Source organism: Marinobacterium sp. NO-S09 (assembly GCF_059179545.1).
The window spans coordinates 114,406-1,037,151 of record NZ_CP168954.1; the positions used below are offsets into that span (position 1 = coordinate 114,406).

Genomic DNA, 922,746 nt, shown 5'->3' on the forward strand with positions numbered 1-922,746 from the left:
TTGTCCACCGCCTTGCACATGTCATACAGGGTCAGTGCCGCCACGCTCACAGCCGTCAGGGCTTCCATCTCCACGCCGGTCTGGGCACTGAGGCGACAACGCGCCTCAATCGACACCCGGTTCAGCTCCGGCTCCGGCGTGAGCTCAACCTTGACCGAGCTGAGCATAAGCGGGTGGCACAACGGAATCAGATCAGAGGTTTTCTTGGCGGCCTGAATACCGGCAATGCGGGCAACGGCCAACACATCCCCCTTGGGGTGTCCGCCATCCTGAATCAGCGCCAGCGTTTCGGGCTTCATTTCAACCCAGCCGCTGGCCGTGGCTTCACGGACGGTGACAGCCTTTTCGCTGACATCCACCATGCGGGCCTCGCCCTGGGCATTCAAATGGGTAAGCTGACTCATGAAGCCTCCTGCTGTGCCTGATGATAGTTGCGCACCGGATTGGCATACATGGCCTGCAGGAAAGGACGGGCTTCATCGCTCACCGCGTTCATGCGCTGATCAAAGGCCGCCTGCTGTTCCGGTGTCACATTTTCGCCCGCTGCAGCCAGATTGCTTGGGTGCAGACGGTAATTGAGGTAGATCTGGCGGTCGATCTCTTCTGCCAGTGCTTCAGGGGACTCGAACTCGCCCTGCAGGGGTTCACCGAAGCCGACATGCACAGCGCCCTTGTCGCCGGTGATACCCCGCACAATGCTGGCGATGTCTTCAAATTCGGATTTTTCGTAGGCCCCATGCAGGGCAATCGCCGCCAGCTCTTCCGCCTTGAGCGCATCGCAGGGGTCCAGCTCGTAGGAGATCGCCACTGGCACGATATTCAAGCGCCCCACCATTTCCGACAGGCTGCGCTGTTTACGGTGCGACATGTAGAACATCTTCATCAGCGCCGGATCGGTCTGGTCATTACCGTCTTTCGCACGTCCTTCGCGCTGCGCGATCCACACCGAGTGACCATTACAGACACTGTGGTCGATATAGGACGACAACTGCGTCAGTGCCGTCATCATTTCACGTCCCTTGGCCGAGCGGTTGACGATAAAGCTCTTGTTGAGGCGCATCAGGTCAGACACGTAGGGCTTACGCAGCAGGTTGTCCCCAATGGCGATACGCACGGTGGACATACCGCCCTGATGACGCACCCAGTTAACGAACGCCGGGTCCATGGCAATATCCCGGTGATTGGACACAAACAGGTAGGACTCATTGGGGTCCAGGCGCTCCAGCCCCGAGCAGCTCACCCTAGTCGTGGTGCGGGCGATCATTTTTTGCATGTAATCGGCCACCATCATCTGGAAGCCGTGTACATCCTCGATATCACCGACACGCGCGGCCACGGCAATACGCACCATGGGCTTAAGCAGCCAGCCCAGGGGGCCAGAGGCTCGCGGAAACTGATAGCGGGTCAATGCCGAGATGCACTCGTCATCCCGTATCAGACGCTGCAGTACCGCCTCGACTTCATTGTCCCGGTAGGGGCGGATGGACTGAAAAGGGTCTTGGGCCTGTTTGTCTGCGTTCATGCGCGCGCTTAACGTCTCTGACTGGTAAAAGCGCACATTTTACCCTGTTATGCGCCGCTTTGCAGTCCGCCCACCCGAACGAAGTTTGTCGCAATATGATTCAAAACACCTCGCCGGGCCGTTATAGTGCTTGCGTATTGAGCTGCCCCGGACACTCGGCGTCAGCCGCAGGTTCAGGCCACAACACGACCACGATTATAGGGATAGACGCACAAGTGAATACTTACCTCATGCTGAAGCATACCCACCTGACACTGGTGGGCCTGAGCATTACGCTGTTCATGATCAGAGCCCTGTGCATGTATGCCTGGCCGGGTGCGCTCAAGGCGCGCTGGCTCAGAGTTGCCCCGCATGTCATCGACACGCTACTGCTACTGAGTGCCATTGGCCTGATGCTAATTATCTCGCAATATCCGCTGACCCATCACTGGCTCACCGCCAAGGTGGTCGGACTGCTGGCCTATATCGGTTTTGGTACCGTTGCCCTCAAGCGTGGCCGCAACCTGCGCACGCGCAGCCTGGCCCTGCTGGCCGCACTCGCCAGTGTTGGCTATGTGCTGGCCGTCGCCATTACGCGCTCACCCACGCTGGGTCTGTAAGTAATTAAGAAGAGGTATGGCGGGTCTCAGGACTCGCCATAGATTTCGCGAATGACCCGCTGCAGCTCCGAGCGCCAGGGGCGCTGCCGGATACCAAAGGTCGACAGGAGTTTGCGGCACTTGAGTACCGATGAAGCGGGCCGTTCTGCCAATGGGTGCAGATCGGCGGTCGATACCGCCTTAAGCGTTTCCACTTCCAGCTCTTCATACTGACGTACCGCCGCCAGAACCGCCTCACTGAAACCATACCGCGTGGTGATTTCGGCACCACAATAATGGTAGGTGCCCCAGACATCGATACCACAGGTCAGCTGACGCAAAATCGCCAGAATGACCCGGGCCACATCATCGGCAGATGTAGGACAGCCGCGGCGGTCATCAGCTGCTTCGATCTCTTTTTCCTGCCTCGCCTGTTCCAGCATGCGCAACAGGAAGTTGTGCCCCCGTGCGCTGAAAATCCAGCTCACGCGCAGAATCAGGTGCTGCGGCTGCAGTTGGCGTACCTTTTCTTCTCCTTCCCACTTGCTGCGGCCGTAGGTGCCCAGCGGTGCCGGATCATCACCTTCGCTGTAACCACTGGCATAGTGGCCATCGAAGACATAATCGGATGAGAGGTGGAGTAAAGGAATACTCAATGCCGCACAGGCAGTCGCCAGATTGGCAGGGCCATCACGGTTGACGGCAAACGCCTCATCAACCTGGCGCTCGGCCGCATCCACACGGTTGAAACCAGCACAGTTGACCACGTAATCCGGCAGATGCTTTTCCAGCTGCTGACGAACAGCATCCACGGATGTGATATCCATCTGACGACGTGTGAAGCCGATCGGCTCTATACCCGGAGACTTTTCAAGCAGTTCGACCAGTGCATGGCCGACCTGACCGGCGGCCCCGAGGACCAGGACCTTAGCTGAGGTTGTATAAGCGCTGGCTACCATTTGGCTTGAACTCAAACTGACACTGCTGGCAATAAAACGGATGTAAGGTTACTTCGAGCATACCCTATTCATCTGCCCTGCACACCTGCTGCACTGCAAAAAGTTGCCTTTCAGAAACGGAAAAGCCCCTGACAAACATGGGGTTGTGTCACATCACCTGATGTCCTGTGTCGGCATTGAGCCACACACCCAGCTACATATCCCACTCTTTCATGACGATATGGGTTTTCACGCGAACCATCTTGTGGAAACCCTCAATGGCCGCCCGAATTTCGATCAACCGCTCCATGCTGGCCGTTTCCAGATAGATCAGCATATCGGTATCACCACTGATGCCACAGCAGCGTTTCACCTCGGGAAAGGCACGGATTTTATCCACATAGGTTTCGCAGCGGCTCTCGTTGTAGAACAGCTCCAGAAAGGCACGGACTGCAGGAGGCTCATCATCGCTGACATCGGCGTGATAACCACGAATAATGCCTCGCTCTTCCATCTGACGAATCCTGTCACTCACCGCCGTACGTGACAGACTCACCTGCCGAGCAATCGCCGTAACCGCCATGCGGGCATCATTGCGCAACAACGCCAGAATTTGCTGATCGAACTTGTCCAACTGATCGTTCCTTATCCCTGAGCACCCTGAATGACTGCCGTTTTGAGCTGCGATAGTCGAGCCTGGCCATCGGCTGCATTATGCCGCGATTTTCCGGCAAAGTGCAGCTCATTGCCGGCGCTCTGACAGCTCCCTCCAGCCGCCGGGGCGCGTAGGCTATGCGCCTCTGACTGAATATCACCCGCTCCCGCAACCTGAACAGGGGAGCCTGTCTGGAATGACTGCCATGAGTCGCTTGAACAGGGAATTAAGCCTGCTGCAGGGCATCGGCCTGCTAACCACCTCTCTCCTGGGCACCGGTATCTTTGTGGTACCGGCGGCGGCCGCAGCAATGGCCGGTGAGGCATCGCTCTGGGCCTGGCCCCTGCTGACACTGCTGGTGCTGCCAGTAGCCTTCACGTTCGCCAAACTGGGACAGCAGTACCCCCATGCCGGCGGTGCGCCCTCACTGATCGGCCGAGCCTTTGGCCTATCCATGGAGCGCAGCGTGGCATTGCTGTTTCTGGCCGTAATCCCCGTGGGGCTGCCGGCAGCGCTGAAAATGACCAGCGGTTTCTGGTACGCCATCGCACCGATCACACCCACCGGTGATATGGCCATCCAGCTGCTGACACTGGGCCTGATGCTGGTGTTGGGACAAAAGCCTGCCCGCGCCTCGGGCCAGGTCCAGACGGCCATTGCCCTGATTATCATCACCACGGTGGCATCCTTCTGGTGGCTTGGCGATCTTACTGACAACACGGCCGATCTCATGCAAATCAGCGGTACCCAGTGGTCCGCCATTCCCGCGGCCCTGGCGCTGATGTTCTGGTGTTTTGTCGGCCTGGAAGCCTTCACCCATATGGGTGAAGAGTTCAAAAACCCCCAACGCGATTTCCCCCTGGCCCTGCTGCTTGGAGTGCTGCTGGCGGGCGCTGTGTACTGGGCCTGCTCCCTCGCTGTGGTCAATTTTGGCACCTATGGTGATCACCAAAGCAACACCACCTCGCTGCCCCAGCTGGTCGCCCTGCTTTGGGGGGAACACTGGCGCTGGCTGGCAGCCGCCATCGGTTACCTGGCCTGCTTCGCATCCATCAATATCTACCTGCAGGGTTTTGCCCGCCTGCTCTGGAGTCTGGCAGATGAAGGCAAACTGCCGGCATCACTGGCACAGCGTAATCGGCATGGCGTCCCGGCTCGCGCCTTCAACCTCGTCGTCTTTGCCTGTGCCATCTGCGCCCTAGCAGGCTGGAGCTGGGGGCTGAGCATCGAAGAGCTGATGCGCTACGCCAACGGTAACTTCATTCTGGTTTACCTGTTAAGCATGGCCGCGGGTTGCGTACTGCTGCGGGGCTGGGCCCGCTGGATGGCCCTGCTGGCAACCCTGCTGTGTGGACTGGTATTGATGCTTCTGGGTGAGCAGATGCTGTATGCACTGGGCGTGCTGGTGTTTTTCCTGCTGAGCGGCCGCATCAATATCTGGCGGCAGGCGCGTATGGTCCGTTGAGCACTAACGAAAAAGCCCCGCAATGCGGGGCTTCTAGCGCGACGTATAGCAACAGCAGGGTTGCTTAGAACGGGATATCGTCGTCGAAGTCGTCAAAGCCCTGTGCCGGCTGCTGCGGGGCCTGAGGCGCCTGCTGCTGCGGCTGCTGAGGAGGCTGCTGGGGCTGGCGACGCGGAGCCTGCTGCTGCGGCTGGCCGTAGCCCATGTCACCGCCCTGGCCATAACCGGCATCACCACCGCCGCCGCCACGGCTATCCAGCATCTGCATTTCGCTGGCAACGATTTCAGTGGTGTAACGATCCTGACCGTCCTGGCCCTGCCATTTACGGGTACGCAATGCACCTTCAACGTAAACCTTGGAACCCTTGCGCAGGTATTCACCGGCAATCTCAGCCAGTCGGTTGAAGAACACAACCCGGTGCCATTCCGTGCGTTCCTGCATCTGACCAGTCTGCTTGTCCTTCCAGCTATCGCTTGTCGCCAGCGTTACGTTGGTGACCGCATTGCCATTAGGCATGTAACGCACCTCGGGGTCGCCCCCCAGGTTGCCGACAAGAATGACCTTGTTAATACCACGCGCCATTTAGTTCTCTCCCGTTTCAGGTGTTCGTCTCTGCAGGCATCCTGCCGCTGGATTCAAACGCCCAGAATAACATACCGTCGGTTGTCATAGTAAGGCTGATTGCCCCCAAACCCGAGAGTCTATAAGTGCGGTTTAGCCCCCGCGACCAAAGCTCTATAATGGTTCTTTTGCCAGCGACAGCGGAGCACTAATGGACAAGATTCTGGTACGGGGTGCACGCACCCACAACCTGAAGAATGTGGACCTCGATATTCCCCGCGACAAACTGATCGTGATCACCGGCCTGTCCGGCTCGGGCAAGTCTTCTCTCGCCTTTGATACGCTCTACGCGGAAGGCCAGAGGCGCTATGTTGAGTCCCTGTCCACCTACGCTCGCCAGTTCCTCTCCATGATGGAAAAGCCCGATGTGGATCACATCGAAGGCCTGTCACCGGCCATTTCCATTGAGCAGAAGTCGACCTCGCATAACCCGCGTTCAACCGTGGGCACCATCACGGAAATCTACGACTACCTGCGTCTGCTGTTTGCCCGTGCCGGTGAGCCTCGCTGCCCGGAGCACGACCTGCCACTCGCAGCGCAAACCATCAGCCAGATGGTTGATCAGGTATTGGCACTGCCTGAAGGCAGCAAGGTAATGCTGCTGGCGCCTGTCATTCAGGGCCGCAAGGGTGAACACCTGCATCTGCTCGACCAGTTACGCAGCCAGGGCTTTGTCCGCGCACGCATCGACGGCCTGGTGGTTGATCTGGATGACGCACCAACACTGGACAAGAACAAGAAACACGACATAGAAGTCGTTGTTGACCGCATCAAGGTACGTGATGACCTGCAGACACGTCTGGCCGAGTCTTTTGAAACAGCACTGGAGCTCACCGACGGCATCGCCCGAGTGATCCCGATGGAAGACGGGCTGGAAGAGATGGTTTTCTCCGCCCGCTTTGCCTGCCCTACCTGTGGTCACAGCATCCAGGAACTGGAGCCGCGCCTGTTCTCGTTCAACAACCCGCACGGCGCCTGTCCTTCCTGCGACGGCCTCGGTGTGAAGCAATACTTTGACCCACGCAAGCTGATCCAGGACCCGACCCTGACCCTGGCACAGGGCGCCATCCGCGGCTGGGACAAGCGCAGTCTGTATTACTTCCAGCAGCTGCAGGCCGTGTCCCAGCACTATGGATTTGATCTGGACACACCATACGAGCAACTGTCGAGCGAACACCAGAGTGTGGTGCTGCATGGTTCCGGCAACGACGATGTCGCTTTCTATTACCGCAATGATCGCGGTGACAAGGTCAAGAAAGAGCACCCCTTTGAAGGCGTGATCAACAACCTTGAACGCCGTTATCGTGAGACGGAATCCGATACCGTTCGTGATGATCTTGCCAAGTATCTCAACATGCATGCATGCCCCAGCTGTGATGGCAGCCGTTTGCGCCGTGATGCACGTCATGTCTTCATTGATCAGCGCACTATCGCCGATGTGGTCCGCATGCCTATTGGCCAGGCACGGGATTATTTTGAACAGCTCACACTGAGCGGCAAACAGGGTGAGATTGCCGAGAAAATCCTGAAGGAGATCCGTGAGCGCCTGACGTTCCTGGTCAATGTGGGACTGGATTACCTGTCCCTGGAACGCAGCGCTGAAACCCTCTCCGGTGGCGAGGCCCAGCGTATCCGCCTGGCCAGCCAGATCGGCGCCGGTCTGGTCGGCGTCATGTATGTGCTCGACGAACCCTCAATCGGCCTCCACCAACGCGATAATGAACGCCTCTTGCACACTCTGGAGCATCTGCGTGACCTGGGTAACACCGTAATTGTGGTTGAGCATGATGAAGATGCCATCCGCATGGCTGACTATCTGATCGACATCGGCCCGGGCGCAGGCGTACACGGCGGGCAGGTGATTGCCGCGGGCACACCGCAGACTATCATGGACACGCCGGACTCGGTTACCGGCCAGTACCTCAGCGGCACACGTGAAATTGCAGTACCACCCGAGCGCAAGCCCAAAGATGCCGAACGCGTACTCAAGCTGACCGGCGCCACCGGCAACAACCTTAAAAACGTGGATCTGGAAATCCCGCTGGGCCTGCTGACCTGCATTACCGGTGTATCAGGATCGGGTAAGTCAACGTTGATCAACAGCACACTCTATCCGGTCACAGCAACGGTGCTGAACCATGCCACTACGCTGGATGCCGCTCCCCATGACGACATTGAAGGGCTGGAACAGCTCGATAAGGTCATTGATATCGACCAGAGCCCGATCGGTCGCACCCCACGTTCAAATCCGGCCACCTACACCGGCATATTCACACCCATTCGTGAACTCTTTGCCGGCACACAGGAGGCCCGCTCGCGTGGCTATAAACCGGGACGTTTCAGCTTTAATGTGAAGGGTGGACGCTGTGAAGCCTGTCAGGGCGATGGCGTGATCAAGGTGGAAATGCACTTCCTGCCAGATGTGTATGTACCCTGTGATGTCTGTAAGGGCAAACGTTACAACCGCGAAACTCTCGATGTCCTCTACAAGGGCAAGAGCATCGATGAGGTGCTGGATATGACTGTCGAGGATGCACGTGAATTCTTTGATGCCATTCCGGCGCTCTCACGTCGACTGCAGACATTGATCGATGTGGGTCTGAGTTATATTCGTCTGGGGCAGGCAGCAACAACGCTGTCAGGCGGTGAAGCCCAGCGTGTCAAACTTGCACGTGAGCTCAGCAAGCGCGATACCGGCAAGACACTCTATATTCTGGACGAGCCGACAACCGGCCTGCACTTTTACGATATCCAGCAACTGCTCAATGTATTGGATCGCTTGCGCGAACACGGCAACACTATCGTGGTCATTGAGCATAACCTGGATGTGATCAAGACAGCCGACTGGATCGTGGATCTTGGGCCTGAGGGCGGCAGTGGTGGCGGTGAAATCATTGCCACCGGCACACCGGAACAGGTCGCCGCCATCGAACAGTCCCATACCGGACGCTTCCTGAAACCCATGCTGTAAACCTGCCGGGAGAGGAGCACGCATCAGCATGCTCCTCTCCATCCCTGCATGGCCTGGCACCTTCCCTGATCTGCAGACACAAAAAAACCCGGGACCTTGCGGCACCGGGTTTTTTGTTAACTGCTGAAAAAATTAATCTTCAGAAGTTTCTTCAACTACAGCCTGACCAGCAGGACGATCAACCAGTTCAACGTAAGCCATCGGGGCTTTGTCGCCAGCACGGTAGCCGCATTTCAGAATGCGAACGTAACCACCAGGACGAGCCGCGTAACGCGGGCCCAGCTCGTTGAACAGTTTACCTACAGCTTCATTGCTGCGGGTACGGGAGAACGCCAGACGACGGTTAGCAACCGAGTCAGTCTTGGCCAGAGTAATCAGCGGCTCAGCAAAACGGCGCAGTTCTTTCGCTTTCGGCAGAGTGGTCTTGATCAGCTCGTGCTCGAACAGAGAGACTGCCATGTTCTTGAACATCGCTTTGCGGTGCGCACTTGTACGATTTAAGTGTCGACCAGATTTACGATGACGCATTTTCTAAATCCTTTGCAACTTAGGGCTGGAAGTCAGACTCAAGACGCGACTTTATCGTCGCCTTTCAGGCTGGCCGGCGGCCAATTTTCCAGGCGCATGCCCAGAGACAGGCCTTTGGATGCCAGCACGTCTTTGATCTCAGTCAGAGACTTCTTGCCCAAGTTAGGAGTCTTCAGCAGTTCTACTTCGGTGCGCTGAATCAGGTCACCAATGTAGTAGATCTGCTCTGCTTTCAGACAGTTCGCGGAACGTACAGTCAGCTCCAGATCGTCAACCGGACGCAGAAGAACAGGATCGATCTCCGGCTCATCCGGCTCAGAACGGGTCTGCTCACCAGCATCTTCCAGGTCTACGAAGACCACCAGCTGCTGCTGCAGAATGGTAGCTGCACGACGGATACACTCTTCGGGATCGATTGTGCCATTAGACTCAATGTCGATCACCAGTTTATCCAGGTCGGTACGCTGTTCCACACGTGCACTTTCAACTGCATAGGACACGCGCAGAACAGGACTGTAGCTGGCATCCAGCTGCAGGCGACCAATGGCACGAGTTTCGTCTTCGTCGCTGGTGCGCGCATCGGCAGGCACGTAGCCACGACCACGCGTTACACGCAGCTGCATGTTAAGCGTAGAACCCGGGTTCAGGTGTGCAATCACGTGGTCGGGGTTAGCAACCTCGACGTCCTGATTCAGCTGGATATCACCAGCGGTCACAGCTCCGGCTTCTGACTTGGAAAGAGTCAGGAGCGCTTCGTCACCGTTATGCAGAGCAACCGCAACACCTTTGAGGTTCAACAGGATCTCAATGACATCCTCCTGAACACCCTCGATGCTGCTGTACTCGTGCAGTACACCTTCAATCTCCACTTCCGAGATAGCACATCCCGGCATGGAGGAGAGCAGGATACGGCGCAGCGCATTGCCCAGAGTGTGGCCGAACCCACGCTCAAGCGGCTCGAGAGTCACTTTAGCGCGAGTCTTGCTGATCTCCTGTACGTCAATGTGACGTGGGTATAGAAACTCGTTTACTGAACGCTGCATAGTTCCACCAGTCAAGAGTTCAAAATTACTTCGAGTAGAGCTCGACGATCAGGTGCTCGTTGATGTCGGCTGACAGATCACTGCGTTCCGGCAGGGCTTTGTAAGTCCCTTCCATCTTCGCAGAGTCAACTTCAACCCACTCAACCGGAGCACGCTGAGCAGCCAGTTCCAGAGCGTGTTTGATACGCAGCTGGTTTTTGGCTTTTTCGCGAACTGCTACTACGTCGCCAGGCTGTACCTGGTAGGAAGGAACATTCACAACCTGACCATTAACAGTGATCTGACGATGGGAAACAACCTGACGTGCTTCGGCACGGGTAGAACCATAACCCATGCGGTATACAACGTTGTCCAGGCGGCCTTCGAGAAGCTGCAGCAGGTTTTCACCTGTTGAGCCCTTACGACGGGCTGCTTCTTTGTAGTAACCACGGAACTGACGTTCCAGGACGCCGTAGATACGACGTACTTTCTGTTTTTCACGCAGCTGCAGACCGTATTCAGACAGGCGACCGCGACGGGCACCGTGAACACCGGGTACTGTTTCTGCTTTGCACTTGCTGTCAAGCGCGCGGACACCACTCTTCAGGAAGAGATCGGTGCCTTCACGACGGGACAGCTTGCACTTAGGTCCAAGATAACGAGCCATATTACCGTCTCCAGATTAAACGCGACGCTTCTTCGGCGGACGACAACCGTTGTGCGGAATCGGTGTCACGTCCGTGATATTTGTGATCTTGTAGCCGCAGCCGTTCAGTGCACGAACTGCAGACTCACGACCCGGTCCCGGGCCCTTCACAAACACGTCGAGGTTTTTCAGACCGTATTCCAGAGCTGCCTGACCGGCACGCTCAGCTGCAACCTGTGCAGCAAACGGTGTGCTCTTACGAGAACCACGGAAGCCTGAACCACCGGAAGTTGCCCAGCTCAGAGCGTTACCCTGGCGATCGGTAATGGTGATGATAGTGTTGTTAAAAGAGGCGTGGATGTGCGCGAGGCCATCCGCTACCTGCTTTTTAACCTTTTTACGAGTGCGATTACCTGGCTTAGCCATATTCGGAAATTCCTATCGCTTACTTACGGATCGGCTTGCGCGGGCCTTTACGGGTGCGCGCATTCGTTTTGCTGCGCTGACCACGTACCGGCAGGTTACGACGGTGACGCAGGCCACGGTAGCAACCGAGGTCCATAAGACGCTTGATGTTCATGTTGACTTCACGGCGCAGATCGCCTTCGACAGTCAACTTGGCAATTTCACCACGAACATTATCGAGCTGCTCTTCAGACAGTTCTGCGATCTTTGTGCTCGGCGCAATGCCGGTAGCTTCACAGATCTGTTTGGCAGTCGTGCGGCCAATCCCGAAAATGTAAGTCAGAGAAATTACCGCATGCTTATTGTCAGGAATATTGACGCCAGCTATACGGGCCATTCAATGTACTCCATATTAAGAGTTCTGGGAGATGCTCACCAGAACCAGTCATTCTTTAGTTCGTGGAAGGCGCGCAATACTACACCCTGATCAAAAATAAATCAAGGCTACGCACCTCCACTCCCGGCCAGCTGTGGATTAACCCTGGCGCTGCTTGTGACGGGGCTCCACTTTGCAGATCACGCGCACGGAACCGTTGCGACGTACGATCTTGCAGTTACGGCAAATCTTTTTAACAGATGCACGTACTTTCATGATCCACCTCATTAGGCTTAGCGCAGCAGTCCTGCGCCGCCTTTAAGATTCGATTTCTTCATCAGTGATTCGTACTGGTGTGACATCAGATGTGACTGCACCTGAGCCATAAAGTCCATCACCACCACCACTACGATCAGCAGCGAGGTGCCACCGAAGTAGAAGGGTACGTTCCACGCTACCACCAGGAACTGGGGCATCAGCGAAACGGCTGTGATATACAGCGCGCCAAACAGAGTCAGACGGCTGAGCACGGTATCAATGTATCGTGCTGACTGATCACCGGGACGGATCCCTGGAATAAAGGCACCTGATTTCTTCAGGTTATCTGCTACGTCACGCGGATTGAAAACAATTGCCGTGTAGAAGTAGCAGAAAAATACAATCGCGGTTGCGAACAGCAGAATGTACAACGGCTGTCCCGGCCCAAGGGCCAGAGCCACATCCTGCAACCATTCCATGCCTTCTGACTGACCAAACCATTGGCCTACAGACGCCGGGAACAGCAGAATACTGGACGCGAAGATCGGCGGAATAACACCCGCCATATTGACCTTCAGCGGCAGATGGCTGGACTGGGCAGCATAGACACGACGGCCCTGCTGACGCTTCGCATAGTTGATGGTAATGCGGCGCTGGCCACGTTCCATAAACACTACAAAGCCCACAGTCGCGATTGCGAGTACCGCAATCGCCAGCAGCGCCAGGATATTCAGGTCACCCTGACGCGCTGCTTCAAAGGACTGACCGATTGCACTGGGCAACCCGGCCACAATACCGGCAAAGATCAGAATAGAGATGCCGTTACCGATGCCATGCTCGGTGATCTGCTCACCCAGCCACATCAGGAATACTGCACCGGCTACCAGAGTCACGACAGCAACAAAATAGAAGCTGAAGTCGGCTGCGAAAGCCACACCCTGGTTGGCCAGGCCAACCGACATACCCAGTGCCTGCAAGGTTGCCAGTATTACCGTGCCATAGCGCGTGTACTGACTGATTTTGCGGCGACCGGCCTCTCCTTCCTTCTTCAACTGCTCCAGTTGCGGGCTCACAACGGTCATCAACTGCATAATGATAGAGGCAGAGATGTAGGGCATGATACCCAGCGCCAGGATCGACATGCGTTCCAGAGCGCCACCCGAAAACATATTGAAGAGACTAAGGATCGTCCCCTGATTCTGATCAAACAGCGCAGCAAGGCGATCCGGGTTGATACCGGGCACGGGGATATGCGCCCCGATCCGGTAAACAATGATCGCCAGCAGAACAAATCTGAGTCGAGCCCAAAGCTCTTTCAGACCGCTCTGCATGCCCGCCGGTACTTGTCCTTGCTTAGCCATTTACGCCTCGACTTTTCCGCCAGCAGCTTCGATCGCAGCCTGTGCACCTTTGGTCACTTTAAGACCTTTAACGGTGACTGCTTTTGTGATCTCACCAGACAGAATCACACGTGCAGATTTGATCTCTTCACGAATGATATCAGCCTGTTTCAGCGCGGCCAGGTCAACAGTGTCGACACCAGCAGCTGCCAGTTCGTTCAGACGAACCTCAGCAACGTAACGCGCTTGACGGGAAGTGAAGCCAAACTTCGGCAGACGACGCTGAATCGGCATCTGACCGCCTTCAAAACCCGGTTTTACACTACCGCCAGAACGGGACTTCTGACCCTTGTGGCCACGGCCACAAGTTTTACCCAGACCGGAGCCGATACCACGACCGACACGCTTGGGAGCGTGTTTGGAACCGGCGCCCGGGCGCAGAGAATTCAGACGCATTGGGTGACTCCTCTTATTCGCCTTCTACATTAACCATGTAGTTGACTTTGTTGATCATGCCGCGCACAGCCGGAGTATCTTCCAGCTCAACGGTGTGGCCGATACGACGCAGACCCAGACCTTTAACAGTCTGGATGTGCTTCGGCAGACGACCGATGGTGCTGCGAGTCTGAGTTACCTTGATAGTCTTGGCCATCGTTTAGCTCTCCAGAATCTCTTCAACGGACTTGCCACGCTTGGCCGCAACATCTTCCGGCGCAGACATCTGCTTCAGACCGTTGATGGTTGCACGTACTACGTTTACCGGGTTGGTAGAGCCGTAGCACTTCGCCAGTACGTTGTGGACACCTGCCAGTTCCAGTACCGCACGCATCGCGCCACCGGCGATAACACCAGTACCTTCAGATGCGGGCTGCATGTATACCTTGGAAGCACCGTGACGGGCTTTCACCGGGTACTGCAGAGTGTGGCCGTTCAGCTGTACGCTGATCATGTTACGGCGAGCCTGCTCCATCGCTTTCTGGATAGCAACAGGTACTTCGCGTGCTTTACCGCGACCGAAGCCGACGCGACCGTTACCGTCACCTACGACAGTCAGTGCTGTGAAACCGAAGATTCGACCGCCTTTTACCACTTTGGCGACGCGGTTAACCTGAACCAGCTTCTCTTGCAGTTCACCGTCTTTCTGTTCGTGATTTGCCATAATAGAAACCTTTAGAATTCCAGGCCGCCTTCGCGAGCAGCATCAGCAAGAGCTGCAACACGACCGTGGTATTTAAAACCGGAGCGGTCAAACGCTACCTTGGATACGCCGGCTTCTTTAGCACGGCTGGCGATCAGAGCACCCACTTTCTTGGCTGCTTCGATGTTACCGGTAGCACCTTCACGCAGATCCTTTTCTACTGTGGACGCAGAGGCCAGAACCTGGCTGCCGTCAGCAGAGATAACCTGCGCGTAAATGTGACGCGGAGAGCGATTGACGCACAAACGAACGGCGCCCTGCTCACGCATCTGCATGCGCACACGACGCGCACGACGAACACGAGCTTGTTTCTTAACGTTCATGACCCTGCCTTACTTCTTCTTAGCCTCTTTACGGCGTACATATTCGTCTTCATAACGAACACCCTTACCCTTGTAGGGCTCCGGCGGACGGAATGCGCGAACTTCTGCAGCCACCTGACCTACGCGTTGCTTATCAGCACCACGGATAACAACAGTAGTGTTGTTAGGGGTCTCGGCAGTAACGCCTTCGGGCAGTTCGTAATCGATCGGGTGAGAGAAGCCAAGCGTCAGGTTCAGAACCTTGCCCTTAGCCTGGGCACGATAACCAACACCCAGCAGATTCAGGGTCTTGGAAAAGCCTTCACTTACACCAACCACCATGTTGTTCACCAGCGCACGGGTGGTACCAGTCAGTGCCATAGACTGCTTGGCGCCATCGCGCGGAGCGAAAACCAGCTGACCTTCAGACTGTTCAGCAGTCACAACCGGGTGCAGATCAAGGCTCAATTCGCCCTGCTTGCCCTTAACGGTCAGAGACTGGCCAGCCAGCTTGATCTCAACGCCAGCCGGGACTGCTACGGGTTTCTTCGCAATACGTGACATTGGAATACCTCTTAGAAGACCGTGCAGACCACTTCACCACCGATGCCTGCCTTGCGAGCAGCGCGATCAGTCATGACGCCTTTGCTGGTAGAGATGATGGCGATACCCAGACCATCAGCGACTTTCGGCAGTTCCGATGCGTTCTTGTAGATACGCAGAGACGGACGGCTTACGCGCTTGATCTCTTCGATTACCGGCTTGCCTTCGAAGTACTTCAGCTCGACAGACAGAACCGGCTTGACGTCACCTTCAACGGCGAAGTCAGCGATGTAGCCTTCTTCTTTCAGAACAGCTGCGATGGCAACTTTCTGTTTGGAAGACGGCATGGCAACATGGGCTTTTTCAGCCATGTGGCCGTTGCGGATACGGGTAAACATATCCGCGAGGGTGTCTTGCATACTCATGCTATTAACGTCCTCTTGAGTGCAGCTCGATGCGGTAGCAGTTTCCTGCCCAGACCACCGTGCTTACCATTTGCGAGCCGGATTACCAGCTCGCCTTCTTCAGGCCCGGGACATCGCCACGCATAGCTGCTTCACGCAGCTTGTTGCGGCAAAGTCCGAACTTGCGATATACAGCGTGCGGGCGACCAGTAACCTGGCAACGACGCTGCTTACGCACCGGGCTAGCATCACGCGGCAGCTTCTGCAGCGCGACCTGTGCTTCCCAAACATCATCTTCAGAGCTGTTCGGGCTTGTGATAATTGCCTTGAGTTCAGCACGCTTGGTGGCAAACTTTGCTGCCAGCTTCTCGCGCTTGAGCTCACGCTGAATCATTGAAACCTTAGCCATTATTCAACCCTTCTTATTTCTTGAACGGGAACTGCAGCGCAGCCAGCAGAGCACGACCTTCGTCGTTGTTCTTCGCGGTGGTGGTAATGGTGATATCCAAACCACGCAGCTTGTCGACTTTGTCGTAGTCGATTTCCGGGAAGATGATCTGCTCTTTAACGCCCATGCTGTAGTTACCACGGCCATCGAAAGATTTCGGGTTCAGGCCACGGAAGTCGCGGATACGCGGGATAGAAACGTCTACCAGACGGTCCAGAAATTCCCACATACGTTCGCCACGCAGGGTGACTTTACAACCGATCGGCCAGCCTTCACGTACTTTAAAGCCCGCGATGGATTTGCGTGCTTTGGTAACGATCGGCTTCTGACCAGCGATAGCGGTCATATCAGCAACAGCATTTTCCAGCTGTTTCTTGTCGCCCAGTGCTTCACCAACACCCATGTTCAGGGTTACTTTGGTAACGCGAGGAACGGCCATGACGTTCGGGCAGTTCAGCTCGTCTTTCAGCTGCTGCTTAACTTCGTTTGCGTAAAGCGCTTTCAATCTAGACATTTGCACCAATCTCCTTACTTATCACCAACGATGGTTTCGCCGGTGGACTTGTAGAAGCGGACTTTGGTGCCGTCTTCCAGCAGCTTGAAGCCCACGCGATCACCCTTGCCAGTCTGAGCGTTGAAGATGGCAACGTTAGAAGTAGCGATGGCCGCTTCCTTCTCAACGATTCCACCCTGCTGACCCAGCATAGGGTTCGGCTTCTGGTGCTTCTTGATCATGTTGATGCCGGAAACGATCAGGCGATCGTTCTGCAATACGCGCACAACCTTGCCGCGCTTGCCCTTGTCTTTACCTGCGATAACGATGACTTCATCGTCGCGACGAATCTTACGCATTATTTTACCTTAATCTTTCCTGCTACCCTCTCATGCTCAAAAACGCCAAACCCATTACGGGAGTGGCGTTTTTACAGAATCTGTTATGAAAACAGAGTCTTTACAGCACTTCAGGCGCCAGGGAAATGATCTTCATGAACTTCTCATTACGAAGCTCACGCGTTACTGGGCCGAAGATACGAGTACCGATCGGGGCATCGTTCGCGTTCAGCAGAACCGCAGAGTTAGTATCAAAGCGGATCAGTGAACCGTCCGGACGACGAACACCCTTACGGGTACGTACTACGACAGCCTTAAGAACCTGACCTTTCTTCACCTTGCCACGCGGAATCGCTTCCTTGACAGTCACCTTGATGACATCGCCAACAGAGGCGTAGCGGCGGTGAGAACCACCCAGGACCTTAATACACTGCACTCGCTTGGCGCCGCTGTTGTCAGCAACATCAAGCATCGTTTCAGTCTGAATCATGGTCTACTCCACAAACTGTATAAACCATCACCGCAACCGCCTCAAACAGCCACGGTGAATTGGCGTAATGGAGCAAAGGTGCGTAAGTTTACACCTTTGCTGCACGCTCTTCAATGCGAATCAAAGACCAAGTTTTGGTCTTGGACAGCGGACGGGATTCGGCGATAGTCACCAGGTCACCCATCTGACACTCATTCTTCTCATCGTGAGCATGCAGTTTGGTGGAGCGCTTAACGAATTTACCGTAAATCGGGTGCTTCTCTTTACGCTCAACCAGAACAGTGATGGTTTTATCCATCTTGTCACTGACGACCTTACCGGTCACAGTCCGAGTACGTTTTTCCGCGCTCATTTAGCCACCTGCTTTTCGTTCAGTACTGTCTTAACGCGAGCGATGTCGCGACGAACCTGACCCAGCAGGTGAGTCTGTGCCAGCTGGCCAGTCGCCTTCTGCATACGCAGGTTGAACTGGTCCTTCAGAAGACCCAGCAGAGCCTGCTGAAGCTCCTCAACGGACTTGTCACGCAGTTCTGTAGCTTTCATTACATCACCGTCCGTTTAACAAAAGTTGTAGAAACCGGCAGCTTTGCAGCAGCCAGCGCAAAGGCTTCAGCGGCGAGCTCTTCAGGTACACCGCTCATTTCGAACAGGACCTTGCCAGGCTGAATCTGGGCAACCCAGTATTCAACGCTACCCTTACCTTTACCCATACGTACTTCCAGCGGCTTACCTGTGATCGGCTTGTCCGGGAAGACACGGATCCAGATTTTACCACCACGCTTTACGTGACGAGTCATGGTACGACGAGCAGCTTCGATCTGGCGCGCAGTGATTCGGCCGCGCCCGGTCGCTTTCAGTGCAAATTCACCAAAGCTGACCTTGCTGCCGCGCTGTGCCAGGCCGCGGTTGCGACCTTTCATTACCTTGCGGTATTTCAGTCGTTTCGGTTGCAGCATTGACGTCTACCTCACTTACCTTTCTTCTTGGGTGCGTTCTTCTCGGCACGTACCTGTTCGATACCACCGAGGATCTCACCCTTGAAGATCCAGACTTTTACGCCAATCACACCGTAAGTGGTGTGGGCTTCGTAGGTAGCGTAATCGATGTCCGCACGCAGAGTGTGCAGCGGTACACGACCTTCACGGTACCATTCAGTACGCGCGATCTCGGCACCACCGAGACGACCGCCCAACTGAATTTTGATGCCCTTGGCGCCCTGACGCATCGCGTTCTGAACCGCGCGCTTCATCGCACGACGGAACATGACACGACGTTCCAGCTGGCTGGCAACGCCCTGTGCAACCAGTTTCGCATCCAGATCCGGCTTACGCACTTCTTCGATGTTGATGTGAACAGGCACACCCATCATCTGAGAAACAGCGTTGCGCAGCTTCTCGACGTCTTCACCTTTCTTGCCGATCACGATACCCGGACGCGCCGTGTAGATGGTGATCTTGGCATTCTGGGCCGGACGCTCGATTTCGATGCGGCTTACAGATGCATTTTTGAGCTGCTCATCCAGGTACTTACGTACCTGAAGGTCATTCAGCAGCTTCGCTGAGTATTCCGCTTTGTCGGCATACCATACAGACGCATGGTCCTTGACGACGCCAAGGCGAATACCGGTCGGATTGACTTTCTGACCCATATTGAAATCTCCTAGCAATCAGCCGTTAGTCGGACACCTTGACGGTGATATGTGACGAACGTTTCAGGATGCGATCAGCGCGGCCTTTGGCGCGCGGCTGGATGCGCTTCATGGTCATACCTTCGTCAACGAAGATAGCAGAAACGTGCAGCTCATCGATGTCAGCACCTTCGTTGTGCTCCGCATTCGCGATAGCAGACTCGAGTACTTTCTTAACCAGGTGTGCACCCTTTTTGGTGCTGAACGCCAGGATATTCAGAGCTTCGCCCACAGACTTACCGCGGATCTGATCAGCGACCAGTCGGGCCTTCTGGGCGGAGATGCGAGCACCTGTGTGCTTGGCGATAACTTCCATCATCTACCCCCTTACTTCTTCTTGGCCTTCTTGTCGGCTGCATGACCGCGGTATGTACGTGTCGCAGCGAACTCGCCGAGTTTATGGCCGACCATGTCTTCGGTAATGAATACCGGAACATGCTGACGACCGTTATGTACTGCAATAGTCAGTCCCACAAACTGCGGGAAAACCGTAGAACGACGTGACCAGGTCTTGATCGGACGACGTTCGTTAGCTTCGATTGCAGCCTCTACCTTCTTCAGCAGGTGAAGGTCGATAAATGGACCTTTCTTCAGTGAACGTGGCACAGCTGATTCCTCTTATTTAGCCTTACGACGGCGTACGATCAGTTTATCGGTACGCTTGTTCTTGCGAGTCTTGTGACCCTTGGTCGGTACGCCCCACGGAGTAACCGGGTGACGACCACCAGAGCTGCGACCCTCACCACCACCATGCGGGTGATCAACCGGGTTCATAGCCGCACCGCGAACGGTCGGACGAACACCACGCCAGCGGCTAGCACCAGCTTTACCCAGTCGACGCAGGCTGTGCTCAGAGTTGCTGACTTCACCCAGAGTGGCACGGCATTCAGCCAGAACCTTACGGGTTTCACCAGAACGCAGACGCAGAGTAGCGTAAGTACCCTCACGGGCTACCAGCTGTGCGGAAGCACCTGCTGAACGTGCCAGCTGAGCGCCTTTACCAGGCTTCAGCTCAACACAGTGAACGGTGCTACCGAGCGGTACGTTGCGCAGCGGCAACGTGTTACCGATCTTGATGTCGGCATCTTCGCCGGAGATGATGCGAGCACCAGCTTCCAGACCTTTCGGCGCGATGATGTAACGACGTTCACCGTCAGCGTACTTCACCAGGGCGATGTGCGCGGAACGGTTAGGATCATATTCCACACGCTCGATAAGAGCCGGGATACCATCCTTGTTGCGACGGAAGTCGATTACACGGTAATGGTGCTTGTGACCGCCACCGATGTGACGAGTCGTGATGCGACCATTGTTGTTACGACCACCGCTCTTGCTGTTTTTTTCCAGCAGCGGCGCATAAGGCTTGCCTTTATGCAGACCTTCGCTGACCACCTTGACGAGATGACGACGTCCAGCAGAGGTCGGCTTCGCTTTAATAACTGCCATGGTTCAACCCCTCTTATTCGCCCGCCAGGAAATCGATTTCAGAACCTTCGGCCAGACGAACATACGCTTTACGAACATCGTTGCGCTTGCCCATGCCACGCATGGTGCGCTTGGTCTTGCCTTTGATGTTCAGAACGTTGACGCCTGCAACCTTAACGTTGAACAGCTGCTCAACGGCTTCTTTGATTTCCGGCTTGGTTGCGTCTGAAGCCACACGGAATACTACCTGTTCGCTGCCTTCAGCAACGATGGTGGCTTTTTCAGAGATGTGCGGTCCGAGCAGCACTTTATAAATGCGTTCCGGGTTCATGCCAGCACCTCCTCAATTTTCTTCAGAGCAGGAACTGTCACCAGGACCTTCTCGAAACCAACCAGGCTAACCGGGTCGATACCAGCAGCATCACGTACGTCCACATGCGGAACGTTGCGTGCAGCCAGATACAGATTCTGCTCGACGTTTTCGGTGATCAGCAGGGCGTTGTCCAGCTTGTACTCGTCAAGCTTGGCTACGAACTGCTTGGTTTTCGGTGCTTCCAGCTGGAAGTCTTCTACGACAACCAGGCGCTCCTGACGTACCAGCTCAGACAGAATGCAACGCATGGCAGCGCGGTACATCTTCTTGTTTACTTTCTGAGCGAAAGAACGCGGCTGAGCAGCGAAGGTAACACCACCCGCACGCCACAGCGGTGAACGGCTAGTACCCGCACGGGCACGACCGGTACCTTTCTGACGGAACGGCTTAGCGCCACCACCAGATACTGCGGAACGGTTTTTCTGCGCTTTGCTACCCTGGCGGCCAGCTGCCATGTAGGCAGTAACAACCTGGTGCACAAGCGTCTCATTAAACTCTTTGCCAAATGCCAGATCGGATACTTCAACCGATCCAGTGGCTCCAGTCAGATTCAGATTCATGGCAAACCTCCTTAGGCGCGTGCTTTAACAGCAGGTTTAACGATGACATCGCCGCCAGTGGCGCCCGGGATTGCTCCCTTGACGATCAGCAGGTTACGCTCAGCATCAACACGTACGACTTCCAGAGTCTGTACTGTGCAACGCTCGGCACCCATGTGACCGGCCATCTTTTTACCTTTAAAGACACGACCCGGGGTCTGGCACTGACCAATGGAACCCGGAGCACGGTGAGAGATAGAGTTACCGTGAGTCATATCCTGGGTAGAGAAGTTCCAGCGCTTAACGCCACCCTGGAAACCTTTACCTTTGGATTGACCCGTAACGTCGATCTTCTGACCTGCTTCGAAGCGCTCAACTGTCAGCGCGTCGCCGACGTTGATTTCCTCGTCACCATTCACACGGAACTCCCACAAACCGCGACCGGCTTCTACGCCAGCCTTGGCAAAGTGACCTGCTTCCGGCTTGCTCAGGCGGTTAGCCTTTTTGCTACCAGTAGTCACCTGTACCGCAGCGTAACCGTCTTTTTCGACAGTCTTGACGTTGGTTACACGGTTCGGTTCCATCTCGATGACGGTGACTGGCACGGACACGCCATCTTCTGTGAAGACACGGGTCATACCCGCTTTACGTCCGATAAGTCCTACAGACATGTTTTTACCTCTTGCCAGTTGTGTACGGGGCTGTCACCCGCTATGGCTGCCCTTTTCAGGCGCATTCCACAAATAGCGCTTCATTAATTGAATAATTCTGCGCAGTGCGTATTAGCCGAGGCTGATCTGCACTTCAACACCCGCAGCGAGATCCAGCTTCATCAGTGCGTCGACAGTTTTTTCTGTCGGCTCAACGATGTCCAGAACACGCTTGTGCGTACGAATTTCGTACTGATCACGCGCGTCTTTGTTAACGTGCGGAGAGATCAGAACGGTGTAACGCTCTTTGCGAGTAGGAAGTGGGATCGGACCACGCACCTGAGCACCTGTACGCTTGGCAGTCTCAACGATCTCCAGAGCGGACGAGTCGATCAGGCGATGATCAAAAGCCTTCAGACGAATTCTGATTTTTTGGTTCTGCATTCTGATCACGCATTTCCTGTAAGTTTTTTTACGGCAATAGCCGACCTCCCCTCGGATGAAGGGGACGCAAATTTTACTCAGAGGTGCCTGCAGCGTCAACTGAAAGTTTACTTTTTAACCAACTTTCTTTGTTAACTGACAGCCAGGCACAAAAAAAGCCCTCCGAAGAGGGCTTTTTTAATCAATCAAACACGCAGATTACGCGATGATTTTGGATACAACGCCAGCGCCGACGGTACGACCACCTTCACGGATGGCGAAGCGCAGACCTTCTTCCATCGCGATCGGGTTGATCAGGGTAACAGACATCTGGATGTTGTCACCCGGCATTACCATTTCAACGCCTTCCGGCAGTTCACACGCACCAGTGATATCAGTGGTACGGAAGTAGAACTGCGGACGGTAGCCTTTGAAGAACGGAGTATGACGGCCGCCTTCTTCCTTGCTCAGTACGTAAACTTCGCCTTCGAACTGAGTGTGCGGAGTGATGGATGCCGGCTTGGCCAGTACCTGACCACGCTCAACTTCGTCACGCTTGGTACCACGCAGCAGCGCACCAACGTTCTCGCCTGCACGACCCTGGTCCAGCAGCTTACGGAACATCTCAACACCAGTACAGGTAGTCTTGGTAGTGTCCTTGATGCCGACGATTTCGATTTCGTCACCAACGTTCAGGATACCACGCTCGATACGACCGGTTACTACGGTACCACGACCGGAGATAGAGAATACGTCCTCGATCGGCATCAGGAACGGCTGATCAACGGCACGCTCCGGCTCAGGGATGTACTCGTCCAGAGTCTCAACCAGCTTCTTAACAGCAGCCTGGCCGAAGTTTTCCGGATCTTCACCGTTCAGCGCCTGCAGAGCAGAACCCACGATGATCGGAGTGTCGTCACCCGGGAAGTCGTACTCTTCCAGAAGTTCGCGAACTTCCATCTCAACCAGTTCCAGCAGCTCTTCGTCGTCGACCATGTCCGCTTTGTTCAGGAACACAACGATGTACGGTACGCCAACCTGACGAGACAGCAGGATGTGCTCACGTGTCTGCGGCATGGGGCCGTCAGCAGCAGAACATACCAGGATCGCGCCGTCCATCTGGGCAGCACCGGTGATCATGTTCTTAACGTAGTCAGCGTGTCCCGGGCAGTCTACGTGCGCGTAGTGACGAGTCGGAGATTCGTACTCTACGTGGGAAGTAGAGATGGTGATACCACGCTCACGCTCTTCCGGAGCGTTATCGATGCCGTCGAAGGCAACGGCAGCGCCGCCCCATACTTCTGCACATACGCGAGTCAGTGCGGCAGTCAGAGTAGTTTTACCGTGGTCAACGTGGCCGATAGTACCAACGTTAACGTGGGGCTTGTTGCGTTCAAATGATTGTTTAGCCACGATTAAATCCTCTTGATTCAGTATTTGGCTTATCAGTTCTGTTTGATAACGGCATCAGCAACATTCTGCGGAGCTTCGGAATAACCCTGGAACTCCATAGAATAGGTCGCACGACCCTGAGACGCGGAGCGCAGGTCGGTAGCGTAACCGAACATTTCACCCAGCGGTACTTCAGCGTTGATGACCTTGCCGGAAGAGCTGTCTTCCATACCCTGTACCAGGCCACGACGACGGTTCAGGTCACCCATTACGTCACCCATGTACTCTTCAGGGGTAACAACTTCGACCTTCATCATCGGCTCGAGCAGGCAAGGATTGGCTTCCATTGCATACTTTTTGAGCGCCTGGGATGCCGCGATTTTAAACGCCATCTCGTTGGAGTCAACTTCGTGGAAGGAACCGTCGTACAGACGTGCCTTCAGACCGATGAGCGGATAGCCGGCGATAACACCGTTCTTCATCTGCTCTTCGATACCTTTCTGAACCGCCGGGATGTATTCCTTCGGAATAGCACCACCTACGATTTCGTTCACGAACTCCAGACCTTCGTCTTCGCTCGGGGTAAATTCGATCACAACGTGACCGTACTGACCACGACCACCGGACTGACGTGCAAACTTGTGGTTTGCAACAACTGCCTGACGGATACGCTCACGGTAGGCAACCTGAGGCTTACCGATGTTGGCTTCAACCTTGAACTCGCGCTTCATGCGGTCAACGATGATATCCAGGTGCAGCTCACCCATACCGGAGATGATGGTCTGACCGGTTTCTTCGTCGGTTTCAACGCGGAAAGACGGGTCTTCCTGAGCCAGCTTGCCCAGTGCAACACCCATTTTTTCCTGGTCAGCCTTGGACTTCGGCTCAACCGCAACGGAGATTACCGGATCCGGGAATTCCATGCGTTCCAGGACGATTTTGTCATCCAGGCTACACAGAGTATCACCGGTAGTAACATCCTTCAGACCGATCAGTGCGGCGATATCGCCTGCCAGCACTTCCTTGATCTCTTCACGGCTGTTGGAGTGCATCTGCACCATACGGCCGACACGCTCTTTCTTCTGCTTAACAGAGTTGTAAACGCTGTCACCAGAGTTCAGAACACCGGAGTAAACACGTACGAAGGTCAGAGTACCTACGAACGGGTCAGTCGCGATCTTGAATGCCAGCGCCGCGAACGGAGCGTTGTCGTCAGCTTCTCGGGTTGCTACGGTTTCAGCCGCATCATCCAGAGTACCTTCGATCGCCTTAACTTCAGTCGGGGACGGCAGGTATTCGATAACCGCGTCCAGCATTGCCTGAACACCCTTGTTCTTGAACGCAGAACCAGCCAGCATCAGGATGATTTCGTTGTTCAGGGTGCGGGCACGCAGACCAGACTTGATTTCGTCTTCGCTGAGTTCACCTTCTTCAAGGTATTTTTCCATCAGCTCTTCAGACGCTTCTGCAGCGGCTTCAACCAGCTGCTCGCGCAGCTCTTCAGCTTTAGCCTGCAGATCAGCCGGAATATCTTCCAGCTCATAGGTCATGCCGTGGTCTTCTTCGTTCCACATGATAGCCTTCATGCGGATCAGGTCGACAACGCCCTTGAATTCGTCTTCAGCACCGATCGGGATGTTGATCGGAACCGGGAAAGCACCCAGACGCTTCTTCAGCTGATCTACAACCATGAAGAAGTCAGCGCCGGCACGGTCCATCTTGTTGACGAATACCATGCGAGGAACTTCGTACTTGTTCGCCTGACGCCAAACAGTCTCGGTCTGCGGCTGTACGCCTGAAGAGGCACACAGAACAACAACAGCGCCGTCCAGTACACGCAGAGAACGTTCTACTTCGATAGTGAAGTCAACGTGCCCCGGGGTGTCGATGATGTTGACACGGTGTTCCTGGAACTGCTGGTTCATGCCCTGCCAGAAACAGGTGGTAGCAGCAGAGGTGATAGTGATACCACGCTCCTGCTCCTGTTCCATCCAGTCCATGGTAGCAGCACCGTCATGTACTTCACCGATCTTGTGAGACAGACCTGTGTAGAACAGAACACGCTCAGTGGTTGTGGTCTTGCCGGCGTCTACGTGAGCACAAATACCGATATTACGGTAGCGCTCGATAGGAGTTTTACGAGCCACGACTCAATTCCTCTGAAATTTAGAAGCGATAGTGAGCAAAAGCCTTGTTGGCTTCAGCCATACGATGCACGTCTTCACGTTTCTTGACAGCAGCACCACGTCCTTCAGAAGCGTCAACCAACTCACCGGCGAGACGCAGAGCCATGGATTTTTCACCACGCTTACGAGCAGCATCTACGAGCCAGCGCATGGCCAGAGCCATACGACGAGAGGGACGTACTTCAACAGGTACCTGGTAGGTAGCACCACCTACACGGCGAGATTTAACCTCAACCATCGGCTGTACTGTTTCCAGTGCTTTTTCGAACAGCTCCAGCGGATCCTGCTTGGTGCGTTCTTCAACTTTATCCATCGCACCGTATACGATACGTTCAGCAACAGACTTCTTGCCGTGCACCATCAGGTGGTTGATGAATTTTGCCAGTGTAATGTTACCGAATTTAGGATCCGGCAGGATTTCGCGCTTCGCAGCGACGCGTCTTCTTGGCATGGATAAGCCCTCTAAAAAATGTTTAAGGTCTTCAGGATAATGCGGTATGTATTCACATCCGCCCTTACTCTTATCGTCTTTCGGTCTTGCTTTAACAGCTGCGTAACCCTAGATGGCCACCGGCTGGAACAGCTTCACCGTCGGAGCGACGGGATTAGGACTTAGGACGCTTGGTACCGTACTTGGAACGACCCTGTTTACGGTCGTTAACACCGGAGCAGTCCAGAGAACCACGAACAGTGTGGTAACGCACACCCGGAAGGTCTTTTACTCGACCGCCACGGATCAGTACTACGGAGTGTTCCTGCAGGTTGTGGCCTTCACCACCGATGTAGGAAGACACTTCGAAGCCGTTGGTCAGACGCACACGACATACTTTACGCAGAGCCGAGTTCGGCTTCTTCGGAGTAGTCGTATAAACACGGGTACATACACCGCGACGCTGCGGACATGCCTGAAGCGCACGAACGTCGCTCTGCTGTACCTTGCGCTTACGCGGCTTGCGTACCAACTGGTTGATTGTTGCCATTTAAGCAAACTCCACGATTGGTTTTTAAGCACCATTTAACGCCGGATTCTATATCCAGCACGAAAGGGCCGGAATTTTAATCAATTCCGGCCCCATACGTCAATTTTTGAGCAATAATTACTCAGCGTCTGGCGACATGGAGGCGTTCAGAGCCTCGGTCAGCGCCTGCTGTACCTCTTCGGCACTCACGCTGACACTTTCAGTCGCCGACTGACGTTTACGCTTGCGTTCGCTGTGGTATGCCAAACCGGTACCAGCCGGAATCAGACGACCCACAACAACGTTTTCTTTCAGACCACGCAGGAAGTCCTGCTTGCCGGTTACCGCACCTTCGGTCAGTACGCGAGTTGTCTCCTGGAAGGAGGCCGCGGAGATGAAGGACTCGGTTGCCAGGGAGGCCTTGGTGATACCCAGCAGCACACGTTCGAACTTGCACGGGATCTTGCCTTCGGCTTCCAGACGCTGGTTTTCTTCAACGATTGCCTGGTATTCAACCTGGTCACCCGGGATGAACTGGGAATCGCCGGCATCCAGAATCTCGGCCTTGCGCAGCATCTGACGCACAATAACTTCGATGTGCTTGTCGTTGATGGCTACACCCTGGAGGCGGTAAACCTCCTGGATCTCGCTGACGATGTACTTGGCCAGCTCTTCCACACCCAAAATGCGCAGGATGTCGTGTGCGTTGGACGGACCGTCGGACAGGACTTCACCCTTCTCCACGGTTTCGCCTTCGAACACGTTCAGGTTACGCCACTTCTGGATCATGATCTCATACGGATCAGCACCATCGGTCGGGCTCAGCACGATACGACGCTTGCCCTTGGTTTCCTTGCCGAAGCTGACGGCACCGGAGATCTCTGCCAGTACGGCAGACTCTTTCGGCTTACGTGCTTCAAACAGGTCCGCTACGCGCGGCAGACCACCGGTGATGTCCTTGTTGACCGAGCCTTCCTGCGGAATACGCGCCAGGATGTCACCGATCTGTACCTCGGCACGGTCGTTCAGGTTAACGATCGCTTTAGCCGGCAGCAGGTACTGCGCAGGCATTTCGGTACCCGGGTGGAAGACATCGTTACCGTTGGCATCCACCAGCTTGATCATCGGACGGATATCCTTGCCAGCGGCAGGACGATCCTTGGCATCCAGAATCTCGATAGTGGACAGACCGGTCAGCTCATCTGTCTGACGCTTGATGGTAATACCATCTTCCATGCCCGCGAATTCAACCTTACCTGCCACCTCGGTGACGATCGGGTGAGTATGCGGGTCCCAGTTGGCAACGACGGCACCGGCATCAACCTTGGAACCATCACGTACCTTGATCAGGGCACCGTACGGCAGCTTGTAGCGCTCACGCTCACGACCGTGTTCGTCGGTCACACCGACTTCACCGGAACGGGAGGTCGCAACCAGGTTGCCATCCGTACGCTCTACATACTTCAGGTTGTGCAGACGGATTTCACCGCCGTTCTTGACCTGAATGCTGTCTACAGCTGCAGCTCGAGATGCCGCACCACCGATGTGGAAGGTACGCATGGTCAGCTGTGTACCCGGCTCACCGATGGACTGGGCAGCGATAACGCCGACCGCTTCACCACGGTTGACCAGGTGTCCACGACCCAGGTCGCGGCCGTAACAGTTGGAGCAGATACCGTGCTGGGATTCACAGGTGATCGCAGAGCGCACCAGAATCTCGTCGATACCGCTGTAGTCTTCGTCATTTTCCAGACGGTGTACCCAGGCTTCATCGATCAGGGTACCGGCCGGAATCAGGGTCTCGGTCTCGGACGGGTTGAGCACGTCTTCGGCTACAACACGACCCAGCACACGCTCACCCAGGGTTACGATTACGTCGCCACCCTCGATCATCGGCTGAACCACTACGCCGCGCTCGGTACCACAGTCTTCTTCGGTGATAACCACGTCCTGAGCCACGTCTACCAGACGACGTGTCAGGTAACCGGAGTTCGCCGTCTTCAATGCGGTATCCGCCAGACCCTTACGAGCACCGTGGGTCGAGATGAAGTACTGGAGTACGTTCAGACCTTCACGGAAGTTGGCCACGATCGGCGTCTCGATGATGGAGCCATCCGGCTTCGCCATCAGACCACGCATACCGGACAACTGACGAATCTGGGCGGCACTACCACGCGCACCGGAGTCGGCCATCATGTAAACGGAGTTGAAGGATTCCTGCTCGACTTCTTCGCCATCGGCATTGACGACGGTTTCAACCTTCAGGTTGTCCATCATCTTCTTCGCCAGCAGTTCGTTGGCGCGGGACCAGATATCGATAACCTTGTTGTACTTCTCGCCCTGAGTTACCAGGCCGTCGGCGAACTGACGTTCAATCTCTTTCACTTCCGCATCAGCTTCAGCGATGATGTTGACCTTCTCGGCCGGGATCTCGAAGTCGTTCACACCGATAGAGGCACCAGACATGGTCGCCTGACGGAAGCCCATGTACATCAGCTGGTCGGCAAAGATAACGGTATCTTTAAGACCGCAGCGACGGTAAGCCTCGTTCAGCAGGCGAGAAATCGCCTTCTTCTTCATCGCCTGGTCAACCAGGGAGAACGGCAGGCCATCAGGTACGATATCGAACAGCATGGCACGGCCGACAGTGGTGTCCTGAAGGCCATAGCGCTCTTCAACATTACCTTCGATGTCACGGATCACTTCAGGGATACGTACCTTGATACGTGCCTGCAGGTGAACCTGACCGGCGCCATGAGCACGCTGAACTTCGCGAATGTCGGAGAAGACCATGCCTTCACCCTTGGCATTCACGCGCTCACGCGTCATGTAGTACAGACCCAGTACCACGTCCTGAGACGGTACGATGATCGGTTCGCCGTTGGCCGGTGACAGGATGTTGTTGGTGGACATCATCAGGGCACGGGCTTCGAGCTGGGCTTCCAGGGTCAGCGGTACGTGTACTGCCATCTGGTCACCGTCAAAGTCGGCGTTGTACGCAGCACACACCAGCGGGTGCAGCTGGATCGCCTTACCTTCGATCAGTACCGGCTCAAATGCCTGGATACCCAGACGGTGCAGTGTCGGTGCACGGTTAAGCAGAACCGGGTGCTCACGAATCACTTCGTCGAGGATATCCCATACCAGCGGCTCTTCACGCTCAACCATCTTCTTGGCAGCCTTGATGGTAGTCGCGTGACCACGCAGCTCCAGCTTGGAGAAGATGAACGGCTTGAACAGCTCCAGCGCCATTTTCTTGGGCAGACCGCACTGGTGCAGACGCAGGTACGGGCCTACCACGATTACGGAACGGCCGGAGTAGTCAACACGCTTACCGAGCAGGTTCTGACGGAAACGACCCTGCTTACCCTTGATCATGTCAGCCAGGGATTTCAGCGGGCGCTTGTTGGAACCGGTGATGGCACGACCGCGACGGCCGTTATCCAGCAGCGCATCGACGGATTCCTGCAGCATGCGCTTCTCGTTGCGCACGATGATATCCGGTGCGTTCAGGTCCAGCAGACGCTTCAGACGGTTGTTACGGTTGATTACGCGGCGGTACAGATCATTCAGATCCGAAGTCGCGAAACGACCACCATCCAGCGGTACCAGCGGACGCAGGTCCGGCGGCAGAACCGGCAGCACTTCCATGATCATCCAGGCAGGATCATTGCCGGACTTGTGAAAGGCTTCCAGCAGCTTCAGGCGCTTGGACAGCTTTTTGATCTTGGTTTCGGAGTTGGTCTGCGGCAGTTCTTCACGCAGCTGCTGGCATTCTTCATCCAGTTCGATGGAAGACAGCAGTTCCTTAACCGCTTCAGCACCCATACGGGCGTCGAAGTCATCACCAAATTCTTCCAGTGCTTCGAAGTACTGTTCGTCGTTCAGCAGCTGACCACGCTCAAGGGTGGTCATGCCCGGATCGATTACGACGAAGGATTCGAAGTACAGCACACGCTCGATATCACGCAGGGTCATATCCAGCATCAGGCCGATACGGGACGGCAGTGACTTCAGGAACCAGATGTGAGCAACCGGAGAGGCCAGCTCGATGTGCCCCATGCGCTCACGGCGCACTTTGGTCTGGGTCACTTCAACGCCACACTTCTCACAGATGACACCACGGTGTTTCATGCGCTTGTACTTGCCGCACAGACACTCGTAGTCCTTCACCGGGCCAAAGATCTTGGCACAGAACAGGCCGTCACGCTCCGGCTTGAAGGTACGGTAGTTGATGGTTTCCGGCTTTTTAACTTCACCGTAGGACCAGGAACGGATCATGTCCGGTGACGCCAGGGATACGCGAATAGAGTCGAACTCTTCGGACTGTCCCTGGTTCTTCAGCAGATTCAGCAAATCTTTCATTGTCTATAGCTCCTCGCGGAGTTCTCTGCGCCGAAGGCCCCTCGAATCGTCAAGAGGCCCCGGCTGGTGATCATTCAGGACTTATTCGCTTTCCAGCTCGATATCGATACCGAGCGAGCGGATTTCCTTGATCAACACGTTGAACGATTCCGGCATGCCCGGTTCCATACGGTGATCGCCATCCACGATGTTCTTGTACATCTTGGTACGACCGTTCACGTCGTCCGACTTGACCGTCAGCATTTCCTGCAAGGTGTAGGCGGCACCGTAGGCTTCCAGTGCCCAGACCTCCATCTCACCGAAGCGCTGACCACCGAACTGCGCCTTACCACCCAGCGGCTGCTGGGTAACCAGGCTGTAGGAGCCAGTGGAACGTGCGTGCATCTTGTCGTCGACCAGGTGGTTCAACTTCAGCATGTACATGTAACCCACGGTTACCTGACGGTCGAAGCGATCACCGGTGCGGCCGTCGAACAGGGTGAACTGACCACTGTCGTCCATATCTGCCAGACGCAGCAGCGCCTTGATTTCGCTCTCTTTGGCACCGTCAAATACCGGCGTTGCCAGCGGTACACCCTTACGCAGGTTAGCCGCCAGTTCCAGAATGTCGTCATCGCTGAAGCTGTCCAGATCTTCCTGACGACCGGCAGTCAGACCACCGTGATCATCATTGTAGATCTGTCCCAGGAATTCGCGCAGTGCCTTGACCTTCTCGGCCTTGGCCTGCTCCTGTTCCAGCAGCGCATTTACCTTGCGACCCAGACCTGTTGCCGCCATACCGAAGTGAGTCTCGAGGATCTGACCCACGTTCATACGGGACGGTACACCCAGCGGGTTGAGGACGATATCCACCGGCTCGCCATGGGCGTCGTACGGCATGTCTTCAACCGGCATGATCACGGAGATAACACCCTTGTTACCGTGACGACCTGCCATCTTGTCACCCGGCTGTACGCGACGCTTGGTGGCAACGTACACCTTGACGATCTTCAGCACGCCCGGTGCCAGATCATCGCCGGTCTGCAGCTTGCTCTTCTTGTCTTCGAAGCGCTTGTCGAGGTTGGCGCGACGTTCTTCCAGTTGCTTCTTGGCCAGTTCCAGCTCTTCGCTGACGCTTTCGTCGGCGACGCGGATCTTGAACCAGTCAGACTTCTTCAGATCGGCCAGGAAGTCTTCAGTGATGGCTTCGCCTTTCTTCAGGCCAGCACCACCTTCAGCATTCAGACCGACCAGCTTGCGCCCCAGACGCTCGAAGGTTGCCTGCTCGACAATGCGGAACTCTTCATTGAGGTCCTTGCGGATGGAATCCAGCTCGGACTTCTCGATGGACAGTGCACGCTCGTCTTTCTGTACGCCGTCACGGGTGAAGACCTGAACGTCGATAACCTTACCAACGGTACCGGTCTTGACGCGCAGAGAGGTGTCCTTAACGTCGGACGCCTTCTCACCGAAGATGGCACGCAGCAGTTTTTCTTCCGGTGTCAGCTGGGTTTCACCCTTGGGTGTTACCTTGCCGACCAGGATGTCGCCCGGACCCACTTCAGCACCGATATGCACGATGCCAGCTTCATCCAGCTTCGCCAGCGCAGACTCGCCCACGTTGGGAATATCGGAAGTGATCTCTTCCGGACCCAACTTGGTATCACGTGCTACACAGGTCAGCTCCTGAATGTGGATCGTGGTGAAACGGTCTTCCTGAACCACACGCTCGGAGATGAGGATGGAGTCCTCGAAGTTGTAGCCGTTCCACGGCATGAACGCGATGCGCATGTTCTGACCCAGAGCCAGTTCGCCTAGGTCGACAGACGGACCGTCGGCCATGACGTCACCACGCTGCACGGTTTCACCCGGGTTCACGATGGAACGCTGGTTGATGCAGGTATTCTGGTTGGAACGCACGTATTTGGTCAGGTTGTAGATATCTACACCCGCTTCACCGGCCTGTACTTCGTCATCATGGACGCGTACGACGATACGCGCCGCATCGACAGACTCGATAACACCGCCACGACGGGCAACCACACACACACCGGAGTCCTGTGCCACGTTGCGCTCGATACCGGTACCCACCAGCGGCTTCTCTGCGCGCAGTGTCGGTACAGCCTGACGCTGCATGTTGGAACCCATCAATGCGCGGTTGGCGTCATCGTGTTCCAGGAACGGGATCAGAGACGCAGCCACAGATACAACCTGACGTGCGGACACGTCCATGTACTGTACGCGCTCCGGTGGCATTACCGTGGTTTCGTTCAAGTGACGCACGGTTACCAGATCGTCGGTCAGACGGCCGTCATCATCCATGGTCGCAGAGGCCTGGGCGATAACGTACTTGTTCTCTTCAATCGCGGACAGGTAGTCGATATCGTCAGTTACCTGGCCATCCACAACACGACGGTACGGCGTTTCCAGGAAGCCGTAATCGTTGGTGCGTGCAAATACTGCCAGCGAGTTGATCAGACCGATGTTCGGACCTTCAGGGGTCTCGATCGGACATACACGACCGTAGTGAGTCGGGTGTACGTCTCGCACCTCAAAGCCGGCACGCTCACGGGTCAAACCACCCGGGCCCAATGCAGATACACGACGCTTGTGTGTTACCTCGGACAGCGGGTTGTTCTGGTCCATGAACTGGGACAGCTGAGAAGAACCGAAGAACTCCTTGATCGCTGCAGCCACCGGCTTGGCATTGATCAGATCCTGCGGCATCAGGTTGTCGGACTCGGCCATGGACAGACGTTCACGGACTGCACGCTCAACACGGACCAGACCGACACGGAACTGGTTCTCGGCCATTTCGCCAACGGAACGGATACGACGGTTACCCAGGTGGTCGATATCGTCGACGGTGCCTTTACCGTTACGGATGTCGATCAGGGTCTTCATCACGTCCAGGATGTCATCCTTGTCGAGGATGCCGGAACCGGTGACTTCGTCGCGACCCAGGCGACGGTTGAACTTCATGCGACCTACAGCTGACAGGTCATAACGCTCGTCAGAGAAGAACAGGTTCTCGAACAGCGCTTCCGCAGATTCCTTGGTGGGCGGCTCGCCCGGGCGCATCATGCGGTAGATTTCGACCAGTGCTTCCAACTGGTTGCGGGTCGGGTCGATACGCAGAGTATCAGATACAAACGCACCACAATCCAGGTCGTTGGTATACAGTGTCTCGATGCGATCAATGCCCAGCACCTGCATCTTGCCGATCATCTCTTCAGTGATTTCGGCGTTACAGTTGGCGATCAGTTCACCTGTGGTCGGGTCCATCAGGTTACGTGCCAGCGCCTTGCCGATCAGGTATTCAGCCGGAACGTCCAGCTGCTGCATACCGGCCTTGGCCATCTGACGGATGTGACGCGGCGTGATACGACGACCCGCTTCCACGATCACATTGCCATCCGGATCCTTGATTTCGAACGACATGGTCTCGCCACGCAGACGTTCCGGAATCAGGTCCATCCAGATGTTTTCCCCTTCCAGCGTCCAGCCAGTGGTGTGGAAGAAGGTTTCCAGAATTTCTTCAGCTTCGTAGCCCAGCGCGCGCAGCAGAATAGTTGCCGGCAGCTTACGACGACGGTCGATACGGACAAACAGGCTGTCTTTCGGATCGAACTCGAAGTCCAACCAGGAACCGCGGTAAGGAATGATACGCGCGGAGTACAGCAGTTTGCCGGAAGAATGTGTCTTGCCCTTGTCGTGGTCGAAGAACACACCCGGAGAGCGGTGCAGCTGAGATACGATTACACGTTCGGTACCGTTAACAACGAAGGTACCGTTTTCAGTCATCAGGGGCATCTCGCCCATGTAGACTTCCTGCTCCTTGATGTCCTTGACCGCTTTGGTAGATGAATCGCGATCATAGATCACCAGACGCACTTTGACGCGCAGAGGTGCGGCGTAGGTGATACCACGCTGTTGACACTCTTTCACGTCGAATACGGGTTCGCCCAGACGGTAGCCGGCGTACTCCAGGGCTGCGTTGCCAGAGTAAGAGACAATTGGAAATACGGAATTAAACGCAGCGTGCAAGCCCTCGTCGCGACGACCCTCGCCAGCGCTGCCGTCCTGCAGGAAGCGGCGATAGGAGTCGAGCTGAGTCGCCAACAGGTATGGCACATCCATTACCTGCCGCAACTTTGCGAAATTCTTGCGAATGCGTTTCTTCTCAGTATATGAATAAGCCATCAGTGTTCCCCAGCATCTGCACCCAGGTTGAGAAGCCAGTCCGTCGCATGCCTGCGATGGGCTGTGTAGCCATTATTTATTTGCTGTCTATAAATAACGGAAAAAGGCCGGTGGCGCTTCGCCACCAGCCATACGCTTTTTAAGCAGTTTTAAGCCGCTTTTTGCGCATCAACGCGATTACTTCAGTTCGACAGTCGCGCCAGCTTCTTCCAGAGCTTTCTTCAGCTCTTCAGCTTCAGCTTTTTCTGCGCCTTCCTTGATGGTAGACGGAGCGCCATCAACCAGTTCTTTGGCTTCTTTCAGGCCCAGACCGGTTGCGCCGCGAACAGCCTTGATGACGTTAACTTTCTTGTCGCCAGCAGCGGTCAGAACAACGTCGAACTCAGACTGTTCTTCAGCAGCACCAGCGTCGCCACCAGCAGCGCCAGCCACAACAGCAGCAGCAGCGGTAACACCGAATTTTTCTTCCATTGCTTCGATCAGAGCAACAACGTCTTTTACAGACATTTCAGCAACAGCGTTGATGATATCTTCGTGAGTCAGAGACATGATTCAAATCCTGATAATTGGGTAGAGCGATAGCTCGTTAAAACTTTCAATAAACCGCCAAGAACACGTCTTAGGCAGCTTGCTCTTTCTGGTCGCGAATAGCCGCAATAGTACGAACCAGCTTGCCAGCAGATGCTTCTTTCAGAACGCTCATCAGCTTGGCGATTGCTTCGTCGTAAGTCGGCAGGCTTGCCAGCATGGCGATGTCGACCACTTCACCTTCAAACGCAGCAGTTTTCAGTTCGAACTGCTCGTTATCTTTCGCGAAATCCTTGAGGATACGCGCACCGGCACCCGGGTGCTCGGTGGAGAATGCGATGATGGTCGGACCGACAAAGCTGTCCTGCAGACATGCGTAGTCAGTGCCTTCAACTGCGCGGCGAGCCAGAGTGTTACGTACGACTTTCAGCCATACGCCGTTTGCACGGGCTTCTTTACGCAGAGCAGTCATGTCTTCTACAGTTACACCGCGAGAATCGGCAACTACTGCAGACAGAGCAGACTTGGCAGCTTCCTGGACTTCAGCGACGATCGCTTTTTTGTCTTCGAGTCCTAATGCCACGATTTACTCCTGGATTTAGTCTTTCGACTGTTTACCAACCACCCCTTGCGGGGCTTCTGAGTACGGTGGTTTTTGATTCGCGTGAATCTCACCGTCTGCGCAGGCTGGTGTTTCCATTAAGATGCCGCCACCGAGGTAACAACATCACCTGCGGTCTTTGACGGCCTTCGCCTCTGTATTACAGGTCACGAAGACCCTCAAAAAACCTTTGCGCTGATTAGAAGCTCAGAGAGCTCTGATCAACGGACAGACCCGGGCCCATGGTAGTGGACAGGGTCACTTTCTTCACGTAAACGCCCTTGGCAGAAGCCGGCTTCAGCTTCTTCAGGTCCGCCAGCAGTGCTTCCAGGTTTTCCTGGATAGCCTTGCCTTCGAAGCCCAGTTTGCCAACGGAGCAGTGAACGATACCGTTCTTGTCAGTACGGAAACGTACCTGACCTGCTTTGGCGTTGTTTACTGCAGTGGTCACGTCCGGAGTAACGGTACCGACTTTCGGGTTCGGCATCAGGCCACGCGGACCCAGGATCTGACCCAGCTGACCGACAACACGCATAGCGTCAGGAGTCGCAATCACTACGTCAAAATCCAGGTTGCCGGCTTTAACCTGTTCAGCAAGGTCTTCAAAGCCAACAACGTCAGCACCTGCCGCTTTTGCTTTCTCAGCGTTGTCACCCTGAGCAAACACAGCAACACGTACATCTTTGCCTGTACCGTTCGGCAGTACGGTGGAACCACGTACAACCTGGTCAGATTTACGCGGATCAACACCCAGGTTCACAGCAACGTCAACAGACTCGGTGAACTTGACTGAAGAGATCTCACCCAGCAGTGCAACAGCATCTGTCAGCGGGTAAAGCTTGCCGCTCTCAACCTTCTCACGGATCGCCTTCTGGCGCTTGGTCAGCTTAGCCATTACTCTACACCCTCCACTTCAAGACCCATGGAGCGAGCGCTACCAGCGATGGTGCGAACAGCCGCATCCATGTCAGCCGCAGTCAGATCCGGCATCTTGGTTGTTGCAATCTCTTCCAGCTGAGCGCGAGTAACAGTACCCACTTTCTCAGTGTTCGGACGAGAAGAACCGCTCTTCAGACCAGCTGCTTTTTTCAGCAGAATGGACGCCGGCGGAGTCTTGGTGATAAAGGTAAAGCTACGGTCGCTGTATACAGTGATAACAACCGGCACCGGCAGACCCGGCTCCATACCTTGAGTCTGTGCGTTGAACGCTTTACAGAACTCCATGATGTTAACACCGTGCTGACCCAGAGCAGGACCTACGGGGGGACTAGGGTTAGCCTGACCCGCTTTTACCTGCAGCTTGATGTAAGCATTGATTTTCTTAGCCATTAAGCTACTCCTTATGGGTTCAAACGCCGCAAGGGCTCCCCATGTTTACAACAGCAAAACCGCCTGACGGCGGCCTTGCTACCAAACTCAGCCCTTTTCGACCTGAGTAAATTCCAACTCGACCGGAGTCGAGCGCCCGAAGATGAGCACAGCCACCTGCAGACGGTTCTTTTCGTAGTTGACCTCTTCGACAACGCCGTTGAAGTCGGCAAAAGGACCATCGATGACGCGCACCATCTCGCCGGGTTCGAAAACAGTTTTGGGACGCGGCTTGTCTGCACCACTTTCGACGCGCTGCAAAATCTCGTCCGCTTCCTTTTTGGTAATCGGGGCCGGCTTGTCTGCGGTACCACCGATAAAGCCCATTACGCGCGGGGTATTCTTCACCAGGTGCCAGGTCTCATCATTCATGACCATGTTCACCAACACGTAACCGGGGTAAAACTTGCGCTCTGACTTGCGCTTTTTACCGTCACGAATCTCAACAACTTCTTCAGTCGGCACCAGCACTTCACCGAACAGATCCTGCATATTGTGCAGTTCGATCCGCTCCTTAAGGCTGTTCATGACGCGCTTTTCATAGCCGGAGTAGGCATGCACGACATACCAACGCTTCTTGTCCATGTCCATGCTTACTTACACCTCTTAACCAATAGCGCCGGACACCAGCCAACCCAACAGGGTATCAAGACCCCAGAGTGCCAGACCGACCAGCAGCACAGTCAAAACTACGATAGCGGTTGTTTGCAGGGTCTCCTGACGCGTCGGCCAGACCACTCTGCGAATCTCATTCTTGGCTTCCTTGAACAACTGGAAGAAAGCCTTACCTTTTGCTGTCTGCAGCGCCACAAAGCCCGCAACCAGTGCCAGCGCAACCAGCGCCAAAACACGGTACAGCAAAGACTCACCTGCAAACACGGAGTTTCCTACCACACCGGCCGCAACCAGTGCTACAACGACAACCCACTTCAGGCCATCGAGCTTAGATCCTTCGGACGTCACTTTAGAGTTCACGCTAGGAGCCTCGGCAATTGAAAAGCTTGCGCTTTGATGTGACACCACCTTCGATTGAAGATGGCAGGCCAGGAGGGACTCGAACCCCCAACCTGCGGTTTTGGAGACCGCTGCTCTGCCAATTGAGCCACTGGCCTGTTGCGTAACAGGGAGGCACATTATAGGCGCCTCCCTACCTGTATGCAACAGGTAATTATCGATTTTTATTCGATAATCTTGGATACCACGCCGGCACCCACGGTACGACCACCTTCACGGATGGCGAAGCGCAGACCTTCTTCCATCGCGATCGGGTTGATCAGGGTAACAGACATCTGGATGTTGTCACCCGGCATTACCATTTCAACGCCTTCCGGCAGTTCACACGCACCAGTGATATCAGTGGTACGGAAGTAGAACTGCGGACGGTAGCCTTTGAAGAACGGAGTATGACGGCCGCCTTCTTCCTTGCTCAGTACGTAAACTTCGCCCTCGAACTGAGTGTGCGGAGTGATGGATGCCGGCTTGGCCAGTACCTGACCACGCTCAACTTCGTCACGCTTGGTACCACGCAGCAGCGCACCAACGTTCTCGCCTGCACGACCCTGGTCCAGCAGCTTGCGGAACATCTCAACACCAGTACAGGTAGTCTTGGTAGTGTCCTTGATGCCGACGATTTCAATTTCGTCACCAACGTTCAGGATACCACGCTCGATACGACCGGTTACTACGGTACCGCGACCGGAGATAGAGAATACGTCCTCGATCGGCATCAGGAACGGCTGATCAACGGCACGCTCCGGCTCAGGGATGTACTCGTCCAGAGTCTCAACCAGCTTCTTGACAGCAGCCTGACCGAAACCTTCCGGATCTTCACCGTTCAGGGCCTGCAGAGCAGAACCTACGATGATCGGAGTGTCATCACCCGGGAAGTCGTACTCTTCCAGAAGTTCGCGAACTTCCATCTCAACCAGTTCCAGCAGCTCTTCATCGTCGACCATGTCTGCTTTGTTCAGGAACACAACGATGTACGGTACGCCAACCTGACGAGACAGCAGGATGTGCTCACGCGTCTGCGGCATGGGGCCGTCAGCAGCAGAACATACCAGGATCGCGCCGTCCATCTGGGCAGCACCGGTGATCATGTTCTTAACGTAGTCGGCGTGTCCCGGGCAGTCTACGTGCGCGTAGTGACGAGTCGGAGATTCGTACTCTACGTGGGAAGTAGAGATGGTGATACCACGCTCACGCTCTTCCGGAGCGTTATCGATGCCGTCGAAGGCAACGGCAGCGCCGCCCCATACTTCTGCACATACGCGAGTCAGTGCGGCAGTCAGAGTAGTTTTACCGTGGTCAACGTGGCCGATAGTACCAACGTTAACGTGGGGCTTGTTACGTTCAAATGATTGTTTAGCCATGGCAAGGTCAACCTGATCAAGTCGTTTTCAAAGACGCCAAATACAACAAAGGGTAGATATATCACTATATCTACCCTTCATCAAAACTGGAGCTCATGGGCGGATTTGAACCGCCGACCTCACCCTTACCAAGGGTGTGCTCTACCCCTGAGCTACATGAGCATAACGCGTTTCCTTTGCCCCGTTTGGAGCGGGTAGCGGGAATCGAACCCGCCTCTTCAGCTTGGAAGGCTGAGGTAATAGCCACTATACCATACCCGCTGAAACGGAGATGGTGGTGGGAGGTGGATTCGAACCACCGAAGCTTGCGCGTCAGATTTACAGTCTGATCCCTTTGGCCACTCGGGAACCCCACCAGCCTTTCAAACCTTCTCCAGATATGGTGCCGGCACGAGGAGTCGAACCCCGGACCTACTGATTACAAGTCAGTTGCTCTACCAACTGAGCTATACCGGCCTTGCCTGTCGAAGTGGTGCGTATCTTACTGATCCCATTAGGGGCGTGCAACCCCCTCGCAGGATTTTTTTTCAATTTTTATACCCGGCCATCCGGATAGCAATAACTGGCGCAAAACATCGTCCAGTTCATCACCCGCCGGAATGCTGACAAGCAGATCATGACCGGGATCCGGATCGGGAATCGGCACCTGTCGCACATCCACATCCAGCACGGCCATCAATGCCTGCCGTTCGGTTCGCGCAGCCTGCTGAGCATCGCCTCCGACAAAGGGCCCCAGCACAAAATCACCGGCATCCGTTTGCGGTACCCAGCCGGCCAATGCCAGCTCATCCAGTAACTGGATACGCGCTTCAGCGTCAGCCGGCACGCTCACCCTAAGGTGATAGCCAATCACCGCTGATTGCGCATCCTGACGCTCGATCACAAACCCCTTGTCTGCCAGGAGGCTACGCGCGCGTTGCAGCTCCGACTCCGACATGAACACACCCAAACGATAGCACTGCAATTCACGGGGTTGCACCTGCGCCGAACGATCGAGCTCATGCAGCAGGTGCAGATTTTTCAGTGTCGCCTCAGGCGCCGGCTCTGCCAGTTGCCGCTGCTGCCCATACCAGAACAGCAGCAATGCATTCCCCAATAACAGCAGCAGAGCCAGCCAGCGCAACATCATTTCACCCCAGCGTCCATTGCAAGCCATCCAGTACCAGGTCTGGATGGTGTTGCGCCTGAGACAGATAAGGCAGGAGCGCTTCGGCATCCCCGCCCGTCACCAATACCGGTAAGCAACCCTTCTGACCCGGCAATCCTTTATCAACCCGCTCGGCCAGCGCCAGCATGAGCAGATGGGCGCCGTGTGAAACAGCTTCCTCGGTACTGCGTCCCGGGCTCAAGGCAACACGCTCAAGCGCATCCTCCACCCTGATTTCGGCGGTACGCCCAAGCAGGGATGTCTGCATCAGCCGCAACCCCGGCAGGATATAGCCACCCTGATGCTCCCCTCGGTCATCCAGTACATCCACGGTAATTGCACTGCCGGCATCGACGACACAACAGGCACCCCGTGTATACTGCCAGGCTGCCAGCATCGCCAGCCAGCGATCTACCCCCATACGGCTCGGATCCGAGTAGCTGTTGCTTACCCCTGCACATTGCGCCTGAGTGAACGCCTGCTGCAGCTCAACACCCCAGCATTCACGCACAGCCTCTGTCAGCCGCTGATTCAATGCAGCCCCGGCAACGGAGCCCAACCAGACAAATTCGGGAGAATGAGAGCATTGACGCAGGCAGTCTGCGTTAAATTCAGCGGTCAGCCAGCGCCCTGATTGCAGGGTTACACCTGCCTGACGCAAACGCCATTTGATGAAGGTATTACCGGCATCCAGCTCAAGCCGGCTCGTGGATACGGACACTCATTTCTCCTCCATGGAAGACTTCTTCCCCCGCCTCGGTCTGCAAACGTAAACCACCCTGATCGGTCACCCCGACACACACGCCTTCGTAGCTGTGACTACCCGATGTCAGCCGTACTTCGCGTCCAGCAAAGGCATTTACCGCCTCCCAGTCCGGCCGCAAAGGAGCAAACCCGCCCCGCTCAAACGACTCAAGCACGGTCACTAGCTCAGCAACCAATGCTGCCAGCAACTCCGTGCGACTGCCGGTAAAACCCAGCCGACTCAAATCCGTTGCCGGCTGATCCAGCTCTTCCAGCAAAGCATCCGGCAGGCGTACATTCAACCCCACACCGATGGCGACCTGGCACTCACCGGCGGCATCGCCACTCAACTCAATCAAAATACCGGACAACTTGGCCTGATCGACCAACAGGTCATTGGGCCACTTGAGACAGACATCCGGCACGTCAAGGCGCCGCAAGGCACGTTGCAAAGCAACCCCCACGGCCAGGCTCAGCCCCTCCAGCGCTGCCGCACCGGAGTTGAAGCGCCAGGCCAGACTGAAGCAGAGGCTGGACGCCAGTGGACTCAACCATTGACGCCCGCGACGACCACGACCGCCATGCTGGAACTCCGCCACATACAAACCGCCCGGCACACCCTGCTGCAAACGCTCCAGCGCCCGCACATTGGTCGAGTCGATTTCCGTGACCACTTCCGTCTCCGCCAAACCCGGAATATCCTGCAGGCTCGCCTGCAGACGGGTGGCATCCAGCAGGTCCAGCCCACCCGGAATACGGTAGCCACGTCCCTTGACGCTGTAGAGTTCAACCCCCAGCTCTTCCAGGCGGCGCATGTGCTTCCAGACGGCACTGCGACTCATCCCCAGCTCACGTCCGATGGCACTGCCGGAATGAAAGGCACCATCGGCGAGTACCTGCAGCAGCTTATCCAGCATCAGCAGCTCCAGCGCGGTCCATCACGATAAAGCTGTAATCATAGGGATTAGGCCCTTCCGCCTTGAAATCATCACGCCCTACTTCCTGCCACTCAGTTGCATCCAGCTGCGGGAAGAAGGCGTCACCCTCTACTTCTGCATGTACCTGTGTCAGATAGAGGCGATCCGCACGCGGCAGACAGAGTGCATAGATTTCCGCACCACCGATCACAACCGTCTCTTCTACGCCATCAATCAACGCCAGACTTTCGGCCAGCTCTACCCCTTCGTCCAGGCCGTGCACCACGCGCACACCGGGATGATTCCACTCGGTATCACGGGTAATGACGATATTGGTGCGACCGGGCAGAGGTTTGCCGATGGACTCGAAGGTCTTGCGTCCCATCACGATAGGTTTGCCCAGGGTGACCTGCTTGAAATACTTGAGATCCCCCGGCAGATACCAGGGCAATTTGTTGTTAATGCCAATCACTCGATTGAGGGACTGGGCCGCAATCATGGCCAGGCGCATGCTGTCTCCTTATCTCAGATGGCAATAGGGGCACGGATGACCGGATCCGGGTCATACCCGACCACTTCAAAGTCATCGTATTCATAGCTGAACAGGTCCGCCGGACGACGACGCAACTTGAGCTGCGGCAGCGCTTTGGGCGCACGCGACAGCTGCTCCTGCACAATGGCGGGATCGTTCAAGTGATTGGCATAGAGGTGCAGATCACCAAAGGTGTGAACGAAATCACCCACCTCCAGATCGCACTGCTGCGCAATCATGTGTGTCAGCAGGGAATAGGAGGCGATATTGAAAGGCACCCCGAGGAAGTAGTCGGCGCTGCGCTGATACAGCTGACAGCTCAACTTGCCGTTCGCCACATAAAACTGGAACAGCGTATGGCAAGGGGGCAGCGCTGCCTTGCCTTGGCGCACATTATCCTGCGGGCTGATGCTCTCATCCGGCAGATCAGCCGGATTCCAGCCGCTCACAATCAGACGACGCGAATTGGGCGTACGCTTGATCTGCTCCACCACCTGACTGATCTGATCAATGGTGGAACCGTCGGGGCACGCCCATGAGCGCCACTGCTTGCCGTAGATCGGCCCCAGATCACCGTCTTCCAGTGCCCATTCGTTCCAGATCCGCACGCCGCGCTCCTGCAACCAGGTGTTATCGGTGCTGCCGGAGAGAAACCAGAGCAGCTCATAGATCACCGACTTGAGGTGCACTTTTTTGGTGGTCAGCAGTGGAAAGCCTTCCGACAGATCGAAGCGCAGCTGACGCCCAAACAGCGAGCGTGTACCTGTGCCCGTGCGATCGCCCTTATCCACTCCGTTATCAATGATGTCCTGCATCAGGTCCAGATACTGCCGCATAGCCGCCCCGTTCTAAAAACAAATAGGGTTTATTCTATGCTTCACTCAGCTCAGAGACCAGAGCTGCGCCCGGGTGCGGCATTACTCCTTACCTGCGACCGTCTGCCGCCAGGGATGGCGGCAGTCGAGCAGCCACGGATGGCGCAGAGCGGGTCGCAGGGAAGGAGGAATGTGGCGACCAGCTCCTGCCACGCCAGCCAAAGCCGTTAAAGCCGGCTCTTATCCGCTCACAGAGTTCTGTCGATGATACGCCAGCCAGATCAACAGTGCGCCCAACGCCACCATTGGCAAGGACAGCAGCTGGCCCATGGTGAGCCAATCGAAGGCGATGAAGCCCAGATGCCCATCCGGTTCACGTACCAGCTCTACCAGAGAGCGGAAACTGCCATAGCCGAGCAAAAAGAGACCCGACACAGCCATGCGCGGGCGCGGCTTGGCGGAGTACCACCAGAGCAGCGCAAACAGCACAACACCCTCAAGCAGCATTTCATACAGTTGTGACGGGTGGCGCGGCAGGTTATCGCCCGCGCGAGGGAAGATCACCGCCCAGGGCACATCGGTAGCACGCCCCCAGACCTCACCGCCGATAAAGTTACCCAGACGCCCCGCCCCCAGGCCAATGGGCACCAACGGCGCCACAAAGTCGCCGATTTCAAAGAAGGACTTGCGGTTGCGATGGGCAAACACCGCCAGCACCACCAGCACACCCAAGAGACCGCCATGGAACGACATGCCACCTTGCCAGACCGCAAACAGCCAGAGCGGGTCCTGCAGGAAGTAATCAAAGTTGTAGAACAGCACATAGCCGGCACGACCACCCAGGATCACACCCACGGCGCCCCAGAACACCAGATCGGACACCTGCTGCTCCGTCCAGCCGGAGCCCGGCTTGCGCGCCCGATAATTACCCAGCCACCAGGCCGCGGCAAAGCCGATCAGGTACATCAGCCCGTACCAGTGAATCTGTACCGGCCCCAGTTCCAGCGCCAGCGGATCGATATCATGTACCCACATGCAAACTTATCCCAGGTTGGAGAAAATAAAACGTCCGGCCACCACCACCAGAAACACCGCAAACACCTTTTTCAACATCGGCTGCGACAAGCGGTGGGCCAGGCGCGCACCCAAGGGCGCAGTGAAGGAGCTGGCCAGGACAATACCGGCAAATGCCGGCAGGTAGACATACCCCAGACTCCATTGCGGCAGCTCAGGTTCCCCCCATCCCACCCAAATATTGGTCAGCCCCCCCATGACAGCGATCGGAAGGCCGCAGGCAGCCGAGGTTGCCACTGCCTGCTGCATCACCACTCGGCGCCAGCTCAGGTAAGGCACGCTGAGGGTACCGCCACCGATCCCGAAGATGGATGACGCCCAGCCGATAAAGCCACCCGAGAGACCCAACTCAACACGCGAAGGCGTCTGGTCACCGGCACCAGGCTTGAGGTTCAGTGCCATCTGCACCGCAACCAGCAGGGCAAACACCCCCAGCGCAATTTGCAGTACACCACCCGGTAACTGAACAGCGGTGTTCACACCCAATACCGCGCCCGCCAGAATGCCGATGGCAAGAGGCTTGAACAATTCCCAACGTACTGCACCATGCTTGTGATGCGCACGCACCGAACTGATTGAAGTGACCACGATGGTTGCCAGCGAGGTCGCAACCGCCATATGCGTCAGCACTTCAGGCGATACGCCCTGTAGCTCAAACGAGAAGATCAGCACCGGCACGATCAGCAGCCCGCCACCGATACCAAACAGGCCGGCTACTACACCCGCAAACGCGCCCAGCACCACATAGAGGAGCAGAGTTGTTAACATGCTAATTCCATCCGCACAGGAAAGCGGACTATCTTAGAGCCTCAAACCGGTAGATGAAACCTCATGTGTCTGGCCACCTTTGCCCTCAATGCCCACCCCGACTGGCCCCTGATTCTGGTCGGCAACCGTGATGAATTCCATGCCCGCCCCACAGCAGCGCTGAGCGTCTGGCCTGACCAGCCGCTACTGGGAGGCCGCGATCTGGAAGCCGGCGGCAGCTGGATGGCACTGGGCGACAACAACCGCTTTGTACTGGTCACCAACCACCGCAACCTGCGTCTACCGAAACCGGAAAACGCCCGCTCGCGGGGCAACCTGGTAGCCGACTTTATCAACTCACCGCTGGCCGCTCCCGACTTCTGCAACCAGCTCGGGGCCAAGGACTATGCCGGCTTTAACCTGCTGCTGAGGGATACAACCGGCTGGTACCACTACAGCAATATCAGCCAGCGCTGCCAGCGTCTTGGCGCCGGCGTATTTGGTTTGAGCAACGCCCTGCTGGATACCCCCTGGCCAAAAACACTGAGGGCACGTGCCCGTCTGCAGCAGCAACTGGCGCAAGGCCTGCCTCAGCCGGAGAAACTGCTGCATCTGTTACACGAAACAAGCCGACCAAAGGATGCATACTTGCCTGATACAGGCCTGTCGCTGGAACGCGAGCGACTGCTCTCGTCCTGCTTCATCCAGTCAGCCGACTACGGCACTCGCGCCAGCAGCCTGCTGCTGCAACACCGCAGTGGTCGCCTGCTGTTTGTTGAGGAAAGTTATACAGTGGATGCCAGTGTAAGCGGGCGCCGCCGCTATCAATTGCAGCGCCCGCTTCTGGTCGAAGCGGACTATTGCTGATTGGGCAGATGCGGACGGGTCAGCTGACCCAGCCCCAGCCCCTTGAGAGTTTCACGCAGGCATTGATGGATCTCTTCGGCATCCGCCATGCGCAGTACACGGCTCAACAGTGACTGGGCCCGAACCAGACTGACACCACGAATGGCCGATTTAACCCGCGGCAGGTTATTGGCATTCATGGACAGCACTTCATAGCCCATCGCCATCAGCAGGAGCGCACCGCCCGGGTCCGCCGCCATTTCACCGCAGATAGACACCGGCTTGCCCTCGCGGCGGGTTTCGCGCGCAATATACTGCAGCGCACGCAGTACGGCCGGGTGATAGGCAGCATAGAGCCCTGCCACACGCGGGTTATTGCGGTCCACCGCCAGAATATACTGGGTCAGATCATTGGAGCCGACCGAGATAAAATCCACCAGCCGGGCAAAACGGCGTACCTGATAGACGGCCGCAGGCACTTCTACCATCACACCCACCGGCGGACGGCTCACCTGGTAACCTTCATCCTGCAGCTCTTCAACGGCACGGTCGATCTGGCGCAGCGCCTCTTCTACCTCGTGCAGGCTGGTGACCATCGGCAGCATGATGCGCAGATTGTTCAGGCCCTCTGAGGCACGCAACATGGCCCGCACCTGCACCAGAAAGATTTCCGGATGATCCAGGGTCACGCGTATGCCGCGCCAGCCCAGGAAAGGATTGTCTTCTTCGATCGGAAAATAAGGCAGCGCCTTGTCGCCGCCGATATCCAGCGTACGCATGGTCACCGGGCGTGGTGCAAAAGCTTCCAGCTGGTTGCGGTAGCTCTGCAGCTGCTCCTGCTCGCTGGGGAAGAAGTCACGGATCATGAAGGGAATTTCGGTACGGTAGAGGCCGATACCCTCGGCACCGCGGTCCAGCGAACGGGTTACATCCGCCACCAGGCCGGTATTCACCCAGAGGGGCATGCGGTAGCCGTCTGTGGTTTCGGCGGGCAGGTCCTTGAGCCCCTCCAGGCCGGCAGCAACGGCCTGTTCATCGCGGATGACACGTTCGAACGCTTCCAGCAACTGATCGGAGGGGTTTACATAGACACGACCACTGTAGCCGTCGACGATCACTTTGCGCCCTTCCAGGCGGGTGAACGGCAGATCGACCACCCCCATCACCGTGGGAATGCCGATGGAGCGCGCCATAATGGCCGCATGGGAGTTGCCCGAGCCGCTGACCGCAATCAGACCCGCCAGTTTTTCCTCAGGCACCATGCCCAGCATGGCCGGTGACAGCTCATCGGCAATCAGGATGGCGTTATCCGGACATTCCATTTGCACCGGACCGGCACTTTCCTGCAAATAACTGAGAATGCGTCGACCCAGGTCGCGCACATCAGTGGCACGCTCACGCAGATAGGCATCTTCCATGCGGCTGAACTGCTGTACCTGCGCCAGAATCACATCACGCAGGGCACCTTGTGCCCACTGTCCCTGATGGATGCGTTTTTCAATTTCACCGCGCAATGCCGTGTCATCCAGCATGCGCAGGTAGACATCGAAGAGTGCCTGCTCCTCCGGGCGTAAACGCTGCGCCAGGCTTTTACCCAGCGTCGACAGATCATCCCGTACCGACTCCAGCGCGGCTTGAAAATCTTCCAGCTCGCGCTCGACACCACGGGCGGGCTTGTCCGGCACGGTTTCCAGCTCGGCCGTCACCGTGGCAATGACCACCTCGCCAATCGCCACCCCCGGCGCAGCAGCCACACCGTTGAAACGCTTGTCATGCACCACCACTGGCGGCACCTTCTCGGTACCCGTTTTATCCGGGGAGGCAGCCGGCTCCATGTTAACGGACCCTGTCGCCTCGGCATGGGCGATGATACCGGCCAGCTGTGCCGACAGCGTGACCATGAACGCCTCTTCACTCTCGTCGAAACGGCGATGCTCCATCTGCTGCACCACCAGCACCCCCAGAACGGAGCGATGATGAATGATCGGCACGCCAAGGAAGGCGTGGAAACGCTCCTCACCGGTGGCCTGGAGGTAGTGAAATGCGGGGTGGCGGGACGCATCTTCCAGGTTGATCGGCTCGGCACGCTTGCCGACCTGACCGACGATACCCTCGGTCATGGACAGGCTCACCTTGCCCACCGCTTCCTGATTCAAGCCCTGAGTGGCCCGTAAGACATAGCGCTGATGTATGGGGTCAAATAGGAAAATGGAGCATACCTGAGTACGCATGGCGCGCTGAATACGCCGTACAATCAAGTCCAGCACCGACTCCAGATCCGGAGCGGCACTGACCTCCTGTACGATTTTGCGCAGCACGCTGAGCATACTCATGGCTTGCTCCTGTTCAGATCACCTTGCTATCGACAAGCGCGACAGCCGAGGTGAGAGTTCCTTCATTGCCTTGCGGTATACCTCACGCTTGAAGGACACCACTTGCCCCAAGGGATACCAATAGCTTACCCACTCCCAGCCGTCGAATTCTGGCGAGTCGGTGCCGTCTATCCTGACAGCGCTGTCATCACTGAGCATGCGCAACAGGAACCATTTCTGTTTCTGGCCCACGCACACAGGGTGCGAGTGGCGCCGGATCATACGTTTAGGCAGACGATAGCGCAGCCATCCGCGCGTTACCGCCAGGATTTCCACATCCGCGGGCGACAGTCCGACCTCTTCACCGAGTTCGCGATACATCGCCTGTTCGGGCGTTTCGTTTGACTGTATACCACCTTGCGGGAACTGCCAGGCGTTTTGCCCTATGCGTCTTGCCCAAAGAACCTGACCCTGCGAATTAACCAGAATGATTCCGACGTTCGGTCTGAATCCATCTGCATCAATCACAATTCTGATCCCGATCTGTAAAGGTTATTGGGTTTTATTGTTCCACAGATCCTGCGTCTGGCAAATAGCATGCAGTATCCGGCGTTGCGTGGCTACCCCCTGAAGTCTATGCTTGCGCATTTATCCGCCCGTCAAAACGGGCTCAGAAAAGTGAGGAATAGCGGTGAGTCTTGCGATTTTCGACCTGGACCATACCCTGATCGGCGGCGACAGCGACCACGCCTGGGGCGAGTTTCTATGTAAAAAGGGTGTTGTCGACGAGCATGAATACCGCGCCGCCAACGACCGCTTTTACGAGGATTACCTGCGCGGCGAGATGGATATTCACGAATTCCTCAATTTCGCCCTTAACCCGTTGGCCCAGCACACCCCCGAACAGCTGGATGCCTGGCACGCCGAATTCATGACCGAGTGCATCGAGCCGATCATCCTGCCCAAGGCTGAAGCGCTATTGAAGCAGCACCGCGAGCAGGGAGACTTCCTGCTGATCATCACGGCCACCAACCGGTTTGTGACGGCCCCCATCGCCAAGCGTCTGGGTGTGGATGACATGCTGGCCACCGACCCCGAGCAGATCGATGGCCTGTTCACCGGCAAGGTTGCAGGCACGCCCTGCTTCCGTGAAGGCAAGGTCACGCGCCTGAATGCCTGGCTGGAACAAACGGGCCACAGCCTGAAAAACAGCTGGTTCTACAGCGACTCCAACAATGACCTGCCGCTTCTGGAAGCTGTGGATAACCCGGTCGCCACCAACCCGGATGACCGCCTGCGTGCAACCGCCCAGGCACGTGGCTGGCAGATTCTCGACCTGATGCCTGCCTCAGACGCGTGAACGACAGCCTTTCATGGTGGCGTTCAACGCCTGCATGATCTGACGCCGGCTGATCACTCCGACCAGCTGGCCGTCTTTTACCACAGGCCAGGTTTTGGGTTTGTTACCGCCCATTTTCTGCACCAGATCGATAATGCTTTCGTGCGGCGAGGTACACAGCGGCTCGGGAAACATCATCTCCCCCACCTTGGCACGACTATCACAGTGGTAACTGCCACTGACCAGATAATCGATGCAATCATGCTCGGACAGAAAACCGCACACCTGACGTCCAATATCGACCACCGGCAAACCGATCTGACCGGATTGCAGAATCAGATCCACCGCCTCGGCCAGCGGCATATCCACCCGCAAGGGGTTGGGCACGGGCTGCATCAGATCCTGTACTTGCTGTTGTTGCATGTCGGCACTCTCCTTCCGTTGCGAAGACTGCCTTGAGTATGGCAAAGGAGGCGCACGCCCGCGTAATCGAATCTTCACGGGCGCACGAGGAAGCTCAGGGGCAGGGGTTGGGGTAGCGCTGATGCACTTCCTCGATGGCGGCCAGCAGTTCCGGTGACAGACTGACATCCACTGAATCGATGTTGGTCTTGAGCTGCTCCAGATTGGTCGCACCGATGATGTTACTGGCCAGGAAGGGGCGGCTATTCACGTAGGCCAGCGCCATTTGCGCCGGGTTCAGACCATGTTCCGCCGCCAGGTGCAGATAGCACTCGGTGGCTGCCAGTCCCTGCTCGGTCAAATAACGACGATACTCGGGGAAAAGCGCCAGGCGCGAACCTTCGGGACGGGCACCCGCAGCATACTTGCCACTGAGCACACCAAAACCCAGCGGCGAATACGCCAGCAGTCCCACCTCTTCACGCAGCATTACTTCCGCCAGCCCCACTTCAGCGCTGCGGTTGAGCAGGCTGTAGGGGTTCTGTACCGACAGGATTCTGGGCAGACCCAGCTGCTCGGCCAGCTGCAGGAATTTCATGGTACCCCAGGGGGTTTCGTTGGACAGGCCGATATGACGTATTTTGCCCTCGGCAACCAGCTCGCCCAGCACTGCCAGAGTCTCCGCCAGCGGCGTGCCCTGACTGTCGGGGTTATGCTGATAGCCCAGCTGACCGAAGTAGTTGGTGCTGCGATCCGGCCAGTGCAGCTGGTAAAGATCGATATAATCCGTCTGCAATCGCTTCAGGCTACCTTCGACCGCCTGGCGCAGGTTCGCGGCATCATGGCGGATGTTCGGGCGCAGATAGCTGACCATGTCACCCGGACCCGTCGCCTTGGTGGCGATAATAACCTTGTCACGATTGCCACGCTGGTGCATCCAGTTGCCGATATAGGCTTCAGTACGCCCCTGGTATTCGGGGGCCGTTGGCACCGGATACATCTCCGCCGCGTCAATCAGGTTGACCCCGCGCTCCAGCGCATAGTCCAGCTGCTCAAAGGCTTCGGCTTCGCTGTTCTGGCGCCCGAAGGTCATGGTGCCCAGGGCGATACGGCTGACCTTGAGGTCGGAGCGGCCCAGTGTCAGGTAATCCATCTGCTCTCTCCTTCTATCGGCTTGGCAAGGTGTACTGGCTCAGATCGAGGGTAGCACACGCAGGAAATAGGCTTTGAGGTATTCAGTCTCGGGAATCGCCGGATGAATCGGATGATCCGAGCCCTGACTGCCCTGCGCAAAGATCTGCGCATTGCGGTCCAGCTCACGGCTGTTGGCGCGCAGAATATCAACCAGACGGTCTTTGCCCAGATGCATGGAACAGGACGCCGAAATCAGCGTGCCGTCCTTGTTCAGCAGACGCATGGCCAGGTTATTGATGCGGGCGTAAGCACGCTCACCGTTGCGGATATCCTTGCGACGGGCAATAAACGCGGGCGGGTCTACAACTACAACATCGAAGCGTTCCTTGTCGGCTACCAGCGCCTTGCACAGGTCGAAAGCATCGCCCTGAAGACCGCGGAAACGGGTTTCGCCGTTATTGATGCGCGCATTCTCTGCCGCCACTTCCAGTGCCGTCACCGATGCATCCACACAAACCACTTCACTGGCACCGGCTGCCAGTGCCTGGGCACCCCAGCCACCCACGTAGCTGAACAGATCCAGTACGCGCTTGCCCTTCACCAGCGTCTGCATGCGGGCGCGGTTTTCGCGGTGGTCGTAGAACCAGCCGGTTTTCTGTCCGGTCAGGATGGGGGCTACCAGGTCGACGCCGTTTTCGTTCAGCGGCGCCAGCTCCGGTACTTCGCCCTGCACCACCTCGACAAAGGTTTCCAGACCTTCGGTTGCACGCATCTTGCCGTCATTACGCAGCACGATTGCCTGCGGCTGGAACACCTTGTTGAGCGCATCGATAATGGCGTCCTGCATCAACTCCATACCGGCTGTGGAGATCTGCACCACAAAGATATCGTAGAAGCGATCCACCACCAGGCCCGGCAGGCCATCGGAGTCACCAAATACGACACGGTAACAGGGCTGATCGAAGCACTGCTCACGCAGCGACTTGGCCACGTTGAAACGATGCACCAGCAGGGAGCGGTCCAGCGGGTGCTTGAGATCACGACTGATGATACGGCCGCAGATAAGCGTATTCGGGTTCAGCGTCGCGATACCCAGCGCCTTGCCGGATGAGGTTTGCACAACCACCTGTTCGCCCGGCTCAAAATCCTTCAGGGGCGTTACACGGGTATCAACTTCGTTGCTGTAGACCCACAGGTGGCCAGCACGCAGGCGCCGGTCCGCACCTGATTTGAGAGTAAGGGGTTTGAGGTTCATTGTGCTCTATCTATGTTCTGAAATGACTGTCCCGGCAAAAGCCGGGACAGTACAGGGGTTTGATACGGCTGAGCCGATCAGCTTTCCGCTTCGCAATGGGCGGCATAACCGTCCGCATCCAGCAGGTCTTCAAGCTCGGCGGTATCGCTCAGCTTGATTTTGAAGAACCAGCCATCGCCATAGGGATCTGAGTTCACCATTTCCGGTGCATCTTCCAGATCTTCGTTGACGGCAACAACTTCACCACTCAGCGGCGCGTAGATGTCGGAGGCAGCCTTAACAGACTCCACTACACCCGCATCGTCGCCAGCGCTCATCTCGGCGCCCACATCCGGCAGCTCAACAAAAACCACATCGCCGAGCAGGTCCTGTGCATGGTCGGTGATACCGACTACGACCACACCTTCACCCTCTTCACGGATCCACTCGTGGCTGGCTACATATTTCAGTTCGTTCGGGACGTTGCTCATCTCGGCTTCCTATCTGACAGGTTCAGGAAAATACTTTTTCGCCATGACGGACGAAAGGCGGGCGGACAACCTTGACCGGAACACGCTTGCCACGCATTTCAACTTCCGCTGTATCCGCTGTACCGGCCGGTACACGCGCCAGTGCAATGGAGTGACCCAGCGTGGGCGAGAAACTGCCACTGGTGATTTCACCTTCGCCTACGCCTTCGACAATCACCTTTTGATGACCGCGCAGAACACCTCGTTCGGTCAGAACCAGACCGACAAGACGTCGCGGCGCACCTTCTGCTTTCATTTTCTCAACGGCTTCACGGCCAACAAACTGACGATCTGCCGGCTCCAGAGCCAGCGTCCAGCCCATGGCGGCTTCCAGCGGTGACACGCTTTCATCCATATCGGTGCCGTAGAGATTCATGCCTGCTTCCAGACGCAGGGTATCACGTGCCCCCAGACCGCAGGGCGCAACACCCGCCTCGTGCAGCTGCTGCCAGAAATCGGCAACTTCATCTTCGGGCAGCATGATTTCCAGGCCATCTTCGCCAGTATAGCCGGTGCGGGCGATAAACCAGCCTTCGGACTCCTGGCCAAAGAAGGGCTTGAGTTCAGAGATCAGACGAGCGCGGGATTCACTGACTGCCTGTTCCACGCGCTGACGCGCCTTGGGGCCCTGAATGGCGACCATGGCCAGTTCCGGCTGTTCGGTCAGGGTGACATCGAAGCGCAGGGCCTGATCGGCCATCCAGCGCAGATCCTTGTCACGGGTACCGCAGTTAACAACCAGACGATACCATTCGCCGGACGCGCCGGGCTCAGTCATCAGGTATACGATAAGGTCATCGATGACACCGCCCTGCTCGTTCAGCATGCCGGTATAAAGGGCCTTGCCCTTTTTCTCCAGACGCGCGACGTCATTGGACAGCAGGTGACGCAGGAAGCTGCGTGCCTGGGCACCGGCCACATCGACAATGGTCATATGGGAAACATCGAACATGCCGGCGCTCTGCCGAACCTTGTGGTGCTCCTCAACCTGGGAGCCATAGTGCAGCGGCATGTCCCAGCCGCTGAAGTCTACCAGTTTGGCGCCCAGCGCCTGATGTTGTGCATGAAGTGCAGTCTTATGTACCATCGGCAAACTCATCTACAGGCGGTGTTCCGAAGCTTAAGCCTAAGCCATGTTGCAACCGGTTAACACAAAAAAAGGGATGACAATGTATCGGCATTTGCGCCCCAGTTCAATCTTTAGCCGCCGCTCACACCCGCGGACGCCGCGCCAGTGGCGGTTGTTCGCCGGATAGCCCCATGGCCTGCAGCACCAGATGCTGCTTTACCGGCTCCAGCCGATCCACCAGGTTCATGCCACAGCTGCGCAGCAATCGCACCGGTGCCGGCTGAGGCGCAAACAGGCGCCGGAAGCCTTCCATGGTCGCGGCCATGCCCAGATTGCTGCTGCGGCGCTGGCGCTGAAAGCGTCGCAACACGGTCAGCTCGGCAATGGATTCACCGCGAGCCTCGGCACGACAGAGCACATCCACTAATGCAGCGGCGTCCATGAAACCCAGGTTCACGCCCTGACCGGCCAGCGGATGGATGGTGTGCGCCGCATCTCCGATCAACGCAAGCCCCGGCTCTACATAACGGTGGGCATGACGTTGACGCAGGGGGATCAGCTGCCGCTCGGTACAGGCAGTCACCTCACCCAGACGATTTTCAAAAGCGCGACCCAGGGCAGTGAGGAACTCGCTATCGGACAGTGCCATCAAGTCACGGCCATGCGCTGGTGAGGTTGACCAGACAATCGACGACACATTCGCCTCGGTGCTGGTCAGTGGCAGGAAGGCCAACGGGCCATCCTCGGTGAAACGCTGCCAGCAGCAGTGAGCGTGGCTATGTTCGGTCCAGACGCTGGTCACCAGCGCGTGGTGGCCATAATCCCATTCGGTGGCAGGGATACCCGCCAGTTTGCGAATCTGCGACAGGGCACCATCCGCCGCGACCACCAGGCGGGCCTGCAGCAGGCGCCCATCCTCCAGTTCCAGCTCTCGCTGGCCTGCGGCGGCGGGGGCTGACAGGGCACGTACACGGGTACCCGTCATCAATTCCAGATGCTCGTGCTGCTGTAACGCCTGCAGCAAACCGGCATGAATAACGGCATTTTCGACGATATAGCCGAGACAATCCTCGTGCAGAGCATCCGCACTGAAATGGATGGAACCACTGCCCTCGCCATCCCAGACATGCATATCGGTATAATCACAGGCCCGACCTGATGCCGTAATAGCGTCCCAGGCACCCAGGTTTTTCAGCAACTGTACCGATGCCAGGTTAAGTGCACTGACCCGGTTTTCGTACTCATTGCTGCCGCGTTCCGCCACAGCCTTAAGCCAATCGGCCGGATCTCCGGGGCGCTGTTCCAGCAAGGCCACGCGCAGCCCTGTACGGGCAACAGCCAGGGCCAGTGCCAGGCCAACCATGCCGGCACCCACCACCACCAGATCATAGTCTGTGTTCTGATTCATCAACTTATCCCGTGATTGGCATATTCAGCGCAGCCGCGCCGCCGGTTGGTCCAGCCCCATGGCCGCCCTGGCAAAGACGGTTTTCAGTGCAGGACAGACATCCAGCAGCTGCAAACCGGCACCACGCCCTAACCGCAACAGGCTGTTATCGCTGGTAAAGGCCCTCAGGGTCAGATCGCTGAAACCGATGGTACGCTGCTGATCCTGCTGCCGCTCCTGCACGAAGCGGCTCAGTCCTTCAATATCGCCCAGTGCCAACCCGGCCCGGCGACGCTCGATAATCAGATCGGCCAGCGCCACCACACCGCGCAGGGCCAGGTTGTACCCCTGACCGGCAATCGGGTGCAGCGCATGTGCCGCATTCCCCAGTACCACCAGACCCGAACGCACCTGCTCCTGCGCCAGCGCCAGTTTCAATGGATAGTGAAAACGCTCACCGACGGCCACAAAGCGCCCGGCACGAAAACCGAAGGTCTGCTGCAGGCGTTGCAGAAAGGCAGTGTCATCCAGTGCCAGCACCTCGTCCAGCGCCTCGTCCGACAACGTCCAGACCAACCCACAGCGCGGGCTTCCGCTCAACGTTTCTCCCGGCAGCAGCGCAATGGGGCCGCCCTCGGTAAAACGTTCATAGGCGACATTGTCATGACTCCGATCCAGCGAGACATTGGCCACCAGCGCATGCTGGCCGTACGCCTTTTCACTGTAGTGGATACCGATACGCTCGCGCAGAGCAGAACGTCCACCATCGGCCATCACGACCAGCTGTGCATCCAAGGTTCGGGTTTCGCCACTGACCTGCAGCTCGACCTGCTGCCCCCCTTCAATGGGCGATAGTCCCGTGACTTCAGCGGGGCTGATCAAATCCAGGTATTCACTGCGGTGCTGCTGCAAATGACTGATCAACACCTGGCCCAGCCAGTGATTTTCCACCACGTAGCCAAGCGCCGGCACGGACTCTTCTTCAGCACGCAGGCGTGTGGTGCCGAAGCGGCCACGCTCGGATACATGAATGGTGTCGATGGGAGTCAGGTGCTCGCTCAGGGCGGACCAGATCCCCATACGCTTGTACAGGGTGCGTACCCCCTGAGCCAGCGCTGTCGAGCGGGCATCATAGCTGGGTACAAAGCGGGGTTCACTCTGGCCGTCATCCGGTAACGGCTGAGCTTCTATAAGCGCCATGCGCAGCTGCAAGGACTCGGCCAGCGGCAGCAGCGCAGCTGCAAGACTGGCGCCGACCATGCCGCCGCCGATAATCACCAGATCGTACCCCTGCATGTTCTTCTCCCGTCAGGCTCCGGCCATCAGTGCTTCGATATCGGCAATCTGCTTGGGCACCGCTTCCGTCAGTACTTCACAGCCTTGCTCGGTGACCACCACATCGTCTTCGATGCGAATACCGATCCCCCGCCAGTGAGGCTCGACGCTTTCGTCATCCGGTGCCACATACAAGCCCGGCTCAACGGTCATGACCATGCCCGGTTCCAGCGGTCGCCAGTCGCCCTTCTGTTTATATTCACCCACGTCATGCACATCCATGCCCAGCCAGTGCCCGACACGGTGCATGTAGAAACGGCGATACGCGCCCTCTTCGATCAGCGTATCAACCTCTCCCTGGAGCAGACCCAGACGCACCAGACCTTCCGTCAAAACACGCACGGACAGCTCATGGATATCGTTCCAGGGCACACCGGGGCGAATGGCATCGATGCACGCCAGCTGGGTATCCAGCACCAGCTGATAGAGTTCAGCCTGATGACGCGAGAAACGTCCGTTAACCGGAAAGGTACGGGTAATATCACTGGCGTAGTTGTCCAGCTCGCAGCCGGCATCAATCAACACCAGGTCGCCGTCCTGCAGCAGGTCCATATTGTCGATGTAGTGCAAAATACAGCCATTGGCGCCGCCCCCCACGATGGGTGAATACGCCTGAAAACGCGCACCTTCACGCATGCAGTGGGCTGTAATCTCGGCTTCCAGCTGGTACTCACCCATACCCGGACGGCACACCTGCATCGCCTGTACATGGGCAGCAGCCGATATTTCACCGGCACGGCGCATCAGCGCCACTTCGGCTTCGCTTTTGAACAGGCGCTGTTCATGCAGCAGCGTTTCCAGCTGAACCAGCTCACGCGGCGCTTCGGCACCCTGACGCGCCTTGGCACGTACCTGGTTAACCCAGCCACGTACCCGTGTATCCAATACCTCATCCTGCCCCAGGGCGTAATAAAGGCGCAGACGACCGTCCAGCAGCTCCGGCAGCTCTGTCTCGATCTGCTTCAGCTCAAACGCCTGATCCATGCCAAAGTCGCGCACACAGCCCTCCGGGCCGGCGCGATAGCCGGTCCAGATCTCCATTTGCGGGTCACGGGGCGGGCAAAAGATCACGGCTTCACCTTCAGCACGGCCCGGCAACAGCAGCAGCAAGGCGTCCGGCTCGTTGAAGCCGGTCAGGTAATAAAAGTCGCTGTCCTGACGAAAAGCGTATTCCGCATCACGATTGCGGGTTTTCAGACTTGCCGCTGCAACCAGAATTGCGGCATTTGCCGGCACAGCCGCCAGCAGCTGAGCCCGGCGGCGGGCAAATTCATCCTGGGCAATTTTCATGCTGTTTCCTGTTTAATGCAGTATGGGGGGCTCGCCGGAAGCGGGGGCTTCGGCCTTGGCGTCAGGCTCATTACATTCACTGAAGATGAGCAGCGCAGCCATACGGACATATTCCTGCACCTCCATCAAATTGGCTTCATCTTCATCGCCCTCGGCGTCTGCCTCGGTGCTGATCTGGACGATTTGAGCCAGATCACGCAGGGTTTCCTGCCCTTCCACGGAGAGCCCGCCCGGACCCGTCTGTTCTTGCATGCCAAAACCGCTGAGAAAACCGCTGCACCAGACCCCAAGGGACTCGGCGCGAATCGACAGAGGCTGATCATCATCCGGCAACATCAGTTCAAAGCTGAAGTCAGGTGCCTGGAACTGCTGCAGGATGGCCATATAGACCTGCATGGCACCACGTCGGGCGGCCTCGTTGCGAAATGGCTCAATGTCGAACAGGGTTTGTATACGCTGCAGCAGACCCGCAGGATCAAAACGCGCACCTGCTGCAACCTGGCCGGCGAGCATGCCGTGCAGTTCGGCCGGTGACAGGGTCAAGGCTCCCTCTTCTACCAGCAGGTCAGCCAGGACATCGAAGTCCGGGAGTTCAACGGAGGTCGATTGTTCTTCTGTCATGTGCAGCATCCGGGTCGTTTCTTGGGGTGGCGGGTTGAGGCCGACATAAGCCGGCATAATATGCTTCCCTATGCTAGCATCTCACCATAGGCAGAGCCATCTGCCGTCAATTGACCCTGCTCAAGCAGCTGTTTATAGTCGACAGGTTAGGATGTAGGAACGGGTATGAGCGAGCACTATTTCAACGCCCTTGAGCACAAGATTGATCAACTGCTGGACCATGTCGAGCAGCTGGAAAGAGACAATGAACAGTTGCGACAGCAAAACCAGCAACTGCGAGAGGAGCGTGCGCAGCTGGTGCAGCTCAACGATCAAACCCGCGGCAAGGTTGAAGGCATGATACAGCGACTCAAGGCACTGGAGCAGAATTCATGAGCGCGGATGCACGTACGGTAACAGTCAAGCTGCTGGACAAGGAATACACCATCAGCTGCCCCGATGGCGCAGAAGCGGAGCTGCTGGCCTCGGCCGACTACCTGAACCAGAAAATGCAGGAGATTCGTCAGTCCGGCAAGATCATCGGACTGGAGCGGATCGCTGTCATGGCCGCCTTGAATATGTCACATGAGCTGATCAAGAACCACGAGCAGCAGCGCCAGAATATTGAAACCAATCTGCGCCGCCTGGGACAGAAGATTGATCATAGCTTGAGCAGCAATGCCAAGCGACATGAAAACTCTTCATCCTCCTGAAAAGCTTTTATATAACAAAAGCATAGAGACACCCCTAGCAAACTTCGACAGAATTTCAAGGGCTGACATTGAAGCACGAACGCGTATAATGGGATTCAGGTTCCTGGAGTGTTCGATAGTTGGTCAAGTCCCTCGAGCCGATAAGCAATACCCAGGCAGTGTTCAACAGATGATGTGCGCATGTCCGCGTGACGGAAAGCCTGATTTGTCTGTGACCACTTCCACTCTGAACCTTAGGGTTCAGGGCCACGACCGACACCGGCACTCTGGGAAGCCTCCTTACCATGATGCAGGACCGTAAAGCACTCCGCCGTGAAATACGCCAGCAGCGCCGAGCGCTCAGCCGCAGCCAACAACGACTGGCCGGCAGGCAACTGGCACAGCAACTGAGCCGCCAAATCTGGTTTAGACGTGCCCGTCACATCGCACTCTACCTGCCCAACGACGGCGAAATCGATACCCGCCCCATCATTGCTTTATGCCGACGTCAGCGTCAGCACCTGTATCTGCCCGTACTGCACCCGGTACGTCACAACCGTCTCTGGTTTACACCCTATACGCGAAAAACACCGATGCGACTGAACCGCTATCGCATCAGCGAACCCGTGCCCACAGGCCAGCCTCGACGCCCGGCGTTTGCCCTGGATCTGGTATTAATGCCACTGGTTGCCTTTTCACCCGGAGGCGGTCGCCTGGGCATGGGAGGGGGATACTATGATCGAACCTTTGCGTTCAAGCTGGCAGAAAAGCGCCTGAGAGGCCCTCGTCTGGTTGGCCTGGCCCACGAGCTGCAGAGAAGAGACGCGTTACCCCTGGAGCCCTGGGATGTGCCCCTGAATGCGGTAGTAACGGATAATGCCTGTTATGGAATCAGCTATTAAACGCCTGCTGAACCATTGATGCCAATTGCAGGTCACTTTGCGAAATTCCGGTCATCACTGCACCGACAACAAATGCGACTACGAGTACCAACACCAGATCAGGGCTTTTATTCATAGCATTAAAAGTTCTTTGTCCGATTATTATGGTTAGCCGTTGAAACAGCTGAAAAAAGCGTAACGTGCCCTAGTGTTTCACAGAGCCGTTTTTTTTCAACCCCAAATAGCGCTTTTTCCTGATCTTATCCGCATTTTTTTAGAACTTTCGCTAAATCCCAGAAAAATAAAGCAAACCTAAGCTTAAGATGTCGGCATTTAACGACTATTAGACCACCAAAACCAGGACCAACGGCAGGCTCAGCATGGCCAATAAGGTTTGCAGGGTAATAATGGCAGCCATCAAGTCGGCATCTCCGCCTAACTGGCGCGCGAGGATGTACGCTGAAGTGGCGGTTGGTACCGCAGCAAACAGCAGTAGTACCTGAGTCGCCAGCGTCTCCAGCTCCATCAACCCTGCCGCCCCCAGTGCCAACAGGGGAAACAGCAGCAGCTTAATGCCACTGGACCAACCCAATGCACGCCAGGAGCCGTGCAGACTGCGCACACTCAACCCCGCCCCTACTGCCAGCAGTCCCAGGGGCAAGGCCATTCGTGCCAGCAGGTCCAGCACACTGCCAATCCAGACCGGCAACCCCAGTCCGGTCAAACTCAGTGAGATCCCCAACAGGCAGGACAAAATCAGCGGATTGGTAGCCAGCGTACGCAGTACGCGACGGACACCTGCCCTCTGCGTTGCCAACGAGGAGAACGCCAACACGCACAACAGGTTCAGCATTGGAATCATCACTGCCGTGATAATCGCCGCATGCACTATGCCGGCATCGCCATAGAGTGCAGCCGTGGCCGCCAGCGCCACATAGGTATTGAAACGCATGGCACCCTGAAAAAAGGAGGTGTAGGCCGGGGCGGCCAACCCCAGAACAGGCTTCAACAACAAACAGACCAGCACACCGGCACCCAGCAACAGCAGTACCGCTGCCACCAGTGACAGTGACGCCCCGCCGGTCAGCTCAGAATGAGCAAGACGGCTGACCAACAACGCTGGAAAGAACACATAGTAGGTCGCTTTTTCCGCCGGCACCCAAAAGCCTTCGCCGGGAAAATCAAAGCGTCGTGCCAGATGCCCCAACAGCAACAGGGCAAAAACAGGCCAGAGAGCGGTGATAATGGCCAGCATCTGAGATACATTCCCTTATAGAAACTCAATAAAGATAGCGGAAGAGGCTGCGCGTTATGATGACATCCCTGGTTCTCACTATTATCGGCCCGGACAAACCCGGTCTGGTTGGCTTACTGTCCCGCACCATTGCCGATCATCAGGGTAACTGGCTCGAGTCCGGCATGTCACGCCTGGGCGGCAAGTTCGCCGGCATCCTGATCACTCAGGTGCCGACCGCAGAAGCCGATGCGCTGATTACATCCTTGGAAGCACTGAGCACCCAGGGCCTGAAAGTAACCGCCGAGCGCAGCGAGGAAGCACCCGCCCTTGATACCCTGCAGCCGATGACACTGGAACTGGTCGGCCATGACAAACCCGGTATCGTGCGCGAAATTTCCCAGGCTCTGGCGGCGCGCCATATCAACGTGGAACGCCTGAGCACCGAGCTGACTTCCGGCTCCATGTCGGCTGAAGAGCTGTTCAAGGCGGAAGCGGAACTGCTGGCTCCTGCCGACCTGGACCCGGATGAGCTGCAGCAGGCACTGGAAGCGATTGCCGGTGATCTGATGGTGGATATCACCCTGCGCTAAAGGCTACAGATACAGAAAAGCCGCCCAAGGGCGGCTTTTTCATACCCAGCGAATACCCGCCGTTCAGTACGCCAATCAGTCGGCGCGAGCCGCCAGCAGATCACGGCCACGGATCACCGCCGCTCGCACCTGGTCCGGTGCAGTCCCCCCAATGTGGTTACGCGCAGCAACCGAACCTTCCAGCGTCAGCACTTCGAACACATCCTGCTCGATGGTGTCGGAGAACTGCTGCAGCTCTTCCAGCGTCATGTCGGACAGGTCCTTGCCGGTCTTGATGCCGTAGGCCACGGACAGGCCCACGATTTCATGCGCATCACGGAAGGCCACACCCTTGCGCACCAGGTAGTCAGCCAGGTCAGTCGCGGTGGAGAAGCCACGACGGGCCGCTTCACGCATCTCGTCCTTGCGCGATTCAATCGCCGGCACCATGTCACCGAACGCACGCAGACAGCCCTTCACCGTATCCACGGCGTCGAACAGCGGTTCCTTGTCTTCCTGGTTGTCCTTGTTATAGGCCAGCGGCTGGGACTTCATCAGGGTCAGCAGTGACATCAGGTGACCGTACACACGACCGCTCTTGCCACGCACCAGCTCCGGCACGTCCGGATTCTTCTTCTGCGGCATGATGGAAGAACCGGTGCAGAAGCGATCCGGCAGGTTGATGAAGTTGAACTGGGCCGAGGTCCAGAGCACCAACTCTTCCGACATGCGCGTCATGTGCATCAACAGCACACTGGCGGCGGCGCAGAACTCGATACCGAAGTCACGATCGGACACCGCATCCAGGGAATTACCGGCCGGGGCGTCAAACTGCAGCAGCTCAGCCGTATAGGCACGGTCAATCGGGTAGGTGGTACCGGCCAGCGCAGCAGCGCCCAGCGGCATCACGTTGACACGCTTGCGGCAGTCGGCGAAGCGTTCGTAGTCACGGCTCAGCATCTCGAACCAGGCCAGCAGATGGTGACCAAAAGTGACTGGCTGAGCCGTCTGCAAGTGAGTAAAGCCGGGCATGATGGTGTCGGCTTCCTGCTCGGCCAGACCCAGCAGGCCATCCTGCAGGCGGCTGATTTCGGCCAGCACCTGATCGATTTCGTCACGCATGTAGAGGCGAATATCAGTGGCGACCTGGTCGTTACGAGAACGGCCGGTGTGCAGCTTCTTGCCGGTGATGCCGATCTTCTTGGTCAGCGCCGCTTCGATGTTCATATGCACATCTTCCAGCTCGACGGACCAGTCGAATTCACCGCGCTCGATCTCAACTCGGATCTCGCCCAAACCACGGATAATGGCATCACGCTCGTCTTCAGTCAGCACACCCACCTTGGCCAGCATGCGCGCATGCGCCACCGAGCCCTGGATATCCTGCTTGTACAGGCGCTGGTCGAAGTCGACGGATGCGGTAAAACGGGCTACGAACGCGTCGGTCGGCTCATTAAAACGGCCGCCCCACTGCTGATTGGTTGTCTGGCTCATGCCGGGAATCTCCTGCTACTGATGCGGCCACCGCTGCGGCCCTGTCTGTTTGACAACGATTATAACAACCCTGCCCTGTATCAGTCTTGTGCCTGGGCACGCTTGGCCGTTATCTGCAGCGATCTGGTACACTTGGCTTTATTTTCCCGCTTGTCGAGTTGACGCTTGCCCAAGGAGAGTTCATGTCCCGCACCATTCGCATCGCTACCCGTCGCAGTCTGCTGGCCCTCTGGCAGGCCGAGTACGTCAAGGCCGAACTGGAACGGCACCACCCGGGTATCCAGGTCGAGCTACTCAAGATCGAATCTCGCGGCGACAAGATCCTCGATACACCTCTGGCCAAAATCGGCGGCAAGGGCCTGTTTGTAAAAGAACTGGAAAACGCCCTGCTCGACGGCAGTGCCGATATCGCCGTGCATTCAATGAAAGACGTGCCCATGGAGTTCCCGGAGGGCCTGGGCCTGCCTGTGATCTGCGAACGCGAACGCCCGACCGATGCCTTTGTCAGCAACCAGTACAACAATCTGGATGAGCTGCCCGAAGGCGCCATTGTCGGCACCTCGTCCCTGCGCCGCGAAGTACAGATTCGCGAGCGTCGCCCCGACCTGCAGGTAAACTTCCTGCGCGGCAACGTACAGACCCGCCTGCGCAAGCTGGACGAAGGCCAATACGATGCCATCATCCTGGCCACGGCCGGACTGATGCGCCTTGAACTGAATGAGCGTATTCGCCAGGAGATTACCCCGGAAGAGAGCCTGCCCGCCGGTGGCCAGGGCGCCGTCGGCATCGAATGCCGCAATGACGACGCTGAACTGATTGAGCTGCTGAAACCGCTGCACCACGCCGATACCGCCAGCCGCGTCTTGGCCGAGCGCGCCCTCAACCGTCGCCTGGAAGGTGGCTGCCAAGTCCCGATCGGCTGCTACGCCGTACTGGATGAGGCCGGCGAAGAGCTCTACCTGCGTGGTCTGGTCGGCCGCCCGGATGGCACCCGTGTGCTGCGTGACGAGATTCGCGGTCCGCGCGCCGAAGCCGAAGCCATGGGTATTACCCTGGCGGATCGCCTGCTCGGCGCCGGTGCCGATGAAATTTTGCGCGAGGTGTACAGCGAGCGTGGCTGAACCCTCCCTGCCACTGGCCGGGCAACGGGTGCTGGTCACCCGCCCCGAGCACCAGGCCGCTAACCAGATCGAACTGCTGCGCCAGCTGGGTGCCGAGCCAGCGCCCCTGCCACTGCTGGAAATTCTGCCCACCACCGCTGAAGATGGCGCCGATTTCCAGCAGTGCAAGTCCTGCATTCTCGACCTGGACCTCTACCGCGATGTCATTTTCGTCAGCCCCAACGCCGCCCGCATTGGCGCCGACTGGATTGACGACTACTGGCCACAGCTGCCTCTGGGCGTACGCTGGGTCGGCATTGGCAAGCAAACCGCCGACACCCTGCAGCAGCTCGGCTTTGATGCCTGGCACGCAGCCGGCGGTTATGACTCTGAAACCCTGCTGGCTGACCCCAGCCTGCAGCAGATGGACGGCGAGCGCGTACTGATTTTACGTGCAGAAGGCGGACGCGACCTGCTGGCACAGACGCTGCAACAGCGTGGCGCCCGCGTGGATTATGCCCATATCTATCGTCGCGGCTGTCCCGAATACCCGCCCGAGCTTATCCAAAGTACTATTTATGCACAGCCCTTATCGGCTATGCTGATTACCAGTGGTCAGGCACTGCGTAATCTGCTGACGCTGTGCGCAGCCTTCAACAACCGCCTGACTGATACAATCGTCATAGTTCCCAGTGCCCGCCTTGCCGAGCTGGCCCGTTCGCTGGGATTCAACCGAATCCGGGTAGCCTCAGGACCGGACGACACGTCCATGGTCAACACCCTGCTACCCGCATGACAACCGGAATACGGCATGAAAGACAAGCGCAACGATCAACAGGATAAGGACACCAACTCTTCGCTGCCTGAAGACCCCACGCCCGATACTGCCTCGGCTCAGGATAGCGAAAACGCCTCTGCAACCGATACGCCGGCCCCGGAAAACAAGCCGGACACCGAGACAGACAAGGCGGCAACCGACGCAGCCGAGCCCGCAAAGGCCGAGACGACTCCGCCACCGGCCGCTGAACCCGCCAAAGCAGAGCCCCAGCCCGAAAAAACTGACCGTCAGGGTGCCACCTGGCCCGGCAAGCTGGCTCTGGCACTGTCACTGGTCGCACTCGGCGGCGGTGGCTATCTGTTCTGGGAAGGCTGGCAGCTGAAACAGTCCAGCAGCCAACAGCAGAGCCAAATCTCTCAGCAGGTCGAAACCGCGCTGGCCAATGGCCGTGCCGATACGGCAGAAACCCTGGCCAGCGTCAGCCAACAGCTGGGGCAGCTTCAAGCTCAGGCCGAAGCAGACAAGGCCAATATCGACCAACTGCAGGATCGCCTGACCCGCAGCATTCAACAGGTCACGGCCACCGCCGAAGTCAGCCGCAAGGACTGGCTCATGGCGGAAGTTGAATACCTGCTGCGCCTGGCCAACCAGCGCGTACTGATGGAGCAGACCGCCAACGGCGCACTGAATCTGCTCAAGTCCGCTGATCAGATCCTGCGCGAAACCGACGATGTCACCCTCTACGACGTACGCAAGGCTCTGGCCGAAGATATCGCCGCACTGGAAGCCGTGCCCAAGCTCGATTCCGAGGGCATGTTCCTGAAGCTGTCAGCCCTGAACCGACAGGTCGACAACCTGCGTGTCACCCCGATTACCGACAAGCGCAAGCTGCCATCACTGCTGGAAGACATTACGCCGGAAAGTGTGGAAGAAACCTGGGGGCAGGATATCAAGGCCAGCTGGAACCAGGCGGTGGACAAGTTTGAGCAGCTGATCGTGATCCAGCATCATGACGAGCCGGTCAAACCACTGATGTCACCGGAACAGACCTTCTTCCTGCAGCAGAACCTGCACTTGATGCTGGAACAGGCCCAGATGTCCCTGCTGCAGCGTAAACAGCAGGCATACGACGCCAGTCTTGAAAAAGCACACACCTGGATAGGCACCCACTTTGATGCCGAAGATGCCAATACCCAGGCACTGCTGCGCGGTCTGGAAGAACTCCAGGGCATCAACGTAGCACCGGAGCTGCCGGACATTTCCGGCTCGCTGACCACCCTCAAGGCTTACCTGCAGCAGATGCAGAAACTGCGCGAGGAGGGTTAAGGCGATGAAGAAACTGTTTATCTTCCTGCTGATCTTCCTCGTGGTCGGCGCCTGGCTCGGCCAGCTGATGGTGCAGGACCCCGGCTATGTCCTGCTGGCCTACAAGCAGACGACAGTGGAAACCAGCCTCTGGGTGCTGCTATTGCTGCTGATCGTCGGCTTTGCGCTGGTTCACTGGCTGCTCAACCTGATCGGCAATGCCCGTCTGCCCGGCGATAAGGTGCGCAGCTGGCGCAGCAATCGTAACCGCCGTGTCGCCCACAACAAGACCCTCAAGGGTCTGGCTGCCCTGTCTGAAGGCAGCTGGTGGAAAGCCCAGCGTTACCTGAGCCAGGCGGCCGAGCGTTCCGACCTGCCGGTGGTGAACTACCTGGCCGCGGCCCGTGCCGCCCACGAACAGGGCGACACCAAGGCCTCGGACGCTCTGCTGGCCAAGGCACGTGAAAGCAGCCCGAAAACGGAAGTTGCGGTCGGCCTGACTCAGGCCGAGCTGCAGCTTGAACGCGGTCAGCTTGAGCCCTGCCTTGCCAACCTGCTGAACCTGCGCCGCCGGGCACCGAAGAACACTCAGGTGCTGCGCATGCTGAAGGATACCTACCTGCGCCTGGAAGACTGGCTGGCTCTGATCCAGCTGCTGCCGGAACTGAAAAAGCAGCATGTAGTGGAAGCCGAAGCGGCCACCGAACTGGAACGCCAGTGCCATCGCAACCGCCTGCAGCAATGCTTGCAGTCGCTTGAGGACAGCAGCGATAGTGAGGAAAAACTGCGTACGCTGAGCCGCAGCTGGCAGGCTGTGCCCCAGGCACTGCAACGCGACCCCGAGCTGGCCGCAGAGTATGTTGAGCTGATGCGTTCGATCGGTGCCGAGCACGAAACAGAAAGTGTTCTGCTGGACCTGATCAAGCGTCGCTGGGATGCACCTCTGGTCCGTCTCTACGGTCTTGTGCAGGGCAAGGACCCGCACAAGCAGCTGGAGCAGGCACAGCGTTGGCTCAAGCGTAACCCGGATTCAGCCGAACTGGAGCTGACCCTGGGCCGCCTCAACATGCGTCTGGAGAATTGGGGCAAGGCGATTGACCATCTGGAGCGCAGCCTGGAGCTACAGCCTGGCGGTGAAGCCGCCGAGGAACTGCAGCGCTTGCTGCTGCATCTGGGCGAACATGAGCGCTTGCAGCAGCTGTTCAAACGCCAGCTGTTGCAAACCTCGACCGCCCTGCCGGCACTGCCACTGCCGCCAGCCGAAGAAGCCGGGGAAGAAAGCGCAGCGAATGCCGATACCGGTGAAGCCAAAGCCACCAGCTGAGGCTGAAACACAAAGCAAAACGGGCAGCCTGAGCTGCCCGTTTTTGTATCCCTTGAATCTAACGTCAGTCAGTTCAGGCTTTCTTGTCCGGACGCGGCGCCCAGGCGAATACGTCCGAATGAATCTGAGCTTCGCTCACACCCTTCTCTTCCAGTCGGTCCACCAGCGCATGCACCATTCCCGGTGAACCACAGGCGTAGACCGCCAGGTGTTCATCAACGCTTTCCAGCTGGTCCGCCAGCACGTTAGGCATCAGACCGGTCAGGCCTTCCCAGCCCGGGCTGTTTTCCGGTTCACTGACCACTGGCACGAAGCGCACATTGGCATGCTCGGATACCCACTGCTGCGGTAGCTTCTCCAGGTACATGTCCGCTTCCACGCGCGCGCCCCAATAGATATCAATAGGGTTCGCCACCTGGTTTGCCAGCAGGTGCTCAACCATGCTCTTGATCTGGGCAAAGCCGGTGCTGGCCGCAGCGAAGACAAAGCGCGTTTCCGGTTTCAACTCGGCTTCAACCAGATGTACCTTGCCCTTGGGCAGCTCCACATCCACCTGCGACTGACTGCGCAGGTGGTTCAGGATCATGGCATTGAATTCACTGCCCGGCACTTCGCGGATGTGCAGCTCCAAGTCACGGCCCTGATCCGGTGCCGAAGCGATGGAAAAAGACGCCTTCTTGCCTTCCGGCAGGCACAGATCCAGATACTGGCCGGCATGAAAATGCACGTTCTGCCTGTCATTGGCCTCCAGGCGCAGGCGCACCCGGTACACGTCGTGGTTAAGGGCTTCAAAGCCGGTAATGTCGCAATGTTTCTGTTCTACGGGAAACACGTTATCACTCCCTGATCGAGCAGTATCGCCACTCGAGTAGTTGGGTTTAACAAATATTCAGTTCGTCCCAGATCTCATCGACCCGCGTTTTTACCTCCGGGTCCATCTGGATGGGCTCGCCCCATTCGCGATCTGTTTCGCCCTGCCACTTGTTGGTGGCATCCATCCCCATCTTGGACCCCAGACCGGAGACCGGGGAGGCAAAATCGAGATAGTCGATCGGCGTATTGTCGATCATCACCGTATCCCGCTTGGGATCCATACGCGTGGTAATCGCCCATATAACATCCTGCCAATCGCGTGCGTTTACATCGTCATCACAGACTATGACAAACTTGGTGTACATGAACTGGCGCAGGAAAGACCAGACACCCAGCATCACGCGCTTGGCATGGCCGGGGTACTGCTTCTTCATGGTCACCACCGCCATGCGGTAGGAGCAGCCCTCTGGGGGCAGGTAGAAATCCACGATCTCGGGGAACTGCTTCTGCAGAATCGGCACGAACACTTCGTTCAGCGCGACGCCCAACACCGCCGGTTCATCGGGCGGACGGCCGGTGTAGGTGCTGTGATAGATGGCATCCTTGCGCCGCGTAATGCGCTCCACGGTAAACACCGGGAAGCGATCCACTTCATTGTAGTAACCGGTGTGATCGCCGAAAGGCCCCTCTTCCGCCATCTCGTCGGGGTCGATATAACCTTCCAGAATAATCTCGGCACTGGCTGGCACCTGGAGGTCGTTACCCAGACATTTGACCACTTCCGTTTTGCCGCCACGCAGGAGGCCGGCAAAGGCATACTCGGACAGGGTATCCGGCACCGGCGTCACCGCTCCCAGAATGGTAGCCGGGTCTGCACCCAAGGCCACTGACACCGGAAATTTCTCGCCCGGGTGCGCCGCTTTCCATTCACGGAAATCCAGTGCTCCGCCACGGTGAGCCAGCCAGCGCATGATCAGCTTGTTGCGGCCAATCAGCTGCTGGCGGTAGATACCCAGATTCTGACGCGACTTTTCCGGACCACGGGTGATCACCAATGGCCAGGTGACCAGCGGACCAGCATCACCGGGCCAGCAGGTCTGGATCGGAATGCGGTTCAGGTCGACGTCGTCACCTTCGATCACCACTTCCTGACAGGGCGCCTTGCGTACCTGCTTGGGCCCCATATTGAGCACCTGCTTGTACAGCGGCAGCTTGTCCCAGGCATCTTTCATACCCTTGGGCGGCTCAGGTTCTTTAAGCTGGGCCAGCAGTTTACCGACATCACGCAGTGCTTTGACCGACTCTTCGCCCATGCCCAGCGCCACACGCTCGGGCGTGCCGAACAGGTTGCCCAGCACCGGCATGTCATATCCCTTGGGGTTCTCGAACAGCAGCGCCGGACCACCGGCCCTGAGGGTACGATCACAGATTTCGGTCATTTCCAGCACCGGGTCTACCGGCATGCTGATCCGCTTCAGTTCGCCACGTGCTTCCAGCATCTGGATAAAGTCACGCAGGTCCTTGTACTTGGGTGTCGACATGTAAAGGTTCGTTCCAGCCAGGCCGCCCTGAGGGCAAGAGGGTTTGAAGTTCGTTGCCGGCAGGCCCGAAGCCGGCCGACAGATACAAAAAAGGGTAAGTGTGAGCTTACCCTTTTTCTACCCGGTTCGGATCACCGCAGGGGTGACACCGGATTACTTGCGCTTCATCGACAGGAAGAACTCGTCGTTGGTCTTGAAGTCCTTCAGCTTGTCGATGACAAACTCGGTCGCTGACGTGTCTTCCATCGGATCCAGCAGCTTGCGCAGGATCCACATGCGCTGCAGTTCCTCTTCCGAGGTCAGCAGGTCCTCGCGACGTGTGCCGGAACGGCGGATGTTGATCGCCGGGAATACACGCTTCTCGGCCACCTTGCGGTCCAGGTGTACTTCGGAGTTACCCGTACCCTTGAACTCCTCGAAGATTACTTCGTCCATCTTGGAGCCGGTGTCGACCAGCGCCGTAGCGATGATGGTCAGGCTGCCGCCCTCTTCGATGTTACGTGCTGCACCGAAGAAACGCTTGGGACGTTCCAGCGCATGCGCGTCCACACCACCGGTCAGTACCTTGCCGGATGACGGGATCACGGTGTTGTAGGCACGAGCCAGACGAGTGATGGAGTCGAGCAGGATAACCACATCCTTCTTGTGCTCGGTCAAACGCTTGGCCTTCTCCAGCACCATTTCCGCAACCTGCACGTGACGTGAGGGCGGCTCATCGAAGGTCGAGGCAACCACTTCGCCGCGCACGGTGCGCTGCATTTCGGTTACTTCCTCGGGACGCTCGTCGATCAGCAGCACGATCAGGTAACACTCGGGGTTGTTACGGGTGATGCTGTTGGCGATGTTCTGCAGCATCAGCGTCTTACCCGCTTTCGGCGGAGACACGATCAGTGCGCGCTGGCCTTTGCCCATCGGGCAGACCAGGTCAATCACACGAGCGGTCAAATCCTCGGTACTGCCGTTACCGATCTCCATGCGCAGACGTTCCTGCGCAAACAGCGGTGTCAGGTTCTCGAACAGGATTTTGCTCTTCGCATTTTCCGGACGGTCATAGTTGATCTCATTGACCTTCAGCAGCGCGAAGTAACGCTCGCCATCCTTCGGCGGACGAATCTTACCGGCAATGGTGTCACCGGTACGCAGATTGAAGCGACGGATCTGACTGGGCGATACATAGATGTCGTCAGGGCCGGCCAGGTAGGAAGAATCGGCAGAGCGCAGAAAGCCGAAGCCATCCTGCAGTATTTCCAGTACGCCGTTGCCGTAGATGTCCTCACCGCTTTTGGCATGTCGCTTCAAGATCGCGAAGATGACATCCTGCTTGCGGGAGCGGGCCATGTTGTCGAGGCCCATTTCGGTCGCGATTTCCAGAAGTTCCGGAACGCTTTTAAGTTTCAGTTCGGTAAGATTCATAGTTTTCAGGAAGCAGCCACAGCTGGCTGGTTACGGATGGTAACCGGACGGTTAGTCGGAAGAATGTAATAAAGGTTCAGGTACTGCAATTGGAGCCCTGGCAATGGCACGCCGGGCCGATAAGTAAAGCTACTATAAAAGGTAACCTGTGGGCTGTCCAGCACCACAACGAAAAACGCAGCCCTGAGGCTGCGTTTTAACGGTATAGACGCTTAGAGGTTCGCGTCGATGAAGGCGGCCAGCTGAGATTTGGACAGCGCGCCTACTTTGGTCGCTTCAACGTTACCACCCTTGAACAGCATCAGCGTGGGGATACCACGGATACCGAATTTGGGCGGAGTTTCGTTGTTCTCGTCAATGTTCAACTTGCAGACCTTGAGCTTGCCATCGTATTCCTTGGCAATCTCTTCCAGCACCGGGGCGATCATCTTGCAGGGTCCGCACCACTCGGCCCAGTAGTCTACCAGTACGGCGCCATCAGCCTTGAGCACGTCATCCTCGAAAGAGGCATCAGTTACGTTGACGATATTTTCACTCATGAATAGATTCTCCAGTGCACCAGGTGCGTTAGAAACAGTGGTCGATGATAACACCTGCTACGAATGACTGACAAATTCGGTCCTTTTTTGTTCATTCAAGAGAGCCTTGTCATGAAAAAAGGTAGCGCCGGACCGGCTATTACCGGTATTTTTTAGGGTCATATCGCGTTTGCCCGAGATTGAGGATACCGCTTGATGCATGCTCAGGATCCATCCGCCGTTCCCGCTGCCGAAGCGCCACTGCTGGCCGCCATCGACCTGGGATCGAACAGTTTTCACATCATTGTCTCACGTCTGTTCGCCGGCGAACTGACGACGCTGGATGTGCTTTCGGACAAGGTACAGCTGGCCGCCGGGCTGGATGAGGAAGACAACCTGACCGAAGAAGCAATCGAGCGCGGCATCGACTGCCTCAGCCGTTTCGCCCAGCGGGTACAGGCCCTGCCGCGCCAATCGATTCGTGTAGTCGGCACCAATGCACTGCGCCAGGCGCAGAATCGGGATCAGTTTATTGAGCGTGCCGAAGCACTTCTGGGTACCCGGGTAGAAGTGATCGCCGGGCGCGAAGAAGCCCGTTTGATCTATCTCGGCGTGGCACACACGCAAGCGGATGATACCGGGCGCCGCCTGGTCATCGATATCGGTGGCGGCAGTACCGAATTCATTATCGGCGAACGCTTCGAGCCCCGTGTCTGCGAAAGCCTGCATATGGGCTGTGTCAGCTACACCGACCAGTTTTTTGCCGATGGCCAGATTACCGCCAGCGCCATGCATAAGGCCCGCACCGCTGCCATGCAGGAACTGCTGTCCATCCGACGTGATTACCGCCGCCTGGGCTGGAACAGCAGCGTAGGTGCTTCGGGCACCGTCAAGGCAGCGCGTCAGGCCTGCCTGTCGCTGGGTTTCAGCACCGAATTCATTACCCGCGACGCGCTGAAGCAACTCTGTGATTACCTGATTCAGCAGGGCCACAGCGACAAACTGGATATAGAAGGCATCAAACCGGAACGCCGTGCCGTCTTGCCAGCAGGTGTGGCCATCCTCAGCGCCATTTTCGAGTCGCTGGACGTGGAGGCCATGAGCTTCTCCGACGGCGCTCTGCGTGAAGGCGTCCTCTATGACATGGCGGGTCGGCTGCGTCACGAAGATGTGCGTGAGCGTACCATTAACGCGCTGGCCAAGCGCTACCATGTGGACCGCAAACAGGCGTCTCGGGTGGAAGCGACCGCCTTGATCGCACTGGCACAGGTCAAGGATGCCTGGCAGCTCAAAAGCAGCGATTATCAGGAGATGCTGAGCTGGGCAGCGCGCAGTCACGAAATAGGCCTGGCCGTTGCCCACAGCCAATTCCACAAGCACAGTGCCTACCTGCTGCAACACTCGGACCTGCCCGGCTTTACCCAGCAGGAACAGCAGCTGTTGGCGTTTCTGGTGCGCGGCCACCGCCGCAAGTTCGCCAAGGAAGAGTACCGCCAGCTGCCCGTCGGCCTGCGCGAACCCTATCGCTACCTGTGCCTGCTGCTGCGCCTGTCCGTGATCATGCACCGCAGCCGCAGCACAGCGCGCCTGCCCGCCTTTGAACTGAAAGTGGATGGCAGCAAAATCGAACTGAGCTTCCCCGACGGCTGGCTCGATCACCACCCGCTGACGCGGGCCGACCTGGAGCAGGAAGCCACCTACCTGCGCAATATCGACTTCAAACTGAAACTCAGCTGATGCCCAGTGCACTGATACGCAGCTGTCGCGAAATTCTCGCGGACAGCTGGAAGGTCATTGTCACCCTGTTTCGCATCATGGTCCCCGCCATTCTGGTGGTCAAAGTCCTGACCGAACTGGGCGCGGCCCAGATACTGGGGCAGGTGTTTGCACCCGTGATGGGCTGGATGGGCCTGCCACCTGAAGCCGGCTTGATCTGGGCCAGCGCCATGCTGACCAACATCTACACCGGTGTGGTGATCTTTTTTTCCACTACCGGCACCGATGGCTGGACGCTGGCCCAGGTCACCATTCTCGGCACCCTGCTGCTGAGTGCCCATAACCTGCCGGTGGAGCTGCGAGTGGCCCAGAAAGCCGGCTGCCGACTGTGGCCCCAGCTGCTGATGCGTGTTGGCGGTGGCCTTTTGTTCGGTGTCATTCTGCACCACAGCTATCAGCTCAGTGGCAGCCTGCAGATGGTGGAGCCGGTCCCCTGGACGCTCAGCGCCGAGCAGGATGACTCGCTCAGCTGGAGCCTGTCCCAGCTGGAAATGCTGGCCTGGACGGCATTGGTGATCGTATTACTGCTCACCTCCCTGCGCATACTGCGCCTGATCGGCGTAGAGCGCCTGCTGGAATGGCTACTGCGCCCATTGCTGAAGCTGATCGGCATCGCGCCCTCAGCGCTGTCGATCACCTTGATCGGCATGACGCTGGGACTGGCCTATGGCGGCGGGTTATTGATTCGGGAAGCGGAACGGGGCGATATAGAACCGGCTGACATCTTCTGTTCCATCAGTCTGCTGGGCCTGTGTCACAGCCTGATTGAGGATACCCTGCTGGTTATGCTGATCGGCGCCGACCTGAGCGGTATTCTCTGGGCCCGCATTGTCTTTGCCCTGGTGATCATCGGGCTGCTCAGCCGTCTGATGCGCCGCATGTCGAGCCAGCGCTGGCTGGTACGTTCGGTCGCTCAACCCTGAACCGCTGAAATGAATCTCTGATCAGCCTTCACCAGAACCACAAACAAAAACGCCCTGCATCAGCAGGGCGTTTTCAGATCAGGAGCTAAGGCCGAAATCAGATTTTCGGGCCAGCCGCCAGGATCTCTTCAGATACACCGTCGAACTTGGTGAAGTTGGTGACGAACTGCTTCGCCAGATCAGCCGCAGCTGCATCATAGGCAGTCTTGTCAGCCCAGGTTTCACGCGGGTTCAGCAGCTTGCCGTCAACGCCCGGTACTTCAGTCGGTACCGCCAGGTTGATGCCATCCAGCTGTTCAGTGTTGCAGTCTTTCAGCGCACCGCTCTGGATGGCGCTGATAATGGCACGCGTAGTCGGAATGCTGAAACGCTCGCCAGTACCGTAAGAACCACCGGTCCAGCCGGTGTTAACCAGGTAGACACGAGAGCCGTATTCTTCGATACGCTTCATCAGCAGCTCGGCATAGACGTGTGCCGGACGCGGGAAGAAAGGTGCGCCGAAGCAGGTGGAGAAAGTGGACTTGATGCCACCACCGGAACCCATTTCGGTAGAACCGACCAGCGCGGTGTAACCGGACAGGAAGTGGTATGCAGCCGCTTCTTTGCTCAATACGGATACCGGCGGCAGTACACCGGTCAAGTCGCATGTCAGGAAGACGATGGAATCCGGCTCGTCACCCATGTTGGTGGCAGAGCGCTTCTCAACGTGATCCAGCGGGTAGGCACAACGGCCGTTCTCGGTCAGAGAAGTGTCGTTGTAGTCCGCCTTGCGCTTGTCATCCAGAGTAACGTTCTCGACGATAGCGCCGAAACGGATCGCATCCCAGATGATCGGCTCGTTCTTCTTGCTCAGGTTGATGGTCTTGGCATAGCAACCACCTTCCAGGTTGAAGACAACGCCCTTGCCCCAGCCGTGCTCGTCGTCACCGATCAAGTAACGCTCAGGGTCAGCAGACAGGGTGGTCTTGCCGGTACCGGACAGACCAAAGAACAGAGTGGTGGAACCGTCTTCGCCAATGTTGGCGGAGCAGTGCATCGGCAGCACGTCTTTTTCCGGCAGCAGGAAGTTCTGCACGGAGAACATGGCCTTCTTCATTTCACCGGCGTAACGCATGCCGGCGATCAGCACCTTACGCTTGGCAAAGTTGAGGATGACGCAGCCATCGGAGTTGGTGCCATCACGCTCAGGCTCACACTGGAAGCCGGCAGCGTTGATGATCTGCCACTCTTCCTTACCCTTGGGGTTGTACTCGTGCGGACGGATAAACAGGTTCTGACCAAAGAGGTTCTGCCACGCTGTCTCGGTGGTCATGTTCACCGCGAGGTAGTGGTTATGATCGGAACCCACGTGTACATTGGATACGTAATGTTCTTTGTCCGCCAGATATTCTTCTACACGCGCCCAGAGGGCATCAAACTTGTCGGCATCGAACGGACGGTTGATGTTGCCCCAATCGATGGCGTCAGCCGTGCTCGGCTCTTCCACGATGAAGCGGTCCATCGGCGAGCGGCCAGTGCGCTGCCCGGTGGTGACAACCAGTGCTCCGGTGTCGGCCAGGACACCTTCGTTACGCGAGATCGCATTCTCAACCAGCTCGGCCGGGGTCAGATTCACGTGTACGCTATTGACGGTTTCTTTGGTCATTACTGGATTCCCTTGGCTGTTCGCCAAACTATTACCTGAAAGCAAAAAGGCACCTGCGTTCGGGTTAACGCAGTTCGGGTCAATTTTGGGGGCATATTATTGCACAAAACGGGCCGAAATGGGACCGTTCGGCCCCACCGCAGTCAAAATAGGAATTATTCGCAAGCTGCAACTATCTAAGCTGCTGATTCCTCAATGCATACGACCTTCCTGGTCCAGATATCCGGGCTCGCTGAACAGGGCACGAATATCGGTTTCATCAAAATGATATTGCTGATTACAGAACTGGCAGCCCACATCAATCAGGCCATTCTGCTCTTCCAGAATAGCCAGCAGTTCGTCTTCGGTCATGAACTTCAGCGCCTCGGCACTGCGCTCACGGGAACAGTCACATTGGAACACCAATGGCTGAGGTTCATACAGACGGCAGGTTTCCTCGTGGAACAGGCGGAACAGCAGGGCTTCGTTATCCAGGTTCAGCAGCTCGTCATCGCTGAGTGTGGATGCCAGCATGCTGACACGAGACCAGTCTTCGTCACCGGTTTCCTCTGCCGGCAGAACCTGCAACATCAGGCCAGCAGCACGGGTGCCATCCGCGGTCAACTGGATAGATGTACCCAGCTGCTCGGACTGTTCAAAATAGGCCTGCAGGCAGCCCGCCAGAGTGTCTTCTTCCAGCGGCACCACGCCCTGATAACGCTGTCCCTGTTCAGGCTCGATAGTCAGTGCAATGCGCCCTTTTTCCAGCAGCTCGTTAAATGCCAGCGACTCGTCCACTTCGCCTTCATAGCGCGCGATGGCACGCAGGTGCTGATGGTGATTACACTCGGCCATCAGCAGCGATACATTACCTTCACCCTGCGCCTGCAATAACAAACGGCCTTCAAACTTGAGTGTGATACTGAGCAGACTGACTGCAGCCAGCATTTCACCCAGCAGTCGCTGCAGGACCGGTGGATAATCATGACGGGCCAGCACTTCCTGGTAGCTGGCGTCCAGGCCGGCGACTACGCCGCGGACGTCGATCTGTTCAAAAAGGATGCGCTGAATCTGGTCGGGGTTGCTCATGCAGGTTTCCACAGGTGTTGTGCCTGGCCGGATTGCCAGGGTTTTACTGAAAAGGGTATTGCTTAAAATCTATACGCCTATTTTATCTGAACAGAGCTTTGTCTGAACAGGGCCCGATAATCCAGCCCTGACAGCAACCGGTTAGTCCCAGCTGCCCTTGATGCGTAACAGTTCACGACGACTTTTCTTGTTGGGTCGATGATCAGGTGCACTACCCTGAGTCTTGCGCGCGAGGGCGCGTTCTTCACGGGCGCGCTGACTGTCTTCGGTTTCACGATACAGCAGCTGGGCCTCACTGGCGCCCTTGCGTTGATCGGACAGCGCCAGCACTTCGACGGTCTTTTCCTCAAACCCCTGACGTACACGGATCAGGGCGCCCAGTTCTACCGCCTTGCTGCACTTGGTACGCTGCCCGTCATAGTGCACCTTGCCACCTTCGATCATCTGTTTCGCCAGTGCGCGGGTCTTGTAGAAGCGCGCCGCCCAGAGCCATTTGTCCAGACGCACACTTTTACCGTCCTGTTCTTTCTGTGCCTGCTTGTGTCCATGGCTCATAGGGCTGCAATGACCTCACTGAAATCGTTGGTGGCCGGATATTCATCAATCTGGCGCTCGGGCTGGGTAGAGTCCGGCTGGGTGATCGACAACAGATGTGCAATACCGTAACGCCGCGCCGAGGCCAATACCGCCAGGCTGTCATCCACCAGCAGCGTGCGGGCCGGATCAAAGGGCTCCACTTCCTGCAGCGCCTGCCAGAACGCCTGCTCTTCCTTGGGGTAGCCGAAGTCATGGGAACAAATCACCAGATCCACATGGGTATCAATGGCTGTTACCTCCACCTTGAGCGCCAGACTGTCACGGTGGGCATTGGTGGCGATAAGGGTACGGCGACCACTGGCTCTCAAGGCATGCAAAAATGCCTTGGCGCCCGGACGAAAACCGATGCGATCCATGATTTCACGCTTCAGGAGGGCGATGGGCAGGTTGAGCTGCTCGGTCCAGAAGTCCAGACAGTACCAACTCAAGGCACCCTGCTCCTGACGCAGACGTTCATGAAGCCAGGCCCGTGCAGGCTCAAGTTCAAGGCCATGGTGCTGGGCATAACGCTCGGGCAACAGCTCCAGCCAGAAGTGGGAATCGAAGTGAAGATCAAGCAGGGTACCGTCCATATCCAGCAGGACGGTATCTATGGCTTGCCAATCAAGCATATTCAGTGAACACTCTGAGGGCTAACAACAGTTTCCGGATATATCAGTATGACCGCCAAGCCCGAAATTTTGAAGCTGTCCAAAGTCGCCAACAGCCGGCTGTTTTACATTGAAGCCATGGAGTTGCGTTTCAGCAACGGCGTTGAACGCCAGTATGAGCGCCTGCGGACAGGCCGCCAGGGTGCCGTCATGATCGTGGCTATCAACGACCGTGACGAGGTTCTGCTGATCCGCGAATATGCGGCCGGACTGGAAGAATATGTACTGACCCTGCCCAAAGGGTTGATCGATCCGGGCGAAGACGCCGCCACCGCAGCCAATCGCGAGCTGCAGGAGGAAGCCGGCTTCGGTGCGCGTGAAGTCTCCCATGTGCGCCAGCTGACCGCCGCGCCCAACTACATGGGACATCGTCTTGAAGTCATGCTGGCCCGCGACCTCTACCCCAGCAAGCTGGAGGGCGACGAGCCCGAACCACTGGAAGTCATACCCTGGCCACTCAGCCAGTTGCCGGAACTGTTCGAGCGCGAAGAGTTTTCCGAGGGCCGGGCCATCGCCGCCCTGTGTCTGGTGCAACAGCGTCTGGCCAAAGCAGACTGACCCTTGTTTTTTGCGTGTTTGCCCATATGAACTGTTTATCAGGTGATCTGATATACCGTTTCGATTGCACCTGATGCCCGCACAAACTGTGTCATGATAATGCCGAACATCGGTGCTATTATCGGGTCACCATGGAGGCACGCCTCCATACACAACAATCAGTTTTATGCTGAACCTGTCAGATATATAGGGGATTACTATGAGCTTCGAACTGCCGGCACTGCCGTACGCTATTGATGCACTGGAACCGCACATCTCCCAGGAAACCCTGGAATACCACCACGGCAAGCACCACAACACCTACGTTGTGAAGCTGAACGGTCTGGTACCGGGCACCGAGTTTGAAGGCAAGTCTCTGGAAGAGATCATCAAAACGGCTCCGGCTGGTGGCGTATTCAACAACGCTGCTCAGGTTTGGAACCACACCTTCTACTGGCATTGTCTGTCTCCGAACGGCGGCGGTGCTCCGACCGGCGAAATCGCTGATGCGATCGCGGTTAAATGGGGTTCTTTCGAGAAATTCCAGGAAGCGTTCAACGACAAGGCCGTGAACAACTTCGGTTCCAGCTGGACCTGGCTGGTGAAGAATGCCGACGGCACCCTGGACATCGTCAACACCAGCAACGCTGGCACGCCGATGACCGAAGGCCAGACTGCTCTGCTGACTGTCGACCTGTGGGAACACGCTTACTACATCGACTACCGCAACGTTCGTCCGGAATACCTGAAGAACTTCTGGGCGCTGGTCAACTGGGACTTCGTCAACGAAAACTACAGCGCCTGATAGCGTTGTCGTGATCTTCAAAAGGCGCCTGCGGGCGCCTTTTGTGTTTATAATCGAGACATTTCCGTCGGCAAGGACAGCCTCAGAATGCTCACTCCCACCACCCGCAAAGCGCTATTGTTCTGGCTTATGCTGGGCGTCATTACCAGCAGCTTGATCCTGCGACTGGATTACGCCAGCATCAGTCAGCACCGCGAGGGACTGGTACGGACGCTGGAGCAGAACCTGCAAAAGGGCCTGGCCCATGAAGCAGCAGTGCTGCAACATGCTGCCCACCTGGCCGACCGTTACCGACCACTGCCCTTTCACCTGCAGGATCACCTGCATGCTCTGTTAAGCCTGTCCACGACCGTACAGCAGCTGTACTTGATGCAGCGGGTAGAAGAACCGGATGTGGACGCCTTTCTGAAACAGATGCGGCGGCGCCAACCCGGCTACCAGCTCCAGGGCCTCAGCCCCATGACGCTCCCCCCGGTCAGCCCTGACAGCGGCAATCCGGTGCATAATCCGGTGACCCTGGCCCTGTCCGAAGGCGAGGCTCCAGCGCCCTGGCAACCCGGCACCGATCCTGGCCTGAGCCCGGCGCACAGAGCCGCAGTCATGAGCGCCCCCTATGCCAATACACCCCGCTACTCCCAAGTGTATCGCCTGCAACAGGGCGGACCCGCCGTCAGCCTGTATGTACCGGTGGGCAATAGCACCGATCTGCTGGGCCTTACCACTTCCCTGTCGGATTTGCTCGATACTCAGGATCTGCCGGCTGGCAGTGCCCTGAGCCTGGTTGCCGGCGATAAAACCTTTCCCATACTGACCTCGACACCGGATGTCACACCACTGTTTTACCTGCCGCAGCCCTTTTCACTGCAACTGGATGGGCAGACATGGCAGCTTGCCTATGATTACCCGGTGTTCTGGCATCAACTGAGTTGGGGACCACAGCTATTGGCACTGGTGCTGAACACGCTGGGCAGCCTGCTGTTTCTGGCCTGGCTGCGTCAACGCGATGCCACCACCAGTTGCCGCCTGGAAAGCCAGCAGGTACATCAGCTGCAGCAACACCTGCAACAACACAGCCAGGCCCTGCAGGAGCAGCTCAACGAGAACCAGCTGCTGACCCATCGTATTCTGGATATTCAGGAACGCGAACGGCGTCACCTGGCGCAGGAACTGCATGATGAGCTGGGCCAATGCCTGACCGCCATCCGCACCGATGCCCGTATGCTGCTGCAGGACCACCCTGACCCCGACAGCAGCGAGCACCAGCATGCCGAGAACATCGACAGCATTGCCGGCCATATCTACGACGTTACCTACGACCTGATGCACGCCCTGCGCCCCACTCTGCTGGACGACCTGGGTCTGGTTGATGCCTTACGCGAACTGGTCGGTGGCGGGCAGCTGGAGCGACAGGGTATCAGTGTGGATTTGGCCCTCAAGGGGGCACTCAATGAGATGGGTGAACGCTACAACATTACCCTCTACCGCCTGATTCAGGAGGCACTGACCAATATTCAGCGTCATGCCCAGTGCCGACAGGTCACCCTGCGCCTGGAACGGCTGGATGTCGATACGCTCGATGATCGTGTAGAACTGGAGGTCAGTGATAACGGTCAGGGGTTCAATCCTGCCGACCAGCGTCATAACCGCCGCTTTGGTCTACTCGGCATGCAGGCGCGGGTGCGCGCCCTGCACGGCGAATTTGATCTGCACAGCCAGCCGGGTGAAGGCACCCGGATCAGTATCAGGATTCCTCTGGTTGCAGCAGAGGTGCGAGGTGAGGCCAGACCGTCTGCAACAGAATCGGTTGTGCCGCCGCGGTTGGATGCAAACCGTCAGCCTGCATGAACTGAGGCTTGAGCGCGACTCTTTCCAGCAGGAAGGGCACGAGCGGCAGCTGATACTCCTGTGCCAGATCGGTGTAAATGGAATAGAACCTTTGCGTATATTGCGGTCCATAGTTGGGTGGGATTCGTATACCGACCAGCATGACCTCTGCACCTGACTGGCGGCTCAATTCCACCAGCTGACGCAGGTTCTGCTCCATAACGCTCAAAGGCGTTCCGCGCAGACCATCGTTGGCACCCAGCTCCAGCACCACCAGATCAGGCTGGTAGTCAGAGAGCAGCCTTGGCAGGCGCTGCAGGCCTCCGCTGCTGGTTTCACCACTGATGCTGGCGTTGATAACACGGTTTGCCCACTGACGCTGTTTGAGCTCCTGCTCCAGCAGATGAACCCAGCCCTGCTCGGCCGGGATACCGTAGGCGGCCGACAGACTGTCCCCCAATACCAGCAGGGTTTTCGCCTGCAGGGGAGACACCCACATCAGCAACATGAACAGAATGGAAATCAGGGATCGCATGTCACACCTCAACCAGGAAAAGCCGCTTATTGAGGCCCAAGATGTCGCAAAAAGTTTCAGGACACAAGCCGGATCAGTGCAGCTGTTCCAGGATTTGGTGCTGGAAATTCAACGGGGCGAGAGTCTGGCTATCATCGGCCGCTCCGGCGCCGGCAAATCCACTCTGCTAAGTCTGCTGGCCGGGCTGGACACACCCACCGAGGGCCGCATTCTGTTCGACGGCCAGCCGCTGGATACGCTGGACGATGCCGCCCGCGCAGAGCTGCGCCTGCAGCAGATCAGTTTTATTTTCCAGTCCTTTCACCTGCTGCCCGAGCTGGATGCGCTGGACAACGTACGCCTGCCACTTGAGATCCAGGGCCGCGCCGATGCCGACGCCCAGGCGCGCCATTGGCTGGAACAGGTTGGCCTCGGCGCACGCCTGGATCACTACCCGGCGCAGCTGTCCGGCGGTGAACAACAGCGTGTCGCTATCGCCCGTGCCTTTGCCACCGAGCCCAAGATACTGTTCGCCGATGAGCCCACCGGCAATCTGGATGACGACACCGGACATCAGATCATCGAACAGCTGTTCCGCCTCAACGCAGATGTGGGCACAACCCTGGTACTGATTACCCATGACACCGACCTGGCGGCCCGCTGCCAGCGCCGCCTGCACCTGCATAACGGGCGTCTGGAGGAGGTCAGCGCATGAGCCTGTTGACCCGCCTGGCAGGACGCCAGCTCCTGTCACAGCTGCGCACCACCGAATGGCGTGCCCTGCTGCTGGCCAGCTGGATCGCCATCGCCCTGACAACGCTATTGGCGGTGCTTGGCGACCGCCTGGAGCGCGGTCTGTTGCGTGAGAGCGCAGCCCTTTTGGGGGCTGATCTGGTCTTGAGCAGCAGTCGTCCCATCGCGACCGACCGTCTGCAGGGTCTGCCGCTGGATGGGCTGGAGCAGACCCAGGTAATTCAGTTCCCCAGTATGGTGGGACAGGGCGACAACCTGATGCTGGTGTCTGTGCGCGCCTTGCAGGCCCCCTACCCGCTGCGCGGTGAGCTGACAACCGCTCCTGCCGGCTCCGGCATTCCGGCACCGGGTGAAGTCTGGGCCGAGGCGCGCGTACTGACCCAGCTGGAGATGAGCCTGGGCGATACGCTGGAATTCGGCTATCAACCTCTCAAACTGAGCCGTGAACTGCTCGGCTCACCCGACCGTGGTACCGGCTTCCGCAGTTTCAGCCCCCATATTCTGGTCAATGCCGAGGACCTTGAAGCCAGTGGCGTACTGGCACCGGGCAGCCGCGCCAACTACCGTATTCTCTTTGCCGGCCCCGCCGAAGCGATAAGCGCCCTGAACACCGCCCTGCAGCCGACACTGGCGGATTACGAGCGCGTGCATGCCCTGAGCAAGGACCAGCCGCTCACCGGCAACGCACTGGGCAACGCTCTCAGCTACCTCAAGCTCAGTGCGTTGATTGCATTGCTGCTGTCAGCACTGACCATTGTGCTGGCCCTGCGCCGTTTCAGTCTGGGCCAACACACGCGCAGCGCCCTGCTGTTAAACCTGGGTCTGCGACCAGGCCAGTTGATTCGAGTGTATCTGTACCAATTGCTGCTGGCCTGGTTGCTCACCGCAACGGCCGGGGTACTCACCGGCTTTGTGCTCGAGCTGGCGGTTTATCAATGGCTGGCCGAACTGCTGCCGCAAGCCCTGCCGGCAGCACACTGGTTGCGCTGGTTCAGCGGTGCCGCACTGGGTCTGGCCCTGCTGGTCCTGCTGGGACTGCCGCCGATTCTGCAGCTGGCCCGTATTCCGGTCGCCCATCTGCTGCGCGGTGATGCCCCACCGCGTGATCGCACCGCTCTGATACTGCAGGCCACTTCGCTTCTGCTGCTGGCGGCCACGCTGCTGGCCTTTCTGGAAGCGCCGCTGGCGGCACTGGGCCTGCTACTGTTCCTGCTGCTGGGGGGAGCCCTGTTCGGCTGGGTGGCCCAGGCGGGATTACAATTCTGCGCGCGTCCGCTGGCCAAGCGCCTGCTGCTGGGACGCCTCCTGCTGATGCGCCTGCGCCAGCAACGCCAATGGCACCGCCTGCAGGCGGCGGTCGTGGTGATGCTGCTGACCCTGCTCAGTGTGGTCTGGATCAGTCGTTCCGACCTGATCGAACAGTGGCAGGCGCAGTTCCCGCAGGACACGCCCAACTACTTCCTGATCAACATTCAGCCTTGGCAAAAAGAGGGTGTGGACGAATTCTTTGCCGGACGTCAGCTGGAAACCGAGCTGTACCCGATGATTCGCGGTCGCCTGACCGAGCTGAATGCTGAGCCGATCAAGCCACAGCTCACTCCTGAACAGCAGGACCACAATACTCTCAGACGCGAGCTCAACCTGAGCTGGATGGCTGAACGCCCTGAGCATAACCCGCTGGTCGCCGGCGAGTGGTGGCAGCCGGGTGACACCGGTGCCATTTCCATCGAACAGGAGATGGCGCAGGAGCTGGGTCTGGAACTGGGCGATACGCTGGGATTCGATGTTGGCGGCGTGCGGGTTGAAGGCGAGATTCGCAACATCCGCGAAGTAGTCTGGACCTCGTTCCGTCCCAACTTCTACATCATCTTCAACCCGGAAGCGCTGCAAAATGCACCGGCCACCTGGATTACCAGTTTCCACCTGGAGCCGGAGCAGCGGGCGGTCAGTCGTGAGTTGCTGCAACAGTTCCCTTCCCTGACCCTGATCGACATCGACCAGGTGCTGAACCAGCTGGCGGGCTGGCTGCAACGCCTGGGCGACAGTTCGGCGCTGATCCTGGCCTTGAGTCTGGGCTGCGGTCTGATGCTGCTGGGGGTTACCCTGCTACAGGCACTGGAACAGCGACGCTTTGAAAGCGCGCTACTGCAGACACTAGGGGTCACTGCCGATCAGGCGCGACGGCTGGATTTGCTGGAGTTCCTGTTGATCGGTCTGGTCTGCGGCGTGCTGGCCAGCGCTGGTGCTGAAGCCGTGCTGGCCATGCTGCACCAGTGGCTGCTGCAGATACCGCCTCGCCTGCATCTGGGGCTCTGGCTCAGCTTGCCGCCACTGGCTGCACTGATCTTCCTGCTGATTGGCTGGATGATCCGTCGACCGCTGAAACTGGAGCATTGCTACCGTCTATTGCGGGCAGGCTGAAAGCACTTGGGAGTTAATCCTTTTTCCCTACAAAAACAATGCCAATACCTGGCTATAAAAGCGCCAGCGTATTGGCTATAATCGCCGACCTTGATTTTGATCAACAATTAAACATTTCAAGTGAGGGTAGACGATGGCTGACCACGACGAAAACTTCCGCGATCCTGCAGGCTACGGCTGGATTTTCATCAATATCCTGGCGCTGCTGTGGATCACCATGCCGGTCAGCATCGCTCTGACCAAAGTGGTGCAGTGGTAAACACACCACTGGCGGGCTGATGTCACGTCGCTCCTCAAGACAGCTGAACTGACACGCCGCACAGGCCTTAGCGTACTTACATGGCTCTGCCTGCAACGCCGAGGCCTGACACCCTCCTCAGCGACACTCTCCCAGGCCCGGACCGGGCTAAGCAAAATACAGACGTTCTGAAGCTATCCATTTCGGCGCCAAACCGAGAGGAGACAGGGGGACATTCGGGCCGAATACGCGCAATACAAAGCCCGAAAGAAGACACCCCCGCCGCAGATACGGCGGAGGCTGAGAGTCAAACGCTTCAGGCGTGACGGATGGTCTCAACGCCGTCGGGCGTGCCCATCAGGATAATGTCGGCGCCACGGCGAGCGAACAGGCCGTTGGTGACCACACCCACCATATTGTTGATCTGGGCTTCCAGCGCCTTGGGATCCAGCACTTCCAGATCGTGCAGGTCGATAATAATGTTGCCGTTATCGGTGACAAAGCCCTCACGGTACTGCGGCTGACCACCCAGCGCCGCCAGCTGACGCCCCACATAGGAACGCGCCATCGGAATCACTTCCACCGGCAGCGGGAACGCGCCCAGCAGATCCACCTGCTTGCTCTGATCGACGATGCAGACAAACTCCTTGGCGACCGCCGCGACGATCTTTTCACGGGTCAGCGCTCCGCCGCCGCCCTTCACCAGATTCAGGTGCGGGTCGAACTCGTCAGCGCCATCGATGTAAAACTCCATCTGGCTGACCGAGTTCAGATCCAGTACCTCGATACCATGACCGCGCAGACGCTCGGCTGTGGCTTCAGAGCTGGCTACGGCACCGGCAAAGCGGTGTTTGATCCTGGCCAGTGCATCGATAAAACAGTTCGCGGTCGAGCCGGTGCCCACTCCGATGATGCTGTCATCTTCGAGGCGGCCCTGAATGTGATCGACGGCAGCCTGTGCGACCGCCTGTTTCATCTCGTCTTGTGTCATGGTTGTGCCCGTTGCTGATTCAAACTGAACAGCAATTATACGCAACCCGCCGTTGCCCTTGTAGACGCTGGCACATGGAGCCGATACCATTTGGCGAAACATTGCTCACACCGGCCCTGTTACAGCGGCCCTACCGAGATACAGATACCTGTCCTATGCCACATCGATATATCAAGAAGATCCTCGAAGCACGGGTCTATGACGCCGCTGTTGAAACACCGCTGGACGAGGCCCGCGGCCTGACCGAACGCCTGGGCAACCGGGTGCTGCTTAAACGTGAAGATGAGCAGCCGGTGTATTCATTCAAAGTGCGTGGCGCCTACAACAAGATTTCGCAGCTGTCCGAAGAAGAAAAGGCCCGTGGCGTCATTACCGCCTCTGCCGGCAACCACGCCCAGGGTGTTGCCCTGTCGGCCCGCCTGCTGGGCATCAAGGCCACCATCGTGATGCCCAAAACCACGCCAGATGTGAAGGTGAACAACGTCAAGCGCCTGGGCGGCAAGGCCGTACTGGTCGGTGATGCCTTTGATGATGCCCGCCGCCACTCCGAAAAGCTGATGGAAGAAAAGGGGATGGTCTACGTACACCCCTATGACGATCCGGAAGTAATCGCTGGCCAGGGCACCATTGCCATGGAAATACTGCGCCAGGAAAGCGGCCATATCGATGCCATCTTCGTGCCTGTAGGCGGTGGCGGCCTGATCGCTGGCGTCGCGGCTTATGTGAAATACCTGCGCCCAGAGACGAAAGTGATCGGCGTGGAGTATGCCGATTCCGCCTGCCTGGCATTGGCCATGCAGGCAGGTCATCGTGCCGTGCTGGATCAGGTTGGGCTGTTCGCGGACGGCGTCGCCGTCGCCCAGATCGGCGAAAACACCTGGGAGGTGTGCAAGGATTTCGTCGACGAAGTTGTCACCGTCTCCACCGATGAAATCTGTGCCGCCATCAAGGATATCTTCGATGATACCCGCTCGGTCACGGAGCCGGCCGGTGCTCTGGGTGTGGCCGGCCTGAAGAAATATGTCGCACGCGAAGGCATAAGCGACCAGACCCTGATCGCCATCAACTCCGGTGCCAACGTCAACTTCGACCGCTTGCGTCATATCGCCGAGCGTTCCGAACTGGGTGAGCAGCGCGAAGCGATCATTGCCGCCAAAATCCCGGAAAAACCAGGTAGCTTCAAACAGTTCTGCAAGGTACTGGGCAAACGCAACATCACCGAATTCAACTACCGCTACAGTGACGATGACCAGGCGATCGTCTTTGCCGGCATTCAGATCCGTCCCAACAATGATGGCCGTGAAGAACTGCTGGGCGAACTGCACGAACATCTGGATGAAGTGGTCGATCTGACCGATGACGAAACCGCCAAGCTGCACGTGCGCTACATGGTGGGTGGGCATGCCCCGACCAGCGTGGATAACGAGGTGGTCTACCGCTTTGAGTTCCCGGAACGTCCGGGCGCGCTGATGAAATTCCTCAGCAAGCTGGGCGGGCGCTGGAACATTTCCATGTTCCATTATCGTAACCACGGCGCCGCCTACGGGCGTGTACTGGTAGGTATGCAGGTGCCTGATGCGGAGCGCGACCAGGTCGTCGCCTTCCTGGAAGAGATCGGTTATACCTACTACGACGAAACCGACAACAGCGCCTACAAGCTGTTCCTCGGCTGACCGCGAGCCCCGTCACTCAGACAGTGGCGGGGCGCAAGCGCCGGCTGCGTTGTTTAGCGCGGCTGGTCCGGGGTTTCCGGTGAATACTCGAATTCCTGCCGGGTCAGTGCCTGCAGGGTAAACAACGCCAGCGAAACAATCCCCCAGCTCAACCCCAGCACCACACCGGCATCGATGATGCCGCGCCAGGGCTGCTCCAGCATCCGCACCAGCAAAATCAGTCCGATAATGCCGCCGGTCAGGCAGTAGGTAACGATCTTGCGCCGCTTCTGGGCATGGAAAAACCCCATGCAGAATACCGGTGCCAGCACCGCGCGCAGCGGCGTAACATTCTGTTTCAGATAGCGAATCCGCGCGGCCACACGGGGCGAGAAATTCTGCTGAAAGCCTCGATATCCTTCGGCAAACCCCATAAAGGCCAGGCACAGCACCAACGCCAGCCAGTGATACCACTCAAAATTGCCCAACGGCATCTCCAGCGCCATGCCGCCCAGGCGATAGATCGCGCTGGAAAACAGCAGGCAGATGCCGGTGAAGCCCCAGAGTGCTGCAATTACTCCGAGCATAAAGACTCTCTGTCGGATGAACGAAAGCGCGCATTATAGCGCCAACCGCCACACATAAAAAAACCGCTGCCCGAAGACAGCGGTTCCACCCTGTCAGCATCCTGCTGACAAAGGTCGGATCTCCTGTGGTGGATCAGTAGCCTTTCAGCTGATCGATATACTCCGGCAGGAACAACGATATCTGCGGTATATAGGTGATCAGTATCAGGAAGAACAACAGCAGGCCCAGCCAGGGCAGACAGGCCTTGATCACCCAGATCATGTTGCGCCCTGTTATACCGGCGGTCACGAACAGGTTAAGCCCCACTGGCGGTGTCAGCATGCCGATCTCCATGTTCACGACCATGATGATACCCAGGTGGATCGGATCGATACCCAGCTGCATGGCGATCGGGAACAGGATCGGTGCCATAATCAGCAGGATCGCCGAGGGTTCCATGAAGTTACCGGCAATCAGCAGCAGAATATTGACCACAATCAGGAAGCCCCAGGCCGGCAGACCCCACTGCATGATCATTTCCGCAATGTTGTGAGGAATACGCTCGGTGGTCAGCACGTGGGCAAACAGCATGGCGTTGGCGATGATGAACAGCAGCATCATGGAAACCTTGGAGGCATCCACAAACACTTTGCGCACTTCCGGATGGGAAATGGAGCGAGGAATCGCCATCACTACCTGGAACAGGTTGCGCGCAATTGCGCTCCCCATGGCCTCGCCTTCATTACGCCAGGCCACACCTTTCAACGGGCCGATATCACGATAGCCCATGACCGCGATCAGGTAGGCGTAGACGGCCGCAACGGCTGCAGCTTCAGTCGGAGACGCGATACCGCCGTAGATGGAACCCAGTACGATCACAATCAGCATCAAACCGCCCATGGCGATGCCGCCCGAACGGAACAGCTGCTTGAAGCCCGGGAACGGCTGCGCCGGCAGCTTCATGATGCGCGCTGCAATGTAGATGGCTACCATCAGCAGCAGACCCATCATCAGGCCCGGAATAAAGCCGGCCATGAACATGCGCGAGGCCGATACTTCGGTTGCAGCAGCATACACCAGCATCACGATGGACGGCGGAATCAGAATCCCCAGGGTACCGGCGTTGGCAATTACGCCTGCGGCAAAGGCTTCCGGATAACCGGAGCGCACCATACCCGCGATTACGATGGTGCCTATGGCCGCAACAGTCGCCGGCGAGGAACCGGACACGGCAGCAAACAGCATACAGGCCATCACTGATGCCATCGCCAGACCGCCACGGACATGGCCAATGGCATCGATGGCGAAGTTGATCAGGCGCTTGGCCACACCACCGGTGGACAGAAACGCGGATGACAGAATAAAGAAGGGGATCGCCAGCAGGGTGTAGTGCTCAGAGGTGGCCTCGAACAGCTTCAGCGCCACCGACGCCAGCGAATCGTTGGAAAACAGCAGGATCGTGGTGACACTGGACAGGCCCAGTGCAATCGCGATCGGCATCCCCATCAGCATGCAGCCGAACAGGATGATAAACAGCATGGCAGTGGTCATTGGCGTGCCTCCCCGTCATCGCCCTTGAGGTCACGGGCAATTTCCATACTCTCTTCGGCTTCATCGGCAAAGTGGAAACCGTCCGCTTCACCCTTGAGGACTTTCCAGCCCAGCTGCAAAAAGCGCAGCGCCAGCAGGCCAAAACCGATCAACAGGATCGTCATCACGGTCCACTTGGGAATGGGCAGGTCTTCCAGTTCAATGCCGATCATTTTCATCTTGGCCAGGTAGATCCAGGAGCCATACAGGAAGAGGCCGCAGTAGAACAGACAAAGCGCAACCGCAATCAGAGTCACGCCTCGGTGTACCCCTGCCGGCAGCATTTTAACGAAGACATCCACACCAATGTGGGCGCCGACCTTGACACCGTAGGAGGCACCGAACAGCACAAACCAGGCTGACAGCAGAAGGGTGACCTCCTGTGCCCAGTGGATGCCGGCGTTGAAACCGAAGCGCGCGACCACTTCTGCAAATACCAGCAGAGTCATGGACAACAGCAGCAGCGACAGGATCGCCTCTTCGATGTGCGTTACCAGATTACGTACAGACATAGCTTTTTCCCGGTCTCGGACAGCCCTCCGGGCGAAGGGCTGCTGCGGGATGGCCTTGTGCGACCACCCCTGATGGATCTTGTGTTCAGTGGATTACTGGTTGGACTGAACAGCCGCTTCGATCAGGTCGGCACCGATTTCGTCTTCGAACTCTTTCCACACCGGCTTCATGGCTTCCACCCACTGCTGGCGCTCGGCATCAGAAATTTCGATCACTTCACTACGGCCGGAGTCGATGATTGCCTGACGGTCCTCGGCGGCCTTGTCAGCAGAGATCTTGTTGCCGTACACAATGGCTTCATCCAGCGCCTGCTTCAGCTCGGCACGCACATCATCATCCAGGCCGCTCCAGAACTCGGCAGAGGTCACGACCAGATAGTCCAGCACACCATGGTTGGAGTCGGTGATGTAGGGCTGCACTTCGTGGAACTTCTTGGAGTAGATGTTTGACCAGGTATTTTCCTGACCATCGATCGCTTTGGTCTGCAGCAGGGTGAACACTTCAGAGAAGGGTTTTTTCAGCGGCACGGCATCAACCGCCTCAAACTGGGCCTGCAACACGTCAGAGGTCATGATGCGGAATTTCTTGCCGGCCGCATCAGCCGGCACGCGCAGAGGCTCGCTGGCAGACAGCTGTTTCATGCCGTTATGCAGGTAACCCAGACCGACCAGGCCACGCTTGCGCAGAGAATTCAGCAGCTCCTGACCTCGGTCGCTTTGCTGAAAACGCTCAACAGCTTCCATGTCCTTGAACAGGAACGGCAGGTCAAAAATCTGCAGGGACTTGGTGTACTTCTGGTACTTGGACAGGGACGGTGCCGCCATCTGCACATCACCCAGCAGCATGGCTTCCAGTACCTTGTTATCACCAAACAGCTGGGAGTTTGGGAACACCTTTACTTCAACCTTGTCGCCCATACGCTCGGCAACAAGATCACGGAATTTCAGGGCCATCTGGCCTTTCGGGGTATTTTCGGCCACCACGTGGGAAAATTTCAGCTCGATAGGAGCAGCAGCAGCGAATTGAGCACCCAGGGTCAGGGCCAGGGTTGTAGCAGCAGCGGTCAGTAAGCGCATGATGAAGTTTCTCCTGTTATTTCTGTTGTTGGTGCCTTCATGCCGATCTTTTTCTTGGGGGTGATCGGTCGCAGGAAACACAGGAGTCACTAAGCAAGGCAGGGGCCAAGTTCACATAAAACCGCAAAATAAATTAAATAAACCTTCAATTTCAAACATTTAAAATATAATAAGCAAAATATTTCACGCATCTGGCCCCGGCCGTTTTCAGCGGCTTTCGACACAAATACCTACTGTGAATGGGTGGATTTCCACCCAAATCCAGCGAAAACAAACTCTTGTGGCAGATCAGCTTTTTTTTGCATAGGATCTGTATACTGGTAACGACATTTTTAATAACGCAAGCCTATTAACAGCGCAGCTCAGAGATCAGGATGGAATAACGTGAACAGCTCCATTTCGATTCAGCATAAGGTCAACCTGTCCCTGGTTGTGGTGTTCCTGGTCATCCTGATCAGCTCGCTAACCACTATCTACCGCAGTGAAACTTCACTGGTCGATAACGTTGTTACCCAATCCACCCTGGATGCCGCCGACTCCTACTTCGACAGTATCAACATCCTCATGCTCAGCGGCGCCATGGCCAACCGCAGCACCCTGCAACAGAAGATGCTGTCCAACGAGGCGATCACCGAAGCCCGCATCATCCGTGGCCAGCAGATCAGTGACGTCTACGGCCCCGGCAGCGATGACTCCCACCCGGTCGACGACTTCGATAAACGCGCCATGCAGGGCGAGCACGTGATCGAAGAACTCGACGACGAGCAGGGCCATCGCCTCACCGTAGTGACGCCGATGAAGGCCCTGTCCGACTACAAGGGCACCAACTGTCTGCTGTGCCACCAGGTACCGGAAGGCGAAGTCATTGGTGCCGTGCGTGTCACCTACTCCTTTGACGCGCTGGACAAGCAGGTTAACCAGAACCTGATCAGCGTTGCGCTGATAGAGCTGGGCCTGTTCGTGGCCGGCATTATCCTGATCAGCCTGCTGCTGCGCCGTATCGTCATCAAACCGGTGAACGCTCTGGCCGATACCATCCACAGCATCGAGCGCGACAACGATCTGAACCTGCGTTCACAGATCAATTCCGGTGACGAAATTGGCCAGATGTCGGTTGCGTTCAACTCAATGCTGGACAACATCCATGACGGCATGAAACACGTGAACGACACCGTCAGCCGTCTGGCTGAGTCGGGCAGCCGTATCAGCCGTGTCGCCACCGACTCCGCTTCCGCCGTTCACCATCAGCAGATGCAGACCACCTCGGTTGCCTCGGCCATGGAGCAGATGGAAGCCGCCACCCGCAGTGTCGCCGCCAGCGCCGAGAACACGGTGTCCGCCTCCGATATGGCATTGCAGGAAAGTAACGAAGGCGCGCAGATCACGCAGCAGGCCATTACCGCCATCGAACGCCTGCAGCAGAACATTGAGCGCGCAACCGACGTGATCCAGAAGCTGGACAGTCAGAGCCAGAACGTAGGCACGGTACTGGAAGTGATTCAGAAAATCGCCGAGCAGACCAACCTGCTGGCACTGAACGCGGCCATCGAAGCAGCCCGTGCCGGTGAACAGGGCCGAGGCTTCGCTGTGGTAGCGGATGAAGTGCGTACCCTGGCGTCTCGCACCCATAACTCCACCGAAGAGATCAACCAGATCATCGTGGCGCTGCAGAACGATGCCAAGGAAGCAGTCTCCGTAATGCAGGAAGCGCTGGAAGCCGCCGGTAACGGTGTTGAGCAGGTGCGCCAGAGCAACACCACGCTCACCAACATTAACGAAGAAGTGCGGGTCATCAATGACCTGAACCACCAGGTGGCGAGCGCGGTGCGCGAACAGAGCGACATGGCCAGCAGCGTGGAGCAGAGCATCACCGAGATCAGCCGCAGCGCCGAGGAAACCGCCGAGCGCTCGGAACACCTCAACCGGGTATCCGACGAGCTGGAACAGCTGTCGCAGCAGCTGGAGCAGATGCTCAGCCGCTTCAAACTCTGATCCAGACTGTAGATACAAGAAGGCCGCCCTCGGGCGGCCTTCTTGTTTGCGTGCTTTCCAGTCGTATCCGTATTACTGCTTGTAGTCGTTCTTATCCAGACCGTACTTTTTCATCTTGTCGTACAACGTCTTGCGCGGCACACCCAGACTCTCCAGAGTATCCTTGATCGAGCCACCGTGACGGCCCAGTTCGGTGTGAATCAACATTTTCTCGAAGCGCTCCACCTGCTCCGGCAGCGTCATGTTATCGGCCTGGGCATCCGAGGTAATCGGGCGGTTGTCGAAATCGAAGGTACATCCCTCACCCAAAAGCACATAACGCTCGGCCAGGTTGCGCAGTTCCCTCACATTGCCGGGCCAGTCATGCATCATCAGGCTGTGCATGCGTTCGGCGGACAGCTGCGGAATTTCCCGGTTGTACAGTGACGAGGCCACCAGGGCAAAATGCTGGAACAATAGTGCAATATCTTCGCGTCGTTCACGCAACGGCGGAATATCCAGACGTACCACGTTCAGGCGGTAGTAGAGGTCTTCACGAAAACGGCCCGCCTCGGCTTCGGCCTTCAGGTCCAGCTTGGTGGCGGCAATTACACGCAGATCTAACGGGATCACATCATTGGAACCCAACCGCTCGATGGCACGCTCTTCCAGTACCCGCAGCAGCTTGATTTGCAGCGCCATGGGCATGCTCTCGATCTCGTCCAGAAACAGGGTACCACCGTTGGCGTGCTCGAATTTGCCGATCCGCTGCGCCTTGGCATCGGTGAATGCACCTGCTTCGTGACCAAACAACTCACTTTCGATCAGGTTTTCCGGAACGGCACCGCAGTTAATGGCGACGAAATTGTGATCGCGGCGCTTGCCGTGCTCGTGCAGGTAACGCGCCAGCAAATCCTTGCCGCACCCGGTTTCAGCCTGGATCAGGATATCCGCCGGCATATCTGCGACCGAGCGGCTGAGCTGGCGCAGCGAGCGAATCGCCTGGGTGTTACCGATAATGCGCGGGCCCGGTACATTCTGCGCTTCCACTTCATCACGCAGGCGACGGTTTTCCAGAGTCAGGCTGCGCTTGTCCAGGGCCCGACGCACCACATCCAGCAGCAGTTCCGAGGCGAACGGCTTCTCGATAAAATCATAGGCGCCGTCGCGAATGGCACCCACCGCCATGGATATATCACCATGGCCGGTAATCAGAATTACCGGCAGGTCAGGATCGATCGCCTGCACCTGACGCATCAGCTCCAGGCCATCCATGCCCGGCAGGTTGATATCGCTGACAACTACTCCGGGCCAGTCTTCATTAACTTTCTGTAGCGCCGGCTCAGCCTTTTCCAGAGTGATCAGGTCATAGCCGGCCAGCTCCAGCGTCTGCCCTGCCGCCATGCGGATATGGTGCTCATCGTCGATCAGGATCACAGGCAGCGGCTGACTGCTCATGGCATCTCCTTGTATTCACGCTCAGCCACGGCCGGCAGTTCCAGGGTGAACAGGGCGCCGCCCTGTGGGTGGTTTGCAACGCTCAGGCGTCCGCCCAGATTCTCCATGATCCGGTGCGAAATCGATAGCCCCAGGCCCAGCCCTTCACCACGCTGTTTGGTGGTAAAGAAAGGCTCGAACACCCTCTGCATATCGTCGGCAGCAATGCCTGGACCAGTGTCATGCAGTTTCAGGCGCACCAGACCTTCGGCCTGTTCCAGTGTCACATCAATGCGTTTGACCGGGCTTTGCGCCATCGCCTGCAGGGCATTGGACAGCAGGTTGACCAGCACCTGCTCCAGACGCAGGGTATCGCCCAGCACATAGATATCGTTCAGCTCCGGCCAGTTGAGTTCAACACCCGACTTGTCCAGACGCCCGTACATCATCGACATGGCCCCGTCACGCACGGCCTTGAGCGAAGTCGGCCCCGGCTGGTCACTGCTCTGGCGCGAGAACTCCTTCAGCGGATGGATGATCTTGGCCATGCGTTCGGTCAGGCCGGCGATCTCCTGCAGGTTCACCTCTACCCGCTCGGGTTTGTTCAATTTTAGGAACGCGGCCGCGTTGTCGGCGTAGTTGCGGATCGCCGTCAGCGGCTGGTTGAGTTCATGGTTGATCCCTGCCGCCAGCTGCCCCAGCACGGCCAGCTTTGCGGTCTGAATCAGTTCATTCTGGGTGCTGCGGTGCTGCTGCATCTCTTCCAGCAGACGGTCGTTGGTACGCCGCAGGTCCGACGTACGCTCCTCCACCCGGGTTTCCAGCGCTTCACGGGCACGCTGCAGCTCATCTTCATACTGCTTGCGCTCGGTCATGTCATGCACGGTGACGATAAAGTGGCGGTCTCCCGCCAATGCCATGCAACCGATGGTCAACTCGATGGGGAAATGGCTGCCGTCGGCGCGTACACCGCTGGACTCCAGCGTCAGCTCCGGCATGTCACGGCAGGACGCCGCGCCGATTACGCGCTTACAGGCTTCATGCTCTTCCGGTCGGATCAGCTCGGTAAAGGCATGATCCCGGATCGACTCGACGGAGATCCCGAACAGCTTTTCTGCAGTCGGGTTAACCGATTCAACCCGGCCCTGGCTATCCAGGGTAATCAGACCGGCATGGGTGTTGGTAATAATGGCGCTGACCTGGCGTTCACGTTCCGCCAGTGCATTCAGCTCCCGACGCTGAAACGCGCGACGCTCACGGCCGATACGCCAGCGCGCCTGCAGAAACAGCACCAGCAACACCAGCGCGATATAGACAAAGACCGCCAGCACCATGGCCTGCAGCACCGCCTCATTGACCGTGGTCAGGCGCGCCATGATGGAGACATTCAACCCGGTGCCGGGTACGGGGCGTTGTACCAGCAGGTACTCGGTGGTTTTCAGGCCATCCAGTGCCGAGCCGCGAATACGGTCGCCTTCCAGAAGGGTTATCAGTTCACCGCCCTGTTCCAGCTGCTCACGACGCACCACCTCCAGTGCTTCCAGTGGATGATCCAGATAACGCAGACTTTCAAGAATGCGTTTCAGATCAGACGGAGAGAGGCGGTGCAGGGTATGAAATTTCCATTCAGGGCGGGTGGCGATCACGATTACGCCATCTTCATCGGTTACGGCAATATCCTGCAGGGGGTCATTCCAGTCACGCTCTATTTCCTGCAGGTCAATTTTAACCACCGCGACCCCGATCACCTTTTCGGCCTGCCAGATCGGCCAGGAAAAGAAGTAACCGCGCCTACGAGAGGTGGTCCCCAGTGCAAAATAACGCCCGGCCTTGCCCTCCATGGCATCCTGGAAGTAGGGCCGGAAACTGAAATTGCGGCCGACAAAGCTCTTTTCCTTGTACCAGTTGCTGGCCGCCAGGGTAAGGCCATTCGGCCCCATCAGATAGCTGTCGGTGGCGCCCACCACTTCGGTAATCTGCTGCAGATAGCGGTTGGCGCGGTCAATCCGCCCTGCATCCTCAGGCTCAGCCAGGGCATCACGCAGGCGCGAATGGCTGGCCATCACCTGAGGCAGGTCCTTGTACCGGTCCAGCTTCTGCTGCACGCTGAGCACGTAGCGCCCCATATTCGCAACAGCTTGTTGCTGCAGCTCCTCCAGCGCCTGCTGACGGCTCAGGTAAGCCACCTGCATCATCACGATCAGGAACAGCACAATGCCCAACAACAGGGACAGGGGACGATAACGGCGCAGCCTACCCAGACGCATTATTCATCCTTGTCCATGCCGAACAGCAACGGCAGATTGGGGTTGGGCGCTTGAAAAATAGTGTCTGGAGCCATACTTTAGTCGAGACGTTCGACCCTCCACTGACAAGAGATCAGAATTGATGCTTAAGCGTACCAAAATTGTAGCGACTCTGGGTCCTTCTACTGATGCACCGGGCCGCCTGGACGACTTGATTCGTGCCGGCGTGAATACCGTGCGCCTGAATTTTTCCCACGGCAGTGCTGACGATCACCGCGGCCGTGTGGAAGCGGTACGCGAAGCCTGTCGTCGCACGGGCGAGTCCGTGGCACTGCTGGGCGACCTCCAGGGTCCGAAAATTCGCATCTCCCGTTTCAAGGAGGGTCCGATCCAGCTGGCGATCGGTGATCACTTTGTGCTGGACGCTGCGATGGATGAAACCGGCGGCAACCAGCAGGCCGTGAGCGTCGACTACAAGGCCCTGCCGGAAGATTGCAGCGCTGGCGATATCCTGCTGCTGGATGACGGCCGGGTGCAACTGAAAGTACTGCAGATTAACGGCAGTCGCATTGAAACCGAAGTCACCGTGGGTGGCCCTCTGTCCAACAACAAGGGCATCAACCGTCAGGGCGGTGGCCTCAGCGCAGCAGCACTGACCGACAAGGACAAACACGACATCAAGGTCGCGGCCGAGCTGGAGATGGATTATGTCGCCGTTTCCTTCCCGCGTACCGCCGATGACCTGAACACCGCGCGCGAGCTGCTGGAAGCGGCCGGCAGCAGCGCCGAAATCATCGCCAAAGTGGAGCGCGCCGAAACCGTGGCCAGCCCCGAAGCGCTGGATGCCATCATTAATGCCTGCGACGGCGTTATGGTTGCCCGAGGTGATTTGGGCGTCGAGATCGGCGATGCCGAGTTGATCGGGGTGCAGAAACACATCATCAAACGTGCCCGCCAGCTTAATCGCGTGGTGATCACGGCTACCCAGATGATGGAAACCATGATCCAGAATCCGATGCCGACCCGCGCCGAGGTATTCGATGTGGCCAACGCCATTCTGGATGGCACCGATGCCGTCATGCTGTCCGCCGAAACCGCCGCTGGCAACTACCCGGTCGAAGTGGTCGAAGCGATGACCCGCATCTGCCAGGGTGCCGAAAAGCACCAGCTGTCACGCCCGGCACCGGTAGCACCGGATCATCTGTGTACCCGCACCGATGAAGCCATCGCCCGCGCCGCCATGTATACAGCGAACGGTCTGGACAGCGTGAAGGCGATCATCTGCCTGACCGAATCCGGCTCCACACCGCTGTGGATGTCCCGAATCCGTTCCGGCCTGCCGATCTTCGCCCTGACCCGCAACCACCGCACCATGCGCCGTATGGCACTGTACCGTGGTGTCATGCCGATGTTCTTCGACGCTACTGCTGTCGATGAAACGCGCCTCAATGAAGAAGTGCTGGCCGGACTGCAGGCACGCGAGCTGCTGCAAAGCGGTGATCGCGTTATCTTGACCCGTGGTGCCAGCATCGGCGAGCATGGCGGCACCAATTCCCTGCAGATTCTGCAGGTGCCCTGAACCTAGACGAGCTGCCATGTCCATTGAACAGCAACTGGCGACCGAGCTGAGCATTAAGCCAGCTCAGGTCACCGCCACCCTCGCCCTGCTGGATCAGGGCGCCACCCTTCCCTTCATAGCCCGCTATCGTAAAGAGCAAACCGGCGCGCTGGACGATACCCAGTTGCGCCAGCTGCACGAACGACTGGGCCAGCTGCGTGACCTGGAAAGCCGACGTGAGTCGATTCTGGGTCGCCTGCGCGAGCAGAACCAGCTGACACCGGAGCTGGAGCAGGCATTGAACGCGGCCGACAGCCGCGCCCGACTGGAAGATCTGTACCTGCCCTATCGCCCCAAGCGCCGCAACAAGGCGCAGGAGGCACGGGAAGCAGGGCTTGAGCCTCTGGCGCAAGAGGCGATGAAGCAGGGCGCCCTGCCAAAAGGGAAGCTGAACCAGTTTCTCAACCCCGAGGCTGGCTTTGCCGACGCGGATGCCGTGGCCGAAGGGGTACGCCAGATTCTGCTGGAAGCCCTGAGCGAAGATGCCGACCTGACCGGCGAGCTGCGCCAGCGCCTCTGGCAACAGGGCGAATTCCAGGTCCGTGCCGCGCGCGGCAAGGCAGATCCGGACAGCAAGTTCCGCGACTACTTTGAATATGCCGAGCCCATCGCCCGCGTGCCTTCACATCGCGCTCTGGCCGTGTTGCGCGGTGTATCTGAAGGGGTACTCAAGGCTAGTCTGCATCTGCCTGAAAGCCTGAACGGCTGGCCGGAAGAACAGATGGCCCGACGCCACAAGCTGCGCTCGGCGCAGCTGGACAGCTGGATGCAGCAAACGCTGGAACAGGCCTGGCAGAAAAAAATGCGCCCCTCGCTGGAAACCGAACTGGTGAAACGCCTGCGTGAACAGGCCGACCAGTCCGCCATTGAGGTGTTCGCCCGTAATCTCAACGATCTGCTGCTGGCGGCACCGGCCGGCGCCAAAACCACCATCGGCCTGGACCCCGGCCTGAGAACCGGCGTTAAGGTGGCGGTGATTGATGCCACCGGCAAGCTGGTGGACTACACCACCATTTACCCACACGCGCCGCAGAAGCAGTGGGACAAGTCCCTGCATACGCTGACAACACTGGCGAAAAAACACGGTGCCGAACTGATCGCCGTGGGCAACGGTACCGCCTCCCGCGAAACCGAACAGCTGGCCCAGGCCGTCTGCAAGTCGGTGCCTCAGGCGGTACAGGCGGTGCTGGTCAACGAGGCCGGTGCGTCTGTCTATTCTGCTTCCGAGCTGGCTGCTGCGGAGTTTCCGGATATCGATGTCACCATCCGTGGTGCCGTATCGATTGCCCGTCGCCTGCAGGATCCGCTGGCGGAACTGGTCAAGATCGACCCCAAATCGATTGGCGTGGGTCAGTACCAGCACGATGTGGATCAGAACCGTCTGGGCGAGTCCCTTGATGGCGTCATCGAGCAGTGTGTAAACCATGTGGGTGTCGACGTGAACACGGCATCTTCTGCCCTGCTGAGCCATGTTGCCGGTCTCAACCGTACCACCGCCGACAATATCGTCGCCTGGCGTGACGAGCACGGTGCTCTGCGTAACCGTCGCCAACTGCTCAAGGTGCCGCGTTTGGGGCCCAAGGCGTTCGAACAATGCGCCGGCTTCCTGCGCATCCGCGATGGCGAGGAGCCGCTGGATAACTCTGCCGTTCACCCGGAAAGTTACCCGCTGGCACAGGCCATTGCCAAGAGCTGTGGCGTCAAACTCGAGGCGCTGCTGCAGCAGGCCGACAAGCTGAAACAGGTGGATCCCGCGCAACTGGAAGCCCAGGGTTACGGCAGCTATACCGTACGCGATGTGCTCAGCGAGCTGGAAAAACCGGGCCGCGACCCGCGCCCCGAGTTCCGCTCGGTGCAATACGCCGAAGGCGTGGAAACACTCAAGGACCTGCAACCCGGCATGGAGCTGGAAGGCGTGGTGACCAACGTGACCCATTTCGGCGCCTTTGTTGATATTGGCGTACACCAGGATGGTCTGGTTCACATTTCTCAGCTGGCCGACCGTTTTGTCAGTGACCCGCACACGATCGTCAGCAGCGGCGAGATCGTTCGCGTCCGTGTTTTGGAAGTGGATGAAACGCGCAAGCGCATCTCACTGACCATGAAGTCCGGCGCAGCCGCAGACAAGCCAACGCCATCCTCAGGGCAAGCGCCCAAGGGACGTGCAGCCGCCAAGCCGGCGCAACAGGCACCGGTAAAAGGCTCACTGGCCGACAAGCTGCAGGCCGCTGGCCTGAGTTCTCGCCGCCGCTGAGCAGATGCAATTTGCCAAGGGGTGGACGTATAATGCGCCCCCTAAGGCTCAACCACAGGAATCACAACGGTGCTGGCAACCCTCGAACAGCAACTTGATCGCCTGACCCGCACGGGCCAGGCTGACCTGCTTATCCGTACCCGTCAGGGCATCGAGAAGGAAGGCCTGCGCGCCACTGCCGATGCCGCAATCTCCCAGACACCGCACCCGCGCGGCCTGGGCTCTACGCTGACGCATGACTTTATTACTACCGATTATTCGGAAGCCCTGCTGGAATTTATTACACCGGTTCAGAACAGCCCGGCCGAGGCACTGGATTTCCTGACCCAGCTGCATGCCTTCAGTTTTGAACAGCTGGGTGATGAGGAACTCTGGTGTGCCAGCATGCCCTGCGAGATTCCGTCCGAAGAGGCGATTCCCATCGCCGAATACGGCAGCTCCAACGTAGGCCGTCTCAAGCATGTCTACCGCCAGGGCCTGAAATACCGCTATGGCAAGATGATGCAGACCATCGCCGGCATCCATTACAACTTTTCCATGCCGGATGAGTTCTGGCCGGCCTGGCAGCAGTTGGAAGGTAACACCGACAGCCTGCAGGCGTTCCGTTCCGCCGGTTACTTCCGCCTGATCCGTAATTTCCGCCGTTATGGCTGGCTGTTGCTGTACCTGTTCGGGGCTTCACCCGCCCTGTCCGCGTCCTTCATGTCCGGACGCCAGCACAGCCTGGAACAGCTGGATGCCGATACCCTGTACCTGCCTTATGCCACCTCACTGCGCATGAGCGACCTGGGCTATTCCAACAAGGCTCAGGCAGACCTGAACATCTGCTTCAACCACCTGGACAGCTATGCCGACTCGCTGCACAAGGCGATCCATACTTCACACCCGGCCTACGAAGAGATCGGCGTTGAAGTAAATGGTCACTATCGCCAGCTCAACACCAATGTGCTGCAGATCGAAAATGAGTATTACAGTGACGTGCGCCCGAAGCGGGTTACCGAGTCCGGGGAAAAACCCGTGCATGCACTGATGCACCGTGGCGTGGAATATGTCGAGGTGCGCAACACGGATATCAACCCGCTGTTGCCGCTGGGGATCGATGAAAGCCAGTCACGCTTTATCAATGCATTTTTGATCAGCTGCCTGCTGGGCCGCGCCGATGATCTGGACGATCAGGAATGCCAGCGTGTCACCGAGAACCACAGCCGCATCGTCAACCGTGGTCGCGAGCCGGGCCTGACCCTGTTCAGCTGTGAAGGTGAAGTCAGCCGCGAAACCCTGGCCGAGAAGATCCTCGACCAGGTTGCCAAGACTGCCGAAATACTGGATGCCGCCGAAGGCAGCAGCGCCCACACCGACGCCGTTGCGGCTCAGCGTGAGAAGTTCGCCAACCCGGCGCTGACACCCTCGGCACAGGTACTGGCCGCTCTGCGTGAAAGTGGCTTGAGCCACAGTGAATGGGTATTGCAGCTGAGCCGACAACACCGGGAAACGCTGCAGCCTCAACTGACCGCCGAGGCCCGTGAGCGCTTCACCCGTGCCGCCGCTGAATCACTGCAGGCACAGGCTGCGCTGGAGCAGGCCGAACAGCCTGCGTTTGCCGATTTCCTGGCGGACTACGTCGCCAGCTGATACCGCGCTACTGGGTCACAAAGCTGGTGAAGAAGAGGTCGGAGACATGGGTGTCTCCGGTCTCGTCCTTCAACAACTGCTGCACCGCATGCAGTGCCTTTTCGGCCAGCACCTGCTGGGCCGCGACCGAACCGATATCCTCTTCCTTCACCGCCGAGAACAGAAATACCAGATCGTTGCGGATATGTGCCTTGTGCGCGTTTACCGCATGGTGAGCCGCCTGGGTTTCAACCTGAATGGTCACTTCTGCCTTGAGAAAGCGAACCGGTCCCGGGCCACCGAAATTGGTCACGAACGGCTTGAGTTCGATGTAATTGATGTAATCCTCGGCCGTTTTTTCCTCCGCCATCAGCGGCTGAAACAGCAGGCCGATCAGCATGGCCAGAGTCAGTACAACGCTACGCCCCATGTCACCACTCCTGTCTATCCTTTAGGCCCCGAGTATACCTGTCATTCCCCCTCAGCTGCCACGCTGCAAGGTGTATTGCACCCCTTTCAGGCTGGCAGTAGTATGAGGCTCAAGCAACCAGGAGGAGAGACCATGCTCGAACAATGTCGTAACGCCAAAGAACGCTGGGGTGGCGTCAGTACGATCATCGACCATTGGTTGGAAGAACGTCAGCAGTTGATCTCCGTGTTCGTAGCCATTCCCGGCCAGGAAGCCGGCCCGGCCCTGAACAGTTCACTGTCCGAGTTCTGTGATCTGCTGATGGATTATCTGTCCTCCGGTCACTTCGAGGTCTATGAACAGCTGCTGCGTGAAGGCAGCGAGTTCGCCGATGGCAGCCTGGAACAGGCACAGCAGCTGCTGCCGATGATTCAGACCTCCACCGACAAGGCACTGGATTTCAACGACAGCTACGGCCAGCTTGGCTCGCCGACGCTGCGCCAGCTGTATCAGCTGTCACTGGACCTGTCCGATCTGGGTGAGGTTCTGGAAGAGCGCTTTGCTCTGGAAGACCAGCTGATCGAGATTCTTCATACCGCACACAAGGACCTGGTCGACGCCTCGTGAACATGCGCACCTGTCTCGGCTGCCTGCTGGCCGCTGGCCTGCTGACCGGATGTGGCAGCAGTGCCGACTCCGCGTCTGACAGCCTGGCGCTCACCGAGATGAGTGGTGCCTACACTGCTGACGTGTCGGCCAATGGCAGTCACGCTCTGGTGGGTGCTGTCACCCACGGTGGCAGCCTCTGGGACCTGAATCAGCAGGCCCGCCAGTTTGACTGGAACCACCGGGCCGGTGAATTTTCGGTGCTGTCTGCGGTGGATTTTTCCCCGTCCGGACGCTACGCCCTGACAGCCAACCCACAGGACCTGGTGCTGTGGAATGTCTCCACCGGCGCAGCAGAAGGGTTCTGGAGTTCACCCGGCGAGATTCTCGATGCGGTCCTCTCGCGCGATGGTAATTATGCCTTGCTCGGTTTGGGCAACCATGAGGCCGTGTACTTCGATGTGCGCCAGGGCGGCATACGCGCCAGCCTGCGCCACCCGGCACGGATTCGCAGCCTGTCCCTGAGCAGTGATGAGCAATACGCCCTGACCGGTGCCGACGACTATGTCGCCCGCTTCTGGGATCTGCAGAACGGGACCGAGCTGCAGCGTATCGAGCTCAGCAATACCGTGGATACCGTTGCCCTGGCACCCAATGGTCGTCTGGCCTTCAGTTCCGGCAGCCTGGATCAGGCGGTGGTCTGGAATACCAGTACAGGTGAGCCGCTGTTCCATCTCAGCGGTGATGAAACCTTCTTCCCCAAACGCGTCAGCTATCTCAGTGCCCGTTTTTCAGCCAACAGTGACCAACTGCTGGTAGGCCGTGCCGATGGCGTCGTGGAACTCTGGGACCTGAACCGTCAAAGCGTGCAGCGACGCTGGAAGCTGGACAAACGGGCCGCCTACGGGCCGACCAGTACAGGTGTGCTTGCGGTGGAGTTTGGTGCTGATGGTGCCAGCTGGCTGGCGGTGGGGTCTAACGGGTTGATGAACTGGCTGCGCTAAAGCAGAGCATCCGCTCGCCTTCTTCTGCAAACCTCATCAATTTACACTTCCTGCTCAGGAAACGCGGAGCTGCCGAATACGGACCCGACAGCTCCACTGCGCAGTATTACTCTGCTGCCGCCTCGTCAGAGGGGTTTACTTCCAGCAGCTCAACTTCAAATACCAGCGTCTCGTTCGGGCCAATGGCATTACCCATGCCGCCCGGACCGTATGCCAGCTCAGCCGGAATCACCAGACGGCTCTTGCCACCTTCCTTCATCAGCTGCAGACCTTCGGTCCAGCCCGGAATGACGCCGTCCAGCGGGAAAGAAACCGGTTCGTTACGCGCATAGGAACTGTCGAACTGGGTGCCGTCGATCAGCTCGCCACGGTAGTGAACCTTGACGGTATCGCTGGCTTCAGGGCTGGCGCCTTCACCGGCTTCCAGTACTTCGTACTGCAGACCGGAATCGGTTACCTGAACGCCATCACGCTTGGCGTTGTCGTCCTGGTAGGCCTTGCCCTTGTCCAGGTTGTCCTGCGCCAGCTTGGCGGTCGCCTGACGCTGCTCTTCCATCTTCTGTGCCTGGAAAGCCTGCATTACTTCAGCCATCTGCTCCTGGTTCAGCAGAGGAGTCTCTTCGTTGTAGATCGCCTCGACACCCTGAGTAAAGGCCTCGATATCCAGGTCATCTACATCTGCCTGGAGACGTTCCCCCAGAATCAGACCCAGGCTGTAGCTCAATTTCTGCTGCTCGGTCTCCAGTGTTTCGGCCTGGACGACCGGTGCAGCGATCAGAGCGCCGCCCAGTGCGATGGCCAGCATGCTTTTCTTCATCATGTTAATCCTTATCTCACGTGTGTATGCGTGCATCTCAAGGCGTTAGTACACCTGTAATCGGGAAAGTTCAGCCGACGTCAGGAGTCTCCAGCGTCGCGCGAACCAATGTTTCCAACAGATCCGTATTCTGCGCAACCCCTGCATGGTCGCAATAGGCGGCCAAATTGTCACGTATCAGTGTTTCCACCTCACTACCTGCATCCGGTTGCCAGTCCAAAGTGACCAAGGCAGCATGCAGTTGCATGAGCTCCACCTGCTCACAGGCCAGCTCAGCCTGCTTCAGTGCCCGGTAACAGGCATCCAGCTTGGGCTGCTGCTGGCGTTGTTCCCGTACTCGGAAACGCAGCTGGCGCAGCGGTTCAACCACATCCGAGCGCCAGCTGACAGGAAGCTGCTGCCAGCGTGCAGCAGTGAGTGGGATACCCTGTTGCCCCGCCCAGCAGGCCAGCAGCAGGGCATTGACCGCGGCCCCCTGCCGCTGCAGTACCAGGCAGCTGCTTTCGACACCGGCTGCGCCATAGAGACGCAACACATAGTGCCAGAGGGGATTTTCCAGTGCCATGCTGGTACTATCTCCCGCCATGATTCAGATACAAGACCTTAGCCTACACCGCGGCGCCCTGGCGTTGCTAGCGGATACCACCCTGACCCTTCATGCCGGCTGGAAAGTCGGCATTGTGGGCGCCAATGGCGTGGGCAAATCCTCCCTGTTCAAGCTGCTGCTCGGCGAGTTGCAGGCGGATGCTGGCGAGCTCAAGCTGCCGGCCAGCCTGCGCATCTCACACATGGCGCAGGAAGTGGGCAGCACCAGTCGCAGCGCACTGGAGTACGTCATCGATGGCGACCACCAGCTGCGCGCCGCCCAGGCCCAGCTGGAGCAAGCCGAAGCCGAACATCAGGCCGAGCGTATTGGTGAACTCCACGCGACCCTGGATGCGCTGGATGGCTACACCGCTGAATCCCGCGCGCACCAGCTGCTGGCAGGCCTGGGGTTTGCCACCGATGATGCTGCCCGTCCGGTCAGCAGTTTTTCCGGTGGCTGGCGTATCCGACTCAATCTGGCCCAGGCACTGATGTGCCCGTCGGACCTGCTGCTGCTCGATGAGCCCACCAACCACCTGGATCTGGATGCGACCATCTGGCTGGAGCAGTGGCTGCGCCAGTATCCCGGTACCCTGCTGTTGATCTCTCATGACCGCGACTTCCTTGATAACGTAGTCGGTCATATCGTGCACCAGGCGCATCAAACGCTGACGCTGTACAAGGGCAACTACACAGCCTTCGAGAAACTGCGTGCAGAGAAACTGTCACAGCAGCAGGCCGCATTCGAGAAACAGCAGGCCCGTATCGAACAGATCGAGCAGTTTGTACGCCGCTTCAAGGCCAAGGCATCCAAGGCCAAACAGGCACAAAGCCGGGTCAAGGAACTGGAGCGCATGGAGCAGATCGCACCGGCGCATGTGGACTCCCCCTTCAGCTTCCGCTTCGATACCAGTGACAAGCTGTCCTCGCCTTTGCTGACACTGGATGAGGCAGATCTGGGCTATCCGGAGCGCACCATTCTCAAGCAGCAGTCACTGACACTGCTGCCCGGCACTCGCATCGGCCTTCTCGGCGCCAACGGTGCCGGCAAGTCCACCCTGATCAAGACACTGGTGGGCGATCTGTCTCTGGTATCCGGTGAGCGTCATGAGGGTGAACACCTGCGCATCGGCTACTTTGCCCAGCACCAGCTGGAAGCGCTGGATATGCAGGCATCTCCGTTTACCCATTTGCAACGTATCAGCCCTGATGCCAGTGATCAGGAGCTGCGCAATTTCCTGGGCAGTTTTGGCTTCAACGGCGACGATGCACTGGACCCGGTGGGACGCTTTTCCGGTGGCGAGAAAGCGCGTGTCGCCCTGGCCCTCATCGCCTGGCAGAAACCCAACCTGTTGCTGCTGGACGAACCGACCAACCACCTGGATCTGGAAGTACGTTTAGCGCTGACCCTGGCCCTACAGGCGTTTGAAGGCGCACTGATTCTGGTTTCCCATGACCGTCACCTGCTGCGCAACACCGTCGACGAGTTTGTACTGGTGGCCGATGGTCGCATTGAGGAGTTCAAGGGTGACCTGGAAGATTACCATCGCTGGCTGGCACAGCAGCGCCGTGATGAACAAAGCCGCGAGCGCGAAGAAGCCCGTGAAGTACCCAAGGCCGACACCTCTCGCTCACTCAGCGCCGCTGAGCGCAAGGAGCTGAAGCGCCAACAGGCAGAACAACGCGCCAAACTGCGTCCGCTGCGACAGGCCGTCAACAAGCTGGAACAGCAGATGGAAAAGCTCGGCAACGAGCAAAGCGAAGTGGAGAATGCCCTGGCGGATACAGGCCTGTATGACGACAGCCGCAAGGATGAGCTGAAAACCTGGCTACAGCGCCAGGCCGAGATCAGCCGTCAGCTCGAAGCCGTTGAAGCCGACTGGCTGGAACAGCAGGACGCCCTGGAGGCGCTGGAGCAGGAACTGGAGGACGCCTGATCAGCGTCCTCGGTGAAACATGCCGGACAGTTCCGCCAGGCTTTCGGCCTGGGCACAGATCTCATCCAGTGACTGCTGTACCTGCTCCGGCGTGAGGCCAAGTGCTTCCGGCCAGCCCTCAGGGCAATCCGTATGCGGACCGTCGCTCAGGCCGCGGCTGCGCAGCAAGCGACTGGATTGATAGATCAGTTGTGCGTAGATACGCTCTTCTTCATTGGCCAGTTCAGGCTCCTGCTGATAGCGCACACCGGTGCACACCTCACTGGGCAGGTTCCAGCTATCCAGCAACCAGCCTCCCACCTGTTCACGCGTCACATGCAGCACTTCCTGCTCGATCAGCCGCTGTTCCAGATGCGGGTTGGCCTCGATATAGCGCGACAATCGCGAGAAATGCGGCGGGAACAGGTGCCCCAGTACCAGATAACCGAAGTTGTGCAGCAGACCACCCAAATAGGCAATCCCGGGGCGCGGACGCGGCTCCAGTGTGGACCGCTGCGCCAGCATTTCAGCCAGTGTCGCCGTATAGATCGCCTGATCCCAGTAGGAAACTGCACCGCGCGGGGTATCGTCCGGCAATTTCAGCACCTGGCCCATGGCGACACCCAGTGCCAGGTTGACCACCAGATCAAAGCCCAGCACACGGATGATGGCATCTTCAATGGAGCGCACCTTGCCGGGTGCGGCATAGTAGGGAGAGGATGCCCAACCCATCACCTGAGCGGAAAGGCTGGGGTCGCGCTTGATCACCGGCACCAGATCATCCACACCCGCAGAGGGGTCAGAGCGCAGCTTAACGATCAGCTGCATGGACTCGGACAGCCCCGGCAGGCTCAGGGTGTCTTCCAGCCGCTGCTGTACCCTCAGGCTGGTAAACTTTTCCACTGCGCGGGTAATGACAACTTCATCAGCCGCGCCGGCAGCCGCCTTGTGCGGCTCCTGTGGTGGCAGTGCAAAGGTGCCCGTCACAACCTGCTCATGTGCCGGCAGCCCCGCCAACTGAAAACTCCAACCGGTATGCGGCTCGTAACCTGACACAGCCCCCTCGGGGCACCCCGTATCGAGCGCCAGCGGAAGCGCCAGCAGTTTTTCCAGCCCTGCCGCTGTCTGCATGCCGGGTTGGGCAAAAAAGCGCTTGGCATCCTCGCCTTTAACCGGCTGCAGATCACGGCCTGTCAGCTGAGCAAGACGCGTCAGGTCGAGCATCTGCTCACCCGGCAACAACGCCAGCAGCTTGCCGTCCCGGTCGTGCAACAGCACCAGGCGGATAGCTGAGGTGTCGATTAAAGGCTGGACTGAAACTCCTAAGGACAAGGTCTTCTCTCCGCTTGCAGGGCTGGGATAGGCTTGTATATCGGTATCAAGCATACTAAAACAATCTAGCCTAGGCATTACAGGAAACGGATACAATCATGCAGATCAAGATTCTGACGGCTGGCGGCACAATCGATAAGATTTACTTCGACGCCCTCAGTGAATACAGCATTGGTGACCCCGCCGCCGCCGACCTGATGGCCCAGGCTGGAGTGGGCTACGAGTACCGCATCGAATCGGTGTTGCGCAAGGACAGCCTGGAAATGGATGACCAGGATCGGCAGAAACTGCGTGCAGCCATTGAGGCAGACGACTGCCGCCACATCGTCATCACCCACGGTACCGATACCCTGGTGCAGACCGCCATGAGCCTGCAGGGCCTGAGCGGACGTACCATCGTGCTTACCGGCGCCATGCAGCCCGCCCGCTTCAGAGACACGGACGCCCATTTCAACCTGGGGGGAGCTGTAGCCCTGTCACAGGCAATGCCGGAAGGCGTCTATATCTACATGAACGGCCGCGTCTTCCACCCCGAGAATACCGTGAAGAATCGTGCTGCGGGCCAGTTCCAGGAGCGTAACTGATGCATTGGCTCAGCGGTGCCACACTGGCCATGATGATCAGCCTGACACCTCTGAGTCAGGCACAGGAAGCGCCGGCCCCCGAACATGCCACGGGCATGCAACAGGCCACATCTGTTTTTGCCCGCAAGCAACTGGTGGTCAGTGCCCATCCGCTGGCGACACAAGCCGGTTATGCCATGTTGCAGCAGGGTGGCAGCGCCGTCGATGCAGCCCTCGCCATTCAAGCCATGCTGACGTTAGTTGAACCCCAGTCCTCGGGCATTGGCGGCGGTGCTTTCATGTTGTATTGGGATGCAGACCAGCAGCGTCTGCAGGCGTTCGATGGTCGTGAAACGGCCCCGGCAAGTGCCACCGCCGAACTGTTCATGAAAACAGACCGCACCCCCATGCGCTGGCACGATGCGCTGGTGGGTGCCCGCTCCGTAGGAACGCCCGGTGTGCTGCGGATGCTGGAACTGGCCCATCAACAACACGGTACCCTGCCCTGGGCCACACCCTTTCAGCCTGCCATCGCCCGGGCCGAAGCCGGCTTTGAGGTCAGCCCTCGCCTACACCAGCTGATCGCCAGTGGTATCAACCCGGGGTTGGGTCGCTATTCGGCGGCACGAGACTATTTCTTCACCGCCGAGGGTGAGCCTTTGCCCGTTGGCTACCTGCGCCGCAACCCGGCACTGGCGCAATCGCTGCAGAGCATTGCCCAACAGGGCGCGGATGTCTTTTATGAAGGCGCTCTCGGCGAACAAATTGTGGCGGCACTCGATGAAGCCAAAGACAACCCCGGCCAGCTCAGCCGCCAGGATCTGGCGGACTATAGCGCCCTCGAGCGCCAGCCGGTCTGCCGACCCTATCACCAATGGCAGGTGTGTGGTTTTCCGCCACCCACCTCCGGTGGCGTCACGCTGCTGCAGATTCTCGGGTTACTGGAACCCTTTGACCTGAGTCCCAGCGGCGACAGCGCGGACCTTGAGTTCAGCCACCTGCTGACCCAGGCCAGTCGGCTGGCCTATGCCGATCGCGCCCGCTATCTGGCAGATGCGGACTTTGTCGAGGTCCCGGTTGAAAGTTTGCTTTCCCCGGCGTATCTGCAGCAGCGCTCCCGACTGATTAACCCGAACCAGGACATGGGGCAGGCGCAGCCCGGTAATCCGGCGCAACTGGCCCGCAGTGACGACCAGGCACCAGAGCGCCCTTCCACCAGCCACTTCGTGGTACGCGACCGCAACGGCAATATGGTGTCCATGACCACCAGCATCGAGATGGCCTTTGGCTCCACCCTGATGGCCGGCGGGTTCCTGCTCAATAACCAGCTCACCGACTTCTCTTTTGTTGCCAAGGACGAAGGCCGCCCTGTCGCCAACCGGGTTCAGCCCGGCAAGCGCCCGCGCAGCTCCATGGCACCAGTTATCGTGTTCGATCAAAAGGGACAGCCGGTACTGGCATTGGGCTCTCCGGGCGGCAGCCGCATCATCAACTATGTGGCTCAGACCTTGCTGCGAGCACTACACTCGGATCAACCGCTGCAAACTCTGTTACAGCGTGGCCATATCAGTAACCGAAACGGGGTTACCGAACTGGAGCTGGATACGGATGCAGAAAGTCTCGAGGAGGGCCTGGAAGCCCGAGGGCATAGCATCAAGGTGAGAGACTTGAACAGCGGCCTGCATCTGATGCGCAGACATTCGGATGGACGCTGGGAGTCCGGTGTGGACCCCCGACGGGAGGGCCTGGCGCTGGGTGATTGAACCGGCGCCACAGCGCACAAAGGCGTGCGGGCCTGGCCTCTATTGACGGTGAATATGGTTAACGGAGGGCAGGCTGCGCAGTTTGCGGATAACCCGTGCCAGGTGCACACGGTTGAACACGGTCAGCTCCATCTGCACACTGCACAGCTGGCCATCCCGCTCACCGCTGTCGATCTTGAGCAGGTTGGCACCCATCTGGGCAGCGGCCGTTGCCAGGTTGGCGATGATGCCACGTTGGGATTCCACTTCCAGCTGCAGACCCACCACAAACTCTTCTTCGTTGTTTTCCGGATCTGACCATTCCAGGTAGATGGTTTTCTCGGGGTTATCACGCAGATAGCCAATGTTGCGGCACTCGGTGCAGTGCACCACCAGGCCACGGCCACTGCTGATATGACCAATAATGGCATCCCCCGGAATCGGGTGGCAGCAGCGAGCATATTGCATCACCATGCCTTCGGTACCGCGGATCGCCATGGGGCGGCCCTTGCTGTTCACTTCGGGATCGCCATCCTGTATCGCCGACTCGGGGCGCAAACGCCGCGCCACCACATAGGCCATGCGATTGCCCATGCCGATATCTTCCAACAGGTCATCCAGGCTGGTGAAGTCAGCTTCCTTCAGCAGCTGCTTCAATGCGGCCCCGTCAACGTCATCCAGAGATGCACCGTAGTTGCCCAGGAACTGCCCCAGCAAACGCCGGCCCAGTTCGATAGACTCATTGCGTTGCTGGCTCTTGAGGAAATGGCGGATGCTGCTGCGCGCCTTGCCGGTCACAACAAAGTTGAGCCAGGCCATGTTCGGCTGTGCACGGGGTGTGGTGATAACTTCAACGGTCTGGCCGCTTTGCAACGGCTCCGACAGAGGTGCCAGGCGGCGGTTGATGCGGCAGGAGACACAGGAGTTGCCGATATCCGTATGCACGGCATAGGCGAAATCGACCGGGGTCGCACCGCGCGGCAGCTCCAGGATGCGCCCCTTGGGCGTGAAGATGTAAACCTCGTCCGGGAACAGGTCCTTCTTCACGTTTTCGATGAACTCCATGGAGTCACCGGCGTTCTGCTGCATCTCCAGCAGACCCTGCACCCATTTGCGCGCACGGTTATAGGAGCCCATCGCGGTCTCGGTACTGCCTTTCACTTTGTAGTGGCTGTGCTCGGCAATACCCTGGCTGGCCACCGCATCCATGTCGCGGGTGCGGATCTGTACTTCAATGGTCATGCCACGTGCGCCAAACAGCACCGTATGCAGCGACTGATAACCGTTGGCCTTGGGAATGGCAATATAGTCCTTGAACCCGCCCGGCACCGGCTTGTACAGGTTATGTACGGCACCCAGAATACGGTAACAGTCGTCGACGCTGTCGGTGACAACACGGAAGGCAAAGACATCCATGATGTCGGCAAAGGCCTTACGCTGCACCTTCATCTTGCGGTAGATACTGTACAGGTGTTTTTCACGTCCACTGACTTCGCCACTCAGCCCTTCCTGATTGAGGCGGGCCTGCATGGAATCCCGGACCTGCTCGATAATATCCTTGCGCTGTCCGCGTGCGTGCACCACAGCACGGCGAATACGCTTGGCGCGCATGGGGTAATAGGACTGGAACGCCAGATCTTCCAGTTCGACCTGCAGGTCGCGCATGCCCAAGCGGGCTGCGATGGGCGAGTAGATATCCAGGGTTTCGCGGGCGATACGGCGCTGTTTGTCCGGACGCATGGCACCCAGAGTACGCATGTTATGCAGGCGGTCGGCGAGTTTGACCAGAATAACGCGAATGTCTTCCGCCATGGCCAGTACCATTTTCTGGAAGTTTTCCGCTTGCGCTTCAGCCTTGGTCTCGAATTCCAGGTGGGTCAGCTTGGAGACGCCATCAACGATATCAGCCACGGTTGTGCCGAACTGGCTCTCAATGCCGCCATAATCAATTTCGGTATCTTCAATGACATCATGCAGCATGGCCGCCATCAGGCTTTGATGGTCCATATGCATGCCGGCCAGCACATTGGCAACGGCCAGGGGATGGGTTACGTAGGGTTCACCACTCTTACGTCGCTGGCCATCATGCGCCTGCTCGGCATAAAAGTAGGCACGCCGAACAGTGGCTATCTGGTCGTTGGCCAGATAATGTTCAAGGCGATGTGAAAGGGCGTCTATCGTCGGCATCCACGTCTCCGCTGGGATCAAAGGTCGGCAATGGCCGACCATTCACCCCTGATGATGCCGCATTACGGTCGTCAGGAAAAGATCAGGCCTGTTCCTGATCATCCATAACGTCTTTTTTATCAAGCAGGTTCTCGGCGATTTCACGCAGAGCAACAACGGTCGGTTTGTCGTTTTCCCACTCAACCTTGGGATCCTGACCGCCAACAGCGATCTGGCGTGCGCGCTTGGAGGCGACCATCACCAGTTCAAAGCGGTTATCGACATTTTCCAGACAATCTTCAACGGTGACTCGTGCCATTACGACCTCGAACGGGTTGGAACCAATAAAATGACAGAATAGTGTACGTAGATTTCAGACCTCAGACAAGAGATCCGTCAGCAGCGCAGCCTGCTTTTGCTGCTGTGCACCCTGACGCAAGCGGCGGGCTTTGAACAGGCTGGCCAGTTCATCCAGTGCCTGCGCAAAATCATCGTTGATCAGCAGGTAGTCATATTCCGGATAGTGGCTCATCTCACTGATCGCTTCAGCCATGCGGCCATCGATAATCTCTTCACTGTCCTGGCCACGGGCGTTGAGGCGCTCACGCAGGGCCGCACGGCTTGGCGGCAGAATAAACACGGTTACCGCTTCCGGCATCAGGTGACGCACCTGCTCGGCACCCTGCCAATCAATCTCGAGGATCACGTCACGCCCGGCTTCAAGCTGGTCCCGTACCCACTGCTGGGAAGTACCATACTTGTTACCGAACACTTCTGCATACTCCAGGAACTGGCCCTGCTCGATCAGCGCATTAAAGGCGTCCATGGTGACGAAGTTGTAATCCACACCATCCTGCTCTCCCGGACGCATGTCACGGGTGGTGTGGGAGACGGAAACAACTACATCTGCGTCCTGTTGCAGCAACGCTTTCACCAGGCTGGTCTTGCCCGCGCCTGAGGGGGCAGAAAGAATATAGAGAGTACCGGCAAGTTGTGTCATCAATCTGTTCCGAAGCTGTCAGCCAAAGCGGGCACTATAGCTTGCGCCCGAACAGCGATCAAACCACCAGTACCGGGCAGTGGGCATGGCCGGCCACGCGCTGGGACACACTGCCCATCAACATGCCGTCCACATCTCCAGAGGTTCCTCGGCTGCCCATGACGATCAGATCAGCGTCCTTCTCACGGGCAAAGCGGATGATAACGCGCGAAGGCCTGCCGCCTTTCACAAAACCGCGCAGTTTCTCTGCCCCCTCATTCACCGCATGCTCGCGGGCAAAGTCCACTACCTCACGGGCATACTCGCGCAGGGCATCATCCGGAATCTGAAGATCCCCGGGACGCACCATAGAGAGTGAAGCCTCAAACAGGCTGTGGTGTTTGAATACACATAACAGCAGAATTTCCGCGTGGGTCAGCTTTTGCAGTTCGACAGCCTTGTCCAGAGCTTCCAGTGCCTTGACGGAGCCATCAACCGGCACCAGTATTCGTTTGAACATAATCCCTCCTCGTTCGGTCCCCAGGTAACCCGGCCTTAAAAGGCCAGGTCACGCAGGAAGAGTGCAATCTGCGGAAACATAATCAACAGCACTGCCGCCAGCACCAGCATGAATACAAACGGCGGTGTTCCGCGAATCACCTCCATGTAGGGCCGCTTGAAGATTGCGATGGCTGTAAAGATGTCACAGCCAAAGGGCGGTGTGGCAGACCCGATTGCAACCTGCAGGGTGATCAGCACACCGACCAGCACTGGATCCAGCCCTGCCGATTCCACGACCGGCGCAAAAATCGGCACCAGCACCAGAATCACCACAATCGGATCCACAAACATGCAGCCAACAAAGAATGCGATCGAAATAGCGATCAGCACACCGGTTGGACTCGCCTCAGCCAGCCCCACCGACGCCAGTATGCTCTGGGGAATCTGGGCAAAGGAAATAATCCAGGAGAAGGCAGCCCCGGCGGCCACCAAAATGAACACAACAGCGGTAATCAGCCCCGTCGACTTGGCAATCTTGTACAGTTCGATCGGCTTCAGCGCCCTGAACACAATGAACTCCAGAATTACCGCATAGAGCACGCAGACAGCGGCTGCTTCGGTGGGACTGAAGATACCGCCATAGATACCGCCAACAATGATGACCGGAAAACCCAAAGGCCAGATGGCATTGCGCACGGACTGCCAGCGCTCCGGCCAGGTCGCTTTCTCTTCCGTGGGTACCTTGTGAATATGGGCGTAGATGTAGCTGTAGAGCGCGAACATACCAAGAATCAGAAGACCCGGTCCTATACCTGCAATAAACAGCTCAGAGATGGAGGTATTGGAAACCACCCCATAAATGATCATGCCGATGCTGGGGGGAATCAGGAAAGCGATATCACTGGAGTTGATAATCAGCGCCAGGACGAAGTTATCCTTGTAACCGGCCTTGAGCATTTTCGGACGTAGCGGCGAGCCGACGGCAACTACAGTCGCCTGCGTCGAACCCGAGACGGCACCAAACAGGGTACAGGCGGTCGCGGTACTGATCGCCAGGCCGCCTTTTACATGTCCGATGAACTTCATCACCATGTCGATAAGCCGATCGGCCGAGTGACCTCGGGTCATGATATCGGCAGCAAGAATAAACATGGGCACCGCGATCAGCGATGCAGGGCGAATCCCGGCCATGAACTGCTGGATCATGAAGTTCATCTGATCAAAGCCGCCGAACATGGAATAGAAACCGATGAACGCCGCCACGATCAGCGGAATCATCATGGGAAAGCCCAGTAGCAACAGCACAATCATTGTGCTGACCATAATGGCAGTCATGTGAGTACTCCTGTACAGCCGAGGCCGGGCTCAGACCTCGGTTTCATCATCGTCATACCCGTCCAGTACTTGAGTGGACAGATAAACATCCTTGGCCACCAGGTTCTTCAGGGCAGTAAACAGATACTGTATTCCGGTCACCGCCAACCCCAGCGGTACCCAGAGGAAAATCCACCAGACCGGAATCTGCAGCGAAGGCAGGATGCGCCCGGAGTCAGCCACACTGCCGATGTAGCGGACGGAAAACACTGTCAGCGCAAACATCACCATGGCGGTGACAAATGAGATAAATACCATCATCCATTTACGTGCACCGACAGGCAGGGCATCAAAGACCGCCGACATGCGAATATGCCGGCCATGACGCGCCGCATAACCGATACCGGCAAAAGTAATCATGACAATCAGGATTCGGTTGACCTCTTCGGTAAAAAAGAGGCTGTTCTGGAAGACAAATCGGCCAAGTACATTGGCCACGGTATTGAGCGCCATGAGCAGGACACCGGCCCCGAGCATCAGCGCTTCGGCACGTCCGAGCCAGGCATCAATCCAACCCAGGGGGCCGGGCAATGACGACTCATGCCGTATGGAAGGGTTATCGGACATGGATGTCACCTTGAGCAACGGATGTCGACCCGAAGGCCGACACCCGGATGAGCAGCATTACTGAGCCTTGGCGGCCTCAAGATCCTTCTTGAACTGCTCCAGCAGCGCCTTGCCGCTGTCGCCAGTCATTTCGATGAACTTGGCTTCTACCTCTTCCGCTGCTGCACGGAAAGGTGCCCGTTCTTCTTCGCTCAGGCGTACCACCTTCATCTCAGGCTTCTGCTCGAGGATTTTCTCCAGCGAACGCTCGCTCAGGCCCTGCTGGTATTCCATGATGTGGTCGAACGCGGCATCCATGGCGTCCTGAACCAGCTTCTGGTCTTCAGCCGGCAGGCCGTCATAGAAATTCTTGTTGGCCATAACCGCAGTAGTGAAGTTGTTGTGACCGGTAAAGGTTAGCACGTCGGTTACTTCATACATCTTGGCCGACTCTACCCAGAACAGCGGGTTTTCCTGACCTTGAATGATGTTGGTCTGCAGGCCGCCGTATACTTCACCCCAGGGTAGCGGGGTCGGTGTAGCGCCAAATGCCTTGTAGGACTCAACCAGCAGCGGGTTGGTCATTACGCGCACTTTCACGCCATCCAGATCTGCCGGCTGTTTGAATTCTTCCTGAGTGGTGATAACAACCTCACCTTCCGGGAACATCTTCAGCAGTTCCAGGCCATGCTCAGCGTAAGTTGCCTTGAAGGTTTCGTTGATCGCTTTGCTGTTACGGAAGAAGTGATCCAGCGCTTCGTGAGTTTCCGGCAGCAGATAAGGAATGAAGAAGATCTGTGCTTCCGGAATCAGAGAACCGGTGAAACCGGGCGACTGGTCAACAAACTGCAGCAGGCCAGCCTGTGTCTGTTCCATGATATCGGCAGACTCACCGAGGGTACCGTAGGGAAACAGCTGGATACTGTGATCGGAGTTGGCTTCGATATACTCCTTGAATTTGGACGCGTACACACCCTGCACGTCCGTGATGGCTTCCTCAAATGCGTAACGCCAGGTGGCCGCTTCCGCAGTGAGGGTTGCACCTAGTGTGGCCATTGCAACCGTGCAGGCGCCCACCAGTTTTTTCAGCTTGGTCATATCAGATCTCCAATCGTCAATTGATTGCACTACTTCCGTTTAAGAAAGCACGGCAAATGCTGTTTCGCTCTATACAGGATAAATATTTAGCATATCTAACAATAGGTTTACAAAAAAAAGACCATAAAGTGTATAAAAAAGCAGCAATTTCACGGAAAAGGAGAGGAATTACGGGAATCAACGCGAAAAATGCCATTTATGCACTGTTATAGGGCGCTGCAATATAATGCATCGCTATGAAAAGAATTAAATCTGTCCAAGGACACTCAGGCTTGCTGCCTTCAAAGTATTGAGTGCAGTGTAGACCAGGATTTTCAGGTTGCCATTACACTCGGCACCCCCGCCATTTACTCCCTTTTGCCCGGCAGCCAACCCCCGTGCGCTCGCTCCATAAAATTGGCTCGGTTACCAAGGCAAAACAGAGCTGGAAAAGCGTAATGTGCAGCAGCTGGACGAAACTTTCCGCTACCGTTCCGGTGTTTTGGCAGGGCGCTATGGTTCTGATAACAACACCGACTGGTTCAAGGTGCATCGTTTTGACCAGTCCACCTATCAGGATGGCCTGCGCATCTATCGCACCGGTTTTTATCAGTGGCTGCCCGAACCCTATGGGCTGGAGCAAGTGGAAGGGCGTCTATTCTGTACGGTGAAGCACCTCCGGGCGGCATCATCAACGCTGTCAGCAAGCGCCCGACACCCCTGCCCCAGGACGAAATCGAGATTCAGACCGGGAACCGTAACCATCGCCAGCTTTCAGAAGGGCGGCGGCGTTTCCGCCAATACGTTCAACAGTATCTGGGCGTTCGAGCAGGACTTCCGTTACAACCGCCTGGATCTCGACCTGCGCAGTACCTATATATTTTATGCACTGGATAAACAGCAGGGACTGTACCTCCAGGATCAGGTGCGTATTGATGACCGTTGGGTATTGCTGGGCTCGGTTCGCTATGATGATGCCCAGACCGACAACATCGATCAGACCAATGGATTAAAGCAGGTCTCCGATGACACCGCCTTGACCTGGTCGGCAGGTGCCATGTACCTCTCTGACAGAGGCCGGAATCCTTACCTGACCTTTGAACCTCAGTTACAAACGGACTCCGAAGCCAGCGGCTACCTGAGCAATTCCTTGCAGGTAACAGCCGCTTATACCTATACGGACGCCCGCGCCAAGGACGACAAGCGTGCCTCGCTGATCCCGCGTCATATGGCATCCCTGTGGCTGGACTATGACTTTCCTGGTAACCAGCTGGCAGGTCTGAAGCTGGGAGCGGGCCTGAGGCATGTGGGCCAGTCTGTTGATGGTGACCTGCGTATACCGGATTACACACTGGCTGACCTGATGGCCAGCTATGATTTCGGCAGCCAGTTGACAGCCCAACTCAACATCAGCAACCTGACCGCTGAAGAGTATGTCGCCTGCTGCGATTACTGGTGCTACTAGGGTGAACCCCGCAGTGTTACCGCGAGCCTTAAATACCGCTTCTAAACCTAAGCAGGTTCATAGACTAAAACGCCCGGCAGTGCCGGGCGTTGCTGCTTCGGGTCGCGTGGCAGTGGCAGGTAAAGCCTCTTTAGCGCGCTTTCGATCATTCGATATTCTGGACCTGCTCGCGCATCTGTTCGATCAGCACCTTAAGCTCCACCGCACTGCGTGTGGTATTGGCGACGATCGATTTGGACGAGAGCGTATTGGCTTCACGGTTCAGTTCCTGCATCAGGAAATCGAGGCGACGTCCTACCGGACCCTTTTGTGTCAGTACGCGGCGGACCTCCTGAACATGTGTCTCAAGCCTGTCCAGCTCTTCGTCCACATCCGCTTTCTGGGCCAGGAGTACCACTTCCTGCTCAAGACGACTCGGGTCGAGCTCAATTTGCATCTCGGCCAGTTTCAAATTCAAATTATCCCGCTGCGCCTGCAGAATACCCGGCAACAGGGAACGAACTTCGGTAACCGTATTGCCAATGGCATCCAGCCGCTGTGTGATCAGCTGTTGCAACTCGGCCCCTTCACGTTCACGGCCCTGCAACAGGTCATCCAGCGCATCTACAAACAGGCCTATCGCCGCCTGCTTGATCTCTGCCATATCCAGCGACGATTCCACCATTACACCCGGCCAGGCCAACAGCTCCAGCGGGTTTACTTTCTGCATGGCAAGACCCGTTTGTTCCAGCTGGCTGGTTGCATTGACCACCTCCTGCAGGCGGCCCTGATCGATCTGCAGGTGCTCTTTGGACTGCTCAGGCACGAATCTGAGCGTCGCTTCGACCTTGCCGCGGCTGACGGCCTTGCGCAGGCGCTCACGCAGTGAGCCCTCTATATCACGCAGGGACTCCGGCAGGCGGAAGTGCGGCTCAAGGTAGCGATGGTTTACCGAACGCAGCTCCCAGGTCAGTGTACCCCAGGCTTCCTGCCGTTCCTGCCGGCTAAAGGCGGTCATGCTTCGTGTCATATTCGGTCGATCTCTATTAGAATTGCGCTTTGCGAATATTTTAACAGTCAGTTTACAACCGTGCGTGAACCGACCGAAGAACACAAGGGTAAGGGTAGACAATCATGAGCTCGAGCTTTTCCGAACAGCTGCAAAACCTGGGACTGAACAAAATGCGCCCGAGCGGCCGGCAGCCCGACCAGCTGCGCGAGATCAAGATCACCCGCAACTTCACCCGTCACGCCGAAGGCTCGGTGCTGGTCGAGTTCGGTGATACCAAGGTCATTTGTACTGCCAGCGTTGATCGTGGCGTGCCCCGCTTCCTGCGCGGCTCCGGTTCCGGCTGGGTGACCGCCGAGTACGGCATGCTTCCCCGCTCCACCAACACCCGCTCTGATCGTGAAGCGGCACGTGGCAAGCAAACGGGTCGCACCATCGAAATTCAGCGTCTGATCGGTCGCTCCCTGCGTGCAGCGCTGGACTTGAACAAACTGGGCGAAAACACCATCACCATTGATTGTGACGTGATTCAGGCCGATGGCGGTACCCGCACCGCGTCCATCACAGGTGCCTGTGTTGCCCTGATGGATGCCATTGCCGTCCTGAAAAAGGACAAGAACGGTGCCATGAAAGGCAACCCGATCAAGCATATGATCGCCGCTGTTTCCGTGGGCATCTACAAGGGTGAAGCTGTTCTGGATCTGGACTACCCGGAAGATTCCGCCGCAGAAACGGACATGAATGTGATCATGAATGATCAGGGCGGCTTCATCGAAGTTCAGGGGACTGCCGAAGGTGCTCCCTATACGCAGGACGAACTCAACGCCATGCTGGCACTGGCACGCAAGGGTATCGATGAACTAGTCGCACTGCAGAAGCAGGCACTGGAAAACTGATTAAAGGACGTACAGGGCCGCTGGCAGTGCCAGCAGCCCTGATACTTTAGATATCGATATCGTAATCGATCGTCAGAGGAGCATGCTCAGAGAAGCGCTCTTCGCGGTAGATACGAGCACTTTTCACATTCTTGCGCAGATTGGCCGTCGTTACCTGATAATCCAGGCGCGCGCCTTCGTTCAATGTCCAGGCACGGTTATAGTCCGGCCACCAGGTATACTGTCGTTCAGCCTTGTTCACCTGGCGGAACGCATCTACGTAATTCATCTCGCCCAGCACTTCCTCAATCCATGCACGCTCTTCTTCCAGAAAGCCTGATACACGCTGATTTACATACCAGTTGCTAAGATCGATCGGGCGGTGCGCGATATTGAAGGTACCGGCAAAAATAAACTCACGGCGCTTGCGCAGCGTCTTTTTCAGATGCCCCATGAACAGATCAAGATATTCCATCTTGCCCGCCTGAGCTTCAGGACTGCGCAGACCGGACGGAATGGTCATTGAGCTGACACTGACTTTGTCGAAGTCAGCCTGGATAAAGCGGCCGTTAAAGTCACACTGCTCAAAGCCCAGACCCGTCATGATGGCCTTAGGCAGATGGCGGGTATAGATGGCAACCCCACTAAAGCCGTCTTCAAAGGCGTCAAAAAAATAGGCATGGTAACCCTCTGGATGATAGCGATCGCCATCCAGCTGATATTCCTTGGCCTTTAGATTCTGCAGACAGACAACATCGGCATCCTGGCGAACCATCCAGTCGAAAAAGCCCTTGTCTGCAGCCTGTTCAATACCCTGAGTATTGAAGGTGATCACACGCATAGCGTCTTAGCCCCGTTGAGCGTGATTGAAACGAACCTGGGAAGAAAAGGTAAACGCGAATTGTACCCAGAGCCGTGCCGAATTTAAAATTTTTCTACTGATCTATCAGGTGCACCTTAAGGCCCACAGCAGGTATCATTACGCGGATTTCATTACTGCTGCGGAGGCCAAGATGCTGGATTATCAACGTGAATTTATCGAATTTGCCCTGGAGAAAAAGGTTCTCCGTTTTGGCGAATTCACTCTGAAGTCCGGACGCAAGAGCCCCTATTTTTTCAATGCCGGCCTGTTCAACTCCGGCCAGGCATTGGCCAAACTGGGCCGCTTTTATGCAGCAGCCCTGAACAACGCCGGTATCGACTACGATGTCATGCTGGGTCCGGCTTACAAGGGCATTCCCCTTGCCGCAGCCACCAGCGTTGCTCTGGCCAATGAATATGACCAGGACGTTCCCTATGTGTTCAACCGCAAGGAAGCCAAAGATCATGGCGAAGGCGGTAACCTTGTAGGTGCTGCACTTGAAGGCCGCGTGCTGATCATTGATGACGTCATTACAGCCGGTACCGCCATTCGCGAAGTCATGGCGATCATCGAACAGGCCGGAGCCAACCCTGCTGCGACCCTGATTGCACTGGACCGCCAGGAAAAAGGTAAAGGCGAACTTTCAGCCATCCAGGAAGTCGAGCGTGATTACAACATGCCGGTTATCAGCATTATCACGCTGAATGACCTGGCAGAGTACCTCGCAGAACAAGGGAACATGACCGCAGAACTGGACGCAATTCGCGCCTACCGCGATCAGTACGGTATCACGGCCTGAGGTAAATTAGGATTTTTTCCTATATACCCTTATTAAATGGATGGCTATTATGCTCTCGAGGTTCACAGAGGATGTGACTTGGCTACACAGGATCAGTAGACCTCACAGACTGCACAGGTATGTGTAGCGGCTGACACGGATGTTGGTGACAGGGCCCCAGACAAGGATCGCATCGGGGCCCTTTTTTTATTCGTTTTTATCCACACCTGTCTTTTCATCACATGACTCTTCGTTGTTCCACATTCTATTCCGCCACATGAGTTACCCATGTGTATAACTTCAAACAGTTAGTTATGCACAACCTCCACAATCAAGACTAGTCAGAGCATCCACAACGCACCTCTGCATTGCGCATCAGTGCACAGCCAATTACCCCATATAGAAGTCCGAAAACCTCACAGGAGAGCTCCTCGTGGCCAGCATGAATATGTTGCCGTTATGTGATCACTTCCTTCGCGACAGCCTGCCAAGTGCTGAATATTGCATCTGGGTAAGCAGGTCCGATATTTGATGAGAGAGATTGAAGCCTTACGAGAGGAAGTTCTACATATATCTTGATGCGGTTCTTACGTGGACCATAACGCAAAAACCCCGATCTCGACGAGACCGGGGTTTTCACTTAATTAAATGCTTGGCGATGACCTACTCTCACATGGGGAAGCCCCACACTACCATCGGCGATGACGCGTTTCACTGCTGAGTTCGGTATGGGATCAGGTGGTTCCACGGCTCTATGGTCGCCAAGCAAAACTGGAACAAACTGGATCTGAAATTCTTTCGACTGTCTGTTTTGTCGCTACAAGCGCTCAACCGGTGCTCTTGCGAGCCGATAATCTTTAACGTCTAACCATTCATCCAAACGCCTTGGGCGTTATATGGTCAAGCCTCACGAGCCATTAGTACAGGTTAGCTCAATGCCTTACAGCACTTACACACCCTGCCTATCAACGTCCTGGTCTCGGACGGCTCTACAGGGACCTCAAGGGTCCAGTGAGATCTCATCTTGAAGGGGGCTTCCCGCTTAGATGCTTTCAGCGGTTATCCCGTCCGAACGTAGCTACCCGGCAATGCCACTGGCGTGACAACCGGAACACCAGAGGTTCGTTCACTCCGGTCCTCTCGTACTAGGAGCAACTCTTCTCAAATCTCAAACGCCCACGGCAGATAGGGACCGAACTGTCTCACGACGTTCTAAACCCAGCTCGCGTACCACTTTAAATGGCGAACAGCCATACCCTTGGGACCGGCTTCAGCCCCAGGATGTGATGAGCCGACATCGAGGTGCCAAACACCGCCGTCGATGTGAACTCTTGGGCGGTATCAGCCTGTTATCCCCGGAGTACCTTTTATCCGTTGAGCGATGGCCCTTCCATACAGAACCACCGGATCACTAGAACCTACTTTCGTACCTGCTCGACGTGTCTGTCTCGCAGTCAAGCACCCTTCTACTCTTGCGCTCATTGGCTGATTTCCGACCAGCCTGAGGGTACCTTCGTGCTCCTCCGTTACACTTTGGGAGGAGACCGCCCCAGTCAAACTACCCACCACACAATGTCCTCGATCCCGATCAGGGACCTGAGTTAGAACCTCAACAGTACCAGGCTGGTATTTCAAGGACGGCTCCACACTGGCTAGCGCCAATGCTTCAAAGCCTCCCAGCTATCCTACACAAATAATGTCAAAGTCCACTGTGAAGCTATAGTAAAGGTTCACGGGGTCTTTCCGTCTAGCCGCGGGGACGCTGCATCTTCACAGCGAGTTCAATTTCACTGAGTCTCGGGTGGAGACAGTGTGGCCATCGTTACGCCATTCGTGCAGGTCGGAACTTACCCGACAAGGAATTTCGCTACCTTAGGACCGTTATAGTTACGGCCGCCGTTTACCGGGGCTTCGATCAAGAGCTTCGCCGAAGCTAACCCCATCAATTAACCTTCCGGCACCGGGCAGGCGTCACACCCTATACGTCCACTTTCGTGTTTGCAGAGTGCTGTGTTTTTAATAAACAGTCGCAGCCACCTGGTATCTTCGACCGACATCAGCTTAGGACGTAAAGTCCATCACCAACATCGGCGTGCCTTCTCCCGAAGTTACGGCACCATTTTGCCTAGTTCCTTCACCCGAGTTCTCTCAAGCGCCTTGGTATTCTCAACCTGACCACCTGTGTCGGTTTGGGGTACGGTCACACATAACCTGAAGCTTAGAGGATTTTCCTGGAAGCATGGCATCAACCACTTCACTCCATAAAGGAGCTCGTCATCAGGTCTCAGTCTTAAGAAGCCGGATTTGCCTAACTTCTCAACCTACACCCTTAAACACGGACAACCAACGCCGTGCTGGCCTAGCCTTCTCCGTCCCCCCGTCGCAGTTATGCGCGGTACAGGAATATTAACCTGTCTCCCATCGACTACGCTTTTCAGCCTCGCCTTAGGGGCCGACTCACCCTACCCTGATTAGCATTGGATAGGAACCCTTGGTCTTCCGGCGAGGGGGTTTTTCACCCCCTTTATCGTTACTCATGTCAGCATTCGCACTTCTGATACCTCCACGGTGCCTCCCGGCTTCCGCTTCAACGGCTTACAGAACGCTCCTCTACCATGCCCTAAGGCATCCGCAGCTTCGGTGTCTAGTTTGAGCCCCGTTATATCTTCCGCGCAGGCCGACTCGACTAGTGAGCTATTACGCTTTCTTTAAAGGATGGCTGCTTCTAAGCCAACCTCCTAGCTGTCTGAGCCTTCCCACATCGTTTCCCACTTAACTAGAACTTTGGGACCTTAGCTGGCGGTCTGGGTTGTTTCCCTTTCCACGACGGACGTTAGCACCCGCCGTGTGTCTCCCATGATTGCACTCTTGGGTATTCGGAGTTTGCATCGGGTTGGTAAGTCGGGATGACCCCCTAGCCGAAACAGTGCTCTACCCCCCAAGGTGAGACATGAGGCGCTACCTAAATAGCTTTCGAGGAGAACCAGCTATCTCCGGGCTTGATTAGCCTTTCACTCCGATCCACAGGTCATCCGCTGGCTTTTCAACGACAGTCGGTTCGGTCCTCCAATTGATGTTACTCAATCTTCAACCTGCCCATGGATAGATCGCCCGGTTTCGGGTCTACTCCCAGCGACTAAACGCCCTATTAAGACTCGGTTTCCCTACGCCTCCCCTAAACGGTTAAGCTTGCCACTGAAAGTAAGTCGCTGACCCATTATACAAAAGGTACGCAGTCACCGTCCGAAAACGGCTCCCACTGCTTGTACGTACACGGTTTCAGGGTCTATTTCACTCCCCTCACAGGGGTTCTTTTCGCCTTTCCCTCACGGTACTGGTTCACTATCGGTCAGTCAGGAGTATTTAGCCTTGGAGGATGGTCCCCCCATATTCAGACAGAATATCACGTGTTCCGTCCTACTCGATTTCACTGCGTATAGGTTTTCGTGTACGGGGCTATCACCCACTATGGCCACACTTTCCAGAGTGTTCCACTAACCACAACACAGCTTAAGGGCTGGTCCCCGTTCGCTCGCCGCTACTAAGGGAATCTCAATTGATTTCTTTTCCTCCGGGTACTTAGATGTTTCAGTTCCCCGGGTTCGCCTCTCAAAGCCTATGTATTCAGCTAAGAGATACCCGCAAGCGGGTGGGTTTCCCCATTCGGAAATGTTCGGATCAAAGCTCGTTTACCAGCTCCCCGAACCTTATCGCAGGTTACAACGTCCTTCATCGCCTCTGACTGCCAAGGCATCCACCGTGCACGCTTATTCACTTGACCATATAACCCGAAGGCGTCTGGCAAATGAATGGTTCGTAACGATTATCGCCGGTTGGCGCTTGTATCAAACAATACAAGACAATCTTTCAGATCCAATTTGTTAAAGAGCGTTTAAAGCGTTGAAGCTTTAAAAGATGGACTCAAAAACTTCACATCAAGTGTGAAGTGAGTGCATGTTTTAAAACTTTCTTGACCATTCCAGGCATTTGAGGAATGGTGGAGCTATGCGGGATCGAACCGCAGACCTCCTGCGTGCAAAGCAGGCGCTCTCCCAGCTGAGCTATAGCCCCATAAGGGTTGTCGCGTTGTCATTTTGTGTCAATCAAGGCCAATCCCGAGGCCGCATAGCCTGCTAAGCAACGAAGGATTTAACGCTGAGTGGCGCAAAATTGGTAGGCCTGAGTGGATTTGAACCACCGACCTCACCCTTATCAGGGGTGCGCTCTAACCAACTGAGCTACAAGCCTACATATTCGGCATCTGCCGATTACGCTCTCTTTAACTTTCGATCAGGTAATATGTGTGAACGCTTGCCAGAACTTCGCAATCGTTTAAGGAGGTGATCCAGCCCCAGGTTCCCCTAGGGCTACCTTGTTACGACTTCACCCCAGTCATGAATCACACCGTGGTAACCGTCCTCCCGAAGGTTAGACTAGCTACTTCTGGTGCAACCCACTCCCATGGTGTGACGGGCGGTGTGTACAAGGCCCGGGAACGTATTCACCGCGACATTCTGATTCGCGATTACTAGCGATTCCGACTTCACGCAGTCGAGTTGCAGACTGCGATCCGGACTACGACCGGTTTTCTGAGATTTGCTTACCCTCGCGAGTTCGCGGCCCTCTGTACCGGCCATTGTAGCACGTGTGTAGCCCTACTCGTAAGGGCCATGATGACTTGACGTCATCCCCACCTTCCTCCGGTTTGTCACCGGCAGTCTCCTTAGAGTTCCCACCCGAAGTGCTGGCAAATAAGGATAGGGGTTGCGCTCGTTACGGGACTTAACCCAACATTTCACAACACGAGCTGACGACAGCCATGCAGCACCTGTCACTGCGTTCCCGAAGGCACCAAGCTATCTCTAGCAAGTTCGCAGGATGTCAAGAGTAGGTAAGGTTCTTCGCGTTGCTTCGAATTAAACCACATGCTCCACCGCTTGTGCGGGCCCCCGTCAATTCATTTGAGTTTTAACCTTGCGGCCGTACTCCCCAGGCGGTCAACTTATCGCGTTAGCTGCGCCACTAAAGGATCAAGTCCCCCAACGGCTAGTTGACATCGTTTACGGCGTGGACTACCAGGGTATCTAATCCTGTTTGCTACCCACGCTTTCGCACCTCAGTGTCAGTATCGGTCCAGGCAGTCGCCTTCGCCACTGGTGTTCCTTCCGATCTCTACGCATTTCACCGCTACACCGGAAATTCCACTACCCTCTACCGTACTCTAGTCTGGCAGTATCAGGTGCAGTTCCCAGGTTGAGCCCGGGGCTTTCACATCTGACTGACCAAACCACCTACGTGCGCTTTACGCCCAGTAATTCCGATTAACGCTTGCACCCTCCGTATTACCGCGGCTGCTGGCACGGAGTTAGCCGGTGCTTCTTCTGATGTTAACGTCACAGTATGCGGGTATTAACCACACACCTTTCCTCACATCTGAAAGTGCTTTACAACCCGAAGGCCTTCTTCACACACGCGGCATGGCTGGATCAGGGTTGCCCCCATTGTCCAATATTCCCCACTGCTGCCTCCCGTAGGAGTCTGGGCCGTGTCTCAGTCCCAGTGTGGCTGATCATCCTTCTCAGACCAGCTACGGATCATCGCCTTGGTGAGCTTTTACCTCACCAACAAGCTAATCCGACGCGGGCTCATCTGATAGCGTAAGGTCCGAAGATCCCCTACTTTCCCCCGAAGGGCGTATGCGGTATTAGCAGTCGTTTCCAACTGTTGTCCCCCACTACCAGGCAGATTCCCACGCGTTACTCACCCGTCCGCCGCTCGTCAGCAACTAGCAAGCTAGTTCTGTTACCGCTCGACTTGCATGTGTTAGGCCTGCCGCCAGCGTTCAATCTGAGCCATGATCAAACTCTTCAGTTCAAATCTTTGTGAGTCATATTAAGAGGGAGGAATGATCCCTCAGACTCGGCTCAAGGTATTACACAACGCTAAATGAATATTCAGTTAGGTTGCTTGCCTTGATTAAGCTTTGTGTGCTCAATCCTGACAAGCGCCCACACATATTACCTGATCAATTTGTTAAAGAGCGGGCTTGATCAACCTGCCGTGTGGCAGAACATGTTGTCTCAAGCGAGGCGCGTATCTTACCGCATCCTCATTCGGTGTCAACCGTTTTTTTCGTTTTTTGTTTCAGTGCCGAAGCACTCAAACAACGAAGCGGTTAAAACCAAGGAGGCAAATTCTACATCAGAAATCTAAGTGATTTCAAGAGCTTATCTCCTTCTCTCCCGAGCCGTTCAGTGTTGCGTGAACCCCGTCGTCTCAAGCGAGGAGGCGAATTCTACAGACATGAGATGGGGCGTCAACTGTTTTGTGTAAAATAATTTCAAAAAGGTGAAACGGCTTTAAAACATCAACCAAGCGTCTCTCTCAAACGGCCTCGGCCTGTGCATATAGATAGAGTAGAACAGAAACGGCAAAGGGCACCCAAGGGTGCCCGTTGTTTTCATATGAAGAGGGTCTTCACTCAGGGATTCGAATTCCTGTTTTCCTGCTCTTCATCGATTGCATCATCCAGTTCCTGATCCAGCTCTTCATCAGGTTTGGGCTTGATCAGGATACGCCCCATCAGAATACCCACTTCAAACAGCAGCCACATGGGAACAGCCAGCAGGCTTTGTGAAATGATATCAGGCGGTGTCAGCAGCATACCCAATACAAAGCAGGCAACGATCACATAATGACGCTTTGACTTGAGACTCTCTACCGTCACGATACCGGACCAGAGCAACAGCAAGGTTGCTACCGGAATCTCAAACACCACGCCAAATGCGAAAAACAGCTTCAGTACGAAGTTGAGGTAGCTGCTGATGTCGGTCATGACCGCAATATTTTCCGGCCCCACACTGGTGAAGAAGCCGAAGATCAGCGGGAACACCACGAAGTACGCAAAAGCGATACCGAGATAGAACAGCAGGATGCTCGACAGCAGCAGGGGAATAGCCAGGCGCTTTTCGTGGGTGTACAAGCCCGGCGCAATAAAGCTCCAGGCTTGATGCAGCAGAAAGGGCATCGCCAGAAAGGCTGAAAACACCAGCGTCAGCTTGAAGGGTGCAAAAAACGGGGAGGTCACGTCCGTGGCAATCATGCTGGTGCCTTCCGGCAAGAGCGCAGTCAGCGGTGCGGACAACCAAGTGTAGAGATCATTAGCGAAATAGAACAGGCACAGGAAAATAACCAGAATCGCCAACACACTGTAGAGCAAGCGTTGCCGTAACTCGACAAGGTGCGCAATCAGAGGTTGCTCCTGATCGGTATGCTGACTCATCGTGTTTCCTTGTTATCACTGCTCTGCTGTGTGCGGGTGTCGGTTTCGCGGGTGGACGACGCTTCTGCGGCACCGGACTCACTGTCGGCGCTGCTGTCAACAAAGGGCTGTTGAAATGGCTGCCGCATTTCATTCAGCTCTTTGTCCAGCTGTTCTTTCTGCATGGCCGTGGTGCGTTTCAGCTCTTCCACACGCAACTCTTCGCGAATTTCCGTTTGGATCGAGGTAAGTGAACGACGCACCCGACCCAGCCAGAGTCCGCAAGTGCGAGCAGCCATAGGCAGACGTTCAGGTCCCAGTACCAGCAGAGCCACCACGCCAACCACCATCAGCTCAAAAAATCCGATATCAAACATCGGCTGCGATCTTACTTGTCTGTCTTACTGTCAGCTTTGCTGCCAGTCGTATCGCTGTCTTTGAACTGGGCGTCCTGCTCGTCAGACAATTTTTTCTGCGTATCCGCATCGTTCTTGGCACTGGTCTCGTCTTCGTTGACCGCCTTTTTGAAGCTTTTCAACGCGCCGCCCAGGTCACCGCCAATGTTGCGCAGTTTTTTGGTTCCGAACAGCAGAATGATGATTACCAGGACAATCAACAGCTGCCAAATACTAATACCACCAAGCATGATGCCTCCCGCAGGTACACATAAGGGCTAATTCGATGGGATAACGTTATACGCTATTTCCATGACATCGGCACCCTTGCCGATGTGCAATCACTTACTTCGTGACGCTTTTTCTTCCAGTCCAGACAGGTCAAAGCGTCGGGCCAGCTCTTCCAGCACCGCTTCATGGCTCTCGCCTAGGTGTGACAACATCACCAGGGAGTGAAACCAGAGATCAGCCGTTTCATAAATCAGTTCGCTGTGGTCGCCACTTACTGCAGCGTCCTTGGCCGCCAGCAGCGTTTCCACGCTCTCTTCGCCAACCTTTTCCAGAATCTTGTTCAAGCCCTTGGCATGCAATGAAGCCACATAGGAGCTGTCCGGGCTGGCGTTCTTGCGCGCCTCCAACACTTCGGCGAGGCGGTCCAGTACTTCACTCATGGTTCAGTCCTTGTTTGCATAGATCTGATTGGGGTCACGCTGGACCTCGTCCACTGTTTCCCACTCATGTTTATCATTCAGTACACGGTAGAAACAGCTTTCACGGCCAGTGTGACAGGCAATGCCGCCCAGCTGCTCAACACTGAGCAGGACCACATCCGCATCACAGTCCAGACGAATCTCGTGCAGCTTTTGCACATGGCCGGATTCTTCACCCTTACGCCAGAGGCGGTTGCGTGAGCGTGACCAGTAGATACCGCGGCCTTCTTCGACGGTCAGGCGCAACGCTTCCTCGTTCATCCAGGCAACCATCAGGATACGGCCGCTGATATGGTCCTGTGCAATAGCCGGTACCAGACCTTTTTCATCCCACTTGACCTGTTCGATCCATTGCTCAGACATATATCACCCACCGTCGTTGGTTAGTTAAGGGGGCGAAAGCATAACCGATCGATTGCACAGCGGCCACCTCAGGCACGCCAGAGCAGGACCCAGCCCGCACCTGCAGCCACACCGGCCAGCAGAGGCAGCTGCTGCAACGACTGCCAGAGTTGTGGCTGGCTGGCTGCCAGAGCCGCTGCGACCAGTGTCGCCCCCGCCAGCAGGCTGCGACGTGTTCGGCGGCGCTCAACCTGTTGCTCCCGCGCCAACTGACGCTGAAACTCGGCATCGGTAGCCGAGTGCAGCTTCATCTGCTCCAGGCTGTCATAAACCATTTGTGGCAGGTGCGGCAGTTTTTCCAGCCACTCTGGCGCCTGCTCCTTCAAATTACGGTAGACCGCCTTAACGCCCATTCGCTCCTGCATCCAGTTTTCCAGGAAGGGTTTGGCCGTTTGCCAGAGATCCAGATCCGGATACAGCTGACGTCCGAGACCTTCTATGTTGAGCAGGGTCTTCTGCAACAGCACCAGCTGAGGCTGGACTTCCATGTTGAATCGACGTGCCGTCTGGAACAGTCCCAGCAGCACCATGCCGAAAGAGATATCCTTCAGAGGCTTTTCGAAAATCGGTTCGCAAACACTGCGAATTGCCGTTTCAAAGGCATGCACATTGGTGTCGCGAGGCACCCAGCCCGAGTCAATATGCAGCTGGGCAACCTGGCGATAGTCTCGTTTGAAGAACGCCAGAATATTACGCGCCAGGTAGTTCTGGTCTTCCGCATTGAGCGACCCGATAATGCCAAAGTCCACTGCGATGTACTGGGGGTCAGAAGGGTTGTCGCGGGAAACAAAGATATTGCCGGGGTGCATATCGGCATGGAAAAAGCTGTCACGGAACACCTGGGTGAAGAAGATCTCCACACCCCGCTCCGCCAGGCATTTCATATCCGTACCCTGAGCACGCAGCTGCGCCACGTCTGCAACGGGCACGCCGTGGATACGCTCCATCACCAATACCTGCTGGCGGGTGTGATCCCAAAAAATTTCAGGCACATAGAGAATGCCGGAACCTTCGAAGTTGCGGCGCAGCTGGGAGCCGTTGGCCGCTTCCTTGCGCAGGTCGAGCTCATCAAAGATGGTTTGCTCATACTCGGCAACCACTTCCACCGGACGCAAGCGACGTCCTTCAACCCAAAGCTTTTGCACCAGTCTTGCCAGCAGGTAGAGGAGGGCAACATCCTGGCGGATCACACGGCCGATACCGGGGCGGATAACTTTCACCACCACCGAGCGACCATTCTTCAGTGTCGCGGCATGTACCTGAGCAACCGACGCAGACGCCATGGGTTCCTGTTCGAACACGGCGAAAATTTCTCTCACCGGTTGCTTCAACTCACGCTCGATAATCTGGCGTGCACGCGCGCCTTCGAAGGGCGGTACCCGGTCCTGCAAACGGGCCAGCTCTTCTGCCAGATCATCCGGCAGCAAGTCACGGCGGGTGGACAGCATCTGGCCAAACTTGATAAAGACCGGCCCCAGCGCTTCCAGCGCCAGACGCAACCGCTCGGCCTGGGAGTGTCGAGCCGGTATCAGGTAACGCCAGAACATGAGCCGGAACATCAGCTGCACGTACCAGGGCATCAGTGGCTGGGTGAAGAAGGTATCGAGTCGGTATTTGGCAAAGATCCAGGCGATCTTCAGCGAGCGGATCAGGGTTCGCACGGCGCGGTCTATCCTGTCATGGCACAAAAGAGGCTATTCTAGCCTTTTCCGCCCACCTGTGTCTGGTTACGCCCCTGTTGTTTTGCCAGATAGAGCGCCTGGTCGGCACGGTTGAAAAGGGCTTCAGGGTCATCCGCCTCGCGTATTTCAGCCACACCAAAGGAGAGTGTCACCTCAACCCGCTCGCCCTTGAAGTTGAACGGGCTGTCGGCGATCGCCTGACGCAGTTTTTCCGTTGCCTGCAGCGCCTCATCACCGCCGGTTGAGGGAAAGAGAATGACGAACTCTTCACCGCCGTAACGTGCGATAAAATCGTTGGAGCGCAGGTTGTGTTTCAAGACCTTCGCCACCAGACGCAATACACGGTCACCCGCCAGGTGCCCGAGGTGGTCATTGATCTTCTTGAAGAAATCGATATCGCCCACCGCCAGCGAGAACTGGGTGCCATAGCGCTGCCAGCGTTCATGCTCAGAGCTGAGGTGATGATCATAGGAAGTACGGTTGGGCAGTCCGGTAAGCGGATCAGTACGTGCCCGCAGCTGTTCCTCCTGCATCCGGGCTTTGACCTTGCTGGTTTCCAGCTCCATCTGCTCTACCTTGGTCAGCAGATCATCGTAGCGACGGTTAAGGCGCGTTTCGCGCTCCTGTTCCTGCTGACGATAACTGTCCATGGCCCGCACAATGGATGCCAGTTGCTGAGACACACTCTGCTTCAGGGTTTTGAGATCTTCAGACTCTTTCACGGAGCGGTGGATATTGCGCACATCCCGGCGCACCTGGGAGTCAAGCTGGCTGTGCGTCTGCACGGCCGAGAGCTCATCGTTGCGACTTTCTTCCAGAAACTGCTGCACAAAGCTTAGCTGGGAGTTCAGCGTGAGCAAATAGTTTTCAAAATCTTCCTGGGTGTTGCCGTTTGCAAGACGAACCAGCCGCACCAGTGACGACAGGATGGCCGGCAGACGCTCCAGGGTGATGCCCTGTTCGATTTCAAGCACCAATCCACGTGCCTGCTCCACCCCCTCAGCCGGAATTTGCAGCAGCTCAATCATCTGCAAAAGCTCCGCCGCCATGGATGCGCTCAACGTCTCGATGTCACTGTCCTGCGAGGAGTTAAGCTCAAAATCCTGATCGGATTCAGGCATGGCACCGTTTCCAAGCATGCCGGCCTGTATTTCGATCAGCTCACTGATCAGCTCAGCCAGCGCATACAGGTGCTCGGTTGCTTCAGGGACTCGGGTGTCGATACTGCCAATCAGGTTTGCGACCGAAGGCGCCGGGTTGGCACGTCGCAACTGTTGCGTCCAGCGGTGGAGAATACGGATCAGCAGTTCACGGCTGCTTTGCCGCTCCATATCCAACTGGCCGACTTCTTTCTTGATCTGGCGAAGAAGTGAGGGAATACGTTTGCGATTCTGCTCTTTGAGCACTTCGCCCAGCTGGGTCAACTCGGTGTCCAGCGTGCCGGATATGCCGTTCACACCCAGGGAAAGGTGATCTACGAGGGAGCGGAGCTGTTCGTGGTAACGCTCTTCACTTTGCTGCTTGCGTTCAACTTCAAGCGTAAGTTCCGTGTATTTACGTTTCCAGTTTTCCTGGTCTGGCACCACGGGCCCCCTCGTTACAATACTCTATGAATATATCCCTAAAGCATATTCCCTTAGCCCCGGAATTGGAAATTTAAAACCGCCGTTTGACGGCGGTTTTATTGAACTCAGATCAAAGCCGCGCTTACTGAGCAGCACGTTCCTTTTCGATCAGATAATCCACCACTTCAAGCATCTGTTTGTGGCCACCCGCCGATTGGGCAGTGACTCGATACTTGCCATTCACAATCATGGACGGCACGCCAGTTACTTCATAACCACGCAGCTTGGCATCACCCTGTTTCAGCTTCATATTGACTGCAAAAGAGTCATACAGCTTGTTGAACTTCTCTTCAGGCAGTCCCAGATCCGCATAGAACTCGGCCAGATCTTCAGCCGTACGGAAACGTTTGCGCTGCAGGTGGATGGCATCAAACATCGGCTGGTGTGTGTCTTCCACCTTGTCGGACAGCTCTGCTACGTAATAGGCACGCGCCAGCGGCTCCCAGCTGCGACCAAAAACAACCGGCAACCCAACAAAGGCCACGTCGTCAGCTTTCTTTTCGCGCCAGCTGGACAGCAGGGGCTCAAAGGTATTGCAGTGCGGACAGAGATAGCCGAAAGCTTCAGTCACTTCAATCTTGTTTTCATCCACGGTTTTGACCGGGAACGGGAGCTCAAAATAGTGCTGATTGGCACGGTACTCGTCGGCCCATGCGGGCAGTGCCGCGAGCATGGATAAACAGAGGGTGGCAAACCATTTTTTGAACATATAGGCGTCCTTTAGTGAGTCTGTTCAGTTCATCGCGGATAGACCACCAGACAGGCCAATTGGTTCAGTCTGGTATTACGCAACCCATAGCAGGCGACAAAAAAGGCAGCCGAAGCTGCCCTTTAGGTCATGATGACTGTTTACCTGATCAGTGCAGACCCTGCACGTACTGGGAAACGGCCTTCATCTCTTCTGCACTCATCTTGGAGGCAATATCACGCATCATGCTGGACGGATCGTTGGCACGATCGCCGCTGGCAAATTTCTGCAGAGAGGTTTCGATGTACTGTGCGTGCTGACCACCCAGCTTCGGGTAGGCAGCCGTATCGATACCAGCGCCGGACGGACCGTGACAAGCGGTACAGGCGGCAACACCTTTCTCGGCAACACCCGCGCGCCAGATTTTCTGACCCAGCTCGATCTGATCTTCAGCCGCCTGGCCCAGCTGCATGTTCTTGCTGGAGAAGTAGGCTGCGATATCGGCCAGATCCTGATCGCTCAGGTTGGTCAGCATGCCGGTCATTTCCGGAACCATGCGTGCACCGCTTTTGATGTCGTTCAGCTGTTTCAGCAGGTATTTTTCACCCTGTCCAGCCAGCTTCGGGAAGTTACCGACAACACTGTTGCCATCTGCACTGTGGCAGGCTGCACAAACGGCAGTCTTGGCCTGGCCTGCAGCTGCATCACCTGCCGCGTGAGCGACGCCGGTGAGGCCGATGCTTACCAGTAAGCTGATCAGTAGTTTGTTCATTGACTAACCCAGACTCTTGCTTGACGAAATGTGTGCATATCCCGGCATCTTGGATTGTAATTGTGCCAGAACAACCAATTTCCACTATTACCCTGACTGGAGACAGACTCTGTTCGCGGGTAAAATTGGCGGCATTATAAACCAATATCCCCACAAACTGGAACGGATATGTTCAGTTTGTGGCCACTGAGTGCTGCGCCATGTCAACCCCAGAGCCTGTCATCCATTACAACCTCGCCCGTTTTGAAACCAGCGCCGCACGTCTGGACCAGTGTCCGGCGGACGAGGGCGCAGAAGTCGCCTTTGCTGGTCGCTCCAACGCGGGCAAGTCCAGCGCCATCAATGCCCTGACCCAGCAAACCGGTCTGGCACGTACCTCTAAAACCCCGGGTCGCACCCAGTTGATCAACTTTTTCAGCCTCAATATCGAAGGCCTGAAGATTGTCGATTTGCCCGGTTACGGCTATGCCAAGGTGCCGATTGCCATGAAACAGCACTGGCAGCGCCATCTGGATGCGTATTTGCAGCACCGGGAGAGCCTGCGCGGCGTCGTGCTGGTGATGGATATTCGCCATCCGATGAAAGAGTTCGATGAAATGATGGTGCATTGGTGTGAAGCCACCGGCGTACCGCTGCACGTACTGCTGACCAAGGAAGACAAGCTCAAGCGCGGTCCGGCCAAAAGCACGCTGCTGCAACTGAAGAAAGCCCTGAAAGAGCGTCTGGGCGACAAGGTCAGTGTGCAGACCTTCTCCGCGCTCAAGCGTAGCGGTGTCGACCAGCTGCGCCAGCGCATCGACAACTGGCTGCTGGCCGATTTGATCGAGCCGGAGTCAGACGACATCTGATATAAATAAAAACCCCGGCTGGTGGAAGGGGAGCACCACAGCCGGGGCAAGGGATGTCATGACAGAGCGAGCCACGGTCCACGCTGGCACAGACAATGGACGTTTCTTACACGCGGCTCGTTAAATCAGACAATGTATGTAGAAAAAGTTCACCACTGAGCAAAAAAAGATCAGTGTGCCTGCTCCCAGTTATCACCGACGCCCGCATCCACTAACAGCGGCACCGCCAGCTCGGCAGCACCCTCCATCAAGGGCTTCAGCTGGGCACAGAAGTTATCCACTTCGCTCTCACGCACTTCAAAGATCAATTCATCGTGGACCTGCATAATCATGCGAGCATCCATGTCCCCCTGTTCCAGCCAGTTATCCACTGCCAGCATCGCCTTCTTGATGATATCGGCTGCAGTGCCCTGCATCGGGGCATTGATCGCTGTACGTTCAGCGGCCTGACGCTTCATCGGATTGCGGTTGTTGATATCCGGCAGGTAGAGACGACGCCCGAACAGGGTTTCGACATAGCCCTGATCCCGGGCCTGGGCGCGAGTTTCATCCATATAGCGCTGTACACCGGGATAGGTCGCGAAATAGTGTTCGATATAGGTACCGGCTTCCTTGTTGCCGATGCCCAGCTGCTTGGCCAGGCCAAACGCCGACATGCCGTAGATCAGACCAAAGTTGATCGCCTTGGCACTGCGGCGCTGATCAGCAGTTACATTATCCACAGTGGTACCAAAAACCTCTGCTGCCGTTGCCTTGTGGATATCTTCACCGTGACGGAAAGCGTTCAACAAGCCCTCATCGCCTGACAGGTGCGCCATGATGCGCAACTCAATCTGTGAATAATCCGCCGCTACGATCTTGTAACCCTCGGGAGCAACAAAGGCGTTACGGATACGACGCCCCTCGGGGGTGCGCACCGGAATGTTCTGCAGGTTGGGCTCGGATGAAGACAGACGTCCGGTTGCCGTCACCGCCTGGTGATAAGAGGTATGCACTCGCCCCGTCGCTGGATTGATCATCTGCGGCAGTTTGTCGGTATAGGTGCTCTTGAGCTTGCTCAGACCACGCTGTTCGATCAGCAGCTTGGGCAGCGGATAATCCAGCGCCAGCTCCTGCAATACTTCTTCAGCTGTGGATGGTGCGCCCTTGGGCGTTTTCTTCTTCACCGGCAGGCCCATTTTTTCAAACAGGATCGCCTGCAGCTGTTTGGTGGAGTTCAGGTTGAACTCCTCACCGGCCAGCTCGAACGCTTCCTTTTCAATTTCGCCCAGACGCTTCTCCAGCTCTTGGCTCTGCTGGCCCAGGATAGAGGCATCCACCAGCGCACCGCGATACTCCATCCGCGACAGAACCGGGATCAGTGGGCGCTCAATCTCGTCAAACACCCTCAGCAACTCACCTTCGGCCGCCAGCTGAGGCTGCAGTTTCTGATGCAGGCGCAGGGTGATATCGGCATCTTCCGCAGCATAGGGTGCTGCCTGTTCCAGCTCGACCTGATTGAATGTCAGCTGCTTCTTGCCCTTGCCGGCAATGCTTTCAAAGCTGGTGGTGGTCACACCCAGATGGCGATCCGCCAGGGTATCCATGTCGTGACGGCTGGCGGTGGAGTTGAGCACGTAGGATTCCAGCATGGTGTCCGCGCCCACACCCTGCAGCTCGATATCGTAGTGGCGCAGCACATTCATATCGTATTTGATGTGCTGACCGATCTTTTTCAGCTCGGGGTCTTCCAGCAGCGGTTTCAGCTGCGCCAGTACCTCGGCACGATCCAGCTGCTCTGGTGCCCCCATATAATCATGCGCCAATGGCACATAGGCCGCCTTGCCTGGCTCAATGGCGAAGGACACACCGACCAGCTGCGCTTCCATGTAATTCAGGCTGGTGGTTTCGGTATCAAAGGCGAACTCACCGGCGGTTTTAAGCTGTTCCAGCCAGGCATCCAGCGCTTCCTGGGTCAGCAGGGTTTCATATTCGGTTTCTATATCGGGTTCCGCTGTCACCGGTTCGTCGGCACCCAGTTCCTCGGCGTCACCGGCCTCCAGCTCACGTACCCAGCTTTTGAACTCGAACTGTTTGAACAGCTGGACCAGCTTTTCCGGCTCAGGGGCGGGCATGCCGATGTCATGCAGATGAATATGCAGGGGAACATCGGTCTTGATGGTGGCCAGCAGGTAGGACAGTTCTGCCGCCTCGCGATTGGCTTCCAGCTTTTTAGGCATGGATTTGGCACCACGGAAGGTCAGCTCCGGAATCTTGTCGAGGTTGTCGTAGAGATCGCTTATCCCGCCGATCCCCTGCAACAGGGCCAGGGCCGTTTTCTCACCCACGCCCGGGACACCGGGGATGTTATCGACTTTATCGCCCATGAGCGCCAGCAGGTCGATTACCAAGCGAGGTGGCACACCGAATTTCTCTTCAACACCCGCTTCATCCATAGTGGTGTCGTTCATGGTGTTGATCAGGGTGACATGCTGATCCACCAGCTGTGCCATATCCTTATCACCGGTGGAGATCACCACCGGGCGACCTGATTCACTGGCCTGACGCGCCAGCGTACCAATCACATCATCGGCTTCGACGCCTTCTTCCACATACAGGGGCAGCCCCATGGCACGGATAATGGCGTGAATCGGCTCCACCTGAGAGCGCAAGTCATCCGGCATGGGTGGCCGCTGTGACTTATACTCAGCATAGATCTCGTCGCGGAAGGTTTTGCCCTTGGCATCAAAAATCACCGCGACCGGACTGTCGGGATAGTCCTTGAGCAGTCGCTTGAGCATGGAGGTCACCACCCGGATCGCGCCCGTCGGGGTACCATCGGCGGTGCGCAAATCCGCCTGTTGAGAGGCAAAAAAAGCGCGATAGAGGTAGGAGGAGCCATCCACCAGAATGACCGGGGCGTGCTGTTCGCTCATGGGAATATCCGTTAAAAGCTGTTTGGGGTTGTTCATGCCTGCGACAAGGCCCACAATCATAGACAATTCAACCCGGACTCACCAACTGAGACGCAATGATGCTGAAACAACTGACCCTGGCGACACTTCTTGCAGTGGCCCCCTTGGCTCAGGCCGAGGTCGTGGATGACCCGGCAAGTACTGAGCCTGAAATCACTATTACTCATGACCAGGGTAATACTTACTACGAGTATTCCATCAATGGTCAGCTTAAGGAGATCAAGGTCGTGCCCAAGACAGGCAAGCCTTACTACCTGGTGCCGGCCTCAGGTTCACAGAAATTCATCCGCATGGACGAATCACAGTTGCTGATTCCGAAGTGGGTCATCTTCCGCTGGTAATTGATCTTGGCCGTATACACCCATATCAGCCGTCCACAACTTGAAGCCCTGCTCGAGGACTATAGCCTCGGCCAGCTGGTTGACTTCAAGGGCATCGAAGGCGGCATCGAAAACTCCAACTATTTCGTCACTCTGGAGCAGGATGGCAGCCAGATCGACTACGTGCTGACACTCTTTGAAGAGCTCGGCTACGACGAAATGCCCTTTTTCGTAGAGCTGGGGCAATGGCTACAGGCACGTCAAGTACCCGTACCCTTCGCGATCAAGGACAGAAATGGTATTGCCCTGAAGCAGCTCGGCGGCAAACCCGCATTCTTCCAACCCCGCTTCCACGGCCAGCATGTAGAGCGTGCGGAGATAACACCTGAGCACTGTGCCGAAATCGGTGCAGCTCTGGCACGCTTCCACTTGGCCGGTGAAGAGTTTTACCTGCGCCGTCAGGCACAGCGCGGTGTTTTCTGGTGGCGCCGAGAAAGTCAGGCGATCCAGCATCTGCTCAAGCCCGAAGATGCGGAGCTGCTGCGTCAGGAAGTGGCCCTGTTCGACGAATTGCGTGACCAGCCCTTCGGCCTGCCGCTGGGCACTATTCATGGTGACCTTTTCCATGACAATGCACTGTTCGCCGGTGATCGTCTGGAAGCCATTCTGGATATTTATAACGCCGCCACCGCATTTCTGCTGTTCGATCTGGCCATCGTCGCCAACGACTGGTGCACCGATGCACAGGGCAATGTAGACCCTCAACGCGAACAGGCACTGACCCGAGCTTACGCCGGTGTCCGTCCCTTCAGCGATGAAGAGTGCGCTGCCTGGCCCAAGCTGACCCGAACCGCCGCCATGCGTTTCTGGCTGTCACGCCTGATTCCCTGGCTCGGCGTGGAACAGGCATCGCGGCAGGGCGCGGAGATGCGGCTCAAGGATCCGGACGAATTGCGCCGCATTCTGCTCAATCGCATCGCCCAGCCAGCCAGTATCAGCCCCGCTGGCTAAGACATTACCCAGCCCCGGCTGTCCGAGAGTTCAGGCAGAGCACCCGGGGCTGGTATACTGACTGCATTTCCCGCACGCGACTCTCGCTTCAACCCAGGTTTCAATTCGGCAGGTCCCATGGACGTTACACATATCATCGATTCGCTCAACGACGCCCAGCGGCAGGCAGTGTCCGCTGATCTGAAAAACCTGCTAGTGCTGGCCGGTGCCGGTTCCGGCAAGACCCGTGTACTGGTGCACCGCATCGCCTGGTTGATCGAGACCGAAGGCCTCTCACCCTACTCGATCATGGCGGTGACCTTTACCAACAAGGCCGCACGAGAGATGCGCGGGCGTATTGAACATCTGCTGGGCATCAACACCCATGGCATGTGGGTCGGCACCTTCCATGGTCTGGCGCACCGACTGTTGCGTGCCCACTGGCGTGATGCCGGCCTGCGCGACAACTTCCAGATCATGGACAGCGACGACCAGCTGCGCCTGCTCAAACGGTTGTGCAAAGAGATGAATCTGGACGACAGCCGCTGGCCGGCACGCCAGTTCCAGTGGTTTATCAATGGCCAGAAGGATGAAGGCCTGCGCAGCGCGCACATCGAGCGTACCGGCGACCCCTACCAGACCATGATGATTCGGGTGTACGAAGCCTACGAGGATGCCTGCGAACGTGGCGGCATGATCGACTTCGGCGAATTGCTGCTGCGCGCACTGGAGCTGCTGCGTGACCGCGCGCCCCAACTGTTGAAACACTATCGCGAGCGCTTCCGCTATGTCCTGGTGGACGAGTTTCAGGATACCAACGCCATCCAGTACGCCTGGCTGCGCCTGCTGTGTGAAGGCGAGAACAAGCTGATGGCGGTGGGCGATGACGACCAGTCGATCTACGGCTGGCGTGGTGCCCGCATCGAGAACATCCAGCACCTGGAAGAACACTTCCCCGGTACCGAAACCATCCGCCTGGAGCAGAACTACCGCTCCACCGGCACCATTCTGCAAGCGGCCAACGCGGTCATTCAGAACAACTTCGGCCGTTTGGGCAAACAGCTATGGACCGAGCTGGGCGAGGGCGAGCCCATCTCCCTCTACAGCGCCTTCAACGAACAGGACGAAGCCCGTTTTATTGTCGACCAGATCCAGAAGTGGGTCGATGACGGCAACCGCCGCGACGAGTCAGCCATTCTCTACCGCTCCAATGCCCAGTCCCGTGTACTGGAGGAGATGCTGATCCGTGCCGGCATGCCCTACCGCATCTATGGTGGCCAGCGCTTCTACGACCGTCTGGAGATCAAGAACGCGCTGGCTTACCTGCGCCTGCTGGCAAACCGTGATGACGACACTGCCATGGAGCGCGTCATCAACGTGCCCACCCGTGGCATCGGCACCCGTACCATCGAAGCCATTCGTGAGCATGCCCGTGGTGAAAACGTCTCCATGTGGCGCGCCGCCAATGAAATCACCGAGCTGCGCACGCTGCCGGCCCGCGCCAACAACGCCCTCCAGGCATTTATCGACCTGATCAACCAGCTTGATTCCGGCACCCGCGAGGTGGAGCTGCACGAGCAGACCGAGCATGTGATCGAGCACTCGGGACTGATCCAGCATCACGAGAAGGAAAAGGGCGAGAAAGCCCAGTCTCGCATCGAAAACCTGGAAGAGCTAGTCACCGCTACCCGGCAGTTTGCCGGTCAGTGGCAGGAAGACAACGAAGAGGGTTTCAACTCACCGCTGGCTGCGTTCCTGGATCAGGCGGCACTGGATGCCGGCGAGACCCAGGCCGATGTGAACACCGACAGCGTGCAGCTGATGACGCTGCACTCGGCCAAGGGTCTGGAGTTCCCGCTGGTGTTCCTGGCGGGTATGGAAGAGGGCCTGTTTCCGCACAGCATGTCGGCGGAAGAGCCGGGCCGTCTCGAAGAAGAACGCCGCCTCTGCTACGTCGGCCTGACCCGTGCCATGCAGAAGCTTCATCTGACCTATGCCGAATCCCGCCGCCTGCACGGCAAGGAAACCTTCAACAGGGCATCCCGCTTCGTCAACGAAATTCCCGCTGAGCTGATCGAAGAGGTACGCCTCAACGCCAGTGTACGCCGCCCCTATGGCGCCCAGGCTGACAGCGGCAGCAGCCTGTTCGGTGGCGGCTCATCCCTGTCCAGCGCCGAAGTACCCAGCACCGATCTTAAGCTGGGGCAGGCGGTGATGCATCAGAAATTCGGCATGGGCATGGTCACCAACTTTGAAGGCAGCGGCCCCAAGGCACGGGTGCAGGTGAACTTTGAAGAGGTGGGCAGCAAATGGCTGGTGGTAGGCTTTGCCAACCTGCAGCCGGTCTGAATCCGGATGTCAGATTTAACCCAGCAGGCGGGGGAGCAGGGTCTCGCCCGCCTGCCACAGCAACCGTAGCGCCAGCAGGGTCACAACCACACGGAACAGGCGATTGAACCAGACCGATGATACCCGGTGCAGCAGGTTCAACCCGATCCAGGTGCCCAACATGCCGCTGAGCACCATCGCGACTATCAGTGGCAGCCAGTCGGCAAAGGAAAACCCCACCACCGAGAACACCACACCTTTGAGCAGGTGCTGACCGGTCATGGTGGTGGCGAAGGTCGCTACTGTCTGCATTTTGTCATGGCTGTGACGGTGTACAAAAGCCGCAACCAGCGGCCCGGTCGCACCGACAAACATGGAAAAGAAGGTCGTCAGGCCACCGGCCATCAGGGTTTTCAGCGGTGACAACGTCTTGGCTGCAGGCTTGGGCCCCCAGATCATCCACAGAATGAAGCCGCCTACGGCCAGCTGAATCAGTTCCAGCGGCAGCTGTACCACCACCAGTGACGCCAGCGCAGCACCGCAGGCAGCTCCTATCAGAAAGCGCCGACTCAATGGCCAGTCGATATGCTGACGCGTCATGACGGCGCGATTGGCATTAGACCCCAACTGGACAAGGCCATGCACTGGGATAAGTGCGGCAATGGGCACCAGCTGCGCCATGATCACCAACAGCAAGACACCCCCGCCAATACCCAGAGTGGCGGTCATGAGCGAGGTCAAACCCGCCATTGCCACCAGCAATAAAGCATCCAGTGGCAGCAGGTCGGCGGGAATCAAACTTAGTAGTTCGGGCATTAACCGTCCTGCATCGCCTGCAGGATCTGCTGTGCCCAGTTCAGGCTGTGGCGATAGGCCACTTCATAGAAGGGTCGGTCGAGACCGGTGTTGAGCTGGTCGAATTGGCCACGCTCATAGAATTCGATCTGTTTAAGCAACTCACCGTAGGAATGCTCCCGACTCAGCAGGGCGTCTTTCATCTCCTGCTGCAGTGGCACCTGGTCCATCAGATCATCCATGCTCATGTCGAGCAGGACATCCAACTGTGACAACAGGCCAACAATAAAGTGATTGATCGGCTCATCACGCCCCATCATCTCCGCCAGCAGCTCACAGAAGCGGCCTCGAATCAGCATGTTGCGGGTCAATTCATCCGGCTTGCTGCTGTCGCTGCTGGTCAGGAACAGCATCACCCAGCGCTTGATCTGGTCCACACCGAGCAGGGAAATGGCATGGGACAAAGAGCTGATTTCACGCTGCAGGTTGAAGGCCGCCGAGTTCACCACACGCAAAATACGGTAGGTGAGGGCAGGGTCATGCAGGGCTACCTGTTCGATCGACTGAGCCGTCGCGGCCGGCCGTTGCAGCTCTGCCAACAGTTGCAGCAGCACCACCTTGTTACCGGTGATCTTCTTGCCTTTCACCGGCTCCGGCTTGTTGAGGAAATACCCCATGTAGAGCGCGAAGCCCATCTCCAGACAGCGGCGAAATTCGTCCTGAGTCTCCACCTTATCCGCCAGCAACTCCAGCTGATAAGGACGCAAACGCTGCAGCAGCGCAGGAATGTTATCCATGCCCAGCAGCTGAATATCCAGCTTGAGCACATGCACAATATTGAGCAGAGGCTCGAACTTGGGATCACGCGGGTCATAGTCGGCCAGTGCCAGACGATAGCCCTGACGTGCCAGCCCTTTCACGCGGCTGATCAGCTCCGGGGTAATGTCGGAATGCCCCAGCAGCTCCAGCACAAAGCTCTCACGTGGCAACTCAGGCACATCATTATTGAGCAGGAAGCTGTCGGTCACTTTAAGGAAGCAGGGTACGGACCGGATGGCGCCTTTCTTGAAGATACTGGAGTAGGTACCCAGCAGGACACCCAGGGTGGCCTCCTCGTCCTTAAGCCCTTCAACAAAGCGGCCTTCAGAGTCACGGAACAGCAGCTCGAAGGCTACCACGTCCTGGCTTTTGGTATAGATGGGCTGACGCGCCATCAATACATCCAGCTGCGGCTCTTCTGCCATTAGTTTTGCACCGGTCGATGCCACTGATGTCTCCTTTTCAATGCGATGCGGACCCAAAACATTCGTTTGAGTATATCGGCTCTATCACAGGTCGAACAGTGCCTTGCTACCCCACCCGGTGAGCGGCATGATAAACGCCTACCCACTTAGCAGGAGCACGACGATGCGCTGTCATGAACTGGACTACGAGCTGATCGGCTCTGAAATGCAATTGGTCGAGGTGGAGCTGGACCCCAACGAGACCGTTATCGCCGAAGCCGGCGCCATGACCTACATGGAAGAAGACATCCAATTCGAGACACGCATGGGCGATGGCTCCAACCCGGATGAAGGTATTATGGGCAAGCTTTTTTCAGCCGGCAAACGGGTTTTCACCGGCGAGTCCATTTTTACCACACACTTTACCAATCAGGGCATTGGCAAGCGCCGCGTTGCTTTTGCAGCGCCTTATCCGGGCAATATCGTGCCGCTTAATATGGCTGAGCTGGGTGAACGCATCGTATGCCAGAAAGATGCCTTCCTCTGCGCCGCACTGGGTACCCGAGTCAGCATCACCTTCAACCGCCGTATCGGCGCCGGCTTTTTCGGCGGCGAAGGCTTTATCCTGCAAACCCTTGAAGGGGATGGCATGGCCTTTATTCAGGCCGGCGGTACCGTGATCAAAAAAGAGCTGAAGGGCGAAACCCTGCGCGTGGATACCGGTTGCCTGGTTGGTTTTACCGAAGGCGTCGAGTACGACATCCAGCGTGCAGGAGGCCTTAAATCAATGGTATTTGGTGGCGAAGGCCTGTTTTTGGCCACCCTGAAAGGTACCGGCACCGTCTGGTTACAGAGCCTGCCATTCTCACGCATGGCCGATCGCATACTGGCCCACGCACCCTCCAACGGCGGCAGTGACCAGGGCGAAGGGTCAGTCCTGGGCGGCATAGGTCGCATGATCGGTGGCGACCGCTAACCTCTCTGTACACTGGCCTCATCATCCCCTAATGTTTAAACGATATAACGGGAGATGATGAGGCTATGCCAAAGCCGTTCAAGAGGTTGCTGCAGGAGCGGCGACTCTCACTAAAAGTACTGGCAGCAATCCTGGTCTGCAGCAGCCTGGTAGCCTTGGCCGTGGCCAGCGTTCAACTCTACGCGCGTTACCTGTCTGATACTCAAGTGCTTGAAGAACGCCTGGCTGATGCCGAGGTGATGTTTCTGGACGACCTGAGAGAGTCACTCTGGCGCCTGGATGAACCACTCATAAAGCAAAACATTCGCTCCTTGACTCGCCTTCCCTTCATCAACAAAGCACAGCTTTTAACCTCGGAATTGAAGGTTTACTCGGCAGGCACAGACATCGAAAGTCCCTGGGTCAGCCAACGACGGTATGCAATCACCTATCACTTCGCCGGTCAGAAAGTGCCTCTGGGCGAGCTGGACATCTGGATTGATCAACGCTTTATTCTCGCCAACCTCAAACACCAGGCGTTGCAGACACTGGCTCTGCAAGCGGGCAAGACACTGATCGTATCCTTCCTCATACTCGCCATTCTGCACTTCTTCCTGTTTCGGCACCTGCGCACACTCTACCGCACCGCCATGACTCTCAGCACCGATGATCTGAACACCCCTTTCCAACTGAAGCGGCGCATTTCTCATCCCGATGAGCTGGGCAGTATGTGTGACGCGCTCGAAAACATGCGCCTGCGTATTCGCAGTGGTTTGGACGAAATCCACAACATGCAAAGCGAAATGCAGCGTGTGTTCATGGCCGCCAACAGCAGTCCCTCTGCCATCGCCATTTTCAACGCTGACAATGGCATACGGGTGTACAGCAATTCAGCCTATGAAAACTACTTTGAGGCTCGTAACCACCTGATGCAGCTGTTACACGTCATTGCACCCGATGAGCAGTTTCCTGAGTGGCTGGACAGACTAAAACACACCAGCCTTTGGAAAAATGAGCGTTTCTGGCCCGACAAAAAGCATCCACGCTGGCTCAGTACCCGCTGCCTGTTCTATCACACCGGCAGCGAAGAGCTGATTCTTGTCACCACCACGGATATCAGTGAGCTGCGCCTGGCGCGCGACCAGGCCCGTCACTTGCTGGAACATGACAGCCTGACGGGACTGCCCAATCTGCAGGTGGGCCTCAAGGAAGCCCGGGGCCTGCTGACAAAAGCCGGGAGCGAAGGCCTGCGCGTTGCGATGGTGACCTTTTCTCTGGAAGCCTATAAAGCGGTCAAGGAATCCTTTGGCAGCGAATTTGCCAACCAGTTGGTACAGGGCGTTTCCGAGCTGCTGGATACGTCATTGCCGGATGATGCCCAACTGGCACGCAGTGCGGATAATCAGTTTTTGTGTGTACAGGTATTGCACCAGGAAGGGAACGCTTATCTGTTACGTATGCTGGAACAGGTACGTGCCCTGCTGGCACAACCGATCCAGCTGCAGCGGCAGAACATCGACTGCGGCTTTTATGCCGGCGTGGCGCTTTATCCCCAGGATGGCGAGGATGTGGATACACTCTACCAGCGCGCTCTTTCTGCCTTACAGCAAGCCGAGAACCAGCGCGCTCGTATTCGACACTGCTTCTTTGACCCATCCATGGAAGGAGTCGCCTCACGCAAACTGAAGATTCAGAGTTTGCTCAACACCGGAACAGTGCTAGAAGAACTTGATCTGTACTATCAACCGCTCATCGATGCCACGAGCGGCCGCATTGTCAGCTTTGAAGCCCTGGCACGCTGGCACAATGCCGAGCTGGGCTATATTCCGCCTCCGGAATTTATCGCTGCAGCAGAGGACGGTGGACAGATTGTCGAACTGGGTGAGCTGATCATGCAGACCGCCTGCCTGCAACTGGCCAAATGGCGTCAATTGGTGCCTGAGCTCAAAATCAGCGTCAACATTTCGCCTCTACAGCTATTGGACCCGGCGTTCGAATCCATGGTCGCCAATGCGCTTCAGCTTGCGGGCTTATCCCCACAAGCTCTGAAGCTGGAAGTCACTGAGCAGTTGATGCTCCAGTCCAGTGATCAGGTATTACACAAACTGAACAGCCTGCAGTCACAGGGTATCCAACTGGCCATCGATGATTTTGGCAGTGGCTACGCTTCATTAAACTATCTCAGCAGCTATCCTTTTGAATTACTGAAAATCGACCAGTCTTTCATCATGGATATTATGCGGGAAGAACGCTTACTGACCCTGACGCGAACCATTACCGAACTGGCACACTCATTAGGTTTAAAAGTTGTTGCTGAAGGCGTGGAGACAGCCGAAATTGCCAGCCTGCTGCAAACGCTGGAGTGCGACCTGATGCAAGGCTACCTGTTCAGCCGCCCATTGCCGGTTGCCGAGGTTAGCAGCCTGTTAGAAAAAGGTGTCCCATGGCCTCCAAACGCCTGACAGTCCTGCTGCTGGCACTGACCCTTTGCTGGGCAAGCAATATCCAGGCTCAAATGCTAAGCATCCACTACCGACAAAGCGAGAGTACCAATGACGCTCGAGACAGCTATTTTCTAACCCTTCTGAACATGGCACTGGAAGAAACGCGTCATGATTACGGCTCCTTTGAGCTGATCAGGTCCGAAACCGGCACCTCCCATCAACGTGCTTTCGAGCTGGTCAGCTCGGGGCAGGGTCTGGACATTTTCTGGGGCATGAGCAGCATTCGTCGCGAGCACCTGGCGCATCCGGTGCCATTTCCACTCATGCGAGGATTATTGGCCGTTCGTGTCCCCCTGGTGCCAAAAAACAAAACGCAGATATTCAATGACATCGACAGCGTCAAAGCGCTCAGTGCATTGACCGCTGTACAAGGAGCCGGTTGGCCGGATACCCGAATCCTGCGACACAATGGTCTGCCCGTGCTGACATCAAGCCGGTATGAAAGTCTGTTCGACATGTTGCGAAGAGGACGCGCCGATTATTTCCCACGCAGCGTGATGGAAGTCTGGGACGAGCTGAACAGCCCATTGGGGCAGGATCTCAGTATCAGCTCAAAACTCCTGCTGGTCTACAAGGGGCCGATCTACTTCTTTGTCCACAAGGAAAATCATGCCTTGGCCGAGCGTTTACAGGTGGGGTTGGAGCGCTTATGGAGAAGTGGCCGTTTTAACAGCCTGTTTTTTTCCCGGCCTGAAATCAGGAAGGCCCTGTCCCTGATCAATAACCGTGGGTATCAGGTAATTCGCCTGTCCGCCCCCTGGCGACTGCCATCACTGGACAAAGTCCAGGATGCATACTGGCTGCCGTTGCCGGCACAGGCACGTGAACAGCGCAGGTAGCCTGTACATCGAGCAGGCTACCTGACCAGACCACATTACATGTTGTGCTGTTTGAACGCCTGCATCAGCTCAACCGGCTTCTGCTTTTTATTGTCGCTGCGCAGCACGTACACCAGCGTCTCGCCTTTGGGACCCGCGCCGATCTGGGTAAAACGCAGCGGTGCTTCACCCGTGGCACGGACAGCTTCCATGTCGGCCAGGCTATCGAAAATGTAGATGCGGCCCTCCATGCGCATTTCGCCATAGAACCCTTCCGCCGGCTTCAGGTTACCGTGGTACAGGTTGTAGCCGGCAATCTTGTCGTAGGTTTTCTTTTTGTCTGCGCCGGTGACACCGAATACCAGGGTCTCGCCCTTGGGGCCAGCACCGATAAAGGTCTGGCGGAAGGAGGTTTCACCCACTTCCAGGTACTGTTTGTAGGTGGCCAGATCATCGAACACATGTACTCGGCCATCGTGGTGAACTTCGTACAGGTCTTCGTTGTTCAGATCCATCTGCGCAGCGGACTGTTCGGTTTTGGTACCGGTGGTGCAGGCAGTGATTGCAGCGACAAGGCCGCCCAGAATGGCTGTTTTGAGTACTCGCATCAAAATCTCCCAGAAAAAGTCAGGCAATAGGCAAACCCTGAGCCTAACGTCGGAGTATTTCGATTATTTTACAGCCGGCAGATCAATCCCGGGCATCAGGCGTTAGAGCACAGTAAAAACGCTTTTCAACGGGAGAGGTAACAAATCGAGCCCATGGATATGGGATAAATGAAGTGGCGGAACGGACGGGACTCGAACCCGCGACCCCCTGCGTGACAGGCAGGTATTCTAACCAACTGAACTACCGCTCCGCATCAGGATGGCTCCTCGAGCTGGACTCGAACCAGCGACCAATAGATTAACAGTCTACTGCTCTACCAACTGAGCTATCGAGGAATACCCTGTAAATGGTGCCGGCACCAAGAGTCGAACTCGGGACCTACTGATTACAAGTCAGTTGCTCTACCAACTGAGCTATACCGGCACTTTAACTGAATGACCCAAGAGCCAATCCAATCGCGCAAAGCATCTTCACATAAAAATGGCGCGCCTGGAGGGATTCGAACCCCCGACCAACAGGATCGGAACCTGCTACTCTATCCAGCTGAGCTACAGGCGCCAATGGAAGTGTTTGCGGGCAGCAATGTTACCTGTTCGGCAGCGCTTTGCAAGTTCTCCGTAATAGTCTTGTCATTGCTTATTCAAGGGCCCTGCCGCACTGGCCAGGCTAACCTGAGGTGCTACTCTGGTTGTGATCTGCCCCTGGAGTTGATCCCGACGAAAAAGGCGCAGGCTCGGTCATGCTGGCAAAATCCAGGCTATACATGCCCCGTTCGGAGCTGCATAACGCCATAAATAGAAGCTTTTGCAGCCGGCAATCGACAGAAAGATCGAATGCTGTTTTAGCGCAATTTCCGTACGGGCATTTTTGCCGGTATAATCCCCGATCAGATTTTGAGAGCGCAGTCATGTCTGCATCAGGTCCCAGCCACAGGCACTCCAAGGCCTTCAGCCAGGCATCACTGCTCCGACAACTTACTCAAGTGATGAGGTCGTGACTGTGAAAAAATTTGCTGCCAAAGCTGCATCCGCACTCTGTGCATTCGGTCTGGGTATGGCGCTGACTGCGTCCGTTCAGGCAGCTACCGATGAAGCCATTATCGAACGCATCAAACCGGCAGGTTCTGTATGTGTTCAGGGCGACGACAGCTGTGGTGGCGCTGCTGCAGCGGCTCCGGCATCTTCCGGCGGTGCTCGCTCCGGTGAAGAGATCTACACTGGCAAGTGTGCTGCCTGCCACGCCAGCGGCGTTCTGGGTGCACCGAAGTTCGGCACCAACGAAATGCAGCTGCGTCTGGACGAGAAAGGCATGGAGACTCTGCTGTCTCACGCCATCAACGGTTTCAACGCAATGCCGCCGCGCGGCACCTGCGCTGACTGTTCTGACGACGAAATCCAGGCCGCTATCGATCATATGCTGCAGTAATATGATGATCGCCTGAACCCAAAAAGGGCTGCTTCGGCAGCCCTTTTTGTTATGTGCCGGTCACGGATCGACCGGCTTTTCATTCAAGGAGAGAACAATGCTCAAATATCCTGCCCTGATACTGGCTGGCCTGGTGGCTGTGCCTGCCCAGGCTGACGCGGAACTGACTCTCATGCACGGCATGGAGATCGGCGACCAGCTCAGCCAACCGGAAGACCTTGCCAACTGGCTGGTCAGTGAAAAATTCGATGGTGTACGCGCCTACTGGAACGGTCAGCAACTCCTGACCCGCAGCGGTTACCCCATTCATACGCCACCCGGCTTTACAGATGGCTGGCCAGGCCAGCATCTTGAAGGCGAATTGTGGATCGGATATGGCCAATTTTTCCGGCTGTCCGGACTGGTTCAGCGTTACGATACCCAACCCGATGACTGGCAAGACGTACGCTTTATGGTGTTTGATCTGCCCCAGTGGCCCGACACCTTCGCCGGCCGTCAGCAGCGTTTGCAACAGTTGCTAAAGAGTCATCCCGTCCCGCTCAACCTGAAGCTTGTCCCGCAATACTCGGGCCTTGATGAAGCTGCCTTGCAGGCTCGGTTACAGCAGGTTCTGGCCAAAGGCGGTGAAGGACTGATGCTGCACCGTGCCAACGCACTCTATCAGTTGCAGCGTACGGCCGACATTCGCAAGCTGAAACCCTTTCAGGATGCCGATGCCAAAGTGCTGGCGCATCTGCCGGGCAAGGGTAAATATACCGGTATGCTGGGTTCAGTTCAGGTCGAGCTGGAGGATGGCACCCGGTTGAAAATCGGTTCCGGCTTCAGCGATGCCGAACGCGCCGACCCACCACCTATCGGAAGTACCATCACCTTCAGATATAACGGCCTGACCCGTCATGGCAAGCCTCGCTTTGCCCGCTTTCTTCGAATAAGGCCAGACTAGGAGAGTTGTGAACAAGTCTATAGCGACTCAGCCTGGCCCTTAAGCCTGAGATGCCATTGACTTATTCATAGCCTCTCTGGATCAAGACAGCAGTCATCGGCATGTTGGAACTATGGTATAAAACAGGCCTCTCGAGTAGGATCAACCTGATAATGACTACTCCAAGCGTACCGGCCATGATGACACGCCTCCTGCTGCACCCGACGGTCACTCTGCTCTGTTGTCTTGGGCTGATGTTGTCCTCACTGCCGGCATCAGCCAAGACACTGGTGCTGGCCCAGATCAGTGACCGCCCCAAGAAAGACTTCCGCCAACTAAGACCCATGGCCGACCACATTCAGCCCTTGCTGGCGCACTTGGGTTACGACCGAGCCGATGTAGAGCTTTTCCCGGATATGGAATCCCTCATGTCTGCCATCCGCCAGGGCCGGGTGCACTGGGTGTCGGAGACTGCTCTGACCTCCGCCAAACTGGTCCAGGCCGGGTTGGCCAGCCCGGTAGCGCTGAAGTGGAAACGTGGTCAGGAAGAATATCGCAGCCTGATTTATGTGCGTAAGAACAGCCCGGTAGAAACCCTGGCGGATTTGCAGGGACAGCGTGTTGCCTTTGAACACCCGAACTCGTTCAGCAGTTATTACCTGCCCGCCTTTGTAATGAAGGAGGCTGGCTTGAACCTGCAACAGCTGGATACCCCCACCAGTAGCGTCGCACCGGACAAGGTTGGCTATATTTTCAGCCGAAATGAACGTAACAATCTGCTCTGGGTACACAAATCGATCGTCACCGCCGGCAGCCTCAACGACGGCGACTGGCAGCACCCACAGCGTTTGCCTGAAGGCCCTAAACAGGCCATGCGCATCATCCATCGCTCTGCGGCTTATCCAAGGGCTTTTGAACTGGCAACTTCAGCACTTTCGCGTGAAGAGCGCCAGGCTCTCAAGGAGGCGCTGCTATCGCTGAACCCTGAGGAGCACGCAAACCTGCTGGCACGCTATGAACAGACCGAACGCCTGACGCCAGTCACTCAGGAACACACAACGCTATTACAACAGCTGGACCTGAGCATCCTGCCATGAAAGTACGCATATTGACGTCGTTGGCTAACCGGCTGACGCTGGGGTTTACCCTGCTGGCCTGCATTCTGGTCGCAATCATGCTGGTGACTCTGCACCACAGCCTGAACCGTTTTACAGAAGACACCATTCAGCAGGGTAAACAGCAGTTGGCAGAAGCCCTGCGGGCGCAATTGGAACAAGACGCCCAGCTCCTGTCCCGAACCCTGAGCTCTCATCTAAGCATCCCTCTCTATCATCTGGATCTCAGTGCTATCGAAAAACAGCTGTCGCTGGTCCGCCAGCACCGCAGCCTTGAGTATGCTTACCTGTTCAGCCGTGAAGGCCGGTTAATCCACGACGGCAGCGAGACCATCCCCGAGTTTGGCCTCGCCATGAAGTCACTCACTCCACTGTCACCTGAGTCCGACCTGCACTACGCCTGGCACGGTCAAACCCTGCATCTGCTGCAGCCGGTGATGACCTCCAGCCAACGCTCTGGCTACCTGGCACTGGGTGTGGACTTCACCCGAGCACTGACCGCGCTGGACCGTCATGGCGAAGTGATCGGTGCCAGCGCGGAAGCCACCTCAGAAAACACCTTCAATGAGCTGTTTCTGATCGCCTTGCTGGTTCTGGCCGTGACAATCTGGTTCATGTACCGCTTCTGTCGTCACCAGTTTGCACCGCTGCAGGAACTGACACAGAAGAGCATCGCCTTTGGTGAGGGTGACCGCAGTGTCCGCTTTGGTGTGGCCCAGTCCGGCGAATTGGGCCTGCTTGGCAATGCACTGGAGCGGATGCGCCTGAGCCTGGAACAAAGCCACCACCAAACCACCCAGCTTGCCTATCTGGATAACCTGACCCAGCTGCCCAACCGGCACTGGTTCCAGCAGTCACTTGAACGCCTGCTGGAGCTTAGCCGCCAGAATCAGCAGCGCATGGGTGTTGTCTTTATTGACCTGGACCACTTCAAGGAGGTCAACGATACAGCGGGCCACGACATGGGCGACCTGCTGCTGTTCGAGGCGGCCGCACGTCTGCGCAACCTGCTGATAGAGATGGATATTTTCGCCCCCGACACAGAGGAGCCACTGCTGGCACGCCTGGGTGGCGACGAATTCGTAACGCTGTACCCGGACCTCCAGCATACCGAGCAGCTATCGGAGCTCGCACGACGTATTGCTCAGACACTGGATGAGCCTTTCCTGATCGATGGCCGTTACTTCAACATTTCCAGCAGCATCGGCATCACTATCTATCCGGACGACGGTAACAGCAGCAGCGAGATTCTCAAGCATGCCGACATTGCCATGTATGCGGCCAAGCAGAGCGGGCGTAATCAGTACGCCTTCTTCTCCATGCAAATGAATCACCAGCTGCAGCAACGTATCGAAACCATTCAGGGGGTGCGCACCGCACTGGACCAGGGCCATTTCCACCTGGAATACCAGCCGGTGGTCGACTTGAGCACCAACCGCATCCGTGCCGCCGAAGCCCTGCTGCGATGGAATCACCCCGAACGGGGCATGATCCCGCCCGGGCTATTTATTCCCGTAATAGAAGACTCCGATCTGATCGAGCCCGTCACCCAATGGGTGGCCCAGCAGGCCGTACGTGACCTGCTGACCCTGCAGGCACTGAAGCCGGGGTTTGCCATTTCGATCAATATCTCCGGCGCAGCACTGCATCAGGAAAGTACGCGCGACTTCCTAACCGACCTGAAACAGCGTGAGCAGGTGCCGGACTACTGCCTGAGCATAGAGCTGACCGAGACCAGCATGATTCGCCATCTGGATGATTGCCGCCAGACACTCAAGCAGTGGAAGGATGCCGGCATGAATATCTGGATTGATGATTTTGGTACCGGGTATTCCTCGCTGAGTTACCTGCACCAGCTACCCATTGACGGCCTCAAGATAGATCGCAGTTTTACCCGTGACCTCAAGCCGGACAGCAGTAATTCACTGGTCGCAACCGTACTGACACTGGCCGAGTCCATGCAGCTGCAGGTGGTTGCCGAAGGCATCGAAACGGACTCCCAGCTGGAATGTTACCGCCGCCTCGGCAGCCGTTATGGCCAGGGGTTCGGCCTTTACCGCCCCATGCCCTATAACGACTTGAAAGCCCTATTGGAAACAACCGATGAAGTACACACTGCCACTTCTTAGCCTGTGTCTGCCCATGCTGGCACAGGCCATGGACCTGGAGCTCAAGACGGACCTGGAGTACAACCGCTCCCCATCCAGCAACACCATCAAGTACAACGATGGCGAGTTCGACGAGCGCGATTATCGGCGCAAGGAAAAATACGAAAGCAAAACCCTGTTCCTGCTGAACCAGCCGGTCAATGAACGTCTGGAGTGGCAAGCCCGACTGGGCATGCAATATGAGCGAACCCGCGATACCAAAAAGGAGTACCGCGAGGATGACTCACTGAAAAAAGACAAAAGCCGGACCGAATGGCAGAACACCCCGATTATCGGTCTGGGCTTTGACTGGGAAATTGGCCGCGCACTGGGGGGCTATCATTGGCGGATACAGGGCTATCATGACCGCCTGTTCGATATTGAATACAAGGCCACCAGTCTGGCAGAAGATGCCAAACCCAGAGCTGGCCGCGGCGCCGGTTACGAAACACGCCTGCGCTTGCAGGGCGAATACATGACGCCTGTCAGCAGCCTGTTTGTAACGCCCCGGCTGGAGGTAAAGCACGAGCGCTACCAGCAATGGTATGACTCGGCCCGTGCACGTGAAGAGGATGCCGAGCAGGAGCTGCAGTACGAAGCCAGTCTCTGGCTCAACTGGATTCCGCCGGTGGATGGCTGGGAAGTGACTTTCGGTCCCACCTGGCAACGGGAAAACAAGGCGGAACGTGACAGCGACACTCACCGCTGGGAATGGGAAGATGAGGAGCGCTGTCAGGCACGCGTGCAGCTGGAATACGAAACACCGATGCCGGGGTTCGAGTTTGAATTCAAGGTGGAGCGCGATCTGAACGGCCCCGATGAGGACAAGATGAAGTATGAAGTGGGGTTAAGCTACGAGTTCTAACACAGGCTAATGAAAAACTATCTGCGTTACCGAGGACATCGTTAAAAACAGGCTCAAAATGCTCATTTAGTTCACTAAACTGCGCTTTCTCGCCTGTTTTTGCCTTGCCTCGGCGGCCTCGATAACGTTTTTCAAATAGCCTGATTACTCAAAGGCGGACTTCAATCCCGCGTTCGCGCATGTACTCTTTCGCCTGCGGAATGCTGTACTCGTTGAAGTGGAAGATCGATGCCGCCAGCACCGCATCCGCCTTGCCTTCGATACAGCCTTCCACCAGATGGTCCAGATTCCCCACACCTCCGGAGGCGATCACCGGCACATGTACGGCTTCGCTGATGGCGCGGGTGACGCCGATATCATAGCCGCTCTTGACGCCATCCTGATCCATGGAGGTCAGCAAAATCTCGCCGGCACCCAGCTCAACCATTTTCTTCGCCCACTCAACCGCATCCAGATCGGTCGGCTTGCGGCCACCATGGGTGAAGATCTCCCACTTGTCCGGCTCGCCCGGCTGGCTGACCTTCTTGGCATCGATCGCCACAACGATACATTGGCTACCAAATCTTTCCGCTGCTTCGCGTACGAAGTCAGGATTTTTCACCGCCGCGCTGTTGATCGATACCTTATCGGCACCGGCATTGAGCATGGTGCGGATGTCTTCACAGGTACGGATACCGCCACCAACGGTCAGCGGGATAAACACCTGTGACGCCATCTTCTCCACGGTATGTACCATGGTGTCGCGGCCTTCGTGGGTCGCGGTAATATCGAGGAAGGTGATCTCGTCGGCACCCTGCTCATCGTAGCGCTTGGCCACTTCCACCGGGTCGCCGGCATCACGGATATCGAGGAATTTCACCCCTTTCACCACTCGGCCGTTTTCCACGTCGAGGCAGGGAATAATGCGTTTTGCCAGTGCCATATCCGGTCCTCTTACTTGGCGGTCAGCTCGTCGCTCAGGGTCTGAGCTTCGGCCACATCCAGCGTACCTTCATAGATGGCACGGCCGGTTATGGCGCCCAGAATGCCCTGATCCGCCACTTCAGCCAGCGCCTTGATATCGTCGATGTTGGTGACGCCCCCAGATGCGATCACCGGGATGCCCGCTTCACGGGCCAGCTCAACCGTGGCATCCACGTTCACACCCTGCATCATGCCGTCACGGCTGATATCGGTATAGACAATGGCGCTGACGCCATCGTTCTTGAAGCGCTTGGCCAGATCCACCGCTTTAACGTCGGTGATTTCAGCCCAGCCATCAATCGCCACGTAACCGTCCTGAGCGTCCAGACCCACAATGATGTGGCCCGGGAACTGCTTGCACATCTCGGTCACGAAGTCCGGCTCTTTCACCGCCTTGGTACCGATGATGACGAACTCAACACCTGCATCCAGGTAAGCCTGGATGATTTCGGCAGAGCGAATGCCGCCACCAATCTGAATCGGGAGATCCGGATAGGCTTCGGCGATCTTTTTAACGATCTCGCCGTTAACCGGCTCGCCGGCAAAGGCACCGTTGAGGTCAACCAGATGCAGACGACGGCAACCGGCCTCGACCCATTTGGCGGCCATCTCAACCGGGTTATCGGAGAATACAGTGGAGTCATCCATGCGGCCCTGACGCAGGCGTACACAGGCACCATCTTTGAGGTCAATCGCGGGAATAATCAGCATAAGGGTTGAATCCGGAATCAGTCTCTAAAAGTTGTCGGGCGAATGTTTAGCTCAAGGCTGGCCATTCCAGTTAAGGAAATTCTGCAGCAGTTGCAGGCCTACCTTTTGGCTTTTCTCCGGGTGGAACTGCACCGCAAAGACGTTATCGCGAGCGATGGCCACGTCGAAGTCCACACCATAGTTGCAAGTCGCGGCGACCAGGTCGTTCTGCTGCGATTTCACGTAATAGCTATGCACGAAGTAGAAACGGCTGCCGTCTTCGATATTGGCCCAGAGCGGATGATCCTGCGTCTGGTATACCTGGTTCCAGCCCATATGGGGCACTTTCAAACGCTCGCCATCGGTATCCTTGAGGTCATCGCCAAAGAAATTGACTCGCCCTTCAAATTCACCCAGACAATCGACGCCGTTGTTCTCCTCGGAGAACTGCATCAGTGCCTGGTAGCCAACACAGATACCCAGAAAAGGCTTGCCGGAGGCGATCGCCTCGCGCACCTCAGCATCCACGCCCAGACGTCGGATTTCAGCCATGCAATCACGAATGGCGCCAACACCAGGCAGCAACACGCGGTCAGCTGTGCGCACCTGTTCAGGGTCAGCCGTCACACGGACTTCTACACCGGGCTGCACATGCTCCAGCGCCTTGGCAACGGAGTGCAGGTTGCCCATACCATAGTCAATTACTGCAATACTGCTCATCGCTTAGAGACACCCTTTGGTAGACGGCATCATGCCCTTGCCACGCGGATCGACTTCCAGCGCCATGCGCAGTGCGCGGCCAAAGGCCTTGAAGATGGTTTCCGCCTGGTGATGGGTATTTTTGCCCTTCAGGTTATCGATGTGCAGGGTCACCATGGCGTGGTTGACGAAGCCATGGAAAAACTCGGAGAACAGATCCACATCGAAGCTGCCGACGCGGCCACGGGTGAACTCCACATCCATTTCCAGGCCCGGACGGCCGGAGAAGTCGATAACAACACGGGACAGGGCTTCATCCAGCGGCACGAAGGCGTGGCCGTAACGGAAGATGCCTTTCTTGTCGCCTACGGCCTGCTTGAACGCCTGACCCAGCGTGATGCCGATGTCTTCAACCGTGTGGTGGTCATCTATATGCAGGTCGCCGATCGCGCTGATCTCCAGATCGATCAGGCCATGTCGGGCAATCTGATCCAGCATGTGATCAAGAAAGGGGACACCAGTATCCACGTCCAGCTGTCCGGTGCCATCAAGGTTAACCGCTACGGTAATCTGCGTTTCCAACGTATTGCGGGTTACCTGGGCTTTGCGCTCGGCCATTTTTCTCTCCGCCTGGGGTTTCCGAAAGCGCTCATTATACATCCAACGGCACCGTAACGGCAGGCTCATCCACCCATGCCAATCGGCAAGTCAGATCCGCTATACTGCCGGTGTCTAATGTGCAGGGAAACAACGGGACCTCGTCATGAAAGCATTCAAGTGGATTTTTGGCCTGCTACTGGGGCTGGTAGTACTGGTAGGCGTCGCATTGACGGTGCTGGCAATGGTGATCGACCCCAATGACTATAAGGATGATATCCGCCAGACGGCGCTGGATAACGCCGGTGTCGAGCTGGAGCTGGATGGTGATATCGGCTGGTCTTTTTTCCCCTGGCTGGCGCTGGAACTGAACGCCGTTGGCGTGGGTTACCCAGAACAGCCTCAGGTCGGACGCCTGCAGCGCGTTGAAGTCTCCGTCAGTATTCCCGCACTGCTGCGACAGGAACTGCAGATGAACCGCCTGCTGGTGGATGGTCTCAGCCTGAACCTGGTACAGAAGGCCGATGGCAGCAATAACTGGCAGCCGGCGGCACCCAGCAGTGCTGAACCAGCCAGTGAGAGCGCATCCGACACCTCGACTGGCAGTTCGACCGAACCCACCCCGCTGGCCCTGAACATCGAAGCCATTGAAGTACGCAATTCGGCCTTGAGTTTCACCGATGAAGGCAGCGGCACCCGTTCTGAACTTGCCGAACTCAACCTGACCACCGGTCGCATCAGCACCGAACAGGCCATTCCACTGGAGTTGTCATTTGCCCTGCGCCAGTTTGCCAGTGATCAGTTGCAGCTGAGCTCTCAGGTCGAGCTGGATACCGATGTTCTGCTGAACCTGACCCGTCAGCATTACCAGCTCTCCGACCTCAGCACCCGCTTTCAGCTGCTGCAGGGCGCAAGCCTGCCTGCCGAGCTGCAAGCAGCTTTGGCGGCCAGTAAGCTGGACATTCGCCTCAATGAACAACATCTGGCCATCCACGACCTGCAAATCAAGTCGGACCCGGTCCAGGTCGATGGCGAACTCAATGTGGAAAACTTCAGCCAGCCGCAGATTACCGGTCAGATCAGCAGCAACAGTATCAATCTTAAGCAGCTACTGGAAAAACTGGGCCAGGCAGCGCCCGAAACCGCCAACGACAAGGCACTGACCAACCTGTCTTTCAGCGCCAGCATTAACGGCACCGCCGACGCTATCAGTCTCAAGCCACTGACGCTCAAGCTCGATGACACTCAACTGGACGGCGAAGCCAGCCTGGCGCTGACGACCCAGGCCATTGGGCTCAAGTTGAAAGGCAACGACCTGAACGTCGATCATTACCTGCCACCCAAGGCAACCGCTGACAATACTCCGAAGCAAAGCGAAGAGGACACCCCGGCCACCAGGACACCCCAGGAGTGGCCCAAGGATGAGATCGTGCCGCTGGAGCCCCTGCGCGCGCTGAACCTGAATGCCGTCCTGGATATGGACAGCCTCACCATCAATGGTATCGAACTGGGCCAGCCGGGACTGAGCCTGAGTGCCGATGCCGGCCTGATCCAGCTGACCCGTTTCAACGCTAAGGTATTTTCGGGGCAGGCCAAGGCCAGTGCCCGTATCGATGCCCGTAAGGCACCACTGAAAGTAAGCGTCAACAAACAGCTGACCAACCTGGAGATGGGCGAAGCTCTGCAAACCCTGGCCAATAACGACACCCTGGCCGGCAAGTTCAGCGCCAGCACCGATCTGAGCATGAGCGGCCAATCCATCCACGCCTGGGTGAACTCCCTCAATGGCAACGCTCGTATTCAAATGGCAGAAGGTGTGATTAACGGTATCGATGCGGCCCAGTCCCTGTGTCAGGGCATCAATAATGTATCCGCCTTCTGGGTGGATGCCGAACAGGTGGACAAATCCACGCCCTTCGCCGATATGAGCGCCAGCTTCGCTATCCGCAACGGCGTGGTCAGCAACCAGGACCTGAGCGCAAAGCTGGATGCCATCAGTGTCGCCGGCAAGGGCAGTATCAACCTGCCGCAGCAGACGCTGAATTATCGCGTCGGGGCGACCGTGGAGAACAATCTGTTCAACGAGAGCTGCTCGGTAAACAACCGTCTGGAAGGGCTGGAAGTTCCCGTTGACTGTAAAGGCAGCTTCTACGATGAGCCCGCCAAACTCTGCCGTCTGGATACCCGTTTCATCACCGATATCCTCAAGGCCGAAGCCAAACGCAAGGTAGAAGAAAAAGTGAACGAAAAACTGGAAGAGAAACTCAAGGATAAGCTGGGCGAAGAGGGCGCAGGCAAGCTGCTGAAGGGGCTTTTCGGACAATGACACCTGATCAGTTTCACACTGCCGTGCTGGAATGGTTTGACCGGCATGGCCGCCATGATTTGCCCTGGCAGGCGGAAAAAACCGCCTATTTCACCTGGATCTCCGAGATCATGCTGCAGCAGACCCAGGTGAAAACCGTTATCCCCTATTTCGAACGTTTCATCGAACGCTTTCCCACGGTGCACGACCTGGCCGATGCCGAGCAGGACGAAGTGCTGCACCTCTGGACCGGGCTGGGCTATTACGCCCGTGCACGTAACCTGCACAAGACCGCCCGCATCGTCAGCCGCGAGCTCGGCGGCGAGTTCCCGACAACAGTAGACGACATGGAAGCCTTGCCCGGTATAGGCCGCTCCACTGCCGGTGCCATCGTTTCCATCTCCACCGGCAACCGCGCCGCCATTCTGGATGGCAACGTCAAGCGAGTGCTGGCGCGTTTCTACGCCATCGAAGGCTGGCCCGGCTCGCCTGCCGTGATGAAAGAGCTGTGGGGCTACGCCGAACGCAACACTCCGCACCAGCGCGTGGGCGACTACACCCAGGCGATGATGGACCTGGGCGCAACCCTCTGCACCCGCAGCAAGCCCAGCTGCCTGCTGTGCCCACTGCAGTCGCATTGTGAAGCCAAAGCACTGAGCCTGACCGACAAGTTGCCGTCACCACGGCCGAAGAAAACCCTGCCGGTCAAGCAGACGCTCATGCTGATGATCCGCAACGACGCCGGTGAAGTACTGCTGCACCAACGACCACCCAGCGGCATCTGGGGCGGGCTCTGGAGCCTGCCGGAAGTAGCTGACTTGCGCGATGCGCCGGCGACACTGGGGGTCGAGCTGGAGCCTGATGCCACTGAAGTGCTGGAGCCGCTGCGCCACACCTTCAGTCACTACCATCTGGACATCACCCCGGCCAGAGTGACGCTGAAAAGCCCTACAAACTCTGTCATGGAAGGCGCGCCGGCACTCTGGTATAACGTGGACCAACCCGCAAATATTGGTCTGGCAGCCCCGGTCAAGCGACTGCTTGAGCGCTACGCCAGCTGACACCGGAGATCGACATGACACGCACCGTTTTCTGCCGCAAATACAAACAGGAACTGGAAGGCCTGGAGCGTCCGCCGTACCCCGGCGAACTGGGCCAGAGCATTTTCGACAATGTATCCAAAAAAGCCTGGCAGGAGTGGACCGACCACCAGACCATGCTGATCAATGAAAAGCACCTGAGCCTGATGGACCCGGAAAGCCGCAAGTACCTGCAGCAGGAGATGGAGAAGTTCCTGTCGGGCGAAGAGTACGACAAGGCTGACGGTTACGTACCGCCGGAAAAATAATTTCAAATTATTGCTTGACCGTTCAGGGGGTTTCCGGTTTAATACGCCCCCGTTGCCCGGATAGCTCAGTCGGTAGAGCAGGGGATTGAAAATCCCCGTGTCGGTGGTTCGATTCCGCCTCCGGGCACCAAAATTTCACAAAAGAGCCTCGCGTAAGCGGGGCTTTTTTGTTTCTGCCTTTTGGAACCACCAACCCAGTGCTTCGATCATGCACATCTTCCAGGAGGGATTGAAAATCCCCGTCTCGGTGACCGAAGGTGGCCCCGTTCGATTCCACCCCCGGGCACCAAAATTTCACAAAAGAGCCTCGCGTAAGCGGGGCTTTTTTGTTTCTGCCTTTTGGAACCGCCAACCCTGTGCCTGTACCATGCACAGCTTCCAGAAGGGATTGAAGATCCCCATATCGGTAACCGAAGGCGGCCCCGTTCGATTTCACCCCCGGACACCAAAATTTCACAAGAGCCTCGCGTAAGCGGGGCTTTTTTGTTTCTGCGCCACCTGCCCAACCCAAACGCCCTTTACACCTGACATCTTCGCAACAGCAATAAAGCGATCATTAGAATAGAAACCGTAACTGGTGCAAAATACATACACTTTATTTTGTATAAATGTCACACACTATATAGAATACACGTACAAATAAGCCCGCGCTTTTCCATAATGCACTAATATAAGGCAAAAGCGCGCAACACCCTTTTCGTTTCAAGCCCTTAACCATGCGCGGGGACCTGTGATGCGACACCTGCTCAGCTGCTTCAGCTTCATCATCTCCCTCTGTGCATTACAGGCCATCGCGCAGCCATCTCAGGAGCGCCCATACCGTTTTGCTCCCATTCCCATGGCCAGTGAGGCGCAGATGACACGCAACTACCTGCCTTTTTTGAGCTATCTGGAACAGGAGACAGGTGAAACCTTTGAATTGAGCTATTTCGCCAGCTATCAGGGTTTGCTGGACACATTCACGGCAGGCGAAATCGATCTGGCCTATCTGGGGCCGCTACCCTATGTGGTTTTACGCCAGCAAAGCGATGCGGTAGAGCCCCTGGTCCAGCTGTTGGACCAACAGGGCAATAGCCAATACACCTGCGCCATCGTCAAGTTTCTTGGCCCACCGGAACACCACAACTCATCCCGCAAGGTTGCCCTGACGCAGCCCCTTTCTACCTGCGGTTATCTGGCCATGGAGACCTATTTCAGCCGCCTTGGCAAAAGCCTGGAAGATACCGATATCCAATACTCTTTTACCGGCAGCCATGAGCAAGTTGCGCTGAAAGTGATTCTGGGACAGTTTGACCTGGGCAGCATGAAAACCCGGATTGCCCAACGCTATCAACATTTGGGATTACGCGTGATCGATCAAACCGCGCCGGTACCCGGTTTCCTGCTGGTCGCCAACCGCCACACGCTTCCGGCCGAGACAGCGGACAGGATTCGCAGCCGTTTGCTGGCACTGCAACCCTTAAGCAGCGAAACAGATCGCCGCACCGTCCAGAGCTGGAGTCACAACCTGCGTTACGGCGCTACGCCTGTTGAACTGTCGCCTTACGAATCCATCGCAGCACAGTGGCAGCAGATCAGGACTGATCTGCTGAGCGAGGTGCACACGCATGATTAAACACCTTGCCGCACTCTCCATAGGTGGCTTTATTCTGGCCAGCGTACTGGGGCTTGCCGTAACTGAAATGCTGCTGGAAGACGAACAGGCTGAACAACTCGAGGTTCGTCTCAGCAATGAACATGTCGCCTACACAGCCACGCTGAGAGCCCAGGAGCGCCTGGCGAATACCCTGTTTGCAGAACACATCAATCAGCCATCAGTAACCTCATTGATACGCAGGGTGACGGAATCAAGTGGTGACGCCCGGGATATCGCCAGGGGTCTGCTGTTTCGCCAGCTTCACCCTCTGTACCTCAGCCTGCAACAACAGGGGTTTCGCCAGTTTCATTTTCATACTGCAGAGGGTAAAACCCTGCTGCGCTTTCACAGCCCTCTGAATTACGATGACGAGCTTTTTGATATCCGCCCCTCAGTCAAACTGGCCAATACCGGGCAAACAGAGGTAGAAAGTTTTGAGATGGGTCGCCTGTTTCATGGTTTTCGTTTCGTCTATCCCCTGTTTGACGCTGACCAACATCTGGGCAGCGTGGAATTAAGCGTGCCCTTCAGCACACTGGAGCAGGAGCTGGATACGCTGGTGGAAAACGATTTTTTCATATTTGCTCTCAAGCGTGACACCGTATTTGCGAAACTGAGCCCTAGCCAGCAGTCGATCTACTTTCCCCTGGCGCTGAATGACGACTTTGTGGTTGAGGATACAGGTGCACGTATGGGCCACCCAGCGCCCACTCCTCCGCTCCAGGCCGACCTGGAGCGAGCACTCAGCCACCATCATGCCGACATTCATGGCGGCATGAGCTCCGGGGAGCCTTTCGGGATAACCCACGATGTTGCCGGGGTTCTATATGCTGTTCTGTTTTTACCTGTAGCCGATCTGTCCGGTACAACACAGGCCTACATCATTACCGCCACCCAGGTGCCCGAACTCGAAGCGTTGTATTTCCGAGGCCGCTGGTTGCAGTTTTTGATGGTAATTATGCTGGCTGGCCTGGCCCTGTTGTTTTACCGCAAGGAGCAAAGCGCACGCAGTACTCTGAACGAGCGCAACAAGTTGCAGGCGATCACTGAACGCATGGCGGAAGGTTTGTTTGTACAGGACACCGATGGTCGTATCACCTTCATCAACCCCGCTGCTCAGCGCACCCTCGGTATCAGTGAAGAGGAAGCCCTGGACCAGATCGCCCACGACCTCTTCCATGTCCATTACGGCGATAATGGCAAACCGGTGCCAATCGAACAGTGCCCCATCCGCACCACCACAGCCAAGGGCCAGGTCTATTCCAGCGAGGATGAATATTTCCGCCGCTTTAGTGACCATGAACTGGTCCCGATCCAGGTGACCAGCGCCCAGCTCAGAGTTGATGAAGAAGACACCGGTTCCATTACCATCTTTCGCGATATCACCCTGCGTAAGAAGTATGAATCACAACTGGTGCAGGCACGCCAGGAAGCGCTGCAAAGCACCCAGGCCAAATCCGAATTTCTGGCCAACATGAGCCACGAGATACGTACCCCCATGAATGGCATTCTGGGCATGCTGGAACTGGTACTGGATGCCGACCTGCCGCCGGAGCAGAAAGACTATATCCGCATTGCCAACAGCTCCGGCCAAACCCTGCTCGCGCTGCTCAACAGCATTCTCGACCTGTCCAAGGTCGAGGCCGGCAAGATGGAACTGGAAAACCTGGATTTCAACCTGCGCGAAACCCTGGAAGAAACCACCAAACTCTTCGCCCCTCAGGCACAGGGTAAGGGACTTGAGATCGCAGCATTGATTGATGACAGCGTGCCCGAGTATGCCAATGGCGACCCGACCCGCCTGCGCCAGGTCATTACCAATCTGCTGGGTAACGCCATCAAATTTACCGAACAGGGTGAGATCACACTGTCGGCCGATGTTACTCAGGAAGCCGATCAGAGCTGGCGCCTGCACATCGGTATTCGGGATACCGGTATCGGCATTGCCGCAGACGCCCAGGAGCGGATTTTTGAGGGCTTTACCCAAGCGGATGGCTCCACCACCCGGCGTTATGGCGGTACCGGCCTGGGCCTGACGCTAAGCCGAAGGATTGCCACACGCATGGGTGGCCAGATCTGGCTTGAGTCGACGCTGGGCCAGGGCAGCACCTTCCACTTTTCGGCACGCCTGAAACCAGCCCTGGAACCCGAGGCGCTTTTCGTCCCCAACGAGGACTTGCGCGGCCTGCGTGCGCTGATTGTGGATGACAAGGTCACCAACAGGGTTATTCTGCAGCGCTTCTGCGACGCCTGGGGCATCTACCATCAAAGTGCCGACAGTGGCGTCAGCGCACTGGCCAAACTGGAGCAGGCTGCCGAGCAGGGCAAGGCTTTCGACTGTGTTCTAAGCGATATGATGATGCCGGATATGGATGGTGTGGAGCTGGCCCGACAGATACATGCCAATGCGCAACTTGGCGATCTAAAGCTGTTGTTAATCACGTCTTACACAGGCCGCGGCCTGAGGGATAAAGCCAGATTGGCCGGTTTCGACCGCCTGCTGCCCAAGCCCATTGGCCGTCGTGAACTGCATGATGCACTGGAGCAGGTGCTCCTGGGTCCTGCTCAAGCGCCTACCAGCGCACCTGCGCCAGATACACTCGAACAGTCAGCCATCCCGGAAGGCCTTCGCATTCTGCTGGCGGAAGACAATCAGGTGAATCGCCAGGTGGCCTCTGCCCATCTGGAGAAGTTCGGCTGTACCGTCGTATCGGCCGAGAATGGTGCCAAAGCCCTCGAACTATTCTGTCAGCAACCATTTGACCTGGTTTTGATGGATTGCCAGATGCCGGTGATGGATGGTCTTGAAGCCACTCAGGCCATACGTCACTGGGAACGGGAACAGGGTTGTGGCACCACACCGATCATTGCCATGACCGCCTTCAGTTCGGAGCAGAACCTAGCCGACTGCCGGGCCACTGGCATGGATGACAAGATCGGCAAGCCCTTCCAGCCCGAAACGCTGTATCAGTTATTGCTACAGCACACGAAAACACGCGCCTCCAGCAGGGTACAGCAGCCCAACCAGTCAACCGGTGATATGCTGGCCAGTCGCGAGGCGGAAAGCGACTTTCCGGTGTTGCATAAAAAGACGCTGGATGAACTGAAACTGCTGTTGGATGGGGAAATCGACACGATTATTGTGCCCTTCATGGAGCAACTTCCCCCCCTGATAACACAGCTGAGACAGGCATTGGAGCATGAAGACAGAGACGCTCTGTTCATGGCCAGCCACACGTTGAAAAGCAGCGCCGCAAACGTGGGAGGTCTGGAGGTTTCCGATCGTGCGCGCAAGATTGAAGCGGCAGCTAAAACAGGCGCTATAGCCGAGCTGGAGCCGGACTTGTCAAAGCTGATTCAGGCCACCGAACGTTTAACCCAGGCACTGGCCATCTATACTGATAATGAGACTCTGGAGAGTTGATGCCTACCGAAATGCGTGTTGAAGCCCCTGTTGAACGTATTCTGGTTGTAGACGACGATGCTGCCACCCGCCTGACTCTGGCCAAGCTCCTGAGCAAGGAAGGATACGAGGTAGTCCAGGCCAGCAATGGCGAGCAGGCAGTGGAGGCCATTGCCGAGCAGATGCCCAGCCTGATTCTGCTGGATGTCATCATGCCCGGTGTCAGCGGTTTCGAGGTCTGTGAAGCCATTCGCGCACGGGATACCAGAGTCCCGATCATCATGCTCACCGGTATTGAAGATGTGTCCTCCATCGATAGCGCGTTCGCCAAAGGCGCCACCGACTTTATTACCAAACCGATCAACTGGCCCCTGCTGATTCGCCGTGTGCGCTACTCCCTGCGCACCCATACACTCAGGGTAGACCTTGAGCGCATCAAGATAATACAGTCCGAGGCGCAAGAAATCGCTCGCCTGGGCTATTTTGAGTGGTGTCCGACGTTTAACAATGTGCATTGGTCATCCGGTCTGAAGAAGGTGTTCGGGCTGCCGAACAGTATCGAGGAAGCAGGCCTCTCAACCTACCTCAATATGCTGCCTTCGCAGGACAGAAATGACATCAGCATACAGCTTGATCAGGTCGCCGCCGGGCAACTGGACAAAGCCGTCTTCGAGCATGCGTTTACAACAGAGGCCGGGTGTTTCCATGTCAGGGCGATGGCACGCTCAACCCGTGACAAACAGATTCTGGTGGTGCTGCAGGATATCACCGACAGTTACCAGGCCAAGGCCACTATCGAGTTTCAGAAGTCACACGATACCCTGACCCATCTGGTTAATCGCACCCAGTTTTTCCGCCTGCTGGATAACAGTCTGGCACAGCAGCAACGCTGCGCCGTCATCACCATCGATATCGACCGCTTCCACATGATCAACGATTCGTTCGGGCAGGATGAAGGCGACAACCTGCTGCAACTGTTTTCGCTGCGGCTGCATGCGCTGACCCATGGTTTCTATGCCTTGTCTCGCCTGGGTGGGGACGAATTCGGTATTCTGGTGGAAGAGCTGGAAGGCGAGGACGAACTGCATGATTGGCTGACGGCCATGCAGAAACGCCTGAGTGAGCCCTATGAACTGGCAGGCCAGCCGGTGTTTATCGAAACCAGCGTGGGGGTATCTCTCAGCCCCAACCATGGTGACAATGCACATTCACTCCTCAGCGCTTCCCTGCAGGCACGCCTGGTCGCCAAACGGCGTGGCGGCAGCTGCTATCAGGTGTTTGATCAGAGCTGCCAGCAGGACTATGCCCGTCAGCTGTACCTGGAAGCCGAGCTCAGGCACGCCATCTCCCGTGACGAATTTGAGCTGTTCTATCAACCCCAACTGGAGCTGGCCACAAACCGCATCATTGGCGCCGAAGCACTGATCCGCTGGCGTCACCCCGTTATGGGGCTGGTATCGCCCGGTGAATTTATCCCGCTGGTTGAAGAAATGGAGCTGATTCACAACCTGGGCAGTTGGGTTGCAGAAGAAGCCGTACAACAGCAGGCGCGCTGGCAAGCCGAAGGCCTGCAGCTGCGCCTGGGCTTCAACATGTCAGCCCGACAGTTCAATGATACCTATTTCGCCAACCGCCTCGAGCGGATGTTGGCTGCGGCCGGGGTAGCGGCCGAGTCAATGGATATCGAGATCACCGAAAGCAGCGCCATGGATAATCCCGGCAATGCCATGGGCATGGTGAAGTCCCTTAAGGCACTGGGCTGCAGCATTGCCATCGATGACTTCGGTACAGGCTATTCGTCGCTTGAGTACATGCAGAAATTTGCTGTGGACTACATCAAGATCGACCGTGTCTTTATCTGCAACCTGCTTAACAGCACTGCGGACCAGGGCATCGTTAAGGCAATTCTGGGCATTGCTGCCAGTATGGATATGAAAGTTATAGCAGAAGGGGTTGAGCAGAAAGAGGAGATGGATTTCCTGCGCGAACTGGGTTGCCATGAAATGCAGGGCTTTTATCTCAGCAAGCCCTTGCCAGCTGAGGAGTTTTTGCGCTTCACCCAGCAACACAACGACCAGAAAAGTACCCAGCCTGTCTGATATGCGCACAAACCTCGAGCGTTTCGTCTGTTGTTTGCGCCGCATCAACCCGACACGGGCATGCCGAGATTATAGTGGCGCCCTGTATACGGCCTGAAGCCATTCATTCCCTAATCAGAGCTGTAACTTTCTTATGACAGTATCGAAATACTCAGCTAGAGTGAAGTGAACGGCAAAACATGAACTAAAGTCTCAAATGTCGTCATTGCGACATGCATAAAGACATGCTTTGATTAACTAGAGTTCGCTTTCAGGGATTTTCCAATGGCTGATTCCACACTTCAATTGCCCGATTCACTTGTTATACAGAATGTTGCCGAATGGAAAGAGCGCTTTGTGGCGCTGCTTGCGAACGGAGGACTGCCACCGCTGGATGCCAGTCCATTAAAGGATATCGATACTGCCGGCCTGCAACTATTGCTGGCGGTCGCCGTCGAGGCTGAAAAGCAGGGAAGCACAATTAACTGGGAGTCGACCTCGTCCGAACTCCAAGACTTTGCCAAGGTTCTCGGTGTCACGGAGCCGCTGAATCTCGAACCTGCATGAGGAAATGACATGGCCCACATTCTCGTTGTCGACGACTCCGCTTCCCTGCGCAGCATGGTTGCTTTTACACTCAAGAAAGAGGGACACCAGGTAACCGAAGCCGCCAATGGTCAGGAAGCACTGACCAAGGCAGATGCCGGCAATTACAATCTGGTGCTGACCGATGTCAACATGCCACAGATGGATGGCGTAACCCTCTGCGGTGAACTGCGCAAGAAGCCTGCCTTCAAATTCACGCCTATCCTGATCCTGACCACCGAAAGTTCAGCCGAGATGAAGCAACGCGGCAAGGCCGCGGGCGCCACCGGATGGCTGGTTAAACCATTCAACCCGGATACTCTGCTCAGCACGATCAAGCGCGTCATCCGTTGACACCGACTGGAGTCTTTCGATGAGTGTCGACCTGTCGCAGTTCATCCCGGGTTTTCTGGAAGAGAGTCACGAGGGCCTCCAAGTCATGGAGACCTCGCTGCTGGCGTTAACCCCGGGTGATAACGAGACCATCAACGAAGTGTTCCGCGCCGCCCACTCCATCAAAGGCGGTGCCGGCACCTTTGGTTTCACTGGCGTGGCCGAGTTCACCCACGAAGCGGAAACCCTGCTGGATGCCATGCGCAACGGCAGCGTTGAGGTTACATCGGCACGCACCCAATTGCTGCTGCAATCCGTCGATATTATCCGCGACCTGCTCGACCGTGCCGCCGCCGGCGATAACGAACTGCCCCCCGAGGCACAAGCGCTGGCAAGTGCGCTGGCACAGGCACAGACCGAATCATCACCTACCGCCTCAGATTCGGGTGAAGAGGATGAGGATAGAGAACCCACAGCTCAGGATGCGACGCAAGCAGACGACCTCAACGCCGGCTCAGCCATCTGGCAGATCAGCTTCAAGGCTGACCCGAGTCTGCTCACTACCGGCAACGATCCGTTATTCCTGTTTCAGGCACTGGCTGATCTGGGCCCGTTACAGGCACAGGTGCTGCAAGATACGCTGCCGGCCCTGACAGATCTGGACCCGGAACAGCTCTACCTTCACTGGCAGCTAAAGCTGGACGCCGACTGCAGTGAAGCGGATATCCGCGAAGTGTTCGAGTGGGTTGAGGACGATGTCGAGCTGGAGGTTTATCGCGCTGGCACAGATGATGTCTATGCCGCGACAGACACAGCGTCAGGCTGGCAGATCCGTCTGCACCCCGGCGAAGACCTGCTGCACACCGGCAACGATCCGCTATTGCTGTTCGCCTCTCTGGCAGAACTGGGCCGACTGGATGTTCGTGCCGATTTCGAGCGTTTGCCCGATTTGGCCCTTCTCGACCCTTCAGCGCTTTATCTGGACTGGTCCCTGACGCTCTACAGTGAGTGTGACGAAACCGCCATTCGCGAATTATTCGAATGGGTAGAGGATGAGGTCAAGCTTAAGATCCAGCCGCTTGCCCCGACCACTCCCGAGTACGAAGAAAAGGCCACCGAAGCAGTTGCTGAAACTGCCGCCGAGCCAATCACAGCAGAACCCTCACCCGCACCTCAGGCAGCGCCAGCTCCACGCCCTACTGCAACAGCAAAAGCCAAGCCTGCGGCGCGGGAATCCTCCATCCGTGTCGATACCGGCAAGGTCGATTCACTGGTCGACCGTGTTGGCGAGCTGGTGATTACCCAGGCCATGCTGCTGGAAGTCAGCCAGGCGCTGGAGGAGCTGGATCATCCGGCGCTGGAGGAACTGCAAAAGGGTCTGCTGCAGCTGGAGCGCAATACCCGCGAGCTGCAGGAAGACGTCATGCGTATTCGCATGCTGCCGATCAGCTTCGTATTCAACCGGTTTCCGCGTCTGGCCCACGACGTCAGCCAGCAGCTGGGCAAGCAGGTTGAACTGCACCTGGAAGGTGAGCACACCGAGCTGGACAAGACCGTACTGGAGAAGATCGGCGACCCGCTGGTGCACCTGGTTCGCAACGGCCTGGATCACGGGCTGGAAGGCCCTAACGAGCGCCAGGCCGCCGGCAAAAGCGCGACCGGCCACCTCTGGCTCACAGCCTTTCAACAAGGCGGCAGCATCCTGATTGAAATTCGCGATGATGGCCGTGGGCTCAACCGCGATCGTATCCGCAGCAAGGCCATTGAGCGTGGTTTGATCGACGCTCAGGCTCAGCTGTCCGACCAGGAAGTCGATGAGCTCATATTCCTGCCCGGCTTTTCGACTGCCGAGCAGGTCAGTGACCTGTCTGGCCGCGGTGTCGGCATGGATGTGGTACGGCGTAATATCGAATCCCTGGGCGGCAGTATCGAACTGCTCTCCAACCCCGGAGTGGGCTCCTGTTTCACCATCCGTCTGCCACTGACTCTGGCCATTATGGATGGCCAGCTGGTGCGGCTGGATCAGGACCCCTACGTGATCCCTTTAATCTCCATCGTGGAAACCCTGCAGGCGACACAAGCAATGCTGGTGTCCCTGGCCGGTAACCGCTGCCTGCTGCACTTCCGCGATGAGTACCTGCCATTGCTCCGCCTGACCAGTGCTTTTGGTCTGGCGCAAGAACAACCCTTGCAGCCGGGCTGTATCGTCGTGGTAGTGGAAAGCGGCGGTCAGAAAGCCGGCCTGGTCGTCGACGAACTGATGGGGCAGCAACAGACCGTCATCAAAAGCCTGGAGCAGAACTATCGCCGGGTGCAGGGGCTCTCCGGTGCTACCATTCTGGGTGACGGCAGCGTGGCCCTGATTCTGGATATCGCCGGCCTGATCAGCCGCAATGTGGACGCCGATACGGCACTGATCGCACGACAGAAAAACGAACAACAAGAGGCACAAGCCTGACATGGCAAGCGAACACACATCCGGAGAACTGCTCAGCGGCGAACAGTACCTGAGCTTCATGCTGGACGAGGAAGAATACGGCGTCGACATCCTGCGCGTGCAGGAAGTACGAGGCTGGACACCGGTGACCCGCTTGCCGGCCAGCCCGTCCTACATCAAGGGTGTGCTCAACCTGCGCGGTGCCATCGTTCCCGTTGTCGACCTACGTGAGCGCTTCGGGTTCCCGACGCTGCCGTACGGGCCCACGACGGTGGTGGTCGTGGTACGTGCCATGCAGGAAGATCAGGAGCGCGTAATCGGTCTGGTAGTGGATGCGGTGGCCGAAACCTATCACATCAGCGCTGACCAGATCCGTCCGGCCCCGCGCCTCGACACTGCGATCCGACCGGATTTCATTGCCGGCCTGGCAACTGTAAATGAACGCATGATCGTTATGCTGGATCTGGACCACCTGCTCAGTGCTGATGAGCTGGCTCTGGACGATGTAACGACTGAAGACGAATAAAACGACAAAGAGACACGACCATGAAGAAGAACCTGCCGGTGACCGATAACGAAGTCAAACTCAGGGATGGTCAGGAACTGGTAACCATTACCGACCTTAAAGGGACCATTACGTTTACCAACCCCGCCTTTGTCGAAGTCAGCGGCTTCAGCCGTCAGGAACTGGTGGGATCCAATCACAACGTTGTGCGCCACCCGGATATGCCGCCGGCAGCGTTCAAGGACCTGTGGGACCACCTCAAGGACGGTCGTCCCTGGTCGCGTCTGGTGAAAAACCGCTGCAAGAATGGCGATTTCTACTGGGTGCGCGCCAATGTCACCCCGATTTATCGCGATGGTGAGGTGGTGGAGTACATGTCCGTGCGCGTGCGCCCCGATCAGGACGAAATTGATGCGGCCGAGTCGCTCTACCGTCGCATGAACAAGGGCGAAGCCGGCCTGCCGCCACTCAGCTCGATCCCGGCCCGCAACCTGGAAGCCGCCATGAGCAAAACCACGACCCTCGCGGTGGTGGTCGCCGTCCTGCTGGCGCTGGCGTTCTGGTTTGCGCCGGTCAACCCGGCGCTGGTCGCCCTCGGCCCGGCCATAGGTATGCTGATGCTCATGATGGGTACCAGCAAGACGCTGAAAACGCTGGCACTGGAGCCCATGCGGGAAGCCATCGATCGCATGAAACGCGTCGCCGAAGGCGATTACTACCAGGATATTCCCTTCGACGTACCGGGCGAGGGCGGTGAACTGCTGCGCATGACCAAGAGCCTGGCAATCAAGCTCGGCTTCGACGTCAATGATGCACGCACCCAGCAACGCAGTGCTCAGCGCATCAAGGTAGCACTGGATAATGTCTCTTCCAACGTGATGGTTGCATCCAATAATGGCGAGATCATCTACCTGAACGAGTCTGTGCTCAACATGATGCGCAACGCCGAGCAGGATCTGCGCAAGGATCTGCCGAACTTTTCCGTCAGTGAGCTGCAGGGTGCCAATATCGACGTGTTCCACAAGAACCCGGAACACCAGCGCCGCCTGCTGGAATCCTTGCAGGATACGTTCAGCAGTCGCATCAGGGTCGGTGGTCGCAGCTTTGATCTGGTTGCCAACCCGGTAATCGATGATGAAGGTAACCGCCTGGGCACTGTTGTGGAATGGCAGGACATCACCGAACAGCTGCGTGCCGAGAACGAGATCGAAGAGCTGATCGCCAATGCCACCCGGGGGCAACTGGATACTCGCCTCGATACCGAAGGCTATGCCGACTTTACCCGTACTGTAGCCAATGGTGTCAACGCGCTGCTGGATGCGGTGGTTGAACCGCTGCGCGATATCAAGCATGTGCTGGCCGCACTGTCCGAAGGCGATCTGACCCAGCAGATGCAGGGTGAATATCAGGGTGAATTCGCCGAACTGAACAACTCGCTGAACACCTCGCTGGGCCGCCTGGAAAACATGGTGAACGAGATTCGCCGCGCCGGCTCCAGTATCGCCGTGGGCGCCTCCGAGATCGCCACCGGCAACACCACACTGAGCGAGCGCACCGAATCCCAGGCAGCGAGTCTGGAAGAAACCGCCGCCAGCATGGAGCAGATGACCAGCACCGTTAAACAGAATGCAGACAACGCCCAGCAGGCCAGCCGCCTGGCGGAAGAGGCCCGTACCCTGGCCGAGCAGGGCGGCGATATCTCCACCCGCGTGGTCGATTCCATGGGTGCCATCAGCGCCAGCTCCAACAAGATTTCCGAAATCATCGGCGTCATCGACGAGATCGCCTTCCAGACCAACCTGCTGGCGCTCAACGCAGCCGTGGAAGCAGCCCGGGCCGGCGAGCAGGGCCGTGGCTTTGCCGTGGTTGCCTCCGAGGTGCGTAACCTGGCCCAGCGCAGTGCCGGCGCTGCCAAGGAGATCAAGGAACTGATCGGTGACAGCGTCAACAAGGTCGATGAGGGTGCCCGCTACGTAGACGAGTCCGGCGAAGCTCTGAAACGGATCATGGACTCCATCAACCAGGTCTCCGATATCATTTCCCAGATTGCCAAGGCCGGTATCGAACAGGCGCAGGGTATTGATCAGGTAAACACTGCCGTTTCCAGTATGGATGCCGGTACCCAGCAAAATGCGGCTCTGGTGGAAGAGGTGGCTGCCGCCTCAGCATCCATGGAGGAGCAGGCCAGTCAGCTGCAGCGTCTGGTCAATGCGTTCCGCGTCAATACGGCACATCAGGCCGAGCAGCAGCAGACGTCTGCTGCTCCCCAGGTCAGCAGGATTCGCGACCTGGCCGCCCAAACACAGGCACCGGAAGCCAATCAGCGCAAGCTCGGTGTCATGACCGCCAACAGCAGTCAGGACGAGTGGGAAGAGTTCTAGAGGGCTACCCCTTTGCATACTGCACCCGATACACAGTCCGTATCCCTGGCCGCGACTATCGCTGGCCAGGGACGTACCAGGGAGTTTCCTTATACCCGCCGGGATTTCGACTGGGTGCGGCGTGTATTACATGATCATGCCGGTATCGAGCTGGCCGAACACAAGATTGACATGGTGTATAACCGTCTGGTCGGTCGGCTGCGAGCCCTGTCGCTCAGCAGTTTCAGTGACTATGCCAAACGTGTGGAAAGCGACCCTCACGAGTTCGGTGAGTTCATTAACGCAATGACCACCAACCTGACCGCTTTCTTTCGCGAACAGCACCATTTCGACTTTCTTGCCGGCCCCTTCCTGGAGCAGTGCCGCAGCCGTGGCACGCGCAAGCTGCGTATCTGGTCAGCCGGCTGTTCCATGGGCGAAGAACCCTATTCCATCGCCATGACCCTGGCAGAAGCCCTGGGTAACGAGCTGGCCGAATGGGATGTGCGAATTCTGGCGTCGGACATCGACTCACGCGTCCTGCAAACTGCGGCCGATGGAATCTACACCCTGGAGCGCATCTCCAAACTCGACCCGAAACGGCTGGCGCGTCATTTTCTGCGCGGCACCGGCAGCAATGCCGGACGGGTACGTATCAAACCGCATATCCAGCAGTTGATCAGCTTCCGCCAGATCAATCTGATGCGACCTCTGCCACTGAAAGGCCCCTTTGATCTGATTTTCTGCCGCAATGTCATGATCTATTTCAACAACGAATCCCAGGCGCAATTACTGGACCGTTTTGCCGATCTGCTGGATGCAGAAGGTGCTCTGGTGGTCGGGCACTCAGAATCACCTTACCGGTTGACGCAACGTTTGCGTCTCAGCGGCAGTACCATTTACCGGAAGGTGCATTGATATGAATGCCTCCCGCGCACCTCGTCCGTTTGTCGGTTTTGAACATTTCATGCCGATTTGGCTGGAACGCTGGCAACGGTTCGTGGTGAAGGTAAAGCCGGGGGAGTTCTATGTCGCACCGCCCAGCATGGGCATTTCTACCGTGCTGGGCTCCTGTATCTCCGCCTGTATTCGTGACCCGGACACCGGCATTGGCGGCATTAACCACTTCATGCTGCCGGATGCCATGGAGGGCAATAACCGACTCAGCAGCGCCAGCTATGGTGCCTTTGCCATGGAACAGCTGATTAACAGCCTGCTCAAGCTGGGCTGTCGCCGTGACACTCTTGAGGTCAAACTGGCCGGCGGTGCCGACATGCTCAGCGGCGGCTACCGGGTGGGGGAACAGAATGTTCACTTTGTGCGCGATTATCTGGTCCGTGAGGGCCTGAATCTGTGCGCTGAGGATGTCGGTGGCCGCCAGGCCCGGCGCCTGATCTATTTTCCTGATCAGGGCCGCATGCTGATCAAGCGGATGGAAGCCGAGGGTGCCGACCAGCTGCTGCGCGATGAGCGTGTCTATCGTGAGCAGTCGCGTGAGCAAACCATTCACCAGGATGTGGAGCTGTTCTGATGCCAACAAACGCCAACCGCCCGGTACGAGTGTTGATTGTGGATGACTCCCTGGTCGTACGTGATGTGATCAGTGAGCTGCTGGGGCAGCAAAGCACCATTGAAGTGGTCGGAACCGCTGCCGACCCCTATGAGGCTCGTCAGCAGATCAAGGCTCTGCAGCCGGATGTCATTACGCTGGATATCGAGATGCCCCGTATGGATGGGGTTACCTTTTTGCGCAACCTGATGCGTTTGCACCCCATGCCGGTGATTATGCTGTCATCGCTGACCCACGAGGGCGCCGATATTACCCTGGAAGCACTGGAGGCTGGCGCGGTGGATTTCATCGCCAAACCGGGTGCCGACAGCTCCGACAGCTCCCTTGAGCACTTTGCCCAGGTGCTGCAACAGAAAGTCATGACGGCAGCCGGCCTTGGCCAGCGCCTGACCGCCCGAGCGCGACAACGTCCGAGCACGGCGCCACAGGCCCAGACTAAAACGACCGGGCGCCCTGCTTTCGATTTCAGCCGCAACCTGATCGCCATCGGTGCCTCTACTGGCGGCACCGAGGCCCTGCGCGACTTGCTCCAAGCCCTGCCACCAGAGCTGCCGCCTATTATTGTCACCCAGCATATCCCGGGCGGTTTCAGCGCCCGCTTTGCCCGCCGCCTTAACAGCAATTGCCGCCTGACGGTCAAGGAAGCGGAGCAGGGCGAAAAGCTGCTGCCGGGACAGGTCTATATCACCCCAGGTGGCTTGCATCTGCAGCCGGTCCGTATCGGCGGTGAACTGCGGGTCCAGCTGGATGACAGCGAGCCGGTCAACCGTCACAAGCCTTCTGTGGAAGTGATGTTCAATGGTCTCTTGCGCCTGGACACCACTAACAGCGTCTTGGTCATGCTCACCGGCATGGGAGAAGATGGTGCCGACGCCATGACAACAGGCCACAAGGCCGGTCTGCTGACGCTGGTACAAGATCAGGCCTCCAGCCTTGTCTGGGGCATGCCCGGGGCGGTGGTCAAACGGGGTGGCGCCAGCCAGACGCTGGCGCTGGACCAGATTCCCTCCGCTCTGCTCAAACACTGTTATGCCGGGAGTTCTCTATGAATTGGATCAACATCAAGGCCATCACCGTTCTGGTGCTGGTACTGATCATGGCACTGGCCGAGTGGCTAGGCTGGAGCGACTGGATTCGCTGGGGCGCCATGGCTGCCATTTTCGTCCTGGTCCTGACCATGATGCACCTGGTCAAGCAACAGGTAGAAGAACTCAACGAGTCCCCCAGCAACGAGCAGGAAGAGGAACTGCGTAAACTGTTAACAGAGCTGGAGCAGAACCTGCAGCAGGAAAGCAGCCAGGTTGAGCAGGAACGGGCACGACTGGAAGCCCTGATTCAGGATGCCGTACAGACGTTAAGCGGCAGCTTCATGAACCTGAACGACCTGTCGACCCGTCAGACCGTACTGGTAGAGCAGGTACTGTCCCGCTCACAGGAGTCCGAAGCCGGCACCGAACACCTTTCCGTCTCCCAGTTCATGGGCAAGGCCGAGCAAACCCTGGACCAATTTGTCTCGGTTATCGTCGATGTCAGCCGCAACAGTCTGGAAATCGTCCATCGTATCGATGACATGATGGAGCAACTGGAAAGTATCTTCACGCTGATCGAAAGCGTTGAGGGCATTGCCGAGCAGACCAACCTGCTGGCCCTCAATGCCAGCATCGAGGCCGCCCGTGCCGGCGAAGCCGGACGCGGCTTTGCCGTGGTGGCAGACGAGGTGCGTAACCTGTCACGCAGTTCCTCTGAGCTTAACCAGCAGATTCGTGAACATATCCAGGGCGCCAAGGGCAGCATCGATAATCTGCGTGAGTCCGTGTCTGTGATGGCTTCCAACGACATGAGCGGCACCATCAGCACCAAGGAACAGATGACCGCCATGATGGAAAACATGGCCGACGTTAACAGCCAGCTCAGTGGCGGGGTTAATGAACTGTCTGACATTGGTCAGACCCTGGCCGTCGCGATCCAGGATGCGGTTCGCTCACTGCAGTTCGAGGATATGTGCACCCAGATTCTGCAGGCCATGAAAAACAACACCAACGCCATGCAGGAACTGGCGCAACTGGCACAACAGCTCAAGAGCGCCGATTCACTGGATGCCGACACCATGAAGCAATTCAGCAAAGCCTGTAATGACCTGCTGCAACGCTCCCGTGAGCTGGACTCTCGCCGTGCCGTATCCCAGCAAAGCATGGACGAAGGCGACATAGAACTCTTCTGAACAGGACTACACGATGGGAATCAGCTGTAAACGTAATGACGAGAAGAAAACCGCCACTATTCAGGTGGAAGGACAATTCGATTTTTCCCTGCACCAGGCATTCCGTGATGCCTACCGGGACCTGACCCTGCCGGGTACCCATGTGCGTCTTGATCTGAGCAAGACCAGCTATATGGACAGCTCGGCCCTGGGCATGATCCTGTTGCTCAAGGAGCATACCGATAAGCTTGGCGGCAAGATCACCCTGGTATCACCCTCTGAAGCAGTTAACAAGATTCTGACCATCGCCAACTTCCATAAACTGCTGCCGGTCGAGAACTGACTATGGCAGATCAGGGGCCCTATCCGAAGACTCAGCCAGTTCCACGTGTATTGATTGTCGATGACTTCGACACCAACCTGATTCTGCTTAACCGACTGGTTAAACAGATGGATATGGAGCCAATTCCGGCCAGTGGCGGATGTGAGGCCCTGGAGCTTTTCAAGCAACACCGTCCGGACCTGGTGATCACGGATGTGTGCATGCAGGACCTGGACGGGATTGAGCTGACCCGGCAGATCAAGGCCCTGTCTGGCGATCAGTTTGTACCCGTGATTCTCGCCACGGCGTCCAATGAAGAAAAGCTGATTGAAGAAAGTCTGGATGTCGGCTGGGACTCCTTCATCCGCCGCCCTTTTTCGATCAACCTGATGAAGGGCAAGATCCACTCCATGTTGCGTTTTGCCCGAATGCACCAAACAACACAGCAGTTGATTGAAGAGCGTGAGCGGGAAGAACAACTGGCCGAGCAGTTGTTCAGCAACGCAGTTGAGCAGGCCAACGTCAACGACCCTCGGCTCACCTTTTACAAAAAACCGGCTGCGACCTTCAGTGGCGACGTCCTGCTCAGTGCCCGTCGCCTGGATGGCGAGCTCTTTTTTTTACTGGGTGACTTCACCGGCCACGGCCTGACAACAACGGTTGGCGCACTGCCCCTGTCGGAAACCTTCCGCGCCATGGTAAACAAGGGGTATGACGCCCACCACATACTCGATCAGATCAATCGCAAACTGAGAAAACTGCTGCCCATCAACATGTTCCTGGCGCTGGCCATGGTGGCAGTTTCCAGTGATGGTCAGTTGGTACGTGTATGGAATGCGGGGCTGCCGGATGTACTCCTGCTGCGCACAAACGGTGCCGTTGAGCATATTCCATCGGAAAACCCGCCGCTGGGAATTCTGGAAAGTGTTAAACACTTTATCGCGTTCAGCACCACACTCGAAGCTGGCGACCGTCTGCTGTTGTGCAGTGACGGTGTCATCGAAGCACGTGATATCGCTGGTGAATTGTTTGGAGAAGGGCGTCTTCTGGCCTGCTTCACTCCCGCTCAGGACAGCCTGACTGAATGCCTGCAGGAGTCCTTGCAAACCTTCACCTCCGGCGAAGCACAAGGCGATGATATCTCGATAATCGAGTTCCAGGCTGCCCCTAGCGACGCACTGATGCCAACCGGCCTCCCTCCCGTCAGCCAAAGCAGTGCCGAGGCCCTGCCGGGCAGCTGGCGATGGAGCCTTGAATTGGAAGGACCTGATCTTGCCAGTGCCAACCCGGTCGCCCAGGCCATGGGGTTCCTGCTGGAAACAGAGGGGCGTAGCGAACGCTGGGATCCCGTGTTCACCATTTTGACCGAGCTGTATGTTAATGCCCTGGACCATGGTGTGCTGGGGCTCGACTCCGGGCTCAAACACTCGGCTGAAGGCTTCATGCAATACTTCCAGCAGCGTGAAGCACGCCTGCAGAATCTGACCACCGGCAGTGTCCAGCTCAACCTCAAACTGACACGGCTCAGCGATGACCACCATCGCCTGGATATCCGCGTCATCGATAGCGGGGAAGGTTTTAATGTTAAAAAAGTGCTGCAGCAACAGGCACAACAGCAGGAGCAAACTCAGTTAATGGGTCGCGGCATCAATTTGGTGTCATCCCTGTGCAGCAGCGTCGAATATTTTGATCAAGGCAACGGTGTTCACGTGGTCTATGAGGCCGTATAGCTTACATTTCCGCTGGCCGTCCTGTTGATATATGCTTATAAACATTATGGATTTGGCAAATGCTGAACAACGCCTGCCCCTGAACCGGATTTCTCCCAAGGCAGGGCATCACTTTTGACCAGGGAGGGGCGTAATGCGCCTGAATCTGACATCGATATTCCTGCTACTGGTTTTACTGCCCCTAAGCCTGGCATGGACATCTATTGCACAGGCAGATCAGGCTCAGACCGGCAAACAGCTTATCTATATTACGTCCGATCGACGTATCCCCTTCTGGGACATCATGTCCCGCGGTATCCAGCAGCGGGCGCAACAGCTTGGTCATCAGGTTCAGGTACTCAGTGCCAACAACAGCACCAAACGAGAACTGGAACACCTGGCCCTGGCCCTGCGTCAGCGGGTTGATGGTCTGATCATCTCGCCCACCTCCTCTTCAGCAGGCGCAACCCTGATCAAACTTGCCAGTGCCGCCGGTATCCCGGTGGTAGTGGCAGACATCGGTGCCGATTCAGACAAATATCTCAGTTTTATCGCCTCCGACAATTATCAGGGTGCCTACGAACTGGGTCAGATTCTGAGCCGCGCCCTGCTCCAGAAAGGCTGGCAGTCTGGTCGCGTGGGCATCGTTGCCATCCCCCAGCGCCGCCAGAATGGCCGTGAGCGCACCGCCGGTTTCATGCAGGCGCTGGATGAAGCCGGCATTCTGGCCGCAGGCATGCGCCAGCAAGTGGATTTTTCCTATACCGAAACCTATACCTTCAGCCGCGAGCTGATCGACAGTGAACCCCAGCTTCGGGCAATCTGGTTGCAGGGCTCAGACCGCTACCAGGCGGCCCTAGATGCCATCAAGGATGCCGGGCGCGAGGGTGAGATTCTGCTGGCCACCTTTGATGCCGAACCGGAGTTCATCGACATGATTCAATCCGGACAGCTCATTGGTGCCGCCATGCAGCAGCCCTTTTTAATCGGGGAAGAAGCCGTTATCAGCCTGGACCGTTACTTCCATGGTGAAAGTGTTACGCCGGAGCACAAACTGTCCGTACTGGCCGTCTCTGCAGACAACCTGCAAACGCACCTGTCCACCATCCGCCGCAATGTGCTGGGGCAACAGGTAACGCCATGATCAAGCGACTGCCCTCTCTGTATCTGCTGCTGGTTGGTCTGGTATTGCCGGCCATCCTGGTGACTCTGGCACTCAGCGCCAGCTTTAACTACCACCAGGCGAAAAGCTCAATTCTGACGGAAGTGGATCGCGAATCGCAGAACAGCCTGAAATCCCTCAACAGTACGATCAGCGGCCTGCTGGAAGCCTATGCCGTCAATGAGTATGAGCAGATTCTGGGCAACGAGATTGCGCTGACACCTCACTGCGCCCTGATCGTTGAAGATTTCAATCTGAGCAAAATACTGGGCAGCCAATATATAACCGGCTATATCCGTTCCTCCAGTGGCAAGATCCAGAGCTATGAACCGGATAACCCGGCACACCAGGAGCACTTGAATAACTGCCTGCAACGCTATCAAACCAGCATTCTCAGCAATCAGGATGAGGCCATAGGGTCACTGCAGCTCTACTCATCCGACCAGCCCCTGCAGGCAGAACTCAAGGATACGCTCAGCCAGTCCCTGCTCAGCGCATTGTTGACCTGCGTCTTGATGGCCATTCTGCTGATGGTTCTGAGCCGGGTCTTCTTCATTACACCGCTGGACCAGATCATGGCGGCCATTGGTGATACCGACAAGACAGGTCTCCCCAACAAGTCGATACCTGAGCAAGGTCCCCGTGAATTGCGTGCCCTGGCACGCAGCATGAATAGCATGATTACCTCTGTGCGCCTGTCACAGCGTGACCTGCAACAGGAAAAAGACACGGTCAATCACATGGCGCATTTCGATGCGCTGACAGGGCTGGCCAACCGCACCCTGTTTAACGATCGACTGGAAAGCGGCATTGCCCGTGCCCAGCGTCATCATTACAAACTGGCGCTACTGGTTATCGACCTGGACCATTTCAAGCGCGTCAACGACTCACTGGGTCATAACGCCGGTGACCAGGTCCTGACCCTCATTACCCAGCGTCTCAGCCAGTTGATTCGCTCCGATGATACCCTGGCCCGCCTGGGGGGCGATGAATTTACCCTCGTGCAGGAAGGCCTGGCTAACACTGACGAGGCCTGTTACCTGGCGCAAAGGGTGCTGCACGCGATCGGGCAGCCGCTGGAGGTCGACAACCAGCTGCTGTACATCAACAGCAGTATCGGCATCAGTATCTACCCGGATAATGGCCAGAGCAGTGCTGAATTGTTGATGCAGGCGGATGCTGCGATGAACCTTGCCAAAAATGAGGGTCGCAACGATTACCGCCTCTTTGACAGCAGCCTGACTCAAGACGCTCAAGAGTGGCTGACAATGGAGGCTCGCCTGCGAAAAGCGCTACAGCAGGACGAACTGGAGCCTTTCTTCCAGCCTCAAATCAACATTCGCACCGGCCAGATTGAAGGCTTTGAAGCACTGGCACGCTGGATCAGTCCGGAAGAAGGGCTGATTTCGCCGGGACGCTTTATCCCGCTGGCCGAGCAATCCGGCCTGATTGAAGCGCTGGATCTGCAGATCATCCAGAAATCGATGCAACACTTCGCCGACTGGCACCAGCAGGGCCTCAATCCCGGCATCCTGTCAGTAAACCTTAACGCCCGCCATTTCCAGAACCCGGCACTGATTAAAACCTTGCAGGACCTGATGAGCCAAAGCGGTTTCAAAACCGAATGGCTTGAGGTTGAAGTCACCGAAACCCAGTTGATGACCAAACCCGAAGACGCCATACAGGTGCTCAACCAACTGCATGACTCCGGTATCCGTATCGCCCTGGATGATTTCGGTACCGGGTATTCATCGCTGTCCTACATCAAGCGTCTGCCCATCACCAAGCTCAAGATCGACCAGTCATTCATCCGTGACCTGCCGGATGATGCCGAAGATGCGTCGATTGTTCGCTCGGTGATCGCCCTGGCCAAACACCTGGGTCTGGAAATCCTGGCGGAAGGTGCCGAAACGGAACAGCAGATCAACTTCCTTCTTAACAACCGCTGTGATCGAGTTCAGGGGTACTTTTATGCCCGCCCCATGCCCGCAGACGCAACTCAGCTTTATCTCACCCCTGAACCTGTTCAGGCCTGAGCCTGATAGTTTACCCACAGGCCTTGCCAACACAGCCTGTGGAATAATTTTTTGGCGATTTCAAAGCGTTTTCAGCCTGTGAATAAAATCCGTTTTACTTTTCCACACCTCTGATGAACAACCCTGTTAACAAGCTTATAACAAACCAGCACGAGCATAATTAAGCTATTAATCTATAAGCACTTTTTATTTCTGATCACGCAACAACCAGCGCAGTTCAAAAAAACAATTACCCACAGGCTACTGACATTACACTCACATGACCGAACATTTTCGGAGTTATTCCTCATTTCAGAACAAGCTGTGAATAAAATTATTATTCACATTTTCCTTTTAATCCCTGAACGACGAGTGTCGCCGCTACAGATCAAAATTCAGCCACTTCTTTATTCCATGCAACAGCAAGAGCTGTTAGATTAGCGCGCGTGCAACGACTGCACCTACATATGTTCCAGGGAATCAAGGAGCTCAGAATGCGCCCCCCTCGCGTCTCAATCAGACTGATTGTGCTCGCAGCCGGCCTAGGCCTGGTTGCCGGCTGCCAAACCCTCTCCAGCAAACAGCAACTCGATAACTTCGATCAAAGCTACAATCAGGGCCAATATCAGGCCGCTGCCGACTTTGCGCTTAAAGCCGGTGCAATTGAGCCCGATGGCAAGAGTGATGATCTGCTCTGGTCACTGCAGGCCGGTATGGCACTGAACGCAGCAGGCCAACTGGATTTCAGCAGTCGTGTGTTTGATCATGCCGAGCCCATGATGAAAATCGAAGACACCGAAAACGTTGCGCGCAAGGGTGTCGAAAAAGTGACCGCGGCGCTGGTCAATAACAACCTCAACCGCTATACCCCCACCGTCTATGATGGCGTCATGGTCAACACCTACAAGGCGCTCAACAGCCTGTTTTTGAATGATATGCAGAATGCCCGCATTGAATTCAACCGTGCTGCCGACCGCCAGCGCCGCGCCGAGGAAGCATTCAAGGCCCGTATCAGCGAGCAACAGGAGAAACTGGCACAAACCCGTGCGGAAACAGAAGGCGAGGGTGCCGGCCAGTCAAAACTGGACTTCAGTACCAGTGAACAGGCCTCGGAACAGGCCGTGTACGACGCCTACCCGGAACTGGCCGAGTGGCAGGCCTATCCTGATTTTGTGAACCCCTACACCGATTACCTGCATGGCCTGTATTTCATGTTGGCCAGCGCCGATAAGGAAGACTATGGCAAGGCACGCCAGTCCCTGCGCCGAGTTGCCGGAATGAGCCCGGATAACGCTGCCATCAAAACCGACCTGATGGTGATCAACAAGCTTCGAACCGGCGCCTGGCGCAAACACAAGCTCCGACCTGCTGTCTGGGTTATTTTCGAAAACGGAGCTGCACCTGCCATCGACGAAACCCTGGTCCCTCTACCGCTGTTTCTGGTGAGCAACAAGGTTGAATACTCTCAAATTGCATTACCCAAGCTGAAAGTCCGCGATCAGGCTTATCCACACCTTGAAGTCCATGCCGGTGGCAAACTGCTGGGTAAAACCGAACTGCTGGCCAGCATTGACCGTGTCATCCAAACCGAATTCAAACGTGAGTTTCCGCTCAAGGTGACCGAGGCGATTGCCAGCACCCTGACCAAGGCCTTCATTCAGTATCAGGCGCGCAAGGAACTTGGCCTGGCAGGCAGCCTGGTGGCCGGGCTCTATCAGGCAACAACGACACGCGCGGATACCCGCAGCTGGAGCAGCCTGCCCAAGGAAGTACAGGTCGTGCGGTTGCGTAAACCCGCCGGCGACAGTCTTGAGTTGCGCGCGCCCGGACTCGAACAGACATTGCAGGTGCCACTGCCGGATACCCGTTTCACCGTCATTCATGTCCGCGCCAGCGCCCCGGGCAGTGTCCCTGTATACCAGGTTGCCGGCTTTGACGCCTGAACATCGTAAGGAGACGACATGAAGACCCGTACCGCAGTGCTGGCAACGACCAGCCTGGTCCTGTTCGGTTGCCAAACTCAACCACAACAGACCGACAGTTATCCACAATTGTTGATCGGCCCCAAGGCCCAATCCTACCTGCATATCGAAGGTGTTCAGGAAGGTTATGCCTCCAGCGACCTGCTGCGTGCCGGCGTTCGACTCTACAACCGCAGCCAGCAGGAGCGGAAATTACGCTACCGTTTCAGCTGGTTTGACGCCGGCGGGTTTGAACTCCAGGGATTATCAGGTCGCTGGGAGCACAGACTTCTGCGCCCCAATGAGCCGGTCATGATCGACCGCGTAGCCCCCACCCCGAAAGCGGTCAGCTACCGAATTCAGCTGTTTGACCCCAGCACCCCCTACACTCAGCCAACACAAGGAACTGATGGATGAACGCTCGCAATACTCTGATCAAAGCACTGGCCCTGACTGCGGCGGTAGGCCTTGCCACCGGTTGTACCCCCAAGACCCAGGTTCTGTCGGCCGGTGCGGTTGATGAACCCGTCACCATGGGTCTGAGCGGCAGCGACTTCTCCCAGGCCGCTTCCGATGCCGTTCAATCCATGCTGACCTCAGGCGCAGTGGACCGTAGCGATGGCAAGAAGAACATCATGGTGGTATCGACTGTTCTCAACGACACCATGCAGCGTATCGATACCGACCAGCTGGTGAAGAAAATCCGCGTTGACCTGCTGCGCAGCGGCAAGGTACTCACCACCACCGCCATTGGCCTCAACGGTGCCGAAGATCAGATGACGCAGGCCTATTCCGAACTGAGCCAGTCGCGCAAGGTCGACCGTTCCACGCTGGTCCGTCAGCGCCTGGCAGCACCCAACATGAGCCTGTCCGGCAAGATCATCCAGCGTAATAACCGCGTCGATGGCAACCAGCAACTGGTTGAATACTACTTCCAGCTGACACTGACTGATCTGGCCAACGGACTGGCCATCTGGGAAGGCGAGACCCCGATTCGCAAACTGGGTAGCGCCAAGGGAACCTCCTGGTAACGGAAAAGGAAGACAACGATGAGACGATTGCTCCCAACCCTGCTGGCAGCAGCCATCGGCACCGCCCTGCACACTTCCGCCTGGGCAGAGACTGAGCCCATGCCTGCCGCTGCACCGGCGGAAATGACACAAGCCGACATGAGTGAAGTCGAGCAGGCGATTACTGCTTCTGCCCAACCGGAAGTGGTAGATCCCGGTATGGTGATTGATGACATGATCGCCGAGTATAAACGCAGCGAAGGCCGGGGTTTTGTTAACAAGGCTCGCAACGGCAAGCTGTACTTCGGTGTCGGGCAAGCCAACATCATGTTGCGCCCGGAAAGCCGTGATTGGGGTAATGCCCGTGTCATGGCCTATAAAGAAGCACTACTCAATGCCAAGGCGGCTTATCTGACACATTTGGGCACAAGTGTAGTCGCAAGCTCTGCCACGCGTCTTTTTGATGATGCCAGCCAGATGCCGCACTTTACACCGGCCGAGCTAAGCAGCCGTAATAAACTCGAAGAGGTTCTCAACAAGGCTGTGGCAGTAGCCGGAGGCATGTTGGACGAGCAGCTTGTCGAGCTGGGAATCGACCCGGAGGAGTTTCGCTCAGCACCCAGCGAGAAGCGCGCTATCCTGTTTGAGCGTTCTGTCTCCGACTCGGTAACCCAACGTGCCCGTCACGAGCTGACCGGGGTCATTCCGGTGAAGTCATTTGAAGCCAATGATGCCGATGGCAACCATGTTGTCGCTGTTGCCATTGTCGCTTCACCCAAGATGCGTTCATTTATCGACGATGTCATCGACAGCAAGGGTGATATTGCCGCCAATCCGGACAAGGCCATCGCAACGCCTCTGGACCAGCTGTTTGCCGACAAGGCTGCACTGATGAATGAGTTTGGTATCCGTCGCATGTATGACGATCAGGGCTATCCGGTGCTGGTATCCTTTGGCCAATCGGGCAACCCGTATCGCGGCAGCGACTATCAACAACTGTATGACAACCGTAAGGTGTCCTTCGCTGCAGCACGAGCTGATGCCTTCGGTAATTTCGCAACCCTGTTCAAGTCCACTGGAACCTTTGACGAGAGCAAAAGCGATGTCATGCGTAACCAGCGTGTCGGTGTTGTCCGAGCTGAGGGGCGTGACATTTCCGAAAGCGAGGAGAGCAGCCGTGAATTCATCCGAGCGCTTGAGCAGGAAATGGAAGCAACGGGACGCGTCCGGGATCTGGCCGGTACCAGCGAACTGATGCGCTGGACCGCCAAGCATCCAACCTATGGTCATGAAATCAACGGTGTCATCTATGTCTGGCATCCCGTCTCTGAACAGAATGCACGTCAATTGCGCGACCCCGGAGCTCAAACCAAATCCTCCAAGGCACGTCAGTCAACCAACGGTCAGGCGGGCGGCAGTCAAAGCATGAAACTGATGTCTGCGGACGATTTCTGAGGAGGCAGGCATGCAATCAGTATTGAAAACGCTCGTCTCCCTCACCGTATTGCTTTGGACCTGCTTCAGCTTCTCAGCTGAGCAGGTCGTGGATGCAGTGGGCTATGGCAGCAGCCGCAACCTCGCCATTAGCGACGCTTTGGTGCAGGGCTTGCGGCAAATCACGGGCGTGAGCGTCGACAGCCGTGAAGTCATGAGCACACTATCCGGGCGGGCCAGTGTCAGCACCAGCGAAGGTGACAGTTTCACCAGCGCCGTCGAAATCGCGCAGAGAGGCGAGTTAAGCCTGAAAACCAGGGGGCTCATCTCACGTTACGACATTCTTTTGGTGGATCAGGAGCCGGATGGCAGTTTTCGTGCTGATGTGAGTGTCCATGTCATCAAGTACGAAAAACCGGGCCTGCCGTCCGACAGTCGTCGCACGCTGGCCGTGATGCCGTTCCATACCGACAAGCGCAGCTATTCACTGCTGGGGGACCGCACGCCGGCCAGTAAAGTCGAGTCAGAACTGCGTAACCGCATTCTGGATCAGTTCACACAGTCACGACGCATGAACGTACTCGACCGAGAGTTTGGTGACGAATTCCAGGCCGAGAAAGCACTTTGGCTCAGCGATGATTCCGCACTGGCAGAAAAGGCCAAGGCCGGAAATGTACTGGGCGCTGACTATATTGTTGTAGGCAATATCCGCAACATGCGCAGCACCCGTCACAGCGAGACTCTGCAGCTGACCGGCGAAACCATCGTCAGTTACAGCGGCAGTGCGCAGCTGGATTACAAGGTGATTCTGGCAGCCACACGCCAGGTGAAGTGGTCCGACTCCATCAACCTGAAATTCAGTGATGCCGATATTCGTGCCATGCTGAAGCAGTATGGCTCCTCCCAGGCGGGCATCACCTCTCAGTTGGCTACACAGCTGACCCAGAAGGCCCTGGCGAATATCTACCCCATGCGAGTGGTGGCCGTAAAAGGTAAAACGGTGGTGCTCAACCAGGGTGGCAAGACGCTGAAAAAGGGTGACCGTCTGGATGTGTATTTCCTGGGTGAAGAGATGTTCGACCCTTATACCAATGAGTCTCTCGGACGTCTGGAAGAGAAAATTGCGGTGGTTAAAGTGGTACGCGTGAATGCCAAGACCACCTACGCCAAGGTGGTAGAAGGGGATGCCGAGCTGATCGAGACGGAGTTTATCGTCCGACGTTAAACAGCTGACTCAATTCAGACTCGATCGCAAAGGTGGCCAAGGCCACCTTTTTTGATTCTGGCTGCCAGAACTGGCGCAGAATCAAAAATGCCTGACACTGCTGTCATGTCTACAATGAGCACCCTGGCGCCTGGCCCAGGCTAAAATATGTAATCACTTGATGTAAAAGTAATTTTCATCATTGGCACCGGCCTTGCTTTATACAGAGTGAATTGAGAATACAGCCCTGTGGCTGTTACTGCAGATGTCAGATGAGGATTACATCATGAGCCATGCACATGACGATCAGGACTATGAAGTAATTGGTGTCGTACCATCCATTGCCATGGTACTGGCGGGGTTGATTGTCGCCATTCTGCCGGCGCTGATGCAGCTTTACCTGTTGATGGGACAGTAAACAACGCAAGAGCCTGCAGATACATCCGAACGATGCCCTGATAGCCTGACTGTCGGGGCATTTTTGTATGAAACGATGCTCTGCCCGAGTACAGCATAAACGACAAAAAACCAGGATATTCCTAGCGAAATGAATAAATTCTGAGTATTAAATTGCCAGATAAGGCACAGGATAAAACCGGAAGGGGATGGTGCAGATGGGGAGACTCGAACTCCCACGCCCGTGAAGGCACTAGCACCTGAAGCTAGCGTGTCTACCAATTCCACCACATCTGCGTTGTCCAACGTTTTAACGTGCGTTACCACCCAAATTGTCGCTTTCGAAGAGCCTGACATCTAACGATGAAAGGTGGTGCAGATGGGGAGACTCGAACTCCCACGCCCGTGAAGGCACTAGCACCTGAAGCTAGCGTGTCTACCAATTCCACCACATCTGCTTCGAAAGTGGGGCGCATTATATCGGCCCCCTTTCACCTTGTGAAGCACTTTTTTGAATTAATTAATCTTTTTTCGTCAGACAGGCTTCAAACGCGTTCCCCAGCGAGGTCAGGTAGCGGATGTAAGCATCCTGGCCCGGCTCAATATCACGCGCCAGCGGGTCCAGTTCACCCAGCTGTACCGGCAGGTCACCGACAATGGCATGCACTACTGCGCTGGTAAACTGCGGCTCACTGAACACACAGACCGCCTGGCTTTGCTCCAGTTGTTCACGAATCTCGGCCAGATGACGTGCACCCGGCTTACGCGCCGGATCAACGGTGAAGTATCCCAGCTGATTCATCCCGTAATGATTCACAAAACCGCTATAGGCATCGTGGAAGACAAAGAAACCACTATCCTTGACGCTGGCCATCTGAGCAGCGAGATCCGCTTCCTTGGCACGCACTGCTTGCTCAAAGGCATTGCGGTTGGCCTCAAGCTGATCGACCTGGTTCGGGAAAGTCTCAAGCAGGGCAGGCATGATTTGATCAGCAATGGCAATGGCATTCAGCGGATCCAGCCAGATATGCGGATCATCACCATCGGCATGTGAATGATGTGCTTCGGCTTCATGCTCATGCTCGTCATGGCCTGCATCAGCATGTTCATCCTCATGATGTTCATGACTGTGCTCTTCGTGGGCCTCTTCTTCATGCCCATGCTCGTCGTGCGCATGGTCGTCATGACCATGTTCATCTGCCTCATGCGCATGTTCGTCATGTCCGTGTTCATCAGCATGATCGTCAGCATCGGTGCCATGGCTATGCGGCTTGCTGTCCGGCAGAAGGGTTACAATCTGTGCCTCGGTGCGGGACAATGGCTTCTGCAGAAACTGTTCCAGTCCGGGCCCTACCCAAACCAGCACCTTGGCTTCTGTCAGCTTACGCATATCAGAAGGTTTGAGTGAGTAATGGTGCGGAGTACCCTCTGCAGGCAACAGCAGCTCCGGTTCAGTAATACCGGCCGTCAGAGCGGATGTAATCAGTTGCAGAGGTTTAATGCTGGTTACAACGTCTGCCGCAGTAGCCGGCAACGCTGTCAGCATTGCCGCCGAGAGTGTCAGGCTGGACAGTGTAGAACGAAGGCAGGGTTTCATTAGTCGGAGCTCTCTTCTTGACCATTAATATTGTTATACTATAACAAAACAAACGATAGACGAACCCGATGAGCATGGATAATCTGGCCTTTGAGTCCGGCCACAATCACCAGCATTGCATTGATCAGGCACTGCAACAGGCAAGAACCCTTTGCAGAGAGCGGCAGCAACGCCTGACCCCGGTGCGTGAGCTGGTGCTCAAACTGATCTGGCAAAGCCATCAGCCCATCGGCGCCTATGAGCTGCTGCCCGCATTGGCAGAAGCCGGTTTTAATTCAGCGCCACCAACAGTGTACAGGGCACTGGAGTTCCTGCAGGAACAGGGTTTTGTACACCGCATCGCATCGCTGAATGCGTTTGTCGGCTGCCCACACCCTGAAGACAAGCATCAGGGCTATTTCCTGATCTGTCGTAACTGCCATTCTACCTCCGAACTGGAGTCGGCTCCGGTGCATGAAACGCTGAAACAGAGTGCGGCGGAGCTGGGCTTCAGTATCGAGCAGGAAACCATTGAGGTCACCGGCCTGTGCCCCAACTGCCGCAACCGGGAGGGCAGCGATGCCTGAGCACAATCCAGACCTGATTCGGCTGGACAATATCAGCGTCAATTTCAATCACCAGTTTGCCCTCAGCCAGGTCAACCTGAGCCTGCATGACGACTGTATTACCACCCTGATTGGCCCCAACGGCGCCGGCAAGACCACTCTTGTCCGCGTGGTGCTGGGCCTGATTAAACCTTCCTCTGGCAATCTTTGGCGTAAGCCGGGTTTACGCATCGGTTATATGCCGCAGAAGCTGCATATCGATCATACACTTCCATTATCAGTGGAACGTTTTCTGCAAACACCGGTAAAAACCGATAAGCATTTGATGATAAAGGCGCTTGAGGATGTGGGAGCCGCCCACTTGCTCAAACATTCCATTCACAATCTTTCGGGTGGCGAGACCCAGCGGGTGCTGCTGGCACGCGCTCTACTGCGCGACCCTCAGTTGCTGGTGTTGGATGAACCCGTACAGGGCGTGGATCTGAGCGGTCAGCTTGAGCTGTACCAACTGATTGCCGATATTCGCAAACAGCGCCACTGCGGCGTGCTGATGATCTCCCATGATCTGCACCTGGTCATGGCGTCTACCGACCATGTCATCTGCCTGAATCGACATATCTGCTGCTCGGGCAACCCCGAACATGTCAGCAACGATCCGTCATTCATTGAGCTGTTTGGCCCCGCACAGGCCAGTACCCTGGCACTGTACAACCATCACCACAGCCACCAGCATGACGCCCATGGCGATATCATCGTCGACCACCCTCAACCCCATAATTGTGACGGACACCACTGTGGCTGAGTTTCTGATTCTGGCCCTGGCCGGTGGCCTTGGTATTGCAGCACTGGCCGGCCCGCTGGGCGCCTTTGTCGTCTGGCGCCGCATGGCCTACTTCGGCGATACCCTGGCACACTCGGCACTAATGGGTATCTCGTTGGGTTTTCTGTTCGATATCAACCTGAACCTGGCCGTCGTTGTTTGCTGTGTTCTGTTATCGGTATTGCTGGTCAGCCTGCAGCGCCAGCATCTGGTCGCGACGGACACCCTGCTGGGGATCATGGCACACAGTTCACTATCGCTGGGTCTGGTCGCCGTTGCCCTGCTGGATAACGTGCGAATCGACCTGATGGAATACCTCTTTGGTGATCTGCTGGCCATCGCGCCTGCTGATCTTTACTGGATTTATGGGGGCGGGGCACTTGTACTGCTGTTGCTCTGGCGCCTGTGGAACCCCTTGCTCGCCATCACCATCAACGAGGAACTGGCCCAGGTCGAGGGTGTCCCGGTTGCCCGCACCCGGCTGGCCCTGATGCTGCTGATTGCCGTGGTGATCGCTGTTGCCATGAAGCTGGTGGGCATTCTGCTGATCACCTCGCTGTTGATCATCCCGGCGGCTGCAGCACGGCGTCTGTCCAACACACCGGAGCAGATGGCCATTTTCGCATCGGTGCTGGGTATGCTGGCAGTGCTGGGCGGTATCAGCGCCTCCTGGTTCTGGGATACACCGGCCGGACCCTCCGTCGTAGTGACCGCCCTGATTGAATTCCTGCTGCTCTACACGCTGCCGATCCGGGGCCTGCAGGCGCGATGATCCGACCCGAACACTGGCCTGACCGTGCCACCCATAGCCGGGTCTGGGCGCTGGCCTGGCCGATGATGCTGTCCAACATCACCGTACCCGTGCTGGGGCTGGTGGATACCGCCGTGATTGGCCACCTGCCCGAGCCTCACCACCTGGGTGCCGTGGCGGTTGGCAGCATGATTTTCTCGATCCTCTACTGGGCCTTCGGGTTTCTGCGCATGGGCACCACCGGCATGGTGGCCCAGGCCTGCGGTCGCAATGATGGTGCCGCCATTCGCACACTCCTGGGTCAATCACTTGTACTGGGTGCAGTCATCGGCCTGGTGATCCTGCTGCTGCGCACTCCGCTGACTGAGCTGGCGTTGCAGCTGATGGACCCGGCGCCGGATGTCCTCGCGTCCGCCACTGAATATACCGCCATCCGCGCACTGGGTGCGCCCGCCGTGCTCTGTAATTTTGCCCTGCTGGGCTGGTTTGTCGGCAACCAGAACACTCGCATTGCGCTGATATTGCTGACCAGTACCAACCTGCTGAACATGCTGCTGGATCTGCTGTTCGTGTTTGGTCTGGGCATGGCTGCCGACGGCGTCGCTCTGGCCACCGTTTGTGCCGAGTATTTCAGCCTGCTGTTGGGCCTCTGGTTCTGTCGCCGCATGCTGGCACGACTGCCCGGCGAATGGATCTGGCGGCGCCTGCGCCGGCTCAGTGATTACCGTGAACTGATCAGCGTGAATCGCTACCTGTTCGTACGTACCCTGTTGCTGTTGATGACGCTGGCCTTCTTTACCGCCCAGGGCGCACAGCAGGGCACTACGATCCTGTCGGCCAATGCCGTACTGCTCAACTTCATGCTGCTGATCTCCAATGCTCTGGATGGCTTTGCCCATGCCACCGAGGCCCTGACCGGTCGGGCACTGGGCCAGCGCCAGCGACGGCCGTTCTACCAGGTACTGGTATGTACTACGCTCTGGTCGGCGGTCAGTGCGGTACTTTTGACGCTGGTGTTCTGGCTCGGTGGCCAGCCCATCATCCATCTGCTGACCGATATTCCTGATGTCCGCGAAGCAGCCGTGCGTTATCTGCCCTGGATTATTGTATTACCGCTGGTCAGTACCTGGGGATTCCTGCTGGATGGCATCTTTATCGGCACCACCCGCGTCAAGGCGATGCAGGACACGATGCTGTTCTCTGTACTGCTGGTATTCGCACCTGTCTGGTGGCTCACACAATCGATGGGCAATCAGGGACTCTGGCTGTCCTTCCTGTGCCTGTTCGCAGCCCGAGGCATCAGCGGCGCCTGGGTATTCTGGCGCCTGGAGCGTCGTGGTGCCTGGTTCGAACCCCGCACCTGAGTGGCAAAAACCGGGCAGGGCAGCCACACTCTCCCTTGAAACAGAGACGGAGTGTGGGAGATAGCCTGATGCACCTGAGACTGACACCCTTACTTGCTCTTGGCCTGGCAAGCACGCTGCAGGCGCTGCCGCTGGATCAGCTGCAGCTGCCTCCCGGCTACCGCATCCAGGTCGCTGCAGAAGTGCCCAACGCCCGCCAGATGGCACTCAGCCCCGAGGGCGTACTCTATGTCGGCACCCGCCGGGACGGACGCGTATTCGCGCTGCAGGATCTGGATGGTGACCATCAGTACGAAACCCGCCATACCCTGATGTCGAATCGCCGCCTGCCCAATGGCGTCAGCTGGTCCGGCGGCGACCTCTACGTCGCTGAGCTGACACAACTGGTGCGCCTGCCTGACATCGATTCACGGCTGAGCAACCCGCCCACTCCGGAGCCTCTACTGACAGGGTTACCGAATATCACTCATCACGGCTGGAAATATCTTAAGCAGGCACCGGATGGCGCCTTCTTTTTCACCCTCGGCGCGCCCTGTAATGTGTGCCTGGAATCGGACCCGCGCTTTGCCAGCATCATGCGCTTTGATCCTGCCACAGGAGAAGCTTCGCCCTGGGCGCACGGCGTGCGCAACTCCGTCGGTTTTGCCTGGCACCCCAATGACGGCAGCCTCTGGTTTACCGATAACGGACGCGATCATTTGGGCGATAACCAACCGGATGATGAGCTGAACCGGGCCGGACAGGAGGGACTGCATTTCGGCTTCCCGTTCCGACATGCCAAGGATGTAGTGGACCCTGACTTTGGCGCGGGTGCCGACGCGGTTAACAGTCAGGCCCCGGCTGCCTTGCTCGGGGCCCATGTCGCCGCTCTGGGCATAAGCTTCTACACCGCCGACCAATTTCCGGACACGCCAGAAACCACCCTGTTCATGGCACAGCATGGCTCCTGGAACCGTTCCAGCAAGGTCGGCTACCGCGTCATGCGTGTGGAGACAGAAGGCGAGCAGGTCAGGTCGGTTGAGCCCTTTATTACCGGTTGGCTGCAGGGCGAACAGGCCTGGGGACGGCCAGTGGATGTACTGGTAGAGCCGGATGGTGATCTGCTGATTTCCGATGACCGGGCCGATGTGATTTATCGGGTCTGGTACCAGCCGAACAGCTGAGCAAGCGACAAAAAAAGGGCACCCGGTACTGACCGAATGCCCTTGTCAGTTCTATAAAACCGGCTCAGTGATCCCGGCGCAAGGTGCCCGGATCCATGATGCGAATAGGCTGGGGATTGTCATCGGCAACGGCCGCCGGTGCCTTGTCAGAACGGTCACCGCTGACCCGGGTCTCAATCTGTTCCGGGTCCGGACGACCATCCAGGCGCAGGGAGTCGGAAAAACCGCACTTCACGCACTCGCGGTGCTCACGCTCCTCATCCCGGTACATGCGTACCGTATCCATCTCCCCGCAGCGCGGGCAGACAGCCCCGGCAATAAAGCGTTTCTGTACACTCATGTCGGCTCCTCTCAGCGAATACCGGAGTGACGCAGCAGAGCGTCCACACTGGGCTCACGGCCACGGAAGGCAACGAACAGATCCATGGGATCACCGGAGCCACCCTGTTCCAGAATTTCCTGACGGAAGGCCAGGCCCGTATCCGTATTAAAGATGCCTTCCTCCTCGAAGCGGGAGAATGCATCTGCAGACAGGACTTCGGCCCACTTGTAGCTGTAATAGCCCGCCGCATAACCACCGGCGAAGATATGGCTGAAACCATGCTGGAAACGGTTTTCAGAAGGCGGACGAATCACCGCCACCTGGTCACGCACACGATCCAGTACCGCCTGAATTTCAGTTTCACCCGGCTGGTATTCATGGTGCAGACAGAAATCAAACAACGAGAATTCCAACTGACGCATCATCATCATGCCGGACTGGAAGTGCTTGGCTGCCAGCATCTTGTCGAGCAACGCCTGCGGCAGCGGCTCGCCTGATTCGTGGTGACCAGAGATCAGCGCCAGCGCTTCCGGCTCCCAGCACCAGTTTTCCATGAACTGGCTGGGCAGCTCCACCGCATCCCAGGCTACGCCGTTAATACCGCTGATATCCGCTTCTTCCATCTGCGTCAGCATATGGTGCAAACCGTGGCCGAACTCATGGAACAGCGTGGTCACTTCGTCATGGGTCAGCAGGGCCGGCTGGCCTGACAGCGGCGGGGTGAAGTTACACACCAAGTAGGCCACCGGCAGCTGCAGATCGGCATCGTTCAGGCGACGACGCACACGGCAGTCATCCATCCAGGCACCGCCACGCTTGCCACTGCGGGCGAAGGGGTCCAGGTAACAGTAGGCCAGAGGTTCGCCGTTACGCTTGAGCGCAAACAAACGGGCATCGCTGTGCCAGCTGTCGAAATCCTGCTGCTCCTCGACCTCGATATCAAACAGACGGCCGGCAGTGGTGAACATGCCGTCCAGCACTTTGGGCAGCGGGAAGTAGGGGCGCAGTTCCTGCTGGGAGATTTCGTAGCGCGCCTGCTTCAGCTTCTCGCCGTAGTAGGTCACATCCCAGGCGTTCAGGGTGTCGATACCATCCTGTTCACGGGCAAAGGCCTGCAGTTCGGCCAGTTCCTGCTCCGCAACCGGCCGGGTTTCGGTGGCCAGGTCTTCCAGGAAACTCACCACCTGCTGCGGTGACTGCGCCATCTTGGTCGCCAGCGAGTAGTCAGCATAGGTATCAAAGCCCAGCAGCTTGGCCATCTCGTGGCGCAGATCCAGAATTTCGCTCATCACCGCTGAGTTGTCCCACTCACCGGCCTTGGGCCCCTGATCAGAGGCGCGAGTGCTGAACGCACGGTAAAGCTCTTCCCGCAGGCTGCGGTTATCGGCAAAGGCCATCACGGCATAGTAGGCGGGGAAGTCCAGAGTGATCACCCAGCCATCCACGTCTTTGGCCTGGGCGGCTTCTTTCGCGGCGGCAATGGCATGCTCGGGCAGACCGGAGAGTTCGGCTTCATCGCTGATCTCTTTCCACCAGCCCTGGGTCGCATCCAGAACATTTTCGGCGAACTTGGTGGTCAGCTCGGACAGGCGCTGCTGCAGCTCGGCATAACGCTTCTGCTGCGCTTCCGGCAGGGCAATGCCGGACAGACGGAAATCGCGCAGGGCGTTATCCACCACCTTGCGGCGTGCCGGGCTCAGCTGCTGGTAGGCATCGCTGCCCGCCAGGGATTCAAAGGCCTTGAACAGGCCCTGATGCTGACCCAGTTCGGTCCAGTATTCAGACAGCTTGGGCAGGCAGGCGTTATAGGCTTCGCGCCATTCATCGGAGTTCATCACCCCGTTCAGGTGCGATACCGGTGACCAGGCCTGCGCCAGCTCGTCATTGAGCTGCTCAAGCTCGGCCACCAATGCCCAACCACTGACCGCTTCATCGGCAGTCAGCTCGGCAATACGGCTGCGGTTCCGCGCCAGCAATTCGTCAACGGCAGGTTCGGCATGTTCCGGCAGAATACGGCTGAACGGCGGCAGCAGATGGCGTTCGAGCAGGGGGTTGGACATCAGACTCTCTCCAATATGGATCGGCTTTCAGGGTGTATACGTCAATTACTATACAATGGGGCTCAGGTAAGTCGATTTCAATCAGCATCAGGAGAGCCTCATGAACGTACGACCCTACCAGGGGATGACCCCGCAACTGGCTGACAATGTGTTTGTGGACCCCAGCGCTGTGGTTCTGGGGGATGTAGAGATCGGCGAGCACAGTTCCGTCTGGCCCATGACCGTGATTCGGGGTGACATGCATCGCATCCGTATCGGTCGCTACTCCAGCATCCAGGACGGTTCGGTGCTGCACATTACCCATGCAGGCCCCTATAACCCGGACGGCTTCCCGCTGATTCTGGGGGATCATGTCACCGTCGGCCATCAAGCCATGTTGCACGGGTGTACCCTGGGCAGTCGTATTCTCGTCGGTATGGGCGCCATGATCATGGATGGTGCCGTGGTTGAAGACGAAGTGATCATCGGCGCAGGTAGCCTGGTTCCGCCCGGCAAAACACTGAAAAGCGGCTATCTCTATGTAGGACGCCCGGCCAAGCCCCAGCGTGAACTGACGCAGAAAGAGAAGGAATTCTTCACCTACACCGCTGAAAATTACGCCCGCCTGGCAGCCAAGCATCAGGCAGAAGACCGGGCCTGATTAAAGAATAAGACACTGACCGGCCCCAGGGCCGGTTTTTTTGACCTCAAGCAAATAATACTATTGATAACGATTTGCATTTAGTTTAGTGTGATTTGATAAATTCAGATCTAAGGAAGCAGTCATGTCACTTAAACGCCTTCTGCTGCCGGCCGCTATCGCAGCTGCCGTCATGTCCCCGCTTACACCGGTTGCCATCAGCCAGGCCAGTGCCGCCACGGCGACCGTCGAAGCACAAGCCAACAGCGTAAACACCCACTACGCCGACATTGCCGAAGCCGTTTTTGCCGACTCCCTGAGCGCTGCCAAACAACTGCAGCAGGCCATCAACACGCTGCTCGATGATCCCACTGACGCCAACCTTGCTGCGGCCCGTGAAGCCTGGGTCGCCGCGCGTGTGCCTTATCAGCAGTCCGAGGTTTACCGTTTCGGCAATGCCATCGTGGATGACTGGGAAGGCAAGGTAAACGCCTGGCCGCTGGACGAAGGCCTGATCGATTACGTCGATACAACTCATTATGGTACCGAATCCGACTTCAACGGCTGGTACAGCGCCAACATTATCGCCAACCCCGAGCTCAACATCGGTGGCAAGTCTGTTGATGCCTCCACCATCGACAAGGCGCTGCTGGCCGAAACCCTGCACGAGATCGACGGCGTCGAGGCTAACGTGGCTACCGGTTACCACGCCATTGAATTCCTGCTCTGGGGCCAGGATCTGAACGGTACCAACAAGGGTGCCGGCAACCGTCCTGCCAGCGATTTTGATACCGACAACTGCAGCAACGGCAACTGCGAACGCCGCCGCGACTACCTGAAAGCCGCCACCGAGCTGCTGATCGATGATCTGATCGAGATGGCCGATGCCTGGAAAGCCGGTGGCGAAGCACGCAAGCAATTGATGGCAAAAGGCGAGCTGGGCGGCCTTGCCACCATCACCACCGGTATGGGCAGCCTGTCCTACGGTGAACTGGCCGGTGAGCGCACCAAGCTGGGCCTGATGCTGCATGACCCGGAAGAAGAGCATGACTGCTTCTCCGACAATACCCACTGGTCGCACTACTATGACGCTCTGGGTATTCGTAACGCTTACCTGGGTGAATACAGCCGTATTGATGGCAGCCAGGTAACAGGGCCGTCCCTGTCCGATCTGGCCAAGGCTGCTGACCCGGCATTGGACCAGAAGATGCGTGACCACCTGAATGCAACTCAGGCCGCCGCTCAGGCGATGGTCGATGCTGCCAAGCAGGGTGAAACCTTTGATGTACTCATTGCCGCCGGTAACACCGAAGGCAATGCCAAGGTACAGGCATTTGTAGATGCCCTGACCGAGCAAACACAGGTCCTCGAAGAGGTGATGGCAACACTGGGTATTTCCGATGTGGAACTGGAAGGTTCCGACAGTCTGGATAATCCCTCAGCTGTTCTTGGCGGCTGAATGACTCGATGACCCGTTATGCACACAGTCTGACAGGCTGGCTCTCCCTCTGGCTGGCGTTGTGCACCAGCCAGGCCGCTATGGCAGTGGCGGCCGAACCGAGCCGGGCTCTACCTGATGAGGGTAAGCCCGGTTCTTCTTTTTCAGCCGCCGAGCGCAAGGCCTTCATGCAACCGATGGCACAGATCGGTTTCGATACCCGCATGGACTTCGTGCTGGGCCGCGCCATATTTGAAAAAATCTGGGTGCCCTCGCCTTCATCCACTACCGCCAGTGATGGCCTGGGGCCTCTCTATAACGCTCGCTCCTGCCTGCAGTGCCATATCAATAATGGCCGTGGCTTGCCGCCCGACGAGCAGGGCAGTGCCAACCGCAACGGACTGCTGATTCGGCTGGGCATCCCCGGAGATGGCCACAATTCGCCTCTGGGCGTCACCCCTGAGCCTACCTACGGCACTCAGCTGCAGACCTTTGCTGCCACCGGCCTGCCGGCCGAAGCGCGGATAAATGTACGCTACCGTACCCGACTCGTCGAACTCAACGGGGGTGAGCAGGTTCAACTGCGCCAGCCCGAGTACCGGCTCAGCCAACCGGGCTATGGCAACTTCCATCCGGACTTGCAGCTGTCGCCACGCCTGGCACCGGCCATGATCGGCCTCGGACTGCTGGAACAGATCCCGGAAGCCGATATCCTGGCGCAGGAAGACTCTGATGACCGTGACGGAGATGGTATCTCCGGGCGCGCCAACCGGGTATTTCATCCTGAATACGAACAGCCACAACTGGGCCGTTTTGGCTGGAAAGCCGGAGCACCCTCTCTGCAGCTGCAAAATGCCAGTGCGTTGAATACAGACCTGGGTATTTCCAACCCCGACTACCCCATGGCGGCAGGGGACTGCACAGCCCGGCAACCGGGCTGCCTTAAGGCGCCTCACGGCAACACTGAGTTGCAGGGCGGTTTTGAGGCCTCAGCCCAAATGATGGATGTGTTACTGTTTTATACACGACATTTGGCGGTACCCGCGCGCCGTAACCGCGACCAGCCGGACGTTAAAGCCGGTGAGCAGCTGTTTACGGCCATCGGCTGTGCCAGCTGCCACACTCCCATACAGCAGACGGGCAACAACCCGGCACTGCCGGCGCTGAGCGAACGCCGCCTTGAGCCCTATACCGATCTGCTGCTGCATGACATGGGCGAGGCCTTGGCTGACCAGCGTCCCGAATTCGGTGCCAATGGCCATGAGTGGCGTACCCCGCCGTTGTGGGGCCTGGGCCTTCACCAGGCCGTTACCGGCGAACGGGCACTGCTGCATGATGGCCGCGCGCGCACCCTGGCGGAAGCCATCCTCTGGCATGGCGGTGAAGCCGAATCGGCACGCGAACGCTTCCGCCAACTGTCTCCACATGCTCGTAAGCAACTGATCCTGTTTCTGGAGTCACTTTGATGCAACCGATTCATACTCGCCGGTGGCCACGAGGCCTGCTGGCGTCCACAGTGATGTTCATGTCCGGCCTGGCCTGCGCGGCGACACCGGACTGGTCCCACTACAACTATCAGGCGGTCCAGCAGCATGTGCTGCCGCGTTATGCGGCTCTGGACGAAGCCAGCGCAGCGCTGTCAGCCTCAGCCCAAACCTTCTGTGCGGCCCCTTCGGAAGCGGGGCTGGTGCAAGTGCAGGGCCAGTGGCGCCAGGCCATGCTGAGCTGGCAGGGCATACAGCACGTTCAGTTTGGCCCGGTGCAGTTTCTGATGCGCAACTTTGGCCTCCAGTTCTGGCCTGACCGCAAGAACATTGGCGCTCGCCAGCTGCGTCAGGCTCTGGCGAGCGACCAGCCCTATGATGCCGAATTCTTCCGCCATGCCAGTGTCTCCATTCAAGGCTTCCCGGCGCTGGAGCGCCTGCTGTTTGCCGATAACGCCCTGCAAACGCTGCAAAACGGTCGTGGCTGTGAACTGACCCAGGCCATTGCCGGCCATGTCGCGCAGATGAGCCACGCCATTTACAGCGAATGGTCAGCACAGGCCAAAGGCGACTTTCAGCCCGAGCAGGACCCGGATGTTGCCGCTGAATTGGCAGTGGAGCTGATGGCTTCTCTGGTGGAACCCATCGAAGCCATTCGCGACAGCAAGCTGCTCAAGCCCATGGCTGAGTCTGCCGAATCCGCCCGTCCAAAATTGCTGGAAAGCCATCGCAGCAGTGCCTCACTGGCCAACATTCGGGCCAACCTGGAGGCGTTGAACGCGCTCTACCAGGGCACCGATCCCAGCGTGCGCAGCCTGCTGGAAGAGGCCGGGTCAGAACAGCTGGCCAAGGATATTGCCGAGCGTTTTGAGCACATCAACGCCCAGCTGGACGCTGTTCAGGGGCCATTGAAGCAGGCCGTCACCCAGGCTGAAACCCACACCCGCCTGCTGGGCGTTGCTACATCGCTGAAGCAGCTGAGTGAACAGCTGGATACCGCCATGGACGTGCTGAATATCCAACTGGGGTTCAACAGCCGTGATGGAGACTAATCGCCGCCGTTTCCTGAGCCTTCTGGCCGCGGGTTGCCTGCTGCCTGCCACCCGCGTCCTGGCCAGTGGCACAACCACAGGGCAGACCGATGCGGGCCTGCTCGTCAGTGCCGCCAGTGACCGGCGCCAGCACTGGCTGCTGGTAACCGATGCCGAAGGACAGACGCAACTGCGCTACCCGCTGCCCGAGCGTGCCCATCATGTGGAGCTGCATCCGCAGCAGCCATGGGCAGCTGCCGTCGCGCGCCGCCCGGGTCGGTTTATTGAGATAGTCGACTATCACAGCGGTCAGCAGGTTAAACGGGTGGATGCAGGGGAGGGGCATCACTTTTTTGGCCACGCCCTGTTCACCCCCGATGGCCACTGGCTGGTCAGCACCGAGAACGATATCGCCAGCGGGCAAGGCCAGATCGTCATTCGTGATGTAAGTAATCACTTAGCCGAGGTAAGCCGAACACCAAGCTATGGTATTGGTCCCCATGAGCTTCTGCTGAATGGCAACCAGGTCCTGGTCGCCAACGGCGGTATCCTGACGCACCCGGATCATGGCCGTGAGAAACTTAACCTGGACAGCATGCAGCCCAGCCTGGCCTATATCGACCTCAAGTCGGGTGACCTGCTGGAACAGGTGGGTATGAGTGCGGATAACCACCAGCTCAGCATCCGCCACATGGATCTAAGTGCTGCAGGTACCATAGTCATTGCCTTGCAGTACCAGGGCGCCATCAGCGACAAAAAGCCACTGGTTGCCATCCACCGCCGGGGCGAGCCTCTCAAACTGCTACGCGCACCTGAGCCGATCAACAACCAGATGGAGCAGTATGCCGGCAGTGCCCGTATCGATCGATCCGGACGGATGGCGGCGATCTCGGCACCACGTGGCAACCTGATCACCTTCTGGGATATCGAACGGGACCGCTTTATCAACGCCATGCGCTGCCGGGACGGCTGCGGCCTGGCGGCAACGGACAAGGCCGGTGAGTTTCTGGTGAGTTCAGGATTGGGCCACCTGTACCGCATGCGGCCACTGGATAACCTGCGCGAGCGCCTGCCACTGGACCCAATCGCCGCCCAATTGGCTTGGGACAACCACATGAACCTTCGTTTGGGCTGAATACACTCAGACTGAGATGAAAAACGGGCTCCCGCGGGAGCCCGTTTTCTTGATGTCTCATCGCTTGCTCAGGCCTTGGCCTTGGCGATCTCCCGCAACCGCTTCACCACCTGTGCATTGATACTGCGCTGGGTGAAATGGCCATCGTCTTTGAGTACACCGGCCGTGCGGCCCATCAAAATCTCAAGACAGTCATCCACCGTGGACACCGCATGGATATGGAACATGCCATCCTCTACCGCCTGAACCACTTCGGCCTTGAGCATCAGATGGCGTACATTGGCCTTGGGAATGACACAGCCCTGCCAACCGGTCAGGCCTCGGGTTTTACACAGGTGGAAGAAGCCTTCGATTTTCTCGTTTACGCCACCAATCGCCTGCACCTCACCATACTGGTTGATCGAGCCGGTGATGGCGTACTGCTGGCGAATGGGGATATGCGTGAGTGCCGAGATCAGGGCGCAGATTTCAGCCAGAGAAGCACTGTCTCCGTCCACATAACCATAGGACTGCTCCATGGCCAGGCTGGCCGAGAGCGCCAGCGGGAAATCACCGGCATAGGTATGACCGAGGAAACCGGACAGGATCAGGACACCCTTGGAGTGAATCGGCTGCCCCAGGGTAACCTCACGCTCGATATCGATAATGCCCTTGTTACCCGGATGTACCGTAGCAGTGATGCGTGCCGGGCTACCGAAGGAAACATCGCCCACCTGCAGCACCGTCAGGCCGTTGGCCTTGCCTACGGCTTCACCATCAGTATCGATCAGCACGGTTTCATTGAGGATGCTTTCCAGTATTTTCTGTGACAGCCGGCCGGTACGACGCTCCTTGGCCTCCAGCGCCAGCTCCACATGTTCAGCATTGATCTGGGCGTCACCCTGTTCACGACGACGAAAATCCGACTCGCACAGCAGGTCCACCAGCTCTCCTACATGCGCCGACAGCAGATCCTGATCGCCCGACAGCCTTGAACTGTGCTCCACCAGACGGGCAACGGCACGGCGCGTCAGAGGCGCCAGGTTTTCTTCCGTAGCCAGCGTTTTCATCAAACGGGCATACTGGCGAATGGAGTGGGGCGTACGGTGCACATCCTCATCGAAGTCCACCACTACACGGAACATCTTCTCGAAGTCGTGATCCAGCTCCTGCAGCAGATAGTAGGTATCCCGTTCACCTACCAGAACCACTTTCACTTTCAGCTTGGCCGGCTGGGGGCTCAGGGTAATGGCGCTGATACCGGTGTATTCGCTGACCGGATTTTCGATGCGGATTTCGTGTGATTTGAGCGCACGTTTGAGCGCGCCGTAAACGAACGGCTGCTCCAGCAGCTTTTCCGCTTCCAGCACCAGGTAGCCACCATTGGCACGATGCAGGGCACCGGAACGAATCAGCGTGTAGTTGGTGACCATCGCCCCCATGTCACTGATGTATTCCACCCGGCCAAACAGGTTTTCATAACTGGGATGCGCCTCGAACACCACCGGCGCACCCTTGGTCTTGTGGTTGTCGACCAGCAGATTGAGCCCGTAGTTGCGCTCAAGATAGTCGCGCCGCATGGCATCGGTCTTGGCTTCCAGCGGGTTGTCATCGTTCACGATCTCGCCGGCGTTGCGGATCAGGTCCGATTCAACATGCTTCAGATAATCGACGATGCATGCAATGTTGGCGTACTTGTCGCGCAGGGGCTGCAGCAGCGGCGACACCGCCTGACGCGCGGTATTGCGATCCAGGGTTTCAATCCGCTCCGAAGCTTCGCGACGCCACACCGGCAGCTCGGTCAGACTGTCGTTGAGCATCTCCTCCAGCTCGGAGATATGCGCCTGAATGGCATCCCGCTCCTCCTCGGGCAGCTGCGAAAACGCGGCCTCATCAATGGCCTGGCCATTAGCGACCGGAGTAAAGCCGACGGTCGCACCATCACGAAAGACAGCAATGTTGTATTCGCGTCCCCTGCGCTCCACCTGATTCAAGGCTTCGTCATAGTGGCCGTTGAATTCACGCTCGATCTGACTCTTCATGCGCTGGTAGGCAGGGTTCTCGAAAGCGGCCGGCAACTCGGCCAGCACCCGATCGAGCAGGTGGCGGATATCACGTTTAAGCTGATTGGCACGCCCGGAGGGCAGTTCCAAAATGACGGGGTAGCGGTTATCGCTGAGGTTGTTGATGTAGCACCAGTCACTGGGCTTGTGCTGTTTTTTCGCCGATGCCTTTAGGCTTTCCATGGCAAAGGAGAAGCGACCGGTATGCGGGTTGCCCATGACGAAGAGGTTATACCCCGGGCGTTGCATGCCGATGCCAAAGGCCATGGCTTCGATGGCCCTTTCCTGGCCAAAGAATCCGGAGAAGGGTTCCAGCGACTCGGTCGTTTTGAACGGCAGGAGTTCAGGGTCGCAGCGGCAGTAGAGCGCCTCGGGCGCCAGCGGCAGATGCTTGTCCATGCGCGTACTCCACAGCAGAGGGTCTGCCCCTGTTATACCGCCTCGCATTTGCCGGATGCAAGGCGGTGAGTGAAAACGCGTTGAAATTCAGCCGACTAGCTGATCATTTTGTATCCAGACTGGCACGCAGCTGGTCAATCACGCTGGCCGTCTCCGGGGTCACACCGCGCCACACTGAAAACGCTTCAGCAGCCTGTTCAACCAGCATGCCCAGGCCATCAATGACACGTCCGGCATCCAGATCCATGGCCCACTGACAGAACGGCGTAGGTTCTGCGCCGTACATCATGTCATAGCAAGCGGTGTGAGCGGCAATAACCGCCGCAGGAACCGGTGGCAGCTCCCCTTGAAGACTGGCAGAGGTGCCATTGATCACCAGATCAAACGCCTCGGCGGGGATGGCATCAAAGCCACAGGCTGATACCTCGCCTTCGTCGGTGAACAGACTGGCCAGCTCTTCAGCACGGGACACCGTTCGGTTGGCAATCAAAATCGAGCCCACACCGGCTTCCAGCAGCGGGTGCATCACACCGCGTACAGCGCCGCCCGCACCCAGTACCAGAACACGCGCGCCTGCCAATTTGACGCCATGGTTATCCCTGAGATCACGGACCAGACCAACCCCGTCGGTATTGTCCGCCGCCAGACGGCCATCTTCCAGGCGGTACAGCGTATTGGCCGCTCCTGCACGTTGGGCACGTTCACTGCGCCACTGCGCCAGCGCCCAGGCACGCTCCTTGAACGGAACCGTGATATTCAGCCCTTTGCCATCGCCCTGCAGGAAACGCCCGACTTCGGTTTCAAAATCGGGTGATTCCACATGCACGGCATCATAGGTCAGGGCCTGGTCGGTCAGCTCGGCAAAGCGGGTATGGATCTGCGGCGATTTACTATGGGCAACCGGATTTCCCATAACCGCGTAACGATCACTCATCTCAGACCTCCAGCCAGTTGCGCGGCTGCAGGTAACGGTCATACAGCTCGGCTTCTTCCGTGCCGGGCTCCGGCTTCCAGTCATAGTCCCAGCGCACCTCAGGCGGCAACGACATCAGGATGGACTCGGTGCGGCCACCGGACTGCAGACCAAACAGGGTGCCTCTGTCCCAGACCAGGTTGAACTCGACATAACGTCCGCGACGGTGCAACTGGAAGTCACGCTGGCGTTCACCATAGGGCGTATCCTTGCGCTTCTCGATGATAGGCACAATAGCCGGTGCATAGGCATCACCGATGGACTGCATCAGGGCAAAGCTCTTATCGAAGCCCAGTTCGTTCAGGTCATCAAAGAAGAGGCCACCAATACCGCGCGGCTCCTGACGGTGTTTCAGGTAGAAGTAGTCATCGCACCACTGTTTGAACCGCGGGTAAATATCCTCACCAAAGGGCGCACAGGCATCATGTGCCATCTGGTGCCAGTGGCGGCAGTCATCGTCGTTGCCGTAGTAGGGCGTCAGATCGAAACCGCCACCAAACCACCATACCGGCTCTTCACCTTCTTTCTCGGCAATGAAGAAGCGTACATTGGCATGCGAGGTCGGCACATAAGGGTTATGCGGGTGGATCACCAGGGATACGCCCATGGCTTCAAAGCTGCGACCGGCCAGCTCGGGGCGGTGCGCCGTCGCCGAACCTGGCAGGGCTGAACCATGCACATGAGAGAAGTTGACGCCGCCTTTTTCGATGACAGCGCCCTGGCCGATCACACGGGTGCGGCCGCCACCGCCTTCGGCGCGGTCCCAGCTGTCTTCCGTGAAGCGTGCTTCGCCATCGGCCTGTTCCAGGGCAGCGCAAATGCGGTCCTGCAGGCCCAGCAAATACGCTTTTACCTTGTGTACGTCAGGTGCCGACATGTGTCTCCTCCAAAATGGTTAGCGAACGCTCACTACGCCCGTATTGTTTGCATATCCTGTATATTTCGAATCACTGTTGGCCTGTCCAGGCCACCCAGCTCGCCCGGCAATATATAATCTAGTCTAGAGCCGAAGTAAGTACTGACTTTCAGTTTTGACCTTGCAGGCTCTGCAGCACTGCGATTGGCCGAGGTCGAAACGATGGGGCCACCATATTCACGGCACAGCGCCTGAACCAGCGGATGCGCACTGACACGCACCGCCACCGGCGAATGGCAACCTTTAACCCAGCTCGGAATCATCTGCTTGGGATCCGGCAGCAACCAGGTGTTCGGGCCAGGCCAGGTGTCGCGCAGACACTGGCGCTGCTCATCGCTCAGAGGGCTCAGCAGAGGTTCGATCTGGGATTCTTCTGCCGCAACAAGGATCAGGCCCTTGTGCTCAGGGCGGCGCTTCAGCGCCAGCAATCGTTGCACGGCAGCCTGGTTGTAGGGGTCACAGCCCAGGCCCCAGACGGCTTCGGTGGGATAGGCGATCACGCCCCCGGAGTTCAGACAGCGTACCGCTTCTTTCAGTTGCCAGTGATTCATGGATGTCACCGAGAATGAAAACAGAAGGGAAGCCGGGCCGTCAGGGGCGACGCCCGGCCAATATCAGGTCAGCTTTAGCCCTGCAGCTGATCAATGCTCCACTCAAAGACAATCTTGTCTTCGTCATCAACCAGCGCCTGCAGCGTCTTGAGGCTCTCGATCAGGGAAGCCTGGTCGGCACGGCAGATATTCACATGCCCTACCTTGCGGCCCGGACGGATCTCCTTGCCATACCAGTGGACATGAACGCCGGGGACCTGCAGCCACTCGGGTTTCCAGTTTCGGCCCAGCAGGTTATACATCACTGAAGCGCCATCAACCGGCGGGGTAATCAGCGGCAGATCTGCCAGCGCACGCAGGTGCAGCTGGAACTGGCTGATAGCCGAGCCTTCCTGAGTCCAGTGGCCGGAGTTGTGTACACGCGGCGCCAGCTCATTCACCAGCAGTTTGCCATCAACAACGAAGCACTCCATCGCCATCACGCCGATATAGTCTTCGTCGTCCATGATGCGACCGAGCCAGTCTTCCGCATCCTTCTGCTGCTGTGCGGGCACCTGCAGATTGGATACGCTGGCACGCAGAATACCGTTTTCATGCCAGTTGCGTGTCAGCGGATAGAATACCTTTTCGCCAGCGGCGTTGCGTGCACCGACCAGGGATACCTCATGGCTGAACGGGATCATCGCTTCGGCGATGCATTCGCCGGCCCACTCGGCCTCCGGCTGGTCACCTTTCTGCCAGCGCCACTGGCCACGACCGTCATAACCGCCACGGCGGCGCTTGACGATCACCTTGTCTGCCACGGACTCCAGCTGCGCATTCAGGTCACCGGCTTCCAGGCTTACCCAGGGCGAGGTTGGTACATCCAGGCGGTCCAGCAGTGCTTTCTGGCGCTGGCGGTCGATCACCGCATGCAGGGCAGCGGCATTACGAAAATTGGGGTGCTGCTTCAGCTGCAGCCCGCTGACACTGTCAGACCAGTGTTCGATTTCAACGGTGATGACATCATCAGGGCGCAGGCCCAGCTCGATATCGGCATTGGGATCAACCGGCATCACCTCCAATTGCAGGGGTGCGCCAGCCTGCTGCAGCATCTGGCCCAGCTGGCCGTTACCGGCAACGACGATTCGTGGCAGCATCTGTATCAACCTCGCGGATCGGGATTATCAAGAACGGTCTGGGTCTGGGCCTGACGCCAGTCGGACAGACGCTGGGCCAGCTCGGAGTCATCGGTTGCCAACATCTGCGCAGCCAGCAGGCCTGCATTGAACGCACCGGCACCACCGATGGCCAGGGTACCGACTGGCACGCCACGCGGCATCTGCAGGATCGACAGCATGCTGTCCTGACCGCTCAGCGCCTTGCTCTGCACCGGCACACCCAGTACAGGTACCAGTGTCTTGGCCGCGATCATGCCCGGCAGGTGGGCCGCACCGCCGGCACCGGCGATAATGACCTTATAGCCGTTTTCAGCGGCCTGCTCGGCGAAGCGGAACATCTTGTCCGGTGTACGGTGCGCTGATACCACCTCGGCATCATATTCAACACCCAGTGTATCGAGAATTCCGGCCGCTTCTTCCATGGTAGGCCAATCCGAACGCGAACCCATCACGATCGCCACTTTTGCACTCATCGGTTACTCCCGTCATCACTCTGACCGCGCAGCAGGGCAGAGGCGCCGCTACCACTTCAGGGTCTGGCTTTCCGGCCTGGCCGGAAAAAAGAAAGTCAGCGATTATAGCAAGCACTGGACGAAAATTCCCCACTCCAGTCCCTGCAGATGAACAGAAGGAGATCAGCCGCGAATGCGCTGTACACGGGCGCCAAGCAATTCTACCCAGCCTGACATTTCCAGGCGGATCAACTGCACCTGCAAGTCGGCTGACGAGAGGCCGCTATCCACGGCCAGCTGGTCGATCCACAGGGGTTCGAAGGGGATCAGTGCCAACAAGGGGTCATCAGGTACCGGTGGAGGTTCCTCGGTCTGAACAGACGGCGCGGAAGTATCCAGAGCTCCCAGCAGGGGGCCCAGATGTTCAATAATATGTTCGACCTGCTCTACCAGCACCGCACCCTCACGAATCAGGGCATGGCAACCACGGCTGAGCGGATTATTGACCGAACCGGGGATGGCAAAAACTTCGCGCCCCTGCTCCAGAGCCTGGCGCGCCGTAATCAGCGAGCCGCTGCGTGGCGCAGCCTCAACCACCAGCGTTCCCACCGACAGGCCGCTGATAATCCGGTTACGCTGGGGAAAACTGGCCGGGCGGGGCGGAGTGCCCGGCGGATACTCAGAGACAATCAGGCCGCCTGCATCCAGTATCTGCTGCGCCAACCGCGCGTTGCGCCTTGGATAGACCTGGTCCAGCCCGGTGCCGACCACCGCCAGCGTTGGTTGTGTATGGTCGACACACCCGCGATGCACCTCGGCATCGATACCCAGAGCCAGCCCGCTGATCGGCATAATGCCAACCTGACTCAGGGCCGCGGCAAAGTCATAGGCCAGGCGCAGGCCGGGGCGGCTGGCATTGCGACTGCCGACGATACCGAGCATGGGACGCGCCAGGGCATCCAGATCACCCTGACACCAGAGCACCAGTGGCGGGTCCGGAATTTCGCGCAGAAGTGGCGAATAGAGGCGATGACTGGGTGTCAGTAAACTCCAGCCGTTATCATGGGCCTGCTGAACAAGGCTGTCGGCCCGTTGTTGAAGTTCGCCGCCGCGTTGAAAGTCATGGAGGGCATCGAGCGTCCGTCGACGCAGGCGCACATGCGCCGGAAGACCACATTCACCTCGCAGCAACTGTGGCAGGGAGACGCCTTCCTGGCTTAATCGGGTTGCTGTTGCCGGACCCAGGCCCGGCAACAGGCCGGCGGCGATCCATTCCCTTGGATCACCGTGCATTACATTATCCTGTCTTAAGGCTGGTGCAGGCTGTCACCCACTGAAATAACGTTGGTGGCATCCATCACCAGACCGTAACTGACGCGTTCAAAGGTCTTGAACACCATCAGCTCACCGGCGTGCTCATCCGGCAATTTAACCATTTCACCGTTAACCGGGTCTTTTACCATCTCGCCTTTCTTGTAGATGGCAAACACGTGACCGGGCTCAACGCCCTCCTGGTCACCGAAGCTCAGTGCTACCGCATCGAACTGACCAATCTTGGCCACGCCACCCAATACATCGATGATCAGCGCATCTTCAATTGCCGGCCCCGGCTTCGGATAAAATACCGATTCAATGCGCGAGGTGTCGTTGGGCAGCAGACGGTCGCGGGTACGAACTTCTTCGCGGGTTTTGGTCAGATCCAGCGTCAGGATATCGCCTTCTTCGGCCCTTACCAGTGCATCCGCTACTTTATAAAGCTCATAACCCAACAGCTCACCGGTCACCGGGTGGGTGTACTGGCGTGCCGGACGGTAAAGGCTCTGCTGATCGATATCCTCGTCGATACGCTGACCACGGGCGTAGACGCGATCACCGGCACCGGCAATGATGCTTTCATTACGACCACCGATAACATACGGCGCAGTAATCAGGGTATCATCCTGCACCACACGGTTTTCATTCAGGAAGCTGGAGATATCACGCAACGGAATCGCCGGAATCGGTTGCTCCAATTGCTGAACGCGTACCTGCGGCGACAGTTTGCGTACGCCACGACGCAGGCTCAAACGGGGCTGGCCGTCGACCCAGGTCAGGTAAATCACGTCACCAGGATAGATCAGATGCGGGTTATCGATCTGCGGGTTGACGTTCCAGACTTCTGGCCAACGCCAGGGGCTGCGCAAAAAGCGTCCCGAAATATCCCACAGGGTATCGCCCTTAACCACTACGTACTCGGTCGGATGACCCTCCTGCAACTGCACACGATCCGCGTTGGCGGCACCGGCCCAGAGCAGACAGCCCCCGATCAAGCCATACAGCACTCCTCTCATCGCTCAACTCCCTTGTCTTGTTCCGGCCTTGGACCACCCGACCCTTAAGGTCCCCAAAGCAATGCATTAGGCACGTTATTCAGTATAATGAGGGTAGCTCATTTATTTTGCCACCAAATGGTCGGAATTTAACCTCCGAAAAAGCATATACCTATGGCCAAGCTCAATATTCTCGAATTCCCTGACCCGCGTCTAAGAACCATCGCTGAACCGGTGGAGCAAGTTGACGACGAAATCCGCAAAATCGTGGATGACATGTTCGAAACTATGTACGACGCTCCCGGAATTGGCCTGGCTGCGACCCAGGTAAACGTACACAAGCGCATCGTGACCATCGACATTTCCGAAGAGGGCAATGAACCCCTGGTCATGATCAACCCCGAATTTACCGTCCTTCAGGATGAACTCGAGGAAATGCAGGAAGGTTGCCTGTCGGTTCCCGGTTTTTATGAAGAGGTAAAGCGTCCCAATCGCATTTTGCTCAAGGCGCTGGACCGAGACGGCAACCCCTATGAGCTGGAAGCCGAGGGCCTGCTGGCCGTTTGCATTCAGCACGAACTGGATCACCTCAACGGCAAGCTCTTTGTCGATTATCTGACCGCTCTCAAGCGCAACCGCATCCGCGGCAAGCTGGAGAAAAAGCACCGCCTGGAATCACAGCAGGCCTGAGCCGCTGGTCACTAGAACAGGTTTGCAGATGCAAACCTGTTTTTGTATGGAGCCTACCTGATGAGTCAGACCCCTCTGCGTATTATTTTTGCCGGTACACCCGATTTCGCAGCGTCCAGCCTGGCGGCTGTTCTGGCCAGCGAACATGACGTGGTGGCCGTCTATACCCAACCGGACCGGCCTGCCGGTCGTGGCCGCAAGTTACGCCCCAGCCCGGTAAAAAGCCTGGCCCTGGAGCACGACATTCCGGTGTATCAACCTTTGTCGTTGAAAGATGAAGCCGAACAGCAGACGCTGGCAAGCCTCAATGCCGATCTGATGATCGTGGTCGCCTATGGCCTGATTTTGCCACAGGCAGTGCTGGATACGCCGCGACTGGGCTGCATTAACGTGCACGCCTCACTGCTGCCACGCTGGCGGGGTGCAGCCCCCATTCACCGGTCACTGTTGGCGGGTGACACGCAAACAGGCATCACCATCATGCAGATGGATGCGGGGCTTGATACCGGCGACATGCTGAGCAAATCCGTTTGCGATATTGAAAGCAGCGATACCAGCGGCAGCCTGCATGACCGTCTGGCAGACCTGGGTGCTCAGACTTTGATCAGCACACTGGCACCACTGGCTGCAGGTGAACTGACCCCTGAAGTACAGGATGACAGCCAGGCAACCTATGCACACAAGCTGGAAAAGCGGGAAGGGCAGATCGACTGGACCCAGCCGGCCGCTGAAATTGCACGTCGCATTCGTGGTTTCAACCCCTGGCCGGTGTGCTTCAGCGCACTTGAGGGCAACAACCTGCGCATCTGGGCCGGTCACGCTGATGAACAGGCCACTGATGCAGCTCCAGGTACCATTATATCCGCCGATGCCGAGGGCATTCGCGTCGCAGCCGGCTCTGGCAGCGTTTACTTGACTGAATTACAGCTGCCCGGCGGCCGCCCGCAAACCGCCCGCAACCTGTTGAATGCACACAGTGCCCGCCTGGCACCGGGAGTAACCCTTGGTTGAGTCAATCAATGTGCGTGCCCTTGCAGCTCAGGTGTTGGCACCTTTGCTGCGTCAGCACGGCTCTCTGAGCACTCACTTGCCGGCACACCTGGCGCACTGCCCTGAACGTGATCGAGCACTGCTGCAACAACTGTGCTACGGCACCATGCGTGAACTGTTTCGCCTTGAGCAGCTTGCCAACCATTTTCTGCGCAAGCCCTTCAAGCAGCAGGACCTGGATATCCATGCGCTGCTGCTGATCGGCCTTTGGCAGCTGCGTTCCAGTCGCATTCCGGCACATGCAACGCTGAATGAAACCGTTGATGCCTGCGCGGCGCTGAACAAGCCCTGGGCAAGTAAACTGCTCAACGCCATTCTGCGCCGCTATCAGCGCGAGCAGAAGCAGGCTGAAGAAGCACTGGCGCAAGATCCCGCCTTTCAGTGGAACCATCCTCAGTGGATGATCAGCAAACTGCAGCACAATTGGCCGGAACATTGGCAAAGCATCCTGCAGGCCAATGATCAGCAGGCGCCGATGACACTCCGCGTTAATAAGCGCTTACTTACTCGCGAGAAGGCTCTACAAAAGCTGCAAGGAGCGGATATTCCCGCAACGCACTGCCAGTTCAGTGATGATGGTATTGGCCTGGACTCACCCTGTGATGTCAGCGCCTTGCCCGGTTTCGCCGAGGGTGAGCTGAGCGTTCAGGATGAAGCGGCACAGTTGGCTGCCGGTCTTCTGGCTGCCGAAAACGGCCAGCGCGTCCTTGATGCCTGTGCAGCCCCGGGCGGCAAGCTTTGCCACCTGCTGGAGCAGAACACTCACTTGCAGGATGTCATTGCCGTCGAGCTGGAGCCGGAACGGGGACAGCGCATTCACGACAACCTGCACCGCCTGGGCCTGCAGCTGGGCTGTGAAGTGCTAACCGCTGATGCCAGCAGTCAGGATTGGTGGGATGGCCAACTGTTCGATCGTATCCTGATCGACGCGCCCTGCAGCGGAACGGGCGTAATTCGCCGTCATCCTGATATCAAGCTCTTGCGTCGCGGTGAAGATATTGCTGCATTGGCCAGCGTACAGCTCAGCATTCTCAATAACCTCTGGTCCATGCTGCAGCCAGGTGGTCGCCTGGTGTACGCCACCTGTTCCATCTTCGGACAAGAGAATGAACGGGTGATTGAGCGCTTCATCAAGCAGCATCCCGACGCCATCCATCAGCTGATCGATGCACCCTGGGGCGAAGCACGCCCCTTCGGCCGCCAGCTGTTCCCGCAGCCCGACGGCCATGATGGTTTCTACTATGCCGTACTGGACAAACAGGTAGACGACAAACTCGCATGAAGATCATTATCCTGGGCGCCGGCCAGGTCGGTGGCTCACTCGCTGAACACCTGGCCAACGAAGCCAACGACATCACTGTGATCGATACCAATGGCGCACGCCTGCGCGAACTGCAGGACCGCCTCGATATCCGCACGGTAGAAGGCAAAGCCTCCTACCCAAGTGCTCTGGACCAGGCCGGTGCCCAGGACGCCGACATGCTGATCGCGGTCACCAACAGTGACGAGGTCAACATGATCGCCTGTGAGGTGGCGCGCAGTCTGTTCAACATTCCGACCAAGATTGCCCGTGTGCGCGAACATGACTACCTGCAGCGTGATCACGCCATCTTCAGCGACAAGGGCATTCCGGTTGATGTATTGATCAGCCCGGAAGAACTGGTTACCCAGCATATCAAGCGCATGATCCAGTACCCCGGTGCCCTGCAGGTGCTCGACTTTGCCTCCGGACAGGCCCAGCTGGTGGCGGTCAAAGCCTACTATGGTGGTCCCCTGGTAGGGCGCGAGATCTCCTTCCTGCGCTCTCACATGCCCAATATCGATACCCGCGTCGCGGCCATATTCCGTCAGGATCACCCAATGATCCCGAAAGGGGATACAGTCATCGAAGCCGATGATGAAGTGTTTTTTATCGCCGCCCGACGCGATATCCGTGCCGTAATGAGCGAGCTGCGCCGACTGGACCGCTCCTACAAACGCATCATCATTGCAGGGGGCGGTAATATCGGTGCACGCCTGGCGGGCTCTCTGGAGCGGGACTATCAGGTCAAACTGATCGAGCGTGATCTGACTCGCTGCAATCTGCTGGCACGGAACCTGAACAACACCATCGTGCTGCATGGCAGCGCCTCCGACCGCGACCTGCTGGTGGAAGAGAACATCGAAGACACCGATGTATTCTGTGCGCTGACCAACGACGATGAAGCCAACATCATGGCCTCCATGCTGGCCAAGCGTTTGGGCGCTCGCACCGTGATGACCCTGATTAACAACCCGGCCTATGTCGACCTGGTGCAGGGCGGGGTGATCGATATCGCCATTTCACCGCAGCAAACCACAATTGGCGCACTGCTGACCCATGTACGCCGAGGCGATGTGGCGGCAGTGCACTCATTGCGTCGCGGTGCTGCCGAAGCGCTGGAAGCCGTGGCCCATGGTGACAAGCGCAGCTCACGCGTGGTTGGCCGTGCCATTGAAGAGATTGACCTGCCGCCCGGCACCACCATTGGCGCAATCATTCGCGGCAGCGAAGTACTCATCGCACACGATGATCTTGTTATTGAAAACGACGACCATGTAATCCTGTTCCTGGTAGACAAGCGCCGTATTGCCGAGGTCGAGCGTCTGTTCCAGGTGGGTCTGACTTTCTTCTGAGGCTCTGTCGATGCACTTTCAAGTGATTCTGCGCATTCTGGGTATCCTGCTGATGATCTTCAGCATTACCCAGCTGCCGCCGCTACTGGTCTCGGCCTACTATCAGGACGACACCCACTGGGCCTTTATTACCGCCTTCATTATCACACTGACCACCGGCTTTATTATCTGGGTACCGGTGTATGCCGTGCGTCAGGAACTGAGTATTCGCGACGGATTCCTGGTCACGGTGCTGTTCTGGACGGTACTGGGGGTGTTCGGTTCGTTGCCGTTGATGCTGTCGGAACAGCCCGGGCTCAGCGGCGTCGATGCCGTATTCGAGTCCATATCCGGCCTGACGACGACCGGGGCAACGGTCATGACAGGGCTGGACCAGCTGCCGCACTCCATTCTCTACTACCGCCAGCAGCTCCAGTGGCTGGGCGGTATGGGTATCATCGTACTGGCCGTGGCGATTCTGCCCATGCTCGGTATCGGGGGGATGCAGCTGTATCGTGCGGAAGCGCCTGGACCGGTGAAGGACAACAAGCTGACGCCACGCATCACGGAAACGGCCAAGGCACTCTGGTATATCTACCTGTCCCTGACCATCGCCTGTGCCGCCGCATACTGGCTGGCGGGCATGACGCCCTTTGACGCCATTGGTCACAGCTTCTCGACCGTCGCTATCGGCGGATTTTCCACCCATGACGCCAGCATCGGCTACTTCAATAACCCCACCATCGAGATGATCGCCATCTTCTTCATGGTGATCGCCGGCATCAACTTTGGCCTGCACTTTTTCGCCTGGCGTCATCACACGCTGCTGCACTACCTGCAGGATCCGGAGGTCCGTTTTTACCTGTCGCTTCTGGGCCTGATCACGCTTTTGACACTGTTCGTACTAGTGATAACCGAAACCTATCCAGCCGTTGAGTCGCTGCGCAAGGCTGCCTTTATGGTGGTCTCGGTTGCTACGACCACCGGCTTTGCCACCGCAGACTTCGCCCACTGGCCCGCCATGCTGCCCTTTATGCTGTTTGTGCTGGCCTTTGTCGGCGGTTGTGCCAGCTCCACGGCGGGTGGTATGAAAGCGATCCGCATCCTGTTGATCCTGAAGCAGGGCTACCGCGAGATTTTGCGCCTGATTCATCCCAACGCGGTGATTCCGGTCAAGCTGGGGCAGCGACCCATTTCAGACCGAATTCTGCAGGCTGTCTGGGGCTTCTTCTCGGTGTATCTGATCGTGTTTGTGGTGATGCTGTTGGCGTTGTTAGCCACGGGCCTGGACCAGGTCACCGCCTGGTCAGCGGTCGGTGCCACACTGAACAATCTGGGCCCGGGCCTGGGTGATGTCTCGGCGCATTTCGGCGGCCTCAATGAGACCGCCAAATGGATTCTGTGCTTCGCCATGTTGCTGGGGCGACTGGAGGTGTTCACCATGCTGGTCCTGTTCACCCCCGCCTTCTGGCGCCGCTGATTACTTATAGAAGCGCGGCTCATCCTTACTGGGGCGGGTATTGAAACGGCGGTACTCCCACTGGTACTGCTCCGGAAAGTCTCGCACACAGGCTTCCATAGAGCGGTTCATGGCAGCAGCGGATAGTGCCAGATCCTTGCTGTTGATGTCCGCTTTCGCTTCACGAAAGTAGAGATCAAACCCCTCTGCATCCGGCAGCCGCTTGCTGTACGCGCAGAGCACTGTAGCGCCGGTTTGCGCCGCCAGTTGCGGTACCAGCTTCATGGTGAGGGCATCGATGCCAAAGAAGGGTGCATGAATACCCCCCTTACGATCAGGCTCCTGGTCCGGCAGTATGCCCACCATTTCACCTTTCTTCAGTGCCTTCATCACCATACGAACCCCGCGACTGTCGGCCGGAGCCATTCGAGTTCCCAGGCGGGCACGCATCTTCTTGATCAGATCATCCATCAGTTTGAGGCGAGGAGGCTTGTACATCGCCGTGAAAGTGTAGTGGTTAGCCAGATAGAGATTGATCAGTTCCCAGTTGCCCAGATGAGGAGCGATCAGAATAACTCCCTTGCCCCGTGCCTGGGCTTCCTGCAGCAACTCTTCATTATGGATATTGCGTACCTTCTTCAAGGTTCGCTTCGATGACCAGAACCAGGCCATGCCCATTTCACACATGACACTGCCGGTATGCTCCAGACTTCTCTTCATCAGCTGCTCCCGCTCTGCCTGAGACAGTTCCGGAAAGCACACATCGATATTGCGGCGTGTCTGGCGCACCATCTGGGAGCGGTCACCCTTGTTCCAGAGGCGACGTCCCACCCAGCGACCCAAAGCCTGAGCTGCGCCCAGGGGCAATAATGACAACAGCCCCAACAGCATAACCGCCAACAGCGATTTAATCAGTTTCACAGCCAAGCTCCCTTCATTTACGCGTATGACACAGGATTATAGTCAGTGCCGACACGGCGGTTAAGAGGGGAGGCTTTCACGCCAGATTTTCCCCTGAGGGTCAAGCTTTACCCCCTCCAATTCATGTATAATTCGGCTCTTATTTCGACCACATTCAACAGCAATGGTGATTTCTGTGACTGACAAGGTGACTCCAGACGTTAGCACATTCCAGGGACTGATCCTGGCCCTGCAACAATACTGGGCCGAACAGGGCTGTGTCATCGTGCAGCCACTGGACCTGGAGGTAGGTGCAGGGACCTTCCACCCGGCAACTTTCCTGCGGGCAATCGGACCCGAGACCTGGCGCTCGGCTTACGTGCAGCCCAGCCGCCGTCCGACCGATGGCCGCTACGGCGACAACCCCAACCGCCTGCAGCATTATTACCAGTTCCAGACTGTACTCAAGCCTTCACCCGACAACATTCAGGAACTGTACCTGGGCTCCCTCGAGCGTCTGGGCATCGACCTGTCCGTGCACGACGTGCGCTTCGTAGAAGATAACTGGGAGTCCCCGACACTGGGTGCCTGGGGTCTGGGCTGGGAAGTCTGGCTCAACGGCATGGAGGTGACTCAGTTCACCTACTTCCAGCAAGCAGGTGGTCTTGAGTGCTACCCGGTGACCGGTGAAATCACCTATGGTCTGGAGCGTATCGCCATGTACCTGCAGGGCGTCGACAGCATCTATGACCTGATCTGGACCCGCTACCCGGATGGCAGCGTTGTTACCTATGGCGACGTGTTCCACCAGAACGAGGTGGAAATGTCGACCTACAACTTCGAGCACGCTGATGTACCGGCCCTGTTCGGCAACTTTGACCACTATGAGTCCGAGTGCCAGAAACTGCTGAAAGCCGGCCTGCCGTTGCCGGCCTACGAGATGGTGCTGAAGGCGTCACACACGTTCAACCTGCTGGACGCCCGTCACGCCATTTCCGTTACTGAACGCCAGCGCTACATCCTGCGTGTCCGCACTCTGGCGCGTGAAGTAGCCCACGCCTATTTCGAAGCCCGCCGTAAGCTCGGCTTCCCCCAGGCACCTGAAGCGATCCGTGCTGAAGTCCTGGCTGCCTGTGAGGAGGAGAAGTAATCATGTCACAACACGATTTTCTGGTTGAGCTGGGCACAGAAGAACTGCCTCCCAAAGCACTGCCAACCCTGTCCGCTGCCTTTATGAATGGCATCACCGCGGGCCTTGATGCTGCCGGCATCAACTATACCGAAGCCAAGCCTTATGCCAGCCCGCGCCGCCTGGCTGTACTGATCACCAATATCGATGCTCAGCAGCCTGATCGCGCCATCGAAAAGCGTGGTCCCGCTACCCAGGCCCCCGAGAAGGCGGTTCAGGGCTTTGCCGGTTCCTGTGGCGTCAGCGCCGACCAGCTGGAAGTCATGGAAACACCCAAGGGCAATTACTATGTCTACCGTGGCGTGGAAGCAGGGCAGAGCACTGCGTCTCTGTTGCCGGGTATCATTTCAGAATCCCTGAACAAACTGCCGATTCCCAAGCGCATGCGCTGGGGCGCGTCTCGCACCGAATTCGTTCGTCCGATCAAATGGCTGTGCATGCTGCTGGGTGACGAAGTGGTTGAAGCCGAAGTACTGGGCCTGAAAGCCGGTCGCAAGACCCGTGGTCACCGCTTCCACTATAACCATGATATTGAGCTGATGGCCCCCGCTGACTATGCCCAGGTACTGAAAAATACCGGCAAGGTTCTGGCGGATTTTGCCGAGCGCCGTGAACTGGTCCGTGAGCAGGTTAAACGTGAAGGCGAACGCCTTGGTGGCATCGCTCAGATTGATGAAGACCTGCTGGACGAAGTGACCGCGCTGAATGAATGGCCCGTTGCTCTGACCGGCCGCTTTGAAGAGCGCTTCCTGGAAGTGCCGGCGGAAGCCCTGATCTCTTCAATGAAAGAGCATCAGAAATATTTCCACGCGCTGGATAAAGACGGCAAGCTGATGCCATTCTTTATCACCCTGGCCAATATTGAATCCAAGGATCCGCAGCAGGTCATCGAAGGTAACGAAAAGGTTATTCGTCCTCGCCTGGCTGATGCGCTGTTCTTCTTTGAGACCGACAAGAAGCACCCGCTGGCTAACCGTATTGAGAAGCTCAAAAGCGTGGTTTTCCAGCAGCAGCTGGGTACCGTTTTTGACAAGACTCAACGTATCGAAAACCTGAGTGCAGCCATTGCTGAACTGATCGAAGGCGATGCCGATATGGCTCGTCGCTCCGCCCAGCTGAGCAAGTGCGACCTCATGACCGACATGGTATTCGAGTTCACCGACCTCCAGGGCCTCATGGGTTACCACTATGCGCTGCATGATGGTGAAGCTGAAGAAGTCGCGCTGGCCCTGAACGAGCAGTACATGCCGCGCTTTGCCGGCGACGAACTGCCCACTACCAAGTCCGGTATCGCACTGGCTATCGCTGATCGCCTGGACACACTGACCGGCCTGTTCGGTATTAACCAGCCACCAACAGGCTCAAAAGACCCGTTCGCACTGCGTCGTGCCGCCCTGGGTGTGCTGCGTATTATTGTTGAACACAAACTGGATCTGGATCTGCACCAGCTGCTTAGCATCGCTGCTGAACAGCACGGTGACTTGCCGGGTAGCGAAGGCCTGGCCGACCGCGTGCTGGACTTCATGCTTGAGCGTTTCCGTGCCTGGTATGAAGATCGTGAGATCAGTGCTGAGACTTTCCTCTCTGTTCACGCACTGCGCCCGACCAGCCCGCTGGACTTTGACCGCCGTGTTCAAGCCGTAAGCCACTTCCGCAACCTGGCAGAAGCAGACTCCCTGGCTGCCGCCAATAAGCGTGTAAGCAACATTCTCAGCAAGCAGCAGGCTGACGTGGCTGCCGATATTGATGAGTCCCTGCTGTCGGAAGATGCCGAGAAGGCACTGGCGACTGCCATTACCAATATCGAGTCTGAAATTCAGCCGCTGTGCGAGCAGGGTGACTACCGCTCGACACTGGAGAAACTTGCATCCTTGCGCGCGCCTATCGACAGCTTCTTCGATAACGTCATGGTTATGGCCGATGATTCAGCTGTACGCGCCAACCGCCTGGCACTACTGAAGCGTCTGCGCCGCCTGTTCCTGGGTGTTGCTGATATTTCTTTGCTTGGCTAAATAACGCACCAGCTCCGGCTAACCTACTAAAGCCCCGTGCTCCTTTATGGACGCGGGGCTTTTTTGTTTCACGTGAAACACCCCCTATCTTTGTCTTCCGCGCACAATCCAGTTGATAGATGTTCCACGTGGAACATTGTTCGATATATTCCAAAAGTATGAACGCTGAGATCGTATTTAACTATTATTCCAACCCGACCGTCTGACCTATACTCGAAGTTAAAAAGTGATATGTTTCACGTGAAACAAACCCAGAAGGACAGAGGCAATGGAACTGATAGGATCCAGTACATCACCGTTCGTGAGACGAATACGGATACTTTTGGCAAACACACAACATACCTATACAGAACTCGACATCTATGCAGGTGGGCGCAACGCCCTGGCACAGCAAACACCGATTATGAAAATTCCGGTATTGGTTGATAAGGGTATGCATCTCTATGACTCCCGAGTCATCGCCCGTTATCTGCAACAGGAACACGGATTGGGAAGGCCACTCAACTGGGAGGAAGAGAACCAGCTCACGCTCATAGACGGCGCCCTGGACTCACTGGTCGTGCTGCTACTAAGTCAACGATCAGGGTTGGATACGGAAGCTGATGCCATGTATTACAGGCTGCAGAGGGAACGAATCAGCAGTACATTGAATGCACTGGAAGAAAGCCTGAACCAGGGGCAATTCACTGAGTGGAACTACCCTGGCATCTGCCTTTACTCGCTCGCCGACTGGGCCAGCTTCCGCGAGCTAATTGAACTTAACGACTACCCGCAACTACAACAGTTTCGAGAACGCTTCTGTGGCAGAGATGAAGTCCTGGCCACAGACCCAAGGAGCGCCTGAACGAAAGACACAAAAAAGCCGCTCAAGTGAGCGGCTTTCGCTATGGCGTCCAACGAGCATCAGATATCCAGATTGGATACGTTCAACGCATTCGACTCGATGAAGTTGCGACGCGGCTCAACTTCATCACCCATCAGGGTAGTGAACAGCTGATCAGCGGCAATCGCATCATCAATGGATACCTGCAGCATACGGCGGGCATCAGGATCCATGGTGGTTTCCCACAGCTGATCCGGGTTCATTTCACCCAGACCCTTATAGCGCTGGACAGCATTGCCGCGACGCGACTGATCCAGCAGCCAGAGAATACCCTGGCCGAGTTCGGTCAGGCTGAAGCGACGTTCACCACGCTGAAGGAAGGCGCCATCATCCAGCAAGGACTGAAGCTCAGAGCCCAGCTCAACAATGGTGGCATAGTCACGTGAGCGGAACAGCTCGACATCCAGCACATAGTCAGTGTCCACGCCATGCTGAACAATCTTCACCTCCGGCAAGAAAAGACTGTGTTCACGGTCTTCACGCAGGGTGCAGGAGTAACGTTCGCCGCCATCAACATAGTTGGCCAAAGCATCACAAAGCTTGGCAGACCAGGCTTCAACCGTTTCCTTCACCGCCAGATCTTCAAGGCTAAGCGTCGGCAGATAGAGCAGGCGCTTGAGCACTTCCAGCGGATAGACGCGACTCAGTCGCTGGCAGATACGCTCAACCTTGCGGTAGCGGGTAATCAGCGACTCAAGAGCCGCACCCGAGATAGCAGGTGAGTCTTCGCCCGGGTACAGGCTGGTACCGTCCAGCGCACCTTGCAGTAGATGGTTATCCAGCGCCTCGTCATCCTTGAGGTACTGTTCCTGCTTGCCTTTCTTGATCTTGTACAGAGGCGGCTGAGCGATGTAGATATGACCACGCTCGATCAGCTCCGGCATCTGACGGAAGAAGAAGGTCAGCAGCAGGGTACGGATGTGAGAGCCGTCAACGTCGGCATCGGTCATGATAATGATGCGGTGATAGCGCAGCTTGTCCGGGTTGAACTCCTCACGACCAATACCACAGCCCAATGCCGTAATCAGCGTACCGACTTCAGCAGAGGTCAGCATCTTGTCAAAGCGGGCTTTCTCGACGTTCAGGATCTTACCCTTCAGCGGCAGGATAGCCTGGGTACGACGATCACGACCCTGCTTGGCGGAACCACCCGCAGAGTCACCCTCCACCAGGTAAAGTTCAGAAAGAGCCGGATCCTTTTCCTGACAATCCGCCAGCTTACCCGGCAGGCCCGCCACATCCAGCGCGCCTTTACGGCGTGTCATTTCGCGAGCCTTGCGCGCCGCTTCACGGGCACGGGCGGCATCAATCATCTTCTGAACAACAGCCTTGGCGTCCTGAGGGTTCTCCAACAGGTACTCATTGAGGAACTGTCCCATCATCTGCTCAACCGCCGTTTTCACCTCAGAGGAGACCAGCTTGTCTTTGGTCTGGGAGGAGAACTTGGGATCCGGCACCTTAACCGAGATGATCGCGGTAAGGCCTTCACGGCTGTCGTCACCACTGGTGCTGACCTTGCCGGTCTTGTTCAGCTGTTCAGATTCAATGTAGTTGTTCAGGCAACGTGTCAGTGCGGTACGGAAACCGGACAGGTGCGTACCACCGTCACGCTGCGGGATGTTATTGGCGAAGCAGTGCAGACTTTCCTGGAAGCTGTCATTCCACTGCATGGACACCTCAACACCCACACCGTTTTCATGCATGGCGTTGAAGTGGAAAATTTTGTTAACCGGTGACTTGTTCTGGTTCAGGAACTCAACAAACGCAGCAAGACCACCTTCATACTCGAACACTTCTTCACGGCCGGAGCGCTCGTCCTTCAGTCGAATACGTACGCCGGAGTTGAGGAAGGAGAGCTCTCGCAGGCGCTTGGCCAGAATATCGTACTGGAACTGGATATTCGTGAAGGTTTCTTCAGACGGCTTGAAGCGCACGATAGTACCGGTCAGATCGGTTTCACCCACAATCTTAAGCGGTTCTTCAGGCACACCGTGATGATAGATCTGCTCATGCACCTGGCCAGCACGACGTATGGTCAGTTTGAGGTCTGAGGAAAGGGCGTTTACAACAGAAACACCCACGCCGTGCAGACCACCGGATACCTTATAGGTATTGTCATCGAACTTACCGCCGGCATGCAGCACCGTCATGATAACTTCAGCCGCTGACACACCTTCTTCTTCGTGAATATCGGTCGGGATACCACGGCCATTATCGGAAACCGTAATGCTTTCATCCGGGTGAATAATCACCCCGATTTCAGAGCAGTGGCCCGCCAGCGCTTCGTCGATACCGTTATCAACAAGCTCAAACACCATATGGTGCAGGCCGCTGCCATCATCCGTATCGCCGATATACATACCCGGGCGTTTACGGACGGCATCCAGCCCCTTCAGTACCTTGATACTGGACGAGTCGTAATCTTGGTTTTCACCACTCATTCTTGATCTCCTGGCGCACCCCTGTGCGTTAACGTACCGGACTCCACCCTGAACAGCGCAACATCCGTCTCCGGCTGCCAGATCCTGCTCAGGTAGGCGGGATCCACGCAGGTAATGAAGCACTGATTGGCGCTCGCCTGCAGGAATTCACAAAACTGCCGACAGTGACGCTCATCGAGCTCTGACGGCAGGTCATCGATCAGATAAATACAGGCGCGGTTACTCAAACGGTGAAACAGCGCGCCCTGGGCCAGTCTGAACGCACTGACCACCAATTTTTTCTGTCCGCGGGAAAGGCGATCAGCGGCGTTAAGTGTACCGACCTTGAATCTGAGGTCGGCCCGCTGAGGGCCCAAACTGGTAAAGCCCTGACGCAAATCGCGCTCGAAACTGTCATGCAGCAGCGCTTCAAGCCCCTTGCTTTGGTCCCAGCCCGGACTGAACAGAAGGCGAACCTCGATACCCTGCAAGAGGGCACTCAACGCCGCTTCAAAATCCGGTTTGAGCTGGTCAATATAGGCATGTCGCAATGCCGTCATCTGCTCGGCATATTGAATAAATTCAGCGTCCCAAACCCGCCTGACGCGAGGGTCAATTTTACCACATTTCAGCAGTGAATTCCGCTGCTTAAGGGAACGTTTAAAACCGCGCCACTGGTGGATAAAAGCGGGATCGGCATGGAAAGCCCCCCAGTCCAGAAACTGCCTTCGCACACCGGGCGAGCCATCCAGCAGATCAAAGGTGTCACTGTTTATCACCTGGATCGGCAGCAACTCGGCCAGGTCAGTAGCCCCCAACGAACTGCCGGCGTAACGAGCACGTACCTGTCCATCCAGATGACGCTCAACGCCGAGTGGTTTGGCCTGACCGGTCGCCAGAGGATCTGCCTGAGCAAATACCAACGCCTGCTCCTGGCCCTCACTGACCAGATGCTTGAACTGGCTGTTACGAAAAGAGCGGGTCAAACCCAGAAAATGGATCGCCTCCAGTACACTGGTTTTGCCACTGCCGTTTTCACCATAGAGGATATTGATCCGACTCAACGGCGACAGGCTGACATCATCCAGGTTACGGACGTGCTGAATCTTGAGTTGCTTGAGGGGCATGAAGAGGGGATTGGAGCCCCTTGATCGGCAAGGGGCCCCAGGATGCACTACATGCGCATCGGCATGACGACGTAGAGTGCATCGGGTTCATCATAGCCCTGGATCAGGGCACTGCTGTTGGAGTCCAGCAGAGTGAAGCGCACCACATCGGAGTTAAGGATCGACAGCACATCCAGCAGGTAGTTGACGTTGAAGCCAATCTCCAGAGGACCACCCTGATAATCCACGGCAACAGTCTCTTCCGCTTCTTCCTGTTCAGGGTTATTGGCCATTACCTGCAGGTAACCGTTGTTCAGTGTCAGGCGCACGCCACGGTATTTCTCATTGGAAAGAATGGCGATACGACTGAATACCTGACGCAGCTCCTGACGGTCGCCCAGCAGCTCCTTGTCACCATTGCGCGGAATCACGCGCTGATAGTCCGGGAACTTGCCGTCCACCAGTTTGGAGGTGAAGGTAAAGTCGCCCACATTGGCCCGGATATGGTTTGCACCGATCACCAGACGCACATGCTCGTCGCCGCCCTGCAGCAAACGCGCCAGCTCCAGGATACCTTTGCGCGGAACGATAATCTGCTGCTGTGACGCCGTATCGGTCTGCACGGTGTTGACTGCAGTGGCAAGACGGTGACCGTCTGTAGCAACGCTGCGCAGCTCACCATCTTTCACTTCCAGCAGCATGCCGTTGAGGTAATAGCGAACGTCCTGCTGGGCCATGGAAAAACCGGTCTGCTCGATCAGGCGACGCAGGGCCGACTGAGGCAATTCCAGCTCAAAGGTTTCCGGGCTGTCTTCCACATTGGGAAATTCATGTGCCGGAAGAGTGGACAGACTGAAGCGGCTGCGACCTGACTTGATCATCATTTTCTGACCAGACAGCTCAAGTTCGATACGCGCATCGTCAGCCAGTGACTTACAGATGTCCATCAGCTTGCGAGCCGGTACAGTGACCGAGCCGGCTTCGGCAACGGGCTCATCCAGCTGCACACGGCCGACCAGTTCCACTTCCAGGTCGGTGCCGGTCAGTGCCAGTTGCTCACCTTCTGCGACCAACAGGATGTTGGACAGCACCGGCAGAGTCTGACGGCGTTCCACAACACCAGCTACCAGCTGCAGTGGTTTGATGAGCGCTTCGCGAGATATAACAAGTCTCATGATTCGGGCTACCCTGTTCAGGTCCTTTCACTACGCCGTCAGATGACGCAGCAGGTTTTTGTAATCTTCAGCAATATCGGTGTCGGTTTCGCGCAATTCCTTGATCTTGCGACAGGCATGCAGCACCGTCGTATGATCGCGCCCCCCGAAAGCGTTGCCGATCTCCGGCAAGCTGTGGTTGGTCAGCTCCTTCGCCAGGCTCATGGCCATCTGGCGAGGGCGCGCTACCGAACGACTGCGTCGCTTGGACAGCAGGTCGGCGACCTTGATCTTGTAGTAATCCGCCACAACCCGTTGAATGTTATCAATACTAACCTGTTTATCCTGTAACGCCAGCAGGTCCTTCAGCGATTCCTTAATAAAGGGCGTATTAATGGCATTCCCGGTAAAGTGGGCGTTGGCGATGACGCGCTTCAGCGCGCCTTCAAGCTCACGCACATTGGAGCGGATTTTCTGCGCCAGGAAGAAGGCAGCATCATCCGGCAGATTAACCTGGGCTTCCTGCGCCTTTTTCATCAGAATGGCAACACGGGTCTCAAGTTCAGGCGGCTCAATCGCAACCGTGAGGCCCCAGCCGAAACGTGACTTCAGACGCTCTTCAACACCGTTGATCTCTTTCGGATAACGGTCACTGGTCAGAATCATCTGCTGACCGCCTTCCAGCAGGGCGTTGAAGGTATGGAAGAACTCTTCCTGTGAACGCTCCTTGCCGGCAAAAAACTGGATATCGTCGATCAGCAACGCATCAACGGAGCGGTAGTAACGTTTGAAGTCGTTGATTGCATTGAGCTGCAACGCCTTCACCATATCGGCCACGAAGCGCTCGGAGTGCAGGTAGACGATACGGGCATTGGGATTACGCTTGAGCATCTCTGTACCCACCGCATGCATCAAGTGCGTTTTACCCAGGCCCACACCACCGTAGATGAACAACGGGTTGTAGGAACCGCCCGGGTTATCCGAGACCTGCTGAGCAGCAGCAAGCGCCAGCTGGTTGGACTTACCCTGAACAAACGACTCGAAGGTGAACATTGGGTTGAGATTGGACTGATGGCGAACACCGCCTTCAACCTCAACCCGACGACCACCCGGTGCACTGACAGGATGTTCCGGCGCCGTTTCAAACTGATCAAAGAAGCCCATTTGTGGCGTTGCATCATCTGCAGAAGCAGGCTCGACCGCCGGCCCCTGACCGGCAAATGAAGGCGCAGTAGGTTCAGCCGGCGCGGGCATCTGCTCGGCTGCCTGCATGACAGGAGCAGGTGCCTGGGTCGCTTGCAGGCTGTCGGTATGGTTCAACACCGTATCCGGAACCGGTGAAGGAGCAGGGCGCTGGGGTGCAGGTGCCGTCGCAGGCTGCATATCAGCCGTGCGCTGCTGACGCATGCGAGACATACCCGTACGAGCCCGTGGCGCAGCGGCAGAGCTCCCACCGGAAACTTCCAATCGCACCTCAGTGTTCATGCTGCCGGTCACTTCGCAGACGGCCTGTTGAATGCGGGCAAGAAACTTGTCGGCCACCCAGTCACGCACAAACCGGTTGGGCGCCATCAGCACCAGCTCGGACGCCGAGCAGGTTCCGGCCTGCAACGGTCTGATCCAGGTGTTGAATTGCTGGGACGGGAACTCCTGTTGCAGCGAGTTCAAGCACTGTTCCCAAAGGTCAACCGACATCCATTAAGCTCCCAAGCGTAAAGCCTGCCAACAAATATGCGCGCAGTAAAAATGCTACTGCCAGCATTCTACCTGCTGAAGCAACGGTTATCCACAATACTCGGATATTTTTTTACCACCCCCTGAATAACTTTCTGCAAGGTATGAAAAAACAGCCAAAAAAGCCCCACAAATGACAAAAAGCAGGTTTGAAACAGCTTCTCCGCATGGTTATCAACATGCTAATAGCTTTGTTTTAAATGGATATTTATTAATTACTAACAGAAAACACGGATCTAAGGTGGCTTTTTATTCTTCTACTCCTCGAATATGTAAGCCGGGCCTGAAAGTCTGAATTTCTTTGTCTCAAGGCCAAAAAGTGTTTGCAAGATAACCAGTAATTCCTTAGAATTTCGCGTCTTGATTTTTTACCCGTGGATATCAGCCACCTCACGTACATCAGTGTAAGTAGGACTGAGGCAATGAAAAGAACATTCCAACCCAGCGTTCTGAAACGCAAACGTACTCACGGTTTCCGTGCTCGCATGGCCACCAAAAATGGTCGTCAGGTTCTGAACCGTCGTCGTGCAAAAGGTCGTAAGCGTCTGTCTGCCTAATATCAGACTTTGCATCTGCATAAGGTCGCATGACTGAATGACCGATTTCCGATATCCCCGCCGGCTACGTCTGTTAACCGGCGGGGATTTCAAGCGCGTGTTTGATCGTGCTGACGTTAAAGTACCAGACCAGCGCCTGCTGATACTGGCCCGCCCCAACAATCTGGGTCATCCCCGGATTGGCTTCGTCATATCCAAGAAAAATGTCCGTCGGGCGGTGCAACGTAACCGTGTTCGGCGTATCATTCGCGAATCCTTTCGCCTGCACCAGCATCAACTTCCGGCACTGGACATGATCATTCTCGCCCGCAAGGGTCTGGATGAACTCGACAATGCGGATGTGCATGCAATGATCAGGCGGTGCTGGACCCGCGCCGGCAAAAAAGCCCGAAAGCTCACACAATAAACTGATGGTTCTACCACCATGGATGTACAGCGAGTCATTTTGATCGCCGCTCTGGCACTGGTCTCCTACCTGATGGTGCTGCAGTGGAATGAAGATTACGGCCCCGCACAGCAACCCCAGCAGCAACAGACGGCCACTGTTTCAGCGTATGGCGACAGCAATAGTCAGCCGGTTTCTGAACTGCCCCAGGCTTCTGATGCCAACCAGGATGCCGACGTACCGGTCAGCGGTCAGGAGGCAGTTGCCACACCTGTCGACAGCAACAAGCTGATTTCCGTTCGTACCGATGTACTGGAACTGCTGATCGACCCCAAGGGTGGCGATGTTATTCACGCCGCACTGCCTGAGCACGAATCAGCACTAAGCTCTGGTCAATCCTTTGTCCTGCTTGAGCAGAACGCCAACCGTACCTATGTTGCCCAGAGCGGTCTGGTCGGTCAGGATGGTCCGGATGCCAACAGCGAAGGCCGCCCGGTCTACACCAGTGCCCAGTCTGAATACACCCTGGAAGGTGAAAGCCTCACTGTTGATCTGACCCTGGCCACTGAGACCGGTGTACAGATCACCAAGCGCTTTACATTCCAGCAGGGCCAGTATGATGTGGCTGTCGAATACCTGGTGAACAACACCAGTGCCGAGCCGTTCGATGCCGTACTCTTTGGCCAGATCAAGCGTGATGGCACTGCAGACCCGTCCCAGCAGACCTCCATGGGCATGCAGTCCTACCTGGGTGCAGTCTTCTCTACTGCCGAGAACAACTATCAGAAGGTTGATTTCGGTGATATGGATGAAGAGCGCTTCAAGGCCACCAGCCCGGACGGCTGGGTTGCCATGGTGCAGCACTACTTCCTGAGTGCCTGGATTCCGGCACCGGGTGCCGAGTACACCTACCAGTCACGCAAGATCAATGGCCAGTACCTGGTCGGCTTCCTGTCGCCGAGCTTTACCGTTGCTCCGGGCCAGGAACAGACGGTTTCCGCAACTTTCTATGCTGGTCCAAAAGATGTGGACCAGCTGGAGCAGATCGCACCCAACCTGGAACTGACCATCGATTACGGCTGGCTCTGGTGGATTGCATCTCCGCTGTACATGCTGCTGAAGTGGATCCACTCCGTGGTTGGCAACTGGGGTCTGTCGATCATTGGCATCACTATCCTGGTGAAAGCAGCCCTGTTCCACCTGAACGCCAAAGCGTTCAAGTCCATGGCCAAGATGCGCAAGTTCGCACCTGAGATGACACGTCTGAAAGAGCTGTACGGCGACGACCGTCAGAAGATGTCTCAGGAAATGATGAAGCTGTACCAGAAGGAAAAGATCAATCCTCTGGGCGGCTGTCTGCCGATCCTGGTGCAGATGCCGGTGTTTATCGCGCTGTACTGGGTACTGATGGAGTCCGTGGAACTGCGCCATGCGCCTTTCTTCGGCTACATTCAGGACTTGTCGCAGATGGACCCGTACTTCATTCTGCCGATTCTGATGGGTGCAACCATGTTCATCCAGCAGATGCTGAACCCGACACCGCCTGACCCCATGCAGGCCAAGATGATGAAGATGCTGCCGATTATCTTCACATTCTTCTTCCTGTGGTTCCCGGCAGGTCTGGTTCTGTACTGGCTGGTCAACAACATGCTGTCCATTGCCCAGCAGTGGGTGATCAACAAGCAGATCGAATCCGGCGAAGCCAAAGACTAACGTCTGCTTCCACAGTAGAATAAAAAGGCTCCTTCGGGAGCCTTTTTGCGTTCAAGCGTCAGGAGACCCGCATGCTCGCCACACAACAGGACACCATTGCAGCCCAGGCGACCCCACCCGGACGGGGCGGTGTCGGTATTATCCGCCTGTCAGGCCCGGACGCTCTGACTCTGGCCGAACAGTTGCTGGGCTTCACTCCCAAGCCACGTCATGCTCATTACACTCCTTTTTTGGGCGAAGATGGGCAGGAGCTGGATCAGGGCATAGCACTCTATTTCCCGAATCCGCACTCCTTTACCGGTGACGATGTAGTCGAGTTGCAGGGGCATGGCGGCCCGGTGATTATTGATCTGTTACTTCAACGCGTAATCAAGCTGGGGGCCCGCCTGGCACGACCGGGCGAGTTTTCCGAGCGCGCCTTTCTCAATGACAAACTCGACCTCGCCCAGGCCGAGGCGATTGCCGATCTGATCGACAGCTCATCGGAGCAGGCTGCGCGCTGTGCATTACGCTCTCTGCAAGGGGCGTTTTCCGAGCGTGTACACGCGCTGGTGGAATCGCTGATCCAACTTCGTATCTATGTGGAAGCGGCCATCGACTTCCCGGAAGAGGAGATCGACTTCCTGGCCGACGGCAAGGTTCAGAATGACCTGGACCAGATTCTGAACCATTTGCAGACCGTACGTCAGGAAGCCCGCCAGGGCAGCCTGCTGCGTGAAGGCATGAATGTGGTGATTGCCGGCCGCCCCAATGCCGGCAAATCAAGCCTGCTCAATGCGCTTGCCGGACGTGAAACCGCCATCGTGACGGATATCGAAGGCACCACCCGCGATGTGCTGCGCGAACATATCCACATTGATGGCATGCCGTTGCATATAATCGATACCGCCGGCCTCAGGGATGCACCTGATGCCGTGGAACGGATCGGCATTGATCGCGCCTGGGAAGAAATCCGCAAAGCAGACCGCATCCTGATGATGGTCGACAGTACCCAATCCGCCACCACCGACCCGGCAGAACTCTGGCCTGAGCTGGCCGATCACCTGGATGATTTCAGCCATGTCACGCTCATCCGCAACAAGGCAGACCTGACCCGGGAAAGCATCGGACTGGAGCAGCAGGGCGAATACACCCTGATCCGACTCAGCGCCAAGGGCGGTGAGGGCGTCGACCAACTGCGCCAGCACTTGAAGGAAGTCATGGGCTTCAGCAGCACCACAGAAGGCGGCTTCATGGCACGTCGTCGTCATATCGATGCACTTGAGCGCACACGCGAGCTGCTGGAAACAGGATCTGAACAATTACAAATGCACGGAGCCGGTGAGCTGTTGGCAGAAGATCTGCGTCAGGCTCAACAGGTACTCAGTGAAATCACTGGCGAATTCACCTCCGATGACCTCCTGGGCAGGATCTTCAGTTCTTTCTGTATTGGTAAATAAGTAATTCGAATAACCATCCCTTATTAAAGGCTAATATCGAATATATTGATCATTTTGGTCAAATTACTCTGATTCATCTCCTCCAAACAGGCTGCCACAATAAGCCTATTCAATTGGAGGAGACCCCATGCAGCTGAACAACCACACATCATCCTATGGCTGGATCGCCATCTTCATACACTGGAGTATGGCGATTACCCTGATCGGTCTCGCCATTGTCGGGCTCTGGATGGTGGATCTGGGCTATTACAGCCCCTGGTACCAGGTCGCACCCTTTTGGCATAAAAGCATCGGTCTCCTGCTGATCCCGCTGCTCCTGTTCCGTTTTTACTGGCGCTGGCGCCAGCCCACACCCACAGCCCCCAAAGGCCACCGCCAGTGGGAGCGCGTGATGGCGGGCATGACACATACCCTTCTTTACGTACTGCTGGCCGTGATTCTGGTCAGTGGTTACCTGATTTCCACCGCCAAGGGCGAAGGCATCAGCCTGTTCGGCTGGTTTGAGGTGCCTGCCATCATCAGCGGCATCGAAGGCCAGGCCGATCTTGCCGGCAAGGTGCATTATTGGGCCGCCATCAGCATGCTGGCTCTTGCGGCACTTCACGCCCTGGGCGCAGTCAAACATCACCTGATTGACCGGGATACCACTTTGGTTCGCATGCTTAAACCTTCATCACCGACATACGAGGATTAATCTATGAAAAAAACTCTGGGCTCCATCGTTCTGGGCGCATCTCTGGCACTGACAGGTGTATCGGCACAGGCTGCTGATTACGCCATCGACACTCAGGGCCAGCATGCTTTCATCAACTTCAAGATCAGCCACCTGGGTTTCAGCTGGCTGTATGGACGTTTCAACGATTTCGAAGGTACCTTCAGCTGGGACGCGGACGCCCCCGAAGCCAGCCGCATCAGCGTCAATATTGATCCTGCCAGTGTTGATTCCGACCACGCCGAGCGTGACAAGCACCTGCGCAGCGGTGACTTCCTGGATGTCGACGCATACCCGGAAGCCAGCTTTGTTTCCACCGGTGTCGAAGCGCTGGATAATGGTCGTCTGGCCGTTACCGGTGACCTCACTCTGCACGGCGTAACCAGGGAAGTGGTTATCGATGCTGCGGTCGTCGGCGAGGGTGATGACCCCTGGGGCAACTACCGCGCCGGTTTTGAAGGCACCACCAAGATCCGTCTGGCCGATTTTGGCATCAATGCACAGCTGGGCCCCAAGTCTGAAGAAGTCCTCCTGATCCTCAGTGTTGAAGGCATTCGCCAGTAACTGTCAGCTTCCCTGCCTGCGGCCGCTCCAGCGGCCGCAACTTACCCACAGCTCGTTTTACGCCCGCCTGAAAATTTTTTTCACTTTCCACAGGCCAATTTTCAACACACTCAAGTGTATAAATACCAATCAATGATTGAGTTCAACGACTTGCACAGCTGTTGAAAAGTACACTACTCACATACATACCCACATACAAAAGACCTGCAAAGCACTGATTTTGCAAGTTTTTTCAGGATGCACCTGCTTTCATGGGAACTTTATTAACAACGAACGCTTGTCTGCCACTGACAGGTTATACACTTCATTCACAGACTTACGCACATAGGGGACCACAGATTTTCTGTATTAAATTTTGCATTCCAGAAGGATATCCATAAGATATGAGGCGCTTATCCCAAGCTGACTCACAGTGTTGTGCAGGCAAAATGTTATGCACAAGAGGCTGGAGATTTGCTGTGATACTGACCAGTGAATAACTGTGATCAGGTTCGGGACAGTTTTATCCTGTGTATAAACAGCCTTTCTGCCCACAAGCTGTCCTCAGCACGCAACCAGCTCCAGGGGATTCGGGCAACAGGGTTTGGATCGCCATAAGCTGATGACTTATAAAGGAAAATCATAGATATCCCGTAAAAACCCTGTCCCCATACATAACAAACAATAACAATCTTCTTTAAATATATATTCTCTCTTCTTTCTATATATAAGGAGAGAAAGGTCAAACAGTGCCAGATAGGGTCTGATTAAATTTTGACCATTTCTTAACGCTTCCCGGAACGCTATACTTGTCATCCTTTTCTTCGGCCATACACGGCCAGCTCTAACCTGTAATCTGTGAGGCCTTCAGTGGACTACCCTGACCGCTTTGATGTGATCGTGATTGGTGGCGGACATGCCGGCACCGAAGCTGCTTTGGCAGCCGCCCGCATCGGTGCCAAAACGCTGCTGTTAACCCATAACATCGAGACGCTGGGACAGATGTCCTGCAATCCGGCAATTGGTGGCATCGGCAAAAGTCATCTGGTGAAAGAGATTGATGCTCTGGATGGCGCCATGGCACGTGCAACGGATCGAGGTGGTATTCAATTCAGGGTACTGAACGCGCGTAAGGGACCAGCGGTACGTGCAACCCGTGCTCAGGCAGACAGGGTCTTGTACAAGGCAGCGGTGCGCTCGATTCTGGAAAATCAGGTCAACCTGCAGATTTTTCAGCAGGCAGCCGATGACCTGATCATGGATGGCGAACAGGTTGCTGGGGTTGTCACCCAGACCGGTATCCGTTTCCATGCCAAATCAGTGGTACTGACCGCAGGAACATTCCTCGGGGGTGTCATCCATATCGGTCTGGATAATCATGATGGTGGCCGTGCCGGGGACCCGCCATCCATTCGTCTGGCACAGCGCCTACGTGAAATGCCATTTCGTGTAGACCGACTTAAAACGGGAACACCGCCACGTATTGATGCGCGCAGTGTTGATTTCTCGGTCATGGAAGCACAGCCCGGTGATACGCCAACACCGGTAATGTCGTTCATGGGCAGCCAGGACGAACACCCGCAGCAGGTGAACTGTTTCATCACCTACACCAACAATCGCACCCATGACATCATCCGCAACGGCCTCGATCGTTCGCCCATGTATACCGGGGTGATTGAGGGCATAGGTCCGCGTTACTGCCCGTCAATTGAAGACAAGATCAACCGTTTTGCCGACAAGGATCGCCACCAGGTGTTTGTCGAGCCGGAAGGCCTGACCACCCATGAGCTTTACCCCAACGGTATCTCCACCAGCCTGCCGTTTGATGTGCAGATGGAACTGGTGCGATCGATCACAGGGTTTGAACAAGCGCATATCACCCGTCCCGGCTACGCCATCGAATATGATTTCTTCAATCCGCAAGATCTGAAGCACACGCTGGAAACCCGTCATGTGCCGGGTCTCTTCTTTGCCGGTCAGATCAACGGCACCACAGGCTATGAAGAGGCTGGTGCCCAGGGTTTGCTGGCCGGTTACAACGCAGCGGCTCGCTCACTGGAGCGCGACAGCTGGTATCCGCGCCGTGATGAAGCCTACATCGGTGTCATGGTGGATGACCTGATCACCCACGGCACCTCCGAGCCCTATCGCATGTTCACCAGCCGTGCGGAATACCGTTTGATCCTGCGTGAAGACAATGCAGATCTGCGCCTCACCGAGAAGGGCCGTCAGCTCGGTCTGGTGGGTGACCAGCGCTGGGCGCGTTTCGAGGCCAAGCGCGAGGCAATGGAGCAGGAGTTACAGCGCCTGCGCAGCACCTGGGTGCACCCGGCTACACCTGAAGCGGAACAGCTGGATAGCAAACTGAAAACCCCGTTGGGACGTGAATACAACCTGGCTGACCTGATCAAGCGGCCCGAGTTGGGCTACGCCGATGTGGCGAGCCTGAAAGGCGAGGCGGTTGATGATGTTCAGGCGGCGGAGCAGGTCGAAATCCAGCTCAAGTATTCCGGCTACATCGATCGCCAGAAAGATGAGATCGATCAGATGCGTCGGCAGGAAAATACGCCGCTGCCGGATGACTTTGACTATGAGCAGGTCAGTGGCCTGTCCAACGAGCTGAAGGCAAAGCTGATGCAGCAGCGTCCGGTCACACTGGCACAGGCTTCAAGGATCCAGGGGATGACCCCGGCAGCAATTTCCCTGTTGCTGGTGTACCTCAAGAAACGCCATATGAAAAAGGCAGTCGCTTCACAGGAGCAGGTGGCGCGTTAATGCAGGAATATCGTGAACTTTTGCTGCAGGGCATCAAGCCGCTGCAGATTGAACTGACCGACACCCAAATCGACCAATTACTGGCTTACCATGGCCTGCTGGTGAAATGGAACAAGGCCTACAACCTGACTGCGGTCAGGGATCCGGCTGCCATGATTGGACGCCATCTGATCGACAGTCTCAGTGTCCTGCCCTGGATCGGCGAAGGGCGTTTGCTGGATGTGGGCAGTGGTCCCGGCTTGCCCGGCATTCCGCTGGCGATCTGCCGGCCGGACCTGCAGGTAACAACACTGGACAGCAACGGCAAAAAGACCCGTTTCCAGGTGCAGGTCAAGGCAGAACTGGGGCTGGACAACCTCCAGGTCATCAATGGTCGTGTTGAAGCAGTTGAAGAGCCGCCGTTTGATATGGTGATTTCCCGTGCCTTCGCATCCCTGCAGGATATGCTTGATCTGAGTGGCCACCTGTGTGCGCCCTCAGGTGTTTTTCTTGCCATGAAAGGGCTGTATCCTGATTCCGAAATCGAACAGATTCCATCAGGGTATACCCTCAAGGAAAGCCACCGGCTTGAGCTGCCGGTCAGCGACGGCGAGCGGCACCTGCTGGTTCTAGGGAGCGTATAAGCGTGGCCAAGATCATTACCATCACCAACCAGAAAGGTGGCGTGGGCAAGACGACGACCTGCGTCAATCTGGCAGCCTCACTGGCGGCAACCCATAAACGGGTACTGATGATTGATCTGGACCCTCAGGGTAATGCCACCATGGGCAGTGGTATCGACAAGCATGCGCTGGAGCACTCGGTGTATGAGCTGCTGACCGGCCAGGCCGATGTGCGCGCCTGCATCCTCACCGATACCGAGTGTGGTTACCATGTGGCTGGTGCCAACGGTGATCTGACCGCGGCCGAAGTGGAACTGCTGCAGCTGCCACGACGCGAGTTCCGCCTCAAAATGGCACTGACCGATGTCATGGATGACTATGACTACATCCTCATCGACAATCCGCCTTCGCTGAGTCTGCTGACGGTCAATGCACTGGCGGCCTCATCCGGTGTCATCATCCCGATGCAGTGCGAATACTACGCACTGGAAGGGATCAGTGCGCTGGTGGGCACCATCAACAAGATCAATCAGCGCCTCAACCCTTCGCTGCGTATCGAAGGCATACTGCGCACCATGTTCGATCCGCGCATGAGTCTCACCAAAGACGTATCCAGTCATCTGGTCGAGTATTTTGGCGACAAGGTTTATCGCACGGTGATTCCACGTAACGTGCGCCTGGCCGAAGCGCCCAGCCATGGTCTGCCGGCACTGCAGTATGACAAGCACTCCCGTGGTGCCCTGGCCTACCTGGCACTGGCGGGCGAGCTGATTCGACGCACGGAACAGGAAGCCGGTGATAGCGCAGGTGAAGCGGCGAAAGCGGAAGAGGTTACAGAGGCAACAACGGAACAGGAAACGGATTGATGGTGGCGAAAAAAAGGGGATTGGGGCGTGGCCTGGATGCGCTCCTGTCGGATGTATCTGCCGACAATGTGCAGGCAAACGCGTCAGCGGACAACACTGCCGGCGTAACAGCAGACCAGCCTCTGCGTGAGCTGGCGCTGGAAGATCTGCAACGCGGCCGTTACCAGCCGCGTCGTGATCTGGAACCCCAGGCGCTGGAAGATCTGGCCAGCTCCATCAAGTCCCAGGGCGTCATGCAGCCCATCGTTGTACGCCCGCTGGATGATGGCCGCTATGAGATCATCGCAGGCGAGCGTCGCTGGCGTGCGGCAGAAATGGCGGGTCTGAGCCGTATTCCGGCCATGGTGCGGGATGTGCCTGATGAAGCGGCCATTGCCATGGCGCTGATTGAAAACATCCAGCGCGAGAACCTCAACCCGATCGAAGAAGCCATCGCGTTGCAACGCTTGCAGACCGAGTTTGAGCTGACGCAGCAGCAAGTGGCCGATGCGGTCGGCAAGTCCCGCTCAACCATTGCCAACCTGCTGCGTCTGATGAGCCTGAGCGATGAAGTGAAGCGGATGCTGGAATACGGCGATCTGGAAATGGGCCATGCCCGTGCCTTGCTGGCGCTGGAAGGCCTGCTGCAGATCAAGGCGGCCGATGAAGTGGTCGCCAAGGGGCTGTCGGTACGTGAAACCGAACAGCTGGTTAAACGTTATCAGCAGCAGGGCGAGGCACCCGAGCCCAAGCCGGCAGTCCAGCCGGATCCCGAGTTGCAGCAGCGTGCCGGTGAACTGTCACAGCGCTTTTCGGCGCCTGTCAGCATCAAGGCAAGCAGCAACGGCAAGGGCCGGATTGCGATCGATTTCAAATCCCGTGAAGAGCTTGATGCCATTCTGCAGCTGCTTGGCTAGGCCGCTGCAGAGGGGGAGGGGTTAAAGGGATGATCCTGCTAAGACCTTAGTGCAAAAGGGTCCGGTTTCAGTTGAGAATATGAGGGCAAATGCCTATAATCGGGCCGCAATTTGGGCACTGTTCAGGCTGAAAGCAGGATCGAAATTGAGAAAAGATGATGCAGGACAGGCGCCGGCAGCGCGCAGTCGCCACGGGCGACGCAGCTTTGGCGGCTTCATGCGCATCTTTGCCTACCAGGCCGCGTTGGTACTGTTGGTATCTGCGGCCTGTTTGCTGCTCGGCACAGTAGAAGCCTATTCAGCCCTGCTGGGCGGGCTGCTTTACCTGCTGCCCAACTTGTATTTTGCCTGGCGTGCCCTGGGTAACCGGCATGACAGTAGCGCACGACACGTACTGGTCAGTATGTACGCGAGCGAAATAGGGAAAATGATGCTGGCGGTCGCGCTTTTCAGCGCAACCTTCCTGCTGGTTCGACCTCTGAGCCCATTTTCCCTATTTGGCACCTTCATATTGCTGCAACTATCCGGCTGGATGCTGCAATTGAAGCTGTTCAAGACCAGTTCCTGAAAAACTTTGAATGAGAGACACTGAGAATGGCAAGTGGAACAGTTACATCCTCAGAATACATATCCCACCACCTGACCAACCTGACATTCGGTCTTCATCCCGAAAATGGCTGGGGGTTTGCACATGGTGCAAATGCTGCTGAGACAGCACAGCAGGCGGCGGAGATGGGTTTCTGGGCAATCAACGTTGATAGCATGCTCTGGTCAGTTGGCCTGGGTCTTCTATTTGTATGGTTCTTCCGCAAGGTAGCCAAGTCCGTGACTTCCGGTGTTCCGGGCGGCGCACAGAACTTCGTTGAAAGCATCATCGAATTCATCGATGACAGCGTGAAAGGTATCTTCCATCACAAGAATCCGGTGATCGCGCCGCTGGCGCTTACCATCTTCGTCTGGATCTTCCTGATGAACCTGATGGACCTGGTGCCGATCGACTGGGTTCCGTACATCGCCGGCCAGATGGGTATCGGCTATTTCAAGATTGTACCGACCACCGACGTTAACATTACAGGTGGCATGGCGTTCAGTGTCTTCGGCCTGATCGTGTACTACAGTATCAAGCAAAAAGGCATCAGCGGTTTCCTGAAAGAGCTGTCTTTCCAGCCGCTGCCGAAAGTCTTTGCACCGTTCAACCTGTTCCTGGAAATCGTAGGTCTGCTGGCCAAGCCGGTATCCCTGGCTCTGCGACTGTTCGGTAACATGTATGCCGGTGAAATGATCTTTATCCTGATCGCGCTGCTGCCGTTCTGGGCACAGTGGGTGCTGTCCGTGCCCTGGGCGATCTTCCACATTCTGGTCATCACGCTGCAGGCGTTCATCTTCATGGTCCTGACGATTGTCTACTTGGCCATGGCTCACGATGATCACTGAGTGCGATCGGATAGCTAACGATTTACTTTTGTAAAACTCTGAAAACTTAAACTTAACCTTGAAAAACTGTTGGAGAAGAAAATGGAACTGCTGTATATCGCTGCTGCTCTGATGCTGGGTCTGGGTGCAATCGGTGCTGCTATCGGCATCGGTATCCTGGGTGGCAAATTCCTGGAAGGTGCTGCTCGTCAGCCTGAGCTGGTACCGCTGCTGCGTACCCAGTTCTTCATCGTCATGGGTCTGGTCGACGCGATCCCGATGATCGGTGTAGGTCTGGGCCTGTACGTCCTGTTCGCTGTTGCTGGCTAATAAGTAGTTTGGATAGCGTTTTACGTAACTACTTAAACCGACAACCGCGAGAGGTAATGGCGTGAATATCAATCTCACCATCATTGGTCAGGCCATTGCATTCTTCCTCTTCGTCGTATTTTGTATGAAATACGTCTGGCCGCCGATCACCGGCGCGCTGGCTGAGCGTAAGAAGAAGATTGCCGAAGGGCTTGATGCGGCCGACCGTGCTGAACGTGATCTGAAGCTGGCTCAGGAAAAAGCCGCTGACGACATGCGTTCAAGCAAGGAAGAGGCAGCCGCCATCATTGAACAGGCCAACAAGCGGGCTAACCAGATTATCGAAGAAGCCAAAGAGCAGGCACGTGAAGAAGCAAATCGCGTGAAAGCATCTGCTCAGGCGGAACTCGATCAGGAAATCAACCAGGCACGCGAAGCTCTGCGTGCACAGGTTGGCGTACTGGCAATTGCCGGTGCCGAGAAGATTCTGGAAGCCTCTGTTGACGAAAAAGCGCACGCGCAGCTGGTTGAGAAACTGGCCGCTGAGCTTTAAGCGAGGTTTACGATGGCTGAACTCAATACAGTCGCTCGGCCCTACACCAAAGCCGCGTTCGAATTTGCGCGCGACAAGGGCAACCTCGATCAGTGGTCCAATCTGCTGTCCCTGGCCGCTCAGGCGGTCCAGGACAGCGATCTGGATCAACTGCTGGGTAATCCGGCACTGACAGCTGAACAGAAAGCGGGGCTGGTCATCGCCGTCTGCGAAAAGCAGATTGACGATGCCGGCAAGAACTTTATCAGCCTGCTGGCTGAAAACCGCCGCCTGGCGCTGTTGCCGGAAATCTCTGCACAGTTCGACATTCTGAAAGCAAACCTGGAAATGAAGGTCGATGTTGACCTGACCACCGCGTTCGCTCTGGATGACGCACAGCAGGAAAAACTGGCGCAAGCCCTCAGCAGCAAGCTGGGTCGTGAAGTGAAGCTAACCTCCCAGGTGGACAAGTCCATCATCGGTGGTGTGGTCGTTCGCTCCAGTGACCTTGTGATCGATGGTTCCGTTCGTGCACGACTGGCGAAACTGGCCGAAGCGATGAATTCCTGAGTGTGAGGAATAACAATGCAGCAACTGAATCCTTCTGAGATCAGCGAGATTCTCAAGAAGCGCATCGAAAAGCTCGACGTGTCTTCTGAAGCCCGTAACGAGGGCACCATCGTTAGTGTTTCCGATGGTATTATCCTGATCCACGGTCTTGCCGACGTTATGTACGGCGAGATGATCGAATTCCCGGGTGGCGTCTACGGTATGGCGCTTAACCTGGAACGTGACTCTGTTGGCGCCGTAGTACTGGGCGACTACCAGGGTCTGGTAGAGGGCATGACTGCCCGTTGTACTGGTCGTATCCTTGAAGTACCGGTAGGTCCGGAACTGCTCGGTCGCGTTGTAGACGCGCTGGGTAACCCGATCGACGGCAAGGGTCCGATCGACGCGAAAATCACCGACGCTGTTGAAAAAGTAGCGCCGGGCGTAATCGCACGTCAGTCTGTTGATGAGCCGGTTCAGACCGGTCTGAAAGCAATCGACGCGATGGTGCCGGTTGGTCGTGGTCAGCGTGAGCTGATCATCGGTGACCGTCAGATCGGTAAGACTGCTATCGCTATCGATGCGATCATCAACCAGAAAGGCACTGGTATTAAATGTATCTACGTTGCGATCGGGCAGAAACAGTCCACTATCGCTAACGTGGTACGCAAGCTGGAAGAGCACGGCGCAATGGATCACACCATCGTCGTGGCTGCAGGCGCTGCCGATCCGGCTGCCATGCAGTACCTGGCACCGTACGCCGGTGCAACCATGGGTGAATACTTCCGTGACCGCGGTGAAGACGCGCTGATCGTATTTGACGACCTGACCAAGCAGGCTTGGGCATACCGTCAGATCTCTCTGCTGCTGCGTCGTCCGCCGGGCCGTGAAGCATATCCGGGTGACGTATTCTACTTGCACTCCCGTCTGCTGGAACGTGCGTCCCGCGTCAATGCCGATTACGTTGAACAGTTCACCAATGGCGAAGTGAAAGGCCAGACCGGTTCCCTGACCGCGCTGCCGATCATCGAGACCCAGGGTGGCGACGTATCTGCGTTCGTACCGACCAACGTTATCTCCATCACCGACGGTCAGATCTTCCTGGAAACCAGCCTGTTCAACTCTGGCGTACGTCCTGCAATCAACGCAGGTCTGTCCGTATCCCGAGTTGGTGGTTCTGCCCAGACCAAGATCATCAAGAAGCTGGGTGGCGGTGTGCGTCTGGCACTGGCTCAGTACCGTGAGCTGGCAGCGTTCGCACAGTTCGCTTCCGACCTGGATGATGCTACTCGTGACCAGCTGGAACACGGCCAGGCCGTTACCGAGCTGATGAAGCAGAAGCAGTACTCGCCGATGTCCGTCGCTGACATGGGTCTGAGCCTGTACGCTGCCAACGAAGGCTTCCTGAAAGGTGTCGAGCTGGACAAGATCGGTGCTTTCGAAACAGCCCTGGTCGCCTACTTCAACAGCGAACACGCTGATCTGATGGCGAAAGTGAACGAGAAAGGCGGTTACGACGACGAAATCGCGGCTCAGTTCAAGGCTGGCATCGAGAAGTTCAAGTCTACCCAAACTTGGTAATCGCTCGTCAGAGCTGGTGACCGGCCAGTAACACCGGCCGGTCCAATACTGAGTCAAGTTTAATAGGCGGAACTATGGCAGTCGGAAAAGAGATTAAGACGCAGATTGCGAGCATTGGCAGCACGCGCAAGATCACCAGCGCCATGGAAATGGTTGCTGCGTCGAAAATGCGCAAGGCCCAGGATCGCATGCAGTCTTCACGTCCGTACGCCCAGCGCATCCGTGGTGTGATTCAGCACCTGGCGAAAGCCAACCCTGAATACCAGCACCTCTATATGCAGGAGCGTGAGGTCAAACGAGTCGGTTTCATTGTTGTGGCATCCGACCGTGGCCTCTGTGGCGGTTTGAACGTTAACGCGTTCAAGGCAGCTGTAAGCAAAATGAAGGAATTCCATGATCAGAACATCGAAGTTGATGTCTGTGCACTGGGTTCCAAGGCAATCACCTTCTTCCGTAACTTCGGCGGTAACGTCGTAGCAGCGAAAGGCGGTCTCGGCGATGCGCCGGAACTGGAACAGCTGATCGGTTCGGTCAAGGTGATGCTGGATAACTTCGACGAAGGCAAACTGGATCAACTGTTCATCGTGTCTAACGACTTCGTGAACACCATGACCCAGAAGCCGACCGTTGAGCAGCTGCTGCCGCTGAAGGCGGAAGACGATGATGAGAATCTCAACCATCACTGGGACTATCTGTATGAACCTGACGCGGAAGAGCTGTTGAACGGCCTGCTGACGCGTTACATCGAGTCCCTGGTCTATCAGGCCGTGGTTGAGAACAATGCCTGTGAGCAGGCAGCACGTATGCTGGCGATGAAGAACGCAACCGATAACGCCGGCAACCTTATTGATGAGCTGCAATTGGTATACAACAAGGCTCGTCAGGCGGCGATTACTCAGGAAATTTCCGAGATCGTCGGTGGTGCTGCTGCTGTTTAACGCAGTGAACAGGTTTAAAAGTTAAGAGGATCCGAACATGAGTAGCGGACGTATTGTTCAGATTATCGGTGCGGTTGTGGACGTGGAATTCCCGCGTGACAACGTACCGAAGGTTTACGACGCATTGACCGTCGAAAAAACCGGCCTGACACTGGAAGTTCAGCAGCAGCTGGGCGACGGTGTCGTACGTGCAATTGCCATGGGTCAGACTGAAGGTCTGAACCGTGGTCTGGAAACAGTCAACACTGGCGCGCCGGTATCTGTACCGGTTGGTACGGCCACTCTGGGTCGTATCATGGACGTTCTGGGTAACCCGATCGACGAATGTGGTCCGATCGGTGAAGAAGAGCGTTACGCCATCCACCGTAAAGCGCCGTCCTACGCGGATCAGGCTGCGACCAACGAACTGCTGGAAACCGGCATCAAGGTTATCGACCTGGTATGCCCGTTTGCCAAGGGTGGTAAGATCGGTCTGTTCGGTGGTGCCGGTGTAGGTAAAACCGTAAACATGATGGAGCTGATCAACAACATCGCGACTCAGCACTCCGGTCTGTCTGTATTCGCAGGTGTAGGTGAGCGTACTCGTGAGGGTAACGACTTCTACCACGAGATGCAGGAAGCTGGCGTTGTTAACGTTGAGCAGTTCGACAAGTCTAAAGTAGCAATGGTCTACGGTCAGATGAACGAGCCGCCCGGCAACCGTCTGCGTGTAGCCCTGACCGGTCTGACCATGGCGGAAAAATTCCGTGATGAAGGCCGTGACGTACTGCTGTTCGTCGACAACATCTACCGTTACACCCTGGCGGGTACAGAGGTATCTGCACTGCTGGGTCGTATGCCTTCTGCGGTAGGTTACCAGCCGACACTGGCGGAAGAGATGGGCGTTCTGCAGGAGCGTATCACCTCTACCAAGACTGGTTCCATCACGTCTATCCAGGCGGTATACGTACCGGCGGATGACTTGACCGACCCGTCTCCGGCGACCACCTTCTCCCACCTTGACGCGACTGTAGTACTGTCTCGTCAGATCGCGGAGCTGGGTATCTACCCGGCGATTGACCCTCTGGATTCCACTTCTCGTCAGCTGGATCCGCTGGTTATCGGTCAGGAACACTACGAAATCGCTCGTGGCGTGCAGTCTACTCTGCAGCGTTACAAGGAGCTGAAGGACATCATCGCGATCCTGGGTATGGACGAGCTGTCTGAAGAAGACAAGCAGACTGTATCCCGTGCGCGTAAGATCCAGCGCTTCCTGTCTCAGCCGTTCTTCGTAGCTGAAGTATTTACCGGTGCACCGGGTAAATACGTGCCGCTGAAAGAAACCATCCGTGCCTTCAAGGGCATCCTGGATGGTGAGTACGATCACCTGCCGGAGCAGGCGTTCTACATGGTCGGCACTATCGACGAAGCAGTCGAGAAAGCGAAAGGCCTGTAATCGTTCCGAGCGGAACCTTTTAAGAGGTAATCAAGATGGCTATGACTGTTCATTGTGACATCGTAAGTGCTGAGGAGGAGATCTTCTCCGGCCTTATCGAATTTGTCTCCGTGACAGGTAGCCTGGGTGATCTGGGTGTATACCCGGGTCACGCTCCGCTTCTGACGGAACTGAAACCAGGCCCTGTCGAGCTGCGTACGCAGGGCGGTAAAGAAGACGTGTTCTACGTCTCCGGTGGCTTCATTGAAGTCCAGCCGCACAAAGTGACAGTGCTGGCTGATACAGCACTGCGCGCGGGTGATCTGAGTGAAGCTGCAGCAATTGAAGCCCAGAAGCATGCCGAGCATGCGATGGCCGACAAGACCGGCGAGTTTGAATACTCCCGTGCTGCGGCCCAGTTGGCTGAAGCAGCTGCCCAGCTGCGAACCCTGCAGCAGATTCGTCGCAAGGCCGGCAAGTAACCGGTTTTCCGACAACGCACAAAAAAGCAGCCTTCGGGCTGCTTTTTTTGTGTCCTGAAAAAGCCCTGGATATGACCCTCCCTTATACCTGTTACAGCAGGCCCCAGAGCGTATTAAAGATAATCTGCTGAGCTGCTGCCACTTCCCGTGAATCGATCACCACGGCCGTTGGGTAATTATCGGACGCAAGCGAAATGATGGCACAGCGGGGCGGATAAATAGCGATATAGGCCGCATCCACCGGCCCTTCAGTGCGAATCCATTTGCGCTCCGACAGCTCGGCGCTTTCACCCCCTTCACCAATGGCAATGGCACGCACACGAATCCCGCGTGCGATACGTTGCGCAGTAAAGTTCGGGAAAGGCCGGTAGAGCAGAGGCCGTATGGGCTTGGAGGAGAATACGGAATAGACCGGATCGTCCTGGCCACCGACACGATTAAGCACGTCACGCAGCACCTGTTCGATGCCGGCGTCACCCTCATAGAACTCTACATTGGCGATGCTGAAGTCCGGCTTGAGGTGGTGCAGATCAGGAATCACCGAGGTTTTCAGCTGGTCGATGGCACGGTCCAGCTGTTCCCGACGCTCATCCGCCAGTTGTAGTAGCACTTCGGGCTCACGGGCTGAAAAGTAACGCCGCTTGCCACGTGGCTGGTAGGTGACGATACCGCGCTGCTGCAGGCTCTTCAGGCATTCGTATGTACTGCCGCGATTGACACCGGCTCGTTCAGCAATGGTTCGAATTGAGCTCGGGCCGGATGCCAGCAATGCCCTGTATACAAGGACATCCCGCTCGCTCAGGCCAAGTTGTTTGAAGAGAGTTTGATTCATTTTGTCATTTTATTTGTGACAATTGGTCTTGATCGTTGAGCAGTATAAGCTAAAGTCGTGCCAAACGTATATGAAGGTGGTGTGACAGATCCCGCGCTGCCGAGGCTTGAGACTTTATGAAAACGGACGTAGTGATTCTGGCTGCCGGACAGGGTAGTCGCATGAAATCGGCGCTGCCCAAGGTGATGCATACCCTGGCGGGAAAACCCATGCTGCAGCACGTAATTGACAGTGCGAGGCAACTCCAGCCGCAGGGCCTTCATGTGGTCATCGGTCATGAAGGCGAGCAGGTCGAGCAGGCGATGGCGGATCAGGGGTTGAGCTTTGTTTGGCAGCGCGAGCAGTTGGGCACCGGTCACGCGGTGGCGCAGGCGATGCCGAATATCGATCAGGAATCTGTCGTGCTGGTGCTCTACGGTGATGTGCCGCTGACGCGCCCGGATACGCTGGAAAAGCTTACGCATATTGCTGCCCAGGGCGATCTGGGCCTGCTGACGGTCACGCTCGAAGATCCCACAGGCTATGGCCGCATTATCCGCAACGCCGTGGGTGATGTGGTGGCGATTGTCGAACACAAGGATGCCACCGAGCAGGAACAGCTGGTGCGTGAAGTGAATACCGGCATTCTGGCACTGCCATCGGCTGCGCTGCATGAGTGGCTACCGCGTCTGTCGTCCGACAACGCCCAGGGCGAATACTACCTCACGGATGTGATTGCCATGGCTGCAGAAGAAGGCATGCGTGTGCGTGCGATTCAGCCGGAAGCCGAGCAGGAAGTTCAGGGCGTTAACAACCGCATGCAACTGGCACAACTGGAGCGCTGGTATCAGCGTCAGCGAGCAGAGACGCTGATGGCATCGGGCGTAACCCTGGCCGATCCGGCACGTATCGATATTCGGGGCGACCTGACGGTTGGCCAGGATGTGCTGATCGATATCAATGCCATTTTTGAAGGCGAAGTGGTGCTGGAGGAAGGTGTCGAGATCGGCGCCAACTGCATTATCCGTAACGCCCGCATTGGCACCGGCACGCGCATCGAAGCCAACTCCATGATCGACGGTGCGGTTGTTGCGGAACATGCCCAGATTGGTCCTTTTGCACGACTGCGCCCCGGCACTGAGCTGTCCGCCGGGAGTAAGGTTGGTAACTTTGTCGAAACCAAGAAGGCACGTATCGGCGCCGGCTCCAAGGTGAATCATCTGAGTTATATCGGTGATGCTGAGGTAGGGGCTGACGTTAACGTGGGTGCTGGTACGATTACGTGCAACTATGACGGGGTCAATAAATCCACCACCCGGATCGGCGACGGTGCTTTTATCGGTTCCAACAGTGCACTGGTAGCCCCTGTCGACATCGAGGCAGGCGCAACCGTGGGGGCCGGCTCGACCATCACCAAAACAGTTGGCGAAGGACAACTGGCAGTGGCCCGTGGCAAGCAGGTGAATCTGAACAACTGGCCCAAGCCAACCAAAAAGGAATCCTGAGCATGTGTGGAATTGTTGGTGCTATCGCAGAGCGCCCGGTTGCCGGCATTTTGCTGGAAGGCTTACGTCGACTGGAGTATCGCGGTTATGACTCGGCGGGGATGGCCCTGCTGGAACAGGACCATATTCACCGCCTGCGTCGTATCGGCAAGGTTAAAGCGTTGGCCGACGCCTGTGAGCAGACGCCGGTGCCCGGACGTCTGGGCATTGCGCACACCCGTTGGGCCACCCATGGCAAACCCTCTGAAGCCAACGCCCATCCGCATATGTCAGGTGAACGCCTGGCGGTGGTGCATAACGGCATTATTGAAAATTTTGAACCGCTTAAGCAGGAGCTGCAGCAGCAGGGTTACAGTTTCTCATCGGAAACCGACACTGAGGTGGTCGCACATCTAATCGACAGTGCCATGCAGTCCGGTGCGACCGTGCAGCAGGCGCTGCAACAGACGCTGACCCGCCTGGAAGGTGCCTTTGCACTGGGTGTTATCCATGCCGATCAGCCGGATCAACTGCTGACAGCACGAAAAGGCAGCCCGCTGGTGATAGGTGTGGGCATTGGTGAAAACTTTATCGCCTCGGACCAACTGGCACTGTTGCCGGTTACGGACCGCTTCATGTTTCTGGAAGATGGCGATATTGCCATCCTGAAGGCAGACAGCATTCAGGTGCTGAATGACGCGGGTGAGCCGGTTGAGCGGGCGATTTCGACCTACGAGCACGGCCAGGGCAGTGCTGAAAAGGGCAATTTCCGTCATTTTATGCTCAAGGAGATCTACGAGCAGCCTGCAGTCATGCAAGCGGTGCTGGAAGGGCGGGTTGCCTCTGGTCATCTGCTGGAGCAAGCGTTTGGCAGTGAAGCCGCAGCCGTCTTTGATCAGGTCAAGCAGGTTCAGATTGTTGCCTGTGGCACCAGTTTCCATGCCGGTATGGTCGCCAAGTACTGGATTGAGGAACTGGTGGGTATCCCCTGCATGGTTGAAGTGGCCAGTGAGTTCCGCTATCGCCCGGTGGTTCTCCCGGAAGGCACCTTGCTGCTGACCCTGTCTCAGTCAGGTGAGACTGCCGATACCCTGGCGGCACTGCGTGAAGTGAAAGAACGTGTGCTGGCGACGCTGGCAATCTGCAATGTGCCCGGCAGTTCACTGGTACGCGAGTCCGACCTCAGTTTGATGACCAATGCCGGCCCGGAAATCGGTGTCGCTTCAACCAAGGCGTTCACCTCACAGCTGGTGGCCTTAATGCTGACGACTATTGCACTGGGGCGTCGCCATGGTCTGGAGAAGCAGAAGGAATCGGAACTGATTGCAGCCCTGCAGCAGCTGCCTGCTCTGCTGGAACAGTTGCTGACGCTGGATGGCCCCATTGAAGCCATGTCGGCTCACTTCGCCGAGAAGCATCACGCCTTGTTCCTGGGGCGCAACAGCCTGTATCCGGTGGCCATGGAAGGGGCGCTCAAGCTCAAGGAGATCTCCTACATTCATGCCGAGGCCTATCCAGCCGGTGAGCTCAAGCACGGCCCTCTGGCGCTGGTGGACAAGGAGATGCCGGTCATCGCCGTGGCGCCGCGTAACGGCATGCTGGACAAGCTCAAGGCGAATCTGCAGGAAGTGAAGGCGCGGGGCGGCGAGCTGTTTGTGTTTGCCGGCTGTGAGGAGAGCATCCAGCCGCAGGAAGGCATGCACGTTATACATCTGCCGGCGATGCCGTCAGTACTGGACCCGATCGCCTTTACCTTGCCACTGCAACTGTTGTCCTACCATGTGGCGGTGCTTAAGGGCACGGATGTGGACCAGCCACGTAACCTGGCCAAAAGCGTGACTGTGGAATAATCACTGAAACTGGTTCAGCGCTTGGAAGGATCCGAGTGCTTGAGCCAGCTTAGCTGTCGGGGCGCGGGCTCAGGTCGGGACCAGACTACCCAGGCGCCGGTGGCGAGCAAAGCCAGTACGGGCATCAGCACCAACGGGTGACGAATAAATACCAGTATCAGTGCCAGCGCGACCAGCATGCCTCCACTGGCAACCCACTTGGTGTGTCGGTCGATGTAACCGCCGTCTTCCCAGTTACGCAGACGGGGGCCAAACAGACTGTGCTGTTCAATCCAGCGGCGCAGGCGGGGTGAGCAGCGTGAAGCGCTCCAGGCGGCAATCAGCACAAACACCGTCGTCGGCATGCCCGGCAATACCACACCAATCAGAGCCAGGGCAATACAGACCCACGTCAGCAGATGCCAGCCCCACCGGATCCAGCGAGTGTTATCTGTGTGTGAATACCTGTCCTGTTCCATGCTTCAGGCCCCTGCCCCTTTGGCTATTAGTATAGATAATGAGCCAAACCCCGACAGATGGACAATTTATCTGCTCATTGCTTGCGATAGTTCAAGTTAATCGGGTGCGGGTGCCGCCAGAACCTCAAGAATATAGCCCAGAACCCTGCGCGAATAGATCAGGCTGGTATGACTGAGCGGAAACACACGGTGTTCGGTCATACCGGTAATACGGGTTTCATCGAGTAGCACCGTGCCATCGGAATCCGAGCCGCGTCTCAGCAGGGGCATCAAGCCAACGGGAAGGTCGCCGGCGATGCTGTAGAGACGGGCGTCAAAGGGCCAGTGCTGATTGTCATTGAGCAGATATTCGATACTGTTTTTCAGCATGGCCTTAAGGCGGGAGCCATGGATTTCACGTGCCAGGTGGCTGCCCTTATGCGGGGTACCCAGAGTGATCACGCGGTCGACCCACTGACTGGCCGGGCGCTGTGACTCCAGGTAGCGGCGCGCAATGAGTCCGCCCATGGAGTGGCACACGAATGCAGTGGGGGAGGCATCGATAAAATCATCGATGCGCTGGCAGATGCTCTCCAGGTCTGGCGACAGGGTGTTGTAACTCAGGTTCAGAATCTCGTATCCCTGCTTTTCCAGGCGACGGCACAACGGCTGCATCACCAGCCCTGACATATACAGTCCATGTAACACAACGACCTTGGTAACGTCCATGGGGCAGACCTCTTCCTTGTTTGCGTGTAGATGGTTTACGTGCAGATGACATTCAGATTACTCCGCATTGAGCGTCTGTAAAGCCTGTTCTTGTCCGGGCTGAGGTCATGGCTGTCGAGCGTGCAGCGGAGTAGGATAGGGGCGTTCAAGCAATGGAGCACGGATGAGATGAACGAGACCCTTTTCATGCTGGCCATCGACTTTATCGCGCTGATCGGTGTGATTGTGCTGCTGCTGATTGTGGCGGCGCTGGTCACCGGCGTGGTGATGTATCAGATCGACAAGCGTCAGACGGCCCACACCATAAGACGCAACTACCCTTTACTGGGACGTTTCCGTTACATCTTTGAAGAGCTGGGAGAGTTTTTCCGGCAGTACTTTTTTGCCATGGACCGCGAAGAGATGCCGTTCAACCGGGCGCAGCGCTCCTGGGTGTATCGGGCGGCAAAAAACATCGATAACACCATCGCTTTCGGCTCTACCCGTGATCTGCGCAAGCCGGGTACCTACTACTTTCTCAACTGCCCCTTTCCGACCCTGAGTGAGGATGCGGCCGGCACCCAGCCCATGCGGATAGGTCCCTATTGCCGTACGCCTTATGAAGCGCCTTCGTTCCTGAATGTGTCGGGCATGAGTTTTGGTGCTCTGTCGGCGCCTGCGGTAACGGCCCTGTCCAAGGGGGCGGCGCGGGCCGGCTGCTGGATGAACACCGGTGAGGGCGCTCTGTCCAAGTATCATCTGGAAGGTGGCTGTGACATCGTGTTCCAGATTGGTACCGCCAAATACGGTGTGCGCAATGCCGAGGGGCGCCTGGATGATGCCAAGCTGGCCAAGGTTGCCGAGATCGAGCAGGTACGCATGTTCGAGATCAAGTTGAGCCAGGGCGCCAAACCGGGCAAGGGCGGTATTCTCCCCGGCGACAAGGTTACGCCGGAAATTGCTGAAACACGCGGTATTCCGGTGGGGCAGGCATCCATCAGTCCCAACCGTCATCCCGAAATCGCCAGTATTGATGACTTGCTCGACTTTATTGCCCATGTGCGTGAAGTGACCGGCAAACCGGTGGGGTTCAAACTGGTACTGGGATCGACCGACTGGCTGGACAGCTTTTGTGAAGCGGTATTGAAGCGGGGCAGTGAAGCAGCGCCGGACTTTATTACGCTGGACAGCTCCGACGGCGGTACCGGGGCTGCACCCATGCCGTTGATGGACAGTGTGGGCCTGCCATTGAGGGAAAGCCTGCCGCTGCTGGTGAACAAGCTTCATCAACATAATCTGCGCAACCGGGTGCGTATCATCGCCTCAGGCAAGCTGATCAACCCCACGGATGTGGCGGCGGCGATCTGCCTGGGTGCGGATTTCGTGGTAACCGCGCGCGGTTTCATGTTTGCACTGGGCTGTATTCAGGCCCTGCAGTGCAACAAAAATACCTGTCCCACCGGCATTACCACCCATGACCCCAAACTGCAGCAGGGGCTGGTGCCCGATGTGAAAGCCGAGCGCGTAGCCAACTTCCACCAGAACCTGGTGCACGAAGTTGAGCTGATTGCGCATTCGTGCGGCGTCACCGAGCCCCGTCAGCTGCGGCGTGAGCATGCAGCCGTCGTAGTGGATGGCGGTGGTGCGGTACCGCTCAATATTCTGTATCCGAACTCATAGTTTCCAGAGTTCGGAAAACAAAAAGCCCGTTCCTTGCGGAGCGGGCTTCACACGCTATTCGTTTTCTTCAAACCAGGATTCTTCATCGAGCCAGGTAGAGAGCTCCTTGTCCTCTCTGCGGCGTTCGATGGCGCGCCGTGCTTCCAACAGCCGGCGGGTCGCGTGCTGCTTGCGACGATTCTTCTCTTCGACATCGTAACCCACCATGATGTCGAAAACCTCGGTCCGGATGGGATCCAGGTCCTGCTCTTTCCTTATCAGCATAGCCTTGCTCCGATCTCAGGGTCGCTGTAATCAGGAGACTTTGTGTCTGTCTGATGACAGCAAACACAGTGGAGATTCTTATTTACCCCAATATTGGTGAAATTTCAAACACCCTGGGGCCAAGTCAAGACTAAAAGAGGAGTATGTCAGCGGTGTGACGGCGAGAATTACTCGCCGCCGAGGTCGTCACTATGGGGGCGGCGCAGGGGCGGGATGCGCTTGTCATTCTGGCGCAGGCTGCGCAGACTGCGTTTGATGGTCTTGAGGTGATCAACCAGCGCAGGGCCCAGTTTCATGGCAACGCCGACCGCCAGAACATCGATAATGACCAGGTGCACCACACGGGAGGACATCAGGGTGCTCAGGTCCTTGTCTTCTTCCACATCCACATGGATGGGGATGGTGGCCAGATCGGCCAGGGGGGTACCGCCCGGGCAGAGCGTAATGACCGTCGCGCCCTTGTCGCGGACCAGTTTCACGGTATGGAGCAGGTCCTTGGTGCGGCCGGTCTGGGAAATGGCGACGACAACATCACCCTCACCCAGTGTCAGGGCCGAGATAGTCTGCATATGCGGGTCGGAATAGGCGGCAGCCGAGACCATCAAACGGTAGAACTTGTGCTGGGCGTCGGCACAGACCGGCGCCGAGGCACCAAAGCCGTAGAATTCAACACGTTTGGCCTTGGCCAGGGCATCAATGGCTTCTTCCAGCGTACCAGGCTCAAGCTGATCACGGATGTTGATCAGGTTGCCGATCATCGAGTCGAAGATTTTCTGCTTGAACTCGATCACCGTATCCTTGGAGTCCAGCGAGAACTGCTCAAAGCTGGCATTGCTGGCCAGCCCCTGTGCCAGGGTCAGTTTGAAATCCTGAAAGCCGTCATAATCCAGGGCACGACAGAAGCGCACGACCGTGGGTTCACTGACCTGGGCTTCAGAGGCCAGATCGACAATCCGCATGTGGATGACATCATTGGGGTTGGCCAACACATAATCGGCCACCTTCTGTTCCGACTTGCGCAACCGCGGTCGAGCTTCGGCAATGGATTTGAGCAGGTTAAAGGAGTTCATCTCCGAGGATTCCGGTTAATCATTGTTTTAACGGCAGTATAACAACGAATGGGATACCCGCCCATGACTCCATGCGTCAGCGGATGAGCACTTTAGGCCAGTTTGCGTGGGCCAATTGCAGGGGGTGGGGGAGCATGCTAATTTCATCTAGTTTTCACACAAAAACTACAACGAATAAGGAATTCTCACGTGAAACGCAGACAATTTATTCGCGGCGCAGGTGCTGCGACTGTAGCTGCTGGTGCGATGATGTCATCCAAGGCGATGGCGGCCCCTGAATTCAAGTGGAAAATGGTCACTACCTGGCCGAAGAACTTCCCGGGCCTGGGTACCGGTGCCAACCAGCTGGCCGAGATGATCAACAAAATGTCCAACGGCCGTATCCAAGTCAAAGTGTACGGTGCCGGTGAACTGGTCGGTGCACTGGAGATCTTCGATGCCGTCTCCCGTGGCACCGCGGAAATGGGACATGGCGCTTCCTACTACTGGAAAGGCAAAAGTACGGCTGCGCAGTTCTTCGCCGCAGTACCTTTCGGCCTGACCGCTCAGGAAATGAACGCCTGGTTGTACCAGGGCGGCGGTATGGAACTCTGGGAAGAGGTATACGACAAGTTCGGTCTGGTACCGGGTGCCGCAGGTAACACCGGTGTGCAGATGGGCGGCTGGTTTAACAAGGAAATCAACGGCGTTGAAGACCTCAAGGGGCTGAAAATGCGTATCCCGGGCCTGGGCGGTGAAGTGCTCAAGCGTGCCGGCGGTACTCCGGTACTGCTGCCGGGTGGCGAGATCTTCCCGTCACTGCAGTCCGGTGCCATTGATGCCACCGAATGGGTAGGTCCGTACAACGATATGGCATTTGGTCTGCACAAGGCTGCCAAATACTACTACTACCCGGGCTGGCATGAGCCGGGCACCACGCTGGAGTGCTTCATCAACAAGGAAGCCTTCATGGCCCTGCCGGAAGACCTGCAGATCATCGTGCGCAACGCCCTGCGTGTCGCCAACCAGGACATGCTGGCCGAGTTCATGACCAAGAACAACCAGGCACTGGACCAGCTGGTCAACAAGCACGGTGTCGAGCTGCGCAACTTCCCGGATGATGTCATGATCAAGCTGCGTGAGATCTCTGATCAGGTTGTGGCTGAGGAAGCCGAGAAGGATGAAATGACCAAGAAGGTGTATGACTCATTTGTCCAGTTCCGCGACCAGGTGCAGAAATGGACAGCCGTTTCTGAGCAGGCTTACATCAACGGCCGTTCACTGGGTTAAACGGACGATGTAAGTAAATGAAAAGGCTGGAGATTCTCCGGCCTTTTTTGTGTCTACAGGAGAGATCCGATGTCTGACTCATTGCAGGAACTGCGTGACTACCTGACCCGTCACCATGGCGGGGATGGTCAACGGGCCGTGACCCGAACACTGGAAGGCCATGCCCGCAACCATGATGACAACTTCCGCCGCTTCTGGGCCGAGCATGCTGCCCCGCAACTGCAGCAGGGCAGCCGAGTCGTGGATCTGGGCTGTGGCCCCGGCCTGTTTTTACGTGATTTGTCCCTGACCGGCCCGGCGCTTGAACTGGTGGGGGTTGAAGCAGCGCCGTATATGTTGGAGCAGGCCTGTGAGGATGACTACGGCTTCAGCATTCGGGTGGCGGACCTGAATGACCCGCCTGCAGACCTGTTTGATCACGCCAGTCTGGATGTGGCGCTGGCCAACCGGTTATTTCACGAGCTGCATCAGCCACTGGTGCTGCTGCAAAAGCTGCACGGCTGGCTCAAGCCCGGTGGTGTCTTGATAGTGATTGATATGGTGCGTCAGCCATTGGGCAGCTTTCTGACGCATAAATTCGGCCAGGATCGACTGGATGAACCCTTGGGGGCGAAGGAGATGGTGGCTCTGTTCGAAGACTACTTTGAACACAACCGCTATCACGACTCGGACCTGCTGGCGCTGCTGGCCATGACTGGCTTTGAAATTCTGGCTGATGAGCCGATTCGCAGTGGCCGCGCCGTGCAGATTGCGGCTAGACGGCCGTACTAGTATCGAGCCTTAAATACCCGGGACAAAGGGCACGCCGCAGCAGCCCGACAGCAGCAGGCTAGCCGTCGCGAGGATCAGAAATCGTTTCATCTGGAGCATCTCCCAAAAAGTCCGCTAGTTTAGCGCTCCAGGGGCATAATGTCCGATGGTTGTGACATTTTTACTGGCACGACGCCAGCTAGCCGTCCAGCTCCTGAATGCTGGAAAAGATATTCAGGTCCGGCAGCGCCTTCACAATTCAGGGCCCCCTGACGTGCAGGGGGCCCTGAAGGTCATACCTTGTGGTACAGCTCGGCGCCGCTGCCTTTGAACTCTTCCGACTTTTCTTTCATGCCCTGTTCGGCCTGGGCATTGATTGCCGCGACCTGGGAGTCATCCAGATCACGTACTTCCTGAGAGATCTTCATGGAGCAGAACTTGGGTCCGCACATGGAGCAGAAGTGTGCCACCTTGGCCGATTCCTTGGGCAGGGTTTCGTCGTGGTAGGCACGGGCAGTGTCCGGGTCCAGACCGATATTGAACTGGTCTTCCCAGCGGAACTCGAAACGCGCCTTGGACATGGCGTTGTCACGGATCTGTGCACCCGGGTGGCCTTTCGCCAGGTCGGCGGCGTGAGCGGCGATCTTGTAGGTGATGATGCCGGTCTTGACGTCGTCCTTGTTGGGCAGGCCCAGGTGTTCCTTCGGGGTTACGTAGCAGAGCATGGCGCAGCCGTACCAGCCGATCATCGCGGCGCCGATCCCGGAGGTGATGTGGTCGTAGCCCGGTGCAATGTCGGTGGTCAATGGGCCCAGGGTGTAGAAGGGCGCTTCCTCGCACTCCTTGAGCTGCTTGTCCATGTTCTCCTTGATCATGTGCATGGGCACATGCCCCGGACCTTCAATCATCACCTGCACATCATGCTGCCAGGCGATTTTAGTGAGCTCGCCCAGAGTTTCCAGCTCGGCGAACTGGGCTTCGTCGTTGGCATCGTATACGGAACCCGGACGCAGACCGTCACCGAGAGAGAAGGCCACATCGTAAGCCTTGCAGATTTCGCAGATCTCTTCGAAATGGGTGTAGAGGAAGTTTTCCTCGTGGTGCGCCAGGCACCATTTCGCCATGATGGAGCCGCCACGGGAGACGATGCCGGTCATGCGTTTGGCAGTCAGCGGTACGTAGCGCAGCAGTACGCCGGCGTGAATGGTGAAGTAATCCACGCCCTGTTCTGCCTGTTCGATCAGGGTGTCGCGGAACACTTCCCAGTTCAGGTCTTCGGCCACGCCGTTAACCTTTTCCAGCGCCTGGTAGATGGGTACGGTGCCGATCGGAACCGGCGAGTTGCGCAGGATCCACTCGCGGGTTTCATGGATGTTCTTGCCGGTGGACAGGTCCATGATGGTGTCGGAGCCCCAGCGAGTACCCCAGGTCATCTTGGCGACCTCTTCCTCAATGGAAGAACCCAGCGCCGAGTTACCGATGTTACCGTTAATCTTCACCAGGAAGTTGCGGCCGATGATCATCGGTTCCAGTTCCGGGTGGTTGATGTTGCAGGGGATGATGGCACGGCCGGAAGCAACTTCATCGCGCACGAATTCCGGTGTGATCTCCTCCGGCAGCTGAGCACCGAATGCCTGTCCCGGATGCTGTTCGGCCACCGGGTTGCCCGCGGCTTTGGCCTTGGCCAGCTTCATGTTTTCGCGGATGGCGATGTATTCCATCTCTGGCGTGATGATGCCCTGACGTGCGTAGTGCAGCTGGGTCACGTTTCCTGCCCGGCCATCTTTTAAGGGGCGTGCACGGCGCGGCTGGCGGGTGAGCTCGAAACGCAGCTCGTCCAGGCGCAGGTCGGCGGCACGGGTGCGGCCGTATTCGGAGGTCAGGCCGTCCAGTTGTTCGGTGTCGTCACGTTCCAGAATCCAGTTTTCACGCAGGGGGGCCAGACCCTTGCGGACATCGATCTCCACCGTCGGGTCGGTGTAAGGGCCAGAGGTATCATAGACATACAGCGGGTCGTTCTTTTCGCCGCCCATATCGGTAGGGGTATCGTCCAGAGTGATCTCGCGCATGGGGACGCGAATGTCGGGGCGACTGCCTTCAACGTATACCTTCCGGGATTTCGGGAAGGGCTGTACGGAATCCTTGTCTACTTGTGCCGTGTTGCTCAAATGCTGTGTGCTCATCATCTCTCCAGAGACTTTATTGTAATAATCAGTCGGCCAGATCCAGGCCCATCTGCCAGAAGCTGACTTCCATGCGGGTGGCAGTGCTAAAGCGTTTTTCCAGTGCTGCAATGCGATCCGCCGGCAGCTGCTGTCCCAGCTTGTCCAGCAGTTCGCGTTCGGTGTTGGCGGCCTGTTGGTATTCCTCGCTCAGGTACATCTCGATCCAGGCGTTGTAGGGATTGCCTTCACGAACGGTATCCGGCTGTGCGGCCAGCCAGTTGGCGATTTCGGCATAACCCAGGATGCAGGGTGCCAGTGCTACGTGCAGGTCGAGCAGGTCACCGGCGAAACCGGCATCCAGCACATAGCGGGTGTAGGCCACGGTGGCCGAGGCTTCGGGCAGGGCACGCAGGTCGGTTTCACTGATGCCCCAGTCACGGCAGTAATCCACGTGCAGACCGATCTCGGTATCCAGCATGGCGTTGAGGCCCGCCTGGGCGTAGCGCATGCTGTCCAGGTCTTCGCTCTTGAACACGGCCAGGCCCCAGGCGCGGCTGAACTGGATCAGAAACAGATAATCCTGCTTGAGATAATGCTGGAAACATTCCTTGGGCAAGGTGCCCTGACCCAGCTGGCGCACGAAGTCATGCCGGATATAGGCGTCCCAGTCGTCGGCACACTGGGCTTTCAGGTGTTCGTACAGAGACTTATTTGCTGACACGCGGGACCTCCTGTTCGGTTACAGATGCAGGATCGAGGCTGGCGCTGAAGAATTGATGCTCCAGCACGCAGATGCGTTTAAACAGCTCGGCCAGTTGTTCCAGGCGGGTGTCATCCTGATTGGCAAAGCTGTCGACCTGGGCACGCAGCCAGGCGACAAACTGCTCAAACTCCGGCAGCACATGAATATCAATCCATTCCTGCAGGTAGAAGCGGCTGCCGCGGGGCTTTTCGGCCTGCGCCTGAGACCAGCTCAGGTAGGACCACTCGGCAACGCAGAGACAGATGATCGCGTCTTCGTAGCGGTGCTCGGAGGCTTGCATCGTATCGATGATGGCCTGGCTGACCGGATGCAGCTTAGGGTTCAGGTAGTCTGCCTCACTCAGCCCCAGTGCTTCGAAAGAGCGCAGGAAGTAGGTGTTCTCGTCACTGGTCAGGGCGGCAAGAAAGCCGGCCAGCACTGTTTTCGGCGGCATCGCAGGGGCGTTGGCAATGGTCCGGGCCACCAGGTTCACCAGCGTTTCGATGAAAGCATAGTCCTGCACCAGATAGCGGGCATAGGTAGCGTCATCCAGGCGGTCATCACCCAGCGCTTGCGTAAACGGGTGGCTCACGGACAGGTCCCAGTCTGCCTGGGCGAACCCTCTAAGCTGCTCGCTGAGTGGCAGCTGAGGGTGTTGTTGGCGGTAGTTGGCAAAGGTCATCTTGCTGCAATCCTTATGGCACGATGGCGTAGTCAGCTACGGGCGGGTTGGTTTTGGTCAGACCCTGTTCCTGCATGAAGGCACCGACACGCTGGTAGCGGGCTTCATCCAGGGCTGCTGGGCGCAGGGCAAAGCGGCTCAGGGTGTCGGCCCAGGCGCGGCGGTTCAGCTCGGTATTCAACTCATCCGGCTTGTAGCTGACAAAGTCGTTCCAGGCGTCATCCGGGTGGTTGACCAGATACTGAGTCGCTTTTTCGACAGCCTTGATCAGGCGGGCATGACGGTCGTCACCGCGGGTCTCGTTATTGACCACCAGTACCAGCTCGTCATAGGCCGGTACGCCTTCTTCTTCGATATAGAAGGCACGGCCCGGGTGGCCTTCAATATCCATCTGGTTCAGTTCGAAATTACGGTAGGCGCCGATCACCGCATCTACCTGACCGCTGATCAGGGAGGGCGACAGCGACCAGTTCACATTGACCATCTCGATATCATCCAGTGTCAGGCCGTGCGGCTTGAGCATGGCGCGCATCAGGGCTTCTTCGTAGCCCCCGACGGAGTAGCCAACCTTGCGGTCTTTCAGGTCCGCCAGCGTTTTCACCGGACCGTCTTCCAGTACTACCAGTGAGTTCAGCGGAGTGGCAACCAATGTGCCGATTCGGGTCAGCGGCAGGCCTTGATCGATCATGACATGCAGCTGCGGCTGGTAGGTGATCGCCATATCGGCCTTGCCGGCGGCAACCAGTTTGGGCGGCATGGATGGATCGGCTGGCTCGACCAGATTGACCTCCAGCCCCTGCTCGGCGAAGTAGCCCTTCTGTTGTGCGACAATCAGCGGGCCGTGGTCCGGATTGATAAACCAGTCGAGCAGCAGTTCGACTTTATCGGCAGCCAGTGCTTGAGCGGACAGCAGGCAGCTGCACAGCAATGTGGTCAGTCGTTTCATAGAGAATCACCTCGGGTTGCCGACGACGTGGATTCGCTCAACCAGGGGGTGAGCCGTCGTGCGATCAGGTTGACGAAGAAGTAGAGGCCCAGCGCGATGACGGCCAGGACCAGCAGAGCAGCAAACATGAGGTCGACCTGCATGCGTGCATTGGCATTGAGCATCAGATAGCCCAGCCCGGTAGAAGAGCCCACCCATTCGCCGACGACCGCACCGATCGGTGCGACCGATGCGGCTACACGCAGCCCGGAGCCAAAGGCGGGCAGGGCGGCGGGCAAACGCACTTGCAGAAGCTGGGCACGGCGGCTGGCACTCAGAGTACGGGCCAGCTGCAGATAGCCGGTCGGGGTCTGGCGCAGACCATCGAAACAGGCCGCCGTGACCGGAAAGTATATAATCAGCGTCGCCATGGCGACCTTGGAAGCCATGCCGTAGCCGAGCCAGAGCATCAGCACCGGTGCCAGGGCAAATACGGGTATCGCCTGACTCACAACCAGTACTGGCAGCAGCCAGCGTCTGAGCCCACCCCAGGTCACCAGTGACAGCGCACTGGCAAGGCCCAACAGGGTGCCCAGCAGCAGGCCGAGCAGAATTTCCATCAGGGTCACGCCCGCGTGTTTCATCAACAGCGGGAACTGGTTGACCAGTGTTTCCAGTACCAGCAGTGGGCCCGGCAGGATAAAGCGAGGCGCGCCAGTCAGCCAGACGATTGCCTGCCAGATCAGCATCAACCCAAGAGCGATAATCAGGGGGCGCAGTAGCGTCATCATGCGCACCCCTCTGCAAGCAGCCTGAGCAGTTGAGCCTGCTGTTGCAACAGCTCGGTGTCATCTAGTGGACGGGGTGAGGTACCTGCAGGTGTGATCGGGTCTGAGAGTTGAGCGGGGCTGCCCTGCAGTACCAGAACACGGTCGGACAGGCGCAACGCTTCCAGCGGATCATGGGTGATCATCAGCACGGTGCGATCACCCAGCAGCTCGGCAGCCAGGTTCTGCAGTTTGAGGCGGTTGATCGCATCCAGCGCCGAAAAGGGCTCGTCCATGCACACCAGTGGCTGGTCCTGAAACAGGGTGCGGGCCAGGGCAACACGCTGGCGTTGGCCGCCGGACAATTGTGCAGGCAGGTCTGAGGCGCGCTCCCCCAACCCGACCTGCTGCAACAGGTACAGGGCCAGCTCCTGCTGTTGGGCGGATACTTTACGATTCTGCTGCAGGCGCGCCCCGAGCAGTACGTTGTCTTTCAGGCTGAGCCAGGGCAGCAGCAGGTCCTGCTGTGCCATCCAGGCCACACGCCCTGCAAGGGGGTGGCCGTCACTGCAGTGAATCTGTCCCTTGATATCGGCTTCATCGGCAATCCCGCACAGTAACTGCACCAGTGAGCTTTTGCCCACGCCGGACTGACCCAGAATACTGGTCCATTGCCCGTCGGGCAGGTCCAGATTCAGGTTGCTGAAGACGCAGTGGTGCTGCCAGTGCAGACTGGCCTGCTCAACACGGATATCCACGTCTTACCACCAGGCGTGGAAATGGTGAGTCGGGCCATGACCGGAACCTACTTGCAGGCGGTCAGCGGCTTCGATGGCAGCGGTAATATAGGCCTTGGCTTCAGTGACCGAAGCGGTGACATCCAGGCCTTTGGCCAGGCCGGCGGCGATGGCTGAGGACAGGGTACAGCCGGTGCCGTGGGTGTTGGCGGTGGCGATACGCTTGGCCGGCAGCCACTGGGCTTGCTCGGTACTCAACAGCAGGTCCGCACTTTCAGCGCTGCTGGATTCGGCCAGATGGCCGCCCTTGACCAGTACCGCCTGCGGCCCCAGATCCAACAATTGCTGAGCCTGAGCCTGCATTTGTTCGGCATCACCGGCTTCATCCGTGGCCAGGAGTACGGCGGCTTCCGGCAGGTTAGGGGTGATCAGAGTGGCCAGCGGCAGCAATTCCTGTCGCAGGGCGTCGACTGACTCGTCAGCCAGCAGCTTGTCGCCGCTTTTGGCGACCATCACCGGGTCCAGCACGATATTGCGCAGCTCGCGTTCGCGCAGAATCGTGGCAATGGTGGTGATGGTTTCGGGGCGGCTGAGCATGCCGATCTTGATGGCATCGATGCGAATATCGTCCAGCACTGTATTGAGCTGGTCGGCAATAAAGTCTGCCGGCACATCGTGAATGGCACGGACTTCGCGGGTGTTCTGTGCCGTCAGGGCGGCGATAACGGAGGTGCCAAACACACCCAGTGCGGAAAAGGTTTTGAGGTCGGCCTGAATCCCGGCACCACCGCCACTGTCAGAGCCAGCGATCGTGAGTGCAATGGGTGTGGATGTCTGTGTTGTCATGCGGTAGCTCCTGTACGGGAGAAAACCGCACCGACCATGCGTACGCATGGAGTGATAGTAACGGTCATCTCGATTTCCTACGCCGGTACCAACCGGATCAGGTTCAGCGGGTTTCATCTCAGCCCGTCTACATGCGGGCACCCCGACCAAGAATGAAGCCTTAGTTTAGGCACTTGGGGGCGGACTGTCTATGCTGTAACCAGAGCCTGCTTACATACCGGCAGGTGGACCAGAAGAGGGAGGGTAACCCATGAACCCTTTGGAAGTGGTGGAGCTGATGTGCCCCTGGTGTAGTGAGCCGATCAGTCTGACAGTGGATGTGACTGAACCGGAACAGGACTATAGCGAAGACTGTGGCGTCTGCTGCAGTCCGATTGCGGTGCACGTTGATGTGGGCGATGAAGGCGCGCCACAAGTGCGAGTGGAGCGAGAAGGAGGTTAGTGAATATGCCGGCTACCCTGGGCAAGAGTTCCCAGCGCCCCCTGCAGGCCGATACCACCGGTGATGAAGTTCAGTGCAGCGTGATGGACTTGCTGTCACAGACACGTCAGCGCATTGAGCAGGGTTTTCAACTGGAGAGTGCTGAGCAAGATGAAGTGGTGCATCAAACACGTGTCGATATGAAGCGCCTGAGAGCACTTTGGTATCTGGTTCGGCCCGGTTTGGACAAAGCATCAGTAAAATTGCTGCATTCATCAGCACGGGATGTTGCGGGAGCACTGTCCGGTCAGCGTGATCATGCGGTTATGCTGGAAACCCTGGACAGCCTTGATATTGAGCTGCCAGAGGCAGGCTATCGGGATATGGTGACGATGCTCGGTGAACAGTTTCAACCTGCGGATAACAGGGCCGTACCTCTGGATGAAGCATTGGTGCTGCTGGATCAGCTCCAGGCTGAAGTAGAGTCGGTCGACTGGCCGTTGCTCAAACGCGATCATCTGCTGCAGGGATTAATACGTACGGGTGTCAAAGGAGAGGAGTTGGGCAGGCTGGCGCTGCAGCAGTCCGATGTAGAAGCGCTGCATCGCTGGCGCAAATGGGTGAAGGCCTGGATGTATCAGCTTAACTGGTTGCAACCGGAGGTGGACAAGCGCTGGATGCTGCGGCTCAAACCGCTGGGAAGTGCGTTGGGGCGCATTCATGACCTGGATGTGCTGGTTGATGCGTTACGTCCGTTGGAGGCTCAGGTGCCGCAAACCCTGTCCCGGGCCATCATTGAGGAGCGTGCAGCTCTGCTGGAACAGGTGAATAAGGATGCGCAGCAAGTCTATTCTAAACGCGCCCGCCGACGAGCACGCAAGGTGTTCCGGCACTGGTACAAGGCGAGTTCAAATATTAGCCAACAATGATATAACCCTCTAATTGAAAAGGTCTTTTACCTGTCATTGACTGTGCTAATCTGTAGCGAATTCCTGACTTTATTAACTAACTTGAGTAGCCCCCCATGATTCTGCGTAATCTAACTGTTCGTACCAAGCTGTGGCTGCTGGTCCTGATTGCAAGCCTGATGCTGGTGGTGTTGTCGACCCTTTCTCTGCTGGATATGCGCGACTCCCTTGTACAGGAGCGTAAAGATCAGCTGCATGCGTTATTGGACAGTACTGAGGGGTTGCTGAAGGCTCAGCAATCACGTGTCCAGGCAGGTGAAGTCACACTGGCACAGGCGCAGGACGCTGCGCGCCAGATGCTCGAAAGCATGCGATACAACGACGATGACTACTTCTTTGTACTTGATGGTGACGCCCGAGTGATGGCGCACGGGACCAACCCGGACCTTGTCGGGCAGTCTCTGAGAAGTCGCACCACCGATGATGGCCAGGCAATCTTTGCCGATATGGCCGGTTTGCTGGGCAGTGGCAGGGATGTGGCGGAAATCGAGTACAAATGGCCGAATCCTGCCAGTGGCAAGGCTGAAACCAAGATTACGCTGGCCAAGCCGTTTGAAGCCTGGGGCTGGGTTGTGGGCACCGGTGTTTATGTAACCGACCTGGATAAGGCTTTCAACGAAGATCTGATCTTCATGGTGGCGGTGCTGGCGGGTGCACTGGTGGTATTGGCTGGTTTGGCTATTCCGCTGAGTCGTTCCATTACCGGTCCGCTGGAGCACATTTCGGATGTAATGAAACAGGTGGCCGCAGGAGACTTGCGCGTTCGTACAGACCTGAACAGCCGTGATGAACTGGGCAAGGTCGGGCGACGCATCGATGAAACTCTCGGGACCTTCCAGGATCTGGTTCATCAGATTGCCAGTTCTGCCAGTCAGGTATCTTCCAGCGCTGAGGGCCTGGCGCGCAGTGCTGAAGAAACCAGCTCGGCACTGGATGCCCAGGCCCAGGAAGCCGAGTTGTTGTCCACGGCGATGAACGAGATGGCGGCCAGTGTGCATGAAGTGGCGCGCAGTGCCAGCGATACCTCGGCCGCTATTGAGATGGCGGATCATGAAGCCGATGAGGGTAACCACGATGTGGACGATACCGTTAATCGCATTCAGGCGCTGGCGCAGGAAGTTGAGCAGGCTGCTGAAGTGATTCAGGCACTGGAAGGCGATACGGTTCAGATCGGCCAGGTGCTGGAGGAGATCCAGGCGATTTCCGAGCAGACCAACCTGTTGGCGCTGAACGCTGCTATTGAAGCCGCCCGTGCCGGTGAGTCCGGTCGAGGCTTTGCCGTGGTGGCGGATGAGGTGCGTCAGCTGGCTCAGCGAACCCAGGGATCGACTGAAGAGATTCGTAGCATGAATGACCGCCTGCGCGGCGCTGCCCAGAAGGCGGTTGAGGTGATGGGACGTTCCCGTCAGCGTGCGGATGACAGCGTGCAGACGGCGGCGCATGCAGGTCAGGAGCTGGTCCGCATTGTTGAGCAGATGGCGCGTATCCGTGACATGGGGGTACAGGTAGCCGCGGCAGCCGAAGAGCAGAGTCAGGTCTCCGAGGAGATGAACTCCAACCTGCTACGTATTACCCAGGCATCGGAAAGCACCGTGATGGCTGCCAATTCGGTCGCGTCCAGTGGCGAAGAGCTGCAGCAACTTTCCCTGGCATTGCAGGAGCAGATCAACCGCTTCAAAACCTGACTTTTGGTCATCGGGGTCGATATACTGATGCGAACGTTTTCAAACCGGTCGGAGCAGCATGAAATATCGCATTATTCCCGTGACCCCGTTTCAGCAGAACTGCACGCTGCTGTGGTGTGAGCAGACCAGGGCGGCCGCAGTGGTCGACCCGGGCGGTGACCTGGATCGGATCAAGGCGGCTGTTGCCGAGGAAGGCGTCAAGCTGGAGAAAATCCTGCTGACCCACGCACATATCGACCATGCGGGAGGCACGGCGGCCTTATCACAGGAGCTGGGTCTTGAAATTGAAGGGCCGGGCAAGGATGACGAATTCTGGATTGAAGGGCTGCCCCAGCAGAGCCAGATGTTCGGCTTTCCGGCCGTAGACGTGTTCAGCCCGGACCGTTGGCTGGATGACGGTGACCAGGTCAGCTTTGGCGAAGTCACGCTTGATGTCGTACATTGTCCAGGCCACACACCTGGTCATGTGATTTTCTATCATCAGCCAACTGCGCTGGCACTGGTGGGCGATGTGCTCTTCCAGGGTTCGATCGGGCGTACCGACTTCCCGCGGGGAGATCACGACACGCTGATTCGGTCTATTAAGGAAAAGCTCTTGCCGTTAGGGGATGAGATCGATTTCATCCCCGGGCACGGCCCCATGTCCACCTTTGGCCATGAGCGCCAAACCAACCCGTTTATTGCCGGCCGCTTCGGTTAAGCACCGCCTTGTTCCTTATGGGTAGAGACGCCACCACTGACGATAAAAGTGGTGACGTCGCCTGCCGGCTGATCAAGCGGCGTCACGCGTGCGCGGGGAACAATGATCAGGTTACCGGCAAAATTGTAGGATTGCGGCAGATAAACAGCAACGTCATCCTCGAGTCCCCAGTTGGACATGTCTTCTGCGGTTATAAACCCGGCCACTCTGATACCCGACTCCTCGTTCAGGCACACCAGGGCCGGCTTATCAAAACGCTTGTCCTCGCCCAGAAATGCCTGGAACAGGTCGCGCATGGCGTTGTAGAGCAGCTTGACCAGAGGAATGCGCTTCATTAACTGTTCAAAACGGTTGAACAGGAAGCGGCCCAGGAAATTGCTGGCCAGAGCACCTGTCAGTGTGATCAGCAGCAGGGTGGAAGCTATGGCCAAAAGCGTAGTGGCCCAGCCCGGTTGCAGCCCGGGCATCAGCTGCTGAAACATTTGGCCCAACGCTGAAAACAGGGTGTTGTTCAGCGCCATGAAAATGGCGTAAACCAGATAAATGGTTACCACGGCCGGCAGTAAAACCAATAGACCTTTGAAAAACAGTCGAATCAGGGCGTTCATGGGGGCTCCTTGGTGGGGGCTGTTTACTTGTGCAACAGCAGCGCAAGCTCAAACAGGTGTGGATCAAGCCCCTTACGGTAGCGAATAACGCTGTCCAGCGGTACTTCCACGATGCCACCTGCGTCTACGCCCACCATAATGTCGCTGTAGCCTGCCAGCAGGTAACTTACCGCCATTGCCCCCAGGCTGGATGCCAGCACCCGATCATGGCCACTGGGCTGCCCGCCACGCTGAATGTGGCCAAGGATACAGACGCGAGGGTCTTCGCCCTGCTGCCGCAGTTGTTCCGCCAGGCGGTAGGTCAGGCCCGGGTCACGGCCCTCGGCCACCACGATAATCCCGCTGGAGCCCTTGCCACTGCGGCGGCTTTCGCTGAGCTGTTGCCCCAATTGTTCAATATGGACCTCATACTCGGGCACCACGACCATTTCAGCACCGGCGGCGATCCCTACATGGGTGGCAAGAAAGCCTGAATTACGTCCCATGACTTCGACCAGGAAGTGGCGCTCATGGGAGGAAGCGGTATCACGGATCTTATCGATGGCATCCAGCGCGGTATTGACGGCAGTATCAAAGCCGATGGTGTCATCAGTACCGAAAATATCGTTATCGATGGTGCCGGGCAGACCGACAACGGCAAGGTCACTTTCCTCTGCCAGGCAATGCGCCCCGGTGAGGGAACCATCACCCCCAATCACAACCAGTCCCTGAATGCCCTTATCTTTCAATATCTGTACAGCGGTACGGCGATTTTCCGGCTGTTTGAACGCTTCGCAGCGATCACTTTTCAGGATGGTACCGCCGCGCTGAACGATATTGCGCACGGAAGAGGAGGTCATCAGTCGCAGGTCGCCCGCCAGCAGGCCGCTGTAACCTTTTTGTATGCCATAGACACAGATGCCCTGGTTCAGGGCAGCGCGGACTACGCCACGAACGGCCGGGTTCATGCCGGGGGAATCGCCACCGCTGGTCAGTACAGCAATGGCATCAAAATCTCGCAAAGGCTCCAGTTCGGGCAATGTATACATGTTGGCTCCTGAGGTGGCGGCACAAATCCACTATAGCGAAGCGGGGAGGGTGCGCACAGAGAGATTTCCTGAATATGTTAAGTAAAACAACTAAAGCAGTAAAAAGTTCTGTGAAATCTTGAAGATGGAGCAAGCCTGACTAATACTCAGATTCTGAAGCCGGTTTCTGGCAATCGTATGACAGGAACCATCCCGATCCGAAACAGGAGAGTTCGATTATGGCACTGAAGAAAACGCTGATCTCGGCAGCAATGACTGCGGCTGTAGCTATGGGTGGTGCTGCTGCACCGACAGTCGCAAGTGCGGAGAGCTTCATCACCATCGGTACCGGCGGGGTAACCGGTGTGTACTACCCGACCGGTGGTGCGATCTGCCGACTGGTTAACAAGGACCGCTCCGAGCACGGTATTCGTTGTTCCGTTGAAAGTACCGGTGGTTCTGTTTACAACCTGAATACCATTCGCGCAGGCGAGCTGGATATTGGTGTTGCCCAGTCTGACTGGCAGTACCATGCCTATAACGGTACGTCCAAGTTTGAAGATCAGGGCGCCAACCCTGAGCTGCGTTCCCTGTTCTCCATGCATGCCGAGCCGTTCACCGTGGTGGCCCGTGCCGATGCAGGTATCAAGAACTACAACGATCTGAAAGGCAAGCGCGTCAACATTGGTAACCCGGGCTCTGGCCAGCGCGGCACCATGGAAGTGCTGATGAACGCCAAGGGCTGGACTGCCGATGATTTTGCACTGGCGTCCGAGCTGAAAGCGTCCGAGCAGGCCAGCGCACTCTGCGATAACAAGATCGACGCCATGGTTTACGTGGTGGGTCACCCCAGTGGTGCCATCAAGGAAGCGACCACGTCTTGTGACAGCAACCTGGTTGAAGTCAACGACGCCACCATCGATATGCTGGTAGGTGAAAACAGCTACTACCGTAAGGCAACCGTGCCGGGCGGCATGTACCGTGGCAACCCGGATGACGTGACCACCTTCGGTGTAGGTGCGACGATTGTCAGCTCCACTGCAGTGCCTGATGAAGTTGCCTATAACGTGGTGAAAGCGGTATTCGAAAACTTCGATACTTTCCGCAAACTGCACCCTGCGTTTGCTAACCTGAAGAAAGAAGAGATGGTCAGCGATGCGCTGACAGCGCCTCTGCACCCGGGTGCAGAGAAGTACTACAAAGAAGCCGGCCTGCTGTAAGCGGCTGACTGACAAGGGGGCGCATTCCGTGCCCCCTTTTTGTTTATCTCACGGATAGAAGGTGTTCGCTGTGTCTCAGCAAGATCAAGTCAAGACATCGAACGATGACATTCAGGAACTGGTTGCCCAGTCTGACAGCGGTGCCCGCAGCCCCCGAGGGTTTGCCGGACAACTGCTGTGGGGTGTCGCTCTGGCATGGGCCCTGTTTCAGCTCTGGTACGCCTCCCCTTTGCCTTTCCTGTTTGATTTTGGCGTGATCAATGATTCCAAAGCGCGTGCCATTCACCTGGCGTTTGCCATTTTTCTGGCCTATACCGCCTATCCCGCATTGAAGCGCTCGCCTCGCTTCTATGTGCCCATTCAGGACTGGGTCTTTGCCTTTGCAGGGGCGTTCTCTGCGGCTTACCTGGTACTTTTTGAAAGTGAATTGGCCGGCCGTTCCGGCGCGCCAATTACCATGGATATAGTGGTGGCTGTGGCAGGCATGATCCTGTTGCTTGAAGCTACCCGCCGTGCACTGGGGCCACCCTTGATGGTGGTAGCGGCTGTCTTCCTGACCTATACCTTCGCCGGCCCCTACATGCCCGACGTGATCGCCCACAAGGGCGCAAGCCTGAACAAGGCCATGTCGCATCAGTGGTTGACCACTGAAGGTGTGTTTGGTGTGGCCCTTGGGGTTTCCACCAGCTTTGTATTCCTGTTCGTACTCTTCGGCGCCTTGCTGGAAAAGGCAGGTGCGGGCAACTATTTCACCAAGGTGTCCTTCTCGTTGTTGGGACATATGCGTGGCGGCCCTGCTAAGGCGGCCGTTGTATCTTCTGGCCTTAGTGGCCTGATCTCCGGTTCATCTATTGCGAACGTGGTAACTACCGGTACGTTTACAATTCCATTGATGAAGCGCGTCGGTTTCCCGGGCTATAAGGCCGGCGCGGTTGAAGTGGCAGCTTCCACCAATGGCCAGCTTACACCGCCCATTATGGGCGCGGCGGCCTTCCTGATGGTGGAATACGTTGGTATCTCCTATATAGAGGTGATTCAGCACGCAATTCTGCCGGCGCTGATCTCTTACATCGCCCTTATCTACATCGTGCACCTGGAAGCAATGAAAGCAGGCATGATGGGCCTGCCCAAGAACCCGGATTCACGCACCTTGGCACAGAAGCTGGCGACCTGGCTCGGCATTGTGGTCGGTATCTGTGTGCTGTCACTGGGCTTGTATCACGGCTTTGGCTGGACCAAGGCCTACATCGGCAGTGCCAGCTACTGGATCATGGCGGTGATCGTCTTTATTGCCTATCTCTGGCTGGTACGTTTTGCCGCGCGCTTCCCTGATCTGCACATGGACGATCCGAATTCCGAGGTGGTCGCGCTCCCGGAAACGGGTCCAACCGTCAAATCCGGCCTTTACTTTCTGCTGCCCGTATTTGTACTGGTCTGGTGTCTGACGGTTGAGCGTTTCTCACCGGGTTTGTCCGCGTTCTGGGCAACCGTATTCATGATTGCGATCGTGTTGACTCACAAACCGCTCAAGGCTGCCTTCCGTGCTGAAGGCGGATTCGCCAAAGGCGTTCGTGAAGGCTGGACTGACCTGCTGGATGGTCTGGTGACCGGTTCACGCAACATGATCGGTATCGGTGTGGCAACAGCCGCCGCAGGTATTGTGGTGGGTACGGTAACTCTGACCGGTATTGGTCTGGTAATGACCGAGTTTGTGGAGTTTATCTCCGCCGGTAATATCATGCTGATGCTGCTGTTTACCGCAGCGATCAGCCTGTTGCTGGGTATGGGCCTGCCCACCACTGCGAACTACATCGTTGTTTCCACACTGATGGCCCCGGTCATCGTGACTCTGGGTGCAGAGCAGGGGCTGATTGTGCCGTTGATTGCGGTGCACTTGTTCGTGTTCTATTTCGGTATTCTGGCGGATGATACGCCACCGGTGGGGCTGGCGGCTTTTGCCGCTGCTGCGATTGCCAAGTCTGACCCCATCCGCACTGGTGTGCAGGGCTTTACCTATGACATACGTACCGCGGTATTGCCCTTCATGTTTATTTTCAATACCGAGCTGCTGCTGATCGGCATCGAAAGTATCCCGCACCTGCTTATTACGGTGGGGGCTGCGGTCATTGCCATGCTGATCTTTGCCGCAGCTACTCAGGGCTTTTGGCTGGTACGCAGCCGCTGGTACGAAACCCTGGGGCTGCTGTTGATCGCCTTTACCCTGTTCCGTCCGGGTTTCTGGTGGGACGAGATCTATCCGCCGGTAAGCATCGAGTCCCCGACACAAATCGAAGCCTTGGCTGCTGAAGTACCGCCTGGCGGCAACCTGATGCTGCAGGCAGAAGGCATGACCATTGATGGTGATCAGGTCAGCAAGCTGGTTAAACTGCCATTGGAAGGTGAGGGCAGTGGCGCCGAGCGCCTGTCGAATGCGGGTCTGATGCTGAACATGTCGGACGACAAGGTTGTCGTTGATATGGTCGGCTTTGGCAGTCCGGCACAGGAAGCCGGTCTGGATTTCGATTGGGAAATCCAGGGTATTCAGGTTGAAAATGATCGCCCGGACAAACAGTGGATGATGCTGCCTGCACTTGCGTTGCTGGCTGGACTGGCAATGTTGCAGCTTCAGCGTCGTCGCAAACAGGCCTCGGCCGAGAACGCTGCAGCCTAGGAGGCATATATGTTCAAGAAAGTGCTATTGCCTGTTGATATGCAGGACAGCAAGACGGCTCGACGCTCGCTGGAAGCGGCTGGCCAGTACCTGGAAAACGACAGTGCCGAGCTGCATGTCATGGCAGTACTGCCGGGTTTGAGTATGCCGGTAGTGGCTGCCTACTTCCCAGATGACGCAGTTGAAAAGGCGATGAAAGCATTGAAGCAGGAAGTAGCCGATCTGATTGAGGCTGTGATGCCGGGGCGCAAGCATTGCTTTGTCCATATAGCAGAAGGCAGTGCGGCGCGTGAGATTGTTGCTCTGGCCGAAAAGCAAAAGGTCGACCTGATTCTGATGCCCAGTCATAACTACTCGCGGGTGGAGAACCTGCTGATTGGTTCAGTGACATCCAAGGTGGTTGAGCGGGCACATTGCTCGGTAATGGTGTTACGAAATCTCACCAGCTAACTCAGCCGTTCATTACAAAGGGCACTTTCGGGTGCCCTTTGTCGTTTCTGTTCTACTCTATCTATATGCACAGGCTGAGACCGTTTCAGCGGGACGTTTGTTTAGTGTTTTAAAGCCCCTTCACCTTTTTGAAATTATTTTACACAAAACAGTTGACGCCCCATCTCATGTCTGTAGAATTCGCCTCCTCGCTTGAGACGACGGGGTTCACGCAACACTGAACGGCTCGAGAGAGAAGGAGATAAGCTCTTGAAATCACTTAGATTTCTGATGTAGAATTTGCCTCCTTGGTTTTAACCGCTTCGTTGTTTGAGTGCTTCGGCACTGAAACAAAAAACGAAAAAAACGGTTGACACCGAATGAGGATGCGGTAAGATACGCGCCTCGCTTGAGACAACATGTTCTGCCACACGGCAGGTTGCTCAAGCCCGCTCTTTAACAAATTGATCAGGTAATATGTGTGGGCGCTTGTCAGGATTGAGCACACAAAGCTTAATCAAGGCAAGCAACCTAACTGAATATTCATTTAGCGTTGTGTAATACCTTGAGCCGAGTCTGAGGGATCATTCCTCCCTCTTAATATGACTCACAAAGATTTGAACTGAAGAGTTTGATCATGGCTCAGATTGAACGCTGGCGGCAGGCCTAACACATGCAAGTCGAGCGGTAACAGAACTAGCTTGCTAGTTGCTGACGAGCGGCGGACGGGTGAGTAACGCGTGGGAATCTGCCTGGTAGTGGGGGACAACAGTTGGAAACGACTGCTAATACCGCATACGCCCTTCGGGGGAAAGTAGGGGATCTTCGGACCTTACGCTATCAGATGAGCCCGCGTCGGATTAGCTTGTTGGTGAGGTAAAAGCTCACCAAGGCGATGATCCGTAGCTGGTCTGAGAGGATGATCAGCCACACTGGGACTGAGACACGGCCCAGACTCCTACGGGAGGCAGCAGTGGGGAATATTGGACAATGGGGGCAACCCTGATCCAGCCATGCCGCGTGTGTGAAGAAGGCCTTCGGGTTGTAAAGCACTTTCAGATGTGAGGAAAGGTGTGTGGTTAATACCCGCATACTGTGACGTTAACATCAGAAGAAGCACCGGCTAACTCCGTGCCAGCAGCCGCGGTAATACGGAGGGTGCAAGCGTTAATCGGAATTACTGGGCGTAAAGCGCACGTAGGTGGTTTGGTCAGTCAGATGTGAAAGCCCCGGGCTCAACCTGGGAACTGCACCTGATACTGCCAGACTAGAGTACGGTAGAGGGTAGTGGAATTTCCGGTGTAGCGGTGAAATGCGTAGAGATCGGAAGGAACACCAGTGGCGAAGGCGACTGCCTGGACCGATACTGACACTGAGGTGCGAAAGCGTGGGTAGCAAACAGGATTAGATACCCTGGTAGTCCACGCCGTAAACGATGTCAACTAGCCGTTGGGGGGCTTGATCCTTTAGTGGCGCAGCTAACGCGATAAGTTGACCGCCTGGGGAGTACGGCCGCAAGGTTAAAACTCAAATGAATTGACGGGGGCCCGCACAAGCGGTGGAGCATGTGGTTTAATTCGAAGCAACGCGAAGAACCTTACCTACTCTTGACATCCTGCGAACTTGCTAGAGATAGCTTGGTGCCTTCGGGAACGCAGTGACAGGTGCTGCATGGCTGTCGTCAGCTCGTGTTGTGAAATGTTGGGTTAAGTCCCGTAACGAGCGCAACCCCTATCCTTATTTGCCAGCACTTCGGGTGGGAACTCTAAGGAGACTGCCGGTGACAAACCGGAGGAAGGTGGGGATGACGTCAAGTCATCATGGCCCTTACGAGTAGGGCTACACACGTGCTACAATGGCCGGTACAGAGGGCCGCGAACTCGCGAGGGTAAGCAAATCTCAGAAAACCGGTCGTAGTCCGGATCGCAGTCTGCAACTCGACTGCGTGAAGTCGGAATCGCTAGTAATCGCGAATCAGAATGTCGCGGTGAATACGTTCCCGGGCCTTGTACACACCGCCCGTCACACCATGGGAGTGGGTTGCACCAGAAGTAGCTAGTCTAACCTTCGGGAGGACGGTTACCACGGTGTGATTCATGACTGGGGTGAAGTCGTAACAAGGTAGCCCTAGGGGAACCTGGGGCTGGATCACCTCCTTAAACGATTGCGAAGTTCTGGCAAGCGTTCACACATATTACCTGATCGAACTGTTGAAGCTGATGTGAGCTTTAAAAACTGTGCTTGTACCCTCGGGTCGCGAGTTCATCTTTTAAAGCTTCAACGCTTTAAACGCTCTTTAACAAATTGGATCTGAAAGATTGTCTTGTATTGTTTGATACAAGCGCCAACCGGCGATAATCGTTACGAACCATTCATTTGCCAGACGCCTTCGGGTTATATGGTCAAGTGAATAAGCGTGCACGGTGGATGCCTTGGCAGTCAGAGGCGATGAAGGACGTTGTAACCTGCGATAAGGTTCGGGGAGCTGGTAAACGAGCTTTGATCCGAACATTTCCGAATGGGGAAACCCACCCGCTTGCGGGTATCTCTTAGCTGAATACATAGGCTTTGAGAGGCGAACCCGGGGAACTGAAACATCTAAGTACCCGGAGGAAAAGAAATCAATTGAGATTCCCTTAGTAGCGGCGAGCGAACGGGGACCAGCCCTTAAGCTGTGTTGTGGTTAGTGGAACACTCTGGAAAGTGTGGCCATAGTGGGTGATAGCCCCGTACACGAAAACCTATACGCAGTGAAATCGAGTAGGACGGAACACGTGATATTCTGTCTGAATATGGGGGGACCATCCTCCAAGGCTAAATACTCCTGACTGACCGATAGTGAACCAGTACCGTGAGGGAAAGGCGAAAAGAACCCCTGTGAGGGGAGTGAAATAGACCCTGAAACCGTGTACGTACAAGCAGTGGGAGCCGTTTTCGGACGGTGACTGCGTACCTTTTGTATAATGGGTCAGCGACTTACTTTCAGTGGCAAGCTTAACCGTTTAGGGGAGGCGTAGGGAAACCGAGTCTTAATAGGGCGTTTAGTCGCTGGGAGTAGACCCGAAACCGGGCGATCTATCCATGGGCAGGTTGAAGATTGAGTAACATCAATTGGAGGACCGAACCGACTGTCGTTGAAAAGCCAGCGGATGACCTGTGGATCGGAGTGAAAGGCTAATCAAGCCCGGAGATAGCTGGTTCTCCTCGAAAGCTATTTAGGTAGCGCCTCATGTCTCACCTTGGGGGGTAGAGCACTGTTTCGGCTAGGGGGTCATCCCGACTTACCAACCCGATGCAAACTCCGAATACCCAAGAGTGCAATCATGGGAGACACACGGCGGGTGCTAACGTCCGTCGTGGAAAGGGAAACAACCCAGACCGCCAGCTAAGGTCCCAAAGTTCTAGTTAAGTGGGAAACGATGTGGGAAGGCTCAGACAGCTAGGAGGTTGGCTTAGAAGCAGCCATCCTTTAAAGAAAGCGTAATAGCTCACTAGTCGAGTCGGCCTGCGCGGAAGATATAACGGGGCTCAAACTAGACACCGAAGCTGCGGATGCCTTAGGGCATGGTAGAGGAGCGTTCTGTAAGCCGTTGAAGCGGAAGCCGGGAGGCACCGTGGAGGTATCAGAAGTGCGAATGCTGACATGAGTAACGATAAAGGGGGTGAAAAACCCCCTCGCCGGAAGACCAAGGGTTCCTATCCAATGCTAATCAGGGTAGGGTGAGTCGGCCCCTAAGGCGAGGCTGAAAAGCGTAGTCGATGGGAGACAGGTTAATATTCCTGTACCGCGCATAACTGCGACGGGGGGACGGAGAAGGCTAGGCCAGCACGGCGTTGGTTGTCCGTGTTTAAGGGTGTAGGTTGAGAAGTTAGGCAAATCCGGCTTCTTAAGACTGAGACCTGATGACGAGCTCCTTTATGGAGTGAAGTGGTTGATGCCATGCTTCCAGGAAAATCCTCTAAGCTTCAGGTTATGTGTGACCGTACCCCAAACCGACACAGGTGGTCAGGTTGAGAATACCAAGGCGCTTGAGAGAACTCGGGTGAAGGAACTAGGCAAAATGGTGCCGTAACTTCGGGAGAAGGCACGCCGATGTTGGTGATGGACTTTACGTCCTAAGCTGATGTCGGTCGAAGATACCAGGTGGCTGCGACTGTTTATTAAAAACACAGCACTCTGCAAACACGAAAGTGGACGTATAGGGTGTGACGCCTGCCCGGTGCCGGAAGGTTAATTGATGGGGTTAGCTTCGGCGAAGCTCTTGATCGAAGCCCCGGTAAACGGCGGCCGTAACTATAACGGTCCTAAGGTAGCGAAATTCCTTGTCGGGTAAGTTCCGACCTGCACGAATGGCGTAACGATGGCCACACTGTCTCCACCCGAGACTCAGTGAAATTGAACTCGCTGTGAAGATGCAGCGTCCCCGCGGCTAGACGGAAAGACCCCGTGAACCTTTACTATAGCTTCACAGTGGACTTTGACATTATTTGTGTAGGATAGCTGGGAGGCTTTGAAGCATTGGCGCTAGCCAGTGTGGAGCCGTCCTTGAAATACCAGCCTGGTACTGTTGAGGTTCTAACTCAGGTCCCTGATCGGGATCGAGGACATTGTGTGGTGGGTAGTTTGACTGGGGCGGTCTCCTCCCAAAGTGTAACGGAGGAGCACGAAGGTACCCTCAGGCTGGTCGGAAATCAGCCAATGAGCGCAAGAGTAGAAGGGTGCTTGACTGCGAGACAGACACGTCGAGCAGGTACGAAAGTAGGTTCTAGTGATCCGGTGGTTCTGTATGGAAGGGCCATCGCTCAACGGATAAAAGGTACTCCGGGGATAACAGGCTGATACCGCCCAAGAGTTCACATCGACGGCGGTGTTTGGCACCTCGATGTCGGCTCATCACATCCTGGGGCTGAAGCCGGTCCCAAGGGTATGGCTGTTCGCCATTTAAAGTGGTACGCGAGCTGGGTTTAGAACGTCGTGAGACAGTTCGGTCCCTATCTGCCGTGGGCGTTTGAGATTTGAGAAGAGTTGCTCCTAGTACGAGAGGACCGGAGTGAACGAACCTCTGGTGTTCCGGTTGTCACGCCAGTGGCATTGCCGGGTAGCTACGTTCGGACGGGATAACCGCTGAAAGCATCTAAGCGGGAAGCCCCCTTCAAGATGAGATCTCACTGGACCCTTGAGGTCCCTGTAGAGCCGTCCGAGACCAGGACGTTGATAGGCAGGGTGTGTAAGTGCTGTAAGGCATTGAGCTAACCTGTACTAATGGCTCGTGAGGCTTGACCATATAACGCCCAAGGCGTTTGGATGAATGGTTAGACGTTAAAGATTATCGGCTCGCAAGAGCACCGGTTGAGCGCTTGTAGCGACAAAACAGACAGTCGAAAGAATTTCAGATCCAGTTTGTTCCAGTTTTGCTTGGCGACCATAGAGCCGTGGAACCACCTGATCCCATACCGAACTCAGCAGTGAAACGCGTCATCGCCGATGGTAGTGTGGGGCTTCCCCATGTGAGAGTAGGTCATCGCCAAGCATTTATTTAAGACGCCCTGATCAGCAATGGTCAGGGCGTTTTGCTATGTGCGATCTAAAGACTCTCACATGAGCAAGCCCGCTACAGGCGTGTGGGGCTCCGAACGTCGGACCGCCCCCTGTGAGAGCAGGTCATCGCCATGTCAGGCATTTAATTAAGTGAAAACCCCGGTCTCGATGAGATCGGGGTTTTTGCGTTATGGGGAATGGGAAGCTCTCTATACGTGAGCTGTGCCTGAACCGGTTACTGGTTGAGTGTAGGCTTGACTGGAGAAAGGCTGACAGGCAATGATGGGGGCTACCATTACCCTCAGAGGTCAGTTTAAAGCGTCGATCAACGACTCTTTGATATTAAGGTACTCATAGTCGGTGAGGGCGAGGCAGGCCAGTGCCAGGTTGACGCGCGGCGCCAGGTCGCTGGGCTGGATGCGCCAGTAGTAGCGAAATTCGGCACTGATGTCCTGGGCCAGGGTGAGCAGGGCCAGCAGGTCACGGGTGCGTTCATCGACCTTGATCCTGTCACTGAGTACTTCTTCCAGCTGTGGCTGATAGTGAATGCTGTCCGCAATATACTGTGGCAGGAACCAGCGCTCGGCCATGCGGCTGCCGACCTGATAGTGGCTAAAGCCGTATACCTGCTGTTGCAGTACTTCCATCTCCCGTGCGTTATAACAGGGTGCTTTCCTGAGCGTGTCACGAAAATCAGGGAAGGCTTGCACCATCAGGGGCAGGCCACAGTCATGCAGCATCCCCAGCGTATGGATATCATCCCGACTTAACTTCAGGTTCATCCGTGTATGCAGGCGCAGCGACAGGTCGGATACATCCTTGGCGGTATCCCAGAAGCGCTCCATACGCCCAGTCTTCTTCAGCGTATTGCGCATGATGGTCAGGCGGACAAGGTTGAACACCTGGCCTGTTCCGAGCAGGTTGATCGCGTGCTCGACGGACGTAACCGGTGCCTTCAGGCCATAAAAGGGGCTGTTGATTGTCTTCAGGATGATGGCGTAAAGCGCCACGTCCTGTTTGATCAGGGCACTGATCTTTTTGAGGTCAGGGTCTTTATGTCGGAACAGCTCAGCCAGCTTCAGCAGGATTTCGGGCTGGGGGGGGATAAGTGAACGGAAATTATCTACGTTTGTCATGCAAGTAGGTCATCCAGAAGTGACTGGCTTGTTTGGCTACAGACGGAACAGTATAGTGCCGCCTTTATCGAGTTGCAGCAGGTCCAGGTCGTGAAAATCGAAAACCCTCCCCGTAAGCCGTTTGTTGCGCGTGGCTCAGGCGTCAAGCGCTGTGATGACTGCCGCTTGCCGGAAGAGGTGTGTATCTGCGAGTGGCGTACTCAGGTGGATGCAGGCTGTCATTTCTGGCTGCTTACGCATCGTTATGAGTTCTACAAACCGACCAATACCGGGCGCCTGATACAGGATACCATTAATTATACCCGTGTATTTGAATGGTCCCGTACAGAGCCCAGCCAGGAGCTTCTGGATGCGCTTGATGACAGCCGCTATGCCCCCTGTATCGTGTTTCCTGCAGGCGAGGACTATCAGGCGCGGATGCTGGATGACGTAAGCCGCAAGGACGGCCGTATCCCGGTGTTTATCATTCTGGATGGTACCTGGCGTCAGGCCCGGCGCATGTTCCGTCACAGCCGCTTTCTGCAGCATCTGCCGGTAATAGAGCCGAAGACGGACCGTTTGAGCCGCTACAAACTGAGACGCTCCAAAATAGACCATCATCTGTGTACAGCGGAGGTGGCGATTGCCTTGCTTGAGCAGGTTGGGGATTTGGATGCGGCGGCGCATCTGGAGGGGTATTTTGATCGCTTCAACGCCAATTACATTGCTACCCGTCGGCGTTGGGCAAAGCGGGAGCCAGACGAACCCTGACCCCCGCTCACGGCAATCAGAGGCGCCTTAGTGGGCTTCTGCGTTGCCTTCCTGAGCTGCACGCTGCTGCATCTGCTGAGCATAGAGCGCGTCAAAGTTGACCGGAGCCAGCATCAGCGGAGGGAAGCTTGCTTTGGTGACAAAGTTGTCAACGGCTTCACGAGCATATGGGAACAGCAGGTTCGGGCAGAATGCACCCAGGGTGTGGTGCAGTTCCGGGCCTTCGATACCGGCGACCAGGAAGATGCCTGCCTGCTGAACTTCAACCAGGAATGCGGTCTCTTCAGCGTTTTTGGCGGTGACGGTCAGGGTCAGCACAACTTCGTGGTGGTTTTCGTCCAGCGCGTTGGTGCGGGTGTTCATTTCCAGGTTCACTTCCGGCTGCCAGGGCTGAGTGAAAGCCTTGGCGCCTGCCGGCGTTTCCAGAGAAGCATCTTTCACGTATACGCGCTGCAGAGCGAACTGGGGCTGATTGGCTTGCTGGTTGGCGGTTTCAGTATCAGACATTGATAAATTCCTTGGGTTTTATTGTTTCTCAGGCGCTGAGCAGGGCATCAAGCTTGCCTTCACGTTCCAGTGCGAACAGCTCGTCGCAGCCGCCGACATGTGTTTCGCCGATAAAAATCTGCGGCACCGTTCGGCGCTCACTGCGCGTCATCATCTCCTGGCGCAGTGCCGGGTTGGCATCCACGTCGATGGCGGTGTACTCCACCTGCTTGCTGTCGAGCAGCGCAATGGCACGGGTGCAGAAAGGGCACCAGCGCGTCAGGTAAATTGTCGTATCAGCCATGGGGTCACTTCACGATTGGCATGTTCTGGTTTTTCCACTCGGTCATGCCGCCGGAAAGGCGCACAACCTGCTCAAAACCGGCTGCCTTGAGTTTCTTGGTTGCGCTACCCGCAGCCTGGCCCAGGTTACAGACCACGACGACAGGCTTGCTTTTGTACTTGTCCAGCTCATTGAGTCGGCGGTCAAGGTCGGCCAGCGGGATATGGTGCGCGCTGGTGATATGCCCGGTATCCCACTCCTTGCGAGTGCGAATATCCAGAACCACCCCGGACTCCTTGTTGATCATGCGGGTGGCTTCTGCCGGCGTTACGGACTTGCCGGATTTGCGTTTTTCGGTCGCCAGCAGGAGCAGAAGGGTCAGTACCCAGGCTCCGACCAGATAGTAATGCTGTATAGCGAATTCGATCAGGCGTTCCATAAGTGTTCCGATCAGGTGCACGGATATAAGAAGATAGCAAGTATACATGCCCACTGTGACAGCGATAAGAGCAGTGGGCCAAAACAGCGGTACAGTGTTAGCTAATCGACGGCCAGAGCGTTAAAATGGCTGCCTGTTTTTTAACCGACCCGGACAGATAAGCACACCATGACTGATGCTCGCGCAACCAAGGCACTGATTATTCTTGATGGCTTCGGCGTGGAGGTTACTCCCTCCTCGGCGGTGGAAGCGGCCAAGACCCCGACCTGGGATCGTCTGCTGGCTGAAAACCCCAACTCCCGTATCGAAACCTCCGGTATGGCCGTAGGCCTGCCTGAAGGGCAGATGGGCAACTCCGAAGTGGGTCACATGAATATCGGTGCCGGCCGCACCGTGTATCAAAACTTTACCCGTATCTCCAAGTCGATTGCGGATGGCGATTTTTTCGAGAACCCGGCCCTGTGCCAGGCGATGGATGCAGCCATTGCCGCTGATCGCGCGGTACATGTCATGGGCTTGCTGTCACCGGGCGGTGTGCACAGTCATGAGGAGCATATCTTCAGCCTGCTGGAAATGGCGGTTAAACGTGGTGCCAAGCAGGTCTACCTGCATGCGATTCTGGATGGTCGCGACATGCCGCCGCGCTCTGCCGAGCCTTCACTGAAGGCGGCTGAGGCGGTATTCGAACGCTTGGGTACCGGTGGCATCGCCACGGTCGTTGGACGTTACTTCGCCATGGACCGTGACAACCGCTGGGATCGCGTTGAGCAGGCTTACAACGCCATGACGTTGGGCCAGGCTGAAGTCACAGCGACCAGCGGACCGGCAGCACTGGAAGCGGCCTATGGTCGTGACGAAAACGACGAGTTTGTAAAAGCCACTGTTATCACGGATGAAGCGGGCCAGCCGCTGGCCAGCGTGCAGGACGGTGATGCCCTGATCTGTGCCAACTTCCGTCCGGACCGTGCCCGTGAAATCACCCGCTGCTTCGTGGAGGATGACTTTGACGGCTTCACCCGTCAGGTGCGCCCGGCACTGAGCGGCTACGTGATGATGACCGAGTATGCGGCCAGTATCCCGGCTCCGGTGGCCTACCCGCCGGAAGCGATTCACAACGACCTGGGTGAATATCTCTCATCACTGGGCCGCACCCAGCTGCGCATTTCGGAAACCGAGAAATACGCCCATGTCACCTTCTTCTTTAACGGTGGCCAGGAAGCGGTTTATCCGGGTGAAGATCGTATTCTGGTGCCGTCTCCTCAGGTCGCAACCTATGATCTGCAGCCGGAGATGAGTGCGCCTGAAGTCACCGAGAAACTCTGTGACGCTATCCGCAGCCGCAAATACGATCTTATCGTTTGTAACTATGCCAATGGTGACATGGTAGGCCACACCGGCAGCTTTGACGCCGCTGTGAAGGCTGTCGAAACCGTCGATCAGAGTCTGACTCAGGTGCTGGCAGCCCTGGCGGATGTTGATGGTGAAGTGCTGATCACAGCGGATCACGGCAATGTGGAAATGATGCAGGACCCGGAGAGTGGTCAGCCGCATACCGCGCACACCATCTGGCCGGTTGCCCTGATCTATGACGGCCCGCGTGCCGATAGCCTGTCACTCAAGAATGGCGCCCTCTGTGATCTGGCACCGACATTGCTGGATCTGATGGGGCTGGAAGCACCCGCCGAAATGACCGGCCACAGCCTGGTTGCGAAGGACTAAGGGTGCGGGCCCTGTGCCTGCTGCTTCTGTGCTGGCTGTTTGCTGGCACTGCCTGGGCAGCGCCGGATCCGGCTGCGACCGAACAGCAGCTGGAGGCAGTCAAACAGCAGATCGGCAAACTGCAGAAGGCGTTGTCCCGGCGTGAGCAGAAGCTGGTAGCGGCCGAGCGTGAACTGAAGCGCCATGACAAGCGTATCGGCGAAGTAAGGGCTCGTCTGCAGGAGCTGGGCTCTGAGCAGCAGAGCCTGGAAAGCCGGCGTGACACTCTGGGGCAGGATGAAGACCGCCTCTTGGCAGCGCTTCAGGCCCGTGAAAACCAGGTACGGGCGTTGCTGCGAGAGCAGTATCGCCTGGGTCGACAGCCCGCCATCAAGTTGTTGCTGTCTCAGGAAGATCCTCAGGAGCTTTCGCGCATGCTGAGGTACTACGATCAGCTTACAGCGACCCTGAATGAGGAACTGGTTCAATACCGTGAGGCACTGAACGCGCTCACCGAGACCCAGTCAGCCATCGCGCAAACGGATACTGCTTTGCTGGGCACCCGAGAGAAGCTTGAACAGCAGCGCCAGAAATTGGCCAAGGCGCGTGAAGCGCAGGCGAAAACGTTGGCCAGCCTGCGCAAGCAACAGAGCAGCGACCGCAGCCGTCTGGGCCAGCTGGAGCAGGATCAGGTGGAGCTGGCAGCGGTATTGAAGGAGATCCGTCGCTCGCTGGAAGAGGTTCGCCTGCAGCAGGACGGTCTAAAGTTCAATCAGCGTAAGGGCAAACTGGACTGGCCGGTTAAGGGGCGGGTCAAGCGTGCTTTTGGCAGTCAGGTCGGCAATGTCGACTACGAGGGTCTGTTGATTGATGCTTCCGTAGGCACTGAAGTCAAAGCGGTTCACCATGGACGAGTGGTGTTCGCGGATTGGCTGCGCGGCTATGGTCTGGTATTGATTATTGACCATGGAGGTGGTTACCTGAGCCTCTACGGACACAATGACAGCCTGCTGCGGGAACCAGGCGAGTGGATCGGTGCCGGAGAAACCCTGGCGCTGGCTGGCAACAGTGGCGGGAGTACCGAAACCGGTCTCTACTTTGCCATTCGTTACAAGGGCCGCTCAATCGACCCCATTGCCTGGTTGCAGCGACGCTAACCTACTTTGCAGGGAATCAGATCATGAAGTTTTTCAGTCGCACACCGCTCACCACTGCCTTGCTGGGTTGCGTCCTGGGGCTGTCGACGCCCATTCAGGCCCAGGAAGAGGCTGTTGCCGAAACCAAACCCTTGCCGCTTGCCGAGTTGCGCATGTTTGCCGATGTGTTTGATCGTATCAAGCAGGCCTATGTGGAGCCGGTGGATGACCGGGAGCTGCTGGAAGATGCCATTCGCGGCATGCTGACCGGTTTGGACCCGCACTCGGCCTACCTGGAACCCGAAGCGTTTGAAAGTCTGCAGATTCACACCAGTGGCGAGTTTGGCGGCCTTGGCATCGAGGTGGGACTGGAAGACGGCTTTATCAAAGTGATTGCGCCCATCGATGACACACCTGCTCAGCGCGCAGGCGTGAAGGCGGGTGATCTCATTATGCGACTGGACGACACACCGGTGCAGGGCATGGATTTGAGTGAAGCCATCGACCTCATGCGCGGTGAAGTGGGTACACCGATCCGCCTGACCATCATGCGCGATGGCCGTGACCAGCCGCTGGAGCTGGAGATTGTGCGCGATGTCATCAAGGTGCGCAGCGTGCGTCATGAACTGCTGGAGCCGGGCTATGGCTACCTGCGGGTGTCCCAGTTCCAGTCCCATACCGGTGAAGACCTGGTCGAAGCGATTGCCGATATGCAGCAGGAAGAGGCGCTGAAAGGGCTGGTTCTGGATTTGCGCAACAACCCGGGTGGTGTATTGCAGGCCGCCGTAGCGGTTAGTGACGCCTTCCTGGATGAGGGCACCATCGTCTACACCGAAGGGCGCTTACCCAACTCCGAGCTGCGCTTTAACGCCAGTGCCGATACCGCAGCACCGGATACACCACTGGTGGTGTTGATCAACGGCGGCAGTGCCTCGGCTTCGGAAATTGTGGCCGGTGCGCTGCAGGATCATCAGCGTGCGCTGGTGATGGGCACCGACAGTTTCGGCAAGGGCTCGGTACAAACCGTGCTGCCGCTGGGGCAGGAGCGAGCCATCAAGCTAACCACCGCGCGCTATTTCACGCCGGGCGGTCGTTCCATACAGGCACAGGGCATCAAACCTGACCTGCATGTTGATGAAGCCAAGCTGACCCTGTTGGCGGAAGACGGGCGTATCAAGGAACGGGACCTGGCCGGTCACCTGGAAAATGCATCAGGTGAGACTGCTCCAGAAGCCTTGCCCAGTGATGGCTTGTCCGCACGCGACTTCCAGCTGTTTGAAGCCTTGAACCTGCTCAAGGCGATGCAGATCCTGCAGCGAACTTCGGCCGTGAGCGAATAAACGAGAGCCGTGAGCAAATAAATGAGAAAGGGGCCGTCAGGCCCCTTTTTAATGTCTTAGCGCTGCGGTGTCACCGAGCTCAGGCAGTACGAAACAGACCGCTGCCCAGACGTGCCCATTGTTCCGGCCAGTGCTCCGTCGGGCGACGTTTGAACTCCGAGCGGACAAACTGGCGAATTCGGCCTTCAGCTGCGGCCAATGCCAGGTTGGCGGCAGAGCCGGCCGGAATTTCGGTACGCAGGCCTTCCTTTAATTCCGCTTCACGCATCACCTGCTTGAGCTGGGTTTCCAGGCGCTCAAACAGCTGGTTGATACGCACCCGCAGGCGGTCGGTTTCACCTGACAGGGCGTCACCGGTGAGGATGCGGGCCATACCCGGATTCTTCTCCACAAATGCCAGCAGCAGGGTCAGAATCTGCTCACACTGACGGGTCGCGGGGGTATCCGAGTTGATAATGCGCTTGATGCGGGAAAACAGGGTCTCCTCGATAAAGCCGATCAACCCTTCAAACATGCGCGCCTTGCTGGGAAAGTGGCGGTAGAGGGCGGCTTCTGACACGCCGACCTCCCGTGCCAGCGCAGCAGTGGTGATGCGCTGACCCGGGTTGTTCTCCAGCATGCGAGCCAACGCCTGCAGGATCTGCTCCCGCCGCGAAATTTTCTGCTCTTTATCGCTCATGCGGACGCATCTACTCCGATGTCATCATTGCTGATCAGGGTGCCCACGCCTTCGTCAGTGAAGATCTCCAGCATGCAGGCGTGCTCGACACGGCCATCGATGATGTGGGCGCTGCGCACACCGCTCTTCACGGCACTGAGGGCGCAATCGATCTTGGGCAGCATACCGCCGTAGATTGTGCCGTCGGCGATCAGTGCGTCCACCTGTTCGGTAGTGAGACCGGTCAGAACCTGGCCGTCCTTGTCCAGCAGGCCGGCAATGTTGGTCAGCAGCATCAATTTTTCCGCCTTCATCACCTCGGCGACCTTACCAGCGACCAGATCGGCGTTGATGTTGTAGGCGTGACCGTCTTCACCCACACCGATCGGTGCGATGACGGGGATGAAGTCGGAGTGGACCAGCATATCCAGTACCTGGACATTGACGCTTTCCACCTCACCCACATGACCGATATCGATGATTTCCGGTGCTTCCATTTCGGGCGTCTTGTGCTTTACCTTCAGCTTACGGGCACGCAGCAGTTCGCCATCCTTGCCGGTCAGACCGATCGCCTTGCCGCCAGCGGTGTTGATCAGCCCCACGATCTCTTTATTGACCATGCCACCCAGCACCATTTCCACCACGTCCATGGTCTTGGAGTCGGTGACACGCATACCGTTGATGAAGTGGGATTCGATCTTCAGCTGCTCCAGCAGGCTGCCGATCTGCGGGCCGCCGCCGTGCACGACAATCGGGTTGATACCGATCAGCTTCATCATCACGATGTCACGGGCGAAACTGGCCTTGAGCTTTTCGTCGATCATGGCGTTGCCGCCGTACTTGATGACGACGGTTTTGCCAACAAAGCGCTGGATATAGGGCATGGCCACGGACAGCACATCGGCGGTCGACATGGCTTGGGTACGGGACAGAGGCATGATATCTCCTTGTATCGTGCTGGCGGTTCAGGCGTCTGGAATCAGCAGCGCGGAATCGATGGCGCTCAGACGCGACTGGAACTCGGACTTGATTCGGTTAAGGGCAGCCTGGCTTTCGGCTTCAAAGCGCAATACCAGCATAGGCGTGGTATTGGAGGCGCGCATCAGGCCCCAGCCGTCGGCGTAATCGACACGGACACCGTCGATATGGCTGACATTGCCACCCGGGAACTCGGCCTGTTGCAGGGCTTCGACCAGGGTGAATTTGTTGTCTTCACGCACTTCGATGTTGATCTCGGGCGTGCTGATGTCTTCCGGATAGGCGGTGAAAATGGCATCGGCATCCTCACTGCGGGCCGACAGGATCTCCAGCAGGCGTGCGGCGCTGTAGAGGCCATCGTCAAAGCCGTACCAGCGCTCCTTGAAGAAGATGTGGCCACTCATTTCACCGGCCAGCAGGGCCCCGGAGGCTTTCATCTGGCGCTTGATCAGTGAATGTCCGGTCTTCCACATGGTGGCCTTGCCGCCGGCCTGTTCAATCACCTGCGGCAGCAGGCGGGAGCACTTCACGTCGAACAGAATCTCGGCGCCCGGGTTACGGCTCAGCACATCCTCGGCAAACAGCATCATCACGCGGTCGGGGTAGATGACATGGCCGCTGGGTGTGATCACGCCGACGCGGTCGCCATCGCCGTCAAAGGCCAGGCCCAGATCGGCCTGGTGCTCGGCTACAGCGGCTATGGCATCCTGCAGGTTTTTCAGCTTGCCCGGGTCCGGGTGGTGGTTGGGGAAGGTACCGTCCACCTCACAGAACAGGGGAATGACTTCGCAGCCCAGCTGCTCGATCAGGGCCGGTGCCAGGTTACCGGGAATGCCGTTACCGCAGTCGACCACGACCTTCATGCCGCGTTTCAGTGTTACGTCACCCAGAATCTGCTGCAGGTAAGCCTGTTCCACAGCGTGGGACTCTGACTGGCCCTGACCGTCAACATAGTCACTGGCCTCAATACGGTTGGCCAGTGCCTGAATCTGATCGCCGGACAGGGTTTCGCCGCCCAGCATCATCTTGAAACCGTTGTAGTCGGAGGGGTTGTGGCTGCCGGTAATCATGATGCCGGTCTGGTCGGCCTGCTGGTGGGCCGCGAAATAGAGTACCGGGGTGGGCACATAGTCGGTGTCCAGTACCTGGCAGCCGCTGTCGGTAAGGCCTTCAATCAGCAGATCTTTCAGGCGTGGGCTGGACAGGCGCCCATCGGCAGCCACCACCACCTGGGTGATGTTGCGTGCAGCGGCCTCGGCGGCAAAGGCACGACCGATATGGTACACGGTGGACTCGGTCAGCGACTGGCCGACAATGCCGCGAATATCGTAGGCACGAAAAATATCGCGGTCGAACTGGTCAAGCGGATAAGGCATGAGCAGGCTTTCCTGTAGTCTGTAAGTACTTACAATCAGTGACGGCCGGAGGAACCGAAGCCACCGGCTCCGCGCTCGGAATCACCAAATTCCTTCACGATTTCGAACTCGGCCTGGACCACGGGTACCAGCACCATCTGGGCAATGCGCTCACCCGGCTCGACAGTAAAGGTGGTCTGACCGCGGTTCCAGCAGGATACGAACAGCTGGCCCTGATAGTCGGAATCGATCAGACCCACCAGGTTGCCCAGTACGATACCGTGCTTATGGCCCAGGCCCGAGCGCGGCAGAATCATGGCGCACAGGCCCGGATCTTCGATATGGATCGCCAGACCCGTCGGGATCAATTCGGTCTGACCCGGCTCCAGTGTCAGTGCCTCATCGAGGCAGGCGCGCAGGTCGAGGCCGGCGGAGCCGTCTGTGGCGTAGGCGGGCAGCGGAATATCGCGGCCGATGCGGTCGTTCAGGATTTTGACTTGCAGTGCTTTCATTGCGTGCTCTGATGGTATTGCTGTGCGATCTGTTCAATCAGCTGGCGGGCCAGCTGACGCTTGGAAGTCTGGGGCAGGCTGATCTCTTGATCGGCGCTGACCAGCGTGACGGCGTTGTCATCGCTGTTAAACCCGATCTCCGGGTTGGAAACGTCGTTGGCGACGATCAGGTCCAGCTGCTTGCGCGCCAGTTTGCTGCGGGCATAGCCCACCACATCACGGGTCTCGGCGGCAAAGCCCACGGTGTAGGGGCGATGTTCCTGCAGGCCGGCGACGGTAGCGACAATGTCCGGGTTTTTAACCAGGCGCAGTTCCATGATCTCTTCGCTGCCCTTCTTGATCTTGTGCTCGGCAACGGAAACGGGGCGGTAGTCCGCGACGGCCGCGGCGGCGATAAACAGGTCGCACTGGTCAATACCGTCCAGACTGGCGGCCAGCATCTCCTCGGCGGTTTCCACCGGGGTGACGTCCACCCGCGCAGGGGCGGGAAGGTTCACCGGACCACTGATCAGGCGCACGCTGGCACCCGCATCGGCGGCGGCTTCCGCCAGGGCGTAGCCCATCTTGCCGGAGCTGTGGTTGGATATGTAGCGCACCGGGTCCAGCGGCTCACGGGTGGGGCCGGCGGTGATAAAGACGCGTTTGCCGGCCAGCGCACCATGCTGGAACTGCTCGGCGGTCAGCTCAGCCAGCTCGCCCGGCTCCAGCATGCGACCGGGGCCGGTATCACCACAGGCCTGGGCACCGACACCGGGGCCAAACAGCTTGATACCCTGGGAGGTGAGCTGGTGCACGTTGTCCTGAGTGCGCGGGTCGCGCCACATGGCCTGATTCATGGCGGGTGCCAGATAGATGGGCGCTTCAGTGGCCAGGCAGAGGGTCGTAAGAAGGTCGTCACCCATGCCGGCACAGAAGCGGGCCATGAAGTCGGCACTGGCAGGGGCGACCAGAATCATGTCGGCCCACTTGGCCAGCTCGATATGGCCCATGCCGGCTTCGGCTTCAGGGTCCAGCAGCTGCAGGTGCACCGGATGGCCGGACAGCGCCTGCAGTGTCAGCGGCGTGATGAACTCGGTGGCCGCCGGGGTCATCACGATACGAATATCGGCGCCGGCACCCTTCAACAGTCGGGTCAGCTCGGCACTCTTGTAGGCCGCGATTCCGCCGGTAATGCCGAGCAAAATGCGCCGGTTAGTAAGTCTATGCATACCCTGAGTATCCGGTTGTTTCTCATCTTGGGACAGGGCGCTAAGATACCACTTCGGCTGGCCAAAGCGTAGAGAGGTTCAGCCAACATACAGTCACTCACAGGGAGGTGAGACATGGCAATCAGGGATTGGCCGGCCGAGGAGCGGCCGCGGGAAAAACTGCTGGCGCGCGGTGCCCAGACACTGTCGGATGCGGAATTACTGGCCATTTTTCTGCGTACCGGGGTGCAGGGTTGCAGTGCCGTGGACCTGGCACGACAGCTGTTGGAGCACTTTGGCGGCTTGCGACCACTGCTGGAATCCAGCGAACAGGCTTTTTGTCTGGCACATGGGCTTGGGCCGGCCAAGTATGTCCAGCTGCAAGCGGTGCTGGAGATGTCGCGCCGGCACCTGGAAGCGCAACTGGTGCGGGAATCGGCGCTGGAAAGTCCTACACAAGTGCGACGCTACCTGACCAGCCGGCTGCGTCATGAGCCGCGCGAGGTGTTTGCCTGTCTGCTGCTGGATAACCGCCACCGGGTGATCCGTTTCGAAGCCCTTTTTTACGGCACCATCAATGCCGCCAGTGTGCATCCGCGCGAGGTGGTCAAACTGGCGCTGGCGCATAATGCTGCGGCCCTGATTCTGGCGCATAACCACCCTTCCGGGGTGACCGAGCCGTCTCAGGCAGACCGGCAGATTACCCAGCGCCTGGTCGATGCCTTGGGACTGGTGGATATACGGGTGCTGGACCACATCGTCATTGGCGATGGGGAGGCCGTGTCCTTTGCCGAGCGAGGCCTTATTTAAAAACTGGTGAAAAAAGCAACAATTTGCTGGCGCAGGTGTACGGGTGGCTGTATAATGCGCGGCCTTCTGTCCCTTAATGGTACGGTATTTTGTCCAGAGTACGTTTTTGGATTGGACGCTCCGCCTGAGGCTACGCCGGTTGCGTAGCCAATAAACATCGGACAGAGGTAACTTAACCCTGTAAAAAAGGTTTTTCACAATGTCTCGAGTTTGCATGGTAACGGGCAAAGGCCCGGTAACCGGTAACAACGTTTCCCACTCAAAGCGTAGAACGCGTCGTCGTTTCCTGCCGAACCTGCACTGGCACCGTTTCTGGGTAGAAAGCGAAAACCGTTTCGTACGTCTGCGTGTTTCCTCCAAGGGCATGCGTATCATCGACAAGAAGGGTATTGATGTGGTTCTGACCGAACTGCGTGCCCGTGGCGAGAAAGTCTGAGGAGATTGAATCATGGCAGCTAAGAGCGCTCGCGAGAAGATCCGTCTGGTATCCTCTGCTGGTACTGGTCACTTCTACACCACTGACAAAAACAAGCGTAACACTCCGGATAAGTTCGAATTCAAGAAATACGACCCGGTTGTTCGCAAGCACGTGATCTACAAGGAAGCCAAGATCAAGTAATTGATTCTGGACTGGAGATCCCGGAACCCCGCAATGCCTCGTGCACTGCGGGGTTTTTTTATGTCTGCGCGCTGTTAGGATAACGGTCATTACACTCCTGTGAGGCCCAAGACCATGTCACTGCCCCCCGGCGTTATTCGTTTTGTCCCGCTGATCTTTGTACTGCTCTGGAGTACCGGTTTTATCGGTGCCCGCTTTGGCCTGCCTTATATAGAACCCTTTTATCTGTTGCTGATTCGTACCCTGATTACCCTGGGCGTGTTTCTGGGGCTGATTCTGATCTTTAGAGCCACGTGGCCCGCACCACGACAGGCCATGCATCAGATGGTGACGGGGGCACTGGTGCATGGCTGCTATCTGGGCGGTGTCTTTGCCGCCATCAAATGGCAGCTGCCGGCCGGTGTGACCTCGATACTGGTGGGGCTGCAGCCGGTGCTGACCGCGGTGCTGGCCTGGGGCGTAATGGGCCAGGCGCTGCAGGGGCGCCAGTGGCTGGGGCTACTGCTGGGGCTGTTGGGCGTTATTCTGGTGCTGGGTACAGGGCTGCAGCCCGGGCAGTTTGAGCTTCGCCCTGAAGCCGTAATATCGGCCTGTATTGCCCTGTTTGGCATCTCCATCGGAACCCTGTATCAAAAGCGCTTTGGCGCGGGCACGGATCTGCTGACCGGGTCTTTCTATCAATACCTGTCCACCGGCCTGATGATGGCAGTGTTGACGCTGGCTTTTGAGCAGCATCAGATCATCTGGCACCCCGAGCTGATCGGTGCGCTGGCCTGGCTGGTGTTTGGTCTGTCGGTTACGGCCATTCTGCTGCTGATGCTGATGATTCGGGAAGGGGAAGTGGCACGGGTTGCCAGCTACTTCTACCTGGTGCCGCCGGTAACCGCGCTGGAGGCCTGGCTGCTGTTTGACGAACAGCTGTCGCCGCTGGCGGTGGGCGGTATGGTACTGGCCGTCGCCGGAGTGTACCTGGTGCTGCGTGTGCGGACGCCGAGCGCGAAGTGAAGCTGATATACTGCGCTGAACGACACCCGAGGAGAATACATGCCCGAGTTGCCTGAAGTGGAAACGACCCGCCGCGGAATTGCCCCTCATGTGGAGCATAAACGCATTACCGAGTTGCAGGTTCGCCAGCCGCGCCTGCGCTGGCCGGTACCCGAGCAGCTGGGGCAGTGGATTCAGGGTGATCAGGTACAGTCGGTGGAGCGCCGGGCCAAATACCTGTTGCTGCGCTTTGCCCGTGGTACTCTGATTCTGCATCTGGGCATGTCCGGCAGTTTACGGATCCAGCCAGCCGGCAGCCCGGCGGGCAAGCATGACCATGTGGATTTCATTCTGGAGAGCGGCCAGTTGCTCAGGCTGACCGATCCACGCCGTTTTGGTGCCGTGCTCTGGCAGGAAAACGGTACCTTGCATCCGTTACTGGCGTCGCTGGGGCCGGAGCCGCTGGATGATGCCTTTGATGCCGAGTACCTGCAGGCCTGTTGCAAGGGGCGCAAGACGGCCATCAAGTCGCTGATCATGAATGCCGAGGTAGTCGTGGGGGTTGGTAATATTTATGCCAACGAAGCCCTGTACCGTGCCGGCATCGATCCGCGCCGTGCGGCCGGGCGTATTGCCGCAGCTCGATTGGCGTCTCTGGTGGATGCGATCAAGGTGGTACTGGCGCAGGCGATCGAGCAGGGTGGCACCACACTAAAGGATTTTGTTGGCGGGGACGGCAAGCCCGGCTACTTCAAGCAGGAGCTGGCGGTTTATGGCCGGGCAGGTGAGCCCTGTCTGAGTTGTGGCGAGCCCCTGAGTGAAGTAAAACTGGGCCAACGCAGTACGGTATTCTGCCGTCAGTGTCAGCGCTAGGCGCATAAACGACCGGGGTGATCATGAACTGCAAGACCGATTTGGATACCGACCAGCACCGCCGTGTGCTGAGAGAGAAGCTGGGCATCAGTCACCTGCTGGCGCAGCGCCAGTGCGCCGAAATTGGCGATGTGTCGCTGCATACCGAATATTATTTCCATGCCGATGATGCCCCGTTACTGGTGTTTGTGCCGGGAATAGGGACGTATTCCGAACTCTACGCGGATCTGCTCAGCCGCTTCTCGAAGCTGGGCTTCAATGTGGTGGGGCTGGATCTGCGTGGTCATGGTTACTCCGGCGGCGCCCGTGGGCTCTACACGGTGGAGCAGTCTGTCAGTGATATCCAGACAGTCATGGATCATTACCAGGTGTCACCGGAGCAGCCGGTCTATCTGTATGGCTACTCCATAGGCGCACTGCTGGCGGTTGCGGCAGCGGAGGCCGATGCGCGTATTCAGGCGGTGGTCTGTGGCACCTTGCTGGTGCCGGCGCTGGCGCCGGATATGGTGCACCAGCTGGGTTGGTCCTGGATCTGGGGCAGTGCTCTGTTGATGCCAGGGGTAGCACTGCCCATGCAGAACTTTATCGACTACGAGCAGCTGCTGGCCGGTCATCCGGCCGGTGAAGAGATCAACGCCGACCCTCGGGTCGTGTTTGATTATCCGTTGGGGACGCTATCCAGCCTGTTTACCTGTCACCTGGGGTCGCTGACTCGGCGCTATCCGTTTCGGGGCTTGATTGTGCATGGTGATCGGGATGAGGTGCTGCCGCTGAGTTATTCCCAGCGCGTGCAGGCGACGCTGACCCAACCGTTCGAGCTGGAAGCGGTGCCCGGTGAAGGGCATATGCTGCCCTGGGACCGACCAGGCCTGCTGGCGCATCTGATCGCCGACTGGCTGCATGCCGGGGCTGTCACCAAAGCTTAAAGGCGCAGTAACCGGCCTGTCACCCGCCAGCGGTCACAATGCCATCCTGTAGAATAATGACAGGGTGACTGCCATGAACCGTCTGCAGAAGCTAAACGCCTTTGATGCCCGCGCCTTTTACTGGTTTAACGGGTATGGTCGTTCAATACCGGTCATGACCAGCAGTCGCTGGATCTCACGGCTGGGTGATGGCAGCCTGTACCTCCTGTTGGGAGTCGCGCTGGCACTCTGGGAGCCCGAAGACGGGCTGGCCTTTCTGCAGGCAGGTCTGACGGCGTATGCGCTGGAGTTGCCGCTGTATCTGTTGCTGAAAAATACCATCCGGCGCGACCGCCCCTGTCACCTCGATGATGGCTTCAAGGCTGCTATCGAACCCTCCGATAAATTCAGTTTTCCCTCGGGTCACGCTGCGGCAGCATTCGTGTTCGCCACCCTGTTGGCCGAGTTCTACCCTTCATTGGCGGCGCTGGGTTTTGTCATGGCGGTGCTGGTCGGTGGCTCACGCGTGATGCTGGGCGTGCACTATCCGACCGATATCCTGGCGGGTGCCTTGCTGGGCATGAGCACGGCCTTGCTGGGCATCGGCTTGTGGGAGGCCTTTTGATGCGAATTCTGTATGGCGTACAAGCTACGGGTAACGGCCATATCACGCGGGCGCGCGTGCTGCTGCCGGCATTGCAGGCGGCGGGTGCCGAGGTGGATATGCTGTTCAGTGGTCGTGATCAGGCACGCCTGTTCAATATGGAACCCTTCGGTGACTATGCTCACCGTGAAGGGCTGACGTTCGTGACAGATGCGGGCCGTGTCCAGCGCTGGCAGACGTTGACCCATAACCGTCCGCTGCAGCTGGTGAAGGATATTCGGGCGCTGGATCTCAATGGCTATGACCTGGTGCTGACCGACTTTGAACCGGTGACGGCCTGGGCGGCACGTCGCAGTGGTGTGCCTTCGGTTGGCATTGCGCATCAGTATGCCTTCCTGCACCGCATACCCGGCACTGGCTTCATGCCCTGGCTCAAGCCCTGCATACGCTTTTTTGCGCCGGCCGACGAGATGATCGGTCTGCACTGGCATGCCTTCAATGCGCCCATACTGCCACCGATGATCGAGCCGGTGCAGGGTACGCTCAGTGAGGACGAAACCAAGGTGCTGGTGTATCTGCCGTTTGAAGCCCAGGAAGAAATCATCTACTGGCTGTCCGGTTTCTCCGATTTCCGCTTCCGCGTCTATGCCGGTGTTGATCAGCCGCGCCGGATCGGCAATATCGAGCTGTGCCCCTTCAGCCGTGAAGGCTTCCAGCAGGATCTGTACAGCTGTCGTGGTGTGATTGCCAATGCCGGCTTTGGTCTTTGCAGTGAGGCCATTCAGGCGGGTAAAAGTCTGCTGGTGAAGCCCTTGCGAGGGCAGATTGAGCAGATCTCCAATGCGGCCGTACTGGAGCAGATGGGGCTGGTCTGGGTGATGCCGCGGTTCGGTCAGGAACCGATTGAGCGTTGGCTGGAGCTGCCTTCAGGCGCCCCCATGCCCTGGCCGGATGTGGCCGGTACTCTGGCCCGCTGGATTACGACGGGGCGCCAGGTGCCGCTGGATAATCTTGCCCGTGAGCTTTGGCATCCTCGCCCTGATCTGAGAGTGTCACCTGCCTGAGTGTCAGGTTAATCTTCAGCAACGAGAATCAGGCATTTGAGCCCATATCGGGTTTCAAAGGCTAGTGTGTGTTTGATAGCAGGTGAAACGGGAGGCAGGTGTTTACGTAACGCCAAACGAAGAAAGAAGGTGGGGGCCAAATACCAGGGACGGATAGGAAATGTGGGGGCCGGAGCGAAAGGAGTGCAAAGATCCATCAAAGCACTCCTTCCTCTGGCTTCCTATCCGTGCGGTTAAACAGCATCCTGCCGGTGGAATCCTTTCGTCCTGTACCGCTACTGGGCCTTCCTTGTATTCGTTCCCTGAACAGGAGATCCACACTGGTTATTATGCGGATCAGGAAAAATCTGGATATAGGAATTTTTCCTAATTTGATCTCAGGCCAGGCTGATTACCTCATCAACCAGCTTGTTGATGCCGGATGCCGCTTCTGAAATAGAGCCAGCCAGCATATACGCCGGCGTTGTAACGACTTTCTGTTCCTTGTCGATAACAATTTCTTCAACGCTGCACAGCTGGTGTTTGCCGCCCATGGCTTCAATCGCACCGGCAACCCCTTCGTCACTGCCGACGGTACACTGGATGCCGGTACCCAGCAGCTTCGGTGTCATGGCGGGGGCGATGCAGATCAGCCCTACCGGTTTGCCGGCCTCGTGAATGGCGCGAGCAAAGCGGACCAGGTCTTCATTCAGTGAACAATCGGGGCCATTGACGGCAAAGTCACTCAGGTTCTTGGCGGCGCCAAAACCGCCCGGGATGATCAACGCATCGAAGTCGCCGGCAACGGCATCGGCCAGATCCTTCACCTCGCCACGGGCCAGGCGTGCGGCCTCCACCAGCACATTACGGGTTTCGCCTTCAGCGACTTCACCCGTCAGGTGGTTGATCACATGCATCTGCTCGACATTGGGGGCAAAGCACTGATATTGGACGCCATGGTGTTCCAGGCGCAAAAAGGTCAGGACGGACTCGTAGATCTCGGAACCATCGAAAACGCCGCTGCCGGACAGGATCACTGCAATCTTTTTCATGCTGGTATGACTCCTTGATAGGTGGGTCTGCAAAGTGAGTCGGAACGTCTTGATACGTGCCATGTCGAAGAGGCTCAAGAGTACGTTAAGATGTAAGGCATTACCAAATGCGTTGCGGCGCGAACAGGCCCTCTGTCATCTCGCTGTCATCTTTTTGTCGTCAAATGCACCCAGCTATAAGGAAAGAACCGTGGCGTTTACCAATAGTCAGCGTTATTACCCGGAAACCCGCATGCGTCGTATGCGTGCGGATGACTTTTCCCGTCGTCTGATGCGTGAGAACACGCTTAGCACCGACGACCTCATCTATCCGGTGTTTGTGCTGGAGGGTGAGGGGCAGGTGGAAGATGTCCCCTCCATGCCGGGCGTCCGCCGTTACAGCATCGATCTGCTGGTTGAAAAGGCGCGCGAGTGGCATGCTCTGGGCATTCCGGCGCTGGCGCTGTTTCCGGTAACACCACCCAGTGCCAAAAGCGAGCTGGCAGAAGAAGCCTATAACCCTCAGGGGCTGGTACAGCGCACGGTACGCGCTCTGAAAGCGGCACTGCCGGATCTGGGCATCATGACTGATGTGGCGCTGGACCCCTTCACCACCCACGGTCAGGACGGCATCATCGATGAAGATGGCTATGTACTGAACGATCGTACCGTCGATACCCTGGTCAAACAGGCCCTGTCCCACGCCGAGGCCGGCGCCGACATTGTGGCGCCCAGTGACATGATGGATGGCCGCATTGGTGTCATTCGTGAAGAGCTGGAAAGCCATGGCCTGGTGAACACCCGCATCATGGCGTATTCCGCCAAATACGCCAGCGCCTACTATGGTCCTTTCCGCGATGCGGTGGGCTCTGCCGGTAACCTGGGAAAGAGCAACAAGAACAGCTATCAGATGGACCCGGCCAACTCCGATGAAGCCCTGCACGAAGTCGCTCTGGATCTGGCTGAAGGGGCCGACATGGTGATGGTCAAGCCGGGCATGCCGTATCTGGATATCGTCCGTCGCGTCAAAACCGAACTCAAGGCACCTACCTTTGCCTACCAGGTCAGCGGTGAATACGCCATGCACATGGCCGCCTTCCAGAACGGCTGGCTGGATGAAGAGTCCGTCATTATGGAGAGCCTGCTGAGCTTCAAGCGCGCCGGTGCCGACGGTATCCTGACCTACTTTGCAGTCAGGGCGGCCGAAATACTCAATCGCTAATACCCCAGAGCAGATGGACGTCAGCCTGGAACTAGGAGGTCAAGATGAACGACAGCGTACAGGTACTTGAGGAAGAGCAGCTGGCGCCGCCAGAGCAGCAGGAAGCCACCGCCGCGCTGGTGGAAAGCCGTGAAATTCTGCCCACGGTCGACCCGATCGAGGAAGTGCCGGTCGACCTCAAGGCCCCCGAGCTGTACATCAACCGGGAGCTGAGCCATCTGCAGTTTAACGTGCGTGTGCTGGAGCAGGCGCTGGATGAAAGCTATCCGCTGCTGGAGCGTCTGATGTTCCTGCTGATCTTCTCCAGCAACCTTGATGAGTTCTTCGAAATCCGGGTGGCAGAGCAGCTGCGTCAGCTCAAGTACGGACGTGAGGCGGTGGGGCCGGATGCCATGCACCCGCAGAAGGTGCTCGATCGCATCAGTGAGATCTGCGCCATCAACGTTGATCGTCAGTACAAGATCCTCAACGACATCATGTTCCCGGCGCTGGAAGCGGAGAATATCCGTTTCCTGCGCCGCGCCAACTGGACCGAGGCGCAGCGAGCCTGGGTACAGGAATACTTTGAAGACCAGGTGCTGCCGGTGATCAGCCCGATTGGTCTGGACCCATCGCATCCGTTCCCGCGCCTGGTGAACAAGAGCCTCAACTTCATCGTTGAGCTGGATGGCAAAGATGCCTTTGGTCGTGAAACCGGTATGGCCATCATCCCGGCACCCCGCTCGCTGCCGCGTCTTATCAGACTGCCGGATGAACTCTGCGAGGGCGGTGATAACCTTATTTTCCTGTCCTCCATCATCCACGAATTTGCCGAGGAGCTGTTCCCGGGCATGAAGGTGGACGGCTGCTTCCAGTTCCGTATCACCCGTAATGCCGACCTCAGCTTCGACTTCGAAGAGATCGAAGACCTGGCCCGCGCGCTGCGCGGTGAGCTGCATTCACGCAAGTTTGGTGACGCCGTTCGTCTGGAAGTGGACAGTCGTACACCCTCGGAACTGATCCAGTTCCTGCAGGATGAATTCAAGCTGGCAGACAGTCACGTCTACCGCGTTAACGGCCCGGTCAACCTGACCCGCTTGATGGCGGTGCGAGACCTGGTGGAGCGCCCCGAGCTGCGCTGGAAGCCGTTCTCACCCGGCATGCCTAACAAGCTCAAGAACAATGAAGATATCTTTGCCGTGCTGCGCAAGAACGATCAGCTGCTGCAGCATCCGTTCCAGTCGTTTACCCCGGTGGTGGATCTGTTGCGTCAGGCGGCCAAGGACCCTCAGGTGGTGGCGATCAAGCAGACGCTGTACCGCACCGGTGTTAAGTCCGATATTGTCAATGCGCTGGTAGAAGCGGCCCGAAACGGCAAGGAAGTGACCGTGGTCATCGAGCTGCGTGCCCGTTTTGATGAAGAGAGTAACCTGCAGCTGGCCTCCCGACTGCAGGAAGCCGGCTGCCTGGTGGTGTACGGCGTGGTGGGCTACAAGACCCACGCCAAGATGATGCTGGTCGTACGTCGCGAAGGGCCGGATCTGGTGCGCTACAGCCACCTGGGTACCGGTAACTATCATTCTGGCACCGCGCGCCTCTACACCGACTACAGCTACATGACCGCCGACGATGAAGTGGGCGAGGATGTACACAAGATCTTCCAGCAGCTGACTGGCATGGGCAAGATCCAGAAGCTGCAGAAACTCTACAACGCGCCGTTTACCCTGCACGCCAAGATGCTGGAGCTGATCCAGAACGAAATCCGCAACGTCAAGGCGGGCAAGAAAGGGCATATCATCATCAAGGTCAACGGTTTGACCGAGCCCAAGCTGATCCGCGCCCTATATGAAGCCTCTCAGGCGGGTGTGCAGATTGATCTGGTGATTCGTGGCATGTGCCGTCTGCGTCCGGGGCTGGAAGGTGTATCGGATAATATCCGGGTGCGTTCCATCATTGGTCGCTTCCTTGAGCACACCCGCATCTACTGGTTTGCCAACGATGGCGGCAAGCCGGTGGTGATCGGTTCCAGTGCCGACTGGATGGAGCGCAACATGCTCAACCGTGTCGAGACCGGCTTCGAGCTGTTCGGCAAGCACGCCGAGCGCATTCGCAACGAGCTGGAATACTACCTGCGCGACAACGTACAGGCCTGGGAACTGCATTCTGACGGCAGTTACAGCCTGGTGCAGCCCCAGGAAGGCGAGGAGCGTTTCAGCGCCCAGCAGATGCTGCTGGACGATCTGGCCGTGTCCTGATCAGCGTTGCAGCAGTGCCCTGTAGCCGCTCTGGTAATCCGGGTACTGAAAGCGATAACCGCTGGCGCGCAGTCGGCGGTTACTGCAACGTTTGCTGCCCCCGCGGCGGACCTGTTCGCGCCGGGCAATGGTCACGCCCAGCTGCTCCGCCATCCACTCCATCACTTCATGAATCGGTGTCGGTGCATCGTCACTGGCCAGATAGACCGGTTTGAGCGCATGCCCATCCTGATGCAGCCGCAACAGGTGGCGTAATACCCCCACACAATCATCCCGATGGATCCGGTTGCTGTAATGCAGCGGTTCGGCGGGCGCGGCAATACCCTCCAGAACCCGACGCTGAAGGTGGTCGCGGCCCGGGCCGTAGATGCCACTAAAGCGCACAATAGTGGCGGGAATACCCGAATGCAGCGCCAACTGTTCGCTCTCCAGCAGACAGCGACCGCTGTCCGTGGTCGGGTCGGTGGCGGACTGCTCATCTACCCAGTCGTGTTCGTGCTGGTGGTAGATACCGGTGCTGCCGGTGACGAACAGGTGCCGTGGCGGTGACGGCAGGGCGGCCAGCAGGTTGCGCAGTCCGTCCACATAGGTCTGTCGATACACGCCGGGTTCACGGCTTTTGGCCGCTGCGGTGAAGAACAGGTAATCGCATTCGGGCAAATTGGCCAGGCTGGCAGGGTCAGCCATATCGGCCGCAATGCCGTGGATGCCGTCCGGAAGCTGGTTTATAGTACGGCGAAGCCCGAACACCTGCGCCCCCTCGGCCGCCAGTTTCAGCCCGAGCCGGGTCCCGATATCGCCACAGCCGGCGATGAGCACGCGTTGTTCCTGCATAATGACCCCTAAGATACGATTTGTTTCATCCTAACAGAGGTACGTCCTGATGACGCTGACGGAGCTGCGATACATTGTCACCCTGGCGCGGGAGCAGCATTTCGGCCACGCCGCCGAGCGCTGTTATGTCAGCCAGCCGACGCTGTCGATCGCCGTCAAGAAGCTGGAGGAAGAGCTGGGCGTTGCCCTGTTTGAGCGCAGCAAGAATGCTGTTCGCGTGACGCCGGTGGGTGAGAAGGTCGTGCGCCAGGCCCAGACGGTACTGGAGCAGGCCGAGGCCGTGAAAGAGCTGGCCCGCGAAGGCAAGGATCAGCTGGCCAGTCCGCTGCGTATCGGTGCCATCTACACCATCGGACCCTATCTGTTTCCCCAGCTGATTCCGCAGATCCAGCGCCTGGCGCCGGACATGCCGCTCTACATTGAAGAAAACTTCACCGATAACCTTCGCACCAAGATCCGCAATGGCGAGCTGGACGCGATCATTATTGCGCTGCCCTTCCATGAAGCTGATGTGCTGACCCGCCCGCTGTATGACGAGCCCTTCATGATGGCGATCCCCAAGGGGCATGAGCTGGCACAGCAGGACGAAATCGATTCGCGGCAGATGAATGAAATTCGCATGCTGTTGCTGGGCGAGGGCCACTGCTTCCGCGATCAGGTTCTGGAGGCCTGTCCCACCCTGAACCAGTCTTTCCATGATCAGCACACGGTCACCGAGGGCAGCTCGCTGGAAACCATTCGCATGATGGTCGCGTCCGGGCTGGGTACCAGCGTGTTGCCTCTGTCGGCGATTCAGAACCACCCGGCAACGGATCTGGTCGAGATTCGCCCGTTCAAGCAGCCACAGCCCATGCGCACCGTGGCGGTGGCCTGGCGTGCCAGCTTCCCGCGCCCCAAGGCGATTGATGTGCTGGTGGAAGCCATTCAACACTGCCAGGTAAAGGCCGAGAGTGATGTCAGCTCCTGAAGCAGGGGTTCCGGTTACCGAACTGAAAGGGGTCGGAACGGCCCTGGCTCTGAAGCTTGAGCGCCTGGGCATTCATACGGTGCAGGATTTGCTGCTGCACCTGCCGTTGCGCTATCAGGACCGCACCCGCGTCGTGCCGATCGGCAGCCTGAGGCCTGGCGACGAGGTGATGATCGAAGCCAGCGTACGCGCCGCCGATATCCTGCAGGGGCGCCGTCGCAGTCTTATGTGCCGGGTACAGGATGGCAGTGGCACCCTGAGCCTGAGATTCTTTCATTTTCGGGCGGCACAGAAAAACAGCTTCCAGCCCGGCGCCCGTTTGCTCTGCTTTGGTGAGGCGCGTCCAGGCCCGGGTGGTCTGGAGATGGTGCATCCCGAATACAAGCTGCTGAAGGGCGAAGAACCGGCCGTCATGTCCGAGGAGCTGACGCCGGTATACCCGCTCACCGAGGGCCTGACCCAGGGGCGTATTCGCAGCCTCATAACCTTGGCGCTGGAATGGATGAAGACAGAAGGCTTCCAGGATCTGCTGCCAAAAACATTGCTTGAACAATGGTCAATGCCAGGCCTGCCGGATTCGCTGCTGTATCTGCATCACCCCCCGGTCGATGTGGATCAGGCATTGCTACTGGAAGGTAAGCACCCGGCCCAGCGACGTCTGGCGATGGAGGAGCTTCTGGCGCATCACCTGTCACTGCAGAAAGCACGTCAGCGTGTACAGCAGCAGGGCGCACCGGCACTGAAAGCCAGTGGCGAGTTCAGTCGGCCGTTTCTACAGCAACTGCCCTTTGAACTGACGGCGGCCCAGCTGCGCGTGGCGCGGGAGGTAGCCAGAGACCTGCAGCAACCGCTGCCCATGCTGCGTCTGGTGCAGGGGGATGTGGGCTCGGGCAAGACGGTGGTGGCCGCGCTGGCGGCCTTGCAGGCGGTCGAGAATGGGCTGCAGGCGGCAGTCATGGCGCCGACCGAAATCCTCGCTGAACAGCACCATATCAACTTCACTCAATGGCTGGAGCCGCTGGGCATCAAGGTGGCCTGGCTGGCCGGCAAGGTGAAAGGCAAGGCCCGAGAGGCACAGCTTGAAGCAATACGTACAGGTGAGGCCCCTGTGGTGGTGGGCACCCACGCCCTGTTCCAGGATGAAGTGGTGTTTGCCGATCTGGGCGTTGTGGTCATCGATGAACAGCATCGTTTCGGCGTGCATCAGCGCTTGAGCCTGAAAGAGAAGGGGCGTAATGGTGAACGCAGCCCGCATCAGCTGATTATGACGGCGACACCCATTCCGCGCACCCTGACCATGAGTGCCTATGCGGATCTGGATTGTTCCATCATCGATGAACTGCCGCCGGGGCGAACCCCGGTGCAGACTGTGGTGATTGCCGACTCGCGACGTGACCAGGTGGTAGAACGTGTGCGTCAGGCCTGCGCCGAAGGGCGACAGGCGTATTGGGTGTGTACCCTGATTGAAGAATCGGAAGCCCTGCAGTGCGAGGCGGCTGAAGTGACCGCCGAGCGACTCAAGGAACTGTTGCCCCAGTTGCGTATCGGGCTGGTCCACGGGCGCATGAAGCCCGCCGAAAAGGCGGACATTATGGCGCGTTTCAAGGCCGCCGAGCTGGATCTGCTGGTGGCGACTACGGTGATTGAGGTGGGCGTTGATGTGCCCAATGCCAGCCTGATGATCATCGAAAACCCCGAGCGGTTGGGGCTGGCGCAATTGCATCAGCTGCGCGGGCGTGTGGGGCGTGGCAGTGTCGAAAGCTACTGTGTCCTCATGTACCATGCGCCGCTGTCAAAGCAGGGGCGAGAACGCCTGGGCGTCATGCGTGAAACCACCGATGGTTTTCGCATCGCCGAAAAGGACCTTGAGCTGCGCGGCCCGGGTGAAGTACTGGGCACGCGTCAGACCGGCATGATGCAGTTTCGCATTGCCGACCTGCAACGGGACGCAGACCTGCTGCCACGCATCCATCAGGTGGCGGCAGATCTGGGAACTCAATCGGCTCTGAACGAAGCCCTGATCCGGCGCTGGCTGGGAACTGGAGATGTATATGCACAGGTTTGATACCCGCCGGCAGGTGCCGACACCGCAACAGCTGGAACTGATCGAGCAGCAGATAGGCCGTGAGCCCCGCGGTATTGAAGCGGTGGCCTGCGCCACCGATACGGGGCTGCCTCTGGTGCTTCAGATGCGTACCCTGGTGGCTGACCAGCCGTTTCCGACTTTGTACTGGCTGAGCGGGCGAGACTTGTGCCGTGCTATCGGCCGGATTGAAGACTCGGGTTGGGTCAAACAGATTGAGCAGGCGCTGCAGGAAGATGATGAACTGCGCGCCACCTACCTGGCACAGCAGCAGCGTTACGTGGACAAGCGCTGGCAGCTGATGCGCGACGAAGACCGCCAGCGTATTGAGCAGCTGGGTTTCAGCGAACTGTTTGATCGTTACGGGATTGGCGGGATTGCGCAATGGGACAAGGTGCGGTGCCTGCACATGCAGTATGCCCACTGGCTGGCCGATGGCGACAATGTCATTGGTGAGCGGTTGGAACAGGAGTTCGGCCTGAGTAAGCAGACATACCGGCTGTAAACGAAAAACGGCGACCCGAGGGTCGCCGTTTTACTACCTGCTGAAGGGCAATCAGCTGCCGGTCAGCTTGTGGTACTTGTCCATCAGCATGTCTTCACTTTCGACATGATCCGGATCTTTCGGGATACAGTCGACCGGGCAAACCTCAACACACTGAGGTGTGTCATAGTGACCGACACACTCGGTGCACTTGCCAGGATCGATCTCATAGATCTCGTCTCCCGGGGAGATCGCCTCGTTAGGGCATTCCGGTTCACATACATCACAGTTGATGCATTCATCAGTAATCATCAATGCCATGACTGGCTACCTCACTCAATCTGACAGGTTCTTTATTGCTGGCTCAGGTGCTGCTCAAGCGCACGGGACACGGCAGGATGAACGAACTGGCTGACATCTCCGCCCAGCGATGCAATCTCCCGAATCAAAGTCGAAGAGATGAACGACAGGTGCTCGGCAGGTGTCAGAAACAGACTTTCTGCCTGAGGTGCCAGTTTGCGGTTCATATTGGCCAGCTGAAACTCGAATTCAAAGTCCGAAACAGCTCTCAGTCCGCGCAGGATAATGTTGGCTTCCTGATCACGCACCAGATTGGCCAGCAGGCAATCAAAGCCGATAACCTCGACGTTTGGCAGATGGTCGAGGGCTGCCTTGGCCAGATCAACCCGCTGCTCCAGTGGCAGCATGGGCTTCTTCTTGGGGCTGGCAGCAACGGCGACCACGACGTGATCGAACAGACGCGCCGCGCGCCCTACCAGATCGGAATGGCCGTTGGTGATCGGATCAAACGTACCGGGGTAGATTGCCGTGTTCATAGCGGTTCAGCTGACCTTGTAATGGCGAATGGGCAACACTGTTGAGCGGGATGTTAGCCCAATTGGCACAGGGGCACAAATAGATTAGAGGAATGATAAGTATCAAAATGGTTATTAATAAATTATTTTTTATCCACAAAGGTTATATTGAATAACTATAAATATGACACTTGTATGAAGCTTGTCTTACAGCCCTTGCCAGCTTGATATGGTGGCTCTAGGGTCTATCTTCTTTTTATACCTTGGACAATGTAAATAAGGACATCACCATGGCGCGACGGACCCGAGAGGAGGCCGAACAAACACGACAAACCCTGCTGGCAACGGCATTAAGGCTGTTCAGTGAGCAGGGCATTACCGCGACCACCCTGAAGCAGATAGCAGCGGAAGCCGGGGTAACCCATGGTGCCCTCTACTGGCACTTCAAAAATCGCGCGGACCTGCTGGAGCAGATCCATCTTGAATATATGCTGCCCTTTGAAGCCCAGTATCTGGAACAACGCCAGGCCGTGCAGCAGGATGCACTGGCCGCACTGGAGCTTTATTTTCTGGGCGTTCTGGAGGCATTTCGGCGGGATGTTCAGGCACAGCAACTGTATCGCGTCTTCTATATGCAGGCGCAGCCGTTGAGTGAACTGGCGCCGTTGCAGGAGCGCCTGATGGCCAATCGGGAATTGTGGCTGGAGCAGCAGAAGTTCTTTATCAAGCAGGCGCGCAAGCAAAAGCAGGTGCGCAAGAAGACAGTGCCCGCAGAATTGGCGCAGTCGCTGCAGATATTGCTGGATGGGCTATTGGTGCACTGGCTGAATACGCCCGAAACTGACCTGGTCAACGAGGGCAAGCGGCTGCTGGCACTAGTCCAGCAGGGGCTGCCGCAGAAATAGCCGATAGGCCACCTGGCCGGCTTTCTTTTCCCGGTGTAACTGCCAGTTCTCCGGGATACCTTCCAACGGCAACTCCGCTTCGGTTTCGATATAGATCATGGCCTGTGACTGCAGCAGCTGGCGTTGCTCCAGCAGTGTGCAAATAGGCGCAACCATCCCCTTGCGGAACGGCGGGTCGATAAAGACCAGATCATAGCGTGCCTCTTCTCCCGTTTTGCGCTGCTCCAGCCAGTCCAGTGCCGCGGCTGTCACACATTCCGCATTCTGTGCCTTGAGCACATTCAGGTTGCTGCGCAGCTGCCGGGCGACTTCTGGTGCGCGGTCCACAAAGGTGACACTGGCTGCGCCACGTGACAATGCTTCCAGCCCCAGTGCGCCACTGCCGGTAAACAGGTCCAGACACTGGGCGCCGGGAACATCCGTCTGCAGCCAGTTAAACAGGGTTTCGCGCACCCGGTCCGGCGTTGGGCGCAGGCCCTCAATGGCGGGGAAGTCCAGTTTGCGGCCGCGCCATTGGCCCCCGATGATGCGAAGACTGGTGCGGGAAAGCTCAGGGCCATTCTGCGGACGGCGGGCGCGTTGGTTGTTATTGCGACGGGGCATGAGGGTCCTCGGTGACCGGGAGAAAATTCAGCCGACGATAAGTATCAGAGCCTGCCAAACGCTGCAAGTGTTGCTGAATATCGCTGCGTTGCAACTGCTCCAGTTGCGAAACCAGCCTGTCGGGTGTTTCGGCCGGCAACCTGTGGCGGGCCAGTAACAGCAACCAGGTACTGGTGTCTGCAGTCAGTCGCGCCTCCCAGTATTCAGCCAGTTGCTGGCGCAGTTGATCATAGCGGTCCTGGTCGGGGCAGCTGAGTAACTGTTCCGGCTTCAGCGCCGTCTGTTGCAACAGCAGGTCGAGGTCGGCGAAACCGTGCCAGGCTCGCCAGCGCAGGCGGAAGTTACCCTGACTTATTAATGACAGTTGTTCCTGTACACAGGCCAGAGCCAGCTGAGTACGTGCCAGACCCTCCAGGTCAGCTGGCGCAGACCAACGCCAGTGATGCAGTACGCCCTGGCCTGCAGGGTCCGCGCTGGGCAGCGGTGTGGCAGTCACTGTAGTTGCCGGTCCGGTTTTGGCATCCGGTACGGCAGGCGCGGTGAGCGGCAGGAACTCGGGTGTTTGCAGGGTCATCAGCAGTCGCTCGGATGTTACCCACTCATCCAGCAGCGAGGCAGGGGTCACCTGCCATGGGCGCGGGAACGTCCCTGGCTGAAGGGCAGCCAAAGCTGCCTCATCGGGGGTATGCAGGTTCAGATAGCGAGTGGCCAGGCTGGTGTTGACCCGCTGTGTCCAGTCCATATCGACAGGGGCGGTCAGGTGCTGAAGCAGGGTGCGCAGTTGTCCATCATCAGGGGGAGCGGATGTCTGTATCAGCAGTTGCCACTCCGTATCGCTGTTACTGCTGATAATCTGCCACTGCTGTTGCTGAAGCCATTGTTGTGCCTCGGGAGTACTCAGGCGCTGCTTCATAACATCGGGTAAAAGCCTGTTTACCAGCCAACGTTCTGCCGTGTCGGGCGCCGGTAATGGCAGCAGCAGCTGCAGTTGATAGTCCTCACGAGACTGGCGCATCTGGTACAGGCGACGGTCTTCACTGATTTGCAGGTCCTGACCGCCAGGCAGGGGGCCCAGCAGTGACAGTAGCAGGATCACCCCGGGCAGCAGGATGATGAGGAGCCAAAGCTGACGTCGATTGAGAAAGGGTCGGGACATTTTCCGGGTCCTGGATTGGGGGCTGCCGGGTTGGTCATGGGGGGCTCTGTGCTAAGATAGCCGCCCATTGGGTTTCAACTCGCAGGCCTGTCAGAACAGGCCCTCTACCGCGGATATTACAGACTATGGACGCGCTCTACACCTGGATGACTGAGCAGGGCCTTGATCCTGCCATCTTGCCCTATCTGGCCGGTGCTCTGGCCATCGTATTTTTGTTGATTGTAGTACGCGTAATGCGTCGCCCCTCGGCAGCGGACGAACTGCCGCAGTCTGAGCAGAAACCGACCGTTGCTGCCGAGCCTGAAGCGAAACAGACTGCGGAAGTAGAAGAGGCTGCACGCCAAGCGGCTGCTGAAGCCGAGCAACAGGCGCGTGAAGAAGCCGAGCGCAAGGCCGCCGAGGAAGAAGCAGCCCGTCAGGCAGCAGAGGCGGCAGAGCAGCAGGCCCGTGAAGAGGCCGAGCGCAAGGCAGCCGATGAAGAAGCAGCCCGTCAGGCGGCGGAAGCGGCTGAGCAGCAGGCCCGTGAAGAGGCCGAGCGTAAGTCGGCTGAAGAAGAAGCGGCGCGTCAGGCGGCGGAAGCGGCTGAGCAGCAGGCCCGTGAAGAAGCCGAGCGTAAGGTGGCCGAGGAAGAGGCAGCCCGTCAGGCAGCAGAAGCGGCAGAGCAGCAGGCCCGTGAAGAGGCCGAGCGCAAGGCGGCTGAACAAGAGGCAGCGCGTCAGGCAGCAGAAGCGGCTGAGCAGCAGGTCCGCGAAGAAGCCGAGCGTAAGGTGGCCGAGGAAGAGGCAGCGCGTCAGGCAGCAGAAGCAGCCGAACAGCAGGCCCGTGAAGAGGCCGAGCGTAAAGCAGCTGAAGAAGAGGCAGCCCGTCAGGCGGCAGAAGCGGCAGAGCAGCAGGCCCGTGAAGAGGCCGAGCGTAAAGCGGCTGAAGAAGCGGCGCGTCAGGCAGCAGAAGCAGCCGAGCAGCAGGCTCGCGAAGAAGCCGAGCGTAAAGCAGCTGAGGAAGAAGCAGCCCGTCAGGCCGAAGAAGCGGCAGCCGAAAACCCTGAAGAGAAAAAAGCCGGTTTCTTTGCTCGCATTAAAAATGGCTTGAGCCGAACCAAGGCCAATCTCACCGAGCAGCTGGGAGACCTCTTCCTCGGTGCCAAGGAGATCGATGATGATCTGCTGGAAGAGATTGAAACCACCCTGCTGATGGCCGATATCGGTGTCGAAGCCACGACCGAAATCATCAACCGCCTCACCGACCGTGTTGAGCGTAATCAGCTGAAAGATGCGGATGCGCTGAAAGAAGCACTGAAGGAAGAGTTGGGCGATCTGCTGGGTGGTGTTGAGCACCCGCTGCGGTTGCCCGAGAAAAAGCCGGCCGTGATTCTGATGGTAGGTGTCAACGGCGTGGGTAAAACCACCACCATCGGCAAGCTGGCCAAACGTTTCCAGGGCGAAGGCAAATCGGTGATGCTGGCGGCTGGTGATACCTTCCGTGCCGCTGCGGTTGAGCAGCTGCAGGTGTGGGGCGAGCGTAACAACGTGCCGGTGGTGGCTCAGCACACAGGGGCTGATTCAGCCTCCGTTATCTTTGATGCCCTGCAATCGGCTCAGTCCCGTGGCGTGGATGTGCTGATTGCCGATACGGCCGGTCGTCTGCAGAACAAGGACAATCTGATGCAGGAGCTGGAAAAGGTTGTCCGCGTGATGAAGAAACTGGACCCGGATGCCCCGCACGAAGTGATGCTGGTGCTGGATGCGGGCACCGGCCAGAATGCGATCAGTCAGGCCAAACAGTTCAAGGATTCCGTCGGCGTGACCGGCATTACCCTGACCAAGCTGGACGGCACTGCCAAGGGTGGCATTATCTTCGCCATCGCCAAACAGTTCGGTCTGCCGATCCGCTTTATCGGTGTGGGTGAGCAGGTGGATGATCTGCGTCCGTTCGAAGCGGATGAGTTTGTCCAGGCACTGTTCGAAGACTGATTTAAGGAGCCGGTATGGCCGCGATTCGCTTCAGCAACGTGTTCAAGCGCTACAGCAGTGGTCAGGATGCCCTGCTGGGTGTCAACTTTGAGCTGGCGTCCGGGGAGATGAGTTTTCTCACCGGGCACTCAGGGGCGGGCAAAAGCACCCTGATGAAGCTGATCATGTTGATGGAGCGGCCCAGCCGCGGCCAGGTCTGGGTGGGGCAGCAGGATCTGTCTCGGCTGCATCGCTCCCAGATTCCGCTGCTGCGGCGCCAGGTGGGGGTGGTGTTCCAGAACCACCAGCTGCTGTTTGATCGCACCGTGTTCGACAACGTGGCGCTGCCACTGCAGATCAGCGGCTATGATCCGGCCGATGCTGCCCGCCGTGTGCGCGCTGCGCTGGATAAGGTAGGCCTGCTGGATCGGGAAAAACACAACCCGATCATGCTTTCCACCGGTGAGCAGCAGCGTGTGGGCATTGCCCGTGCCATCGTGCACAAGCCGCGATTGCTGCTGGCGGATGAGCCCACCGGAAACCTGGACCCGGAACTGTCTGAAGATATCATGCGCCTGTTTGAGCAGTTCAATCAGATTGGCACCACCGTGTTGATTGCCAGCCATGACCATTCGTTGATTAACCGTATGCACCACCGCGTGCTGACGCTCAGAAACGGACGCCTGATAGCTGATGACTAATAAACGTAGCGCTCCTGACAATACGCCAAAACGCGGTGCCCGGCAGCACCGTGTCGAATCTGCCGACCGTCGTCGCAGCTGGCGCCGGCACCATGTCAGCGTAGCCAAAGGCGCCCTGTTGCGGCTGCGGCAAACGCCGGTGGCCTCGTTCATGACGCTGGCGGTACTGGCGATTGCCCTGGCACTGCCCGGCTTCCTGCTGGCTGCGCTGGGTAACCTGCAGGCACTGACTTCGGGCTGGGATACCCAGCCGCGCATCGCACTGTATATGCAGACCGAACTCAGTGATGCCGCCATCGACCGTTTCAGCCGCGAGCTGCTGCTGCGTGACGACCTCAGTGGCGTGGAGCTGATCAGTCGGCAAAAGGGACTGGAGGAGTTTCGCGAGTACTCCGCGTTCGCCGATCTGCTGGAGCAGTTGGATGCCAACCCGCTGCCGGCGGTCATCATGGTGACGCCCCTGTCAGATAATCCGGTGCAGTTGCCGCTGCTGAAAGAGGAGCTGGCGGCCATGTCGCAGGTTTCCGATGCTGTGCTGGATATGGAGTGGGTGCAGCGTCTGGATGCGGTGCTGGCACTGGCGCAGCGTGGCAGCTATGTGCTGGGTGGTCTGCTGGCACTGGCGGTGTTGCTGGTGGTCGGCAACACGGTGCGCATGACGATTGAAAGCCGGCGCGATGAGATCCTGGTCAGCAAGCTGGTGGGAGCTACCGACGCCTGGGTGCGCCGTCCCTTCCTCTATAGTGGTTTCTGGTTTGGCTTGCTGGGCGGTGTTCTGGCCTGGCTGCTGGTGCAGGTGGCGCTGTCACTGCTGAGTGATCCGGCCCAGGCGCTTGCAGAGCTCTACCTGAACCGTTTCCAGCTGCAGGGGCTGGGACTGGAAGGTTCGCTGTTGATGCTGGGGGCATCGGTCCTGCTTGGACTGGCAGGGTCCTGGCTGGCGGTGGCACGTCATCTGCGCGAAATCGAACCGGGCGAAGTGTAAAATAACCGCAACCCTTGCCCTATACACTGAATCGCGTTAAATTTTTCAGTCCTTTGCGCGTACGCCGACGCTAAAAGCGGAACTTTAGCCGCCAGTTAGCGTCACAAGCATGAATTTAGTGAAAATTGCGAGGTCATTCCTGAATGGGCACAAGCTTGCAAGTTGTTGAACAGCTGTCACCGGGCCGCAATGTCGACGCCTATGTTCAAACTGTGAGTGCCATTCCCATCCTCACGGCTGATGAGGAGCGGGAGCTGGCAGAACGCCTGCATTACCAGAGCGATCTTGAAGCGGCACGCCAGTTGGTTATGTCGCACCTGCGTTTTGTGGTTCATATTGCCCGTAGTTACTCCGGATACGGTCTGCCGCTGGGCGACCTGATTCAGGAAGGCAATGTTGGCCTGATGAAGGCCGTTAAGCGCTTTGATCCCACCATGGGTGTACGTCTGGTGTCGTTCGCCGTGCACTGGATCAAGGCCGAAATGCACGAGTTTATTCTGCGCAACTGGCGTATCGTTAAAATCGCTACCACCAAGGCCCAGCGCAAGCTGTTCTTCAATCTGCGTTCGCAGAAGAAGAAACTGAGCTGGATGACCAATGAAGAGGTGGAAGCGGTTGCTGAAGATCTGGGCGTTGATGCCAAGGTCGTGCGTCAGATGGAAGGCCGTCTGGCCTCCAATGATACCGCCTTTGATGCACCGGCAAGCGAGGATGAAGACGCAGCCTATCTGTCACCGTCTGCCTACCTCGAGGATCACTCCGCTGATCCGGCGACTCAGCTGGAAGAGGCCAACTGGGAGGAAGATTCCCAGCGCCGACTGCTGAGTGCGATGGAAGGTCTGGATGATCGCAGCCGTAACATTCTGGCACGTCGCTGGCTGGCCGAAGAAAAGGCAACCCTGCACGAGCTGGCGGCCGAGTACGAAGTGTCGGCCGAGCGCATTCGTCAGCTGGAAAAGAATGCCATGAAAAAGATTCGCGGTGCGATGCTGACGGCCTGAGCCCGGCATCCACTGCTCTAAAAGCCGCCCTGTGCGGCTTTTTTCGTTTCGGGCCTTAGTCCGAGCCATTATAATACCATCACGGAATACCGCATGTCCGCACGTCTTATTCTGATTCTGGCCGCCTTGCTGGGGGCTCTGGCTGTGATGCTGGGCGCCTTTGGGGCCCATGGTTTGCGCGACCAGCTCAGCCCGCGCCTGCTGGAAGTGTTTCGCACCGGGGTCGACTACCAGTTCTGGCATGTACTGGCCTTGCTGGCGGTGGGGCTACTGCAGCAACACCAGCGTCGCCTGGGCTTCAGCATCAGTGCCGGCGCTTTTTTGCTGGGTATCCTGCTGTTCAGCGGCAGTCTCTTTGTACTGGCCTTGAGTGGCGTGCATTGGCTTGGGGCCATCACCCCGCTGGGGGGAACCGCATTCATCATCGGCTGGCTGTGTCTGGCCGTGACATTGGTAAAACAAGGTAAAGAGCATGCAGATTCAGGTAAACGGTGAAGCACTGGAGATCAGTGAAGACGCCACGCTGAATGACCTGATTGAACAGCTTCAACTGGTGGGCAAGCGCATTGCCATCGAGCTGAACCTGGAAATCATTCCGCGCAGCGAACATGCCAGCACCCGGCTCAAGTCGGATGACCAGGTCGAAATTGTACACGCGATCGGCGGCGGCTGAGCGATAGCGCTGCTGGATCAGGTCGCAACTCACATTCATTCTCGGGGTATAGATGATGTCAGAACTGGAAACGAACGACCCACTGGTAATTGCCGGACAGACCTTTAACTCGCGCCTGCTGGTGGGAACCGGCAAATACAAGGACATGGCCGAGACCGGAGCAGCCATCGAAGCCAGTGGTGCTGAAATTGTCACCATGGCGGTACGCCGTACCAACCTGGGTCAGAACCCGGACGAGCCCAACCTGCTGGACGTGGTCAGCCCTGACCGTTACACCCTGTTGCCGAACACGGCCGGCTGCTACACCGCCGATGATGCCGTACGTACCTGTCGTCTGGCCCGTGAGTTGCTGGATGGCCATGATCTGGTCAAGCTGGAAGTGCTGGGTGACCAGAAGACACTGTACCCCAACATCATTGAAACCGTGAAAGCCGCCGAAACTCTGGTCAAGGATGGCTTCAAAGTAATGGTGTACACCAATGACGACCCCATCGTCGCCAAACAGCTGGAAGAGATCGGCTGTGTTGCCGTGATGCCGCTGGGCTCCCTGATCGGTTCCGGTCTGGGTATCCAGAACCCGCACAACATCCGTTTGATCATGGAAGAGGCCAATGTACCTATCCTGGTTGACGCCGGTATCGGTACGCCTTCAGAGGCCGCCATGGCGATGGAAATGGGCTGTGCCGGTGTGCTGGTGAACTCGGCCATTGCCGGTGCGCAGAATCCGGTGTTGATGGCCAAAGCGATGCAGAAAGCCGTGCAGGCCGGTCGTGAAGCGCACCTGGCCGTGCGCATGCCGCGTAAAGCCTATGCCAGCGCGTCCTCGCCGCTGGATGGCCTGATCAGCAAATGAATTGAACCTGCGGGGCCTCTGGCCCCGCCAAGTAATAGACACAAGATGACAGACGAACAGAAACCGATTCGCCGGATCCGCAGCTTTGTTGTGCGTGCCGGCCGTATGACCGAAGGTCAGCAGCGTGCCATGGACGAGAACTGGCCCAAATACGGGCTGGAGCTGAAAGATGGCATGATCAACCCGGCAGATGTCTTCGGCCGTGAAGCACCTCTGGTGCTGGAGATCGGCTTCGGCATGGGCGATTCGCTGATCGAGATGGCACGCCAGGCGCCGGAAAAGAACTTCATCGGCATCGAAGTCCACCCTCCGGGCGTGGGACGTTTGCTGTCTCGTGCGGTTGAGGCCGGGCTGACCAATATCCGTGTCTACTGTGATGACGCGGTGGAAGTATTGGAACAGTGCATCCCGGATGCCAGCCTGGAAACCCTGCAGCTGTTCTTCCCGGACCCCTGGCACAAGAAGCGCCATCACAAGCGCCGCATTGTGCAGCCTGAGTTTGCCCAGAAAATTCGTCAGAAGCTGGCCGTTGGCGGTTGTTTCCACATGGCTACCGACTGGGAAAACTATGCCGAGCATATGATGGAAGTGATGAGCGCCGCCGAGGGCTATCGCAACCGCCAGGGCGAAGGTGAGTATGCACCTCAGCCTGAATGGCGCCCGGTAACCAAGTTCCAGCAGCGCGGTGAGCGTCTGGGGCATGGTGTCTGGGATTTGATGTTCGAACGTACCGCCTGAACCGACTGGAGCCCGATTATGACCACGCCCATCAGCGTACAACAGACCAGCCTCGATTACCGCGCCGCTCTGGCCACCGTCACTGCTGCTGCCGAAGAGGCAGAGCGTCTGGGTGTGCGTGTCAGTATTGCGGTGGTGGCACGTTCCGGCCAGCCGCTGGCCCAGGTAAGCCTCAATGATGCACCGCCGCAGACCTCTCAGCTGGCGCTGCGCAAGGCGCGTACTTCAGCCGGCTTCAAGGTGCCCAGCAGCTTCTTCCGTGACAAGAACGCCGACGATGTGCATCTGCTGGCGGCTCTGGATACGCATCCGGACCTGCTCATGCTGGGCGGTGGCTTGCCACTGCTGCTGGATGGGGAGTGCATCGGTGCCGTAGGGGTGTCGGGCGCGTCTCAGGATCAGGATATCGCCTGTGCGCAGGCGGCAGTGTCTGCATTGGTGCTTAAGGAATAGCTGACGGATGTCTGAAGCGAACACACAAGGGGCTGGTTCAGCCCCTTTTTTATTGATGGCGGTCGCCTCGGCTGTGCTGATGGGCACCATCGGCGTGATCTCGCGCTATGCGGGGCTGAGTGCGGAAACACTGACTTTCTATCGACTGGGCTTTGGTGCCTTGCTGATGCTGGGCTACCTGCTGGTCATCGGGCGCTTCAGCCTGCTGTTGTGCTGGCCGGGCTGGCGGGTGCTGATCAATGGCGGGCTGTTGGCGGCGTTTATCGTTTGTTATGTCCAGGCGATGCTCCATACCAGCATGGCCAATGCCATCATGATGGTGTACCTGTCACCGGTCACGGCCTCGGTGGTGGCGCATTTCTGCCTGGGTGAGCGCCTGCGCCCGGCGGGCGTCGGGTTGATTCTGCTGGCGCTGTTCGGCTTTGCCATGATGATGGAATTCCGCCTCGGCTTCGATAACCCGGATGACGCTACCGGCATGCTGTTTGCGACCCTGGCCATGCTGGCCTATGCCGGCTTTATCCTGATGAACCGTATCCTGCCCCTGCATGTGCACAGTTATACCCGCTGCTGGTATCAGTTACTGGCCGGAGCCCTGTGCATGCTGCCGCTGATGTTGCAGCAGAATGAAAGCATTGTGGCGGTGCAATGGGGCTGGTTGCTGCTGGCGGGACTTTTGCCGGGCTTTCTGGCGATCCTGTTTGCCGTGATCGCGTTGCGGGAGCTGCCGGCGGCCACCTTCGGCACGCTGGCGTATATGGAGCCGATTGCGGTGGTGACCTTCGGCTGGGTGCTGTTCGGCCAGTCACTCAACACGCTACAGCTGTCCGGCTGTGGCCTTATTCTCGCTGCTGGAGTGGCTCAGGCGCTGTTGAACCAGCGCACTGAGCGACGTCAACGCGAGCGACTTCAGGTCGCGTCTTAACAGTCTGTTAAAGCATTTCCTTGTCAGGACCGCCCTTACGGTGGTGCGGGCCGTCACCTCGGTGGTGTTTGCCATCGCGGTGATGCTTGCCCTTGCGCTCGCGCATCTCAGCCAGCTTCTCTTCCTGCTCCGGTGTCAGAATGGCGTAGAGCTCAGCCTTGAAGTTGGCGCGACGCTCGACACGTTCGGCCAGTTGTTGCTGCATGTCGGCGATGCGTGCCTGCACCTGCTCGTTGTAATCCGCGGCATTGGGATCCAGCTGTGCCAGCCCTTTCATGCCTTTGCGCGGCTGGTCCGGGCGTTGCGCGGCCTGGTCGGCAAAGAGTGCCTTGACCGAGGCGGTCTGGGCTTCGTCCAGTTCCAGGTGTTTGGCCATGCGCTCGACACGCTTGTCGGCGCGGTCAGCAGCACTGCAGTTCTCTTTCTGACCGGCATAGGCCAGGGCGCTGGTACCTGCAACCAGAGAGGCGGCGAGAACGGATACAATCATCTTGCGTGTTTTCATGGGAACTCTCCTGTGTTGATCTGGTGTCCAGTATTGCCAATGTCAGCGCAAAGTTGTGTGCACAGGGGGTAAAGTTAGGTAAAGCCTGCCTGACGCCCGTGATCAGCGGGCTAAAATGGCACCAGGAGGATTGCTGATGCAAACAGATGCGCAAACATTGCTGTTGGTGGATGACGACCCTGATCTCTGTGCCATGCTGGCCGAATACCTGAGGCATGAAGGTTACAAGGTTGAAACCGTGCACTCCGGGGGCGCTGCGCTGGAAGCGCTGGAGCGGCTGACGCCGGACCTGATGGTGCTGGATATCATGATGCCGGGGATGAGTGGACTGGAGCTGCTGCAGCAGCTGCGCCCACGCAGTGCCGTGCCGGTCCTGATGTTGACCGGTCGTGGAGAGGCCATTGACCGAATTCTGGGGCTGGAAATGGGCGCGGATGATTATCTGTCCAAACCCTGCCACCCACGCGAACTGCTGGCGCGTGTGAAGGCGATCCTGCGCCGCTGTGATGGTGTTCAGCCGACAGCAGAACCGGAGCAGGACGGTACCTTTCCCGCTTACCGCCTGGCATCAGGAGAGCTGGTGCTGGACCCGGGGCAGCGTGAGGTGCAGTTTGCCGGCCAGCCATTACAGCTGACCAGTGCCGAGTTCAATGTACTGGCGTATCTGATGCAACATGCCGGTCGTGTTCTGAGTAAGGAAGAGCTGACCCGCTGGGTATTGCACCGCGAACTCAGTGCCTATGACCGTGCCATCGATGTTCACGTCAGCCGGGTACGTCAAAAGCTGGCGTCGGTGATGGGGGATAATCAGGAAATGATCAAGACCGTGCGAGGCCAGGGCTATCAGTTCGTGCGGGGTCAGGCATGAAGGTCAGGTGGTATCAGCGTCTGTTCTGGAAGATGTTTCTGGTGATCTGGCTGGTCAGCCTGGTGGGCATGGGCAGTGTTTTTCTGGTGCTGTCCAGCCGCTACGACAAGGACCATAAGCTGGAACTGCTGGAAGCCCGTGCCCGGGGGCAGGCAATGCTGATGCTGGAACGCTACGAAGATGGCGTACCGGACTGGCACAAGCTGCCGGGGCGGCGCCATTCAATACCCGTCTGGCTGTTTGAGGCTGACAGCCGTGAGCCGTTGATGTCCGGCATACATGAGCCGCCGCGACGGGCCCTCAGACTTGCACTCACCACTGACAGTGGTCGTGAATACCTGGCCAAGGTGAGCTTGCCGCGTGAGGCCTTCTTCGTGGAGCGCATGCTCGGGCGCCTGTTCTCGTTGCAGATGGTACTGATACTGCTGGTGTCGGGACTGGCGGGGCTGGTGCTCAGTGGATTGGTGGTGCGGCCGATTCGACGGCTCAGCCGTCATGTGCGGGACCTGCATCAGGAACAGGATCTGACCCTGAGAGCCGATGCCGGCTTGAGTCAGCGGCGGGATGAAATCGGGGAGCTGACCCGTGAGTTTGATGCCATGGTAGCGTCCGTGGAGCAGACCCTGCTGGCGCAGCAGCGGTTGTTGCAGGATGTGTCCCACGAGCTGCGAGCCCCCCTGGCGCGGCTGCAGGCCGCTGCCGGTCTGGTGGAGCAGCGGCTGGCGGAGGATGACCCGTTGATGCAGCGTATCAACCGCGAATGCGAACGTCTGGATGCCCTGATCAGTGAAATCCTCAGTTTTAGCCGTCAGCAGAACAAAGAGCGTCCGGTGGAGTTTTCCCTCAACGAACTCTGTCAGGAATTGCAGGAAGAAGTGCGGTTACGCCAGCCGGCGCGGCCGTTCACACTGGATCTGCCGGAGGTCGTCGTACATTACCTTGGCGCCCGTGAATTGCTGCGGCGTGCGTTACAGAACGGGGTGGAAAACATTCTGCGTCATACGCCTGAAGAAACACCCGCCAGCCTTCAGCTGCAGGTCTTGCCTGGGGGCGGACTTCAGATCAGTCTGAGCGACGCGGGTCCGGGCGTGGATGAGGCACTCCTGCCTCGCCTGTTTGAGCCCTTTGTACGGGACGACAGCACCTCTGCAGAGGGCTTTGGTTTGGGCATGAGCATTGCGCGCCGGGCCGTTGAGCAGTTGGGCGGCCGGATCAGTGCCCATAACCGGCCCGAGGGCGGCTTTGAGCTCAGGATTCAGTTGCCGCCGGCAGACTGACCAGTCGAACCCGGTCGCCTGTCTTGACCTCAAGGCAGGCGGCAACTTCGGAGGTCAGAGCCACCCGACGGCGCCCGGGCTGCAGGCGAGCCTGAGTGCAGCGGAAATCCACACATTGGGTATTGCTGACCAGATAGGAGCGTGCGCCCTCCGGCACCGCCTGGTCATCAATCACCACCTCCAGCGTGCGGCTGCGCGCAATGGCATGCACCTCCTCGGGGCGTGCTGCCAGTGTCGGGCCGGCATCAAAAATATCCACGTAGTCTTCAAACCGGAACCCCTGAGCCTTCAATAGCTTGCAGGCCGGGCGTGTATTGGGATGAACCTCGCCAATGATCGCCTGCGCCGCCGGAGGCAGCAGGTGGATATAGATCGGGTGCTTGGGCATGAGTTCGGCAATCACCACCTTGTTGCCGGAGCCGGTCAGGAAGTCTGCTTCACGGTAGTGCATGGAAAAAAAGTGCTGTCCCAGCCCTTCCCAGAAGGGGTTGCTGTCATCCTGGTCGGTGAAGCCGCGCATTTCGGCAATGATGCGGTCGGCAAAGCGGGCACGGTGCTGGGCGATAAACAGGAAGCGGGACCGAGACAGCAGACCGCCACCGCCCCGGCCACGAAAATCAGGCCGCAAGAACAGTGAACAGAGCTCGCTGCTGCCGGTGTAGTCGTTGCACAGGTAGAGGGTGCGAAACTCGTTGTAGATGCCCAGCTGGTGTGAGGCATGCACAATGGTGCCGATATGGTAGTGATACCAGGGCGCATCCAGACCCACCGCCGCGGTAATGCCGCTGGTGCCCAGCACCTCACCGGTTTCGGTATCTTCCAGTACAAACAGATAGGTCAGCGGGGCTGGCTCGGGGGCGCTGCGAAAGGCACTCACCGCCTGCTCCAGCTTGCTGACCAGCAGGTCATGGTTATCCGGCAAAGAGGTAAAACCCGGGCCTGATTCCCGGGCAATCTGGTGCAACAGGGTGTCGTCTGTCGATGCAATCGGGCGTACTCTCAGCATCCTGGCCTCCAGTGGTCACGATTATGACTGCAGTATAGATGAGCCGGGCCGGGGTAATAGCACTAAAAGCAGGCTAGAGGTATGATCTTGGCATGCCTGAATGAGGAGCAACCATGGGTAAGAAACTGATTACACTGATTGCCAGTGCGGGACTGTTGCTGGCGGCAGGCGTGCAAAGCGGCTGCAGTACCATTGAGGGTGCAGGCAAGGACTTGACCAAGGCCGGTAAAAAGATTCAGGAAGTTGCGCGCGACGCGAAGAACTGAGGAACAAGGCCGACCTGAGGCAGGTCGGCCCAGTGCAAGGCTGGCCGTTAAAGAGCGTCCGGGCCAGTCTCGCCAGTACGAATACGCACCACCTGCTCCAGCGGCATGACAAAGATTTTGCCGTCGCCGATCTTGCCAGTGTTGGCGGTTTTGCTGATTGCTTCGATGACCTGATCGAGCATGTCGTCATCAATGGCGACTTCGATCTTCACCTTGGGCAGGAAATCCACCACATATTCCGCGCCGCGGTACAGCTCGGTATGGCCTTTCTGGCGGCCGAAGCCTTTCACTTCAGTCACGGTTACACCCTGGATACCGATCTCGGACAGGGCTTCGCGAACGTCATCCAGCTTGAACGGTTTGATCACCGCTGTGACGAGTTTCATCATTCAACTCCTCGCAATATTGGGGCAGTCCCAGTGTACCCACCGTCGTTCGGTGGAGACTCCTTGGACGCCAGTATACCCATAATCAAAAGGCTGCGCATATTCTGCGCAGCCTGAAGGATGGAACCTCTGGTGTGTTTACTTCTTGGTGCCAGAGAATTCCGGGTAGGCTTCCATACCGCACTCGGCGAGATCGACGCCTTCGTACTCTTCCTCTTCGCTGACACGGATGCCCATGACAGCCTTAAGGATCAGCCATACCACCAGGCTGGCAATGAAAACCCAGCCGAAGATGGATACGATACCCAGCAGCTGAGCACCGAAGGTTGCATCAGCATTGCTCAGCGGCACTGCCAGCAGACCCCAGATACCGACCACACCGTGCACGGAGATGGCACCGACCGGATCATCCAGACGCAGTTTGTCCAGAGTGACGATGGCGATGACAACCAGAGCACCACCGATGGCACCGATCAGGGTAGAGGCCAGCGCGCTTGGCGACAGCGGGTCAGCAGTGATGGCAACCAGGCCAGCCAGTGCACCGTTCAGTGCCATGGTCAGGTCAGCCTTGCGGAACCACAGGCGAGCTACGATCAGCGCCGCGATGACACCACCGGCAGCGGCTGCGTTGGTGTTAACGAAGACTTCCGCAACTGCGTTGGCTTCACCAACGTCAGACAGTTTCAGCTCGGAACCACCGTTGAAGCCGAACCAGCCCATCCACAGGATGAAGGTACCCAGGGTTGCCAGCGGCATGTTACAGCCCGGAATCGCGTTGATTTCGCCATTCTTGCCGTATTTGCCTTTACGTGCACCCAGAACCAGGACACCGGCCAGAGCAGCAGACGCACCCGCCATGTGTACGATGCCGGAACCGGCGAAGTCAGAGAAGCCGGCTTCGCTCAGGAAACCGCCGCCCCAGGTCCAGTAGCCGGACGTCGGGTAGATGAAACCGGTCATGACAACAGCGAATGCCAGGAAGGCCCACAGCTTCATGCGCTCGGCAACTGCACCGGATACGATGGACATGGCAGTTGCCACGAACACGACCTGGAAGAAGAAGTCTGAGCGAGAAGAGTAGTAAGGCGCGTCATCGCCACCGGCCAGAACCGCGTCGACGGAGTTTTCACCACCGATCAGAGCGCCCAGGCTCGGCATAACGCCGCCGGCATCAGAGCTGTACATGATGTAGTAGCCACACAGCAGGTACATGGTACAGGCGATGGCGTAAAGTGCGATGTTCTTGGTCAGGATCTCGGTGGTGTTCTTGGCACGCACCAGACCTGCTTCGAGCATGGCGAAACCGGCCGCCATCCACATTACCAGTGCACCACACACCAGGAAGTAGAAGGTATCGACCGCATATTTCAGCTGGGTCACATCCCCGGCTGTCGAGTTGAGCAGTTCTTCCATTGTCTTATCCTCCAGAGATAAACGGAAACGCGGAAACAGGCCTGATTACAGGGCGTCGTGACCGGACTCACCGGTACGAATGCGCACAACCTGCTCCAGCGGTGTAACAAAAATCTTGCCGTCACCGATCTTGCCGGTGTGCGACGCCTTGCTGATCGCCTCCAGTACCTGGTCGACGATGTCATCGGCTACGGCCGCATCGATGCGAACCTTGGGCAGAAAGTCGACGATGTACTCGGCACCACGGTAGAGCTCGGTATGGCCCTTCTGGCGGCCGAAGCCTTTTACTTCAGTAACGGTAATACCCTGAACGCCGATGTCCGACAGGGCCTCACGTACATCATCCAGCTTGAATGGTTTGATGATCGCTGAGATCAGTTTCATCGTTGTGTCCTCTAGGCTAGCGTTGGTCCGAGCACCCCGTTTGCCGGATGCTGGCGCGTTGTAATTCCCTATAAGCGAAGCACGTGCCAACTTGTGATTTTTCTTTCTAAACAGTGAGTTAATGACTATTAGAGGGAGATAGGGGCAGTTTTGATGCGCGGCGGGGCATGTTTTGGTGCACCGTTATGGTGCGTGAACCCATTTGGTGCACAGGTCTGGTCTGACCTGAGCACCAAACTGGTTTATAGTGGAGCCTGATACGAGTCAGATGCGGAGACCCCGATGATCCACCAGAAACTGATCGACAGCCTGTCCGGCCAATTCGGCCAGCTGCTCAGCAACCGTCCTGATATTCCCGGTCAGCAGGAGCTGCAGGACCAGATGCGCACCATGCTGCAGGGCACCTTTGCCCGCCTGGACCTGGTGACACGTGAAGAATTTGATGCCCAGCAGGCTGTGCTTCTGCGCACCCGCGAGCGTCTGGAACAGTTGGAAGCACGCCTGCAGGCACTGGAAACGGATTCCGCACCTGCTGCCGAGGATAACGACAGCACGCCCTCTTAACAGGCACTCGATTTACACTTCGACACAAGGAAAGTGTCATGTCACTTGCAGTCATTCAGACCCGAGCCCAGCTCGGGATTGCCGCGCCTCCGGTGACGGTAGAGGTCCACCTGTCAGGTGGCCTGCCCTCCATGTCCATTGTCGGTTTACCCGAAACCGGCGTGAAAGAAAGCCGCGAACGGGTACGCAGTGCCCTGATTACCGCCGGCTTCGAGTTCCCTCAGCGGCGTATCACTATCAATCTGGCACCGGCAGACCTGCCCAAGGAAGGAGGGCGCTATGATCTGGCCATTGCCATCGGCATCCTGTCAGCTTCGGGGCAGTTGAAAGGCTGGAAAGCCACACCTGCGCTGGAAATGCTGGGGGAGTTGTCCCTGTCGGGCGAGATCCGCTCTGTACGCGGCGTACTGCCGGCATCCGTTGCCGCCGGGCAGTTGCAGCGTGCTCTGGTGGTGCCCCGTGACAATGCCGAAGAAGCACTGATGGCCGGGGATACCGAGGTGCTGGCGGTGTCGCACCTGATTGAGCTGGTTGAGCACCTGATACGCCGACAACCCCTGCAGCCGGCGGTGGCCGAGGAGGTCGCTGCCGAAGCGGGTGCCATGCCGGATCTGACCGAGGTGAAAGGGCAGTTTCAGGCACGGCGAGCACTGGAAGTGGCGGCTGCCGGTGGACATAACCTGCTGTTTTCCGGACCGCCGGGCAGCGGTAAAAGCATGCTGGCGGCACGTTTGCCGGGCTTGCTGCCTGAGCTGCAAAGCCGGGAACGGTTGGAGGTGGCCGCGATTGCCTCCGTATCCGGCTATGACGTGACCCCGGCCTGTGCCGGTATCCGCCCCTTCCGTTCGCCGCACCATACTGCTTCGGCGGTGGCACTGGTGGGTGGTGGCAGTCACCCCCGGCCCGGTGAAATTTCGCTGGCGCATCAGGGTGTGCTCTTCCTTGATGAACTGCCGGAATTTCCGCGTCGGGTACTGGAAGTACTGCGCGAACCCATGGAAACCGGCGAGATTCTGATCTCCCGAGCGGCCCGGCAAACCCGCTTTCCCGCTCGATTTCAGCTGGTGGCTGCCATGAACCCCTGCCCCTGTGGCTACCATGGTGATGGTACCGATCGTTGTTACTGTACGCCGGATCAGATTCGGCGCTACCAGCAGAAAATCTCCGGTCCGTTGCTGGACCGTATCGATCTGCAGCTGCATGTGCCGGCACTCCCGCCGGATGCGTTGCTGGCGCCGGCCAAACCGGGTGAAAGCAGTGCCCACGTGAGGGCGCGGGTGAGGCAGGCGCATGAGGTGCAGTTGACGCGCCAGGGCACCATGAATCGGGAGCTGGGTGGCACTGAACTGGAGCAGGTATGCGGTCTGGACGATGCCGGGCGTGTGTTACTGACACAGGTGATGCAGCGCTATCAGCTGTCGGCGCGAACCTGTCATCGTATTCTCAAGGTTGCCCGCACTCTGGCGGATCTGGCGGGTCAGCCTCGGGTAGAAGAACCCCAGCTGCTGGAAGCGCTGGCGTTCAGAGGCTGCTCTGCTTCTGGCGACGGCTGACCAGGGTCAGGAACTGGTCCAGCGGCACCGGGCGACTGAAGAAGAAGCCCTGTACCTGATCACAGTCGTGACGGATCAGGAATTCCAGCTGGGCACGGGTTTCCACGCCTTCGGCGATTACCTGTTTGTTGAGATTGTGGGCCAGGTTGATGATGGCGCGCACGATCTCCTCGTCATCCGGATTGCCGGGAATACCATCAACGAAAGACTTGTCGATTTTGAGTGTGGTGATCGGCAGTTTCTGCAGCAGGCTGAAGGAGGAGTAGCCGGTGCCGAAGTCATCCAGCGAGAATTCCACGCCGCGGCGGCTCAACTGCTCGATGGTGTTGCGTACGTGCTCCTCGTCGTTGCACAGCGCGGTTTCGGTCAGTTCGAACTCCATCGCCTGGCTGGACATGTTGTGCTCGTCGAGCAGGCGCTCAATGGTGCTGGCCAGATAGGTATCCTGAAACTGGCGGAACGACAGGTTGATGCCGATGCGGCCTTCCATGCCGGCTTCCTGAATGGCCGGCAGGGCGCGGCCCGCTTCCTGGATGATCCAGTAGCCCATGGGCACAATCAAACCTGAGGCTTCACATTGTGGAATGAAGGTGTCGGGTGATTGCAGGCCTTTTTCCGGGTGCCGCCAGCGAATAAGAGCCTCGGCACCGCAGATCTCACCCTGGCGCAAGTCGATGCGCGGCTGGTAGAACAGCTCGAATTCCTCTTTCTGCAGGGCACGCCAAAGCTCGGGGTCATAGCCACTGAGTACCTGGTCGGTCAGTGGAGCCGGTTCCGCCTTGACCGTGGTACGGAAGTGCAGGCTGCAGTAGCGGATAATGCGGCGCACCGTGTCCGGGTTGCTGCCACACAATTGCAGATAATCGTTGAGCGGGTTGTCGAGCAATTCTTCCCAGGCGTCCAGATCCGGCGTGTCTTTAAACAGGAGTACGGCGGGCAAGGGCGACTGATGTGTTCTCAGCTGTTCCAGATCGGTTTTGGTTTGTTCTGGATCAGAGACATCAAGAAGGAGGATTGGCTGGTGTAGGTGCTGCAGAATGGAGACGGTTGATTCAATGGAGTCGAAGCAGTGTAGCTGGCCTTGCCACCAGGGATACAACCAGTCCTGCCAGCAGGCCTCAAGCGAGGGCGAGGAGCTGACGAGTACTAGCGTGGGTGTCGAAACACCCGATCGAGACTGTGCGCATTCTGCCTGCATGGTACTTCCTCCCCTCGGGCGAATGGATGCTCAGGGAACTGAATTTCATCAGGGGGCCATGTCATAATAGGCGACAACAATGGATCGCCGAGCGAGATTAGCACGCTTTGAGGGCGTACTGAACCTGGCGGTAGGTGCGTAAACGATCCATGTTTCTTCACACGCAGTATCAGGCTATCGGCAGTCTTAGCGCCGGGTTTAGCAATTTCGAGGTGCCATGAGCAAATTAAATCCACGTCAGCGGGAAGCGGTGCATTACATCGGTGGGCCGTTGCTGGTACTGGCCGGGGCCGGTTCCGGCAAGACCAGTGTGATCACGCGCAAGATCGCCTGGATGGTTCAGGAGGCTGGCTTTGAGGCGCGCCGCATTGCTGCCGTGACCTTCACTAACAAGGCCGCACGCGAGATGAAAGAGCGTGTCGGCCAGCTGCTGCAGGGCAAGGAAGGGCGCGGGCTGACCGTATCCACCTTCCATAACCTGGGGCTGTCGATCATCCGTCGCGAGCGCAAGTATCTGGGCCTGAAGTCCGGTTTCTCCCTGTTTGACGATCAGGACAGCAAGGCCCTGCTGCGCGACCTGCTGCTGCAGAATGACGAAGACACGGATCTGCTAAACGATATCCAGCATCGTATCTCCAACTGGAAGAACGATATGCTGACCCCGGATGACGTGCTGGCGCAGGCTCAGGGGCCGGACGATATTCTCACTGGCCGCGCCTATGAAGCCTACGAACGTCACCTGCGGGCGTATAACGCTGTCGATTTTGACGACCTGATTCTGTTGCCGGTGCAGTTGTTCAACGATCACCCGGATGTACTGGAGCGCTGGCAGCGGCGTATCCAGTACCTGCTGGTGGACGAGTATCAGGACACCAACCTGTCGCAGTACCGCCTGGTGAGACAGTTGGTGGGCCACCGTGGCGGCCTCACCGTGGTGGGGGATGATGACCAGTCGATCTATGCTTGGCGCGGCGCGCGGCCGGAGAACCTGGCCCAGCTGCAGGTAGACTTTCCCAGCCTCAAGGTGGTCAAGCTGGAGCAGAACTACCGCTCGACCAGCCGCATTCTGAAGGCGGCCAATACCCTGATTGCCAACAACCCCCATGTGTTCGAGAAGACGCTCTGGAGCGACATGGGCTACGGTGAACCCATCCGGGTACTGCACACCCGTAACGACGATGCCGAAGCTGAGCGGATCGCCACCGAGATTCTGGACCGTCATCTGCGTCAGCGCATCGGGTTCAAGGATTTTGCCATCCTCTACCGTGGCAACCACCAGTCGCGGCTGATCGAAATGAAGCTGCAGAACTATCAGATCCCCTACAAGCTCAACGGCGGCACTTCGTTTTTTGCCCGAGCCGAGATCAAGGATCTGATGAGCTATCTCAAGGTGCTGATCAACCGTGATGACGACAACGCTTTCCTGCGCATCATCAATCTGCCGCGTCGCGAAATCGGTCCCAATACGCTGCACAAGCTGGGTGAGTATGCCTCGGCGCGTGAGATCAGCCTGTTTGAAGCCTGTGGCGAGCTGGGGCTGGAGCAACAGCTGCAGCCGCAGGCCGTGGAACGCCTGCGTCGCTTCTGTGACATGATCGACCGGCTGTTTAATCGCTGCCGTGAGGACGACCCGATTGCAGCGATTCACGACCTGATCGAGGAGATTGATTACGCCGGCTGGATTCGCCAGAACGCCTCCAGTGATGTGGTGGCCGAGAAGCGCATGCAGAATGTCTATTTCCTCATCGAGTCGCTGGGCAAAACGCTGGAGCGACTGCAGGAAGATGATGAAAACGCCGGTATCGAAGAAGCGATCGCCCGGCTGGTACTGCTCGACATGCTGAATCAGCAGGATGAAGACGATGATACCGACAAGGTACAGTTGATGACGCTGCATGCCTCCAAGGGCCTGGAGTTCCCGCATGTGTTTCTGCTGGGGATGGAGGAGGAATTGCTGCCGCACCGTAACAGTATCGAGATGGATACCATCGAAGAAGAGCGTCGCCTGGCCTATGTAGGCATCACCCGTGCACGGGAAACCCTGACCATGACGCTGGCCAAGCAGCGGCGGCAGTTTGGTGAATGGCAGGAGTGCATGCCCAGCCGTTTTCTCGATGAGCTGCCGGCTGACGATCTGGAGCACGAAGGGCGTGGTGATGATCGACCCGAGCAGAACCGCGCCCGGGGGCGTGCCACCCTGAACAGCCTCAAGGGGATGTTTGACGACCTCTGATATCTAAAGGCACCCGCAGGGTGAAACAGGTGCCCTGACCGGGTGTGCTTTGGATACTGATGCCGCCTTGCAGCACCTGGGTGACCCACTGATGCACCAGGTGCAGACCCAGCCCGGTATGGCCTTCGCTGCGGCCACTGGTGACGAAGGGATCAAACAGGGTGTCCAGCCGCTCCGCCTCGATACCCCGGCCGTTGTCCTCCACCTGAATCTCCAGTTCTGTGCCCTCCAGTAAGCGTCCTCTCAATTCGATCCTGCCTGGAATGTCAGTATCAAAGCCATGTTGCAGGGCGTTTTCGATCAGGTTTTGCAGCACCTGCGACAGTATCCCGGGATGGCTGAACAGCTGGCACTCCGGCAAGGTGATATCGAGCTTAACGGGACATTTTTTCAGTTGCGGGCGCAAACTGTTGGCCAGGTCGTCGGCGCAGGTTTGCAGGCTGAAATTGACCGGCTCGTCCAGACTGCGGTCAACGGCCAGGCGTTTGAAGCTGCGCACCAGATCCGCCGTACGCTGGAGATTGTGATGGGCCAGCTGCAACCCCTCCTCGGCATGTTTCAGGTAATCCTGCATTTCACCCTGGGTGAGTTGCCCCTGCGCGATGGAGTCTTCCAGTTGATGCAGGGATTCTTCCATGGAGGTGACGGTCACCAGGGTGCCGCCTGTCGGGGTATTCAGCTCATGGGCCACGCCGGCGACCATCATCCCCAGGGATGACAGCTTGCGCGTTTCCACCAGTTCGTCCTGAAGTCGCTGCTGGCGCTCCAGTGATTCGCTGAGTTGCCGGTTGGTCTGGCGCAGCTCTTCCTGTTCCCCTTTCAATTCCTGCAGCAGGATCAGTCTGCTCTCTTCCCCGCGGGCTACACGCCATAAAAATGCACCGCCAATCAGCAGAACCAGAGCACTGATTGCCAGGGTCGGCATAAGGATCTGATAGCGTATACCAGCCAGCTGGTTGGCATTACCGGACAGGATCAGGTGCCACTGACGATCCTCGGACTGCAGTGGTTCAATGCGGCTATGGCTCCAGATACGGTTTTCCGACAACACGCCCCTGCGACTGGCCTGCTGTTGCACCTGCTGCCATATACGAGGGGCTTTGTGAGCCAGTGTAAGCCTGTCCTGGCCGAGAACGTGCCCCCACTCCCGGGTGGGGTCAGGGTGAAGTAACCAGTAGCCATCCTGATTCACCAGTTCCAGCCGTTGGTTTTCTGTTTGCAGAGCACGCAACTCGTTGAACAGACCGGACAGGGAAAAGTTGATTACCAGTACCCCTGAGTGCAGGCCGGATGCCCGCGAAGTGCGCATGGCGGTGCGCAGGGTCGGCTCGAGAGGCATGGCCAGCACACCATGCTCGATGTTGAGATCCAGTGGTGAGAAATACAACTCTCCGGGTGCCAGCTTGAGCGCATCTCGGAAATAGTAGCGGCTGGATTTGTTCTGCAACTCTGGTTCAGGTGTACGCTGGGCACCGTTTGGCGTCAGGTTAACCCTGACCTGCTCCTGCCCGTACTGGTCCAGCCAGCGCACTTGTGAAATCAAGCCTGAGGTATCGCTGAAGCGGGTAAAGTGCCGGGCCAGCAGGCGTTTGTTGGGCGGTCGATCTCCGGCCAGGGCCTCTTCCAGCGCGATACTGCTACGCAGCATACGGGTGAGCTGGCCCAGGTACCCCAGTTCGCGGTGAATACGACTACTGAGGCGATCAATCAGGGCCGTTTGCGCACTGATGGCGGGCTGTAATTTGAGGGCATAGAGCTCGGTATAGGCAAGCCAGGCCGAGGTGGTTGTGATCAGCACCAACGGCAGGAACAGCACCAGCCAGATAAGAAAACGCCTGCGCAGCTGTCGTTTCATAGGAGGCTGTCAGTTCTGCTGAAACAGGCTGGTGCGATGGTGTTCTTGTGCCCACTGCAATGCCTCTGCAACCGGCATGGGGCGGGCAAACAGATAACCCTGACCCAGCTGGCAACCCCTGGCCTGCAGCAGCTGTAGTTGTTGCCGGGTCTCGATTCCCTCGGCGACCACGTCAAAGCCGAAACGCTCACTCAGGCGCAGAATCATCTCGACCACGTGCGTGGCTTCTTCCGATTCGCCCAGACGCCTGACGAAGGTCTGGTCAATTTTCAGCGTGCTGGCGGGCAGGTCAGTGATGTGTGCCAGTGACGAATAACCGGTACCGAAGTCATCAATACTGATGCCAATGCCCAGCTGGCGCAAAAGCTCCAGCTGTTCTGCCGTCTGTTCATATTCTTCCATCACCTGGGTTTCGGTGATCTCCATATCCAGAAGGTGGTGTTCAATCCCGGATTGCTCAATTCGAGCCAGCAGGACCTCCATATAGCTGGTATTCAAAAGGTCCAGTGTCGAGGTGTTGAAAGCAACGGGTAAGGGGGTGTTCTGGGCAATCAGCTGTTGAATCACGTCCAGTGTCATGTCGAGTACCTGAAGGTCCAGTTCGGTAATCAGGCCGGCGGTTTCGGCCAAAGGCACAAACACCCCCGGTGATACACTTGCGCCGTCGTCGGTGGTCCAGCGTGCCAGCGCTTCAAAACCTTTCAACTGCCCGCTTTTGAGGCAAATTTTGGGCTGCAGGGCCAGACTGAAGGCATGGTTTTCCAGTGCCGATCTGAGTTTGTCGAGCAGGGTCTGGCGTTCCCGCACGGACTGTTCCTGGCCCGGGTTATAGAAGGCAAAACGTTTGCCATCCCGTGCGGCTGACTCGACTGACAGCTCGCCCAGGCGCAGCAGCTGCTCGGGAGGACACCCCGGGCAGTCGCTCAGTTTCACCAGGGCAGCGATATGTTGAATACGGTGTGTTGCACCCTCAAGAATGAGGGGGGCCTGCAATGCTTCAGGCAGGTCGGAGGTAAAGCTGTCGATGGGGGCGAGCAGGGCAAAATCGTATCGATCCAGTCGGGCGATAAGCGTGGGATGCGTCGACAGGGCGCGAAGTCGTTCGATCAGTGCGTTCAGCACCTTGTCACAGAAAGCTTCACCAAATACCAGAGCGGCTTCATTCAGTTCGTGCAGTTTCACAGTCAGCAGTTGATGTTGCCCTGCTTCGGTCTGACTCAGATCCCGAATCACCCGTTTCAGGTAGTTGCGGTTGGGGATATCCAGCAAGGGATCCTGGTAGGCGAGCCGGTTCAGCCGTTTGTACAGCGACAGGTTACGGAAGCCGCTGTCGATGTTCTCGCAGAACACTTCCAGCAGGTTGATCTCGGACTGTTCCAGTTGGCGCCCTGTTTTGATCAGCACCAGGTAATGGCTGTCGTTCAGGTCAGATTGAGTGAAGTTGAGCAAGGTGTGGGTAGGGGCAAAAATATGCTGATCCGTCTCCAGGGCCTGTGTCAGAGAGCGGCGCATATCCGCATCTTTGAGGCGGTGCAGAGTGTAGTTGCTCAGGTAGCCAAAGCTGCCGGTGGCCGCAACAATACGGGAGCTTTCCGGGTCGCCGCCGGTCGGGTGCAGGGCACAGACAATGCCGCCTTCTTCCACATCCAAAAGCATGCTCAGATGCATCAACACGGCTTGTGTGTATTGATGCAGTTCGCGCTGGCGGCTGAGCGACTGCGAGGCTTCAACCAGAATTTGCAGGCCCTGGCGCGCCTTCTCCAGCTGGCGCGCGCGCTCCCAGGTACGAATATTGCCGTTGATAATGGAAACCAGATGGTCGTGGTCCAGTTCGGATTTGCACCAGTAGTCATCAATATCGAGATGGCTCATGACATCGGTGCGGGGGGACATGCCGGGCTGGCCGGTCAACAGAACGATACGCACTAGGTGATTGCCGATGGTCTCGCGAATGGTGCCCACCAGCTTCAGGCCGGCATCATCGTCTTCCATTACCACATCCAGCAGAATAACGCTGATATCAGGGTGGTCAGGCAGGATGCGGGCGGCCTCCATGGCTGACCGCGCCTTTAATACTTCAACCGGCCGCTGCTCGACTCTCAGTGTCGCCAGAGCGTGGCACAGGGACGACTGGTAGCCGCTATCATCCTCTACGCTGAGGACCTTCCAGGGCCGCGCCGAATGTTCGGGTGGAGGCTGGCTGCTGGCCTTGAACTGAAACAGTTGGTTCCTTGGCATCGGGGGTACCTTGTTTTCCAGTAATGTCTATTGTTGATGGCTACCTGTGCTTCTTTTTTCTCGTCGCTATTTATAGACAGTGTTTGCCCCTTTTGCACGCTGTGCAATAAACGGGTGCAAAAAATGCGCGATTTTGGTGCGCCTCTAGCTTGGTACCTGGGGGTGACCGAGTGCCCAGGCAAGTGCCTTCTCGGGTGGCATGGGGCGGGCAAACAGGTAGCCCTGGCCCAGCTGGCAGCCTCGGCTGGCGAGGTATTGACGCTGGCTTTCGGTTTCGATGCCTTCGGCAACAACCTGGAAGCCGAAAAAGGCGCTCATGCGCAGGATCATATCGACCAGGTGTTGTGCTTTGGGCGAAGTTTCCATGCGGGCAATGAAGGTGCGATCAATTTTGAGCACTGAAGCCGCCAGGTCAGTGATATGGGCAAGCGATGAGTAGCCGGTGCCGAAGTCATCAATACTGACGCCCATGCCGGCATCCAGCAGCTGACGCATCTGCTTTGAAATCACCTCGTATTCGGCCATGGCCTGGGTTTCAGTGACTTCCAGTTCCAGCCGGTTGAAAGGCACACCGGATGCCCTGATTAGCGCCAGCATCTCGTCGAAATAACCGGGTCTTAGCAGATCAATGGAGCAGGTGTTGAAGGCGATGGGGAGATCGATGCCTTGCTGTCGCAGCTGCCGGCTGGCGTCCAGTGTTTTCGCCAACACGCTCAAATCCAGCTCGCTGATTAAACCGGCTGATTCGGCGACCGGAATGAACTGGTCGGGGGGAATATAAGAGCCATCAGCCTGTTGCCAGCGTACCAGTGCTTCAAAGCCGGCCAGGTGCCCGGTCGCCAGGGTGATTTTGGGCTGCAGGGCAATGCTGAGTTGATCGTGTTTGAGGGCCTGGCGCAGATTCAGCAGCAGTTGGTAGCGTTCGCGCATCTGCTGTTCCTGCATGCCATCGTACATCAGCAGGTGTTCTCGTGCGTGCCGGCGGGTATCCAGTGACAGCTCAGCCAAGCGAAGAATCTGCTCCGGGGTATGGTCTTCACAGACGGATAGCGGCAGCTGCAGTGCCCGTGCCGGAATCAGGTGCTCGCTGTCATCAATGAGGACCGGTGCGTCCAACAGTTGGTCCAGTGCTTCAGTGGACGGTGCTGACTGGCTGGGCAGCAACAAGGCAAAGCTGTTGCGATCTATGCGTGCCAGCAGCTGAAGTACCTTGAGCTCGGTCGCCAGTCGGTCGGCCATGCTGCGCAAAACGCTGTCGCTGAACAGTTCGCCAAAATTGAGCGTAGCTTCATTAAGTTCGTTCAGCTTGATAACAATAAGCGTATGTTCGCTGCGTGCCTGTGCGGGCAGTTCCCGCAGTGCCTGCTTGAGTGCGTTTCGGTTGGCCATTCCTAGCTGAGGGTCCTGATAGGCCAAGTGGCTCAGCTGGTCATAGAGCGAGAGATTGGTGAGTCCGGTGCCGATGTTTTCACAGAAAACATCCAACAGGTTCTGCTCGGCTGCCGAGAGCGGCTGCTGCGTTTTCAGCACGGCCAGGTTGCAGCCGGATTGTGTGTCAGCCTGGCTGAACAACAGAACGGTGAGGGCGCCCTGTTGCTGATGACGGCCCTGAAAGCATGCCTGGCGTATCAGGTCTGCCAGCATCTGTTCTGACTGTATATAAGGCTGGAGTGAGACAGGCTCCTGAGCCGAATAGCAGCCCCTGCTGGCCAGGATTTCCATGTCCTCCGGCAGGCTGGTGCCTGAGAGACTGTGGCTGTGGCAGATCAGACCGCCATCCAGGTTGGGCAGCAGCAGCTCCAGTTGATCCAGCAGCGCATTCAGGTAAGGCTTAAGGCTGCGAAACTGGCTCAGTGTCTGTGAGGCCGTCACGATCTGCTGTAATCCTCTGCGCGCATGCTCCAATTGAGAAGTACGCTCCCAGGTGCGCAGATTGCCGGTGATAACAGACGTCAGATGCTCGTGGGTCAGGTCGGATTTGCACCAGTAATCGTCGATATCATACTGCTTGAGTACGTCAGGGCGGGGCGCCATGCCGGGCTGACCGGTAAGCAGTACGATACGTACCTGGCTGTTGCGGATGACATTGCGGATGGTATTCACGAGACGCAGGCCGGCATCGTCCTGCTCCATGACCACATCGAGCAGGACAATGCTGATATCGGTGTACTCAGGCAGCAGGCGTGCCGCTTCAAGTGCTGAGCGCGCTTTTAATACCTGGAGCGAGCGCCCATCAACCTGGATCAGCGACAGGGCATGAACCAGTGAAGCCTGGTAGCCGGCGTCATCCTCGACACTCAATACCTTCCAGGGCGGTACGGCTGCAGTGGGGGCCTGCTCCGGCTGGAATACAAATGGCTCTCGAGCCGACATGCGCATCATCCTGTGTTGGGTTGCATGCTTGTACTTCATATCCGGTTGCTATCAGCTTGGTTCAGCCCCCTGCCTTTGTAAACCCCGATAAATTCTTAAAAAGACGGTCCTAGCCGTACACCAGTTCCGGCAGCCAGGTGGCCAAGCCGGTCTGCCAGGCCAGCAGTCCCAGTACCAGCAGCTGGATCAGGATGAACGGCACTACGCCCTTGTAGATCTGCGTGGTCGACACATGCGCCGGTGCCACACCGCGCAAATAGAAGAGCGCAAAGCCGAATGGCGGCGTGAGGAACGAGGTCTGCAGGTTGATCGCCAGCATGACACCGAGCCAGACCGGGTCCAGCCCCATGCTGAGCAGAATGGGCGCGACAATCGGCACCACCACGAAGGTGATCTCGATGAAGTCGAGGAAGAAGCCCAGCAGGAATACGATCAGCATGACGATGGCCATGGCTCCAACCACGCCTCCTGGCAGGTCGTGCAGGAAGTCGCGCACCAGGTCGTCACCGCCGTAACCGCGGAACACCAGCGAGAAGATGGAGGCACCCACAAGGATGATGAATACCATGGAGCTGACCTGGGTGGTCGAACGCATCACCTCGTTCAGTGTTTTCAGGTTAAAGGCGCGACGCATCACGGCCAGACCAATGGCACCCACTGCGCCGACAGAGGCGGCTTCGGTGGGGGTGGCAAAGCCGCCCAGAATGGAGCCCAGTACCAGACCGATCAGTACCACTGGCGGAACCAGTGCCTTGAGGGCTCGCAGCCACAGGTTGGTGATCTGGTTCAGTTCCTCTTCGGGAATGGCCGGCACTGCCTGAGGACGGGTGATGGCGACAAACACCATGTAGGCGATGTAGGCCGCGACCAGCAGCAGACCCGGAATCAGCGCGCCGAGGAAGAGGTCACCCACGGTGACGGTTTCCGGCGAGAAAATGCCCTGGTCGATCTGTGATTGCTGATAGGCGTTGGAGATAACATCACCCAGCAGCACCAGCACGATGGAGGGCGGAATGATCTGGCCCAGCGTACCCGAAGCACAGATGGTGCCGGTGGCGACCGCCGGGTCATAGCCGCGCTTGAGCATGGTGGGCAGCGACAGCAGGCCCATGGTAACCACGGTCGCACCGACGATACCGGTACTGGCCGCCAGCAGCATGCCGACCAGCGTTACCGAGATGCCCAGACCACCGCGCATGGAGCCGAACAGGGCGGCCATGGTGTCCAGCAGTTCTTCGGCGATGCGAGATTTCTCCAGCATCACGCCCATGAATACGAACAGGGGTACGGCAATCAGCGTCTCGTTGTTCATCACGCTGAAAATACGGTTGGGCACCGCTTCCAGGAACACACTGTCGAAATGCCCGGTCATGGCACCGATAGCGGCAAACAGCAGGCCGGTACCGGCCAGCGAAAAGGCGACGGAGTAACCCATCAACAGGACAACTACCGCACCGACAAAGAGCAGCAGGGGCAAAAACTCAATCACAGGGCGTGCTCCTCTTCGGCAGGCGGCAGGTGGCTTTTACCCGCGAGGACCATCAGGCTGCGCAGCAGCTCGGCAATGGCCTGCAGGATCATCATGGCCGGCATGGCCAGCAGGGCTGTCTTGAGGATATAGCGGTAGGCCAGGCCTCCGGCTTCCTGAGAGCCTTCCTTCAATTCCCAGGAAGTCGCAACATACTCCCAGGAGATCCAGAACAGGAAGATGCACACCGGTAGCAGCAGGAAGAGGGTGCCGAAGAGGTTAATCCAGGCTTTGCCCTTTTCGCTCAGTGGGCGGTAGATAATATCGACGCGGACATGGCCATCGTGTTTGAGGGTGTAGGCGGCACCCAGCAGGAATACGAAGCTGTGCATGTAGACAACTGATTCCTGCAGCGCGATATTGCCCTGCTCAAATACATAGCGCATAACCACGACAACAAAGGTCGCAATGACCATGAGTAAGGTCAGCCAGGCGATCAGGCGGCCGGTCCATTCGCTGAATCCGTCCAGAAACCGAATCAGGCCCGTCACGGGATGGGGTTGACTCATTGTTCTTCTCGTTATCGAAATGAATAATCGCGCCTGAGTATATCAGGTATAACTCAGGGGTCAGCAGCCAGGCCCCTACTGCTTGCGGCGTCAAAGCCGTACAATGCACATACAGACACCAAGTGGAGATTTCCCATGACCGAACTGCTGAACCTGGAGCCCGAACTGGAGACGTTTGAGCCCTGGCAGCTGACCGCTTTCTCGGCGGCACTGACCGAGCGCATGTACCCCAACTTCGCACTCTTTTCGCGTTTGGTGGAGTTCGGTGATGCCGCCAAGCTGCGTCAGGTGCTGGATGGTGTCTGGGACAGCCTGACCGGGCGTGCCGGCAAGATGAACTTCGAGGTGCAGCAGGAAGCCGTGGAAGCCAATATGCCGGACCTGGAAGAGTTCGACATGTACGGTGCTTGGCCGGCACTGGATGCCGTGGTGGCTCTTAACGCCACGCTGAGCTGCATTCTGGAGAAGGATCTGACGGCTGCAACCAGTATCGGTCAGCTCTCCCGCGAGTGTGTAGCCACCTTCCTGGAAGTCACCGAAGGTGATGACCAGCTGTCGGATGAGGAGCTGGTCAAACTGATCAATACCCATGACCTCATGCTGGCCGAAGATGACTTCCGCGAAGAAGTGATCGAGCGCCTGCGGGGCCAGAAAACACCCACGGCCGAGTTTGTCTCGTCACTGCGTGAACTGGCACGTAACGAGGGTGTCAGTAACATCGGTATCAGCGACGAAGACTGAACATGCTCAAACTGGGACTGATTTTACTGGTAGTACCGGCGGTACTGCTGATGGGCGGGTACATGTACGACCTGTCTCTGGCCGATGCCTGTCTGGATCAGGGCGGCTCCTGGAATTATGAGCTGGCCGAATGCGATGCCGCGGGTGCCAGCCATCCCTTTGTACCCTTTATGGTGCGTCACCCCCTGTGGGTGAACGGCGGCATGCTGCTGTCGGTGGTGGGGCTGTTCATGTGTATCGCCGGCCTTTACCGTCGCCGTTAAAACGGAGTTTTCAATGCTGAAAAAAATTATTCTGGCGCTGGTGCTGATTCCAACGCTGGTGGGTGTGTTTTTGTGGCAGGTGCAGCCGGCCTGGTGGGTGGAAGTCAAGGCGGAATGGCTGGCTGACTTTAACGCCGAACGGGAAGAGCTGGCGGCGACCTGGCGCAATGATGGCCTGGACTTTGGGCGTGAGAATGCTCAGGCGGCCTGTCTGGACAAGGCGCTGAATGACTTTGATGGCTGCACCGGCTTCCAGTGCACCGTCAACCATGGGCGTTTCCTCAATGCCTGCCTGGAAACGGCAGCCGTGACCGAGAACTTTTGCGAGGGTGTGCCCGCATTTCGGGAAGAGCCCACCGAAGATGACAAGAGCTGGGCCAAGTATGCCTGCTGGGATCGAAACATTCGGGGTGAAGGCTGCCGTTTGTTGATGCGTCAGCAGCAGCTGTTCTGCTCGGATGGCAAAGCGGCCGACGCCAGCGACGCGGCCGCACCCGCATCAGCGGACGGATAACACCAGTTTGCCGCGGATGTGGCCCTGGGCACTGAGGCGGTGTGCCTCGGCGGCCTGATCCAGTGGCAGGCTGTCCGTGATGTTCAACATGACCTTGCCGCTGGATGCCAGCATAGCCAGCTCATGCAGCTGTGCGGCATCCGGGCGGGCCCGAATACCACTGACTTTCAGTCCCTTGGCTTCGCCGGCTGCAATTACTTCTGCTGCCGTTACCGAGGGCAGTGTCACCATACGGCCATGAGGGTTCAGGCAGTCCAGTGCCTTGATTGCGGCTTCGCCCCCCACACCATCGATGATCAGATCGGCATCATGGATCAGATTTTCTACCTGCTGGCGGGTGTAATCAATGACATCGTCACAGCCCAGACTTTGCAGGAACGCCTTGTTGGTGCCGGATGCGGTGCCGATCAGGTGAGCGCCTTTCCACTTGGCCAGCTGCGCAGCCAGGTGTCCGACTCCGCCGGCCGCGGCCAGTACCAGAACGTTCTGGCCGGATTTCAGTTCGCCCGCTTCAAACAGTGCCTGCCAGGCGGTCAGGCCTGCCAGGCCAAGGCCCGCCGCAGACACCGGGTCCAGCGCCGCCGGGCGCAGGCAGACCTGGTCAGCAGGTGCGATCAGGTATTCGGCATAGCAGCCGGCCGGCTGCGGGAACTTGATAAAGCCCAGCACTTCATCACCTGAGCGAAACTGCTCCACACCCTCTCCGAGGGCTTCCACGGTGCCGGCAAATTCCCAGCCGGGGCAGAAAGGCAGGGCGTCGATAAAACTGCTGGCGCCACCGCCGGAACAGGTTTTCCAGTCGATCGGATTGACCCCGGCGGCACGGTTGTGAATCAACACTTCACCCGGCCCCGGCGCTGGGCAGTCGATCTCCTCTAGGCGCAACTGCTCAGGGCCGCCAAAGTCATGGATGCGAATGGCTTTCATGTTAACCTCTCCGGTCTTGTTGGCCTGCCTGCGGGCAGGGCCGGTCATTCAGTTGTCATGCTGCAAGAGTAAATGGATCTGGCCTGACCTGGCAAACTTTCGTTGAGGAGGAAAAATGAAAGGAAACCCTGTACGTGGCGCCAGTTACTTGCTGCGCGGAGCGGCCATGTTACCCCAGCCCGGCCTGCGCCGTTTTGTGCTGGTGCCGCTGGTGGTGAACGTGTTGCTGTTTATCGGGGCCATCTGGTTGTTGGTGGACCAGTTTAGCGTACTGATCGATTATTGGCTCGGTTTTGTGCCGGATTGGCTGGACTTCCTGTACTGGCTTTTTTGGCCATTGTTCGCCCTGCTGGTGCTGGTCGGGGTCTATTATGGTTTCTCCATTGTGGCCAACCTGATCGCGGCGCCTTTTAACGGATTTCTCTCGGAAAAGGTCGAACGGCGCCTGCGCGGCGATCCCATCAACGATGAAGGCTGGATGGAAGTGCTGGCCATGATTCCCCGTTCACTGCAGCGAGAACTGCAGAAGCTGGCCTACTACCTGCCACGCTTTCTGCTGATTCTGGTCATCACCTTTATTCCGGTGGTCAACCTGATGGCCCCGCTGCTCTGGTTCCTGTTCGGGGCCTGGATGATGTCGATCCAGTACTGTGACTACCCGATGGATAACAACAAGGTGAGCTTCCCGCAGATGCGTCAGCTGATGAAAGCCAAGCGCGTTACCTCGGTAGGCTTTGGTGCGCTGGTGCAAGTGGGCATGCTGATACCGGTGCTCAACCTGTTCGTGATGCCGGCAGCGGTCATCGGCGCCACCCTGTACTGGGTTGAAGAATACGCCGGCGAGAGCCGAGAGCTCAGGGACGTGCGGAATTAATCCGCGTCCCTGACCGGTACGACCATGTCGGGCGGGAAGTGGCAGGTAAAGGTGCTGCCCTCGCCCGGTGTGCTGTCGATAGTCAGGTGGCCATCGTGGCGTACCAGAACATGCTTGACGATGGCCAGCCCCAGGCCGGTGCCCCCGCTGGCCGACGAGCGGCTCTCATCGATACGGTAGAAACGTTCGGTCAAGCGCGGGATATGCATCGGTTCTATGCCGATACCATCGTCGGTGACGGAAAAGTGCCCGCCTTCCGTATCGACCCACCAGCGCAAGGTGATGGTGCCGTTATCCGGTGTATAGCGCACCGCATTGAACACCAGATTGGAAAAAGCGCTCTGCAGCTCGTTTTCCTGCCCCAGCAAGTCGTAATTGGAATCAACTTCCACCACAAACGAGTGACCGCGGTCCATTGACAATGCCTGTGCATCATCGTGCATCTGGCGTATCAGTGATTGCACGAAGATCGGGTGTTCATCGCTGATGTGCTGGCTGGCTTCCAGTCGCGACAACAGCAGCAGATCAGTCACCAGGCTTTCCATGCGGCGTGCCTGCTGCTGCATCTGGTTCATGCCGCGCGCCAAGGGACGGGGCAGGTCCTGATCCAGAAAGGTCTCAAGGTAGCCACGAATCACCGTCAGCGGGGTGCGCAGTTCGTGAGAGGCATTGGCAACGAAGTCCTGACGGGTCTGCTCCAGGCGCACCAGACGGGTGATATCGCGGGCCACCAGCAGGCGGTCGCCTTCACCGAAGTGACTGATCTGGTATTGCAGACGGATATCGCCGTTGACCGGTGACGGCAGCTCCAGAGGTTCCTGATAGTGCCCCTTGCGGTAGTAACGGACAAAACGGGGGTCACGCAGCAGGTTCATCAGCGGTTTGCCACGGTCAGAGGCGGCGCGAAGACCCAGTAAACGGTCTGCGGAGCGGTTCCACCATTCCAGGTTGTTCTGGTTGTCGACGATGACAATGGCATCTGTCAGGGCGGCGGAGGACTGCTGGAAACGGGAGATAATGCCGCGCAGGTACTGTTCGCGGGAGCGGCCACGCTTCTGGGTGCGCGCCAGTTCGTCAAAGAGGTCGCCCCAGGCACCCTTGGCCTCCGGCGGCTCCGAGCCATCTTCGCGTTGTAACCACTCGCTAAGCTGGCTGAAACGTTGAGCGTGGTAAATGCTGCGCACCAACAGGCCCACGGCCAGGCCGGCCATGGGATAACCAAACAGAGCGCCCAGCGTCAGAGAAGCCAGCGCACACAGCAACAGGTTGATCAGCATTGCATGTCGAGATACATGCATAAGCGGGCTCCATCCGGTGGAAAATCAACGGTGCACAGGTATCAGGCGACCTGTGCCGAGAAACGGTAGCCGGTGCCACGGACCGTTTGTACCAGGTAGTCATGGCGGCTGCCCAGTGCCTTGCGCAGACGGCGGATATGCACGTCGACGGTGCGTTCTTCGACGTAGACATTACCGCCCCAGACCATGTCCAGCAACTGGCTGCGGGAATAGGCACGGTCCGGGTGGGTCATGAAGAACTGCAGCAGGCGGAATTCGGTCGGCCCTAGTTCCAACGGTGCTTCGTCAGCCGTGACTCGGTGTGACACCGGGTCCAGGGTCAGGCCATCAACGGTAACTGGTTCTTCAACACCCTTGGGTGTAGTGCGGCGCAGTACCGCCTTGAGGCGTGCAACCAGCTCACGTGGGGAAAAGGGTTTGGTGATGTAGTCATCGACACCCGTCTCCAGGCCCTGGATCTTGTTGTCTTCGTCGGTCTTGGCAGTCAGCATGATGATCGGGATATCCGCGGTCACCTCTTCCTTGCGCAGACGGCGGGCAAACTCGACACCACTGGTGCCGGGCATCATCCAGTCCAGCAGAACCATATCAGGCTTTTGGTCGATGATCTGGGCGTGCGCATCCTGAGCATTGTCGGCTTCGGAACATTCGTAACCGGCCATTTCCAGGGCCACGGCAATCATTTCGCGGATCGGCGCTTCGTCGTCGACGATCAGTACGCGTTTTGATGCAGACATCGTTTCTGCCTCATTTACAGAAGTTATCGGAGGCTAGTATTACAAGACGTTTCGGTTACATTAATATGACAAATCCGGTTTTTGTCCAGTCACGCCTTTATAACAACGCGTAGTCTGCCGCCAGGCCCAACAGCACTGCCAGCTCGGCATAGTGGTTGTTGAGGAAGGCACGGAAGCAGGGCATGCGTTCGCGATGGCGAATCAGCCACTGCTGGAAGATGAAGAAGCCCAGCGCCACGACCAGCCCCAGGTGGAACCAGATCCCCAGTTGCTCGATGGCGCCTACCCACAGCAGTACGCCCAGCGCGGCCAGTTGCAGTAGCCCTACCATCAGCTTATCCAGACGCCCGAAGAGTACGGCAGTAGATTTCACCCCGATCTTGAGGTCGTCATCCCGGTCCACCATGGCGTACTGGGTGTCGTAGGCCACGGTCCAGAGCAGCTTGGCTGCGTACAACAGCCAGGCGGTCAACGGCAGCTGTTCCTGTACGGCGGTAAAGGCCATGGGAATGGCCCAGCCAAAGGCGGCCCCCAGCACCACCTGCGGCAGGTGGGTATAGCGCTTCATGAACGGATAGACGAACGCCAGTGCCAGCCCGCCAAAGGACATCAGGATGGTCATCGTATTGGTAAACAGAACCAGTACAAAGGACGCCAGCATCAGGCCGACAAACAGCCAGATTGCTTCACGCTCTGTCACCCGGCCCGAGGGCAGGGGGCGTTGGTGGGTGCGTTTGACGTGACCATCAATATGGCGGTCGGCAAAGTCGTTGATGACACAGCCGGCAGAACGGGTCAGGAACACGCCCAGACAGAAAATCAGCAGCAGGTGCAGGGGCGGCAGGCCTTCAGCAGCGATCCACAGCGCCCAGAGCGTGGGCCAGAGCAGCAGGTAGGTGCCGATCGGCTTGTCTGCCCGCATCAGGTGAACATAGGCCTGCAGGCGTGCTTTCAATGGACGTTCGGCTGACATCTCCACGGTGGAACTCCGGCTCACAAGATCAGAGCGGGTATTGTACGTGCTCCATGGCCGGTAGAAAAACCTCACACACCAGCAAGGGTTTGTTGTGCAGGCGGAACACCGAGCGCCGTGCCCAGTATTCCTGGCCGTGTTCATCACGCATGGGGGCCGAGACCAGCGGGCTGCGGCTGAGGCTGGGGTCACGGAACATCAGTGAGCCCAGCGAACGGCTGCCGATCAGGCGCAGGCGGCGTTCACGCCCGGTCAGGGTGCTGGCGGGCAACACGGAGCGGGCGTATACCCAGGGCACGCCATTGCTGCCCAGCAGCTCCACTTCACGGATCAGCGCGATCTGGCGCGGTGGCATGCCCAGCGCACGGGCTTCGTCGGCGCTGGGGCAGTCCCAATGCTGTGACAGCACGCGCACGGCAAACTCGCCATGGGCGGCGCGGGTCAGGCGTTGTGTCAGGGAGCCTTCATCCTGCAGCCAGGGGCGCCAGTGGTGCGGCACCTTGCGTGGGCAGGCGGCGGGGAGCCAGCGATGTGCAGTCTGGGGTTGGATCAGGGCGGTGCGGGCAGACACGTACAGACTTCCGTGAGATCGAAAGCGCAAGAGTGTAGCACCTTGGCGGATTTGCTGCCTGGGAGGGCGGCGTCGATTGCACGAAAATCGCCCACAGAGTGGGCTCCCACAAAAGCTTGTGCAGGAAAGATCGTTTTCAGAGTGTTTTCCCACACAGGGCTGAAGCTAGAGGGATGGTACAGGCAAGGGTGCCTAAGTAGGGTTAAACAGGCTGGGTGAATAGGAAAAAGCGCTCCCTCAGGGCTGGCGGCCAGCCCCTTGTGGGAGCGCAATCTGTGCGCGAATGCCTGCCGGCACCGACGGGCTTACTGCTCGTCGGCATCCTCAGAGTCATCGCCATGCGTTTCTTCGCGCACGGTTTCCTTGATCTGCTTCAGGCTCTGGTGGCGCACGTCTGTGCCGCTGACCTGATAGATCAGGTGCTCGGACAGGTTGCGGGCGTGGTCACCGATACGCTCAAGGCTGCGCAGTGCCCAGATGACGTTCAGCACGTTGGAGATTGCACGGGCATCTTCCATCATGTAGGTCACCAGAGAGCGCATGGCGGTGCGGTATTCCTGGTCCACACTGCGATCCTGCTTGGCGACGCGGTACGCCATTTCCAGGTCGTTGCGGGCGAAGGCGGTCAGCACATCCTTGACCATATCACGGACCAGGTTGCCGATATGACGGACTTCCTGGAAACCACGCTGGTTGGCTCCGTTGTCGGCCAGTTCGATCGCCATCTTGCAGATGCGGGTCGCTTCGTCACCGATGCGCTCCAGATCGGACACGGCACGGCTGATCGATACGATCAGGCGCAGGTCGCTGGCGGCCGGCTGACGGCGGGCGATGGTAGTGGTGCACTGCTCATCGATCATCAGTTCCATTTCGTTGGTCTGCTGGTCGATGCGGCGGGACTGTTCCGCCAGCTCCACATCACCGTTCAGCAGCGCCTCAACGGCGTCGGATACCTGACGTTCCACAATGCCACCCATGGTCAGCATCTGAGTGCGGATTTTCTCCAGCTCCTCATTGAACTGCTGCGAAATATGGGTCGAGTAGTTGTCGTTTTCGAGTTCCACGGTTGCTATCTCCGTTGCTGGCCCTGGAATTAACCGTAACGGCCGGTGATGTAGTCTTCAGTCTGTTTCTTCTCGGGGTTGGTGAACAGCGCATCGGTGGCACCAAACTCGATCAGGTCACCCATATACATGAAGGCGGTGTAATCGGATACACGGGCCGCCTGCTGCATGTTGTGGGTTACGATAACGATGGTGAAATCGTTTTTCAGTTCGTGGATCAGTTCCTCGATCTTCAGTGTGGAGATCGGGTCCAGTGCAGAAGCGGGTTCGTCGAGCAGCAGGACTTCCGGTTTTACCGCCACGGTACGGGCAATAACCAGACGCTGCTGCTGACCACCGGACATGCCCAGTGCGCTTTCGTGCAGGCGGTCCTTCACCTCATCCCAGAGTGCCGCAGAGCGCAGCGCCCATTCCACGGTTTCGTCGATCACGCGCTTCTTGTTGATGCCCTGGATACGCAGGCCGTAGGCCACGTTCTCATAGATCGACTTGGGGAAGGGGTTCGGCTTCTGGAACACCATGCCCACACGGCGGCGCAGGTCGGCCACGTTGACGGTACGATCGTAGATGTTTTCGCCGTCCAGCAGCATTTTGCCGGTGATGCTGCAGCTGTCCACCAGGTCGTTCATGCGGTTGAAGCAACGCAGCAGGGTGGATTTACCGCAACCGGACGGGCCGATGAACGCGGTTACACGGTTCTTCGGGATATCCATGTTGATACCGTGCAGGGCTTCCTTGTCGCCGTAGCTCAGGCGCAGATCCTGCACCTGCAGGGTGATCTGCTCGTCGTCCAGGTTCAGCTGACGGTCGTCACGCTGCATGGAAGAGATATCGATAGCGTGGGTTTTGGCTTCGCTAGTCATGTTGTAAACCTTCAATTCAGAATTCGTGAGCCGTCAATTACATTTCAAGCGCTTTGTATTTTTCGCGCAAGTGGTTGCGGATCGCAATGGCCGAGAAGTTCAGCAGGGCAATCACCACAACCAGCAGGAATGCAGTGGCGTATACCAGCGGGCGTGCCGCTTCTACGTTGGGGCTCTGGAAGCCGACGTCGTAGATATGGAAGCCCAGATGCATGAATTTCTGGTCCAGGTGCAGGAACGGATAATTACCGTCCAGCGGCAGGCTCGGTGCCAGCTTGACCACACCTACCAGCATCAGCGGGGCAACTTCACCCGCTGCACGGGCAATCGCCAGAATCACGCCGGTCATCATCGCCGGGCTGGCCATCGGCAGCACCACTTTCATCAGGGTTTCGAACTTGGTCGCACCCAGTGCCAGGGAACCTTCACGCACGGAGCGCGGAATACGGGCCAGGCCTTCCTCGGTGGCCACGATCACCACCGGCACGGTCAGCAGCGCCAGGGTGATGGAGGCCCACATCAGACCACCGGTACCGAAGGTCGGAGCCGGTTTGGCTTCCGGGAAGAACAGGTCATCGATGCTGCCGCCCAGAAAGTAAACGAAGAAGCCCAGACCAAATACACCGTAGACGATGGACGGTACACCGGCCAGGTTGTTCACCGCGATGCGGATCAGGCGGGTGATAAAGCCCTGGGTCGCGTATTCACGCAGGTAGACCGCGGCGATGACACCGAACGGGGTGACCAGCACGGACATCAGGATAACCATCATCACGGTACCGAAGATAGCCGGGAAGATACCGCCCTCGGTGTTGGCTTCACGCGGCTCGTCGGAGAGGAATTCCCATACCTTGGCGCCGTAATGAACCAGTTTGTCGCCGGTACCCATGTTGTTGGGCAGGAAGGCACGTACCACCTTGGCAATGTCGATCTCTACTTCACGGCCGTCCGCGATTTCTGCAATGAAGCTGTCGCGGTTGATGCGACCGTAGAGCTCGATCAGGTCCTGCTGCAGCACTTCATAGTCGGCATTCAGCTCGGCACGACGGGCTTCGATTTCAGCATAGGCATCGGCATCAGTGGACTGTTTCAGCTCCAGAGAACGCTCTTTCAGACGCAGACGCTCGATCTCGTAGTTGATGCTGCCGATCTTGTGTTTTTCGATCTCCAGGATCTGATCACGGATATCGAGTACACGGTCGATACGGCGCTGGAACTCGTCCCAGACCTCCATATAGGCGTCGGACTTGTCATAGCCGTCGTGGCGGGCCACGGTTTCACCGTCTTCGCGCACTTCACGCAGGTAACCGTAGAAGTTGCCCCACTCAAGGCGCTCGGCGGCCATGATCATTTCCGGGTAGGTCTTGTCGACCACCCAGTCATCCATGGCCCAGAAGAAGTCGGCCGGGAGGAAGTCACGGTTGCCAACCTTGAGCAGGTCGCGACGCATGGCTTCCACACCCTCGGGCACCTCAACACCGGCACCGCGCAGCTGCTCGGCCGGCACCATTTCCTGTTGCACCATCTCGCCCATGATGCGGCGATTCTGGTCATGGGTGTAAGTGGCCTGCAGCACGTCGGCGGGCCAGAAGTGGGCCAGACCGCGGATCGCGATCAGACCCAGCAGGCCGACCACCATGATCACACAGATCGCCACGGCACCGGCGTTGAGCCAAACCCAGGGAGAGCCGGATTTGGTCCATTCACTGACTGAATAACGCATTTATCTAATCCTCACTCTCAGCGATCACAGGGAACCGTATTTCTTGCGCAGGTGCTGACGGATCCCTTCCGCCAGGGTGTTCACACAGAAGGTGAACAGGAACAGCACAAAGGCAGCCAGGAACAGGGTGCGGTAGTGGGTACTGCCGACCTCGGATTCCGGCATTTCCACCGCGATGTTGGCGGCCAGGGTACGCATGCCTTCGAAGATGTTCACATCCATGATCGGTGTGTTGCCGGTGGCCATCAGTACGATCATGGTCTCACCCACGGCGCGGCCCATACCGATCATCAGCGCCGAGAAGATACCAGGGCTGGCTGTCGGCAGGACCACGCGGGTCAGCGTCTGCCAGGCAGTGGCACCCAGCGCCAGTGAGCCGTAACTCAGGTGCTTGGGGACGGCGAAGATGGCATCTTCGGTGATCGAGAAGATGGTCGGGATCACGGCAAAGCCCATGGCGATACCGACAACCATGGCGTTACGCTGGTCATAGGGGATGCCCACTTCGTTGCTCAACCAGGTCGGCATATGGCCGCCGAAGAAGGCGTCTTCCACCGGAACGGCCAGACCCAGGCCCAGCCAGGTTGCCAGAATGACGACCGGCACCAGCAGCGCGGCATCCCAGCCTTCCGGAATCAGGAAACGGATCTTGTTGGGCATGTTGTTCCAGGTGAAGCCGAACAGCACGATGGCGATGGGGATCACCAGCAGGCACACGAAGATACCCGCCAGGTTGGCTTCCATGAACGGCGCCAGCCAGAGTCCGGCGAGGAAGCCCAGGATAACCGTCGGCAGTGCTTCCATCAGCTCGATGAACGGCTTCACCTTGCGGCGCATGGCCGGCACCATGAAGTAAGCGGTGTAGATGGCGCCACAGATCGCCAGCGGGGTGGCCAGCAGCATGGCGTAGAAGGCCGCTTTCAGGGTACCGAAGGCCAGCGGCATCAGGCTGTATTTCGGCTCGAAGTCGTTGTTGGAAGCAGAGGACTGCCAAGTGTACTCAGGCTCTTCATAGCCTTCGTACCAGACTTTCTCCCAGTACGCGCTCCAGGAAATTTCCGGGTGCTCGTTATCCACGTGCCAGAAGCTCAGGCGGTCACCGTGCTGCACCAGCAGTGCGTTGGCTCGCGGCGCCAGAGCGATGGCATCAGCCGCACCGTCAAACAGCGGCTCACTCAGAACCTGGCGGTTGGCGGTACTGTTATAGATGTTCAGCATACCGTCAGCGGACAGGGTAATGATGCCCTTGCGGCGCTGTTCGGTGGTCAGGTTGGTGATATCACTGGCGTGATGGTCAAAGTCACGGATATGGGTCAGCTGATATTCGTTGGCATCATCGCGCACGAAGAACCACTGCGACAGACGGCCCTTGCTGTCACCGATGATCAGGGAGTTGCCACCCAGCAGCAGTTCAAAGCTGGTCAGGGCGCCCTTGCTGGCTTCCAGCAGTTGGCTGACTTCCGGCTCGTTGCCCAGTGTCATCACGCCAATCTTGCCCTGCGGCAGACTGGCCAGCAGCCAGCGATGATCAGGTGTCATCACCAGTTTATTGGGTACATTGCTGAACGAGGGCAGGTTACGACGGCTTTCTTCGATCTCCACCTCACCGGTGAGGAAGTTTTCCGTCATTTCCAGGCTCAGCTCACTCAGCGTGCTGCCGCTCAGGGCAATCAGCGCCCACTCGTCCGAGTTGCCGTTGATCGCCAGACGCTGGATCGGGCCGTCTGCCACCTGCAGCGGGGCTTCACCGACCGGGTACACCAGCTCGGGTGTCAGTACACGCTGACCATTGGGGTAGCTGGCCTTGTAGTTGTGCTTGATCACCTTGGCGCTGCCGTCGCTGAGGCCAAAGGCAAAGGTCTGGCTGGCTTCGGACAGCAGGCTGAAGCTTGTAATTTCGACACCTTCCGGCAGCGCCAGCTGCTCGGTCAGGCGCACCTGACCACTGGTGGTGTCAAAGAAAATCATTTCACCCGCATCGCTGACACGAAAACCGATCTCGGCCTGTTCTTCGACGGCGAGATAGAGTGTCGAACCTGTGCCGGGCACGGTATAGCTGACTTCCTGCTCGCCACCCCAGGGCGCTACTTCCGCGGAACGGAACAGCGGGGCAACTTCATACAGCAGGTAGAAGAAGATCATCACAACGGCGAGGATTACGCTGATACCGCCGATAGCGATGCTGCTGGCGGCCAACTTGTCCTTCAGCATGCGCGCCTGGCGGAGGCGGCGCTGAGCCGGGGTGTTGAAGTCCAGCTCCGGCACAGTGTTGGTTTGCTCAATACTCATGTCGAGGGTCCTGAGAAGTGTCGAACTTGGTATGGCGGGTACAATAAGTCAAACATGTGACAGCTCTGTTACATCTGTAACAAAACAAAAAGGGGAGTCCTAAGACTCCCCTCGATGACTCAGGTCGGGTGCGTAATGCTTACAGACCCAGATCCTTCATCTGCTTTTCAACAACCTTGGCCGGCAGCGGGATGTAGCCGTCTTTCACGACCACTTCCTGACCGATCTTGGACAGTACCAGCTTCAGAAACTCACGCTCCAGCGGCTGCAGGTCCTGACCCGGCTTCTTGTTGATGTAAACGTACAGAGAACGTGCCAGCGGGTACTTGCCAGCGATGGCGTTTTCCGGAGTCGGCTCTACGAAGTCAGTACCTTTCTTGGACAGCGGCAGGGCACGAACAGACGCAGTCTTGTAACCGATGCCGGAGTAGCCCAGAGCGTTAACGGAAGTAGAAACAGACTGAACAACAGAAGCAGAACCCGGCTGTTCGTTTACGCTGTTTTTGAAGTCACCTTTACACAGAGCGACTTTCTTGAAGTAGCCGTAAGTGCCGGATACAGAGTTACGACCGAACAGCTGGATGCTCTGGTCAGCCAGAGAACCGCTTACACCCAGATCGCTCCACTTGTTGGCATCAGCAGCAGCGCCACACTTGCGAGTAGAGGAGAATACAGCGTCAACCTGGTCGATGCTCATACCCTTGATCGGGTTGTCCTTGTGTGCGAACACAGCCAGGGCATCGATGGCAACGGCAACCGGAGTCGGCTTGTAACCGTATTTCTTCTCGAAGGATTCGATTTCCTTGTCCTTCATCTTACGGCTCATCGGACCGATGTTGGAGGTGCCTTCGGTCAGAGCGGGCGGCGCAGTAGAAGAACCGGCAGCCTGGATCTGGATGTTGACGTTCGGGTAGTTACGCTTGAACTCTTCAGCCCACAACGTCATCAGGTTGGCCAGAGTGTCGGAGCCAACGCTGGACAGGTTACCGGATACACCAGAAGCTTTCTGGTAAGTCGGCAGGTTCGGGTCCAGCAGGTCACTTGCCTGAGCGGTGAAGCAGGTGGCAGTCATGGCCACTGCAGCAAACAGCTTTTTCATCGGTTTCATCATCGGCTCCTGGTTAGGAATCGGGTTAGTGATTTGACATGCCTGCACTATAGGGGTGGTTTATGACGGAAAAGTGACAATGGGCGAATGAGTTTGACGGATTTGTCCAGATTAGGAGACGGCTGCGATTGGGTTCGACCTAGGTATTATGTGCGATGCACAATCGGGGTATCATTTACCCTGAATAACCCAATGCACACGTGACAAGTGGCAGAGTAACCAGAAGAGATCAGTCACAATGACAATAAATGATGATCAGGTTCGGCAGCCGGAGGGTGAGCTGAGTCTGCAGCTTCCGGCCGGTCAGCAGGCCGTTAACATGTTTGGCGACGTATACGGTGGCTGGGTGGCATCCCAGCTGGTACTGGCCTGTGAAATCCGTGCCGGACAGGAAGCAGAAGGCCGTGTGGCGACCGTATCGGTGGGGCCGATGAGCTTCATGTCACCGGTGATGCAGGGCACGATACTGAGCTTTTACACCCAGGTGGTTGAGCGCGGTCACAGCTCGCTGCGTATTCAGGTGGAAGCCTGGGGGCGCTGCCCGGATGGACAGGCGCCGCGCAAGGTGAGCCGCACCGAATGTGTGCAGGTGGCCATCGATCCTCAGGGCCGGATTCGCGCCTTGCCAAGGCAGAATTGAGCGAGTGCGGGACTTGCCTGCACTCGCCCAGCGGCAACTGCTTTGCCTTACAGCAGTGCCCAGGCGCCGCCGGCAATCACGGCGGTCATCATGATGTTCAGCACGACACCGGCACGCATCATCTCGCGCTGTGGCAGGTAGCCCGAGCCATAAACGATGGCGTTGGGCGGTGTTGCCACCGGCAACATGAAGGCGCAGGACGCGGCAATGGCAATCACCACGGCCATGATATCCTGTGGCAGGCCCATGCTGCCGGCAATACCGACAAAGATGGGCACCAGCAGGGCGCTGCTGGCCGTGTTGCTGGCAATCTCGGTCAGCATCACCACGAAGGCCGCCACGACCAGCAGGAAGAGGGGGGCCGAGGCGCCCGCCATCAGTTCACTGAGGCCTCCGGCCAGGAACGCGCTGGCGCCGGTTGCCTTGAGCATGGCCGACAGGGTCAGGCCGCCGCCGAACAGCAGCAACACACCCCAGTCTGCCGACTTCTCGATCTGTTTCCAGTTTACCAGTTGCAGCATGCACAGCAGCAGGATGGCGTTGAGCGCGATAATCGAATCCAGCCCCTTGCTGATACCGAGCAGGCCTGCCAACGGTTTGCTGAACAGCCACATGGCCACGGTCAGTGCGAACACGCCCAGCGTCAGCCACTGCTGTGTATTCAGCGGGTCATGACGATGCACTTCCCGGAAACGGTGGCTCAGGTCCGGCTTGCACAGGAAATACAGCGCCACAATCATCAGCGGCAGTGACAGGATCACCGTGGGGATGCCGAATTTGAGCCAGTCGGTAAAGCTCAGGCCCACTTCCGCGGCGGCAATGGCGTTGGGCGGTGAGCCGACCAGGGTGCCGATGCCGCCAATGTTGGCGGAGTAGGCCACACCGAGCAGCACAAACCAGTAAGTGCGCTGGTTGTCCTCATAGGGCAGCTGGCGCAGCAGGCCAAGTGCCAGCGGCAGCATCATCGCGGTGGTTGCGGTATTGGAAATCCACATGGATAACCCGGCCGCGGTCAGGAACAGCAGCAGGGCCGCTGCACCCAGGTGGCCTCGGGCCAGACGGACCACATGGCCGGCAATGTATTTATCCAGGCCCTGTGCATTGAGTGCCGCAGCCAGGCCAAAGCCGCCGAGGAACAGGAAAATAATCGGGTTGGCGAAGTTTTTCAGTGCATCGGCGACGCCGAAAACGCCGGTCACCACGGTCAGTACCGGCACCAATAGCGCAGTGACCGTGATGTTAAACGTCTCGGTCATCCACAAAATGGCAATTACAGCCAGTATGGCCAGGCCTGTGCGCAGTTCGGCTTCCAGTGGTGCCAGAAACCAGATACCGGCAGCGCTGAGGACTGCCAGCAGAAAAGTGATCCACTTGCCGGACATCTATCTCTCCCAGGGCGAGTTTGAAAAGCGCGAATTCTACACTCGCAAGTGCGAACGGACTACTTTAGTCGTAGCGATTTATTCAGTGTAGCCAGAGAGAGGGCTGAGCACCTTGAGGTGACGGCAAATGGCGAGGGAAAAATCGGCCGGTGATGGGCTCACCGGCCGGTGGTGTAACGAGGGCAGGATCAGTCCAGCTGATCCAGATCGCGCACGGCGCCCTTGTCAGCCGAGGTGGCCAGCTTGGCGTAGGCTTTGAGCGCAGCGGATACCTTGCGCGGACGTTCCTGAGCCGGCTTCCAGCCCAACTTGTCCTGTTCGGCACGGCGCTTGGCCAGCTCTTCGTCGGATACCAGCACTTCAATGGTGCGGTTGGGGATGTCGATACGGATCCGGTCGCCATGCTGGACCAGACCGATAGCACCACCCGCAGCCGCTTCCGGAGAGACGTGGCCGATGGACAGGCCGGATGTACCGCCGGAGAAGCGACCGTCGGTCAGCAGCGCACACTCTTTGCCCAGCCCCTTGGATTTCAGGTAGGAGGTCGGGTACAGCATTTCCTGCATGCCCGGGCCGCCTTTCGGGCCTTCGTAACGGATGATCACGACTTCACCGGATTTTACCTGATCGTCGAGGATCTGTTTGACGGCATCGTCCTGGGACTCAACCACGTGTGCCGGGCCTTCGAATACCAGAATGGACTCGTCCACGCCGGCGGTTTTGACGACGCAGCCATCCAGAGCGATATTGCCGTGCAGAACGGCCAGACCACCTTCCAGAGAGAAAGCGTGTTCGATGGAGCGGATACAGCCGTGCTCGCGGTCACCGTCCAGCGTCGGCCAGCGGGTCGACTGGCTGAAGGCGGTCTGGGTCGGGATTCCGGCCGGACCGGCCTTGTAGAACTCGATCACCTCGGGCGTCGGGTTGCGCATGATATCCCACTGGTCCAGCGCTTCTTTCATGGTCGCTGTGTGGACGGTCGGGACATCGGTGTGCAGTTTGCCGGCACGGTCCAGCTCGCCCAGAATCGCCATGATGCCACCGGCGCGGTGTACATCTTCGATGTGGTATTTCTGTGTATTCGGCGCCACCTTGCACAGCTGGGGTACAACGCGGGAGAGGCGGTCGATATCCTTCATGGTGAAGTCGATTTCCGCTTCCTGGGCGATGGCCAGCAGGTGCAGGATGGTGTTGGTGGAACCGCCCATGGCGATATCCAGCGTCATGGCGTTCTCGAATGCCTTCAGGCCCACGGCACGGGGCAGGATGCGCTCGTCGTTGCCTTCGTAATACTTCTTGGCCAGCTCAACGATGGTGCGGCCGGCACGCAGGAACAGCTGTTTGCGATCCGAGTGGGTGGCGACCACGGTACCGTTGCCCGGCAGGGCCAGACCCAGGGCTTCGGCCAGGCAGTTCATGGAGTTGGCGGTGAACATGCCGGAGCAGGAACCACAGGTGGGGCAGGCAGAGCGCTCGACGGCGTCGACCTGTTCGTCAGACGCATTGGGGTCTGCGGCCAGTACCATGGCATCGACCAGATCCAGCTTGTGCTCGGCCAACTTGGTTTTGCCCGCTTCCATCGGCCCGCCGGTTACAAAAATAACAGGGATATTCAAGCGCATGGCGGCCATCAGCATCCCCGGAGTGATCTTGTCACAGTTGGAGATACACACCAGTGCATCGGCACAGTGGGCGTTGACCATGTACTCCACGGAGTCGGCGATGATGTCACGGCTTGGCAGCGAGTAGAGCATGCCGTCGTGGCCCATGGCGATACCGTCATCCACGGCGATGGTGTTGAATTCCTTGGCGACGCCGCCTGCCGCTTCAATTTCGCGTGCGACCAGTTGACCCATGTCCTTCAGGTGTACGTGGCCCGGTACGAACTGGGTGAAGGAGTTGGCAACGGCGATGATCGGCTTGTGGAAATCGTCGTCCTTCATGCCGGTGGCGCGCCACAGGGCGCGGGCACCTGCCATGTTACGGCCGGCGGTAGAGGTCTTGGAACGATACTCTGGCATGGGGCTCCCCTCGGAATTCGGGTTTTTCAAATAAGCCCGAGTATATCAGATAAAGTCCTGTCGCCGAGGGGCGCTGAAGGCTGTCGCGATCAACTACACTGGAAGGCATGAACAGGCTGGAAAAGGAGTCTCACAATGCGTGTCGGTATCCCCAAAGAGATCAAGAACCATGAATACCGGGTCGGCATGACCCCCATGGGCGTGCGTGAGCTGGTCGAGCAGGGGCATCAGGTCCAGGTCGAGCAGAATGCGGGGGCTGCTGCCGGTTTTGCCGACAGTGCCTATGAGCAGGCTGGCGCCGTGCTGGTGGATGATCCGCGTGCCGTCTTCTCCTGGGCCGATCTGATTGTAAAGGTCAAGGAGCCACAGCTGAGTGAATGTGCCTGGCTCAGTGCTGACCAGGTGTTGTTCACCTACCTGCATCTGGCAGCCGATCGGCCCCAGACCGATGCTCTGCTGGCCAGCGGCTGTACCGCCATCGCCTATGAAACCGTGCAGGATGCGCATGGCGGCCTGCCGCTGCTGGCACCCATGAGCGAGGTGGCCGGACGCATGGCCGTGCAGGCCGGTGCCCACTGCCTGGAAAAGGCCCGCGGTGGTCGCGGTGTGCTGTTGGGCGGCGTCCCGGGTGTGAGTCCCGGACGGGTGTTGATCATTGGCGGCGGTGTGGTCGGTGAAAACGCGGCGCGCATCGCTCTGGGCATGGGCGCGCAGGTCTGTTTGCTGGACAAGTCGATCCCGCGTCTGAAACAGCTGGATGAACAGTTCGATGGCAGGTTGGTGACGCTCTATTCCACCCAGGAAAATATTGAGCAGCAGCTTTCGCAGTCGGATCTGGTGATAGGTGCCGTGCTGCTCCCGGGTGCAGCAGCGCCGAAACTGGTGACGCGCAAAATGCTGGCGGTGATGGCACCGGGCGCGGTGCTGGTGGATGTAGCGATTGACCAGGGCGGTTGCTTCGAGACGAGCCATGCCACCACGCATGCCGACCCAGTGTTCGAGGTGGACGGAATTGTCCACTATTGTGTTGCCAACATGCCGGGTGCGGTGGCGCGGACATCGACGCTGGCACTGACCAATGCTACTTTGCCCTACATTGAGCGACTGGCGGAGGATGGCTGGCGCCGTGCGCTGCAGGATGTACCCGGCTTTTTGTCCGGTCTGAATGTGCACTCCGGCCGTATTACCTGTGCCGGCGTGGCACGGGCCTTTGATCTGCCGCATGCAGACCCGTTGAAGGAGCTCGGCGGTGCTTGATTGCACCCTTCGACCACTCTAAGCTCGGCAACCATATAAGGAGATTCTGATGCAACAGAAGGCAAATATCCACTCAGACCCCTGGCTCAGGCGCTGCATGAAGCTGGGCATTCCGCTGGCCATTCTCTGCGTGCTCAGCCTGTGGCTGGGGCAGACGATGGGCAGTCCGGCACTGGGATGGATTTTTGTCCTGACACTGCCGCCGGTGCTGTTGCTGGGACTTACCTACAACCTGCGTTACCTCCTGCTGTGGCAGCGTGCCCGGCAGTCTGACTCACGTTAATCACCGAAAGCGAGGGAGCTCTCTTATGGAACAGAATATCGGTATTTTGGATCAGCTGGTACGTGTACTCATCGGTCTGGTGTTCATTATTATGATCTACTTCGGGCCGCAGACCTGGTGGGGGCTGATTGGCGTGCCCATCATTGCGATCGCCATCTCGGGGACCTGCCCGCTGTACAGCCTGCTGGGATTCCGCACCTGTCGCCGTTGTGACTGAATTCAGACAGTATTCATGCCCGGCGCTATAGCATCGCGCTAATTTAAACCCCCTGTGCCTCTGACCGGCAGGGGGACAGGACAAGGACGTCTTTTATAATGGAGATCAATCAGGTGTCTGTGCGTACGCCTCGTATCATTTTCGGTTGCTGCGGCATCTGCAGTCTGCTGGCTGGCCTGGCCTGGGCCGATGTGGATAACCTGGCCCCACCGGCAGCCGGTACGAGTGCTCTCAAGGGGAGCGGCGTTAATCTGGTACAGGCGTCCGAAATCGCCCGCGAGCAGCTGGGTGGCGAAGTCATTCGCGCCGAGTTGACCCGTTTTCAGGGTGGGCGTGTCTATAAGGTGCGCCTGCTGGAACAAGGGCGCGTGCGAGATGTCTTGATTGATGCTGCCAACGGAACCCTGTTGCAGCCTGAACAGCCGGAGCAAGCTGAATGAAAGCGTTGATTGTTGAAGATGATGCCGATCTGCGGCGCCAGCTCAAGCAGATGCTTGAGCAGAAAGGTTACACCGTCGAAGAGACCGAGAGTGGCCGTGAGGCCAGCTATCTGGGTGAAGAATACGAATATGATGTGGCATTGGTGGATATTGGCCTGCCGGAAGTGTCTGGCCTCGACGTAATCCGTCACTGGCGTGAAGCGGGCATCAGCCTGCCGGTGCTGATTCTGACTGCCCGTGGCGACTGGCAGGATAAGGTTGAAGGCCTGGAAGCCGGTGCCGACGATTACCTGGCCAAGCCGTTCCACAGCGAAGAGCTGATGGCACGTCTGAATGCTCTGGTACGCCGTGCTTCCGGGCATGCCAGCCCGGTGCTGAAGTTTGGCCCGCTGGAACTGGACACCAGTGCACGTGTGGTGACCTTGAATGATGAAGAGGTCCGCCTCACCAGCTACGAGTACCGTACGCTGGAATATCTGATGCTGAATGCGGGCAAAACCATTTCCAAGGCCGAATTGACCGAGCATCTGTATCATCAGGACTATGACCGCGACAGCAACGTATTGGAAGTTTTCGTGCGTCGCCTGCGTCAAAAGATCGATCCTGAGCAGACACTGCAGCCGATCAAAACAGTGCGCGGCCTGGGTTACCGCTTTGCGCTGGAGGCGGCTGCCTGAGCGTGTCTGAAACCGCCGTTCCGCTTTCCCTGCGTGGCCGACTCCTGCGGGCGTCGGCCATTATTTTGCCGCTGGTGATTGTGTTGGCGGGCCTGGCCCTGCTCAAGGCGTTCAACTCCAGCCTGGAAAACGCCGAAGCGTCTCAGGCCCGGTTGCAGGTCTATCTGCTGCTGGGTGCGATCGAAGTCGACAGCGAAGGTCGCATGAACCTGCCTGATCATCTGCTGGATCCGGGCTTCAGCCGTGTCAGTTCCGGCGTTTATGGGTTCATCCATGGTCAGGACGGCAGCCTGTTCTGGCGTTCCCGTTCCAGTCAAACCCTTCCTCCCGAATTGGTGCAGCGCCTGCCCAGTCGAGCCCTGCAGCCGGGACAATCCCTGTTCAGCCACCTGCCGGAGCAAAAGCTCTACCTGTTTCAGTACCCGGTGGTCTGGGAAAGCGGCAGCGGAGAAACACGTTTCCTGATCTCGGTCTTGCGCAGCGATGAACAGGTGCGTAACGAAATGAAAACCTTCAGCCTGCAGTTGTTGGGCTGGCTCAGCGGTATCTGTCTGGTGGCGTTGTTGGCGCAGTATTACATCATGCGCTGGGGCCTGAGGCCGCTGGATCTGCTGGCCAATGATCTCAAACGCATCGAGGCTGGTGATGCTGAAAGCCTGGAAGGGCGTTACCCGGTGGAAGTACAGGATGTCACCTCAGGCCTGAACCGGTTGCTGGAGACCGAGCGGCGTCAGCGTGAGCGTTACCGCAATACCCTTGGAGACCTGGCGCACAGCCTGAAAACCCCGTTGGCGGTGATTCGTGGTGCGGGTATTGAGCCTCAGGATGAGCAGGAATACCGCCAGCAGGTTGAAGAACAGGCCTTGCGCATGCAGCAGATCGTGCAGTACCAGCTGGCGCGCGCCGTGAAAAGTCAGGGCCAGAATCTGGCGCGGGCGATACCGGTTCAGCCGGTAGTTGAGCGTCTGCTGGGGGTTATGGCCAAGGTTTATGCCGACACGCCCCGTGAAGTATTCAAACAGCTGGAGCCGGGCATCGGCTTCAGTGGCGATGAGCGCGACCTGATGGAGCTGCTGGGCAACCTGATTGATAACGCCTACAAGTATGGCTTTCGCCGTGTAGGTGTCACGGGGCGCCTGGAAGGGGACGAGCTGATTCTTGAAATCAGTGATGATGGCAGCGGTGTGGCTCCGGAACAGCGCCAGGTGATTCTGGAGCGTGGTGCCCGTCTGGACACCCAGCAGCCCGGCCAGGGCATAGGTCTGGCCGTGGCGGTGGATATTATCAGCAGTTACGATGGTGCGCTGGAAGTGCGGGAATCGCGTTGGCAGGGCGCCTGTTTTCGCCTGACCCTGCCGGGGGCTCCGCTCAACCTAAAGACTTGATGAACACCTTGGAGTTACGCTGCAGATTGTACAGCGCCTGCTTGCCGGCGGGCAGACGGTCCTTGTCGGCGGCATTGAAGCCTCGCTCCACAAACCAGTGGGCGGTACGGGTGGTCAGCACGAACAACTGGTCCAGCCCCAGCGCCTGAGCCTGATCTTCAATGGCATCCAGCAGGCGGTCACCCCGCTGGCCGCCCCGATAGCTGTTATCGATGGCCACACAGGCCAACTCGCCGATCCGCTCTTCACTGAAGGGATAGAGGGCAGCACAACCGATAATGGCACCATCGCGTTCTACCACCGTAAACCGCTCGATCTCCGCTTCCAGCAGTTCGCGGGAGCGACGTACCAGTACCCCTTTCTCTTCCAGTGGCGCAATCAGTTCCAGAATCCCGCCCACATCCTCGATACTGGCCTGGCGGACCTGCTCATAGGAGTGGCTGATCACCATGGTGCCCTGACCGTCGCGGGTGAACAGCTCGTTCAGCAGGGCGCCGTCTTCGCTGTAGCTGATCAAATGGCAGCGGTTAACGCCCTGCTCACAGGCGGTTGCAGCGGACTCCAGCAGGTTGGCGGTTTCGGTGAATGGCAGTTCCGGGTCGTCGATTTGGGCGTGGTACTGCTGCACCAGGCGCCTTGCGGTCTGGGCCAGCAGTTCGCTGCGCAGCTCTCCACGGCTATCAAGAATCCCGCTGTTGGCACCCAGCAGGATCAACTTGTCGGCCTTCAGAGCGATAGCCGCCTGGGTGGCCACCTCTTCTACCGGCAGGTTGAACACCTCGCCGGTAGGCGAAAAGCCCAGGTTGGACAGAAGCACGATCTGGTTCAGATCCAGCATGCGGCGGATGCCGTCATGGTCGATGCGGCGCAGCTCGCCGGTGTGACCCATGTCGACCCCGTCCAGCACTCCTACTGGCCGTGCAGTAACAAAGTTGCCGCTGCACACTCGGATACGAGCACCATGCATGGGGGTGTTGGCCAGTCCCATGGACAGGCGGGCTTCGATATCGGTGCGCAGACAGCCTACGGCTTCAATCACGCAGTCGAGTATCTCCGGTGTGGTAATCCTCAGGTCGTGGTGCAGGCGGGTTTCCAGGCCGCGTGCCTGCAGGCGCTGTTCTGCCTGAGGGCGAGCCCCATGCACCAGTACCAGACGTACGCCCAGACTGTTGAGCAGGGCAATGTCGTGCACGATATTGGCGAAGTTGTCGTCGGCAATGGCTTCACCGCTCAGCATCAGCACAAAGGTCTTGCCCCGATGTGCATTGATGTAGGGTGACGAGTGACGGAACCAGTTGACGTAATTGGTGGAGGCGTTGGTGGCGCTCAAGGTCGACTCCCGATCGGGCTTAGCATCAACCTGCATTGTGCAATCTTTGGCGCGGCGGGTCCATGTCCGTGGACGGCCCGCAATGCGGGCCGTCCATTCGGATCAGGAGAACATGCCCTTGAGCATGAAGAAGAACATGATGGCCAGAATGGCACCGGCCGGCAGGGTCACGATCCAGGACACGAAAATGGTGCCCACAACCTTGAGGTTCAGGGCTGCCAGGCCACGGGCCAGGCCCACACCCAATACAGCACCCACCAGGGTATGTGTAGTGGAGATCGGCAGGCCTGTGCCTGATGCCACGACAACGGTGGTCGCGGCTGCCAGCGTTGCGGCAAAGCCACGGCTGGGCGTCAGCTCGGTGATGTTCTGACCGACCGTCGCGATTACCTTGTGGCCATACATCACCAGACCGGCAACGATACCGCCGCCGCCAAGCAGCAGAATCCAGGCCGGCATGGCGCTCTTCTGAGCCACTTCACCACCGGAGCTGACAACACCGACAATAGCTGCCAGCGGGCCAACAGCGTTGGCGACATCGTTGGAGCCGTGGGCAAAAGCCATGGCACAGGCGGTGAACAGCATCAGAACACCGAACACCTTTTCCACGCTGGTGAAGTGGAAGTCACGGTCAGCACTGGGGTCGATCTGGATCTTGCGCTGCATCATCACGCCCAGGCCCATGGTGAAGAGGCCAAAGATGACGGAGATGCCGGCGCTCTGGAACCAGCTCAGGTGCAGGCCGATATGCTTGAGGCCCTTGGTAAAGGTCACCATGGCGATAATGAAGCCCACCAGGAAGATGTAGTAGGGCACATAACGCTTGGCGTTGGTAAAGGGGTCTTCGGTATCCAGGATCAGTTTCTGAACGCTCCTGAACAGGAAGAAGGCGATAAACCCTGCCGTCACGGGTGAAACCACCCAGCTGGCAACGATGGTGCCCACCTTGGTCCAGTGCACCGCATCCATGGAGATACCCACGGCCGCGAAGCCGACAATAGCACCGACAATAGAGTGCGTAGTGGATACTGGCCAGCCGAAGTGAGTGGCCACTAGCAGCCAGATGCCCGCAGCCAGAAGAGCTGCCATCATGCCGTAGACAAGAAGCTCGGGGTTGGCCGTGAGTAACGAAGGTTCAATTATGCCTTTACGGATGGTTGAGGTAACCGCTCCGCCCGCCAGATAGGCGCCGGCAAATTCAAACAGGATGGCGATGATGATCGCCTGTTTCAGGGTCAGTGCGCGGGAGCCGACCGAGGTTCCCATGGCGTTGGCCACGTCGTTGGCACCTACACCCCAGGCCATAAAGAAGCCGAAGACGCAGGCCATGATGATCATGATGTGGCCGTACTGAGCAATGATATCCATGCAATGTAACCTTGTTCAGTCTGTTTAACGGGCAAGCAGCTGCTGCAGACGGTTGCCGACCTGCTGCGACAGGTTGGCCAGATCGCCAACCCACTGAATGATCTGGTACAGGAACATGACATCGATCGAGTAGAGGTCACGTTCTACTGCAAATAGGGAGGAACGCAGCTGACGCTCATGGGTATCAGCGTCGTGTTCCAGCTCGTCCAGTTCGGTGATCAGACGCTCGACGATATCGACTTCGTGGCCACGGAAACCGGCATTCAGCAGTTCATCCAGCTCGTTGAGCGCGCTGACGGCCTGCTCACTGGCTTTCAGTGCCGTGCGCAGCAGATTCAGCAGTCCTGCCTGAATCGGCTCGGGGATCTGCATCTGGCGACCCAGCATCAGACCGGAAATATCCTTGGCGCGGTTGGCCAGTTTGTCCTGCAGGCGCAGCATCTCGAGCAGATCGGTACGCGGCACCGGCAAGAACAGGCTGGCGGGCAGGCGCTGGCGAATATCACGCTTGAGGTCGTCTGCCTCATGTTCAAATGTAGTGATGCGCTGTTGAGCGGCCTCGGCGGCCTCCCAGTCATCGGCAATCACGGCTTCAAAAAACGGAATCAGTTCAGCGGCGCCTGCCTGCGCCTTGACGATGTGCTCCTGCATCGGCTTGAACGGAGATCGTGCAAACATTTGCAGAATCGGACTGTTGACCATGGAAATCTCGTAGCAGGTTGGCTAAAAAACAGGCGCAAGTATACGTGCTGATGTCATGGATCTGTAGTCGTATCGTCATAAAAAATACCCATGGCTGATGTCCGTCAGCTCACATCCTTGGGTAGACTGGTACAAAGCAAGCTGGGAGGTGCATACGATGGCGACTGAAACCGAATTGAAACTACGACTGGACAGCGAGGATGTCGCGGCACTCCGGCAGCATCCACTGCTGCAGCAGGCAGACCACCGGGCGCCCCAGACCCTGTTCAACACCTATTACGACACCCCCGCACTGGATCTGGCCAGGGCACGTGTTGCCCTGCGCATTCGACGTCAGGGTGAGCGCTTTATCCAGACCCTGAAAACCCGCGGGCAAAGCATCAATGGTTTGCATCAGCGTGGTGAGTGGGAGTGGGATCTTGATGCGGCGCAGCTGGATCCGACCCGACTGAGTGCCGAGATCTGGCCCACAGCGCTGCCAGCGGCGGCCGAGTTGTCGCTGCTACCGGTCTTTACCACCGACTTTGAACGTGAGATCTGGTTGCTGGACTACGCAGATGCTCATATTGAAGTTGCCCTGGATCGAGGCGCAGTGCTGTATTCGGGTGAGGGTGTACAACTGGAAGACCCGATCATGGAACTGGAGCTGGAACTTAAGTCCGGGGACGCGAATGCTCTGCTCAAGCTGGCCGATGCCCTGACATCAGAATTGCCCCTGCACCCCTTCGACCTGAGCAAGGCTCAGCGTGGCTACGCCTTGTTTCGGCAAGCCCAGGCAACCACCGAGGATAGCGAATGACTTTGATGGCAAGCGTTCTGGCAGAGGTGCCGGAGCAACTGAATGACCTTCTGCAGCGTAATCTGGCCAAAATCGAGACCGCTCTGGCTGAAGTAACGCTCTCCGAAGCCCAGCAACAGCAGTTGGTGCGTACGCTTATTGGCAGCGACTTTGTCGCGACCCAGCTGCAGGCCCATCCGGAGTGGCTGCACGACCTGCTGGCCACGGGCGATCTGGCCAATGACTATGAAGAGGCAACCTATGCCGAGCGACTGACTCAGCGCCTGTCCGGTGTGGATGATGAAAAGGTTCTGCACCGGGAGCTGCGCCAGTTTCGTCAGCGCGAAATGGTGCGACTGGTCTGGCGTGACCTCAACCGCCTGACGGACATGCGTGGCACCACCCGTGAACTGTCCTGGTTTGCCGATGCCTGTATCGATGCCGCGCTGGAGTGGCTGTATCAGCAGGCGTGTCAGCGCTGGGGCACGCCGCATTCACGACCGGATGCCGATGGCAAGCGCCACCCGCAACGCATGGTGGTGCTGGGCATGGGCAAGTTGGGTGCCCATGAGCTGAACCTGTCATCCGATATCGATCTGATCTTTTCATTCCCCGCCAATGGCGAGACCGATGGCGAGCGCAAGAACCTGGATAACCAGGACTTCTTTATCCGCCTGGGACAAAAACTGGTGCAGGCGCTGGATAACCAGACCATCGATGGCTTTGTGTTCCGCGTGGACATGCGCCTGCGCCCCTTCGGCTCAGCCGGCCCCCTGGCGTGCAGCTTTGCCGCGATGGAGGGCTACTATCAGGACCAGGGCCGTGAGTGGGAACGCTACGCCATGATCAAGGCACGGGTGGTAGCGGGTGACAAGGCGGCGGGCGCCGAGCTGATCAGTCTGCTGCGACCCTTTGTGTATCGCAAGTACATCGACTTCAGTGCCTTTGAATCCCTGCGCGACATGAAGGCGATGATCAACCGTGAAGTGCGACGCAAGGGTTTGACCCAGAACGTTAAGTTGGGTGCTGGCGGCATTCGTGAAGTGGAGTTCATCGCGCAGGCGTTCCAGCTGATTCGTGGTGGTCGTGATGCCGAGCTGCAGCAACGGGAACTGCTCAACATTCTGCCGCAGCTGCCGGAAAAAGTGGGTATGCCTGAAGATGCGGTTACCGAGCTGGTCGATGCCTATACCCTGCTGCGCAATGTCGAGCACGGCATTCAGGCCATTGCCGACAAACAGACCCAGGAACTGCCGGGCGATGACGAAGGCCGTGCCCGCCTGGCGTTTGCCCAGGGAGAGGCAAGCTGGGATGCGCTGGCAACGGCTCTGGATCAGCACCGCCAGAATGTTTCGCGACATTTTGCCGATGTGATCGCACCCGCGGATGAAGGCGAAGAGCAGGACGATGATCTGCGCTCCGAATGGCTAACGCTCTGGCATGGCCTGATGGACGATGAAGATGCCATCGGCTTCCTGCAAGAACAGGGCTATGATCAGGCGCCTGAGGCACTCAAGGCGCTGCAGGACCTCAAGTCGTTGCGCACGGTGCAGATGCTGCAGCAGGTTGCCATGGAGCGACTGGAAGCGGTACTGCCATTGCTGCTGACGGCAGCAGGGCAGGTCGACAATGCCGCAATCACGTTGGAGCGGGTGCTGGTACTGGTGCAGGCGGTGCTGCGGCGCTCTGCCTACTTTGTGCTGCTCAGTGAAAACCCTGCCGCGCTGCAGCAGCTGGTGCGGCTTTGTTCCGCCAGTGCCTGGTTCGCCGAGCAGCTGTCAAAACAGCCGGTATTGCTGGATGAACTGATCGATCCGCGCACGCTCTATGCACCGCCCAACCAGGAAACCCTGAGGGCTGAATTGCGGCTGCAGCTGCTGCGCATACCGGAAGATGATATCGAGCAGCTGATGGAAACCCTGCGCTACTTCAAGCATGCGCACATGCTCAAGGTGGCAGCTTCCGACATCACTGGCGTGCTGCCGCTGATGAAAGTGAGCGATTACCTCACCTGGCTGGCCGAGGTGGTGCTGGAAGCGGTGCTGGAGATCGCCTGGCGTAACCTCACCGAGAAGCACGGTGTGCCGCAGAAAGCGCCGGGTGTGCCCTGCGACCCGGACTTCGTGATTGTCGGTTATGGCAAGGTGGGGGGCATCGAACTGTCCTACGGTTCGGATCTGGATCTGGTCTTCCTGCACGACGCTTCACCCAACCTGGAAACCGATGGCGACCGCTCTATCGGCAACAGTGTCTTCTTCAACCGCCTGGGCCAGCGCATTATCCATATCCTCAACACCTTTACGCCCTCCGGCATGTTGTACGAGGTGGATATGCGCCTGCGGCCTTCCGGAAACTCCGGCCTGTTGGTCAGCTCGCTGAAAGCCTTTGATGACTATCAGCAGAAGGACGCCTGGACCTGGGAGCATCAGGCGCTGGTCCGTGCCCGAGTGGTGGCCGGCAGTCCGGCACTGGCAGAGCGATTCGAGCAGTTGCGCCAGTCCATACTCTCGGCGCCTCGTGATGAAGCAAAACTGCGTGAAGACGTAGTGGAAATGCGCGAGAAGATGCGTCAACACCTGGGCTCCAAGGCGACAGGGGGCACCGAAGATCGTGTCTTCCACCTGAAGCAGGATCGAGGCGGCATCGTTGATATCGAGTTCATGGTGCAGTACCTGGTGCTGCGTCACGCGCAGGATAAGCCCGAGCTGCTGCGCTGGACCGACAACATCCGCATTTTGGACAGTATCGAAGCCGAAGAGCTGCTGTCGGCGGAGGAGGCAGAGCTGCTGCGCGAAGCCTACAAGGCCTACCGCGCAGCAGGCCACCGCTTGAGCCTGCAGAACCAGTCCGGTGTGCTGGGGGATGAAGAGATGACCGAGTATCGCCGTGGTGTGGCCGAGATCTGGCAACGTGTGATGCTGGACTGAGGTGAGCAAACGCCAGACGCAAAAAAGCCGACCTGAGGGTCGGCTTTTTTAATCGGTAAAAGGCGTGGAGTTAAATGGTTTCCAGCCAGCCGTGCTTATCGTCTGCCTTACCCCACTGGATATTGTTCAGTGCGGTGCGCAGCTTGACGGTGGTTTCACCGATGCCGCCATTGCCGACCTGATATTCCTGGCCGTTGTGGATCAGGGTGCCCACGGAGGTCAGTACCGCCGCGGTACCGGACAGTGCTGCTTCACAGCCCGGACGTGCACTGCGCTCAAGCAGCTCATCGATGGTCAGCTCGCGTTCCTGAACATCCATGCCCATGTCGCGGGCCAGGGTCAGGATGGAGTCACGGGTAACCCCGTGCAGGAAGCTGGAATCCAGCGCCTTGGTGATCACTTCGTTACCATCGATCAGCAGGAAGTTGGCAGCGCCGGTTTCCTGCACATCACCGCCCGGGCAGAACAGAACCTGGTCGGCCTGGTGCTCCGCGCGGGCTTTCATGATCGGCTGCAGTGCGCTGGCGTAGTTGCCACCGGACTTGACCATGCCCATGTGCGGCGGGCAGCGCATGCCCTTGTCGTCCAGCAGGACGCGCAGAGGCTTGTCACCACCGGTGAAGTAATCGCCCACCGGTGACAGCAATACGTACAGGCAAGAGGTCAGTGAAGGTACGGCCGCCTTGCCGATAATCGGCTCGGTACCGATATGGGTCGGGCGGATGTACATGGAACCCGGAGGCGCCGGCACTTCGCTCTTGAAGCGGGTGAGGATGTCACGGGTCATGGCTTCCAGCATGTCTTCGTCAAAAGACGGCAGGGCCAGCAGCTCTGAACTCTGGGCCAGACGGCGGATATTGCGGTCCATGCGGAATACCTTCACCGAACCGTCTTCGTGGCGGAAGGCTTTCAGGCCTTCAAAACAGGTGCTGGAGTAGTGCAGCACATGGGCGCCGGGGTGCAGCTGCAGGCTGTCGCTGGGGACCACTTCCGGCTCGCTCCACTGAGAACCATCAAACCAGGTGATTGCCATCTCGGGCATGAAAACGGAACCAAAAGCAGACATAAAACCTTCCTAACAAACTGGATAGAAACAGGCCGGTGGGCGACGCACAAAGCTCCCAGGCGCGGTGCATCCCTAGATTGTATGCTTTCGCCCGAAAAATGGAATTGCCCAGAAGATAAATACTGTTGCGAACTTCGTAGCAGTTGTTCGGCAATGATACCATAGCGCCTTCAGGGGTCAGAAGTTGCAGGTGGGAAACGCCGGGTGAACAGTGAAGCAGAACCGCTTGATATCTGGATAGTCAGTGATGGCAAACCGGGTCATCTGAACCAGTCACGTGGGCTGGCGGAAGCGATAGCCCGCCATCGCCCGGTCCGTATCACCGAGCAGGCACCCATGGGGCGTTTTGAAGCCTGGCGTCTGTGCTTTGGTATGGGCGTGCCGCAACTGGATGAGCGCCCGGCGCTGATCATCGGTGCCGGCCATGCGACCCACATGACACTGCTGGCTTTGCGCCGTCTGCACCGTGCCCCCGCCGTGGTGCTGATGAAACCCTCGATTCCGATGGGATTCTTCGATCTTTGCCTGATCCCTGAGCATGATCAGCCGCCACAACGCCCCAATATCCTGCCCACTCGCGGTGCACTGAATCGCATGCGACCGGGTGACAAGGTCGCCAACAGCGGTGTCATGCTAATCGGTGGCCCTTCTAAACATTTCAGCTGGAATGAATCCCGCGTGCTTGAACAGGTAGAAGCCTTGCTGCAACAGGTGTCTGCCGATTGGACGGTCGGTTCATCCCGGCGCACCCCCGAGAGTACCGAGCAGGCGCTGGCTACATTGGCAGGCGAACGTTTTGTCCCTGCAGCCAATACCGGCCCCGACTGGCTGCCACAGCAGCTGGCGCGTACAGAAACCTGCTGGGTGACTCAGGACAGCGCTTCCATGGTGTATGAGGCGCTGACAGCCGGATGCAAGGTGGGGGTGTTGACGCTGGATGAACAGGCCGATAACCGTATCAGCCGTGGCGTAGATACCTTGCGGGAACAAGGTATCGTCAGTGCCGCGCCGGATTGGCAGCTGGAGGCTATCACCTCGACCGCAGCCGACTTCAATGAAGCGGAGCGCTGTGCCGAGGTGATCCTGAAGAAAGGCTGGCTGGGCAGCGACTAGCTTCGGCTCAGCAGCTCGCGATAGAGCTCATCATAGGCGCTGACGATGTGCTGCTTGCTGTAACCCTTGGCGTACACCTCTGCTGCACCCTCCACCAATTTAGTGCGCAGCTCGTTACTGTCCAATACCGAGCGAATCGCCTGCGTCAGTGCCTTGGCATCATCAATGGGGGTCAGCAGGCCGCTTTCGCCGTCGGTGATCACTTCTCCCGGCCCCTGAGAGCGGGTTGCCACAATCGGGCAACGGTGTGCCCAGGATTCCATCACTATCGATCCCAGTCCTTCATGACGAGACGGACAGACAAACAAATCCGCCGTGCGCATCAGCGCGGTCACATCGCTACGCCAGCCGAGGAAACGGACGCGCTCGTCCAGTCCCAGCTGATGACACAACTGCTTCAATGATTGCTCTTCCGGACCAGACCCGGCAAGCCAGAGAATGGCGTCGGGAATCTCGGTCAGACTCTGCAGCAGCACATCAAAGCCCTTGTTTACGTGCAGACGGCCTGCTGCCAGGATCAGCGGGCGGTCCGTGGGGGTGTTGAAGCTGTCACGGGGCAGGGGCTCAACGTCGCGCTCATCGGCAAAGTTGGGAATATGGAACACGCGATCCGCCGGGAAGCCGCCGTCGATCATATGCTGGCAGATACCCTTGCTGATGCCGACCCAGTAGTCCGAGTGCTGGTAATACTTGAGCTTGTAGTAGTGGCCCAGGCGGTTGATCAGAATGTAGTCGTCCGAGTTGGGTGTGTAGCCGCTGGCGCGGTTCATCCAGGTCATGACGATATCCGGTGCAAAGGCCTTGAGTTCACTGCGAAAGCGCAGGCGATCGGGCAGGTCCAGCGGCGATCCGAAACGGTAGCCCTGGGTATCAACACCTGCCTGGGTGAGGGCATCGATGCGGTCCTGGTGGTTACGGATAAACGCCCGTACCTGCATATTGTCCAGCTCGTTCAGGCCCGCCACCATACGGACAAAAAAGTTCTCCGCGCCGCCCTGGGCAGCGCCGGCCAGTACTTGTGCTACGCGCATTTTGGAATCGGTCATCTGTCAGCCTTTGTGGTTATCCTGGGGGTGATGGGCGGTGGCCATGCCGTGATAGCCGGGTTGTTCGCCGCGTGCCTTTTTAGCCAGTGTCTGCTCGATGCGTTGCTGCAGGTTGGCCAGCTTGCGCTCTACCTTGGCAGCTCTAAGCGGCGCCGGCAGACGGTTGAACGGAATCAGGTTGGGGCTGCCGAGACCGTCGATGACGACAATGCGGCGCACCTTGCCTTCGCTGTCCTTCTGCACCAACAGGTTGTGCAGCAGCAGGTCGCGTGAGGGGATCTGCAGGCTGCGCCACTGTTGGCAGAAATGCTCAACCGCTGCCTGACAGTCCGGGGTGTAGCCTTCGTCCCAGATCTGGGCTTTCAATGTCTGTGAAATCTGGCCATCGGCATCCCGTACCAACTCGAGAACGAGGCCCGGGCCAAGATCCGAGTCTTCAAACCCGTAGCAACGGCTGATCAGCTCAAACACCGGCTCACCGTGTTGTTGCGCCAGGCCTGTGATCACCTCGTGCTCTTCACGGTTGTCATCGAAATAGTGCAGAGGCAGCAGCGACTTGGGGAAGCCTTTCTTGCGGCGCAGGTCCTCCAGCGTGAAGTCCGGTCGGCGTACCTTGATGCAGCGATCAGCATGCTCGGGATGGACAAAGCAGAGTCGATGCCCACCCTGTGCAAAGGCCTGTTCATTGGCCAGCGTCAAACTCATTTCAGGCTGCCGTCCAGGTTGATGTCCTGTGCCCAGCAGTAGTCATGGCTGAACGGAGTCAGGGTGCTGGCTTCTGCGATGTACTGGGCGTAGAGCGTTGAGTTCATCTCCTGATGGAAGAAGCGACGCGCGGCGCCGGCCCAGGCTTGACGCTTGGCATCATCGGCGTGGAATTCACGGATCTTGGCGATCAGGTCTTCCTCTTCATCGAAGTAGACCACTGTTTCCGGCGGCAGCAGTTCGTCGAAGGCGCCGGAACTGTGGCTGAACTGCAGGATGCCGTTGCCGGCCAGCTGTGCCATACGGGCCGAGGAGTACCAGTGCAGGCCTTCCTGGCGGTTGAAGTTGAGACCCATTTTGCTCTGCATCAGGGCGCGGTCGTAATCGCGACCCCAGACCGGCGCTTCGCCGAAACTGCCGAAGGTCTTGAAAGTCATGATCGGGTCCAGCTGCTCTTTCATGCGGCCGACCATCTCCAGACGCTTGGTGAAATCCTTGCTGTTGCTGCAGAAAATCAGATCGATCGGCAGCTCGGCATCGGTTTTGACCGAGTTGTCGAAGCATTCTACCGAGGGCTCGACCGGGTTGGGCATGTGGTATATGCGGGCGCGGGAGCCTTCAAACTGGCTCAGTTCGCGGCGGCCGGTGGAGACGAATACGGCATCGGCGACTTCGGCGCGGTGATGGATGCGTTCCACGTTGGGCGGTACGAACAGCGGGTCATTATTGCAGTGGGCAATAAAGCAGTTGGGCTGGCGCTTGCGAATCTCGGCCAGCGTCTCGTTGGTAATCATGTCGCAATGGCCGGCGATGACCAGGTCCGGCTCGAATGAGTCCACGGTTTCCAACAGACGCTGGTTGGTCTTTTTCTTACCCAGATCGCGAATGCCGAAGGGCGCTTCGAAAGACGCCACATCGCGGTCACTGAACCCCTGTACCAGGTGGTCGTTCTTGACCAGGCCCGAGGTAAGCTTCTGCGCCCAGCTGACACGGGTATGACCGTAGCGTTTGAGCTGTTGGTAGGCGATGTGGAGAATTCTCATAGTTAAGCCAAATCCTGAGGGTTCAGTGGGGCTGAAGTCATCGCTTCGCCGTGTAATTAGTTGTGCTGCGCCACCGGCTGGTCCAGCAGACGGTAGTATACCCCGAGCGTGGCCTCGGCCTGGGCCTTGAGGTAGAAGGCGTCGGGCAGGCTGATTTCGCCGGGCGGCTGGTTCAGCAGCTGATCAATACGCTCGACAAAGGCGTCTATGTCATCCGCCGGAACAAGCCCGTCGGGGAAGGCTGCATGCAGGGATTCACTGGCACCGCCGCGGTCATAGGCGATTACCGGACAGCCGGTGGCCAGCGCTTCGGGCACGGTGCGGCCAAAGGGCTCGGCCTTGCTGGACAGGTGGCAGGTCAGGTCACAGAGATTGTAGAACGCCTGAATATCGCTGCGATGGCCAGTAAAGGTGATCGCCTGCTCGATTCCCAGGGTGCGACAGCGCTGTTCCAGCTCCTCGCGGTAGCTTTCCTTGTTGGCTTCGGCACCGCCGAGGATGATGCCGTGGCAGTCATCGCGCTTCTGCAGCAAGCGGTGCATCACTTCAATGAAGTCCAGCTGGCCCTTCCAGCGCGATAGCCGGCCCGGCATCAACAGCAGTTTTTTACCTTCGAACTGCGGAAACTCGGCGCGCAGGCCATCGGTATCGGGGTTGTGGTTGAACGTATTCGGATCCAGGCCGCGGTAGATGCGGGTGATCTTGTCTTCAGGCACCTGATAGTTGTCGCGGATGTACTGCTCGACACAGTCTGAGATGGCGATCACCTGTTCGGCCTTGGCCATGATGGCGCTGTAGGCGTTGACCGAATACATGCCATGGAAGGTGCTGGCCAGACGCGGGCGCGTGGCCGGGTCCATCTTGCGCCAGGCCAGCCAGGTGATCCAGGCGGGCGCACGCGAGCGCACGTGAAGAATGTCGGCATTCAGCTCGGTGAGCAGGCGGCGCAGTGGGCGCACCTGTGTCAGTGACCAGAGTGACTTGCGGTGAATCGGCAGCTGGATATGGCGTGAGCCCTCCTGCTCCAGTCGCTCAACCTGACGGCCGCCGTTGGAGATCACAATCGACTCGTGACCAAGGCGCACCAGTTCGCGGGCAAATTCCACGGTGCCACGCTCGACGCCGCCCGACTCGAGAGCCGGTAATAACTGAACAACCTTCAACGGGCGTGCTAGGGGCATGGGTGCGCTCTGTACCTGAGTGAATGAACCCGATTAGAATATCAAACTTCACCTCTGTTGTGTCTCGTCATCACCGGAACCCCTATGTCCCTGTTGAACACCTGGAAGCTCGAAAAAAGTCGCGATCGCCTTAACTACGCCATCCACGGCCTGTTGCATGGTCAGCGTATTCGCACCTATTGGTGGGGTTCAAAAAAGAACTTCGGTGACCTGATTACCCCGGCACTTCTACTGGCGTACGGCTACACGCCGGTGTACGAGAAGAAACACCGTGCCGAGCTGCTCAGTACCGGCAGCATTCTGGACGGGGTCAAGGACAGCTTCAGTGGTCAGGTGCTGGGCTCGGGGCTGATTCGAGACCATCAGGTGCGTCTGCCCAAAGCGCAGTTTCTGGCGGTGCGAGGTGATCTGTCGCGGGATCGGCTGGGGCTGGATGAGTCCCTGCCGCTGGGTGACCCGGGCCTGCTGGCGGAAAAACTGCTGAAAGCACCGGTGACCCAACAATATCGCCTGGGTGTGATTCCCCATTACGCTGACAAGCAGGATGCGCGTGTGCTGGCGCTGCTGAAGCAGCAGGGCGATGCCGCCTGCCTGATTAACCCCGAGGCTTACCCCGAGGCCGTGATTCGTCAAATCGCCGCTTGCGAGCGTGTCATTTCATCCTCGCTGCATGGCGTCATCGTAGCCCATGCACTGGGAATTCCGGCGGTATGGATGCAGTTGTCAGAATCGGTCGCCGGAGGCGGTTTCAAATTCCACGATTACGCCACCTCCGTGGGTATCGAGCTGCAGCCGGTTGAGCTAAAGGCGGGCATGTCGCTGTCCGATATGGATGATCTGGCCAGTCTGCCGGGGGCGGAGTTGCTGGCGCAGCGGAAAGCTGCTTTGGATGATTTGTTCGCCTCCCTGCGAACCGGCAAGTAGCGCGCTTACTCGCTCTCGTAACGTCCCAGTGACAGGTTCAGCATCACCTTGTTGCCCAGGTTGATGTTGGCCTTGATCAGCATGGGCAGAAACTGCAGCAGGAACAGATTGATCACGCGGCGCTTGTAGCCGATGCGGATCAGGTAGTGTGACCAGTGCTTGATCGAGTGCTTGATCCGCTTGTGCTGGGCAAAGCCGGAGCCGCTGACCTCCAGCGGGTGGTGTTTGAACAGCCCGCGCCCCTGGGCGATACGCAATCCGGCCGCCTGCCACCAGGGCTCGATATTGGTTTCCAGATTGTCGAACTCGGTGAATTCGCGCTGCAGGAAATGTTCGCGCAGAAACTCGGTGCGATACAGGCAGGGGTTGTTGGTGAAGTTGGCAATACCCGAGTCAGCGACAAAGAAGGTGCGGTTCAGGTGCTCGACGCGCTCGATCTCGTCGTATTCACGGTCCGGTTCGTTGAACAGGTAGGTAGCGTTGAGGTTGGCCTGCTCGGCACTCTTGCGGCCTTCCCATACCTTTAGCAGCCAGTAATTCGGATCGCCATAGTGGTGTTGGTGACGCAGGCGTACACAGGCGATATCCGTTTCTACTGCCGCCATGGCCGCTTGCAGCTCCTGCTCGCAGGTGGCTTCATCTTCCACCAGCATGAAATCGTTTTCCAGAAACAGGAAGTAACGGCCGCTGGCCGCCTTGATCAGCTCCTGAAACGGTTTGGCGATGCCGATGTTGCGCTTCGCCTGCAGCACGGTGAAGCCGTATTTCTCGGCGATGCGGCGATCTTCGCCGGTGCATTCATTGAAGAAAATCAGCTTCTCTTTGGCCATATCCAGCAGCCCCTGACGCTGGTAGCTCTCCAGCGAATGTTTCAGGGTTCGGGGCTGGCGCCATGACAGCATGGCCAGCGTGAGATCGTGTTGCATGGGCGTTCCTGCAGACAAAGAAAGGTTGGACATATCAGGCCGACGGCTCGGTGGTGCGCAGTGCGGGCAGCGGGTGGTTCTCGTCACCGAACAGCTTGCGCTTGGCGCGGCGGAATGTGCCCGGCATCTGGCCAAAGTCGATGGCCTGGTAACCGCGCTGGGCCAGGTCATAGGCCAGTACAGTAGCGGTGGGGCCGAGTACCGGCATGATCAGGTATTCCGCCGGATCATATTCGCTGATGCGGGCGATAATATCATCGTATTCGGCAAAGGCGTTCTTGGCCGGCGCATAGAGGAAATCCACCGAGGTGGCGTTATTGAACAGCTCCTCCTCAAAGGTGAAGCGGCTGTTTTCGCCCACTACCAGCAGTACCTTGCGGTCCTGCCACACCTGTTTGATCAGCTGTACCCGCTCCACCAGTGCAGCTTCCGATTCATCCGGCAGGACGCGGAAAGCGCCCATGGAAGGATAGCTGCGCTGGCCATCCAGCAGGGCCAACACCTCGCGACCGATCCGGATAATGAATTTCTGCCAGATGCGGCCCAGGCCGTCGTAATCCCGTACCGGGTGAATGCCGATCAGGATGTTGGGCTCATCGCTGCCCAGCACCTGCTCCAGGCGCGCATTCAGCTCAGGGTTAACGTCCTGAAAGGATTTGTGGCGCTCGCCCACCATCAGTTTGAGCTCGCCATCGCCAAAGCGGCAGATACTGCTGCGGTGCTCGATCAAATGGCGCAGGGTCTGCTCCTCGCTCCATACCTCCGGGTAATCACGCACGAAGGCTTCGATATCATCCCGGAACAGTTCGATGATGCGGTCATCGAAAAACTCACGGAAGCGGGTACGGCCTGCCGAGGTGAGCATGAAAGGCGCACCTAGAATGGCGATTTGGCGGTAAATGGCGCGCAGCAGGCGCTTGCGGGATGCGGGCATGTCAATTCCTTGGGCGGTTAGCAGTCGTGATAACGGCGGAACCAGTGAACAAAACGGTCGATGCCAGCCTCAATTCCGGTATCCGGGGTGTAGTCGAGGCTTGCTACCAGGTCATCGATATCGGCATAGGTAGCCGGCACATCGCCCGGTTGCATCGGCATCATCTCCTTCACGGCATCACGCCCGCAGGCGCGCTCAATGGCAGCGATAAAGTCCAGCAGGCTGACCGGGTGATGATTGCCAATATTGTACAGCGAATAGGGCGCTTCTGCGTGGGAGCCGGGGGCTGGAGTGCGAGCAGGCGGGCGTTCAAGCAGGCGGTCGATACAGGCCACGATGTCGTCCACGTAGGTGAAATCCCGCTTCATGTGACCGCCGTTGTAGACGCGAATCGGCTCGCCGGCGAGGATGGCGCGGGTAAAACCGTAATAGGCCATATCCGGACGCCCCCAGGGGCCGTACACGGTGAAGAAGCGTAGCCCGGTGGTGGGTATGTCGTACAGATGGCTATAGCTGTAGGCCAGTAGCTCGTTGGACTTTTTGGTTGCCGCATAGAGGCTGACCGGGAAATCGGTACGGTCGTGCGTGCTGAACGGGCTTTTGCTGTTCATCCCGTATACCGAGCTGGAAGAGGCGAATATCAGGTGTTTGACCTGTTGCTGGCGGCAGCCTTCCAGAATATTCATGAAGCCGGTCAGATTACTGTCGACATAGGCATGCGGGTTATCCAGTGAGTAGCGTACCCCGGCCTGGGCGGCCAGGTTGATCACCACATCAAAGGTTTGCCGTGTAAACAGCCGAGCCATGGCGTCACGGTCGGCAATATCCAGTTGAAACCAGTGCAAGCCCGGATAGGCCTGTTGAAGCTGGGCGATGCGGTCGTGCTTCAGCTGGGGTGTGTAGTAGTCATTGAAGTTATCGACGAGAGTGACATCCAGCCCTCGCTTCAGCAGGGCCTGGCTCAGGTGAAAGCCGATAAAGCCTGCGCCGCCGGTCAGTAGTATCCGCATCCTGTTTCAGCTCCCTGTGAATGTCAGTTGCGGTGTGCTTCGGCCAGCCGCAGGAACAGGTCCTTGTACTGCTGCAGAATCACGGGTTGGGAAAATTCGTCACGGAATTTCTGTGCGCCCTTTTCCGTGAGTCGGGCAGCGAGAGTTTCATCTGCCAACAGCCGGTTCACGGCATCGGCGCACTGGACATGGTCGTCGATATCGAACAACAGGCCGTTCTCTTCATGATCAACCAGCCAGGCTGGGCCTGTACTGGCCGCCGCTACGATGGGAGTGTTGGTGGCCCAGGCTTCGAGTACCACATTGCCCAAGGGCTCAAAGCGGGACGGGAACAGACAGATATCAGCCAGTTCAAACAGGTTGCGCACATCCTTGCGCAGGCCCAGAAAACGTACACGGTCGGCCACGCCCTCAGATTCCGCCAGCGCTTCCAGCTCAGAGCGCAGTTCACCGCTACCTGCGATCAGCAGGGTGGCATTAGGAATCTGCTTCATGGCACGAATGGCGGTGTCCTGTGCCTTCTTTTCGTGAAGGCGCCCCAGCGTGAGCAGGACCTTGTGATCGGCCGGAATCTCCGGCAAGGGGTCGGTAACGTTGAGTGTTTCGGGCAGTTCACCGAAGTTGGAAATCATGCTGACGCGGTCCGCCGGCCAGCCGTTCTCCGTGACATGGCGCACCAGGTCCGGGGTGTTGACGATCAGGTGGTCGCATTTCCGGTAATTGTTGATGTCGTAGTAGCCGCCCAGGCGGCCAATCACCACGGCATTGCTGGGTGGGCACTTGCGAGAGGCCCGGTTTACCCAAGTCAGGATGACATCTGGATCAAAACGGCTGACATGCTGTTTCAGGCGCGCATTGTAAAGCAGCGGCTTGCTGATTTTTCCCATCGGCAGAGTGCGGTAGGTGACTCCGGCACTGTCCAGTCGGCGCTGCCGAGAGGGTTGCTCTTCAATGATCAGTTCCTGCTCGAAGTCCGGGTCGGTGGCAAAGGCTGCGGCCACTTTCTCGAAGTAGGTTTCGGCACCGGCTTCAGACTGGGACAGGAGTATTTGTGTCAGCTTCATGTTGTTGTTTTGCCTGGTTGATGCTGTCAGCGGAGCGAAAAAGCATACCCGATAGTGCCAGGGGGAACCATGTCAGCAGCCAGAGGAAATCAGGATGAGTCAGCAGTGAATGGCCGATGCTGAATCCGGTCGCGGCGCAATAGACAAACACGGGCGGCCAGAAGGCGGCCAGCTGGCCTGCATGACGATAGAGTGCCCAAAGGCAGGTTGCCAGCAGAACCATACCGATCAGCCCGCCATAGAACAGCTGTGACAGCCAGAGACTGTGCGGGTTGGCGTAATGGAACCCCTGAGCCTGAACGTCAAAGTCATATCGGTTGCCACAGCCCAGCAGCAAGGAACACTGCTCCGACATTGTGCTGGCAACGTTGCGCCAGATGTCAACGCGCACGAATTCGGCGGTAAAACGATCGATCATCAGAACCAGAACCAGGCCGCCAGCAGCCAGCATCAGGACCCAGCAGGCCAAAGCAGTGAAGGCTTTGAGCCTGAACAAGTAGTAGCTGTGGGCCAGCAGCAGGGCCAGAATGGGGGTGCGGCTTTGCAAGGGAATGGTCAGCAGAATCAGGCCGCAGACCAGGATGCTGGCGAGCCAGGGGTTGGTGACCTGACTGCTGATCAGAATGAAGCCGAACAGGCCAACCGCCAGCGCAAGATAGACCGCATTGAGGGGGCCGGTCAGCTGGTCCAGTCGTGGGAAGTCCCGGGCCCAGGTGTCCAGCCCTACACTGGCGATCAGGGTATACAGGCTGTGTGCCTCCACCACCAGGCTGATCAGCAGCCCCCAGGCGGCAATCCACTTGAGACGTTCAGGCTGTGCCATCACCTGTTGGGTAATGGCGGCGAACGCCAGAATATAGACAACATATTTGAGGTGTTTGGCGCTGTCGCCGGGGTCGGCATTGTTCCAGAAAGAGCTTAGCGCCACGTAGAGCAGGTAGCCCCCCAGCAACAGGCAGGCGCGGGTCGGACGCAGTTGTCGGCGTGCCACCAGCACCACTGCCGGCAGCATCAGAAACAGATAGAAAAAGTTGTTGGTCAGCTTGGTGTCCTCAGCCCCCAGCAACAGGGCGATAAACAGCAGGTATGCGGCCAGCAGGAATCGGCCCCACCGGTTGTTGGCGTCCGGCAGGCAGTGTGCTGGCTGCTGAGCTGTCACTTGTACAGGCGTCCCTTGCCGTCAGGCTGGGTCTTGAAGCGACGATGCACCCACATGTACTGGCTCGGATCCTTGCGGATTGCTCGTTCCAGTTCGTCGTTGATGCGCTGGGCATCGGCTTCATCATCGCCGGAGGGAAAGCCTTCCACCACCGGGAACAGCTCCAGCTCGTAGCTGCCGTCGGGAAGGCGGTGCTGAGCCAGCATCAGAATGGGCGAACCGTTCAGCTTGGCCAGGCGAGAGGTGGCGGTGATCGTCGCGGCCGGGACATTGAAAAAGCGGGCAAACACGGACTGCTTGCGGCCGAAGTCCTGGTCCGGGGCGTACCAGATGATGTGGTTCTTGCGCAGGGCCTTGATCACCGAACGGATATCGGAGCGTTCAATTGGCTGGTTGAAATAGCGACGACGGCCGCGGGTGATGATCTCTTCCATCAGGTCATTGTTGTGACGGCGGTACATGGCGTCGACCGGATAAAAACGGGAGAACAGCAGACCACCCAGGTCCAGGGTGGAGAAATGTGCGCCCAGCAGCAGCACGCCCTTGCCCTGTTCCAGCGCAGCATCCAGATGCTCGCGGCCCTTGAAATGAATACGATCATCGAACAGGCGCTTGGGGCTCCACCAGGCCATGGCGGTTTCGAACATGCCGATACCGTTGTTTTCAAAGATGCGCCGTACCAGTCGTGCCTGCTCTTCCCTGTTCAATTCGGGGAAACAGAGGCGCACATTCACTTCGGTTACATGGCGGCGCTGGCGGTTAAAACGATGCAGGAAACGGCCCAGTATGCGGCCCAGCAAAATCTGTGCGCTCAGTGGTAACCGGTTCAACAGCCACAGCAGACCGGTACCCAGCCAGATATGCCAGTAGCGGGGTGCCAGAAATTTCGTGTGTGCAGAGGTCGTTTTAGTCGTCACGGTGCAGGGTCTTCAGAATGGCGATGGGGTTATTGTAAGGTCCTGCCTGAGCACGGGCAAACCATGTTGGCCTGATGTGGGTCTTGGCAAGGGGATCATTTCCCGTGCATTGTGGGACCCTGTGGTATGATGGTCGATTCGACCTGACACGATAACCGTGAAAGAGAACCGTGATGAAGATAGCCGTAGCCGGGACCGGATATGTCGGTCTTTCCAACGCAGTCCTGTTGGCACAGCACAACGAAGTGGTTGCGCTGGACATAGTGCCCGAGAAAGTGGCGCAGCTGAACCGGGGCGAAGCGCCCATCGAAGACGTCGAGATCAGTGAATTTCTTGCCTCCGGCAAACTCAACCTGACGGCGACGCTGGACAAGGAAGCGGCCTACAAGGATGCGGACTTTGTCGTGATCGCCACGCCGACCGACTATGACCCCCAGACTAACTACTTCAACACCGGCAGCGTCGAGGCCGTGGTGAAGGATGTGATGGCGCTGAACCCGAACGCGGTCATGGTGATCAAATCCACGGTTCCGGTTGGCTTTACCGCCGAACTTAAAGAGCGCATGGGCAGTGACAATCTGATGTTCTCGCCCGAGTTCTTGCGTGAGGGCAAGGCTCTGTATGACAACCTTTACCCGTCACGCATCATCGTCGGCGAGCGCTCTGAACGTGCGCAGCAGTTTGCTGACCTGCTCAAGCAGGGCGCGGTGAAAGAAGAGGTAGCGGTGCTGTTTACCGACTCTACCGAAGCCGAAGCGATCAAACTGTTCGCCAATACCTACCTGGCCATGCGCGTCGCCTACTTTAACGAGCTGGACACCTACGCTGAAAGCCATGGCCTGAACACGCGTCAGATCATCGAGGGCGTGGGCCTGGATCCACGTATCGGCACCCACTACAACAATCCCTCATTCGGTTACGGCGGTTACTGCCTGCCGAAGGATACCCGTCAGCTGCTGGCCAACTACGATCAGGTGCCCAACAACCTGATTCGCGCCATCGTCGACTCCAACACCACGCGCAAGGACTTTGTCGCCAACGCCGTGTTGAGCCGCAACCCCTCCGTGGTTGGTATCTACCGCCTGGTGATGAAAGCCGGCTCCGATAACTTCCGTGCCTCCGCCATTCAGGGCGTGATGAAGCGCATCAAGGCCAAGGGCGTTGAAGTGGTGGTGTACGAGCCCGTGCTGGAAGAGGACGAGTTCTTCCATTCGGAAGTGATCAAGGATCTGGACGCGTTCAAGCAGCGTTGTGACGTGATTATCGCCAACCGCTTGACCGACGACATCGAAGATTGCCGTGACAAGATCTACACCCGAGACCTGTTCGGCGTGGATTCTTGATGTTCGACAAACCGACATGCCGGGTGGAACACGATGCAGCCTAACGCAGTGAAAGCGCCTGTACCTGAACGTGACAAGGGACGTCTTGAATCCGCCAGCGTATGGAAACTCTATCGGCGTTTGCTGACCTATGCCCGCCCGTTGTGGCTGGCATTTCTGGTCAGTTTTATCGGCTTTGCCATCTATGGCCTGGGTCAGGCGCTGTCGGCCAAATGGCTGGAAATGGTGGTGGATACCGTTCAGGCCAACGAATATGACAAGCGCTGGTTTCTGGCACTGGCGGTGCTGGGGATCTTCCTGTTGCGGGGCGTGGGTGCCTTTATCGGCAACTACTGCATCGCCTTTGTCGGACGTGAAGTGATTCACACCCTGCGTACCGAAGTGTTCGAGCGCCTGCTCAAACTGCCGTCGCACTACTATGCCCGCAATTCCAGCGGTGAGTTGCTGGCCAAGCTGACCTACAACGTGGAACAGGTTACCGGCGCGGTTACCAATGCGCTCAAAACACTGTTCCGCGAAGGTTTGACGGTCGTTGGCCTGCTCGGGTACATGCTGTTCCTGAATTGGAAGCTGACGCTGATTTTCATTGCGGCCGGGCCACTGATTGCACTGGTGGTGTCCGTTGCTGCCAAGCGTATGCGTCGCCTGAGTCGGCGTATCCAGCAGTCGGTAGGCGATATTACCGAGTCTGCCTCGGAGTCGATCAAGGGCTATCAGGTGGTACGGATCTTCGGCGGCGAAGAGGCGGAGAAAGACCGTTTTCAGCAGGCCAGTCTGAAGAACAAGCGCCAGTTCATGAAACTGGTGGTAACCCAGTCACTGAACACGCCGATCATCCAGTTCCTGGTGGCATTGGCGTTGTCAGCACTGCTGTTTCTGGCCATGCACCCGGATGTGATGGGTACACTGACCACCGGTGGTTTTGTCGCCTTTCTTACTGCAGCAGGCATGATCACCAAGCCGCTGCGCCAGTTGACCAATGTGATCTCGATTGTACAGAAAGGGGTCGCGGCGGCCGAAAGCCTGTTTGAAGTGCTGGACGAGCCGGCGGAGCAGGACCAGGGCTCCCGTGACGTGGAAACGATCGGGGATATTGAATTCCGCCACCTGAGCTTCAGCTATCCGGGGACCGAGCGGGCCGCCTTGAACGATCTGTCTTTGCTGTTACCCCAGGGTAAAACCGTGGCGCTGGTAGGGCGTTCCGGCAGTGGCAAGTCCACACTGGCCAGCCTGTTGCCACGCTTTAACGATGGCTGGAGTGGTGAGCTGTTGTTGAACGGTCTGCCGCTGCAGGACTTCAAGCTCGATAGTCTCAGGGATCAGATTGCACTGGTGAACCAGAACGTGGTGTTGTTCAACGGAACTATTGCCGAGAACATCGCCTACGGCAGCATGGCGGATGCCAGTGAAGAAGCCATTCTGGCGGCGGCCGAAGCGGCTCATGTCACCGAGTTCGTCAACAAGATGCCGGAAGGCATTCACACGCTGGTGGGCGAAGACGGTGTCATGCTGTCCGGCGGTCAGCGTCAACGCATCGCCATTGCCCGTGCCATCCTCAAGGATGCACCTATCCTGATTCTGGATGAGGCCACCTCGGCACTGGATACCGAGTCCGAACGCCATATCCAGGCCGCGCTGGAAGAGGTGATCAAGGGGCGCACCACGCTGGTGATCGCACACCGCCTGTCCACCATCGAACGTGCCGATATCATTGTGGTGATGGAAGACGGCCAGATCGTCGAGCAGGGGTCGCACTCCGAACTGCTGGAGCAGCAGGGGGCTTACGCCCGTTTCCATATTCTGCAGACCGACGCGGACTCGGGAGCCTGAAGCCTTGGCTCGGCATCTCTATACCCTTCTGTTTTACCTGCTGACCCCGGTATTGCTGCTGCGCCTCTGGTGGCGTGGCCGCAAGGCGCCGGGGTATCGTCGCAACTGGTTACAGCGTCTGGGGCTGGGTGCCCGTATCGAACAGCCGGTGATCTGGGTGCACGCTGTTTCCGTGGGCGAAACCGTCGCGATCGCACCGCTGGTGCGGCGCTTGCTGGAACGCTACCCCGACCACCGCATTCTGCTGACCAATATGACTCCGACGGGGGCCGAACAGGTGCGCAAGTTGTTTGGCGATGCTGTCGAACAACGTTTCTGTCCCTGGGATCTGCCACTGGCGTTGACCGCTTTCCTGCGCCGGGTCCGTCCTGAACTCTGTATTGTGGTGGAAACCGAGCTTTGGCCCAATCTGGTCAACCAGTGTGCCTGTGCCGGGGTGCCGGTCGTGCTGGCCAACGCCCGCCTGTCGGCCCGTTCGGCGCGGGGGTATGAGAAATTTTCCGCCCTGACCCGTCCCATGTTGCAGCAGCTCAGTCGGATTGCGGCGCAGGGGCAGGCCGATGCCGACCGCTTCATCGCGCTGGGCATGCCGCCCGAGCGGGTGGATGTCACTGGCAGTATCAAGTTTGATCTGCAGCCGGATCCAACGCAGGTGTCTGCAGGGCAGGCGTTACGGGCACAATTGGGCCCTGAGCGGCCGGTGTTGATCGGGGCCAGCACCCATGCTGGCGAAGACGAAATCCTGTTGCAGGCCTGGCAGCAGTTGCAACAGGCCCAGCCGGACCTGGCACTGATACTGGTGCCGCGCCACCCCGAACGTTTTGATCAGGTAGCCGAACTTTGTAGCCGCTTCAGTGAGTCTGTTGTAAGGCGCAGTGCAGACCAGGTGCCTGATGCCAAAACGCAGATCCTGCTGGGCGATACCATGGGCGAGTTGATGCTGTTCTATGCCGCGGCTGATCTGGCCGTAGTGGGGGGCAGTTTCAGTGGCACCGGGGGACACAATCCGCTGGAGCCGGCGGCGCTCGGGTTGCCGGTGGTGATGGGGCCGGACTGCTTCAACTTTCAGGCGATCACCGATGCCCTGATTGAAGCCGGTGGCCTGACGCGCGTGGAGAGTGACGCAGCGCTGGTGCCCTGTCTTGAACGTCTGCTGGCTGATCGGGCACTGCGCCAACAGCAGGGCGCGCAGGCTGAAGCCTTTGTTGCGGCCAATCGTGGCGCGCTGGAGCGGCTTGAAACCGCTGTCGCACGCCTCTTATCCTGATTACTTGTCTGGATCTCCTCAGAGGGTGCTTACTGGGCCAGGGGGCTGAAGTCCAGTGTTTCGCCCGCCTGGTCAGCGAATGCAGCGGTCAGTACCTCACTCAGGCTGGCACCATCTGAGTCACGCAGCCACTGGCTTTGATCAGTGTTGTAGTCAAAGTGGAAGCCGCCGTTACGGGTCGCGACCCACAGCTGCTTCACCGGCGGCTGACGGGTGAAAATGATCTGGCTGCCATTCTCGCAGGTCACTGTCATCATGCCGCCCTGGCCTTCGTAATCGAGATCGCCTTCGGCGTCGTCCAGCACCTCTTCGATCTGCTCCAGGGTTTCGTCTACCTGAGTCATGAACTCGGATTCGGTCATTTCGGCATTTCTCCGCAGGTTGAATTTCAGTCGATGAGTATAACTCAGCCGCGGGCGGTACTCAGCCCTTCTGGCTACGGGTATAATCGGGTCATTCATTGCCCGGCACAGGTCCGGGCCTAACCAGACATGAAGGGATTGATGATGCTGAAACGCTGTTGGCCGCTGCTCCTGATGGGAGCACTGATCATCTCGGGTTGTGGCCAGAAAGGCCCGCTGTATCTGCCCGACGAACCGGCCCAGCAACATCAATCGGAGTGAGATTTTGATGGACAATTTTGAGTACCACAACGGCCGTCTGCACGCCGAAGAAGTGCTGTTGAGCCGTGTTGCCGACGAGTTTGGCACCCCCACGTACGTGTATTCCCGCGATGCCCTGGAACGTGCTTACCTGGATTATGCCCAGGCACTGGAAAGACGAGATGCGCTGGTGTGCTATGCCGTCAAGGCGAACTCCAACCTGGCCGTGCTGAACGTGCTGGCCCGCCTGGGCGCCGGTTTCGATATCGTGTCGGCAGGTGAGCTGGAGCGTGTACTGCGTGCCGGTGGCGACCCGGCCAAGGTGGTGTTCTCGGGCGTGGGCAAACAGCCTGCCGAGATCCGTCGCGCGCTGGATGTGGGTATCTTCTGTTTCAACATCGAATCCGATGCCGAGCTGGACCGCGTCAATGCCGTGGCGGCCGAGATGGGCGTCAAGGCGCCGGTGTCCTTCCGTGTGAATCCGGATGTGGACGCGGGCACCCATCCCTATATTTCGACCGGCCTGAAAGAGAACAAGTTCGGCATCGGCATCGATACCGCTGCTGAGGTCTATCGTCGTGCTGCGGCCATGGACAACGTCGAGGTTGTGGGCATGGACTGCCATATCGGCAGTCAGCTCACCGAGATCAGCCCCTTCCTGGATGCGCTGGATCGCCTGCTGCAGCTGCTGGATACATTGGCTGACGAAGGTATCCAGATCCATCATCTGGATCTGGGTGGTGGTTTGGGCGTGTGCTACACCGACGAGCAGCCGCCGGCCCCGCAGGAATACATTGCTGCAGTACTGGAAAAGCTGGGTGAGCGTGAACTCAAGCTGATCTTTGAACCGGGCCGCTCCATTGCTGCCAACGCCGGTGTGATGCTGACCCGTGTCGAATTCCTCAAGCAGAATGGTGACAAGAACTTTGCCATCATCGACGGTGCCATGAACGACCTGATTCGTCCGTCCCTGTACAGCGCCTACCAGGAGATTATTCCGGTGGAGCTGCGGGAAGAGGGTGAAACCAAGGCATGGGACCTGGTGGGTCCGGTCTGTGAGACCGGTGACTTCCTGGGCAAGGATCGTCAGCTCAACCTGCAGCCGGGCGACCTGCTGGCAGTGTGCTCTGCCGGTGCCTATGGCTTCGTCATGGCGTCCAACTACAACACCCGTCCGCGTCCGGCCGAGGTAATGGTGGATGACAACCAGGCGTATCTGGTACGTGAGCGTGAAACCCTGAATGACCTGATGCGTGGCGAACAGCTGCTGCCGGAACAGGGCTGAGCGGAGACACGGGGTATGCAGGTACGTTTCACTAAAATGCACGGGCTGGGCAACGATTTCATGGTGATCGATGCCCTGTCACAGCGGGTCAAGCTGACGCCGAAAATAGTGCGTAAGCTGTCTGATCGCAATCTGGGCATCGGTTTTGACCAGCTGTTGCTGGTCGAACCACCCAGCCGTCCGGATATGGACTTCCGTTACCGTATCTACAATGCCGATGGCTCCGAAGTGGAGCATTGCGGAAACGGTGCGCGCTGTTTCGGTCGCTTTGTCCGCGATCGTCGCCTCACCATGAAAGACGAAATTCGCGTGGAAACGGCCCGTGGCCAGGCGGTTATCTATCTGCTCAAGGACCGTCAGGTCGATGTGGATATGGGCGCGCCAGAGCTGGTGCCGGCGGAAATTCCGTTTCAGGCCGAGCAGCAGGCCGTCATCTACCCGATCGATGTAGATGGCCAAACGCTGGAGCTGAGTGCAGTCTCCATGGGTAACCCCCACGGTGTGCTGGTGGTGGATGATGTGGACACTGCGCCCGTTGAAACTCTGGGGCCGGCGCTGGAATCTCACCCGCGCTTCCCGCAAAAGGCCAACATCGGTTTCATGCAGGTGGTGAGCCGCAACGAGATTCGTCTGCGGGTCTATGAACGCGGTGCCGGAGAAACCCTGGCCTGTGGCACGGGTGCCTGTGCGGCTGTGGTAGCAGGTCGACTGCGTGGCCTGCTGGATGAAGATGTGCTGGTGCACCTGCCGGGCGGCGAACTGCGCATTCGCTGGGCCGGAGAGGGGAAAGCCGTACGGATGATCGGGCCGGCAACAACGGTATTTGAAGGACAGATCTATCTATGAATGACGCGAGCGAAGTACTGGAACAACCCGCCCTGAGTGCTGACCAGGTAGCCGAATACCTGGCGCAGAACCCGGATTTTTTCACCGAGCACACCTGGCTGTTGGAAAAGCTGTATGTCCCGCATCAGCGTGGCACTACGGTGTCGCTGGTGGAGCGCCAGACTTCGCTGTTGCGCGAGCGCAATCAGCAGTTGCATGGCCATATGGCCGAACTCATTGATGCCGCCAAGTACAACGACGTACAGTTCGACAAGACCAAGCGCATGGTCCTGGCCCTGCTGGAAGCGGCGACGCTGGATGATGTGGCTGTCGCCATTGAAGAGAGCCTCTGCCGCGACTTCTACGGTGATGAAACCGAGCTGCTGCTGTTTAGCGAAAAAGCTCTCAAGAGCAACGGTATTCGCACTCTGGCCCGTGCGGAAGACTCGCTGGTACAGCCGCTGATCGAAACCAACCTGCCCAGCTGTGGCCAGTTGTCCGAAGCGATGAATCGCTTCCTGTTTCAGGACCGCAGCGTCAAGGTGCAATCCGCTGCCGTGGTGCCGCTGGTCAAGGGTGAAACCCTGGGCCTGCTGGCAATTGGCAGCCACGATGCCAACTACTTCCAGAGCAGCCAGGGCACCCTGTTCCTGAGTTATGTCGGTGAAGTACTCAGCCGCGTGCTGTTCCGGATCCTGCGGGAGCAGGAGGCCTGAGATGAAACAGCCGGCCGTGAGTGACTGGCCGACCCATTTCCTGCATTACCTGCGGGTGGAGCGTCAGCTGTCCCCGCATACCCTCAGCAATTACCGCCGCGACCTTGAGCGTCTGCAGCAGCTCCTGAGCGACCATCAGCTGGCCAATTGGCAAACGCTGGATGAAGCCGCCCTGCGTTACGCCATTGGCCAACTGCATGCCGATGGCCTGTCCGGACGCAGTCTGCAGCGCCTGCTGTCCGCCTGCCGCGCCTTTTACCGTTTTCTTTCCCGTGAAGGCTGGTGCACTCGTAATCCTGCATTGTCGGTCCAGGCACCCAAAGCCCCACGACGCCTGCCACAAACCCTGGATACCGAACAGGTGGGTGCGCTGCTGGACGTAAAAGGTGACGAACCCCTGGATATTCGTGATCGTGCCATGATGGAGCTGATCTACTCGTCGGGCCTGCGCGTATCCGAGCTGGTTGGCATTGAGCTGCGCGACCTGGATCTGGCGGAGGGCGAAATCACCGTGCTGGGCAAAGGCCGCAAAACCCGGCGCCTGCCGGTGGGGCGTCTGGCTGTAGAGGCAATCCGTGCCTGGCTGCCGGAGCGCAACAAGCTGGCTTCGCCCGATGAAACAACCCTGTTTGTGGGCCAGCGCGGCCGACGTCTCACCACGCGAGCGGTGGAGCAGCGGTTGCAGCAGCGGGGCGCCGAACAGGGCACTCAGGGACGGGTATATCCACACCGTTTACGCCACAGTTTTGCCAGTCATATGCTGGAATCCAGCGGTGACCTGCGCGCGGTGCAGGAGCTGCTGGGGCACGCCAACATCAGTACCACTCAAATCTATACCCATCTGGATTTTCAGCACCTGATGGACGTATATGAACAGGCTCACCCACGTGCGAGGCAAAAACGCGATGATTAAATGCGTCACTTTCGATCTGGATGACACCCTTTGGGCGGTGGATCCGGTGATCCGCCAGGCCAACCAGAGCCTGTGGCAGTGGCTGGAGATGAATGCCCCCCTGTTTACAGCCATGCATGAAGTCAGTGACATGGCCGAAGGGTCAGAATTGCGCCGCTCACTGTTGGAGAAGCACCCCGAAATTGCGCATAGTCTCAGCCTGATACGCATCAAGCTGCTGGAGCGTGGCTGCGTCGCGGCCGGTTACAGCGAAGCCGAGGCGATCAACCTGGCCGAACGCGCTTTTGAGGTGTTCATGCAGGGGCGCCATCAGGTCGAACTGTTCGAGCATGCGCAGGCAGCGCTGGAGCAGCTGCGCCAGCAGGGTTATCTGATCGGTGCGCTCAGTAATGGCAATGCAGATGTCAGCCAGACACTGGTTGGGCACCTGTTTGATTTCCAGTACAACGCGGATACCGTGGGCTCGGCCAAACCTGAGCCGGAGATGTTTCAGCAGGCACTACACCATACCGGACTGCGACCGGAACAGGTGGTGCATGTGGGTGACCACCCGATCAATGATGTGCAGGCTGCCCGTCAGCTGGGCATCTGGACCGTCTGGGTGAACCTGCCCGGGCAGGAGTGGCCGCAGCCGGCATTGGCCGATCATACAGTGCAATGCCTGTCGCAGTTGCCTGCGGCGGTAGAAGGCTTGAAAGGCAGGGCCGCGCAGCGCGCAACCCTGTGATGAATCGATCAGCTTGATGGTTTAAGCGGCACCCTCCCGGAGACAGGAGGGGCCGTATGTCACACTCAGGTACGGAAGCTGGACACGGCGTCCTGCAGCTCCGATGCCTGCTGCGCCACCATCTGGCTGGCATCCGCGTTCTGGCCAACCTGGCGGTTGGCATCTTCCATAATGCTGCGAATGTGGTCGATGTTGCGGGTGATTTCCGCCGCTACCGAGGCCTGTTCTTCGGTAGCCGAGGCCACCTGCGTGGTCATATCGACGATGCTGGCAGCGCCGTTGGTGATGGTATCCAGCGCGCCAATGGTTTCGCTGGCACGTTCGGCGCTGGCTTCACTGTCCGCTACACTGGCCTGCATCAGCTGGCTCACATTCTGGGTCTGGTCCTGAAGGCTGTGCACCAGTTTCTCGATTTCCGATGCTGAGGTCTGTGAGCGTGCCGCCAGGGTGCGCACCTCATCGGCCACCACCGAGAAGCCACGGCCCTGTTCACCGGCACGCGCGGCTTCAATGGAGGCGTTCAGCGCCAGCAGGTTGGTCTGTTCGGCAATATCCTTGATCACATCCAGCATGGTGCCGATTTCACCGCTGTTCTGATGCAACTGCTCGACCACATCAGCGGTCTGGCGTGCCTTGGTAGCCAGCTCGTTCAGGGCATCAATGCTGCCGGCGACACGTTCGGTGCTGTCGGAGGCATCCTGTTGCGCCTGACGGGCGGTATGTGCGGTGGTTTCGGTGCTGCCGGCGATCTCCTGCATGGAGCTTTCCATTTCCTGTACCGCCGTCGCAACCTGCATCACCTGCTCCTGCTGGGTGTTGAGGCCGGATGAGGTGTCCTGACTGGTCGCCGACAGCTGTTCAGCGGCGGCTGCCAGTTGGGATGAGGTACCCGCCACACGCGCGATCAGGTCGCGGAAGCTGTCCATCATCAGGTTGAAGTCACGTGCCATTGCAGCTACTTCGTCCTTGCCGCTGGCATCGGTACGCAGGGTCAGGTCATGCTCGTCGCTGGCCCGCTTCATGGTGTCGGCCAGCGTCTTGATGGGCTGCAGTATGCTTCGCCCCAGCAGCAGGGCAGGTACGGTGGTGAGCAGAATAAACGCCAGTACAGCGATCAGGGCAATCAGCTGCAGGCGATTTTCCTGGGCTTCAATCAGCTGGTTGAGTTCCTGCTGCAGCAGCTGCTGGATATCGTCCGTACTTTTCACGGCCGCGCGCATCTGTCCCATCAGGCCCTGATCAACGGTCAGACCCAGCTGCTGGAAACTGTCCACCAGGGCTGTGAACCCCTGGCGGTATTGCTGCAGCAGGCCTTTCAGCTGCTCGGCATCATCAGGCAGCAGGGCGATATCGATCTGCAGGTTGATGCTGTCGATTTGCTTGTTAAAGCGGTCCAGATACTTGGTATTCAGACGCAACAGGAAATCCTTTTCATGCCGACGCAGCATCAACAGCTGGCTCAGCAGGTCGTTGTCGCGGGTGGCCTTGACCTGTTCTTCCGCGTTATGCACCGCGCCGCGCAGGGTGCCGCGAAGCCCGCTTTCCTCATCCAGACCAATCCGGGTGCGCAGATCGGCAACCTGCTCAAAACTGCTGCGGTAGGTCTGCATGCTCTGAGCCATGGTGTTCAACTCATCATCGAGACCAAGACCATCGAGCAGCGTTACCAGGTGCGAGAGCTCGTCAGTGAACTCGTTATAGGTGTCTGAAAAACGCTGTTGGTATTTCGGGTCCAGGCGGGCCAGGAAGTCTTTTTCATGGCGACGGAGGTCCAGTTTGCGTGCTTCTACATGGCTTATTGCCTGGCTGGTTTCTACCAGCGTGCCGTAGCGCTCCAGCGTGTAGGTGAAGATGACACCCATGCCGATAAAACCGGCCAGGATGAGGGCGATAAGGGTGCCAAGCTTTTGCTTGATGGTCATTGCGTGGGTCTCCAGACGCATTCACGACATCAGACATCCATGAGTGTGCTGAAGGCCAGGTTCAATCCAGGAACAGGGCCAGCAAGTCATTTAAAAACAGTCGACCCTGACGGGTGGGGGCTAGCCGGCTGTCAGAATTATCCAGTAATTCAAGGGCGTACGCTTTATTCAGTATCGGCTGTATCTCTGAAAAGTTAACCCCTGTGCGCTGGGTAAACAAGTCGACTTCAGTGCCATACGTCAATCGCAGGGCATTCATCATGAATTCAAAACTGCGTTCGTCGTGGGGGATGGGTTGCTGTCCGGCCAGGCGCTTGCAAGGATCCATGTAGCCCTTGGGCTGGCGCAGCTTGTGGCGACGCTCAATCTGTAATTGTCCTTCGGCATCAAAATGGCTCAGCTTGCCGTGGGCGCCGGCCCCAATGCCAAGGTAGTCACCAAACTGCCAGTAATTCAGGTTGTGCCGCGCCTGCTGGAGCGGTTTGGCATAGGCCGAGACTTCATACTGATCATAGCCATGATCTGCCAGCAGTGCCTGGCCCTGTTCCTGAATCGTCCACAGCGTCTCATCCACCGGCAACTGCGGTGGACGGGCGTGGAATTCGGTATTGGGCTCGATGGTGAGCTGGTACCAGGACAGGTGGCCGGGGTCGAAGGCCAGGGCCTGCTTGAGATCGCTCAGGGCCTGCTCGGTGCTTTGCCCGGGCAGACCGTGCATCAGGTCCAGATTCACGCGGGGAAAAATGGCAACAGCTGCTTCGGCGGCTCGGCAGGCTTCGTCCGGGTTGTGAATCCGCCCCAGTTGCTTGAGGTGCTCGGCGTTGAAGCTCTGAATGCCGATGGAAAGCCGGTTGATGCCTGCCGCATGATAGCCTTCAAAGCGTTCCCGCTCGAAGGTGCCGGGGTTGGCTTCCAGTGTAATTTCAGCATCCTCCGCCAGAGCAATGCGCTCACGCACGCCGCACATCAGGCGGTTGATGGCATCGGCGCTGAACAGGCTGGGGGTGCCACCACCAATGAAGATGGACTGCAGCGGGCGATCACCGGCCAGGGGCAGGTCGCTTTCCAGGTCATTGAGCAGTGCGGCCACGTAGTCCGCTTCCGGCAATTGTTCCGGCGCGGCGTGGGAGTTGAAGTCGCAATAGGGGCATTTGCGTACACACCAGGGGATGTGTACGTAGAGCGAGAGGGGCGGCAACAGGCTCATGTATGCGAGAGCCAGGGGCCGATGGCATCCATGAACTGGCGTACCGCCTTGCCGCGATGGCTGTAGCGCTGTTTTTGCTCAGGGCTGAGCTCGGCGCTGGCGCAGTCGGTTTCCGGGACGTAAAACAGCGGGTCATAGCCGAAGCCGTTATGGCCATGCGCCTCGGTGAGGATACGCCCATCCCAGCTGCCCTGACAGATCAGCGGCGTGGGGTCTTCGGCATGACGCATGAATACCAGCACACACTGGAAACGGGCGCTGCGCTTGTCCTCAGGCACGTTGGCCAGGGCTTGCAGCAGTTTGGCGTTGTTCTCGTCATCACCACAGCCTTCGCCGGCATAGCGCGCCGAATAGATACCCGGGGCGCCGTTGAGAGCGTCCACTTCCAGGCCGGAGTCATCGGACAGTGCCGGCAGGCCGGTGATGCGGGCGGCGTGGCGTGCCTTGATGATGGCATTTTCCACAAAGCTCAAGCCGGTTTCGTCGGCATCATGGACGGCAAAGTCCGACTGCGGCATCACCTCAATTTCGAGAGGAGCAAAGATTTCGCTGAACTCTTTCAGTTTGCCGCGATTACCGCTGGCCAGAACAATCTTGTCTATCATGGGGTGTCCTAAGCGTGAATTGGCTGCTCAATCGACGTAAAAGCGCTGGTCGAACTCAATGGTGTAGGCCGGTTTGTCAGGGTCCGGCTGCACATTCAGATTGATTTTGAGCTGCTCATCTTCGGTGAAACGGAAACTGCCGATGTAGTACAGGGCATCGCCTTCGTCGATCTGTTTGAACTCCAGCGTCTGGGCCTGGTTCAGCAGATTGGATGCCTGCCCGGAGACGATGGCGCGGACCGGTTGCTTGCTGCCGTCGTCCTGCATTTCCAGCACGGAAACGTTCACCAGAGCGCGGTATTTACTGCGCACCAGATTGTTGGCCTGTGCCACTTCCGGGGTGACAAAGCTGGAATTGAAGGCGTTGTAATGGATCTCGTAACGACCATCGGAGATCGACTGTTCGGCCAGTGCGCTGGTACTGGCCAGAAGGGCTGCCAGTGCGACAGCCGGGCCCGACAATAGATTAAACAGGCGCATGGTGTTCTCCTCGTATATTCAGGGTCCTTGCGGGGTCTGGGCGTCCTAGCGGGTGATACGGTAGATGGCGATTTCGCCGAGCATGTTCGGCCACAGCTTGATCCACCAGCGGTGCCGATGGGTGTGGTCGACTACCGTGCGTTCAAGAATTTCGATGTTGCGATCCACGCAGAGTTCCTCGAAATCCTTGAAGGTACAGAAATGGATGTTCGGCGTGTTATACCAAGTATAGGGCAGAAATTTGGACACCGGCATCTTGCCGCGGAACGCCAGGTAGCCACGGGCGCGCCAATGAGCAAAGTTGGGGAAGGTGACAATGCATTCGCGGCCGATGCGCAGCATTTCGTCCACAATCTGGTCCGGGCGGTGCATGCTCTGCAGCGCCTGAGTCATGACAACCGTGTCGAAACTGTCATTACCGATGGAGGCCAGGCCGTCATCGATATTCTTTTCGATCACGCTGACGCCTTTTTCGACACAGGCGGTCAGGTTGTCGTGATCGATCTCCAGGCCGTAGCCGCTGACATTCTTGTCCTGCTTCAGCTGCGCCAGGAATTCGCCATCACCGCAGCCCAGGTCCAGCACGCGTGAACCGGGATGAATCCACTCGTTGATAATTTCCAGATCAGCGCGCATTGGGGGCACCTCCTTCAGACTGGGGCAGGGCATCGGCAATACGGTTCATGTAACCGCTGAACACTTCCATATAGCGCGGGATGGGAATCAGGAACGCATCATGCCCCTGAGGCGCATCGATCTCGGCGTAGCTGACCGGCTTGCGGGCGGCGACAAGCGCATCCACCAGTTCCCGTGAGCGCTCCGGCGAGAAGCGCCAGTCGGTGGTGAATGAGACCACGAGGAAGTTGCAGGTGGCTGGCGCCAGGGCGTCGGCCAGGTTATGGCCGTGCTCGCCGGCCGGGTCGAAGTAGTCCAGCGCCTTGGTCATCAGCAGGTAGGTGTTGGCGTCAAAGGACGAGGAAAAACGCTCACCCTGATACTGCAGATAGGACTCCACCTCGAACTGGGGGTTGAAGTCGAAACTGAGCTTGCCGTCCTTGAGTTCGCGGCCGAACTTGTCACGCATGCCGTCATCGGACAGGTAGGTAATGTGGCCCACCATTCGCGCCAGCATGAGGCCGGTGCGGGGCACAATGTTGTGCTCGTAGTAATGGCCGTCGTGGAACTCGGGGTCCTTGCTGATCGCCTGACGAGCGACTTCGTTAAAAGCGATGTTCTGGGCACTGAGCTTGGCGGCCGAAGCGATGACTACGCAGTGGCGCAGACGGTCGGGGTAGGTGATTGACCACTGCAGTGCCTGCATGCCGCCCAGACTGCCACCCACCACGGCAGCCCATTGTTGAATGCCGAGGCGGTCAGCTAGACGTGCCTGGCTGTGCACCCAGTCCTGCACCGTCATGATCGGGAAATCAGGACCGTAAGGCTTGCCGGTGTCGGGGTTGTTGCTGTTGGGACCGGTGGAGCCGTGGCAGCCGCCCAGGTTATTCAGGCTGACCACGAAGAAGCGGTTGGTATCAATCGCCTTGCCGGGGCCGATGGCGGAATCCCACCAGCCGGGCTTGCGCTCGTCCATGCTGTGATAACCGGCTGCATGATGGTGGCCGGACAGGGCATGACAGATCAGGATGGCATTGGACGCATCGGCGTTGAGCTCACCATAGGTTTCGATCATCAATTCCCAGTGATCAAGGCTGCGACCACAGCTGAGCGGCAGTGGTTGATCAAACTGGAGGCACTGGGGGGTGACCAGGCCGACGGAATCTTCGGGTATGGCTGCGGGCATGGTGGTATCTCGCTGTCAAAAAGGCATGGAAATCGCGTTGACGTGACGTGGGGCGTCGGCAGTTAACGCATCACATGTCGTAGTGCAGCACCCGGCAGTGCAATCGAAACCTGGAGGTAAACAAAGCGGATTCCTTATTCGTCCCGTGAAATATCGAGGCTTGCGGGCAACTGCCCCGGCGCTTGAATGCGCACGCGCTTCTCCCGTCCCAGCTCGCCACTGATAATGCTGACGTCGCGCTTGGCCACGCCGAAGCTTTTGGCGAGGAATTTGATCAGGGCCGCGTTGGCACGACCCTCAATGGGTGGTGCCGCTATGCGGATCTTAACACTGTCCCCATGTTGCCCGGAAATTTCATCCCGGGATGCCTTGGGTTGCAGATGGCAGTGCAGGATCAGATCCTCGCCCTGCCACCGGTAGTAAGGTGCGCCCATGTCAGATAATGACGAAGGGTCTGAGATAGCTCTGTGCCAGCTGAATCAGGATGAAAATCAGGATCGGCGACAGATCCAGGCCCCCGATGGGGGGTATGACCTTACGGGCCAGCCCAAACAGCGGTTCGGTGAGCTGCAGCAGCAGCTGTGGGGCCGGATGATAGCTGTCCGGTGCGACCCAGCTGATGATGACCGCGCCCAAGGTAGCCCAGAAATAGATGGTGAGCAGTGTGTTAAGGGTGCCGGTCAGGGCAAAAATCAGCATATGTAACGGGTTAACGCCAGCGGCGGACGCAAACATTGGCGAGAACTGCACCATCAGGAAAATGGCTGCAGCCTTGACCAGAACCGCCACGATCAGGGTGGCAAAGTCCAGTCGCCCGATGGGACGCAAGACCTTTTGCAGGGGGCTGACCACCGGCTGGGTAAAGCGTACCACCGACTGTGAGATCGGGTTGTAATAGTCAGCCTGAGAAAGCTGTAACGCAAAGCGCATCAGCAGCAGGAAGGAAAAAATGCCTCCCACCAGGCTGATGATCAGTGTAATCGGATCCTGTCCCATGGTCAGTCCTGTTTATCCGGTTGAAATCAGTCTTTGCAAAGCTCGGCGGCCATGGCCTCGGCGCGGTCACGGCAGGCGACCATTGCCTTTTCCACGATCGCTTCCAGCCCTTCTGCCTGGAAGGTCAGGATAGCCTGTTCGGTGGTGCCCTTGGGTGAGGTGACACGGCGGCGCAACTCGGCGGCATCGACATCACTGCTACTGGCCATGCGGGCCGCGCCCAGAGCCGTCTGCAGGGTCAGGCCACGTGCGGTTTCCTCACTCAGACCCAGTTTGGCGCCGGCGGCGGTCATCGCTTCCATCATCAGGAAGTAGTAAGCCGGACCCGAACCGGAGATAGCCGTGACGACGTCCAGCTCGGCTTCGTTCTGAACCCAGAGGGCGATACCCACGGCTTCCATCGCCTGAGTCGCCAGATTGCGCTGTTGCTCGTTGACGCGGGCGTTGGCGAACAGGCCGCTGGCACCGGTCTGCACCAGCGAAGGCGTGTTCGGCATGCAGCGTACCACTGCGGCATTACCGCCCAGCCAGCGATCCAGTGCATCCAGGCTGATGCCGGCCGCAATGGATACAAACAGTGGTTGGTGTTTCTGCGCCGCGTCAGCCAGCTCTGAGGCCACCGCCTGCATGATCTGGGGTTTGACCGCCAGAATCACCATGTCGGCAGCGGCCACGGCTTCGTTGTTGTCACTGGTTGTCTTCAGTCCCTGTTCGGCCAGGTCCTGCAGGCGGCTGGCATCGGGTTCTGCGGCCCAGATGTTGGCGGCGGCAAAGCCGTTTTCGAGCAGCCCACCAATGATGGCACGGGCCATGTTACCGGCACCGATGAATGCAATTACGGGTTGTTGGCTCATGAAACGACTCCTGTACTCAAGCCTGGGGCTTGGCTGATGTGTTGGGGTAATGGCGCGGGCCGAACAGGGCAGTACCGATACGGACAATGCTGGCGCCTTCGGCAATGGCGGCTTCCAGATCACCGGACATGCCCATGGACAGGGTATCCAGCTGCGGCAACTCTGCCTGCAGTGAGGTCATTAATTCACGTACCCGGGCAAAGGTGGCACGTTGGCGGACCGGGTCGGTCTCCGGTTCGGGAATGGCCATCAGGCCGCGCAGCTGAATGTTGGGCAGCGCGGCAACCTCTCGGGCCAGTTCAGGTACCTCTTCGGGCAAACAGCCGGATTTGCTGTCTTCGCCACTGATATTGACCTGCAGGCAGATATTCAGAGGCCCCAGCTCACCGGGACGCTGTTCGGAGAGGCGGCGCGCGATTTTGAGGCGGTCGACACTGTGTACCCAGTTGAAGCTCTCGGCAATCGGGCGGGTCTTGTTGGACTGAATGGGGCCGATGAAATGCCACTCCAGCGGCAAGTCCTGCAACGCCTCGATCTTGTCCAGCGCTTCCTGCAGATAGTTTTCGCCAAAGGCGGTCTGGCCACAGGCATGCAGTTGGCGCACTTCGTCGGCGGCGCGAGTCTTGCTTACGGCCAGCAGCTGCACTTCGTCCGCATCACGGCCGGCTGTTTTGCAGGCGCTGCGGATCTGCTGACAAACGCTGTCATACTTCTCTGCTAACATAATCACCTATGATACATGACATGACGGCTGTCATTGGCAGGTTATGCCTATTCTGTTAGAACACTAAAGTTTAATAGAAGCTGCTCCGGAACTCGACTGCTTATGGATATTACAGAACTTTTGTCTTTTGCCGTGCAACAGGGTGCTTCCGACTTGCACCTGACTGCCGGCATGCCACCCATGATCCGTGTCGATGGTGACGTACGCAGGATCAAGTTGCCTGCGCTGGACCACAAGCAGGTCCACACCCTCGTTTACGACATCATGAACGACAAACAGCGCAAGGACTACGAAGAGCATTACGAGGCAGACTTCTCGTTTGAAGTGCCCAACCTGTCCCGTTTCCGTGTCAACGCATTCAACCAGCACCGTGGTGCGGCGGCGGTATTCCGTACCGTTCCCAGCAAGGTGTTGACCATGGAAGACCTGGACATGGGCAAGGTGTTCCGGGATCTGTCCGAACAGGCCCGAGGCCTGGTACTGGTGACCGGTCCGACCGGCTCCGGTAAGAGTACTACACTGGCTGCGATGGTGGATTACGTCAATGAAACTCGCTCTGACCATATCCTCACCATCGAGGACCCGATCGAATTTGTGCACGAGAGCAAGAAGTGCCTGATCAACCAGCGTGAAGTGCACCGTGATACCCACAGCTTCGCCAATGCCCTGCGCTCGGCACTGCGTGAGGACCCGGACGTAATTCTGGTGGGTGAGATGCGAGACCTGGAAACCATTCGTCTGGCACTGACTGCCGCGGAAACCGGTCACCTGGTGTTCGGCACCCTGCACACCACCTCGGCGGCCAAGACCATTGACCGTATTATTGACGTCTTCCCGGCGGCCGAGAAAGACATGGTGCGTTCCATGTTGTCCGAGTCGCTGCAGGGCGTTATCTCCCAGACCCTGCTGAAGCGGGTAAAGGGCGGTCGTGTTGCGGCACATGAAATCATGATTGGTACACCGGCGGTACGTAACCTGATCCGTGAAGACAAGGTGGCGCAGATGTACTCGGCCATCCAGACCGGTGCCGCCTATGGTATGAAGACACTGGACCAGTCACTGACCGAACTGATGCAGAAAGGCATCATTTCCAAGGAACTGGCCCGTGAAAAAGCGAAGAACCCGAGCACGTTCTGAGCCTGAGCTGACAGGAGCAATATTGTGGATTTTACCCAACTGTTGAAAGTGATGGTGGACCGGGGTGCGTCTGACCTCTTCGTTACGGCCGGCGCCGCACCTTCAATCAAGGTGGATGGCACCATTCGTCCGCTGACCAAAGAAACGCTGAAGGCCAGCCAGACCCGTGCATTGGTGTACAGCACCATGAACGACAAGCAGCTGGCTGAGTTTGAAGGCACCAGCGAGTGCAACTTCGCCATCAGCGCGCCCAGCATTGGTCGTTTCCGTGTCAGTGCGTTCATGCAGCGCAACTCGCCGGGCATGGTGCTGCGTTCCATCAACACCCATATTCCCAGCATGGATGAGCTGAAACTGCCGAACGTGATCAAGGATCTGTCCATGACCAAGCGTGGTCTGATCCTGTTTGTCGGTGGTACCTCCACCGGTAAGTCCACCTCGCTGGCATCGATGATCGACTACCGCAACGCCAACCACGCCGGTCATATCATCACCATCGAAGACCCGATCGAGTACATTCATAACCACAAGAAGAGCATCATTACCCAGCGTGAAGTGGGGATTGATACCGAATCCTTCGATGTGGCACTGAAAAACACCCTGCGTCAGGCACCGGACGTGATTCTGATGGGTGAGATCCGTTCTGCCGAGACCATGAAGTATGGTCTGGCCTTCGCGGAAACCGGTCACCTCTGTCTGGCCACCCTGCACGCCAACAACGCCAACCAGGCGCTGGACCGTATCATCTCCTTCTTCGGCCCCGAGCACCACGACCAGGTGTGGATGGACATGTCGTTGAACCTCAAGGCGATTGTCGCCCAGCAGCTGCTGCCGACCGTGGATGGCAAAGGTCGTCGCGCTGCCATTGAGGTAATGATCAATACGCCACTGATTCAGGACCATATCCGCAAGGGTGAGGTGCATGAAATCAAGGAAGTGATCAAGAAGTCTACCAACCTGGGCATGCAGACCTTCGACCAGGCCCTGTTCGCGCTCTACCGCGACGGCGTGATCACCTACGAAGTCGCTCTGGCCCACGCTGACTCGGCCAACGACCTGCGTCTGATGATCAAGCTGGACGCGGAAACCAGCGGCAAATCGGATGCCAAGGAAGAGGGCCTGCCGAGCTTTACGCTGCAGGATGACGACGATGACCTGAACATGGAAGGCAGCATGGACGTGAAGGGCATGTAGTCCTGACCGCCAGCCTGAGTAACAAAAAGGGGAGCCTCCAGTGGAAGCTCCCCTTTTTTGTCGAACAGGCAGGCCGTTATCGACGGAACACGATACGGCCATCCATCAGGGTGGCGTTAACCTGTCCTTTCAACGTCTGCCCCAGGAAGGGGGTGTTCTTGCCGGCCGAGCGCAGGCTTTCTTCGCTGACAATCCATTCAGCTTCAGGATCAAACACGCAGACATCCGCCTGAGAGCCGATAGACAGAGTACCGGCTTCGATACCCAGAATTCGGGCTGGTGCGGCGGTCAGGGTTTCGATCAGCTGGGGCAGGGCAATCAGCTGCTGCTCCACCAGTGACAGGCTCAGCGGCAGCAGGGTTTCCAGACCGGTCATGCCGGGCTCGGTCGCGGCAAAAGGTGCCTGCTTGGCAATGGGGTCATGCGGCTGATGGTCGGAACAGATCGCCGAAATGGTGCCGGTGACCAGGCCCTGACGCAGGCCGGCGCGGTCCAGCTGGCTGCGCAAAGGCGGTTGCAGGTGATAGGCCGCGTTGAAGCCGTTAACGCTCTCGTCGGTCAGCAGCAGGTTCTGGATCGCCACGTCGGCGGTCACGTCCAGACCACGCTCACGGGCGGCTTCGATCATGCGTACCGAACGCTCACAGGACAGCTGACCAAAGTGTGCGCGTACTCCGGTCTGTTCCACCAGCAGCAGGCAGCGCGAAACTTCGATGGTTTCCGCCGCTTCTGGAATGCCGTTCAGGCCCAGGCGGGTGGAGGTGGTGTCATCATGCATGCAACCGTTGGTGGCCAGGGTGCGGTCCTGGGCCTGGAATACGACCAGCAGGTCATGGGTTGCCGCATATTCCAGGCAGCGCAGCAGCGTCTGACTGCTGCTGAACGGGTTGCGCATGTTGGTGAAGGCGACACAGCCGGAGCTGGCCAGGCCATGCAGTGGCGCCAGTTGCTCGCCGTTAAGGCCCTGGGTCAGCGCGCCCATGGGCAGCACGCGGGTGAAACCCACATCGGCTGCACGGTCCTGAATCATCTCGGCCACAGCGGTGGTTTCTACCACCGGCTGGGTGTCCGGTGTTACCACCAGCGTAGTCACACCGCCTGCGGCGGCGGCAGCGCTTTCACTGGCGATGGTGCCCTTGCGGGTCAGGCCCGGTTCACGCAGGGTGGTGCAGAGGTCGATCAGGCCGGGGCAGACGATCTGACCGGTGGCATCGATCACTTCGTCGGCACTGAAGCCTGCCGGGGCTTCGCCCAGTGCAGTGATTTCACCGTTCTGAATGTACAGGTCTGCGTGCTCATCCCAGTGCTGGGTCGGGTCGATGACGCGGCCGCCCTGAATTACGATATTCATGCCTGCTCCTCCGCGTTGTTCTCGCCCTGTTGTGACAGCTGACCGCTCATCGCCTTGGACATGACCGCCATGCGCACGGCGATACCGTTGGTGACCTGATCCAGAATCAGGGAGCGCGGGCCATCGGCCACTTCTGACTCGATCTCCACACCGCGGTTGATCGGCCCCGGGTGCATGACAACGGCATCCGGCTTGGCATAGGCCAGCTTGTCGCGGTTCAGGCCATACAGCTTGTAGAACTCGGATTCGCTCGGCAGCAGTGCACTCTGCATGCGCTCTTTCTGCAGGCGCAGCATCATGATCACGTCCACATCGCGCAGGCCCGGTGCCATTTCGGTGTAGACCTTCACGCCCAGTGCCTCGATATGACGCGGCAACAGGGTTTTGGGTGCGATCACACGGATCTCGGCAGCGCCCAGTGTGCGCAGGGCATGAATCTGGGAGCGGGCCACACGGGAGTGCAGGATATCACCGACGATGGCCACTTTCAGCGGCGCAAAGTCACCCTTGTGACGGCGAATGGTGAGCATGTCCAGCATCGCCTGGGTCGGGTGTGCATGGCGACCGTCACCGGCGTTGATCACCGCCACATTGGGGGTCACGTGCTGGGCAATGAAGTGGGCGGCACCGCTGTCGGAGTGGCGCACCACGAACATGTCGGAGTGCATCGCTTCCAGGGTCATCAGGGTGTCTTTCAGTGTCTCGCCCTTCTTGGTGGAGGAGGTGTTGATGTTCAGGTTCAACACGTCCGCTGACAGGCGCTTGGCGGCCAGCTCGAAGGTGGACAGGGTGCGGGTACTGTTCTCGAAAAACAGGTTGGCAATGGTCTTGCCACGTAACAGCGGGACTTTCTTCACCTGCTGTTGGCTCATGTCGACAAAGGAGTCGGCAGTATCGAGTATCTCGGTCAGCAATTCCTTGGGCAGGCCTTCCGTGGTCAGGAAGTGGCGTAGCTGTCCGTCGGCGGTCAGCTGAATGCTGTTCGGGTCGTTGGCCTCAAACATGATGCAGTCTCTTATTCGGTTCAGTCGCGCTGGCGGATCGTCAGCGACAGGGGATCGGGGCCGTTCAGTTTGACCAGCTGGTCCGGGCCCAGGGCCAGGGTGCCGCCGACGACATCGGCCTGAATCGGCAGTTCGCGGCGTTGCAGGTCCAGCAGGGTAATCAGGGCAACCGAAGCCGGGCGACCGTAGTCGAACAGCTCATTCAGCGCCGCACGGATGGTGCGACCGGTCATGACCACGTCGTCGACCAGCAGAATGTTGCGGCCTTCAGTGGCGCAGGGCAGCTGGGTGGGCTGTACCTTGGGGTTGATGCCAGCCTGGGTGAAATCGTCGCGGTAAAAACTGATATCCATGACCCCTAGTGGGCTTTCCAGTTCCAGCTGCTTGTGCAGGCGTTCGGCCAGCCAGACACCGCCGGTACGGATGCCGATCATCAAGGGGTCGTCCAGATTACGCTGGCTGATCAGGCCACGGGTTTCGCGCGACATTTTGTCGAGCAGCGCGTCAACGCTCAGGGTGCTCGATACCATAAAGGTCCTCCAGTCGGGTGTGGCTCGGAATGCGGTCGGGTGAATTGAACCAGTCCTGCAGAATCAGTTGGGCGGCCAATCCGTCCACCGATTCCTGCTTGAAATTGGTGCCGCCACCGGCGTCCAGATGAATACGCTTGGCTTCGGCGGTGGTGAGGCGTTCATCACACAGGAAGCAAGGCAGTTGGTAGCGGTCCTGAATGCGGTTGGCAAACTTGCGTGCCCGGCGTGCCATCTCGCTGATGGTGCCGTCCATATTGAGCGGAATACCGACTACCAGCACGTTGGGTTGCCAGTGTTGAATCACGGCGTCCAGGCTGTCCCAGTCGGGTTTGCCGTCCCGTGCCCGTATGGGGTCGATGGGGTTTGCGCTGGCGGTCAGGCTCTGGCCGATGGCCAAGCCGATGCGGGTGGTGCCGAAGTCGAACCCCAGCACCAGTTGGGTGTCACTGCTCATCCGGTCGCTTCTGTCAGGCGTGTCCGGCGTGTACCGGCAACAGGTTCAGGTTGATGCCCAGAGTGGCCGCTGCCGCTTGCAGTCGGTCCTCCAGTGGCAGGTGGAAAAGTATATCCGAATTTGCCGGGCAGCTTAACCAGAGGTTGTCGCGCAGTTCCTGTTCCAGTTGCTCGGGGCCCCAGCCGGCGTAGCCCAGCGCCACCAGGAAAGTGTCCGGGCCCTGATCGCGGGCGATGGCTTCAAGGATATCGATGGAGGTGGTAAGGCAGAGCTCGTCATTGATGCTGTGACTGGAGAGCCATTCCTGTCCGGGCTGCGGCTGGTGCAGGACAAAACCGCGGTCATCACGTACAGGGCCGCCATTGAAAACAGGTCTGCCGGAATAGAGGCCGGGCTGGTGCTCCAGCTCGAGATGATCCAGCAGGTCGCACATGCGGATACCGCTGGGCTTGTTGACGACGATGCCCATGGCGCCGTATTCGCTGTGATCGCAGAGGTAAACGACGGTTTCAGCAAAGGTGTCGTCCTGCAGGTGCGGCATGGAGATCAGAAAATGATCGCGCAACGATGTAGGTGGCTGTGTCATGGTCGGGGCTCTGCGTTGCTTGAGTACAGCTTAGGCTTAGTACACCCGTGCATGTTTCTCAAATTTCCAGGTTCGAATAATTTCAAGTCGGTCCACTTTCTTACGCATTTCCACCGGGAAACTCTGGAAGGGAGACGCCAGTTGCACGATGCGGATGGCGGCATCATCCAGCACGGCATGCCCGGATGAGCTCAAGATCTCCACGTTAATCACCTTGCCGCTGGCATCCAGCGCCACCAGCATGCGTAACCGGCCCTGGATGCCTCGGCTACGGGCCTGCTCGGGGTAGTTCAGGTTGCCCACGGTTTCCACGCGGCGGCGCCAGTTATCCAGATAGGACGCATATTCATGCTTGCGCGTGGCGGCAGAGGTCAGGCGCAACACCCGTGGTTTGCGCGCGCGGGTTTCCCGCTGCAGATCCACCTGGGCCTGCAGGCTGGCCATCTCCAGGCTGCGTGACAGCAGCGACGAAGAGCGGGTTTGTGAAGTGGGCGTGCTGGCGCCGGCCTGCTCCTGGCGTGGCTTGGGTTTCGGCTTGGGTTTCGGCGCTTTGGTTACCAGTTGTTCGGGCGCGGGTTCCTTGCCTGTCTTGGCCTTGGGCTGCTCGGCTTTGCCCGGTAGAGGCACCGGCGCCGGTGGCTTATCGACGCTGGTTTCCAGTGAAGGTGCTTCACGAGCCGCCTGCAACTTGGGTGAGTCGCTGGCCAGGGGCGCTTCTTCGGTGGTGGTCGGGGTCGACACCGCTTCTTCAGTGCCGCTGCCAACCTGGTTGTGCTGGGCAATAAAGTCAGCCTGTTCCGGCGCTTCCTTCTGTGGGTGCTGGGCCAGGGTGACATCCAGTGTATGCTGGGGCGGCTTGGGTTCGGGCAGGGTGAAGTTGAGTGCCAATAACAGGACGCCATGCACAGCCGTGGCCAGGAACAGCATAAACCCGAAGTTATCGCTGTTCAGGTGATGCCAAAGCGGCAGGCGGGCGTCCCGGGTGATCATCGTTGTGCCAGTTCCTTCTCAATACAGTTCATCAGCTCCATGCCGATGTCGAGGTTAAACTGGTCGTCCAGTTCACGGATACAGGTGGGGCTGGTGACGTTGATTTCGGTCAGGTAATCCCCGATCACATCCAGGCCGACAAACAGCAAGCCTTTTTCGCGCAGGGTTGGGCCGACCTGTTCGGCGATCCAGCGGTCGCGGTCGCTCAGCGGTCGGCCTTCGCCACGGCCTCCGGCGGCCAGATTGCCGCGGGTCTCACCGGCCATGGGAATACGTGCCAGGGCATAGGGCACCGGCTCGCCGTTGATCATCAGGATGCGCTTGTCGCCCTGTTTGATCTCGGGGATGTATTTCTGCGCCATGATGGTTTCAGTGCCGTGACCGGTGAGGGTCTCGATGATGACGCCCAGGTTGGTGCCATCTTCGCGGATATGGAAGATGGAGGAACCGCCCATGCCGTCCAGCGGCTTGAAAATAACGTCTTTGTGCTCGGCGTGGAACTGGCGCAGCAGATCTTCACGGCGGGTCACCAGCACCGGCGGGCAGCACTGCGGGAAATGGGTGGCAAACAGCTTCTCGTTGAAGTCACGCAGGCTGCCGGTGCGGTTCACGATCAGGGTGCCCTGAGCTTCCGCAATGGCCAGCAGGTGAGTGCTGTAGATGAATTCGTTATCGAACGGCGGGTCCTTGCGCATCAGGATGACATCCAGCTCGGCCAGGTCGCGAACCTCGTAGTCGCCACGCTCGAACCAGTTGTTCGGATCCATGGCCACCTTGAGCGGTGCCATCTGTGCCTTGACGGTGCCGTCGCGCAGGAACAGGTGCTGCTGCTCCATATACTGCAGCTCCCAACCCTTGCGCTGGGCGGCCCAGAGCATCGCCAGTGAGCTGTCTTTCTTGTAGCTGATGGCTTCGATCGGGTCCATCACCACGCCGACTTTGAGTGTCATACCTGAATGTCCTGTACTGAATGTGGTGTCAATCTTACCCCAGGTCGCCCCAGAGGTAGTGCAGAATTGCGCAGGCGGCGACCGGCGCGGTTTCGGTGCGCATCACGCGCGGACCAAAGGCCACCGGCTGAAAACCCGCAGCGAGTGCAGCCTCGACCTCAGCCTCGGTCAGCCCGCCCTCGGGGCCGATCAGCAGGGCAACCGACCCGGGCGGGGCCATGCTCTGCAACGGCTGCTCTGTATGGTGGTGCAGCACCAGTTTAAGGTCAGCATCCACCTGCTCGATCCAGGTCTGCAGTGGGCTGACCTCTTCGATACTGGGCACGCGGGTGCGTAGGCTCTGTTCGCAGGCGCTGGTCGCGACTTGCTGCCAGTGGCGCAGACGCTTGTCTTCGCGGTCGCCCTTGAGTTTGACCTCGCAGCGCTCGCTGGTCAGCGGTGTAATCTTGCTGACTCCCAGTTCGGTGGCTTTCTGCACGGCATAATCCATGCGCTCGCCACGGGACAGGGTCTGGCCGACATGGATCTGCAATGGCGATTCGACCGCCGGTGTGGCCGGTTGTTCCAGTATGGCCCAGGCACTGCGCTTGCTGACATCGGCCAGCTGCGCCAGACACTCCTGGCCCTCACCGTTAAAAATACAGATACGGTCGCCGTCGTTCATGCGCAGGGCACGCACAACATGCTGGATACTGGTGTCACCAAGTTCAATACGGGCGCCGGCACTGAGCGGCTGAGGTTCGAAAACCCTGGGGATACGCATGCACAATCCTGCCGAGTGAATTTCTGTCGGGGAGTATTATGTCGTATGGCGGGGAGGGGATGCCAGTGAGCAGGGCAGGGATTGGGGTTGAGGTTTTCGCTCGCGGAGCGAGTTCCCACAGTCAATACAGCAGGTGGCTCAGGAACAAACTGCGAGTGCAGGAGGCTTGGCGTCAGACTGGGCTGAGTGGACTGAGTTGTGGGGCGCTTTATGGGAATGCTTTGTGGGAAATGAGATGGATCCGCCCACCCCGTGCCATGATTGAGTTTGCAGACCAATCAAGGTTCGGCATCCAGGCAAGAGGATCCATCTCATGAATAAGACTAGCATCATCGGAATTGATCTGGCCAAGCATGTTTTCCAACTTCAAGGCAATGATCAACAGGGGCATACCCGCTTTGCAAAACAACTGAAACGGCATGCGCTCCTGCCCTTTTTGGCGCGCCAACCGAAAAGCCTGGTTGCCATTGAAGCCTGTGGCGGTGCTCATTACTGGGCACGTGCTATCAGTGCGCTCGGGCATCAGGTGAAGATTATTCATCCCCGGTACGTAAAACCCTTCGTTCAGGTGCATAAAAATGATCAGCGTGACGCTGCCGCGATCGCCGAAGCCGCCGCCCGACCGGCGATGCCTTCAGTGGCACCCAAATCGGTCGACCAGCTCGACATCCAGGCACTACACCGAGTACGTGAACGGCTGGTTAAAGAGCGCACGGCCATTGGCAATGAGCTGAGGGGCATCTTGCTGGAAATGGGGGTCGTTATTGCCCAAGGACATCGAGCCATCCTGGAGGCTGTTCCACGCGTTTTAGAAGATGCCGACGCTGAGTTGAGCCACCGAGGCCGCCAACTGATTCATGATCTGCGAGATCAATGGCTTGAGCGTGAACAGCGCATTGCTCACTATGACCGCGAGCTGAAACAGATCGCACGAGACAACCCAGTCTGTACACGCCTGCAAAGCATTCCAGGTATCGGCCCAGTGAATGCCACTCTGCTGTACAGTCACGCGGGCGATGCCGGTCACTTCAAGTCAGCGCGGCACTTCAGTGCCTACTTGGGCCTGGTGCCCCGGCAGCATGCCAGTGGTGGCAAAGAGCGCCTGCTGGGCATTAGCAAGCAGGGAAACGTCCACGTGCGCAAGCAGCTCGTGCATGGTGCTCGTGCGGCCTATCGCGCCTTGATACACACTGACGACTCGCGGTTGGCCCGATGGCTTCACGGGATGAAAGGGAAACATCCCAATACAATCATCGTCGCGCTGGCCAACAAGCTGGCCCGCATTGTCTGGGCGCTCATGACACGGGAAGAGTGTTACCGGGCATGAGCGTCAGCCATATTAATACTCAGTAATGTAACAGGTACTCATCACCAGAGTTGCGCAGAGCCTTAGGACACCACAGATAAGATCGACTTGCTGAAGCCTTTGAGCGCGCATGGCTCATAGAAGCCGAGTGGGAGATCAGGACAGCAAGTGCATATCTCATAATGGCCAGGGGTGGATACGCCCCGATGACAGGCCGGATATAAGCATGCAATCTCTATCTACTGGTCAAAGGCTTGCAACCCGGGCGGATCCATATAAGCGCACTCCGTGCGCGAAGGGGCATACCAACAGAGTTCAGAACTCGCTTACAGAGTGAGCTCCCACAGGGTGCCACCAATGAATGATGACAGAGGTTGTGGGAGCGCACTCTGTGCGCGAAAGAAGCTGCACTAAGTCTTACAGACCCGCGGCGCTCTTCAATGCGTCAGCCTTGTCGGTCTTCTCCCAGGGGAAGGCCAGGAAGCTGTCGCCGGCAACGGTCATCTCGAACGGGTCGCGTCCGAAGTGGCCGTAGGCTGCGGTCTGACGGTACATCGGGTGCAGCAAGTCGAGCATGTTGGTGATCGCGTACGGACGCAGATCGAAGTGCTCGCGCACCAGTTCGATGATCTTTTCATCGCTGATCTTGCCGGTGCCGAAGGTGTTGATGGACACGGAGGTCGGCTCGGCGACGCCGATGGCGTAGGACACCTGAATCTCGCAGCGATCGGCCAGACCGGCGGCGACGATGTTCTTGGCCACGTAACGGCCAGCGTAGGCGGCGGAACGGTCAACCTTGGACGGGTCCTTGCCGGAGAAAGCACCACCACCGTGACGAGCCATGCCGCCGTAGGTGTCGACGATGATCTTGCGGCCGGTCAGACCACAGTCACCCACCGGGCCGCCGATGACGAACTTGCCGGTCGGGTTGATGTGGTACTGGGTGTCCTTGTGCAGCAGCTCAGCCGGCAGCACGTGCTTGATGATCAGTTCCTGTACCGCTTCACGCAGGTCGGCCTGGGATACGTCAGGGTTGTGCTGAGTGGACAGAACCACGGCATCGATGGCCACCGGTTTGCCGTTTTCGTAGCGGCAGGTCACCTGAGATTTGGCATCGGGACGCAGCCAGGGCAGCAGGCCGGATTTGCGTGCTTCGGCCTGACGCTCCACCAGACGGTGGGAGAAGGTGATCGGTGCCGGCATCAGTACGTCGGTTTCGTTGGAAGCATAACCGAACATCAGGCCCTGGTCGCCCGCGCCCTGGTCTTCCGGCTTGCTGCGGTCAACGCCCTGAGCGATTTCGACAGACTGCTTGCCGATGATGTTGATGACGCCACAGGTTTCACCGTCGTAGCCAACATCAGACGAGGTGTAGCCGATATCGCAGATGACATTACGGACCAGGTCTTCCAGGTCGATCCAGGCCGAGGTGCTGATCTCGCCAGAGACGACGGCAACACCGGTCTTGACCATGGTTTCACAGGCAACACGGGCGTACTTGTCTTCGGCGATGATGGCATCCAGCACCGCATCGGAGATCTGGTCGGCAATCTTGTCCGGATGTCCCTCGGACACGGACTCGGAGGTGAACAGGCTGTATTCGCTCATTTCCGGAAACAATCCTCACTGGGTTCAGGCGCAGCCGGGTCGGCCCGGGCTGATCCATTGATGTGATGTTAAACCGGGCATTTTAACGCCAGTGTCGCACCCCTGCATAATGATCGACCGATTTTTGCGTGAAAATTTTGCGCCTTGGGTATGAAAAACGCTCTATTTGCGCATTTGGATTTGAAGCTGGTCGCTATCTGGGCGAAAATTGCGCCTTTAATTTCCCGAATCCGTAAACCTCAAGGTTGGGTCCAGCCCCAGGAGTAGATTGATGTCCTCTCGCCGAGAACTTGCCAATGCGATTCGCGCATTGAGCATGGACGCCGTACAGAAAGCCAAATCCGGTCACCCGGGTGCCCCCATGGGCATGGCGGATATCGCCGAAGTGTTGTGGAACGATTTCATGAAACACAACCCCGGCAACCCGCACTGGTATGACCGTGACCGCTTCGTGCTGTCCAACGGCCATGGTTCCATGCTGATCTACTCGCTGCTGCACCTGACCGGTTACGATGTCAGCATCGATGACCTGAAAAACTTCCGTCAGCTGCACAGCAAGACGGCGGGTCACCCGGAATACAGCTACTGCCCGGGTGTTGAAACCACCACCGGCCCGCTGGGTCAGGGCATCACCAACGCGGTGGGCATGGCGGTTGCCGAGAAGGCGCTGGCGGCCCAGTTCAACCGTGACGGTCACGACATCATCAATCACCACACTTACGCATTCATGGGCGATGGCTGCCTGATGGAAGGCGTATCCCACGAAGCCTGCGCACTGGCCGGCACTCTGGGTCTGGGCAAGCTGATCGCGTTCTGGGATGACAACGGCATCTCCATCGACGGTGAAGTGGAAGGCTGGTTCACCGACGATACGCCGGCACGTTTTGAATCCTATGGCTGGCAGGTCATCCGTGGCATCGACGGTCACGACAGCGACCAGATCCGCGAAGCGATCGAACAGGCGCGTGAGAACACCGAGCAGCCGACCCTGATCTGCTGCAAAACCATCATCGGTTTCGGTTCCCCCAACAAGCAGGGCAAGGAAGATTGCCACGGTGCGCCGCTGGGCCACGACGAGATCCTGCTGGCGCGTGACATGCTGCAGTGGGCTCACCCGGAATTTGAAGTACCGGAAGAACTCTACTCCGACTGGGACGCGCGTGAAGCCGGCACCCATGCCGAGAGCGAGTGGAACGAGCGCCTGAGCGCCTACACCGCGGAATACCCGGAACTGGCTGAAGAACTGTTGCGTCGTCTGTCTGGCGAGCTGCCGGCGGACTTCGGCGAGAAAGCCGATGCCTGGATTGCACAGGTTGCCGAGAAGGGCGACACCATCGCTTCCCGTAAAGCGTCTCAGAACGCCATCGAAGCCTTTGGCCCGATGCTGCCGGAGTTCATGGGCGGCTCTGCCGACCTGGCCGGTTCCAACCTGACCCTGTGGTCCGGCTCCAAGGGCCTGACCCGCGACGATGCCAGCGGCAACTACATCCACTACGGTGTGCGTGAGTTCGGCATGAGCGCGATCATGAACGGTATCGCCCTGCACGGCGGTTTCATCCCGTACGGCGCCACCTTCCTGGTGTTCATGGAATACGCTCGCAACGCGGTGCGCATGGCGGCTCTGATGAAGCAGCGCGCGCTGTTCGTCTACACCCACGACTCCATCGGTCTGGGTGAAGACGGCCCGACGCACCAGCCGATCGAGCAGATCGCCAACCTGCGTCTGACCCCGAACATGGAAACCTGGCGTCCGTGTGACGCGGTTGAATCCGGCGTCGCCTGGAAAGCCTCTGTACAGCGTACAGATGGCCCCAGCTCCCTGATCTTCTCACGTCAGGGCCTGCCGCATCAGAACCGAGATGGTGACCAGATCGCAGCCATCGAACGCGGTGGCTACATTCTGCGTGACTGCGCCGGTACCCCGGATGCGATCCTGATCGCCACCGGCTCCGAAGTGTCTCTGGCCGTGGATGCGGCTGAAGCGCTGGCGGCCAAAGGCAAGCAGGTACGTGTTGTCTCCATGCCCTGTACCGAGCGTTTCGACAAGCAGGACGCTGCCTACAAGGAACAGGTGCTGCCGGCTGCCGTGACTGCACGTGTTGCCGTGGAAGCTGCACACGCTGACTTCTGGTACAAGTACGTCGGTCTGAACGGTGCCATCGTGGGTATGCGCAGCTTCGGTGAATCCGCACCGGCTGCTGAGCTGTTCAAACTGTTCGGCTTCACCGTCGACAACGTTGTCAGCACGGTTGAAGGCCTGCTGTAACAGCGGGTTATCCGCCGGGCACGGCCTGTGTCCGGCGGCTTACTGACATGAGTTATCGAATCGCGATCAACGGCTATGGCCGTATCGGGCAAGGTGTATTACGTGCCATCTACCAGCGCGGGCTTGAGGCCGAGCTGCAGGTGGTGGCGATCAATGAGCTGTCCGATCTGGATACGCTGACCTACCTGACCCGCTACGACACCACCCACGGTCGCTTTCCCAAGCCCGTGGATAATGATGGCGAAGCACTGCTGATCAATGGTGATCGGATTCGTGTGTTGAGCCATGCCGAGCCCGAGCAGATTCCCTGGGGTGAGCTGGACGTGGATCTGGTGCTGGAGTGCTCCGGTGCCTTCAAGACCCGCGCCGATGCCGAACGGCATCTGGCCAGCGGTGCCCGGCGTTTGCTCTATTCGCATCCGGCCCAGCCCGATATCGATGCCACCCTGATCTTCGGTTACAACGAAGGCAACCTGAAGGCAGAGCATCGCATCGCCTCGGCTGCCTCCTGCACTACCAACTGCGTGGTGCCGGTGCTGGACCTGCTGGATCGCCATTTCGGTATCGATAGTGGCGTCACCACGACCATCCACTCGGCGATGAATGACCAGCCGGTGATCGACAGCTATCACCGTACGGATCTGCGTCTGGCACGCAGTGCCATGCAGTCAATCGTGCCGGTGGACACCGGACTGAGCAAGGGCATCGACCGTCTGTTGCCGCACCTGGCCGGGCGTTTCGAGTGTCTGCATGTGCGGGTCCCGACGATCAACGTTTCGCTAATGGATCTGTCGATCAATTTGCAGCAGGATACCGACCCCGCCGAGGTCAATGCCATGCTGCGCGCGGCGGCAGGCCAGGAGCTGGCCGGTTTGCTGGGCTATACCGAAGAGCCTCATGCCTCGGTGGACTTCAATACCGACCCCCGCTCGGCGGTGGTGGACGGTACCCAGACCCGCGTATCACGCGGGCGACTGCTGAAGCTGCTGTGCTGGTTTGATAACGAATGGGCGTTTGCCAACCGGATGCTGGATATCTCCCGGTACTGGCTGCAGCTCAAAGACTGAATTACTGACTTAACAATAAACAGGAACTCCTCTCATGAGCGTATTGAAGATGACGGACCTGGATCTGGCCGGCAAGCGTGTGCTGATCCGTGAAGACCTCAATGTCCCGGTCAAGGATGGTCAGGTGACCTCCGACGCCCGTATCCGTGCCTCTATGCCGACCATCGAGCAGGCGCTGAAAGCGGGTGCCAGGGTGATGGTGATGTCCCATCTGGGTCGTCCCACCGAAGGCGAATATGAAGAGAAATACTCGCTGGCGCCGGTAGCTGAGCATCTCAGCAAACTGATGCAGCGTCCGGTTCCGCTGGTCAAAGACTGGCTGGACGGTGGCTTCGACGTGGAAGAGGGGGAGCTGGTCCTGCTGGAAAACGTGCGCTTCAATGCGGGCGAGAAAAAGGACAACGAGGAACTGTCTAAAAAGATGGCCGCGCTGTGCGACGTCTATGTGATGGACGCCTTCGGTACCGCGCACCGCGCCCAGGCGTCGACTCACGGTGTTGCCAAATTCGCTACCCAGGCCTGTGCTGGCCCCTTGCTTGCTAACGAGCTGGATGCGCTGGCCAAGGCGCTGGACAACCCGGCGCGCCCGATGGCCGCTATCGTGGGTGGCTCCAAGGTTTCCACTAAGCTGGAAGTGCTGAATGCGCTGTCCGAGAAGTGCGATCAGCTGATCGTGGGTGGCGGTATCGCCAACACCTTCCTGGCGGCGGCGGGCAAGCCGGTCGGCAAGTCACTGTGCGAGCATGACCTGATTCCGGCGGCCAAGGCGCTGATGGAAAAGGTTGATATCCCGCTGCCGGTGGATGTGGTTGTGGCCAAGGAGTTCGCCGAGTCCGCTGAAGCAGTCATCAAGTCTGCCGATGACGTGGCCGACGATGAAATGATCCTGGATATCGGTCCGGAATCTGCCAAGAACCTGGCGGCACTGCTGACCAGCGCGGGCACCATCATCTGGAATGGACCTGTTGGCGTATTTGAATTCGACCAGTTCGGTGAAGGTACCAAGGCGCTGTCCCTGGCGATTGCCGACAGTGCCGGTTTCTCCATCGCGGGCGGTGGCGATACCCTGGCAGCGGTGGATAAATACGATATCGCTGATAAGATTTCCTACATCTCTACCGGTGGCGGTGCTTTCCTCGAATTCGTGGAAGGCAAGGTCCTGCCGGCGGTTGCTGTACTGGAAGCGCGCGCAGCGAAGTAAAAGACTGCGGTCTGACACGACACGGATACCGGCGTGGCCTGTATCCGTACACCCAAGGCTCACAAGGCCGGGTGACGACAACATTTGATGAACCAATTCAAAGGGTGAAACCATGGCTTTGATCTCCATGCGTCAGCTGCTGGACCATGCCGCCGAATATGGCTACGGCATTCCGGCGTTCAACGTCAACAACCTGGAGCAGATGCGTGCGATCATGGAAGCGGCGGCCAAGACCGACTCGCCGGTGATCGTTCAGGCTTCTGCCGGTGCGCGCAAATACGCGGGCTCCAACTTCCTGCGTCACATGATCCTGGCGGCGATCGAAGAGTTCCCGGACGTGCCGGTGTGCATGCACCAGGATCACGGTACCAGCCCGGCTGTGTGCCAGCGTTCTATCGCCATGGGCTTCTCCTCAGTGATGATGGACGGCTCTCTGGGCGAAGACGGCAAGACCCCGACTGACTATGCCTACAACGTCGACGTGACCCGTCGTACCGTTGAGATGGCACACGCCTGCGGTGTTTCCGTGGAAGGCGAACTGGGCTGCCTGGGTTCTCTGGAAACCGGTCAGGCCGGTGAAGAGGACGGCATCGGTGCCGAGGGTACGCTGACCCACGACCAGATGCTGACTGACCCGGATGAAGCGGCTGACTTCGTTACCCAGACCAACGTGGATGCGCTGGCGATTGCCTGCGGTACCTCCCACGGTGCCTACAAGTTCACCAAGCCGCCCACAGGCGACATCCTGGCGATCGATCGAATCAAGGCGATCCACGAGCGCATCCCGACCACCCACCTGGTTATGCACGGTTCCTCTTCCGTGCCGCAGGAATGGCTGGCCGTGATCAACGAATTCGGTGGCGAGATTCCTGAAACCTACGGTGTGCCGGTTGAGCAGATCGTTGAAGGCATCAAGTACGGTGTTCGCAAGGTCAACATCGATACTGACCTGCGTCTGGCGTCTACCGGTGCCGTGCGTCGTTTCCTGGCAGAGAACCCGGCTGAATTCGACCCGCGCAAATTCCTCAAGGCGACCATGCAGGCGATGAGCGAGATCTGTATTGCCCGTTATGAAGCCTTCGGTACCGCCGGCCATGCCAGCAAAATTAAGGCGATCTCGCTGGAAGATATGTCCGAGCTTTACATGACCGGTGAGCTGGACGCTAAAGTTAACTAAATCAAAGCGTTAGCAGTTCAAGAACCCGGCCTCGGCCGGGTTTTTTTGTGTTGTCTGGCAGGGGTGTTTCCAAACGGAGACTATGTAAGTTATTGTTTTTAAATGATTTTGTGTTTTGCTGTTTCATGTGTCTGCAAATCACCAACACTTAACTGCAGATGAACAGGCGTGATTACAAAAAAAGCCGGAGTTATTTTCAATAACTAATTGAAAATAAAGAGATAAATAATATTTGGCACAGGTTTTGATATATAAGAGCCAAGTGTAATTAACGGAGTAAACACCATGCTACGCCTGACTCTGGCCCTGACCCTGATGCTGACCTTCGCCGGCCTGCCGCTGGCACTGGAACCTTTCCTGTTTCAGTCTGAGCCGCGCCTGGTCATGCTGAATGTCGAAGAGGAACGTCCTGTCATTAATGCTCAGAGCCGCAGCCTGTCTCAGCCTGAAGTCGAGGCTGATGCGCAGATCAAGCCGCTGTCCGTATTGGAAGGGCCGCAGTTGACTGCCTATCGCCCCTTCGCTGAAGAGCTGATGGCCGCAGATTCCTGAGGAGGCCGCCATGCAACTGATGACATTGAAACGACCGCGTAGCCTGGCGCTTGCCCTTGTCGCCACCCTGTTTCTCAGTGGCTGTGGCACCGTTCTCTATCCTGAACGCAAGGGGCAGGTGAGTGGGCGCATCGATCCGGCTGTCGCCGCGCTGAATGGTGTCGGTCTGCTGTTCTTCTTTGTGCCCGGTGTGATCGCCTTTGCCGTGGACTTCAACAATGGCACCATCTACCTGCCACCGGGTCAGACTGCAGCCCTGGACAGTGCAGATGAAGGCATGACCATCAGCTTTGAAGGGCGTCCGGACCGCGAAGAGCTGGAGCAGTTGCTGCGTCTCGAGGCGGGTGTCGAGGTCGAGCTGGACCAGGCCATGATGCTCAGCTCCGAGCAATATCTTGCCATGACTCAAAACGGCGACACTGAGAGAGTGGTGCTTTAATCTCGTACCCCAGACGTCCAGACGTTATCCTTGTCGGCTCGATTCCGTACCGATCAAGGAGCTTCAATGCCGTACCTGGTTGCCGTCACCCTGCTCTGGGCCATTTCCTTCAGCCTTATCGGCGAATATCTGGCGGGGCAGGTGGACAGCTATTTCGCTGTCCTGACCCGAATTCTGTTGGCCGCCCTTATTTTTGTACCCCTGCTGCGGCCTCGCCGATTGGCACCGGGGCTGATGGCGGGCATCACCCTGGTAGGCGCGTTACAGTTCGGCCTTACCTATATCTGTCTCTACCTCTCTTTTGAATACCTCAGCGTGCCTGAGGTACTGCTGTTCACCATCTTTACCCCGCTCTATGTGGCCTTGATCGATAACCTGCTGCAGCGCCGCTTTAGTCTGGCACCGTTGATCTCGACGGCTGTAGCGGTAGTCGGGGCCGCGATTATCCGTTACGACGGCGTCAGTGATGACTTCATCCGTGGTTTCCTGTTGCTGCAGCTGGCCAACCTGGCGTTTGCGGCCGGTCAGGTCGGTTATGCCCATCTGGTGCGCCATTACCAGGTCGCAGGGCGTGAGCTTTGGCACAGCTTCGGCTTCTTCTTCATCGGTGCTTTCCTGCTGGCATTGCCGGCCTGGTTGTTGCTGGGCAACGCTGAGCGTCTGCCGCACACCAGCCTGCACTGGGGCGTTTTGGCCTGGCTGGGTCTGGCAGCGTCCGGGCTGGGGTTCTTCTTCTGGAACAAGGGGGCGACCCTGGTGGATGCCGGAACCCTGGGCATCATGAACAATGCATTGGTGCCGGCAGGGCTGATAGTCAATCTGCTAATCTGGAACCGGGATGCGGATCTGCCACGTTTGTTGATTGGCGGTGCCGTGATTATGCTGTCACTCTGGGTCAATGCCCGCTGGCAAGGCTGGGTAGGGGCCAAATCCAGGTGGGCCTGAAACGCTAATCCTGCGTAGAAAAGGCAAACACCAGAACGGGAGGCCGTGATGGAACGTTGGCGAATGGACTTGGGCAAGGGGCTGCAGCTGTCGGAGCTGATCAGCGCACTGTCCCACGCATTGGATATGACCGAGGGGCAGCCGCCGGGGCATTGTGTGCGTTGCTGCTGGATCGGCATGCAGCTGGCCGATCAACTGGGGCTGAGTGCTGAAGAACGTTGGGAGCTCTACTACACCCTGCTGTTGAAAGATCTGGGCTGCAGCAGCAATGCGGCGCGTATATGCGAGCTGTATGGCACCGATGACCTGGCCTTTAAGCGTGACTTCAAATGGGTGGATGGCAGCCTCGGTCAGGTAGTGCGCTTCGTGCTGCAGCACACCGGCAAAAACGAAGGGGTGGCCGAACGCTTTCGCAAGCTGATGCGTATCGCGCGTGAGGGCGAAGAGCTGGCAGATGAAATGATCTCAACCCGCTGTGAACGCGGTGCCGCCATTGCCCGGGATCTGGGTTTCAGCGAGCAGGTCTGTGCCGGTATTCATAGCCTTGATGAACACTGGTCCGGTGAGGGCCGACCCGAGGGGCTCAAGGCCGATCAAATCCCGTTGTATGCCCGTGTCGCCTTGCTGACGCAGGTGGTGGATGTGTTTCATACCGCTTCCGGAGGAGAAGCAGCGCTGAAGGAGGCGCATGCGCGCAGTGGCCAGTGGTTTGATCCTGAACTGGTCGAGGCACTGGAGCAGGTGGCGCAGCAGCCGGGCTTCTGGCAAACCCTGGCGGGACCGGATTTGCCGGCGGCCGTTTTGGCGCTGGCGCCGCATGGGCATCAGGTGGAAGTGGATGATGACTATCTGGATCGCGTAGCAAGGGCGTTTGGTCAGGTGGTGGATGCCAAGAGTCCCTATACCGCGGGCCACAGTGAGCGTGTTTCCCTCTACACCGATATGATTGCCGAACAGTTGGGGCTGAGTGAGGAGCGCCGTCGCTGGCTGCGTCGCGGTGCCTTGCTGCACGATGTCGGCAAGCTGGGTGTGAGTAACAGCATTCTCGACAAGCCGGGCAAGCTGGATCAGGACGAATGGATTCAGGTACAGAACCATGCCCGTTTTACCGAGGAAATTCTGGGTCGTATCGGGGCGTTTGCCGAGTTGGCAAAGGTGGCCGGCGCCCATCATGAGCGGCTCGACGGCAAGGGCTATCCCTATGGTCGAAAAGCTGAAGATATTTCACTGGATACCCGCATCATTACGACGGCAGATATTTTCGATGCGATTACGGCCGAGCGGCCTTACCGGGGTGCAACGCCAATTGCCAAAACGCTGGCGATTATGGAAGAAAGCGTGAATACGGCGATTGATGAGCGTTGTTTCGATGCCCTGAAACAGGCTGTGGCGATACTGGAAGGATCCGGGGAAGAGGTGTTGGCGAGTTGAGGAGGAGCAGGCCGAGCCTGCTCCAGCATCTACTCAGTTGACCAGTGCAGACGCACCTGCCAGCGGGCGGCGCGGTTTCAGCAGGCCGGTGATACCGCGATACATGGACTTGATAGCGGTGGCCAGCAGTGCAGCACGTTCACGACGTGCCTGTTCAACATAGTAATCCACGTCTACCAGACCATTCTGTGTCATTACCATGCGGTTGAAGTCGGACATTTTTGAGTAGAGCTCCTTAATTGGCTATTGATTACGGCGCATATACTAAGGTCTAATCGCAAAGACGACAAAAGATTGATTTTCAGGCTATAGTTGAAAAAAACTAAACTATTCGAGGAGCGCCGCCATCCGTCGCCTGCCACCCCTCAATGCCCTGCGCAGTTTCGAGTCTGCGGCCCGCCTGCAAAGCTTTAACGAGGCGGCGGAGGAGCTGTGTGTTACCCCGTCTGCCATCAGCCACCAGATCAAGTCACTTGAAGAATTCTTGAACTTGAAACTGTTTCGGCGTGAGCGCCGCCAGGTCAGCTTGACCGCGGCCGGAGAACGCTATTTGCCCTCGGTGCAGCTGGCACTGGATGAAGTCGAGAGTGCCACTCGGCGTTTGATGACCTCGCCCAACCTGAGTGCCGTAAACATCAGTGTTGCACCTGCCTTTTTGTCTCGTTGGCTGGTGCCACGTATCGGTCGTTTCCAGGAACAGTATCCGGATGTTGAGCTGCGTTTCAGCGCCACCACCGGTTATGTCGACTTTGTGCATTCCGATACGGATATGGCGGTCTACTACGGTGAAGGCAACTGGCAAGGGGTCGATATCCACTTCCTGCGCCACCTGGCGTCTACGCCGGTCTGCAGTCCACGTTTGATGGAGGGTCCTCAGGGACTGAGTAATCCGGAAGACCTGCTGCAGAAAACCCTTATCCATGTCAGTGGTCGTCGTCAGGAATGGCCGCAGATCCTGCGCCAGTTGGGTGTGCGAGTTACCGGGCTGACCCGTACCATGTCCTTCTCCAGTACCGCATTGGCGGTATCTGCGGCGATTGAAGGCATCGGGGTTGCGCTGGCGGACAGGGCGCTGGTGCAGCGTGAACTGGAGTCGGGCCAGTTGGTGGTGCCCTTCGATATCACGCTGGACAAGCCCAAGGGGTTTTATCTGGTGTACCAGGAAAAACGCCCCCTGACCTATGGCATGGAGGCGTTTAGAGACTGGATTCTGGCCGAGATGCAGCAGGATCTGGCCCCGGCCAGCGGGGCCGGTCCGGTTATACCTTGAAGCGACCCAGCTGTTCGCTCTGTTTCTGACTCAGCTGATTCATGGTGTGGCAAAGGTCGGTTTGCTGCTCTGCCCCCTCGGAAACCTGCTGACTCAAGTCGCGAATATTGGTGGTGTTGCGGTTGATCTCTTCCGTGGTGGAACTTTGTTCCTCGGCCGCCGTGGCGATCTGCACCGTCATCTCATTGATCGAGCGAATACTGTCGCGAATGCTTTCCAGTGAATTACTGGCTGTCAGGGCATGACTCTGAGTATCCAAGGCACGTTCAGTATTGTCGCGAATACTGGTTTCGGCGGTGGCGACCCCCTGTTGCAGCTGCTCGATCATGCCACGGATCTCGGTGGTGGACTGCTGGGTACGTGACGCCAGTGCCCGCACCTCATCGGCCACCACGGCAAAACCACGACCCAGGTCCCCGGCGCGGGCGGCCTCGATGGCGGCGTTCAGGGCCAGCAGGTTGGTCTGTTCCGAAATATCCACAATAGTGGTCAGAATCGATTCGATGTTGTTGCTGTAGTGGGTTAGCTGGGTGATGTTCTCCATCGCCTGATTCATGTCGGTGACCAGCGTATCGATCGACTGACGCGTCTGTTCCATCACCTGAGATCCGTCCTGTGCCGAGGCATCTGCCTCACGAGCGGCTTCTGCCGTAGTCTGGGCACTCCGGGCCACCTGATGGGCCGTGGCCGACATCTCGTGCATGGCGGTGGCCAACTGATCCAGTTCATCCAGTTGCTGACGGATATGTGTGGTGGAGGTGGATGCGGACTGCGCGGTGTCGGAAGCCTTGTCCTGCATCACCTCGGCTTCCTGCTTGATCTCGCTGATCAGTCGCTGCAGGAAGGAGATGAACTCGTCGAAGGATTTCGCCAAGGTGCCGAACTCATCTTTGGAGTCCAGGTTCAGGCGCTGGGTCAAGTTGCCCCCGCCCTGACTGATCTCGCCGAGTGCGGCGCTGAGGCGTCCCAGCGGGGCCAGAATGCGCTGCATCAGCAGGTAGAGGACAACACAGCTGAGCAGGGTGCTGATGATGGCACCGGCGATGGCCCAGAGGCCAAATTCATTGGCGTCGGCCATGACCTTGCTTTCATCCAGCAGTACCCCCACCAGCCAGTCACTGCCGGGCAGGTCCTGCACCGGGCGGAAGGCGATCAGGTGTGTACGTCCGTTGACTTCAATCGGTTGCAGCGTCGCACTGAAGGAGGGTGTTTTCTGCCCCAGAAGGGTGCTCAGCGGTTCCCCGTTCAACTCCGCATTGGGGTGGCTGATAATGTTGCCGTCGCGGTCGATCAGGAAGGCGTAGCCGGTCTCGTTGAAGGTGATGGAGTTCACGGTTTCGGCAACGGATACAAGGCTGATATCGCCGCCAAAGGCGCCGACAAACTGGCCCTTGTCGGTCAGTTTTGCCACGGCTGAAATCAGAATTTCGCCGGTGGTGGAATCCTCATAAGGCGCGGTCAGCACGGCTTCACTGTTGTCCCGTGCATAAGGGTACCAGGGGCGTTTGCGGGCATCCCAGGTGGGCGGCGGGTTCCAGCTGTCGTCGTTCTTGATCGCCTTGCCGTCACTCTCCAGGCCGCCAAACACCAGAATAAACTGCTGTTTCAGTACTGGGGAGGCAAACAACCAGTCGATGGTGTCGCGGCTGAAGTCCTGATCGATGGTTTCGGCCATCAGGTTGATCAGGTCCAGGCGTGCATTGAGCCAGTAACTGATCTCATTGCTGAGTGAGGTGGAGGCTTCCTGCACACTGTCTTCGGCCTTGCTGTAGAGCGCTGAGCGCACCGAGTTGTACTGGAACAGGGAAAAGGCGGTAAACGCCAAAATAACAACCAGTGAGGCCGCAAGTGCAACCTTGTGAGCAACCTTCATGGGGAACCCCTTTTGAATCCTTAAACTGGATACAGGCGTTACCATCCGTGACTGGGCCTGGAATCTGATGTGGCACTAAGCAGCTAATATGCCAAGTGTAGTTCTTTAGTACAATAAGTCATTTACACGGCGCTTTGGTTGCATTGGACTGACACAGTAGAATGCAGGCTCAACTGCGCAAAGGTGCCCTATGCAAGACAACAGCCAACCCTTTTATCAGCTCACGCCCGATACCGTCATGGATGCGGTGGAGTCCAGAGGGTATCTCTGTGATGGCCGCATACTGGCGCTGAACAGTTATGAAAACCGGGTCTATCAGGTAGGCATTGAAGATGAAACGCCCCTGATCGCCAAGTTCTATCGCCCCAACCGCTGGAGTGACGAGCAGATTCAGGAAGAGCATCAGCTGTGTTTTGAGCTGGATGATCAGGAGCTTCCGGTCGTCGCACCGCTGCGGAATGAAAAGGGCGAGAGCCTGTTCCGGTTTCAGGATTATCGCTTTTCCGTTTACCCGCGCCGTGGTGGCCGGGCTCCGGAGCTGAGCGACCCTGATCACCTTTATCGTCTGGGCCAAACGTTGGGGCGTTTTCATCTGGTCGGGGGAGCTCGGCCGTTTCAGAGTCGACCGGCGCTGGATATTCAGACCTATGGCCTGAACAGCATTGAGTTGATCGGCGGTGAATTTATTCCCTCATCCCTGCGCGAGGCCTATCTCAGCCTGACCTCCGACCTTATCACCAGTATCGAACGCTGTTATGCCGCGGCGGGTGATGTGTGCCAGATTCGCGTGCATGGCGATTGCCACGGCGGCAATATTCTCTGGCGCGATGATACGCCCAACTTCGTCGACTTTGATGATGCGCGTATGGCACCGGCGGTGCAGGATCTGTGGATGCTGCTGACCGGTGATGATCGTCAGCAGCAACAGCTGCAGCTGGCCGAGGTAGTGGAAGGCTATAACGAATTCGCCGACTTCGACCCGCGTGAGCTGCACCTGGTGGAAGCCCTGCGCACCCTGCGTATGCTGCACTACAGCGCCTGGCTGGCGCGGCGCTGGGAAGACCCGGCCTTTCCGCGCAACTTCACCTGGTTCAACACCGAACGGTATTGGGGTGAGCACATTCTGCAACTGCGCGAACAGCTCTCGGCCATGCAAGAGCCGCCGCTGCAATTGCTTTAAGGCGGGTCAGTGGGGCGGGTCGATCTGGTTGTTAAGACTGGTATTGACCCTGAACCAGCCGGCGATGCTGAAACGATCAGTCGCCGCCGGCAGTACCTCGTGAGGGAACTGCTCACTGAGGAAAATCACCAGTGTACCCATCTGCGGTACCACGTGAGTCATAACCGTCTCACTGTCCGGTTCCGGCCAGATCAGCAGTTCACCGCCATTCTGTTCATCCCAATCGGGGTTCAGATACAGCACGGTGGTCAGCACCCGGTTGGTCTGACCACGGAAGGCATCCAGGTGCCGCTTGTAGAAAGCCCCGGCCGGGTAGTGGGCGAAGTGGGCTTCGTAGTCGAACAGGCCCATGAACAGGCGCCGATTCAAGCCCTCACGCAGACCTTCCATCCAGTCCAGATAGGCGGCTTCGACCGAACTCTGCTCACGGCCGAGCCAGCGGATCTGGTCGCGGCGCACCTGGCCATGCAGTTGATGGTCCTGCTCACGGCCAATGCCCGCTCGCTGGAACTCATCATCACTATGGGCCCTCAAATGCTGATATAGATCGTGTGCCATTGTTTCCGGCAGGGCAGAGGGCAGGATCAGATAACCGGTATCAACCAGGGCATCGGCAATGCGATCATAGAGGCTGGCTGTCAGGTCGAGTTCGAGCTCGGGGGGTGAATACACGCATGCATCCTCCTCATAATGGAAAACGATATATACTGTGTACTGAGTCGATTGTCACCAAAAAATCATCATTGTGGGTGTAAATGTCATCTTTTGTTGTTAAGTGTCTGATTTGTATGTTGCCCTTGGCGCTGTTTGCTGGTGCCGGCTCTGCTGTAGCGGAGCAACGGCTGAAAGTGATGGCCTCGGCCTACAATTCGGTGGCCGACCAAACCAACGATCAGCCCAACCTTACGGCCTGGGGTGACAAGCTGAAGCCGGGCATGAAAGCGGTAGCGGTATCCCGTGACCTGATCAAGAAAGGACTGACCCACAACACCATGATCGAGATTGTGGGCCTGCCCGGGCGTTACCGGGTGCTCGACAAAATGCACCGACGCTGGGACAAGAAGATCGACATTTACATGGGCACGGACGTGGATGCCGCACTGGAATGGGGTGTTCGCCCGGTGGAAATCCGCTGGGTGGCTGACGACCGTTAACCGCCTGCACAGCTTGTCAGGGTGTAATCGGCTGCCCGTCCCAGGCAAATACCTGGCCGGAATCCGCGGGCGTCAGGCCATCCAGTACTTTCAATAACGATTCGGCACAGTACTCGGGTGTGAACAGCTTGCCTTCCGGCACCCGCGCCTGGAAAGGCGCTGATAGCGAGGTATCCACGGTGCCGGGGTGCAAACCGGTCACCACCAGCTGGGGCCAGCGTCGTTTGGCTTCAATCGCCGTGCATTTCAACAACATGTTCAAAGCCGCCTTGCTGGCGCGATAACTGTACCAGCCTCCCAGACGGTTATCGCCAATACTGCCGACGCGCGCTGACAGCGCGGCAAAGAGTGCAGGCCGGTCCTTCGGCATTTTCGGAATCAGGTGTTTCGCCAGCAGTGCCGGTGCCAGGGCATTTATTTGCATCTGTTGGTGAAAGTAATCCTCATCCAGTTGCCGCCAGCTTTTTTCCGGCATGCGGGTTTCGGTATACAGCAGGCCGCTGGTAATCAGCACCAGATTGGGTGATACGCCCTCCAGTTGTGCCATAGCTGCTGCAATGCCGGCTTCATCACTGAGGCTAATGCTGTGCAGGGAAAGGCGCTGGCTGTGCTCCATGGCCAATTGCGACAAATGAGAAGGTCGCTTACGGGTGAACGCATGAATATGTTCGACCGCAGGGTTATTCAGCAATGCGCGTAACATTGCCTGACCAATGCCGCCGCTTGCACCAATGATAATGGCCTCTATGGGCTGCTCCAGGCGGGTCAGTTGCCATGCAGATTGCGTCATAACAGCTCCCGATAGCGGCTGAAAATGGCATGCACGTCGATGCAGGCACTCAGCTGTGCGGCCAGCATGAACAAACCGCCCATCTTGCGGTGCAAAAAAAGCACATCCGCCGGTGGTGTGTGCCAGGCCTCCGGGATACTGCTGATGGCCATGCCGCGCTGATGAATGCGTTGCGCCAGGTCCGAGCGGCCAAAGTCATAGTCACCGGGTGTACGTAGAGGCTCGGTAGCTTCGACGAATATATCCAGCACCACCTGACGGTTGGCGGCATCATGGCGCTGGCTGAAGAAACCCAGGGTTTCCAGCGCTTCGGCCAGTGTTGCGGTATCCCGGTCGGTGGCAGCGCAGATGGCGCGATGGTAATGACGGACAAAGTCGCTGGAGAATTGGCGCACGGCGCCGAAGTCCAGCAATACCAGCTGGTCTGAGCTCAGGTTGTACTGGTAGTTGGCCGGGTTGGGATCGGTTTGCACGCGGTGCAGCTGGAAGAGTTCGCAGAAGAACAGTTCCAGCAGCAGTGCCGGTATCTCATTACGCAGCGCGCGCTTTTGTTCCGCGGCCTGTATCAGGCTGACACCCTCAACGAAGTCCATGCACAGGATCTGCTCTGTGGTGAGCGCCTTGTCCACACCGGGTATGAGTAGCGCACCTGCATGGCGAAAGCTCTGCAGCGCCTGGGAGTAATCCTGCAGTTGTTGCTGCTCATGCAGGTAGTCGGTTTCCAGATACAGCTGATGCTTTGCTTCCTCGACGAGCGAGTCGATCTCCAGATCGCGGGGCAGCAGGCCGCTCAGTCGCAGCAAGGACACGACGTTATCGATGTCGCTGTCGATACTGCGCCTCACACCGGGGTACTGAATCTTGATTGCCAGTTCGCGTCCTTCATGGGTGTGCCCCTTGTGAACCTGACCGATTGAAGCTGCGGCAATAGGGTCAAAGCTGAACTGGGCCAGTGTCTGGTCCCAGTTGCTGCCCCAGTTATGCTCCAGTACATCAACCAGTTGAGCCGCAGGCATGATGACCGCATCATCGCGCAGCCGTGACAGTACGTTCGCCAGCTCCGGTGGCAGCAGGGCGCCGGAGTCCATGGAGATCAGTTGCCCCAGCTTCATGGCGGCACCGCGCATGCGAGCCAGCTTGGCTGCTACCTGCTCCAGGTTCTTGGCACTGAGCAGTAGTTCGGACATGGCGGGGCGCTGGCCTTTGATCCAGTGTCGGCTGCCGTCGGCTACCAGGTTGCCGGCCACCCGTCCGGCCAGACCGGTCAGGCTGGCCATGCGGGACAGTCGACTGCTGGGCACAGCAGCCGAGGCGCGTTGTTTGGGCTTGGCGTCGTCCATCCGATCTCCTGATCATTCTTCCCTGTTAGGGTTAGGGTATCATGTGCGTTTACGCCGACTGGCCGGAATTGGATGTATTGAGGGGTGTACTGAGTGGAGTACGAATTCAGACAGGATCTCTATGATCAGCCCGAGGCGATCGTCGAGTATGAACAGGCATTGTTCGGCCGCTGGCTGGGCGAAGAGCTGGGAAACAACCCTGGGCAGGCGGCCCGTGTTTTAAAGGAAGCCAAATGTCTGGCAGCGCAGAAGCATGGTCAGTTTGAGTGGCATGGCCGTGAGTTGAGCCTGCGCCTGGACAGCGAAAGTGCTCGGGTCTGGGTGCAAGCTGAAGGCGATGAAGACGCCCTGGAAGAGGGTTTTGGCTGGAGCGATGCAGTGGCAGAAGCCGGGCTGGAAGATTTTATCGCCCTGTTAAGCGGCTGGATTGGCTATATTGAAGGTGGCCGCTAGCAGGTTGTTGAAAAGCGTTAACGCTGCATTCGGCAACGCAGATAGATTTTCGACAGCCTGCTAGGCAGGGGCTGCAATTCACTGCTAGAATCCCGAGTAAATCACTCAACTATAGTGTAATGGAGAGCAGATCATGAGCATTCAGATCGGTGATACCCTTCCCAATGTAGAACTGCGTGTAATGGGCGCGGACGGCCCTGAAGCGGTGAACACTGCGGACCTTTTTGCAGGCAAAAAAGTTGTTCTTTTCGCGGTACCGGGTGCTTTCACCCCGACCTGTTCTGCTGCTCACCTGCCGGGTTTTGTGGTTAAGGCTGACGAGATCAAGGCCAAGGGCGTCGACAGCATCATCTGCACGGCTGTAAATGATGTGTTCGTAATGGATGCCTGGGGCAAGGCGCAGAACGCTGACAACATCACCATGCTGGCAGACGGTATCGGTGAATTCGCATCAGCGCTGGGTCTGGAACTGGACCTGACCGGCATTCAGTTCGGCAAGCGCAGCAAGCGTTACGCCATGATCGTCAATGACGGTGTGGTTGAGCTGCTGAACGTGGACGAGAAAGACTTCGAGAAGAGCAGCGCTGAAGCGGTTCTGGCCGCACTCTAATTCCCCTGTCGGGGCTACTTTCTGTGGCCCCGCTTATCCCTTTTGATATACCTTCATAACAACTTGGTCTGAATAAGACCGGCATTAATTCCCCCGCTGCATAATACTGAAATGACTTTCAGGTCTACCTGAGAGCTGAGTCAATTCAAAGCGGGAGGCGCTATGAAACCTTTACGCACACTGCTTTCGGCACTGGTTCTTGGTAGTTCTCTGGGGCTTGCCGTACCAGCCTCGGCTGAAGCTCCTTTTGGTGATGAGGCCGATATGAAACTGGCCACATCGCTATGGGCACTTATGGAGTACAAGGGGTTAGCTGGTGAGGGGGCGGTTATGACTCGCCCTTATAAGGGAATGCAGCCACACGGAATGATTCTGGAATTGATTGAAATGCCTGTCAGTCTGCACGGTTATACAGGCCCTCTGGTTGTTAAACGCAACTATGGCGGTGACGGGATTTCGGTCGATGATGTGATCAACGATCCAGAGCAGTATTTGCAAGCGGTCACCGTTATGCTCAAACGCGAGCAAGGCTACGATGCTGAGAATGGCAACTGGTTCTATGTTAAATACGATGCTCGCGGCAACGTGATGAAGAATCCCAAGGGGATGCCTCTGGCTGGGCGGGTTGCAAAAGGTATGCAAACCGGCTGTATTGCATGTCATCAGGCCGCAGAGGGTGGTGACTTCGTCTTTAATCACGACCGTTACAAGTAGTGATTACAGCACCGGCATGGCAGGGATCCAGCCGGTGCGGCCTCGGCCTTAGCCCGCCTTTAGTGCCTTGGCGTGATGACGCAGGTGGTCTTCAATAAAGCTGGCGATAAAGAAGTAGCTGTGGTCATAGCCCGGCTGCAGGCGCAGCTCGAGCGGGTGGTTCGCAGCTTCGCAGGCCGCCTGAAGGGCTTCCGGCTTGAGCTGTTCCGCCAGGAAATCATCGGCTTCGCCCTGATCCACCAGCAGGTGCAGTTTCTCTTCCGCATTGGCAATCAGCTTACAGCTGTCCCAAGCCTTCCAGCTTTCGCGATCTTCACCCAGATAACCGGTCAGGGCTTTTTCACCCCAGGGGCAGTTGATCGGGTTGGTGATCGGCGCGAAAGCGGATACGGAAGCATAACGACCCGGATTCTTCAGTGCGCAAATCAGGGCTCCATGGCCGCCCATGGAGTGACCACTGATGGCACGCTTTTCGGTTACCGGGAAGTGCTGTTCGATCAGTGCCGGCAATTCCGCCGTCACGTAATCGTACATGTTGTAATGCGCTGACCAGGGTTGCTGGGTCGCATTGACGTAGAAACCGGCCGCAGAACCAAAGTCGTAGCTGTCATGCTCACCCGGCAGGTCGGTACCGCGCGGTGAGGTATCCGGCGCCACAATGGCGATACCCAGCTCGGCGGCAATACGCTGCGCGCCGGCTTTCTGCATGAAGTTTTCATCAGTGCAGGTCAGGCCGGACAGCCAGTAAAGAACGGGCACCGGTTGCGTCTGGGCCTGCGGCGGCAGGTAGATGGCAAAGATCATCTCTGTGCCGGTTGCCGGCGATTGGTGCTTGTAACGCTTGAGCCAGCCGTCGAAGCATTTGTTGCTGGCGATCAGCTCGGGGGCTGCTTGTGACATGTGCGTTCTCCTGAATAGGTATTCGTTCTGATCGAGTATGTCGGTTGGTGCGGGCTTTGGCGGCGACACTGTTGCTCGACACGCTGTAAATCCGTCCCTGGACGCTCGATGACGCCATCCCTGGCGCCAACGGTCGATCAACAGTATCGCCGCCACGCTCGTCAGCTGGGTGCCAGCCTCGAAAAGGGGCTATCCATTTCCCATGTACAGGCAATGCCTGGGCTGGCACCGACTGTCCATGGACGGGGTGACCACGGCCAAAGGCACCCCAGTACTCCAAATTACTGATCGAACAGAATCACCGAGCGGATGCTCTTGCCTTCGTGCATCAGGTCGAATGCCTTGTTGATGTCTTCCAGGCCCATGGTGTGAGTGATGAACGGATCGATCTCGATCTTGCCGTTCATGTAATCCTCAACGTAACCCGGCAGCTGGCTGCGGCCTTTGACGCCACCGAAAGCGGAGCCTTTCCAGACGCGACCGGTGACCAGCTGGAACGGACGGGTGGAGATCTCTTCACCGGCACCGGCAACGCCGATGATGATGGATTCTCCCCAACCCTTGTGGCAGCACTCCAGTGCGGAACGCATTACCTGGACATTACCGATACACTCGAAGGAGTAGTCCACACCGCCGTCGGTCATGTCGACGATGACCTGCTGGGTCGGATCGGAGAAGTCTTTCGGGTTAACGCAGTCGGTAGCACCAAACTGACGCGCCATTTCGAACTTCTCTTCGTTGATGTCGATGGCGATGATGCGCTCGGCACCGGCCATGCGAGCGCCCTGGATGCAGGACAGGCCGATGCCGCCCATACCGAAGATGGCAACGGTGGAGCCCGGCTCAACCTTCGCCGTGTTCAGAACCGCACCGATACCGGTGGTGATACCGCAACCCAGCAGGCAGACTTTTTCCAGCGGCGCATCCACGTGGATTTTCGCCAGCGAGATCTCCGGAACAACGGTGTACTCGGAGAAGGTAGAGGTGCCCATGTAGTGGTACAGGGTTTCACCGTTCAGGGAGAAACGGCTGGTGCCGTCCGGCATCAGGCCCTGGCCCTGGGTGGCGCGTACCGCCTGACACAGGTTGGTTTTGCCGGACAGGCAGAATTTACACTTGCCACACTCGGCGGTGTACAGCGGGATTACGTGATCACCTGGTTTCAGCGTGGTAACGCCGGGGCCGACTTCTTCAACCACACCCGCACCTTCATGGCCCAGGATGGACGGGAAGATGCCTTCCGGGTCTGCACCGGACAGGGTGAACGCGTCGGTGTGACACACGCCAGTGGCAACGATGCGAACCAGAACTTCACCGGCCTTGGGGCCCTGAACATCAACTTCTTCGATAGTGAGAGGATCGCCAGCTTTCCAGGCAACGGCAGCGCGTGATTTCATGAGAGGTCTCCTGTATTCGGTTTGAACACAGTCTAGACCCGGTTGGCGTCATTGATAATGGCACCAATCGAAAAGTATTTTTGCTCAGCAGCAATAATCGAGGGAAAATAGGCCTGCAGTGATCACCGCAGGCCGGCAGGCGATCAGTCTTCGACGGCTGCGGTGACGGTCAGCTCGACCAGAATTTCCGGGCGAGCCATGCGGGCTTCTACACAGGCACGGGCCGGTTTGGGCAGATCAGCCACCCAGGCATCCCAGACTTCATTCATGGCGGCGAAGTCTTTCATGTCGCGGATGTAGATGGTGACTGACAGCATGGAGGCCTTGCTGCTGCCGGCTTCGGCCAGCAGGCCTTCAATCTTGGTCAGGCACTGACGCGTCTGTTCGGCAATATCCCATTCCGCCTGGCCAGCAGTCTGACCGCACAGGTAAACGGTGCCGTTGTGCTTGACGATGCGGCTCATGCGGTCGGTGGAGTGGATGCGTTCGATGGACATGGGGCTCTCCTGTAATACGAATTATTGGACTCATCTGTGGGTATCGATCTTATGTCGGCTCCACATGCGTATAGCTACATTTTCTAAAGTTTCTTGCCGAATATGTGGCTTTTTTAAACGATATATAACGCGATTATTAGAAAATATTTCTGATATATGTTTGTTTTGTAGAGTAACGCCCGCTTTAGCGGCTGTTCGGGGTAGATCTAAATGCGTAATTGGGATGCGATTGAAGCCTTTGTCGAAGTCGTGGAGCAGGGCAGTTTCTCGGCAGCCGCCAAGAAGCTGAAAGTTTCGCCTTCGCACATGAGTCGGCTGGTGGCACGGCTGGAAGCCGATCTGAACACCCCGCTGATGTACCGCACCACGCGCAAGTTTCGTCTCAGCGAAGCGGGTGAGCATTACTACCAGCATTGTCGCGATCTGCTGCAGGGGTTTTCTGCAGCAGAAGAGGAGTTGTCCAGCTTTCAGGCCGAGCCTTCGGGCAAGCTGCGCGTGACCTGCGCCACCACTTTCGGTGAGCGTTTTCTGGCACCTCAGCTCAATGACTTCATGCTGGCCTACCCCAAGATCAGTCTGGACCTGCACCTGACCAACCGCCAGACCGACCTGATCACCGAGGGCTACGATCTGGCCATACGCATGGGGACGCTGAAAGACTCCAGCCTGCTGGCGCGACGGTTGTGTGATCGGCGTGAATATCTCTGTGCCAGCCCTGAATATCTGCAGCGCTTTCCCATGCCGCATACGCTTTCCGAACTGAGTCGGCATAACTGCCTGTTGGGCTCCAATACCTTTTGGCTGTTCAGTGAAAACGGCCAGCGCCGTGAGCTGCGGGTGAACGGTAACTGGCGCTCCAACTCGGGGCCGGCGCTGATGGATGCGGTGAGCAAGGGGTTGGGCATTGCCCAGTTGCCGGATTATTACGTGGAGCCGGCGCTGGAGCGGGGTGAGCTGGTCTCCATGCTGGAGCAGTACCGCTATCCGTTCAGCGGTGTCTGGCTGGTATACCCCCAGGCGCGGCAGCGCTCTCCCAAACTGCAGCTGTTGTGCGATTTTCTGGTGGAGCGCTTTGGCCAGGGACTGCCCTGGTAGGGCTTATTTAACCTTGAGCATATCCTCGGACAGCTCGCGCGGGTGTTCTTCCCAGCGAATGCGGATATTGAGCTGGTTACGGGTTTCATCTTCACTGGCAGACACCTTCAGGTGCAGCAGGCCTTCCGGTGTCAGCACCAGATCGGTATCGCCATCGCTGAATTCCAGTTTGCCCTTGCCCAGACCGCGGGCAATGGACTTGAGCAGGGTCTGAATCGTTTTGCCATCCTGGTAGGACTCGTAAACGAACTCGTTTTTCGCTGCCATAAATGCAGGTTACCTCGCCGGGTTAAGAGGAGCAGGACGGAACACCTTGGCGAACGGGTAATCGTTGCTGATGCCAATGATATGCCGACCGGGATCGATGATCGTGGCACCACAGCCAACGCCGCGCAAGCCTTCCTGACGCCGTGAGTTGCGGTCCAGGGTGATATCCGCTTCCACATGCAGCAATCCCTGACGCAGGGCCAGACGCTGACCGCGGGTGCGGTTGATATGGCCATGGACCAGTGCGCGCACGCCACAGCCATGAATTTGCTTCACGCCGGCATCGCTCAAGGGCAGATCGGCGGCGCGGTATTTGGTTCTGAAAGTGTTGGCCAGAGAGCTGTAATAGAAGCTGAACAGGTCCTTGTGCAGGGCCTTGCGAAAGCGCTTGTTGACCTTTTTCAGGCCGCGCTCGGCAATGTCCTGGCTCATCACATCATCCAGCCCGGCATGCAGGAACAGGAAGGAACCGGTGCGGCGTACCAGCTGCATCTTTTTGAAGAACCAGTAGAACTCGCCCTTGGGGTGTAAAAACAGGCGCTGACAGTACTTTGCCACGGCATATACGGTGCGGATATCCATGCCTGCATTGAGGCAGTGGCGCTCAAAACTGCTGGCCTTGCTGCGCATTTTCTTCAGTTCGCGGGCTACGCCGGCTTCGGTCAGTATGCCTTCGGCGTGGGCAGGGAAACGCTCGAACCAGTCATCCGTCGGCAACAGCAGGCTGCGGCAGGTTTCGGCATCGGGCACACCCTTGAGCCAATTGCGCTCAGGCCAGCTATCGAACACCTCACGGAACAGCGGAATCACTTTCTTGCCCATGCGTGCGAACAGGTGCTCGTTGCCGGTATGACGCTTCTGCTGCATGGCGAGCAGTCCCATCATCAAACGCAGGTCGTGGTTGCCGGCCAGCAGCGTCACCCGTGCGCCCAGGTTATACAGATGCTTGAGGCTGCGCAGCATTTGCAGGTTGCTGGGGCCCTTGTCCAGGCAGTCGCCCCCGATAATGAACTCGGCCTTCTTGCCCTGTTTGGTCAGCTTGAAACGGCCCTGTCCCGGTGTATCGCTCAGTTGCACACCGCCGCTGGCGACCAGTGAGGCTTCAAAGGCTTCCGCATCAGCGTGGGTATCGGAGATGAAAATCACCGGTCGCTTGGGCCAGCGCCAGTCGTCGGCAGGGTAGGGATCAATCAAAGCCTGCTGGCGCATTTCGTCATCGCGGAGACGGCTGTCGGCGGAGCCTTTCTCCAGCGGCCAGACACAACTGGCGGGTGGCAGCGTTGAGCGGATGCCGGCGTGGCTGGGCAGGTCTTTGATGGTGGGCAGAAGGGTGCGCGACATGCTGTCCTCTGGGCGACCCGCTCAGTCGGGGCGCTCGCTTTTTTGTCTGATTTTCCACTCACCGCTGTGATGGCTCCAGCCGGTCAGGGGATCCTGTTGCAGCACCACCGGATGTCCGTGATACATGCTTAACCGCTTAATATCGTCGAATTCGATGACATTTAGATGATGGGCCGCATGACGAAAGGCAGCGCCGTGGCCGAATACCAGCTGCAAACCGCGTTCGGGTGCGGCGGCACACAGGCGCAGATGACCGGCCACACGGGCACCGGCATCCATCAACGACTCGGCGCCTTCCAGTGGCAGGCGGTAATGGCTGTCGGATTTCCAGCCCTTGGGCGCGGGCTCGAAGCGCGGGTCCAGTTCCAGAATGCGTTCGATCTCGCCGGTACTCAGGTTGGCAACGGAGCCAACGCGGCGTTCGCACAGGTCCGGGAAGCTGTGCAGTTCCGGCGTTGAGCTGAACAGGTCGGCCAGCTCTTCCATATACAGCTGCGCGGTCTGCCAGGCCCTGAGCAGGGTGGAGCAGTGGACTTCAGCGCTGGGGCGAATGTCCTGCTGCTCAAGCCAGTCACGGAAGCGGCGTGCCTGCTGACGCACCTCTTCGGCACCCTCATCGGTCAGCGGATAGGGCTGCAACGCACTGGGTGTTTTCGCCAGCTGCTCATAGTCACCGTGGCGGATCAGGGCGATCAGTCTAGTCATGGCCAACCCGGGTACGTAGCTGCCGGATGAAATGCCCCATGCCGTTGATCACGCAGGACGGTGCGGCAGCTTCCGGGCTCAGCCACTGGCAGAAACGCTTGTCGTGCCACCACTGGTCTTCGGCGGGCGTTGCGGTCACGCGCATGGCGAACAGGCGCAGGTCACACTCACCACCCCATTTGGCGTGACGGGTATCGCCCAGCGGCTCGGGGTCCACTTCGCCACGAATGCCCAGCTCTTCCCAGGCTTCCTTGGCGGCGGATTCGGCGGCGCTCAGGTCCGGCTCGATGATGCCCTTGGCCAGTTTCCACAGCGGGTTGTTCAGGGTTTTGAACATCAGCAGCTGCAGCTCGCCTTCATGGATACGGTAGGCCAACACGCCGGACTGTTTGTAATAGTAGGCCGGGCGATCACGCCAGACGGTCAGGCCGTTCTCTTCAAAGGCAAACAGGCGTGGCAGGGTGCGCGGGCGGATCAGCTTTTCCAGTTGCCAGTGGCCCGGCGTCGGAATGCTGGCATCGGTGCTCAGGTGTGCCAGAGCGGCCGTGGGCATCAGCTTGCCGTCATCCGGAATCGCCAGCGGCTCATCCAGCAACTGTTGCAGCAACTGCTCCAGGCCGGGGTTGTGTGCCACCAGCATAATGCGCTGATAATGCTTCAGGCGCGGCTGCAAATGCGCCCACAGGGTCTCGGCGGAGCCCAGGTAGAGCTCGTCATCGGTTTCGATATTGGCGGCCGGAATGCCCATGACCTTGGCGCATTTTTCGGCCGTCAGCAGTGCCCGCTCGGCCGGCGAGCTGATAATGCAATCCGGCTGCAGATCGTGCTGTTGCAGCCAGTGGCCAATGCGCTGGGCATCGCGTTTGCCGCGCGTTTTCAGGGTGCGTTCGGCATCATCCTTATCGGCACCCACTTCAGCCTTGCCGTGTCGCAACAGCAGCAGTTCAGCCATTTTTCATGACCTCCCGAGCGTACCAGTCCGCGACCTGATCAAAGTCGGCGCGGCCGGTTACTTCATAGATATTAAGCCCGCCCAGTGCCTGCAAATAATCGGCTTCCGGCGGCAGGGCGGGGCGGTCCAGGAATGCGCCCTGGGCATCCTGATAAAACGCGCCGGGGGATTTCATGATGCCCGGCAGCAGCTGGAGCTCCTGGGCCAGATCGACCTGGCGGATCTGGCAGGGCTGGTCACTCTGATGCGACCAGTTCAGCAGAATCAGATCGTGCAGCGGGGCGCTCATGCAGAGGCTGTTGGCGCCGTAATAGTCTTCCACCGGCACATCGGATTTGAACTCCAGCTGCCAGAGCTCATTCTTGGGCAGTGCCGCAAAGCGCGCCTGATTCTCCTTGCTCAACACCGGGCGCAGGCGCTCGTTATTCAGCAACGTACCCGGGTTCACACGGGGCAGCTTGGCCACGCCTTCGCCCTGAGTACCGCTGTCGCTGCGGGTGACAAACAGGCGGTCGTTGGTGATAAAACGGGCCTCTGGCAGCTCCATCAGGCGCAGCATCAGGGTGGACTTGCCGCCACCGGAGCTGGCCGCTACTGCTACACCGCGTGGGCCCACTGTCAGCGCCGCTGCGTGGCAGATCAGCCCGCCTTTATGCTGCAGATGGTTGATGTGCTGGTTGTTGATGAAATTGACCGCCTGCGCCAGGTTTTCCTGTGCCGGGCCGATCAGCATCGGATCTTGCAGGCGCTGCAGCATCAACATGCCGGTTTTCACCTTGTATACCAGACGCTGGCCTGCGGGCAGATCGACGATGGCTTCCTTGAGACCGCTTTTACCGGTTTCGCGGGGCCAGTCGTGCCAGTCAAGATCCGGTTTGATGGCGGGCTGATCGACCATCCACAGCTGAAGGTTCGGTGTGGCCTGCTCGGGTTGCGGGTAGCTGCGGTAGTAGTCACGCAGGGCTGCGATCAGCGCGGGCGCGTTGCTGCCGACGCGCACAACAAAATCGTCCAGCTGCAGCAGAAAATGGTGTTGGCAGCCTGCGATGGCCGTTTCCAGTTGTTGCGGGTTGAGCAGGTCGTTCAGCATGTGCGTGTTGTTTCCAGTGTTTGCATAATCCAGTCCAGATAGGCTGCCGCGGCATCAATGCCACAGCCTTCCAGCGCGCCGCGGAAGCCACCAAAGGCGGACACCTCGAACACGACCGGACCGGTGTCCGTAAGGGCAATATCCACGGTGGTGAAATCGAGATCAAAGCAGGCCTGTGCCTTGCGGCCCAGCTCGATCAGTTCAGCATCGGGTTCAAACGGCTCGTAGCGGCCGCCACTGTGAATGGTGGTGTTCCAGGCATCCTGACTGCCGACGCGGGCATAGGTGCAGAGGTATTGGCCACCCACAAACACCATGCCCAGATCGCGCCCTGACAGGTCCAGCTTCTTCTGAATGTAGAGCATGGGATTGCCGGCTGCAAAGTCTGCCAGCTGAGTGGTCAGGTTGGCGTCATTGGCTTCAACCAGTGTCATGCCCCGTGCCTTGGTGGAGTAGAGCGGCTTGAGCACGGCGGCGCCAAACTCATGCACGGCCTGTTCGGCGGCTTCCAGCGACTCGGTAACACGGGTCAGCGGCATGGGGATACCGGCGGCGGACAGGCTCAGGGTGCCACTGAGGCGGTCGATCAGCTGCATCAGGCTGCGGGTCGGGCTGAACACGCGTACACCGGCGCGTTCGGCATGGCGCAGCAGCTCAATGCGGTCCAGCGTATGCGGGGTATAGGTCTCACTGATCTTTTTCACCACCAGGGCGTCCAGTTCAGTCAGATCCTGACCGCGGTACAGCAGACGGTTGCTGTCCAGCTGCAGCTCCACTTCCGCCATGTCGATCACCAGGCGAAAACCGGTGCGTGCTTCAATGGCGTCGGCCAGGGCTTCAGTGGACCATTTGCCGGGAATGCCGACAACGCCAATACGCAGATTACTCAAGGAACAACTCCTTCAGGGGCAGTTTGTAACGGTCTTCCTGGCCGGGTTTGACGGCGCTGATCTGCTCCATCAGGTAGAGGGCACGCATGTACATGCGACCGGCCAGGGCTTTGTCGAAAATAAAACGGGTCGAAGTGATAAACGAGCGTGCCAGACCAATGGCCAGACGCAGGTCAAAGCTGTCGTCCTTTTCCTGCTTGGCGAAACGACGGCAGGCCATATAGATGGTCCGGGCAACGGCCATCAGACGGCGGCGACGGTCGCGCTCCAGAATTTTCAGGCGGTAGATGGAGACCATCAGCACCGAAATATCCTGGCAGTAATCCAGGTAGCGCGAGCGGTGCAGGTCGATAAAGAAAATACGCTTTTCCGACGGGTCGTAGATGATGTTATCCACATTGAAGTCGCCGTGGATGTAGACTGAAAACGGCGGCTTGCAGCGCGCTTCCACTTCAGCCGTGCCGTCGACCAGCGTTTGCAATGCGGGCAGGGTTTCACCGCAGATCTGCAGCTGTGGACGATCAAACTCGGGGTGCACCGACAGAATTGAAGGCAGGCGTTTATCCAGCTGGCGCATGAACTGGGCCGGTTCCGCCTTACGGTTGCGCGTTTCCCGCCAGATGCTGCGCAGGGTTCGCATCAGCTGCCGACTGGCCTGCTCCAGCAGAGCGCCATCATCGGCAAACAGCAGTGATTCGAAGGTCTGGCCCGGCAGATGCTCGATCAGCATGGACGCCGAGCCGTCCTTTTCCGAGTGCGCCAGAATGCGCGGCGCCAGGCCCGGATAGATCTCATGCCAGCTTTCCACGCCCTGTACTTCTTCATCTAACTTGCCGGGATCACCTTCCTTATAGATGGCGAGATAGCAGCTGGAGCTGTTCTTGCGAATGCCGGCGATGGTGCTGCCGGATCGGGTTTCCGCCAGGGTGCTCACATCCAGTTTCTTCAACGGACGCTTCAGCTCGGCGGCCGCCTGGCGGATATGGGCCAGGTTGGACAGGTTAATTGCTTGCCCCAGGTTGGCCGCCAGTATGGCCTCCGCCATCTGTTCCAGTGACAGCGCCATCTGGCGCAGGGAGTAGCAGGCAAAGAGCGTCGGCAGCAGCGCCGTGCGTTTTTCGCTGGGCGGCTTCTCGATCAGCTCGGCCTGGAGGTTGTCACAGGTGAGCTGCAGGCGATCACTGCGCTGTTTCAGGCGCACTGCAGCGTTGGCATCGGCATCGAACAGGCCCGGCTCGACCAGTTCCAGTGCCATCGTGATGCGCTTGAGCATGCGACGAAACTGTTTGCGCTTGGGCGGCTGTGGCAGGTCATCATCGGCATGGCGGGCAAACTCGCTAAGACAACCGCGGGCAGAATCGGTCAGCAGCTCCAGTGCCTGGGCCAGGTTATCCACTGCCCGCATGCGAACTTCCTGCTGCACCGGCTTACGGCTGCGGCTGAGCAGGCGGATGGTCTCGCGCTGGATACGCATGCGCAGGTTACTGACGTAACCGCGACGGGATTCCAGGGTCGCCAAATGCTTGGGGGAAGGGTTACGGAAAAACTCGGCGGCTTGCTGCAGCTGGGTCTCGACCTCGCTCAGCAGAAAGTGAAGGTTTTCCTGTATGATCTGACTCAACGCGCTCATGGATGCCGGCTACCGCATAATTTCGGGTGTCACTATACGTTAATGCTTTTGCAGCTAACATGACAAAAACATGACGTATCAGTGACATAGACGTCACGGCTTGCCGGCCACAGAGAGGATAAGATGCCCCGCATATTGATGACGCGACCGGTCAGTATTCCGGACTCGCTCAAGCTCACCCGTTACTCCAAGTTGCCTGAACTCGGCCCGCGTGTGCTCTTTTTCAGCGGCGGTTCGGCACTGAATGGGCTGTCACGCACGCTCAAGCGATACACCCACAACTCCATCCATCTGGTATCGGCGTTTGATTCCGGTGGCAGCTCGGCGGTATTGCGTGAAGCCTTCGATATGCCTGCGGTGGGTGATCTGCGCTCGCGCCTGATGGCACTGGCCGATGAGACGGTGCTGGGGCACCCGGAGATCGTGCGCCTGTTCAGCTATCGTCTGCCCAAAGACGATGATGACGCCAGTTTGAATAAGCAACTGGAACGGCTGGCGCAGGGCAAGGATCCGCTGGTGCGACGCATCCCCAACCCCATGCGCAGCCTGATCTGCAACCACTTGGGGTATTTCCAGCAGGCGATGCCGCAAGACTTTGATCTGCGTGGAGCCAGTATCGGCAACCTGATCCTCACCGGTGGTTACCTCAACAACAACCGCTCGCTTGACCCGATCATCTTCCTGTTCTCCCAGCTGGTAAACGTGCGCGGCACCGTGCGGGCGATTACCGGCGATGAACGCCAGTTGATGGCGCGCCTGCAGGATGGCACCCGCGTGGTTGGCCAGCACCTGCTGACCGGCAAGGAAGTGGCGCCGATCAGCAGCCCGGTGCAGCGCCTGAAGCTGGTGCACTCCCAGCAGGAGCCCAAGCCGGAAGGCTCCAAACTGCGCAAGGCCAACCGCAAGCTGCTCGCCTCGGCCGAGCTGATCTGTTACCCGCCGGGCAGCTTCTACAGCAGCCTGATGGCCAACCTGCTGGTGGATGGCGTGGGCTCTTCCGTGGCCGACAACCCCTGCCCCAAGGTGTACATCCCCAACCTGGGCTCGGACCCGGAACAGTACGGCATGACACCGCAACAACAGGTGGAAGCACTGCTGCATTACCTGCAGGCGGACCAGGAAGATCCGGTGGCGGTATCACGCCTGCTCAACATCGTGCTGCTGGACAGCCGCTTTCTGAATGACGTGGATGCCGATTTCAAGGCGCGCCTGGCGGAGCTGGATATTCAGCTGATCGACATGGACCTGACCGACCCGGAACAGCCGGAACAGTACGATAACGAGAAACTGGTATCGGCGCTGCTGTCGATGACGTGAAGTGGCGACAGCCCTCGTGCTCTTGAATGATTGGGCCTGTAAAGCTCGCTATACTGCTTCTATCAAGACAGTTTTGGACAGGTTGAGATGAGTGAGCGTTATCGTTTATCCCATCAGGAGGAAACCGCAATTCGGCAAATGCTGATGTCGGCAGATCCGGAGGGAGACATTTATCTGTTTGGTTCCCGGGCGGATATTGCGCGGCGGGGTGGCGACATCGATCTGTTCTTTGAAACTTCTCAGCGTCTTTCGATGAAACAGAGACTCTTGCTGGAGTACAGAATCAGCGGTGCCTGCGACACCCATGTAGACCTGTTGGTGAAGCAGCGAGACATGCCTGATGAACCTATCCATGAGATTGCCCGACAAGGAATTCGGTTATGAACAAGGAGCAGAGAATACTGGCATCTAACGTGCTGGCCTGCGAGCAACGGGTTAGCAAGTTACTTAAACCTGATAATTGAAGAATCGGACTTTGTTATTACGGCTTTTGCCGATATCCAGGCGTACCTGAAGCGCAAGCAGATTCTGCCGGTGGCGTAAGGCAGAACAAAAAAAGCCGCCCCGAAGGGCGGCAAAATCAGCTAGGTCGCTGAAGAGAGATAAGGACGCAATGTCTAACGGTGGATCAGTTACGAATCAGGTGATCGAAGGCACCCAGTGCCGCCGTTGCGCCTGAACCCATGGAGATGATGATCTGCTTGTACGGTGTTGCCGTCACATCACCTGCCGCAAATACGCCCGGCATGGAAGTGGCACCGTGGCCGTCGATCACGATCTCGCCGCGCTCAGTCAGCTCCAGGCTGTCTTTCAACCATTCGCTGTTCGGGACCAGGCCGATCTGAACGAAGATGCCGGCCACATCCAGTACGTGCATTTCATCGGTACGACGGTCCTTGTATTTCAGACCGATCACCTTGTTGTCATCACCCAGCACTTCAGTGGTCATCGCCTGCTTGATGATGGTCACGTTGGGCAGAGATTCAGCTTTTTTCACCAGTACATCATCGGCACGCAGGGTGTCGGAAAACTCCAGTACGGTGACATCTTTAACGATACCGGCCAGGTCGATTGCGGCTTCGATACCGGAGTTGCCACCCCCGATGACGGCGACGCTCTTGCCCTTGAACAGCGGACCATCACAGTGCGGGCAGTAGGCCACGCCCTTGCCACGGTACTCCTGTTCGCCCGGCACGTTCATTTCACGCCAGCGGGCACCTGTGGCCAGAATCACACTGCGGCTTTTCAGGGTCGCACCGCTGGCCAGTTCCACTTCGATCAGCTCGTTTTTGCTGATTTTGGCGGCAGATTGTTCAGTCATTACATCGACTTCGTACTCTTTAACGTGCTGCTCCAGGCTGGCCACCAGTTTCGGGCCTTCGGTGTAGGGCACGGAGATGAAGTTCTCGATGCCGACCGTATCCATTACCTGGCCACCAAAGCGCTCAGCAACAACACCGGTACGGATACCTTTACGTGCAGCGTAGATCGCGGCAGATGCTCCAGCCGGGCCACCGCCCACAACCAGTACTTCATACGGATCTTTCTCGCTCAGTGCGGCCGCTTTCTTCTCGGCAGCGCCGGTATCCAGTTTGTTGACGATCTCTGCCAGCGTCATGCGGCCCTGACCGAAGTGCTCGCCATTCATGTATACAGAAGGCACGGCCATGATCTGACGCTCATCCACTTCCTGCTGGAACAGGGCACCATCAATCATTGTGTGGGTGATGTTCGGGTTCAGCGTCGCCATCAGGTTCAGTGCCTGTACCACGTCCGGGCAGTTCTGGCAGGACAGTGATATGTAGGTTTCAAACTCGTAGGTGCCCGGCAGATTACGGATCTGCTCCTGCAGCTCGGCATCAGCCTTGGACGGGTGACCACCGGCCTGCAGCAATGCCAGTACCAGCGAGGTGAACTCGTGACCCATGGGGATACCGGCAAAGTTCACACGCGGTGCCTGGCCAGCGGCGCCCACAGCCATGCTCGGTGCGCGGCGGTCGTTACCTTCCTTGACGCTGATCTTGTCAGACAGCTCGGCAATCTCCTGAGTCAGAGTCGCCAGCTCATCGGACTTGTCGGTGCCGTTGGTGGTCAGGGTCAGCTCAATCGGAGTCACAATGTTCTGCAAGTAAGTGTTCAACTGCTGCTTCAGGTTTGTATCCAACATGGTGTCTGTTCCTTCAAGGTCAATAAGTCGATCAATCAAGTCAGATGGCGGTCCGCCTGTGGATCTCCTGTGCGGCGGTGAAGCTCATCTCGAATATGGGTTTATAGTACCGAGCGAGTTTGTATGCGTGAAATTAATCGTAGTTAATAGGCTGATAGCTTTTAGCTAACGATGGCATATAGAAGGAAGCAATCGTCTGACGCTGAACCAGGTAAATGAACGCTGTGGCAAGCACAAACCAAAACGCCGCCCCGAAGGGCGGCGCCTGGGCCTGTGGCAGCCGAAGCTGGACAGACCGAGCGATGATCAAGCGCCGGCCAGTGCAAGCCGACGCGGCAGATCTATCTTAGATTTTGCCAACCAGGTCCAGAGACGGAGCCAGAGTAGCTTCACCTTCTTTCCATTTAGCCGGGCAAACTTCACCCGGGTGAGCGGCAACGTACTGAGCCGCTTTAACCTTGCGCAGCAGGTCGTCTGCGTCACGGCCGATACCTTCAGCAGTGATTTCAACTGCCTGGATAACACCTTCCGGATCGATCAGGAAAGTAGCGCGGTCTGCCAGGCCCTGGCCTTCACGCATCACACCGAAGTTGTTGGTGATGTTGCCAGTCTGGTCGCCGACCATGTAGTAGTTGATCTTGCCGATAGTCTCGGAAGAGTCGTGCCACGCTTTGTGGGTGAAGTGCGTGTCAGTAGACACGGAGAAGACTTCAACGCCCAGCTTCTGCAGCTCTTCGTACTTGTCAGCAACGTCGCCCAGCTCGGTCGGGCAAACGAAGGTGAAGTCAGCCGGGTAGAAGAAGAATACTGCCCACTTGCCTTTAACGTCCGCTTCAGTGATTTCTACGAATTCGCCCTGTTTGAACGCAGTCGCCTGGAACGGTTTGATCTCGGTGTTAACGATACCCATGTGATTGAATCTCCTGCACATTTGAGTAGTTGCTTAAGAAGTTGGAGACATAGTACCGACGTGAGCTGAATTCGTAAAATTGATGGTAGTGATTGGGGTGATAGTCAGAGACTATTTAAAAATGATTGGGTTTCGGGGAGTAACTACCCATTTTCAGAGGGAATCAAAAGCTTATTCCGGACTCTATGGCAAATACCGGAGGCTCTTCGGCCATGTGATAAAGCAGGTTACGGGAGAGGTATTCTCCCCCGAATGCGTGATATTGTTAGTGAACGCTGACTTTTCGTTAGCTTCTCGGTCATTTAGCCGGTTTCAGTTGGTGTCGTTAGTGACGAGAAGTCTAGCCCAATTCTACTCAAGGAGGCACCGAGTTTTTGAAGCAAATTCAACGCATATTCATAGCGAAGTTGACAAATAACTTCAGTGTTTAGGGTTTCTACAGATAGCTCGCTATCTTCATTGGCTACCATTCTAGAGATCCTAAGTTTGTGTCCACTCTGAAATACACCATTATTTAGTGCATAGAATTGCTGCCATTTCGGATTAGCGTGACCTGGTTTGCTTGAAAAACAGAACGGCTGAACTTTTTCGTCCATGTTTAGGAATAGCATCTCATTACGGTTAGCTATCTTTAATGCTTCTTCCAAAGCTTGGTCGTCGCTCAGGCTTTGTCCATCTTGAGCTAACGCATTTTTTGCCTCAAACAACTGAACTAGCTTGATTGGGACATTGTTTTTTAACTGTTTCGATTCTTTTTGCCCAGGTACAACATCGCAGGCAGGTGTAAGACAGAGCCAGTACTGAGGGGTTTTTCCTTGCTTTAACTTGAGTATGTGACCGGTGGTTAGGTGGTACCCCACAACTGCAGTAGAGCAATTGAAGCAGTTCGCGTGGGCCAGTACTTGGTTTATATCCGCATGAGCTTCAGAGCTGTTATATCTCTTTTTAATTTCTTCAACTTGGCCGTGCTCTTTTAGGTAATTAATTACTGAAAGCGCGAAATCTGACAAAGTTTCTTTGGTGCTAAGGGCGAGCTCACTCCAATGTTTCTCTAAAATAGACCAAGCGGTTGTTGACAATGCTTCAGGCTGTGCCTCCAATAGTTCTCCTAACCAATGAGCCTGAACATGTGATTTACCTACAATACCTTCGGTAATAGGCCCTGCCTTCTCATCAATTTCATGTCGTAGCTTAGCCAATAAAAGGTTATGAGGGTGGGGGTTCCAGGCTGCTAAAGCATGGAGCAAACGATTAGGTATAGTTGAAGGGTCTACATCTTTCCCAACTACAGTAATGAATACTCTATCGGTTCTTATCCAATTTATTTCATCATTAACACACCAGTCTACGTGATTAACTCCATTTTCATTGAATGATTCGGACATAGTGTCAACTAATTTTGATAATACAAACCAAAAGAGATGATTTTCGTTAATGGTAATATGGCTTGGCTTATTTGATATTATCGTGCAAAAGTCACTTGCATACTTTGAGCCCATGCAGCTTTTGTCGTTTTTAATATATCCAAAGTCGCGATACATGGATAATAAATCAATTGCCGATATGCTCTTTATAAGATCGCCCCTGATCCCAGGGCTCTCGTCCTCCCACTCGTCTATAGCTTCTTCAATATTATCTGAAAGGGTGTCAGGTATTTTTTTAAAATTAGGTGAGCGCAGCAGACTAGTTACGATATCTTCTACGATAGGCTGGGTACTACCTATTGCGCTTTGATATCCCTTCGTATGTACGACTACGAGGTTAAAGTGATCAATCTCTGAAAGTTGTTGAAGGATTCCGAGTGCGAGCTCACTTTTTCCTTCTTGTTCACCATTTAAATGATAATCCAATACTAAGAGATCGCTGTGATGTAGATGTTTAGGAAATCTTAATTCCTCTTGGCTATCTGTATCTGGTTGGCCATCATATACATCTACTAGCCAGTTATGAGCTTTGTCCCTACAAGTTGCTATCAAGGCCTGTAGGTTCTTAATATTTTCAAGTGCTTTGGTGGGATTTTCCTGACCTTTTGCCCATCCTCTTTTGAGAAGCTCACTTTCCTGGCCAAGAAACCAGTCCAGGGTAGGATATTCATCATCAACAATAGAGACCGTGCGGATAGGGTCAATGAAAGCCTGCTTTATAAATGAGGTGTAATTTACAGGCGCTGATTCTTTTGTATGAGCGAGATTATTCATAGTTCGCATCCTTGAACTCGATAACAAAGTTAGCGCCACTTAGTATTCTCTCTTCAGGTACGGTTTCGTACCTTATTTTATGACCTCCTGCTTGGAGGTTCGTCCTACAGAGATAAAGACCAACTCCTCTTCCTCCACGAGATTTTCGGGTAAAGAAAAGTGTAAATAGTTGGTCAAAGTCTTCTTCATCGACCCCAGGACCTGTATCGGAAACGATTATAGTACCTGATTTGACACTCAGCAGTATCTTTTTTTCTTTTCCATCGTTGTTTTTAACCCAGTACCGTGAGTTGTTTACGAGGTTTATAAAGACAGGATAAATCCTGGCAGGTTGCTCGTATATACTGAAGCCTTTAAAATCGTCCGTGGCCGTTAGTTCTATTCCGCTATCCTCCAGCTTTTCTCCGAAGAACTTGCGCACATAAGAAAAGATCATTTCCCCACTAATGACGGCTTTAGTACGCTCCCCTGAAAGTTTAAGGGGAGACAAAAACCTCCATCGCTCGCTTAGGCCTTGGTGTGCTAGTACCACATCTTTATAAGCATTTGTATTTTGTACATCTTGCGGGAGCTGCTTCAGGCCTCGTGCAATTGTTAAGTCTAGCCCTTCAATCTCATGTCCGATGATCTCAACGGTAATGCCTAGCTGAGCCAAAGCATGAAGCCGGTCTGCTTCCTTCCTTAGCTCAAGGTTTTCCTTGACGCTTTGTGAGGCCAATCCTTCGATATCAATTTGCTCTTTAAGTGTTTTCAGAGCAGCAATATATGGCTTTAGCTTTTGATTATTCTCAAAGTCTTGAACTTGGTATGAGTAATCCAGAGTTTCTAGGGCTTGGTGCAGTTCAATCACGCCGGATTCAAAATCCTCGATGGCTGGTGCTGTTCTTTGGTGGTACGCTTTATTCTGTTCGTCGACTAAATCATTAAATGTACCAAGCTCTGAACTTAATAGCTCTCGGCCTTCGTTTGCTAACTTGCGAATGCTCGCATGTAGGTGAGCTGCATTCCTCTGTAGCTCCGCTTGCAGGACATCTAGAGATGATTTTGGGGAAAATTTTTCAAGCGCTTTATTCGCGGTTGTATGAAGGTCACCCAGAAGCGCTTGTGTACGATTTTCGGCCCGCCGATATTCCCGGTAGTCGTCTTGTATAGATCCTAAATTTGGTGGTACCGGGCTAAGGGAAAAGGTCTTTAGGCTTGCTGTTCTGTCCGTAACTTCTCGCTTGAGTTCTTGGGCCTGCTCTTTGGTCGAAATTGAAGTTTCTGCTACAGAGCTTGCCAGATACTCCACTTCAGAAAGTAGACTTTTTAAGTCTTCTCTCCTCGACTTGATGGCGAACTTCACACGTCGGCGCTCACTTGAAAGCCACTTTCTTCTGTCTTGTATGGCTTTTTCTTCTTCTTTTTGAGCTTTCAACGCGCCAATGATGTCGCGTCGGTCTTCGGAATCCGTACCAAAGTAGCGAGCAGCAGTAGTTATCAAAATGCTTTCGACAATATCTCGAAACAGCTTCGAAGCTTTATTGTCTATAAGCCCCTCTCGCCCAGCTTTATCCCTGAGGTTAGGGTTACCTGACCTAGTGATGGCGACCCTGCCAAACAGTCGGCGATTAGACCAAAAGTATCTACCTGCGTGGCTAGAGCGGCGCTTTTCAATCTCAAAGTAATCATTGTCTTCCCGACCGTACGGCATAACTCGAAGGTCATCGCGATACAGCATCAAGCCGCTGTACTTTTCGGCATACTCTTCATAGGTGCTATGCTCTTCTTTGGTATGAGATGACCTCGAATAGGTCCCTTCATAAGCCCCTACTTTGATGTTAAACGGTCCAAACCGGGTGTTTCGAGTTGTTGTATAGGACTTAGGTGGGCGTATCTTTATATCATTGACCCATTTTCCAAACACTTTGACCCGACCGGAGAAGATACCTTCCTCATTAACAACACCATCGACGACATGTTCGAGGTTCTCGAGGTTGGTAATGTCAAATTCCCTCGTTTCATCCATTATCGGCCGGCAAATATGCCCGTTCCAGCCATAGACAGCGGTCTGAAACTGTACTTCTGAAAAATGCTCTTGGGATGAAAATGGATCGGTAAAGTTTGATAGGGTTTGGTGTAACCGCTCTTTCGCACGTTTTGCCGGTGCGTCCTCATCCTCTCTGGAATTGGCAGATATCTGGGCTTGAAGGTCGTCATGGATGCTCGACATGAACAGAGCAGTCCCATTCGGGGACTTACCGTTCCAGGCTTCCCATGTTGAAAATTGTCGTTCGTCAAAGCAAGTATTAATGACGGTGTTTTCTATTTTAGCTTTTGTTGTAAGAGTCTCTTCTCCACTCGAGGCTTCTATAGCTTCAAAGCTTTGCCAGGCTGCAACCAAGCGACTGTCTCTCGCTTCGTCTTTTCCATTTCCCCAAATGTTGCTCATTAACGTGTCGAACATGCCTGGGAGTTGAGTGTCAATGTCACTGCTATTCTCAAATTCGACAACAGGAATTTGAATGTCAGCCAACATTAGAAAAGGATTCTCAAATAGCCTCCAGTCAATAAGTGCTGCCGTGAAGGAGTGTGCCTTTCGTTTTGTTACGATCAGCAAAAGTGAGCCTAGAGCCGCCGATGACAGTCGCCCTATGCCTTTTTGACCCTGTTTATGTCGTATGGGAAGGCCGTTACGGTCATCTCTTGTGGGTGTAGAGTCGACGGCTTTAGACTCTGTGCCTATCGTTAACCACTTGTCTTCGAACTCTTCACGGCTCATCCCGTGTCCATTGTCTACTAGGGAAGCAGTCGCCACTTCTCCATCGAATATGTGAAGTTCGACCCGGCGAGCGTACGCATCGTATGCGTTTTTCCAGAGTTCAGAAATCGCGGTAGGACAGTCTGCAATCTGCTCACGACCAAGGTGATCAATGGTTCGTGCCCTTGTTTTAAAAGCTGTAGCTGTGACCATAGTATTCCTTACTCTTTATCGGCCAGCCCCTTTTGGATTGTGCTTAGTAGAGCCTCGCCGAGCCTGATGGGAACCGCATTGCCAATTTGTGCTCCGGAGGCCATTAGCCCCCCCATGAACACGAAATCATCAGAGAACGTTTGAAATCTGGCTGCCTGCCTTACTGTTATACCATGGTGTTCGGTTGGATGAACAAACCGCCCCTTAGAAGGGTTGATGCAAGCTGTAGTCATAGTTGGCCCCGGCTCGTTAGGGTTAATTCTACCGTAGCAATCATTATGACCATTGTGATTTTGATGGCACTTCAAAACCCGATTCGAGTCCTTTCTGCTGCCACCATTAATAGGAGTTGACTTGAAAACTTCAATAATCTCCTGGGAATGATTCATATGAATATCGTTTGGGTCACTCTCAGGAAAAGGTATTCCAAATACTTCATCTTGAGCCGTTCGCCATGGCTTAAGGGATCTGCCTTCATCTACAGGCTTGATGTTTCCGTGTGTTGGCATGGGAGGCCACACAATTTTATCTTTGAGGCGCTTTCGGACCCCTAAAATGAATACGCGCAACCTGCGTTGGGGTACACCAAAGTTTCTTGCATCTAACGTAACAGGCGGATGCATGTAGTAACCCGCTGCCTCGCCCATTTTATAAAGAGTTTCTACATAAACTTTATGGCGAGGCCAAAGCATCCCCGGTACATTTTCCATTAGGAATACTTTGGGGCGCAGAGCTCTAACAAATGTGAAATAGCGGAGTACAAGGTTGTTTCTGGGATCGTTGATACCCGCACCGTTTATCCTGTGTGAAGAGAAGCCTTGGCAAGGGGGGCCCCCGAGCAGAACGTCACATTTCTTGCCATCAGGAAAGCTTTCTTGGATCAGGCGTTTTGGGGTAAGAAAACGTATATCTGTATCGTACAAGCGAAGTGAAGGGTGCTTAGCTACGATGTTATGGCGGTAGGATTGGCATGCCGCATTGTCGAACTCGACTGCCGCCCGAACATCAAAGCCAGTGTTCAGGGCGGCACAAGAGAAACCTCCAGCACCTGCGAACAGGTCCACAGCGGTTAGTTGACTATTTTTCTTACACATCTGCACGTATTTGGCGCCAAAATCAAGATGGGTTACATATAACCGGATGATTCTAAATGTGTTGATGACTATCATAAAGGAAAAGATAATTCTTCAACTGTAGAGGATGGGGGAGGCTAGTGCTGTCTTCATTTGGCGGCATGTACTCATGGATACAGGTCTAATCCCGTTGAAAAACAGTCTCCCTATGCCTCTCCATCAGCACCGGATCAGGACTAAACCTATCAGGTAGCTCAATCTTTTGCCCCTCAATCGAAACGAAAAAGTGCTCCACAGCCGGTTCTGGCTGTTTTAGTTGGGGAGACAGTACAACTCGCCAGTCTTCATCGAACGTCATTAACCCCTGATCAAAGGCTCGGTCATATAGTGCGGATAAACAAAGGCCGTTACTGGGGTTAAGTCGATGTGCCTTATCTTGGCTCCAGGGCACGATATGGCTGGCAATCAGTAAGCTCGGTACTGACAAACCTGTAATGCAGCAGCGGTTGCTGTAGCTGGATAGCACGGCGCGGCGGAAGAAGGACTGTTTGACTCGTTGTTGCACGCTTTGGGTACGTGTTTCGCCCGTGTAGTCTTCAAGTGCTTCTATAGTTGCCTGTTCATCCTTTGGCTGAGAACTGCTTTCACCTTCTAAGTCGGCTCTAATCTGTTCGCTTTCCAGCACAAGCTTTTCCCAGTCCGCATGAAATTCATCCCAAATCGCACGGTCGAGCTTTGACGCACCGCTCAGTCCCTTGCGGCCTGAAGCGATGATGGCTGGATCGAGGCTGGCGAGGTTCGTCAGCTTCATAGCAACCGCAGACGGGGTTCGTCCAATTAGGTTGGCCAACTTAATGATTTCAGGGTTGTGCTGGTACAAACGTCCAAATGGCAGCTGGCAGTAGAGATGAAAGGCCAGTTTGACTTGTTCAGGCGTCCAATCTTTCCGTGACATACAAAGCTTCCCTGAGATTCGCGGCGAGTACTTGTAAATGGGATATACAGACCAAGCCTGGTCAACAGGCCTCTGTTCCAAAACGCGACTGATGTAGTCTAACCCTCATAGACACATATCACACGGGTACTTCCAATGGACTCTGATCTCATCCCTCTCCTGATTTTCGCCGGCTTTGTCGTAGCCATCATTCTGCGTGTTCGCTCCCAACGGGCGGCTCGGGGGCTTACGCCTGAGAAACGTAAACGCAGAGGGCGGCGTTCCGGTAGATCCCGTGCCAGTGAGGCGGGGGGGAGTGAGATGGGCGGTGGGTCTGAAAGTGGTGGCGACGGCGGTGGTGATGGCGGCGGCGACTGAGCTTCCTGCTTATACTCCCTTTAATCTTACTGACAGTATTGAGGTCGTTGTGATGAAGCGATGGGGAACGGGTTTGGGCGCGCTGCTGTTTGCGGCCGGGCTTCAGGCCGAGGCGGTGCATAACACCGGGCATCACCACCAGGCAGCGCATGCACATGCTGAGCATATGGACTCCAGCTCGGTGAATAAGCTGAAGGAGTCGGGTCAGTCAGCGTTTGCGGCGATTCAGGAGGTGGTGGCGACGCTGATGGTGGACCCGGATACCGATTGGAGCCGTGTGAATATCGAGGCGTTGCGTCAGCATCTGATCGATATGGATAACGTGACGCTGAGGGCCGAGGTTGTTACGGAAGCCTTGCCTGGTGGCGCACAATTCAGGGTGACAGCGAAGGATACGGATGTGGTCCGCTCGATTCAGACAATGGTGTCCGCGCATGCCGGGGCCATGAACGGGGTTGAAGGTTGGGCGCTATCAGCCGACCTGATTGAGAATGGCGCGGTGTTGAAGGCTGTCGGTGAGGATGTTGAGCGTATTCGCGGGCTGGGCTTTATCGGCTTGATGACGGTGGGCATGCACCACCAGTCGCATCACTTGGCGCTGGCGAAAGGGCAGAATCCACACGCGCACTGATCTCCCTGTGGGCTCTGTGAGTAATTACAACAAGGGCCCCTGAATCTCCATTTATGCACAGCCGGGTATTTCTTCTGCTTTGTTGATATCTTCCTTGACTTACCCATCTTCAACTCGATGAAACTGCAATGCTTTCGTAACTTACCCCCATTTTCTCTGTATAGTTCTGTGGAAAACCTCATAGCAACAGGTCCGCACATCTCGCTTAAGCCCTTGAAATACGGGGTCTGTAAAACTGGTCAGTGAGTATCCATCTACCTGTATAAATCTTTTCGATGTCGTTGCGATTGTCTGTGGGTATCGCGACTATCCTGTGGGTATCTATGTGGCTGCCTGTGTAGCATCCTGTTAATGAAGTTTTCCACTGGACAAAATATGAGCATGAAATCTGAGGGCTATGCTGAACGCTGTATTGCCTGATTCGCAGCAGTATTGGCTTGTTTTAAGGGCAAACAGGCTGGTTGAAGTGGGGAAAGGGTGCGGATGGGGTTGGCCTGGCTGAGGTTACGCCCGGGGCCGGTTGTTGGTGCTCGAAAAGAGGCCGCTTTTTAAAATAGCTAATAGCTATCAATAATAAATAAACAATAAATTTCTAAAACATGAGCCGGCGGATTAACCTGATTGCATCACTTTCCCAACGGAGCAGGAACATGGCTAACATCTTTCGTTACATCGACACCACCGCCAGCAAACCGGCAACACGCAGCAAGGCAGACAAGCCTCAGGGTTGTCCGCAATGTAATTACAGCAACAACTACTACGGCGATCAGGTCTGTACCACAGCACCGCGTTGATCAGGGCTTCCGCCCTCGTTCGGGGCAGTGAGTACCCGGTTACGACCGCTCTGTTTGGCACGGTAGAGTGCCTGGTCAGCCTGCTGCAGCAGTGTGTCTGCGTCGATAGTGCCGGCGCGGCCACTGCTGACCCCTGCTGACAGGGTCACCGAGCCGATCCGGTCGCCTTCAATCACAATCGATTTGGCTGCCATCCCCATGCGCAGTTGTTCAGCCCGCAGACGGGCATCTTCCAGGCCGGTATCAGGCAGCACCACCACAAACTCCTCACCGCCATATCGGCAGATAATGTCACTGCTGCGAAAGGCATGCCGCAGTTGCTGGGCGACTATCTGCAGTACACGGTCGCCGGCGGCGTGACCGTAATTGTCGTTCAGCTGCTTGAAATGGTCGATGTCACAGATCACCAGGGCGACTTCGGTCTGGGTGCGTTCGCCTCTGGCCAGCTCATGGCTCAGCATCTGGTCCAGATAGCGCCTGTTGTGCAGCTCTGTCAGGGCGTCTTCATAGGAAAAGCGGTTCAGCAACTGCTGCAGCGCGACTTTGGACAAGGTCAGGTTGATGCGCTCGATGGCGCGCGTGAACAGCAGTTGCAGAGTGTTGCGGCTGAGTTCGCCTACCAGTGCGCTTTCTTCATTGAAATCGAGTAGCAGGATGGCTTCCAGCTTGCGCTGCTCCAGTGGCGTGTCGTACTGAATGCGCAGCATCAGGTGCCGGTTGCCCAGGATTGAATCAGCCTCAATATCGAGGTTGGCGGGAAAGTCGCGGGCGTCGCCCCAGCGTTGGCTCTCTGGCAGCAGAGGCTCATCTGCATTGAATTTGTAGAGTGCCCCGGGAATAGGGGAGCACAGGTCTTCAGTGCGGTGGTACAGACACTCCAGCGCTTGCTCGATATCAGTCCGGCTTTCCATCTCGCTAACCAGCTCATCCAGCATGCTGCGTTTGAGGTTGGCAAACTCCAGCGCCTTGACCCTCTGGGCTTCGCGCCGGGCCAGCTCTTCCAGTGCCTGGGTACGCTCAGCCACCCTGACTTCCAGCGTGGCATTGAGGCGGGCCAGCGCTTTCTGGGTACGGGAAAAGTGGTTCAGCGACAGCACCACCACGGCGAGTGAGAACAGCAGGGAGCCGATGCCCACCGGTACCTGGCCCCATGGCAAGAGGCTGTGTGCCACGGCCATATCGAGCAGCAGCAGAAGCGTCATGATGCTGGTGGCCAGTAACAGCAGGCGTTGATCCCGAGTGGCATGGGGCCAGTGGCGCGCGACTACCAGCAACATGCTGGGTACGCAGATCGCGAACAGCATGTCGAAGGGCGGGTAGGTATTGGCCAGGCTGGTAATGCCGGCTAATGACAACCCAAGCGCGGCAATGAAATAGGCACCGAACAGGGCGACCAGGCGGTTGAACAGTTTCGGATAGCGTTCGTGGTACCAACTGCGCAGCAGCAGGGCCAGGGCAACCGGCATGATGTAGTAGCAGCCGGCGCTGATGTATTCCCACAGCAGGGGGTTATGGAACAGCAGCTGTTTAGCCTGGCTGGCGCTGATGGCAAGGCCTGCGTGGGAAAAGGAAAATAGCGCCAGTGACAGCAGGCTCATGCGTTCACTGTTGAACGGCGCGAACAGCAGGCACAGCAACGCGACAATGAGGCTGAAGGCGCCAATCGCAAGGTTATACATGGAGCCTTCCAGAATGCGTTGATAGAGCGCGGTGCGTTCCATCACTTTCACTTCGCCCCAGAGGCCAATATCCAGGTAGTTGCTGAACACCCGGAAATAGATCGGCTTACCCGCCATATCTGCCGGCAGGGTGATCATGTGCCAGGGCCAGCCTTCAAATTGGCCGCGTCCCTCGGCATCGAATTCGCCGTAATGATAGATGCGCTGACCGTCCATGTAGACCTCGGTAATGAGATCCACGCTGTAGATGTAGAGCACCGGGTCGCGCCAGTTGCCATCAGTGATCAGCGTGCGGTACCAGACCTGTTCTTGCCCATTGCGATCAGGAGGATTGGAAGGGAAGTCGATGGCTCGCCAGGCCCCGGGGTCTGACTCAAGGGTCCAGGTGGGCACACCATTCTGGAACGGGGAGTCACCCCAGCGGTATTCCCAGTTCTGGTTCAAATCCAGGGTTTCGGCATGCAGAAAAGATGTGCACAGCTGCAGCAGCAGGTACAGACAAAAAACCAGGCTCAATCGAGTGGCCTGTTGGAACATGCCATAAAGGCTAAGGGCAAACCTGAACATCAAGCGGCCGCCATCTAAATCGCTGAGTACCCACACAGTATATGCAGAGTTATGTGATCTGTGGGTTAAACAGGCGTTTTTATGGCTTAGTGTTGATGTGGATACAGTTTCTGCGCCAGTTCGTTGAAGCCCTGTCCGCCGTTTGCACTCAGAATGTGTCGAGGATGATGGGCCATGCTCGCCAGCCAGGGGCGTATATTGGCGACGCCAAAGGTGTGCTGCAGGTAGGCAAACATGGGTTCGTCATTGGCGGAATCGCCGACATAGGCAACCTGTTGCTGAATAGTCGCGTCATTAAGACCGAATTTCTGTTTCAGCAGTCGCTCGGACATGGCCTGCTTGCTGTAGTCGCCCAGCCAGGCGTTGATATGGATGGAGCTGGCGCGGGCCTGGGCACCGGCCTGGTGAAAGAGTGCCAGTACCTGATCGCGCTGTTCGGCGCTGATACCGCTCACGTCCTGGTTATAGTCCAGTGCTACATCGGCCAGGCGGTAGGGCTGATCCTTGGCCAGCTGCATCTCAGGGACTTGCTGCAGGGCCTGGGTGGCCAAGGCGAGTAACTGTTGCTGGCGCTCGCTGCGGGTCTGTTCACTGTCCCAGCCGTGATATTCCACTCGGCCCGCTTCATCTCTGTCGAAGTAAAAGGCGCCGTTTTCGCCGATCACCGCGGCCACCGGCCAGAGACGGATCATCTGATCGCACCAGCCGGCACAGCCGCCGGTGACGGGTACGACTTGAATGCCCGCAGCCTCCAGTTGATAGAGCGCGGCCAGGGTTTCCGGCAGTAAACGCCCATCGGTCGTGAGAGTGTCGTCCACATCGGTAAACAGGTAACGAATCTGATCAATATCGGGTGTGGCGGGCATCAGTGGGCCTGTCCTGTCTGGATGAGTTCGATGCCCAGGTCCTGCAGGGACTGGCCAAGTTCAGTCGTGGGCAGGCGGTCGCATACCATCAGGTCCAGGCTGTCGAATCCGGCTACCTTGACCATGGGGCTGCGGCTCCATTTGCTCAGGTCGGCCAGCAGCACCCGCTGTCGCGCGTTGCACAAGATGGCGCGGCTGACGTCTGCTTCCTGCGGATCAAAGTCGAGCAGGCCGGCGTCCGGGTCCAGGCCTCCGGCACCGATGATGCCGAAATCGACCCGGTACTGATCCAGGCTGCGGGTAACGGCTTCGCCCACCATGTCGCGGTCGTTATGGCGCAGTGTACCGCCGATCACCAATACTTCGGTGTCCGGTTGTTCACAGAGAATGCCGGCCACATCCAGGTTGTTGGTGAGTACACGCAGGCGCTGATGGTGCGACAGCGCTCGGGCCAGATGCGCGACCGAGGTGCCAATGCCCAGCATCAGGGTCGAGCCGTCGGGAATGCGGGCGGCCAGTGCCCGTGCCATGCTGTGTTTCACCCCGGCATTGAGCTGTTCGCGGCTGCCAAAGGACAGGTTGAGTGCACTGGCGGGCAGGCTGACACCGCCATGAATGCGGCGGGCCAGACCCAGTTCGCACAACTGGTTCAGATCCTTGCGGATGGTTTGGCTGCTGACCGAGAACTGCTCGGACAGGCTGTCGACCTCAAGCTCACCCTGACGATTGAGCAGGGCGAGGATGCGGTCCTGACGTTCATTCAGATTCATGGATCTCGTTAAACCGTTGCGGATAATCAGTGATAACGCCGTCCAGCCCCCAGTGCCAGAGCGAGGCGATCTCGTCTGGGATGTTGGCGGTCCAGCAGTAGAGTTTCAGGCCCGCATCCTTGATCGCTTTCACCTGCAGGTAGTTAAGCTGGCGCCAGTGGGCGTGCAGGCTGAACAGATTAAGGTGTTCAGCCTGGGTGTGCCAGTCGCAGGGAAGGTCATCCACCAACAGACCGCGTCGAATCTCAGGAGCCTGGGCCTGACATTCAGCCAGCAGGTCACGGCTGAAACTGGAGATCAGTAGTTGCTCGATGGGGAAGTCCGTACTGCGAACCGCCTCAATAACCGCTGCGACCACCTGCTCTGCAGGCAAGCCATGATGCTTGATCTCCAGGTTCAGGCCCATCTCCAGATGGCACAGCAGGTCCAGCGTATCCGTCAGCAGCGGTAGCGGCTCGTTGGGCCAGTCCGGATGCTGGGCGGCCATGTTCAGGTTATCCACCTCATCGGCAGCCAGTGCCTGCAGCAGATCGTTGCGGTCGCCACAGCGGCCCGTGGTGGCATCGTGACTCACCACCGGGGTGCCATCGGCCAGCAGGGTGACATCCAGTTCGATCCAGCGCACGCCCATCTCGGCAGCCTTGCGAAAACCGCCCAGGGTGTTTTCCGGCGCCAGGCTGGGAATGCCGCGATGACCGGTGACGCGGGCCGGGTTCAGGTAGCTGGTCGTCATTTAATTGATCCGTTGTTGGCTGTTGGCACAGAACAGGTGTAGTTCGTCGCAGTGAAACCCGAGTGACAGGCGCGAGCCGGGCTCAAAGGGGGCTGCTCCCTTGAGGCGCACGATCAGCTCCTGATCCAGCCCCGGCACCTGGCCGTGCACCAGCGTATCGGCGCCCAGCTGTTCCAGCAGGCTCACATCCAGATCAATGCGGTGTGGATAATCGGTGCCCCGGTGCAGATGCTCCGGGCGCAGGCCCACAATCACCTCGCCGTTGAAGTCCACTTTCTGCTTCAGCGGAATCATGAGCTCACCCAGTTGTAGTTGATGATGGTCCAGGCGGCCAGTGATGAAGTTCATGCTGGATGAACCGATAAAGCCGGCGACAAAGGGTGTTTGCGGGCGGTGGTAGACATCCAGTGGTGAGCCGATCTGTTCCGCACGGCCGGCGTTCATCACCACCAGACGGTCGGCCAGGGTCATGGCTTCGGTCTGGTCATGGGTGACATAAACGGTAGTGGTGTTGAGACGGCGCTGTAGGCGTTTGATCTCGATGCGCATCTGGCCACGCAGTTTGGCGTCCAGGTTGGAGAGAGGCTCATCAAACAGGAACACCTTGGGCTGGCGCACAATGGCACGGCCCATGGCCACGCGCTGGCGCTGACCACCGGAGAGCTGGCGCGGCTTGCGCTCCAGCAGTTGCTCCAGCTGCAGCATTTCCGCGGTGGACTCCACCTGCTGACGAATCTGCGCCTTGGGCGTGCGCCGGTTGCGCAGGCCGTAGGCCATGTTGTCGAACACGCTCATATGCGGGTAGAGCGCGTAGTTCTGGAACACCATGGCGATATCGCGCTGCGCCGGTTCCAGCCGGTTCACCTGTTGCTCGCCGATATGCAGCTCACCGTCGGTGACGGTTTCCAGCCCTGCGATCATGCGCAGCAGGCTGGACTTGCCGCAGCCGGAAGGGCCAACCAGTACGATCAGCTCGCCCGGCTCCACATCCAGATTGAGGTTGTGAATGGCCTGATGGCCGTTGGGATAGGTTTTGCCAATATTGGCCAGGGATAAATTGGACATCATTATTTCTCGGTTTCGACCAGGCCCTTGATAAACAGGCGCTGCATCAGAATGACCACCAGCACCGGCGGCAACATGGCCATCAGGGTGCTGGGCATGACCAGGTGCCAGGCGACTTCGGCATCGCCCACCGACAGCATGCGCTGAATGCTCATCACCACGGTGTAGTAGTGCTCATCGGTGGTGATCAGCAGCGGCCAGAGATATTGGTTCCAGCCATAAATGAACATGATCACGAACAGCGCCGCCAGATTGGCGCGCGACAGTGGCAGCAGGATATCGATGAAGAAACGGATTGGCCCTGCACCATCCATGCGCGCCGCTTCGATCAGTTCGTGCGGCACCGTGAGGAAGAACTGGCGGAACAGGAAAGTCGCCGTGGCACTGGCAATCAGCGGCAGAATCAACCCGGAATAGGAGTTGAGCATGCCCAGATCTGCTACCACTTCAAACGTCGGCATGATGCGTACTTCCACCGGCAGCATCAGGGTGATGAAGATCAGCCAGAACGACAGCATGCGAAAGCGGAAGCGGAAAAACACGATGGCGTAGGCGGCCAGCATGGAGATCAGCAGTTTGCCGATAGTGATGCCCAGCGCCATGACCAGGCTGTTGCCCAGCATGCTGATCAGGTTCACGTTGAGGGTTTTCTGCCCGGTTTCCAGCCCCAGCGCCATGGCGTAGTTGAGCAGGAAGCGGTCGCCGGGCCAGAGCGGCACGGTGCCGCTGTTGAGGGCTTCCGGCGCATGGGTGGAGGCAACAAAGGCGATCCAGATCGGAAAGGCCACCACCAGCACACCCAGGCAGAGGGTCAAATGGCTGATCAGATTCAGTAGAGGACGGTTCTCGATCATCAGTACTGCACCTTGCGTTCGATATAGCGGAACTGCACCACGGTAAGTGCACCGACAATCGCCATCAGAATCACCGACTGGGCGGCGGATGAACCCAGATCCAGCCCGTTGAAACCGTCATCGAACACCTTGTACACCAGAATGCTGGTGCTGCCACCGGGGCCACCTTGGGTCACGGCGTGAATTATGCCGAAGGTATCGAAGAAGGCGTATACCACGTTGATCACCAGCAGGAAGAAGCTGGTGGGCGAAAGCAGCGGGAACAGAATGGTCCAGAAGCGTTTCATCGGCCCGGCGCCATCCAGTGCCGCAGCCTCAATCAGTGAGCGCGGAATCGCCTGCAAACCGGCGAGGAAAAACAGGAAGTTATAGCTGATCTGCTTCCAGGCGGCGGCGATAATCACCAGCAGCATGGCCTGGTCGCCATTGAGAAAATGGTTCCAGTCGTAACCCAGCTGCTCCAGCAGGTAGCTGAGAATGCCGATGCTGGGGTTGAACATGAACATCCAGAGTACGCCGGCCACGGCAGGGGCTACGGCGTAGGGCCAGACCAGCAGAGTGCGGTAGACACGGGCACCGCGAATTACCTGATCGGCCATCACGGCCAGCAGCAGTGCGCCGCCCATGGACAGGGCAGTGACGCCGATGCTGAAAATAAAGGTGGTGGTGAAGCTGCGGTGATAGATCTCATCCTGCAGCAGCACACTGAAATTCTCGAACCAGACAAACTCGGTGGACAGGCCAAAGGCGTCTTCCATCAGGAAGGACTGCCAGACTGCCTGGGCGGCGGGCCAGAGAAAGAACACCAGTGTGATCGCCAACTGCGGCAGCAACAGCAGCCAGGGCAGCCAGCGATGGTTGAATACGGGTTGGCTTTGCATGGAATCTCCGAAACGTGCAGAAACGGCAGGGCCGGGTGGCCCTGCCTGTCACGGTGTTAGCCGTTCTGACGCTCGAACTTGCGCAGCAGCTTGTTGCCACGCTCAACCGCACGGTTCAGGGCGGCTTCGGCGCTGTCCTTGCCGGACCAGACGTTTTCCAGTTCTTCGTTGATGATGTCGCGAATCTGCACGAAGTTACCCAGACGCAGGCCCTTGGAGTTGGCAGTCGGCTCAACCGAGGTCATTTGAGTGATCGCCACATCGGTGCCCGGGTTCTGGTTGTAGAAGCCCTGTTTGCGGGTCAGGTCAGCGGCCGCGTGGGTGATCGGCAGGTAGCCGGTGAACTGGTGCCAGTCGGCCTGGATTTCAGGAGACGACAGGAAGCTGTAAAAGCGCGCTACGCCCTTGTAGTCAGCCTGGTCGTGACCCTGCAGGGTCCAGAGGGTGGCGCCGCCGATGATGCTGTTCTGCGGCTGCTGGATCGCTTCACCCCAGTTGGGCAGCTGCGCTACGCCGAACTCGAAGCCCTTGGCGTTGTTTTTCACACCGGCGTAAGAGGCGGAGGAGTTCATGTACATGGCGCATTCGCCGCTGTAGAACTTGGGCGCGCTGTCAGAGCGACGACCGCCATAGCTGAAGATACCTTCCTTCTGCCAGTCGGCCATTTGCTGAACGTGTTTTACGTGCAGCGGGCTGTTGAACGCCAGCTCGGTGTCCAGGCCGGCAAAGCCGTTGTTTTCCGTGGCGAAAGGCACGTTGTGACGGGCGCTGAAGTTTTCCAGCTGTACCCAGGACTGCCAGCCGGTGGTGAAACCACAGTCGTAACCGGCATCCAGCAGTTTACGACCGGCTTCGCCCATCTCTTCCCAGGTTTTGGGCGGCTCGACACCGGCCTTGGCCAGGGCATCCTTGTTGTAGTAGAGCACCGGGGTGGAGCTGTTGAACGGCATGGACAGCATCTTGCCGTCGTTGCTGGTGTAGTAGCCGGTCACGGTAGACAGGTAGTCGGACGGGTCGAATGCCTGGCCGGTATCTTCCATCAGCTGATACACCGGATAAACCGCACCTTCAGCGGCCATCATGGTGGCGGTGCCGACTTCGAATACCTGCACAATGTGCGGTTGTTCCTTGGCGCGGAAGGCTGAAATCGCCGCTGTCATGGTCTCGGTGTAGTTACCCTTGAACACGGGGACGACCTGATAGTCATCCTGGCTGGCGTTGAACTTGTCAGCGATCTCGTTGACCTTTTCGCCCAGCTCGCCGCCCATGGCGTGCCACCACTGAATCTCGGTTGCTGCCTGTACCTGTGCTGCCATCACTGACAGTGCCAGTGTTCCCAATGTCTTGCGCAACATGATTTGCTCCATCACTTGTTTGGTAACCGTAGTGAAGGGCGAGCAACTGCCGGCACCGCCCGATTCCGAGGAGCATTTCAGCAAAGGGATATTTCATTTGATTGTCAGTCTGCTTTCAAATGAAAGTCATTCTGGTGACAGCGGGCTTAAAGTGAAACCGGATGCGGGTGTATTCAAGGATTCCAACTGGCTCAGCGTGGCTTGTAACACCGGCGCGATAGGGGCATCCAGTTTGAGGTTAAGCAGTTCATCGGCGCGGGTTTTTCCGAGGGTAAGGGCCGCAATGGGCTTGTTCCACTCATTGGCGCGGCGGCAAAAACGGAAGCCGGAATAGACCATCAGCGAGGAGCCGATCACCAGCAGGGCGTCGGCCCGCTGCAGCGCATCCAGAGCATCCAGAACGCGCTGTTTGGGGACATTATCGCCAAAAAACACCACATCGGGCTTCAAAATACCACCGCATTGGGGGCAGTCGGGAATCTGAAAACCACTGAAATCCACTTCCAGGTCGGCATCGCCATCGGGGGCGGTGTCGGCGGTAAAGCGGGTGAAAGCAGGGTTGAGATCGGCACTGCGGTGATGGACTTCATCCCGGCTGCAGCCGAAGTCGCAGCTCATACAGATCACCCGATCAGAGCGGCCGTGCAGATCGATCACCTTCTGGCTGCCTGCACTCTGGTGCAGGCCATCCACATTTTGGGTCACCAGCAACTCCACATGGCCCCGTGTCTCCAGCTCCGCCAGCGCTTCATGGGCCTGGTTCGGGCGTGCATCGCGCATCACTGGCCAGCCCACCAGACTGCGGCCCCAGTAACGTTTGCGGGTGTGTTCGCAGCGCATGAAATCCGGGTGCTGCACGGGCTGTTTGCGCTTCCAGTCGCCGTTTTTATCGCGGTAGTCGGGAATGCCGGAATCGGTGCTGATACCGGCACCGGTCAGAATCAGGAGGCGTGGGTGGCGCTGGATGAAATCGCTCAATGCCTGGTGGGACATGGTTGGGTCTCAAGCGGAAAAAGGATCTTTCTAGGATACGTCATTGTGCGGGAAATGAATCACGGGGGCCAGAATGGGGGGAAGGCTGGGCTTTCGGCCTCCCACAGGACCTGCTGTTTGAAGTTTTACTCTGGCGGCTGATTGTACTGGCGTGCCAGTTCCACAAAGGCGTGCAGGTAATCCACCTGCACGTCATCCTTGCGCAGGCCCAGAAAGATCTGCTTATCCACACCGGTTTCACCCAGTCGCAGTGGGTGCAGCGGCAGGCGTTGCTGATATTCTTCCACCAGCCAGCGGGGCAGGGCGGCAACACCACGTCCGGCGGCGACCATCTGCAGCATGATATCCGTGGTTTCAATCTGCTTGTGGCGAAGCGGGCTACAGCCTGCAGGGGTCAGAAAGCGGTTGAAGATATCCAGCCGGTCAGGCTCCACGGGGTAGGTGATCAGGGTTTCGGGCACCAGTTGCTCGGGCTCCACTCGTGTCTGACCAAACAGGGCATGCTCGGGGCCGACCACCAGCACCTGTTCGTAATCGAACACCGGCTCGAACACCAGGCCGCTGCGATGCAGCGGGTCCGGTGTCACCAGCAGGTCGATCTCATGGCCGTACAAGGCGCCCATGCCGCCAAACTGGAATTTCTGTCGCACATCCACATCCACGCCCGGCCAGAGTTTCAGGTAGGGGCTGACTACTTTCAGCAGCCACTGATAGCACGGGTGACACTCCATGCCGATGCGCAGGGTGCCACGCTGACCGCTGGCAAACTGCTGCATCAGATCTTCCGCGTGTTCAAATTGTGGCAGCAGGCGTTCCGCCAGTTTTAACAGGTACTCACCGGCTTGGGTCAGTCGAAGTCTACGGCCTTCCTTCTGCCAGATCGGCGTGCCCAGCTGTTGTTCCAGCTTGCGCACCGAGTGGCTTAGTGCCGATTGTGTCAGACAGAGGGTGTCGGCGGCGGCGGTGAGAGAGCCCTGCTGGTCAACGGCGCGCAGGATCATAAGGTGGTGGCGTTCAAGCATATCAATCCATGATTTGAGCTAATTGGTTGATGAGATAATGCCATTATTTTTCATCATTCATAAGGGCTAGCATCTCTCTTGAACTGAATCATGGAGAGAGTCATGCGCCGTCCCACAGAATATAAAACCCTGCTGCATAACCTTGGTTTCCCGCGTATTGGAGCCCGTCGTGAACTGAAACTTGCTCAGGAAGCCTTCTGGAAAGCAGAGGCGACCGAGGCGGAACTGTTTGGTACGGCAGCGACATTGCGTGAGCAGAATTGGCAACGTCAGGCTGGTCTGGATTTCGTGCCGGTGGGTGATTTCTCTCTGTATGACCAGGTGCTGGATATGAGCTTTACGCTGGGTAACCTGCCAGCGCGTATTCAGGGGCTGGAGGGCTCGGAGCTGGACCAGTATTTCCGCGTTGCCCGTGGCCGCTCTGCCAACGACGCCGACGACAACACGGTTCATGCCGGTGAGATGACCAAGTGGTTCGACACCAATTACCACTATATCGTGCCGGAATTCAGTACCGAGACGCGCTTTCATCTGAACCAGACTCGCTTGCTGACACAGCTTGCTGAAGCCCGTGAGCAGGGCCATAACGCCAAGCCGGTGCTGATCGGACCGATCACCTATCTGTTGTTGGGCAAGGCCAAGGACAAAACCCGGCCGCTCAGTCTGCTGGCACAGCTGCTACCGGTTTACGCTGAACTGCTCAACCTGCTGGCAGAGCAGGGCGTTCAATGGGTACAGGTGGATGAGCCGGCACTGGTAACCGATCTGTCAGTGGAATGGCAGGACGCCTTCCGCACGGCCTACGCGGCCTTTTCTGACAGTGGTGTGAAGCTGCTGCTGACGACCTACTTCGGTCAACTTGGTGACAACCTGGAGCTGGCGTGTAGCTTGCCGGTGGCAGGTCTGCACCTGGATGCCGTGAGTGCCCGTGCCGAAGTGGCGCCGGTAATCCGTCAATTGGCTGCCGATAAAGTGCTGTCGCTGGGGGTGGTGAACGGTCGCAACATCTGGAAAACCGACCTGAGCACCTTGCTGGATTGGCTGGAACCGGTCTCGCAGCAGCTCGGGGAGCGCCTGTGGATCGCACCCTCCTGTTCGTTGCTGCATGTGCCGGTAGACCTGACCAGCGAACAAGCGCTGGATGCGGAGATTCAATCCTGGCTGGCTTTTGCCCAGCAGAAGTTGGATGAACTAAGGGTTATCCACAGTGCCTTGAACCATGGCCGTGATTCTGTCGTGGCAGAATTGGCGGAAAACCTGGCGGCACTGAACAGCCGCCGTACCTCTCATCGTGTGCACAACCCGCGCGTGCAGAAGGCTGTTGGTGCCGTTGATGTGTCTTTGGGGGAGCGTAACCGTCCTTATCCACAACGGGCGGTTTTGCAACGCGAGAAGCTGAACCTGCCGCTGTATCCAACCACGACCATCGGTTCCTTCCCGCAGACGAAAGCGATTCGTCAGAACCGTTTGGCCTTCAAAAAGGGTGAGCTGGATGCGGGGGAGTATGAGATCCGCATGAAGCAGGAGATCGAATTCGCGGTGAAGCAGCAGAACGCATTGGGCCTGGACGTGCTGGTGCACGGTGAAGCCGAGCGTAACGACATGGTGGAATACTTCGGTGAACAGCTGGATGGCTTCGCCTTCAGCCAGTTCGGCTGGGTGCAGTCTTACGGTTCCCGCTGTGTGAAGCCGCCGATTCTGTTCGGTGATATCAGCCGTCCCAACGCGATGACGGTAGAGTGGATCAACTACGCCCAGTCACTGACTGACAAGCCCATGAAGGGCATGCTTACCGGCCCGGTGACCATCCTTAACTGGTCCTTCGTGCGGGACGATCAGCCGCGATCGCTCAGCTGTCAGCAGTTGGCGCTGGCAATCCGTGAAGAAGTGCAGGATCTGGAAGCTGCCGGTATCAATATTATCCAGATCGACGAAGCCGCCCTGCGTGAAGGCCTGCCGCTGCGTCGCAGTCAGTGGGCCGAATATCTGAATTGGGCGGTAGAGTCCTTTCGTATCAGCGCCAACGGCGTGGCCGATACGACCCAGATCCACACCCACATGTGCTATTCGGAATTCAACGACATCATCGAGGCGATCGCGGACATGGATGCGGACGTAATCACCATCGAAACCTCGCGATCCGATATGGAACTGCTGGATGTGTTCGACGAATTCCACTACCCCAACGAGATCGGTCCGGGCGTCTATGATATCCACAGCCCTAATATCCCGTCGGTGGAGCAGATGGTGAAGTTGATGCGTCTGGCTGCCCAGCGTATCCCGGCGGAACGGCTCTGGGTGAACCCGGACTGCGGCCTCAAAACCCGCCAATGGAGTGAGGTGATACCAGCACTGCAGAACATGGTGGAAGCTGCCAGGGTGCTGCGCGCCGACAGGGTTGCTGCGGCTTGATCACGAGGGTTCCCAGAGGGCGGAGCCGGGCTCCGTCCTCTGCTTAGGTGAGGTGGTCAGGTGAATGATCCATTTTTTTGATCAATTCGATAATTACGGCCCGATTGATGGTTAGTGGTTGCTGTACGACTATTACCCCATCAGGCCGCGCCATGATTTGAACTGAATTTCCGGTACGAACAGCGGCTATCCGAACTCAGAGGAGTAGCTGATATGACCGCTAAACAACCCACCGTTTATGTGCCCCATGGTGCCGGCCCCTGCTTCTTCATGGACTGGAACCCGGCTGATGCCTGGGACAAGATGGCTGCATACCTGCGCAGCATTCGCGATACCCTGCCGGAGCAGCCCAGGGCGATCCTGATGGTGTCGGCGCACTGGCTTGAAACCGAATTCCGGGTCACCAGTGGCGCCAATCCTGAACTGATTTTTGATTACTACGGATTCCCCCAGCATACCTATGAGCTGACCTATCCGGCACCGGGCCATCCTGAACTGGCACAACAGGTGGTTGAGCTGCTGCGCAATGAAGGTCTGGCTGCGGCCAGAGACGATGAGCGGGGTTACGATCACGGCATGTTTATTCCGCTGAAGCTGATGTTCCCCGAGGCTGAAATTCCGGTCGTGCAGCTGTCTCTGCGTCAGGATATGGGCCCTGAAGCACACCTGCAGGCCGGTCGTGCCCTGGCATCCCTGCGTGAGCAGGGCGTGCTGATCGTCGGCAGCGGCATGAGCTTCCACAACATGCGCGGCTATGGCGATCCCCGTTTTGGACCCATCTCGGACCAGTTCGATGCCTGGCTGAAGCAAACTGTAGAGGCGGAGCCGGAGCAGTGTTTCCAGGGGTTGAGCCAGTGGGAACAGGCCCCCATGGCGCGCCAATGCCACCCGCCCCGTGCCGAAGAGCACCTGATTCCGTTGATGGTTACGGCTGGTGCCGCTGGTGAAGACAGGGGTCAGAATGACTTTACCGACCGCGTGCTGGAAACAACGCTGTCCGGCTATCGCTTCGGCTAAGGCTGTAAAATCCAGCCGGCCAGTACCCCTGCCTGACTCCCCTTCGCAGGCAGGGTGCTCCCTTCCCTTCTCCTTGTAGCCAGGTCGCCTTCTGCTTGCCTCTACGCATGATTCCAACAGCGGGATGATATGTTTCATAGTTTGATATTTTAAGTATGAAATATTAATGTTTGAATCATTACCAATGATCAGCTGAGGGAATGGATCCACTAATGGATAGCGAACTGGCACTCAAAACCTGGTTTCGCATGCTGTCGAACACGGCATTGATTGAGCATGAACTTCGTACACTGTTCGTGAACGAGTTCAATGTGACTCTGCCTCAATTCGATCTCATGGCAGCGCTGCACCACGCCGGTGGCAGCGAAAAGATGTCAGCCCTTTCCAAGTGGATGAAGGTGTCCAACGGCAACATCACCGGCGTGGTGGACCGTCTGGAGCGGGACGGTCTGGTGGCACGCCAGGCTCTGCCGGAAGATCGCCGCGTCAAGATTATCCACCTCACTGAGGCGGGTGCAGACGTGTTTTCACAGATGGCAAAACGCCACAAGGAGTGGATCTCAACATTGTTGGATGAGATCAGTGAAGGCGACCTCGAACAGTTACACCTGCAGCTGATGCAGTTGAGCAAAACAATAAAAAGAAAACTTCAGTAGCCTGATGGAGCCCACTATGCGGTATTCACGCGAAGAATTGATCCGCTTCAGACACTGCGATCCGGCCGGGATCGTGTTCTACCCCCGTTATCTGGAAATCGTCAACGATACCGTTGAGGACTGGTTTGAGCACATGGGGTTTGCGTTCAAAACCATGCAGGAGCGTTTCGGTGCCGGGGTCCCCACCGTCAATCTGAATATCCGCTTCGCGTCCCCCTGTCGTCAGGGTGACCGTCTCCAACTGTCACTGGTGTGTCACCGTCTTGGTGACAGCTCAATCGTTCTCGGTATCCGGTCCGCTCAGGCGGGCAACCCGGTGTTTGAAGCCGAGGTGGTGCTCTGCTTCACCAGCATCGGCGAGCGGGTGGAAAAGCTCAGTATCCCGGCCGAGATTCGTCACCAGATACAGCAATATCTGGACGAGACCGTGGCTGCGACGGCCTAGCAGCCGGTGCCAACCCAACAATCTGCACAACAATAATAAGAGAGACACACTATGGACACTGTCCTGGAACAGCCCCGGCCAGTCCTGGCCAAGGGGTACTACCACCGGTTGCTGACCGGCTGTGGTGTGCTTGCGGCGCTGATGTTTGCCCTGATGGGGGCGCTGGTGTGCACTGATATCTTCCTGCGTAACTTGACTACTGTCTCCATGCCCTGGACCGTCGAGGTCTGTGAATACCTGCTGATGACGGCCACCATGCTGGCCGCACCCTGGCTGCTGTATCAGGAAGGACATATTCGTATTGACCTGCTTCTGAGGGCACTGGCGCCGGGCTGGCGCGTTTGGGCGGATCGCCTGATCAGTGCCATGGGGCTGTTGATCTGTGTGCTACTGACCTGGTTTGCCATCGATGTGGCACAGGACAAGGCACAGCAGGGCAGTCTGGTGTTCAAGGTGCTGGTGTTCCCCGAGTGGTGGCTGAATGTGCCGATGATTCTGGGCTTTGGCCTGATGACGCTGGAGTTTGCGCGTCGTCTGATGCCGCGGTCTTCTGCTACACCCGCCGAGGAGGAGCTCTGATGGAGTGGTATCACGCATTGATGATCATGCTGGGAACGCTGTTTACCCTGATGCTGGTCGGGCTGCCAGTCGCTTTCGCGTTCCTCGGCGTTAACCTGCTCGGTGCCTGGCTGTTTATGGGCGGTGAGGCGGGGCTGGCGCAGCTGGTCCGCAACTCGGTCGGAGCCATCAGCAGTTTTTCCCTGACGCCCATTCCCCTGTTTGTGATGATGGGGGAGCTGCTGTTCCATACCGGTCTGGCGTTTCGTGCCATATCCAGTATTGAACAGTTGATTACCCGTCTGCCGGGCCGTCTGTCGGTGGTGTCTATTCTCGGTGGTACCACCTTTGCGGCGCTGTCCGGCTCGACCATTGCCAATACCGCCATGATGGGCAGCGCCATGCTGCCCGAAATGCTCAAACGCGGTTATCACCCGACGCTTGCCATGGGGCCAATCATGGCCGTTGGCGGCATCGCCATGCTGATTCCCCCGTCTGCGCTGGCGGTAATGCTGGGCAGTCTGGCTGGCGTATCGATCAGTGGCTTGCTGGTGGGCGGCATCATTCCGGGCTTGCTGATGGCCGCAGGTTTTCTGGCCTATGTCATTCTGCGCTCACGCAAGGAAGAAGCCGATCAGGCTGATGAAAACGCACAGCTGGATATCGGTCAGCCCAGCCGCTGGCAGCGCTGGTGGCCTTTCTTCCGCGATGTAGTGCCGCTGCTGGGGATCTTCGTGGCCGTGGTGGGTTGCATGCTGGCCGGCTGGGCCTCGCCCACTGAATCGGCTGCAATCGGCGTGCTCGCTTCGCTGATCGCGACCCTGGCGTACCGCACGCTGACGCTGAAAAACCTGATGGTCTCGCTGATGGAGACCACCAAGGTGTCCGTCATCATCCTGTTCGTACTGGTGGCTTCCACCGGTTTTTCCCAGCAGCTGAGCTTCTCCGGCGCGACCGGGGGCCTGCTGTCGCTGATCACGGATTATGAGCTGTCGGCCTTCTGGCTGACGGTGGGCATGCTGGCGATCATCCTGATCATGGGCTGTGTCATCGACCAGGTCAGCATGATGATGATCACCCTGCCATTTTTCATGCCGTTGGCCGCTGCGGCCGGGATCGACCCGGTATGGCTCGGTGTAATGATGCTGATCGCAATGGAGCTGGGACTGCTGACACCGCCCTTCGGTTTGCTGCTGATGGTGATGCAAGGCGTGGTGCCCAAATCCATTCGCCTGCCACAGATCTATGCGGCAGCGGTACCTTTCCTGTTGATCGAGGCGCTGGTGCTGGTGTGCATCCTGTTGCTGCCCTGGTTGGCGACAGGGCTCCCAGGCCTCATGAAATAGCGCGACTCAGACCTGGTAACAATGAACGGCCCAGAGCCGATAAAAACGACATCCAATACCCAACACAATGGTGAAGTGCATGAATAATAAATCTAAGAAATTGCTCTGTGGTAGCTTCCTGGTGCTCTCCCCGATGATGGCTCAGGCTGCCGAGGTTACGCTGAAGGCGGTATCGGCCTTTGGCCCGGATACCTACTTCAACCAGCGCTTTGCGCAGTTCGTCGAGAAGGTGAACGCCGAGGGCAAGGGGCTGGTGCAGATTAATCTGATCGGTGGCCCCGAGGCGATTCCGCCGTTCGAGATCGGTAACGCCGTGCGGGCCGGTATCGTCGACATCGCCAATACTACCGGGGTCTTCCACGCCAACATGGTGCCGGAAACCCTGGCCATGACGCTAACCAACAAGTCGATGGCGGAGCTGCGTGAAAACGGTGGCCATGCACTCATGGATAAGCTGCACCGCGACAAGGCCAACATGCTTTGGCTTGCGCGTCTGTCTGATGGTATCCAGTACCACGTGTACACCAACAAGGAGGTCGACTCGACCAACTTCTCCGGCCTCAAGCTGCGCAGCGTGCCGGTGTACCGTCCCTTCTTCCAGGCACTGGAGGCCACTCCGCTTCAGGTTGCCCCCGGTGAAGTCTTTACCGCCCTCGAGCGCGGTGTGGTCGATGGTTACGGCTGGCCGGCTACGGGTATCTTCGATCTGGGTTGGCAGGAAAAAACTGCCTATCGCGTGGAGCCCGGCTTCTACAACGTGGAGATCAGTCTGTTCATGAATCAGGACAGCTGGTCCAAATTGGATGATGAGCAGCGTGAATTCCTCAACAAGCAGGTTGCCTGGGTGGAGTCACTGAATGCCAAGGCTGCACAAAATGCCGAGCTGGAGAAACAGAAGCAGGCTGAAGCCGGCATTCAGGCCATCGAGTTGAGCCCGGAACAGGGTAAGCGCTTCCAGCAGCTGTCCCAGCAGGCCGGTTGGCAAGCGCTGGAGCAGATCAGTCCAAAACAGGTCGGCGAGCTGAAAGCGCACTTCGGCAGCTAATCCAACCGCGGCCCGCCTTGGTGGCGGGTCGCGCCCCGGATTCCGAATTTTCACAGACCAGATCTGTGGGGTGATCCCATGTCAGACAATAGATTGATGAGTCGATATCCCTCTTCGACTTATCTGCAACGTCGTGCCCGTCGTCGCCTGCCCGGCTTTGTGTTCGATTACCTTGAGGGGGGCAGTGGCCGTCAGGCGGCATTGGCTCGCAATACTCACGGGTTTGATCAGGCTGACCTGACGCCACGCTACTTCAATGACTGTAGTGTGATTGATTTGGGGACACGCCTGTTCGGTCAGCACTACCAGGTGCCTTTTGGTGTCGCGCCCATCGGTATGGATGGGCTCATCTGTCCACAGGCGGTCAGCCATCTCGCGCAGGCGGCGCAACAGCACGGCTGCCCGCTGGTAGCCAGCACCTTCTCAACTACTTCGCTGGAAGAAGTGGCTGAGCTGGCGGGTCAACAGGCCTGGTTTCAGCTCTACCCGTTCAGCGATGCGGCGATTGAATCCGACATCCTTAAGCGTGCTGAGCAGGCGGGCTATCAGGTGCTGGTGGTGACGGTCGATGTGCCGGTGGGCGGAAGGCGCGAACGTGACATGCGCAATGGTCTGTCCCTGCCGCCACGTCCCAGTCTGAGCGCATGTGCCGATGTGATGCGCCACCCCGGCTGGGCGTTAAGGCAACTCGGCAATGGCATGCCCAGCTTTCGTAATCTGCATCCTTATCGACGTGCCTCCAATGACTTTTTGCCCGCCAAGGTGGAGGGTGCCGTGTCCTGGCAGCGTCTGGAAGGCTTTCGTCGTCGCTGGTCGGGCACTCTGGTGGTCAAGGGCGTGCTGCATCCCGAGGATGCACAGCGCTGCCAGAGCCTCGGTGTCGACGGCATCGTCGTGTCCAACCATGGTGGTCGTCAGCTGGATGCCTGTCCAGCGACGCTGGAAGCACTGCCGGGTATCCGGCAGGCGGTTGGACAGACGTTTCCACTGCTGGTGGATAGCGGGCTCAGGTCCGGCCTGGATGTGGCCCGCGCGCTGGCGGCGGGTGCCGACTTCGCGCTGCTGGGACGGACTTTCATGTACGCCATGGCAGCCCTGGGTGAAGCCGGCGCGAACCACAGTATGAACATGTTACGAGAGGAGCTGGAGAATGCCTTACAGATGATCCGCTGCCCAGACATTAATGCATTGAAACACTGGCACTCGCAGTCTGCAGTGCCCACGGCAAGGGAGACGCACCATGGCTGAGCGTTCATTCAAGAAAGAGGTCAAGAAACTGCACGCCGGAGAGGGTGAAACCTTCCAGGGGGAGGGCATCCTCGCCGTGACCAAGGCGCTGCTGCAGTCCGGGGTGGCCTATGTGGGTGGTTATCAGGGCTCGCCCATCTCTCACCTGATGGATGTCCTGGCCGATGCCAAGGATGAAATTCTGGATGAGATGGGCGTACACTTCGAGACCAGTGCCAGTGAGGCGACAGCGGCAGCCATGTTGTCGGCGTCGGTACACTACCCGCTGCGCGGTGCCGTTACATGGAAATCCACTGTGGGCACCAATGTGGCCTCGGATGCCCTGGCTAACCTGGCCTCCGGCGGTGTGACTGGCGGCACGGTGGTGGTGATCGGTGAAGACTACGGCGAAGGCTCCTCGATCATGCAGGAACGTACCCACGCCTTTGCCATGAAATCGCATATCTGGCTGCTGGACCCTCGGCCCAACCTGCCCAGTATTGTCGATGCGGTAGAGAAAAGCTTCGAGCTGTCCGAGGCCAGTAATACCCCGGTGATGCTGCAGATGCGCATCCGCGCTTGCCACGTGCACGGCCAGTTTACCGCCAAGGATAATGTTAAGCCGCCCTTTACCCTGGGCGATGCGCTGGAAAATCCGAAACGGGACCTGAGCCGCATCGTGCTGCCGCCCTCGACCTTTGTGCATGAGAAAGAAAAACTGGAACAGCGCCTGCCGGCGGCGATTCAGTTCATCAAGGAACACCGTCTCAATGAAGTGTTCGATGGCCCCCGCAAGGATATCGGGTTGGTGGTACAGGGCGGCTGCTACAACACCACAATCCGGGCGCTGGAGCATCTGGGTTTGGCTGATGCTTACGGCAACTCCGATATTCCGCTGTATGTGCTTAACGTGGCTTTCCCGCTTGTGGATGACGAGTTGCTGGCGTTTGCTCAAAACAAGTCCGCCGTGTTGCTGATCGAGGAGGGCGGACCCGAATTCATCGAATATGAGATCAACAGCATCTTTGCCCGTGCCGGCTGTGCCACACCGCTGCAGGGCAAGTCGGTGCTGCCGCGATACGGTGAGTACACCTGCGATGTGATCAAGGACGGCCTGCGCAAGTTCCTGCAGCAACAAACTCCGGATCTGCTTCAGGATGAATTGGGCATAAAGCTGGTGCCTTCAAAACCCCTGTCGGTCGAGGCGCTGGACCAGGCGGTCCCGGCCCGGCCGGCCGGTTTCTGCACCGGTTGCCCGGAGCGACCGGTGTTCTCGGCAATCAAACAGTTGCAGCGTGAACAGGGCGATTTCCACATCAGCTGTGATATCGGCTGCCACCTGTTTTCCATTTTGCCGCCGTTCAATATCGGTGCCACGACCATGGGGTATGGTCTGGGCGGTGCGTCCGCGTCAGCCTTTAACGTGCCCTCCAGCAAACCGGCGATCGCCATCATGGGCGATGGCGGTTTCTGGCATAACGGTCTGACCAGCGGTATCGGCAACTCGGTATTTAACAAGAGTGACGGCGTCAATCTGATCATCGATAACGCCTATACCGCGGCGACGGGCGGACAGGACATCCTCTCCTCCAAAGCCGATAACCCTGAGCGGTCGACCCAGCATTCCATTGCCCGTGCGGTAGAAGGTGTGGGTGTGAAGTGGGTGAAAACGCTCAGCCGCACCTACGACGTCAAGGCGATGAAACAGACGCTAAGGGAAGCCATTACCACCAAGGGCGTTGGCCCCAAGGTCGTGGTGGCCCAGTCGGAGTGCATGCTGAACCGCCAGCGGCGCGAGAAGCGTGAACGGCGCAAGGAGATTCAGGATGGCCAGCGAGTAGTGGAAAGCCGGTTTGCCATCGATGGTGACACCTGTACCGGCGACCGTGCCTGCATCCGCCTGTCGGGCTGTCCTTCACTGACGGTCAAACCCAACCCGGACCCCTGGCGCAGCGACCCGGTCACCCATATTGATAACAGCTGTGTCGGCTGTGGTCTGTGTGGCGAAAACGTCCATGCCGACATTTTGTGCCCGTCGTTCGTCAAAGTGGAAGTCGTGCGTAATGCCGGTTGGCTGGAGCGTCAGCGCCGCCGCCTGTCTCAGGCCGTGATTGGCTGGCTGCAACGTCGTGCTGCCAAACAGCAAGAACTGGAGCTGCTGCAAGGAGTATCCCAATGAGTACCAACAAACAGCGGATCAATATCGCCATCACCGCCATGGGTGGTCAGGGCGGCGGCGTACTGGCCGACTGGATTATCGGCATGGCCGAACATTCAGGCTGGGTTGCCCAGACCACCTCGGTTCCGGGTGTGGCCCAGCGTACCGGGGCAACGATCTATTACCTGGAGCTGTTCAAGCCGGTCGCCGGTCAGTCAGAGACACCGGTACTGTCTCTTTCCCCGGCCACTGGCGATGTGGACCTGGTGATTGCTGCGGAGTTGATGGAGGCCGGGCGTGCCATTCAACGTGGTTTTGTGACACCGGACCGGACAACCCTGATCGCTTCTTCACACCGCGCCTATGCGGTGTCGGAAAAGGAAGCGCTGGGCTATGCTCTGTCCGATCCTGACGTGATTCACCAGGCAGCCGATGAGATGGCTCAGCGCTATCTCTGCTTTGATATGGCGGCGCTGGCAACGCAGACAGGCAGTGTGGTCAGTGCCGTTCTGTTCGGTGCGCTCTGTGGCAGCCGAGTACTGCCGTTTGAGCGTGATGCCTTTGAGCAGGCGATCCGCAACGGCGGGGTTGGTGTCGATGCAAGCTTGCGGGCGTTTGCGGCGGGTCATGATCAGGCGTTGCAAGGAGATGGCTGCACCGACCTGCCGCAACAGGCACCCCAGGTGTATCAATGGATCTACCAGGGTCAGGATGCGGGTATCAAGCAACTATTGGCCGGGCTGGAGCAAGCGTTCCCGGCCGAGCTGCTGGCCCCTTTGACGGAAGGTGTGCGTCGTCTGCTGGATCACTCAGGAGTGGCCTATGCCAAGCTGTATGTGCACCGCATGCAGCAGATTTTGGCTCTGGAGCAGGCCAGTCAGTCTGCTGGCGAGTGTGCACTGAGCCAGCGAGTGGCCGCCCGTTTGGCCGTCTGGATGGCTTATGAAGACACCATCCGAGTCGCCGAGATCAAGACTCGATCACGCCGCTTCGATGGGTTGTATCAGGAAGTGGGGATCGATGCGAAGCAGGTATCCTATTTCCACGAATACCTGCATCCTCGTATCGAGGAAGTGGCCGAGACCCTGCCGGCCGGACTGGGGCGCTGGGTGCTGAAAACGGGCTGGGCGTCGTCGTTGCTGAATCGGTTGTTTGCCGGTCCCAAAACGGTTTCAACGCAAAGCCTGCGCGGCTTTCTGCCGCTGTATCTGGTCGCGCGCATGCGCCGCTGGCGTCATCGCACGCTCCGTTATGCGCTGGAACAGGAACGCATTGAGCAATGGCTGGCGCTGCTGACCGAGCTGTTGCGTACGGACGCGTCCCTGGCACTTGAGTCTGCCCAATTGCCGGAGCTGATCAAGGGCTATGGCAAAACTCATGCGCGAGGGCTGCGCAACTTCTCTATTCTGTGCCAGGCGGCCAAACATCTGCAGGGGCAGACAGACTCCGCTGCGATACTGCTGGGTCTGCATCAGGCGGCGCTGCAAAGTGAAGCCGGTACCGAGCTGGCCGCTGCGCTGCGTGAAGCGGGAATGGACGCGCTGGCGCATGAGCTGGGGCATCCAAATGTGCAAGCGCAGGTGGTGCAGGTGATGGAGCCTCAGGCGGCCGGTTAATCCCGTTTATGGCTGCAGGCATTCAGCCCTGCAGCCACTCCTCCACCCATGCCCATACATCGGAGCCCTGGCTCAGGGCTTCTACTGCGCCCATGCGGAAATGCTCGGTGTAGGGTTTGAATCCGGCACCGAGCATGCGGTCGTAGGGACAGGTGTCGGTGGGGTCTACATAGAGAATGATCGCTTCACCACCACTGCCCTGATAGGCCTGCAGGCAGAACTGCACCACGGATTCGCTGCTGCCCACTACCAGTACCAGATCATGGCGTGTCAGTGAATTCATCAACTCGAACAGGTCACGGTAAACCGGCGCCACTTCACCGAAAAACACCACATTGGGTTTGAAGTGGGGAGGGTGTGCGGCGTGATCGAAGGCTTCGTAACCGATCGGCTGGATCTCACCTTCGGCCAGATTCACCAGTTCCAGCAGGTTGCCGTGGATATGCTCGACGGCAGGGCTGCCGGCACGTTCGTGCAGATCGTCCACGTTGGTGGTCATTAGCCGGACACGCTTGCCATGTTGTTGCTGCAGGTCGGCGATGGCCTGGTGGGCCGGGTTGGGGTTAACACCTTGCAGCGCGGTGCGGCGGGCGTTGTAGAACTCATGAACCAGGTCGTAGTTCTGCTCGAAGGTGTCGATATTGCAGACATCCTCGATACGGTGATTGTGCCAGAGACCGTCGGGGCCGGTACGGAAGGTGGGAACGCCGGACTCGGCGGAGATGCCGGCACCGGTGAATATGATCAGACGTCGATTGTCAGGGTGTGTCATCGTGCGAGCCTCTCGGTCATTGCTGGGGTCAGTTTACCAGCCCAAACCGGGAGAAGGGCACCTGCGACAGTCTGTTGCCGATGCCCACCCGCGCCTGATCAGCTCAGGTTATAGAGGAATACCACCAGTACCGCGACCGGGGTGATGAACTTGAGGGTGTTGTACCAGAGGTTGAAACCGCCTTCGGACAGGGACAGTTCGTTCTGCAGCGCCTGCTTCGACATGAACCAGCCGACCAGTACAGCCACCAGCAGGCCGCCCAGCGGCAGCAGGATGTTGGCGGTCAGGTAATCCAGCAGGTCGAAAATGGTTTTGCCTTCGAACATGGCGAACATGCCCAGCGGTGCGACATCCGACCAGAGGTTCAGCGACAGGATGGACGCGATGCCCAGCACCCAGCACACCAGGCCGGCGATCAGCGTACTGACCGTACGGTTCATGCCTTTCTGTTCTTCCAGCCACTCCACCAGCGGCTCCAGCAGGGAGATACCGGAGGTCCAGGCAGCAAATACCAGCAACACGAAGAACAGGGTACCGAACAGGGTGCCCATCGGCATCTGACCAAAGGCCAGCGGCAGTGTCTGGAAAATCAGGCCCGGACCGGCACCCGGCTCCATGCCGTTGGCAAAGACGATCGGGAAGATGGCGAGGCCTGCCAGCAGGGCAACACCGGTATCCATCACAGACACGGTGACGGACGCTTTGGCGATGGACACGTTTTTCGGCAGGTAGGAGCCATAGGCCATCATCACCGCCATACCCAGGCTCAGGGTGAAGAAGGCGTGGCCCAGGGCAACCAGTACACCGGAGGTGGTGAGTTTGGAGAAGTCCGGCTGGAACAGGAAGCTGACCGCCTCACCGAAGTAGCCGGAGGTCATGGCGTAGCCCACCATGATCAGCAGGAGTACGAACAGGCCCGGCATCAGGATGCTGGTAGCGCGTTCGAGGCCTGAGCTGACGCCGCGGGCCACCACGACCATCACCAGTGCCATGAACAGGGTATGCCAGCTGAGCAGCGTCATCGGATCGCTGAGCAGACCGGAGAAAATGCTGCCCACCGCATCTGCGGTCTGACCGCTGAACTGGCCAGCGGCCGAGGTGCCGACGTAGGACAGGGCCCAGCCGCCGATCACTGAATAGAAAGATAGAATCAAAAAGCCGGCCAGTACACCGATGGCGCCGACCCATTTCCATGCCGGGTTCAGTTTGTCCCGCTGCGTAATCTGACGCAGGCTGTTGACCGGGCTGTGGCCGCCGCGACGGCCGATCAGCACTTCCGCCATCATGATCGGTATGCCCACGACGGCGATACAGATCAGGTAGACCAGTACGAAGGCCCCGCCACCGTTTTCACCTGTGATATAGGGGAATTTCCAGATGTTGCCCAGCCCCACGGCGGAGCCGGTGGCGGCCAGAATAAAGGCCAGTCGTGAGGACCAGAAGCCGCGTTTGCTTTGTGCGCCTTCCTGAGCGCCAGTTGCAGTGGCGGATGAAGAGTAGGACATAACTGTCTCCTGCTTGGGTTTTCTTGTTTTCGGGGGACAGAAGCTGTCCAGGACCTGCTAGACAGGCCTGAATCAGCTCAAGTGTTTTCCAGGGAACTGAAAATCTATCTGCGTTGCCGAATACATCGTTAAAAAACGGCTCAAAATGCTCATTTAGTTTACTAAACTCCGCTTTTTCGCCGTTTTTTGCCTTGTCTCGGCTGCCTCGATTACGATTTTCAGTCCCCTGAATCAGGTTGCTAATTAGCCAGCCTTGGCCAGAGAACCACCCTGCTGCGATGGAACAAAATCGAAGCGTTCTTCGGCCAGTTCGTTGGCGATGATGCCGGTAGGGCGGCCATCGCGGTCGGAACGGGTGAAGATTTCACTCAGGGTGTCGCCGATGGTCTCGACGTGGGCGCGCACCTTGTCGGGCTCGTAGCCAGTGCGGCCATGAAAGACATCGATGATGCCGCCAGCGTTGATGACAAAGTCGGGGGCGTAGAGGATGCCGTGCTGCATCAGCAGAGCGTCATGGTCGGGGCGTTCCAGTTGGTTGTTGGCAGCGCCGGCGACCACTTTGGCCTGCAACTGAGGGATGCTGGTGTCGTTCAGTACGGCACCGAGAGCACAGGGTGCGACTACATCCACCGGCAGGGTGAGGATCTCCTCGGCGCTGACCGGAGTGGCGCCGAACTCTTCGACGGCACGGTCCATCTGGTCCTGATGGATATCGTACACCCAGAGCTGGGCACCGGCCTCGTGCAGATGACGCGCCAGGCGGTAACCCACGTTGCCGATACCCTGCACGGCGACTTTCAGCCCGGTCAGGTCTGTGCGGCCGAGCTTGTGCTGTACCGCGGCTTTGAGGCCGACAAAGGTGCCGTAGGCGGTGGCCGGTGAAGGGTCGCCGTCGCTGGGCTTGCCGTCAAAACCGATGTGGGCATCGACGCCTGCCACCTGGGTTGTGCAGCGGCCCATGACTTTCAGGTCCGGTACGCTGGTGCCGGAATCTTCAGCGGCGATATAGCGTCCGCCCAGCTGCTCCAGACAGCGGCCCATGGCTTCCATCAACTCTTCCGTCTTGTGCTGGCGCGGATCGCCGATGATTACCGATTTGCCACCGCCGAGGTCCAGGTTGGCCAGTGCCGATTTGTAGGTCATGCCTTTGGAGAGGCGCAGCACATCACGCAAGGCTTCTTCATCGCTGGCGTAGGGATACATGCGGCAGCCGCCCAGTGCCGGGCCGCGGGAGCTGTTGTGCACGGCGACAATCGCCTTGAGACCGGTCTTGGGATCGGTGAGGAAGCAGACCTGTTCGTGGTTGTCGAATTCGGGATGTGAAAATACGTTCATCTTTGTTGCCTTCTGAATCGGTGCCGGGGTGTGCCACGCAGGCACACCGCCGGGCTTAAATTGGGTGTCGAATAGTGTTTTATGCAGCGGCGCTGGCAATATCGGCCTCTTCGGCGCGAATGGCGTTGCGCAATTGCTCGCGCTCCTGCCGTGCCGCCTCATAGGCCTTCTCCTTCACCGGCCCATAGCCACGAATCCGGCTGGGCAGTGCTGCCAGCGTCCGTCCGGCTTCCAGCTGGCCGCGCTCCAGATGCTGCAGTAGCCAGTGAATATCCGCTTCGTACTCGCGGATCAGGCTGCGTTCCAGACGACGGTCGGCACCATAGCCGAAGGGGTCCAGCGGTGTGCCGCGCAGGGACTTGAGTCCGGCCAGCAATTTGAAGCCTTTTTCCATCCAGGGGCCGAACTTCAGCTTGCGTGGGCGGGCGCCGTCCTTGCCGCGGCTCAGTAGCGGCGGTGCCAGGTTGAATTCAAGTTCGTAGTCACCCTCGAACTCTTCCTCCAGCTGGCGGCGCAGGCTGCCGTTGCTGAACAGGCGGGCCACTTCGTACTCATCCTTGTAGGCCAGCACCTTGGCGTAGTTTTCGGCGACCGCGCGGACCAGAATGGCATCGCCACCCAGCTTGGTGTCGGCGGTCTGTTTCACCTTGTTCACCAGGGCTTCATAGCGCAGGGCCAGACGGGCGTTCTGGTACTCGGTCAGGTGGCGCTTGTTGCGCTCGATCACCTGCTCCAGCGACTCCAGAATCTGCAACGGATTGCCCTTGGGCTGCTGCGGGAAGGCCAGTGCCTTGACCGCGTCCAGGTCATGAGCGGCGCGACGGCCCCAGAGGAATGCCAGTTTGTTCTTGTCCACGGCCACGTTATTCAGCTCGATGGCGCGCTCAATGGACTCGGCTTGCAGGGGCAAAAGGCCCTGCTGATAGGCAAAGCCGACGGTGAACAGGTTCACCGCCATGCCATCGCCCATCAGTGCCTTGGCCAGCGCACCGGCATCCAGGAACCAACTGCCATCGGACTTGGAGGCTTCACGGATAGTCGCTTCCATCGCTTCACCCGGGAATTGCAGGTCCGGGTTGCGGGTGAACGCCGCAGGCATGGCTGCTTCGGTGTTGACCAGGCTGCGCGAAAAGCGGTTATCCAGCTTGGCCAGCGCCTCGTCACTGGCGGCAACCATAAGGTCGAATGCCAGCATCAGGTCGGCTTCACCGGCGGGGATGCGCACGGCGTGGATATCGTCCTGACGGTTGCCGATACGGATATGGCTGACTACAGCACCGAATTTCTGCGCCAGGCCGGCCTGGTCGAGAATGGCCACGCCCTTGCCTTCCAGGTGGGCGGCCATGCCGAGCAGGGCACTGACGGTCACCACACCGGTACCGCCGACGCCGGTCAGCAGGATGCTGTAGGGATCATGTTCGCCGACGAATTTGGGTTCCGGCAATTCGGCAAAGTGTACGTCTTGGCTCACGCCTGCCGGCTTCTTCAGCTTGCCGCCTTTTACGGTCACGAAGCTGGGGCAGAAACCGCGGACACAGCTGAAGTCCTTGTTACAGGCGGACTGGTCGATGCTGCGTTTGCGACCCTTGTCGGTTTCCTTGGGCAGGATCGACAGGCAGTTGGACTGGATGCCGCAGTCGCCGCAGCCTTCACAGACATCGGCGTGGATCATCACGCGCTGGTCCGGGTCCACCATGCTGCCGCGCTTGCGACGACGGCGTTTCTCGGCGGCACAGGTCTGATCGTATATCAGCACCGAGCAGCCTTCGATTTCGCGCATCTCGCGCTGTACCGCATCCAGATCATCGCGGTGATGGAAGGTGGTGCGGTCGGCAAAGTCGGCCCGTGATGGGTATTTGTCGATATCGTCGCTCACTACGGCGATGCGACGCACGCCTTCACCGTAGAGCTGATGGCTGATCTGCTGCACGCTCAGGCTGCCGTCTACCGGCTGGCCGCCGGTCATGGCTACGGCATCGTTGTACAGAATCTTGTAGGTGATGTTGGCGCCGGAGGCGATGGAAGCACGGATTGCCAGCAGGCCGGAGTGGAAATAGGTACCGTCGCCCAGGTTCTGGAATACGTGCTTCTGTTTGGTAAAGGGTGCCTGACCGAGCCAGGTCACGCCTTCACCACCCATCTGGGTGAAGGTATCGGTGCCGCGTTCCATCCAGGTGGCCATGTAGTGACAGCCGATGCCGCCGAGGGCACGGCTGCCTTCGGGGACCTGAGTGGAGGTGTTGTGCGGACAGCCGGAACAGAAGTGCGGTGTGCGCTCCAGACGCTCTTTCGGCTGTGCCAGGCTGGATTCCTTCTCGGTGAGGAAGTCGAGGCGCTCGCGCAGCTTGTCGGTGCAGTAGTGGTCGCGGATACGGCTGGCGATGGCGCGCGCCACCATGGCCGGGGTCAGCTCGGAGATGGAGGGCAGCAGCTCGGCACCCTGCTCATCGCATTTGCCGATGATGCGCGGGCGCTGCTGATCCTGCCAGCTGTAAAGTTGAGTGCGGATCTGGTCTTCGATCAGACCGCGCTTCTCTTCCACTACCAGAATCTCTTCAAGGCCAGAGGCAAACTCGAAGATACCTTCCGGCTCCAGCGGCCAGGGCATGGCAACCTTGTACACGCACAGACCAATGGCTTCACGCTCTGCTTCACCCAGCCCCAGATCGGACAGGGCCTGGATCACGTCCAGGTAGGACTTGCCGGTGGTGACGATACCGATGCGCGGTTTAGAGGCGCTGAGGACGGTTTTGTCCAGGCGGTTGGCACGGCAGAAGGCCTTGGCAGCGGCCAGTTTGTAGCGGTGCAGACGTTCTTCCTGCTGCAGCGGCTTGTCTGGCCAGCGGGCATTGAGGCCATCGGAGGGCAGCTCGAAATGCTCGGGGATCTTGATGTCGATGCGGCTCAGATCCAGGTTGGCGGTGATGGAGGAGTCCATCACTTCGGCCAGTGCCTTGAAACCGACCCAGCAGCCACTGAAACGCGACATGGCCCAGCCGTACAGGCCCAGATCGAGAATTTCCTGCACGCCGCTGGGGTTGAGGACCGGCATGGACGCATCCATGAAACCGTAGTCGCTCTGGTGTGGCAGGGTGGAGGACTTGCAGGCGTGGTCATCACCGGCCACGGCCAGCACGCCGCCATACTGGGAAGAGCCGGCGGCGTTGGCATGCTTGAACACATCGCCGGTACGGTCGACGCCCGGGCCCTTGCCGTACCAGAGGGCGAACACGCCGTCGTACTCGGCGCCTTCAAACATGTTCACCTGCTGGGAGCCCCAGACAGCGGTGGCGCCCAGGTCCTCGTTTACACCGGGCAGGAAATGGACCTTGCGGTCCTTTAGGTATTGCTTGGCTTGCCAGAGGGTTTTGTCGAAATTACCCAGCGGCGAGCCGCGGTAGCCGGAGATAAAGCCGGCGGTGTTGAGGCCGTTGAGTGTGTCGAGTCGGGCCTGCAACAGGGGTAGTCGTGCCAGGGCCTGGCTGCCGGTCATATATACCGGGCCGGATTCGCGCTCCCAAACATCATTGAGACTGACGTCACGCATAGGATCACCTTTTTCCACAAACGCCGGACACAGGCAGAGTGATGCCCTGGCCGGACAGAAAACCGAATTGGAGTCGGAACGGATTCAGCAGCGAATCAGATGTAAATAATCCGAGGCGCAGGCGTTATGACGCCCATGAATCCAGAGGAAAAAAGCGAGGGTACAGAGTGTGCGGATAGACCACGCCCGAGGCGCAGTCCGGCCGGGAAAGCCGTGTGCATTGTCATAGTGAAATCCTCAACCACTCGCCCGGATCACGGTGCGGTGGCTTTACTCTTTTTGTTGTTTTACGGATTTTGGCCGTTGTGGCGATTTCTTTGTTCGCTGCCCTTATGGGGAGTGAATAGGCCTCAAGCTAGAGCCTTTTGCGGGCAGGGTCAACGGTTGATTTGTAACCATGACAATCTCTTGACATCCTCCCCTCCCTTCATCGCTAACGCGCTTCAGGAAGAGGATTCCCGCTAGTCATCCAGCAGGGTTTCCTCATTCAACGCGCCTTCACTAGGCACGGGCTGTTGTTAGACGGCCCGCGCCCCCGATCCAGTCGCTCCAGAGGCTAACACGGCGAGCCCCGCCGCTTTGATATTGATCGCTGCTGCGATGTCCCGGTCATGGGAGATGCCGCAAGACGGGCAGTTCCATGACCGCACGGACAACGGTAGCTTGTCATTGATGTACCCGCAGCCCCTGGTGGGGCAGCGCTTGGAGCTGGGGAACCAGCGGTCGATCTGAACCACAGATCGACCGGCCCACTCGCCCTTGTACAGCAACTGGCGGACGAACTCACCCCAGTTGGCGTCGGCTATCGCCTTTGCCAACGTGGGGTGCTGAATCATGTTCTTCACAGCCAACGATTCAACGCAGACAACTTGGTTTTCGTTAATGAGTCTGCGGGTCGCCTTGTGGGTGGCGTCCATCCGGCAGTCTGCGATCTTGGCGTGCAGGCGGGCTACCCGTAGCCGCGCTTTGGCGCGGTTCCGGGAGCCTTTCGCCTTTTTCGCCAGCTGGCGCTGAAGGTAGGCCAGCTTCGCAGCGTACTTTTTTGTGTACTTGGGATTGCCGGATTTGACCCCGTCGCTGGTGATGAACAGGTCTTTTAGACCGAGGTCAACGCCCGTGGTCTTGGCGACCACGGGCAGTGTTTTTGTTTCGACCTCGCACAGACAGCTGACGAAGTAGCGGTCGGCGCGGTCTTTGGAAATTGTGATGGTACTGGGAGCGCAGGGCAGTGCCTGTGACCATCGAATGGCCAGAGGGTCCTTGCTTTTAGCAATGAACAGCTGGCCCTCGCGGTACTGAAAAGCCGAACTGGCATAGGTGGCTGACTGGCGGCGATTTTTCTTTTTGAAGGTCGGGTATTTTGCTCGACCTTCAAAGAAGTTCTTGAACGCCGTTTGCTGGTGCCGAAGCGATTGTTGCAGCGGTACGCTGCTGACGTCACCCAGCCAGTCGAACTCTTTTTTCAACGCGGTCAGCTTGGCGCTGGCCGCGTTGTAGTTAATGCTTTTGCCGTCTTCATAGAAAGCATCGGTGCGCCACTTGAGAATCGAATTGTACACGAACCGCACACACCCGAACGTCTGCGCCAGCAGCGCAGCCTGTTCAGGCGTAGGATAGAAGCGGTATTTAAAGGCACGTTTAGATTTCATTCTTACAAATATAGCTTGTTATTTGTAAGATAAGCAAGCGATTCAACAAGCGGCCTTCGGTTACTGCGCTTATATCCCCTCCCTAGCGGCCCTCCAGGCGTCAGGAAGAGGTCTTACGCGCTATTCGATAAAAGGTGTGGTTTTTTGCGGACGCCTGTCATTGTCATGCCAGTGTCATCAGCCTCTGGTTAGAATATTTTATATTGGTATAGACCAGATTTTAGGCATTTAACATGATGGAAAAAGATTCGATCCTCGCGAAAATTGAGCAGTTGTATGCGGATATGGGGCAGAACACCTATGGCGAAGGCATCACCCAGACCGAGCATGGCGTTCAGTGTGCCGAGCTGGCCTGCCGTGCCGGCGAGAGCCCTGCATTGATCACCGCAGCCTTGTTGCATGACATTGGTCACCTGTTGGAAGAGGTCAGCGCCGAGCATGGCAACTACCAACATGACAAGGTGGGGGCGGATTATCTGCAGCCGCTGTTTGGCGCCGAGGTGGCCGAACCTGTGCGTTTACATGCCCAGGCCAAGCGTTACCTGTGCACAGTGGAAGATGGTTACTTTGAAAGCCTGTCAGCGGCATCGGTGCACTCGCTGAAACATCAGGGTGGCCTGATGACCGAAGCCGAGGTGGAGCAGTTCCGACAGCAGCCGCAGTATGAAGCGGCCATCAAGCTGCGCCGCTGGGATGATGCGGGTAAGGACCCCGAATTGGCATCGCTGCCCTTTGAGCGCTATCGGGAGTATATGCAGGCGTCGCTGCTGGCCTGAGTCTCCGCGCAGAAGAGTCCGACCTTTGTATCGATGCTTGCGATCAACGCGCCCGCTGTGACGTATACTCTCGCCTGATTGATAGCGGGAGGTTTGCATGCGGATTTGGGAAACGGCGCCACTGGCGACTGACAACCTGATTGAACAGTTGGAAATGCTCGGTGGACTGGTTGTTATCCAGGGACCAGTGTTGCAATTGTCATTGCTGGATCTGCATTTTGCCTTTTGCTGGGTGGAGGATCTGGAACGCTGGGTGAGGCAACGACATGCAGAATCACCTGAATTATCAATAGTCTTTATTGATGCTTCTGTTTCAGATTCTGAAAAAGCATTTTGGCAGAATAACCCACATGAGCTGAATCTTGAATATACACCTGTGGCTGATGCAGATTCGGCATTTACGCTGCACCGACGTCTGGTAGAGCAGGAAGCGGCGTTGGCCGGTGCCGGAAGAAGCGTGGAACGTATCCTGATCAGCCTCAGAATGAGCGATTCAGAACGGGTACTGGTGGCGGATTATATTCTCTGAGGGGAGGCGTGCTGCCCCGCTGTGAGAACCACAGGGGACAGCCTTGCCGGTGAGCAGTACTCGGGGCGCTTCAGGCGGATGTTTTGGTGTCCTTGTCTTCTTTGGGTTTATCCGCTTCGGACTTATGTTCCGAGCCGAGTACTTCAGCCAGGGTGCCCCGTGTCAGACAACCCGCCAGTTGGCCCTGTTCATCCACCACCGGCAACGGATAGTCCGCATCCAGGGTGTTGGGAATAACCGTTTCCAGTACTGCCTGAGGCTCAACCGGCTCAATTTGCTCATAGAGCGCATCGGTCAGGTCGGCGTCCTTGTTGGCCTTATAGGCCTGTTCCAGTTTCGCGGCTTTCACCGTGCCCTGATAACCCTCATCCGTAACGATGTAGCCGTAGTCGCGATCAAAGCCTTTCATCTGCTGTAGCGCGCCGCTGATGGTATCGGCGGTGATGCGATAGGCCGGATCCTTCATCACGGTTTCCACGGTGAGGGCACGTGCCCGGTTCACGTCGCGGACAAAGGCTTCCACATAATCGGTGGCCGGATGCAGAAGAATCTCTTCAGGTTCACCCTGCTGGACCACTTCACCGTCCTTGAGAATGGCGATGCGGTCACCCAGACGCAGGGCTTCGTCCAGATCATGGGTGATGAAGATGATGGTCTTGTGCAGCTTTTCCTGCAGCTGAACCAGCTGATCCTGCATTTCGGAACGGATAAGCGGGTCCAGCGCCGAGAAGGCTTCATCCATCAGCAGGATTTCCGCATCCGTACACAGGGCGCGGGCCAGGCCCACACGCTGTTGCTGGCCACCGGAGAGTTGTGCCGGGAACTGCTCCTCATAGCCGGCCAGACCCACGGTCTCCAGCCATTGGCGTGCCCGCTGCAGGGCTTCGCTTTTGGCCACCCCTTGAATGCGCAGCCCATAGGCCACGTTTTCCAGCACGGTTTTGTGCGGCAGCAGGCCAAAGCGCTGGAACACCATCGACATCTTGTGACGGCGGAATTCTTCCAGCTCTTTCTTGCCCAGCTGCATCACATCGGTGCCTTCCACCTTAATGACGCCCTCTGTTGGGTCAATCAGCCGGTTGAAGTGACGGATCAAAGTGGATTTTCCCGAGCCGGACAGACCCATGATGACGAAAATTTCGCCTGCATTGATGCTGAGGTTGATGTTCTTCAGCCCCAGGGTATGGCCGGTGGAGGCCAGAATCTCGTCCTTGCTCTTGCCCTCATGCACCAGTGACATGTGCTTTTTGGGATTGTTGCCGAACAGCTTGTACAGGTTTTCAACCTGAATCAGTGCTTCAGCCATGGTCTGCACCTCCCAGATGACGCTGTGTCCGCTTGGCGTAGGCCTGAGACACACGGTCGAAGATGATGGCCAGTGCCACGATAGCCAGGCCATTAAGCAGACCCAGGGTGAAGTACTGGTTGGTGATCGATTTCAGTACCGGCTGGCCAAGGCCGGCGACACCGATCATGGACGCGATCACAACCATGGACAGGGCCATCATGATGGTCTGGTTGATACCCGCCATAATGGTTGGCATGGCAAGGGGCAGCTGCACGCCAAGGAGTCGCTGCATGGGGCTGGCGCCGTAGGCGGTAGCGGCTTCCAGTACATCCTTGTCCACCAGCCGTATGCCCAGGTTGGTGAGGCGGATAACCGGCGGGATGGCGTAGATGATAACGGCGATAACACCGGGGATCTTGCCGATACCCAACAGCATTACCACGGGAATCAGGTAGACAAATGCGGGCATGGTTTGCATCACATCCAGCACCGGCGTTATCAGGGTCTGCATGCGGTCGGAGCGGGCCATCAGAATGCCGATGGGGACGCCCAGTATGATCGCCATCAGGGTACAGACCAGAATGATGCTCATGGTGCTCATGGCATCTTCCCACATGCCGAAGTAGCCGATCAGGAAGAAGGATACAACGACGCCCAGGCTCAGCTTCCAGGAGCGGCTGGCCAGGTAGGCAAGCCCGGCGACAACGGCGATGACCAGCCACCAGGGTGTGGCCAGCAGCAGTTTTTCAAACCAGACGAGAAAGCTGAGCAGGGGATCAAAAAAGGCTTCGATCATTTCGCCGTGCTCGCGGGAAAAGTCGCGATAGGCGGTGTCGAGTGTTTTGCGGATATCACGCAGCTCGCTGCGTTCAAGCTGCGGTATCTCTGTTATCCAGTTGGATTCAGCCATGGAGGGCCTCCAGTCAGGGCGGGGCCTGGTCAAGTGACGAGGCCCCGGTCACGCGGTGTTCCGTATAAACCTGTTACAGGGCGTCCTTGACCTTGTTGACCACATCCTCGGATACCCAGGCGGTCCAGATATCTTCGTATTCCAGCAGGAAGTGCTCCATGGCGTATTCGCCATCGGCCTGATTGTCTTCCATCCAGGCCAGCAGGCCGTTCATCTGGTTGTTGGTGAACGAGCGCTTGGTGAGGTAGTCATAAGCTTCAGGCGCGCGCTGGGCAAAGCCCTCGGTGGTCACGGTCTGCACCAGTGACGGCGGATACATGGTCACCACCGGGTCGGTGCAGTCCGCATTGGTAATGCAGTTCACGTAGGCATCCTTGTCGACACCGCTGCCGAAATCGACTTTGACCATGTCATACTTGCCCAGCACTGACGTGGGTGCCCAGTAGTAGCCGAACCAGGGCTCTTTACGCTCGTAGGCCTTGGCGATGGCGCCAGACAGGCCAGCACCGGAACCCGGGTCGATGATGTCAAAACCGGCTTCATCCAGTTTCATGGCACGGAACAGGTTACCGGCGGAGATCTGGCAGTTCCAGCCGGCCGGGCAGCTGTAGAAAGCACTCATGTCCGGGTCTTCCGGGTGTTCGAACAGTTTTGCGTTCTGTTTGATCCCTTCAATTGTGGCCAGGCTTGGGTCCTTCTCGACCATGTAGGACGGCACCCAGAAACCTTCTTCACCGCCATCAGACAGGGATTTGCCGGCATAGCGCAGACGGCCCTCTTCAACACCCTTGTCCAGAGCTTCCTTGAGCGAGTTGCTCCACATTTCCGGTGCGATATCGGGTTCGGCTTTTTCGATCATCGAAGTGCCGGTGGGCATGGTGTCGCCCGGTACCAGAGATGCATCGCAGCCGAAGCCGTGTTCCAGGATGAAGCGGTCAACATTGGCGATCAAACTGGCTGAGCTCCAGTTCATGTCGGCAATGGTGACTTTTCCACACTCACTGGCCTGTGCCAGCGTGCTGCCCATTGCTAACGGCAAGGCTGCCAATAATGCGGTTGTTGTCAGTGCCTTTTTCATGTTCTCTCCATTGTGATGGTCGGAAACTGAGCGTTTACAAAACAATATTGCAAAACTAATATTTAGAGTACAAATGATTCGAACACGAATCAATTTGGTTTTGTCATATAAGCCCAACGTTTTATTACGTTTGCCGCGGCTTATCTCGATCATCATTTACGAAGCAAGAACTGAACCAGAATGACTGACCCTGTGGATAATGCTCATTACTGGCGCGACATCGTTGTCTGTCTTCGCCAGATCATGCGGGCCACCGATCTGCACTCAAAGCAGGTCAAGAAAACCTGCGGCCTGACCCTCCCCCAGGTCATGCTTCTGCGATCTATCGCGGATCAGGGGGATGTGAGTGTGCGCAAGCTGGCACTGGATATATCCCTGAGCCAAGCCACAGTGACCAGTATTCTGGATCGGCTGGAAGAGCGCGGCCTGGTGGAGCGGGTACGAAGCCTGAGTGACCGGCGGATCGTAAATGCACGTCTGACGGCACCAGGACTGAGCATGCTGGAAGGAGCGCCTGAATTGTTGGGAGAAACGTTTATGCAGCGTTTCCAGGCGCTTCCGGAAACGGAGAGAGTCAAACTGGTGCAATCGTTGCAGCAGCTCACGGCGTTGATGGATCAGGAGTAACACAGCGGGGCTGCGGACGCAGCCCCGGCAGGATCGAGGTGGCTTACATCTGTGACTGAAGGTAGTTCTGCAGGCCAATCTTGTTGATCAGGCCCAGCTGCTTTTCCAGCCAGTAGGCGTGATCTTCCTCGGTATCTTCCAGCTGCTGGCGCAGCATGGCGCGTGTCTGGTAATCCTGCTCCTGTTCACACAGGGCAATGGCATCACGCAGATTCTGCGCCACGCTGTACTCGGTGTTCAGATCGTTCTGCAACATCTCGGGAACGGTCTTGCCGACGTGGATGGGATCACGGGTGACCATGTCAGGCGTGCCTTCCAGGAACAGAATACGCTCGATCATCAGTTTGGCATGGCCCTTTTCATCGTCGAACTCGTGCGCAATGCGCTCGTACAACTTGTTCAAACCCCAGTCAGCGTACATTTCGGAGTGGATGAAGTACTGGTCCATGGCGGCCAGTTCACCGGCCAGCAGTTTGTTCAGTACATCGATGACTTTCTGATTGCCTTTCATGGATTAGTCCTCCTCAATTGCAGACTGCAGGTAATTCTGGATGCCGATTTCGCCGATCAGGTGCTGCTGGGCTTCAATCCAGTCAACGTGTTCTTCTTCCTGCTCCAGAATCTCCACCAGCAGGGAACGGCTGACGTAGTCCTTGGCGGCTTCACACTGGGCGATAACATCGCGCAGGAGATCGAGCTGCTCCATCTGCAGAGTCATGTCACCCTGCAGCATTTCTTCAGTGTCTTCACCGATACGCAGGCGCTCCAGGTGCTGCAGGTTGGGCAGGCCTTCCAGAAACAGAATGCGTTCGATCAGCTTGTCGGCCTGTTTCATGTCGAGAATCGACTTCTTGTAGGCTTTGTGGTTGAGCTTCTCCAGCCCCCAGTTTTTAAAGATGCGTGCATGCAGGAAATACTGGTTGATGGATGTCAGCTCCAGGGTCAGCACCTTGTTCAGCTGCTGCACCAGTGCTTGATCTTGCTTCATTCTGTTCCCCCTTGGTGACCGGTTTCCAGGACCAGCCCCGGCTAATTGAATGCGGAGTGTACAACGATAATGGCCATAGTGTAGCGGTAGATTTGCTGTTCTGCACGTTAAAAACATGTGTAAGTTGTTGAAGTTAAAAGGGGAAGGCGATTGAAAATCAGAGTCGTTTCCATCCGTGGCGCAAGTGTTTGAAAAACCGAGCGAAATAATCGGGTATTAATTTAGTAATAGTGTTGCAAATAATAATGATTCTATTTACAGTGTGTCTTGTTCATTGACAGGTCTGACTCACTTACGGGCACTGAAGCCGTGTGTCCCAGGTGATTGGCGCCACCTCCCACTCCCCGGGAGGTGGCGATTTTTTTATCTGCACCACTCCGATTGCATTCATGTTCAGTTGAACAGTCTCTGTTTGACCTCACTCCCGCGACTGCCTATTATCCGCCCCAGCTTCCGGTGTGCTTTGCTCGCATGTTCAATTGCTTGAGCCCAGCACTTAAACGGGAAGTCGGTGCGCGGTCCTTCGCCTTTTGAAATCCGCAATCCCGACACTGCCCCCGCAACGGTAAAGGTGTGAAGCGATAACAGATGTCACTGTATCCACGGATATGGGAAGGCGTTATCGCTCAGGGTATTCAATCCCGCCGCCTGAGTCCGGAGACCGGCCTGAAGCACACAGTCGGCATCGCGGTGGGCGATCAGCACTGACGCCATACCCCCGGTGCGTCTGTCTGTTCCTTGTTTCCCCCTGCGACCGTTAACCCAGAATGCGTGCGGGTGGGCGCGCAAGGAATCGAATACACAATGAAATACCTTTCTCTTCCGGCAGCCGTGCTGCTGGCCAGCTCTGCCGTGGCCGCACAGGCTCAGACCTCTTCAGATACCCTGCTGGTAACGGCAACGCGGACCGCGCAAACGGCAGATCAGGCTCTGGCCTCTGTCAGCGTGATTGATCGTGCTGACATCGAACGCAAACAGGCGCAAACCGTTACCGAACTGCTGGAAAGCACACCGGGCCTGACTCTGGTTAACAACGGTGGCCGCGGTAAAGCGACGTCTATCTCCCTGCGTGGCACCTCGTCCGGACATGTACTGGTTCTGATCGACGGCATCAAGGCCGGCTCCGCGACGCTGGGTACCACCGCATTTGAACACCTGGCGGTTGACCAGATTGAACGTATTGAAGTGGTGCGTGGTCCGCGTTCTTCCCTGTATGGCTCCGAAGCCATTGGCGGTGTGGTGCACATCTTTACCCGTAAGGGTGAGCAGGGTTTCAATCCCCGCTTCAGTGTCGGCGCCGGCAGTGATGCAACGCGTGAAGTCACGCTGGGTGCTTCCGGTGGCAACGAAAAGGGCTGGTACAACCTGAGCATCAGTGACTACCGTACCGATGGCTTCAGTGCCAAGCAGGAAGGCAGCTACGGTTACAACCCAGACGATGATGGTTATGACAACCGCTCCTACGCACTGAGCGGCGGTTACCAGCTGAGCGATCGTCTGGAAGGACGCCTGAGCTGGTCACAGAACCGTGGCGATAATGAATATGACGGCGGCAGCGACTTCGACAACTACAGCAACGAGTCCCGCCTGCAAACGCTGGGCGGGGAGCTGCGCCTGGCCGTGAGCAACAGCTGGGATCTGAGCCTGATCGCCGGCCAGAGCCGCGACAAGGGCACGGTATACGGTGATGGCGTTTATCAGAGCCATATCGAAACCCAGCGCGATACCGCCAACCTGCAGAGTGTGCACAGCTTCTCCCACAGCCAGCTGACCTGGGGTGTGGATTATCAGCAGGATGAAGTTACCAGCAGCAATGCCTACTCCGTTGGCGAACGCGATAACCTGGGCGTGTTTGCCCTCTACCAGCTGTATCTGGGGCAGCATGACCTGGCCTTCAGCCTGCGTGAAGACGACAACGAACAGTTCGGCAATCAAACCACCGGTTCCATCGCCTGGGGTATGGAACTGCCCCACGCCCTGCGCCTGACCGCCAGCTACGGCACCGCATTCAGCGCACCTACCTTTAACGACCTTTACTGGCCGGGCTCCGGCAACCCGGATCTGGAGCCGGAAGAGTCCGACTCCTGGGAGCTGGGCCTGTCCGGTGACCATGCCGGTATCGAATGGTCGGCCAACCTGTATCAGAACGATGTGGATAACCTGATCGCCTGGGCACCCAACGCTGAAGGTTTCTGGGTGCCGATGAATGTCGATGAGGCACGCATCCGTGGCCTGGAGCTGGCGGCATCTACGCGTATGGCCAACTGGGATCTGAGTACCACCCTGGATCTGATGGATCCCAAGGATCGCAATACCGACGAGCTGCTGAACCGTCGTCCGCGCAAAACTTTCAACATTTCGGCTGACCGTGATTTTGGCCACTACTCGCTGGGCAGCTCCCTGCGTGCGGTGGGTAAGCGTGAAGATGGCGGCGATGAGCTGGAAGCCTACACTCGCATCGATGTTCGCGGCAGCTACCAGCTGGGTCAGGACTGGGCGCTGAAAGCCAAGATCGAAAACCTGCTGGATGAAGAGTACGAAACCGCCAAAGGTTATAACCAGGCTGACCGTACCTACTGGCTGTCACTGCATTACGCGCCCTGATAGCGTCTTTCTGAAGGAGAAGAATGATGATCAAACTGGCGCAACGTGACCAGATGGTGGTGGGCCTTGGCCTGATTTTGATGATGGCGCTGACTCGTGGACAGCACTTTGCGTCGGTTGATCATCTGCCCAGCGCATCCTGGGCAGTGTTCTTCCTGTCCGGTGTTTTTCTGCGCCCGCTGTGGGCATTTCCGCTGCTGTTTTTGGAAAGTGTGCTGCTGGATATCAGCTCTTTGGGGCTGGGCGGTGCGGCATCCCATTGCATCACCCAGGCATACGCCATGCTGGTGCCTGCCTATGCGTCGCTCTGGTACGCCGGGCGCACGTATGCACGTATGCATGTGGATAACCTGAAAACGCTGGGGTCCCTGCTGGGCTGCCTGTTGGTGGGAGCCTTTGTCTGCAACCTGCTCTCCAGTGGCGGTTATTACTACCTGTCCGGCAATTTTGAAACCACCAACCTGGCGGGGCTTTGGGGGCGTATCGAGCAGTATTTCCCGACCAAGCTCTGGACGCTGTTGGGCTATACCGGCATGGCTGCCATGCTGTATACCCTGAGCCGTCAGTTCAAAACCTGGAAGGAGATCAACAGCTATGAGTGATGACCCGAATCACGACGAAAGCCGTGATGAACGCCATAAGGCGCGAATGGAGCGCAAGAAAGCGGTGGTCGATCAGGCCATTGCCCGCGCCGACCGCGACCAGGGCGTGCTGCTGGTGCTGACCGGTAACGGTAAAGGCAAGAGCAGTTCCGCCTTTGGCATGTTGGCACGGGCGCTGGGCCACGGCATGCAGGTGGGTGTGGTGCAGTTCATCAAGGGCAGTTTCAGCACCGGTGAAGAGGCGTTTTTCCGTCGTTTCCCCGAAGTACGCTACCACGTGATGGGCGAGGGTTTTACCTGGGAAACCCAGGATCGCGAACGCGACGTTGAAGCCGCGGCGGCGGCCTGGGACAAGGCCCGTGAACTGCTGGCCGATCCCGAAGTCTCGCTGGTCGTTCTGGATGAACTGAACATCGCACTGAAATATCAGTACGTGGATCTGGACGAGTTGCTGACCGCCCTGAAAAACCGTCCGGCGATGCAGCATGTCGTGGTCACCGGTCGCGGTGCGCCTCAGGCGTTGATCGAGGCGGCGGATACAGTGACCGAGATGCAGGTCGTGAAACATGCCTTCAAGGACGGCATTCGCGCCCAGAAGGGCGTTGAGCTGTGAGTAATGACTCACCCTCACCACGCCTCTGTCCGGCGCTGCTGATTTCGGCGCCTGCGTCAGGGCAGGGCAAGACCACCGTCACCGCCGCGCTGGCCCGATTGCATCGCAATCAGGGGCGCAGGGTGCGGGTGTTCAAGACGGGACCTGATTTTCTCGACCCGATGATCTTGAGTCATGCGGTCGGCTCTGATGTGGAACAGCTGGATCTGTTCATGGGCTCCCCTGAGCTGTGTAAACAGCAGCTGTGGCAAGCCGCGGCTGAGGCTGACCTGATCCTGATTGAAGGCGTGATGGGGCTGTTTGACGGCAGCCCGTCCAGCGCTGATCTGGCTGAACTCTTCGGCATTCCGGTGCTGGCGGTCATCGATGCCGGGGGCATGGCGCAGACGTTCGCCGCGCTGGCACATGGTCTGGCCAGCTTCCGTCCGAAACTGCCTTTCAGCGGTGTACTGGGTAACCGGGTTGGCAGTGCCGGCCATGGCCAGATGCTGGCGGATGCCTTGCCCGAGCACTTGCGTTGGTACGGCGCCTTGCCGCGCGACGAAGCGATCAGTCTGCCCAGCCGTCATCTGGGACTGGTACAGGGCGACGAAATCGCCGATCTGGAACAGCGTATCGAAGCGGCCGCCCAGGCTCTGGAACAGAGCGCCGGCAGCGAACTGCCCGATGCGGTCAGCTTTGAGCCGCAGTCCATTCCGGAGATTGAGCCTCTGTTGCAAGGCGCACGCGTCGGTATTGCTCGAGATGCAGCCTTTTCGTTTATCTATCCGGCCAATCTGCGCACCCTTGAGCGGCTGGGTGCCGAGCTGGTGTTCTTCTCGCCCTTGATGGATACGCAGTTGCCTGACGTGGATGCGCTCTGGCTGCCGGGCGGCTACCCGGAACTTCATCTGGAGGCGTTGGCTGGCAATACACAACTCATGGGTGATGTAAGGGCTCACTATCAGGCCGGCAAGCCGATGCTGGCTGAATGTGGCGGTATGCTCTGGCTGGGTGAGGCGTTGACCTCGCTGGACGAGCAGACGCGTTCACTCTGTGGCCTGCTGCCTACAAAAGCGCGCATGCAGAAGCGTTTTGCTGCACTGGGGCTGCAACGTCTGACCCTGGATGGATATGAATTGCGCGGCCACACCTTTCACCACTCGATCACCGAGACCGAGCTGGAGCCGATTGCCCGAGGCGAGTGCCCCAACGGTCGCCGTGCGGCTGAACCGGTGTATCGACTCAAGCGATTGACCGCGTCCTATATCCATCTCTATTTCCCCTCCAACCCGGCGGCTGTGGCACAGCTGCTCAAGCCCTGAATTCCGATGCTGGCGCTGCAGGTGATCGCCGCCGTTCTGATTGATCGCTGGCTGGGTGAGCCCCGTCGCTGGCATCCATTAATCGGCTTTGGTCGCTGTGCCGGCTGGCTGGAAGCGCGTTTCAATTCGGGGCAAACCCCTCGTGTGACAGGCTTGCTGCTGGTGCTCTTGCTGGTTGTACCGCCGGTCCTTCTGGTCGAGCTTTTGGTGCAGATTCCGGTGTTGGGTGACGTGATTGCCGTGCTGGTGCTCTGGTTCACTCTGGGGCTGGAAAGCCTGAAACAGCATATTCGCCCCATCGCTCAGGCATTGCTGCGCAAGGACATGGACGAGGCGCGGCGTCTGACGTCCTATATCTGCAGTAGGGATGCCGCAGAGCTGGACGTGGAGCGCACGGCGGTGGAATCGGTGCTGGAGAACGGCAGTGATGCTGTCTTCGGCGCCATCTTCTGGTTTTGTGTGGCCGGTGCCCCGGGGGCATTGGCGTTTCGGCTGATCAATACGCTGGATGCCATGTGGGGCTATCGCAGCGATCGTTTCCTGCACTTTGGCTGGGCAGCGGCACGGCTGGATGATCTGGCAGGGTTGGTACCGGCGCGGTTAACTGCCTTGAGTTACGCACTCTGTGGCCATACCCGTCGGGCACTGCGCTGCTGGCGTGATCAGGCTCCTCGGCATGACAGCCCCAATGCGGGCCCCGTGATGGCTGCCGGGGCAGGCGCGTTGTCCATGCAACTGGGTGGTCCGACCTGCTATCGCGGTGTTTGGGCGAACAAGCCGGTATTGGGGGAGGGTACCAGCGCTCAGCCCCGTGATCTGCCCCGCGCCCTGCGCCTGGTTGAGCAGGCTCTGGGGCTGTGGCTGGTTGTCATCACAGCTGCGACCTTGCTGGGGTATTGGCTATGAGGCCAGCTAGCCACATTGAGTGCCCCCCGGCACCCTTGCACGGTGGCCGCCTCAATGGAGCGGTAGAGCGTTATGGCATTGCGCGAGAGGACTGGCTGGATCTATCAACCGGTATTAACCCCAACGGCTGGCCGGTGCCTGCTCTGCCTGCAGAGGTGTTTAACCGCTTGCCGGAAGAGGATGACGGCCTGCAGCAGGCGGCCGCAGACTATTACGGCAGCCCTGACCTGCTTTTGATACCCGGGTCCCAAGCCGCCATTCAGGCGTTGCCTGCCCTGCGTTGGACACAGTCCGGTGCCGCACGTTCAGGCGTGCTGCATCCGGCCTACGCCGAACACGCCTTTCGCTGGCAGCAGGTTGGGCACAGGGTGGAACGGCTGGAAGCCGAGCAAATTGAAGCACGGCTGGATAACCTGGATGTGCTGGTACTGGTCAACCCCTGTAATCCCGGTGCGATCAGCTTTACGCCTGAACAACTGAGAGACTGGCATTCTCGCCTGGTATATCGCGGCGGCTGGCTGGTGGTCGACGAGGCGTTTATCGATGCCACGCCGGAACTGAGTCTGATCCAGGCGGACATGCCGGAGGGCCTGATTGTGCTGCGCTCGCTGGGCAAGTTTTTTGGACTGGCAGGCATCCGTGTCGGTGCCGTCTGTGCCGAAGCAGGTATCCGCGAGGCACTGGCGCGAGAACTTGGTCCCTGGGCGATCAGTCACCCGGCACGATACATCGCGCGTCAAGCATTGGCGGATGTTGAATGGCAGCAGCGCACCCGCGCGCAGCTCAGCCAGCAGCAGGCACGGTTGCACGCGCTTTTACACGAATATCTGAATGAGCCTGTGGTCAGTACGGCGCTGTTTGCCTATGTGGTGACTGAGCAGGCGGCGCAGATCGAGCAGTCTTGTGCGCGAGCCGGTATCCTTATTCGATGTTTTGAGCAGCCGGCCGCGCTCCGGTTTGGCTTGCCGGGTGACGAAGCCCAGTGGCAGCGGCTGCAGCAGACACTTAACGAGATACGTGAATGAGTGATCGACAAAAAACGCTGATGGTGCAGGGCACCACCTCCGATGCTGGCAAAAGTACGCTGGTGGCGGGCCTGTGCCGGGTACTGCAACGACGCGGTGTCGAGGTGGCGCCGTTCAAACCGCAGAACATGGCACTGAACAGCGCCGTCACGGCCGAGGGCGGCGAGATCGGTCGCGCCCAGGCCGTGCAGGCCCAGGCCTGTGGACTGATGCCCCATGTGGATATGAATCCGGTACTGCTCAAGCCAAGCAGTGATACCGGGGCTCAGGTGATCATTCACGGGCGTGCTGTGGATAACATGGAAGCCCAGTCCTACCACGACTATAAAAGCGTCGCCTGGCAGGCCGTGGCCGAGTCCCATCAGCGACTATGCCGTCAGTACGAAGCGGTCATTGTGGAAGGGGCCGGGTCACCGGCCGAGATCAATCTGCGCGACCGGGATATTGCCAACATGGGCTTTGCCGAGCGGGTGGATTGCCCGGTGATTCTGATTGCCGATATCGACAAGGGCGGTGTCTTTGCCCATCTGGTCGGCACTCTGGCGCTGCTCAGCGAAACCGAGCAGGCGCGAATAAAAGGCTTTGTGATTAATCGATTTCGTGGCGATATTGCCCTGTTGCAGTCCGGGCTGGATTGGCTGGAAAACCATACCGGCAAGCCGGTGCTGGGCGTGTTGCCCTATCTGCATGGGCTGCACCTGGAAGCCGAGGACGCCATCAGCGAAGAACCCGATATCGAACGGGCGGACAAGGTGCTGGACGTGGTGGTGCCGGTATTGCCTCATATCAGTAACCACACCGACTTTGATCCCCTGCGTCTGCATCCTCAGGTGCGCCTGCACTTTGTTGGGCCGGATCAGGCCAAGCCTGCGGCGGATCTGGTGATTCTGCCGGGCTCCAAGGCGGTCCGGCCGGATCTGAACTGGCTCATATCCCAGGGCTGGGATGCCTATCTGCAGCGCCACCTGCGTTATGGCGGCAAACTGCTCGGCATCTGCGGCGGCTACCAGATGCTTGGTCAACGGATTGCCGACCCCCAGGGCATTGAGGGTGAGGCAGGGGAAAGCAACGGACTTGGCTGGCTGCCCATTCACACGGTACTGGAGGGTGACAAAGCCCTGCGCAATGTAGAGGGGCAGCTGACGCTGGCGGGCGATACAGTGCCGGTCAGTGGGTATGAGATTCACTGCGGTGTGACGCAGGTGGATGCATCCTGCCCGGCGCTGGTTGAACTGGCACAGGGGCCGGATGGGACCTGTTCAGATGATGAGCAGATAGTGGGTACTTACTTGCATGGTCTGTTTGAAACACCGGAAACGACGCGGCTGATCCTGCGCTGGGCCGGTCTGAAAGAGGCTCAGACGCTCGATTACCACCAGCTGCGCGAGGATGGCATCAATCGGCTCGCGGATACGCTGGAGCAACACCTGGATATGGACGCGATTCAGGATCTGTTGAATCTGCAGGAGGGGCTGGGGCGCTAATGCGGCGTTTGCGATGGCAACTGGCAATGCTGTGCCTGCTGGCAGTATCGGGTCTGGTATCCGCCCGACCCGAGCGGGTTGTCTCGCTCGATCTGTGCATGGATCGCATGCTGGCTCTGCACGCCGATCGCGCGCAAGTCGCGGCCTTGTCACCCATGCACAAACGCTTCCCGCTGCCCTGGCCGTTGGAAGGTTGGCCCAGCCACGATGGCTCACTGGAGCAGGTGTTCAGCCTGAAACCGGATTTGGTCATCGTCGGTCAGCACAATGCCCTGATGTTGCGTAAGCGCTTACAAACATTGCAGCAGCCGGTAGAGCTGGTGACCTTGCCGCGCAGCCTGGATGAAATCGAGGCCTATGAGCGGCGGGTACTGGGGCTGATCGGGCGTTCACCGGATGCTGCCCACTCGGCTCCCAACCCCATGACGCCCGCTCCCGATGCACCCCGCTTGCTGCTGTTGGGCCCTAACGGCATAGGCACCGGGCCCAATACCTTCGAGGATCAGATCATACGCCAGGCCGGTTGGCGCAATTACCTTACCGGTGTGCGCTATGAGCGACTGGATCTGGAGCGAGTGGTTACTGACCCGCCAGATGCCATCTTATGGAGTAATCCCGAGGCCAAGGCGTTGGCCAGCCGCTTTGCCGAGCATCCGGCCTTGCAGCATTCGGTTTCAGTAGCGGGCTGGCTCACAACAGACAACTGGCGTTGGCAATGCCCCGGCCCCTGGACCTGGGATCTGATCGCGCAGCTACGACAGCAGTTGCCACCGCCGTTACAAAACCGTTTACAGAACCCTTTATCAGACCCTTTAACAGACAAGAGGACGCAATGACCCCTGCACTGACCCTGTTGATGCTTCTGACCGCACTGGTCTCGCTGCATGTGGGCTCCACCGATATCGCGGTGCTGGAAGGGCTCTGGCAATGGCTGCAAGGTGCTGACAGTGCCGCCGCCATTGTCATTGGCGACATCCGTTTACCGCGTACCCTGCTGGCGCTCACCGTGGGGGCAGCACTGGGCATGAGCGGGGCGGCGCTGCAGGGCTTGCTGCGTAATCCGCTGGCAGATCCGGGGCTGACCGGGGCCAGCCAGGGTGCGGCACTGGGTGCGGCCAGCGTATTCTATTTCGGCCTGTTACCGGCCGCCGGTGCTGCTGCGCCGGCACTGGCAGGACTGATCGGCGCGGGGGTGGCCATGTCGCTGATGCTCTTGCTGGCAGGGCCGTCGCGCCAGGCGATGGTGATCATGGCCGGTCTGGCGATCTCCACGCTGACCGGCGCTCTCTTGGCGGCAGTGCTGAACTTTGCGCCCAACCCCTTTGCCCTGTCGGAACTGGTGTTCTGGCTGCTGGGGTCGGTCTCCGAGCGTGGACTGGATCATCTCGTTATTCTGCTGCCAGCACTGTTGATTGGTGGTGGTCTGATCTGGAGTCAGCGCCATTTACTTCTGGGTCTGAGCCTGGGTGAACAGGTCGCGCAGAGCATGGGGCTGTCCTATACCCGTGGCAGTCGCCTGATCATTTTGGGCGCAGCGCTGCTGGTAGGGGCTTCGGTGGCGGTTGCCGGTGCCATCGGTTTTGTTGGCTTGCTGGTACCCCATCTGGTGCGGCCGCTGGTACGTAATCGTCCTGATCGTCTGCTGATCCCGGCGGCATTGGCCGGGGCTATTCTGGTGTGCCTGGCCGATATCGTGGTGCGCGGCATGCCGCCCGGGCGTGAGCTCAAACTGGGCGTGCTTACGTCCCTGATCGGCGCGCCCCTGTTTATCTGGCTGGTGTGGCAGGAGCGCAAGAAATGGATCTGATTTCTGTCGACCAGCTGCAGCTGGATACCCGGCTGGCAGGGGTCAGCCTCAGCCTGGCATCCGGTGAATTGTTGGGTGTGATCGGCCCCAACGGTGCCGGCAAATCCTCGTTGCTGGAATGCATTGCCGGGCTTCAATCCTACTCGGGTCGCATTGAGCTGGAGGGGGAAGAGTTGAGCCGGGTTGAGACCAGCAAGCGTGCTCAGCGCATCGCATTCCTGCCGCAGCGCTGTCAGAGTGCCTGGGCACTGAAAGTGGCGGATGTGATTGCATTGGGGCGTTTGCCCTGGGGTGATGAAGACCCCGGACTGATTGAGAAAGCGGCGCGGCATACCGGCGTCATCGAATGGCTCGACTCCCGTGTCGACCACCTGTCCGGTGGTGAGCAGGCGAGGGTCTGGCTGGCCCGTGTGCTGGCAGGGCAGCCCGATATCATTCTGGCCGACGAACCGCTGGCCAGTCTGGATCTTCACTATCAACAGCGGGTGCTGGAACTGTTGCGCAAGCATACCCGTGAGCTGGGCAGTGTTATTCTGTCCATTCATGACCTCAACCTGGCGGCCCACTGGTGTGATCGGCTGGTGCTGCTGGATGCGGGCCGTATACATGCTGTTGGTACGCCCCAGCAGGTGCTGACACCCGAAGCGATTCGCCAGGTCTATCAGGTCGAAGCCGAGGTCGACTTCAGTGGTGAGCAGCCGCTGATCCGTGTGTTGCGCTGAGTCTGAAAGGAGAACGAAATGGAATCCAACCCCTGGCAATTCAGAGCCGCCGAGCGTGATGCGGTGTATCGTGCCATTCGTGAGCGTCGTGATATGCGCCACTTCAGTGGCGAGCAGCTGGACCCTGATATCCTCAAACGCCTGCTGCTGGCCGCCCACCAGGCGCCCAGCGTGGGCTTGATGCAGCCGTGGCGCTTTATCCGCATTACCGACACTCAGCTGCGTCAACGCATTCGCGGGTTGGTGGAACAGGAACGCGAGGCAACGGCCGATGCCCTGAATGAGCGCGAAGCCGAGTTTCTCCGCCTCAAGGTGGAAGGCATGGACAAGTGTGCTGAGGTGCTGGTGGTTGCGCTGATGGACCAGCGCGAAAAGCATATCTTCGGTCGCCGTACCCTGCCCGAAATGGACCTGGCTTCGGTGTCCTGCGCGATTCAAAACCTCTGGCTGGCCGCTCGCGCCGAAGGCGTGGGTGTGGGCTGGGTATCCCTGTTCGACCCTGATGCTTTGGGCGACCTGCTGCAGATGCCGGAAGGCAGCAAGGCAATCGCCGTGCTCTGTGTCGGGCCGGTAGATGCGTTTTATGATCGCCCCATGCTGGAACAGGAAGGCTGGGCCGAGGCTCAGCCGTTGGAAGCATTGATGGCGGAGAATTGTTGGCCGCAGCAGGACTGACCCCTTGGTCTTTCGCCTTGGCATTCAGAATGGTTCAGCATTGCTCCAATGATGGATTGGACGACATCTGACCGTGTTTAAATTCAACACTGCACATATCGCTTTGGGAGAGCTGTTGCTATGAAAATCACCGTATTCTGTGGATCCAGCGCGGGTAACAACCCGGCGTATGTCGAGGCGGCCAAAGAGCTGGGAACCGTGTTTGCCAAGCAGGGTATCGAGCTGGTGTACGGTGGTGGTCATGTGGGGCTGATGGGCACTATTGCCGATGCAGTGCTGGCAGCGGGTGGCCGTGTGCACGGTGTCATCCCGGAATACCTGCAATCCCGCGAGCTGGCGCATGAGGGGCTGACCACGCTTGAGGTGGTGCCGGACATGCACGCTCGCAAGGCGCGTATGGCTGAGCTGGCGGATGCCTTTGTGGCGCTACCGGGCGGCGTAGGCACGCTGGAAGAGCTGTTCGAAGTCTGGACCTGGGGGCAGCTGGGGCACCATGCCAAGCCTTGTGCGTTATACAATGTGAACGGCTTTTACGATGCCCTGCTGCAGTTTGCCCGCCATATGCTGGATGAGGGCTTTATCAAATCTGCGCACCTGGAGATGATTCAGCTGGCGGATACGCCGGAAACCTTGCTGTTGGCGCTGAAAAATTACCAGGCACCGGGAGAAAAGTGGGCCTGATTACTGCGCTTCAGCGCACCGCTTCTGACTGAACCGAGCGCAGGTACCGCTGCGCTTCTATCTGGCCCTGATCGGCAGCCTTTGCGACCCATTCCATCCCCGTATCGCTCTGGCCGGACGCCAGAAGATGTTGCGCCAGTTGCCATTGCGCATCGGCTTCACCGGCTTTTGCCGCCTGTGTGTACCAGTAAAGTCCCTGCTGCTTGTCAGCCGCTACGCCGGTGCCGGCACGGTAGGCGTTGGCCAGCTCCAGCATACTGATGGCATCGCCGGCCTCGGCACCGCGCTGGTACCACACAAAGGCCTGTTCCATGTTCTGATCTGTCCCCAGCCCGTTGGCATACATGTTGGCAAGGTTCAGCATGCCCTGGCGATTGCCGTTCTCGGCCAGCGCCTGGTAACGGGTAAAGGCTTCTTCATACTGGCCCATTTTGTAGACGGCATAGGCTTCCAGCACCTGAATCATTTCACGGGCAATGCGTTGTTGATCGGCAGTCTGCTCAGCCTGAGCGCTGCCGGTGGCGAAGAGCAATGCGCCGAGCAGCAGCGCGCGTGTCAGTCGCAATATATGCATGATCGAGCTCCGTTTTGACTTTCACGCTAGCAGCCGGTCATCAATCACGTCTGTACTACCAGAGTACCGATTCCGCCAGAAATGACGCAGGCAGGGGGATTTTGGTGCAGTGCAGCTTTATTCCCCTGTTTTATACCTGGTTAAAAAATAGACATTTTGTTTGACATGACTACCGCTATCTGTTGATTATTGTGCAGTGCACAAAAGATGCGGGAGGCCGCTATGGAGTCAATGAAATTGAACCTGGCGCTGCAGGGAGGCGGTGCACACGGTGCATTTACCTGGGGCATGCTGGACCGGCTGCTGGACCAGCGCCCATTACAGTTGGAGGGTATCAGCGGCACCAGTGCGGGCGCCATGAATGCGGTGTTGCTGGCCGCTGGCTGGCAGCAGGGTGGTGCCGAGGGTGCACGGGAACTGATGGCCCGCTTCTGGCACGGTTTGATGATGCCGGGGCCGCTGGACCCCGGTGGCATGAGCCATCACTGGTCACTCTGGTGGCGGGATATGACCAAACACCTCTCGCCCTATGATCTGAATCCCTTCGATATCAATCCGCTGCGGGATCTGCTGGAAGAACTGGTCGATTTTGACGCTTTGCGGCGCAATCCGCCGTTCAAACTGTTTATCGCGGCGACCCACGTTGAGTCCGGTCGCCTGCGCCTGTTCCGTGAACATGAGCTTACCTCGGACCACCTGTTGGCTTCGGCCTGTTTGCCGGAGCTGTACCAGGCTGTGGAAATTGAGGGGGAACACTATTGGGATGGCGGTTTTGTCGGTAACCCGGTGGTCTATCCACTGGTGTTTGACTGCCAGGCCCGTGATCTGATGTTGTTGCTGCTGCATCCGCGCAGCAGCAGCGGACTGCCGACCCACGCCCAGGGCATTGCTGACCGGGTTGCGGAGCTGGGGTTTCAGACCACCTTCCTGCGTGAAATGCGTGCCCTGGCAGCCATGAAGCAGCGCATGAAAAACCGTCCCTGGCTGCAAAGCCGGTTGGCCCGGCGGATTCGACAGTTGCGGGTATATCGCCTGGAACCGGGCGAAGGGCTCAATAATTTGCACCGTGGCAGCAAGCTCGATACCCGGCGGGATTTTCTGCTGGCGCTGCACGGACTGGGTCAGGATGGAATGCAGCACTGGCTGCAGCAGGATGGCACTCACCTGGGTCGCAAGGGCAATTGTGACCTGGAAGCCGAGTTCCTGTAGCAGAGTTCCTGTCATCAAGGATCAAGGGTAAACTGAACCTCCACGCAATTAGACTTTATCTGCATGGAGATCTTTCCGTGATCCGACTCATTTTGGGCGGTGCTCGCTCCGGCAAAAGCCGTCAGGCGGAGCAGCTGGCTCAGGCCTCAGGTCGAGATGTGACCTATATCGCCACCGCTCAGGCCTATGACGAAGAGATGCAGGCGCGTATAAGCCGTCATCGATATGAACGGCCTGCTCACTGGCTCACGGTTGAAGAACCCCTGCAGCTGGCTGCCACTATCCTGCAGCACCAGGCACCTGATCGCTGCCTGCTGATTGACTGTCTGACACTCTGGGTTACCAACCAGCTATTGGCCGAAGCCGATATGAAGGCCGAGCGAGAAGCGCTGTGTGCGGCGCTATCCAATGCCCGTGGCGAAATCATTCTGGTCAGTAACGAAACCGGTATGGGCGTCGTCCCCATGGGTGAGCTGAGTCGCCGGTTCAGTGATGAAGCAGGGTGGCTCAACCAGTCGGTTGCGGCACTGGCCGATCAGGTCGTGCTGATGGTGGCCGGTATTCCCATGCCGGTCAAAGGGCCTGCGCCGGAGGTGTCGGCATGAGCTGGGTTGAGCAACCGGCCGCAGCCCTGGATCAGGAAGCACTGGCAGCCGCTCAAGCACGTCAGCAGCAACTGACCAAACCTCGTGGTTCTTTGGGGCAACTGGAACAGCTGGCCATTCGTCTGGCTGGCATGCAGGGGCGTTGTTGCCCCCGGTTGGAGCAGGTCAGCATCGCGGTCTTTGCCGCTGATCATGGTGTTACAGCGGAAGGGATATCAGCCTATCCACAGGCGGTAACGGCGGAGATGATTCGCAACTTTGCCCGTGGCGGCGCCGCCATCAGTGTGGCGGCTCGCGCATTGGGTGCCCAGCTGCGAGTCTGGAATCTGGGTACGGTGGTGGAGCTGGAATCGCTGCCCGGTGTCGAAACTCGTCTTATCGCCCCCCAAACTGCCAACCTTTTGCACGCACCTGCGATGACCGAAACCCAGCTGCGACAGGCATTGGATGTGGGCCGAGAGGCGGTACTGCATCTGAGCTGCGACCTGTTTATCGGCGGTGAAATGGGGATCGGCAATACCACCTCGGCCACGGCCCTCGCGGCGGCGCTGACCGGGCAGCCAGCCGCCAGGCTGGCAGGGCCCGGAACCGGGCTTGATGATCAGGGTATTGCCCACAAAACAGAGGTTATCGAGCAAGCGCTGCTGCGGCAGGGCACCGCGAACCAACCGCTGGAGCTGTTGGCAGGCCTTGGCGGCTTTGAGATCGCGGCGCTTGCGGGAGCCTATCTAGCCTGTGCACAGCAGGGCATTCCGGCGCTGGTCGATGGTTTCATCTGCTCGGTTGCAGCCCTGCTGGCCTGCCGTATTCAGCCCGGTGTGGCGGATTGGCTCATTTTTGCACATCACTCGGCGGAGCCGGGTTACGCGGTGTTGCGCCAGGCCTTGCCCTCCAGTCCTCTGCTGGACCTGGGACTGCGTCTGGGTGAGGGCAGCGGTGCCGCAACGGCCTTGCCACTACTACGCATGGCCTGCGCCCTGCACGCGGAGATGGCGACCTTTGAGGAAGCTTCGGTGTCGGAGAAGAATGAATGACAACACTGCATATCGACCTGCTGCGCCATGGCGAAACCACAGCGGGCAAGTGCTTTCTGGGCCGAACGGATGCCCAGCTGACTCCGGAAGGCTGGCAACAGATGCTGAACAGCATGCAAGGCCGTTCCCCGGATGATTATGACTTGATCTTGAGCTCTCCCATGCGCCGTTGTGCCGATTTTGCCCGGGAATGGGTGGGTGATCATCGCTGGCGCCTGGAGCCCCGTTTACGGGAGTACGATTTCGGCGACTGGGATGGCTGCACTGCGGCCCAGATTCATGCCCAGTCACCCGATCTGTTGGGGCATTTCTGGAGCGACCCCTGGCATTCTGCGCCGCCCAACGCTGAGCCCATGGCCGATTTCTTTGCCCGTCTCACCGATCTGGTGGAACTGCTGCAGCAGGGGCGTCAGGGGCGTACCCTGTTGATCTGCCATGGCGGTGTGATTCGTGCCTTGCGCTGTATTTTGAACGGGCTGCCGGTCAGCGAAATGCTGGCGTTTCCAGTGGAGCACGGCAGCTTGCACCGCTTGCAGGGCGTGTCACGGTGACAGTTCACTGGCAGGCGTTTCTCTGTGCACTCCAGTTCATGACGCTGTTGCCGGTGCGCCTGGCGGGCATGCCCGATGCTGCCACTCAGGCACGGGCAGCGCTCTACTACCCTTTGGTCGGACTCTGTCTGGGCCTGGTGCTGGTTCTGGCGGCAAACCTGCTGGCGGGCTTGCCGACGGCCGTTGCGGCGGCTGTTCTGGTGGCGCTCTGGGCGGGTATCACTGGGGGCCTGCATCTGGATGGTCTGGCCGACAGCGGTGATGGCTGGATGGGTGGCCTTGGGGATCGAGAGCGCACCCTCAGGATCATGAAAGACCCGCATCTTGGGGCCAGTGGCGCCCTGGTATTGATGCTGCAACTTCTGCTCAAGTGGAGCCTGCTGAATGCCTTGCTGGATCAGAGCCTGCTCTGGCCCCTGTTAGCGGCGCCGGTTGTGGGGCGGGCCGGTACTCTTGCGCTGTTGGTCACCACACCCTATGCGCGGGCAGATGGCATTGCTGCGCCTTTTCTTGCTCAGCTGTCACCGCGTAAGGCACTGACGGTTGTTGCTATTGCAGGCTTGGCCCTGCTGTTGCTGCAACCGCTGGTGCTGCTGTTGTCCATGATGCTGTTCTGGTTGCTGCGGCGGCTGATGATGCAACGCCTGGGTGGTACTACCGGTGACACTCTGGGTGCGCAGATTGAGCTGATGGAAACCCTGATCCTGTTGGGCGCGCTGGTGTCGATGGCATGAATAAGGCGACAGATTTGCGCTAGAGCTGAACGGTATATAAGGGTAGACTGATGTGAGGTATCGATGTCCAGGGAAGGGCGTAGTTGCTGTCGGCCAGGAGAAGTTACGCCCGTGAAAGCCCCCGGATATCGGCTGTTGCCCCTGAAAATTCTGCTTGTACTGATATTGTTGGCAGCAGGGATTTTTGCAGCTCTGTGGCCCGGCTACCATCATGAAAAGGAGTTGCAGGACCGCACGCGTCAGCATCGCATGCAGCAGTTGAAATTGGCTTTTGACGGCTTTATCCAGCAACGCCGCCATGACCTTGAAATACTGGTCCATTCGCCCGCCCTTGCCCTCTATTTGAACCAGAATACCCCTCTTCATAACGATCTGGCTGCTCAGACCTTTCTATCTGTTTCCGCGCTGCATGGACACTATGATCAGGTGCGATTTCTCGACAGTACCGGCCAGGAGCTGATCCGGGTTAATCGTAACCTGGGTTACAGCTATCTTGTGGATGACAAAGGCCTGCAGAACAAGCGACATCGATATTATGTTGAAGCCGGCCTTACACTGGCACCGGGTGAGGTTTATCTGTCCGAGCTTGACCTCAATATTGAACACCAGGAGGTGGAACGTCCGCTGAAGCCAGTGTTGCGCATGGTGGCACCGGTGTTTCACTTGAATGAACGTCAGGGGCTGGTGGTACTGAATATTTACGGCACCTATCTGCTCGACAGCCTGCAGCAGGCGCTGCCGGGTACACACGAGCTGGTGGTGCTCAATGACCGAGGCGGCTGGCTGACCGGTGGCGGTGATAAGAACTGGCAATTCATTCTTGGCGGGGCCGACGCCAGTCTGGCAGATAAGAACGCCGAGCTATGGCGTCAGATCGAATCCAGTGATGATGGGCAGGTTAGCCATGGCGGTGCTTGTTATGCCTATAGCTGGTATCGCGCGCAAGGGCGCCAGTTGCAGGCTCCGCGCTGGTTATTGGCCGAGCGAACGCCCGGTCATACCTGTGATGCCCTCTATACCCAATATCAGGAACGTGGCCTGAATCTGTTGTTGTTTTCCTCGTTGGTTGCCCTGCCATTAGTGTTGCTCTGGTCGCATTGGCGTCACCGTTACACCCGCGCCCGCCAGCGTACGGAAATGAGCGAGCAGCAACTGCGCCTGATTACCAATCAGGTGGGGCAGGCACTAATCGTTGTCGATCATCAAGGGAATGTCAGCTGGATGAACCCCGAGGCCGAGCGTGTGCTAGGCTGGAGTGAAGCTGAACTCAAGGGGCGGGACCTGCATCGGCTGGTGCATGTGACACCGGATGGCAAGGTGCTGCATGAGGGCGAATGCCCCACCTTGTTGACCCTGAGTTCTGGCGAGCGGCACCAGTCTGAGCATAGTCTCTTTCGCAGCCGTCAAGGCGAGATTCTGACGGTACGCTTGACCGTTACGCCTTATGGTAATGCGCTAGAGAGAGGCGCCATCCTGTCATTCAGTGATAACAGTCAGAACACCGAGCGCGAACGCAGGCTGAGGCACCAGGCCAGCACCGATGAGCTGACCGGCGTGCTCAACCGTCGTGCGACTCTGGCACGCATGCAGTCTTTGATGGATACGACGGGCCCCGTGGGCGTGATGCTGCTGGATATTGACCTGTTCAAGCAAGTGAATGACAACTACGGCCATGCTGCAGGCGACCAGGTATTGATCCATTTTTGTCGTACTATTGGCATGCTGGTCAGGCGAGAAGACCTGTTCGGTCGTATTGGTGGCGAAGAGTTTCTACTGGTGCTGGCCGAGAGTGATCCTCAGGGCCTGTTACAGCTGGCCGAACGGGTGCGTCAGGCTGTGCAGGACAGCCCCTGTCTGATGGATGACATTGAGGTACCGGTTACCGTCAGTATTGGCGCTGCCGTGCAACAGGGGGAAGAAGAGGTCGATACCCTGATTGCCCGTGCCGACCGTGCCCTTTATCAGGCCAAAAACCAGGGGCGAAACAGGGTCGAATGGAGCCCAATGTGATTGGGCAAGCAAATTAATCAATGGACAATGCGATGACACGGAACTTGATAGGCCCCCTGTTAAGTCAGAGCAGTGATGGCATCTATGTAATTGATCCGGAGAGCGGCCGCATTCTGGATGCGAATCAGGCCGGTTGTGCTGTATTGGGCATGACGCTGTCGGAGCTGTTGGGCGAGAGTGTGCTCAGCCTGAACGAAGATGTAAAAAGTGGCGGGCAGTGGAGTGATATTGCCCGAGTGATTCGCGAGCAGCACAGTTTTACCTTTGTCGGCCGTCATCGCCGCAAGGACGGTAGCGACTTTCCTGTCGAAGTGGTGACCGACCTGGTTGAGCATGACGGCCGGGACTATTTCCTTTCCGTGGTACGTGACCTGAGCGGCCACCAGCGTCACAGTCAGCATCTGCTGGATAATGACCTGATCCGTACGCTGTTGATGAACGAATCCAGTGATGGGCTTTGGGACTGGAACCTCGAAGACAACAGCCTTTTCCTCAGTCCTCAGTGGTTCCGTATGCTGGGCTATGGACCTCAGGAGATTGCTACGCCAACCCTCAAAACCTGGTCCGAGGCTGTTCACCCCGAGGACAAGAGTCGCGTCATGGCAACGTTGAGTAATCACCTGCAAGGCAACACCTCGCGCTATTCAGCCAAATACCGGCTGCAGTCCCGTGATGGCGAATATATCTGGGTGCGTGACCGGGGCATGGTTGCGGCCCGCAATAACGCCGGGGAGCCGGTCCGTATGATCGGGCTGGTGCTGGATATCAGCGAAGCCGAGCAGCGTGCCGCTCAGCTGATGGAGCAGGCTCGCCGCGATTACCTGACACAATTGTATAACCGCCGCGCAGGTTATGAGCAGTTTGAAGCTCAGCTGGCACAGTGTCGGGAAAAACGATTGGAAATGCCGGTGGTGATGCTGGATATTGATCACTTCAAACAGGTGAATGATGCCAATGGTCACTTGGCGGGCGATCAGGTGATCTGCCAGCTGGCCGCTTTGATCAGCTCGCATTTACAAGGTGATGAGCAACTGTTTCGCTGGGGTGGAGAGGAGTTCCTCCTGCTGTTGCCGGGCATGAGTGCCGGGCAGGCCTGTGAGCATGTAGAGTCCATGCGTCTGAAGCTGCAGGAACAGGGCTGCAATATTGAAGGCAGCGGGCGTTTGTCGGTGACTTTCAGTGCCGGTATCAGTGCTTACCCCCAGGACGGTGAAAGTATACGTGAACTCGTACATGTGGCGGATGCAGCCTTATACCGTGCCAAGCATGCAGGCCGCAATTGCGTGATATTGGGGGAGACTCAGCTTTGCAGTGCGTGAAGGACTCCCGGTTCAGCCAGGTGAAACAGGCCGGCTAACATGATCGTGTGGCATCAGTGCTTGCCGATGCCACATTGCAGGATGCCAATGGACCTATGAAAACCTGTCGAAAACGTCTGATGTCAGTGCTGTTCTGTGTGCTGATATCACTGGCAACGGGGAATCTACAAGCCGCAGATGAACGGCTGGTGCGGGTGGGTGTGTATGAAAACCCACCCAAGATCCTGCTGGGCCCGGACGGACAGCCCTCCGGGATTTTCGGTGAACTGTTGCGCCAGATCGCGGATGCGGAAAACTGGCAACTGGAGGCTGTTCCCTGCGCCTGGAAGGCCTGTTTGCAACAGCTGCGTGAAGGTCAGATCGACCTGCTGCCGGATGTGGCGCGCACGCCCGAGCGCGAAAACTGGCTTGGCTTTCATGACACCCCTGCCCTGAACAGCTGGTCCCGAGCATACGCGCATATCGAAATCGCGTCGCCGTTGGATCTGGATGGCAAGCGCGTTGCGTTGCTGGCCGGCTCTGTACAGCTGAACTATCTGCGTAACCTGACTGAAGGCTTCGAGGTGAAGCCGATATTTGTTCAAGTCGACAGCTATCAGCAAGCCTTTGCTGCCGTTCAGCAGGGCGAGGCCGATGTGGCCTTCAGCAACCATTTCTTTGGTGACTACTTCGCGCCTGACTATGGGCTCGAGGGTACGGCGCTGATGTTCCAGCCCAGCCGCCTGTTTTTCGCCACTCCCCTGGCACAAAATACAGACCTGTTGAGTCGCATCGACCATTGGCTCGGCGTCTGGCGGGAAGACAAGCATTCCGTTTATCACGATATTCTCAGCCACTGGGGAGAGGCAGGGCAGGCGGCAGAATTGCCACGCTGGTTGCAAATGATGATGGCTGGCGCCGCTTTGCTGATCTCCATGCTGATCGCCTTTGTGTTTTTGTTACGGATTCAGGTACGCAGCCGAACCCGCACGCTGGCGACCCGCGAAGCACAGCTTGAAGGTGTGCTGGGTGGCGTCGAGGCCTGTATCTATAACAAGGATATTCAGCTGCGTTACACCTATGTAAACCCGTTTATCTGTAAAACCCTGGGCCAGCCTGAAGCGGAAGTACTGGGCAAAACCGATGCGGATTTCTTTTCTGCCGAGACAACTGAAAAAATACATGCGGCTGACCTTGAGGTACTGCAGACCGGCGAACGCAGTGTGCAGGAAGAAGAGCTGCAACTGCCGGGCTCTAATGAAAAACGTATTCTGCTGGCCGTCAGGGTGCCGCTTAAACTGGCCGACGGCCGTATCTGGGGGGTGTGTGGCGTGTCCACCGATATCACCGAGACCTATCGGCAGCAGGAACGTATCCATCAGCTGGCCTGGTATGACTCCGTTACCCATTTGCCCAACCGTCAGCGTCTGTTGCAGGAGTTGGCCGGTGCCAAGCAACAGGCCGAGGAGCGCAAGCAGGACGGCGCAGTCCTGTTTATCGACCTTGATCACTTCCGGGACCTGAATGATGCCCAGGGTTACGCTGCCGGGGATGAGCTCCTGCGCCAGGTAGCGGCGCGATTGACGGACCGTGTCAACGAACGCTTTACGCTGGCGCGGCTGGGGGGCGACGAGTTTGTGCTCCTGGCCGAAGGCCTTGATGCGACCCGCGAACAGGCGATGAATGAGCTGCAGCAGCTGGCCCAGGTGATTATTCAGGCACTGGCAGAGCCTTTTATTCTCAAGGCGCAGCGTCATCGATGTGGCGGGAGTATCGGTATCAGCCTCTTTTCTGACTTGCATGAAGATGCCGAAGGCCTGCTGCGCTGTGCCGAGCTGGCTATGAATGATGCCAAAAGTGCCGGCAGTAATTGCTTCCGCTTTTTTGATCCCTCCATGCAGGCGCAGGCGCAACTCCGTGCTGAGCTTGAGGCCGGCATTCGGGTCGGTATGGAGCAGGACGAGTTTGAACTCTGGTACCAGCCCCAGTACAACCGCCAGCAGCAACTGTTGGGGCTGGAAGCATTGGTGCGCTGGCGCCATCCGGAAAAAGGCCTTATTTCGCCTGCAGACTTTATTCCGGTTGCCGAGGCAACGGGTTTAATTGTGCCCTTGGGAGATCAACTGTTGGAACAGGCTTGCCAGCAGCTAATCCGCTGGCAACAGCATCCGCAATTGGCCGGTGTGCGTGTGGCGGTCAATATCAGTGCCCGGCAGATTCATACGGCAGACTTTGCCGACCGCGTTTGTGCCGTGCTGGACCGAACAGGCGCCAGTGCCAATTTGCTGGAGCTGGAAGTGACCGAAAGCATGCTGGTCAAGGATGTGGAGCAGACAATCGACAAGATGCGTCAGTTGCGCCTGAGGGGAGTACGCTTTTCGCTGGATGATTTCGGCACCGGCTATTCATCGCTGATCTTCCTCAAGCAGCTGCCGCTGGACAAGCTGAAAATTGACCAGGGCTTCGTGCGGGATCTGCTCTCTGACAGTAATGATGCCGCCATCGTCAAAACCGTGGTAGCACTGGGTCAAAGCATGGACCTAACGGTGCTGGCCGAGGGGGTGGAAACTTGCGAGCAATGCGATGCCCTGGCGGCCATGGGCTGTTATGAATATCAGGGCTATTACTTCAGCAAACCGCTGCCGCCCGCCGAGCTTGAAGCCCGGCTGGCGGAACAGGTCGTTGAAAATGGCACCCTCTGATCAGGCGGCTGCAGGAGCCGCCTGAACCAGGAAATTACGCTTCCGGGCCAGAACCTTGAACAGAGTCGGCACGAAGTAGAACGACAGCAGGGTGGTCATCAGAGTGCCACCGGCAATGGCCACCGCGAAAGGAGGCCAGAAGCCGCCACCGGCCAGAATCAGGGGCATGAAACCACCGATGGTCGTGATGGTGGTGGAGCTGATATGACGGGTACAGCTGGCCACAGCGCTCTGAATGGCGTTCTCGTCGCCCCGGCAGGCGGCACTGCTGGCCTTGAGCTCGGCCAGAATTACAATGGCTGCGTTGATCGCCAGCCCCATCAGACCCAGCAAAGCGATGATCACGGTGAAACCGAACGGGTAGCCAAACATCCAGACCGTAAGCAGGCCAAGGCCTGCCGCCTGAATCGCGGTGGCGAAGATCACCAGACTGATGCGAAAGGAGTTGAACGACAACACCACCACCGCGATCAGCAACACCACAATGATGCCCACGTTGGCCAGCAGGTTACCCACGGCACTGTCCCGCTTGGACGCTTCCCCGCCCACTTCCAGGCGATAGCCCGCCGGCAGCTGGAAACCTTCCGTTTCCAGAGCCCGGGTGTAGTCAGCCAGGACCTGCCCCGGCAACACACCAAAGGCCGGGTAGCCCTCAATCACGTTGACCCGTTCGCCATCCCGACGTGGAATGGCGCCATGCGCCGATTCCAGACGCACGTCTGCCAGGGCACCCAGCGGGATATTACCGGCGGTCGGCGTGCTCAGGTGCAGCTGTGCCAGTGCATCCGGCGCGCTGCGCCGCTCTGCATCCACGCGCACCTGCACCGGCAGGGTTTCGGTGCTTTGCAGGACTTCACCTGCTTTAATGCCCTGCAGTGCGCTGCGCAACTGTCCGGCAATGTCCTGCAAGGCCAGCCCGGCCAGGCGAGCACTGTCTTCATCAACACTCAAACGCACCTGGGGCGTACCCGGCTGCAGCGTCGAACGGGTGTGCATCACATCGGGGACGGCCGCGAGAATGCGGCGAGCTTCGTCGCCCAGTTCACGCAGCCGCTCCAGTGACGGGCCATAGATGCGCATTTCAACCGGCGCATTGAAGGGAGGGCCCTGATCGAGGCGGCGCACCAGTACCTGGGCATCCGGCAGACTGCGATCCATTTGCGCCTGAAGCTCAGGAATCAGGCGGTTGGCACTGGTGAAGTGGTCACTGGTCACCATTGCCTGGGCGTAATTGGGTTTGCCCTCATTGAGCGGCATCATGTTGTAGTAAAAGGGCGGGGCGCTGGTGCCCATGAACCAGGCAGTCTGCTGGATTTCGGGATGCTGACGCAGGATGGCATCGGCGTCCTGGCTCACGCGGCGCGTCTCGGCCAGGCTGGCCTGAGGCGGCAGGTGCAGCTCGATATGGAACATGTCACGGTCGGAAGGCGGGAAAAACTGCTCGGTCAGCTGTCCGGCACTCCAGAAGCCCGTAACCGGCAACGCCAGCGTCAGCAGCAGAGTGGCCCAGGGGTGTGTGAGCGCCCAGCGTTGCGTAGCGTTGAAGCCACGGCTCAGACGCGGCAGGTGTAAACCGGTGCGGTACCAATGATCATCACCGCGGGTGCCGGGTTTCAGGTAACGCCCTGCCAGTGCCGCGATCAGACTATGAGACAGCAGCCAGGACCCCAGCAGCGCAAAAATAACGCTGATGGCAATGCCGCCGACGAACTCGCCCGCCGGCCCCGGCATCAGCACGATTGGCATGAACGCCAGAATGGTGGTCAGAGTGGAGCCCAACAGTGGCAGCCAAAAGTGACGCACCGAGTTAAGCACGGCCTGTCGGGCGGATTCGCCCTGCTGGCGCCGGTGCTGAATGCTGTCCACCATGACGATGGCGTTGTCGATCATGATCCCCAGCGCCACCACCAGGCCGGTGACGGACATCTGGTGAATCGGCAAGCCATAGAAATTCATGCAGGCCAGGGTAAAGAGTGTGGTCAGGGGCAGGGCCAGGGCGGTGATCAGTGCGGCTCGCACCCCCAGTGTCACCAGCAGCACCAGCAGGATGAGCACAAACCCCTGGCCGATATTGAGGACCAGTTCGCTCAGGCGTACCTCGGTGTAGCCGCTTTGATCGAACAGAATGCGGGTTTCGATATTGGCGGGGACACTGGCGCTGAAACGCTCGATCTGTGCCCGTGCCTGCTCGGTCCATTGATCGACACGCAGGTGCGGCAGCATACGAATACCGACGACAATCCCCTGACGACCATCGATCCAGGCCTCTTCACGGGCCGGGTCATGCACACCCATCCGCACCTGGGCCAGGTCGCCCACACGGCTGATGTTACCCTGTTCATCGGTTTGCAGCGGGATGCGGCGAATACGTTCCAGACTGTCCAGCGCGCCGCTAAGCTCCACCTGCAGTTGGGTGCGGTTATTGCTCAGCTCACCGGCCGAAATACGGCCGTCCGCTGCACCGATGGTAGCCGCAATGGCGGGCAGGCTGAGGCCACGGGAGCCGGCCTGTTCCAGATCTACATCGACCTGGATCTCTTCTTCCTGCTCGCCATAGCGGTCCACATAGTCTGTACCGGGAAGGGCACGCATGCGGCTTTCAAATTCATCGGCGTAGCGGGTCAGGGTGGCCAGATCAGCCGGCCCCTCGCCGCGCCAGTTGAGCCCGACCAGCAGCGTGAAGGCGTAGCCACGCTTGTCTTCCAGATAGGGAATCGAGCTGCCGTTGGGCAGTTCCGGCGCCACATCATTCAACAGATCGCGGGCGCGGGACCAGACGCTCTGCACATCGGTAACCCTGTCCTGCAGTTCAATGCTGACGATGGAAATACCCAGCCGGGAGGTGGAGGAAATCTCCTTGATCTCGGCCAGTTCGCGCAGGCTGTTTTCGATCGGTTCCGACAGCTGTGCTTCAACACGTTCGGCACTGGCGCCGGGCAGTTGCGTCATGACTGTGGCCATACGGGCCAGTACACGAGGATCTTCCTGGCGGGGCAGACTGTGTAAGGCAGCGGTTCCGGCTACGATCAGCAAGGCGACCATCAGGGCCAGCAGGCGTCCGTTGAATAGAAGCTGTGCCATCATTGCTGTGCGCCTCCGGCGGCCACTTCCTGCAGTGCTTCAACCGCCTGGCCGGGCACAACGCGGTGCAGGCCCCTGTTCAGCAGTTGCTCTCCCTGGCCCAATGCACCGCTGATGTAGGCACTTTCTTCGGTACTGTGCAGAATGCGCACATCCCGTGCCTCGACCTGATTACTGTCACTGACGACGTAGACCTGCCAGAGGCCGCGCACGCTGTCGGTCAGGGCACTGATGGGCACCCAATAGCCGGATTCCGGGCGGTATTCGGGCAGTTGTAACCGCACCAGTGTGCCCTGGGGCAGGTTAAGGGGCTCTGTTGGCCGGAAACGGGCCTGAAGGGTACGGCTCATGGGAGCCAGCTCGGCCCCCACCTGAATCAGGTCAACGCTGAGGGTACGTTTGCCTGCTTCCAGGGTATAGGTCTGCCCGGTTTGCAAACGCGTGGCCTGCTCTGGTGGCAGTCCGATGGTGAATTCGGTGCCGGATTCACTGAGCAACTGCAATACTGGCTGCCCCGCAGATAGCACCATGCCTTCATCGGCCAGGCGCTGGCCGACACGGGCATCAAAGGGGGCGATCAGCACGGCTTTTTCCTGCTGCAGGCGGTTACGCGCCAGGTTACTGCTGATCACGGCCATGGCAGCCTTGAGAGCATCGACTTCCGCTTCCAGTTCATCCCGGTTCTGGGTGGAGGCATAGCCGCGCTGCTCCAGAGCGCCCAGTCGTTCCAGGCTGGTGCGTGCCAGTCGCAAGCGGGCCTGTGTTTCCTGCTGCTGCGCCTTGAGTCGCTGCATTTCGGTATCCAGCAACTGGGTGTCGAGCCAGGCCAGCTGCTGGCCAGCTTTGACGTAGTCACCGCTATCGACCGCGATTGTTTTCAGCTTGCCGCCGGTCTCGAATCCCAGTGCAGAATTCTGTGCCGCTTCGACACGGCCGGCGTAGGTATGAATCAATTCAAATCCGGGGCTGGGTTCCAGTGCCTGGGTGCTGACGGCCAGAGGTCGTGCGGTTGCAGCCGTTTCCTCTGCTTCCTGGCAGCCGCTCAACAGCAGCAAACTGCTGAGTAAAACAAAAAGGTTGATCGATGCGGGCATCTTCATGGTTGTATTCCGGCTATAATTGTAACTAGACCTGTGAGTCCAGTTTAGTTTTATAAAACTGGACTGTCTAGTTTGATATGTTTTTGTCGGGAGAAAGATGTGAGACCCAGCAGTGCAGCCAAACGGGAGCAAATTCTCGAAGCGGCTTCGACGCTTTTTGTACAGAACGGATTCACCGACACCAGCATGGAGATGGTGGCTCAGGAAGCGGGCGTGTCCAAGCAGACCGTATACAGCCACTTTGGCAACAAGGATGAGCTGTTTATGGCAGCTATCCAGTGTAAGTGTCAGCGCTATGAGCTGGCGGACCTTTGTGCCGCAACCGAGGGCAGCCTGCGTGATCGCCTGCTTGTGATCGGACGGGGATTTATCCGTCTGCTGTTGTCTGAAGAGGCACGACAGGTACACAAAACCTGCATCGCCCAGGTGGATACACAGCCGCAGGCGGCGGTGCTGTTTTTTGAGGCCGGACCACGGGTGGTGATGGCCGCATTGACGGAGATGCTGGAGCGAGAGTGTCGGGCCGGCCAGATTCACGCCGACAACCCGCGCCATGCCGCGATTCAATTGCTGATGATGTGGCAGGGCGAAGCCAAGATGCGTTCAGAACTGGGCATTGAACCCCAGTTGAGCGATGACGAAATCGATACTTATATTGTCAGCTGCGTGGATCTGTTCCTGCGCGGCTATGCCCCCTGATATCGTCCACCGAACCACCTCCGCATTCATTACCTATACTGCAGGTAATAGCGGAGGTGTCCAATGTCTATCCTGCGGCACGTGCTGGTGTGTCTGCTGTGCTGGAGTTCCCTGTCGGCTTTGCCCCTGGTGCAGGCGGCTGCAGCCGATGCCCCTGAGCATGCGGTCTGGGTATTGCGTCTTGAGGGAGTAGTAGGCCCGGCCAGTGCCGATTATCTGGTAAGGGGGCTGGAGCAGGCCGCTCAGTCGGGTGCCCGGGCGGTGGTGATCGAAATAGATACGCCGGGTGGGCTGGATCTGTCCATGCGGCAGATGATCAGTGCCATTCTGGCTGCACCCATGCCGGTAATCGGCTACGTTACCCCCGGTGGAGCCCGAGCGGCCAGCGCCGGTACCTACCTGCTGTACAGCTGCCATGTTGCCGCCATGTCGCCTGCCACCAACCTGGGAGCTGCGACACCTGTCAGTCTTGGCGCCACGCCTGGCCCTCAACCAGCCTCTGAACCCGGTTCCGAGTCTGACGAGCCCCCAGCGGGCAATGCCATGCAGCGCAAGATCATCAACGACGCCGTGGCCTATATTCGTGGCCTGGCCGAGTTGCGTGGGCGCAATGCCGACTGGGCCGAGCAGGCGGTGCGTGAGGGCCGCAGCCTGAGTGCTTCGGCAGCACTGGAATTGAATGTGATCGACCTGATTGCACCGGATAGAATGGCGTTGCTCACCCGCTTGCACGGCCGCGAGGTTAGTCTGGCCGGCCAGACGCTCAAACTGAATCTGGCGGATGTTCCTCAATATGAATACCTGCCGGACTGGCGCAATGAGTTCCTGGCCATTATCACCAACCCCAATGTGGCCTACCTGCTGATGCTCATTGGCATCTATGGTCTGATCTTCGAATTCTCCAATCCGGGCTTCGGGGTACCGGGTGTGCTGGGGGTGATCAGTCTGCTGGTGGCGCTCTATGCCTTCCAGGTACTGCCGATCAGCTATGCCGGCCTGGGACTGATGCTGTTGGGGGTAGGGCTGATTCTGGCCGAGGCCTATGCTCCCAGCTTCGGCATTCTCGGCATTGGAGGCTCTATCGCCTTTGTGGTGGGCTCGATCATGCTGATGGATACCGAGCTGCCTGCCTACCGTATTGCCTGGCCGATGATTCTGGCCTTCGGGCTGGGCTCAATGGCCGCGGCCTTTGCCGTGGTGATGATGGCGCTGCGCGCACGTCGTCAGCCGCAATCCATTGGTGTGGATGCGGCGCGAGGGCAGCAGCTGAGCGTTGAGGTCTGTCGTGATGATCAGGCGTTGGTGCGTTTTGAAAGTGAGCTTTGGCCGGTTCGGTCAGAGCAGTCTTTGCAACCGGGCGACCGGGTGCGAGTGGTTGGCAGTGCCGGCCTGCATCTGATCGTGGAAAAGCTGGAGACCTGATATGTTCGGTTTTCCCTATTTCATCACCACATTGGTGGTGCTGGCGATTCTGCTGCTGCTCTCCATGTTCCGCATTCTGCGCGAATACGAGCGCGGCGTTATTTTCCTGCTGGGGCGTTTCTACCGTGTCAAAGGCCCTGGTCTGATCATTGTTGTTCCCATCATCCAGCAGATGGTGCGTGTGGATCTGCGTACACTGGTGATGGATGTACCCACTCAGGATGTTATCTCGCGCGATAACGTGTCGGTGCGCGTCAATGCGGTGATCTATTTCCGGGTGGTCGACCCGGAACGGGCCGTCATTCATGTGGAAAACTATCTTGAGGCGACCAGCCAGCTGTCCCAAACCACGTTGCGTTCGGTATTGGGCCAGCACGAGCTGGATGAAATGCTGTCGGAACGCGACCAGCTGAACTCGGATATCCAGAAGATCCTCGATAAACAGACGGATGCCTGGGGGATTAAAGTTGCGAACGTGGAGATCAAACATGTGGACCTGGATGAGAGCATGGTACGCGCCATCGCCCGTCAGGCGGAAGCCGAGCGCTCACGGCGCGCCAAGGTGATTCATGCTCTGGGCGAGCAGGAAGCTTCGGAAAAACTGCTGCATGCAGCGCAAACCCTGTCGCAGCAACCCCAGGCGATCCAGCTCCGTTACATGCAGACACTGACCGAAATTGCTGGCCAGAACAGTCATACCATTGTGTTCCCGCTGCCGGTGGACATGTTTGGTCATCTCGGTGATATCCTGAAGAAACCCGATATCAAAGAGCCGGAGCAGAAGGCGGGTTCATGAAAAAGGTGGCTGTTTGCCGTATATTGGATTGACCTAATATTCTTGTAATGTCGCCAAAGCAGCTCATAATCATCCAGTAAATGAGCGTACAGGGCTAGAACAGGGGAATTCAGTGTGGACGAATCTCGGCAACAGGAAGTGGACCTCAGTCTGCATGAACTGGACCATATTCTCGGTCTGCAACAGCGTATCTGTGGGCTGGTAGCGTCGGCAACGCCTTATCTTGAGGTGATTGATGAAACCTGCCGTATGGCCGAGCGTCTGTTGCCGGGTTCGGTAGCGTCATGCATGCACCTGGACCCTGATTCCGGGTTGATGAGTGTGATATCAGCCCCCAGTGTGCCCGAAGCCGGTATCGAACGCCTCAGCCAGCTGCGCCCCGGCCCCGAGGGCGGCTCCTGCGGTAATGCCGTGTTTCATAACGAACCCGCCTATGTGCAAAATACCTTTGAAGACCCGCGCTGGAAAGGTTTGCGCAGGCTCGCTGTGGACTTCAATCTCTGTGCCTGCTGGTCAGTGCCGGTGCGTGATGATCTGGGCAACCCGATTGGCTCTTTTGCCCTGTCATCTTTTGAACACCGTATGCCCTCGGTGTTCCACCAGCGTTTGCTGGAGGTGGGGGCTGCACTGGTTGCCATAGTGCTGGTGCGCCATGCTCAGCATCAAAGGCTGGAAAGTGAGAAGGACGCATTGATCGAACAGCTGGGCCGTGATGCTTTGACCGATCTGCCCAATTCGCAAAGCCTGATTCGCACCCTGCGAGATGTGCCGACCTCGTCGGCGCTGATCCTGCTCAACCTGAATAACCTGGGCTTGATCAATACTCGCTACGGGTTGGAAACCGGCGACCGCCTGTTGCAGGCCTTTGCCTCCACCCTGTCCGGTATCACCGGCAGTGGTTGCCTGTTCCGCGGCAGTGCTGATCAGTTTGCCCTCTACTACGATCACCTGGATGACCCCGAAGCCGAGTTGCAACGCCTGCGTCAGCACTTTTTTGGTGAGCCGGTGTGCCTGCAGGAGATGAAGTTCTACCTCACCTTCAATGCCGGTGTGGCCACGGGGGGCGAGGATCTGCTGCGCCGCGCCATGGTTGCGCTGAAGCAGGCACGTGAGCGCGGCAAAAATGCCACCAGTCAGTATCAACCGGATACGGACCAGCCGGCCCTGCAGCAGCAGGTGGATTACATCGGCTGGAGTGTGCGTCTGCATGAAGCCCTGCGCACGGGGGGGATACGCGCCTGGTATCAGGGTATTCGGGACAACAGCAGCGGCGAGATCCGTAAATGGGAAGCGCTGGTACGGCTGGAACATGGCGGTGAGGTGTTTGGTCCAGGCCAGTTCCTGCCGGTGGCTGAACTCATTGGTCTGATGCCGGCGATAACCCGTGTCGTCATTGAGCAGGTGGCGGAGCGTTTGGCGGTACAGGCAGGCTCCATCTCGGTGAACATCACCGAAACCGATCTGGAGCTGGGCTACCTGCCGGACTTTCTGGAGCGTACCCTGGAGACGCATGGTGTGTCGCCCGAGCGTCTGATTCTGGAAATCCATGAAGGTATCAGCAGTGGCAGCAAACAAACCTATATTGAACAGCTGCAGCAGCTTAAACAGCGCGGCTATCAGTTGGCCATTGATGACTTTGGCACCGAGTACTCCAACTTCGAGCGCATCCTCGAGCTGGAGATCGATATGATCAAGGTAGATGCGAAGTACATCCGCAACATCCATCAGGATGCCACCAGCTATGAAATCGTGCGTGCCATGGTGTTCTTTGCCCAAAATGCCGGTATCCGCACGGCTGCAGAATTTGTCCATTGCGCCGAGGTACAGGCGGTGGTGGAAGCACTGGGTATCGATGAATCCCAGGGTTTCCTGTTCAGCGAACCCGCGCCCCAGCCTCAGGCATAACTCTTGAGAACGGCTTACTGGTCGTCGTAGTGGATGATCGAAAGCAGCTGTATGGGCACTTCCAGCAAAACCTCGGGGCCGTGCGGAATCTCGGCGTCGAAGGAGAGGGCATCCCCCGGTCCCATATCGTATAGATGGTTGCCGTGACGGTAGCGAATCTTCCCCTGTAATAGATAGATGAACTCCTGCCCTGGATGCGAAAAGGTGGGGAACACCTCGCTGGCATCATCCATGGTGATCAGGAAAGGCTCGTAGCTTTTCTTCTTGCCGCGGTGGTAACTGAGCAACTGGTAGGTGTGGCCTTTCTCGGTACCGCGCCGGACCACTTCCATCCCTTCACCGGCTTTAGTCAGCTGAGCTGTGCCTTCGGGGCGATCATAATCGGTGAAAAGCTGTGAAATAGGCAGGCCAATGGCATCGCAAAGGCGGCTCAGTGTATCCAGGCTGGTGGACACCTGGGCGTTCTCGATCTTGCTCACCATGCCCTGGCTGAGGCCGGCGATCCGCGCCACATCAATTATCTTCAAACCCTGCTCGGTGCGTTTGCTTTTCACCCGCATGGCGATGTACGACTCCAGGCGCAATCTTGGGCTGTCTTCTTCTTTTTCTTTCATACTCGCATGCTCCTTTTTTGTGCGGTCTGAACAGCTTTGGTGCGTTTTTGCAGGGCAAAAACGGCACCGGACCGGCACAATCCTGTTTGCGGGCAAATATTCCTATCAGGAAATATAGTTTCACAGTCCTTGATTTTACGGCCCTTTCACCCGAATCGAATCTTTTTTTTAACGCAAAGTGCAAAGTTGGCAAAGTGATTGCTTTTACCTTGGTGAAATAAATTTTCCCATCGAGAAATATGGACCAAGGTCATGGCTATCGAAACGCAAAACGCACGTAAATACCGCTTAACCGTCTCTTGCCCCGACAAGGTGGGTATCGTGGCCGCCGTTACCCAGTTCTTCGCCTCTCATAATGGCTGGATCAGCGAAGCGCACCAGTTTGCCGATACCGAAAACTGCCAATTCTTCATGCGCTATGAAGTCTTGGCGGACTCTCTGCCTTTCTCACTTGATGAGTTGAAAGCGAAATTCGCGCCACTTGGCGATGAATTCGACATGAATTGGCAGATTACCGACTCCGCACAGCGCAAGCGCATTGTGCTGATGGTATCAAAAGAAGCCCACGCTTTGTCTGATCTGCTGTACCGCTGGCGCTCCGGCGAGATGAATATCGACATCCCCTGCGTCATCTCCAACCACGATGTGCTGCGTTCCTATGTTGAATGGCACGGTATTCCTTTCGTGCATGTGCCGGTGGACATGAGCAACAAGGAGCCGCACTTCCAGGCTGTGAAAGAGCAGATCGCTGCAGCCGAAGCGGATGCCATCGTGCTGGCCAAGTACATGCAGATCATCCCGGAAGAGCTGTGCGAGCTTTACCCAAGCCGCATCATCAACATCCATCACAGTTTCCTGCCGTCCTTCATCGGTGCCCGTCCCTATCACCAGGCGGCCGAGCGTGGCGTGAAGCAGATCGGTGCCACCTGTCACTACGTGACCTCCGAGCTGGATGCCGGTCCGATCATCGAACAGGATGTCCACCGCGTGACTCACCACAACACCACCGCCGACATGGTGCGTCTGGGTAAGGACGTAGAGAAGGCCGTGCTGTCCCGTGGCTTGCGTTACCACATCGAAGACCGTGTCCTGGTACGCGGCAACAAAACCGTTGTTTTTGCCTAGGAGAATCCCATGCCCTGGCGCCTGCTCAAATACGGCCTCAAGTCGTCACACAACGAGCCCCGGTTCTTTCCTGAAGCCAAACCGCTCAAATCTCACTACGACGTAGTGATCATTGGCGGCGGCGGGCACGGCATGGCCTGTGCCTACTACCTGGCGAAGGAACACGGCATCACCAATGTTGCGGTGCTGGAACAGGGGTATATCGGGGGTGGTAACACTGGTCGTAATACCACCATCGTGCGCTCCAACTATCTGACACCGGAAGGGGTCAAGTTCTACGACACCAGTCTCAACCTGTTTGAAGATCTGGCCGATGACTTCGACCTCAACATCTTCTACTCAACCCGTGGCCACTTCACCCTGGCCCACACCGACAGTGCCATGCGCACCATGCGCTGGCGTGCCGAGGTGAACAAGCACCACGGCATCGAATCGGAAGTGGTGGACCGGGACTTCATTGCCAAGGAAGTCCCCTATATGGACCTGGACTGTGCCGGTACCCATCCGGTGATGGGGGCGCTCTATCACGCACCCGGCGCAGTGGCGCGCCATGATGCCGTCGCCTGGGGCTACGCCCGTGGTGCCTACAATCGTGGTGTCGAGATTCACCAGAAAACCCGTGTTACCAGTATCCGTACCCAGGGTGACAAGGTGACCGGAGTGGAGACTGATCGCGGCTTTATAAGCTGTAGCAAGGTGGTCTCCATGGTGGCCGGTTCTACACCGCGCATCACCTCCATGCTGGGGCTGGAAACACCGATCGAGATCTTCCCGCTGCAGGCCTGCGTGTCCGAGCCGGTGAAGCCGTTCATGGACACCATCGTGGTCTCCGGCAGCCTGCATGTTTATGTCAGCCAGTCGTCCCGTGGCGAGATGGTGATGGGGGCCTCGGTGGATCCGTCGGTACTGCACTCCACCCGCTCCAGCTTCAACTTTGTTGAAGGCCTGACCGACCAGATGATCGACCTCTTCCCGTTCATGAGCCGCATGAAAGTGATGCGTCAGTGGGCCGGTATGAGCGATATCACCCCGGACTTTGCCCCGATCATGGGTAAAACGCCCATCGACGGCTTCTACCTGGATGCGGGCTGGGGCACCTGGGGTTTCAAGGCCACGCCGGTCAGCGGCAAGACCATGGCCTGGACCCTGGCCAACGACCGCAACCATGAACTGATTGAACCCTTCCGCCTGTCCCGCTTCACCGACTTTGATCTGGTCGGTGAGAAGGGCGCAGCGTCGGTCGGGCACTGAGGAGAGGGGACGATGAAAGTATTCGACTGTCCCGTGATTGGCCCCCGGCCGATCAGCGAATTTGATTACATCGGTGAAGTCCGTCGCCCGCCGATGGATGCCGACGAGCCCACCTGGGCCGCGTATGTGTTCAACCGCCAGGGTGCGCCGGGCCTGCTGCGCGAGTGGTGGTATCACCGCCCGACCGGGCGCTGGTACGTCATGGAACGCGACACCCTGAAGGATGAAGTGGTGCGGTTTATCGATCTGGAGGAGGTGCGTTATGACATCCCGGCTTGATCCCCAGCCGCTGGAGTGGCTCGACCGCTCCGAGACGCTGAGCTTCGAATTTGAAGGTCTGGCCTTCACCGGTTTCGCTGGTGACAGCATCAGCTCGGCCTTGTTGGCATCCAACCAGACTCTGTTGGGTCGCAGCTTCAAATACCACCGCCCCCGCGGCGCGGTGACACTGGCCAACCACGACGTGAACGCGCTGTTCCAGAGCAGTGAAGAGCCCAACATCCGCGGCGATGTCACACCGCTGGCGGCGGGCATGTCGCTGACCGCCTGTAACGTCAACGGCAGCCTGGAAAAGGACAAGGACCAGATTATCGGCAAACTGTCCCGCTTCCTGCCGGTGGGCTTCTACTACAAGTCGTTCCACAAGCCGAAAAAGCTGTTTCCGATGTGGGAGCGCGTGATTCGCGAAAAGGCGGGCCTGGGCACTATCGATACCCGCTGGGATGCGCGCCGCAAGGCCAAGACCTATGGTTTCTGCGATCTGTTGGTAGTGGGTGCCGGTGCCTCTGGCATGCAGGCGGCGCTGACAGCAGCGGAGCAGGGGCTGGACGTGGTGATCGCGGATGAGAACCCGCATATCGGCGGCAGCCTGGATTACCAGCTGGTGAACGATGACAGTGCTGCACCGATTCGCACAGCGTTGAAACAGAAAGTACAGAGCCACGCCAATATCCGTGTGCTGCCGGGCCACCTGGCCTGTGGTTGGTACACCGACCACTACGTGCCGCTGTTGGGGCCGGAAGGCATCGTCAAAATGCGTGCCCGTGCCGTGATCAGTGCCACCGGCGTGATGGAGCAGCCTGCTGTGTTCCGCAACAACGACCTGCCCGGCGTAATGATGGCCTCTGGCGCCCAGCGCCTGGTGGCACGCTATGCGGTTAAACCGGGTCAGCGAGCTGTCGTGCTGACAGCCAACAGCGAAGGTTATCGTGCTGCGCTGGATATGCTGGCTGCCGGTGTCGAAGTGGCTGCGGTCGTGGATATGGGCAAGGCTGACAGCCGCGGTCGCTGGGCCGACGAGTTGAAGAGCAAGAATGTCAGCGTGCTGGACGGCCACGCGGTGTACGAAGCCAAGGGCAAGGACAAATTGAAGCAAGTCGTCGTTGCGCCTTTTGATGGCTCGGCCTGCAACCTGAAGCTGGCGCGCGAGATTGATGCTGATCTGCTGCTGATGAGCGTGGGCTGGGCCCCGGCCGCGCAGCTGCTGTATCAGGCGGGCAGTCGTCTGGGTTACGACAGTACCCTGGAGCAGATTCTGCCTCAGGAACTGCCCAGCGGTATCTTCGCCTGCGGTCGTTTGAACGGTGCCTTTACGCTGGATCAGCGCCTGGCCGATGGAGAGCGTGCCGGTACTGAAGCGGCGGCGTTCCTCAAGGATCAACCGCTGCCGGCCGAGCAGACAGACAGCCGCGACACTGAAGCGCACTCCCACCCTTGGCCGATTGTGGATCATCCCAAGGGCAAGAACTTTGTCGATTATGACGAAGACCTGCAGCTGAAGGATCTGGTCAACGCGGCGAAGGAAGGCTTCGATAATATCGAGCTGATGAAGCGTTTCTCCACCGTCGGCATGGGCCCGAGTCAGGGCAAGCACGCCAACATGAACGGTATCCGTGTGTTGGCAGCGGTCACCGGTCGCACCATCGACCAGACCGGCTCGACCACCGCACGTCCGATGTTCCACCCGGTTCCGGTGCAGGCGCTGGCGGGGCGACGTTTCCGTGCGGAACGTCTCACGGCCATGCATCAGTGGCACCTGGATAACGGCGCCCAGATGATGGAAGCCGGTGCCTGGATGCGTCCTGAATACTATCTACCTAACTCAGAAGCTGGCGCTTCTGACGCCGCAGGCGCTGGCAACCCTTCAGTGCGCGAACAGGCGATCCTGCGTGAAGTGCAGGCGGTGCGAACCGGTCTGGGTCTGATCGACGTTTCGACGCTGGGCAAGATCGAGGTGATGGGGCCGGATGCCGGCAAGTTGCTGGATGGCGCCTACACCATGCGCATGTCCAACATTAAGCAGGACATGACCCGTTACGCCCTGATGGTGGACGAAAGCGGCGTCATCGTGGATGACGGCATCGCAGCCCGCGTGGCCGAAGACCGCTTCTACGTGTCGGCTACCACCAGCCATGCGGATGCGACCTTCCGCACTCTGTCCCGCCACATTGTGGAGTGGGGTCTGGATGTGCGTCTGGTCAATCGCACCGGCACCTTGGCCGCCATGAACCTGGCCGGTCCTCATGCCCGCAAGCTGCTGGCACCGCTGACCGACATCGACCTGAGCGAAGAGAACTTCCCTTACCTGGGCTTCAAGGAAGGCAACCTCTGCGGCGTGCCCGTGCGTCTGATTCGCGTCGGTTTTGTCGGCGAGCTGGGCTACGAGATCCACTTGCCGATCGAGTCCGCACAGCTGGTCTGGAACACCCTGATGAACAAGGGTGCCGAGTACGGTATCCGTCCGTTCGGTGTGGAGGCCCAGCGAGTGCTGCGTCTGGAAAAGGGCCACATCATTGTGGGTCAGGACACCGACGGCCTCACTAACCCGTTCGAAGCCAACATGCCCTGGGCGGTGCCGCTCAAGAGCAAGGCCTGGTTCACCGGCAAGCCATCGCTGGCGCTGCTGAAGGAGCGCTGCCTGCGCACCCTGCGCGGTTTCATGCTGCCCAAGGGCTACAGCGGTGAGCTGCCGAAGGAATGCCATCTGCTGATCGACAGCGGCGATATCGCCGGTCGCATCACCAGTATCGCCTATAGCCCCTCACTGGGTCGTTACATCGGTCTGGCCATGGTGGACCAGCCGTTGGCGGGCAGTGATCCCATGTATCAGGTGCGGGTCGATTCCGGTGCGCTGGTTCCGCTCGAACCCTGTGCAATTCCCTTCTATGACGCCGAAGGCGAGCGTCAAACCATCGACCTGACGGAGGTGGCCTGATGATTGCTTTGCAACTGAACGAAACGGAGCGGGCCAGCTATCTGCTGACCGGCCCCGAGAGCAGCGAAGCCCTGGCGAGTGCCGGTCTGCCGGTTCCCGAACAGATACTCAGTGCAGAGGAGCGCAGCGGTGCTCTGGTCGCACGCACAGGACGTGACGAATACATGGCGATGCTCAAGGCCGGTGTCACGGCCCCGCAGAGTGAATGGTGTTTCCGCCGTTACGACAGCGTGTTTGAGCTCAAGGGTGAAGGCTGGGTCGAGATGATGGCCCACCTCTGCCAGTACGACTTCCGCCAGCTTAAACCGGGTGACTGGTTGATGACTTCCGTCGCCGGGGTCAATTGCTGGCTGTATCACGAAATCGAGAGTGGCAGTTTGCTGATCGGTGCTGATCCGGGCTACCGCCACTACCTCAACGAAACGTTCAGCGCGGTCCTTGGTGACCTTAGCGCAACCCGAAATCCGACAGGAGGTGCATCATGATGCCCGCAGAGATCGAACGCATTGTCAGCCAGAACGATATCAAATACGTACTGGCCCAGTTTGTGGATATCCACGGCGTTGCCAAAACCAAATCGGTTCCGGCCAGCTGCCTGATGGATGTGGTGGAAAAGGGTGCGGGTTTTGCCGGCTTCGCTGTCTGGGGCATGGGCATGGAACCGCACGGCCCTGACTTCATGGCCCGTGGCGACCTGGATACCTTCAGTGTTGTGCCCTGGCAGCCGGGTTATGCACGCATTGCCTGCGATGGTTATGTGAATGATGCACCGCACCCCTACTGCAGCCGCGTCGTGCTGAAGCAGCAGCTGGCGCGCCTGGCCGAGAAAGGCTGGACTCTGAACACGGGTGTGGAGCCGGAGTTCTCCCTGTTCACCCGTGATGAAAAAGGCACTCTCAAACCGGTGGATGAGAGCGACGTACTGGACAAGCCCTGCTACGACTACAAGGGTCTGTCCCGCTCCCGCGAGTTCCTGGAGCGTTTGGTGGAATCCCTGCAGGCAGTGGACTTCGACGTCTATCAGATCGACCACGAAGACGCCAATGGCCAGTTCGAGATTAACTACACCTACAGCGATGCGCTGACCTCCGCTGACCGTTTCACCTTTGTGCGCATGGCGGCCGGCGAGATCGCCAACGACCTGGATATGGTCTGCTCCTTCATGCCCAAGCCGTCTTCGGACCGCACCGGTAACGGCATGCACTTCCACCTGTCGATCACCGACAAGGATGGCCAGAACCTGTTCCATGATGCCGATGACAAGAGCGGCATGGGCCTGTCCAAACTGGCCTACCACTTTACCGCCGGTCTGCTGGCACATGCCCCGGCACTCTGCGCCATCGCAGCCCCGACCGTGAACTCCTACAAGCGTCTGGTCGTGGGCGGCAACGCCTCGGGGGCGACCTGGGCACCGGCCTATGTCTGCTACGGCGACAACAACCGTTCCGCCATGGTCCGTATCCCCTACGGCCGTCTGGAATTCCGCCTGCCGGACTCCGGCTGCAACCCCTACCTGGTGACCGCAGCCCTGATCGCCGCCGGTATGGACGGTGTCGAGCGTGAGCTGGATCCGGGTGAGCCGATGAACGTGAACCTGTACAGCCTGAGCCTGGACGAGATCAAGGAGAAGGGTGTCAGCATCCTGCCGCAGAACCTGAATGAAGCCCTGGACGCGCTGGAAGCGGATACCGTTTTCACCGAAGCCCTGGGTAATGAAGTTGTGTCCGAGTTCCTCAAGGTGAAACGGGCCGAATGGGTGGAATACAGCCGCCATGTATCCGACTGGGAAGTCAGTCACTACGCCGAATTTTTCTGATCCGGTTTTGTTACGAGGAATTTGATTATGTGTGGAATTGTCGGGCTTTATCTGAAGAACCCTGAACTGGAAAGCCGGATCGGCGAACTGTTTAAACCGATGCTGATCGCCATGACCGAACGCGGTCCCGACAGCGCCGGTTTCGCCATCTACGGTGATGAAGTGGGCGATGGCTGGGTCAAGCTGACCCTGCGTCACCCGGATGCTGAATATGACTGGGAAACGCTGGCCACCCGTCTGAAAAACGAGCAGCAGATGGAACTGAGCTGGTTCCAGAATGCCAGCGTTGCCGTGTTCAAGGTGCGTGCCGAAGAAGCCGCCCTGCGTGAATGGCTGGCGGAAGAAGCGGCTGATGTACTGATTCTCAGCGTGGGCCAGTCCATCGAGATCCTGAAAGAAGTGGGTCTGCCGGAAAAGATTGCCGAAAACTTCAATCTGGAAGGCATGAAAGGCAGCCACATCATCGGTCATACCCGTATGGCGACCGAGTCTGCCGTCACCATGGAAGGCAGCCACCCGTTCTCCACCGGCATGGACCTCTGCCTGGTACACAACGGCTCCCTGTCCAACCACAACCGTCTGCGTGATGCCCTCAAGCGCGAAGGCATCAGCTTCGAGACTCAGAACGACTCCGAAGTTGCGGCGGGTTACCTGACCTGGCGTCTGCAGAAGGGCGACAGCCTGAAGGAAGCGCTGGAGCATGCGCTGGAAGATCTGGATGGCTTCTTCACCTTCACCATCGGCACCCGCGACGGTTTTGCCGTCATGCGTGACCCCATCGCCTGTAAGCCGGCGGTACTGGCCGAAACGGATGACTATGTCGCCATGGCGTCTGAATACCAGGCCCTGACCACCCTGCCGGGCATCGAGAATGCCAAGGTCTGGGAGCCGGAGCCGGCCACTTTCTATGTCTGGGAACGCAGCAGCAACTGAGCCTGAGTCGAGGAGAAACAACGATGAAAACGATTGATCTGGCTGAATCCAGCATCCGTGAACTGAACCAGGCGCTGCACGACCAGGCCACCGAATGTACCGAGCGTGAGTGGGAAGTGCTGAATCCCAAAGGGCAGCATAACATCGCCTGCGGTCTGGACCAGAACCTGGCGGTGGATATCCAGGGCCACGCCGGTTACTTCTGTGCCGGCATGAACAAGAAAGCCCATGTGGTGGTGCACGGTAACGTGGGCCAGGGTGTGGCTGAAAACATGATGTCCGGCACTGTTCGCGTCAAGGGCGACGCATCCCAGGCCGCTGGCGCCACCGCTCATGGCGGTCTGCTGGTGATCGAGGGTAACGCCGGTGCCCGTTGCGGCATCTCCATGAAAGGTGTGGATATCGTGGTCAAGGGCAGCATCGGTCACATGAGCTGCTTCATGGGCCAGTCCGGCTCGCTGGTTGTATGCGGTGACGCCGGGGAAGCACTGGGCGACTCCATGTACGAGGTGCACATCTACGTGAAGGGCGAGGTGAAATCCCTGGGCGCGGACTGCATCGAGAAAGAGATGCGCGCCGAGCATATCGAAGAGCTGACTGACCTGCTGAACCGCGCCGGTGTGGATGAAGATCCGGCCAGCTTCAAGCGCTACGGTTCAGCCCGTCAGCTGTACAACTTCAAAGTAGATAACGCATCCGCTTACTAACGGACCGACAGGCCGTCATGGCCGCCCAATATGTGTGTATAGGGGCGGCCTCTGAAACCGATTTTTGAGGACTTGATTATGAGCAACGATATCAACGTCAACCCGGGCCTGCGTGAGTCAGCCACCTTTGACCGTACCACCATGGCCGAAATCCGCCGCGCTGCCGATAGTGGTATCTACGACATCCGCGGCTTTGGTGCCAAGCGCAAGCTGCCGCATTTTGATGACCTGCTGTTCCTGGGTGCGTCCATGTCACGCTATCCGCTGGAAGGCTACCGCGAGAAGTGCAACACTCAGGTCACCCTGGGCACCCGCTTCGCCAAGAAGCCGATCGTGATTGAAACCCCGGTCACCATCGCCGGCATGAGCTTCGGTGCCCTGTCAGCCAACGCCAAGGAAGCCCTGGGCCGTGGCGCCTCCATGGTGGGCACCACAACCACTACTGGTGATGGTGGCATGACGCCGGAAGAGCGTGGCCAGTCTAGCAAGCTGGTGTATCAGTACCTGCCGTCTCGCTACGGCATGAACCCGGACGACCTGCGCAAGGCCGACGCCATCGAAGTGGTACTGGGTCAGGGCGCCAAGCCGGGCGGCGGCGGTATGCTGCTGGGCCAGAAAATCACCGACCGTGTTGCGCAGATGCGTACGCTGCCCAAGGGTATCGACCAGCGTTCAGCCTGCCGTCACCCGGACTGGACCGGCCCCGACGACCTGGCGATCAAGATTCAGGAACTGCGTGAAATCACCGATTGGCAGGTGCCGATCTACATCAAGGTGGGCGCGACCCGTACCTACTACGATGTGAAACTGGCGGTTAAAGCCGGCGCTGATGTCATCGTCGTTGACGGCATGCAGGGCGGTACTGCGGCAACCCAGGACGTGTTCATCGAGCACGTAGGTATCCCGACGCTGGCGGCGATTCCACAGGCCGTACAGGCACTGCAGGAAATGGGCATGCACCGCAAGGTTCAGCTCATCGTCTCCGGTGGTATCCGCAACGGCGCTGATGTGGCCAAGTGCATGGCACTGGGTGCCGATGCGGTCGCAATCGGTACTGCAGCGCTGGTGGCACTGGGCTGTAACGACCCGAAATGGAGTGAAGACTACGAGAAGATCGGCTCGGCTGCAGGCTTCTACGATGACTATCAGGAAGGTAAGGACCCGGCTGGTATCTCCACTCAGGACCCTGAACTGTCCAAGCGTCTGGACCCGGAAGATGGCGGACGCCGTCTGGCCAACTACCTGCGCGTACTGACGCTGGAAGCCCAGACGCTGGCCCGTGCCTGCGGCAAGAACGACCTGCGTAATCTGGAGCCGGAAGATCTGGTAGCCCTGACCGTTGAATCCGCTGCCATGGCGCGTGTTCCTCTGGCGGGTACTACCTGGGTGCCGGGTCAGAGCTTCTAACGGAGCATGCCACTGAAACCCTTCTAATCTGAGGCGGGGGCAACCCCGCCAGCAAGCAAACAAGGAGACACGCGTGAATCAGGCGCTGACGGTAAGTGACAAACGGATTGATGGTAAAGCCGTGGCAGCAGAGCTGCGTAAATCCATAGCGGCACAGGTGGCTGAACGGGTTTCAGCCGGTAAATCACGTCCAGGGCTGGCTGTAGTACTGGTGGGCGAGGATGCAGCGTCCCAGGTCTACGTGCGCAGCAAGGTTAAGGCCTGCGAAGAAGCCGGCATTATTTCCCGCAACCACAGCCTGCCGGTCGAAACGACCCAGGAAGAACTGCTGGCACTGATCGATACCCTCAATGCTGACCCGATCATCAACGGCATTCTGGTGCAGCTGCCGCTGCCGCCGCAGATCGATGTTCAGGCGGTGATTGAGCGTATCGATCCGAGCAAGGATGTGGATGGTTTCCACCCCTACAACCTCGGCCGCCTGGCGGGCAAGGCCCCGACCCTGCGTCCCTGCACGCCCTACGGGTGCATGCGTCTGCTCGACGCCTACGGCATCGATCCCATGGGTAAAAAGGCTGTAGTGGTGGGTGCATCCAACATCGTCGGCCGTCCGGTCGCGCTGGAGCTGCTGATGGCCCGTGCCACTGTCACGGTATGCCACTCCAAAACCGCTGATCTGCCGGCGGAACTGGCGCAGGCGGATATTGTGATCGCGGCGGTGGGCATTCCCGAGTTCATCAAGGGCGAATGGCTCAAGCCGGGCGCCGTGGTGATCGATGTGGGCATCAACCGACTGGATGATGGCCGTCTGGTGGGCGATGTGGAGTTTGAGCCGGCGTACGAAAAGGCTTCAGCCATTACGCCCGTGCCGGGCGGTGTTGGGCCGATGACGATTGCCTGCCTGCTGCAGAATACGCTGGAGGCCTGCGAAGCTGCGGAAAAGGCTTAATCACCAAGTTCCCCCCTTTACGTTGTGTTAATTTGCCGCAGGCTCTTGATTGGGTCTGCGGTTTTTTTTGCGTTTGCAGAGGCTAGCTAGTAGTACCTAAGCGAAGGGAGCGAGGAATCACAGTAGATTAGGCGTCAACTATAACAACCCTTCTTGGCCTCCGACGCTTGTCAGAGTGGTACAAGAGACAATACATGATGCACGAAAACCGGGATGCAAACCCCTTCCAACATGAAACGCTTGCCCTGATCGAGCGGCTGGTCCCCCTCAGTGGCTCAGCATTCTTTCTGGTGAACCCGGATATGCAGCATAGCGGGGCATTGCTCTATAACCTGGCCCCGGATGCCGAGCGCGAGTATCGCACCGAGTTTGGTGCGCTGGACCCCCTCAACCCCGAGCGCTTTGCCGACAGCGATGAAACCGTGGTGACGCTGGACTCGAGGATTGCGCCGCACTTCCTGCGCCAGACGCTGTATTACATGAACTTCATGGTGCCCCATAATCATCGTTATGTGGCCGATATGTTCTTTCGCCGTGATGGGCGCATTATTGCCGGCCTGACCATTCTGCGGGAGGAGTCCATGGGGAACTTTCGCGCGGATGAACTGGCGTTGCTGCGCAAGGTGCAGCCCTTTATAGAGTTCTCGTTGAATCAAACCTACCTGCCGCAGCGAGACCGTGAACGTGAGGGGATCGGCAGTAAATATGATCTGACCGAGCGTGAGCTGGATGTGCTGGAGTGTGTGCTGCGCGGTAATACCAACAAGGATATTGCCAGTCAGCTTTCGCTGGGTCTGGCCACGGTCAAAACCCACCTGCACCATATTTTCAGGAAAACCGATGTGAGAGTTCGCAGCGAGCTGGTCGCCAAGGTGATGGCGGACCTCAACCGCTGAACTCAACCCTTTGATGGATGCCGCCTGCGGCCCTCAGCCCGAATACTGATGCCTGATTTAAGTCGTCCGTTTTGAGCTGAGGAGGTATCGAACACCATGGCTGACCATCAGGATCTTCTGGCCCGGCGCTACCGCGTTATGGGTCATCATTCCCCACTGTTTTATGACAAGCCGTTGCAGCTGGTGCGCGGTGAAGGTGTCTGGCTTTGGGACGCCGAAGGCAAACGTTATCTGGATGTGTATAACAATGTGCCGCACGTGGGGCACTGTAACCCCCGTGTGGTCGAAGCGCTGAGCCGCCAAGCCTCTACACTCAACATCCACACCCGCTATCTGCACAACAACATCGTCGATTATCTGGAGCGCCTGACCGGCACCTTCAATCCGGGGCTGGAGATGGCGATGCTGACCTGCACCGGCAGCGAGGCCAACGAGCTGGCGCTGCGCATGGCCCGTTTCTGCACCGGTGGCCAGGGCATTATCGTCACCGACTTTGCCTATCACGGTAACACCGAAGCGGTGGCGGAGATCGGTACCGGTTTTATGCCGGAAGCACGTACCAGCAAACGTGTTAAATCCTTCCCGATCCCCGACTCTTATCGCCCGCTGGATGGGTTGGCTGGTGAGGCTTTGGCTGATGCCTATGCCGATAAGGTGCAGCAGGCAATTGATGAGTTTCATGCCGAAGGGATAAAGGTCGCCGGTATTCTGGTGTGCCCGGATTTTGCCAATGAAGGCCTGCTCAATGTGCCGACCGGTTTTCTGGAAAAGGCAGTGGCAAAAGTGCGTCAGGTGGGTGGCGTGTTCATTGCGGATGAGGTGCAGGCGGGCTTTGGCCGCAGTGGCAAGCACTTCTGGGCGCATCAGTGGTACGACGTCACCCCCGATATCGTGACGATGGGCAAGCCCATGGGCAACGGCCATCCGCTGGCCGGTGTGGTGGCGCGGCCTGACATGATCGAAGCCTTCAGCAAGGAGGCGATGTACTTCAACACCTTCGGTGGTACCCCGGTGTCCTGTGCCGTGGGCATGGCGGTACTGGATGCACTGGAAGAAGACAACCTTATGCAGAACGCGGTGACGACTGGAGCCTATGTCACCGAAGGGCTGCGCAAGTTGCAGCAAAAGCATGAATTGATCGGCGATGTGCGTGACCTGGGCATGTTCTTTGGTGTGGAACTGGTAACGGACCGCAACACCAGAGCACCTGCCAAAGTCATGGCGCGCAGGGTGATCAACCTGATGCGCGATCAGGGCGTGCTGATTAGCACCATCGGTGTGCATGACGCCATCCTCAAGCTGCGCCCGCCCATGCCGTTTCAGGCCGAGCATGCCGATATCCTGCTGCATACGCTGGACACTGTGCTGACTCAGGTTGCTGCTGAGGAGGTGGTTTGATGTCTTTTGATTCTTTGACCCCGGAACAGCAAATTGCACATCTGGAGGAACTGGCGAAAAAGTCCCTGCGACACTGGGATCTGCAGGGCAGTGATCTGGCGCTGGTGAAGTACCGCGAGAACGCGGTATACAAGGTGACGGCTCCAGACGGGGTGCGTTACGCCCTGCGTATCCATCGTCATGACTATCACTCCGATGCCTCCCTGCGCTCCGAGCTGGTGTGGATGTCGGCGCTGAACGAGAGTGGCATTGCTGTACCTCAGGTGCTGCCGGCTACTGATGGTCGTCTGCTGGTCTCTGAAGCCACCACTGCCATGGTTGAGCCGCGCAAGATCGATCTCTTTGCCTGGATCGATGGTGAGCCTCTTGGCACTGACAGCGAAGGGCTTGGGGACAATGCGGACCGCGTCACCGAACTCTATACCGACCTGGGACGCTCAGCAGCTGAGTTGCATAACCAGTCCAGCCAATGGGAAGTGCCTGAAGGTTTTGAACGCCACGCCTGGGACCATGATGGGCTGGTGGGTGAACAGCCCTTCTGGGGTCGCTTCTGGGAGCTGGAGCTGCTGGATGAATCTCAGCGAACGCTGATGGAGCGGATACGTGATCGCATCAGCAATGAACTGTCCCGCTGTGACCGCTCCCCCCAGCGCTACAGCCTGATTCATGCCGACTTTGTGCCGGAAAACCTGATGCTGGAGCAAGGCGGATTGCGCCTGATCGACTTCGACGATGCAGGCTTTGGCTGGCACCTGTTTGAGCTGGCCACAGCGCTCTACTTCATTCAGGAAGAGCCCTACTATCCTGCGGCCCGGCAGGCGTTGATCGACGGCTACCGTCAGCAGCGCGCGTTGTCTGATGACGATCTGGACCGTCTGGAGCTGTTTCTGGCGGCGCGTGGCTGCACCTATCTGGGTTGGATTCGCAGCCGTCAGGAAACCGATACCGCCCGTGAATTGGCGCCGGACTTGATTCGTCGTGCCTGCAGGCAGGCTGAGCGCTACCTGGAGTCCTATTACGAATGACCGGTAAGCGGGCATAAAAAAGGCTCCGCCCCTTGTTAAAGGGGGGAGCCAAGAGCAACATCTCTATAGCAGAGAAGTTAGGGGTGAGGGGTTACTTGGGCGCGTTGATGACCTGCAGCTGGGTATATTCCAGCAGTCCTTCCAGACCGAATTCCACGCCAACGCCAGACAATTTGCAGCCACCAAAAGGAATATGGGGCAGCACTTCTGCATGGTTGTTGACCCAGGCAGTGCCGCATTCCAGCTGGCGAGCAATCTGTCCCGCCTGCTCGGTGTCTGAGCCCCAGACCGAGCCGCCCAGGCCCACGCTGCAGTCGTTGGCCAGTGCGATGGCCTGTTCCACATCCTGATAGGCAATCACCGGCAGTGCCGGGCCGAACTGCTCTTCGTCGACTAGACGGATACCGTTGCACACATCAGCCACAATGGTGGGTGGGTAAAAATAGCCTTTGTCCGCTGACGGGCTGCCGCCACAGAGGATACGTGCACCCTGGCTGCGGGCATCGTCCACTAACTCGATCACCTGACGGTACTGGTTGGCGTTTTGAACGGGGCCAAAGGTGGTGGTGTCATCAAGGCCGTTGCCTACAACCTGCTGCTCGGCAAGCGTGGCCAACTTTTCGCACACTGCCTCGTATTGGCTTTCGTGTACATAGAGTCGCTTCAGTGCCGCACAGGTCTGTCCCATGTTGATGAAGGCGCTGTTGAACAGCCCTTCAGCGATGGCATCAACGTCGGAGCCGGGCAGCACGATGGCCGCGTCGTTGCCACCGAGTTCCAGTGTGAGACGTTTCAGTGTAGTGGCCGAGTTGGCCAGGATACGCTGACCGGTTGGCGTCGAGCCCGTAAAAATGACCTTGTTGATATCGGCATGACCGCTGATCGCACTGCCGATCTCGGCTTCGCCGAGCACGCTGTTCACAACACCTGCAGGCAGCACTTCATTCATGATCTCTACAAGACGCAGGGTGTTCAGCGGCGTCATGCCCGAGGGTTTGCAGATCACGGTATTGCCGGTCCGCAGGGCTGGCATGATATGCCAGATAGCGATCATCAGAGGCCAGTTCCAGGGCGTGATGGAGGCCACGACGCCCAGCGGTTTACGGTGACCAATGACACGCTTGCTGTCGCTGTCTTCAAATACCTGTTCCGGAATCTCCAGATCGGCGTTATAGCGCGTCCAGCCTGCCGCCGCACCTACTTCCATCTGCGCAAGTGCCAGGGGTTTGCCCTGTTCCTGCACGATGATACGGGCCAGTTCGTCGGCGTTGGCTTCGAGGCGGTCAGCAATTTGATGCAGCAACCGGCTGCGCTCGGCGTCAGGGGTGTCACGCCATGCCGGGTAGGCGGCACGGGCGGCCGCGACGGCCTGATTCAGCTGGTCAACGCTGGCCATATTGCATTGGCAGATGGCGTCTTCGGTGGCCGGGTTGATCACCGAAAATGCCTCGCCACCTCCCTTCACCGGGATGCCATTAATAAGCATGGAGTTTGTCATTGTCATGGGATGCATAGCTCTGAAGTAAGACAGGAGCCCGGTGGGCTCCTGTTACAACCTTGGGAAAATGAGGCGCTTAGCAGATAGGTTTTCGACAGCCTGTTAGAAAGGTACGATCGCGATGACCTGGCCATACACGTTGGTGTCGTCGCCACCGATCTGAGTGCCGTTGCTGCTATCTGGAGTATAGAAGCCAACCAGCGGGCTGATGATCAGGTTCGGAGTGACCACCCACTCCGCGTACAGGTCGATTTCCTGACCGTCCATGGCGCCGCCTGCGGTGTCGCTGAAGTCAAAGAACAGCGCGCCCAGGCTCAGCATTTCAGTCGGAGATGCCTTGATGCCAACGTGGTGCACATCAGTACCTGAGTTGAACGGGCCGGCATAGTTGGCCGCCACTTCACCCTGGAACCAGGTGCCGTAGCCACGGTTGAAACCGAAGAACAGCGGGTCGAAGCCTTCGTCGAAGGAGGCGTAACGGTAGTTAACACTCGGTGACCAGGGCACGTCAGCGAAGGTCCAGCCGGCTTCCATGTACCAGGCATCGGCATCCGGTGCAGAGTTGTCGCCCTGGTCCTGAGTGACGAACTCACCCGACAGGAACAGGTTTTCAACACCGGCATTACCCTGGTAGCGCAGGCTCAGGGTCTGCTGGCCGTCACGGTTGGTGTAGCCGTAGTCTTCGTTGACATCCAGGCCTTCAATGAAGGCAGCACCGAAGGTGCCTTCCGGAGTTACGTATTCGGCGTTGATACCGGCCAGCTCGGTTTCAGCCTGGGCACGGTTGTCAGACTCCAGCCAGAACAGGTCAGCACGCAGCCCTTTCGCACCACCAACACGTACCACGGCGGTACGGTCGAATGCCTTGCGGGCAGCCAGCCAGTAGGCGCCACCGCGGTTCATGTTGGTGCCGGCCAGTTTATCGATGGCATCACCGAAGTTGAGGGCGTCGCCGTTGATCAGGAAACCGTCGCCAATGGAAAAGTTCTGACGACCGAAAGAAATGTCCAGACCATCCTGCCCCAGCGCCGGGATCAGGCTGCCGGAGCGCCAGCCCAGGTAGGCGTCTTCCAGGTCGGTTTCAGATTCGTCACCGGAGGTGAAACCGCCGGCATCACCGTCGCCCCAGGTGGCGGAGCTGATCAGGTTCAGGCCACCGTAAACGCTGGCACCGGACTGGTAGGCGTGGCTGCCGGACAGGCCGTACTTGATGTAGCCTTCGCGCCAGTCGGAACCACCGGCTTCGCTTTTGGCACCCAGGTTGTAGTTTTCTTCACTGGTGAAGACACCGAATACCGCTTCGATATCCAGGTTCAGCTCGGACCCCTTATCACTGTACAGGTTGTACGCAGAGGCAGAGCCTGAGGCCGCTGCAATGGCAGAGCCAAGCAAGACCGCAGATAGAGATGGTTTAAAGTTTTTGTTCATCTGATAGATCCTTGGTATGACAGTTTTGGGGTTTTGCATTCACCTATGGATGGAGTGAAGGGGAACCATCGACGGTGCTGAACGACATCTAAAAAGGGGGATCGAGGATCCCCAACAACCAAAGGGTGCTTAGCAGGTTTTCGAAAACCTATCTGCGTTGCCGAATGCTGCGTTAAAAACAGTCTCAAAATGCTCATTTAGTCCACTAAACTGCGCTTTTTCGCCTGTTTTTGCCTTGCCTCGGCTGCCTCGATAACGTTTTTCAACAACCTGTAAGAGCTTAGTGAGGCCTTTGGCTAACCGTTGCAGGGTAAAACTCAGCCCTGTGTGGTGTGCAGGTACTGTTTGATGACCCACACACCCGTGTTCATGCCTTGCGTTGACGCAGCTGACTCCAGGCGAAAACGCCGATGGACAGTATGATCATGATGAACAGTGTCAGGCTGACTGGCCGCTGTAGAAAAATGGTCAGATCGCCGCCGGCAACGCCCAATGCCTGCTGGGTGCGGGTGAGGAACAACGGCCCCAGCACCAGTCCCAGAATGATCGGCACAGCCGGAATCTGGTTGCGTCTGAGCACATAACCAAAGATGGCAAAGCCCAGGGCGATCAGGCAGTCGGAAAACTGGTAGTTCTGGCTGTAACTGCCGATGAAACCCAGCACCAGAATGAAGGCGCCGATAAAACGGCCACGTACACGGGTCAGGTTAACGATCCACTTGGTGGCAAAGGTCAGGTAGGTGAAGACCACCACATTCATCAGCAACAGCGAGATGTACAGGCCGGAGATGAATTCCGGGCGCTCCACAAACAGAGTGGGGCCGGGTACATAGTTATGCACCATGAAGACGGCCAGCAGCATCGCCATCAGCGCATCTGCCGGAATACCGAACGCCAGCAAGGGCACCATCACGGAGGCGGTTACGGCATTGTTGGAGGTCTCGGAGGCGATCAGGCCTTCCGGGTTGCCGTCACCGAATGTTTCCGGTGTTTTGGAGAATTTTTGCGCCAGGGTGTAGGAGAAAAACTGTGAACCGAACTCACCCACACCCGGCAGCAGCCCCATGACCACGCCCAGGGCAGCAGAGCGCACTACCGTCACCTTGTGCTTGAGCAGATCCACCACACCAGAAAAGAAACCGCTGCCGGCCAATTCGGTTTTCTGCGCATCATTGCCGCGCTGGGACAGGAGTACGAACGCCTGCGACATGGCAAACAGGCCAATTACCGCCGGCACCAGCGGAATACCGGAATAGAGCCAGCTTTGGCCAAAGGTGTACACCTGGGTGCTGTAGGACAGGTCCAGCCCGACGGTGCCCAGGAAGATGCCTAGCCCCAGCATCATGGCGGCTTCAACCACATGCTTGCGGTGAGCGAGGACAACAAAAATCATGCCCAGGGCTGCCAACATGGCGAATTCGGCGGAGCCGAACTTGCGCGCAATCTGGGACAGGGTGGGGGCCAGCATCACCAGCGAGAACACGCTGATCAAACCGCCCACGAAAGAAGACGTGTAGGCGATGGACAGGGCGCGGCGGGCTTCACCGCGCTTGGCCATAGGGTAGCCATCGTAGGTAGTTAACACCGCCACGGGTGTCCCGGGCGTGTTCATCAAAATGGCGGGTATGGCCCCGCCATACCAGGCGCCGCCGTAGACACCGAGCAGCAGTGAAACACCAGGAAGAGGTTCCATGGCGAAGGTGATCGGCAGCAGAATCGCCATCACGCCAGCGGGCTCAAGCCCCGGGATGGAACCGATGGTGACACCAATCAGGGCACCAATCACGATGGCCATGATGACGTCCAGCGTGGCCACTTCGTTAAGGCCTAATAGAATTGCATCCATGGTTATCGAATCTCTTAAAGGTAACTGTTGGCGAAGTCAGCCATCGCATCCGGCAGCAACGAGTACAACCACACATCCGGCAGCCACACAGATACCGCCACACGAAAAATCAGCACCAGCACGATCAGCGTACCGATGGTGGCGAGCAGCCAGGTACGATTCATCAGCCGTGACAGCCACAGCAGCACCGTGACAAAGATGAATGTCGCGGGTACAAAGCCGATCAGGGACAGCGAATGGATATAGATATAAAACAGCACCGATGAGATCAGCGCTGTCCGGTAGCTGCCCAGCAGCTCAACCAGCGTTTCCAGCGGGTTCTGTTGGAACACGCGGGAACGCCAGCGATTGCCATGGTCACGTGTCATCTGGAGCACGCGATAGGCAGAAAAAATGGCCATAATGCCAAGGCCCAGCAGAGCGCCCATCATGGGCTGTGTGTACCATCCACGTTTGGTGTCTACCCAGGCCGCCTGATCCGGAATCAGGATCAAGAGCACCACGGATACGATGAGCAGAAGCCAGTAAATGTCGGCTTTGACTTGGGGTTCGTTGGACACGGTGAACGCTCTTTCAGGGTTAATCGGTTGTGCATAAGCCTGGCCCAACGGCCCCGGTAAGCAGGGCCGCCGGACGACAGGACTTACTTGTTCATGAACTCAAGCAACTGCTTGGAGCTTTCAAAGTCGTTGGCAACGACTTCTTTGGCAGCATCGCCTTCGATCCAATAGATACCGGCACCTGTTGTTGCACTCAGGTCCTGTACCTTGTCGGACTTGAGGGCCGCCTGGGCAATCTCTGCCAGCTTGGCTTTAACCTCATCAGACGTACCTTTTTTAACGAACAGGCCGTTCCAGGTGGTCTGGGTGATACCTGTCTGCTCGGCCAGCGTCGGGATTTCCGGCGCGATGGACAGACGGTCACGGGTGATGGAGGTCAGCAGTTTCACTTCGCCGGACTTCAGGCAGGACAGGATCAGCTGAGTAGTGGTGTTGATGATGTCGGCATCGCCGGTTGCCAGCGTGGCACAGTTGTTCACGTCGAAGGCAGAGTCGGATGCGATTTTGATGCCTTCCATTTCTGCCGCTTTGAACGTGATAGCGGTCGGCAGTGCCTGGTAGCCGAAGTGGCCCAGAGATACATCGTTTTTCTGGGAGTAGTCAGCCAGTTCCTGCAGGTTGTTGTAGGGTGCATCGGCTTTGGTGGCCAGCACGAACGGGTAATCCAGGAAGATGCCGACCGGCTCAAAGGTATCCGCGCTGTACGGTGCATTACCGGAGTGGATATGGGTGGTCAGAATATCCGCGACAAATGAACCAACGGTCTGGCCATCAGGACGTGCCTGGGATACATCCAGTGCACCCACGATACCGCCACCGCCGGGCTTGTTGATAACAGATGCCGGCGTACCGGTCACGTCGGTCATCTCTTCGGCAATCATGCGGGTGATGATGTCTTCCAGGTCACCTGGAGGCCAGGGCACGATGAACTTGACCGGGCGTTCAGGGTATTCCGCTACAGCCGTAGCACTGAACATCAGGGGTGAGACGGCCAGTGTAGCGATGGACAGAAGTTTTGTTAGTTTTTTCATGGTTTCCCTCGTATTTGGCAAGGTTCTCTAATCCACCTGCTCAGTCCCGCAACGGAACGATAAGCACAGGAATGTCTGTCTGGTGAATGACTTTTTGGGTTGTTGAGCCCAGGAAAATGCGGGATGCGGCAGAGCCGCCGCGGTCCCCCATCACAATCAGATCGGCCTGCCGTTCCCTGGCCACTTTGACGATCACCTGATCGGGTTGTCCGAATTCAACCTCGATCTCAGGCTCTCCAGCCAACTGGATATCCGTTGGGATTTCACAGTCCATGAAGGCTGAAATGCGTTGCTGAATCTTGTTGCGATACTGGTCCATCAGCTGTTGGGTATGGTTGAACTGCGCCTGCGACAGCAGGTAGTCGTGCACCATTTCATCCGCTTCCGTGCTCAAGGGCTGGATGGCGTGCAGAAAGACAATGCGAGCGTTGTGTTTAACTGCCTGCTCAACAGCCATGCGAAACGCCGGCCGGCTGCCTTCGGTAATGTCCGATGCGTAGATGATGGTTTTCACGGTCGGCAGCATGGCGTTCAGCCCTCTTGGTGCTTGGATTCAGCTTGATTACACATTCATTGCAGTTGCCCGGATATCGACCAGATGGTTGATGCCCGGCATGCGCTTTTTCATAACCGCCCGAACCGGTAGGGCGTCGGGTCGATCAGGGGTGCATCCCCTGCGACCAGATCGGCCGCCAGTTGACCGGCAGCCGGTCCGGTGCCAAAGCCGTGCCCGGAGAAGCCGGTGGCGATGGTCAGACCCGGGATCGCATCGATCTGGTCGATCACCGGGTTGGAATCCGGGGTCACATCCAGCAAACCCGCCCAGGCTTCTTCAATTTGTGCCTCATCGAATGCCGGCCAGGCTGCCTTGAGGTTGTTCAGGGCGTCCTGATTCAGGCGCATATTGGGTGCAGGGTCATTGGTGCGCACCTGTTCAAACGGCGTCACCTGGGTCGATTTCCAGCGGCGCTTCATCGCCAGATCACGGAAGAAGGGTTTGCCAAAGCCGATGTTGAGGAAACTGCGCTGGGTGCGCAGCTGATCGAGATAACGGTGGCCCACCAGCAGATGATCAAGCATGAACGGCGCATCCAGCTTGCCGCGCTGGGTAATGATGTAGCCGCCATCCTGGTGTTTGCGGAAGGAGAAATTCGGTCCGCCAACCGCCGTATCGGTCGGGCCTTGCATGGGTTTGGTGCGCAGCACGGAACAGATCAGCGGCAGCGTTGGCAGAGACACGCCCAGGTTGCCGAGGAAGCGGCGCGACCAGGCGCCACCGGCCAGCAGCACCTGCTCGCACTTGATTTCGCCCTTCTCGGTTACTACGCCTGACACCTTGCCGCCAGAGCGGGACAGGGTACGCACGGCGCACTGCTGAATGAGCGTGGCACCTTTTTTGACGGCGGCCTCTGCCATGGCACTGGTGGCCAGAGCCGGTTCGGCGTAACCATCAGACGGGGTATGAATGCCGCCAACCCAGTCGCCTTTGCCACCGGGAACCAGACGGTCAATCTCCGTCGGGGACAGCAATTTGGAATCCAGTGACAGTGGCGCGACCGATTTGTGCCAGTCTTCATGCATGGCCATCTGTTCCTCGGTTTTGGCAAGGAACATGATGCCGGCGTCACGGTAGCCGACGCTGCGGCCGACGCGCTCAGGCATCTCTTTCCACAGCCGGTCGGCGGCCTGCGCCATGGGCACATCCGCTGCGTGACGGCTGGTTTTGCGAATCCAGCCAAGGTTGCGAGATGACTGTTCACCGGCAATGTGTCCCTTTTCCAGCAATACCACCGGGATATTGCGTTCCGCCAGGGACAGGGCAGCCGCGACGCCAACGATGCCGCCGCCAATCACCACTACCTGGGTGGAGGAGGGGAGCTCATCAGCGGTCACAACGGGTTCCAGTTTCTTGGTCATATCAGTTTTCCTTGGCTGTAGTCACGGAGCCGGGTTGTCGGCCCCGCTCCAAAGCGATTTATTGCGCGATGGTGATCTCTTCAACGTCAGCGTCTGCTGCGCCACGGTAAGCCGTGACTTCCAGCTCGACCTTGTAGACGGTGGAGCCCAGCGGCGGACAGGTCACGGTAGTGGCCGGGTTCACGCCACGGAATTTGGTACCGATGAATTCCATCACCTTGTGAGTGTCTTCAGGGTTCTGGATAAACACGCGAGACATGACAACGTCAGCCAGTGATGAATCAACCGCTGCCAGTGCACGCTCGATGTTCTTGAATACCTGTTCGGTCTGCTCGATCACGTCTTCCGGAATTTCCTGAGTATCCGGGTTACGGCCAGCGGTGTTGGAGACATTGATCCAGTTATCCACGGCCACTACGCGGGAATAGCTGGCGATCTCTTCAAACTTGGAACCGGTTTTTACTTTTACAATCTTGGTCATGGATATAACTCTGATAAATGTGGGGGACAGAGCGGGCCGGCCTTGCCGGAGCGGCCCGCAGAATAAGATTCAAATCAGCGCAGCGCCGGGGTATCCCAGAGGTTCAGCTTGACGCCAATCCCTTTCTCCAGCGCGTTCTGGTAGATGCGGGTGGCCCAGGCCACGTCTTCCACCGGCATGCCGCCTACAGACATGATGATGATCTCGTCATCGTTCTGACGCGCCGGGGTGTCGCCGGCGACGATAGCGCCCAGGTCTTCCAGCTCATCCTTGGACATGAGTCCGTCTGCGATCATGTCCATGAAGCGCATGCCGATCAGCGGGATGACGTTGTGGGCGGGCTTGGGCACTTCTTCATACCAGGCTTCGTACAGGCCGATGCTGTCCATCACCTTGCGCACGCCTGCGCCGCTCATGCCGTCGTCCAGCATGCAACTGGCCGGCATGGCCAGGTAGGCGCCTGGCTTGACCCACTCGCGTTTGACGATCGGGTACGTTGAGGGGTCGCCCACTTCACCGGAATTGCAGTAGGTGACGATGTCGGAATCACGCACGACAGCCTCATCGGTATCAACGACACTCACATTGGTGATCTGCGGATATTCCGCTTTCAACCAGTGCAGGAAGTTATCCAGGCTTTTCTTGCCGCGGCCCTTGATTTTGATGGTGTCTATATCAGGGCGGGCTGCCATAAATGATGCTACAGAGGTCTTGCCCATTACGCCCGGGCCGAGCAGGCCTATCACCTTGGCATCCTTGCGGGCCAAATGGCGTGCACCTACACCCGGAATAGCACCGGTACGGTATGCGGACAGCAGGTTCGCGGACATGTAGGCCAGAGGCGCACCAGTGTCGATGTCATTGAGTATGAACATCAGGATTGAGCGGGGCAGGCCTTTTTCGCGGTTGGCGATGTTGGAGCCGTACCATTTCACGCCGCAGGTCTGGAAATCACCACCGAGGTAGGCCGGCATCGCCATCAGGCGGCGGTCTGCTGTGGGTTTGGGCATGGTCGGGAAGGGGGACTCTTCCGGAAAGGTGATCATGGCGCCATGGGAATCACTGTTGGGGCCTGCCATGCGGTAATCACCTTTGTGGAGCAGAACAAACATCTCCTCCATGGTATCCACGCAAGCAGACATGTCGGTCACACCCGCTTCAATCATGTCCGGCTCGGACAGGTAAATAAAATCGATCTTGGTATTTTCGGACATTGCATCACCTGTATACGTTGGGCGCTGTCCCCGCTTTCGGTGCCGGTGCTCTGGAGCTCAGGCGTGAAAAGTACCGGGGGTATGGCAGCTATCCTTTTCGATGCTAGCGAGCGGTTTTCAGTCCGTATTGAACTTTTGCGACAGGAGTGTGAAAAAATAGTTAATATATTATTGGAACGGATATTGCTTAGTACTTTTTGAATGCGTCCAAAATGGTACTTAGCATGTTAAGTGTTTCCGATGGTAACAATGTTACCGCTTCAGCCGGTAACAAAAGAGTCACAAGCTACTCAGAACAGCCCTGGTTTGTGCTGAGCGCGGCCAGACATTATGACCTGCATATGTCTCAAGACCCGGCGATTTCACACTTTTACAGCTTTGAAGCCAACCAGTCCGAAGGCCTCACATTTGCCATACCGGATGGCTGTGTTGATATCCTGTTTGACTGTGATGACGCCCGGCCTGAGGCTCGTGTATGTGGCTCTACTCTGGAAGCGCGCCATGCGATGCTCAAGCACAAACACAACTACTTCGGCGTGCGTTTTGCCATGGGGGTTTTACCGGACTTTCTCGATGTTTCGGCAGAAGAGCTGGTAAATCATGAATATGGTGTGCTGGAAACAGTGCCCGGTTTTGAACCCTTCTTCGAGCAAATTGTGGGCGAATCGACTTTTTCCAGTCAGGTTGAATTATTCAATCGTTTTTATTCAGGGAAAATGCCCAGAAAAACGTCGGATACCACTTTAAAAGCGGTGCATGCGATTTGTCAGCAGAAAGGGGATATTCGTATCAAGGAGTTGGAAAGCCTGACGGGCTATAGCAGCCGTACATTGCAACGCCAGTTCCAGGCCGATATGGGCATGTCACCCAAGGCATTCAGCCGTATTGTACGCTGCCAGTCAGCCGTGCATGAAATTAATCATCAGAGCAGTATCGTGTTTTCCGAGCTGGCATCGGATCTTGGCTTCAGTGATCAGCCGCACTTTCTGCGTGAATTCAAAAAGCTGGTTTCGACAACGCCGATGAACTATCAGCGACGGGTTCAGCAGAATGACTACCTGCACCGGATTCGCTACGCGTGACCTGAAACAGGGCAAAATCCGATATTTGGCATCATCCTGGTGCGGGTTTTGATAATAAACATTTGTAGAAAAGGCCGGATATCTCGGATACCCGGCCTTTTCGTTTGTCTGAAACGCTTAGGGAAGCTATGAATAAGTCCATGGCATCTCAGGCTTACAGGCCGGCGCACTCTCAAGGCGGACTTTTGCAGGCGTAGTGGTGCTACGTCAAAAAAGTACAACGCAGAGAGAGGGGCGGCCTGTAGGCCCCGAAGGGCGCGGCCTGAAGTGTCCATCTACGGCGTTGAGCTTTTTGCCAAGGGCTACGGCCATTGCCTGCAAAGCTCGTCTTGTATCTGAACACTTCAGGCCACGCTGAGGCGCTATAGACTTGTTCACAGCTTCCTTAGATTAGTAGCCGCTGACCCAGTCCGGCAGGATGATGTTGTTGTCCTGACGGTACTCTTCCCACAGAGCCAGCATCTCGGCCAGTTTCTCCGGCTCGGATGCGCTCAGGTCCTGACTTTCACCCAAGTCTGTGCTCAGGTTGAACAGCTGGACTTCACCTTCACTGTAGGGCTTGGGCACCATGACCAGTTTCCAGTCACCCTGACGGACAAAGTATTTGCCGAACAGCTCGCCGCCCAGCACCCGGTCAGGATCTGCAGTTTCACCTTTGAGGATGGCAACGGCGGACTGACCGGTAATAGGTTTGACGGCCTGCCCCTTGTATTCACCCTCCGGTGCTTGAATGCCGGTCATCTCCAGCAGAGTTGGGGTAATGTCACGCACAGATACCAGACTGTTGGTAATGGCGCCTTCCTTCAGGCCGGTAGCCTTGATAATGCCAGTGGTGCGGGTGCCGCCTTCGGTGGGGAAGCCCTTGTGCAGTTTGAATGTAGGGGCGCCTGCCCAGGCCCAGTTGGGGCCATAGAGGGTATAGGAGCCGGGGCGCCCCATCTGCTCGTAACTGAAGTCGTTGCTCTCATCGATCACCTTCCGGATTTTCGGGAACTGGTCGGCTGGCCAGGTTTCGTCCAGGTCATGGCCTTCGGCACCGTTGTCGGAAATGAACATGACGATGGTGTTGTCGTAGAGCCCCTGCTGCTTGAGGTAATCAAATACACGGCCGGTGTGCGCATCCATTTCATCGACCATGGCGGCATAGATTTCCATGGCACGGGCTTCAACCTTTTGCTGCTCCGGGCTCAGGCTGTCCCAGGGCTGGCCCTTGGGTGGTCGCGGTGCGCCCTCGGCATTGGCTGGAACCAGCCCCATTTCCTTCTGTCGTGCCAGGCGGTCGGCAAAGATCTGATCGTAGCCCTGGTCGTAGCGGCCACGGTATTTCTCAATGGCTTCATCAGGCGCCTGCAGTGGCCAGTGGGGCGCGGTGTAGCTGAGCATGCCGAAGAAGGGCGCGCCGTTCTCGCGGTCCGACTCGATATATTCGATCATCTTGTCAGCGTAGAACTGGGACGAGTATTTGAAGCTGTCCGGCAGTTGAGTCAGCAGTTGGCCATCTTCAACATATGGAGCCTTGGCATCCGGCGTAGGTGCATAGGCCGGGCGCATGTCGGGCCAATGGCTGGCGCCACCGACCAATAGGCTGAAGGAGTGTTCAAAACCGCGGGCGTCTGGCGTGGTGCCTTCGCCGCGACCCAGGTGCCATTTACCTGACAGGTAGGTGTTGTAGCCAGCGTCCTGCAGCAGCTTGGTCACGGGGACCGCGCTGTCATTCAAATAGCCTTCGTAGCCGGGTTTGCCCTGTTGGTTGGGGGCGGTTTCTTCGGCCATGTTGCCAAGTCCCACCTGGTGCGGGTCCAGGCCTGTCAGCAATGCCGCTCGGGTGGGGGAACAGGCGGGTTCGGCATGGAAGTTGGTCATGCGCACGCCTTCGCTGGCGAGTGCATCCAGATGAGGGGTTTCGATTTCACCGCCATAGCTGCCCAAATCGGCAAAGCCCATATCGTCAGCGACGATGAGCAAAATATTGGGACGTTCTGGGTCGGTTGATGCAGCAAATGCGGTGTTGCAACCCATTGCGGTTGCCAGGGCAATGGACGTTGCCAGCATTTGCTTGCCAAAGGAGTTCGGTTTCATGGGTCGAGATCCTGCCAGTCTTTTTTGTCATTATGAATGCCGGGGGTAGCTTCAGATTAGTCAATCTAAAGGGCAGGAGACGGAGGGTGAACTGTGGTTTTCACTCTGTGAAAACTCTTGTCTGAGCGGGCTGCATAAATGGGTGGTAGTGTTCAGTAAAGCTCGTTATCAAGTATCAGTTGGGTAATGGCATCGGCCGCTGCCCTCAGTTGGGGCAAAAAGAGAGCCTCCAGTTGTTCAGGTTCAACCAGTTCTTCAATCCAGGTCAGGTTCAGGCTGGCCTGCACCTCGTCCATCACCCTGATGGGAATGGCAATGACCTGGACTTCATAGCTTTCACTGTCATCCGGGCCACCGAAGTAGTTGCGATCGCGCTCGGCGAAGCCTCGCTGGCGCGTTTCATCCAGCAGATTCTTAACCCATGCCTCGTCCTTTGCCAGACTGGCGTCCGGTCCGTCTGTGCGCTTTAAACGCTGCAGGATCGCTTTCTGGTCATCCGGATGGCTCCAGGCCAAAAAGGCGCGACCGGTGGCGGATTGAAGCATGTAGGGCTGATACCCCATGAACCCCTGTGGCAGAAACAAAGGGGACTGGCGACGCGTGGTTTCAATGATCTCCATACGCTCGCCGTTATAGATCATCAAATCGGAGGGCCAGTGCAATTTCCGTTGCAGGGCTTCCATTATGGGAGCGGCCAGTTGTGCCAGGCTGTTTTCAGGGCGGATATGCGTACCCATTTCATGCAGCTGAAAAGTCAGGCGGTAGCAGCCGTCACCCAGACTGCGGTAGACCCAGCCTGCTTCAATCAGGGTCGCCAGAATCCTCAGCAGGGTGGCGCGGTCCAGTTCTGTTGTCTGATGCAGTTGATGCAGGCTGAGCGCGCGATCAGAGCCATTCAGTGCTTCGATGACACTGAGGGCGCGTGTGAGGGAGCGGATCTGTTTAGGCATCAGGGCTCGTTATGCGGGTTATCCATCTGGGAGGTATGACTTGGCCAAGGTAGCGGATAATGAGATCGCTGGAAAGTTGCCCCGCAATGGACCCGGTGCACCAGTGGCTGCTCTATTTTTGAACATTGATGTCGTTCCATACCAACAAAATATACCTTTTGTTCTTTTAAATCAGCCGGTTGTAAATCTGGCCCGTGCTTTGCTTATTCCCATCAGGAAACTCAATATCCTTTTGATAAAAGTCAGTAATGCCCTCACAGGGCGCAGCTGACAGGGAAATCAAGCGACCTTCGGGAGAACGATATGGACGGCATGGTGCTGGAACTGGGGTACGCCCTGGATACGTTTTACTTCTTGATGTGTACAGCGTTGGTAATGTGGATGGCAGCAGGTTTTGCCATGCTCGAGGCTGGCCTGGTACGTGCCAAGAACACGGTTGAAATCTTGAACAAGAACGCGCTGCTCTACGGCGTGGCCTGTGTGGTTTACCTGCTTGTGGGTTACAACATCATGTACCCCGCCAATCCGATCAGCTCGGTGATTCCGGGCATCGACTTCCTGCTGGGCGCAGATAATACGACCGAATCTGTCGTGGCCGGTGGTGATGATGCACCTTACTACTCAGGTATGGCTGACTTCATCTTCCAGGCCGTATTCGCGGCAGCAACCATGTCTATCGTTTCCGGTGCCGTGGCCGAGCGTATGAAACTCTGGCCGTTCCTGACCTTTGCGGTCATGATGGTTGCGGTTATCTACCCGGTTGAAGGTTACTGGAAATGGGGTGGCGGCTTCCTGGATCAGCTAGGCTTCCAGGACTTTGCAGGCTCTGTAGTTGTGCACATGGCCGGTGCTGCGGCTGCCCTGGCAGCGGTTATTCTGGTCGGTCCGCGTAAAGGCAAATATGGCAAAAACGGCGAAGTCCGCGCCATTCCGGGTGCCAATCTGCCGATGGCAACCCTGGGTATGTTCATCCTGTGGATGGGCTGGTTCGGCTTTAACGGCGGTTCCGAGCTGAAGATCGCCAACGTTGAAGAAGCGAACGCGGTTGCCAAAATCTTTGTGAACACCAACGCAGCAGCGGCTGCGGGCATGATCGTCGCGGCTCTGTTTGCCCGTGCTTTGTTCGGTAAAACCGACCTGACCATGACCATCAACGGTGCTCTGGCCGGTCTGGTGGCCATTACGGCTGAACCGCTGATGCCGTCTGCCGGTTTGGCATCCATCATCGGTGCCATCGGTGGTCTGGTTGTTGTGATGTCGGTTGTCACCCTGGACAAACTGAAACTGGATGACCCTGTCGGTGCCATCTCTGTACACGGCTCCGCCGGTATCTGGGGCATCTTTGCGGTAATGCTCAGTAATGATGATGCGACTTTCACGGGTCAGCTGATCGGTACTGTTGCAACCTTCGCCTGGATGTTCGTGGCCAGCTTTGTGGTTCTGCTGATCATCAAGGCGGTTATGGGTCTGCGTGTCACCGAAGAAGAAGAGATGGAAGGTATGGATGTCAGCGAATGCGGCATGCAGGCCTATCCGGAATTCGGCCCGGGCCACTCCTCCATGGGACTCGGTGGCGGTTCTGACAAGTCGGGCACTGCCAGCAAGGGACAGGCGGCTCCCGGCTATCAGGCGAGTCAGGCTGTGAGTAAATAGAGTTCCAAACTCCTCCAGAGACAAAAGGCCCTTCGGGGCCTTTTTTTTGCTTTGCGCTCAGCGGCCACAATATCGATTGTTGCCCAATAAAGTGCTCAATACCTGTCTGGTTGCATCGTTTAAACACAAACGTGCTAATCCTGAGTACAGTTGTACTCAATGTTTTTAAGGCTTGGGTAAAGGGAGATCGTGCACAACCTGGATGCACACCATTTGAGTGCGCCTGCCAATGACTCAGTGTGTTCGGATAAGCTGTGTTAAGCAGACTCAGAGATGGATCTGGTGCCCGTTCGCGCTGAGTACAGGGTGTGGTTCAGGTGATATCACAGATTATGAGCAGATCGCTGTGTGTGCACGGATAGCTGAAGGGAGAGTGTGGAGATGGGAGTCTGCCAGAAGCTGAGAGGTTGGCTCTGGCTGTTCAGGGAGGCAATTGCTGGGCGTTACTCAGGTCTTGTACATAAAAAAGGGGCTGTTACTGGAACAGCCCCTGTGCGTGCACAATCTGAACGGCGTGCTTAGCCTTTTGCGGTGCGCTTTTTCTTTTCCGGGTCATCAAATGGCAGGGTATGGGCGATGGCCGATACCTCAAGGCTGCCTTTGACCTGAAGGGGTGTGCCCTGTTCTGCGTAAGGAACGGCAAGACGGGCGATCGCCATGGATTTGTCGGTCAGGCGTGAGTACATGGCGCAGGTGATATCGCCCACCTTTTTGCCATCGGCCCAGAGTTCATCACCTTCAGCCGCGGCTTCTTTACCCTCCAGCAATACACCGAAGATCTTGAATCGCTCCTTGCCCTGCAGTCGGAAGTGCTCGTAGGCACCGCAGAACTCGGTCTTGTCCTTGGAAACGGTGAAATCCAGACCCAGTTCCCAAAGGGTATCGCCAGCCGGTTCATTTTCGAACGGGTACATCTCGGAGTTATCGAACGGATAGAACAGCAGATAGCTTTCGGTGCGCAGCCAGTCCAGTGCGGTGAAGGAGCAGGGGATAATACCGAATGCCTTACCCTCTTCCAGAATGCCGTCCCAGATGGTGGCGGCGTCGGCGGCCTTGCAGAAGATCTCGTAACCGCGCTCGCCGGTGTAGCCGGTGCGGGAGATGGTGATCGGGCAGCCAAAGAGGCGCGCGTGGGTGTGGTGGAAATAGGCCAGGTCACGAATGCCGGGGATATGTTCGGCGAGGAAATCCACCGCAGTCGGACCCTGCAGTGACAGATCATGCATATCGTCATCAAATAATACGGCTACCTGCTTGCCGAGTGCGGCCTGGGTCAGGCGTTCGTAACCGGCGCCAGTACCGTGCACCACCATGAACGAGTTGGGACCCATGCGGTAGATAACGCAGTCATCGATGAACTTGCCCCCTTCATTCAGCATGGTCGCGTAGACCGCCTTGCCGGGATAAAGCTTGGAAATATCGCGGGTGGTAGCCCACTCCAGCAGGCTCTCGGCGTGGGGGCCGACATAGTGCACCTTCTTCAGACCTGATACATCCATCAAGCCTGCCTTGGTGCGGATCGCTTCGTGTTCATCCGCCAGGGTGTAACCGCTTTTGCTGTAGGTCCAGGCCGTCGGCAGGCCGTTCCAGTCTTCCAGCTTGGAACCCAGGGCACGATGTTTTTCAGCCAGTGCGGCGATACGCCATGAATTAGCCATTGTTCTCTCCATTCGTCTAGATAAGGCTTGATTCCTGTAAGGGAATTATTATTCCTGATAGGAAAGGCAAGTTTCGGGCCATGCACAAGTAAACTGATGATTCCTATGGAGAAAAAATATTTCTTAGTCCTTCCTGCTGCGGCATTTATCTGTATGTGAGCATTCACGGCGCAGAGTGCGCCCCGTTTTAGGTCAACGCCCCTTTTTCGTGAGCCCGTTTCCCTGGTGTTCCGTCTTTAGAAGGGGAGTCAGCCTGACAGCTCACTCACTATCCAGGCTCTGTATGCGGCGCATTTGATGGGGAGCCGACTGACGTTTGCCCTGAACTGAGTCACGCAGACACGGGGATGCACTGTTGCTGTGCCCCTATCAGTCTGTCTATTGGGTGCGATTTTTTTAACTCCTTGAAATGCATAGAATTTATTTTTTTGGCAGAAGTTTTGCTTTTCCTGATAAGAAATAAATTATACCACTAATAAATTTTGGGTAGCCCAAAAGGAGTAGTGATGCAGATCGATCCATCCATCAAGAGTCGTCCAAAATACGTGGCGCCCGAGCTGGTGGCGTCGGCGGGGTTACAGCTGTTCGTCAGTGAGTCCGATGCCGGTCACCTGCTGGAGCCGTTATACCGTCAGTGCTCGGAATCCGGTGCTCAGTGGCTGGTGGCAGAGCCGGGCAATTCGCCGGGTACGCTGGCTGATTCCCTGTCCGGTTACCTGCAGCGTGTCCTCAGTGATGCTCCTGTCACCACCCGTCTGTACGTTGCGGGGAGCGAAGGTTTCCTGTGGGACATCCGTAATCAGGCATTGTCTGCCGGGCTGGTGGATGAACAGATCCAGCTCGCCCCTCCGATCAGCAAGGCCCGGCGTTTGTTCTGCACCCATTGCTACACCCTGATGGAAGGGGTGACCTCCAGCCCGCACACCTGCAGTGGCTGTGGGCGTTTATTGCTGGTGCGGGATCATTTTGCCCGTCTGCACGGTGCCTATGTGGGCGTGCAGATCAATGCCGAAGATCCTGAGGAACAACTGGAACAGGAGGTATTGCAGTAATGAGTATCGACAGCATACCCGTGCGGGTCATGGCCATTGAGCAGGTGGCGCCGCTGATTCGCGAGTTCAAGCTGGAAGCGATTGAAGGCAAGCTGCCGGCGTTTTCACCCGGCAGTCATGTGCAGGTAATTATGCCCGGTGAGGCGCGTGAAATTCGCAATGCCTACTCGCTGTGCAGCGATCCAGCCATGCCGCGTCGTTACAGCATCGCGGTGCGTCTGCAGGAGGACTCTCGTGGCGGCTCCTCCTTCATGCACGGGGAAGTAAACGTGGGGGATGAGCTCGCGATCACGCCGCCGGCGAACCTCTTCGCCCCCGTGATGGCGGCCCGCAAGCATCTGCTGATTGCCGGTGGTGTGGGTATCACGCCGTTCATGTCCTATATCCCCGAACTCAAACGTCAGGGTGCCGCATTCGAGCTGCACTATCTGTATCGGAGCAGTCAGACCGGCGCCTACCTGGATCAACTGCAGCAACAGTTGGGGGCAGCCCTGCATCGCTATGACTCAGTGCATGGAAACAAGTGTGACCTGAGCACAGTACTGAGCGATCAGGGGCCGGGGACGCATGTGTATATCTGTGGCCCTGAGTCGCTGATTGAAGGTGTCTGCAGTACTGCAAAGGCACTGGGCTGGCCGGAAAGCCTGATTCACTACGAAGCCTTTGCCGCCCCCGAGCCGGGTGAGCCGTTCAAGGCCCAGCTGACCCGCAGCGGCAAAACCCTGGATGTGGCAGCCGATGAAAGCCTGCTGGAAGCACTGGAACGTGAAGGCGTTGCTGTGCCCAATCTGTGCCGAGCCGGTGTCTGTGGCCAGTGTGCAACGCCCGTGATCGAAGGCGCAGTGGAACATCGCGATGAGTTCCTCTCGGCCGATGAGAAAGCCAACGGCGGTTGCATCATGCCCTGCGTCTCCCGTGCCGCCGGCAAACACCTTACTCTGGATATATAGGAGCGACGTCATGCGCATGTCACCCAAACCCGTACAGACCTTTCGTGACGACTTCAGCTACAGCAACAGCCCCGGCGCGATTGCACGTTTTCCCTTTCCGTTTCCTGATGATGAATACCGCTATTCGGTGAACATCGAACCGCATACCACGCCGGGTCCGGAAGGGTCGGTATATGAATTCCTGCTGGATATCGACGAGCACTACCTATCGGAAATGGCCGAGCGCGATATCGTGCTCAAGGAAAATCCCCAGCGCTGCCTGGCCATGCCGCATATGGATCTGGCCTGCTGGGACATGATCGAACGTTGCATGCAGTCACTGGCGGCTGATTATCCACAGCATTTCAGCCTCAGCACTGAAGGTGATCAGTGGACCTGGGAAAACCGTCTGCTCAACATCAAGGACAGCTTCACCTTTGGTGACAGCAGCACCTTGCCGTTGCCGCCTATGGAATACATGGGCCGCCAGCTACAGGGCGACTTTGCCTTGCTGGATCAGCGCGATGGCGATCTGTTTCTGGATGCCGGTATCGTAACCTGTCCGGCGGACTGGTCACTGGCATTTGATGCCGGCATGAGCTTTTCGGAATGGCACGGACCTGTACCATTGGCGCATGAAATGGGCGTGTTTGAGCGCGCACTGAAATACCTGACCGCGATCCCGGTCGGCCGTCCGGTACGCCGTCTCAACTGGACGCTCACCGTCAACGCCCGCATGGACACCTCACCGGAGACTTATCCCAACTGGGGCACCGACCGTGCCAGCGTGACTCCTGAAAATGTAGGCGAAAAAGTGCACCTGCGCGTGGAGTTGCAGGTGCTGGATCGCATGCCGCGCAGCAATGCCCTGATGTTCAGCATCCGTACTTTCCTGATCAGCTTTGATGATCTGGTTACCAATCCGGACTGGGCGCGCCGCATGCACCGCGTACTGAAAACGCTGCCGCCTGAACTGGTCGAATACAAGGGACTGGGCCGCTATCACGATCTGGCGGTGGAATGGCTGTCACAGTACGACCCAGCCAACTAACAGGAGATTCTATGGGCTGGGTATACCTGCTGATCGCCGGAGTGCTGGAGTGCCTCTGGGCGATCGGCCTCAAGTACAGTGATGGCTTTACCCGCTTCTGGCCATCGGTGGTGACCGCCGTATTGATTGTGGTGAGTCTTGGACTGTTGTCCTTGGCGATGCGCACCATTCCGGTGGGCACCGCTTATGCGGTCTGGTCCGGCATAGGGGCATCAGCGTTGGCCGTAGTCGGTATCCTGTTCATGCAGGAGCCGGGCGGCCTGGTGCGAATAGGTTGTATCGGCATGATTGTGATGGGGGTGGTCGGACTCAAGCTATTCGGCGACACTGCGGTGTGACACCCAATGGCGGAACATGGAAGAGAGGTGAACTATGACACAGACAGATCAACCCGTAGTACTGGTAACGGGTGCAAGCAAAGGAATAGGGCTGGGCATTGCGAGGGTCTTTGCCAGCAAGGGGTATCGCGTGGCCATCGCTGCGCGTCATCTTGAACAGGCTCAGGCGGCTGCAGCCAGCCTGGGTGAAGGCCATTTGGGTCTGGAGGCGGATGTCACCCGTCGCAGCAGTCTGGACCAGGCGGTAGCCGCGGTGACAGAGGCCTTTGATCAGCTGGATGTGCTCTGTGCCAATGCCGGTATCTTCCCCTCGGCCAGTCTGGAAACCATGCCGGAAGAAGACTGGGACCAGGTGATGAATACCAACCTCAAGGGACTGTTCAACAGTGTTCAGGCGGCGCTGCCGGCGCTGAAGAAAAGCAGCTGTGGCCGTATTGTGGTCACCTCCTCAATCACGGGCCCTGTTACAGGCTTCCCGGGCTGGGCACACTACGGGGCCAGCAAGGCCGGGCAGCTGGGCTTTATTCGTACGGCCTCCATCGAGCTGGCGCGTTACGGAATTACCGTGAATGCCGTAATGCCGGGCAATATCATCACTGAAGGGCTGGAGGATATGGGGGAAGATTACCTGCGTCAGATGGCCGCATCGATCCCGATGAAGCGCCTTGGACAGGTGGAGGATATTGGTAACGCGGCGGCCTTTTTCGCGTCACCCGAAGCCGGTTATATCACGGGCCAGACCCTGATCGTGGATGGTGGTCAGATCCTGCCGGAGTCTCTGGAAGCGGTAGGCTAAGCTTCAGCTGAGTAGATAGACTCTAAGCCTTGTCAGGGAGCAGCCTCGACAAGGCTTTGTGTAGTCATCGCTCCACAACCACTTTGCCTATGGACCATTGGATGAATACGCCTTCTTTGCATACGGTAAAAGGCCCCGAGCATGAGCCCTGATTGGAACAACGTATTTAGTATTCACACCTAGCGGGTTCGTGTAGATACAGCGCCCAAGCATTTTGAACCGTAACGGCCCCAATTGGCTTCCCCATATTCTTTCTCACACCTCATAAGGCACTGTGCCTCAGTCGTGAAAGTGCCTTGCCCGGAAGCATACTGGTCGAAGGGGGTAGCGGTGCGGGCTGCTACTTTTTGGCAAAGCAGAGCCAAACTATTCGCACAATCGGTATTGTCAGGCCCTGAGCAAGCGGTGGAGTCGTCGGGCAGGTGTACGTTGATACAGCCGGCAACACTGGCCATTCCGACAGTTCTTTTGCAGATGGCATAAATATCAGGCTTCTCGGGCTTTTTTGACGCTGTCGTAGCGGCAGGCACTTGTGCTTTGTTGTTCTGCGTACTCTGCGAGGGATGAACTTTCTCAGCTTCAGACTGGTGTCCAGCGGTTGGCCGAGGCGTTTTCTGTGTTGTAACGCTGGCAGTTTTCGTCTGGATTTCTTGCATTGAGGGCTTGGGTGTGGCCATGAGGGAATCAAGTGACAAAGAGGCTTGTGCACTGGGTTGAGCGGTATCGGGCCTTGTATCAAGTTCGGATGTGCCTAATAAGCCATCCAGCGACAGCCCTTCCTGTTTAGAGGAGGGTAGGGGCTTGGGCCAATCACTGAACCAGTGCTCGATACACTCATAGCGTTCCTCACAATGCCGAGCGACCTTTTGATAGTCCGCCAGAGAAACCGGGTTGCCCTGGCGGTAGGCTTGTTGCCGAATATGTTCACACATCCAGTCATTGCAGTCTGCGTGGCGGTACAGGTCTTCATTGTAGGCAAAGATGGCTTTTATTCTGGCATGCGTTGTGGGGACATCCAGATCTGTGTTCCGGCTTTCGAGCAGTTTGAGTGCCGACTGTTCTTTTCGCAGTGTCCTCACGGTCTGGCAAAACGAGGAATTTTCGTTTACCCAGCTACTTATATCACCAAGTATATCGGGAAGTGCCTCAAGCATATGTCCATGACAGGCGCTGCGAATAGCTTTATCCAACTGTGTTTCAAACGTTTCGAGGGATTGGTCCGCATAACTTGGCGCCGCACCGAAGATGAGGATCAGAAGCAGGCACAGGCCTAACGGTTTGCGAATAAAAACGCGCTCACGAGCGGCCATGGTTTCGCCTCCTTGATCAGAGTTTGGATTCTGCCTCGTTAATCAAACCCAGAGCTTTACGATAATGAGGAGCGTTTCTACCCTGAGTATTCACGTATCGATAGAGCTTCTGCAGTGCGGGTGCAGGTTGACCGGTTCGTAACAGTGCCTGTCCATGGAAATAGTTCAGCGAGGGATCCTGCTCGGTAGGGAGTGCTTCCAGTTTTTCAAACAGAGGCAAGGCGTCAGCATAGTTGCCCTGTTTAAGATACTGAGAGAGAGCGATCAGGTATTTATCCTTGCGTACTTGTGCTGGAAGGCTGGCTTCCAGAGTCTCCATACGCTTTGTTTCCTGTTGCCTGGCGCGCTCCTGGGCATCGGCTGCTGCCAGTTTTTGGCCAGCGTCTTCGCGGAAGCGGCTGACAGGGTAATCATGCAGAAATTGTTTATACGCTTCGGCAGTATTTTCCGTTTGGGCTTGTTGCCAGGCAGACTCTGCCTGTTGGGCTTGTCTTAGAACTGTAATTGCTTCCTGATTTCCTTCCTCAATAGCGACGGCCAGGGGTGTTCGCTGCTTGTAGTCGACCAGGCTGGGGTTAGCACCATGGGCCAGCAATGAGCGAATATTGTTGGGGGCATTGCCTTCAGCCGCCAGGTGCAAAGGATAGGTTCGGGCACGATTATCGTAACAATTGTTCACGCTGGCACCTTTAGTGATCAGGTGCTCGATTACTTCATTGCGATCATCCAGGTCCGCCAGGCCACATAAAGGCGGGACCCAGTTTTTGCCCTGCTCGGCATTGGCATCAAATCCAGGTTGATCGATTACTATCATCAAGTCTTCGTTGCTGGCATTTAAATCTACCATGGAATAAAGGTGAAGGTAGGGAGAAGTGCTGCAGCCAGTTATCAGGAGCAGTACTGACAGGCCTAAAAGTGCATGCAGTTTTTTCATGTTACGTCCTCTGTATTTGCCTGCTGCTCGGAAGAATGGCTCGGGTGAAGTGCTTTATCACGTTAGCTGTTGATATTAGCAAAGCTGAAGCAGGTGTCGCTGTCCGTAGTGAAAAATTGGATGCTGATATTATGGGAAGTGAAAATGTTTAGCGTCCTTCAGCCGGTCTTGTTATATAGCTGTAAACCCCGCCGACAGCTGGTCGGCGGGTGAATAATTACTTCTCAAACAGTGACTCGATGTTCGCAAATGCCTTGATTTCGATGGCATTTTCAGACGGGTCCATGAAGAACATGGTGGCCTGTTCGCCAGCCTCGCCCTTGAAGCGCACGTACGGCTCAATAATGAACTGGATACCCAGGCCGGTCAGGCGGTCAGCCAGTGTTTGCCACTCCTCCATCGGTAAAACGACACCGAAATGACGTGCCGGGACCTTGTGAGAATCGACATCGCTATATGCGTCACAGCCGCATTCATCCGGCGCCTTGTGCGCGACGATCTGATGACCGTAGAAGTTGAAGTCGCACCATTCACCCGGAGCACAGCGACCTTCGGTACAGCCCAGCACTTTGCCGTAGAACGTACGGGCTTCTTCGACATCACGAACCGGAAACGCCAGGTGGAACGGGGGGATGTTATGTGTGTTGCTCATAATCACTCTCACTTGGTTGGGCCTTGATGGCAGATTTGAGTGTATGTAAGGCGTGACTTAAAACAAATCTAAATCTTCGGGCCTGAGAGCCACATTCCTTGTTAACAAACCTAGCAAGTAGGTTGGAATGTAGACTCGACTCGGGTGTTGAGTTCAGCCGAGTCGAGGACTGTCTTCCATTCCTTGCAAGATCAGAATATGGGCCTCGGAGCAGAGGATGCGCTTTTCCCGTGCCTGCTGATATTCCTCTGAGTGGTAGCAAGCGAGCGCCTGTTCATAGCTCTCGAATTCCAGGACAACCGCTCTTTGTGGAGGGTTGTCGTCAAAGCCTTCCAGAGGGGTGAAGTTTTCACCCCGGGAAAGAATCTTCGCGCCATATTTGGCCAGGGCTTGAGGAGCAAGCGCCAGGTATGCCTGATAGTCTTCTTCTTGCTGAATAGTGACGTGGGCGATCCAGTAACCTTTCATACTTAACCCTTGGCTTCCAAAAGGCCCAATTCTGTCAAAGTTGCGCGCGCTATGCGGAAGCACTCAACGCCCTGAGGTACGCCACAGTAAATAGCGATCACATGCAGGATGGAGCGAACTTCGTCCACGGTTACACCGTTGGAAATGGCGCCTTTGAGGTGTAGCTCCCATTCTTCCATCTTGCCCAGTGCTGCGATCATGGTGAGATTCATCATGGAACGGGTTTTGGCATCAATGGTGTCATCGCCCCAGCCGAATCCCCAACACCAGCTTGTCATTGCTTCCTGGAAAGGGAGGTTAAAGCTGTCAGCCTTCTCAAGATTCTTTTCTACATAGTCTTTTCCCAGCGTTTCTTTGCGCTTTTGTAGACCAAGTTCAAACAGATCATCTTTCATGAGTTGTTTCCTTTCTCCAGTTGGCATGCGATTTCATAGGCTTCTTTAAGATGACGCTCACAGATTGCACAGGCTTTATCGGGGTCGTGCTCCTCAAGGGCTTTGACCATTTCATACAGGTCTTTCGGGCCTGCGGTTTTACGCCCGACAGAACTCAGTGTCATGGCGCGCAACCGGGATATGCGAGAGTTGAGCTGTTCGACCAAGACCCAGGCAACATGCTTGCCTGCGCTGTGAAAGATCAATTCATAGAAGTCTTTGGTGAGGCGTAAAGCGGTTTTGATATCGTCTTTAGCCAAGTGATCTGCGATCTGATCATGCAGCTGGTACAGGTTCTGTATGATTTCCGAGGTGATGACTTTGCTGCATTCTCGAACAGCCATGCATTCCAACAGGGTGCGTATCTCATAGATTTCCTTCACTTCTGCATCACTGATAGATGCAACCGCAAAGCCCGCGTTGGGAAGACCCACAACCAGGTGCTCGCTTTCCAGATGACGGATACATTCCCGAACAACGGTGCGGCTAACGCCCAGCGTTTCACACAGGTTGCGTTCGATTAAGCGAGTGCCCGGTGTCAGTGAATTACTGGTGATGGCGTCACGCAGGGAATCGAGGGCGTGTTCTTTCAAGGTTTTGGGTCGTTCAACCTTCTGCATGTGTCTTCGTTCCTCTGAATCAGAATCCAGTTTTGCATCTTAGCATAGCGATCACTTGATTCAGTCGTGATTGTATGATTATCTTTGTGTCATATGGTATACCATATTACGAAGAAGATCATTATCACCTTGGGCGGGATCCGGAAATGAGTTTAGAGATACGCAAAATCGTCAGCTTTGAAGAAGAAACCCTGATTGAGGGGTATAAGAAGGCAGATAAGCCTCTGCGCATGTTTGCGGTGGCTGCTGTCGTCACAAACCCCTGGGCAGGGCGCTTTGTGCATGACTTGAAACCGGTTGTTCGTGAGTATGGTCCGCAACTGGGAGAACTCCTGACGCAGCGCATCTGCGACCTGGCGGGTGGCGCAGAGAACATCGAAGCTTTCGGTAAAGCTGCGGTTGTAGGTCTGAACGGTGAAGTCGAGCATGCCTCTGCTCTGATTCATACGCTGCACTTTGGCAATTTCTACCGCGAGGCGGTAGAGGCTAAATCATTCCTCTCGTTCACAAACACCCGTGGCCCTGCCAACGCACCGATTTCTGTTCCGATGATGGACAAAAATGATGGTGGCAAGCGTTCCCACTATTTGACGCTGCAATTCAACATCGGTGACGCGCCTGCTGCTGATGAAATTGTGGTTGTTCTTGGTGGTGCAACTGGTGGTCGTCCGCATCACCGTATTGGCGACCGTTATCAGGAACTTCAGGAGCTTGGGCATGACGTCGATAACCCTGCCGCGGTTTAAGTCCCGTTCAGGGCTTGCCTACACCCGAACAGGACAGGGGCCGTCTCTGGTTCTCATCCACGGCGTAGGATTGCGCCTGGAAGCATGGGTACACCAGGTCGAAGGCTTGTCGAAGTTCTTCACAGTGTATGCCGTGGATATGCCGGGTCATGGTGAAAGTGACATCATGGCAGGGTGCCTAGATATCCCGACCTATACCGACGCCGTTGCTGCATGGATAAACGAAGTGGTGCAGACACCCGTGCTGATAGCCGGGCACTCAATGGGATCTATGATCGCGCTGAACTTTGCCATTCGTTATCCGCAACAATGTGCAGGTGTGGCGGCGCTGAATTCGGTTTACCGGCGCTCGGATGCCGCCAAGCAGGCGGTCTTTAGCCGTGTTCAGCAAATCAAAGAGAGTATTACGGCTGAGAATGTGACGGCTCCGGTTAAGCGCTGGTTTGATTTCCCCCTGCAGGGTGACGATGTGCAGCATGCACGCATGTGTTGTGAATGGCTGAGTCAGGCCTCCCTTGATGGTTATCGCCAGGCTTATGAAGTCTTCTGTTTCAATGATGGCCCTTCAGATCGTGATCTTGAAAACCTGTCTGTTCCGGCGCTGTTTCTGACGGGAGAGGGAGATCCGAATTCAACGCCTGATATGTCCAAATCCATGGCAAGACTTTGTCCTGAAGGCGAGAGCTACATCGTTCAGGCGTCTCGCCACATGGCCCCTTTAACTCACTCCGTAGAGATAAATCCAATAATAAAAGATTTCGGTCAGCGCTGTTTTGACCGGAACTAAGGAGATATTCCTGTGAATACCTTTGATCCCAGAGAGCTGCGTAACGCGTTTGGCTCCTTTATGACGGGCGTCACGGTGGTAACTGCCGTGAGCAAGACGGGAGAGCAAGTAGGCTTTACAGCGAACTCGTTTACCTCAGTGTCAATGGATCCGCCGCTGTTGCTGGTATGTCCAGCCAATAAGCTCTCCAGTTTTGATGTATTCGAGCAATGCGAACACTTTGCGGTCAGCATTCTAGCTGAAGAGCAGCAGCATGCCTCTAACACCTTTGCAGGTTCGTCTGGTGACCGCTTTTCTGAAGTGCCCTGGACAGCAGATGAATTCGGCACGCCGCTGATTGATGGTGCGGTAACGCACTTCTCATGCTCGGCTTTCCAGAAGGTTCCCGCTGGGGATCACCTCCTTCTTGTAGGCAAGGTGGAAGCCTTCGCAACAACAGAAAAACTGGGTCTGGGATATGCCAAGGGTGGTTATTTCAGTCTGGGAATGGAGCACAAGGCGGAAGAAGTTGCACTGCAGTCATCGGCTCAGGTGGGTGCCTTGATTGAGTGTAACGACAAGCTGCTCGTGCAGAAAACAGACCAGGGCTACATCCTGCCTGTTGCAGACATGACGAAAGGGCAAAGCTCACACGAAACACTCGCCTCCTTTGTCAAAGAAATAGAGCCCGAGAGTGAAGTAGGCCAGGTGTTTTCCGTGTATGAGAAAGCCACAACCGGCGGCTTCATTGCGTTTTACCGGGTTGAAAGCGCTAAAGAGTCTGATCACCAGCAGTATGAATATGTGCCATTTGAAGAGTTGGCAGACCTGAATTTTGCGTCATCCGATCTTCAATCAATGGTCGGTCGTCTGGTCAATGAAAAGCAGAATGGCGTTTTCCGTCTGTACTTTGGGGATGAAACAAAAGGGGATGTGCGATGAAATTTTCACTCTTTGCTCACATGGAGCGCGTGGACGAACAGCAGAAACAGCAGGATCTGTACGACGAATTTATTTCATTATGCAAAATTGCTGATGAAGGTGGCATGTGTACAGTCTGGACCGGTGAGCACCATGGTATGGACTTCACCATCGCACCGAACCCTTTCCTCAACCTGATCGATCTTGCCCATCAGACGAAGAATGTACGCCTGGGGACAGGGACAGTTGTGGCCCCCTATTGGCACCCGATAAAACTGGCCGGCGAAGCGGCCATGACGGATATCATTACGGGTGGTCGTCTGGATCTGGGTATCGCGCGAGGAGCATATTCATTTGAATATGAACGTATGGTGCCGGGTATGGATGCCTGGGGCGCGGGTGAGTGCCTGCGTGAAATGGTGCCTGCCATTAAAGGTCTCTGGAAAGGTGACCACACCCAGGAAGGCAAGCATTACAACTTCCCGAAAACCACATCATCGCCCAAGCCATTAACTGAAGATGGCCCTCCGATTTGGGTAGCCGCCCGCGATATTAACAGCCATGAATTTGCTATCAGCAACGGCTGCAATGTGCAGGTCACGCCGCTGTGGCAAGGGCTGGAAGAAGTTGAAGCATTGATCTCCAAATATAACGAAGCCTGCGAAAAGCATGATAAGCGCACAAAAATCATGATCCTCCAGCATGCGTTCGTTTCAGACAACCCGACTGAGCTGGACCAGGCCGCCCGAAAACTGCATGAGTTTTACTGCTACTTTGGCGCCTGGTTCAAAAATGAGCGCCCGATCAGTCAGGGTCTTATTCAGTCTCTTTCACAAAAAGAAATTGATGAGCACCCGTTCTATAAGCGCGAAGCGATTCGCAATGATCTGATGATAGGTACACCTCAGCAGATTATTGATCGTCTCAAGCACTATGAAGATCTGGGCTACGACGAGTTTGCTTACTGGAGTGATTCAGGCATGACACGCCAGGAAAAAGAAACGTCGCTGCGTCGATTTATTGATGAAGTGATGCCTGCTTTTAATTGATGGATGGGATCCTTATGTCTGATTTAAATCTGCCCCACTACAAGCTGTTCATTGATGGTGAGTGGGTTGAAGGCGCAGCAAACAAGAAAATGCCGACGATTGATCCGGCAACAGGTGATGCCTGGGCTACTTTTGCTTGTGCCGAACCTGAAGATGTTGAACGTGCCGTAAAAGCGGCTCGTCGCTCTCTCAGTGATCCAGAGTGGGCTGGCCTTACACCCTCCGAGCGCGGTGTATTGCTGAACCGACTAGCCGACTTGCTGGCGGAACATTCTGAGGCGCTTGGCGCTGTAGAAACCAGTGATAGCGGCAAGCTGGCGGCTGAAACCCAGTCTCAGGCCCGATATGTCGCCCAGTATTATCGATACTACGCAGGTCTCGCCGATAAAATCGAAGGCCACACACTGCCTATCGATAAGGCCGATATGCATGTGTTCACAAAGCCTGAGCCCATCGGTGTCGTTGCGGCGGTAGTGCCCTGGAACGCCCAGATGTTTCTGACCGCCACCAAGCTGGCTCCGGCCTTGGCCGCTGGTTGTTCGGTCATTATCAAGGCGTCTGAGATTGCACCTGTTGCCATTCTGGAATTCGCTCGCCTGATTGAGCAGGCAGGCTTCCCGAAAGGCGTGGTATCAGTGATTACCGGAGATGCCGTCGGCTGTGCCATTCCGCTGACATCACACCCGGATATTGATCGCCTGGCCTTTACCGGTGGACCTGAAACTGCGAAGCATGTTGTTCGCAATACGGCCGAAAACTTCGCGGTAACCTCCCTCGAACTGGGCGGCAAGTCACCCATTCTGGTGTTCGAGGATGCTGATGTCGAAAGTGCGACCAACGGGATCCTGGCCGGTAACTTTGGTGCTTCAGGTCAGTCCTGTGTCGCGGGCTCGCGAGTGTATATTCAGCGTGGGCTGTACAAGGAGTTGGTCAGTCGTCTTCTGAAGGCCACGGCTGAAATCCGGGTCGGTAACCCGCTGGACAGCACTTCTCATATCGGTCCGCTCTGCACAATGGCACAAGTTGAAGGCATAGAAGCGGCGCTGCTCAAAGCGAAAGAGCAGGGTGCGTCGGTACTGGCTGGTGGACATCGCCTGGCTGAGTTGGGTTCAGAGCACTATTTCGCCCCCACCATTGTTGAATGCCCCGATTTTGAGACCGTAACTCTGAAAGCCGAGCTGTTTGGGCCGGTCATGTCTATCGCCTGCTTTGACACCGAAGAAGAGGCGATTGCGTTGGCGAATGATTCCGAATTTGGTTTGGGGTCAGGTGTATTTACTGAAAACCTGTCAAAAGCGCTACGTGTATCTCAGCAAATCAAATCCGGTATCTGCTGGGTAAATACATACCGCGCTATTTCGCCGGTTGCACCTTTTGGCGGTGTGAACCAGTCCGGATACGGACGTGAGGCGGGTATTCAGGCTATTCAGGACTACATACGCGTGAGAACCACCTGGATTAATACATCCAGTGAACCCATGGGTAATCCGTTCGTAATGCGATAACGGCTTGCTCAACAATAAAAATAACAGCTTCGGCTATTTTTGATGCTTAGGAGTTTTTATGAAACCCAGCACAAGAGCTTTATCCGGTATTCCTGATGCCGGAAAAAGCACATTCATGAGCTACTGTTCCATTTTGATGGTAGCGGCGTTTGTGCTCTTCACAGTGCTTAACGTCGAACTTTCCAACGAAATTTTCAGTGGTTTCAATAGTTGGATTCTTCACAATCTCAGCTGGTACTACGTGGTCATTGTCAGTGCCGTACTGGGCTTTTCTGTCTGGGTCGCATTTAGTCGCTACGGTGATATTCGTTTAGGCAACGATGATGAAAAGCCCGAGTTCGGGTTTGTGGCATGGTTTTCAATGCTGTTCAGCTGTGCCATAGGTACAGGCCTGCTCTTTTGGAGTATTGGTGAACCCCTGATGCATTTTCAGGGGAACCCTTTCCTGGATATGAATGGCATAGAGGCCGCCACCGAAAGTGCTGCACGTATGGCGGTTAAAATCACCATGTTCCATTGGGGGCTGCATGGTTGGGCGGTTTATATTCTGGTGGGCTTATGCCTTGCCTATTTCTGCTACCGCCGCGGTCTTCCACTAACGGTTCGTTCCGGTCTTTACCCTTTACTGGGTGATAAAATTTATGGACCTATCGGTCACGCTGTCGACTTGTTGGCAATCTTCAGCACGCTGTTCGGTACCGCAACAACGCTGGGTCTGGGCGTTTCGCAGATGAATGCCGGATTGAACTATTTATTTGGTGTACCTGTTTCCACAACCACACAGGTTATTCTGATCGCATTTGTGTCCGTTGTAGCCACCATCTCGGCTATTTCAGGGGTTGGACGCGGTATTAAAATACTGAGTATCTGGAATATCCGCCTGAGTCTGGTGCTGATTGCATTTTTTGTATTTGCAGGCCCCACCGTATTTCTGATGGATCTGACGGTTTCCTCTCTGGGGGATTATGTGGCCACCTTTATCCCGATGGGATTCTGGGTCGATCTGGATGCTGAGCGTCAATGGCAGGGCTGGTGGACCATCTTCTATTGGGGCTGGTGGCTGTCCTGGGGTCCGCTGGTCGGTATGTTCATTGCCCGTATTTCACGTGGTCGTACCGTACGTCAGTTTTTGCTCACGGCTCTGGTAATGCCGCCGTTGGGCGGGTTTCTCTGGATCATTGTCTTTGGTGGTACGGCGCTTAACATTGAGTTGCTGAATGCCGGGCATCTTACTCAGGTGGTTAACGAAAACATTACCCTGTCGCTCTACAGCACCATCGAAGCCATTGGTGTGGACTCAATGACCCAGGCAATGGCTGTGCTGTCGACCCTGCTGATTGTGACCTGGTTTGTTACCTCTGCCGATTCGGGCACGCTGGTCATTTGCACGATTGTGTCTCAGGGCGATACTCACCCGGCCAGGTCCTTGCGCATTATCTGGGGCCTGGGACTTGGTGGTGTTGCTTTGGCACTGTTGTTGGCCGGCGGTCTGGATGCGCTTAAGACGGCCACCATTATTGCTGCACTGCCATTCTCTGTGGTGCTGACATTCATGTGCTGGGCGCTTGTTAAAGGCTTTCAAGATGAGCGAAACGGGATTACCTACAACGCCAATGATCTGGCGAAGCCCGTTGTATCCAAAGACGTCGTGACGAGCAATCTTGCTGAAGGCGAGGCTGCTTTAGCTGACTAATGCCCAACATGGCTTTTAACAGGTGTACACAATGATTGCAGAGATGCTCCGAGATCCTTCACTGGTCAAAACGAAAGGGTTCATCAATGGGTACTGGGTTGAGGCAGAGGGGCAGAAAACCTTTGAGGTTGAAAATCCCTCCACCACTCAACCCTTGGCAAGGGTTGCAAACCTGGGCGCAGAGGACGCGCAACGTGCTGTTGATGCAGCCCAGCAGGCTATGGAGCAGTGGCGGTCTGTCACTGCGAAGGAAAAGTCGAGCTTGCTGCGCAGATGGTTTGATCTGGTGATGGAGCACCAGGATGATCTTGCGACGCTGATGACTGCCGAGCAGGGAAAGACGTTCAGCGAAGCCAGGGGGGAGGTCGCCTATGGCGCCTCCTATATCGAATGGTTCGCTGAAGAAGCCAAGCGGATCTATGGTGATATTCTGCCTGCGACTACTTCAGATCGGCGTTCTCTGGTCACCAGACAGCCGGTGGGTGTGGTATCCGCTATCACACCCTGGAACTTTCCGCTTGCCATGATTACGCGCAAGGTAGCCCCGGCGTTGGCGGCGGGCTGTTCCATTGTGCTGAAACCGGCAGCAGAAACGCCTCTGTCTGCACTGGCCCTGGCGGAGCTGGCACAGCGTGCCGGCATTCCTGATGGACTCATTAATGTGATACCGGGTACGGATGCGGCTGCCATCGGGCAGGTTTTAACGTCTCATCCACTGGTAAAAAAGGTGACGTTCACCGGTTCCACGCGAGTGGGCAAGATCCTGATGGAGCAGTCGGCCAGAGGGGTTAAACGCACGTCGATGGAATTGGGCGGTAATGCGCCGGTGATGGTGTTTGAGGATGCAGACCTGGATAAGGCCGTCGCCGGTGTGCTTGCCGTCAAGTACCGTAACGCCGGGCAAACCTGTATTTGCGCCAATCGGATACTGGTGCAGCAGAGCATCTATGAGCGTTTTCTCGAGAAACTGACTGCTAAGGTTTCCGAGTTTGTGCTGGGGGATGGGTTTGATGCATCGGTCACAGCGGGGCCGTTGATCGCAGGGCAGGCGGTTAACAGTGTCGATACCCTGGTAAAAGACGCTGTTAGTAAAGGTGCTGGAGTCTGTATTGGCGGCCAACCGGCCAACGGAACCGGCCACTTCTATGAGCCAACAGTGCTGCGTGACCTCACGACAGACATGCGCTTGGCGAAAGAAGAGGTATTCGGACCTGTGGCACCTGTATTCTCATTCGAGAGTGAGGCTGAAGCCGTTGCAATGGCAAACGATACCGAGCTTGGCCTGGCTGCGTATGTGTTCACTAAAGATCCATCCAGAATATGGAGGGTCAGTGAGCGTTTGGAGTACGGCATGGTGGGAGTCAACGAAACCGGCATCAGCTCCGAGATGATCCCTTTTGGTGGTGTGAAAGAATCTGGCCAGGGACGCGAAGGTTCTAAATATGGCCTTGAGGATTACACCGAGCTGAAATACATCTGCATGGGTGATATAGAATCCTGACAACATCTGTCCAATAGAAACTCAGACTCACTTCTGAAAGGTAAGCATGGCAATAAACTCTGGGCGACTAATGTCGCTCAGAGTTTCTATTGCACACAACTTTATCCTGTTTGACTTCACGACTCTCCCATTTGCAGCGCACCAAGCAGAAACAGCAAGCCGAGTACGCCCACCGCGAGCGATGAAATAATCCAGAACTTCAGGCTATTGCCCGGAATGAATGGGCGCAGCAGCGGGAACAAAAGCGCACGAGCAAGCAATACCCCTGAAATGAGAAAAAGTACTGGACGCATAAACGGCATTGCCGGAAGCATACCGGCCGCGGCTATGGCGTAGATCGCCCAAACCAGCAACATAGTCCCGACAACAAGGGCTGAAATATGTGGCCCTCTGTCCCCAGATTCAATGGCTGCGACAGCTTTCTCTCCGGCACCGAGAAACCGGTAGCCTGATGCGCCCCAAGCAAGGCAAGCAAAGTGCAGTGCTGCCGCAATAATGCAAAGCGCGGCGGCAAGTAGAAGTGTGAATGACATCGAGAGCATGGAGGTATTTCCTTATAATCCAGCGCTTGGTTAAGGGGTGGGCTTTGGCTCGCTGCTGAACGAGAAGTGAGGAGCTTGTCATAAGCATGCGCGCTTTGTGTTGGACCGTGCACGGTATCCTGTAACGGTCACTCCATAGTGCCTTGATATTGGACCAAATTGCTATGCGTTGCCAGTCGGAAGCGGTAGCAATACAGGCTGTTTGGGAAGGATAGGGGGCGCTCTGTTGGCGAGGGCTGATGTGCGTTCTGAGCTTGGGGTGCCCGGCCAAGGTGTGTGGGCCTGAAGCCGGGCGGTCGGGCTTTAAAAGGTTGAGCGGTTATTTCAGCTTGATCGTAAAGTGCTTCACGATTGGGGCGGTGATCTCCCAGGTACCTACGAAGTCCTTTTCGATAACAAAGGCATCGCCGGGGCCGACTTCGACCGGTTCGCCGCCGTCGGGTGTGATGATGGCGGCACCTTCAATCAGGTGGATGAACTCCCAGCTTGCGTAGGTGGCATGCCAGGTGCCGGGTGAGGCTTCCCACCAGCCGCTGATCATGCTGCCGTCATCGGCGGTGTATTCGATCCAGGTGGTCATGGTGGGTTCACCGGCGACAACGGTCCAGCCCGGCAGGGCGTCGGTCATCGGTTCCGCCTTGCGATTCGGCAGTCGTGTAATGGGTGCATTACTCATGCTCTGTCCTCGAAATATGCCGACCGGAGCCGGCACGTGGGTTAGCCGGCCTTGCGGGCGTCGTCGGTCAGCGGTGCATCGGCCAGGTAGGCTTCCATGGAGTCGTCCAGGGCATCCAGCCAGGGGGTATGGTGCGGGGGCGCCATGGTGCCGGTCATCAGTGAGGCATAGGAGTGGTCACGGAAGGTCATGATGTTGTCCTTCTTGTGCTGTTTCCATTCCAGGAAGGTGCGGTTGACGCCGTCGATGTCGAAGGTCGGGTAATCGGTCTGCTCGATCAGGTGCAGAATATAGGCACCCTGGTACTCGTACATCTCTTTGGCGGTTTCCAGTGCCAGTTCCTGTTCGCGCCATTTCAGGCTGTCGGCGGTCATCTCGGCCTTGGACGGCAGGGCAATACGGCCCAGAATCACGTCACGCACATACCAGGCCTGGGCGTCGAACATATTGAAGGAGTACCACTGGTCCTGCATGCCGATGTAGAAGAACTGAGGATTGTCTTCCCAGACCACACCCTTGTAGAGATTCAACGGCCAGAGGCGGTTATCGGTCTGCAGGCGCAGGTCGTCGGCGAGGAAGGGGAAGTGGTGCAGGTAACCGGTGCACAGGATGATGGCGTCGATCTTCTTGCTGCTGCCGTCCTTGAAGTAGGCGGTGTCGGTATCCACATGGGTCAGCGCCGGTTTTTCTTCCCAGTTATCTGGCCATTTGAAGCCCATGGGTTCGCTGCGGTAGCAGCTGGTGATGGAGCGGGCACCGTATTTATAGCACTGGGAACCGATATCTTCGGCCGAGTAGCTGGCGCCGACAATCAGAATATCCTTGTCCTTGAATTCCAGCGCGTCGCGGAAGTCATGGGCGTGCAGTACGCGGCCACCAAAGGTTTTAAAGCCTTCATACTCGGGCACCTTGGGGGTCGAGAAGTGGCCGCTGGCGCAGACGACATAGTCGAACACTTCGCTGTAAGTCGTGTCGGTGTTGTGGTCGTGCACCGCTACGGTGAACTGGCCGGTGGTTTCGTCGTAGGAAATGTTGCGTACCGGGGTGTTAAAGCGGATGTATTTGCGCACGCCGGCCTTGTCTACGCGCCCTTTAATATAGTCCCAGAGCACTTCGCGCGGCGGATAGGAGGCGATCTGACGTCCGAAATGCTCCTCGAAGGTGTAGTCGGCGAATTCCAGGCACTCTTTTGGGCCGTTGGACCAGAGGTAGCGGTACATGCTGCCGTGCACCGGTTCACCGTTCTCATCCAGGCCGGTGCGCCAGGTGTAGTTCCACATGCCGCCCCAATCGTCCTGCTTCTCGAAGCAGACCAGCTCCGGAATTTCGGCGCCCTTGGCTTCAGCTGACTGGAAGGCTCGTAACTGTGCCAGGCCGCTGGGGCCTGCGCCGATGATGGCTACGCGTTTTTTCATGATGGTTATCTCCGCATCAATCCTGTTTTGGGATTCCGATGGCCACATCAGGTGGCCGTTGATAACCAAATTACCCCTGAGATCCTGCGGGCAAAATTCCCCGTTGAAGGTAACCCTGCGGGGCTACATTGGGGTGTGTGCGGAGGGGGTAGAGAAGGTGAGAACCATGCCTTCAACGCCCAGAATGGCGCCGTTGTCGGCATAAATGCCCTGGCCTTTTTCAATCACGGGGATGAGGCGCCCATCGGCGTGCTGCAGGCGGTAATGCAGCTCGAAACGTTCGCCACGGCTGAGCGCGTCCTGCACCTGCTCCCACACGGGATCAGCGTCCTCGGGGTGGATCAGGTCACCGTAGTTGAGGCTGGACTGGTTGGTCAGCACTTCCGGGGGGTAACCGGTCAGCTCCAGAGAACCGGCGCTGACAAACGCCATGGTCCAGTCCCGGTTGTTGCGGCTGCGATACAGCATGGCGGGCAACTGATTGACCAGCTGGGTGAGGCTGCGCCAGTCCGCATCACGCTGGCGCGAACGGGACATCTGGTCGCTGATATCGGTCAGCGTGATACTGATGGGCCAGAGTGTATTGCTGTCGACAGGCTGGTGTTTCAGCTCGCACCAGAGACTGTTGCTCTGGGCGCTCAGCACACGGGCCTGCAGGGGGCTTTCCTGTGTCAGCAATGCCTGTTGCCATAGCGGGCGATCACCGGGGTGCAGGTGCTCATGAAACAGGGTACTGCAGTTGTCGCCTTTAAGGCGCTGCCAGCCCTGATTGGCGGCCAGTATCTGTCCATGTTCGTTGACCACCAATACAGCGATATCCAGGCTGTCGAGTACCCGGTGGAGCGGAATGGAGTCAGGCACTGGTTCCGCTGACCGGGCCAGCAGACGGCTCAGCATGTCTCGTTCTCCGGCAGGGGATGGTTGTGTACCCAGGCCGCCAGTTCCAGACGGGAGTGCAGATTGAGTTTGCGCAGCAGGCTTTTGACATACACCTTCACGGTGCTGTCGCTGATGCCCAGCTCCCGCGCGATCAGCTTGTTGCTGAGGCCTCGGGAGATCCATATCAGGGTTTGGCGCTCGCGTTCGGTCAGTACTTCGTACCAGCGTTCATCCGCAACCACATTGGCGCCGGCTTGTGTGGCGTTCGACTCGGCAGGCTCGCCCTGCTGGCGCAGTCCTTCACGCAGCAGCAACAGCATATCGTCATCCAGCCCCACATGCCCTTCCAGCACGTTATTGAGGCGTTCGATCATCATGTCGGGGGCGGTATCCTTGAGCAGATAGCTGTCGGCGCCGATACGCAGTGCATCCATCAGGTGGGCAGGGTCATCGGAGGCGGTCAGCATCACCACACGGATATCCACACTGAACTGCTTGATCTGTTGCAGCAGGTCGAGCCCGCTGCTGTCCGGCATCTGCAGATCCAGCAGTACCAGCTCCGGCGCCACACGGTGTATATGCTCCAGCACACCGGCGGGGCCATCAAATTCAGCGACTACTTCAAAGTGATCGGTATCCTGCAGCAGTTCAGCGACTCCGCGCCGAAACAGCGGATGGTCATCGACCAGAATTACCGGCGTGTGTGTCATGAGCAGAGTTCCTCTGTAATCAGTTCAATGCAGGTGCCCTGGCCGGCGCGGGACTCGATGTGGAAATGGGCGCCGATGCGTTTGGCGCGCTCTTCCATGATGCCAAGCCCGAAACTGTCGGCGTTGCGCTCGCTGGGCAAGCCCTGGCCGTCGTCTTCAATACGGATGTGGATACCTTTCTCGCCGTGTGGCAGAAGCTGGATACGGACTTTTTGTGCATGGGCATGGCGGACGGCGTTGCTGAGGGCTTCGCGTAGAATAAGCAGCAGTTCGACGGCGATCACCTCCGGCAGGTTGCGGTCACAGAGGCGGTTATCGAGCTCGAACATCAGGCCTGAATGGCGCTCGAATTCGGCGATGGCCGTTTGCAGCTCCTTCTCCAGGCTGTGATGCAGGCGGATGCGGGAGCTGCTGATCAGTTCTCGTGTTTGGCGATAGGCCTGGCGGGCCTGTTGCCGGAGTCCATGCAGCCGGTCGCGCATTTCGTCATTGGGGAGCTGTTCGACCTGTTGCTCCAGACGGCCGGTTTGCAGGCACAGATAACACAGTTGCTGGGCGACGGAGTCATGCAAGGTGGCGGCCAGGGATTGCTGCAGACTCTGACGTTGCTGGCGTAGCTGGTTGCTGTGGGCAAGGTTGAGGTCCAGCCCTTCGCGGATGGCCTGGCCCAGATCACAGAGAACCTGACGCCAATGGTCCGCCTTGTCCGCATCCGGGGTAGGTGCCAGTAACCAGAGCTGCAACCCACTCTCGCCATCCGGCATGCGGATGCCCTGAACCGATAAATCGGCCAGTGTTTCCCGGGTTTGCAGGCGCGTCCGGTCACCACGGGTGGCCAGATCCAGCTGATATCCGAGCCGGCTGACCTCAAGTGTACTGGCAGCATCATTGGTGCCATTCAGGTGCCAGGTGCTTTGGTGATCGGTGCGCCAGGCCAGCCAGAGTGGCAGGGAAAAGCCGGATGCGACCGCACCCTGTCGGAGCAGGTCCGGCAGGGTGGCATCCAGATCATCACCACAGCGAATCAGGCTGAGGGTCATCCGGTGCAACAGCTCCCGCTGGGGGCGGTAACGTCGTTTGTCAGCGCCGGCCTCTGCCTGCGTGCGTCCAAACCAGCGTGTGAGACTGACAGCCACAGCAACCTCCTGTGCGAATGTGTTGTTATCGGGGAGGTAAATGCACACATCATGCCAGCAACAGATGGATTACCCCCGCAGGGGTAGCTCCTTTGACGCATTGCCCATTAATTCCTGTAAGTAAAGAATTTTTACCAAGAGTAGCGGTGCATACATGGGTTTACGGACCCGTCATGCGAGCCGCAAAACAGGGCAATGGGCCCCGAGCATGCACGCAATTGATGCATGTGCAGCCAGGTAAGGCATTTACCGGGAGTGGTGTTATGAATATGCAAATGAATGACCTGCTGGGTGGAGGGCTGGCGGCCGGTGTGCGCCGCCGTCTTCGAGCCCAGCAGGCAATACAGCTGGTGTTGATGCCGGGGGAAGAGGTCTGCATTCAAGGGGCTGACGCCGGCCAGTGCTGCGAAATACTGGCGTTTGATGCCAAGGGGCAGTCGGCCGTTGATGCGCTGGAGCTGAATGGATATCAGGCGGGAGCGACAGTGACTCAAGCACAGCTTGAGGCTGGCAGACCCTCCGCCCAGCGTCTGTTACAGCAGCTCAAAGGATTCAGCGTCGATCCGCATCAGCTCTCGGCTGCCATGCACCTTGCGCCGGATGAGTTGCCCTGTGTGATTACAGCCAGTGAACGTAGTGGCCCGGTCAGTCTGGTTTTGATCGCGCCGGGTCTGGATATGCGCCCGGATGAGCAGCTGACTGTGTCGGAGCTGGATATCAGCATTCACTATCTGCCGGAGCGCACGCCGGAACTGCCTGAGCCGCTCGCGCAGCCGGTTCAGGACCTGCATATTCCACACAGCAGTGCGCGCGTGTACCGGGTCAAGGCAGGTGAGTGGATCCAGATTATCGATGTGGCCGGCAAACAGTGCTCCGATTTTATCGCCTTTGATGAGGCGGCCCTGGAGCAGGGTGAAGAGGTGACGCTGGATGCAGTGGCGACGCGTACTCTGGCCGGTCAGGCACTGCCCCAGCCGGGGCTCTATTCCCGTTTTGCCGACAGCCGCCTGCAGCCGATGCTGGAACTGGTGCAGGACACTGTGGGCCGCCATGACAGCTTTCTGCTGGCCTGCACGCCGAAATACTATGAAGACGAAGGCTACTTCGGCCACGTCAGCTGCACGGATAATTTCAACCGGGCCCTGAAAGACTATGGCGTTAAGCCGCGTGCCGGCTGGCCTGCCATTAATTTCTTCTTCAACACACTGATCGAGCCCTGTGGCACGGTCGGCATGGATGAGCCCTGGTCCCGTCCCGGTGATTATGTATTGCTGCGGGCCAACCGCGATTTGATCTGTGCCTCGTCAGCCTGTCCGGACGACATCGACCCGGCCAACGGCTGGACCCCCACCGATATTCATGTCCGCGTGTATGGCGCGGAAAACCAGTTTGAGCGCGCCATTGCCCATCGTGTGGTGCCCGAGGAGTTGCCGCGTATGACCCTGCAAACCGCTTTCCACAGCCGCACGTCAAAATTGACGCGCCACTTCGCTGAATACCGTGGCTACTGGGTACCCACCGAGTTTGAAGGCTGGGGCGCGCGGGCCGAGTATCTGGCCTGTCGCGAGAAGGTCGCGGTGATGGATCTGTCGCCGCTGCGCAAATTTGAGGTCGTGGGGCCGGATGCCGAAGCGCTGCTGCAATATGCTCTGACCCGCAACGTCCGCCGTCTGGCGGTGGGTGAGATTGTCTACTCCGCGGCCTGCTTTGAAACCGGCGGTATGGTGGATGACGGCACCCTGTTCCGTATCAGTGAGCAGGCATTCCGCTGGGTGTGCGGTGATCCCTGGAGTGGTACCTGGCTGCGGGAGTTGGCTGCCCAGCGAGGCGACCAGGTCAGTATTCGTGAATCCACGGATCAATTGCATAACCTCGCTGTGCAGGGGCCGAATAGCCGGGAGCTGCTGACACAGCTGATCTGGCAGCCGGAAACACGGACCCCCGTCAGCGAGCTGAAGTGGTTCCATTTCACGGTTGGCCGCTTGGGTGGGCCGGAAGGGATTCCACTGATGGTGTCGCGGACCGGTTATACCGGCGAGTTGGGCTTTGAAGTCTGGTGTCACCCGGATGACGGCATTGAGCTCTGGGACAGGATCTGGGAGGCTGGTCAGGATTATGGCCTGGCACCTTTGGGCTTTGATGCGCTGGATATGCTGCGTATCGAAGCGGGGCTGATCTTTGCAGACCATGAATTCTGTAACCAGACCAACCCCTATGAAGCCGGTATCGGCTTTACCGTGCCGATGAAAACCAAGGAAGAGGATTTCAGCGGGCGGACGGCTCTGCAGCGGCAGGCACCGGAAAGTCGGCACAAACTGGTTGGTCTTGTGCTGGAAGGCAATGAGCCTGTGCATCATGGAGACATTGTCTACGACGGGCGTATGCCGGTGGGGCAAATTACCAGCGCAACACCCTCGCCACTGATGGGTAAAATGATTGCGCTGTGCCGGGTGCAACCTGACTGGTCAGCCCCCGGAGCGGAGCTGGAAGTCGGGCAGCTGGATGGTTTGCAGAAACGCTTGCCAGCCGTTGTTCAGGCACTGCCGTTTCATGACCCCGAACGGATCAAAGTGAGAAGCTGATCCGTCGGCCCAAAAACCGTCCGTTCTCAACTAAAAAAGCGCCTTTTCAGGGCGCTTTTTTTATGCCCGGGAGTCACCGTTATGCACCGTAAAAGCACGCATGCGCACAAAAAAGCCCCTACATAAAGCACGATCAATTATTCACAAGGTCACAGGGTTTAATCAAAACGCGATTGTATATTTTTTAATCTAAAAATAGTTCAATAAAAACAATAAATTATGATTTTTATCTGGATAAATAGTGGGTTATAAACAGGCATTGGCATAGGCTTTGCTTTTTCTTATCAGGAAATAAATATCACTGAAGGGCAAGGATGCTCGGGCTTAAATGCTGCGATGCAGCATAATAAAAAGCGGAGCATTTCCGCGCAGATGAGGACAAGCCTATGACTGTGGAAACCGTGGAGTCGCTCAAGGCGACATTCGAGATGCACCAGGCAATGAATGTGGAAGTGTTCTACTGGTGGTGTACCGCCATCATGTTCATGATCCACGCCGGATTTCTTGCTTACGAAATTGGCGCCTCGCGCGTCAAGAACGCGCTTACTTCCGGGATGAAAAACATCCTGACCCTGTCGGTGATTATCCCGACTTTCTACTTCTTCGGTTGGTGGATCTATAACGCCTTCCCGAATGGCCTGATTCCGATTGACGCTTCTGCTGCACTGCCCTGGAGCCTTAGCATGGGACCGGATGTGCAGGATATGGGTACCGGTATCTTCTTTGCCGCTTTCGCACTGTTTGGTGCGACCACCGGCTCGATCCTGTCCGGTGCCGTAATTGAACGTATCCGTTTGAGCGCCTTCCTGATTCTGGCTGCAATCCTGGGTTCTGCTGTATGGATTCTGGCAGGCGCCTGGGGCTGGCACCCGGACGGCTGGCTGCTGACCGAATTAGGCTACCACGATGTGGGTGCATCAGGTGTTGTGCATGCTGTAGCAGGTTTCTTCGCGCTGGGCGTATTGATGAACCTGGGCGCACGTGTCGGCAAGTTCAAGGACGGTGTGGCCATGTACATTCCGCCGCACAGCCTGCCAATGGCCCTGATCGGCCTGATGATGATCATTGTCGGCTTCTTCGGTTTCCTCGGTGGCTGCATTATCTTCAATGGTGGTGAAACCGGCTGGACCACCATCTACGGTAACCCGACCAACCTGTCCGCCTTCGGCTTCAATACCCTGATGGGCTTCGCCGGTGGTGTTGTGGGTGCCTACCTGACCTCCCGTGAGCCTTTCTGGACCATGTCCGGTGGCCTGGCCGGCATCATCACCGTGGCAGCGGGTCTGGATCTGTACTACCCGGGCCTGACCTTCGTCATCGCCGCCAGTGGTGGTGCATTGATGCCGATCGTCGGTCGCATGATCGAGAAAATGGGTGTCGACGATGCTGTAGGTGCGGTTGCCGTACACGGTTTCTGCGGCGTCTACGGCGTGATCATGGTAGGTGTCTTTGCATCGGCTTACCCGAACGTGGGTGACCTGCCTGACATCACCCTCAGCGGACAGCTGATCGGTGCCATCGTTATGGCCCTGACCGGCTTCATTCCGGGCTGGGGTATCTCCTACGTACTGAAGAAACTGAACGCACTGCGCGTACCGCCGCATGTGGAAGCGCTGGGTCTGGACCTGGTCGAAATTCCGGCTAAACCCTACCCGGAATCACTGCCGGCACAGGCAATTGTGGAAAACACTCTGGAACCGGGTCAGGAAAAACAACTGGTCTGATTCTGAAACGAAGTGGCGCTGCCGAGGTGGCGCCACCTTCATGTTCGATACCTTAAGACAGGTGCCCAAGGCACCGAGGAGCACAGCATGTTTTCAAGTCCAATCACCAGCTGGGAAAACGTAGCCGCGTACTTCACCTTCTCAGACAGCCCAATGGGTATTGCCATCAGCCTGGCAGCTGCAGTGGGGATCTATCTCTTTCTCAATGCCAGCATCATGAAGCATGAGAAGGAATCCTTCGATAAGCATCAGTAACAGGATCCAAAGAGCCGGCAGTTTGCCGGCTCTTTGGTGTTTGAAGCGTAAGTGTTTGGGGGCGTCAGTGAGGCAGACGTTTGAGAGTGTCGGAAGGTCGTTCGCCAAACAGCCGCTTGTAGTCCGTAGCAAATTGGCTTAGGTGGTAAAAGCCCTGGCTGGCAGCGGCATCCGCAATGGAGATGTCGTGGCAGGACAACAGTTGGCGCCTGACTCGATTCAGGCGAGTGGCGCGCAGGAACTGCACCGGGCTGATGCCCAGAATGCTTTCAAAACTGTATTGCAGGGTTCGACGGCTGACACAGGCCAGCTCACAGAGCGAGGTAATAGTGACGGGAAGGTCGCCTGCGTTGCGAAGGTAGTCTCTGACACGGTCAACCACGGCCATACGGTGCCGGTAGCTCGGAATCACGCTTTCGTTAATCTCTGCGTTACCCAGCAGCTGCAGCAGCTGTTGCACCAGCAGATCCTTGTGAATGCCGGTGTCCATATCCGAACCTGCGGTCAGAATCCGAGTAACCAGCAAGGTGAGGTTTTCCAACTGTTGAGCACTGCCGTGCAGGCGTGGATTGCTGTTACTGGCATCCAGGTTCAGCTCGATGCCCTGACGCTCGGCCAGCCCGAACAGTTCCTCGCGCTGCACCACAATACTGAGGATATTGCAGTCGGCCGGTGTGACCAGCTCGAATGGAGTATTGCCGTGGCGCCAGAGCAGATCATGCTGTTCGATCGCCTGACCATTGATGCGGAATTCTTCCCGCTTGTCAGGGATGCCGATCCAGAAGGACTCCGGCCAGACCAGACAGTGCTGGTGCAGGCTCTGGTTGGTGTATTCGTTGATCAGCTGAACGCCTGCAAACTGACACTCGTCAACACGGCCTTCAAAGCGCCCTGCGCTGTACTGGTTATATTCCTGATCCCAGTCGGTCAGGTTGAAGGCCTGCTCATTGATATCGTCCGAAACGGACACGCACCGATGTGGTGCCTGTTGTTGTTTTTGGTGCACCTTGGCCTCGTTTTTATTTTTTCGATCCAGTATGGACGCCGTTTTGCTGTTCTGCCAAGTCTGCAGCATTGCTTCACTCTCGCTTCGAAACACGTTTGCCAATTTTCGATAACCGCCGTTTGCACGGTCTCGTTAGTCTGAATGAGCTAGCAATTTCCATTCCCTTTCGTTGGGAGGCAGCGAAAGGGAATGGGCATACGAGAAACGAACACGTTGGTTATCGATCTGGAGAATGCTCATGGCAAATACAATCGATCAGGACTATCTGGCCAAGCGCCAGCTCAAGAAAGGCACGGCAGGCTGGGTCCTGTTGGCAGGCCTTGGGGTGTCCTATGTGATCTCCGGCGACTTCGCCGGCTGGAACTTTGGTTTGGCGGAAGCAGGCTGGGGTGGTTTCGCTATCGCCGCAGCGCTGATGGCCACCATGTACTTCGCGCTGGTGCTGTCACTGGCTGAAATGTCAGCGGCCATCCCTGCGGCGGGTGGCGGTTACAGCTTTGCCCGTCAGACCATGGGGACTACAGGCGGCTACCTGACCGGCCTGGCGGTCCTGATTGAATATGCGCTGGCCCCGGCGGCTATCGTGATCTTCATCGGTGCGGCGGTGGAAGAACTGCTGGGGATTAACGGCCCGCTGGTCTATGCCGTGTTCTACGCCATTTTCATCGGTATTCATCTGGCCGGTGTGGGTGAAGCGCTGAAAACCATGATGATCATCAGCGGCCTGGCAGTGGTTGCCATTCTGGCCACTGCGGTGGCCCTGATCGGCGATTTCGACACTGCCAACCTGTTCAACATAGCCCCGACCGAGGCGGCGGGAGCCAGTGAGATTCTGCCCTTTGGCTGGTATGGCGTCTGGGCGGCACTGCCATTTGCCATGTGGCTGTTCCTGGCGGTTGAAGGTGTTCCCCTGGCGGCTGAAGAAGCCCGTAACCCGGCGCGTGATGTACCCAAGGGCATCATCGGCGCGATGATTTTCCTGCTGTTCACCGCTGCGCTGGTGATGTTCCTGCTGGCCGGTGCGGCCGGTGCCGATGTGATCAGTGCCAGTGGCGTGCCGCTGGTAGATGCGCTCAAGGCAACGGGTAGCGGCCAGCTGGCTACCGCGATTAACGTACTGGGTCTGGCCGGTCTGATCGCCTCTTTCTTCTCGGTTATCTATGGCTACAGCCGTCTGGTGTTCGCCCTGTCGCGTGCCGGTTATCTGCCGAAGTTCCTGTCCCTGACCAGCAAACGCAAGGCGCCGACCTGGGCGCTGATCGTACCGGGCGTATTCGGCTTTGCCGCTTCGCTGACCGGTGAAGGTGATCTCATGCTGGGCATGGCGGTCGTAGGTGCCACCATCTCCTATGCCCTGATGTCATTGAGCCACATCCTGCTGCGTCTGCGTCGTCCGGAACTGAAACGTCCTTACAAAACACCGGGCGGCATCCTGACCTCGTCCATCGCGCTGGTACTGTCTTTGGTCGCCATGACTGGTGTCTACGCATTCGATCCCCGTGCCTTCAACTACACCCTGATCCTGTTCGTGATCGGTGCCATCTACTTCTTCGCCTACGGCAAGCGTCACCTGGTGGCCAAGTCGGCCGATGAGGAACTGGCGCTGATTCTGGATGCTGAACACGATCTGGATGAGATGGATGCTGAGGCGAACACCAGCACCGAAGAACCGACTGTATCGCTGCAGGCCGAAACCCCGCGCGCCTGAACCGGTTGCCCGCACTCAAGGGTGCGGGTCCTGAAATGAGAACTGACAGGAGATGATCAGATGTATACCGATACACTGGTGAATACTCTCAAGGTGGAACTGGGGCAGTGTCTGGACTACTGGCGCATGCCCACCGACGCGCGTGTCGACCTGCTGACCACGTCGGAAAATGCCACCTTCATTTCGCATGATTGTCATACGGATCGGAAAATAATCATCCGCGTGCACCGCCCGGACTATCACGAGCAGCAGGAGATTGAATCCGAGCTGGCGTGGATCTCTGATCTGCGCACTTCAGGGCAGGTTGAAACACCGGCCCCGATTCAAACCACCGATGGCACGTCAGTGGTGAGTATCAAGGCGGATGGGCGCGAGTTTTTTGTGGTGGGCTTCGAACATGTCAGCGGTGCCGAGCCGGATGTGGGCCAGAGCTTGCCCAACTGGTTTGAAAAGCTGGGAGCGGTGACCGCTACCCTGCACCAGCACAGCCGTGACTGGCAGCCGCCGGACTGGTTTATGCGCAAGCGCTGGACGCTGGACACCATGATCGCACCGGATGGCCTCTGGGGTGACTGGCGAGATGCACCGGGTCTCAGCGCAGACGATGAAGCGGTTATCAATCAGGCCATCAGCCATATCGAGCGCGAAATCGAGGCCTACGGACTGGGCGATGATCGCTACGGGCTGGTGCACGCAGACCTGCGCCTGGCCAATCTGCTGGTGGATGGTGATCGAATGTCGATTATCGATTTTGATGACAGTGGTTTCTGCTGGTATGCCTATGATTTCGCAGCGGCAATCAGCTTTTACGAGCTTGATCCGATCATCCCCCAGCTGCGAGAAGCCTGGGTGAACGGGTACCGCTCCGTAGCCGAGTTTACCGACGAAGATGAAGCCTTGCTGGAAACCTTCGTCATGATCCGACGCATCATGCTGACGGCCTGGCTGGCTTCTCATGCGGACAGTGAAGCGGCGCAAGAGTTGATCGACGGTTATGCCGAGGGTACCGCCCAGTTGGCCCGCGTCTATCTGCAAGGACGCCCCTGAAGCGAAAGGAGACCGAGATGAGCAAGATTCGTGGCATTCTGGATCAGAACGCCTTCAATATGGACAGTATTGATCAGGCCGACGCGCGCATCGGTGAGCTGGTGCGCAAGCGTTTGGAAACCGTTGGTCCGACCTCCATGCTGTTCTACGAAGAGCCGCTGCATATCGTCCGTGGCGAGGGTGTATGGCTGTACGACGATCAGGGACGTCGCTATCTGGATGTGTATAACAATGTGCCTTCTATTGGTCATTGCCACCCGAAAGTGGTGCAGGCGGTGGCCGAGCAGATGGGGACACTGAATGTGCATACCCGTTACCTGCATGAAGGCATTCATACCTACTCCGAGCGTTTGTTAGCAACGCTGCCCGCACCGCTGAATCGTCTGGTGATGATGTGTACCGGCAGTGAAAGTAACGATATGGCGCTGCGTCTGGCCCGTCGCTGGACCGGCCACCAGGGCATTATCGTTACCGAGGCGGCCTATCACGGCAATACGTCTGCGGTGACCGAGGTTTCTCCTTCGTCCTACAAGCAGGGTATGCCGCCGGACTTTGTCCATATCATCCCGATTTCACAGATGCCCGAGCAGGCTGATCCTGCCGCCTGGTTCGCGGATCAGGTGCGTGCCGGTGTGGAGCAGCTCAATGCGTTGGGGCACGGTTGTGCGGCGTTGCTGGTGGACTCCATTTTCTCCAGTGACGGTGTTTACGCCGACCCTGCTGCGTTTTTAAAACCGGCGGTGGAATGGCTGCAGGCCGAGGGCATGCTGTTCATTGCGGATGAGGTCCAGCCGGGCTTTGGTCGCACGGGGTCAGGCATGTGGGGCTTTGAACGGCATCAGGTTACGCCGGATGTGGTCACCATGGGCAAACCCATGGGCAACGGTTTCCCAATGGCTGGATTAGTAGCGCGCGAAGAATTGCTGGCCGCGCTGAACGGCGATGTGGGCTACTTTAACACCTTTGGTGGCTCTACCGTCGCCGTTGCCGCAGGCACCGCGGTGCTGAATGTGCTGGAAGAAGAGCAACTGATGGCTAACGCGGCCAGTCAGGGGGAATACCTGAAGCAACAGCTGAACGGTCTCATGTCCAGTTATGACGAAGTGGCCGATGTGCGCGGTGCCGGTCTGTTTATCGGGCTGGACCTGTGCGAGCCGACGCAGTCAGGTGAGCCGGACCCGGTGCGGACCACTGCGGTGATTAATGAACTTAAGCGCAACGGCGTGCTGATCGGTGCCGCCGGCAAGTCGGGCAGTACGCTGAAAATTCGTCCGCCACTGTGTTTTGGCCGAGCCGAAGCGGATCTGTTCCTGGAACGACTGGAGCAATCGATCAAGGCCACTGCGGGGTGAGTTGAATGAGTTATCAAATCGATATTGGCCAGACACGCTATACCTTTGCGGATCTGAAAACCCTCATGGCCAAGGCAACGCCGTTACGCTCCGGTGATTGTCTGGCGGGGGTTGCGGCGGAAAACGCCAGTGAGCGAGTTGCGGCGCAGCAATGTCTGGCCGAGGTGCCGCTGAAGCGTTTTCTCAATGAGGTCCTGATCCCTTACGAGCAGGACGAAGTCACCCGGTTGATCCTTGATAGCCATGATGCCGAGGCTTTTGCCCCCGTCTCGCATCTGACGGTGGGGGATTTTCGCAACTGGCTGCTGTCGGACCTTGCCAGCACCGAGGCTTTAAAAGCCTTGGCACCGGGTCTGACACCGGAAATGGTCGCCGCCGTTTCCAAAATCATGCGCATTCAGGATTTGATTCTGGTGGCGCAGAAAACCGAGGTTGTGACCCGCTTCCGCAATACCATCGGTTTGCGAGGGCGCATGTCTACCCGTTTGCAGCCCAACCATCCCACCGACGATCCCGCCGGGGTTGCGGCCAGCCTGCTGGACGGTTTGCTCTACGCCAACGGTGATGCGGTGATCGGCATCAACCCGGCCACCGATAACTACCATGCCGTGACCCGTCTGATGAATCTGTTGGATGAAGTCATTCAGCGCTACGACATTCCGACACAGTCCTGCGTGCTGACCCATGTCACCACGCACCTGGAAGCGATCAACCGCGGTGCGCCGGTGGACCTGGTATTCCAATCGATCGCCGGTACTCAGGCAGCCAATGACAGCTTCGGCATCAGCCTGTCGATCCTGGATGAAGCACACAGGGCGGCGCTGGAGCTGGGGCGCGGCACCGTGGGCCAGAACGTGATGTATTTCGAAACCGGGCAGGGCAGCGCGTTGTCGGCCAATGCCCACCATGGCGTTGATCAGCAGACCTGCGAGACCCGTGCCTACGCGGTAGCGCGCCGTTTTGATCCGTTGCTGGTCAACACGGTGGTTGGTTTTATCGGCCCCGAGTACCTGTACGACGGCAAGCAGATTATCCGTGCAGGTCTGGAAGACCATTTCTGCGGCAAGCTGCTGGGGCTGCCGATGGGCTGTGATATCTGCTACACCAACCATGCCGAAGCGGATCAGGATGATATGGACATGCTGCTGACCCAGCTGGGTGTGGCGGGCATCAACTTCATCATGGGCATCCCCGGCTCCGACGACATCATGCTCAATTACCAGACCACCTCCTTTCACGATGCGCTCTATGTACGTGAGGTACTGAACAAGCCACCGGCACCGGAGTTCGCGGCCTGGCTGGAGAAAATGGGTATCTTCGGAACCGACAACCGCCTCGCCAGTGGCTCAACCCTGCCCCCGCCCTTTGCTCATCTTCAGGACAGATTGTGAGGTATGTCGGTGGATAAAAAATCTGTGGATACACATGCGTTCGTGACCTCAAACAGCTGGGCCAGTCTGCGTCGACATACCGATGCCCGCATCGGCCTTGGTCGCAGCGGTATCAGTCTGCCGACAGAGCCTCAACTGGAATTCCAGCAGGCGCATGCCCGTGCCCGTGATGCGGTGCATATTCCGCTGGACCTGACCCAGCTGGAATCGGACCTGGCAGCTGCCGGGCTGCAGAGTCTGCGTTTGCACAGCCAGGCAGAAGATCGTGCGACCTATTTGCAGCGTCCTGACAAGGGCCGCCGTCTGGATGCGGATTCGGCCGCAGCGTTAAAACAGTTCGGTGCCCGGCAGGCACCCGCGGATGCGACGATTGTGATTGCGGATGGTTTGTCCTCCACTGCGGTGCAGCGTCATGCGGTCCGGGTTGCAGCTGAAATTGACCAGCGCCTCGCCGCCGAAGGTCTGACTCGCACGCCGGTCTGCATCGTGCAGCAGGGGCGTGTGGCCGTGGGCGACGAAGTGGGCGAATTGCTGGGCAGCCGTGTGGTGATTCTGCTGGTCGGCGAACGGCCGGGACTGAGTTCGCCGGACAGCCTGGGCATCTACTACACCTACAGCCCGCGTGTGGGGCTGACTGATGCCGCCCGTAACTGCATCTCCAACGTACGTCCGGCCGGTATCTCGCCGGAAGATGCAGCAGACCGGTTGATGTGGCTGGTGACGGAGTCGTTGAAGCGCAAGCTCTCGGGTGTGGATTTGAAAGATGAATCCGGCGATGCCGAAGCGCTGGAAGGAGAGGGCCGACGCAATTTCCTGCTGGAATAACGCATCGGCCCGAAGCTGACCGGAACGGGGATGCTCCGGTCAGCATGTTCATCAGGCTGGTTGGGCAACCGGCTGATTACCACGCTCAGTCTGCAGCAGCGACTTGAGCATGGATACGCACATCAGGATCATCACCAGCGAGAACGGCAGAGCGCCGATCATCATCGCCTTCTGAATCGCACCCAGGCCGCCGGCCAGCAGCAGCGAACCGACCATCAGCGTCAGAATGACACCCCAGATCACCCGGTGCTTGGCCATGGCATCGCTGTTACCGCCGGCCATAATAGTGTTCAACACCAGTACGCCCGAGTCGGCTGAGGTCACCAGGTAGGTGATGATCAGCAGGATGGACGCCATCTTCACCACCTGCGCGACCACACCGGAATCGAGCAGATCGATGGTGACGAACAGCACCGATGCGATGTTGTCGCTGGCTGCCTGGGCAATGGCACCGCCTGCCTGGCCGTTCAGTTCCAGATCCAGCCCGGTGCCGCCGAGGAACGACATCCAGACAAAGCAGATCAGGCTTGGTACCAGAATACAGCCGCCGATGAATTCACGGATGGTACGGCCACGGGAAATCCGCGCCAGGAACAGACCCACGAAGGGGGCAAAGGCGATCCACCAGGCCCAGTACAGGATGGTCCAGCCGGTTTGCCAGGCACCCAGTTCGGTGCTGCTGTCCCACACCGAGAAGGTCAGCGGTATCAGATTCATGGTGTAGTCCATCACACTGGTGCCGAACAGGGCGGCACTGTAAAGGCTGGAACCGGCCAGCATGAAAAACGCCATCAAGCCGATGGAAAGGTAGATGTTCACCTGGCTGAGCCACTTCACACCGCGGGTCACACCGGTCAGGGCTGACACGGTGGAAAGCAGCATCACCAGCAACAGGGTGATGATCAGCGCGGTCGCCGTGGGTGCCCCCTCGGCATCGAGCAGCACGCCGGTATTGGCAATAAACTCCACACCTGCGACCAGCTGGGTAACACCCGCGCCCATGGTGGTGGCGACACCCAGAGTGGTGGCCACGACCGCCAGGATATCAATCACATGCCCCAGCGGGCCGTTCAGCTTGTCGCCGAACAGCGGGTGCAGGGTGGAGCGAATCGTCAGTGGCAGGCCCTTGCGGAAGGCAAAGTAGGCCATGCACAAGCCGGCGGAGACATAGACAGCCCAGGCGTGCAGGCCCCAGTGCAGCAGGGTGTAGCGCATGGCGCTGGGGACGGCAGCAGCGGTGCCGCCTTCCTGACCGGACTGGATCAGAGCCGGGTTGGACTGGAAGTGATACAGCGGCTCGCCGATGGAGTAGAACATCAGGCCGATGCCCATGCCGGCGCTGAACATCATGGCGAACCAGGAGAAAAAACTGAACTCCGGTGATTCATCATCCCGGCCCAGTCGCACCTTGCCAAAGCGGCTCAGCGCGAGGCCGAAGCAGAACATCAGAAACAACGCTACGGCGTAGATATAGTAGGTGTTGAATGTTTTCAGCAGCAGCCCGTTGAGGTCACTCAGGGTGCCTACGGCTGCTTCCGGAAACACAACGGCGTACAGCACAATCAGGGCGATGATGGCTTTACTGGCCAGCGTGACGAAGGGATTGAGACCGGCATAGAAACCGGCCTTGGACAGTCCGATCTGCATGCTGTTGGAGTGACTCATGGCTGCTCTCCCGTACGATTGGAATGGGAGCAGTCGTGAAGCACCGCGAAGGGATTGGGCGTGATGGTGTATGGAAGGATAACAGCCTCCTGTGAGCCGATTGATGAAACCGTAACGAACCTTCCCTGTCCGTTACGTCCGGAATAGCAGTGTCTGGGTTAGCGCAGCAGTTCGTCCTCGAAGGGGAAGCGTGACAGCACTTCGATGCCGGTATCGGTGACCAGCAGCTGGTCTTCCAGCTTGACCCCTTCACCCTGACCCTCGGCGCCGATATAGCTTTCGACACAGAGCGTCATGCCGGGCAGGATCTCGCCGTCATAGCCGGCATCCACATAGTCGGCATGGTGATAGAGATAGGGGTATTCGCCGGTCATGCCGACGCCGTGGGCCGACAGGTAATAGCGGTTGGCGTGGTACTGCTGCGGGATATTCCAGGCCTTGTCGGAATACTCCTTGAAGGTCATGCCGGGGCGGATGATGTCGATGTTGTGCTGCACCTGTTCATAGGCCAGTTTGTACAGCGTGCGCTGCGCTTCCGAAGGCTTGCCCGGCCCTGCATGGAAGGTGCGGGAGAAGTCGGAATAGTAGCCGTGACAACCCACCACATCCGTATCCAGCGCGATCAGCTCGTTGTCGCCGATCGCCTTGGTGGCACACTCCTGAAACCAGGGGTTGGTGCGGGCACCCGAACTGAGCAGGCGGGTTTCGCAGTAATCGCCGTTGCCGGCAATGACGGATTGGTGCAGCACTGACCAGAGTTCGTTTTCCGTGATGCCGGGGCGAATCGCTTCGCGCATTTTGCCGACAGCGCGTTCGGTCATGCGCAGTGAAGCGATCACGCACTTCAGTTCTTCATCGGATTTGATTGCTCGCGCCATCTCGATTGGCTCCTGGGCGTCTACAATATCAAACCCCAGCTCGGCCATGGCGATGGCGGTGCCGGCGTTCATGCGCTCCAGACCGAGGCGGGCACGCTTGCCGGTCAGCGAGGTAATCAGCTCACCCATCTCTTTGGCCCAGGCACGTTCACGGTTGTGAATATCCTGGCCGGCGGCGACAAAGCTGGCCGTCGAGGATGCGCGCACCTCATCGATGGTTTCAAAATCTTCGCCCAGATGGGCGCAGCCGGTGAATTCGAACAGAATGGTTTTGGCGGGCGTCACCAGCAGATACCGCGAAGGCGTATTGCGGGAGCAGAACACCTGCATGTTGCGGGCACCGCAGGTGTAACGGATATTGACCGGATCGGAAATGATCATGGCATCAATATCGCGTTTCGCCATTTCTCCACGTACACGGCCGAGGCGATACTGGCGCACGGCCTTGAGGTCGATACCTGCGCTTTCGGGCGCCTGATCCAGCAATTGCAGGCCAGACAGGTCGGAACGTTCAGAGTGCCAATCGAGAACAGTCATTAATCAAACTCACCAACAGATAGAATCACCGACACCCGAAAACCGCCTCGCTGCCGACAGCAGCAGGGGTGAAAATGCCGATTAAAGTGAGCAGGGATTATAATTTTGATAACCTGAAACGAATATCCGTTAATATTTCATCAAAATAGATAACTACAGGTTATGAAAAGCCTCAGGCATCGTTTGCCCTCACCGAACAGTTTGCTGGTCTTTGAAGCCGCCGGGCGGACACTGAACTTCACCCGCGCGGCGGAAGAATTACACGTTTCCCAGGCGGCCATCAGCAAGCAGGTGAAGTACCTGGAAGACTATCTGGAATGCGAGCTGTTCGAGCGCACCGGTCGCAAGGTAGCCCTGACCTCCATGGGCAAGCAGCTGCACCAGAAAGTCAGTGCCTCGTTCAACTATCTGGCCGGGGCGGTGGAGGAACTGACCGATACCGATGACCAGCCCGTGCTGACACTGGCGGCCAATACGGCGGTGTCGCACTACTGGCTGGGTGCGGCCATCAGCGCCTATCAGCAGCGTCATCCGCAGCAGGAATTGAATATCCGTGTGGTCACCTCAGACACCACCGAAGATCTCTTTGCCGAAGAGATCAACATTGCCATCGCCTATGAGCCGGGGCTCAGATCGGACTGGCAAATGGAGCTATTGTTTGCGGAGGAACTCTACCCGGTAACCAGCCCTGACTACCTGCAGCGTCACCCCTTTGACGGTACCCGCCCCGAGGCGTTATTGACGCACAAGCTGCTGGATTTCGAGCAGATAGAGCCCAACTGGATCAACTGGAAGGTCTGGCTGGATGCGCTGGATATCGACCCGACCGGGCTGGATGTCAGCAGCCTGTTCAATAACTACATCATGCTGATCGACGCCGCCAAGCGGGGCCAGGGCGTTGCCCTGGGCAGCCGTTACCTTCTGGATGACAAGCTCGCCAGAGGTGATCTGGTGCGGGTGGGCCAGACCAGCATGAAATCCGGTCGCAACTACTGGATCGCGCTGAACAACTCCCGCCCGCTCAGTCGCAAGGTGTTGGCGGTGTATGACTTCCTGCGCAAGTTCACCCCTGTCTGATGGTCTTCAAAAATAGGGTTTGAACACCATCAGTCCCACCACGGCGAGCATGGCGAAAAACGCCGGCACACCCAGCCAGAACCAGTAGCGGCTGTAGCGATGGTAGCTGTCCGGCAGCGGCGCGTTATCGGCAGCGGCCTGGCGCGATAGTGCCTTCATCCGCAGCTGCAACCAGACCACAGGCAACCAGCACAGGCCCGCCAGCAGATATAGAGCGAAGGTCAGCATCACCCAGGGGGTAGTGATCGGCAGGCCGATGACCCAGAGCATCGCCACCCCGGTCAGCGGTTGGATCAGAATGGTCGGAGTGGTGAACAGCCAGTCGGCCAGCACTACCAACCGATCGGTTTCAGCAATGGCGGTAACCTGTCCACCTCGGTAACTCATGTATTTGTAAAAAGCGCTGCCCAGACCGGTGCCGAACAGCAGAAAAGCGCTGAGGATATGGGCGGATTTCAGGACAAGATAGATACTCATGGTGCGTCTCCTTCGCGAACGTACAGCATCAGACTGGCGGCGATCAGTGGCAGGTTTTTACTGATGGGGCCAAAAGGATGGAGCCAGAATTCGGGCAGGCAAAAGCTGAGAATCAGACTATATCCGAGCATCATGGCGACCTGGATCAGCAGCACGCGTCGAAGCCGATAATTCAGCAGCAGCGCCAACCCAAGCAGGGTATCCAGTAGTGCAGCAGCGTAGAGGGCGATGGGCAAAGCCATGCCAGACAAACTCACTGCACTGAGCATCTGATAGCTATCACTCACCGGATACCAGAAGGCAGAAGTCAGCCCGGTCCAGATCCACATGAAGGCCAAGCTCAGGCGCAGCAGTGGCCACAGAAAAAAGAGCCTGGCCTGCTGGCGCTCGGCAGGACGGGCAGGTGTTTGCTCGATGCTGTGCTCAAAGGACTGGGGCGTAAATCCAAACGCCAGCACAAAGAGTTCTACCGGTGCGGCATTCCCCCGTTGCAGCATCTGCAGGCTCTCCGCATCCACCGGCAGGCGGCTGAAAGGCGCACACACACGGGCGCCTGACTGGGCGAGGGTGAAGGGGACTCGCACTGATGGAGCGGTGGCTTTACCCAACCACTGGCGCCAGCCGCTTAGCCAGTCTTTGAAACACAGGGCCGTGGGGCCGACACAATCGATCAGTTGCCGAGAGGGCGACTCGTTTGTCAGAGCGGTCAGCACTGCTTTGACTAGATCATCAATATGAATCGGCTGCACCGGCTGCTGGCCGTCACCGATCAGGAGTGTCACAGGCAAGGCAGCCAAACCTGCGAATAGCGCACTGCTGGCAGAGCCGGGTCCGTACACCAGTGAAGGCCTGAGGATCAGCCAGTCCAGTGGCTGCTTGGCCAGAAAGTCATCGGCTTCCCGCTTGCTCAGGTGGTAGGCGGTTTCGGCCTGTTCATCCGCACCCAGTGCCGAAATCTGAATGACACGGGTGATGCCCTTTTGAGCACAGGCGCCGAACAAGGCCTTGGGTGCCAGTGTATGCAGGGCGTTAAAACGTTGGCCCGAACCTTCCCGAATAATGCCCACCGCATTAATGACGGCATCCATGCCGCTCAGCTGGGAAAGCCAGTCCTCGGGGCTCAGGTCTTGTGAAAAATCACAGGGGAAAAAGTCCAGGCAGGGCAAGTCAGGACGCCGACGGGAGCAGGCGACCACCTCGTGGCCCTCTGCCAGCAATGCGCGGTGCAGGTGTTGGCCAATAAAACCGGTGGCGCCGGTCAGCAATACACGCATGAGATACCTCCAGTGCAGATCCGTTGCGTGGTGGTTTTTGTTATTTCTGTCAAAACAGAAATGAACGGGTAAATTTTTTTACTTTCCCATCAGGCTCTGTACGCGGGCACCCAGTTTCATCAGTTTGATCAGTGTGTTGCGGTCGACCGACTTCATCTGGCCATACCACCCGATCAGCTGTTCCAGAAACTCAAGGGTATCGTCGATACGGGCTTGTACCTCGGCGGGTGTTTCGCTGTCGTCCTTGCCTTCAACCGAGCAGCTGCGCAGGGTGGTCAGCGTCGGGTCCAGCTCGCGTTGCTTGCGGCCTTCCATGATTGTCATGAAAATATCCCAGACATCCTGCTGGGAGGCGAAATAATCACGCCGGTCGCCCAGCTTCTGAGAGGTGTGAACCAGCCCCCAGGACTGCAGCTCGCGCAGACTGGTGCTCACATTGGAACGGGCCACGCCCAGTGTCTCGGTAATGGTCTCGGCCGTCAGCGGTTCGCCTGCCAGATACAGCAGCGCATGAATCTGCGCCACGGTACGGTTCACCCCCCAGCGAGAGCCCATCTCACCCCAGTGAAGAATAAAGGTTTGCATGGTCGGGCTGAGCTGCATGATGGTGCCTTTCATTTATTTCTGTTATTACAGAAATTAGTGCAAGCGCTGCATTCCGTCAATGTCGGTTATGCACAATTGCATAAAAGTAGCCAAAATGAGTGGACAGCCAGACTGATTGATGGCATTAATTAGACGGTCGTCTAATTAATTGTGGCCGCAGGCCGTTTGCTCAACCCGCAGGAGGATCTATGTTCAAGGCTATCGTACTCGACAAGGTGGAAGATCAGCAGACCGTTGCATTCAAGGAGCTGGACGAAGCTCAGCTGCCTGAGGGTGACGTGACGGTCCGGGTCGCTTACACCACCATGAATTACAAGGATGCTCTGGCGCTGACCGGCAGTGCACCCATCGCCAAATCCTATCCGATGGTACCGGGCATCGATTTTGCCGGCGTGGTGGAAAGCTCTGACAATCCTGACTACAAACCGGGTGACCAGGTAGTCCTGAACGGCTGGGGTGTGGGCGAGAAGCACTGGGGTGGCCTGTCGGAGAAGGTCCGCGTCCCGGGTGACTGGCTGGTGCCGTTGCAGGAACCCTTTACCCCGCGTCAGGCAATGGGGTTGGGGACCGCTGGCTATACCGCCATGCTCTGCGTGCTGGCGTTGGAAAAACAGGGCGTGAAACCGGAAGATGGCCCGATTCTGGTGACCGGCGCAGCCGGTGGTGTGGGCAGTGTAGCCGTGGCTGTATTGGCGAAGCTGGGCTACGAAGTGGCCGCTATGACAGGTCGCTCCGAAGAAGCCGATTTCCTCAAAATGCTGGGCGCCTCCAGCATCGTTGACCGTGCCGAGTACAGCGAAAAAGGCCGTCCGCTGGCGAAAGAGCAGTGGGCCGGTGCCATTGATGTTGCTGGTGGCCAGGTGTTGGCCAATGTCTGTGCCGCGATGAAATACCGCGGTGTGGTTGCAGCCTGTGGCCTGGCGGCCGGTATGGGCTTTCCGGCCACAGTCGCGCCGTTCATCCTGCGTGGTGTGACGCTGGTGGGTGTGGATAGCGTGATGGCACCCAAGGCTGATCGTCTGGAAGCCTGGCAGCGTCTGGCCGCCGATCTGGATATCAGCAAGCTGGAGCAGCTGGTCACCGACGTGCCCTTCGATCAGGTCATCGAGCAGGCGCCGCTGATGATGAAAGGTCAGATTCGTGGTCGCATTGTTGTACCGGTATCCGGCGAATAAGCTGAAAATAATAAACAGGGAGTGATCGTAATGAGTGAAGCCAAGCAGCATGCTATCAGCCGTTTTCCGGTGCCGGAGTTATCCGAAATGCCGGAGGATATTCGCGAGCGAATTCTGGCGGTGCAGGAAAAGGCCGGCTTTGTGCCGAATGTATTCCTGGTATTGGCCCACCGCCCGGACGAGTTCCGTGCGTTTTTTGCCTATCATGATGCCTTGATGGATAAGCCGGGCAACCTGACCCAGGCAGAGCGTGAAATGATCGTCGTGGCCACCAGCAATCTGAACCAGTGTCAGTACTGTGTAGTGGCGCATGGTGCCATTTTGCGAGTCCGTGCCAAGGACCCGCTGATTGCTGACCAGGTTGCCGTGAACTATCGCAAGGCTGATATCAGTGACCGCCAGAAAGCGATGCTGGATTTCGCTGTGAAGGTCTCCATGCAGGCTTACGCAGTGAGTGAAGAGGACTTTGCGACTTTGAAAAGTCACGGCTTCGACGAAGGCGATATCTGGGACATCGCCGGTATCGCGTCTTTCTTCGGCCTATCCAATCGTATGGCCAACGTGACCAGCATGCGACCCAACGATGAATTTTATAACCTTGGCCGTCAGCCGCGCTGAGTTTCATCTAAGAGTGCTATCCAGGAGGCGTCATGCCTCCTGGTAGCATTATTCAGAGATGCAAATGCGACAGCTTAAGCATCGATCTTTCTTAAAATTTAAAAAATGTCTTTAAATAGAATCGTTATTATCGCGTGTGTGTGCAATTCGCATAAAAACGCGCAAAAGTAATAAAACACAGTCGTGGCTAGGCCTGATCGCTCTTGAGTATCCTTTGATCAATACGAATGGATTACTGCAAGAAATGATCGGATGCCACCATGAACCGTACCTATCGAGTTATCTGGAATGTCGCCAAAGGTGTTTGGCAAGCAGTGGGAGAAAGCGCGCGCAGTCAGGCTAAGGGACGCTCCCAACGAACAACCTCGGGCAGAGGGTTAACGCGCCTGATACCCGCCGGCAGTCTGGTGCTATTTGCCTTACCCGCGCTGGCAACGGACTTACCCAGCGGTGGACAGGTTGTCGGAGGCTCGGGGCGTTTTGAGCAGAGCGGCAATCAACTCGTCATTGAGCAGGACAGCCAAAACCTGGCCATTGAATGGGACAGCTTTTCCATTGGCGAAGGCCAAAGCGTCGAGTTTGTGCAGCCCAACAGCGATGCTGCCGCCCTGAACCGGGTGACCGGTGATCAAGTCTCCAACATTCGTGGTGCCCTCACCGCCAATGGCCGCGTTTTTCTGGTTAACCCCAACGGGGTCCATTTCTCCAAAACCGCACAAGTGGATGTGGGTGCACTGGTGGCCTCCACGCTCGATATCTCCACTGAAGATTTCATGGCGGGCAACTACTCCTTCGAGGGCAGCAGCGGTAACGCCGTGATCAACGCCGGGCGAATCACCAGTGCGGACGGGGGCTATGTGGCCATGATCGCGGCGCACATCATCAACACTGGCAGTATCACCACACCCCAGGGCAGCACCCTGATGGGGGCGGGCAACAGGGTCACGCTGGACTTGGGGGGCCCGGTCAAGATTGAAGTTGAAGAAGCCCGGCTGGACACCTACATCGAACAGGGCGGCGCCATTCGGGCCAATGGCGGTTTGGTCTATTTGACGGCCAAAGCCGCCAACGAACTCACCAGCAGCGTGATCAACCACACCGGCATAACCGAAGCAAAAACCCTGGCCAGCAATGCACAGGGCGAAATCTTCCTGATGGGGGATATGAACAGCGGTCGCGTTGAGGTGGCGGGGACGCTGGATGCATCTGCCCCGGCTGAGTTGAATCCCGCAGGTGGCGATGGCGGCTTTGTGGAAACCTCAGCGGCGCATGTGGAAGTAGAAAAAGGCACTGTTGTCACCACTCTTGCTGATGATGGCAAAACCGGTGAGTGGCTGATCGATCCAACTGATATCGTTGTCGAGGCAGGCGGTGCTGAACTGGATAACCTGGCAACCACAAATCTCACGGTCGATACCAGCTCCGGTGAAGCCGATGAAGGCAATATTACCATCAATACTGATATCAACTGGACAGCCGCGACTACCCTGACTTTGCGTGCGGACAACGATGTCTCCATTAACGGCAACGTCAATGGTGCCGCCGGTTCGCTGGAGTTGGATGCAGTCGGTGATGTTGAGGTTACGGGTGATATCACGCTTGATACGTTTGACATGTTCAGCGGCAACTGGATCCAGATTGGTCCCAGCCTCCCCACCCTCAACGTCAACGACTTCCGCCTGAAAGAAAACAGCGCCAGCTTCCTGCGCGTGCTGGGCGGGGATGGCAGTACGTCCCCGTACCAGATCTTTGATGTATACGGCCTCCAGGGAGTGGAATCCCAAAGCCTGCTGGGTAGCGACTTTGTGCTGGCCAACGACATTGATGCCAGTGGCACTGTGAACTGGCATGCGGGTGCGGGTTTTGATCCGATTGGTACTTGGGCACCGGCGGGGTGTGGCACGGGCACCTGTTTTACTGGCAACTTTGACGGCCAGGGACATGAAATCAGTGGCCTCATCATTGATCGTGGTGGGGAGGCGCAAGTCGGTTTATTTGGCGTAACAGACGTCTCAGCAATCGTGACGGGCGTGGGTCTGGTGGGCGCCGATATAACAGGTCTGCGCCAAGTCGGAGGGCTGGTTGGTTTAAACTGGGGGACGATCAGCCAAAGCTATATCAGCGGTACGACGGGTATCAGTGGCGACATTGGTGTCGGTGGTTTAGTCGGGCAAAACAACGGGGATCTTCGCCAAAGTTATGCCTCGGTATCTGTGACCGTAACAGGAGGCGGTGAGGTTGGTGGACTGGTGGGCCAGAGTAAGGGGTCGGTCAGAGAGAGCTACGCCACGGGGACTGTAAGTGGGAGCTCCGCGGTAGGCGGGCTGGTGGGCATGAATGGCGGTTCGGTCACATCGAACTTCTTCGCAACGACCGACGCTGATGGGAACCCGATCAATAGCGGCCTGAACGGTATTGGAGATGATAACTTCAGCGGAACTGGTACCGACGCAGGCGCAGCCCCCAAAACCCTGGCCGAACTGCAAACCCTGTCCACCTTCACCGGCGCAGGCTGGGATATCGATGCCGAGGGTGGCACCGGCAGTGTCTGGCGCCTCTATGAAGGCTCCACCACCCCATTGCTCCGGACCTTCCTGACCGCGCTGGAAGTGCTACCGGAGTATGATGGTAGCGGTGCCCATCAAGGTGACATTGGTGCAGCCGAAGGCGATGCACTCAACGATCCTTTGATTTCCGACACCCGAACCGATGGTGCCCTGACGCTTACTGGCAGCAGCAATGCCGGGGAATATCTGGCCAGTCTGGATCTGGACGGTCTTTACTCCGGCCAGCAGGGGTACGATCTGATCGCGGGTGAGCGCACCATCATCGACAGCAACGTCACCAATGCCGGTGATATCGCCCTGACCAACGGCGTGAGTTGGGACAACGGCACCTTATACATCGACACCGCAGGGAGCATCACCAACATCGGCGCTATCGACGGTGGCACCGGCAGTGTATTTGATCTGGTGGCGGGCAACTGGCAGCAAACCGGCGCCAGCCTGCCCGTTTTCACCGTCAACGACTTCCGCCTGAAAGAAGACACCGCCACCTTCCTGCGGGTGCTCGCGGGCGACGGGACTACCTCTGCCTATCAGATCTTCGACGTGTACGGCCTGCAGGGCATGGAATCCCAAAGTCTGCTGGGCAGTGATTTTGTTCTGGCCAACGATATTGATGCCAGCGGCACCGTGAACTGGCATGCCGGGGCGGGTTTTGATCCGATTGGAGATTTTGCCCTTGGCTGTGGCCCCTGCTTTACCGGTGATTTGGATGGACAAGGCCATGTCATTGATGGGCTGAACATCACGAGGCCTGGTCAGCACTATGTAGGGTTGTTTGGTGTGGCTGCAGAGTCCTCCAGCCTGCATGATTTTGGTCTTACCCAAGTCAAGATTGCAGGTTACCGATATGTAGGGAGTGTAGTGGGCATTGGCATTTCATCGGGTGGTGAATTCAAAGTGACGAATGTTTCTGCCCAAGGTGAAGTCGAGGGGGAGCGTAATGTTGGCGGTTTGGTCGGTGTTTTGAGCGATATGGACGGTGGGGTCGTTCTTATAGATCAAAGCTATGCTGATGTGAGTGTATCCAGTACAGAAAACTATTCAGGTGGCCTGGTTGGACAAAGCCTTGGTTCTATCAGTCAGAGTTATGCATCTGGCGATGTATCCGGGGTAGCTGAGGTTGGTGGCCTGGTTGGGCAAAGTGGTGAAGACAGCCTGATTAGCCAAAGCTATGCAATTGGTACTGTGAGTGGTAGCGAGCGTGTAGGCGGCCTGGTTGGGGAGAGCTTTTCTGATATCAGCCAAAGTTATGCTACTGGTGAAGTGACAGGCGGCCCTCAGGTAGGCGGCTTGGTAGGGCTGAATAACAACACCATCAGCCAAAGCTATGCAACCGGCGAGGTCAGCGGTAGCGGCCGTGTTGGCGGCTTGGTGGGTATGAACAATGGTGATATCAACCAAAGTTATGCTATTGGTACCGTAAACAGTAGCGGCCTTAAGGGTGGTCTGATTGGGGAGAATTGGGGAGCTATTGCAGACAGTTTCTGGAATACCGATGCTGTTGCGGGTGGTATTGGTAATAGTGGACCTGGTAGCGATGCTGCTAACACCAGCGGCAAAACCCTGATGGAACTGCAAACCCTGTCCACCTTCACCGGCGAGGGCTGGGATATCGACGCCGAGGGCGGCACTGGCAGCGTCTGGCGCATCTATGATGGCTACACCACGCCGTTGCTCCGAACCTTCCTGACCGCGCTGGAAGTGCTGCCAGAGTATGACGGCAGCGGTACCCATCAAACCTATATTGGTGCAGCCGATGGCGATGCACTCAACGATCCTTTGATTTCCGGCACCCGAACCGATGGCGCTCTGACGCTAACCGGCAGCAGCAATGCCGGTGAAAATCTGGCCAGTCTGGATCTGGACGGTCTTTATTCCGGCCAGCAAGGGTACGACCTGATCGCGGGTGAGCGCACCATCACCGACAGCAACGTCACCAATGCCGGTGATATCGCCCTGACCAACGGCGTCAGTTGGGGCAACGGTACGCTGTTTATCAATACCACCGGCAACATCACCAACATCGGCGCTATCGACGGTGGAGAGGGCAGCGTGTTCGAGCTGGTCGCAGGAAACTGGGAACAGAACGATGCCAACTTGCCTGTCTTTAATGTTAACGACTTCCGCCTGAAAGAAGACACCGCCAGCTTCCTGCGTGTGCTGGACGGGGATGGCAGTGCAGCTGCCGAGTACCAGATCTTCGATGTGTACGGCCTGCAAGGGATTGAATCTCACAGTTTGCTGGGCAGCGACTTTGTGCTGGCCAACGACATCGACGCAAGCAGCACCGTGAACTGGCATGCCGGGGCGGGGTTTGATCCGATTGGGGATTTCAATATCGTCAGTTTCGGAGGCAGTTTTGATGGCCAGTGGCATGAGATTCGTGACCTCTCCATTGATCGTGGTGGCGAGGATTATATCGGTCTATTTGGTGCCGCGGCCGCCACGACTACTTTGACGAATGTGGGCTTGGTGGACGGCTCGATAAACGGTAAAAGTATCGTTGGAGGGCTGGTTGGATATAACTTGGGCGTGATCCATCAAAGCTATGTCAGTGGGGCGGGAAGCGTTAGCGGTGAAGGCTTTCTCGGTGGCCTGGTCGGACTCAATGGGGGAACGATCGACCAGAGCTATGTCATGGTCGCTGTGACTGGGTCGGATACTGACGTTGGAGGCCTGGTTGGCCAGAATCAGCGTTCTGTCAGCAAGAGCTACGCGACGGGGACGGTTACTGGGACAGTGCACGTAGGAGGCCTGATCGGGAGTCATGGTTTCGGATCGGTAATCAGCAACTTCTTCGCGACCACGGATGCGAATGGCAATCCCATCAATGCGGGTCGGATGGGTATCGGGTTCGATCCCGATATTATTTACGGATCAAACGCCGGAGCAACCCCCAAAACACTGGCAGAACTGCAAACCCTGTCCACCTTCACAGACGAAGGCTGGGATATTGATGCCGAGGGTGCTTCTGGCAGTGTCTGGCGGATCTATGAAGGCTACACTACACCGCTGCTGCGAGCCTTCCTTACTCCTTTGACCGTCAGAGCGGGCAGTAAGACCTACAACGGCAGTTATCAATTCGCCAGTTGGGCTGCAGATGGGGGGCATGATGCTAGCCTGATATTGGGGCAGGTAACGGGTGGTGGCACAAATGCCGGCACCTATAGCGCCGACTTGGCCGGCCTTTACTCAACCCAGCAGGGCTATGATCTGACCAATACCGGCGGAAGTTTCGCCATCACCCCGCGCCCCGTGAGCGTGGTGGCAGACGACCAGTCCAAGCGGCGCGGAAATGCTGATCCGGCTTTGACCTACCAAACCGGATGCGGTGCGCTGACAACGGACTGTGGTCTGGTCGCTGGTGAGAGTCTTGTCGGCGATTTGTCCCGCGAATCGGGTGAGGCAGAAGGCAGCTATGCCATTCAGCAAGGTGATCTGACCGATGCCAACAACCCCAACTACGCCATCGATTTTACCGATGGTGAACTGGTTGTGACTGCACCGCCGCCAACACCAGAACCTGAGCCGGAGCCTGAGCCTGAGCCTGAGCCTGAGCCTGAGCCTGAGCCTGAGCCTGAGCCTGAGCCTGAGCCTGAGCCTGAGCCTGAGCCTGAGCCTGAGCCTGAACCTGAGCCTGAGCCTGAGCCTGAGCCTGAGCCCGAGCCCGAGCCCGAGCCCGAGCCCGAGCCCGAGCCCGAGCCCGAGCCCGAGCCCGAGCCCGAGCCCGAGCCCGAGCCGGAACCCGAGCCGGAACCCGAGCCGGAACCCGAGCCCGAACCGGAACCCGAGATGGCTGATTATCAGTCAGGATCAGCGATTGATGCACTTAAACAGCAGCCACAGAAGCGTCCGGGTGCCCAGTTGCAACCGGTTTCACAGCAGTTGGAACTGAACGTTGAAAGTACAGGCATCCGTTTACCAGCAGCTATTCAAGGGCAGGACTGATGGAGTACAGGGACGTAATGATGACTATTTTGAACAGAAAGCCAGCGTTGAATCGTCCAGTCGGGATGTCCCCTTCACTCCTGCTGGTACTGGCTGTGCCAACCGCACAGGTGTGGGCGCAGGTACCCCCGGATGCCGGGCAAGTGCTGCAACAGAGCCAGCCCTTTGTGCAGGCACCGTTGGCGCCCTCGGTGGTGCTGGACCTGGAAGGTGAACCGCTGACCGAAGGCGAATCCGGCGGCCAAACCGTGAATCTGAATGGCGTGACCTTTACGGGCAACACACGTTTCTCTGAGGCTGAATTGCTTCAGGTATTGGGTGAAGCGCTGGCTCAGCCGCAGGACCTTGCCGGCTTGCGCCATCTGGCCAATCAAATCAGCCGCCACTACCGTGAACAGGGCTACCCCTTTGCCCGTGCTTTTCTACCGGCCCAGTCGCTGGCGGATGGCCTGTTACAGATTGAGATTGTGGAAGGGCGCTATGGGCGTGTGGCTGTCACTGGCGACGAAGGAGAAGTGGCCGCCGTCGCGCAGCCTTATATTGCGCCTTTGTCGTCGGACAGCCTGATAGAGTCTGCCATTCTGGAACGGCAAATGCTGCTGCTGGGGGACTTGCCCGGCATGGAGGTTATGCCGGTCATGAGACCCGGCGAAGAGGTCGGTCAAGGTGATCTTGAGGTCCGTGTTCAGGCTCGAGAGCGGGTGGATGCCTGGGTCGGCGCGGATAACCACGGCAGCCGCTTCTCCGGTGCCTATCGGGGGCGCTTCGGTGCCAATGTCTATCGCCTGTTGACCCCCGGCGATCAGCTAAGCCTGACCGCACTCTACTCCAGTGAAGAGACCTGGCTGGGCAGCCTGGAATACAGCTTGCCGCTGGGCGGCCTGGGTTGGCGGGGCGACGTCAGCTATGCCGTCACTGACTATACGCTGGGCAAGGGCTTTGAAGGCTATACCGGTACGGCTGAAGTCTATCGGTTGGGTGCACGTTACCCACTGGTGCGGCGTCAGCAGGCCAATCTGTCGTTGAGCCTGCATTATCAGTACAAGGACCTTAGCGACAAAATTGATTTTGCCGCGTATCGCAAGGCTACCCAGAGCCATGCCCTACCAGTAGCGCTGCAGTTTGATCGCCGTGATGGCCTGGGCTTGGGCGGTGTCACCTACGGCAACCTGGTGCTGACTCCGGGTATGCTGGATCAGTCATTGAAAGCGGGGCCGGATGATGACTACTCCTTCACAAGTTTGAGGCTGAATCTGGCACGGATGCAGGCCTTGGGCCAGGGCCTGGAGCTGTTTGGACGCCTTGATGCCCAGTGGGCCAATCGTGATGATCTGGATGGCTCGGAGAGCTTCTCGTTGGGTGGCCCCAATGGGGTTCGGGCGTTTCCAAACGGGGAAGGGTCAGACAGTCGAGGCTGGCTGGCGCAAGTGGAACTGCGTTATCGAGCCGGTGCGGGCTGGACGCCTTATCTGTTTTACGAGCAGGGATACACCCCCGACGGTGGCGTGGATGAGGGCGATGACCGTTCCCTATCCGGTGCCGGCCTGGGTGTGCGTTACCGGCGTGCAGGGTTCAGCTTTAACCTGAGCAGTGCCTGGGAGCTGAGCGGCGGTGATGCTCTGTCTGATGATCGGCAGCGCAGCCCCAGAGTGTGGGCGACGGCGATTTACCGGTTTTAATCCGATAGCCGGATGAATGACGCTCCTAAGGGGGCGTCGGTTGCTTCAGTATATTGAAAAAGCCGTCGGCAAAACGCTGTAAGGGGCCTGCGGATGCTTCCAGTTTCGCCCTGAGCACAGCGCCTTCCCAGCCGGTCCAGAACCATTCTGCCAATTGATCGGCATCCTGCTGGGGAGATATTTCACCCAGTGTTTGCGCTTCTTTCAGGCACGCCGCCGTGCGGTTTTGCCAATCGTTGAACACCGCTTGAAGCTGTGTCCGGAAGGATTCGGGCAATAAACTCATCTCCTGTCCCAGGTTGCCTATCAGGCAGCCCCTGCGAAACTGATACCTTGCCATGCCCTCGGAGGCGTCTTCGACAAAACGCTGGAGTCGCTCAAGCGGTGTAAACGCGGTATCCAGCAGAAAGCGGTCGAGCTTGCGCGCAAAATACTGCCCGTAAGCACGAATCAACTCCTGGCCGAATTCTTCCTTGCTTTTGAAATAGTGATAGAAGGACCCCTTGGGGACACCCACCGAGCGCAGTATCTCGTCGATGCCGACGGAGCTGTAACCCTTCTCGGTCAGCATGGCCAGGCCTGACTGAATCAGTTCGCCACGCACTTCGTCATAAGGGCGTGCACTGTGTTTGGGCGGGCGGCCACGGCGGCGGGGACGGTCGGGTGTGTGGATGCTCATAAAGACTCGTCTGAGAACAACTGCCTGAATTATCGGAATAATTAGACCGGGTGTCTAGTTTTTGCGCAGCTGAAAGGCCAGTTGGCTGTAGGAAGGAAAAGGCAGGCCCAAACAGGGCCTGCGAAATGTCATCAGACCTTCACGGCTGCTATCACGGATACTTCAACCAGCAGCTCCGGGCTGGCCATGCGTGCTTCTACGCAGGCACGTGCCGGGGCATGGCCTTCAGGTACCCAGGCATCCCAAACAGCGTTCATGGCGGCAAAATCCTTCATGTCGCGCACGTAAACAGTGGCGGACAGAATGTGTTCGCGGTCGCTGTTGACCGATTTCAACAGAGCATCGACCTTGGCCAGCATGGTTTCAGTCTGCCCGGTGATGTCGGCGGTGCGGTCTTCGGCAACCTGTCCACACAGATAAACAGTGTTGTTGTGGACAACGGCGCGGCTCATGCGTGTTGCGGTTTCATGGCGCGTAATGGACATGGATGGTTCCTGTTAGTTTTGACAATTACTTGTGTAGATCTGCCAGCTCACCCAATGTGAGTGGCTTGATCGGCATGCGTATTTGGTAGTAACCGACTTCCTCGACAGGAACGCTGCGGTGCTCAGCAATTACCTGGGAAACGGTCAGTCCACACAGGCGACCTTGGCAAGGGCCCATGCCACTGCGGCAGAAAGCCTTGGTTTGGTTCGGACCTCGGCAGCCTTCGTCCACCATCTGGCGCAGTTCTCCGGCGCTGACCTCTTCACAGCGGCAGACCAGTGTCTCATCCGAGGGAGAGAGAAAGCTGCGTGCCGGTTGGTAGAGCGCATCCAGGAAGGGGCGAATAGCTCGCTCTTTGCTCAGGTTTTGCAGGATTGGCCCTGCCTGCTCATCCCGTTGGGTAGTGCTCAAGCGTTTCAACTGGCGGGCCACTTCCAGCGCCACCAGCGTACCGGCCTGCTCGGCCGCCTTGGCACCGGCAATGCCGGCACTGTCACCGGAGATAAACACTCCTTCGCGGGAGGTTTCGCCCCAGTCGTTGGTCACCGGATGCCAGCACTGCTGCAGTTCGTGCCAGCGGTGTTCCAGCCCCAGTGCACGGCTGAGCTGCACATTGGGTACTACGCCCTGATGGACCAACAATGACTGCGCCGTGAGGCGGTGGGTTGCATTCTCGGCATGGAACTGAACCTGGTGCAGGCGGCCCTCTTCATTGGCCAGCGCCCGCAGGTCCGATACTTGTGTGAAGCGCTTGATACCGGACTGCTTGAGTTCACGCAAAAGGCCCAAACCTTTCCACAACAGGGGAAGATTGCGCAGGGCACCCGGCAAATAAGGCAGGGCATTCAGATGGCGGCCTGCAGGTGTGGTGTCCAGCACTGCTTCAATCTCAACACCGGCACGGTGAAGCTGAGCCGCGATCAAAAGTAGCAGGGGACCACTGCCTGCCAATACCAGTGGCTGTGACGGCACCAAGCCACTGGATTTGAGCAGAATCTGGGAGGCGCCGCATGTCATCACGCCTGGCAATGTCCATCCCGGAAACGGCACGGGGCGTTCCTGAGCGCCAGTGGCCAAGAGTATCCGCCGGGCGCGAATCCGCATGCTGCCCTCGGGGCTGGATGCACACAGAGTCTGGCCTTCATCCAGTGCCCAGACCGTAGTGCCGGAGCGGTAATCGATACCCGCATGATCCAGATCGCGCACCAGTGTTTCGCCATGGTAATAGTCTGGACCCAGAATACGGCGGTCCTCGGGTGCCGGGCGGTGGATGCTGCGGTAGATCTGGCCGCCCGGTGCCGGTTGCTCGTCCAGCAGGACGACGCTCAGGTCCTGTGCGGCGGCGGTGCGTGCCGCCGCCATGCCCGCCGGGCCTGCGCCCACGATGGCGAGATCATAAGACTGCGTGTTCATGACTGACTGTCCTCATGGGTAACCGGCTCGGCATGTCGCGCACCCTGCTGGCGGCGAATCTTCATGCCGGGGCGTACTTCTGTCATACAGCCCTGCACATTTTCCTGATCGTCAATTTCCAGCAGACACTCGAAGCAGACACCCATCATGCAATAGGGGGCTCTTGGGCTGTTGTTGACCGGGGTTGAGCGCGAGGGTATCAGTCCGGCCGCCAGAACGGCTGCGGCCGCGCTGTCACCGGCGCGCACCTGAATCGGCTGGCCATCCACTTCGACCTCGACCCATTCGGTTGCCCCGGTCTCGATGCGAAGAAACTCAGAAGCGTTGGGCATTGAACACCTCCAGAGGCAGGTCGGTTTGATCGGTTGCAATCCAGTCGGCCAGCGGGCCTTCATGAAATGCGCCCAGTGTTACGCCGCTGTGGCAAGTCACCAAATAGGCGCCTGGGTATTGTTCGGACGCCTGATACAAGGGGTAGCCATCGGCGGTCATGATGCGCAGGGCGCCCCAGGCGCGGACCATACGCAGGTCGCGCAGAATCGGGAACATCCGTGTGGCGCGGTCGGCAATCTGCGCCATTACTTCGGTGGTGGTGCCGCTGTCGAAGCCTACGTCTTCCTTGGAATCGCCGACCTGAATCGTGCCTTCTCCGGTCTGGCGCACGTGCCCCGTGGGGTAGTGCAGGAAGGGGCGCACCCGTTCCGCGATGAGTACCTGACCCCGGTTCGGAAACACCGGCGCGTCCAGGCCAACCATTGGGGCCAGCTGCCGGTTCCCCAGACCAGCGCTGAGCACCACTTTCTGACACTGCCATTCACCCTCGGGGGTCTGGATTTTGAATCCCTGATTGAGTGGGGTAATCGAATCCACTCGGCCGCTGTTGGCAATCTGGCCGCCGTGCTTGAGGAACGCCTCGGTCAGCGCACGCATCAGCTTTAGTGGATTCACATGTCCGTCTTCCGGGCACCAGGTGGCACCAGCCACCTCCGGCCCGGCTTCAGGGATGAATTCGTGTACCTGTTGCAGGTCTAGCCGTTCAAAGGGATAGTCGCCTCCGGCTGCTTCTCGCATGCGCAACAACATGGCTTCACGGTCGGCCACTTCCTGTTCGGTCAGTGACAGGTAGAGTCCGCCGCGCTGTTGAAGCTCAACGTCGATACCCGTTTCTTCGCGCAAGCGGCTGGCCAGATCGGACCAGCGCCGTGCCGACAGACGTGAGATCTGCGCATACTCGGGCAGGGTGTCGCCCTTGCCCTGTACCCAGACCAGACCGAAGTTGCCGCGGGACGCCCGCAGTGCCACGTCAGCCTCATCGAGGATGGTGACGTTCAGGCCGTGCCGCTGCAGTCCCAGAGCGGTTGCCAGCCCTACCAGGCCGCCTCCGATCAGGCAAAGGTCTGCTGTGCGGGCACTGTGATGAGTTGCCTGCATGGATACTTACCTTCTGATAAATACGGGGCCTGACCGTGGCCGGGCCCGGGGGGGTTACTTCATGACGCGGTCAAGAACGTCGTTCGCCCAGTCGGCACCGATGTCGTTGATCACTTCCGGCCACACCTGCTTGCGTACGATCTCGGCGGTTTTGTTGATCTGCTCATCGGAGACCGGCAGGATGGTGGCGCCTGCTTCTTCCAGCAGTTTCTCGTTTCGCGCCTGGTCACCGCGTGCGGTTTCCCAGCGAGCCGCTTCAAACTGCTCAGCCGCTGCAGTCAGGGCTGCCTGCTGTTCTTCATCCAGTTCGCTGTAGATCTCTTCGTTGATCAGCAGGTACCACATTTCGAAATGGGTATTCAGCGGCAGGTAGTACTTGGTCACGTCGCGGAAAGAGGCGTAGTAGCCTTCCGCACCAGAACCCATCACGCCATCCACAACACCGGTCTGTACGGCGGTGAAGGCTTCGGAGAAGGGCAGCGGAGAGCCGATGAATCCGATGTTGTCAGCGGTCAGCTGGAAGGTCTTGATCGGCGGTACACGCAGTTTGGCACCCTTGTCAGCGGTCGGGTCGGCTGCATTGGGCACGTCCTGGTTCAGGGCAATGCCACCGAAGTAGACTGGCCATGCGCCCAGTACGCGGATGTTCTGCCTGGCGTAGAGCTCGGACACGACATCACGCATGGGAGAACCTTTGGCGAATACGCGCTCGGCATCGTCCCAATTCTTCACCAGGTAAGGCATGTAGACCAGTTGGAAGCGCTTGTCTGCGCTGGAAGCCGGCGGCTGTACGGCCATATCGATGGCACCCAGGCCAACACGCTCCTGTACGACGGTGTAGTCACCGAGGGCGCTGGCCGGAAAGATCTTGACCTTGACCTCGCCGCCGGTAGCGGCATTGACTTGCTCAGCGAAGCGTGTGGCATCAGCATCGATGGCAGTATCCTGAGGCCGTACATGCGACAACTTCAATGTTGTGGCCTCGGCCATCGTCACGACAGATGCTGACAGTGCTGCGGCCAGTGCCGCGGTTTTGAACAGGGACTTTTTCATTGTTATCTCCTGGTTTCGTGAGTCGAGCGGTAGATCAGTAACCGAACAGGCCGGGCAGGAACTCGGACAGGTCGGGCCAAACGGAAACAAGCACAACTACCGGGATGTAGCCGAACAGGATCAGCATCATGGCCGGCTTGACCACCTCGGTGAACTTGACCTTGCCGATACGGGCACCCAGGTACAGGATGCTGGCGTACGGCGGAGTCACACCCCCCATGGCTGTATTCACACCCATGATGGCGGCGAACTGGATCGGGGTGACGCCCAGTGCTGACATCAGTGGCAGCAGCAATGGAGCGGTCAGAATGATGGCGGTGATATCGTTCACCACCATGCCGATACCGAACAGGAACAGGTTGATGAGGATCAGCAGCACCACCTTGTTTTCGGTGATGGCGAAGATGGAATCCACCAGCGCCTGCGGAATGCCTTCGAGCACGTAGATCTGGCTCAGCATCAGGCTGAACAGGATCATGATCAGGATGGAGCCGACCGCCGTGGCGGACTCCTTGCCGGATTCCAGCAGGGTCTTCCAGGTCAGGCCGCGGTAGATCATGAAGCCGACCGGCAGGGCGTAGATCACGGCCACGGCAGCCGCCTCGGTCGGCGTCATGATGCCGCCGTAGATACCGCCCAGAATGATCACGGGCATCAGCAGTGCGGGCAGCGCATTAAAGGTCCGCTTGCCGGCTTCGCGCATCAGTTTGTCGAACGGCAGCTTCTGATCCAGGATCAGCGGGAACTTGCGCGATACCACCAGGTTAACGATGGAGAAGTTGAACATGATCAGCAGGCCCGGGCCGAGTGTGGCCAGGAAGCAGGCGAGGATCGAGGTATCCGTCACCCAGCCATAGACGATCATGGTCACGCTGGGCGGAATCAGCAGGCCTAGAATAGAGGAGTTGGCAATCAGGGCCGTGGCATAGGCACGGGGATAGCCCTTGGCTTCCATTTCGGGGATCAGCAGCGGGCCGATGGCCGCCACACCGGTCAGGCCGCTGCCGGAGATGGCACCGATAATGGCGCAGCTGATGGAGGCCACGACGCCGAGGCCACCGCGAACCCGTCCCACGAAAACGTTGACGAAGTTCAACAGGCTGCCGGCGATGCCGCTGACACTCATGATGGTGCCGGCGAAGACGAACAGAGGAATCGCGAGCAGCACTGGGTTTGTGAGCTGGCTGAAGCCCCAGAGCATCATGCCGCGCATGGTGGCTTCACCCACCAGGGTCATGACCATCAGGCCCGCGCCGAAGCAGTAGGGCAGCGGGACACCCAGTGTCAGCAGAATGACCAGTACCGCGAAGGCAAGCAGTGCAATATCAATCATCGTTTGGATTCCTCATGTGCATCGGAGAGCACCTGAAATTCCTGAACTTCGGGTGTTTCGGGGTAGTCGTCATCCACAGGATGATCCGGTGTCTTGCGCCAGCCCAGCAGGAAGGCGATGTTGCGCCAGAAGTGCCAGGCGGTGAACAGGGTCATCAGCACCAGGCCGATAAACAGCGCGGATTCGTAGGTGAAGGTTGGGATGTAGAGGGTGGGAGTTTCCTTCCAGACGCGCAGGGCGTAGCTGAAATACTTCCAGGCCCAGAGGGTCATCCAGACCGAGACGATGATGCTGATCAGGTCCGAGATCGCCAGCAGCACGGCACGGCTGCGGTCGGTCTTGAGGAAGATCTCCAGCACGTTGGCACGAATCTGGGTATCTTCACGGGACGCGTTGACGCTGCCAAGAATGTAGAGCCAGATGGTGGGGATGACGGCCATTTCTTCCAGCCCCATGACGGGAAGCTCGAAGATGTAACGCGTCAGCACCTGCACAAACTGGAACAGCGCAACCAGACTGATCAGAGCGGTCAGTACATAACGGAACAGACGTTCCATAAGCGTTCTCCGGTTATAATTATTATTTGCCCTTAGGCAATGTGTGACTATGGATGAAATCTTGGGGATTTCATGCGATAACATCAAATCGTTTGTTTGTATCAATTAATAATATGATGTTATCAAGTTGTCGCAGGAGGAGGGGATGTGGCCAAGCTGACCTATCGACAGATCGAGGCGTTTCGGGCCGTCATGATCAGTGGCACCACCAGCGGTGCAGCGAACATTCTCTATATCTCCCAGCCCGCTGTCAGCCGTTTGTTGAGTGATTTCGAGGACACCGTGGGCGTGCAGATGTTCGAGCGCCACAAGCGCCGCCTTGTCCCCACCCCGGAAGCCCGCTTTTTTTACGAGGAAGTGGAGCGTGCCTTCGTCTCGCTGGAACAGCTCTCGCGCGCGGCCGAAGAATTGAGAGGCTTGCATCTTGGCTCATTGAGGATCGCGTCAATGCCGGCGGCCTCGGTTGAGTTTCTGCCGGCGGTGGCTCGCCGGTTCAGCGATGAACACCCCAATGTTTCTCTCAGCCTTCAGGTCCGCAGTACCCAGCAGGTGGTGGATCTGGTAGCCAGTCAGGACTTTGACATGGGGGTGATCTCGGCGATTCACCTGACCGATTCGGCGATTGAAGAAGAGAATTTGGCCAGCAGTGCCATGGTCTGCGTGCTGCCTCAGGGACATGCACTGGCCGACAAAGAAGTTATTACGCCTCAGGACCTGGAAGATGAGGTCTTTATCAGTCTGGGGTCGGAGCAGGACCTGCGCTACAAGATCGACAACGTGTTTGATCAGGCCGATGTGTCGCGTCAGCAGTTGATTGATACCCAGCTTCATTATGCTGCATGCGCTTTTGTGCTGGCTGGCAACGGCGTCTCCATCGTCGACCCGATCACGGCGCTGCACTACCGACGTCTTGGGGTGGTGGTCAAACGCTTTGCTCCGCGCATCGATTATCGGTATTCCATCATTTTTCCGCGCCACCGTGCTCGTTCCGCGTTGACCCGTGCCTTTGTCAGTATGTTGGCCAGCGAGCTGGAAAATCTGTCTCATGCCTCAGAGGGTCTGTTGGAGCTGAGCGCTCGCTGAGATGGTTTCTTCCTCAGAGTTCAGTGTGATTGCCTTTTGTGTCAATAAAGGGCCCTGAATCTCAGAGGTGTTGTAGTAACACAGATGCAGCTCAGTGATCTCCAGTGTGGGTAACCTGGCTGCCTGTTGCTGCAATTGTTCAAGTCGAGGAGTCAGCTCAGCCAGTGGATAACTATCGCGATAGAACCCCAGCGTGATATGGGGTTGGTATTGCTGTGCCGGTGAGTCTTCCGCAACACCTTGGCATATGAGGCTTCGCAGCGATTCCAGCTGGTTATTCACAACCTCAATGCCCAGCCAGGGGGCGGTCGCAAAAGTGGATAAAACCGAGGGTGTTAATAACACTGGGGATAGACTGTATAACTCCAGTGACTGAATCTGCGCAGCCTGCATGTCAGCGCTGTAATGATTGTTATCCACAAGTCCGGCGGCAAAGAGTGTAATGTGGGGCTGGCGCCCATAGCCTGGATGGAGCCAGGGCGAGAGCAGGGTTTGTGCCCGATCGATAAAAGCCAGCCAATCCGGGTCATGCACCGGCAGGCACCAGACGGCATAGTGACGAATGCCACGGTGCCATTGGGGCCAGTCTTCAAGACTGACGGCGAGGGTATGGGTCGGCTGTTTCATTACAAAGCGCCTGTTACTGGCTTATCACTCAGCTCTGGTATGCTGGGGACAACTATCCGTTGCTGCAGTTGATCGGAGCCCGCAGTATGCATGACCACTCCTTGCGTGACCAAATCGTGGCAGAAGTTCATGCCCGTCCATTTCAACAGCTTCATGCGCCGCTGGCATTGTCACACAAGGCGATCCTGTATGAGGGTGTCTCGCCTCAGACGGTGGACCGTGCGGTGCGCCAGCTGGTGGATATCTGGGGACTGCCCCGTCCGGATAATGACGAGGGGTTCTTCTTTACCCGTAATGCCGAGTATGCTCTGCGTTTTGAACCGCACAGCGAGTTTTACAGCCTGACGCTCTATGCGCTGGAAACCCTGATGGTACCAAGTTGGCACCGAGGCGAGGAAGAAAGCCTGCCTGGCGCCTACCTCTGTGGTGTCGAGGTGATTTGTCAGCCGTATTCCGAGGCGAAGCTGGAACCCCTGCTGGAGCGCCACTTCGGTGACCACCAGGTGTCCGGCTCGGTTGTCATGGGCGGTGCAGGGCTGGTCTACACTGACTTTCGCGAACGCCTGGATAGCCGCATGAGCCGGGTGCTGGTACTGCAGCAGCCGAAAATGATCGGATACCGCTGCGGGCGCTTGCTGCAACGGGTGTGCGAGATCGAAACCTACCGCCATATGGCACTGCTGGGCTTGCCGCTGAGTACCGAGCTGGTGCCTGAAGTGACGCGGCTGGACCAGTCGCTGGCCGAAACGGTGGCCTCCATTGCGGAAGCCCGTCGCGAGCCGGCCGAGCTGGTCCATGAACTCATGCAGCAGGCGGCCCGCGTGGAAGATCTGTCCGCCCGCAGTGCCAACCGTCTGGCTGCATCTGAAGCCTACTTCGCGTTGCTGTATAGCCGCATTGAGGAGTTGCGCGAAGAGCGCCTTGAGGGGATTCAGACCATTGAGCAGTTCATGGATCGGCGACTGGACCCGGCCCGGCGCACTTGTCGCACCACCGGTGAGCGGATCGAACGGCTGTCGAAGCGGATCGCCCGCTCCACCGACTTGATCCGTTCACAGGTGGATCTATCCATTGAAAGCCAGAACAAGAACCTGCTGGAAGGGCTGAATCGTCGTGCCAAGCGCCAGATCCGCATGCAGGCCAAGCTGGAAAGCTTCACCGTCATTGTGGTGACCTACTACGCTTTTGACCTGATCGACCGAACCCTGAGGAACATCCTCGGTGACACCGAGCTGGAACGCCAGCTTTCACTGGGATTGAGCCTGCTGGTGCCGCTGCTGGCGCTGGGTTTGTTCTGGTATCTACGCCGCTTGCTGAAAGGCTATGACGACGAGTAACAGCCGGTCCTAGTCGATTCGTTTCAGTTTGCTCGGATAGTCATGGGCCTTGCCGACATAAGACTGGGCGTTGGCCCGCAGCGCCGCGACAGCCTCATCGCCCAGGGTTTTCACCACCTTGGCGGGGCTGCCCAGAATTAACGAATTGTCCGGGAATTCCTTGCCTTCGGTGACCAGCGCACCGGCACCGACCAGACAGTTTTTGCCGATTTTGGCACCGTTCAATATCACGGCCTGAATCCCGATCAGGGAATTTTCGCCGACGGTGCAGCCATGCAGCATCGCCTGATGGCCGATAGTCACGCCTTCACCCACCTCCAGCGGAAAGCCGGGGTCGGTGTGCAACACGGCACCATCCTGCACATTGCTGTTAGTGCCAATATGAATGGGTTCGTTGTCGGCACGCAACACGGCCTGCGGCCAGACGCTGACGCCGGCGGCCAGTTTTACCTGACCAATGAGGGTTGCCTGTTCGTGGACATAGGCCTGATCGTCCACTTCAGGGCGTTGGCCGTCATATTCGTAAATTGCCATGGGTTTCTCTTATTTGATTGGAATCCTGAACTGAGCTGCCAAGGGTAGGGGAAGTTGCCGGGTGAATCCATGCGGGCATGCAGGCGAAGACGCTCTCCACTAGACTTAACGTGCTTGCCGGCAACCCATTCCCGTATTCAGCAGTGAGCCCCCGGGGCTGCCATCCGCAATGATCTGTAATGACAGACGGAGGCCACCCATGGCTGAATCACGTATCAAAGTCGCTATCGTGCAAAAACCACCGGTCTGGCTCGACCTTCAGGCGACGCTGGAGGCCGCTATCGACAGTCTTAACGAGGCTGTGGCCGCAGGTGCTCAGCTGGTTATGTTCCCTGAAGCCTATCTGCCCGGTTATCCCACCTGGATATGGCGACTGAAACCCGGCGGCGATATGGCACTGGGTAACCGGCTGCATACCCGGTTACGCCAGAATGCCGTTAATCTTGATCGTGGTGATCTGGACGGCTTCTGCGAGGCGGTCAAGGCCGCCGGTGTGGTCGTGGTGATTGGCTTGCATGAGCTGGATGGACGCTTCAGTGGCACCACGCTGTTCAACTCGGTCGCCGTGATCGATGCCGATGGCCAGTTGCTGAACGTGCACCGCAAGCTGATGCCGACCAATCCGGAACGCATGGTCTGGGGCATGGGCGATGCCTCGGGCTTGAAGGTGGTGGAAACGGCGGCGGGGCGAATTGGCTGCATGATTTGCTGGGAAAGCTATATGCCGCTGGCACGGTTTGCGCTTTATGCGCAGGATATCGAACTGTACCTGGCCCCTACCTGGGACTGCGGCGAAACCTGGCAAGCCTCGATGAACCATATTGCCCGAGAAGGCGGCTGTTTTGTGCTGAGCTCGGCGACGGCGGTGCAGGGCTCGGACCTGCCGGACAGTTTTCCCGAGCGGGACCGCTTATACACGCCGGATGAATGGATCAACGCGGGCGATGCCGTGATCATTAAACCTTTCGGTGGCGTGATCGCCGGGCCTTTGCATCAGGAAAAGTCGATTCTGTATGCCGATATTGATCTGGACGATGCCCGCGCCGCGCGCAAGTCGCTGGATGTGAGCGGGCATTATAACCGGCCGGACCTGTTCAATCTGGAAGTGGACCGACGGGCCAAGCCGCCGGTTCACTTTTCTGATGACTAAGGTTGCGGTGTCCTCAGAGCTTGCCCTGTGGATGAATAAACGGCCAGGGTGAGCCTTCCAGGCCGCGCTCGGATTGAATCTCGATCAGGCAGGGCTGGTTCAGTTCGATGCACTTTTCCAGCACCGGTTTGAGCGCCTGAGGACTGTCGACGCGGTAGCCGCGCACACCAAAGCTTTCGGCCAGCTGCACGAAATCCGGTGTTTTCAGCTCGGAACCGCTGAAGCGGCTGCCGAAGCCCATCTGCTGGTCGCGGCGGACATTGCCATAAGACTGGTTGTTCACCACGATGCTGACCAGACCGATGTTGAATTCGGCGGCGGTCATCAGCTCCTGCATGCCGAACATGAAACCGCCATCACCGCTGACGGACACCACTGCCTTGTCCGGGTTGGCCACTTTAACCCCCAGCGCGGTGGGAAAACCGTAGCCCAGTGTGCCCTGGAAGCCGCCTTCCACATAGGTACGTGGCTGTAGTACCGGCAGGCCACCGACCCAGGTGGTGAAGCCCATCTGTGACAGCTCCGGCACGTAGAAACCATCGCGCGGCAGTACCTGACGGATTACATCCAGATAGGCCATTTGTGGCTGGACCGTTTGTAGAGCATCCCAGGCAACGGCTTTGGCCTGCGCGATCTCTTCCTGTCGGTCCCTGTTGGGTGACACCTTATCCACAAGCAGGTCATGCAGGCCGCGGCACACCTGTGCCGAGTCGCCCACAATGCCGAGGTCCGGCGCGAAGATCTCCATTTGCTCAGGGTCGATATCGATACGGATCAACTGAGGGCCGCTGCTCGGCTTGCGCTCGTATTTCATGTAGTTGCCCCAGCGCAGGTAGGGCATTTCCAGGCGGGAGCCGATACCGATCAGCAGGTCGCAATCATCCCAAAGCTGACGCGCAGCTACCGCGGGCAGGCCCAGCGGATGGTCTTCAGCGACCACGCCGCGGCCACTGCGAAACGCCGTGACCGGCGCATTCAGAAGCTCGGCCAGTGCGGTCACTTCTTCGGACGCATGCAGGGCACCGGCACCACACATCAACATCGGCTTGCGGGCCTTGGCGATCATCTCGGCGGCAGATTTGAGTGCATCCGGATCGATGTCGGGCAGTGCTTCATCAACCGGCGCCAGTGCCGGTGATTGAAACTCGGACTCGGTGGCCATGGTGTCCCAGCACATCTCCACGGTGACCGGACCGGGTCGGCCGCTGCGCACGGTCTGATAGGCCTGGTTCATCACGGCGGCGGTATCCTCTGCACGGTGAATGCTGAAGGCGTCCTTGATGATCGATTTCAGTGTGCCCGCCTGATCCTTGAGTTCATGCAGGTGGCCACGCCCCTGACCAAGAAAAGGCGAGGGCACTTGGCCGGTAAGGCCAACGACCGGGCTGCAGTTGCCCATGGCGGTGCACAGGGCGGCGGTGGTGTTGAGAATGCCGGGGCCGGGCACCACGGCGAAGGTGCCGGTTTTGCCGGTGGATTTGGCATAGCCCATGGCCATGTAGGCGGCGCTCTGTTCGTGGCGGGGCACGACCAGGTTGAGGTCCTGTTTGTAGATGCCATCGAACAGCGGATAGATCTGGGCACCGGGAATACCGAAGACGGTATCGACGCCGTTGGCAACGGCGGATTCAATCATGGCTTCGCCGGCGGTCATGGTTTTCTGGGTGTTCTTGATTGCAGCATTCATAGGTCAGATAACTCCTGTCAGGTAAAAAGATGAAACCTTGATGAGAGATCTGGCCCGTCACCTTCCTTCCCAGGCTATTAGCAGCCTGTGTATGACACAGAGGGTGCGAGGGGGCTTTTCAAATGATCCATTAGCAGCCTGTCAGGTTGGCCAAGACACGGCGGGCACGCATGGGCAAGACACGTAGATTGCCTGTGCCAATGCACGGATTCACGCTCAGCGAGAAAACCGAGTCAGTGTTTCAGCAGCCTGTCTTAACAGCAAAAATGGAGATGTAGAAAAGCGCGGCCAGATCAGATCTGTCCGTTGAAGCGGGGAGGCGGGATGGCGATACCACGAATACTGCGCGACCAGTGTTGGCCGATCGAGAGGCGCCATTGATGTTTATGCATGGAACGGTTGTGCATGTCCTGCAGCCATGGTTATTTTCCGACCACCTTAGCTGGTTCGCTCGGATTAATCCAGTAGTGCGCTCAGTCCTCGGGCCAGGGTCTTCACCAGTCTGTGCATGCTGTCTTCATCCGGGCGGGTATAACCGAGAATGAAACCCTCCGTTGGCTCGAGCGCCTGCTCCGGTTGCTGAATCAGTTGCTCGGCAGCGCTGGCGTAGTGTGCAGAGAGAGGGTCCAGTCGGATACCCTCCTGCAGGAGCCGCTCGGCCAGCTGTTGGTCCAGAGGTTCAGAGCCCAGCAATGGGCGCAGTCTGGCAGCTACGTCGGGGCGAAAGCGGATGATCAGATGCATGCCGCCATGTGGGGTGTGCCAGTGGAACCAGGGCTGCAGATGCTGCTCGGCCAATGCCAGCAGCTGATCCCGTTTGTGCCGGTAATGACGCCGCATACGGTTGATATGCCGGCCAAAGTCACCGCTGTTCATGAATTCGGTCAGCACCGGTTGCATGGGCAGAGAGGCCGAGCCGCCCAGTTGTGCCCGGCTGTGCAGCAGCGCCTGACAATGTGCTGGCGGTGAGACAATAAATCCCAGTCGCAGTCCTCGGAACAGAACCTTGGAAAAGCTGCCGACAAAAAATACGCGATCCGAACGGTCCGCCTGCATCAGGGGGACGCCGGTGCGTCCCTGATAGCTGAATTCATTGTCGTAATCATCTTCTACCACCCATAACTGCTCGTCCTGCAGCGCCTGCAGCCATTGCTGACGCCGTTGTGAACTCTGGGCGACACCCAGTGGATATTGTCGATTCGGGGTCAGCAGTACCACCGGTGGGGAGCTGTCTGCCGGTGGCAACTGACAGCCTTCCTCATCCACCGGGAGCTGAAACGGCAGGGGCCGGGAGCGCGTACTGTTCCATTCTGCCAACTGGTGCCGAATGGGCTGAAAGCAGGGTGTTTCGGTGCACCAGCGGCTGCCGGGACTGATCTGGTTGAAGGTGTGTCTGAGCAGGCTCAGGGCATCGCGGTTACCGGCGGTGATGACGATCTGGTCGGCCGAACACTGCAGGCCGCGCAGCTGGTACAGGTAGTCGGCGATGGCCTGTTTCAGGCCGGGGTAACCACTGGGATAGGCGTCTTCCAGCACCAATGGGTCCGGCTGTTGCCAGCTGGCGCGCATGCTTTTCTGCCAGCTTTTCAACGGGAAGGCTTTGGGGTTTACCCCCGAATCAAAACTGAGTAACGCAGGCGTTTCTTGCGGAACTGGTTGCCTCTGTTGGGGCTGAATACGTGCGTGCGAGTGTTCAGCGACAAACACACCGCTTTTGGCGCGGCTGACCAGTACTCCCTCGGCCACCAGGCGTTCATAGACATTCACCAGTGTGCTGCGCGAGACGCCCAGTGATTGGGCCATGGCGCGGCTTCCAGGCAGACGGTCGCCGGGTTTGAGTTGTCCCTGTTCAATGGCCTGAGTGATCTGATCGATCAACTGGCGATACAAAGGCCCCTGATCCGGGGTCAGGGACAGCCTGAGATTGCTGATGCCGAGGTGGCTGGGTGTGGTCATCTGGTATGCAATTAAAACTCAAAACTGGATATTTTTTAGAATACCTGATGTAGCTAGAGTTGGCCTCAGGTTATTCATTATTCCGGCGGGGTTGAAACCAGCCGGATTCGTCGATTGGAGCGACAACATGGCAACGCAAGCAGAACAGACACAACCGTCAGTCTCGGCAGATGAGGCGAGCACACTCTCATCTACAGCGCTCACACAGATCAAACGTGGCGCCAAGCGTGCCATTTCCGAGCATCAGGCGATGCTGGATTTTATCGACCAGTCGCTGCTCTGCTTTGTCGGTTTTCAAATCAACGGCCAGGTGCGCGTGATTCCCACCTGTCACTGGCGTGATGGTGAGTACCTGTACTGGCATGGCCACAGCAAGGCGGCCAATATCCAGGGGGCGCATCGGGCTGAAGACAAGGTCTGCATTACCCTGGCCACGCTTGATGGGCTGGTCATGGCGCGTTCGGCGTTTCACCACTCGGCCAACTACCGCTCGGTCATGGTGTATGGCGTGCCTGAAGCCGTGACGGACCCGGCAGAAAAGCAGTATCACTTTGAGCGTTTTGTGGAAAAACTCAGCCCCGGCCGTTGGCCACAGCTGCGGCCGGTGACGGACACCGAAACCCAGGCCACGGGTATTTTGCGGGTGAAGCTGGATGAAGCATCCATGAAAGTAAGGGCTGCGGGTGTCGCTGATGATGCCGAAGACATGGACTGGCCGGTCTGGGCCGGTGTACTGCCGGTGCATCAGGTGTGGGGCGAGCCGGAACAGGACGAAGTCCAGGCGTCAGCCGCTCATGAGCGGCCGGTGTATCCCGAGTGTGTGGTGCAGCAGATGTGACAGGCGATTCAGACGCGAGCCACGTCCACGGAAACTTCCAGCGTCTGTTCACCGCCACCGTCGAAGATGACGCCCTGCAGGGGCGTCACATCGGCGTAATCCCGGCCCCAGGCTGTCACGATGTGTTGCCCGGCCGGCATGTTGTCGTTGGTCGGATCGAACTCGAACCAGCCATCCCCCGGTGAATAGACCGCAAACCAGGCGTGGGAGGCATCGGCCCCGACCAGCTTCTCCTGTCCGGGCGGTGGCAGCGTTTCCAGATAGCCGCTGACATAGCGGGCCGGGAACCCCAATGAGCGCAAGCAGCCGATTGCCAGGTGGGCAAAGTCCTGACACACACCACGCTTGTGTTTGAGCACATCCTTCAAAGGTGTGGCGATGGTGGAGAATTCCGGGTCGTAGGTGAAATCCTCGAAAATGCGTCGGGTCAGGTCACGGGTGGCCGACAGCAGCGAGCGCTGCGGAGCGAAGCTGGGTTCGGCGTACTCACGCAGGGGCGCGCTGGCGCGGATCATGGCCGAATCGAGCAGGAATTCATGGGCGTCCAGGGTGGCCTCATCGGCGGCCAGCGCCAGGCGATCACGTGCATCTTCCACACTGCAGCCCAGATCCAGCGCGTTCTCGGGCTGCATCGGCGTGACCTCGATGCGGCTGGTGATATCGATCTCCAGGCTGCGATGGGGTTCGTTGAGCATGAAATAGCAGTAGCGGTTGCCGAAGTAGTCGATGTGCTCCTGCAGCCAGTTGGCCTGGGGCGCAATGCTGATGCGACTGTCCAGACAGCGCTGAGAGGGCGTGTTACGCGGTAGCAGGTGCGCCTTGTTATAACACTGGCTGACCGGGTTGTCGTAGGCGTAACGAGTGATGTGGCGGATGCGGTAGATCATTCGTCGTCACTCCAGCTGGTGTTGACCAGCCGCTGCGGATTGCGCTGGTGCTCGAAGTAGTGCCCGGCAATCAGGTTTGAAGTCTCGGTCAGCAGGATGAACAACTGGCCCAGCATGATATCCAGCGCCACACGCTGGCCATCGCTGTCCTGCTCGGCCAGCTGGTCGGCATCGGAAAGCTGCAGCAGCGTGCGGGCTTCCAGCAGCTTGCGGCGCTCGGGGCTGAGCAGAGAGGTCGAGTCGCCACCCTGAAGTTCGTACAGGTGCTGGGTGAGCTGGCTGAGCTGATACTGCAGGGAGCGCGGGTTGCTGCGATCCAGCAGCAGCAGGATCAGGGCATTGCGCATTTCCGGCTGGCTGCGGTAGCGGCGACGGTAGGTCACCAGAACTTCGCCACACATCAGCGCAGCTTCCAGCATCTGCTGTTCCTGATCATCATCCAGTACCGGCACCAGCAGTGAACGCAGCAGCAAGGTGCTTTGCAGGGTGCGTTCCAGACGTCGTCCCATCTCCAGGAAACGCCAGCCAAAGCCGCGAATCATGCTTTCCTGCGACAGCCCTGACAGGGCTAGCAGGCTGGTGATAACCGGGTCCAGCGCTTCTTCCGGTGCCGACAGGCTGCCGGGCTGCAGTTGCTGTGGCAGCTCACGAATGGTATCGCGCAGGTCGCTGAGCACTCGATGGGTATCGCCGGACAGCATTTCCCGCGCTTCTTCGGTGCAGTTCAGCATGGCGTTGAGGTTGGAGCAGACACTGCCGTAGCGTTTGGCATCCAGTATCACGCTGATCAGTTCAGGCTCGGGGTCGAGCCCTTCCTTGGCCGGCGGTGCGAAAAAGCCGGGGCGGGTGCCGGTTACTTCGGTCACGCTCTGCAACAGCTGTTGGCGCACGCTGTCAGGCAGGGAGTTAATACTGTTCAGCTGCATGAACACGGTGCGCAGCAAACGGGTAGATGACTCCGCCCGCTCCGAGTAGCGTCCCATCCAGAACAGGTTTTCCACCACGCGGCTGGGCAGGTCGCTGCTTTGTTCGCCGGTGAGCGGAGCGGTCTGCTGGTCGTGCAGGGTGGTAAAGCGCTGGGGCTCGGAGGCCAGCACCCAGGTATCCTTGCTGGTCGCGCCCAACTGGTTGCTGACCACAACCTGGCTGCCTTCGCCGGCCACGCGGGTCAGTGCACCGGACATGACGGTATAGGAACCCTCGTCAGCGACGGCAAAGCCGCGGATTACTGTGGGGCGGGGCGTCAGGTCGGTGCTCTGCCACACCGGTACGGTGGAGGGCAGGTTGGCTGATTGAGCGACCCAGCCGGCCGGGTTGCGCATCAGCTCCTTGAGCAGCGATTTGCGCTGGGATTCGGACAACTCTGCACCGAAGATGCTGTGCTGACCAGGGCGGCGCTGGGTGCCCTTGAACACCAGCGTATCCAGATTATCCAGAGCGAAATGACGGTCTTCAGGGTCACCCAGCCACCAGGTTTGGGTACTGGCCAGGGACAGCTGACGGCCGAGGAAAAACTCGCTGATCTGCGGCATGAATTTGAGCAGTGCCGGGTTCTCCAGCACGCCGGATCCCAGCGGGTTGGCGATGGCCACATGACCGGCGCGTACCACTTCCAGCAGGCCGGGCACACCCAGGTGGGAGTCGCCGCGCAGCTCGACCGGGTCACACCAGGTGTCGTCCACCCGGCGCAGCACCACATCCACCCGGTGCAGGCCATCCAGGGATTTCATCCACAGGTAGCCATCGCGCACGGTCAGGTCGCCGCCCTGAACCAGAGAGTAGCCCAGATAGTTGGCCAGGTAGGTGTGCTCGAAATAGGTTTCGCTGTACGCCCCTGGTGTCAGGATGACCACCCGTGGCGAGCCGCCGTTGGGTGACAGGCTGTTCAGCTTGCGGCGCAGGGCCTGGAAGAACAGGGCCAGACGGTGCACCTGGCTGTCGCGGATCAGGCTGGGCAGGATGCGTGACATCACCATGCGGTTTTCCAGCGCATAACCGGCCCCACTCGGGGCCTGGGTGCGGTCGGCCACCACCTGAATCTGACCGTCGGGACCGCGAACCATATCCACCGCATGCAGGATCAGCTGCTGCTCATTGGGCGCTCCCAGACCGGAACAGGCGCGCAGAAAGCCGCTGTGGCCCAGCACCAGTTCAGGTGGCAGTGTGCGGCTCTTGATCAGCTCACGGGGTCCATAGAGATCGCGCAGGATGAGATCGAACAGCTCGGCACGCTCGCTCAGACCGGCTTCCACATGGCTCCAGTCTTCGCTGCCGATCAGCAGGGGAACCGGGTCCAGCCCCCATTCCCGGCTCTGCTGCTCGCCGCCGGTGGGATTATAGTTGGCGCCGTCATCGCGCAGAATGCGCTGGGCCTTGCGCTGGCGGCTTTCCAGACCGGCAGGGCCGAGCTGATCCAGTGCGTTCAGCACATATTGCCAGTGCGGCCGTACCTCACCGGTGTCGGTGTAGGCTTCGTCGTAACGGCCCGCCCTGGGCCGGTACTCCAGCGCTGCAGGCTCGGCGGCCACGGACGGGGGCTGCGTTGGGGTCAGATTGTCTGTGGCCACGGCTCTGGGCTCTCAGGCTGGAAGTCAGGGCGCATCATAGGTGATTTATTGAACACTTCAAGTGTACTTTCGCAGGTCCAGCGTCCAGGGGTACTCCGCCAGAATCTCCTCCCGTGGTGGCTGCATGGGCCGTGGCTCGGTGCCATGCGGGAAAAACTCGCGCAGGGCTTCATAAAAGGGCGGCGGCGTCACCGCACCGGGGGTGTGGTTGAACTGCTCGAAACGATTGACCCGACGGGCTTCGGCTTCAAAGGCGTTAACCGGCTGGTTGTCGTAGCTGCGCCCACCCGGGTGGCTGACATGATAGGTACAGCCGCCGATTGAGTGGCCGTTCCAGGTGTCGATCAGATCAAAGGTCAGCGGTGCATGCACGCCAATGGTGGGGTGCAGCGCGGATGGCGGATTCCAGGCGCGATAGCGCACGCCAGCGACAAACTCACCCTGCACCCCGGTGCTCTTGAGTGGCACGCGGCGGCCGTTGCAGGCAAGCACGTGACGCCCTTCGGTGAGGCCGGTCAGGCGGACCTGCAGGCGTTCAACGGAGGAGTCCACATAGCGCGCGGTGCCAAAGCTGGAAACCTCTTCACCCAGTACGTGCCAGGGTTCGATGGCCCAGCGCAGCTCCATCTCGATATCGTCGATCTGTACGCGGCCATAGTGCGGGAAGCGGAACTCCTCGAAGGGTGCCAGCCACTCCAGCTGGAAGGGCAGGTCGTGGGCCTGGAGGTCGTTCACCACATCCTTGAGGTCAGACCAGATGGCATGGGGCAGCATGAAGCGATCGTGGAGCTGGGTGCCCCAGCGCACCAGCGGTTTTTGATAGGGGGCCTTCCAGAAGCGGGCCACCAGTGCCCGCAACAGCAATACCTGCACCAGTGACATCTGGGCATGCGGTGGCATCTCGAAGCCGCGGAATTCCAGAATTCCCTGGCGGCCCGAGGCGGTGCCGGGGGAGTAGAGCTTGTCGATGCAGAATTCGGAGCGGTGGGTGTTGCCGGTGATATCCACCAGCAGGTTGCGCATCAGGCGGTCCACCAGCCAGGGTTTGTCGACCAGCCCTTCCGGCATCTGCTGGAAGGCGATCTCCAGTTCATACAGGGCTTCGTCACGGCCTTCGTCCACGCGTGGTGCCTGGCTGGTCGGGCCGATAAACATGCCGGAGAACAGGTAGGAGAGACTGGGGTGGTGCTGCCAGAAGGTTACCAGCGAGCGCAGCAGATCCGGTCGGCGCAGCAGCGGGCTGTCTTCCGAGGTGCGTCCGCCCAGTGTCACGTGGTTGCCGCCGCCGGTGCCGCCATGACGGCCATCGACCATGAATTTCTCGGTGCCCAGTCGTGACAGTCGGGCCTCTTCATAGAGCACCGTGGTGTTGTCCACCAGCTCCTGCCAGCTGCCGGCCGGATGGATATTCACTTCGATGACACCGGGGTCCGGGGTCACCAGTAATTTCTGCAGGCGCGGGTCTCGGGGCGGCTCATAGCCTTCGATCACCACCGGCAACTGCAGTTCGGCAGCGGTATGCTCGATATGATTGATCAGGTCGACATAGTGTTCCAGCTGAGCGATGGGCGGCAGGAACAGATGCAGGCGGCCGTGACGGGGCTCGATACAGAGCGCTGTAATGAGCACATCAGTAATAACAGGCGAATCCTCGTCGGCGGAGGTTTCCATTATCTGGCGCACGTCAGCCGGGTTGCTGTGCTGCCCCGGTGGCATGTCGGCAAAAGGACGGTATCCCGGCAGCGGCAACTTGGCATCAAAGGGGTCGGCATCGGGTTCAAAATTCAGTTTGTCTTCGGCCTGCGCCGGCAGGCTGTTCAGCGGCAGGCGGAATCCCAGTGGGGAGTCGCCCGGAATCAGGATCAGCTCGTCACTGCGCAGCTGCCAGGGAGTGGAACGCCAGCCGCCGCTGCCGTGATTCCAGCCCAGAGGCAGCACCAGTCCCGTGGGGGTATCCAGTCCACGGGTAAGCAGTCGGGCCAGACGTTTGCGGTCCAGGTCATCCTTGAGGTCAAACGTCTTGGGGTCCACATCCACCGGCAACTGCTGCTCGTGGCGCAGATAGTGCAGGCTGTCTTCGAGGGCTTCCATCAGGTAGCGCGAGGGCAGGCCTAAATTACGACACAGGGTGTGCATGAAGCGGCGGGCGTCATCAATGTCGTGGCCATAATCCTTGTCGACCCGTGCCAGCAACGCGCTGTCCTGCCACAGGGGTTCACCGTCGGTACGCCAGAAACAGCCCAGCGCCCAGCGCGGTACTTCCTCACCGGGATACCACTTGCCCTGGCCGTAATGCAGCAGGCCGGAGGGGGCAAAACGCTGGCGCAGGCGCAGCAACAGATCCTTGGCCAGACGCAGCTTGTCTTCACCCAGAGCTTCGATATTCCACTGCGCTGAATCCATGTCATCGATGGAGACAAAGGTGGGCTCGCCGCCCATGGTCAGGCGCACGTCGCCCTGCTGCAGCTCCTGGTCCACCATCTTGCCCAGGGCATCAATGCAGGCCCATTGTTCATCCGTGTAGGGTTTGGTTACACGTGGATCTTCGTGGATACGGGTGACGGTATTGCTGTAACTGAACTCAACTTCGCATTCGTCGGTGCAGCCGGTCATCGGGGCGGCGGATTCCGGTGACGGGGTGCAGGCCAGCGGGATATGACCCTCGCCGGTGAGCAGACCTGAGGTCGGGTCCAGTCCTACCCAGCCGGCACCGGGAATATAAACCTCACACCAGGCGTGCAGGTCGGTGAAGTCTTCGCCGGCACCTGAAGGGCCATCCAGAGCTTCCTGATCCTGTTTCAGCTGGACCAGATAGCCGGAGGTAAAGCGTGCTGCCAGCCCCAGATGGCGGAAGATCTGCACCAGCAGCCAGCAGGTATCGCGGCAGGAACCCTTCTTCAGGCTCAGGGTTTCTTCACAGGTTTGTACGCCCGGCTCAAGACGAATGCCGTAGCCAATATCCTGCTGCAGACGCTGGTTCACCTGCACCAGGAAATCGTTGATCGAAACCTTGTCCCGTGGAACGGCTTCCAGCCAGGCTTGCAGTAAGGGGCCCGCTTCGCGCACCTCAAGATAGGGCTGGAGTTCCTTTTTCAGGTCCTTCTCGTAAGTAAACGGGAAGTGTTCGGCGTACTCTTCGACAAAGAAATCAAAGGGGTTAATCACCGTCATATCGGCGATCACCTCCACTTCAATCCGGAGCTTGTCGGCCTTCTCGGGGAATACCAGGCGGGCGATGTAGTTGCCGAACGGGTCCTGCTGCCAGTTGATAAAGTGGTTTTCCGGCTCAATTCTGAGGCTGTAGCCGTGAATGTGGGTGCGGCTGTGGGGGGCCGGGCGCAGTCGCAACTGGTGTGGGGACAGGTTCACCAGCCGATCGAAACGGTATTCGGTCACATGGTTGATCGCAATACGAATGGTCACGGTGCAGGCCTCTTATGGCGTTTCAGGCTGGGAACCAGGTTTGGGCAATACGGTTGCTGAGCTGACAGATTTGAATCTGCAGATCATTCAGGTAGCTGCGGAAATCACGCCCCAGGTCGGCATCGGTTTCGATCTGGTAGCGTTCAAGGTCAATCTCCTTGACCTCATCCACCAGCGCCTTGCTGTGAGGCAGTTTGCCGGCGGAGATTTTCAGCTGGGTAAGACAGGCGGCAACGCTGCGCGGGAAGTTGGGGTCCTGCAGCAGGTACCAGGCTACATCCGGCCCGGCGACAGACAGGCGCACGCTGCGGCGGTAACTCATATAGGCACTGGCGGAGCGCAACACATTGCCCCAGACCACCTGACGCAGGTTGACGCTGGAATCGCCATTGGCCTGCTGCAGGGCAGCGGCACCGGCATCCAGAATACGGGTGGTCATATCCGCGCGCTCCAGATCCCGCCCCAGTTTGACGAACTGCCAGGGGGCGTCGTGGCTCATGGTGCCGGACAGCATGCCGAAGAACATCTGGCAGCGGCACACGATCTGGTCCAGAAACTCATGGCGCTGACTGCGGTTGATGCCCAGACGGATATTGTTCTGCGCGTACAGGTAGAGCTCGTTGATATGTTCCCAGCTTTCCACCGGCAGCACATCACGGCTGGTGCGGATGTTCTCGCGCAGCATGCTCAACGCGGTGAGCATGGAGCTGGGGTTGGTATCGTCGGCCAGCATGAACTTGACCACATTGTGCTCGCTGCGAACCTGATAGCGCTCTTCAAAGGGGCCGGTGGCGCTGTTCAACTCGACCAGGCTGTACCAGCTGATATTCACATCACGTGGCAGGTCGAACAGCAACTTGTCGTAGACACCCACCAGGCGGGCAGTATTTTCCACGCGCTCCAGATAGCGGGCGGCCCAGTAAAGACGTTCGGCAACTTTTGACAGCATTGTTTATTCCTCCCCGCCGGCAACAATCCAGGTGTCCTTGCTTCCCCCACCCTGGGAGGAGTTCACCACCAGTGAGCCCTTTTTCATGGCCACACGGGTCAGCCCGCCGGTGGTCACGTAGGTCTCCTTGCCCTGCAGGATGAAGGGGCGCAGATCCAGATGGCGCGGTTCCAGTCGTCCCTGTTCAACCAAGGTCGGGGCAGTGGAGAGGGCCAGTGTGGGCTGGGCGATGTAGTTGCGCGGGTTGTCCTGAATCAGCTTGGCGAACTGGGCCTGTTCCTTCTTGGTGGAGTGAGGTCCCACCAGCATGCCGTAGCCGCCGGACTCGTTGGCGGGCTTCACCACCAGTTTGTCCAGATTCTCCAACACATAGGCACGCTGTTCGGGATCATCACAGAGGTAAGTTTCCACGTTCTTGATGATCGGCTCTTCGTTCAGGTAGTAGCGGATAATCTCGGGGACATAGGCATACACTACCTTGTCATCGGCCACGCCGGCACCCGGTGCATTGGCCAGTGCGACCTTGCCTTTCTGCCAGGCCCGCATCAGCCCCGGTACGCCCAGAACGGAATCCTTTTCGAACACCTCAGGGTCGAGGAACAGATCGTCAATGCGGCGGTAGATCACATCCACCCGTTCCAGGCCGCTGATGGTGCGCATGTAAACGCAATCCTTTTCATCCACCACCAGATCCGAACCCTCGACCAGCTCGACGCCCATCTGCTGAGCCAGGAAGGTGTGCTCGAAATAGGCGGAGTTGAATATGCCGGGGGTCAGTACCACGATGACGGGTTTACGCACATCCCGTGGCGACAGGGATTTGAGCATGTCGAACAGCTGGGCACAGTAATCGGTGACCGGCAGGATGTCGTCCTGCTCGAACAGCTCGGGCAGCACGCGCTTGGTGATCGCGCGGTTCTCCAGCATGTAGGACACGCCGGATGGCACACGCAGGTTATCTTCCAGCACGTAGAACTCGCCATCACCATCGCGGACCAGGTCGGTACCGCAGATATGGGCCCAGACATTCAGCGGCGGCGAGATGCCGACACATTCCGGGCGGAAGTTCTTCGATTCCAGAATGATCTCGCTGGGGATGATGCCGTCTTTGAGAATCTGCTGATCGTGGTAGAGATCGTTGATAAACAGGTTGAGCGCTTTCAGCCTCTGCTCCAGACCGGCCGCCGTGGTGCGCCACTGGCTGGCGGAAATGGTGCGCGGAATGATATCAAAGGGCCAGGCACGGTCGATGGTGCCTTCGCCGGTGTAGACGGTAAAACTGACCCCCATCTCCTGAATCGTGGCTTCGGCCATCTGCCGGCGTGATTCGATCTCTTCGGGGGGGAGGGAGTCCAGGCATTGAATCAACTGGCGTGCTGGTGGGCGAACACCGCCCTTGGCATCGATTAGCTCATCAAAATACCCGTTCGGGTCGTACGCTTTCCAATCCATCGTCATAGCCAAACCTGCTTGTCATGCTGAGGCTCAGGAATGCACCAAAAAGAAGCAGTGCTGTCCGGTTGTGTGCACCCTTCAGGCTCTTGCTGGCCCGTGGGGCAGGGAAAACTGTGAAAACGCGAATTCCCCGGTTCACAGAAGGGTGATTAGGTTTTACTCAGCAATTTGCAGGCCATATTGATTAATCGTGACAGCCGCAGCTGTGTACGCGAACACTTCGCTACACTTAATCAAAGTAGTACAAAGTCCGATGACAGGCTGATGACGATGCAGGAACCCTTTTCACTGGACGCCTTTGTGCAGGCGCAGGCAAGCGTGTATCCACAGGCGCTGGCCGAGCTGCGGGCGGGGCGTAAACGCAGTCACTGGATCTGGTTTATCCTGCCGCAACTGAGCGCACTGGGGCGCAGCGGCATGGCCAGGCGTTATGGCATCCCCGGTATTGAAGAGGCGCGTGCCTATCTGCAGCACCCGGTGTTGGGCGCCCGGCTGCGTGAGTGCTGCGAAGCGTTGCTGGCGCTGGAAGGGGTGAGTGCCCATGCGATTATGGGCTCGCCGGATGACCTGAAATTGCGCTCCTGCGCGACCCTGTTTGCGCAGGTGGATGAGGCCGGATCTGTGTTTGAGCAGATACTGGATAAGTACTACAAGGGTGAGCGTGACCCGCTCACCCTTGCCTGCCTGGAAGGCGAAGATCGCTGAGGTGGCAGTCTCGGTCAGTGACCGAAGTTGTCCGCATCCAGCATGTCAGGATCGTCACGTCCGAGCTGATCCAGCGCCGCCATCTCCTCAGTGCTGAGCTCAAAGTCGAACAGGTTCAGGTTTTCCGCCATGCGTTGCGGATTGGCGGACTTGGGTGCGGCGGCGATGCCCTGCTGCATGGCCCAGCGCAGCACGATTTGCGCCGTGGTGTGCTGGTGCTGCGCCGCGATGCCCGTGATCACGGGGTCGTTCAGCATGTCGCCACCACAGCCCAACGGGCGCCAGGCCTGCGTCTGGATACCCTGCTGTTGGTGCAGGGCGATCAGGTCGTCGCGGCGGTGGTAAGGGTCCAGCTGGATCTGGTTCAGATGCGGTGCCAGTCCCAGATCAAGCAAGCGCTGCAGATGGGCCGGCTTGAAGTTGGACGTACCAATCGCCCGGACCAGCCCCTTGTCGAGCAGGTTCATCAGGCCCAGAAAGGCTTCGAGGAAGCGGTCCTGATCCGGGTTGGGCCAGTGGATCAGCAGCAGGTCGATATAGTCCAGCCCGAGACGCTGCAGGCTGGCTTCGCAGGCTTCCCGCGCGCCATCAAAGCTGTGCCATTGGCGGTTGAATTTGGTGGTCACAAACACCTGTTCACGCGGGATGGACGCATTGCGGATACCCTTGCCAACACCGCGTTCATTCTCGTAGTTCTCCGCCGTGTCGATCAGGCGATAACCCAGCTCCAGCGCCGTGGTCACAGCCTGGCTGGCTTCGGCATCGTTCATCGGCCAGGTACCCAGCCCCAGCTGGGGGATTTCGACGCCGTTGGCCAGCGTCAGGGTCGGGGCGAGTTTAACGCTCATCTACAACTCTCCAATGTCGTTCCGGTGATAGTAGGCCGGATAGTACACGCCGCATCGGGGGCGGCACTATCCGTAAAAAAGTTGGTGGCTCAGGGCTTGATACGGTAGCCGGTGCGGAAGATCCACCAGACCACGGACAGGCAGATCAGCAGGAACAGCAGCGTCATGCCCAGGCTCAGGCCCATATGCACATCGGCCACGCCATAGAAGGCCCAGCGGAAGCCATTAATCAGATAGACCACGGGGTTGAACAGAGTCAGTGTCTGCCAGGGCTCGGGCAGCATGTTGATGGAGTAGAAGGCACCGCCAAGGAAAGTCAGCGGGGTGATCACCATCAGCGGGATGATCTGCAGCTGCTGGAAGTCGTTGGCCCAGACGCCGATGATAAAGCCGAACAGGCTGAAGGTGAGCGCTGTCAGCAGCAGGAACGCCAGCATCCAGAACGGGTGGGCGATGCTGTAGTCCACAAACAGCCGTGCCGTGAGCAGTATCAGCGTGCCGATAATTAACGACTTGGTTGCGGCCGCCCCCACATACCCGGCGATAATCTCGAATGAGGACACCGGGGCCGACAGCACCTCATAGATGGTGCCGGAAAACTTGGGGAAGAAGATGCCGAAGGAAGCGTTGGAAATACTCTCGCTCAGCAGTGACAGCATCAACAGGCCGGGAATAATGAACGCCCCGTAGCTAACGCCGTCGATCTCGCCCATGCGCGAGCCGATGGCGGTGCCGAACACGATGAAATAGAGCGAGGTCGACAGCACCGGCGAAATCACGCTCTGCATCAGGGTGCGGCGAGTGCGGTTCATCTCGAATTTGTAGATAGCGCGAACGCCATTGAGGTTCATGCGGACGCCTCCGGGCGGTGAACGAGGTTGACGAAAATATCTTCCAGAGAGCTTTGCTTGGACTGAAGGTCCTTGAGGGCGATGCCCTGTTCACTGAGGCTGCTGAGCAGCTCGGCAATGCCGCTGGTTTCCTGGTGGGCATCAAAGGTGAAGGTCAGTTGGCTGCCGTCTTCACTGAGTTCCAGGTTGAAGCTCTGCAGGGGTGCGGGAAGACTGTCCAGCGGTGTCTGCAGAATCAGGTGTAGCTGTTTCTGCCCCAGCTGGTGCATCAGGGTGTCCTTGTCTTCCACCAGAATCAGCTCGCCACGGGTAATAACGCCGATACGGTCGGCCATCTCTTCTGCTTCTTCGATGTAATGGGTGGTGAGGATCACGGTGACGCCGTTATCGCGCAGACCGCGCACCATCTCCCACATGTCGCGGCGCAGTTCCACATCCACCCCGGCGGTGGGTTCATCCAGAAACAGGATGCCGGGCTCGTGCGAGAGCGCCTTGGCGATCATCACGCGCCGTTTCATGCCGCCGGACAGGGCCAGCATCTTGGAATTGCGCTTGTCCCACAGCGAGAGCTGGCGCAGAACCTTCTCGATATAGGCCGGATCAGCCGGTTTGCCGAACAGCCCGCGGCTGAACGACACCGTATCCCAGACGCTCTCGAAGGCATCAGTGGTCAGTTCCTGGGGCACCAGCCCGATGAGGCTGCGTGCGGCGCGATAGTCTTCGACAATATCCATGCCGTCGGCCAGTACCCGGCCAGAGCTGGCGTTGACGATGCCGCAGATAATGCTGATTAGAGTGGTTTTGCCCGCCCCGTTGGGGCCGAGCAGGGCGAAGATTTCGCCGCGATGAATGTCCAGGTCGACCGACTTGAGAGCCGTAAAGCCGGACGCATAAGTCTTGCCGACACCCTGGATTTGAATAATGGGTTGCACGGGGGCTCCTTGTCATCTGGTTGGCAGCTGGAAAGTACAACGGGAAAAAAGTATCAGGAGAAGAGTGTAGCGCGATACTGTGCGTGTTGGATCACATTGGGAAGGTTGCACCGGCGTCGGATGCGCCGGTGCGTCGGTTTCACGCCTGAAACAGGAAGTTGGCGATCAGTTCCTTGCCACCTTCGGTAGCAAAGGACTCGGGGTGGAACTGGATACCCTGGATCGGGTGTTCGCTATGGCGTACGCCCATGATCTCGAAGTCACCACCCTGATGGATACGGGCGTGGTCGGTAAAACTCTCCACTGGCAGGTCGCCAACGACAGCCGTTACGTCCAGGCACTCCGGCAGGCTTTCCGCCTCGGCCATCAGCGAGTGATAGCGCATGATCTCCAACTGGTCCGGCGTATTGGCGAATACGCCCTCGGCGGTGTGGCTGATCGGGCTGATCTTGCCATGCATGGGCAACGTCGCCTTGACAACCTTGCCGCCGAATACGTGCACGATGCCCTGCATGCCCAGGCACACGCCCATCAGCGGGATCTGTGGCCCAAGCTCACGGATCACCTCGGCACAGACACCGAAGTATTCCGGGTCTTCAGGCGAACCCGGCCCCGGCGAAATGATGATGCGATCCGGCGCAGCGTCGCGCAGATCGGCCAGCGTCACCTCATCGTTGCGTTTCACCACAATCTCGAAGCTCTCCAGGCGGCCCTGATGCTGTTCGGTGCTCAGGATCTCGCCGATGTACTGATAGAGGTTGTAGGTGAAGGAGTCGTAGTTATCGATGATATAGACCTTCATGCCTGGCCCTCCGCCGCGAACTGATCCAGAACCTTTTTGGTGCCGGCGAACTTGCGCCGGATCTCTTCGTATTCGTCTTCCGGGTTGGAGTCGTACACGTTACCGCCACAGGTCTGCACATAAGCGTTCTCGCCGTTGGCAAACACGGTGCGGATGGGGATGGCAAAGGTGCAATCACCGTTGAAGGAGAAGTGGCCGACAGCACCGCCGTAAGGGCCGCGACCGTCGGATTCCAGATCGTCGATGATCTTCATTGCTTCGATCTTGGGTGCGCCCGTCAACGTGCCTGCAGGGAAGTTGCTGGCCAGTGCCGAGAACATGTCGTGATCTTCAGAGATGATGCCGACAATCTCGCTGGAGATATGCTGCACGTGGCTGAAGCGCTTGATGTCCATTAGGCTGCGTACTTTCACCGTGCCGAAACGGGCCACACGGCCGATATCGTTGCGGTGCAGGTCGACGATCATGTTGTGCTCGGCGATCTCCTTGGGATCGTTCAGCAGGCCTCGGGCGTATTGGGTGTCTTCCACCTCATTGGCACCGCGCTTGGTGGTACCGGCCAGCGGGAAGGTCTCCATCTCGCCCTGGCGGAGGCGGAACAGCAGCTCGGGGCTGGCGCCGATCAGTTTCTGCTCGCCGAATTTCACGTAGTACATCTGCGGGGACGGGTTCACCTCGCGCAGCTGCTCGTACAGGTTGATACTGTCGCCTTCCAGACGGAAACGCTTCTTGAAGCCCACTTCGCACTGGAAGATCTTGCCGTCGATGATGTCCTGCTTCACCTTCATCACGGCCGCGGCGTGCTCGTCCTGGGTCATGGTTTCGCCCATGGGCGTGACTGTCAGCGGGCCGTTTTCCACTTCCGGCTCGGCCAGAATCTGCTCGATCGTCTCCATACGGCTGTCATCGTAATGGAAATAGATCACTTCGCCGGTCATCTTGTCGAGAATCAGGCCATCCTTGAACACGCCGAAACGGAACACATCGAACATGTCGCTGTGCTGCAGATTCAGGCTGGGCTCAAAGTAGTTCATGCAGTCGTAGCCGATGTAACCGGTCAGGCCGCCCGCATACTTACGCGAAATGATGTCCTGGGGCACGATATCGCGCAGCAGGTAATAGGGGTTGTCGCTGGCGTAGCTCTGCACTTCACCGTCACGGCCCTGCACATGCAGCTCACCCTCGGTAGCCCAGAGGATCTGCTCCGGATCAAAACCGATGATGGAGTGGCGAGAGAGAAAGCTCTCTTCACCCAGCGACTCCAGCATAAAGCAGTTGTCGAAGCGTTTTTCGATCTTCTTGAACAGGCCAAAGAAGTCGATATCCGCCGCCAGTGTCACATAATGTGGCTTGCGCGGCAGCGTAATGCGGGCCGGTTTCTGGCTCATGTTAGCCTCTGTTGCTGTTTGATCTTGAGGGCGCGCGCCCCGCGGGTCACGGTGGCGATACCGACGCCGAGCTGTTTGGCGATCTCCCGTTGGGGCACACCGGCTTCCAGCATGCGTAGAATCTGCAGCCGATTGCAGACCTCGGTCAGTTCAGCCGGAGTCAACAGATCGCGCAATGCGTCAGCCAGGGAGTCCCGATCCTGCATGCTGTGCAGGTGATCGAGCAGCTCATTCAAATGGTTTGTATTCATGTACTAGTACGGTATCACAATGCGGGCTGGGGTCAATTGGAAAGTGTCTTGATATGTTCAGTTTCAGATGAAACTGGTTTCACGAAACTGAACATTTCTAGTGGGCTGGAGGCCCCGTGATACCGTACTTATCAAGCTTTTCTAATATTTTGGCTTTGCGAATGTTCAATTTCGAGGGTTTTGGGGCGTGTTTTGGGGCAAATTTAAGCCCTGATTAGTACTTCAGTGCTTTGGCCATAGCAGTGGTGAGAGCTTGGACTGGAATACGTAAGCTAGGAACTGTCCCGAGCATCTTGGGTACAATACGCCCGTGATGAGAGCTTCCACAAGTGGTCATATGTAACTTAAAGGAAGCCCATTTTTACTTCAGTTGCTGGCCCGAAGCGGACGTGTAGTTCACACGTTTCGGGGGAAGTCCACCTAACAGGTATCCAGATTTACCTGGGGAAGATCACACGCAAGCAGTGCCGGTTCTTAAAGCTGTAGAAAAGGTTGAAATTTGAGCAGCGATCCCCATAACAGTCAGAGCAGGCTATTCTGCGGCAAACGTATGGTGATTGAAATGCTCGACAAATTTCAAAAAGGATATGAAGACCTTAAGGGGACAGGGTCAGAGCTTCGGGATAATCGTGATTACGATAAGTTGGTGGAGATGGTTGGGGAAGCAGGTGCTCAGCGAGCTATCCAGCACAAACTTCACGATCGTAACCTGACAGTGGAGCAGTGGAAGGCTTACCGAAAGGTTCGTTCTGTTCTTCATCAAAACCCGCTGAAAGTCCGTGAGGAAGTCAAGCAAGTAAGTGACCTCGCTGATGGAGTTGTGGACGATTAATGCTCGAATGTGTCTTAGAAGCTTACTGTTTCTGAGCCACATGCTAACAAAGCCATTAAATTCTCTCCCTGCGGTAGCCGGACGCTCGTTCTTTCCACTATCTATGGCAGCGTTGGGCTTCTGTAAAATGTACCCACTTTGTTAACAGGAAAAAGCAGATTATATGCCTATCTATCACGCAATTAGCTCTTTAAAGAGTTCGGCTCCGCTAAGTCAAGTACAGGCAAAAGCGTTTGTCGATTCACTTTCGCCGAAAGTACAGCAACAAATCATTGCCGCTATATACATAGGTCGTGATCATATACATTCTGAGAAGTGGAATGAGGATGTAATGCTATCTATTGAGTCCATAGATCATATTCCTAAAGAAGATTATGCTCGCATTGTTTATGAAAAGAACGATGCCTTGATAAACTACCTAAATAGCATTGAAAGATGCGCTAGAAATGAAGGCTTTGATCTGAATTGCTTGTAATAGGTCTAATAAGTTTAGCAGGAGCGCACACATGCGCGCCCCTGCTAAGAGCGTTAGGCCAAGCGTTTCATTCAGACGATGAGCCTAGATGTGGGTGCTAAGGAGGTTGTTCATGCCGGTTAAGTTCGAGATGCTGGTTATCGCCAAACAAACAGCACAGAACAGCCGACATGAACAACCCTCACAAGAATGCCCGAACTACGCCTCATATTCGAGCCCTGATCGTTGATCGAGCCCTCCGTAAACAGCAGCCTGTGCGAGACATTGCCAGCACTTTTGGTATCAGCACGCACACCGTCTACAAGTGGCTTGCTCGTTATCGAGAGGCAGGTGAGGCGGGTCTTGAGTCAGCATCCAGCCGTCCCCACACCTCACCAAGGCAGATGCCGAAACAGTGGATTGAGCTGATTCAGAAGATGCGCCTGACACTCAAGTGGACCGCCAAGCAGATCGCACAGGCACTGAGTCTGGCGTACTCCACCGTGACAGCTGTACTGCGCCGACTGAAGCTCAATCGATCCTCACACCTGGAGCCGGTGCAGCCTGTACAACGCTACGAGCACCCCGCGCCGGGTGACATGCTGCATATGGATATCAAGAAGCTGCCTCGCTTCGATAGGCCCGGCCACCGTGTAACAAACAACCGTCGGCATAACACGCGAGGTGCGGGTTACGAATGCGTCCATATCTGCATTGATGATCACAGCCGCTGGGCGTTTGCCCGGGTGCTGCCCGATGAGCAGCAAGGCACTACAACGCGCTTTTTGGAAAACGCTCTGGCGGCCTACCGCGGTATAGGTGTGGAGGTGAAACGCCTGATGACCGATAACGGTCCAGCCTATCGTTCCCGTCGGTTCAATGCAGTTTTACAACGGGAAGGGATCAAGCATGTGTACACGCGCCCATACACGCCCAGAACGAACGGCAAGGCGGAGCGTTTTATACAGACAATGATCCGGGAATGGGCATATGCGGTGCCCTACGCAAATGACATATCAAGGACTTGGGCGCTGACAGATTGGATCAACCACTACAATAAACAGCGCCCTCATGGCAGTATCGGAAGTCTACCGCCGGTGTCTCGAATACCGAAGCTGCGTGAACAACGTGTTTAGTATTCACACCTAGAGAGGGCGTACGCAGTTCCCTATGAGAATGATCTATAACGCAGTGGAGGGTTAACTGACTGGATCAATCACTAAAATCAACAGCGTCCTCATGGCAATATTGGAAGTCTGCTCCCAGTGTCTCGAATACTGAAGCTGCGTGAGTAACGTGTTTAGCATTAACAGTTAGCCGTCACACCTGGGTCTCATAATCCTCTCCATTTTTGACCAGCTCAAGTAAATCTATCGCTGCCTGCGAATACTTATGAGTTTGCATGACTTGACCTGCCATGATCGCAACGTGATATTTATTGTCGCTCTGTTTGATATTGACACCTTTTTCTTGCTCAACTCTCATAATTAATTGGTTTGCATGGTGCCAGCTTGCATAGCCCAGCTCTTGGGACACTTGAGTTAAAGAGAAAGGATACATTGCATTGACCGCAGTAGGGTCATCGAGGGTCGTTATACCGTAAAGCTTTGCTAACTCACCTTCTTCGGAGACGGCATGCTCAAGAGTTTGATAGTTAACCTCTACAGTTCTCTTCGGAATATCATGTCTTACCAACGAGTAAGTCCGAGCAAGCAGTGCTCGCAGTATTTTTGGATTAATCGCCGTAATAGCATCTGATGACCCGAATGCCTGATAAACCCAAGTAAAATCATCAGCTACTATACTTTTCACACGAACACTGCGCTCATGATCAATTGTGATGAGTTTCTCTCTTGGGTATGACGTCATATTAGTAACATTCTTGTTCCATTCCACAAGATATATATTTGGAATCAAGTCGTTATCAGGAGAAAGAATTTCATCTATGTCGGACAATATAGACCTAATATTTGGATCTTCAGCACTGTAACCAAGAAAGACCAGAGGGTGTTCTGCAAAAAAGGTTAGCAGCTTCGCACTCAAATATTTCTTCTTAGCCTTGAAGTCCTCATAATCTGATGACGTAATGACTATGCTCTCAGGATCTGAAGAGCAGCCGTGAATTTTTAGTATCTCACCCACATCTGTGTAATTTGCTTTGAGTATAGATTGCCCAATTATGCTTGAGTAATCAGAAAACACCTGTTCAAGAAAACGATCATAATTAGTTGTTATCAAGGCGTGTGGTCTGACACTCTTAAGAGCTTCGATTTCTTCATGAATTTCACCTGAAAAAATCTGCTCAAAGTCAGGCTTTATAACCTCCTCGAAGTATTCAGAGACCTTATACTTAAAGTAAATATCAGGTGGCTGTAAATCCGAGAAAAGTTCTTCCGGAAACTGGTCATTCCCGTCACCCCATGCCCACTCTCGGTATGCTTCTGAAAATTCAGTTCCCACCTCGATTAAAGAGTTATTCTTTTGCTTGTAATATGCGTAGCTTTTATTAAGGAGAGGGCATTCATCAGCGAGAGCCTTGAGCAGATTATCCCAGTTTGGTCCGCCAAAATAACGCTGAGACATTCCTGAGCCGACGAATAGGATAGGTTGAACGCCCATACTATCAAGGCAGGTGGCGATATCGTCGCTCATCTCCTCTTTGTACTTTTCGAAATCACCTTCCATAAATATCTACCGCTCCTTTTCGCCAACATCATAATCGTAAGCATGCGCGTTTTGCAGCTTTGCCGTGCGCAGTATCCTGCAACGGCCAGTCCATATTCCTATGATAGTGAACGATTTTTCAGCCTGTTACCAGTCGCAAATGAGCACAAGTACGCGACAAAGCGAGCACGGAGAGCACGGAGAGCATGTAGCCATCAATACACTGTATAAAATCACAAAAAGTCAGATCGACTTTTCCGCAGGTGCTGGGTGCTCGAAACGATTGGCTGACTCCCGTGAAGGTCCGCTTTGTGCGCTTTTTGGACTTTCTCAAGCTCGTCACGAAAATATTCATTCCGTAAAACGAAGCTCAATCTTGGCGATAGAGTGGGAGTTTTGCTTAGCATTCCCATTCTCCGGGTCATGAGTGACCTGTTCACCATAGAGCTGGAAGTCCACCATATCCTTGTCAGGATCTACGCTCACCAGTGAGAAGTTACTATCGGTGTAGCGTGCGAGGCGTTTGAATTCATAACCGTCGTGTGTCACACCGGTATCAGGTACTGCCTTCCCTAATGCCCAACCCAAAGTACGTGATTGATTGTAGGTGATAGCGCTTGATGTCAGCTGGTAAATGACTTTCCCTGAGTCAGGGTCGGTTAGGCGAAACGCTGCGGCTACGTGTACATCACCACTGAGAATACAGACCCGATGACCTTTTTTGGCTGCTTTGAACAGGTACTTCAGTAGCGTACGGTTTTCGACTCGATGTGCTTTATGCTCCCAGCCATCACGTAGATCATCTGTAACGTTGGCAATATCGGCTAGAGTCCCTTCCCCCTGGTCCACCAAAACATGGCTCAAATGAACCATTGGCACCGCGCTGGCGACAAAAATGAACGGCGCTGCTTCAACGTCTAGTTCTTCTATCCAGTTCTTGAATCGTTCCAGCTGGTCCTTACCCAAAATCTTGAGTGAGGAGCGATCAAAATCCCGTTGGCCACGTCCGTCCAGTACATACAAGGCCCCTTTAGGGAACTTGATATGATAATCGTAGGCATCGGAAGGAAAAGAGGGTGATGCCTGCTGCATATTGGGGTTATGGCTGTGCTGGTATTCCCCGTACACATGCTTGGCGGCTTTCAGCATCCGCTGAATAAGTTCGAAACGGTCTTGGTAGCTCAGGTTGCTGCCATTTTGCTCTGGAAGGATCTCATCTATTTCGTCTCTTGGCATGCCTTCGGCAAACCGAAACGACCCCCAGCCATCTGCAATTTCATGATCATCCCAGATCATGTAGGTGGGGAAACTGGAAAAGACCTCTCTCAGGGCAGGAAACCCCCAGTAGCCGCGATAGATATCTCGGTACCAGGTAATCATTTCATCTATGTCAGGTAGAAGTTGATCACCCTCACGGCGCATCACCTTTTTCAAGAAATTCCAGATGCTGAGGGTTTCGACTCCATCGCTGTACACCTGGTCCCCGCCAGCCAACACAAACCGCAAATCTTTTTTGTTGTGACGTGAGAGCATTTCATGAAAATAATCCCACATGTGTTCGTTGACGACCTGAGTACGACCGAAGAGGGTCGTTTTGTACGGCATGTGGCAGGAAAAAAAACCGAAAGAGGTTGGTCCTGCAACTTCAGAGAAGGTTTTGAAATTCAGAGGCCTTTGGTGCCCCAACACGGGCTGATCTGTGTCGTCATTCCACAAAAGGTAGCGGTATTGTGTATCGGCTCTTAGATTTTCGATCTCGATGACAGCGGTAGTATCAGTTTCTGGTGTGCTCTCGAACGAGTAGGACTGAAGAGCATAATGATCTGCTGATATTGCACGTAACCCATCAAATTGGGCCAGTGTGGGGTGGGGGTCCGCCAACACTCTGTCAATTGCCTCTGTGGGTATCTCTGAAAGTGCAAATACAAGAACGGTGAACTGGCCGGGAATATGTGTACGAAACCAGAGGCGTGAACTGTTTGGGGTGGTGTGGCCCACAATTGCCGCGACCTCAAGATAAGGGTTGGGCCAAGGCCTCTCTGGTTTGTTTACGAACGAATTCTTCATAATCCATTACCTTTATTCTGTCCCTGGAACGTTAGCCACAGTCTGGGTGAGCAAGGCGTTTTTGGCAAATTTGGTCTGGAATACGCAGTCGAATGGGATCGCCAATATCTGGTCATGGAAATCAGTCAGCATAGCTCTGAGAGCGCACAAGGTTGGTTAAGTAGGACTTCGAGTGGCGGTATTAGATGTACTTTAAGTTGTACATGTATTGCGTGTTTTCTATACTTGTACTGTTAACTGTACAGGAGAAGCTCCATGAAAATTGTTTCATTCACGGAGGCTCGCAATGGCCTTAAAGCCGTGCTGGATGGTGTGGTCAACGATGCCGACACCACGGTGATTACACGCCGTGATTCGGAGGATGCGGTGGTAATGTCACTTGATTACTACAACAGCCTTATGGAGACAGTGCACCTTTTGCGTTCCCCAGCGAATGCCGAGCACCTCAATAAATCCATTGCTCAATTCAAAGCAGGAAAAGTAACTGAGCGAAAGTTGGTTGATGAAGATGAGTAGTCGGTTGCTTTGTTGGACTGACGAAGCATGGAATGACTACATCTACTGGCAAAGTCAGGATAAGAAGACTTTAAAACGGATCAATAAGCTAATAGCTGATGTAAAGAGATCTCCGTTTGAAGGCATTGGCAAACCAGAGGCTCTTAAGGAAAACCTGGCCGGCTTCTGGTCGCGTCGCATTGATGAGACCAATCGACTTGTATATGCCGTGGAGGATGTCTCCATCACGATCATCTCGTGCAGATACCACTATTGAGCGGGCTGGGGGTGCGTTCAGAATTCTCTGTCAGTGAAACACGCCTGCTAATCAGAGATGGAGCAAGCCATTCTGAAATCAGTTTGATCAGGCGCGGCTTGGGTGAGACTGCATGGTTGTCGCATTCACGACTCACCCCGACTCCTACAAAACTCAGCAATGGCAGCAGCCGTTTCGTTGCTGATCTCAGGGCAAACCATCGGGAAAACTTCAGTCCCATGAATGGTGCCTTTCACTTCACGGCAACTGGCCTCCACACCCGCTCTGGTCAGCAGTCGGTAGAACTCCTTGCCCTCATCCCGCAGCGGGTCGAATTCATTCACGTTGATAACGGTTGGCGGGAAGTCGGTCACGTCTTCTTCGCTGGCGAATGACGGCCAGGCGAGCGGGTTTTTCGCCTCGAACGCTTCAATGCCGTACCCGATGCGCCCCTGGTTGTTGTGCAGATCAAGCATTACGCCATTCAACTCGGATGACGAAGGGGACTCTGGCTGAGGCCACTTGCCGGCGATATAGGGGCAGAGCGCAAACAGCCCTTTTACCTTGCGATGTAGCCCGGTTTCCTTGAGTTTCAGAATGCTGGCGATGGCCAGGTTGCCACCACCGCTGTCGCCGGCAACGACGGTCTGGCCGGGGTCTATATTCAGCGATTCATGCTCGCGCCATAGCCATTCGAGGCCGCTGACACAGTCGTTCAAACCTGCTGGGAAGGGCGCGATCTCGGGTACGGATGAGGGCACAACGGCATTGCGGAAGTCCACCATGGCAACGGCAACGCCTTGTTGGGCGATGATTCTGCCCCAGGCCCGGTAGTTACCGTCATAGCAGGACAGGTACTGCATACCGCCGCCATGAATGTAGTACACGCAGGGGAGCTTGGCGTTGTTGGCGGGGCGGATAAAACGCAGGTTGCACGGGTTGCCGTCAGGGCTGGAAATGAATGAGTAGTCTTCAATCACCAGTCCCGTGTCGGGAGCTATCAGGGGCGTATCATTCGCTTCCAGAAACTGGTTGAACAGCGCTTGGGTGGCTTTTGCCTTGTCGCTGTTCGCAGCAGCTACCAGTTCTTCGCGGCTGGCGAAATCACGGAGGGAAGGCGGGGGTAGTGCGCCGAAGACCGCCTTGATACGTGGATCGATGCCATCAATGTCCAGAATGGGATTGTTCATGCAGTGTGCCCCGTGATTGGATTGCGTGTATCGAAAACCGGTTACAAGAGACACTTATACATCCGGGATCACCTGATCGCCATCTTTGAGGCTGTGTGTTGGGGCGGCTCGCTGTCTGGTAATAGCGGTGGCACAGCTATTTCACTCTGAGATATATGAAGTTTAGTTTGCGACAATAATTGTAACTCTTCGGTTCTCCATGCGTCCGTCCAGAGTACTATTCGATGCAATCGGTTTTTTGTCGCCAACGCCACGTACAAAAATATTCTGCTTAGACATCCCGCTTCCAATCATGACATCGGCAACAGCAGTTGCACGACGTTCAGATAGTTGAACATTATATTCTGGATCTCCAGTATTATCTGTGTGTCCTTCTAATGTAAGGCCACTAATGCCTACGTCTATAAAGTCATCGGCTATATTTTGGAGTTTTTTCTTGCTTTCTGAAGTAACATTGTCTGAATCAAACTCAAACAGTACCTTCGCTGAGAGGCCAACTTCCCAGCCGGCGTCTGAGATGCTGAAGCCATGCTTTTTCAACACTGCTACTTGCTCTGAATTAAGCCTTCCAGATGGGAATAGCTGACAGGCTGAAAGCATTAGAGCAAAAAACAAAATAAATAACTTTTTCACATCAACCTCACGTTAACTGACCTTACCTACAAAATAGTCAGTGTTACTTTTCTTGGCTTTGTACATCGCACTATCAGCAGCATTGACTATGTCTTTCGAGTTGGAGCCATGTTCAGGAAAAATAACTCCTCCAACTGTTAGTGAAAAATCAATGCGTTGACCATCATCAACTGCGATAGGGTGTTGCATGCTCCCCACTATTTTTCTGGATATTGCTTCGAGGTCATTTTCATTTTTTAGGGGCCTGATTAACATGGCAAATTCGTCCCCACCCAAGCGTGCTAGTAAATCACCCTCTCGAATCAATGATTTTAGTCGCTTGGCTGTTGCCATTAATACTTCATCACCGGCTGCATGCCCATAGGTATCATTAACATTTTTAAATCGATAACCATCGATATAAATAAGTGCAAACTTACTATTATTTTCCAGTGATGCTTCTACTTGCCTTGTTAGTTCCGCCTCGAATACAGATCTGTTTGAAAGGCCAGTCAACGAATCATGGTTAGCCCTATAACTGAGAGAGTCATTTTCTTTCTGTAAGTGACCTTCCCAAGTTTCAATTTCATCAAGAAGGATGTTCAAATCCTCAGCCAGTTCTCGAATTTCATAAATTGAGCACTGAGGGGCTCTAAGTTCAAACGCTCTTTCTCTCGCTATCCTACGGGCAATACTTGCAAGCTCTCGAACAGATTTACAAATGAATTCGTTTATGCGGCCGCCCTCAATATTTGCACCAATTGTACTAAAAATAAGGCTCAAAGCGACGGCCAAGAAACCGCATAGCATGAAGATAAAAAATATTGTCCCGTTTGTGTAAACTTGAATGCTACCAACAGACGTTCCATTGTGAATAATTGATACGGTGCTGGGTTGATCCAGCATAAAGCTTAGAATCTTTCTTTCGAACTTTACCCATTGAGATTGCTCTTCTGTATTCCATTCATATAGAGTGTTCCCTGACTCATCAAGCACTAATACTCCAGACAGTTTCTCTGTTTCTGTAATTACATTGATGCCTTCACGAATAGCTTCTTTATCTTTGAATACAACGGCGGCTTCTAGGGTATATGAAAGCACACGGCTGACCAGCTTTTCGTTGTGGTCAGCCAAATTAATCAGAGCGAATAGGCCTAATACTGTCAGAATACTTCCAGAAGTAACGATACCTACAAAATTACTGCGAACTTGGGCTTTATGCATAAGCTTTCGCAGTGTAACAACTTTTCCGCTATCCTTATATTTAGTCCAGCTCATTAGGCTACCTCAACTATCTTCCAAGCTTGAGCACTTGTGGGTGAATTCTGATTCCACTCCGTGCTACAGCATCCAAATTTACTTGGAAGGAAACTTTTTCAGTTTCTATTTTAAGACAAACCAGAATGGCTCCATCGCAATAAATGTTTTTCTCAGAGATGGTCAATACAGGAGTGCCAACAAATTCCTTTTCAATTTCTTCTCTATGATCAGAGGAAAGGTTGCCAATATAAATTACATTGCACGTGTTTACGCCTAGATCTTTTATATTATTATAATGATGCCAGCTATACGGTAAGTCAGTATTTATTGGCTCGAGAATTTTTTTTGAAAATCGGGTGGGACCAATAATGCAAGCTTTGGTAGCTATTTTCATGCCAGGCCACCGGGAGTAACTTATGATTCCATCAACTACGAACTTTACCTGATTGCCAATTTCATCTTCCATTGAGTTGTTGGGGTTGTCACTGGCGCTTGCAACATTTAAAAAGATGCATAAAAAATAAATTGGTAAAGACAGGATGGCTTTGTGCATAAAGGAAAATAGCTCCCGTACATTGAATAGCTGTAGATAGCAGAAAGGCTATTAATGTGAAGAACTCCCTCCCAATCGTAGTTGTCCTTAATGTAGGCTACTTCACCTCATCAAAAGAAGTCAAGATGACTCCTTGGGCTTGTGCCTCTCTATGGTGCACATTGCTCCATCAGATCTGATGATTCCGATTCGCTATCCGTACAACAGGTTCGCTTTTTGCATATTCATCAGCCCTACGCCGTGAGAACTTAAGGTTGTGTGGTTTTTTTAACCAACAAGTCTGCGATCAAAAGGAGTAGACAATAAAGATCAGCTGCTGAACGTTCTAAATACTCGCTTTTGTCGGATTACCTGATTCCCTGCATTTTGCACTTACGGGCAAACAATGAGGTTTATAGATGAATAAGACACAGTTGCTCTGCGCTGCACTGACGCTATCCGTGACAGCGAGTGTTTCCCAGGCTGAAACCGTAAAGCTTTCCATGTCTTCCTGGCTCCCGCCAACGCATCCGCTCGTGACCGACGTATTCAAGCCCTGGATTGAGGATGTTAAACAGGCAACTGATGGCCGTATCGAAATTGTGATGCTGCCCTCTCCGCTGGGGCATCCCAAAGCCCATTTCGATCTTGCTCGCGATGGCCAGGCGGATATTACCTACAGCACTCATGGTTTTAATCCCGGTCGGTTCAAGCTGACCGAGATGTTTGAGCTGCCGTTTTCGGGGGATAGTGCCGAGACAACATCGGTGGCAACCTGGGAGGTCTATAACAAGTATTTTGCCAAGGCGGGTGAGCATAGGGGCGTACAGCTCCTGTCGCTGTTCACCAATGGGCCGGGACAAATCCATACCAGCAATAAGCCGATCAAGGCCATGACCGATTTTGGCGGGATGAAACTGCGTGTTGCCGGCGGTGCTGCTCAGGATATTGTTGAAGTATTAGGTGGTGTGCCTTTGCATAAGCCGGTATCCAGTACCTTCGAGCTGATGTCGAACGGCGTGGCCGATGGTACTCTGTTCCCGGTGGAATCGGTCAGCAGCTTTAAACTGCAGGATGTGGCGACCCATACCACGCTGATCCCCGGTGGCTTGTTTAACACGACACTGTTTCTGGCGATGAACAAGGACCGGTTCGATAGTCTTCCGGTGGACGATCAGAAGACGCTGATGGATATGTCGGGCACCGCTTTTGCGAAACGTGCGGGCCAGATGTTTGATGCGCAAGATGCCAGAGTACTCAGTGAACTCAAAGCCAACGGCAATGATATCAATGTTGCGGATCCAGACTTTGTGGCCAGTATTCGTACCTCTACAATGCAGATCACAACGGCCTGGGTAGAAGAGGCCAAGAACAAAGGGGTTGATGCAGAAGCGGCCTTGGCGGAATACCAGAAACGGGTCCACTAACGTTCGGGTGCACCGGTTATCCCGCCACAGCTCGGTCTTTGGCGGGATTTTATTTATTCAATAGCAAGTGCATTGCTTTTTTAGTTAACCCTTAAAGTTAGAAGACTTTTTGTGCTTTGGAAATATTATTTCCGGGATGTTTGATTGCAATAATGGGTGTTTTTTTACCTGGGAGAACAGGCGGAAATTATCAGTTGACGTTTGTTAGGAGCAGCTTTTAGAGTCGAAAGGCGCTGTTCGATAAAACACTCCCGGTGAGCAGTGTTTATCAGGCCAGGTTTTCGGTGTTTCCTAACAGAGTGAGACAAGATGCTACAGGCAAACCCTCTGTCCAATCACAACCTTTTCGAATCGCATGATTTTGAGGAAACACGCGACCGAATCGGTGGCTATCTTTGGCCTCACCAGATGCAAATACTGGGTAGCTCGTCAGAGGTGACGACACGGCTGGATGGAGTGTCTTTTGATTGCATCGACCTGTTCAGCCTTGAGTACGGCACAGAAGTACAGCTTGAACCCGGCGAAATTGAAGGCTACTACCTGGTCCAGACCACCCTCTGTGGAAAGGGTCATGTTAAAAATGGTGATCGCTGTGCGGATACGAGGGTTGGCCTGACCACCATCGTTTCCCCCTCTGAACCCACTTCGATCACCATGGATGCCGCATGTCGGCGTTTGATTCTGCGGATAGAACGCGAAGCACTTGAACGGCAGCTTAGCCTGACATTGAATCGGGAATTGAAACAGCCGCTGGTGTTTAACCTCGAACTCTCCCACAGCTCTCAGGAAGGTATGGCCTGGCTTCAGACGCTGGAATATCTCTGCCAGCAATATAATCTTTGTGCCAGTACTCTGGATAATCAGGCTATACGCAAGCAGTTCGCCAATATGGCGATGACCCTTTTGATTGGTACTCAACCACATAATTACAGTGACCAGCTTAAAACTGACTCTCATGTGGTATTACCGCGCCATGTACGCCAGGCACGAGATTATATTGAAGCAAATCTCGGTGAGCCGATTAATATGTCCGAGTTGGCTGCTCAATTTGGTGTGACGCCCAGAACGCTTCAATCCGGCTTCCAACGTTTTCTGGATCAAACGCCCAGTGAATTTATCCGTGAGCTAAAGCTTAAACGGGCCCACGCAGCCTTGCAGGGCGCAGACCCCGATACCGCTCAGGTGACCGATATTCTGCTGGAGCTGGGTGTCAGTAACGCGGGGCGCTTTGCACAGCTGTATAAAAAGCGCTTTGGCTGCCTGCCATCACACACGCTCAAACACTCCCACTCCTGATCCTTTCCCTGCCTGCAAATCACTTCGCTTAGTGAATACAGGCTTCGTGATTCGCATATTTTCGCCACCGGAGCAGTGATTGAATGGTCACAAGGTTCGCACAGGCTGATGCCGGCCTGGGACACGAATGTGGTCAATTGATAGGTGGAGAAACATCATGGAAATAGCAGTACTGGGTGGTGGACATGGTTGTTATGCAGCGGCAGCAGAACTGTCGGAAAAAGGGCATCAGATACGCCTGTGGCGCCGGGATGCTGAAGCCTTGGCACCCGTTGTTGAAGCAGGTTCCATCACGCTGAAGGATTTCCGTGGCGAGCGCGATGTCGGGATTGCCAAACCCACGGCTTCACTTGAAGACGCCGTAGCGGGTGCCCAGTTGATCGTTATCCCTTTGCCCGCGACGACTCATTCAAGCCTCTCCAAACAACTGGCACCCTTACTGGAAGATGGCCAAGTGCTGTTTTTCCCGCCGGGTACTTTTGCCAGCTACATCTTTGCCAAAGCGATGCGCGATGCGGGTAACAAGGCGAATGTTGCCTTTGCTGAGACTGGCACCCTGCCGTATTTGGCGCGCAAGCATGGTCCGCGTCAGGTTGTGTGCAGCGGTTATGCCACGCGCCTGCCCACCGGTGTATTCCCGGCTTGTAATGCCAAGCATGCATTCGAAGTACTCAAGCAGGCTTACAGCTCCATTGAAGAGATTGAAGATGGTTTGAGTGGTGCCCTGATGAACGCTGGCGGCATCATTCATCCACCGCTGATCATGATGAATGCCGGTCCTCTGGAGCATTTTGAGGCCTGGGATATCCACAACGAGGGAACTCAGCCGGCCGTACGTCGCGTGACCGATGAGCTTGATGCAGAGCGTATTCGCCTGCGTGAAGCGCTGAACTACAGTGCCCCGCATTTCCCGCTGGCTGATCACTACGCCAAAGAAGGCGATGAGTGGATGTATGGACGTGCGGCGCATGAACGTCTGACGGACAGTGGCGATTGGCGCGAAAAGATCGTACTCACCGAGCATCGATACATGCTGGAAGATACGGCTCTGGGCCTGTCATTCCTGGTATCGCTGGGTAAATGGTTGAACTGCCCAACGCCTGTTGCCGCAGGTTTCCTGGCAATTGCCTCGGCTATTACCGGTCAGGACCTTTACGCTCAGGGGCGGACACTGGAGAACCTGGGTCTGGACCAGCTTTCCGTCGAAGAAATGCGCAATCTGCTGCTGAACGGGGTGTGAGTCATGGCGCTTTCCAATGTTGCAGTCGCAGTGATTGGTGCAGGACGAATGGGGCGAGGGATTGCGCTGAGCTATGCCTTCGCCGGCGTCCCTGTGGTCATGCTGGATTTGAAAAAACGCACTGATGACGGGCGTGATCGCCTTCATGTGGAGGCGATGGCTGAGATCCGACGTGATTTGGAGTTTCTGGTTTCTGTTGAGCTTCTTGACGCCGTCAAGGTGGATGATGTTCTGAGTCGGGTTGGCTTCGCCGCCGAGATTGATGCTGAACGCATTCTGGCCTCGGCTTCGATCATCTTCGAAGGGGTGCCCGAAGTGTTGGAAGCGAAGCAGGAGGCCTTCGCTTTCGTGAATCAGCATGCGGCGCCAGAGGCGATTGTGGCTTCCACGACCTCGACCTTTCTGGTGAATGAGTTGGCCGAGTTGGTTGAGCATCCCGGCCGCTTCATGAATGCGCATTGGCTCAATCCGGCGCACCTGATGCCCCTGGTCGAGCTGAGCAAAGGTGAGAAGACCAGTGAGGAGACGGTCGCAACCTTGAAGGCGAGTCTCGAATCGGTGGGCAAGGTACCCGTGGTCTGTGCAGCGGCTGCTGGCTACATCGTGCCACGTATCCAGGCATTAGCCATGAACGAAGCCGCGCGTCTGGTCGAAGAGGGTGTTGCCAGCGCAGAGGACGTGGACAAGGCGATCAAGGTTGGCTTCGGGCTGCGTTTCTCGGTACTGGGCATGCTGGAGTTCATCGATTGGGGGGGAGGCGATATTCTCTACTACGCATCGAAATACCTCAGCGGTAAGGTCGATCCTCGCTTTGAATCGCCGGACATCATCGCTTCAAACATGGAGAGCCACCGCAAGGGTATCCGTGATGGCGTGGGCTTCTACGACTATAACGCTGTAGATGTAGATGCCTATCGACATTCGCGTATGCAGGACTTTGTTGAGATGCTGAAGAGCCGCAAGCTGTTACCGGAAGAGGGGCAGGCGCGTCCCCCCTGCTGACAGCATGCACTTTTCTAACGATGGGAAATGCATCAAAGATAATGGGCACCTGAAAGGCGCCCGTTTATCGAATGTCATTCGATGTGTATGAATAACACGGTTTGTCCTGATACTCGGGGATCACTCCCCGCATCAACATACCACCTACCCAAGATTCGAAAGGATGAAACGTCCTCCCACTACCACCAGGAACAGGGCGAAGACTTTCTTCAGCATCGGCTGCGACAGCCGGTGAGCCAGTTTGGCACCAATGGGCGCGGTGAGTGAGCTGGCCAGCACTATACCGGCGAACGCCGGCAGGTAGACATATCCCAGGCTCCAGTTCGGCAGGTTGTCGGCTTCCCAGCCTACCCAGATATTGGTCAGCGCTCCCATAACCGCGATGGGCAAGCCACAGGCTGCTGAGGTGGCGACTGCCTGCTGCATGACCACACGACGCCAGCTCAGGTAGGGCACGCTGAGGGTACCGCCGCCGATGCCAAAAATGGACGACGCCCAGCCGATAATGCCACCGGCAAAACCCAGCTCCACTTTTGATGCGACCTGATCACCTGCACCCGGTTTCAGGTTGAGCGCCATCTGCACGGCCACGATCAAGGCAAATACGCCCAGGGCAATCTGGAGGGCTCCACCGGGTAACTGCACCGCGGTATTCACACCCAGAACGGCACCGAGCAGGATGCCGGCAGCCAGCGGCTTGAACAGCTCCCAGCGCACCGCGCCATGCTTATGGTGTGCCCGTACCGAGCTGGTTGATGTGACCACAATGGTGGCCAGTGAAGTGGCTACCGCCATATGGGTTAACACTTCGGGCGATACGCCCTGCAGTTCGAAAGAGAAGATGAGTACCGGCACGATCAACAGACCGCCACCAATACCGAATAGACCCGCCACGACGCCCGCAAATGCGCCCAGCACCAAATAGAGAAGCAGAGTTATTAACATGATTTATCCATCCTGCTGGAAAGCGAAGCATCTTAGAGCCTCATTCTCGTAAATAAAACCTTCTGTGTGTTTTTTATGACTCATTAATTTGGCTCATACATCAATAAAATTAAATCAATATTATTCATTTTTATGTTCACGTATAAATTCATACCTGCTCTTAAATCACGCAATAGCAGGTTGATTCGCAGCCGTTTTATTCACCTGGATGGTGACGGCTGTCGGTATTGTCAGCTGAGAAAATAAGAATAGACCAATGGTAAGCCCAGAAAGAGCAAGGAATCCATTAACGTTTAATCTCAGAAAAAGTATACAAGACGATCATGAAACAAGACTTCACATTTACTATTAAGAGCATTCGTTTCGATGAGCATTACCAGCCGTCGGATAAAACACGTCTTACCACCAATTTTGCCAATCTGGCTCGAGGAAGCAGACGCCGTGAAAACCTGCGTGACACTCTGAGCATGATTGATAACCGCTTTAATGCGTTGGCGCACTGGGATAATCCCAATGCGGATCGCTACTCTGTAGAGCTTGAAATTGTTTCAGTTGATATCGATGTTGAAGGGAATGGTAGTACCTTCCCCACAGTTGAAATCCTGAAAACAAATATTATCGACCACAAGCGTAATCAGCGCATTGAAGGCATTGTCGGGAACAATCTTTCTTCCTATGTGCGTGACTATGATTTCAGCGTGTTGCTGCAGGATCACAACCGGGGCGAAGAGCGCTTCAGCACCCCCGATGACTTTGGTGGCCTGCACGGGAAAATGTTCAAGTACTTCGTGGACTCAGAAGCTTACCGCGATAACTTCAGTAAGCGGCCGGTGATCTGTCTGAGTATTTCGGAGAACAAAACCTATCATCGTACCGGCAACCATCACCCGGTATTGGGGTTTGAATATGAGCCGAATGAAGCCTCTTTGACGGAGAGTTATTTCAAGAAAATGGGGTTGCAGGTGCGCTATTTTATGCCTCAAAACAGCACAGCACCTCTGGCTTTTTACTTCTTTGGTGACTTGCTGAGCGATTACACCAATCTGGAACTGATAAGCACCATTAGTACGATGGAAACTTTCCAGAAAATCTATCGTCCTGAAATTTATAATGCCAATGCTGTCGCCGGTGAATGCTTTAAACCCAGCCTGCAGCACTCGGATTATTCCTTGACCGGTATTGAATACGACCGGGAAGAGCGTAGTCAGCTGGCAGTAAAACAAGGCAAGTTTGCCGAAGAGAACTTCATTCAGCCCTACCGGGCGCTTCTGGAAAAATGGGCTGCGAATTACGCGCTTTAATTCACCCGCTACACGGCAGTATATGATGAAAAAACTATTACCGACTTCAACGGCTGGCAGCTTGCCTAAACCCTCCTGGCTTGCCGAGCCTGAAAAACTCTGGTCACCCTGGAAACTGGAAGGCGACACCCTTATTGAAGGCAAACAGGATGCGTTGCGGGTGGCGCTGCAGGAACAGCTGCACGCGGGTGTCGATATTATCAGTGATGGTGAGCAAACGCGTCAGCATTTTGTGACCACGTTTATTGAACACCTGAGCGGTGTCGATTTTGAAAATCGCAAAACCGTCAAGATTCGCGACCGCTATGACGCCAGTGTACCGGTTGTGGTTGATGCGGTGACACGTCAAAAGCCGGTCTTTGTTGAGGATGCACGCTTCCTGCGTCAGCAAACCAGCCAGCCCATCAAGTGGGCACTGCCCGGCCCCATGACCATGGTCGACACGCTGTACGATGACCATTACAAAAGCCGGGAAAAACTTGCCTGGGAATTCGCCAAGATTCTCAACCAGGAAGCCAAAGAGCTGGAAGCGGCGGGCGTGGATATTATCCAGTTTGATGAGCCTGCCTTTAACGTGTTCTTTGATGAAGTGAACGACTGGGGCATTGCGGCGCTGGAGCGGGCAGTTGAAGGGCTGAAATGCGAAACGGCGGTCCATATCTGCTACGGCTACGGCATCAAGGCCAATACCGACTGGAAGAAAACGCTGGGGTCCGAGTGGCGACAGTACGAGGAAATTTTCCCCAAACTGCAGGCCTCCAAAATCGACATTATTTCGTTGGAGTGCCACAACTCGCGTGTGCCGGTGGATCTGCTTGAGCTGATTCGCGGCAAAAAAGTGATGGTCGGGGCGATTGATGTCGCAACCCATAGCATCGAAACGCCGGAAGAGGTGGCGGACACGCTGCGCAACGCACTTCAGTTTGTCGACGCTGACAAGCTATACCCCTGCACCAACTGCGGCATGGCGCCCTTGCCCCGTTCCGTCGCGACAGCCAAGCTGGAAGCGCTGAATGCCGGTGTGGAGATCGCTCGACGCGAGCTCTCTCATTAAGGGAGCAGGATAAGGTGCAAGCACCAGGCGGAGGGTGATAGTTTGAACGACTAGCACTCGCTGGCTTGCCCCTCATGTATGGCATTGAAATAGCGCCCCGGTGACACCCCCAACGCTTTCCTGAACATGGCGACAAAGGCGCTGGGGCTGCGATAACCCAGCCCGAGTGATACGTTCAGTACGGATTCGCCCTGGCCAAGCCGCTCAACCGCCTGTTGCAGCCGGGCCTGTTGTCGCCACTGTTGGTACGTCATGCCGGTTTCACGCACAAACAGGCGGCGCAGGGTTCGCTCGCTGGCACCCACACGGTTGGCCCAATAGGCCAGATCGGTATCCGCATCCGATGGCGCGAGCATGCTCTGCATGATCGGCTGCAGGCGACGATCTTCAGACAAGGGCAGGTGCAAACGCGAGGGTTTCAGGGCTTCCAGCTCATCAAGAATAACGGCACACACGCGGCTGGCAGGGCTGTCGGGGGCATAGGTATCGCCGAAGTCCGCCACCCGCATGATCAGTTCCCGCAATAGCGGCGAGACTTCCACCACGCTGCATTGGCCGGGAAAACGGTTCAGGTAGGTGGGGTCAATAAACAGGTGACGGATCTCCGATGTCACCGCCGGGCTCACCGAATGATGGATGCCGCCCGGTATCCAGACCGCCTGAGAGGGCGGAATCACCCAGCTGCCGTCATCCGTCTGTACCTTGATCACCCCCGTGGACGCATAGGCCAGTTGTCCCCGCGGGTGGCTGTGGAAATCAAACTCGAAATCCGTCTGGATACGGTTCTGCATGCCCAGAATGGGCAGTGCCGGGTCGAGGATAAAGCCTCGTTTGGAACGGCAGTGCTGGCGCGGTGCAGTGAAGATGGCGGTCATGATGTCCGTTTCTCGATATGAAATGGCATTCTATCGACTTCAACCCTAGCGCCACTGAGGCAGAATAGCGAGATGCATCTGTTGAGGGGTTGGATATGGTCAGGGATTTGAAACGCTCACAGTGGGTCGCGCTGATATTGATTCCGCTGCTGTCGGCGCTGCTTGTTTTCACACCGGCGGCACAACTGTTTACGGGTAAGCAGTTGCCGACGGCGTTGCTGGTGATGGCCGGCATGGTGCTCTTTGCCACCAGTGCGTTGCCGGAGTTTATCAGTGCGCTGGTGATTCTGGTGCTGGCGATGTTGCTGTCGCTGGCACCGGCCGAAGTGGTCTTCTCCGGCCTCACCTCTACCGCCTGTTGGTTGATTGTGTCGGGCATGATTATCGGTATCGCCATTACCGAAACCGGGCTGGCACAACGGATCTCCAGCCGTTTTACCCGCTACCTGGACAGCAGCTATGCACGTCTGATTACCGGTATCGTGCTGATGGGCGTGATGCTGGGGTTTGTCATGCCCTCATCCGTGGGCCGTGTGATGCTGTTTATCCCCATCGCGCTGGTGATTGCTGAAAACCTTGGCTTCGCCAAAGGCAGCAAGGGGCAGCAGGGTGTGGTGTTGGCCGCGGCTTTCGGCTGTCATCTGCCCACCTTTGCCATCCTGCCGGCCAATATCCCCAATATGATCATGATCGGCTCTTCGGAGAGCATTCACGGCTGGACGCCGATGTTCACCGAGTACCTGTTGCTGCACTTTCCGGTGCTGGGCGCATTAAAAGCGGTTCTGCTGATTGTGTTGATCCTCAAGCTCTACCCGGATACGCCTCAGCGCATGGCACCGGTGCAGAGCAATGGAGGCTTCAGTGGCCGGGAAAGCCGGTTGCTGGTGATCATGCTGGCCACGCTTGGGTTCTGGCTTACGGACTCGGTGCACCATATTTCTGCCGCCTGGATAGGGCTGGCGGCGGCGACCCTGCTGTTGTTGCCGGGCGTGGGGATGGTGTCGACCAAGAGTTTCAACGAGAAGATCAACCTCAGCTCGATTCTGGTGGTGGCAGGGCTGTTGGGGATTGCCAGTTTGATCAATTACAGCGAGATCAGTCAGGTTGTGGGGATGCGGGTATTGAACTGGCTGCCGCTGGCGCCGGGACAGGATGCACTGAATTTCTTCTCCCTGTCGCTGCTTGCCATGTTCACGGGTGTGGTGGCGACACTGGCCGGGGTGCCGGCAACGCTGACGCCGCTGGCCAGTCAGATCAGTGAGATGACGGGGTTCAGTCTGGAGGCCGTGCTGATGACCCAGGTATTTGGTTTTTCCACCATCGTGTTTACCTACCAGTCGGTGCCGCTGATGATGGCCATGCCACTGGCGGGTGTGCCGGTAATTCATGCGGCACGGCTCTGCCTGATTCTGGCAGTGCTCACGGTACTGATTCTGTTACCGCTGGATTACCTCTGGTGGCAGTGGCTGGGGTGGATCTAACCCACCTCGTTCAATAGCTCCAAAGTGTGACTCAGCCTGGCATGGGCTGAGTCCATCTCCAGCAGTTCCTGCAAAATCTCCGGCTCAAAGCGGATCACTCCAAACAACGCAAAGCTGAACGCGCTGTCGGATTTCTCCAACCAGTCAGTGGAATGGGCCACCCGCTCAATCACCTCCCGGGCACCCGGATCGGCATGTGCCAGTGCTTCCAGTCGGTGGGCAATCTTGTCGCGCAATATCCTGTTTTCCGCCTGCTCCTCCGGTGTGTCGATGCGGTCCGGGAAGGGCGTGCAGGCATGGATCTGGTATGGCAGCAGCTGCACTTCATGGTCACGGCGGTAGCGTTGCTCCACATGCACATTGAGCAGCATGCGCCCATCTTCAAGTGTTTCCAGCAGTTCGCAGCGGCCGGCACTGAATACATCATAGGGGCGGTAAGTGGCCTGGTTGGATGTCAGCGCCTGTTCCAGGTTTTCCGGGCGCTTTCCGGGGCTGACTTCCTTGCGCGGGTGGCAGATGGCAACCAGTGCATCGGTTTCAAGGCAGTGGTGAATCATTTCGCGGTAACGCGGCTCGAACACATGCAGTGGAAACAGGGTGCCAGGAAAGGTGACGCAGCCAGGGATGGGGAAAATACAGATGTCACTCATGGTTCTGCTCCTTTCGGTGGTGGGCGCTGAGTTGCCCGATACAGAGTTGCAAGGACCAATCGGCCAGGTGCTGTTCTTCACCCGTGCTGGCATCAGCATAGCGTTTTTCCGACTGGCGCGATGTAATCCATTCCTGTCGGGCAAAAAAAATTGTGCCGGGGCCTATTAATAAGCGTTGCACAATATTGTCGTTATCTTGCGCTGAAATGGTGCAAAAGGTGTGCAAAATTGCACCAGTGGAGGGCGAAAAATGCTTTCAGGCTGTCTGAAATGACTTAGCCCATTCGTCGAATGTGCTTTCAATTGAGTTGGTTAATGCCGACAAACGCTGCTATAGATTAAGGCCGGAATATTAAGGAGTTGTGGCACGGCCTTTGCTAATTCCAATAAGAATAAACTGAGTGTCTCAATGAGAGGACTAGCTCCATGCGTAAAAAGGATATCTTGGCGATCACTACCCTGGCAGCAACCCTGACAGCGGGCGCAGCCAGCGTTCAAGCAGCGACTCTGGATGACGTAAAATCACGCGGAACACTCACCTGCGGGGTCAGCACCGGCCTGGCGGGCTTCTCTGAAAAAGACGAAAACGGCAAATGGAGCGGTCTGGACGTGGATGTCTGCCGTTCGGTCGCCGCAGCGGTGCTGGGCGATGCGGATGCGGTTCAGTTCAAGCCGCTGACGGCCAAAGAGCGTTTCACCGCGCTGGTGTCCGGTGAGGTCGACATGCTGTCGCGCAACACCACCTGGACACACACCCGTGATACCTCTCTGGGGATCAACTTCGCCGGTACCAACTTCTACGATGGTGCCAGCTTCATGGTAATGAAGGATCTGGGCGTGAGCAGCGCGCTGGAACTGGACGGCGCCAACGCCTGTATCCAGGCGGGTACGTCTACCGAGCTGGCCATTGCGGACTTTTTCCGTCAGCACGGCATGTCCTACAAAGCGGTCACCTTCGACACGTCTGACCAGACCCGTCAGGGCTTTGAGTCCGGTCGCTGTGACTTCCTGACCTCCGATGGCTCCCAGCTGGCGGCACTGCGCGTTGGCCTGTCGAACCCGGCTAATGCGGTGATCCTGCCGGAAGTGATCTCCAAAGAGCCGTTGGGCCCCGTTGTCCGTCAGGGTGACGACCAGTGGTTCAACATCGTGAAATGGTCACTGAACGCCATGATCGAAGCTGAAGAGCAGGGTGTTACTTCTGCCAATGTGGATGACAAGCTCGCCAACGGTAATCCGGCCAACAAGCGTCTGCTGGGCGGTGAGGGTGAACTGGGTGCCAACCTGGGTCTGGAGGCGAACTGGGCGTATAACATTGTGAAGCAGGTCGGTAACTACGCCGAATCCTTCGAACGCAATGTGGGGATGGACTCTCCGTTGAAACTGGAGCGTGGTCTTAATGCCAGCTGGAAAGACGGCGGCATCATGTACTCACAGGCAATGCGCTAATCGTTGGACTAATACAGGGGAGCTCAAGCTCCCCTGTTGCTTTTGCTCCCACTTCAGGTCACTTCAATGTTTAAACAAAAAACCATTGAACAAACCAAGTCGGCTGCGCGTAAATCCGGCGGGAACGGCTCAGCGGCTTTCTACAATAACCCCAATATCCGCGCCCTGTTTTATCAGGTTCTGCTGGTCTTGGGCCTTGGTTACTTTTTCTATTCCGTCATCAGCAATGTCCTGGCCAATATGGAAGCCACCGGTATCAAAACCGGTTTCAGCTTTCTAACCGCCTCGGCCGGATACGATGTGCTGATGTCGCTGATTCCCTTTGAAGCGACAGATACCTATGGCCGCATCTTCATTGTCGGCTTTCTGAATACCCTGCTGGTGTCCGGCATCGGTATTTTCTTTGCCACCCTGCTGGGGTTTGTGTTCGGGGTCGCATACTTCTCCCATAACTGGCTGGTCCGCAAGGCGGCTACGGTCTATGTGGAAACCTTTCGTAACATTCCGCTGCTGCTGCAGGTGTTCTTCTGGTACTTCGCGGTGCTTTCGACACTGCCGGGGGCACGCCAGAGTCTGAGCCTGGGCGAGGCGATCTTCCTCAACGTGCGTGGTCTGTACCTGCCTAAAATGGTGGGCAGCGACCTGTTCTGGGTAGCTGAGGTTGCGCTGGGCGTGGCGATCGCGGGTATTTTCGTACTGCGTCGCTGGGCGAAAAAACGTCAGGAACTGACTGGCCAGCCCTTCCCGGTGCTGTACACGTCCATCGCCATGGTGATTGGTCTTCCGCTGCTGGCGTTGATTGTGACCGGCATGCCGTTCACAGTTGAGTACCCTGCACTCAAGGGCTTCAACTATTTCGGTGGTATCACGGTCATTCCCGAGTTGATGGCATTGGCCATTGCGCTGTCGGTCTATACCGGTTCCTTCATCGCGGAAGCGGTGCGTGCCGGGGTGCAGTCGATTCCCCATGGCCAGACAGAAGCCGCACGCAGCCTGGGCCTGAAAGAGAAGAAGATCATGTCGCTGATCATCGTGCCTCAGGCGATGCGCGTGATCGTGCCCTTGCTGAACTCGGAATATCAGAGCCTGGTGAAGAACTCCACTCTGGCAGCGGCCATCGGCTATCCGGACCTGTTCAATGTCTTCGTGGGTACGGCGCTGAACCAGACCGGTCAGGCGATCGAAACCATCTTTATGACAATTGTTGTGTACTTCGTGGTGAACATGGTCATCTCCTTCCTGATGAACCGGTTCAACAACGCGGTAGCGCTGGTGAGTCGATAGGATACTGCGATGAAAGAGTTTGAACCTGTTCCTGCTCGTCCGGCGCCGGATAAAACGGTTGGCCCGCTGGCCTGGATGAAAGAAAACCTGTTTTCATCGCTGTTGAACAGCCTGGTGACTTTGGCTGTCATGGCGTTGCTGGTCTATTACATTCCGCCGGTTCTGGACTGGGCCTTCTTCTCGGCCAACTGGCAGGGCACCTCTGAAGATGCCTGTGTGCGTGAAGGGGCCTGCTGGGTATTCGTGAACGCCTGGTCCTATCAGTTCTTCTACGGTACCTATCCGGTCGAGGAGATCTGGCGGATCAACCTGATGCTGGTTTTGCTGGCGCTGGTCATTACGGCCTCCTTCACACTGCCCAAACACATCCGCCTGAAAGCATCGGTCATCGCCTGGCTGGTGTTGCCGCTGGTCGGAATTGCCCTGCTGGATGGACGTCTGCTGGGCCTGCCGGTGGTGAGCACCGATCTGTGGGGCGGCTTCACCCTGAACGTGTTCATGGCGGCGGCCAGTATCATTGTGGCCTTTCCGTTCAGCTTCCTGTGGGCACTGGGGCGTCGCTCCAATATGCCCTTTATCCGCTCGGTGTCGGTGATTTTCATCGAGTTCTTCCGTGGTGTGCCGGTGCTGTCCCTGTTCTTCATGGGGTCGGTGATGCTGCCGCTGTTCTTCGCGGAAGGCACCAATGTGGATAAGCTGATTCGTGTCTGGATCGTGCTGATCTTCTTTATGTCCGGCTATATGGCCGAGGTGTTCCGCGGCGGTTTTGCGGCGGTGCCGTCAGGGCAGTATGAAGCGGCTGACTCCATTGGCCTGAGCTACTGGCAGAAAATCATGCTGATTATCCTGCCGCAGGTGATCAAGGTGTCGCTGCCGAACATTCTGGCCACCTTTGTCATGCTGTTCAAAAACACCACCTTCCTGTTGATCATCGGCATTCCCGAAGTGGTGCAGACCCTGCAAACCGCGCTGTCCAACTCCTACTGGCTGGGCGGGCACGCGCTTGAGGGTTACCTGTTTGTATTCCTTGTGTTCTGGAGCAGCTGTTTCAGCATGTCCCTGCTGGCGCGTCGTATCGAGCGTCAGATGAATACCGATAAGAGAGATTGATTATGAGCGCAGCAAAACCCACAGCGGATGCTGAAGACGTTATTGTTATTGAAAACCTGAACAAGTGGTACGGTAACTTTCATGTTCTGCGCGACATCAATCTGCGCGTGAAAAAGGGCGAGCGTATCGTGATCTGCGGGCCTTCGGGCTCGGGCAAGTCGACCACAATTCGCTGTATCAACCGGCTGGAAGAGTTCCAGGAAGGTTCGCTGGTAGTGGACGGCGTGGAGATGATCGATGATGTGAAAAACATCGAAACCATCCGCAAGGATGTGGGCATGGTGTTCCAGCACTTCAACCTCTTCCCGCATCTGACCATTCTGGAAAACCTGACGCTGGGCCCCATCTGGGTGCAGAAAAAGCCCAAGGCGGAAGCTGAAGCCACGGCCATGAAGTACCTGGAGCGCGTCAAGATTCCGGATCAGGCTGACAAGTACCCGGGCCAGCTGTCCGGTGGTCAGCAGCAGCGTGTGGCCATCGCCCGTTCACTGTGCATGAACCCCAATATCATGCTGTTTGACGAGCCCACCTCTGCGCTGGACCCGGAGATGATCAAGGAGGTACTGGACGTAATGGTGGAGCTGGCCGAAGAGGGGATGACCATGCTCTGTGTGACCCACGAGATGGGCTTTGCCAAGAAAGTGGCGGACCGCGTGATCTTCATGGATGCCGGTCAGATCGTTGAGGAAAACGAACCCAACGAGTTCTTCAATAATCCGCAGAACGAACGTACCAAGCTGTTCCTGAGCCAGATTCTCAATCACTGATTGAGGTGTTTGAAGGGGTAAAGCGGTTGTCACGGCCTGGCTGTGGCAGCCGCTTTTTCGTATTGGCACTCTGGAATCGGCCATTGGCTTCAGGCGGTGATGCTGTCAGGATAACGCTTTTGCCTTGCGGGGAGATGCGCGGTGTCCCGACTCTATATTTACGACCACTGTCCCTTCTGTATTCGGACATTGCTGGTGGCCAACTACAAGCAGGTCAGCGATCTGGAGCAGATTGTTCTGCTCAATGATGATGAAGAAACCTGTAATCGTCTGATCGGCAAGAAAATGGTTCCCATCTTCGAACACCAGGGCGTGGCCATCGGTGAGAGCATGGATATTGCCAAGCTTCTGGCTGACCTGGGTAATCCTGAACGCAAGATCCGCCCGCTGCAGTTGAGTGAAGCGATTCAGCCCCTGTTGCAGCCGGTGATGAAACACTGCCAGGCACTGTCCTTTCCCAGGGTGATTGAAATGGGGATGAAGACCTTCGCCACTGAATCTGCCCGTGCTTACTATCGTGCCAACAAGGAACGGATGCTGGGCTGCACCTTCGAGCAGGCGCTGGAGAATACCGCTGAGCACCAGGCAGAAGTTGAGCGGGTGCTGGCACAGTTGCCGGAGCTGACGTTGCCGTCGGAGCAGGGTAATACGCTGAGCTGGAACGATGTGATGAACTTCCCGCCACTGCAGTACATGTCGTCGGTGAAGGGGCTCAATTTCCCGCCACACCTCAAGCAATGGATGCAGGAAGTGTCTGAACTGGGTGGTGTTGAACTCTATTTTGATCGGGCGATTTAAGTGATGAAGACAACAGCGTTAACCCTTCTGATGAGCAGCGTGCTGGCTGTACCCGCTGCCTTTGCCGAGTCAGCCAGCGATGATGCCATCCAGTACCGTCAGGGTGTGTACAAGGCGATGGAATGGAACCTGACACGCATGGCCGCCATGGTGCAGGGCCGTGCCGAGTTTTCAGCTGAGGAGTTTAGCCGCCGTTCAGAGCGTCTGGTATTGCTCAGCGGGATGGTCTTGGAAGGCTTTGTCGATGAGCAGAGCGCCCGTGGCGAGGCGGTGGAAACGCGCGCGTCCTATCGTATCTGGCAACAACAGGATCGCTTCGGCGAGCTGATGAGCGAGATGCAAAAACGGACCCAGTCGCTGCAGCAGGCTGCTGCCAGCGGTGAAGCCGCCGATGACCTGCGTCCGCTGGTCGGGCGCCTGGCGCAAAGCTGCAAGGCCTGTCACGACAAATACCGGGATTGATCTCGGTACTCCGGTTTAATTCACTTTTTAATATCCCAGTGTCGGGTCCACGGTCTGTGGGACCTGGCCTGCTTCCATTTGCTCGATATAGGTCTGGATCTGTGCGGCCGCTTCCTCCACCGGTGTCGGGGCTGCAATATGCGGGGTGATTATAGCGCCCGGGTGCTGCCATACGGGTGAGCCTGCCGGCAGGGGCTCTGTCTCAAACACGTCCAGCAGGGCACCCCTTAGCTTCCCCTCATTCAGTGCGGCCAGCACCGCATCGGCATCCAGGATTTCACCACGGCCACAGCTGATCAACGCCGCACCCTTGTCCAGCCGCGACAGTGTCTCGCTGTTGATCAACCGGCGTGTCGCAGGTGTATGCGGTAACAGGTTGATCAGAATACGGGCACCACTCAGGCAAGCCTCCAATCCAGCCTCGCCGCTGTAACTTTCGACGCCGTCTATCTGTTTGCGGGTGCGACTCCAGCAACGCACAGGGAAGCCCTGCGCGGCCAGCTCAGAGGCGGCTTGCTGACCCAGAGCACCAGCACCCAGAATCGCAACGGGCCAGGCGCTAGCCGGCTCGATGTCATAGGGCTGCCACTGCGCCTTGGGCTGCTGCTGACGGTAGCGGTCAAAATCCCGCGTGAAGTGAAGCACCCCGTAACGGATATAGTCGTTCATCCACCGGGCCATACCGGCATCGCGCAGTTTCAGCAGGGGTACGTTCGCAGGCAGGTTGGGCATCTGCAGCAGGGCATCGACGCCCGCGCCCAGGTTGATAATGCCCTTGAGCTGCGTCTGTTGATCAAACAACTCGGCGGGCGGTTTCCACACCAGGGCATAGTCTGCCTGAAACTGCTCCGGCAGGTCGGCTTGCCACAGACGGATATTGGCATCGGGCAGTCTGGCCTGCAGGCATTGCAGCCAGGCCTGAGCATCCTGTCCCTGTGCCGAGAGAAGAAGGTTCATGTATCACTCCAGCAAGACCCGAATAATGGAAAAATGTCTGCCAGCCACTCTAGCAGAGCGGGCGTGAGGGTGAACAGCGGGGAGAAGGGAAGCCGGCGGCAGGCCTTGTGAGCCTGCCGCCGTATGTCCTGTCAGGGACAGGGGTGTGGAGTCTTAACCGGCCTGTTTAGCCTTAAGCTCCAGACGGCGACGGTGCAGGACCGGCTCGGTGTAGCCGCTCGGCTGCTCGCAGCCCTTGATGACCAGTTCGCAGGCCGCCTGGAAGGCGATGCTGTCATCGAAGTTGGGTGCCATCGGCTGGTAGGTCGGGTCGTCAGCGTTCTGACGGTCCACAACCGCAGCCATGCGCTGCAGAGTTTCCATCACCTGCTCTTCAGAGCAGATGCCGTGGTGCAGCCAGTTGGCGATGTGCTGGCTGGAGATACGCAGGGTGGCACGGTCTTCCATCAGGCCCACATCGTTGATGTCCGGAACCTTGGAGCAGCCTACGCCCTGGTCAACCCAGCGCACTACGTAGCCAAGGATACCCTGGGCGTTGTTGTCGAGTTCCTGCTGGATCTCTTCAGCGCTCCAGTTCGGGTTCTGTGCAACCGGAACGGTCAGGATGTCGTCCAGGCTGGCGCGGCCACGGCTCTTCAGTTCCTGCTGACGGGCGAATACATCCACCTTGTGGTAGTGCAGCGCGTGCAGGGCAGCAGCGGTCGGTGACGGAACCCAGGCAGTGTTGGCGCCGGACAGCGGGTGACCGATCTTCTGTTCCAGCATGTTAGCCATCAGGTCCGGCATGGCCCACATGCCTTTACCGATCTGGGCACGGCCGCTCAGGCCACAGGCCAGACCGATATCCACGTTCCAGTCTTCGTAGGCCTTGATCCAGGCAGCGCCTTTCATCTCGCCCTTGCGGATCATCGGGCCCGCTTCCATGGAAGTGTGGATCTCGTCACCGGTACGGTCGAGGAAGCCGGTGTTGATGAAGACCACGCGCTCCTTGGCGGCACGGATACATTCTTTCAGGTTAACGGTGGTGCGACGCTCTTCATCCATGATGCCCATTTTCATGGTGTGGCGCGGCAGACCCAGTGCATCTTCGACGCGTGCGAACAGCTGGTCGGCGAAAGCGACTTCTTCCGGACCGTGCATCTTCGGCTTCACGATGTAGATGGAGCCGGTGGTGGCATTACGGAATTTGCCGTTGCCCTGCAGGTCATGCAGCGAGATCAGGGTGGTGACGACACCATCCATGATGCCTTCCGGGATTTCGTTGCCTTCGCTGTCGATGATGGCCGGGTTGGTCATCAGGTGACCCACGTTACGCACGAACATCAGGCTGCGGCCCTTCAGGGTCAGGCTGTCTCCGTTCGGTGCGGTGTATTCGCGGTCCGGGTTCATGCTGCGGGTGAAGGTCTGGTCGCCCTTGGCGATCTCTTCGGTCAGGGTGCCTTTCATCAGGCCCAGCCAGTTGCTGTAGGCCAGTACCTTGTCTTCGGCATCCACGGCGGCAACGGAGTCTTCGCAGTCCATGATGGTGGTCAGTGCCGCTTCCATCAGGATGTCTTTGACGCCGGCGGCATCGGATTTGCCGATCTGGCTGTCACGGTCGATCTGGATCTCGAAATGCAGACCGTTGTGCTTCAGCAGAATAGCGGTGGGGTTGCTGGCGCTACCGGTGTAGCCCGCGAGCTGGGCTGTATCGGCCAGACCGGTTTCGCCACCATCACGCAGGGCGACGCACAGCTGACCGTTCTGGATGCTGTAACCGGCAGAGTCCTTGTGGGACGCGCCAGCCAGGGGAGCACTTTCGTCGAGGAAGTCGCGGCCAAAGGCGATAACCTTGGCGCCACGGGCCGGGTTGTAGCCCTTGCCTTTCTCGGCGCCGTTCTCTTCGGAGATGGCGTCGGTGCCGTAAAGCGCGTCGTACAGGCTGCCCCAGCGGGCGTTGGCGGCGTTCAGCGCGTAACGGGCGTTCATCACCGGTACTACCAGCTGCGGACCGGCCATGGTGGCCATTTCAGGGTCTACGTTTTCGGTAGTGGCGGTGAAATCTTCGCCTTCCGGCAGCAGGTAACCGATCTCCTGCAGGAACGACTTGTAGTTGTCGAAGTTGAAGCTGTCGCGATTATCACGGTGCCAGGCATCGATCTGCGCCTGAATGTCATCACGTTTGGCCAGCAGTTCACGGTTACGCGGTGCGAGGTCGTGCACGATGCTGTCGAAGCGGTTCCAGAACTGCTCCACATCGACGCCGGTGCCCGGCAGTGCTTCGTTGTTAATGAAATCGTAAAGCTCTTTGGCGACCTGCAGGCCACCGACCTGTACCCGTTGGCTCATCTTCTTGCCTCAATTTTTTTATGCTCTTTCTGCTCCAAACAACCAGGAACAGAACAGGAATTCTATCCATCAAGGAATTGTGCATTGCGAAAATAGCGCATTTTTATGCGCCTGTCCCGCCTATGCGGCTAAAGTATGAAGAAATGGTGCGTTAGTGTTGTTTTCGCGTCAAATGGCGTGTTGTTGACAGTTTTTCGTGAATTTTAGGTTGTTTTTTTACAAGCTAAGGCTGCCTCGGGCAGCCCTTTGCACATGCAGTAAACAGAAAGCGGGGTCTGGGGTAGTTTTAAAACAGCCAGCTGCCTGAGTCAGACAAGGGTTGTCCCTTATCCAGCGCCTGCAGGCCTTTGACACAGCGGATGATCATCCAGATAGCCAACAGGAACAGAATAATGAAACCTATACCGATAAAGGCCAGGATGGAGCCGATGAAACTGACCAGTAATCCGATCCAGAAGGTACGGATCTGCCAGCGATAATGGTCCTGCACCCAGTCTGCGGCGTCGTTTTTATAAATGTAAGCCATGACAACACCGATGATACCGGTAATACCGGATACCAATGCGACCAGATAGAGGATGTAGACAATCTTGGCATTGTTGGCGCCGCTTTCGGGCTGCTGAACGGCGGGTGTCTCGCTCATGAGGTACTCCTTGAACCTTGGGGTGGGGGTAATCGATCTTCATACTTTGGCTGCTGAAGGTCAAACGAGTTCCTGAGCCGGATCGATGGCCTGCGCAGTCCAGTGGCTATGGATACAAAAACGGGGCCAGCTGGCCCCGTGGTGTTTACATGTAAAAGGGTAGATAGAGCGCGATTTTGGGGAAGAAGAACACCAGCAGCAAGCAGGCAAACATCAGCAGAATAAACGGCCAGACGCCGCGTACCACATCCATTACCTGCCCCCCTGCCACGGCTTGTATCACGAATAGATTGAGCCCCACCGGTGGCGTAATCAGCGCACACTCGATCATGATCACGAAGATGATACCGAACCAGATCGGGTCGATCCCCAGCGGTGCCAGTGACGGGTAGAGCACCGGCATCATGATCAACAACATGGAGATCGACTCCAGGAAGAAGCCCATTACCAGCAATACCAGGCAGACCGCCAGAATGAACAGACCGGCTTCGCCGATGTGCATGCTGACGAACATCGAGATCTCCTGCGGGATCTGATACAGCGTGATCGCCTTACCGAACACCTTGGCACCGGCCATGATCAGGAAGATGGTGATCGAGGTCTTCATGGTGTCCATGCAGGCGATCTTGAAGCCGTCCCAGGTGAAGGTCTTCAGTGCCAGCACGATCACCAGCGATACCGCGACACCGATGGCCGCAGATTCGGTTGGTGTAAAGATACCCGCATAGATACCACCGATGATCACGACCGCCAACAACAGAGTGGGCAAGGCGCGCAGGGTGGCGGCACGGCGTTCGCTCCAGTTGGCTTTGGCCACCGGTTTGCAGGCCTTGCCGAAGATGGCATAGAGGAAGCTGAAGCCGATAAAGCTACCAGCCATAATCAGGCCTGGCACCACACCGGCCAGGAACAGGTCCACGATCGACTCTTCGGTGATGACACCGTAGACGATCATCGGGATCGACGGTGGAATCAGGATACCCAAGGTACCGCCTGCAGCAATCAGGCCCAACACGAAGGGACGGTGGTAACCGCGATCGGTCATTTCCTTGATCGCCACACTGCCAATGGTCGCCGCCGTGGCCACGGAGGAGCCGGAGATAGCCGAGAAGATGGTGCAGGAGGTGATGGTGGCGATGCCCAGACCGCCGGGCCAGTGGCCGACCCAGGTCTGCACAGCGTTGAACAGGTCCTTGCCGACACCACCCTTGAGCAGGATGTTGGACATCAGCAGGAACAGGGGCACCGACAGCAGTATGAAGCTGTCGAATGACGAATAGAGCGCCATGGGCACCATCAGCGGTGAGATATCCGCCAACAGCAGCATGGCCAGGCCCAAGCCGCCGAGAACAAAGCCGACCGGAACGCCGGACAGTAACAGCATCAGCAGGGCAAAAATAATCAGTGCAACCGTCATCAGATATTCACCTCTTCAGCCGCCTGCAGGTGGCCGGTCAGGACCAGTGCTGCTTCGGTCAGGCACTGAATGAACAGCAGGCCAAAGCCGACCGGGATGGCACTCTTGGTGATCCACATGGGCAGCCCCAGCATGGAGGCGGATGCCGATCCCATGGCGATGGATTCAATGACCAGTTCACTGCCGTACCAGGTGACCCAGGCGGAGAACAGGGCGATCACCAGTAGTGACCAGATTTCGGCAACCACTCGCAGGCGTGGGCCAAAGTGGTTGATCAGCATATCGATGCGGATCAGGGCCTGATGCTGCAGCAACCAACTGGCGCCCAGGCAGGAGGCCCAGATCTGGCACAGCAGGGACAGGTCTTCCACCCAGATGGTGGGGGAGAGAAAAACATAACGGGCGATGACCTCGTAGGTGATCATCACCGCAATGGTGACGAACAGGGCCGAGGCCAGGCGTCCGCACAGGGTGACCACAGCGTGGTTGAATCTCACCCAGCCTGAGGGGTGAGATGCACGCCAGGCCTGCTTGTCGTTTGAAGAGGCGTTCACATCTGACATGGATAATTCCGACGGCTGATAACGTACAAAACGGACACCCCTGAAACAGAGGGTCCGTTAGGAAAAGCGAGAGGCCGGGTAGCCGTTAGAGCGCGCGAGCAGCGTCAACGACCTGCTTGCCCAGCGGTCCGGCGTTCTGCAGGAAGCTTTCCAGTACCGGCTGGGTCGCCTGCTGCCACTTGTTCACGTCGTCGGCGCTCAGCTCGACCACGTTCATTTCCTTCTTGGCGTTGGCAATGGCGTCGGCTTCCAGCGTCTGGATCTTGTCACGCAGCTGCTTCTCCACTTTTACGGCGGCGTTCTGCAGAATCTCGCGCTCGCCATCGGTCAGCCCCTGCCACACCTTCTCGTTGATGATGGTCATGAACTCGATGTTGGCGTGGTTGGTCAGGGTCAGGTGGTCCATGACCTGGTACAGCTTGCGCGGACCAACGGCGGTTACACCGGTCATGCCCGCATCCACGGTACCACGCTGGTACGCCAGGAACTGCTCGGAACCGGCCATTACGGTCGGCGCTGCATTCACGGATTTGGCGAATTCACCCAGGGTCTTGCCGAAGACGCGGACTTTCATGCCGTCCATATCTTCCGGCAGCTGGATAGGTTTGCTCTTGGAGAGCAGGGCGACACCACCGTATGCCTGCCACCATAGCGGGCGAGCGCCGGTTTCGATGATTTCGTTATCCAGCAGGGTACGCAGCTCGCTGCCGGGTGCAGTCGCTTTGACCACCTTGTCATAGGTGGGGAACATGAAGGGAACGTAGAACACGTCCACGGCCGGGATGGTACCGGCCAGCTGGGTTACGCTCATAACGCCCATTTCAATGGCGCCAGAAGTCACCGCGTGGTGCACTTCCTTGTCCTTGTACAGCTGAGCGGCCGGGAAAATCTGGATCTTGATGTCACCGTTGCTGGCGCTTTCCACTTCCTTCTTGAAGTCCACCAGGTTCTGGCCCAGATGGTGTTTCAGCGGCAACTGCAGGGTGACTTTCAGGGTGGTTTCCGCCAGCGCAGGCATTGCGGTCAGGGCGGTCATCAGCATGCCGGAACAGAGGATATTCTTCAGTTTCATGATCATTCCTTGTTTATAGTTTTCATAGGTGTTGGCCTGATCAGGTGCGGCCGTTTTGCATCAGCTGTTGTACCGATTCAGGGAGCGGGCGGGTCAGGCTGCGAGGGCCTGCCTTGCTGATCTGACCGGGCAGGTCGTGATCAACAATGACACCCAGCTGTTGGGATTGGTGGAGCAATCCATTCAGATCGACACCGGTTTCCAGGCCCATCTCGTCCAGCATGTGAACCAGGTCTTCGGTGCAGATATTGCCGGTGGCGCCGGGGGCAAAGGGGCAGCCGCCCAGTCCACCCAAAGACGCATCGAACTGATGCATGCCGGCGGCCAATGATGCCAGCACGTTGCTCAGGCCGAGGCCACGGGTGTTATGGAAATGCAGGGTGACTTCCAGCTCTGGCCAGCGTTGGCGCACGGCCTGACACAGGTCGAACACCTGGTTCGGCACTGCCATACCGGTGGTGTCGGCCAGGGTGATGCTGTGCAGGCCACGCTCCAGATAGGCATCGACGAAGCGAAGCACCCGGTCCTGTTCCTGATTACCCTCGAAGGGGCAACCAAAAGCGGTAGCAAGGGAGCCGTTCAAGCGCATGGAGGTACCTGCACTCATTTCGGCGATACGGGCAAACTGGTCCAGTGACTGCTCACAGGTCATGCGCATATTGGCCAGGTTATGGCTTTCGCTGACCGACATCACCAGGTTGATCTCGTCGACGGCCAGCTCCAGCGCACGGGCACAGCCCTTCTCGTTGGGCACCAGCGCCACGTATGTGGTGTCGGTATCGCGGGTGATCGCACGCATCACGTCTTCGGCATCACGCAGGTTGGGGACCGCGCGTGGCGACACGAAGGAGGTGACTTCGATCTTGTTCAGGCCCAGCTGCGCCAGGGCGTTAACCAGTTCGATCTTGGTCTCTGTGGGTACAAACGCCGGTTCACTCTGGAAACCGTCGCGTGTCACCACCTCATTGACCAGAATCGGTTGCGGAAGGTTGGCGAACATCAGAGCGCTCCCTTCTCTTTCAGGCCCTGAATGGCCGTGGCGTCATAGCCAAGACTGGACAGGATCTCGTCGTTGTGCTCGCCCAGCTGTGGGCCCAGCCAGCGCGTGGTACCCGGAGTGGCACTCAACTTGGGCACGATACCCGGCAGGGAGATCTCTTCACCATCGGGCAGCGGCTGTTCGCTGATCATGCCACGGGCACGGAAGTGCGGATCTTCAAAAATTTCAGCGGCGGTGTTGATGCCACTGGAAGGCACGGCAGCATCTTCCAGTACCTGCAGCGCATCTTTCAGGCTGCGGCTGGAGGTCCAGGCTTCGATGGCTTCGTCGAGCTCATCGCTGCGACGGGCGCGGCCATCGTTATGCGCCAGTTCAGGGTCTTCAGCCAGATCGGGTCGATCGATGGCGTTCATCAGACGTTTGAAGATGCTGTCGCTGTTGGCGGCAATGACGATGTAGCGATCATCGGCGCTGCGGTAGGTGCTGGAGGGAGCGATGCCGGGCATGCTGGCGCCGGTACGTTCGCGCACAAAGCCGAACATGCCGTATTCCGGAATCAGGCTCTCCATTACACCAAATACGGCTTCGTAAAGAGCCACGTCGACATACTGGCCCTTGCCGCCGTTTACCTTGAGGTGGTGCATCGCCATCATGGCGCCGATTACACCGTACAGGGAAGCGAGGGTATCGCCGATGCTGACACCGGCGCGGACCGGCGGGCGATCCGGGTAACCGGCCAGATAGCGCAGGCCACCGATGGACTCAGCGATGGCGGCGAAACCGGGGCGGGATGCATAGGGGCCGTCCTGGCCGTAGCCGGAGACGCGAATCATGATCAGTGAAGGGTTGATGGCCGACAGCTGCTCCCAGCCCAGATTCCACTTTTCCAGTGTGCCGGGGCGGAAGTTCTCGATGACGATGTCACAGTCTTCCACCAGCTTGTGGATGACATCCTGGGCATCGGGGTCCTTGAGGTTAAGTGTCAGGGACTTCTTGTTGCGGCTCTGGGAGTACCACCAGAGGGAGGTGTCCTTGTGCATCTTGCGCCAGCGGCGCAGGGGGTCACCGGTGCCCGGCGGCTCAACCTTGATCACTTCAGCACCGAATTGAGCCAGAATACTGGCGGCATAGGGGCCGGCAATCAGCGAGCCCAGTTCAAGCACACGTACGCCTTCAAGCGGCAGCGGCTGGTCTGCCTGTTCCTTGGCGGAGGAGGTTTCCTCGGTCATTGTTATTTCACCTTCACATCACATGGCTACAACACAGTTGTGTGAAAATGATGGTCTGTATCCCGGGAATGACAAAATGGTTAAATGTGAGGCTGCCATCTCCGTTCGCGATGGCTGGCTTTACTCGCTCAAAGTCAGGTGTTCCAGCAGGCGCCGCGTGGCCTGTGACATGGGATGCTGGTTGCTGGTGCATAACTTGAGGTTACGGCTGGCCCAGAGGTCATCCAGTGCAATGGCCTTGATGCGTTGGGTGTTTACATAGGGACGGGCAATGTCCTGAGGCATGATGCCGATACCCAGATCCTGTTCCACCATGCGCAACAAGGCTTCATAGCTGGTGACCTGAATACGCATGCGGAACGGCTTTTCCGCAGCAGAGGCCGCGTGCAGCAGCTTGTTGTTGATGGCACTGCCGGTGTGAAGGCCCACATAGTCATACTGCAGCGTATCCACGAAGGAGAGTTGCTCGAAGTCCGCCAGCGGATGCTGGTTGGCCGTGATGACGACCAGCCGGTCGGACAGGTAGGGATGTATCTGCAGGTTTTCGGTGTTGCCCAGCACTTCGGTAAAGATACCAATGTCGGCCTGGTTCTGGCTGACCGTCTCGATGATCTCGGAGCTGATCTTCTCTTCCAGCTGGATCTGAATCAGCGGATGCTGGTCCAGGAAGGCTTTCAACTGGCTGGGCAGGAACTGGGTGATGGCCGAAATATTGGCGACGATTCGCACCTCACCGCGTACCCCCTGAGAGTATTCATGCATGCGGGCATGCACTTCATCGAGCTGATGCAGCACACTGCGTGACAGCTGGGCCAGTGCCTTGCCGGCCTGGGTGCCTTCGACACCGCGGTTGGTGCGGGTCAGCAATTGCGCATTGAGGTTGGCCTCCAGTTCGCTGATACGCTTGCTGACAGCCGAGGCGGCAATGTGCTCCTGATCGGCGGCTGCGGCAATGGTGCCGGTTTCCAGAACACGAACAAAGAGGCGCAAAGAGGTGGGGTCCAGGCGCATACAACAGCTCCGAGTAAGGAAGGGGGAGCTCGATTCTATGCGCTTGGATAGATCCCTCGCAATTGTCTATTTGGCGCGATGCAGGTGGACATCCAGCTGCGGGAAGGCGATCTCGATGCCCTGTTCGTTGAACAGTTCGTTGATCGCCTTGTTCAACTCACCGGTAACCGGCACCCGGTCGGCCATACTGCTGACAAAGACGCGCAGATCGATATTCAGCGTGCTGTCGGCAAACTGGCGGAAGTAGGCGTCCGGCTCCGGATCATCCAGCACCCGCTCGTTGGCCTGCGCCGCCTGCAGCAGCAGCTTCTCGGCCAGGGCGACATCGCTGCCATAGGCCACACCGATGGTAATCACCACGCGGGTGGTGGCATCGCTGAGCGACCAGTTGATCAGCTGCTCGGTGATGAAGGTCTTGTTGGGAATGATGACCTCCTTGCGATCCCAGTCGGTGATGGTGGTGGCGCGGATCTGAATGCGCGACACGGTGCCGGTCACGTTGCCCAGCGTCACCGTATCGCCGATACGGACCGGCTTCTCAAACAGGATAATCAGGCCGGACACGAAGTTGGCCACAATCTCCTGCAAGCCAAAGCCCAGCCCCACACCCAAGGCTGCTACCAGCCACTGCAGCTTGCTCCACTGCACACCAAACTGGCTGATGGCCACCAGCACACCGACCATGATCAGGGAGTATTTCAGCAGGCTGGTGATGGCATAGCCGGTTCCGGGTGACAGGTCCAGATGGCGCAGGGCCAGCAGTTCCAGCAGGCCGGGCAGGTTCTTGGCCGCCAGCAGGCTGACCAGAATGATCAGGGCGCCCACCACCAGGTCACGCAGGGTGACATGGGTGAGAACTTCCTGGTCACCATTAACCTCGAAGCTGCTCCAGAGCTGGACGCTCTCCAGTACCTGCAGGGTGGGCAGGAAATCACCCAGTGTCAGCCACAACGAGGTACCCAGCAACACGACAATGGCGGTTTTAAGCAGCACGCGGGACTGGTCCGAGATCGCCTGAAGATCCAGGTAGTCCTCGCTCAAGGGTGGGGTTTCCTCCTTGTTCTCACGGGCCGCCAGAATTTCGGCACGGCGCGTACGGGCACGGCTGAAGGCCAGCCGTCGCTCCTCGATCAACAGCCAGCGCAGCCCCAGTTTGAACAGCAGGAAGGTTCCGGCACCCTGCAGAATCACCACCAGCAGGATCAACATGAAGAAGAGCGCGGTGAGGGTGTATCCCCAGAGCCCCAGACCAAACATGACCAGGTTGAACGCCAGGATCAGGCCGATCCACAGGTGGGCATTGAGCCACCAGTGGCGCTGCTGGGTCAGTTGCTCAAAGGTGTGGCTCACCTTCCAGAAACCACGCCAGAACAGCATCAGGCTGGCGACCAGCGCCAGGAACAGCAAACGGCCAAGCCCGCTCTGCAGCTCGATGGCGTTGTAGTTATCGGTGATCAGCAAGAGGGACAGCAGAGGCAGTGACACCCAGAACAGCAGGTGCAGCTGTCGGCGCATCACCTTGGCCAGCACGGCGGGGACGGAAAAGTGGCCACACAAAAGCCCATCGGGCACTTTCAGCCAGAGCAGTGCCATCAGGTAGCATTGCAGGCTCAGGGCCCAGAGCAGCAGCAACTGGCTGAACAGCATATGGCTGGGATGCCCCGTGTTGAGTCCATAGCTGCGCAACAGCAGCAGTAGTGCCGGCACCGGCGCTGCTACCAGTACGCCTGACAGCAACAGCCTCAGGGTGCGGCCAAAGCGGTCATGCACCACATTGCCAATCTGTTGTTGCCAGCGCTGACGGTTGTTTTTCTGATAGCGGTGAATGAAGAACGCGAGAATCAGCAGGAGGATCGTGAAACCGAGCAGGGAACCGAGGTTGGCATCCTCGGCCAGCATCGGTGTGGCCCGAAGCTGCTGAACCTGGGTTTTGAACAGATCCAGTCCTGCGGCAATTTCGCCCGGCCACTGCCAGGAGACCGGTGGCGATACCGGTAACCAGAGCAACTGTCGGTTGATCAGGTGGCGGGCCTGCTGCAGGCGCTCGTTGAACTGCTCCTTCACGGCCAGCAGTTGCGACAGTTCGCTGAGCAGCTGTTGGCGGCCATCCTGTAGCTGGTTGCGCAGTGCCTGTTGGTTTTGAGTCAGCTGGGCATGGTAATCCCGTTGCACCTCGCTCAAATCACTGTCGGCAAGGGTATCGGCACCTGCCTGACCCAGGCGGCTGAACTCCAGACTGCTGAGGCGCAACTCATTCAGGGCGCGGTGGGTGGCATTGAGATCGGCCGGGCGTGAAAGCTCAAGGGTGAAACGGCGCAGGTCATAGCTGGCGCTGTAACTTTTCAATTCCAGTTGCTGCTGAATGACCTTGTAGCCCTTGCTGAGCAGATCCAGCTTGTGCTCCAGTGCGGTTCGCTGCTGCTGGGTTTTGCTGGCGCGTTCGAGCAGGTCGCTGACCTCCTTGCTCATGCGGCGATTATCCTGCAGCAACGCGGACAGTTGAGGGTGCTGAAGGGCCGCATTGACCGGTTCTTTCAGGTTGCTCAGTGTCGTTTCCAGCTCCTCGCGCAGCATCTGTTTGCGCTGGTTGAGCATCGCCTCCAGATCAAGGCTGGCTTGCTTCAGCTGGAGTTGCAGCTGCTCCAGTTGCAGCTCGGCCAGTTCGGTCTGGCCCGGCAGTGCCAACAACTCCAGCTCCAGAGCACGGATATGGCTGCTTTTGCTTTCCTGCAGGGCGTTCTGCAATTGCAGGCGGGCATCGTTGAAGGTGCGGCCGCTTTGCTCGGGCGGCATAGGGGGTAAACTGGGCGAAGACTGTTTCAGCTCCGCCAGTTGCTCGCGCAGACTCAGCTGTTTCTGTTTGTTGAGCTCAATCTGCTGTGCCTTTTCCTGTTGCTGCTGCTCCAGCTCCAGTACCGAGGCGCGCTTGAGGATAATCGCCTGCTCCAGATCGGAACGGCCTAGATCCCGGTAATTTCTGTCCTGCTCGCTGTTATGTGCCTGTTCCAGTAATTGCTGCTGGCGCTTCAGCTCATCCGGCTGCCGCTCCAGCTGTTTTTGCAGGGTGTCGGCTCTTTCCTGATATTGCTGACGGTTCTTCAGGGCGCTCAGTGTTTTCTGATACAGCTCCCGCAGTGCCGCCTGTTCACCCTCGGCATCAGCCTGCTGCTCGATCAACTGTTCGAGTTGCGCAATGTCTTCCTGCGGGGAAGCGGCTACAGTTAAAGAACAGGCCAGCAGCATGCTCAGCATCAATAGCCAGTGGTGGATTAATCGTTTTGTCATCATCCTGTCAAGATCAGCTCATGGAGTGGAGGCACTATAGGGACAGCGTAAACAGAGCATAGGAGCATGACCGTGAACAGAACAAGAATAATAGCGTCGGATAATCATGCCGCAGCCAATTTTCATCCCTGCCGGCTGCGTGAGTCACTGGATTCCTTTATGCCGGGAGTTCAGACACTCTGCAATACTGAACTTCAGGCGTACCTGGATTTTTATGGCCTGCAGCCAGCGATTGCGATGTCGACCTACAACATGGGCGTTGAGCTGCTGGGCGATACCCAGCTGGTGGTGCAACGCTTCAGCCGTGCCCACAGCCGTGGTACCGCGATTCTGGTACATGGCTATACCGATCATGCCGGTTTGTTTCGACACCTGATTACTCATCTGTTGCAGCAGCACTGGGATGTACTCATTTTTGATCTGTCCGGTCATGGCCTGTCCGGAGGCCAGCGGCTGCAGATCGACAGCTTCAACACCTATGCCCGCCAGCTGGCGGGGCTGCTCAAACGGCATCAGCATCGCCTTCAGGCGCCCTGGGTCGGTATCGGTCAGAGTACCGGCAGTGCCATTCTGCTAAAGGCGCAACTGCAGCAATGCTTAGGTGGCCTGCCCATGGTGGACCAGATTTTGCTGTCGCCACTGATTCGCCCTTATCAATATCAGCGTGTCGAGCGCACCTATCGCTGGCTGCACTGGTGTATTCGTCGGGTGCATCGCGAGCCAACGGAAAGCTCCAATGATGCGAGCTTCACCGAGTTTGTGCGTCATCAGGACCCCTTGCAGGAACATTTTGTCGATGTGGGCTGGGTCGGTGCCATGCTGGACTGGGTTGAACAGGCTGAAACCGCTGCTCCCCTGGACCATTCGGCCCTGATTATTCAGGGGACTGATGATCGCACACTGGACTGGGAACATAACCTGGATGTGCTGGCTGGCCTGCTGCCCAATGCCAGCATTGAGAGGCTGACGGCAGCACGCCACCATCTGGTGAATGAAGCCGAGCCCTGGCGTCAGGAGGTGTTTGATCGCATCAGCGCGCGCCTGCGGCGCTGCAATGCAGGGTTTCCCATGGCGGTTGGCAGTTAAGACAGGCCGCTGAAACAGAAAAGGGGCAGCCTTATGGCTGCCCCTTTTCGGGTCAATCAATCTGGCAAAAAGCGATCAGAACAGACGGCGGCAGCGGATGGTGCCGGTGATCTGCTGCAGTTTGTCCAGTGCCAGCTTGGAGCAGTCGGCGTCGACATCGACCACCACGTAGCCAACGGTATCGTTGGTCTGCAGGTACTGACCGGAAACGTTGATGCCGTTTTCGGAGAACACGGTGTTGATCTGGGTAAGGATACCCGGGATGTTCTCGTGTACGTGCAGCAGACGATGCTTGTTCGGGTGTTCCGGTAGCGCCACTTCCGGGAAGTTCACGGAGGTGATGGAAGAACCGTTGTCGCTGTACTTGACCAGCTTCTCGGCCACTTCGTAGCCAATGTTTTCCTGGGCTTCCATAGTGGAGCCGCCCACATGCGGGGTCAGGATGACATTGTCGAATTCACGCAGCGGGCTGATGAATTCGTCGTTGTTGCTGCGGGGCTCGACCGGGAATACGTCGATGGCAGCGCCCAGCAGTTTGCCGGCTTTCAGCGCGTCGCACAGGGCGTCGATGTCGACAACGGTACCACGGGCGGCGTTGATGAAGATGGCGTCCTGCTTGATCTGTTCGAACTGGGTCTTGGCCATCATATCCTTGGTCGCAGCCGTTTCCGGTACGTGCAGGGTGATGATGTCACACATGCCCAGCAGTTCCGGCAGGGAGCTGACCTGCTTGGCGTTGCCCAGCGGCAGTTTGGTGATGACGTCGTAGAAGTAGACATCCATGCCCAGACCTTCGGCCAGTACGCTCAGCTGGGAGCCGATGCTGCCGTAGCCGACGATACCCAGCTTCTTGCCGCGGATCTCGTAGGAGTTCTTGGCGCTCTTCTGCCACTCACCACGGTGAGCCTTGGCATTTTTTTCCGCGACGCCGCGCAGCAGGATAATCGCTTCTGCCAGTACCAGTTCGGCTACGGAACGGGTGTTGGAGTAGGGCGCATTGAATACCGCGATACCGCTTTCGGTTGCCGCTCGCAGGTCCACCTGGTTGGTGCCGATGCAGAAACAGCCGACAGCAACCAGCTTCTCTGCTGCTTCAAACACCTGACGGGTCAGCTGGGTGCGGGAACGGATGCCGATGAAGTGGACGTCACGAACTTTTTCGATCAGTTCCTCTTCCGGCAGGGAACCGGTGTGGAATTCGATGTTGGTGTAGCCCTGCGCGTTCAGCGTGTCGATCGCGGACTGGTGCACGCCTTCCAGCAACAGAATCTTGATCTTGCTCTTATCCAGAGAAGTAGTTTTGCTCATCTTCTGCGACTCATGCTGCAGCTGGGCGGTGGAAATTCGTCCAGCCAAGGGAAAAATTGAGGCGCAAGTGTAGCACAAAGTCGAAGGTTTTTTTGTGGCAGGGCAAGATGCGGTGCGGAAAATTATTCAGCTCAACTTGAGCCGGACTGAAGGGAAACGCTGCCGGGACCAGTCAGCCCGGCAGCGGTACCGCGATCAGCTGTAGTAGCAGAGGTAAGCGGTGGGTGTTTCGATACGGGCGTCGAAGGAATCACCGGCAGTGATGTTGAACTCTGTGCCGGCGGGGAATTCGGTCCACTCGTCGCTGCCCGGCAGGCGCACGGTCAGCTGGCCTGCTGTCACGATCATGCGCTCGTTCTGGCTGGTGCCGAAGGTGAATTCACCCGGCATCATGACGCCGGATGTGGCCGGACCTTCCGGTGTTTCAAATGCGATGGATACGACCTTGCCGTCGAAATAGGTGTTGGTGCTGAGCATGGGCTCTCCTTATCAATCTGTCGCTATTGGCAGCCTGCTCGGCCGCTATGGGGACGGCAAGCATAATCCGCTCGCTCCTCGGCGTCATCTGTTTCCGTTTCCGGCATGCTCCAGTACCAGGTCGGCAAAGGTCTGGTTGGCACGTGACAGTCGATGGCCCTTGCGCCAGGCCAGTGACAGATCAAGCCAGACCGTGGGCGCAAAGGGCACGGCGACCAGCGCCGGGTCATCGGCAACCACCATCTCCAGCAGGGTGGTGATACCAAAGCCGTGGGCCACGATCTGTTTGATCAAGGGAATCAGGTTGGTTTCAAAGCCGATACGGGGCGTTACACCGGCTTTCTGGCTGATCTGATCAATTACTTCACGATGGAAGTACCCTTCCTTGAATAGCACCAATTCCTCGGCAAAAAATGCGTCATAACTGATGCTGTCAGCCTCTGCCAGGGCATGGTCGGCGGGCAGAATCGCGACCATCTGGGCACCGAGGAAGCGGTGTGTTTCCAGGTCGTCGGGCGGATCATCGGTGACGATGACGCCCATATCGATCTCACCGGAATGGATCATCTGCTGTAGCTTGCGGGTGCCGGCTTCCACCACTTCCAGGCGAATGCCAGGGTAGCGATGACGAAAAGCCATGAGAATGGGCGGAAAGTAATAGGAGCCCAGCATGCTGGGGATGCCGACGCGTACTTCGCCCCCTTCCAGTGTGTGCAGTTCGCGCATGTCGCGCTCGGCATCCGACACCGCCTGCACGATGGTGCGGGCATGGCGCAGCAATACTTCGCCTTCGTCGGTCAGGCGTACCTGTTTCCCCTGACGATCAAACAGGGACAGGTCCAGTTGCTGTTCCAGCTTGCGGATCGACATGCTGATGGCCGGTTGGGCGATATGCAGCTGCTCGGCGGCGGCGGTAAAACCGCCGGTTTCGGCAACGGTCAGGAAGTATTTCAGGCTGCGCAGGTCCATATCAATTTCCGTTATGGAATACATAAAATCTATATATTTAAATGATTTTAGTCCGCCTGCTATTGTGCCGCCATATCCTTCGTCCACTTCTCTACAGGACAGCTCAATGATCGTTTCCGGCAGCAGCGCCTTCTGGCGTGCGACTCTGGCGTTATGCCTGGGGTCCTTCATGATTTTTGCCAACGTCTATATTACTCAGCCACTGCTGCCGATGCTGGCGCAGGCGTTTGAGGTGTCGGCGCTGGAAGCGGGCTGGACCTTCACCGTCACCACGCTGACGCTGGGGCTGTCGCTGCTGATCTGGGGGCCGCTGTCTGATGCGCTGGGCCGACGCTGGATCATGTTGCTGACCATGGGCGGTGCCACACTGGTGACGTTGATGCTCTCCTTTATCGAGCATTACACCGCCATGCTGGCGCTGAGGGCGGTGCAGGGCGTGCTGCTGGCGGGGCTGCCGGCGGTGGCGATTGCCTGGATGGGCGATGAGTTTGAGCGGGAAGCCATGCTGGTGGCTGTGGGCCTGTATATCGGCGGCAACAGCCTGGGGGGTATCAGCGGACGTTTGATCGGCGGGTTTGTCGGTGACTGGCTGGGCTGGTCCAACGCCTTCCTGGTGATGACGCTGGTGAGTCTGTTCTGCCTAGTGGTCTTTGCACTCCTGCTGCCGGAATCACGTCATTTCCGACCTCAGCCACTGAAGCCGGGGCGCATGCTGGCGGACTTGGGCAGTCATCTGCGTAATCCCGTGCTGCTGCTGGCCTATCTGATCGGTGGCTTTAACTTCTTCATTTTCATCAACCAGTACAGCTACATAACCTTCGTCCTGTCCGAGGCTCCCTACAGCCTGCCGGCCAGTGTGCTGGGCATGCTGTTTCTGACCTATCTGTCGGGCACCTTTGGTTCTGCCATCTCTGGCAAGGTGGGGCAGAAGCTGGCGCAACCATTGTGTATGGCGCTGGGGGTTCTGATCCTGATGAACGGCACGCTGTTGACGCTGTTCGATACGCTCTGGCTGATCATTGTCGGTTTTCTGGTGAACAGCTTCGGCTTCTTCTTTGCCCACTCCAGTGCCAGCAGCTGGGTCAGTCAGAACGCCCGGCATGCCCGCGCGAGTGCGTCTTCCCTGTATCTGCTGTTCTACTACACCGGCGCCAGCTGTGGCGGCTTTTATCTGCACCCCTTCTGGGAGCGCCTGGGTTGGCAGGGCGTGGTGCTGGGGTCATTGATTGTGCTGGCCGGTACGCTGGCATTGAGCCTGGTGCTCTATCGTTTACAGCAGACGCGCCTGGCGGCTGCCCCGGCCTGATCTGTTAAACTGTGGACAAAACCGGTTGTCAGGAGATCTGCAAAATGAGTTATCAACATCGCGCGGCGGGTGAGCATGAGCTGGACCTGCCGCTGGGCAAGGTGGTCTGCATTGGCCGCAACTACGCCGACCACGCCCGCGAACTGAACAACCCCGTTCCCACCGAGCCCATCCTGTTTATCAAGCCCGCGACTTCCGTGGTGCCGATGGAAGAAGCTTTCACGGTTCCCGAAGGTAAGGGTGCGGTGCACTTTGAAACCGAGATGGCCATTCTGATTGGCGAAACCCTGAAGGATGCGGATGAACAGCAGGCGATGCATGGCATTGCCGGTATCGGTCTGGGCCTGGATATGACCCTGCGTGAAGTGCAGGACAGTCTGAAGCAGAAGGGACAGCCCTGGGAAAAATCCAAGTGTTTCGATGGCGCCTGCCCGCTGTCGGCGTTCCTTTCACCCGCGTCTGTAAATGATCTGGCCGACGTTCAGATCCGTTTGACGGTTAACGGTGAGGTGCGTCAGGACGGTAACTCGGCACAGATGGTAACCCCGGTGCTGAAGCTGCTGAGCTATGCCAGCCAGTGGTTCACCCTGGAGCCTGGCGATGTGGTGCTGACCGGTACACCGGCGGGAGTCGGGCCGGTTCAACCGGGCGATCAGCTGCGGGTGGAACTGGTGGACCTGCTGCGGGTCGAAACCTCGGTTAAAGCGCTCGGTTAACTTCCGGGTTGGCCAGCGCCATTCATCGACAAGGACTGACGCTCGTGACGAGCGGCTGAGGGGACTCTATGCTCTGGTTTAAAATGCTCCATATTCTGGCCATGACCAGCTGGATGGCGGGAATTTTCTATCTGCCGCGTATCTTTGTGCATTATGTGGAAGGCCGTGAGGCAGGGCAGGATGTGGCCCGTCTGGAGATCATGGCGCGCAAGCTCTATGGCTTCATGACCATTATGGCCGTGTTCACGCTGGGGTTGGGGCTTTGGCTCTGGCTGGGCTATGGCTTCAGCGGGGGCTGGCTGCATGCCAAGCTGCTGTTTGTAGTCTTTTTGATTGGCTACCATGTCTGGTGCCGTGCCTACCTGAAACAGCTTCAGCGCGGTGAGTTGAGTCGCAGCGGTCGCTACTTCCGTTTGTACAACGAATTGCCGCTGCTGATCTTTATCCCGATATTGATTTTTGTGGTGGTGAAACCCTTTTAAGACATCAGGGTCAGTCAGGCTGCTCACTGCTTGAGTGGCCTGAACGCTGCTGCTCCAGCTGTGCGATGCGTGCCTCCAGGCGGTCACTGGCATCGCGCAGCTCATCCACTTCATCCTGCCAGATTTCGATCTCAACCCGTGTTGGCAGCAGGCGTGCTTCCTCATGCAGGTATTCTTCCAGACTGAGCATCAGGCTGTTGCCGCTGTAGCGTAGTTGCTGAGTCGCCGAGCGAAGCAGGTTGGCCAGCGGGTGTGCTGCAGTATCGCCGATCAGGTCGGCCAGCCAGGCTTCCCAATCGATCTGGCTATCGGCCAGAATCTGTTGCAGGCGGTGTACCAGACCGCTGTCACCTTCGATGCTAACGCCGCGGCCGAACAACACCTGGTTACCGGCCTGGGGCAGGCGCATCAAATTGAAGGCAGAACCACGAATGCAGGCGTCTGGCTCGGTAGCGCTTTCTGCCAGCAGGTCGATGCCCTGTGCATGCGGCAGCAGGTAAAGATGGCACTCGGGACGGCTGCACTCGATGCGGATTTCGCGTCCTGACAGTGCCTCCAGCTGTTTCAGCGTCACCGGATCGCACGCCAGTACACGGTTGAGGCTTTCTTCCGCCAGTGTCAGCAGAGTGGCATTGATCATTCCGGTGGCCATGACAGTACTCGCTTCAGAGGGCTGGGTTCAGGGGCGTGCTCAGGGCTTGATGCCGGTATGCAGGGCCACGACACCGCCGGTCATGTTCTGGTAGCGGGTGTTCACGAAGCCTGCGCTATCCATCATCCCTTTCAGGGTTTCCTGATCCGGGTGTTTGCGGATGGATTCAGCCAGGTAGCGGTAGCTTTCGGCGTCACCGGCGATGACCTTGCCCATCTGCGGCAGGATATTGAACGAATAGAAATCGTACATCTTGGTCAAGGCAGGGTTATCGGTCTTGGAAAACTCCAGAATCATCAATTTGCCTCCGGGCTTGAGCACGCGCAGCATGGAGGCCAGAGCTGCATTCTGGTCGGTGACATTGCGCAGGCCGAAGGCGATGGTGATCACATCGAAGGTGTTATCGTCGAACGGCAGGCACTCGGCGTTGGCCTGAACGTACTCCACGTTACCGGTGACGCCGGAGTTGAGCAGCTTGTCGCGGCCCACCTTGAGCATGGAGTCGTTGATGTCGGCCAGTACTACTTTGCCTTCCTGACCCACCATGCGGGCAAATTTGCGCGTCAGGTCGCCGGTACCGCCGGCAATATCCAGTACCTTGTGGCCGCGACGCACACCGGACTGGTCGATGGTGAGGCGCTTCCACAGTCGGTGGATGCCGCCGGACATGAGGTCATTCATCAGATCATACTTACCGGCCACCGAGTGGAAGACATCGGCGACACGCTTTACCTTCTCTTCGACCGGGACGTCCTGATAGCCGAAGTGAGTGGTTTTCTTTTCGTTCTGCTCTGACATGATTCTCTGTCCGACTGTTACTCAAAAGATGCCCGCATTCTACTCCGCAGAGAATAGTTTGTCGCACTGGTGTGAGGCTTAACCCCGGGCGATCAAACCATTGTCACGCGAAGCACCGGCTGCTTCCAGCTGTTGCAGGTAACGCTGCCAGTATTCGTCCTGATTATGCGTCAGGTCATGCAGGTATTCCCAGGTATAGAGGCCCGAGTCGTGACCATCATCAAAGCTGATCTTGAGGGCGTAGTTGCCGGCGGGCTCAACGCCCTTGAAGCCGACATGTTTCTTGCCTGTTTGCAGCACGCCGTTGCCGATACCGTGTCCACGCACTTCGGCCGAGGGTGAATGTACGCGCAGGAATTCAGCGGTCAGTTCATAGACGCCATCAGCGTAGATCAGCTCCAGGGTTTTGGACTTCAGGTGTAACTTGATATCGGAAGGCAGGGGAACCGAGGTATTCATGGTGGGGCTCCGTAAGCAACCGGAGCAGCATGGCTGCCCCGGCAGTCAAAAAGATCGAGAGTCTTACAAAATGTAGTGACTCAGGTCTTCATCATGGCTCAGTTCATTCAACTGCGCATCCACATACGCAGCATCGACGACAACGGTTTCACCGTGCTTGTCGGAGGCCACGAATGACAGCTCGTCCAGCAGACGTTCCATCATCGTGTGCAGGCGGCGGGCACCGATGTTCTCGGTCTGCTCGTTCACCTCGTAGGCCAGTTCGGCGATGCGGGCGATGCCATCATCGGTGAACTCGACAGTGACGCCTTCAGTCGCCAACAGTGCCTTGTACTGCTCGGTCAGGGAGGCTTTGGGCTCGGTCAGGATGCGACGGAAGTCTTCCGGCGTCAGCGCGTTCAACTCGACGCGGATCGGCAGACGGCCCTGCAACTCCGGAATCAGATCGGATGGGCGCGCCAGGTGGAAGGCACCGGAGGCGATAAACAGGATATGGTCGGTTTTGACCATGCCGTACTTGGTGCTCACGGTGCAGCCTTCGATCAGCGGCAGCAGGTCACGCTGCACGCCTTCACGGGAGACATCACCGCCGCTGTTGCTTTCACCGCGCTTGCAGACCTTGTCGATCTCGTCGAGGAAGACGATACCGTTCTGCTCCACCATCTCAACGGCTTTCTGCTTGGTCTCTTCTTCCTTGATCAGGCCGGCTGCTTCTTCATCGGTCAGCAGTTTGAAGGCATCCTTCACCTTGAGGCGCTGGCTCTTCTTGCGGTCCTGACCCATGTTGGAGAACATGTTCTGCAGCTGGCTGGTCATCTCTTCCATGCCCGGAGGGGCCATGATTTCGACGCCCATGGGCTGCTGGGAGACCTCGATATCGATCTCCTTGTCATCCAGCTGGCCTTCACGCAGCTTCTTGCGGAAGATCTGGCGAGTGGCGCTGTCGGTTTTGCTCGGTTCTTCTTCATTGCCATAGCTGGTCGGGCGAGCCGGCGGCAGCAGAGCATCGAGGATGCGCTCTTCGGCAGCTTCTTCGGCGCGGAAGCGAACCCCTTCCATTGCCTGTTCGCGTACCATTTTGACGGCCATCTCGACCAGGTCGCGGACGATGGTTTCCACATCGCGGCCGACATAACCGACTTCGGTGAACTTGGTCGCTTCGACCTTGATGAACGGCGCGTTGGCCAGTTTGGCCAGACGGCGGGCAATTTCGGTTTTACCAACGCCGGTGGGGCCGATCATCAGAATGTTTTTCGGGGTAACTTCCGGGCGCAGCTCTTCGTCCAGCTGCATGCGACGCCAGCGGTTACGCAGAGCGATTGAGACGGAGCGCTTGGCGTCGTCCTGACCGATGATGTGACGGTTGAGTTCATGCACGATCTCGCGCGGGGTCATGTTGGACATGCTCAGTTCTCCTCGCGGCTGTTGGCCAGGGTTTCAATGGTCAGGTTGTCGTTGGTGAAGACGCAGATGCCGGCGGCAATGTGCAGGCTCTTCTCCACGATATCGCGGGCGCTCAGTTCTGTGTTTTCCACCAGTGCGCGGGCAGAAGCCAGGGCGTAGTTGCCGCCGGAGCCGATGGCGATGACACCGTCTTCCGGCTCGATGACGTCACCGTTACCTGAAATCAGATAGGTTTTTTCCTGGTTGGCCACCAGCATCAGCGCTTCAAGGCGGCGCAGGGCGCGGTCGGAACGCCACTCACGGGCGAGATGGATGACCGCATTCACGATGTTGCCCTGGTGCTTGTCCAGCTGCTGCTCGAACAGGTCACGCAGGGTGATGGCGTCTGCAGTACTGCCGGCAAACCCCGTGATCACCTGGTGCTTGGGCAGGGTATTAACCTTTTTGGCGGTGCCTTTCATTACGGTATTGCCAAGTGAAACCTGGCCATCACCGCCAACCACTACCTGGTCGCCACGGCGCACGGAAACAATTGTTGTCATAACAGAAAAATCCTATCGGTATCTCTAATGCCTACAGATATGGATGCAGGTGACAGGATTTCAAGGGGGGAGACCCGGATCAGTCGATCCGGATCTGCATTGGCAGGATACTGAGCTTGCCCAGCTTGTTACGCGCCTTGTTCATGGCCGTCTTGTTGTCGAACGGGCCCAGGCGAACACGGTACCAGATGCCACTGCTGCCGGAGGACTGATCCACCTTCACGCCGGGCAGTCCCTGCAGGATCAGCTTGGCGCGCATGCTCTCGGCATCGGACTTGTTACGGAAGGAACCGGCCTGTAACAGGTAACGGTGCTCCATCTTGGCGTCCTTGGGCGTGGACTTGTACACATCCACCTTGGGCGCCACCACTTCCGTTTTGGGCAGCATTTCGTAGAACTCAAACTTGCTTTGCTTGGGTTCTTCAGCTGCCGGTGCCGGCTGGGGCTCCGCTTTTGCCACGGGCTTCGCCGCCGGTTTGGGAGCCGGCTTGGGCGCGACCTTTTCTACCTTGGGCGTAGTGGCCGTGCTCGGTTGCGGTGGTGTCTGCAGCAGGGTATACAGCAGAAAGCCGAGCCCGCCCAATACCAGGGGAGTGAACAGTATCAGACCCCAGGGCTTGTGCCTTGGCGGTGGCGGGGCTGCTTTTTTTGGCGCTGCCTTGCGCGGCTGGGCGCGGCTGGCACTGTTGCCGCCACGCCGCTTGCGAGCGTAATCCTGCTTCGCCATGGGTTACATCTGCTCCGGTGCGGACACGCCCAGCAGTTTGAGGCCGTTGGCCAGTACCTGGCGTACAGAGACGCTCAGGGTCAGGCGGGCATTACGCAGTTCGGCATCATCGATGATCAGCTTGTGGCCGTTGTACCAGGTGTGGAAGTCACCGGCCAGATCGCGCAGATAGTTGGCCAGCATGTGCGGTTCGAAGTTGAGCGCCGCGTGCTGCAGGGTTTCCGGATACTTGGCCAGCTGCTTGACCAGGTCCTTCTCGGTTTCGCTTTCCAGACGCTCCAGAGACGCCAGGCCGGCAGCCTGATCCCAGGCCATGCCTTCGCTGTCCAGCTTGCGTAGTACCGAGCAGACACGTGCGTGGGCGTACTGGATGTAGTAAACCGGGTTGTCCTTGGATTCGGACTTGGCCAGCTCCAGGTCGAAGTCCATGTGCTGGTCCGCCTTGCGGGTCACATAGAAGAAGCGGCAGGCGTCGTTACCCACTTCGTTGCGCAGCTCACGCAGGGTGACGAAGGAACCGGAGCGGGTGGACATCTGCACGCGTTCGCTGCCGCGATACAGTATGGCGAACTGGACAAGACGCACTTCCAGTTTCTCCGGGTCGTAGCCCATCGCCTGGATGGCGGCTTTAACACGGGCGATATAGCCGTGGTGGTCAGCACCCCAGATATTCACGACCTTGTCGAAGCCACGCTCGAACTTGTTCATGTGGTAGGCGATGTCGGACGCGAAGTAGGTGGTCTGGCCATTGGCGCGTTTGACCACGCGGTCCTTGTCATCACCGAAGTCGGTGGAACGGAACCAGAGGTTGCCTTCTTCTTCGTACAAGTAGCCCTTGGCTTCCAGCTGCTCCAGCGCACGGCTGACATCACCGCTGTTGGTCAGGGAGCGTTCGGAGAACCATTCCTGGTAATCAACACCAAACTCGGACAGGTCTTCACGAATATCGCCCAGAATGGCGGTCAGGCCAGCATCGAACACGGTTTCGTAGTCATCACCCAGCAGCTGGCGGGCACGCTCGATCAGTGCATCGATGTGGATTTCCTTGTCACCACCGGCCGGTTCGTCGGCGGGGATCTCAAAGAAAACGTCGGCAGCCGGGAAGTTGAAGCGGTCGCCATGGTCCTTGATCAGGTCGTTGGCGATATCGCGAATGTAGTAACCCTGGTAGCCATTGCTGGGGAAGGTCAGTTCCTGGTCGTTCAGTTCCAGGTAACGCAGCCAGACACTGACAGCCAGAATGTTCATCTGACGGCCGGCATCGTTGACATAATATTCACGTTCCACTTCCACGCCGGCGGCTTCCAGCAGGTCAGAAACGGTCGCGCCGTAGGCGGCACCACGGCCATGGCCCACGTGCAGCGGGCCGGTCGGGTTGGCGGATACGAATTCGACCTGCATGCGCGGGCCCGAGTTGGGCTGAGCGCGGCCAAAGCTGTCGCCTTGCTCCAGGATCTCGCCAACAACGGCAAAGGTTGATGCCTGGTTGGCGAAGAAGTTGATGAAGCCGGGGCCTGCAATCTCGGTTTTGTCGACGCTGCCGGACTGGGGCAGGGCATCACAGATTTGCTGTGCCAGTTCGCGCGGGTTTCGTCGTGCCGGCTTGGCCAGAGTCAGGGCAATGTTGCTGGCGAAGTCGCCGTGCGCCTTGTCGCGGGTGTTTTCCACCTGGATGTTGGGCGTGATGTCGGCCGGCAGGGTGCCGTCTGCGATCAGGGAATCGAGAGCCGTCTCGATCAACTGGGCAATCTGTTCTTTCATCGGGGTACTCTGGCTGGAATTGACGATCAGAATGATGCAATAAACCGGACATTATACGCCCTGCAGGTGGTCAATTGCCAATCAGTCGCAGCGCGTTGCCGGTACGGGATGTTGATGAAGGGGGGGAGAATGGCTGGGTGCTGTGGTGTGCAGTCGAGCGGTCATGGATGACGCACAGCGTGACACCTGCATGCTGCAGTACCCAGAGCCACGGCCTAGTAACTGTCGATCGGGTCCACATCCAGAGTCCAGCGCACCCGCCGTGCTTCCGGGTGTTCCTGCATCATGCTGACCAGCAGAGCCAGGGCTTGATGTAAGGGCTTGCGTTGCCCGGCTTGAATCAGCATCTGGGCGCGGAACAGGCCGGCGCGCTTCTCCATCAAGGCCGGGAAAGGGCCGATGCAGTGCACGTGTTCGGGCAGATATTGCTGTCCCCACTCACGCAGGCTGAGCAGAAAGTTATCCGCCAGCCCCTGACGGTTGGCTTCAGCCCGGATCAGAGCATGATGGGAGAAGGGGGGCAGATGACCGCCTTGACGCAGGCGCAGTTCTTCACGGGCAAAAGGCTCGTAGCCGGCGTGTACCAGCGTGTTGAGCATGGGGTGATCGGCTTGCATGGTCTGCAGCACTACCTCGCCGGGATGATCCGCACGACCTGCACGTCCGGCCACTTGTAGAGTGAGCTGAGCAGTTTTCTCCATGCCGCGGAAGTCGGCGCTGAACAGGCCTGCATCGGCATCAAGTATGGCGACCAGGGTCACCTTGGGAAAATGGTGGCCCTTGGCCAGCATCTGGGTGCCCACCAGAATGCAGGGCTCGCCCTTGTGAACTTCGGTCATGATCTTTTCCAGTGCGTTTTTGCGCTGGGTGCTGTCACGGTCCACGCGATGGATGGGTACATCCGGGAAGTGGACCTGCAAACGATCTTCGATGCGTTCGGTGCCGCTGCCAGCGGGGCGCAACTGGTCGCTGCCGCACTGGCCGCAGCGGCGCGGGATCGGTGTCTGGCGGTCGCAGTGGTGGCAGTGCAGGTGCGGTGGCTGGCGGTGGAGTGTCATGCGAGCGTCGCAGCGGGTGCAATCCACGGGGGTGCCGCAGTCATGGCATACCAGTGCCGGCGAAAAACCGCGCCGGTTGAGGAATATCAGTGCCTGAGTCCCCTGGCGCAAATGCTGGTGAATACGGGCAAGCAGGCCGGAGGACAGGCCAGCATCCAGCGTTTGCTGCTTGATATCCATTAGCTCAAATTTAGGTGGTTGTGCGTTACCGGCGCGTTGGGTCAGGCGCAGGTGCTCAAAGCGGCCGCTGAGCGCATTTTGCAATGATTCCAGCGAAGGTGTGGCGCTACCCAGGAGGACGGGTACGTTGAGTTGGCGGGCACGGTACACGGCCAGGTCGCGAGCGTGATAGCGGAAGCCATCCTGCTGCTTAAATGACCCATCATGCTCTTCGTCGACAATAATGATGCCGGGATGCTTGAGAGGGGTGAAAATGGCCGAACGCGTGCCGATCAAGATACGGGCACTGCCTTCGCGGGCCCAGAGCCAGGCATCCAGGCGCTGGCGGTCGGTCATGCCTGAATGCAGGGCCAGAACCGGGACATTGAAGCGCGCCTTGAAACGGGCGGTTGTCTGCGGTGTGAGGCCGATTTCGGGTACCAGTACCAGTGCTTGCTTGCCCTGTTCCAATACGTGCTGAATCGCCTGCAGGTACACTTCGGTCTTGCCCGAGCCGGTAACGCCTTCCAGCAGTAGCGGCAGGAATCCGTTGGCCTGCTGGAGACGTGAAACCACGGCTCCCTGTTCGTTATTCAGGGTCAGGGGGGCTTCGCGCAGCACCTGTTCCTGCTCGTCGGCGTGTGGCAGTTGCGGGCGCTTTTCCATGCTGGTCGCCAGTCCTTTACTCTCCAGCGTTCGCAGCAACTTGGGGTCACCCCCCTCTGCCTTCAGAGCATCGGTACTGATGCCTTGAGGGTGCTCCAGTAGCAGTTGCAGCAGTTCGCGCTGGCGATGGGCATTGCTGGCCAGCAGAGACAATGCCGCATCCTGACTGGCGCGCCATAGGGTTTGATGCTGAAATCGGTCCGACTGCCCCTGGCGCAAGAGTACGGGCAGGGCTTGCTGAAGTGCATCCCCCAGAGGGTGCTGGTAGTAGCGCGCAGCCCAGCAGGTCAGCTGATAAAGCTCATCGCAGAGCACCGGTGTTTCATCCAGCACTTCCAGAGCAGCTTTGAGTTTGTCAGGTGGACAGTCGCTCTCGGTTTCTGCAACCCGGTCGACCAGAATGCCGATCACCTCACGGTTACCGAAGGGGACGCGTACCCTGCACCCGGGCGTTGCATCAACTGCGCCGTATACGGGCGGTCGATAGTCAAACAGGCGGTGCAAGGGAGAGGGTATTGCCAGACGAAAAATCAGCATCGGCGGGGCACATATGGGTTGGCTTTGATCATGGCGCTAGTCTAACAGGCGAGAGCCAGACAACCTATGCTGGCCAAGCGGCTTGGCAAGGTGCTTATTAAGGTGGCGCTAAAGCCCTTTTTTGCTTGTGAGTGGCGATTTGCATGCGTATAATTTTGCGCCTTAGTTGTAACGAACGACGGCTGTCTTTTGACGGGCAAAGTGTTTCAGGCATATTGCTCGGGCAATGATAAGCCGATCCAGAATCGTGCGGTGCCTGGCGGCAATGAATTCGACCGGGTGGCGGCACGCCAATTTTATCGAGGTTTGAGATGAAAGCTGGTATCCATCCGGAATACACCGAAATCACAGTTACCTGCTCTTGCGGTAACGTAATGAACACCCGCTCTACTATGGGTAAAGACATGCTGGTCGACGTATGCAGCCAGTGTCACCCGTTTTACACAGGCAAGCAGAAGGAAGCGACTTCTGGTGGCCGTGTTGACCGCTTCAAGAAACGTTTCGGTTCTCGTGGCTTCAAGAACTAAGCAGTTCTTGCCAAGAGAGCACACGAAGAAGGCACCCCACTGGGGTGCCTTTTTTGTTTGTGCCTTGCTGACACTGTTCCCGTTTGGACAGGTGTCAGCTCAAGAGGGAGCCTGTCCCCGGCTGCCCGGTGGTACCTATGCCAGGGTGGTGCATGTGTATGATGGCGATACGCTGAAGCTGGCCGATGGACGCCGTATTCGTTTGCTGGGTATAAATACACCCGAACTGGGTCGAGACGGGCGTCAGGATCAACCGTTTGCACGCAGTGCAGCCCAGTGGCTAGAGGTGCACACGAAAGGCCGCGAGGTGTATTGGGTGCAAAGCCGGGGCAAGCAGGACCGCTATGGTCGCATGCTTGCTCACGTTTATCTGCCGGATGGCCGTCTGGTTGCCGAGGGGTTGGCTGCGGCAGGTCTTGGGCACGTGCTGGCCAGAGGTGTAGGCCCAAGTCTGGAAAGCTGCCTTTTTAAAGCCGAGGCACGCGCCAAACGTGCCGGCAAGGGCGTGTGGCAGCAGGGCGCTCGCCAGGCAAGCGATATTCGTCAGGGTGGCTTTGCACTGGTAAAAGGCCGTATTACTCGCGTAACCCGGACATCGTCCGGCGTTTATGTCGATCTGGATAATCACCTGGCCCTGTTTCTGCCTGTCGAGCTGAAGGCTCAAGGGGCATCCGGCTGGCGCAAAGGCCAGCTGTTACAGGCGCGAGGCTGGGTCATTGATCGCCAGTTACGCGGTCAAGCGCAGTCATCAGGACGTCAACGCTGGTTGCTGAAAATCACCCATTTACGCCATCTGCAGAGGCTCTGAAGTCGTAATAAGCATCGTCTGAAGGGCGGTTGTTGTGGATATTGCTTTTATATATGATGCAAGTCCGTCTTTTTACAACCTTAGTTGGAAACAGCAACCATGTCTCAAGACTTTAAACAAGCTGCCCTCGATTATCACGAGTTTCCTCGTCCGGGCAAAATCAGTGTAGAGCTGTCTACCTCTGCTGAGACTTCTCGCGATCTTTCCCTGGCGTACTCGCCGGGTGTGGCCGAGCCGGTCCGTGAGATCGCCAAGGACCCTGAAGCAGCGTACCGCTACACTGCCAAGGGTAACCTGGTTGCCGTGATCTCCAACGGTTCCGCTATCCTGGGTCTGGGCGACCTGGGTCCGTTGGCTTCCAAGCCGGTAATGGAAGGTAAGTCCCTGCTGTTCAAGCGTTTCGCCAATATCGACTCCATTGATATCGAAGTGGACGCAGAGAGCCCGCAGGCCTTCATCGATACGGTTGCCCGTATTGCTGAAACCTTTGGTGGAATCAATCTGGAAGACATCAAGGCACCTGAATGCTTCGAGATCGAGCGCGTCCTGATCGAACGCTGCAACATCCCTGTATTCCATGATGACCAGCACGGTACCGCGATTGTAACGGCGGCCGGCATGATCAACGCACTGGAACTGGCCGGCAAGAAGCTGGAAGAAGCACAGATCGTATGCTTGGGTGCGGGCGCTGCTGCCAGCGCATGCATGAAGCTGCTGATCAATATGGGTGCCAAGGTCGAAAACATCTTCATGATTGACCGTAAGGGTGTGATCCACTCCGGTCGTGAAGATCTGACTCCGGAAAAAGCGGCATTTGCCACTGAAACCGATAAACGTACTCTGGAAGACGCAATTGAAGGCGCAGACGTATTCGTAGGTCTGTCCGGCCCTGATCTGCTGTCTCCGGAAAACCTGCTGAAGATGGCGGACAACCCGATCGTCTTCGCTTGCGCGAACCCTGATCCCGAAATTAAACCGGATCTGGCGCGTGCGACCCGCTCTGATGTGATCATGGCTACCGGTCGTTCCGATTACCCGAACCAGGTCAACAATGTCCTGGGCTTCCCGTTCATCTTCCGTGGTGCATTGGACGTACGTGCCACTGCCATCAACGAAGAAATGAAGGCTGCAGCGGTCCGTGCGCTGGCTGATCTGACTAAAGAGCCAGTAACGCCTGAAGTGCTGAACGCATACGGTCTGCAGGAACTGGAATTCGGTCGCGAGTACATCCTGCCGAAGGCAACGGACTCCCGCCTGCTGGGCGCGATTTCTCACGCTGTTGCCAAGGCGGCAATCGATACAGGCGTGGCGCGTCTGCCGATGCCTGAGCACTACCCGCTGTAAGCGGGTGGGTAAACCGCAGCATCGGGTGATGGTGCGGGAAGATACAAAAAAACCGCTGCTGAAGCAGCGGTTTTTTTATGTGTGAGTTTTTATGCCTGAGTCTGGAGGTCGGGGCGATTAGTAACTGAAGATGGCTTCAGTGGCCGGTGCCTGCATCTGCTGCTCCGGGCTGTGAGCCGTTTCAGTGGGTACATCCTCGGTACGGAAGTACTCATAGATGGCATTATCCTGACCGGAGTAAGCGCGTTTGCCACTGGCCGGATCGATGCGAATACGCACTACGCCCGCCGGTGCCGAAGGCCGATTCTCAGGCACGCCATCGAGCGCATCTTCCATAAAGTCGATCCAGATCGGCAGGGCTCGGCTGCTGCCATACTCGCCGCGTCCCAACGGGCTTGGCTGGTCAAAGCCGACCCAGGTGGTGGCGACCAACTCCGTGTTGAAGCCGCTGAACCAGACATCCTTCTGCTCGTTGGTGGTACCGGTTTTGCCGGCCAGGTCAGAGCGTTTCAATGCCAGAGCACGGCGTCCGGTGCCGCGATTGATAACATCGTTCATGATGTCATACATCAGGAAGGCGTTGCGCGGGCTGATGATGCGCTCGGCATACCGAGGTTGCTGGGGAGCATCGGCGGGCTGAAGAATTGAAGTCACCGCGATCTCGCCCTCTGCTGCCTGAGGCTCAGAGGGGGCAGGTTCAGTAACTACTGGTTCAGCTGTTGTGGTTGTATCCTGCTCACCGGTATCGCCTTCGCATTCCGGGCAGGCCTTCAGCGGGTTGGCCTTCAGCAGCATATTGCCTTCGGCGTCGGTAATGTGGCTGATCAGGTAGGGTTCGACGCGAAAACCACCGTTGGCCAGCGCGGCATAGCCCGTTACGACCTGAAGTGGTGTGGCCGAGGCGCTGCCAAGGGAGAGTGACAGGTTGGCCGGGAAGCGGTCGGGCTCGAAGCCAAAACGCAGCATGAACTGGCGTGCCTGCTCGATCCCCAGCGCACGCATCAAACGGATGGAGACCAGGTTACGGGAGCGATACAGCGCTTCTCGGAGGCGGGTTGGGCCGTTGAATTCGCCATTGTCGTTCTCGGGGCGCCAGGCACCTTCCAGGCTGACATCGTGAAACACCACTGGTGCATCGTTGATGATGGAGGCGGGGGTAAAGCCGTTTTCCAGCGCTGCCGTGTAAAGGAACGGCTTGATATTGGAGCCGGGCTGGCGGTAGGCCTGAGTCGCCCGGTTGAACTTGTTGTGGTAGAAGCTGAAACCACCCACCAGTGCGCGTACGGCACCATCCCGAGGGGCCAGGGCTGCCAGCGCACCCTGTACTTCGGGCAGCTGGGTCAGCTTAAGGTTACCTTCGGCATCATTCATAACGCGAATGACATCGCCGGCGCTGACGACATCGGCAGGCTTTTTGGGTGCCGGGCCTGTCCAGTGAATGCTGCGGAAAGGGCGCGCCCATTTGATGCCGGCCCAGTCCAAACGTACCTCGGTTTCGTCACGTAGCAGCAGGTCTGCGCCCTCTGCGTCCACGGCCAGCACCAGTGCCGGTTCCAGTCCTGCATAGGCAGTATGATTCTGCAGAGCATTGAGCTGATCGGCCGGGCTGAGCGATTCAATATCGATACTGGCTTCAGCGCCGCGGTAGCCATGGCGTTCGGTGTAATCCAGCAGTCCGCGACGGACGGCTGCGGTGGCTTCTGCCTGCATGCGGCTGTTGACGGTAGTCCACACACGGTAGCCGTCGGTATACAGGTCTTCACCGTAAAGCTCGAACAGCTGCTGTCGCACCACCTCGGCAATGTAAGGCGCATTCAGCTCGATATCGCTGCGGTGGTAGCGGGCGTGGACCGGTGTCTTGATAGCGACATCGTGGGCAGCGGTGTCGATGTAGCCCAGCTTGAGCATGCGACCAAGAATCCAGTCGCGACGTTCTTTGGCACGCTCAGGGTTGGTGATCGGATTGAAGGCTGAAGGCGCCTTGGGCAAACCGGCGATCATGGCCAGCTCAGCGAGGCTCAGCTCATCGATGTTCTTACCGTAGTAGGTATTGGCAGCGGCCTGAATGCCGTAGGAGCGGTGGCCCAGATAGATCTTGTTGATATAGAGTTCCATGATCTCCTGTTTATCCAGCTCACGCTCGATCTGCAGGGACAGCAGGATTTCAACAAACTTGCGCTTGAAGGTTTGCTCGCGAGTAAGGAAGAAGTTCTTTGCCACCTGCATGGTGATTGTCGAACCGCCGCTCTGAATGCGCCCGGTTGAAGCCAGCTGGAAAGCTGCTCGGGTCAAGCCGCGAATATCGATACCGAAATGGTCAAAAAAGCGGGCATCTTCTGCTGCCTGCAACGCTTTAATGAAATCGTCAGGAATTTGTTCGAAACTCACCGGGGCGCGTTTCTTTTCGCCAAATTCCGCGATCAGTTTGTCATCGCTGGAATAGATCCGCAGTGGCGTTTGGAATTTCACCTGTCGCAGTGTTTGCACATCCGGCATTTCTGGGCTGAAATAGAGATATGCCCCCGATAAAGCGACAACTCCCAGAAAGACGCCGATCAGCGACAGGGTTGCGAGCCATTTGAAAATACGTTTGAGAATTCGCATGCTGCCCTTCAAGATTAGCGAAAAAAATATAGAGCTGGATCATTATATAGGTGTGTGCTGGCGGGTCCAGAATGAACCGACAGTTTAAATTGTGCCCAATACAGGCTACATTGTGAGCGTTTGCGGGACTTCACCTGACTGATATAAGGAAAATGTCGTGCTCAGCTTTCTCAAGCCAAAGTCTGCCGGCTGGGTGGGAGTGGATATAGGCTCCTCTTCTGTCAAGCTTGTTGCACTCAGTCAACACGGACAGTCATATAGAATCGAGGGTTATGCCTCCGTTGCCTTGCCACCTACCGCTGTGGTTGATGGTAACGTTGAAATTCCGGGCGAAGTGTCTGATGCCGTCGAGCGAGGCCTTAAACTTTGTGGCGGCAAACTTAGTCACGCAGTAACCGCCGTTCCCTCTTCTGCCGTCATCACCAAACACCTTGAAATCAGCAACGCCTTTGCCGGCCTGGACCTGGAAGAGCAGGTGCAGATCGAGGCTGACCAGTTTATTCCCTACCCGCTGGATGAAGTCGCACTGGACTTTGAAGTACTGGGGCCTGTGGACAAGGCACCCGAGCTGAATGAAATCCTGTTGGTGGCCTGTCGTCGTGATGATACTGACGCACGTGAAGATGCCATTAATGGCTCAGGGCTCAAGTGCGAAGTGATCGATATTGATACCTACGCTATCGAACGCACCCTCCCGCTGCTGGAAACCGACCTGAGTAACGCTCCCATTATCGGGATTGTTGATATCGGTGCAGCGACTCTGACGCTAAACGTGTTCAAGGGCAGCAAGATTATCTACAACCGTGAGCAGGCGTTTGGCGGTAATGATCTCGCCAACATGATTCATCAGACGAACGGTATGGAAATTGCCGAAGTCGAGAAACAGCTGCATAGCGGTGAGCTGCCGGAAGATATCATGGAAAACCTGGTACTGCCTTTCCGCATGACTGTGGTTCAGCAGGTATCTCGAGCGCTGCAGTTCTATTATTCGTCTGGCTCACAGGGTCAGTTGAACAAGCTTTATCTGGCAGGCGGTACCTCCGGTATGGAGGGACTGCCCGCCATGGTTGAAGAAGAGATCGGTGTCGCTACCGATATAGCCAATCCCTTCCGCAACCTGGAAGTGGATGCCAAGATCAATCCAGCCCGTCTGGAAAAAGACGCGCCAGGCTTGTTGAAAGCCTGTGGTCTGGCGTTGAGAAGCTTCGATATTTAGGGATCATAGGGACTATGTATGGCGCGTATTAACCTCAGGCCCTGGCGAGAAGAACGAAACGAGCGACTCCAGAAGCGCTTTATAGGCAATCTGGTCGCATCTGCTGTGCTGGGCGGGCTGGTAGTTCTGGGTGTCAGCTACTACTACGACATGCAGATGGATCGTCAGGATGCCAGGAACAACTACCTGAAAACGGAAATTGCCAAGCTCGATCGCAAGATCAAGGAAATCAATGAGCTGCGTTCAAAACGTGAGCGTCTTCTGGAGCGCCTGAATGCCATTCAGGAGCTGCAGGGTAACCGGCCGGTAATCGTACGTAACTTTGATGAGCTGGTACGAGTGTTGCCGGATGGAACCTTTTACAACTCGCTTACACGTCGTGAAGAAGAAATTACAGTCGACGGCATGTCTGATGATAACGATGAAATTTCCGAACTCATGCGCCGGCTGGGCAGCTCCATCTGGTTTGATGAGCCTGACCTGAGTCGTGTGGATAAATCGGATGAGCAGAAGCGCTTCAATCTGCAGGTCAAAATGACGCGGCCAGATACTGAGGAGGCGAAGTAATGGCGGGTAATGCCCTCAAACAGGCCTTCCAGGGCTTTGATCCCAACAATCTGGATTTCAATCAGGCCGGTAACTGGCCGATTGGCGTCAAGGCGGTTGTATATATGCTGGTGTTTGCGATTGTGGTCGGTGCTGGTTTGCATTTTCTGGTACGCGACAAACATGATGCTTTGGAAAAAGAGATCGCTAAGGAGCATGACCTCAAAAACGAGTACCAGCGCAAGGCCTTTCAAGTGGCCAGTCTTGATGCACTTCGCAAGCAGATGGCGGATGTGGAAGGGCGGTTTGCCGAGTTGCTGAAACAGCTGCCAACTGAGAAGGAAGTGCCGGGCTTGCTGGAAGATATCACCGAAATCGGTCGTCAGGCAGGTCTGGAGTTCAACCTGATTGCACTGCAGCCGGAGCGTAAAGAGCAGTTTTATGTCGAGCTGCCTATACGTATTCAAGTCAGGGGTGACTATCACCAGATGGGCGAGTTCGTAAGCGGTGTTGCGGCGATTAAGCGAATCGTGACTTTACATGACTTTGCCTTGCAGCCTTCTGAAGATGAAAATAATGCTCTGTCAATGGAAATCAGCGCGAAGACCTACCGTTATGATGACACCAAGTAACAGCAAAAGGACCCTGCGTCTGGGCTTGGCAGCGCTGTTGATGTTGCCACTGACTGGCTGTATCTGGGTTGATGATACTGAGGACCTGGAACGCTACACGCGAGAACAGCAGGCCCGTCCCAGTGGCAAGATAGAACCTCTGCCGACCTTTAAGCCCTATGAAAGCTTTGTCTATGAAGGCGCCAGCCTGCGAGACCCTTTCCGTCCTCTGATACGGAATCAGGGCAAGCGTGAAGAGCTGCCGGATGATGGGGTTCAGCCTGATACTAATCGGCCCAAAGAATACCTGGAAGAATTTGCCGTTGAACAGCTGGAGATGGTGGGCATTATCACCCAGCCAGGCGAGCAAGAACTCTGGGCTTTGGTTCGAGACCCAAACAACGAAGTACACCGCGTGCACCAAGGAAACTACTTGGGCAACGATTATGGTGAAATCGTTGACATCAGTGAACGAGGGCTCGAACTGGTAGAAATTATTTCGAACGGACGTGGCGGGTGGATGCAGCGTCCACGCACTCTGTCGCTTGAAAAGCAGGATTGATAAGGATGCAGACCGTGAATACATATCGACAGACACAAAAAAACCGAATGCGGACTGGACGTCTCATCCCTTTCTGGCTGGTGGTGAGTGTAGCGGCACTGACGGGGCGTAGTGCTCTGGCCGAAGCAATCCTGCAGGATGTGGACTTTACAACCCTGCCGGGCAAGTCGGTGGAAGTGCAGATGACCTTCGATTCGGCTCCCTCTGAGCCCAAGGCTTATCTGATCGAGCAACCACCGCGTTTGGTTTTGGATCTCTGGGATGCCAGCAGCGCCATGGCTGCCAAAATGCTCTCCGTTCGTTCCGGCAGCATTGATAGTCTCCACTTTGCAGAAGCCAATGATCGTATGCGAGTGGTAGCTAACCTCAGTAGTGTTGCAGATTACAAAACCCGTATTGAAGGAAACCGTCTGTTTCTCGAAGTCGGCAGTGGCGTTACTCAGCCGGTACTGCAATCTGCCGAAGCACGCGCGCAGCAGAGCTCAAGCGGTGCGCGCATGGATAACAATGCACCCAGCGTACAGGGTGTCGATTTCCATCGCCTGGAAGGTGATGTTGGGCGTATTACTGTTGATCTTAGCAGTGCCGATGTGGGTCTGGATATCGTTGAAGAAGGTGGCAATATCGTTGTTAACCTGATTGGCGCAGGCCTGAAGTCCGATATGCAGCAGCGTCTGGATGTTCAGGACTTCGCGACTCCGGTCAATTTCATCGACACCATGGTGAAGGGTGATCATGCAAGTATTCTGATCAAGCCTGCAGCGATGCCTTACGACTACATGGCCTACCAGAGTGGTAGTCAGTTGGTCTTGGATTTCAAACCGCTCACGCCTGCTGAAAAGGAAGAGCAGAAGAATCTTTTCCCATACACTGGAGAAAAGATCGACTTGAACTTTCAGAATGTTGAAATCCGAACTGTGCTGCAGATCATTGCAGAGGTTTCCGAGAAAAACCTGGTTGTCAGTGATAACGTTCAGGGTAATATTACTCTGCGCCTGAAAAATGTGCCTTGGGATCAAGCGTTGGATATTGTTCTTAAGACTAAGGGGCTGGACAAGCGGGAAGCAGGCAACGTTTTACTTGTTGGTACTGTAGAAGAAATCGCAGAACGCGAAGCGGTTGAGTTGCAAAGCCAGCAGCAGGAAAAAGAAATTGCTCCGTTAGTAACTGACTTTATTCAGATCGACTACCGTAAAGCATCAGAGATCAAAGAACGTGTTATGGAAGCTAAAATGGTTTCCGAGCGTGGCTTTGTGATGGCCGATGATGAAACCAATACCCTGATGGTGCGCGAAACACCGAAGCAAATCGCCGAGATCCGAGATGTGATCAAGCGTTTCGATATTGAGGTAGCTCAGGTAATGGTTCAGGCTCGCCTGGTAACAGCTACCGATTCTGCTGCCAAGGAACTCGGCGTTCGTTGGGGGGCTGGCTACCGTGGAGATAACTATGTGATTGGTGGCTCACCAAATATGGGTGAAACACCGTATACGCATGATCCTAGTGTGGTTCAGCCAAACCCTGCTGATTACTTCGGTGCGACTCAAGAAGGTATGGATCAGTACCGAGAAGACCTTGAAGCTTACCGAGCTACACAGCAGATACCCAGTAACCTACTGGTAGATATGGGGTTGGAAGCAGCAACTTCTGGGCTTGCTTTTGGGTTTATTGATGGAAGTTTCTTGTTGTCTGGCGAGCTGCTGGCAATGGAAACAGACGGTCGCCTGGAGATTGTGTCTCAGCCCAAGGTTATCACAACCAATGGTAAGCCGGCGGTGATCAAGGCCGGTCAGGAAGTGCCTTTTCAAACAGTTGATGGTGATGGAGATATAACTGTCGAGTGGAAAGAAGTTGTCCTGAAGCTCGATGTTATCCCTCAGATCATTCCAGGGGATAAGGTACTGCTTGATTTGACGATCACTGAAGACTCTATCGGTGAAGAGTATGGTACCTTTGGTAACCGTTTGATTAACCGCCAAGAGCTGAAGACTTCAATTGTCGTTGGTGACGGTGAAACGATAGTGCTTGGTGGTGTACTACAAAATCAAACTGTTGAGGATGTTTCTAAAACTCCATTCTTGGGTGACATCCCGGTACTTGGGCATTTGTTTAAGAGCAGAATGAGCAGTAGTGAGAAACAGGAACTCTTGATCTTTATTACTCCACAGATGATCCGAGAGTCGCTTAGACGGTAAATAAATTCAGACGATAAGTACAAGAGCAGTAACAACTTGAATGTGTTTCTAATTGGCCCTATGGGTGCTGGCAAAAGCACCATAGGGCGTTTGCTTTCTCAAGAGCTTGGGCTTGAATTCTTCGATTCGGATCGTGAGATTGAGGCCCGGGCAGGTACCAATATCCCCTGGATTTTCGATGTTGAAGGCGAAAAAGGCTTTCGGCAGCGTGAAGAGCAGGCCATCGATGAACTGACACAGCGGGATAATATTATCCTGGCAACGGGTGGCGGAGCGGTATTGCGCGAAGCGAACCGTAAGCATCTGCAAAGCCGAGGTCTGGTGGTCTATCTGCATACCTCAATCGAGCAGCAGTTGGAACGAACGGCAAAGGATCGTAACCGGCCCTTGCTGCAGACCGAGAACCCCCGCGCTGTTCTGGAAAAGCTGATTGCCGAGCGTGATCCGCTGTACCGTTCCTGCTGTGATCTGATCATTAAAACCGATCGACGACGTCCCAGAGGGGTGGTGAATGACATCGTTCGCTTTTCTCGACGTCAGCAGCCGCTAAAATCAGTTGAATAAATCCTTCCTCGGAGACTCTCCACGATGCAAACACTGAGCGTTGATCTTGGCGCACGCAGTTATCCCATTCAGATCGGGCAGGGCCTGTTGTCCAAACAGCTGCTACCGGCTCATATCAAGGGACGTCAGGTGATGGTGGTCAGTAACGAGACCGTGGCGCCCTTGTATCTGCAAACGCTCCTGCAGCAGCTGGACGGCTATCAGGTTGATACGATGATTTTGCCCGATGGCGAACAGTTTAAGGATCTGGAGCACGTCAACCGAATTTTCGATGCGCTGCTGGAAAAACGTCATAACCGCACTACAACCCTGATTGCGCTGGGTGGCGGTGTTGTGGGTGATATGACTGGTTTTGCCGCCGCCAGCTATCAGCGTGGCGTTGATTTCATCCAGGTGCCGACAACCTTGTTGTCTCAGGTCGATTCCTCTGTGGGGGGGAAAACCGGTGTAAACCACCCTCTGGGTAAAAACATGATCGGGGCTTTTCATCAGCCGCAGCAGGTGCTTGCCGACACTGATGTGTTGAACTCTCTGCCTGAGCGGGAGCTGTCGGCGGGTCTGGCCGAAGTGATCAAGTATGGTCTGATCTACGATGAAGCCTTCCTGAGCTGGCTGGAAGCCAATATGGCTGGCCTGCGTGCACGTGATCCCGAGGCGCTTGCCTATGCGATCTATCGCTCATGTGAAATAAAGGCGGAAATCGTAGCTCAGGATGAGCGAGAGTCCGGTATCCGCGCGTTGCTCAACCTGGGGCATACCTTTGGTCATGCGATCGAAACCGACCAGGGCTATGGTCAATGGTTGCATGGAGAAGCCGTTGGGACTGGCACCTTGATGGCAGCTGATCTGTCGGCCCGTCTTGGCTGGTTGTCCCAGGCGGATCTTGACCGCGTCAAAACCCTGCTGCAGTCGGCTGGGCTGCCGGTTGTCGCGCCTGAAACGATGACACCAGAGCGTTTCAAAGACCTTATGGCTGTGGATAAAAAGGTGCTGGATGGTCAGTTGCGCCTTGTGTTGCTGAAATCTTTGGGTCAGGGTGTTGTCACATCAGAGTTCCCCGTGGAAAAACTGGACGAAACACTGTCTGCCGGGGCGCAACTGGGTCAACTTTAACAGGAATAGCAGGTCATCATGGCTGATGCGCTGGACTACTTTGAACCGGAATCTCGCCTGCAGCAGCGGGAGAAGCTGAAGCACCTGATGCGCTTCTCGGATTTCCTTCTGCTTATTACAGGGGAAACCGGAAGTGGCAAGTCAGCATTGTTGCAGCAACTGGCGCCGGACCCTCACCAGAGTGCGGATGTGGTTGCGCACTTGCAGCTGGATGACAGCACTGATGTGACAGCCGTGCTCACTCAGTTGGTATCAGCACTGGATCTGCAGGTGCAGGATGATAATCGTCTGCGTCTCTCTGCACTACACGCCAAGGCGCGTCAATTGGCTGATGATGATGTGCCCCTGATTCTCCTGATCGACGATGCAGACTACCTCACCAACAACGCGCTGGAACTGCTGATCAATTTTGTGACGGCAGAACGAGGCGCTGCACCGCGCCTGCTGATGACCGGCTCACCTGCATTTGAGGAGCGTTTTCAGGACCTGGGGCTGGCCCAGTCAATGGATGGGCACCTTCACATCGAGCGTCTGGAAGCGTTTACTGCGGCGGAATCCTCGGAGTATCTTGAATCTCTGTTGCCGCATGGGGTGGAGCTGGGTGCGCGCCAGTTACGCACCCTGGTGGAAAAGGCTGAAGGCCGCCCGGGCCGTCTGCGTACATTGGCAGCCGAGCACTTGCGGAAGGATGGCGGTCGTTCGGCAAAAATGCCCATGGTTTTGCCGCCCCTGCATATCACGGCTTCGGCACTGATTCTGCTGCTGGTGTTCTCTGTTGCCATCTGGCAATACCTGCCTGAAGATGAGGAAGTACCGGTCGTTACTGAACGTGTCAGCCTGCCGCTGCCGGTGGTGTCTGCTGCAGATACGGAAGCCCCGGTTAAAACACTGGAGTTGGCTGAAGTGCAAGTCGCGACACCTGTTGAGCCGGTGTTGAACGCGGATGCCGAGCAGAACGCTACTGTAAATCAGGGGGAGCCATCGCAGGACTCTGACAACCTTGATGCTGCCGAAGATGCGACACCAGCAACGCCGGTAGAGCCCAAGCCAGAGCCCAAGCCAGAGCCCAAGCCAGAGCCCAAGCCAGAGCCCAAACCGGAGCCCAAACCGGAGCCCAAACCGGAGCCCAAACCGGAGCCCAAACCGGAGCCCAAACCGGAGCCCAAACCGGAGCCTAAACCGGAACCTAAACCGGAACCTAAACCGGAACCTAAACCGGAACCTAAACCGGAACCTAAACCGGAACCTAAACCGGAACCGCAGGCTCAGCCGTCTTCAGGTGTGGCCCAGGCGTACCAGCGTGAACCCGAGCTGCTGAACTGGCCGGATCGAGGCTATACCCTGCAGATGCTGGGAGCACGCGAAGAGAAGAGCGTGAAGGCGTTTCTGGATGCGCAGACACAGCCCGAGCGTTTCTATTACTTCAGTACGATCTTCAAGGGCAAGCCCTGGCATGTTGTGGTGTATGGGCAGTATGCAGACCGAAATTCGGCCTTGAATGCCGTTTCGGGGCTACCGGCAGCGTTGCAAAAATTGCGTCCCTGGGCACGTTCTATTGCCGGTGTTAAAGCCGATATAAAGAAGAAAAATCAATAAGTTATATAAAAAATGGCGCCAGCAGGCGCCATTTTTTTTGGCCCTGTCAAGCGCTTGATCGGTTGGATAAAATTTGTTCTTTCGGGTCGGCGCATGTAAAATTGCATCCCCTTTTTGCCCGTCAAGCGAACCCCGGGAGAAAGGAATACATATAACTATTTGATTAAAAAGATGTTTTTAGTGAGGTCGGCTTATGAACAAAGGTCTTTATCGCCTCGGAGAGTTCAAAGACAACTGTGGCTTCGGCCTGATGGCTCACATGCAGGGCCAGGCCAGTCATGACTTGTTGGAGAAGGCGATTGAAGCACTTGCTTGCATGACTCACCGCGGGGGTATCGCTGCGGACGGCAAGACGGGGGATGGCTGTGGTCTGCTGATGCAGAAACCTGACAGCTTCCTGCGTGCAGTCATGAAAGACGAGCAAGGCGTTGAACTGGGTGAAAACTATGCCGTGGGCATGGTGTTCCTGTCCCGTGAACCTGCATTGGCGGAGGCTGCTCGCCAGGAGCTGAATGCCGCTGTGGAGGCACAGGGACTTCAAGTCGCCGGTTGGCGTGAGGTTCCCACCGATGAAGGATGTCTGGGGCCGATCGCGAAGGATACACTGCCGCAAATCGAGCAGGTATTCATCAATTCAAATGGCAAAGACGATCGTGAATTTGCCGTTAGCCTCTTTACCGCCCGCCGCCTCACCGAAAACGCACTCAACCAAGATCCCGATTTTTACATTTGCAGCTTGTCCGACAAGGTTCTGTCCTACAAGGGCCTGATGATGCCGGTAGATCTGCCGGTGTTCTATCAGGACCTGAACGATCCGCGTCTGCAAACGGCTATCTGTACCTATCACCAGCGTTTCTCGACCAACACGGCACCGCGCTGGCCGCTGGCCCAGCCGTTCCGCTTTCTGGCGCACAACGGTGAAATCAACACCATCGAAGGTAACCGTAACTGGGCACGTTCTCGTCGCACCAAGTTCGTTACCGAACAGCTGCCGAACCTGGACGAGCTGCAGCCGATCGTCAACACCACCGGCTCCGACTCTTCCAGCATGGATAACATGCTGGAGTTCCTGCTGGTCGGCGGTATGGACATCTACAAGGCTGTACGCATGATCGTACCGCCGGCGTGGCAGAACGTTGAGACTATGGACTCCGATCTGCGTGCCTTCTACGACTACCACTCCATGCATATGGAACCCTGGGATGGCCCCGCGGGCATGGTAATGACCGATGGTCGTTTCGCCGTGTGCATGCTGGACCGTAACGGTCTGCGTCCGTCTCGCTGGGTGATGACCCGTGACGGCTACATCTGCACTGCTTCCGAGATCGGTGTATTCGATTACGCGCCGGAAGATATCGTGTCTCAGGGCCGTGTGGGTCCGGGTCAGATGCTGTCTATCGACACCCAGACCGGTGAAGTGCTGCACACTGCGGATGTGGATAACAAGCTCAAGTCCGGTCACCCGTACAAGCAGTGGCTGAAAGACAACGCCATCCGTCTCGAACAGCACATGAACTTCGAGATGGAGTCCCAGTCCTTCCGCGAGATGTCACCGGAAGAGACCAAGCAGTACATGAAGATGTTCCAGGTAACGTTCGAAGAGCGTGACCAGGTACTGCGCCCGCTGGGCGAGTCCGGTATGGAAGCCGTTGGCTCCATGGGTGACGACAAGCCGATGGCGGTGCTGTCCAACAAGGTGCGTTCACCATACGACTACTTCCGTCAGCAGTTCGCGCAGGTAACCAACCCGCCGATTGATCCGCTGCGTGAAGCGATTGTCATGTCGCTGGAAACCTGCATCGGCGCCGAGCAGAACGTATTCGAGGAAACGCCGGGACACGCCCGCCGTATTATCCTGACGACACCTGTACTGTCCGCCAACAAGTTCCGTTACCTCTGTGACTGCCCGCATGAGGGCTTCGAGTCACAGAAGCTGGATCTGCACTACGATCCGGAAATTGGTCTGGAGCAGGCAATCCGTAATCTGTGTGACCAGGCTGAAGAAGCGGCTCGCAGCGGCAAGGTTCTGCTGATCCTGACCGATGCCTATCTGTCTCGTGGCAAGCTGCCGATCCATGCGTCCATGGCCACAGGCGCGGTGCACCATCACCTGGTGGAAAAGGGGCTGCGTTGCGAAACCAACCTGATCGTGGAAACCGCGACCGCACGTGACCCGCACCATATGGCGGTTCTGTTCGGCTTCGGTGCCACAGCCGTGTATCCGTACCTGGCCTACCGTGTGCTCAACGATCTGTGCCGCACCGGCGAACTGGGTCTGGAGCCGATGCAGGCGCACGAAAACTACCGCAAGGGCATCAACAAGGGCCTGCTGAAGATCCTGTCCAAGATGGGTATCTCCACCATTGCTTCTTACCGTGCTGCTCAACTGTTCGAAGCGGTGGGTCTGTCCAGTGAAGTGGTTGATCTCTGCTTCCGTGGTGTCTGCAGCCGCATCGAAGGTGCGCGTTTTGCCGACTTCCAGGGTGAGCAGGCCGAGCTGGCCAAGTTGGCCTGGAGCGCGCGCAAGCCGATCCAGCAGGGTGGTCTGCTGAAGTATGTCCACGATGGCGAGTATCACGCCTACAATCCGGACGTGGTTCGCACCATCCATGAAGCCGTAACCAGCGGTGATCCACGTGCCTACGCGCGCTACGCCGAGCTGGTTAACAACCGTGGCGTTGCAACCCTGCGCGACCTGCTGGGCCTGAAGAAGGGGCTGAAGCCGGTACCGCTGGACGAAGTCGAGCCGGTTGAAAACATCTTCCCGCGTTTCGACAGTGCGGCCATGTCACTGGGGGCTCTGTCTCCGGAAGCGCATGAAGCACTGGCGGTTGCCATGAACGAGCTGGGCGGTCGCTCCAACTCCGGTGAGGGTGGTGAAGACCCGGCCCGTCACGGCACCATGAAGCGCTCCAAGATCAAACAGGTGGCGTCTGGTCGTTTCGGTGTGACACCGGAATACCTGATGAGCGCCGATGTCATGCAGATCAAGGTTGCCCAGGGCGCCAAGCCCGGTGAAGGCGGCCAGCTGCCGGGCGGCAAGGTTAACGACCTGATCGCGCGTCTGCGTTACTCCGTACCAGGTGTGACGCTGATTTCGCCGCCGCCGCACCACGATATCTACTCGATCGAGGATCTGGCGCAGCTGATCTTCGACCTCAAGCAGATCAACCCTGAAGGTCTGGTATCCGTGAAGCTGGTATCGCGCCCGGGTGTTGGCACCATCGCTTGTGGTGTGGCCAAGGCCTACGCGGATTTGATTACCATCTCCGGTTACGACGGCGGTACCGCTGCATCTCCGCTGACCTCCATCCACCATGCCGGTTCTCCCTGGGAGCTGGGCCTGGCGGACGCGCAGCAGGCACTGCGTGCCAACCAGCTGCGTGGCAAGATCCGCCTGCAGACAGACGGTGGTCTGAAAACCGGTCTGGATGTGGTCAAGGCGGCCATGCTGGGTGCCGAGAGCTTCGGTTTCGGCACCATGCCGATGGTCGCACTGGGCTGTAAATACCTGCGTATTTGCCACCTGAACAACTGTGCTACCGGTGTTGCAACCCAGCGTGAAGATCTGCGTAACGACCACTTCCGCGGTACCGTGGAAATGGTGAAGAACTTCTTCCGCTTCATCGCTGAAGAAACCCGCCAGCTGATGGCTCAGCTGGGCGTGCGCAGCTTCGACGAGCTGATTGGCCGTGTTGATCTGCTGGAAATCCTGGAAGGCACCACTGCCAAGCATGCCAACCTGGATCTGGAACCGATCATCGGCAACGCCGGTGTACCGGAAGAGTATCCGCACACCTGCCAGCAGCCGCGCAACGAGCCTTACGATGCCGGTACGCTGAACACTGAAATGCTGGAACTGGCACGCGATGCGATTGCCGGCAAGCAGGGCGGTGAGTGGACGCTGAAGATCACCAACTGCGACCGCTCTGTCGGTGCACGCACGTCCGGTGAGATTGCGCGTCTGCACAGCAACCAGGGCATGAATGATGCGCCGATCACTTTCCGCTTCCAGGGTCACGCTGGTCAGTCCTTCGGTGTTTGGAACGCCGGTGGTCAGAACCTGCTGCTGGAAGGCGACGCCAACGACTACGTGGGCAAAGGCATGGCGGGCGGCAAGATCGTCGTGCGTCCGTTCGATGCCGTGACGTTCAAGTCCAACGAAACCGCCATCATCGGTAACACCTGTCTGTACGGTGCGACCAACGGCAAGCTGTTCGCAGCGGGCCGTGCCGGTGAGCGTTTCGGTGTGCGTAACTCTGGCTGTCACGCCGTGATTGAAGGTGCCGGCGACCACTGCTGTGAATACATGACCGGTGGTCTGGTCACAGTACTGGGTGAAACCGGTTACAACTTCGGTGCCGGTATGACGGGCGGCTTCGCCTATGTGCTGGATATGGACAACAGCTTCGTGGACAAATACAACCACGAACTGGTGGATATCCACCGCATCGGTACCGAGCAGATGGAAGCGTACAAGCACCACCTGCGCCTGGTGATCGAGGAGTTCACGGCAGAAACCGGAAGTGCCTGGGGTCAGGAGATCCTCGACAACTTCTATGACTTCTGCGGCAAGTTCTGGCTGGTTAAGCCCAAGGCAGCAAGCCTGAATGAACTTCTGAACACTGTGCGTGTACGTCCCGAGTAAGCACAGAGAACGACTAACAGCTGCACCTGCCTGCGGGCGGGTGCCGGACGAGGTGGTAAAATGACTAACCGTCTGAATAACGATTTTCAGTTTATCGATGTTGGCCGTCAGGGACCGGATAAAATCCCGGCGGACGTGCGCAAACAGCAGTTTGCCGAGATCTACGAGCCGTTCAAGGAAAAGGACGTAGCCAACCAGTCACACCGTTGCCTGGAGTGCGGCAACCCTTACTGCGAATGGAAGTGCCCGGTACACAACTTCATCCCCAACTGGCTGAAGCTTGTCACCGAAGGCAACATCATGGAAGCGGTGGAGCTGAGCCATCAGACCAACACCCTGCCGGAAGTCTGCGGCCGCGTGTGCCCGCAGGACCGTCTGTGTGAAGGTGCCTGTACGCTGAATGATGGCTTTGGTGCTGTCACCATCGGTTCTGTCGAGAAATACATCACGGACACCGCTTTCGCCATGGGCTGGAAGCCGGATATGTCCAAGGTGCAGTGGACCGACAAAAAGGTCGCCATTATCGGTTCTGGCCCGGCAGGTCTGGGGTGTGCCGATATTCTGGTGCGCAACGGCGTCAAGCCAGTGGTCTTTGACCGCAACCCGGAAATCGGTGGTCTGCTGACCTTCGGTATCCCGGAATTCAAGCTCGAAAAGAGCGTGATGAGCCGTCGCCGTGAAGTGTTCACCGAGATGGGTATCGAATTCCGTCTCAACACTGACGTGGGCACCGATGTGACCATGCAGCAGTTGATGGACGAGTACGACGCCGTCTTTATGGGCATGGGTACATACACTTACATGAAAGGTGGCTTCCCGGGTGAAGACCTGGATGGCGTTTACGATGCACTGCCGTTCCTGATCTCCAACGTGAACCACTGCCTGGGCTTTGAAAAAGACGCCTCCGAGTACATCAGCGTCAAAGGCCAGAAGGTTGTAGTACTGGGTGGTGGTGACACCGCCATGGACTGTAACCGTACTTCTATCCGTCAGGGTGCCGAGTCAGTGACCTGTGCCTACCGTCGTGACGAAGAGAACATGCCGGGCTCCAAGCGCGAAGTAGAAAATGCTCGCGAAGAGGGTGTCCAGTTCCTGTTCAACCGTCAGCCGGTTGAAGTGGTCGGCGAAAACGGCAAGGTAACGGGTGTTAAGGTTGTGGCAACCCGCATGGGTGAGCCGGACGAAAACGGCCGCCGCCGCGCTGAAGTGGTACCGGGATCTGAAGAAGTACTAGCCGCTGACGCGGTACTGGTGGCCTTCGGTTTCCGTCCGAGCCCGGCGCCCTGGTTCGCTGACTTCGGTATCGACCTGCACGAAGATGGTCGTATCAAGACCCAGGCTCAGCCGCAGGATGCGAATCGTTTTGCCTTCCAGACCAGCAACGACAAAGTCTTTGCCGGTGGTGACATGGTGCGCGGTTCAGACCTGGTAGTAACGGCTATCGATGAAGGCCGCAAGGCCGCTGAAGGCATCCTGGACTTCCTGGACGTCTGATATCTGCAAGCCAAAGGGCTAATAAAAAACCGGATGCTGTGATGGCATCCGGTTTTTTTGTGTCTGAAAGTGATGCTAAAAGCGTTTTCGAGGCCAACGCAGATAATGTTTAAAAGCTGTCGATGGATTTGCTCAGGTACAGCTCAAACCTGAGCGTCACTGCCCAGCGCGGGTCAAAATCGGAATCGCGCGGGAAATGAAGCTCAGGTATCAGGTCCATGAACAGAATGCCCCTGTGGATATCGCGTCGGTACCAACTCTGCAGGTAGTAATTGTTGAAGTGCGGGTCTGACAGGCTTTCTCCCACCATGATCAAACCATTGCGCAGGCTGCTGCGGTCATCCAGTTTGCGTGAGATATCAAAACGCTGGGAGAACTCCAGTGTGTCTTCCTCCTCCTGCCACTGGAACTTGGTGTAGGAACGCAGTGTGCGCCGCTCATCCAGCGGGCGTGTCAGTGACCAGCTGCTGCGTGCCGAGTAACCGTCACTATTGAACCAGGATGCGCGGTTGTTGCTGTTCAGTTGCCAGGGGCTGTCGGCAAACTGCCATTGGCGCTCACCGCTGACACGGACGTAAGGATCAATGGGCAAGCGCAGTTTGATACCAGCACCGTAGCGATAACTCCAGCGCTCACGCTTATCCGCCGGATCCAGTTTGGCAAGCCCCAGAATAGAGTTGTCATTTTCCACACGCTGACTGAGTCGGGCATCCGTACCTTGCTCATCCAATGTGCCCAGGGACTCCTCGGGGTCACTTTCAATCAGGATGCGCAGGCGATCCTTGCTGGTGGGCAGGTCCAGACGAAAACGCAGGTTCAGATCGGTGTCGAAACCTTCCGATTCCTGCCACAAGGACTCCTGGCTGATACGCAGGTAGGACTCGTTGTCGATATCCAGACTCTCCGGGGTACCAAAGAGGCTGTCCAGCCGTCGCGCTGAAGAATCCACCCAGCCACTCATTACTGTCTCTGCACGGTCCAGAGGTTCCGCCGCCCAGGTAGGAAGATCGGAAGGCTCTTCGGCCAATAATGGGGTTGGCAACAGGCAGGCCAGGACTGCAATTCGGCGTGCGGTTATTGTCATGGTGTGTTCCTTAACGCAGAGAGAGAGGCTGGTTCCGTCTCTTCAAGTCAGTATAAGGCAATCGTAGCGGATGAACAGAGGTGGTCAGGTCTGTTAGGTCAACTCCAAAAATGGCAGATATGTTATTCAGGTCGCCCAAGCATTGGTTAGGTTATTAACATCATAGCTGGAACTACGGGCTAACTAGTTGGCTGAAGCTGTTGAGACATTTGGGGGGCGTTTCGGGTTTTTTGTCCTGTAGCAGCTGGTCTATAGTTGGGTAAAACAGGGAAGAGCCATTCCTGATATTTATGGCTGTTTAAAAAGGAACGTATCAATGAAAGTGTCTGAAAATCATAAGCTGAATACAGGCTCGCAGGCTGATTCATCGGTGCAAATCAAGAACCATCGTCCTTTGGTGATGACAGTTGATGACATACTTACCCCTGAAGAATCGGCGGGCCTGATTGACCTGGCCAGAGAGAAGCTTGATCGGGCCAAGGTATCCTTTGATGACGCTTACGGTGTGACTGATGGCCGCTCCGGCCAGAACTGCTGGCTCCGTTATACCGATTACCCACTTGCCAAACGGATTGGAGACCGTATTGCCAAACTGGCAGGCATACCTCTGGAAAACGCGGAGTCTTTACAAGTCCTGCATTACGGTACTGAACAGGAATATCGTGCGCATTATGACGCCTATAACCTATCCACAGCACGCGGCCAGAGGTGTTGTCGTTATGGTGGCCAGAGGCTGGTTACTGCATTGGTGTATTTGAATACGGTTGAAGAGGGTGGAGGCACCGCTTTTCCCCGCCTTGGTCTTGAAGTAAATCCCGCACTCGGTCGTATGGTGCTGTTTCAAAATACCGACGAGGATGTCACCAAGCCGCACCGAGATAGCTTGCATGCAGGCCTGCCGGTGGTACAGGGAGAAAAGTGGGCATTCAATATCTGGTTCCATGCCAGGCCAATGAAAGAAAAGCAGGTTTTTGGAGAGCCTGAGGAGAAAAATAGCATCCAAACAGCAAAATCACACACCTGAACAGAGTTGCATGAAAACATCCGGGCGCTTATGTCTTTGTTCAAAGAATTGTTCTTAACCAAGTGAACGGTACAAAAATGTTGAACCTGTACCACGGTACACTGGTTTAGTCTCGTGTGTGGGTCTAGCTTAATCGTATCTGAATAAAAAAGACCCAGGGGGGCAACAGGATGAGTACCGTTATTGGTAGTGTGAGTGCGATATCAGGTCGAGTCATCGCCATCGATGCATCAGGGAGCGAGCGTGTGCTGATGTTAGGTGATGCCATCATGGAACAGGATGTGATTCGCCCTAGTACCGATGCTCAAATAGAGATCTCATTGGATAATTCTGCGGAAGCTATCGTTCTGAATGGTGGGCAGAGCTGGTTGGCTACAGCCGATACCTTCACCTCTGGCGATGAGTTCCCTGTTGATAACGCAGTGGCCGATGTCGAAGCTATTCAGGCCGCCCTGTTGGCAGGTCAAGACCCTACCGAGATTCTTGAGCCGACTGCAGCAGGCGCTCCGGCTGCCGGTGGTGCTGGCGGTACGGATGGGAACGAAGGTGCTGATTTCGTTCAGCTCGAAGCCACCCGTAACGAAACAACACCGGAAGCGGGTTATGAAACCCAAGGCCTTGCATCTGAACAACCGCCTCTCCTTGCTGAGCAGCCGACTTTAATTGTTGAAGACACTGTACCGGATTTGGCTCCACTACCGGAGCCGGAGCCCCAACCAGAACCCCAGCCTGAGCCCGAACCCGAACCTCAACCTGAGCCAGAACCTCAACCTGAGCCCGAGCCAGAACCTCAGCCTGAACCCGAACCCGAACCCGAACCCGAACCCGAACCTCAGCCTGAGCCCCAGCCTGAGCCCCAGCCAGAGCCGGAACCTGAGCCCGAACCTGAGCCCGAACCTCAGCCCGAACCTCAGCCGGAGCCAGAGCCAGAGCCCGAGCCCGAACCGGAGCCGGAACCCGAGCCAGGCGTTTTCGCGATTGATAATGTCTCTGTGAGTGAAGGGGCTATTGCTACTATCACGATTACCCGTTCTGGTGGTACGCAGCAATCAGAAACCGTCGACGTATCCACAGTAGTGCCAGTGCTTGGCACGGATACAGCGGAAGCGGATGACTTCACGGCGAATAACACAACACTGACGTTTGCTGCCGGTGAAACCAGCAAGACATTCCAGGTTCAGACGACCCAGGACACTGTGTTTGAAGGTCCGGAAACCCTGCGTGTTGAATTGAGCAATGCCACTGGCGGCGCGACGATCAGTGACGATACGGGTGTCGTTACGATTCTGGATGACGGCACAGGTCCGGATCCGGATGGTCCTGAGGGTCCGGAAACACCGGATGACGATACGCCGGTTGTGAGCATCAGCGGCCCTGCGATTGTGAATGAAGATGCGGGTACAGCAGTCTACACGATTACGTTGTCGAACCAGTCGGAGTTTCCGGTATCGGTTGATTATGCAACGACTGATGGTGATGCAGTTGCAGGTGAAGACTACAGCAGCACCAGCGGTACAGTGACATTCGCGGCGGGTGAAACCAGTAAAACCGTAGAAGTGCCAATCACCGATGACCAGCTTGATGAGGCGGATGAAGACTACAGCATCACGCTGAGCAACGTTGTAGGTGATGCGACGCTGGGCACTGATGACAGTGTTACCACGGACATCATTGATAACGAAGGTGCCACAAGCTTCTCCATTAATGATGTATCAGTCAGTGAAGGTGCGATCGCCACGATTACTATCACCCGTTCCGGCGATGCGCAGGCTGAGCAAACCGTCGACGTATCCACAGTAGTGCCAGTGCTTGGCACGGATACAGCGGAAGCGGATGACTTCACGGCGAATAACACAACACTGACGTTTGCTGCCGGTGAAACCAGCAAGACATTCCAGGTTCAGACGACCCAGGACACTGTGTTTGAAGGTCCGGAAACCCTGCGTGTTGAATTGAGCAATGCCACTGGCGGCGCGACGATCAGTGACGATACGGGTGTCGTTACGATTCTGGATGACGGCACAGGTCCGGATCCGGATGGTCCTGAGGGTCCGGAAACACCGGATGACGATACGCCGGTTGTGAGCATCAGCGGCCCTGCGATTGTGAATGAAGATGCGGGTACAGCAGTCTACACGATTACGTTGTCGAACCAGTCGGAGTTTCCGGTATCGGTTGATTATGCAACGACTGATGGTGATGCAGTTGCAGGTGAAGACTACAGCAGCACCAGCGGTACAGTGACATTCGCGGCGGGTGAAACCAGTAAAACCGTAGAAGTGCCAATCACCGATGACCAGCTTGATGAGGCGGATGAAGACTACAGCATCACGCTGAGCAACGTTGTAGGTGATGCGACGCTGGGCACTGATGACAGTGTTACCACGGACATCATTGATAACGAAGGTGCCACAAGCTTCTCCATTAATGATGTATCAGTCAGTGAAGGTGCGATCGCCACGATTACTATCACCCGTTCCGGCGATGCGCAGGCTGAGCAAACCGTCGACGTATCCACAGTAGTGCCAGTGCTTGGCACGGATACAGCGGAAGCGGATGACTTCACGGCGAATAACACAACACTGACGTTTGCTGCCGGTGAAACCAGCAAGACATTCCAGGTTCAGACGACCCAAGACACTGTGTTTGAAGGTCCGGAAACCCTGCGTGTTGAATTGAGCAATGCCACTGGCGGCGCGACGATCAGTGACGATACGGGTGTCGTTACGATTCTGGATGACGGCACAGGTCCGGATCCGGATGGTCCTGAGGGTCCGGAAACACCGGATGACGATACGCCGGTTGTGAGCATCAGCGGCCCTGCGACTGTGAATGAAGATGCGGGTACAGCAGTCTACACGATTACGTTGTCGAACCAGTCGGAGTTTCCGGTATCGGTTGATTATGCAACGACTGATGGTGATGCAGTTGCAGGTGAAGACTACAGCAGCACCAGCGGTACAGTGACATTCGCGGCGGGTGAAACCAGTAAAACCGTAGAAGTGCCAATCACCGATGACCAGCTTGATGAGGCGGATGAAGACTACAGCATCACGCTGAGCAACGTTGTAGGTGATGCGACGCTGGGCACTGATGACAGTGTTACCACGGACATCATTGATAACGAAGGTGCCACAAGCTTCTCCATTAATGATGTATCAGTCAGTGAAGGTGCGATCGCCACGATTACTATCACCCGTTCCGGCGATGCGCAGGCTGAGCAAACCGTCGACGTATCCACAGTAGTGCCAGTGCTTGGCACGGATACAGCGGAAGCGGATGACTTCACGGCGAATAACACAACACTGACGTTTGCTGCCGGTGAAACCAGCAAGACATTCCAGGTTCAGACGACCCAAGACACTGTGTTTGAAGGTCCGGAAACCCTGCGTGTTGAATTGAGCAATGCCACTGGCGGCGCGACGATCAGTGACGATACGGGTGTCGTTACGATTCTGGATGACGGCACAGGTCCGGATCCGGATGGTCCTGAGGGTCCGGAAACACCGGATGACGATACGCCGGTTGTGAGCATCAGCGGCCCTGCGACTGTGAATGAAGATGCGGGTACAGCAGTCTACACGATTACGTTGTCGAACCAGTCGGAGTTTCCGGTATCGGTTGATTATGCAACGACTGATGGTGATGCAGTTGCAGGTGAAGACTACAGCAGCACCAGCGGTACAGTGACATTCGCGGCGGGTGAAACCAGTAAAACCGTAGAAGTGCCAATCACCGATGACCAGCTTGATGAGGCGGATGAAGACTACAGCATCACGCTGAGCAACGTTGTAGGTGATGCGACGTTGGGTAGCGATGACAGCGTCATCACTGACATTATCGATAACGATGAGTCGAATACACCTCCAACCGTTGTGGTCGATAATGACAGTGACCCAACCAACCAGCCAACAAATGACCAAGTATTTGAGGCTGGTCTTGCTCACGGTTCAGATCCAGCTGGCCTGAATTCACCGGTCATCGCTGAAGGGGAGATACGTCTATCCGATGCAGATGGCCTGAGTGATATTACAGGTGTTCGAATTGGTGGGCCTACTGGTACTGTCGTTTCGGCAGCTGATTTGGCGTCACTCTCATCTCCAGGTGCAGGCCCGGTGCTGGTAGCAGGGGCAGGTATGCTCTTCGGTGACTTGGCTCTGACCGGCTATAACGCCAGTACAGGTGTAATCACTTATGAATATACGTTAAACACTGAAGTAGATAATGACTCTGAAGTTGGAGCAACCCCATCAGGGTTTGATGAAACATTCCTTGTTGAAGTAACAGATGAATTGCTTACAGGATCTCCTGCATGGTCTACACCTGTGTCCGGAACCATTCACGTTGTCGATGACGTGCCGACTATTGATCCTGTTTCATTCGGAACAGTAGCCGATGGTACCAATATTGATGGCATCTCTTTGAATGACGTTATTGGTGCTGATGATGCTGGTGATATAGCTTTTGCTACCTCCATAGACGGTACCAGTGTTCTTAGCAGTGGTAAGCAGGTGTATTTTAACGGCGAGACGCTGGAATGGAGCCTTAGTGCAAGCGGAAACGTCCTGAATGCAGTTACTGATAGTAACGTTACTGCAATCAGCTTTGAGCTTCATGACGCAGCTGGAAACTATGACGTGAATGTTGCTGATGGCACCTTCTATCTTGAAGGGGATGAGCAGGTTTTCAACTTTACGGGCTTCACCGGCAGTAATAATGATGCTTATGCCATACTTTCGGCTGGCACGGATGTATTAATTACATCTGGTGGCTCACAGACCAACACCAGTAATGCAGGTGGTGTCGGTTATGTTGGCGCAAGCTCTGGTGGTGGTAATTGGATTGACCAGAGCGCATCCGAGAGTGTGACCTTTACGTTCTACGATGTTATCAACTCAGCCTCTGGTGCGTTGAACGGGGTGGAAGTAACTAACGCATTAGCGGGTTCTCAAATTGTAGGTGTTACAGGCTTTAGTGTTGGTATTGATACCAGCGCCAATGATGCAGCCAATATAGTTATGACTTTCACGGCTATTGATGGTACCCAAGGAAGTATCGCACCTGTTCCTGTTACAGGGGGATCTCCATCTAACCCGTATACAATCTCTGTGAACAGTTCAGACATAACCTGGGATGGTGGAAAGCAAGGCCTTGCGATTGCAAAAATAACCTTCCACTCGGTTGATGAAACAGACTTCCGAGTCGGCGGGCAGTTGGCAATAACTGAAGTAACGCCATCTGATGTGCCTTTGGAAGTCCCGGTCAATATAGTTGATGGCGATACTGATGATGATTCTGGAACTATAGAGGGTACCATTACCAATGGAACAAGCGCGGCACCTATTGCGCTGGATTTGGATAATGACGGTACGGAGTACCTTTCTGAAGCGGCAGGTGTTGTCTTTACTGACCAAGGTTCCGGCGAATCGGTCAACACCGCTTGGGTTTCCGCTGATGACGGTCTGCTGGTAATCGACGCCAATAACTCGGGTACTATTGATGAAGCACGTGAGTACGTGTTCACCGAGTGGTCTGAAACAGCTGACACCGACATGGAAGCGGTGAAAGAGGTGTTTGATACCAATGCCAATGGCAAGCTGGATGCGGGTGACGAAGCTTGGAACCAGTTCGCCGTTTGGCAGGATGCTGACAGTGATGGCGTTACTGATGAAGGAGAGATGGTGTCCCTCATTGATATGGGTATCGAAAGCATTGATCTGAACTACAGTGACTCCAGCCAGGCACGCAGTGATGCTGATGGGGATGTGCAGGTGCACGGCCAGTCTGATGTTACCTGGAATGACGGCTCCACTTCAGTCGCCGAAGATGTCAGCTTCTCGGTGTCTTTGGGTGAGGTGCTGGAAGACCCTGATGCCTATGTGCTGCCGCAGGAAGAAGCTGAGCAGTCGTCTGGTAAGTCGGCAGGGGACGTGACTCCTGCTGGTGGGGACAGTCTGGCCGATGTGACAGCAAACCTGTTGAATCAACCACAGGGAGATGTGGATCAGTCCTGAACCTAATCTCAATGAAGTTATACTGACTGAGTAAATTGTGAGCCGGCCATTGTGCCGGCTCTTTTTTAACCGTTGACTGGGTCCAAGCCTCGCAGATTTTAAGGTCATATTCAGGTAGCTGGCCACGGCTGCGCTGGACTACCCAGTACCCAGCCGTTATGCTTTCTTGGTCAAAAAAGGTAGATCAATCTGCGGAGAAACAGACATTGAGTACGCCGGAAAAAAACAAGCCGAATACTGGCCGAGCAGAAATCCTGTCACTTGAGCGACATGGAGCGCTGCGCTTCCACAAGGCTGCTAATTTTGCATTTGCCACTGACTGGCTGTTTGTGCCTGTACACTATAAAGAGGCCAGCAATTTGGCAACACAGTTTCCGGTGCTGTTTTACCCCCTGCCCGATGGCAGTGTGATGCCTTGTATGCTGATGAAGTCTGAAGGAATGTCCGCACTGAATGAGCAGTTGGCATGGCGGGGGCGCTATATACCGGATGTTATTCGTCTTTATCCCTTTGGTTTTAGTGACAATAAAGGGCGAAACTCCCTAATGGTTTACCCAGAAGCTCCTCACTTTGAAGGCAAAGGGGAAAAAATCATAACCTCCAAAGGTAAGCCGACACAAAAACTTAACCGTATTATCAAGCAATTAGGGCCCGTGCAGAAAGCGTTTGATGACACTCGACAGGTGATGAAAGAGCTTGTTGAACTGAACATTTTACAACCTGCTGTTTACAGCGTCGCTTTACCGAATGGTCAGCGTACACGTATGAAGCTTTTATGTTGCCCAGACAAATCTGTCATCAAGAATCAGTCACTCTCTGCAAGGTTGAGGACTTTACTTTATGTGCATCAACAGTCGTGTCGGCGAATTTTTGCACAGGCAGATGTGGTAAGCGGCTCTAAGTTAAGCAACACAAACACTGAGGCGCAAAGTGTGTCAGCGCAAGACGATGTATCTTCGATCGATTTGAATGCACTGATAAAGTCGGTGTGCACTCGCTTCGACGTGAGCCTTGATGACCTCCGCAGCCGCAAGCGAAGTGAGCCGATCAAAAATGCCCGTGCAGCTTTGGCAGCAGAAGCCAATGCTGGAGATTGTATGCCTGAACTAGCCATCCAATTAGAACGATCAGTGGATACTGTGAAAAAATGGCTGTAACCAGTGTGAGTAAATAAATGCAGCTAAAAAAATTGACGACACGGTATGTTGTCGATGAGGACCGCTTTCTTATCAGCGGAGAGTCCGAGCAGGGAGTGATTAATCTGTGGCTAACTCAACGGATACTCAAGCAGTTACTGCCCCATGTGATTCAGTGGATGGAAAGAAAGGGATCTACTCGCTCATCGGGTGCCAAGGCTGAACCTGCGCAAAAGGTGAAGAGCAGGAATGAAGAGGGCAGTAGTACCGCACCGGTGACCTCGTTAGGGCAGACAAGTTCTCAGTTAGCTGCACAGCACCGTCAGCCCGTTGCTGAAGTACGTGCAGACATGGCGGTGCAAGAGTCTCTTGTACGAACGCTCCAGTTTCAGCCCAGAGACAATTTGCTGTGCCTGAAATTTGAGCTCGCCGATGAGGATGCAGTCTTGTTGCTGGAAGAAGAGCATGCACGTATCTGGCTTGGTGTAGTGTATCGACACTGGCACCAAGCGGAGTGGCCTGATATATGGCCCGAATGGATCAAGCAAGCAGAGCGATTGCGACACACTTCTCCCGTCTCTTTGATGCATTAAGAGTGTCAGGATTATGACGGAAAAAGAACAACGTATAGTGCTGGGTTATTTACAGCAGTGCGCATTATTCAGCGAATTAAGCGAAGAGAGACTTGCCTGGTTACTTCGCCAGATTAAGCTATGCCAATATCAACGTGAAGAGCCTGTGCTGAGAATGGGTGACCCCTCTGACGCATTAGGTTTACTGTTTCGAGGGCAGCTTAAGGCTGTCGCGTATTCAAGCTCGGGCAGAGAGATTGGTTTTTCCTTAATTCGAGCCGTTCAGCATTTTGGAGAGTTATCACTTATTGATGGCCAGCCTCGCTCTGCATCTGTTTTGGCTGTTGAACCCTCTTTAGTGGCGTTTGTCCCACGAAAACCCGCATTGGAATTGATAACAAATGAGCCTAGCGTCTCGGCTCGTATGATGGTTTCTTTGACTCAGCTTGTTCGTCGCTGTAATCAGCAAATCGTATTGCTCGGATATCAGCATGCACATAGTCGTGTCTGTGCCCTACTGCTTAAAGCTCAAAAAGAAAAGACCCCTGAGGGATTAAAGGTTCTGGGCTTCCCTTCTCAGCGTGAAGTAGCCAGCTTAACCAATACAAGCCGTGAGACTGTATCTCGTGTGTTGAGTCAGTTACAGGAATCAGGGATTATCTTCAAAAAAGGAAAGAAAATAGTAGTCCTTGATCTTTTAAGGCTCGAAAAAATAGTTTTGGAAGGTAGAGCTTAAAGGCTTTAAAAAACAAAATCTGCCTACCATATAGCTTGAATATAGATTTGATTCTGGTGTCGTTTCGTTTTAAATAATTTAATCATCGAAAAACCGGGGATAAAATGGCTGATATTACTGCAAACTACTGGGGTTTGAAGCATTGGGATAATGGCTTTAATGATCTACTAGATGATTTGGATGTGGTATATGAGGATTTCTGGGAAAGGTTTCTGGGTTTCGATGATGCAGAAATAACGAATTCGTCCAACACGGAGATTGCAGGTCGCTTGAATGGCGGCGGCGATGTGTATCTTTACGGCCAGAATTTTGATTCATACTTGGCAGAAGATATTGTAATTAATCAAATTCTAACCGATGGTTCACAAACTGATATTGGAGTGACGGGTGATTTGTATCTGGGCGGCTATGCCGGGGTCGTAGGGGCGATCTACTCGATAGAGGCTGAGTCACCAGCGGGTTATTATTCGGCAACAGGTCAATTTACGATTGATTACTATGGCTCATTGTATGCTGCTAATGCAATAGAAGAGTCCTGGGTTGGAAATGAACACTATCTCGTCAGTCAAATCGATGGAAATGGTAATTATATTTATCATGGTGCCGCTATCGGGCAGGCAACAGTCGAGCTGCAGGGCCAATGGGGGTATGAAACTGTCGAGGCTTGGAGCCAGCTCTTGAGTGGGAGTGATACTCTGTTTGGAACTGAGGCTGGGGATTATCTTGAAGGCTATGCTGGGGATGACGTCCTGCTTGGTGGAGAGGGTGCCGATACGGCTCTGTTCACTGGCGTACGCTCCGAGTACGAAGTTTCTGTTATGGAAAATGGAGGCTTCGAGGTTGCTGATCAGCATATGGACCGTGACGGCACCGACAGCCTTGAAAGCATAGAACGTCTTGCTTTCAGCGATGGTGTCATTGCCTGGGATACCGGTTCAGATGGAATTGCAGGGCAGGCCTATCGAATCTACAAAGCCGCTTTTGATCGCATTCCTGACTCTTCCGGACTTGGCTATTGGGTTCGACAAATGGATGAGGGAATGGACCTGATTGAGGTTTCGGCACGCTTTATAGATTCTGCCGAGTTTCGAGAGCTGTACGGCGCTGCACCCAGTAATGCCGAGTTTTTGAACCGACTTTATACCAATGTGCTGGATCGTGAACCAGACCAGTCTGGTTTTGATTGGTGGATTGATCAGCTGGATAATAATCCTGACAAAACCTGGGATCGAGTGCTGGCTGACTTTTCTGAGTCACCGGAAAACCAAACGAATATGATTGAAATGACAGGTGAAAGTATCACTTTCGACCTGTATTACTAAGTTAACTAAAAATTAGTAAGAATGGTAATTCTTATAACAAGGTGATAAATCGTAAAATGCAAGCTAGAACGTTGAACTATTACTTGCCAGCTATTGATGGGCTAAGAAGCGTAGCTGTTTTAGCTGTCATGATTTATCACCTGAACCCAACCTGGTTGCCTGGTGGTTTTGCAGGGGTCGATGTTTTTTTTGTGATATCGGGCTATGTTGTCGCGCGATCTCTCAAAAGTCACACTGGTGAAACCTTAGGGGCATTTTTGGCCGGGTTCTATTCTCGCCGTATACGCAGGATTATGCCTGCGCTTTTATTATGCCTGTTAGTTACGTCATTACTGACAGTCCTATTTATTCCGGCGTCTTGGCTTAGCTCAACTACAAGTCGAGTTGGTTTGTATTCTTTTTTTGGTCTAAGCAATATAGCCTTGGTCCTTTTTCAAGACAATTACTTTTCTCCTCGCGCGGAATTTAACCCATTCGTCCATACATGGTCATTGGGTGTTGAAGAACAGTTTTATTTAATTTTTCCATTCTTGGCATACCTTTATTTTAGATTTTCAAAATCTTATTTTACCGCAGCTAGAGCTGTATCTATTTCACTCATCCCACTGTTAGCAGTACTTTCGTTGTTTGCCGCATACTATATGGGTACCAACAAACCAGACTGGGCATACTATCTTCTGCCCTCACGTTTTTGGGAGCTGGCGGCTGGGGTATTGTTGTTCTCTTTGCATGATAAATTCAACCGGTTAGCTCTTTCAGCTCGAGCCACAAATGCTTTCATTTTATTGGGCTTGACGCTAATTACATTGGGATATGTCTGGTCGGATGTGAAAGCCTTCCCATATCCATGGGCCTTGCTCCCTGTATTGGGTACTGTTTTCACGATTCATGGTATTGCGAACAGTGAAAATAGGGCATTTTCTGTATCTATACTGTCGACTTCCACATTTGTTTACATAGGAAAGCTGTCTTATTCACTGTACCTCTGGCACTGGCCAATATTTACATTATTCCGATGGACGCTAGGGCTGGAAAGCTCAATTAATCAAGTGAGTGCCGTTTTGATAACGTTTATAATGGCTGCGGCGTCATATCATTTTATTGAATGTCCTGTGCGCAAGGCTAAAATATTGGCATTGCCGGCATATAGAGGGCTATTGGCTGGCGGGGTTGCGACGCTGCTTATATGGGGTGGCGCTTTGCAGATCTTTCAGGAGAGGGAACAGCTTACCCTTAGCCGGACCGCTGATACCTGGGTTTGGTATCCCTATGCTTATCCCGATCATGAGCCGGTTAAGCCTAATAACCTGACTGATACTCAACTTTTTGTTATCGGGAACTCTCATACAGGTGCCTACAGCACCATGCTGTCTCTGCTTGAGCAAAGGCAAGGCGTAAGAGTGCATAAGCTAGAAACCGGGCACTGTGCTGTCGGTAACATCCTCTACCCTGTGGATAATCTTGCAGGCTGTGAAGGGCGCATAGACCATTATGTCAGCGTGCTTGAAGAGCAAGCTGAACCAGGTGACATCGTCTTTTTCGCTTCACTCAGAACCTATAGGCTCAGTGATCAGTGGACGGTATATGACCCTGAGCATGTCCTGGCCCGCAGCAGTAGCCAAGAGGCACTGGACACACTCGGTGCGGCCTATACTGAAAGCAGTAACCTCATCAGGCGACTGGAAAAGATGGGACTAAAGGTGCTCATCGATGCGCCCAAGCCTGTGCTGAAGGGCCCACCCTACCGGTGTTCTGACTGGTTCAATAGAATGAACCCTGTTTGCGGCGAAGAACTTGCTGTCGGGCGGGCGTATATGGAAACCTTGAGATCACCTGTTATGTCGTCTTTACAGCGGTTAGATGACGATCATGAAAATGTGTTCCTATGGGACCCACTTCCGGCGTTGTGTGGTGATAATAGCTGCTCTGCTTATACTGAAAACGGCCAACCTCTGTTCTTTGATGGTGACCACCTGAGTGGTACCGGGAACCGACGCCTATATCCCGGCTTTGAAGAGGCTATGCTAAGGGTTACTGGTACGACTTTGCAAAAGCATGAAGGAGCAATGGCTGGCGGGTGATTATTGATATTCTGGGGTGTAGCGGCGGCATCGGGAGTGGACTAAAAACAACCAGCTTCCTCGTCGACCGCTGCCTGCTAGTGGATGCCGGCAGTGGGGTTGAACAGCTCACGCCACAACAAATGCTGTGCATCAGGCATGTGTTGATAACGCATGCTCACCTGGACCATATTTTCGGATTGCCACTCATGCTGGCAACCATCTACGATCAGCACCAAGCACCGGTGCATGTGTATGCCAGACAAGAAGTTCTTAAGGCACTAAAAGACCATATCTTTAATGGTGTTGTATGGCCTGACTTTACAGTTTTGCCAGGTCAGCAGCCTATTGTTCAGCTGCATAGAATCGAGGAAGGCGATGAGTTAGTTATCGGCGGGTATAGTGTTGAAGCGCTGCCTGCCGAGCACCCCTCTCCGGCTTTGGGGTACTACCTTAGTGATGGTCAGCACTCTTTTGCATTCAGTGGCGACAGCACCTTTCATAAGCCCTTCTGGCAAGTGGTAGAACGTTTGCAACCAGAACACTTGATTGTGGATATTTCATTCACGGATGGATCTGATGCGCTTGCCAAGAGCAGCGGTCATATGACGCCGGGGGATTTGCCGAAGGGGTTAGCTCTGCTGAGTTATCGTCCTCAGGTGTATTTAACGCATCTGAAGCCTGGTCATGAGCAGTTGATTGCATCCCAGGCGGCAGCGTTGCAAAGTGGCCAAGTGTGGCAGCTGTATACCGGCCAGAGACTGGAGTTCAGCTAGAACCACACTCGTCCTTAGCTTTAGCCTTAGTCTTTAGGCAGCTCAGCCATCAGAGCATTGGCGTAAGCCGTGCGTGCGGTCTGGGTAATGGCCAGGCGCTGCTGCAGGCTGCGAATTTCATCGTCGGTAATTCGCAGGTTGTTGACCAGAGCGCGAGCATTTTCGCTCAGGCTTTCAACGGCATATTCCTTGTTATTGATTGTAACGGTCTGTGCGTCCGCCATGGGTGAGGCTCCTTAAAAAAATGGGTTCAGTTAAAACGAAAATTTAATGGTGTCGTCCTGGTTGCCGAACATGGCTTCGACACTTTCGGCAGTGGGCTCAGCTTGTGTTGCTGCCATTGCCTTATCCTGCATTTCAATCAGTCGGTTGAAGTGCATAGCTCTCTGCTCAGATAGTAGCTGGGCATAAGCTATCTGCAGCGCCCCGGCCGAGTTGAGAGTATGTAGAGCCTCTGCATCAAGGTTATTCAAGGCGTCAGCATCAATGTGGCAGAACTCCCGGTTTACGCGCGATGAGCCATCAGCCTGTTTAATTGTAAGCTCCCAAGGGGTGATAAGCCCATGCTCGTGCAGCAAAGCAACCGCACGGGCGGTACTCTGCTGAGCCTTGGTGAATTCTGCAGAGATTGCTGCGATACGCTGGAGTGCTTTGACAGCTTTACCTTCAGTGTCAAATAAACGCTGAGTGCCGGGCTCTTCCGTCTCGTACAGTGCTGCCGAGTCAAGGCAGAGAATGGTTTCACCATTTGCGGGGTTAACAGCCGGGCGGAAAGGATACATACGGATGAGTGAGGGGATATACCCCGCCAGCCAAGTGTTATCCATCTTGATAAACAGGTTACGCCCCGGCAAGGGGGAGAGCACGCCGACCAGTTCAAATACAGGTGCCGTCTCAGTATTTGGGGCATTGAACTGACGGAACGCAATGGGCAAAACCGGCATGGCATGCTCAATTTCAGCCGCGACAATGGGGACGCTGGACCACTTTCGACTGAAGCCAAGGTCGGCTTCGGGCTTCCAGTAATGGTCTTTGAGCGTCGAGGGGCTAATAGGCACAAGTTTGGCCAATGTAACTACTCCAAATCCTTGGGGGTCACCCTGGTGAATCGGTGGTCAGGCGTGTCTAGAGCCTTACCGAGCTTTAGGGGATTGTATCAAAAAGTGGGAGGCTGGGGAGGGAGTGTTGGTTTAACTCAACAGCCTAGTATTGCCATTGGCTTGGGATACAAAGCTGAGAGGTTAACGTAGGTATAAAAACACCTGCGCTGTAGGGCGCAGGTGTGATGAAAACATTAGGCAATAAAGAGGTCGTTGCCGAAGAAGCCTGGAACTCCGATCGTCTCAACGTCATCGCCCGTTTCGGTATCGTTACCAAAGAAAGGCTCGGGCCCATCGGTTTCAGTGACGCCGCTAACACCAAGCGGATCCGGGGTGATTTCCAGCGTATAAGAAAAACGACCATCTCCGCCATCATCTGAACCGCTGGCAACTTCTGTCACCACCGCTGTTACCATGCCTGACTCCGGGGCAGTAAATGTAATCTGAGGGTCACGATAAGGTCCGGGCATAGGGGGAGCAACAGTGTCGTCATCCTGATCTATATAGCCTACCGTAGTGGTGATGAAGGAGGTATCGTTATTAGTGAGAGTGCCGCTGTCTATGAAGTCTTGGAAGCTACGGTGACCTTCGAAAAGCCACATGCCTGGGTCAAGATCTGCTTCTACGCGTACAGCAGTGATTGTGTACTGCTGTCCAGGCACCAAATCGATAAAATGATATCCGCTGATGCTATCATCCGCGCCACTGTACGACCCCGAGGACGCTACAGTACTATAGAAGTCTTGTTCCGGCTCAGTAGTTTCGTTCTGGTTACCAAAGAAACCAGAAGGGGCTTGCTCGGGCGCTGCAGGATTATTGCCCGCATTCCCAAAGAAGTTCAGGAAGTTGTTGCCGCCATTGGGGAACTCTTCTTTGTCGTTGCCAAAGAAGTTGTCAAATGCCGGCGGTACAGGATGGAGGAAAGGGCCTGAGTCATTGTTAAAGAAGGGGTCATCTGGCAAAAAAGGCCCTTCCTGCTCCAGGTTTTGTTCGTCTTCTTGCTCGCGGTTGATGCTACTAAACGGGCGTGCGCTGAAAAAATTCATGTTGTCTCCCTGTTAATGCAAAAGCCTGTACTTCCTGAGGCATGCATTGCCTCTCAGGCAGATCTATTCAGATAGCTCTAGAATAGCGGGCTAGGCTAAAGAGTTCCATCTCTTGTAGCCTGTTTTTGGTAAAAAATAACCCTGAATTTGAGCTTAACCCAGCAGTGAATAGCTGTCTGCGGCAGCGTAGTTAACGGCGTACCCCAAATCTTCCAGTGCGCCGACGGTCATGATGCTGATGGGGGTTGTACCGTAATCGATATAGGGGGTCATCAGCTCACTGTCAAAGGTGTTTTCGTCCCAATGAGAGTAGTCTGAGCCCGGCCCTACGCCAGTGGTGAGAGAAATAGAATTCAGCGAGTTATCACCCGCTAGGGCCTGATAGGCCTGGACAGCAGCGCTGCCAGTATAATCAGCACCAGTGGTCAGATTGAACTCAGACCATAGAGTGCCAAAGCCCAGTACATGCAGCATCTCGTGAATAATGACAGCGCCAAGTGTGCCGTCTGCATTCATCGCTGCCATATCACTGGAATCGAAGGTCATGCTACCCAGGTAAGGGAGTCTTGAGTCGGTACGAATGTACTCAGGCCCGGCTGACCCCAGTGTTCCGCCTACGCCGTCAATGTACTCAACGGAGGCGTTGATTAAAATATCATCAATAAGTGAGCCGGAGTGTTCGACTTCAGTCAGACCTTGGGTAATCAGTGATTCAAGTCGGGTCGCGGCGCTTTCAAATACCTGGGCATAGCTTTGTGCGCCAGCATCAAAGTTGAAATCGATATTATAGCTGTCGCCGCTCGACGGAGATTGATCATCGGAGGAAGGCGGGGCACCTGGCTCGTCAGGCGATGAGGGAGTGGGGGCCGGTGAGGCTGTGCCTGTCACAGTTACCGAGACAGAGGCGGTTGCTGTTTCGCCGGCTTCATCGGTTACCCGGTAGGTAACGGTGGTGACAATTGACTGGCCATTTGCAAGGTTTTTAAAGTCTCCCATCGGCTCAAAGGCGAAGCTGCCATCTTCATTGATAACAAAGGCGCCGCCGTTATTGCCAAATGCCCGCGCGCCCACTAAATCGGAGCTGCCATTGACTGTATCAATACGTAGAAGCGTTGACTCTGCGTCTTCATCATTGGCCAGCAGGTTCGGCGTGTCTTCAAATTTCAGTACTTGATTTGCCAGGGTGTCGGTGAAATCGTGTCGTGCCACCGGCGCGTCGTTGACCGGGTTTATGGTCAGGCTAAGGAGCAGTGTCTCTGTTTCGCCGTTACGAGTAAGGGTGGCGTCGAAGGCGACATCGCCATACCAGTCTGTGTCGGGGGTGAATTGGAATTCACCCTCTTCACTCTGGGTGATTTCGCCAGGTGCGTTGCTGAGCAAGTCGATATTGGTTAGGACCCATCCGCTCGTTTCAATGCCCAGTTGTTCAAAAATAATGGCTGCATCCAGGTCAAGAGGTTGGTCTTCCTGGATACCTGGCAGGGTAATGCTTTCAGGGAACTGCCCTGGAGTTGTTGCGTTGGCCAGGCTCACGGCATCATCGATACTGGCTGGATCTACGCGTACTGTATCCATTACCGCGCGCAGTGTTTCGATAGGGAGTTCCAGCGTCTGGCTGCGCATGAAATCAACCGTTTGGACGCCTGCGGCTACCTTGTTCGCCATGATAATGCGATCATCGCCACTGGCGCCTTGCATGATTTCCAGAATGGCATATTCCAGAGTGATCTGGGGTTGGTCACTGGTGCCGGTTAGTCTGTTGGTCCAGTACTCCAGCCCACCAGGCTCGGCAGGGCGGCGGAAGAGGTTTTGGTAAATGCTATCGACGAAGGATTCAATACTGGCACGATCCAACTGTCGTTGCGCCTGAATGATATTGCCATAGAGGTCGGTTGTTTCTGGGGCCGAGGCAAAAAAACCTACGATCGTGCTTAGTGAAGTACCTGATTGATACAGGGAAACCCAATAATCCAAGCCCTCGGTGTCCGGGACACGGTTGTAGTAACCAATATAGACACGGGTTATGAGCTCTGTGGGTGTCATGGATATGTCCTCAGGCAAAAATTGATACTGATGGCAGTTTCGCATTTTTCCGAGATTTTTTTAACAAAAAACCCCGCACTCTTTCGAGTACGGGGTTTCAGCTGTATCAGGTCACCAGCGAAGCTGGTGTTGATAAATCAGCTTACAGGATGAAGTTGTCAGCTACGAACGGCTGAGTTTCACCGAAGTCTGCAACACCGATAACACCGACGATCGCGTCGTCGTTACCAGCAGTACCACCAGCAGTGGTGTCAGCCAGACCGTCAACACCGGAGTCAACAACGCGCATGGTGTATTCACCAGCGTTGTCAGTGTTTTCAGTCAGAGTGACGTACAGGTCAGACTCTTCGTTCGGCGCAGTACCTGCAACCAGAACACCATCAACGTATACGGCAGTGGCGTTGTAGTCGCTGAAGTCCAGGTAATCCAGACCTTCAGTTGCGTCAACAACTGTAGTTGTCTGAGTACCCACATCGTCAGTACCTTCTGTATCAGTAGCGGCCGCTACTGCAAGGCCTTCTACGCCATTTTCGGCATTGAAGATGTCGATGGAGTCAGCTGCCAGTACATCACCTTCAGCATTAGCTGTGAAGGTAACGGTGCCGTCGCCGTTGTCAACAGCTGTCCAGTTCGCGTAGCTAGCAGATGCTACAGCGTCGGCAAGCGTGATTTCGCCGTCACCAGTGGTGTAGTTAACAGTTGTGCCGTCGAATGCGAAGTCACCGTCAGCAGTTGCGATAGTGCCAGCGAAGTCAACAGTGAAGACTTCCTGTGCACCCGCTACAAAGGCATCGGTACCGTCAACAATGGAGTCAACAGTCACAGTACCTGTAGCACCGTTGATAGTGAAGTCAGCAGCAGTCAGGTCGGTCTGGTCGCCGGTTGTGTTGGCTGTCAGAGTGACAGTTCCTGATTCGTCGTCCCATGCTGCAGTCCAGTTGCCCGTGCCTGCAGTGTTGTACTGAGTTTCGAACTGGTAAGCAACATCGGCAGCCGGAATCAGGCCCTGAGCGTCAGCAGAGAAAGCCAGGTCAATGTTGATGCCGTCAAAGTCAATGCTTGCCGGATCTGCACCATCCATGTCACTGAAAGTAATAGTCACAACTTCTTCAGCAGCAACGCTGTCAACAACAACGGTGTTGGTATCAGTGTCAGTGCTGAAGTTAACGATAGTGTCAGTACCGTTACCCAGGCCTTCGTATACAACAGTGTCGTTGCTCAGTGCGCCAGTGCCCAGAACCAGGACGTCGTCACCAGTACCGCCAGTGATGGTGTTGTCGCTGGTGAAGGTGCTGTCAGAACCGTCAGTGTTGCCGAAGGTTTCTGCGTAGTCACCCTTGGTGTCGAAGCCAGCGATAACGCCTTCCATCAGAGTGATCAGGGAAGCGTCAGTCTGACCAGTCAGGCCCCACAGGTTGCTGATCTGCTGAACTTCACCGGCAGTCAGAGACTCAGGAGCAGACAGGCTTACAGTCAGGTCGCCCAGATCCATGTCGCCGTCGATCAGAGAAGTTACAACCAGAGTGTTGGCCGGGCCGTCTTCTGCTTCCAGCAGCTTGTTCAGAACGTCGTCGCTGTTGATCGCTTCTTTGATGGCCTGGTTGATTTCCAGGTCAGTCACAACACCGTCTTCGTCCTGCAGGTCTACAGTGACTTCAAAGCCTTTGAAGTCAACGGTCAGAGACGCACCGTACAGCTGGTAGGAATCGTTTTCGTTGGATTCCAAGTCAGTTGTGTCAGTGTTGTTGGCGTTGAATACCCACTCAGCCATGCCACCAGTGTTGTCAGCGTAAACGGTATCGTTATCAGCACCGCCGTTGATAACAACGTTGCCAGCACCCGGAGTCCAGATGATGTCGTCGCCAGCACCACCGTTCAGGGTCAGGTTGGCGTTCATGCTGCTGTTGTCGTACCAGTTAGCCAGACCAGACAGGTCACTAGCCAGACCGTTGATAGACGGGTTACCGGTTTCGTCAAAGATGCCCAGAGCGATGTAGTCGTTGCCTTCACCGCCGTCAACGGTCAGTTCGAAGTCTTCGCGAGTAGTAGTGCCAGCATCGGCAACATTGGCAGAATCAATCGCCAGAACGAAAGAGTCGTTACCTTCACCACCGGTGTACTGGAATTCAACGTTGTCGGCAGCCGGAGCATCCGGGTTTTCGTCACGCAGATCCATGTACTTGGCAGTGATTTCGTCAGACAGTTCAGCAGTCAGAGACAGGTCGCCTTTGAATGCAGAAGCGTCGAAAGTCTGAACGTCTTTAACACCAGCGCTCTGAGAGTTGGAGTTGCCGATAGTCAGGTTGGCGTAAGAACCAGTCTGATTTTCGTCAGTTGCAACTGTTACAACACGCAGGTTGTTGTTGGTAGAGTGCAGGCCAGACAGGGAGCTGGACTTGGTGTCGTTACCGTAAACGGTTACGTTGAACTCTTCGATACCAGAAGTGGTGCCGTCAACAACAGTGTTAACCGCGCCCCAAGTGTTGGTGCCGTCTTTGTTCATGCTACCGATGACCAGAGCGCCACCGTCGCCGGCCAGGCCGACTTTTTCCAGATCAACGTTGATGCTCAGACGCTCACCTTCAACCGGCGGCTCATCATCAGCGATTTCGTAACGGTTGTTGTTCGGTACGTCAGCGCCTGCTGCACGTGCAACTTCAAGGTCAGTTGCTTCTACGCTCAGGTCGTTTTCAACACCGTTGGTCAGACCGTCAACGGTCAGACGGATCGCAACACCTTCACGCAGTTCCAGAGTGTCCGGGTTTACGTCCGTGGTGAAGTCGCGACCGAAGCCAGCAGTAACAGACTGCAGGGCATCGTTGTCCGGGTTAGCCGCTTTCAGCTGGATCAGGGCTTCCTGAACGGCAGCCAGGAACTCGGCGTAAGTAGTGATTTCGCTACCAGTGCCTTCAGCGTCTTCGCCCAGGTATTCGGTCAGGTCGAACTCTTCACCGTTCAGACGGAAGTTCAGTTCGCGGAAGAATACACCGTCCAGAGGACGTTCGCCGTTAGTGGCGTCGTAGTTGTCCTCGTTCATTGCCAGGAAGTCAACGATCGGGTTAGTACGCGTGCCTTCCGGTACCAGGTAGTCCTGGTCGAAGTAAACGGTCAGGTCAGACTCGCCCCACTGGCTGTCGGCGTTGCCGGTGTAAGCCATGGAAACAGTCATGTCAGACAAGTTGGTCATGTTGCCATCGTTGTCTTTGGTGGTCATGTTCTGGACCAGCAGATCAGCGTCAGAACGGTAAGAACCGATTTCGTCTACGCCGTGCAGATCTTTGGCATTGATAACAACCTGAGTGTTCTGGCCTGCGCCGTGCAGATCAGTTTCAGCTGCTTCGATCAGGATCGTTTCAACGCTGGTGGTTTCCGGGTTGATCGGAGCAGAAGAGGTGTCGTCGCTGTTGAAGCCGTACAGGCCAGCAGTGACTTTAGCCATCAGGGTGTCGTTGCCTTCACCGCCGTCGATAACGTCACCAGAACCCAGAGTGTTAACCTGAGCGCCCAGCATGTTCTGAGCAACACGTGCGTTGAAGGTGTCGTCGCCTTCAGTACCGGTCAGGATGTCCTGGTCTACTGCCAGGTACTGAGTTTCGCCTTCAACCGGCTCGGTCGGGCCTTCGCCAGCGTCCGGGAAGTCGCTTACGACTGCGAATACGTCAACTGTGTCCGGGTTAGTATCAGCGTCAACACCAGCCAGCAGTGCTTTGGCAGCAGACAGCTGCTCTTCGCCGTATTCCTTGTCAGAGGATTCAACAGCAGCAGTGAAAGCGTCAGCAACTTCTTTGCGGTTAGTCAGAACAGCCAGATCGGTCGGATCAGCTTCTTCAGGGTTGTTCAGCGGGCCGCTCAGGATGTCCAGAGCGATTGCGCCACGGGTGCGAGCGCCGCTTTCCAGTTCGCCTACGTAGTAAGCCAGACCATCTTCGTCAGCTTCACGGCCAAGAATCTGCTGGTACAGAGCCTGAACCAGTTCTTCGTTGGACAGGTCGCCGTACTGAGAGTCGTACTCTGCAGAGGAGGCGAATTCATCGATGATAGCGCTCAGGTCGCCGTTAGCAGCGTCCAGCTGATCTGCCCAGTATTCCTGACCGGCAGCGTCAGCAGGACGGCCGTAGAAAGCGATGTATACGTACTGGACCTGGTCCAGGCTTGCTTGTGTAGCCATGTAGTATTACTCCATTAGTGATGTTAACCACTTGGTCATATATATGACAAAGCGTCTCTGCTTTGTTTGTGCAACAGTGCGTGGCCAATACACACTGCCGTTTGCGGGCACTCTGCCCACAAAGCGTTACAGTGGAGTGACAGCGGCTGTCTACTCAAATGCAACAGACTGCATTCAAACAGACCCCAAGGCCATTTAATGTGACCGCCGTCACACCTTTACCAATTGATTGGACCGCAGCGGCAAAAGAAATGCATGTTGAGGCCGTCTGCACCGAACCCCTAATCTTACTATAAAACAATAGGATGAGTGCAAGGCTTAAAGCGTGCCGATAAGTGTAATTTCGGAGGACCAGCCATCTTGCTGATAGAGCTCAATAGGGCTGTCAGTATGTCGCCAGCTTGCGCCGGCTTTGAACGAGATGTTCCGGTTCAGGCGCCAGGTATAATGTGTATTGAAACGTGTTAAGCGGCGATCACGTCGCTCGCTGCCCCAAAACGCCGGTGAATACGCACTTTCTTCAAACTCCCGTAGATACATCAGCTGCAGCTCCCAGGGAATGCTTTTCCAGGGGCGTGTTCGAGTACCAACATGAATGCTATAGCGATCGTCTCCTGCACGCGGCTCCAGAGCGTGATCATATTCAAGCCCTGAGTAGAGTACGACACCGGGTGCTACGCTTTTGAGCCACTGAATACCCAGGCTTTGGCTGTCGGCTGCTGTGCGTTCATAGTTGTGGCGGGTATAGACAGACAAGCGCTGCTTTTGATCGTTTAAGGTAAAACCAATCTGGGTTTGGACGCGCTGCTGCTCTTCCTGACGTTGGGCGTTAATGGATGCATCAATACGGCAATTCAGGTTTTGTGGGCAGGGAATAGGTTGGCCTAATAGTGCATAAAGACGTTCTTCGGTTTCTTCCAGGTGATCGTAGCGGCGTAGACTTCCGCCCAGGTGCCAGTTGCGTGTGCTCAGGTGTTGCCAGTTCAGGTTGAGCGAGGAATAACTACTTGAACGCGCCTGGCTGGCAGTATCCAGGTTCCAGTCCAGTGGTAGGCCATTAAAGTTGACCAGGATGCTGTCATGTCGGCTACCATCATTGGCATTGCTGTCATATCCCCGTGTTAGTGTCAGTCGCACTTCCTGGCGTGAGCCTGCTTTGACAATTGGTTCCGGACTTGAAGCAGCCAGCCAGGTATCAACAAGGTGCGCCAATGCAGGAGGAATACTGTGACTCTCTAGCCACTGACGGTGTTGTAAAGCGCTTTCCCTATCACCGTCCAGCAGTGCCAGCCGCAGGCTTTCAATGCGTAGATCGCCCCTGAGAGGATAGCAGTCACTTAATTTGGATATGGCCTCACGCGCGGCTTCCCAATTAGCGTTCGCGTTAGCATGTTGGGCTTGCTTTAACCAGAACTCACTTACTGCAGGGGAGCATTCAAGTGCATGTGCCCAAGTGGAAAACAGCAAGGGTATTAGGCAAAGTGTATGTTTTATCATGTGAGGCCATGAGTTTCAGGGGTGATGCCCCAGACTGAAACAGGTTCCGCATGACTGGACAGGCTGATATGAAGAGGTGAAGGCCAGGCTCCGTCGGTGATCAGGCGGCGGGTACCCTCGCCGACCAAAATTGGGTATTCGGTTTGACGCGTAGCGGCTTCGAGGTGGGCTGCCAGATTCACCGGTGCACCTATCAGTGTATAACTACGTCGGTGGCTGGAGCCAAACTCTCCTACAACGACGTCGCCTGAATTAACACCTACGCTTAACTCCAAAGGAAGGTCATGTTCCAGGCTGATCAGGCTCATTTCATGGCACAAGGCCTGAGCTGCAATAATGGCATGACGCGCATGGTCTTTATCTTCCAGGGGGGCACCCCAAAAAGCCATCACTGCATCGCCAATATATTTGTCCACCGTGCCTCCGTGCTGGTGAATAATGTTGGTAAGCCTGTCCATGATGATCTGAAGTACCTCTGCCAGGTGCTCGGGATCAATCGTTGCTGCATAAGCGGAGAAATTTCGCAAATCAGCAAATAACACACTCATGTGCCGGTGCTCTGGTTCTGCGCCAATAACTCGATCTGGTTGGCGACGAATTCGGCTCATTACCTGTGGGGCAACAAAGTGGCTGAATTGGTGCTGCAGTATCTCACGCGCTCGGATGGCGTCAAGGGCTGTCCAGGGGATTAATAAAATCAGCGTGGCCAAACTGGATACCAATAGGGGTAGGTGAGGCCAAAATAGTCCCTGTTGCTGTTGCCACAGCAAAAATCCAACCCAAGCTGCATTAGTCATCAGGGCTGTACTGACTGCCCATAACGGGTGCTGTTTAATTAATAGGGTGCACAGTATCAAGGATACTACTAGTGCTAATGTCGAGCTCAGTAACCAGCTGTTCTTTGCTGTAACCCATGGGGTCTGATCGATGAGTCCTTGCAAGAGTAAAGCATGCGCTTCCATGGCGGGAAAGTCCGCAGCTATTGGGGTGCTGATACGGTCATGAAGGCCAACGGCGCTGGAGCCCAATATAATTACACGACCTTGTAAAAAATGTTCGGGTAGCTCGTTGTTTAAAACGGCCTTTGCACTTACCCACGGGATGGCGCCACTAGGGCTGTACCAAGGTATTCGGGAGCTGCTGTCAGTTTCAAGAGGGAGCTGCAGGGCCTTGTCGCTGGTTATGAGCTGTGATGTAAACTCATATTCTGGCTTAGAGCCTAACAGCTGCCTCATAAGGCTAAGGGCAAGTGCTTCAACACAGGTGTTTTGGTGACAGACGAGCGGGAAAACGCGACGCACTTTTCCATCTGGATCTGTAATAGGTGTTATATGGGCTTGCTCGCTGCCTTCTAGGATCTTGATGTTGTTAATCCAGCTTCCGATACGGGGAAGGCTTGTACAATTATCCGAACAAATGACTGCCTGAGGCAAGCGCCCGCGGGGAGGGACAGAAGAAGGGGCCCATACCAGGCTAGTGGTTATACGGCTGTCGTTAAGTGTGTGAGCAAGACCCGCGGTTCCTTGAGTTTGGTCTGGAAACAGGATGTCGATACCGAGCAGCGCAGGCTGGTGGCCCAGCAACTGTTCAATGAGGGTTGCGATACGCTCCCTCGACCAGGGCCAGCGACCTTCTTGTTCCAGCGTGGGGTCGTCAATATCGATCAGCGCGATGCGTGGGTCAGTGTGCTGAAGCTCTGGTTGCAGCAGCTGGATGCGCCAGTCTTCAAATGTTGCTTCAAACTGGCGTGCTTGTTGAGGAAATGCCAGCAAAAACGCGAGAATCAGGCTCTGGAGTCCAGCCAGAGCCAGCCATTTTTTTTGCACGTCTCGTCGCATCACTCCCAGTGTGTGATACCGCTGACGTGGGAGTCATCATCCAATTGGCGCTCAAATAACAAAGAAGCGCTGTCTCCATTGGACCCAAAGCTGCCTTCCATGTGAGCGTTGGATAGTGTGTCATCACTTTGCATAAGGCCATTTTTGTCAAACTGACCAGCGCCCTGAATAGAAACTGGATTATCTAATCCTGGGGCTTTGACATCAAATTTGGAGACGAACTGCTGTTTATCAAAATCGACTTGTAGCATCGGGTTAATGACTTCGGCTGGACGCAGTCCGCCTTTCCCTGAATAAACTGCTGATGAGTCATGCAGGTTGAATTGAGCGCGCCCGCTTGTTGGCAGCTGGGCTGTTCCTGGTGTTTCCAGTGCATAATGTCGGTTAAATGCTATCTGGGAACTGCGACTGGATAGCAGGGCAATTTGCTCACTGTCCAACTGGGCAAAGTCTGCCCAGTGCCCCCAAGTAACTCCGTTGCTTTCTCGTGGTTGCCACTGGGCGAGCAGAGGGCGATCATCTTCACCGTTGTTATTCAGACCGAACATCCACTGCTGAGACGAGTCCTTTTCGGTAATGAGCACAACCAAGCTATTGCCTTGCCAGTGACCTTTCAGGCTGAGGTAACTGTTTTCTGCAAACAGAATACCCGAATCCCCAACCGCTCCCCGTAAGGTATAGTTGCGTCCCCCTGTGCTAATAAGCATTTGGAAACGCCCACTGGTGTCAGCTTTGAAATCGCTTAAACTGGCCGTGCGTGCGTGCCCTGCTGGGTTGCCAAGAGGTTGTACCCAGCTGGTTGAAAAGCTCTGTGTGCCCGGTTCACTGGGAGCATCACCTGGAGTAAACCAAATGCCGTGGCGGTCAAGGCTTAGCTGCCAAAGTTCAACTTGGTCGTTTCGCAGTTCCGTTAGCCATGCAGATTCATCAGCCCCGACCATGGATAAGCCGTTGGGTAATGCGTCCCACAACAGGCCTTCAGGCCAGTAGCGAGCGGCAAGAAGAGTCTCGATAGAGCCAGTTTTGCCCCAGAGACGCCGGTGTTGCAGGTCCAGCCAGCCGTTTAGCTTAAGTGACTGGCGAAGCGTCAGCTGCATGTTGTAAATGATATGACTTTCAACCGGGTCGTAAGCGTCTACTCGCATTCGAGTTGATCGCAAGTAGTTACGCACCTCACTTTCAGAGAAAGCATACGATCGGTTATCAACGAAGTACCGGTGACTACCGGCTGTTCGTGGATCGGAATCCTGCGCATCCTCAAGGCCGTCTCCATCGGTATCAGCCAGCCAGGGGTTGAGATCATTATCAAGTTCGTACTGGTCGGTTAGGCCGTCATTATCAGTATCCCCGCTCGTATCAAGAAGGCCTGCATTCCGTAAACCTTCTAAATCGGATGAGGGGGTGTCAGTTCCATTATCCGGTGGGGTAACTTCATCGGGCAGATTGTCATCTTGCTCAACAAACTCAAGGACTTGCTCATGGGTCATGATCGGCAGGAACTGTTTTCCATTAGCATCATACAGTCCGCTGCTGAATACCTGAGAGGGTGTTTGTGTGTAAATAAATTCAGGTGTTCCGCTGATGCGTTCAATTCCGTCGCCCTGACGCAATCTTAACCAGGCATTATCACTTTCGCTCAAGTCGGCTGACTCTGGCGTATTACATGCGCCCAGACCACCTGAGATGCAGTTAAGCTCAGAGGAAAACGGGGAAAGTCGTATTGCGCCAGAGTGAACAAAAACCCCCAGCTCTGAGCCATCCAGGTTGACAGTGTAATCCGTACCGCGAATTCCCAGGGCAGCGAAGGGGGTGTCAAGGCGATAGCGATGGTGTGCGCTTTCTCCTATTTTACCTGTGCGAGTACGTAACTTTCCTTGTTTAAGTTCGAAGCGTATCGCCGCATCCTGACCAGCGGATGCTGGCTGGTAGTCATGTATGATCATTTCAGAGTGAGGCTGCAGGCTGACAATTGCATTGTCTTGCATGCGTAAGGTTACGCTACCGTCTGAAGTGACTAGGTGGTCCCCTGCAAATACATCATCATTACGGTTTACACGCTCACGTCCATCCACTGATACACGCCAGCTTTCACCTGCCGCAAGAATGACCATACCTGCTGACTGCAGATTGCCAGCCTGTGCATTAAGGCCAAGTCCAGCCACCAGAAGTATTAGCAGCAGGGAAAAATGATAACGTCTTGGGCGCATCTATAACCTCAAGTTTTGACTAGCTGGCTGCATTTGACTGCCCTGTTAAGGGCAAGCTGCAGCGGGGATGCATTGAGCTGGATAAGTAACTAAAACACTAGTGCCGCTACTCACCAGCCTTTAAGTATAGCTCAAAAAGCACACAGTTGTTTGTTTGGCTTAGTTTTGTGCATGTCATAAGTCATGCTTGAACATTTACCCCTGTGCCATTTTAATCATACTTTCAGCACAGGCTGACCAGTCGAAGGAGCGTTCAACACGTTGGTGTGCGGCTTCAGTTCTCAGGTTACGTTGGTCATCCGACAGGGCGATCAAATCGTCAATTGCTTGCGCAAAGGCGTTGGGCTCTACCAGAGCGATCTCTTCACCATCAACAAAGTCTATACCCCGGTTACCAAAAGGCGTGCTGATAATATCCTGGCCCCAAGCTGCGTAGTCGAGCATTTTCAGGTTGGTTCCTGATCCGGATGTCATGGGGTTTAGTGCAGCAGATGCTGCCGACATCACCACCTGTTTTTCGGCTTCCGGTAACATGCCCAAAGGTGTGACATTATTAGGCAGCTTCTGGTAATCCGGATGATTACATACGCTGCCCATTAGCCAAAACTGGTACTGAGGCCGCTCCTTTGCAAGTTCGACAACAACCTGAGCCGCTTCCAGGTTGGGGCCGTGCCAGCTACCCATGAATAGTAGCGCTTCCTGGTCTGCTGGTAACCCTAGCTTGACCCGGTTGTCGCGCCGTTCTTCAACGCTGTGATAGCGTGTCAGCTTCAGATCGACACCATTGCCTGCGACGGCTGTAGGGCAGTCGATTGTGCCATACAGCGCTGCGAAACGGTCCAGATCGTTCTGGCTGCAGGCGACCAGCCATTCGCTTTCACGAATACAGGCTGATTCGGTATCGCGTACTTTCTGCAGCAGCGGGGCGGGATCTTTCTGGCCTTCCAGAACGGCTGCTTTCATATCCGCTTCAACGTTATGCGCATCATAGGCGATAGGCCCTTGCCAGACTGCCCGGATCGCCTGATACAGATAGGGATGGGAGGCAATTACAAGATCGGCATCACGCACCTGATCTTCCATCAGGCTCATGTAGGCGCTGTTTTTGAGGATGCCTTCAATGGCGGCGATATCGCCCAAGGGAACCTTGCGCCCATGCTGAAGGGTTTTTGCATGCACTTTCTGGCTCAGGGACTCGGGCACTACATGTTCAACCAGACCGGGAAGTAAGCGCAGGTGGCGTTTTTCCGGACCCGTACAGACCAGGCTGACATCCATATGCTCTGACAGCTGGGCATAGAGGTTGTACAGGCGGCTCTGTCCTCCACCCTGGGGTGGCCAGGCGGGGAACGTGGATGTCACAACAACTTTCTTGCGTGTTTTCTGAGGTGTTGGGTGAACGGTTTCGGCGGTTTCGGTCGCGGGAGCCAACAGAGGGGCCAATGTGGCTTCCCAGCTGATATGGGAAACCTTGTCACGCGCCTGTTCGCCCATGCGAGCGGTGGCTTCGTGATCGGCCAGCAGTTGGGCCATGGCCTGTTTCAGGGCGTCTACCTCGGGAGCAACGCTGAAACCGCTGATACCATTTTCGACAAATTCGTTCACGCCGCCGGCATCGGTGGTGGTCAGTACGGCCTTGCCTGCGCTCATAGCCTCGATAGTGATCAGGCCAAAGTCCTCGTCATAGGGCATAAAGGGCACAAAGAGGGCGTCGGCATACTGATCGGCAATCTCCTTGTCGGTGATACGACCCAGGAAGCGGATACGTTCGTCGCCTTCTGCAAGTGCCTTGAGTTTCTGCTCTTCAGGGCCGCTGCCCGCGATGCGCAGCTCGATCTGATCCGGTAGCTGGCGGAATGCCTGAATCAGTAAATCCAGGCGCTTGGGGCCATCAAGGCGGCTGACAGTAAAGATGTAGTTGTATTCACCGCCACGAATTCCCTTGAGGTCGGAGGGGTGATGGACAACCTGAACATCGGCACCTTGCGGGAAGTAGTCTCGGCGGTTGGCCACATTATACGAGATGGCGCCGTAATGACGAATGGCACCGGGGCGCTGTGCGATTGCATCCAGGTGATGAACGACCGCTCGTGTGAGCGGCCCAGGGAATGCGCAGTAGCGGCCAAAATCTTCCTGCTGCTCAAGTGCTTTCAGCTGCGAGAACAGTTCTGGCAGCTGTGTGCGCTCGGGTGTTTGCTGCAACAGCTGGATCAGCGGTTGGTAGTGTGCCGGGTAGCGCTTAGGTTCAAGTTGCTCGGGTTGGCCACAGAAGTGATAGGTATCATAGAGCCCCCGCAGTTTGTGCTGCAGGTAGCAGTAGTGCTCCGGATGGTCGACCATCCACGCGGGATACTTGGTACTGATAACACGGTCGAAGTGGCTCAGGTCCAGCTGACTGAAGGCTTCATAACTGCGGACCAGTTCCGGAAAGCTGCGTTCCGGCGACGGGATCTTGATCAACTCAGCTTCGTGTCCGGTGTGCTGATTGATGTACTCCAGCATTCCCCACCAGAGCTTTTCGGCGCCGCCAATGGTGAAGGGAACGGGGCTGGGGGCAATCAGTGCAATCTTCATCCTGGTCCTGCTCAGTTGTCGGTCAGCAGGCTGTTAACAACCTGCTGCCAGCTGATGTTGTGCTGTGAATAACTTTCGCGTCCGGCCGCGCCCATGGCGGCGGCAGCCTGCTTGTCGGCATAGAGGCGCTCAATGGCCTCGGCAATCTGTTCGGGCTCGGGCTCGCGGACATAGCCGGTTTCACCCTCACGTACGAACTCCAGCGGGCCGCCGGAATCGGTGCACGTGATCACGGGCTTACCCGATAGCATGGCCTCCAGTGTGATGTAGCCGTAATCCTCGTCATAGGGGCCGAAAAATACGCCCAGTGAACGGGCATAGAGCGTATATTTTTCCGCTTCACTGAAGCGTCCGATCAGGTGGACTCGATCCTGCACGCCGAGTTTTTCGATCAGGGCGCGGTACTGGGCTTCCTGCCCCCCGCTGCCGCCGAGCAAAATTCGTACGGGAGAACGCAGGTATTGTGCGGCTTCAATCAACAGAGACTGGCGTTTAAGTGTTTCCAGTCGGCTGGGATAGAAAATGTATTCCCAATCGTCGGCGCAGTAGAAGTGCTCGGCGCCGTGCGGCGGATGGTACAGCGGCAGGGCGTTAAGGCCATTGAACTGGCGCAAGCGGCTGGCCACATTGGCAGAGTTGGCGAATAAACGCGAAGCGCGTGCAAGCACCCGGGTATCGTAGTCAGTGACCTGTTGCTTGAAGGCTTCCAGTTGGCGCTTATCCGGCTGTTGATCAAAAAGTTCATACACGGCTCGGTGCTGGTGCATCACCCACACGCGATGATCGGGGTGGCGAACACCGTAGCCGGGAAACTGCAGGCTGATAACCTTGTCGATTTGCAGGCCGTTGAATTCGCTGAAATCCTGCTGTTCGCAGTGAGCCATCAGTTCTTCGATGGAGCGGGTCGGGTTGAACTTGAACGGGAAGCGTACCTGCTCGACCTGGTGACCAGCACGGCGCAAGGCGTCCGTCACACCATCAATGTGATAGTCGGCGCCGCCATGCATGAACGGCACCTGGCAGGCGGTGACCAGTAACTTCATTCAGCCGCCTCCGCTTCCGGTACGCGAGCGACCAGCGCGATATCCTGAGGTCCACACAGGTGGCCGTTTACACGCTCGGTGAGCGGGTCGTTGCCGCTGACTTTGGCTTCTTCCGGGTAGGGGTGCAGGCGCACCAGTTCGCTATCGGCGTAGCCGCAGTATTCGGCCAGGAACTCCAGCAGTGTTGGCGTAATCGGGTTGCGGTGTGTCGGGTCGTGGTAGAAGGTGTGGCTGCCGACCAGAATGTTCTCCGGGTTCGGTGTTTCCATAATAAGAACACCACCAGGCTGGAGCACACGGCGGGCTTCGTTGGTCCAGCGCAGCAGTAGCTCGAAGGGCACGTGTTCAATGACATGGAAAGCCGTGATGGCGGCAAGGCTGGCATCCGGCTGGCGCTGAAGCCATGCCAGGGTGTCGTCCAGAGAAGCGGTCAGGCCCTGCTCGGTGCAACTGTTGACCATGACCGGGTTGATATCCAGTCCTGTGGCGGCATAGCCATTTTCGCCAAGTAGCTGCAGCCATTCCCCGCGGCCACAGCCGATATCCAGAATTTGCTTACTGCCTGCATCAATAGCGGGCAGGTAGTTGAGCCATTTGGCCATCTTGTCGCGAACCTCTTCACGGGTCCCGCGGCAGGCGTCTTCAAAAGCTACATAGAAAGCAGATACGTCGCTGTCATCAACGGAGGGGGCAGCGGCCGGTGCTTTAGCGCTGTTTGGTTCGGCCGGGATTGAGGGCCGGGTCGCCAATGCTTGCTGCTGGTAGGCGATCTTGTGGCTCAGGTTGGCAAGTTGTTTGGACAGCGTGGTATTAAGTTGCGCATTTTTTTCGGCCAGTTTACCGGCCTGCTGCTTAAGTTGCTCTACCTGTTGTCGATTTAGCTCTGATACTCGCTCCGACGCTTGTAACTGCCGGCTCATCCAGGAGAGCTGCTGCAGGATATTGGCCCGGTACTGGTTCATCTCTTCGGTGTTGGGCAGCTCGCAGATGCGGCGGTACAGACCCAACAGGCGCTGGGCAATTGGGCGCAGGGTGCGGATGCGACGCAGGCGAGCAATCATGCGGTAACCTTTGAGGCCGCGAATACGCACACCGTAGCGTTTTGCTTCCTCCGAACCACACAGCTCGGCCAGAATGCCCTGCTTCTCAATACCGTCGTTCAGCTTGTTGAGGTAGCTTTGTAACCCGGCAGGGTCCGGCTCACGCTGTAGAATGCACAGGAAGGCATTGCGTACGAACGCTTCATCGTCGAACTGCAGAAATTCGCGGTAATGGTATGCCGGTTTTGACGGCAGGCGCAGGCGTTGCTCGAAGCTCATCTGGCTGGGCGATTCTTCAGCCGGTAAAGGTTGAGGTTCGGGCTGAGTTTTTATGTCCAGTTGGGCCGCTTCGCGACGAATGGCGTCGAGCAGTTGCTCAGTGGTTTGGTTGTTCATGAGGCCTCCTGCGTCCCTTGCGAGGGCCGGGTAGCATGTTGTAAACGAGTCGGCAGCGCAACAATACCGGAGAACAGGGGCAGGTGGCTGCCCGCAACTTCAAAGCGGATGAAGTTATCACACCAGTGGTAGCAGTGCTCCAGGTGGTTGTCTTCCGAGTGCAGAGCCAGGGTAATGGTGTACTTTCCGGGAGCCAGGTTGATAGGCAGAGAGAACTGAAGGTCACAGTCTTCGCCTGCGTTCAGTTGAATGTCTTGCCCCAGCAAATGGCTGTTGGTGCCAAAGATATCCTGACCAAAGCGGTCGCGGATCATAAAGCCAACCGACAGGGATGGAATGGCTTCGAAGGCGCGAATATCGAGTTTGATATCCACATCTTCCCCGGCTGCAACGGTATCGCAGCCCGAGCGATGGCCAATCAGCTCAGCAGACTGGATTTGGGCTTCACCAGTGCCGTAGCTGTTGCTGCTGCGAGAGGTTTCCTGCAGGTCGGCTTCCTGCTCATCCAGGCGCGCCATGATGCGGTTGTAATAGTTTACCGCTTCTTCAGAGTCGCCTTCATAGGCGATCTTGCCGCCATCCAGGACCAATGCGCGGTCGCATAGCATTTTCACGGCATTGAGGTCGTGCGACACGAATACGATACTGCCGCCAGCGTCCCTGAATGCTCGGATCTTACGCATGCATTTCTGCTGGAAGTGGCCGTCGCCCACGGAAAGGGCTTCATCGACCACAAAACAGGCCGGGTTGGCGTGAATGGCGATGGAAAAGGCCAGGCGCATTACCATCCCGGACGAGTAGGTACGAACCGGTTCGTGGATATACTCGCCAAGTTCGGAGAAATTGATGATTTCATCACGGGCGGCCAGAATTTCCTCTCGGGTCATGCCGATGAGGAGGCCGTTAGCCATGATGTTATCGAGGCCGGTCAGCGCGTGATCAAAACCGGTGCCCAGTTCCAGAAGGCCGGTTATGCGCCCTTGAATCCCGATTTCGCCGCTGTCTGGAATGAGTACGCCGGTCAGCAGTTTAAGCAGGGTGGATTTGCCGGCACCGTTTTGCCCCAGTACTCCCAGGGTTTCACCATTGCGCAGGCTGAAGCTGATGGCGTCCAGTGCCTGGTGGCGGTGATGGTACTGGCGGCGCAACAGAACTTCCTTGAGCCGGTCGGACGGCTTGCGGTACAAGCGGAAGCTTTTGCTCAGTTGGCGAACTTCGATCATTGCGGTGCCTTAGATAAAGTCGCGGATGTCGCGTTCAAGTTTTCGAATCAGCCAGAGCCCGGCGATCAGCATGGCCACTCCAGAGGCTGAAAGCACGCCCAGTGGCAGGAGATCAGGCATCTGGTGGTCAATGATGATGCTGCGCCAGGCGTCGATAAAGTGGTACATGGGGTTCAGCATCAGCAGCTGATGAATGCCGGGGGGCACGATGTTAACCACATAGACAATCGGCGTTAGCCAGAACCAGAGCTGCAGAATGACATTGGTCAGTTCCTTAACGTCCTGAATAAAAACACTGAATACCGCCAGTAGGAATCCAAGGCTGTAGGCAAACAGCTGCTGCAGCAGATACAGCACGGGTAGTGCCAGCCACCAAGAGGACAGCGGAAAGCCGATCAGCAGCAGGAATCCGGTGAAAAACGCAAAGGAAACCGCAAATATAAAGGTCTCGGACAGCAGGATGTACAAGGGCAGCAAGTCAAGCCGAATGCTCACCTTGCCGATCAGGTTGCGCTTGTCGTGAAAGACGTGGGTAACACGCGCAACCGTCGCAGAAAAGGCATTCCAGGCCAGGATGCCGGAAATCAGATAGATACTGTACCCGTACTTGGAAAACTCGGCACCAAAGGACTCCAGACGTGCCCCCATGATCTGCGAAAAGATCAGGGCGAAGATCAGGATGTTGATCAGCGGCATGATGAACGACCAAAGGCCGCCCAGCATGGAGCCGGCGTAGCGATCTTTCAGGTCCTGGCGTGCAAAATTGATAATGAGGGCCGGTGTCATGGCCGATACTCCTGTTGTGCCAAGGTCAGGCTGTCGACAAGGTGTTGCGCGGAAAGTTGCCAGCGAAAGCGGTCGGCGTGTATTTGTCCGGCGCTGGCAAGGCTATCTCGCAGGTCAGCGTCAATGAGCAGTCGCTCCAGCTGCTGGCTGATGGATTCAACAGACTCGGGGTTTGCCAGCAAGGCGTGTCCACCCGCCACCTCCGGCATGGAGGTGCGGTCTGCCGTGAGCACTGCTGTGCCTGTCGCCATGGATTCAGCGATCGGCATGCCAAAGCCTTCATAGTGGGATACGTAGATGCTCAGGCTAGCGTTGGCATAAAGCGCAGGGATATGAGCCTGGTCCACGTAGCCCAAGCGAACTGCTTGTCCTTCTGCAGCCAGTTGAGTAATGGCGGCCTCAATTGTCTCGCTGTGCCAGCCACGGGCACCAGCCAGTACCAACGGGAACTGCTGGCGAATACTCTCCGGCAGGGCCGTGAATGCGGCGATGACACGCTCCAGATTCTTGCGAGGCTCAAGAGTGGCGACTGAAAGCACATACTGGTCGGGCAGACCGAGCTGCCGGCGGCAGTTCGCGCGCTGTTCGTCTGTTACGGAGAAAAGGCTGTTATCAACTCCGGGGGATACGATATCAACAGGTGCGGATACGCCTTGCTGCTGCAACATTTCACGGGTGAAGGCTGAAACCGCATTCAAGCGTGTCGCGTTAGCGTAGGTGTGAGGTAGTTGCTGATTCAGCGCCTTGACTCGGTACGCAGGGTGGAATTCCGGATGATGTACATGCGACAGGTCGTGAATAGTGGCTACGCTTGGGCCGTTGAAGGGCATTAGCACAAAGCTGGGCTCCCAATAGCAGTAGCCCTCCAGACTGCGGCTTGCACGACGCGCCTGATGGTTCTTAACCATCTGCCAGGCTCGATGGGCACCGGGCAGTTTGGCCAGTCGGCTGCGCCATGAGCGTTGCTGAGGTTTGACGGGCTGTTCAATCGCGTCGAGCAATGACAAAAGTTGTGCACGGGGAATCAGGCCGCCTGCGCTAAGGCCGCAGATATCATCGATATCCGAGCGTTTAAGCAATTCCCGTAACAGGCCACTGGTATAGCGGCCTATGCCTGTTGGTTGGGGCTGCAGGGAATAGGTGTTAACCGCGATCCTCATGCCTCGTCCGGGCAACGACCGTAGATATCCGTGAAGCGTACGATGTCGTCTTCGCCGAGGTAGTGGCCGGACTGGACTTCGATCACTTCCAACGGGATTTTGCCAGGGTTGCTGAGGCGATGTTTAACCCCAACCGGGATATAAGTGGACTGGTTTTCGGTCAATACTTTCTCTTCTTCACCGCAGACTACATGCGCAGTACCCGATACTACGATCCAATGTTCGGCACGGTGGTAGTGGAGCTGCAAGGAAAGCTGCTGGCCAGGCTGAACCGTGATGCGCTTGACCTGATAGTGGCGCCCTTCATCGATGGTGTCGAAATCCCCCCAGGGGCGAATGACGTGGGTGTGATCTGAGTACTCGGAGCGTTTGTCTGCCTTCAGGCGCTGAACAATGTCCTTAACTTTCTGTGACTGCTCTTTGTGTGCAACCAGAACCGCATCCTTGGTTTCCACCACGATATGGTTGTCCAGGCCGATGGTGGCGACGTGGCGATGGTGGGCATGTACCAATGAATTGTGGGTGTCGTGCAGGTAGGCATCACCCAGGGCAACGTTTCCGCTTGAGTCCTGGTCACTGACTTCCCACAGGGATTGCCAGCTGCCGATATCGCTCCAGCCGGCATCCATGGCAACAACACAGGCATTATCAGTTTTCTCCATCACGGCATAGTCAATGGAGTTATCCGGGCACAGGCTGAACAGGTCGGCATTGGGTCGCACGAAGTCCGGGTCCTGGGTGCAGGAGGTCATGGCAGCCTTACAGTGGGTCAGCAGCTCGGGGTCATGTCGTTCCAGTTCGTGCAAGTATACGGAGGCGCGGAACATGAACATGCCGCTGTTCCAGAGATGTTTGCCACCCTCCAAGTAGCGCTCGGCTGTAGTCAGATCCGGTTTTTCAGCAAACTCGTCGATGCTGAAGGCACTTTCTGCCAGCGTGGGACCTGTTTTGATATAGCCATAACCGGTTTCCGGGCGGGTTGGGGTGATACCGAAGGTAACCAGCTTGCCCTGCTCAGCAAGTGGCAGGCCCTTTTCAATTGCTTCGAGTAATTCCTGGGGGCGAGTGAAATCGTGGTCGGCTGCCAGTACCAGCATGATGGTGTCGTCGCCGTGCTGCAAAAGCCCCAAAGCTGCCAAGGCAATAGCGGGAGCCGTGTTGCGTGAACAGGGTTCAAGAATGGTCGCCAGTGACTCGATTTCTGCCTGACGCAACTGCTCAGCAACCAGAAATCGGTATTTGTCATTGCTCACTATGACCGGGGCAGCATGTTCAAGTCCTTGCAGACGAGTCAACGTTTCTTGCAAAAGAGTTGTGCCAGAACCGTTAAGGTCGAGAAACTGCTTGGGGGAACTTTGGCGTGACAGGGGCCAGAGACGACTGCCGCTGCCGCCAGCCATGATGACCGGTGTGAACATATTTTATCCAGAATCTGAGTGGAGGCTTAACCGCGCATTATCCGCCATGAACCCTTTTGAGTCTACCGTCGAGGGGTTGCTGCGGGGTGTTTGGGTCAGGTGTCCTGTGTTAGTATCCGAGCCTATTTTACCTGCTGTCGGCATGAACGGGGCCTGAGCATTGAAATTCTCTGAACAGGCCCCATAGACGGCTGCAATATAGTCAGTTTCTCGTCTCACAGTACTTGGAGTACCCCATGGAGAAAAAACGCACTGACCTGGAGGCGGTGTTGCACGCCTGTCGCTCCAGTTTCTTCAGTGTCGGTCTGTTCAGTATGTTTATCAATATGCTGATGTTGGTGCCTGCATTCTACATGCTGCAGGTGTACGACCGAGTAGTAACCAGTGGCAGCGTACCAACTTTGGTGATGTTGACGCTTGTCATGTTGCTGCTGATGACAACCATGGGGGCACTTGAGTGGGTTCGCTCCCGGATTATGGTCAGGGTGAGTACTCGCATTGATACCCTGCTTGGTAGCCGGCTATATGATGCCAGCTTCAGGCAGGCGTTGTACTCAGGAGGCATGAATGCTAATGCCCAGCCTCTGAATGATTTGACGGGGCTGAGGCAATTCCTAACGGGCAACGGCCTGTTTGCCTTCTTTGATGCCCCGTGGGTGCCCATTTACATAGCCATTATGTTTATGTTCCACCCTTGGTTTGGCATTGTTGCCATCATCAGTGTGATTATTCTGGCGACTTTGGCCATTATCAACGAAAAAGTTACCAGCAAGATGTTGGCTGAGGCAAACAAGGAAAATATGGCAGCCACTCAGTTTACCAACAAAAATCTGCGGAATGCCGAAGTAGTCGAGTCCATGGGGATGCTGGGGCGCATTCGTGACCGTTGGCAGGAGAAAAACCGCAAGGTACTTGCGTTGCAAGGTATTGCCAGTGACCGTGCTGGCATACTGACTTCTATGTCCAAAACAACTCGTTTGATTGTTCAGTCATTAGTGCTGGGGCTTGGTGCTTATCTTGCAATTCAGCAGGAGATATCCCCAGGGCTTATGATTGCTGGTTCCATTCTGTTGGGTCGGGCACTGGGGCCAATTGATCAGATGATTGGGGTTTGGAAGCAATTTGTTAGTGCTCGGTCTCAATACCAGCGGTTGAATGAAATCCTGGGCAAAGTGTCAGAGGAACCGGATAGGATGTCCCTTCCTGCACCGAAAGGAAATATATTGGCCGAAAATGTCATGGTAGCCCCTCCTGGAGCGAAAACCCCTGTTGTAAAAGGTGTTACTTTTACCGTAGACGCTGGCGAGATGGTGGGCATTATTGGCCCGAGTGCCGCAGGCAAGTCTACATTGGCACGTGCTTTGTTGGGTATCTGGCCCACGATGGGTGGAAAAATGCGCCTTGATGGGGCTGATATCTTTAATTGGAAACGCGAGGAACTGGGGCCTCATATTGGTTACCTGCCGCAGGATATAGAGCTATTTGAAGGCAGCATTAGTGAAAATATTGCTCGCTTTGGTGAAGTTGACTCCAAGGCTGTTGTAAAGGCTGCACAGATGGCAGGGGTCCATGACATGATCCTGCGCCTGCCCGAAGGCTACGACACGGTGATTGGTGCTACGGGTGGGGCCCTTTCTGGTGGTCAGAGACAGCGTATTGGTTTGGCTCGGGCAATCTACGGTAATCCACGTTTGGTCGTACTCGATGAGCCTAATTCCAATCTGGATGACCAGGGCGAAGCAGCGCTTGCTGTAGCGCTTCAGAACTTGAAAGAAACCGGTGCGACCGTATTTATCATTACTCACCGCGCCAGTGTTCTTTCTCAGGTGCAGAAATTGATGGTGATGCGAGAAGGGGCACTGGCTATATTTGGCCCCCGTGACCAGGTACTGGCTGAATTGAACAAGGCATCCCGCGCGGCGGCTCCTGCTGCTAAACCGGCCTGAGGATAGTTGATCGATGAGTGAAGAAACACTAAAAGCCATTCGTGAAGGCAAGTTTGAGCTGGATGTCTCGGATAAAAAGCCCAAGCTGATAGGTCTACTGATCCTTTTTGTGACATTCGGCATGTTCGGAACCTGGGCAGCTATTGCGCCTCTGGACAGTGCCGCACTGGCGCCTGGTGTGGTGACTGTTAAAACCTACCGCAAGACAATTCAGCACCTTGAGGGTGGTATTGTCGAGCAGATTAATGTGCGTGATGGCGATCAGGTTGAAGCTGGTGAAGTGTTATTGGTGCTGGATAATACTCAAGCACAAGCCGAGCTTGGCATTGTCCGTGGGCAGATGATAGCAGCTCTGGCTTTGGAAGCGCGGCTCAAAGCTGAACGAGATCAGAGTGATGTCATCCATTTTCCTGAAAGCTTCGATGAAAGTGACCCTCGTGTGAATGAGGCTGTTCTCAGTGAGAGGCAGGTGTTCCAGGCACGAATGAACTCTCACCTTGGTGAAATAGAAGTGCTTGAACAGCGGATGACCCAGATTGAAGAACAAATCCGTGGCTTGCAGGAAATTATAGGCAGTAAAAAAGAGTTAATGCTCTCCTATAACGATGAGATCAAGGATCTTAGTGAGTTATTGAGTGACGGCTTTGTTGACAAGCAAAGGCTGCGAGATTTGGAGCGTCAAGTTTCGGGCCTGGAAGGCGATATGGCAGACCATCGATCCACTATTGCTCAGGCTAAAATGAAGCAAGGAGAAACGCGTCTAAGTATTTTGCAGCTTAAGAAAGACTTTCATACTGAGGTTGTGAACCAGTTGTCGGAAGTGCAGTCTACCCTGTTCGACTTGAGGGAGCGGGAACGGGCGCTAATTGACCGTGTTAATCGCACAGTTATCCGCTCGCCTGAAGCAGGCATGGTACTGGGCATGAAGGTTCATACCGTTGGAGGGGTGGTTAAGTCGGGAGCGCCTATTCTTGATATCGTCCCTGCAGCGTCTGATTTGGTAATTGAAGCCCAGGTGTCACCAATCGATATTGACCGTGTTAGTGCTGGCAAGTTGGCCGATATTCGCTTCAGTGCGTTCAAATCTGCGACTACACCGGTTATCGAAGGGCAGGTTGAACATATTTCAGCCGACCGTCTGACCAATGAAGAGACTGGTATGCCGTATTATCTGGCACGTGTTGAACTGACCGAAGAAGGTCGCAGTAATCTGGAGGCAGCCAATTTGGTGCTGGTGCCTGGTATGCCGTCAGAAGTGCTGATTAACACGGGTGAGCGCACTCTACTGGAATACCTGGTTCAACCCGCGACCAACGCATTCGCACGTTCACTGATAGAGGACTGATTCTAATGCGAAGGATCCCCCGAGTAATCGGATGTTGCTCTTTGGCTCTGCTTTTATCAGGTCCAACGGCAGCCGAGGAAGTGTCATCGGAAGAAGAGAACCCGTCTGATCTCTGGACACTGTACGAACAGGCACAAAAGCAGGACCCACGTATTCTGTCTGCTCAGGCAGTCTCGCGTCGTGCGGAGTACCAGGAACGTGAAGCCTTGGGTAGGCTTTTGCCACAAGTAAGTGCAGATAGTAGGCTTACGCGGACCAACTATGTGTCCGGGGCTTACGAGACATACTACAACGGTGAACGTTACTCTGTGTCTATGTCGCAGGTGATCTATGATTCGCCTACTTGGCAAAGCTATCAGCGTTCACGTGCACTCAGTAACCAATATACAGAGCAAGGTGAGCATGACATCCAGGGGGCTGTGTCTGATCTGATTCAGCGCTATTTTGCGGTTTTAGGTGCCCAAGATAATCTTGAGCTAATTCAGGCAGAAAAGCGCTCAGTGGAGAGGAATCTGGAGCGTATAAATTCACTCTATGAGCGTCAGCTGGCTCCTATTACGGACAAGTTAGAAGTTGAAGCTCGTCTGGATAGGTTACGTTCGGATGAGATAGAGGCAAGAAATAATATCTGGGTCAGTCGCGAAGCGCTTGCAGAGGTGATTGGCCGTCCTGTGTATGAGCAGCTTGAACGCTTGGTAGCTCAGCCTAAATTGCAAGATACTTTTGACCTTAAAAGTTATGAATATTGGCGTGACCGGGCTCTCGAGGCTAACCCTCTAATTTTGTCTAAGCAAGCAGCAGTTGACGCTCAAAGAGCTGCGCGTAAGGAAGCTTTTGGTGGCCACATGCCTTCTGTGAAGTTACAACTGTCCAGCCAGAAGACGAACATCGGAAGTGAAAACGCACCTTCGTCACCAAGTGAATCCAGTGTTGCGGCACTGAGCATTCGTATTCCGATCTATTCGGGTGGCTCTACAAGTGCACGTAGTGATGCGGCCTATGAGAATATGATGCTGGCCCGTCATGAACTGGAGTCGGCGCGCCGACAGGTCTTCAAGGAAGTCCGTACGGCCTACATGAATGCCTCCTCCGCGCTGGCAAAGGTACAAGCCAGCCAAGTAGCTCTGCAGTCAGCCACCAAAGCGCGCGAAGCGGCAGAAAAAAGCTTTACCTACGGCATTAATAACGCCGTTGATGTGCTCGACCGTGCCAGTGAACAGTACAGTGCCGAACGGGATTTACTGGAGGCTCAGTACAGTTTTCTGTTGAGCTACGTGGTGCTTAAGCGCTGGAGCGGATCGCTGGAAGATGGCGACCTGCAGCAGATCAACACCCTTTTGGATAATCACACAGTGAAGTACGCTGCTGTAGGAACTGCCGGTTAACTTGCTTGAACATTCTTCATTTGTACAAATCCGCCCCCTCCGAAGAAATCGGGGGGGTGGGTGTTTTTATTGAAAACATCGCACGCGGTACGTCACCAGCAGGTGCCATGCACAGGGTGCTGGTCTTTACACGAGAGTCAGAGTTCAGGGTTGAACGCTGGGACTGTGGGGCAGAAATATACTTCTGTCCGATGTGGTTTCATTTCGCTTCCATGCCGATCGGGCCTGCGTATGTAAAGCAGTTCAAGCAGCTGCTGGACTGGGCTGACCTGCTGCACTTTCACTATCCTTTCCCGATTCAGGATCTGCTGTACTTGGCCGGCAGGTGCCTGCGTAAAATGCCGCCTGCACTGGTGACCTACCATAGCGATGTGGTGAGACAGAGGCTGTTCGGCAAGCTCTATTCACCGCTGGCACTTCGCTTCCTGCGCTCAGTGGATAAAGTCGTGGCCACATCTCCAGGCTACCTGGAAAGCAGCGCGACACTGCGTCAACTGAATGAACCCGGTATGGTGCCATTAGGCATTTCAGAGTCGCTATATCCGTCACTGTCCACGGAGAGGCAGGCTCATTTCCGCGATCGCTTTGGTGAAGGTTTTTTCCTGTTTTTGGGGGCTTTGCGCTACTACAAAGGCCTGCACTGGCTGATTGAAGCGGCGATTAAAACCGGTTTGCCAGTGGTTATTGCCGGTGGTGGGCAATTGGCAGATGAGCTGAAAGCTCAGGCTGCAGGTGCTGAAAATATCCACTTTGCCGGCGAAGTCAGCGAAGAGGACAAGATTGCCCTGCTGTCATTGGCCAGTGCTTTTGTATTCCCCTCACACTTGCGTTCAGAAGCCTTTGGAATCAGCTTGCTGGAAGCGCAGATGATGCGCTTGCCATTGATTACTTGTGAAATAGGCACGGGCACCAGCTTTGTGAATAAAGCGGATGAGACAGGGTTGGTGATCCCTCCAGCCAGCGCCGATGCCTTGGCGAGTGCAATGCTGGAGCTATACGAAAATCCGGCACGTCGAGAGCAAATGGCAGAGGCGTCCTATGCCCGCTTCCAGGCGCTGTTCACCGCCGAGCGTATGTCGGAAAGCTATCTTGGCATCTATCGCCATCTGATCTCTGGCGCAATCTGATGCAGTCTCTTAGTCAAATTTCGGAACGGCTTCTTCAGCACTACCACGAAGAGGACAAGCGTCAGCACTTTGGGTACAGCTTTATACTATTGTTGCTGGCAGCTCTATGGCTGAACCTCTGGGGTGCCGCGTTCCTAGTACTGCTGATAGGCCTGGTCAAAGAGGTCTGGGACCATTACTGGGGCAGTGGCTTCTGCTGGATCGACATGGCGGCCAACGTGCTGGGTATTCTGGTTGCTCTGCCGTGCGTCTGGTTATTTGCTGCCATTCTTTAAATATCCCGTTCGTTGTTAGCACGCTCTCCGTTTAAGTGCTGTTTATAATCTGCTCAAATCTCTTGCCTACCCTCCTCCCTGCACTAGAATAATGCGCTTGATACCGAGGACGGTATCGAAATTTCAGCCATCGAGTACAAGGGAGTTTTGTAAATATGTCTGGATATGATGATTCCTTTTGGAATGACTTCGTAGGTGAGTACGATGGAATTTCCTGGGAACTCGCAGAGCGGGTGCATAACTGGTTTGTGAATTATGCGCGCGACCATGTGGGCGTTGAGCTGGCAGGTGATATGACAGCTGCTGAAGACGTGCGTCTGAACAGCTATTTCTCAGACCCAGCCAACTTCGATACCTACTGGAATGCCGTATTGGCATCCGACTGGTATGCCGAATATATGGAGCTGTTCGATAATTGGGATGACTGGGACGATGATTGGGATGACGACCTGCTGGGATCGGATAACCTGATTCAGTCCTACATCGATGATGCCAATGTACCTGTGACCGGGGCGCTGGCCGATCAGCTATACGACTGGGTGGCAGATTACCTGCAGACCACCGGTGTGAATATCCTGGATGGGGTTGATGAGTCCGAGATATACACGCTGGAAAGCCACTTCTCCAGCCCGAGCAATATTCAGAGCTTTATCGACAGCATGGAAAGCACCAGCTGGTTCGGTAAGTGGAAAGCCGTGTATGACAAAGGCCTGGCAGAGGGTTCCATCGGCTACAACGACTTTATTTTTGCCGACTATCTGGACAGCGATGATGTGCAGTTGTGGGACGATGATGGCGCACTCTGGGATGCACAGATCAAGCGTGCGGACGGTGACGTTATTGAAGCGGAAGAGGCGCAGCTGTATCGGGCCTATTCTGGTGCCATGGGCCGCCTGCCGGATGAAGATGGCTATAACTGGTGGCTGGGCGAAATTGAGGCCGGTCGTCGGGATCTGAACTCCATGGCTGCGGGCTTTGTTGGCTCTAAAGAGTTTAAAGGGCTTTCAGATGCCAATGATGACGGTGTGGTCAGCAATGCCGAGTTCGTTACACACATGTACGAAGGTGTTTTCGAGCGTGCACCGGATCAGGCCGGTTTTGACTACTGGGTAGGTGAACTCGACTCCGGGCGTTATTCCCAGTCAGAGGCGCTCGTGGCGATGACGCAGTCAGATGAGTACGTTCAAAAAACCTATGTGGCTGTAGCCGATATGCTGTTTTTGTAAGCAGTACTTACCGATAAATAAAAACCGGCCAGAAGCACTGACCGGTTTTTTTGTGCCCTGAAAAGCTTAAAGCAGTACGTTCATATGCTCCTGGGATTCAGAGATACCCAGAATGACGTTTACGGCGGGGCCCTGCTCAAGCTGCTCGGTCCAGTACTCAACGCCAGCGGCTTCTGCCTCACGTCCCAGTGCATTCTGGTAAAGCTGCTCAATCAGCTCTTCGTTGCTGGTATCGCCACCCAGTGTCTGCTGATATTCGTCAGAGGCCATGAATGACGCTGCGACCTGCTCCAGGCTGCTGCCCTGCTGCAGTTGGCCATGCCAGAAGCTGAGGCCTGCCTGGTCCGGGCCGCGATTGAAAAGAGTGTCGTACAGACGCACGACACCATCGGTGTTGTCCGCCAGGATTTCATCTTCCTTGAAAGCCAGATTCTGAATGCGCTGGTCTTCGCTCTTGTCGGTATCGACCTGAGCAAAAGCGGTCTCGGAAAACTGGCTCAGCATGTACTCGGCGAAGGCATCCTGCTCGGTACCGGCATCAGCTTCGGTTGCAGCACCGGCATCCATACCGGCATCCATGAGGTCGATACGGTCGACGGCGGTTTCATCCAGCTCCAGGAAGTCGCCGAACGGGTAGCCGTCGCCACCGTCAGCCATGAAACCGAGCGTGACGATCTTAATGCTGGCATTCATATCGCCCACCAGCTCGCCATTTACCACCAGTACATCCTGTACGTCACCGTTGTCGTCAACAATGGCAGCGCTCTGGATGCGATCACCGGCTTCCTGTGTCCAGTCGAAGCTGTACTGAATGCCGGAAACCTGGGCAAACTGGCCCGGGGTTGAGCTTGCCTCAGAAGCAGAAACTGCGTGCTCGATGACGGCCAGCAACTGGGCACGGGTCAGGGTAAGGATGCTCAGATCGTTGTTGAAGCGCAGTGAAGATTCTATATCCAGCTGGGATACTTCACCTTCGGCCTTGCCGGCTTCTTCGTTGGCCTGAGGTGGACGCAGTTCATAATCACCTTCGGAGCCGACCGCGTAGGTTGTGCCGATCGGTTCACGAATACCGCCACCGTTTTTGATCGATACCATGACAGCATCGTCGACCTGGCGGGCATACCAGAGGTTGGCGTCGGCGGTCAGATTGCCCAGGTTGGTTTCTTCGGTACGGACAAAGGCACGTTCACCCTGAAGGTATACATCGGTGCTGCCAAAGGTGATGCCATCTTTTTCAGTGACCAGGCCGGCAACGGCGTCGACCAGGTCCTGGGCAATGTCACCCTTGCTGCCTTCGGCATAGGCGGCTTCTTCGCTGCCCCAGAGCTCGGCTGCAGTGGCATCTGTGGACGTGTAAATGGTTGAGGTGTCATCGTTGATGGAGTCGGTCAGGATATTGCCGTCTTCATCAAACTCAACCGTCAGCTGGCCGACATAGCGCCAACCGCCATCGGTGTTGATCAGGACCACATCATTGTCGGACGCATCCTTGGTCAGGATCGGGTAGGCGTCGTAAGGCTCCTGACCAGTACCCGGGAAGAGTTCTTCATCTGCATCGGCCAGCAGGGCGTTGGAACCACCGGCCATGATGATATCCACACCGTCCAGCAGGCCAGCCAGTTCTTCTTCCAGTGCGATCTGCTGCAGGTGAGACATCAGTACGATTTTGTTGATGCCCTGGTCACGCAGTTCATCAATGTGGACCTGCAGCTGCTGAGCCAGCAGTGCCATGTCATTGCTGTCAGTACCTTCAACCTGGACACCACCGGTGCTGGAGATGCTTTCCAGGATCTGGGTAGTGGCGGCAACGATACCGATCTGCTCGCCACCCTCCTCAATGATTGTGGCCGGAGCGATTTTGGGCGCAGCTGCGGCAGCGTCGAGATCATCAATGGTGGACGTGAAAGCGGTGTTGTTCAGAATCTGGTCGGTAAACAGGCCGGACAGGCTGTCGTCGCCGGAGAAATCCAGGTTAGCACTCAGGTAGGGGAACTGAGCACCCAGCCATCGAACGCCGTCCAGTTCAGAGGAGCGGATATCGGTGCCGATCAGGTCGGCCAGTGCGTTGGTGCCCTGGTCGAACTCATGGTTACCGAGCGTGATGGCGCTGGCTTCCAACAGGTTAGCCAGCGTCAGGTCGACACGGCCAGCACCTTCACGCAGGTTGCTCAGCGTGCCCGCTTCCAGGCCCAGCATGGCTTCGTTGGCTTGTTGAATCGCGGTGCGCAGGCTGCTGTCACCGGCGGCGGACATATAGGGTCCAGGCAGGATCAAGTCGCCACTGGAAAGAAACAGGGAGTTTTCGGCCTGATCTTCGAGGTAGTCAACGATGGAGACAAATGCGGGGGCGTTGAGCAGATCGCCGCCACCACCTTCCATGTCGGCTGCATGCAGAATCTGAAGCGTGTAGTTTGCCATTGTAACCACTCCTCGGGTTTGGGGGCTTGGGATAGCCATCCATAATCCGATGGAGATTTTAAAGCGGGGTTACAGCTTGAAGACAAAATGAAGACCCGGCACTGGGCCGGGTCTTGGAGGGACGTTTAGAGCTTGCTCAGCATACGGTCATGCTGGGCCTGAACTTCAGCGTCAGGCTCACCACCCATTTTGGATACAACCAGAATGGCGATGGTCGCGAAGATGATGCCCGGTACGATTTCGTACATGTCGAACAGGCCACCGGACAGCTGCTTCCAGATAACCACGGTCACCGCACCGACAATGATGCCGGCCAGCGCGCCATTACGTGTCATCTGTTTCCAGTACAGGCTGATCAGCAGTGCTGGACCAAAGGCCGCACCGAAACCGGCCCAGGCATAAGACACCAGCCCCAGTACGGTGCTGTCTGGGTCAAAGGCCAGGAACATGGCGACGAGTGACAGGCCAATAACTGCCAGACGGCCAACCATGACGATCTCTTTCTGAGACGCATCTTTGCGGAACAGCTGCTTGTAGAAGTCTTCTGCCAGAGCAGAGGAAGATACCAGCAACTGGGAGTCAGCCGTACTCATGATGGCGGCCAGGATCGCTGCCAACAGGATACCCGCAATGATCGGGTGGAAGATGGCATTAACCAGCAGCATAAAGATGGTTTCACCATCGCCCAGTTCGCCGCCCATCTGGTTTTCCACAAACAGCATACCAGCCAGGCCGACCAGCATGGCACCGGCCATGGACAGGCCGCTCCAGCCAACGGCGATACGGCGTGCGGTGCCGATCTCTTCGTTGCTGCGGCAAGCAGCAAAACGCGCCAGGATGTGCGGCTGACCGAAATAACCCAGACCCCAGGCCGCCAGGGATACGATAGCGATGAACGTCAGCGGCTCACCAGAGGTGTCATTGAAGATGGTCAGCAGTTCCGGGTTCTTGGCTTCAATGGCGCTCCACATGGCACTGAAGCCACCGTCAGCCTGAATCGCTGCGATCGGAACGATCAGCAGTGCTGCGGCCATCAACAGGCCCTGTACCAGGTCGGTCCAGGATACGGCCAAGAAGCCACCGAAGAGGGTATAGGAGACGATGCAGATGGTGCCGACAATCAGTGCAGTGGTGTACTCAAGGCCGAATACGGTCTCAAACAGCTTGCCGCCTGCAACCAGGCCGGAGCTGGTGTAGAACAGGAAGAACAGCAGAATGAAGAACGCAGAGATTACCTGCAGCATGCGCGAATTATCGCGGAAGCGGTTGGCAAAGTATTCCGGCAGCGTCAGGGCGTCGCCGGCTTCAATGCTGTAGGTACGCAGGCGCTTGGCAGTGAAGCGCCAGTTGGCCCAGGTGCCCAGCAACAGGCCACCCGCCAGCCAGATCGCTTCCATGCCGGAGCCGTAAGCGTAACCGGGAAGGCCGAGCAGCAGCCAGCCGCTCATGTCGGAAGCACCGGCTGACAAGGCAGCGGGCCAAGGGCCGAGGGAGCGGCCGCCCAGGAAGTAGTCGGAGGAGCTGGATGTGCGTTGGTAGGCAATGACGCCGATGGCGAGCATCATTATCAGATATACGATGAAGGTGCCGTACACCGCGTAGTTATTTTCAATCATGCAAAAGCCTCTCTGCAATCCCTTATAAGGGTGTTTATTGTGCGCCTGTCTCATGCGTGGAATCAGAGAAGCTGAGACAGGTCGACAACGACGCGGAAGAGTCCCTTCCGCCCCATGTTTACGTTAGACGGTAGAACTGCCTAGCTCAAGCGAGGCACCAATACCGCCGACTGCAGTTTTAGTAAGCGAGCGCGTTTTCTCCATTACCAGCGGCAGAAAAAAGGATCCCGTTTTTCATGCGCTGGCGCTGGTAATGGCCGATTCACAGAGCTGAATTGCCCACAGAAACAGCATTTAATAACAGCCACTGTGGAGCGGTCTTGTCAGTTACTCCGAATCTTTTGCAGTATCTTCCGGTGCGTAACCGTTGCGTTGGCGACGGAACTGCGCTGGAGAGAGGTCGAAACGTTGACGGAAGGCCCGAGTCAGGGCGCTTTGGTTACAAAAACCGAAACGAGACGCCAGCTGAGCAATAGGGTCAGGGGCGTGCATCAGCGCCTGACGCACAGCCTGAAGGCGACGTTCGCTGACATACTGGTTGGGTGTTATGCCGGTCTGGTCACGGAAGCGGGCATAGAACTGGCTGCTGGCGAGGCAGAAGAGGCCGGCCAGCTCTTCCACTGGCAGGCGGCGGTCAATATGGAGGTCAATGTAGTCGTCGAGCAACTCCAGGTTTAAACGGCCTTGTGGGCGTGCTGTCCGGCTCTGGTCAAATTGGCGTTGCAGTGCACAGAGCAGGGTGTTGCTGCAGGCTTCCTGTAACAGGGTATCAGCAGGGTTGTGTCTAAGCTCCCGGCTGAGCGAGCGTAGTAGTAACTGAAGATCCGGCGGGCATTGAAAGTAACTGGCCTGGTCGAAGAGCCGGTCGATCTTTTCCTGCTGCAGACGGTCATGACTTTCGGTGGGCAGATCCAGTACGACGATACGGTTGTCGCCCAGGCCGCTGAAAATATGGTCGGTGGCGCAAGGCACCAGACAGCCATGTCCGATGCGGACCTCGCGGCTGCGACCTACCAGCTCGAATGCGGTATCACCTTCCAGACCAAACACCAGCTGATGATGGGCATGATCGTGCTTATCGGAGCGGGTCGGCAAGCTGAGGACTTTGGTACTGCGTGTCATGATGAACAAATCACCGGCTAAACATTGTTAGGGTTAACCTTAGCCCAGTAATTATACAGTTCAAGGTGCAGACTGTACTCCTGTAGAAAGCAATTGAATGCATTAGCGGTTACAATGTCGCCATCTCAAACTTAGCTACAGGATAAGATGGCGACATGGCTGAACTGAAAAACGATCGCTTTCTGCGTGCGCTGCTGCGTGAACCGGTGGATGTGACCCCGGTCTGGATGATGCGTCAGGCAGGACGCTACCTGCCGGAATACCGCGCAACACGCGCCCAGGCGGGTGATTTTCTGAGTCTGTGCAAAAACCGTGAACTGGCCTGCGAAGTGACTTTGCAGCCGCTGGAGCGCTACGATCTGGATGCCGCCATCCTGTTCTCTGATATTCTGACCATCCCTGATGCCATGGGGCTGGGGCTGTATTTCGAACAGGGTGAAGGCCCGAAATTCGAAAAAGTAGTGCGCACCGAAAAGGATGTGGATGAACTGCCGATTCCGGATGCGGCCAGCGATCTGGATTACGTTATGGCAGCGGTCAGTGAAATCCGTGGTGCGCTGTCCGGTCGTGTACCCTTGATTGGTTTCTCCGGCAGCCCCTGGACCCTGGCGACCTACATGGTTGAAGGGGGCTCCAGCAAGGATTTCCGTCACATTAAGAAGATGATGTACGCCACGCCTGAGGTGATGCATGCGCTGCTGGACAAGCTGGCGCAGTCGGTCACCCATTACCTGAACGAGCAGATCCGCAGTGGTGCTCAGGCCGTTCAGATCTTCGATACCTGGGGCGGCGCGTTGAGTGGTCCGATGTATCAGGAGTTCTCGCTCAAGTACATGCAGCAGATCGTGTCCGGCCTGATTCGCGAATATGACGGCCGTCGTGTGCCGGTCATCATGTTCACCAAGAATGGTGGTCAGTGGCTGGAAGTCATGGCCGAGGCAGGTGCTGATGCCCTGGGCCTGGACTGGACGACCAACATTGATGATGCGCGCCGCCGTGTCGGTGACCGTGTGGCTCTGCAGGGTAATATGGACCCGAGCGTGCTCTACGCACCGGCAGAACGTATCCGTGCTGAAGTGGCCGATATTCTGGCCCGGTTCGGTTCCGGCAACGGTCATGTGTTCAATTTGGGCCATGGTATCCATCAGTTTGTCGACCCGGAAAGTGCTAAAGTATTTGTAGATGCGGTGCACGAACTGAGTGCTCAGTACCACCGGTAATTCGGGGCAGAGCTGCTGTGGGGAGTATTCGCTCGCGGAGCGAACTCCCACAGATGTTGCAGGTTACAAACCTGAAAATTGTGTGTGAGGCTCACTGTGGGAGCGCACTCCGTGCGCGATTGGGCCAAACACTTACAGGTGCCGTGGTTCAAAATGTGTGGGAGCACACTCTGTGCGCGAATAACCTGACATCTGTGCATCGATTGAAAGTATCTACCAGGCAGCGGTGTGATCCATCGCTGCCTGAGTTGTATTTGGGGAATGAATAACCATGAAGAAACTGTCGAACCTCTTTGACAACAACCGTAGCTGGTCTGATCGTATCCATGAGCAGGACCCGGAATTTTTCCCCACCCTGGCGTCCCAGCAGGCTCCGGAATATCTGTGGATCGGCTGTTCCGATAGCCGTGTGCCAGCCAATGAGATTGTCGACTTGCTGCCCGGTGAGCTGTTTGTCCACCGCAATGTCTCCAACATTGTTGTGCACACCGATATGAACTGTCTGTCGGTACTGCAGTACGCAGTGGAAGTGCTCAAAGTGAAGCATGTGATGGTAGTTGGTCATTATGGTTGTGGCGGTGTCCGTGCCGCTTTGCAGGAACAGCCCCACGGTCTCATCGACAACTGGCTGCGTAACATTCGTGATGTCTATTTCCAGCACCGTGACCTGGTGGGCCCCTGGCAGGATACGCCGACGCAGGTAGATATGATGTGCGAACTGAATGCGGTGCAGCAGGCTTACAATGTCTGTAATACCACCATTGTGCAGGATGCCTGGAAGCGTGGTCAGGACCTTAGTGTGCATGGCTGGGTGTACAGCCTTGAGAATGGTCGCCTGACAGATCTGGAATTCTGCGCGGATTCAGGCACCTCCGCCGAGAGTGAACTGAACCAGGCAATTGCCCGGGTGGAGTCTTCGCGTAACAACGCTTAACCAGAGTAGAGCCATGGTGTGGTACTGAAGAGCCCCATCCGTAAGGAGAGGGGCTTTTTTGTGTCCTGGAAGAGCGTTTAGCTGAGTAAAAGCGTCATGCCTGTTCCGCCGACCAACAGGAGAGCAAACAGCAAGGCCCCTAGTATCATGGGCTTCCAGCCCGCTGCACGGATGGCGCTCAGTCGGGTGGCAAACCCCAGTGCCGCCATCGCCATGGCCAGAAACAGCTGATCCAGCTGATGCAGCAGCGCCAGCAATTGTTCCGGTAACAGATCCAGACTGTTGACCAGTGGCAGCAGCATAAACACCAATGCAAACCAGGGAACTGGCAGTTTTGCCGGTGTATTGCTATCGCTTTGTCCCCGGTTGAACAGGTGGCTCAGGACCAGTAAAACCGGTACCAACAGCATGACACGCATCAGTTTGGTGACAACCGCCGTGTGAGCGGCTTCTGCGGGCAGAGCGGCGGCAACTGCGGTGACCTGAGCGACTTCATGAGTGGTGGCGCCAACCAGGCGTCCGAAAGCTGTATCCCCGTTGTGAAACAGGGCCTGCACCCACTCCTGTGCGAACAGCCAGGGGTACAGCAGCATGGCTGCACTGCCAAAAAGTACAACCGTGGCGATGGCCACAGGTACCGCCTGCTGGCGCGCACGAATGGTTGGAGCACTCGCCAGTACTGCCGCCGCACCACAAATAGCACTGCCGGCGCCAATTAATACGGCGGTGCGTGCATCCAGCTTGAGCCAGCAAATACCGACCCAGGCAGCAGTGGCCAGAATACCGACCACAATCACCAGGTCAATCAGCAGCGCATTCAGGCCTGCACTTTGCAGGTCTGCAAAACTGATACGCAGGCCGTAGAGAATAATGCCTGCGCGCAATAAGTAATGCCGGCTGAACTGGAGCCCGGCCTCACTGCGTTTTTCGATGCGTTCACCGATCAGATGACCTGCCAGAATAGCCAGCAGCATCGCCAGCGTCAGTGGGCCGACCACGCCCACAACGGGCAGGGGAAGCTGGACCAGCAGCAAGGCGCCAAGACTCAGGCCAAATGTCAGCATCAGGCCGGGCAGCAGCTGGGCAAGCCTGTTGGCTGGTTGGAAACGTTGCTGTAATGGCATGGTGCACCTCCTCGTGAACAGGTGTGCACTTTAAATCGATTAGTTATAAGTTTAAAACAGATTGATTTGGTATTATCTACCAGTTTTTTAGGTAAATTTGAATCGGCTCGAGGTGTGTATGCTGTCCCTGCGTCAATTGGAAGTTTTTCTGGCGGTGATTGAAACCGGCTCCACGACCCGTGCAGCAGAAGCCGTTGCGCTATCCCAGTCTGCTGCCAGTAATGCATTGAGCGAACTTGAATCAAGGCTGGGGCAAAAGCTGTTTGATCGTGTCGGCAAGCGATTGGTGTTGAACGCCAGTGGCAGAGCCCTGCAGCCGAGGGCGCGTGCACTATTGGTACAGGCACGGGATGCCGAAGCACTATTCACCACGGGAAGTAGTCAGTTGAAGGTGGGAGCCAGCACTACAATTGGCAACTACCTGCTACCGCGTCTGTTGGGAGCATCAGGTCATGCTCTGCCGTGTGAGCGTGTAGAAATCGCCAACACCGATGAGATCGCCGAACGAATGCTCCGGTTCGAGCTGGACCTTGGCTTGATCGAGGGGCGGGCGCTGCATCCTGACCTGGTCATGACACCCTGGCGTCAGGATCAGATGGTGATCGTTGCGGCTGCCGGTTTTGAGTCCCTCCGGTTGGAAGAACTGCCCTGGATCATGCGTGAGCGAGGGTCGGGTACGCGCAGTGTGGTGGAGCAGGAATTGTTCGAGGCATTAGGTGCGTTACAGCCAGTGCTGGAGCTGGGCAGCTCTGAAGCGATTCATAATGCTGTCAGGGCGGGGGTAGGCGTCAGCTGTCTGTCACGACATGTAGTTCAACAGTCACTGCAGAGTGGCGAGTTGCAGGTGTTGGCACCGGAACTCAGCATCCGGCGCCAACTGTATCTGCTACGCCACCGCCAGCGGCCTGATACCGCAGCGGTAGCGCGGTTTCTTGAATGTTGTCCGGCTGATACCTGAAAGCGCTTTTAAAACTGCGGCCTGTTTCAACCGGACATTCAAGCGTGCAGGTGATTAGAAAAGGTTAATCAGGCGTGCACGGAAGTCGCTGGCATTACGGGTCATGTACCAGCCGTTTTCAACGTTGAGTGTGTTGCCATCCAGGCTGAAAGCCGACTTGTAGTCATCAAACTTGGGTTTTGGCTGTACCTGGATACTGCTGATGTCAGCAATAGCGGCTTTATAGTCTGCATCATCTGAACAGATTTTGCTCAGCGCTTCCATGGTAGAGGCGGTACGGTCACCCAGCTGGATATAAACCCAATCCAGGCGCATGCCTTTCTCTTTAATGATGTCAGCGTTTTGCTCGGCAGCTGCATCAACCGCACTCCAGTCAACGTTGACGGCCAACTGAGCGTTACCGCATGCAGATTTCATGCTTTCAGCTGCCGCGCTGATTTTCTCGTCTGCAGAACGCTGTGCTTTTTTCTCTTTGACACCTGCCTGAACACCTGTGGCCAGTACGGCAAGACACACACATGCGATGGTTTTTTTCATATATCCTCCATGATAGATATTACTTAGTGTTAAAAAACTGTAATTATAAAGCGTCATTTTCGGTTGGGAGAGCGCTTTATAATCCATTCCTGAAGCACCGTCCGGATGGCGAAAATAGTCACATGATCGCTTTAGGAGATCAATAATAAAATCAGTCTATTTGATTGTATGGTTTTATTGTATTTATTGGGTGACGGTTGTTGGGGCAGTTTTATATGAGAGTTGCTTAATTAGATTCATGCTCTCGTGATATAAAAAATGGGTAATGAAGAATCGGAATTATGAATCATGAAATATGGTTTCATGTCGCATATGCAATATAACTTTCAATTGGCAGATTGATGCTTTTTGAAAAGTATAAGTGACATTTTGAGAGGCCGAGGTGACTGTTGTGAACAGGGCCCTTCATCTGAGCCCTGTTCACATAGAGAAGCATTAATCTGTTAAGAAGTGCTTTCTGCCAGTGCCTGCTCCAGGTCGGCAATCAAGTCATCCACATGTTCAATACCGATAGACAGGCGCACCATCTCCGGTGATACGCCCGCAGACTTCAACTCTTCGTCGTTGAGCTGACGGTGTGTGGTTTCAGCAGGGATGGATGCCAGTGACTTGCAGTCGCCGATGTTTACCAGGCGCAGGAAGATCTGCAGTGCATCGTAGAATTTGCGTGTGCCTTCACGGCCGGATTTCAGACCGAAGCTGAGGATGCCGGAGGCTTTGCCACCCATGTACTTCTGTGCCAGTGCGTAATCCTTGTGGCTTTCCAGGCCGGCGTAATTGACCCATACCACTTCCGGGTGGTTTTCCAGGTATTCGGCGACTTTCTGTGTGTTTTCACAGATGCGTTCCATGCGCAGTGAAAGGGTTTCCAATCCCTGCAGTAGCATGAAGGCGTTCATCGGTGACAGCGCTGCGCCCATGTTGCGCAGCGGTACTACACGGGCGCGGCCAATAAAGGCGGCGGGGCCGAAGGCTTCTGTGTAGACCACGCCGTGGTAGGACACATCCGGCTCGTTCAGCAGCGGGAAGCGCTCCTTGTTTTCCGCCCAGGGGAAGTTACCGGAATCGACAATCACGCCGCCGATGGTGGTGCCATGGCCGCCAATGTACTTGGTCGCCGCCGTGACGATAATGTCGGCACCCTGTTCAATCGGACGCCACAGAGACGGGCTGGGGACAGTGTTATCCACAACCAGCGGCACACCATGGCGGTGGGCTATTTCGGCCAGCTTTTCGATATCGGCAATACCACCGGACGGGTTACCCACAGACTCACAGTAGATCGCTTTGGTGCGAGCGTCGATTTTGCTCTCCAGGCCAGCAAGGTCATCTTTTTGTACGAAGCGGACTTCCAGCCCCTGACGCGGAAGCGTGTGGGCGAAAAGGTTGTAGGTGCCGCCATACAGTTCGCTGGTCGAGATGATGTTATCACCCGCTTCGGCCAGCGTTTGAATGGTATAGGTGATGGCCGCCATGCCGGACGCGACGGCTAGTGCCGCGACGCCGCCTTCCAGTGCAGCAACACGCTTTTCCAGCACGTCGTTGGTGGGGTTCATAATGCGGCTATAGATGTTACCCGGTACCTTCAAATCAAACAGGTCGGCACCGTGCTGGGCATCATCAAAGGTGTAAGAGGTGGTTTGATAAATGGGGACGGCAGCCGAGTTGGTGGTCGGATCTGTTTCGTAACCGGCGTGCAGCGCGAGCGTTTCCAGTTTCATTATTCGTTATTCCTTGTTGTCTGTTTTGAAAGGCGGTGCACCAGGACTGAGGCTGACCGGGGGTGCCGCCATTGATACAATCGGATTCTGCAACAGGCACTCAGTGTAAACCCTAATTTTCCCGGAGACACCCCATGGCCAAGACCAAAACTGCTTTTGTCTGTAACGATTGCGGCGCCGACTACCGCAAGTGGCAGGGGCAGTGTTCGGCCTGTGGGGCCTGGAATACGATCACTGAAGTTCGTCTGGGCTCTGATGCTGGCGGCGTGCGCAGCGCGCGTTTTGAGGGTTACGCCGGCGGTTCAGGTGGCGCGGGTGCGCATAAAAAAGTGGTCACTCTCAGCGAGGTGGCACTGGAAGAAATGCCGCGTTTTACCAGTGGCAGTGCCGAGTTGGACCGGGTGCTGGGTGGCGGCCTGGTGCCGGGGTCTGCGGTGCTGATCGGTGGCCATCCTGGGGCGGGTAAGAGTACCTTGCTGCTGCAAACCATGTGTCATTTGGCGGCCGAAATGCCGGCGCTGTATATCACCGGTGAGGAGTCCCTGCAGCAGGTGGCGATGCGTGCGTCGCGTTTGGGGCTGAAGGCGGATCAGCTGCAGATGTTGTCGGAAACCTCGGTAGAAACGATCTGTGACCTGGCGAATGAGCTGCAGCCCAAGGTGATCGTGATCGACTCCATTCAGGTGATGCATGTGGCGGATGTGCAGTCAGCACCCGGTTCGGTATCGCAGGTGCGTGAGAGTGCGGCGTTTCTGACCCGTTTTGCCAAGCAGACCGGCACGGTGCTGTTTCTGGTGGGGCATGTCACCAAGGATGGTTCACTGGCTGGCCCCAAGGTGCTGGAGCATATGATCGACTGTTCACTGCAGCTGGAAGGGTCGTCCGACAGCCGTTTCCGCACCCTGCGCAGCCACAAAAACCGCTTTGGTGCGGTGAATGAGTTGGGTGTGTTTGCCATGCTGGAAAATGGGCTTAAAGAGGTGAAGAACCCCAGCTCCATCTTTCTGAGTCGTGGCAGTGAGCCCAGTCCCGGCAGTGTGGTGATGGTGGTCTGGGAGGGCACTCGACCATTGTTGGTTGAGCTTCAGGCACTGGTGGATGAGTCGCACCTGTCCAACCCGCGTCGCGTTGCAGTCGGTTTGGAGCAGAACCGCTTGGCAATGCTGCTGGCGGTGTTGAACCGTCATGGCGGCCTGATGACCGGCGATCAGGATGTGTTCGTCAATGTGGTGGGCGGGGTGAAGGTGCTGGAAACCAGTGCCGACCTGGCGTTGCTGCTGGCGGTGGTCTCGAGCTTTCGCAATATGGCGCTGTCGCAGGAGTTGATGGTGTTCGGTGAGGTGGGCCTTTCCGGTGAAATTCGTCCGGTGCCCAATGGTCAGGAACGCATTCGTGAGGCGTCGAAACATGGTTTCAAGCGCGCCATCGTGCCGATTTCGAATGTACCCCGTGAGCCAGTGCCGGGCATGGAAGTGGTCGGGGTTAAAACCCTGTCAGAAGCGCTGGATGCAATCTGACAGCGGGTTTACTGATCCGCGTCGATCAACTGTTCCAATTCGCGCTCCAGCAGACTCTCGTCACCCAGGTTCAACTCAACCAGCCGGCGCAGATGGGTGATGCTGTCGATATCCATCTCTTCGGCGGTAAAGCCGTAATAGGGTGATTCGATGTGTGTGAGCGTGGACGGGATATTGATCAGGATATCGTTGGCCAGATAAAGGTGCAGTTGTGCACTGTCTCCTTGGTCAATCGGCAGCGCATGCTCCGATTCCACCAGTGCGCCGCGCAAGGATATATCGATCAGCTGGACGACCGCGCTGCCCTTGGGGCTGTGCAGTTCGCACTCGGCATCGAAGGGGATGCGGGTAAAGCGTCGACGTTCGGTGTTGTTATTCACGCTTGCACTCCTGGTTCCTCGGCTGGCTCTTCAAGATAGTATTACACTCGTCGCATAGTGGAAACAGCCTGCTTCAGATCAATACGCATGTGTTGATGCTAGTCTACCTTTGACTGCTTGGGCAGAAATTCACCGGAGAGCACATGTGGGAAGTGATGAATGATCTGATAGCCGCACGTCGGCACTCACGCTATTTCAATCATACACGCAGCTACCATTTGTTCACCCGTGTCAGAATGATCGCCTGGTTGTTAATGGTGCTGCAAAGCGGATGGATCCTGATCGACTGGCTGTTGCTGCCGGCCGAAGCCAGTACCACCATTGCTTATGCCCGCCTGGCCAGCAGTGGCTGCTGTCTGTTGTTGGGGCTTTGGTATACGCACCCTTACCGGCTGGACGTGTCGCTGATACGGCTGTTGGCACTGGTACTGGTATTAACCCTGTTTCAGACCGCCAGCACGGTGATTCTGGAGCAGCACGGCTATCACGCAACGGTGGCCGGGTACGCCTTTTTCCCGTTCATGATTATCACCATGCTGGCGATTTTTCCTCTTACACTGTTTGAGATTGCAGGCTTCGTCTGTTTTGTGCTGCTGGTGGAACTGGTGACTCAGCTTTGGCTGGGGGCCTGGGGCGGTGTCAGTGGCCTGAATGATCTCTGGTTGCTGGCGATTCTGGGGGCGATTGCCGGTTGGGCTTCGATCAATCAGCTGAACATGTTGCTGGTGCTCTACCGTCAGGCTACGCGTGACCCGCTTACCGGGCTGGCCAACCGGCGCCAGGTGATGGAACAGCTGGAAGAGGATATCAAAGCGGCTCATGCACAGGGGACTCCGCTCACGGTGATGATGTTTGATCTGGACAAGTTCAAAAGCTTCAACGATCAGTACGGACATGCGGCCGGGGATATCGTGCTCAAGCAGTTTGCCAAAATCCTGCGTGAGCATGCCAAGCGCAAGGTGGACTTGGCTGGACGTTTTGGGGGCGAGGAATTTTTGATGGTGCTGCCCAATATGAAAGCCGAGCAGGTAACCGAAGTGGCAGATGCCATTCGTCAGGCTTGTCATGCATCGCGTCTGAAGGTGCCAACGGGAGATGAAGTCAGCTTTACCACCAGTATCGGCATCTCGATGCTGCAGGAGGGGGAAGGGGGCTCCAGTCTGTTACAGCGCGCCGATGAGGCGCTTTACCAGGCCAAGGACAGCGGTCGTGATCGTTACTGCATAGCGCCCTGGCAGGAAGCTGCCTGAGGCGGATGTTTCCATCGCCTGGAACTAAAAGAGCCGCCCCTTGGGCGGCTCTTTTGTCTTCAGCGCTTTTGTTTTCAGCTCATGCGGCGGTACTTGATACGTTCTGGCTGATGGTCCTTGCCGAAGCGGCGCTTGTAGTCCTCGGCGTACTCGGTGTAGTTGCCTTCGAAGAACTCCACGTTGGAGTCACCTTCATAGGCAATAATGTGAGTACAGATACGGTCGAGGAACCAGCGGTCATGCGAGATCACCACGGCACATCCGGGGAAGGCCAACAGGGCTTCTTCCAGTGCGCGCAGGGTTTCGATGTCCAGATCGTTTGTCGGCTCATCGAGCAGCAGGACGTTGCCGCCTTCTTTCAGCAGCTTCGCCATGTGCAGACGGTTGCGCTCACCACCGGACAGGTCCTTGACGAACTTCTGCTGGTCGGAACCCTTGAAGTTGAAACGGCCGCAGTAGGCGCGTGCCGGCGTCTGGAAGTTGCCGACAGTGATGATGTCCTGACCGTCTGAAATTTCCTGGAATACGGTGTTGTCGCCGTTCAGCTCGCGTGACTGGTTGACGTAGGCCAGCTGCACGGTTGAACCGATCTGGATCTCACCGGAATCCGGCTGTTCTTCGCCGCTGAGCATGCGGAACAGGGTAGACTTACCAGCGCCGTTGGGGCCGATGATGCCGACGATGGCACCCGGCGGGATGGCGAGGTTCAGGTTTTCGAACAGCAGCTTGTCACCGTAGGACTTGGTGACATCGTGCAGTTCGATGACCTTGTCGCCCAGACGCGGACCCGGCGGAATGTAGATTTCCTGGGTCTCGTTGCGCTGCTGGAATTCACGGGAGTTCATCTCCTCGAACGCCTTCAAACGGGCCTTGGATTTGGTCTGGCGACCCTTGGCACCCTGACGTACCCACTCCAGCTCGGACTTCATCGCCTTGCGGTGGGAGGCTTCAGATTTGGCTTCCTGTTCCAGGCGCGCTTCTTTCTGCTCCAGCCAGCTGGAGTAGTTGCCTTCCCAGGGGATGCCGTGGCCACGGTCCAGTTCCAGAATCCAGCCGGCAGCGTTGTCGAGGAAGTAGCGGTCGTGGGTAATGGCTACCACGGTACCGGTGTATTCCTGCAGGAAGCGCTCGATCCAGGCGATGGACTCGGCATCCAGGTGGTTGGTCGGCTCGTCCAGCAGCAGCATGTCCGGATGATCCAGCAGCAGGCGGCACAGGGCAACACGGCGGCGCTCACCACCGGACAGATTCTTCACCTCTGCATCCCAGGGCGGCAGACGCATGGCGTCAGCGGCACGTTCCAGCGCCTGGTCCAGATTGTGACCATCTTTGGCTGTAATCAGGTTTTCCAGTTCGCCCTGCTTCTTGGCCAGTTCGTCAAAATCAGCGTCCGGATCGGCGTAGGCGGCATAGACCTGGTCCAGCTCGGCCAGTGCATCCTTGACGTCGGAGACCGCTTCTTCGATCACTTCCCGTACGGTCTTGCTGTCATCCAGCTCTGGCTCCTGCGGCAGGTAGCCCACTTTCATGTTGGGCATGGGGCGCGCTTCACCGGTGTATTCGGTGTCGACACCGGCCATGATGCGCAGCAGGGTAGATTTACCGGCACCGTTCAGACCGAGTACACCGATCTTGGCACCGGGGAAGAACGACAGGGAGATATCCTTGAGGATTTCACGCTTGGGCGGTACCACCTTGCCCACGCGGTTCATCGTATAAACGTACTGAGCCATCAGTTTGCCTGTAAACTTGGGGTTGAAAAACAGCCAGATTCTACCTGCCCGCGCGGATGAAAGCCATTTGGCTTGGTGTAATGGCAGATGCTCGATGCGGCTGCTGTTCGGCCAGGGACTGGACTCCCATGAGGGACCGCGATCTGAATGTCAGCACTCATTGTGGGCGCACACTCCGTGCTCGAAGTCTCGATTCGCTCGCGGAGCGAGCTCTCACAGGTCATATCCCGGCAGAGTTTCGGGATCTGGCTTTAAATATGTAGGAGCCCACTCTGTGGGCGAAAAACCTTGAAGAAACGCCATCACATCAGTCCCTTACACAAAATGAATCCTTCGCGTAATAGACTGATCCCTTTTCATGTGCCTTCCGTACGTTTTTTCGACTATAATGTGCGCCTCATTTAAGGCAGCTACAGGTCAGTCCGCACTACCTGCGCCAACTTTGCCGCTACTTTTGCAACTTCAGGGGACAGCAATGTTTAGCAAAGATATGTCAATCGCCAGTTATGATTCGGACCTGTGGTCTGCAATGCAGTCCGAGGCGACGCGTCAGGAAGAGCACATCGAACTGATCGCCTCCGAGAACTACACCAGCCCGCGCGTAATGGAAGCTCAGGGTTCTGTGCTGACCAACAAATACGCTGAAGGCTACCCGAACAAGCGTTACTACGGCGGCTGTGAGTACGTCGACGTGGTTGAAGACCTGGCCATTGACCGTGCCAAGGAACTGTTTGGCGCCACGTACGCCAACGTTCAGCCGCACTCCGGTTCTCAGGCCAACGCTGCCGTTTACATGGCCCTGTGCCAGCCGGGCGATACCGTTCTGGGGATGAGCCTGGCGCACGGTGGTCACCTGACTCACGGTGCTTCCGTTTCCTTCTCCGGCCGTATCTACAAAGCGGTTCAGTACGGTCTGAACGCTGAAACCGGCGCGATCGACTACGACGAAGTTGAGCGTCTGGCCGTTGAGAACAAGCCGAAGATGATCGTAGCGGGCTTCTCTGCCTACTCGCAGATCGTTGACTGGGCGCGTTTCCGCGAAATTGCTGACAAGGTTGGCGCTTACCTGTTCGTGGATATGGCACACATTGCCGGTTTGGTCGCAGCAGGCGTATACCCGACTCCGCTGCCTTTCGCTGATGTGGTTACCACCACTACCCACAAAACACTGGGTGGTCCGCGTGGTGGTCTGATCCTGTCCGCCAATGCTGACGAAGATCTGCAGAAAAAGCTGAACTTCGCGGTATTCCCGGAATCTCAGGGCGGCCCGCTGATGCACGTGATCGCGGCTAAAGCGGTGTGCTTCAAAGAAGCGATGGAGCCGGAATGGAAAGAATACCAGGCTCAGGTCGTGAAAAACGCTCAGGCCATGGCCAAGGTATTCCTGGATCGCGGTATCAACATCGTGTCCGGCGGTACTGAAGACCACCTGTTCCTGGTTGACCTGATCAACAAGGACATCACCGGTAAGGATGCGGACGCTGCCCTGGGCCGTGCCAACATCACCGTGAACAAGAACTCCGTACCGAACGATCCGCGTTCCCCGTTCGTGACCTCTGGTCTGCGTATTGGTACACCGGCTGTAACCCGTCGTGGCTTCAAGGAAGAAGAAGTTGCGCAGCTGGCGAACTGGATCTGCGATATCCTCGACGATATCGAAAACGAAGAGACTATTGCGCGTGTTAAAGAGCAGGTGAAGGATATCTGCGCACGCTTTCCGGTTTACAAGTAAGCCGGTAGAATAGCCGGGGCGGCTGAGGCCGCCCTTTTTTTGTCTGGGGCTTTTTTTCTCCCACATCCCTTCCTTCGGGAAACGCTCTTTACGCTGAGGCACGCATGCACTGTCCATTTTGTGGCACCCATGAAACCAAAGTTGTCGACTCCCGTCTGGTGGCCGAAGGTCAACAGATCCGTCGTCGACGTGAGTGCATCAGTTGCCACGAGCGTTTTACCACCTATGAAACTGCTGAACTGCTGATGCCGCGGGTGATTAAAACCGACGGTACCCGTCAACCGTTTGACGAAGACAAGCTCCGCGCCGGTATTCAGCGTGCGCTGGAGAAACGTCCGGTCAGCATCGAAGAGATCGAAGCGGCCATTACCCGTATCAAGCAACGTCTGCGCGCCACCGGTGAGCGTGAACTGCCGTCCCGTGAAGTGGGCGAAGCGGTCATGCTGGAACTGAAGAAGCTGGACCAGGTTGCTTACGTACGGTTTGCCTCCGTCTACCGCAGTTTCCAGGACATTAATGAATTCCGCGAAGAGATCGAGCGTCTCTCCACATCTGCCGGTGAAGGAGAAACCTCGTGATTCATACCTTTTCCGCCGATGACCACCGCTGGATGGCACGTGCCCTGCAACTGGCAGAGCAGGGGCTCTATACCACCGACCCGAACCCCCGCGTTGGCTGTGTCATCGTTAAAGATGACGAGCTGATCGGAGAAGGGGCGCACCTCAAGGCCGGCGAGCCTCATGCTGAAGTGCATGCACTGCGCATGGCAGGGGAGCAGGCGCAGGGGGCCACGGCTTATGTCACCCTTGAGCCCTGCAGTCATCACGGCAAGACGCCGCCCTGTGCCGAGGCACTGGTGAAAGCCGGTGTAGGTCGTGTGGTGGCAGCCATGCAGGATCCCAACCCGTTGGTGGCGGGGCGCGGTCTGGCACGTTTGCAGGACGTGGGCATCGACACTGCGCACGGATTGCTGGAATCTCAGGCGCGTGCACTTAACCCCGGTTTCATCAGCCGCATGGAGCGTGGGCGTCCCTATGTGCGCCTGAAACTGGCGTCTAGTCTGGATGGGCGTACCGCCATGCAGAGCGGTGAGTCACAATGGATCACAGGCGCGGCCGCTCGCTCGGATGTGCAGCGTCTGCGTGCGCGCAGTTCTGCGGTACTGACCGGAGTGGATACCGTGCTAATGGACAATGCCTCTCTGACCGTACGTGCGGCGCAGCTGGGGCTACCTGACGCTGAAGCCGAACGCGCGGCTGAACGTCAGCCATTGCGGGTGGTGCTGGATAGCCAGTTGCGCCTGCCGGCCTCCACCGCCATGCTGAGTTTGCCGGGCAGTACTCTGGTGGCCACGGCTCAGCCGGATAACCAGCCCAGCGCCATTGCGCTGAGTGCCTCGGGTGCGCAGGTGTTGTCGCTGCCGGGGGCTGATGGCCGGGTCGATCTGAGTGCCCTGCTGAGCTGGCTGGCGCAGCATGCCCAGTGCAACGAATTGCTGATAGAGTGTGGTGCCACTTTGGCAGGCTCGGTACTGAGTGAAGGTTTAGTGGATGAGCTGGTACTCTATATGGCGCCAACGCTGCTGGGCAGTTCTGCACGCCCCCTGTTTGAGCTGCCATTGGATGAAATGGCGCAGCAGTATCGGCTGCAGCTAACGGACCGGCGTCAGCTGGGTGATGACTTGCGTCTGACCCTGAGCTGTCGTCAGGAGAACAATTGATGTTTACCGGAATTATAGAAGCCGTCGGTGAGATTGCGGATGTACGCATGATCGGCGGTGATATGCGCCTCTATGCGCGGACCGGTTCGCTGGACCTGGGCGATGTAAAACTGGGTGACAGCATCGCCACCAACGGTGTTTGTCTGACTGCAGTGGAACTGCCGGGCGATGGCTTTATTGCCGACGTGTCGCTGGAAACCTTGGCCCATACGCGCTTTGAAGCGCTGGCTGTGGGTGAGAAGGTCAACCTTGAAAAGGCGATGCGTGCCGATACCCGCTTCGGCGGTCATATCGTGACCGGTCATGTGGATGCACTGGGCACCGTTGTTACCCGCAACGATGATGCCCGTTCGGTGCGTCTGCAGATTCGCATGCCAGCTTCTATTCAGCGCTACGTGGCAGCCAAGGGCTCCATCACGGTAGACGGCGTAAGCCTGACTGTGAACGCGCTGGATGGTGACTGCTTTGAACTGAATATCGTGCCGCATACGGCACAGGAAACCATTATCGACAGCTATACCGCCGGTCGTCAGGTGCATCTGGAAGTGGACATTATTGCCCGCTATCTGGAGCGACTGATGCAGCCGGTGCAGTGCGAGGAACAGGCCGACGGCGATGCCGGCGGCGTGACGCTGGCGCTGCTGGCTAATCACGGATTCATGCGTCGCTGAGGCGACGGGAGAGGACTATGCAGCTGAACACCACTGAAGAACTGATCGACGATATTCGTCAGGGCAAGATGGTCATCCTGATGGATGACGAAGACCGTGAAAACGAAGGTGATCTGGTCATCGCGGCGCAATGTGTGCGCCCGGAAGACATTAACTTCATGATCACCCATGCCCGTGGCCTGGTGTGTCTGACTCTGCCGCGTGAGCGTTGTGAGCAGCTGAACCTGCCGCTGATGGTACAGAGCAACGGTGCAGCATTCTCCACCAACTTTACCCTGTCCATTGAAGCGGCCAAGGGTGTGACCACCGGTATTTCGGCGGCGGATCGCGCGGCGACCGTGCATGCAGCGGTCAAGGCCGACGCCAAGCCGGAAGATATTGTCCAGCCGGGCCACATTTTCCCGCTGATGGCGCAGCCCGGCGGCGTATTGAGCCGTGCCGGCCACACCGAAGCCGGTTGCGATATCGCGCGTATGGCAGGCTTCATGCCGGCCTCGGTGATCGTCGAGATCATCAATGAAGATGGCAGCATGGCGCGTCGCCCCGATCTGGAAAAGTTCGCGGCCAAGCATGGCATCAAGATCGGCACCATTGCCGACCTGATCCACTACCGCACCATGAATGAACACACCGTCGAACGTGACGAGGAAGGCACCCTGCCGACCGAATACGGTGATTTCCGTTATGTCACCTACCGTGACGAAATTCAGGGCTGCACACACCTGGCGCTGATGCAGGGTGATGTGACACCTGAAGATTCAACCCTGGTCCGAGTACACGTACGCAATGAAGTACTGCGTGATGTGGTCGGCGTACGTCCGGGTGATGAAGTGAAATGGACCATGCGTCGCGCGCTCAAGCGGGTGGCGGATGAAGGCAAGGGCGTGGTGCTGCTGCTCGACTCCGGCCGCCGTGTGGACCTGGGTGATGCGATCGACAGCCTGCTTAATGCTGATCGCAAACGCTCCAAAGTGAATGTCAGTGCTTCGGGCGCCTACCTGACGGTCGGTACCGGTTCACAGATTCTGCGTGATCTGGGCGTGCGCAAGATGCGCCTGCTCAGCTCACCGATGAAATTTAACGCCATCTCCGGTTTTGACCTGGAGATTGAAGAGTACATCCCCTACGAGGATTGATGGAAAAGTTATGACAGTACAAGTATTTGAAGGCGACTTCGTCAGCGCCAACGGTAAATATGCCATCGTAGTTGGCCGCTTCAACTCGTTCGTGGTTGAGAGCCTGCTGGACGGCGCCATCGACACCCTGCAGCGTCACGGTGTTGCTGAAGAGAACATCCGTGTCATCCGCGTACCGGGTGCATTTGAAATTCCGCTGGCGACCAAGCGTATCGCTCAGCAGAAGCAGGATGATGCCATCATCACCTTGGGTGCCGTCATCCGCGGTGGTACACCGCACTTTGAGTATGTCTCTGCCGAGAGCTCCAAGGGTGTGGCTCAGGTGTCCATGGACTACGATATCCCGGTGGCAAACGGCATCCTGACCGTGAACTCCATCGAACAGGCGATCGAGCGCTCCGGCACCAAAGCCGGTAACAAGGGGGCTGAAGCCGCGCTGTCTGCGCTGGAAATGGTCAGCCTGCTGCGTCAGCTTGAGGTCTAAGGCATGAGCGACACTACTCCGCGCACGGGCAAGAAGAACCTGACCGAAATGCGCCGCAATGCGCGCAGTCTTGCCCTCCAGGCCCTGTATCAGTGGTCTGTGGCGGGTCAGAGTGTGACCGAGATCGATGCCCAGTTCCGGGTCGATAACGATATGAGCAACACCGACACCCAGCTGTTCTCCGAACTGCTGCGCGGCGTGATCGGTTCCAGTCGTGATCTGGACGAGGCGTTTCGTCCGTTTCTGGACCGTCCGCTGGATGATCTGGACCCGGTCGAGTTGAGCGTACTGCGCATCGGTGCCTATGAACTCAAGCACCGACTGCAGGTGCCGTACCGCGTGGCGATCAACGAAAGTGTTGAGTTGGCCAAGATTTTCGGTGCCACCGAAAGTCACAAGTACATCAACGGCATTCTCGACAAACTGGCGCAGCGCGCCCGTGCCGATGAGATCCGTGCCCGCCGTAATAACGGCTAAGGCGACAGGCTGTTGTTGCGGAGCAGGGTGGTAGAGCGCCGTGGGTGAGTTTGAGCTGATTCGACAGTACTTCCGCCGTGCCGAGTCCGGCCCCGGAGTACGCGAAGGAATTGGCGATGACTGTGCCGTGCTGCAGGTGCCATCCGGGCAGGAACTGGTTGTCTCCATCGATACCCTGGTGGAGGGCACCCACTTTCTGCCGCAGACGCCGCCGCAGCGCCTGGCTGAACGTCTGCTCGGCGCTGCGGTCAGTGATCTGGCCGCAGCGGCTGCCACACCTGCCTGGCTGACGCTGGCGCTGACCCTGCCTCAGGCCGATCCTGACTGGCTGGAGCCCTTCGCTGCCCGTTTGGCAGAACGTTGTCATCAGCTGGGGATCGCTCTGGTGGGCGGCGATACCACGCGAGGGCCAAACCTTGTGCTCAGTGCGCAAGTGCATGGCTGGGTGGATACCGGCCAGGCCCTGTTGCGCCGAGGTGCTCAACCGGGCGACCGCATTCTGGTATCCGGCACCCTGGGCGATAGCCGCGCCGGGCTGGAAACCCTCCTGCACCCTGATACTCCCTCCGATACCACAGACTGGCTACAGCAGCGGTTTTACTGCCCTGAGCCACGAGTAGCCCTGGCACGGGCGTTAAGACCCCACCTGCATGCCGGGCTGGATATCTCTGATGGCCTGCTGGCCGATCTGGGCCATGTGCTCCAGGCTTCCCATGTCGGCGCCGAGGTTGAACTTGGGTGCCTGCCGCTGTCAGATGCCTTGTGTCAGCGTTTTCCCGAGCAGGCGCAATACTGGGCGCTTTCGGGAGGGGAAGACTTTGAGCTCTGTCTGGTTGCCCCTGAACAGTCGCTGGAACGCTGTCTGCAGATCGCAGCTGAACAGGGCGTGCGTCTGACGTCGGTTGGACGTATTACCGCGGCACAGGGCCTCCGGGTACGGGATACACAGGGGCAGCTGCAGACCGGCCTGAGCGCCGGCTATGATCACTTCAAGGAGATGTCATGAACAGGGCTCCGGCGTCGGTCTGGCGCAACCCGATTCATTTTCTGGCGTTTGGACTGGGCAGCGGTGCTGCACCCAAAGCGCCGGGCACCTTCGGTACGCTGGCGGCTGTGCCGCTTTGGTACCTGATGGCGCAGACAAGTCTGCCGATCTATTTAGTGCTGACATTGGCAGCATTTGTGATCGGAATATGGCTTTGCGGTCGTACCTCTCGCGATCTGGGAGTGCATGACCACGGTGGCATCGTCTGGGATGAGTTTGTCGGCTACTGGATCACCATGATCGCCGTACCGGTAGACTGGATCTGGGCGCTGCTCGGCTTTATCCTGTTTCGCCTGTTTGATATCTGGAAACCCTGGCCGATCCGGCCGGTGGATCGCCGGGTGCATGGCGGGCTGGGGATTATGCTGGACGATGTGCTGGCAGGTGTTTTTGCCGCACTGGTATTGCAGGGCCTGATACTGTTTGGGTGCTGAGAGCAGATTAACGCGGGCTCGCGCCCAGTAAACGAATAGTGACAGAGGAAACGACCAAGGTGTCAGTACAGTATGTAGCCGATTCACGGCTGCCGACCCCCTGGGGGGTATTTACCATGGTGGGGTTCGAGGATCCTGCTACCGGCAAGGAACATGTGGCGCTGGTGTTTGGCGAAGTCGCCGGGGATGAACCCGTGTTGGCCCGCATTCACTCCGAGTGTCTGACCGGCGATGCGCTATTCAGTCTGCGTTGCGACTGTGGTTTCCAGCTACAGGAAGCCCTGAAGCGGATCGCGGAAGAAGGCCGCGGTGTGCTGCTGTACCTGCGTCAGGAGGGGCGCGGCATTGGTCTGCTCAACAAGATCAAGGCCTACCACCTGCAGGATGGCGGTGCCGATACCGTTGAAGCCAATGAAAAGCTGGGTTTTGCCGCTGACATGCGTGATTACAGCATGTGCGAGCCCATGCTGGAGCACTTGGGCATCAAGGCGGTCACGCTGATGACCAATAACCCCCGCAAGGTTGCTGCTCTGGAAAAATACGGCGTCAACGTGGCTGAGCGTGTGCCGCTTCAGGTGGGCAAGAACAGCCACAACGAAGGTTACCTGCAGACCAAGATGGGTAAGTTGGGGCACATGATGACCGAACACCACTTCAAGGATGAATAAATAGCTAGCTACGTTGCTGCTGCTGCTGCGTTGAAAATGGCCTCAAAATGCTCATTTATAACGTATAAACTCCGCTTTTTCGGCCATTTTCGCCTTGCATCAGCTGCCTCGCTTACGCTATTCAAAGTCCAGACGGGCAATATCCCAGTTGCTGTCGGATCGAGGTTTCGATACCGGCAGCATCCAAACCGCACTCGGCCAGTTGTTCTGCACGGCTGGCGTGTGCGATCCAGCGATCCGGAATCCCCATCATGAGCAGGTCGGTGTTCAACCTTGCCTGCTGCAGATATTCCGCTACGGCCGACCCGGCCCCTCCCTGTACCGCATGATCCTCAATGCTCACCAGCAGCTCATGATCGCCAGCCAGCTGGGAAATGGCCTCGGCATCCAGAGGTTTTACAAAGCGCATATCCACAAGGGTGTAGTCGTTCGCTTCGGCAACCTTGCGTGCGGTATCCAGTAATGGACCGAAATTAAGCAGGGCAACTTTCTGGCCCTGACGCAGGATGCGGCTCTTGCCGGCTTGCAGCGGCGTGGTGGTACCGGCCTGTGCCTCGGCGGCACTGCCTCGGGGGTAACGGACGGCTGCAGGCCCGTTATGTTCGTAGCCAAGTGTTAACATGGCGCTTAACTCCTGCTCGTCGGCAGGTGTCATCACCAGCATATCCGGCAGGCAGCGCAGGAAGGCGATATCGAAGCAGCCGGCGTGGGTGGCACCGTCTTCGCCCACCAGACCGGCGCGGTCTATGGCGATCAGCACATCCAGTTCCTGGATGGCGATGTCGTGTACCACCTGGTCGTAGGCACGTTGCAGAAAGGTGGAATAGATCGCCAGCACCGGTTTCATGCCGCTGCAGGCAAAGCCGGCTGCCAGTGTGGCGGCATGTTGCTCGGCGATAGCAACGTCAAAATAACGTTCAGGGTACTGCTCGGAGAAGGCAATCAGATCCGAGCCTTCGCGCATGGCGGGGGTAATGCCCACCAGGCGGTTATCCACAGCCGCGGTGTCGCACAGCCATTGCCCGAATACGTTGCAGTATTTGGGGCGTTTGGGTGTCGCGGGGGCGGCCTTGACCGGTTCAATCTTGGTCAGGGCATGGTAGCCCACAGGGTCCGCTTCGGCGGGGGCAAAGCCTTTACCCTTGCGGGTTACCACGTGCAGCAGTTGTGGGCCAGCCGTGTTCAGCGCCTGCTTCAGAGCCGGCAGCAGCAGACTGAAGTTGTGCCCATCGACCGGGCCGCTGTAGCCGAATTCCAGCGCCTGGAACAGGTCTGCGCTGGCCGGGCCGTCCATTTTCTGTTTTACCGTGCGCGCGAGGTGTGTCGCAAGACCACCCTCGTTGCGGGAGATCGACATCTCGTTGTCGTTCAAAATAACCAGGAGGTTGGCACCGGTATGCGCCGCATGATTGAGTGCTTCAAACGCCATCCCTGCGGTCATGGCGCCATCACCGATCACGGCAACGGTGTGTTGCTCCTTGCCCTGCAGCTGCTGTGCCAGTGCCATTCCCAGTGCAGCGGAAATGGATGTGCTGGAATGGCCGGTGCCGAAACTGTCGTAGCGGCTCTCGCTGCGTTTGGGGAAGGGAGACAGGCCACCGGATTGGCGCATGCCGAGCATCTGCTCGCGACGGCCTGTCAGAATCTTGTGCGGGTAGGTCTGGTGACCCACATCCCAGACCAGCTGTTCGTCCGGTGTACGCAGCAGATAGTGCAGGGCGATGGTCAGTTCCACGACCCCCAGTCCGGCGCCAAAGTGACCGCCGGTCTGGCCTACGGAATACAGCAGAAACGCACGTAACTCCCGCGCCAGTTGCGGTAATTGGGAAGGCGCAAGCGACTTTAGCTGGTCCGGGTTATTAATCAGGTCCAGTAAAGGGGTTTGGGGGCGCTGTTCAGGGATGGTATGCAACATAATCAATGATCACGGCTTACGATGTAATCGGTCAGTCCGATCAAATCATCGGCCGCGGGGCCAAAGGCGGCAAGAATGTCGACCGCTTTCTGATGCAGTTGCTGCAGTTGCTGGCGCGCACCTTCCAGTCCAAGTAGAGCCGGGTAGGTCGGTTTGTTCTGTGCCAGATCCGACCCCTGGGGCTTGCCCAGCGTTTCGGTGTCGCCCTCGATATCCAGCAGGTCATCCTGAATCTGGAATGCCAGGCCGATCAAATCGCCATAACGGCGCAGTGCTTCCAGCTTGTCTTCACCGGCAGGGCCGGCTGCCAGAGCGCCCAGCTCGATGGCGACCGTAATAAGCGCACCGGTTTTGCAGGCATGCATCGCCTTGAGCTGTTCCAGAGTCAGGGGCTTATCCACATGTGACAGGTCGAATGCCTGACCGGCAACCATACCCTGTTCGCCACTGGCACGGGCCAATGTCGCCAGCATGCGTAACTGCAGCGCAGGGCTTTCGCCTTCTATCGGTGCGCTCAGGTGTTCAAACGCAAGGCATTGCAGGGCATCACCAGCCAGGATAGCGGTGGCTTCGTCGAAGGCGATATGGCAGGTGGGCTGGCCGCGGCGCAGGTCGTCGTCATCCATCGCCGGCAGGTCATCATGCACCAGCGAATAGCTGTGGATACACTCGATGGCTACGGCGGCACGCTCGGCCAGGGTTGAGCTGGGCTGCCCGGCGCAGAGCTGGTAGCCCAGGTAAACCAGAGCCGGGCGCAGGCGCTTGCCGCCATTGAGCAGCCCGTGGCGCATGGCCAGCTGCAGGCGCGGCTCCAGAGAGCTTTCAGTCGTGATCAACTGGTCCAGTTGCTGTTCTACCCGGGACCGGCAGTCGGCCAGGACCTGTTGGATACTCATGCGGCTTACTCTTGATCGTCGTGGAAGTCAGTAGCGCGAATTTCGCCATCCTGTTCAGTTAACAGTTGAACCTTCTGTTCCGCCTGCTGCAAGATGGTCTGACACTCGCGGGTCAGTTTGACGCCTTGCTCAAAGGCCTTGAGCGCGTCTTCAATGGGAAGGTCGCCCTGCTCGAGCTGTTCAACCAGCCCTTCCAGCTGCTGCAGGGAGTGTTCAAAGTCGGGTGCGGGCTTAGCTGCCATATTGGTCTGCCATCTTGATGTGCCATCTCGGGTGGGCGCTCACGTTAACCAACCCTATGATAGCGGTCAATCCGGCAATCTCAAAAAGCCTTACCGGAGGATGAACGCGCGTTTAATTCTGGTATCATCAGCGGTGGCAAAGTGCGCAGTCTTGCCGTCGAAATAGGTCTTATACTTTTCAGGAGCGATCAGTGGATCTGGCTACCCTCGTAGGTTTGATTGGGGCGTTCGGTATCATCGTAGCGGCCATGGTGCTGGGCGGCGATATCGGTATCTTTGTAAACCCGCCCTCCATGTTGATCGTCATCGGCGGCACCCTGCTGGTGGTGTTGATGAAATTCACCCTGGCCCAGTTCCTGGGCGCCGGCAAGGTCATGGCCAAGGCCTTCATGTTCAAGTCGGTAAACCCGGAAGATATCATCGCCGAAACGGTTGATCTGGCCGATGCTGCGCGCAAGGGTGGCCTGCTGTCGCTGGAGGAGAAGGAAGTCTCGTCCAATTTCATGCAGCGGGGCATCCAGTTACTTGTGGATGGTCATGACCCGGAAGTAGTCAAACAGCTGCTCAAGAAGGAAGCGACCCTCACCTACGATCGTCACGACTTCGGTACCAAGGTGTTCCGCGCCATGGGCGATGTGGCACCCGCCATGGGTATGATCGGGACACTGGTGGGCCTGGTACAGATGCTGTCCAACATGTCCGACCCCAAATCTATCGGCCCGGCGATGGCGGTCGCCCTGCTGACAACCCTCTATGGCGCCATGATCGCCAACATGTTTGCATTGCCGGTGGCCGACAAGCTGGAAGTGCGCCGTGATGAAGAAGCCCTTAACCAGGCGCTGATCATCGACGGTCTGCTCGCAATCCAGGCTGGGCAGAACCCGCGTGTGATTGACCAGATGCTGCGCAACTACCTGCCCGAAGGCAAACGTGCCGTTGCTGAAAGCTGAGGGAGTCGGCCATGAGTGACGACAACGAAGAGCAGAAATGTAAATGCCCACCCGCAGGTTCGCCTCTGTGGATGGCGACCTTTGCCGACTTGATGTCGCTGTTGATGTGCTTCTTCGTACTGCTGCTGTCCTTCTCCGAAATGGACGTGCTCAAGTTCAAGCAGCTGGCCGGTTCCATGCGTGAAGCCTTTGGTGTGCAGAACCAGATCAAGGTTGAAGATATTCCCAAGGGCACCTCAATCATTGCCCAGGAATTCAGCCCCGGCCGGCCTGAGCCCACGCCGCTGAATGAAGTGCGGCAGATGACCATCAACAATGACATGAACAGTCTGGATGTGCGCTCCAAGGAGGGTGAGTCTCAGATTGAAGATCAGCTGCAGGGCATGCAGGAGCTTCAGCGCCAGCAGGAAGAGCAGGCCAAACAGGAAGCGGTTGCAGTGGCCCAGGCGTTGGCACAGGAAATTGGTGAGGGCAGCATCGAGGTAGAAACCGATGGCACCCGCATCATCATCCGTGTGAAGGAGCGGGGTTCTTTTGATTCCGGCTCCGCCGAACTGAAGTTTGCCTATATTCCCGTGATCGCCAAAATCAGAGACTTGCTGCTGGATATCGGCGGCAAGGTGGCCATTGAAGGGCACACTGATAACATTCCTTATAACGGCGGTCGCTTTGAGTCCAACTGGGATCTGTCGTCGGCCCGTGCCCTGGCTGTGGCTCATGAGCTGTTTGCGGACCGTCGAATTGATCAATCCCGCTTCAGTGTTACCGGCTATGCCGATACCAAGGCTATTGCGCCCAACAGCAGTGCGCAGATGCGTGCCCGTAACCGGCGTGTGGAAATCGTGATTCAGAAAGGTGATGCCCAGGAAGCACTGGATAAGCTGCAGTCGCGTCCAGACGGCGATACCGAAGGTGAGCCGATCGATCCGGCCAGCCTGTTCTAAACCTGATGTGAACTACAGAATCAAAAAAACCGCCAGCAGGCGGTTTTTTTATGCGGTCAGTAAGCGTTGCTTACTTGGCGTTATCCAGCATGTACTGGATAGAAGCCTTCAGCTCAGCGTCAGAGCAATCCATGCAGGTGCCTTTCGGCGGCATGGCGTTGATGCCGGTCAGAGCGGTTGCCAGCAAAGCGTCGATGCCTTTTTCAGCACGCGGAGCCCAGGCAGCAGCGTCACCGAACTTGGGAGCGCCAGCGATACCGGCTGCGTGGCAAACAGAACACTTGGCGTTGTAGATCTCTTCACCGGTGCGCTCAGCCATGGCTACCGGAGACAGCATCAGAGTAGCGGCTGCGATCATCAGTGTTTTTTTCATTGCAGGTTTCCTTTTATTGGTAAGGCTTTCACCCATTATACTCTTATCGGCGATTTTAGGATCGCCCTTAGCGCCAAGTAAATAGCGAAATGGTCGAGTTTTGATCAGGGCCGAAATGCTTAACCTGGAAGTACCTGCCTAATGTAAAAGCGGGTGTTGGCCTGGCTCAGCCGCGTGAACCCAGGCGCATGGCGAAATCAGCCTGACCCTGTAGCAGACGGTCGTGGCGACGGTTGTGCTCCTGCAGTCGGTGTTCACGGATAGCCTGTTCCAGTACTTCATGGGGCACCGCAACCAGGTTGCGCACGTCGTCGATGGAGTAGCCACGGTCCAGCAGTTGTCTCAGCTGTGCAGTCAATTGAATGGCGCTCATAATTTTATCCTCTTAATGGTCAGGACTATTATTAAGCGCCATTCATTGCAAAACGGTGTCAGTTGGATGCCGGTGGTGTGACAAAATGCCGCCCGGTCGCGAACAGTGTCAGCAGCACAAATGGAAAACTGGCACCGAACAGCCACTCAGCCATGCTGAAGGGGCCGACCATGGGCGTATAGCCACAGGCTTCCCAGATTTCGAACATCCAGGGCCACCAGAGCTCCGGGGTAAACCAGGTGGGAAGGCCGGACTCCATCGTGCAACTGCTTTCAATCCACAGCCGCTCTACAGCCAGCACACGCCAGCTGCGTTCGGCAAAGCCAATGGCAACTAAAAAGGCCAGCGGGTGACAGAGGCTTTGAATAAAGCGGAACCTGAATCCCAGCAGTGCAACGACCGCAACAAGGGCCAGTGCAAACAGCCAGAGGCGAATGTGGACGCAAAGCACACAGGGACCGAAGTCGAGTACGTACTGGTAATAGAGTGCAACGCCTTCTGCGCAAACAACCCCGATGAGTATGAGCCACCAATAGGCCGGTGACAGTAACAGGTTCCTAAGCATGCATTCGATCCCGATCCTGGATTCAGACTGGGCAAGATTAGCCCGAACCCAGTAGCGGCGGCAAGTTGGGGCTAGTCGGTATCTATCTGTTGCTTGATTTGACCGATGGTTTCCACCACGCGCTGTGCCTCTGCACGAATATCTCGCATGATATCGCCGGCTGCATTGGCCATGGACACGCCTTCCTCAACCAGACGTTGGCTCTCGCGTGTTTCCTCCACGGCCTGTGCGGCCATGGTATGGTTCTGCTCGACAACCTGGTTGATCTGTTCGGTTGCCTCGCCGGTTCGGCGTGCCAGGTTACGGACTTCATCGGCCACAACCGCAAATCCGCGTCCCTGCTCACCGGCCCGGGCGGCTTCAATAGCGGCATTCAAAGCCAACAGGTTGGTCTGGTCGGCAACTTCTCGGATCACGCCTACAATACGCCCTATTTCGTCCGACTGAGCATTCAGGGCGGACACCTGTTCGGTCACACTGCCCAGTCGCGCCTCGATATGCCGCACCATATTGATGGTTTGTTCAACAGACTGCTCGCCGGAAATCGCGCTTTGCTCAGTTTCCATGGAGGTGTCATAGGCCAGTTGTGCCGCTTCAGCTTCGGCTTGGCGCTGCAAAACGCGCGCGGTGATGTCAGTGGCGATTTTCAATACGCCATAGAGTTCTCCAGCCGCACTGTAGAGCGGGTTATAAGTAGCTTGCAACCAAAGTGGCTGGCCATATTTGGTAACCCGAAGAAAGCGGCCTTCGAAAAACTCTCCCTGATTCAACCGCTCCCAGAAGCGCTGGTAGTCAGTGCTATTGGCATACTCTTCCGGACAGAACATACGGTGATGCTGGTGACGAATGTCATTAAGGGTATAGCCCGTGGCCGCCAGGAAGTTATTGTTGGCGGTAATAATATTCCCTTGAAGGTCAAACTCAATGGTGGCCATGGAGCGATCAATGGCGTTGATGACACTCTTATGGGTCTGCTCTGCCTCCACGGTTTCGGTGATATCCCTCGCCAGCTTCACAACCTTGGTGACCTTGCCTCCGGCATCCATATCCTTGACCGGAATATAGCTGGCCGAGAGCCACAGTGTACGTCCGTTTTTGTGCACACGCTTGAAGCGCCCGGTCATGCTCTGGCCCTGCGCCAGTTTATGCCAGAAGGAGCGGTATTCAGCTGACTGGCGGGTGTCAGACGAGCAGAGCAAGCTGTGGTGCTGACCCTCAAACTCAGCACTGGAATACCCGGTTGCCTCCAGAAACACCTCATTGGCGCTCAGGATATGCCCATCCGGAGTGAACTCAATCATCGCCATGGTGCCACTTATTGCATCCTGTACTTGTGAAGCTTCGGATAATTGCTGGCGACAGGCGGCAAGGTCCTGTTTGAGGGCTTTGTTGGCAAACATGGGTACATCCAGATTAGGTGCTACATCTGACGTCAGGTGTAGCAATGAAAGTAGCATCAGGCCAATGACCTGAAAGAGATTTTACTGTTGTCTTTACGAGACAGGGGGCAGAATTGGATCAATGCACCGGTATACAGGTGCTTTGTTGTCCTGGCGTAATATTCCTTTAAGACCTCAATCCAAGGGCTTACTTGTTTTCACTGTCGGCTGCGCTAATCAGGATGCGGTCGAGCCAGCGGGTTGGCAGCACTCGGCGCAAATAACCCAGAATATAAGTGGGAGTAGTGACATAGTAGCGTGCGCGAGGACGCTTGCTCTCCAGGGCGTGTTTCAGGGCCTTGTAAACCGCTTCAGGTCCGAGGGTAAAGGCCGAACCTTCTTCGCCTGTGCCTTCCAGTCGCTTGAGAACGCCAGCATAAATGTCTGCGTGGGCGCTGTTGGTATAGTCGATATTGCGCTTGAAGGCACTGAGCGCGTGCTGCCGGAATGAACTGGTGATGGGGCCGGGCTCAATCAGCATCATTTCGATACCGCTGCCGGCCAGCTCCTGACGATAGGTATCAGTGAGGCCTTCGAGGGCAAATTTGGACGCATTGTAGGCACCGCGGTATTTCATGGCCGCCAGCCCCAGTACCGAGGAGTTCATGATGATGCGGCCTGAGCCCTGTTGACGCATCACCGGGATCACGTGATTGGTCAGCTCCACCCAACCAAACAGGTTGGTCTCAAACTGTGCGCGCAGCACGTCTCGGCTCAGGTCTTCAACGGCGCCGGGCTGGCCATAGGCCCCATTATTGAACAGGGCATCCAGACGGCCATTTGCTTTTTCCAATGCCCAGCTGACGGCGTCTGCAATCGATTCCGAGCAATCCAGATCCAGTCGAGTGGCTTCCAGGCCGAGTGCCTGCAACTGTTGAACATCCTCATGCCTGCGCGCTGTTGCCAACACACGATAGCCATCGGCCCGCAGAGCCAGAGCGCAGAAATGACCAATACCGCTGGAGCAGCCGGTGATGAGGATTGTGTTCGACATGCAAGTTTTCCGTAAGGCTGGGCTAGAAAAGTTCGACTTCACTTTCTTCCGGTGTGGCTTTGTTACTCTCGGTCTGCATGGTGAGGCAGTTGCGTCCTGAAGACTTGGAGGTGTACAGGGCTTCGTCAGCAATTTCAATGATATTGCTGATGGGCTGATCCGGTGAGATGGGTGTACAGCCAATGCTCACGGTAATTTGTCCAGAGGGAAATTCATATTGCTCGACACACTGCCGGAAACGCTCCAGTGCCTTTTCTACGCCAGTGGAGTCCGTGCGGTTGATGATCACCAGAAACTCTTCTCCACCGTAGCGGAACAGGAAATCTGAGTAGCGAAACTCGCGCTTCATCAAGTTGGCAAAGTGGATCAGGACTTCATCGCCGTAGAGGTGGCCGAAGTTGTCGTTGATGCTTTTGAAATGGTCGATATCCAGCACGGCGACCCAGGATTTGAACGGCTCTTCTTCACGGCCCCGATAGAAGTCCATGACCTGGTTCAGAGTAATGGGCAGCGTCTGGCGGTTGTTGAGCAGCGTTAGCGGGTCACGCTCCTTGGTATCGAACATTTTCACCTGACGCTCATAGATCAGCGCCAGACCGCGAATCAACTCTGCATCATAGGGTGAGACTTCACCCTTGATCAGCACCAGCCGCTCGGGCACGGTGTGCTCGCAGATATAGATCAGGATATGAGGGGCGTTATCGAAGTGGGTAAAGCTGACGCCCTGCTGCCCTTCAAACGCGATGGTGCGGATGATTTCATGGTTGTCATCGATGTGGTTCTCATCCAATGACATGGGAAAGCGGCGTACCAGGATATCCGGCTCGTCAGGCTTTTTGTCCTGACGCGCAAGAATTTCGTAGGAGAAGACCTCTTCCACACCACCAAATGTCTGCAATTGCTCAATCAATGATCGTGTCAGATCATGATAGTTACTGGACTCAAGCAGACGGGCCGAGAGTTTGAAGGCGGTTTCCAGGTCCTGATAATTCATTGCGTTTGACCAAGGAGACCTGCGCAGGTACAGGCCAAAATGAAAGTAAACCTCAGACCAATGAGCTGAAGCCGGTTTGATGAAGTCTGGCAGCGGTTACAGTGTAACAATTTATGCCGCAATAATGTATGTATACCCTGCCAGAGACCTATAGCGTCTGTCGACGGAGTCAGATCACATGTTTACTCAATTGTTCACTAAGTGCAGACCTTTGTCAGGCTTGCATCAACTATAATGTAGGTGACACAAAGGATATGGGTTCGCCTTCATATGGCTCAGCAGGGGTTAAGCCTGGCCATCGCAGTCTGTAGGCGTTTTAGTCTGAACCGGCTCACAGGTCTGTACCTGCGCGCGGTTATGTATGTTCCTGAACTTTGCTGAACAAGGGTGTGTCATGGCAAATGGTAAGTTTTTCTCCAGTTTGGTGCGCTTGTACCACGCGACTTTCGATCGTGAGTCCGATGCGAAAGGTGTTGGCTATTGGGCTTCCAAACTGGCCAAGGGCGAAATGACCTTTGAAGACGTCGCTATCTCATTTATGGAATCTGATGAGTTCAAAGAGAAGTATGGCGAAGATCTGAGCAGCGAAGATTTTATCCACCTGCTGTATGAGAATGTTCTCAAGCGTGAGCCGGATGAAGAGGGCGTTGCCTACTGGCTGAAAGTCATGGAAGAAGGCAGTCTGCGCCATGAAGTGCTGATCGCTTTTTCAGAATCAGACGAGCATGCGGAGAACGTCGAAGAAGAGTTTCCTGATGAACTTGAGGAAGCTGAAGCTGCAGAAGACGATCTGGACGACGACGACGACGACGACGACGACGACGACGACGACGACGACGACGACGACGACGACGACGACGACGACGACGACGACGACGATGTTGATGTTGATGTTGATGATTCGGATGATTCGGATGATTCGGATGACGACAGCGATGATGATTCCGAGGATGACGCCGATGACGACAGTGCAGATGATGACAGCAGCGAAGACGGTGATGATCTCGACTCCGACAGCGATGGGCTGAGTGATCAGGATGAGTTGGTACTGCTCTATAACGCCATGTTCCAGCGCTCCCCGGATGATGCCGGCCTGGGCTACTGGATGGGTGAGTTGGCCAGCTCCGATACGGACTTTGACGATATCGTTGAGTTCTTCATGGAGTCAGACGAGTTTGTCGAACTCTATGGTGAGAATCCGTCCGACAACGACTTTATCGAAGCGCTTTACAATAACACTCTGGACCGCCCCAGCGACTCTCAGGGTAAAGGCCACTGGATGGGCAAGCTGGCCTCCGGTATGGCGCGCGGCGAGATTGTTGAAGCTTTCGCGCAGTCTGAAGAGCACGTAGAAATCGTACTTTCAGGTGGTGGTACCACTGGCGGTACCGATGATGTACTGATCTAAGACAGGCCGAGCCTGAAACGAAAAATGCCACGCCTTGATAGGGGCGTGGCATTTTTGTTTTATCACCTGAAATCAGATGGGCTGCGGATGGCTTTTAAGCTGTTTTTGCCACAGCTTTTCGATCCCCGGCAGGCTGGTGGCGCCGTATATGGCGTTGTCAGCCCCTGAGTTGTAAGCCCAAAGCTGGTTACCGAAATCGTAATGCCACCATTCGCTTGGCAGGTTGGTAAATCCGGCCTGACGCATGACATTGAACAGCAAACGACGGTTATCCCGTGCCTGAAGCTCCTCAGCATTGCAGGATTTCTGTTCCAGTGCACAGCTCCAGGATAGCGGGTTCGCCTCATCAAACAGCGTCCCCATATCCAGGAAACGTCCATCCATATCGGCCAGGGTTACGTCCACTGAACCACCTGTCAGGTGAGGGCTGGGCGCGCTCGGGTCAGTGCTGGGGGGCGATACCAGGTTACGTGCTTCCAGTTCAACTTCCTCCGCTGTCATACCTTCATTGGCATGGCGGATCAGGTTAACCAGCGTATCGAACAGGTATTGCTGAACCGAAAACGGACGCCAGCCGTCCAGCACTACCAGCTGGATATCTTCAGGGAGCAGGCTGGCGGCCTGCAGTAAACGCTCAAACACCTGTGAACGCACATGGCACTCGGGAATCGAGTTGGCCACATTCATCTTGTAGTAGGCCGGATAAACCGCAATCCGTTTGGATACGCTGACCGGCACCAGTGCGTCCTGGCACTCGATAATGGGCGTGGCCTGATAGGTTTCCCAGTCAGGCATGGCACGCTCAGGTATTACGTCTTTGTAAAAATCGTTCATGTCTTATTGAAACAGGCTCGGAATAAATAGCGTCAGCGACGGGAAGAAAATAACGGTCAGCAGTACCGCGATGGCAACCAGTACAAACGGCCAGATCGCCTTGAACATCACTGTGATATCCAGCTTGCTCACCGCTGCTGCGACGAACACACAGGCGCCCATGGGCGGGGTGATCAATGCGATGGTGATATTCATCGTAATGACGATACCTAGGTGCACGGGGTCGATACCGGCGTGCAGGGCGACCGGCAGGAATACCGGCGTCAGCAGCATCAGTGATGACACCTCTTCCATCAGCATGCCCACACCAAAGGTGATCAGGCTGAGCATCAACAGAATAAGTACCGGGTTATCGGCAAACGGCTGTAACAGCGTGGCGAAGTGTTCCGGTACCTGTGCATAGGCCAGCAACCAGCTGACAACGGCAGAAGCGGCAATGATCAGGAAGATGGCGCTGGAGAGCAGGGTCGTTTCAGCCAGGGCTTTCCAGGCGGATTTCAGGGTCAGGTTGCGGCTGATGAAACCCACGGCGAAGGCATAAGCCACAATCAGCGCGCCCGATTCGGTCGGTGTGACAAAACCGAACACGATACCGGCAACAATGATGAACGGTGCAATCAGTGCCGGTGACGCTTTAACAAAGGACAGCATCACATTTTTGATGGTTGGGCGGTCATGCTGGGCTTCTATATTCGCCTTGCGTGCATAGAGCCAGTTCATCAGCATGAAGGCCAGACCCAAAACCAGGCCGGGAATCACACCACCAAGGAACAGATCACCCACCGAGGTGTTGGTGAGAGAGGCGTACAGGATCATGAAAATGCTGGGCGGAATGATCGGGCCAATCAGCGAGCTGCCCGCCGTCAGACCAGCAGCATAGCTGGGGGCGTAGCCTTCCTTCTTCATCGCCGGAACCAACAGTGAACCCAGCGCCGAGGTGTCGGCCACAGCTGAGCCGTTTACACCGGCGAAGAATACGCTGGAGACCACATTCACATAGCCCAGGCCGCCGCGCAGGTGCCCGACTATGGAGTTGGCCAGTCGGATCAGCTGTTGGGTCAGGCCCGCGCCGTTCATCAGATTACCGGCCAGAATGAACAGGGGGATCGCCATCAGCGAGAAGACATCAATGCCGCTGAAGATCTGCTGCGGCAGCATGCGGCTGAGCAGGCCCAGGTCGACAAAGAAAAAGCCGACAATGGCCGACACCATCAAACAGATAAACAATGGCAGCCCAAGGAGCACATTCACAACGAACGTGGCCAGAATGGCGATTAGCATACGGGTTGCTCCGAGTCTTTATTCTTATCGTGGTAAAACGGGCCCATCAATAACGAGATCACCGCCAGCAGGCCAAAACCGATAGGGATTGCCATCAACGGAATGGACTTGCTGATGCCCAGTCCCATGGTGGTGAACTTGGTGACAGACAGGGCATACATGGCGCTGCTGTAGCAGACATAGGCGCTGAGGGCCGTAATGATGATCCAGTGATACACCTGCAGTGCCTTGCGCGGTTTGCCCTTCAAAACACCCTGCAAGACGGTGACGCGCATATGGTCGTCTTTCAGATAAACCACCCCGGCCACCAGCATGACACAGCCAATAATCAGGTAGCGCGAGAGTTCATCCATCCAGAACGGTGAGTGGTTCACCAGGTAGCGGGCAAACACTCCATACAAGAGGACGATGACATTTCCGCACAGCATTAGCGTCGAAAGGGTCCACAGGCCCGAGACCAGGCCTGACCGAATTCGAGAAATATTCATGGTGAGCCTCACGAGGGTGCCCGGACGGGCACCCTGGGTTTTCGATTACTTCAGCGCTTCAACGTCGCGCATGGCCATATCAATCCACTTCTGATCGATGGACTGCTCTTCCAGCCATTTCAGGTAAGACGGCTGACCGGCTTCCTTGAACTTCTGCAGATCCTCAGCGGTCGGGCGGTACACTTCCATGCCGTTGTCGGCCAGGAACTGGATGCGTGATTCAACCTGATTCTGCACCGCTTCACGGTTGATGGCGTTGGCTTCAACCGCGGCTTCTTGCAGCGCCTTGCGGTGTTCGTCGCTCAGGCTGGACAGCAGTTCGTCATTGGCAACCAGGAACTGGTCCGAGTACTGGATGTTGGCCAGAGTCAGGTACTGCTGCACTTCGTGCAGGCTGCCCAGAATGATGTACATCGGCGGGTTCATCTGACCATCGGCTACACCGGTACGCAGTGCCAGGTACACTTCGGTCCAGGGGATCGGTGTGCCGGATGCGCCAAAGGCTTCGTACAGTGCAACCTGGCTCTTATCCATGGCGCGGAAGCGCAGACCTTCAAAATCCGCCGGGGTGCGAATCGGCTTCTGGTTGTTGGTGAATGCCAGGAAACCGCCTTCTTCAACCACGGCCATCAGGTGAGCGCCGGTTCTTTCATAGAAGGCTTTACGGGCGGCTTTCCAGTATTCACCCTGGTCAAAGAATGCGCGCGCAGTATCAAAATCATCGAACATGAACGGGATGGAGCTGACAAAGATCTCCGGGAACAGCGGGGAGATACCACCGAAAGAAGCGATGTTCAGGCTCGGCGTGTTGATCACCTGCTCCATGCGCTCCTGCTCTTCACCCAGCATGCTGTTGGGGTACAGCTTCAGAGTGACTTCGCCGTCGGTCTTCTCGTCCACCAGTCGCTGCAGGTTGGTCGCGAACAGGTGTACGGCGTTTTTCTCGGCATCTGGTGCGCCGTTGTAACTCAGGTTAATTGTCTGAGCCTGCAGGGCTCCGGCAAATGCTGCCATGCTGACACCCATGGCCAGCTTTTTCATAAAGCCAAATGTTTTCATATCGTTATCATCCTTATTCGATTGTCGAGAAGACCCAGCAACCTTATATATTGCAATGTTGACATCGCAATACTGATACCGTTGCTTTTAAGTCAACAGTCGATCTCGTCGGCGTCTGCCATCAAAAACGACATTGACTGCTTGAGGTGGTCCAGAAAGGCCTGAGCGGCCAGGGTGAGTTCACGCCCCTCAACACAGAGCACCCGAATGCGGGCCTGCGACAGGGCGGAGTGAGCGGTAGGTACCACGCGGATTTTGCCAGCGCGTACCTCATCAATGACAGTGAGTTTGGGCATAAAAGTGATGCCCATGCCGGAGCTGACAAAGTTCTTCAGCACCGCCACCGAGTTCGTTCTCAGCCGCGGTTCCAGGCGAACATGACTGATCTCTTCCACAAAGCTGACAAGACGACCCATGCCGGTGGAGCTGTCGATCAGTGCCAGCGGTGTATCCGTAATGTCATTAAAGGTCAGCGGCTCGGTGGCCTGGGCCAGCGGGTGATCATAGGGGGTGATCAAATCCAGTGGGTGATGCTTTTCGATCAGGCAGTGCAGTTTGGGGTTCCGCGCTGGCGCATAGGCGATGGCAAAGTCGATCTGGTCATCTTCCAGCATCTGCACCGCATCCTTGGCACCGGCAATCTCCACCCCGATCTGAATACCGGTATAGGCGGTAAGAAAGCTTTGCAGCGACGAAGAGATAAGGTCACTTATAAAGCCTTCACCCACCGCAATGCGAACCTCACCCCGACGCAACCCGATCAGGTCATGCAGGCGCGACAGCGTCGCCGCCTCACTGGCCTTCATCTGTTTATAGTAACGCAGCAACTCGGCTCCGGCGGGCGTAATCGGGTTGCTGGCATTCATCCGGTCCCACACCGGCATCCCTACCGTATCCTCGAGCTGCGATAACTGCCGGCTCACCGCCGACGGGTCCACATTCAACCGCGCCGCTGCCTTGCGGATGGTGCCAAAACGTTCCACCGCATTTAAATACTCAAGAGCTCGCGGGCTGAACTGCTGCATCGATTCTGTCCTGTGGTTGCTAGGGGAGGCGGAGTCTGGTGCATCTATAGTAGCAAAATCAGTGAGTTGGGCTGCGGTGAAGTTTGGAATGGTCAGTTGTAGAAGGGATAAATTGGATTAGAGGGATGCTTTGTCTTAAATGTCGTATATTGATTTTATGTCACACTAAAATTAAAGTACTCACATAATTAAAAAGTCAGATCGAGAGTCGGTATGTACCTGGTTAAAGATTTGGTTGAGGGGCGTCTTGTTTATTATTGGGTAGATGAAGAAGGCACTACCCGGAGCCCACTGGTGGCTACCTTTGCGCTAGCTGAGGACTGGTGGAAGCAATTCATGTTTGCCCGTTATGAAGGGCCTGAACGGCGGGCGTCAGTAGTTGATCGCCGCTCCAATACTGAAAAGCGGCTGAGAATGGATCAAAGCAATCGCTTTGCCTCTACAAATGTTCAAGGTCGCCGGGAGACGGACAGACCCGTGAAGGTGACGTTTGACCTTGTGCAGAAGCGTATAAAGGAAATGACCGGAAGCTAGCGTGGGCAGTGCCTGGGGTCAGAACTGAAAGTGATTCGACACTGGTTCGACACTTTTGGGGAGCTGCTGGGGCCAGAAACGTTAAAAACCTGGAGCCTGTAAAAACAGGATTTATCTTTTTAATTTGGGGGCTAACTACGGTTGTAGTCCCTCAATCTTCTTTGACTCATTGATAACGCGGTAAACGAAAAAGCGGCCTCATGCAAAAAGCCGATTTTTACATCAGTTGTTTCGACAATTTTTCGACACCTGATATTAATCTCTGTAAGCGCGGATAGCAGCTTGATCGATTTCGCTACCAGGAACCAGTCGATAATGGCGCTCTTCTACGACCTTCACTTCATCATCTTGCAGAGTCAGTTCGAAAAGGGCAACAACGTTATCAGCCATAAATTGTGCTGAAATCGCACGGCACATCATGCCTTCAAAGCGCTGTTCTACGAAACGGATATCCTGTGTCGTTTGTACGATGCCAATCTGGTCATTGCCGCCTTTGGCTTGCACAGGGATCACATAGTGGCAGCCACGTTTGTCCAAGCCGATATAAAGCTCGTCAATTTCTATCTGACCGATGCCTTTAACCGTTGTTCTAAGGTGGTTCTGTAGGCTGTAAGTTGTCAGGCCGAGGAAAGTATCGATTAGCCTGTTATAGCGTACGATTGCTAGTAGAGCCTGCTCATCGTCCAGAGCGTAGGATCGGATCAGCTCAGGAGTCGCATCTGGTATGTTGATAGCTAACAGATTAGCGTTTGGCGTAATCCGATTGATCTTCACCAACTTAAATCGATATTTAGCTCTTCCGGCGCCTTCTATGATCCACTCTAGGCCTTCTGGCTGAGTATCCCTGATCTGCTGAGGTAGCTCTTTCCTATATCGGAAGCTGTAAGGCACATCGCCAGGGTTTAGGTCCAACTCTGGAGCTAGTAGGTCCTTTGCTTCAACGATTTCTTTCCGAATAAACTCGAATTCGGTATCTCCCTCCTGATAATGCTCGAAAAAGATTTTATCGATGATCAGGTTGTAAGCCCCAGATTTGTTCTTAGCCATTTGCTGCCTTAGCTTCCATGCGTTCGCGTTCGATATCTTCCTGTTTACGCTTTTTCGCGCCGCTCTTTTGATTACGGCGGCTTGGGGGCGCTTTAACCCCAAAGTGAGCTGACGCACCGGAAAGATCCAGTTTCAACAGCCCGGTGTCGCCCAAGTCTATTTCAACTTCGGGCCGGGTTGGTTGAGCACCGAGAGCTTTCATCACTTCGCCTGCGATCGCTCGGGAAAGAGGAGGCGGTACAGAGTTTCCGACCTGCCGCGCTCCATGCCATTTGGTTGCGTGTAAACGGAACCAGTCTGGGAATCCATGCAGACGTGCCATTTCACGCACGGTAATGCAGCGAGGGTAACGGTAATGAATCGGTCTGGGGCTGGTAAATGCTCCTCGGGCACCGTCAGTACCTGCGCGCAGAGTATTAGATACTCCATAAGGGGGCAGCTTAAAGAAACGACTGATCGGCTCAACCTCGCCCTGGCCGGTTTCTTTAAAACGGCGTCTAGAGATGTCGCTATGTCCCGTTCTCGCGCTTGAGGTCAACACGCCTTCTGTCCAAAGCCTCGGATAACCGAAGTGCCATCCATCGTCTGAAAGTACCCGAAGTTGAGAGGCGTATTCTGAAGGCTTTCCGAAGTTGTTCGTTCTGACTGAATCAGAAGACAAGAGGGTCTGGAAACGGTCCGCATCGGGCAGATCGTTAAGCGCATCTTCACAGGTCGGTCCGTCTGGCATAGCCGCCAGTAGATCTGCCATCGCTTTTTTCGCACCGGATATTTTAGTAGTCGGCTCGGGATAACTCGGTAATTTTTCGCCCTTACGGCATCCGAACAAAATCAGTCGCTCGCGGAACTGGGGCGTACCGTAATGACCGGCGTTAAGTACCTGCCAGGGCGTACGAACCTCATAGCCGGCTTTATCGAAAGCTTCAATCAGCTCGTGCAAAAGCGCCTTGTGCTTGCCGACGGTAAGCCCCTTAACGTTCTCAAATACAAAAGTGCGGGCTTTCAGCTCAGAAACGATGCGAACGAATTCGAGAACCAGCTTGTTACGAGGGTCGTCCAGTACACGTTGACCGATCAACGAGAACCCCTGACACGGAGCACCGCCAAAAACGCAATCGACCTGTTTAGAACCGATACCGGCAGTCAGGCGAATCGTCTCTGCACTCAGGCCTTCGACGGAATGCGGTATAACAGCCGTGTTGGGAAAGTTGAACTTGTGTACGGCGCAATGCACCGGATCGATCTCTACGGCTGCAGCGACATCGAATCCGGCTTGTTCGAATCCCAGACTAAGCCCGCCTGCGCCAGCAAAAAGGTCGATTCCGATCGGTCTCATTGTTGGTTGTACCCCATAACTCAAACTATGCCGAAATTCTACCGTTCTTCTGGCCCGATGTTGATGGCTTTTCGCTGTTACCCAGGAACATGCAGCCGTTCGATCTACTCATCGACATGCGTCGTTTTACATTGCCATACAGCTGTTCAGCAGCTTTTTAGACAGTTTGGAAGGTTTGATGGTCGTTAAAAACGAAAAAAGCCTGTAAAAACAGGCTTTTAACGTTAGAAATTTGGTGGAGGTGGCGGGTTTCGAACCCGCGTCCGCCAATCCTCTGCCTCAAGATCTACATGCTTAGGCATCTCTATTTAATTAACCCGTCACGACCCGAGAGCCAGGGTGTTATGGGCGAGCTCTTTTAGTTTTAACCGTTCAGCTTAGAGCAAAGCATCCAGGCGATTCTGTCTCGAATGACACCGCAAAATCAATAAGTTACAGACACCTTAAAGTGCGGCGCTAGCTGGCTTATGCAGCTAGAGCGTAGTTATCGTCGTTTGCAACTATAACTGTGTGATGAGGGATTTACGAGAATCATCACGTTCTCGGCATGCACCTAAGGGTTCGTAATCGGCGTCGAAGCCAAGTCACCCCCAGATTTGAACGCGCTATTGTAACGACTTAATAGACAGTACGAAAGGGGGGAGGTTCATCTAACCGCAACAGAAAGTTCACGTTGCTTCTGACGATTCCAGTCTTTTTCTTTCTCGTCTGCGCGCTTGTCGTGCAGTTTCTTGCCTTTCACCAGCGCGATTTCACACTTCACCATACCCTTCTTCCAGTACAGTGCCAATGCAACGCAGGTGTAACCCTTGGCTTCCACTGCCGTAATGAGTTTGTCGAGTTCGCGACGGTTGAGCAGCAGCTTGCGGTCACGACGCGGGTCTGTCACGTAGTGCGTGGACGCAGAGATCAGCGGTGTGATGTGTGCACCCACCAGCCAGGCTTCACCGTTTTTGAAAATGACGTAGGAGTCCACCAACTGGCCGCGGCCTTCACGCAGGCTTTTCACTTCCCATCCCTGCAGGGACAGGCCAGCCTCGACGCGGGTGTCGATGGTGTATTCGTGCTTAGCACGTTTGTTCAGGCAGATGGTGTTTCCGCCCGGAGCCTTCTTTTTCTTTGCCATGCGCGGATTATATAGAGGGGCGCGAGGCAAGAAAAGCGGCCCGTGTAGCGAAATAGCATGGATCTGTTGCGCTAAATCGGCGAATAAGGTTGTCACCCCTGTCGTAAATATGAACAATTGCTGGTTTCCGAAAATCTGACTTGAGAGCACTATGGAAACTAAGCAGTCTATTCACGGCTCCTGGGCGAACCGATGGATCTTCATCCTCGCCGCGACAGGGTCGGCTGTCGGACTGGGTAACATCTGGAAGTTCCCGTACATCACCGGTGAAAATGGCGGGGGCGCCTTCGTTCTGGTTTATCTGTTCTGCATCCTGCTGGTCGGTATTCCGATCATGATGGCGGAGATTCTGGTGGGCCGCCGTGCCCGACAGAGTCCGATCAATGCGGTACGCGAAACGGCGGCAGAAGCGGGCCGCAGCAAGCATTGGGGCCTGATCGGCTGGCTGGGTGTTCTTGCCGGCTACATTATCTTTTCCTTCTATTCCGTCGTAGCTGGCTGGGTGCTGCACTACATCGCGGGCATGGGAACAGGGCAGCTGGTTGATATCGGCAGTGAACAGGCCGGGCAGCGTTTTACCGATCTGCTGGCCAGCCCTGATCAGATGCTGATGTGGCATACCGTGTTCGTATTGATGGTGGTCGCGGTGGTTGCTGGCGGCGTTAACAAGGGCCTGGAGCGTGCCACCAAGGTGATGATGCCGGCACTGTTCCTGCTGTTGATCGTGCTGCTGGGCTATTCCGTTAACTCTGGCGGTTTTGCCGAGGGCTGGTCTTTCCTGTTCAGCTTCTCGCCGGAAGCGCTGACCTGGGATGCGGTACTGGTTGCGCTGGGTCACTCCTTCTTTACCCTGTCGCTGGGCATGGGCGCTATCATGGCCTACGGTTCCTACATGGGTAAGAAAGACTCCATCGGTTCCACTGTTATCACCATCGGTGTGCTGGATACGCTGGTCGCGCTGGTAGCAGGCCTGTGTATATTCCCGATCGTCTTTGCCAACCAGATGGACCCGGCTGCGGGCCCTGGCCTGATGTTTATCACCCTGCCGGTGGCCTTTGGTCAGATGCCGGGTGGACAGGTATTCGGCTTCCTGTTCTTTACTCTGGTCGGTGTGGCGGCCTGGACGTCTGCGATCTCCCTGCTTGAACCGGCGACGGCCTGGGTTGTAGAGCGCTTTGGCATGCGTCGTCCGCTGGCTGCTCTGGTGCTGGGTGTCATCATCTGGTTGATGGGTATCGCATCCCTGCTGTCGTTCAACCACTGGGCAGAAATCAAGATCTTCAGCCTGAGTGTGTTCGACTTCCTCGACTTCCTGACGGCCAATATCATGCTGCCATTGAGTGGTTTACTGATTGCGCTGTATGCAGGCTGGGTACTGACCAGTAACATGACCCGTGATGAGCTGGCGCTGGGCTGCAACAAGGTATACGCGGCCTGGTGGTTCGTTATCCGCTACATTGCGCCCGTTGCCGTAATGATCATCTTTGTGGTCAATTTGTATGACAAGCTGGCGGGCTGAGGCTGGCTGAAATAGGTAGGTTATGACGCAGGTAAAACGCAGCGCACTGGTGTTACACACGGCCGAGCAGATGTTCGACCTGGTAAACGATGTGCGCCAGTACCCTCAATTCCTGCCCTGGTGCTCGGCGACCGAAGTGGTCGCCGAGTCCGATCAGGTGCTTGAGGCGACGCTGTATCTGGCCAAGGGTGGTTTAAAGTACAGCTTTACCACGCGTAACCAGTTGGATCGTCCGCGCCAGATGGATATTGCGCTGGTTGAAGGGCCTTTCTCTTCCCTGCACGGCATCTGGGTGTTTACACCGCTCAGTGATGAGGCCTGCAAGGTGGAGCTGACCATGGAGTTCGAGTTCCAGGGCAAACTGACCGGCATGGCCATGTCCAAGGTGTTCAGCTCGGTTGCAACGACGCTGGTTGATGCTTTTGTCACCCGTGCAGATGAAGTCTACGGTTGAGGGAAAAGATGATTCAGGTTGAAGTAGCGTACGCCCTGCCGCATGAACAGAAGATCATTGCGGTGCAGGTGGAAGAAGATTGCACGGCGCGTGATGCCGTGATTCGCTCTGGCATTGCCGAAGTATTTCCTGAAATTGACCCTGACAGCATCCCGATGGGGATTTTTGGCAAGGCGATCAAGGATCCGGGCAAAACCGTGCTGCGGGAAGGCGACCGTGTGGAACTTTACCGCCCGCTCATCGCTGATCCTAAAGAAGTACGTGCCAAGCGTGCAGCCAAAATGAAGGCGCAGAAAGAAGCCGAGCAGAAGGAAAAGTCAGAGAAGGATGCCTGACACTCAGGGCCGGGCATCCGTTGTAGCGGTTACTGCTGGTCCTGACCCTGATTGGGCTGGAAATCACCGGTGAGGCGATGCAGCTTGCCGTCCTGGAAGAACAGCGTGAGACGCTCGCGGTAGCGCTGGTCGTCCCCGTCCTTGATGGTGTAGATGTAGTCCCAGCGATTTTCGCTGAAGCTATCATTCACCAAAGGGGTGCCCATGATGTACCGTACCTGCGCAGGGGTCATGCCAGGGCGAAGCTGGTCCACCATTTCCTGAGTGACGAGGTTACCCTGAGGGATATCAATCTTGTACACGCCGGGGAATTCGGTACAGCCGGTAATAATAACGGCAAGGATGGCGCTGATAAAAACCTTTTGCATCGGACAATGACTTCCGTTTTTCAGCCTAAACAAAGATAATGGAGTCTAACATTGCAAATCCCGAACAGCATAGTGATTGAGGCCTAATATGGCACTGGAAAATCAGGAACTGCGGAAGGCCGGATTGAAGGTCACACTGCCGCGGGTAAAAATTTATCAGATACTGGAGCGCGCCGGAGAGGGCGATCACTTCAGTGCTGAAGATATCTACAAGCTCCTGATGGAGCAGGGTGAGGATGTGGGTCTGGCCACGGTATACCGTGTACTGACTCAGTTTGAAGCAGCAGGTCTGGTGTCACGTCACCACTTTGATGGCGGTCATTCCGTATTTGAATTGGCCCGTGAAGAGCACCATGACCATGTCGTGTGCGTAAAATGCGGCCGTGTCCGCGAGTTCACCGAGCCGCAGGTGTCCGAGATTCTGGACAAGGTGGCTGACGAGCTTGGCTTCAGCATCACCGATCGTACTCTGTACCTCTACGGCGTCTGCAAGGGCGGCTGTGAGGAAGGCGGCAAGAAGTAAGTCGCTGAATTCCGATACTGTCGGCATCAGGCCGACAGCATCTCCCGCGCGTGTGTGAGGGTAGTGCGGGTAATATCAACCCCGCCCAGCATGCGCGCCACTTCTTCCACTCGCTGCTTGTCACTCAAGCGACTGACGCGAGTATGTTTCCCGGTTGTTTTACCATTTTTGCTGACGAACAGGTGCTGATCGCCTTGCGCCGCGACCTGTGGCTGGTGAGTCACGCAGAGGATCTGTACGCGTTTGCCCAGTGCGTGCAGCATGCGGCCAACCACTTCAGCAATACCGCCACCGATGCCGACATCCACTTCGTCGAAGACCAGTGTGGGTGTGCTGCTGCTTTGTGCGGTGATGACCTGGATCGCCAGGCTGATTCGTGACAGCTCGCCACCGGAGGCAACCTTGGCAAGTGCACGGGCCGGCTGACCTTCATTGGTGCTGATCAGGAATTCCACTTCTTCCAGCCCGTTGGCGTTGTAGCGCTCCTCATCCAGCGGCGTCAGGCAGGCCGTAAAGTGTGCAGCAGGCATGCCCAGCGCGTGCAGTTGCTCATCGACGCGTGTGCCCAACGTTTCGGCCGCCTGTTGGCGCGCCAGGCTCAGCTCGGCAGCGCTGCCCAGATACTCGTCGCGAGCGATTACAACCTCGGCTTCCATTTCGACCAGCGCCTCATCACTCTGGGTGAGGCCGGCCAGTTCCTGCTGCAATGATTGATGGAAAGCGGGCAGCTCTTCCGGCAGCAGGCGGTGCTTGCGGGCCACGTCATAGATAGCCGACAGGCGCTCTTCTACTTCCTGCTGGCGTTCGGGATTGATTTCGATGCCGTCGATGAAGTGACGTACCTCGCGGCTGGCTTCTTCCACCTGAATCAGGGCGCTGTTGAGCATCTCGTCGGCCTGGCGCAAGCGCTCATCCTGGGCATCCAGTTGCCCCAGCAATTGCAGGCAATGGTGCAGCATGGACAGGCAGTGCGTGTCATCGCCCTCGCTGCTCAGTTGCAGCAGTTGATGGCCGCTGGAAAGCAGGCCGTCGGCATTCTCCAGGCGCTGCTGTTCCTGCTCCAGAGCTTCCAGCTCACCGGGCTGCAGGGCCAGCTGGTCCAGCTCTTCAACCTGATAGCTAAGCAGCTGTACGCGGGCGTTGCGCTCTTCGGATACTTCGGTGAGGGCGCGGAATTCGGAGTGCAGGCGGCGCCATTTGTGAAAGTGGCGACGAACCTGGTCCGACAGCTCGCCCTGGCCGCCAAAGGCATCCAGCAGCACGCGGTGGTGATCCTTTTTCAGCAGGCGCTGGTGCTCGTGCTGGCCGTGTATATCCACCAGAAACTGGCCGAATTCCCGCATCAGGGTAAGTGGTACAGGCCGGCCGTTGATATAGCTGCGGCTGCGCCCTTCTCGGGTAATGACGCGGCGCATGAGGCATTCGCGCGGATCGCATTCCAGCTCATGTTCCTGCAGCCAGAGCAGGGCAGAGCCCAGTTCGCGGATATCGAAGCAGGCGGTGAGTTCGGCACGGTCGGCGCCCTTGTACAGGCTGTCGCTGTCGGCACGGTTGCCCAGGCACAGCCCAAGCGCATCCAGCATGATGGACTTGCCGGCACCGGTTTCACCGCTGATCACGGTCATTCCGTTATCCAGTTCCACTTCCAGAGCATCGACAATCGCGAAGTTGCGGATCGTAATCTGCGTCAGCATGGCGAATACCTACGGGTTGGTTCTAGTGTTTTTATATACAGTGTTTATTTATACAGTGTTTACTGTATAAGTCATTTTTGCCATTGCTGCAATCCTTGAGCGAAAAAATACAGCTGAGCGCTTGAAGCCGAACAAAGCAGCCCCATATAGATGAGCAACGAGGTGAAACCCGAGATTTCAGTTGGAGAGACCTGATGGCGAAAGAGCAGCAGAACACCCAAGAGCCCCTGGAAGGGGTTCAGGACGCAGTCGACACTGCGGTTGAAGCAGGCGCGGCAGAGCCGCAGGCTGCGGATGATACTCAAGCGGATGTGCTGCAGCAGTTGGAAGAGTCCCGTGCCGAAGTTGATGCGCTGCAAAAGGAGCTGGCTGAGCTTCAGCCGCGCGCGCAGGCCGAGATTCAGAACATCCGCCGTCGTGCCGAGCAGGACGTGGAAAAGGCCCACAAGTTTGGCCTGGAGAAGTTCGCCAACGAGCTCCTGCCTGTTGTCGACAGTCTGGAGCGTGCCATTGAGGCGAGCCAGGGCGAAGGTGAGCAGCTGCAGGCGATCCGTGAAGGGGTCGAAATGACGCTGAACCTGTTTCTGTCCAGCATGGAGAAGTTTAACGTCGAACAGGTGAACCCGGAAGGCCAGCCGTTCAACCCGGAACACCATCAGGCGATGTCCATGGTGCCGGCTGAAGGCGTAGCGCCGAACACGGTAGTAACCGTGGTGCAAAAAGGCTACCTGCTGAATGGCCGCCTGATGCGCCCGGCGATGGTAATGGTCGCAAAAAGCTGATCGGGGCGTTGAATTTCTTCAACGCGTACCCATATAAGTAGCAACCAAATTTTTAAGACTTGAATTCTCGCCCCGAGGGGCGACAGCAATATCGGAGCAGAACATGGGCAAAATTATCGGTATTGACCTGGGTACTACCAACTCTTGTGTAGCTATCCTGGACGGTGACAAGACCAAGGTAATCGAAAACGCCGAGGGTGATCGCACCACCCCGTCCATCATCGCCTACACAGATGATGGCGAAACGCTGGTAGGTCAGCCGGCCAAGCGCCAGGCAGTGACTAACCCGGACAACACCCTGTTCGCGATCAAGCGACTGATCGGCCGTCGTTTTGAAGACAAGGTCGTACAGAAAGACATCAAAATGGTGCCTTACAAGATCACTGCGGCCGACAACGGCGACGCTTGGGTCGATGTTAAGGGCCAGAAAATGGCACCGCCGCAGGTGTCTGCTGAAGTGCTGAAGAAGATGAAGAAAACCGCCGAGGACTACCTGGGCGAGAAAGTGACCGAAGCGGTTATCACCGTACCGGCCTACTTCAACGACTCTCAGCGTCAGGCGACCAAAGACGCAGGCAAGATCGCCGGTCTGGAAGTGAAACGTATCATCAACGAGCCGACAGCAGCTGCGCTGGCGTACGGCATGGACAAGTCCAAGGGTGACAAGACTGTTGCCGTATACGACCTGGGTGGTGGTACCTTCGATATCTCCATCATCGAAATCGCTGATGTAGACGGTGAGCACCAGTTTGAAGTACTGGCCACCAACGGTGACACCTTCCTGGGTGGTGAAGACTTCGACCTGGCGGTAATCAACTACCTGGCCGACGAATTCAAGAAAGAGAGCGGCATCGACCTGCACAACGATCCGCTGGCGCTGCAGCGTCTGAAAGAAGCGGGTGAGAAAGCGAAAGTCGAGCTTTCTTCCGCTCAGGCGACCGACGTCAACCTGCCGTACATCACGGCTGATGCGACCGGTCCGAAGCACCTGAACGTGAAACTGACCCGCTCCAAGCTGGAATCTCTGGTAGAAGAGCTGGTAATCCGCTCCATCGAGCCGTGCCGCATCGCGATCCAGGATTCCGGCGTATCCGCGTCCGAGATCGACGAAGTGATCCTGGTGGGTGGTCAGACCCGTATGCCGCTGGTACAGCAGAAAGTTGCTGATTTCTTCGGCAAGGAACCGCGTAAAGACGTAAACCCGGATGAGGCCGTTGCTATCGGCGCCGCTATCCAGGGTGCGGTTCTGTCCGGTGATGTTAAAGACGTACTGCTGCTGGACGTAACCCCGCTGACGCTGGGTATCGAAACCATGGGTGGCGTTGCGACACCGCTGATCGAGAAGAACACCACGATTCCGACCAAGAAGTCTCAGGTGTTCTCTACCGCTGATGACAACCAGACTGCGGTAACCATTCACGTGGTTCAGGGTGAGCGTAAGCAGGCGTCTTCCAACAAGTCTCTGGGTCGTTTCGACCTGGCTGACATTCCGCCGGCACCGCGCGGCATGCCGCAGATCGAAGTCACCTTTGACATCGATGCCAACGGTATCCTGAACGTGTCTGCGAAAGACAAGGCCACTGGCAAAGAGCAGTCCATCGTAATCAAGGCCTCTTCCGGTCTGAACGATGACGAGATCGACCAGATGGTTCGCGATGCCGAAGCGCACGCAGAAGAAGACAAGAAGTTCGAGGAACTGACCGCTGCCCGTAACCAGGGTGACGCGATGATCCACACTGCTCAGAAAACTCTGAAGGATGCCGGTGACAAGGCAACCGACGAAGAGAAAGAGAAGATCGAAGCAACGAGCAAAGAGCTGGAAGAAGCGCTGAAGGGCACCGACAAGGATGCCATCGAGAGCAAGACCGAAGCTCTGACTGAAGCACTGTCTGCAGTGGCCCAGAAAATGTACGCCGAAGCAGCCCAGGCTGAAGAAGCGGCTGGCGGTGCTAACGCTGACGCCGGTGCCAAGGACGCAGCAGACGACGTTGTCGATGCCGAGTTCGAAGAAGTGAAGGACGACAAGAAGTAAGCTTCGCGGTTGTCGATCCTTGCAGTGTGACAACGCGGGCCCCGGCCCGCGTTGTCATGTCCGGCTCAAGTGAGCCAAACCCTGACGAGTCAGATTCGGATCATGTCAAAGCAGGACTACTACGAACTTTTGGATGTGCCCCGTGATGCATCTGATCGGGACATTAAAAAAGCCTACCGTCGCCTGGCGATGAAGTACCATCCGGATCGTAATCCGGATGACAAAGAGGCTGAAAACAAATTCAAGGAGATCAGCGAGGCCTACGAGGTCCTGTCTGATGCTCAGAAAAAAGCGGCCTATGACCAGTTCGGTCATGCCGGTGTCGATGGCCAGGGCGGCGGCTTTGGCGGTGGTGGATTTGAAGGCAACTTCTCCGACATCTTCGGCGATGTATTCGGTGACATCTTCGGTGGTGGCGGAGGCGGCGGTGGCCGTCGTCGTTCCAGCGTTCAGCGTGGCGCTGATCTGCGCTACAACCTGGAGCTGAGCCTCGAGGAAGCAGTGCGTGGCTGCGAGAAAACACTGGAAATCCCTACTCTGGTCGGCTGTGAAACTTGTGACGGCAGCGGTGCCAAGCCGGGTACCAGTGCCAAGACCTGTAACACCTGTGGCGGTATGGGCCAGGTACGCATGCAGCAGGGTTTCTTCTCCGTACAACAGACCTGCCCGACCTGTCGTGGCGAAGGCAAGGTGATCTCCGATCCCTGTGATGACTGTCATGGCCAGGGTCGTGTCGAGAAGACCAAAACCCTGCAGGTCAAGATTCCGGCCGGTGTTGATACGGGTGATCGTATCCGCCTGGCAGGCGAAGGCGAAGCGGGCTCCCATGGTGGTCCGGCGGGTGATCTATATGTTCAGGTGCATGTGCGCGAACATCCGATCTTCCAGCGCGATGGCAAGCATCTGTACTGTGAAGTGCCGATCAGCTTTGTTGATGCCGCCCTGGGCGGTGAGCTGGATGTGCCCACCCTGGATGGCCGCGTCAAGCTGAAGATTCCGGCGGAAACCCAGTCCGGCAAGTTGTTCCGTCTGCGTGGCAAGGGTATTACCCCGGTACGCGGTGGCAGCGTTGGCGACCTGATGGTGAAAGTGGCGGTGGAAACGCCGGTCAACCTGAACAGTCGTCAGAAAGAGCTGCTGCGTGAGTTTGCCGAAACCACGGAAGAGGGCAACAGCAAGCACAGCCCGAAAAAGCACGGCTTCTTTGACTCCGTGAAGAAGTTCTTTGAAGATATGACCTGATCGCAGGCCCTGCGGGGCCTGCATGTGCAGACGGATACAGGAAAGCAGCATGACCAGAGTAGCGGTGACCGGCGCGGCCGGCCGTATGGGCAAGACCATTATTGAAGCACTGCAGCAGAACGATGCTGTGTCACTGAGCGCAGCCATTGTTGAACCGGACAGCTCCCTGATCGGTGCTGACGCCGGTGAGCTGGCAGGTGTCGGCAAGTTGGGTGTCGCCCTGGCGGGTAGCCTTGAAGCCGTGGTTGACGATTTCGATCTGTTGATCGATTTCACTGCGCCTGAAGTCACCATGCAGAATGTGGCGTTCTGTGCTGCACACGGAAAAAAGGTTGTCATTGGAACTACCGGTCTCAATGACAGTCAGAAAGAAGAGTTGCAGCAGGCTGGCGAGAAAACCGCCATCGTGTTTGCGCCCAACATGAGTGTGGGTGTGAACCTCTGCTTCAAGCTGCTGGAAATTGCGGCCAAGGCATTGGGCGACGACAGCGGCTACGATATTGAAGTAATTGAAGCGCATCACCGCCATAAGGTGGATGCACCTTCAGGTACCGCACTGCGCATGGGTGAAGTGGTTGCCGATGCACTGGGGCGTGATTTGAAGGAATGTGCCGTGTATGGCCGTGAAGGCATTACCGGTGCGCGTCCGGCCAAACAGATCGGTTTTGAAACCATCCGTGCCGGTGATGTAGTGGGTGATCATACAGTGCTGTTTGCCACAGAAGGCGAGCGTATCGAGATTACCCACAAGGCGTCCAGCCGCATGACCTTTGCCAAGGGGGCGGTGCGTGCAGCCGGTTGGCTGCAGGATAAATCGACCGGTTTATTCGACATGCAGGACGTTCTCGGCCTACACTGAATCCCAACCTTGTTGTTGTTCCCTCTGCCCGCCTCTGTGCGGGCTCTTTTATTTGTGCGCTGCGGCAATGTTTTTGTCACTTCCTGCCGGCAAAGTATAAATAGGCTTGCTGCTTCCCTGTCTTCACGGCTATGGTTATTGCGTTGCGGTAACGTATGGAGGCGGAATGTACAAGCTGTGTTTCTTCGTACCTGAACCTGATGCCGAACCCGTCAAATCAGCGTTGTTTGAAGCGGGTGTGGGTAAAATCGGCGATTATGACCAATGCTGCTGGCAAACTCTGGGCACGGGGCAATTCCGCCCGCTGGAGGGTGCCAACCCGCATTTGGGGCAGCATAACCGTCTTGAACACGTGGCTGAACTGAAAGTGGAGATGGTGTGCCGTGATGACCTGATTCGGCTGGCCGTTGCCACCTTGAAACAGGCGCACCCCTACGAGGAAGTCGCTTACGAAGTCTATAAGCTGGCCGATTTCTAGGCGAGCGGGCAGCAAAGGGAGGTCGCTGTGACACAGCTACTGGTGCGTTACTCTCGAATTCTCGAAATCGTCGGCGATATTGTGCGGGTGCACGTACCCTCACCGGCGGAAGGTGATGTCAGTGCCATTGGCTTTGGCGATCTGGCGCTGATCGAAAATATCCTCGACCCGGATCAGCCGCCCTATATGGCGCAGGTGATCCAGCTGGATGACGACAGCGTGTCGCTCCAGGTTTTCTCCGGCACCAAGGGGCTTTCCACCAAAGCGGGCGTACGCTTTCTGGGCCACCCCATGCAGGTGACCTTCTCTCCCAATATTCTGGGCCGTGCCTTCTCCGGTTCCGGTCGCCCCATTGATGGCGGGCCGGCGCTTAGCGAAGAAGCGCGTATCGATATCGATGGTCCCACGGTGAATCCGGTGCGCCGTATTCTGGCATCGCGCATGATTCGCACCAACGTGCCCATGATCGATGTGTTCAACTCTCTGGTCGAAAGCCAGAAGATCCCCATTTTCTCCGTGGCCGGCGAGCCCTATAATCGCCTGCTGGCCCAGATTGGTGCCAATGCCGACGCCGATGTGGTGGTGTTTGGCGGTATCGGTTTGATCTTCGATGACTACCACTTCTTCCGCCGTGCCTTTGAAGAAGCCGGCGTGAGTGCCCGTACCGTGACTTTTGCTCACCTGGGCTCAGACCCGGTGGTGGAAGGCCTGCTGGTGCCGGATATGGCACTGGCAGTGGCAGAACGCTTTGCGGTAGAGGAAGGCAAGCGTGTCCTGGTGCTGCTCACCGATATGACCGCCTATGCGGACGCGCTCAAGGAGGTGGGGATCTCCATGGAGCACGTACCCTCCAACCGTGGCTACATCGGTGATCTTTATTCCCAGCTGGCGCGTCGTTATGAAAAGGCCTGTGACTACAAGGGGGCAGGCTCGGTGACCATCCTGTCCGTGACTACCATGCCGGGTGATGACGTCACCCACCCGGTGCCGGATAACACGGGCTATATCACTGAGGGCCAATTCTACCTGCATAACGGTGTGCTGGACCCCTTCGGTTCCCTGTCGCGGCTTAAACAGCATGTGATCGGCAAGGTAACGCGCGAGGATCATGGCCAGATCATGAACACCATGGTCAGGTTCTATGCCGAGGCACGGGATGCCCAGCAGAAACAGGCCATGTCCTTTGATCTGACCGAATATGACGAGCGCCTGCTGCAGTTCGGCGCACTCTTCCGTGATCGTTTTATGGATATTGGCGTGTCACTGCCGTTGGAGGAGGCGCTGGATCTGTGCTGGCAGACGCTCTCCGAATGCTTCCAGCCGGAAGAGCTGTTGATGAAACAGCAGCTTGTGGATAAATACTTCCCTCAGCGTCAGGCCGGGTGATTCACCATGGCGAAGCTGGCGCTGAACAAAAGCACGCTCAACCATGAGCAGCAGCGGCTGAAATCCTTCCGCCAGTTTGTGCCGGCGCTGGATCTCAAGCGCAAACAGATCCTAGCGGCGCGGCTCAAGGCAAAGCATCGCCTGGCTGAGGTGCAGCAGCAGATCATGGATATCGAAGCACAGGTTCGGGTTCAGCTGCCCATGCTGGCCGGTACCACGCTGGCGCTGGGTGATCTGGTGAAGCTCAAGGGGGTTGAGCAACGCACCGAAAATCTGGTCGGTATCGAGTTGCCGGTGATTGATCACATCGAAATTGACCGTGCCGAATATTCCCGTCTGGCCCTGCCACAGTGGGTGGATGTGCTGGTGGAACACCTGGCAAGCGTGATGGCACTGAAGCTGGAATTGCGTAACCAGGAGGTACGTCTGCAGCGCCTGGAAGGAGGGCTGCAGAAAACCACCCAGCGCCTCAACCTGTTCGATAAGGTGTTGATTCCGCAAACAGAACGCAATATACGACGTATTCGTATTGCCCTCTCGGATGCCGAACGGGCCGGGGTTGTACGCGCCAAGATTGCCAAGAGCAAGCGCGCAAGGATGGCCGTCCAATGAGTATCCAGACACTGCAGAAAGCGACGCTCATCGGCCTGACTGGCGACAAGGAACAGGTGCTCGACCGGCTGCAAGGGCTGGGGCTTATGCATATTATTCCCCTGCGTGATGATCCTGCCTTCGATATTGAAGCCGGTTGTACACAAGGCGTTGCGCCGGATGCGTTGCAGCAGGCCATTCGTTACCTGCTCAGTTGTCCGCAAAAGCGTCGTCAGGTGACGGCCGAGCGCCACTTCCGCTTGCCGGATGTGGTGGCAGAGGTGCTGGATAACCGCAAACAGCACCTGCAGTTAAGTGAACGTCTCGACTTCCTGCGCAAGCGTATTCGTGATCTGGAACCCTGGGGCAACTTTGAGCTGCCCGGTGATGAGGGGTTGTTGGGCTATCGGCTCTGGTTCTATCTGGTCCCCAACTACCGCATGCACGAGCTGAAACACACCGAGTTGCCCTGGTCGCTGGTGCATCGGGATAACCGTCACGCTTACGTGGCCGTGATGGCAAAGGAAGAGCCGCGCACCAATCAAATGCCGGTGGGGCGTACCCATACCGGCTCGGTGCCGCTGAATCAGCTCAAGCGTGAGCTGGAAGATCTCGAGATTGAAATCGAAACGCTCAAGGCTGAGCGTGAAGCCCATACCCGCTGGCTTTATTTGCTGCAGCGCTCCATGGCGGGCAGCGAGGATATGGCCGAGCGTGAGCGGGTGTCTCGCCAGACCCTGGATGATGACCAGATTTTTGCACTGCAGGGCTGGCTGCCCGCTGCGCGAGCGGACGAGTTGCAGACCTTTGCCGACGCCGGAGGGTTGGTGTTGTTGCTGGAAGCGGTAGCGGATGACGAGCTGCCGCCAACTCTGCTGGATAACCCGGCCCAGCTGGCCGGCGGTGAAGAGGTGGTGCGTTTTTATCAGATGCCCGGTTATCGGGCCTGGGATCCTTCCCGCGTGGTGTTTTTCTCCTTTGCTGCCTTCTTTGCCCTGATCCTGTCGGATGCCGGTTATGCCCTGCTGTTGGGGCTGGTCTTGCTGTTTTACTGGAACCGAATGGGGCGCTCCGAAACCGGCTGCCGCCTGCGTGTATTGGGCGCTACTCTGGCGCTGTTCTCGGCGGGCTGGGGCGTGCTGGTGGGCAGCTACTTTGGTGCTCCACCACCGGGACCCCTGGAGGCCCTGAAGCTGGTGGATATGAACGACTTTGACAGCATGATGCGCATTTCGGTGGTGATGGGCGCCAGTCACCTGATTTTGGCGAACCTGATCACTGCCTGGCGTGCCCGGCACCGGCTGACGGCACTGGCGCCCCTGGGCTGGACGCTGGTCATAGTGGCGGGTCTCAGTGCCTGGCTGCGACAGCAACTGGGACTGGAATGGGGGCTGCTGGGGCTGGGCTTGTTGATGATTCTGCTGTTCTCCAGTGAGCGTCCCATGCAGGGAGCATCGTCCATCGCCTGGCGCCTGGTAGATGGCCTGCTGGCCCTCACCGGTGTGTCGAAAATGTTTGGCGATGTGCTGAGTTATCTGCGCCTGTTCGCGCTGGGGCTTGCCAGTGCTTCGCTGGCCGTCACCTTTAACCAGCTGGCCACCGATGTGGCGGCTGCCGTGCCCGGTATTGGCCTGTTCTTCGAGGTACTGATTCTGCTGGCCGGACATCTGCTCAACTTTGTACTGGCGGTGGTCAGTGGTGTGATCCACGGCCTGCGTCTGAACCTGATCGAGTTCTATAACTGGAGCCTTGCTGATGAAGGCTACGCTTTTCAACCGTTCACCAAGCGGGAGGTCGACCCTTGGATAACCTGATACTGGCACTGGGATGGGCGGGGCTTTACGGCCCCATGGCATTGGGCGCGATCGGCAGCATTATCGGCTGTGCGCTGGCGGGGCAGGCAGCCTGTGGCGCCTTGCTGGAAACGGAAACCGGACATGGGCGCTACGTGGGTATCGCCGCTATGCCCTCGTCGCAGACGATCTACGGCATCGTGGTGATGTTCTCGTTGAACCGGGCGGTGACTCTGGATAACGCACCCGGCCTGTTCGCCATCGGGATTCTTGCAGGGCTGGCGCTGATGTTCAGTGCCATTCGCCAGGGGCAATGCTGTGCCAGCGCGATTAACGTGTCCAAAATCAAGCCGGAGATCTTCGGTATGTCGGTGGCGCCGGCGGCCATCGTTGAAGGCTTCGCCGTATTCGCCTTCATCTTTGCTCTGGTGATCAGTGCCGGCATTCCGGGCTAAGGGGGCGCCATGAGTGAGCAACAACAGCAGGCCGCATCCGGCGTTGAAAAGCTGATTCAGCAACTGCGTGAGCAGGGTGTGGAGCAGGGGCAGCAAAAAGCCTCGGAGCTGGTGGAAGAAGCCGAGCGCCGTGCCAACTGGCTGGTCGAACAGGCGCAGCAGGAAGCCGAGCAGCTGCGGCGCAAGGCCCGTGAAGACGCCGAGCGACTGCGCCGTGCCGGCGAGGATGCCCTGAAAATGGCAGCACGGGACATGCAGTTGCAGCTACGAGAACAGCTGGCGCATACCTTTGCCGACCGGGTGCGGATGCAGGTCAGCGAACAGCTGGACAGCGAGACCTTTATCCGCGACGTGATTCAGGAAGTGGTGCAGCAGGCCTGTCAGGATGCGTCCCTGTGCGCCATGCCAAGAGTTGAGGTGCTGTTGCCGGCCGGTGTGGTGGGCCTGGAAGAGCTGCGCCGCAACCCCCATGCCTATCGTGAGGGCAAGCTGAGCCAGTTCGTTCAGGAGCAGCTGAACGTGCAGCTGCGTGACGGGGTGACGCTGGATCTGCATGACGGGCGTGGCATCTGTATTCGCTGTAACGGTGAGGATGCTGAAATCGATCTCAGTGACCGTGCCCTGGCCGAGCTGCTGTTGCGCCACCTGCAGCCCCGTTTCCGTGCCATTCTGGAAGGGGTGATTCGCTAGTGTCGCTGTACTACACCCTTGTCCCGGCTTTGCCGGCCCTGCCGCCATCCATGAGTCAGTTGAAGGAGCTGCCGATTTCGGTACTGCAGCTGGAACAGCGTCTGACCATGCTGAGCGAGGATGACCGGGCAGTACTGGAGCGGGCGCTGCGCCTGTTCCAGCGTGAGCGCAGTGGAGACGAGGGTTTCTCTGACCGGGATGAAGTACTGCACTGGCAACAGGAGCTGGCGGCGATTCCGGACAAGCCCTTGCGGCGTGTATTGGAAGAGAATCTTGAGTGGCGCAGCCTGATTGCGGCGCAGCGCTACCGTCTGGCAGGTCAGGCCGAAGGTGGTAGCTTTCAGGGCTATGGTCGGCGTGTATGGATTATCAAACGTGACTGGCAGCAACCCGACTTTGGCCTGGGGCGTCGCTATCCCTGGTTGATCGAATCCCTGGCCCAGCTCAAGCAGGGGCAGTGCCTGGAGCTGGAACAGCAGATTCTGGAACGGCTATGGCGCAAGTTGCGCCTGTTGGAGCAAAGCCACCCCTTTACCCTGATGGCCATTGCGGCCTATCGGCTGCGCTGGTCGCTGGCCGAATATCGTTTGCGTTGGCAGGGTGACGCCGCGCAGACCCATTTTTCGCAACTGGTCGACCGCGCCCTCTCCGGGCTGGAGCTGGATGAGCCGGTCGACGCTGTGACAGAGGCAGGTTAATGAGCATGAACCAGACCCCCAGTGCACGGGTAATAGGTGTCCATGACGACATCGTCAGTATCCGCATGCTGAAGGATGACGAGGGCGAGTTTTATCCCATTACCAAGAACGAGGTGGTGCTGATCTGTCCGCAGCGCAGTGATGGCGAGCGGTTAGAAAAGCTGCAGGCCGAGGTGCTGCGTGTACGTCATGGCGAAGCCGATGTGCAGGTATTCGAGACTACTCGTGGAGTATCCGTTGGCGATGGCGTTGAGCAAACCGGCCAGATGCTGTCGGTATCGCTGGGGCCGGGCCTGTTGGGACAAGTCTATGATGGCTTGCAGAATCCGCTGGAAGTGATTGCCGGCCAGCATGGTTTTTTCCTGCCGCGCGGCCTGGAAGTAGACGGCATTGACCAGCAGCAGAAGTGGTCATTTCAGCCCAGCGTGAAGGTAGGGGCCAGGGTCAAGGCAGGCGACCTGCTGGGGCGTGTGCCCGAAAGCCGCTTCAGTCACAAGATCATGGTGCCGTTCAATTTGCGCGGGGAAGCCGAGGTCACCTGGGTGCAGGAGGGCAGCTTCACTGTTTCAACGCCCGTGGTGCGCCTGCGTCTGGCCAATGGCAGCGAGCGTGAGGTCAGCATGCAGCAGCGCTGGCCGGTGCGCGTACCGGTCAACCGTGACCTGTTGCGAGAGGGTTATAACCAGCGCCTGTTTCCACAGCAGCCGATGCTGACCAGTATCCGCTTGATCGACACCTTCTTCCCGGTTGCGCTGGGCGGCACAGCCTGTATTCCGGGGCCGTTCGGTGCCGGTAAAACCGTGCTGCAGGGGCTGATTTCGCGCTACTCCAATGTGGATATCGTGGTCATCGTGGCCTGTGGCGAGCGTGCCGGCGAGGTGGTGGAAACCATTACCGAGTTCCCCAATATGCCGGACCCGCGTGGCGGCACCCTGATGGACCGCACGGTGATTATCTGTAACACCTCGTCCATGCCGGTTGCGGCCCGTGAAGCCTCCATCTATACCGGTATCACCATCAGCGAATACTACCGCCAGATGGGCTATAACGTGCTGTTGATTGCCGACTCCACTTCTCGCTGGGCCCAGGCCATGCGTGAAACCTCGGGCCGTTTGGAAGAGATTCCGGGTGAAGAGGCCTTTCCGGCCTATCTGGACTCGGCGGTGCGTGCGCTCTATGAGCGTGCCGGTCTGGTGCAGACCAATGATCGCGAGCAGGGCAGTCTGACGCTGATCGGCACGGTGTCGCCCGCCGGTGGCAACTTTGAGGAGCCGGTGACCCAGTCGACCCTGCGTACGGTGAAAACCTTCCTGGGCCTGAGTGCGGAGCGTGCCTACAAGCGCGCCTATCCGGCCGTGGATCCGTTGATCTCCTGGTCGCGCTATCTGGATCAGTTGGAGAACTGGTACAGCGATGAGCTGTCGCCACAGTGGGTGGCACAGGTGAAGCGCATGCTGAGCCTGATCCGCGAGGGCGAGCAGGTGCAGCAGATGATGCAGGTGACGGGCGAAGAGGGGGTTACGCTGGAGGATTACCTGATCTGGCAAAAGTCCCAGTGTCTGGACCAGGTCTATCTGCAGCAGGATGCCTTTGACGATGTGGATGCATCAACGCCCATCAGTCGCCAGCAGGAGCTTTTTGGTCTGTTGATCGACTGCCTGGATAACCCGCCGGCGATGACCGAAAAAGAAAATGTGCGAGCGCATTTCGTCAAGCTGGCAGGCCTGTTCCGCAACCTTAACTACAGTCGTCACGACAGTCCGGATTACCGGCGTTATCTGGCTGATATCAAGGGGATGGTGTACCACGTGCAGGCCTGATCAGATCAGGTTTGCAGTAACAGCTCGGCGTAGCCCGGCTCAATCTCCAGATGGCGCAGGGGGAAGCTGGGCTCGGCCTTGGCGCGGTCAGCAAAGTAGTACCGCAGGGCGTTGCCGATCGTGGTGAACGCCAGCTCATCCCAGGGTATTTCGTCTTCACGGAACAGGCGTGTTTCCAGGGTTTCTTCACTGATGCCATACTTTTCTTCCGGCAGGTCGGCCAGATAGATCATCTGCACCTGGTTCACGTGCAGAATCGAGGTGACCGTATACAGCTTGCGCAGCACAACCTCGGCCTGAGCTTCTTCGCGGGTCTCGCGCAGGGCAGCTGTCTCGGTGGACTCGCCGTTTTCCATAAAGCCTGCGGGCAGCGTCCAGTAGCCGTAACGCGGCTCGATGGCCCGCTTGCACAACAGCACACGATTACCGTGCACCGGCAGGCAGCCGGCGATGATGCGCGGATTCTGGTAGTGAATGCTGCCACAGTTGTCGCAGACATAGCGCTCCCGGTTATCACCCGCGGGGACTTTTACGCTGACCGGATGGCTGCACTGGCTGCAATACTTCATTTCAAACCCTTGATTGTCGCTTGCCGAAGCGGAATGTGAATTGTGGCATTTTACGTGGGGTCGCGACAGTTCGATTACAGCGGTATTATAAATGCCTCTTTTTCGCATTGGTTGTATGCATGCTGGATCAGTTACGTAAGCGTTTGCACCATCACCGTCCCTGGCGCCTCAGAACCCGTGGCCGCGAAGCCGGCGTCCTGGTGGCCCTGACGGACCGCCCCGACCCGGAAGTGATCTTGACGCTCAGAGCGGCTACCTTGTCGACCCACAGTGGCGAAGTTTCCTTCCCCGGCGGCAAACGTGACCCCGAAGATGCTGACCTGTTGGCCACGGCTCTGCGAGAAGCGCACGAGGAAGTGGATCTGCATAGCCGTGATGTGGAAATTATCGGTTCACTGGGGCAGGTGGTGTCCAAGCATCACCTTCAGGTCATGCCCTGGGTGGGGGTTGTGGCAGAGCAGCAGCCGCTGAAAGCCAACCCCGGCGAAATTGACCGTATTCTGCGTGTGCCGTTGAGCTTCCTGCTGGCGCCGGAAAACCGTCGCATGGATCGGCTCGACTTCGCCGGCCAGACCCGCTATGTTCCGGCCTGGAGTTGGCAGGGGGATGTGGTTTGGGGGCTGACCGCCTACATTCTGGCCGAGCTGCTGAACGTGGGCTTTGATGCCGATATTCCGATGAAACCCCGCCCCGAACACCTGGAGGCCGAGCTTTGACCGATACCACCGATAACCGTCCTGTGCCCAGTCCCTGCATTGGCGTCTGTGCTCTTGGGGAAGGCGATATCTGTATTGCCTGTCACCGCAGTGGCATGGAGATTAGCCACTGGGGGCGCATGAGTAATGAGGAAAAGCGGGCGGTGTGGGCGCTGGTGAGGCGGCGAGAGCAGGGCGAAGCCTGCTAACGCCAGGTATACCGGTTAGAGGTTTTCCCGTGCCTTGGCCGTCTTGCTGGCGCGCACTGTTTTGACCAGGTTGTCACAGATCTGCAGGGTTTCCATACGATAGCCGTTTACCTCAAGGCAGACATTGGCATCGGGAATGGATTCCAGAATCTCTGTAATCAGACCGTTCAATGTCTTGGGGCCATCCGTGGGCAGTTGCCACTTCAACGCCTTGTTGATTTCGCGTACATAGGCGCTGCCGTCGATAAAGTAGCTGCCATCTTCCTGCGGGTGGATGTCCTGGTTGGTGTCATCCTTCTCGTTGGACAGCTCACCAACGATCTCTTCCAGAATATCTTCCAGCGTTACCACGCCTTCGATATCACCGTATTCATCCACAACCACTGCAATGCGGCGGCTGTGCTTCTGGAAGTTCAGCAACTGGGTCTGCAGCGGTGTGCTTTCCGGCACGAAGTAGGCTTCATGCACCACCTGCATGATGGCCGGCTTGGTCACCTTGCCCTGCTGGATCAGCTGCGCCAGGTTGCGCATGTGCAGGATGCCGACAATGTTGTTGATGTCGCCGCGGTACACCGGCAGGCGGGTGTGGCGGGTCTTGGACAGCAACTGGAGGATCTCGTCCATCTCCAGATCCAGGTCGATCCCCTCGACCTCGTTGCGCGGGATCATGATGTCGTTGACGGTGACCTCGTTCAATTCCAGCACGCCCAGAAGCATCGACTGGTTGCGGTGCGGCAGCAGTGAGCCGGCTTCGTGCACGATGGTGCGCAGCTCTTCGGTACTCAGGTGTTCATTGCCCGCATCGTTGACGTTAACGCCAAACAGGCGCAGGAAACCGTTGGTGATGCCGTTGATGATCCATACCAGCGGGTATGCGATTTTCAGCATCGGCTGCAGGATATAGGAGGCCGGAAAGGCAATCTTCTCGGGGTGCAGGGCCGCCATGGTCTTGGGTGAGACTTCGGCAAAAATCAGGATTACCAGCGTCAGACCGGCGGTGGCGATCATGATGCCGGCGTCACCCCAGAGGCGTACCGCGATAACGGTGGCGATGGCGGATGCCAGGATGTTGACGAAGTTATTGCCGATCAGGATCAGGCCGATAAGGCGGTCAGGGCGCTCCAGCAGGCTGTTGGCCTTGCGCGCGGAGCGGTGCCCGCTTTTGACCAGATGGCGCAACCGGTAACGGTTGAGCGACATCATGCCGGTTTCGGAGCTGGAGAAAAAAGCTGAACAGAAAATCAGCACAACTAGAATGATCGTCAGTGTGCCTATCGACGCATCGTCCAAGGGACAAAACCTTATCTTAATTCGGGGCGTTCATTTTCTGGTCAGGCCCCGTGGGTGTCAAGGCGTGTTTAGTAGCAATTCCAGCACCAGTTTGGAGCCGAAAAACGCCAGCATCAGCACAATAAAGCCGCCCAGTGTCCAGCGCACGGCCGTGCGGCCGCGCCAGCCCAGGAAATAGCGCCCGCCCAGTAGAATGGCATAGACCACCCAGGCAATAATGGAGAGTGCCGTTTTGTGCGCCAGGTGCTGGGCAAACAGATTCTCTACAAACACCACGCCGGAGATGAGCGAAGCGGTGAGCAGAATGAAGCCGGCCCAGAGGGTATCGAACAACAGGCGTTCCATCATCTGCAGCGGGGGCAGGGAGGCGACCAGGCCACGGGTATGATGGTGCTTGAGTGCACTTTCCTGACGCGACAAGAGAATGGCCTGCACTGCAGAGATGGTAAACAGGCTGTAGGCCAGCAGGGATAGCAGGATATGGGCGATCAGACCACCGGCATAGGGCTTGGCCTGGGGCTCTTCAATGCCGGCAATGGACAGCAGCGCGGTCACGGCGGCCAGCGGGAAAACACCAATAAACAGGTTGTCGAGTTTCTGTCGCAGGCTGCTGATCAGAACCAGTCCGGCCACAACCCAGGCGATAAGCGAGCCGACCGGGAAGAAGCCCAGGTCGATGCCACCCGGCTGGTGCAGGACCTGATACACTGAGTATCCGTGCAATACAAAAGCACCCGCGCCCAGCATGCGCAGTGTCGCGCCACGGCCGTCATTGGGTCCGGTGGACAGGCGTTGCCATTGCATCCAGGTCGCTAGGGAATAACACAGAGCGGCGACAAGCGTCGTAATGATCAGCATTCCTATCCTCCTTAATGGCGGCTAAGTGTGGCACAAATGCGGGGAGGAGGAAATATGAGGTGCCCCACCGGCGGGGGCTCCTGTATAATATGTCGCCAAAGCGTTTTAAGGCAGGTGTCGGGGCGGCAGCTGCGGCCAGATAGAGGTATTCGATGTTTGATAATCTGACAGAACGGTTAACGCATACGCTGCGCAGTGTGACCGGTCAGGCGAAACTGACCGAAGACAACATCAAGGGCACTCTGCGTGAGGTCCGGATGGCACTGCTGGAAGCCGATGTTGCGCTGCCGGTGGTCAAGGAATTCATCAACAGCGTGAAGGAACGTGCTGTTGGTCAGGAGGTCAGCAAGAGCCTCAGCCCCGGTCAGGTGTTCGTCAAGATCGTTAATGAAGAGCTGGTCAAGGTCATGGGCGAGGCGAATGCCGAGCTGGACCTGGCGACTCAGCCGCCTGCCGTATTGATGATGGCCGGCCTGCAGGGTGCGGGTAAAACCACCTCTGTTGCAAAGCTGTCGCGCTACCTTAAAGAGCGTAAGAAGAAAAAGGTGCTGGTGGTATCGGCGGACGTCTATCGTCCGGCCGCGATTCGCCAGCTGGAAACCCTTGCCGGTGAAGTAGGGGTCGAGTTCTTCCCCTCCAGTGCTGATCAGGACCCGGTGGATATTGCCGAAGCGGCGATCCAGCATGCCCGTATCAAGGCGTTTGATGTTTTGATTCTCGATACCGCCGGCCGTTTGCACGTCGACGGCGACATGATGGATGAGATCAAGCGTCTGCACGCCTCCGTCAAGCCGGTAGAAACCCTGTTCGTGGTCGACTCCATGACCGGTCAGGACGCGGCCAATACGGCCAAGGCGTTCAACGAAGTCCTGCCGTTGACCGGTGTCATCCTGACCAAGACCGATGGTGATGCCCGTGGTGGTGCCGCGCTGTCCGTGCGCCACATTACCGGCAAGCCAATCAAGTTCCTGGGTGTGGGTGAAAAGACCGATGCCCTGGAGCCCTTCCATCCGGACCGTGTTGCCTCCCGTATTCTGGGCATGGGCGATGTGCTCTCCCTGATCGAGGAAGCCGAGCACAAGATCGACAAGGACAAGGCCGAGAAGTTTGCCAAGAAGGTTACCAAGGGCAAGGGCTTTGACCTGGAAGACTTCCGTGAGCAGATCCAGCAGATGCAGAACATGGGCGGCATGATGTCCATGCTGGAGAAACTGCCGGGCATGGGTCAGATGGCGCAGGCTGCACAGACGGCTCAGGCGGAGAAGGGTATTCAGCAGATGTGTGTCATCATCAACTCGATGACACCGCATGAACGCCGCCACCCGGATGTGATCAGTGGCTCGCGCAAACGCCGTATTGCCATGGGCTCGGGTACCCAGATCCAGGACGTCAACCGTCTGCTGAAACAGCACAAGCAGATGGCAAAAATGATGAAGAAGTTCGGTTCCAAATCCGGCATGGCCAAGCTCGCGCGTGGCATGAAAGGCATGATGCCGCCGGGCATGGGCGGAGGCGGCGGTTTCCCGCGCATGTAATGCCCTCAAGGGTGTTTAAAAACTGAGCTTTTTGCTTTCCAAGGGCGGCGCTTTCCCGTAGAATTGCCGCCCTGTTTAATTTGGCCTTCGTTTATCCTGGGCAGTACGGCTGGGGAAACGGAGAATTCTAATGATGGGCGATCTCAAAACCCATCCGGCGAAATAAAGGGGTCCAGCGCATGGTCACTATTCGTTTGTCTCGCGGTGGCGCTAAAAAGCGTCCTTTCTATCACATCACAGTAGCTGATTCGCGTAATGCGCGTGACGGCCGCTTTATTGAGCGTGTTGGTTTCTTCAACCCGCTGGCTCGTGGTCAGGAAGAGCGTCTGCGCGTAAACCTGGAACGTGTTGAGTACTGGGTTGGCAAAGGTGCTCAGGCTTCTGAGCGTGTTGCTCAGCTGCTCAAAGACGCACGCAAAGCAGCAGAGTAAGGTCGGATTCAGGCCGTGTCAGTAACAAGTGAAAACGCCGATGATCTGGTTGTACTGGGTCGTTTCACCGCTCCTTACGGCGTCAAAGGGTGGATCAAGGTCTACTCTTACACCGACCCGATGGAGAACATACTGAACTACAGCTCATGGCAGGTGGAGTGCGACGGGCGTCTGACGCCGGTCAAACTGGAAGCTGGCAAGCGCCATGGCAAAGGTCTGATCGCCAAATTGGCCGGTGTAAACACTCCGGAAGAGGCACGTCTCTGGAATGGGCGCGAAATCAAGGTTTCCGCTTCCGAGCTGCCGCAACTGGAGACCGGTGAGTATTACTGGAGCCAGCTGGAAAACCTGTTGGTATACACCGAATCCGGCGTATTGCTGGGACGGGTGAGTCATCTGATGGAAACCGGCGCCAATGACGTGCTGGTTGTTAAGGGTACGGCCGAGAGTATTGATCGCCAGCAGCGATTGATCCCCTGGCTGCCTGATCAGGTGGTGAAAGAAGTAGATCTGAACTCGGGAAGTATGCGGGTCGATTGGGACCCCGATTTCTGAGTCATGTGGTTCGGAATTGTCAGCCTGTTTCCGGAGATGCTCGAGGCGGTTACCCGCTACGGCGTCACCGGAAGGGCAGTGCGCAACGGACTGGTCAGTGTGGAATGCTGGAATCCCCGCGATTTCACCCATGACCGCCATCGCACCGTGGATGACCGCCCCTATGGCGGTGGCCCCGGCATGCTGATGAAGGTCCAGCCGCTGCGCGATGCAATTCACGCTGCCAAGACTGCTGCCGGCGAGGGCGCCCGGGTGATTTATCTGTCACCTCAGGGACGCAAACTCGACCAGGTGGGAGTCTGTGAACTGGCTGCCAGCGACAAGCTGATACTCGTGGCCGGGCGTTATGAAGGTATTGATGAGCGCCTGCTGCAGAGTGAAGTGGATGAGGAGTGGTCACTGGGTGACTTTGTCCTCAGCGGTGGTGAGCTGCCGGCAATGGTAATGGTGGATGCCGTGTCTCGCATGGTCCCGGGAGTACTGGGGCACAAGGATTCGGCGATCGAAGACTCCTTCTTTGAAGGGCTTCTGGATTGTCCCCATTACACACGCCCTGAAGAGCTGGATGGCCAAACGGTGCCGCCGGTTCTGCTCAGTGGCAACCATGCGGATATCCGCCGCTGGCGCCTGCAGCAGCAGTTGGGACGTACCTGGGAGCGTAGACCGGACATGTTGGAAAAGATCGAGCTGAACCCCGAACAGCAGACGTTGTTAAGCGAATATATCCGCCAGGCCCAAGGGGCCGGCGGGGGCAAAATTTAGGAGCAAGCAATGAGCAACAAAAGCGCTATTATTCAGCAGATCGAAGCTGAACAGATGAGCAAAGAAGTCCCGGCTTTTGCACCGGGCGATACCGTTGTCGTACAGGTACGTGTTGTGGAAGGTTCTCGTAGCCGTCTGCAGGCGTTTGAAGGTGTTGTTCTGGGCAAGCGTAACCGCGGCCTGAACTCTGCTTTCACCGTTCGCAAAATCTCCCACGGTGTGGGCGTTGAGCGTACTTTCCAGACTTACAGCCCGACTGTTGAACAGATCGAAGTCAAGCGTCGCGGTGACGTGCGCCAGGCTAAGCTGTACTACCTGCGTGAGCGTAGCGGTAAGTCTGCGCGCATCAAGGAAAAGCTGGGCTAAGCACGAGCCCTCTCGTGTCCAAGCAAAAAAAGGCAGCCTTAGGGCTGCCTTTTTTGTTGCTCCCTGTTTACGGTTTTTCTTGATCTTACCCCTCGCAATTAACATAAGCACTACCTAGAATTGAACCTTTAGCAACTGAATGGAACGAGGTGTTGCATGCGCAGGCTTGGAACTCTGCTTGTGGTGCTGGTATTACTGGTAGGCGCTGCTTATGGAATCTACTGGTACAAGGTGAAAACCAGTATCGACGACCTGGTGGAGGCTGCTGCACCCTTTGCACAGGTCAGTTATGGCGCCATCTATGCCCACCCTGATGGTACTGTGGGTGTAAACAAGCTTGAAGTGACCCCTTCCGGCTCCTATGAGCCCATTACGGTTGATGCCGTGCGTGTGCGTCCCGGTAGCCCCATGTACTGGCTTACCGGTGGAGATGAGCCGCCGGAAACCCTGAATGTACACTTTCAGCGTCTGGAGCAGGGCCTGAACAGCGGTGTCCTCAAGGCGATGCAGCAGCAGATAGACCTGCAGCGTGAAGCCAATCCTCTACATGTCAGTCCCACGGCACTGGCCTGCGGTGATGTACGTCATCTGGATGTGAACGCTCTGCGCGGCATGGGCTACCGTTCGCTGGAGACCGATCTGAATCTGCATTACAGCGGTGACCAGCAGACTCGCAAACTGGAATTCTCCATCTTGGCCGATATCGATGGCCTGGCTGAGCTCAAGTTTGATATGCGTTTCAGCGCCGACCCGGATCAACTGCGTAACCCCATGCAGGCGACCGGCACTGCGCGTCTGGAAAAATTTGAGCTGAACTATACCGATAAGGGCTATAACTCTCGTTTGGCTGTCTTCTGTGCCCGTGAAAGCGGTGTCACCGCTCCGGAATACCGTGCCGAGCATTTCCGTCTTTATCGTGCCTGGCTGGATTCCAACGGTATCGAAATTCCTGACAGCTGGTTCCAGGCGTATCAGGACCTGCAGGGCAAGGGCGGACGCCTTACGGTGTCACTGAACCCGATCGGTGGTTTCGGTGCCGGTGAAATGATGATGGCGCAGGATCCGGTATATCTGATTCAGAAGGCCAACCCGGCGGTTGAAGTGAATGGCAAGCAGCTGCCACTGGACGGTGTTGACTGGATGGCGCTGATCACTCAGGTGAGCCAGGCCGGTAATGCAGCGGCCATCGCGCGCGAGAATGGTGCCAGCGAAACCGTTGAAGAACCGGATGCCGACGTTGAAGCAACAGACGCCGAAAGCGTTGCAGACAGTGCCGAGACGCCGGCTGAAGCGGCGCCGGCAGCGGTATCTTCGCGTTCATCCCGCCGCCAGCAGCCTGAAGCGAGAGGCTTTAAGCTGACGCCCAAGGAACAACTGGGGGACCACCTGGGAGCTCAGGTGCGTATCTTTACCTACTTTGGCCGTGATGTATCCGGTCAGCTGGTGTCGGTTGACAGTGATGGCATTCGCGTTTCCCAGCGCTTGGCGCAGGGTAGGGCCGAGTATCCGCTGGAGTTCTCACGTATCGAGCAGGTTGAGGTTTATCGTTGAGCGTTGACGGGCGTAAAACCCGTCAGCGCCCTGCTGCCGCTGATCAACAACTGGTCGAGCTTTGGCTCAACAGCCTTTGGCTGGAAAAGGGGCTCAGTGATAATTCACGTGCCTCCTACCAGCGCGATCTCTGGCAGTACGCTGTCTGGCTCAATACGCGTAATACGGGCCTGCTTCAGGCAGGCCGCAGCGAGTTACAATCCTATCTGCACTGGCGCCTGGAGCAGCAGCTGAAAAGCAGTTCGACCTCGCGCCTCTTGTCCTGCCTGCGCGGCTTCTATCGTTTTCTGTTGCGTGAGCGCTATCTGGATGTTGACCCTACGTTGAATCTGGATAACCCGCGTCCGGCGCGCCCGCTGCCAAAAACACTCAGTGAAGAAGAAGTGGAACGGCTTTTGGCTGCACCTGACTGCAGCGATGTGCTGGGCTTGCGCGATCGCGCCATGCTGGAAGTGCTGTACGCTTCAGGGTTGCGTATCAGTGAGCTGGTAGGGTTGCAGCTGGAGCAGGTTAATCAGCGCCTTGGCGTCATTCGGGTGGTCGGCAAGGGGGACAAGGAGCGACTGGTGCCGGTCGGCGATGAGGCGCTGAACTGGCTTGAGCGTTACCTGCAGCAGTCACGCGGGTTGCTGGCTCAGAATACCCGGGAAGAGGGGCTGTTCTTGAGTCAGCGTGGCCAGATGATGACGCGCCAGGCATTCTGGTACCGGATACGACGCTATGCGGTGGAAAGCGGCATCGACAAGCCCCTGTCACCCCATGTGCTGCGCCACGCCTTTGCTACGCATCTGATCAATCATGGCGCTGACTTGCGCGTGGTACAGATGTTGCTGGGCCACAGTGACCTCTCGACCACTCAGATATATACCCATGTGGCCAATCATCGTCTCCAGAGCCTGCATCGGGAACATCACCCGCGCGGTTAGGAACTATCTGGAGCGAGTATAATCAAACTTTCAAATCAATACGGAAATACAGAGGCATTCATGCGATCCCTTACCCTGACATCTGCGCTCATGCTGGCCATGACCGGCACCGCCTGGGCGGTTGATACCGCTGAAGAAAAGATCAAACAGCAGCTGAACCGGGTGGACAGTCGCCTCAAGGTTGAAAGTATTGAGCCCGCACCGCTGGCAGGTCTGTATGCGGTAACGCTGAATAGCGGCGAAACCCTGTACTCCGACGGTCAGGGACAGTATCTGCTGGCCGGACAACTGTACAAGGTAGAAGAACAGGGCCTGGTAAATCTGACTGAAGAGAAACGTGCGGAGCAACGCGTTGCTGCCATGCAGGCGCTCTCCGAAGACGATCAGGTGGTGTATAAGCCGGAAGGCGAGGTGAAAGCCACCATCCATGTGTTTACCGATGTTGACTGCCCTTACTGCCGCAAACTGCATGATGAAGTCCCCGCCCTCAATGAGATGGGCGTACAGGTGAATTATCTGGCGTTCCCACGTGGCGGTCAGGGCTCGCGCGCCTATACCACCATGAACAGCATCTGGTGCGGTACGGCCGAAGAGCGCCGTGAGCGTATGGATGAAGCCAAGTCCGGTGGTAGCGTGGACGAGGACAATTGTGAAACGCCGGTCATGGAGCAATTTGCCCTTGGCCAGAAGCTGGGTGTCACCGGTACACCGGCGTTGGTACTTGAAGATGGTCGCCTGCTACCGGGTTACGTACCGGCTGAACGGCTGAAACAGACGCTTAAACTCAACTAAGCATGAAACAGGCGGTATCCGAGGCGGGCATGCGTAGTGCATGACCCGCCTTTTCGCTATACTGGAGCCCATTTTTTAACCGCCGGCTGGCGGTGACACTCTCTGACCGAACATTCTGCGAGGTGTGGCTTGAAACCTGTAAAAGTAGGGATCTGTGGCTTGGGTACCGTCGGTGGCGGTACGTTCAATGTTCTGACACGAAATGCGGAGGAAATTTCCCGCCGTGCCGGACGCCATATCGTGATTGAACAGATCGGGATGCGTAGCGAAAACCCGAACTGCGATACCACCGGTATGCAACTTACCGCAGATATCTTCGAGGTTGCCACGAACCCGGAAATTGATATTGTCATTGAGCTGATCGGCGGCTACGACACTGCGCGTGATCTGGTGATGACTGCCATCGAAAATGGCAAGCACGTAGTGACAGCCAACAAGGCGCTGATCGCTGTGCACGGTAACGAGATCTTTGAAGCGGCGCAGGAACAGAACGTCATGGTGGCGTTTGAAGCCTCCGTTGCCGGCGGTATCCCGATCATCAAGGCGATCCGTGAAGGCCTGTCTGCCAACCAGATCAACTGGCTGGCCGGCATCATCAACGGTACCGGCAACTTCATCATGACTGAAATGCGTGAGAAGGGCCGCGAGTTTGCCGATGTACTGCAGGAAGCTCAGGCACTGGGTTACGCTGAAGCCGATCCCACCTTCGACGTTGAAGGTATCGATGCCGCGCACAAGCTGACCATCCTGTCATCTCTGGCATTCGGTATCCCGCTGCAGTTCAGCAAGGCCTACACCGAGGGTATCAGCAAGATTACCCCGCAGGATATCCAGTACGCTGAAGAGCTGGGCTACCGCGTCAAGCACCTGGGTATCACCCGCCGTACCGACAAGGGTATCGAGCTGCGTGTACACCCGACCCTGATTCCGAAAAACGTCCTGCTGGCCAATGTGAATGGCGTCATGAACGCGATTCTGGCTGACGGCGATGCGGTGGGCCAGACCATGTACTACGGCCCGGGCGCTGGTGCCGAGGCTACGGCTTCCGCTGTTGTTGCTGACGTCGTGGATGTGGTTCGTACGCTGACGGCTGACCGTGACAACCGTGTACCGCACCTGGCCTTCCAGCCGTCTGCGCTGTCTGATGCGCCGGTACTGCCGGTGGAAGAAACCACCAGCGCCTACTACCTGCGCCTGCAGGCGGTTGAGCGTCCGGGCGTACTGGCCCACGTGACCCGCATCCTGGGCGAGAAGGGCATCAACATCGAAGCGATCATCCAGAAGCAGACCACCGAAGCACAGGTGCCTGTGATCATGCTGACCCAGCGTGTGGAAGAGCGCATGATGAATGAAGCGATCCGCGAAATCGAAGCGCTGCCGGATATCCTGGGCGAAATCGTCCGTATCCGTGTCGAGCTGCTGGCGGACTGAGGCTGATTTAGGAAGAAGAACATGAACTATATCTCTACTCGCGGTCAGGCACCGAAACTGAAGTTTGCTGATGTTCTGCTGGCCGGTCTGGCCAGCGACGGTGGCCTCTACGTACCGGAAGAACTGCCCAAGTTCAGCCAGGACGAAATCGCCTCCTGGGCGGGTCTGTCCTATGCCGAGCTGGCGTACAAGGTAATCAAGCCGTTCGTGGATGACTGTATCAGCGACGCCGATCTCAAGCGCATGGTTGACGAGACCTACGCCGCGTTTAACCACAGCGCTGTGGCACCGCTGAAAGAGCTGGGCACCAACGAATGGGTGCTGGAGCTGTTCCATGGTCCGACACTGGCGTTCAAGGACTTTGCACTGCAGCTGCTGGGCCGTCTGATGGATCATGTGCTGGCCGAGCGTGGCGAGCGTCTGGTGATCATGGGCGCGACCTCCGGTGATACCGGTTCTGCAGCCATCGAAGGCTGCCGCCACTCCGATCACCTGGATATCTTTATACTGCACCCCTACCAGCGTGTATCTGAAGTACAGCGTCGCCAGATGACCAGCATCCTGGAAGACAATGTCTTCAATATCGCGCTGGAAGGCAACTTCGACGACTGTCAGGAGATGGTGAAGGACAGCTTCGCCAACCAGGACTTCCTCAAGGGCATGAAGCTGGGCGCAGTGAACTCCATCAACTGGGCGCGCATCATGGCCCAGATCGTTTACTACTTCTCCGCCTCTCTGGCTGTGGGTGGTCCGCACCGTCCGGTATCCTTCTCGGTTCCGACCGGTAACTTCGGTGATATCTTCGCCGGTTACCTGGCCAAGCAGATGGGTCTGCCGATCCAGCAGCTGGTGGTGGCAACCAACCGTAACGACATTCTGCACCGCGTCATCAGCGGTAATGACATGTCCAAGGGTGACCTGGTGCATACCCTGTCTCCGTCCATGGATATCATGGTCAGCTCCAACTTTGAACGTCTGCTGTTTGATGTTTACGACCGTGACGGCGCGGCCATCAACGACCTGATGGCACGTTTCAAGACCGAATCCGTGCAGCTTGATCCGGCGCAGTGGGACAAGGTACGTGAACTGTTCGACAGCTATGCTGTGAACGACGATAGCACCTGTGACGTGATCAAAGAGGTACACGCGGAAACCGGTTACCTGCTGGATCCGCACACGGCGATCGGTGTCAAGGCGGCGCGTGAATGCTGGCGTGACAAGTCCGTGCCGATGATCACCCTGGCGACGGCGCATCCGGTCAAATTCCCGGAACCGGTGGTCAAGGCCGGTCTGGAATCACCGCAGCTGCCGACGCACATGGCGGATCTGTTCGAGCGTGAAGAGCGCTATGAAGTGCTGGCTAACGACCTGTCCAAGGTCCAGGGCTTCATCGCGGGCCACGTGCACCGCGACTGATCGGCACAACGCCTGATCTCTGGCCTGTTCCGGCGCTCTGCCGGGCAGGTATACCGGGCCTGCGTGGCCCGGCTCTCCTTTCCTTGCCCCTTCTGGCGGATCTGTGTGCATGAGTGTGTCTGACCCGATCATTGAACAGCGGCCGTTTCAGGTCGACCCCAGCCATCCCGGTTTGGCCGGACTGGACCCGGTACTGGCGCGAGTCTACGCCGCCCGTGGCATTGATGACCCGGCCCTGTTGGGGCGTCGCCTTCAGGAACTTCTGCCTGATAGCCAGATGAAAGGGGTGCCGGCAGCGGTCGAGCGTCTGCTCAAAGCCTTTGAACAGCAGGAAAAGATCCTGATTGTCGGTGATTTCGATTGTGACGGCGCGACCAGTACCTCGGTGGGTCTGCTGGGCCTGCGCATGCTGGGTGCCGCCGAAGTGGACTATCTGGTGCCCAACCGCTTTGAATATGGTTATGGGCTCAGCCCGGAAATAGTCGATGTGGCGGCACAGAACAAGCCGGATCTGGTGATTACGGTAGATAACGGCATCTCCAGTATCGAAGGTGTGGCCCGTGCCCAGTCACTGGGTATCGATGTCATTGTCACCGACCACCATCTGGCGGGCGCCGAATTGCCCGATGCCTGTGCCATCGTCAACCCGAACCAGCCCGGTTGCGACTTCATTGCCAAGTCCACCTGTGGCGTAGGCGTGATCTTCTATGTCCTGATCGCCCTGCGTCGTGCGCTGGATGAGCGTGGCTGGTTTAACGGCAAGGCGCCCAATCTGGCCAGCCTGCTGGACCTGGTGGCGCTGGGTACGGTTGCTGATGTGGTGCCACTGGAGCGCAATAACCGGGCGCTGGTATGGCAGGGGCTGCAGCGCATCCGTGCCGGTCAGGCACGACCGGGCCTGCTGGCGCTGATTGAAGTCTCCGGCCGTAACCGCAGCCGTCTGGTCGCCAGTGATCTGGGCTTCGCCATCGCGCCACGGCTGAATGCGGCCGGGCGCCTGGAAGACATGTCCATCGGCATTGAATGTCTGTTGGAAGAGGACTATGACCGCGCACTGGAAATGGCGCGCTCGCTGGACGATCTCAACAAGGAACGTCGTGGGATTGAGCAGGAGATGCAGCACCAGGCACTGGAACTGCTGGGCCAGCTCAGCCTCAATGATCAGGAACTGCCGTTCGGCCTTTGCCTGTATGACGAGTACTGGCATCAGGGCGTGATCGGTATTCTTGCCTCCCGTATCAAGGAGCGTGTGCACCGTCCGGTGATCGCTTTTGCGCCCGGCGATGATGGCGAGATCAAGGGATCGGCCCGCTCCATCAACGGTTTTCATATCCGTGACGGCCTGGATGCCGTGGCTGCCAAACACCCGGGCCTGCTGAAGAAATTCGGCGGCCATGCCATGGCGGCTGGCATGACCATAGCAGCCGATGACCTGCCGGCCTTCCGAGAGGCTTTTGATGTCGAAGTGCGGCGGCAACTCGATGCTGCCGACCTGACCCAGCGCATTCTTACCGATGGTGAACTGGCGGAAGCCGAATTCAGCATGACACTGGCGGAAGAGCTGCGCAACGCAGGCCCCTGGGGGCATCAGTTCCCCGAGCCGCTGTTTGAAGGCCGCTTTCACCTGCTGCAGCAGCGTATCGTCGGCCAGCGCCACCTGAAAATGGTGGTTATGCCCGAAGGCGGTACCCTGGCGCTGGATGCGATCGCCTTCAATGTGGATACCCTGGTCTGGCCGGATGAGTCCGTACAGCGGGTACGCCTGGTCTATCGGCTGGATGTGAACGAGTTCCGTGGCCAGCGCACCTTGCAGCTGATGGTGGACTGGATCGGTGTGGACTAATATCCAAGGCTGATTTCGGGGTGTTGTTCGACCGCGGCTTGGGCTAGGATACGCGCCCTGTTTTGATCGCCCATTTAACCGGCCCGACCCTGGCCGAGGAGTATTTCCATGCATGAACTGACTCTGGATGAACTGACTGCACTACTGAACGTATTTGATCGTGCCGGCGACACTCAGGATGCAGTTGAATCCGATCTGCTGACCCGTCTGAAAGCGCATCATGCCGAGAAGGAAGAGCTGGCGTCGATGGATTTTGATGATTGCCTGGGTGGCGCCTGCAAGCTGTAAGGAACGTCGAAATGTACTATATCGGTGCCCATGTCAGTGCTGCCGGTGGTGTTGAAAATGCGCCGCTGAACGCTGCCAGAATCGGGGCCAATGCTTTTGCCCTGTTCACCAAGAATCAGCGCCGCTGGGAAGCCAAGCCGCTGACCAGCAAGAGCATCAAGGCGTTCAAGGCCAACTGTGAACGTCTGGGCTTCAGTGCGGACCAGATTCTGCCCCATGACAGCTATCTGATTAACCTGGGGCACCCGGAAGAAGAGCCGCTGGCGAAATCCCGTGCGGCCTTTCTGGACGAGATGCAGCGTTGTGAACAGCTGGGGCTGAAACTGCTGAACTTCCACCCCGGTAGTCATCTGAAGAAGGTGGATGAAACCACCTGTCTTAGCACTATTGCCGAGTCGATCAATCTGGCGCTGGCGCAGACGGAAAACGTGGTCGCGGTGATTGAGAACACCGCCGGTCAGGGCTCCAATCTGGGTTTCCGTTTCGAGCAGCTGGCCGCGATCATCGATCAGGTGGAAGACAAGTCCCGCGTGGGCGTCTGTCTGGATACTTGCCATACCTTCGCGGCGGGTTATGACCTGCGTACGCCGGAGGCCTGTGCCCATACCTTTGCCGAGTTTGAACGCATTGTCGGCTTTGAATATCTCAGGGGCATGCACCTGAATGATTCCAAGGGCGCGCTGGAAAGCCGTATCGATCGTCACCACAGCCTGGGGCAGGGTGAAATTGGTTGGGCACCCTTCGAGTTCATCATGCAGGACAGCCGTTTTGAAGGCATCCCTCTGGTTCTGGAAACCATCGAGCCTGAGATCTGGGCGGATGAAATCCAGCATCTGCGAGCGCTGGCTGCGGCCTGATGTCATTTCCCTGTCATTAAACTTCAATAGGCTTCTGCCCTCGATTCAACAGGGTGGAAGCGGGCATGCAGTTAGCCTATACACAACAGTTTCCTCGACGGCAGGACCTTGAGCGACAGGAGCTGGAACGCATCCTGTCGCGTGAGCTGCTGCGCCCTCACTTCCAGCCCATTATGGATCTGCGCAGGGGCGAGCTGATCGGTCATGAAGCGCTGATACGTGGACCTGAGGGCAGTCCGCTGCAGATGCCGTCGGAACTGTTTCGCTGTGCCATCGAGCAGGGCCGCCAGCAGGAGCTGGAGCTGCTGAGCCGCAAGTGCTCGCTGCAGGCCTTTGCCGATTTCGAGCCCGGTCACAAGCTGTTTCTCAATGTGACCGCCTCCCTGCTCAGCTCACCTGACCATCAATATGGCTTTACCGCCGATCTGCTGCGCCAGCTGGGCATTCCCATCGAGATGATCGTCATCGAGCTCTCCGAGCAGCATCCGTTTGATCAGCATGGTCTCACCCGAGCAGCTGTTGAGCACTACCGCAATATGGGCTTCAGCATCGCCATTGATGACCTGGGTGCCGGCTACTCAGGGCTGAAACTCTGGTCAGAGCTGCAACCGGAATACGTCAAAATCGATCAGCATTTCGTGCGCGGCTTGCACCAGGACCCGGTGAAGCGGGAGTTTGTCCACTCCATCAGCCGTATTGGCCGTAATCTGGGCTGTCATGTACTGGCCGAGGGCATTGAAGAAGTCGCCGAAATGCGCACCTTGCAGACCCTGGGTATCGAGTTGGGGCAAGGCTATCTGCTGGGGCGGCCCGAGCAGCAGCCCAGAGCCCGGCTCAGTCGAGCACAGATCCGTCGCCCGCTGCCGGGCCGCTGGCAGCAAAGTATCCAGCGCGGCCTATACTCAATGCTTCCGCCTCGCAGCTGGTTCGGTTTTTAGCGGCGCTTCGCTAGTGGTATAGTCGCGTTTTCATAATGCGACGCGAGAGCACCAATGTCTGAGAACTGGGCGCCGATATTCGACGAGCGCGATGTCCGACTGGAGCAGGATGAGCCGCTGTATCAGGGCTTTTTCCGCTTGCACCGACTGACCTTGAGCCATCCCCGCTTTGAAGGCGGCCGGGTGCGTATTCAGCGTGAAATACTGGACCGTGGCGATGCTGTCTGCGTACTCATGTACGACCCGGTTGCCGATGCGGTGATACTGGTGGAGCAGTTCCGTGCCGGTGCTCTGGGCAAGGCAGGCAGTCCCTGGTTGCTGGAACTGGTCGCCGGCATTGTCGAGCCGGGTGAAACCCCGGACGATGTGGCCCGTCGCGAAAGCGTTGAAGAAGCCGGTGTTGCCCTTGGGCAGGTGTTTCCCATCACCGGCTATCTGCCCAGCCCGGGCGGCTGTGATGAATGGATCGAACTCGTCTGTGCGTTGGTGGATTCCCGAGGGGCAGGCGGCGTGCATGGACTGGAGAGCGAAGGCGAAGATATTCGCGTGCATGTGATCAGTGCGACCGATGCCTTTGCCCTGGTGCGTAATAACAAGCTGATGAACGCCGCAGCCATCATTGGCCTGCAGTGGCTGGAACTCAACCATGGACGGCTGCAACAGATGCGGATGTCCGATGAAACGTAAGTATGTACCCGACCTCAAGCGCCAGATGGCGCAGGGGGAAGCCAATTATCTGCGCCTGCTGAAACTGCTGCCGGATCTGGACAGCTGTGACCAGCGCGAATTTCTGGTTGAGCTGGATGGCCAGCGCGTGCGTGTGCGCCTGGAAATTGATGAGCGCTTTACCTACACCACCAGCGTGGTGGTATCTCAGCAGTATGAAAATGCTTCCGTCTGGCTTGAGTCTCCGCGACTGGTGGTACGGCTCTACCATGATGCCCGTGTGGCGGAAGTGATCTGCACCCGCCAGCGCCGCCAGTTGTCTGGCGTATACAGCTACCCCAACCAGCAGATGCGTTATCCCGATGAGAAGGCCCAGCTCAATGCGTTCCTGGGTGAATGGCTCAGCCACTGCCTGGCCCACGGCCAGCTGCTGGAAGAGGTGTTTGCCGAGTGAGTCAGCGCGTTCTGCAACTGAGCGACTGTCACCTGCCGGCGCAGCCGGGCACTCTTTATCACGGCCGGGATGCTGACCAGACGCTGACTCAACTGGTTCAGCAGCTGGGCCATATGCCCCGTTTTGACCTGACTCTGCTGACCGGTGATCTGGTGCACCATGCCGGGCCGGATGCCTATCAACGTTTGCTGGAGCAGGTTGCACCGCTGCATTCCCGTTTGCACTGGCTACCGGGCAACCATGACGACACTGCTGCCATGGCGGCGGTAGACGCTGGTCGCATGCCGGGCGGGAAGCGTCTCGACCTGGGGGGCTGGACTATCCTGCTGCTGAACAGCACGTCCAACCCGGACGGGCGTGGCAGCGGTGATCTGGCGACTGAAGAACTGAACTGGCTGCAGGCAAGGCTGCAACAACTGCAGGACCGTTTTGTCCTGCTGGCACTGCACCACAACCCCACAGCAACAGGCACGCCCTGGCAGGATGCAACCCGGCTGGGTAATCCCGACGCGCTGGAAGCCCTGGTGGCGGCCGCACCCCAGGTGCGTGGTTTGATCTGTGGTCACCTGCATCAGGCGCACGCATTGGAGTGCGCGGGTCGCCCGCTCTGGTCGGCGCCGTCCACGGTCGTGCAGTTTGCTGCCGGGAGTGACAGGCTTGAGGTAGAAACACAGCCGCCGTTGTCCACACCCGGCTGTCGCTGGTATGAATTACAGGATGATGGGCGCATTGATGCCCATCTTGTTCGTTTATCCACAATCGAAGAGAGCATGACGCATGGCTGAGCCCCTGATTATTTATGCACATGGCTTTAACAGCTCGCCTCAGTCAGCCAAGGCTCGGTTGATGCAGGCCGTGATGGATAAGCAGGGCTGCGGTGATCGACTGCGTGTCCCGGCGCTGTCGCACTGGCCGCTGGAAGCCATGGCCCAGCTGCAGGCCGAAATCGATCAGGCGGATGGTCCGGTAACACTGGTGGGCAGTTCACTGGGCGGGTATTACAACACCTGGCTGGTGGAACATAATCCCGGTGTGAGGGCGGTGCTGGTGAATCCGGCGGTGCGTCCTTACGAGCTGCTGGAAGAGTGGTTGGGGACCAATACCAACCTCTACACCGATGATAATTACGAGCTTACCGAGACCCATTTGGAGCAGCTCAAGGCTATATACTGTCCACAGCTGCAGGATCCGTCCCGCTATCTGCTGCTGGTGCAAACTGCCGATGACACCATCGATTACCGTGAGTCGGTGGATAAGTTTGCCGGCAGTCATCAGTTTGTGCAGCCCGGTGGCAGCCATGGATTTGAACAGTTCGAGGCGCTGATTCCGGCCGTGCAGGCCTTTGCCGAGGGCAGAGTGGAACTGCCCGAACCCACGCCCTTGCCGGTCGCCTCTCTCTGAACAGGAAGATTCAATGTCGAAGCAATACAATGCCGAAGCGATAGAAGTTCTCAGTGGCCTGGATCCGGTGCGCCGCCGTCCGGGCATGTACACCGAGACGGATCGCCCCAACCACCTGGCTCAGGAAGTGATCGATAACTCGGTCGACGAGGCGTTGGCAGGTCATGCCAGCCAGATCGAAGTGACGCTGCACGATGACGGTTCACTGAGCGTGGCCGACAATGGCCGTGGCATGCCGGTGGATATTCACCCTGAAGAGGGTGTCAGCGGGGTCGAGCTGATCCTGACCAAGCTGCATGCCGGCGGCAAGTTCAACAACGACAACTATAACTACTCCGGCGGTCTGCATGGTGTGGGTGTGTCCGTAGTGAACGCCCTGTCCAAGCTGCTGAACGTGGAGATCAAGCGTGGTGGCAAGGTGTACCGTATCGGCTTTGCCGACGGTGACAAGGTCTCCGAGCTCGAGGTTACCGGCACCTGTGGCCAGCGCAATACCGGCACCAGCCTGCGCTTCCTGCCGGACCCCAAGTACTTTGATACGCCCAAGTTCAATACCACTCGCCTGAAGCACAACCTGCGCGCCAAGGCCGTGCTGTGCCCGGGCTTGAAGGTGATCTTTACCGACCTGAGCAGCGGCAAGAAAGAGCAGGAAGAGTGGTACTACGAAGATGGCCTCGAAGCCTACCTGCGCGGCACCACCCAGGTATATGAAACTCTGCCGGCGGAACCCTTCACCGGCAGTCTGCAGGGTGAGGAAGATGCCGTGGAGTGGGCGGTACAGTGGCTGGCCGATGGTGGTGAGGTGACTGCCGAAAGCTATGTGAACCTGATTCCTACCGCACAGGGCGGTACCCATGTGAATGGCATGCGTACCGGTCTGCTGGAAGCGATGCGTGAGTTCTGCGAGTTCCGCAACCTGCTGCCCCGTGGCGTCAAGCTGAGCCCGGATGATATCTGGGACCGCTGCTGCTACATCCTGTCGGCCAAGATGCGTGACCCCCAGTTTGCCGGCCAGACTAAGGAGCGCCTGTCCTCACGCCAGATTGCCGCCTTTATCTCAGGTGCCGTGAAGGATGCCTTCTCGCTCTGGCTTAACCGTCATGTGGAAGAGGGTGAGAAGCTGGCTGAACTGGTGATTGCCAGTGCCCAGCGTCGCATGCGTGCCGGTCGTAAGGTCGTACGCAAGAAGGTGACTCAGGGGCCGGCGCTGCCCGGCAAACTGGCCGACTGTTCCGGTGCCGATGCCAGTCAGTCTGAACTCTTCCTGGTGGAAGGTGACTCCGCTGGCGGCTCTGCCAAACAGGCACGTAACCGTGAATTTCAGGCAATCATGCCGTTGCGCGGCAAGATCCTGAACTCCTGGGAGGTAGACCCCGGTGAGGTACTGGCGTCGCAGGAAATTCATGATATCTCTGTGGCTATCGGGGTCGATCCCGGCTCGGACAAGCTGGATGGGCTCAGGTACAACCGTATCTGCATTCTGGCCGATGCCGACTCCGACGGCCTGCATATCGCTACCCTGCTGTGTGCGCTGTTTGTGCGCCACTTCAAGCCGCTGGTCGCAGCCGGGCATATCTTTGTTGCCATGCCGCCGCTGTATCGCATCGACTTCGGCAAGGAGGTCTATTACGCCCTGGATGATGCCGAGAAAGACGGTATCGTCGAGCGCATTCGGGCCGAGCGCAAGAATGCCAAGGTGGGTGTGCAGCGCTTCAAGGGGTTGGGTGAGATGAATCCTCTGCAGCTGCGTGAGACCACCATGTCGCCGGATACACGCCGCCTGGTTCAGCTGACGCTGGATGCCGGTGACGATACGCTGGAAATCATGGATATGTTGCTGGCCAAGAAGCGTTCCGGTGATCGCAAGCGCTGGCTGGAAGAGAAGGGTAACCTGGCGGAAGTGATCTGATTCCGCACCCTTCTCCTAAACGAAAAACGCCGGGCAATGCCCGGCGTTTTGGTTTTCACCCTGAAACGTTCGTGATCAGGAACGCGGTACGTAGTGGAACAGGCTTTCGCTCTCATCATCGCTGTACAGGCAGCGGAAGCCTTCATCCATCGGCACCAGTACGCACTGGCTGCTGATCAGCTCGTCGTTGTTCCACTCCTGGTCGCAGCTGTCACGGCTGACGCTTTCCTGAGCGGTCATGCTGAGCAGGTTGCCGTTCTGGCTCCAGGTGTACTGGCTACGATAGAGGTCACATTGACCGTCGTTGTAGCGGTATTCACCGGTACCGTCTTCACGGATCTCTTCAGTGCCCATGGGCTCGCCGCCCTGGCAGTCGTAGCTCTGATCCAGGATCTGGTAGTTGCCGACCGGATTCACGCTGGCCAGTGCCTGAGGGTCAATGCTGAACGCCATGTTGGTGCTCAGGCCCTGCTCGGCAAAGTCCAGTGTGTAGTTCAGATTGGCACCCTGCATACGCAGCATGTTGGCAACCTGTGCCTGGGCCACACAGCCGCTGGCGGTGCCGGTTTCCAGCTCGCCTGCGAACTGTGACGGGATGCGGTCGACCAGATCTGCCAGACGGCCGTAGTCCGCGCCAAAGCGGGTCAGTCCATTGGCATCCAGGCTTTCATCCTTCAGGCTTTCGGCGGCACGGCTGGCCTGTTCACCGGTGAAGGCGACCAGGTGCTGTCCCTGCATGCCCGCTTTAAGGCTCAGGCCCGGTGCGACAAAGGACAGGTCCACATCGGTGAGGCTGCCGTCGGTCGGGATCTGGATCTGGCGGCCCATGGGCGACATGGCCAGCAGGCCCAGCAGGGAGTTGGGGTTATCGGTGGCCACACTGAACAGGAAGTCCAGGTTGTTCGGCTGCAGTGTATTTGGATCGATATCCAGGTCATACAGTGAGAAGCCTGCACCTTTGGTGCCCTGTACCATACCGGTGAACATGCCCATCATGGCCGGGTTGGCGCTGCTCAGTTGCTGTTGAGCCTGTTGCAACTGGGCGCAATCGGTCTGGTAACCCTGGAAGCGCTGCATCAGGCTGGTGGCCGTCGGAATCAGGTTATCTACATTGATGCCAAAGCCCATGTTGAAGATCGAGTCGCTGCCCGCGGTGTGACCGGGCAGGTGGCCACGCAGACCCTGCAGTGAGGTCAGTACCTCCTTGTTGGTCAGCTCCAGTACGGACAGGCTGTCGATCGCCAGGGTATCGCCGGAGGCGACACGGGTATTACCGGCTACCAGACGCGGCACATTGGCCACCAGTGACGTCAGGTCGCTGCGGCAGGCAGCGTCCAGGTTGGCAGTAGGCAGGGTTTCGCCCTGGGCGTCCATCAATGCCTTGAGGTCCCGTCCCAAATCGTTGCTGTTGGGGTCGAGCATACCCTGTGCCAGGCGTTCAAAATGGATCAACGCCAGCATGCTGTTGTCGAAACCGTAGGTTTTCTGCATCTTGTCCAGCTCACCGCTGTCGGCCAGTGACTGTTCCGGTGCGGTCATGGCCAGACGCTGCAGCTGGTCGGCTTCCTGGTCGAGGAAGTGGAAGGCAGAAAGGGTCGCGACGCCATCGCGCACATTCACGGCCAGTTCCAGTGCTTTGTCGTCTTCCTTGGTGAGGCGCCAGAGTTTGACCGTGCTGCCATCCAGCGTGACTTCACGCGGCTGCAGGCCACTGCTCTCGGAAGCGCGCTCGAACACTTGCCAGAAGGTCTCTTCGTTTTTGACACCAAAGCGCACAACCGGGATCAGGCCATCCATGTAGATCGCCTGGGGTTTGGTCAGGTCCAGCCCGAAATGATCCATGAACATGCCATAGTTGGTGGCATTGCTCAGGAAGTCACGCAGCAGCTCTGTGGCGAAGCGGGCCTGGGGTGTTTCTTCGCGACCCCAGTTGTCCATCTCTCTGAGCAGCTGCTGCATCTGAAACTGTGACTGTGCCATCAAGGGCATCTGGCGAAGTTGTTCAACCTGTTTGGCCTCAGCTTGGCCGCCCAGGTACAGCACGGTGTCAGCCGGTACAAAATCGGTCAGTTGCGTGCTGCCCGCCGGGGCTGCGCCGAACCATCCCTGCTGCCATGCCAGTCCTGCCCCTGCGGCAGCTACAAGCACACCCGCGCCTATCCATTTATTCATTAGAAACTCCCTTGCTTCGGGTTGTGTTGGAGATTGACGACGACCTTGAAAACCCCGCCGTTACTAGCGGTGAGCATAGCATTATCCGAGAACAGGCTATAGTGAAGATGTTGCGCCAAAGGGTAGAAACGATGATGGCTGGATGGCAAAAAATGAGGGTCGCTCTGCTGCTGTGCTTGTGGCTATTGGCTCCGGCTGTTGCACGCACAGAGGGGGGGAACGTGCCCCCTGGCAGCGCGCACTTGTCAGAGCAGTCGGTCGACCAGTCTGACCTCCAGACGTTCTATCAGGCGCTGGGCGGGAAGCGCATCTGGTTTGATGAGCAGGGCGAGCCTTTTCTGCAGCGACAGCAGCAACTTGAAGCCTGGGTCATGCTGTCCTACGAGCAGGGGCTGGATCCCCAGACGTATGGGTTAAATGAGCTGTCAGCAGGCCATTTGGCCCGAATTGGCCCGGAGCGGGAATACTGGCTGACACAGCAGTTTCTCAAGCTGGCGCGTGACTTGAATGGTCCCGCACAGGTTGGCAGCAGTGATACCCAATGGCACTTTGACCATGCCAAACTGGATGTGGCTCAGTTGGCGCAGCGACTGGCTCAGGGGGAAACGGTGGATCAGCTGCTCCGTTCCTTGCTGCCCCTTGCACCTGAGTATGCGCGGCTGCAAACCCTGTATCGAGATCTGTTACGCCAACAGAGTGCCTATGTGCCAGAGTTGCCACTGCCGGATCAGTTGATTCGGCCGGGACAGCGGCATCCGGTCGTGCCTCAGCTGCGTCGCTGGTTGATTTGGCAGCACTGGCTGGCACCGGTTTCGGCGGTGGATAGTCCGGAGGCATATGACGAGGAACTGGTCGCCGCCGTGCGAGAGTTCCAGCAGCGCAACGGGCTCAAACCCGATGGCATTCTGGGGCCGGAAACAGGCGCTGCGATGCAGCGCTCGGTAACGGACCGGCTGCAGCAGGTCCGGGCCAACCTGTTTCGTTGGCGGGCACTGCCGCGGCAGCTGGGCAACCAGTATGTGCTGGTCAGGACCGGTGCGTATAACCTGGATCTGGTCGAACAGGGGCAGCCGGTACAGCGCCACTCTGTCATCACCGGACAGCCGCGGCGGCCGACACCATCTTTTGCGGCCAGCATCCGACGCCTGACCTTCAATCCCTATTGGACGGTGCCCTTTCGCATCGCGGTGGAAGACCTGCTGCCGAAACAGCAGGTTGATGAGACGTACCTGACTGGAAAACAGATAGATGTTCTTCAGCGCAGTGAAACCGGTCAATGGCATGAGGTGGCCTCATCAGAGGTGGACTGGAGCGGTCTATCAAGGCGTAACTTCGACTACCTGTTGCGACAGCGCCCGGGGCCGGGCAACAGTCTGGGGCGCATGCGGATGGATATGCCCAATCCGTACAGTATTTTTCTGCACGATACGCCGCAGCAGCACCTGTTCGATGAGTCCCGGCGCGCATTCAGTTCCGGCTGTGTCCGGGTGTACCGTATTGATGAGCTGGCACAGAGGCTCGCGGGTGAAGAGGCTGTTGCCGAGGGGTTGGGCCAACCGGATCGGCGTTACCTGTCATTGCCGGCAGCCATCCCTGTGTACCTGGTCTACCTGACGACCTGGGTAGATGAAACAGGCAAGGCGTATTATCACCCGGATGTGTATGGCCGTGATCAGGCGCTGCAGCAAGTGCTGGGTCCTATACCTCAGGCACCGGCGGCGGAATTGGTGAAATTGGCACGGAATGTGATTAAAAAGTAGTCAGCTGGTTGCGTATTGGTTAAAATTCGCACAATTTTGATTCTTCCAGCTGTAACCGAGGTGACTGATGCTGTTGACCCCGCGCCGATTCCAAGTAGATCCCGATGCTCAACCTGAATGCCGTCAGCGGCGCCGCATCCTCGGAACAGTCGCAGCAACGGCTGCGGTGATGCAGGTGCCGGTGGCGCGGGCCAATATTCGTCCGCTGCAGGGGCGGCATCTGAAGTTTGACCACTTGCACACCGGCGAACGCCTGGATACGACTTACTGGTCAGAGGGCAGCTACTTGCAGCGCAGCCTGGCAGATATCAATCATCTGCTGCGTGATTTCCGCACCGGTGAAGTGCACCCCATCGACCCGCGCCTGCTGGATCTGCTGCATCATCTGCAGCAGCAGACCGGCAACACTAACCCCTTCCAGATCATTTCAGGCTACCGTTCCCCCAAAACCAATGCCCAGCTGCGCTCATCCAGCAGCGGTGTCGCCAAGAAAAGCCTGCACATGCAGGGCAAGGCACTGGATATCCGCTTGCCCGGCACCTCACTGTCACACCTGCATAAGGTTGCCTGTGAGGCCAAGGTCGGCGGCGTGGGGCTGTATACCGGCTCCAACTTTATCCACATCGATACCGGGCGTGTCCGTTACTGGGGCAGCTGATCCGGTAACAATCGACCCAGTTTGTCCTTCAGGCTGGCTGCCGAGAGTTCACCCAAATGTGAATCCTGCAGCTGGCCCTGGGTATCAATGAACAGTGTTGTGGGCAGTGCGCGTGAACCGTAGTGCTGGCCGATGGCATTGCGCTGGTCAAGCAGGACGTTATCCAGCTCCACGCCCAGCTCCATCAGAAAGGCATCGATGGTGACCGCATCTTCCCCCAGGTTGGCGAACAGGAAGTGAACCTCGGGATGTGATTGCTGAGCATCCTGCAGCACCGGCATTTCACGCACACAGGGCGGACACCAGGTCGCCCAGACATTGAGTACCACCGGCTTGCCGGCATAGTCCTGCAGGTTTACCTCCTGCCCCTGTTGCGACATCAGCACCATATCCGGCAGGCTCTGCTGGTTCTGCTGGATATGAGACAGCGGCACCGCCGTAGTACCCCAGGTGATGCCGCCACAGAGCAGGGCAATACCGAGCGGTCGCCGCAGCGCCGGCTGGCGCCAGAAACAGAACAGCGTGGTGGCAATACCGGCCGCCAATCCGCTGATCCACCAGAAGCCGCCGTCACGAATGTCGATGATTTGCACCGGGTCGGCCAGATACTCCTCACTGTAGCGCATTACGAAGCCGAGACGTGCACCCAGGGCTGCAAGCAGTACAATCAGAAACAGTGCACTTTCCGGGTTCTTGCCACCTTTGCGACTGCTGACCCAGCCGGCAAACAGGGCGATCACCAGGGCGATCAACAGCAGCAGGTGATCCATTGACAGTGCGAAGGGGCCGAGGGCCAAAGATTGCATGGGGTTCTCCTTGAGGTGGTCCAGCTGTGCAGGGCTGAAAATACATTGATGCCAGTGAGACCCCTCTCAATGGCCGGGGTTCAGCTAAGCTTCATTCAAGCGCGCCTTCAATGGCAAGCATATCAAGTTCGGAGGTAGGACGTGCAAATACAACTGCGTGCAATGGTGATGGCGTTAATGGTGCTGCTGGTGACGGGCTGTGCCGGTATTCAGCCGACACAGGAAGCCCCCACAGTGGATGTGATCGGTGTGCGACTGGATCCGCAAAGCCAGGGCGCCGTGCCGCGTTTTCTGATCAGCCTGCGCGTGTTGAACCCGAACCGCCAGACGCTGGCCCTGGAAGGGGTTCGTTATCATCTGTACCTGCAAAACCAGCGCGTGCTCAGTGGTGTGAGCAACAATCTGCCCGCCATTCCCGGTTATGAAGAAACCACCCTGGAAGTGGGAGCAACGCCAGCATTGTTCGGCAGCGTGCGTCTGCTGCAGGAGCTGGCGGGTACGCCGGGCCTGAAGGCGTTGGACTACCGGGTAGAAGTGAAGCTCGACAGCGGTGGGATGAGTTGGCCGGTCAATGTTGAGCGTGAGGGTAAGCTGTCACTCAGCCCCTGAGGAGGCTGAGTGTCGGGATGCCAGCCCGGCACAGTAATCCTGCTGGGGAGTGGCGCGGGTGAACAACAGATAGTCCACCGGTGTGTAGCCGCTCAATCCCTCGGGAATATAGTCTTGCGGACTGGGTTTGTCCGTTTCTATGGACACCATTAATACACTGACCAGAGGTCGATCCAGCCAGCGTGGAATGCCCAGGTCATTGCGGGCATGGATGCCACCGGTCAGCATCACGCCGGTGCGCTCCGGTGTCGAGTAGCGCCTTAGCTGTTCGGCCATGGCCTGGTCGCGGGCCAGTTGCACCTGGCGCATGCCATCCAGCCCCGACGTGGGCATCTGTCCACAATGGCTTTCGTAAAGGAGATCTCGCATGAAGTCGCTGTGCTCGGTCTCCAGTTCACCCTCGGGAGCCCCCTCACGATAGGCCCGTCGCTGGGCATCGCGGGGCAGATCGGCGGCTACCACGGCGGGCGAAAGATCAAGCGCTGTGCGCACCACGGATTCATACAGATCCCAGTCCCACCCTTGCTGCCATTGAAGCTCGTCCGGTGATACCTGTTGGCCGCGGCCCAGGGCGTCATCCAGGGCATCCTGCTGCGTCTGATCGGCCATTTCCAGTGCAACGGCACCCAACTGCTTGCGCTTGGCCAGCTGCTGCAGCCATTGTGTCTGAATTGCATGATGTTGCGGGTGGTCGTGCTGTTCACCCAGCAGCAACCAGCCACCGGCAGGCAGCCGATCAAACAGGGTTGCAACGGGCAGGAAGCGTGCTTCCTTGAGGCTCCAGAGCTTGCCTTCCAGCGGTTCGGCCTGCACCTGCAGGCCCAGTAACAGAACCATCAGGCAGCACAGATAGCGGATCACGAATGGCTCCGCCCGCTTTTAACGTCCAGATAGTCGCGAGAGATGACACTTTCCAGTGCGTTAACGGCATCGACCAGTTCCTGGAAGGTTTCACGGCGGTGCTTCAGCTCCTTGATGGACTCGGGGGCCGGTGCTTCACCCTCACTGCCATCGGCAATCGACAGCAGCGTTTTGATGTAGTCGGCGCGGGCGTGGGCGACCATGGCAAGGACCGGCTTGAGGTCAGCCAGTGCCAGTTCGGGCAACAGTGGGTTGATCACCTCGCGATTGATATCACGCCGATGTTTCTCCAGTTCCAGCAGCAAACGGTTATTATCGGTAGACATGGATCTCTCCTTGGCATGAGGCGGAGGCGCACCATGTGCCTCTTGATCAGGCTGAGTTATGCACAGCGCACCCGTACGGCTGTTTATCTGTGCAGACAGTTTTCAACAGCCCCTGGGTTGAATCTAGCATACCCATCCGGGATGGGAAGCCCCCTCGGGGCGGGGGCAGGTTCGCAGGGTCCTGGCTGAGCGTTGCCAGTGTGCTGTTGTCGGCATTGGCCAGCCGCTCCGCCGGCGAGGGACTATGGTCAGTCAGCATAAGTGCCAGCAGGGCAGCAAAGACGATTAACGGCCAGTGAAGTTTCATGCGCAGGCTCGCTCCGGTTTGAGGGTGGATTCAGCCAATTGACGCCAGGCAGTGGACTCGGGTTTACCCGGCTGACGTACACCAAGGAATTGGGCGGCGCTGTTGCCGTTGTCGGTATAGAGTTCAAGCGAGGTCAGGGTGCCATCACGAGAGGGTTTGCGGACCAGCCAGGCAGATGCGATGCGCTCCATATCCAGGTGCAGGTTGAACTCGGGGTCCAGCACATTGAGCCAGTTTCCGACCATTTTGACCCTGTGGATAGGGCCTGAGTGGATCTGGATATTGCCGCGGCTGCCGACAAAGCACATCAGCGGCAGCGCGTCGCGTGCAGCCTGCTCCAGCAACGGCTTGATGCGGCCAAGGGCAACAGGCTCGGCCCAGGGGGCGCCCACCAGACGAAACGCCTGCTGGCGTGAGACACCGTGCTCCTTGAGCAGACCAAAGAACTGATGTTCATTACTGAGGCTCGACCAGCGGCGGGTCAGTGCGCGAACATCCACCCGGCTATCAGCCAACTCGGCAACAGCAGGCTGCTGAGGCTCAAAGGCCAGCGGCGTTGTCTGATCTTCTGCACGGAATTGCTCCAGTAACTGGAAATAGCCCTCAAAGTGGGTGTCGGGCAGGAGAAATATCTTTTGTACCGCAACGCCGTACTTGTCGAAGAACTGCAGGCTATACCGCATGCCGCTCGCCAGCGCTTCGGCGACAGCAAAACCCTGGTGCCAGTGATTGAACAGCAGGCGCAAATCGATCTTGCGATCATTGCCGATCACCAGACCCACGGGGCGTTGGATATGGGCGTGAGGGTAGTGCCCCTTGCGCTCATGCACGGCAGCCTCGTTTCGTGTCAGCGTGAGAATAGGGCCCAGGCGATGTAACTGTTCAACCAGCTGTGGGAAGTTGTCTTTGAGGCGCAAGCGTTTACACCCCAGTTGGGCATCGGTCAGCTCCGCTTCTGTCAGGTTCAACTCGGCCGCCAGTTCGCGCCGGCGCAGGCGGCGTCCGCTATCGACCAAACTGGTGTAGGCGTGCTGGAGTTCGGCAAAGGGGGAGGTGTAATCAAACAGAGTATTCATACCAGTCGCTCTCCTTGCGCGGCAATTGGGCTGCGCCGGGGTGGTGCTTTGGCTGGCATGGCAGGACATGCTGGCTAGTCGCAATCGTTTGGGTGGGTTACTTGGTCAGGATCAGTTTGCCCTTGCGGGTTACGCGCAAGCGGTAGAGCTCATCATTGTGCATGATGATCAGCCCGGACGGGTGTTGTACCAGTTCATCACTGCGAACCCAGGTGTTGGATGGGGCGGTGCTGTTGGCTTGAGCTGATTTGTCGAACATGATTTCCGGTCCTGATTGGTGATCACTTTATGCAAATGAGAATAATCCGCATTAGCGATAAATGCAAGTCCCCAGAGAGGAGGCGGAGTGCAAGATGCGCTCCTTTCACTGAGCTGGCATACTGCCGCACTAATCACAATTGTTTGCCACGCCAGTCTGCGGGCACATCTGTGCAGGGATCAGTTGATGAGTGTAGAAACCACCTTTGACGGCGAGACGGAAAAGCTGTCGCTGAGAGACTTTACCGAAAAAGCCTATCTCGATTATTCGATGTACGTCATTCTGGACCGTGCCTTGCCCCACCTTGGGGATGGCATGAAGCCGGTGCAGCGTCGAATTGTTTATGCCATGTCTGAGCTGGGACTCAAGGCAACGGCCAAGTACAAAAAATCGGCGCGTACGGTCGGCGATGTGCTGGGTAAATTCCACCCCCATGGTGACTCCGCCTGTTATGAGGCGATGGTGCTGATGGCCCAGTCGTTCAGCTATCGTTATCCGCTGATCGATGGTCAGGGGAACTGGGGGTCGGCCGATGATCCCAAGTCCTTTGCCGCCATGCGTTATACCGAGTCACGCCTGGCGCCCTATGCCGAAGTGCTGCTGAAGGAACTGGGACAGGGCACGGTCAACTGGGTGCCCAACTTTGATGGCACCATCAATGAGCCCGAAGTGCTGCCGGCACGTTTGCCCAACGTACTCCTGAATGGCGGCACCGGCATTGCCGTGGGCATGGCAACGGACATTCCGCCACACAACCTGCGCGAAGTGGCCAAGGCCTGCTGTCATTTGCTGGACCACCCGATGGCTACGCTGGAGGATGTCTGTGACCTGATTCCGGGGCCGGACATGCCGACCGAAGCCGAAATCATTACCCCGGCCAAAGACCTGCGCGAGATCTACAGCAAGGGGCGTGGAAGCTTCCGCATGCGGGCCATCTGGGGCAAGGAAGAGGGCGAAATCGTTATTACCGCGCTGCCGGCGCAGGTGTCCGGTGCTAAGGTGCTGGAACAGATTGCCAGCCAGATGCAGCAGAAAAAGCTGCCGATGGTGGTCGATCTGCGTGATGAATCCGATCATGAAAACCCCACCCGTCTGGTCATTGTGCCCAAGCGTGGCAAGGATTTGGATGCCCTGATGGCGCACCTGTTTGCTACCACGGATCTGGAACGCAGCTACCGCGTTAACCTGAACATGATCGGCATTGACGGTCGTCCTCAGGTGAAAGACTTGCGCCAGATTCTGGTGGAGTGGCTGACCTGGCGTACCAGCATCGTGCGCCGTCGCCTTGAATACCGTCTGCAGAAGGTGTTGGATCGCCTGCATATCCTCGAAGGCCTGATGGTGGCTTATCTCAATATAGATGAGGTGATCGCGATCATTCGTGAAGAGGACAAGCCCAAAGACGAGTTGATGCGCCGCTTCGAGCTAACCGATGTTCAGGCGGATGCCATTCTCGACCTGAAGCTGCGTCATCTGGCCAAACTGGAAGAGTTCAAGATCCGCGGTGAGCAGGATGAACTCAACGATGAGCGCAAGTATCTGGAAGAGACGCTGGGCTCCGATGAGCTGATGCGCAACCTGGTGCGTGAAGAGATTGAATCCACGGCCGAGGAGTTCGGGGATGAGCGTCGCTCGCCGCTGGCCGAACGTGCCGAGGCACAGGCGTTCAGCGAAAAGGATCTGCTCAGTGCTGATCCTGTCACCGTTGTCCTGTCCAAGCAGGGCTGGGTGCGTGCGGCCAAGGGCCATGATATCGATGCCGAAGGCTTGAGTTACAAATCCGGCGACGGCTTCAAGCTGGCCAGTCCCGGGCGCATGAACCAGCCCTGTATATTGCTCGACTCTACCGGACGCAGCTACACGCTGGAAACCCACAAGTTGCCCTCGGCACGGGGACAGGGCGAGCCTGTGACGGGCCATATCAGCCTGCCCAAGGGCGCGGTTGTGGATGGCCTGGTGTGCGGCCGCGACGCGGATGCACTGTTGCTGGCCTCTGATGCCGGTTACGGTTTTGTCACCCGCATTGATCAGCTCACCAGCAAGACCAAAAACGGCAAGGCGGCACTGACGCTGCCGAAAGGCGCCAAGGTGCTGCCGCCCGTATTGGTGCCGGATTCGGAAGCGCTGCTGGCGGCCGTGAGCAGTGAGGGCCGTTTGCTGGTGTTCCCGGTCAGTGAATTGCCGGAGCTGGCGCGCGGCAAGGGCAACAAGGTTATCAATATCCCCAGTGCTCGTGCCGCTACCGGTGAGGAGCTGATGAGCCACATCACTCTGATGGGGCCGGAGGATACGCTGGTGGTGAATGCCGGGCGTCAGCACCTGAAGCTCAAGGGCAGCGAGCTGGAGCGCTACCGTGGTGAGCGCGGACGCCGTGGCAGCAAGCTGCCAAGGGGCTATCAGCGAGTCGATAGCCTGGAAGTCGTCAGCGACTGACCCCCAAGGCCGGTAACCTGATCAGTTGCCGGCCTTGCCCCTTTCTGCCAACTTGGTCAGCAAGTGGCGTGCCTGCTTCTCCAGCAGGTTCTGGTAGGACTCATTGACCGCCAGCAACAATACCTTGTCTTCATCCTCACGGCGTATATCGGCCTGACTTAACAGGGATTCCTTCAGCAGGGGGGCTTCGGTCAGGGCCGTATGGCTGATCAGGGCATTGCTCTGCGTCGTGCGGCTGAGGAAGTGGGCTTCCTCCTGCATGCGCTCGACCTTGTCCAGTGCACCGCGTACCAGTGACATGTGCAGGTTCATCACCGGCTGGAAAGCACGGATCTGCTGCTGGTTGTAATGCTGGTAGAGGTAGGTGAACAGCATGGCGCAACAGATGGCGTTAACACCGTGACTGTCCTTGTCGTCTGACTGGGTAAACAGGATACGCAGGTTACCGTCCTTGAGTGCTTCCAAACGACCGCTGTAGATACGGGCCACGGAGTTGGCCAGCGTGCGGTAGTTCTTCAGCAGGGCTTCCCGTTCAGGGCCGTCCAAGTTCTCTGAATGGGCACTGCGGGTATCGATCAGGAACAGGTAACCGGCCTCTTCGGGCGTCAGCAGCATCTCCAGTTCCTGCTCAAAAGTATAGAGTCCCAGCTGCTCTTCATCGCTGAGGAGCAGAGGATTGTCCGAATCATCCTGAGGCTCGTCCAGCGTTTCCCTGGGTGAACTGTCCAGTTCGGTCAGTTCCATATCCGGCACCATGGCTTCATCGCTGTCATCATCTTCGACGTGGCCCACCGGTTTGGGGGTGAAGCGGGGCATGCGTTCTGCAGCCTGTTCCGGTTTCAGCAGGGACACCAGATCATCGGTGTCGAATGACGGCTCGCGGCGTCCGCTGGTCGCTGCTGGAGAGGGCGCGGGTTCAGGTGTCGGCTCAGGTGCGGGTTCGGCTTTCGCCTCCTCTTCAGGCTCGAAGTGAACCGCTGAATCTGAGGTGCTGGACAGGCTGGGCTCTGTTTTAAAATCCGCTTCAGCAGGGCGAGTCGGTGTTTCGGCTGTTCGAGGTGCTTCGGCCAGGGGCTTTTCAGGTGCTTCGGCGACCCGGGATTCAGGCACGGTGGGCGGTTCCGGTGCAGTGGTTCGCGGCGGAATATCCAGTGCCGGAATATCATCGGACGCAGGCTTGGGCGCCGGCGCTGTCTTAGCCGGTGCCGGTTTATCCTCTGCTTTTGTCTCGGTTTTTCCTGATGGCGACTTGTCAGGCGCGGGGCTGCTGGCCTGTTCCGGTGGCTGGTTGAAATCGAATTCGGGAATGCTGTCGCGATTCACAACCTGACGTGCGACCTCACCAAAGCTGGGGGCTTCGGGTGCATCCAGTCGGGTGCGCTGTTTCAGGCTGAAACCGATCAAAATGGCCGTGATGCCCAGACTGCCGGCCAACAAAAGCGCTATTTCATAGAGCTGCTGGTGAAGAGAGGCGGTAAAGGGCTGGGCGTTGCTCCACAGAGTGAGCTGGCCAATCACCTCATCGCCCTGCGCCAGTTCCAGTGTGTGGCCGCGGCCCTGGGGCTGGCCAGCCAGGGCAATCAGGGTCTGGTCCGGTGCGGTCAGGCGCAGGCCATTGATCATCGGCTGACCTGCCAGCTCATTGAACAGGTAGTTCAGGCTGATACGATCATCGGCCAGCACCAGAGGCTGAATCAGAATGGCACTGCTGCGGCCAAACATCAGACTCAGCTCCGAAGCCTGCTGGGCGGCATGGTCTCGACTGCGCAGGTATTCAAAGGTGCCGCTCAACGCCAGGCTGAGCAGCAGAATCAGGGCTGCCGAGAGCAGGGCGCGCAGAGACAGGGTCGAGGTACTTTGCTGAGGGATGTCCTTAGGCTCCATCCTGTTTGGGTCCGAGGCTGGCTGATGACGGAATAGTCGCCCCGATGATAGCAATATTCGGATGCAGGGCACAGTGTCCGGCGCCGAAGAGAGGGCGGCAAATTCATGTGGATCCGCGCCCTCAGGCAAAGACCTTTGCCCCCTGCTCGGGTTATACTGTGCCGTTAAAGTGATCGCCGCGGATATATAAGATGAATGTAGCTGAATATATGACCGAACTGGGTGAACAGGCCCGCGCCGCGTCCCGCGAAATCGCGCGTGCTGACACCGGAGACAAGAACCGTGCCCTGCTGGCCATGGCGGATGCCATTGATGCCAGTCGTGAGGCGCTGGTTGATGCCAACCAGAAAGATATGCAGAACGGCCGTGAAAAGGGCCTGGATGCAGCCATGCTCGACCGCCTGGAACTGACCCCAGCGCGTATTGACGGCATGATAGAAGGCCTGCGTCAGGTTGCGGCGCTGCCGGACCCGGTTGGCGGCATCACTGATATGAACTACCGACCATCTGGAATCCAGCTGGGCAAGATGCGTGTGCCTCTGGGCGTTATCGGCATCATTTACGAGTCGCGTCCCAATGTGACCTGTGAAGCGGCCAGCCTGTGTCTGAAGTCCGGCAATGCCACCATTCTGCGTGGCGGCTCCGAGGCGATTCATTCCAACCAGGCTATTGCTGCCTGCATCCGCCAGGGGCTTGAGGCCGCAGGTCTGCCGCAGACGGCGGTCCAGGTTGTGGCCACGACTGACCGCGAAGCCGTGGGCCAGTTGATCACCATGCCGGACTATGTGGACGTTATCGTACCGCGCGGAGGCAAGGGGCTGATCGAACGTATCGCCAATGATGCCCGTGTCCCGGTGATCAAACATCTGGATGGCATCTGCCATGTGTATATCGATGCAGAGGCAGACAAGACCAAGGCGCTGAATATCGCCATCAACGCCAAGACACACCGCTACGGTACCTGCAACACCATGGAAACCCTGCTGGTGGATTCGGCGGTGGCTGCTGAAACCCTGCCGGAACTGGCGGATCATTTCGCTCAGCTGGGTGTCGAGCTGCGTGGCTGTACGCGCACACTGGAAATTCTGCCCAACATCAATGCGGCTACTGAAGAGGACTGGGCGACGGAATATCTGGCGCCGGTACTGGCGGTCAAGCTGGTAGACGGCATGGATGAGGCGATTGCGCACATCAACCGGTATGGCTCGCACCACACCGATGCCATTATTACCGAGAACTACACCAAGGCGCGGGCGTTCCTGCGTGAGGTGGATTCCAGCTCGGTGATGGTCAATGCATCTACCCGTTTTGCCGACGGTTTCGAATACGGTTTGGGTGCCGAGATCGGTATCTCCACCGACAAGATCCATGCCCGCGGCCCTGTGGGTCTGGAGGGTCTCACCTCGCAGAAATATGTCGTGCTGGGTGATGGACAGGTTCGCGTTTAATGCAGCCTCTGGTATTCATGGGCGGGACCTTTGACCCCGTCCATAACGGACATCTGCGTACCGCGCTGGAACTCAAACAGTGGCTTGGGGTCGATCAGGTCTGCCTGATTCCCTCAGGCGCACCGGTGCATCGGGATGAGCCGGGCTGCACGCCGCAACAGCGGCTGGAAATGGTCCAGCTGGCTGTGCAGGACGAACCGGCACTGGCGGCGGATGCCCGTGAAATTGAATCGGATGATCCCTCCTATTCCCTGCTGACGCTGAAGGCGTTGCGCGCGGAGCGTGGAGCTGACTGTCCGATTATCATGACGATGGGCATGGATGCCTATCAAACCCTGCCCAGCTGGCATCAGTGGCAGTCCTTTCTGGACTATGCCCATATCCTGGTGCTGGCACGTCCAGGCTATGACGGTGGCGATGCCAATGCGGAGCTGCTGGACTTCACCGGGCGACATCAGGCGCCGGCGGTGGACGAGCTGCTCAAGGTGCCATCAGGCAGGGTGTTTATTCAGGAGTTGACCCCCTTGGGGATTTCGGCAACCCAGATTAGGCAGTTGATCGCCCAGGGGCAATCACCGCGTTATCTGATGCCGGAGCCGGTATGGCACTATATTCAAGACAACACACTCTATGGTTATCACTAAAAAAGGTACTTTCTCGTAATGGAGATCGAACAGCTGCGTGAAGTGGTGCACTCTGCACTGGAAGATATGAAAGCACGTGACATCACGGAACTGGACGTGCGTGGCAAATCCAGTGTCACGGATTACATGGTGATTGCCAGCGGTACGTCCAAACGGCACGTCATGTCGGTAGCGCAGGAAGTGCTGGAAAAGGTAAAAGCGGCCGGCCTGCTGCCGGTAGGTACCGAAGGTCAGGGCGTAGGTGACTGGATTCTGGTCGACCTGGGCGACATGGTTGTGCATGTGATGATGCCGGATGCCCGCAGCTTCTATGACCTGGAGCGCCTGTGGAAATTTGACGCCGACGACGAAGCGGCGGCGGAGTAACGGCACCCCATGCGTATCCGTTTGCTGGCGGTGGGTAACCGCATGCCGGATTGGGTGACGGCCGGGTATGAAGAATATGCCCGCCGTCTGCCCGCCGATTTTCAACTGGAATTGATCGAGCTGGCCCCCGGACACCGAGGCAAGAACGCCGACCTGGCCCGCGCCATCCGCAGCGAGGGTGATGCCATGCTGGCGGCTATTGGCAAGGGGGACAGGGTGGTCGCGCTGGATGTGAAAGGGCGACCCTGGTCCACTGAGCAGCTGGCTGAACAGGCTGAGAACTGGCGCATGGATGGGCGCAATATCAGTCTGCTGGTGGGTGGCCCTGATGGTCTGGACCCGCGCTGCCTGGCGCTGGCCGACCAGAAGTGGTCCCTGTCGGCGCTGACACTGCCTCATCCGCTGGTGCGGGTGGTGCTGGCCGAACAGCTCTACCGTGCCTGGAGCATTCTCCAGGGCCATCCCTACCACAAGTAGTCGTCAGGCATGGCACCCTTCGAGCGTTTAAAAGATTACACCCGCGAAAACATCACCTTCACCAACAGGTCCATCCTGGCCTTTGTGATCGTGGTGTTGATGATGCTGGTGCTGGTATGGCGTATCTATTATCTGCAGGTAATAGAGCATGATCGCTATGCCGCCATCTCCGAGGAAAACCGGGTGCAGTTGCAGCCGGTTGCGCCTCGACGTGGCCTGATTTACGACCGCAATGGCGCCTTGTTGGCGGATAACCGACCTCACTTCAGCGTGACCCTGCTGAAGGAGGAAGTAAAAGACCTGGATCAGACGCTGGCTCGGCTGGGGGAACTGATCGAGCTGACCCCGCGTGATATTGAACGTTTCCGGAAGCGCCTGAATCAGCGGCGGCGTCCTTACGAAACCGTGCCCCTGCGTTTCCGTCTGACTGAAGAGGAAATTGCCCGCATTTCCCTCAATTATCATCGCCTCCCCGGTGTTCAGGTTGAGGCTGACCTGATTCGATACTATCCACACGGGGCGTCTCTGGTACATGCACTGGGATATGTGGGGCGTATCAACGAGCGTGAGTTGGGTCGTGTCGATGAGAAAAACTATGCCGCCACCCACTACATCGGCAAGCTCGGCATAGAGAAATTCTACGAAGATATCCTGCACGGCCAGGTGGGCTTCCAGAAAGTAGAAACCAATGCCCGTGGTCGGGTGCTGCGAGTACTGGAGCGGCAGGACCCCGTGCCCGGCAAGGACCTGCAGCTGAGCCTGGATCTACGCCTGCAAACCTTTATTGAAACTCTGCTTAAGGAGCAGCGTGCCTCGGTGGTGGCACTGGATCCGAATACCGGTGAAATTCTGGCGTTGGTCAGTACGCCGACCTACGACCCGAACATGTTCGTAACCGGTATTTCGAGTAAGAATTACAATGCCTTGCGCAACTCGCCGGACCTTCCGTTGTTTAACCGTTCGTTGCGCGGCAGCTATCCGCCCGCATCTACCATCAAACCGGTCATTGCACTGGCGGCACTGGAAACCAATACTTTTACTGCGGAGGACAAGGTGTGGGATCCGGGCTTTTATCAGATCAACCGCAATGGTCGTCGTTACCGTGACTGGAAACGCTGGGGCCATGGCTGGGTAGACCTTAATGATGCGCTGGCTGAATCCTGTGACGTCTGGTTCTATGAGGCTGGCCACCAGATGGGTGTCGACCCCATGTCCGAGATGCTGGGCAAATTTGGTGTTGGTCAGGATACCAGTCTGGACCAGCCTGAAGCCCTGGCCAATTTCCTGCCTTCCAAGGAGTGGAAGCAGGGCAGCCGTAGTTTGCCCTGGTACCCCGGTGACTCGATCAACCTCAGTATAGGCCAGGGCTTTCTTGTCATGACCCCGTTGCAAATGGCGACAGCCACCGCTGTCATGGCCAACCGTGGGCGCTGGGTGCAGCCACGCATGCTGCAGGGACTTATCGATCAACCTGGCGATGACCCCCGGCCTTACGCACCCATGCTGAACCGCAAGGAAAAGCCGCCCAATATCAAGCTTAAGAACCCGGACCACTGGGATCAGGTTATTGAGGGAATGGTTTCTGTAATGCACGGTCCCAAAGGGACGGCTCGTCGCTCGGCGGCGGGAGCGCCTTACACCATTGCGGGCAAGACCGGTACTGCGCAGGTGGTGGGAATCGCGCAGGATGCCGAGTATGACGCCGAGGCATTGGCCGAACGGCATCGTGACCATGCCCTCTTTGTTGCTTTTGCGCCGGTGGAAAATCCCAAAATTGCGTTGGCCGTGATCGTCGAAAACGGCGGCGAGCGCGGTGGTGGTGGTTCCAGCGCGGCCGCGCCGGTGGCCCGCGAGGTGCTGGATGCCTGGCTGTTGGGCGATTACGAAAACGATTTGGAGAACAAGTGATGGTGCCGCGCGATTTTCAACGCACCATGCCAGGCAGTAATGTTCATCTGCAGCGTCCGTCCGGGCTCTGGTCCTATACCCACCTGGATGCCTGGCTGTTGGCATTGCTGCTGACCCTGTGCGGCTTTGGCCTGTTCGTGCTCTACAGTGCCTCGGGTCAGGATATGGGTTATGTGGTTCGTCAGGCAGTGCGTATGGGGGCCGGCTTTTTTGTGCTGATCGTGTTGGCGCAGTTGCAGCCGAGGACCTACAGGCGTTTGGCTCCCTGGGGCTATGTCGCGGGTGTGGGATTGCTGGTGGCCGTGTTGCTGATCGGGGTCGGGGCCAAGGGGGCTCAGCGTTGGCTTGAGCTGCCAGGATTCCGCTTCCAGCCATCGGAAATCATGAAGCTGGTATTGCCGATGATGATAGCAGCCTGGCTTACCAAACATCAGTTGCCGCCGACCTTCCGTCACCTGGTGCTGGCACTGGTGCTGCTGGCGATTCCCACGGCACTGATCATGAAACAGCCTGACCTGGGAACCTCGCTGTTAATCGCGGCGTCAGGTGTGTTTGTTATTCTGCTCTCGGGCGTGTACTGGCGCTGGATTTTCGTGGCGATTGGATTGGCAGGGGCAGCCCTGCCGGCACTCTGGTCAATTATGAAGGACTATCAGAAACAGCGTGTACTGACATTCCTTGACCCGGAAAGTGACCCTCTGGGTGCGGGCTGGAACATTATCCAGTCGAAAACGGCCATTGGCTCTGGCGGTTTATCCGGCAAGGGCTGGCTGGAAGGAACCCAGTCCCAGCTCGATTTTCTGCCCGAATCCCACACCGACTTTATTATTGCGGTGATTGGTGAAGAACTGGGCATGACTGGTGTGCTGGTACTTTTGCTGATCTATCTGATGATCATCGCTCGTGGGCTGATTATTGCCGCCCAGGCACAGGACAGTTTTTCTCGCCTGTTGGCGGGGAGTATTACGCTGACTTTCTTTGTCTACGTATTCGTTAACATCGGTATGGTATCCGGTTTGCTGCCGGTGGTGGGGGTTCCTCTGCCAATGGTCAGCTATGGCGGCACCTCGATCGTGACACTTATGGCAGGATTCGGCATTCTGATGTCGATCCGCACTCACAGACAGATGCTGACCCGATAGGGAGATTAAAATGCGCAACACACTGGGAAGCTGGCTGCTGGCCGGTACATTGCTGACGGGCACCACCAGCGCCATGGCTGGCAGTGGATATGAAGAGCACCCGCTGGCAGACGAAGTGGTCAGTACACTTGAAGCCGAAGGCTTTGATGCTGCCGAGGTCCGCAAGGTGCTGGCCAAGGCCGAGCGCAAGAACTCCATTCTGGAAGCGATCTCACGTCCGGCCGAACGTCGTCTGACCTGGGGCGAATACCGCAAGATTTTTGTCGAGCCCAAGCGCATTCGTCAGGGTGTCGCATTCTGGAACGAGCAGGCCGAGACACTGGCGCGTGCAGAAGAAGCCTATGGTGTCCCGGCTGAAATCATTGTCGCGATCATCGGAGTGGAAACCCGCTATGGCCGTATCATGGGCCGTTACCGTGTACTGGATGCGCTGGCGACGCTGGGCTTCGATTACCCCAAGCGCGCCGACTTCTTCCGTGGCCAGCTGATCGAATTCATGCGCATGAGCCGTGAAGAGTCGCTGGACCCCACTGGTCCCATCGGCTCCTATGCCGGCGCCATGGGCTACGGCCAGTTTATTCCGTCCAGCTTCCGTGACTTTGCCGTGGATTTCGACGGTGATGGCAAACGCAACATCTGGAGCAACAAGGTCGATGCCATCGGTAGCGTGGCGAACTACTTCCACGCCCATGGCTGGCAGCCCGGTGAGCCGGTGCGCTCCAATGTGGTGATGAACAAGGTTGCTGATGAAAGCTGGTTCAATGCTGGCCTCAAGCCGGAAGTGAGCCTTGCTGAATGGGCCGAGCGTGGCATTGCCACCCGCAAGGATCTGCCGCTGGATCAGCCAGCTACACTGATGGAGCTGACAATGGAAGACGGTGAGCATTACTGGTTCGGGTTGCAGAACTTCTATGTTATTACCCGCTATAACCACAGCCGACTCTACGCCATGGCGGTCTATGAGCTGAGTCAGGCGATCAAGGAGGCCCGTGAGGCCGCCACGGAGAACTGATGGCATGAAACGGCTCTCTCTCCCTTTGCTGGCTGTGCTGGTGCTGCTGTCGGGCTGTGCTGCCAAGGAAAGCAGTCGTTACAGCATCAAGCAGGACCGTGGCCCGGATCAGGCCGTGGACCTGTCCAAGGTACCTGATGCGGTGCCTCGGCCTGAACCCCGCAGCCGCTGGGGTAACAAGAGCCCTTACCAGGTACTGGGCAAGCGCTATTACGTGTTGCCCACCGCCGAGGGCTACCGGGAGAGAGGCATTGCTTCCTGGTATGGCAAGAAGTTCCACGGCCATACCACCTCCAACGGCGAAATTTACGACATGTACCAGATGAGCGCGGCCCACAAGTCCCTGCCACTGCCCAGCTTTGTGCGTGTTACCAATCTGGATAACAACCGCCAGGTGGTGGTGCGGGTCAATGACCGCGGGCCCTTTCATGACAAGCGACTGATCGACCTGTCCTACGCCGCGGCTTACCGGCTGGGAGTGCTGCAGCATGGTACCGCCCGTGTGGAAATCGAAGCGATTACGCCGGGCAGTGCCGCGGATGCGCGCCTGCTGGCTACCGAAAAACTCAGCCCCGTCTCCAGTGAGCGTGCCGCCATCACAGGCCGCACCCTGCAGGTAGCGGCTCTGTCGAATGAGGCCAATGCACAGCGTTTGGCGGCTCAGCTGGGTGCACAACTGGAGGAGCCGGCCATGGTGGTACCGGTGGAGCGCGGCGACCGCACTCTGCACCGGGTACAGCTGAGCCCGCTGACTGGCCGCCATACATTGAACTGGCTGCTGCAGCAGTTGTCACAGGCGGGATACCCCGGTGCCCATCTGGTGGACTTGCCCTGATGGCGCGGGTAGAGTTTAGCTTTGCTACGTGTCGAGAGGCACTTCGTCACCCAAAACCCTTCACTTCAACCAAGATGTAACTGACCGACTATGGCGCAACGACAGACACTTACCAACGCATTCCTGTACCTGGCCCTGATGCTCGCGCTGCTGGTGGCAGCCACTGCCCAGGCAGCTTCAGCTCTGATACCGGCCCCGCCGCAGGTTTCCGCCCGCGCCTATCTGGTCATGGATGCTGATACCGGCCATTTGATTGCGGCTGATCGCGAGGGTGAACGTTTCCCGCCGGCCAGTCTGACCAAAATGATGACCAGCTACATCGTTGAGTACGAGATCAGTAAGGGGAACATCGCCGAGGATGATCTGGTGCTGGTCAGCGAAAAGGCCTGGCGTACCGGCGGTTCGCGCATGTTTATCCAGGAGGGTACCCAGGTGAAGGTGGGTGACCTGCTGCGCGGAGTCATCATCCAGTCCGGTAACGATGCCTCAGTGGCATTGGCTGAACATATTGCCGGCAGTGAGCGTGCGTTCGCCGACCTGATGAACCAGCATGCGCGTCTGTTGGGCATGGAAAACTCGCACTTTGTTAACGCCACGGGCCTGCCGGCCGATGATCACTACTCATCAGCCGAAGACCTGGCCAAGCTGGCCAAGGCCCTGATTACGCGTTTCCCTGAGCATTACGCCATCTACGCGCAGAAATACTTTACCTACAACAACATTCGTCAGCCCAACCGCAACAAGCTGCTGTGGCGTGATGACAGTGTTGACGGTATCAAGACCGGCCACACCGATGCGGCTGGCTACTGCCTGGTATCCTCTGCCAAGCGTGATGGCATGCGTTTGATCTCTGTGGTGATGGGCACCGACAGCGAAGAGGCTCGCGCCCGCGAGAGCCAGAAGCTGCTGTCGTACGGTTTCCGTTACTACCGTACCCACCAGCTTTATGAAGCGGGTCAGGTTTTGCAGGACACCAAGGTCTGGGCCGGTGCCCGTGACCAGGTTCGTCTGGGCCTGACACAGGATCTGGCAGTGACAGTTCCGCGTGGCAAAACCGATCTGCTGGAAGCTTCCCTGGAGTTGGACAAGGTGATCAAGGCGCCGGTCGAGCAGGGACAGGAGTTGGGTCAGGTACGTGTCACCCTGGATGGCGAAACCGTTACCAGCGTACCGCTGGTGGCACTGGAGCCGGTACAGGAAGGCAGTCTGTTCAAGCGTATCTGGCACGCCATCATGCTGTTCTTCATCGGTCTGATCAGCTGATCGCGACTTTCCCCTTGAAATCGGTATATGCTGCCCACATCTCAGGATGTGGGCAGTTGCACTTATGAATACTGATATTGTTTATCTCAATGGTCGTTATCTGCCTGCGAATGAAGCCCAGGTATCGGTCTTTGACCGTGGCTTTCTGTTCGCGGACAGCGTCTACGAAGTGATCCCCTACTATCAGGGTGTCGGTTTCCGTCTTCAACAGCATCTGGATCGCCTGGCTTACAGCCTGCGAGCCATACGTATTGCCGCTGATGACGACTGGCGCAGTATTCTGGACGGTCTGGTAGAGCGTAACGGTGGCGGTAATCTGTCAGTCTATCTACAGATCAGCCGTGGCAGCGCCGGCAGCCGTACCCATGCCTATGATCAGAGTATGACGCCGACAGTGTTTGCCTGCTGCTCGCCGATCAAGGATATCTACGCGCTGGGGGCGGATCAGGTCAAAGGCTATACTGTCATTGTATCGGCCGACCTGCGTTGGCACCGCTGTGACATCAAGTCCACAGGGCTGTTACCCAATATTCTGGTATTGCAGCAGGCCCGTGAAGCCGGTGCCGATGAAGCACTGCTAGTGCGCGATGGACTGCTCAGTGAAGGGACCTCATGTAACCTGTTTGTGGTGCGCCAGGGCGTGATCTATACACCCAAGCGCAGCTCGGAAATTCTGGGCGGCACCACACGCGAGTTGATTCTTGAACTGGCCGCCGAGGCCGGTGTCCCCTTTCAGGAAGTGGATATCCGCCCGGAAGAGCTGGCCAATGCAGATGAAGTCTGGGTCTCCAGCTCCACTCGAGGAGTAATTCCGGTGATCGAGATCGACGGCACTCCGGTGGCCGATGGTCAGAAAGGCCCACTGTGGCAACAGATGTTTGCCCTGTTTACACGTTTTCAACACCGGCTAATGACCGGAGAGAAGTAATGAGTAGCGAACCACAAGCACCCAAAATTGAATTCCCCCATCCCGATTACACCCTCAAGATCATTGGTGACAACCATGACGACTTCAAAGGTCTGGTTGTTGAGATTGTGCAGATTCATGCACCAGATCTGGATGTCGAGCAGGTGGTGGTACAGGAAAGCGGCAAGGGCAATTACAGCTCTGTTCGTCTGAGCATCACGGCGACCAGCCATGAGCAGCTGGATAACCTGCACCAGGATCTGAAAGCAACGGGTCGTGTGAAAATGGTTCTTTAATGGCGGTGTCCGAAGAGCTGATTATTCGCACACCTGAGGGGCTGCAGCCCTACGCATCGGTGTGGGAAAAAATGCAGGCCCTGACGGCCAGCCGTGACGCCTCGACACCCGACGAAATCTGGCTGCTACAGCATGAGCCTGTATTCACCCAGGGGCAGGCAGGCAAGGCTGAACACCTGCTCAGCACTGGCGATATCCCTGTGGTTCAAGTGGACCGGGGTGGCCAGGTGACCTATCACGGGCCGGGCCAGCTCATCGCCTATCTGATGCTGGACCTGCGCCGACGCAAGTTGGGCGTGCGTGATCTGGTCGACATTATCGAGCAGTCCATTGTGGCTTTGCTGGCGGACCTGGGCGTAGAAGCCTACCCCAAGCCTGATGCCCCGGGCGTATACGTCAACGAACAGAAAATTTGCTCGCTGGGATTGCGCATTCGTCGCGGTTGCTCCTTCCATGGATTGGCGCTGAACCTGGATATGGACCTGGAGCCCTTTTTGCGCATCAACCCCTGCGGCTATGCCGGCCTGCAAATGACGCAGGTTCGTACCCAGGCACCCCAGGCTGATCTGGCCGCTGTGCCCGATAACCTAGTAAAACACTTGGTTAAGAAGTTGGGGTATACTGTACTGACACGCACACATACATGGGATAACTGATTAAGTATGGCTGAATCCTCCGAAAAGAAAGCAGGCCGAGTCGAGCAGGGCGTGAAGCTGCGTGGTGCTGACAAGGTTGCCCGTATCCCGGTCAAGGTAATTCCGACCGAAAAGGACGAAATGCTGCGCAAGCCCGATTGGCTGCGTGTTCGTATGGGATCAAATGCGGAAGTTAAGCGGATCAAGGAGAAGCTGCGCAAGCATAAACTGGCCTCTGTTTGCGAAGAAGCCAGCTGCCCCAACCTGGGGGAATGTTTCAGCCACGGTACCGCCACGTTCATGATTATGGGCGATATCTGTACCCGCCGTTGTCCCTTCTGTGATGTTGCCCATGGCCGTCCCAATGCGCTGTCGGAAGATGAGCCGCGTGAACTGGCAGAAGCCATTGCCGACATGCAGCTGAAATACGTGGTGATTACCTCGGTCGACCGTGATGACCTGCGCGATGGTGGTGCCCAGCACTTTGCCGACTGCATCCGTGAAACGCGTCAGCGCATCCCCAGTATCCAGATTGAAACGCTGGTGCCGGACTTCCGTGGACGTATGGATGTGGCGCTGGATATTCTGAATCAGACCCCGCCGGACGTGTTCAACCACAACCTGGAAACCGTTCCGCGCCTGTACCGCAAGGTTCGCCCCGGTGCCGATTACCAGTGGTCACTGGATCTGCTCAAGCGCTACAAGGCGTTGCAGCCGAATGTGCGCACCAAGTCTGGCCTGATGGTGGGCTGTGGTGAAACCAATGAAGAGATCATTGAAGTCATGCGCGACCTGCGTGCGCACGATGTCGACATGATTACCATTGGTCAGTATCTGCAGCCTAGCCGTGACCACCTGGCGCTGGACCGCTACGTGACTCCGGACGAGTTTGCCGAGTACGAGCGCATTGCGCGTGAGCTGGGCTTCAGTCATGTGGCCAGTGGCCCGCTGGTACGCTCCTCCTACCACGCCGATCTACAGGCGAAAGGGGAAAAGGTCGGTTGATCCGCCCTTGTCTGGAATGAAAAGCGCCTCAGGGCGCTTTTTTTATGTCTTGCGATGCGGTGCACAAATTCATAATATTAGTAATATCTTAACTAATTGTAAGGGTAGCGAGATGAGTGCGGACAAGCGTGTTGCGGTACAAGCATCCATGGAGCAGGGCTTTCTGGTAAGTGCGAATATTCGTGGCCACCAGGTGCAGATCGACCAGCCGGAGGCGGCGCGGGGCACTGACAAGGGGCCGACACCGCTGGAGTACTTCCTGTTTTCGTTGGGCGGCTGTATCTGCACCATCGGCCGTATCGCCGCCATGCAGCAGAAAATCGACCTGCGCGGCATGAAGGTCAGCGTAGAAGGGGACTACAACCCGGCAGGTCTGCTGGGCAAATCCAGTGATGACCCGACCGGCTTCAAACAGATCTCGGTGGCTGCCGAAATCGATGCGGATATGAGCGATGAGGACAAGCAGGCGTTTCTGGATGCTGTCTGCGAACGCTGCCCGCTGCATGCCAACATCAAACTGGAAACCCAGGTGACCCATCACCTGATGGAACCCAGCTGCGTGATCTGAGGCGCAGCCGGGCTTGTTCTTCGGGCCGGTCAGACTTCCAGCAGGAAGGTGACGGGCCCGTCGTTGAGCAGTTCCACTTTCATATCCGCACCAAAGCGGCCGGTGGCGACAGGATTATGCTGAGACTGAGCCTGTTCGACGAAGTAGTTGTAGAGGCGTTCACCCTCGGCAGGCGAGGCGCCGGATGAGAAACTCGGCCTTAGCCCTTTGCGGGTATCTGCGACCAGTGTGAACTGGGAGACTACCAGCAGGCCACCGCCGGTATCGGTAAGGCTCAGGTTCATCTTGTCGTCCGCATCGGCAAAAATGCGGTAGTTCAGTACCTTCTTCAGCAGCTTGTCGGCGCTGGCCTCGTCATCTTCTTTCTCCACACCCAGCAGCAGCAGGATACCGTTGTCGATGGCTCCTGTGATCTCGCCGTCCACAGTGACATTGGCATGACGAACCCGTTGAATCAGTCCTTTCACTCTCAGGCGCTCCTTTCGACGAAACGGTCGGTGGCGTGCACCAGGTTATCGATAATGCCCGGCTCCAGCGCCGAGTGGCCGGCTTCACGGACAATGTGCAGCTCCGCGTGGGGCGCGGCCTGCTGTAGAGCCCAGGCCTGCTCCAGCGGGCACACCATGTCGTAGCGGCCATGCACGATGGTGATCGGGATGTCGGTCAGCTTGTCGGCGTCACGCAGAATCTGGTCCGGCTCCAGAAAGGCCTTGTGGATAAAGTAATGTGCCTCTATTCGCGCCATTGCCAGGGCAAAGTGCGGGTCACCAAAATGATCGACCACGCTGGGGTTGGGAGTCAGGGTCGAGCATCGGCCTTCCCAGATTGACCAGGCCTTGGCCGCCTGCATCTGTGCCAGTTCGTTATTGGAGGTCAGGCGCTGATAATAGGCGCCCAGCAGGTCGCCGTGCTCCTCGGTCGGGATCAGTGCCAGGTAGTCCTGCCAGTAGTCCGGGAACAGGGCGCTGGCACCTTGCTGGTAGAACCACTGAATATCTTGATCACGGCACAGGAAAATGCCGCGCAGGATCAGACCCAGGGTGCGTGCGGGGTGTGTCTCGGCATAGACAAGGCTCAGGGTTGAGCCCCAGCTGCCGCCAAACAGTAGCCATTGCTCGATACTGAGGAACTCGCGAATGCGCTCCATATCAGCGACCAGGTTGCTGGTCGTGTTGTCATCCAGAGTGGCGTGTGGGGTCGAGCGACCACAGCCGCGCTGATCAAACAGGATGATGCGGTAGCGCTCCGGGTTAAAGTAGCGTCGGTGCACCGGGCCGCAGCCGCCACCGGGGCCGCCATGCACAAACAGGACCGGAATGCCGTTCGGATTACCACTCTCCTCCACGTACAGGGTATGCCCCTGACCGACTTCAAGGTAGTACTCGTGGTTGTGGCCGATCTCCGGATAGAGGATACGCATGCCGATCTCCTGACGCTTGGGTGAGCCGCCAGTATATCGACCCTGTCTGGGCAGGTGAACCGACCCCGTGAAGGCGTGCTAAAATCCGGCCATGAACATTGATGAAGCTCAGCTGGACATGCGCAGTTACCCCGGCGAAGTCCATGCCCACCAGCATGATCACTACCATCAACTGGTGTTGCCCTGTGAAGGGGCGCTGGAAATGCAGGTCGGCAGCCGTGAAGGTCAGGTCGGTCATGGTTACCTGGCGGTCGTGGCTGCCGGTGAAAGCCATGCGTTTGCTGCCCGGGGGGATAACCGCTTTCTGGTCGCTGATTTGCCGCTGGCCAACACTGATGTCTGGCAGGCATTGCCTCCTTTTCTGCCCCTGTCGCAGCCGCTGCGCCAGTACATCGGTTTTTTACAGAGCTGGCTGGCGTCCGGGCATACGGCCAGCGTACCGGGCAGCGATCAAGTACTGTCCGAGTTGCTGATGGCGGGCGTTGAGTCGCCGGTGGTGGATCGGCGAATCGAGTCTGTCAGGGAGTGGATGAGCCAGCACTTTGCCGAGGCTGTCAGCTTGCCGCAGCTGGCAGCGCTGGCCTGTCTCAGTGTGCGTCAGTTCAGTGCCCGTTTTCGTCAGGCGACCGGTCAGTCGCCCCAGCAATACCTGATCAGCCTGAGGCTGGAGAAGGCGCAGGCGCTGCTGCAACAGACCGATATGAGCCTGCAGCAGGTCAGTGATGCGGTCGGGTATACCAGCCTGTCGGCGTTCAGCCATCGCTTTCGACAGCGTTTTGATGTCAGCCCCAGCTACTATCGCCGAAACGAGCAGGCATAGCGCCGAAACGCACACCTTTAATCTGCTCGAATCATGCAGACTGCTGGCTTTGGCAATGGAGACCCGCTGCATGTCTGCAACCTTGAGTGCCACCTTGATCGGCACCGTATCGATCTGGCTATGGGGCGCGCTGGCGCTACTGACCCGTCTGACCGAAGGACGTATCCCGCCTTTTCAGCTGCTTGCCATGACCTTTTCGCTGGCTTTCCTGCTGATGTGTGGAAAATGGTGGCGTGAAGGGCATCTGGGCCTGAAACACCTGCGACAGCCGCCACTGGCCTGGCTGCTGGGTGTGGGCGGCTATTTCGGTTATCACTTCTGTTATTTTCTCGCCATGTCACAGGCACCGGCCGTAGAGGTCAGCCTGTTGGCCTACCTTTGGCCCCTGTTGATTGTGCTGTTTTCGACTCTGTTGCCGGGGCATCACTTTTATCTGCGTCATCTAACGGGTGCCCTGTTGGCGCTGCTGGGCTGCTGGCTCCTGGTTGGGCGCGGAGACACCGATTTTGCCTGGCAGTATCTGGATGGCTACCTGCTGGCGCTGGCCTGTGCATTGATCTGGTCGTCCTACTCGGTGGCCAGCCGTCTGGTCAGCCATGTACCCACGGATGCCGCCGGCTGGTTTTGCGGCGTCACTGCACTGTTGGCTCTGCTCTGTCATTGGCAATTCGAGCAAACCGTCTGGCCGGATTCCGGCACTCAATGGCTGGGAGTTGTTGGTCTGGGGCTTGGGCCTGTGGGGATCGCCTTTTTCACCTGGGATCATGGCGTCAAACGGGGCGACTTACAGCTGCTGGGTGTGCTGGCCTACGCCGCGCCCTTGATCTCGGTAGTGTTACTGGTACTGACGGGGCTGGCGGGTTCCAGTAGCGAAATCTGGTGGGCCAGCGCCGCAATCGTGGCCGGGTCACTGATGGCGGGCTGGCAGACCGGCAGGCGAACCGCTGGAAAACAGGAGGTAAGCGCGCCCTGATCATGAAGTTAAGGCCGGGCTCAAGGGCAGTATGATGTAATTCATACTCGCACCGCACAAAATACCGGCCTATACTTCTCTTCTGTGAGCGGGGCCCGGGTGCACTGGGTGCTACCCAGTGAGGTGCAATGACCCGGTCATGAATCGAGATTAACCTGCTGTAGCGGCAACGCCCTCAACTGCGTGCCGGCTCGGTCTGGTCGTTATGACAGGAATCATTACACAACAGGATATTGCATGCAGTATGACAGGACGTCCAGGCGGCTTCCCCAGCTTCCATTGACTGAAAAAGGGCTTATCCTGTCCCTGTTCGCGCTTTATATCCTCGCCACGTCCGCTATTACCGTTCTCAGCTTCAATGCTTCCCAGGCTCAGCAGTTGGCGACTACGCGCTCCATGCTGCTGACCGCTGCCCGCGCCGGTGGCCATATTGTCGGCAAGTATTTTCATGACACCTATCGCCAGTCCAGCCCGCCAGGGCAGGACCATTATCGTTTGCTGGTCGAGGCGCTGGATAGCCTGGTGGATGACCTGCCCGGTGTAGAATATGTGTACTCGATGGATGTGATCGAAGGCGAGGCCTACTTCGTGATCAGTAACGAAACCGAGGAAGATCTGGAGCGGGGCACCCCCAGTCGTTTCTACAACCCCTACCAGTCGGCGCCGGATGAGCTTTACACCGCCTATCGTAACCGGGAGCCGGTGTTCACGCCGGTATACAGCAATGAATGGGGCTCTTTTCGCTCGGCCTTTGTACCCACCAAGCGCTTTGATGATACCTATTACATCATGGCGGCGGATATTAAGGTCGATGGTCGGCGTGACCTGTTTATGCACAGCCTGGGTACGGCTGCAATCGTGAGCCTGATTGCATTATTGCCGGTCTATCTGCTGTTCCTTTTCTACCGGCGTCTGCAACGATTGCGGGCGGAAGAGCTGGAGCGTCAGCTCTATACCAACCCATTGACCGGCTTGCCCAATACCGCCTGGCTGACACGGGATGAGGCTGAAGCCTTACCTGCGGTTGGCGGTATTCTGCTGAATCTGAATAACTTCCATGCCATCAACATGCTGTTTGGCCGTGAAGCCGGCGATCAGCTGGTACAGCGTATTGCGCAGCGTTTGCAGGAACAGTTGCCTCAAGGGCCCCAGCTGTATCATCTGGAAGTGGACGAGTTTCTTGTTGTCAGCCCTGTGGCCGAGCTGAATACATTGATCAGCCAGGCGCGACAGTTGCTGGTAGCGGTCTTTGCGCCGGCAGATGAGACCACCAGTGCCCGCTTTTCCGTGTCGGCACGGGCGGGGGTTGCCAGTGGCTGCGACTCGATCAAATCACTGCTTAGCCGGACCCAGCAGGCGATGAAGCAGGCTGCAGCTATGGGGCTGCCCTATCGGGCCTACACAGGGACTGACTCGCCTGATCAGTATTACGAACGTAACCTGCACTGGCTGAATGAAGCCGGTCAGGCTCTGGCAGAAGGGCGTCTGAAGCCCTGGTTTCAACCCATTCGTGATATCCATAGCGGTGGTGTAAAACACTATGAAGCGCTGGCACGTCTGGTGGGGCGCGACGGGGAGGTCTATCTGCCGGGGCAGTTTCTGCCGGCCATTCGCTGCAGTCATCTTTATCCCCTGCTGACACGCAGCATGATTGAACAAAGCCTGGCCAGCTTTCGGGATCGTGACGAAATGGTGGCGATCAATATGAGCAAGCAGGATCTGCTGGATGAGCAAACCATGGCGTACCTGTTTGACACCCTGCATGCCTATGGCATGGAGGGACGGGTACTGATTGAAGTACTGGAGTCGGATTCCATCGAATATCAGGATGATGTGGTGGATGTACTCAGTCGCTGCCGCCAGATGGGGGTGAAAGTCGCCATTGATGATTTCGGCAGCGGCTATTCCAATTTTGACCGCATTCTCAAGATCGAGCCGGATTATCTCAAAATCGATGGCTCGCTGATCCGCCGGATCGATGAAGATGAAGCATCTCGCGTGCTGGTAGCGGCAATATGCCAGTTTGCGGTCAGCCTGAATATCCCGTTGATTGCCGAATTTGTTGAGTCCGAACGCCTGCTGCCCCTGCTGGAAGAGATGGGCGTGAGCTTGGCGCAGGGGTTTGGGATTGGTCGCCCGGCACCTTTGATGTCAGGGTCCGAAGCCAAATCAGAGTGAGGCGGCGGACATAAAAAAACCGATGGCAGTACCATCGGTTTTTTTGTCCACAAAGGGAATGCTTACTTCTTGTTGGCGCGCTTGCGCTCGTTTTCTTTCAGCAGTTTCTTGCGGATACGGATGCTTTCCGGTGTTACTTCCACCAGTTCATCGTCTTCGATGAAGTCCAGCGCCTGTTCCAGAGAGTACTTGATCGGCGGGGTCAGCACGATGTTTTCGTCAGTACCGGAGGCACGTACGTTGGTCAGCTGCTTGCCCTTGGTCGGGTTGACCACCAGGTCGTTGTTACGGCTGTGGATACCCAGCACCATGCCTTCATAGACTTCGATGTTCGGGTCGATGAACAGACGGCCACGTTCCTGCAGGGTAAACAGGGCATAGCCCAACGCCTTGCCGTTGACCATGGAAACCAGTACGCCGTTGTGACGGGATACCACATCACCCTGCTTGACCGGACCGTAGTGGTCGAAGATGGAGGTCATGATACCGGTACCGGAGGTCATGGTCATGAACTGGCTACGGAAACCGATCAGGCCGCGAGATGGCATCATGAAGGTCAGACGTACGCGACCCTTGCCGTCCACTTCCATGTTGGTCATGTCGGCCTTACGCTTGCCCAGTTCCTCGATAACCGAACCCTGGTGATCTTCTTCAACGTCGATCATCACAACTTCGTACGGCTCGTGGATTTCGCCATCCACTTCTTTCTGGATAACTTCCGGACGGGAAACACCCAGCTCGAAGCCTTCACGGCGCATGGACTCGATCAGTACGGACAGGTGAAGCTCGCCACGGCCGGATACGCGGAATTTCTCCGGTGTATCACCCGGCTCGACACGCAGGGCCACGTTGTGGATCAGTTCGCGATCCAGACGGTCCTTGATGTTACGGCTGGTGATGAACTTGCCTTCCTGACCGGCGAACGGAGAGTCGTTGACCTGGAAGGTCATGGACACGGTCGGTTCGTCTACAGACAGGGCCGGCAGAGCTTCGATCACATCCGGGTCACACAGAGTGTCGGAAATGTTCAGCTCGTCCAGGCCGGTGATGCAGATGATGTCACCCGCCTGGGCAGAATCAACTTCAACACGCTCCAGACCATGGTAACCCATGATTTTCAGTACACGGCCGTTACGCACTTTGGCGTGGCTGTCGATAACTTTAACCTGGGTGTTGGTTTTGACGCTGCCGCGAGATACGCGGCCAACACCGATAACACCGGTGTAGCTGTTGTAGTCCAGTGCGGAGATCTGCATCTGGAAGGGGCCGTCAACGTCGACGTGAGGAGCATCTACGTGCTTGACGATCGCTTCGAACAGCGGGGTCATGTCGTCTGCCATGGCTTCGGGGTCATCACCGGCGATGCCGTTCAGGGCAGAGGCATACACAATCGGGAAGTCCAGCTGCTCGTCAGTCGCGCCCAGGTTATCGAACAGATCGAAGACCTGATCCATGACCCAGTCAGGACGCGCACCCGGGCGGTCGATCTTGTTGATAACAACGATCGGGCGCAGGCCACGGGCAAATGCTTTCTGAGTTACGAAGCGGGTCTGCGGCATGGGGCCGTCAACCGCATCCACCAGCAGCAGTACAGAATCGACCATGGACAGAACGCGTTCAACTTCACCACCGAAGTCGGCGTGTCCCGGAGTGTCGACGATGTTGATGCGGTAGTCGTTCCACTTGATGGCCGTATTCTTGGCCAGGATGGTAATGCCACGCTCACGCTCCTGATCATTGGAGTCCATGATGCGTTCGGCACCCTCATCGCGGCGGCCCAGTGTTCCTGACTGTTGCAGCAGCTTGTCGACCAGTGTGGTTTTACCATGGTCAACGTGGGCGATAATGGCAATATTACGTAGGTTATCGATCACGCGAAGTACCCTGTGATGTTGTAAAGCGCGACATTATACGGAAGGGATGTGAAACATTCGATCATTTGGTGATCATTATTGCAGAAACCCTGTTCGGGTCATCAGTTTTCGATAGGCTTCACTGGCTGTGCAGTACTTGTCGCTCAACTTGGCGAAGTGCTCCTGAAGAGCGGGGTCATCGGTGTTGGCCAAGCGGGTGCGGTAGCGTTCGCAGCGCTCATCCAGCCGGTTTACGGCCTGCAAACGGCATAAAGGGTACATGTGGCTTTGCTGTGGATAGTTGTAGCAGATGGTATCCAGACGGATATGACCATCCTTTTCCAGCCACTGGGCCGGGAAGCGTTTGGCATATTCGTCATCAGCAGCGACCTTGCCGGCCAGCAGGCTGGTGAAGCATAACAGAGCGATGGTGCCACGCACTGTCTTGAGAGCAGTCATGATCCTTGAGGTCCTGTATATATAGGGGGCTGCATCAGCATACGCCGAATGCGGTATGCGTTGAAGCAAGGTTGGCCGAGAAATCCTGTGGGCTTTGCACTATGATAGGCTCGCTTCAGGGGAGTGTTGCCACTGAATGGTGCGCCATGCACCATATGTGGGCAATAAGCGTGATATATGCACCATTGTAGTGCCTTGTCGCGATTGCTTTCGGTGCGTGCTACCGGAAATCAACAAGTTAGCTCGCATTAAAAACTGGCACATCCCTTGCTTTATCAAGCACAAACCGGTTTTCCGGATCCTAATGTAATGATGTTTTGCCAAGGCAAACTGATAACGAGTGGGGATAGCCAAATGTCAGAGAAGACTCTGAATCTGATCAAAGAAAGCGGCGCAAAGTGGATCGACATGCGCTTTACCGACTTTAAAGGCAAAGAACAGCACGTTACCATCCCGGTAAGCGACATGGGTGACGAGTTCTTTGAAGACGGCAAGATGTTCGATGGTTCCTCCATCGCTGGCTGGAAAGGTATTGAAGAGTCCGACATGATTCTGCTGCCGGACGACAGCGCTTCTGTACTGGACCCCTTCGCTGAAGATGCCACAGTTATCGTACGTTGCGACATCATTGAGCCGGCTACCGGCCAGGGTTACGAGCGTGATCCGCGTTCCGTTGCCAAGCGCGCAGAAGAGTACCTGAAGTCTACCGGTATTGCCGATTCCGCCATGCTCGGCCCGGAGCCGGAATTCTTCGTATTTGACGGTGTTGAATGGCACGCTGACATCAGCGGTTGCGGTTACAGCATCCAGTCTGAAGAAGCTGCATGGGCGTCCAACCACAAGATCGAAGGTGGCAACACCGGTCACCGTCCGCGCGTTAAAGGCGGCTACTTCCCGGTTCCGCCGATCGACTCCCTGCACGATCTGCGTGCCGCCATGTGTGATGCCATGGAAGCCATGGGTCTGACCATCGAAGTTCACCACCACGAAGTGGCAACTGCTGGTCAGTGTGAAATCGGTGTGCGCGGTAACACTCTGGTAGACAAGGCTGACGAAGTACAGATCCTGAAGTACTGCGTACACAACGTTGCTCACGCATACGGCAAGACTGCGACCTTCATGCCGAAGCCGCTGGTTGGCGATAACGGTTCCGGTATGCACGTTCACCTGTCCATGAGCAAAGATGGCCAGAACATCTTCGCTGGCGACGGCTACGGTGGTCTGAGCGAATACGCGCTGTATTACATCGGCGGTATCGTTAAGCACGCTAAAGCTCTGAACGCGCTGTGCAACCCGTCTACCAACTCTTACAAGCGTCTGGTACCGGGCTTCGAAGCACCGGTAATGCTGGCTTACTCTGCACGTAACCGTTCTGCTTCCCTGCGTATTCCGTACACCACCAGCCCGAAAGCGCGTCGTGTAGAAGCGCGTTTCCCGGACCCGGCAGCTAACCCGTACCTGTGCTTCGCAGCACTGCTGATGGCTGGTATCGACGGCATCAAGAACAAGATCCACCCGGGCGACCCGGCTGACAAGGATCTGTACGACCTGCCGGCTGAAGAAGCTAAAGAGATCCCGACTGTTGTCAGCTCTCTGACTGAAGCTCTGGACGCCCTGGAAGAAGACCGTGAGTTCCTGACTCAGGGTGGCGTATTCACCGACGACATGCTGGATGCTTACATCGCGCTGAAGCGTGAAGAAGTAGCCAAGGTCAACATGACCACTCACCCGGTCGAATTCGACCTGTACTACTCTGTTTAATCCAGAGTTGTGAATTGAAAAAGGCTTCCCCAGGGAAGCCTTTTTTGTTTCTGCGTTTTGCCCCAACCTGGGGCGTGAGTAACCTTATTTTCTTTTATGCACTATATTGGTGCATATGGGTTTTGGCTCAGATGGTTCAAGGCCTTAAGCTTCGGTAATCGAGCTCGTGGCAAAGTTGGCGCTTTTCTTGCTTGCACTGCTATGAGGCATGATTGGAATACCTATGGTGAACGCAAACACGCATAAACAGATCCTGGAAAATCTGACCGGCGCCGTTCTGGTGCTGGATGATGAACTGTGTATCCAGTACATGAACCCGGCGGCGGAAATGCTGCTGGAAGCTTCTGTCAGGCGGCTCAAGGACCGTCCCATTGAGGACTGGCTGTCGTCCAGCGAAGAAGAGCTGGCTGTGTTGCGCCAGTCGTTGGCCAGTGGTCACCCGTACAGCAAGCGCGAAGCGCGTCTGGTGACCCAGAGCGGGCGTATTCTGACGGTCGATTACAGCGTTAACCCTGTACCCGAGGCCGGTATTCTGCTGGAGATTCAGGCGCGTGATCGTCTGATTCGTATCGAGCGCGAAGAAGAGCTGCTGGCACGTCATGCCAGTGCCCGTGTGCTGGTGCGCGGGCTGGCTCATGAGATCAAAAACCCGCTGGGCGGGATCAGGGGGGCGGCACAGCTGCTGGACCGGGAGCTGGACCGGGATGAGCTGCACGAATATACCCAGATCATCATTGAAGAAGCCGACCGCCTGCGCCACCTGGTGGACCGCTTGCTGGGACCGCACAAGCTGCCGGTGATCGAACAGTTGAACATTCATGCCGTGCTGGAGCATGTCTGCCGACTGGTCAACGCCGAAACCGATGGCCGCATCGAGATCCTGCGCGATTACGACCCGAGTATTCCTGAGTTTGAAGGCGCACGTGACCAGCTGGTCCAGGCGGTTCTTAATATTATCCGCAATGCGATGCAGGCGATGGAGGAGTCCGCGACACCCGAGCCGCGTATTACCCTGCGCACCCGGGCGTTGCGTCAGGTCACTCTGGGCGCTGAACGCCACCGCCTGGTGCTGGCCCTGGAAATCGTCGATAACGGCCCCGGTATACCGGAAGAGCTCAGCGATACGCTGTTTTATCCCATGGTCAGCAGTCGTGCGCAGGGATCGGGGCTGGGGCTTTCCATCGCCCAGTCCATTGTTAATCAACACCGAGGCCTGATTGAGTTCACCTCGGTACCGGGCGAGACCCGGTTTAACCTGTTTATACCCTTGGAGTCAGGTCATGACTGAAGCTGCTAATGTCTGGATCGTCGATGACGACCGTTCCATTCGCTGGGTGCTGGATAAAGCACTGACATCGGCCGGATTGAACACCCAGAGTTTCGACCGTGCTGATGGCTTGCTGGATCGGCTTGACCATGAAGTACCGGATGCTGTTCTTACGGACGTACGCATGCCAGGGATGGATGGCCTGCAGCTGCTGGACAGGTTGCATGAGGAGCATCCCGATCTGCCGATCATTATCATGACGGCACACTCGGATCTGGAAAGTGCCGTTGCCTCTTATCAGGGTGGTGCCTTTGAGTACCTGCCCAAGCCCTTTGATGTGGATGAAGCGCTGGCGCTGGTCAAACGTGCGGTAGAGCATGCGCGTGAGCAGCGCCAGGAGCGCGCTGAACCCACACCGGAGCGGGCCACTGAGATCATCGGTGAAGCTCCCGCCATGCAGGAGGTGTTTCGCGCCATAGGCCGTTTGGCACATTCCAACATCACCGTATTGATCAATGGTGAGTCCGGTACCGGTAAGGAGCTAGTCGCGCACGCCTTGCACCGCCACAGCCCCCGTGCCCAGAATCCGTTTATTCCGCTGAATATGGCGGCGATCCCCAAGGACCTTATCGAGTCTGAACTCTTTGGTCATGAAAAGGGCGCGTTCACCGGTGCTGCGGCCAGTCGTCGCGGTCGCTTTGAGCAGGCTGATGGCGGTACCCTGTTTCTGGACGAAATCGGTGATATGCCGGCGGATACCCAGACACGTCTGCTGCGTGTATTGGCGGATGGCGAGTTTTACCGCGTTGGTGGCCATACACCGGTGCGAGTGGATGTGCGTATCATTGCCGCGACTCACCAGAACCTGGAGCAGCTGGTACAGGAAGGGCGTTTCCGTGAGGACCTGTTTCACCGCCTCAACGTGATTCGTATCCATATTCCTCGCCTGGCCGAGCGTCGTGAGGATATTCCGCGGCTGGCGCGCCATTTTCTGGCAAGTTCAGCTAAAGAGTTGGCGGTGGAGCCCAAGATACTCAAGCCTGAAACCGCGGCATTCATGTGCGATCTGCCCTGGCAGGGTAACGTACGTCAGCTGGAGAATACCTGTCGCTGGCTGACCGTGATGGCGTCCGGCCGGGAAGTATTGGTGTCTGATCTGCCGCCAGAGTTGTTGTCTCAGCCTTCAGCACCGGTTAGCGGCAGCTGGCAAGACAGTCTCAAGGCCTGGGCCGAGCAGCAGATCAGCTTTGGTGCCGAAGGGCTGTTGAACGAGGCGGTTCCTGCGTTCGAGCGGGTCATGATCAGCGCCGCCCTTAAAGCGACCCATGGTCGTCGCCGGGATGCGGCTCAGCTGCTGGGATGGGGGCGCAATACCCTGACCCGCAAGATCAAGGAGCTGCAGATGGATACGGCGACACTGGCGGAAGATGAGGGTGACGAATAGGTCACGGCCGGTATAATGGCGGGCCGATTCAATGGAGGCCCTGATGCTGGATCTGGTGCTATATCAGCCTGAAATTCCGCCCAATACCGGCAATATAATCCGCCTGTGTGCCAACACCGGCTTTCGCCTGCATTTGATCGAGCCGCTGGGCTTTGATCTGGATGACAAGCGCCTGCGCCGTGCCGGCCTGGATTACCATGAGTGGGCCAGTGTCTGCCGGCATGCGGACCTGGAAGCCTGCTTGCAGGCCATCCAGCCCAAGCGGGTCTGGGCGCTGACCACCAAGGCGCAACGCAGCCACAGCGATGCCGATTTTCAGACCGGTGATATGCTGCTGTTCGGGCCGGAAACCCGTGGCTTGCCGCCTGAAGTCAGGGCGCGCTTTGACGGTCTGCGTTTGCCCATGCTGCCCGATAGTCGCAGTCTCAATCTGTCCAATGCCTGTGCCGTTGTTGTCTATGAAGCCTGGCGTCAGCTCGATTACGCAGGAGCTGTCTAATGGCGGATGCTCCCCTGCGTATGTCACATGCGCTGATTTTGACGCGCCTATCCAGTCATGATCACCGCGCCGGCATTACCTCGGAACTGATTGGTGTCACCAGTGAAGGGCAGAGTCTGCTGGTGCGAAGCGACGAACATCAACGCGTCAATGTTGCTCTGCTGGAGCATCAGCGTTTGCCGCTGGTGGTACTCAGTGATCGTCTGCTGCCCTCTACCGAGGCCGACTATGAACTGCCAGCGCAGGCACTGATCAGCCCTATTCCACTGCCGTCGGCGGAAGTGGAGGCGCTGATTCGATCCGGCCGTGAGCAGGCCTTGCTCAATCAGGTGCGCGAACAGCTGGTGTGAATCAGTTGGCTTGAGGTGCGCGCGGGCGGCGCGTGTGGATAAAGTCGGCCACGGCGTCGGCCTGCTCGTCGCTCAGTTGAGGGAAACTCGGCATCCCCTTGTGGCCCAAATCATAGCCGTGCTTGATCATCAATACGATTTCGTAGGTCGCGGGAGCATCGGGGCCTGCCGGGAACTGCTCGAGGTAAGGTCCCAGGCCCTTGTTTTCATGGCAATTGCGGCAGTAATACTCATAGAGTTCATCACCGGCTTTCATGCGCTCGGGCGGGGTGTCGCCGCAGCCGCTGAGCAAGGGTGTCACAACAAGGCCGATGAGCAGGGGGCGCAGGTTCATGTGTCTATCCGTGAATGGGGCGTGGCAGGTTCAGCTGGCAACCGGACAGCTCCAGCGTCAGCACCGACAGCAGTAGCCAGGGGTCTGTCTTGAGTTGTCCCTTGATCGCCTGATCCACATCCTGACACAGGCCCAGCAGGGATTCCAGCTGGCTTGCCGGGGTCTGTTGACTGGCCTTGCGTACCAGCGCCTTGCGTTTGCCCCATACTTTCTCGCGCTGACAAAGCGTGTCGTAATTGACGCCGGTGGCCAGGCCGCGCTGGACGTTCAGCAGGGTGCGGATCTCGCGGCTGAGTGCCCAGAGTACCAGTGTCGCTTCAACCCCTTCCTGTCGCAGTACCAGCAGGATCTTCTGACAGCGGGCCGGGTCGCGGTGCAGCACCGCATCAGACAGGGCGAAGATATCAAAGCGGGAGCTGTCGGCCACTGCTTCGATGACCTGTTCAGCATCAATGGTCTGGTTGGCATAAAGCAGGCTGAGCTTGTCCAGTTCCTGCCGTGCTGCCAGAAGGTTGCCTTCGATACGGCCGGTAAGCAATTGAACGGCGTCTGCGGTCAGTTCCAGGCCCAACCGCTTGGCACGCTGATTCACCCAGCCGGGCAACTGGTCCACATCTATCGGCCAAATCTCGACCACCACGCCGGCTTTTTCTACCTGTTTGAACCAGGCGCTTTTCTTGGCGCCTGCATCCAGGCGATCGGCCAGAATCAGCACCACATTATCGGGGGCAGGGTTATCCAGATAGCGCTGCAGCAGCCCGCTGGCTTTCTTGTCCAGCTTCTGGCTGCCCAGGCGTATTTCGATGATTTTACGTTCGGCAAACAACGACAGGGCGTTGGCGCTTTCCAGCAGTGATTCCCAGCTGAACTGGGCATCCACATGCATGACTTCGCGTTCGGTGAAACCGTCATCACGCAGGTAGCGGCGGATGCTGTCACAGCTTTCCGCATGTTGCAGGGGCTCGTCACCGGTCACCATGAATACCGGAGGCGGTGACGATAGCCGTTTCAGCTGGACATCCAGCTGGTCGGCGCGTGTTTTCATGCGCCGGGCCGGATGCTGATGTACTGACGCAAGATCTGTTGCGCCAGTTCCTGCTGCATCTGCTGACGGATCAGGTGCTCCTGGGAGTCACTGGCCGTGATGTTGTCCGGGTTGTTGGAATACACTCGTTCAATCATCACGCGCTGCTCCGGTATCAGAGCCCGGTTTTCGTCCTGGGTATCCAGAACCCGGAACCAGGCTTCGGAGCGCAGTTCGTACTCGGCCACATCCGCGTTACCGGTCAGAGTTGCCGCGCGTCGGGTATGACGCTCGCGCGTCAGCTCGATGCGATAGCGCCCACCGGCATCCAGCTGAACGCCGTTAATGCTGAAGGTGCGGCGCAGTTCGCGCTCCAGCTGGCTGGTTTTGGAATCAACCACCAGTTGCGCCTGGCGCAGAGGCTCCGGTACATCCTGCAGGCCGCGCAGCTGGAAACCGCAGGCGGACAGCAGCAGGCTCAGGCCCAGCAGAGCAACGGGTAGCGTCAGGCGCTTGTGCATGCAGTTCTCCTTAACCCACAACCAGGTTCAGCAGCTTGTTCGGCACCAGGATCTTCTTGCGAATGGCCTTGCCTTCCATGTGCTTCTGAACATTTTCAGTGCTCAGTGCGGTGTGCAGGATTACGTCCTCGTCGGCATCGGCGGGTACGTTGATCTTGGCACGGACCTTACCGTTCACCTGAACCACCAGCTCAACGCTGGCACGGGTCAGAGCGGCTTCATCCACCTGCGGCCAGGCGCTGTGCAGCAAGTCATCGCTGTGGTCCAGTTCACGCCACAGCTGATGGGTCATGTGCGGCACGATCGGTGCCAGCAGACGAATCGCGGCTTCAAGTGCTTCGCGGGTAACGGCACGGCCCTGATCGCTGACATCGACGAAACGGCCGATGGCGTTGGACAGTTCCATAACCGCGGCGATAGCCGTGTTGAATGTCTGACGGCGCTCCATGTCATCGCTGACCTTGGCGATGGTTTCATGGACTTTGCGACGCAGGTCGCGCTGCTCGTCGTTCAGTGCATCCGCATCCAGGGCGGGGCAGTCGGCACCGCTCTGCAGGTGATCGTGAACCTGTTTCCACAGACGACGCATGAAGCGGTGGGCACCTTCAACACCGGAGTCCAGCCATTCCAGAGACTGTTCCGGAGGAGCTGCGAACATCATGAACAGGCGCACGGTGTCGGCGCCGTAGCGGTCGATCATTACCTGAGGATCGATACCGTTGTTCTTGGACTTGGACATCTTCGACATGCCGTCGTGGTTCAGTTCACGACCTTCGGCGTCGGTGGCGCGAATCACGCGGCCCTTGTCGTCCTTCTCGGTGTTGACGTCGGCCGGGGAGATCCACACCTGACCGCCTTTCTCATCTTCGTAGTAGAAGCTGTCGGCCAGTACCATGCCCTGGCACAGCAGGCGTTTGAACGGCTCGTCGGAATCTACCAGGCCTTCGTCACGCATCAGCTTGTGGAAGAAGCGGGAGTAGAGCAGGTGCAGAATCGCGTGCTCGATACCGCCGATGTACTGATCTACCGGCAGCCAGTGGTTGGCCTGTTTCGGATCCAGCATAGCGTCCGGGTTCATGCTGGCGTAACGCGCGTAGTACCAGCTGGATTCCATGAAGGTATCGAAAGTATCGGTTTCACGTTCAGCCGCACCGCCACATTTAGGGCAAGTGGTGTCGATGAACTCGCGCATTTTTTTGATCGGAGAGCCGGAACCGTCAAATTCCACGTCGGTCGGCAGTACCACCGGCAGCTGGTCTTCCGGTACCGGAACGGCACCACAGCTCTGGCAGTTGATTACCGGAATCGGCGCACCCCAGTAACGCTGACGGGAGACACCCCAGTCACGCAGGCGGTAATTGATGGTAGTGCGACCCTTGTTTTTCTCTTCCAGTGCCTTGGCGATCGCCTTGAAGGCAACGTCGAATTCCAGATCGTCGTAAGCGCCGGAGTTGATCAGGGTGCCTTTTTCGGTGAAAGCTTCCTGTTCCAGGTCGACCACTACGTCCGGGTTGGTCGGGGCAATCACCTGCTGGATCGGCAGGCCGTATTTACGGGCAAATTCCCAGTCGCGCTGGTCGTGGCCCGGTACGGACATGACGGCGCCTGAACCGTAGTCCATCAGTACGAAGTTGGCGGTCCAGACCGGAACAGTTTCGCCGGTCAGCGGGTGAATCGCTTCGATACCCAGCGCCATGCCTTTCTTTTCCATGGTGGCGAGATCAGCCTCGGCCACCTTGGTGTGACGGCATTCTTCGATGAAGGCAGCCAGTTCAGGGTTGTTCTCGGCGGCTTTCAGTGCCAGCGGGTGCTGCGCTGCCACGGCTACGTAGGTCACGCCCATCAGGGTGTCCGGACGGGTGGTGAACACTTCCAGTTCGCCGTAACCGTCAACGTGGAAGTTCAGCTCGACGCCTTCTGAGCGACCGATCCAGTTGCGCTGCATGGTCTTGACCTGCTCGGGCCAGCCATCCAGCTGATCCAGGTCGTCCAGCAGCTGGTCAGCGTAATCGGTAATCTTGAGGAACCACTGGGGAATCTTCTTGCGTTCAACCAGCGCACCGGAGCGCCAGCCGCGACCGTCGATGACCTGTTCGTTGGCCAGAACGGTCTGGTCGACCGGGTCCCAGTTCACCTCGGCTTCTTTTTTGTAGACCAGCCCTTTTTCCATCAGGCGGGTAAAGAACCACTGCTCCCAGCGGTAGTATTCCGGGTGGCAGGTAGCCAGTTCGCGATCCCAGTCGTAACCAAAGCCCATCTGCTTGAGCTGGTTGCGCATGTAGTCGATGTTTTCGTAGGTCCACTTGGCCGGCGGGACGTTGTTTTTCATCGCTGCATTTTCAGCAGGCAGGCCAAAGGCATCCCAGCCCATGGGCTGCAGCACGTTGCGACCTTTCATGCGCTGGTAGCGCGACACCACATCACCGATGGTGTAGTTACGAACGTGCCCCATGTGTAGTCGACCGCTGGGGTAGGGGAACATGGACAGGCAGTAGAAGGGCTCGCCTGCGGCGCTTTCATCTGCCTTGAAGCTGTCCTGTTCTTCCCAATGTTTCTGTACCTGGGGTTCGATATCCTGGGGATTGTATTGTTCGTTCATTGTGGTTGGTTGCAACTCTTGGTAGCTGGGATGTCGGCGTCAGACTCCGCTGTCGGGAGGGCCGTTGGGGCCACGCCGTAAAAAAGACGAATGGCGCATAGCATACAATATTCGCCCTGCTGTCAACAGAGCCAGAGTGTGCTTGAGTGGGCGTCATCTTACTGCAACCTGATGTCTTTATCCTTCCGCCCCATCTGACCTGCCCCAAGGCGGGAATCTGCAAAAACCGGATCAGGGATAAGACCGAACGTGAATACCACCCTCTTCGATCTGCTGTGGCAGCTGAAGCACGAACTGGAACGTCAGGGCGCCGACAAAATCGATATGCCCAGGTTTATCGATGACGTAGAGTACCGCCGTCGTCTGCTGAAAGCAGCGAATGCCAAGGCGCTGAATCCGGCTTTTCGCCAGATCCTGCCGGAGCTGCTGTCCGGCAATCCGCTGGAAATTACCCGCCAGGTAGCAACGGTGCCGCGAACCCGTGAACCTCAACAGGCGCGCCAGGTGCACAGTCTGGAGACAGGGCGCAAGGGACCGGGCCTGTTCAGTGGCGGTATTCTGGTGTTGATCCTGCTGGCTTTTGCCGTGGCTGTGGTGGAACTGACCAGTGACTCCGTCGTCTCGGATCTGATTGCCAGTGCCGGCCTCAAGCCGGGCAGCAGCGTGCAGAGTACCGAGATGTCTGGCACAGCACCGGCGCCGTCAGCGCCTGCTCCCAAGGCGCCGGTCGAGACCCAGGTGGCAGCAGCAGCCATGACCTCGTCTGAGCAGGATGTGGATACTCTGTTCCGCCTGCATGGCTCCAATACTATTGGTGAAGCCCTGGCACCGGCCTTGCTGAAAGCCTATTGGCTGCAACAGGGCGCCGACAATATTCGCGTCGAGCAGCAGGAATCTGAAGTGGAGCATGATGTGCTCTTCCGGCTGCCGGGAGAGAAAGCGCTGCAGCGTGTCGAATTGAAGGCCCATGGCTCAAGCACCGGCTTCAAGGGGCTGCATTCGCGTGAAGCCGACCTGGCCATGGCATCACGTCGTATCAAGGGCAAGGAGGTCGAGCGCCTGGCGCCGATCTATGGCGATCTGAGCAGTGTCCGTACCGAACATATCGTGGGTATGGATGGCTTGGCGATTATCGTCAATCCCCGTAACCCCATCAGCAGCCTGAATACCGAACAGCTGGCGAAACTCTTTGCCGGACAGATCAGTAACTGGAAGCAGCTGGGCGGTGCCGATGTGCCGGTGAGTATTTACAGCCGTGACGAAAACTCCGGTACCTGGGACTCCTTTCGCAGCATGGTGCTGAAAAAGCATGGCGTGAAACTGTCACCTAAGGCGCGTCGCTACGAGTCCAGCATGGAACTGTCGGACCGTGTCAGCCAGGAGCCGGGTGCGATTGGGTTTATTGGTCTGCCCTATGTGCTGCGTGCCAAGGCGCTGGCGGTGGCGGATGAGGCGGGTGCGCTGCCGGTGTTCCCGACCACCTTCACCATCTCCACGGAAGACTACCCGCTGACCCGTCGTCTCTACATGTATGAGCCGATGACGCTGGCGTTGAACAGCCCTGCGCATGACTTTATCAACTTCGTTACCTCGGAAGAGGGGCAGGAGATAGTGCGCAAGACCGGCTTTATCTCACAGAACATTCAGCGTATTCAGCCGGTGCTGAGTGAAGAGTTGCCCAAGGAGTATCTGGAGCTGGTTCAGGGCGACAGCCGCCTTTCCCTTAACTTCCGTTTCAACAGCGGTACCTTTGATCTGGACAACAAGGCGCAGCGCGACCTTCAGCGTGTGATCCGCTTCTTTGAGCAGCATCCGGGGCAGCGTGCTTTCCTGATCGGTTTTTCCGATAGTACCGGCAATGCCGAGCATAACCGCCGCCTGTCACTCAAGCGCGCTGAAGTGGTGCGTGACCAGCTGCTGTCACGTGGCATCAACGTGGCGGATGTGCATGGTCTGGGGTCGTTGGCACCGGTCGCGTCGAACGCAACCCCCGCCGGGCGTGAGCGTAACCGTCGTGTCGAGGTATGGATTCGCGATACGGCAGGCCGTGGTGTGGCCAGCGCTCGCTGAAGCCTGTTTGATCTCGGCCCATTACTTTCCTGAAATCAGCGATATACTGAGGGCAAAGGCGGCGGGTGTCCGTCGCCGGTGCCAACAGGAGTTCGCCCATGACTAAGCAAGATCCGCAAACCCCGCAACATTCTGCCAAGGCTCCGGCTGCCTATGACCGGGTGTTGGAACAGCTGCGTAAACGCCTGGACAATGCCGGTGAGGTCAGCTGGGACTTTCTTCAGCAGCAGATTGAGGAAGCAGCGGAGGTCGAGCTGGCGGCTGAAGAGATGACACGGGACGAGGTCGAGTTGCTCAAGGCTTACCTGCGTCGTGACCTCAAACAGCTGGGCTACTATGCGCAGGGAACCGGCGAAGGCCTGGCGGCCTGGCTGCATTTCGATCTGGATTACCTGGAATTGAAACTGAAGCAGAGCCTGCTTGATCTGGCCGACAAAACCCGCGTGCAACATGAGCTGCTGCGTGAGCAGTTGGCCCATGCCGAAGACCAGTATCTGGCCGGTGAAGTAAGTGCGCCGGGTACCCTGCGTTGCCTGCAATGCGGTCATACCCAGCAGCTGCGCGCCACCGACCGGATTCAACCCTGTGGCAACTGCTCTGCCGTCGTGTTTGAACGGGTGTCTCTACCCTGGTCGCCGAGCGGCGAATAAACCCATCAGCGTCAGCAGCCCCGCCAGTGGCCAGACACCCAAATATTGCCAGGGCGTCTGGCCCGTCATCATGTCCACTTCGTGGCGCAGGATAGCCTGCTCATCCACCGGCGCCTGAGCTGCCAGACTGCCATCCGGGCGGATAAAAGCGGTCAGGCCGTTATTGGTCGCGCGAATGACCCAGCGGCCATTTTCCAGCGCGCGCATGCGGGCAATCTGAAGGTGCTGGTCGGGCGCGATGGAGCGGCCGAACCAGGTATCGTTGGAGACAGTCAGGATCACTTCGGCCTCACGTCCAAGTTCTGCTACCAATTGTGGATAGGCAATCTCGTAACAGATGGCGGGCGCAATTTTCCGGGTGCCCAGGCTCAGGGTGTCGGTATCCTGCCGGGGCAGGGTAAAACTGGACATGGGCAGATCAAAGAAGGTAATCAGGCCGCGTAGCTGGTCTTCAAAGGGCACATACTCGCCAAAGGGCACCAGTCGCTGCTTGTGATAGATATCCTGACCGGCGCCAAATATGCCCAGACTGTTGTGGAAGCGCACGCCTCGCGGGCGTTCAGGGTCAGCCTCGACGTAGGGAAAACCGCTGATCAGGGCAATATCATCCTGTTGCAGCAGGTTCAGGAAGGGCGTCAGGCGTTGGCTGGCGCGGCTGAACGTGGCAGGTATGGCGGTTTCCGGCCATACAATCACGTCCGCATCCGTAACGCTCAGGCTCATGTTGATCTGGCGCTGCAGAATGCCATCCAGTTGGTCCGGCTGCCATTTTGCCAGCTGGGGTATGTTGGGTTGAATCATCACCACATCCAGGCCAGCATCCGGTTTCGGTTGGGTCCACTGAGCCGGTAACAGCCAGGCGGCTGCCGCAAGAATGGCGCCTGGAATCAGTGTCGGGATATGGCGGTCGGCCAGCAGTCGTGCCAACCCCATGGATAGCAGCAGACTCAGCAGTGACAGGGCCCAGACCCCGCCCACAGGCGCCCAGCTCTTAAAGGGCGTATCCAGCCAGGCGTAGCCCAGATACAGCCAGGGGAAGCCGGTCAGGAACCAGCTGCGCAGCCACTCAAAGCCAAGCCAGGTGAGGATAAACATCAGCCAGCGATGACGGGCATTGGCCGCCATGCGGGCAAAGAGCGCGCCCTGCACGGCAAACAGCAGTGCCAGCGCGGCTACAAACAGGACGGTCAGGGTGCCCGCCAGCCAGGGCGGTGCGCCACCGTAACGGTCGATGCTGACGTAAACCCAGGAAACCCCGGCGCCCCAGAAGCCCAGACCGAAGGCCCAGCCGCTCCAGACGGCCTGACGCACAGACTGATGACGCTGCAGCAGGTAGAGCAGTGCCGGCCCCAGCAGGGCCAGTGGCCAGAGATTGAAGGGCGCCAGTGACAGAGTGATGCTGGCACCACCGATCAAGGCCAGTAGCGCCGTCACCAGTGGCGAACGGCGTTGGGGGTGCGCGTTCACAAGCTTAGCGTCGTGTGACCTGCAGCAGACGAAGGCGACGGTTATCGGCGGCCAGTACCTTGAAACTGAATCCGTCGATGTCGATCTGTTCGTCCTTGGCAGGCAGGTGGCCGAAGTGCTGAGTCACAATACCACCGATGGTATCGAACTCTTCATCGGAAAAGCCCACATCGAAGTAGGCGTTGAAGTCCTCGATCGGGGTCAGCGCCTTAACCAGAAAACCGTTGTCATCGAAGGGGCGGATGTTGCCGTCATCATCGTCGGCATCATGTTCGTCTTCGATCTCGCCGACGATCTGTTCCAGCACGTCTTCGATGGTGATCAGACCGGCCACACCGCCGTATTCATCCACCACAATCGCCATATGGTTACGGGTGCCGCGGAACTCGTTCAGCAGTACGTTGAGGCGTTTGCTCTCGGGAATGAAGGTTGCCTTGCGCAGGCACTGGCGGATATCAAACTGGTCCAGGGTGCCTTCCAGCATGTAGGGCAGCAGATCCTTGGCCAGTAGAATGCCCAGTACTTCGTCCGGGTTTTCACCGCATACGGGAAAACGGGAGTGGGCGCTGGAGATGATGACCGGCAGGAACTCCCGGGGGGTCTGGTTGACCTGCACCATGGTCATCTGCGAGCGTGGAATCATGACGTCGCGCACCTGCATCTCGGTAACCTGCATGGCACCTTCAATGATGCCGTGGGCATCATTATCCAGAATGCCGGAGTCGCTGGCCTGATACAGGATCTCGCGGACGTCCTCAAGACTGCGGGGTTCGTCAGAGAAGGCTTGTGTCAGTTTCTCAAGCCAGCCCTTGGACGTGCCGCCCGATCGGTCTTCGCTCATATCTGTCCTCTAAACGGAATAGGGATCGGCTATATTCAACCGAGCCAGGAGAGTACGTTCCAAAGCCTCCATTTCCTCGGCGTCGTCGTCATTTATATGATCGAATCCGAGTAGATGCAAGGTCCCGTGTACCACCATGTGTGCCCAATGATCGAACAGGGCTTTTTCTTGTTCATCAGCCTCAGTCGCCACAACCTCGGCGCAGATCACCAGATCGCCCAGCAGCGTGACGGGAATGCCCGGCGGCACCTCGAACGGAAAGGACAGCACATTGGTGGGCTTGTCCTTGCCACGGTACTCGGCATTGAGGCTCTGACTCTCTTCGGCATCGACGATGCGGATGCAGACTTCACCCTCGACCTTGCGATCCTTGAGCACGGTTTCAACCCAGCGGCTGAAATCGTTTTGCGCAGGCAGACCGGCAGCATCGATGGCGTATTGAACGTCTACGGCAATGCTCATCGTGCGTCTCCGTCCGGCTGTGCCTCTTCATGACGCTCGTAGGCTTCGACGATGTGCTGTACCAGAGGATGGCGCACTACGTCCTTGGAGCCGAAGTAGGTAAAGCCGATCTCCTTGACGCCGTCGAGCACTTCCATGGCGTGCAGGAGGCCGGATTTGACGCCCTTGGGCAGGTCGATCTGGGTCTTGTCGCCCGTGATCACGGCGGTGGAACCAAAGCCGATACGGGTCAGGAACATCTTCATCTGTTCGCGCGTGGTGTTCTGGCTTTCATCCAGAATGACGAAGGAACCGTTCAAGGTACGACCACGCATGTAGGCCAAGGGGGCGACTTCGATCACGTTACGCTCGATCAGCTTGGCGACTCGCTCGAAGCCCATCATTTCGTAGAGGGCGTCGTACAGCGGGCGCAGGTAAGGGTCGACCTTCTGGCTCAGATCGCCAGGCAGAAAGCCCAGTTTTTCGCCGGCTTCGACGGCCGGGCGTACCAGCAGGATACGGCTGACCTCTTCGCGCTCCAGCGCTTCTACGGCACAGGCAACGGCCAGATAGGTCTTGCCGGTACCGGCCGGACCAATGCCGAAGTTGATGTCGTGAGTGCGGATCTGGTGCACATAATCCTGCTGCTTGCCGGGACGCGGCTTGATCAGCAGCTTGCGGGTACGGATGCCAAAGCGTTTCTCGTCTTCGCCTTGGGCCTTGTCCTTGCGCTTGGGCGGCTGCTCGATACCTGAATCCTGCAGCAGCAGGTGAAGGGCTTCAGGGGTGAGTTCCTCTCCCTTGAGAGCCTGTTGGTACAGTTGTTCCAGCAGACGGCCCATGGCGCGGGTTGCAGCCTCGGGTCCGACCAGCTGGAAACGGTTACCACGGTTGCGGATCTCCACGCCAGTGCGCTCCTCAAGCAGCTTGAGGTGGGCGTCAAACTGACCGCAGAGATTGATCAGTGCGGTCGGGTTGTTGGGTTCCAGCAAAATCGTGGTGGATTGTTGTGCGGTCAAAAAAACTCTCCTAAGGGCAATCAGGCGTCAAGTTCGGAACTGATCAGTTCGCCAAGCAGTGAGTTGGCATAGGCCTGCTCAATACGGACATCGGCAAAGTGACCGATCAGATCCGGATTATCGCAGCGGAAGTTGACGACACGGTTATTCTCGGTGCGACCGGACAGCTGGCCCGGGTCTTTCTTGGAATAGCCGTTGACCAGAATGCGCTGGGTGGTGCCGACCATGCGGCGGCTGATCTGGAACGCCTGAGCAGTGATGCGATCCTGCAGGATCTTCAGGCGCTGCTTCTTGGTTTCTTCATCCACGTTATCCGGCAAGTCAGCGGCGGGCGTGCCCGGGCGACGGCTGTAGATAAAGCTGAATGAGGCATCGAAACCGATATCGGCGATCAGGTTCATGGTGGCTTCGAAATCGGCAGCGGTCTCGTTGGGGAAGCCGATGATGAAGTCGGAAGAGAAGCTGATATCCGGGCGCAGTTTCTTGATGCGGCGCAGCTTGGACTTGTACTCCAGCGCGGTGTGACCACGTTTCATCGCCATCAGAATACGGTCGGAGCCGCTCTGGACCGGCAGGTGCAGGTGGCTGACCAGCTCCGGCACTTCGGCGTAAACGTCGATCAGACTGTCGCTGAACTCTACCGGGTGCGAGGTGGTGAAGCGGATACGGTCGATGCCGTCGATGGCAGCAACACAACGGATCAGTTCGGCCAGGTCGGCAAGGTCACCATCATGGGTAGCACCACGGTAGGCATTCACGTTCTGGCCCAGCAGATTCACTTCGCGTACACCCTGTTCGGCCAGCTCAACGCACTCGGCCAGAACATCGTCCAGCGGACGGCTGACTTCCTCGCCTCGGGTATAGGGGACCACGCAGAAGGTGCAGTACTTGCTGCAGCCTTCCATCACGGACACGAAGGCTTCCGCGCCTTCCACCTTGGGGGCGGGCAGGTGGTCGAATTTTTCGATTTCGGGGAAGCTGACATCGACGATGCCGACACCGCCGTTTTGGCTTTCGGAGATCATCTCCGGCAAACGGTGCAGCGTCTGCGGGCCGAAGATCATGTCCACATAGGGTGCACGGTCACGGATGGCTTCGCCTTCCTGAGACGCAACGCAGCCGCCGACCCCGATCATCAGATCCGGTTTGTCTTCCTTCAGCTTGCGCCAGCGGCCCAGTTGATGAAACACCTTCTCCTGGGCCTTTTCGCGGATGGAGCAGGTGTTCAGCAGCAGGACATCCGCGTCATCCGGATTATCCGTCAACTCCAGTGCGTGGCTTTCGCCCAGCAGATCCGCCATGCGGGAGGAGTCGTATTCGTTCATCTGACAACCATGTGTCTTGATAAACAGCTTTTTCGCCATGAATCACCTGTGTACTGAGGAGGTTTGAAAAGGGTGCGGAATTCAAAAGGTGCAAAATTATACCCAAGCACTGCAGCTTAGGCCAGAAACTGGTTAAAAAATGCCCAGTCTTGTTTTCTGCTCAAGCGCCCCCATATCCGCTGCAACAGAGTTATTGAGAGTGAGTTAAGCCATGGCGAGTGACGAGCGTTTGTATCGCGTCAGTTTCGTGAATCAGGACAAGGTGTACGAGGTCTATGTGCGCCACGTGTATCAGAGCGACATGTGGGGCTTTATTCAGCTGGAAGACTTTGTCTTTGGCAACCGCTCGGAGTTGCTGGTGGACCCCAGCGAAGACAAGCTGAAACAGGAGTTTGCCGACGTGAATACCTGCTACGTGCCCATGCAGGCGATCATTCGCATTGACGAGGTGAAGCGCGAGGGCGTGGCCAAGATCAGTGATGCCAAGGGCAATATCACCGCCTTTCCGATGACACCGCCCCGCAAATAAACCTTACTGTGCGGCGGTGTTCAGACCGTCGCCGCCACAGGCCTTGTTGCGCAGTGCGCTCTGATTCAGCAGCGCCATGCGTTCCACACCGTGATATTCCACACTCTGATCGGCAAAGATCAATTCGGCACCCTCAATGCGGAAGCAGCTCAGGTTGGGGTGCTGCCATACTTTTGGCCAGACTTTGTTGCCCACCACTTCATTGGGTGCAAAGGGGCCGGCAACGCGTAACCAGGCGTTGCGGCGACCGCTTTTCTTCGACGGCACCAGGTCGCCCTCACCGGTGAAGGCGGTGGTTTTGAACATCACGTATTGCAGGGTTTTGCCGGTACCGTTGGTAAAGTTGATCTGGGCGGCGCTGTTGTCCTGCGGACCATGGGAGCTGATCAGCAGAACCGGTTTCGGTTTCGGCGGTGCAACGGGTTTCTCGGCAACGGGTTCAGGTTCGGGCTTACTTGCACAAGCTGCCAGCAGCAGGGTGGCGGCGAACAGCCCCCCCAGCTTTAGGAGGTTCGGTGTAGAGGGGGTCTGAGTATTCATGGAGCTCCTGATCCGTTACATCTGGGGTTAATTCGGACCGTCAGACTGGTTCCGACAAGCTGAACCTGAGCTGACTTCAGCCCTCGGGTGCGATCGGCAGCAGTAGCGTCTTGGACGGTTTGCCCGGGATTTCCCGCGCCAGTCGTGGCACCAGATAGCCCGGCAGTTCGGCCTGCAGGCTTCCCACTAGACGACGGGCACTTTCGTCGTTGACATCAAAATGCGCGGCCCCGGCGACTGCATCAAGGACAAATAGATAATAGGGCAGTATGCCCTCGCTGAACAGGGATTCGCTGAGTGTTTTTTGTACACTCAGGCTGTCGTTCACGTCTTTGAGCAGCACAGCCTGGTTGAGCAGCGTAACACCAGCCTGGCGCAAGGGGCGCAGAGCCTTGCGAACGGCATCATCCACTTCCTGCGGGTGGTTGATATGCAGTACCAGCGTGCTGGCGAGACGGCTGCTGGCCAGCATCTCAACCAGCTCAGACGTAACGCGTTGTGGAATTACCAGCGGCAGGCGTGAATGAATGCGCAGGCGCTTCAGGTGCGGAATCTGCTCCAGATCGGCCAGCATGCGGGCCAGGCGGACATCGGGTGTGGCCAGAGGGTCGCCGCCGGAGAAAATCACTTCACTGACGTTGGACTGTTGACGGATATAGTCCAGGGCGTCCTGCCAGGCGGCACCGCCCAGCTGGTTTTCGCCATAGGGAAAGTGGCGGCGGAAACAGTAGCGGCAGTTGATGGCGCAGGCACCGGACAGCACCAGCAACACCCGGTCCTTGTATTTGTGAATGACGCCGCTGGCTTGCCTGGCGGCGGCTTCGGCCAGAGGGTCGGGGCCAAAGCCCGGCACTTCCTGCAATTCCTGCTGCAGCGGCAGTATCTGCTTCAGCAGCGGATCCTCGGGATCGCCCTTGCGGATGCGGCTCAGGTACGGACGGGGTACACGCAGTTCAAATACACGCTCAGCCATCTGTGCGCCAGCCAGCAGGTCCGGCGGCAGTTCCAGTGCTTGCAAGAGTTCGGCAGGGTCAGTGATCAGGTGACGCAGTTCGGTCTGCCAGTCAGTATCAGCAGGGTGCAGCAGATTCATCGGAACGGGGTGCTCGGGGCTGGTTGCGCGGGATGGATTTGCCAGCATTCTCCTTTGCAGTAGAATGGCTGTCAATTTTCTGACCGCCCACTGCGCGGTCTCCTTCGAATTATTGAGTGCGGAACCTTCTATTTATGGCTAACTACTCCAGCAACCAGTTCAAAAACGGCATGAAAGTGATGATCGACGGCGACCCCTGCTCCATGGTCGACGTGGAGTTCGTTAAGCCGGGTAAAGGCCAGGCATTCACCCGTGTGCGTCTGCGTAACCTGCTGACCGGCCGTATCTGGGAGCGTACCTTCAAGTCCAACGAATCCGCCGAAAGTGCCGATGTCATGGATATCGACATGGAGTATCTCTACAACGATGGTGACATGTGGCACTTCATGGACCCGAACTCCTTCGAGCAGGTAGCGGCTGACAAGAACGCTGTTGCCGATGCTGACAAGTGGCTGAAGGAACAGGACAAGTGTGTTGTGACTCTGTGGAATGACAACCCGATCAGTGTTACCCCGCCGAACTTCGTTGAGCTGGAAGTCACTGAAACCGATCCCGGCCTGAAAGGCGATACTGCACAGGGCGGCTCCAAGCCGGCAACTCTGAGCACTGGTGCCGTCGTTCGTGTACCGCTGTTTATCGAACAGGGTGAAACCCTGCGTATCGATACCCGTACCGGCGAGTATGTGAGCCGCGCCAACGGCTGATAAGGTCGCAAGACAACAGACTCTTTCGAGTTTGAGATATTACGGCAGCTTCGGCTGCCGTTTTTGCTTCAGGTTTCCGTTTCTTTCCTCTGGTGATCCTTCATGCAGCAAGATCTCTGGCGTCCCAATGCCTCCATTGAAAACCTGCGTGCCCGTGCTCGGGTACTGGCGCAGATTCGTACCTTCTTTGCTGAGCAGGATGTGTTGGAAGTGGAAACTCCTGTGCTGTCCAAATGCGCCGTCAGTGATCCTTTTCTGGACAGTTTGGAGGCCAGCTTCGGTTTTCAGCCGGGCATCGAGGATGAACGCCTGTACTTGCAAACCTCTCCCGAGTACGCCCTCAAGCGCCTGCTGGCTGCCGGCAGTGGCGATATCTACTCCATGGCCAAGGTGTTTCGCAACGGCGAGTTCGGGCGGCGCCATAATCCGGAATTCACCATGCTGGAGTGGTACCGGCTGGGGTTTGATGATCGCCAACTGATGACTGAAGTGGCGTCACTGGTCACCAGGATTGTGCCACACCTGTCGGTGCAGTATCTGAGCTATGCTGAATTGTTCGAGCGTGAGCTTGGGCTGGACCCGCACCAGGCGTCGCTTTCGCAACTTCAGGCCGTATGCCGTGAGCATGTGGATGCACCCTTCGAGGATGATGACCGCGATACCTGGCTCAACCTGCTGATGTCTCATGTGCTGGAGCCGCGACTGAGCGGTGCGGTTTTTATCCACAGCTACCCGGCTTCCATGGCGGCGCTGGCGCAGGTGCACGAGGATGAGCAGGGGCGCCAGGTAGCGGCCCGCTTTGAGTTGTTTGTGGACGGTGTCGAACTGGCCAATGGCTACCATGAACTGACCGATGCCTCCGAACAGGCGCGCCGTCTGGAGGCGGACCAGCAGCAGAGGATCGCTCTGGGGCTGCCCCAGCGCCCGCTGGAGCAGCGGCTTGTAGAAGCGCTGGAAGCAGGTATGCCCGAGTGCGCTGGTGTAGCACTGGGCGTCGACCGGCTGGTGATGCTGGCGTTGGGCGTGGACAGCCTGGATCAGGTGGTGTCCTTTATGCACGAGCGGGCCTGATCGCACGCTCTTTTGCGCCACTGGGAGGCTGTAAAACGCCTTTTTGATTTGCCAGCGTCCCATCTGTCCACTAGCTTGCAAGGGTGACAAAGTCCGGGTTCAACTCGACTTGGCCCCGATTTGGCAAGGAGTGACAGCGTGACATCAGAAAACCAAACGCCCGCAACCATGGCCGCCGTTCAATTGCTCGGGCATGGAGGCGTGGATCAATTGCACTACAGCACTGAGGTGCCTGTGCCTCAACCGAGCCAGGGCGACGTGCTGGTTCAGGTGACTGCGACTGCAAAGAACAATACCGACCGCAAGGCGCGAGAGGGGCTTTATCCCACCAAGGACAAAGGGGATGTCACCTCCTTCCAGATGGGCGGCGAAGCCACGCTGACTTTTCCCCGTATTCAGGGTGCTGACATTGTCGGGCGTGTTGTGGCCGTGGGCGAGGGTGTCAGCGAGTCTCGTATTGGCGAACGTGGCCTGCTGGATTTCAATCTCTATCCTGACGAACGACGTGATATCAACCTGACGCCGGACTATTACGGCCACGGTGCCGATGGCGGCTTTGCCGAATATGTGGCCTTGCCGTCTGATCAGTTTCATCGGGTTGATAACGCAGAGCTGGCTGATGCCGAGCTGGCGTCCATGGGGATGTGTTCCTATCAGACGGCCTACCACATGCTCACCGTCGCCGGGGTTGCGGCGGGTGAGCGGGTGCTGGTTAGTGGTGCCAGTGGTGGTGTGGGCACGGCCCTGATTCAATTGTGCCGGATTATCGGCGCCATCCCCTATGCATTGAGTCAGCAGGACAAGGCCGGTGCCTTGCTGGCGCTGGGGGCTGAAGCGGTGCTGGACCGCTCGGACATGAGCCAGTTCACCGAGCAGGTCAAAGCAGTAACGGGTGGCAAGCCGATTGATGCGGTGATGGATCTGGTGGGCGGCGCAATGACCGATGCCTTCATCGATACCATGATTTTCGATATGAAACATCGCTCCACCTACCCCCGCTTAAGCATCGCCGGGGCCAGCGGCGGTAATCTCTCGGAAATCATGTGGACCCGGGTCTATCTTTATCAGGTGCAGATTTTTGGCGTGTCCCATGGCACCCGTGAAGAGGCTGAGCAGCTCATTGCCTGGATCCGCGAGGGCACCTTGAAGCCGGTGTTGCATGCTGCCTTTCCCCTGTCACACCTGCGTGAAGCGGAAGAGTATTTCGTACACCGTGGCAGCAACTATCTGGGCAAGATAGTCATTGTGCCCGATAGTCAGTGGGAGACGCATGGCAAGCCATTTGCCTTGACGCGATAGGGCTCAGGTCTGTCCACCTCTAGCCTCAGGTGCTGCTCGTGCAGCGGGAGGATGTTATGCAGCACCAGGTAAAACTGGAACTCATGGATACCCATGCCGGCGGTGATGTCAGCCGCATCGTGACCGGTGGCATCATGCGCTTGCCGGGCACCAGTGTACGTCAGCAGATGGAGTTCCTGCGTGATCAGGCCGACGGTTTGCGCCGTTTGTTGCTGGAGGAGCCCTACGGTATTCCTGAAATGTCGGTAGATCTGATCGTCCCCGCCAGCCATCCTGATGCCGACTGGGGCTACATCATAATGGAGGTAATGGGCTATCCCATCTACTCGGGTTCCAACACCATCTGTACAGCCACAGCACTGCTGGAAAGTGGCCTGATTCAAAAACAGGAAGGCGTGCAGACGTTTACCCTGGAAGCGCCGGCCGGACTGGTGCAGATCGAAGCCCGGATACAGGATGGAGTGGTGGAAGCCATCACCTGTGAGGGGCTACCCAGTTATATCCACACCTACAAGGCCAGTATAGAGGTGCCGGGCATTGGGCCTGTCACCTACAGCATCGCTTATAGCGGTGGTTTCTACGCGCTGGTGGATGCGGCCGAGCTTGGTTTTGTTCTGGAGGCTTCCGAAGAGCGCGCGCTGGCTGATACAGCCCATGCCATCGTGGAAGCAATTACCGCCGAGACAGCGTTTGAACACTATGCACTCGGGAACGTTGGGCCCTTGCCCTTTCTCCATTTCATGGGGCCAGTGTTGCAGCTCAGCGATACAACTTACCGCTCTCGCTCGGCAACCTATGTGCACCCCGGTGTGATCTGTCGCAGTACTACAGGAACCGGTACGTCTGCGCGGCTGGCACTGATGCAATATGAGGGGTTGATTGAGCCGGGGGATTCCCTGGAAACCGTCTCCTTGCGTGACACCCGCTTTGTTGGAACCTATACCGGCCTGGCCAATCAGCAGGGGCAGGACGTCGTCGAAAATCGCATCACCGGGCGCAGTTTTGTACTTAATCGCGCAGAGGTGATTGCCAACGAAAATGATGCCATGCTCAGCCCGGAGGTGGTGCAAAGTCTAAGAGTATTGGCGACCAATCGTTCCTGAAACCAGTGTGGGGCCCTGGTTAGCAGGCCCCTTTTCTACTGTAACCGGCAGGCATCAGGCCGGCAGTTCATTGAGCAGGGCGCGACGCATCCGGTCGACGGCCTGTTCCAGCAGTGCTCTCGGGCAGCCGAAGTTAAGGCGCATGAAACGATCATCACCAAAGTCACGCCCCGGTGACATGCCCACGCCGGCTTTTTCAAAGAAATGCGGCGGGTTTTCCAGACAGGCGGCCGACACGTCGATCCAGGCCAGGTAGGTGGCTTCAATCGGGTCCAGCTTGAGGCCGGGCAGGGCGTTAATCGCTTCCACCAGATAGTCGCGATTGCCGCGCAGGTAATCAAGCTGAGCGCGGTTCCATTCATCCCCGTCGCGATAGGCCGCCAGCGCGGCGGTAAAACCGAGCAGGTTCACATCCGGAACGATCCCCTTGCGTACGCGTTGAAAACGCTGGCGCAGCTCGGGGTTCTGAATCACGGCAAAGGAGCAGCCGAGGCCAGCAATATTGTAGGTCTTGCTCGGTGCCATCAGCGTAATGGTACGGGCGGCAATCTCATCCCCCAGCGAAGCGATAGGAGTGTGGGTCAGACCCTCCTCCAGAATCAGGTCGCAGTGGATTTCATCGGAGCAGATAATCAGGTCATGACGCAGGATGACCTCGGCCAGGGCTTCCAGCTCCTCGCGGCGATACAGGGTGCCACCCGGATTGTGCGGGTTGCAGAACAACATCAGCCGAGTATCAGGCGTGATTGCGGCCTCCAGAGCTTCGATATCGATCAGCGTGCGGCCATCTTCGTTGCGCTTCAGTGGCACCTTGATCAGGCTACGGTCGGACAGGCGCGGCGCTGACATGAACGGTGGATACACCGGAGAGGGGCTGATCACGGCCGAGCCGCTTTCACCGGTGGCGCGGCAGGCCAGGTTCAGCCCGCATACAAGGCCGGGCAACCAGACCAGATCGTTGGTTTCAATCTGCCAGTGATACAGCGACTGCATGCGTTCAATGACCAGCCGGTTCAGCTCTGAGGGTGTGTTGGTGTAGCCGAACACGCCATGGTCAATGCGCTGGTGCAGAGCATCGATCACCGGCTGAGGCGCCATGAAGTCGGTATCGGCCACCCACATCGGCAGAATCTCGCTGTCGGCGTACTTCTCCCACTTCTGGCTGGAGGTGGCGCGGCGGTCGATCTGTGCATCAAAGCGGGTCGCATTCATGTCCTTGCTCCTTAACGTCGATAGCGTGTTTGGCGTAGCGGCTTGATGATACAATAAGCCTAACTGAAACTGCCTTCCAATGGGTTCTTTCAAGGCAGGCCTTATTTCGCCGGACAGGCATCGTCCGCAGCTGACGGGAGTAGTGAGCATGAGCCGCAATGATGATCGCGTAATTATTTTCGATACCACCTTGCGTGATGGGGAACAGAGCCCGGGTGCATCCATGACCCGTGACGAGAAACTGCGTATCGCCAAGCAGTTGGAAAAACTGCGTGTGGACGTAATCGAAGCCGGTTTCGCCATCGCCAGTCCCGGTGACTTCGAGTCGGTTAAAGCGATCGCCGATACCATCAAGGACAGCACTGTTTGCTCCCTGTCCCGAGCCCTGGATGCGGATATCGACCGTGCCGGTGAAGCCCTGCGCGGAGCCAACTCCGGTCGTATTCACACCTTCATTGCTACCTCGCCGATTCATATGCAGTACAAGCTGCAGATGGAGCCGGATCAGGTGGTCGAGAATGCCGTGCGTGCGGTCAAGCGTGCCCGTAACCTGATCGACGACGTGGAGTTCTCGCTGGAAGATGCCAGCCGCTCCGAGCTGGACTTCATGTGCCGTATCATCGAACAGGTAATCGATGCTGGCGCCACTACCATCAACATTCCGGATACAGTGGGCTACGCGGTACCTCAGGAATATGGCAACACCATTGCGCAGCTGATTGAACGTATCCCCAATGCGGACAAGGCGATCTTCTCCGTGCATTGCCACAATGATCTGGGCCTGGCCGTGGCCAACTCGCTGGCAGCGGTCAGCGCCGGTGCGCGTCAGGTGGAATGTACCATCAATGGTCTGGGCGAACGTGCCGGTAATGCGTCTCTTGAAGAGATCGTCATGGCGCTGCGCACCCGTGAAGACATTCTGGGTCTGAGCACCGGTATCGATACCACCCAGATCGTGCCGGCGTCGCGTCTGGTCTCCAGTGTGACCGGCTTCCCTGTACAGCCGAACAAGGCGATCGTGGGGGCTAACGCCTTTGCCCATGAGTCCGGTATCCACCAGGACGGCGTGCTCAAGCACCGTGAAACCTATGAAATCATGACCGCTGAAGATGTGGGCTGGAACACCAACCGCATGGTACTGGGCAAGCTGTCTGGCCGTAACGCCTTCCGTACCCGTATGGAAGAGCTGGGTACCAGCTTTGCGTCCGATGCCGAGCTCAATACGGCGTTTTCCCGCTTCAAGGAACTGGCGGACAAAAAGAGTGAAATCTTTGACGACGACCTGGTGGCGCTGGTCAGCGATGCTCGCGCATCCGCCGGCCACGAGAAGTTCAAACTGAGCAGCCTCAACGTGACCTCGCAGACCGGCGAAACGCCGGTGGCCAGCCTGGTCGTTTCCGTTGATGGTGACGAGCACTCTGTCGAATCCTCCGGCAGTGGCCCTGTGGACGCCGCCTTCAAGGCGCTGGAACAGCTGGCTAACTCCGGTGCCAACCTGCAGTTGTACTCGGTGAACGCCATTACCAGCGGTACAGACTCTCAGGGTGAAGTGACTGTGCGTCTGGAGAAGGCCGGTCGTATCGTCAACGGTCTGGGGGCTGATACCGATATCATCATCGCGTCGGCCAAGGCCTACATTCATGCCCTGAACATGCTGGATGCCAACATCCAGAAAGCTCATCCTCAGGTTTAAGAGGCATTGATGTCGGTACAGGCTCAGGAGCAGCAGCGCCACCAGTGGCTGGAAGCAATCGGCATCGACAGCTGGTTGCCGCGTCAGCCGCTGCCCGGTGCTGCTGCGCCGGCAGACTGGGTTGCCGACTTCCGCTATCCTCAGGCTGATGGAGCGGCGGATTTCGCCGATTATGAGGACAGTGCTGCTGAATCCTCATTGTCAGGGCCCGCCCAGGGAGCTGCACCGGCTCGAAAACCCGGTGGCGGCTCGGGTATTGATACTCAGGCATTGCTGGGCGATATCCCGACCAAGTCGGCGCCCAAACCCCAGCCCAAACCGCAAACACCGCCACCGGCTGCCAGTGCCGATCCAGCGCCTGCAGCGGATGCTGCTGCCCAAATGGCACAAAAGCCGGTGGAGCCTGCACCGCACTTCAAGTTGGCCTATCTGGTGCGGGGCGATTTGTTGATCATCGACTCCCTGCCACCGCATCATCGCGAAGGTTTCAGCCGCCAGCACAAGCGTCTGCTGCAGGGGATCACCACGGCCCTCGGCTTGACGGCTGAGCAGGAACTGTCTGATCCCGCCATGTTGCCCTGGCCCATGCTGGCCAGTAAAACGCTGGATCAGGGGCCGACCGAAGCGAGGCTGGCCGTGGAGCACAAGCTCAAGCGTACGCTGGAGTTTCGCCCGGATATCAGCCGTATCCTGTTGTTGGGTGATGCGGCCATGCACTGGGTAACAGGCGAGCCGTTCAAGCAAGGCGCCTTGGCGCCGCAGTCCGGGCGTACCTGTGTGGCGTCGATCAGCCTGAGTGAACTTCTGCGCCTGCCGGAACGTAAAGCTGAACTCTGGCAGGATATTCAGCCAATCCGGAATATGGCCTCATGACGGCAGAACCGAACCTGCTGGCTGAGAGCGATATAGAAGCGTTGATCAAGCTGGATGAACGCTGTTTCCCGGGTGAGCCTTTCTCGTCCAGCTGGTGGCTCAAGGCGGCACAGCAGCGCGGTGCCAATGCCTGGGTGCTGCAGGAAGGGGGCAAGCTGGTTGGTTATGCCCTGTTCAGTCGGGTGCTGGATGAAGCGGAGCTGTTACGCATTGCGGTTGCACCTGAAGCCCGTCGAAAGGGCTTGGGCGCAGCCCTGTTGCAACATGCCGAGCAGTCCTTACTGGCGGCGGGCACTGTGCAGCTGTACCTGGAGGTACGGTCGTCCAATACACCCGCACAGGCGCTCTATCAGGCGCAGGGCTGGCAGCTGTCAGGGCGACGGGCGGGTTACTATCCGGCCGAAATCGGGCGCGAGGATGCGCTCTTGTTCAGTTTGTGTCGAGGAAGCGTGGATTAAGCATGAGTCTGACTCAGGGGTTGATCAGTACTGGCTGGCTATGGGGCACTGGCTTGCTGGCCAGCCTGGTAATTCTATGGGCGTTGATTCGCGCTCCCTGGGGTGTTTTAACCGGTGAACGCCGTCTGCAGCATTTGCTGTTTGGGGCTACCGTGGTGCTGATGTTGATGTGGACCATGCGGGCCGGGTTGTCACCGGGCCTCAGTATCCATTTTCTGGGTATGACCACGCTGACGCTGATGTTTGGCTGGGATCTGGCGATCCTTTCGGGCAGTCTGGCGTTGGTGGGTATGGCCATTATCGGTCAGGAAAGCTGGGACACACTGAGCGTCAATGTGCTCTGTTCGGTGGTGGTGCCGGTGCTGGCCAGTCTGGGCGTGTTACGGCTGGTAGAAGCCAAGCTGCCGCCCAATTTCTTTGTGTATCTGTTTCTCTGTGCGTTCTTCGGTGCGGGCGTTGCCACCGCCGTAGGCGGTATGGTGATGGCCCTACTGCTATGGGTCGACGGCGTCTACCCCTGGATGAAAATCTATCTGGAGTACGTGCGCTTCCTGCCGCTGATCATGTTTCCGGAAGGGCTGCTGAACGGCATTCTTATGACCGGCATGATGGTGTTTCATCCTGACTGGATCCGCACCTTCGATGCGCGTCGCTACATCGACGAGCAATAAACCTTTCAGGCTGGCGGCTAACGTCTGACCGGGTGCTTGGCCAGCTTGCGTTGCAGGGTGCGACGATGCATGCCCAGTGCCCGCGCTGTGGCAGAAATATTACCCTCGTGCTCGTGCAGCACTTTCTGAATATGCTCCCATTCCAGCCGGTTGACCGACAAAGGGGTGTCAGGGATATCCGAGTCGCCGGGTTCTGAGTCCGGCTCTGCCTGTAAGGCTTTCAGAATCTGATCGGCATCGGCTGGCTTGGGCAGGTAGTTGTCGGCACCGGCCTTGATGGCATCCACGGTGGTGGCAATACTGGCATAGCCGGTCAGCACCAACAGACGGATATTCGGGTTGAGTGCCCTTAGTTGTGGAATCAAAGCCAAACCCGAAGGGCCCTCCATCTTTAAGTCGACGCTGGCATAGTCTGGTACCTGCTGCTGGGCCATCTCCAGTGCCTGCTCCACATTACGTGCCACCTGAGTGATAAAACCACGCCTTGTCATGGCGCGCGCCAGCACGCGGGTAAATGCAGGGTCGTCATCGACAATCAGAAAGTGTTCAGCCATCTGTTGATTCCTCTTCCAGCAGGGGCAGCAGCACCTCGGTCAGGGTACCGCCTGCCGGGTGATTGTACAGGCGCACCTCGCCCTGGTGTTGTGACAGGGTAGTCGCCGTTAGAAACAGGCCGATGCCCAGACCGCGTCCCTTGGTCGTCACGAAGGGTTTACCCAGTTGGTCAGCCTGCTCCAGCGGCAGGCCGGGACCCTGGTCGTGAATATGCAGTCTGATACCGGATGTGTCTCGCTCTACACTGATCTCGATTCCTTTAGGGCTGGCATCAGCAGCATTGTTCAGCAGATTGAGCAGGGCCTGCTGCAGGGACACGGAAGTCAGCAGTCGGGCCTGTTTCAGTTGCGAATTGAGAGGCTCCAGTTGGAACTCGACCTCGGGGCGCATCAGGCTCCACTCTTCCAGTACGCGCGTGAGCAGTGTGCCAAGCGTCTCGGCCTGGGGCTGGTCGTCACGCACCTGATGTGCCAATTGCTGCAGGCGTTGGCTGCAGCGCTCCACCTGCTCCTGCATCAAGGCAACATCTTCGAGTAGCTCTGCATCATTCGGATGCGTGTGGGCCAGCTCGCTTAGTGTTATGCGTAGCGTCGACAGGGGAGTGCCCAGTTCGTGGGCGGTACCTGCGGCCATGGTTGCCAGCCCCAGCAACTGCTGGTCCTGGATGCGTTTCTCCCGCTCCCGTTGCAGGTTGCTTTCACGCTGCTTCAAGGACTGCTGCATCTGACTGATGCTCCAGGTCACCAGTACCACTGTGAACAGAAAATTTATCCACATGCCGGTGACATGAAGGTCCAGCAGGTTAAGCACACTGTGCTGATGCGAGGCCTGGGGAGCCAGCAGGGGCTGGTATACCTGCAGTAGCGTGGTGTAGAGCAGGATGACAATCACCGCCATCAGGGCAACAAAACCCCGTGACAGCGTTGCGGCGGCGCTGAGCAGGGGAACCAGCAACAGAAAAATGAAGGGGTTGGTAGCACCGCCGGTCTGGAACAGCAGAAAACCGAAAATGACCGCGTCGGCACAGAAATGGCTGAACAACTCGATTTCGGTAACGGGCCAGGGTGAATGCAGACGGGCAAAGGTCACCAGGTTGAGAATGGCAAGTCCTGCCAGGGCGGACCCTATCAGCCAGACATTCAGGGGCAGGTAGAGGCCGTATACAGCGAACAGCAGTGCGCAGCTGAGCAAAAAAAGAACCAGCGTGCGTACATACGTCAGTTGTAGCAGGGCAGAGTGAAAACCGTTCAGCAGGGGACTCCATTACCGGTTGGATAGAGGCTGAAAAGTATACCCCGGCAGCGACGAAATGGGGGTGCGACCAAAGGTCGCAATTCAACCTTAATAAATCTAGGGTTGCGAGGTAAGTGACGGATTTTAGATACTATTGTATGAGAGGGCGACGCAAAGTACGGTTCAGTCGTCTAATCTACAGTTGGAATAAATGAATAACCTGAGGGAGAAAGTCCATAATGACGGACAATAAAGATCCTATGATCCCCGATGGTGATGTCAATCCTATCGATACGGATTATCAGATCGGACAGGATAACATTGTTGTCAACGTGGGCCCGTTCGGGCTCGACATCCACAACCGCGTATTCGCTATCTCCGGCCTTGCCGTTGTAGCGTTCGTAATCCTTACGCTAGCCTTTCAGACTCAGGTCGAGCCCATGTTTACCGGGCTGCGCAACTGGCTCACCGGAAACCTGGACTGGTTCTTCATAGGCGCTGCGAATATTTTCGTTATTATCTGCTTTGTGCTCATCTTTACGCCGCTTGGCCGGGTGCGCCTGGGCGGCACTGAAGCCCAGCCGGATTATGGCTATCTGGGCTGGTTTTCCATGCTGTTTGCCGCAGGTATGGGCATCGGTCTGATGTTCTTTGGCGTATCAGAGCCCATGTCACATACGCTGAGTTCCTTTGGTGGCACCAGCCTGGGTGAGAACGGTCTGCGAACGGACTGGGCGCCTCTGGGCGCTGCCGGTGGTGATCAGGATGCGGCCCGTCAGCTGGGTATGGCGGCCACTATCTTCCATTGGGCGCTGCATCCCTGGGCGATCTATGCCGTGATGGCGCTTGGTCTGGCCCTGTTCTCCTTCAACAAGGGCTTACCGCTGACCATCCGCTCCGTGTTCTACCCGCTGCTGGGTGAGCGTGTCTGGGGCTGGCCGGGGCATATTATCGATATTCTGGCGGTACTGGCGACCCTGTTCGGTTTGGCCACATCCCTGGGCTTCGGTGCATCTCAGGCCGCGTCAGGTCTGAACTACCTGTTCGATATCCCGCTGGGTGATACTACCCAGATCCTGCTGGTTATCGGTATCACCGCCATCGCGCTGGTATCCGTGCTGGCAGGCCTGGATGCGGGGGTTAAGCGCCTGTCCGAAATCAACATGATTCTGGCCGTTCTGCTGCTGCTGTTCGTGATTCTGGTTGGACCGACCCTGCTGATCCTGACCGGTTTCTTCGAGAGCCTTTGGGCATACATCACCAACCTGCCGGCACTGTCCAACCCGGTAGGCCGTGAGGATAGCAACTTTGCCTCTGGCTGGACCGCCTTCTATTGGGCCTGGTGGATCTCCTGGAGCCCGTTTGTCGGCATGTTTATCGCCCGTGTATCCCGTGGTCGCAGTGTGCGTGAGTTCATCATCGCCGTACTGCTCGTACCGTCCACTGCTTGTGTCCTGTGGATGAGTGTCTTTGGCGGTACCGCGATCGACCTGTACTTCACTGAAGGCTACACCGCACTGAAAGAAGCAGCGCTACCGCTGCAGCTGTTCACCATGCTGGACGCGCTGCCGCTTGCGCAGATCACCTCCTTCATCGCCATTGTGCTGGTGGTGGTGTTCTTCGTGACCTCGTCTGACTCCGGCTCGCTGGTAATCGACGTGATTGCGGCGGGTGGTAAGGTTGATGCGCCCACACCTCAGCGTGTGTTCTGGTGTACCTTTGAGGGTCTGGTGGCAATCGCTCTGATTCTGGGGGGCGGCCTGGCTGCTCTGCAGGCGATGGCGGTGTCCACCGGCTTGCCGTTTACATTGGTGCTGTTGATGGCCGCCTTCTCCATGGTGAAAGGTCTGGCCTCTGAGCCGCGCGGTTAAGCGCGACTGACCGAATAACAGGCGGGGCGGCCTAGCCGTTCCGCCTGTTTTTGTTTTGACGATATGAGTGTGTAGCCATGCATGCCGAACAGTTGGAAGTTGCAGAGTTTTTTGCCCGTCATCAGCCATTTAACCTTCTGTCTGAAGAGCGGCTGGAGCAGCTCTCAGGCGAAGTGGATGTGGCCTATTTCAAGGCCGGTACCCAGATCAAGGAGTTCGGCGACGAAATCAGTGACTGGTACGTCATTCGCAGTGGTGCGGTGGAGGTTTATCGTCGCAATGGCGACCTCTACAATCGGCTCAGCGAAGGCGGTTTTTTTGGCGAGTTCGGGCTGCTGCGGCATGGACGGGTACGCTTTCCCATCAAAGCGCTGGAAGACACTCTGGTGTATCTGATACCGGAGGATGTTTTTAACGACCTGTTTGATAACAACGAAGCCTTTGCCGATATTGTCGAGGTGGAAGACCGTACCCGCCTCAGGCAGGCGGTGGCGCGGCGGCGGGAAGATGCCAATGAGCTGATGACCGCCAAAGTCGAAACCCTGGTAGGCCGGGACGCAGTCACTCTGCCGCCCAGTGCCAGTGTTCGTGAAGCGGCCATTCGCATGAGTGAGGAAGGAGTGTCCTCGGTGCTGGTGCTGGATGAGCAGATGGAAGAAGAGCCGGTGGTGGGGATTATCACCGACCGTGACCTGCGCAACCGGCTGATCACACCCGGGCTGAGCTTTGATACGCCTGTCAGCGATATCATGACTTCCGAGTTGATCTCGGTGGAGCATGGCCAGTTTGTATTCGAAGCCATGCTGTTGATGCTCAGGCATAATGTGCATCACCTGCCGGTGCTTAAAAAACAGCGCCCGCTGGGCGTGATCGCCATCTCGGATATTATCCGTTATGAGTCCCAGAACAGCCTCTTTGTAGTCAGCAGCATCTTCCGTGCCCAAAGCCTGGAGGAGTTGAGTGCTCTGAAGAGTGATGTGAGTGCTTGCTTCCTGCGGATGGTCAATGAAGACGCCAACTCGCAGATGATTGGCACCGCCATGTCAGTGATCGGACGCAGCTTCAAACAGCGCCTGCTGGAGCTGGGCGAGGAAAAGCTGGGGCCTCCTCCGATTCCCTACTGTTTTCTGGCGCTGGGGTCCATGGCGCGTGAAGAGCAATTGATTGTCACCGACCAGGACAACGCCATGATCCTGGATAACCGCTATGACCCTGACCAGCATGATGAGTACTTCAAGGCACTGGCGCAGTTTGTCTGTGATGGTCTGGATGCCTGCGGTTATACCTACTGCAACGGCGATATCATGGCCACCAACTCGCGCTGGCGTCAGCCGCTCAAAGTCTGGGAGCAGTATTTTACCGACTGGATTGAAAAGCCGACCCCCGAGTTTCTGCTTAACAGCTCCATCTTCTTTGATATTGAAGGGGTCTGGGGTGAAACCCGTTGGGCGGTGATGCTCAATGACCTGATTCTGCGCAAGGCGCGCAAGAACCCGCGTTTCCTGGCCTGTATGGCGCGCAACGCTCTACAGCGCACTCCGCCGCTGGGATTCTTCAAGGACTTTGTGATGGAGACCGACGGTCGCCACAGCAACTCCATCAATATGAAACGCCGTGGTACAGCGCCTCTGGCCGACCTGGTACGCGTGCATGCCCTGGCGATAGGCTCGCGGGAGCACAATACCTTTGATCGTCTGAGGGACATCATCGACTCCGACCTGTTGCCGCGCGGGCGGGGCCCTGACCTGCGAGATGCGCTGGAGTTGATCGCCATGGTACGCATTCGTCACCAGGCGCTGGATGTGGAAGCAGGAAATGAGCCGGATAACAACATCGAACCGGAAAACCTGTCGGACTTTGAGCGTAAGAACCTCAAGGATGCGTTCCAGATACTGTCCAATGCACAGAAATTCCTGAAGTACCGCTATCAACCGGGGCGGGTGGGGTGATGCTGTATCTCAACAAGGAAAAACTGCAAAACGAGCCCTCAATGGCGGTACAGGATCCGGATGTCACCGACTGGACGCAGCGGTTTTCCGAGTTGGCGCTGAATGCCGGTTATCCGGCGCTGAAGGCCTACTATGCTGCGGGTGTCGTCGCCCCGGATACGCCTTTGGCGGATGTCCCCCTGGTAGCACTGGACTTTGAAACCACTAGCCTGAACCCCCAGCAGGGCGGCATTGTCAGCATTGGCCTGGTGCCGATGAGCATTTACCGTATACAAAGCTCTGAAGCTCGTCACTGGGTACTCAAGCCACGTGCACGCCTGAGCAGCGAATCGGTGGTGGTACATGGTATTACCCATTCCGAAGTGGAAGCCGCGCCGGATCTGATTCGTATTCTGGATGAGCTGCTGGAACAGCTTAGGGGCAAGGTGGTGGTGGTGCACCATCGTGGTATCGAGCGTGCCTTTCTGAATGCGGCGCTCAAAGCCCGTATTCGTGAGGGAATCGAGTTTCCGGTCATCGATACCATGGAGCTGGAAGCGCGCTTGTATCGCAACAAGCGTCCCAGTCTCTGGGCTCGCTTGATCGGCCGCAAGCCGGTATCGATCCGACTTGCGCAAAGCCGAGAACGTTATCACCTGCCGTTCTATAGACCCCACCATGCACTGACGGATGCCATCGCCTGCGGTGAGTTGCTGTTGGCGCAAGTTGCCAATCGTTTTGACCCACAAACGCCTATTTCGGAGCTTTGGCGTTAGGAGCAAGGGCCAGAGTTTTTCAGTACCTGGCCCTTGCCTTAGCAACCCGGAAGGATTTTACACCTTGAACCGGCCCACCTGTTGTTGCAGTGACTGCGCATAGCGGTCCAGTGATTGGCTGATACTGCCGATCTCCTGAGAGCGTTGTGCGCCGGCTGCTGCCAGGTCATTCACTTCGGTTATGCTACGGTTGATCTCGTCAACCACCTGGGTTTGTTCTTCAGTGGCAGATGCCACACTGGTGTTGACGTCACTGATGTGGGCCAGTCCCTGAAGAATAGACTGCAGCTCGCCGTCGGCCTGTTCCGAAAGGGATTCAGTTTCACGGGCCTGGCGGCTGCCGACTTCCATAAGGTTTACTACGCTGCCTACACCGGATTGCAGGGCGGTGATCATTTTCTGGATGTTCTCGGTGGATTCCTGGGTGCGTTGAGCCAAAGTACGGACTTCGTCCGCTACAACCGCAAAGCCACGCCCCTGCTCACCGGCTCGGGCCGCTTCAATTGCTGCGTTCAGTGCCAACAGATTGGTTTGATCAGCGATATCACGGATTACATCCAATACGGTGGAGATGTTGTCGGAATCCTTCGCCAGCACCTGAACGGCTTCTACTGCCTGAGCGGCCTGATCCGCTACCTGCCGCACCTGTTGTGAGGACTTATGGATAATATCGGCACCACGGGTGCCGGTATCATTGGCGTCCTGAGTAAGCTGAGATGCGCGGGTTGCATTGCCGGCCACCTCTTCAATGGCGCTGTGCATCTCATTGATCGCGGTGGCAACCATGGCGATGGAATCCGTCTGGCGGCTAACGCCTTCTTCATTTTCATGGGATGCACGGGCCAGGTGGCTGGACTCCTGTCCCAGATCTGTACTCAGTTTTTGTACACTGGCAATCATTTGCTGCAGGTTGTTCAGAACCTGGTTAAAGCTGCTGGCGAGCTGACCCAGGTCGTCATTTGAATCCACCGGAATACGCTGGGTCAGGTCTCCTTCACCCTGGGCGATGTTATCCAGCTGGTCACGCAGGCGAGTGATGGACTGAATAATAAGCCGCATGAAGATAACAAACAGCCCTAAACTGATAAGTACGGCCACCAGGGTAACGAGCGTAGAGATCCACAGGGCACGATCACTTTGAGCCGCTGCTGCATCGGCATGTACGTGGGTTTCCTCTTCAAGGTGGGCGCCTACAGTGTCAAAGTGGTCACGCAGACGACTGAAAAGAGGTGCCGTCTCGGTTTTGGCTACAGCAATTGCCTCGCCGGGCTGGCCGTTTTGAGCCAGCTGCAGTGCCTTGCGTGCTGATGCTTCCCAGCGGCTGAAGTCTTGCTGGAAACGCTGCTCAGCACCGGCAACCTCTCCGGCTGGCAACAGCTTTACGGATAACAGGAATCGGTCACGGGCCTGATTCAGGTTCTCATCGAAACTGTCCAGCTGAGCGGTATCATTCTGCTGCTGAAATTGGGCATCGATATAAGCGTTCTGAGCGACCAGAGCCTGATAGAGGTCCCGGTCACCGTTGAGGATGGCACTAACCGCAGGCAAATAGTCATCTGTAATGACGAGGCTTTCGGATACCAGGTGGCGTGAGGTATAGCCATTCAACAGGCCCGTCAGGACCAGTGCGATGGCGGTGAGTGCGAAGGGTAGAGCGACACGGGTTCTGAACCCGAGTTTATTCAGAATAGACATAAGTCTGGCCTCTGCATGACACCGAAGTGAAGCTTATAGTTATGGCTGTATTATAGGCACGTGATGACGGCAAGTTGTTAACCAACGTCAGGATTTGTTGAGAGTTTTTGTCCGGTTTGGGCTAATGTTTAACCTGTGTCACTATGAATCTCATTCAACAGAGACAAGGGGCATGTCTCGACTCAATTTTCATTGCGCGCTGCAAGGGAGTTTACGCGCAGGTGTCTAAGCTGCCAGGGGGCCTTCGCCTGATGGTTGTACGCTTGATGTTGGCTAATGAACAGGCTTTAAGCGGTTCTTCCGTGTTGACGTGCGGGGAGCTGGGTTAATGCCGAATTCGGTCAAACCTATTAGAGGTGCTATACGGGCGCTGGATCAAAACGTCGAGCAGCTTTCGAGCAGGCCAACGCTCAGAGCCATTCGTGATGGGTTGCTGGGGGTTGTACCCTGTCTGATTCTGTCGGCAACCCTTCTGCTTATTTCGGTGTGCCTGCAAATGGCTGGCGCTGACCAAAGCCGGGTAGCTGTGTTCAGTGAACTGCATTCACGTATCACTGTTGCCATTCCCTACCTGGTCACCGCTTCCATCGCCTACATGATTGCGATCCAGCTGCATTTGCCACGCTTGCCGGTGTTGTTCCTGAATGTAGCCTACCTTATCTGCGTGGATCAGTTGATGGAGCAATTCAATGGCGCTGCGCGCATGCTGTTTCTGCTCAGTGCACTGCTGATTCCCATTTGGGCTACCCGAGGTTTGGCGATTCTGCATGGCCAGTCGTGGTGTCAACTGACACGTGCCGAGGGAGCCGGCAGCCAGGTCAGGGATACGCTGAATTTCATTATTCCAGGCATGCTGGTAGCGGCTGCCGTGATCCTCGTGATGCTGGGTGTCATCCTGGTATTACCCGACCCCAAGTGGATCAATTACTACCTGTTTCTGGATGCAGCCAACGAGCCCTATGAAGTGGGGCTGATATACAGCATTTTGAACTCCCTGCTCTGGTTCTTCGGTGTGCACGGCTACCACGCGCTCCTGCCGGTGCTGGAAGGCCTGAATCAGGCGCTGATGCTGAATCACACCACGGTTATGGCCGGCGGCTCGGGCCTCGAGTATCCAATGAATACCTCCTTTCTCGGGGCTTTCGTGTTTATTGGCGGGAGTGGAGCGACTCTTTCACTGGCGTTGGCACTGCTGGTAACCACTCGGGTTAAAGCCCTGCGCGTATTGGCACTGGCCAGCCTGCCGTTTGCGTTCATGAATGTGAACGAGCTGCTGTTATTCGGTCTGCCGATCATTTTCAACCCGCGCTTGTTGATTCCCTTTATGCTGGTTCCGGCAGTGAATGTATTGCTTGGATTGACGGTAATACAGGCCGGCTGGGTGCAGGCACCCTTTATGGATGTACCCTTCAATAGCCCCATTGTATTGAATGCCTATTTGGCCACGGGGGGCGATGCGGGCGCGGTGCTGCTGCAGTTTGCCAACCTTGCGGTTGGCATGTTGCTGTATTGCCCCTTTGTTCGAGGACTGGAAACACGCTTTGCTGAAGGGCAGGGGGCTGTTTTGCGCTCCATCGAAACCCTGTTTTCGCGACGGTTCGAGGAGGCGCAATATCAGTCTCAGGACCCTGTTACCGATGGTCTGCGTGAGCGGCAGAGCAAAATTCAGTTGCAGAGGGATTTGGGCGAGCTGGGCGATTATGAGTTTCTGCTGGAATACCAGCCACAGGTGGACCCAATAACAGGGCAGGTAACCGGGGTTGAAGCTCTGGTACGGGCCGAAAGCTCTGATGGCCGCCTGCTTTCACCAGCCCAGTTCCTGCCGCAGCTGGAAAGGGGAGGGGTTATCAAGACACTGGACTTGTGGGTGGCAGCAGAAGCCTGCCGTCAGGCTGATGAGTGGGCCGACCAGGGATACGCGTTTCCGGTCAGTATCAATATCTCGGCTGAAGGTTTGAGTTCCGCGGACGTCATCGACACGCTGATTAATCTCCTAACCGAGTGTCACGGCCGCATTGCGGTCGAAATCACTGAGGACTCACTCTCAGCCAGCCCGGAGACGGTACGGCATCACATTGAGCGTATTCGTGAGCTGGATGTTCAGGTGCACATTGATGACTTCGGTACCGGGTTTTCTGCGCTGGGTTACTTGAGCCAGTATCCGATTGATGTCATCAAGATCGACCGCAGTTTTGTGAATGCGCTGGAAACCGATAAGGGATCCAAGGTATTCAATGGCATTCTCAGTTTTGCCGAAGCCCTTGAGTTGGGGGTAATTGTCGAGGGGGTCGAAACCGCACAGCAGCTCTCCTATGTGCTGAGTACTGACCGCATATCGGTGCAGGGGTGGTTATATAGTCGGTCACTGCGTGCCGAGCAGATCCCTGCGTTTGTCGAGCAGTCTGACGAGCGGGCGCTCCCTGCCACTGCTTCGGCATGAAAGATATCCGCAAGGGCGTTGTTTCACCGGGGCTGATCGGCGAAAATAGGCCCTAATTCACGACTAACCGCACACAGGGGGCTTGTGCCCCTGTCCCTGTTCAGAGCATAAGACCCTAATTCATGTCCATAGCCCAGGAAGTATCCAACCGCCGCACTTTTGCGATCATTTCTCACCCTGACGCCGGTAAGACCACCATCACCGAGAAGTTGTTGCTGCTCGGTCAGCTGATTCAGGTGGCCGGTACCGTCAAGGGGCGTGGCAGCGACCGTCATGCTACCTCTGACTGGATGAGCATGGAGCAGGAACGTGGTATCTCCATCACTTCATCCGTGATGCAGTTCCCCTACAATGACCGTACCGTGAACCTGCTGGATACACCGGGGCACGAAGACTTCTCGGAAGATACCTACCGTACTCTGACCGCCGTGGATTCGGCGCTGATGGTGGTAGATGGCGCCAAGGGTGTCGAGGAACGTACCATCAAACTGATGGATGTCTGTCGTCTGCGCGACACGCCGATCTTTTCCTTCGTCAACAAACTGGACCG

At 57.1% G+C, this 922,746-nt stretch carries 848 protein-coding genes, 14 tRNA genes, 6 rRNA genes, 2 other RNA genes and 2 riboswitches (2 of these 872 cut by a window edge); of the genes, 437 read left to right on the forward strand and 433 right to left on the reverse strand.

Features of this window, described 5'->3' with window-relative positions; translation table 11 throughout:
• Both moaC and O3C79_RS00590 read right to left on the reverse strand, forming a co-directional pair.
• A protein-coding gene (gene moaC, locus O3C79_RS00585) for a cyclic pyranopterin monophosphate synthase MoaC (protein ID WP_010324071.1) crosses the window boundary here: on the reverse strand, positions 1–404 show its 5' portion. The gene continues 82 nt to the left of window position 1, outside the view; the window shows 404 of its 486 coding nt (coding positions 1–404); the start codon lies at positions 402–404; its stop codon lies beyond the left edge, outside the window.
• Entirely contained in the window at positions 401–1,522 is a 1,122-nt protein-coding gene (locus O3C79_RS00590) for a 1-acyl-sn-glycerol-3-phosphate acyltransferase (RefSeq protein WP_010324072.1), read from the reverse strand. Before O3C79_RS00590 ends, moaC begins: the two co-directional genes overlap by 4 nt.
• Positions 1,523–1,737: 215 nt before the next feature.
• Here O3C79_RS00590 and O3C79_RS00595 point away from each other — a divergent pair, with 215 nt between their 5' ends.
• Positions 1,738–2,121, forward strand: a complete 384-nt coding sequence (locus O3C79_RS00595) for a SirB2 family protein (protein ID WP_010324073.1) — start codon at positions 1,738–1,740, stop codon at positions 2,119–2,121.
• 26 nt (positions 2,122–2,147) lie between these two features.
• On the opposite strand, the gene rfbD is transcribed toward O3C79_RS00595, so the two are convergent.
• Both rfbD and O3C79_RS00605 read right to left on the reverse strand, forming a co-directional pair.
• On the reverse strand, positions 2,148–3,074 hold the full coding sequence (gene rfbD / locus O3C79_RS00600) for a dTDP-4-dehydrorhamnose reductase (protein WP_494384449.1): 927 nt from the start codon (positions 3,072–3,074) through the stop codon (positions 2,148–2,150).
• Between the two features lie 178 nt (positions 3,075–3,252).
• Positions 3,253–3,672, reverse strand: a complete 420-nt coding sequence (locus O3C79_RS00605; protein ID WP_494384450.1) for an Lrp/AsnC family transcriptional regulator — start codon at positions 3,670–3,672, stop codon at positions 3,253–3,255.
• A gap of 226 nt (positions 3,673–3,898) precedes the next feature.
• On the opposite strand from O3C79_RS00605, the gene yjeH reads away from it, so the two are divergent.
• Positions 3,899–5,158 (forward strand): L-methionine/branched-chain amino acid transporter, encoded by a 1,260-nt coding sequence (yjeH, locus tag O3C79_RS00610; RefSeq protein WP_494384451.1) that lies wholly within the window; start codon positions 3,899–3,901, stop codon positions 5,156–5,158.
• Between the two features lie 64 nt (positions 5,159–5,222).
• Here the strand turns inward: yjeH and ssb are convergent, their stop codons facing one another.
• Positions 5,223–5,741, reverse strand: a complete 519-nt coding sequence (gene ssb / locus O3C79_RS00615) for a single-stranded DNA-binding protein (RefSeq protein ID WP_010324077.1) — start codon at positions 5,739–5,741, stop codon at positions 5,223–5,225.
• A 190-nt stretch (positions 5,742–5,931) separates the two neighbouring features.
• On the opposite strand from ssb, the gene uvrA reads away from it, so the two are divergent.
• Positions 5,932–8,751: an excinuclease ABC subunit UvrA gene (uvrA, locus tag O3C79_RS00620; RefSeq protein WP_494384452.1), complete on the forward strand. Its 2,820-nt coding sequence runs from the start codon at positions 5,932–5,934 to the stop codon at positions 8,749–8,751.
• Positions 8,752–8,883: 132 nt separating this feature from the next.
• Here uvrA and rplQ read toward each other — a convergent pair whose 3' ends face one another.
• The 53 genes from rplQ to O3C79_RS00885 form a co-directional block, all read right to left on the reverse strand.
• Positions 8,884–9,279: a 50S ribosomal protein L17 gene (gene rplQ / locus O3C79_RS00625; protein WP_010324079.1), complete on the reverse strand. Its 396-nt coding sequence runs from the start codon at positions 9,277–9,279 to the stop codon at positions 8,884–8,886.
• Positions 9,280–9,317: 38 nt separating this feature from the next.
• Positions 9,318–10,322: a DNA-directed RNA polymerase subunit alpha gene (locus O3C79_RS00630; protein ID WP_010324080.1), complete on the reverse strand. Its 1,005-nt coding sequence runs from the start codon at positions 10,320–10,322 to the stop codon at positions 9,318–9,320.
• A gap of 25 nt (positions 10,323–10,347) precedes the next feature.
• On the reverse strand, positions 10,348–10,968 hold the full coding sequence (gene rpsD, locus O3C79_RS00635) for a 30S ribosomal protein S4 (RefSeq protein ID WP_010324081.1): 621 nt from the start codon (positions 10,966–10,968) through the stop codon (positions 10,348–10,350).
• A 15-nt stretch (positions 10,969–10,983) separates the two neighbouring features.
• A complete protein-coding gene (rpsK, locus tag O3C79_RS00640; protein ID WP_010324082.1) occupies positions 10,984–11,373 on the reverse strand; it encodes a 30S ribosomal protein S11 in 390 nt (129 codons plus the stop codon).
• 19 nt (positions 11,374–11,392) lie between these two features.
• Positions 11,393–11,749: a 30S ribosomal protein S13 gene (gene rpsM / locus O3C79_RS00645; RefSeq protein WP_010324083.1), complete on the reverse strand. Its 357-nt coding sequence runs from the start codon at positions 11,747–11,749 to the stop codon at positions 11,393–11,395.
• A gap of 138 nt (positions 11,750–11,887) precedes the next feature.
• Positions 11,888–12,004, reverse strand: a complete 117-nt coding sequence (rpmJ, locus tag O3C79_RS00650; protein ID WP_007021200.1) for a 50S ribosomal protein L36 — start codon at positions 12,002–12,004, stop codon at positions 11,888–11,890.
• 17 nt (positions 12,005–12,021) lie between these two features.
• The gene (secY, locus tag O3C79_RS00655; RefSeq protein WP_029511213.1) at positions 12,022–13,347 is read right to left on the reverse strand and encodes a preprotein translocase subunit SecY; all 1,326 of its coding nucleotides are present in this window, start codon (positions 13,345–13,347) and stop codon (positions 12,022–12,024) included.
• Positions 13,348–13,782, reverse strand: coding sequence for a 50S ribosomal protein L15 (rplO, locus tag O3C79_RS00660; protein ID WP_010324085.1), 435 nt, complete (start codon positions 13,780–13,782; stop codon positions 13,348–13,350).
• 13 nt (positions 13,783–13,795) lie between these two features.
• Positions 13,796–13,978: a 50S ribosomal protein L30 gene (rpmD, locus tag O3C79_RS00665; RefSeq protein ID WP_010324086.1), complete on the reverse strand. Its 183-nt coding sequence runs from the start codon at positions 13,976–13,978 to the stop codon at positions 13,796–13,798.
• Positions 13,979–13,981: 3 nt separating this feature from the next.
• Entirely contained in the window at positions 13,982–14,485 is a 504-nt protein-coding gene (gene rpsE / locus O3C79_RS00670) for a 30S ribosomal protein S5 (protein WP_010324087.1), read from the reverse strand.
• An 11-nt stretch (positions 14,486–14,496) separates the two neighbouring features.
• A complete protein-coding gene (gene rplR, locus O3C79_RS00675; protein ID WP_010324088.1) occupies positions 14,497–14,847 on the reverse strand; it encodes a 50S ribosomal protein L18 in 351 nt (116 codons plus the stop codon).
• Between the two features lie 9 nt (positions 14,848–14,856).
• Positions 14,857–15,390 (reverse strand): 50S ribosomal protein L6, encoded by a 534-nt coding sequence (gene rplF, locus O3C79_RS00680; RefSeq protein ID WP_076464906.1) that lies wholly within the window; start codon positions 15,388–15,390, stop codon positions 14,857–14,859.
• 11 nt (positions 15,391–15,401) lie between these two features.
• On the reverse strand, positions 15,402–15,794 hold the full coding sequence (rpsH, locus tag O3C79_RS00685) for a 30S ribosomal protein S8 (RefSeq protein ID WP_010324090.1): 393 nt from the start codon (positions 15,792–15,794) through the stop codon (positions 15,402–15,404).
• A gap of 82 nt (positions 15,795–15,876) precedes the next feature.
• Entirely contained in the window at positions 15,877–16,182 is a 306-nt protein-coding gene (gene rpsN, locus O3C79_RS00690; RefSeq protein WP_010324091.1) for a 30S ribosomal protein S14, read from the reverse strand.
• A 13-nt stretch (positions 16,183–16,195) separates the two neighbouring features.
• Positions 16,196–16,735, reverse strand: a complete 540-nt coding sequence (gene rplE, locus O3C79_RS00695) for a 50S ribosomal protein L5 (protein WP_076464909.1) — start codon at positions 16,733–16,735, stop codon at positions 16,196–16,198.
• A 14-nt stretch (positions 16,736–16,749) separates the two neighbouring features.
• Positions 16,750–17,073, reverse strand: a complete 324-nt coding sequence (rplX, locus tag O3C79_RS00700) for a 50S ribosomal protein L24 (protein WP_010324093.1) — start codon at positions 17,071–17,073, stop codon at positions 16,750–16,752.
• 100 nt (positions 17,074–17,173) lie between these two features.
• Positions 17,174–17,542, reverse strand: a complete 369-nt coding sequence (gene rplN / locus O3C79_RS00705) for a 50S ribosomal protein L14 (RefSeq protein ID WP_010324094.1) — start codon at positions 17,540–17,542, stop codon at positions 17,174–17,176.
• A gap of 88 nt (positions 17,543–17,630) precedes the next feature.
• The gene (gene rpsQ, locus O3C79_RS00710) at positions 17,631–17,894 is read right to left on the reverse strand and encodes a 30S ribosomal protein S17 (RefSeq protein ID WP_010324095.1); all 264 of its coding nucleotides are present in this window, start codon (positions 17,892–17,894) and stop codon (positions 17,631–17,633) included.
• Positions 17,891–18,085, reverse strand: coding sequence for a 50S ribosomal protein L29 (gene rpmC / locus O3C79_RS00715; protein ID WP_010324096.1), 195 nt, complete (start codon positions 18,083–18,085; stop codon positions 17,891–17,893). The genes rpsQ and rpmC overlap by 4 nt, the downstream gene beginning before the upstream one ends.
• The gene (gene rplP, locus O3C79_RS00720; RefSeq protein WP_010324097.1) at positions 18,085–18,498 is read right to left on the reverse strand and encodes a 50S ribosomal protein L16; all 414 of its coding nucleotides are present in this window, start codon (positions 18,496–18,498) and stop codon (positions 18,085–18,087) included. Before rplP ends, rpmC begins: the two co-directional genes overlap by 1 nt.
• An 11-nt stretch (positions 18,499–18,509) precedes the next feature.
• Positions 18,510–19,190, reverse strand: coding sequence for a 30S ribosomal protein S3 (rpsC, locus tag O3C79_RS00725; RefSeq protein ID WP_076464912.1), 681 nt, complete (start codon positions 19,188–19,190; stop codon positions 18,510–18,512).
• A 25-nt stretch (positions 19,191–19,215) separates the two neighbouring features.
• Positions 19,216–19,548 carry a 50S ribosomal protein L22 gene (gene rplV, locus O3C79_RS00730; protein WP_471777529.1) on the reverse strand — a complete coding sequence of 111 codons (333 nt, stop codon included), beginning with the start codon at positions 19,546–19,548 and terminating at the stop codon, positions 19,216–19,218.
• Positions 19,549–19,556: 8 nt separating this feature from the next.
• Complete coding sequence (gene rpsS / locus O3C79_RS00735) at positions 19,557–19,835, reverse strand: 30S ribosomal protein S19 (protein WP_010324100.1); 279 nt, start codon at positions 19,833–19,835, stop codon at positions 19,557–19,559.
• 12 nt (positions 19,836–19,847) lie between these two features.
• Positions 19,848–20,675, reverse strand: a complete 828-nt coding sequence (rplB, locus tag O3C79_RS00740) for a 50S ribosomal protein L2 (protein WP_076464915.1) — start codon at positions 20,673–20,675, stop codon at positions 19,848–19,850.
• Between the two features lie 13 nt (positions 20,676–20,688).
• Complete coding sequence (rplW, locus tag O3C79_RS00745) at positions 20,689–20,985, reverse strand: 50S ribosomal protein L23 (RefSeq protein ID WP_010324102.1); 297 nt, start codon at positions 20,983–20,985, stop codon at positions 20,689–20,691.
• Positions 20,982–21,587 (reverse strand): 50S ribosomal protein L4, encoded by a 606-nt coding sequence (gene rplD, locus O3C79_RS00750; protein ID WP_010324103.1) that lies wholly within the window; start codon positions 21,585–21,587, stop codon positions 20,982–20,984. The genes rplW and rplD overlap by 4 nt, the downstream gene beginning before the upstream one ends.
• Positions 21,588–21,598: 11 nt before the next feature.
• On the reverse strand, positions 21,599–22,237 hold the full coding sequence (gene rplC, locus O3C79_RS00755; RefSeq protein WP_010324104.1) for a 50S ribosomal protein L3: 639 nt from the start codon (positions 22,235–22,237) through the stop codon (positions 21,599–21,601).
• A 111-nt stretch (positions 22,238–22,348) separates the two neighbouring features.
• Positions 22,349–22,660 (reverse strand): 30S ribosomal protein S10, encoded by a 312-nt coding sequence (gene rpsJ / locus O3C79_RS00760; RefSeq protein ID WP_010324105.1) that lies wholly within the window; start codon positions 22,658–22,660, stop codon positions 22,349–22,351.
• A gap of 198 nt (positions 22,661–22,858) precedes the next feature.
• Positions 22,859–24,052, reverse strand: coding sequence for an elongation factor Tu (gene tuf, locus O3C79_RS00765; protein WP_494384453.1), 1,194 nt, complete (start codon positions 24,050–24,052; stop codon positions 22,859–22,861).
• 32 nt (positions 24,053–24,084) lie between these two features.
• Complete coding sequence (gene fusA / locus O3C79_RS00770; protein ID WP_494384454.1) at positions 24,085–26,178, reverse strand: elongation factor G; 2,094 nt, start codon at positions 26,176–26,178, stop codon at positions 24,085–24,087.
• 19 nt (positions 26,179–26,197) lie between these two features.
• Positions 26,198–26,668, reverse strand: coding sequence for a 30S ribosomal protein S7 (gene rpsG / locus O3C79_RS00775; protein WP_010325524.1), 471 nt, complete (start codon positions 26,666–26,668; stop codon positions 26,198–26,200).
• A gap of 154 nt (positions 26,669–26,822) precedes the next feature.
• A complete protein-coding gene (gene rpsL, locus O3C79_RS00780; RefSeq protein WP_010325525.1) occupies positions 26,823–27,197 on the reverse strand; it encodes a 30S ribosomal protein S12 in 375 nt (124 codons plus the stop codon).
• A gap of 117 nt (positions 27,198–27,314) precedes the next feature.
• Complete coding sequence (rpoC, locus tag O3C79_RS00785; protein WP_010325526.1) at positions 27,315–31,541, reverse strand: DNA-directed RNA polymerase subunit beta'; 4,227 nt, start codon at positions 31,539–31,541, stop codon at positions 27,315–27,317.
• An 81-nt stretch (positions 31,542–31,622) separates the two neighbouring features.
• Complete coding sequence (gene rpoB / locus O3C79_RS00790) at positions 31,623–35,723, reverse strand: DNA-directed RNA polymerase subunit beta (protein ID WP_494384455.1); 4,101 nt, start codon at positions 35,721–35,723, stop codon at positions 31,623–31,625.
• Between the two features lie 177 nt (positions 35,724–35,900).
• Complete coding sequence (rplL, locus tag O3C79_RS00795; RefSeq protein WP_076464927.1) at positions 35,901–36,272, reverse strand: 50S ribosomal protein L7/L12; 372 nt, start codon at positions 36,270–36,272, stop codon at positions 35,901–35,903.
• A 70-nt stretch (positions 36,273–36,342) separates the two neighbouring features.
• Positions 36,343–36,834, reverse strand: a complete 492-nt coding sequence (rplJ, locus tag O3C79_RS00800; RefSeq protein WP_076464930.1) for a 50S ribosomal protein L10 — start codon at positions 36,832–36,834, stop codon at positions 36,343–36,345.
• A gap of 217 nt (positions 36,835–37,051) precedes the next feature.
• On the reverse strand, positions 37,052–37,747 hold the full coding sequence (rplA, locus tag O3C79_RS00805) for a 50S ribosomal protein L1 (protein WP_010325530.1): 696 nt from the start codon (positions 37,745–37,747) through the stop codon (positions 37,052–37,054).
• Entirely contained in the window at positions 37,747–38,181 is a 435-nt protein-coding gene (rplK, locus tag O3C79_RS00810) for a 50S ribosomal protein L11 (RefSeq protein WP_010325531.1), read from the reverse strand. The genes rplA and rplK overlap by 1 nt, the downstream gene beginning before the upstream one ends.
• 87 nt (positions 38,182–38,268) lie before the next feature.
• Complete coding sequence (nusG, locus tag O3C79_RS00815; RefSeq protein WP_010325532.1) at positions 38,269–38,811, reverse strand: transcription termination/antitermination protein NusG; 543 nt, start codon at positions 38,809–38,811, stop codon at positions 38,269–38,271.
• A gap of 15 nt (positions 38,812–38,826) precedes the next feature.
• Positions 38,827–39,195 carry a preprotein translocase subunit SecE gene (gene secE, locus O3C79_RS00820; protein WP_010325533.1) on the reverse strand — a complete coding sequence of 123 codons (369 nt, stop codon included), beginning with the start codon at positions 39,193–39,195 and terminating at the stop codon, positions 38,827–38,829.
• Positions 39,196–39,256: 61 nt separating this feature from the next.
• A tRNA-Trp gene (locus O3C79_RS00825) sits at positions 39,257–39,332 on the reverse strand.
• 66 nt (positions 39,333–39,398) lie between these two features.
• Complete coding sequence (gene tuf / locus O3C79_RS00830) at positions 39,399–40,592, reverse strand: elongation factor Tu (RefSeq protein WP_494384456.1); 1,194 nt, start codon at positions 40,590–40,592, stop codon at positions 39,399–39,401.
• 87 nt (positions 40,593–40,679) lie between these two features.
• A tRNA-Thr gene (locus O3C79_RS00835) sits at positions 40,680–40,754 on the reverse strand.
• Positions 40,755–40,778: 24 nt separating this feature from the next.
• Positions 40,779–40,853 (reverse strand) — tRNA-Gly (locus tag O3C79_RS00840).
• A gap of 11 nt (positions 40,854–40,864) precedes the next feature.
• Positions 40,865–40,948: transfer RNA gene (locus O3C79_RS00845), tRNA-Tyr, on the reverse strand.
• A gap of 24 nt (positions 40,949–40,972) precedes the next feature.
• A tRNA-Thr gene (locus O3C79_RS00850) sits at positions 40,973–41,048 on the reverse strand.
• Positions 41,049–41,085: 37 nt separating this feature from the next.
• Positions 41,086–41,808 (reverse strand): hypothetical protein, encoded by a 723-nt coding sequence (locus O3C79_RS00855; RefSeq protein ID WP_494385813.1) that lies wholly within the window; start codon positions 41,806–41,808, stop codon positions 41,086–41,088.
• Positions 41,723–42,460 carry a type III pantothenate kinase gene (locus tag O3C79_RS00860; protein ID WP_494384457.1) on the reverse strand — a complete coding sequence of 246 codons (738 nt, stop codon included), beginning with the start codon at positions 42,458–42,460 and terminating at the stop codon, positions 41,723–41,725. The genes O3C79_RS00855 and O3C79_RS00860 overlap by 86 nt, the downstream gene beginning before the upstream one ends.
• Positions 42,435–43,400 carry a bifunctional biotin--[acetyl-CoA-carboxylase] ligase/biotin operon repressor BirA gene (birA, locus tag O3C79_RS00865; RefSeq protein ID WP_494384458.1) on the reverse strand — a complete coding sequence of 322 codons (966 nt, stop codon included), beginning with the start codon at positions 43,398–43,400 and terminating at the stop codon, positions 42,435–42,437. Before birA ends, O3C79_RS00860 begins: the two co-directional genes overlap by 26 nt.
• Complete coding sequence (locus tag O3C79_RS00870) at positions 43,390–43,911, reverse strand: dihydrofolate reductase (protein WP_417534796.1); 522 nt, start codon at positions 43,909–43,911, stop codon at positions 43,390–43,392. Before O3C79_RS00870 ends, birA begins: the two co-directional genes overlap by 11 nt.
• A gap of 14 nt (positions 43,912–43,925) precedes the next feature.
• Positions 43,926–44,768 carry a thymidylate synthase gene (locus O3C79_RS00875; protein WP_494384459.1) on the reverse strand — a complete coding sequence of 281 codons (843 nt, stop codon included), beginning with the start codon at positions 44,766–44,768 and terminating at the stop codon, positions 43,926–43,928.
• A gap of 219 nt (positions 44,769–44,987) precedes the next feature.
• The gene (gene lgt, locus O3C79_RS00880) at positions 44,988–45,782 is read right to left on the reverse strand and encodes a prolipoprotein diacylglyceryl transferase (RefSeq protein ID WP_494384460.1); all 795 of its coding nucleotides are present in this window, start codon (positions 45,780–45,782) and stop codon (positions 44,988–44,990) included.
• Between the two features lie 6 nt (positions 45,783–45,788).
• Positions 45,789–46,589, reverse strand: a complete 801-nt coding sequence (locus tag O3C79_RS00885) for a sulfite exporter TauE/SafE family protein (RefSeq protein WP_494384461.1) — start codon at positions 46,587–46,589, stop codon at positions 45,789–45,791.
• A gap of 63 nt (positions 46,590–46,652) precedes the next feature.
• Between O3C79_RS00885 and O3C79_RS00890 the strand changes: the two genes are divergently transcribed.
• Complete coding sequence (locus O3C79_RS00890) at positions 46,653–47,435, forward strand: NRDE family protein (RefSeq protein ID WP_494384462.1); 783 nt, start codon at positions 46,653–46,655, stop codon at positions 47,433–47,435.
• Here O3C79_RS00890 and ptsP read toward each other — a convergent pair.
• Together ptsP and O3C79_RS00900 are read right to left on the reverse strand one after the other, a co-directional pair.
• Complete coding sequence (gene ptsP, locus O3C79_RS00895) at positions 47,426–49,741, reverse strand: phosphoenolpyruvate--protein phosphotransferase (protein ID WP_494385764.1); 2,316 nt, start codon at positions 49,739–49,741, stop codon at positions 47,426–47,428. The two genes, O3C79_RS00890 and ptsP, sit on opposite strands and share 10 nt — an antisense overlap.
• Positions 49,742–49,765: 24 nt before the next feature.
• Positions 49,766–50,254: an RNA pyrophosphohydrolase gene (locus O3C79_RS00900; protein ID WP_010321577.1), complete on the reverse strand. Its 489-nt coding sequence runs from the start codon at positions 50,252–50,254 to the stop codon at positions 49,766–49,768.
• A 163-nt stretch (positions 50,255–50,417) separates the two neighbouring features.
• On the opposite strand from O3C79_RS00900, the gene O3C79_RS00905 reads away from it, so the two are divergent.
• A complete protein-coding gene (locus tag O3C79_RS00905) occupies positions 50,418–51,086 on the forward strand; it encodes a histidinol-phosphatase (protein ID WP_494384463.1) in 669 nt (222 codons plus the stop codon).
• On the opposite strand, the gene O3C79_RS00910 is transcribed toward O3C79_RS00905, so the two are convergent.
• From O3C79_RS00910 to O3C79_RS00950, 9 genes are all read right to left on the reverse strand, one after another.
• On the reverse strand, positions 51,075–51,488 hold the full coding sequence (locus tag O3C79_RS00910; protein WP_010321575.1) for a CBS domain-containing protein: 414 nt from the start codon (positions 51,486–51,488) through the stop codon (positions 51,075–51,077). The genes O3C79_RS00905 and O3C79_RS00910 overlap by 12 nt on opposite strands.
• A 94-nt stretch (positions 51,489–51,582) precedes the next feature.
• Positions 51,583–52,620: an NADP(H)-dependent aldo-keto reductase gene (locus O3C79_RS00915; RefSeq protein WP_494384464.1), complete on the reverse strand. Its 1,038-nt coding sequence runs from the start codon at positions 52,618–52,620 to the stop codon at positions 51,583–51,585.
• Positions 52,621–52,659: 39 nt separating this feature from the next.
• On the reverse strand, positions 52,660–53,856 hold the full coding sequence (locus O3C79_RS00920; RefSeq protein WP_494384465.1) for a class I SAM-dependent rRNA methyltransferase: 1,197 nt from the start codon (positions 53,854–53,856) through the stop codon (positions 52,660–52,662).
• 77 nt (positions 53,857–53,933) lie between these two features.
• Positions 53,934–54,326, reverse strand: coding sequence for a glycine cleavage system protein GcvH (gene gcvH, locus O3C79_RS00925; protein ID WP_010321572.1), 393 nt, complete (start codon positions 54,324–54,326; stop codon positions 53,934–53,936).
• Between the two features lie 22 nt (positions 54,327–54,348).
• Positions 54,349–55,452, reverse strand: a complete 1,104-nt coding sequence (gcvT, locus tag O3C79_RS00930; RefSeq protein WP_494384466.1) for a glycine cleavage system aminomethyltransferase GcvT — start codon at positions 55,450–55,452, stop codon at positions 54,349–54,351.
• A 124-nt stretch (positions 55,453–55,576) separates the two neighbouring features.
• Complete coding sequence (locus O3C79_RS00935; protein ID WP_494384467.1) at positions 55,577–56,842, reverse strand: UbiH/UbiF/VisC/COQ6 family ubiquinone biosynthesis hydroxylase; 1,266 nt, start codon at positions 56,840–56,842, stop codon at positions 55,577–55,579.
• Between the two features lie 24 nt (positions 56,843–56,866).
• Positions 56,867–58,117 carry a 2-octaprenyl-6-methoxyphenyl hydroxylase gene (gene ubiH, locus O3C79_RS00940; RefSeq protein ID WP_494384468.1) on the reverse strand — a complete coding sequence of 417 codons (1,251 nt, stop codon included), beginning with the start codon at positions 58,115–58,117 and terminating at the stop codon, positions 56,867–56,869.
• 12 nt (positions 58,118–58,129) lie between these two features.
• Complete coding sequence (gene pepP / locus O3C79_RS00945; RefSeq protein ID WP_494384469.1) at positions 58,130–59,446, reverse strand: Xaa-Pro aminopeptidase; 1,317 nt, start codon at positions 59,444–59,446, stop codon at positions 58,130–58,132.
• Between the two features lie 12 nt (positions 59,447–59,458).
• On the reverse strand, positions 59,459–60,067 hold the full coding sequence (locus O3C79_RS00950) for a UPF0149 family protein (RefSeq protein WP_494384470.1): 609 nt from the start codon (positions 60,065–60,067) through the stop codon (positions 59,459–59,461).
• Positions 60,068–60,232: 165 nt separating this feature from the next.
• Here O3C79_RS00950 and O3C79_RS00955 point away from each other — a divergent pair, with 165 nt between their 5' ends.
• The 4 genes from O3C79_RS00955 (at position 60,233) to O3C79_RS00970 (ending at position 61,640) form a co-directional block, all read left to right on the forward strand.
• Entirely contained in the window at positions 60,233–60,442 is a 210-nt protein-coding gene (locus O3C79_RS00955) for a TIGR02449 family protein (protein ID WP_010321566.1), read from the forward strand.
• A complete protein-coding gene (locus tag O3C79_RS00960) occupies positions 60,439–60,759 on the forward strand; it encodes a cell division protein ZapA (protein ID WP_010321565.1) in 321 nt (106 codons plus the stop codon). The genes O3C79_RS00955 and O3C79_RS00960 overlap by 4 nt, the downstream gene beginning before the upstream one ends.
• Positions 60,760–60,856: 97 nt before the next feature.
• A non-coding RNA gene (ssrS, locus tag O3C79_RS00965) (6S RNA) lies at positions 60,857–61,036 on the forward strand.
• A gap of 7 nt (positions 61,037–61,043) precedes the next feature.
• Entirely contained in the window at positions 61,044–61,640 is a 597-nt protein-coding gene (locus tag O3C79_RS00970) for a 5-formyltetrahydrofolate cyclo-ligase (protein WP_010321564.1), read from the forward strand.
• On the opposite strand, the gene O3C79_RS00975 is transcribed toward O3C79_RS00970, so the two are convergent.
• A complete protein-coding gene (locus O3C79_RS00975) occupies positions 61,630–61,755 on the reverse strand; it encodes a hypothetical protein (protein WP_272941690.1) in 126 nt (41 codons plus the stop codon). The two genes, O3C79_RS00970 and O3C79_RS00975, sit on opposite strands and share 11 nt — an antisense overlap.
• 207 nt (positions 61,756–61,962) lie before the next feature.
• Positions 61,963–62,874 (reverse strand): AEC family transporter, encoded by a 912-nt coding sequence (locus O3C79_RS00980; protein WP_494384471.1) that lies wholly within the window; start codon positions 62,872–62,874, stop codon positions 61,963–61,965.
• A 56-nt stretch (positions 62,875–62,930) separates the two neighbouring features.
• Here O3C79_RS00980 and O3C79_RS00985 point away from each other — a divergent pair, with 56 nt between their 5' ends.
• On the forward strand, positions 62,931–63,446 hold the full coding sequence (locus tag O3C79_RS00985) for a glycine cleavage system transcriptional repressor (RefSeq protein ID WP_494384472.1): 516 nt from the start codon (positions 62,931–62,933) through the stop codon (positions 63,444–63,446).
• A gap of 75 nt (positions 63,447–63,521) precedes the next feature.
• Here the strand turns inward: O3C79_RS00985 and argH are convergent, their stop codons facing one another.
• Entirely contained in the window at positions 63,522–64,919 is a 1,398-nt protein-coding gene (argH, locus tag O3C79_RS00990) for an argininosuccinate lyase (protein WP_010321561.1), read from the reverse strand.
• A gap of 182 nt (positions 64,920–65,101) precedes the next feature.
• Here argH and hemC point away from each other — a divergent pair, with 182 nt between their 5' ends.
• The 4 genes from hemC to O3C79_RS01010 are packed head-to-tail and all read left to right on the forward strand — an operon-like array spanning position 65,102 to position 69,426.
• On the forward strand, positions 65,102–66,040 hold the full coding sequence (hemC, locus tag O3C79_RS00995; RefSeq protein WP_494384473.1) for a hydroxymethylbilane synthase: 939 nt from the start codon (positions 65,102–65,104) through the stop codon (positions 66,038–66,040).
• A complete protein-coding gene (locus O3C79_RS01000; RefSeq protein ID WP_494384474.1) occupies positions 66,033–66,815 on the forward strand; it encodes a uroporphyrinogen-III synthase in 783 nt (260 codons plus the stop codon). The genes hemC and O3C79_RS01000 overlap by 8 nt, the downstream gene beginning before the upstream one ends.
• A 15-nt stretch (positions 66,816–66,830) precedes the next feature.
• The gene (locus O3C79_RS01005) at positions 66,831–68,123 is read left to right on the forward strand and encodes a uroporphyrinogen-III C-methyltransferase (RefSeq protein ID WP_494384475.1); all 1,293 of its coding nucleotides are present in this window, start codon (positions 66,831–66,833) and stop codon (positions 68,121–68,123) included.
• 4 nt (positions 68,124–68,127) lie between these two features.
• Positions 68,128–69,426, forward strand: coding sequence for a heme biosynthesis HemY N-terminal domain-containing protein (locus O3C79_RS01010; RefSeq protein WP_494384476.1), 1,299 nt, complete (start codon positions 68,128–68,130; stop codon positions 69,424–69,426).
• 73 nt (positions 69,427–69,499) lie between these two features.
• Here O3C79_RS01010 and O3C79_RS01015 read toward each other — a convergent pair whose 3' ends face one another.
• The 4 genes from O3C79_RS01015 to trxA form a co-directional block, all read right to left on the reverse strand.
• On the reverse strand, positions 69,500–70,258 hold the full coding sequence (locus O3C79_RS01015; RefSeq protein ID WP_494384477.1) for an NAD(P)H-flavin reductase: 759 nt from the start codon (positions 70,256–70,258) through the stop codon (positions 69,500–69,502).
• A 46-nt stretch (positions 70,259–70,304) separates the two neighbouring features.
• Positions 70,305–71,780 carry a 4-hydroxy-3-polyprenylbenzoate decarboxylase gene (ubiD, locus tag O3C79_RS01020; RefSeq protein WP_494384478.1) on the reverse strand — a complete coding sequence of 492 codons (1,476 nt, stop codon included), beginning with the start codon at positions 71,778–71,780 and terminating at the stop codon, positions 70,305–70,307.
• 153 nt (positions 71,781–71,933) lie between these two features.
• On the reverse strand, positions 71,934–73,193 hold the full coding sequence (rho, locus tag O3C79_RS01025; RefSeq protein ID WP_494384479.1) for a transcription termination factor Rho: 1,260 nt from the start codon (positions 73,191–73,193) through the stop codon (positions 71,934–71,936).
• Between the two features lie 212 nt (positions 73,194–73,405).
• Positions 73,406–73,732, reverse strand: coding sequence for a thioredoxin TrxA (gene trxA, locus O3C79_RS01030; RefSeq protein ID WP_010321553.1), 327 nt, complete (start codon positions 73,730–73,732; stop codon positions 73,406–73,408).
• A 195-nt stretch (positions 73,733–73,927) separates the two neighbouring features.
• Between trxA and ppx the strand changes: the two genes are divergently transcribed.
• Together ppx and O3C79_RS01040 are read left to right on the forward strand one after the other, a co-directional pair.
• Complete coding sequence (ppx, locus tag O3C79_RS01035) at positions 73,928–75,448, forward strand: exopolyphosphatase (protein ID WP_494384480.1); 1,521 nt, start codon at positions 73,928–73,930, stop codon at positions 75,446–75,448.
• The gene (locus O3C79_RS01040; protein ID WP_494384481.1) at positions 75,448–76,410 is read left to right on the forward strand and encodes a hypothetical protein; all 963 of its coding nucleotides are present in this window, start codon (positions 75,448–75,450) and stop codon (positions 76,408–76,410) included. Before ppx ends, O3C79_RS01040 begins: the two co-directional genes overlap by 1 nt.
• Before the next feature lie 97 nt (positions 76,411–76,507).
• Here O3C79_RS01040 and O3C79_RS01045 read toward each other — a convergent pair whose 3' ends face one another.
• The 4 genes from O3C79_RS01045 to yrfG all read right to left on the reverse strand — a co-directional run bounded on the left by O3C79_RS01045 (position 76,508) and on the right by yrfG (position 80,331).
• Positions 76,508–78,055 carry a phosphoenolpyruvate carboxykinase gene (locus O3C79_RS01045; protein ID WP_494384482.1) on the reverse strand — a complete coding sequence of 516 codons (1,548 nt, stop codon included), beginning with the start codon at positions 78,053–78,055 and terminating at the stop codon, positions 76,508–76,510.
• A gap of 192 nt (positions 78,056–78,247) precedes the next feature.
• The gene (gene hslO, locus O3C79_RS01050) at positions 78,248–79,123 is read right to left on the reverse strand and encodes an Hsp33 family molecular chaperone HslO (RefSeq protein ID WP_494384483.1); all 876 of its coding nucleotides are present in this window, start codon (positions 79,121–79,123) and stop codon (positions 78,248–78,250) included.
• A 141-nt stretch (positions 79,124–79,264) separates the two neighbouring features.
• Complete coding sequence (gene hslR / locus O3C79_RS01055; RefSeq protein WP_494384484.1) at positions 79,265–79,678, reverse strand: ribosome-associated heat shock protein Hsp15; 414 nt, start codon at positions 79,676–79,678, stop codon at positions 79,265–79,267.
• A complete protein-coding gene (gene yrfG, locus O3C79_RS01060) occupies positions 79,675–80,331 on the reverse strand; it encodes a GMP/IMP nucleotidase (RefSeq protein WP_417534819.1) in 657 nt (218 codons plus the stop codon). Before yrfG ends, hslR begins: the two co-directional genes overlap by 4 nt.
• 48 nt (positions 80,332–80,379) lie before the next feature.
• On the opposite strand from yrfG, the gene nudE reads away from it, so the two are divergent.
• The 3 genes from nudE (at position 80,380) to O3C79_RS01075 (ending at position 83,557) form a co-directional block, all read left to right on the forward strand.
• Positions 80,380–80,928: an ADP compounds hydrolase NudE gene (nudE, locus tag O3C79_RS01065; protein WP_010321546.1), complete on the forward strand. Its 549-nt coding sequence runs from the start codon at positions 80,380–80,382 to the stop codon at positions 80,926–80,928.
• 199 nt (positions 80,929–81,127) lie between these two features.
• Positions 81,128–81,712: a superoxide dismutase gene (locus tag O3C79_RS01070; protein ID WP_494384485.1), complete on the forward strand. Its 585-nt coding sequence runs from the start codon at positions 81,128–81,130 to the stop codon at positions 81,710–81,712.
• Positions 81,713–81,799: 87 nt separating this feature from the next.
• On the forward strand, positions 81,800–83,557 hold the full coding sequence (locus tag O3C79_RS01075) for an ATP-binding protein (RefSeq protein ID WP_494384486.1): 1,758 nt from the start codon (positions 81,800–81,802) through the stop codon (positions 83,555–83,557).
• Here O3C79_RS01075 and O3C79_RS01080 read toward each other — a convergent pair.
• Positions 83,454–84,071: an arylesterase gene (locus tag O3C79_RS01080; RefSeq protein ID WP_417534822.1), complete on the reverse strand. Its 618-nt coding sequence runs from the start codon at positions 84,069–84,071 to the stop codon at positions 83,454–83,456. The two genes, O3C79_RS01075 and O3C79_RS01080, sit on opposite strands and share 104 nt — an antisense overlap.
• 76 nt (positions 84,072–84,147) lie before the next feature.
• On the opposite strand from O3C79_RS01080, the gene O3C79_RS01085 reads away from it, so the two are divergent.
• The 3 genes from O3C79_RS01085 (at position 84,148) to O3C79_RS01095 (ending at position 87,483) form a co-directional block, all read left to right on the forward strand.
• On the forward strand, positions 84,148–84,765 hold the full coding sequence (locus tag O3C79_RS01085; RefSeq protein WP_494384487.1) for an ABC transporter ATP-binding protein: 618 nt from the start codon (positions 84,148–84,150) through the stop codon (positions 84,763–84,765).
• Positions 84,762–87,224, forward strand: a complete 2,463-nt coding sequence (locus tag O3C79_RS01090) for an ABC transporter permease (protein ID WP_494384488.1) — start codon at positions 84,762–84,764, stop codon at positions 87,222–87,224. The genes O3C79_RS01085 and O3C79_RS01090 overlap by 4 nt, the downstream gene beginning before the upstream one ends.
• Before the next feature lie 133 nt (positions 87,225–87,357).
• The gene (locus O3C79_RS01095) at positions 87,358–87,483 is read left to right on the forward strand and encodes a hypothetical protein (protein ID WP_272941689.1); all 126 of its coding nucleotides are present in this window, start codon (positions 87,358–87,360) and stop codon (positions 87,481–87,483) included.
• Between the two features lie 295 nt (positions 87,484–87,778).
• Here O3C79_RS01095 and rpiA read toward each other — a convergent pair whose 3' ends face one another.
• A complete protein-coding gene (rpiA, locus tag O3C79_RS01100; protein WP_494385765.1) occupies positions 87,779–88,453 on the reverse strand; it encodes a ribose-5-phosphate isomerase RpiA in 675 nt (224 codons plus the stop codon).
• Positions 88,454–88,608: 155 nt separating this feature from the next.
• Between rpiA and ilvA the strand changes: the two genes are divergently transcribed.
• The gene (gene ilvA, locus O3C79_RS01105) at positions 88,609–90,126 is read left to right on the forward strand and encodes a threonine ammonia-lyase, biosynthetic (protein ID WP_494384489.1); all 1,518 of its coding nucleotides are present in this window, start codon (positions 88,609–88,611) and stop codon (positions 90,124–90,126) included.
• 53 nt (positions 90,127–90,179) lie between these two features.
• Here the strand turns inward: ilvA and O3C79_RS01110 are convergent, their stop codons facing one another.
• The 4 genes from O3C79_RS01110 to O3C79_RS01125 all read right to left on the reverse strand — a co-directional run bounded on the left by O3C79_RS01110 (position 90,180) and on the right by O3C79_RS01125 (position 93,851).
• Positions 90,180–90,692 carry a hypothetical protein gene (locus O3C79_RS01110; protein WP_494384490.1) on the reverse strand — a complete coding sequence of 171 codons (513 nt, stop codon included), beginning with the start codon at positions 90,690–90,692 and terminating at the stop codon, positions 90,180–90,182.
• A gap of 133 nt (positions 90,693–90,825) precedes the next feature.
• Positions 90,826–92,223, reverse strand: a complete 1,398-nt coding sequence (locus tag O3C79_RS01115) for a TRAP transporter large permease (protein WP_494384491.1) — start codon at positions 92,221–92,223, stop codon at positions 90,826–90,828.
• On the reverse strand, positions 92,220–92,774 hold the full coding sequence (locus O3C79_RS01120; RefSeq protein WP_010321536.1) for a TRAP transporter small permease: 555 nt from the start codon (positions 92,772–92,774) through the stop codon (positions 92,220–92,222). The genes O3C79_RS01115 and O3C79_RS01120 overlap by 4 nt, the downstream gene beginning before the upstream one ends.
• Positions 92,775–92,867: 93 nt before the next feature.
• Positions 92,868–93,851, reverse strand: a complete 984-nt coding sequence (locus O3C79_RS01125; RefSeq protein ID WP_010321535.1) for a TRAP transporter substrate-binding protein — start codon at positions 93,849–93,851, stop codon at positions 92,868–92,870.
• Positions 93,852–94,235: 384 nt separating this feature from the next.
• On the opposite strand from O3C79_RS01125, the gene O3C79_RS01130 reads away from it, so the two are divergent.
• Positions 94,236–95,843 (forward strand): methyl-accepting chemotaxis protein, encoded by a 1,608-nt coding sequence (locus O3C79_RS01130; RefSeq protein ID WP_010321534.1) that lies wholly within the window; start codon positions 94,236–94,238, stop codon positions 95,841–95,843.
• Positions 95,844–95,915: 72 nt separating this feature from the next.
• Here O3C79_RS01130 and O3C79_RS01135 read toward each other — a convergent pair whose 3' ends face one another.
• Positions 95,916–97,280 carry a sigma-54-dependent transcriptional regulator gene (locus O3C79_RS01135; protein WP_494384492.1) on the reverse strand — a complete coding sequence of 455 codons (1,365 nt, stop codon included), beginning with the start codon at positions 97,278–97,280 and terminating at the stop codon, positions 95,916–95,918.
• Entirely contained in the window at positions 97,277–99,526 is a 2,250-nt protein-coding gene (locus O3C79_RS01140; protein ID WP_494384493.1) for an ATP-binding protein, read from the reverse strand. The genes O3C79_RS01135 and O3C79_RS01140 overlap by 4 nt, the downstream gene beginning before the upstream one ends.
• Positions 99,527–99,647: 121 nt before the next feature.
• On the opposite strand from O3C79_RS01140, the gene pyk reads away from it, so the two are divergent.
• The 3 genes from pyk (at position 99,648) to gshA (ending at position 105,009) form a co-directional block, all read left to right on the forward strand.
• Positions 99,648–101,084: a pyruvate kinase gene (gene pyk / locus O3C79_RS01145; protein ID WP_494384494.1), complete on the forward strand. Its 1,437-nt coding sequence runs from the start codon at positions 99,648–99,650 to the stop codon at positions 101,082–101,084.
• A gap of 16 nt (positions 101,085–101,100) precedes the next feature.
• A complete protein-coding gene (locus O3C79_RS01150; protein ID WP_494384495.1) occupies positions 101,101–103,377 on the forward strand; it encodes a Tex family protein in 2,277 nt (758 codons plus the stop codon).
• 69 nt (positions 103,378–103,446) lie between these two features.
• The gene (gene gshA, locus O3C79_RS01155; RefSeq protein WP_494384496.1) at positions 103,447–105,009 is read left to right on the forward strand and encodes a glutamate--cysteine ligase; all 1,563 of its coding nucleotides are present in this window, start codon (positions 103,447–103,449) and stop codon (positions 105,007–105,009) included.
• Positions 105,010–105,016: 7 nt separating this feature from the next.
• Here gshA and O3C79_RS01160 read toward each other — a convergent pair whose 3' ends face one another.
• Positions 105,017–105,418 (reverse strand): flagellar basal body-associated FliL family protein, encoded by a 402-nt coding sequence (locus tag O3C79_RS01160; RefSeq protein ID WP_010321528.1) that lies wholly within the window; start codon positions 105,416–105,418, stop codon positions 105,017–105,019.
• A gap of 132 nt (positions 105,419–105,550) precedes the next feature.
• On the opposite strand from O3C79_RS01160, the gene O3C79_RS01165 reads away from it, so the two are divergent.
• Entirely contained in the window at positions 105,551–106,024 is a 474-nt protein-coding gene (locus tag O3C79_RS01165; protein ID WP_010321527.1) for an Rsd/AlgQ family anti-sigma factor, read from the forward strand.
• A gap of 2 nt (positions 106,025–106,026) precedes the next feature.
• On the forward strand, positions 106,027–107,007 hold the full coding sequence (locus O3C79_RS01170) for a WD40 repeat domain-containing protein (RefSeq protein WP_494385766.1): 981 nt from the start codon (positions 106,027–106,029) through the stop codon (positions 107,005–107,007).
• A 106-nt stretch (positions 107,008–107,113) separates the two neighbouring features.
• Here O3C79_RS01170 and bamJ read toward each other — a convergent pair whose 3' ends face one another.
• Together bamJ and O3C79_RS01180 are read right to left on the reverse strand one after the other, a co-directional pair.
• On the reverse strand, positions 107,114–107,824 hold the full coding sequence (bamJ, locus tag O3C79_RS01175; protein ID WP_010321525.1) for a BamJ family beta-barrel-assembly machinery protein: 711 nt from the start codon (positions 107,822–107,824) through the stop codon (positions 107,114–107,116).
• Between the two features lie 70 nt (positions 107,825–107,894).
• Complete coding sequence (locus O3C79_RS01180; RefSeq protein WP_494384497.1) at positions 107,895–108,389, reverse strand: TIGR02444 family protein; 495 nt, start codon at positions 108,387–108,389, stop codon at positions 107,895–107,897.
• Between O3C79_RS01180 and O3C79_RS01185 the strand changes: the two genes are divergently transcribed.
• Positions 108,388–110,346 carry an ATP-binding cassette domain-containing protein gene (locus O3C79_RS01185; RefSeq protein ID WP_494384498.1) on the forward strand — a complete coding sequence of 653 codons (1,959 nt, stop codon included), beginning with the start codon at positions 108,388–108,390 and terminating at the stop codon, positions 110,344–110,346. The genes O3C79_RS01180 and O3C79_RS01185 overlap by 2 nt on opposite strands.
• Here the strand turns inward: O3C79_RS01185 and O3C79_RS01190 are convergent, their stop codons facing one another.
• On the reverse strand, positions 110,347–111,657 hold the full coding sequence (locus O3C79_RS01190) for an aminoacyl-tRNA deacylase and HDOD domain-containing protein (protein WP_494384499.1): 1,311 nt from the start codon (positions 111,655–111,657) through the stop codon (positions 110,347–110,349).
• Between the two features lie 98 nt (positions 111,658–111,755).
• Here O3C79_RS01190 and O3C79_RS01195 point away from each other — a divergent pair, with 98 nt between their 5' ends.
• Positions 111,756–112,241, forward strand: a complete 486-nt coding sequence (locus O3C79_RS01195; protein WP_494384500.1) for an asparaginase domain-containing protein — start codon at positions 111,756–111,758, stop codon at positions 112,239–112,241.
• Positions 112,241–113,983 (forward strand): gamma-glutamyltransferase, encoded by a 1,743-nt coding sequence (gene ggt, locus O3C79_RS01200; protein WP_494384501.1) that lies wholly within the window; start codon positions 112,241–112,243, stop codon positions 113,981–113,983. The genes O3C79_RS01195 and ggt overlap by 1 nt, the downstream gene beginning before the upstream one ends.
• A gap of 39 nt (positions 113,984–114,022) precedes the next feature.
• Here the strand turns inward: ggt and spoT are convergent, their stop codons facing one another.
• From spoT to O3C79_RS01235, 7 genes are all read right to left on the reverse strand, one after another.
• Entirely contained in the window at positions 114,023–116,149 is a 2,127-nt protein-coding gene (gene spoT / locus O3C79_RS01205) for a bifunctional GTP diphosphokinase/guanosine-3',5'-bis pyrophosphate 3'-pyrophosphohydrolase (RefSeq protein ID WP_494384502.1), read from the reverse strand.
• 82 nt (positions 116,150–116,231) lie between these two features.
• Positions 116,232–116,447 carry a DNA-directed RNA polymerase subunit omega gene (rpoZ, locus tag O3C79_RS01210; RefSeq protein ID WP_494384503.1) on the reverse strand — a complete coding sequence of 72 codons (216 nt, stop codon included), beginning with the start codon at positions 116,445–116,447 and terminating at the stop codon, positions 116,232–116,234.
• A gap of 54 nt (positions 116,448–116,501) precedes the next feature.
• Complete coding sequence (gmk, locus tag O3C79_RS01215; RefSeq protein ID WP_494384504.1) at positions 116,502–117,128, reverse strand: guanylate kinase; 627 nt, start codon at positions 117,126–117,128, stop codon at positions 116,502–116,504.
• Between the two features lie 58 nt (positions 117,129–117,186).
• A complete protein-coding gene (locus tag O3C79_RS01220; RefSeq protein ID WP_076465055.1) occupies positions 117,187–117,627 on the reverse strand; it encodes a universal stress protein in 441 nt (146 codons plus the stop codon).
• 35 nt (positions 117,628–117,662) lie between these two features.
• A complete protein-coding gene (locus tag O3C79_RS01225) occupies positions 117,663–118,943 on the reverse strand; it encodes a TRAP transporter large permease (RefSeq protein ID WP_494384505.1) in 1,281 nt (426 codons plus the stop codon).
• Positions 118,944–118,973: 30 nt separating this feature from the next.
• Entirely contained in the window at positions 118,974–119,549 is a 576-nt protein-coding gene (locus O3C79_RS01230; RefSeq protein ID WP_494384506.1) for a TRAP transporter small permease, read from the reverse strand.
• A 57-nt stretch (positions 119,550–119,606) separates the two neighbouring features.
• Entirely contained in the window at positions 119,607–120,626 is a 1,020-nt protein-coding gene (locus tag O3C79_RS01235) for a TRAP transporter substrate-binding protein (RefSeq protein ID WP_494384507.1), read from the reverse strand.
• A 439-nt stretch (positions 120,627–121,065) separates the two neighbouring features.
• Here O3C79_RS01235 and O3C79_RS01240 point away from each other — a divergent pair, with 439 nt between their 5' ends.
• Positions 121,066–122,070: a TonB-dependent siderophore receptor gene (locus tag O3C79_RS01240; protein ID WP_494384508.1), complete on the forward strand. Its 1,005-nt coding sequence runs from the start codon at positions 121,066–121,068 to the stop codon at positions 122,068–122,070.
• A gap of 145 nt (positions 122,071–122,215) precedes the next feature.
• On the opposite strand, the gene O3C79_RS01245 is transcribed toward O3C79_RS01240, so the two are convergent.
• The gene (locus tag O3C79_RS01245; RefSeq protein ID WP_494384509.1) at positions 122,216–123,079 is read right to left on the reverse strand and encodes a YicC/YloC family endoribonuclease; all 864 of its coding nucleotides are present in this window, start codon (positions 123,077–123,079) and stop codon (positions 122,216–122,218) included.
• Between the two features lie 104 nt (positions 123,080–123,183).
• On the opposite strand from O3C79_RS01245, the gene rph reads away from it, so the two are divergent.
• On the forward strand, positions 123,184–123,954 hold the full coding sequence (gene rph / locus O3C79_RS01250; protein ID WP_494384510.1) for a ribonuclease PH: 771 nt from the start codon (positions 123,184–123,186) through the stop codon (positions 123,952–123,954).
• Positions 123,955–124,000: 46 nt separating this feature from the next.
• Here rph and O3C79_RS01255 read toward each other — a convergent pair whose 3' ends face one another.
• Positions 124,001–124,774 carry an exodeoxyribonuclease III gene (locus O3C79_RS01255; RefSeq protein WP_494384511.1) on the reverse strand — a complete coding sequence of 258 codons (774 nt, stop codon included), beginning with the start codon at positions 124,772–124,774 and terminating at the stop codon, positions 124,001–124,003.
• 172 nt (positions 124,775–124,946) lie between these two features.
• Here O3C79_RS01255 and pyrE point away from each other — a divergent pair, with 172 nt between their 5' ends.
• Positions 124,947–125,594, forward strand: coding sequence for an orotate phosphoribosyltransferase (pyrE, locus tag O3C79_RS01260; protein WP_494384512.1), 648 nt, complete (start codon positions 124,947–124,949; stop codon positions 125,592–125,594).
• Positions 125,595–126,223: 629 nt separating this feature from the next.
• On the opposite strand, the gene rrf (O3C79_RS01265) is transcribed toward pyrE, so the two are convergent.
• The 14 genes from rrf (O3C79_RS01265) to O3C79_RS01330 form a co-directional block, all read right to left on the reverse strand.
• Positions 126,224–126,339 (reverse strand): 5S ribosomal RNA (gene rrf / locus O3C79_RS01265).
• Between the two features lie 130 nt (positions 126,340–126,469).
• A 23S ribosomal RNA gene (locus tag O3C79_RS01270) occupies positions 126,470–129,354 on the reverse strand.
• A gap of 214 nt (positions 129,355–129,568) precedes the next feature.
• Positions 129,569–129,644: transfer RNA gene (locus O3C79_RS01275), tRNA-Ala, on the reverse strand.
• Between the two features lie 100 nt (positions 129,645–129,744).
• A tRNA-Ile gene (locus O3C79_RS01280) sits at positions 129,745–129,821 on the reverse strand.
• A gap of 85 nt (positions 129,822–129,906) precedes the next feature.
• A 16S ribosomal RNA gene (locus O3C79_RS01285) occupies positions 129,907–131,447 on the reverse strand.
• A 607-nt stretch (positions 131,448–132,054) separates the two neighbouring features.
• Positions 132,055–132,855, reverse strand: coding sequence for a twin-arginine translocase subunit TatC (gene tatC, locus O3C79_RS01290; protein ID WP_494384513.1), 801 nt, complete (start codon positions 132,853–132,855; stop codon positions 132,055–132,057).
• Positions 132,852–133,211 (reverse strand): Sec-independent protein translocase protein TatB, encoded by a 360-nt coding sequence (gene tatB / locus O3C79_RS01295; RefSeq protein ID WP_494384514.1) that lies wholly within the window; start codon positions 133,209–133,211, stop codon positions 132,852–132,854. The genes tatC and tatB overlap by 4 nt, the downstream gene beginning before the upstream one ends.
• Before the next feature lie 11 nt (positions 133,212–133,222).
• Positions 133,223–133,480, reverse strand: a complete 258-nt coding sequence (gene tatA / locus O3C79_RS01300) for a Sec-independent protein translocase subunit TatA (RefSeq protein ID WP_417534724.1) — start codon at positions 133,478–133,480, stop codon at positions 133,223–133,225.
• 90 nt (positions 133,481–133,570) lie between these two features.
• Positions 133,571–133,900 carry a phosphoribosyl-ATP diphosphatase gene (locus tag O3C79_RS01305; protein ID WP_010324389.1) on the reverse strand — a complete coding sequence of 110 codons (330 nt, stop codon included), beginning with the start codon at positions 133,898–133,900 and terminating at the stop codon, positions 133,571–133,573.
• A 3-nt stretch (positions 133,901–133,903) separates the two neighbouring features.
• Complete coding sequence (gene hisI / locus O3C79_RS01310) at positions 133,904–134,302, reverse strand: phosphoribosyl-AMP cyclohydrolase (RefSeq protein WP_010324390.1); 399 nt, start codon at positions 134,300–134,302, stop codon at positions 133,904–133,906.
• 68 nt (positions 134,303–134,370) lie between these two features.
• Positions 134,371–136,002: a ubiquinone biosynthesis regulatory protein kinase UbiB gene (gene ubiB / locus O3C79_RS01315; protein ID WP_494384515.1), complete on the reverse strand. Its 1,632-nt coding sequence runs from the start codon at positions 136,000–136,002 to the stop codon at positions 134,371–134,373.
• A 38-nt stretch (positions 136,003–136,040) separates the two neighbouring features.
• Positions 136,041–137,606 (reverse strand): GGDEF domain-containing protein, encoded by a 1,566-nt coding sequence (locus O3C79_RS01320; RefSeq protein WP_494384516.1) that lies wholly within the window; start codon positions 137,604–137,606, stop codon positions 136,041–136,043.
• A 124-nt stretch (positions 137,607–137,730) separates the two neighbouring features.
• Positions 137,731–138,357 carry a thiol:disulfide interchange protein DsbA/DsbL gene (locus tag O3C79_RS01325; RefSeq protein ID WP_494384517.1) on the reverse strand — a complete coding sequence of 209 codons (627 nt, stop codon included), beginning with the start codon at positions 138,355–138,357 and terminating at the stop codon, positions 137,731–137,733.
• A 148-nt stretch (positions 138,358–138,505) separates the two neighbouring features.
• Positions 138,506–139,108, reverse strand: coding sequence for a c-type cytochrome (locus O3C79_RS01330; RefSeq protein ID WP_494384518.1), 603 nt, complete (start codon positions 139,106–139,108; stop codon positions 138,506–138,508).
• Positions 139,109–139,308: 200 nt separating this feature from the next.
• Here O3C79_RS01330 and yihA point away from each other — a divergent pair, with 200 nt between their 5' ends.
• Positions 139,309–139,956 (forward strand): ribosome biogenesis GTP-binding protein YihA/YsxC, encoded by a 648-nt coding sequence (yihA, locus tag O3C79_RS01335; protein WP_076465461.1) that lies wholly within the window; start codon positions 139,309–139,311, stop codon positions 139,954–139,956.
• Positions 139,957–140,126: 170 nt separating this feature from the next.
• Here the strand turns inward: yihA and polA are convergent, their stop codons facing one another.
• On the reverse strand, positions 140,127–142,871 hold the full coding sequence (polA, locus tag O3C79_RS01340; RefSeq protein ID WP_494384519.1) for a DNA polymerase I: 2,745 nt from the start codon (positions 142,869–142,871) through the stop codon (positions 140,127–140,129).
• A gap of 95 nt (positions 142,872–142,966) precedes the next feature.
• On the opposite strand from polA, the gene O3C79_RS01345 reads away from it, so the two are divergent.
• The 3 genes from O3C79_RS01345 to uvrD all read left to right on the forward strand — a co-directional run bounded on the left by O3C79_RS01345 (position 142,967) and on the right by uvrD (position 146,569).
• Entirely contained in the window at positions 142,967–143,251 is a 285-nt protein-coding gene (locus O3C79_RS01345) for a DUF2782 domain-containing protein (RefSeq protein WP_494384520.1), read from the forward strand.
• Positions 143,252–143,257: 6 nt separating this feature from the next.
• Positions 143,258–144,241, forward strand: coding sequence for a homoserine kinase (locus O3C79_RS01350; protein ID WP_494384521.1), 984 nt, complete (start codon positions 143,258–143,260; stop codon positions 144,239–144,241).
• A gap of 117 nt (positions 144,242–144,358) precedes the next feature.
• Positions 144,359–146,569, forward strand: coding sequence for a DNA helicase II (gene uvrD / locus O3C79_RS01355; protein ID WP_494384522.1), 2,211 nt, complete (start codon positions 144,359–144,361; stop codon positions 146,567–146,569).
• 15 nt (positions 146,570–146,584) lie between these two features.
• Here the strand turns inward: uvrD and O3C79_RS01360 are convergent, their stop codons facing one another.
• On the reverse strand, positions 146,585–147,364 hold the full coding sequence (locus O3C79_RS01360; RefSeq protein WP_494384523.1) for a sulfite exporter TauE/SafE family protein: 780 nt from the start codon (positions 147,362–147,364) through the stop codon (positions 146,585–146,587).
• Positions 147,364–148,611, reverse strand: coding sequence for an EAL and HDOD domain-containing protein (locus O3C79_RS01365; protein WP_494384524.1), 1,248 nt, complete (start codon positions 148,609–148,611; stop codon positions 147,364–147,366). Before O3C79_RS01365 ends, O3C79_RS01360 begins: the two co-directional genes overlap by 1 nt.
• A gap of 139 nt (positions 148,612–148,750) precedes the next feature.
• On the opposite strand from O3C79_RS01365, the gene O3C79_RS01370 reads away from it, so the two are divergent.
• The 3 genes from O3C79_RS01370 (at position 148,751) to O3C79_RS01380 (ending at position 152,864) form a co-directional block, all read left to right on the forward strand.
• The gene (locus tag O3C79_RS01370) at positions 148,751–149,542 is read left to right on the forward strand and encodes a TIGR00266 family protein (protein ID WP_494384525.1); all 792 of its coding nucleotides are present in this window, start codon (positions 148,751–148,753) and stop codon (positions 149,540–149,542) included.
• Positions 149,543–149,607: 65 nt separating this feature from the next.
• Positions 149,608–151,983, forward strand: a complete 2,376-nt coding sequence (locus O3C79_RS01375; protein ID WP_494384526.1) for a bifunctional diguanylate cyclase/phosphodiesterase — start codon at positions 149,608–149,610, stop codon at positions 151,981–151,983.
• Positions 151,965–152,864, forward strand: coding sequence for a hypothetical protein (locus O3C79_RS01380; protein WP_494384527.1), 900 nt, complete (start codon positions 151,965–151,967; stop codon positions 152,862–152,864). Before O3C79_RS01375 ends, O3C79_RS01380 begins: the two co-directional genes overlap by 19 nt.
• A gap of 35 nt (positions 152,865–152,899) precedes the next feature.
• Here O3C79_RS01380 and O3C79_RS01385 read toward each other — a convergent pair whose 3' ends face one another.
• From O3C79_RS01385 to O3C79_RS01405, 5 genes are all read right to left on the reverse strand, one after another.
• Positions 152,900–153,451: a hypothetical protein gene (locus O3C79_RS01385; RefSeq protein WP_010324405.1), complete on the reverse strand. Its 552-nt coding sequence runs from the start codon at positions 153,449–153,451 to the stop codon at positions 152,900–152,902.
• Positions 153,452–153,625: 174 nt separating this feature from the next.
• A tRNA-Asp gene (locus tag O3C79_RS01390) sits at positions 153,626–153,702 on the reverse strand.
• Between the two features lie 9 nt (positions 153,703–153,711).
• Positions 153,712–153,787 (reverse strand) — tRNA-Asn (locus tag O3C79_RS01395).
• A 12-nt stretch (positions 153,788–153,799) separates the two neighbouring features.
• Positions 153,800–153,875, reverse strand: a tRNA-Thr gene (locus O3C79_RS01400).
• A gap of 58 nt (positions 153,876–153,933) precedes the next feature.
• Positions 153,934–154,010 (reverse strand) — tRNA-Arg (locus O3C79_RS01405).
• Positions 154,011–154,451: 441 nt separating this feature from the next.
• Here O3C79_RS01405 and O3C79_RS01410 point away from each other — a divergent pair.
• The 5 genes from O3C79_RS01410 to O3C79_RS01430 all read left to right on the forward strand — a co-directional run bounded on the left by O3C79_RS01410 (position 154,452) and on the right by O3C79_RS01430 (position 159,926).
• The gene (locus O3C79_RS01410) at positions 154,452–154,877 is read left to right on the forward strand and encodes a c-type cytochrome (RefSeq protein ID WP_494385767.1); all 426 of its coding nucleotides are present in this window, start codon (positions 154,452–154,454) and stop codon (positions 154,875–154,877) included.
• A 97-nt stretch (positions 154,878–154,974) separates the two neighbouring features.
• Positions 154,975–155,820, forward strand: coding sequence for a DNA ligase (locus tag O3C79_RS01415; protein WP_494384528.1), 846 nt, complete (start codon positions 154,975–154,977; stop codon positions 155,818–155,820).
• A gap of 152 nt (positions 155,821–155,972) precedes the next feature.
• The gene (locus O3C79_RS01420; RefSeq protein ID WP_494384529.1) at positions 155,973–156,896 is read left to right on the forward strand and encodes a phosphate/phosphite/phosphonate ABC transporter substrate-binding protein; all 924 of its coding nucleotides are present in this window, start codon (positions 155,973–155,975) and stop codon (positions 156,894–156,896) included.
• Positions 156,893–159,043, forward strand: a complete 2,151-nt coding sequence (locus O3C79_RS01425; protein ID WP_494384530.1) for a putative bifunctional diguanylate cyclase/phosphodiesterase — start codon at positions 156,893–156,895, stop codon at positions 159,041–159,043. Before O3C79_RS01420 ends, O3C79_RS01425 begins: the two co-directional genes overlap by 4 nt.
• Positions 159,018–159,926 carry a hypothetical protein gene (locus O3C79_RS01430; protein ID WP_494384531.1) on the forward strand — a complete coding sequence of 303 codons (909 nt, stop codon included), beginning with the start codon at positions 159,018–159,020 and terminating at the stop codon, positions 159,924–159,926. Before O3C79_RS01425 ends, O3C79_RS01430 begins: the two co-directional genes overlap by 26 nt.
• Before the next feature lie 148 nt (positions 159,927–160,074).
• Here the strand turns inward: O3C79_RS01430 and hisF are convergent, their stop codons facing one another.
• From hisF to hisB, 4 genes are read right to left on the reverse strand one after another with little or no spacing between them, the layout of a single operon-like run.
• Positions 160,075–160,848, reverse strand: a complete 774-nt coding sequence (gene hisF, locus O3C79_RS01435) for an imidazole glycerol phosphate synthase subunit HisF (protein ID WP_494384532.1) — start codon at positions 160,846–160,848, stop codon at positions 160,075–160,077.
• 11 nt (positions 160,849–160,859) lie between these two features.
• A complete protein-coding gene (gene hisA / locus O3C79_RS01440) occupies positions 160,860–161,600 on the reverse strand; it encodes a 1-(5-phosphoribosyl)-5-[(5-phosphoribosylamino)methylideneamino]imidazole-4-carboxamide isomerase (protein WP_494384533.1) in 741 nt (246 codons plus the stop codon).
• A gap of 51 nt (positions 161,601–161,651) precedes the next feature.
• Entirely contained in the window at positions 161,652–162,299 is a 648-nt protein-coding gene (gene hisH, locus O3C79_RS01445) for an imidazole glycerol phosphate synthase subunit HisH (RefSeq protein ID WP_494384534.1), read from the reverse strand.
• A gap of 3 nt (positions 162,300–162,302) precedes the next feature.
• On the reverse strand, positions 162,303–162,896 hold the full coding sequence (gene hisB, locus O3C79_RS01450) for an imidazoleglycerol-phosphate dehydratase HisB (RefSeq protein WP_494384535.1): 594 nt from the start codon (positions 162,894–162,896) through the stop codon (positions 162,303–162,305).
• 145 nt (positions 162,897–163,041) lie between these two features.
• Here hisB and O3C79_RS01455 point away from each other — a divergent pair, with 145 nt between their 5' ends.
• The 26 genes from O3C79_RS01455 (at position 163,042) to O3C79_RS01580 (ending at position 194,870) form a co-directional block, all read left to right on the forward strand.
• Positions 163,042–165,201, forward strand: a complete 2,160-nt coding sequence (locus O3C79_RS01455) for an AsmA family protein (protein WP_494384536.1) — start codon at positions 163,042–163,044, stop codon at positions 165,199–165,201.
• Positions 165,198–166,241, forward strand: a complete 1,044-nt coding sequence (gene mutY, locus O3C79_RS01460) for an A/G-specific adenine glycosylase (protein ID WP_494384537.1) — start codon at positions 165,198–165,200, stop codon at positions 166,239–166,241. Before O3C79_RS01455 ends, mutY begins: the two co-directional genes overlap by 4 nt.
• 14 nt (positions 166,242–166,255) lie before the next feature.
• Entirely contained in the window at positions 166,256–166,528 is a 273-nt protein-coding gene (locus O3C79_RS01465; protein ID WP_010324417.1) for an oxidative damage protection protein, read from the forward strand.
• 54 nt (positions 166,529–166,582) lie between these two features.
• Positions 166,583–166,658: transfer RNA gene (locus tag O3C79_RS01470), tRNA-Phe, on the forward strand.
• Positions 166,659–167,261: 603 nt separating this feature from the next.
• Complete coding sequence (locus O3C79_RS01475) at positions 167,262–168,143, forward strand: PhnD/SsuA/transferrin family substrate-binding protein (protein WP_494384538.1); 882 nt, start codon at positions 167,262–167,264, stop codon at positions 168,141–168,143.
• Positions 168,136–171,588 carry a response regulator gene (locus O3C79_RS01480; protein ID WP_494384539.1) on the forward strand — a complete coding sequence of 1,151 codons (3,453 nt, stop codon included), beginning with the start codon at positions 168,136–168,138 and terminating at the stop codon, positions 171,586–171,588. The genes O3C79_RS01475 and O3C79_RS01480 overlap by 8 nt, the downstream gene beginning before the upstream one ends.
• Positions 171,588–173,666 (forward strand): putative bifunctional diguanylate cyclase/phosphodiesterase, encoded by a 2,079-nt coding sequence (locus O3C79_RS01485; RefSeq protein WP_494384540.1) that lies wholly within the window; start codon positions 171,588–171,590, stop codon positions 173,664–173,666. The genes O3C79_RS01480 and O3C79_RS01485 overlap by 1 nt, the downstream gene beginning before the upstream one ends.
• Before the next feature lie 264 nt (positions 173,667–173,930).
• Positions 173,931–174,212, forward strand: a complete 282-nt coding sequence (locus O3C79_RS01490; RefSeq protein ID WP_494384541.1) for an STAS domain-containing protein — start codon at positions 173,931–173,933, stop codon at positions 174,210–174,212.
• 9 nt (positions 174,213–174,221) lie between these two features.
• Entirely contained in the window at positions 174,222–174,584 is a 363-nt protein-coding gene (locus O3C79_RS01495; protein ID WP_010324422.1) for a response regulator, read from the forward strand.
• A 19-nt stretch (positions 174,585–174,603) separates the two neighbouring features.
• Entirely contained in the window at positions 174,604–177,021 is a 2,418-nt protein-coding gene (locus O3C79_RS01500; RefSeq protein WP_494384542.1) for a chemotaxis protein CheW, read from the forward strand.
• 1 nt (position 177,022) lies between these two features.
• Complete coding sequence (locus O3C79_RS01505; protein ID WP_010324424.1) at positions 177,023–177,526, forward strand: chemotaxis protein CheW; 504 nt, start codon at positions 177,023–177,025, stop codon at positions 177,524–177,526.
• Positions 177,527–177,546: 20 nt separating this feature from the next.
• Positions 177,547–179,886 carry a methyl-accepting chemotaxis protein gene (locus tag O3C79_RS01510; RefSeq protein ID WP_494384543.1) on the forward strand — a complete coding sequence of 780 codons (2,340 nt, stop codon included), beginning with the start codon at positions 177,547–177,549 and terminating at the stop codon, positions 179,884–179,886.
• A gap of 12 nt (positions 179,887–179,898) precedes the next feature.
• Positions 179,899–180,783 carry a CheR family methyltransferase gene (locus tag O3C79_RS01515; protein ID WP_494384544.1) on the forward strand — a complete coding sequence of 295 codons (885 nt, stop codon included), beginning with the start codon at positions 179,899–179,901 and terminating at the stop codon, positions 180,781–180,783.
• Position 180,784: 1 nt separating this feature from the next.
• The gene (locus O3C79_RS01520) at positions 180,785–181,396 is read left to right on the forward strand and encodes a chemotaxis protein CheD (protein WP_494384545.1); all 612 of its coding nucleotides are present in this window, start codon (positions 180,785–180,787) and stop codon (positions 181,394–181,396) included.
• The gene (locus O3C79_RS01525; protein WP_494384546.1) at positions 181,396–182,484 is read left to right on the forward strand and encodes a protein-glutamate methylesterase/protein-glutamine glutaminase; all 1,089 of its coding nucleotides are present in this window, start codon (positions 181,396–181,398) and stop codon (positions 182,482–182,484) included. Before O3C79_RS01520 ends, O3C79_RS01525 begins: the two co-directional genes overlap by 1 nt.
• Positions 182,481–183,656 carry a methyl-accepting chemotaxis protein gene (locus tag O3C79_RS01530; RefSeq protein WP_494384547.1) on the forward strand — a complete coding sequence of 392 codons (1,176 nt, stop codon included), beginning with the start codon at positions 182,481–182,483 and terminating at the stop codon, positions 183,654–183,656. Before O3C79_RS01525 ends, O3C79_RS01530 begins: the two co-directional genes overlap by 4 nt.
• 13 nt (positions 183,657–183,669) lie before the next feature.
• Positions 183,670–183,978 (forward strand): STAS domain-containing protein, encoded by a 309-nt coding sequence (locus tag O3C79_RS01535; protein WP_076465528.1) that lies wholly within the window; start codon positions 183,670–183,672, stop codon positions 183,976–183,978.
• A gap of 2 nt (positions 183,979–183,980) precedes the next feature.
• A complete protein-coding gene (locus O3C79_RS01540) occupies positions 183,981–185,687 on the forward strand; it encodes a SpoIIE family protein phosphatase (RefSeq protein ID WP_494384548.1) in 1,707 nt (568 codons plus the stop codon).
• A gap of 133 nt (positions 185,688–185,820) precedes the next feature.
• Positions 185,821–186,810, forward strand: a complete 990-nt coding sequence (locus tag O3C79_RS01545; protein WP_494384549.1) for a substrate-binding domain-containing protein — start codon at positions 185,821–185,823, stop codon at positions 186,808–186,810.
• On the forward strand, positions 186,807–188,864 hold the full coding sequence (locus O3C79_RS01550; RefSeq protein WP_494384550.1) for a bifunctional diguanylate cyclase/phosphodiesterase: 2,058 nt from the start codon (positions 186,807–186,809) through the stop codon (positions 188,862–188,864). The genes O3C79_RS01545 and O3C79_RS01550 overlap by 4 nt, the downstream gene beginning before the upstream one ends.
• 473 nt (positions 188,865–189,337) lie before the next feature.
• A complete protein-coding gene (locus O3C79_RS01555; RefSeq protein ID WP_494384551.1) occupies positions 189,338–190,786 on the forward strand; it encodes a COG3014 family protein in 1,449 nt (482 codons plus the stop codon).
• Between the two features lie 18 nt (positions 190,787–190,804).
• Positions 190,805–191,221 carry a DUF1425 domain-containing protein gene (locus O3C79_RS01560; RefSeq protein WP_494384552.1) on the forward strand — a complete coding sequence of 139 codons (417 nt, stop codon included), beginning with the start codon at positions 190,805–190,807 and terminating at the stop codon, positions 191,219–191,221.
• On the forward strand, positions 191,218–191,835 hold the full coding sequence (gene lpoB, locus O3C79_RS01565) for a penicillin-binding protein activator LpoB (RefSeq protein ID WP_494384553.1): 618 nt from the start codon (positions 191,218–191,220) through the stop codon (positions 191,833–191,835). Before O3C79_RS01560 ends, lpoB begins: the two co-directional genes overlap by 4 nt.
• Positions 191,836–191,853: 18 nt before the next feature.
• Positions 191,854–193,269 carry a DUF6844 domain-containing protein gene (locus tag O3C79_RS01570; protein ID WP_494384554.1) on the forward strand — a complete coding sequence of 472 codons (1,416 nt, stop codon included), beginning with the start codon at positions 191,854–191,856 and terminating at the stop codon, positions 193,267–193,269.
• Positions 193,270–193,279: 10 nt separating this feature from the next.
• Entirely contained in the window at positions 193,280–194,473 is a 1,194-nt protein-coding gene (locus O3C79_RS01575) for a hypothetical protein (RefSeq protein WP_494384555.1), read from the forward strand.
• A gap of 265 nt (positions 194,474–194,738) precedes the next feature.
• Complete coding sequence (locus tag O3C79_RS01580) at positions 194,739–194,870, forward strand: hypothetical protein (RefSeq protein WP_272941704.1); 132 nt, start codon at positions 194,739–194,741, stop codon at positions 194,868–194,870.
• A 188-nt stretch (positions 194,871–195,058) separates the two neighbouring features.
• Here the strand turns inward: O3C79_RS01580 and O3C79_RS01585 are convergent.
• The 3 genes from O3C79_RS01585 to O3C79_RS01595 form a co-directional block, all read right to left on the reverse strand.
• Positions 195,059–195,145, reverse strand: a tRNA-Leu gene (locus O3C79_RS01585).
• A 74-nt stretch (positions 195,146–195,219) separates the two neighbouring features.
• Positions 195,220–195,306, reverse strand: a tRNA-Leu gene (locus tag O3C79_RS01590).
• Between the two features lie 62 nt (positions 195,307–195,368).
• Positions 195,369–196,445 carry a zinc ABC transporter substrate-binding protein gene (locus O3C79_RS01595; RefSeq protein WP_494384556.1) on the reverse strand — a complete coding sequence of 359 codons (1,077 nt, stop codon included), beginning with the start codon at positions 196,443–196,445 and terminating at the stop codon, positions 195,369–195,371.
• A 68-nt stretch (positions 196,446–196,513) separates the two neighbouring features.
• On the opposite strand from O3C79_RS01595, the gene O3C79_RS01600 reads away from it, so the two are divergent.
• The 5 genes from O3C79_RS01600 to O3C79_RS01620 all read left to right on the forward strand — a co-directional run bounded on the left by O3C79_RS01600 (position 196,514) and on the right by O3C79_RS01620 (position 201,088).
• A complete protein-coding gene (locus O3C79_RS01600) occupies positions 196,514–197,011 on the forward strand; it encodes a Fur family transcriptional regulator (protein WP_494384557.1) in 498 nt (165 codons plus the stop codon).
• On the forward strand, positions 197,004–197,792 hold the full coding sequence (gene znuC, locus O3C79_RS01605) for a zinc ABC transporter ATP-binding protein ZnuC (protein WP_417534692.1): 789 nt from the start codon (positions 197,004–197,006) through the stop codon (positions 197,790–197,792). The genes O3C79_RS01600 and znuC overlap by 8 nt, the downstream gene beginning before the upstream one ends.
• Positions 197,731–198,582: a zinc ABC transporter permease subunit ZnuB gene (znuB, locus tag O3C79_RS01610; RefSeq protein ID WP_494384558.1), complete on the forward strand. Its 852-nt coding sequence runs from the start codon at positions 197,731–197,733 to the stop codon at positions 198,580–198,582. The genes znuC and znuB overlap by 62 nt, the downstream gene beginning before the upstream one ends.
• A complete protein-coding gene (locus tag O3C79_RS01615; RefSeq protein WP_494384559.1) occupies positions 198,579–199,925 on the forward strand; it encodes an MATE family efflux transporter in 1,347 nt (448 codons plus the stop codon). Before znuB ends, O3C79_RS01615 begins: the two co-directional genes overlap by 4 nt.
• A 68-nt stretch (positions 199,926–199,993) precedes the next feature.
• Positions 199,994–201,088 carry a PQQ-dependent sugar dehydrogenase gene (locus O3C79_RS01620; RefSeq protein WP_494384560.1) on the forward strand — a complete coding sequence of 365 codons (1,095 nt, stop codon included), beginning with the start codon at positions 199,994–199,996 and terminating at the stop codon, positions 201,086–201,088.
• A 64-nt stretch (positions 201,089–201,152) separates the two neighbouring features.
• Here the strand turns inward: O3C79_RS01620 and O3C79_RS01625 are convergent, their stop codons facing one another.
• The gene (locus O3C79_RS01625; protein ID WP_076465549.1) at positions 201,153–201,428 is read right to left on the reverse strand and encodes a YheV family putative zinc ribbon protein; all 276 of its coding nucleotides are present in this window, start codon (positions 201,426–201,428) and stop codon (positions 201,153–201,155) included.
• 11 nt (positions 201,429–201,439) lie between these two features.
• Positions 201,440–203,470, reverse strand: a complete 2,031-nt coding sequence (prlC, locus tag O3C79_RS01630; protein WP_494384561.1) for an oligopeptidase A — start codon at positions 203,468–203,470, stop codon at positions 201,440–201,442.
• A 100-nt stretch (positions 203,471–203,570) separates the two neighbouring features.
• Here prlC and O3C79_RS01635 point away from each other — a divergent pair, with 100 nt between their 5' ends.
• The 5 genes from O3C79_RS01635 to O3C79_RS01655 all read left to right on the forward strand — a co-directional run bounded on the left by O3C79_RS01635 (position 203,571) and on the right by O3C79_RS01655 (position 209,177).
• The gene (locus tag O3C79_RS01635) at positions 203,571–204,110 is read left to right on the forward strand and encodes a gamma carbonic anhydrase family protein (protein WP_494384562.1); all 540 of its coding nucleotides are present in this window, start codon (positions 203,571–203,573) and stop codon (positions 204,108–204,110) included.
• Positions 204,111–204,234: 124 nt separating this feature from the next.
• The gene (locus O3C79_RS01640) at positions 204,235–205,548 is read left to right on the forward strand and encodes an imelysin family protein (RefSeq protein WP_494384563.1); all 1,314 of its coding nucleotides are present in this window, start codon (positions 204,235–204,237) and stop codon (positions 205,546–205,548) included.
• Between the two features lie 8 nt (positions 205,549–205,556).
• Positions 205,557–206,993 (forward strand): di-heme oxidoreductase family protein, encoded by a 1,437-nt coding sequence (locus O3C79_RS01645; RefSeq protein WP_494384564.1) that lies wholly within the window; start codon positions 205,557–205,559, stop codon positions 206,991–206,993.
• Positions 206,993–208,063 carry an imelysin family protein gene (locus O3C79_RS01650; RefSeq protein ID WP_494384565.1) on the forward strand — a complete coding sequence of 357 codons (1,071 nt, stop codon included), beginning with the start codon at positions 206,993–206,995 and terminating at the stop codon, positions 208,061–208,063. Before O3C79_RS01645 ends, O3C79_RS01650 begins: the two co-directional genes overlap by 1 nt.
• The gene (locus O3C79_RS01655) at positions 208,053–209,177 is read left to right on the forward strand and encodes a DUF1513 domain-containing protein (protein ID WP_494385768.1); all 1,125 of its coding nucleotides are present in this window, start codon (positions 208,053–208,055) and stop codon (positions 209,175–209,177) included. Before O3C79_RS01650 ends, O3C79_RS01655 begins: the two co-directional genes overlap by 11 nt.
• Positions 209,178–209,245: 68 nt before the next feature.
• On the opposite strand, the gene O3C79_RS01660 is transcribed toward O3C79_RS01655, so the two are convergent.
• The 8 genes from O3C79_RS01660 to O3C79_RS01695 form a co-directional block, all read right to left on the reverse strand.
• The gene (locus O3C79_RS01660; RefSeq protein WP_494384566.1) at positions 209,246–211,618 is read right to left on the reverse strand and encodes a Lon protease family protein; all 2,373 of its coding nucleotides are present in this window, start codon (positions 211,616–211,618) and stop codon (positions 209,246–209,248) included.
• Positions 211,619–211,721: 103 nt separating this feature from the next.
• On the reverse strand, positions 211,722–212,552 hold the full coding sequence (gene aroE / locus O3C79_RS01665) for a shikimate dehydrogenase (RefSeq protein ID WP_494384567.1): 831 nt from the start codon (positions 212,550–212,552) through the stop codon (positions 211,722–211,724).
• Between the two features lies 1 nt (position 212,553).
• The gene (gene hemF, locus O3C79_RS01670) at positions 212,554–213,468 is read right to left on the reverse strand and encodes an oxygen-dependent coproporphyrinogen oxidase (RefSeq protein ID WP_494384568.1); all 915 of its coding nucleotides are present in this window, start codon (positions 213,466–213,468) and stop codon (positions 212,554–212,556) included.
• A 32-nt stretch (positions 213,469–213,500) separates the two neighbouring features.
• Entirely contained in the window at positions 213,501–214,058 is a 558-nt protein-coding gene (gene tsaC, locus O3C79_RS01675) for an L-threonylcarbamoyladenylate synthase type 1 TsaC (protein WP_494384569.1), read from the reverse strand.
• 74 nt (positions 214,059–214,132) lie between these two features.
• Positions 214,133–215,197 carry a 5-(carboxyamino)imidazole ribonucleotide synthase gene (gene purK, locus O3C79_RS01680; RefSeq protein WP_494384570.1) on the reverse strand — a complete coding sequence of 355 codons (1,065 nt, stop codon included), beginning with the start codon at positions 215,195–215,197 and terminating at the stop codon, positions 214,133–214,135.
• A 5-nt stretch (positions 215,198–215,202) separates the two neighbouring features.
• Complete coding sequence (gene purE / locus O3C79_RS01685) at positions 215,203–215,691, reverse strand: 5-(carboxyamino)imidazole ribonucleotide mutase (RefSeq protein ID WP_417534678.1); 489 nt, start codon at positions 215,689–215,691, stop codon at positions 215,203–215,205.
• Between the two features lie 162 nt (positions 215,692–215,853).
• Positions 215,854–216,963, reverse strand: a complete 1,110-nt coding sequence (gene dprA / locus O3C79_RS01690; RefSeq protein ID WP_494384571.1) for a DNA-processing protein DprA — start codon at positions 216,961–216,963, stop codon at positions 215,854–215,856.
• Between the two features lie 14 nt (positions 216,964–216,977).
• Positions 216,978–218,000, reverse strand: a complete 1,023-nt coding sequence (locus tag O3C79_RS01695) for a LysM peptidoglycan-binding domain-containing protein (protein ID WP_010324456.1) — start codon at positions 217,998–218,000, stop codon at positions 216,978–216,980.
• A 153-nt stretch (positions 218,001–218,153) separates the two neighbouring features.
• Here O3C79_RS01695 and def point away from each other — a divergent pair, with 153 nt between their 5' ends.
• The 5 genes from def to O3C79_RS01720 are packed head-to-tail and all read left to right on the forward strand — an operon-like array spanning position 218,154 to position 223,833.
• On the forward strand, positions 218,154–218,669 hold the full coding sequence (def, locus tag O3C79_RS01700) for a peptide deformylase (protein WP_417534676.1): 516 nt from the start codon (positions 218,154–218,156) through the stop codon (positions 218,667–218,669).
• 60 nt (positions 218,670–218,729) lie between these two features.
• Positions 218,730–219,680: a methionyl-tRNA formyltransferase gene (gene fmt, locus O3C79_RS01705; RefSeq protein WP_494384572.1), complete on the forward strand. Its 951-nt coding sequence runs from the start codon at positions 218,730–218,732 to the stop codon at positions 219,678–219,680.
• On the forward strand, positions 219,673–221,001 hold the full coding sequence (rsmB, locus tag O3C79_RS01710) for a 16S rRNA (cytosine(967)-C(5))-methyltransferase RsmB (protein WP_494384573.1): 1,329 nt from the start codon (positions 219,673–219,675) through the stop codon (positions 220,999–221,001). Before fmt ends, rsmB begins: the two co-directional genes overlap by 8 nt.
• On the forward strand, positions 220,998–222,374 hold the full coding sequence (gene trkA, locus O3C79_RS01715) for a Trk system potassium transporter TrkA (RefSeq protein ID WP_010324460.1): 1,377 nt from the start codon (positions 220,998–221,000) through the stop codon (positions 222,372–222,374). Before rsmB ends, trkA begins: the two co-directional genes overlap by 4 nt.
• Positions 222,375–222,384: 10 nt before the next feature.
• On the forward strand, positions 222,385–223,833 hold the full coding sequence (locus O3C79_RS01720) for a TrkH family potassium uptake protein (protein WP_010324461.1): 1,449 nt from the start codon (positions 222,385–222,387) through the stop codon (positions 223,831–223,833).
• On the opposite strand, the gene O3C79_RS01725 is transcribed toward O3C79_RS01720, so the two are convergent.
• On the reverse strand, positions 223,834–224,733 hold the full coding sequence (locus O3C79_RS01725) for a lysophospholipid acyltransferase family protein (protein WP_494384574.1): 900 nt from the start codon (positions 224,731–224,733) through the stop codon (positions 223,834–223,836).
• A 163-nt stretch (positions 224,734–224,896) separates the two neighbouring features.
• On the opposite strand from O3C79_RS01725, the gene glyQ reads away from it, so the two are divergent.
• From glyQ to O3C79_RS01740, 3 genes are all read left to right on the forward strand, one after another.
• Positions 224,897–225,862: a glycine--tRNA ligase subunit alpha gene (gene glyQ / locus O3C79_RS01730; protein WP_010324463.1), complete on the forward strand. Its 966-nt coding sequence runs from the start codon at positions 224,897–224,899 to the stop codon at positions 225,860–225,862.
• Positions 225,863–225,864: 2 nt separating this feature from the next.
• Entirely contained in the window at positions 225,865–227,913 is a 2,049-nt protein-coding gene (glyS, locus tag O3C79_RS01735; protein WP_494384575.1) for a glycine--tRNA ligase subunit beta, read from the forward strand.
• 268 nt (positions 227,914–228,181) lie between these two features.
• Entirely contained in the window at positions 228,182–228,757 is a 576-nt protein-coding gene (locus tag O3C79_RS01740) for a glutathione S-transferase family protein (protein ID WP_010324465.1), read from the forward strand.
• Positions 228,758–228,816: 59 nt separating this feature from the next.
• Here O3C79_RS01740 and gyrB read toward each other — a convergent pair whose 3' ends face one another.
• Genes gyrB through dnaA form a run of 4 tightly spaced genes read right to left on the reverse strand, consistent with a single transcriptional unit; the run spans position 228,817 to position 235,171 of the window.
• Positions 228,817–231,237, reverse strand: coding sequence for a DNA topoisomerase (ATP-hydrolyzing) subunit B (gene gyrB, locus O3C79_RS01745; RefSeq protein WP_076465597.1), 2,421 nt, complete (start codon positions 231,235–231,237; stop codon positions 228,817–228,819).
• Entirely contained in the window at positions 231,234–232,343 is a 1,110-nt protein-coding gene (recF, locus tag O3C79_RS01750; RefSeq protein WP_494384576.1) for a DNA replication/repair protein RecF, read from the reverse strand. The genes gyrB and recF overlap by 4 nt, the downstream gene beginning before the upstream one ends.
• A 47-nt stretch (positions 232,344–232,390) precedes the next feature.
• Complete coding sequence (gene dnaN, locus O3C79_RS01755) at positions 232,391–233,497, reverse strand: DNA polymerase III subunit beta (RefSeq protein WP_010324468.1); 1,107 nt, start codon at positions 233,495–233,497, stop codon at positions 232,391–232,393.
• A gap of 30 nt (positions 233,498–233,527) precedes the next feature.
• Positions 233,528–235,171, reverse strand: a complete 1,644-nt coding sequence (gene dnaA, locus O3C79_RS01760; protein WP_494384577.1) for a chromosomal replication initiator protein DnaA — start codon at positions 235,169–235,171, stop codon at positions 233,528–233,530.
• A gap of 461 nt (positions 235,172–235,632) precedes the next feature.
• Between dnaA and rpmH the strand changes: the two genes are divergently transcribed.
• The 19 genes from rpmH to O3C79_RS01855 all read left to right on the forward strand — a co-directional run bounded on the left by rpmH (position 235,633) and on the right by O3C79_RS01855 (position 252,916).
• Positions 235,633–235,767 carry a 50S ribosomal protein L34 gene (rpmH, locus tag O3C79_RS01765; RefSeq protein ID WP_010324470.1) on the forward strand — a complete coding sequence of 45 codons (135 nt, stop codon included), beginning with the start codon at positions 235,633–235,635 and terminating at the stop codon, positions 235,765–235,767.
• Positions 235,768–235,804: 37 nt separating this feature from the next.
• Entirely contained in the window at positions 235,805–236,173 is a 369-nt protein-coding gene (gene rnpA / locus O3C79_RS01770; protein ID WP_010324471.1) for a ribonuclease P protein component, read from the forward strand.
• An 18-nt stretch (positions 236,174–236,191) separates the two neighbouring features.
• The gene (yidC, locus tag O3C79_RS01775; protein ID WP_494384578.1) at positions 236,192–237,865 is read left to right on the forward strand and encodes a membrane protein insertase YidC; all 1,674 of its coding nucleotides are present in this window, start codon (positions 236,192–236,194) and stop codon (positions 237,863–237,865) included.
• Between the two features lie 71 nt (positions 237,866–237,936).
• Positions 237,937–239,304 carry a tRNA uridine-5-carboxymethylaminomethyl(34) synthesis GTPase MnmE gene (gene mnmE, locus O3C79_RS01780; RefSeq protein WP_494384579.1) on the forward strand — a complete coding sequence of 456 codons (1,368 nt, stop codon included), beginning with the start codon at positions 237,937–237,939 and terminating at the stop codon, positions 239,302–239,304.
• Positions 239,305–239,431: 127 nt separating this feature from the next.
• Complete coding sequence (locus tag O3C79_RS01785; RefSeq protein ID WP_494384580.1) at positions 239,432–239,998, forward strand: cytochrome b; 567 nt, start codon at positions 239,432–239,434, stop codon at positions 239,996–239,998.
• A 3-nt stretch (positions 239,999–240,001) separates the two neighbouring features.
• Entirely contained in the window at positions 240,002–240,580 is a 579-nt protein-coding gene (locus O3C79_RS01790) for a YceI family protein (protein WP_494384581.1), read from the forward strand.
• An 849-nt stretch (positions 240,581–241,429) separates the two neighbouring features.
• A complete protein-coding gene (gene mnmG / locus O3C79_RS01795; RefSeq protein ID WP_494384582.1) occupies positions 241,430–243,334 on the forward strand; it encodes a tRNA uridine-5-carboxymethylaminomethyl(34) synthesis enzyme MnmG in 1,905 nt (634 codons plus the stop codon).
• Positions 243,334–243,957 (forward strand): 16S rRNA (guanine(527)-N(7))-methyltransferase RsmG, encoded by a 624-nt coding sequence (gene rsmG, locus O3C79_RS01800; protein ID WP_076465620.1) that lies wholly within the window; start codon positions 243,334–243,336, stop codon positions 243,955–243,957. The genes mnmG and rsmG overlap by 1 nt, the downstream gene beginning before the upstream one ends.
• 2 nt (positions 243,958–243,959) lie before the next feature.
• Entirely contained in the window at positions 243,960–244,802 is an 843-nt protein-coding gene (locus tag O3C79_RS01805) for a ParA family protein (protein WP_494384583.1), read from the forward strand.
• Positions 244,802–245,698: a ParB/RepB/Spo0J family partition protein gene (locus O3C79_RS01810; protein ID WP_494384584.1), complete on the forward strand. Its 897-nt coding sequence runs from the start codon at positions 244,802–244,804 to the stop codon at positions 245,696–245,698. Before O3C79_RS01805 ends, O3C79_RS01810 begins: the two co-directional genes overlap by 1 nt.
• A gap of 145 nt (positions 245,699–245,843) precedes the next feature.
• On the forward strand, positions 245,844–246,266 hold the full coding sequence (locus O3C79_RS01815) for an ATP synthase subunit I (RefSeq protein ID WP_494384585.1): 423 nt from the start codon (positions 245,844–245,846) through the stop codon (positions 246,264–246,266).
• 26 nt (positions 246,267–246,292) lie between these two features.
• The gene (atpB, locus tag O3C79_RS01820) at positions 246,293–247,132 is read left to right on the forward strand and encodes a F0F1 ATP synthase subunit A (protein WP_010324483.1); all 840 of its coding nucleotides are present in this window, start codon (positions 246,293–246,295) and stop codon (positions 247,130–247,132) included.
• An 81-nt stretch (positions 247,133–247,213) separates the two neighbouring features.
• Positions 247,214–247,441: a F0F1 ATP synthase subunit C gene (atpE, locus tag O3C79_RS01825; protein WP_010324484.1), complete on the forward strand. Its 228-nt coding sequence runs from the start codon at positions 247,214–247,216 to the stop codon at positions 247,439–247,441.
• A gap of 61 nt (positions 247,442–247,502) precedes the next feature.
• Positions 247,503–247,973 (forward strand): F0F1 ATP synthase subunit B, encoded by a 471-nt coding sequence (locus O3C79_RS01830; RefSeq protein ID WP_010324485.1) that lies wholly within the window; start codon positions 247,503–247,505, stop codon positions 247,971–247,973.
• Between the two features lie 12 nt (positions 247,974–247,985).
• Positions 247,986–248,522 (forward strand): F0F1 ATP synthase subunit delta, encoded by a 537-nt coding sequence (locus O3C79_RS01835; RefSeq protein WP_010324486.1) that lies wholly within the window; start codon positions 247,986–247,988, stop codon positions 248,520–248,522.
• A gap of 15 nt (positions 248,523–248,537) precedes the next feature.
• The gene (atpA, locus tag O3C79_RS01840) at positions 248,538–250,082 is read left to right on the forward strand and encodes a F0F1 ATP synthase subunit alpha (protein WP_010324487.1); all 1,545 of its coding nucleotides are present in this window, start codon (positions 248,538–248,540) and stop codon (positions 250,080–250,082) included.
• A gap of 74 nt (positions 250,083–250,156) precedes the next feature.
• Positions 250,157–251,020, forward strand: a complete 864-nt coding sequence (gene atpG, locus O3C79_RS01845) for a F0F1 ATP synthase subunit gamma (protein WP_010324488.1) — start codon at positions 250,157–250,159, stop codon at positions 251,018–251,020.
• 37 nt (positions 251,021–251,057) lie between these two features.
• Positions 251,058–252,455 carry a F0F1 ATP synthase subunit beta gene (gene atpD / locus O3C79_RS01850; protein WP_010324489.1) on the forward strand — a complete coding sequence of 466 codons (1,398 nt, stop codon included), beginning with the start codon at positions 251,058–251,060 and terminating at the stop codon, positions 252,453–252,455.
• A 35-nt stretch (positions 252,456–252,490) separates the two neighbouring features.
• The gene (locus O3C79_RS01855; RefSeq protein ID WP_010324490.1) at positions 252,491–252,916 is read left to right on the forward strand and encodes a F0F1 ATP synthase subunit epsilon; all 426 of its coding nucleotides are present in this window, start codon (positions 252,491–252,493) and stop codon (positions 252,914–252,916) included.
• A 91-nt stretch (positions 252,917–253,007) separates the two neighbouring features.
• On the opposite strand, the gene O3C79_RS01860 is transcribed toward O3C79_RS01855, so the two are convergent.
• Positions 253,008–253,748, reverse strand: a complete 741-nt coding sequence (locus O3C79_RS01860; RefSeq protein WP_494384586.1) for a TrmB family transcriptional regulator — start codon at positions 253,746–253,748, stop codon at positions 253,008–253,010.
• Between the two features lie 116 nt (positions 253,749–253,864).
• Between O3C79_RS01860 and glmU the strand changes: the two genes are divergently transcribed.
• Entirely contained in the window at positions 253,865–255,232 is a 1,368-nt protein-coding gene (glmU, locus tag O3C79_RS01865; RefSeq protein WP_494384587.1) for a bifunctional UDP-N-acetylglucosamine diphosphorylase/glucosamine-1-phosphate N-acetyltransferase GlmU, read from the forward strand.
• A 2-nt stretch (positions 255,233–255,234) separates the two neighbouring features.
• A complete protein-coding gene (gene glmS, locus O3C79_RS01870; RefSeq protein WP_010324493.1) occupies positions 255,235–257,061 on the forward strand; it encodes a glutamine--fructose-6-phosphate transaminase (isomerizing) in 1,827 nt (608 codons plus the stop codon).
• Between the two features lie 14 nt (positions 257,062–257,075).
• Here the strand turns inward: glmS and O3C79_RS01875 are convergent, their stop codons facing one another.
• Together O3C79_RS01875 and O3C79_RS01880 are read right to left on the reverse strand one after the other, a co-directional pair.
• Entirely contained in the window at positions 257,076–257,519 is a 444-nt protein-coding gene (locus O3C79_RS01875) for a YbaN family protein (RefSeq protein WP_494384588.1), read from the reverse strand.
• Between the two features lie 96 nt (positions 257,520–257,615).
• The gene (locus O3C79_RS01880; RefSeq protein ID WP_494384589.1) at positions 257,616–258,227 is read right to left on the reverse strand and encodes an esterase/lipase family protein; all 612 of its coding nucleotides are present in this window, start codon (positions 258,225–258,227) and stop codon (positions 257,616–257,618) included.
• 168 nt (positions 258,228–258,395) lie between these two features.
• Here O3C79_RS01880 and O3C79_RS01885 point away from each other — a divergent pair, with 168 nt between their 5' ends.
• On the forward strand, positions 258,396–259,886 hold the full coding sequence (locus tag O3C79_RS01885) for an FMN-binding glutamate synthase family protein (protein ID WP_010324496.1): 1,491 nt from the start codon (positions 258,396–258,398) through the stop codon (positions 259,884–259,886).
• A 54-nt stretch (positions 259,887–259,940) separates the two neighbouring features.
• Here O3C79_RS01885 and O3C79_RS01890 read toward each other — a convergent pair whose 3' ends face one another.
• Entirely contained in the window at positions 259,941–260,150 is a 210-nt protein-coding gene (locus O3C79_RS01890; protein WP_494384590.1) for a PA3496 family putative envelope integrity protein, read from the reverse strand.
• Positions 260,151–260,317: 167 nt separating this feature from the next.
• On the reverse strand, positions 260,318–261,220 hold the full coding sequence (locus tag O3C79_RS01895) for an SIS domain-containing protein (RefSeq protein ID WP_010324498.1): 903 nt from the start codon (positions 261,218–261,220) through the stop codon (positions 260,318–260,320).
• 189 nt (positions 261,221–261,409) lie between these two features.
• Between O3C79_RS01895 and O3C79_RS01900 the strand changes: the two genes are divergently transcribed.
• Together O3C79_RS01900 and O3C79_RS01905 are read left to right on the forward strand one after the other, a co-directional pair.
• Positions 261,410–262,489 (forward strand): TRAP transporter substrate-binding protein, encoded by a 1,080-nt coding sequence (locus O3C79_RS01900; RefSeq protein ID WP_139327238.1) that lies wholly within the window; start codon positions 261,410–261,412, stop codon positions 262,487–262,489.
• A gap of 69 nt (positions 262,490–262,558) precedes the next feature.
• Positions 262,559–263,260 carry a class I SAM-dependent methyltransferase gene (locus O3C79_RS01905; RefSeq protein ID WP_494384591.1) on the forward strand — a complete coding sequence of 234 codons (702 nt, stop codon included), beginning with the start codon at positions 262,559–262,561 and terminating at the stop codon, positions 263,258–263,260.
• Positions 263,261–263,532: 272 nt separating this feature from the next.
• On the opposite strand, the gene thiC is transcribed toward O3C79_RS01905, so the two are convergent.
• Genes thiC through thiD form a run of 7 tightly spaced genes read right to left on the reverse strand, consistent with a single transcriptional unit; the run spans position 263,533 to position 270,103 of the window.
• A complete protein-coding gene (gene thiC / locus O3C79_RS01910) occupies positions 263,533–265,425 on the reverse strand; it encodes a phosphomethylpyrimidine synthase ThiC (RefSeq protein ID WP_494384592.1) in 1,893 nt (630 codons plus the stop codon).
• Between the two features lie 25 nt (positions 265,426–265,450).
• Complete coding sequence (tenA, locus tag O3C79_RS01915) at positions 265,451–266,125, reverse strand: thiaminase II (protein ID WP_494384593.1); 675 nt, start codon at positions 266,123–266,125, stop codon at positions 265,451–265,453.
• Complete coding sequence (locus O3C79_RS01920; protein WP_494384594.1) at positions 266,112–266,828, reverse strand: TenA family protein; 717 nt, start codon at positions 266,826–266,828, stop codon at positions 266,112–266,114. The genes tenA and O3C79_RS01920 overlap by 14 nt, the downstream gene beginning before the upstream one ends.
• A gap of 13 nt (positions 266,829–266,841) precedes the next feature.
• Positions 266,842–267,774 carry an ABC transporter substrate-binding protein gene (locus O3C79_RS01925; protein WP_494384595.1) on the reverse strand — a complete coding sequence of 311 codons (933 nt, stop codon included), beginning with the start codon at positions 267,772–267,774 and terminating at the stop codon, positions 266,842–266,844.
• Positions 267,771–268,541, reverse strand: a complete 771-nt coding sequence (locus O3C79_RS01930; RefSeq protein WP_494385769.1) for an ABC transporter permease — start codon at positions 268,539–268,541, stop codon at positions 267,771–267,773. Before O3C79_RS01930 ends, O3C79_RS01925 begins: the two co-directional genes overlap by 4 nt.
• A complete protein-coding gene (locus O3C79_RS01935; RefSeq protein ID WP_494384596.1) occupies positions 268,541–269,278 on the reverse strand; it encodes an ABC transporter ATP-binding protein in 738 nt (245 codons plus the stop codon). The genes O3C79_RS01930 and O3C79_RS01935 overlap by 1 nt, the downstream gene beginning before the upstream one ends.
• A 3-nt stretch (positions 269,279–269,281) precedes the next feature.
• The gene (gene thiD / locus O3C79_RS01940) at positions 269,282–270,103 is read right to left on the reverse strand and encodes a bifunctional hydroxymethylpyrimidine kinase/phosphomethylpyrimidine kinase (RefSeq protein ID WP_494384597.1); all 822 of its coding nucleotides are present in this window, start codon (positions 270,101–270,103) and stop codon (positions 269,282–269,284) included.
• A gap of 57 nt (positions 270,104–270,160) precedes the next feature.
• Positions 270,161–270,258, reverse strand: a riboswitch (TPP riboswitch).
• A 95-nt stretch (positions 270,259–270,353) separates the two neighbouring features.
• On the opposite strand from thiD, the gene O3C79_RS01945 reads away from it, so the two are divergent.
• The 4 genes from O3C79_RS01945 (at position 270,354) to O3C79_RS01960 (ending at position 273,877) form a co-directional block, all read left to right on the forward strand.
• Entirely contained in the window at positions 270,354–270,545 is a 192-nt protein-coding gene (locus O3C79_RS01945; protein WP_010324509.1) for a zinc ribbon domain-containing protein, read from the forward strand.
• 5 nt (positions 270,546–270,550) lie between these two features.
• Positions 270,551–271,453: a CHAD domain-containing protein gene (locus O3C79_RS01950; protein ID WP_494384598.1), complete on the forward strand. Its 903-nt coding sequence runs from the start codon at positions 270,551–270,553 to the stop codon at positions 271,451–271,453.
• A gap of 95 nt (positions 271,454–271,548) precedes the next feature.
• Positions 271,549–273,177, forward strand: a complete 1,629-nt coding sequence (locus O3C79_RS01955; RefSeq protein WP_494384599.1) for a methyl-accepting chemotaxis protein — start codon at positions 271,549–271,551, stop codon at positions 273,175–273,177.
• A gap of 58 nt (positions 273,178–273,235) precedes the next feature.
• Positions 273,236–273,877: an MBL fold metallo-hydrolase gene (locus tag O3C79_RS01960; protein ID WP_494384600.1), complete on the forward strand. Its 642-nt coding sequence runs from the start codon at positions 273,236–273,238 to the stop codon at positions 273,875–273,877.
• On the opposite strand, the gene O3C79_RS01965 is transcribed toward O3C79_RS01960, so the two are convergent.
• The gene (locus O3C79_RS01965) at positions 273,874–274,485 is read right to left on the reverse strand and encodes a DUF502 domain-containing protein (RefSeq protein WP_494384601.1); all 612 of its coding nucleotides are present in this window, start codon (positions 274,483–274,485) and stop codon (positions 273,874–273,876) included. The genes O3C79_RS01960 and O3C79_RS01965 overlap by 4 nt on opposite strands.
• Before the next feature lie 23 nt (positions 274,486–274,508).
• Positions 274,509–275,513, reverse strand: coding sequence for a 6-phosphofructokinase (gene pfkA, locus O3C79_RS01970; RefSeq protein WP_494384602.1), 1,005 nt, complete (start codon positions 275,511–275,513; stop codon positions 274,509–274,511).
• Positions 275,514–275,731: 218 nt separating this feature from the next.
• On the opposite strand from pfkA, the gene O3C79_RS01975 reads away from it, so the two are divergent.
• The 6 genes from O3C79_RS01975 (at position 275,732) to rrf (O3C79_RS02000) (ending at position 285,343) form a co-directional block, all read left to right on the forward strand.
• Entirely contained in the window at positions 275,732–276,712 is a 981-nt protein-coding gene (locus tag O3C79_RS01975; protein ID WP_139327239.1) for a TAXI family TRAP transporter solute-binding subunit, read from the forward strand.
• Between the two features lie 70 nt (positions 276,713–276,782).
• The gene (locus tag O3C79_RS01980; RefSeq protein WP_494384603.1) at positions 276,783–279,383 is read left to right on the forward strand and encodes a TRAP transporter permease; all 2,601 of its coding nucleotides are present in this window, start codon (positions 276,783–276,785) and stop codon (positions 279,381–279,383) included.
• A 9-nt stretch (positions 279,384–279,392) separates the two neighbouring features.
• A complete protein-coding gene (locus O3C79_RS01985; RefSeq protein WP_494384604.1) occupies positions 279,393–279,833 on the forward strand; it encodes a universal stress protein in 441 nt (146 codons plus the stop codon).
• Between the two features lie 598 nt (positions 279,834–280,431).
• A 16S ribosomal RNA gene (locus O3C79_RS01990) occupies positions 280,432–281,971 on the forward strand.
• A 241-nt stretch (positions 281,972–282,212) separates the two neighbouring features.
• Positions 282,213–285,097 (forward strand): 23S ribosomal RNA (locus O3C79_RS01995).
• A 130-nt stretch (positions 285,098–285,227) separates the two neighbouring features.
• Positions 285,228–285,343: ribosomal RNA gene (gene rrf / locus O3C79_RS02000) — 5S ribosomal RNA — on the forward strand.
• Between the two features lie 316 nt (positions 285,344–285,659).
• Here rrf (O3C79_RS02000) and O3C79_RS02005 read toward each other — a convergent pair.
• The gene (locus O3C79_RS02005) at positions 285,660–286,487 is read right to left on the reverse strand and encodes an HDOD domain-containing protein (protein WP_494384605.1); all 828 of its coding nucleotides are present in this window, start codon (positions 286,485–286,487) and stop codon (positions 285,660–285,662) included.
• 90 nt (positions 286,488–286,577) lie between these two features.
• Here O3C79_RS02005 and O3C79_RS02010 point away from each other — a divergent pair, with 90 nt between their 5' ends.
• Positions 286,578–287,237 (forward strand): tRNA-uridine aminocarboxypropyltransferase, encoded by a 660-nt coding sequence (locus O3C79_RS02010; protein ID WP_010325050.1) that lies wholly within the window; start codon positions 286,578–286,580, stop codon positions 287,235–287,237.
• 27 nt (positions 287,238–287,264) lie between these two features.
• On the opposite strand, the gene secB is transcribed toward O3C79_RS02010, so the two are convergent.
• Genes secB through O3C79_RS02025 form a run of 3 tightly spaced genes read right to left on the reverse strand, consistent with a single transcriptional unit; the run spans position 287,265 to position 288,445 of the window.
• Positions 287,265–287,744 carry a protein-export chaperone SecB gene (gene secB / locus O3C79_RS02015; RefSeq protein ID WP_010325049.1) on the reverse strand — a complete coding sequence of 160 codons (480 nt, stop codon included), beginning with the start codon at positions 287,742–287,744 and terminating at the stop codon, positions 287,265–287,267.
• A gap of 28 nt (positions 287,745–287,772) precedes the next feature.
• Positions 287,773–288,027 (reverse strand): glutaredoxin 3, encoded by a 255-nt coding sequence (grxC, locus tag O3C79_RS02020; RefSeq protein WP_010325048.1) that lies wholly within the window; start codon positions 288,025–288,027, stop codon positions 287,773–287,775.
• A gap of 4 nt (positions 288,028–288,031) precedes the next feature.
• A complete protein-coding gene (locus O3C79_RS02025) occupies positions 288,032–288,445 on the reverse strand; it encodes a rhodanese-like domain-containing protein (protein ID WP_010325047.1) in 414 nt (137 codons plus the stop codon).
• A 168-nt stretch (positions 288,446–288,613) separates the two neighbouring features.
• Between O3C79_RS02025 and gpmI the strand changes: the two genes are divergently transcribed.
• Genes gpmI through O3C79_RS02040 form a run of 3 tightly spaced genes read left to right on the forward strand, consistent with a single transcriptional unit; the run spans position 288,614 to position 292,619 of the window.
• On the forward strand, positions 288,614–290,164 hold the full coding sequence (gene gpmI, locus O3C79_RS02030) for a 2,3-bisphosphoglycerate-independent phosphoglycerate mutase (protein WP_494384606.1): 1,551 nt from the start codon (positions 288,614–288,616) through the stop codon (positions 290,162–290,164).
• Between the two features lie 2 nt (positions 290,165–290,166).
• On the forward strand, positions 290,167–291,300 hold the full coding sequence (locus tag O3C79_RS02035; RefSeq protein ID WP_494384607.1) for a murein hydrolase activator EnvC family protein: 1,134 nt from the start codon (positions 290,167–290,169) through the stop codon (positions 291,298–291,300).
• Positions 291,301–291,323: 23 nt separating this feature from the next.
• Positions 291,324–292,619, forward strand: coding sequence for a S41 family peptidase (locus tag O3C79_RS02040; protein ID WP_494384608.1), 1,296 nt, complete (start codon positions 291,324–291,326; stop codon positions 292,617–292,619).
• 79 nt (positions 292,620–292,698) lie between these two features.
• Here the strand turns inward: O3C79_RS02040 and slmA are convergent, their stop codons facing one another.
• Genes slmA through coaBC form a run of 5 tightly spaced genes read right to left on the reverse strand, consistent with a single transcriptional unit; the run spans position 292,699 to position 297,330 of the window.
• A complete protein-coding gene (slmA, locus tag O3C79_RS02045; protein ID WP_494384609.1) occupies positions 292,699–293,298 on the reverse strand; it encodes a nucleoid occlusion factor SlmA in 600 nt (199 codons plus the stop codon).
• Positions 293,295–294,215 (reverse strand): acetylglutamate kinase, encoded by a 921-nt coding sequence (argB, locus tag O3C79_RS02050; protein WP_494384610.1) that lies wholly within the window; start codon positions 294,213–294,215, stop codon positions 293,295–293,297. The genes slmA and argB overlap by 4 nt, the downstream gene beginning before the upstream one ends.
• Positions 294,216–294,242: 27 nt before the next feature.
• Positions 294,243–295,631, reverse strand: coding sequence for a phosphomannomutase/phosphoglucomutase (locus tag O3C79_RS02055; protein ID WP_494384611.1), 1,389 nt, complete (start codon positions 295,629–295,631; stop codon positions 294,243–294,245).
• A gap of 35 nt (positions 295,632–295,666) precedes the next feature.
• Positions 295,667–296,122: a dUTP diphosphatase gene (gene dut, locus O3C79_RS02060; protein WP_494384612.1), complete on the reverse strand. Its 456-nt coding sequence runs from the start codon at positions 296,120–296,122 to the stop codon at positions 295,667–295,669.
• Complete coding sequence (gene coaBC, locus O3C79_RS02065) at positions 296,119–297,330, reverse strand: bifunctional phosphopantothenoylcysteine decarboxylase/phosphopantothenate--cysteine ligase CoaBC (protein ID WP_494384613.1); 1,212 nt, start codon at positions 297,328–297,330, stop codon at positions 296,119–296,121. Before coaBC ends, dut begins: the two co-directional genes overlap by 4 nt.
• Before the next feature lie 114 nt (positions 297,331–297,444).
• On the opposite strand from coaBC, the gene radC reads away from it, so the two are divergent.
• From radC to O3C79_RS02105, 8 genes are all read left to right on the forward strand, one after another.
• On the forward strand, positions 297,445–298,119 hold the full coding sequence (radC, locus tag O3C79_RS02070) for a RadC family protein (protein WP_494384614.1): 675 nt from the start codon (positions 297,445–297,447) through the stop codon (positions 298,117–298,119).
• Between the two features lie 199 nt (positions 298,120–298,318).
• The gene (rpmB, locus tag O3C79_RS02075) at positions 298,319–298,555 is read left to right on the forward strand and encodes a 50S ribosomal protein L28 (protein WP_010325037.1); all 237 of its coding nucleotides are present in this window, start codon (positions 298,319–298,321) and stop codon (positions 298,553–298,555) included.
• A gap of 12 nt (positions 298,556–298,567) precedes the next feature.
• Complete coding sequence (gene rpmG / locus O3C79_RS02080) at positions 298,568–298,738, forward strand: 50S ribosomal protein L33 (RefSeq protein WP_010325036.1); 171 nt, start codon at positions 298,568–298,570, stop codon at positions 298,736–298,738.
• A 114-nt stretch (positions 298,739–298,852) separates the two neighbouring features.
• Complete coding sequence (locus O3C79_RS02085; RefSeq protein ID WP_494384615.1) at positions 298,853–299,743, forward strand: DMT family transporter; 891 nt, start codon at positions 298,853–298,855, stop codon at positions 299,741–299,743.
• Positions 299,744–299,782: 39 nt separating this feature from the next.
• Positions 299,783–300,595, forward strand: coding sequence for a bifunctional DNA-formamidopyrimidine glycosylase/DNA-(apurinic or apyrimidinic site) lyase (gene mutM / locus O3C79_RS02090; RefSeq protein ID WP_494384616.1), 813 nt, complete (start codon positions 299,783–299,785; stop codon positions 300,593–300,595).
• A 23-nt stretch (positions 300,596–300,618) separates the two neighbouring features.
• Positions 300,619–301,521 carry an alpha/beta fold hydrolase gene (locus O3C79_RS02095; protein WP_494384617.1) on the forward strand — a complete coding sequence of 301 codons (903 nt, stop codon included), beginning with the start codon at positions 300,619–300,621 and terminating at the stop codon, positions 301,519–301,521.
• 73 nt (positions 301,522–301,594) lie between these two features.
• A complete protein-coding gene (locus O3C79_RS02100; protein ID WP_494384618.1) occupies positions 301,595–302,125 on the forward strand; it encodes a phosphatase PAP2 family protein in 531 nt (176 codons plus the stop codon).
• On the forward strand, positions 302,125–303,168 hold the full coding sequence (locus tag O3C79_RS02105; protein ID WP_494384619.1) for an MJ1255/VC2487 family glycosyltransferase: 1,044 nt from the start codon (positions 302,125–302,127) through the stop codon (positions 303,166–303,168). Before O3C79_RS02100 ends, O3C79_RS02105 begins: the two co-directional genes overlap by 1 nt.
• Positions 303,169–303,545: 377 nt before the next feature.
• On the opposite strand, the gene elbB is transcribed toward O3C79_RS02105, so the two are convergent.
• A complete protein-coding gene (elbB, locus tag O3C79_RS02110; protein WP_494384620.1) occupies positions 303,546–304,199 on the reverse strand; it encodes an isoprenoid biosynthesis glyoxalase ElbB in 654 nt (217 codons plus the stop codon).
• A gap of 190 nt (positions 304,200–304,389) precedes the next feature.
• Between elbB and hemB the strand changes: the two genes are divergently transcribed.
• Together hemB and ppk1 are read left to right on the forward strand one after the other, a co-directional pair.
• Entirely contained in the window at positions 304,390–305,400 is a 1,011-nt protein-coding gene (hemB, locus tag O3C79_RS02115; protein WP_010325029.1) for a porphobilinogen synthase, read from the forward strand.
• A gap of 44 nt (positions 305,401–305,444) precedes the next feature.
• Entirely contained in the window at positions 305,445–307,634 is a 2,190-nt protein-coding gene (ppk1, locus tag O3C79_RS02120) for a polyphosphate kinase 1 (protein ID WP_494384621.1), read from the forward strand.
• Here the strand turns inward: ppk1 and O3C79_RS02125 are convergent, their stop codons facing one another.
• Entirely contained in the window at positions 307,635–308,468 is an 834-nt protein-coding gene (locus O3C79_RS02125) for an SDR family oxidoreductase (RefSeq protein WP_494384622.1), read from the reverse strand. It abuts the gene before it with no gap.
• A gap of 49 nt (positions 308,469–308,517) precedes the next feature.
• Between O3C79_RS02125 and O3C79_RS02130 the strand changes: the two genes are divergently transcribed.
• The 3 genes from O3C79_RS02130 to O3C79_RS02140 are packed head-to-tail and all read left to right on the forward strand — an operon-like array spanning position 308,518 to position 312,023.
• A complete protein-coding gene (locus tag O3C79_RS02130; protein ID WP_010325026.1) occupies positions 308,518–309,435 on the forward strand; it encodes a hydrogen peroxide-inducible genes activator in 918 nt (305 codons plus the stop codon).
• Positions 309,422–311,500, forward strand: a complete 2,079-nt coding sequence (recG, locus tag O3C79_RS02135) for an ATP-dependent DNA helicase RecG (protein ID WP_494384623.1) — start codon at positions 309,422–309,424, stop codon at positions 311,498–311,500. Before O3C79_RS02130 ends, recG begins: the two co-directional genes overlap by 14 nt.
• On the forward strand, positions 311,487–312,023 hold the full coding sequence (locus O3C79_RS02140; protein ID WP_494384624.1) for a DUF501 domain-containing protein: 537 nt from the start codon (positions 311,487–311,489) through the stop codon (positions 312,021–312,023). The genes recG and O3C79_RS02140 overlap by 14 nt, the downstream gene beginning before the upstream one ends.
• A gap of 51 nt (positions 312,024–312,074) precedes the next feature.
• On the opposite strand, the gene O3C79_RS02145 is transcribed toward O3C79_RS02140, so the two are convergent.
• Together O3C79_RS02145 and coaD are read right to left on the reverse strand one after the other, a co-directional pair.
• Positions 312,075–312,323, reverse strand: coding sequence for a YfhL family 4Fe-4S dicluster ferredoxin (locus O3C79_RS02145; RefSeq protein WP_010325023.1), 249 nt, complete (start codon positions 312,321–312,323; stop codon positions 312,075–312,077).
• A 32-nt stretch (positions 312,324–312,355) separates the two neighbouring features.
• Positions 312,356–312,838, reverse strand: a complete 483-nt coding sequence (coaD, locus tag O3C79_RS02150) for a pantetheine-phosphate adenylyltransferase (RefSeq protein ID WP_010325022.1) — start codon at positions 312,836–312,838, stop codon at positions 312,356–312,358.
• A 269-nt stretch (positions 312,839–313,107) separates the two neighbouring features.
• On the opposite strand from coaD, the gene O3C79_RS02155 reads away from it, so the two are divergent.
• Positions 313,108–313,722, forward strand: coding sequence for a TetR family transcriptional regulator (locus O3C79_RS02155; RefSeq protein ID WP_494384625.1), 615 nt, complete (start codon positions 313,108–313,110; stop codon positions 313,720–313,722).
• Here O3C79_RS02155 and rsmD read toward each other — a convergent pair.
• Both rsmD and O3C79_RS02165 read right to left on the reverse strand, forming a co-directional pair.
• Positions 313,693–314,325, reverse strand: a complete 633-nt coding sequence (gene rsmD / locus O3C79_RS02160; RefSeq protein WP_010325020.1) for a 16S rRNA (guanine(966)-N(2))-methyltransferase RsmD — start codon at positions 314,323–314,325, stop codon at positions 313,693–313,695. The two genes, O3C79_RS02155 and rsmD, sit on opposite strands and share 30 nt — an antisense overlap.
• On the reverse strand, positions 314,309–315,481 hold the full coding sequence (locus O3C79_RS02165; protein ID WP_494384626.1) for a hypothetical protein: 1,173 nt from the start codon (positions 315,479–315,481) through the stop codon (positions 314,309–314,311). Before O3C79_RS02165 ends, rsmD begins: the two co-directional genes overlap by 17 nt.
• A gap of 767 nt (positions 315,482–316,248) precedes the next feature.
• Here O3C79_RS02165 and ftsY point away from each other — a divergent pair.
• The 10 genes from ftsY (at position 316,249) to O3C79_RS02215 (ending at position 323,759) form a co-directional block, all read left to right on the forward strand.
• Complete coding sequence (gene ftsY, locus O3C79_RS02170; RefSeq protein ID WP_494385770.1) at positions 316,249–317,451, forward strand: signal recognition particle-docking protein FtsY; 1,203 nt, start codon at positions 316,249–316,251, stop codon at positions 317,449–317,451.
• 14 nt (positions 317,452–317,465) lie between these two features.
• The gene (ftsE, locus tag O3C79_RS02175) at positions 317,466–318,131 is read left to right on the forward strand and encodes a cell division ATP-binding protein FtsE (RefSeq protein ID WP_010324585.1); all 666 of its coding nucleotides are present in this window, start codon (positions 317,466–317,468) and stop codon (positions 318,129–318,131) included.
• Entirely contained in the window at positions 318,124–319,116 is a 993-nt protein-coding gene (gene ftsX / locus O3C79_RS02180; RefSeq protein ID WP_010324584.1) for a permease-like cell division protein FtsX, read from the forward strand. The genes ftsE and ftsX overlap by 8 nt, the downstream gene beginning before the upstream one ends.
• Before the next feature lie 143 nt (positions 319,117–319,259).
• Entirely contained in the window at positions 319,260–320,117 is an 858-nt protein-coding gene (gene rpoH / locus O3C79_RS02185; protein WP_010324583.1) for an RNA polymerase sigma factor RpoH, read from the forward strand.
• Positions 320,118–320,210: 93 nt separating this feature from the next.
• On the forward strand, positions 320,211–320,612 hold the full coding sequence (locus O3C79_RS02190) for a DUF423 domain-containing protein (RefSeq protein ID WP_494384627.1): 402 nt from the start codon (positions 320,211–320,213) through the stop codon (positions 320,610–320,612).
• A complete protein-coding gene (gene thiS, locus O3C79_RS02195; RefSeq protein WP_010324581.1) occupies positions 320,590–320,790 on the forward strand; it encodes a sulfur carrier protein ThiS in 201 nt (66 codons plus the stop codon). Before O3C79_RS02190 ends, thiS begins: the two co-directional genes overlap by 23 nt.
• Before the next feature lie 55 nt (positions 320,791–320,845).
• Entirely contained in the window at positions 320,846–321,643 is a 798-nt protein-coding gene (locus O3C79_RS02200; RefSeq protein WP_010324580.1) for a thiazole synthase, read from the forward strand.
• A 45-nt stretch (positions 321,644–321,688) separates the two neighbouring features.
• Positions 321,689–322,381 carry a tRNA (guanosine(46)-N7)-methyltransferase TrmB gene (trmB, locus tag O3C79_RS02205; RefSeq protein ID WP_010324579.1) on the forward strand — a complete coding sequence of 231 codons (693 nt, stop codon included), beginning with the start codon at positions 321,689–321,691 and terminating at the stop codon, positions 322,379–322,381.
• 18 nt (positions 322,382–322,399) lie between these two features.
• Positions 322,400–322,834 (forward strand): GlcG/HbpS family heme-binding protein, encoded by a 435-nt coding sequence (locus O3C79_RS02210; protein ID WP_494384628.1) that lies wholly within the window; start codon positions 322,400–322,402, stop codon positions 322,832–322,834.
• Between the two features lie 7 nt (positions 322,835–322,841).
• Positions 322,842–323,759 carry a DMT family transporter gene (locus O3C79_RS02215; protein ID WP_494384629.1) on the forward strand — a complete coding sequence of 306 codons (918 nt, stop codon included), beginning with the start codon at positions 322,842–322,844 and terminating at the stop codon, positions 323,757–323,759.
• A 7-nt stretch (positions 323,760–323,766) separates the two neighbouring features.
• On the opposite strand, the gene O3C79_RS02220 is transcribed toward O3C79_RS02215, so the two are convergent.
• Entirely contained in the window at positions 323,767–324,264 is a 498-nt protein-coding gene (locus O3C79_RS02220) for a Spy/CpxP family protein refolding chaperone (protein ID WP_010324576.1), read from the reverse strand.
• Between the two features lie 136 nt (positions 324,265–324,400).
• Here O3C79_RS02220 and O3C79_RS02225 point away from each other — a divergent pair, with 136 nt between their 5' ends.
• Together O3C79_RS02225 and O3C79_RS02230 are read left to right on the forward strand one after the other, a co-directional pair.
• Complete coding sequence (locus O3C79_RS02225) at positions 324,401–325,132, forward strand: response regulator transcription factor (RefSeq protein ID WP_494384630.1); 732 nt, start codon at positions 324,401–324,403, stop codon at positions 325,130–325,132.
• On the forward strand, positions 325,129–326,409 hold the full coding sequence (locus tag O3C79_RS02230; RefSeq protein WP_494384631.1) for a sensor histidine kinase: 1,281 nt from the start codon (positions 325,129–325,131) through the stop codon (positions 326,407–326,409). Before O3C79_RS02225 ends, O3C79_RS02230 begins: the two co-directional genes overlap by 4 nt.
• On the opposite strand, the gene astA is transcribed toward O3C79_RS02230, so the two are convergent.
• Positions 326,381–327,415: an arginine N-succinyltransferase gene (astA, locus tag O3C79_RS02235; protein ID WP_494384632.1), complete on the reverse strand. Its 1,035-nt coding sequence runs from the start codon at positions 327,413–327,415 to the stop codon at positions 326,381–326,383. The two genes, O3C79_RS02230 and astA, sit on opposite strands and share 29 nt — an antisense overlap.
• Positions 327,416–327,528: 113 nt before the next feature.
• On the opposite strand from astA, the gene O3C79_RS02240 reads away from it, so the two are divergent.
• Entirely contained in the window at positions 327,529–327,681 is a 153-nt protein-coding gene (locus O3C79_RS02240) for an entericidin A/B family lipoprotein (protein ID WP_010324572.1), read from the forward strand.
• Positions 327,682–327,728: 47 nt separating this feature from the next.
• Here O3C79_RS02240 and glnK (O3C79_RS02245) read toward each other — a convergent pair whose 3' ends face one another.
• From glnK (O3C79_RS02245) to glnK (O3C79_RS02255), 3 genes are all read right to left on the reverse strand, one after another.
• Positions 327,729–328,067 carry a P-II family nitrogen regulator gene (gene glnK / locus O3C79_RS02245; RefSeq protein WP_010324571.1) on the reverse strand — a complete coding sequence of 113 codons (339 nt, stop codon included), beginning with the start codon at positions 328,065–328,067 and terminating at the stop codon, positions 327,729–327,731.
• Between the two features lie 138 nt (positions 328,068–328,205).
• The gene (locus O3C79_RS02250) at positions 328,206–329,480 is read right to left on the reverse strand and encodes an ammonium transporter (protein ID WP_010324570.1); all 1,275 of its coding nucleotides are present in this window, start codon (positions 329,478–329,480) and stop codon (positions 328,206–328,208) included.
• Between the two features lie 45 nt (positions 329,481–329,525).
• Positions 329,526–329,864, reverse strand: coding sequence for a P-II family nitrogen regulator (gene glnK / locus O3C79_RS02255; RefSeq protein ID WP_010324569.1), 339 nt, complete (start codon positions 329,862–329,864; stop codon positions 329,526–329,528).
• Positions 329,865–330,146: 282 nt separating this feature from the next.
• On the opposite strand from glnK (O3C79_RS02255), the gene O3C79_RS02260 reads away from it, so the two are divergent.
• Complete coding sequence (locus tag O3C79_RS02260) at positions 330,147–330,428, forward strand: accessory factor UbiK family protein (RefSeq protein ID WP_494384633.1); 282 nt, start codon at positions 330,147–330,149, stop codon at positions 330,426–330,428.
• A gap of 38 nt (positions 330,429–330,466) precedes the next feature.
• Positions 330,467–331,981: a YifB family Mg chelatase-like AAA ATPase gene (locus O3C79_RS02265; RefSeq protein WP_494384634.1), complete on the forward strand. Its 1,515-nt coding sequence runs from the start codon at positions 330,467–330,469 to the stop codon at positions 331,979–331,981.
• On the opposite strand, the gene O3C79_RS02270 is transcribed toward O3C79_RS02265, so the two are convergent.
• Positions 331,950–333,179 (reverse strand): putative bifunctional diguanylate cyclase/phosphodiesterase, encoded by a 1,230-nt coding sequence (locus O3C79_RS02270; protein ID WP_494384635.1) that lies wholly within the window; start codon positions 333,177–333,179, stop codon positions 331,950–331,952. The two genes, O3C79_RS02265 and O3C79_RS02270, sit on opposite strands and share 32 nt — an antisense overlap.
• Positions 333,180–333,396: 217 nt before the next feature.
• Here O3C79_RS02270 and rep point away from each other — a divergent pair, with 217 nt between their 5' ends.
• The gene (gene rep, locus O3C79_RS02275; protein WP_494384636.1) at positions 333,397–335,412 is read left to right on the forward strand and encodes a DNA helicase Rep; all 2,016 of its coding nucleotides are present in this window, start codon (positions 333,397–333,399) and stop codon (positions 335,410–335,412) included.
• On the opposite strand, the gene O3C79_RS02280 is transcribed toward rep, so the two are convergent.
• The 5 genes from O3C79_RS02280 to O3C79_RS02300 all read right to left on the reverse strand — a co-directional run bounded on the left by O3C79_RS02280 (position 335,387) and on the right by O3C79_RS02300 (position 343,915).
• Positions 335,387–337,267 carry a sensor histidine kinase gene (locus tag O3C79_RS02280; protein ID WP_494384637.1) on the reverse strand — a complete coding sequence of 627 codons (1,881 nt, stop codon included), beginning with the start codon at positions 337,265–337,267 and terminating at the stop codon, positions 335,387–335,389. The genes rep and O3C79_RS02280 overlap by 26 nt on opposite strands.
• Before the next feature lie 9 nt (positions 337,268–337,276).
• Positions 337,277–339,505, reverse strand: coding sequence for an EAL domain-containing protein (locus O3C79_RS02285; RefSeq protein ID WP_494384638.1), 2,229 nt, complete (start codon positions 339,503–339,505; stop codon positions 337,277–337,279).
• Positions 339,506–339,649: 144 nt separating this feature from the next.
• Positions 339,650–341,878: a bifunctional diguanylate cyclase/phosphodiesterase gene (locus O3C79_RS02290; RefSeq protein ID WP_494384639.1), complete on the reverse strand. Its 2,229-nt coding sequence runs from the start codon at positions 341,876–341,878 to the stop codon at positions 339,650–339,652.
• A 109-nt stretch (positions 341,879–341,987) separates the two neighbouring features.
• Positions 341,988–343,367 (reverse strand): TRAP transporter large permease, encoded by a 1,380-nt coding sequence (locus O3C79_RS02295; protein ID WP_076462960.1) that lies wholly within the window; start codon positions 343,365–343,367, stop codon positions 341,988–341,990.
• Positions 343,364–343,915 carry a TRAP transporter small permease subunit gene (locus O3C79_RS02300; RefSeq protein ID WP_076462961.1) on the reverse strand — a complete coding sequence of 184 codons (552 nt, stop codon included), beginning with the start codon at positions 343,913–343,915 and terminating at the stop codon, positions 343,364–343,366. Before O3C79_RS02300 ends, O3C79_RS02295 begins: the two co-directional genes overlap by 4 nt.
• Positions 343,916–344,050: 135 nt before the next feature.
• Between O3C79_RS02300 and O3C79_RS02305 the strand changes: the two genes are divergently transcribed.
• From O3C79_RS02305 to O3C79_RS02315, 3 genes are read left to right on the forward strand one after another with little or no spacing between them, the layout of a single operon-like run.
• Positions 344,051–344,656: a YjaG family protein gene (locus tag O3C79_RS02305; RefSeq protein ID WP_010324559.1), complete on the forward strand. Its 606-nt coding sequence runs from the start codon at positions 344,051–344,053 to the stop codon at positions 344,654–344,656.
• A gap of 2 nt (positions 344,657–344,658) precedes the next feature.
• Positions 344,659–344,919, forward strand: a complete 261-nt coding sequence (locus O3C79_RS02310; RefSeq protein ID WP_010324558.1) for a hypothetical protein — start codon at positions 344,659–344,661, stop codon at positions 344,917–344,919.
• A 13-nt stretch (positions 344,920–344,932) separates the two neighbouring features.
• Positions 344,933–345,433 (forward strand): hypothetical protein, encoded by a 501-nt coding sequence (locus O3C79_RS02315; RefSeq protein ID WP_010324557.1) that lies wholly within the window; start codon positions 344,933–344,935, stop codon positions 345,431–345,433.
• Here the strand turns inward: O3C79_RS02315 and O3C79_RS02320 are convergent.
• Positions 345,419–346,360: an NADP-dependent oxidoreductase gene (locus O3C79_RS02320; RefSeq protein WP_494384640.1), complete on the reverse strand. Its 942-nt coding sequence runs from the start codon at positions 346,358–346,360 to the stop codon at positions 345,419–345,421. The genes O3C79_RS02315 and O3C79_RS02320 overlap by 15 nt on opposite strands.
• A 115-nt stretch (positions 346,361–346,475) precedes the next feature.
• On the opposite strand from O3C79_RS02320, the gene cysZ reads away from it, so the two are divergent.
• Positions 346,476–347,234 carry a sulfate transporter CysZ gene (cysZ, locus tag O3C79_RS02325; RefSeq protein WP_494384641.1) on the forward strand — a complete coding sequence of 253 codons (759 nt, stop codon included), beginning with the start codon at positions 346,476–346,478 and terminating at the stop codon, positions 347,232–347,234.
• Here the strand turns inward: cysZ and phoR are convergent.
• From phoR to O3C79_RS02370, 9 genes are all read right to left on the reverse strand, one after another.
• Entirely contained in the window at positions 347,231–348,532 is a 1,302-nt protein-coding gene (gene phoR / locus O3C79_RS02330; RefSeq protein ID WP_494384642.1) for a phosphate regulon sensor histidine kinase PhoR, read from the reverse strand. The two genes, cysZ and phoR, sit on opposite strands and share 4 nt — an antisense overlap.
• A 41-nt stretch (positions 348,533–348,573) precedes the next feature.
• Complete coding sequence (phoB, locus tag O3C79_RS02335) at positions 348,574–349,269, reverse strand: phosphate regulon transcriptional regulator PhoB (protein WP_494384643.1); 696 nt, start codon at positions 349,267–349,269, stop codon at positions 348,574–348,576.
• A 97-nt stretch (positions 349,270–349,366) separates the two neighbouring features.
• Positions 349,367–350,242, reverse strand: a complete 876-nt coding sequence (gene ubiA, locus O3C79_RS02340; protein ID WP_494384644.1) for a 4-hydroxybenzoate octaprenyltransferase — start codon at positions 350,240–350,242, stop codon at positions 349,367–349,369.
• Positions 350,243–350,270: 28 nt separating this feature from the next.
• A complete protein-coding gene (locus tag O3C79_RS02345) occupies positions 350,271–350,813 on the reverse strand; it encodes a chorismate--pyruvate lyase family protein (protein WP_494384645.1) in 543 nt (180 codons plus the stop codon).
• Between the two features lie 305 nt (positions 350,814–351,118).
• Positions 351,119–351,877: a phosphate signaling complex protein PhoU gene (phoU, locus tag O3C79_RS02350; protein ID WP_076462968.1), complete on the reverse strand. Its 759-nt coding sequence runs from the start codon at positions 351,875–351,877 to the stop codon at positions 351,119–351,121.
• A 29-nt stretch (positions 351,878–351,906) separates the two neighbouring features.
• Positions 351,907–352,740 carry a phosphate ABC transporter ATP-binding protein PstB gene (gene pstB, locus O3C79_RS02355; protein ID WP_010324549.1) on the reverse strand — a complete coding sequence of 278 codons (834 nt, stop codon included), beginning with the start codon at positions 352,738–352,740 and terminating at the stop codon, positions 351,907–351,909.
• Positions 352,741–352,777: 37 nt separating this feature from the next.
• Entirely contained in the window at positions 352,778–354,463 is a 1,686-nt protein-coding gene (gene pstA, locus O3C79_RS02360; RefSeq protein ID WP_494384646.1) for a phosphate ABC transporter permease PstA, read from the reverse strand.
• A 24-nt stretch (positions 354,464–354,487) separates the two neighbouring features.
• Complete coding sequence (locus tag O3C79_RS02365; protein ID WP_494384647.1) at positions 354,488–356,752, reverse strand: ABC transporter permease subunit; 2,265 nt, start codon at positions 356,750–356,752, stop codon at positions 354,488–354,490.
• A 139-nt stretch (positions 356,753–356,891) separates the two neighbouring features.
• Positions 356,892–357,860, reverse strand: a complete 969-nt coding sequence (locus tag O3C79_RS02370) for a PstS family phosphate ABC transporter substrate-binding protein (protein WP_010324546.1) — start codon at positions 357,858–357,860, stop codon at positions 356,892–356,894.
• A gap of 238 nt (positions 357,861–358,098) precedes the next feature.
• On the opposite strand from O3C79_RS02370, the gene O3C79_RS02375 reads away from it, so the two are divergent.
• Complete coding sequence (locus O3C79_RS02375) at positions 358,099–358,500, forward strand: acyl-CoA thioesterase (RefSeq protein WP_494384648.1); 402 nt, start codon at positions 358,099–358,101, stop codon at positions 358,498–358,500.
• A 47-nt stretch (positions 358,501–358,547) separates the two neighbouring features.
• Here the strand turns inward: O3C79_RS02375 and O3C79_RS02380 are convergent, their stop codons facing one another.
• Together O3C79_RS02380 and ilvD are read right to left on the reverse strand one after the other, a co-directional pair.
• The gene (locus tag O3C79_RS02380; protein WP_494384649.1) at positions 358,548–359,882 is read right to left on the reverse strand and encodes an SLC13 family permease; all 1,335 of its coding nucleotides are present in this window, start codon (positions 359,880–359,882) and stop codon (positions 358,548–358,550) included.
• Between the two features lie 188 nt (positions 359,883–360,070).
• Positions 360,071–361,903 carry a dihydroxy-acid dehydratase gene (ilvD, locus tag O3C79_RS02385; RefSeq protein WP_494384650.1) on the reverse strand — a complete coding sequence of 611 codons (1,833 nt, stop codon included), beginning with the start codon at positions 361,901–361,903 and terminating at the stop codon, positions 360,071–360,073.
• Between the two features lie 135 nt (positions 361,904–362,038).
• Between ilvD and ald the strand changes: the two genes are divergently transcribed.
• The 6 genes from ald (at position 362,039) to O3C79_RS02415 (ending at position 366,162) form a co-directional block, all read left to right on the forward strand.
• On the forward strand, positions 362,039–363,160 hold the full coding sequence (gene ald, locus O3C79_RS02390) for an alanine dehydrogenase (protein ID WP_494384651.1): 1,122 nt from the start codon (positions 362,039–362,041) through the stop codon (positions 363,158–363,160).
• A 49-nt stretch (positions 363,161–363,209) separates the two neighbouring features.
• Positions 363,210–363,443, forward strand: a complete 234-nt coding sequence (locus O3C79_RS02395; protein ID WP_494384652.1) for a hypothetical protein — start codon at positions 363,210–363,212, stop codon at positions 363,441–363,443.
• 25 nt (positions 363,444–363,468) lie between these two features.
• Positions 363,469–363,660: a YgaP family membrane protein gene (locus O3C79_RS02400; protein ID WP_010324540.1), complete on the forward strand. Its 192-nt coding sequence runs from the start codon at positions 363,469–363,471 to the stop codon at positions 363,658–363,660.
• A 98-nt stretch (positions 363,661–363,758) separates the two neighbouring features.
• Positions 363,759–364,100: a PepSY domain-containing protein gene (locus O3C79_RS02405; RefSeq protein WP_494384653.1), complete on the forward strand. Its 342-nt coding sequence runs from the start codon at positions 363,759–363,761 to the stop codon at positions 364,098–364,100.
• Positions 364,097–364,777: a response regulator transcription factor gene (locus O3C79_RS02410; RefSeq protein ID WP_494384654.1), complete on the forward strand. Its 681-nt coding sequence runs from the start codon at positions 364,097–364,099 to the stop codon at positions 364,775–364,777. The genes O3C79_RS02405 and O3C79_RS02410 overlap by 4 nt, the downstream gene beginning before the upstream one ends.
• A 2-nt stretch (positions 364,778–364,779) precedes the next feature.
• Positions 364,780–366,162, forward strand: coding sequence for an ATP-binding protein (locus tag O3C79_RS02415; RefSeq protein WP_494384655.1), 1,383 nt, complete (start codon positions 364,780–364,782; stop codon positions 366,160–366,162).
• Here the strand turns inward: O3C79_RS02415 and argA are convergent.
• The 3 genes from argA to O3C79_RS02430 all read right to left on the reverse strand — a co-directional run bounded on the left by argA (position 366,146) and on the right by O3C79_RS02430 (position 369,562).
• Positions 366,146–367,528 (reverse strand): amino-acid N-acetyltransferase, encoded by a 1,383-nt coding sequence (gene argA / locus O3C79_RS02420; protein ID WP_076462978.1) that lies wholly within the window; start codon positions 367,526–367,528, stop codon positions 366,146–366,148. The two genes, O3C79_RS02415 and argA, sit on opposite strands and share 17 nt — an antisense overlap.
• Before the next feature lie 66 nt (positions 367,529–367,594).
• Positions 367,595–368,860, reverse strand: coding sequence for an inorganic phosphate transporter (locus O3C79_RS02425; RefSeq protein WP_010324535.1), 1,266 nt, complete (start codon positions 368,858–368,860; stop codon positions 367,595–367,597).
• A 24-nt stretch (positions 368,861–368,884) separates the two neighbouring features.
• Entirely contained in the window at positions 368,885–369,562 is a 678-nt protein-coding gene (locus O3C79_RS02430) for a TIGR00153 family protein (RefSeq protein WP_494384656.1), read from the reverse strand.
• A 157-nt stretch (positions 369,563–369,719) separates the two neighbouring features.
• Between O3C79_RS02430 and O3C79_RS02435 the strand changes: the two genes are divergently transcribed.
• A complete protein-coding gene (locus O3C79_RS02435; protein WP_494384657.1) occupies positions 369,720–370,361 on the forward strand; it encodes a CYTH domain-containing protein in 642 nt (213 codons plus the stop codon).
• On the forward strand, positions 370,358–373,267 hold the full coding sequence (gene glnE / locus O3C79_RS02440; RefSeq protein WP_494384658.1) for a bifunctional [glutamate--ammonia ligase]-adenylyl-L-tyrosine phosphorylase/[glutamate--ammonia-ligase] adenylyltransferase: 2,910 nt from the start codon (positions 370,358–370,360) through the stop codon (positions 373,265–373,267). The genes O3C79_RS02435 and glnE overlap by 4 nt, the downstream gene beginning before the upstream one ends.
• Before the next feature lie 70 nt (positions 373,268–373,337).
• On the opposite strand, the gene O3C79_RS02445 is transcribed toward glnE, so the two are convergent.
• Positions 373,338–374,333: a branched-chain amino acid aminotransferase gene (locus O3C79_RS02445; protein WP_010324531.1), complete on the reverse strand. Its 996-nt coding sequence runs from the start codon at positions 374,331–374,333 to the stop codon at positions 373,338–373,340.
• 204 nt (positions 374,334–374,537) lie between these two features.
• Here O3C79_RS02445 and O3C79_RS02450 point away from each other — a divergent pair, with 204 nt between their 5' ends.
• On the forward strand, positions 374,538–375,446 hold the full coding sequence (locus tag O3C79_RS02450; protein ID WP_076462981.1) for a mitochondrial fission ELM1 family protein: 909 nt from the start codon (positions 374,538–374,540) through the stop codon (positions 375,444–375,446).
• Here O3C79_RS02450 and O3C79_RS02455 read toward each other — a convergent pair.
• The 4 genes from O3C79_RS02455 to O3C79_RS02470 are packed head-to-tail and all read right to left on the reverse strand — an operon-like array spanning position 375,443 to position 379,421.
• The gene (locus tag O3C79_RS02455) at positions 375,443–376,492 is read right to left on the reverse strand and encodes a glycosyltransferase (RefSeq protein WP_494384659.1); all 1,050 of its coding nucleotides are present in this window, start codon (positions 376,490–376,492) and stop codon (positions 375,443–375,445) included. The genes O3C79_RS02450 and O3C79_RS02455 overlap by 4 nt on opposite strands.
• Before the next feature lie 3 nt (positions 376,493–376,495).
• The gene (locus O3C79_RS02460; protein ID WP_494384660.1) at positions 376,496–377,197 is read right to left on the reverse strand and encodes a YrbL family protein; all 702 of its coding nucleotides are present in this window, start codon (positions 377,195–377,197) and stop codon (positions 376,496–376,498) included.
• The gene (locus O3C79_RS02465; RefSeq protein ID WP_494384661.1) at positions 377,194–378,240 is read right to left on the reverse strand and encodes a glycosyltransferase family protein; all 1,047 of its coding nucleotides are present in this window, start codon (positions 378,238–378,240) and stop codon (positions 377,194–377,196) included. The genes O3C79_RS02460 and O3C79_RS02465 overlap by 4 nt, the downstream gene beginning before the upstream one ends.
• 56 nt (positions 378,241–378,296) lie before the next feature.
• The gene (locus tag O3C79_RS02470) at positions 378,297–379,421 is read right to left on the reverse strand and encodes a glycosyltransferase family 4 protein (protein WP_494384662.1); all 1,125 of its coding nucleotides are present in this window, start codon (positions 379,419–379,421) and stop codon (positions 378,297–378,299) included.
• Between the two features lie 84 nt (positions 379,422–379,505).
• Here O3C79_RS02470 and O3C79_RS02475 point away from each other — a divergent pair, with 84 nt between their 5' ends.
• Positions 379,506–380,345: a polysaccharide pyruvyl transferase family protein gene (locus O3C79_RS02475; RefSeq protein WP_494384663.1), complete on the forward strand. Its 840-nt coding sequence runs from the start codon at positions 379,506–379,508 to the stop codon at positions 380,343–380,345.
• A gap of 5 nt (positions 380,346–380,350) precedes the next feature.
• Here the strand turns inward: O3C79_RS02475 and O3C79_RS02480 are convergent, their stop codons facing one another.
• From O3C79_RS02480 to lpxL, 6 genes are read right to left on the reverse strand one after another with little or no spacing between them, the layout of a single operon-like run.
• Positions 380,351–381,271 (reverse strand): glycosyltransferase family 2 protein, encoded by a 921-nt coding sequence (locus O3C79_RS02480; RefSeq protein WP_494384664.1) that lies wholly within the window; start codon positions 381,269–381,271, stop codon positions 380,351–380,353.
• A gap of 34 nt (positions 381,272–381,305) precedes the next feature.
• Positions 381,306–382,205, reverse strand: a complete 900-nt coding sequence (locus tag O3C79_RS02485; protein ID WP_494384665.1) for a GT-D fold domain-containing glycosyltransferase — start codon at positions 382,203–382,205, stop codon at positions 381,306–381,308.
• Positions 382,206–382,222: 17 nt separating this feature from the next.
• Positions 382,223–383,215, reverse strand: coding sequence for an NAD-dependent epimerase/dehydratase family protein (locus tag O3C79_RS02490; protein WP_494384666.1), 993 nt, complete (start codon positions 383,213–383,215; stop codon positions 382,223–382,225).
• Positions 383,216–383,238: 23 nt separating this feature from the next.
• Entirely contained in the window at positions 383,239–384,279 is a 1,041-nt protein-coding gene (locus O3C79_RS02495) for a glycosyltransferase (RefSeq protein WP_494384667.1), read from the reverse strand.
• On the reverse strand, positions 384,245–385,438 hold the full coding sequence (locus O3C79_RS02500; RefSeq protein ID WP_494384668.1) for an O-antigen ligase family protein: 1,194 nt from the start codon (positions 385,436–385,438) through the stop codon (positions 384,245–384,247). The genes O3C79_RS02495 and O3C79_RS02500 overlap by 35 nt, the downstream gene beginning before the upstream one ends.
• On the reverse strand, positions 385,435–386,355 hold the full coding sequence (gene lpxL / locus O3C79_RS02505) for an LpxL/LpxP family Kdo(2)-lipid IV(A) lauroyl/palmitoleoyl acyltransferase (RefSeq protein WP_417533797.1): 921 nt from the start codon (positions 386,353–386,355) through the stop codon (positions 385,435–385,437). The genes O3C79_RS02500 and lpxL overlap by 4 nt, the downstream gene beginning before the upstream one ends.
• A 173-nt stretch (positions 386,356–386,528) precedes the next feature.
• Between lpxL and O3C79_RS02510 the strand changes: the two genes are divergently transcribed.
• Genes O3C79_RS02510 through waaA form a run of 3 tightly spaced genes read left to right on the forward strand, consistent with a single transcriptional unit; the run spans position 386,529 to position 390,795 of the window.
• A complete protein-coding gene (locus tag O3C79_RS02510; RefSeq protein WP_417533798.1) occupies positions 386,529–387,698 on the forward strand; it encodes a nucleotide sugar dehydrogenase in 1,170 nt (389 codons plus the stop codon).
• A gap of 33 nt (positions 387,699–387,731) precedes the next feature.
• Entirely contained in the window at positions 387,732–389,528 is a 1,797-nt protein-coding gene (gene msbA / locus O3C79_RS02515) for a lipid A export permease/ATP-binding protein MsbA (RefSeq protein ID WP_494384669.1), read from the forward strand.
• Between the two features lie 4 nt (positions 389,529–389,532).
• Positions 389,533–390,795 (forward strand): lipid IV(A) 3-deoxy-D-manno-octulosonic acid transferase, encoded by a 1,263-nt coding sequence (gene waaA, locus O3C79_RS02520; RefSeq protein WP_494384670.1) that lies wholly within the window; start codon positions 389,533–389,535, stop codon positions 390,793–390,795.
• A 29-nt stretch (positions 390,796–390,824) separates the two neighbouring features.
• Here the strand turns inward: waaA and cyaY are convergent, their stop codons facing one another.
• A complete protein-coding gene (gene cyaY / locus O3C79_RS02525; protein ID WP_010324988.1) occupies positions 390,825–391,157 on the reverse strand; it encodes an iron donor protein CyaY in 333 nt (110 codons plus the stop codon).
• Positions 391,158–391,301: 144 nt separating this feature from the next.
• Here cyaY and lptM point away from each other — a divergent pair, with 144 nt between their 5' ends.
• Genes lptM through O3C79_RS02555 form a run of 6 tightly spaced genes read left to right on the forward strand, consistent with a single transcriptional unit; the run spans position 391,302 to position 395,863 of the window.
• Positions 391,302–391,418 carry an LPS translocon maturation chaperone LptM gene (gene lptM, locus O3C79_RS02530; RefSeq protein ID WP_494384671.1) on the forward strand — a complete coding sequence of 39 codons (117 nt, stop codon included), beginning with the start codon at positions 391,302–391,304 and terminating at the stop codon, positions 391,416–391,418.
• Positions 391,419–391,425: 7 nt separating this feature from the next.
• Positions 391,426–392,682 carry a diaminopimelate decarboxylase gene (gene lysA, locus O3C79_RS02535; protein ID WP_494384672.1) on the forward strand — a complete coding sequence of 419 codons (1,257 nt, stop codon included), beginning with the start codon at positions 391,426–391,428 and terminating at the stop codon, positions 392,680–392,682.
• A 15-nt stretch (positions 392,683–392,697) separates the two neighbouring features.
• Positions 392,698–393,528, forward strand: coding sequence for a diaminopimelate epimerase (dapF, locus tag O3C79_RS02540; RefSeq protein WP_494384673.1), 831 nt, complete (start codon positions 392,698–392,700; stop codon positions 393,526–393,528).
• Entirely contained in the window at positions 393,525–394,223 is a 699-nt protein-coding gene (locus O3C79_RS02545) for a DUF484 family protein (RefSeq protein WP_076462996.1), read from the forward strand. Before dapF ends, O3C79_RS02545 begins: the two co-directional genes overlap by 4 nt.
• 1 nt (position 394,224) lies before the next feature.
• Positions 394,225–395,136, forward strand: coding sequence for a tyrosine recombinase XerC (xerC, locus tag O3C79_RS02550; RefSeq protein ID WP_494384674.1), 912 nt, complete (start codon positions 394,225–394,227; stop codon positions 395,134–395,136).
• Positions 395,129–395,863 carry an HAD family hydrolase gene (locus tag O3C79_RS02555; protein WP_494384675.1) on the forward strand — a complete coding sequence of 245 codons (735 nt, stop codon included), beginning with the start codon at positions 395,129–395,131 and terminating at the stop codon, positions 395,861–395,863. Before xerC ends, O3C79_RS02555 begins: the two co-directional genes overlap by 8 nt.
• 65 nt (positions 395,864–395,928) lie before the next feature.
• Here O3C79_RS02555 and O3C79_RS02560 read toward each other — a convergent pair whose 3' ends face one another.
• The 10 genes from O3C79_RS02560 to O3C79_RS02605 form a co-directional block, all read right to left on the reverse strand.
• Entirely contained in the window at positions 395,929–397,785 is a 1,857-nt protein-coding gene (locus O3C79_RS02560) for a methyl-accepting chemotaxis protein (RefSeq protein ID WP_494384676.1), read from the reverse strand.
• 61 nt (positions 397,786–397,846) lie between these two features.
• Positions 397,847–398,992, reverse strand: coding sequence for a radical SAM family heme chaperone HemW (hemW, locus tag O3C79_RS02565; RefSeq protein ID WP_494384677.1), 1,146 nt, complete (start codon positions 398,990–398,992; stop codon positions 397,847–397,849).
• Positions 398,989–399,597 (reverse strand): RdgB/HAM1 family non-canonical purine NTP pyrophosphatase, encoded by a 609-nt coding sequence (gene rdgB / locus O3C79_RS02570; RefSeq protein WP_076463000.1) that lies wholly within the window; start codon positions 399,595–399,597, stop codon positions 398,989–398,991. Before rdgB ends, hemW begins: the two co-directional genes overlap by 4 nt.
• A 27-nt stretch (positions 399,598–399,624) precedes the next feature.
• The gene (locus tag O3C79_RS02575) at positions 399,625–400,077 is read right to left on the reverse strand and encodes a DUF4426 domain-containing protein (RefSeq protein ID WP_494384678.1); all 453 of its coding nucleotides are present in this window, start codon (positions 400,075–400,077) and stop codon (positions 399,625–399,627) included.
• Between the two features lie 45 nt (positions 400,078–400,122).
• The gene (metW, locus tag O3C79_RS02580) at positions 400,123–400,713 is read right to left on the reverse strand and encodes a methionine biosynthesis protein MetW (RefSeq protein WP_010324977.1); all 591 of its coding nucleotides are present in this window, start codon (positions 400,711–400,713) and stop codon (positions 400,123–400,125) included.
• Positions 400,703–401,878, reverse strand: a complete 1,176-nt coding sequence (metX, locus tag O3C79_RS02585) for a homoserine O-succinyltransferase MetX (RefSeq protein WP_076463002.1) — start codon at positions 401,876–401,878, stop codon at positions 400,703–400,705. Before metX ends, metW begins: the two co-directional genes overlap by 11 nt.
• A gap of 134 nt (positions 401,879–402,012) precedes the next feature.
• Positions 402,013–402,312, reverse strand: coding sequence for a DUF167 family protein (locus tag O3C79_RS02590; protein WP_010324975.1), 300 nt, complete (start codon positions 402,310–402,312; stop codon positions 402,013–402,015).
• A 1-nt stretch (position 402,313) separates the two neighbouring features.
• A complete protein-coding gene (locus O3C79_RS02595) occupies positions 402,314–402,874 on the reverse strand; it encodes a YggT family protein (RefSeq protein WP_010324974.1) in 561 nt (186 codons plus the stop codon).
• A 26-nt stretch (positions 402,875–402,900) separates the two neighbouring features.
• Positions 402,901–403,728, reverse strand: a complete 828-nt coding sequence (proC, locus tag O3C79_RS02600; protein ID WP_494384679.1) for a pyrroline-5-carboxylate reductase — start codon at positions 403,726–403,728, stop codon at positions 402,901–402,903.
• Positions 403,729–403,744: 16 nt separating this feature from the next.
• On the reverse strand, positions 403,745–404,452 hold the full coding sequence (locus O3C79_RS02605; protein WP_494384680.1) for a YggS family pyridoxal phosphate-dependent enzyme: 708 nt from the start codon (positions 404,450–404,452) through the stop codon (positions 403,745–403,747).
• 102 nt (positions 404,453–404,554) lie between these two features.
• Between O3C79_RS02605 and O3C79_RS02610 the strand changes: the two genes are divergently transcribed.
• Positions 404,555–405,589 (forward strand): type IV pilus twitching motility protein PilT, encoded by a 1,035-nt coding sequence (locus O3C79_RS02610; protein ID WP_494384681.1) that lies wholly within the window; start codon positions 404,555–404,557, stop codon positions 405,587–405,589.
• A gap of 24 nt (positions 405,590–405,613) precedes the next feature.
• Entirely contained in the window at positions 405,614–406,783 is a 1,170-nt protein-coding gene (locus O3C79_RS02615; protein ID WP_494384682.1) for a PilT/PilU family type 4a pilus ATPase, read from the forward strand.
• Positions 406,784–406,859: 76 nt separating this feature from the next.
• Here O3C79_RS02615 and O3C79_RS02620 read toward each other — a convergent pair whose 3' ends face one another.
• The 8 genes from O3C79_RS02620 to O3C79_RS02655 are packed head-to-tail and all read right to left on the reverse strand — an operon-like array spanning position 406,860 to position 413,414.
• The gene (locus O3C79_RS02620; protein WP_494384683.1) at positions 406,860–408,134 is read right to left on the reverse strand and encodes a dihydroorotase; all 1,275 of its coding nucleotides are present in this window, start codon (positions 408,132–408,134) and stop codon (positions 406,860–406,862) included.
• Positions 408,131–409,138: an aspartate carbamoyltransferase catalytic subunit gene (locus O3C79_RS02625; RefSeq protein ID WP_494384684.1), complete on the reverse strand. Its 1,008-nt coding sequence runs from the start codon at positions 409,136–409,138 to the stop codon at positions 408,131–408,133. Before O3C79_RS02625 ends, O3C79_RS02620 begins: the two co-directional genes overlap by 4 nt.
• Positions 409,139–409,158: 20 nt before the next feature.
• Positions 409,159–409,668, reverse strand: a complete 510-nt coding sequence (gene pyrR / locus O3C79_RS02630) for a bifunctional pyr operon transcriptional regulator/uracil phosphoribosyltransferase PyrR (RefSeq protein ID WP_494384685.1) — start codon at positions 409,666–409,668, stop codon at positions 409,159–409,161.
• Positions 409,643–410,125, reverse strand: a complete 483-nt coding sequence (ruvX, locus tag O3C79_RS02635; RefSeq protein WP_494384686.1) for a Holliday junction resolvase RuvX — start codon at positions 410,123–410,125, stop codon at positions 409,643–409,645. The genes pyrR and ruvX overlap by 26 nt, the downstream gene beginning before the upstream one ends.
• A gap of 13 nt (positions 410,126–410,138) precedes the next feature.
• The gene (locus O3C79_RS02640) at positions 410,139–410,711 is read right to left on the reverse strand and encodes a YqgE/AlgH family protein (RefSeq protein WP_010324965.1); all 573 of its coding nucleotides are present in this window, start codon (positions 410,709–410,711) and stop codon (positions 410,139–410,141) included.
• A gap of 36 nt (positions 410,712–410,747) precedes the next feature.
• Positions 410,748–411,701: a TonB family protein gene (locus O3C79_RS02645; protein ID WP_494384687.1), complete on the reverse strand. Its 954-nt coding sequence runs from the start codon at positions 411,699–411,701 to the stop codon at positions 410,748–410,750.
• Complete coding sequence (gshB, locus tag O3C79_RS02650; protein WP_494384688.1) at positions 411,698–412,651, reverse strand: glutathione synthase; 954 nt, start codon at positions 412,649–412,651, stop codon at positions 411,698–411,700. The genes O3C79_RS02645 and gshB overlap by 4 nt, the downstream gene beginning before the upstream one ends.
• A 34-nt stretch (positions 412,652–412,685) precedes the next feature.
• The gene (locus tag O3C79_RS02655) at positions 412,686–413,414 is read right to left on the reverse strand and encodes a 16S rRNA (uracil(1498)-N(3))-methyltransferase (RefSeq protein WP_494384689.1); all 729 of its coding nucleotides are present in this window, start codon (positions 413,412–413,414) and stop codon (positions 412,686–412,688) included.
• A gap of 313 nt (positions 413,415–413,727) precedes the next feature.
• Between O3C79_RS02655 and O3C79_RS02660 the strand changes: the two genes are divergently transcribed.
• Positions 413,728–414,741 (forward strand): IS110 family RNA-guided transposase, encoded by a 1,014-nt coding sequence (locus tag O3C79_RS02660; RefSeq protein ID WP_494384249.1) that lies wholly within the window; start codon positions 413,728–413,730, stop codon positions 414,739–414,741.
• 396 nt (positions 414,742–415,137) lie between these two features.
• Here O3C79_RS02660 and metK read toward each other — a convergent pair whose 3' ends face one another.
• Positions 415,138–416,328, reverse strand: a complete 1,191-nt coding sequence (metK, locus tag O3C79_RS02665) for a methionine adenosyltransferase (protein WP_494384690.1) — start codon at positions 416,326–416,328, stop codon at positions 415,138–415,140.
• 271 nt (positions 416,329–416,599) lie between these two features.
• Between metK and tkt the strand changes: the two genes are divergently transcribed.
• The 8 genes from tkt (at position 416,600) to O3C79_RS02705 (ending at position 425,406) form a co-directional block, all read left to right on the forward strand.
• A complete protein-coding gene (tkt, locus tag O3C79_RS02670) occupies positions 416,600–418,594 on the forward strand; it encodes a transketolase (RefSeq protein ID WP_494384691.1) in 1,995 nt (664 codons plus the stop codon).
• Positions 418,595–418,641: 47 nt separating this feature from the next.
• Entirely contained in the window at positions 418,642–419,661 is a 1,020-nt protein-coding gene (locus tag O3C79_RS02675) for a type I glyceraldehyde-3-phosphate dehydrogenase (protein ID WP_076463014.1), read from the forward strand.
• 34 nt (positions 419,662–419,695) lie between these two features.
• Complete coding sequence (locus O3C79_RS02680) at positions 419,696–420,862, forward strand: phosphoglycerate kinase (RefSeq protein ID WP_494384692.1); 1,167 nt, start codon at positions 419,696–419,698, stop codon at positions 420,860–420,862.
• A 112-nt stretch (positions 420,863–420,974) separates the two neighbouring features.
• Positions 420,975–422,039 carry a class II fructose-bisphosphate aldolase gene (gene fba / locus O3C79_RS02685; protein WP_076463015.1) on the forward strand — a complete coding sequence of 355 codons (1,065 nt, stop codon included), beginning with the start codon at positions 420,975–420,977 and terminating at the stop codon, positions 422,037–422,039.
• Between the two features lie 285 nt (positions 422,040–422,324).
• Positions 422,325–422,591: a hypothetical protein gene (locus O3C79_RS02690; RefSeq protein ID WP_076463016.1), complete on the forward strand. Its 267-nt coding sequence runs from the start codon at positions 422,325–422,327 to the stop codon at positions 422,589–422,591.
• A 10-nt stretch (positions 422,592–422,601) separates the two neighbouring features.
• A complete protein-coding gene (locus tag O3C79_RS02695; RefSeq protein ID WP_494384693.1) occupies positions 422,602–423,030 on the forward strand; it encodes a hypothetical protein in 429 nt (142 codons plus the stop codon).
• 66 nt (positions 423,031–423,096) lie between these two features.
• The gene (locus O3C79_RS02700; RefSeq protein ID WP_010324954.1) at positions 423,097–423,975 is read left to right on the forward strand and encodes an EamA family transporter; all 879 of its coding nucleotides are present in this window, start codon (positions 423,097–423,099) and stop codon (positions 423,973–423,975) included.
• A 48-nt stretch (positions 423,976–424,023) separates the two neighbouring features.
• Positions 424,024–425,406, forward strand: a complete 1,383-nt coding sequence (locus tag O3C79_RS02705) for an HD-GYP domain-containing protein (RefSeq protein ID WP_494384694.1) — start codon at positions 424,024–424,026, stop codon at positions 425,404–425,406.
• Positions 425,407–425,439: 33 nt separating this feature from the next.
• On the opposite strand, the gene O3C79_RS02710 is transcribed toward O3C79_RS02705, so the two are convergent.
• Positions 425,440–425,625 (reverse strand): RSP_7527 family protein, encoded by a 186-nt coding sequence (locus O3C79_RS02710; protein WP_494384695.1) that lies wholly within the window; start codon positions 425,623–425,625, stop codon positions 425,440–425,442.
• Positions 425,626–425,761: 136 nt separating this feature from the next.
• Between O3C79_RS02710 and gcvA the strand changes: the two genes are divergently transcribed.
• On the forward strand, positions 425,762–426,676 hold the full coding sequence (gcvA, locus tag O3C79_RS02715) for a transcriptional regulator GcvA (protein ID WP_494385771.1): 915 nt from the start codon (positions 425,762–425,764) through the stop codon (positions 426,674–426,676).
• Here gcvA and O3C79_RS02720 read toward each other — a convergent pair.
• Complete coding sequence (locus tag O3C79_RS02720; protein ID WP_494384696.1) at positions 426,666–428,549, reverse strand: methyl-accepting chemotaxis protein; 1,884 nt, start codon at positions 428,547–428,549, stop codon at positions 426,666–426,668. The genes gcvA and O3C79_RS02720 overlap by 11 nt on opposite strands.
• Positions 428,550–428,739: 190 nt before the next feature.
• Between O3C79_RS02720 and O3C79_RS02725 the strand changes: the two genes are divergently transcribed.
• Positions 428,740–429,729, forward strand: a complete 990-nt coding sequence (locus O3C79_RS02725; RefSeq protein ID WP_494384697.1) for a serine/threonine protein kinase — start codon at positions 428,740–428,742, stop codon at positions 429,727–429,729.
• Positions 429,730–429,735: 6 nt separating this feature from the next.
• Here O3C79_RS02725 and O3C79_RS02730 read toward each other — a convergent pair whose 3' ends face one another.
• Complete coding sequence (locus O3C79_RS02730) at positions 429,736–430,401, reverse strand: 2OG-Fe(II) oxygenase (RefSeq protein WP_494384698.1); 666 nt, start codon at positions 430,399–430,401, stop codon at positions 429,736–429,738.
• Between the two features lie 116 nt (positions 430,402–430,517).
• On the opposite strand from O3C79_RS02730, the gene O3C79_RS02735 reads away from it, so the two are divergent.
• Positions 430,518–430,883 (forward strand): 3D domain-containing protein, encoded by a 366-nt coding sequence (locus tag O3C79_RS02735; protein WP_494384699.1) that lies wholly within the window; start codon positions 430,518–430,520, stop codon positions 430,881–430,883.
• Positions 430,884–430,899: 16 nt separating this feature from the next.
• Here the strand turns inward: O3C79_RS02735 and O3C79_RS02740 are convergent, their stop codons facing one another.
• Positions 430,900–431,673, reverse strand: a complete 774-nt coding sequence (locus O3C79_RS02740) for an SDR family NAD(P)-dependent oxidoreductase (protein WP_494384700.1) — start codon at positions 431,671–431,673, stop codon at positions 430,900–430,902.
• Positions 431,670–433,013 (reverse strand): ABC1 kinase family protein, encoded by a 1,344-nt coding sequence (locus O3C79_RS02745; RefSeq protein ID WP_494384701.1) that lies wholly within the window; start codon positions 433,011–433,013, stop codon positions 431,670–431,672. The genes O3C79_RS02740 and O3C79_RS02745 overlap by 4 nt, the downstream gene beginning before the upstream one ends.
• Positions 433,014–433,106: 93 nt before the next feature.
• Between O3C79_RS02745 and O3C79_RS02750 the strand changes: the two genes are divergently transcribed.
• The 3 genes from O3C79_RS02750 to O3C79_RS02760 all read left to right on the forward strand — a co-directional run bounded on the left by O3C79_RS02750 (position 433,107) and on the right by O3C79_RS02760 (position 434,790).
• Positions 433,107–433,466, forward strand: a complete 360-nt coding sequence (locus O3C79_RS02750; protein WP_494384702.1) for a YacL family protein — start codon at positions 433,107–433,109, stop codon at positions 433,464–433,466.
• Positions 433,467–433,599: 133 nt separating this feature from the next.
• Positions 433,600–434,076 (forward strand): peroxiredoxin, encoded by a 477-nt coding sequence (locus O3C79_RS02755; protein ID WP_010324943.1) that lies wholly within the window; start codon positions 433,600–433,602, stop codon positions 434,074–434,076.
• Positions 434,077–434,238: 162 nt separating this feature from the next.
• Entirely contained in the window at positions 434,239–434,790 is a 552-nt protein-coding gene (locus tag O3C79_RS02760) for a cytochrome P460 family protein (RefSeq protein WP_494384703.1), read from the forward strand.
• A gap of 48 nt (positions 434,791–434,838) precedes the next feature.
• Here the strand turns inward: O3C79_RS02760 and fghA are convergent, their stop codons facing one another.
• From fghA to O3C79_RS02775, 3 genes are all read right to left on the reverse strand, one after another.
• Positions 434,839–435,690: an S-formylglutathione hydrolase gene (fghA, locus tag O3C79_RS02765; protein ID WP_494384704.1), complete on the reverse strand. Its 852-nt coding sequence runs from the start codon at positions 435,688–435,690 to the stop codon at positions 434,839–434,841.
• 281 nt (positions 435,691–435,971) lie between these two features.
• Positions 435,972–437,087: an S-(hydroxymethyl)glutathione dehydrogenase/class III alcohol dehydrogenase gene (locus O3C79_RS02770; protein WP_494384705.1), complete on the reverse strand. Its 1,116-nt coding sequence runs from the start codon at positions 437,085–437,087 to the stop codon at positions 435,972–435,974.
• Positions 437,088–437,230: 143 nt separating this feature from the next.
• The gene (locus O3C79_RS02775; RefSeq protein WP_010324939.1) at positions 437,231–437,584 is read right to left on the reverse strand and encodes a RidA family protein; all 354 of its coding nucleotides are present in this window, start codon (positions 437,582–437,584) and stop codon (positions 437,231–437,233) included.
• Positions 437,585–437,794: 210 nt separating this feature from the next.
• Here O3C79_RS02775 and O3C79_RS02780 point away from each other — a divergent pair, with 210 nt between their 5' ends.
• On the forward strand, positions 437,795–438,679 hold the full coding sequence (locus tag O3C79_RS02780) for a LysR family transcriptional regulator (RefSeq protein ID WP_494384706.1): 885 nt from the start codon (positions 437,795–437,797) through the stop codon (positions 438,677–438,679).
• Positions 438,680–438,682: 3 nt separating this feature from the next.
• Here the strand turns inward: O3C79_RS02780 and O3C79_RS02785 are convergent, their stop codons facing one another.
• From O3C79_RS02785 to O3C79_RS02815, 7 genes are read right to left on the reverse strand one after another with little or no spacing between them, the layout of a single operon-like run.
• Positions 438,683–438,946, reverse strand: a complete 264-nt coding sequence (locus O3C79_RS02785; protein WP_010324937.1) for an amphi-Trp domain-containing protein — start codon at positions 438,944–438,946, stop codon at positions 438,683–438,685.
• Between the two features lie 9 nt (positions 438,947–438,955).
• Positions 438,956–440,287 carry a metallophosphoesterase gene (locus O3C79_RS02790; RefSeq protein ID WP_494384707.1) on the reverse strand — a complete coding sequence of 444 codons (1,332 nt, stop codon included), beginning with the start codon at positions 440,285–440,287 and terminating at the stop codon, positions 438,956–438,958.
• 21 nt (positions 440,288–440,308) lie between these two features.
• The gene (locus tag O3C79_RS02795; RefSeq protein ID WP_494384708.1) at positions 440,309–440,992 is read right to left on the reverse strand and encodes a histidine phosphatase family protein; all 684 of its coding nucleotides are present in this window, start codon (positions 440,990–440,992) and stop codon (positions 440,309–440,311) included.
• Positions 440,985–441,944 carry a histidine phosphatase family protein gene (locus O3C79_RS02800; RefSeq protein WP_494384709.1) on the reverse strand — a complete coding sequence of 320 codons (960 nt, stop codon included), beginning with the start codon at positions 441,942–441,944 and terminating at the stop codon, positions 440,985–440,987. The genes O3C79_RS02795 and O3C79_RS02800 overlap by 8 nt, the downstream gene beginning before the upstream one ends.
• Complete coding sequence (locus tag O3C79_RS02805) at positions 441,937–443,034, reverse strand: HprK-related kinase B (protein ID WP_494384710.1); 1,098 nt, start codon at positions 443,032–443,034, stop codon at positions 441,937–441,939. The genes O3C79_RS02800 and O3C79_RS02805 overlap by 8 nt, the downstream gene beginning before the upstream one ends.
• Positions 443,028–443,924, reverse strand: coding sequence for a GAK system ATP-grasp enzyme (locus tag O3C79_RS02810; protein WP_494384711.1), 897 nt, complete (start codon positions 443,922–443,924; stop codon positions 443,028–443,030). Before O3C79_RS02810 ends, O3C79_RS02805 begins: the two co-directional genes overlap by 7 nt.
• On the reverse strand, positions 443,917–445,545 hold the full coding sequence (locus O3C79_RS02815; protein WP_494384712.1) for a phosphotransferase family protein: 1,629 nt from the start codon (positions 445,543–445,545) through the stop codon (positions 443,917–443,919). The genes O3C79_RS02810 and O3C79_RS02815 overlap by 8 nt, the downstream gene beginning before the upstream one ends.
• A 132-nt stretch (positions 445,546–445,677) precedes the next feature.
• Between O3C79_RS02815 and O3C79_RS02820 the strand changes: the two genes are divergently transcribed.
• Entirely contained in the window at positions 445,678–446,871 is a 1,194-nt protein-coding gene (locus O3C79_RS02820) for a GAK system CofD-like protein (protein WP_494384713.1), read from the forward strand.
• Positions 446,872–446,958: 87 nt separating this feature from the next.
• The gene (locus tag O3C79_RS02825) at positions 446,959–447,255 is read left to right on the forward strand and encodes a nucleotidyltransferase domain-containing protein (protein ID WP_139044335.1); all 297 of its coding nucleotides are present in this window, start codon (positions 446,959–446,961) and stop codon (positions 447,253–447,255) included.
• A 244-nt stretch (positions 447,256–447,499) separates the two neighbouring features.
• Here the strand turns inward: O3C79_RS02825 and ahpF are convergent, their stop codons facing one another.
• The 6 genes from ahpF to O3C79_RS02855 all read right to left on the reverse strand — a co-directional run bounded on the left by ahpF (position 447,500) and on the right by O3C79_RS02855 (position 457,127).
• Positions 447,500–449,038 (reverse strand): alkyl hydroperoxide reductase subunit F, encoded by a 1,539-nt coding sequence (gene ahpF, locus O3C79_RS02830; RefSeq protein WP_494384714.1) that lies wholly within the window; start codon positions 449,036–449,038, stop codon positions 447,500–447,502.
• Positions 449,039–449,384: 346 nt separating this feature from the next.
• A complete protein-coding gene (gene ahpC, locus O3C79_RS02835) occupies positions 449,385–449,942 on the reverse strand; it encodes an alkyl hydroperoxide reductase subunit C (RefSeq protein ID WP_474537508.1) in 558 nt (185 codons plus the stop codon).
• Positions 449,943–450,250: 308 nt separating this feature from the next.
• Positions 450,251–452,146 (reverse strand): response regulator receiver domain, encoded by a 1,896-nt coding sequence (locus O3C79_RS02840; protein WP_494384715.1) that lies wholly within the window; start codon positions 452,144–452,146, stop codon positions 450,251–450,253.
• Positions 452,139–455,099, reverse strand: a complete 2,961-nt coding sequence (locus O3C79_RS02845; protein WP_494384716.1) for an ATP-binding protein — start codon at positions 455,097–455,099, stop codon at positions 452,139–452,141. The genes O3C79_RS02840 and O3C79_RS02845 overlap by 8 nt, the downstream gene beginning before the upstream one ends.
• A gap of 8 nt (positions 455,100–455,107) precedes the next feature.
• Positions 455,108–456,268: a DNA cytosine methyltransferase gene (locus tag O3C79_RS02850; RefSeq protein WP_494384717.1), complete on the reverse strand. Its 1,161-nt coding sequence runs from the start codon at positions 456,266–456,268 to the stop codon at positions 455,108–455,110.
• An 85-nt stretch (positions 456,269–456,353) separates the two neighbouring features.
• The gene (locus tag O3C79_RS02855) at positions 456,354–457,127 is read right to left on the reverse strand and encodes an HNH endonuclease (protein WP_494384718.1); all 774 of its coding nucleotides are present in this window, start codon (positions 457,125–457,127) and stop codon (positions 456,354–456,356) included.
• Between the two features lie 135 nt (positions 457,128–457,262).
• Here O3C79_RS02855 and O3C79_RS02860 point away from each other — a divergent pair, with 135 nt between their 5' ends.
• The 3 genes from O3C79_RS02860 (at position 457,263) to O3C79_RS02870 (ending at position 458,909) form a co-directional block, all read left to right on the forward strand.
• Entirely contained in the window at positions 457,263–457,484 is a 222-nt protein-coding gene (locus O3C79_RS02860) for a hypothetical protein (RefSeq protein ID WP_494384719.1), read from the forward strand.
• Between the two features lie 52 nt (positions 457,485–457,536).
• Positions 457,537–458,115, forward strand: a complete 579-nt coding sequence (locus O3C79_RS02865) for a hypothetical protein (RefSeq protein WP_494384720.1) — start codon at positions 457,537–457,539, stop codon at positions 458,113–458,115.
• A 650-nt stretch (positions 458,116–458,765) separates the two neighbouring features.
• Complete coding sequence (locus O3C79_RS02870; RefSeq protein WP_494384721.1) at positions 458,766–458,909, forward strand: hypothetical protein; 144 nt, start codon at positions 458,766–458,768, stop codon at positions 458,907–458,909.
• On the opposite strand, the gene O3C79_RS02875 is transcribed toward O3C79_RS02870, so the two are convergent.
• The 10 genes from O3C79_RS02875 to O3C79_RS02920 all read right to left on the reverse strand — a co-directional run bounded on the left by O3C79_RS02875 (position 458,882) and on the right by O3C79_RS02920 (position 469,694).
• The gene (locus O3C79_RS02875) at positions 458,882–461,155 is read right to left on the reverse strand and encodes a diguanylate cyclase (RefSeq protein WP_494384722.1); all 2,274 of its coding nucleotides are present in this window, start codon (positions 461,153–461,155) and stop codon (positions 458,882–458,884) included. The genes O3C79_RS02870 and O3C79_RS02875 overlap by 28 nt on opposite strands.
• 86 nt (positions 461,156–461,241) lie before the next feature.
• A complete protein-coding gene (locus O3C79_RS02880) occupies positions 461,242–462,021 on the reverse strand; it encodes an HAD-IIB family hydrolase (RefSeq protein WP_494384723.1) in 780 nt (259 codons plus the stop codon).
• Positions 462,021–462,791 carry a DeoR/GlpR family DNA-binding transcription regulator gene (locus O3C79_RS02885; protein ID WP_494384724.1) on the reverse strand — a complete coding sequence of 257 codons (771 nt, stop codon included), beginning with the start codon at positions 462,789–462,791 and terminating at the stop codon, positions 462,021–462,023. Before O3C79_RS02885 ends, O3C79_RS02880 begins: the two co-directional genes overlap by 1 nt.
• Entirely contained in the window at positions 462,778–463,524 is a 747-nt protein-coding gene (locus O3C79_RS02890) for a glycerophosphodiester phosphodiesterase family protein (protein ID WP_494384725.1), read from the reverse strand. The genes O3C79_RS02885 and O3C79_RS02890 overlap by 14 nt, the downstream gene beginning before the upstream one ends.
• Positions 463,525–464,589, reverse strand: coding sequence for a sn-glycerol-3-phosphate ABC transporter ATP-binding protein UgpC (ugpC, locus tag O3C79_RS02895; RefSeq protein WP_494384726.1), 1,065 nt, complete (start codon positions 464,587–464,589; stop codon positions 463,525–463,527).
• A 2-nt stretch (positions 464,590–464,591) separates the two neighbouring features.
• On the reverse strand, positions 464,592–465,443 hold the full coding sequence (gene ugpE, locus O3C79_RS02900; protein ID WP_494384727.1) for a sn-glycerol-3-phosphate ABC transporter permease UgpE: 852 nt from the start codon (positions 465,441–465,443) through the stop codon (positions 464,592–464,594).
• Positions 465,443–466,324 carry a sn-glycerol-3-phosphate ABC transporter permease UgpA gene (ugpA, locus tag O3C79_RS02905; protein WP_076463042.1) on the reverse strand — a complete coding sequence of 294 codons (882 nt, stop codon included), beginning with the start codon at positions 466,322–466,324 and terminating at the stop codon, positions 465,443–465,445. The genes ugpE and ugpA overlap by 1 nt, the downstream gene beginning before the upstream one ends.
• Positions 466,325–466,380: 56 nt before the next feature.
• The gene (ugpB, locus tag O3C79_RS02910) at positions 466,381–467,679 is read right to left on the reverse strand and encodes a sn-glycerol-3-phosphate ABC transporter substrate-binding protein UgpB (RefSeq protein WP_494384728.1); all 1,299 of its coding nucleotides are present in this window, start codon (positions 467,677–467,679) and stop codon (positions 466,381–466,383) included.
• Positions 467,680–467,805: 126 nt separating this feature from the next.
• On the reverse strand, positions 467,806–468,672 hold the full coding sequence (locus O3C79_RS02915; RefSeq protein WP_494384729.1) for an NAD-dependent protein deacetylase: 867 nt from the start codon (positions 468,670–468,672) through the stop codon (positions 467,806–467,808).
• Between the two features lie 125 nt (positions 468,673–468,797).
• Positions 468,798–469,694: a LysR family transcriptional regulator gene (locus O3C79_RS02920; protein WP_494384730.1), complete on the reverse strand. Its 897-nt coding sequence runs from the start codon at positions 469,692–469,694 to the stop codon at positions 468,798–468,800.
• Positions 469,695–469,796: 102 nt separating this feature from the next.
• Between O3C79_RS02920 and metE the strand changes: the two genes are divergently transcribed.
• The 10 genes from metE (at position 469,797) to O3C79_RS02970 (ending at position 482,174) form a co-directional block, all read left to right on the forward strand.
• Positions 469,797–472,106 carry a 5-methyltetrahydropteroyltriglutamate--homocysteine S-methyltransferase gene (gene metE, locus O3C79_RS02925; protein WP_494384731.1) on the forward strand — a complete coding sequence of 770 codons (2,310 nt, stop codon included), beginning with the start codon at positions 469,797–469,799 and terminating at the stop codon, positions 472,104–472,106.
• A 213-nt stretch (positions 472,107–472,319) separates the two neighbouring features.
• A complete protein-coding gene (locus O3C79_RS02930) occupies positions 472,320–473,123 on the forward strand; it encodes a DODA-type extradiol aromatic ring-opening family dioxygenase (protein ID WP_010324904.1) in 804 nt (267 codons plus the stop codon).
• Between the two features lie 212 nt (positions 473,124–473,335).
• On the forward strand, positions 473,336–473,779 hold the full coding sequence (locus O3C79_RS02935) for a MarR family winged helix-turn-helix transcriptional regulator (RefSeq protein ID WP_494384732.1): 444 nt from the start codon (positions 473,336–473,338) through the stop codon (positions 473,777–473,779).
• Between the two features lie 16 nt (positions 473,780–473,795).
• Positions 473,796–474,224 (forward strand): acyl-CoA thioesterase, encoded by a 429-nt coding sequence (locus O3C79_RS02940; protein ID WP_010324902.1) that lies wholly within the window; start codon positions 473,796–473,798, stop codon positions 474,222–474,224.
• Between the two features lie 51 nt (positions 474,225–474,275).
• Positions 474,276–474,803, forward strand: a complete 528-nt coding sequence (locus tag O3C79_RS02945) for a TRAP transporter small permease (RefSeq protein WP_010324901.1) — start codon at positions 474,276–474,278, stop codon at positions 474,801–474,803.
• Positions 474,803–476,128, forward strand: a complete 1,326-nt coding sequence (locus tag O3C79_RS02950; RefSeq protein WP_494384733.1) for a TRAP transporter large permease — start codon at positions 474,803–474,805, stop codon at positions 476,126–476,128. Before O3C79_RS02945 ends, O3C79_RS02950 begins: the two co-directional genes overlap by 1 nt.
• Positions 476,129–476,207: 79 nt before the next feature.
• Positions 476,208–477,173, forward strand: coding sequence for a TRAP transporter substrate-binding protein DctP (dctP, locus tag O3C79_RS02955; protein ID WP_029511280.1), 966 nt, complete (start codon positions 476,208–476,210; stop codon positions 477,171–477,173).
• A gap of 96 nt (positions 477,174–477,269) precedes the next feature.
• Positions 477,270–478,421 (forward strand): alpha-hydroxy acid oxidase, encoded by a 1,152-nt coding sequence (locus tag O3C79_RS02960; protein WP_010324898.1) that lies wholly within the window; start codon positions 477,270–477,272, stop codon positions 478,419–478,421.
• On the forward strand, positions 478,414–480,579 hold the full coding sequence (locus O3C79_RS02965) for a thiamine pyrophosphate-dependent enzyme (RefSeq protein ID WP_494384734.1): 2,166 nt from the start codon (positions 478,414–478,416) through the stop codon (positions 480,577–480,579). The genes O3C79_RS02960 and O3C79_RS02965 overlap by 8 nt, the downstream gene beginning before the upstream one ends.
• Entirely contained in the window at positions 480,576–482,174 is a 1,599-nt protein-coding gene (locus O3C79_RS02970) for an indolepyruvate oxidoreductase subunit beta family protein (protein WP_494384735.1), read from the forward strand. Before O3C79_RS02965 ends, O3C79_RS02970 begins: the two co-directional genes overlap by 4 nt.
• Positions 482,175–482,196: 22 nt before the next feature.
• On the opposite strand, the gene O3C79_RS02975 is transcribed toward O3C79_RS02970, so the two are convergent.
• The 5 genes from O3C79_RS02975 to O3C79_RS02995 all read right to left on the reverse strand — a co-directional run bounded on the left by O3C79_RS02975 (position 482,197) and on the right by O3C79_RS02995 (position 490,982).
• Positions 482,197–482,946: an SIR2 family NAD-dependent protein deacylase gene (locus tag O3C79_RS02975; protein WP_494384736.1), complete on the reverse strand. Its 750-nt coding sequence runs from the start codon at positions 482,944–482,946 to the stop codon at positions 482,197–482,199.
• A 98-nt stretch (positions 482,947–483,044) separates the two neighbouring features.
• Positions 483,045–484,451 (reverse strand): sodium-dependent transporter, encoded by a 1,407-nt coding sequence (locus tag O3C79_RS02980; protein WP_494384737.1) that lies wholly within the window; start codon positions 484,449–484,451, stop codon positions 483,045–483,047.
• A 243-nt stretch (positions 484,452–484,694) separates the two neighbouring features.
• Entirely contained in the window at positions 484,695–485,786 is a 1,092-nt protein-coding gene (locus O3C79_RS02985) for a Glu/Leu/Phe/Val family dehydrogenase (RefSeq protein WP_494384738.1), read from the reverse strand.
• Between the two features lie 79 nt (positions 485,787–485,865).
• Positions 485,866–489,333 (reverse strand): indolepyruvate ferredoxin oxidoreductase family protein, encoded by a 3,468-nt coding sequence (locus tag O3C79_RS02990; RefSeq protein WP_494384739.1) that lies wholly within the window; start codon positions 489,331–489,333, stop codon positions 485,866–485,868.
• Positions 489,334–489,851: 518 nt separating this feature from the next.
• On the reverse strand, positions 489,852–490,982 hold the full coding sequence (locus O3C79_RS02995) for an RNA-guided endonuclease InsQ/TnpB family protein (RefSeq protein ID WP_494384740.1): 1,131 nt from the start codon (positions 490,980–490,982) through the stop codon (positions 489,852–489,854).
• Between the two features lie 233 nt (positions 490,983–491,215).
• Between O3C79_RS02995 and O3C79_RS03000 the strand changes: the two genes are divergently transcribed.
• On the forward strand, positions 491,216–491,758 hold the full coding sequence (locus tag O3C79_RS03000; protein WP_010324891.1) for an HD domain-containing protein: 543 nt from the start codon (positions 491,216–491,218) through the stop codon (positions 491,756–491,758).
• A gap of 97 nt (positions 491,759–491,855) precedes the next feature.
• On the forward strand, positions 491,856–492,287 hold the full coding sequence (locus O3C79_RS03005; RefSeq protein ID WP_010324890.1) for a hypothetical protein: 432 nt from the start codon (positions 491,856–491,858) through the stop codon (positions 492,285–492,287).
• 70 nt (positions 492,288–492,357) lie between these two features.
• On the opposite strand, the gene O3C79_RS03010 is transcribed toward O3C79_RS03005, so the two are convergent.
• From O3C79_RS03010 to O3C79_RS03020, 3 genes are all read right to left on the reverse strand, one after another.
• Positions 492,358–493,593 carry a quaternary amine ABC transporter ATP-binding protein gene (locus tag O3C79_RS03010; protein WP_010324889.1) on the reverse strand — a complete coding sequence of 412 codons (1,236 nt, stop codon included), beginning with the start codon at positions 493,591–493,593 and terminating at the stop codon, positions 492,358–492,360.
• Positions 493,586–494,485: an ABC transporter permease gene (locus tag O3C79_RS03015; RefSeq protein ID WP_010324888.1), complete on the reverse strand. Its 900-nt coding sequence runs from the start codon at positions 494,483–494,485 to the stop codon at positions 493,586–493,588. The genes O3C79_RS03010 and O3C79_RS03015 overlap by 8 nt, the downstream gene beginning before the upstream one ends.
• Before the next feature lie 73 nt (positions 494,486–494,558).
• On the reverse strand, positions 494,559–495,563 hold the full coding sequence (locus O3C79_RS03020; protein ID WP_494384741.1) for an ABC transporter substrate-binding protein: 1,005 nt from the start codon (positions 495,561–495,563) through the stop codon (positions 494,559–494,561).
• Between the two features lie 180 nt (positions 495,564–495,743).
• Here O3C79_RS03020 and O3C79_RS03025 point away from each other — a divergent pair, with 180 nt between their 5' ends.
• A complete protein-coding gene (locus O3C79_RS03025) occupies positions 495,744–496,190 on the forward strand; it encodes a MarR family winged helix-turn-helix transcriptional regulator (protein ID WP_010324886.1) in 447 nt (148 codons plus the stop codon).
• Positions 496,191–496,233: 43 nt separating this feature from the next.
• Here O3C79_RS03025 and bfr (O3C79_RS03030) read toward each other — a convergent pair whose 3' ends face one another.
• The gene (bfr, locus tag O3C79_RS03030) at positions 496,234–496,701 is read right to left on the reverse strand and encodes a bacterioferritin (protein WP_010324885.1); all 468 of its coding nucleotides are present in this window, start codon (positions 496,699–496,701) and stop codon (positions 496,234–496,236) included.
• A 3-nt stretch (positions 496,702–496,704) separates the two neighbouring features.
• Positions 496,705–497,178, reverse strand: a complete 474-nt coding sequence (gene bfr / locus O3C79_RS03035) for a bacterioferritin (protein ID WP_494384742.1) — start codon at positions 497,176–497,178, stop codon at positions 496,705–496,707.
• A 437-nt stretch (positions 497,179–497,615) separates the two neighbouring features.
• A riboswitch (cobalamin riboswitch) is annotated at positions 497,616–497,862 on the forward strand.
• Positions 497,863–497,982: 120 nt separating this feature from the next.
• On the opposite strand from bfr (O3C79_RS03035), the gene btuB reads away from it, so the two are divergent.
• The 12 genes from btuB to O3C79_RS03095 all read left to right on the forward strand — a co-directional run bounded on the left by btuB (position 497,983) and on the right by O3C79_RS03095 (position 509,601).
• On the forward strand, positions 497,983–499,782 hold the full coding sequence (gene btuB / locus O3C79_RS03040) for a TonB-dependent vitamin B12 receptor (protein ID WP_494384743.1): 1,800 nt from the start codon (positions 497,983–497,985) through the stop codon (positions 499,780–499,782).
• Positions 499,783–499,805: 23 nt separating this feature from the next.
• Positions 499,806–500,384, forward strand: a complete 579-nt coding sequence (locus O3C79_RS03045; RefSeq protein ID WP_494384744.1) for a hypothetical protein — start codon at positions 499,806–499,808, stop codon at positions 500,382–500,384.
• Positions 500,377–500,997 carry a cob(I)yrinic acid a,c-diamide adenosyltransferase gene (gene cobO / locus O3C79_RS03050; protein ID WP_494384745.1) on the forward strand — a complete coding sequence of 207 codons (621 nt, stop codon included), beginning with the start codon at positions 500,377–500,379 and terminating at the stop codon, positions 500,995–500,997. The genes O3C79_RS03045 and cobO overlap by 8 nt, the downstream gene beginning before the upstream one ends.
• The gene (locus tag O3C79_RS03055) at positions 500,994–502,301 is read left to right on the forward strand and encodes a cobyrinic acid a,c-diamide synthase CobB (protein ID WP_494384746.1); all 1,308 of its coding nucleotides are present in this window, start codon (positions 500,994–500,996) and stop codon (positions 502,299–502,301) included. The genes cobO and O3C79_RS03055 overlap by 4 nt, the downstream gene beginning before the upstream one ends.
• A gap of 6 nt (positions 502,302–502,307) precedes the next feature.
• On the forward strand, positions 502,308–503,207 hold the full coding sequence (cbiB, locus tag O3C79_RS03060; RefSeq protein ID WP_494384747.1) for an adenosylcobinamide-phosphate synthase CbiB: 900 nt from the start codon (positions 502,308–502,310) through the stop codon (positions 503,205–503,207).
• Positions 503,204–504,232 carry a threonine-phosphate decarboxylase CobD gene (cobD, locus tag O3C79_RS03065; protein ID WP_494384748.1) on the forward strand — a complete coding sequence of 343 codons (1,029 nt, stop codon included), beginning with the start codon at positions 503,204–503,206 and terminating at the stop codon, positions 504,230–504,232. The genes cbiB and cobD overlap by 4 nt, the downstream gene beginning before the upstream one ends.
• A complete protein-coding gene (locus tag O3C79_RS03070; RefSeq protein WP_494384749.1) occupies positions 504,229–505,716 on the forward strand; it encodes a cobyric acid synthase in 1,488 nt (495 codons plus the stop codon). The genes cobD and O3C79_RS03070 overlap by 4 nt, the downstream gene beginning before the upstream one ends.
• Positions 505,716–506,552: an ABC transporter substrate-binding protein gene (locus tag O3C79_RS03075; protein ID WP_494384750.1), complete on the forward strand. Its 837-nt coding sequence runs from the start codon at positions 505,716–505,718 to the stop codon at positions 506,550–506,552. The genes O3C79_RS03070 and O3C79_RS03075 overlap by 1 nt, the downstream gene beginning before the upstream one ends.
• Positions 506,549–507,523: a FecCD family ABC transporter permease gene (locus tag O3C79_RS03080; RefSeq protein WP_494384751.1), complete on the forward strand. Its 975-nt coding sequence runs from the start codon at positions 506,549–506,551 to the stop codon at positions 507,521–507,523. Before O3C79_RS03075 ends, O3C79_RS03080 begins: the two co-directional genes overlap by 4 nt.
• The gene (locus O3C79_RS03085; protein WP_494384752.1) at positions 507,514–508,245 is read left to right on the forward strand and encodes an ABC transporter ATP-binding protein; all 732 of its coding nucleotides are present in this window, start codon (positions 507,514–507,516) and stop codon (positions 508,243–508,245) included. The genes O3C79_RS03080 and O3C79_RS03085 overlap by 10 nt, the downstream gene beginning before the upstream one ends.
• Before the next feature lie 18 nt (positions 508,246–508,263).
• A complete protein-coding gene (gene bluB / locus O3C79_RS03090; RefSeq protein WP_494384753.1) occupies positions 508,264–508,920 on the forward strand; it encodes a 5,6-dimethylbenzimidazole synthase in 657 nt (218 codons plus the stop codon).
• A gap of 120 nt (positions 508,921–509,040) precedes the next feature.
• Positions 509,041–509,601 (forward strand): LOG family protein, encoded by a 561-nt coding sequence (locus tag O3C79_RS03095; RefSeq protein WP_494384754.1) that lies wholly within the window; start codon positions 509,041–509,043, stop codon positions 509,599–509,601.
• A gap of 10 nt (positions 509,602–509,611) precedes the next feature.
• Here O3C79_RS03095 and O3C79_RS03100 read toward each other — a convergent pair whose 3' ends face one another.
• Positions 509,612–510,175, reverse strand: coding sequence for a tetratricopeptide repeat protein (locus O3C79_RS03100; RefSeq protein WP_494384755.1), 564 nt, complete (start codon positions 510,173–510,175; stop codon positions 509,612–509,614).
• Positions 510,176–510,397: 222 nt separating this feature from the next.
• On the opposite strand from O3C79_RS03100, the gene O3C79_RS03105 reads away from it, so the two are divergent.
• From O3C79_RS03105 to O3C79_RS03140, 8 genes are all read left to right on the forward strand, one after another.
• Positions 510,398–511,384, forward strand: a complete 987-nt coding sequence (locus tag O3C79_RS03105; protein WP_494384756.1) for a patatin-like phospholipase family protein — start codon at positions 510,398–510,400, stop codon at positions 511,382–511,384.
• Between the two features lie 77 nt (positions 511,385–511,461).
• Positions 511,462–511,989: a bifunctional adenosylcobinamide kinase/adenosylcobinamide-phosphate guanylyltransferase gene (cobU, locus tag O3C79_RS03110; protein WP_494384757.1), complete on the forward strand. Its 528-nt coding sequence runs from the start codon at positions 511,462–511,464 to the stop codon at positions 511,987–511,989.
• Positions 511,986–513,023, forward strand: a complete 1,038-nt coding sequence (cobT, locus tag O3C79_RS03115; protein ID WP_494384758.1) for a nicotinate-nucleotide--dimethylbenzimidazole phosphoribosyltransferase — start codon at positions 511,986–511,988, stop codon at positions 513,021–513,023. Before cobU ends, cobT begins: the two co-directional genes overlap by 4 nt.
• A complete protein-coding gene (locus O3C79_RS03120) occupies positions 513,020–513,574 on the forward strand; it encodes a histidine phosphatase family protein (RefSeq protein ID WP_494384759.1) in 555 nt (184 codons plus the stop codon). Before cobT ends, O3C79_RS03120 begins: the two co-directional genes overlap by 4 nt.
• On the forward strand, positions 513,571–514,308 hold the full coding sequence (cobS, locus tag O3C79_RS03125; RefSeq protein WP_494384760.1) for an adenosylcobinamide-GDP ribazoletransferase: 738 nt from the start codon (positions 513,571–513,573) through the stop codon (positions 514,306–514,308). Before O3C79_RS03120 ends, cobS begins: the two co-directional genes overlap by 4 nt.
• 111 nt (positions 514,309–514,419) lie before the next feature.
• Positions 514,420–516,318, forward strand: a complete 1,899-nt coding sequence (locus tag O3C79_RS03130) for a GGDEF domain-containing protein (protein ID WP_494384761.1) — start codon at positions 514,420–514,422, stop codon at positions 516,316–516,318.
• A gap of 32 nt (positions 516,319–516,350) precedes the next feature.
• The gene (locus O3C79_RS03135) at positions 516,351–517,637 is read left to right on the forward strand and encodes a sensor domain-containing diguanylate cyclase (RefSeq protein ID WP_494384762.1); all 1,287 of its coding nucleotides are present in this window, start codon (positions 516,351–516,353) and stop codon (positions 517,635–517,637) included.
• Positions 517,638–517,732: 95 nt separating this feature from the next.
• Positions 517,733–520,318: an EAL domain-containing protein gene (locus O3C79_RS03140; RefSeq protein WP_494384763.1), complete on the forward strand. Its 2,586-nt coding sequence runs from the start codon at positions 517,733–517,735 to the stop codon at positions 520,316–520,318.
• Here O3C79_RS03140 and O3C79_RS03145 read toward each other — a convergent pair whose 3' ends face one another.
• Positions 520,319–523,402: an efflux RND transporter permease subunit gene (locus O3C79_RS03145; protein ID WP_494384764.1), complete on the reverse strand. Its 3,084-nt coding sequence runs from the start codon at positions 523,400–523,402 to the stop codon at positions 520,319–520,321. It abuts the gene before it with no gap.
• Positions 523,399–524,499, reverse strand: a complete 1,101-nt coding sequence (locus tag O3C79_RS03150; RefSeq protein WP_494384765.1) for an efflux RND transporter periplasmic adaptor subunit — start codon at positions 524,497–524,499, stop codon at positions 523,399–523,401. The genes O3C79_RS03145 and O3C79_RS03150 overlap by 4 nt, the downstream gene beginning before the upstream one ends.
• 99 nt (positions 524,500–524,598) lie before the next feature.
• On the opposite strand from O3C79_RS03150, the gene O3C79_RS03155 reads away from it, so the two are divergent.
• The 4 genes from O3C79_RS03155 to O3C79_RS03170 all read left to right on the forward strand — a co-directional run bounded on the left by O3C79_RS03155 (position 524,599) and on the right by O3C79_RS03170 (position 529,321).
• Positions 524,599–525,198, forward strand: coding sequence for a TetR/AcrR family transcriptional regulator (locus tag O3C79_RS03155; RefSeq protein WP_010324860.1), 600 nt, complete (start codon positions 524,599–524,601; stop codon positions 525,196–525,198).
• Positions 525,199–525,261: 63 nt separating this feature from the next.
• Complete coding sequence (locus O3C79_RS03160) at positions 525,262–526,620, forward strand: NfeD family protein (protein WP_494384766.1); 1,359 nt, start codon at positions 525,262–525,264, stop codon at positions 526,618–526,620.
• A 1-nt stretch (position 526,621) separates the two neighbouring features.
• The gene (locus tag O3C79_RS03165) at positions 526,622–527,416 is read left to right on the forward strand and encodes a slipin family protein (protein ID WP_494384767.1); all 795 of its coding nucleotides are present in this window, start codon (positions 526,622–526,624) and stop codon (positions 527,414–527,416) included.
• A gap of 114 nt (positions 527,417–527,530) precedes the next feature.
• Positions 527,531–529,321, forward strand: coding sequence for a sensor domain-containing diguanylate cyclase (locus tag O3C79_RS03170; RefSeq protein WP_494384768.1), 1,791 nt, complete (start codon positions 527,531–527,533; stop codon positions 529,319–529,321).
• A 14-nt stretch (positions 529,322–529,335) separates the two neighbouring features.
• On the opposite strand, the gene O3C79_RS03175 is transcribed toward O3C79_RS03170, so the two are convergent.
• Positions 529,336–529,935: a helix-turn-helix domain-containing protein gene (locus tag O3C79_RS03175; protein WP_010324856.1), complete on the reverse strand. Its 600-nt coding sequence runs from the start codon at positions 529,933–529,935 to the stop codon at positions 529,336–529,338.
• A gap of 252 nt (positions 529,936–530,187) precedes the next feature.
• Between O3C79_RS03175 and purU the strand changes: the two genes are divergently transcribed.
• From purU to O3C79_RS03240, 13 genes are all read left to right on the forward strand, one after another.
• Positions 530,188–531,060: a formyltetrahydrofolate deformylase gene (gene purU / locus O3C79_RS03180; protein ID WP_010324855.1), complete on the forward strand. Its 873-nt coding sequence runs from the start codon at positions 530,188–530,190 to the stop codon at positions 531,058–531,060.
• A 9-nt stretch (positions 531,061–531,069) separates the two neighbouring features.
• Complete coding sequence (locus O3C79_RS03185) at positions 531,070–532,311, forward strand: FAD-dependent oxidoreductase (protein WP_494384769.1); 1,242 nt, start codon at positions 531,070–531,072, stop codon at positions 532,309–532,311.
• A 12-nt stretch (positions 532,312–532,323) separates the two neighbouring features.
• Positions 532,324–532,590 carry a sarcosine oxidase subunit delta gene (locus tag O3C79_RS03190; protein ID WP_076463090.1) on the forward strand — a complete coding sequence of 89 codons (267 nt, stop codon included), beginning with the start codon at positions 532,324–532,326 and terminating at the stop codon, positions 532,588–532,590.
• Positions 532,574–535,525 (forward strand): 2Fe-2S iron-sulfur cluster-binding protein, encoded by a 2,952-nt coding sequence (locus tag O3C79_RS03195; protein WP_494384770.1) that lies wholly within the window; start codon positions 532,574–532,576, stop codon positions 535,523–535,525. The genes O3C79_RS03190 and O3C79_RS03195 overlap by 17 nt, the downstream gene beginning before the upstream one ends.
• Positions 535,525–536,010 (forward strand): hypothetical protein, encoded by a 486-nt coding sequence (locus tag O3C79_RS03200; protein ID WP_494384771.1) that lies wholly within the window; start codon positions 535,525–535,527, stop codon positions 536,008–536,010. Before O3C79_RS03195 ends, O3C79_RS03200 begins: the two co-directional genes overlap by 1 nt.
• Positions 536,007–537,341 (forward strand): type III glutamate--ammonia ligase, encoded by a 1,335-nt coding sequence (gene glnT, locus O3C79_RS03205; protein WP_417533891.1) that lies wholly within the window; start codon positions 536,007–536,009, stop codon positions 537,339–537,341. The genes O3C79_RS03200 and glnT overlap by 4 nt, the downstream gene beginning before the upstream one ends.
• A 27-nt stretch (positions 537,342–537,368) precedes the next feature.
• Positions 537,369–538,274, forward strand: coding sequence for a class II glutamine amidotransferase (locus O3C79_RS03210; RefSeq protein WP_010324849.1), 906 nt, complete (start codon positions 537,369–537,371; stop codon positions 538,272–538,274).
• A 23-nt stretch (positions 538,275–538,297) separates the two neighbouring features.
• Positions 538,298–538,981: a GltB/FmdC/FwdC-like GXGXG domain-containing protein gene (locus O3C79_RS03215; protein WP_010324848.1), complete on the forward strand. Its 684-nt coding sequence runs from the start codon at positions 538,298–538,300 to the stop codon at positions 538,979–538,981.
• Between the two features lie 78 nt (positions 538,982–539,059).
• A complete protein-coding gene (locus tag O3C79_RS03220; protein WP_494384772.1) occupies positions 539,060–540,388 on the forward strand; it encodes an FMN-binding glutamate synthase family protein in 1,329 nt (442 codons plus the stop codon).
• Positions 540,389–540,461: 73 nt separating this feature from the next.
• Positions 540,462–541,337: a bifunctional methylenetetrahydrofolate dehydrogenase/methenyltetrahydrofolate cyclohydrolase FolD gene (gene folD / locus O3C79_RS03225; RefSeq protein WP_494384773.1), complete on the forward strand. Its 876-nt coding sequence runs from the start codon at positions 540,462–540,464 to the stop codon at positions 541,335–541,337.
• A gap of 194 nt (positions 541,338–541,531) precedes the next feature.
• On the forward strand, positions 541,532–542,233 hold the full coding sequence (locus O3C79_RS03230) for a helix-turn-helix transcriptional regulator (protein ID WP_494384774.1): 702 nt from the start codon (positions 541,532–541,534) through the stop codon (positions 542,231–542,233).
• 96 nt (positions 542,234–542,329) lie between these two features.
• Positions 542,330–543,631 carry an aspartate aminotransferase family protein gene (locus O3C79_RS03235; protein ID WP_494384775.1) on the forward strand — a complete coding sequence of 434 codons (1,302 nt, stop codon included), beginning with the start codon at positions 542,330–542,332 and terminating at the stop codon, positions 543,629–543,631.
• Positions 543,631–544,656 (forward strand): phosphotransferase enzyme family protein, encoded by a 1,026-nt coding sequence (locus tag O3C79_RS03240; protein ID WP_494384776.1) that lies wholly within the window; start codon positions 543,631–543,633, stop codon positions 544,654–544,656. Before O3C79_RS03235 ends, O3C79_RS03240 begins: the two co-directional genes overlap by 1 nt.
• Positions 544,657–544,747: 91 nt before the next feature.
• Here the strand turns inward: O3C79_RS03240 and O3C79_RS03245 are convergent, their stop codons facing one another.
• From O3C79_RS03245 to O3C79_RS03285, 9 genes are all read right to left on the reverse strand, one after another.
• Positions 544,748–546,160: an aldehyde dehydrogenase family protein gene (locus O3C79_RS03245; protein ID WP_494384777.1), complete on the reverse strand. Its 1,413-nt coding sequence runs from the start codon at positions 546,158–546,160 to the stop codon at positions 544,748–544,750.
• Between the two features lie 96 nt (positions 546,161–546,256).
• Positions 546,257–547,582, reverse strand: a complete 1,326-nt coding sequence (locus O3C79_RS03250; protein ID WP_494384778.1) for an alginate export family protein — start codon at positions 547,580–547,582, stop codon at positions 546,257–546,259.
• A gap of 367 nt (positions 547,583–547,949) precedes the next feature.
• The gene (locus O3C79_RS03255) at positions 547,950–549,428 is read right to left on the reverse strand and encodes a tripartite tricarboxylate transporter permease (RefSeq protein WP_494384779.1); all 1,479 of its coding nucleotides are present in this window, start codon (positions 549,426–549,428) and stop codon (positions 547,950–547,952) included.
• A gap of 14 nt (positions 549,429–549,442) precedes the next feature.
• Positions 549,443–549,988 (reverse strand): hypothetical protein, encoded by a 546-nt coding sequence (locus O3C79_RS03260; protein WP_494384780.1) that lies wholly within the window; start codon positions 549,986–549,988, stop codon positions 549,443–549,445.
• Between the two features lie 83 nt (positions 549,989–550,071).
• On the reverse strand, positions 550,072–551,019 hold the full coding sequence (locus O3C79_RS03265; RefSeq protein ID WP_076463100.1) for a tripartite tricarboxylate transporter substrate binding protein: 948 nt from the start codon (positions 551,017–551,019) through the stop codon (positions 550,072–550,074).
• 40 nt (positions 551,020–551,059) lie between these two features.
• Positions 551,060–551,545 (reverse strand): universal stress protein, encoded by a 486-nt coding sequence (locus O3C79_RS03270; protein WP_494384781.1) that lies wholly within the window; start codon positions 551,543–551,545, stop codon positions 551,060–551,062.
• Positions 551,546–551,643: 98 nt separating this feature from the next.
• Positions 551,644–552,936 (reverse strand): NAD(P)/FAD-dependent oxidoreductase, encoded by a 1,293-nt coding sequence (locus tag O3C79_RS03275; RefSeq protein ID WP_494384782.1) that lies wholly within the window; start codon positions 552,934–552,936, stop codon positions 551,644–551,646.
• Between the two features lie 58 nt (positions 552,937–552,994).
• On the reverse strand, positions 552,995–553,417 hold the full coding sequence (locus O3C79_RS03280; protein ID WP_010324835.1) for a RidA family protein: 423 nt from the start codon (positions 553,415–553,417) through the stop codon (positions 552,995–552,997).
• Positions 553,418–553,491: 74 nt separating this feature from the next.
• Positions 553,492–554,631, reverse strand: a complete 1,140-nt coding sequence (locus O3C79_RS03285; protein WP_494384783.1) for an ornithine cyclodeaminase family protein — start codon at positions 554,629–554,631, stop codon at positions 553,492–553,494.
• A 341-nt stretch (positions 554,632–554,972) separates the two neighbouring features.
• Between O3C79_RS03285 and O3C79_RS03290 the strand changes: the two genes are divergently transcribed.
• Entirely contained in the window at positions 554,973–555,713 is a 741-nt protein-coding gene (locus O3C79_RS03290) for a helix-turn-helix domain-containing protein (protein WP_237708675.1), read from the forward strand.
• Positions 555,714–556,103: 390 nt separating this feature from the next.
• Here the strand turns inward: O3C79_RS03290 and O3C79_RS03295 are convergent, their stop codons facing one another.
• Both O3C79_RS03295 and O3C79_RS03300 read right to left on the reverse strand, forming a co-directional pair.
• A complete protein-coding gene (locus O3C79_RS03295; RefSeq protein ID WP_494384784.1) occupies positions 556,104–557,792 on the reverse strand; it encodes an arylsulfatase in 1,689 nt (562 codons plus the stop codon).
• Between the two features lie 152 nt (positions 557,793–557,944).
• Positions 557,945–558,742: an IclR family transcriptional regulator domain-containing protein gene (locus O3C79_RS03300; protein ID WP_494384785.1), complete on the reverse strand. Its 798-nt coding sequence runs from the start codon at positions 558,740–558,742 to the stop codon at positions 557,945–557,947.
• 40 nt (positions 558,743–558,782) lie between these two features.
• On the opposite strand from O3C79_RS03300, the gene O3C79_RS03305 reads away from it, so the two are divergent.
• Positions 558,783–559,013: a hypothetical protein gene (locus tag O3C79_RS03305; protein WP_494384786.1), complete on the forward strand. Its 231-nt coding sequence runs from the start codon at positions 558,783–558,785 to the stop codon at positions 559,011–559,013.
• A gap of 32 nt (positions 559,014–559,045) precedes the next feature.
• Positions 559,046–560,395: an ammonium transporter gene (locus tag O3C79_RS03310; protein WP_494384787.1), complete on the forward strand. Its 1,350-nt coding sequence runs from the start codon at positions 559,046–559,048 to the stop codon at positions 560,393–560,395.
• A 518-nt stretch (positions 560,396–560,913) separates the two neighbouring features.
• Here the strand turns inward: O3C79_RS03310 and O3C79_RS03315 are convergent.
• Entirely contained in the window at positions 560,914–562,053 is a 1,140-nt protein-coding gene (locus O3C79_RS03315; protein WP_494384788.1) for an aminomethyl transferase family protein, read from the reverse strand.
• A gap of 506 nt (positions 562,054–562,559) precedes the next feature.
• Between O3C79_RS03315 and O3C79_RS03320 the strand changes: the two genes are divergently transcribed.
• Genes O3C79_RS03320 through fabG form a run of 5 tightly spaced genes read left to right on the forward strand, consistent with a single transcriptional unit; the run spans position 562,560 to position 566,219 of the window.
• Positions 562,560–563,105 (forward strand): dimethylamine monooxygenase subunit DmmA family protein, encoded by a 546-nt coding sequence (locus O3C79_RS03320; RefSeq protein WP_494384789.1) that lies wholly within the window; start codon positions 562,560–562,562, stop codon positions 563,103–563,105.
• Positions 563,105–564,055, forward strand: a complete 951-nt coding sequence (locus O3C79_RS03325) for a PDR/VanB family oxidoreductase (protein WP_010324827.1) — start codon at positions 563,105–563,107, stop codon at positions 564,053–564,055. Before O3C79_RS03320 ends, O3C79_RS03325 begins: the two co-directional genes overlap by 1 nt.
• A gap of 10 nt (positions 564,056–564,065) precedes the next feature.
• Positions 564,066–565,085 carry a heme-dependent oxidative N-demethylase family protein gene (locus O3C79_RS03330; protein WP_010324826.1) on the forward strand — a complete coding sequence of 340 codons (1,020 nt, stop codon included), beginning with the start codon at positions 564,066–564,068 and terminating at the stop codon, positions 565,083–565,085.
• 11 nt (positions 565,086–565,096) lie between these two features.
• Positions 565,097–565,423 carry a DMT family transporter gene (locus O3C79_RS03335; RefSeq protein WP_010324825.1) on the forward strand — a complete coding sequence of 109 codons (327 nt, stop codon included), beginning with the start codon at positions 565,097–565,099 and terminating at the stop codon, positions 565,421–565,423.
• A gap of 34 nt (positions 565,424–565,457) precedes the next feature.
• Positions 565,458–566,219: a 3-oxoacyl-ACP reductase FabG gene (fabG, locus tag O3C79_RS03340; protein WP_494384790.1), complete on the forward strand. Its 762-nt coding sequence runs from the start codon at positions 565,458–565,460 to the stop codon at positions 566,217–566,219.
• A gap of 179 nt (positions 566,220–566,398) precedes the next feature.
• On the opposite strand, the gene O3C79_RS03345 is transcribed toward fabG, so the two are convergent.
• The 6 genes from O3C79_RS03345 to O3C79_RS03370 all read right to left on the reverse strand — a co-directional run bounded on the left by O3C79_RS03345 (position 566,399) and on the right by O3C79_RS03370 (position 570,637).
• Complete coding sequence (locus O3C79_RS03345) at positions 566,399–567,529, reverse strand: hypothetical protein (RefSeq protein ID WP_494384791.1); 1,131 nt, start codon at positions 567,527–567,529, stop codon at positions 566,399–566,401.
• 16 nt (positions 567,530–567,545) lie between these two features.
• Complete coding sequence (locus O3C79_RS03350) at positions 567,546–568,463, reverse strand: ankyrin repeat domain-containing protein (protein WP_494384792.1); 918 nt, start codon at positions 568,461–568,463, stop codon at positions 567,546–567,548.
• 217 nt (positions 568,464–568,680) lie between these two features.
• Positions 568,681–569,115 (reverse strand): VOC family protein, encoded by a 435-nt coding sequence (locus O3C79_RS03355; RefSeq protein WP_494384793.1) that lies wholly within the window; start codon positions 569,113–569,115, stop codon positions 568,681–568,683.
• Positions 569,116–569,268: 153 nt separating this feature from the next.
• Positions 569,269–569,583: a DUF1330 domain-containing protein gene (locus O3C79_RS03360; RefSeq protein ID WP_494384794.1), complete on the reverse strand. Its 315-nt coding sequence runs from the start codon at positions 569,581–569,583 to the stop codon at positions 569,269–569,271.
• Positions 569,584–569,585: 2 nt separating this feature from the next.
• Positions 569,586–569,978 (reverse strand): carboxymuconolactone decarboxylase family protein, encoded by a 393-nt coding sequence (locus tag O3C79_RS03365; protein ID WP_010324819.1) that lies wholly within the window; start codon positions 569,976–569,978, stop codon positions 569,586–569,588.
• Entirely contained in the window at positions 569,975–570,637 is a 663-nt protein-coding gene (locus O3C79_RS03370) for a GntR family transcriptional regulator (RefSeq protein WP_010324818.1), read from the reverse strand. The genes O3C79_RS03365 and O3C79_RS03370 overlap by 4 nt, the downstream gene beginning before the upstream one ends.
• 146 nt (positions 570,638–570,783) lie before the next feature.
• Here O3C79_RS03370 and O3C79_RS03375 point away from each other — a divergent pair, with 146 nt between their 5' ends.
• From O3C79_RS03375 to O3C79_RS03405, 7 genes are read left to right on the forward strand one after another with little or no spacing between them, the layout of a single operon-like run.
• Positions 570,784–571,383, forward strand: a complete 600-nt coding sequence (locus tag O3C79_RS03375; protein WP_494384795.1) for an amino acid synthesis family protein — start codon at positions 570,784–570,786, stop codon at positions 571,381–571,383.
• On the forward strand, positions 571,355–572,170 hold the full coding sequence (locus tag O3C79_RS03380; protein WP_494384796.1) for an alpha/beta fold hydrolase: 816 nt from the start codon (positions 571,355–571,357) through the stop codon (positions 572,168–572,170). Before O3C79_RS03375 ends, O3C79_RS03380 begins: the two co-directional genes overlap by 29 nt.
• Positions 572,171–572,182: 12 nt before the next feature.
• Positions 572,183–573,091: a flavin reductase gene (locus O3C79_RS03385; protein WP_494384797.1), complete on the forward strand. Its 909-nt coding sequence runs from the start codon at positions 572,183–572,185 to the stop codon at positions 573,089–573,091.
• Entirely contained in the window at positions 573,088–574,119 is a 1,032-nt protein-coding gene (locus O3C79_RS03390; protein WP_494384798.1) for an LLM class flavin-dependent oxidoreductase, read from the forward strand. Before O3C79_RS03385 ends, O3C79_RS03390 begins: the two co-directional genes overlap by 4 nt.
• A 14-nt stretch (positions 574,120–574,133) precedes the next feature.
• A complete protein-coding gene (locus tag O3C79_RS03395) occupies positions 574,134–575,624 on the forward strand; it encodes an aldehyde dehydrogenase (protein WP_494384799.1) in 1,491 nt (496 codons plus the stop codon).
• 58 nt (positions 575,625–575,682) lie between these two features.
• A complete protein-coding gene (locus tag O3C79_RS03400; RefSeq protein WP_494384800.1) occupies positions 575,683–577,317 on the forward strand; it encodes a BCCT family transporter in 1,635 nt (544 codons plus the stop codon).
• Between the two features lie 31 nt (positions 577,318–577,348).
• Positions 577,349–578,818, forward strand: a complete 1,470-nt coding sequence (locus O3C79_RS03405) for an NAD-dependent succinate-semialdehyde dehydrogenase (RefSeq protein ID WP_494384801.1) — start codon at positions 577,349–577,351, stop codon at positions 578,816–578,818.
• Between the two features lie 116 nt (positions 578,819–578,934).
• On the opposite strand, the gene O3C79_RS03410 is transcribed toward O3C79_RS03405, so the two are convergent.
• From O3C79_RS03410 to O3C79_RS03435, 6 genes are all read right to left on the reverse strand, one after another.
• Complete coding sequence (locus tag O3C79_RS03410) at positions 578,935–579,360, reverse strand: hypothetical protein (protein WP_494384802.1); 426 nt, start codon at positions 579,358–579,360, stop codon at positions 578,935–578,937.
• Positions 579,361–579,679: 319 nt separating this feature from the next.
• Complete coding sequence (locus O3C79_RS03415) at positions 579,680–580,036, reverse strand: cupin domain-containing protein (RefSeq protein ID WP_494384803.1); 357 nt, start codon at positions 580,034–580,036, stop codon at positions 579,680–579,682.
• 41 nt (positions 580,037–580,077) lie between these two features.
• Positions 580,078–581,451, reverse strand: coding sequence for a trimethylamine monooxygenase (locus O3C79_RS03420; protein ID WP_494384804.1), 1,374 nt, complete (start codon positions 581,449–581,451; stop codon positions 580,078–580,080).
• A 123-nt stretch (positions 581,452–581,574) separates the two neighbouring features.
• Positions 581,575–582,348 (reverse strand): PAS domain-containing protein, encoded by a 774-nt coding sequence (locus O3C79_RS03425; RefSeq protein ID WP_494384805.1) that lies wholly within the window; start codon positions 582,346–582,348, stop codon positions 581,575–581,577.
• Positions 582,342–583,040, reverse strand: a complete 699-nt coding sequence (locus tag O3C79_RS03430) for a response regulator (protein WP_494384806.1) — start codon at positions 583,038–583,040, stop codon at positions 582,342–582,344. The genes O3C79_RS03425 and O3C79_RS03430 overlap by 7 nt, the downstream gene beginning before the upstream one ends.
• Complete coding sequence (locus O3C79_RS03435; RefSeq protein ID WP_494384807.1) at positions 583,037–584,176, reverse strand: sensor histidine kinase; 1,140 nt, start codon at positions 584,174–584,176, stop codon at positions 583,037–583,039. The genes O3C79_RS03430 and O3C79_RS03435 overlap by 4 nt, the downstream gene beginning before the upstream one ends.
• Before the next feature lie 263 nt (positions 584,177–584,439).
• Here O3C79_RS03435 and O3C79_RS03440 point away from each other — a divergent pair, with 263 nt between their 5' ends.
• From O3C79_RS03440 to O3C79_RS03450, 3 genes are all read left to right on the forward strand, one after another.
• Positions 584,440–586,758 (forward strand): DUF1989 domain-containing protein, encoded by a 2,319-nt coding sequence (locus O3C79_RS03440; protein ID WP_494384808.1) that lies wholly within the window; start codon positions 584,440–584,442, stop codon positions 586,756–586,758.
• A gap of 386 nt (positions 586,759–587,144) precedes the next feature.
• Positions 587,145–588,482: an ammonium transporter gene (locus O3C79_RS03445; RefSeq protein WP_076463132.1), complete on the forward strand. Its 1,338-nt coding sequence runs from the start codon at positions 587,145–587,147 to the stop codon at positions 588,480–588,482.
• Positions 588,483–588,569: 87 nt separating this feature from the next.
• A complete protein-coding gene (locus O3C79_RS03450) occupies positions 588,570–588,737 on the forward strand; it encodes a hypothetical protein (RefSeq protein WP_010324802.1) in 168 nt (55 codons plus the stop codon).
• A 64-nt stretch (positions 588,738–588,801) separates the two neighbouring features.
• Here O3C79_RS03450 and O3C79_RS03455 read toward each other — a convergent pair whose 3' ends face one another.
• A complete protein-coding gene (locus tag O3C79_RS03455) occupies positions 588,802–589,812 on the reverse strand; it encodes a helix-turn-helix domain-containing protein (protein ID WP_494384809.1) in 1,011 nt (336 codons plus the stop codon).
• Between the two features lie 169 nt (positions 589,813–589,981).
• Here O3C79_RS03455 and eat point away from each other — a divergent pair, with 169 nt between their 5' ends.
• Genes eat through eutC form a run of 5 tightly spaced genes read left to right on the forward strand, consistent with a single transcriptional unit; the run spans position 589,982 to position 596,066 of the window.
• Complete coding sequence (gene eat / locus O3C79_RS03460) at positions 589,982–591,451, forward strand: ethanolamine permease (protein WP_494384810.1); 1,470 nt, start codon at positions 589,982–589,984, stop codon at positions 591,449–591,451.
• 60 nt (positions 591,452–591,511) lie between these two features.
• Positions 591,512–592,498, forward strand: coding sequence for a phosphotransferase enzyme family protein (locus O3C79_RS03465; protein WP_494384811.1), 987 nt, complete (start codon positions 591,512–591,514; stop codon positions 592,496–592,498).
• Between the two features lie 17 nt (positions 592,499–592,515).
• Entirely contained in the window at positions 592,516–593,850 is a 1,335-nt protein-coding gene (locus O3C79_RS03470; protein WP_494384812.1) for an aspartate aminotransferase family protein, read from the forward strand.
• Positions 593,851–593,855: 5 nt separating this feature from the next.
• Complete coding sequence (locus tag O3C79_RS03475) at positions 593,856–595,241, forward strand: ethanolamine ammonia-lyase subunit EutB (RefSeq protein ID WP_494384813.1); 1,386 nt, start codon at positions 593,856–593,858, stop codon at positions 595,239–595,241.
• 3 nt (positions 595,242–595,244) lie between these two features.
• Positions 595,245–596,066 carry an ethanolamine ammonia-lyase subunit EutC gene (eutC, locus tag O3C79_RS03480; RefSeq protein ID WP_494384814.1) on the forward strand — a complete coding sequence of 274 codons (822 nt, stop codon included), beginning with the start codon at positions 595,245–595,247 and terminating at the stop codon, positions 596,064–596,066.
• Positions 596,067–596,117: 51 nt separating this feature from the next.
• On the opposite strand, the gene O3C79_RS03485 is transcribed toward eutC, so the two are convergent.
• Both O3C79_RS03485 and O3C79_RS03490 read right to left on the reverse strand, forming a co-directional pair.
• Positions 596,118–597,731, reverse strand: a complete 1,614-nt coding sequence (locus tag O3C79_RS03485) for a BCCT family transporter (protein WP_494384815.1) — start codon at positions 597,729–597,731, stop codon at positions 596,118–596,120.
• Between the two features lie 158 nt (positions 597,732–597,889).
• Entirely contained in the window at positions 597,890–599,146 is a 1,257-nt protein-coding gene (locus tag O3C79_RS03490) for a M24 family metallopeptidase (protein WP_494384816.1), read from the reverse strand.
• A gap of 162 nt (positions 599,147–599,308) precedes the next feature.
• On the opposite strand from O3C79_RS03490, the gene O3C79_RS03495 reads away from it, so the two are divergent.
• Complete coding sequence (locus O3C79_RS03495; protein ID WP_010324793.1) at positions 599,309–600,223, forward strand: LysR substrate-binding domain-containing protein; 915 nt, start codon at positions 599,309–599,311, stop codon at positions 600,221–600,223.
• Between the two features lie 6 nt (positions 600,224–600,229).
• On the opposite strand, the gene O3C79_RS03500 is transcribed toward O3C79_RS03495, so the two are convergent.
• The 3 genes from O3C79_RS03500 to O3C79_RS03510 all read right to left on the reverse strand — a co-directional run bounded on the left by O3C79_RS03500 (position 600,230) and on the right by O3C79_RS03510 (position 602,592).
• The gene (locus O3C79_RS03500; RefSeq protein WP_494384817.1) at positions 600,230–600,700 is read right to left on the reverse strand and encodes a DUF2269 family protein; all 471 of its coding nucleotides are present in this window, start codon (positions 600,698–600,700) and stop codon (positions 600,230–600,232) included.
• Positions 600,697–601,974 (reverse strand): NAD(P)H-binding protein, encoded by a 1,278-nt coding sequence (locus O3C79_RS03505; RefSeq protein WP_494384818.1) that lies wholly within the window; start codon positions 601,972–601,974, stop codon positions 600,697–600,699. The genes O3C79_RS03500 and O3C79_RS03505 overlap by 4 nt, the downstream gene beginning before the upstream one ends.
• A gap of 78 nt (positions 601,975–602,052) precedes the next feature.
• Positions 602,053–602,592, reverse strand: a complete 540-nt coding sequence (locus tag O3C79_RS03510; protein ID WP_494384819.1) for a GbsR/MarR family transcriptional regulator — start codon at positions 602,590–602,592, stop codon at positions 602,053–602,055.
• A 176-nt stretch (positions 602,593–602,768) separates the two neighbouring features.
• Here O3C79_RS03510 and acuI point away from each other — a divergent pair, with 176 nt between their 5' ends.
• From acuI to O3C79_RS03530, 4 genes are all read left to right on the forward strand, one after another.
• Complete coding sequence (acuI, locus tag O3C79_RS03515) at positions 602,769–603,755, forward strand: acrylyl-CoA reductase (NADPH) (RefSeq protein WP_494384820.1); 987 nt, start codon at positions 602,769–602,771, stop codon at positions 603,753–603,755.
• Positions 603,756–603,785: 30 nt separating this feature from the next.
• The gene (locus tag O3C79_RS03520; protein ID WP_494384821.1) at positions 603,786–604,373 is read left to right on the forward strand and encodes a peroxidase-related enzyme; all 588 of its coding nucleotides are present in this window, start codon (positions 603,786–603,788) and stop codon (positions 604,371–604,373) included.
• 260 nt (positions 604,374–604,633) lie between these two features.
• Positions 604,634–610,888 carry a two-partner secretion domain-containing protein gene (locus O3C79_RS03525; RefSeq protein WP_494384822.1) on the forward strand — a complete coding sequence of 2,085 codons (6,255 nt, stop codon included), beginning with the start codon at positions 604,634–604,636 and terminating at the stop codon, positions 610,886–610,888.
• 65 nt (positions 610,889–610,953) lie between these two features.
• A complete protein-coding gene (locus O3C79_RS03530; protein ID WP_494384823.1) occupies positions 610,954–612,567 on the forward strand; it encodes a ShlB/FhaC/HecB family hemolysin secretion/activation protein in 1,614 nt (537 codons plus the stop codon).
• Positions 612,568–612,592: 25 nt separating this feature from the next.
• Here O3C79_RS03530 and acuR read toward each other — a convergent pair whose 3' ends face one another.
• From acuR to O3C79_RS03570, 8 genes are all read right to left on the reverse strand, one after another.
• Positions 612,593–613,246, reverse strand: coding sequence for an acrylate utilization transcriptional regulator AcuR (gene acuR, locus O3C79_RS03535; RefSeq protein WP_010324784.1), 654 nt, complete (start codon positions 613,244–613,246; stop codon positions 612,593–612,595).
• A 131-nt stretch (positions 613,247–613,377) separates the two neighbouring features.
• The gene (locus O3C79_RS03540) at positions 613,378–613,731 is read right to left on the reverse strand and encodes a RidA family protein (RefSeq protein ID WP_010324783.1); all 354 of its coding nucleotides are present in this window, start codon (positions 613,729–613,731) and stop codon (positions 613,378–613,380) included.
• Between the two features lie 25 nt (positions 613,732–613,756).
• Complete coding sequence (locus tag O3C79_RS03545; RefSeq protein ID WP_494384824.1) at positions 613,757–615,145, reverse strand: FAD/NAD(P)-dependent oxidoreductase; 1,389 nt, start codon at positions 615,143–615,145, stop codon at positions 613,757–613,759.
• Entirely contained in the window at positions 615,142–615,477 is a 336-nt protein-coding gene (locus O3C79_RS03550) for a (2Fe-2S)-binding protein (protein ID WP_010324781.1), read from the reverse strand. The genes O3C79_RS03545 and O3C79_RS03550 overlap by 4 nt, the downstream gene beginning before the upstream one ends.
• Positions 615,461–616,576: an NAD(P)/FAD-dependent oxidoreductase gene (locus O3C79_RS03555; protein ID WP_494384825.1), complete on the reverse strand. Its 1,116-nt coding sequence runs from the start codon at positions 616,574–616,576 to the stop codon at positions 615,461–615,463. The genes O3C79_RS03550 and O3C79_RS03555 overlap by 17 nt, the downstream gene beginning before the upstream one ends.
• Before the next feature lie 54 nt (positions 616,577–616,630).
• Positions 616,631–617,629, reverse strand: coding sequence for a TRAP transporter substrate-binding protein DctP (dctP, locus tag O3C79_RS03560; RefSeq protein ID WP_010324779.1), 999 nt, complete (start codon positions 617,627–617,629; stop codon positions 616,631–616,633).
• A gap of 34 nt (positions 617,630–617,663) precedes the next feature.
• Complete coding sequence (locus O3C79_RS03565) at positions 617,664–618,962, reverse strand: TRAP transporter large permease (RefSeq protein WP_494384826.1); 1,299 nt, start codon at positions 618,960–618,962, stop codon at positions 617,664–617,666.
• Entirely contained in the window at positions 618,959–619,519 is a 561-nt protein-coding gene (locus O3C79_RS03570; protein ID WP_010324777.1) for a TRAP transporter small permease, read from the reverse strand. Before O3C79_RS03570 ends, O3C79_RS03565 begins: the two co-directional genes overlap by 4 nt.
• 147 nt (positions 619,520–619,666) lie before the next feature.
• Between O3C79_RS03570 and O3C79_RS03575 the strand changes: the two genes are divergently transcribed.
• Entirely contained in the window at positions 619,667–620,602 is a 936-nt protein-coding gene (locus tag O3C79_RS03575; RefSeq protein ID WP_010324776.1) for a LysR substrate-binding domain-containing protein, read from the forward strand.
• On the opposite strand, the gene O3C79_RS03580 is transcribed toward O3C79_RS03575, so the two are convergent.
• The gene (locus O3C79_RS03580; protein WP_494384827.1) at positions 620,570–621,229 is read right to left on the reverse strand and encodes a 2'-5' RNA ligase family protein; all 660 of its coding nucleotides are present in this window, start codon (positions 621,227–621,229) and stop codon (positions 620,570–620,572) included. The genes O3C79_RS03575 and O3C79_RS03580 overlap by 33 nt on opposite strands.
• Before the next feature lie 86 nt (positions 621,230–621,315).
• Between O3C79_RS03580 and O3C79_RS03585 the strand changes: the two genes are divergently transcribed.
• Positions 621,316–622,566 carry a DUF3422 domain-containing protein gene (locus O3C79_RS03585; RefSeq protein WP_494384828.1) on the forward strand — a complete coding sequence of 417 codons (1,251 nt, stop codon included), beginning with the start codon at positions 621,316–621,318 and terminating at the stop codon, positions 622,564–622,566.
• Between the two features lie 9 nt (positions 622,567–622,575).
• Here O3C79_RS03585 and O3C79_RS03590 read toward each other — a convergent pair whose 3' ends face one another.
• Positions 622,576–623,100: a gamma carbonic anhydrase family protein gene (locus tag O3C79_RS03590; RefSeq protein ID WP_494384829.1), complete on the reverse strand. Its 525-nt coding sequence runs from the start codon at positions 623,098–623,100 to the stop codon at positions 622,576–622,578.
• 199 nt (positions 623,101–623,299) lie between these two features.
• Here O3C79_RS03590 and O3C79_RS03595 point away from each other — a divergent pair, with 199 nt between their 5' ends.
• A complete protein-coding gene (locus tag O3C79_RS03595) occupies positions 623,300–624,250 on the forward strand; it encodes a carbon-nitrogen hydrolase family protein (RefSeq protein WP_494384830.1) in 951 nt (316 codons plus the stop codon).
• A gap of 13 nt (positions 624,251–624,263) precedes the next feature.
• On the opposite strand, the gene O3C79_RS03600 is transcribed toward O3C79_RS03595, so the two are convergent.
• A complete protein-coding gene (locus tag O3C79_RS03600; RefSeq protein WP_494384831.1) occupies positions 624,264–625,937 on the reverse strand; it encodes a thiamine pyrophosphate-dependent enzyme in 1,674 nt (557 codons plus the stop codon).
• A gap of 456 nt (positions 625,938–626,393) precedes the next feature.
• Positions 626,394–627,893 carry a MocR-like pyridoxine biosynthesis transcription factor PdxR gene (gene pdxR, locus O3C79_RS03605; protein ID WP_494384832.1) on the reverse strand — a complete coding sequence of 500 codons (1,500 nt, stop codon included), beginning with the start codon at positions 627,891–627,893 and terminating at the stop codon, positions 626,394–626,396.
• 127 nt (positions 627,894–628,020) lie between these two features.
• Between pdxR and O3C79_RS03610 the strand changes: the two genes are divergently transcribed.
• Entirely contained in the window at positions 628,021–628,731 is a 711-nt protein-coding gene (locus O3C79_RS03610; protein WP_494384833.1) for a pyridoxamine 5'-phosphate oxidase family protein, read from the forward strand.
• Between the two features lie 8 nt (positions 628,732–628,739).
• Here the strand turns inward: O3C79_RS03610 and O3C79_RS03615 are convergent, their stop codons facing one another.
• Genes O3C79_RS03615 through O3C79_RS03635 form a run of 5 tightly spaced genes read right to left on the reverse strand, consistent with a single transcriptional unit; the run spans position 628,740 to position 638,015 of the window.
• Positions 628,740–629,618 carry a transglutaminase family protein gene (locus O3C79_RS03615; RefSeq protein WP_494384834.1) on the reverse strand — a complete coding sequence of 293 codons (879 nt, stop codon included), beginning with the start codon at positions 629,616–629,618 and terminating at the stop codon, positions 628,740–628,742.
• Positions 629,615–632,185 (reverse strand): circularly permuted type 2 ATP-grasp protein, encoded by a 2,571-nt coding sequence (locus O3C79_RS03620; RefSeq protein ID WP_494384835.1) that lies wholly within the window; start codon positions 632,183–632,185, stop codon positions 629,615–629,617. The genes O3C79_RS03615 and O3C79_RS03620 overlap by 4 nt, the downstream gene beginning before the upstream one ends.
• 57 nt (positions 632,186–632,242) lie before the next feature.
• On the reverse strand, positions 632,243–635,608 hold the full coding sequence (locus tag O3C79_RS03625) for a transglutaminase family protein (protein WP_494384836.1): 3,366 nt from the start codon (positions 635,606–635,608) through the stop codon (positions 632,243–632,245).
• A gap of 22 nt (positions 635,609–635,630) precedes the next feature.
• Entirely contained in the window at positions 635,631–636,557 is a 927-nt protein-coding gene (locus tag O3C79_RS03630) for an alpha-E domain-containing protein (RefSeq protein WP_076463161.1), read from the reverse strand.
• Positions 636,558–636,560: 3 nt separating this feature from the next.
• Complete coding sequence (locus O3C79_RS03635) at positions 636,561–638,015, reverse strand: circularly permuted type 2 ATP-grasp protein (protein WP_010324764.1); 1,455 nt, start codon at positions 638,013–638,015, stop codon at positions 636,561–636,563.
• A gap of 267 nt (positions 638,016–638,282) precedes the next feature.
• Here O3C79_RS03635 and O3C79_RS03640 point away from each other — a divergent pair, with 267 nt between their 5' ends.
• A complete protein-coding gene (locus O3C79_RS03640; protein WP_494384837.1) occupies positions 638,283–638,717 on the forward strand; it encodes a DUF1810 domain-containing protein in 435 nt (144 codons plus the stop codon).
• Positions 638,718–638,731: 14 nt separating this feature from the next.
• Here the strand turns inward: O3C79_RS03640 and O3C79_RS03645 are convergent, their stop codons facing one another.
• The 6 genes from O3C79_RS03645 to O3C79_RS03670 form a co-directional block, all read right to left on the reverse strand.
• Positions 638,732–639,565 carry an aldo/keto reductase gene (locus tag O3C79_RS03645; RefSeq protein WP_494384838.1) on the reverse strand — a complete coding sequence of 278 codons (834 nt, stop codon included), beginning with the start codon at positions 639,563–639,565 and terminating at the stop codon, positions 638,732–638,734.
• A gap of 89 nt (positions 639,566–639,654) precedes the next feature.
• Complete coding sequence (locus tag O3C79_RS03650) at positions 639,655–640,416, reverse strand: ABC transporter permease (RefSeq protein WP_417534894.1); 762 nt, start codon at positions 640,414–640,416, stop codon at positions 639,655–639,657.
• Positions 640,413–641,348 carry an ABC transporter ATP-binding protein gene (locus O3C79_RS03655; protein WP_494384839.1) on the reverse strand — a complete coding sequence of 312 codons (936 nt, stop codon included), beginning with the start codon at positions 641,346–641,348 and terminating at the stop codon, positions 640,413–640,415. Before O3C79_RS03655 ends, O3C79_RS03650 begins: the two co-directional genes overlap by 4 nt.
• A 139-nt stretch (positions 641,349–641,487) precedes the next feature.
• On the reverse strand, positions 641,488–642,150 hold the full coding sequence (locus O3C79_RS03660) for an anthranilate synthase component II (RefSeq protein ID WP_494384840.1): 663 nt from the start codon (positions 642,148–642,150) through the stop codon (positions 641,488–641,490).
• Positions 642,147–643,538 (reverse strand): anthranilate synthase component I family protein, encoded by a 1,392-nt coding sequence (locus O3C79_RS03665; RefSeq protein ID WP_494384841.1) that lies wholly within the window; start codon positions 643,536–643,538, stop codon positions 642,147–642,149. The genes O3C79_RS03660 and O3C79_RS03665 overlap by 4 nt, the downstream gene beginning before the upstream one ends.
• The gene (locus O3C79_RS03670; RefSeq protein ID WP_494384842.1) at positions 643,535–643,789 is read right to left on the reverse strand and encodes a Trp family transcriptional regulator; all 255 of its coding nucleotides are present in this window, start codon (positions 643,787–643,789) and stop codon (positions 643,535–643,537) included. Before O3C79_RS03670 ends, O3C79_RS03665 begins: the two co-directional genes overlap by 4 nt.
• Positions 643,790–644,288: 499 nt before the next feature.
• On the opposite strand from O3C79_RS03670, the gene O3C79_RS03675 reads away from it, so the two are divergent.
• The 3 genes from O3C79_RS03675 to O3C79_RS03685 all read left to right on the forward strand — a co-directional run bounded on the left by O3C79_RS03675 (position 644,289) and on the right by O3C79_RS03685 (position 646,211).
• Positions 644,289–644,621: a hypothetical protein gene (locus O3C79_RS03675; protein ID WP_494384843.1), complete on the forward strand. Its 333-nt coding sequence runs from the start codon at positions 644,289–644,291 to the stop codon at positions 644,619–644,621.
• A 163-nt stretch (positions 644,622–644,784) separates the two neighbouring features.
• Positions 644,785–645,096 carry a hypothetical protein gene (locus O3C79_RS03680; RefSeq protein ID WP_494384844.1) on the forward strand — a complete coding sequence of 104 codons (312 nt, stop codon included), beginning with the start codon at positions 644,785–644,787 and terminating at the stop codon, positions 645,094–645,096.
• Between the two features lie 170 nt (positions 645,097–645,266).
• Entirely contained in the window at positions 645,267–646,211 is a 945-nt protein-coding gene (locus O3C79_RS03685; protein ID WP_494384845.1) for an IS481 family transposase, read from the forward strand.
• A 184-nt stretch (positions 646,212–646,395) separates the two neighbouring features.
• Here O3C79_RS03685 and O3C79_RS03690 read toward each other — a convergent pair whose 3' ends face one another.
• Together O3C79_RS03690 and O3C79_RS03695 are read right to left on the reverse strand one after the other, a co-directional pair.
• Positions 646,396–647,760, reverse strand: a complete 1,365-nt coding sequence (locus O3C79_RS03690) for an SIR2 family protein (RefSeq protein WP_494384846.1) — start codon at positions 647,758–647,760, stop codon at positions 646,396–646,398.
• Positions 647,761–648,090: 330 nt separating this feature from the next.
• Positions 648,091–649,806 carry an alkaline phosphatase D family protein gene (locus tag O3C79_RS03695; RefSeq protein ID WP_494384847.1) on the reverse strand — a complete coding sequence of 572 codons (1,716 nt, stop codon included), beginning with the start codon at positions 649,804–649,806 and terminating at the stop codon, positions 648,091–648,093.
• 255 nt (positions 649,807–650,061) lie between these two features.
• Between O3C79_RS03695 and O3C79_RS03700 the strand changes: the two genes are divergently transcribed.
• Together O3C79_RS03700 and O3C79_RS03705 are read left to right on the forward strand one after the other, a co-directional pair.
• Positions 650,062–650,322: a type II toxin-antitoxin system Phd/YefM family antitoxin gene (locus tag O3C79_RS03700; RefSeq protein ID WP_494384848.1), complete on the forward strand. Its 261-nt coding sequence runs from the start codon at positions 650,062–650,064 to the stop codon at positions 650,320–650,322.
• Complete coding sequence (locus tag O3C79_RS03705) at positions 650,315–650,578, forward strand: Txe/YoeB family addiction module toxin (RefSeq protein ID WP_494384849.1); 264 nt, start codon at positions 650,315–650,317, stop codon at positions 650,576–650,578. The genes O3C79_RS03700 and O3C79_RS03705 overlap by 8 nt, the downstream gene beginning before the upstream one ends.
• 125 nt (positions 650,579–650,703) lie before the next feature.
• On the opposite strand, the gene O3C79_RS03710 is transcribed toward O3C79_RS03705, so the two are convergent.
• The 4 genes from O3C79_RS03710 to yfiR all read right to left on the reverse strand — a co-directional run bounded on the left by O3C79_RS03710 (position 650,704) and on the right by yfiR (position 654,172).
• Positions 650,704–651,747 (reverse strand): alpha/beta hydrolase, encoded by a 1,044-nt coding sequence (locus tag O3C79_RS03710; protein ID WP_494384850.1) that lies wholly within the window; start codon positions 651,745–651,747, stop codon positions 650,704–650,706.
• A gap of 162 nt (positions 651,748–651,909) precedes the next feature.
• On the reverse strand, positions 651,910–652,380 hold the full coding sequence (yfiB, locus tag O3C79_RS03715; protein ID WP_494384851.1) for an outer membrane lipoprotein YfiB: 471 nt from the start codon (positions 652,378–652,380) through the stop codon (positions 651,910–651,912).
• A 12-nt stretch (positions 652,381–652,392) separates the two neighbouring features.
• Positions 652,393–653,637, reverse strand: coding sequence for a diguanylate cyclase DgcN/YfiN (gene dgcN / locus O3C79_RS03720; RefSeq protein ID WP_494384852.1), 1,245 nt, complete (start codon positions 653,635–653,637; stop codon positions 652,393–652,395).
• A 13-nt stretch (positions 653,638–653,650) separates the two neighbouring features.
• Positions 653,651–654,172 (reverse strand): regulatory sequestration protein YfiR, encoded by a 522-nt coding sequence (gene yfiR / locus O3C79_RS03725; protein ID WP_494384853.1) that lies wholly within the window; start codon positions 654,170–654,172, stop codon positions 653,651–653,653.
• Positions 654,173–654,570: 398 nt separating this feature from the next.
• Here yfiR and O3C79_RS03730 point away from each other — a divergent pair, with 398 nt between their 5' ends.
• From O3C79_RS03730 to O3C79_RS03745, 4 genes are all read left to right on the forward strand, one after another.
• Positions 654,571–655,578, forward strand: a complete 1,008-nt coding sequence (locus O3C79_RS03730) for a TRAP transporter substrate-binding protein (RefSeq protein ID WP_494384854.1) — start codon at positions 654,571–654,573, stop codon at positions 655,576–655,578.
• A gap of 309 nt (positions 655,579–655,887) precedes the next feature.
• Complete coding sequence (locus O3C79_RS03735; protein WP_494384855.1) at positions 655,888–656,874, forward strand: AraC family transcriptional regulator; 987 nt, start codon at positions 655,888–655,890, stop codon at positions 656,872–656,874.
• Between the two features lie 157 nt (positions 656,875–657,031).
• Complete coding sequence (locus O3C79_RS03740; RefSeq protein WP_494384856.1) at positions 657,032–658,114, forward strand: NAD/NADP octopine/nopaline dehydrogenase family protein; 1,083 nt, start codon at positions 657,032–657,034, stop codon at positions 658,112–658,114.
• A gap of 3 nt (positions 658,115–658,117) precedes the next feature.
• Positions 658,118–659,116, forward strand: a complete 999-nt coding sequence (locus tag O3C79_RS03745; RefSeq protein ID WP_494384857.1) for a 3-hydroxybutyryl-CoA dehydrogenase — start codon at positions 658,118–658,120, stop codon at positions 659,114–659,116.
• 144 nt (positions 659,117–659,260) lie between these two features.
• On the opposite strand, the gene O3C79_RS03750 is transcribed toward O3C79_RS03745, so the two are convergent.
• Positions 659,261–660,061, reverse strand: a complete 801-nt coding sequence (locus O3C79_RS03750; protein WP_494384858.1) for a sulfite exporter TauE/SafE family protein — start codon at positions 660,059–660,061, stop codon at positions 659,261–659,263.
• A gap of 323 nt (positions 660,062–660,384) precedes the next feature.
• Here O3C79_RS03750 and O3C79_RS03755 point away from each other — a divergent pair, with 323 nt between their 5' ends.
• Entirely contained in the window at positions 660,385–661,362 is a 978-nt protein-coding gene (locus O3C79_RS03755) for a DUF1852 domain-containing protein (protein ID WP_494384859.1), read from the forward strand.
• Between the two features lie 25 nt (positions 661,363–661,387).
• On the forward strand, positions 661,388–662,416 hold the full coding sequence (locus tag O3C79_RS03760; protein WP_494384860.1) for a methionine synthase: 1,029 nt from the start codon (positions 661,388–661,390) through the stop codon (positions 662,414–662,416).
• A gap of 50 nt (positions 662,417–662,466) precedes the next feature.
• Here the strand turns inward: O3C79_RS03760 and O3C79_RS03765 are convergent, their stop codons facing one another.
• Entirely contained in the window at positions 662,467–663,291 is an 825-nt protein-coding gene (locus tag O3C79_RS03765; protein ID WP_494384861.1) for an AraC family transcriptional regulator, read from the reverse strand.
• Between the two features lie 95 nt (positions 663,292–663,386).
• Here O3C79_RS03765 and O3C79_RS03770 point away from each other — a divergent pair, with 95 nt between their 5' ends.
• A complete protein-coding gene (locus O3C79_RS03770; protein ID WP_494384862.1) occupies positions 663,387–664,772 on the forward strand; it encodes an SLC13 family permease in 1,386 nt (461 codons plus the stop codon).
• Here O3C79_RS03770 and O3C79_RS03775 read toward each other — a convergent pair.
• Positions 664,769–665,422 carry an LON peptidase substrate-binding domain-containing protein gene (locus tag O3C79_RS03775; RefSeq protein ID WP_494384863.1) on the reverse strand — a complete coding sequence of 218 codons (654 nt, stop codon included), beginning with the start codon at positions 665,420–665,422 and terminating at the stop codon, positions 664,769–664,771. The genes O3C79_RS03770 and O3C79_RS03775 overlap by 4 nt on opposite strands.
• Between O3C79_RS03775 and O3C79_RS03780 the strand changes: the two genes are divergently transcribed.
• From O3C79_RS03780 to O3C79_RS03810, 7 genes are all read left to right on the forward strand, one after another.
• Positions 665,412–665,591, forward strand: coding sequence for a hypothetical protein (locus tag O3C79_RS03780; protein WP_494384864.1), 180 nt, complete (start codon positions 665,412–665,414; stop codon positions 665,589–665,591). The two genes, O3C79_RS03775 and O3C79_RS03780, sit on opposite strands and share 11 nt — an antisense overlap.
• A gap of 257 nt (positions 665,592–665,848) precedes the next feature.
• Entirely contained in the window at positions 665,849–666,871 is a 1,023-nt protein-coding gene (locus O3C79_RS03785) for an amino acid ABC transporter substrate-binding protein (protein WP_494384865.1), read from the forward strand.
• A 66-nt stretch (positions 666,872–666,937) separates the two neighbouring features.
• The gene (locus O3C79_RS03790; protein ID WP_494384866.1) at positions 666,938–668,155 is read left to right on the forward strand and encodes an amino acid ABC transporter permease; all 1,218 of its coding nucleotides are present in this window, start codon (positions 666,938–666,940) and stop codon (positions 668,153–668,155) included.
• A gap of 9 nt (positions 668,156–668,164) precedes the next feature.
• Complete coding sequence (locus tag O3C79_RS03795) at positions 668,165–669,265, forward strand: amino acid ABC transporter permease (RefSeq protein WP_494384867.1); 1,101 nt, start codon at positions 668,165–668,167, stop codon at positions 669,263–669,265.
• A gap of 2 nt (positions 669,266–669,267) precedes the next feature.
• Positions 669,268–670,032: an amino acid ABC transporter ATP-binding protein gene (locus O3C79_RS03800; protein WP_076465398.1), complete on the forward strand. Its 765-nt coding sequence runs from the start codon at positions 669,268–669,270 to the stop codon at positions 670,030–670,032.
• A gap of 141 nt (positions 670,033–670,173) precedes the next feature.
• Complete coding sequence (grxB, locus tag O3C79_RS03805; protein WP_494384868.1) at positions 670,174–670,830, forward strand: glutaredoxin 2; 657 nt, start codon at positions 670,174–670,176, stop codon at positions 670,828–670,830.
• 3 nt (positions 670,831–670,833) lie between these two features.
• Positions 670,834–671,292 carry a c-type cytochrome gene (locus tag O3C79_RS03810; RefSeq protein ID WP_494385772.1) on the forward strand — a complete coding sequence of 153 codons (459 nt, stop codon included), beginning with the start codon at positions 670,834–670,836 and terminating at the stop codon, positions 671,290–671,292.
• A 27-nt stretch (positions 671,293–671,319) separates the two neighbouring features.
• Here the strand turns inward: O3C79_RS03810 and O3C79_RS03815 are convergent, their stop codons facing one another.
• The 10 genes from O3C79_RS03815 to O3C79_RS03860 all read right to left on the reverse strand — a co-directional run bounded on the left by O3C79_RS03815 (position 671,320) and on the right by O3C79_RS03860 (position 684,797).
• Positions 671,320–672,249: a 2-hydroxyacid dehydrogenase gene (locus O3C79_RS03815; protein ID WP_494384869.1), complete on the reverse strand. Its 930-nt coding sequence runs from the start codon at positions 672,247–672,249 to the stop codon at positions 671,320–671,322.
• A gap of 153 nt (positions 672,250–672,402) precedes the next feature.
• On the reverse strand, positions 672,403–674,577 hold the full coding sequence (locus tag O3C79_RS03820) for a malate synthase G (RefSeq protein WP_494384870.1): 2,175 nt from the start codon (positions 674,575–674,577) through the stop codon (positions 672,403–672,405).
• 286 nt (positions 674,578–674,863) lie between these two features.
• Positions 674,864–675,220, reverse strand: a complete 357-nt coding sequence (locus O3C79_RS03825) for a DUF4870 family protein (protein ID WP_494384871.1) — start codon at positions 675,218–675,220, stop codon at positions 674,864–674,866.
• 145 nt (positions 675,221–675,365) lie between these two features.
• Complete coding sequence (locus O3C79_RS03830; RefSeq protein ID WP_494384872.1) at positions 675,366–676,637, reverse strand: TRAP transporter large permease; 1,272 nt, start codon at positions 676,635–676,637, stop codon at positions 675,366–675,368.
• Complete coding sequence (locus O3C79_RS03835) at positions 676,637–677,200, reverse strand: TRAP transporter small permease (RefSeq protein ID WP_494384873.1); 564 nt, start codon at positions 677,198–677,200, stop codon at positions 676,637–676,639. The genes O3C79_RS03830 and O3C79_RS03835 overlap by 1 nt, the downstream gene beginning before the upstream one ends.
• An 85-nt stretch (positions 677,201–677,285) precedes the next feature.
• Positions 677,286–678,272: a TRAP transporter substrate-binding protein gene (locus O3C79_RS03840; RefSeq protein ID WP_494384874.1), complete on the reverse strand. Its 987-nt coding sequence runs from the start codon at positions 678,270–678,272 to the stop codon at positions 677,286–677,288.
• A gap of 40 nt (positions 678,273–678,312) precedes the next feature.
• Entirely contained in the window at positions 678,313–679,272 is a 960-nt protein-coding gene (locus O3C79_RS03845) for a hydroxymethylglutaryl-CoA lyase (RefSeq protein ID WP_494384875.1), read from the reverse strand.
• Positions 679,272–680,501 (reverse strand): CaiB/BaiF CoA transferase family protein, encoded by a 1,230-nt coding sequence (locus O3C79_RS03850; protein WP_494384876.1) that lies wholly within the window; start codon positions 680,499–680,501, stop codon positions 679,272–679,274. The genes O3C79_RS03845 and O3C79_RS03850 overlap by 1 nt, the downstream gene beginning before the upstream one ends.
• 120 nt (positions 680,502–680,621) lie before the next feature.
• Positions 680,622–681,512 (reverse strand): LysR substrate-binding domain-containing protein, encoded by an 891-nt coding sequence (locus O3C79_RS03855; RefSeq protein WP_076465366.1) that lies wholly within the window; start codon positions 681,510–681,512, stop codon positions 680,622–680,624.
• Positions 681,513–681,578: 66 nt separating this feature from the next.
• Positions 681,579–684,797 (reverse strand): mechanosensitive ion channel domain-containing protein, encoded by a 3,219-nt coding sequence (locus tag O3C79_RS03860; RefSeq protein WP_494384877.1) that lies wholly within the window; start codon positions 684,795–684,797, stop codon positions 681,579–681,581.
• A gap of 72 nt (positions 684,798–684,869) precedes the next feature.
• Here O3C79_RS03860 and O3C79_RS03865 point away from each other — a divergent pair, with 72 nt between their 5' ends.
• Positions 684,870–685,883, forward strand: coding sequence for an alpha/beta hydrolase (locus O3C79_RS03865; RefSeq protein ID WP_494384878.1), 1,014 nt, complete (start codon positions 684,870–684,872; stop codon positions 685,881–685,883).
• A gap of 75 nt (positions 685,884–685,958) precedes the next feature.
• On the opposite strand, the gene serA is transcribed toward O3C79_RS03865, so the two are convergent.
• The 3 genes from serA to O3C79_RS03880 all read right to left on the reverse strand — a co-directional run bounded on the left by serA (position 685,959) and on the right by O3C79_RS03880 (position 688,637).
• Positions 685,959–687,191 (reverse strand): phosphoglycerate dehydrogenase, encoded by a 1,233-nt coding sequence (gene serA / locus O3C79_RS03870; protein WP_010324725.1) that lies wholly within the window; start codon positions 687,189–687,191, stop codon positions 685,959–685,961.
• Positions 687,192–687,386: 195 nt separating this feature from the next.
• Complete coding sequence (ppnP, locus tag O3C79_RS03875) at positions 687,387–687,668, reverse strand: pyrimidine/purine nucleoside phosphorylase (protein ID WP_010324724.1); 282 nt, start codon at positions 687,666–687,668, stop codon at positions 687,387–687,389.
• Positions 687,669–687,752: 84 nt separating this feature from the next.
• Complete coding sequence (locus O3C79_RS03880) at positions 687,753–688,637, reverse strand: LysR family transcriptional regulator (protein ID WP_494384879.1); 885 nt, start codon at positions 688,635–688,637, stop codon at positions 687,753–687,755.
• A 106-nt stretch (positions 688,638–688,743) separates the two neighbouring features.
• Between O3C79_RS03880 and O3C79_RS03885 the strand changes: the two genes are divergently transcribed.
• From O3C79_RS03885 to O3C79_RS03895, 3 genes are all read left to right on the forward strand, one after another.
• Positions 688,744–689,943 carry an MFS transporter gene (locus O3C79_RS03885; RefSeq protein ID WP_494384880.1) on the forward strand — a complete coding sequence of 400 codons (1,200 nt, stop codon included), beginning with the start codon at positions 688,744–688,746 and terminating at the stop codon, positions 689,941–689,943.
• A gap of 44 nt (positions 689,944–689,987) precedes the next feature.
• Entirely contained in the window at positions 689,988–690,659 is a 672-nt protein-coding gene (locus O3C79_RS03890) for a fumarylacetoacetate hydrolase family protein (protein ID WP_494384881.1), read from the forward strand.
• A 68-nt stretch (positions 690,660–690,727) separates the two neighbouring features.
• Positions 690,728–691,141 (forward strand): CopD family protein, encoded by a 414-nt coding sequence (locus O3C79_RS03895; RefSeq protein WP_494384882.1) that lies wholly within the window; start codon positions 690,728–690,730, stop codon positions 691,139–691,141.
• Between the two features lie 10 nt (positions 691,142–691,151).
• Here O3C79_RS03895 and O3C79_RS03900 read toward each other — a convergent pair whose 3' ends face one another.
• From O3C79_RS03900 to O3C79_RS03935, 8 genes are all read right to left on the reverse strand, one after another.
• The gene (locus O3C79_RS03900; RefSeq protein ID WP_494384883.1) at positions 691,152–691,793 is read right to left on the reverse strand and encodes a ubiquinone biosynthesis accessory factor UbiJ; all 642 of its coding nucleotides are present in this window, start codon (positions 691,791–691,793) and stop codon (positions 691,152–691,154) included.
• Positions 691,794–691,832: 39 nt separating this feature from the next.
• A complete protein-coding gene (gene ubiE, locus O3C79_RS03905; RefSeq protein ID WP_010324718.1) occupies positions 691,833–692,591 on the reverse strand; it encodes a bifunctional demethylmenaquinone methyltransferase/2-methoxy-6-polyprenyl-1,4-benzoquinol methylase UbiE in 759 nt (252 codons plus the stop codon).
• Positions 692,592–692,669: 78 nt separating this feature from the next.
• Positions 692,670–693,050: a gamma-butyrobetaine hydroxylase family protein gene (locus O3C79_RS03910; RefSeq protein WP_494384884.1), complete on the reverse strand. Its 381-nt coding sequence runs from the start codon at positions 693,048–693,050 to the stop codon at positions 692,670–692,672.
• 63 nt (positions 693,051–693,113) lie between these two features.
• Positions 693,114–694,454 (reverse strand): ATP-dependent protease ATPase subunit HslU, encoded by a 1,341-nt coding sequence (gene hslU, locus O3C79_RS03915; protein ID WP_494384885.1) that lies wholly within the window; start codon positions 694,452–694,454, stop codon positions 693,114–693,116.
• Positions 694,455–694,456: 2 nt separating this feature from the next.
• Entirely contained in the window at positions 694,457–694,996 is a 540-nt protein-coding gene (hslV, locus tag O3C79_RS03920) for an ATP-dependent protease subunit HslV (RefSeq protein WP_010324715.1), read from the reverse strand.
• Between the two features lie 79 nt (positions 694,997–695,075).
• On the reverse strand, positions 695,076–695,723 hold the full coding sequence (locus tag O3C79_RS03925) for an SPOR domain-containing protein (protein WP_494384886.1): 648 nt from the start codon (positions 695,721–695,723) through the stop codon (positions 695,076–695,078).
• A 3-nt stretch (positions 695,724–695,726) separates the two neighbouring features.
• Positions 695,727–697,484: an arginine--tRNA ligase gene (argS, locus tag O3C79_RS03930; protein ID WP_494384887.1), complete on the reverse strand. Its 1,758-nt coding sequence runs from the start codon at positions 697,482–697,484 to the stop codon at positions 695,727–695,729.
• Positions 697,485–697,699: 215 nt separating this feature from the next.
• Positions 697,700–699,904 carry a primosomal protein N' gene (locus O3C79_RS03935; RefSeq protein WP_494384888.1) on the reverse strand — a complete coding sequence of 735 codons (2,205 nt, stop codon included), beginning with the start codon at positions 699,902–699,904 and terminating at the stop codon, positions 697,700–697,702.
• A 311-nt stretch (positions 699,905–700,215) separates the two neighbouring features.
• Here O3C79_RS03935 and rpmE point away from each other — a divergent pair, with 311 nt between their 5' ends.
• The 3 genes from rpmE to O3C79_RS03950 all read left to right on the forward strand — a co-directional run bounded on the left by rpmE (position 700,216) and on the right by O3C79_RS03950 (position 702,583).
• Positions 700,216–700,431, forward strand: a complete 216-nt coding sequence (rpmE, locus tag O3C79_RS03940; RefSeq protein ID WP_010324711.1) for a 50S ribosomal protein L31 — start codon at positions 700,216–700,218, stop codon at positions 700,429–700,431.
• Between the two features lie 91 nt (positions 700,432–700,522).
• On the forward strand, positions 700,523–701,239 hold the full coding sequence (locus tag O3C79_RS03945; protein ID WP_494384889.1) for a thermonuclease family protein: 717 nt from the start codon (positions 700,523–700,525) through the stop codon (positions 701,237–701,239).
• A gap of 99 nt (positions 701,240–701,338) precedes the next feature.
• A complete protein-coding gene (locus O3C79_RS03950; RefSeq protein WP_494384890.1) occupies positions 701,339–702,583 on the forward strand; it encodes a malic enzyme-like NAD(P)-binding protein in 1,245 nt (414 codons plus the stop codon).
• 117 nt (positions 702,584–702,700) lie between these two features.
• Here O3C79_RS03950 and O3C79_RS03955 read toward each other — a convergent pair whose 3' ends face one another.
• Positions 702,701–705,187: a penicillin-binding protein 1A gene (locus tag O3C79_RS03955; protein WP_494384891.1), complete on the reverse strand. Its 2,487-nt coding sequence runs from the start codon at positions 705,185–705,187 to the stop codon at positions 702,701–702,703.
• 157 nt (positions 705,188–705,344) lie between these two features.
• Here O3C79_RS03955 and pilM point away from each other — a divergent pair, with 157 nt between their 5' ends.
• From pilM to O3C79_RS04005, 10 genes are all read left to right on the forward strand, one after another.
• On the forward strand, positions 705,345–706,403 hold the full coding sequence (gene pilM, locus O3C79_RS03960) for a type IV pilus assembly protein PilM (protein ID WP_494384892.1): 1,059 nt from the start codon (positions 705,345–705,347) through the stop codon (positions 706,401–706,403).
• Positions 706,404–706,421: 18 nt separating this feature from the next.
• Entirely contained in the window at positions 706,422–706,970 is a 549-nt protein-coding gene (locus O3C79_RS03965) for a PilN domain-containing protein (RefSeq protein WP_494384893.1), read from the forward strand.
• Positions 706,970–707,581, forward strand: coding sequence for a type IV pilus inner membrane component PilO (locus tag O3C79_RS03970; RefSeq protein WP_494384894.1), 612 nt, complete (start codon positions 706,970–706,972; stop codon positions 707,579–707,581). Before O3C79_RS03965 ends, O3C79_RS03970 begins: the two co-directional genes overlap by 1 nt.
• Positions 707,565–708,122: a pilus assembly protein PilP gene (locus O3C79_RS03975; protein WP_494384895.1), complete on the forward strand. Its 558-nt coding sequence runs from the start codon at positions 707,565–707,567 to the stop codon at positions 708,120–708,122. The genes O3C79_RS03970 and O3C79_RS03975 overlap by 17 nt, the downstream gene beginning before the upstream one ends.
• A gap of 14 nt (positions 708,123–708,136) precedes the next feature.
• Positions 708,137–710,317, forward strand: coding sequence for a type IV pilus secretin PilQ (locus tag O3C79_RS03980; protein WP_494384896.1), 2,181 nt, complete (start codon positions 708,137–708,139; stop codon positions 710,315–710,317).
• A gap of 36 nt (positions 710,318–710,353) precedes the next feature.
• Complete coding sequence (aroK, locus tag O3C79_RS03985; RefSeq protein WP_272941707.1) at positions 710,354–710,881, forward strand: shikimate kinase AroK; 528 nt, start codon at positions 710,354–710,356, stop codon at positions 710,879–710,881.
• 24 nt (positions 710,882–710,905) lie between these two features.
• Positions 710,906–711,994, forward strand: a complete 1,089-nt coding sequence (aroB, locus tag O3C79_RS03990; RefSeq protein ID WP_494384897.1) for a 3-dehydroquinate synthase — start codon at positions 710,906–710,908, stop codon at positions 711,992–711,994.
• An 18-nt stretch (positions 711,995–712,012) separates the two neighbouring features.
• Positions 712,013–713,590: an SPOR domain-containing protein gene (locus tag O3C79_RS03995; RefSeq protein WP_494384898.1), complete on the forward strand. Its 1,578-nt coding sequence runs from the start codon at positions 712,013–712,015 to the stop codon at positions 713,588–713,590.
• Between the two features lie 193 nt (positions 713,591–713,783).
• Positions 713,784–718,238, forward strand: coding sequence for a glutamate synthase large subunit (gene gltB / locus O3C79_RS04000; protein WP_494384899.1), 4,455 nt, complete (start codon positions 713,784–713,786; stop codon positions 718,236–718,238).
• 60 nt (positions 718,239–718,298) lie between these two features.
• A complete protein-coding gene (locus tag O3C79_RS04005; protein ID WP_494384900.1) occupies positions 718,299–719,732 on the forward strand; it encodes an FAD-dependent oxidoreductase in 1,434 nt (477 codons plus the stop codon).
• Positions 719,733–719,841: 109 nt separating this feature from the next.
• Here O3C79_RS04005 and O3C79_RS04010 read toward each other — a convergent pair whose 3' ends face one another.
• Positions 719,842–720,816, reverse strand: coding sequence for a hypothetical protein (locus O3C79_RS04010; RefSeq protein WP_494384901.1), 975 nt, complete (start codon positions 720,814–720,816; stop codon positions 719,842–719,844).
• Between the two features lie 316 nt (positions 720,817–721,132).
• On the opposite strand from O3C79_RS04010, the gene O3C79_RS04015 reads away from it, so the two are divergent.
• The 8 genes from O3C79_RS04015 (at position 721,133) to O3C79_RS04050 (ending at position 734,456) form a co-directional block, all read left to right on the forward strand.
• Positions 721,133–721,840, forward strand: a complete 708-nt coding sequence (locus O3C79_RS04015; protein ID WP_494384902.1) for a prolyl hydroxylase family protein — start codon at positions 721,133–721,135, stop codon at positions 721,838–721,840.
• Positions 721,841–722,010: 170 nt separating this feature from the next.
• Positions 722,011–727,854, forward strand: coding sequence for a retention module-containing protein (locus O3C79_RS04020; protein ID WP_494384903.1), 5,844 nt, complete (start codon positions 722,011–722,013; stop codon positions 727,852–727,854).
• Between the two features lie 206 nt (positions 727,855–728,060).
• Positions 728,061–729,011, forward strand: a complete 951-nt coding sequence (locus O3C79_RS04025; protein WP_494384904.1) for a SapC family protein — start codon at positions 728,061–728,063, stop codon at positions 729,009–729,011.
• A gap of 17 nt (positions 729,012–729,028) precedes the next feature.
• Positions 729,029–729,583 carry a hypothetical protein gene (locus O3C79_RS04030; protein ID WP_494384905.1) on the forward strand — a complete coding sequence of 185 codons (555 nt, stop codon included), beginning with the start codon at positions 729,029–729,031 and terminating at the stop codon, positions 729,581–729,583.
• 13 nt (positions 729,584–729,596) lie between these two features.
• A complete protein-coding gene (locus tag O3C79_RS04035; RefSeq protein WP_494384906.1) occupies positions 729,597–730,298 on the forward strand; it encodes a Crp/Fnr family transcriptional regulator in 702 nt (233 codons plus the stop codon).
• A gap of 104 nt (positions 730,299–730,402) precedes the next feature.
• The gene (locus O3C79_RS04040) at positions 730,403–731,620 is read left to right on the forward strand and encodes a DUF4214 domain-containing protein (protein WP_494384907.1); all 1,218 of its coding nucleotides are present in this window, start codon (positions 730,403–730,405) and stop codon (positions 731,618–731,620) included.
• Between the two features lie 56 nt (positions 731,621–731,676).
• Positions 731,677–733,701, forward strand: a complete 2,025-nt coding sequence (locus tag O3C79_RS04045) for an acyltransferase family protein (RefSeq protein ID WP_494384908.1) — start codon at positions 731,677–731,679, stop codon at positions 733,699–733,701.
• Positions 733,698–734,456 (forward strand): 3',5'-cyclic-nucleotide phosphodiesterase, encoded by a 759-nt coding sequence (locus tag O3C79_RS04050; protein ID WP_494384909.1) that lies wholly within the window; start codon positions 733,698–733,700, stop codon positions 734,454–734,456. Before O3C79_RS04045 ends, O3C79_RS04050 begins: the two co-directional genes overlap by 4 nt.
• Positions 734,457–734,482: 26 nt before the next feature.
• Here the strand turns inward: O3C79_RS04050 and O3C79_RS04055 are convergent, their stop codons facing one another.
• The 15 genes from O3C79_RS04055 to O3C79_RS04125 form a co-directional block, all read right to left on the reverse strand.
• A complete protein-coding gene (locus O3C79_RS04055) occupies positions 734,483–734,680 on the reverse strand; it encodes a DUF6447 family protein (RefSeq protein ID WP_494384910.1) in 198 nt (65 codons plus the stop codon).
• Between the two features lie 30 nt (positions 734,681–734,710).
• Positions 734,711–735,526, reverse strand: coding sequence for a SapC family protein (locus O3C79_RS04060; RefSeq protein WP_494384911.1), 816 nt, complete (start codon positions 735,524–735,526; stop codon positions 734,711–734,713).
• Positions 735,527–735,750: 224 nt separating this feature from the next.
• Positions 735,751–736,602, reverse strand: coding sequence for a hypothetical protein (locus O3C79_RS04065; RefSeq protein WP_494384912.1), 852 nt, complete (start codon positions 736,600–736,602; stop codon positions 735,751–735,753).
• Positions 736,603–736,755: 153 nt separating this feature from the next.
• Positions 736,756–738,645, reverse strand: coding sequence for a cadherin-like domain-containing protein (locus O3C79_RS04070; RefSeq protein ID WP_494384913.1), 1,890 nt, complete (start codon positions 738,643–738,645; stop codon positions 736,756–736,758).
• Between the two features lie 142 nt (positions 738,646–738,787).
• Positions 738,788–742,813, reverse strand: a complete 4,026-nt coding sequence (locus O3C79_RS04075; protein ID WP_494384914.1) for a DUF4214 domain-containing protein — start codon at positions 742,811–742,813, stop codon at positions 738,788–738,790.
• 318 nt (positions 742,814–743,131) lie between these two features.
• A complete protein-coding gene (locus O3C79_RS04080) occupies positions 743,132–744,280 on the reverse strand; it encodes a hypothetical protein (protein WP_494384915.1) in 1,149 nt (382 codons plus the stop codon).
• A gap of 26 nt (positions 744,281–744,306) precedes the next feature.
• Entirely contained in the window at positions 744,307–746,136 is a 1,830-nt protein-coding gene (locus O3C79_RS04085) for a CHASE2 domain-containing protein (RefSeq protein WP_494384916.1), read from the reverse strand.
• An 11-nt stretch (positions 746,137–746,147) separates the two neighbouring features.
• Complete coding sequence (locus O3C79_RS04090) at positions 746,148–748,355, reverse strand: FecR family protein (RefSeq protein ID WP_494384917.1); 2,208 nt, start codon at positions 748,353–748,355, stop codon at positions 746,148–746,150.
• A 195-nt stretch (positions 748,356–748,550) separates the two neighbouring features.
• Positions 748,551–750,929 (reverse strand): glycosyltransferase family 4 protein, encoded by a 2,379-nt coding sequence (locus O3C79_RS04095; RefSeq protein ID WP_494384918.1) that lies wholly within the window; start codon positions 750,927–750,929, stop codon positions 748,551–748,553.
• 11 nt (positions 750,930–750,940) lie between these two features.
• Complete coding sequence (locus O3C79_RS04100) at positions 750,941–751,972, reverse strand: glycosyltransferase family 4 protein (protein WP_076465272.1); 1,032 nt, start codon at positions 751,970–751,972, stop codon at positions 750,941–750,943.
• The gene (locus O3C79_RS04105) at positions 751,969–753,408 is read right to left on the reverse strand and encodes a methyltransferase domain-containing protein (protein WP_494384919.1); all 1,440 of its coding nucleotides are present in this window, start codon (positions 753,406–753,408) and stop codon (positions 751,969–751,971) included. Before O3C79_RS04105 ends, O3C79_RS04100 begins: the two co-directional genes overlap by 4 nt.
• Positions 753,405–754,631, reverse strand: a complete 1,227-nt coding sequence (locus O3C79_RS04110) for an ABC transporter ATP-binding protein (protein WP_494384920.1) — start codon at positions 754,629–754,631, stop codon at positions 753,405–753,407. Before O3C79_RS04110 ends, O3C79_RS04105 begins: the two co-directional genes overlap by 4 nt.
• 9 nt (positions 754,632–754,640) lie before the next feature.
• Complete coding sequence (locus O3C79_RS04115) at positions 754,641–755,417, reverse strand: ABC transporter permease (protein WP_076465264.1); 777 nt, start codon at positions 755,415–755,417, stop codon at positions 754,641–754,643.
• Entirely contained in the window at positions 755,414–756,577 is a 1,164-nt protein-coding gene (locus O3C79_RS04120; RefSeq protein ID WP_494384921.1) for a glycosyltransferase family 4 protein, read from the reverse strand. The genes O3C79_RS04115 and O3C79_RS04120 overlap by 4 nt, the downstream gene beginning before the upstream one ends.
• Complete coding sequence (locus O3C79_RS04125) at positions 756,574–757,995, reverse strand: mannose-1-phosphate guanylyltransferase/mannose-6-phosphate isomerase (RefSeq protein ID WP_494384922.1); 1,422 nt, start codon at positions 757,993–757,995, stop codon at positions 756,574–756,576. The genes O3C79_RS04120 and O3C79_RS04125 overlap by 4 nt, the downstream gene beginning before the upstream one ends.
• A 236-nt stretch (positions 757,996–758,231) precedes the next feature.
• On the opposite strand from O3C79_RS04125, the gene O3C79_RS04130 reads away from it, so the two are divergent.
• From O3C79_RS04130 to O3C79_RS04155, 6 genes are all read left to right on the forward strand, one after another.
• Complete coding sequence (locus O3C79_RS04130; protein ID WP_494384923.1) at positions 758,232–759,941, forward strand: type I secretion system permease/ATPase; 1,710 nt, start codon at positions 758,232–758,234, stop codon at positions 759,939–759,941.
• Positions 759,942–759,954: 13 nt separating this feature from the next.
• Positions 759,955–761,286 carry an HlyD family type I secretion periplasmic adaptor subunit gene (locus O3C79_RS04135; protein WP_494384924.1) on the forward strand — a complete coding sequence of 444 codons (1,332 nt, stop codon included), beginning with the start codon at positions 759,955–759,957 and terminating at the stop codon, positions 761,284–761,286.
• A 41-nt stretch (positions 761,287–761,327) separates the two neighbouring features.
• The gene (locus tag O3C79_RS04140; RefSeq protein WP_494384925.1) at positions 761,328–762,671 is read left to right on the forward strand and encodes a TolC family outer membrane protein; all 1,344 of its coding nucleotides are present in this window, start codon (positions 761,328–761,330) and stop codon (positions 762,669–762,671) included.
• Positions 762,672–762,727: 56 nt separating this feature from the next.
• Positions 762,728–763,798, forward strand: coding sequence for a glycosyltransferase (locus O3C79_RS04145; protein ID WP_494384926.1), 1,071 nt, complete (start codon positions 762,728–762,730; stop codon positions 763,796–763,798).
• Positions 763,798–764,073: a hypothetical protein gene (locus O3C79_RS04150; RefSeq protein WP_494384927.1), complete on the forward strand. Its 276-nt coding sequence runs from the start codon at positions 763,798–763,800 to the stop codon at positions 764,071–764,073. The genes O3C79_RS04145 and O3C79_RS04150 overlap by 1 nt, the downstream gene beginning before the upstream one ends.
• Positions 764,074–764,228: 155 nt before the next feature.
• A complete protein-coding gene (locus O3C79_RS04155) occupies positions 764,229–765,299 on the forward strand; it encodes a DUF4214 domain-containing protein (protein WP_494384928.1) in 1,071 nt (356 codons plus the stop codon).
• Between the two features lie 66 nt (positions 765,300–765,365).
• Here the strand turns inward: O3C79_RS04155 and O3C79_RS04160 are convergent, their stop codons facing one another.
• From O3C79_RS04160 to O3C79_RS04170, 3 genes are all read right to left on the reverse strand, one after another.
• Positions 765,366–767,717: a DUF4214 domain-containing protein gene (locus O3C79_RS04160; protein WP_494384929.1), complete on the reverse strand. Its 2,352-nt coding sequence runs from the start codon at positions 767,715–767,717 to the stop codon at positions 765,366–765,368.
• Positions 767,718–767,842: 125 nt separating this feature from the next.
• Positions 767,843–769,333 (reverse strand): sodium/proline symporter PutP, encoded by a 1,491-nt coding sequence (gene putP / locus O3C79_RS04165; protein WP_494384930.1) that lies wholly within the window; start codon positions 769,331–769,333, stop codon positions 767,843–767,845.
• Between the two features lie 327 nt (positions 769,334–769,660).
• Positions 769,661–770,455, reverse strand: a complete 795-nt coding sequence (locus O3C79_RS04170; protein ID WP_494384931.1) for a helix-turn-helix domain-containing protein — start codon at positions 770,453–770,455, stop codon at positions 769,661–769,663.
• A gap of 155 nt (positions 770,456–770,610) precedes the next feature.
• Here O3C79_RS04170 and hemE point away from each other — a divergent pair, with 155 nt between their 5' ends.
• Positions 770,611–771,675 (forward strand): uroporphyrinogen decarboxylase, encoded by a 1,065-nt coding sequence (gene hemE, locus O3C79_RS04175; protein WP_494384932.1) that lies wholly within the window; start codon positions 770,611–770,613, stop codon positions 771,673–771,675.
• 271 nt (positions 771,676–771,946) lie between these two features.
• Complete coding sequence (can, locus tag O3C79_RS04180) at positions 771,947–772,609, forward strand: carbonate dehydratase (protein WP_494384933.1); 663 nt, start codon at positions 771,947–771,949, stop codon at positions 772,607–772,609.
• Positions 772,610–772,686: 77 nt separating this feature from the next.
• On the opposite strand, the gene O3C79_RS04185 is transcribed toward can, so the two are convergent.
• Positions 772,687–773,733 (reverse strand): YeiH family protein, encoded by a 1,047-nt coding sequence (locus O3C79_RS04185; protein ID WP_494384934.1) that lies wholly within the window; start codon positions 773,731–773,733, stop codon positions 772,687–772,689.
• A 118-nt stretch (positions 773,734–773,851) separates the two neighbouring features.
• Here O3C79_RS04185 and O3C79_RS04190 point away from each other — a divergent pair, with 118 nt between their 5' ends.
• The gene (locus tag O3C79_RS04190) at positions 773,852–774,691 is read left to right on the forward strand and encodes a LysR family transcriptional regulator (RefSeq protein ID WP_494384935.1); all 840 of its coding nucleotides are present in this window, start codon (positions 773,852–773,854) and stop codon (positions 774,689–774,691) included.
• A gap of 54 nt (positions 774,692–774,745) precedes the next feature.
• Here the strand turns inward: O3C79_RS04190 and O3C79_RS04195 are convergent, their stop codons facing one another.
• Together O3C79_RS04195 and O3C79_RS04200 are read right to left on the reverse strand one after the other, a co-directional pair.
• Positions 774,746–775,228: a hypothetical protein gene (locus tag O3C79_RS04195; RefSeq protein ID WP_494384936.1), complete on the reverse strand. Its 483-nt coding sequence runs from the start codon at positions 775,226–775,228 to the stop codon at positions 774,746–774,748.
• A gap of 443 nt (positions 775,229–775,671) precedes the next feature.
• A complete protein-coding gene (locus O3C79_RS04200) occupies positions 775,672–776,949 on the reverse strand; it encodes an O-acetylhomoserine aminocarboxypropyltransferase/cysteine synthase family protein (RefSeq protein ID WP_494384937.1) in 1,278 nt (425 codons plus the stop codon).
• 134 nt (positions 776,950–777,083) lie between these two features.
• On the opposite strand from O3C79_RS04200, the gene radA reads away from it, so the two are divergent.
• Complete coding sequence (gene radA, locus O3C79_RS04205; protein ID WP_494384938.1) at positions 777,084–778,466, forward strand: DNA repair protein RadA; 1,383 nt, start codon at positions 777,084–777,086, stop codon at positions 778,464–778,466.
• A gap of 8 nt (positions 778,467–778,474) precedes the next feature.
• On the opposite strand, the gene O3C79_RS04210 is transcribed toward radA, so the two are convergent.
• Complete coding sequence (locus tag O3C79_RS04210; protein WP_494384939.1) at positions 778,475–778,846, reverse strand: PilZ domain-containing protein; 372 nt, start codon at positions 778,844–778,846, stop codon at positions 778,475–778,477.
• A 143-nt stretch (positions 778,847–778,989) separates the two neighbouring features.
• Between O3C79_RS04210 and O3C79_RS04215 the strand changes: the two genes are divergently transcribed.
• Entirely contained in the window at positions 778,990–780,096 is a 1,107-nt protein-coding gene (locus O3C79_RS04215) for a GGDEF domain-containing protein (RefSeq protein ID WP_494384940.1), read from the forward strand.
• Between the two features lie 74 nt (positions 780,097–780,170).
• Here the strand turns inward: O3C79_RS04215 and ettA are convergent, their stop codons facing one another.
• Positions 780,171–781,829, reverse strand: coding sequence for an energy-dependent translational throttle protein EttA (gene ettA, locus O3C79_RS04220; protein ID WP_417533516.1), 1,659 nt, complete (start codon positions 781,827–781,829; stop codon positions 780,171–780,173).
• 475 nt (positions 781,830–782,304) lie between these two features.
• On the opposite strand from ettA, the gene glyA reads away from it, so the two are divergent.
• From glyA to ribA, 10 genes are all read left to right on the forward strand, one after another.
• Positions 782,305–783,561 (forward strand): serine hydroxymethyltransferase, encoded by a 1,257-nt coding sequence (gene glyA, locus O3C79_RS04225; protein WP_076465179.1) that lies wholly within the window; start codon positions 782,305–782,307, stop codon positions 783,559–783,561.
• A gap of 104 nt (positions 783,562–783,665) precedes the next feature.
• The gene (gene nrdR / locus O3C79_RS04230) at positions 783,666–784,139 is read left to right on the forward strand and encodes a transcriptional regulator NrdR (protein ID WP_494384941.1); all 474 of its coding nucleotides are present in this window, start codon (positions 783,666–783,668) and stop codon (positions 784,137–784,139) included.
• A complete protein-coding gene (gene ribD, locus O3C79_RS04235) occupies positions 784,136–785,281 on the forward strand; it encodes a bifunctional diaminohydroxyphosphoribosylaminopyrimidine deaminase/5-amino-6-(5-phosphoribosylamino)uracil reductase RibD (protein ID WP_494384942.1) in 1,146 nt (381 codons plus the stop codon). Before nrdR ends, ribD begins: the two co-directional genes overlap by 4 nt.
• Positions 785,281–785,952, forward strand: coding sequence for a riboflavin synthase (locus tag O3C79_RS04240; RefSeq protein ID WP_494384943.1), 672 nt, complete (start codon positions 785,281–785,283; stop codon positions 785,950–785,952). Before ribD ends, O3C79_RS04240 begins: the two co-directional genes overlap by 1 nt.
• 17 nt (positions 785,953–785,969) lie before the next feature.
• Positions 785,970–787,088, forward strand: a complete 1,119-nt coding sequence (ribBA, locus tag O3C79_RS04245) for a bifunctional 3,4-dihydroxy-2-butanone-4-phosphate synthase/GTP cyclohydrolase II (protein WP_010323459.1) — start codon at positions 785,970–785,972, stop codon at positions 787,086–787,088.
• A gap of 10 nt (positions 787,089–787,098) precedes the next feature.
• Positions 787,099–787,572 (forward strand): 6,7-dimethyl-8-ribityllumazine synthase, encoded by a 474-nt coding sequence (ribH, locus tag O3C79_RS04250; RefSeq protein ID WP_010323458.1) that lies wholly within the window; start codon positions 787,099–787,101, stop codon positions 787,570–787,572.
• Positions 787,573–787,575: 3 nt separating this feature from the next.
• Positions 787,576–788,049 carry a transcription antitermination factor NusB gene (gene nusB / locus O3C79_RS04255; protein WP_417533514.1) on the forward strand — a complete coding sequence of 158 codons (474 nt, stop codon included), beginning with the start codon at positions 787,576–787,578 and terminating at the stop codon, positions 788,047–788,049.
• A 40-nt stretch (positions 788,050–788,089) separates the two neighbouring features.
• Complete coding sequence (gene thiL, locus O3C79_RS04260; protein WP_494384944.1) at positions 788,090–789,055, forward strand: thiamine-phosphate kinase; 966 nt, start codon at positions 788,090–788,092, stop codon at positions 789,053–789,055.
• Positions 789,052–789,528, forward strand: coding sequence for a phosphatidylglycerophosphatase A family protein (locus tag O3C79_RS04265; RefSeq protein ID WP_494384945.1), 477 nt, complete (start codon positions 789,052–789,054; stop codon positions 789,526–789,528). The genes thiL and O3C79_RS04265 overlap by 4 nt, the downstream gene beginning before the upstream one ends.
• A gap of 59 nt (positions 789,529–789,587) precedes the next feature.
• A complete protein-coding gene (gene ribA / locus O3C79_RS04270; protein WP_010323454.1) occupies positions 789,588–790,196 on the forward strand; it encodes a GTP cyclohydrolase II in 609 nt (202 codons plus the stop codon).
• A 121-nt stretch (positions 790,197–790,317) separates the two neighbouring features.
• Here the strand turns inward: ribA and dxs are convergent, their stop codons facing one another.
• Genes dxs through O3C79_RS04285 form a run of 3 tightly spaced genes read right to left on the reverse strand, consistent with a single transcriptional unit; the run spans position 790,318 to position 793,249 of the window.
• Positions 790,318–792,111: a 1-deoxy-D-xylulose-5-phosphate synthase gene (gene dxs / locus O3C79_RS04275; protein ID WP_494384946.1), complete on the reverse strand. Its 1,794-nt coding sequence runs from the start codon at positions 792,109–792,111 to the stop codon at positions 790,318–790,320.
• Positions 792,112–792,113: 2 nt separating this feature from the next.
• Positions 792,114–793,007, reverse strand: a complete 894-nt coding sequence (locus tag O3C79_RS04280; protein WP_494384947.1) for a polyprenyl synthetase family protein — start codon at positions 793,005–793,007, stop codon at positions 792,114–792,116.
• 5 nt (positions 793,008–793,012) lie between these two features.
• On the reverse strand, positions 793,013–793,249 hold the full coding sequence (locus O3C79_RS04285; RefSeq protein ID WP_494384948.1) for an exodeoxyribonuclease VII small subunit: 237 nt from the start codon (positions 793,247–793,249) through the stop codon (positions 793,013–793,015).
• A 191-nt stretch (positions 793,250–793,440) separates the two neighbouring features.
• Between O3C79_RS04285 and pomA the strand changes: the two genes are divergently transcribed.
• Together pomA and O3C79_RS04295 are read left to right on the forward strand one after the other, a co-directional pair.
• The gene (gene pomA, locus O3C79_RS04290) at positions 793,441–794,199 is read left to right on the forward strand and encodes a flagellar motor protein PomA (protein WP_010323450.1); all 759 of its coding nucleotides are present in this window, start codon (positions 793,441–793,443) and stop codon (positions 794,197–794,199) included.
• An 11-nt stretch (positions 794,200–794,210) separates the two neighbouring features.
• Positions 794,211–795,143, forward strand: coding sequence for a flagellar motor protein MotB (locus O3C79_RS04295; protein ID WP_494384949.1), 933 nt, complete (start codon positions 794,211–794,213; stop codon positions 795,141–795,143).
• A gap of 70 nt (positions 795,144–795,213) precedes the next feature.
• Here O3C79_RS04295 and O3C79_RS04300 read toward each other — a convergent pair whose 3' ends face one another.
• The 6 genes from O3C79_RS04300 to O3C79_RS04325 form a co-directional block, all read right to left on the reverse strand.
• Entirely contained in the window at positions 795,214–795,516 is a 303-nt protein-coding gene (locus O3C79_RS04300) for a c-type cytochrome (protein ID WP_010323448.1), read from the reverse strand.
• A 166-nt stretch (positions 795,517–795,682) separates the two neighbouring features.
• Entirely contained in the window at positions 795,683–795,889 is a 207-nt protein-coding gene (locus tag O3C79_RS04305; RefSeq protein WP_010323447.1) for a hypothetical protein, read from the reverse strand.
• A gap of 58 nt (positions 795,890–795,947) precedes the next feature.
• The gene (locus O3C79_RS04310) at positions 795,948–796,454 is read right to left on the reverse strand and encodes a disulfide bond formation protein B (RefSeq protein WP_494384950.1); all 507 of its coding nucleotides are present in this window, start codon (positions 796,452–796,454) and stop codon (positions 795,948–795,950) included.
• 71 nt (positions 796,455–796,525) lie between these two features.
• Entirely contained in the window at positions 796,526–797,854 is a 1,329-nt protein-coding gene (locus O3C79_RS04315) for a methyl-accepting chemotaxis protein (protein WP_494384951.1), read from the reverse strand.
• Positions 797,855–798,041: 187 nt separating this feature from the next.
• A complete protein-coding gene (locus O3C79_RS04320; protein ID WP_494384952.1) occupies positions 798,042–798,887 on the reverse strand; it encodes an SDR family oxidoreductase in 846 nt (281 codons plus the stop codon).
• Positions 798,888–798,909: 22 nt separating this feature from the next.
• Complete coding sequence (locus O3C79_RS04325) at positions 798,910–799,881, reverse strand: GGDEF domain-containing protein (protein ID WP_494384953.1); 972 nt, start codon at positions 799,879–799,881, stop codon at positions 798,910–798,912.
• A gap of 394 nt (positions 799,882–800,275) precedes the next feature.
• Here O3C79_RS04325 and O3C79_RS04330 point away from each other — a divergent pair, with 394 nt between their 5' ends.
• Entirely contained in the window at positions 800,276–801,289 is a 1,014-nt protein-coding gene (locus O3C79_RS04330) for a DUF4214 domain-containing protein (protein ID WP_494384954.1), read from the forward strand.
• A gap of 72 nt (positions 801,290–801,361) precedes the next feature.
• Here the strand turns inward: O3C79_RS04330 and O3C79_RS04335 are convergent, their stop codons facing one another.
• The 5 genes from O3C79_RS04335 to O3C79_RS04355 all read right to left on the reverse strand — a co-directional run bounded on the left by O3C79_RS04335 (position 801,362) and on the right by O3C79_RS04355 (position 805,976).
• Positions 801,362–802,123 carry a M15 family metallopeptidase gene (locus O3C79_RS04335; protein WP_494384955.1) on the reverse strand — a complete coding sequence of 254 codons (762 nt, stop codon included), beginning with the start codon at positions 802,121–802,123 and terminating at the stop codon, positions 801,362–801,364.
• A gap of 3 nt (positions 802,124–802,126) precedes the next feature.
• Positions 802,127–803,404 carry a TRAP transporter large permease gene (locus O3C79_RS04340; protein WP_417533503.1) on the reverse strand — a complete coding sequence of 426 codons (1,278 nt, stop codon included), beginning with the start codon at positions 803,402–803,404 and terminating at the stop codon, positions 802,127–802,129.
• Positions 803,398–803,892, reverse strand: coding sequence for a TRAP transporter small permease (locus tag O3C79_RS04345; RefSeq protein ID WP_040886223.1), 495 nt, complete (start codon positions 803,890–803,892; stop codon positions 803,398–803,400). The genes O3C79_RS04340 and O3C79_RS04345 overlap by 7 nt, the downstream gene beginning before the upstream one ends.
• Positions 803,893–803,937: 45 nt before the next feature.
• Positions 803,938–804,951: a TRAP transporter substrate-binding protein gene (locus O3C79_RS04350; RefSeq protein ID WP_010323438.1), complete on the reverse strand. Its 1,014-nt coding sequence runs from the start codon at positions 804,949–804,951 to the stop codon at positions 803,938–803,940.
• A gap of 92 nt (positions 804,952–805,043) precedes the next feature.
• Positions 805,044–805,976 (reverse strand): LysR family transcriptional regulator, encoded by a 933-nt coding sequence (locus O3C79_RS04355; protein WP_494384956.1) that lies wholly within the window; start codon positions 805,974–805,976, stop codon positions 805,044–805,046.
• A 213-nt stretch (positions 805,977–806,189) separates the two neighbouring features.
• On the opposite strand from O3C79_RS04355, the gene O3C79_RS04360 reads away from it, so the two are divergent.
• Entirely contained in the window at positions 806,190–806,510 is a 321-nt protein-coding gene (locus O3C79_RS04360; protein WP_494384957.1) for a hypothetical protein, read from the forward strand.
• A gap of 255 nt (positions 806,511–806,765) precedes the next feature.
• Here O3C79_RS04360 and O3C79_RS04365 read toward each other — a convergent pair whose 3' ends face one another.
• The 4 genes from O3C79_RS04365 to smpB all read right to left on the reverse strand — a co-directional run bounded on the left by O3C79_RS04365 (position 806,766) and on the right by smpB (position 810,019).
• Positions 806,766–807,557: a hypothetical protein gene (locus O3C79_RS04365; protein WP_494384958.1), complete on the reverse strand. Its 792-nt coding sequence runs from the start codon at positions 807,555–807,557 to the stop codon at positions 806,766–806,768.
• On the reverse strand, positions 807,550–808,893 hold the full coding sequence (locus O3C79_RS04370; protein ID WP_494384959.1) for a DNA cytosine methyltransferase: 1,344 nt from the start codon (positions 808,891–808,893) through the stop codon (positions 807,550–807,552). Before O3C79_RS04370 ends, O3C79_RS04365 begins: the two co-directional genes overlap by 8 nt.
• A gap of 233 nt (positions 808,894–809,126) precedes the next feature.
• Positions 809,127–809,485, reverse strand: a transfer-messenger RNA (tmRNA) gene (ssrA, locus tag O3C79_RS04375).
• Positions 809,486–809,539: 54 nt separating this feature from the next.
• Positions 809,540–810,019, reverse strand: coding sequence for an SsrA-binding protein SmpB (smpB, locus tag O3C79_RS04380; protein ID WP_010323433.1), 480 nt, complete (start codon positions 810,017–810,019; stop codon positions 809,540–809,542).
• Between the two features lie 151 nt (positions 810,020–810,170).
• Here smpB and O3C79_RS04385 point away from each other — a divergent pair, with 151 nt between their 5' ends.
• The 3 genes from O3C79_RS04385 to O3C79_RS04395 are packed head-to-tail and all read left to right on the forward strand — an operon-like array spanning position 810,171 to position 812,327.
• The gene (locus O3C79_RS04385; protein WP_010323432.1) at positions 810,171–811,538 is read left to right on the forward strand and encodes a sodium-dependent transporter; all 1,368 of its coding nucleotides are present in this window, start codon (positions 810,171–810,173) and stop codon (positions 811,536–811,538) included.
• Positions 811,539–811,560: 22 nt separating this feature from the next.
• Positions 811,561–811,992, forward strand: coding sequence for a type II toxin-antitoxin system RatA family toxin (locus O3C79_RS04390; protein ID WP_010323431.1), 432 nt, complete (start codon positions 811,561–811,563; stop codon positions 811,990–811,992).
• An 8-nt stretch (positions 811,993–812,000) separates the two neighbouring features.
• Positions 812,001–812,327 (forward strand): RnfH family protein, encoded by a 327-nt coding sequence (locus tag O3C79_RS04395; protein ID WP_494384960.1) that lies wholly within the window; start codon positions 812,001–812,003, stop codon positions 812,325–812,327.
• Between the two features lie 29 nt (positions 812,328–812,356).
• On the opposite strand, the gene O3C79_RS04400 is transcribed toward O3C79_RS04395, so the two are convergent.
• Complete coding sequence (locus tag O3C79_RS04400; RefSeq protein ID WP_010323429.1) at positions 812,357–812,695, reverse strand: outer membrane protein assembly factor BamE; 339 nt, start codon at positions 812,693–812,695, stop codon at positions 812,357–812,359.
• Between the two features lie 88 nt (positions 812,696–812,783).
• On the opposite strand from O3C79_RS04400, the gene fur reads away from it, so the two are divergent.
• On the forward strand, positions 812,784–813,218 hold the full coding sequence (gene fur, locus O3C79_RS04405; RefSeq protein WP_010323428.1) for a ferric iron uptake transcriptional regulator: 435 nt from the start codon (positions 812,784–812,786) through the stop codon (positions 813,216–813,218).
• A gap of 26 nt (positions 813,219–813,244) precedes the next feature.
• Here the strand turns inward: fur and recN are convergent, their stop codons facing one another.
• Positions 813,245–814,912: a DNA repair protein RecN gene (gene recN, locus O3C79_RS04410; RefSeq protein WP_494384961.1), complete on the reverse strand. Its 1,668-nt coding sequence runs from the start codon at positions 814,910–814,912 to the stop codon at positions 813,245–813,247.
• A 194-nt stretch (positions 814,913–815,106) separates the two neighbouring features.
• On the opposite strand from recN, the gene grpE reads away from it, so the two are divergent.
• From grpE to O3C79_RS04470, 12 genes are all read left to right on the forward strand, one after another.
• The gene (grpE, locus tag O3C79_RS04415; protein WP_010323426.1) at positions 815,107–815,694 is read left to right on the forward strand and encodes a nucleotide exchange factor GrpE; all 588 of its coding nucleotides are present in this window, start codon (positions 815,107–815,109) and stop codon (positions 815,692–815,694) included.
• Between the two features lie 103 nt (positions 815,695–815,797).
• Positions 815,798–817,726, forward strand: coding sequence for a molecular chaperone DnaK (gene dnaK, locus O3C79_RS04420; protein WP_494384962.1), 1,929 nt, complete (start codon positions 815,798–815,800; stop codon positions 817,724–817,726).
• Between the two features lie 102 nt (positions 817,727–817,828).
• Entirely contained in the window at positions 817,829–818,968 is a 1,140-nt protein-coding gene (dnaJ, locus tag O3C79_RS04425; protein WP_010323424.1) for a molecular chaperone DnaJ, read from the forward strand.
• Positions 818,969–819,017: 49 nt separating this feature from the next.
• Positions 819,018–819,827: a 4-hydroxy-tetrahydrodipicolinate reductase gene (dapB, locus tag O3C79_RS04430; protein ID WP_010323423.1), complete on the forward strand. Its 810-nt coding sequence runs from the start codon at positions 819,018–819,020 to the stop codon at positions 819,825–819,827.
• 166 nt (positions 819,828–819,993) lie between these two features.
• Complete coding sequence (locus tag O3C79_RS04435; protein WP_010323422.1) at positions 819,994–820,305, forward strand: YqfO family protein; 312 nt, start codon at positions 819,994–819,996, stop codon at positions 820,303–820,305.
• A gap of 27 nt (positions 820,306–820,332) precedes the next feature.
• The gene (locus O3C79_RS04440) at positions 820,333–821,691 is read left to right on the forward strand and encodes a V-type ATP synthase subunit B (protein ID WP_076464257.1); all 1,359 of its coding nucleotides are present in this window, start codon (positions 820,333–820,335) and stop codon (positions 821,689–821,691) included.
• Between the two features lie 6 nt (positions 821,692–821,697).
• Positions 821,698–822,303, forward strand: coding sequence for a V-type ATP synthase subunit D (locus tag O3C79_RS04445; RefSeq protein WP_494384963.1), 606 nt, complete (start codon positions 821,698–821,700; stop codon positions 822,301–822,303).
• The gene (locus tag O3C79_RS04450) at positions 822,300–824,096 is read left to right on the forward strand and encodes a V-type ATP synthase subunit I (RefSeq protein WP_494384964.1); all 1,797 of its coding nucleotides are present in this window, start codon (positions 822,300–822,302) and stop codon (positions 824,094–824,096) included. Before O3C79_RS04445 ends, O3C79_RS04450 begins: the two co-directional genes overlap by 4 nt.
• Entirely contained in the window at positions 824,084–824,530 is a 447-nt protein-coding gene (locus O3C79_RS04455; RefSeq protein ID WP_010323418.1) for an ATP synthase subunit C, read from the forward strand. Before O3C79_RS04450 ends, O3C79_RS04455 begins: the two co-directional genes overlap by 13 nt.
• 9 nt (positions 824,531–824,539) lie before the next feature.
• On the forward strand, positions 824,540–825,220 hold the full coding sequence (locus O3C79_RS04460) for an ATPase (RefSeq protein ID WP_076464266.1): 681 nt from the start codon (positions 824,540–824,542) through the stop codon (positions 825,218–825,220).
• A complete protein-coding gene (locus O3C79_RS04465) occupies positions 825,220–825,918 on the forward strand; it encodes a hypothetical protein (protein WP_076464269.1) in 699 nt (232 codons plus the stop codon). The genes O3C79_RS04460 and O3C79_RS04465 overlap by 1 nt, the downstream gene beginning before the upstream one ends.
• A 5-nt stretch (positions 825,919–825,923) precedes the next feature.
• The gene (locus O3C79_RS04470) at positions 825,924–827,738 is read left to right on the forward strand and encodes a V-type ATP synthase subunit A (RefSeq protein WP_494384965.1); all 1,815 of its coding nucleotides are present in this window, start codon (positions 825,924–825,926) and stop codon (positions 827,736–827,738) included.
• A 5-nt stretch (positions 827,739–827,743) separates the two neighbouring features.
• Here O3C79_RS04470 and O3C79_RS04475 read toward each other — a convergent pair whose 3' ends face one another.
• Positions 827,744–828,307 (reverse strand): NUDIX hydrolase, encoded by a 564-nt coding sequence (locus O3C79_RS04475; protein ID WP_494384966.1) that lies wholly within the window; start codon positions 828,305–828,307, stop codon positions 827,744–827,746.
• Between the two features lie 119 nt (positions 828,308–828,426).
• Here O3C79_RS04475 and O3C79_RS04480 point away from each other — a divergent pair, with 119 nt between their 5' ends.
• Together O3C79_RS04480 and O3C79_RS04485 are read left to right on the forward strand one after the other, a co-directional pair.
• Complete coding sequence (locus tag O3C79_RS04480; RefSeq protein WP_494384967.1) at positions 828,427–829,023, forward strand: NUDIX hydrolase; 597 nt, start codon at positions 828,427–828,429, stop codon at positions 829,021–829,023.
• Positions 829,020–829,211, forward strand: a complete 192-nt coding sequence (locus O3C79_RS04485; RefSeq protein WP_010323412.1) for a DUF1289 domain-containing protein — start codon at positions 829,020–829,022, stop codon at positions 829,209–829,211. Before O3C79_RS04480 ends, O3C79_RS04485 begins: the two co-directional genes overlap by 4 nt.
• Positions 829,212–829,226: 15 nt before the next feature.
• Here the strand turns inward: O3C79_RS04485 and O3C79_RS04490 are convergent, their stop codons facing one another.
• Together O3C79_RS04490 and O3C79_RS04495 are read right to left on the reverse strand one after the other, a co-directional pair.
• Positions 829,227–830,501 (reverse strand): HlyC/CorC family transporter, encoded by a 1,275-nt coding sequence (locus O3C79_RS04490; protein ID WP_494384968.1) that lies wholly within the window; start codon positions 830,499–830,501, stop codon positions 829,227–829,229.
• Between the two features lie 57 nt (positions 830,502–830,558).
• Complete coding sequence (locus O3C79_RS04495) at positions 830,559–831,359, reverse strand: cytochrome C assembly family protein (RefSeq protein WP_494384969.1); 801 nt, start codon at positions 831,357–831,359, stop codon at positions 830,559–830,561.
• 152 nt (positions 831,360–831,511) lie between these two features.
• Between O3C79_RS04495 and ffh the strand changes: the two genes are divergently transcribed.
• The 19 genes from ffh to parE all read left to right on the forward strand — a co-directional run bounded on the left by ffh (position 831,512) and on the right by parE (position 849,480).
• Complete coding sequence (ffh, locus tag O3C79_RS04500) at positions 831,512–832,894, forward strand: signal recognition particle protein (protein ID WP_494384970.1); 1,383 nt, start codon at positions 831,512–831,514, stop codon at positions 832,892–832,894.
• Between the two features lie 179 nt (positions 832,895–833,073).
• Positions 833,074–833,325: a 30S ribosomal protein S16 gene (gene rpsP / locus O3C79_RS04505; protein WP_010323408.1), complete on the forward strand. Its 252-nt coding sequence runs from the start codon at positions 833,074–833,076 to the stop codon at positions 833,323–833,325.
• A gap of 15 nt (positions 833,326–833,340) precedes the next feature.
• Positions 833,341–833,880: a ribosome maturation factor RimM gene (rimM, locus tag O3C79_RS04510; protein WP_010323407.1), complete on the forward strand. Its 540-nt coding sequence runs from the start codon at positions 833,341–833,343 to the stop codon at positions 833,878–833,880.
• 3 nt (positions 833,881–833,883) lie between these two features.
• Complete coding sequence (gene trmD / locus O3C79_RS04515) at positions 833,884–834,642, forward strand: tRNA (guanosine(37)-N1)-methyltransferase TrmD (RefSeq protein ID WP_494384971.1); 759 nt, start codon at positions 833,884–833,886, stop codon at positions 834,640–834,642.
• Positions 834,643–834,651: 9 nt separating this feature from the next.
• Entirely contained in the window at positions 834,652–835,008 is a 357-nt protein-coding gene (gene rplS, locus O3C79_RS04520) for a 50S ribosomal protein L19 (protein WP_010323405.1), read from the forward strand.
• A 156-nt stretch (positions 835,009–835,164) separates the two neighbouring features.
• The gene (locus O3C79_RS04525; protein ID WP_494384972.1) at positions 835,165–836,559 is read left to right on the forward strand and encodes an aq_1923 C-terminal domain; all 1,395 of its coding nucleotides are present in this window, start codon (positions 835,165–835,167) and stop codon (positions 836,557–836,559) included.
• Positions 836,556–837,485, forward strand: coding sequence for a site-specific tyrosine recombinase XerD (gene xerD / locus O3C79_RS04530; protein ID WP_494384973.1), 930 nt, complete (start codon positions 836,556–836,558; stop codon positions 837,483–837,485). The genes O3C79_RS04525 and xerD overlap by 4 nt, the downstream gene beginning before the upstream one ends.
• Before the next feature lie 60 nt (positions 837,486–837,545).
• Complete coding sequence (locus tag O3C79_RS04535; RefSeq protein ID WP_494384974.1) at positions 837,546–838,277, forward strand: DsbC family protein; 732 nt, start codon at positions 837,546–837,548, stop codon at positions 838,275–838,277.
• 129 nt (positions 838,278–838,406) lie between these two features.
• Entirely contained in the window at positions 838,407–839,708 is a 1,302-nt protein-coding gene (locus tag O3C79_RS04540) for a homoserine dehydrogenase (protein ID WP_494384975.1), read from the forward strand.
• A 21-nt stretch (positions 839,709–839,729) separates the two neighbouring features.
• The gene (thrC, locus tag O3C79_RS04545) at positions 839,730–841,124 is read left to right on the forward strand and encodes a threonine synthase (protein ID WP_494384976.1); all 1,395 of its coding nucleotides are present in this window, start codon (positions 839,730–839,732) and stop codon (positions 841,122–841,124) included.
• Positions 841,125–841,233: 109 nt separating this feature from the next.
• Positions 841,234–842,967, forward strand: coding sequence for a single-stranded-DNA-specific exonuclease RecJ (gene recJ / locus O3C79_RS04550; RefSeq protein WP_494384977.1), 1,734 nt, complete (start codon positions 841,234–841,236; stop codon positions 842,965–842,967).
• A 108-nt stretch (positions 842,968–843,075) separates the two neighbouring features.
• Entirely contained in the window at positions 843,076–843,255 is a 180-nt protein-coding gene (locus tag O3C79_RS04555) for a hypothetical protein (RefSeq protein ID WP_029511146.1), read from the forward strand.
• An 11-nt stretch (positions 843,256–843,266) separates the two neighbouring features.
• On the forward strand, positions 843,267–844,112 hold the full coding sequence (gene nfo / locus O3C79_RS04560; protein ID WP_494384978.1) for a deoxyribonuclease IV: 846 nt from the start codon (positions 843,267–843,269) through the stop codon (positions 844,110–844,112).
• A 65-nt stretch (positions 844,113–844,177) separates the two neighbouring features.
• The gene (locus O3C79_RS04565) at positions 844,178–845,050 is read left to right on the forward strand and encodes an EAL domain-containing protein (protein ID WP_494384979.1); all 873 of its coding nucleotides are present in this window, start codon (positions 844,178–844,180) and stop codon (positions 845,048–845,050) included.
• 54 nt (positions 845,051–845,104) lie between these two features.
• Positions 845,105–845,737: an NUDIX domain-containing protein gene (locus tag O3C79_RS04570; RefSeq protein WP_494384980.1), complete on the forward strand. Its 633-nt coding sequence runs from the start codon at positions 845,105–845,107 to the stop codon at positions 845,735–845,737.
• Positions 845,727–846,170 (forward strand): DUF1249 domain-containing protein, encoded by a 444-nt coding sequence (locus O3C79_RS04575; protein WP_010323627.1) that lies wholly within the window; start codon positions 845,727–845,729, stop codon positions 846,168–846,170. Before O3C79_RS04570 ends, O3C79_RS04575 begins: the two co-directional genes overlap by 11 nt.
• A complete protein-coding gene (locus O3C79_RS04580; RefSeq protein ID WP_494384981.1) occupies positions 846,167–846,955 on the forward strand; it encodes a metallophosphoesterase in 789 nt (262 codons plus the stop codon). The genes O3C79_RS04575 and O3C79_RS04580 overlap by 4 nt, the downstream gene beginning before the upstream one ends.
• A complete protein-coding gene (locus tag O3C79_RS04585) occupies positions 846,948–847,571 on the forward strand; it encodes a YqiA/YcfP family alpha/beta fold hydrolase (RefSeq protein WP_494384982.1) in 624 nt (207 codons plus the stop codon). The genes O3C79_RS04580 and O3C79_RS04585 overlap by 8 nt, the downstream gene beginning before the upstream one ends.
• 13 nt (positions 847,572–847,584) lie before the next feature.
• A complete protein-coding gene (parE, locus tag O3C79_RS04590) occupies positions 847,585–849,480 on the forward strand; it encodes a DNA topoisomerase IV subunit B (protein WP_494384983.1) in 1,896 nt (631 codons plus the stop codon).
• Positions 849,481–849,555: 75 nt separating this feature from the next.
• Here parE and O3C79_RS04595 read toward each other — a convergent pair whose 3' ends face one another.
• Positions 849,556–851,652: a lipocalin-like domain-containing protein gene (locus O3C79_RS04595; protein WP_494384984.1), complete on the reverse strand. Its 2,097-nt coding sequence runs from the start codon at positions 851,650–851,652 to the stop codon at positions 849,556–849,558.
• A gap of 221 nt (positions 851,653–851,873) precedes the next feature.
• Between O3C79_RS04595 and O3C79_RS04600 the strand changes: the two genes are divergently transcribed.
• Together O3C79_RS04600 and mepK are read left to right on the forward strand one after the other, a co-directional pair.
• A complete protein-coding gene (locus tag O3C79_RS04600) occupies positions 851,874–853,412 on the forward strand; it encodes a L,D-transpeptidase family protein (RefSeq protein ID WP_494384985.1) in 1,539 nt (512 codons plus the stop codon).
• Between the two features lie 67 nt (positions 853,413–853,479).
• Complete coding sequence (mepK, locus tag O3C79_RS04605; protein WP_494384986.1) at positions 853,480–854,070, forward strand: peptidoglycan L,D-endopeptidase MepK; 591 nt, start codon at positions 853,480–853,482, stop codon at positions 854,068–854,070.
• On the opposite strand, the gene O3C79_RS04610 is transcribed toward mepK, so the two are convergent.
• Positions 854,055–854,876 (reverse strand): TlpA family protein disulfide reductase, encoded by an 822-nt coding sequence (locus tag O3C79_RS04610; RefSeq protein ID WP_494384987.1) that lies wholly within the window; start codon positions 854,874–854,876, stop codon positions 854,055–854,057. The two genes, mepK and O3C79_RS04610, sit on opposite strands and share 16 nt — an antisense overlap.
• Positions 854,877–855,017: 141 nt before the next feature.
• Between O3C79_RS04610 and O3C79_RS04615 the strand changes: the two genes are divergently transcribed.
• Entirely contained in the window at positions 855,018–855,485 is a 468-nt protein-coding gene (locus O3C79_RS04615) for an LEA/WHy family protein (protein ID WP_139044308.1), read from the forward strand.
• Here O3C79_RS04615 and O3C79_RS04620 read toward each other — a convergent pair.
• From O3C79_RS04620 to O3C79_RS04635, 4 genes are all read right to left on the reverse strand, one after another.
• Complete coding sequence (locus tag O3C79_RS04620; RefSeq protein ID WP_494384988.1) at positions 855,471–856,346, reverse strand: ChaN family lipoprotein; 876 nt, start codon at positions 856,344–856,346, stop codon at positions 855,471–855,473. The two genes, O3C79_RS04615 and O3C79_RS04620, sit on opposite strands and share 15 nt — an antisense overlap.
• Positions 856,343–856,672: a hypothetical protein gene (locus O3C79_RS04625; protein ID WP_494384989.1), complete on the reverse strand. Its 330-nt coding sequence runs from the start codon at positions 856,670–856,672 to the stop codon at positions 856,343–856,345. Before O3C79_RS04625 ends, O3C79_RS04620 begins: the two co-directional genes overlap by 4 nt.
• 303 nt (positions 856,673–856,975) lie before the next feature.
• Positions 856,976–858,055, reverse strand: a complete 1,080-nt coding sequence (locus O3C79_RS04630; protein ID WP_494384990.1) for a hemin-degrading factor — start codon at positions 858,053–858,055, stop codon at positions 856,976–856,978.
• A 97-nt stretch (positions 858,056–858,152) separates the two neighbouring features.
• Positions 858,153–858,314 (reverse strand): hemin uptake protein HemP, encoded by a 162-nt coding sequence (locus O3C79_RS04635; RefSeq protein WP_010323614.1) that lies wholly within the window; start codon positions 858,312–858,314, stop codon positions 858,153–858,155.
• A 186-nt stretch (positions 858,315–858,500) separates the two neighbouring features.
• Here O3C79_RS04635 and parC point away from each other — a divergent pair, with 186 nt between their 5' ends.
• The gene (gene parC / locus O3C79_RS04640) at positions 858,501–860,747 is read left to right on the forward strand and encodes a DNA topoisomerase IV subunit A (RefSeq protein WP_494384991.1); all 2,247 of its coding nucleotides are present in this window, start codon (positions 858,501–858,503) and stop codon (positions 860,745–860,747) included.
• A 21-nt stretch (positions 860,748–860,768) separates the two neighbouring features.
• Here the strand turns inward: parC and O3C79_RS04645 are convergent, their stop codons facing one another.
• The gene (locus tag O3C79_RS04645) at positions 860,769–862,631 is read right to left on the reverse strand and encodes a hypothetical protein (protein ID WP_494384992.1); all 1,863 of its coding nucleotides are present in this window, start codon (positions 862,629–862,631) and stop codon (positions 860,769–860,771) included.
• Between the two features lie 191 nt (positions 862,632–862,822).
• Here O3C79_RS04645 and O3C79_RS04650 point away from each other — a divergent pair, with 191 nt between their 5' ends.
• The 14 genes from O3C79_RS04650 (at position 862,823) to O3C79_RS04715 (ending at position 875,137) form a co-directional block, all read left to right on the forward strand.
• Positions 862,823–864,079, forward strand: coding sequence for a glutamate-5-semialdehyde dehydrogenase (locus tag O3C79_RS04650; RefSeq protein ID WP_494384993.1), 1,257 nt, complete (start codon positions 862,823–862,825; stop codon positions 864,077–864,079).
• Positions 864,079–864,723 carry a nicotinate-nucleotide adenylyltransferase gene (gene nadD / locus O3C79_RS04655; protein ID WP_494384994.1) on the forward strand — a complete coding sequence of 215 codons (645 nt, stop codon included), beginning with the start codon at positions 864,079–864,081 and terminating at the stop codon, positions 864,721–864,723. The genes O3C79_RS04650 and nadD overlap by 1 nt, the downstream gene beginning before the upstream one ends.
• An 18-nt stretch (positions 864,724–864,741) precedes the next feature.
• Positions 864,742–865,089, forward strand: coding sequence for a ribosome silencing factor (gene rsfS / locus O3C79_RS04660; RefSeq protein WP_494384995.1), 348 nt, complete (start codon positions 864,742–864,744; stop codon positions 865,087–865,089).
• A 9-nt stretch (positions 865,090–865,098) separates the two neighbouring features.
• The gene (rlmH, locus tag O3C79_RS04665) at positions 865,099–865,566 is read left to right on the forward strand and encodes a 23S rRNA (pseudouridine(1915)-N(3))-methyltransferase RlmH (RefSeq protein ID WP_076464345.1); all 468 of its coding nucleotides are present in this window, start codon (positions 865,099–865,101) and stop codon (positions 865,564–865,566) included.
• Between the two features lie 9 nt (positions 865,567–865,575).
• Complete coding sequence (mrdA, locus tag O3C79_RS04670) at positions 865,576–867,474, forward strand: penicillin-binding protein 2 (protein WP_494384996.1); 1,899 nt, start codon at positions 865,576–865,578, stop codon at positions 867,472–867,474.
• Positions 867,474–868,616, forward strand: a complete 1,143-nt coding sequence (gene rodA / locus O3C79_RS04675; RefSeq protein WP_494384997.1) for a rod shape-determining protein RodA — start codon at positions 867,474–867,476, stop codon at positions 868,614–868,616. Before mrdA ends, rodA begins: the two co-directional genes overlap by 1 nt.
• Before the next feature lie 10 nt (positions 868,617–868,626).
• A complete protein-coding gene (gene mltB, locus O3C79_RS04680) occupies positions 868,627–869,628 on the forward strand; it encodes a lytic murein transglycosylase B (protein ID WP_494384998.1) in 1,002 nt (333 codons plus the stop codon).
• A gap of 4 nt (positions 869,629–869,632) precedes the next feature.
• Positions 869,633–870,463 (forward strand): septal ring lytic transglycosylase RlpA family protein, encoded by an 831-nt coding sequence (locus tag O3C79_RS04685; RefSeq protein WP_494384999.1) that lies wholly within the window; start codon positions 869,633–869,635, stop codon positions 870,461–870,463.
• A 90-nt stretch (positions 870,464–870,553) separates the two neighbouring features.
• Positions 870,554–871,726 carry a D-alanyl-D-alanine carboxypeptidase family protein gene (locus tag O3C79_RS04690; RefSeq protein ID WP_010323603.1) on the forward strand — a complete coding sequence of 391 codons (1,173 nt, stop codon included), beginning with the start codon at positions 870,554–870,556 and terminating at the stop codon, positions 871,724–871,726.
• A gap of 64 nt (positions 871,727–871,790) precedes the next feature.
• The gene (locus tag O3C79_RS04695; protein ID WP_494385000.1) at positions 871,791–872,654 is read left to right on the forward strand and encodes a D-amino acid aminotransferase; all 864 of its coding nucleotides are present in this window, start codon (positions 871,791–871,793) and stop codon (positions 872,652–872,654) included.
• Positions 872,654–872,929 carry an HP0495 family protein gene (locus O3C79_RS04700; RefSeq protein WP_076464359.1) on the forward strand — a complete coding sequence of 92 codons (276 nt, stop codon included), beginning with the start codon at positions 872,654–872,656 and terminating at the stop codon, positions 872,927–872,929. Before O3C79_RS04695 ends, O3C79_RS04700 begins: the two co-directional genes overlap by 1 nt.
• A complete protein-coding gene (lipB, locus tag O3C79_RS04705; protein WP_494385001.1) occupies positions 872,929–873,585 on the forward strand; it encodes a lipoyl(octanoyl) transferase LipB in 657 nt (218 codons plus the stop codon). Before O3C79_RS04700 ends, lipB begins: the two co-directional genes overlap by 1 nt.
• A 6-nt stretch (positions 873,586–873,591) precedes the next feature.
• Entirely contained in the window at positions 873,592–874,569 is a 978-nt protein-coding gene (gene lipA / locus O3C79_RS04710; RefSeq protein ID WP_010323599.1) for a lipoyl synthase, read from the forward strand.
• Positions 874,570–874,681: 112 nt separating this feature from the next.
• Entirely contained in the window at positions 874,682–875,137 is a 456-nt protein-coding gene (locus O3C79_RS04715; RefSeq protein WP_494385002.1) for an OsmC family protein, read from the forward strand.
• A gap of 29 nt (positions 875,138–875,166) precedes the next feature.
• Here the strand turns inward: O3C79_RS04715 and dtd are convergent, their stop codons facing one another.
• Together dtd and pip are read right to left on the reverse strand one after the other, a co-directional pair.
• Positions 875,167–875,604: a D-aminoacyl-tRNA deacylase gene (dtd, locus tag O3C79_RS04720; RefSeq protein WP_494385003.1), complete on the reverse strand. Its 438-nt coding sequence runs from the start codon at positions 875,602–875,604 to the stop codon at positions 875,167–875,169.
• 2 nt (positions 875,605–875,606) lie between these two features.
• Positions 875,607–876,557: a prolyl aminopeptidase gene (gene pip / locus O3C79_RS04725; protein ID WP_494385004.1), complete on the reverse strand. Its 951-nt coding sequence runs from the start codon at positions 876,555–876,557 to the stop codon at positions 875,607–875,609.
• A 91-nt stretch (positions 876,558–876,648) separates the two neighbouring features.
• Between pip and O3C79_RS04730 the strand changes: the two genes are divergently transcribed.
• The 3 genes from O3C79_RS04730 (at position 876,649) to O3C79_RS04740 (ending at position 880,528) form a co-directional block, all read left to right on the forward strand.
• On the forward strand, positions 876,649–877,377 hold the full coding sequence (locus O3C79_RS04730) for a helix-turn-helix domain-containing protein (RefSeq protein ID WP_494385005.1): 729 nt from the start codon (positions 876,649–876,651) through the stop codon (positions 877,375–877,377).
• A gap of 70 nt (positions 877,378–877,447) precedes the next feature.
• Positions 877,448–878,350, forward strand: a complete 903-nt coding sequence (gene yddG / locus O3C79_RS04735; RefSeq protein ID WP_494385006.1) for an aromatic amino acid exporter YddG — start codon at positions 877,448–877,450, stop codon at positions 878,348–878,350.
• Positions 878,351–878,587: 237 nt separating this feature from the next.
• Positions 878,588–880,528, forward strand: coding sequence for an EAL domain-containing protein (locus tag O3C79_RS04740; RefSeq protein WP_494385007.1), 1,941 nt, complete (start codon positions 878,588–878,590; stop codon positions 880,526–880,528).
• A gap of 62 nt (positions 880,529–880,590) precedes the next feature.
• Here the strand turns inward: O3C79_RS04740 and typA are convergent, their stop codons facing one another.
• Together typA and O3C79_RS04750 are read right to left on the reverse strand one after the other, a co-directional pair.
• Positions 880,591–882,402: a translational GTPase TypA gene (typA, locus tag O3C79_RS04745; protein WP_494385008.1), complete on the reverse strand. Its 1,812-nt coding sequence runs from the start codon at positions 882,400–882,402 to the stop codon at positions 880,591–880,593.
• 75 nt (positions 882,403–882,477) lie between these two features.
• Positions 882,478–882,840, reverse strand: a complete 363-nt coding sequence (locus O3C79_RS04750) for a hypothetical protein (RefSeq protein ID WP_494385009.1) — start codon at positions 882,838–882,840, stop codon at positions 882,478–882,480.
• Positions 882,841–883,194: 354 nt separating this feature from the next.
• On the opposite strand from O3C79_RS04750, the gene glnA reads away from it, so the two are divergent.
• The 5 genes from glnA (at position 883,195) to O3C79_RS04775 (ending at position 888,161) form a co-directional block, all read left to right on the forward strand.
• Positions 883,195–884,601, forward strand: a complete 1,407-nt coding sequence (gene glnA / locus O3C79_RS04755; RefSeq protein ID WP_076464388.1) for a glutamate--ammonia ligase — start codon at positions 883,195–883,197, stop codon at positions 884,599–884,601.
• 223 nt (positions 884,602–884,824) lie between these two features.
• Entirely contained in the window at positions 884,825–885,889 is a 1,065-nt protein-coding gene (gene glnL, locus O3C79_RS04760; RefSeq protein WP_494385010.1) for a nitrogen regulation protein NR(II), read from the forward strand.
• Complete coding sequence (gene glnG / locus O3C79_RS04765; protein ID WP_494385011.1) at positions 885,882–887,312, forward strand: nitrogen regulation protein NR(I); 1,431 nt, start codon at positions 885,882–885,884, stop codon at positions 887,310–887,312. Before glnL ends, glnG begins: the two co-directional genes overlap by 8 nt.
• A gap of 43 nt (positions 887,313–887,355) precedes the next feature.
• Positions 887,356–887,811, forward strand: coding sequence for a tRNA (uridine(34)/cytosine(34)/5-carboxymethylaminomethyluridine(34)-2'-O)-methyltransferase TrmL (gene trmL / locus O3C79_RS04770; RefSeq protein ID WP_494385012.1), 456 nt, complete (start codon positions 887,356–887,358; stop codon positions 887,809–887,811).
• The gene (locus tag O3C79_RS04775; RefSeq protein ID WP_010323586.1) at positions 887,811–888,161 is read left to right on the forward strand and encodes a hypothetical protein; all 351 of its coding nucleotides are present in this window, start codon (positions 887,811–887,813) and stop codon (positions 888,159–888,161) included. The genes trmL and O3C79_RS04775 overlap by 1 nt, the downstream gene beginning before the upstream one ends.
• 1 nt (position 888,162) lies before the next feature.
• Here the strand turns inward: O3C79_RS04775 and O3C79_RS04780 are convergent, their stop codons facing one another.
• Genes O3C79_RS04780 through leuS form a run of 4 tightly spaced genes read right to left on the reverse strand, consistent with a single transcriptional unit; the run spans position 888,163 to position 892,639 of the window.
• Positions 888,163–888,495, reverse strand: a complete 333-nt coding sequence (locus tag O3C79_RS04780) for a c-type cytochrome (RefSeq protein ID WP_010323585.1) — start codon at positions 888,493–888,495, stop codon at positions 888,163–888,165.
• 4 nt (positions 888,496–888,499) lie between these two features.
• Positions 888,500–889,540 (reverse strand): DNA polymerase III subunit delta, encoded by a 1,041-nt coding sequence (gene holA / locus O3C79_RS04785; RefSeq protein WP_494385013.1) that lies wholly within the window; start codon positions 889,538–889,540, stop codon positions 888,500–888,502.
• Complete coding sequence (locus O3C79_RS04790; protein ID WP_494385014.1) at positions 889,537–890,040, reverse strand: LPS-assembly lipoprotein LptE; 504 nt, start codon at positions 890,038–890,040, stop codon at positions 889,537–889,539. The genes holA and O3C79_RS04790 overlap by 4 nt, the downstream gene beginning before the upstream one ends.
• 10 nt (positions 890,041–890,050) lie before the next feature.
• The gene (gene leuS, locus O3C79_RS04795; RefSeq protein ID WP_494385015.1) at positions 890,051–892,639 is read right to left on the reverse strand and encodes a leucine--tRNA ligase; all 2,589 of its coding nucleotides are present in this window, start codon (positions 892,637–892,639) and stop codon (positions 890,051–890,053) included.
• A gap of 249 nt (positions 892,640–892,888) precedes the next feature.
• On the opposite strand from leuS, the gene O3C79_RS04800 reads away from it, so the two are divergent.
• Together O3C79_RS04800 and O3C79_RS04805 are read left to right on the forward strand one after the other, a co-directional pair.
• Positions 892,889–894,709, forward strand: a complete 1,821-nt coding sequence (locus O3C79_RS04800) for a substrate-binding domain-containing protein (RefSeq protein WP_494385016.1) — start codon at positions 892,889–892,891, stop codon at positions 894,707–894,709.
• 98 nt (positions 894,710–894,807) lie between these two features.
• Positions 894,808–895,359, forward strand: coding sequence for a zinc ribbon-containing protein (locus O3C79_RS04805; RefSeq protein ID WP_494385017.1), 552 nt, complete (start codon positions 894,808–894,810; stop codon positions 895,357–895,359).
• On the opposite strand, the gene lnt is transcribed toward O3C79_RS04805, so the two are convergent.
• From lnt to miaB, 5 genes are read right to left on the reverse strand one after another with little or no spacing between them, the layout of a single operon-like run.
• On the reverse strand, positions 895,333–896,826 hold the full coding sequence (lnt, locus tag O3C79_RS04810; RefSeq protein ID WP_494385018.1) for an apolipoprotein N-acyltransferase: 1,494 nt from the start codon (positions 896,824–896,826) through the stop codon (positions 895,333–895,335). The two genes, O3C79_RS04805 and lnt, sit on opposite strands and share 27 nt — an antisense overlap.
• 4 nt (positions 896,827–896,830) lie before the next feature.
• Positions 896,831–897,667, reverse strand: a complete 837-nt coding sequence (locus tag O3C79_RS04815) for a CorC family transporter (RefSeq protein ID WP_494385019.1) — start codon at positions 897,665–897,667, stop codon at positions 896,831–896,833.
• Between the two features lie 9 nt (positions 897,668–897,676).
• A complete protein-coding gene (ybeY, locus tag O3C79_RS04820) occupies positions 897,677–898,129 on the reverse strand; it encodes an rRNA maturation RNase YbeY (RefSeq protein ID WP_494385020.1) in 453 nt (150 codons plus the stop codon).
• Entirely contained in the window at positions 898,126–899,127 is a 1,002-nt protein-coding gene (locus O3C79_RS04825; RefSeq protein ID WP_494385021.1) for a PhoH family protein, read from the reverse strand. Before O3C79_RS04825 ends, ybeY begins: the two co-directional genes overlap by 4 nt.
• 20 nt (positions 899,128–899,147) lie before the next feature.
• Positions 899,148–900,491, reverse strand: a complete 1,344-nt coding sequence (gene miaB / locus O3C79_RS04830) for a tRNA (N6-isopentenyl adenosine(37)-C2)-methylthiotransferase MiaB (RefSeq protein ID WP_494385022.1) — start codon at positions 900,489–900,491, stop codon at positions 899,148–899,150.
• Between the two features lie 172 nt (positions 900,492–900,663).
• On the opposite strand from miaB, the gene O3C79_RS04835 reads away from it, so the two are divergent.
• Positions 900,664–900,981 carry a DUF1820 family protein gene (locus tag O3C79_RS04835; RefSeq protein WP_494385023.1) on the forward strand — a complete coding sequence of 106 codons (318 nt, stop codon included), beginning with the start codon at positions 900,664–900,666 and terminating at the stop codon, positions 900,979–900,981.
• Positions 900,982–900,984: 3 nt separating this feature from the next.
• On the opposite strand, the gene O3C79_RS04840 is transcribed toward O3C79_RS04835, so the two are convergent.
• Together O3C79_RS04840 and epmB are read right to left on the reverse strand one after the other, a co-directional pair.
• Positions 900,985–901,521, reverse strand: coding sequence for a hypothetical protein (locus O3C79_RS04840; protein WP_494385024.1), 537 nt, complete (start codon positions 901,519–901,521; stop codon positions 900,985–900,987).
• 76 nt (positions 901,522–901,597) lie between these two features.
• Positions 901,598–902,662: an EF-P beta-lysylation protein EpmB gene (gene epmB / locus O3C79_RS04845; protein ID WP_494385025.1), complete on the reverse strand. Its 1,065-nt coding sequence runs from the start codon at positions 902,660–902,662 to the stop codon at positions 901,598–901,600.
• An 86-nt stretch (positions 902,663–902,748) separates the two neighbouring features.
• Here epmB and efp point away from each other — a divergent pair, with 86 nt between their 5' ends.
• The 4 genes from efp (at position 902,749) to O3C79_RS04865 (ending at position 906,791) form a co-directional block, all read left to right on the forward strand.
• The gene (efp, locus tag O3C79_RS04850) at positions 902,749–903,318 is read left to right on the forward strand and encodes an elongation factor P (RefSeq protein ID WP_010323571.1); all 570 of its coding nucleotides are present in this window, start codon (positions 902,749–902,751) and stop codon (positions 903,316–903,318) included.
• A 102-nt stretch (positions 903,319–903,420) separates the two neighbouring features.
• Entirely contained in the window at positions 903,421–904,389 is a 969-nt protein-coding gene (gene epmA, locus O3C79_RS04855; RefSeq protein WP_494385026.1) for an EF-P lysine aminoacylase EpmA, read from the forward strand.
• 168 nt (positions 904,390–904,557) lie between these two features.
• Positions 904,558–905,688, forward strand: coding sequence for a zinc-binding dehydrogenase (locus O3C79_RS04860; RefSeq protein ID WP_494385773.1), 1,131 nt, complete (start codon positions 904,558–904,560; stop codon positions 905,686–905,688).
• A 56-nt stretch (positions 905,689–905,744) separates the two neighbouring features.
• Complete coding sequence (locus tag O3C79_RS04865; RefSeq protein WP_494385027.1) at positions 905,745–906,791, forward strand: proline racemase family protein; 1,047 nt, start codon at positions 905,745–905,747, stop codon at positions 906,789–906,791.
• 54 nt (positions 906,792–906,845) lie between these two features.
• On the opposite strand, the gene O3C79_RS04870 is transcribed toward O3C79_RS04865, so the two are convergent.
• Positions 906,846–908,003, reverse strand: a complete 1,158-nt coding sequence (locus tag O3C79_RS04870) for a MalY/PatB family protein (protein WP_494385028.1) — start codon at positions 908,001–908,003, stop codon at positions 906,846–906,848.
• 148 nt (positions 908,004–908,151) lie between these two features.
• Here O3C79_RS04870 and O3C79_RS04875 point away from each other — a divergent pair, with 148 nt between their 5' ends.
• Genes O3C79_RS04875 through O3C79_RS04890 form a run of 4 tightly spaced genes read left to right on the forward strand, consistent with a single transcriptional unit; the run spans position 908,152 to position 911,698 of the window.
• Positions 908,152–909,696: a 2-isopropylmalate synthase gene (locus O3C79_RS04875; RefSeq protein ID WP_494385029.1), complete on the forward strand. Its 1,545-nt coding sequence runs from the start codon at positions 908,152–908,154 to the stop codon at positions 909,694–909,696.
• 9 nt (positions 909,697–909,705) lie between these two features.
• Positions 909,706–910,569: a uracil-DNA glycosylase family protein gene (locus O3C79_RS04880; RefSeq protein WP_494385030.1), complete on the forward strand. Its 864-nt coding sequence runs from the start codon at positions 909,706–909,708 to the stop codon at positions 910,567–910,569.
• Positions 910,566–911,027 (forward strand): ribosomal protein S18-alanine N-acetyltransferase, encoded by a 462-nt coding sequence (gene rimI / locus O3C79_RS04885; RefSeq protein WP_494385031.1) that lies wholly within the window; start codon positions 910,566–910,568, stop codon positions 911,025–911,027. The genes O3C79_RS04880 and rimI overlap by 4 nt, the downstream gene beginning before the upstream one ends.
• Positions 911,028–911,029: 2 nt before the next feature.
• Positions 911,030–911,698: an energy-coupling factor ABC transporter permease gene (locus tag O3C79_RS04890; protein ID WP_494385032.1), complete on the forward strand. Its 669-nt coding sequence runs from the start codon at positions 911,030–911,032 to the stop codon at positions 911,696–911,698.
• Positions 911,699–911,715: 17 nt separating this feature from the next.
• On the opposite strand, the gene O3C79_RS04895 is transcribed toward O3C79_RS04890, so the two are convergent.
• Together O3C79_RS04895 and O3C79_RS04900 are read right to left on the reverse strand one after the other, a co-directional pair.
• Positions 911,716–912,252 (reverse strand): response regulator transcription factor, encoded by a 537-nt coding sequence (locus O3C79_RS04895; RefSeq protein WP_417533453.1) that lies wholly within the window; start codon positions 912,250–912,252, stop codon positions 911,716–911,718.
• On the reverse strand, positions 912,245–913,444 hold the full coding sequence (locus O3C79_RS04900) for an ATP-binding protein (protein ID WP_494385033.1): 1,200 nt from the start codon (positions 913,442–913,444) through the stop codon (positions 912,245–912,247). Before O3C79_RS04900 ends, O3C79_RS04895 begins: the two co-directional genes overlap by 8 nt.
• 281 nt (positions 913,445–913,725) lie before the next feature.
• Between O3C79_RS04900 and O3C79_RS04905 the strand changes: the two genes are divergently transcribed.
• From O3C79_RS04905 to O3C79_RS04915, 3 genes are all read left to right on the forward strand, one after another.
• Positions 913,726–915,357 (forward strand): BCCT family transporter, encoded by a 1,632-nt coding sequence (locus O3C79_RS04905; RefSeq protein WP_494385034.1) that lies wholly within the window; start codon positions 913,726–913,728, stop codon positions 915,355–915,357.
• A 77-nt stretch (positions 915,358–915,434) separates the two neighbouring features.
• On the forward strand, positions 915,435–917,306 hold the full coding sequence (locus tag O3C79_RS04910) for a DUF294 nucleotidyltransferase-like domain-containing protein (protein ID WP_494385035.1): 1,872 nt from the start codon (positions 915,435–915,437) through the stop codon (positions 917,304–917,306).
• Positions 917,306–918,061, forward strand: a complete 756-nt coding sequence (locus tag O3C79_RS04915; protein ID WP_494385036.1) for a 3'-5' exonuclease — start codon at positions 917,306–917,308, stop codon at positions 918,059–918,061. Before O3C79_RS04910 ends, O3C79_RS04915 begins: the two co-directional genes overlap by 1 nt.
• A gap of 57 nt (positions 918,062–918,118) precedes the next feature.
• On the opposite strand, the gene O3C79_RS04920 is transcribed toward O3C79_RS04915, so the two are convergent.
• A complete protein-coding gene (locus O3C79_RS04920; RefSeq protein ID WP_494385037.1) occupies positions 918,119–919,756 on the reverse strand; it encodes a methyl-accepting chemotaxis protein in 1,638 nt (545 codons plus the stop codon).
• A gap of 328 nt (positions 919,757–920,084) precedes the next feature.
• Between O3C79_RS04920 and O3C79_RS04925 the strand changes: the two genes are divergently transcribed.
• Together O3C79_RS04925 and O3C79_RS04930 are read left to right on the forward strand one after the other, a co-directional pair.
• Positions 920,085–922,196, forward strand: coding sequence for an EAL domain-containing protein (locus O3C79_RS04925; RefSeq protein WP_494385038.1), 2,112 nt, complete (start codon positions 920,085–920,087; stop codon positions 922,194–922,196).
• A 122-nt stretch (positions 922,197–922,318) separates the two neighbouring features.
• Positions 922,319–922,746, forward strand: the 5' end (the start) of a protein-coding gene (locus O3C79_RS04930; protein WP_010323555.1) for a peptide chain release factor 3. Its footprint extends 1,150 nt past the window's final position; the window shows 428 of its 1,578 coding nt (coding positions 1–428); the start codon lies at positions 922,319–922,321; its stop codon lies beyond the right edge, outside the window.

Coding starts and splice junctions, on each gene's coding strand:
- O3C79_RS04045 (WP_494384908.1), top strand. CDS start 731,677: ATGCAAGCTAGAACGTTGAACTATTACTTGCCAGCTATTGATGGGCTA.
- O3C79_RS01485 (WP_494384540.1), top strand. CDS start 171,588: ATGCCTACCGAAATGCGTGTTGAAGCCCCTGTTGAACGTATTCTGGTT.
- rep (WP_494384636.1), top strand. CDS start 333,397: ATGAGCAAATTAAATCCACGTCAGCGGGAAGCGGTGCATTACATCGGT.
- O3C79_RS04320 (WP_494384952.1), bottom strand. CDS start 798,887: ATGTCGAACACAATCCTCATCACCGGCTGCTCCAGCGGTATTGGTCAT.
- radA (WP_494384938.1), top strand. CDS start 777,084: ATGGCCAAGACCAAAACTGCTTTTGTCTGTAACGATTGCGGCGCCGAC.
- O3C79_RS03425 (WP_494384805.1), bottom strand. CDS start 582,348: ATGCTGAGCCGTCTGCTGGCCCGGTCAGCGGAACCAGTGCCTGACTCC.
- hslU (WP_494384885.1), bottom strand. CDS start 694,454: ATGTCCAACATGACCCCGCGCGAGATCGTGCATGAACTCAACCGTCAC.
- pdxR (WP_494384832.1), bottom strand. CDS start 627,893: ATGACCACACCCAGCCACCTCGGCATCAGCAATCTCAGGCTGTCCCTG.
- O3C79_RS01790 (WP_494384581.1), top strand. CDS start 240,002: ATGAAAAAAACTCTGGGCTCCATCGTTCTGGGCGCATCTCTGGCACTG.
- O3C79_RS00980 (WP_494384471.1), bottom strand. CDS start 62,874: ATGCTGGCCATTATCACCGCTCTCTGGCCTGTTTTTGCCCTGTTGCTG.
- O3C79_RS04740 (WP_494385007.1), top strand. CDS start 878,588: ATGCAGTATGACAGGACGTCCAGGCGGCTTCCCCAGCTTCCATTGACT.
- ettA (WP_417533516.1), bottom strand. CDS start 781,829: ATGGCTCAGTACGTTTATACGATGAACCGCGTGGGCAAGGTGGTACCG.
- O3C79_RS00975 (WP_272941690.1), bottom strand. CDS start 61,755: ATGAATAAAAGCCCTGATCTGGTGTTGGTACTCGTAGTCGCATTTGTT.
- O3C79_RS04860 (WP_494385773.1), top strand. CDS start 904,558: ATGGCCGCCGTTCAATTGCTCGGGCATGGAGGCGTGGATCAATTGCAC.
- O3C79_RS04105 (WP_494384919.1), bottom strand. CDS start 753,408: ATGAACAACCAAACCACTGAGCAACTGCTCGACGCCATTCGTCGCGAA.
- purU (WP_010324855.1), top strand. CDS start 530,188: ATGGCTATCGAAACGCAAAACGCACGTAAATACCGCTTAACCGTCTCT.
- O3C79_RS02760 (WP_494384703.1), top strand. CDS start 434,239: ATGAAACCTTTACGCACACTGCTTTCGGCACTGGTTCTTGGTAGTTCT.
- O3C79_RS01120 (WP_010321536.1), bottom strand. CDS start 92,774: ATGTCTGTACGTAATCTGGTAACGCACATCGAAGAGGCGATCCTGTCG.
- rnpA (WP_010324471.1), top strand. CDS start 235,805: ATGACCGATTTCCGATATCCCCGCCGGCTACGTCTGTTAACCGGCGGG.
- O3C79_RS01890 (WP_494384590.1), bottom strand. CDS start 260,150: ATGCTGATAAGGAAAGAGCAGGACCTGGATCCCATCCGGACCGAGGTT.
- nfo (WP_494384978.1), top strand. CDS start 843,267: ATGTACTATATCGGTGCCCATGTCAGTGCTGCCGGTGGTGTTGAAAAT.
- O3C79_RS04890 (WP_494385032.1), top strand. CDS start 911,030: ATGAGTCTGACTCAGGGGTTGATCAGTACTGGCTGGCTATGGGGCACT.
- ftsX (WP_010324584.1), top strand. CDS start 318,124: ATGACTAATAAACGTAGCGCTCCTGACAATACGCCAAAACGCGGTGCC.
- mutY (WP_494384537.1), top strand. CDS start 165,198: ATGACACCTGATCAGTTTCACACTGCCGTGCTGGAATGGTTTGACCGG.
- metX (WP_076463002.1), bottom strand. CDS start 401,878: ATGCCCGCAGCCATACCCGAAGATTCCGTCGGCCTGGTCACCCCCCAG.
- O3C79_RS03530 (WP_494384823.1), top strand. CDS start 610,954: ATGTCCCCTTCACTCCTGCTGGTACTGGCTGTGCCAACCGCACAGGTG.
- O3C79_RS03740 (WP_494384856.1), top strand. CDS start 657,032: ATGGAAATAGCAGTACTGGGTGGTGGACATGGTTGTTATGCAGCGGCA.
- O3C79_RS03810 (WP_494385772.1), top strand. CDS start 670,834: ATGAAGACAACAGCGTTAACCCTTCTGATGAGCAGCGTGCTGGCTGTA.
- O3C79_RS01455 (WP_494384536.1), top strand. CDS start 163,042: ATGAAAGCATTCAAGTGGATTTTTGGCCTGCTACTGGGGCTGGTAGTA.
- rpmE (WP_010324711.1), top strand. CDS start 700,216: ATGAAAGCTGGTATCCATCCGGAATACACCGAAATCACAGTTACCTGC.
- O3C79_RS03280 (WP_010324835.1), bottom strand. CDS start 553,417: ATGACCAAGATTGTAAAAGTAAAAACCGGTTCCAAGTTTGAAGAGATC.
- prlC (WP_494384561.1), bottom strand. CDS start 203,470: ATGTCCAACCCCCTGCTCGAACGCCATCTGCTGCCGCCGTTCAGCCGT.
- O3C79_RS02320 (WP_494384640.1), bottom strand. CDS start 346,360: ATGAAAGCCATTCGCATCCATGACTTTGGCGGCCCTGAGCAGTTGCGC.
- O3C79_RS04330 (WP_494384954.1), top strand. CDS start 800,276: ATGGCAAATGGTAAGTTTTTCTCCAGTTTGGTGCGCTTGTACCACGCG.
- ribH (WP_010323458.1), top strand. CDS start 787,099: ATGACAGTACAAGTATTTGAAGGCGACTTCGTCAGCGCCAACGGTAAA.
- O3C79_RS04840 (WP_494385024.1), bottom strand. CDS start 901,521: ATGAATACTCAGACCCCCTCTACACCGAACCTCCTAAAGCTGGGGGGG.
- O3C79_RS04575 (WP_010323627.1), top strand. CDS start 845,727: ATGAAACGTAAGTATGTACCCGACCTCAAGCGCCAGATGGCGCAGGGG.
- O3C79_RS04075 (WP_494384914.1), bottom strand. CDS start 742,813: ATGGCTACACAAGCAAGCCTGGACCAGGTCCAGTACGTATACATCGCT.
- O3C79_RS01945 (WP_010324509.1), top strand. CDS start 270,354: ATGAACCCTTTGGAAGTGGTGGAGCTGATGTGCCCCTGGTGTAGTGAG.
- O3C79_RS00920 (WP_494384465.1), bottom strand. CDS start 53,856: ATGAACCTCAAACCCCTTACTCTCAAATCAGGTGCGGACCGGCGCCTG.
- O3C79_RS03565 (WP_494384826.1), bottom strand. CDS start 618,962: ATGATTGATATTGCACTGCTTGCCTTCGCGGTACTGGTCATTCTGCTG.
- O3C79_RS03640 (WP_494384837.1), top strand. CDS start 638,283: ATGCAGGAACCCTTTTCACTGGACGCCTTTGTGCAGGCGCAGGCAAGC.
- O3C79_RS02315 (WP_010324557.1), top strand. CDS start 344,933: ATGCTGAAAAAAATTATTCTGGCGCTGGTGCTGATTCCAACGCTGGTG.
- O3C79_RS03670 (WP_494384842.1), bottom strand. CDS start 643,789: ATGAATACAAACCATTTGAATGAGCTGCTCGATCACCTGCACAGCATG.
- O3C79_RS03795 (WP_494384867.1), top strand. CDS start 668,165: ATGAAAGAGTTTGAACCTGTTCCTGCTCGTCCGGCGCCGGATAAAACG.
- O3C79_RS02375 (WP_494384648.1), top strand. CDS start 358,099: ATGACAATAAATGATGATCAGGTTCGGCAGCCGGAGGGTGAGCTGAGT.
- O3C79_RS04360 (WP_494384957.1), top strand. CDS start 806,190: ATGTACCTGGTTAAAGATTTGGTTGAGGGGCGTCTTGTTTATTATTGG.
- O3C79_RS02645 (WP_494384687.1), bottom strand. CDS start 411,701: ATGATCACCCGGGACGCCCGCCTGCCGCTTTGGCATCACCTGAACAGC.
- O3C79_RS03650 (WP_417534894.1), bottom strand. CDS start 640,416: ATGAACCTCAATGGCGTTCGCGCTATCTACAAATTCGAGATGAACCGC.
- O3C79_RS03395 (WP_494384799.1), top strand. CDS start 574,134: ATGTCTGATTTAAATCTGCCCCACTACAAGCTGTTCATTGATGGTGAG.
- bluB (WP_494384753.1), top strand. CDS start 508,264: ATGGAATCCAACCCCTGGCAATTCAGAGCCGCCGAGCGTGATGCGGTG.
- O3C79_RS02640 (WP_010324965.1), bottom strand. CDS start 410,711: ATGACACAGCCACCTACATCGTTGCGCGATCATTTTCTGATCTCCATG.
- rodA (WP_494384997.1), top strand. CDS start 867,474: ATGGTGCCGCGCGATTTTCAACGCACCATGCCAGGCAGTAATGTTCAT.
- O3C79_RS01655 (WP_494385768.1), top strand. CDS start 208,053: ATGGAGACTAATCGCCGCCGTTTCCTGAGCCTTCTGGCCGCGGGTTGC.
- O3C79_RS01520 (WP_494384545.1), top strand. CDS start 180,785: ATGAATGCCTCCCGCGCACCTCGTCCGTTTGTCGGTTTTGAACATTTC.
- O3C79_RS04775 (WP_010323586.1), top strand. CDS start 887,811: ATGGCGGATGCTCCCCTGCGTATGTCACATGCGCTGATTTTGACGCGC.
- rplL (WP_076464927.1), bottom strand. CDS start 36,272: ATGTCTCTGACTCACGAAGATATCATCAACGCTGTTGCTGAAATGTCT.
- O3C79_RS02270 (WP_494384635.1), bottom strand. CDS start 333,179: ATGCAGGCAGAATGCGCACAGTCTCGATCGGGTGTTTCGACACCCACG.
- pfkA (WP_494384602.1), bottom strand. CDS start 275,513: ATGTATACATTGCCCGAACTGGAGCCTTTGCGAGATTTTGATGCCATT.
- O3C79_RS04650 (WP_494384993.1), top strand. CDS start 862,823: ATGAATGTAGCTGAATATATGACCGAACTGGGTGAACAGGCCCGCGCC.
- mrdA (WP_494384996.1), top strand. CDS start 865,576: ATGGCACCCTTCGAGCGTTTAAAAGATTACACCCGCGAAAACATCACC.
- hemF (WP_494384568.1), bottom strand. CDS start 213,468: ATGTCGGCACCTGACGTACACAAGGTAAAAGCGTATTTGCTGGGCCTG.
- ugpE (WP_494384727.1), bottom strand. CDS start 465,443: ATGATCGAGAACCGTCCTCTACTGAATCTGATCAGCCATTTGACCCTC.
- O3C79_RS02940 (WP_010324902.1), top strand. CDS start 473,796: ATGCGGTATTCACGCGAAGAATTGATCCGCTTCAGACACTGCGATCCG.
- O3C79_RS03150 (WP_494384765.1), bottom strand. CDS start 524,499: ATGAAGATGCCCGCATCGATCAACCTTTTTGTTTTACTCAGCAGTTTG.
- O3C79_RS04115 (WP_076465264.1), bottom strand. CDS start 755,417: ATGACACCGGCCCTCATTATCAATTTTGCACGCCAGGACCTGAAAGAT.
- O3C79_RS04200 (WP_494384937.1), bottom strand. CDS start 776,949: ATGAAACTGGAAACGCTCGCGCTGCACGCCGGTTACGAAACAGATCCG.
- gcvH (WP_010321572.1), bottom strand. CDS start 54,326: ATGAGCAACGTCCCGAACGAACTGAAATATGTAGCCAGCCACGAGTGG.
- miaB (WP_494385022.1), bottom strand. CDS start 900,491: ATGGCGAAAAAGCTGTTTATCAAGACACATGGTTGTCAGATGAACGAA.
- O3C79_RS03220 (WP_494384772.1), top strand. CDS start 539,060: ATGAGCAACGATATCAACGTCAACCCGGGCCTGCGTGAGTCAGCCACC.
- recN (WP_494384961.1), bottom strand. CDS start 814,912: ATGCTGACGCAGATTACGATCCGCAACTTCGCGATTGTCGATGCTCTG.
- nadD (WP_494384994.1), top strand. CDS start 864,079: ATGCAGCCTCTGGTATTCATGGGCGGGACCTTTGACCCCGTCCATAAC.
- grxC (WP_010325048.1), bottom strand. CDS start 288,027: ATGGCTGATACGACAATTTACCTGACGCGCTGGTGCCCTTTCTGCACC.
- O3C79_RS01385 (WP_010324405.1), bottom strand. CDS start 153,451: ATGCGAGTACTCAAAACAGCCATTCTGGGCGGCCTTGTCGCTGCAATC.
- O3C79_RS03375 (WP_494384795.1), top strand. CDS start 570,784: ATGAGTTTAGAGATACGCAAAATCGTCAGCTTTGAAGAAGAAACCCTG.
- O3C79_RS02250 (WP_010324570.1), bottom strand. CDS start 329,480: ATGGAAGAACTGCTCAACTCGACAGCCGGGGATGTGACCCAGCTGAAA.
- spoT (WP_494384502.1), bottom strand. CDS start 116,149: ATGCCGACGATAGACGCCCTTTCACATCGCCTTGAACATTATCTGGCC.
- rpmG (WP_010325036.1), top strand. CDS start 298,568: ATGGCAGCTAAGAGCGCTCGCGAGAAGATCCGTCTGGTATCCTCTGCT.
- uvrA (WP_494384452.1), top strand. CDS start 5,932: ATGGACAAGATTCTGGTACGGGGTGCACGCACCCACAACCTGAAGAAT.
- pstA (WP_494384646.1), bottom strand. CDS start 354,463: ATGCGTTATTCAGTCAGTGAATGGACCAAATCCGGCTCTCCCTGGGTT.
- O3C79_RS01325 (WP_494384517.1), bottom strand. CDS start 138,357: ATGTTCAAAAAATGGTTTGCCACCCTCTGTTTATCCATGCTCGCGGCA.
- O3C79_RS04625 (WP_494384989.1), bottom strand. CDS start 856,672: ATGTCTACCGATAATAACCGTTTGCTGCTGGAACTGGAGAAACATCGG.
- rplN (WP_010324094.1), bottom strand. CDS start 17,542: ATGATTCAGACTGAAACGATGCTTGATGTTGCTGACAACAGCGGCGCC.
- O3C79_RS02455 (WP_494384659.1), bottom strand. CDS start 376,492: ATGACCGATTCCAAAATGCGCGTAGCACAAGTACTGGCCGGCGCTGCC.
- O3C79_RS02575 (WP_494384678.1), bottom strand. CDS start 400,077: ATGCGCCTGTTTAATCTATTGTCGGGCCCGGCTGTCGCACTGGCAGCC.
- argB (WP_494384610.1), bottom strand. CDS start 294,215: ATGCCTCTGTCCCGTACCCAAGCCATGTCGACCGCCGATGTGCTGTCC.
- O3C79_RS02740 (WP_494384700.1), bottom strand. CDS start 431,673: ATGACGCAATCTGCATGGCAACTGACCCGCCTGGAGCAGCCCATAGAG.
- O3C79_RS04365 (WP_494384958.1), bottom strand. CDS start 807,557: ATGGCTAAGAACAAATCTGGGGCTTACAACCTGATCATCGATAAAATC.
- O3C79_RS01135 (WP_494384492.1), bottom strand. CDS start 97,280: ATGAGCAGTCAGCCGCTGCCTGTGATCCTGATCGACGATGAGCACCAT.
- O3C79_RS02470 (WP_494384662.1), bottom strand. CDS start 379,421: ATGCCCCTAGCACGCCCGTTGAAGGTTGTTCAGTTATTACCGGCTCTC.
- O3C79_RS02265 (WP_494384634.1), top strand. CDS start 330,467: ATGTCACTTGCAGTCATTCAGACCCGAGCCCAGCTCGGGATTGCCGCG.
- O3C79_RS01500 (WP_494384542.1), top strand. CDS start 174,604: ATGAGTGTCGACCTGTCGCAGTTCATCCCGGGTTTTCTGGAAGAGAGT.
- O3C79_RS04895 (WP_417533453.1), bottom strand. CDS start 912,252: ATGGCTGAACACTTTCTGATTGTCGATGACGACCCTGCATTTACCCGC.
- metK (WP_494384690.1), bottom strand. CDS start 416,328: ATGAGCGAATACAGCCTGTTCACCTCCGAGTCCGTGTCCGAGGGACAT.
- lipB (WP_494385001.1), top strand. CDS start 872,929: ATGGCGGTGTCCGAAGAGCTGATTATTCGCACACCTGAGGGGCTGCAG.
- O3C79_RS02400 (WP_010324540.1), top strand. CDS start 363,469: ATGGAACAGAATATCGGTATTTTGGATCAGCTGGTACGTGTACTCATC.
- eat (WP_494384810.1), top strand. CDS start 589,982: ATGGCAAATACAATCGATCAGGACTATCTGGCCAAGCGCCAGCTCAAG.
- lpoB (WP_494384553.1), top strand. CDS start 191,218: ATGAACGCTCGCAATACTCTGATCAAAGCACTGGCCCTGACTGCGGCG.
- O3C79_RS01140 (WP_494384493.1), bottom strand. CDS start 99,526: ATGCGTCTGGGTAGGCTGCGCCGTTATCGTCCCCTGTCCCTGTTGTTG.
- dut (WP_494384612.1), bottom strand. CDS start 296,122: ATGAAAGCACTGCAAGTCAAAATCCTGAACGACCGCATCGGCCGCGAT.
- O3C79_RS04280 (WP_494384947.1), bottom strand. CDS start 793,007: ATGAGTATCCAACAGGTCCTGGCCGACTGCCGGTCCCGGGTAGAACAG.
- O3C79_RS02705 (WP_494384694.1), top strand. CDS start 424,024: ATGGAACGTTGGCGAATGGACTTGGGCAAGGGGCTGCAGCTGTCGGAG.
- O3C79_RS03885 (WP_494384880.1), top strand. CDS start 688,744: ATGATCGTTTCCGGCAGCAGCGCCTTCTGGCGTGCGACTCTGGCGTTA.
- O3C79_RS03365 (WP_010324819.1), bottom strand. CDS start 569,978: ATGAAAGATGATCTGTTTGAACTTGGTCTACAAAAGCGCAAAGAAACG.
- trmB (WP_010324579.1), top strand. CDS start 321,689: ATGACAGACGAACAGAAACCGATTCGCCGGATCCGCAGCTTTGTTGTG.
- O3C79_RS02800 (WP_494384709.1), bottom strand. CDS start 441,944: ATGGCTGAACTGCTGCTGTTGCGACACGGCAAGGCTGAAGTGGGTGCC.
- O3C79_RS03695 (WP_494384847.1), bottom strand. CDS start 649,806: ATGAAGAATTCGTTCGTAAACAAACCAGAGAGGCCTTGGCCCAACCCT.
- O3C79_RS03895 (WP_494384882.1), top strand. CDS start 690,728: ATGCTCTGGTTTAAAATGCTCCATATTCTGGCCATGACCAGCTGGATG.
- O3C79_RS04535 (WP_494384974.1), top strand. CDS start 837,546: ATGCGATCCCTTACCCTGACATCTGCGCTCATGCTGGCCATGACCGGC.
- O3C79_RS02545 (WP_076462996.1), top strand. CDS start 393,525: ATGAATGACGCGAGCGAAGTACTGGAACAACCCGCCCTGAGTGCTGAC.
- O3C79_RS01465 (WP_010324417.1), top strand. CDS start 166,256: ATGACACGCACCGTTTTCTGCCGCAAATACAAACAGGAACTGGAAGGC.
- rdgB (WP_076463000.1), bottom strand. CDS start 399,597: ATGATAGACAAGATTGTTCTGGCCAGCGGTAATCGCGGCAAACTGAAA.
- O3C79_RS04055 (WP_494384910.1), bottom strand. CDS start 734,680: ATGGCGGACGCACAGACCGTTACAATCAATAACAAGGAATATGCCGTT.
- O3C79_RS03000 (WP_010324891.1), top strand. CDS start 491,216: ATGATGGAAAAAGATTCGATCCTCGCGAAAATTGAGCAGTTGTATGCG.
- O3C79_RS03900 (WP_494384883.1), bottom strand. CDS start 691,793: ATGGCCACCGGAATGATCAATGCCACTCTGCTGACACTGGCGGAAGAA.
- O3C79_RS03955 (WP_494384891.1), bottom strand. CDS start 705,187: ATGCGAATTCTCAAACGTATTTTCAAATGGCTCGCAACCCTGTCGCTG.
- O3C79_RS01480 (WP_494384539.1), top strand. CDS start 168,136: ATGATTAAACACCTTGCCGCACTCTCCATAGGTGGCTTTATTCTGGCC.
- mepK (WP_494384986.1), top strand. CDS start 853,480: ATGCTGTTGACCCCGCGCCGATTCCAAGTAGATCCCGATGCTCAACCT.
- O3C79_RS01785 (WP_494384580.1), top strand. CDS start 239,432: ATGCAGCTGAACAACCACACATCATCCTATGGCTGGATCGCCATCTTC.
- O3C79_RS01495 (WP_010324422.1), top strand. CDS start 174,222: ATGGCCCACATTCTCGTTGTCGACGACTCCGCTTCCCTGCGCAGCATG.
- O3C79_RS04130 (WP_494384923.1), top strand. CDS start 758,232: ATGGAGAAAAAACGCACTGACCTGGAGGCGGTGTTGCACGCCTGTCGC.
- birA (WP_494384458.1), bottom strand. CDS start 43,400: ATGCTGGATAAGCTGCTGCAGGTACTCGCCGATGGTGCCTTTCATTCC.
- O3C79_RS03800 (WP_076465398.1), top strand. CDS start 669,268: ATGAGCGCAGCAAAACCCACAGCGGATGCTGAAGACGTTATTGTTATT.
- pip (WP_494385004.1), bottom strand. CDS start 876,557: ATGCGTATCCTCTATCCGGAGATCGGCCACAACCACGAGTACTACCTT.
- def (WP_417534676.1), top strand. CDS start 218,154: ATGGCCAAGCTCAATATTCTCGAATTCCCTGACCCGCGTCTAAGAACC.
- O3C79_RS03555 (WP_494384825.1), bottom strand. CDS start 616,576: ATGCAGGCAACTCATCACAGTGCCCGCACAGCAGACCTTTGCCTGATC.
- O3C79_RS01930 (WP_494385769.1), bottom strand. CDS start 268,541: ATGACGCTACTGCGCCCCCTGATTATCGCTCTTGGGTTGATGCTGATC.
- cyaY (WP_010324988.1), bottom strand. CDS start 391,157: ATGACCGAATCCGAGTTCATGACTCAGGTAGACGAAACCCTGGAGCAG.
- lgt (WP_494384460.1), bottom strand. CDS start 45,782: ATGTGGGTACATGATATCGATCCGCTGGCGCTGGAACTGGGGCCGGTA.
- rpiA (WP_494385765.1), bottom strand. CDS start 88,453: ATGACACAAGACGAGATGAAACAGGCGGTCGCACAGGCTGCCGTCGAT.
- serA (WP_010324725.1), bottom strand. CDS start 687,191: ATGAGCAAAACTACTTCTCTGGATAAGAGCAAGATCAAGATTCTGTTG.
- O3C79_RS04295 (WP_494384949.1), top strand. CDS start 794,211: ATGAGTGACGACAACGAAGAGCAGAAATGTAAATGCCCACCCGCAGGT.
- O3C79_RS01570 (WP_494384554.1), top strand. CDS start 191,854: ATGAGACGATTGCTCCCAACCCTGCTGGCAGCAGCCATCGGCACCGCC.
- ssb (WP_010324077.1), bottom strand. CDS start 5,741: ATGGCGCGTGGTATTAACAAGGTCATTCTTGTCGGCAACCTGGGGGGC.
- O3C79_RS03775 (WP_494384863.1), bottom strand. CDS start 665,422: ATGAGTGACATCTGTATTTTCCCCATCCCTGGCTGCGTCACCTTTCCT.
- O3C79_RS01425 (WP_494384530.1), top strand. CDS start 156,893: ATGAAAGTACGCATATTGACGTCGTTGGCTAACCGGCTGACGCTGGGG.
- O3C79_RS01960 (WP_494384600.1), top strand. CDS start 273,236: ATGAAATATCGCATTATTCCCGTGACCCCGTTTCAGCAGAACTGCACG.
- O3C79_RS02865 (WP_494384720.1), top strand. CDS start 457,537: ATGAAGCGATGGGGAACGGGTTTGGGCGCGCTGCTGTTTGCGGCCGGG.
- rplV (WP_471777529.1), bottom strand. CDS start 19,548: ATGATGGAAGTTATCGCCAAGCACACAGGTGCTCGCATCTCCGCCCAG.
- rpsM (WP_010324083.1), bottom strand. CDS start 11,749: ATGGCCCGTATAGCTGGCGTCAATATTCCTGACAATAAGCATGCGGTA.
- O3C79_RS00970 (WP_010321564.1), top strand. CDS start 61,044: ATGATGCAGGACCGTAAAGCACTCCGCCGTGAAATACGCCAGCAGCGC.
- O3C79_RS03215 (WP_010324848.1), top strand. CDS start 538,298: ATGAAAACGATTGATCTGGCTGAATCCAGCATCCGTGAACTGAACCAG.
- smpB (WP_010323433.1), bottom strand. CDS start 810,019: ATGGCAAAGAAAAAGAAGGCTCCGGGCGGAAACACCATCTGCCTGAAC.
- O3C79_RS02695 (WP_494384693.1), top strand. CDS start 422,602: ATGCAACTGATGACATTGAAACGACCGCGTAGCCTGGCGCTTGCCCTT.
- O3C79_RS02365 (WP_494384647.1), bottom strand. CDS start 356,752: ATGAGTATTGAGCAAACCAACACTGTGCCGGAGCTGGACTTCAACACC.
- rpsP (WP_010323408.1), top strand. CDS start 833,074: ATGGTCACTATTCGTTTGTCTCGCGGTGGCGCTAAAAAGCGTCCTTTC.
- O3C79_RS01720 (WP_010324461.1), top strand. CDS start 222,385: ATGCACTTTCAAGTGATTCTGCGCATTCTGGGTATCCTGCTGATGATC.
- O3C79_RS01110 (WP_494384490.1), bottom strand. CDS start 90,692: ATGCTCGGAGTAATTGCAGCACTCTGGGGCTTCACCGGCATCTGCCTG.
- O3C79_RS04925 (WP_494385038.1), top strand. CDS start 920,085: ATGCCGAATTCGGTCAAACCTATTAGAGGTGCTATACGGGCGCTGGAT.
- O3C79_RS01545 (WP_494384549.1), top strand. CDS start 185,821: ATGCGCCTGAATCTGACATCGATATTCCTGCTACTGGTTTTACTGCCC.
- O3C79_RS03830 (WP_494384872.1), bottom strand. CDS start 676,637: ATGACGGTTGCACTGATTATTTTTGCCCTGCTGATGCTGTTACTGTCC.
- O3C79_RS02125 (WP_494384622.1), bottom strand. CDS start 308,468: ATGCAGGAACAACGCGTGCTCATCGCCGGCTGTGGCGATATCGGGACC.
- O3C79_RS03320 (WP_494384789.1), top strand. CDS start 562,560: ATGCAGATCGATCCATCCATCAAGAGTCGTCCAAAATACGTGGCGCCC.
- O3C79_RS04525 (WP_494384972.1), top strand. CDS start 835,165: ATGCGCAGGCTTGGAACTCTGCTTGTGGTGCTGGTATTACTGGTAGGC.
- coaBC (WP_494384613.1), bottom strand. CDS start 297,330: ATGCATAGACTTACTAACCGGCGCATTTTGCTCGGCATTACCGGCGGA.
- O3C79_RS03400 (WP_494384800.1), top strand. CDS start 575,683: ATGAAACCCAGCACAAGAGCTTTATCCGGTATTCCTGATGCCGGAAAA.
- O3C79_RS03790 (WP_494384866.1), top strand. CDS start 666,938: ATGTTTAAACAAAAAACCATTGAACAAACCAAGTCGGCTGCGCGTAAA.
- O3C79_RS01245 (WP_494384509.1), bottom strand. CDS start 123,079: ATGACACGAAGCATGACCGCCTTTAGCCGGCAGGAACGGCAGGAAGCC.
- O3C79_RS01860 (WP_494384586.1), bottom strand. CDS start 253,748: ATGAATCAAACTCTCTTCAAACAACTTGGCCTGAGCGAGCGGGATGTC.
- O3C79_RS01895 (WP_010324498.1), bottom strand. CDS start 261,220: ATGAACTCCTTTAACCTGCTCAAATCCATTGCCGAAGCTCGACCGCGG.
- O3C79_RS03290 (WP_237708675.1), top strand. CDS start 554,973: ATGTCTCAAGACCCGGCGATTTCACACTTTTACAGCTTTGAAGCCAAC.
- parC (WP_494384991.1), top strand. CDS start 858,501: ATGAGTGTAGAAACCACCTTTGACGGCGAGACGGAAAAGCTGTCGCTG.
- O3C79_RS04495 (WP_494384969.1), bottom strand. CDS start 831,359: ATGCTGATCATTACGACGCTTGTCGCCGCTCTGTGTTATTCCCTAGCG.
- O3C79_RS03910 (WP_494384884.1), bottom strand. CDS start 693,050: ATGAATACCTCGGTTCCCCTGCCTTCCGATATCAAGTTACACCTGAAG.
- rimI (WP_494385031.1), top strand. CDS start 910,566: ATGACGGCAGAACCGAACCTGCTGGCTGAGAGCGATATAGAAGCGTTG.
- O3C79_RS04190 (WP_494384935.1), top strand. CDS start 773,852: ATGCTGTCCCTGCGTCAATTGGAAGTTTTTCTGGCGGTGATTGAAACC.
- ubiH (WP_494384468.1), bottom strand. CDS start 58,117: ATGCAGGGGTACGATCTGGTGATTATCGGCGGCGGCATGGTCGGCGCC.
- O3C79_RS02790 (WP_494384707.1), bottom strand. CDS start 440,287: ATGTCGCGCACCCTTCTGCCCACCATCAAAGACCTGCCCAGCCACGCC.
- O3C79_RS02840 (WP_494384715.1), bottom strand. CDS start 452,146: ATGAATAATCTCGCTCATACAAAAGAATCAGCGCCTGTAAATTACACC.
- O3C79_RS03120 (WP_494384759.1), top strand. CDS start 513,020: ATGACAACACTGCATATCGACCTGCTGCGCCATGGCGAAACCACAGCG.
- O3C79_RS02995 (WP_494384740.1), bottom strand. CDS start 490,982: ATGAAATCTAAACGTGCCTTTAAATACCGCTTCTATCCTACGCCTGAA.
- O3C79_RS04265 (WP_494384945.1), top strand. CDS start 789,052: ATGAACAGGGCTCCGGCGTCGGTCTGGCGCAACCCGATTCATTTTCTG.
- O3C79_RS02845 (WP_494384716.1), bottom strand. CDS start 455,099: ATGGTCACAGCTACAGCTTTTAAAACAAGGGCACGAACCATTGATCAC.
- O3C79_RS04445 (WP_494384963.1), top strand. CDS start 821,698: ATGGCGAAGCTGGCGCTGAACAAAAGCACGCTCAACCATGAGCAGCAG.
- O3C79_RS01560 (WP_494384552.1), top strand. CDS start 190,805: ATGAAGACCCGTACCGCAGTGCTGGCAACGACCAGCCTGGTCCTGTTC.
- O3C79_RS01095 (WP_272941689.1), top strand. CDS start 87,358: ATGGCTGACCACGACGAAAACTTCCGCGATCCTGCAGGCTACGGCTGG.
- O3C79_RS03310 (WP_494384787.1), top strand. CDS start 559,046: ATGGACGGCATGGTGCTGGAACTGGGGTACGCCCTGGATACGTTTTAC.
- O3C79_RS01380 (WP_494384527.1), top strand. CDS start 151,965: ATGGCCTCCAAACGCCTGACAGTCCTGCTGCTGGCACTGACCCTTTGC.
- O3C79_RS00950 (WP_494384470.1), bottom strand. CDS start 60,067: ATGACAGAAGAACAATCGACCTCCGTTGAACTCCCGGACTTCGATGTC.
- hisA (WP_494384533.1), bottom strand. CDS start 161,600: ATGCTGATTATTCCCGCGATTGACCTCAAAGATGGTGCCTGTGTACGC.
- O3C79_RS03635 (WP_010324764.1), bottom strand. CDS start 638,015: ATGACGATGGATTGGAAAGCGTACGACCCGAACGGGTATTTTGATGAG.
- O3C79_RS02445 (WP_010324531.1), bottom strand. CDS start 374,333: ATGTCTGCTTTTGGTTCCGTTTTCATGCCCGAGATGGCAATCACCTGG.
- O3C79_RS01430 (WP_494384531.1), top strand. CDS start 159,018: ATGAAGTACACACTGCCACTTCTTAGCCTGTGTCTGCCCATGCTGGCA.
- rplD (WP_010324103.1), bottom strand. CDS start 21,587: ATGAATCTGAATCTGACTGGAGCCACTGGATCGGTTGAAGTATCCGAT.
- O3C79_RS02795 (WP_494384708.1), bottom strand. CDS start 440,992: ATGACTAGACTGATCGCCCTGATCCGCCACGGTGACTATGAGCAGCTG.
- O3C79_RS02655 (WP_494384689.1), bottom strand. CDS start 413,414: ATGCGTATCCCCAGGGTTTTCGAACCTCAGCCGCTCAGTGCCGGCGCC.
- O3C79_RS03140 (WP_494384763.1), top strand. CDS start 517,733: ATGAAAACCTGTCGAAAACGTCTGATGTCAGTGCTGTTCTGTGTGCTG.
- O3C79_RS03680 (WP_494384844.1), top strand. CDS start 644,785: ATGCCTATCTATCACGCAATTAGCTCTTTAAAGAGTTCGGCTCCGCTA.
- phoB (WP_494384643.1), bottom strand. CDS start 349,269: ATGTCTGCATCAAAACGCGTACTGATCGTCGACGACGAAGCGCCGATC.
- acuR (WP_010324784.1), bottom strand. CDS start 613,246: ATGAGCATCCACACACCCGACCGTCCCCGCCGCCGTGGCCGCCCGCCC.
- btuB (WP_494384743.1), top strand. CDS start 497,983: ATGAAATACCTTTCTCTTCCGGCAGCCGTGCTGCTGGCCAGCTCTGCC.
- O3C79_RS01550 (WP_494384550.1), top strand. CDS start 186,807: ATGATCAAGCGACTGCCCTCTCTGTATCTGCTGCTGGTTGGTCTGGTA.
- O3C79_RS02620 (WP_494384683.1), bottom strand. CDS start 408,134: ATGAATATCGTAATTCAGGGCGGCCGCGTCATCGACCCGACCCAGCAC.
- fabG (WP_494384790.1), top strand. CDS start 565,458: ATGACACAGACAGATCAACCCGTAGTACTGGTAACGGGTGCAAGCAAA.
- slmA (WP_494384609.1), bottom strand. CDS start 293,298: ATGAGCGATAAAGAGCAGAAAATTTCGCGGCGGGAGCAGATCCTGCAG.
- O3C79_RS01045 (WP_494384482.1), bottom strand. CDS start 78,055: ATGACCAAAGAAACCGTCAATAGCGTACACGTGAATCTGACCCCGGCC.
- O3C79_RS04780 (WP_010323585.1), bottom strand. CDS start 888,495: ATGAACCTGCGCCCCCTGCTCATCGGCCTTGTTGTGACACCCTTGCTC.
- rplP (WP_010324097.1), bottom strand. CDS start 18,498: ATGCTGCAACCGAAACGACTGAAATACCGCAAGGTAATGAAAGGTCGC.
- trmD (WP_494384971.1), top strand. CDS start 833,884: ATGTGGTTCGGAATTGTCAGCCTGTTTCCGGAGATGCTCGAGGCGGTT.
- yihA (WP_076465461.1), top strand. CDS start 139,309: ATGTCAACCCCAGAGCCTGTCATCCATTACAACCTCGCCCGTTTTGAA.
- ugpC (WP_494384726.1), bottom strand. CDS start 464,589: ATGTCCAATTTATCCCTGGCCAATATTGGCAAAACCTATCCCAACGGC.
- O3C79_RS02485 (WP_494384665.1), bottom strand. CDS start 382,205: ATGCCCGCATCCCGCAAGCGCCTGCTGCGCGCCATTTACCGCCAAATC.
- yrfG (WP_417534819.1), bottom strand. CDS start 80,331: ATGCTTGATTGGCAAGCCATAGATACCGTCCTGCTGGATATGGACGGT.
- O3C79_RS04095 (WP_494384918.1), bottom strand. CDS start 750,929: ATGAAGATTGCACTGATTGCCCCCAGCCCCGTTCCCTTCACCATTGGC.
- O3C79_RS01490 (WP_494384541.1), top strand. CDS start 173,931: ATGGCTGATTCCACACTTCAATTGCCCGATTCACTTGTTATACAGAAT.
- O3C79_RS03415 (WP_494384803.1), bottom strand. CDS start 580,036: ATGAGTAATGCACCCATTACACGACTGCCGAATCGCAAGGCGGAACCG.
- O3C79_RS02095 (WP_494384617.1), top strand. CDS start 300,619: ATGAACTGCAAGACCGATTTGGATACCGACCAGCACCGCCGTGTGCTG.
- hisH (WP_494384534.1), bottom strand. CDS start 162,299: ATGAGCAGTATTGCAGTAATTGACTATGGTATGGGCAACCTGCACTCC.
- O3C79_RS01600 (WP_494384557.1), top strand. CDS start 196,514: ATGAGCATGGATAATCTGGCCTTTGAGTCCGGCCACAATCACCAGCAT.
- O3C79_RS02660 (WP_494384249.1), top strand. CDS start 413,728: ATGAATAAGACTAGCATCATCGGAATTGATCTGGCCAAGCATGTTTTC.
- O3C79_RS04905 (WP_494385034.1), top strand. CDS start 913,726: ATGACGGACAATAAAGATCCTATGATCCCCGATGGTGATGTCAATCCT.
- O3C79_RS04920 (WP_494385037.1), bottom strand. CDS start 919,756: ATGTCTATTCTGAATAAACTCGGGTTCAGAACCCGTGTCGCTCTACCC.
- O3C79_RS04125 (WP_494384922.1), bottom strand. CDS start 757,995: ATGTTCACACCGGTCATCATGGCTGGCGGCAGCGGCAGTCGTCTCTGG.
- hemE (WP_494384932.1), top strand. CDS start 770,611: ATGGCTGAACTGAAAAACGATCGCTTTCTGCGTGCGCTGCTGCGTGAA.
- O3C79_RS04480 (WP_494384967.1), top strand. CDS start 828,427: ATGCTGGATCAGTTACGTAAGCGTTTGCACCATCACCGTCCCTGGCGC.
- O3C79_RS02590 (WP_010324975.1), bottom strand. CDS start 402,312: ATGGGCGCACCTTACTACCGGTGGCAGGGCGAGGATCTGATCCTGCAC.
- O3C79_RS02970 (WP_494384735.1), top strand. CDS start 480,576: ATGAGTACCAACAAACAGCGGATCAATATCGCCATCACCGCCATGGGT.
- O3C79_RS03355 (WP_494384793.1), bottom strand. CDS start 569,115: ATGAGCAACACACATAACATCCCCCCGTTCCACCTGGCGTTTCCGGTT.
- O3C79_RS00985 (WP_494384472.1), top strand. CDS start 62,931: ATGATGACATCCCTGGTTCTCACTATTATCGGCCCGGACAAACCCGGT.
- O3C79_RS01420 (WP_494384529.1), top strand. CDS start 155,973: ATGACTACTCCAAGCGTACCGGCCATGATGACACGCCTCCTGCTGCAC.
- O3C79_RS03825 (WP_494384871.1), bottom strand. CDS start 675,220: ATGAGCGAGACACCCGCCGTTCAGCAGCCCGAAAGCGGCGCCAACAAT.
- elbB (WP_494384620.1), bottom strand. CDS start 304,199: ATGAAAAAGATTGCAGTGATCCTGTCCGGCAGCGGCGTTTTCGATGGT.
- O3C79_RS03550 (WP_010324781.1), bottom strand. CDS start 615,477: ATGCCCAACGCTTCTGAGTTTCTTCGCATCGAGACCGGGGCAACCGAA.
- O3C79_RS03510 (WP_494384819.1), bottom strand. CDS start 602,592: ATGAAAGGCACCATCATGCAGCTCAGCCCGACCATGCAAACCTTTATT.
- O3C79_RS03265 (WP_076463100.1), bottom strand. CDS start 551,019: ATGAAAAAACTAACAAAACTTCTGTCCATCGCTACACTGGCCGTCTCA.
- O3C79_RS03770 (WP_494384862.1), top strand. CDS start 663,387: ATGGTCAGGGATTTGAAACGCTCACAGTGGGTCGCGCTGATATTGATT.
- ftsE (WP_010324585.1), top strand. CDS start 317,466: ATGGCCGCGATTCGCTTCAGCAACGTGTTCAAGCGCTACAGCAGTGGT.
- O3C79_RS03855 (WP_076465366.1), bottom strand. CDS start 681,512: ATGCGCCTGGACCCCACCTCTTTGCGCCTCTTTGTTCGTGTTCTGGAA.
- rpoB (WP_494384455.1), bottom strand. CDS start 35,723: ATGGCTTATTCATATACTGAGAAGAAACGCATTCGCAAGAATTTCGCA.
- O3C79_RS02755 (WP_010324943.1), top strand. CDS start 433,600: ATGAGCATTCAGATCGGTGATACCCTTCCCAATGTAGAACTGCGTGTA.
- O3C79_RS02200 (WP_010324580.1), top strand. CDS start 320,846: ATGTCAGAACTGGAAACGAACGACCCACTGGTAATTGCCGGACAGACC.
- O3C79_RS01180 (WP_494384497.1), bottom strand. CDS start 108,389: ATGGCACTGGAAAATCCCCTCTGGCACTATGTGTTGCGTCTCTATGGC.
- rplR (WP_010324088.1), bottom strand. CDS start 14,847: ATGAACGTTAAGAAACAAGCTCGTGTTCGTCGTGCGCGTCGTGTGCGC.
- O3C79_RS03080 (WP_494384751.1), top strand. CDS start 506,549: ATGACCCCTGCACTGACCCTGTTGATGCTTCTGACCGCACTGGTCTCG.
- O3C79_RS01555 (WP_494384551.1), top strand. CDS start 189,338: ATGCGCCCCCCTCGCGTCTCAATCAGACTGATTGTGCTCGCAGCCGGC.
- bamJ (WP_010321525.1), bottom strand. CDS start 107,824: ATGAAGAAAAGCATGCTGGCCATCGCACTGGGCGGCGCTCTGATCGCT.
- O3C79_RS00890 (WP_494384462.1), top strand. CDS start 46,653: ATGTGTCTGGCCACCTTTGCCCTCAATGCCCACCCCGACTGGCCCCTG.
- O3C79_RS03780 (WP_494384864.1), top strand. CDS start 665,412: ATGTCACTCATGGTTCTGCTCCTTTCGGTGGTGGGCGCTGAGTTGCCC.
- glnA (WP_076464388.1), top strand. CDS start 883,195: ATGTCAGAGAAGACTCTGAATCTGATCAAAGAAAGCGGCGCAAAGTGG.
- ybeY (WP_494385020.1), bottom strand. CDS start 898,129: ATGAGCATTGCCGTAGACGTTCAATACGCCATCGATGCTGCCGGTCTG.
- O3C79_RS02465 (WP_494384661.1), bottom strand. CDS start 378,240: ATGAGAATTCTCCACATCGCCTACCAACAGCTCAAACGCTACGGTCAT.
- putP (WP_494384930.1), bottom strand. CDS start 769,333: ATGATTGAAAATAACTACGCGGTGTACGGCACCTTCATCGTATATCTG.
- O3C79_RS01305 (WP_010324389.1), bottom strand. CDS start 133,900: ATGAGTGAAGTACTGGACCGCCTCGCCGAAGTGTTGGAGGCGCGCAAG.
- O3C79_RS02305 (WP_010324559.1), top strand. CDS start 344,051: ATGACCGAACTGCTGAACCTGGAGCCCGAACTGGAGACGTTTGAGCCC.
- O3C79_RS03345 (WP_494384791.1), bottom strand. CDS start 567,529: ATGGCCGCTCGTGAGCGCGTTTTTATTCGCAAACCGTTAGGCCTGTGC.
- O3C79_RS01005 (WP_494384475.1), top strand. CDS start 66,831: ATGAAAGACAAGCGCAACGATCAACAGGATAAGGACACCAACTCTTCG.
- rpsQ (WP_010324095.1), bottom strand. CDS start 17,894: ATGAGCGCGGAAAAACGTACTCGGACTGTGACCGGTAAGGTCGTCAGT.
- O3C79_RS04400 (WP_010323429.1), bottom strand. CDS start 812,695: ATGCAAAAGGTTTTTATCAGCGCCATCCTTGCCGTTATTATTACCGGC.
- O3C79_RS04310 (WP_494384950.1), bottom strand. CDS start 796,454: ATGCTTAGGAACCTGTTACTGTCACCGGCCTATTGGTGGCTCATACTC.
- O3C79_RS03010 (WP_010324889.1), bottom strand. CDS start 493,593: ATGGCTGAAGCACTGATTCAGGTTGAAAACCTGTACAAGCTGTTCGGC.
- O3C79_RS01535 (WP_076465528.1), top strand. CDS start 183,670: ATGGGAATCAGCTGTAAACGTAATGACGAGAAGAAAACCGCCACTATT.
- O3C79_RS03545 (WP_494384824.1), bottom strand. CDS start 615,145: ATGAACACGCAGTCTTATGATCTCGCCATCGTGGGCGCAGGCCCGGCG.
- trxA (WP_010321553.1), bottom strand. CDS start 73,732: ATGAGTGAAAATATCGTCAACGTAACTGATGCCTCTTTCGAGGATGAC.
- O3C79_RS01070 (WP_494384485.1), top strand. CDS start 81,128: ATGAGCTTCGAACTGCCGGCACTGCCGTACGCTATTGATGCACTGGAA.
- O3C79_RS00630 (WP_010324080.1), bottom strand. CDS start 10,322: ATGCAGCGTTCAGTAAACGAGTTTCTATACCCACGTCACATTGACGTA.
- O3C79_RS03470 (WP_494384812.1), top strand. CDS start 592,516: ATGAGCAAGATTCGTGGCATTCTGGATCAGAACGCCTTCAATATGGAC.
- coaD (WP_010325022.1), bottom strand. CDS start 312,838: ATGAACACGGCAATCTACCCCGGTACGTTTGATCCGATCACCAACGGC.
- O3C79_RS04345 (WP_040886223.1), bottom strand. CDS start 803,892: ATGAATATTTCTCGAATTCGGTCAGGCCTGGTCTCGGGCCTGTGGACC.
- O3C79_RS04685 (WP_494384999.1), top strand. CDS start 869,633: ATGAAACGGCTCTCTCTCCCTTTGCTGGCTGTGCTGGTGCTGCTGTCG.
- O3C79_RS02825 (WP_139044335.1), top strand. CDS start 446,959: ATGAGTGAGCGTTATCGTTTATCCCATCAGGAGGAAACCGCAATTCGG.
- O3C79_RS02975 (WP_494384736.1), bottom strand. CDS start 482,946: ATGACACACCCTGACAATCGACGTCTGATCATATTCACCGGTGCCGGC.
- O3C79_RS02855 (WP_494384718.1), bottom strand. CDS start 457,127: ATGTCACGGAAAGATTGGACGCCTGAACAAGTCAAACTGGCCTTTCAT.
- O3C79_RS02780 (WP_494384706.1), top strand. CDS start 437,795: ATGCGTAATTGGGATGCGATTGAAGCCTTTGTCGAAGTCGTGGAGCAG.
- yddG (WP_494385006.1), top strand. CDS start 877,448: ATGTCTGCAACCTTGAGTGCCACCTTGATCGGCACCGTATCGATCTGG.
- fur (WP_010323428.1), top strand. CDS start 812,784: ATGGCACTGGAAAATCAGGAACTGCGGAAGGCCGGATTGAAGGTCACA.
- O3C79_RS03540 (WP_010324783.1), bottom strand. CDS start 613,731: ATGTCCATTACGCGCCATGAAACCGCAACACGCATGAGCCGCGCCGTT.
- O3C79_RS01905 (WP_494384591.1), top strand. CDS start 262,559: ATGTCTGACTCATTGCAGGAACTGCGTGACTACCTGACCCGTCACCAT.
- O3C79_RS02710 (WP_494384695.1), bottom strand. CDS start 425,625: ATGTCCGACTTCAACCGCATGGTAATGACACAGAATGGTCTGGTAGAC.
- ugpB (WP_494384728.1), bottom strand. CDS start 467,679: ATGTTGCGCAAGACATTGGGAACACTGGCACTGTCAGTGATGGCAGCA.
- ubiE (WP_010324718.1), bottom strand. CDS start 692,591: ATGTCAGAGCAGAACGAAAAGAAAACCACTCACTTCGGCTATCAGGAC.
- O3C79_RS03500 (WP_494384817.1), bottom strand. CDS start 600,700: ATGAGTATCTATCTTGTCCTGAAATCCGCCCATATCCTCAGCGCTTTT.
- O3C79_RS02675 (WP_076463014.1), top strand. CDS start 418,642: ATGAGTTATCGAATCGCGATCAACGGCTATGGCCGTATCGGGCAAGGT.
- O3C79_RS02860 (WP_494384719.1), top strand. CDS start 457,263: ATGGACTCTGATCTCATCCCTCTCCTGATTTTCGCCGGCTTTGTCGTA.
- O3C79_RS01475 (WP_494384538.1), top strand. CDS start 167,262: ATGCGACACCTGCTCAGCTGCTTCAGCTTCATCATCTCCCTCTGTGCA.
- ubiD (WP_494384478.1), bottom strand. CDS start 71,780: ATGTCGACACCCAAGTACAAGGACCTGCGTGACTTTATCCAGATGCTG.
- O3C79_RS02155 (WP_494384625.1), top strand. CDS start 313,108: ATGGCGCGACGGACCCGAGAGGAGGCCGAACAAACACGACAAACCCTG.
- O3C79_RS02510 (WP_417533798.1), top strand. CDS start 386,529: ATGAAGATAGCCGTAGCCGGGACCGGATATGTCGGTCTTTCCAACGCA.
- O3C79_RS04015 (WP_494384902.1), top strand. CDS start 721,133: ATGAAAGTGTCTGAAAATCATAAGCTGAATACAGGCTCGCAGGCTGAT.
- O3C79_RS02820 (WP_494384713.1), top strand. CDS start 445,678: ATGCCCCGCATATTGATGACGCGACCGGTCAGTATTCCGGACTCGCTC.
- yfiR (WP_494384853.1), bottom strand. CDS start 654,172: ATGCACAAAGCCATCCTGTCTTTACCAATTTATTTTTTATGCATCTTT.
- O3C79_RS04040 (WP_494384907.1), top strand. CDS start 730,403: ATGGCTGATATTACTGCAAACTACTGGGGTTTGAAGCATTGGGATAAT.
- O3C79_RS04300 (WP_010323448.1), bottom strand. CDS start 795,516: ATGAAAAAAACACTGATGATCGCAGCCGCTACTCTGATGCTGTCTCCG.
- O3C79_RS03630 (WP_076463161.1), bottom strand. CDS start 636,557: ATGCTGTCAAAAGTTGCCGAACGTCTTTACTGGGCCGCCCGCTATCTG.
- O3C79_RS03645 (WP_494384838.1), bottom strand. CDS start 639,565: ATGAGCGTTAAACTCGCCCCGACCCTGACGCTGGCCAACGGCGTCGAA.
- O3C79_RS03105 (WP_494384756.1), top strand. CDS start 510,398: ATGGAGTCAATGAAATTGAACCTGGCGCTGCAGGGAGGCGGTGCACAC.
- ruvX (WP_494384686.1), bottom strand. CDS start 410,125: ATGAGCAGTGACACCCAACTGGTGCTGGGGTTCGACTTCGGCACCACC.
- O3C79_RS02965 (WP_494384734.1), top strand. CDS start 478,414: ATGGCTGAGCGTTCATTCAAGAAAGAGGTCAAGAAACTGCACGCCGGA.
- O3C79_RS02140 (WP_494384624.1), top strand. CDS start 311,487: ATGCACAGGTTTGATACCCGCCGGCAGGTGCCGACACCGCAACAGCTG.
- O3C79_RS00960 (WP_010321565.1), top strand. CDS start 60,439: ATGAGCGCGGATGCACGTACGGTAACAGTCAAGCTGCTGGACAAGGAA.
- hisF (WP_494384532.1), bottom strand. CDS start 160,848: ATGGCACTGGCAAAACGCATTATTCCCTGCCTCGACGTGGAAAACGGC.
- mnmE (WP_494384579.1), top strand. CDS start 237,937: ATGCTCGCCACACAACAGGACACCATTGCAGCCCAGGCGACCCCACCC.
- O3C79_RS03690 (WP_494384846.1), bottom strand. CDS start 647,760: ATGGAAGGTGATTTCGAAAAGTACAAAGAGGAGATGAGCGACGATATC.
- hemW (WP_494384677.1), bottom strand. CDS start 398,992: ATGAGCCTGTTGCCGCCCCTCTCGCTCTACGTACACATCCCCTGGTGT.
- O3C79_RS04195 (WP_494384936.1), bottom strand. CDS start 775,228: ATGAAAAAAACCATCGCATGTGTGTGTCTTGCCGTACTGGCCACAGGT.
- grpE (WP_010323426.1), top strand. CDS start 815,107: ATGGCGAAAGAGCAGCAGAACACCCAAGAGCCCCTGGAAGGGGTTCAG.
- O3C79_RS01835 (WP_010324486.1), top strand. CDS start 247,986: ATGGCTGAACTCAATACAGTCGCTCGGCCCTACACCAAAGCCGCGTTC.
- O3C79_RS02625 (WP_494384684.1), bottom strand. CDS start 409,138: ATGTTTGAGGCCAACGACCCGAACAGCATTCAGCTGACCGCCGACGGA.
- O3C79_RS02555 (WP_494384675.1), top strand. CDS start 395,129: ATGATTAAATGCGTCACTTTCGATCTGGATGACACCCTTTGGGCGGTG.
- O3C79_RS02425 (WP_010324535.1), bottom strand. CDS start 368,860: ATGGATATCATTGCTCAGTACGGCCACATCATGATCATCATGGCCTGC.
- O3C79_RS04835 (WP_494385023.1), top strand. CDS start 900,664: ATGGCGAGTGACGAGCGTTTGTATCGCGTCAGTTTCGTGAATCAGGAC.
- rpmH (WP_010324470.1), top strand. CDS start 235,633: ATGAAAAGAACATTCCAACCCAGCGTTCTGAAACGCAAACGTACTCAC.
- O3C79_RS01195 (WP_494384500.1), top strand. CDS start 111,756: ATGCAGATCAAGATTCTGACGGCTGGCGGCACAATCGATAAGATTTAC.
- ald (WP_494384651.1), top strand. CDS start 362,039: ATGCGTGTCGGTATCCCCAAAGAGATCAAGAACCATGAATACCGGGTC.
- O3C79_RS04790 (WP_494385014.1), bottom strand. CDS start 890,040: ATGCACAAGCGCCTGACGCTACCCGTTGCTCTGCTGGGCCTGAGCCTG.
- O3C79_RS02980 (WP_494384737.1), bottom strand. CDS start 484,451: ATGTCCTACTCTTCATCCGCCACTGCAACTGGCGCTCAGGAAGGCGCA.
- O3C79_RS02490 (WP_494384666.1), bottom strand. CDS start 383,215: ATGCGGATACTACTGACCGGCGGCGCAGGCTTTATCGGCTTTCACCTG.
- O3C79_RS02480 (WP_494384664.1), bottom strand. CDS start 381,271: ATGCAACACGATCTCACGCTGGCCATGCTGTCATGGCGCCAGCCCCGA.
- O3C79_RS04585 (WP_494384982.1), top strand. CDS start 846,948: ATGGCTGAGCCCCTGATTATTTATGCACATGGCTTTAACAGCTCGCCT.
- cbiB (WP_494384747.1), top strand. CDS start 502,308: ATGCTGGCGCTGCAGGTGATCGCCGCCGTTCTGATTGATCGCTGGCTG.
- O3C79_RS04460 (WP_076464266.1), top strand. CDS start 824,540: ATGAGTGAGCAACAACAGCAGGCCGCATCCGGCGTTGAAAAGCTGATT.
- O3C79_RS01965 (WP_494384601.1), bottom strand. CDS start 274,485: ATGAACGCCCTGATTCGACTGTTTTTCAAAGGTCTATTGGTTTTACTG.
- hslV (WP_010324715.1), bottom strand. CDS start 694,996: ATGACAACAATTGTTTCCGTGCGCCGTGGCGACCAGGTAGTGGTTGGC.
- O3C79_RS03705 (WP_494384849.1), top strand. CDS start 650,315: ATGAGTAGTCGGTTGCTTTGTTGGACTGACGAAGCATGGAATGACTAC.
- O3C79_RS04305 (WP_010323447.1), bottom strand. CDS start 795,889: ATGAGCGCCATTCAATTGACTGCACAGCTGAGACAACTGCTGGACCGT.
- O3C79_RS02260 (WP_494384633.1), top strand. CDS start 330,147: ATGATCCACCAGAAACTGATCGACAGCCTGTCCGGCCAATTCGGCCAG.
- O3C79_RS02410 (WP_494384654.1), top strand. CDS start 364,097: ATGAAAGCGTTGATTGTTGAAGATGATGCCGATCTGCGGCGCCAGCTC.
- epmA (WP_494385026.1), top strand. CDS start 903,421: ATGCAGCAAGATCTCTGGCGTCCCAATGCCTCCATTGAAAACCTGCGT.
- eutC (WP_494384814.1), top strand. CDS start 595,245: ATGTCGGTGGATAAAAAATCTGTGGATACACATGCGTTCGTGACCTCA.
- O3C79_RS01530 (WP_494384547.1), top strand. CDS start 182,481: ATGAATTGGATCAACATCAAGGCCATCACCGTTCTGGTGCTGGTACTG.
- O3C79_RS01580 (WP_272941704.1), top strand. CDS start 194,739: ATGAGCCATGCACATGACGATCAGGACTATGAAGTAATTGGTGTCGTA.
- O3C79_RS03995 (WP_494384898.1), top strand. CDS start 712,013: ATGGCTGATGCGCTGGACTACTTTGAACCGGAATCTCGCCTGCAGCAG.
- O3C79_RS04315 (WP_494384951.1), bottom strand. CDS start 797,854: ATGTTTGCCAACAAAGCCCTCAAACAGGACCTTGCCGCCTGTCGCCAG.
- O3C79_RS04090 (WP_494384917.1), bottom strand. CDS start 748,355: ATGCGCCCAAGACGTTATCATTTTTCCCTGCTGCTAATACTTCTGGTG.
- O3C79_RS04070 (WP_494384913.1), bottom strand. CDS start 738,645: ATGACACCCACAGAGCTCATAACCCGTGTCTATATTGGTTACTACAAC.
- O3C79_RS02725 (WP_494384697.1), top strand. CDS start 428,740: ATGCAAGACAACAGCCAACCCTTTTATCAGCTCACGCCCGATACCGTC.
- leuS (WP_494385015.1), bottom strand. CDS start 892,639: ATGAACGAACAATACAATCCCCAGGATATCGAACCCCAGGTACAGAAA.
- rpsD (WP_010324081.1), bottom strand. CDS start 10,968: ATGGCTCGTTATCTTGGACCTAAGTGCAAGCTGTCCCGTCGTGAAGGC.
- glyQ (WP_010324463.1), top strand. CDS start 224,897: ATGGTGATTTCTGTGACTGACAAGGTGACTCCAGACGTTAGCACATTC.
- ilvD (WP_494384650.1), bottom strand. CDS start 361,903: ATGCCAGAGTATCGTTCCAAGACCTCTACCGCCGGCCGTAACATGGCA.
- bfr (WP_010324885.1), bottom strand. CDS start 496,701: ATGAAAGGCAATCAGAAAGTCATCGATGTACTGAACAAACTGCTGGCC.
- glyA (WP_076465179.1), top strand. CDS start 782,305: ATGTTTAGCAAAGATATGTCAATCGCCAGTTATGATTCGGACCTGTGG.
- bfr (WP_494384742.1), bottom strand. CDS start 497,178: ATGAAGCAAGATCAAGCACTGGTGCAGCAGCTGAACAAGGTGCTGACC.
- O3C79_RS03700 (WP_494384848.1), top strand. CDS start 650,062: ATGAAAATTGTTTCATTCACGGAGGCTCGCAATGGCCTTAAAGCCGTG.
- O3C79_RS01165 (WP_010321527.1), top strand. CDS start 105,551: ATGCTCGAACAATGTCGTAACGCCAAAGAACGCTGGGGTGGCGTCAGT.
- pyrR (WP_494384685.1), bottom strand. CDS start 409,668: ATGGTATCGAGCACCCTGAGCGTTGACGCGCTGCTCGACAAAATGTCG.
- O3C79_RS03950 (WP_494384890.1), top strand. CDS start 701,339: ATGTCTCAAGACTTTAAACAAGCTGCCCTCGATTATCACGAGTTTCCT.
- rplW (WP_010324102.1), bottom strand. CDS start 20,985: ATGAACCCGGAACGCATTTATAAAGTGCTGCTCGGACCGCACATCTCT.
- ubiA (WP_494384644.1), bottom strand. CDS start 350,242: ATGTCAGCCGAACGTCCATTGAAAGCACGCCTGCAGGCCTATGTTCAC.
- astA (WP_494384632.1), bottom strand. CDS start 327,415: ATGCTGAGAGTACGCCCGATTGCATCGACAGACGACACCCTGTTGCAC.
- O3C79_RS04630 (WP_494384990.1), bottom strand. CDS start 858,055: ATGAATACTCTGTTTGATTACACCTCCCCCTTTGCCGAACTCCAGCAC.
- O3C79_RS04450 (WP_494384964.1), top strand. CDS start 822,300: ATGAGTATCCAGACACTGCAGAAAGCGACGCTCATCGGCCTGACTGGC.
- O3C79_RS02610 (WP_494384681.1), top strand. CDS start 404,555: ATGGATATTACAGAACTTTTGTCTTTTGCCGTGCAACAGGGTGCTTCC.
- O3C79_RS01695 (WP_010324456.1), bottom strand. CDS start 218,000: ATGAGAGGAGTGCTGTATGGCTTGATCGGGGGCTGTCTGCTCTGGGCC.
- O3C79_RS03360 (WP_494384794.1), bottom strand. CDS start 569,583: ATGAAAGGTTACTGGATCGCCCACGTCACTATTCAGCAAGAAGAAGAC.
- rpsK (WP_010324082.1), bottom strand. CDS start 11,373: ATGGCTAAGCCAGGTAATCGCACTCGTAAAAAGGTTAAAAAGCAGGTA.
- rpsN (WP_010324091.1), bottom strand. CDS start 16,182: ATGGCTAAGGTTTCAATGATTCAGCGTGAGCTCAAGCGCGAGAAGCTG.
- O3C79_RS02880 (WP_494384723.1), bottom strand. CDS start 462,021: ATGCCCGCCACACCCGATATTGATCAGATTCGTTACCTGTTTACCGAT.
- dprA (WP_494384571.1), bottom strand. CDS start 216,963: ATGCACGGTGATCCAAGGGAATGGATCGCCGCCGGCCTGTTGCCGGGC.
- O3C79_RS03295 (WP_494384784.1), bottom strand. CDS start 557,792: ATGAAACCGAACTCCTTTGGCAAGCAAATGCTGGCAACGTCCATTGCC.
- znuB (WP_494384558.1), top strand. CDS start 197,731: ATGGCGATATCATCGTCGACCACCCTCAACCCCATAATTGTGACGGAC.
- hisB (WP_494384535.1), bottom strand. CDS start 162,896: ATGGCCGAGCGCAAAGCCCAGGTAACCCGCAATACGTTGGAAACGCAG.
- O3C79_RS01415 (WP_494384528.1), top strand. CDS start 154,975: ATGCTCAAATATCCTGCCCTGATACTGGCTGGCCTGGTGGCTGTGCCT.
- O3C79_RS02190 (WP_494384627.1), top strand. CDS start 320,211: ATGTCCGCACGTCTTATTCTGATTCTGGCCGCCTTGCTGGGGGCTCTG.
- O3C79_RS04690 (WP_010323603.1), top strand. CDS start 870,554: ATGGCGCAACGACAGACACTTACCAACGCATTCCTGTACCTGGCCCTG.
- O3C79_RS02920 (WP_494384730.1), bottom strand. CDS start 469,694: ATGCTTGAACGCCACCACCTTATGATCCTGCGCGCCGTTGACCAGCAG.
- O3C79_RS01525 (WP_494384546.1), top strand. CDS start 181,396: ATGCCAACAAACGCCAACCGCCCGGTACGAGTGTTGATTGTGGATGAC.
- O3C79_RS00915 (WP_494384464.1), bottom strand. CDS start 52,620: ATGGATTACCTGACACTGGGCCGCTCCGACCTCAAGGTCAGCCGTATC.
- O3C79_RS02770 (WP_494384705.1), bottom strand. CDS start 437,087: ATGAAATCACGCGCTGCCGTTGCCTGGAAAGCTGGCGATCCTCTCACT.
- ppx (WP_494384480.1), top strand. CDS start 73,928: ATGCATGCTCAGGATCCATCCGCCGTTCCCGCTGCCGAAGCGCCACTG.
- O3C79_RS03815 (WP_494384869.1), bottom strand. CDS start 672,249: ATGAACCTTCTTCTCTCGGCACAGGGACAGGATGCTCAGGCCTGGCTG.
- rplF (WP_076464906.1), bottom strand. CDS start 15,390: ATGTCACGTATTGCGAAGAAACCCGTAGCAGTCCCGGCTGGCGTTGAG.
- rplB (WP_076464915.1), bottom strand. CDS start 20,675: ATGGCAGTTATTAAAGCGAAGCCGACCTCTGCTGGACGTCGTCATCTC.
- O3C79_RS04610 (WP_494384987.1), bottom strand. CDS start 854,876: ATGCAATCTTTGGCCCTCGGCCCCTTCGCACTGTCAATGGATCACCTG.
- cobD (WP_494384748.1), top strand. CDS start 503,204: ATGAGGCCAGCTAGCCACATTGAGTGCCCCCCGGCACCCTTGCACGGT.
- O3C79_RS00910 (WP_010321575.1), bottom strand. CDS start 51,488: ATGCAACAACAGCAAGTACAGGATCTGATGCAGCCCGTGCCCAACCCC.
- O3C79_RS03585 (WP_494384828.1), top strand. CDS start 621,316: ATGCATGACCACTCCTTGCGTGACCAAATCGTGGCAGAAGTTCATGCC.
- O3C79_RS03160 (WP_494384766.1), top strand. CDS start 525,262: ATGTCTATCCTGCGGCACGTGCTGGTGTGTCTGCTGTGCTGGAGTTCC.
- O3C79_RS02915 (WP_494384729.1), bottom strand. CDS start 468,672: ATGTCCCACCAGGCATTGAGCGATTTCATCCAGCGCCACCCACGCCTC.
- O3C79_RS01575 (WP_494384555.1), top strand. CDS start 193,280: ATGCAATCAGTATTGAAAACGCTCGTCTCCCTCACCGTATTGCTTTGG.
- O3C79_RS03240 (WP_494384776.1), top strand. CDS start 543,631: ATGTCTTTTGATTCTTTGACCCCGGAACAGCAAATTGCACATCTGGAG.
- O3C79_RS01975 (WP_139327239.1), top strand. CDS start 275,732: ATGGCACTGAAGAAAACGCTGATCTCGGCAGCAATGACTGCGGCTGTA.
- O3C79_RS03195 (WP_494384770.1), top strand. CDS start 532,574: ATGACATCCCGGCTTGATCCCCAGCCGCTGGAGTGGCTCGACCGCTCC.
- O3C79_RS02950 (WP_494384733.1), top strand. CDS start 474,803: ATGGAGTGGTATCACGCATTGATGATCATGCTGGGAACGCTGTTTACC.
- O3C79_RS02595 (WP_010324974.1), bottom strand. CDS start 402,874: ATGGGACAGGATCCGATTACACTGATCATCAGCCTGGTGGGAGGCATT.
- nudE (WP_010321546.1), top strand. CDS start 80,380: ATGACCGCCAAGCCCGAAATTTTGAAGCTGTCCAAAGTCGCCAACAGC.
- argH (WP_010321561.1), bottom strand. CDS start 64,919: ATGAGCCAGACAACCAATCAGCAGTGGGGCGGCCGTTTTAATGAGCCG.
- O3C79_RS01080 (WP_417534822.1), bottom strand. CDS start 84,071: ATGCGATCCCTGATTTCCATTCTGTTCATGTTGCTGATGTGGGTGTCT.
- cobT (WP_494384758.1), top strand. CDS start 511,986: ATGAGCTGGGTTGAGCAACCGGCCGCAGCCCTGGATCAGGAAGCACTG.
- rpoC (WP_010325526.1), bottom strand. CDS start 31,541: ATGAAAGATTTGCTGAATCTGCTGAAGAACCAGGGACAGTCCGAAGAG.
- O3C79_RS04435 (WP_010323422.1), top strand. CDS start 819,994: ATGTACAAGCTGTGTTTCTTCGTACCTGAACCTGATGCCGAACCCGTC.
- O3C79_RS02960 (WP_010324898.1), top strand. CDS start 477,270: ATGAGTCGATATCCCTCTTCGACTTATCTGCAACGTCGTGCCCGTCGT.
- O3C79_RS02775 (WP_010324939.1), bottom strand. CDS start 437,584: ATGTCCATCGAACGCATCCACTCCACCGACCGCATGAGCCGCATCGTC.
- O3C79_RS03755 (WP_494384859.1), top strand. CDS start 660,385: ATGAAACAAGACTTCACATTTACTATTAAGAGCATTCGTTTCGATGAG.
- O3C79_RS02945 (WP_010324901.1), top strand. CDS start 474,276: ATGGACACTGTCCTGGAACAGCCCCGGCCAGTCCTGGCCAAGGGGTAC.
- O3C79_RS02735 (WP_494384699.1), top strand. CDS start 430,518: ATGTTGCCCTTGGCGCTGTTTGCTGGTGCCGGCTCTGCTGTAGCGGAG.
- O3C79_RS03475 (WP_494384813.1), top strand. CDS start 593,856: ATGAGTTATCAAATCGATATTGGCCAGACACGCTATACCTTTGCGGAT.
- fmt (WP_494384572.1), top strand. CDS start 218,730: ATGAGTCAGACCCCTCTGCGTATTATTTTTGCCGGTACACCCGATTTC.
- atpA (WP_010324487.1), top strand. CDS start 248,538: ATGCAGCAACTGAATCCTTCTGAGATCAGCGAGATTCTCAAGAAGCGC.
- O3C79_RS03820 (WP_494384870.1), bottom strand. CDS start 674,577: ATGAGCCAACGGGTACAGGTCGGTGGCCTGCAGGTCGCCAAAGAGCTT.
- O3C79_RS02100 (WP_494384618.1), top strand. CDS start 301,595: ATGAACCGTCTGCAGAAGCTAAACGCCTTTGATGCCCGCGCCTTTTAC.
- O3C79_RS03175 (WP_010324856.1), bottom strand. CDS start 529,935: ATGAAAGAAAAAGAAGAAGACAGCCCAAGATTGCGCCTGGAGTCGTAC.
- metW (WP_010324977.1), bottom strand. CDS start 400,713: ATGCGCGCTGATCTGGAAATTATCAACGAGTGGATTCATCCCGGTTCA.
- O3C79_RS04005 (WP_494384900.1), top strand. CDS start 718,299: ATGACTAACCGTCTGAATAACGATTTTCAGTTTATCGATGTTGGCCGT.
- rpmJ (WP_007021200.1), bottom strand. CDS start 12,004: ATGAAAGTACGTGCATCTGTTAAAAAGATTTGCCGTAACTGCAAGATC.
- O3C79_RS04815 (WP_494385019.1), bottom strand. CDS start 897,667: ATGAGCGAAGACCGATCGGGCGGCACGTCCAAGGGCTGGCTTGAGAAA.
- O3C79_RS03455 (WP_494384809.1), bottom strand. CDS start 589,812: ATGCTGCAGACTTGGCAGAACAGCAAAACGGCGTCCATACTGGATCGA.
- O3C79_RS03600 (WP_494384831.1), bottom strand. CDS start 625,937: ATGAATGCTGCAATCAAGAACACCCAGAAAACCATGACCGCCGGCGAA.
- O3C79_RS03440 (WP_494384808.1), top strand. CDS start 584,440: ATGAATATGCAAATGAATGACCTGCTGGGTGGAGGGCTGGCGGCCGGT.
- O3C79_RS01125 (WP_010321535.1), bottom strand. CDS start 93,851: ATGCGCTTACTGACCGCTGCTGCTACAACCCTGGCCCTGACCCTGGGT.
- radC (WP_494384614.1), top strand. CDS start 297,445: ATGGCAATCAGGGATTGGCCGGCCGAGGAGCGGCCGCGGGAAAAACTG.
- O3C79_RS03210 (WP_010324849.1), top strand. CDS start 537,369: ATGTGTGGAATTGTCGGGCTTTATCTGAAGAACCCTGAACTGGAAAGC.
- phoR (WP_494384642.1), bottom strand. CDS start 348,532: ATGCATGTATCTCGACATGCAATGCTGATCAACCTGTTGCTGTGTGCG.
- rsfS (WP_494384995.1), top strand. CDS start 864,742: ATGGAGATCGAACAGCTGCGTGAAGTGGTGCACTCTGCACTGGAAGAT.
- ribBA (WP_010323459.1), top strand. CDS start 785,970: ATGCAGCTGAACACCACTGAAGAACTGATCGACGATATTCGTCAGGGC.
- purE (WP_417534678.1), bottom strand. CDS start 215,691: ATGAGTGCAAAAGTGGCGATCGTGATGGGTTCGCGTTCGGATTGGCCT.
- O3C79_RS02605 (WP_494384680.1), bottom strand. CDS start 404,452: ATGTTAGCAGAGAAGTATGACAGCGTTTGTCAGCAGATCCGCAGCGCC.
- O3C79_RS02220 (WP_010324576.1), bottom strand. CDS start 324,264: ATGAAAACACGCAAGATGATTGTATCCGTTCTCGCCGCCTCTCTGGTT.
- O3C79_RS04065 (WP_494384912.1), bottom strand. CDS start 736,602: ATGAATTTTTTCAGCGCACGCCCGTTTAGTAGCATCAACCGCGAGCAA.
- O3C79_RS01885 (WP_010324496.1), top strand. CDS start 258,396: ATGAACGAGACCCTTTTCATGCTGGCCATCGACTTTATCGCGCTGATC.
- dxs (WP_494384946.1), bottom strand. CDS start 792,111: ATGTTGCATACCATCCCTGAACAGCGCCCCCAAACCCCTTTACTGGAC.
- O3C79_RS03760 (WP_494384860.1), top strand. CDS start 661,388: ATGAAAAAACTATTACCGACTTCAACGGCTGGCAGCTTGCCTAAACCC.
- O3C79_RS02165 (WP_494384626.1), bottom strand. CDS start 315,481: ATGTCCCGACCCTTTCTCAATCGACGTCAGCTTTGGCTCCTCATCATC.
- O3C79_RS01360 (WP_494384523.1), bottom strand. CDS start 147,364: ATGCCCGAACTACTAAGTTTGATTCCCGCCGACCTGCTGCCACTGGAT.
- rpsJ (WP_010324105.1), bottom strand. CDS start 22,660: ATGCAGAACCAAAAAATCAGAATTCGTCTGAAGGCTTTTGATCATCGC.
- O3C79_RS04370 (WP_494384959.1), bottom strand. CDS start 808,893: ATGAGACCGATCGGAATCGACCTTTTTGCTGGCGCAGGCGGGCTTAGT.
- recJ (WP_494384977.1), top strand. CDS start 841,234: ATGAGTGTGTCTGACCCGATCATTGAACAGCGGCCGTTTCAGGTCGAC.
- polA (WP_494384519.1), bottom strand. CDS start 142,871: ATGAGCGAACAGCACGCCCCGGTCATTCTGGTGGATGGCTCCTCCTAC.
- uvrD (WP_494384522.1), top strand. CDS start 144,359: ATGGACGTTACACATATCATCGATTCGCTCAACGACGCCCAGCGGCAG.
- O3C79_RS04750 (WP_494385009.1), bottom strand. CDS start 882,840: ATGACTGCTCTCAAGACAGTGCGTGGCACCATCGCTCTGTTATGCTTC.
- O3C79_RS02130 (WP_010325026.1), top strand. CDS start 308,518: ATGACGCTGACGGAGCTGCGATACATTGTCACCCTGGCGCGGGAGCAG.
- O3C79_RS02720 (WP_494384696.1), bottom strand. CDS start 428,549: ATGAAGGTTGCTCACAAGGTTGCACTTGCGGCCTCACTGGTTGTTATT.
- secB (WP_010325049.1), bottom strand. CDS start 287,744: ATGTCTGATACTGAAACCGCCAACCAGCAAGCCAATCAGCCCCAGTTC.
- O3C79_RS02380 (WP_494384649.1), bottom strand. CDS start 359,882: ATGTCCGGCAAGTGGATCACTTTTCTGCTGGCAGTCCTCAGCGCTGCC.
- O3C79_RS02935 (WP_494384732.1), top strand. CDS start 473,336: ATGGATAGCGAACTGGCACTCAAAACCTGGTTTCGCATGCTGTCGAAC.
- O3C79_RS02870 (WP_494384721.1), top strand. CDS start 458,766: ATGGCTAACATCTTTCGTTACATCGACACCACCGCCAGCAAACCGGCA.
- O3C79_RS02745 (WP_494384701.1), bottom strand. CDS start 433,013: ATGGACGACGCCAAGCCCAAACAACGCGCCTCGGCTGCTGTGCCCAGC.
- O3C79_RS03745 (WP_494384857.1), top strand. CDS start 658,118: ATGGCGCTTTCCAATGTTGCAGTCGCAGTGATTGGTGCAGGACGAATG.
- O3C79_RS04870 (WP_494385028.1), bottom strand. CDS start 908,003: ATGAATGCGACCCGCTTTGATGCACAGATCGACCGCCGCGCCACCTCC.
- thiC (WP_494384592.1), bottom strand. CDS start 265,425: ATGATGAGCACACAGCATTTGAGCAACACGGCACAAGTAGACAAGGAT.
- ffh (WP_494384970.1), top strand. CDS start 831,512: ATGTTTGATAATCTGACAGAACGGTTAACGCATACGCTGCGCAGTGTG.
- O3C79_RS02680 (WP_494384692.1), top strand. CDS start 419,696: ATGAGCGTATTGAAGATGACGGACCTGGATCTGGCCGGCAAGCGTGTG.
- dgcN (WP_494384852.1), bottom strand. CDS start 653,637: ATGAGCTGGACTAAATATAAGGATAGCGGAAAAGTTGTTACACTGCGA.
- O3C79_RS04700 (WP_076464359.1), top strand. CDS start 872,654: ATGAGTAGCGAACCACAAGCACCCAAAATTGAATTCCCCCATCCCGAT.
- O3C79_RS01150 (WP_494384495.1), top strand. CDS start 101,101: ATGTCCATTGAACAGCAACTGGCGACCGAGCTGAGCATTAAGCCAGCT.
- O3C79_RS04035 (WP_494384906.1), top strand. CDS start 729,597: ATGACGGAAAAAGAACAACGTATAGTGCTGGGTTATTTACAGCAGTGC.
- thiD (WP_494384597.1), bottom strand. CDS start 270,103: ATGACAACACAGACATCCACACCCATTGCACTCACGATCGCTGGCTCT.
- O3C79_RS03570 (WP_010324777.1), bottom strand. CDS start 619,519: ATGGAACGTCTGTTCCGTTATGTACTGACCGCTCTGATCAGTCTGGTT.
- O3C79_RS03730 (WP_494384854.1), top strand. CDS start 654,571: ATGAATAAGACACAGTTGCTCTGCGCTGCACTGACGCTATCCGTGACA.
- ugpA (WP_076463042.1), bottom strand. CDS start 466,324: ATGCAAAGCCAACCCGTATTCAACCATCGCTGGCTGCCCTGGCTGCTG.
- O3C79_RS03270 (WP_494384781.1), bottom strand. CDS start 551,545: ATGCTGCCGACCGTGAAAACCATCATCTACGCATCGGACATTACCGAA.
- O3C79_RS03860 (WP_494384877.1), bottom strand. CDS start 684,797: ATGACAAAACGATTAATCCACCACTGGCTATTGATGCTGAGCATGCTG.
- gltB (WP_494384899.1), top strand. CDS start 713,784: ATGAACAAAGGTCTTTATCGCCTCGGAGAGTTCAAAGACAACTGTGGC.
- O3C79_RS04350 (WP_010323438.1), bottom strand. CDS start 804,951: ATGAAAACATTTGGCTTTATGAAAAAGCTGGCCATGGGTGTCAGCATG.
- dnaJ (WP_010323424.1), top strand. CDS start 817,829: ATGTCAAAGCAGGACTACTACGAACTTTTGGATGTGCCCCGTGATGCA.
- dapF (WP_494384673.1), top strand. CDS start 392,698: ATGCAGGTACGTTTCACTAAAATGCACGGGCTGGGCAACGATTTCATG.
- O3C79_RS00855 (WP_494385813.1), bottom strand. CDS start 41,808: ATGCCGAAGCGCTCCTGCCTTATCTGTCTCAGGCGCAACACCATCCAG.
- O3C79_RS04880 (WP_494385030.1), top strand. CDS start 909,706: ATGTCGGTACAGGCTCAGGAGCAGCAGCGCCACCAGTGGCTGGAAGCA.
- O3C79_RS01740 (WP_010324465.1), top strand. CDS start 228,182: ATGGAACTGATAGGATCCAGTACATCACCGTTCGTGAGACGAATACGG.
- O3C79_RS01985 (WP_494384604.1), top strand. CDS start 279,393: ATGTTCAAGAAAGTGCTATTGCCTGTTGATATGCAGGACAGCAAGACG.
- thrC (WP_494384976.1), top strand. CDS start 839,730: ATGAACTATATCTCTACTCGCGGTCAGGCACCGAAACTGAAGTTTGCT.
- gmk (WP_494384504.1), bottom strand. CDS start 117,128: ATGACACAACTTGCCGGTACTCTCTATATTCTTTCTGCCCCCTCAGGC.
- O3C79_RS01040 (WP_494384481.1), top strand. CDS start 75,448: ATGCCCAGTGCACTGATACGCAGCTGTCGCGAAATTCTCGCGGACAGC.
- O3C79_RS03005 (WP_010324890.1), top strand. CDS start 491,856: ATGCGGATTTGGGAAACGGCGCCACTGGCGACTGACAACCTGATTGAA.
- glyS (WP_494384575.1), top strand. CDS start 225,865: ATGTCACAACACGATTTTCTGGTTGAGCTGGGCACAGAAGAACTGCCT.
- O3C79_RS02890 (WP_494384725.1), bottom strand. CDS start 463,524: ATGACGACCAGCTACCTGAACCCGGCCCGCGTCACCGGTCATCGCGGC.
- can (WP_494384933.1), top strand. CDS start 771,947: ATGAAGAAACTGTCGAACCTCTTTGACAACAACCGTAGCTGGTCTGAT.
- holA (WP_494385013.1), bottom strand. CDS start 889,540: ATGAAAACACGCGCCGACCAGCTGGATGTCCAGCTGAAACGGCTATCG.
- O3C79_RS02885 (WP_494384724.1), bottom strand. CDS start 462,791: ATGAATCTGAATGAACGTCAGGACCGCATCCTCGCCCTGCTCAATCGT.
- tsaC (WP_494384569.1), bottom strand. CDS start 214,058: ATGAATCACTGGCAACTGAAAGAAGCGGTACGCTGTCTGAACTCCGGG.
- O3C79_RS01220 (WP_076465055.1), bottom strand. CDS start 117,627: ATGTTCAAACGAATACTGGTGCCGGTTGATGGCTCCGTCAAGGCACTG.
- ppk1 (WP_494384621.1), top strand. CDS start 305,445: ATGAACGACAGCGTACAGGTACTTGAGGAAGAGCAGCTGGCGCCGCCA.
- O3C79_RS01170 (WP_494385766.1), top strand. CDS start 106,027: ATGCGCACCTGTCTCGGCTGCCTGCTGGCCGCTGGCCTGCTGACCGGA.
- O3C79_RS04020 (WP_494384903.1), top strand. CDS start 722,011: ATGAGTACCGTTATTGGTAGTGTGAGTGCGATATCAGGTCGAGTCATC.
- glnE (WP_494384658.1), top strand. CDS start 370,358: ATGACTTTGATGGCAAGCGTTCTGGCAGAGGTGCCGGAGCAACTGAAT.
- O3C79_RS02230 (WP_494384631.1), top strand. CDS start 325,129: ATGAAGGTCAGGTGGTATCAGCGTCTGTTCTGGAAGATGTTTCTGGTG.
- O3C79_RS02985 (WP_494384738.1), bottom strand. CDS start 485,786: ATGAACGTATTTTCACATCCCGAATTCGACAACCACGAACAGGTCTGC.
- gshB (WP_494384688.1), bottom strand. CDS start 412,651: ATGACACTCAAAGTCGGCGTGGTGATGGACCCGATCGAAGCCATCAGC.
- rsmD (WP_010325020.1), bottom strand. CDS start 314,325: ATGCCCCGTCGCAATAACAACCAACGCGCCCGCCGTCCGCAGAATGGC.
- O3C79_RS03255 (WP_494384779.1), bottom strand. CDS start 549,428: ATGGATGCAATTCTATTAGGCCTTAACGAAGTGGCCACGCTGGACGTC.
- O3C79_RS01660 (WP_494384566.1), bottom strand. CDS start 211,618: ATGGACAAGCATCTGCCGCTGGCGCCCGAGGCGCTCTACTGCCGCTGC.
- dapB (WP_010323423.1), top strand. CDS start 819,018: ATGACCAGAGTAGCGGTGACCGGCGCGGCCGGCCGTATGGGCAAGACC.
- hisI (WP_010324390.1), bottom strand. CDS start 134,302: ATGTCTGAGCAATGGATCGAACAGGTCAAGTGGGATGAAAAAGGTCTG.
- dnaN (WP_010324468.1), bottom strand. CDS start 233,497: ATGAGACTTGTTATATCTCGCGAAGCGCTCATCAAACCACTGCAGCTG.
- O3C79_RS04565 (WP_494384979.1), top strand. CDS start 844,178: ATGCAGTTAGCCTATACACAACAGTTTCCTCGACGGCAGGACCTTGAG.
- atpE (WP_010324484.1), top strand. CDS start 247,214: ATGGAACTGCTGTATATCGCTGCTGCTCTGATGCTGGGTCTGGGTGCA.
- recG (WP_494384623.1), top strand. CDS start 309,422: ATGTCAGCTCCTGAAGCAGGGGTTCCGGTTACCGAACTGAAAGGGGTC.
- O3C79_RS02055 (WP_494384611.1), bottom strand. CDS start 295,631: ATGCCTTATCCGCTTGACCAGTTCGACCGCGATATTTTTCGTGCCTAC.
- O3C79_RS01855 (WP_010324490.1), top strand. CDS start 252,491: ATGGCTATGACTGTTCATTGTGACATCGTAAGTGCTGAGGAGGAGATC.
- tatA (WP_417534724.1), bottom strand. CDS start 133,480: ATGCTTGGTGGTATTAGTATTTGGCAGCTGTTGATTGTCCTGGTAATC.
- gpmI (WP_494384606.1), top strand. CDS start 288,614: ATGACTGATGCTCGCGCAACCAAGGCACTGATTATTCTTGATGGCTTC.
- O3C79_RS03275 (WP_494384782.1), bottom strand. CDS start 552,936: ATGACCAAGAAACTGGAACCCGTTGTGACCGCTGATGAGCTCCCCTCC.
- O3C79_RS02805 (WP_494384710.1), bottom strand. CDS start 443,034: ATGCTGAACGACCTGCTCAACCCGCAACAACTGGAAACGGCCATCGCA.
- O3C79_RS02300 (WP_076462961.1), bottom strand. CDS start 343,915: ATGAGTCAACCCCATCCCGTGACGGGCCTGATTCGGTTTCTGGACGGA.
- rplS (WP_010323405.1), top strand. CDS start 834,652: ATGAGCAACAAAAGCGCTATTATTCAGCAGATCGAAGCTGAACAGATG.
- O3C79_RS03300 (WP_494384785.1), bottom strand. CDS start 558,742: ATGCCTAAACAGATCCGCTCCCTCACACGCGCCCTCAGTGTCATCGAA.
- O3C79_RS01075 (WP_494384486.1), top strand. CDS start 81,800: ATGCTCACTCCCACCACCCGCAAAGCGCTATTGTTCTGGCTTATGCTG.
- rph (WP_494384510.1), top strand. CDS start 123,184: ATGAGCTCGAGCTTTTCCGAACAGCTGCAAAACCTGGGACTGAACAAA.
- fba (WP_076463015.1), top strand. CDS start 420,975: ATGGCTTTGATCTCCATGCGTCAGCTGCTGGACCATGCCGCCGAATAT.
- O3C79_RS02785 (WP_010324937.1), bottom strand. CDS start 438,946: ATGGCAGCGAAAAACGAGTTCGTTTACGAGTCCTACCAGGATGGCAAA.
- O3C79_RS03485 (WP_494384815.1), bottom strand. CDS start 597,731: ATGAGTCACTCCAACAGCATGCAGATCGGACTGTCCAAGGCCGGTTTC.
- O3C79_RS02560 (WP_494384676.1), bottom strand. CDS start 397,785: ATGACCATCAAGCAAAAGCTTGGCACCCTTATCGCCCTCATCCTGGCC.
- rplK (WP_010325531.1), bottom strand. CDS start 38,181: ATGGCTAAGAAAATCAATGCTTACATCAAGCTGCAGGTAAAAGCGGGT.
- O3C79_RS01185 (WP_494384498.1), top strand. CDS start 108,388: ATGCTGGTACTATCTCCCGCCATGATTCAGATACAAGACCTTAGCCTA.
- thiS (WP_010324581.1), top strand. CDS start 320,590: ATGCAGATTCAGGTAAACGGTGAAGCACTGGAGATCAGTGAAGACGCC.
- O3C79_RS01540 (WP_494384548.1), top strand. CDS start 183,981: ATGGCAGATCAGGGGCCCTATCCGAAGACTCAGCCAGTTCCACGTGTA.
- O3C79_RS02105 (WP_494384619.1), top strand. CDS start 302,125: ATGCGAATTCTGTATGGCGTACAAGCTACGGGTAACGGCCATATCACG.
- dnaA (WP_494384577.1), bottom strand. CDS start 235,171: ATGTCGGTTGACCTTTGGGAACAGTGCTTGAACTCGCTGCAACAGGAG.
- O3C79_RS02240 (WP_010324572.1), top strand. CDS start 327,529: ATGGGTAAGAAACTGATTACACTGATTGCCAGTGCGGGACTGTTGCTG.
- glnG (WP_494385011.1), top strand. CDS start 885,882: ATGACTGAAGCTGCTAATGTCTGGATCGTCGATGACGACCGTTCCATT.
- O3C79_RS01880 (WP_494384589.1), bottom strand. CDS start 258,227: ATGGACGTTACCAAGGTCGTTGTGTTACATGGACTGTATATGTCAGGG.
- O3C79_RS02215 (WP_494384629.1), top strand. CDS start 322,842: ATGTCTGAAGCGAACACACAAGGGGCTGGTTCAGCCCCTTTTTTATTG.
- ggt (WP_494384501.1), top strand. CDS start 112,241: ATGCATTGGCTCAGCGGTGCCACACTGGCCATGATGATCAGCCTGACA.
- O3C79_RS01345 (WP_494384520.1), top strand. CDS start 142,967: ATGATGCTGAAACAACTGACCCTGGCGACACTTCTTGCAGTGGCCCCC.
- fghA (WP_494384704.1), bottom strand. CDS start 435,690: ATGTCACAAGCAGCCCCCGAGCTGATCGCCAGCAACAAATGCTTCGAC.
- O3C79_RS00935 (WP_494384467.1), bottom strand. CDS start 56,842: ATGAATCAGAACACAGACTATGATCTGGTGGTGGTGGGTGCCGGCATG.
- O3C79_RS03970 (WP_494384894.1), top strand. CDS start 706,970: ATGGCGGGTAATGCCCTCAAACAGGCCTTCCAGGGCTTTGATCCCAAC.
- O3C79_RS04595 (WP_494384984.1), bottom strand. CDS start 851,652: ATGAATAAATGGATAGGCGCGGGTGTGCTTGTAGCTGCCGCAGGGGCA.
- O3C79_RS00590 (WP_010324072.1), bottom strand. CDS start 1,522: ATGAACGCAGACAAACAGGCCCAAGACCCTTTTCAGTCCATCCGCCCC.
- O3C79_RS03835 (WP_494384873.1), bottom strand. CDS start 677,200: ATGTCAGATGTGAACGCCTCTTCAAACGACAAGCAGGCCTGGCGTGCA.
- O3C79_RS02435 (WP_494384657.1), top strand. CDS start 369,720: ATGGCGACTGAAACCGAATTGAAACTACGACTGGACAGCGAGGATGTC.
- O3C79_RS03465 (WP_494384811.1), top strand. CDS start 591,512: ATGTATACCGATACACTGGTGAATACTCTCAAGGTGGAACTGGGGCAG.
- O3C79_RS01330 (WP_494384518.1), bottom strand. CDS start 139,108: ATGAACAAACTACTGATCAGCTTACTGGTAAGCATCGGCCTCACCGGC.
- O3C79_RS03075 (WP_494384750.1), top strand. CDS start 505,716: ATGCGGCGTTTGCGATGGCAACTGGCAATGCTGTGCCTGCTGGCAGTA.
- O3C79_RS03495 (WP_010324793.1), top strand. CDS start 599,309: ATGAAAAGCCTCAGGCATCGTTTGCCCTCACCGAACAGTTTGCTGGTC.
- rpsC (WP_076464912.1), bottom strand. CDS start 19,190: ATGGGTCAGAAAGTCAATCCGACCGGTATTCGCCTTGGCGTCGTCAAG.
- O3C79_RS02040 (WP_494384608.1), top strand. CDS start 291,324: ATGAAGTTTTTCAGTCGCACACCGCTCACCACTGCCTTGCTGGGTTGC.
- yidC (WP_494384578.1), top strand. CDS start 236,192: ATGGATGTACAGCGAGTCATTTTGATCGCCGCTCTGGCACTGGTCTCC.
- recF (WP_494384576.1), bottom strand. CDS start 232,343: ATGCCCCTCAAGCAACTCAAGATTCAGCACGTCCGTAACCTGGATGAT.
- O3C79_RS03685 (WP_494384845.1), top strand. CDS start 645,267: ATGAACAACCCTCACAAGAATGCCCGAACTACGCCTCATATTCGAGCC.
- O3C79_RS04865 (WP_494385027.1), top strand. CDS start 905,745: ATGCAGCACCAGGTAAAACTGGAACTCATGGATACCCATGCCGGCGGT.
- O3C79_RS03405 (WP_494384801.1), top strand. CDS start 577,349: ATGATTGCAGAGATGCTCCGAGATCCTTCACTGGTCAAAACGAAAGGG.
- atpG (WP_010324488.1), top strand. CDS start 250,157: ATGGCAGTCGGAAAAGAGATTAAGACGCAGATTGCGAGCATTGGCAGC.
- O3C79_RS04335 (WP_494384955.1), bottom strand. CDS start 802,123: ATGAACGATTTTTACAAAGACGTAATACCTGAGCGTGCCATGCCTGAC.
- argS (WP_494384887.1), bottom strand. CDS start 697,484: ATGAAAGAACAGATTGCCCAGTTGATCGAGACGGCTCTCGATTCCCTG.
- O3C79_RS03785 (WP_494384865.1), top strand. CDS start 665,849: ATGCGTAAAAAGGATATCTTGGCGATCACTACCCTGGCAGCAACCCTG.
- O3C79_RS03250 (WP_494384778.1), bottom strand. CDS start 547,582: ATGAACAAAAACTTTAAACCATCTCTATCTGCGGTCTTGCTTGGCTCT.
- O3C79_RS01160 (WP_010321528.1), bottom strand. CDS start 105,418: ATGGGGCGTAGCGTTGTACTGACTCTGGCCATGCTGATCGGCCTGCTG.
- O3C79_RS02370 (WP_010324546.1), bottom strand. CDS start 357,860: ATGAAACCGATGAAAAAGCTGTTTGCTGCAGTGGCCATGACTGCCACC.
- rpmD (WP_010324086.1), bottom strand. CDS start 13,978: ATGGCCAAGACTATCAAGGTAACTCAGACTCGCAGCACCATCGGTCGT.
- tatB (WP_494384514.1), bottom strand. CDS start 133,211: ATGTTTGATATCGGATTTTTTGAGCTGATGGTGGTTGGCGTGGTGGCT.
- mltB (WP_494384998.1), top strand. CDS start 868,627: ATGCGCAACACACTGGGAAGCTGGCTGCTGGCCGGTACATTGCTGACG.
- O3C79_RS03100 (WP_494384755.1), bottom strand. CDS start 510,175: ATGCATATATTGCGACTGACACGCGCGCTGCTGCTCGGCGCATTGCTC.
- O3C79_RS03845 (WP_494384875.1), bottom strand. CDS start 679,272: ATGTTCGCCAACCTTCCGCAACCGATTCTGGTCAATGAGGTGGTGACA.
- O3C79_RS03665 (WP_494384841.1), bottom strand. CDS start 643,538: ATGAGCCAGAAACCGGCCCGCATTACGCTGCCGCGCAAGCCACATTAT.
- O3C79_RS04355 (WP_494384956.1), bottom strand. CDS start 805,976: ATGCAGCAGTTCAGCCCGCGAGCTCTTGAGTATTTAAATGCGGTGGAA.
- O3C79_RS03285 (WP_494384783.1), bottom strand. CDS start 554,631: ATGTCCGAAAATACCAAGATCGATTTTATTTACCTGTCCGAGCCGGAC.
- O3C79_RS02395 (WP_494384652.1), top strand. CDS start 363,210: ATGCAACAGAAGGCAAATATCCACTCAGACCCCTGGCTCAGGCGCTGC.
- O3C79_RS03975 (WP_494384895.1), top strand. CDS start 707,565: ATGATGACACCAAGTAACAGCAAAAGGACCCTGCGTCTGGGCTTGGCA.
- ilvA (WP_494384489.1), top strand. CDS start 88,609: ATGCCACATCGATATATCAAGAAGATCCTCGAAGCACGGGTCTATGAC.
- O3C79_RS02145 (WP_010325023.1), bottom strand. CDS start 312,323: ATGGCATTGATGATTACTGATGAATGCATCAACTGTGATGTATGTGAA.
- O3C79_RS04875 (WP_494385029.1), top strand. CDS start 908,152: ATGAGCCGCAATGATGATCGCGTAATTATTTTCGATACCACCTTGCGT.
- O3C79_RS03145 (WP_494384764.1), bottom strand. CDS start 523,402: ATGATGGCACAGCTTCTATTCAACGGACGCCTGCTGGCCCTGATGGTC.
- rsmG (WP_076465620.1), top strand. CDS start 243,334: ATGCAGGAATATCGTGAACTTTTGCTGCAGGGCATCAAGCCGCTGCAG.
- O3C79_RS01620 (WP_494384560.1), top strand. CDS start 199,994: ATGCACCTGAGACTGACACCCTTACTTGCTCTTGGCCTGGCAAGCACG.
- O3C79_RS04010 (WP_494384901.1), bottom strand. CDS start 720,816: ATGACAATAACCGCACGCCGAATTGCAGTCCTGGCCTGCCTGTTGCCA.
- O3C79_RS03190 (WP_076463090.1), top strand. CDS start 532,324: ATGAAAGTATTCGACTGTCCCGTGATTGGCCCCCGGCCGATCAGCGAA.
- O3C79_RS01810 (WP_494384584.1), top strand. CDS start 244,802: ATGGTGGCGAAAAAAAGGGGATTGGGGCGTGGCCTGGATGCGCTCCTG.
- O3C79_RS01375 (WP_494384526.1), top strand. CDS start 149,608: ATGCCAAAGCCGTTCAAGAGGTTGCTGCAGGAGCGGCGACTCTCACTA.
- rpsH (WP_010324090.1), bottom strand. CDS start 15,794: ATGAGTATGCAAGACACCCTCGCGGATATGTTTACCCGTATCCGCAAC.
- mutM (WP_494384616.1), top strand. CDS start 299,783: ATGCCCGAGTTGCCTGAAGTGGAAACGACCCGCCGCGGAATTGCCCCT.
- rpoZ (WP_494384503.1), bottom strand. CDS start 116,447: ATGGCACGAGTCACCGTTGAAGATTGTCTGGAAAATGTCGATAACCGC.
- rpmC (WP_010324096.1), bottom strand. CDS start 18,085: ATGAAAGCTACAGAACTGCGTGACAAGTCCGTTGAGGAGCTTCAGCAG.
- glnK (WP_010324569.1), bottom strand. CDS start 329,864: ATGAAACTGATCTCAGCGATCATCAAACCATTCAAGCTGGATGATGTA.
- O3C79_RS03185 (WP_494384769.1), top strand. CDS start 531,070: ATGCCCTGGCGCCTGCTCAAATACGGCCTCAAGTCGTCACACAACGAG.
- dnaK (WP_494384962.1), top strand. CDS start 815,798: ATGGGCAAAATTATCGGTATTGACCTGGGTACTACCAACTCTTGTGTA.
- rplQ (WP_010324079.1), bottom strand. CDS start 9,279: ATGCGTCATCGTAAATCTGGTCGACACTTAAATCGTACAAGTGCGCAC.
- O3C79_RS03045 (WP_494384744.1), top strand. CDS start 499,806: ATGATGATCAAACTGGCGCAACGTGACCAGATGGTGGTGGGCCTTGGC.
- rpsL (WP_010325525.1), bottom strand. CDS start 27,197: ATGGCAACAATCAACCAGTTGGTACGCAAGCCGCGTAAGCGCAAGGTA.
- parE (WP_494384983.1), top strand. CDS start 847,585: ATGTCGAAGCAATACAATGCCGAAGCGATAGAAGTTCTCAGTGGCCTG.
- O3C79_RS02310 (WP_010324558.1), top strand. CDS start 344,659: ATGCTCAAACTGGGACTGATTTTACTGGTAGTACCGGCGGTACTGCTG.
- O3C79_RS03025 (WP_010324886.1), top strand. CDS start 495,744: ATGACTGACCCTGTGGATAATGCTCATTACTGGCGCGACATCGTTGTC.
- hslR (WP_494384484.1), bottom strand. CDS start 79,678: ATGAGCCATGGACACAAGCAGGCACAGAAAGAACAGGACGGTAAAAGT.
- aroE (WP_494384567.1), bottom strand. CDS start 212,552: ATGAGTGATCGTTACGCGGTTATGGGAAATCCGGTTGCCCATAGTAAA.
- O3C79_RS02290 (WP_494384639.1), bottom strand. CDS start 341,878: ATGTCGGCTCGAGAGCCATTTGTATTCCAGCCGGAGCAGGCCCCCACT.
- O3C79_RS04910 (WP_494385035.1), top strand. CDS start 915,435: ATGCATGCCGAACAGTTGGAAGTTGCAGAGTTTTTTGCCCGTCATCAG.
- pepP (WP_494384469.1), bottom strand. CDS start 59,446: ATGAAAATTGCCCAGGATGAATTTGCCCGCCGCCGGGCTCAGCTGCTG.
- acuI (WP_494384820.1), top strand. CDS start 602,769: ATGTTCAAGGCTATCGTACTCGACAAGGTGGAAGATCAGCAGACCGTT.
- O3C79_RS03015 (WP_010324888.1), bottom strand. CDS start 494,485: ATGGCTGAATCCAACTGGATAACAGAGATACCGCAGCTTGAACGCAGC.
- rho (WP_494384479.1), bottom strand. CDS start 73,193: ATGAATCTTACCGAACTGAAACTTAAAAGCGTTCCGGAACTTCTGGAA.
- O3C79_RS03505 (WP_494384818.1), bottom strand. CDS start 601,974: ATGCGTGTATTGCTGACCGGCGCCACCGGTTTTATTGGCCAACACCTG.
- O3C79_RS02405 (WP_494384653.1), top strand. CDS start 363,759: ATGGAGATCAATCAGGTGTCTGTGCGTACGCCTCGTATCATTTTCGGT.
- O3C79_RS02085 (WP_494384615.1), top strand. CDS start 298,853: ATGTCACTGCCCCCCGGCGTTATTCGTTTTGTCCCGCTGATCTTTGTA.
- rplC (WP_010324104.1), bottom strand. CDS start 22,237: ATGTCTGTAGGACTTATCGGACGTAAAGCGGGTATGACCCGTGTCTTC.
- O3C79_RS03095 (WP_494384754.1), top strand. CDS start 509,041: ATGAAAATCACCGTATTCTGTGGATCCAGCGCGGGTAACAACCCGGCG.
- rplX (WP_010324093.1), bottom strand. CDS start 17,073: ATGCGTAAGATTCGTCGCGACGATGAAGTCATCGTTATCGCAGGTAAA.
- O3C79_RS02700 (WP_010324954.1), top strand. CDS start 423,097: ATGCCGTACCTGGTTGCCGTCACCCTGCTCTGGGCCATTTCCTTCAGC.
- msbA (WP_494384669.1), top strand. CDS start 387,732: ATGCAGCCTAACGCAGTGAAAGCGCCTGTACCTGAACGTGACAAGGGA.
- pstB (WP_010324549.1), bottom strand. CDS start 352,740: ATGACTAGCGAAGCCAAAACCCACGCTATCGATATCTCTTCCATGCAG.
- O3C79_RS04390 (WP_010323431.1), top strand. CDS start 811,561: ATGACGCAGGTAAAACGCAGCGCACTGGTGTTACACACGGCCGAGCAG.
- O3C79_RS04635 (WP_010323614.1), bottom strand. CDS start 858,314: ATGTTCGACAAATCAGCTCAAGCCAACAGCACCGCCCCATCCAACACC.
- O3C79_RS03520 (WP_494384821.1), top strand. CDS start 603,786: ATGAGTGAAGCCAAGCAGCATGCTATCAGCCGTTTTCCGGTGCCGGAG.
- purK (WP_494384570.1), bottom strand. CDS start 215,197: ATGCTGCCACGAATCGTCGTTGCCGGTAACGGCCAGCTGGGCCAGATG.
- O3C79_RS03580 (WP_494384827.1), bottom strand. CDS start 621,229: ATGAAACAGCCGACCCATACCCTCGCCGTCAGTCTTGAAGACTGGCCC.
- O3C79_RS04915 (WP_494385036.1), top strand. CDS start 917,306: ATGCTGTATCTCAACAAGGAAAAACTGCAAAACGAGCCCTCAATGGCG.
- O3C79_RS01115 (WP_494384491.1), bottom strand. CDS start 92,223: ATGACCACTGCCATGCTGTTTATCATCCTGTTCGGCTGCATGCTGATG.
- O3C79_RS03525 (WP_494384822.1), top strand. CDS start 604,634: ATGAACCGTACCTATCGAGTTATCTGGAATGTCGCCAAAGGTGTTTGG.
- tkt (WP_494384691.1), top strand. CDS start 416,600: ATGTCCTCTCGCCGAGAACTTGCCAATGCGATTCGCGCATTGAGCATG.
- O3C79_RS04475 (WP_494384966.1), bottom strand. CDS start 828,307: ATGAAGTATTGCAGCCAGTGCAGCCATCCGGTCAGCGTAAAAGTCCCC.
- O3C79_RS03710 (WP_494384850.1), bottom strand. CDS start 651,747: ATGAACAATCCCATTCTGGACATTGATGGCATCGATCCACGTATCAAG.
- O3C79_RS04570 (WP_494384980.1), top strand. CDS start 845,105: ATGTCTGAGAACTGGGCGCCGATATTCGACGAGCGCGATGTCCGACTG.
- O3C79_RS04110 (WP_494384920.1), bottom strand. CDS start 754,631: ATGATCGAAGTTCGCCAACTGAGCAAAAGCTTCCGCTTGTACCGCAAG.
- O3C79_RS03230 (WP_494384774.1), top strand. CDS start 541,532: ATGATGCACGAAAACCGGGATGCAAACCCCTTCCAACATGAAACGCTT.
- O3C79_RS04325 (WP_494384953.1), bottom strand. CDS start 799,881: ATGAATTATCAGGACCTGGAAACCGCCTTCAAACTCTCGGCCCGTCTG.
- pyk (WP_494384494.1), top strand. CDS start 99,648: ATGCTTAAGCGTACCAAAATTGTAGCGACTCTGGGTCCTTCTACTGAT.
- O3C79_RS03325 (WP_010324827.1), top strand. CDS start 563,105: ATGAGTATCGACAGCATACCCGTGCGGGTCATGGCCATTGAGCAGGTG.
- O3C79_RS01625 (WP_076465549.1), bottom strand. CDS start 201,428: ATGAGTGTACAGAAACGCTTTATTGCCGGGGCTGTCTGCCCGCGCTGC.
- O3C79_RS01640 (WP_494384563.1), top strand. CDS start 204,235: ATGTCACTTAAACGCCTTCTGCTGCCGGCCGCTATCGCAGCTGCCGTC.
- O3C79_RS04555 (WP_029511146.1), top strand. CDS start 843,076: ATGCATGAACTGACTCTGGATGAACTGACTGCACTACTGAACGTATTT.
- rpsE (WP_010324087.1), bottom strand. CDS start 14,485: ATGGCAAATCACGAACAGAAAGACGGTGAACTGCAAGAGAAGCTGGTT.
- trmL (WP_494385012.1), top strand. CDS start 887,356: ATGCTGGATCTGGTGCTATATCAGCCTGAAATTCCGCCCAATACCGGC.
- O3C79_RS02210 (WP_494384628.1), top strand. CDS start 322,400: ATGACCACGCCCATCAGCGTACAACAGACCAGCCTCGATTACCGCGCC.
- O3C79_RS03750 (WP_494384858.1), bottom strand. CDS start 660,061: ATGTTAATAACTCTGCTTCTCTATTTGGTGCTGGGCGCATTTGCGGGC.
- O3C79_RS02475 (WP_494384663.1), top strand. CDS start 379,506: ATGTCCCTGTTGAACACCTGGAAGCTCGAAAAAAGTCGCGATCGCCTT.
- O3C79_RS03410 (WP_494384802.1), bottom strand. CDS start 579,360: ATGCTCTCGATGTCATTCACACTTCTACTTGCCGCCGCGCTTTGCATT.
- O3C79_RS03085 (WP_494384752.1), top strand. CDS start 507,514: ATGGATCTGATTTCTGTCGACCAGCTGCAGCTGGATACCCGGCTGGCA.
- O3C79_RS03850 (WP_494384876.1), bottom strand. CDS start 680,501: ATGACCGAGGAAACCTCCTCCGCCAAGGAACAGGCAGACCAGCCGCTG.
- O3C79_RS02875 (WP_494384722.1), bottom strand. CDS start 461,155: ATGTTCAGGTTTGCCCTTAGCCTTTATGGCATGTTCCAACAGGCCACT.
- O3C79_RS04215 (WP_494384940.1), top strand. CDS start 778,990: ATGTGGGAAGTGATGAATGATCTGATAGCCGCACGTCGGCACTCACGC.
- O3C79_RS03420 (WP_494384804.1), bottom strand. CDS start 581,451: ATGAAAAAACGCGTAGCCATCATCGGCGCAGGCCCCAGCGGCCTGGCA.
- O3C79_RS04715 (WP_494385002.1), top strand. CDS start 874,682: ATGAGTGCGGACAAGCGTGTTGCGGTACAAGCATCCATGGAGCAGGGC.
- xerC (WP_494384674.1), top strand. CDS start 394,225: ATGAAACAGCCGGCCGTGAGTGACTGGCCGACCCATTTCCTGCATTAC.
- O3C79_RS01595 (WP_494384556.1), bottom strand. CDS start 196,445: ATGAAACCCTGCCTTCGTTCTACACTGTCCAGCCTGACACTCTCGGCG.
- hemC (WP_494384473.1), top strand. CDS start 65,102: ATGTCCCGCACCATTCGCATCGCTACCCGTCGCAGTCTGCTGGCCCTC.
- metE (WP_494384731.1), top strand. CDS start 469,797: ATGCGCCGTCCCACAGAATATAAAACCCTGCTGCATAACCTTGGTTTC.
- secY (WP_029511213.1), bottom strand. CDS start 13,347: ATGGCTAAGCAAGGACAAGTACCGGCGGGCATGCAGAGCGGTCTGAAA.
- O3C79_RS04470 (WP_494384965.1), top strand. CDS start 825,924: ATGAACCAGACCCCCAGTGCACGGGTAATAGGTGTCCATGACGACATC.
- O3C79_RS00955 (WP_010321566.1), top strand. CDS start 60,233: ATGAGCGAGCACTATTTCAACGCCCTTGAGCACAAGATTGATCAACTG.
- O3C79_RS03245 (WP_494384777.1), bottom strand. CDS start 546,160: ATGACAATGACAAACTCCATGCTTATTAATGGCATCCCGGTGAAGGGA.
- O3C79_RS04170 (WP_494384931.1), bottom strand. CDS start 770,455: ATGACACGCAGTACCAAAGTCCTCAGCTTGCCGACCCGCTCCGATAAG.
- proC (WP_494384679.1), bottom strand. CDS start 403,728: ATGAGCCAACAACCCGTAATTGCATTCATCGGTGCCGGTAACATGGCC.
- O3C79_RS01920 (WP_494384594.1), bottom strand. CDS start 266,828: ATGACCTTTGCCAACTACCGCCAACAACACCCTCAGCTGCCACTCAGC.
- O3C79_RS03335 (WP_010324825.1), top strand. CDS start 565,097: ATGGGCTGGGTATACCTGCTGATCGCCGGAGTGCTGGAGTGCCTCTGG.
- nusB (WP_417533514.1), top strand. CDS start 787,576: ATGAGCGACACTACTCCGCGCACGGGCAAGAAGAACCTGACCGAAATG.
- O3C79_RS01645 (WP_494384564.1), top strand. CDS start 205,557: ATGACCCGTTATGCACACAGTCTGACAGGCTGGCTCTCCCTCTGGCTG.
- glnL (WP_494385010.1), top strand. CDS start 884,825: ATGGTGAACGCAAACACGCATAAACAGATCCTGGAAAATCTGACCGGC.
- O3C79_RS04730 (WP_494385005.1), top strand. CDS start 876,649: ATGAACATTGATGAAGCTCAGCTGGACATGCGCAGTTACCCCGGCGAA.
- O3C79_RS03965 (WP_494384893.1), top strand. CDS start 706,422: ATGGCGCGTATTAACCTCAGGCCCTGGCGAGAAGAACGAAACGAGCGA.
- O3C79_RS04645 (WP_494384992.1), bottom strand. CDS start 862,631: ATGGAGCCTAAGGACATCCCTCAGCAAAGTACCTCGACCCTGTCTCTG.
- O3C79_RS04185 (WP_494384934.1), bottom strand. CDS start 773,733: ATGCCATTACAGCAACGTTTCCAACCAGCCAACAGGCTTGCCCAGCTG.
- O3C79_RS03880 (WP_494384879.1), bottom strand. CDS start 688,637: ATGGACCTGCGCAGCCTGAAATACTTCCTGACCGTTGCCGAAACCGGC.
- O3C79_RS04160 (WP_494384929.1), bottom strand. CDS start 767,717: ATGGCAAACTACACGCTTCAGATTCTGCATGCAGCCGACATGGAAGGT.
- cobO (WP_494384745.1), top strand. CDS start 500,377: ATGAGTGATGACCCGAATCACGACGAAAGCCGTGATGAACGCCATAAG.
- rpmB (WP_010325037.1), top strand. CDS start 298,319: ATGTCTCGAGTTTGCATGGTAACGGGCAAAGGCCCGGTAACCGGTAAC.
- O3C79_RS03610 (WP_494384833.1), top strand. CDS start 628,021: ATGGCAACGCAAGCAGAACAGACACAACCGTCAGTCTCGGCAGATGAG.
- O3C79_RS03370 (WP_010324818.1), bottom strand. CDS start 570,637: ATGCAGAAGGTTGAACGACCCAAAACCTTGAAAGAACACGCCCTCGAT.
- lipA (WP_010323599.1), top strand. CDS start 873,592: ATGGCTGAATCCTCCGAAAAGAAAGCAGGCCGAGTCGAGCAGGGCGTG.
- O3C79_RS03935 (WP_494384888.1), bottom strand. CDS start 699,904: ATGCTGATTTTTCGTCTGGCAATACCCTCTCCCTTGCACCGCCTGTTT.
- O3C79_RS04030 (WP_494384905.1), top strand. CDS start 729,029: ATGCAGCTAAAAAAATTGACGACACGGTATGTTGTCGATGAGGACCGC.
- O3C79_RS03445 (WP_076463132.1), top strand. CDS start 587,145: ATGACTGTGGAAACCGTGGAGTCGCTCAAGGCGACATTCGAGATGCAC.
- rplA (WP_010325530.1), bottom strand. CDS start 37,747: ATGGCTAAGCTGACCAAGCGCCAGAAGGCGATCCGTGAGAAGGTTGAG.
- O3C79_RS03165 (WP_494384767.1), top strand. CDS start 526,622: ATGTTCGGTTTTCCCTATTTCATCACCACATTGGTGGTGCTGGCGATT.
- O3C79_RS04150 (WP_494384927.1), top strand. CDS start 763,798: ATGCAGTCTCTTAGTCAAATTTCGGAACGGCTTCTTCAGCACTACCAC.
- yjeH (WP_494384451.1), top strand. CDS start 3,899: ATGAGTCGCTTGAACAGGGAATTAAGCCTGCTGCAGGGCATCGGCCTG.
- O3C79_RS03380 (WP_494384796.1), top strand. CDS start 571,355: ATGACGTCGATAACCCTGCCGCGGTTTAAGTCCCGTTCAGGGCTTGCC.
- O3C79_RS01090 (WP_494384488.1), top strand. CDS start 84,762: ATGAGCCTGTTGACCCGCCTGGCAGGACGCCAGCTCCTGTCACAGCTG.
- rplE (WP_076464909.1), bottom strand. CDS start 16,735: ATGTCTAGATTGAAAGCGCTTTACGCAAACGAAGTTAAGCAGCAGCTG.
- O3C79_RS03135 (WP_494384762.1), top strand. CDS start 516,351: ATGACACGGAACTTGATAGGCCCCCTGTTAAGTCAGAGCAGTGATGGC.
- O3C79_RS01875 (WP_494384588.1), bottom strand. CDS start 257,519: ATGGAACAGGACAGGTATTCACACACAGATAACACTCGCTGGATCCGG.
- rpoH (WP_010324583.1), top strand. CDS start 319,260: ATGGGCACAAGCTTGCAAGTTGTTGAACAGCTGTCACCGGGCCGCAAT.
- O3C79_RS01950 (WP_494384598.1), top strand. CDS start 270,551: ATGCCGGCTACCCTGGGCAAGAGTTCCCAGCGCCCCCTGCAGGCCGAT.
- O3C79_RS00870 (WP_417534796.1), bottom strand. CDS start 43,911: ATGCGCCTGGCCATGATTGCGGCCCAGTCCCTCAATCGAGTGATTGGC.
- O3C79_RS04695 (WP_494385000.1), top strand. CDS start 871,791: ATGAATACTGATATTGTTTATCTCAATGGTCGTTATCTGCCTGCGAAT.
- glmS (WP_010324493.1), top strand. CDS start 255,235: ATGTGTGGAATTGTTGGTGCTATCGCAGAGCGCCCGGTTGCCGGCATT.
- tatC (WP_494384513.1), bottom strand. CDS start 132,855: ATGAGTCAGCATACCGATCAGGAGCAACCTCTGATTGCGCACCTTGTC.
- lysA (WP_494384672.1), top strand. CDS start 391,426: ATGGACAATTTTGAGTACCACAACGGCCGTCTGCACGCCGAAGAAGTG.
- lptM (WP_494384671.1), top strand. CDS start 391,302: ATGCTGAAACGCTGTTGGCCGCTGCTCCTGATGGGAGCACTGATCATC.
- O3C79_RS03735 (WP_494384855.1), top strand. CDS start 655,888: ATGCTACAGGCAAACCCTCTGTCCAATCACAACCTTTTCGAATCGCAT.
- O3C79_RS01225 (WP_494384505.1), bottom strand. CDS start 118,943: ATGACTGCCATTATGGTCAGCACAATGATTGTGCTGTTGCTACTGGGC.
- O3C79_RS01650 (WP_494384565.1), top strand. CDS start 206,993: ATGCAACCGATTCATACTCGCCGGTGGCCACGAGGCCTGCTGGCGTCC.
- O3C79_RS03890 (WP_494384881.1), top strand. CDS start 689,988: ATGAGTTATCAACATCGCGCGGCGGGTGAGCATGAGCTGGACCTGCCG.
- rlmH (WP_076464345.1), top strand. CDS start 865,099: ATGCGTATCCGTTTGCTGGCGGTGGGTAACCGCATGCCGGATTGGGTG.
- dctP (WP_029511280.1), top strand. CDS start 476,208: ATGAATAATAAATCTAAGAAATTGCTCTGTGGTAGCTTCCTGGTGCTC.
- ptsP (WP_494385764.1), bottom strand. CDS start 49,741: ATGCTCAGCGTGCTGCGCAAAATCGTACAGGAGGTCAGTGCCGCTCCG.
- cysZ (WP_494384641.1), top strand. CDS start 346,476: ATGAAAGGAAACCCTGTACGTGGCGCCAGTTACTTGCTGCGCGGAGCG.
- O3C79_RS01235 (WP_494384507.1), bottom strand. CDS start 120,626: ATGACCAAGCTGAAAAAACTGGTGGGCGCCTGCACGGTTGCAATGGCC.
- ahpF (WP_494384714.1), bottom strand. CDS start 449,038: ATGTTGGATACAAACCTGAAGCAGCAGTTGAACACTTACTTGCAGAAC.
- glmU (WP_494384587.1), top strand. CDS start 253,865: ATGAAAACGGACGTAGTGATTCTGGCTGCCGGACAGGGTAGTCGCATG.
- O3C79_RS03235 (WP_494384775.1), top strand. CDS start 542,330: ATGGCTGACCATCAGGATCTTCTGGCCCGGCGCTACCGCGTTATGGGT.
- O3C79_RS01615 (WP_494384559.1), top strand. CDS start 198,579: ATGATCCGACCCGAACACTGGCCTGACCGTGCCACCCATAGCCGGGTC.
- O3C79_RS01010 (WP_494384476.1), top strand. CDS start 68,128: ATGAAGAAACTGTTTATCTTCCTGCTGATCTTCCTCGTGGTCGGCGCC.
- gcvT (WP_494384466.1), bottom strand. CDS start 55,452: ATGGTACATAAGACTGCACTTCATGCACAACATCAGGCGCTGGGCGCC.
- efp (WP_010323571.1), top strand. CDS start 902,749: ATGGCTAACTACTCCAGCAACCAGTTCAAAAACGGCATGAAAGTGATG.
- O3C79_RS01230 (WP_494384506.1), bottom strand. CDS start 119,549: ATGTCCGATAACCCTTCCATACGGCATGAGTCGTCATTGCCCGGCCCC.
- O3C79_RS03070 (WP_494384749.1), top strand. CDS start 504,229: ATGAGTGATCGACAAAAAACGCTGATGGTGCAGGGCACCACCTCCGAT.
- O3C79_RS02005 (WP_494384605.1), bottom strand. CDS start 286,487: ATGACAAACGTAGATAATTTCCGTTCACTTATCCCCCCCCAGCCCGAA.
- O3C79_RS04395 (WP_494384960.1), top strand. CDS start 812,001: ATGATTCAGGTTGAAGTAGCGTACGCCCTGCCGCATGAACAGAAGATC.
- hslO (WP_494384483.1), bottom strand. CDS start 79,123: ATGAGCAACCCCGACCAGATTCAGCGCATCCTTTTTGAACAGATCGAC.
- trkA (WP_010324460.1), top strand. CDS start 220,998: ATGAAGATCATTATCCTGGGCGCCGGCCAGGTCGGTGGCTCACTCGCT.
- O3C79_RS01635 (WP_494384562.1), top strand. CDS start 203,571: ATGAACGTACGACCCTACCAGGGGATGACCCCGCAACTGGCTGACAAT.
- epmB (WP_494385025.1), bottom strand. CDS start 902,662: ATGCTGGCAAATCCATCCCGCGCAACCAGCCCCGAGCACCCCGTTCCG.
- O3C79_RS01505 (WP_010324424.1), top strand. CDS start 177,023: ATGGCAAGCGAACACACATCCGGAGAACTGCTCAGCGGCGAACAGTAC.
- O3C79_RS01955 (WP_494384599.1), top strand. CDS start 271,549: ATGATTCTGCGTAATCTAACTGTTCGTACCAAGCTGTGGCTGCTGGTC.
- O3C79_RS04100 (WP_076465272.1), bottom strand. CDS start 751,972: ATGAAGTTACTGGTCACCGCCTGCCAGGTGCCGTTCATGCATGGCGGC.
- O3C79_RS02930 (WP_010324904.1), top strand. CDS start 472,320: ATGACCGCTAAACAACCCACCGTTTATGTGCCCCATGGTGCCGGCCCC.
- O3C79_RS03390 (WP_494384798.1), top strand. CDS start 573,088: ATGAAATTTTCACTCTTTGCTCACATGGAGCGCGTGGACGAACAGCAG.
- O3C79_RS04240 (WP_494384943.1), top strand. CDS start 785,281: ATGTTTACCGGAATTATAGAAGCCGTCGGTGAGATTGCGGATGTACGC.
- O3C79_RS04120 (WP_494384921.1), bottom strand. CDS start 756,577: ATGAGGATCGCGGTTAACACCTATTCCCTGCAGCCCCAACCAACAGGC.
- O3C79_RS04385 (WP_010323432.1), top strand. CDS start 810,171: ATGGAAACTAAGCAGTCTATTCACGGCTCCTGGGCGAACCGATGGATC.
- O3C79_RS03840 (WP_494384874.1), bottom strand. CDS start 678,272: ATGAAACTGAAGAATATCCTCTGTTCCGGCATGCTGATGACCGCCCTG.
- ppnP (WP_010324724.1), bottom strand. CDS start 687,668: ATGCTCAGCACCAACACCTATTTCGACGGCAAGGTCGTATCCATCGCA.
- O3C79_RS04340 (WP_417533503.1), bottom strand. CDS start 803,404: ATGCTAATCGCCATTCTGGCCACGTTCGTTGTGAATGTGCTCCTTGGG.
- O3C79_RS03200 (WP_494384771.1), top strand. CDS start 535,525: ATGATTGCTTTGCAACTGAACGAAACGGAGCGGGCCAGCTATCTGCTG.
- O3C79_RS03590 (WP_494384829.1), bottom strand. CDS start 623,100: ATGGCAATTTACGAATATGACGGCCAACGCCCTGAAGTGGACGATCAG.
- O3C79_RS04285 (WP_494384948.1), bottom strand. CDS start 793,249: ATGGCAGCTAAGCCCGCACCCGACTTTGAACACTCCCTGCAGCAGCTG.
- nusG (WP_010325532.1), bottom strand. CDS start 38,811: ATGGACATGGACAAGAAGCGTTGGTATGTCGTGCATGCCTACTCCGGC.
- O3C79_RS02850 (WP_494384717.1), bottom strand. CDS start 456,268: ATGATAGTCATCAACACATTTAGAATCATCCGGTTATATGTAACCCAT.
- O3C79_RS03315 (WP_494384788.1), bottom strand. CDS start 562,053: ATGGCTAATTCATGGCGTATCGCCGCACTGGCTGAAAAACATCGTGCC.
- pyrE (WP_494384512.1), top strand. CDS start 124,947: ATGCTGGATTATCAACGTGAATTTATCGAATTTGCCCTGGAGAAAAAG.
- znuC (WP_417534692.1), top strand. CDS start 197,004: ATGCCTGAGCACAATCCAGACCTGATTCGGCTGGACAATATCAGCGTC.
- atpD (WP_010324489.1), top strand. CDS start 251,058: ATGAGTAGCGGACGTATTGTTCAGATTATCGGTGCGGTTGTGGACGTG.
- O3C79_RS03020 (WP_494384741.1), bottom strand. CDS start 495,563: ATGAAAAAGGCACTGACAACAACCGCATTATTGGCAGCCTTGCCGTTA.
- argA (WP_076462978.1), bottom strand. CDS start 367,528: ATGCAGGTTGATGCTAAGCCCGATCGGGAGTCGACCTTGAGCGCCACC.
- O3C79_RS02495 (WP_494384667.1), bottom strand. CDS start 384,279: ATGAAGCTGACACAAATACTCCTGTCCCAGTCTGAAGCCGGTGCCGAA.
- O3C79_RS00875 (WP_494384459.1), bottom strand. CDS start 44,768: ATGCGGCAGTATCTGGACCTGATGCAGGACATCATTGATAACGGAGTG.
- atpB (WP_010324483.1), top strand. CDS start 246,293: ATGGCAAGTGGAACAGTTACATCCTCAGAATACATATCCCACCACCTG.
- rplO (WP_010324085.1), bottom strand. CDS start 13,782: ATGCGTCTGAATTCTCTGCGCCCGGGCGCCGGTTCCAAACACGCTCCC.
- aroB (WP_494384897.1), top strand. CDS start 710,906: ATGCAAACACTGAGCGTTGATCTTGGCGCACGCAGTTATCCCATTCAG.
- O3C79_RS02025 (WP_010325047.1), bottom strand. CDS start 288,445: ATGGAACGCCTGATCGAATTCGCTATACAGCATTACTATCTGGTCGGA.
- O3C79_RS02280 (WP_494384637.1), bottom strand. CDS start 337,267: ATGAAACGACAGCTGCGCAGGCGTTTTCTTATCTGGCTGGTGCTGTTC.
- O3C79_RS02460 (WP_494384660.1), bottom strand. CDS start 377,197: ATGAGTTTGACGCTGGCCAATGAACAGGCCTTTGCACAGGGTGGGCAT.
- tuf (WP_494384456.1), bottom strand. CDS start 40,592: ATGGCTAAACAATCATTTGAACGTAACAAGCCCCACGTTAACGTTGGT.
- O3C79_RS02690 (WP_076463016.1), top strand. CDS start 422,325: ATGCTACGCCTGACTCTGGCCCTGACCCTGATGCTGACCTTCGCCGGC.
- dctP (WP_010324779.1), bottom strand. CDS start 617,629: ATGAAAAAGTCCCTGTTCAAAACCGCGGCACTGGCCGCAGCACTGTCA.
- O3C79_RS03595 (WP_494384830.1), top strand. CDS start 623,300: ATGGCTGAATCACGTATCAAAGTCGCTATCGTGCAAAAACCACCGGTC.
- gyrB (WP_076465597.1), bottom strand. CDS start 231,237: ATGAGTGGTGAAAACCAAGATTACGACTCGTCCAGTATCAAGGTACTG.
- O3C79_RS04805 (WP_494385017.1), top strand. CDS start 894,808: ATGACTAAGCAAGATCCGCAAACCCCGCAACATTCTGCCAAGGCTCCG.
- O3C79_RS03350 (WP_494384792.1), bottom strand. CDS start 568,463: ATGAAAAAACTGCATGCACTTTTAGGCCTGTCAGTACTGCTCCTGATA.
- O3C79_RS01370 (WP_494384525.1), top strand. CDS start 148,751: ATGCGCTGTCATGAACTGGACTACGAGCTGATCGGCTCTGAAATGCAA.
- glnK (WP_010324571.1), bottom strand. CDS start 328,067: ATGAAACTCGTCACAGCGGTGATCAAACCGTTCAAGCTGGATGACGTT.
- O3C79_RS03490 (WP_494384816.1), bottom strand. CDS start 599,146: ATGACTGTTCTCGATTGGCACTCTGAACGTTCCGACCTGTCTGGCCTG.
- O3C79_RS03450 (WP_010324802.1), top strand. CDS start 588,570: ATGTTTTCAAGTCCAATCACCAGCTGGGAAAACGTAGCCGCGTACTTC.
- O3C79_RS03925 (WP_494384886.1), bottom strand. CDS start 695,723: ATGGCGAAGCAGGATTACGCTCGCAAGCGGCGTGGCGGCAACAGTGCC.
- O3C79_RS02225 (WP_494384630.1), top strand. CDS start 324,401: ATGCAAACAGATGCGCAAACATTGCTGTTGGTGGATGACGACCCTGAT.
- O3C79_RS03615 (WP_494384834.1), bottom strand. CDS start 629,618: ATGATCTACCGCATCCGCCACATCACTCGTTACGCCTACGACAACCCG.
- O3C79_RS00885 (WP_494384461.1), bottom strand. CDS start 46,589: ATGTTAACAACTCTGCTCCTCTATGTGGTGCTGGGCGCGTTTGCGGGT.
- O3C79_RS01925 (WP_494384595.1), bottom strand. CDS start 267,774: ATGAAACGACTGACCACATTGCTGTGCAGCTGCCTGCTGTCCGCTCAA.
- O3C79_RS04135 (WP_494384924.1), top strand. CDS start 759,955: ATGAGTGAAGAAACACTAAAAGCCATTCGTGAAGGCAAGTTTGAGCTG.
- O3C79_RS02285 (WP_494384638.1), bottom strand. CDS start 339,505: ATGCCAAGGAACCAACTGTTTCAGTTCAAGGCCAGCAGCCAGCCTCCA.
- O3C79_RS01510 (WP_494384543.1), top strand. CDS start 177,547: ATGAAGAAGAACCTGCCGGTGACCGATAACGAAGTCAAACTCAGGGAT.
- O3C79_RS03430 (WP_494384806.1), bottom strand. CDS start 583,040: ATGACACACACGCCGGTAATTCTGGTCGATGACCATCCGCTGTTTCGG.
- O3C79_RS03330 (WP_010324826.1), top strand. CDS start 564,066: ATGCGCATGTCACCCAAACCCGTACAGACCTTTCGTGACGACTTCAGC.
- O3C79_RS03660 (WP_494384840.1), bottom strand. CDS start 642,150: ATGAAGGTCTATATCATCGATAACTACGACTCCTTCACCTACAACCTC.
- O3C79_RS01255 (WP_494384511.1), bottom strand. CDS start 124,774: ATGCGTGTGATCACCTTCAATACTCAGGGTATTGAACAGGCTGCAGAC.
- O3C79_RS03765 (WP_494384861.1), bottom strand. CDS start 663,291: ATGACCGCCATCTTCACTGCACCGCGCCAGCACTGCCGTTCCAAACGA.
- O3C79_RS02990 (WP_494384739.1), bottom strand. CDS start 489,333: ATGCGTGACGTCAGTCTCAATGATGTTTGGGAGCGCGAATCCGGCCCG.
- rpsG (WP_010325524.1), bottom strand. CDS start 26,668: ATGCCAAGAAGACGCGTCGCTGCGAAGCGCGAAATCCTGCCGGATCCT.
- O3C79_RS04155 (WP_494384928.1), top strand. CDS start 764,229: ATGTCTGGATATGATGATTCCTTTTGGAATGACTTCGTAGGTGAGTAC.
- glnT (WP_417533891.1), top strand. CDS start 536,007: ATGATGCCCGCAGAGATCGAACGCATTGTCAGCCAGAACGATATCAAA.
- nrdR (WP_494384941.1), top strand. CDS start 783,666: ATGCACTGTCCATTTTGTGGCACCCATGAAACCAAAGTTGTCGACTCC.
- O3C79_RS02430 (WP_494384656.1), bottom strand. CDS start 369,562: ATGGTCAACAGTCCGATTCTGCAAATGTTTGCACGATCTCCGTTCAAG.